Raw genomic sequence first — 699,240 nt, 5'->3', positions numbered from 1 at the left:
CCGGCAGTCTCTCTAGAGTGCCCAACTTAATGCTGGCAACTAAAAACGAGGGTTGCGCTCGTTGCGGGACTTAACCCAACATCTCACGACACGAGCTGACGACAGCCATGCACCACCTGTGTTCGCGCTCCCGAAGGCACTCCCAGCTTTCACCAGGATTCGCGACATGTCAAGCCTTGGTAAGGTTCTTCGCGTTGCATCGAATTAAACCACATACTCCACCGCTTGTGCGGGCCCCCGTCAATTCCTTTGAGTTTCACCGTTGCCGGCGTACTCCCCAGGCGGGATACTTAACGCGTTAGCTACGGCACGGCTCGGGTCGATACAAGCCACGCCTAGTATCCATCGTTTACGGCTAGGACTACTGGGGTATCTAATCCCATTCGCTCCCCTAGCTTTCGTCCCTCAGTGTCAGTTGCGGCCTAGCAGAGCGCCTTCGCCACCGGTGTTCTTCCTGATCTCTACGCATTTCACCGCTACACCAGGAATTCCCTCTGCCCCGAACGCACTCTAGCCATGTAGTTTCCACTGCTCTTATCTAGTTGAGCTAGACTCTTTAACAGCAGACTTACATAGCCACCTGCGGACGCTTTACGCCCAATCATTCCGGATAACGCTTGCATCCTCCGTATTACCGCGGCTGCTGGCACGGAGTTAGCCGATGCTTATTCCTCAGGTACCGTCATTGTGTTCTTCCCTGAGAAAAGAGGTTTACGACCCAAGAGCCTTCCTCCCTCACGCGGTATTGCTCCGTCAGGCTTTCGCCCATTGCGGAAAATTCCCCACTGCTGCCTCCCGTAGGAGTCTGGGCCGTGTCTCAGTCCCAGTGTGGCTGATCGTCCTCTCAGACCAGCTACTGATCGTCGCCTAGGTAGTCCTTTACACTACCTACTAGCTAATCAGACGCGAGCTCATCTTCAGGCAGTTAACCTTTCACCTTGCGGCACATCCGGTATTAGCCACCGTTTCCAGTGGTTGTCCCAGACCTGAAGGCAGATTCTCACGCGTTACTCACCCGTCCGCCACTAAATCCCGAAAGATTTCGTTCGACTTGCATGTGTTAAGCATACCGCCAGCGTTCATCCTGAGCCAGGATCAAACTCTCCGTTTTGTTGTGTTTCGAGTTTGTGGCTCCGAAAAAATATTTCCCGGAATCCTATCTATAATTTCGATTGTCTTTTTGGGAAATCCCAAAAACAAAATCTTTTGACGAGGATTGGTTTTTTCTTAAGCTTTCAAAGTATTATGTTTTTCAGGTTCAGCGGTCGTTGGCGTCTTTCACCTTCCGACTTAACTAGAGTAACTATTCATCCCCTAGTTTGTCAAGGGGTAAATTTATTTTTTTTTCTAAATGGTCAAATCGCTTGACTGGCATTACTTTCAGGAGAATGGGTTAAGCGGCGGGAGGGAGCGAGAACGAAGTGGCTAAACCTGGCTGTGTAAATAATGCACGTTGCTTATCTTTAAATGGGATCTGATGCAGGTGGAGTGATTAATGTTATGGAAAAAGGCAGCAGGACATCTTTCTGGAGGAATTTATCCTGAATTCCTACGCCTGAACTAACTATATATATGAATAAGAGCATAATTGTTGCGGAGCTTGCGATTTAAGGCTCCCATCCTACAGGTAACGCTTGTATCGGCATTTACGCGATCGCTATTACTATGATCGCGGAGCGTTTGGAGTAGAAGATCGGCGTTACAGTGAGTCTAGCGCTGTAAAGGGGCTTCAAAATTTATAATGAGTTTTTGATAAAAAGCTAAAAACTAGACTAGGCAAGAAATACAGATGATCCGACCGCGTAAGGTCTTTGCTCAACATTGGCTCAAAAGTGAAAAGGCGCTTGACGCAATTATTCAAGCAGCAGAGTGTACAGAAAGCGATCGCTCCATCAAAGGCGATCGCGTCCTGGAAATTGGGCCTGGAACCGGGATTCTGACTCGTCGTTTATTACGCTTAGTCCAATCTCTGGTTGCAGTTGAAATAGACCGTGACTTATGCCAACTGTTGTCAAAGCAGCTTGGTAAGACTGAAAATTTTTTACTGCTGCAAGGCGATTTTCTCACTCTAGATTTACCATCTTATCTGGCAGCCTTTCCCAATTTCCAAAAGCCAAATAAGGTAGTAGCCAATATTCCCTACAATATTACAGGGCCAATCATAGAGAAGCTACTGGGTACGATCGCTAACCCCAACCCCGAACCATTTGACTCAATAGTGTTGCTGGTACAAAAAGAAGTAGCAGAAAGGTTGTATGCTAAATCAGGCTCAAAAGCTTTTGGGGCGTTGAGTGTGCGGGTACAGTATTTGGCTGAGTGTGAGTTAATCTGCACAGTTCCAGCAGCAGCATTCCATCCACCGCCAAAAGTTGATTCAGCAGTGGTGCGATTACGCCCCCGAAAAATAGAAATACCTGCGCTTAATCCCCGACAATTAGAGAATTTCTTAAAGTTGGGGTTTGGTGCCAAGCGCAAAATGTTACGAAATAATTTGCAATCTGTGATAGAACGCGATCGCTTGAGCCACTTACTGGAACAATTAAAAATAAATCCCCAAGCCAGAGCCGAAGACCTCAGCGTTCAGCAATGGGTAATTCTAGCAAATGAATTGGGAGTGGAGAGTAGGGAGTAGGGAACAAGGCAGATTTGTTCCCATTCCCCATTCTCTATTCCCCATTGCCCCTAATCCCCAGAGGGGGTACCGAGTTCCCCATTCCCCATTCTCAGAAAATGCATTCCTACAGTCTAATTGCCCCTGCTAAAATCAACTTGTATCTGGAAATCATTGGTAATCGCACCGATGGCTATCACGAGTTAGCCATGATACTTCAAAGTATCGGACTTGCAGACCAAATTGATATGCGTTCTATTAGCACTGACAATATCCGTGTTCACTGCAACCACCCACAAGTACCGACAGATAAAAGCAATCTGGCATACCGTGCAGCAGAATTAATGGTGAGACAATTTCCCGAAGCCTTTGCTAAATATGGAGGCGTGGAGATTACCATCAATAAGCAGATTCCTGTCGCGGCTGGGTTGGCTGGGGGTTCGACGAATGCAGCTGCTGTGTTGGTAGGGATAGATTTACTCTGGAAGTTGGGATTAACTCAGTCAGAATTAGAAGAGTTGGGAGGCAGACTCGGTTCAGATGTACCATTTTGTGTAGCGGGTGGAACTGCGATCGCAACAGGTAGAGGTGAGCAACTTTCTCCTCTACCAAGTTTGGATAGTATACATATAGTGTTGGCAAAATACCGCAGCCTGGAAGTTTCCACCGCTTGGGCGTACAAAACCTATCGACAGCAGTTTGGTCACTCTTATATTAGAGATAGTGAAAACCTGATAGCTCGTGCTAATGCAGTTCATTCAGGAGCAATAGTAAAAGCTATCCTGGATAAAGATGCGGGAGAAATTGCCCAAAAATTGCACAATGATTTAGAACGCGTGGTATTGCCAGCCTATCCCCAAGTTTTGCAGTTGCGAGAAGTGTTTGCAAATCAAGAAGGTGTTTTAGGAACAATGATGTCTGGTTCTGGGCCAACAGTATTTGCTATTGTTGAGTCTCAACAGCAGGCAGAACAAGTGAAGCTGCATGTGAGGGAAGCAATTCTTGATGAAGACTTAGAATTGTTTGTGACTCGGACAATTACACATGGTATTCAGGTAGCATCTTCCGTTTAAATAAATCTTTATCATTAATGGAGCATGGGGAATAAGCTGATAAGCTTTTAAGTTGCATAGTTTAAATCGCTAGAAAGACGCAAAGATGCAATTTGAATCACAATTGGCTGAGGACAAGAATTATTCCTAATGCTCCAATCCAAAGTCTACAATCTAAAATTTCATGAATGACAATAATTTAACACCACAAACAGATACTAAAGAAGAGATTCCAACGACGAGTCCGTTACGCTGTTTTACTGGGGCTGTGGTTTCAGGAGGAATGGGATTTGCAGCGTATTCTCTGATGATTGCGATCGCTACCAATTTTGCTAATAAACCGATCCACTCAATTAATCCATTGGTGCTGAAGATTTCTTCTGCTGTTCGGACTTTGGTTGTTGGTGTAGTTGCTTTAGGAAGCGGGATATTTGGTATAGTAGCAATTGGATTGTTGGCTTTGGGAGTGCAATTATTAGTGCAGCAATTGACTAAGCAAAAAAGTAGTGAAAACTAGTAATTTGCTTTTAATCAGCAACCTAAAGGCACAAGTTTTTCTAACGCACCACGATTTTTGATGAATTGTAATGTCGTGCTTTTAGAAGGCTGAAGAACTTGTTGCTGTTTTCTCCAAGTTTTGGGAGAAAGCCCGTGGTGTTGACGAAATTGCCGAGAGAAATGACAGGTATTTTGATAACCTAGTGCAATAGCAATCTGGTCGATTGTCTGATTAGTATTTCTGAGTAAAGGACGTGCTGCTGCCATTCGACGCTTGACAATCCAACCGTTCACAGTCTCTCCTGTTTGTTTTGCTACTCGGTTAGTCAAGTAAGCAGGCGAATAACCAACTGCTAGAGCCACATCAGATAAAGTAATTCCTTGGCGATAATTAGCTTCAATAAAGTCGAAAACTGCTTGTAGTTGGGGAACAGATGGAAAAATGGACTCAGAGTTGAACGATGAAGGTAGTGGTTGGGCAAATTGATGAGAGTTATTAGCGTACCAGTACCTCAAGAAAGCTTGCTTTTCTAATCTAACAGCGATCGCTCTGAGCAAATCCTCTATAGTAGAGGGTTTAGTAAGATAATCATCTGCACCCAACTCCATACCTTTGCGAACATCTGTTTGTGTATTACTACCAGTCAAAAAGATAAAAGGAATAATTGCAGTATCAGGATCTTGACGGAGCCTAGTCAAAACACTGTAACCGTCCATATCTGGCATTTGAATATCGCAAATAACCAAGTCGGGCAAATGCTTTTGTGCTTGCTCGATACCAGCTAGTCCATCTTCAGCACCTATGGTGTCAAAACCTTGAGCTTCAAGAACCTCTAAAAAGAGATTGCGGGTAATAGCATCATCTTCAATTACGAGAATTTTTTTCGACGATTCGTGTATCATTTTTCCATCACTAGGATTTTTGTGGCAGGGAATGATGATCAACTTTTGTGCCGAGTGCTCTGTAAAAACCTATGGCCAATTCTCAACTCAACTTCTGGCTGTAGCACCAGTTGAGAGTTAGATTGAACTAACTTAATAGTCACCAGAATCGATATCTCTAGTCACTCGGGTAAATAAGTCGGCACTATAGCCGTTAATAAGTTGCTAATCACAACTTCCTAAAATTCTGATGGCACTCTTGGCTAGTTCTAAATAATTTGAATTAAAAAGAAACAGAAATTATTTATGATTTTAAATATAATTTTAGCAATAAAAGGTGAATTTTTTTATATTGATAATATAAAGAAATTATTGGTAAGTAGTTAAGCATAGATGATATATAAATATTTTTTATCAAATTTATCTGGAAAAACGGAGTACGAAAAATACTGCCTATAATAAATATTACGAAAAATACTGCCTATAATAAATATATTGTTGGACTACATTGATATAAAATCATTAATTATTGTAATTTCAAAAACTATTTTAATTAATAAAATTTAAATATTTAATATAGTCAATAATCATAATATCAAAAGATACACTTTCTTGATTTTTGTAACTAGATATAACAGCAATACTTAGTGGTTACTGACTTTGACTTATGCATAGCAGTATACATAACTGATTTCAACTCAGCGATCAGCTTTATATACTTTTGAGACATGTTTAGCTCCGAAGAATATTTGGTATATCTATATGACCATTTCTCAAAGTTCTGTGCCAAAACATAATAAATAATGCAAAAATCCATACTAAATTTTGATTCTAGCTAATCATTTGCAACTATTAGGACATCAAAATAAAATCCATAAGTAAAAATTTTTAACACACAATAAAATTATTTTGTCAATTCTAATTTAGATGCATTTTCCTAAGAGTTATAGATTTAATAAGTAAATTATTATTCATCAATGTAACTGCTCTTAAATTTGCTCTCTTAGGCATCTAACAACATCATAATACAGCTTGTCATCTGTCACAAGGAATACATTTTTTTTATTAATTATATGCACATGGCTTATAAATATTCCAAAAGGAGTAGAAAACACCAAGTCTTTGTGTATTGATTGATACATTTTATGTAAAATTATGGGTACTTTTACTTTGTGAAAGGTCTAATTGGAGTACACCACAGGAGATATCCAGTAAAGCACCTTTCATTACCAATGTTCATTTTCCAAAATTCAAGTTGGTTTTACACTAATGAAAATAAATAAGATTTCAAAAGCGAAAAAATAGACATATCTATCAAAAAATCGTTCATATACTCCTTTGCCAAAGATTGAGTAAGCTTAACGAAGAAGCTGCTTCTGCAATACGGTTCATTTGTAAGAGCGGGTTTAACAAGATATTTTTAATGCTGGTTAGACCCGCCCCTACTTTTAGTATGAATTTACAATAGTTATTAACTTTATCTAAGTTTACTAATCACAATCTTGTTTTTAATAGATCCAATTTAGCCAACCAGGGAAACCCTGTCAGATATCAACCAGTTTTAATTTACACAAAAGAGCGCATGTTATGACTCAAAACATCACTGGTTATCCAACACAAATGGGTAGGAAAATCAATAATGAACAAATTGAGCAGATCCTCAAAGCAATTATTGCTGGCAAATATTCCTGGGCATGTGTTTTAATCCTACGGTTTGCTGGTTACAATCCCATAGATTACATACCCTACCGCACCTATATTCGACTACTTAAAAATAACTGCTTAGTTGAAAGTTCAAAACCAAACCAAATTGATAGTGAGCCTGTAGAAGGGTTAAACCTAAAATCAACCTGGCTTAATCTCTGAAAATAGAAATAATGAAGATAGCACAATTAGTATAAATGAATGTCAACAATTGAGGCTATTTAAAAGCAATTGATTACAAAATTTCATTAGGAAAGGATGAAGGTTGAAAGCTTTAAACATCCCGTTATTCACAGCTTCCTATTTGTTAAAGGTGTTTCCAGATAGACCTACTGAAAGGAATGTCTGTAGGGTAGCTTGAAATTTTATAATCCATACTTTTTTGGTCACCCCATCCTTAGTATATGACTTACCCAGGTACTACTCCTAATACTCATTTGCAACCCACTCTTAAAGAGATTGTATGGCAGAAAAAGCATGAAGTCGCACAAATCCAGCAAGAGATGTCTTTGGCTTCTTTGCAACGCCAGTTAACTGCTGCACCAACCGTGCGAGATTTTCTCTCCGCTTTGCAACAGAGTCATTACCGACCTTGCATCATTGCAGAGGTAAAGAAAGCATCTTTAATTGACGGAATTATTAAAGCAGACTTTGACTCAGTAGCGATCGCTAAAGCTTATGAGCGTGGTGGTGCAACTTGTATCTCTGTCTTCACCGATCAGAAGTTCTTTCATGGCAGCTTTGAGAGTTTACGCACCATCCGCTACCGGGTAGGATTGCCCCTACTGTGCAAAGAGTTCATTTTAGACCCCTGCCAAATTTATTTAGCAAGAGCAGCAGGCGCAGATGCAGTGTTACTGATTGCTGCAATTCTCTCAGATAAGGAACTGCAAAACTTTTTACGAGTGATTCACTATTTGGGAATGAATGCTTTGGTAGAAGTCCATAATTTAGCAGAACTAGATCGGGTGCTAAAACTTGATGATGTGCGTTTAATTGGAATCAACAACCAAAGTCTCGAAAATTTTAGCGTCAATATTGGCATAACTGGGCAACTACTGGCGGCTAGGCGATCGCAACTACAAAGTCTGGGCATTATCGTCGTCAGTGAGTCTGGCTTATATACACCTACTGATTTATCCCTTGTCGCTCAAGCTGGTACACATGCCGTTATACTTGGCGAGTCTTTAGTTAAACAAGAAGATGTGCAGCAGAGTGTGCGTAATCTGCTCAAACCTACAGCTATTTTCAGATAAATAGACCACATTGATTAAATCAAGGGTCGGTATATCTTCGTTTGCCTCACCCTTGTTTCTTTTAGTCAAGCTTTTTGGGATGGGCGTAGACGCAAAGTGGGTTGTTGTCAGAACATTGCTCCTTGAATAGCAGATGTTGTAATTTCGGTGTATAGTATAACCCTCGACTTTAACAGATTTTGGGTTGACACTTTATAGACTGGCTCAAGATTCACAAATTTATGCGGAATTAATACCAGCGATACTGAAATTGATAGCAGCAACATCATTCTATAAGCAAAATTTATGACCACAACCAAGAGATATTTTTTACCCCTTATTTTTGTGACAATGCTTGTCAGCCTCAGCAGTTGTAGTTCTAATCCCACCGCTCGTAATATTGACAGCGAAACACCATCCCCCACCACAACACCGACGAATAACGCATCAGCTCCGACTCCCAGCCAAATTCCTAGCGTAGCTCAGTTGAGAGAAAAATCTCCTGATCAAGAATCTTCTAAGGAAAATACGCCTTCTTCACCAGCACCTAAAGCTGTCACTAGTAAAACTACCAACGTCACACTGTACACAAGTGATACTCAATGTCAAGAATTTATTTCAGAAAAAGTTTCAGTACCAGCCGAAGAACCAGTGACAAATGTAGTGAGTAAAATCTTAGAAAAACGAGATACAAGCGACTTTAGCTTGTCTGGATATCGTGTCAACATCAAAAATGGCATTGCTACAGTTGATTTACGAATATCTCCTGATTCAAAGCGGCAAATAGCTTCTCTTTCTAGTTGTGAACAGTTTGCTCTGTTTGGCAGTCTTCGCAAAACCCTAACGAGTAATGCCCAATGGAATATTAAAGAGGTTCGTTTCACCGAGCGAGGTGAGAACATTGTTCTTTAGTTAAATATGGTAGTAAGTGTTGTCATTAACTAGCTAAAAAGATTTCCCAATTTGAACAACCACAGAATTTATGCATCAACAGTTGTTAAAACAGTGCATTTTCTAGGCAATTGAAAACATCTGTAAATAGTGGTAGGATTCATTTTAGCTGCAAATTTGATGACAGCAATTCGCGGGTGTAATTCAGTGGTAGAATGTCACCTTCCCATGGTGAACGTCGTGGGTTCGAGTCCCATCGCCCGCTTTTGTACTGTAGAGTTCTACACCCTCGCTAATGAATGACGGCTAATGGTAAAAAACAATTAGCGATTCGCAATTAGCACTATGGCAAATTTTCTCCAACCACCAAGATTACGTATTGGTGAAGACACCGAAGAAGAACGACGCGCTACTTGGCTAGAACTTTTTTATGATTTGGTTTTTGTAGTTGCAGTTTCTCAACTGGCCCACAATCTCAACGAGGATATTTCTCTATCAGGATGCTTTGGGTTTATAGTTCTATTTATACCAGTTTGGTGGTCATGGATTGGCACTACATTTTATGCCAACCGGTTTGATAGCGATGATGTGGGACATCGGCTGCTGATTGGTATACAAATGCTGACAGCAGCAGCAATGGCTATTAATATCCACCACGGTTTGGGTGAGAGTTCCCCCGGTTTTGCCATTTCCTATGCTCTCGGTCGAGTTGTGCTGGTAATAGAGTACGTTCGTGCTGGAAGGCATATCTCTTCAGCGCGTCCTTTGACCACTCGCTACGCTATTGGTTTTGCGATCGCAGCCTTCTTTTGGTTAATATCAGCATTAGTACCCATTCCTTGGCGATTCGGATTTTGGACACTGGGAATCATTATTGACTTTGCGACACCGTTAACAGGACGTAAGTTTCAGATCGGGTTACTTCCCCACGCCTCTCACTTACCAGAACGTTTCGGGCTATTTACCATTATTGTTTTGGGTGAAGCAATCATTGCAGTGGTCAATGGTGTTTCTGAGCAAAAATGGGATGTTTTAACCGCGATTTCTGCTATATTCGGTCTAATTATCGCCTTTAGCTGGTGGTGGGTATATTTTGATAACCTGGGTGGTAAACCTATTGAGATGGCGCGAACACATGGGAAAGTTGGTGTTGTCAATCTCTGGCTCTACACCCATTTACCGCTAGTGATTGGGATTGCTGCTGCTGGAGTCGGTGTAGAACAAATCTTGTTGAGTAAGCCAGCTTTAGCACTACCCGATTCTCAGCGATGGCTCATGTGTGGTTCCGTAGCATTATGCTCTCTAGCTGTCAGTATTCTTCACAGATTTGGAGTGATCCGTTATTGCAAAATTCGTTCCCAGTATAGACTTGGGGGTGCAGTTGTGCTGCTAGCGATCGCTATCTTTGGCAGAGGTTTGTTACCTGTTGCAGTCATTGCCCTTGTAGCTATAGTTTCTGCGGTTCAAGTGGTTCAAGATTTATATCAGAGTCGTCCCACTACCCGCTTGGTTGACCCAGAAATCTAACTCCTGGCTAATTTTAATTTATTTCATACCCTCTTTTGGGTCTAGGGGCGCACAGCTAGCTGTGCGCCCCTAAAAAGTATCTACAAAATTTAAATCTGAAGCATTCCTGGAAACACATCTATCCTATGGAGTACTTTTTATCAAAATAAATAAATATTTATATAGTTATTTAAAGATTATGTAATCTCAGTATTCAAACCCGACGCTGTAAAGCTGAGAACTCAACGCATTATCGTCTATCGGATGTAGCAGAACCAAAGGAGGAATGTCAGGGTTATGAGATGTACCTTTGGGTAGTGAAGTCAAGCAGGTGAAATATTTATTAATATTATTAATAGTAAGTGTAAATTCAGCGTCAGGAGTCCAAAAAAATTCCTAATGACAGGTATTTTGCATCAATCACCAGATTCTTCACTAACGGAGCAGAAGATCATGAACGACCAAGAACCATCAGACTCTAAAGAGTTCGTCGGAAATCTCAAGAATGGGATTTGGCTATTTGGCTTGTCATCCTGGGTATTTGGCATTACCGATCGCAGTATTGCTTCATTTGCAGATGGTTATCTATCTGCTTTGGACTTGACGCAACTATTCACAGCGGCTACGTTCTTTGTGGCGTGGCTATTTTTGAAACCGGCATCCAGAGTTTAGAATCGGCGACTGGTTGAGCATCCAGTCATTCTTCACGCTAGTCTTGTAAAGATTCAGAAAGTTATCTATTTGATCGCTGTAAGGGGTGTGCCACAGAATGCATAGATTCTTTTGTCTTGATCACAATCAGGGTAATTCGTAAAATCTCCGAATTACCTCGATTTCTAGGCTTTTTCCTTCCCCTTTAACCGAAAAGTATTGAGTCGCGTATCTAGAAAAATTTTTCTAATTTTCCGGAATTGATTATGGTCAGATGGTAGTCTCTATCAGACTACCGATTTATACTGAAACTCTATAACGAAACCTTCGGGGTATATAACCCCATTTATGATTAAAAGCCCGGTCTTCATGGCCGGGCTTTTGACAAGGAATTAAAAAAATTGGGGTAACTCTGGAAAATCTCAGAATTACCCCGAATTTCAAAAATTAAGAGTTAGAAATTGTTTTTAACTCATCACTTCTCATTAAATTAGGCAAACGCAGCAGTTGTCACATCGTTATTCGACAGAATTTCTTGCAACTCTTCAGCGTCTACGGTTTCTTTGTCAACTAGCATTTGTGCTATCTGATCTAAAATGTGGCGGTTGCCCACTAACACTTCTTTAGCGCGTGTATAGGCAACATCTACAAGTTTACGAACTTCTTCATCAATGGCAGCGGCGGTTTCTTCAGAAAAATCGCGCTCTGACATGATATCTCTTCCGAGGAACATGTTACCTTGTTGACGACCAAGGGCAACAGGGCCTAAGCGATCGCTCATTCCAAATCGGGTAATCATCTGACGAGCAACCCGTGCTACTTGTTGGAGGTCATTAGAAGCACCAGTGGTAACTTCTTCTTCACCAAAGATTAATTCTTCAGCAATCCGACCACCCAAAGCCACTGCCATCTGATTTTCTAGATAAGCGCGGCTGTATAAACCAGTGTCCATCCGGTCTTCGCTGGGGGTAAACCAAGTTAAACCACCTGCGCGACCACGAGGAATAATGCTAATTTTTTGTACTGGGTCATAGTCGGGCATTAAAGCACCAACTAAGGCGTGACCAGCTTCGTGATAAGCAACCAAGGTTTTACGCTTTTCGCTCATTACTCGGTCTTTCTTCTCTGGCCCAGCTAATACGCGATCAATTGCGTCGTTGATTTCATCCATCGAAATCTCAGTCAAATTCCGGCGTGCTGCCAGAATTGCGGCTTCATTCAACAGGTTGGATAAATCTGCGCCAGTAAATCCAGGTGTACGACGGGCAATTTTATCCAAGTCCACATCTTTCGCCAAGGTTTTGCCACGGGCGTGAACCTTGAGAATTTCGCTGCGTCCGGCATAGTCGGGACGGTCTACCACAACTTGACGGTCAAAGCGACCAGGACGCAACAGTGCTGCATCTAGGACATCAGGACGGTTGGTAGCGGCAATAATGATGATGCCAGTATTACCTTCAAAGCCGTCCATTTCTGTGAGCAACTGGTTGAGGGTTTGTTCCCGCTCATCATTACCACCACCTAAACCTGCACCCCGTTGACGACCTACGGCGTCAATTTCATCGATGAAGACGATACAAGGAGCATTAGTCTTAGCTTGTTCAAATAAATCGCGGACGCGGGATGCACCCACACCTACGAACATTTCCACAAATTCCGAACCGGAGATCGAGAAGAACGGTACACCTGCTTCACCAGCTACGGCACGAGCTAGGAGGGTTTTACCTGTACCAGGAGGGCCAACTAACAGCACACCTTTAGGAATTTTTGCACCAACAGCGGTAAAGCGATCGGCGTTTTTCAAAAAGTCTACGACTTCGTTTAATTCCAACTTGGCTTGGTCAATACCAGCGACATCACTAAATGTCACCTGAGTTTGTGGTTCCATTTGCACTCTGGCTTTGGATTTGCCAAAGTTCATCGCTTGGCTGCCTGGGCCACTTTGAGCGCGACGTAGCAAGAAGAATAAGCCAACCAAAAGTAATACAGGGAAAAATAAGCTGCTTAGTGCCTTAAACCAAAATCCTTCATCGGTTTGGGGCAAAACAGAAATATCAACGCCTTTAGAAGTCAGAGTATTAATCAGGTCTGGATCGTTGACTAAGGTAACAATCCGTTTCGCTGGGTCATATTTGGGTGTAACCAGTGCTGTGGAGCGATCTGCACTCAAACTGACTTTTTCTACTCTGCCTTGCTGAACTTCTTGAATAAAGCGACTGTATCGCCATGTCTCTCTGCTTTGGGGTTGTTTGTCAAAAAATGCTGTTCCCAGCGCAATTACGACAATAAACAGCAGCGCGTACAGCCCTGCATTTCTCCATCTTTTATTCACTAAGGTCTATCCTCCGGTATTTTTCGCGCGATGCCTAGCTTCTCTACTCAGAAAAGTCATTATTAAGAATTATGTTAACTTATCTTAAGATATAACAAATTTGGCGTGAGTGTCATACTTAAAAAAGCCCCTTTATTAGCTGAAAACTCTGATGGTAGGGATTATATTGTAGCGACCCTGAAGGCTGATTAACGGTATGAATGGGAATAATTTCTACCACACTATTAGTGTAGGCGATCGCTTCAAATCTCTGGACTAACTCTACGCTCCAAGTTTCTTCCCGCACTGGCTGCTGCTGGTTTTGCAGCCAGTTTACAAGTTGCGATCGCAAAATTCCCGGCAAAATTCCTGCCTTTATTGGTGGCGTGTACCAACTGCGATCGCACCATCCCCAAAGGTTGCCTGTACTGGTTTCTAGCCAATTCCCTTGAGCATCGACTAATATTGCTTCTTGAGCATCTAAACTAGTTTTTGCTAACCAAGCACTCAAATAGTTTCCAGTTTTATGAGAGGGGAGAGAGCGAGAAAATTCTGAACTAGCAACGGCGCAGATAACACCATTTTTTTGTTTTTCTGTCAAATTTTGTGGTAATAATCTGCCAGTTATCCATTCCCGTCCATCGGGAAAAAGGGTAATTCTGAGAACGGGGAAGTGTGCAAGGAGGATTTCGGCACCTTGACGCACACGATTCCAGTCTGGTTGATGCCAGCCAAAAGTTTGTAGTGAGAAGAGTAAGCGATCGCAGTGTGCTTGCCAATTAGTTAAATTACTATCTAGCGAGTTATGATAAATCCGCAATGTTGTAAAAACAGTTGCCCCATAAAGTAAACCTGGATCATTAATATTTAACTCTAAGGTTTGAGACTTAATTAGTTTACCGTTGTACCAAAAAATCTCATTTGTCATTTATCATTTGCCCAATTTCCAACGCCCCATTGCTTAATCTTTTGGTGGAAATACAATTTTATTATTACCTTCAGGAGTTGTAACTACTTTTCCTCCCAAGGCTTCTATTTCCCTAATTGCTCGTTTCTGAGTTCTCTCATCAACTTGATTATTTAAAATCATCGACCAAGTAGAAATTTGGGCATATTTACTGTTAGGATTTCGACTCAGAAATTCCGCAGTTTTTTGGGAAGTAGTAGCTATAAGCTGACTCTCTTCATCGGAAAAGTTACTAGCCCAGTTTGCCGCCGTTGCAAAAGATTGTTGGGCAGCTTTCGCGTTGCCTAAAAATAATAACTCATCAACTCCTTTATAACGCCAGATGTAATAAGACCTTTCGGGAACTGAGGGAGATAGTGATTTTAAACCTTTCTCTGATATTGCGATCGCACGTTCTGGCATGGCAGCATACAATGAAGTACTAATAGAAAGACTCCTATACGCTGCTAAAAATCGCGGGTCACGTTCTAAAATTACTTCAAAATATTCTGGACTTAAACTGTAACCTGTTTTATTCCGAACTTCATCATCTCCGAAATATTGTAAAAAATTGAGATATACCAAATCTGCGATGAAGTTATCATAACCAAAACTAGGCATTTTTTGGAGTAAATTAAGACGGATATTTTCAGATTTTATTTCTTTCTCTAGGGTTTCTAAAGAGGCAGATTGTTTGCCACTTATTAGTTTTTGTAATTGCGGAAATTGAATCAATCCCACTCCTAATATACATACACAAGCTACTAAAGGTGTAGTAAAAGCTTGACGATCTAGCAACATATTTTTCTTGTTTTTATCAGCATAACTATATTATTATATACATAGTAATATAAGAAAATTCGACCAGAGCTTGCGCCTCTACGCTTTGCTAGGCAAAATATCAACCAGGTTGATTAAAATAAATTAGTTAAACTATGAGTATTATATTATACTTATAATTTAATTGACTCTGAGATCCACTTTAGGCTCATTTGTCTAAGAGTAGAATCTAATTTATACCGATTGTAACGAAATGCCCAAAAGCTACTTAAAAATCCTTTCAGAATCACGCCACTACAAAAAAAATGGGGAAACCTCTTCCGTAATGCTGAACTCACTGCAACGCAGTGGTTCCAAAATCTAAAATGGTATTATTCTTTTTCTAAGATAAATTTTGCTTTAGAAAAGCATAGCTTTTTTCAGGAAAAATTTCTTAAAATATTAAGTTCTTTTGACTTTAGTTACTTTTTTTTAGTAAAAGCCTTGAAAGTTTTGACATAACCTAAAATTGTATTTTGTTTATATTTAAATCTGTAACCCCCAAAATATCATGGTGAATCATGTTGTTGACGAAAACACAGAAAGTAATGGTCAAGCTAGCGAAAATGGGGAAAGAAATAGTCAATGGAGCAAACCAAGTAGTGAATTTAAAAGAAAAGTTAAAAAGCTGAATACAAAAGGAGAAGGATTCAATATTGATGACATTATTGATGCCATTCAAACAGCAATAGTTGAAGTTGTTGAGCTAGAAATTACCACTTGGGTTCCAGAGTCATCTACTCAAATTGAAGAAATAAAAGGGCAACAAATTGCTCAACCAGGGAATCGAATGCATACCATAATCAATTTAATTGATGGTGATATCAATAATGAAGTTGGTAGTCAATTTGTTGGTAGTGGCCCATATACAGAACTTCGCGAATTTCATCTAAGTCAAATAAAAGAAAGTCGAGAAATTATGCAGAAAAATATAGAAAGTTTGCAAAAGCTTTATGGATTTTTTATAGAAATCATGAAATCTCGTAAAACTTCACAACAATTGCCATCCCGTCCATAATAATCGTTATTTATTAATAATCACCCTAAAATACCTACAGCATCGGAACTTGTCCAAATCTGTAGGTTAATTTGCTTTAGTAAAATCAAGGAAATTGTTATTATGTCCAACCAAATTCAAGAACAAGCCAGGGATTTGCTAGGGAAAATAGTTTCATCTGTACATGGATTAGTCGATGATATTACAGCTTTAGAAGTAAATACGATGGTTGTCGAGCAAATTACTGGCGCAAAGTTTAATGCTTGGCAGGCCTATGAAGAGATTTATTCAATAAAAGATAAAGACTATTTTCATGTTAAAGGAATTCCAAATCCAGAGATTTTACCAGAACCAGAAAAGACTCAAGCCTATGAATTACAAAAACTTTATAAAAGTCTATTTTCGCAGCTAGAAAAAGAATATTTTTATATTCTTCTTGAAAAAAGTACTGATACTAGTGATCCAGATCCTAGGATAGTACGATATCAGGAGCGTCTTAAATATGAATTGGAAAATGATCCAAATATTCTTCCGGAAGATCCGGTATACATAAAGCTAGCTCGACCGATATTGCCTGCTCCAACTCCTGTTACAGATGAAGAAGATAATCAAAAGAATTTGCAGCAAAGGTGGAAAGAGATTGAACAGCTTTTGAATAATGGGAAATTCATTCGTACTTTACGGAAAATGTCTGAACTTAAAGCTGCACTAGATGGTGGTCAGATTAACAGTGTAGATATTGATATTATCTATGCTCAAACTGTTATGCAGTTAGATGGAGATATTATCAGCCGTTACCATAAAAAGTTATTTCAATTACCTGAAGGAGATAGAGATTTAATCTTAAAAATACATAATGAAGGGATAGTTGCTGGAGAAAAACAGTGGCGTGGAACGCTAGAGTTTCTGATTGGTATTATACAAAATATCGCAAAATTATCCCGACAATGAAAGCTTATAAAACACACACAAATAATGAAGATGATGTTCAACTCTCTTTCTTTGTGCAAATACCTCAAAGCACTCCTATTGAACTTGAAATTAAGGTTGAGCCAGGACAGTATAATTTTTATCTAAATAGGGCAGTTTTAAAACAAATTGAGGAAGCGCGAAAAATAGGCTGCTCTCTGTACGTTCCACCAAAATTATTAGCTTACATTTGGTACTACAACTGCTTTAGCGATAAAATTTGCTTTAGCAAAAATACTGTACAATACAAGAAATTAGCTATTAATAAAAAAAAATTAAAATTTTTTGACGATACTTTTATAGTAAGTTTTATCAAATTATTCTGGAATAAATCATTACAAAATAAATCTGCGTTACAGTACGGAGTTACTTTTAATTTTTATTATCAAGAAGATACATCAGGTTTATCTTTTTGGAAAGAGCAAGATATTGTTTTACAAAGTAATGTCTTATTTTGTGGCGACATCATTCACAAAATCAAGAGTGACTTTATCCAAAATCCTGAGTGTTTAAATATTGTTTATGTACATTATTGGCTTATTGAACAAATACTAAGCTATCTTCGGACTAAATTAAATCTATTCGCTTGGGAGCTAGCTTCGCTGTTTCCTGCTACTTTTTTCGCTTGGAAATTACACTTAGCACAATCACTTACACTTTCATTGTCAATATTTGCTGGACTAGTAACATCTTTTGTCTTTGCGACTATTCGCTATTGGCTCGTTAATCAACTTCCGAGATGGACTTCTATCAGTTCTCAATCTCGAAATTGGCTGGCGTGGGGACTAACTTGTATCACTTCTAGTATTTTTCTTCTTACTCCGACTGATTTCTTATTTTTACTATTTTTGTCACTAATTGGACCGCTCTTAAAATGGGTTTTTAGCATTATAGTGGGGCAAGTTGCTAAAGGTTGTATGCGTTGGTTACTAGCTTGAAAATCGGGTTTGAAACAATATTGCTTAGATTAAAACAGACTTGCTAATTACGAATTACATGTCACGAACTTTTTTTACAAGTTGCCAACACTGTTGAGCGATCGCCCAATCTTCTTGAGTATGAATAACCAATACCCGTACTACTGAATCGGATGTAGCAATATCCTCATCCATCGGCTGCTGTTGATTTTTCTCAAGGTCAAGTTTTAATCCCAAAAATTCAAAGGCTTCACAGGCGGCTTGACGAATTTCCGCAGAGTGTTCACCCACACCCGCTGTAAAGACTAAAGTATCTAATCCACCCAAACTAGTAAGCATTGCACCAATACCAGAACGCAAGCGATGTACGTAGATATCCCAAGCCAGTTGAGCGCGAGAATTACCTTGAGCGATCGCTTCTCTCACTTCACGCATATCGCTAGATACACCCGAAATCCCCTTTAACCCAGAGGTTTTGTTTAAGATATCATCCAATTTTTCGATGGAGTAATTACAGTCGCGTAACAGGTAAATTAAAATCCCCGGATCAACTGAACCAGAACGACTACCCATCATTAATCCTTCTAGGGGTGTGAATCCCATAGTGGTATCAATACTGCGACCATTTTTAATCGCCGCTAAAGAGCAACCATTGCCCAAATGACAAGTAATTAACCGCTCAGATGCAACATCTTGACCAAGAATTTGGGCAGCACGTTGAGAACAGTATTGGTGACTGATACCATGAAACCCATAGCGACGAATACCTTGCTCTACCCACTGATATGGGCCGGGATAGATTGCTGCTGCATCGGGTAGAGTGGCATGAAATCCGGTATCAAACACTGCTATTTGAGTAATATTTCCTAAGATGTTTTCAATTGCTTCTATTCCTTCCACTGCGGCTGGATTATGTGCTGGTGCAAGCTTAGACAAACCAGCGATCGCCTTTTTGACATCCTCCGTAATTACCACACTATCTTGATAATCCTGTCCACCATGTACTACCCGATGCCCCACCACATCGATTTCTGATAACTGATCAATTACCTTGGTAGCACCATGACTAAGTGTATTGAGCATATAGTCAAGATGTGCCTGTCGGGAGTCACCAGAGATTGATTCTTGCAGCTTTGCACCCGCAGTAGTTTTCACCTCAATTTCTGCCACACCGTGATCTTGAGTCCAGTTGATTTTCCCTTCCCAAAGGGGTTGGGGTGCTTGGGTGGGGAGAGCTTCATCTGCAATTTCATACAGACAACTCTTTTCGCTGCTCGATCCGGCATTCAGCACCAATATTTTCATATAACAACATAAAAACATGATCTCTTTTGATCATGTCACTAAGTCTGGCCTCATGCTTAGTTTTCTTAAGCAGGGCTTACGCAAACAATAGCCGAAAAGAATGATTTTCAGGTAGGGGCAATTTATGAATTGCACCTACAGCGCATAGTTTTGCGTAAGTCCTATTAACGATGGGTAAAAGAAACTGGGGATTAGGGATTGGGGACTGGGTGTAAAATCGAAAAATTATGGTGCTTGCTCTTACCCACCACCAAATTTTAAAAAACAATTCCTGGTACCCATTACCCAGCACCCAGTACCCATTACCGGAGCGGCGTTCCTCCCCCACCATAGATAAAAGTTGGTGAGTGAGGAACGCCACGACCAGTTGAAGGTTTTAAGAGTGTGCAAGAAAAGAAACGCCCTAGTTAAATCGTTATACTAACTGTGGGAGGCTGTTTATCTATCCAGCCAAATTCCATAGTTGTGTTTTTTATAGCTTGCTGCACTATGTCATTCTTCAAAACCCCGCTGATTGGTTTAAAAGCTGACTCATTTCGTCATCCATTAGACCTGGAAGCTACCAGAGCGCTCAAGCAGATACCAGGCATAGATATGTTGGTGCGAAATTGGCTCGGGCCAATGGCAGAGCAGGTTTTCTATGTGGAAAATATTGCCTCCAGTGTTTTGGTGGGTGAAAAGCAACTGCCCGATTTACATAAGCTGTTGTTAGACGCTTGTAAAATCCTGGATATAGATCCTCCCCAGTTATATGTCAGGCAACATCCGGCTCCCAACGCCTATACTTTTGCTGTGCGCGGTAAGCAGCCTTTTGTTGTGCTACACACTTCCCTGATTGATATGCTCACACCAGAAGAAATACAGGCAGTAATTGCTCACGAGTTGGGGCATCTCAAGTGTGACCATAGCGTTTACTTGACTCCTGTAAATTTACTAATATTAGCTGCGGCAATTGTGCCCAATGTTGGAACCTTTGTTGCCCAAGCCATACAGACACAACTTTTAGAATGGGTACGTTGTGCTGAGTTTACCTGCGATCGCGCCGCATTACTAGCAACCCAAGACCCCAAAGTTGTTATGTCCGTGTTAATGAAGTTGGCAGGGGGTTCTCCAACCTTAGCACCGCAACTGAATCTTGATGCCTTTGTTGCCCAAGCCCGCGCTTACGATGATATTAGCAAGACAGAACTGGGTGAAATGGTCAAAGCTGCTCGTACAGCCCAATTAACACATCCAGTGCCAGTGCTACGGGCGCGAGAAATTGATCGCTGGGCTAGCAGCACAGAATATCAAACTCTGTTGCAAAGTCACGGACTGAAGTCTACTAATAATGAAGTTGCACCCAAAGGTGGGTGGCGCAATTGGTAGAGTTAGTAAAAGGGACTGGGGACTGGGTGTAAAATCGAAAAATTATGGTGCTTGCTCTTATACCATTTCACGAAAACCTGATACAGATGTAACCCCTGAAAACTTTGCTGCATCTAAGTTTTTTAATTGCGTTAGCGGAGCGGGGCGTTAGCCCATTGCGAATTGGTATTACCCACCACCAAATTTTAAAAAACAATTCCTGGTACCCATTACCCAGTACCCAGTACCCAGTACCGGAGTGGCGTTCCTCCCCCACCAATTTTTATGTATGGTGGGAGACGCCGCGACCAGTTGAAGAAAAGCGATGTCTACGAAGGGCTACGCCTACGCACTATCATCTGCCAGATACAACGAACAAGCAAAGTTTTATCACGAAAATCATGATTTTGTTGACGGCAGCTTATATAGTTACGTGCGATCGCCTGTATGATTTTATGATACTAGTCCGTCACTGAAGAGTTTGTGGTAGTGTAGGTGTAGCCCGTCATAGACATCACTCAATCATCACCAATACTATAAATACTTCTGCAACAATAACCCTAACTTTTCCTTCGTCGCCGCTGGTGCTTTATCCAACTGAGTCAAAATCGCATACTGCAATGCCGAATGCGCCTCACTAGGTGGTGGATTTTCACTCAAGCGCCGCACAGTTTCTTGAATCACCTTTTGAGCATTCACAGCATTCCGCAGCAAATTACCAATCACCAATTCCACCGTCACACTGTCATGGTCTGGATGCCAACAATCATAATCTGTCACCAGCGCTAAAGTTGCATAAGCAATTTCCGCTTCCCTTGCTAACTTCGCCTCTGGTAAATTCGTCATCCCAATGATTGTTGCATCCCAATTGCGGTAAAGATTCGATTCTGCTTTAGTGGAAAAAGCCGGCCCTTCCATGCACACATAAGTACCGCCGCGATGGAGAGTAACTTCTGGTAAATTGAGAGATGCGATCGCATCTGCCAACACAACAGCTAAATTCTTACAAATCGGATCACCAAAGGCGATGTGAGCAACAATTCCCTCACCGAAAAACGTTGAAATACGATTTTTTGTCCTGTCAATAAACTGATCTGGAACCACCATATCCAGTGGTTTTGCCTCTGCTTTCAAGGAACCTACAGCACTAGCTGAAATTAAATACTTCACACCCAATTGCTTCATCGCATAGATATTAGCGCGAAACGGTAACTCGGAAGGTAAAAGCGTGTGATTGCGACCATGACGCGCTAAAAAAGCTACCCATGTACCATCTAAAGTCCCCAGAATCAAAGCATCAGATGGTGAACCAAAAGGAGTCTCGACTCGCACCTCTTCGACATCTTTGAGAGCGTCCATTTTGTAAAGACCGCTACCACCAATAATTCCAATACTAGCTTGAGCCATGATTCTGAACCTGTTCCTTACCGATCTGCTCAGTTATTTTATCGAAAAGGGGAGTAGCAGAAAAGGCATTCAGGAGTGCTGAGTTATGAGTGCTGACCACTCAACAATCGTGAACATAGTGTGTAATCTATGCTTAATGTATAGAAATGTTAAGTAGACGCACTCCTACGCAGAGAAACAAAGCAAGCGTTATACTTTTGGGAAAAGGCTTGTTTTAACCCCTGCTTTTAACATTTTTATAAATCAATGACTCTCAATTTTCGCTTTGCGGTAGTCAGCGACTTACACCTGGCACTTCCTCACACAATCTGGGATCATCCCAGTAGATTTCATCTGGTAGAAGTAAGTATCTCAGCATTTAAAAGTGTACTAGAACATTTAACACAACTCGATTTAGATTTCTTATTGTTGCCAGGAGATTTAACCCAGCACGGCGAACCAGAGAACCATGCCTGGTTGCAACAATGTTTAGCCCAGCTACCTTTTCCCGTCTATGTTGTTCCTGGTAATCATGATGTTCCTGTGTTATCGGCTGATCAGCAATCAATTGCTTTTGCCGATTTTCCCTACTATTACACGAAGTTTGGCTATGACGATCCACGGCAGATTTACTACATTCGTCAATTGTTACCTGGAGTTAAGCTGATTGGACTGAATTCTAACTTATTTAATGACCAGGGTGAGCAGGTGGGGTGTTTGGATGCCAAACAGCTACGGTGGTTAGAAGAGGTGCTGGCGGCATCTGGTGATGACTTAGTTTTGGTGATGGTGCATCATAATGTGGTAGAGCATTTGCCCAATCAATCGAGCCATCCACTGGCAAATCGCTACATGTTAGCGAATTCAGCAGAACTATTGCAGTTGCTAAGGCGCTACGGAGTCAAGCTAGTATTTACTGGACATTTGCATGTTCAGGATATTGCTTACTCAGATGGAGTATATGATATTACCACTGGTTCTTTAGTTAGCTATCCTCACCCTTACCGAGTGCTAGAGTTCCATCGAGATAACCAAGGCAAAGAATCGTTGCAAATTTTATCCCATCGGGTAGAGTCTGTACCTGAGTTCCCCGACTTGCAACAGTCATCGCGGCAATGGATGGGCGATCGCTCTTTCCCCTTTCTAATCAAGTTACTAACTCACTCTCCATTAAACTTACCGTTATCACAGGCAAAAAAATTAGCTCCTAGTTTACGCGACTTCTGGGCAACTATTGCCGATGGAGATGCAGTATTAGATTACCCTCATTTTCCCCCAGAAGTGCGGCGCTACATTCAAACATATAGTGCATCACAGTCTAACTCAGCGATCACCACTGGTGGAACTTTGACTCTGATTGATAATAACACCACACTTTTGCTAGATAAGAGTTAGGAGTTAAGAGTTAAGAGGTGATTGAACACTCAGCACTCAATACTCAGCACTCAACACTGTTTTGGCGACAAATTCCAAATGCTGAAGTGTAGGCGTGTAAGAAGGTTCTGCCACCAACAGGGCCAATTTCACCCCCACAGAAAAAGCCACCAACAGGAATATCGTTAAGATAGCGCCGAAATAGTTCAGAATCGAAGTTGGGTTTACCATACAGTCCTTCACCTCGCCCCAGACAGGAAAACATCAAAGCAGCCACGGCAGAGGGTTCAGATTCTCGTTGATCTTGATAACTTTTGAGGAGTAATTCAAGGTCTTCAGCGGAGGCTTCAGCATCGCGTAGGTGGAATTGCAGCCTTTGACCGGGACGGACGCGATCGCCAATTGCGATCGCCCCAGCTGTTGGATCGACCCCAAGAATACCACGAATTAAAAAGTCTCCTTGCTGTAAAGCCAGCTTAAATTCATCCATCGCCACACCCACAAACAAAGAGTGCTGTGCTAATATCCGTTCTTGTTCGCTGAGACTGGCAATCAAATCTCGCAACACCACTAAGGGTACTTTTTCATCTAACTCCAGAATAATATTGCGATCGGCTTTTGTGACTTGCAACGGCTTGCCAATCGGTCGGCATCCTTGGGCTACAATCGTTTCCAAAACAATATTGCCAGTCAAAGCTATACCAACAGTGCCCTCACGGTACAGGTTTTGGTGTTCTTCACCATCAGTATCGTTACAAAATAGAGCAACACGACCACCCATACCCCCACCACTAGCCTGTCCACCCACTATCACTGATCCTGGATAAGCAAAATCTAGCCCCTGCAACAAATCGTTGATTCCAGAGGCGAAAGAACTAGACAGCAAGATGAACTGGGGTGTCGGTGATGGTGGCACACCGATCAAATCAAGCCAAGCATCTGGTGAACTGTCTAAGTCAGGTAATTCTTCCGCAACAACATGAAAGACTTGAATATTCACTCCTGGAAGGTGTGCTAAAGTCAAGCTAATAGCTGGTTCAGCTTCCAACTCTTGGGTTTCTCCGTTAACTGTAGTCCCAATCACACCTCCACCACTACAGCCAATTAATATTGGCACAGAAAGTTTTTCAGCTAACAAAGGTAACAGTCGAGAATACTCACTCGTAAAAGCAGACGAAATGAATACCAGTCCAAGATCCGCTGGTGCTGTTAACGATGAGACAGCTCGTTCCACCACATCTGTAACAGCGGCTTCCAAAGAATGACGGGTTGATAGGGCATTTGCCCACTGCATTTGGTCTGCCATGAGTTTTGAGCTTCTTTCTCTTTTTAGGCTAGTAGGTTTTGATTTTTTATTTTGGGAAGAATTACGTCTTACAAGAATTGACGCCAGCCCTTTGTCTCCTCTATCCCAAGAAGCTGGGGTTATTATTCCCTAATATAGGCATCTAAATATATTGTATGATTATTTATCTATGCTACTGATTTCACAAAATCTTAAAAAATAAAGGTAAATGCATCACAAGTGCAACATTTTGCTGTATTGGTTATAAATCAATGGGCTAAAGCACTAACTGATGATCAGCTAAATGGTTAGAATAGTTAGTAATGAAGCTAAATACTGCCATTTCTTAACTTTTTCTATACTAGTATTAACAACACACAACGAGACTAAAGCAATGACCAACATCCAAGAAACAGCAAAAGGCGACATCCAAGAGAAAATCCAAGAAGAAGTGGAACAAGCGCGTACTGTCTGTGATATTAACGGTAGCAATTCACCAGAGTGTGCTGCTGCTTGGGATGCAGTAGAAGAATTGCAAGCCGAAGCTTCTCACAAACGCCAAAGCAAGCCAAAAAATTCTCTAGAACAGTATTGTGATGACAACCCAGATGCAATTGAATGCCGGGTTTACGACGACTAGAAATTGAGGCAAGTGAATTTTGTTCCTTTGGTCAGCAAGCAACCAAGATTGACCAAAAAAGACGCGAAGAGTGGGGGATGGGGTAACACGGAGAGTTGCCCCATCCCCCTTAATTATTTCTTGATAAAAAATTCCTTACTTTAGCTTGTAATATATTTTCTAAAAACAAAAAAACAAATGAATTGCCTGTGGGGACATACAAATGTACGCCCCTATAAACTTGTTTGTAAGTAAGTCGGTGCTAATATTTACAGCTATATTAAGGAATTTTAATGTAGGATGTGTTGTCGCACAGAGCAACGCAAAGTCAACAATTTAAAGTGTTTTAGCCTATGGCGTAACACACCTACGGCTAATTTATATTTCTTCGTATACATGAAATTTTTCTCGCCTACTTACTTCGGATAAATTTTGTGAAATCGTAAATGACTATGGGAATCATAACTAATTAGTACAGTATTGAGGTTAACTACTGAGCTTTATGCTTTGATTAAACTATTATCAAGAAGAATTCATGCTGAATTCAAGAGTCATAATTCAGCATGAATTGGAGTCCAACTGACTCCTGAATAAAAGGGTTTTATGCCCCGAACTTATTAAGCACTCTACAATCAGGTAATGGTATAAAAACCCACTTGATTAAGTCTGACTCCTGATGTCTGAATTCCTTTTATCTATTGTTTGAGAAAAACTATGGACTATAATATTTGGTTTCGCCCTTTCGTCTGGATTGATTACCGACTGGCAGTATTATTCCTGGTAATTATTCCGCTAATTCTTCTAATTTGGGCATTTGTGCAAAAAGCAGAAGGCATACAACGCTTATTGACTATATACTGGCGAGTATCAAGCCTAGTAGCAATCACGATTTACTTAATGATTGCCCAGTATCCAGTTGGTTTTATCTCTGGATTAATGGCTCGGATTTTGATTCCGATTTCGCTCTGGTTCTGGGTGGATCTCAATGATGAAATTGAGTATCAAACCAGTGGCTCTTTGAAATTTATTTTTACCTCTTGGCGATGGGCTATAACTGTTTATTGTATTTTGGGTACATTAGCTTCTATCCCTTTTCTGGTTTGTGCTTTTTCTGCCAGTGTACTGAAGACTGCTTATTGTAGCGTTTGGTTCGAGGCTCCGTTGTTATTTAAAGAATATTTCCATGCTAATAGTAAGGCTGAGTTCTTAGGTTTTCTTGGCATAGTTAGTTTAGTAATTTATGTGCTTTACCTAAGCTATTTTGTTCTGATTAAGCTGGGCAAGCAGGGACGCTCGGCCACACCACAGTAACCGTCTCTGTCCGCCTTACTCTTACCTCAAAACAATGAACTCTATTGGCAAACGATTGGAACAATACACTGCTAAACGCCCCCAAGAAGTCTTGCTTGTAACGGTGGAAATTGCCGATGAACAAGATACAATTGCTGTTTTCAAAGGCTTTTCCAGTTCTTTGATGCGCCCTACTGCATTTGATGCAGATGTACCAGTTCTACCAGATGGGGCAAACATCCTCAACATTGACCGAGTAGCCAGTCCTTACAATCCTGAAGCACCCCGTTATATTCAACAAGGACTATCTTGGGAAGCTATGGAACCTCTATTATCAGAAGTAGGAGTCTAAGTAAGTGATAGTCAAATGTGATTGATCGCTTCACTCAAGCTTCTCGACTTAGCTAAGTTCGCTAGAAAGCGATTCAAAAGTTACATCTTCATAAGGAATTGCGATCGCTACCTTCGGTTTTGAAGCCAAGCATGAGAGTCACCTCCCATGCTTAGGTTAAAGGTTGATCGCCCTCTCCTTGTCGTCCTTTATGCCCCTCTCCTTTTGGAGTAGACATAATTTTCTTTTGCTGTTCTTGCAGCCAAGTTTCAAAAAGTTCATTCAGCAAGCGCACTTTCATAAATTCATCCAATTGTGCTGGAATAAATTTTTCCAACCGCAAAATCACAAACCATTCAGCGATGCGGGTAGGGGGCAATATCTGACCTGGTTGACTGCTAGAGAGCATTTGCACCATTACCGGATGTAGTGCATTCAGTTCAATCGGGCCTACCAAGCCGCCTGTTTGGGCTTCTGGGCCAAGTGAGTATTCCCGCGCCAAGTCAGCAAAAGAGTTTTCTTTTGCCTGAATCCGGAAGTAGAGTTCTTGGGCAATTCCCACATCCTGGGTTCGCAGTAGGGAATAAATTACTTTGTCCAGTTTTGCTTTGGACTGAAAAAAGTAAGATTCCAGTTTATTACCCCAAGTAGCTTGCTTGAATTTTTCAATTTTTAGCTTACGAGTAGTAATAACTTCTAGTTGATCGGGAGTCAGCCCTTGATATGCTATCCAAGCCTGGATGTCTTCTTCATTTTTAAACTGTTTTTCAGCGTAAAACTGCTGTTTAGCTTGGGCTACTTCTTCAGGTGTACATTCTATTGCTAACTTGTCCGAGCTTGAGTTTTGCTCTATCGCCTCATCAATGATCAATTCCCGCTGCAACTGTGGCAGCATTTGGTAACTTGCCAGTAAGGAAATCAGTTCACTCGCTGTGATTGTACGATTACCGATTTGGATCACTTCAGTCATTAGCTTTCGGGCATCTCAAGAATATCTAGTCTGTTCAAGAAGCTATACCGTAGCCCATTTTTTAGGAGCTTTTGCCTTAATTTTACCGAGTTAGGTATGCTAACTTACTTTCCCAATAATTAAATAGTTACTTGTTAACATACTTAAAAATATACAGGTTATATGAGTTTTTATCAAAGATTCTACGCAAATACAACCAGATGTGAAGACAAGGACAAAAGACAAATGACTAATGACAGTCTCCACTACAACTCAGAAGACAAAGTTATCAGACTGAACTATGGTTCTTAGAGATAACTGTGTATTCCTAGGAGGAAGCAAGCTACGCGCAGCATCTTGCACCAGAGCGTTTGGAATTTCTTCAAGTACAAGTAGCGTGATGTGCCAAGGGCGACGCTCCTAAGTCGCTATCGAGCATCTAGAGGTCTGTTAAAAGTTTCAGAGGCTTAAAAAGCAGCACATCCTATGCTGCCTTTTCACATGAGGGATTGATGTATCCAACCAAAAATTCTTAGGTCTACAAAGACTCTAAATAGTTCAAAAGATCCGCCATTTCTTGTGCACTAGGTTGGAATTTCGGCATTGGCGGTGTTTCGCCACTGATCACTTGGTGAATCAGCCCGTACCGAGACTTGTGCTTTGAAACAGCTTGCAAACTGGGCCCCACTCGCCCGTCTGCTTCCAAGCCATGACAACCAGCACAGTTAATTTGAAAGATCGCGTGTCCTTGAATTGGGTTTCCTGTTAAGGATAGAACACTCTTGACATAAGGATCGGAGGCTTGAACCAACTGAACACCAAAAAAGCCCAAAGGGACTGCTAGCAGTATGGCCAGCGTCAATAAAACGATCCGCTGAATCAAAATTTCAGGTTTGGTAATCTGGTTATCCAAAAGGTTTGCGGTGAAAGTCTAGGTGTGCTAAAAAGTTTTCATTTCCTACACATAGCTTAAAAGTTCTTGATTGTGTCTGCAAGCACAGAAGACTATTTTCTTGTAGGCAGTCACCCTCCAAAAAGGCTGTAGGGTGCAGGATTCATACTAAATTTGGTAAAATCAAAAACAGGCAACGAATATTTAATAATTACAAAGAGGAGATTTACAGTGGTTGAACCCCTGCTATCAGGTATTGTCCTTGGTCTAGTTTTCGTCACTCTCGCCGGACTTTTTTACGCTGCATATAAGCAATACAAGCGCCCCAATCAGTTGGGGGGATGAGGGAGTGTTGAGTTTTGTTAGCGGAAGCGGGGCGTTTAGCCCGTGCTGAGATTTGAGTGGGGGAGATGATGAGGATGAGGAAGACGAGGGGGAATAATAATTGTTTACTTGCTTCCTCTGCTGCCTCATCTCCCCTTGCTCTCTGATATTCTCCCTCTCTTCTCATTCCACAATTTTGTAGAAAGTAAGTGATGTGTTGCCGTAAACTTTCTGGCGGCAAATTTCCCAAAGGGGAATCTCTGGCGGTGTCCAACCTTGTGAGGCGTGTTCAACTGCGATTTCGCCGCTAGGTGCTAAAAGTTGATGGTGAGCGATCGCTTCTAATACTGGCTGGTACAATCCACTGGCATAAGGTGGATCAAAGTAGATTCTGTCAAATTGCTTGCCTGATAAAGTCTTTAACTGCTGGGTAATATCTCCCCGTGATACCCGAAATTCTTGGTCGGTATTAGCTACCTGCTGCCAATTTTGTTGGATGGTGGCACAGGCTCGGCTCGATTGTTCAATTCCCACTACTAGGCTGGCTCCTCTACACAAAGCCTCTGCGCCCATTGAACCAGTACCGGCGCACAAATCTAGCCAGCGACAACCTGCAATTTCTCCTTGCCAAATATTAAAGACTGCCTCTCTTACCCGCGCACTAGTGGGTCTAGTTTCTTTCCCTGGTAAAGTTTTTAGCTGACGATTACCGTAAATTCTCAGGCTCATTGGTTATTAGTCATTGCTCATTAGTCATTAGTCATTGGTTATTAGTTTTAGACAAAAGACAAAGAACAAATGACAAAAAGAATATTATGCAGGAATTTTTTCGCGGACTTGAGCAACGAAATTAGACAGGATTTGCAATCCGATATTAGAGGATTTTTCGGGGTGAAATTGGACTGCCATCAGGTTTTCATGGGCGATCGCAGCTGTGATGGTTTGAGTACCGTGAGTGATGGTTGCTGCACGGATTAGCGGGTCTATTGGGTCAACATAGTAGGAATGGACAAAATACACCCAAGGATCTGATGGTAAATGCTCCCACAAAATACTTTTTGGTTGAGTCACTTCCAATTGATTCCAACCCATGTGAGGAATAGTGATGTCAGGTTCTGGACGAAACCGCCGTACTTTTCCTTTGATAATTCCCAGTCCTGGTTGGGTACCTTCGGCACTTGATTCAAAGAGAATTTGCAATCCTAAACAAATTCCTAAGAAAGGTTTACCAGATGCGATCGCTTCTTTAATCGGTTGTTCTAAACCACGCGATCGCAGGTGTTGCACTGCTGGATCAAATGCTCCCACTCCCGGCAGGACTATAGCATCTGCCTGCTCTAATTCCTTTGAAGAATAAGTAACTTTAGGAGTTGCCCCAGCTTTTTCCAAGCCTTTGCAGACTGAGTGCAAATTTCCCATCTCGTAATCTACGACCGCAATTACTGGCATTTACCTGCTCCTTGTAAATTTATTATGGAGGGTTTTTCTATTCTAAATAATATTTGTTATGAAGAAAAGAATTCTATTAACTTCTTTTGACACTTGGCTAAAAGATCAACAGTCAAATTCTTCTGATGATTTATTACTTGAAGTTAGCAAACTTGGGTTGCTACCACATCACTTAACTTTTTTACGCCAGTTACCCGTAGATGTGCAACTTGCCAGCACTCAGGTAATGGAAAAAATCAAGGCAATCCAACCTGATTACATCATCTGTTGTGGCATGGCTGCAAGCCGTACACAATTAAGTGTGGAAGCAGTTGCTAGCTGCAAAGAAATGGTTTTGCAGACAGAAGTTGATTTAGAAAAATTAGTAGCAGGAGCAGTAGCAATTCAGATTAGCCACGACTGTGGGAAATTTGTCTGTGAGGGTCTTTACTATTCAGTGTTGGAATACTTAAGCCAAAATCAACTCACGGCACGTTGTATTTTTGTTCACGTTCCGGTTCTCAATCAAGAAAATCTGATGGGTATTCTTGCCGATTTCGTATTAATTATTAACAATCTGGCACTTTCATCAAGTTGTTAATGTCTGTATGGTGAAAGAAATATCTAAGTATATGTTGCCATTGTTACTAATTTTCCCAGTTGCTCAATCAACTCCTGCTACACCACCACCTGAAGAAGTCGTGCAAACACAAGAAGTACGTCCTTTACCAGGTCAATTGGATACAGTGCCAACCTTTAATAGCAATAGTCCAGAATTGGTTTTGAAAGAAGGAATTTTACTCTCGACTTTTCCATCAGATGGCAAAAAAGTACCAACAGCGCATCTGAATTTTCCCTTTCGAGGACGATTTGATATTTTTGCCCACCATGTTGCTAAGGCTGAACCAGCAGAGAATTTGCGATCGCTCTATCTAGGGATAATTTTGCATAATCCTAGTTCGGAACCGGTGAAGGTAAATATTTGGCAAGCGGCGAGTTATTTGAGTCAACCGGATGCACCATTTATTCAATTACCATCCTTTAGCCAAAATCTTTTAGGTAAAATTTTTGCCGGGCCAGGCGATCGCGTCATGTCTGATGTACTTAGGGGAAGGCGACAAGAGATTTTTCCTGCCCAGATTGAGATTCCATCTGGGCAAAGTCAGATGTTACTAAATTTACCAATTCCTGTGCAGGGATTGACACCACCCTTAAATGGTCGGTCTACGTTCATGCGATTGCAAAGTAATGGCACTGTCTATGCAGCTAGCCTAGCGATGTTTGCACGGGAGAATCCTGATGGCAGTGAGCGATCGCCTACTTTAGAAGAGTGGCAAAATTTACTCAATAATAGTGATGTGTCTGGGCCACGCGATAAAACCCCCACTCCCTTAGAAGAAATTGGCAAGCCAAGAATTTATGGGCGTGTTGCTGGAGTGGCGGCTGGTTCACGATGGAGAGCCTTATTAGTAGATAATCCTAAAGCCAGGTATCTAACTATTCCCCAGCCTGGTCAAGTGTTTTCTTACGCTCTGAGTAGCCTGCATGGCGGTACCTTAGGAACTGGTCAAATTCAAAGTGCGCCTATGCTGGTGCGCTATCCTGACACCGCATATCGCGCTCATGGCAATTATGGGATTCAATATAATCTCAAGTTGCCACTATATAACAATACCCAAAGTCCTCAAACCGTTAGTGTATCCATACAAACACCACTCAAGGAGGATCAGTTAGTCAAACCAGGGTTACGTTTTTTTAGTACACCAGCCCGTCAAGTATTCTTCCGAGGAACAGTGCGGGTACGTTACAGAAATGACCAAAATCAGCCACAAACTCAGTTTGTACATTTAGTCCAAAAGAGAGGTCAACCAGGGGAACCGTTAGTTTTATTAAAGATGAAACCAGGCGATCGCTCTTTGGTAGAAGTAGACTTTCTTTATCCGCCGGATGCTACACCACCGCAAGTATTAACAGTGTCAACTCAAGCTGAACCTCGATAATGAGTTATGGGTAATGGGTAATAGCTTTTCTCCAATTACCTATTACCAAAAAATATTAGTCAAGTTCGTGAGTACTACAACACCATCACCAAATAGACAAAATATTAAGAAATTTAACTATATAAAAGTGCTTTTCACCCTGAGTTTGTGTATTTAGGATGAATACTTATTCCGCTCTATGGGTTGCAATAGAAATAGCAGACCATAGCACGCAATAAAGGGACGGCATGACAACCGATCAAAAAATCAACCAAGAAACTGAGTTAAATTCGCTCCAGCACCTTATTGGAACCACGATTTTACTGGTAGAAGATGAGCCAGATATTGCAGATTTACTCACCTTCATTTTGGAAGCAGCAGGTGCAGAGGTGATGGCTTTAACCGATGCAGAAGAAGCCCTTGTTTTGGTCGAATCGCTTCATCCCGATATTCTACTGTGTAATATGAAGTTGCCCGATCATGATGGAAATTGGTTAATTGAGCAAATTCGAGTGCATTCTTGCCCATCCCTAAGACAGTTGCCTGCGATCGCTATCACTTCTTATACACGGGAAGTCTCAAGTGATAAGGCTTTGAATGCTGGTTTTGATCGATTTATAGTCAAGCTTGAGAGTCCAGAAGAAATCGTAAGCGAGATTGTTTACCTGCTATCTACCGATACTTGTATGTAAATACTCGGTCTTGGAAGTGTAAAGCTAGCTGTACACTTCTACAAACTACTCAGCTGAAGCTAGCAGATTTTCAAAGACCTTTCGATAAATTCCACAATTGTCCTGAGAAATTACCACACTTAGCCATGATGGGTTTATTGTTTTCTCCATCATTGATGATATCTAAACACTTATTTGACTCTGTAAACTGTGTTCGTAAACGATAATATCCACGAGACTGAGTAGGTTGTATGCTCCAAAACTGTCCTGAGAAGTTACCACACTTAGCCATGATGGGTTTATTGTTTTCTCCATCATTGATGATATCTAAACACTTATTTGACCCTGTAAACTGTGTGCGTAAACGATAATATCCACGAGACTGAGTAGGTTGTATGCTCCAAAACTGTCCTGAGAAGTTACCACACTTAGCCATGATGGGTTTGTTGTTTTCTCCATCATTGATGATATCTAAACACTTATTTAACCCTGTAAACTGTGTTCGTAAACGATTATCAGTTGATTGAGCAATTCCCTCTTTTACTGGCGGCAAAGTAGCAGAGGCAGAAACTATCATAGCTGATAATACAATTCTCCTCAGAATTGTACTGATATTATTCGGCATGGCTAAGTAATACCTTTCATTTATAAATGCATTAATCGTACACCTTTGCTGCACACCAATAATTTTTATTTGGAAAATATTTAGCCAAATTTGAAGGCATTCTTAATTTAATTTTCTACCTTCCAACAAGTACTCTCAGTGTTGGCGACCAAGGTAACGTTACAGTATTTGGGTGTTATCTCTGCCTTTTTGATTCTGTATCAAAGGTTGGTGTTCTAAAAATCAACTTGATTGCATGAGAAAGTCAGAGAATACACTTAGAGGATGTTTGAAAAGTTTTGGGCGATTGGAAATCGCGGCTACACAAGCAAAGTCCGCCTGCGCGGACTAACACAAAATCAAACTCTTTAACCCACGTAGGTGGGTTTTGTCTGTGTAGCCGTGACTTCTAGTCGCCAAGGCTAGTAACAATTTAGACTTTTCAAACACCCTCTTAAACTTGAAAACCCTTTGCTGGCTTTTGTTGTCCCTTACCCTTTGGCTTAGTTTTGTTAACTTCTCCTAAAGCTTCCTGAAATAAGTTATGTAAATGTATGGGTACACTGGCAATGTCTGGCAACTCTGGCTCAAGAGGTTTGTGGAATTCTTGCAAAAGTGTATCCAAGTCACTTTCAAGCCTAAATTCTGGACGTTGCAAAAATGTTTGCAACACATTTTCTAATTGAGTTGGATACTGTTGTGCTAATCGATGCCAAATAAAGGCATTAATACTTTTATCTTCTAGGTAGTAGCGAACTAGTTTTTCCGCCCCTTGAACACTTTGCCAGTCGTCTGCCGATAAGATTGCTTGTACCTTACTATATGTTGGTAAAAACATTTGTCCCCAACGGGGATGAGAAAGAGCCGTTACCTGTTCTGCTTTCTTGAGTTCAGCAGGCAAATCAACCTTTGGCATCACCATTTTGCTCTTGCTGCTTTTGCTGTTAAACATCTCAGAGACGACGTTGGAATCAGCGCCGAACTCTTGTGCTGCGGCTTTTATTTCCTCATCGCCAATGCCAGCTGCTTCTGCCACTTCCGCCAGAGATTTAGAAGTATCAATTCCTGCGGCTGCAAAGGTTTTCTCAGTAATTACTTCTTGGAATTCCGCTATTTTTTTATTCAGATGGTATCCAGATAATGTGACTTCATCAGTACCAAAAAAGTCCACAAACTGCTGATGATATTTTTCTACTGACTGCCAAGCTTCTTCTAGCAAGTCTGGAGCATCGCTGTACAGATTACTTTTATAGTTTTCTTTGAAATTACCAATTGCTACAGCAAGTTTTGGTTTACCTAATTTACCCATTATTGTGTAGGGGCCAGATAACATCCAGTAGCTATCGGTAACGGGAGAAATGCGAGTGAGCAAGATTTCTCCGACTTTCAACCGAGATATTGCCTGTAATGTTTGAGTATTGTTTGGCTTGACGATGTAGGGTTTATCTGTCAACCAGTTCGTCAATTCAAAGCCATCAGGTAGAATATTCGTTATGGCAAATAAGCCAATAAAACTATGATGCCAACTATTGATCAGGTTGCGATCGCTTTCTTCTAAATCTGGATGGCTTTCGATAAACAACTCTAATGGTGACTTATCACCGACTTTCCCGCCTGTCAGAAAGCTATCGATGATTAAGTCCTGCTGTGTACTATCTCCACTTCCACGGCGTGACTGTGCTGCTGCATAAGTTTCCAGTGCTTTTGCCAGTTCGCCTTCAGCATCAAGGACAAAATCAACTAAGGCTTGCTTTAATTGGTGCGATCGTTCTAATATGACATCCACAAGTTAATCTCTCAGTGCAACAGATGTAGATTATAGCGTTTGAGAGAATTTCAGCATCTAGCAATAGCTAGATTTATGCTCACAAAACAAGCAGCCTAACTTTTAAAAGCCACAAATTCAATGTTAGTTCCAATGTATTTAAAGGGCGTGTTTTCACTCAGCCATTGGTCTACAGATTCAAAAACGTGGTAATTGGCGTATGAAACACTATTTTTAGGTAGAAGTTGCCGATGCCAAAGGTCAAGCAGTTCAAAGTTGCTTTGCTTGAGGAGGTCTTTTACCATCTTTTTGGAATACAAGCGGTCGTGATAAAAGTCTCCCCGCAAATGAGCTAAACGCTGAGTCCAAGAAAAGTAGTATGGAAGGAAAAAACAAAAGAAAAGACCCTCTGGTTTTAACACTCGATGAATCTCACCGAGAGAAGCAAGATCATTAGGAACGTGTTCAAGGACTCCAAAACTTAAGACGACATCAAAGCTTGCATCGTTGAAGGGAAGTAAATAAGGATCTTCTAGAGGAACAACCGTTAGGGATGCTTTCTCTATAATGGGTGTAGTCTGACCAAAAGCTGAGTCACCAGTACCAGTACCGCGCACATCACAACTGGTTATTTGGACATCCATTTCACGCATTAGAAAGGAAATATGCCCTTTACCACACCCCCAATCAAGAACGCGTATCTTATTTGAGCTTGTCTTAAACCAATACTCAGAAAAAACTTTTACGTAGTCTGTCAGATAAAGAAAAATATTGTGAGAGGCTGGGTTTCTTAAGAAGGCATGGGTATCTATATTTCCTGCTAAGTTAATGACTTGCTGATTTAGAGGTAAGCGTTTTTGGAAATGAGTCCGTCTTAAATCAACCAACCTTTCGCGATTGTGCATGGAATTACTGGCTTTTTTAAAGTTCGTGTTATTAAATAGTTACAAGCTTTAGATAAGTTTAGTAGTATTGATTGCTGGCCTTGTCAAGGAGTGAGATAGTTTTTTTATGAGTAATCGAGCAGACTCCTAATGAAACGTGGTTTATTACTGTCTTAACAGTCATAAACCACGTACTAAGCTTGATATTACCTTTTACCTTTTAATAGAGACACGAAATTTCAAGTCTCTATTCATCGTCGAAATCATCTTCGTCGTCTTCCTCTTCTTCCTCATAATCGTCGTCGTCTGCTACTTCATCGGCGATTAATTCATCTTCGTCATCTAGAACTGACCTTTCTGCACGTCTGCTGCCAAAACCAGATTCCCCAAGAGTTGGAGAATCTAAATTATAGGTGCGAGCTGTGCGGTCATCTAAGACCATATCCAAGGGATCATCAACTTCATCTAAGACACTACTGCTAATCTCAGCAGCATAATCATCGATTGCTCCTGGTTCTTCATAGGTATTGTAACCAGTACCAGCCGGAATCAATCGCCCGATAATCACGTTTTCCTTTAATCCGCGTAGCCAATCAGATTTGCCTTCAATAGCGGCTTCAGTAAGTACCCGTGTTGTCTCTTGGAAGGATGCGGCGGAAATAAAGCTGTCGGTGTTCAAGGATGCTTTAGTGATCCCCAATAATACTGGGGTATACTGTGCCCGCGCACCGCCTGTAATTGCCATAGCTTCGTTCACCTGCTCAACTTGGCGCAATTCCACCAATTCGCCCGGAAGCATGGTGGTGTCACCACCATCATCAATCCGCACTTTGTTGGTCATCTGGCGAACAATCACTTCAATGTGCTTATCGGAAATATCAATCCCTTGAGACTGATACACCATTTGCACTTCATTCACCAAGAAAGTCTGTACCTTCTGCAAGGCAATGCTGGCACAAGCATAGATTCCATCTTCGGAACCCAGGCTAAAGAAGATTTCCAAAATTTCGTGGGGATTGGATGGGCCATCAGTCAAGGGTTGTCCGGCCAAAACATAAGATCCATCGGGGACAATTAAATTTTGTCCTGGCCCCAGAGGATAATCTGTGACCACGCCATTTGATTCTACGACCTTGATGGCGATCGCTTCATCACCATCGCCGTAAACTACCTTAACTTCTCCTCCCCGCCGGCATAGAATGCACGCTTCTTTCGGTTTCCGAGCTTCAAGTAGTTCCTCAATCCGGGGCAAACCTTGAATGATATCTCCGGTTTTGGCGCGTTCAAACACCAGCAACACCAAGTTATCACCCCGTTGTACTAAATCGCCGTCTTCTATCTGCAACACAGCACCAGGGCTGACTCGATAAGGGCGACCGATGCGGGTAGTAATAACGTAGTTTTTAGTACTCAAAGCTGACTCCCCACCAGATGCAGCAGCGGCACTCTTGATATCCACCACTTGCCCTGATTCTGGGGCAAAAACTCCAGGAGCAACTTCTGTACCTTCTACTAGCAAGTCACCCACTTTCACCTTGGGCTGAGTACTAGTATTAATGGGAAGCCTGTCAGCGTCGCGCAACACCAAACAGCGACGCACGTTTTCGGTTCCTTTTTTAACGCCCCGCACTTCTCCACCTTCTTTACACAAGATTTGGGTACGTGCGACCACAGAACCGGGGGCAATGGTTAACCCATCATGTACCTCAAGTGTTGTCTGGGTGCTACCTTGAGTAGCATCGGCGGTAATGTCTCGACGAATTACCAAGGATTCCAAAATCACCAGTTGTAAACGTTGAACTTCTGGGTCTTCAGTATCCTGAACCAATTCAATATCTGCTGCTAAGGGTGAGGCATTGTGGTCTTGTTCCCCTTCTTGCTCAATTTCCAGCACAAGCTGGGTTCGCAGCAGTTCCACACCTTCAACAGATTTGACGCGTTCTGAATCTTTGTAAGGCAGTCTTTGCACAGCTCGCAACTGAATTGATCGCCCAGTTTCTTGACTTACCGATGTGGTTGATGGCACATCTGGATTATCCGGTACGGCAAACTCAACTACTGGACGACTCAACAGGGCGGGCCCTTCTGGTGTTTCTACATACTGGATATAACGCAATTCCGTAGCAACATTGCCTTGGAATTCCTCACCTGGTTGGATGAAGGTGTTATCTCGTCCGATAACTGATTCTGGATCGTCCACCATCAGTAGTTCCCCTGGCTTCACCACCACTTCCCGCAGGATGTCGTTTTTCTGGGTAACTTCTATCACACCACTGTTTTGGCAGAAGATATCTTTTACTACCTCAGTGCCAGCTTCTACAAACTGACCATCTTCCACCAACAGCAAGGAGATATCTTTATTAACTTCGTGGCTTTCTTCAGGAATCCACAACAGAGTACCGCCTTGCACGACTTCATAACCCAGCTTGGCTTTACCTTTTTTCTGGACTTCAACACCCGCGAATTTCAGGAATCCACCAGTGGTTGTGCGATAGCGGTCATCAATTAACTCAGCTACCACTTGACCATTTTGCACTTTTGTGCCTGGTGTAGCTCGGAGGTTAAATACTTGGTTGTTGCCAGTGGAGACTAAGTAGTTATTGCGACCTTGGGAACTTTGGACTGTCACCGTTGCCTGGTCTAGGACTACAGAAGCGGTGATAATCTCAATTTCTCTGGTACTCTTACCTGGAGTAGCTTCGGGCAAGCGCACCACACCGCCGTGCAAACTAGTTAACTTAGTTTCAGCTAAAACTCCATTAGAAGCGATCGCATCACCATTTTTCACCACCAATTCTGCACCAGGCGGCAAGTTGTAAACTTCCCCAGACAAAATCCAAATCAAGCCACCGCGTGCGGCTGTGGTTGTGGTATTACCTTGACGGTCAGTTTTTTGTTCTGGAACAACTTCGGCAAATTGCACTTCCCCTGCTAAGTCAGAAGCAACATCTTTAACTGCTTTTTCTGTATTAGTTCGAGTTGTCCGTCCACCGAGGGCAACCTCTGCCAATAACTGACCTTGTTTTACTTTATTTCCATCAAATACATATAGTGTTGAACCTTGGGTAAGATGAACCTCTTGGTTATCTGGAGTAACATCACCTACTTTTGTTGGTTCCAAAAGCATGATGCCATTAGCTTCAACATAGAGGGCATCTTCCCCGTGGCGGGTACGATATGTTCTAGTCTTCAGTTTGCGAGGAAGCTTGACAGTCCCATCAATTTTGGAACGAACTTGTTGCGCCACTTCTCCAGTAAACACCCCACCTGTGTGGAATGTCCGCATGGTTAACTGAGTACCAGGTTCGCCGATACTTTGGGCGGCAATAATCCCCACAGCTTCGCCCAAATCTACCATCTTGGCGTGTGCCAAACTCCAGCCGTAGCAGTGTTGACAGACAGAACGTGCGGCTTCACAAGTTAGTGGCGATCGCACCACAACTTCTCCCACCCCAGATTCTTCGATTTTCTTCGCCAAATCCTCAGAAATTGGGGAATTGCGGGCTGCAATCAATTCTTTTGTTACCGGATGCATGACATCTTCGCCAATTACCCGTCCCATCAAGCGTGTCGCCAGAGGAATCAAGGTTTTGGCCCCTTCTGTCATTGGTCGAATGGCAAGACCTCTGGTGGTGCCGCAGTCAAATTCCCGAATAATCACATCCTGGGATACGTCTACTAATCGGCGAGTCAGATAACCAGAGTCAGCCGTCCGCAAGGCAGTATCCACCAATCCTTTTCTGGCACCGTAAGACGAAATAATATATTCCGTTACAGTCAGTCCTTCACGGAAGTTGGTTTTGATCGGCAAATCGATAATTTCCCCTTGAGGATCTGCCATCAGTCCCCGCATCCCCACCAATTGCCGCACTTGAGAGATGTTACCCCGTGCCCCGGAGAATGCCATCATATATACGGAGTTCAGGGGATTAGTTTTCTTGAAGTGAACGACGACTTCATCTTTCAAGGCTTCACTAGTACCGTTCCAAGTATCAATTACCTTTTGGAAGCGCTCTACTTCAGTGATTTCTCCCCGTTGATAACGGGTTTCAGTAGCACGAATTTCTTCCTCGGCTGCTTCTAAGAGTAATCGCTTAGTTGGTGGTATCATCAAGTCATCTACACTGATGGAAACCCCTGCTTTGGTAGCGTAGCGAAATCCCAAATCTTTCAATTTGTCCGCCATCACTGCGGTTCGCGCTGTACCATAATTCGTAAAGGCCCAAGAAATTAATTTTTGCAGTTGACTTTTGTTAACTACGCGATTGCGAAAAATCATTTTTTCGTTAGTCATTAATCATTAGTCCTGAGTCATCAATAATTAATAATTCGTAATTCGTAATTCGTAGTTCGTAATTCATTCTTCAATTACGAATTACGAATTAGAAATTACGAATTAACTTGCTAGTGCTTCCTGAATGGCATTGTTGTAAATAACGCGGCCAGGAGTTGTGTATATATACTGTGAAAGTACATTGCCTTTAGCGTCTTGTCTGACTCGACGGAACTTATAGAGTAATGTGCGAGTACCATCCTCGTTTTCCGTCACTTTCAGCGGTTCTGTATCCGGTTGGTCTGATTCTATTTCACCGTCAAACCTGACGTAAATATAGGTGTGCAAGTCAATTTGATCTTGCTGGAAAGCCATAATTACGTCCTCCAGCGAAGAATAGTAATTTCCTGCCCCTTTTGTTGCACCAGGATTTTCTGCTGTTAAATAATAGGCTCCCAACACCATATCTTGACTGGGTGTGATGATGGGTTTACCCGTGGCTGGTGACAAAATATTGTTAGAAGCCAACATCAACAACCGCGCTTCAGCCTGACTTTCTAACGACAGAGGGACGTGTACCGCCATTTGGTCGCCGTCAAAGTCGGCGTTAAACGCTGGACAAACTAGAGGATGCAGTTGAATCGCTCTACCTTCTACTAAAATCGGTTCAAAAGACTGAATACCTAAACGGTGCAATGTTGGTGCCCGATTTAGCATTACAGGGTGTCCTTCAATCACCTCTTCCAGCACATCCCAAACACTGGGATCATTGCGGGATATCAGCTTTTTCGCAGCTTTGATGTTATTTACCATACCGCTACGAATCAGGCGGTTAATCACAAATGGTTGAAATAGCTCAATTGCCATTTCTCTAGGCAAACCGCACTGGTGAATTTTCAGCTTTGGCCCGACTACAATAACTGAACGTCCAGAGTAGTCAACCCGTTTACCTAACAAGTTTTGTCGGAAACGTCCTTGCTTACCCTCAATAATGTCAGACAAAGATTTTAGGGGTCGGTTATTTGCCCCTACCACAGTGCGTCCCCGACGACCATTGTCAATCAAAGCATCCACTGCTTCTTGCAGCATCCGCTTTTCGTTCCGCACAATAATCTCTGGTGCCAAAATTTCTTGCAAGCGTGCCAAACGATTGTTGCGGTTAATTACCCGCCGATACAAATCATTCAAATCGCTAGTGGCAAAGCGTCCGCCATCTAGTTGCACCATAGGGCGCAAGTCGGGGGGAATCACGGGAATAACTGCCATTACCATCCACTCTGGTTTGGAACCAGTGGCGATAAAGTTGTCAATCACCCGCAGTCGCTTAATTAGCTTGGCTCTCTTTTGCCCCTTGGCATTGCCAATTTCTTCGCGTAGGCTTTCGGCTTCTTGCTCTAAATTGATATCGGCAAGCAAACGCAATAGCGCTTCAGCACCAATACCTACCTCTACGCCTTGCAGCACAGAATCTTCGCTATAAATTTGGTCTTCTATTTCCAACCACTGGTCTTCACTCAGTAGCTGTTTGTAAGTTAAAGTTTCGGCATTACCTGCACTCAGGACAACATAAGAGTTGAAATAGACAATTTGCTCGACATCCCGCAATGGCATATCCAACAGGATGGAAATATAGCTAGGAATGCCCTTGAGATACCAAACGTGAGCTACTGGTGCGGCGAGTTTAATATAGCCCATGCGGTGGCGACGCACCCGAGACTCGGTGACTTCTACCCCACAGCGCTCACAGACAATACCTCTATGACGAACTCTTTTATACTTACCACAATGGCATTCCCAATCTTTCGCGGGGCCAAAGATGCGTTCACAAAACAAGCCATCCATTTCTGGCTTGAGAGTTCGGTAATTAATCGTTTCTGGCTTGGTAACTTCACCGACTACTTGACCATTAGGCAATGTTCTTTCGCCCCACTGCCGAATGCGTTCGGGGGAAGCCAAGCCGATTTTTACGTAGTCAAACTGATTAGTTTGGGCTGGTCTCATACTTAAGTGCTGAGTTTCGAGTTATGAGTTTTGAGTATATTTAGTTTTACAACATTGGGAACGGGGCATTGGGCATTGGGCATTTTTCCCATTCTCTATGCCCGATGCCCGATTCTCTAATTCTTATTCGTCATCTTCCAACGATTCGCGGGAAAGAGATTCATAAGTTGGTCGAGGAGGTGTGCGACGGGCTGATTGGTCTGCCATCAAATCGACTTCCACATCTAAGGAACTACCGTCTGCTTGGGTTTCTACCTTGTGTACGGCAATATCTAACCCTAATGATTGCAACTCGCGCATTAGCACCTTAAAGGATTCTGGAGTTCCAGGACGAGGAATTGCCTTACCTTTAACGATCGCATTTAACGCTTCATTCCGTCCTTGCATATCGTCAGATTTAACTGTGAGCAATTCCTGTAAGGTGTAAGCGGCACCAAAGGCTTCCAATGCCCACACTTCCATTTCTCCAAACCGTTGACCACCTTGTTGTGCTTTACCACCCAAGGGTTGCTGAGTAACCAGCGAGTATGGGCCTGTAGAACGGGCGTGGATTTTATCATCCACCAAATGCACCAGCTTCAGCATATAAGCCACACCGATGGTAATTGCTCGGTCAAAGGGTTCACCTGTCCGACCGTCATACACCATGATTTTGCCTGGGTTATCTGGGTTATATACCCAGTCTTTCCCTGTTTCGTCCCGTGCTTCTTGCAATTTGCCATGCACGATTCGGCGAGATGTCTCTTCACCGTACATTTCATCAAAGGGAGTAATCTTAAATCGTACTCCCAAGGTCTGACCAGCCCAACCCAAGAGGCATTCAAATACTTGTCCAACGTTCATCCGACTGGGTACGCCCAAGGGGTTAAGTACAATGTCCACTGGTGAACCATCGGGCAAATAAGGCATATCTTCCGCTGGTAATATCCGAGAAATAATCCCTTTATTACCGTGGCGTCCTGCCATTTTGTCGCCAACTTGGATTTTGCGTTTTTGGGCAACGTACACCCGGACTACCATATTGGCTCCCGGTGGTAGTTCATCACCTTGTTCACGAGTAAACAAGCGCACATCAACTACGCGACCTTTTTCACCATTTGGTACTCGTAGAGAATTGTCCCGCACATCCCTCGCTTTTTCACCAAAGATGGCACGCAACAGTTTTTCTTCTGGCGGTTGGTCAGATTCACCCTTGGGTGTGACTTTTCCTACTAAGATATCACCAGCTTCTACCCATGCCCCAATGCGAATGATTCCCTGTTCATCCAACTGACGCAAGGCATCTTCACCGACGTTGGGAATTTCTCTGGTGATTTCTTCTGGCCCCAGTTTTGTCTGTCTGGCTTCAATTTCATATTTTTCAATGTGAATTGAGGTGTAGACATCATCCTGTACCAGTCTTTCAGAAATTAAAATTGCGTCTTCGTAGTTGTAGCCTTCCCAAGGCATATAGGCAACGACGATATTTTGTCCCAGTGCCAATTCACCGCCCTCGGTGGAGGAACCATCAGCCAATACCTGACCAGCAACAACTCGTTCACCAATGCGGACAAGAGGTTTCTGATTTAAGCAGGTATCTTGGTTTGAGCGTTGGTACTTGGAAAGGGTGTATTTAATTTCGGAGGTATTAGGCTTAGGACGGACGCGAATTTCTGTGGCATCCACATAGGTGACATCACCATCGGTGCGCGATACAATCACCATCCCGGAGTCTCTTGCTCCTTGCGCTTCCAAACCAGTACCCACCAGAGGACGTTCTGGCTTAAGCAGTGGTACTGCTTGCCGTTGCATATTCGATCCCATCAGCGCCCGGTTAGCGTCATCATGCTCCAAGAAGGGAATCATGCTGGTCGCTACTGATACAATTTGTACGGGAGATACTGCTACGTAGTCCACCTGTTCTGGTGTTGTGGTGGAAAATTCTTGGCGATAGCGGACTGGCACTAGTGGCCCAATAATGTGCCCGGTTTCATCTACAGGAATATCCCCAGGAGCAACCCGCAAATCGTCTTCTTCATCGGCTGTCATGTAGGCTGGAGGCAGGTCAAATCTGACTCGCCCATTTTCTACAGGTCTAAATGGTGTTTCGAGGAAGCCGTACAGGTTAACCCGCGCATGGGTTGCTAAGGAGCCAATCAATCCGGCGTTAGGACCTTCTGGTGTCTCAATGGGGCAAATGCGTCCATAGTGACTAGGATGAATATCTCGCACGGCAAAACCAGCGCGTTCACGGGTTAAACCACCAGGGCCAAGGGCACTTAGACGGCGTTTGTGGGTCAGTTCTGCTAAAGGATTGGTTTGATCCATGAACTGACTTAATTGGCTGGAACCAAAGAATTCTTTAATTGCTGCTACTAATGGTTTGGGGTTCACCAAAGAAGCGGGGGTTAGCACTTCGGCATCGGATACAGTCATCCGTTCCCGAATGATTCTCTCTAAGCGGTTTAAGCCCACCCGCACTTGGTTTTGCAGCAATTCCCCGACGCTTCTCACTCGGCGGTTGCCTAAGTGGTCAATGTCATCGATATTACCGATGTCATATTCTAGGTTAATTAGGTAATCTACGGCTGCCAAGATATCGCCAGCAGTCAACACCCGCATTGTGTCGGGAACAGAAAGGCGCAATTTCTTATTGAGTTTGTACCTTCCAACGCGACCAAGGTCATAACGTTTCGGGTCAAAGAAACGAGAGTCTAGAAGTTGTTGTCCACCTAACACTGTGGGTGGTTCACCAGGACGCAGTTTCCGATATAACTCCATAAGGGCTTCTTCTTCAGAAAACTGCCCTTCTTTTTCGATGGTTTTTTGGAAATATTCTGGGTGGCGTAAGGCGTCAAAGATTTCGTTATCTGATAGCCCTAAAGCTTTTAGAAGTACCTGCGCTGATAGTTTGCGGGTTTTGTCGATGCGTACCCAAACTAAATCGTTACGGTCTGTTTCAAATTTCAGCCATGCTCCTCGGTTGGGAATTAAGCTAGCTGAATAAGTACGTCGCCCGTTTTTGTCTATTTCTGATTTGTAATAAACGCCTGGCGATCGCACTATTTGGTTGACAATTACCCGCTCGGCTCCGTTAATAATAAACGTGCCGCGATCGGTCATCAAAGGCAAATCACCAATGAATACCTCTTGCTCTTTGATTTCCCCGGTTTCTTTATTAATTAAACGTGTGGGAACATACATTTGGACAGCATAGGTGCTGTCCCGCCGTTTGGCTTCTTCGACGCTGTACTTTGGTTCTTTGAGTTTGTAGTTATGACCTAAAAAGTGCAGTTCTAATTTGCCCGTATAATCTGTAATAGGACTAAAGGAGTTAAGTTCTTCTATCAGCCCTTCTTCCAAAAACCAGCGAAAGCTTGACCGCTGGATTTCAATCAAGTCGGGCAATAGAAAGGCGGGTTCCATATATGTTTCTTTAGTCATGCCTCTACCTTTGTCAACCTGGTTAACTTTTCCCTTGGACACTGCTCTTTAACGCTTCCCACTGCTAGCCAGTGTCCTTAGCTGTTTGGGAACTTTTTCTTACACACTTGTTGTTTACAGGTGTGGGCAAACGCAGCGATTAAAGCTGGCTGGAATTAGCTTTTTGACAACGGAGTAATCGCTCTTAAATAGGAAATGTGGGAGCAGAGGAGCAGGAAAGAAGTTACTGAAAGTCTTTCCACTCTGCACCCCACGCCTCATGCCTAATCCCCATTTCAAAAAGAATATACTGAGATATTCCTGAGTTTGATCTACTTTCCTCACTTCCCCTCCAAAAAGCGCGTTAATTTGCTGACGCAGCTCCATTCGGTGTGTCTTAAATTCACCCCGCTGTTTATACTCTCAGTGATATCCTCGATATCCTAAGATTGAGGGAATGATCCGTACCTTGTTGGCTTTGAATCAGAATCACTTTATTTTGCTGAATTGTACTCACAAGGCAATTTTGTTTAACGATTTTCAATAGGTTCAATACACACCAAGCTGATGTTGTGCAAAAGTCTAGCTCAATTTGGATTGGCACGGTTAGTCATGTGTGGAGAGCATCCGCTTGTCTTGTAGAGATTGGGAGGATGGCCAAGCCATAACAGCACGGAAAATTCAGACGAAAAGTTTTAGGTTCCTTCCTTTATCATTATGGCGCAAGCAAAATGTTTTTGAGGGAATAATATTAGCATATTTTTGTCCCCCTAGAGTTATATTTTTTTTAGCACAACTTAACAAAATATACTAGGGCACACCTGATATTGACAGACCGAATAATTCACAGGCATTTTGGGTGGTTTGATGGGCGATCGCCTCTACCGTTTCCTGACGCAATTTAGCTACTTGCTCTGCTACATAAAGCACGTAAGCAGGTTCGTTGCGTCTCTCGCCCCGTTTCGGAACTGGGGATAGGAAAGGACAGTCTGTTTCAATCAGTAGGCGATCGCTACTCACCATCGCAGCTGAGGATTGGATCGCTTTGGCGTTTTTGAACGTTACCGTTCCGCTAAAGCTGATGTAAAAGCCCAAATCCAGAAACCATTGAGTTTCTTCTGGTGTTCCTCCCCAACAATGCATGACACCCCGCACTCTTTCTCCTTTGAGTTTCCGCCATTTTTGCAGCACTTCTTTAGTTGCGACAGCAGCATCGCGGCAGTGAATAATCACTGGTAAGTTGAGTTCAGATGCGATCGCCAACTGTGACTCGAACACCATGTACTGTTGCTCGTAGTTATCAGCTTTGTAAAAATCCAGCCCCATTTCCCCAATTGCTACCACATTCGAGTCAGAACTGGCTAAAGTTTTGATTTTCTCGGCTGTCTCGCTATTCCATTTATCAGCATCTAAAGGATGTAATCCAACAGCAAAGCTGATTTCGGGAAACTCTTGGGCTATGGATTGAATACTGGAAAACTCCTCTGGGTGAACACAGGAATGTACTAAACGCACTACACCTGCTTCTTGCCATCGCGATCGCACTGTTGCTAAATCCGGCTGAAAACTATCAAAGTTGAGATGTACGTGTGTGTCTATCAGTTGCATCTTTTGTCCTTTGTTGTTTGTCCTTCGTCATTTGTTTCCGGAGTTTTGTACCCCGTTGGGGATCATGGAGGAAGACATATCGACGAAACTCTGCAAATAGCTTGCTTCCCGTTAAGGGTAAGCGGACTCGCTAAAGCTTCGCTATCGTTGAAAGTCGGCGCTCAGACTTCTTTTGTTGTTTTGTGACCAATGACAAAGGACAAATGACCAATGACTACTCAGCTGTTTGTGTGAGGGGTTTTAGTCTGTGAGCCAATCTTGACTTTTTCCTTGCCCCATTATTGGGATGAAGGACACCCCGTTTGATCGCTTTATCGATTTTGCCGTAAGCCTCGGATAACCGAGCTTGTGCTTCTTGTTTTAATTCTGGGGTAGGATTAGCTGTACAGGCAGCTACAGCATTAAAGTATTTCTTCATCAGCGTCTTGACTGCTGATTTGTAAGCTTTATTACGCAGTCGGTTACGTTCTGCGATTTCGGCACGCTTGAGAGCAGACTTTGTATTCGCCACAGTCAATTCCAAAAATACTATTAATTATGTACACACACTACTAGACTTACTAATATAGCATCCAAATTGCCAATGTTATAATTTCCTAAAAAAATTCTCTTTAAACACACTGGCTACCAAGAGTGTATGCAAGATTAGCCAGCATCCGCAACTTCCAATTGTAAATTAGCGGGTCGTGCCCAACGCTTTTCGTCCTTTGCCCAAAAACTTAAGAACCAGCATTGCAGTGGACTATCTATACTTTCTTGAATACCTGCCCTGGAAAGGTGGGGAGTGGGCATTGGGTATGGGGCTATTTTTCCCCATCTGATATTCCCTACTCCCTACTCCCTATTGCCTATTTCCTTTATTTCCCCATACCTAATTGTTGAGCTTTTTGGTAAACTTTACCCTCAGTTAATAGGGAAGGCGCAATCACAACTTCCACTTGTTGCATTTCTTTAATATTTTTAGCTCCCAAAGTCCCCATACTCGTCTTTAAGGCCCCTAAAAGATTGTGAGTACCATCATCTAGTCCGGCTGGGCCAATCAGTATTTGCTCTAGGCTACCAGTGGTAGCAACGCGAATCCGGGTGCCACGAGGTAAGACTGGACTGGGAGTCGCCATACCCCAATGATAACCTCGTCCTGGGGCTTCTGCGGCTCTGGCAAAGGGGGAGCCAATCATCACACCATCGGCACCGCAGGCGATGCATTTGCAAATGTCGCCACCGGTGATTAAACCGCCATCAGCAATAATGGGGATATAGTTGCCAGTTTCCTTGTAGTAATCATCTCGTGCTGCTGCACAATCTGCGATCGCAGTCGCTTGTGGCACACCCACACCCAATACGCCACGGGACGTACAAGCGGCACCAGGACCAATTCCCACCAGTACTCCCGCTGCTCCAGCTTTCAACAAATTCAAAGTGACTTCGTAAGTCACGCAATTCCCCAACACTACTGGGATAGGCATGGAACGGCAAAATTCTGCTAAATCAAGTGGTACCAAAGATTCTGGTGACAGATGTGCAGTAGAAACTACCGTAGCCTGCACAAAGAATAAATCTGCCCCAGCTTTTGCCACCGCCTCACCGTATTTACTTGCACCGGCTGGTGTTGCACTTACCGCCGCAATCCCACCTTGTTGTTTAATTTCCTGAATACGTTGTTCAATTAATTCCGGCTTTATTGGTTCGGCATAGAGTTCTTGCATTAGGGCAACAAAATCATCTTTCCCCACAGAGGCAATCCGATCTAATATTGGCTCTGGATCAGCATAGCGAGTTTGAATCCCCTCTAAATTGAGGACGCCTAATGCTCCTAACTGTGACAAACGTACAGCCATACGAACATCTACTACGCCATCCATTGCACTGGCAATTATCGGGATTTCTCGCTCAATATTGCCAATACGCCACTTAGTATCCGCCAAACTGGGGTCTAGTGTTCTGTTACCGGGGGCTAGAGCAATTTCATCTATTCCGTAAGCTCTGCGAGCTGTTTTTCCCCGCCCAAGTTGAATTTCCACGCTTTAAATTTTCTCAAATCTGTTTAAGCTAGGGTATCAAATTGTGGGAGAACTTGGGGCGTTTTTTTCCCCGAACTATACTAGATATACCCGAACAGTCCAAGCTGCTGTGTTGTTTGAAGGTTAGTGTTGCGCTAGTTTTTCAAAAATTATACTTTGATGTGTCTGTTATTACTGAGTTTATGTCAAGATTATTGGCATTAGTTCTCTTAATTTGCCTGTATTGACTTAGGTGAAGATCATGCAAATTCCCATAAATGCTACCAACTTGGAATAGTTTGTCTTGTTTCATATCGATAAAGCTTTTGAATTTGAAAATTTTCATTTCCAAAATCCCAAATTGATTTACCGTTTATTTTTCGCAGCATCCACACCAGTGTAACCAGTTGCTAACCAAATTATGGCTCTAGCTCCATCACGAATAGATTTTTCGATAGATTCAGGGGGGTTTTCTGAAGGAACTGGCACTGGTTTTAAATAAATACCCCGACTACCCAAAATAATTTCGCCGATGACACAAGCCCGGCGCATATGGAAGTCTGAAGTAATCAAGTAAACGCTCTTGATGCCACGAGCTTGCAAATCATCCACCAACGTAGTAAAATTAGTAACTGTATCTACTGCTTCGTAGTCCAAGTGTAAACGTTTGGGATCAATACCAGCTTTGGTAAACACTCGTTGGGTGAATGTAGGTGGACTACCGCCAGTAATCCAAATCGGTATATTTGGATGCTCACTAACAAATTTTGCTGTAAACTTCTCTCTCTCTAAACGTCTCGTTGAACCACCCAACACTATAACTGCTTGCGGCTGTACAAATTGGTTTTGTACTTCTTTGTATCCCCACCACACGACTAGCGGTAGGACAAAAGCCATAAAACGAAAAGATTTACCTGTAAAGAGTAGCTTATTCAAGGCTCAATAACTTAATTTACTCAGTCCAAAATTTTCTCTGTCTAGAAGAAAAAACAATTGATTGTAGAGTAGCAAACTTCCAAAAAATCTGCCCAAATTTACTATATTTGGTCGATTTTTTAGTTGCAGCGCGATTAAGCGTGCTTAAATTTGTGCCTCTAATTGATGGATTATCCTAACCTGTATCGGACGATTCATCAAAGGGTTGTAACCACTTTATCTAGTTTTTATCAATTGCATGGAATAGAGACTAATAGTAGGTGCACCAGCAATGCTGTGCCCCGATGAATTGTTATATGTTAATTGCCTGAATAAACGGGACTGGTGCGACTTGAACGCACGACCTGACGCTTAGGAGGCGTCCGCTCTATCCAACTGAGCTACAACCCCAACTGCGAAGCATTTACAATTATAGCAGTAGTTTTAGTCAGACTGCCAACAATTATCCCAAGAGCCGCCGCCTACTTCTAAACCACAAAGAAGACTTTCTGCTTTGAGGATTATTTTAGATTTTCTTCCATTTAGTTCTCGTAACTCTAAATTTAGCTTTCCTTGCATAGTGTCTCGGCAACAGTATCTTAAACCTTCTACTGTGGGCGCACGTAGAGGTGTACCAGATAGATTGGTGGTTCCTGTCAATTCAATTTCGTAATGAGAGTTACTAGCTTTCATTTGCCATCTACCCCAAGGTTGAATTTTCCACTCTACTTTTGAATTCCAGGGAACGAATTCATAAAACTTGCCTTGATAGTGCAGTCCAATCATCGCTACAGATTCCATCCACCACAGCACGCGCCGCCGCCCACCGCCAGCAGTTAATGCTAAGTCGGGTTCGCCTTCAAAGAAATTACAATTTATCCAAAACCATTTTTGAGGAAAAGCACCACCCCAATTTTTCTCTCCGTAGGCTGGGGCGTTGGTGAATTCGTAGATTTTGCCATTCCAGTCAATCTTTCCACTAGCTAAACCGTGAGCCATCAAAATTTGCCATCCGGGTTCAAAAACCTGCAAGAACGACAGCCAGCCTGCGGTTGATTGCTGAATGCTATTTTGATTTCCCCAACCGTATACTGGTTGGATTTCATACTCCCAACGGCAATAATGATTGGTAGCGCGATCGCAAATTATTCCCTGATTCAAGGTGGCTGTAGCTTGATAGCCTTCTTGTACATGATGCTCAAACTCTGCTGGAAGGAGGTATAGGGGAGAAACTTGCAAATCAGTTTTACCCCAATGACCTAAACCTAGGGCATCCCGACTACCCCAAAATTTGTTGACATCAGGAAAAGTACGGCATAGATACTCATCATCTGGCCCTAGTATTTGGGCTGCACCGCCGCTGTGGGGTTTACCGCCGATGGGGTCTTCAATGGAGTACATAAAGGCGAATGTCTGTCCAATTTCCGGCAACGTGACGCGATAATACCAGCCTTCAAAGAAGCGGCGACTACTTCCATCCCAGTGATAACCAGAATGGGGCGTTTGGGTTGATTGAAGGAGATTTAGGGGAATAGTTAACATATATCTATATAGTTGCCGATTTTTTCAGTATGCGCGATGACCTCGATATCAATCATGCTTATGAAATTCTTGGGCTGGAACCCTATGCATCTCAAGCACAGGTGAAGCGAGCTTACCGTAAACTGGTGAAAATTTGGCATCCCGATCGCTTTGTTGATCAAAAGCAAAAACAGGAAGCTGAGGAAAAAATCAAATCAATCAATGCAGCTTACAATAAGCTCAAATCTGAAAGTCCATCTGAGCCTCCCATTTCTGAAAATCCATCTTCATCTTCGCCTAAAAATCCCACAAAAATATCTGTCAATCGTTGGGATGCAGAAACTTTCTATACTTTAGGAGTAGAGAATGCTACAGAAGGAAGATATGAGGATGCGATCGCAGATTTTACCCACGCAATTCGTCTCAATCCTCACTACGTTGACGCGTATAAATATCGTGGACTAGTTTGCTCACAATTGGGATACGAATATAGAGCCGCTTCAGATTTAAATAAAGCTGCTCAAATAGAACAAGAGTTAAGAAATCCGGGGAGTACACGTAGATCGCGCTCACCTAGATATGTATCAAAACCTAGACCTCTGGTAGAAAGATTTTGTCAGAGGATAAAAAGTTTACTGAGGCTAAATCGGCGTTGGAGATAAGGTTTTACCCATCAGATGACACCTTAATAACATCCATCTTTGGGACACTCTTTCTCTTGATTAAGTATTAACTTCCTACAGATAGAGCCGCTTGCTGATCTCAGAGGTTATCCTGAGAATCATCAGCAGTCGCGTAGCAAATAAAACCCAACATTTATCAGCAACATATATTTTTCAATTGAGTAAAACCTCTTGTTTTTACAAAACTTTAGTTTGTCAACATGATATCGAGGAGTGAAATCAATAGCTATGCCTATTCCCAATGAACGCGAAAGCCAAAACAGTGAATTTAAGCAAGAATCTTACACTGATGCTAATGGTAATACTCACACTGACTTGACGCAAACCACTGAAACCGTAAAGAACAGCACAGCTAATCCCAACTCTTACAGTAACGGTTACGTACAAGGTAGAAATACTGAGCGTAGTAATCAGCAAGCAGATTTAGCCCAACGTGATGAAAACAATGTTAGTGGTGGTTTACTGTTGGGTATTATCCTTACTTCCCTGCTTGGTTTGGTTATAGGTGGAATTTGGTACTTCAACCAGCAGAATAACGCAGCCGTTGACAAGACTGTACCAGTCGTGGTTCCTGTACCGAGTAATAGTAGTGCAACCCCCAGTGCATCTCCTCAACCACAAACGACGATAATCGAAACAATTAGAGAAGTACCTGTTCCTATTCCTGTTCCACAACAGCAGGCTACACCTCCGTCTGCACCTCGCCAACCGGATATTAACATTACTATTCCACCCCAGCAGCCTGCGGCAGAAAAAGCACCTTCTGTAACTCAGCCAACTCCCAATGCGTCACAGAGCCAGCCTACGAGTCCATCTAGTAATACTCCGACTTCGCAGAGCGATACTTCTCCTAAGAATGTCGCTCCAGACACGACAAGTGATACCTCTAAAACTACTCCACCTGCATCTAATAACGGTTCTTCTACCGCAGGTGATGCTACTACAGGCGGAGGCGGTTCTGCTCAATAACGGCTTCTGAACTTTCAGCCCACTTGATAATGTTGGTATTCACGCCAATACGCAACAAGTGGGCAGTTTTTAAGCAATATTTTTGAATTATTGCGATAAATTAATGCTGTTAAAGTTTAGTAAACGTGTCTTGTAGCTAAACAAACACGATGCTAGATTAAGAGCAAGGTACAAAAAGGTTAAAAGTTAAACAAAAACTTTCAAGTTAGAGCCTGTGCCTCCTGCTCTAATGTTCTTGCGATCGCTCTTTATGGTTGTGGCATCCATTGAATGTGTTTTTGCCTTGAGTTCAATGAGTTGTTTTGGAGGTTTTAGAACGCACAGCCAGAAAATGCCTACCTAGTTGGAATGTAAGGATGTGCAATTCTGAGTAGAGCGCTCGCAAATGCTGTCCACCTTAGTTGAGTTAGTTATTTCTGAATTCTCCAATCTTCAAGAAACCGCCCCAAGCTGCTGATACCTATCCATCGTAGCTTCTGGCGGTTTCTGCTTTGAGTTCATTAAAAAATTCAGAATTGTTAATGACTAATTAAGGTAATTACAGTTACTTCTGGCGGACAAAATAAACGTCCTGGTTTATAAGTTCCTAAACCACGGTTGACATATAATTGATTTTCTTCTACCTTGTGAAACCCTTGCGCCCACTCCCAATATCGCACTACTTTTGAGCAGTCTCCCAGGAAAAATGTTACCCAACGCCGCAATTTTTTGGGAATTTGTTTGAGTAGCTTTTTGTAATAGAGTACTAGGGGGCCAATGCCCGGAATTACGATGTGACCACCGTGAGTATGACCAGATAGTTGCAAATCTACGCGCCATTGTTGCAATATCTTGGCTGTATCTGGGTTATGGGATAAAACAATACGGGGTATAACAGAATCTAGTTGATTCATGATTGGTGCGGGGTAAAATTCCCGTGACCAATAATCAGCTAGTCCCACAAGTGGTAATTCTTTTCCTAGTGGATAGGCGATTTCATTCCAAAGCACATGCACCCCAATGCTAGTTAAAGCCTGTGTAACTTCTGCTTTGGAGTGGCTGTAATAGATATCGTGGTTTCCAAGTACGGCGTAAATACCACAGCGACTCTGCAAATGTTTTAATCGAAGCACCAGTTGGTGAATTGGCATGGGGTCGTCAGTTACGTAATCACCAGTTAATAGAATTAAATCTGGTTCAGCTTCGTTAGTAACTGCGATCGCTTCTTCAAGCATATCTTCCGATAGCCGCAAACCATCGTAGTGAAAATCTGACAACTGCACTAGCGTTGTACCTTGTAAAGATGCAGGAAGTTGTGCAATCTTAACCGTTATTTTATCTACTCTTAAATGTCCCGTAAACAACCAATGCATAAGGCAACCGAGACTCCTCATACCAGCGCTTACAGCTTACCAAAAATCAAAATGTAACTTGATAAAATGCAATAATTTATGTCATCTACTGTAGATACAATTAATTCATTGATTTGAATTATGTCTGTCAGGTACTCATCAGCCAGAATACCTGCTGTAATTGCATTCTTTTATATTGAATTTTGAATTAGCTTACTCACCTTGTAGGGTGATTATAGTAACTTCTGGGCGGCAAAATAAGCGTCCTGGGAGGTAAGTTCCCAAACCACGATTGACATATAACTGATTTTTTCCTAGCTGATGAAAACCCTGTGCCCATTCCCAATGGCTGACTACAGAAACATTTACTTCTAAAAATGGGAATCGACGCCGCACTTTTTTGGGTATTTTTTCTACAAGTTTTTCGTAAAACAACGCCACAGGGCCAATTCCGGGAATCACGATTTGACCACCGTGAGTATGACCAGATAATTGTAAATCGACTCGCCATGCTTGTAATATCTCCGCAGTATCGGGGTTGTGGGATAAAACGATGCAGGGTGTGTCGGGGTTTAGCTGGTTCATAACTGGTGCAGGGTGAAATTCCCGTGACCAACTATCCGCAAGTCCAACGAGTGGCAATTCTTTTCCTAGTGGATAGGCAATTTCATTCCAAAGAACGTGAATTCCAATGCTAGTTAATGCCTGTGTAACTTCTGCTTTTGCGTGTTTGTAATGTATATCGTGATTGCCAAGAATAGCATAGATACCACTGCGACTTTGCAGATGTTTGAGTCGAAGTACCAGTTGGTGAATCGGCATCGGCTCGTCAGTTACGTAGTCACCAGTTAATAGAATCAAGTCTGGTTCAGCTTCGTTAGTAACTGCGATCGCTTTTTCTAGCATATCTTCCGACAGCCGCAAACCATCGTAGTGAAAATCTGACAACTGCACCAACTTCTTACCTTGTAACGATGCAGGTAATCCTGCAATGTTAACCGTCAATTCTTCCGTACTCAACGGCCCAGATAACAACCAGTGCATAAGATGTTCAATAAACTTTAATCATAGCGCTTACAGCTTAACTAAACATCGTCGCTTTGTGTGCAGCGACCAGTCCAACTTATTGAAAATTTTATGAAACCTGTAGATTTTAGCGTATTTATACTTATTTGAATCAGACGTAACTTTGCTGTTAATTTATGTCGAGTATACTGTCTTTCCTTCAAAGATAAGCGATATAAATTCAAGCTTTGGATTATGAGCAGAAATAATTGATATTAGGTATATCAATCAACTCTACGGTCAGGGTTTGTTTTTGTAGAGTATACTGTATTACATACTACTGCACTGAGCCAAAACACTTAAAGCTGTTTATGCCATCACCATTAGAACCACAATTCATCGAGGATTTTACCCACTTTGAGCAGCACGTAGCAAAACTGATCCATAAAGCAGATTGGACTGTTGAAACTGCAAAGACCAATCAACCTGGCTATGATCTAGTGGTCAAAAAAGGAAATCTAGTTGGTGTTGTTCAAGTTAAATGGCTAAAAGGTAACGTAACAACGCCGCAGCTTTTAAAGTTTGCTGATTTTTTAGATTCTGACGAAGGCAAAAAATTTAATTTTGGTTGGTTTATAACCACAAAAGGATTTGGCGGCCCAGCATTGGCATTAATGAGAACCTGGGGTAAAGATGCTAGAATTCGTTGTGGGATTGCCCATGAAAATAAGCTTGTTGGGATTGATGGTGATTCTGTCATTGGTGGCAGAGTTAATTCTGAAACTACCGAAGAGATTACACCAAAAAAAGTTTATTTTGGAATTTTTACCTGTAAAGGCGGAGTAGGGAAAACAACTGTAGCAGGACATTTAGCGGGAGCATTAGCGCTGCAAGGATTTAATGTGGCGCTTGTGGATTTAGATCCAGAACAAAATCTGCAAAAATTAGTAGGTGATGGTGTTTTTGTTCCCAATCCTAAAGGGGTAGGTACAACTATTCAAGTGTTTAATGGAAATGATTGGAATGAAGATGCTGCGCGTGACTGTCAAATAGTAATTTGCGATTGCTCACCAGCATTAGAGCGTAATCCAGGAGAGTTAGTTCAGCGATTAGATTATTGTATTATTCCAACAACCTTCAATCCACTGGGAATAAGCAAGCATGGTAAAGTTATTCAATCAACTGTGACAGATATACGTAAAATCAATCAGAAAGCTCATTTATTTGTACTAGTTAACAACTTTAAAGATCCTGGCATTAAGCGTTTAAGACTTTTAAAAGAAGTCTATTCTAATGCTTATAAGGAAATTAGCAAAATAGATAATAAATTTCATTGTATAGATCCGGAAGAAGTTTGTATTCGGACTAGTGACCTACTTTACTACTGGGGTATACATATACTCGAAAATCCAGAAAATCCTGCCAGTAGATTAGCCTTTGATCTGGTTGGTGGAAGATGCTATCCACGTGAAGATTTTATCAACTTAGCAGATTATATTGAAAGAAAAGCTGGCATAGGAATTCTTAGAGCTAATTAACACTCTTAAAATAACATTTATACTTAGCGATCGCTAATCTTCCTACCTGTCGAATTTTTAGCAATATCTGTGCTGAAAATGAAGGCTTTACTGACTTTTAAACACTCTCTAAGCTGCAACATAGCCTATTGGTGGGTATTGAAGACGCGATAAATCGCCGTCTCTACAAGTGTTTTGGTCTTATATAGCAGATGTCCAGATCCCCGACTTCTTCGAGAAGTCGGGGATCTAATTTTTCACGAATGATTTAGGATTGCTATATAAACTGTATTGGACTATTAGCTAGCGCTAATTTTGATTATTTTATTGCGATCAAAAAAAATAACGCCTACCTGTAATTACGGAGACGCTATTTTTTTAATTTAATTCACAGTTAAAAATAGTTAAATGAATTTGCGAAATCTTTCTCATTGATTTACCGCAATTTTACTTTTATACAGCACTGCGGTTGGTTAGTAAATTCCACAAGAAAACTGCGACAATTGCACCAAGAACTGCTACCGCAATGCCTGGAATGCTAAGACTAGGAGCTGCTAGAGCTAAGGTTCCCGTACTGAAGAATACACCTAAACTACCGCCAACAAAAGCACCGATGATTCCTAAGACAATTGTTCCTAGAATTCCACCACCTTGATGACCAGGATATATAGCTTTTGCGATCGCACCAGCAATTAGACCTAAAACAATCCAAGCAAGAATATTCATTGTTGTTAATTTTGGTAAACGTTTTTGACTTACAAATACATATTAACTATCTTCATCCCTGACTTAATCTACCATCAGAATTAATTATTAATATCCATAAGGAATAGTTTAATTACTACTAAGCTTTTGGGATATGACCCAATTGAGATGGATAATCAATTAAAAAAAAGCTCCTAGTAGGTCTTTAACTAGGGGCTTATCAAACTATTGCTTGGTAATTGCAGTATACGCATTTTTAATTAGCTCTCTCCTCTACTAGAAGAATTAAGCTAAGTTTTTAGAGACTGTCTCTAAAGTAATGTAAAGGAGGCAAAATTAGGCGCACACTATTAGAAAAGCTAATGCATCGACCTGTATTGTGAATCAAGCAGCCTTTTACAAATAACTCCTCATTCACCTAAAACAAAACAGGCTTTATCTCTGTATTTTTTGAAATCGCAGTAGTAGCTATTAAGACACTGGAATCTCTATGACAAATTCTGTTCCTTCGCCAAGCACAGAATTGCAACTTAACCGTCCATCATGGGTTTCCTCAACGATTTGACGAGCGATCGCTAATCCTAATCCTGTTCCTTTCCCAACCTCTTTAGTTGTAAATAGGTGGTTAAATATCTGCGCTCTAATCTCCTCTGGCATCCCTTGACCGTTATCTTTGATGCGAATTGTTACCGTGTGCTTGTCATTGGATACTTCGGTGTGAATCAGTATTTGCTGAAGATTGGCTTGCACTTGAGCAAAAGAAAGCCCGCCAATGGATGTATCTAAAGCATCAATGGCATTAGCGAGGATGTTCATAAATACTTGATTTAGCTGTCCTAAAAAGCACTTTACTGATGGTAAATTTCCGTATTTGGTGACGACTTCGATCGCTGGACGTTTTTCGTTAGCTTTAAGGCGATACTTCAAAATCAACAGGGTACTCTCAATCCCTTCATGGAGATTACAAGCAACTTTTTCAGCTGTATCAGCTCTGGAGAAGGTGCGGAGACTGGTACTAATGTCTTTAATCCGTTCTGAAGCCACCTTCATCGAACTTACTAACTTTGGTAAGTCTTCAATCAGAAATTCTAGGTCAATTTTTTCGCCATGCTCAATGACTGCGATCGCTGGAGAAGGATGATATTGTTTAAACAATTGGATATGGGCGAGTAAGTCTTGAGTATACTCTTCGGCATTGTGAAGGCTGCCTTCGAGAAATCCAATGGGATTATTAATTTCATGTGCTACCCCTGCAACTAAATTGCCCAAGGTTGCCATTTTTTCGTTTTGCACCATTTGTAATTGGGTATGCTCAAGTTCTTGCAGCGATCGCTCTAGTTGATAGGCATAATTCTGAGATTCTTGATAAAGACGGGCATTTTCTAGAGAGATGGCGGCTTGTGAACATAGCAGTTGGATGACTTCAGTGCGATCGCTCGTAAATACACCAATTGTCAGCGGATTTTCTAAATATAGCAGCCCGATGATTTTACCCTGGTTTAATATCGGCGTACACAACACACTCTTAGGTTGTTGCTGAATGAAATATGGATCGGCGATAAAATCAGTTTTTGCTGTTGCATCATCCAGCACAACGGTTTTTAAGCTGTGTTTGACAAAGTTTACTAGTGTAATCGGAATACCTTCGCTGGTTGACAATGGTACAGATAGTAGGGTGACACCTTCATTGATGGTGGCTACGGCTTCAACTATTAAATTCTCCTGTTGCAGTACAAGTAGGGCAGCTTTTTGTGCCCCGGCATTTTCCATTATCACTTGCAAGAAGATAGTGAGTAATTGCTCTAATTTAATTTCACTGGAGAGAACTTGTGAGGCTTTAAAGATGGTGGCCAAATCTAGGGCTTCCGAAATACTGCTACTAGAAAGATTTGTGTGGATGGTTTGATGTGGGAATGATGATGTATCGATGGTTGATCTCAGTTGCAAGGGATTAAGCTGCTCTTGTAAGATGGGAACCAGGAGTTGGGGATAGCGTTTTTCTAAGTCTTCGGTTTTGGCTTTAGCACCCCAACGGGCATAGCAGTAATAAGCTTCTTGCATATAAGTTTGGGCGATTTTTTCTTTGCCCCAGTCGAGGTATAACTTGGCAGCCAACTCATTGCTCAAGCCTTCTTCTTGGATATATCCGTTTTCTTTAGCTAGAGTTATGGCGCGATCGTACAGTTCCATTGCTTTGTTTTTTTGCTGCAAAATCCGATGCCGTTCTGCTTCAACTAAGTAAAATTTGTGTTGATGATTCATTGGGGCATGATGCGCCCATTTTTTCAGCTTTTTCTGATGGGAAGTTACTTTTTTAAGAATCTGTTTTTGCTGGGCAGTTGTTGCTGTTGGATAGAGAATTAATTGGGTTAGTGCCTCATAAAAATAAACTATTGGTACAATTGCCGCCGATGTTACCCCATCTAAATAGGTTATTGCATGAATTGCGGCTTCAGATGCTCCGGTATAATTTTCAAACAGGTAGCAAAGTATGAGTTCATTGGCATAGCTAAAACTCAATCCAGTGCGATCGCCAGCTTGCTGTTGTAAAGGGCGAACAGTTTGTGCATCATAAACATCACCTGATAAGTAACTAGGATTAGTAGACTGTCCCAACAAATTCAAGATGGCTTGACGAAATGAATTAATATATGTCTGAGGTTTTTCTTGTTTAAAATGGCTGTAGACTTCAGCATAGTCACCCATCTGTTTTTCTAACTCAGCCAATTCCTGCCCCATCAAGTATCCATGAAAACTACAGCTATAGCTAGCCCAAGCTGCATATTCAATATCTCCTGTTTCTAACCCTACTTGATAGGCTTCAGTTAACGGTGCGATTGTGTCTTTTAGGGGTTGATGCCAGTGATTAATAAATGTTTGAACAATGAAAAAAGTTCTCGCTTTTAATTCCTTGCTATGGAATTTTTCGAGAACTTGTAATGCTAATTGACCAAATTCATACCCTACCTCAATATTTCCCAGAATGCCACACTCAATCAATCCATACCAGGCATAGCCAAATGCAGATGCAGCAGCATTGCCGTACTGCATCGATAAATTCACTTCGCTCAAAATTATTTGTGGCAATAAATCTGGACGAGCAATATAAGCCGTTGAATTCGTACTAGCCAAAATTCGGATTGCTGCCAATTGTTTGCCCCCCGTCATGTCAGGTAAATCAATTAAGCTTAAAGGGGATTTACCTAAAAACCGTAATTTGGTTTGAGCTAAACTGAATAAATTTTGTGTTTGATTCGCTTGATGAGATAGTTTGACACCTAAAAGATTTAACAGTGCGATCGCAGTCTGAATCGAATCATCAAAACGACTCTGAGCTAAATAAGATTGGATTTGAATCTCAATCGATTTAATCCGATCTAGTAAAGTTTTAGCATGGTGTTGTACTTGCTTAACAAACTCTTCTACCTGGTCAAACTGACCCATGAGATAGGCTGCTGAAGCAGCTTCTTCATATAAGGCTAATGTGAGTGAATACTGTTGTTGCCAGCTATCTATTTTCAATAGCTGAATACCACAATTAATATATTCTATCGTATTAGTATAAGCCGTGGATAGTTTGGCTTTTTGACCAGCTAGTAAATTTAACTGTGCTAATTTATCTCTGTCAGATTGTCTAGTGATTAGTTTTACACCAATATTCAACTGATTAACAATCTCAAAAATTCTCTCTTCCTGCTTTTTAATTGGTATTTTGCTTAATAGCAGTTGACCAATTTGAAGATGGATGGATTGTTTTTTATCCTCTGGAATTAATGCATAAGCTGCTTGTTGAACGCGATCATGTAAAAATTTATAGTTTACAGTTAGCGAACTTTGTACTAAATCCTGTGTTTCTCGCCCGACATAAAATTTGTAAACTTCACTTTGTGGCAGAATTAATCCCTCTTGTAATGCTTTCCAGAGGGATGTTGCTGTTTCAGTCTCGGAATTTTCAGAAACAATTGCCAATGTTGCTAAGTCAAATTGATTACCAATACAAGCCGCTAATTTCAAAATATTCTGTGTTGATGCTGGCAATTTTCGCAACTGTAATACCATAAAATCAACCACATCGTCTGTCAGAGCTAACGCCTTTAAATGGGCAATATCACATTGCCAACTTCCAGTCTCTAAATCAAATTTAATTAGCTGGTCTTCATGTAAAGCTTTGAAAAACTGGGTACTAAAAAATGGATTACCCTTGGTTTTTTGATATACCAGTTGTGTTAATGTTTGTGTGTTTTGTAGTGAACATTTTAGAGTATCAGCAACCAATTGATTTAAACTTGCTTCACTCAGTGGAGCTAATGTAATTTTGTTAATAGTCGCATTAGCTTTGGCAATCTCATCTAATGTCAACATCAATGGATGAGCAGCAGACACTTCATTATCTCGATAAGCTCCAATTAATAACAAATATCCTTCTTTGGACTCATTAATTAATAACTGAATCAACTTCATTGATGCTGAATCTGCCCACTGCATATCATCTAAGAAAATGACTAGGGGATGTTCTTTGGTAGTGAATACTTTAATAAATCTTTGTAATAATAAATTAAACCGATTCTGTGCTGCACTTGGTGAAAGTTGTGTTGCAGGTGCTTGTTGACCAAGAATTTGTTCTAGTTCTGGAATTACCTCAAGAATGACTTGCCCATTTTCACCCACTGCTTGTAAAATTTTATTTTTCCAAGTTGACAAATGGGCATCACTTTCACTCAGCAATTGCCCCATTAAGTCTCGAAACGCCTGCACAAAAGCAAAGAAGGGAATATTACGATTAAATTGGTCAAATTTGCCTTTGATGAAGTAGCCCCTCTGCCGGACAATGGGTTTGTGAACCTCGTTAACAATTGCTGTTTTACCAATACCAGAAAAACCAGCCACCAGCATTAGTTCTGTCTGATTGTTGGTAACGCGGTCAAATGCTTTTAGTAGAGTTTCAACTTCATGCTCACGACCATAGAGTTTTTCTGGGATAATAAAGCGATCGCACACATCTCGTTGAGCAATTGGGAAACTTGCAATTTTCCCTGTTTCTTTTAGCTCATGTAAACAGTTTTCTAAATCATATTTCAGCCCGAATGCACTCTGATAGCGGTCTTCAGCATTTTTAGCCATCAGTTTCATCACAATGTCACAGAGAACTTGGGGAATCTCTTGCCTATTCCCTGTCTCCTGTCTCCTGTCCCCTAAAAGGGGTGGAAGTTTTGCAATATGACAATGTACCAATTCCATCGGGTCTTGCGATTGAAATGGTAATTCCCCTGCTAGTAGCTCGTAAAAAGTTACACCCAAAGAATAAAAATCAGTACGGTAGTCAATTCCCCGATTCATTCGCCCAGTTTGCTCTGGAGACACATAGCCAAGTGTCCCTTCTAGCACATTAGGACTCATGAGGATTTGAGTTTCCCGTGGCAGCAGAGATGCAATACTAAAGTCAATTAACTTAACTTCTTTAGTTTCTGGATTAATTAAAACATTGGCGGGTTTAATATCTTTGTGAATGATCCGATGACGAATTAGAATATCTAATGCATTACACAGAGCGATCGCAATTTGTAAAAATTCCATCAGAGATTCTACCCTTCCCCCCACTCCCCATTCCTTCAAGGAGATTCCCCCAAAGTCTTCCATCACTAGCGCATAGCCATTCTGATAGGGTTCCAAACTATAGGTTTGGATGATTCCAGGTAGATTCAAATTTTTAGCAATAGTGAACTGGTTGCGAAACTGTACCAATTCACTGAAAGTGGGATAAGCAGTTTTCATCAGCTTGATTACCACAGATTTTTGGTCAGTTTCTCGATTAGCACGATAAACTAAGGTTCGAGAACCGTTGTAGAGTTCTTTGCTAACGTGATATCCGGGAATGCTGACCATAGGGCTTAATCTTTGAGACCTCAGTATTTAGGTTTCCCAAAAACATGGCAATACTTACAGATGGCGTCTTCTCTGCGAGACATTTCGCCAACGTGCAGCCTTTTGCAGAGAAGACGATACCCTTGATATCTACGTTTCCATCAAACCCTCTCCAACCCTGTGGCAAAATTTATTAGAGTCCTTCCATAGTTAGTTTGCCCCGCATGACCGCAACCATTCCCAATCTTCCCAGTCTCTACGACCCTTTTTCCACTGAAGCCAAGTGGCAAAAATTCTGGGAAGACAACCAAGTTTACAAAGCTGACCCCAACAAAGGCGGCGAACCTTACTGCATCGTCATTCCACCGCCGAATGTCACCGGCAGTTTGCACATGGGTCACGCTTTTGAAAGTGCGTTGATTGATACTCTTGTGCGCTACCACCGGATGCAGGGACGCAATACCCTGTGGCTACCCGGAACTGACCACGCCAGCATTGCTGTTCATACTATGCTGGAAAGGCAACTCAAGACAGAGGGTAAGACTCGCTACGAGTTGGGGCGTGAGAAGTTCCTAGAACGCGCTTGGCAATGGAAAGCGGAGTCTGAGGGAACGATTCTAAATCAGCTACGACGCTTGGGTGTCTCGGTGGACTGGTCACGGGAAAGGTTTACCCTGGATGAGGGTTTATCTAAAGCTGTTGTCGAGGCGTTTACTCGTCTTTACGACGAAGGCTTAATTTATCGTGGTGAATATTTAGTTAACTGGTGTCCAGCTTCTCAGTCGGCTGTGTCTGATGTAGAAGTAGAAAATCAAGAGGTTAATGGCAATCTCTGGCACTTCCGCTATCCTCTCACCGATGGTTCCGGTTTTGTAGAGGTGGCGACAACTAGACCAGAAACTATGCTAGGTGATACGGCAGTAGCAGTTAATCCCAATGACGATCGCTACAAACATCTCATTGGCAAAACTTTAACTCTGCCAATTCTACACCGAGAAATTCCCATCATTGGCGATGAATTCGTTGATCCTACTTTCGGCACAGGCTGCGTGAAAGTGACTCCCGCCCATGACCCGAACGATTTTGACATGGGTAAGCGTCACAATCTGCCCTTTATCAACATTATGAATAAAGACGGCACTCTCAACGCCAATGCCGGGGAGTTTCAAGGACAAGACCGCTTTGTTGCTAGAAAAAATGTGGTTTCTCACTTAGAGGCAGATGGTTTTCTGGTGAAGATAGAAGATTATAAGCATACCGTTCCCTACAGCGATCGCGGTAAAGTACCCATTGAACCCCTCCTCTCAACTCAATGGTTTGTCAAAATTCGCCCCCTAGCTGACAACACTCTCGAATTCCTCGACCAGCAAACTTCTCCAGGGTTTGTCCCCCAACGCTGGACAAAAGTCTATCGTGATTGGCTAGTAAAACTCAAAGATTGGTGTATCTCTCGCCAATTATGGTGGGGACACCAAATTCCTGCTTGGTACGCTGTAAGTGAAACGGATGGGCAAATTACCGATAACACGCCGTTTGTGGTGGCAAAATCGGAAACTGAAGCTTGGGAGAAAGCAAAATCACAATTTGGTGAAAATGTCAAGTTAGAACAAGATCCAGATGTGCTAGATACTTGGTTTTCTTCTGGACTTTGGCCATTTTCGACTTTGGGCTGGCCGGAACAAACTCAAGATTTAGCAACTTACTACCCGACTACAACTTTGGTAACAGGCTTTGACATCATCTTTTTCTGGGTAGCTAGAATGACAATGATGGCTGGGCATTTTACTGAGCAAATGCCTTTCCAAACCGTTTACATCCACGGCTTGGTGCTGGATGAAAAAGGTCAGAAGATGTCAAAGACCAAAGGTAATGGTATTGACCCATTGTTATTGATTGACAAATATGGTACTGATGCCTTGCGGTATACCCTAATTAGGGAAGTGGCCGGCGCTGGACAAGATATCCGGCTGGAGTACGATCGCAAAAAGGATGAATCAGCATCGGTGGAAGCGTCCCGCAACTTTGCAAACAAGTTGTGGAATGCAGCCCGATTTGTGATGATGAATTTGGATGGACAGACACCGCAACAATTAGGGAACCCAGTCGCTACCGAATTGAGCGATCGTTGGATTATCTCGCGGTATCATCAAGTTATCAAACAAACCACCAATTACATTGATAATTACGGTTTAGGGGAAGCAGCTAAGGGACTCTACGAATTTATTTGGGGTGATTTCTGCGACCAGTATATTGAGCTAGTGAAATCCAGACTGCAAACAGGTGCAGATCCCGCGTCACGACTGGTAGCACAGCAAACTCTCGCCTACGTACTGGAAGGAATTTTGAAACTGCTTCATCCCTTCATGCCGCATATTACCGAGGAAATTTGGCAAACTCTCACCCAACAACCAGCAGATTCACCGCAAACTTTACCATTACAACTCTATCCCCAAGTGGATGCACACTTGATTGATTCAGCTTTAGAAGAACAGTTTGAATTGCTGATTGCTACTATCCGTACAATTAGGAATTTGCGTGCTGAAGCGGATATTAAACCAGGGGTCAAAGTAACAGCGAATTTGCAAACTGAAAGCAAAAAAGAGCGGGAAATCCTCACTGCGGGACAGTCTTATATTAAAGATTTGGCTAAGGTTGAAACTTTAAGCATTACTGACAAACAAGAAAACCAAACTGTTGCTGCGAAAAAACCTCAAAGGGGTTTGAAGATAATTGGTTTAATTATTGTGGCCATTGTCTTTGGTAGATTGGGTTTAGCTGTTGGGTATGCAATTGATGACATTCCCATTGTCGGAACTTTCTTTGAACTAGTTGGTTTTGGCTACACAGCTTGGTTTATTAGCCAAAATCTACTAACTGCTCAAGCAAGACTTAGGTTATGGAGACGCTTTTTCCCGCAGAGAAAATTAGAACAACCACAAGAATCAGAAAATGCGATCGCAGGTGTAATTGGTACAATACAAGTGCTAATTCCTCTCAGCGGTGTAGTAGATATTGAAGTTGTGCGTGCCAAGCTAGAAAAAAGCTTGAGTAAAGCTGAAGCAGAAGTTCAATCCCTGAGTACCAGATTAAACAATCCTAGTTTCGTAGATAGAGCTAGAGCCGACGTAGTACAGGGAGCGCGGGAAGCTTTAGCAGAAGCACAGAAACAAGCAGAAATTTTGCGCGAGCGTTTGAAGGGGTTGTCGTAGCGATCGCCAACGTGGCTTAGGATAACTGTAATGGGTAATGGGAGTGTAAATAATTCCCAATTACCCATTACCAATTAACAAAATATGAATTCTGGCATTTATTTTTTTATTAAATTTTTTTTGAATTTTGAATTTTGAATTTTGAATTGGAGCGAAGCGACCCTCATGCTATATCTAGCCCAGGTGCGTAAAAACGATTTTTTAGACCAGCACCAGTTACGCTTATTGGCGCGTCAAGAAGCTGATAACTTGTGGGCGATAATTCCCGAAGAGGCTTTCATTCTGTTGGGAAAGGGAAAGATCATGAGTGAGAACTTGCTTGTTTTAGTGGAACTTTCCTCTACAGGCGATATTGAAAGAATAGAAGACGCCACCAACTGGGTACTCCATCTGGTACAAAGCTACCTCACCATCGGCATTACCCCAGAATTTTTGCAGCACGAAGCCGAGCGAGCAGAACATTGGCGACAATCTCTGACGTTGCAAAACCAAGATTTAGCAAGGCGTTCATTGGAATTGGAAGCCAGACGTGAACAAATTCAAGCCTTAGAAGAAAGCCTCAAACGCGAGAAAAATGGTTATACCCAAGAGGAAAGTTAAAAGTTTCAGTTGTGTTACCTATAAAGCAATACAGCTCAGAATGAGCAAAAAAACACTTGTAGAGACGGCGATTTATCGCGTCTCAAAAACCCAAAATTAATTGTTGCCAGTAGCCCTTAACCCAAGCGTATTAGCCTATAAAGCCACAGTACCCACAAGCGTGTAGAGACGCGAAATTTCGCGTCTCTACATTAGGTTGATTCTAGGTTAATTGTCTGAGCAAAGTTAGGCAATCACAGTAATATTTGCATTAGTAAGCATTGCCTGATTCGAGAACTGAGCTATTTGGACTTGTGCTGTACCACCAACCCCATCTTTATCAAAGAATAGGTTCCCCGTAGTTTGATTGTAGATAAAGCGATCGCTTGCGGTTGTAGCAATAGTACCAAGTCGGAACAAGCCAGAATCAAGTACAGTATTCTGAGATTGGCTCAGTCCGAATTCTGCCTTGGAAATGAATATTGTATCATCTCCAACAGTAAAATCAGTAATAGTATCATAGCCACCAGTGCGGGTATCAGTCAGATATAAGCTATCTCGCCCAGTTCCACCAGTTAGCGTATCTCTACCAATTCCACCGGTGAGTTCATCGTCACCTGCACCTCCATCCAAGATATCATTGCCTGAGTTACCAAAGAGGCGATCGCTACCATCTCCTCCGCTCAAGTTGTTAGCGCCAGTATTTCCTATGAGGATGTTATTAAAGCTGTTACCAGTACCGTTGATTGCCGAGGTTCCAGTCAGGGTCAAATTCTCCAAATGATCTCCCAACACCCAACTCACCGAAGAATTGACTAAATCTGTGCCTGCATTTAAGCCTTCGACAATAATATCGCTGAGGTTGTCAACAGTGTAGATGTCATTGCCTGCTCCACCAACAAGACTGTCAATCCCTGCACCCCCATCTAAGATGTCATCACCTGCACCGCTCAACAAAGTGTCATTGCCTGAGCCACCAAAGAAGCTATCATTGCCACCTTCTCCGCTTAAGATGTTAGCGCCACCATTTCCCGTAAGAATATTATCAAGGCTGTTACCAGTACCATTGATTACCTTACTACCAGTCAGGGTTAAATGCTCCAGATTATCTCCCAACACCCAACTCACACCAGACTTGACTAAATCTATACCTGCATTTGAGTCTTCGACAACAATATCGCTGAGGCTGTCTACAGTGTAAATGTCATCACCATCTCCACCAACAAGCCTGTCAATCCCCGCACCTCCATCCAAGGTGTCATTGCCGGAACCACCCAACAAGGTGTCATTACCTGTACCACCAATCAGGCTGTCGTTACCATCTCCTCCACTCAAGTTGTTAGCACCAGTATTTCCTATGATGATGTTATTAAGAATGTTACCAGTACCGTTGATTGCCGAGCTTCCAGTCAGTGTCAAGTTCTCTAGGTTATCTACTAAGACCCAACTCACCGAAGACTTAACTAAATCTGTGCCTGCATTTAAGCCTTCAACAATAACATCGTTTAGGTTGTCTACAGTGTAAATGTCATTGCCTGCTCCACCATCAAGACTGTCAATCCCTGCACCTCCATCCAAGGTGTCATTACCTGCACCGCCCAACAAGGTATCATTGCCTGAGCTACCAAAGAGGCTGTCGTTACCATCTCCTCCGCTCAAGTTGTTAGCGCCAGTATTTCCTATGAGGATGTTATTAAGGTTGTTACCAGTACCATTGATTGCAGAGCTTCCAGTCAGGGTCAACTTTTCCAGGTTATTTCCCAACACCCAACTCACTGAAGAATTGACTAAATCTGTGCCTGCATTTAAGCCTTCAACAATAACATCGCTGAGGTTGTCAACAGTGTAAATGTCGTTGCCTGCGCCACCATCAAGAGTGTCAGATCCCAAACCTCCATTCAAGGTGTCATTGCCTGCACCGCCCAACAAGGTGTCATTACCTGAATCACCAAAAAGACTGTCGTTACCATCTCCTCCGCTCAAGGTGTTAGCGGCACTATTTCCAATCAAAATATTCTTAAGGCTGTTACCAGTACCATTGATTGCGTTGGTTCCAGTCAGGGTCAAGTTCTCCAGGTTATTTCCCAACACCCAACTCACTGAAGATTTAACTAAATCTGTGCCTGCACTGGCGGCTTCAATAATAGTGTCGCCGATGCTATCCACAATATAAGTATCATTGCCTTTACCACCAATGAGACTGTCATCTCCTGTACCACCATCTAAGAAATCATTTCCATCGCCGCCATCAAGAGTGTCGTTATCACCTAGTCCGTTGAGGGTGTCGTTGCCCTGCAACCCTGAGATGATATCCATGATCCCTGTACCAGTCAGGTTATCTGCACCTGAAGTGCCATTAATGGGAGGCGTGACTTCATTAATGGTCAAGTTGACGGTAGCAGTGCTACTGCCTCCTTGCCCATCACTTATGGTGTAAGTGAAGCTGTCGAAGCCATAATAGTTTTCGACGGACGTATAAGTGTAAGTACCGTTGTTGTTGTTAACTAAGCCTCCGTGGCTAGGTTGAGTGAAGCTAATAATGTTCAATACATCAATGACATCTGCATCCATATCATTGCTCAACAAAGTAGTAGCGCTAATGATAATGGGTGTATTTTTGTTTGTGGTGATGCTGTCGTTAACAGCGACGGGAGCATCATTCACCGCTGTAATATTAATATTGCGGGTAACTGCGGTGCTATTAGCAGTCCCATCATTCACTAGAAAGCTGACGGTACGAGGTGTAGTAGCGGGGTTATCACTGCTGTTGATATAAGTAATAGAACGTAGTGCAGTTTGATAATTAGCAACAGTAGCACTGCCAGTTAAAGTTAAAACGCCTGTGCTACTGTCGTAGTTGCCTATAATCCCATTTTGGTTGGTGAAGGCAAGGGTGTCTTGAGTAGAGACAAAACCACTGGTAATACTGACAGTGGCACTGGAAAGGTTGGGGGAGTCTGCATCGCTGACAGTGATGCCTGAGTCGATGGCTGTAGTGGCGTTCTCAGTATATGCCAGGGCAGAGTTGGTAGCAGTAGCAACGGGCGCACTATTCACTGCCGTAATATTAATATTGCGGGTAACAGTGGTGCTATTAGCAGTCCCATCATTAACTAAAAAGCTGATGGTACGAGGTGTAGTATTGGGGTTATCACTGCTGTTGTTATAAGTAATAGAACGCAGTGCGGTTTGATAATTGGCAACAGTGGCACTGCCAGTTAAGGTTAAAACGCCTGTGCTGCTGTTGTAGTTGCCTGTAATTCCATTTTGGTTGGTAAAGGCAAGGGTGTCTTGAGCAAGGACAAAACCGTTGGTAATACTAACGGTAGCACTGGACAGGTTAGCAGAGTCTAAATCGCTGAGGGTGATGCCTGAGTCAATGACTATAGTGGCGTTCTCGGTGTATGCCAGGGCCGAGTTGGTGGCAGTAGCAATGGGTACATCATTCACCGCCGTAATATTAATATTACGGGTAACGGTGGTACTATTAGAAGTCCCATCATTAACTATAAAGCTGATAGTACGAGGTGTAGTATTAGGGTTATCACTGGTGTTGGTATAAGTAATAGAACGTAGTGCAGTTTGATAATTAGCAACAGTGGAACTGCCAGTTAAGGTTAAAACCCCTGTGCTGCTGTTGTAGCTGCCCGTAATTCCATTTTGGTTGGTAAAGGCGAGGGTGTCTTGAGCAGAAATAAAGCTACTAGTAATGCTGACAGTAGCACTAGCCAGGTTGTCTGAGTCTACATCGCTGATGGTGATGGCTGAGTCGATGGCTAGAGTGGCGTTCTCGCTGTATGCAAGGGCGGAGACAGAACCAGAGGTGATTGTCGGGGGAACCCCAGCGTTGATGTTTAGTTGGGCATATATTCCATCTCCAGAACTGTCCTGACCACTGCTAGTCCAGGAAATGACAAAATCTCCCCCTGCATTCATCGCTAATGTCGAGTTCTGTTGATTGTTAGCGATGTAAGTATTGACCTTAAATTCGCCCCCAATAGCTACCCCGGCACTACTGTAACGTTGGGCATATATTCCATCTCCAGAACTGTCTTGACCACTGCTAGTCCAGGAAATCACAAAGTTCCCCACTTCATCCATCGCTATTGTGGGGTTAGATTGATTGCCAGGGATATAAGTGTTGACCCTAAATTCACTACCTTGAGCTACCCCAGAACTGTTGTAGCGTTGAGCATATATCCCATAGCCAGACCCGTCCTGAGCATTGCTAATCCAGGAAATAACAAAGTCCCCATCTTCATCCATCGCTATTGTGGGGTTATATTGAGAGTCATTGATGGTGGTATTGACCCTAAATTCACTACCTTGAGCTACCCCAGAACTGTTGTAGCGTTGGGCATATATCCCATAGCCAGATCCATCCTGATAATAGCTTTGCCAGGAAATAACAAAGTCCCCATCTGCATCCATCGCTATTGTGGAGTTATTTTGAAAGCCAGTGATGGTGGTATTGACCCTAAATTCACTACCTTGAGCCGCCCCGGTACTGTTGTAACGTTGGGCATATATTCCAAAGCCAGACCCATCCTGACCATAACTTTGCCAGGAAATCACAAAGTCCCCATCTGCATCCATCGCTATTGTGGGGTTAGATTGACTGTCGGTGATGGTGTCATTGACTCTAAATTCACTACCTTGAGCCACCCCAGAACTGTTGTAACGTTGGGCATATATTCCAAAGCCATCCCCATCCTGATCATTGCTAGTCCAGGAAATCACAAAGTCCCCATCTGCATCCATTGCTATTGTGGGGTTAGATTGATTGCCGATAATGGTGGTATTGACCTGAAATTCTTCCCCAATAGCCACCCCAGCACTGTTGTAACGTTGGGCATATATCCCATTACTAGACCCGTCTTGACCATCACTAGTCCAGGAAATCACAAAATCCCCATCTGCATCTATCGCTACTGTGGAGTTAGATTGATTGCCGGTGATGGTGGTATTGACTTGGAATTCAGCCATGAAAAACCTCTGAAAAAAACTAAAATTTTGATTTCAACAATTACGCTGTGATTAGACAGATTCCTTAGTCATTAGGAATCACCGCACTCGATCGCAACCAGTAGTTCAACTCTGGTGCAGTAAATGCTTGGCGGATTTCTTTTCGTTCCTAATTCAAAACCATCGCTAACCCATTCAGGTGGCACCAATCTTCTGATACTAATTGGGAAATAAATTTGGGATGCCAGCGTGGTACAAAGCTGACGTCTAGAATCAAGGCAGAAAAAGTGGGTGTTGACAATCCATAGTCCTTCTCTGCCAAATTCTAGGTCGTGAATGTTGAGGTCGCCTGTGAAGTATGCCATCCGTGGCAAACTAACCCTGTAAAATTAATGAGATAGACCACTAAGTGTGCCATCATTGTCAAAAAACAAACTTTTACCAGGAAAGCAATCCAAAGGAATCGCCCCCTGATGAAAGTTCGCACAGCTATAAAACTGCACTGTATTTAACTTTGTAAACATTTTGAACTTAGTTTTTTATAATGTCCTAATGCTAAGTCTTATTTAATAGACTACTGTCATAATAAAGACTATTTCTTTAAAATAAACCTGTATATATACTGAACATAGAACTTGGTCAAAACTTCAAGAATTTGAAGCCTAGGTTAGCAGTTTTTGTTTTTTATAGCCATAAAGCCCGTTGTTAGGCTTGAGCAAGTGCGTAGGCATAGCTCATCGTAGACATCGCTAGTCGCTGTATTAAATATTGAAGCGATATACGTGTAAGTGCGATTCCTTTGCTCGAAATTAGTAGAAGTAAAAGTAGCAAGACTGATACTAGTCGCCAAGCGACGCGTGAAATTCCTGCTAAAAAAGGATTATGAAAATAAAATTATTATTTGACCTGATATTATCCAAAAAAGCTTTTTTGGGTGTGCCATTTGAAGTCTACAACGGAGGTAGGATGAGACAAAAAGAATATGGTATGACAATATGGTTCACTGGTTTAAGTGGTGCAGGTAAAACTACTATCTGTCAATTCGTAGAGAAGGAATTGCGGATACAGGGATATAGAGTTGAAGTTCTGGATGGCGATGCGGTACGTCAAAACTTATGCAAAGGGTTGGGTTTCAATAAAGAGGATCGAGAAGAGAATATTCGGCGCATTGGCTTTGTAGCTAGCCTTCTTGCCAGAAATAATGTAATTGTATTGGTTTCAGCTATCTCTCCCTACCGCAAAATTCGGGAAGAAGTGCGCCAAAGTATCCCATCTTTCATTGAAGTGTACGTCAATGCATCATTAGAAGTTTGTGAACAGCGAGATGTGAAAGGGTTATATAAAAAAGCTAGATCCGGGGAAATTAAGCACTTCACTGGTATTGATGATCCTTATGAAATACCACTCAGTCCTGAAGTCGAATGCAAAACTAATCAAGAAAGCATTGCTGAAAGTGCAACTAAGGTTTTAGAAAAGCTGGAAGAGTTGGGTTATACAGCTGCTAAAGCGAATAAGTTATGAGTTAAAAAAGTTTTTAACTCATAACTTTTACTACGTTATCAATAATTGCCGAATTAACCTGGCGACTGCTTTTTGCGTGAAGCGGGTAGCAATTTGTTGACCCAAACGCTGTACATCTGAATTTACCAATAACTGGGCAACTTGGGACGCTAGTTGCACTGGGTCAAAGCCTCTTGTTTCTTGAAGAATGCCCAATATACGTTTGATATGCTGCAAGGTTTGTTGTTGCTCAACTGTGGCTGCTGGAGTTTCATTAACTGCTGTCAATCCTACCCGTTCCCGCAACAGGGAGGTAAAGTTATGCAAAACATTTTTACCTAAAGCATCGAGTCCGTTGATAGATTCATCTACTAGTTTGTCACGAATAAAAGCACCGCGTTCAGATGACAAAAATTCTATCCCCTGATTCAGCACTAAATTAAAGTCGTAGTCTTGACTATTGCGGGCATTTTTTAACAAGTTCTCTAAGCGATTCCAGCGAAATCGCCCATCTTTAAATAGCAAATCTTGCAATGATGCTCTTAATTGCGGTGCTGAGTCGGTTAACAAGCGTTTAGAAACGTAGGGATAAGCTTCGCTGAGGACTTTAAAGTTCGGATCTATAAATATTGCAATACCTTCCAGTGTCACGAGTGAGCGAATAATTAAAGCGTAGTAGGGCGGTACGCGGAAAGGATATTCATACATCAAAGCAGATAGTTCATCAGTGATGCTTTTAATATTAAGATCGGCAACACTGGCTCCTTCGGCATCAGCAAAGACTCTTGCAAAAGCTGGGATAATTGGTGTTAAATCGGTTTCTGGTGATAAGAAATCTAACTTAACGTAGTCTTTTGCTAATCCTTCAAAGTCGCGGTTGACGACATGGACGATCGCTTCAATCAAACCATAACGCTGTGGTGGCTTGATCTCGCTCATCATTCCAAAGTCGAGATAAGCTAATTTGCCATCGGTTGTCGCTAACAAATTACCAGGGTGGGGATCTGCATGGAAAAATCCGTGTTCTAGCAACTGGCGCAGGGAACACTGCACACCTACTTCAATGAGATAACGAGCATCTATACCTTGGGCGCTAATTTCTTCTGTCTGGGTTAATTTGGTGCCGTTAATCCACTCCATCGTCAAGACGCGACGATTGGTATATTCCCAGTAAATTTCCGGTACGTATATGTCTTTTATGTGACCATATAGCTCGAAAAATCGTTCAGCATTCTCGCCCTCGTGGATGTAGTCCATCTCTTCAAAGATGCGATCGCCTAATTCATCAAGAATCCCAACTAAGTCACTTCTTACCCGTTTGACCTTTTTCTGCACCCAAGCAGCGAGGTTACGCAAGATATACAAGTCAATCGTGATCCCCTCTCTTAAGTCAGGGCGTTGAACTTTAACAGCGACTTCTTCACCAGTTTTTAGCTTACCTTTATAGACTTGCCCCAACGAAGCCGCAGCAATTGGTTGGGCTGAGAGTTCGGCGTAAACCTCTTCTGGAGGTGCGCCTAGTTCTTCTGTGATAAACTGGTAGGCAATTTCGTTGGGAAAAGGCGGTAATTGGTCTTGTAGCCTAGTTAATTCTTCTAGGTATACGGGAGGAACTAGATCCGGTCTGGTGGACAAAGCTTGTCCAATTTTGATGTAAGCAGGCCCCAGTTGCGTCAGTAATTCTCGTAACTGAGTGGCTCGGCGGCGATCATTTTTGACGACAATTCCCCGTTTACTATCCGACCACAACCCAAAAGCAAAAGATAGGGTCGGCCCCAACACGGCGAAAATCCGCCGTACAACTTGCAGGGGTCTATTTTGGTAATGCGCCGCTATGCCTACGGGATCGTAAAGCGTCTCCGGTTGAGCAGTTGTCCTGAGCTTTTGAGCAGCTAAGAGGGATGGTGATGTCTGCGATGGGCTACGCCTACGCACTACCAAACCTTGTGTACCATTTTCTTCTGGCACTATATCAATAACGTCCAGTTCGCCTCGGCGATTTGTGCCGTTGCGACTGTCCTCCTGAATCAGTTGGGAACTAGGGGGAAGTGTCTTAACAATCATGAAGAAGGCTACCAGTTCAGAACGATCACATTAAGTATTGTAACAATATGTTGAGGGATTGGGCATGGGCATTGGTTATTTCCCACTTGCTGTCCTGCTCCCCCGACTCGCCAGTAACAATAGGTCTGCTACACTTAAATGGGCATACTAGTTCAATAGTAGTAGGTATTGCTAGTTGCTGAAAAACCATGCTTATTGTCCTGTAAATTGGAAGTATCCGGCATCTGCCCTCACGGAGAATTTGGCTTGATGTTGCTCTGTCTGCGAATCGAAAACTTTGCCTTAATAGACCAACTGGAATTGGAATTTGGCGCGGGGCTAAATGTGTTGACAGGTGAAACCGGCGCTGGAAAATCGATTATCTTGGATGCCATTGATGCCGCTTTAGGAGGTAAAGTTTCTAGTCGAGTCATTCGTACAGGAACAAGTCGGGCGATGGTGGAAGCGACTTTCACCTCAAACGCCCCTCTAGCGGCTTGGTTGACCGAACAAGAAATAGATTTACTTGATGAAAATTCCGTAGTCATTAGCCGAGAAATCACAGCCACTGCTAGTAATATCCGCAGTCGATCGCGGGTGAATGGTGTGTTGGTAAATCGGCAGATTATGGGAGGAATGCGCGATCGCTTGGTGGAAATCACCGCCCAAGGTCAAACGGTACAAGTAGGACAATCTGCCCAAGTCCGGGACTGGTTGGATTTATATGGCGGTGACTCATTGATGCAGCAACGTCATAAAGTTGCCACGAGCTTTAGTACTTACCAACAGGCGCATTTAGCCCTAGAAAAACGCCGGACATCAGAACGGGAAAGGTTGCAACAACTCGACTTACTGACTTATCAAGTGCAGGAATTGGGAGCAGCCAATCTCAGTGAGCCTAATGAATTGGAACAGTTGGGACAAGAACGGGAACGCCTAAATCATGTCGTCGATTTGCAACAGATGAGTTACAAAGTTTATCAAGCTTTGTATCAAAACGATCATGAAACTCCCGCCGCAGGTGATTTATTGGGAGACAGTGAGACGATATTAAATGACATGGTGGGATACGATACCCAACTACAACCCCTATTGGAATTGGTGCGGGACGCGCAAGCTGCGGTAATGGAAGTGGGAAGGCAAATTAATGCTTATGGGGATGGTTTAGAAGCCGATCCGCAGCGGTTGGAAGAGGTGGAAGAACGGATTCAGGAATTAAAGCAAATTTGCCGCAAGTATGGGCCGACACTTACAGAAGCGATCGCTTATTACCAACGTATCCAAGGGGAATTGGCCCAACTTAACGATAACGAACAATCTATTGAAAACTTAGAACAGCAAGAAAAGGCATGTTTTGAAAAACTCACCCAAGCAACTAATCAGTTAACTCAACTGCGGAGTAAGGCGGCTGCTAATTTAGAATCACGTTTGATAGCTGAACTCAAGCCCCTAGCGATGGAAAAGGTGAAGTTTCTGGTTGAAATATTACCAGCTTTCCCAACTGCGATGGGAGCAGATAAAATTACCTTTACATTTAGTTCCAATCCCGGAGAACCACTGCAACCTTTAACGGAAGTTGCTTCTGGTGGGGAAATGAGCCGCTTTTTACTGGCGCTGAAAGCTTGTTTTTCTCAGGTTGATGTGGCTGGGACGATGGTTTTTGATGAAATTGATGTCGGGGTTTCGGGAAGAGTCGCCCAAGCGATCGCGGAAAAATTACACCAGCTAAGTCAACGCAACCAAGTATTATGTGTTACGCATCAACCTTTAGTTGCGGCAATGGCTGATCGACATTTCCGCGTAGATAAGCAAACTATTAATCCAGGTAAGGGTAAAAAAGCCAACAATGTCAATGCTGAACAGCGTACTGTTGTCAGAGTTACTACTTTGGATAATTTAACCACTCGCCGGGAAGAATTAGCGCAGTTAGCTGGTGGTAAATCTGCAAGTGACGCGATCGCTTTTGCAGAATCTCTATTACTACAAGCTGCGAACCACCGTCGCGGCGAGCATACTTGACCAAATAATTCGTAATTCGTAATGACGCTCGCGGACTCGCTACCGCTACGCTAACGTAATTCGTAATTAATGGTACAGAGCAACTTGATAAGTTTAGGCGGCCAATTCTGAAAGGCGTAAACCAGCGATATTTTCACAGGAAAAAGTCTCTTTACCTATCCATCGGCGGCAGATTAGCTCTATTATCTGGCCTGCCCAGTTGCGGAAAAACCATTGGCACAAGGAACCATCTTCTTGAGGAGTCATAGACAAAGGAACAAAGCCTTTCTTTTGCCACACCTCTGCTGCTGCATAGATATCATCAACAAGAATGGCAACGTGATGGACAGTATTAAAACCTTGCTCGTGGAATAAGTTAGCAATCTGCTCATCGGGTGCGTTAGGTGCAAGTAGTACCAAAATCATGCCTGACGGCATTAAAGCTGAAAGAAAGTACATACCAGCATCTTCGGGCAATAAGCTTTGCTCTGGACAAAAATCATCAGGCCATTTTCCTGGCCCTTCCGTGATTTTGGCATCATGCTTGATTAGAGTCGTAGCGTACTCTGTGAGAGTTTCTGAATTAGGAAACAATAGTACATAGTGATCTACGACAACTGGTTCACCAAATATATCTATGCAGAAGGATGAGTTTAAAAATTCTGGCGTCTTGCACTCTTCTTTATACAAGAGCAATCCGTCAGTTTCAACAAAAGGAGACTCCTTCCTCATCGAAGTCTCAGCTAAGTTAAAACCTTTTGCAGCTTCTGCTGGAAGATTATTGCTCATAATACTCACCTATAAAAATGATCTAGTATTCAACATTAAGGCTCAGAAGCAGGGCTTATGTCTACATCATAACTAATACCAATTTGCTATGAAGATTCACTGAATTATTAAACCTAGACGTGCAATCCCGAATCCTCCGAAGGCTGGGTCGATGACTGAAGCTATTGCGACCCCACGAAGACAGCCGTCCAATAGTAAATAGCCGATAGTCTTGAAACTTAAAGGCTGCAAAAGGATCGGCTGTGTAAACTCAGAGTTATGGGGATTTTAGTTCCGTTTTCTCGAAGACATTTTTTAGTAGAGTTAAGCCTTCTTCAATGTTGGAAATTTGGTCTTCTGAAAGACCTTTCAGTAAGTCGGTAATATGAGCGCGAGTTTGATCTTGGGATTGCTTCAGATGATGCCTTCCATCTTCAGTTAAATTGAGCAACACCCGCCGCCGCTCTTGAGGATGAGCAATCCGTTTTACGAAGTCGCGTTGTACCAAGCGTTCTATGGTTGCTGATGCCGTGGCAGAGGTGACACCTAAATGCTCTGCCAGGTCAGATAATGAAGCACCGGGATTGCGGTTAATAAATGCTAGCGATCGCAATTGAGGTATAGATAAAAAAGCGGCACTATGGGCACGCATATCCGCTCGGATAAACCGCATCACTAATGGAACTGTCTCCATTACTCTAGCGGCACATTCTTCGGAAGTTGCACCTTGATTAGGTTTATCCAAGGTCATGGGCTTGTTGTTCTCCTAGTTACATGGCCACCCGTGGATAAAGTTTTCCACCAAGGATGGCCAAAATTATTAATGTGAATAAGAGAATTGTACAATCCAGACCAAAGCCATAGATGCTAGTGCCATTCAACAGCATGGTGCTACGTAACCCGTCAACTAGATAAGTCAACGGATTTAAATGGGAAATAAACTTTAACCAACTGGGCATTAACGTGATCGGATAGATGGCATTGCTAGCAAAAAATAACGGCATGGTTAACAATTGTCCAATACCTGTCATCCTTTCTCGGCTTTTTACCAAACAGCCAATAATTAATGAAAAAATACAAAATGTTCCCGCCCCTAGTATTACTAGCAGCAGTACTTGGAGAATAGCTAGGGGATGAAGATTTAGTTTGACACCTAATAAAAATGCTAATCCGTAAATGAATATTACCTGAGATAAGCACCTCACCCCACACGCCAGGGCTTTGCCCAACACCATCGCCACGCGAGGCGTAGGACTAGCTAAAAATTTATGGACAATGCCTAAATCTCGCTCCCAGATTAGCGTCATTCCACCACTAAAAATTGCCACAAACAAAATACTCTGAGCCAATATACCAGCAGAAATAAAGTCTAAATATGGTAAGTTTCCTGTTGGAATCACGCGAGTTCGGGCGAAAACTTGTCCAAAAATTAGTAGCCATAAGGCTGGTTGCACAGCTCGAACTATTAAATCAGTAGGATCGTGGCGGAGTTTACGTATTTCTAATTCTGCGATCGCTAGGGTTTTCGTAACTAGCTCTTTAATTGCAGAGATCAAATTTACTCGAACAGTAGGTGGTGCTTTAACCCAACCGTTGAGCAGTACGTCTGGTTCTTGCTGTGTCACGGTAGTTCACTCCTGATGTTAACTGGTCGCCTGTATAGTGAATAAAGACATCATCCAAAGTTGCATTTGGGTTATCTAAAGAAGCTTTTAAATCGCTTGGTGTACCTGTGGTAACGACTTCACCTTGCTGCATAATTGCCACTCGGTTACATAAGCTATCCGCTTCTTCTAAAAAGTGGGTTGTTAAAAATATAGTTGTGCCGTAATCAGCACAGAGTTGTAGCACAAGCTGCCATACTTGAGTTCGAGCGATTGGATCTAGTCCGACAGTCGGCTCATCAAGAAACAGAATTTGGGGTTGATGGAGAACTGATATGCCAATTTCCAGCTTGCGGATCATCCCACCAGAGTAGTTTCGTACCAAGCGGTGCGCTGCATCTTGCAAACCCATGTATTCTAAAATTTCATAGATGCGGCGATCGCGTCCTTTGGCAGGTATTCCATACAGCTTGGCGAAGATTAAGAGATTTTCGTAACCCGTAAGACTACCATCAGCAGAGAGCGCTTGGGGTACATAACCGATAGCCTGTCTCACAGGATTAGATTGACGAGTCACATCATAGCCAGCTAAGGTTGCTTTCCCTGCACTGATAGGCAGTAAGGTTGTCAACATCTTAAGAACTGTACTTTTCCCTGCACCATTGGGGCCAAGCAGTCCAAAAACTTCGCCTTGTTCTACAGATATGCTCAGGTTATTAACTGCGGTTAACTTCCCAAAACGGCGTGTGAGTCCCTGAGTTTCAAGGATTAGCGGTTTTGGTTCGCTAGGAGGTTGCGATCGATTTATTTTGCCCGTCAGTATTGTCACAAATTTGATGCACTTCTATTAATTAGTAAATCTAACTATTAGCTTCTCAATAGATTTACCAGAAGTCAATAGACTTCTGGCACAAATTTGAATCAGAGTAAAAGGAAACTCAGTAGAGTGGCGGCGAGGTTCTTGATGGGCGAAGTATCACTGACCAATTAACCGCACTAAAGCGATGAAGTATGAATAAAATTAGAATTGAGTTGCTGGATGTAGTAGCGCTGACAGTTGATCTACCTGAATACAGCGTGTACCGTGGTCAAGTTGGCACAGTAGTAGAATTATTAGCTGGCGGTGCTGCGTTTGAGGTGGAATTTAGCGATCGCTCTGGCCGCACTTATGAATCTGTCGGTGTACGCCCAGAGCAAATTATGGTGTTACATTTTGAGCCAGCATCCCCTGATTCAGTACGGTCAATGGTGACAGCATAAGTGGTTGTGGCCAGAGCGATGCCTACGGCTGGCTACGCCTACGCATTAAAAATTATTGAAAAATTGAGCGCTTGTTGACAAAATCCTGATTAGTAATCACAATGTAATTACAGTCAAGGATAAATATCCTCATGGGAACAGCAATTAGAACCCGTATTGTTAAAATCGGGAACTCTCAAGGTATCCGTATTCCTAAACTTCTGCTTGAACAAAGTGGTATTGGCGAAGAGGTGGAAATTGAAATTCAAGATTGTCACCTAATTGTCCGTGCTGCCTCTCAATCGCGTCATGGATGGGAGGAAGCATTTGCAACTATGGCGAATCAACATGATGATACACTGCTCGATGATGCAATAACTACAGAGTGGGAGCATCTAGAGTGGGAGTGGTAGTGAATCGATTTGATGTGTTTTTGGTTAACCTCGACCCGACAATTGGCAGTGAGATTCAAAAGACAAGACCCTGTGTAATAATTTCACCAGATGAGATGAATAAATATATTGCCACGGTTATTATTGCTCCGATGACAACTAAAGGACAGTCTTATCCGACTCGTGTTGCTTGTCAGTTTCAGGGTAAGGATGGACAAATCGTTCTAGATCAAATTCGTACAGTTGACAAAACTCGATTAGTCAAAAAGCTAGGTCAGATTGACCCTAATGAACAAAAAGCAGTTTTAGATACTTTAGCTGAAATGTTTGCTGAATAATATACCTAACAATCTATACACTGGATGGTTATACTTATTCTTTATAGATACGAATTATATAACATCTCTGGTTATCTTCAACATTTTATTTCCACCAGGCTGTAATTCGTATTCAACCTTTTCAATATCTATCTTGTAACCCTTTGAAGTATAATATTCAACTATTTCATCTAAATGTTGTGAATGTTTCCACATTAAAGTTATTAAGGGAAATATTCTGACTTCTTTAGCAATACGCAACATCTCACCTACTGAATTTAAGTGAAAATCGTAATCGAGATGGTCTGAATATAAAAATAATAAATGCGAACAAAGAGCTATATCAAATTCTTGATTATCATAAGCCAATTTTGGTAATTCACCAACTGTATATCTATTACTCTTTTTGCCAGTTTCATAATCACACAGAAATTCTTGAATAACTTTGACTCGATTTTGTCGCAAATCATCCGGAGATTTATGATAGCTCCATACCCAATCATTCGATGTAGCGTTGACTTGGTTAATTATGTTATCTACCACTTCATTAAATCTTTGCAATATTTCATCACTGGAAAATTGATAGAGTGGGTCAACAGAAACTACACTTTTACCCTGACGTGTCATTTCTGCATTAAAGCTTGCTGGCCCATCCCCAATCCCAATGATGCTTTTATTTAAATCTGCATTTGTTAAATTGAATATTTTTATATATTCATCCATCGACCTCCCAAAAGGAACTACTTTCTCTAAAACCATTGCCATAGAATTTACCTCGTAAATAGACTTATTAAACAGGATAATAATAAAATTAAAATGTTTTATTCACTGATAGACGGCAATCATTCAGAAGCACGTTAAGTTCTTTTACAACTGTCAAGGAATTTCTACCTTTAAACACAGCAGCGATCGTGGTAAATCTCACCAATGGCAGAAAATAGCGATCGCAGTTTAAAAATCCCTTTACACCCGATGCTAACTAAAGTCACTATATTAAAGACTTAATACAATACCTACGTATACCCCACTATCTTGCTCTAGGCTGATACAGCATTGCATCCAGCCTACCCAGAAGAGAATAAAGTAAATCGAATGGTAATAATAAAGTTTTTCAAGAAATTTTATATTTTTGTGAATTGTCTTGCTGGCTATACTACCTCTAATGCTTATTCTTAGGACTTTTGCAGCTTACCTAGCTACCTTCAGTTCTTACCTTGACTAATCAAGAAGGTTAAGAGAAACTAACTAAATACTGATGCATCTGCTTATAATAATAATAAGTTTTGTAAAGATTCTGAGATATATATGTTGAAAGATGGAACATTAGTTAACAAATGGCAAGTTTGTATCTAAGTAAAAATGTTCCTACGGCTATATTTGTAGCCTTCTGCTAAGGCAGTACAATTTAAGCGTACTTATCCTGGTTGGCCAAAAGAATGGAGACATTAGAGTTCATAATTTATCCAGACGGTCGGGTACAAGAGAAAGTCACTGGCATTGTGGGTGCTTCTTGCGCTGAGGTTACAGCAGCAATAGAGGCACAGTTGGGGCAAGTACTTAATCATGAGCCAACCTCAGAATATTTCGCCGCTAAGGTGCAGCAATCTAATGTGGCGAATACACACACCACTTACAGCGATTGGTAAGTTTTCACAGTAGTTTAGTGTTATTAATTCACAACCACCATGTCACACTTTAGCCAAATTAAGACTCAAATCCGTAACCTTGATTCTTTGAAAGATGCTTTGACTGAATTGGGCGTAGACTGGAAACCCGGCCCACGCGAAGTCCGTGGCTATCGCGGTCAAACCCATCCTGCGGAAGTTAGTATTGAGCAGGAAAATGGCTATGACATCGGTTTTAGATGGAATGGCAAAGAATATGAACTGGTGGCTGACTTGCAATATTGGCAGCAAGATTTATCTGTAGATGGATTTTTGCGCCAGGTAACACAGCGCTATGCTTATCAAACAGTTGTGAAAGAAACCGCTCGTGTTGGTTTTCAAATCTCTGAACAACAAAAAAATGAAGATGGTTCAATTCGCTTGGTAGTACAGCGCTGGAGTGCGTAATGGCTGATTTTCTGCCGTCGCCGGAAGAACAAGAAGAGAACCGTTCCGGTTTGGAACCAGAATTAGGGGGTTTCTTACGGGATGCCCCAGAACGTTCTGGTTTGGAACCGGAATTGGGCGGTGTACTGCGCCAAAATGGTGTTTATGTTGACGAAATCACCTGTATTGGTTGTAAGCATTGCGCTCATGTTGCGCGTAACACCTTTTACATTGAACCAGATTACGGGCGATCGCGCGTGGTTCGCCAAGATGGGGACGCTGAGGAACTTATCCAAGAAGCAATTGACACGTGTCCAGTTGATTGTATTCATTGGGTTGATTACACTGTTCTGAAAAACTTAGAAGAGGAGCGCAAATATCAGGTAATTCCTGTAGTGGGTTATCCGGTAGAACAGGCCGTGGCTGCTAGCGAACGTCGGCGTAAAAAGCAAAAGTTAAAGACCAAAAAATCCCGTTATTAAGATAAAAACAAACGTTAAATCAATATAATAAAGGACTGGTATATCCAGTCCTTTAGTTTTTCGTAATATAGTTAATTTCTAACAGCTTTTTAGTAAAGCCTTTTAATCCAAAATTGCTGTGACTAGCTTCATTTTAAATTTAGAGGATCGTGTTGTGAAAGCAATTTTTCTACTTTCGCCTCGTCTAATCTAGCAGTTAATCTTCTAGTTTCGTGCAAGTCTCTAGTAGTTTTTGCCAAAGTAAAAGTTGAGCCAACAGAAAAAGCTAAACCCATACCCATAAATCCTTTCACCCAGCTATTGACAGGTAAATTTACAATACCGAAGGTGGTCATAGAAATAGAAATCACAAAAGCTGCCCAAGTTTGAATAACCCAAGCTGGACTGTCTTTCTGAGTACCAATTGTTTGCATATTTCTTATTTTTGATATGAGTTATTTGTACCAATTCGTAATTAAGAGGTATAAGATTTAATCTGAGCCTCTAAACTTGTATTAGATAGTTCGATTTTAGAGAATTGGTGTTAACAGTAATTGTATTAATGGGTAGGTTTACTGGTATCAATAGTAAGACCAGTTTGATAACTGTACTCCAAAAAGCAAGCTCAAGAGCAATTGGATTAAATAAAAACTGGCACAAAGTTTGTACCAGTTTTACAAGTGGCATTAAACAGATTAGTTTACTTATTCATCTGGAAAAGTCTGTACCTTGCCATCAGGACTGAGAACCACTCGAATTCTGACATTTTGTCCGCCTCTATTAGGGGAAACAAAAGGTTTACCCACTTCAGGCATCCCAGTGCTATCAACGAATTCTCTTGCTGGCTTATTAAGGGGAAAAATTCGTTCAACTGTGCCGTCAACACTGACTATTAAACTATACTCTAATGTTTGTCCTAGTCCAGTGGGTGGTTGCCAACGCTTTCTTAAGTATTCTCTAGCTTCTGCTACTTGAGGTGTATCAAATAATGTGCCAGTAGCCACTTCTGTGGATGTGGGGGGTTTACGTCCGTCCCCTAATTGATCGATAAAGGGATTATTATCCGCAGTTCTAGAAGAAGGAAGTTGTGAAGCAGGTTTTTCTCCAGGAGAAGGTTGCTGTAGAGAATTGATTCTTTCGTCTAGCTGTTGTGAGCTTAGTGACGGTGGTTGGGTAGGGGTATTACCAGCACTATTATTGGGTATATTGCCAAGAGATGGGGGAACTACTGGTGAGATATTAGTTGGTAAGCTGCCTGCATTAGCAGATAATCTAGGTGGCAAATTCCGCAGTTGAGGCAGAGTACCAGCTTGAGGATTTGATCCTGTAGGGTTCTGTCCCAGATTTGGTAATATGGCAATTTCCTGACCTGGGATTTTGCTGGATGGTGCGTTAGCGTCCGCGGAGCGTCTCGTAGAGAAGCTCGTCGTTCCATTAGTGGGAAGAGTTGAAGTCGTCCCTGGAGGTATTGTCAGTGCATTATTTGGAAGTAGAGATGGCGATGTAGAGAAACTAGAATTAGGTGCTGTTAAGGGTGCTTGAGGCAAACTAGATGTGGAAAGTGGAGGGGTGGAACCTAGCAAATTATCTGATGGAAGAGTGATCCCGGCTTGAGGCGTGGGAAAGTTTAGTGAGGGTGAAGGTTCTAAAGCAGCCTTTATCGCTTCTGGATCTGATGTTTTGGCTGTCTGCTGTTGCTTTTCCCTAATGGTATTAGCATATTGCCAAGTAACTGGTAAAAAACCCACACCTAATACTAATACTGCGGCAATAGGTGCCCAAGCCGGGAATCTCAGAGTCGAACTCGTGCTGTTAAGGGTTGGGAGTGCCATGACATCAGTCGAGTATTCATCTAAAGCACTTGCCAAATCAAATAGTTGCAGCAAACTGAGTTGAATTACGGGGCCAGATGAGTGATTGGCGAGAGAACCAAGAAATAAATTGTGAGTTAAATAGGTGTTTGGTTCTAAGTAAATATTTGCCCCTGGAATTTGGGTACTAAAGGAATTTAATGTTTTTGTTGAAGACTTTAATTCCGGCTCATCCAGTGCTGTGCTTGACTCTTGAGTACCGGAGAAACTGACCCAAAAGCTTTCTGGAGACTGTTGGAGGAATTCTTGTACATAGCTGGTGACCGCATCACATAAAGCTTCGAGTTGTTCGCGATCGCCCCGAATTGGAACTCTGTGTTCTTCTGGTAGTCGGGGATCATCAAAACGTAGCTCAAAGCTTAGGTGTTTGAGGACAGTTTTCCCCATCCAACGAGACAGAGGTGAGCTTTGCGCGAATACTTCTAGCGTGCAAGTCGGCGGTGTATAGCAACGAATGACAGAATTTGATAGAGGCATGACAGGAACTGCGAAGAAGACTATTTGGGATTTTGCAAAAAATTGAACCAGTTGCTTGCCAAGAAAAGTTGAAACAGTGGATTCCTCCACTCAAAACTTTGTCAGGTTTCTTCGGTAGTGCATTGCCCAAGAGCTAACGACTATCAAAAGAGTTTCCTGATCTAGCAAACAAATCACAAGCGAATTTTGGTTGAGAAATTTCAAATCTAAAATTTAAAATTTTGTTGAACGGTCTATAAGTGCTAGCCAGAGACGGCGATGCCCACCAGGAGCACTGTAAAAAAGTAAATCTACAAGCAGTTTTAGGGCCAGGTTGGTTAGTAAATCCGTTGAGATTTGCTCGTCCTCTTCCATCCGCTCTTGGTAGGTGTTGCAAAAAGCATCAATATAATCTCCAAGTAAAGCAGCCTGGTGAGGTTCCCGGTTATTTTCTGCCATTTGTTCCAACAGGCCGACAGCGCGGCGAATCAATTCCTGGTGCTGTTTGGCTAGGTAGCAGATGATCAGAACAAGCGATCGCGCTTCTTCGACATCTAGCTTTTTTCGCCCTCCTTGACCTTTGCGTAGGGGATTTGATTGGCGCAGTCGCCATAAAGCTACGCGGTCTGGCACTCTTGACTCTAAATTCAGATCAGTTGCCGCCGAAAGCATTGCCTCTGAACCAATCCCAGTTAAGGTTTCTAGGGCCAACAGCACCAAGTCTAATTGGGTTTTGATATTGTCCCATTGAACTGTGTTTGGGGCTGGAAGCTTGATTAAATCCTCCCACTGGGAATTTGGAGTGGCTGAGTTGGCGGCCGAGTGCATAACTTTTAGCATAGGTGATCAAGCTGATAGGGGATGTTGCTGTTACCCATTTTGAAACCAGACTCTCAAGCATCAAGCTTGGTTTCCCATAGCTATGAGCCAGAGGCTTCAGCTAGATTTTTTCTATGTGGTAAACAGCATGTATCTTTGTCCTACTCTAGATGAAAATTTATTTTTGACAAAGTAGAAAATTATCAATTCTAGTTAAGGTTTACCCAACTTTCGCTGCTAGTTCCGTACCAGAGTATAAATAAACAATTGTTTGGAATGCTAACTGCTAATTACCCTCAAGTAATTATGTAGAATACCTCCTAATTTGTTTACAGGTTTAAATTTTGAAATTTCTTGATGTTTATTAATTGGTCTTTATGTATACATAATTACTATACAAATATTTTGGCTGTTTGCTACAGGCGCTTCTTGCTGCTGGACAGCAGTTTCACTTGTGTGCAGCCTGTTATTTCAGGACAGGCTGGGCAACATCAGGACGATTGATGCATTCTTGAAACTGATGACAAACTGAAAAATTTTATCAAGTCAGCATTTGAAGATGTTGGTTAATTGATTATTTCCAACTTAGTTGGTATTATATCTTTAATCACAAACTACGCACATATCAAAACTCATTTATTACTTTGATGGGTAAAGATAATGGCTAATTCACTGAGTAGTAATAGTAACCCGGTAATATAATATGAAAAAGCATTTTTTTGCCTTTACACTGATAGCTTGTGCTGTCAGTATAATTCTGCCAACTCAGGTATTAGCAGTTAAGTTATACGGTGCTGGTAGTTTGCGGGATAGCCTCACAGAAGTAGCTGAATCTTTTAACGAGAAATATGGGGTTCCGGTAGAAACGCGATTTGGCCCATCTGGGTTAACACGAGAATTTATAGAACAAGAATTCTCCAAAACCGGAAAATCCGCAGATGTTTTTGCTAGTGCAGATATTGATAACCCCCAGCTTTTATTTGAAGAAGGTTTAAGTGAACCTGTAGTAAATTTCACTAGTAACCGCATGGTTGCTGTTGTCAGATCAGGACTTGGTATCACATCAGATAATTTGTTGGATTTTTTACTAAAACCCGATATCAAGTTGGGAACTTCCACACCTGTAGCAGATCCATCTGGTAACTATGCGTGGCAGATATTTGACAAAGCCAATCAGATTATACCTGGTAGCTCTCGAATTTTGAAGGATAAAGGCTTGCAGTTAGTAGGTGGTAATCCTAATGCTCCTATCGTTCCTAATGGCAAAAATAATTTAGTCTATTTTCTCGAAGAAACAAAGCAGGCAGATATCTTTTTAGCTTATTACACCAGTGGGAAGACTGCTCAAATAACAGAAGGTGGTGACAATCTGCAAATAATAGAGTTACCCGACTATTTAGCAACAAAGGCTAATTATGGAGTGACTATACTGAAAAATGCCGATCCTGCTGGTGAAAAATTAACTAAATATATCCTGTCACAAGAAGGGCAAGAAATTTTGGCAAAGTATGGATTTAGCACTCCCTCTACTTCTGTTCCCGAACATCAGGGTGTGAGTGGAATTTTACTAGCTGTAGGTGTAGCTTTAATTTTGAATAAAAAACAAGCGTTTGTCAAAAATGAATTAATCAAAGTTGGTGCGTCTGATGATGATTAACCCTATAAAATTATTGGTTTTTGTGATTTAGAAACGAAAACTGAGTAACGCTAAGGTGATTAATTTAGCTGCTTCAAGAGACGCAGCCGTTACTGATGATGAAATTAGGGCTAGAGAGTTGAATTGTTGTAGAAGTTTTTAAAGAGATGCACTTAGGTGATTTCCAGAATAAAAATTACCACACAACATCATTCCATCCTAGTGGAAAACGGCTGTTGCCCTCCGCACGGGTAAAATTATTTTGAGAAATCACCTGAAAGCTTGACAATTTAATTACCAAAAACGTCAATCGCTTTATCAATGCTGACTTAAAAGTTAGATTATTAGGTCTAACTACGCCATCGAAGTGTCTTTTCTTTAATTGGGTTAACAAAAGAACGCCCCTGTATTTGAGACTTGGCAAATTCTGCTTTCAATCTATAATACCAACGGGCTTGGGCATCGGCATCTCCAACTAAAGTTAAGGGTGGATTATGTTTCAAGCCAATTTGTTGTTTAAGCAAAATTTCTTGATCTTGATTGAGAAAACTGCGCGTAAACCATAGTAACAATGGCTGGAGAATAGGAAACCAAGGTAAAGTTGTGTAAAACATCGTTGTTTCCTCAGTCTCAGTTTCGGAAATGGGAGTAATTGCTGTTAAGTTACAAACCATATGTTTCTCAGTAAACACCCGCTCAATACGAATTCCCGGTAAACGAAATGAGATTTCGATCTGTGGATTGCGTCCAATCAAGCGATAGAACAAGGTTTGTTGTTCTAGTGGGTGCTTTCGCATGGTAAAGCCATGCAAAGATGGTTCAAAGATTTTGACTACTTCCTTTAGTGTCTCAGGGGAACGCCACCACCAGGCCTGGTGAACGAAAGCAATATGAGCAGGATCGATCAATCCGACTACGGCGTGATCAACATCACAGGAAAAGCGGATGGACTCAACGGCTTGGTGGCTTTGATCGGCAAACTCAGGGATTAATGGGATTTCTTCTAATATTAAGGAAGTCTCATCATTTGACATATAAATCCAAATATTTCCTTGCGCCTCTTGTATTGGATAACTTTTCGTTTCACTTACCTTGGCAAAGACTTTTCCTGAGCGATCGCGACTAAAAATTATTAGTTCATTTAAGAGAGTTTTTGAAATTATTTGTCCAGATTTGAGCTGTTTGCTGGGTAATGCATAGTACCAAGTATTTCTTAAAAACAAAGGTGTTTTAGCCATATTTAGAATTGGAATTAAAGCAATTGTGCGATCGCAATTTGTGAGTCTAGTTTAAATTAATTCAGGAGAGATATGTTGCGAAAACTGTTTAAGACATAAAACACATCTGTTCTCAGGTGACGGATCACACTGCTATTTAGTTCAATTCTAAGCAAATGAATGTATTTTATTCATTTGGATGCGATCGCTTTAACCGCACTTTGGGTTAAGCGAACCAACCGCAGTGGTTCAACCATTTAAAAACTCAGCGCGATCGCTAAAAACGGTAGCTTATAATACTTTATCCTTTTATTGCAGATTGTTACACCGCTTAAATGATTATCTAAAACTCAAAAAAGCCTGCGTAGGCAGGCTTTGTTTAGGTAGCCCCAGACTAAAGGTCTGTGGGCGCTTTCATATTCTTGTAAGAGATTGAATGACTAATTTCAATCAACGTTTCTAACTGCCCCCTTCACTGCATCGCCTGCATCCTCAGCTGTGCGCTGAACATTTTTACCAGCATCTTCAGCCCCACGCTGAACATTTTTCGTCAAATCTTTGGCTGCATTCTGGGTATTACCCTTCAAATTTTCAAATCCACGCTGAGTCCCCTTAACAACACCTTCCCGTAACTCTTCAGCAGAACTGCCGATATCTTCACCCAGATTCTTCACTCTTTCACCAACTGGTGTACCTTGTTGGAAATTCCGAACATATTGCTCTCGGCTGTCAATTCCCTTTTGGTCAATGTTTCTTTGAGCGTTTTTCACTAGCGCCTCAGCTCTATCATTAGCTGCCTTTTCATCTCTCGCTCTAGGATCTACATCACTAAAGTTATTCATTCCACCAGCAGGAGAATTCAGAGGATAATCTTTTGTGGAATCATATCGTTCGATATTAGGTGCTTGAGCGCCAGGTTGTGGTGGCTGTGTTGCTACTCCCGGAGCACCACAAGCCTGTGCCATAAATAGAAACATTCCTGCTAAAAAAACAGTTAAAATTTTCAAGGGACGGATGTTTTTCAGCCAATTCATTGCTTTTTTCATAGTTCTAACTCCTTGCATTTTTGTGACTAAGTTAAACTTCAACCAAGATTGATATTTGGAATTATTTTTGTATCCGAAGTTTCAGACAGAAATAATAACTTTCATTAATGATATGAATAATGAAATAAGTTTTACATCTAGCGCAAGTCACATTTTAATTAGTACAAAAATAATATTTTTATCTAACTATAGGGAGATATAAACTAAGTTAACGAACTTTGGGGGTTTAAGTCCCCAGCAAGACAGGCAGACCGTTTTGGGTAGGGATCTAAATCCCCGAACGCTCGCAAACTCACTAACGCAAAACGTAATTGCGTTAGCGGAGCGGGGCGTTAGCCCATTGCGAATTGTTTTAATATGGTTGTCGTCAAAAGAGCTACATCAAGTTGTTTGATACTTCAAAAGCTTTGGATATATAGCTGACATACCATAAAATTTGAGGTATTCAGCCATTGTTGCTCTACTGTTAAATTACTAAATTCATGAAACAATTTTTACGCTGGATAATTTTGGGAGGAACACTGTTTTTTTTGGGGAAAGCTCTGAAGGATAATTGGATTGAGGTGACTGCTATTCGCATTGATGAGGTAGGATGGGCAATTATGGCGATCGCTACAGGGGTGACTTTACTAGCTCATACCTGGGCAGGCTGGATCTGGACTTGGATTCTACAAGAGTTAAATCAACCTGTATCATCTCCCCAATTCATCCAAGTTTACCTAAAAACGAACATAGCTAAGTATTTACCAGGTAATATCTGGCATTACTACGGGCGAATTGTCGCCGCCAAAAATGCCAATGTTTCTGCTGGTGCAGCCACCTTAAGCGTTTTGCTCGAACCCCTACTCATGCTAGCGGCTGCTTTAATCATTATTGTCCTATGCAGTAGCCAATTTGCGGCAGCGAATACTACCCTCGTTTTGCAAATACTACAATTGCTGAGTTTAGCTGTAGTCCTTTGTGCGATTCATCCTTGGTTTTTAAACCCAGTTATTCACTTTTTGCACAAATTGAAAGCAAAAAAGTCTGCTGCTACCACTGAACCAACTGTTCCCTTCAGTCTTAAAAGCTACCTCCTACGACCTTTGTTAGGAGAATTGGGCTTTATGCTACTACGCGCCACTGGGTTTATACTAACTATCTTCGCCCTGGGTTCGTTGAATGCGAATCAAATTCCTTTGTTGTTAGGGGCTTTTAGCTGCGCTTGGTTGTTGGGGCTTGTCATACCCGGTGCGCCTGGTGGGTTAGGTGTATTTGAAGCGACTGCGTATGAACTTTTACGACACCACTTTCCAGCTGCTCTAGTATTTAGTGCGATCGCTCTATATCGCCTCATTAGTATTCTAGCTGAAACTGCGGGTGCTGGCCTCGCCTGGTTAGACGAACGCCTTGCTAAATAACAAAACTCATTTTTTTCTATCTACTTTCATCTGTGAAAATACACGATAACCATCCAGATTTAACTGCGAATTACTGCTTTGTTCCTCTTCTTCCATCTTAATCAAGTTATATTCCACGTTTTCTGCATAAATTGCAAAGGTGATATTAAAAATCTCCATAAAATTAATTACTCCCTTGCATTCCTCTTCCGAATACTTTTCATAAAAACGAATCAGATGAGCAATCCGAGTTTCTAAATGTCTGCGAGAGTTTTTACAAATCAAAATAATCTTTAATAGTATAATCACCAATGTTAGAGAATGACCTTGGTTAATTAATAGTATAAATAGCGATGAAGGTTGTTTTGCATTTTCTATTGTCAAACAATCAATAACTCGATTACAGGTTCTCAAAAATAGTTCTTTAGTCATAATTTCTTGATTGTAATCTTTTTTCCATAAGGATAAATTATCTGTAAATTGCTGCTTCCAACTCTCTACTGATTCTTGATTTTCTACAGAAAAAAATAGATATTTTTCCAAATTTATTTTAAATTCTTCCAGAGTTTGATTTTGAGTTTGCTTGATAAATATATGGGCAATATTTTCATGGCTAAATACACCTCGTTTTAAGACAATGGCTTTTATTAGCCTGAGAGCTTGGTCTCCCAAAACACTGGGATTTTTATAGCGTGTCGTGCTTGATACAGCAGATTGAGAACGAGCAATATACATTGCTAGTTCAAACTTAAATTTGTCTTTTATCTGTTTAGAAAGCCTCCTAGCAGCCTCTTGTTGCTCTATGGGATTATTTTTATTAACAGATTGATCAATTAATAAATAGGAAGTATAGCGATTAGCCCAATGACCTTTAGATGATTCCTCATATTTAGTAGCAAATAATTTTAGTTCTTGGTAATCTTTGCTGTTGACAAAATTCTCTAGCCAGTTCTTACAAATTTTTACGACTGGATGATTATTGGTCTTTATCTTCAGATTTTCATTAACAAATAAATTAACTAATTCTTGGATATATTTGTCTTTTCGGTTACTTTTCCAATTATTAACTATGATGTAGCAACACCGTTTAAGTGTATTATATAATTCCTGTTCGTTATCATCTAAAAAAAGGCTATATATTCCAGGTATATAATCTGAATCCTCTGAATCAAGACCGTCTATAAATAAACCTTTGAATTCCCGTAAAACATCCTCTGGTGACAGTTTTTTGACAATTTCCACGAAGAAGCTATAAACCTCCTCTTGTGCAATTTGCACATTTAGCTGTCTAGAGTTAGACGTAACACAATGGGGATCTTCCTGACTGATTGATAAACTATTAGCGGTCATTTCAGTTATCAGGACAAAAAGGCTTCCTGTTCATATTATTACCAGCTTAACCTTGGTGAACAGTAGTATCAATCTATTCTTCAGAGATTCAGTAATCTTTTTACATAAATTTGATTAACTAAGACTATAAATAAAGTATTAAAGACAAATTGTTTAATACTTCATTAAATAGTTCAGTGAAATTACTTAATTTACCTATAAAAGACCATGCATAAAAATATGGGCGAGTTAATCTATGACTTAGATACAACTCGCCCATAATTTTTATGGAAGCCTTTCTGTATTTTAAATTTTTAGTGGGGGTGGAGGGACTTGAACCCACACGACCTATTACGGTCAACGGATTTTCATTCTCCCGCAGTTTTCACTGCTGCCTGATGACAATAGCCAGTTCAGGTTTTAAGAATTGGACTCTCCCTTTACCCTCGACTTAACGTTAGGGTAGCTCCCGTCGGGTCTCTGCACCTTCCGAATAGTTATGAGTTAGGAGTTAGGAGTTAAGAGTTTTAAATTTACTCACCACTCAGCACTCATGACTCAGGACTTTCTTCGGCTTGGCTCAGGATTGCCATGTCTGTCACCAGATTTAGGTTTCCCTGAGTTTGAGAGCTTCCACTTGAGGGATTTCTCCTTCAAGGCTCAATTATTTAAGTCCGTAGCGTCTACCATTCCGCCACACCCCCGCAGGTGTTTGGCAACTAGTGTAACTAGTTATTTTGTAGAGGCAGCAAATACCCCCTCATCTATTCCACCATCAATTGTGTCTTTTGTCCAACTAGATTGAAAATATTTTTTCCAGACTGTGCGATTGTTTCCCAAAATTAGAAGTTTTCTTTGTTTCCCCGTAATCAATCTGGATGAGTTTCCGATCCTGTCTGACTAAAACGTTTGCTTGGTAGTAGATTTACGATAATAGCATGAAATTACCTTTTATCAGTCAATCTGGATATAGAGGAGGAATTATGCCGCAGTAATGTTGAAAGCATCATGACTATACTTCCCTCAGTTAGGCTGTTCAGCCTATGATGGAAAACAGATGCTTAAGACTTGAAAGTTATGATTGTCGCCCTGCTGTATCTGATTTTGGCTGGAGCTTACCTTTTGGTAATCCCTATTGCTGTCTTGCTGTACCTGAAGCAGCGTTGGTATGTAGCTAGCTCCATCGAGCGTGTATTCATGTACTTTTTGGTGTTTTTCTTCTTTCCGGGTCTGTTGGTTCTATCGCCGTTTGTCAATTTCCGACCTCAACGGCGACAAATTCAAGTTTAACGAAATTGGTAGGTCATAACTCTCATGCGACGGATTGACGCTATTGGAATTGGCTTAGGTGTTTTTATTGCCGGCGGATTGGCTTATGTAGGATTGCAGCTAGTCGGCTTGGATAATCAGAAAGCTGGTATATGGAGCCAAGTCTTACTAGTCAGTGGGTTAATTGGCTGGTTAGCGACTTATTTTTTCCGGGCGGTGGGACAAAAAATGACCTACCACCAACAGCGGGAACAGTATGAGCAAGACTTTCTGCAAAAGCGGCTAGACGAGCTTACTCCTGAAGAACTCGCACGAATTCAAGCTGAAATAGAACAAGAAGAGCAGTCTCAGGTGTAAAGTTATCATTGGTCAGTTGTCTCATTTGTCCTTTGTAACTTGCCTAAAGCTAATGACTAATGACTATGACCACTGACCACTGACCAATGACCAATGACTAATTACTAATGACTGCGATTTCTGATTGCTTTGAAACCCTTGGGCACAATCGTGAGTGCGCTCTAATTCCGTTTATCACCGCTGGCGATCCAGATTTAGAAACAACAGCAAAAGCGTTGCAAATTCTAGATAGTAGTGGAGCCGACATTATAGAACTGGGCATACCTTACTCCGATCCTCTGGCGGATGGGCCAGTAATTCAAGCTGCTGCTACCCGCGCCTTGCAAAGAGGAACGAAATTGGAACAGGTGCTGGAAATGTTGCAAGGGATTACTCCCAAATTGCGATCGCCTATTGTCCTGTTAATCTATTACAACTCAATTTTGCATCGGGGAATTGAAAAATTTCTTCAGCAAATTTCCGCTGCTGGGGTCGCCGGATTGGTAATACCTGACTTACCCTTAGAGGAAGCAGCAGGCTTGCTGCAAGCAGCTAGTGAGATGGGAATTGATGTCATATTGTTGGTAGCTCCCACCAGTTCTGCTGAACGGATAGAAGCGATCGCTCATTCTTCTCAAGGGTTTATTTATTTAGTCAGCGTTACAGGGGTTACAGGAGTGCGATCGCAACTGGAAAACCGCGTGTCAGATTTACTCCAACAAATTCGTAGTGTTACTGATAAACCCATCGCTGTCGGCTTTGGCATCTCCGAAGCTGCACAAGCCCATCAGGTAATGGAATGGGGCGCAGATGGAGCGATCGTAGGCAGCGCTTTTGTGAAACGGCTAGCAGAAGGAACACCAGAGCAAGGACTAAATGCGATCGCCCAATTTTGCCAAAGTCTCAAGGCAGCCATCAAGACCGCCAATACCAGCATAAATACTCCTCTTGATTAGACGGAGAAAGTAGATTAAAAAAGTATAACAGTGTAGTTTTTCTATCGTTGCTTGGTAGACAATTTGACCATTATGGTCTTGAATATTAACATCAGATATCATGATGTAAAAAAACTAGCTGATATAGTCGCTTATAGTTTGAGTATTATGTGAAATCAAGTAGGCATAATTTATGAGTGTGAGTGTGAGAGTGAGTCAGTCACAAATGATTATAGTTACGTCGCAATCGAGGAGCACAGGCGATGAGTGAGAGTATGGCGTTTATCGGCGGGGTCGCCGTAGCTGGGCTGGCGGCTCTCGTATTGCTCAAAGGAACAAATACCCCTCTACAACCTAACTTTGCTGTTGCTCCGCAAATGCCAGGGACTGTAGTAGCGCCAGGACAAATGTATTCTCCCTACAACCCTTATGCGCCGCCACCAGTGTATCCTGGTCAAGCTCAACCACCTACTGCTCCCAATACTGACCAGCGCTTAGAGATGGAGAAACTGAACGCGCAAATGCAGCTGGAGCGTTTAAAAAACGACAATGAACAGCTAAAGTTGCAAAATCAACAACTCCAAGGGCAAGTCCAAAATTTCAATACTCAACAGCAGTGGCAATTAGCCCAGCAAAATAACCAACAAAAAACAGCAGCAATCCAGCCGCAAAGTTCTTGGTGGTCTTCACCTATGCTTTGGGCAGTGGGAGGCGCAACTCTCACTATTGGTGGTGGTGTTGTCGTCGCTGGGGTATTGGCTTTGTTCTCACCACGGCAGCGTCCAGCCCGTACTGTACAAGTTATTCACCCCTACCAAGGAAATACACCACCTTTGGTTCCAGTCCGTCGCGCTGAGTTTCTGCCTGCTTCGCGCATGGAAGCAAGAAGAGTTGAAGCCCCAGAATACGACGAAATGCACTAATCAGGAAAATTAAATCACAGATTAATACGAATGCACACAGATAAATTATCTGTGTGCATTCGTTGTTTCAAATCATCAACAAAGCTTTTTACAAGGTTTATATCTAGCCGTTTTCAAGTGTTAAGCGTGGTATATCATCATATTGGAACGGCTCGCCTGAGTGCTGTGTCCGTGCCGCATGTTGGGGCTTTGGATCTTTTGTGTTGAGTGCGATTATTGCTTTCTTTTACTCAGCATAAAAGGTAAGTAATTAACCGGATTTTATATTAGAGTTTGGACTATCTTTACTGATTAGTTCTTTTTATTGAAGCCGATTATTTAGATTAGCAAATATAGCCTATGTGTTTTTTAAAGTATCCGTTAGTTGTATTTTTATTAATAATTTTAAACCACTTTTTTTTATAAGGATCGCAAGGCTTTTATTTTCTCACTGACTTTGAAAATTTAGCCCTGATCATTCTCAGTAAAAAAACTCAGATTCATTCAGAATTGACCAAATATATAAATGTTTGGATTGATCGATAGTCATCACTCTCATAAATGTTAAGGAATATCCAGTTATCTAGCAAAAATACGCAGGCAATTGTCAATTCTTAATGAAATCTTTATGATTTCTATCTGTTACAAATAACAAATGATTATTTACAATAAACAATAAAGCATCATAAGAATTTTTGATAAATATTTTCATGCTTTTTATGGCTAGAAACAACGGGGAATCTCGCACCTAAAAGTTGTAAAACATAACGTTATTAAGCCACTCAAGTTTTCAGATGGCAGCGGGAAGTGAAAAATCAATTATCCCTGATTGTGGGCTGAAGTAAAATATTCAAAACCGAAATCAGGTAGTACAAGGTTTATGTATAATGGCTGACTTTGCACAAACAGAAATAGAACGGCGATTAACTTTATATCAGGTATTCCTCAAGTTGTATGAACACCACAGCAGCCTTCTAGATGAAATTCTTCAGCTAGAAAACCTATCTCAACCGTCCTTGACGAGAGTAAAGGCATGTTACGTACATGGTGTAGTGGATACTAGTGCTGTTTATTTGATGACCAACTTGTGCGACAATCAGACTCAAAGTTTACGACAGCCACAGCGAATCTGGACGATAGGTCGGAATCGCACCAGCGGCATTTACATTGCTGATAGTTATATGTCTCGTCGCCACGCTGCTATTCAACATATTGACGAGCAAGGCTTTTACTTAATAGATTTCAACAGTACCAATGGTTCCTTTGTGAATGGCGATCGCGCTGTTGGCCCGATCAAGCTCAAAGATGGCGATCGCATTCGTCTAGGCAATATGACTTTTGATTTTTTTGTGAATTATACCTGTCGCGTTTTGCCAACTGTAGCAATGGATTTATTGATGCAACTTTTGCATCGAAAGAACAACAATACAGTAGAAATGCTTACTTATTACCAGAATAGACAAAGACCTCTAAATGAAAAACCAGATTCTAATTTAGAAACTTTCAGAAATTCTGCACTCTTTGAGAAGCATGGAAATTGGTATGAGAATTTCAGTTCAGAGCAGAAATCAGAAATTTTAGACCGCTTTTTCAGCAGACAAATACCGTCTAATCTCAGCTAAAAATTTCGTAGATCATGTCTGACCTTTCAACACTAAACTTGGGTATTTGGAGGAAATATTTGCTTTAATTTTCTCCCCTCCCTTTGGTGTAACCCCATTCATTCACCAGCAGAATCATGTATTTGGGTATTTATGGGGTTCTCTCCACTGCTCCCTTTCCTATTCTTTGACAGGAGGATTGCTAGCAGACAAACAGTTAAAGGTCAAAATATAGAAAAAAAATTAAGAATGTGATTAAATATCATAGCAATCATTTTGGAGTGGCATCTCTATCTCACAATAATAAAAAGAAAGCGATTCAGGGATTGAGTGAGACAGTTATGCTCTATCCTGACGAATAGGAGGATATTCAAGGTCTACCAGCAGTATCAACAAGAATAGCCGTGCATCATTCCAATATGGGTAGAAAATCCTGGGGCTATAGCCAAAAAAAACCCCCAGTGAGCGTTAGCCAACCAGGGGAGTTAGTTATCAGGGTGCATCTACCAATTAAATGTTCTCAGGTTAAACACCATACTCCGGATAAATTTGTAGAAAGGTCAGTTATTTTTTAAAATAAAAAACCCCAGTTGGTGTTAGCCTACTAGGGGAGTGATTTATCAGGGTGCATCTACCAATAATCTTTACTAGGGGTAGCCAGCATCTTCCGGGAAAAATGGTCAAAATCAAGGGTGATGGCGACGCCTACGCCGAAAAAACTCCCAGTGAGCGTTAGCCAGCCAGGGGAGCGAGTTATCAGGGTCAGTTATTTTTAAAATAAAAAACCCCCAGTTGGTGTTAACCTACTAGGGGAGTGAGTTATCAGGGTGCATCTACCAATAATCTTTTCTAGAGGCAGGCAGCATCTTCCGGGGAAAATGTCAAAATCAAGTGTGATGGCGACGCCTATGCCGAAAAAACTCCCGGTGAGCGTTAGCCAGCTAGGGGAGCGAGTTATCAGGGTCAGTTATTTTTAAAAATAAAAAAACCCCAGTTGGTGTTAACCTACTAGGGGAGTGAGTTATCAGGGTGCATCTACCAATAATCTTTTCTAGGGGCAACCAGTATCTTCCGGGAAAAATGGTAAAAATCAGGGTTGATGGCGACGCCTACACAATTAGAAAAAACCCCCAGTGAGCGTTAGCCGACCAGGGGAGTTAGTTATCAGGGTGCATCTACCAATAATCTTTTCTAACGTAAATGGGTCGCTACCGGATAAATTAGCAAAGGTTGAAGTGATTACTGTTTGTTTATCAGAGAAAAACCTCAGAGGGGTTAGTTATCAGGACAGACCCAATACGGTTCGGTTAAAGGGGAAAGGGAAAGGGGAAAGGTTTTAAATACATCCTTTACCCCTTACCCTTTAACCTTTTCCCAGACCACAAGGAAAGTTCATTGTGCTTATCCGAACCGTATTGAGGACAGACCTACCAAGTTAAAGGTGGATTAGCTTACTTCCTTCATTAGGACTTACGCAAAACTACACGCGGTAGGGGCAATTCATGAATTGCCCCTAGGGTAAAATCAGGGTTTAGGCTATTGTTTGCGTAAGTCCTATTCATAAAAAAACCCCCAGTGGGCGTTAGCCGACCAGGGGAGCTAGTTATCAGGGTGCATCTACCAATTAAATGTTCTAGGTTTAACCACCATGCTCCGGATAAATTTTTGAGAAAATTGATTGTTGTTGTGTGTCAAAAAAAACAAGAGTGGATATTAACTGCATTAGGGGAGTTAAAGATCAAGGGACATCCATCTACTAATCAAGTATTCTAGGATTAAGCACTATTTTCTGGTAGAGAATATCTGCGTCAGAAGTTGCTGTTGTTTGCCAAAAAAACCCCCAGTGGGTGTTAGCCAACTAGGGGAGTTGAAGATCAAGGTGCATCTACCAATTAAGTGTTCTAGATCCAAGTAATCCGATCCGGATAAAGTTGTAAAGGCAGAAAAACCAAAACAGCACCGAATCAGAAACATTCAGGGGTGGGATGCATCTAAGTTATTAGAGGGAGCGGAAAATCGACTTGAAACTTTCGCGTTTCAAACCAGATTTAGGAGGCGGACAGGAGAAGTTGTGACCCAGGAATTCCATATTTCCGTAACCCCAGTAGGGCAAAATGACTACTTGGTGCGGACGGAACAAGTCGCGCCTGGGGTACCATTGGCAGAAGAATTGGTGACTTGGCCTATAGCTGATTGGTTGATGGCTGCTGGGCATTTGATGAATGACCCGTTGAAGTCGGTGTTGCAAGGAGATCCATTCGCTTCTGGTGGGCATGAAAGCGATATCGCCAGAAACTCTGTGAATTTGGTAGCGTTGGGTCAACAATTTTATAACGCCCTATTTCAAGGCACTCTCAGAGATAGTTGGATTACTGCCCAAGGTATTGCCCAAAACCATCAACAAGTACTACGCTTGCGCTTGGGGCTAAAAGACACTAGGTTAGCTCGTCTGCCTTGGGAAGTAATGCACGCAGGCGATCGCCCTCTGGCTACTGGGCCTTATGTAGCTTTTTCTCGCTTCCAAAGTGGAATTTTAGGGGCTTCTCCTTTGCGATCGCTGCGGGGGGCTACGCCTACGCGAAATATGCCCACACTGCGTGAACAAGGTAGTGTGAAAGTATTGATGGTAATTGCTTCCCCTTCAGATCAAGTCCGCCTTGATTTACAGAAACAGGAAGCTATCAAACTGCAAGCAGAACTTCACCGTCAAACATCACGACTGGCTGAAGGTAACAATCGGTTTCCAGAAATTGAACTGACTGTATTAGACCAACCAGGACGGGAAGAACTAACCCAAGCTCTAGAACAAGGCAGATACCACGTTCTCCACTACTCTGGTCATAGTAACTTAGGCGTCAATGGCGGAGAAATTTATCTTGCTAGCCGTAGAACTGGCTTAACAGAAATCTTAACTGGGGACGATCTGGCAGGTTTACTCGTCAACAATAATATCCAAATGGCAGTGTTTAACTCCTGCTTAGGCGCGTACACTGCTGCGTCTGATCCCTCTGGAGATACTGGCGAACGTAACCTGGCAGAAAGTCTAGTGAAGCGTGGAATTAGAAGCGTTTTGGCTATGTCAGAACGTATTCCTGATGAAGTAGCGTTGACTCTCACACAATTGTTTTACCGCAACTTGAGTCAGGGATATCCTGTCGATTTGTGCGTCAGTCGGATGCGCCAAGGCTTAATTTCTGCATATAGTTCTCACCAGATGTACTGGGCATTACCGATTTTGTATCTCCAGCCAGAATTTGACGGTTTTCTGAGTGAGGAAACTGAGGTATCCGAAAGTGCGGAGTCGCTGAATCAGTATGGTTCGCCTTTAGGTATAACTTCTACGATGTACTCTGCTCTGGCAGATGATGCCGAGATGCCTTTAGGAATGGAAGAAATGATTCCTGCTGGTTTGGCGCGTGACTCTTCTGGGTTAGACTGGCTAGGTGAAGATACTTGGGGCGATCTGGTTGATGAAATTGAGTATGATGACCCAAGCTATGAAGAAGATTCTGCGATAGTTTCGGATTTGTTTCGGCAGCTAGATAACCAAAAAGCTTCAACTGAACCGGATCAACAAATTCGTGAAGATAGTTTTCACCAAAGCCAGATTTCAGAGGAAATGACTTCCCCAGAAGAGGAAGCCGATTTGTGGGGAGAAGTTCCACCACCGCCACCTCAAGTTGTGGGGAACTTTGAAGGAAATCGAGAAAAATCTCAGTTTTCACGTAGGTATAGCCCACCGCAAGCATCGCAACCAGTCCCACTAGGATCTCGTACCCGTCGCCGCAAGCTGTGGCCGATTGTGGGTGTTGTCGGAATCAGTGCGTTAGCAGCTGCGATCGCTTTAAATTGGTGGTGGCAAAATCGGCCCCAAGCAAATTTGCGTAATATACCAGCAATTCCCACCCAGTCTTTACCTATTCAAAAGCAGCAAAATATCGATTTAGAAACAGCAACCACTGGAATTGTCACCGCCAGCGCTACGGAAAAAATGAGCCAGGGTGACTTGCAAGGTGGGTTATTGGCTGTAGAAGAACTACTCAATCGTGGCGCATTGGCTGCGGCTGAAACTGCCCTGAAACTAATTCCAAGTAAACAAGCTGACGATCCATCGGTGAACTTTTACAAGGGACGATTAGCGTGGCAGTCTATCCAAACTGGAGACAATAACTATAGCGTTGATGATGCCCGCCGTTACTGGGAAACTGCTGCAAAAGCTAAACCCGAATCGCTTTTGTATAATAACGCTTTGGGATTTGCTTACTACACAGAAGGTAATCTGAATCGAGCTAATGATTCTTGGTTCAAAGCTTTGAATTTAGCTCTCAAAGAGCAAAACTCAGACTCTAGCGCCGAAACATCTACAAATACAGCAGTCCCTCAAGATGCTTTAACTTCTTATGCTGGTTTAGCTCTTGGATTGTATAAATCTGCACTCAGTCAATCTAGTGGTAAGCAGACACAATATTTGAATGAAGCGATCAAGTTGCGGCAAATGGTTCTCAAGTCTGATCCAGTAAATTTCCAGGTAGATAAATTAGCTAAAAATTGGCTGTGGACGGAGAAGGCGATTGAGGATTGGCGATCGCTCCTTCAGGAAAAGAGCGAGGAACAGTAATCGTAATTTGTTGTAAGTGAAAAGGGCGGTTAGAAACCGCGTCTACACAGACAAAACCGACCTCCGTGGGTTTTAAACCATCAATTTTTCCTTAGTCCGCGCAGGCGGACTTCTCTGCGAGACGCTACGCGAACGTTTGTATAGCCGCGAATTCCATTCGCCGGGGCTTTTATTTATTACCTTGAAACTGCTTAATAATATTGCTAATTAAAGGCAACTGTTCCAGTACTATTTTTGTCAAATCTACAAAAGATTTCTCAGAAAGGCGGTCATCTTGACGAAGTTGCAGAACGCCGATTAAGACAATAAATATTGCTGTACCAATAATTGCTAAAGCTAGATAATGAAATGGTAGCGAACCACCAAAGAATGCAATTAAACAAAATACAACTACAAATACAAATAAATAGAACATTCCATTTCTAAACGCAAACGGAAGCGTAACCTGCACTTCTGGTTTAGAATTATCTTCCTGTTTAGATGGTTCTGTCATAAAATTATTCTCTTGCTTTGATGGCTGAATTACATTATTAATTGTTACAACGACATTTTCCCTTCTTGTCTCAGAGGAATTAGGCAGAAAATCGCCACCCATCTGCTGTTCTGCTTTCAGTAACTCCTTTCTGTCCATCACATCATCAATTAAGCCCAAGACATTAACCATTTGATAGCTTTTTTGACATTGAATGCGTTCTTGCCTATCGGCTACAAACTGTCGCAATATCTCAAAAGGGTAAAAGTGTGGCTCTTGGCTATCTTTGCAGGTGTCACAATTACAGGGGATTAACTTGTTATACTTTAACCGCTGATACGAGTCATGAATTTTATCGAGTTCATGTGTAACTATGGTCATCAAATCTCTTTTGTGACGACCTGAGACTCGAATCTTAATCTCCCGCTTACCGTAATATTCAATCACCTCTGCCTTTGTCTGGTCTTTGCTGAGAACAACGCCGCTTTTCCAGACACATTGTTGTTCATTCATTAACTCATGCATGGCAACGATGAACTGGGTGATGATGCCCTTGGGCATGAACTCGTAGGTGTAACGCAGAATCAGGTTGTTGGTTTCATCCCAGTTATATGAAGATTGATTAGCAGATAGCAGTTGTGGGGCAATATACTTTCCTTGGCTTCTAGGAATTTCGTAGCACAGCTTGAAGTTGATCATCAAGCGCAAGAGTTCATCATGCATCGTGGCGTATTCGTCTTCATACCAGATGTTTGCCAAGTCAGACCGTGTGAAACTGCCCAGGTTGCGAATCACCTTTTCATTATCCAGCACCTTGTAGACTGCATCAGTTCCCCACTTGGGTTTGAGGATAACGGTCTTGTTCAAAAGTGGGTCTTCCTGGAAGTGCAAGCATACTCCCAAATCGTGCAGATAGCTGCTCAACTGCAACTTGTCATTTCTTGTGGCGAACCCATTTTTTTGGCAGATGTTCAGGTATTCATCCAAGCTGATGTAATTGCGTGCATCACTCTCCAAAGCTTCTCGGACTCTAACCCAGGTTTTTGGGAGGGGACTGCCAATATGGGGCAGACTTTTAACGTAATGCTTGATTTGTTCTAAAACTTGTTCTAAACCCCTGTTGGTAGCAAGGTTTGTTGGTAAAGTCTCCTTCAAATTAGTAAACTGCCCCCGTAACTCACGTTCATTGATTTCTCGGTGGCGGTTTTGCTTTTCATTTTTGATGATTAGCAAGGGACTGTTATCGCTCAACAGTTCTACTACATTCAACCAGTAATAAAAATCCGTGTCCTCCTTGCGCGTATCTGCCACTAAAGCATAAAGTGAACGCTTGGTGAGGAAAAACTGGTGAGTCGCATGGTAAATTTCTTGTCCCCCAAAGTCCCAGATGTTGACTCGAAATTCTCGCCCATTTTCCATTAGGAAACCCCACTGGATGACCTCAATTCCCTTGGTTGTGTCTTCCTCTCGGAGTTGATAATTTTGATTTTCAATTTTCTTCGCCAGTGTTGTCTTTCCTGCTCCTCCTTCACCTACTATTAGTAACTTTGCCTCGTAAAGATAATCTGTACCTTCTGCTTTCAGTTGTCGGAAATAATCTTTAATCGCCTTAAAACCTTTTTTAACGACTTCTAGCGGTGGTTTTTCAATGGGATTACCGCTTAAATTCAGAGTGGTAAGTTGTTGCAGTTCAATAATCGCTTCTGGCAGTATAGTTATTTTGTTGTAGCTTAAATCCAGGGAAGTGAGTTGTTGGAGTTCGGCAATCGCTTTTGGCAGCGTCGTTAATTCGTTGCCCCTTAAATCTAGAGAAGTGAGTTGTCGCAGTTCGGCAATCGCCTCTGGCATCGTCGTTAATTCGTTGCCTCTTAAATACAGGGTGGTGAGTTGTTTAAGGTTGATAACGGCTTCTAGTACTGTCGTTAATTTGTTGACGCTTAAATTCAGGGTGGTAAGTTGTTGCAGTCCGGTGACGGCTTGTGGCAACATCCTTAATTTGTTGACGCTTAAGTTTAGGCTGCTTAGTTGTTCTAAGTTGGTTAAGGTTTTTGGTAGTGTCGTTAATTGGTTATCGCTTAAATTCAGGGTGGTAAGTTGTTGCAGTCCAGTGACGGCTTGTGGTAGCATCCTTAATTTGTTGCCGCTTAAATCCAGGGTAATGAGTTGTTGCAGGTGGACAATGGCTTTTGGTAGTGTCGTTAATTGGTTATTGCCTAAATTCAGAGTAGTAAGTTGTTGCAGTTCAGTAATCGCTTCTGGGAGGGTCGTTAATTCGTTGTCCTTTAAATCCAGGGTAATGAGTTGTTGCAGGTGGACAATGGCTTCTGGCAGTGTCGTTAATTTGTTGCCCCTTAAATCCAGGGAGGTGAGTTGTTGCAAGCGGGCAATCGCTTCTGGCAGCGTTGTTAATTTGTTAAAGCTTAAATTCAAAACCTCCAACCATTTCAGTTCAAACACCTCAGCAGGGATCTCTGTTAATTGTTCCTTGTTATCAGTACGCCAAACATTGCTTAAATCTAATTTTTTAAGCTGTTTTTCTTTCGCTTCTCGGATTTTTTTAAGATAACGTTGAGGCGTATTTGCCATACTGAGGTTCACCTGTTAATAAAAGTTATATGTAATGCCCCTGATTCGCTGGACAATTTCGCAACCACTAATATTTTGCACTAATCCCAACAACCGCCACAGGTTAGAAAGCTCTGGCTGATAGTGAAAGTCTTCTTAAGAGGTCTAAATTCTTTCCAGACTTGGGTTTTAGTCCACATTGAGTAGACTTTGGCTATGAGAAAGGAAATTCGAGTTCCAGGCAAAGGTGGGTGTTAATTAAGAATGCTGCAAGATATCCAAGCAATTTACTATTTTGTGTTTTACTACACGAGTGCTAATAATTTTTACTGAATCTAAAAAGAATTTATCATTACCAATGGTTCAGATTGGCTTGTCAACGAGTCTTTGATACTCATTAATGAGGTTCGGAACTCCGTTAATGAGTCTTTGATACTCGCGGACGAGTGTTTGATATTCGCGGACGAGTGTTTGATATTCGCGGACGAGTGTTTGATATTCGCGGACGAGTGTTTGATACTTGCGGATGAGTCTTTGATACTCGCGGATGAGTCTTTGACACTCGTGAACGAGTCTTTGACACTCGTGAACGAGTCTTTGACACTCGTGAACGAGTCTTTGATACTCGTGAACGAGTCTTTGATACTCGTGAACGAGTCTTTAATGGTTCTTTTACTTGTTTAGGGACTTCCAAATAAAAAAATATTCAATTATTGATTGTGGGGTGGGCATCTTGCCCGCCCAGTTTATATGGCGGGCAAGATGCCCACCCCACAAGATTGGATAATTTATTTCTTGGAGTTCCCTTAGCCGTTTTTTACGCGACTTTTCCAGCCTGAAAAATCTGTTCAGCAGTTAAATTCAACTCTGGGAACGCTAGCGACTGAATGCGATCGCTTCCCCTAAATTGCCTAATTTGATACTCACCTTCAATTAGTTGGTAAATCGAGATAGTTGGTTGTTTAGGATTGCCAATAAAGCGCCTACCACCTAAACCTAGATAGTCTACAATCCAGTATTCAGGTATTCCAACCTCTTCATATTTACCTGCTTTGGTAAAATAGTCGTCTCGCCAGTTGGTACTGACAACCTCAATTACTAAAGGAATTGATGCCGCTTGGCTTACAGTAGATTCTTTTTTCCACAGAGGTTCATTGACTAAATTAGAGTTATTCAACAACATTACATCTGGTGAGTAAGCTGCTTCGCTCTGATTTGGTTTAATGAATGCTGTTTTGGGGATGAAATAAGGTAGTTTTAAACGTTTGTATTCTGTAACTATTTCCCCAACTAAAAATCCAACAATCTGTTCATGTTCACCTGTGGGAGGAGCCATTTCTACAATTACTCCGTCATGCAGTTCATAGCGTCGTTGTGAGTTTTCTGGATACCAGGCGATAAATTCATCAAATGTTACTTTTTTGGTTAAGGCTTGAGTCATACTTTATCTCTTTGCTTGATGTCAAAGTTGACCCCTTTCCAAACTTCTCCCCAACACAGGAAGGGGTTTTTTCTCTCGTTCTCAAGTTCTACCAGGAAATGCAGTACTTTAAGGCTTCTGTATTTTGTTAATTTAGAATAAAGGGGAGAGTCTCCTGAATTGTGTTACCTGTCAAATCCAGGAAACTAAAAATTATATAATTTCCTGGGGGTAAAAATGGAAACAAAATATGTTGCAGTGGAGCGATCGCATTTTTGACGTTTCAAGCAAGGTAAAAGGGTGCAAAACTGCGGATCTTGTTTCTCACGAATGATTTGGGATTGCCATAGTTGTTAGTATCGAACTTTTAACTAACAATTCCTAGATTGTTGTATATTTCGATGAGATTGCCATCAGGATCGCGAAAATAAGCTGTGCGGATTCCCCAGTCTGGGCGATCTTGTGGTTCTGTTACAACGATCGCATTCTGAGTTTTTACCTGCTCATAAACCTCATCGACGTTATCGACTGCGAAAATTAACACAGTTTTATCTCGATTGACAATGTATGAAGGCTGTTCAATTCTTGGGACTACTTCAGCCATTAATTCTTTTTTGAACAAACCCAGCTTTAGATATCCGGTATTAAATTCAGCATATCCGCTATTTTCATCGCCCCAATCGACATCAAATTTCAGCAGATCCCGGTAAAACAGAAAAGAATCTTTATAGTTGGAGACAAGCAGTCTCAGGTGTGTTAACTGAAGCTTCATATCTGTTACCTTAGTCTACTAACTGTGAATTCTAGGTTCTGGATGCAAAGTCGCCAGCAACTCGCTTTCGACAATTGCTAATTCATCAAGCCGTTGCATGACAATTTCTCTGTCGAAATAAGTAGCAGCTAAAACCCAATATATACCGTAGTGTCGCGCTTCGGATGCCATTAGCCCACGATAAAATTTTGCTAACTCTGGCTCTGGACAGTGAGCAGCTAATAATCCCAGGCGTTCGTGAGAGCGAGCTTCTATTAAACCAGTTACTAGTAAGGAATCCAGGAATCGCTCAGGTTCTTTGGGGCGGACTTGGGCTTTTAAACCTGCGCCGTAGGGAGGCGGTGGTAAGGGAGCTAGGGGAATATTTCGGCGTTCTAACCATTGGTTAACTAGTTCAAAGTGTTCTAGTTCTTCGCGGGCGATCGCAGTTAGTTCCCGCACCATCTTAGTATTGGAAGGGTAACGAAACATCATGTTTAAGGCTACGCCTGCTGCTTTGCGTTCACAGTGGGAGTGGTCGAGTAAGATGATGTCTAAGTTAGCGATCGCTTGTTCAACCCAAGCAGAGCTTGTGGGCTGTTTTAGGGCGTTGATAGTCGATAACTGAGTAAGCACAAAGTCACAAAACTCCAGAATTTAATTTGGCTGAGTACCCTAACAAATTGATTTTAATCGTGGATGGGGCAATTTGTTGCTTTTAGACCTTTTGCCCTCTCTCTTAGTCAGCACGTCATTGATTACCAAAAGCTAATACCTCTAAATGGCTCTTGTTTGCTGTCTTGTCCACACACGAAATGCTTTCATTGTCGCATTTCTGCCATTGGTTTTACTCAGCATCGAATATTCGGGAATCACTTTGCAAAAAAGAGCTATTCCAATAATATTGGAGTAGCTCTTTTTTTGTTTTTGTTAACTCAATTTTCACATATTTGTTGAAGAAGAATTCAGAATTCAGAATTCAGGAGTCAGAATAAAGACGCTCTCTACGAGACGCTAAAAGCGTAGCTTGCTTCTCTGTAAGAGTACGCGGACTCGCTTGCCGCCGGCGCTATCCACCAGTCATACAGAATTCATTCTGTATTCTGAATCCTGACTCCTGACTCCTGAATTCTGTTCGATAAAATTGGATATTCCATATTCAGATAAGCAGTGCTTAAAAGTTTGCACTTCCTCTATGATTTCCTGAATATGTCTTTTGAGAGCTATTCTTGACGGAAAATAATTACAAAACTGGTCTGCAATACCTAGCAAAGTTACTGAAGTTTGATTTTCTATCCCTATTTCTCACTCCACGGAATGTGTTTCTTGAAAGAGGGCTATATGTTAACTGAAAGGAGTTGCAGCAAGGTTAATTTGCCGCTGTTTGGGCTTCTTGATAAATTATTTCTTGAAACTGGATCATATCTTTTTGTGGATCGGCGTGGCTAACTTTCACTACTATCTGTTCGCCTAAATTCACAGAACGTTTGAAAGTCATTGGTAACTGCAAGCCCAAATCTTCTAACAAAATTAGGGCTAAGTTGCTGTCTTCCCGCAACCACATCAACACTGTCACATCCCAGGTTTCCTCTGGATGACGGCGTAAATACTCTAGAGCATAATATCTATTAGTTTGCCGTTCCACCATCGTCAACTCTTGGGTGATGCTGGTTACATTCATCATCACTTCTTTAAGTTGTTCTGCGGAAAATGGTAAAACTTCACCCCGTAAGTGGGCTTTAAGTTGGAAGTGGGTAAGCAAGTCACTGTAGCGACGAATGGGAGAGGTTGCTTGGGTATAAGTATCCAAACCCAAACCAGCATGACGCAGAGGCGTAATGCTCATTTCACTCTTGGGCATACAACGACGCATGGCACAGGCGCGAACGAATCCAGCCGGAAGTAGGAGTAATTCTTCGTCTGGGGGTAATTCCGGTTGCGGCTGACCGCGAAATGGCAAAGGGATGTTGTGAGCTTTACCATAACGAGCCGCAACTTCACCGGCAACAATCATCATTTCTGCTACCAGTTGCCGCGACGGGGAATCGTCCAAAATGTCAATGTTGATCTCGTCACCTTTGACTTTGATCGTTGCTTCGGGCATGGTGATGCTAATTGCCCCTTGAGCATAACGCCAAGCTTTGCGCCGCTGGGCCCAAGTTGCGATCGCTGCAATTTCTGGTTCTGCTTGTACTCGTAATTGCAGCATTTCATCTACATCTTCGTAGGTGAGGCGATAAGTCGGCTTAATTAAACTGGTATGAATGCTGTAATCTTCTACTACCCCAGTTGTACCTAAAATAATCCCGAAACTGAGGGCGTAACAAACCTTTCCCTGTATCAGACTCATTGGCCCAGTTGCCAACACCTCTGGAAACATGGGAATCATTCCCGTAGGTAAATAGACTGTACTACCCCGCTTTCTGGCTTCCAAATCTAATTCATCTTCCGGCACTAACCATCTAGTAGGATCGGCAATATGCGCCCAAATCCGTTCCCGTCCATCGGGGAGTACTTCCCAACTTAGACCATCGTCGATCTCTGTGGTAGTTTCATCATCAATGGTGTAGACCTTCAGGTGAGTCAGATCCAGGCGGTTTGCATCTGAGTCAATCGGCGGGAAATCCAAACGCTGTTGCGCCACTTCTAATACCTTATTAGGAAACTGAATCGGAATTGAAGAACGACGCAGGAACAAGTTTTCATAAGGACTCCACCAACCCAAATCTACCAATAATTGAAAGGCTCCTTGGGGTGTTGTGGGTCGTCCCAGCATGGTCATAGTTTCTAATACCGGAGCGCTTGGCGGATAAGCGCGAGCCAAGGAGTCATAGTTTACTCCCGTCCGCACGGTGTCAGCAAGTAGCGCTGCGTATTTCTCTAGTCCTTCTAAGCGCTGGCGATCATGACGCTGCCATTCTACTGCTTCACCTTTAAGCGCCTGCTCTACACGAATTAAAAATTCCTGCTGTCCCTTAGCTTTTAGTGCCTCTACTTCCAGTTGGTGCTTGCGTTCTGCCACTTGAGAAGCAGTTCGGGCTTCATAAGCGTCTCCTTTTTGCTTGAAATAAAGTTTGTCGTCTGATAACAAGCAATAGGCGGCGTAACAATGAGGCGCGGCTGATTCCGAAAATAGCAGATTCGCCATCAGGTTTGGGGTGACTGTTTCCCCATCTTCAACCAGTAATTCCCAAGCTACCTCTAAGCTAGATGGGTCTACATAAGGCTTGACCTGTTCCAAAAAACTGGCAATGTCAGAGGGCTTGTAAGTCTGTCCGGTAACTGTATAAGTTATTTGTCTAGGCGCGAGGCTGTGGGATTGACCACGTTCGTCTACCACAAACCAGCGGGTTTTACCGTCTGGACGTTCTACGATGCCCAGACGGCGATCGCCTTGAACCCTAAATTCAACTAGCGTCCCCTTCTCCACAACTCTCGCACTTTAATTTGGTGAACAGTTTAATTAAATAGTTTTAAATTAGGAGTTAGGAGTTAGGAGTTTTGATTCTTAACTCCTGTACAGACGCGATTAATCGCGTCTCTCCTCTTTTTAGCCTTCGGCATTGATAAATGGCAACAAGGCCACAATCCGCGAACGCTTAATTGCTAATGTCAACTCTCGCTGTTGCTGAGAGGTAAGCCCAGTAATCCGACGTGGCAATATTTTACCCCGCTCGGTGACAAACTTACGCAATAAATCAACATCTTTATAATCGATTGGTTCTCCTGGCTTGATTGGAGAAAGGCGACGACGGAAATAACTCATCTCTACTTAATTTCCTTGTGAACAGTATGTTTGTTGCAGTGGGTGCAGAACTTTTTCAGTTCTAGCCGGTTAGTGGTGTTGCGGCGATTCTTGGTACTGGTATAACGTGAAACACCAGCAGAACGCTTATCTGAATTTGTCCGACACTCGGTACACTCTAGTGTCACAATAATGCGGGCACCTTTACTCTTAGCCATAATCTTACAAACAGTGAAGCCTGAAGAGAATTAACACAAATGACTATCTTCTCACATTCTGCCGCATATTTTCAACTAATCTTTTGATTTTTATATCGAGCGAGTAGCCACGACGCGACGAAACGATGAAAGTTCCACAATAGCGATCGTGTAAAGCCTGCCGCATCTGGGCATCAGATAAGGCAGTCCCACAATCAATTGCTAGGGGAAGTACTAGCAGTATAGCAGTGGGATTGGCTCTAATATTGCTCAGGGCAATTGATACTAAAAGCGCACTCAAGCCGATGATTGTCTCTCGCTTCATCAGCGAGAGTAAAGCTGGAATTCTGCCCATTATTTCCCCATCTTCGACTTCCAACACCTTTAAGTCGAACGCCCAACGCCCTAAGCTTTGCCCTTGATTGTTGTATACCACTAACACCCGTAAAAATAGCCAAAGTATGACAAAAACTAGGATTTGCACAAATTGAATACCGATATCACCGCCTCCCAGTAGGGAACTGACTAACCAGACACCAAGGAAATCAAGTCCCAATGCCATACCTCGCCGCCCAATTTCAGCCTTGGGATAGTGTTTTTGGGGAAGTCGTTCGATAGTCATACAAAATAGGTATTTTTAGTTAGGGGTTGGGAAATAATTGCTCCTGTTTTTAATATTAAGGTGATGATTTGGGTTTGGCGTTTAAACTGTTATACATAAAAGTTCCATAGTTAGAGCGGGCAAGAACCTACCCCACAAGAGTCTGTTTTTGGGAAATTTTGTATTGTTGTAGAAAATTAATTTTGATTAACTTGGGAGTTGTATCATGATACATCTGTTTGCTAAAACAGCTATTGGTATGGTGACGACTACTGCTTTAGCGTTAGCGATCGCCATACCTACTAACGACCTAGCTAATGCTGCTGAGTTTAACTTTAACTGGAAGGGAGAAACTGGTTATTCAGCTAAAGGTTCATTTAACTATGATGCAACAACTGCTCCCAACGTCATTTCTGAAGCAGGTTTGGGAGCTACGAAGAACTTGCAGTCTCTCTCAATTTCCTTCTTTGATCCCTTGAGTAATCTCATAAATAGTTTCACTCCAGTGCTTAGTGGTGTATCTAACTACGGCTTTTTGAGATTCAACTTTGATAACACTACTCAGCAAATCTTTGGCCCTTTTGATGTTGGCAAGGATGATGAGATACCTGGCGACACATGGCTTAATAATAATCTCGCACTCATAGATGAAGGTTTTAGTGATGAGGTTCTAGCTAAAGAATTTGGTTTTAACAATAGAGATGCAGCAGGGACAAAGCAAATACTAGATTTAAGTAACAATTCGGTTCAGGTATCCAGAGTCCCCGAAGGAAGCATAATTGTAGGTTTGCTAGCAGTGTGTAGTTTGGGATTTACTCTCAAGCAGAAAAAAGCTATTAGCGCTTTGCGGAATTCGTAATTACTGTATCTGCTCTGTTGATTGAGTCCTTAGTGTTAATTTACAGGGATAAAAGTAAAAAGTCGGAGGCGATCGCTATGTTATCAGTCAGCGATGCAGAAGCAATTATTTTAAATTTGGTGCAGCCGTTGGATCACCAGCGGGATACTGAAGTTGTAGATTTATTCGCAGCCGATAGTCGGATTTTGGCAACACCTGTCACCAGTCCGTTAGATTTTCCCCATTGGGATAATTCGGCAATGGATGGCTACGCAGTTCGCTACGAAGATGTACAGCACTCTAACGCTGAACAACCAGCCGTTTTAGAAATTGTTGAGGATATTCCGGCTGGGTATCAGCCCAAGTCTACGATTCAAACAGGGCAAGCCGCGCGAATTTTTACAGGTGCGGTGATCCCAGCAGGTGCAGATACTATAGTTATCCAAGAGAGGACACGTCGGGAGGCAAACCGCGTATTCATCCTGGATTCACCAAAACCGCAAGAATTTGTCAGACACAAAGCATCTTTTTACCAAGCTGGAACACAACTACTACCAGCAGGAATTAAGTTAAATGCCCCAGAAATTGCCGTATTGGCAGCAGCACAATGTCTGCAATTAAATGTTTACCGCCGTCCACGTGTCGCAATATTTTCCACTGGTGATGAGTTGGTGACAGTTGATCAACCGCTGCAATCAGGGCAAATTGTGGATTCTAATCAGTATGCACTGGCAGCTTTAGTGAGACAAAGTGGCGCAGAACCGTTGATTTTAGGCATTGTGAAAGATGATCCAGTTGCTCTGGAGAAAGTCATTACCCACACAGTTGCGATCGCTGATATAGTTCTTTCTTCTGGTGGCGTCTCAGTGGGAGATTATGACTATGTTGACAAAATTCTCGCATCGCTAGGAGCAAAAATTCACATTCGGGCTGTGGCAATGAGGCCAGGGAAACCCCTCACTGTCGCCACTTTCCCCAGTAGAAACGCGATTAATCCTACAGACGCGATGAATCGCGTCTCTACAAACTCCCCACTTTATTTTGGTTTACCAGGAAACCCTGCGGCTGTGTTAGTAACATTTTGGCGGTTTGTGCTGCCAGCAATCAAGAAACTTTCGGGAATTACGGAAAATTGGGAACCAGTGTTTTTGAAAGTGCGATCGCATGATGAATTGCGATCGGATGGTAAGCGTGAAACTTACCTTTGGGGTAAATTGCATTTAATTGATGGAATTTACGAATTTTATAAAGCTGGTGGTAGTCACAGTTCCGGTAATTTAATTAATTTAGCTCAAACCAATGCCTTAGCTGTTCTTCCGGTGGGTAAAACACTAATTTACCCACAAGAAGAGGTACAAGTTTTGCAGCTTAGTAATGGTTAAAATATCTGCTCAAAAGCCTCAATCAAGCTGTTAACTTCCTCCAGGGTGTTGTAATGCACCATACTCACCCGAACTATTCCACCTTGGGATGCTAACCCCAAGTATTCAATTAGGCGTTTAGCATAAAAGTCTCCATAGCGAATTCCAATAAAATGTTGGTCAATTTTTTCTGGAATGGTTGAACTATGTATTCCATCTACTATAAAAGATATAGTTGGCACACGAAATTCACGATCAGCCTTCGATTGACCAATCACTCGCACATTAGACTTGCTATTGAGGTAATTTAGGAGGCGATCGCTAATCTTTTCTTCATGTAGGCTAATTAAATCAAACGCCTGCACCATTTGATTTCTCAAATCAGGTGCAGTTTCATTTCCATAGTGTAGTTGTGCTAATTCACTCAAGTAATCACATAAACCTAACATTCCATAACTTAATTCAAAATTGACATTACCTAACTGAAATTTATAAGGTATATCTGTCTGTTCAATAAAATAATGGTTAAGACCAGGCAATCTTAACAAATGTTCTTCTTTGCCATAAAGTAAGGCATGATGTGGCCCATAGACTTTATAACAACTCAAAGCATAGAAATCGACATCCAAATCTTGAACATCAACTAATCTGTGGGGTGCATAAGCTACACCATCCACACAAATCATCGCGTTGCGATCGTGTACAAAGGCAGCAATTTCTTTAATTGGGTTGATAGTTCCCAGAACATTAGAAGCATGAGTCAAGGCTACTAGTTTGGTACGCTGACTCATCAATGGTTCTAAATCTGCTAAATGAAGTTCCAAGGTGTCTGGGCGAATTTGCCACACTTTCACCTTCATTCCTTGTTTTTCAAGAGCAACCCAAGCACCAATATTAGCCTCATGGTCACAATTAGTAACAATAATCTCATCGCCAGGTGTGAAGGTTTGACCCAAACAAATTGAGAGAACTCTCAACATCATGGTAGTAGATGGGCCCATGACCACTTCTTTAGAAGAATTGGCATTAATGAAACTAGCCATTCCGCTAGTTGCTAGGGCTAATCGTTCTCCTGCAAGTTGAGAAACCCCATACGAAGCTCCCAACTGGACATCAGAACTTAAGAGAAATTCACTAATTCTATCTACTACTTTTTTCAGAGTTTGTGACCCGCCAGCATTATCAAAAAAAGTCCATTCACCAGCTAGAGCAGGAAAATATTGGCGAACTTTATCAAGATTCAGGAGCATAGTATTATAAGTTCTCTAGAGAATGTTCTTTACCCTAGCCTAGCTTTTGGCAAGTCGCCTAGATGTGCCAGCCTTCTTGCTCTGTAACAATCTATCTAGAGGGGGTATACTCGGAACCCCAAAGAGTATATTACTGACATATCTAACTTCCAGCAAGGATTAATGTCTTGATTCTTCACAATTCTCGCCAATTTTATTTGATAAGTTTAAGGGAGAGTCAAAGCAGTTATTGTTTTGATTCTTAATTCCTTGATTGAAAACAAAGGAACGACCTATGAATACTACCGTTACATACGACATCGAGGTTATCAAGGAAGAAGCACTTCAACTTGTCAAAAAGGGACTTATTAACCGTCAGCAGCCAATTTATACCCTCTGTAAATATATTCCTCATCGTGACTGGGTTAATTTTGAACTTGAGTTAGAAAAAAACGAATTTCTACTCAGAGATAGAATTATCGACCTACTGAATCACGAATCGTGGGAAGACGATTATGGCTGCATTTAGAGGCTGAACCCCCATTAGCAGCATCCCAATAAAATCAAAATTACAAATCAATTTTTCAGCATTAACAACCCTCGCATTCAGTCGGGGGTTATAAATAAGAGATTATTAAAGTAAGCAATAAGCCTTGATGGATGGGTTAGGTGCTAGAGAAGAGAAGATAAACTATTGCTAGCGTAGCAATAATTGTCTATTAGAGATTACGGTGACACAAGTCTTTTAGAGTTTCCTCGCAGGCTTACCATTGTTATCCCGGTACTAGACTCTGCATATTGGTAACAACTTAAGAAAAAGGTATTGATTCTCAATAGGTATATTTATTGGGAAAAAATATCGATCCTGGAAACCTAGAAATCACTGAGACAATAAGGCATTGTGATACGCAAGCCGCTTTGCACCACAACAAGTCTTCTCGATTTAATCACCGATGATACTTGTCGCCACAGTAGTGTTGATACTGCTGCCACCATTAGAAGTAAACCCAGAATCCGGTCGCGTAGTTCTAACTGCTGGGAATACGACAGTTTATTTTATACTAATAGTGTTAATAGCTCCTTCATCCGCGCGGCGTTAGTATTGGTGTAGCCTCTCCTAGAGAAGTTTGCCACAGGCATCGCTTCGTTTTCTGGCGCTTGCATGTTTCTATTCCGCTTGTGGTCTATATTACATGCAATTGTGTACCGCTATATATTTAATAGCGCTACAAAATTGTACTTGACGTACCTTTTTTTGTGCTGGATATTTTTAATATTCATAAGAGTACCTTATTTAATATTAGGGATTTTTGCTATTTGTACTTATAGTAGTATTTCTGCTTACTTCAACTAAAATATCAGGATTATTATGTGTCATATCAAACTTCAGATATGAACAATTATCCGGAATGCTGCTAGTTTAGTTAGTAGTTTGATTGAAATGTACTTAAATTAAGAGATAAATTCCCTAAAATCAATATATTTATTCAGCAGATTTTGTTATCCCTATTCCTGAGTGAACTAGATTAGTTATGCTCCTAGATTTAGAAAGATTTTATCAGGCTTGCAATCCGAGCAGACCTCTAATCATAGGAAACCCCAGCGATCGCAGATACTATATCGATTTTGCTGCGGTGCGGGGTGGTAAAATTATCGAAGCTTTGCAGCGGACGATCGCTAGAATTTCGCCGGATATACCAACTTGTCAGCTATTTACCGGACATCTCGGCTGTGGTAAATCAACGGAGTTGTTGCGCCTCAAAGCTGAATTAGAAGTGCAGCAATTTCATGTAGTTTACTTTGAGTCTACCCATGTCTTAGAAATGGCCGATGTGGATGTGACTGATATTTTATTGGCGATCGCAGGACAGGTGAGTGAAAGCCTAGAAGCCATGAGAATCAGTCTCAAGCCTACCTACTTTACCAAGTTATTTGGTGAACTTGTGGATTTTCTGCAAACACCAATTGACTTTGGGGTAGAAGCAGAGTTGTCTGTAGGGATTGCCAAAATCACCGCTAAAACGAAAGAAAGTCCCCAATTACGGCGACGGTTAAGAGATTATCTAGAACCGCGAACAGCAAATATTTTACAGGCAATTAATCAAGAATTGCTAGAACGTGCCACCAAGGAACTGAAAACCAGGGGAAAAAAAGGATTGGTGGTAATTGTTGATAACTTGGATAGAGTTGCAATACGACCTTTACCATCGGGGCGATCGCTACCAGAATACCTATTTATTCAGCGCGGTGAACAGTTACGCAAATTAAATTGTCATGTAGTCTACACTATTCCCCTAGCCCTAACTTTCTCCAACGATAGCGCCGAACTTCAGCATCGTTTAGGGGGAGGAGTTGCACCAAAAGTATTACCGATGATACCCGTGCGTCTACGCTCTGGCGAGATTTTTCCGCAAGGGCTAGCAATGTTGCGGCAAATGGTTCTAGCTAGAGCTTTTCCAGACATTTTGCCTAGCGATCGGTTAGGCTTAATTACAGAAGTGTTTGATAGTCTAGAAACCCTAGATCGATTGTGCCTAATTAGTGGTGGTCATGTCCGCGACTTACTGGGGTTACTGTTTGACTGTCTGCGAGAACAAGATCCACCATTTGAACGGGAATGTGTCGATTTGGTGATTCAAAGACAGCGAGATTACCGAGCCAACGCCATCGACCCCCATGAGTGGGAATTAATCTTTCAGGTAGTACAACAGCAGAGGGTTAGAGGTGATATAGAATACCACACTCTATTGCGAAGTTTATTTGTATTTGAATACCGTGATCATCAGGGAGCTTGGTTTGCCGTCAACCCAGTTTTAGCAGAGACGGAAAAATTTAAATCATGGTTGAACGACACCCACAAGTAGATGTAAGAGTAGCTAACGAGCGTGCTTTGCGAAGTTTGGGGAGAGCAATTGCCCTTTCTAGCGGTCAATTCTCCTTGGTTTTGGTGTGCTGCAATTATCGAGTTTTGCAAGAACTTATGCTGCAACGACTCGAAGAACTTTCTTCAGGAGTACACCAAATTCAAAAGGTAGTTCTGCCGCATAATGCTAGAAGCCTTTACACAAGTATTCATTTACAACTGGTAACTGAAACTAATCCGCCATCGGCGTTGATGATTTTGGGTTTAGAGTCAGTAGATGGAATCGATGATTTACTAAGGTCTATCAATCATATTCGAGATGAATTTCGCAAACGCCACCCATTTCCGATGATTTTGTGGGTGAATGAAGAAGTGTTGCAAAAGGTAGTCCGTTTAGCACCAGATTTTGCTAGTTGGGCAGCTACACCGATTCGATTTGAGATGACAACTCAATCATTGCGGCAATTTCTGCAACAGGAAACTGACTCTTTGTTTGCTACGGTGTTACCAACCGATGCTGCACAACACCAACCTCCTCAAGTTGCAAAGCATTATTCCACCGTGGAGCAAGTCTGGAAACATAGTTATGAACTGCACTTTGCCATTAAAGAGTTGCACAATCGTGGTATTACCTTAGAGCCAGAATTATACGCTAGTTTAGAATTTGTTTTTGGTCTAGATAACTATATTAGCGATCGCATTAATACAGCTTTAAGCCATTTTCAGCAAAGCTTGCAAGTTTGGCAAAAGTTAGTCGAGATAGGGAAAGCAGGGGAGCAGAGGGGCAGAGGGGCAGAGGAGCAGGGGAGCAGGGGAGCAGGGGAAGCAGAGGGACATCAGGGGGATAAAGAAGTATTTTCTTCCTCATCTCCTCCATCTCCCCCATCTCCTCTACTGCTGCGACAGGGAATTTTGCTGTTTTATATTGGGTTGTGTTATTGCCGTTTTGCAGAGCAAAATCAAACAGAAAATCGCCGCCATTGGTACACAGCAAAATCTTATTTTCAGCAATGCTTGAATATCTTGCAGATGGCTGGGCGTTTAGATATAGTTGCTGGATTTATTAATCAACTTGCAGAGGTTTTGCAATATCTGCAAGAGTGGGAGGAGTTGCAGACGGTTGCTCAAAAGTCTTTGGAGTTACATCAAACTTATGGTAGTCAAATCCAATTAGCTTGTGACTACGGTTTTCTGGCGCAAGTGGCTGTCCAGCAGTCGCGGTGGGTACAGGCGAGTATATTAGCACACGTATCATTGCTGAAATTAGGTGAGGCGCAAAAGCACAATGACCCTTATAACTGCTTATTTCCATTACTACTGGGGCAAATTTCTTATTTAGTATTGGCGAAAGCACAGCGAAATTTAGGTGAGCTAGAAGTCGCTCGTGAATACTTAGACAAGGCAACAAAAGAACTGTCATCAGCTTTAGAAAACAGTGCCCATCAATACGATGCCCATCGTTATATCCGCTTATTGCGGACACTGCGATCGCTATACTTTGAAGAAGGGCGATATCTGGAAGCCTATTACATTCGACAGAAACGGCGTTCTGTTGAGCAGCAGTATGGTTTTCGGGCTTTTATTGGTGCAGGCCGCTTGCAACCCCAAAGACAGGCGACAAACCCAGCATTGATGTCACATTCTGGTAGCAGCAGCGTCGCTTTAGAAATTGCGGCTTCTGGTCGAGAGCGTGATATTAATAACTTAATTGGCAGAATTAGCCGCGCCGATCAAAAGCTGACGGTGATTCATGGTCAATCAGGGGTGGGTAAGAGTTCTACCGTCACTGCGGGTTTAGTTCCAGCACTGCAAAACCGAGCCATTGGCGATCAAATAGCTGTGCCTGTGGTACTACAAGTTTATACCGATTGGGCACGGGAATTAGGCAAATCTTTAAGTGAGGCGATGTCTAGTGACGCATCCCTTGCCGTTTACGCTGATATCAAGCCAGAAGCAGCCATTGAAGCGGAGGCTTTGCCCTACTTTGAAACACCTATTGCCATTATCAGAATTTTACAGCAACTCAAAGAAAATGCTGACAATCATCTGATCACAGTTTTAATTTTTGACCAGTTTGAAGAATTTTTCTTTGGTTATAGCGATCGCAATCAGAAACAGGAGTTTGATAAATTTATTAGCGATTGCCTGAAAATACCATTTGTCAAAGTCATCCTTTCCTTGCGAGAAGATTATTTACATCGGTTATTAGACTTTAAACATCTTTCAGCACTAGAAGCGATTAATAACAATATTCTCGACAAGCATATCCGCTATCAGTTAAATAACTTTTCGCCAGAATACGCCAAAGCAATTATCCGAAAATTGACCGAGCGATCGCAGTTTAATTTAGAACCTGCTTTAATTGATGCCTTAATCGAAGATTTATCTACAGAATTTGGTGAAGTTCGCCCTATTGAGTTGCAAGTTGTCGGAGCGCAAATTCAAGATGAGCGCATTACTACACTAGAAGAATATCAGCCATATAGACCCAACAAACTTATTGAGCGATATCTTAAGGAACTGATTAAAGACTGTGGCCCAGAAAATGAACGAGCCGCGTTACTCGTCTTATACTTATTAACAGATGAAAGTAACAATCGACCTTTTAAAACTCATGCTGAATTAGCGGCACAGCTAGCAGAGCTAGAAGATGCTGGCAAATTAGAGTTAGTATTAGACATTTTAGTGCGCTCAGGTTTAGTAGTTCTATTTCCCGATGTACCAGAACGCTATCAATTGATTCATGATTATTTAGTAGACTTGATTCGTTACCTACAACAACAAGAATCTAGTTTACAGGTACAACTAAATCAGTTGCGCTACAAAGTAGAACAAAGTAAAGCTGAGATTGAGCGACTTAAGAGCGAACTTAGCCAAAATAAGCAGCGATCCAAATTGGTAGATTCTCATCCCCAACAGGGATTAGATTTATTAACAGAATTGCGGGAATTACACAAGCGAGAAGAATTGAGTCAGTTAGAAATTGAGCAATTACGAGCTGAACTGAAAGAAAAAGAATTAACAGCAAAACTAGCAGAAAGTCAAAAGAAACAAAGACTCAGTGAAGCTCAATTAAATCGTTCACTAAAAATCGCTCTAACTGCTTCCGTTCTTGCCATATTAGGATTGAGTGTTTCCATAGTGACAGCAGTAGATAGCGAAATTAAAACCCTCAGTGCATCCAGTGAAGCCCTCTTTGCATCGCAAAAAGGTATTGATGCTTTAAAGGAAGGTTTAAAAGCGGGGAGAAAATTACAACAAACAGTCTGGGTAGATTCCTATACAAGAGAGCAAGTACATACGGCGCTTTATCAGGCAGTTTCCGGGTTGAGAGAATATAATCGTTTCGACGGGCATATATCTGGGGTAAATAGTGCTGGATTTAGCAGCGTTCCCCCTTGGGGTTGGCAAAGCCATCGCTCTTTAATTGCTTCGGCTAGTGCAGACACTACAATCAATCTCTGGCGTCCCGATGGCAGCTTGGTCAAAACCTTGTCGGGGCATCAAGATGTAGTTAATAGCGTCAGCTTCAGTCCTGATAGTCAAATCATTGCTTCCGCTAGCCAAGATAAGACAGTAAAACTTTGGAGTCGAGAGGGTCAACTGCTTGCTACTCTTTTAGGGCATCAGGGCGTAGTGAATAGTGTTAGTTTCAGTAAAGATGGTCAACTCATTGCTTCAGCAAGTACAGATAAGACAGTAAAAATTTGGAGTCAGGACGGTAAATTACTCAAAACGTTGCAGGGACATGATGGTGCAGTTTTGAGCGTTGCTTGGTCAACTGATGGTCAAACTATTGCTTCTGGGAGTGCTGACAACACCATCAAGCTTTGGAGTCGGAATGGTGAGTTGCTCAAAACCTTCTCAGGGCATAATGATGCAGTCTTGAGTTTAGCTTGGTCGCCCGATGGTCAAACGATTGCTTCTGCTAGTTTAGACCAAACAATTAAATTATGGAATCTAGAGGGTAAGCTACTGCGAACCTTGTCGGGGCATAGTGCTGGAGTTACCAGCGTCAGTTTTAGCCGTGATGGTAACACGATCGCATCCGCAAGTACCGATGAGACAATCAGACTTTGGAGTTCTCAAGGTGTCCTGCTGGGAACCTTGAAGGGACATAATAATTGGGTTAACAGTGTCAGTTTCAGCCCAGATGGACGAACCTTGGCTTCTGCCAGTCGGGATAAAACAGTAAAACTCTGGCGTTGGGACGATGTGTTACTGCGAAAGCCCAAAGCTAATGATGATTGGGTGACTAGCATCAGTTTTAGCCCTGGAGGTCGCACTTTAGCCGCAGCCAGTCGAGACAAAACTGTAAAACTTTTCAATCGAGAGGGTAAGCTTATCCGTAGTTTTATGGGGCATCAGGGTCAAGTTTGGGGAGTTAGTTTTAGTCCTGATGGTAAAGCGATCGCTTCGGCTAGTAAAGATAAAACAGTAAAACTTTGGAGCCGCAACGGTAAACTGCTCAACACCTTACAGGGTCATAATGATACCGTCTTGGGTGTAGCTTGGTCGCCGAATGGTCAAATAATTGCCTCGGCTAGTAAAGATAAAACGGTAAAACTTTGGAATCGAGACGGTATACTACTCAACACTTTGCAAGGACATCAAGATGCAGTGAATTGGGTAAGTTTTAGCCCCGATGGTAAATTGTTAGCCTCAGCCAGTGATGATAAAAATGTGAAAATCTGGAGTGTAGAGGGTAAATTACTATACACATTAGCTGGTCATAGCCGCCGAGTAAATGGGGTTGCTTGGTCGCCTGATAGTCAAAGCATTGCCTCAGTTAGCATTGATAGCACGGTGAAGATTTGGAATCGAGACGGTAATTTGCTAAGTAACCTTACAGGCGATGGTGATAGTTTCATCAGTGTCAGTTTTAGCCCCGATGGCAAGACTCTAGCAGCTAGCAGTGATGACAAAGTGAGGATTTGGAACCGAGAAGGGACATTACTGATTGCTTTGAAAGGTGATAAGCAAGAGTTAACCAGCGTTAGTTTCAGTCCTGACGGAAAGACTCTGGCTGCGGGTAGTGGTAATGGTACAGTGATTTTCCAGAATTTAGCAGATATCCAACTGGAAAAACTACTGGCACGGGGTTGTGATTTGCTCCATGATTATTTGCAGACTAATCAGAAGGTGACAAAGAGCGATCAGGCCTTATGTTTTGGTAGGTGATCAACCAGACTTGAAGTGATGATTTTATGAACTCAAGCTATGGGAGGAGTTTTTGCCGCCATTGGTACTCCAGCTGTTCCACCCAAACCTCGCGGAAAGTCCCCAGGCTGGACACCGGGAAAACCTCGTCTACGTAAAAACCGTTTCCCAACAGTTAAAAAGACAGCAATTCCACCCCTAAAAGAAGCATCTGTAACCGTTTAATATTAACGATTGTTCCTACTTTCAGCCAGTCTCTTATTAACTCAGCAGTGCTAAGTTGTTTTGTATTGCTTAGTCTAAAGTCCAGAAGATAGATAAGGTTCAATCTATTTTTCTAATAGAGTATAATATGCTTTTTTTGTTGTTATGAACTTGATAGATTTGAAGTGAAAGTGCTTGAGTAAATAGTTAATTTATCTATTTACAAAACTTCATGAAAAATGATTTTGTCTATTGTTTGCATTTTGCTACTTTACATTGAAATTCATAAAGCTCTGCAAATTATGAAATTCTTCAATTTTATCCGCAATAGAAAAAGGGAAAAAAGCATGAATAAACAAGTAAACTCTATACCTACTGTTGATTTGGTTATCGTCATCGATACTAGTCCTTCGATGAAAGACGAAGCGCAAGCTCTAAGTGATGCTGCTATGAGTGCGATCGCATCTGCTAAATCTAATTGCCCTTCTGATTTAAGAGTAGTTTGGTTAGGGATAGAAGGTATTTGGAAGGGGACAAACTTTGACCAAACTATCAGAGCTTATCTTACTCAAAAGTCTAAGGTATCTGAATCAAAACTCCGGGGTAGAAAAAGAGGAGAACTAAAGTCCGCAGGAGCGCAAGAAGATGCAGCCCGTGCCATTGAAGATATCTCAGAATACTTTGATTGGCGCGAAGGTGCAGCACGAGCGATTTTTTATCTCGGCGATGAAGCACTCGAAGGGGGTGGAGATAAAACAGAGCAAAAGGATATTACGGCGGCTGATTTGGCTATCCAAAAAGCCAAATCAGCAGAAGTTACCGTTCACACCTATTTTGGAACTTCTAAGAGCAAGCATCAAGAAGGTATTAAAACCGAATACAACAGAGTTGCAACCTCAACAGGTGGACAATCTTTTACAGATAAAGACACTATCAGTGGTTTTAGTGCAGTATTAGAAAAAGTTATCTGTGGTAGTCGTACAGCTAAAACAATTAAGCTCAAACCAGGAGCAGTTTATATTCAAGATTGTGTCTCGAATGAATTAAGCAAACTTTATACTCTAGATTTAGTCACTGGTAAAGCTACCTTTATTGGCGAGATAGTTACAGAAGTTTCTGACATTGCTTTTGTCGGTTCTCAACTATATGGACTCGATCAAGACAAGGATAAGACCAGACTAGTTAAAATTGATCTTAATTCAGGTGATGCTACTGTAATTGGTGATATTGGCTTTGCTACATCTGGTTTAGCATATAATCGCCAGCGTCATACCCTCTACGCCACAACTGCTAAACAACTGATTACTATTAATCTTGAAACAGGTAAAGGTACACCAGTAGTAACGGTAGCTGATAAAAACTACAACTGTGGCGAAGTTGCCTTTGATGCTGATGGCAAAGCTTATATTACCTTGATTGGTTACGACAAGAAGAAAGTATTAGCCAGCTGCAATCTCGATACAGGTAAAGTCAAAAATCTTGGTGATATTGGCTTTGCCGATCTTGCAAGTATGGAGTTTGTTGGTGATATTCTTTATGGCGTAACTGGTAACTTCTTTAAGTTAGGTAAAGACGGTCAATTAATCCGTATTGATACTACTACCGGTCAAGGAACTTTAGTTGCCATAACCGATCCCATAGGCCGTTGGGCAGGTATCACTATTTATGAACCAGCTACGGCAGTAGTAGCAGAAATTGCTCCAGAAGTAAACTCCAATGGAAAATCCGAAGAGACAAAATTTCAAGAAAATAAAGTTATCAAGGAAGAGAATATGAGTCTTTTAACCATCGATACTAAAAATAATTGTTACGTTATCGACAGCGATCAAATGAATAACCTGCAACAAAATGTTGCAACTTCATTTACTTTCGAGAAAGGTACTTTTGATATCAAAATTAGTGGTGGTCGCTACAGCTATGCCCAGAGTAAAACAGAAGGCGAACCTTTTGTTTTACTCTGGATATATGGGGCTGATGGTAGTACATTTATCAATAAAAACACAGGTTTTGAAGTAGGTGCAACCTGGACAACCTTAAATGGATATAATGATAGTCTGAAGTTAGAAGTCACAAAGAAAGCAGTTCTGAACGCCTTGTTTTTTGATGTCAACAGTGCTGATAATAGCGGAGCTATTAATCTTTCTATTACTAGTAGTAAGCCATTTTTCAATCCTCAGACATTAACAGTAGACAGCAAACGCAATTGTTATGTGCTGGATGAAGCAAACTTGGCTAGTCTGAGACAATCGGGTTCCAATTTCGTTGAATTAACGCCGGGAAATTATAAGATAAAAATTCGTGAAGGTAATGCCACCTATTGGTCAGACAATAAGAAATTTAACATAGAGCCTTGGGCTTTAATTTGGGCCAAAGGCGGAAAATTTATTACAAAACTCACTGCTATTGAAGTTGAAGAAACTTGGTTTTCATTGAATGGTCTGAAAGATGAAGTAGTTTTAGAGGTCAAAGAAAAAACTACTTTATCAGGTTTATTTATTGACACCTACAAGGAAGATAACGAAGGGCAAATTATTCTGGCAATAGAGCCGGTGACTGCAACTGAACTGACCCAGAAGTATGAAAAGCAGGAGAATAAGGTAACTGTTACAACAGGATCTGTTACAAATCTTACAACAGAGTCCATAAGAAATAGTACAACCGAAACTGTTACAAATATTCAAGGCTCAGGTGGCTCTGTGAGTCGTGAAGCAGTGGGTGCGAGCAGTTCGGTAGAGTTTACCTTTCGTTTTAACGAAGACGAGTTTAAGAAGAAGTGGGAGGAACAGTTACAGCAGATTGATGCATCTATTAACGTGATAGATGAAGCTGATGTGACGTTGGAGGCTAAGTATTGGGATCAGCTCGAAAATTGGTTACTCAAGAACTACGAGAAGCACTTTAAGAATTTGGCTGTAGAAGTGGCAAAGGTCAGATTCTCGATGGATGCCTATATACAGCAGATGGAATTTAGTCTGAACCAGCACTTGCAAGGTTGGTCTGGCTATTTAGACAAGCTTGTGGAAGATAAGATTAACGTTGAGGTATCAAAGAAAATTAATCAGCAGATCAGCCAGTACGTAGACCAGACTTTTGAACAAAGGATACGTAACAATGTTGGATTAATTATTAACAACATTGTCAATAAGCAGGAACTTAACCAGTACATCGATCGGCATGTTGATCGGCAAATCGACCAAAACTTAGAGGAAAAATTACGTAACAACGTTGGATTAATTATCAACACCATTGTTAATAAGCCAGAACTCAATCAGTATATTGATCGGCATGTCAATCAGCAAGTAGATCAAAGCTTTGAGCAAAAATTACGTAATAATGTTGAATTAATTATTAACAACATCGTCAATAAGCCGGAACTCAACCAGTACATTGACCAGCATGTCGATCAACAAATCGACCAAAGCTTTGAACAAAAGATACGCAACAATATCAGCTTAATTACTCAGAATATCATCAATGATAATACTGAAATTAAACAGTACTTTAGCCAGGAAATCGACCAAGCCTTCGAGCAAAAATTACGTAATAATGTTGAATTAATTATCAACAACATCGTCAATAAGCCGGAACTCAACCAGTACATTGACCAGCATGTCGATCAACAAATCGACCAAAGCTTTGAACAAAAGATACGCAACAATATCAGCTTAATTACTCAGAATATCATCAATGATAATACTGAAATTAAACAGTATTTTAACCAGGAAATCGACAACACCTTTGAGCAAAAGATCCAAAATCACATTCAAGTGATTACCCAGAACATTATCAATGATAATGATGTGTTAAACCAGTACGTTGACCAACGCTTACAGCAAAACGTAACCAACAACACTGAAGTTAACAACAGTATTGTGAACCTTGTTACCAACAGCACTGAAATTAACACTAAGATTGAGAATGTCCGCAACGAGTGGAATGAGACATTTATCAGTCTGGTTACACAGCGAGTCGATGAACTGATTAATGTAATAGGTGGCAGAGAAACATTTGTTAGATTAATTACTCAAAACATCGTCAATAACAATACTGATATTAATCAGTATGTCAGCACGCAAATCGATGTCACCTACGAGCAAAAGCTACAAAATTACGTCAAGTTAATTACTCAAAACATTGTCAATAATAATGACGTATTGAATCAGTATGTCGATCGCCGCTTACAACACAATGTAACTAACAACAACGTCATTATTAACCAAATCTTTGATAACGATCAGATAACTCAGAAGATTCAGAATATCTTGATCGATAATTCTCAAATTCATCAGCAGATTGAGAATGTTGTGATCAATAGTACTGAAATTAACAACAGGATTTTGACCTTTGTTGTCAACAGTACTGAAATTAACAACAAGATTAATAACGTCTACAGAGATATTGATATCAAGATTGAGAACGTCCGCAACGAGTGGAATCAGACATTCATGAGTTTGGTTACACAGTACGTCGATGAACTGATCAACATAATAGGCAACAGAGAATCATTCAATATCCAGGTTGCTAATGTAATCAACATCAAGGTGGACGAGCTTCTCAACCAAATCTTGAGAATCAGGAACGAACTGACTGTGATCATTAACAACGCAGACAGACATCTCTATGAATGGACTTTGGGAGAACTAATGGCAATCAAAGGCTGCTTAACCGATCGCCAAGCTCTTGTTGAGCAGCTAGTTACTTTCAGTTCTGAACTCAGAGCCAAGCTGGATAGCACCAACTGTGTAGATATCAACACATTCAAGCCGTTCAAACCTATTTCAGTAAATCCTGCACCACTGTCACCTATGCAACCGCAGCAGTTACCAGGAAACAAATAACTAGACTTTAGCTAAGTTGACTGGAAATTGATGGGGTAGAGGTTGCGTTAGAGCAATGCAATAACGCACTCTACTCCAATAAAACATTTAAATGTGAAAAAAATGACAGTCATTAGACCGATCTGTGCGCGATCGCACCCCAAAAATTCTTTACCTGATAATTGAAGAAGAATTCAGAAGTCAGAATGGGCTAAACGCCCCGCTATCGCTAACAGGAGTCAGAATCAAGACGCGACGCTCGATGACTCGCTAACGTTTCTCTACGAGACGCTAAAAGCGAACGCTATCAGTCGGGGATTCAGATCGGCGCAGGAATTGAAGACCACCAAATTGAAAATTTGGTGGGGGTTTTAAACCCGATTATTCAGACGCTCGCAGACTCGCTAACGCTGCGAAGCACCGTCAGTCATACAGAAAACATTGCTGTTAGCGGTAGCGGGGCGTTTAGCCCATTCTGACTCCTGACTCCTGAATTCTGTTCGATAACTCAACTTAAAAGCGATCGCACTACACTCACCAATTGCGTAGGCGTAGCCTGTCGTAGACATCGCCTTCCATTACCCAACCTCAAGGCGTTGTTTCAGAACTACGGCAGGAAAATCAGCCAGGACTCATAGACAAAGCCGTACATCTTGGTAGCATTGAGTGAAGTACCCGTCAGCAAGGGAGCGAGGGCGATGTACGCAACCGTCACACAACCACTGACTTTTGAAGAATTTCTTGCCTGGGACGATGGTTCAGGCAGAGAGTTTGAGCTATTGGATGGGATTCCCGTGCCATTATCAGAACCAAATGCAAATCATGAAGATTTGATCGAGCGACTGTGTGCTTACTTAGAAAATCAATGTCAAGAAAATGACCTGCCTTCTGTGTCGCGCCAGTCCAAGCAGGTTCGGCTCAAAATAGCACCAGGAGAAAAGGAAAAAAGCCGGAAAGCAGATATTGTCATATTTGCAAGAATTGAATGGCAGAGGATGAAAACTATCTCTAGTTCTGCTGCTGCATATATTCCACCAGCCGGAATCATTGAGGTCGTTAGCAATAACTGGAAGGACGACTATTTGACAAAACTTGCTGAATATAAGGACTTGGGCGTTTTCGAGTACATAATTGTAGACTATGCTGCTTTTGGTGGCATTCGGTTCATTGGCTCTCCCAAGCAGCCAACCATTACAATCTACCAACTTGAAGATGGAGAGTATTTACCCCCAAAGGTGTTTCGAGGGCAGGATCGAATTGATTCTAGATTGTTTCCGAACATTCCCTTAACGGCTGAACAGATTTTTGCAATGAGTTGCTGATTAGCAATGAAGAAATTTATCAAACAGAATTCAGGAGTGCTGGGTACTGGTAGGGAGTTATTAATCTCCCCCAGCCCCTCACCTCCTTTCTACCGTCAAACAGCAAAATCACTGCGTCGGTAGTTTCGGGTGTGTAGTCGAATATTTTGCTACGATGCCAGAAATCTCAGGGTTGTAAAGCCTCAGATAATTCCAGTAGTTGCCAAATACTTGACGTACATAATTTTTGGTTTCATCAAAGGGAATTTCTTCAACAAACTCATCTGGATCTTGTGTAGTTAGAGTTTGCAGCCATTTGGAGACATTACCGGGGCCAGCATTGTAACTAGCGATCGCGAGCAAAGAATTATTGTTATATTGCTCATGGGTATGATCCAAATACCATGTACCCATCATGATGTTATCGTTGGGATTTTCTAGACTTATTGTTTTGAAATCCACTTTGATTTGTGGAGCGATCCATTTAGCTGTACTCGGCAACACCTGCATTAAGCCAGTAGCATCAGCCACAGATTTGATTTTTGGTTCAAACCGTGACTCTTGACGCATCAGAGCAGTTACTAGCAGAGGATTGAGTTGACGCTCAGTAGACCACTTTTGAATTTCTCGAAAATAGGGGAATGGATAACGGGCTTGCCAGTAGATGATTTGTTTACTTAGAGTCTCGTATTGGGTTTGTTCAGCTGGTATTTCTCGGTCTTCCAATTTAGAAATTTTGTCAATTCCGATGAGATTTTCTCCCCTGGCCAGCCGGATCAACCCTTCAGTAAATTGCTCTGCTACCGTTGGCTGAACTTTGTTTTGAAATTCTGTTTGCCATTGTAACCAGGCATCACGGTCTTGACCCAGCAGATACAATTCTTTGAAAGTTTCAGAACCAGCAGGTGGTAATGGGCGCTGGGGTGTGATTACTTCTGGGTTCATGACACGCACGTTGTCAAAGTTGCCGACATTCAACCCCAACATCGTCGCCGATCGCCATGCATAGTAAGAGTAGGGAAACTGACTAATCACATACTCATAAGCAGTTTTAGACTCCTGCTGTTTGCCTAGTGAAGCTGCCCATTTCCCTACCCAAAAGCCGGCTCTTGGAGCCAAAATACTGTTGGGATTGTTGGTGACAATTGGTTCTGCCCATTGCCAAGCCCCGACGTAATCTTTGGCTTTGGCTTTATCTGTGGCTATTTTCCAGCGGTATTCTGCGGCTTCATCAGAATTGCCGTATTTGGCTATGAGTAATTGCAACGCCGCGCTGGCTGATTTTTGATCCTTGAGGGTTTGGAGAGTTTTGGCTTTTTGTACCAGTGCAGTACCAGCTTGTTTCGGAAATTTACTAATTACCTGATCAAGATAAGGTAAGCCTTCTTTACCTGTTTTTGCGGTTTCTGCTAACCGCAGTAGGGCAGTTCCAGTTTCTTCGGTATTTGGAAATTGTTGGACTAATTGTTTATAAGTAGCGATCGCTTTTTCTCGATCTTTGCCTCCTACTTGTAACCCCCGTGCAGTACGGTAGAGGTTGCGCGGTGTTTTAGGTGCTTTGGCATAAGCATTACCTGCTTTGAGAAATTGACTATTTTCCCAATAGCTTGTACCAATGATTTCCCAGTCTTCGGGTTTGAGATTCGGCTGTTTTACTAGCTGATCTAAAACGCCCACTATGCCTGGTTGATCGTAGGCATATTTAGCCAATATCAACTGTAATTGTGGCTGATTGGGATTTTCTTGTAAACGTTTGCGGATAATTTCCCAAGTTAGAGGATTGGAAGGAAATTGAGCGATCGCTGTTTCTTGTTGCTTTGGCTGGGCAATCAGATATAGCGCTTTTACTGTGGCCGCTTCTTTGGGATACAGTCTCAGCACACTTTGCCTCAGATCCGAAGCCTTGCCATCCTCACCCAGCATATCTTCTGCCTGGGCTTGTTTCAGCAAAATATAAGGCGCGAGAACAGGATAGTCTTTCTCTAATCCTTGAAGTAAAGCCAGGGCTTTTTGCGCTTGGGTTCTTTCAATATAATCACTCGCCAACAGATAACGAGCGCGATTCCGGTCTGGCGATCGCGATTCTTGGGCGATCGCTGCTAGTTTTGTCGCCCGTTCTGGCAGCGATTGTGATATCAGTGGAAAGACCGCTGATTGGGCAATGCTAGCCTCTGATGTTGACTCTGCTTGATTCTGACTCAGTTTGAGCCATTGTCCAAGGGATTTGCCAATCTCTGGTGCTGATACCATTGCCCCGGCTAAAAAGGCAAACAGTGCCGCACCCGCAATTATCGAAATCTGCTTTTTTTGTAGTTTCTTCAGCATGAATACCCGCTGAAAAGTTCCGGTGAATTTCCTGAAACTCTAACACTCCTAACCATCAGTATGTCCAATTTTTTATTTTAGATTTTTAATTTTATGTAGAAAAATACTAATTTTCAATCCTACGGTTGGTAGTATTGAGTTATTAGCACATATTAAATACTATTACATCTATCTTGGGTATATCATAAATGCACTTTCCCAGTAACACTTGTGCAGTGAAAACACAATCCTCAGTCCCTTTTACATCAATGCGGTTCGGATAAGCACTCTTTACTGCATCTAGATCAGCATTCACTGATTCAATTAAGGTCGCAAAATTTGCTAAAAATCTCTAGTAAAATTTATGGCTATAGCTCAGAAACGTATAAGAGGATATGAAAGAACAACCAACGACTGTCCAAGAATTTGGTGTTTTTGCTACGAATTCTAGTGTAAGATAACAAACATTTCAGAAAAGACAGCTATCATTCAGCTATTTCTCTTAGACATCTCTAAAAAATCCGCCTCTCCGGTAATTCAGCTAGGGCGAAGAATTATTCCAGCTAATGTTTTGTATGAAGATGAAATGGGTTTTGTACGTCACAATCCCCAGAAACTAGCACAAGTGTTATTGCGGTGGTACGGTAGAGGCCATCACGGAAAATGAAAAATAGTTAAATGACCAATGACCAATGACCAATGACCAATGACCAATGACCAATGACCAATGACCAATGACCAATGACCAATGACCAATGACTAATGACTAATGACCAATGACTAATGACTAATGACCAATGACCAATGACCAATGACCAATGACCAATGACCAATGACCAATGACTAATGACTAATTATGAAAACTTTTCTTGCAGATACAGAGGCGACGCTACGCTTAGGTATTACTCTTGGTGAATCCCTGACCCCTGGCACTGTAATTCTACTAGAAGGTGATTTAGGTGCTGGTAAAACTACCCTAGTTCAAGGCATTGGCAAAGGTTTGGGAATTGCTGAACCGATTGTTAGTCCAACTTTCACGCTAATTAATGAGTACACGGAAGGACGCCTCCCCCTTTACCACCTGGATTTATATCGCTTAGAACCACAAGAAGTTGCAGCCCTGAATTTAGAAATTTACTGGGAAGGTGTTGAAGTCATACCAGGAATTGTGGCAGTTGAATGGGCGGAACGATTGCCCTACAAGCCAGATAGTTATCTAAGCGTAAGTTTGACTTATGAGCATGGGGGCACTCGTCAAGTCGAACTAATACCATTCAATTGTGCCATTAGCAAAGTTATTGCCGCGATTTAATTTTTTGATCGCAATACTAAAAAATTTCTGCAAATAGTTGAGGGATAATTCCACACTCGTCCTATCTGCCACTACCACGCTCACCACTATAAGTTACTAACATTGTTATCTCAACCCAAAAATCTCAAATCGACTTTTCTTCAATCTAAAATTGGCAGTCAGCAAAGCCGACGCCGGTTACTATAAATTTGGGAAAGTTTGCAACGCACTGGCTCTCTTTAAAAAGGGAGACTATTTTCCCCTTCACCCCCTTAAAAAAGAAGTCAATCCAGGGGGGAATCTTATCCGAATAGTATTGAACCTACAGCAATTCTTAACTAAACGGGATATATATTCAGGATTAGCATCTAGTAGCTTTCTTGCTGTAATAAGCAGTTAAAAACTGATTTAGATGCTTGGTGTACGAATCAAGCAAGTGTAAATAAACTGTTGTTGGGTTAAATGAGAGTTTTTACAGAATTTAGTCAGCTTGGTTAAACCAGATTATTTCCCTACTGTCATTTGGAGAAGCAATCTGAATTATTTAGCAGCGAAAGCTAGCAGAGAAAAGTTAAACAATAATCAATTCTGTATAAGTCCTCTAACTTCCCTTACACTTAGTATTCCCAAGTTAGGTTGATAATCTATACAAAAAATAAACTAGTTTATAAATCTGTAAAACTAATTTTAATAATTTTAACTAGCAACAAATTTTTATATTCACATCTGTAATTAGCACTGATGTTAAGAACATATTAACTAAAACATCTCGTATTTTTACGATAATTTCTGTAAAAATACGAGATGTTTTATCCTAAATTAATTAACGTTAATATGCCTACGTGGATGCACTAGTTATCTTTAATGAAAGAGGCGATCGCTTTTTTTATCGGAGAACCGGAATCGTCTCTGGTATAGTACGTAAGACCTTGATCAATAAATGCAGAGGTAGTATCTATTAACTGCTGAAGAATCTCGGAAGTAGTGTTATCTATTTCTTCACTGACTTTTTCCCCTGTAAATCGATTTTTTCGATATTCTGGAGGTAATACAATGCGAGGATCTTTATAAGTCTCTTTTGGCTTGGGTTTAAATGTCTCATTTAAGTCAAACTGAAGACGTAAATAACGTTTAGAATCGTATCCACCCATGATTTGTCGGCAAATCGTACTATCAATCTCAGATGTAGGTTCCATAAAAATGTTAGTCAGATTTTTTACCCAGTCGAAGCCTCTCCATTTGCTTATTTGGTTATATTGATATGGTTCACCAGTTTGACCTGTACCAATAGAAAGGATAGAAATATCTTCCAATCGCAGATTATCTAGCTTATATTTTTGCTTGATTGTTGGAGAGACTGAAGACTGACTAATCCTCATAACTAGACTCAAAGCTGCGAGAGCCGGGTTATTAGCAGAAATTCCTCCATCAATATGTGGGAATTCCCAATCACCAAATTTTTGTTTATCTACAGGTTCTAATTTATATGGTGGGAAAAAAGTGGGCGCTGAGGCAGAAGCAGTACATATTTCCCATAAACAACAGTCGTCGTACCATCTATCTCCTAAATCGGGATGACAATTTGTAAAAAAGGTTGTATTTCGATATAGCGTATCGTAAGCAAGAATCAAAATAATGGGGTTTTCAATATCCTTTATTCTTGTGGATTTATAGGCATCTTTGAGGACATTAGTAATTCCATCATGAGAATATTTAGATTCGGAAAATACATCAATAATTGATTTGATGATGGACGGAAAGTTTTTGTAGCGATCTTTTCTATCCGGTGGGAATATATCTTTACCCCGATCTCTATACAGTTTAATTAGCTCATCACTCCCTTTTCCTACAGCAATCCCTCCTGCTAATATTGAACCGGTAGAAGTGCCAGCAATCAGGTCAAAGTATTCGTGTAAGAAGTTTCCTTTTCCCTGATTTCTAATTTCTTGTTCTACTTGTTGAAGTATTCGTGCTGCAACGATTCCACGAATACCGCCACCGTCTAAAGCCAAAATTTTGAAGGACATAGCAATTCTCCTTGATTATTTCTATGCTTGTTGAAGATTTGACTTGAGACACTTATAAATAAATTCAGGGTTTCAAGTTGCAATTTTTGATACAGCGACAAGTCAATATCCTTTGGTTAAAAGGGTAAAGGAGGAAAAACAATGATTTTCGTCTTTTAGCCTTAACCAAACCGCATTGGTCTAGTCTTGACTCTGGATAGATGAAAATCTTGTCCGTTCAAGTATGGCTTTGATGTATATTTCTTTGTCTACTACGTAAGCTTAAATAAATATTTGCTACAAGAAAGTTAAAGCTTGACCCCGCACTTGCGTATTTACCTGGCCTTTGTCATAAACAATCTCACCGCCGACTATGGTGGTTTTAGCCCAGCCAGTGAGGTTCCAGCCTTCAAAGGGACTCCAATGGCATTTGGTTAAAAGTTCCTCGCGCCGGACTGGGCGGTATGTGTTTAAATCTACAAGCACTAAATCGGCGTCGTAACCAGGTGCGATCGCTCCCTTATTGGGAATACCATAAGCTACAGCCACATTCTTAGACATCCAGTTCACAACTTGAGCAACAGTACACTTTCCCTCCATCGCCGCAGTTAACATCAATGCGAGGGAAGTTTCCACCCCAGGCATTCCCGAAGGAGTATTGGGGTATTCTTGAGCTTTTTCTTCTAAGGTGTGGGGCGCGTGATCTGTAGCGATGAAATCAATCACGCCATCGCGCAAAGCTTGCCAGAGAACTTCGTTGTCGTGGGGCGATCGCAAAGGTGGATTCATCTGTGCTAAAGTACCAATCTCCTGATATGCACTGGTATTCAACAACAAATGTTGTGGCGTTACCTCTGCTGTCACCCAACTCGGTTTTTCCTGACGCAGCAAATCTGCTTCCAGCGCTGTTGACAGATGCAGAATATGCAGACGACGTTGATATTTTTGAGAAAGTTTTAATGCTAGTTGGGTTGCCAGTAAAGCGGCTTGATCATCTTGAATTTGGGAGTGAACGGCTGGATCGTGAATGTTGGCAAATTCTTGGCGGCGTTGGTTAATTCTAGCTTGGTCTTCGGCATGAACGGCAATCAAGCGATCGCCTTTGGCAAATATTGCAGAGAGGGCTGTTTCACCATCAACTAGCAATTGACCATGCATCGACCCCATGAAAATCTTAATTCCTGGTGTTGGTTTTGCTAAAAGCAAATCTGGTAAATTCTCTGGTGTTGCCCCAATAAAAAACCCATAATTAACCAAGCACTTTTGTGAGGCACGTTCTAGCTTGTCATTTAAAGCCTGCTGTGTCGTTGTCAGGGGACGTGTATTGGGCATTTCTAAAAAGGAAGTGACTCCCCCTTTAGCACAAGCACAACTGGCGGTAAATAAATCTTCCTTGTATTCTAGTCCAGGTTCCCGGAAATGCACTTGCGGATCAATAACTCCTGGCAACAAAGTTAACCCTTCTGCGTCAACTTCAGTGGCTAGTGGTATTTCGGAGATTTCTGGCGCAACTTCGACTATTTGGCGATCGCGCGTCAACACATCCCCAATCATCAGTTCACCATTGGGTAAGATTATGCGAGCGCGGCGAATCAGTAAACTTTTTGGAGATGACATAGGATTAACTTTGTTTAAACAGGGAGCTATGTATTACAGAGAACTATGCTTTTAGGTTAAACTTATTCGCGATCAGAGTAACCAATTTTTGCCGCACGTTAAAAAAAAGTTTATTTTTAATTTATGAAGAACCCCGTCAATCAATTTTGGATTTTGGATTGACCGTATCCTGGAAAAGATGAGGCTTGGGTATTTTACATTAGTTTCACCTGCCAGAGGCGAATCATGACCTAGAAAAAACACTCTAATCCCAAATCTAAAATCCACAATCTAAAATTGGTAGTCAAGATGCAAACATGAATAGGAAATTAAAATTTTCCCGTTAAGATTAACAGATAAAGTTTCACTAGGCGAGTTAATTACCTACATTTTTCGTTCAGTTCAGTAATTTCATGCAAAATCAAGTGTCTGATAACAACTCTAGTCAACAACCCGATAATTCCTGGATCGCAGAGCTAGGTAGAACAATTGTCTTAAGCATTGTTCTAGCTCTGGGAATTCGTACCTTTGTTGCGGAAGCACGCTGGATTCCTTCTGGATCGATGGAACCAACTCTGCATGGTACGCCAAACCAGTGGGAGGCAGACAAAATCATTGTCGATAAGTTGAAGTATAAATTTGCTGACCCGCAACGTGGGGATATCGTAGTATTTTCACCTACGGCAGAACTCCAAAAAGAACAATACCACGATGCTTTTATTAAACGTATAATCGCTTTACCTGGAGAAAAAATCCAACTTAGGAATGGCAAAGTCTATATCAACGACAAACCCCTCCCAGAAGCAAATTACCTCAGTTCTGGTCAAAGCACAGTCATTGATGTTTGCCAATCAGGGCCGCAGCCACCTTTTTTAGCAAAACCCCAGACCATACCAGCAGATTCATATTTAGTACTAGGTGATAATCGTAACAGTAGTTACGATAGCCGCTGCTGGGGTGTTGTCCCCCGCCAGAATATTATTGGACGTGCTGTAGTTCGCTTCTGGCCTCTAAATCATGTTGGAGGGATAGATAAATCGCCAGTATATCCATAATTAGCAAATGGATATACTGGTTCTCATTCGCACAATATACACAAAAACTCTTATGTAGTAATAGCTTTCGTTCCTGAGCAAGAAACGCTACAAGTAACAAAAAAATTTTAGATTTTAGATTGGCGACTACTAAATCACCAATCTTTAATCCAAAATCTAAGTTGCGCTTACGACCCAAAATCCGAAATTGCTATGACGCCTTACCTAGCAAATATCTTACTGTATCCAGTTAAGTCACTGGATGGTGTTGAAGTTGAGAACGCTAGAGTTCTTGCCAGTGGCGCATTACAGCATGACCGCGAGTTTGCCATTTTTGACGAACAGGGTAGATTTGTAAATGGCAAGCGTCATGCTAAAATCCATTTACTAAGGGCGCAATTTGCACTCTTAAATAGAACCATCTCGTTGCAAATCCCAGACAGCGACTCACAACAAATTTTTCATCTGGATGAGGAACGGCAAACATTAGAAGCAACTTTGAGTGACTTTTTTGAGTTTTCTGTCATCTTGAGACAAAACTCTCTGATGGGTTTTCCTGACGATACAAACTCATTAGGCCCAACGGTAATTAGTACAGCAACTTTGGCAGAAGTAGCTTCTTGGTTTCCCGGTTTAAGTGTGGATGAAATGCGCCGTCGAATGCGTGCCAATATTGAGATTGGTGGTGTACCAGCATTTTGGGAAGATCAGCTATTTGGTGAACAAGGTAATGTTGTCTCCTTTCGAGTGGGAGATGTTCACCTTCTTGGGATTAACCCATGTCAGCGTTGTATAGTCCCAACACGCGATTCTTACTTAGGAGAAGCTTACCCAAACTTTCAAAAAATCTTTGCAACCCAGCGACAAGCAACTCTGCCAAATTGGGTTGCTTCATCGCCTTTTAATCATTTTTACAGATTGAGTGTCAATACCCAATTACCCCCATCCTCAACTGGAAAAATTTTACAAATCGGCGATGCAATTGACATACTTCCATAACAAAGTTAACATTTCTTCATAATAAAAAATACAAAGTAAATTTTCTTGGATTTTTTTTGTTTATAGTGTGCGTTTGCATGAAAATTTTAAAATTGTTGTAGTTAAATATAAGTTTTTGTACGAGTCCAGAGGTTTTAAGACCGGGAAATCAAAACATCAGCAATTAAAAATTAAATTTAGGATTGGGTGCTAATGGCGACCTGAATTTTAGAATGGCATACTGTAGCTTATCGGTTAAATTTCAGTTCATCCGAGAAAATCTGTGGACACATTGCCAGCTAAAACTGAGCAAATTCAGGTGCAATGGCATATCCGCCCAACTTAGTCGATGTCTACGATGGGCTATGCCTACGCAAAGTTTAAAAATTAGGCGTTGGAGGTACTTAGCCAGTCAAAGAAGTATTTTAGTGTTTTTTTATACTATAAATGTAGAAATATCATCGCGAAAGCGAAGATATGCCGTAATTATGCTGAGTTAGAAATGTAGCTAATATGGCAAAAATGCCCCTAGTATATGTTGGGGAAGAATTAAACAACAATGTTATCCAAACTTCAGCCAGTCAAATCTATTAATCGCTTAGTTGGCAAAGTTTATGCCAAGATGCCTCTGAGGTATGTTCTGATTGTGCCCTTTATATTGCAAATTTTTGGGGCGGTAGGACTTGTGGGCTATCTTTCGTATCAAAACGGTCAAAAAGCGGTAAAGGAGCTTGCTACTCAATTAGAAAATGAAATCTGCGATCGCATTGAACAACATCTTGATAGTTATTTAATAACTCCGAAACAAATAAATCAAATTAACTTAGATGCGGTTGAGCTAGGTTTGCTCAACCTTTCTGATTTTGAAACCACCGGAAATTACTTTTGGAAACAAATGCAGGTTTTTAATGTTGGCTACAACAATTTTGCCAACCCCAAAGGTGAATTTATCGGTATTGAACGTTTAGATAATGGCACGCTCTTAATTAATGAAGTTACCGAAAAGCATGGCATCGGGAAACTTTATATTTACAATTCAGACCGGAAAGGGAATCGCCGCCAGCTTCAGCAAGTCAAAAATTATGATCCTCGTGTAGAAGCGTGGTATGCCGATGCAGTCAAGAGTGGCAAACCCGTCTGGAGTAAAATTTATCAATGGGAAGATAAACCAGAAATTTTATCAATATCTTCCAGCTATCCTGTTTACGATAAAACTAATCAACTTATTGGGGTGATTGGTGTCGATTTGATATTATCACAAATCGGCAACTTTTTAGCCAAATTAAATGCCAACAAGTCAGGTAGAACTTTTATTTTAGAGCGTTCTGGGTTAATAGTGGCTTCTTCTACTAGTGAGCCACCATATACCATCATTAATGGTGAAGTAAAACGTAGATCAGCATTAGATAGTCAAAATTCTTTAATTAGACTCACAACACAATCTTTGATCAAACGCTTTGACAGCCTTGGATTCGTTGTGGGGAAACAACAGCTAACCTTTACCGCCGATGGAATGCATTATTTTGTGCAGGTAAAAAGCTGGAAAGACGAACTGGGTTTAGATTGGCTAATCGTGGCGGTGATTCCTGAAGGCGAATTTATGGAACAAATTAACGCCAACACCCGAATCACTATTTTGCTGTGCATAGTTGCTTTTGTAGTAGCTACAAGAATTGGAATTTTGACTGCTCGCTGGGTAATTAAGCCGATTTTACAATTAAACACATCAGCGAAGAAAATTGCTAAAGGTGAATGGGAGCAAACACCAGAAATTCAGCGTTCCGATGAACTTGGGGAACTAGCCAAGTCATTTGAAACTATGGCAAAGCAACTCCAAGCATCCTTTAGTACTTTGGAAGCCAAGAATGCCCAAATGCAAGTCTTAAATGAGGCGTTATCTCAGAGTCAGAGTCGGCTGAATCAGTTTTTAGAAGCCATGCCGGTCGGTGTATTTATCATAGATGCTGAAGGGGAACCTTATTATACAAATCAAATTGGGCAGCAAATTCTTGGTCAAGGAGCGATCGCAGAAGTTAGTACCGAAAAATTATCAGAGGTGTATCAAGCTTACCTTGTCGGGACAGATCAACTTTATCCCAGCGATCGGATGCCCGTTTTGAGAGCATTGCTTGGGGAAAGCACCAGGGTTGATGATATGGAAATTCGCTGTGGTGACAAGATTATTCCCATTGAAGTTTTGGGAAAACCCATCTATGATGAATCGGGAAATCTGGCTTTTGCGATCGCCACATTTTTTGATATTACCCAACGCAAACAAACAGAAAAGTTATTAGCAGAATACAATCGCACCTTAGAGGCTCAAGTAAAAAAACGTACTGAAGAGTTTCAGCAAGTTATTGAGCAACTGCAAACTACCCAAGAAGAACTGATTCAATCGCAAGAAATAGCTGCACAGGAACAACAAGCAGCTGTTCGGGAAGCGGCTCGAAGCGCCGCTGCCAACCTCGCCAAAAGCGAATTCCTGGCTAACATGAGCCACGAACTACGTACTCCACTCAACGCCATTCTTGGTTTCACCCAATTCATGAGCCGAGATTATTCGCTATCTAGCGAACATCAAGAAAACTTGGCAATTATTAATCGTGCTGGCGAACACCTACTCAACTTAATTAACGACATTCTAGAAATGTCCAAAATCGAAGCTGGCAGAATCACATTAAATCGCAGCAGCTTTGACTTGATTCATCTGTTGAAGAACTTAGAAGAGTTGTTTCACTTGCGTGCTGCATCTAAAAACTTAGAATTACGGTTTGAATATACACAAGATATTCCTAAATATATAGAAACAGACGAAAATAAACTGTGTCAAGTCTTGATCAACCTCTTGGGAAATGCCATCAAATTTACTGATATAGGGACGGTGATACTACGGGTGAAACTGGGGGCTGGGGACTGGGGTTTGGGGACTGGGGACTGGGGACTGGGGACTGGGAATCAAGCACAAGGGGGAATTATTGAAGAAGTCTCTTCCCAATCCCTAATCCCCAATCCCCAATCCCTAATCTTCGAGGTTCAAGACACTGGCTGTGGTATTACCCCACAAGAAATTGACTTGCTGTTTGAGGCTTTTGAGCAAACCGAAATCGGCAAAAAATCACAGCAAGGGACGGGACTAGGTTTAGCAATTAGCCGCAAATACGTGCAACTGATGGGAGGAGATATTACTGTCAGCAGTATGCCTGGTATTGGTAGTACATTTGCCTTTGATATTCAGATTGCTCTAACTTGCCCTAGAGAAATTCCGACAAACCACATAAAATCGAGAATTCTAGCTTTAGCATCTACTGAAAAAGCATATCGGATCTTAGTAGTTGACGACTCCAAAGAAAGCCGTATGTTGCTAGTTAAAATTCTTACATCTTTGAGCTTTGAAGTTAAAGAAGCTACAAATGGGAGTGAAGCGATCGCTAATTGGGAATCTTGGCAACCACACTTGATTTTTATGGATATGCGAATGCCGGTGATGGACGGTTACGAAGCGACAAGAATGATTAAAGCTAAACAAATAGGGCATCGGGGAGCCAGTAAGTTGCGGAAGTTCCCAAAATTGAAACAACTGGCGTCATCGGGGAGCCAGGGAATTGCGGGAGGATTAACTGATTCAGGCGACAGCGAGATGCTTCAAGTTGTACGCAAAGCGTCTCACACAGAAGAAGCTACTGGTGTTATGGGAAATGATGCTTCTGGTGTGTCCAATTTGCGATCGTGGACGCCAACAGCCTTAGCTTCCCCTTGCGATTTCTCTGGAGCAATGCAGGGTTGCTCCAATACAGATACGATTATTATTGCCCTAACTGCTAGCGCCTTTGAGGAAGAACGCCAGAAAATTTTGTCCATTGGTTGCGATGATTTTATTCGCAAGCCATTCACACAGGAAGTATTATTGGAAAAACTGAGCCAACATCTGGGTGTAAAGTATACCAACCAAATAGAAACTACAAACACAGCAGTTGTCGAGCAAGCTACACAGATGTTTGTCAGTGTTGCCGAACTCATGAGCCATTTATCACAAATGCCACCTGAGTGGCTTCAACAGATCCATTATGCCGCAGCTAGCTGTAGCGATGAACTGATTTTAGAGTTACTCAAGCAAATTCCATCAGATAGTCATCAAGTTTTCCAAGTTCTTAAGGATTTAGCAAATAACTACCAGTTTGAGAAAATCATGGAATTGACTAGAACAAACGTAGAATGAATTACGAGCATTTAGACCCTGATAAAAAAGATATTTTGATCATTGACGATATGGCGGATAACCTCCGGGTTTTATCCTCCATATTGACAAGGGAAGGGTATAACGTTCGTAAAGCTTTGAATTGGCAAATGGCACTGACAGCCACTCAAACACTATTACCGGATTTGATTCTACTCGATATTATGATGCCAGAAGTAGATGGCTATGAAATTTGTCAGACCTTTAAAGCTTGGGATCTAACAGCAGATATTCCGGTAATTTTTATTAGTGCTTTGGATGATGTTTTTGATAAAGTTAAAGCCTTTAAAGTGGGTGGTGTAGACTACATCACCAAACCTTTTGAGTTTCAGGAAGTTTTAGTGCGCGTGCAAAATCAACTGGCATTGAGGTCGGCGCGATTAGAAATATTGAAACTAAATGTCGAACTGGAACATCGAGTAAAACAGCGGACTGGAGAGCTAGAAAAAGCTCTACAAAAACTCCAGCAAGAAATAAATTCCCGCCAAAAATTGCAAAGTCAACTGTTAGATATAGCGCTGCATGATTCGCTGACTGGATTACCAAACCGAGTTTTATTTATCAGGCGACTAGAAAATGCCCTCAATCGAGCCAAGCAAGAATCTAATTATCAGTTTGCAGTACTTTTTTTGGACTGCGATCGCTTCAAAGTTGTCAACGATTCCCTTGGTCATCTGGTGGGAGATGAATTGCTGATTGCCATCGCTCGTCGCCTGCAAGCATGTCTGATCCCTATTGATACTTTAGCACGATTGGGCGGGGACGAATTTGGAATTCTCCTAGAAAATATCACAGATATCAACATAGCAATCCAAGTTGCGGAACGGATTATGCAACAGCTATCACTTGCTTTTAATCTGTCAAGATATGAAGTATTTATGAATGCCAGTATTGGTATTAGTTGGGGCAATAAAGATTACGATCGCCCAGAGTATTTGCTGCGAGATGCTGATACGGCAATGTATCGAGCTAAGGCACAAGGGAGAGCAAAATATCACGTTTTCAATCCAGCGATGCATCAGGAAGCTATTCAGCTTTTAGAGTTAGAAAATGACCTGCGAAGGGCTGTCGAAAGACAAGAATTTCTTGTTTACTATCAACCAATTATTTCTCTTACTACAGGCAGAATCTCTGGATTTGAAGCTTTGGTACGCTGGCAACATCCGATTCGTGGTCTGATTTCTCCCACAGAATTTATTCCTGTAGCAGAAGAAACAGGTTTAATTAATGCCATCAATACTTGGGTATTACAGTCAGCTTGTCGTCAATTAAGCATCTGGCAACATCATCCAGTGACACCAGAACCCCTCACTATGAGTGTCAATTTGAGTGCGCGGTTATTTTTACAGCCCAATTTAGTAGAACAAATTGACCGAATAATTTATGAAAATAAAATAAATCCTGCATATTTAGAATTAGAAATTACAGAAAGCGTAATTATGGAAAATACTAATGCTATTAAAATAATTCTTAAGCAACTAAAGCAACGAAAAATCAAGTTGATTATGGATGATTTTGGTACAGGATATTCCTCTTTGAGTTACCTGCACAGCTTTCCTTTAAATGCACTAAAAATTGATAAATCTTTCGTCAAACGTATGCAGGAGAACAAAGAGAATATGGGGTTAGTACCAGCAATGATTGGCATTGCCAACTCAATGGGGATGATTGCGATCGCTGAAGGTGTCGAAACAGAAGAACAGTTAACCCAATTGAGAAGTTTAAACTGCAATTTTGCTCAAGGATATCTGTTTTCTCAACCCATAGAACAACAATTGGTTCTTAAGTTTATTGCCTCAGCACCTCAATGGTAGCTATCAAGTACTACCTGAGAAAAGTTTCATTGTTGACGCTCGGTTAAATAATCTGCGCGTGCTATCTACTATACTTCTGTAAGCAGATTATTCGGTTCACAACGCTCTCTAATTACATAGCTTTGATAGTCTGTAAAACTCTCCAGACACCGTGGGAGTTAAACTATAAATATAAGTATTTCGGTGAAATTGGTCAACAAACTTCAGGTGACTTCAAATAATCATTTACTAAGCTCAATAATAATACGCCTAGCTTTTGATAATAATGCATTTTAATCAAACTAACCATAATAAAAGAAATATTCTGGTGGTCGATGATACCCCAGATAATTTGCGGCTTTTATCGGCAATGTTGACTGCACAAGGCTTTGAAGTTCGCAAAGCCTTAAACGGGAAAATGGCACTGACTGCGTGTCAAATGGTTTTGCCTGATGTGATTTTGCTGGATATCAATATGCCAGATATGGATGGCTATCAAGTTTGTCAACAGTTGAAAGCTGATGATAAAACTTGTGAAGTTCCAGTAATTTTTATTAGTGCCCTGGATGATGTTGTAGATAAGGTAAAAGCCTTTGATGTTGGTGGTGTAGATTATATTGCAAAACCTTTTCATGGGGCAGAGGTGGTATTGCGAATTGAAAATCAGATTAATTTACGTTTGCTCCAAGTTAAACTACAAGAAAAAAACTTTTTACTCCAACAGGCCCTTGACGACTTGAAAGCCTCTCAAGTTCAACAAATTCAGAACGAAAAGATGGTGGCCCTGGGACAGTTAGTGGCTGGACTGGCCCATGAGATTAATAACCCTATCAGTTTTATTTATGGGAATCTCCAATATGCTGGTCAATATGTGCAAGACCTAGTGAATATTATTGAGGTTTATCAACAGGAATATCCCAAACCCACACCAAAAATTCAGCAAATAGCCAAAGACGTAGACCTGAATTTTATGATTAAGGATCTGCAAAGCCTGATAGGTGCAATGTATAGGGGTTCTGATCGCATTCGGGAAATTGTACTGGCGCTACAACACTTCTCTCGACATGATGAAGCAGAGATGAAGCGGGTAAATATCCATGAAGACATCGAAAATACTTTAGTGATGTTACAACATCGGCTCAGGGAAGTAGCTGAACGTCCGGCAATTATTGTAGTAAAAGATTATGGTAACTTACCCCTAGTCACTTGTTATGCAAGTGAACTAAACCAAGTATTTATGCATCTGTTGAATAATGCTATTGATGCAATAGAAGAGGGAATGGGGAATGGGGAATGGGGAATGGGGAATCAATCTTCTACTCCCTACTCACTACTCACTACTCCCCAAATTAGGATTCATACAGAGGTGACAGATTTGAATATGGTCAAAATTGCGATCGCTGATAATGGTCTTGGTATAGAAGAGTCGTTGCGATCGCGTTTATTTGACCCATTTTTTACAACAAAACCAGTGGGTAAAGGTAGTGGACTAGGATTATCCATTAGCTATCAGATTATCGTGCAAAAACACCGAGGAAATATTACTTGTACCTCAGATGTTGGCAAAGGAGCAGAGTTTGCGATCGAAATTCCCATAGAGCAACCTGATATCTCATCACAATTTTCAAAATCGGAAAATGGATTGGGGATTGGGGATTAGGGAGCAGAGGGAGCAGGGGAGCAGGGGAGCAGGGGAGCAGGGGAGCAGGGGGAGAATAATAATGACCAATGCCCAATGACAAATGACAAATGACAAATGACAAATAAATCTAATTAATCAACAATTCTGGTGCTACCAATCCTTTTTGGATAGCTAAGACTGCGGCTTGAGTGCGATCGCGTACTTCTAGTTTCTGTAAAATAGCATGGACATGAACCCGCACTGTACCAGGAGCAATGTAGAGTATCTCAGCAATTTCTTGATTGCTTTTGCCAGCCGCTACCAGTGCCAAAATTTCTTGTTCCCGCTTCGTTAAGGGATTTTCTAAGGCTTCGTCAGTTTTTGTCGACTGCACCGCCATAGAGTTGCCTTCAAAAGCGGCTCTAATTTCAGTTGTTGCTGTTTGATCCCACCAAGAAGCGCCCGCTGCAACCGATCGCACTGCCAATATTAAAGACTCAGCAGGAATACCTTTAAGGCAGTAACCTTGGGCACCGGCGGCAATTAACCGCGAAATCAGGGGTTTTTCAGAACGAGATGTTAAAACGAGAATTGGTAAATTTGGGTGCTTCTGCTTGATTTGACGGCAAGCCTCAATCCCGCCAATTCCTGGTAAACCTATATCCAGCAAGACCAAATCTAGAGGATAGCGATTTGCCAATTCTACAGCTTGTTCCCCATCTTCTGCTTCTGCGACAATCTCCAAACTGGTTTCTTGTTGCAACCGCATCCGTAGACCAAGCCGAAATAATTCATCATCTTCAACTAGTAAGATTTTTGTCATTTGTCATTGGTCATTGGTCATTTGTCATTTGTCATTTGTCATTTGTCATTTGTCATTTGTCATTTGTCATTTGTTATTGGGCATTATTATTCTCCCCTGCTCCCCTGCTCCCTCTGCTCCCCTGCTCCCCCTGCTCCCCTGCCTCCCCTGCTCACTCCTCAACTCTCGGTGGTGGACAAGCTGGGAGTCGAAAACCAAATAGTGCGCCTCGTGGTGAACGATTCTCTGCCCAAATTGTACCCCCATGAGCAGTAATAATTTGTCTGGTCAAATAAAGCCCTAGCCCAGATCCGGAAACGTGGCGATCGCTATTTCCTTGATAAAATCTCTCAAATAAGTGGGGTAACTCTTTTTCGGTAATGCCGGAACCAGTATCGAGTATTTTTACCACTTGATCGCTAGAATAACCTTCAAATACTACTTCCACTTTACCGCCACGAGGGGTATGGTTAATGCCATTACTCAGGAGATTGGTGAAGACTCGCCCAAGTTGCAAAGAATCGCCATTTACCCAAAGAAAGCTCCGAAAATCTGATTCGCCATAGTGCAGAGAAATATAAACCTGACGTGTTCTCGCTAGTTCGGTCAGGGTAGCGATGATCTCCTCCGCCACAGTCACCAAGTTAACTGGTGATATCTGTAGTTTCAGCCCTTCAGTATCATTGCGGTATACATCTAAAAGTGTTTGGACTAATTGCAGTGTACTGCGATGACTACGAGCCATTGTTTGTAGGACTTTTGCTTGTATTGGTGTGATTTCACCAAATTGCTCATTTTGAAAATATTTCAGCGTTTCAATTGCTCCTAATAGGGGTGTTTTCAAATCATGCGTTAGGGTAGAAACAAAATCTTCACGCATGGTAGCCAGTTGTTCTTGGGAGCGTAATTGTGCTTGGGTATAAGCGATCGCTTCTTCATTGCGGTGGTTGCGGTCACTTAACCAACCCGTTACCATCAACGCCAATACTGCAATCAGCCGATTTGACAACGTTGGGGGATCAATTATTTCTCCTCCAGGGACAAACAAATTCAACAATGTTAATCCTGTAGCGGCAAGAGTGATCCCCAATACTGCTTTCCGATTCAATCGAGAATCTGCTAATAAAATCGTTCCTGTGTAGAGGTAGCCAAATACGTACTCAGGTGGTGTCAAATATTCCAAGACTATAACGATCGCAAAAGCGATCGCTATTAGCCCATATATCTCCCTACGTTCATTTATAGGTTCTTTCATAGTCAATAATCGACTTAACATCGTCATTTATGATTTACTAAAAAATCGTGACTATACAATCTGGATAACTATTTAATTCACCAATTATGATCTATCTGTAATCTATATCTGCAAACGCCAACTTTGAGAATTAACCCGAAAATTACGATTATCCAGATGCAGGAAAGGAGACTGGGAACTGGAGACTGGGTATTTGCCCACAAGGAGCAGGGTATATACCACAATCTTCCTAATCCCTAATCCCATTAAGAAAATCCTCTGGGATATTTATATTCTTTGAAAGTAGCAAACTTTGAAAATGTATTGTATAAACAAATAATCCTAACTAGTTGAGATAGATGAATTAAGAGTAAAAATTAAATATTCTTAACAAAAACTTTAACAAGTATCTGGAAAATAGTAATAACTGAAAATAGTAAATCCTTAAATCTGTTATTTCTAAGAATTGGCTTGCTAGCACTTAAATTTAATTTAGCGCAAGATATATGGGACAAGGTTTTTTGCAAATTAGCTTAACGCTGTGTATTGTGATAGCAATCACTCCACTATTCGGAAAATACATAGCGCGTGTCTTCTTGGGAGAAAGAACACTGCTTGATTTTTTAATGAACCCCATAGAGCGAAGTATGTTCGTACTTGCGGGTGTTCGGAGGAAGGATGATATGACAGGTTCGCAGTATATCCGGGCTGTACTTGTTACTAACCTTGTCATGGGGATTTCAGTATATTTTTTGATATATTTTCAGAGACTCTTACCCTGGAATCCAAACGGCTTCGGTGCGCCCACCTGGGATGTATTGCTACACACAACGATTTCATTTGTTACCAATACCGACCAGCAACATTATGCTGGTGAGACAACCTTGAGCTATTTTAGCCAGGTAGCGGCTTTAGGCTTTTTGATGTTCACCTCCGCAGCTACCGGTTTATCTGTGGGAATTGCCTTTATTCGCGGGTTGACTGGTAGAAAGTTGGGTAACTTTTACGTCGATATCGTGCGTGGAATTACGCGAATATTGCTACCGATTTCGATTATTGGCGCGATCGCCTTGCTTATCGCAGGTGTACCACAAACATTAGCTAAGACTATGGATGTGACAACCTTAGAAGGCGGGACGCAATATCTTGCCAGAGGCCCGGTGGCATCCTTTGAAATGATCAAACTTTTGGGCGAGAACGGCGGAGGTTTTTTTGGCGTAAACTCAGCTCACCCCTTTGAAAATCCTAATGGCGCTTCTAACTTGATAGAAATGATCGCCATGATTTCTATACCCGCCGCTTTGATTTACACCTACGGTATATTTGCTAACAACATCAAACAAGCTTGGCTACTTTTCTGGATGGTGTTTGTAATTTTTGTAGTTCTGGTGGGAGTGACAGCCGTGGGAGAACTGCAAGGTAATCCCCTGGTTAATAACGCCTTTGGATTAGAACAACCCAATTTAGAGGGTAAAGAAGTTCGATTTGGCTGGGTACAAACGTCATTTTGGGCAGTGATGACTACCGCTACTATGTCTGGTGCGGTGAATGGGATGCATGATTCTTTGATGCCATCAGGATTATTTTCGACCCTCTTTAACTTGTTTATCCAGGTTATCTGGGGTGGTCAGGGAACTGGAACAGCTTACTTATTTATTTACTTAATTCTCACAGTGTTCCTAACTGGACTAATGGCAGGACGCACCCCAGAGTTTTTAGGACGCAAAATTGAAAAGCGGGAAATCGTCCTTGCCAGCGTAGTGTTGTTGATTCATCCAATTCTAGTTTTGATTCCCAGTGCGATCGCCTTGGCTTATCCCATCTCCCTATCTGGAATTAGCAACCCTGGCTATCACGGCATTTCCCAAGTAGTTTATGAATACGCCTCAGCAGCAGCAAATAATGGCTCCGGCTTAGAGGGGTTGGGAGATAACACCCTATGGTGGAACTTGAGTACTTTAGTTAGCTTAATAGGAGGACGCTACATTCCGATAATTGCCATCCTACTCTTAGCTGACGGCATGTCTCGCAAACAACCAGTCCCCGAAACCCCTGCTACCCTAAGAACAGATTCTCTGGTATTTACCGGTATCACGGCTGGAGTGACACTGGTTTTAGGAGTGTTGACTTTCTTTCCCGTTCTAGCTTTAGGCCCCATAGCAGAGGGTTTAAAACTAGCATCTGGCAGTTAGAAAATTTATGAGTTATTAGTTATTAGTTTGCAATTCAGAGAATACCAAAAAATAAATTATCCGGTTTCGTAGGAGAGCCAGCGCGTTGCGGTGTTAGCGATAACGTAATGCACCATCTGATGAAGGTGCATTAGGCATTCTACAGGTTGGATCTTTTTTTCATTGGAAGTTCCCAATAACTCCTAACTCTAAGCATGTCAAATTTATGTGTAGCTTGAATTTCATATTCGTTCAAACAAAATTTTCACTTGTTCTTTTAGAATTTTGAAAATTCTGACTTCAGAAGCTCAACTTCCAAGTTCTGAGCTAGTAATGAATACAAGACTCACCTTGGCAGCGCTACTCCTAACCTCCCACACCCCCCAAACTATGAGTGAGAAATCCGGGCTAACTCCTAACCCCTAACTCCTAACTCCTAACTTCTAACTCCTAACTTTATTTATTAATCCAGTGGCAACTAACTCCAAAGCTAGACGCCCAAATTCTCGTTCTGGCGATCGCCGCCAAGAACGTAAAAAGACCAGGGCAAGTAATAAGTGGCTGTACTTAAGGGCAATTAGAGATGCTTTTGTCAAGCTCAACCCTAAGTATGCAATTAAAAATCCAGTGATATTTGTGGTTTGGGTGGGGACAATCATCACCTTATTGCTGACAATCGATCCCAACCTATTTGGTCCAGCCCTGCAAAAGAACCCGCAACTTTTCAACGGTTTATTGTCGGGGATTTTATTCTTTACAGTTTGGTTTGCCAATTTTGCCGAAGCATTGGCAGAAGGACGGGGTAAAGCCCAAGCCGATGCCTTGCGGTTAACGAAATCAGAAACGATCGCTAAAAAACTTGCTCCTGACGGCACAATTAGTGAAATTTCATCCACCAGCCTCAAACAGGGCGATACCATCTACGTTGTTGCTGGCGATATCATCCCCGCTGATGGCGAAGTAGTTATGGGTGTCGCCTCAGTGGATGAATCGGCAATTACTGGAGAATCCGCACCAGTCTTAAAAGAATCAGGCTCCGACGTTTCTAGTTCCGTCACTGGCGGGACGCGGATTATCTCAGATGAACTAATTATCCGCATTACTACTGACCCAGGCAAAGGCTTTATTGACCGGATGATTGCCTTGGTGGAAGGGGCAGAACGGAGTAAAACACCCAATGAAATTGCCCTGACAGTATTGCTGGCAGTTCTGAGCTTAGTATTTTTGTTAGTCGTGGTAACTCTGCCCGCACTTGCATACTATGTCAATAGTCCAGTCAGCGTGCCAATTTTGATTGCCCTATTAGTGGCATTGATTCCTACAACCATTGGCGGCTTGCTAAGTACCATCGGCATTGCTGGTATGGATCGAGTTGCTCAATTTAACGTCATTGCTACTTCCGGACGAGCAGTCGAAGCATGTGGTGATGTCAACACTTTAGTTCTCGACAAGACAGGTACAATTACCCTCGGCAACCGTTTAGCGGAAGAGTTTATTCCCATCAACGGTCATTCAATGTCGGAAATTGCTAACGTTGCCTGGGCGGCTAGTGTCTTTGACAATACGCCAGAAGGTAAATCCATTGTCCGACTGGCAGAAAAGTTAGGCGCACGGTTTGATTTTGACTCCAACCAAGCAGAAGGAGTCGATTTTTCTGCCAAAACACGCATGAGTGGTACTAATTTACCTGGTGGGTATGAGGCGAGGAAGGGAGCAGTAGAAGCCATTAAAGGATTTGTCCGTTCCCGCAACGGACGTAATCCGCCAGAACTGGATGCTGCCTATGAACGAGTTTCTCACCTGGGAGGTACACCCCTAGCAGTTAGCCTCGATAACGAAATCTATGGGATTATTTATCTCAAAGATATAGTTAAACCTGGTATTCGCGATCGCTTTGAGCAACTGCGACGGATGGGAGTGAGTACCATCATGCTAACTGGCGATAACCGAATTACTGCTTCTGTCATTGCCAGAGAAGCTGGGGTTGATGACTTCATTGCTGAAGCTACACCAGAAGACAAAATCAGTGTTATTAAAAAGGAACAAGCAGCAGGCAAACTGGTTGCCATGACAGGAGATGGGACTAATGATGCTCCAGCATTAGCCCAAGCTAACGTCGGCGTTGCTATGAATACAGGAACGCAAGCTGCCAAAGAAGCCGCCAACATGGTCGATTTAGACTCCGATCCCACAAAGCTGATCGATATCATTAATATTGGCAAACAATTGTTGATTACTCGTGGAGCATTAACGACATTTTCTATCGCTAATGATATTGCTAAATACTTTGCAATTATCCCAGTGATATTTGTCGCTGCTAACCTGCAAAGCCTGAATATTATGAATTTGACTAGCCCTAAATCTGCTGTACTATCAGCGCTAATTTATAATGCTTTGATTATTCCTGCTTTGATTCCCTTGGCATTAAAGGGTGTGCGGTTTAGACCGCTGACAGCGAATCAGCTACTCCAACGCAATATCTTAATTTACGGCTTAGGTGGGGTGATTGCGCCGTTTATCGCCATTAAGCTGATCGATATACTGATTACAGTTGTAGGCTTGGCTTAAGGACAGCAAAAGTAAAGACGCTGTGAAACTAGCACATCTTGATCAAAGTAAAATAATAAACATTTTTACTTTTACCTGTTGAGAGGGAGAACAAGAAGAATATGAATAAACATCGTTTTTACTCAGCACTGCTTCGGCTATGTCCTTTGTTTGGTCGCAATGGCATAAACAACACCTATCACTCGCTATTTTTATCCTGCTGTGCTTGAATGTGGTAACTGCCCCAGTTGTTTATGCTGTTGCTAACAGCACCCTGAAACGTTCTACTGCGTAGGCAAAAGAATTAAAAAATTAAAAATTAAAAATTAAATTCTAGGAGCAATTGGAAAACTTTTTATGGCTATTATTCGAGAAACCATCAGAGCCATTTTTATAACTCTAATGCTTTGGTTGTTGACTGCAATCATCTATCCTCTGGTAATCCTTGTAGTGGGTCAAGTCTTTTTGCCTTATCAAGCTAATGGCAGCATCATGCTGAATCTAAATAATGAACCCATTGGTTCGGCTTTGATTGGTCAGCTGTTCACATCTGAGCGATATTTCCATCCTCGTCCCAGTACTGTTAGATATAGCCAAGGCAAAAGAGCCAGGCCAACTGGCATATCTGGAGCCAGTAATCTCGCTGCTAGCAATCCAGAGCTACTGAAGCGGATTCTAGAACAGTCAAATCAATTGCGAGACGAAAATCTTCAACCGATAGCCGATATAATTTATACCTCTGCTTCCGGTTTAGATCCACATATTTCTTTCAGAGCAGCACGACAACAATTGACACGGGTTGCTGGTGCGCGGGGAGTAAAAGAAGATGAGATTCTACCTTTAATTAATAAGTATACTGATGGCAGATTTTTATGGATTTTTGGTGAGCCAGGAGTCAATGTTCTGCGATTGAATTATGCTCTTGACTTGCAAGATATTAATCGTCAGCAAAATTAATAAAAGTGAATGGGGCATGGGAAAAGGGCCGTTTTGCGATGAAATAGGATTGCCATACAGATAACGAAGAATGAAATGTCAGACAATAGTAATGCTAGTTCGGCTGGCACTGCACCTTTAAATTCTGGAAGTTACTCGCTTTATCCGGCACGACGACGGGGAAAGCATAAAATATTTATTGGCATGGCTCCTGGGGTAGGTAAAACTTACCGAATGCTGGAAGAGGGACATGCACTCAAGCAGGAAGGAATTGATGTCGTTGTTGGGCTTTTGGAAACTCACGGACGGAAAGAGACGGCTGAAAAGGCAGAGGGACTGGAGATTTTACCCCGTAAGCAATATCCTCGCGGTGAGTTGACGCTAACGGATATGGATACAGATGCTATTTTAAAGCGATCGCCTCAATTAGTCTTAATCGATGAACTTGCCCATACCAACGTCCCTGGTTCCCCACGCGAAAAACGCTACGAAGATGTAGAAGTAGTTTTAGCAGCAGGTATTGATGTCTACTCCACAATGAATGTCCAGCATTTGGAAAGTCTTAATGACTTAGTAGCTAGAATTACAAGTGTGATAGTCCGTGAGCGTGTTCCTGACAGGATTCTGGATGATGCAGATGAAATAGTGGTAGTTGATGTCACTCCGGAAACTCTGCAAGAACGATTGTTAGAAGGAAAGATTTATGAATCGCAAAAAATCCAACAATCCCTCGATAACTTTTTCCAACGCCGTAACCTGATTGCTTTGCGGGAGTTGGCTTTGCGGGAAGTAGCAGACAACGTGGAAGAAAATGCGATCGCTACTACCCCCAATGGGCAATTTTGTAATATTCACGAGCGAGTTTTGGTATGTGTATCCACTTATCCAAACTCAGTGCAACTGTTGCGCCGGGGTGCAAGGTTGGCTAACTATATGAACGCGCCGCTTTATACCCTATTCGTTGCCGATCCAGAACGCTTCCTTAGCAAAGAGGAAAGCTTACACATCCACACATGTGAGAAACTCTGTAAAGAATTTGAAGGTACTTTTATTCGTGTTACCAACAGTAACGTAGCTAATGCGATCGCAGAAGTTGCCGAAAAATATCGGATTACCCAAATTGTAATTGGAGAGAGTCAGCGATCGCGCTGGCAAATGCTCATCAAAGGATCTTTGACGCAAAAATTAGTGCGCTTGCTCAAAAATATCGATTTACATATTATTGCCAGCGAAAAAATGGTTTCACCCAAATAAGGAATCAAATTTCCTCAAAAACCTCAGAAGTAAAGCTCCCATGTAGACCATAGGGGATATGATGTTTCAAATGTAGTCGCGCTATTACTCCTTTAGAGAAATCACTAGCATCCAAAATTACCACATCTGAGCGGTGATGAGCAGCATCATAAACCAAAGCTAATACCCAACCATCATCTTCCTTTTCGGAACCTGGGCGCGGGACAAAAATCGGTTCACCCACAAAACCACGGGGTGCAGCACTCCATATTTGTCTTTCTCCAGACTCTAAATCAATTTTCAGCAATGCTTGTAAGGGAGCATTACCAGTCTCAGCATGAGCCGCACCTATATATAGATATCGATAAGAGCGTCCCACATTCGCCGGATGTATGCTAGGAAATTCACAGCAGCGGCTATCAATCAATTCTCGTCGGACTATCCCATTCTTTAAATTCAGATGAAATCGCCAGAGTTGCCCAGGTGAATTCGCCTCAAAATCAGTTTGTCGAAAATCGCTTTTGGGTTCCACTTCTGGTAAATCTTGGTAGCAAATGGAGTCAATCAAAACTTCCTCTCCCACCTCAAAAGCATTAACGTGGTGGAAGACGAAACCAGACTGAGTTTCCAGAATTTTCATCTCTTCTTGCCCTTCTTTAGGGAAGCGGGGAATAATTAGAATTTGAGTTGGCTGATTTGCCTGAAATTTAATACATTCTCCTGCCGCACGTATTCCCAAGGCAAAAGGTATGGGATTGAAGGTGACAGGATTTTGAAAGAATATACAGTAATTGGGAGTAATGACAAAATCGTGAATAAAACAGAAACCTGGAACCTTATGAGCGTGCCGTCTGATAATTTCACCCGTTGGGTTTAGCTCAAAAATATTAATTGTGGTGGATAATCCTGGCTTAATCGAGAAATTTACCAGGCAAGATGCACCTCCATCTTGATCGCAATTTTTTTCCAAACGGGGATGTGCAGCGAAAGCGTCACCTGGTGATAAAACACCATTAAAATATTCATTCCCCAAGGTTTCAAGAGTGTAGGGATCGAGGCGATGTGCTTCAGATCCTTCCCAGAGTGCTAGCAGTTTACCACCCCAATAAATAACATTTGTATTGGCGATATTTTTGAGTTTGAAGTCAAAGATATTAGCTAGCCAACCACCAGGTTTTTGAGTACCAAAAGTACCGCGGTAGAGAATTTTTCCCGCCTTTTGCTCTGCCAAATAGCCAGTTGTACGGACAAAGCGGTTGCGAAAATGGGCACGACCATTAGTAAAGGTAATTTTGCTAATCATCCCGTCCCCATCAAACGGGTGATGGAGAGATTGCCCATTCACATCCAGTAAACCAGGGCCATTTCTAAACAGCGTACCTTGTAATTCTGTAGGAATTTGCCCTTCTATATCATCAATCCAATAATCAAATTCTTGGGTGAGAGATTGATATCCTCCTTGCCAGTCTGCACGAGTGTAGGATTTTTCTGTAACTAAGCTATCTTGACTTTTAAAACTCTGCATATACTTGGTTTATTATTGTTACCTGATACAAAAATATGTAGCCGCTAAAATTAATTTTTTTGCAACTTTACGCCGCCAGTTAATACAACAGCAAAACAGCAGACTGGCTTGAATTTGCATGAGATTTCTTACACTATTCCACTATTTTCGACTCTGATTCTCTCAGTACCAACTCAGACATCAAATCAGGCAAAAACGGTTGTTCAGAATCTTTGGGTGTCTCAGTTTGTTCCTCAGCAGCAGGTAGCCAATTGATAAATGGTAGAGGTAACAGCGTGCTGAGGTTAGTAATTACCACCAATAGCCAAAGTGACTCAAAGTTCGTTGCGGTGATCCCCAGCCAATAGGTGATTAATGCCCCGAATGCATGGGAAACCGTTGCTGCTGAATTAAACACCGACATTAACAAAGCAAATAATGTCGCTTCCACTCCAGGGGGACAAAGCCTTGCTGCTAGAACCATCACTTGCATAAAGGCAATTTTCCCCATCACAGTGAGAATAAGACTATCACCTAAACTAAACCAGTGGTCATCTATACCTAACAGCCTGTTTGTGTGAGTCACTAACAACAGCATTGTCATCCCCAAAATTGAGGAAAGCACAGTACTCCAAGCAAAAATCACCCGAAAAGGGATGCTCTTGAGGAAACGTTGAAAAATCCAAACACCTGCCAAAGAAGCGAAACTTCCCACCAAGTTTACCCGCCCTAAAAATTCTGGTTCAAAGTGGAGTTCGTTGGTAGAGAAGTAGAAAAAGGCGGAGTCAGCATTTGGGGTAGCTTGCCAGATGAAGACAAACGCCGTTGGTAGCCAAATTCTTTTTTGGGTAATGGCTTGGCGTAGTTGCTTCAGTTGATCTTTGATTGCTAAAGGGTTGGTGTGATTACTATCTTTAGCATCTTTGCTGACAGGGGACTCAGCAATTAACCAAGCTACCCCTGAGACGATGAGAGGGAAGAGGGCGGTAATTCCAAAGACAGTACGGGTAGTAAAATATTGGAGCAGCAGACCACTGAAGTATGCTGTGATTAAACCTCCGATCGCAGAAGCACCCCAACACAGAGATTGTAGTGAACCGGCTTTCGCTTGGGATTCGCCTCTGGCTCGTTCCACAACCAGCGAGTCAACTATCACATCACTCATGGCGACAGACAGAGAACCAAGAGCGATCGCTAAGGTAGCTGCCCAGCTAGTATGAACTATTGTGGCCAAACTCACCCAGGAAACAGTTCCCAATATCCCCGATAAAATCAAGTAAGGACGCCGACGATAGCCAAATATAGGCAAGCCATCAGAGATAAAACCAAACACCGGCTTGATCATCCAAGGCAGGAAGACAATTCCCAATAGCGCCGATACCTCGACTGGACTCAGCAGCAGTTCATCTTTGAGGAAAAAGCTCACGGCTAGACGTGATAACCCTAAAATTCCTTGGACAAAGTAAACGGTGAGAATTGCAATCAACTCAGCATTGGGTTCATTACCCAAAAAGATTTTTTGTGTTAATGAGTCTTTGATCTTGGACAAGCCAGATGATTGAAGCACCATTCGATAAATATTTTTTAAGTTTTATCTACTTTTCTATCATATCGATTCTTAAGAACCTGGGTTTTAGGATCATTTCTATCCCAAGTTAAGCCTGTGGACAATGCCCACATCTCTAAGCAGGAAGCAATTCGGGCATTATCCAAGTGTTGCACAGCCGCTGATCATAAAATAAATGGGAAAAAAATTAGGGCGAGCTTACTTAAGCTCGCCCTAATTTTTATTGAATGTTGACTTTTCACTGGAACTTTTGAAATCCAGGTTACGGCACGCTACGCAAACGTAGAGCCTGGGTAAGGGTGTAAAACAGTCTCCATAAATAGTTTTCAGCCTTAGATTATGTACTTCACTAACTTGAAATCTGCTGTAAATAGAAATAGATTTGTGGTCGTTGTTATTGGTTTTGAGATTCTTCCCTTGCTCTGTCTACTCGTCTTTATCCAGTTAACTATGCCATCTGATATTTTTTTGACATAGCTAGTAACATGAATTAAACTACCTCTTGCTAATCAACAAAAGAATCTTTATCAATGCATCTGACTGAAGAAGCTGCTGTCCCTACTCGCGTTATCGGTTTAATTAGTGGCACGTCCGTAGATGGCATAGACGCTGCTTTGGTAGAGATTTCCGGTACAGAATTGGATCTCAAAGTTGAGTTGCTAGCGGGGGTAACATATCCTTATTCAGCCGAACTCAGAGAAAAAATATTGGCAGTTGGTGCGGGTGTTGCCATTTCAATGGCAGAATTGGCAGAAATAGATGATGCGATCGCAATCGTCTTTGCCCAAGCCGCTCAAAATATTCAAATTGATCATCAGCCAGCTACTCTCATTGGCTCCCACGGTCAGACAGTTTATCATCGACCACCTGCGGATAGAGGAATAGAAAAGAAAAGCACTCCCCACTCCCCACTCGGTTATAGTCTGCAACTAGGGCGCGGTGAATTAATTGCCCATCTTACGGGCATTACAACTGTGAGCAACTTCCGTGTTGCTGATATCGCTATTGGTGGTCATGGTGCGCCTCTCGTACCCAGAGTAGATGCCTATTTACTCAGTCATCCCCAAGAGGGGCGTTGTATTCAAAACATTGGTGGTATTGGCAATGTTGCTTATATTCCGCCTCGACATGGCGACTGGCTCTCAAAAATTCGCGCTTGGGATACTGGCCCCGGAAATAGTCTATTGGATCTGGCGGTAGAGCATTTAAGCGCTGGTACTAAAACTTACGATGAAGATGGCAATTGGGCAGCGAGTGGTACTCCTTGCCATCCATTGGTTGAACAATGGCTCAACCAAGACTACTTTCATCTACCGCCGCCCAAATCCACTGGGCGAGAGTTATTTGGTGTTACTTACCTGCATCAGTGTTTAAAAGATGCCCAAGCATACCAACTTAATGCTGCCGACATACTGGCAACTCTTACCGAACTGACAGCTGCTTCAATTATTCATAGTTACCGCACTTTTTTGCCGGAAATGCCACAACGGGTACTATTATGTGGAGGTGGTGGTCGAAATCTCTACTTAAAACAAAGATTACAGTTATTGTTGACATCAATACCAGTCTGGACTACAGATGAAGTCGGCTTGAGTGCAGATTTTAAAGAAGCGATCGCCTTTGCGGTTTTAGCCTACTGGCGACATTTGGGCATTCCTGGCAACCTACCTACTGCCACTGGGGCACCTCAAGAAGTGCTTTTGGGAGAAATTCATCAAAGTCAGTCTTGAGTCCTGATTAGGGAGTGGGAAAAAAATTCCTAACTTCAAACTCTTAACTCAGCACTGCTATAACTGTAGTCTTGGCGGCACTCGATCAAGACAGGGAATATAAAAGTGGCTCATACTTTTTTATTAGAACCAGGACGCTGGGCAATGGAAGGAAATTGGCTGGAACGTAATGGTACGCCAATCAGCGTCAAGGGTATGACCTTGGTAGCTTGGAATCGAGATAACTGGTTCACTATGGCTACAAAACTGATATTCCCAGGTAGCGATCGCTCAGAAATCTCTCTCCAATACAAGGGGCGACTACATGAGGGAGAACGACAGTATACTTTTTTACTACAACATAATATTTGGGGGCAAGTTGAAGGTGAAGGCTGGATTGGTCTAGATACGATTGTGCAGCGTTACTGGGTACTAGGCGATCGTCAGCGTCGTAGTGGCTTTGAGACCCTACATCGGATTTCGGAAAATACATATTACCTCAGTAGTGGCATCTTAGCTGGTCATTTTTTAGCTAACACAATGGAAGCTAGCCTAGAGCGTCAGTCAACCTAACCCGCATTTCTCACAAACTTCAGGCGTTTGATAGAGCAGAGGGGCAAAGGGTAAAGAACTTGGTATTTGAACTCTCCCCTGCACAAGCGCAGGCTTTGAGAGGTGTGGTGAGAAATCCGGGCTAAGAGCAGTACTGCCTGCTGTGCGTCTAGAGTGGAAGCCTGGCGCTCAAAAAACTCTGGCAACGCATTGCTTTCCTAACGTTCAATGTCTCATGCCTTACCTTGAGGAATCATCATTTATTCTCACTTAACTACTGAGTTGTATACTAAAAAATAAATTATCAAATTATCCTTAGACTTTTAGTATTTTTACCGAACCTTGTAGTCTGGAGTCCAGTTTCATGAATCCTAAAGTCTCTGTCATTATCCCCGCTTATAATACTGAAGCTTATATTGCGAAGTCAATAAAGTCAGCCTTAGAGCAAACACTTACGGATATTGAAGTTATCATAGTCGATGATGCTTCAAGTGATAAAACTGTAGAAGTCGCTAAAAGTTTTACAGACCAACGTCTCAAAGTTATTGTTAATCAACAAAACCTTGGGGCTGCTGCTGCACGAAATCGTGCCCTTAGAGCAGCCCAAGGAGAATGGATTGCTGTGCTTGATTCAGATGATTGGTATGCTCCAGAAAGATTGTCTAAGCTTGTGTCACGAGCAAATGAAATCAATGCAGACATGATTGCCGACGATGTTTATTTAATCAAGGATGGTGAAACATCCCCTTGGAGCACATTGATTCAAGAAAGTGGAGAAAGTATAGAAAAAATCCTCCAAATTGATATCGTTTATTTTGTAGAAACTGATGTCTATGGACAACCAGGATTGCATCTTGGTTTAAGCAAACCTCTATTCAAACGAGAATTTTTGGTTAAGCACGGCATCGAATATGATGAAGACATCAGAATGGGTCAAGACTTTTGGCTTGATATGAAATGCTTAATCAAAGGAGCTCGCTTTTTTATTGAGCCAAAACCTTATTATTTCTACCGTTCGCGCCCTGGCTCTCTTGTACATCAAAACCAATTACCACGTCTAAATCAATACTGCAAAGCTACTAATACCTTCATGCAACAAGAGGTTGTGAAAAAGAATCCAGCTTTAATGCACGCTCTATCTTATAATCTTGCAGTCTATAAGAAAAATCTCGCTTACCTTCAAGTTGTAGAGCCTATAAAACAAGGAAAATTTATCACAGCATTGACAGAAATTAAGAACAATCCAGGCTTTCTTTATGATTTTATTTCCCGATTAAACAAAATTATTGAGCGTCGATTTCAATACTATGTAATGGGTAATAAATCAAGTTTTGACATTTATCCCAACATACAGAAAAAACGAAAAACTACCAATTAGTAGTATGACAGTTTTATTAATAAAAATGCATCATTACATAGTTTCAAAATGAGCCTAAAGGTCAAAACTATGGTCAGGCAATAAGACAATTTTTTAATAGTATTGGGTGACTATAGATTAGCTACTACATAAGCAAAGTCTGCCTCCGTGGAAAGCATACCAATTCAAGGGTTTGATGATCTGCGGAGGTGAGTTTTGTCTGTGTAGTCAAGCCAGTTCGGTCTTCTCCGAATATAGAAGGCTCGTCTCGCACCGAAGGAGAGACGCTCTAGCGTGTAGTGCAGCCTCTCGTATAGAAGAGACTGCACTCTGCACTCATTACTCAATTTTCAGAACTCTGTGGTGAGTGTGGTACTTCCTAATTAAAGTTTTTGGCATACCCCAGAGTTATCTATTTAGTCAAAATTGGGCAAAATAAAACTACACCACAATTAAAGTGCAAAATGGTACAAAGCATCATTATAAATCTACCTTTTCTGCTTGTTTGATTTAGCATATTGCACCAGTTGTAATAACCGTCTTGGTTACAAACTGCTAGATTATGGCTTCAATCCTCTAAAAGACGACTGAAAAAGCTAGTACAGCACCGCCCAAATAGAGCAACGATTGAAAATCGCACAAAAGCCTATCCTATAAGCTTTTTGCCTTTTGACTTCCGACTTCTAGCTTGCGGTACGAGCGTAGAAAGTCATTTCTAGGCGCAATAACTCAGATATCAGTTTGAATGCACTTTTCCTCCCAAACACTTACAACCTGCTTTTGGATTCAAATTTTCTATGTCAGACCCCAACATTGGTCGCTTACTCAGCAAACGCTACCAACTCCAGGAGTTAATCGGTACTGGAGCAATGGGTCGGGTTTATCGTGCTAAAGATACTTTGTTGGGAGGTGTACCTGTTGCGGTTAAGTTTCTGGCTCTCTCAATCCAAAATGAAAAGATGCGATTGCAAGACCGCTTTGAGCGAGAAGCAAAAACCTGTGCTTTATTAGGGCAAAAAAGCATCCACATTGTCCGAGTTATGGACTATGGCGTAGATGACAATAACACCCCGTTCTACGTCATGGAATATCTACAAGGACAAAGCCTGAACAATATTATTCGCAAGCAACGACTGCCTTTACCAAGATTCTTGAGTATGGCGCGTCAACTCAGTCTGGGATTACAGTGCGCCCATGATGGCATTCCAGTTGATGGTACTATTTGCCCAATTATCCATCGTGATGTCAAGCCAAGCAATATGCTGGTGATTCAAGATCCCAGTTTTGGAGAATTGGTCAAGGTTCTAGATTTTGGTATTGCTAAATTATTACAGTCAGATGGTGACCATACAAAATTCTATTTGGGGACATTGGCTTATTCTTCTCCCGAACAAATGGAGGGTAAGGAATTAGACAACCGTGCTGATATTTATAGTTTGGGCGTCATGATGTTTGAGATGCTCACAGGCAAAATGCCACTGGTAGCACCAACTCACTCTTTTGGAGCATGGTATAAAACACATCACTATCAAAAACCACGTTCTTTTGCTGAGGTTGCGCCTGGATTAGAACTACCAAAAGAAATCGAAAATTTGGTGATGAGTTGTCTAGCTAAACTAGCACGCGATCGCCCCCAAAGTATCACAGAAATTCTCAGAGTTTTAGCATCTCTAGAAAAGCCTGAGCATACACGCAAAATTCAGCAAGACAGCCATGCTCTAGTTCCTTCTACTACAGCTAGCCCTGAGCTTGAACAAAAGACTAAAGCCGATTTGCGGGTATCCTGGTCAAACGATGAAATCGCTCGTGCCATTTCCTGGCCCCAAAATAAACCAATTGCCGATATTGTCTTTCCCCAGACCATTCACACCAATGGGGAGATTTTACCGGCCCTATGGGTGATGCTACCACAAGAAGAAATTCAGAAGCGCTTACTCTGTACCCGTTATAACCAATTTCTTTTCATCTCTATTCCTCATCCCATGTTGCTATGGATTACTGTCATCTATAACCGCAAGCATGGTGCTAAATGGTTGCCTTATTACCTTGATCTCAAAAGCAGTCTTGGTCAAGAAATTGCCAGGTTACTCCAGCACACAGGTTACTACCGCCTTTTATTCTTTGCACGAGAAACACCAAATCGCTGTACCCATATCTTACTTTCCAGCGTCGCTTCTGCCCAGCGCCAGCGACTACAAGAGTGGATTGCAATGAGCAACACCTTAATGTCCTCTGCTGATCCACAAATCAGTAAAAGCTTACTCAAAAGCGAGTATGAAAAGATTAAGCCTCAAATTCTAACAAAACTAGAAAGTATTGATACAGATTCTCCATACGATCTTTCCAGCTAGTACAACACGGCGGAAATAAACCAATCATTCCAAATCAACGAAACCCTTATGCTGTATTCATTTTTAATTTTTAATTTTTAATTCCGCCTTGCGGTACTAGTAGTCTGTCAATCCAAATTTGACGGATTAGGACTGACACAAAGACGCGGAAAACTTAAAACAAAGCAAACTTGCCTTGACAGACTACTAGGAATAATTTCTGAATGTTACGTGTTTTAGATGTAACTAAGGGGTCGGGACTCAAAGAATGTAAACTTTTATAAACAAAATATATATAAAGATGTAAGTTCTAGTTATATGTATAAAGAGTGAAATCACTAGCTGCCCAATTATTGCTGTCTAAATTCTCTCTGAATATTCCTCTGTATATATTCCAGGAAATTGTCAATTTACGCAGGTGTGATTCTCAGACTAGACGAAACAAGAAGAAGTTTGGCTAAAGCAAACAGCAATTTTAGTCTACAAAGCTGAAATTAAGTCTAGACTCCAACAGATATGCCGTAGACAATGTTACTCATTCTTAGTTAATTTCGTGGATTGAACTTTTGCACAGCTCTTGTGGAATTATTTATCGAAGTTGACGCCCCGACATCCCCAGCTCTTTTCCTCCTTGGAACCAAGCAAGAGAAGGAGGTCGCCCACTGCGACATCAGAACGACTCTATGCCATAGTGGAACCGGAATCTAAGCCCCACTGGTGCTTAAGAAGCTCTTGATAAGTTGCCTCGCGCACAACCATTTGCTCATAGAGCTTGACTAAAAAGTCTTTAGCTTGGTCGTGGCTCATATTTTGTACCTGAGTAGCAAATGAGCAGATGCTGAATTGCTGTTCCAAGGATAGTTTCATGGGTTGATTCATAGTTAACTCCGAAAAAACAACGCGTAAAGGTGATATCGCTCACAGAAGTCCAAATGGGATAAGATTTGGACTCATATCTGTCCAACATTTGTTCCTCCGTATTACGAAAGATAACAATTGTTTGACAGATTGCCCACATCCGAAATGTGGACTTTTTCTGCTCTGATATCTTGCACCTAATCCTACTGATATACCACCCAAGTTAGCTGAACCATATTCCGGAAAATAGGCTCTATTTAGCCTCGAATAAGTATATCTACCTCCCTGATTCCTTCTTGCTTCGCACAATTCTTCTTTGAGGAGAAGAACAAGTGCTATGCAAAACCCGTCTTAGTTTTTCTCTTTAGAAAACCTAAGATGCTTTCTCCTCCAGTATGGAGGAAGCTTCGGAGGGCGGAGATTTTAAGGAGGTTGGGGAATTAATGGTAATAAGCGTGAATTATAGTCGCTTTACCTTATTACGTGCAAGATGTCAATTAACCAATTTATGCAAATCTAGCCTCTTTAGGTCATTTTAGAGGCTAAAAATATTTGTATCAAATTGTAAAAAGGAAAAATGCTCACACTGAACAAATTACTGAGTATATTTACCAGATTTGTACTTTGTCCTTTGTCCTTGGAAAAAGAGTAATAACTAATGATTATTTTCTTCGAGTGAGACGATGACAACTGTAATGTTATCGTGCCCTCCATGCTCTTTGGCAGCCTCAATTAGAGAGATGGCAGCTTTATCAAGCCAAGGACTATCTTTGAGGCAATTAGCAATCTTTTGCTCGACAAGTTCTTCTGTAAGACCATCACTACATAACAGCAAGCGATCGCCAGCTTTTACATCTAGTGGTTGCACATCAATCTGATGCAAGTCTTCACGTCCCAAACAGCGCGATAATACATGACGAAAAGGATGTAATCGTGCTTCATCTAAAGTGATGTCACCGATTTTGATTGCTCGTGCTACCCAAGTGTGGTCTTCCGTTACCTGCTCTAAGTGTGACTCCCGCAAGCGATACAGCCGTGAATCGCCAACATGAGCGCACCAAGGCGACTCTGGGGCACGAAAAATTACTGCTACAACCGTTGTACCCATGTCAGCGCGTTCGGGATGGTTTTGCTGATCCTGCAAAATCGCTTCATTAGCTCCCCACAAAGCTTGCTCTAGCAATTCTTGAGAAGATTTAGAAGATTCCCAATTTGCTACCAAATACGCCTGAATTTCTCCAGTAGCAATGCGACTTGCTTCTTCACCTCCGGCATGACCACCCATTCCATCGGCGACGACGAAAAACCGACCTTCTGGGTCGATATAGTAAGCATCCTGATTAGTAGAACGAATAAGTCCCGGATCGCTAAAACCCGTGAAATTAAGTTTCATAATTTTTTTTGCAACAATTAATACATACGATCGTAACGGTCGAGGCGTAAAAGTAATCGGATCAGGATCACTGAGAGCGCTGCTGCAATTAAACCTGGCAGCAGTGCCAACCATACATAATCCTTAACCACTAGAATAGTAGCTGAAAGCGTGAAACCGCTGATTAACAGAGCATAGCTTATTGAGAGCTGAATACTGCTCTGTCGTCGCAGCAGGCGTTCAGTTTCTATAGACCGAACGCGCAAGCGCATGTCTCCCTGCTCTAGCTTCTCTAGTGTATCCTCTAATCTACGTGGTAGACCAAAGGCGGTACTACTTACCTGAGCTGCTTGGCGACTTAATTCGTTAAGAAAGCTATTCCCCTCAGAACCATTCATATCGGTCATAAGTTGCATTGCATATGGTTTGGCAACTTCCATAAAGTTAAACTCTGGATCTAGACCCTTGCCTACCCCCTCCAGAGTAGAAAAGGCTCGCATCACAAAAGTGAAAGTTGCAGGAAATCTAAATGGCTGATTATAAGCTATTTCGTAAAGGTCGTCACTGATTGCCGCGACTGATTGGTTTTCAAAGGGCTTATCCATGAAATTGTCCAGCATATACTGGACGGAACGCCGGACTGGCCCCATGTCATCGGTTGGGGCGATCGCACCTAAATCGATGAGAGACTGCACAACGCGATCGCCATCTTTTTGGGCAATGCCAAACAGTGTTTGCATCAGTCCTTCGCGGATGTTGGACTTAATCCGCCCCATCATACCGAAATCGTAGAATATTAGAGCGCCATTTGCACTGACGGCAATATTGCCTGGATGAGGATCGGCGTGGAAAAAGCCACTATTGAGTAATTGTAGTAAGTAGGCTTGAGCGCCTTGACGAGCGATCACTTTTCGATCCAAACCCGCTGCTTCTAAAGCTTCGTATTGGCTAATTTTAATTCCAGGGAGATATTCTAGCGTGAGCACTCTGGACGTGGCGTAACGCCAGTATACTTTGGGGACATTCACCCAATCATAGCCACGAAAGTTCCGGCGAAAAGTATCGGCGTTACGACCTTCGTTAAGATAGTCAATTTCTTCCCAAAGAATGCGGCAACATTCTTCATAAATACCCAACCAATCTCTCCCTCGTCCCCATTTGGGATGGTTTTGAAAGTAGCGGGTAATTCCTTTGAGAATCTGTAAATCTATTTCAAATAACTTCTTTAGTCCAGGACGTTGCACCTTGACAACAACCGATTCCCCAGTATGTAGCACCGCTTTGTGTACTTGCCCCAAGCTAGCGGCAGCTAAGGGAATAGGTTCAAAATTATGGAAGAGTTCAGGAATTTTTTTGCCTAGTTCTTTCTCAATGATCGCTTCTACTTGCTCATAGCTAAATGCCGGTACTTTGTCTTGTAACTTTGCTAGTTCTTCTACATATTCACCAGGGAATATATCAGCACGGGTAGAAAACAGTTGCCCAACTTTGATGAAGGTTGGACCTAAATCCAGTAGGGTATTGCGAATCCAAACCGCTTGGGTTTTGCGTCTTGCAGCTTGCTTTGCGTCACTCACACCACCCGGATAACTCCAAGATTTGTTGTATAGCCAAAGTTTGAACAATAAGGTCAAGACAAAAGACCAAATGTCCACAAAACGCCGTCTGCTAGAGTATTTTTCCCGATTCCAACGGTATGCCTTCTCTGAATAACCTTGTTCCATATACTTTGTGTACCGTTGGTTTGCAACCGAATCACTTGGAAGAAAAGACACTCTGATTCCTAAACTGTTTTTTTCTTAAGTGTCCTTTGTCATTTGTGTTTTGTCATTTGTCTTGTGTTATTCGTCCTTTGTCATTCGTACATAATTTTTCACTAATGACTAATGACCAATGACCAATGACTAATGACTAATGACTAAAATTTATGCAGAAGTTCGGCGATAATGTTGCAATTCTGTTCGTAATAGGGCAATTTCTGCTCTTAATTCGTCAATATCTGCTTGCAAGTCACCGGAATCAGAACTGGTTTGTCTAGTACCTGTAGTAGATTGACCAGCATTAGCTGATTCTGCTGCCCGATTTGCCCGTTCTAGGACTTCTTCTGTAAACTGGCGCAGTTGCTCTCTAGCTTCTGCATCAAATTTGCCCAGATCGCTCAAAGCATCGGTCAAGGCGACCTCTAAACGCTCATTAACTACTTCTGCTACCGCTCTGCCTACGAAAAAGGCTTGCACAAGGGGATTACTCATAAATTTTTGTTACGTTGCACCGCAAGAGAATTATAACTTGCCTGTATGCTTTGCGGCTTCTATTGTAGAGCCAGAAATTTGGCGTTGGCGATCGCTTTATTTATGACATTCCAGCAACTCTCGATAATATTGCTCTGGTGTACTTGGTAAATAAGCCGTCATTTGCAAAGTTTGTTCCCTCAATTTGAACCCTTGAGTAATATTAATCCGGCTGAGGAAATCGATATCGTGGGAAATTACCCAAAGCGCTCCTTGGTAATCATTGATACCTCTTACCATTTGTTCAACGGTTTCAATATCCAGGTTATTAGTTGGTTCATCGAGAATCAGTAGATCGATTTCTGAGATACTGATCATAGCGATCGCTAATCTTGCCAATTCCCCCCCACTCAGTATGGAAGCGCTTTTGTGAACGTCATCATATTTAAAGAGGAAGTGTCCCAACTGTTGACGCAAAAGCTGATAGCTGAGATCAGAATTGGCAGCTTGCATATTTTCCAGAATTGTGTATTGCCGATTTACAAGCTCGTAGCTTTGATCTAGATATACAGCTTTCATGGCTGATGCTAGCAAAACCTCACCTGAGTCCAACACTGCTGTTTGGTTCTCCATCCCCAAAATTCCCTTTACCAGACTCGATTTACCAGAACCGTTTGCGCCGATAATGGCTATGCGATCGCCAGATGATATGTGCAGTTGAATATTTTGAATCAACAGACGTTCTGATACTTTAAGATTTGCACCCTGGATATTGATTAGATTTCGGTGCTTGTGATTTTTTTCTTCTAGCTGAATACTCGTTACTTTGGTAGTTTTGACCTTTGTCTCTGCAACCTTTTGATTAGCCTTTGCTACTGCTGCTGCATGTTTCTTTTTCGCAGTTCCGGTAGACGCTTCAGCTTTGGTTTTAATCAGGCCTGCTGCCATTCTATCAATACTACCATTGAGAAACTTGGCGCGACCGTTGCGACTAGATTGGGCTGCACGTTGCTGTTCTTGCATCGCTGTAGCTTGGGTACGTTTGAGTTCCTTTCTGGCGGCTTCGTGCGATCGCAATGCTGCCTCTAACTCTATTTCTTTCTGTTCTCGATACTGAGAAAAATTGCCTCCATATACCTTTATTCCAACAGGTGTCAGTTCCCAAGTGACATCTGTAACTTGGTCTAGGAAAAAAGGTTTATGTGAGACAATCACAAAAGCACCCGTAAAATATTGAAGAAACTGCTTTAAACTTTCTAACGCTTGCAAATCCATGTGATTTGTTGGCTCATCAAGTAATAGCAAGTTTGGTTCTTGAGCTAAACCGATTGCCAGAAATAGTTTAGTAAGTTCTCCTCCACTCAAGTTAGTAATTGGTAGATAAAAATCAACATTTGTATCAAATTTTGTTTGCAGGATATCCTCAACCTTCCACCAATTATCAGAGATATAAATCAAAAAATTAAGTACTGTATCTACTGTAATTTCTTGTCTGACAGTACTTATTTGTGGCAAATAATAGACAACACCATTACGCCAAACTGAGCCTGTATTGGGGCTAATTTGACCTACAATTATCTTGAGTAGGGTTGATTTTCCTACCCCGTTCCGACCGACTAAAGCAATGCGATCGCTCGCATCGATACTCACATGAACTCCTTGAAATAAAGTTCTGTCTAAGCTGAGATTATAGGCTAAATTCTCAGCTAACAATATTGATTTTTTCGGCATTCCTCTCAAACCTCAATTCGCAAACTTCCACCCGCATTTTTCCAAAAGCTGCGGGTAGATTAGACACAAAAAACCAGCGCAGACAATCGTCAAGCGGTTCTATGTAGATAGGAGTAATAACAATATTTTTAGTACATGACTATGTGAAGTAACCCTGTCAAACTAGTTGCGTTTATTCTTTGTTGACATTTGTTGCTTTCGCGCAACGGGTGTTTGGTACTAATTCATTTGAGCTATCTCGCTGGAGTTGTGATGAGGTTTGATATTGACTACAGTTTAGCATGAAGGAATTTCGGAAAGCGAAGATGCGATCGCTTTTTTCTTCTCTTTGCCCTCTGGGCCTCCGCGGTATGCGATCGCTAACTACAACACTGCTAAAATAAATCCATAACTACTTGATGCCCTATCCATTCTATGACCATAGCTCAAGAATTAGATGATCAAAAAGGCATCTGCCAAGATGTTATATTTCCCCCTAGTGATCTATATAGTGACGAGCCTCCTTTGGAAAGCGAACTATATTTAGAGCAGATCATGCTCTTACTCAAATGCCTAAAATGATTGTGGCGAGATAGAAATGATTTCTATGCGGCGGGAAATCTGACTATCTACTACAGTCCACGCCAACGAAAATCAGAACACTTCCGAGGGCCAGACTTTTTTGTAGTATTCGGAACTGAACGCAAAACCCGTAAAAGTTGGGTAGTTTGGGAAGAAGATGGTAAATATCCGAATGTAATTCTGGAAATTCTGTCTGACTCAACAGCTAATACTGACAAAGATTTAAAGAAAAAAATTTATCAAGATACCTTCCGCACACCCGATTATTTTTGGTTCGACCCTTTCACACAAGAATTTGCAGGATTTCATTTAGTAGATGGAGAATATCAAACTCTACAACCAAGTGAGCAAGGATATTTATGGAGTCATCAACTAGGATTATATCTGGGAGTTTATCAGGGACTATTGCGGTTTTTTACACGAGATGGGCAATTAGTACCAACACCTGAAGAAGCCGCAGAACAAGCAGAACAAAAGGCCGAACGTTTGGCAGCAAAACTGCGCGAGTTAAATATCGACCCAGATACAATTTAAGTTAATTCATTTAGGATAGTGTTTGGCTAAAAACTCCTCAGCTTCATTCCTATCTTTAATTACTTCATCCAAGGTAGCAGCAAGTAAATCATCTAATATTTGCCGATATTGAGGTCCTGGTTTGTAACCAAGTTTTTTTAAATCATTACCATTCAATAGTGGCTGCACATTAGCCCAAACAGTTAAATATTCCCAAATCTGATGTCTAAGCGATCGCGGACTTTGCACAGCGATTAAAATCAGCATTGGTAAATCGTACTTTTGCAACATCTGTACTACTTGACTAGGACTTTCACACTTAGGCAAAGATTCCATCATCTCAGTTTGGGCAGAAGCCAAGTTTTGCAAGCGTTTAATGCCATCTTCTTGTAGTTGCAGATTTTTTGCTACTTTCGCCCGATATTGTGGTGCTAAATAGGCGATTAACGTTTCTAAGCGCATTTCCCAATGGATGAGGGTTGGTTGTGGGTCAAATCGCCGCAAACAGCGTTCTAGCAAACGTAATTGTTGTAGGACTTCCACATCTAGCTTCAGAGTAGGATGGATACATTGCAATGCCCCTAAATTATCGAGTAACTGTAAAGCCGATTTCCAGTAGGGGGCTTCTAGGATGTGTTTTAATTCTGTTTTCAGTCGAGTTTGTAAAGCTGGAGTTCTGCTATTCTCGTGAGCAGTGCGATCGTAAACACCACTGTTGATGGCATAGCGGATAAACTCTTCAGTTTGCACTTCTATCTGAAATCCGAAGCGCACAGCAAACCGCACACCGCGATAAATCCGGGTGGGGTCTTCGATAAAGCTGTTGGCGTGTAAAACTCGAATTTGTTTAGCTTGTAAATCGAGTAATCCGCCAAAGAAATCGAGTAATTCACCAGCACGCGGAGTAGTAAGTCGCAAAGCGATCGCATTAATGGTAAAATCTCGACGATACAAGTCTTGGCGAATTGAACTCGCCTCAACTTCTGGATTCGCCGCCGGGTAAGGATAAAACTCTGTTCTAGCGGTGGCAATATCTACCCATAGAGAATCTAATTCTGGGTCTTTGTGCCACAACAAAGCAGCAGTTTGAAAAGCCCCGTGAATTTCTAAACGAGCCGCAGGATAAAGTTGTTGAAGTGCTTTTGCTAGTTCCACACCAGCGCCAACATCTGCTGATTTGTGAAAGCCATCAACTACTAGGTCAATATCTTTAATCATCAAGCTACCTGATGCGTCAGTTAACAGCAAATCCCGCACCGCACCTCCTACTAAATAAAGATGCCAACCCCGTTTTTCGGCTTCTTGTGATGCTGTGGTGAGTAATTGCCACAATCTAGGAGCAAGTTTATTTTGCAACTCAGTGCTAAGAGGAATTTTGAATTTTGAATTTTGAATTTTGAATTTTTGCTCTCCCCCTTCTCCATCTTCATCCCTTTCCTGATGTAATTCCCGCAAGACATCAGTACGAGTGACAATACCAACTAACTGACCATTTTCCAATACTGGTAAGCGTCCGATATCATAAGTCACCATCAGCGACTCAATTTGTGGCAGTGTCGTATCTGGTGTAATTGTTTTCAGATTTCTTGTCATGTAGCCTTTAACTGGCGCATGACTAAATCCGTGGTGCAAGGCGATATCAAGATCCCGGCGTGAAATAATACCTACTAGTTGCTTTTGAGTATCAACTACAGATAAACCAGAGTGTCCATAACGCAACAAAATTCGCTGTGCCTCAGCAATTGTGGTTTCAGGCAGAATCGTGCGGACAGGAGAAGACATCAAATCCCTCGCGGTGGGGGGATGGGGAATTTGCGCTTTTATCCCGTCAAGGAGTTGTTTTAATATTACTTGTGAATCAACTCCTCTTAGATTTAGCGATGCGGCTTGTGAATGACCACCGCCTCCAAGAAGTTGGAATAATAGGTTAAGATTCGTCTTGGGAATTTGCGATCGCCCAATTACAGTTAAGCGTGAATCATCTTCACCCAAAGGATACTCATTAGCCAACAGTAGGGCATCAATTTCGGTTAGTTCCACTAGTTCCGAAGCCAGACTCGATAATCCAGGCACAAAATTTTTAGTTCTTAGAGTTACCCAAGCAACAGTATATCCACGCAGACAAAGATATTCTAAATTTTCTAGAGATTCAGTTAATAACTGTTGCAATTGCAAAGACAAGCCAGGGTCACGGTAGGTAGAAATTACTGATAAACTTGCACCTTGTTGCATCAACCAAGCCAAAGCTAAAGCATCCCGTGGTGTGGACTGGTCAAAGGTCAAGGAGCCAGTGTCAACGTGGATACCCAAAGCCATCACAGTAGCTTCAGCAGGAGTCAGGGAAATTTCCTGTTGTTGCAATTGCTCCACAATTAAAGTTGTGGTAGCTCCTACTGAGTCAATATGCGATCGCGTCGCGAGAATGTCTGATTCTTGTCCTAAATGATGGTCATAAACTATAATTTCTTTAAGATTGGGTAAATCTAACCACTCAGCAGCTTTACCCAAGCGATCGCGCTGTTGTGTATCCACCACAGTCAGAGAACGAATTTTTTCGGCATTCACCGAACGCCGTTCAATTAGCGGATATTCATCCCGATGCAATGCTAAAAAATCCCGTACAGGAGGGTGAGAACCGCCAGTCAGCACAATCTTACTTCCCGGTAGTAGGCGCGTTAACCCTACTGCTGCTCCTAGTGTGTCAAAATCTGCTGTTGTGTGGCAAAGAATTACATCCATAGTTCAATTAGCCATTAGTCATTAGTCATTGATACTTAGACGAAAGGACAAATGACTAAAATGTTGCAATTTCTGCTAGCTTAAAAATAATAAGAAAGTGTCAGTGTCGCCCTTTAGGATATTCTATCCTTAGTATTTCGCTGTATTGGGAGAAGCAAAAATGACCATAATATTCCAATTTGCCTTGATAGGTCTAGTCCTGTTGTCCTTTGTCCTAGTTGTTGGGGTTCCTGTTGCTTACGCCACTCCCCAAAATTGGAATGATTCTAAAAAACTGCTCTGGGTTGGCTCTGGTGTCTGGATTGGTTTGGTGTTTTTAGTTGGTTTGTTAAACTTTTTTGTCGTGTAGGCGACGGCTTCGCTCTGGCGCAGGCACATAATATAAGAACTAGAGGAGCAGAAAAGCCAAGGTCAAAGGTTAAGGGAAACAAGAAATTTTTTCTTTTTCCTGGTTCCTTCATCCTGACCGTGCTTTCCTGCTCCTCTACATTTAAATAAGAAATGTATATTGGCCAGAAGTATAGTTGATAAAGAGGCAGTCATGGCAGTTTTCGAGGGAACTTTTACTCAAACGGAACCTTTGCATTTTGCAGTGGTTATTGGTCGATTCAATGACCTCGTTACCGGAAAGCTGCTAGAGGGTTGTCAAGATTGTTTGAAACGCCACGGTGTAGATCCTAACCCACAAGGTACTCAGGTGGACTATGTTTGGGTTCCGGGAAGTTTTGAAGTACCTTTAGTAGCTCGGCAACTAGCACTTTCCCATCGTTATGATGCTGTAATTTGTCTAGGTGCAGTCATTCGAGGGCAAACACCCCATTTTGATTACGTATCCGCCGAGGTTTCTAAAGGCATTGCCGCCGCTAGCTTTCAAACTGGGGTGCCAGTAATTTTTGGCATTTTGACAGTAGACACCATGCAACAAGCCTTAGAACGGGCAGGCATCAAAGGTAATCATGGTTGGGATTATGCCTTGAATGCCCTAGAAATGGCAAGCCTCATGCGGCAACTGCGTTCTAACCTGGCAGAGCCATATTCTCGTAATAGCCAGTCTTTGCCAGCCTCTTTTCAAGGTGCCAGCATCGGCAATTTAACTGCGGAGTCAGAAGAACTAGGCTAAATGAGTCATTAGTCATTTGTCCTTTGTCCTTTGTCATTCACTAATGACCAATGACCAATGACCAATGACCAATGACCAATGACCAATGACCAATGACTAAAATAAATTAAGGGGTTGACAATTAAGGATAAATCTGAGATATTGATATATGGCGATTGATTGCGGGTGTAGCTCAGTGGTAGAGCGTCACCTTGCCAAGGTGAATGTCGCGCGTTCGAATCGCGTCACCCGCTTCCAACTAAAACCTCTTAGATTAAAAAAATTCTAAGGGGTTTAGTGTTTTTAGGGTGGATTTCAGTGTTCGTCGATTCACTCTTCAATTCTGTGGACAGATCGAGCAAACAAATCGTCTACTCTCCAAATTTGAACATTGCCCACTCAACTTGTATTACCCACTTGCTAAGAAATATAAAACCCAGCTTCACATTAGTTTAGATATTCATTAGCTTGAGTACAATCTTTATAGGTGTAATCAATTTGTTTCGTATAGGGTGTATTACACTGGATTAAAGGTGGCTACTTATAATGTTGTCAGGTGCAAAACGTCTTTTCGCAGTGAAGTTAGCCACAATCTATTTGGGCAAAGAGTCACACACATTCTCTGGATGTTTTGCCAATTCTCGCTCTTGAAACGCTTGCGAACTGCAAGGAATAAAGATTGGAGATAATCCCGATCCAACCTTGATAACTGGATAGTAATATATAGTAACCCCAAGGAAAATCTAGGGTTTATTGGTGTCTGTTGTTTATCAGCGTAGCCTTCCCAAACGATTTGTTTTAGGAGTGGTCGCCACGTAGGCTTAAAATTGTACCAGGTGTGTCAGCATAATCAATGCCCAAAAACGCAACCACTTACCTTGAAAGCGACAGATGAAGAGAAGGAAATTTTTAAATAAGATTGCCAGCTATGGGGAAAGACTACAAACAGAGAACCCCGTAATGACATGGCAATTAGGATACTTAAAGTTGGCTGCATCTACTGTTTGCAATCATGGCGATGTTTGCATAACCTGCCCATCTATATAAAGAAAGAAGCCTTATCAGGCATTTACCAACACATTATATTCTCGTAGTTCGCGTAAAACACGCTCAAGTCATTAGAACGCTTGTGCAATCTCAAAAACCTGAAAAAATCGACTTCAATACCGAATACCCCTGTCCCTGTCGTCGCCGGGGTCAGTTAATTCCGATTACGCTGACAGAAGCATTTGGTTGCGATCGCTGTCAGCAAATCTTTGTAGTAGAAGATAATGGTCATGTCCTAGAACAGCTTTCTACCACCTATCCCTATAAGCGGGCTTGGCGTTGGATGGGAAATAGTTGGCATGTTGTCCATCCCCGCTTGGGAGAAAGCTATCTGCCTATAGCACTTGGCATTATTTTCGTGCTAGTGATTATATGGCTGCCATTAGCACTGCGATTGGCAAATAGTTCCAGCATTATTGCTTGGGCAATGGTGGCGGTATTATTGGCTATTCTGCCAGCACTAATGGTCTGGCTTACCTACAGACGTTAACTCAATGACTGTTGAAGTTTTGGATGACCACCCCGAACCGATTACTAGTGCCCAACGAGCCTATCAAGCTTCCCTAAAGTTGGGGATCACAAAGGGAGCAGACCGGAGTCGTGCAGTATTAGCGATGGCACAGGCTCTTGAGCGCTCATTTGACGACATTCTAGAAGCCAATACCTTGGATTTAGAAGCTAGTCGAGAAATGGCAGTGCCAGAGTTGATATTGGATTGGCTAAAGCTGACTCCCACAAGGCTAGAGACGACCGTGGACATTTTACAAAGGTTGGGGGAATTATCAGATCCGCTGCGGCGGGTCAGAACCGCTGATTATCAACTGGAAGATTCCCAAAGTTACACCCAGTTAATGCCCTTGGGAGTGATTGGATTTATTTATGAAGCCTTTCCCGATTTAGGAGCGATCGCAGCGGGTTTTTGTATCAAAACTGGCAATAGTATAATTCTCAAAGGTAGTACTGAAGCTAGCCATTCTAACGCTGCGATCGCTGAGGTATTGCAAAATGCGATCGCAGAAGTTGGTCTAACACCAGGTTGTGTAGAACTGATCACAGCAGAACATGGTGCTTCGATTCGGGATTTAGTTACCCAAGACGAGTACGTGAATTTAGTGATTCCCTACGGACGCCCCAGCTTAGTGCAGCAGGTAGTACGACAGGCAACTTGCCCAGTTTTAAAGTCAGCGATGGGTAACTGTTATCTCTACTGGTCGCTCAATAGCAGCTTGGAAATGGTGCGCTGGATGATTCTTGATAGCCATCAAAGTGAACCCGATCAAGCCAATGCCATTGAAAAGGTACTAATTCATCGTCAAGCCTTGCCATCATCTTTAGCAGTGCTGTGGAATAGCTTGATGGAAAAAGGCTTTGAAATTAAAGGGGACGCAGAACTAGTAGAAGCTTTTCCCCAATTGCAATTGGTAAAGGAAGGCGAATGGGGAAACCCTTATTTAACGAGGACAGTAGCTTTTAAACTGGTGGATAGCTTAGAGAGTGCGATCGCCTGGATTAATGAACACAGTAGTGGTCATGCCGACTCCATAGTTACTGAATCCTACCAGGAAAGTCGCCAGTTTGCTTTAGGAGTTAACAGTGCCTCTACCTACATCAACACTTCCCCGCGTTTTTCCCGCAACCCCTCGCGGGGAGATTCAGTGTTTCTCGGCATGTCTAACCAAAAAGGTCATCGCCGAGGATTTATCAGCCTGGAAACCTTGACCACCGTCAAGCATATTGTTCAGGGAAATGGCAGGTTTTAAATAATTCGTAATTCGTAATACTCGCCAAGGGCGAGAAGCAAGCTACGTAATTCGTAATTAGAAAAGGGTTTACCAAAAGCGCTCCATCATAGCAGCACTTCTGCTTTAGTTGTGTAGCAATACTGTGTAGGACTTACGCAAAAATAAACGTGATAGGGGCAATTCATGAATTGCCCCTACCGTAAAATCAAGGTTTGGGCTATTTTTTGCCTAAGTTCTGCTGTAGTCTAAATTCCCAATGCCCCAATCCAATTTTAAACTTAACAAAATCTTAATTTCTGCTTGATCCTAGTTTGATAGGTTGCTTGTGTTTGGTTGAGCAACAATTGGGAGACAAGTCAAATATAGTAATTACTAATTCATAATTCATAATTATTAGACAAGTTAGAATTTGCTCTTTATATAAGAAGCAGCCACATTTTGTTTGGTGTCTAAATCTCCACGCAAAACCCAATTACGAATTACGAATTACGAATTACGAATTATTTAAAGCTGACTCTCCTGAATGCCAACTGTATTTACATCTGGGTAGGGGTGAATATGGAACTTATGGATGGCACGCGCCTGTTAGCAAATCGGTGCAGACGGCGGAGTTTTTTGTTGGGTGCAGGATTTTTAACGGGGTTAACAATCGCTAGCCAATGGCATCCAGTATCAGCTAACTCAAGGTTTTCTGGCTATCCATTCAGTCTTGGTGTTGCCTCTGGCGACCCTTTACCGGATGGTGTTGTGATCTGGACACGACTGGCTCCAAATCCACTTTCTGGAGGTGGAATGCCACTCGTAAATGTTCCAGTGCGGTGGCAAGTTGCCCTTGATGAAAACATGAGACAGGTGGTGCGTCGAGGAACAGTGCTAGCGACACCAGAATTAGCACACTCAGTTCACGTTGATGTCCGTGGACTAGACCCTGACCGTTGGTACTGGTATCAATTTCAAGCGGGTAGAGAAGCTAGCCCCGTTGGGCGGACTCGGACAGCACCAGCGTTTTATGGCTCTATCCAACAACTGAACTTTGCTTTTGTCTCCTGTCAAGACTGGCAAAATGGCTACTATACGGCTTATCGGCATTTAGCTGATGAAAACCTCGACCTTGTGGTTCATCTCGGTGATTACATTTACGAATATGGGCCACAATCTGGTGGGCCTCGCCAGCATAATAGTCCAGAAATTGTAACTCTTTCCGACTACCGCGATCGCCACGCCCTGTACAAAACTGACTTGAATCTCCAAGCTGCTCATGCGGCTTTTCCTTGGATTGTCACTTGGGATGATCACGAAGTTGACAATAATTATGCCAACTTAATCCCCGAAGATAACCAAACTCAAGAGGCTTTTAGGAAGCGCCGAGCCAATGCGTACCAGGCTTACTACGAACACATGCCTTTACGTCAGTCTTCATTGCCCAATGGCCCAGATATGCTGCTTTATCGGCGGTTCACCTACGGTAATTTGGCTGAGTTTAATGTACTAGACACCAGGCAGTACCGCAGTGACCAACCTTGTGATGATGGACTGAAGCCTCGCTGCCCCGAAGCTTTTGCTCCAAATGCTACGATGACTGGCTCAAAACAAGAGCAGTGGCTACAAAAAGGTTTAGACCAATCGCGATCGCGCTGGAATGTGATTGCTCAACAGACTATACTAGCCGAGTACAATTTTAATAGTAATCCCGGTTTAGGTGTCTTCAATGTGGATCAGTGGGACGGTTACGTAGCTGCACGTAATCGGCTTTTGAGTTTTTTAAACCAGCGCCAACCTTCTAACCCAGTGGTGATTACCGGAGACATTCATTCTAGTTGGGTAAATGATCTAAAGCTTGACTTTAAAAACCCAAACTCACCGACGGTAGGCACTGAGTTCGTAGGAACTTCAATTACCTCTGACTTTCCTGCCCAATTCATTGCTCCAGTTCAAGCTTCCCTAGCCAACAATCCCCATACTAAGTTCTTTGACGGTGCTTTCCGGGGATACGTCCGCTGCAAACTTACCCCACAACGCTGGCAAAGTGATTACCGCGTGGTATCGAGCATTGTTGACTTGAATGCTTCTATTAAAACCCTAGCTTCCTTTGTAGTCCAAAACGGACAACCAGGGGCACATCTAAGTTAACGTGAGTTCGACAAGTCTTATTTGACCTCTCCCCCAACCCCTCTCCGACACGGAGAGGGGAGCAAAAGGCTGAATTTTTCGTTGCTCCTCCCTTTCCGTTTCGGAGAGGGAGGCTAGGAGGGAAAGGTTCATCGAACTCACGTTAAGTTAAGCAAACCTCACAAGCAATCAACCAAACCCCCCAAATAGAATCTGGGGGGTTTTAATATAGTATGAAATATGACTTTAACTATTAGAACACCTATATTTTTTTTGCTGTTTGGATATAGCAATCTTATATGAGTTACAAAAACTGCAAGAGACTTAAAAAAATCGCAGAATATGGAAAATTCGGGAGTAGTGTAGACTATATCAAGCCAGAAGAAATCGCCTGTTAAAGATTACACTGAATCAATCTTCCTAAAGAATTATTTTGGCATTTCTTTGCAATACTTAACTAACTTCTAATTAAAAAAAGTGAACATAGATTAAAAATGATAACTAACATCATAATTTATTAAGTTCTTAAAGCTAAATTGAGAGTATGCTTAATAATTGAAGTCTAGTTAAGAATTTAAGTAACGAGGTGCAAATAGACTTAAACATTTGTTGAGTTTCTTATACTTTATCATTTGTTTGAGGGTTAAATACTAAAAACAAATTTTGTTTGTGCCTAATTACTAACTAGGTTGTCGAGCAAGGCGGTTAAAATCTGACCTGAGCCAATTAATAACAGCGAAAACAAAAGTAAACTTAACAAAAATTCGTAAGATGATAAAAAGAATTTTGCTAGCTGTATCGGGATTGGGACACGCAGAAGAAATGCTCAAAACCCTGAAAGAAATCCCTTCAATTCAATCTGCAAAAGTTACAATTTTGCATGTTGTTCAAGCACAAAGTACTGCTGCTACCATGACAAGTAAATGGGAAAATGGTGGTAAAATTCTGGCGAATGCCATTCAAACTTTGAACTTAGATCCTAGCCAGGTTTCTTCAATTTTGCGCGAAGGCGATCCCAAAGATGTAGTTTGCCAAGTAGCTGATGAAATCGACGCTGACTTGATTATTATGGGTTCACGCGGACTGAAGCGGTTACAATCGATTTTATCAAACTCAGTCAGTCAGTATGTTTTTCAACTATCTTCTCGCCCCATGTTGTTGGTAAAAGATGATATTTATGTCAAAAGAATTAAGCGGATTATGGTGGCAATCGACAACTCTGATTCATCAAAAAACTGCTTGAAATTGGCACTGTTTCTACTGCGAGATATTCAGGGCGGCGAGTTAATTTTGGCAAATATTAGTACAGATTTAGGCGGTAAAAAATCGGAAATAACTCAGGTTAACTCAGACAAGAATCCAGTTTTGGCAGCCGCCGTTGCAGAAGCTGAAAAACAGGGTATCCAATCTCGTTCTTATATCAGCAGTGGCAAACCCGGTGAAGAAATTTGTCGGTTGGCAGAAGAGTTGAATATAGATTTATTATTGCTCGGTTCTCCAGATCGTCGTCCATCCATCGCTAAGAGTTTTGTTGACATCGATAGACTCATCGGTTCTTCCTTGTCTGACTATGTTCGAGTTAATGCCACTTGTCCGGTATTGTTGGCGCGGACAATCGCTTAAAGTAAATAGTGCTGAGTTAACGTTTGATAAATAAAAACCCCTACACCAATAGTGTAGGGGTTATTTATTTTATACACAAACTCTTAACTATCTTTTCCACCTTCGCGGCTAGCAGTTTGGATGTAAAGAATTAGTAAAAACACAGCGGGGACGAGTACGAACAAAATGCTCGCTATGAACCCCAGGTCATTAACTTGCATGGCAAGAAAACCTCTCTTGAATTTCCAGTCAACAACATTAGGATAGCATCATAGATGACAGAGTTATACCAATTCAAAATTCAAAATTCAAAATTCAAAATGAGTAAACTCAATTTTGGTAAGTATTTTGACTACTGACTGGATACAAATTGTGAAAACTTAAGGTTTTGTAACTACGCTAACTGAGCCATTCACTAAAGTTTGACAGGCAAGGCGGTAATTTTCTGGCTTTTTCTTGAATTTCCGGTTTTCTACGTCTGTGCGGGGGGAAAGATTTTCTAATCCTTCAACTATCTCGACAACGCAAGTACCACATTGACCATTACCACCGCAATTGGTCATCTTGCCAATGAATGTATATATGTCAATACCATTTTGTATCGCCTTGAGTCGGAGATTAGCACCATCTGCCGCCACTACTTCTTTATTTTCTTTAACGAACTTGATATTACCCATAACTGATTCCTCCTTGACTCTAAGCTTGGCTTTCAAGGCTTTATATTGACATGGCTTGATTCACATCTTATTTATTATATTAATTCATTACAAAATATTAATAAATATTAACTTTATAAAACATAGCATCACAAAAAATAGGACAGGTAGAGTACCTGCCCTATAAATTGAAAAATAGATTAACTTACCTAAATCCCACGGCTGCTTGCCAAACAAAGGCAAGCAACAAGAAGAATACAGGGATGACTGGGAGAACGTCCACCAAAGGATCAAAGATTTGGTAAGCTTCAGGCAGTTTTGCTAATAAAAGTGCTGCTTCCATGTTTGTTTAAATCCACCTATCCAACACAGCTTTCATAATTGAGAAGTATCTTAACATGGTTTGGTCATTGGTAATTTGTCATTTGTCATTGGTCATTAATACCCTATTCTTCGACTTCCCACTGTTCATCTCCACTTTCTTCGTTAAGCCAGTGACCAAATTCTGTGGCAAAACGATCGCTCAATATTGCTTCTCTAATATGCTGGGTAAAGCGAATTAGTTCGGTAATGTTGTGAATGCTTAACAAGGTATAAGCTAAAATTTCCTGCGATCGCACTAAATGAGATATGTAAGCACGGCTAAAATTTTGACAAGTGTAACAGGGACAAGTTTCATCTAATGGCGTAAAATCTTCACGAAACTTAGCATTTTTTAAATTCCAGCGTCCGCCCTTGACTATTGCCGTTCCATGTCTCGCCCAGCGGGTGGGAATTACACAATCAAATAAATCTACACCAGATGCGATCGCGATCGCCATTTCTCGATAAGTACCCACACCCATCAAATAACGCGGCTTGTCGGGCGGTAGAAGCGGTGCTGTCACTTTGACAATTTCAGCCATCAATTCTGGTGGTTCTCCCACACTCACGCCACCAATGGCATATCCGGGTAAATCCAACTTAGCCAAAGCTTCAGCCGCACGACAACGCAAATCTAAATACACGCCTCCTTGCACAATCCCAAACAACGCCTGTTCACTGTGTTGATGGGCCGTCATGCAGCGTTCTAACCAGCGGTAAGTGCGTTCAGTTGCGATTTCTACTTCTTGGCGAGTCGCTGGGTAGGGCGGACACTCATCAAAGGCCATAATCACATCGGCCCCTAAAGTATTTTGAATCTCAATGGAGCGTTCTGGTGTCAAGTTAATAATTCGTCCATCATGGGGTGAACGGAAAGTTACACCTTCTTCAGTAATTTTTCGCATCTCGCTTAAGCTGAAGACCTGAAACCCACCCGAATCTGTGAGCATTGGCCCGTTCCAACCCATAAATTTATGTAATCCACCACCCCCAGCCACGATCGCTTCTCCTGGTTGTAGGTGAAGATGATAAGTATTAGATAAGATCATTTGCGCCCCAGTATCTCGCAGCTGAGATGGCGTGATAGTTTTGACATTTGCCAGCGTTCCCACTGGCATAAATCTGGGAGTTTCTACAAGACCGTGAGGGGTGAAAAACACTCCTGCTCTAGCTTTGGTTTGACTACAGCAAGCAAGACATTGAAAAGAAAAATTTGCACTCATGCCATTTTGGATTTTAGACTTGTCGTGAGCGTTCAGCCGAACGATTTTAGATTTTGGATTGTGAAACGCTAATTGATGAAGAGTTTCAGAAATCCACAACTAGCAGCCATAAAACCAAATAGTATTAAGGCAAAATTAATATTACAGCGTATTTCAATTTGGTGAAGTACACAACCGAATGGTTCAAAGCCAGGAATACAGGGTGTTGTAATTCTGAATTTTGACTCCTGAATTATGCTGTATTTGGCTAAATTATGGACAAACATAAAAACTGGTAATTGAGTTTTAGTGAACACTTAAGCATTCACGGCTAACCTAGTTACCAACTTTAGGAGTATATACTGCAATAATTGTTATTTAGAAAGAATCACAACAGTCATCGTCAATTTCTGCATCCCACCTGGCTGAGAGTACTTGCTCCATCATCGCTTCTATGGCGCTGACATTGAAGCTTCGCTCTCGTCGTTCTTGTAAGGGGGTTGAGCGGGGAATCAACCGCAGACACACTCCTTCTTGCATCAAATCGAAGTAGGTTTCTTGTTGCGGTGACTGTTTTAGTTCCAAGTAATCAAAACTACAAACATTCAAATATAGTGCGTGGTTAGCCACTAAGGTAGACCTTTGCGGATTGGCAAAAACTTCCATCACATCCCCTTCACCCTCGCTCAGTACCTTATCTTCGTGGGTGTAGATGTAGTGGACTCGACCTAAATCTGCCAGCAATCGCCGGATGTCGAGCTTATTCACAATAATGCCCGTGTTAATAATGCACGGAGCTGGTATCCTGGTGTCGGGTAGATGGTGACTCATAGGAAAATAGCGATTGAGCTAAGGAGAGCAACAACAGAGCTAAACTGTCATAATTGAATAGCTTGTTTACTCCCTACATTTAAAAAAATATCAATTTTATGGGGCAATCGTCTAATAATTTGGAGTAAGTTTTTAGTTAACGAATACAAAACACAAATTTTGCTCCCTGATGGAATTTTAACTTCCTAAATTACTTGTTTTCGTATAAAAAAATACTCAAAATTACTGACTATCCACTTAGACCAGCATAACAAAATTTTCCAGGAGAATATCTGATAGAAGTAAATCTTATCTAAAGTTTTAAAATCTGGTTATGTCGGTTGTACCGAAATCAAATCCATTATCCAGCAATTTACCAAAAATTAATGTAATTCTGATGACGAAACAGCAACAGTGGTGGAAAAAGCTGCTGTTAAAGCTGGCAGCTAGTATTATATTTTACACAAGTATTCCACTACCTTATTTGAACGAATTAGACTTTGGGGGAGTGGCACGTCTTGCTTCCCTTGTAGGATTGATAATTGGGGGAATTTTAGGGTTTCTGGATACGGGGATGGATTATCTTGGTATGCCCGTGCTAACTCGTAGTGCTGTGGTAGTAAGTATTTGGATTGCCATAACTGGAGGATTGCACTTAGATGGGGCGATGGATACTGCCGATGGTTTAGCAGTAGGTGATCCAGATCGGCGACTGGAGGTGATGGTAGATAGTGCTACAGGAGCCTTTGGGGCAATGGCTGCGATCGCCTTGGTGATACTGAAAATAACAGCTTTGAGGGATATACCAGAAAACCGTTGTTTGTTGCTGATGGCTGCTTGTGGCTGGGGACGTTGGGGACAGCAGATGGCGATCGCCCGATACCCTTACCTGAAACCAACTGGCAAAGGTGCATTTCATAAACAAGCTATTCGTTCTTACAAAGATTTGTTACCGGGATTGTTGTTGTTGTTGAGTTTGAGTGGTTTACTTGTGCTGATAGATAAACAGCAGCTATTTCTAGCACTGGCAATGATAATTGCTGGAAGTGCGATCGCCACTTTAACTGGTGCATGGTTCAACCACAAACTAGGCGGACACACCGGAGATACTTACGGCGCAGTCGTCGAGTGGACTGAAGCCTTATTTCTCTGCGTGCTGACCACCTTTTAAAAAATTAGGGGACAGGGGACAGGGGAGAATGAAGAAGAGGGGGAATGGGGAAAGGGAAAAGGGGAAAAGGAACCCCATACTCAAAGCAGGGGTTTCAAGTATTGACGCTGATTTTTCTCTCTACGAGACGCCAAGGGCGAACGCACTGCGTGTCTGGTAAAATCTTCTTTTTTGCTCTCCATCTTTAAAAAGAGGGACTTTATACCCGTAGGGAAAAGTTTTTAATTCTTTCCCTTTACCCCTTACCCTTTTCCCCTTATCGGTAACTCTTGATTAATGACAAATGACCAATTCATTTAATTGGTTGCAACTTTGTCACCTTAAGTTTAAAAGCCCCAACCCCAGTTTCCCCAAAAGAACGGACACGAATAACATAATTCCCTGTCTCTACAATGCGAGTAAATAGTAGTGAATTGCTACTACCATCAGGGCCATCATCATTTTCTGCCAGAGTTGAACCATCAGGTGCTAGCAGTGTGATGATGCTGTCAAAGCTTTCAGATGAAAGGTCAACCGCTAAATTATCGCCCTTCTGCAAGTTCACTGTGTAATCACGGGCAAACCCACCTTGACCTGTGGGAATATCTTTGTCTGAGAGGCTATCGGCAAGTTCAGTGCTGTTAGATAAAGGTATTGGACTATACAATTTATTTTGAGCAAAAGCTGCACTTGTACTTATGCCGATTGCCAGCAATGTAGCAGGAATAATGATGAGTTGTTTCAAACCTGCCGCAAAAACTTTATTCATATACACTTCAAGGAATTTTTCTACAAAAATAAGGTAAATTGGCCAATTCATCCACTTTTAAGTCAAAGTTTGCCCATTAAGTCTGGATTTATCCATCTTTGACGGCAGTGGCTACTGCTACTATTCCTAAGACCACAATTCCATACTGACGAAGTGTTTGCACAGCAGACCTGGCAGTAGCACCAGTAGTATAAATGTCGTCCACTAACAGCACTGGGACACTTGGGGGACGATCGCGAAATTCTTGCCCAACAGCAAAAGCTTCGGCCAAGTTTTTTTCTCGTTTAGATACCGATAAACCAAACTGCGCTTCCGTTTCTCGCACTCTAGCTAAACCGTCTAGTTTCAATTTTAATCCAGTTATTTCGCAGAAGCTTTGTGCAATCAGTGCAGCTTGATTATATTTACGTTTCTTTTGTTTACTAGGGTGTAGTGGGATGGGAACCACCACAGGCTGGCTATCTCGCTTCGGTGAATTTAACAACCATGCTTCTCCTAACCATTGACCCAAAGGACGAGCTATTTGGGGTTGATTTTCGTATTTCATCGCCGCGATCGCTCGTTTCACCGGGCCACCATACTCCCCCCAGCCAAAAACTGGTATTGGCTCTTTCCATAGAGAAATCGGGTCTTTACGTTGACATTTTTGCAGTTGTCTGGTGCAGTTTTGACAAAATTCTTGCGAGGTTGCACGTTGACACAAAGGGCAATGGGATTGAAGAAAAAGATTGAGTAAGCCTGTGAGATTTTTAATCCAAGTTTGCATTTGTTATTTGTCCTTTGTCATTTGTCCTTTGTCATTCGTCATTTGTCCTTTGTGATTTGTCCTTAGTTAGTAACTCTTGACTAATGACTAATGACCATTGACCAATGACTAATGACCAATGACTAATGACTTAAAATAGACGCGATCGCACCTGGTTGTTTCTACTCCTGTTGCTGGAGTGTAGCCGTTGCTTTCATACAGCTTGACTGCTTCCACCAAAACACTGGCGGTTTCAATCCAAATTTGTTGAAAACCACGCTCTGCGATCGCTGCTTCTAGCTGTTGTAACAAATATTTCCCTAATCCCAAACCCCTGATGCTGGGCAAAAGATACATTTTGCGGATTTCTACAGCTTTTTCACCCCGGTGTATGGGGTAGTATGCCCCAGTACCGACTAACTGGCTTTGGTGTTCAATTACCCAAAACTCTCCCCCAGTAGCTAAATAATATTCCTCTACTCGCAGCACATCTCGATCAGCGCCCTTTGGTTCCCAACCTAGACCGTATTCTGATAATACATAACTGATGACTTCAGCGGCTCTTGTGCGATCGCTTTCCACCCAATCACGAATTAAAAAATCTTGATAATAGTTTTTCATACCATTTGCTGGTCAAGTTTACACAGAAATTTTTCTGGTTCTATATCCCAATTTACTCAGCAAATAGCTTTTATGGCAGAGTCGATTTCAGGCGGTACTCTCAAAACGTGAATTGTGCCAGTGCTGAAAACAGTCATTTTTAACAAATAAATTGGCACTACATCTATATCATCAACGTAGAGTCAGATATATTCTTGCCAGAAATTGAGTTCTTACACTTCTAATTATCCACAATTGTGAGATTTTTAGACAAGGTAACTTTTGTCAATCAGTTAATCTACTTAAATAAAATTTATGATAATGATAATCATTTGAAATTGAAGAAGAAGGGAGGAAAGCAAAGGACTTCCAACAAATAAATTACTCGCCCCGCCATATCATAGTTATAGACTTTTTTCTTTGAAAGTTATGAACTGTTTTAATAACATTTGTAACAGCAACAATGGCAATTGAGGATGTAGTAGCATACGACATGATATCAGTCTCTATTACCTTCTCCAAAGGCTTAAAATTGCGAAAGCAATCCAGGGCTTAAACGCACAACAATTAGGTTAGAGGCAGCCTCCGCTTCAAGTATGGCGATCGCAATGACCAACTTAAACAACTTAAATTACAATTTATTGATTTATAAGACTCATATTTAATTTGTGAAATAGATGTAGGAGAAGCAGTGCATTGCGAAGGTTCCCTTCGTTATAGCAACTAGCATTACGTTACGCGTTTATAACGCACTTTACATATATTTAGATTTTTGAAAAAGTCAAATCTGATTGATATATATTCTCAATAAAATTAAGATTTTTTCCAACAAAAAACTAGGGTTAAATAACTAAAAATAGCCCCATGTTAAGGACTATAGGCTGATTTATTTTGAATTTTAAAATCATAAAATTTTCATTTTTTTAGGAAAATTTGCTAAAAGTTCTCCTATTAATAAATAATCCAGTATTAAATTAATCATTACCCAAGCTTAATCAAGACCACATATTGTTTAGTCCAGTATTTTATGTAACCAAAAAGTTCCTGATGACATTTTCAAGACGTAAATTCTTTGCAGTAGCAGGCGCAACTGCTGCTGGAACTTTAGCTATATCTCCATTAGAAGGTCTTTTGGCAAAAAAAGCCTTTGGTCAAATTGGCACAGGATATGGGCCACTTTTACCAGATCCCAATGGCTTATTAGACTTACCAGAAGGATTTCAATATAGAATTTTAGCTCGCACGAACGATATCATGGCCGATGGCAACCCAGTGCCTGGTGCTCATGATGGCATGGCAGCCTTCCAAGGGCCCGGAAACACAACTATCCTGATTTGCAACCACGAACTGAGCAACAATTCTGCTACACAAGTAATAGTGCCGAATCGCTACGATCCGATTTGCAGAGGTGGTACCACAACCCTGGTTATCGGCCCCAATCGTAAGCTAATCAAACAGTTTGCTTCTCTCGGTGGAACTATTCGTAACTGTGCTGGTGGCCCAACTCCTTGGGGTTCATGGATTAGCTGTGAAGAGGATGTAAGTGTACCGGGTAGCGGACGCACGCAGTTCCACGGTTATAACTTTGAGGTTCCAGCTAGCGCCACCGAACCTGTAACGCCAGTGCCTCTCATTGATATGGGAAGGTTTAATCACGAAGCTGTAGCTGTAGATCCTAAAACTGGATATGTCTATGAGACTGAAGATAGAGGAGATAGCCTCTTCTATCGTTTTATCCCCAATGTGCCTGGCAAGTTAGCAGAAGGTGGCAGACTCCAAGCTCTAAGAATTATAGGTAGAAATGGGGTTAACACCACTACAGGTTTCACAGTAGGACAGAAATGGGATGTAGATTGGGTAGACATTCTTAACCCTAACCCAACTTCAGATACTGTTCGAGTGGAAGGCCGTAGCTTAGGTGCAGCCCGGTTTAATCGTGGGGAAGGCATTTGGTATGATGGCAAGGGTGCATTTTACTTCGTTGCTACCAGTGGTGGCCCTGTAAACGGTGGTCAAGTATGGCGCTACATTCCTGGTGAAGAGAAAATTGATCTGTTTGTAGAGTCTCAATCTAGAAATGAACTCGATATGCCCGACAATCTAGTTGTGGCACCTTTTGGCGATCTCATTCTCTGCGAAGATGGTTCTGGTGAGCAGTTCTTAAGAGGTGTAACACCCCAAGGAGAACTCTATAATTTTGCACGTAACGCCTTGAATACTAGCGAACTTTGTGGGGCCTGCTTCTCTCCGAATGGTCTGACTATGTTTGTTAATATCCAAACCCCTGGGATCATTTTTGCAATCTGGGGTCCTTGGAAGAGTAGGAGATAATACATTTTCCGAGCCATTCTCCCAGTAATGAGTAAGGGTAATTTTTAGGGAAAAAGCGATCGCCTGATCTCGAAGTAGCAAATGGCGATCGCTTTCAACTAAGACCTAATCTTAATTCATAACTATTTTGTACAATTCCCGTAATACGGTAATACGCAAATTATCTTCAGTGATAGCTTTACGGAAGTAAGTCTCAGTCCTTGCGTTTCCAAAATCACTGCTTTAGGAATACTAGCAAGAAGCAAACTCACATTAAGCTTTTGTTGTAGCAACAGTTGGCAAACTCACTTTCAAGCGCTTAAACATTGCTTCTCTTGCTTGTATAGCCAAACTATCATCTAAAGGCGACAGCGCGATCGCTTCCTCATACTTTAGCCGCAGCGCTGTTTGAATTAACCAATCGGCGACAAAAGGATTTTTCGGTAATAAAGGGCCGTGGGAATAAGTAGCGATCGCATTCTGATAAAATGCTCCTTCTGTCCCATCTTCACCATTATTTCCCAAACCATACACCACTCGCCCCAAAGCTTCCACTTTTCCCAGTTTGGTACGTCCACCGTGATTTTCAAAGCCTACCAAATATGGTGTGCTACCCATCATCTCTTTTAAATCCCGCGCCAGACGTGAAGCTGTAACTTCAATTACTAAGTTACCAATACAGCGCTTAGTATTTTCACCAGGATGGACGGAAACTAAATCGAGTATTCCCAAACCATCAATCCGTTGTCCTAAGCCTGGTTCATAATAATGTCCCAGCAGTTGGGGGGAACCACAAGTAAATACTCCTGGTGTGCCATTTTCGATTTTGTCGCGCATTGCATCAGCTTTTGCACCTTGCAAATCCCGCATGACAATTTCTTGCTGACGATCTTGTGCGCCACCACCAACTATGACATCTACAGTTTTAATATCTGCGGCTGTGGAATTTTGATCTAGGGGTAATACTTTAACATCGTATCCTCGCCACTGAGCGCGACGCTCTATAGTAATTACATTACCGCGATCGCCATAAGTACTCATCAGCGTCGGATAAAGCCAGCCTATTGTTAATTCTAGTTGTTGAGAACTCATAAATTTGGGGAATGGGGAATGGGGAATGGGGAATGGGGAATGGGGAATGGGAGAGAATAACCAATGCCCAATGACAAATGACAAATGACAAATGACAAATTAAAGAATTTTCCGCCCAGTCAGAACTTCTCGCACCTCTAACATGGCTGAGTAGGTGGGCAGAATGTGTAAAGTTTCATTCTCTGGTGTATGCTCTAATGCAGTAGCGATCGCTTGTTTCAAATCTTCTTCGACAATCAGATTTAACTTACTCTCACCAGACTTTTCGCTGTAACGTAGACGTAGTGCCATATCATAGACGCGATCGCCACTTACTACTAAAGTCCCGCCTCGTTCGACTAATTTCTCTGTATCCACGTCCCAAATCCAGGATACATCAGTGCCATCGGGCGTGCGATCGTTCAATACCAGCAGTGTGGTTTTATCTGTGCTTTGAGTAACTACGCGAATGGTTTCATTCGTTCCCACAGGATTTTTTGATAACAATATCCGCACGCGTTTACCATCAATTACTAAATCTTCAGCCCGACCAAAAGCAGCTTGAAAGGTATTAATAGTATCTCTGATTGTTACTTCATCAACTCCCAACTCAATAGCCGCAGTAGCAGCAGCTAAAGTATTATATTTGTTGTACAAACCAACCAGAATTTGCGACCATTCCCTACTTTCGAGAGTCGGTTTACTTTTACTAAAACCACACTTGGGACAAGTGAAATCTCCCAAATGAGACAAATAAACACCTTTATAATCTAAAGAATGTCCACATTTGGGACAATAAATAGAATCAACGGCGTGAGGAATTGCTTCTAAATAATGTTCTGGTTCATTCAAGCCAAAGAATAACACCCGTTGGGGTAACTGCTGACCGAGGTTAGATAAAGTTGGGTCATCAGCATTGGGAATTACTACCGTTTCTGCTGGTAGGGTAGAAATAACTTTTGTCCAACGCTTACTAATTGTGTCTACTTCGCCGTACCTATCGAGTTGGTCACGGAACAAGTTTAAACAGAGAATAATTCGCGGCTGGAGTGGTGCTAATACTCTTGGTACAATATTTTCATCAACTTCCAAAATGGCGTAATCAGTATTTAGCGTACCTAGTAAGTTGGTGCTTTCTAACAGCGCCGTCATCAAGCCATTTTCCAGATTTGCACCTGTAGAATTATGAGTGACGCGAAAACCCTTGCGTTCTAGTATCGTGCATAAGAGTAGCGCTGTAGTGGTTTTGCCATTAGTACCAGCAATTAAAATCACCCCGTTTTTAACTTGCTGACTCAATAATTGTAAAAGTCGGGGTTCAATGCGACGAGCAATCGAGCCTGGTAACACACTAGCAGCACCTAGACGCAGCGATCGCACTATAAACGTCACACTTTTTGCTACTGACACCGCGAAACCTAATCGCAGTCTATCTATGAATTGTATTTTCTTTCCCATATCTGTACCCTAGTCTTCTGGCGGTTGCTAATTGATAGTCTTTAAGTTACAAATTTAATCTTGTGAGTTTAGCGAATCCTGGGTGAAAAAGCCAGTCATACCAATTTAGAATTTTCGATTTTGGATTGTTAAGCCTTATAGTTGCACTACTTTACCTCTGTTTTGACTTCCGCGTAGCAGTACCAGCCACTTGCGAGAGATAATCTCAGTAAGCGTTATCTTAAAAAAATAGTGCGTGGGCGTAATTACATATCCAGCCCAGTTTGCTGAATTCAGCACAAAATCACGACAAGTAGTAGCTTGCAAGGTTCCTTTTGATGAATAGCACAAAGTTTCTTTTTTTACATAAACAAATTACTGGCTGGCAAAGGTGGTTGTCCAAATGCCTGTTGTTGCTTGCAAGTCTTTTCATTATAAGTATGCAACCTGCGTATGCTGGTCTTGATAATGATTTATATGATGGCAACATTTTTGTCGTTTATGCTGGCAATGGTTCATTAGTTCCACCGAGACAGTCACTCGCACAGACTTTAGCGGAGCATAAACCCATATTTTTGGCTTTTTATTTAGATGACAGCAGCGATTCCAAAAGATATGCCATTTCCATTTCACGGGTACAGGAATTCTATGGTCGGGTAGCAGAAATTATGCCGATTAATGTAGATACTATCCCGCTCAAACAAACTTACGATCCTACAGAACCAGGATATTACTATTCTGGGGGTGTTCCTCAAGTCGTAGTATTTAATAAATCAGGTGAGGTAGTTTTGAATAAAAAGGGTCAAGTACCTTTTGAAGAAATAGACGATGAATTTCGCAAAATCTTTGATTTATTACCACGCACCGAAACAGCACAGCTAAAGCGACGAGCCTTCAATGAGTTCAGTAGTGAGTTAGCTAGATAACTTATGGGGTAGACCAAATTGGTCTGCCCTAATTTTTAGTGATATCTGTTACTACATTTCTGCCGATGCCAAAGCATAATATTGAAATATCTGTTTTAACAGATTACAGAGTTAATCTATAGTCCATAAGTCTGCAAAAACTGACTAATGACTAATGACTAATGACTAATGACCAATGACTAACTAGAGTGTATTCTGATGTCACAGGTTTACACCACCCAGGAACTAATTCAAATTTTGGCAGCCGAACGCCAAGCTTGCCTCAAAGGAAAACGTCTAAAATTAGAAATGACGGTCTCTGGCAATCCTGTAATTGACCAGTTTATCAGCACTGATGGGCTGCAACAGTTCACTGCTTATCAAGATTTCAAAACTGCAATTCACGAATATCAGAAAGAAAATCGAGTTTCCGGTATTATCTGGCGGGAATTGACAGTTAAAGGAAAAAAGTTGCACTATCCCGAAATAGATACTGAGTTAATTGCTCTCAATTGCGACTTAGAGATATTAAAAGCTGCTAAAAATTCCATCGTAGAATTTTGGTATGAAGTCTCTATAGGGATGGATTTATACTTGAGTTTCAATAATAGTAAACAATACCAACAAATTGCCACATCTGATTTAGAAATAATTGTTCAAAGAACAGAATGGGCAAGTTTGTGCAAGTGGGAAAATTCTAGCTTTTTGGAAATGATTTTGCAGCTAGGATGGGGTAAACCAGAAGAAGCTTATTATAAACGAGGAAGGCCGCGATCGGGTAGTGAATATATTCATGCAGTCAATCCCGGAAATCACCCTATTGGTTGATTAATGTGTTGGGTAGGAATGCTGAAAATCACAACAAAATCACGCGCAAAATTGCGACAGAATTGTGTTTACTTGGCTTTCTCACTTAATAAGGCACTCAAGGTATAGCTAAGTACTATACATGGATAGCGGGGCATTGAGCCAGTGCTGAGTAAATGAGAGAACATATTTTTTGGCGTTCAGCGACCAGTCATTTGCTCTAGCTTTTCGGGGTATCTAGCCCCTTGCACCGTGATCTTTGAGGCGGCATCATCGATGTCACGCAGATCGTCGGGTGTGAGTTCGACTGAGACTGCTCTGATGTTTTCGTCCAAGCGATGCAGCTTCGTGGTACTTAGGATCGGCCCCGATCGCTCCACCAGGACACGCAATGCCGATCGCTGTTGCCATTGCAGACTCACTGCCAGCACATTCAAGTATTGACTCTGCACCACCCTGGGTCATCTCTTGCACGGCTGCGATCGCTTCCTCACCCCGATAAAACCAGAGGTCAGATCCGCAAATGCAAGCGTGAGTAATCCGAACAACGGCATCTGTGGGCTGTTGAATTGTGGGATCGGGAACATTCTCAACCCGGACATCACCTGGGGCATATAGGACTCCTATTTGATTTTTGAAAAAAATCAGTACAACTTGAAGAGGCTTGTTTCCTGTTGCCTATTGCCTACCTACGCAAATAATTTCAGAAATCAAAGCGGATTCCTATAGTAAACGGTTGCTTTCATCGAACAATCTCCTTGTAAAAAACTAATGCTTGCCTTATTTTCTCCTGCATTTTCTCCTGCCTCTGGCTCTTGCCAGTTACTTGCTGAGATGCTGAATGAAAAAGGACTGAAGTTTGTCCCAGGGGATGAGGTTCACCCGGTCGTAAAGATCGACGTGCCCGGCCCCCGGAACAATGTAAAGTTCCTTTGGTTCGGCTGCGCGCTTGTAAGCATCTTCACTGAACTCTCTGGAGTGTGCATCTGCCCCCGTGATGAACAGCATGGGACGAGGCGAAATCGTCTCGATGTCGTTGAACGGGTGGAAGTTCATGAATTTGACGTTACTGGTAAGCGTCGGGTGCGTTGTCAGGTTCGGTGACGAACCAATGGATGTGTATTCGCCCCTGGGAGTGCGGTAAAAGTCATAAAACTCACGCTCAATGGCGGTGGAGTTTTCATTCAGTTCATGCACGGTTCCGCCTGTGTATTTGATCTCGCCACCCGTGAACTCCACATAGCGTTGTTCAGCCGCCTCTGCGATTACTTTCTTTCTCTGTTCGAGGGTCATAGAATTCCTAAGCCCGTTACGGTTAGCCGCACCCATGTCGTACATACTTACCGTCGCAATGGCCTTCATCCGCGGGTCAATCTTGGCGGCGCTGATGACGAAGCTTCCGCTGCCGCAAATTCCAAGAACGCCAATCCGGTTCTTGTCAACGAATGGCCGAGTGCCCAAAAAATCCACCGCAGCACTGAAATTCTCAGCATAAATATCCGGCGAAACGGTGTTGCGAGGCCGCCCCTCACTCTCGCCCCAGAAGGACAGATCGAGGGACAAGGTGACGAATCCCTGGTCTGCCAGTTTTTGGGCATACAGATTCGCGCTTTGTTCTTTCACTGCACCCATTGGGTGCCCCACAATGATTGCGGGATTCTTGGCGGTCTGATTCAAGGTTTTGGGAATGAACAGATTCCCGACAACTTGCATGTTGTATTGGTTTTTGAACATAACCTTTTGCGTGGTCACTTTGTCGCTCTTATAGAAGTTGTCCGCCCCCTCGACCACACCGGACTTCTGGGCGGGTGCTTGGGAACTCTTATGCGAAGTGCGCGTTTTGTCGAGCGCAACTGCCGCTGTCGTGCCGATTGCACTAATCAAGAGGGTTAGCATAACGAGGTGTTTCATTGAGTTCTCCAAATGTGTGGATTGGTTAGCTTCGGTTTGATGCGTCTGCCTTTGACGAACAATCACTGCACCGTTTGACCGCCATCGACGACCAAGGTGTGTCCAACGATGAAGGCAGCCGCGTCTGAACACAGCCAGACAACGGCATTGGCAATCTCTTCGGGCTGGCCCATCCGTCCGATCGGCTCCTCCGAGATTACTTGCTTGCGTCCTTCAGCAGTGCCGCCAGTGAAGCGATCCATCATCGGTGTGTCAATGTAACCGGGAGCAACAGCGTTGACGCGGATGTTCTGCGAGGCGTAGTCTAGAGCCGCCGACTTGGTGAGTCCGATCACGGCGTGTTTTGCGGCAGTGTATGCGGCTCCGCCCTTGATGCCTATGACCCCAGCACCCGATGATGTGTTCACGATCGCGCCGCCCCCTTGCTTGAGTAGCAGCGGAATTTCATACTTCATGCACAGAAAAACGCCGCGCAGATCGATGTCTACGATCCGATCCCATTCTTCCTCTTCGATTTCCGCTGTTGCTGCATTTTTCTGCTCCACACCGGCGTTGTTGAAGGCAAAGTCCAGCCGCCCGAAGGTCTCAATGGTCTTGGAAAGAGCCGCCTTCACGTCCTCGGTTCGCGTCACATCGCACTTGACGGCAAGCACTCGTCCGCCGAGTTCCTTGATCGTGCGGGCTGTTTCTTGATTGCCCTGTTCTGAAATGTCAGCGACCACTACATTAGCGCCCTCACGGGCAAATGCCAGTGCCGTAGCTCGACCAATGCCGTTCGCTGCTCCAGTCACAAACGCAACTTTTCCTGTGTAGTTTCTCGTCATTATTTTCACCCTCTTTATTCCGATTGAACAAGCTCGATTGTTACTTCTACAGAGCCAGGCACATTCAATGCCTCGATGCCACTGTCTATTTTTCCAAGGATCACGAGTCCGTTTGAGTATTCAAAATCTCGGTAATATATCGCCAAATTCCCCCAGGGAGCGTAATAAGCAATATCTCCTACAGAAGGATCGCTGCCTGGGGGTGCATCTTCTGTAGATAATCTTTTTGGCAGATTACTGATTTTTTCGGTTCTCGCGTAATCTTCTAACGTCAGCGTTAATGGCAGCAGGGAAATAAAATCCTGAGTGGTTTTGCTGTCGATCAAAGTGGCTGTAACGACTTTATCTTTGACCTTGATGTTTATCTTCATACTATCTGCCTGCTTGGTTGATATTTCAGTCGGCATCTTCATCGAGGCACTGCTAGGTATACTGTTCTCGGCACGGCAGGCTGAGTAACTCAGGGACATCACTAGGGCAAGAACCAAAATCAGCATTCTCTGCTGGCAGTTTTTCCCTTTGATAGAAAAGCATCTCAAAAGCATTAAGATATTCCTCCATACTGCTCGTCGCTGACCTTACTGAGTTTTATATTGAATAAAAATCCAGAATATTTACAAGAAGCCGAAATCATTTTTACTTGCTTTAGCTTCATCTTAGGGATTTTGAAGGGCAAACAATAGGACGATCATCTAAGATTGTTGTACAATCCTGCAAACTTAGAAATGAACGCTGCCAAGATCAATTTAATGAACGACGCGCAGGCAAAGCGCGAGGCAGACAGAGCGCAAGCATACAGAGACGAATTGACTGAGCGGATTGCCCAGACGATTCGTCATGATGGGGCGATTGAGCCGTTGAAAGGATTGCACTTCAACCGCGCCTCCTCGCCTTCGGAATGCCTTCATAGTGTCTCTATCCCTGCCTTCTGTGCGATCGCTCAGGGCAGCAAAGAAGTTCTTCTGGGTAGCGATCGCTATCAGTACGACCCGATGCATTATCTGCTGGGTACGGTCGAACTGCCAATTATTAGCCAAATTCTGGAAGCGTCCAAGGCGCAACCATACCTTAGCCTTCGCCTCGATCTTGACCCTACCCTCGTTGGCTCAGTGATGGTCGAGGCTGGGTATCCCTCATCGCGCAGCCGTGCTGATGTGAAAGCGATCGACGTAAGTCCGTTGAATACAAATCTGTTGGACGCTGTGGTGCGGCTCGTCAGGCTTCTAGATTCCCCTGCTGAAGCTCATGTTCTCGCACCACTGATTAAGCGGGAAATCATTTACCGACTCTTGATGGGAGAGCAAGGTAATCGGCTCCGTCATGTTGCAGTTTTGGGTGGCTACACTTACCACATCGCTAGAGCCGTCGAGCGACTTCGTAAAGACTTTAACGAGCCGATCAAGATTGAAAAAATCGCCCAAGAGTTGGGAATGAGTGTCTCCGGGTTTCACCATCACTTCAAATCTGTCACTGCAATGAGTCCCTTGCAGTACCAAAAGCAACTGCGGCTCCAAGAGGCTCGCCGTCTGATGCTGGGGGAAAACCTTGACGCTAGCAGTGCTGCTTATCGAGTGGGGTATGACGATGCCTCGCACTTCAACCGGGAGTACAAGCGGCTCTTTGGTGCACCACCGATGCGCGATGTGGAGCGGCTGCGAGAAGCTGCTAGGGAGACTGCTAGTTCAATATGATCTCCTCAAAATGCCACACAAAAGCATGATCCTTCCAGTTGCAAATGTGTGCCATCAACTTAATACCAAGCAGGTAAGAGGTTACAGTTCCAGGTAAATTGTCTGACGACTTAGCCCCTGATACTCTAAATTAGCGTTAAACAATCTTTCTAATATTTGTCAAGTTATCCCAATTTGAAAAAAAGAATGCGACAAATAAACCATTTGTAGAGACGCGATTCATCGCAATACTTCTCGGTTAATTACTTTTAACTCGGAATCTGGTTTGGGGAAAAGGTTAAAGGTTAAGGGGTAAAGGTTTTTTCTTTTCCCTTTCCCATTCCCCTTTCCCCCAAAACCCGACAAGTATTGCGATTCATCGCGTCTTTACCCAAAGATGTGTTGCAATCATTAATTGAATTGGTATTAGTTTTGAGAGTTTGTAGTAAGGACTTTAGTGCCTAGAAAATAAGGACTAAAGTCCTTACTACGAACTGGTTGAAAAACAATGCTTATCGACTTTGAACTATGGACTCTTGATTAGAGTTTTCAAACTCTGGATGTTCTACTCTGGGAGGTTTCCAGCTTTCCGTCCAAGCGAGGCATAACTGACGGAAGCGATCGCCCCGCACCTCAAAATTCGGGTACTGGTCGAAACTCGCGCAAGCTGGAGATAACAACACCACAGACGCTTGATATTCCTTAGCTAATTCTGCTGCTCTCGGAACTGCCCTTTCCATAGTTTCCACAATATGGTATGTATGATACCCTACCTCTTGGAGACGTTTGGCAAATGCGGGTGCAGCAGAGCCAATCAATAACACAGCAGCAGCTTGGGAGTGAATTTTTGCTAGCCAGCCAGTATCATCACCTGCTTTCGCTTCTCCACCAGCAATTAAAATCGCTGGACTTTTTACAGATGCTAAACCAACTTCGGCAGCATCGTAGTTAGTGGCTTTGCTGTCGTTAATGAAATCAATACCTTCCCAAGTGCAGATATGTTCCAAACGATGGGCAACACCAGGGAATTCCCGAATCGCAAGTGCGATCGCATCACGATTAATTCCCGCTAATCTTGCCGTTGCTACTGCCATCAAGAGATTTTGCTGGTTATGTTCTCCCACCATTCGCAAAGTAGATACTTTTACAATCGGTTCTGGTGCAGAGGTTGCAGTTAATTTTTCCACAACCCAGCCGTCCTCAATGTAAAAGCCTTTTTCGCTAATCAGGAAATCTTTTCCTTTGACACTTGTCCAATAGGCATCAGGCCAAGCACTTAAACCTAGCTGGCTCAAGTAGGCATCATCGCCATTGAATACTTGCAACTCGGACTGACGTAATAACTTGGCTTTGATGTTGTAATAGTTCTCTAAAGTCTGGTGGCGACTAAGATGATCTGGTGTGAAAGTCGTCCAAACACCGATACGGGGAGCAAGAGAGACGGAAGATTCTATTTGATAGCTGCTAACTTCCGCAATCACCCAATCGAGTGAGGAGTTAGGAGAGACGCGATTAATCGCGTCTGTACAAGAATTATCAAATGCCTCCCCTACTCCCCCTGCTCCCTGCTCCCTGCTCCCTACCCCTTTCCCCCTCCAAGATAGGGCAACATCACAAGCGGCGTAGCCAATATTACCGCAGGCGGGGGCATTTAATTCTGCTGCTTGGAAAATGGCAGCGATTAAAGCTGTGGTAGTAGTTTTACCGTTAGTACCTGTAATTCCTACCCAAGGCAGTAATCGCAAATTTCGCCAAGCGAGTTCCATTTCCCCAATGGTTTCAATACCTAATTGGCGTGCCTTAATTAATACGGGAATATCCCAAGGCACGCCAGGACTAACAACTATTAATTGGGGTAAATTAGCACCATTCAATTCTAGGGATTGGCCTAGTTTCACGGTTATTTGCTCGGCAGCGAGTTCTTGTTGTTGTTGCAGGAGGGCTTCGGAGGTATTGCCATCACTTAGCTCCACCTCCCAACCTTCCCGTTTCAACAATCTCGCCGCAGCAACACCGGACTTTCCCAATCCAATTACAGTAGCTCTAGGCATAGATTGCAGCAGAGTCCCTGGTTAAGCACTCCCTATAGTAGCGCTTCTTGGCAAAAATTACACAAGTTTTTGTTGACCTACGCTACAGATTTTTGACGATCGCACCAAAGTCAGCTAAAACACGGGCATGATTGCGAACTAATCCGAGTAGATGTAACCGATTACGCTTGACTTCTGGATCGGAATCCATAACTAAAACGCTATCTGGGCCATCAAAAAAGTTACTAACTGCTGGAGCAATTTTTGCGAGTGCTGCTACTAACAGTTGATAATTTCGTGTCTGCTGTGCTGCTTGAGTTTCCGGTACTGATTCGATTAAGGCTTTATACAAAGCGTCTTCAGAGGGTTTTTGGAATAATTCTGGACGAACTACGATTGTTGGTTCTAGCTGTTTTGTATCCAAATCACCTTGAGCGGCTAATCGTGTGGAACGGTTAACGGTTTCGTAGATGTTATCTAAAGTACTATCGTTGCGGATTTGTTGTAAGTACAAGGCGCGATCGCGGACATCCAATAAATCCTTTAACGTCCGTTCTGTGTATTCTGGGTCATTTTCTCCCAAAACTGCATTTACTAAATCGTAATCAATCTGCTTTTCTTCTTGCAGTAAGGTGCGGATGCGTTGCAAGAAAAACTCTTGTAATGCTGTGGTTAATGATGCCTGATCTTTGTGGTATTTTGCTGCAAAATCTGTTGATATTTGTGCCAATAAATTATCTAAATTTATCGGCAGATTATAAAACCAAGTAATTTTAACTACAGCATTAGCAGCCCGACGCAAGGCGAAGGGATCGGAGGAACCAGTGGGAATTAAACCTAAACCAAAGATACTTACCAAAGTATCTAATCTATCTGCCAAACCAACAATTTGACCTGTGAGTGTTTCGGGTAAATTGTCACCGGCTCCCGTTGGCAAATAATGTTGATAAATTGCCTTTGCTACTTCCGCATCTTCACCACTGGCTAAGGCGTATTTTTCTCCCATGATCCCTTGTAATTCCGGGAATTCATACACCATTTGTGTCACCAAATCTGCTTTACATAATAAAGCAGCACGTTGGATTTTTTGGCTTTGATTTTCCGCTAATTCTAATTGGGTGCTTATTTGCTCGGCAATCTTCACTACTCTATCTATCTTGGTACGCACCGAACCCAATTCTTCTTGGAAAGTGACTTTTTCTAACTGGGGTAAAAAGCTTTCTATTGGTTTGGTTAAATCAGCTTCGTAGAAAAATCTGCCATCAGCTAATCTGGCACGAATTACTCTTTCATTTCCGACGGCGACAATATCTGATTTTTTGGGATCAGCATTAGAAATAGTGATGAAATTGGGCAATAGTTCTTGCTGAGAACTATCTGGTTTGAATACAGGAAAATAACGCTGGTGAGTAACCATAACTTCAGTGATTACTTCAGTTGGTAATTCCAAAAATTCTGGTTCAAATTTCCCGACAACTGCGGAAGGATATTCTACAAGGTTGGTTACTTCTGCTAACAAATCGGGGTAAATGACTGTATAACCGCCTAAATTCTCTGCTACTGCTTTTACTTGTTCTTTGATCAGATTTGACCGTTCTTCTGGGTCAACGGTGACATAAGCAGACTTGAGGTCGGTAACATAATCGGTAGCTTGGGTAATTGTCACAGGTTCAGGATGTAAGACCCGATGACCTTGAGAAATGCGATCGCTCTGAATCGTTTTAGAACCGTTCACTAATTCTAGAGGTAGTACTGTCTCATCTAACAAAGCTACCAACCAACGAATTGGTCGGGAAAACCTGGCATCCCCGTCACCCCAACGCATCAATCGTTTACCTTCCAAACCCCAAATCCACTGGGGAATAAGTTCTGTCAAAATTTCCGCGACAGAACGACCAAGAATTCTTTTTTGCACAAAGACAAATTCCCCTTTGTCAGTGGGGCGAACAGACAGCGCATCTAATTCCACACCTTGCTTTTTAGCAAAACCGGCGGCGGCGCCTGTCGGTTGACCATCTTTAAAGGCGGCTTGGGCGGGGGGCCCTTTAATTTCTTCTTCTCGGTCTGGTTGCTGGGATGGTAGACCTTTAATCACTACCGCCAAACGTCGGGGAGTACCGTACACCTGGACACTTTCGCCCTTGATGCTGTTTGCTTCCAAACTTTGAGGAATGCGCTCTCGCCACTGTATTAAGGCATCACTGAGAAAGCTTGCAGGTAATTCTTCTGTACCAACTTCTAATAGAAACGCAGGCATAGGTCACTGTTTTCAACTTTGCGTAGCTCAACTTTATCAGTTATTCTCAGGCGATCGCTCCTAACTTTTTGCTAAATCGGTCAATAGACTTCTTGCAAAAGTCGGGGTAAAGGGTAAGGGGTAAAGGGTAAGGGGTAAAGGGTAAGGGGTAAAGGGTAAGGGGTAAAGGGTAAGGGGTAAAGGGTAAGGGGTAAAGGGTAAAGAAACTCAAAATCCTTTCCCTTTAACCTTTACCCTTTTCCCTAAGAGTGCAAAAAGTGCAAAAACATATTGTTGCAAGAGGTCTAATCCAGAAGCGGGGTATTCGAGTCTTGCTCAACAGGTTACACCCATTCCTTCCCAACAAGCTTTAGCTGAAGTTGAGGAGAAATCGACACTCTGGGACTGGATACTGGGAAAATTTTTGTAAAAGTTGGTGTCGGTAAAACCTCTCACCATACTTTTTCAATTTGACACCCAGTCCCCAGTCCCCAATCCCATTTATTATTGTGCGCTAGCTACGATCTGATTCCAAGCTTTGACTGCTGTCTGTAAATTCTTTGGCAGGTTATTTTGAGAAATATCGTTATACTGAACCGTACCCTGTTGACTGGTGAGAGTGTAGGTAATATAGTCAGCAGAACCGCTGGGGGCTGGGTAACTAAGATTCTGAAATTTACTAAACTGAGAACGTTCTAGCGATCGCACAAATTGTTGCACTTGTTGCACAGAAACGCGGCGAACACTACGTTCAGAATCATTGGCATCACCAATACGCACCCGAATCAATAGCCCATCTTTGAGTAAAACAGTCTCGTAGGTTCTGCCAGTAATACCACCACTGGAGATTTGCCGAAATACTATATCTCGATCTAACGGTGGTGGTAACTCGCTGACTGGAATTTTGACAGGGGCCAGTGTATTTTGATTAGCGTTTTGATTCAGTCTGAGTGCGGAACCTGTTTCATTGGTGTGATAAACCAAGGTTTGATCAACTGCATCGACAACCACCCGCCAGCCTTGTACTAAAGCTTGGGTACAGAATTCATCAGCATTAGCTAATTCTAAACAGCTATCTCTCCAAGTTTGCTGTTGAGCCTGAATAATGGTTAGCTGAGAAATTGGCTTTTGCAAACGTCTTGATGCAGCCCGCAACACAGCATTTTTTACAGATGTGGGTAATTTACCTGGCAGATTTTCTGAGGGAGTATTTGCCGAAGCTAAACGTAGCGATCGCCCATTATTATTAGTATGATAAATCCAGTTTTTTTTGCCATTAGATACCACAATCCGCCAACCCGGAACTAACGCTTGGGTGCAGATTTCATCAGGTTGAGGCAGTTCCAAGCAACCATTGCGCCAAGTCTGTTGATTATAGTTAATAATTTGCAGTTGGCTGGTGAAAATTCCCTCTTTACGGGCTAAATCTCGCAGTACCGCATTAGCTACTGGACGTGGCAAGCGGTTGGGTTTAACATTCTCTTTGAGAACTTCATTGCTTGTTTCTAGCGATAAGTTCACAGAAGCACCCGTAGCATCTTTGATAAGTGTTAAAGTGCTAGCAACAGACAAAATACCCGTCAAAACCAAAGCAGTGAAAATTCGCCCTTGATTGCTGTTAAAGTAGTTTTTCAGCATGAATTTCATAGTAATATAGAAATGTTAGTCAAGAGTTATATAACTCAGAAATAGTATCCAGTCATTGATAGACAATAAAATATACAATTCCAGAACTTCACTAGTTGGAATTAGTTTAATATTTGTCTTCTGAAACAGATATCAAGAAAGACGCTGATATAGTGATTTTTTGTTCCTTATACAAATTTTGTATGAAGATGAACTCAATCAAACTGCTGTGCTGAGTCATTAGTCCAAGAGAAACCACGTCCACTCTTTAACATGGTTTGAATTAGTCAGATGAAAGACAAAATTTTTCCGCCCACAAGGGACGGGGTATTCACCAATGACAAATGACAAATGACAAATGACCACTCAATAAAAGTAATTTTATAAGAGAATGCGACGGAACTTTAGCTGAGGTTTTGCTCGGCTCAATTTAAGATATACAATATTTTAAAAATAATCTCAGGCAATATTAGGCGCTTATGGCTTGTTGTTCAGATTCAACTAACTGATTGTTAGGTACATCAAATCTAATAGTACTAGCTGCCCAGTCTTTGAAATCGGGTGCTAGCCAGACTAGCTTGCACAGAATTTGATCATTGACCCATAACACCAAGGGAAACCGAAACTGTTTCCGAAACTCATCTCGCATGATATTGGTGCTGATGATTAGTTGGTTAATTGCCACTACAGATTCTAAACCCCGTACCATCAAAGCTTCGGGTTGAGTTGCACCAATTTCAGCTGTAATAGCTGTGTAAAGTTTGTCAGCCGCAGGTGAGAGCAAAATTTCGTGGATATCTGCTGATGAAAATTCTGTTAACAAGTTCAGCACTTGCTGCTGCCTTTGAACACAGTTACAACATGCTAGTAACAGTGAAAACTCTCCACCAGAAACCATCATTGCCCTTGCCAGCCTCTTAGTGGCCGCAATACTGCTAACTGTACTGTTTTCCGAATTACTTAAGCTGATCATTAAAAAATCCTGCTTTTGATTTCAAAAAGAGTTGAGCAATATTCAGTTATTCTACCCTATTAATTTTTATTCAAAAGTGTTAGGCGGTTAACTTGGATAAGTTTTTCTCTGTAATACTAAGCGTTAGATGATGAATAAGTATATGGTGTATTATCTCATATTTACAATTAAGGGGTAATGTAAAGCTAGTATTAATATAATGTAAGTACAAGGGGGCAGGCGAAGAATTAACAATTGAATTATTACTGTATTCTCATAGATTTTCGCATAAGCCAGTAATTAAGTAATTATTTCTTAAGATAGAGTTTAAAAAAATACTCAGTAAAAGTTTAACAGCAAAGATTGGGAAGTGGGAGAAAACTTAATTAATAGTAGTTTTCAACAAGAAAGGCAGAGGGCAGGAGGCAGGAGGCAGGAGGAATACTACCTCCTGTCCTTTGCCGTGCAAAAATCTTTGTCCATTAAAGCTAACTCATTCGTTTGATAGAACTATAGATCGAAGATGTCGCTCCGTTAGTCAGAGGACAGGGAATATTTAGCTTTCTATGATCAGTTCAGAACATCTGAACATAACGAAAAGTTTAGAATTTGATCCATTGTTTATCCATTGTTTGAGGTGGATAACCAAGGAAAAATACGTGTAAATATTTATGTAAATATTTAATTTTTTGAAAACTAATTAGGGATGTCACACCATGCTATTTAAAGATCGGAGATTTGCGGGTCAAGTTTTGGCTAGGGAGTTAGCGGCTTATGCTAACCGCCCAGATGTTCTGATATTAGGGCTACCTAGGGGTGGCGTACCCGTTGCTTTTGAAGTTGCCAAAGTATTAAATGCTCCCTTAGATATTTTGGTGGTACGTAAATTAGGTGTACCTGATCAAGAAGAACTAGCTATGGGAGCGATCGCATCTGGTGGTGTGCGAATAATTAATCAATATATTATCAGCCTGGTGAAAATATCCGACGAAGTAATTGCCAGAGTTGCAGTCCAAGAAGAACGGGAGTTAGAACGACGAGAACGGCTTTATCGCGGAAATCGCCCCTTTCCAGACTTACAGGGACGCACAGTCATTTTGGTAGATGATGGTTTAGCCACAGGTGCAACTATGTGGGCTGCTATTGTGGCTGTACGAAAACAGCAACCGGCTCAGATTGTGATTGCTGTACCTGTAGCCGCACCTGAAACTTGCCAAGAGTTGGAAGCTGAGGTAGACCAAATCGTTTGCGTCTCGACACCTAGTCCTTTCCACAGCGTTGGTCTTTGGTACAAAGACTTTCCCCAAACTACCGATGAAGAAGTCCGCGACTTACTCGCAAAAGCAACAAAGAATGGTGAAGAATATCTCTCGGCATCTAGATAAGCTTTCCTTGCTCAAAAATATCTGCTAATTTTGCACCCAACTTCTAGCGAAAGAAAGAGTTTGAGGCTAGGTATGTCTGTAATCATGAATGCGGACAAGTGTTAACCAGCTGAATAACTGATATGCCGCAATATTTCGGAAAACTACCCACAACGAATCAACCTTGGACAACAGTTAGCAATGTAAAAGCTGTAACCTGGGACAATAATATTATTAATTTTGACTGTGGCAACTCACGCCTTACCCTCAGCGTACTTGCTCCCAATTTAATCCGCGTGCGTTTCGCACCAAGCGGGGAATTTATCCCTCGCCGTTCTTGGGCTGTGACGCGAGATGATGCAGAATGGGCGACAACGCCTTTTGCAGTACAGGAAACTGAAGCAACGGTAGAAATTGAAACATCACAGATTCGTGTGTGCGTTCAGCGGGAAAAATGTCGCATCGCCTGTTTCGACAAAGCTAATCGCCCCTTTGCCCAAGATGCAGATATGGGGATGGGTTGGCGGATGGGCGCAGTTGCAGGGTGGAAGGAAATTGCAGCCGACGAACATTTCTATGGCTTTGGTGAACGTACAGGCTGGCTGGATAAACTCAGCGAGGTAAAAACCAACTGGACAACGGATGCTTTAGATTATGATGCACTTACTGATGAAATGTACCAAGCAATTCCATTTTTTATGGCTTTGCGTCCGCAGGTAAGCTATGGCATCTTTTTTAATACCACTTTTTGGAGTCAGTTCGATATCGGTGCTGAACAACCAGGTATTTGGAAAATGGAGACTCGTGGCGGTGAATTGGATTATTACATTATTTACGGCCCCGAACCAGCCCAAATTCTGAAGACTTACACTCAACTAACTGGGAGAATGCCATTACCGCCGAAATGGGCGCTAGGTTATCATCAATGCCGCTGGAGTTACGAATCAGAAAACGTTGTGCGGGAATTAGCAAAGGAATTTCGCCAACGTCGCATTCCCTGCGATGTTATTCACTTAGATATTGACTATATGCGGGGCTATCGGGTGTTTACTTGGAGTCCTCAACGCTTCCCAAACCCAGCAAAACTTATTAGTGATTTAGCAAAGGATGGTTTTAAAACAGTCACAATCATTGATCCTGGTGTGAAGTATGAACCAGAAGCAAATTATGATGTTTTTGACCAAGGAATAGAAAAGGACTATTTTGTACGTAAAGCTGATGGTGCATTGTTCCACGGCTATGTTTGGCCTGAGAAAGCTGTTTTTCCTGACTTTTTACGTCCTGATGTGTCTAACTGGTGGGCTGATTTACACAAAAGCCTAACTGATATTGGGGTGGCAGGAATTTGGAATGATATGAATGAACCTGCCATAAACGATCGCCCTTTCGGCGATGATGGTGAAAAGATTTGGTTTCCGCTAGATGCACCACAGGGGGGAAGAGGGGCAGAGGGGCAGAGGAGCAGAGGAGCAGGGGAGCAGGGGAGCAGAGGGGCAGAGGAGAATTTACCTACGTCTACTCATACAGAAGTGCATAACTTGTATGGGTTGATGATGGCTAAAGCTTGTTATGAAGGGTTGCAACGGCATCGAAGCTCAGAGCGATCGTTTGTGTTAACGCGATCGGGTTATGCTGGTGTGCAACGCTGGTCTTCTGTGTGGATGGGAGATAACCAATCGTTGTGGGAGCATTTAGAAATGTCTCTGCCGATGCTTTGCAACATGGGACTTTCGGGTGTGGCGTTTGTGGGTTGCGATATTGGTGGATTTGCTGGTAACGCCACAGCTGAATTATTCGCTCGGTGGATGCAGGTAGGAATGCTTTACCCATTGATGCGCGGCCACTCGGCAATGTCTACAGCTCGTCATGAACCTTGGGTATTTGGCGATCGCGTTGAAAATATCTGTCGAGAATACATTAATTTACGTTATCAACTACTTCCCTACATCTACACTCTTTTTTGGGAAGCGGTAACAACAGGCGCACCGATTTTAAGGCCATTATTGTACCACTTCCCCAACGATCCAAAAACTTACACTCTCTACGATCAAGTATTGCTAGGTGCATCGCTGATGGCTGCACCAATTTACCGCCCTGGAGTTGAGCATCGGTCTGTCTACTTACCCGCTGGCACTTGGTATGATTGGTGGAGTGGCGATCGCTACGAAGGCCCGATTCACATTCTTGCTCATGCACCACTGGAAAAAATGCCACTGTATGTCCGTGGTGGTGCGATCGTTCCCATGCAACCTGTCAGGCAATACGTTGATCAAGCCCCACTGGACGAGATCCGATTACGGATTTGGCCTGGTAATAATGAATATCAGCTATTTGAAGATGATGGGTACACAAATAAGTATCAAAATACAAAATTTTCACTGACAAATACAAGGGTATTTACTGAAGCCAACCAAATAGTAGTGGAAATTGAAGCGAGAGAGGGGGAATGGACACCTCCACCGCGTGAAGTGATTGTAGAAGTTGTTGGTGTTGGAGAGCAACGTTTCCAAGACGATGGTCAGCGTCATACTCTGCAATTTTGATCCGAAAAATAGGTTTTAAACCCCGTGCTGGAAGCACGGCTTTAAAGTAATGAGTAAGGAGTAATGAGTAATGAGTGGATGAAAAACGGGTATTTACTCATTACTCATTACTTATTACTTATATGGGTACTGGGGACTGGGTACTAGGAGGGAATATTAGTAAAATTTGGTTAGGGTTCCCAATCCCCAATCCCTACTCTAAATTGTCCAAGAAAAAATATGCATAAGGGTAGATGAAAAGTCAGTCAATAGGTAACCTAAAATACAAAGGTTATTAAAGACTAACCTGTAAGAAATACTGAAATTTACTACGCTAGATAGATGCGGTTAGAGAACACTCAATGTTAAACGTTAACCGCTTGCGGCTGCAAGATATCTTGAAAATCCCTGCCAATTCACTTGTGGCCAAAGTCGCAAGTGCAATCCCCATTTTGGTTGGCAGTTTAGTACTAGTTGGCTGGTGGCTTGGCATTGAAGTTCTTAAACGCGGCTTTCCCGGTAGTCCTGCCACAATGAAAGTCAACACAGCACTGTGTTTTGTACTGTGTGGTCTATCGCTGTGGTTATTTTTAACAACAGAGGAGCAAGGAAGCAGCAAAGAAAGAATAATTCAAAATTACCCCCACGATTCCACAGCCCTCAATGCCAAAAGGGATTCATTGAACCGACTCACTCTGCTAATTTCTAGGGTCTGTGCAATAGCTGTCACCACAATCGCTGTTCTCACACTCAGTGAATACGTGTTTGGCTGGAATCTTGGCATTGATGAACTGGTGTTACGTGATTCGCCAACTAGCATAGCGACATCGCATCCGGGCAGAATGGGGGTGAATACAGCACTGGACTTTATGCTGGTCAGCGTAGCTGCACAGATTTTGATTCATCCAAAAACCCAGCGCAGTTATTGGTATGCCCAGATTCTTGCTCTGGTAGCTACTTTAATTTCCTTTCAGGCGCTCATGGGCTATGCCTACAAGGTGCAAGTTCTCTATGGACTTGCACCTTATACAACATCAATGGCCTTACACACAGCAGTGTTGTTCAGCTTACTAGGTATAGGTATTCTGTGGGCGCGGGCAGAACAGGGGTTCATGAGGGTAGTTACAAGTGATACTTATGGCGGCTTACTTGCACGTCGTTTATTAGTTGCCGCGATCGCAGTACCTTTTATACTGGGGTGGTTAATTGTTGAAGGTCAAAGGGCAGAAAAGTATGGCCCGGCGTTTGCAGTGTCGCTATTTGCCATTATCCTAATTGTAATTTTTACTATTTTGGTTTGGCAAAGTGCGTCGGTTATTGAACGCCTCAGCCATCAACGCGACCTTGCTCAAGAAGTAGTGAGAACCTACGAAGCTAAACTGGGGAGTTTCGTAGATGCTAATGTCATCGGGATTCTGTTTGGCGATGTGTACGGTGGTATCCACAAGGCAAACGATGAATATCTGAGGATGATTGGTTACACGCGGGAGGATTTGTTAGCAGGTAGGGTAAGGTGGAGCAATATAACAGCACCAGAGTATCGATACTTGGATCAGCAAGGTGTCGCCGAAGCACAAAGAAATAGCAACGGTGCTTGTACGCCTTACGAGAAAGAATATATTCGCAAGGATGGTAGCCGCATCCCAGTTTTAGTTGGTTACGTGCTGCTAGGAGAAAACCGGGAAGAGTCAGTAGCATTTATCCTCGACTTAAGCGAACAGCAAGCTGCGCTACGCGAACGCAAGCAAGCAGAAGCAGAGCAACAAAAATTAGTATCGCTGGTAGAAAATAGCTCTGACTTTATTGGTATCACCACCCTTGAGGGTCAATTACTTTACATCAACGATGCGGGTCAAAAGCTGGTAGGGCTTGCCAGTCTTGACGAGGCGAGGCAAAAAGCAGTATTCGATTACGTTATGCCTAAAGACAAAGCCTATCTTCAAGAACATATTCTGCCAACTGTGCTATTACAAGGGCGCTGGCAGGGTGAATTCGGCTTCCGGCATCTCCAGACAGGTCAACCAATACCAGTTGATTACAACATCTTCACTGTTACAGACAAGAATACAGGTCAGCCAATTGCCCTAGCAACTGTGACTCGCAACATCAGCGAGCAAAAACAGGCTAAGGAACAAATATTACAACTAAATAGGGATTTACAGCGTCGCATTACTGAGTTACAAACTTTGTTAGATGTAATTCCCATTGGAATTGGCATTGCCGAAGATCCAGAATGCCAAAATATCAAAGTCAACCCTGCTTTTGCCAAACAGTTAGGGATATCATCAAATATCAATGCTTCCCTCAGTGCCCCTCGTGACGAAAGACCGACAGGCTTTAAAATCTACCGAGAAGGAAGGGAATTGTCGGCAGAGGAACTCCCGATGCAGTACTCTGCGGCTCATGGTGTCGAAGTTGTGGATTTTGAAATCGATGTCATCCACGAAAATGGAAAACTTGTCAAGCTGTTGGAGTACGTTGCACCCCTGTTTGACGAAGATGGTAAAACCAGAGGATGTATCGGTGCATTTTTGGATATTACGGAGCGCAAACAGGCAGAGGAAATACTTCTAAATCAGCAAAAATGGCTAGAGGATGTGTTAAATCTGATGCCAAGACCCTTACTGTTTATCGAACCGGGAACGGCGCGGGTAACTTTTGCCAATCGCTCTGCTGACGAATTAGCTGGGGGCGAATTTCCCAAAGGTGTACCAGCGGCAGAGTATCACACAGTTTACCACTATACGGATGCCGCTGGCGATCGCATCCCCAATGAACTTATGCCAGGAGTGCGGGTTGCCCTTGGCGAACGTCTAGATGGTTTGGAGGTAGACTGGCATACTCCCACTGGTGTCCGCTCTCTACTGATATTTGCCGATACTCTGCCAGCAATGCACGGTCATCCAGCTACCTGTATCTTGGTGTTCCAAGATATCAGCAACCTCAAGGATGCACAAAAAGCACTCTCGTTAGGTTACAAAAGGCTAAAGTTACTATTCGACACAGCTAACGATTTACTATCGAGTCAGCAACCAGTAGTACTAATCGATAGCGTCTACCGAAAACTCGCAGACCAAATTGGTTTAGATGTTTACTTTAACTATTTGGTTGAGGATAGCTCTCAGGTAATACGGTTGGGATCTTATAGTGGCATTTCCCCAGAACTGGCAAAGGAAATTGAGTCGTTGGCTTATGGTGAAGCGGTTTGTGGTACTGTAGCCCAGGAGCGTTGTGCAATAGCTCTAGAGAATGTCCAGCAATCAACTGACCCGAAAACAGAATTGATTCGTTCTTTAGGCATTACTGCTTATTATGGTTATCCATTGATTGCCCAAGGACGGTTGCTGGGTACTCTTTCTTTTGGCAGCCGCACTCGGTTAAGCTTCACCGAAAATCAAAAGGGGATGATGCAAGCAGTGTGCGATCAAATAGCGATCGCAATGGAACGGGCTAGTTTAATTGCTTCTTTGCAACTACAAACTGAGCAGTTGCAAGAGGCTAACCGCATGAAGGATGAGTTTCTGGGGATATTGTCTCACGAGTTGCGATCGCCTCTCAACGCTATCCTGGGCTGGGCGCAATTACTCCAACGCAGCAAGCTTAATGAAACCCAAATAGCTAGGGCTACGGAGACAATTGAGCGTAACGCGAAAGCACAAACCCAGCTAATTGAAGACTTGCTGGATATATCGCGGATGATTAGAGGCAAGTTACGCCTTAATGTCCGCACTTGTAATTTGGTTTCCATGATTGAGTCGAGCCTAGAGACTGTTAGTCTAGCCGCCCAATCCAAGGAAATCGATTTGAGATTTTCCCTGATTCCTTCAAAAGAAACGCCAAATTCAGATTGCGGATTAGGAATCAATGGTGAAAATCTCGAATCAATAGAAGCCCAATCCCAAAACAATGAACACTCAGAGAACAGCAAACTTGCCGAAAATTCTCAATTTTTAGTTTCTGGGGATTTCGAGCGCTTACAGCAAGTCATCTGGAATCTGCTATCCAATGCCATCAAATTTACACCCGTCGGAGGACGGGTAGAAGTGCAATTGTCGGTGGTAAATGGCCCAGAAAAACCAGAGAAAACAGATAAAAAACTAGTTTTTGGGCATGGGGAAGAAGCTACCAATGCCCAATGCCCAATGCCCCAAGCGGCGGCGGGAGCAACCTCAAACACCCACAAGGGGATAGAGTTTCCCGCCGCTTTCAATAAATATGCCCAAATTCAGGTGATTGATACAGGCATTGGTATCAGTCCTGACTTTCTTCCTTACGTTTTTGATCGCTTTCGTCAAGCTGATAGTTCTAGCACTAGAACCTATGGTGGATTGGGACTAGGATTAGCGATCGTTCGTCATTTAGTAGAATTACATGGCGGTACTGTCCACGCAGATAGTCCGGGTAAAGAACAAGGAGCAACGTTTACCATAAAACTACCACTTCTAAAGAGTTCCCCCCTCCATCCCTCTGCCCCTCTGCCCCTTTGCCCCTCCGCCTCTAAGCACCCTTCCCTCCTTGGCGTGCGTGTGGTGGTTGTAGATGACCAAGCCGATACCCGTGAATTCATCACCACAGTCCTCGAACAGTGCCAAGCCGAAGTTAAGGCAGTAGGATCAGTTCCAGAAGCATTACAGGTAATTACACAGTGGAAACCAGATGTTATAGTCAGCGACATCGGTATGCCCCAAGAGGATGGTTACTCTTTGATCCGCAAACTGCGATCGCAACCCCCAGAACTAGGGGGAAATATTCCCGCCGCAGCGTTGACAGCTTATGCTAGAGCAGAAGATCGGATGCGAGCCATACAGGACGGTTATCAGCTACATTTACCTAAACCCATTGAGGCAGCTGAGTTAGCTACAGTAGTCGCCAGTCTTGTTGGCCGGACTTAGAACGAATAGGGGATTGGGGACTGGGGATTGGGGATTGGGGATTGGGGATTGGGGGTTGGGGACTGGGGATTGGGGATTGGTTATTCTCCTTGTCTCCCCCTGCTCCCTGCTCCCTTACTTCTTCCCCATTCCCTCGTATATTTTTATTTCAGCATGAATAATGATTGTGTATTGGGGCGATGAGTACTTGGTATAACCCGCATTTCTCACAAGCTTGAGGCGAAGAAGGGGCAGAGGGGCAGAGGTGCAGAGGGGCAGAAGGGAAAGAACTTGTACAATAACTCTCCTCTGCTCCCCTGCTCCCCTGCTCCCCTGCACAAGCGCAGGCTTTGAGAGATGTGGTGATAAATCCGGGTATAAGCAGCTTCAATACAGTTCGGCTAGCTGGTTTGTTTCTGTACCTCACTCAACTGCATACCGCTATATCTCAACCGTATTGGGAGTTATCCGAAATATATTGAAAGCGGCTTCCGAAATAGGCAATTTAAGAGTTGTATTTAAATCATGTAACTTTAGTTAATTCAAACAGGCTACATAAAACTATAACTTGGATATATTAAGAAATTAATGTTAAAAATAAAACTTTTGTTTACTTAGTTAGCTTTATTAGTGTGTGGTATTTCCTCTTTGTGTAAAGCTCTTACGTCTCCAATACACTTCTTGTATGCTTTTTAACTTATTTACTACACTTTCTAAATATATTTATTTAGAAAAATATGTATGTAAAAAAATGGATACAAGTAGTCTATATTTCAAGCCTCACGAATTTAATCAAACAAGTACTTTTTATACATTAAGATAAATCCTATGATCGCCCTAACAAACACATTAGTAAAAAAAGTAGCTGAACCACAACAGCTAGATAGTATTGATTTACATGACTCGAAGCGGGCTGATTTTTTACAAGAAGTAATTGAAGGCTTAGAAGACGGTATATTAATTTTAAGCCAAGCTGGTGAAGTAGTTCATACTAATGCATCTGCTCATCGCCTTTGTTGTCAATTCAATCAAGATAATTGCAACGAAAATTTTGTACCGCAAGTCATCTGGGAGCTTTGTGAATCCCTACTTAGCAGTCGGTATTTATTTTCTGATAAGCTCATCATTTTATCAGATGAGATTGTGCTGGATAAGTCAAATGTTTTTCGTGTTAGGGTGAGACTACTAGATTTAGATGGGTTTGAAGTGCCTTGCTTGTTAGTGACTATCGAAAATCAGTATGAGTCCTTAAAAAGTTTGGCAATCACTGAAGTTAAAAAATTTGACCTGACGCCGCGAGAAGCTGAAATTTGGTTTCTCTATAGAAACAACTACAGCTACAAAGAAATTGCCACTAAGCTTTACATCACTATAAACACAGTGAAAAAGCACATGAAAAATATTCACACCAAGCGACAAGCATATCTTGCAGTTGAATAGTAGCAATAAAACAGGAGTCAGAATTCAGGAGTCAGAATTGATGAATTCAGAATTCAGGAGTCCGAATTGGTGAATTCAGAAGTAAAATACTCTTTATACCTGGCATTGAGACGAATAGAATAGGTAGACTTAATTAAATTTAAGATAAAACTTTTGTTCGTAGTGAGCGATTTATCACTTTATAAAAAGTTCTAAATTACTAGAGCCACTTACTACGAGCTTTGATTTAATTAAACCTTTCTACTTACGGAGATTCAGGAGTTTGTTGCAGGCGTAATAAGGTATTGTAAACCTGCCGTTTTAACAGATTGTTATTTTGTAGTTCTATAGTAATTTTGTTGAACTGATCAATGCTTAAACCATTATCTTCGACAATTTTTTGAGAGCGAGTACAGTAATTTACTGCGATATCTTGAGCTTTTCTGGGAAGACCATTTATGCTGTTAGAGTCGTTACAAACAATCTTAGGAATTTCTCCATTGCCAATCAGTTTTTTAATTTCTTCAAAGGCATTTTGACGTGCTGGCTCCATTGCTAGCACGGCTTGAGCGTAGCTATTGATTTCAGTGTTGTCAACTATTGGTGCTGGAGTTTGACCATAAGCTTTTGAACTCGGTGAAAAAGCTTGAGAAATCACACTTGCAGTAGCGATCGCACCAAAAAAGAATGTTTGGTAAAGGATTCGCTTTCGGCTAGATCGGGAAAATAAATCGGAAATTTTCTTCATATAGTGTGTGACGCAGAACTACATCAGGGGTATTATAAGGACTTTGAATTATTTTCGGAGTTGGAAGTTCCAGCAACTGCTCAATACATCAAGTTTTTATATTTGATTGTCAATTTCCTCGGCATACTTGGCAAAGTTCGATTATTTTAGTCTGGAGTGTTGACATTTCTGATGCTCCTTGCTTGAGGCTCACTTCTAACTCCAATAGCAGGGGTAAGCAATAGATTAACTGTTGCACAGAAAGTAGCCTGATTTCTTGCTGTAAGAAGTAGATCCGTTTGGGATTACCGATATCAGCAGCCTTAGCGATCGCTTGTTGATTGCGCTCACCACTTTCTATCATAATCTTCACCCATAGCCAGGTGCGAAATTGTCCAATCAGTGTGGCAACTATCCGTAATCCCGGTTCGGAAGCATTGCTCAAATCTGCCAAGGTTGTCAAAGCTTTAGCTGTATCTCCTGTTCTAATTGCTGCTGCTAATTGTAAGCTATTTTGAGTAGTATTTCTTACTAACTTTGTAACAGTATCTACGTCTAAAGGCTTATTGCTTCCTTGGGCATATAGTCGCAATTTCTCTAACTCATTGTAAAGAAGTCGTGTATCATTTCCAACGGATTCTGCCAACAACTGGGCAGTATTGGCAGTCAGTTTCACGCCCACAGACTGGGCTGCTTGATTAACAGATTGCACCAGTAATTCTGTTTTCCAAGGGGGAATGAGGGGAAATTCTCGGAATTCGGTAGCAAATTGTTTTAACAATTTTGTGGATTTGAGTCGTTCATCTGGCTTATTGCGGCTGGTGAGCAATAAAAATGAGTTTTCGGGGATGACAGGTAGCGATCGCCCCAATTCTGCCAACACGTTCTCTGGACAGTGCTGGCATAGAGTTGTATTTATCAGCCATACCAAGCGCCCACCAGCCCCAAAAGTGGGTGTCATGACTTGATTTAACCCCTGGATAGCAGCATCAGCTTGATCTGGGGAGAATGAAGTGTAATTAAAACTTATCCAGTTGGGATCGAGGACGCGATCGCGCAAAATAGCGATCGCCTTTTCCATCGCAAAATCATCCTCACCCCAGTAAACATAGATTGGCATAGATAAATCTCATAATATATGGGCATTGGGCATGGCGCATTGGGTATTGGTTATTTATTTCTCCCTCATCTCCCTCTCTGCCTCTTTCCCATTCCCCATTCCCCATTCCCCAATCCAAAAAACTAAATACTTTTAAAATCATTCTGTTAATCGGGGTAATTTTCCCTAAAATCTATCAAGTGAGAGCGTGAGGCTATAAAGATTGGACGACAACTATCAAACTTACTTAAATCGGTTGGCACGACTGACGCTGCCAGAAGCCTACAGATCCCAAGCCCAGCATATTCAGGAATCTTCTAAATTTCAGCCACATTCTGGGTTGAGACAAGCAGCGTCTTTTCCTGGCTATACGCTAATTACACCACCGGCAGAAGAAGAATCACAAAACTCTGCTTTCTATACCAAATTACAGACTTACCAACAGGAACTTTTGCAGTTGCCTGTAGGCCGTGATTTGATTGTACCTCTAGCTCCTGCTAGCTTCCACGTGACTTTAGCGGATTTAATTTGGGACAGTGCTTATCTTGATGCCTGCGAAAAAAATCCCAAATTTGACGAGGAATTACACTCTTGTTTAGCCGAAACCTTTCAGCAATATCAACAATTGATGACAAACAAGAGTCATCCGATTAAATGGCAAATGCTGGGGTTGATACTGATGCCAAGAGCTATAGCCGTTTGTTTAGTACCTCAAGATGAACGCTGCTACGAGGAAATTATTAAATTTCGCCGAATAATTTATCAAAATCCCAAGTTAATGGCCTTGGGTATTGAGCAGCATTATCACTTCACAGCCCACGTTACATTAGCCTATTTTGGGGAGGTTTCATCTGACTTAGACCGCGTAAGTTTCAGCACCATGCTTTCTCAATTGAATGAAAAATGGCTGTTGAATTTGCCAGAATTTTTGATCAATCGCGTCGAATTGCGAAAGTTTGACAACATGACACGCTATTATCGTGAACCAGATTGGCCAATTTTAGATTTTTGACCTTAGACAAGCATTAATCTGAACAAAAAACCTCAGAATTCAGCATTCAGCAGTCATATAGTAATCCTATTTGATTTGTAACAATTGCAACCGACAGATCCCCGACTTCTTAAAGAAGTCGGGGATCTTGTTTTTCCCGAATTATTCAAGATTGCTATAGTTTTTTCTCGTTTAAAATTCCGGTTGTTGATAACCGAGGTAAATAGCTTCTAAAAATACATCAGGTGTAATACCTTCTGGCAACTTTTCTAAATTAATAATAGCTACAACTTGCTCGGCTAACTTTAGAGATAATGAGGCTCTTGCCTTTAATGACAATGCACCACGCCGCTGCAAATACTCACGAATAACAGCAAAATCATCTGGCATCAATGGTGATAAATCGGCAATTTGTACTAACTGTTCACGGAGTAACTTTGCCTGTTCTGAAATTGTTAATGTAGCAGATGTAGTAGGTGTTTGGGCTTGAATCACAATTGTACCAGCAGCCAAATCACCTAAGCGCTTTTCACGGCTACCCAACATAATTAAAAAAGCGCCAATAAACAAAGTTTCATCAAAGGGTCGTAGTAAAGCACGTAGCGTTGCTTGTTGTAGCCCGATCAGTCTACCATCATCTCGAACCACGCGAATTTTAGCAAACCGTTTACCAGGAGTTTGTCCAAACCATAAGGTTTCAAAAAATATAAAATACCCGACGTAAATTGCAAAGCCGATCAGGAAGAAAATTGCTATTAACCAAAGTCCTAAATTCTGAGCATTCGTAATCAAGTCTTCAAAAAAATTGAACAGTTGAGTAGAAAAGACAGTCCAGGTAAGGAAAAATACAAGCAAGGTTACAGTCAAAACTGTATAGTCAATCAGCAATGCCAAGGCTCGATTACCGATTCCTGCTAGAGTAAATTCCAACTCTACACTTTCTGGAGTCTGGAATGTGATGCGATTAAAAAAGCGCATATTTTAACTAATTCAAAATTAATAGAGTTGGATTAAGGTGTTAAATTAACAAAAATCTTACAAGGGAGGTTCTCGTAATTGCAAACCTAGACCTTCACGCCGACTACGCAAGTCCAAGTATAAAACAGCTTTTAGTGCTTGCCAGAATGGCATAACTAAAATTCCACCTATCAAGCTTCCAACCCAAGAAATAAAATACACAATTGAGTAGATAGTAGAACCTGGCTCAAGCCTTATTAGGAATAAGCTAGGTATATAGTTTAATACAAACACCAACGGCAATGTCACGATAAAAGCAACTAAAACAACGCCCTGAATGCGAAATACTGAGGCTTTAGTTAACTCCCAACTTCTGGCAACACTTTCGCCACCATTGATATTTTCTTCAACTGCTAAAGGTACTTCAGCTATTATCCAACGGGAGTAAAACCAGGTTAGTCCTAATAGCACAACAACTACGGTTACAATTATTGCCAATGTGGTTACGACTACAATGCTGGAAGTACCTAATATTCCTCCTAATACTACTCCGATCAAGCCAGCTAGCACACCACCTATGATCGCCATTCCAAAATAAATTAAAAGCAAAGATATTGCTACTTGGAAACCAACTCTCAAAAATGACCAAAGACGTGGATTAATATGGTTCTTGGCAGTTTGAACACCTTCCGGCTGGTAAATCAATTCTCCAAAAGCCAAGCGTGAAATTAGTCCAGAAATGGCTGCATATTTTGCCCAGCCATAAATTGGAACTAGAATCCACAAGTGAGCGATCGCAGCTAGATTAAGATAAGTCTTCAGATGAGAACGATACAATCGCACCGCAGCACTGACAACATTACCGATACTCAGTGGTTGTATCTGACCGGAAGATCCAAAGTTTTCAGACATAATGGCAAATTTCCCTTGAAATTACGGAGATGAATTTGAGGCTATCTTAAGCTAAGTTAAACTCAGTGTTCCCAAAATTCATGAATATTCAACGTTGGATTGCGCGACGAGAACCAAATTGGCAGCGTTTGGATGCCCTATTAAAGCAGATAGAAAAAAAAGGGCTAAAGTCCTTACAGGCAGCAGAAATTAGAGATTTAGCGAGTTTGTATCGTTCCGTAGCAGCAGACTTGGCACGTGCCCGCACTCAGCAAATCGGTAATACTTTGATTCAAAGTTTACAATCTTTAACAACTCGTGCGTACACGCAGATTTACCAAGGTTCACGGCGACAAGAATGGCAGGCGATTCTAGAATTTTACCGCTGGGGATTACCATCTGTAGTCCAGAAAACATTTGTATACATTGCTGCTGCAACGGCGCTGTTTCTACTGGGGGGATTAGTGGCTTGGTGGTATTCTTGGCAAAACCCCAGCTTCATGCCTTTAATCGTACCTGAAAACTTGATTACCAAGGTGCGAGATGAGCAAAAATTATGGATGGGGTCAATTGTCGGCATTGAACCTCTGGCATCCAGCGGTATTATGATCAATAACCTAGCGGTGTCTTTTGGGGCTGTCGCCGGTGGGATCACTGCTGGGCTATACACAGCTTATTTGATGGTATTTAATGGCTTATTAATTGGTGCTGTTAGCACTTTGGTTGCTCAAAATAATCTAGCTTATCCTTTTTGGGCCTTTGTATTTCCGCATGGTTCCTTAGAATTACCTGCGATATTTTTTGCTGGGGGTGCGGGATTTTTATTAGCAAGAGCAATTTTATTTCCTGGTAAATATCGCCGTGGAGATGCGCTAAAGTTTTACGGTTCTCAGGCGGTGCAGCTAGTATTTGGGATTGTGCCAATGCTGATTATTGCTGGTGTGATCGAAGGCTTTTTTTCACCTAATCCCAGCGTACCTGATGCCATTAAATATCTGGCAGGAATAGGATTATTTGTACTTTTGGTAATGTATTGTAACCGCAAAAAAACATGAAATAATTTACATGGCAGCGGATTGGTCAATTGAAAAATATTTTAGAATCAAGTAAATACTAACTATGTAAATAAATCATCATTAGTATCCAGCTTGTTTGTCTACAACATTCCGCAAGGGCTGACCGGTTTGGTAGCGTTTAAGATTGTCGATAAATAGTTCTGCTATGCGCTCTCTCAGACGTGGCGACAAAGCTGAACAATGGGGTGTGATAAAGGCGTTCGGTAGCGACCATAAGGGACTTTCCGGTGGCAGAGGTTCGGTTGCAACAGTGTCTAATCCAGCACCCGCAATCCATCCCTCACGTAGTGCGGTGAGCAATGCGGCTTCATCTACTATTGCACCACGAGCAATGTTAATTAAGTAAGCAGACTGGCGCATAGAGCGCAATGCAGATTCATCGATCAAGCCTTTAGTTTCTGGAGTTAAAGGTGTAGCGATAACTACATAGTCTGCTGCTGGTAGGAGCGATCGCCACTCATCAGCACCCACAACTTTGTCAAAATTCGGTAGGGGTTCGGGATGGCGGCGACTACCCCAAACTTTAACTCCAAAGGCTTTGGCGCGAGATGCGATCGCTTGACCAATATTCCCAGTGCCGAGAATTAATAAAGTCGCCTCTGCCAACTCTTCAAGAAACACTCCTCTTACCCAAGTGTGTTCATCCTGCAAAGTTTGCAATTTCCGTAAATTCTTGGCGTGATAAAGCATGAATGCCAGTACAAATTCCGAAATTGGAATTGCGTGCACTCCTGCGCCATTGGTGAGGATAATGTCCTTTTGCAAAAAAGTTGGCGTGAGGATGTGATTTACGCCAGCACTCGGTGACTGTTGCCAACGCAGCGCGGGTGCTGCTGTGAGTACTTTGTCAAGGGTAGAGGTTTTCAGGTAAAATCCGTTGACATAAATTTCTGCATCACTAGGATCACCATCAAGATTACCTTCACTATCCACTTCCACAACATCTATATCAGATGGTAGGTGTGGCTCAATATCAGCAATTAGATGATCGGGTAAAATTAGTTTCATTATTTGCTACTCCTTGATTCCATTTTGGATTTTCAAAGTGCGATCGCACTTGACATTCTGAAATAAACTTCAGCATCGCTAGCATCCCCATCTAAATTTCCTTCAACATCTACTCTTACAACCTCTGTCTCAGGCGTTAGATGAGACTCAATGTCAGCAACGAGATCGAGCGGTAAGATCAGTTTCATTGTAGATTACCTCTGATTTTTTTACAGGGCTATACTTTGGAAATTGTTTCTGTTTGATAAAAAATAAGTGTCATTTTCCTTTGGAATCAATTATGATATTAAAGTAAGAGTATCTGAATTTATATTTAATCTTTAAACACATAAACTCCAGAATAAAATATTGATTATTAAATTTATCCGCCATTTTCTCTATTCCATATATTTGAAAGCTCAAGAGGAGAGTTGAGAGGGATTTTGAGTGTTCATAAAAATTTTCGATTGCTATAGCTGCTTTTTAAGAGTAAGTTCTAATCTCGAAGTAGCCTATTTTACCGCAGCTACCTCAAGCATTATATTAATCAACTAAAAAAAGCTAAATTTCAACTACTCAACTGCAACAATTGGTTATTTGGCTGAGTCCCTTCATTACTCATTACTCGCTGGAGAACTGTTTCTCTGATATTGACAAATACTTCGCAACTTCTATCTCGCGGACGTGAAAGTTTCACAGGTAAATCTAGAGAAATCTGTCCTTCATCAATCACTATCACTCGGTCTGCCAAGGCCACAGCCTCTTCCACATCATGAGTAACCAAAAATGCAGTAAATTTTCGCTCTTGCCATAAGTTCTCAATCAAATTCTGCATCTCTAGGCGAGTTAAAGCATCTAATGCTCCCAATGGTTCATCTAGTAACAACAAACGGGGCTGACTGACTAACGCTCTGGCTAATGATACCCGTTGCCGTTGTCCACCAGATAAAACATAAGGCCACTCATCAGCCCGATCTTTGAGTCCAACTTTATCAAGTGCCCACAAAGCTTTTTCACGCCAATCACCTTGTAAGCCTAACCCTACATTTTGGATAACGCGCTTCCACGGTAATAAACGGGGGTCTTGAAACATCACTCTTACAGAACCGCTGAGTCTACGCAGTGGTTCTCCATCCAGTAATATTCCGCCTGAAGTTGTTTTATCTAATCCTGACACAAGACGTAATAAGGTACTCTTACCACAACCACTTCGTCCGACAATAGCGACAAACTCACCTGCTTCAACTTCTAAATTCAGCGAGTTTAAAACAGTTTTCTTGCCAAAAGCCTTTGTCAAATCCAAAATACTTAGTTGTGTACCCTGTACGTTTGAACTCACTTGCAAAACCTCCTTATTTTAGAACAATCGAGATTTAATTATTTGATGAGATATTGAAGAAAGCAAATCACACTCAAAATAAATGAAAGTCAAAAGCTAAAATCAATAATTTTCAACCTTTGACTTTGGTGAATTTAGCATTTATGATCTTTGATAATTGGGGTTCCAAGCCAAGAATTTTGTTTCTAATCCTCTGGCAACGGCATCTGCTAATTTACCCAGCAATGCATAGATCACAATACTCAATACCACAACATCGGTTTGCATAAACTCACGGGCATTCATTGCCATATAACCAAGGCCGGAATCTGCTGCGATCGTTTCTGCCACAATTAGTGTCAGCCACATAATCCCCAAGGAAAAACGGACACCAACGAGAATCGAAGATAAAGCGCCTGGGAAAATGATTTGCCAAAGAAGTTGTGGTGTTTTCAATCCATAGACTTTTCCCATTTCAATCAGTCCAGGGTCAACGCTGCGGATGCCATGAAATGTATTAAGATATAATGGAAAAAATACCCCCATAGACACTAAAAATAATCTGGCTTGATCGCCAATACCAAACCAGAGAATTACCAACGGAATTAATGCCAAATTGGGGATAGTGCGGAGCATTTGTAAGGAACTATCTAATAACTTTTCTGCTACACGGGAAAAGCCATTGAGCAATCCCAAAGCAAACCCAATACTACCACCAACTATAAAACCAGATATTGCCCGCCCAGCACTAATTCCTATATGTTGAAAAAGTTCTCCGGTGGAGGCTAGTTTAATAGCTGTAGCGATTACACCACTAGGGGCAGGTAAAATTCTGGTTGAGAGTAAACCACTTCTGGAAGCCAATTCCCAAAGTACTAGTACTAGAATGGGGACAATCCAGGGAACTATGTTCTGGAGTTGCGGGTTTTCTAACACCTTGTTCAGGGATATATTATCGTTGCTCTTGGTGTGTTTAAAAGTAATAGTCATGGAATTCTGGATTGTAGATTGTTCCAAAGGATGAACCTAGAAGTTTCATCAACTTAATTCGTAATTCTTAGTTCTTAATTAGTAATTTGCTTTTCAATTACGAATTACGAATTACGAATTACGAATTATTCACGAAGCACTCGTTAGTTGTTTTGCAAATTTTTCACTGGTAACTATTTCGCTCACTGTACTCAATACTGGTGGCGTTAGCGATGTAGTTTCCCTGTGCAAAGGTAGGCGTGGAAATAATAATTCAGCAGTGCGATACGCTTCTTCTAAATGGGGATATCCAGAGAACACGAAAGTTTCTATGCCCAAATTGTGATATTCCAGCATCCTAGCGGCAACAGTGTCGGGATCTCCAACTAGGGCAGTACCAGCACCACCACGCACTAATCCAATTCCTGTCCACAGATTGGGGCTAATTTCTAAGGTTTTTCGACTACCACCATGTAATTGACTCATGCGCCGCTGTCCTTCAGAATCAGAATTAGCCAAATCTTTCTGAGCTTTTGCGATCGCATCCTCATCCACATACTTAATTAGTTCATTGGCAGCATCCCAAGCAGCAGATTCGGTTTCTCGCACTATTACATGCAAGCGAATCCCAAAACGGACTGTTCTACCTTGTTCAGCCGCCAATTTTCTGACTTCGGCAATCTTTTGGGCTACTTCTTGTGGAGGTTCTCCCCAAGTCAGGTAAACATCTATATGTTTAGCAGCAACCCGTTTGGCAGCAGCAGATGAGCCGCCAAACCACAAGGGTGGATAGGGTTTTTGAACTGGTGGAAATAGGAGTTTACCGCCTTTGATATTCAGGTAGTTTCCTTGAAAATCAACTGTTTCCCCGCTGACGATACCCCGCCAAACTGTGAGAAATTCATCGGTTAAATCATAGCGATCGTCATGACTAAGATGCAAGCCATCCCCAGCCAGTTGCACAGGATCTCCACCTGTCACCACATTAATTAACAATCTTCCTTTAGAAATCCGGTCAAATGTTGCTGCCATCCGTGCAGCAGCACCAGGGGAAGTAATTCCTGGACGAATTGCCACGAGAAATTTCATCTGTTTGGTGACAGATATGAAAGCTGCGGCGGTAATCCAAGCATCTTCACAAGAACTCCCTGTGGGTAACAATGCGCCCGTGTAACCTAAACTATCCACAGCTTGGGCAATTTGCTGCAAATAATCAGGTGTGGCAACACGAGAGCCAATATCTGTGCCTAAATAGCGTCCGTCATGAGATCCAGTAGGAATAAACCAGAGAATTTGCATGTTTGTCAGGGTATGAGGTCTTAAAATACGATAAATCGATGTGTCTACCGTAGATTATAGTCAGAATTTTACAGGAAATGATTTAAAAAGCCAGTATAAATTAACGGTTTATAAAGAAGAACTGCCCACCAAATTGATTCTTTAGCGGATAATCCTGGCAATCATGACACATCTGTAGCAAATATGGCTGTCGTCAAGAATACAAGTTTTGTCTAGAATCTTATGTTGTCGAACACGCGGTAGGGGCAATACGCTGCGGGTTCGCTGAAAGCCGCTTCTCTAAAAGGATGTTTGAAAAGCGATTGGAAATCGCGGCTACACAAGCAAAGTCCGCCTGCGCGGACTAACCAAAATCAAACTCTTAATCCACGTAGGTGGGTTTTGTCTGTGTAGCCGTGACTTCTAGTTGCCAAGGCTTTTCTTCTCTGTAGGAGTATGCGTCTACATGAATTGCCTCTACTGTAAAATAAAGCTATTGTTTGCGTAAATTCTAAAAGCCTCGCTTTATCAGCAAAGCGAAAAAATTCATGTTAGGAAGCAACCATACAGAAGCGAGTCCGTGAGAGCCAAAGAAAGCGCAGCCAAAGCACATTTCAATAGATATCTCCGAAAACTATCAAAGCTTTCCTGTGGCTAGCTTATAAGATGCCGATGCAAACATCAAAAACTAGCTAATCAAGACGATAAAATAGGAATTTGAGATACTTGCTGATAATAACAAGGCAAAAAGATGTAGTTATATGCATTCATTTTAGCCTGATGGCATAGGATATATTTCGACAGGTAATATTAACGATCCGATTCGTAACCTTACTAGTCCACAAATAGTCAAGATAACCTGTTCATACTTATTAGTATTCAACCTAAATCTATCTTGAAAAACTCGAAAAATTTTTACCGAACGGATTCGATGTTCAACAAATACTCGTTTGGATGAAAACTCCTTGTTTAATTTTTTATATTTAGTTGTTAGCTCTTTGTTTATTGGTTTCTTAATTTCGATTAGCTGTTGTAACTGTTCATACTCCAGACCAATTAAACGCTGTGTTTGTTTAGGATTATCTTCAATGTGGTTCAGTATATCGCTCATATTTCTGTGTCAAAAAAGCTCTCTGATGTTCTTGAACTACAGAATGTTACTATTTTAGAGATGTCTCTTGTAAAAGAGGGAAAAGACGAGTTTTGGCGATGAGTCTGAAGGTTGTATTATCTTAACTGACTAAAGTAGCTAATAACTTCACTTAATTTTTTAAGTAATTTATTTACTCTGCTTTCCAAAACCCAGATTTTCACGAATTAATGAAAGGGCAAATAGAGAGAAATTAGGTTGTGTTTAGAAAAAAAGTAGGAGTAGAGTCCTAGTGTGGAACTTAAAAACTGGTATTTTACTACTCACATTAGGTTGCATCGTTGCGACTGGTATAGCAGTATATCTTCTTGGTGGCGTTGAACCAGAACAAATTCAAGCTTTGCTGAAATATTCTGGAATTTGGGCACCTGTTATTTATGTTGCTTTGTACGTTTTAGCAACTATGTTAGTTTTGCCTTCAACAGTGCTCAATTTGACTGGAGGTGCAATTTTTGGGCCCTGGCTAGGAACTGTCTGGACTAGTGTTGGAGCTGTAATTGCGGCAATCATTGCCTTTGCTTTTACTCGTACTATTGGACGCGAAGCAATTGCAAAACGACTAGCAGGACGCTGGCAAGCTATGGATGCTGAGGTTCGTCGTGGAGGACTTTTTTATATGTTTGCCATACGACTAGTACCGATTATGCCCTATGGCTTGGTCAATTTCGTTGCTGGACTGACATCGATTAGTTTTAAAGATTATGTTCTAGGTACAACATTAGGAACAGTACCGAGTGTCTTACCTTTTGTACTACTAGGTAGTTCTGGTTTGAAGGCAGTTAAGACAGGTGATTTCTTACCGCTAGTTCTCGCTTTAGGCTTAACTGGAATGTTGGTTGCGGGGTCTACTTGGTATCGAAATCGTCGTACTTTTCCTAAAAAAGCTATAGAAAAACTTAAAAAATCAGACTCATCAGATCACATTAACCCAAATAATAAATAAACTATGCTCCCAAAGTATTCATTTGTTATTCCAATCTATAACGAAGAAGAAATTATTCCCGAACTATACCGTAGACTGACTACAGTAACGAATCGGATGGATGGTCTTGTCGAATTAATTTTAATCAATGATGGTAGCCGCGATCGCTCCCTACAACTAATACGAGACCTCCATCAAAAAGACCCGCGCGTTTGCTACTTGAGCTTTGCTCGTAACTTTGGTCACCAAATTGCAGTTACAGCTGGTCTCAATTTTGTCCGGGGTCAAGTTATCGTCATCCTGGATGCGGATTTACAAGATCCACCAGAACTAATTCCCGACATGGTTGAAAAATGGCGACAAGGGTATCAGGTCGTCTACGCTCAACGCAGTCAACGTCTCAAGGAAGGACGATTCAAGCGTTTTACTGCCTACTTCTTTTATCGTATCTTGAAGAAGCTTGCAGATGTAGATATTCCTACTGATACTGGTGATTTTTGTTTAATGGATCGGCAAGTTGTAGATCTTCTTAATTCTATGCCAGAACGCGCCCGCTATATTCGTGGTTTGCGTTCTTGGGTTGGCTTTCAGCAAACAGCAATTCGGTTCGAGCGCGACCCTCGCTTTGCCGGGGAAGTCAAGTACACTTTCAGCAAATCTTTAGCGCTTGCTATCAATGGTCTGGTGTCCTTTTCAATAGTACCACTGCGTTTATCAACCTATTTAGGGTTAGTAGCAGCGGTGGCGGCTATCTTGATGGCTTTATTAGTCTTGTATTGGCGTATTTTTGTCCCCAATTCGCCTTTAACCGGGTTTACGATTATTTTGATGGCAATTTTCTTTCTCGGATCTGTGCAATTAGTCAGTGTTGGTATCTTAGGCGAGTATATAGGGCGTATCTATGAAGAAGTTAAAGCCAGACCACTCTATACTTTGGCAGAGGTAGGTGGTTTCTATCATAAATCCTCCAACTCAACGGAAAATTCTGACGAGTACCAAATGAGCGTGGGAGACGAGGGCGCGAAATAGTTCAATAAAAAGGCTTGTGGGCTAGAAAGTAAAGGTAGTGCGGAGAGCACCTACCCAAATTGGATCGTTGTTATCGTTATGTTCTGGTTTGGTAATTACATAAAAATCTGGAGTAATAGTGATGTTGTCATTTACCCGATAAGTGTAAAAAGCCTCGATGTGTAAAGAGGTACTTGGATCTTCTCGAAGAATCCCAGCCCCACTTCTATAATCATTACTCGTAACTTTAGGTGGTATACCAACGATAATCCCACCTACATTGCCTTTTTTAAGCAAGTCTGGAAAACCAACTGTGAGTGCAGTATTAATGATTGTTGCATCACTATCACCGCCTCTGTTCTGGTGGGCGTGTGTATAGCCAAACCAACCGCCTAAAGTTAAGCTCCGAGTGGTTCTCCAGTTAAATTGAAATCCGAAGTTATCAGTTGTAGTGGAGTTTTGTTCAAAAGGATTTCTGGCGAAAGCGCTACCTGTACCACCAGTGACATTAAAATTAGGTTCAGCACCAGTAGTGTTATCAGTATAGTATTTGCGGGCGTAGGTCAGGCCAAAATCTAACTGGCGAGTGGGCGATACGGTTAATTGAGCAAGTGCCAAATTAGTACCATTGAAAAGTCCACGCCCAGGGTTAGGGGCCTGATTATTATCTGCTATGTAACCTAAACTTAATTGCAATTGATCGCTAAACTTATACCCAAGAGCTAAACCAGCACCATCAAAACCTGGTCGATAAACAGTATGGTTGAATGTGGCAAACCGAGAGATCGCACCGTTGAGTCCACCAATAGCACCATTTAAGGTGGGAGTAAAGGTAGCCGGTTGAAGTGCTCTAGGGCCTACCCACACAGTAGCTTTTGAGCCTAATGGGAAACGATATGTTAACTGACTAAGATAGGTATCAGTTCTCCCATCACCATCAATGGTAAAACGGGTCATCTGGGTTCCTGTAGTCGCCCCCAAGTTAGGAATGTTATTTCCCGCTGTTAACAGAGTGGTTAGTTGATCTCTACCAGTAAAGCTCGTTTGAAAGTTAAGTCTGGCACGATAAGCAAAGAAAGTTTGAGTCCCATCATTTGTATCATCAGCAGCTGTATTATTGGCGCGTTGGCTTTGCCCGCCGTAGGCATCGCCAAATGTATCTGCTACCAAGAATGTTGCATCACCAACTAGTTTGGTAGTTGTCGAAAACTGATTGGCTTCTACCTTAGCTTGACGCGTCTCTAAGGCATCTACCCGTCCACGCAGTGTAGCTAGTTCAGATGCAAATTGTTCTTGGAGTTTTTCCAGAGTGGTTAAGTCTTCCTTTCGCACTAAATCTCCAGTGCTAGTAGCAATCAATTCGTTGAGGCGATCGAGGGCTGCATTCAAGCCAGCAGCAAATTCGTAACGAGTCAGCGCCCGATTACCTTTAAATGTGCCGTCTGGATATCCCGCAATCACGCCGTAGCGTTCAACTAGAGACTGCAAGGCTTGAAATGCCCAATCTGTAGGTTGAACATCAGAGAGTTGTGATACAGATGTAACTTGCTCTATGCGATCGCTAGGTACTGCTAAAACTGGAACTTTTGATGTGCTACCCGAAGGTTGAAAAGATGATTCAGATGAAGTTCTCTGAATAATGCCAGTTGGGATAATCTTGTCAATTGGTATTACTTGTTGTGTTGGTTGTGCTGTCTTTTCCACTTCATCTGCACTTGCTGCTGAAGACAAGACTACGAGTCCACCAAACAAAGCTGGAATCACTAGCAAATAATTCCACAAAACTTTAGACATAGGTTGTTTGTTCCTCACACAATATCAACTAAATTCCGCTGCTCAATCTTTTTCGGTAGCTACAAGACCTTGTGGAAGAGAGAATGTCATATACATTTTGAGGGTTGGTAGTAAGCACTGAAGTGCTTAAAAGGAAGGACTTTAGTCCTGACTACGAACCTGTTTACCCATCAATTTAATTACTTAGTTACGCGCATTTTGTAACTTTCAGCTTTTCCAGATTTTTGCCATGAGGCTACTCCCAGAAACCAGATATTTCTGATTCCTTCTATGCCAATACAGAATGGCACTAAGTTAAGCTGAAAGGTAAGCGGCGTAGGGATTGCAGAGGGGCAGAGGGGAATTTCTAAATATCTGAACGCAATGCCTAAAATTTCTTCTTTCTCCCCTGCTGCCTCAATGATTTTCCCTTTTCTTAGTGCCATTCTGCCAATACACCTCACCAATTTTTTACCCCCACTAAGAACAGCTAGGGATTTCGGAATTTATAAACTTTAGACACTAGACAGCCTATTAGCTACTTTCGCTCTTGCTCGAACCCTGAGAAACTGGTAGGTAGATGCCTTGAGCCGGAATGGGATTCCTTGCTCTTGTTTGGAAAATCTATTAAACAACGGTAAATCTATCGAAATTAAGTACTTTATTCACTAACATCGGATATTTTCACAAAACCCTAAAAAAAGCAAGTTTCTTAAGATAGATAACTAAGTTTGTTTTACATAACTTTATGTTTGAATTTGTTTGCTAAAGTGCTTGCTTTTTCTCTAAAACTGTGAAAAGCTTTGTTATGTCACAAACTACGGTTCATTGGTCAAGATAAAGTAGTTGTTTGTCGGTGTGGTGGGAATTTGTAAGGAGCCAAAATTTATTCAGGCTACTAGTAGGCCACCAACAAGTAAATAGGCAAACAGATTTCTAAATATTTTGCAGCATCGATGGAGTGAAGACTTGATGCTTAAGACTTTATCGGTGGGGAGAAATTGTAGATGCTGAAGACGTTAACAACCGATTTTGAACTCGACTTAGAAGCAGATGTGCTTGTGATTGGAGGTGGGCCAGCTGGAACTTGGGCAGCATGGAGTGCTGCATCAAGTGGAGCTAGAGTGATCCTCGTAGATAAGGGATATTGTGGCACAACTGGATGCGCCGCTGCATCTGGTAATGATGTGTGGTACGTGCCACCCGATCCAGAAGCACGCGAAACAGCGAAGGCGAGTCGGGAATCGTTAGGTGGGTTTTTATCCGATCGCAATTGGATGGATCGGGTATTGAATCAGACTTATACAAACGTCAATCAGCTAGCAGAATGGGGTTATCCCTTCCCTACCGATGATGAAGGTAAACCCTACCGGCGATCGCTGCAAGGGCCGGAATATATGCGGCTGATGCGGCGGCAAATTCAACGGGCAGGAGTGAAAATTTTAGACAACAGCCCCGCCTTAGAACTACTAGTTGATGACGATGGTGTTGTTGGTGGTGCAACAGGTGTGAACCGTCAAACAGGTAGTAAATGGATAGTGCGATCGCAATCCACAATTATCGAACTGGCGGATGTTGCACCAGAAAGCGATATGCAGACTTCAGTCAACGAGGCAGAATTGGCAGAAGTCGGGCTGCTGGGTAGTTATCGTGAAAACATCGGTTGGGGACATAAACGCACCTCAACAGCAAAAGCCGATCAAACATTCCAAATTTTAAAGCAGATGAAATAGTGTGGCGAAGAAAATAGTCATGCTGTCGTTCACAGTAGGAACAGATTTGATCAGTTAAATTGAAGAATTCAGAAGCCAGAATGGGCTAAACGCCCCGCTACCGCTAACAGAAGTCAGAATGCAATCAGTGGGTCATACCACTCTCTTTTCTAACTTAATATATAAAGTTTTAAAATTTACAAAAAATATTTAATTATTATAGGGTTCAAATAAATTAATAGGTCATATTTTTGTTCTTTATATTGCAATTAATCATAATTTTTTTAACCATCTAGAGGAGAATAAATAAAACAACCAATGACAATTTTAAAAGGAAAATTTGAATTTAGGAAAAGCCAGAGAACAACACGTCATTCTTTGTTGTTTGCTCTGGGCTACTGCTTAATGCTATCGACTGCCCTATCGAGTTGTAGTGAAGCAAAAAATAATACTCAAAAGTCTGCAACTTACCCTGAATCTGTGGATTCATCTAGCACTACAGAAAAGCAAGTAGTACGGATTGTACGTTCAAAACAACTGACCGCTCTAGCAGTTTTAGAAAAGCAGGGTTCCTTAGAAAAGCGATTAGAACCTCTAGGTTTTAAAGTACAGTGGGCTGAGTTTGCCGCTGGGCCACAACAGCTAGAAGCCCTAAATGCAAATGGATTAGATATTGCATCTACAGCAGAATCGCCTCCTGTATTTTCACAAGCAGCAGGAGCGCCTCTTGTTTATCTAGCTACTACACGCCCCAGTGGTAAAGCAACTTCACTTTTAGTTCCTGCAAACTCTCCGATAAAAAGTGTTACCGATTTGAAGGGTAAAAAAGTAGCTTTTCAGAAAGCCTCCATCGGTCATTACTTATTAGTTAAGGCGTTGGAAGATGTAGGGCTGAAACTGAGCGATGTCCAATCAGTTTTTTTGGCACCGCCAGACGCAAACGCGGCATTCAGTCAGAACAAGGTAGATGCTTGGTATATTTGGGAGCCATTCGCTACCAGAAATGTACAAAATAAAATAGCTCGTGTTTTAACAGATGGCAGTAAATTGCGAGATACTGGTAACTTTTATTCAACCTCACGCCAGTTTTATCAGGCTCATCCTAACGTAATCAAAGTGTTTCTAGAGGAGCTACAAAAGGCAGAAATCTGGACTAAGGATCATTCCAAAGAAGTGGCACAACTGCTTGCTCCTGTAACTCAGCTAGATCCACCAATTCTAGAAATAATGCATAAGAAATATGACTATGGGGTGCTACCAATTACCGAGAAAGTCATTATCAAGCAACAGGAAGTTGCAGACAAGTGGTACAGCTTAGGACTTATCCCCAAAAAGGTGAATGTTAGAGACGGGTTTTTGACACCTGAAGAGTACGCCAAAATTACTCCCTCAGACGTATTAGCCAATAAATAGTTATTCCCAAGAAGAAATACTCTTTGTACCATCTGATGAAACTCCAGTATTGGCTTCTAAACCAGGAAAAACTCCGGTGGTGATTCTGATTTCCAACGTTATAAAGTATGAAGGTAAAAGCGGGTTTATTCAGCGATTAAGTTGGCGATCGCATCTACTAATTCAGCTGGCTCTACTGGTTTGGCAAGATGCTTGTCAAATCCGGCTGCAAGTACCTGCTGGGCATTAATTTCTCCAGCGTATGCTGTAAGTGCGATCGCTCGAATTTGCCCTCCCTGCTTTACTGGCAGTGTTCTCAACTGTCGCATGAACATACATCCATCCACTTCTGGCATCCCAATGTCGCTTAAAAGTATATCTGGCAAGGATTGGGCTAAAGTGGCTAGGGCTTCATCTGCTGATGTGACTGCTGTCACACTTGCCCCATACTGCTCTAGTAAGAAAGCAATAAATTCTCGCGTATCTGTATCATCATCCACTACTAAAATCTTGACACCATTCAAATTTGAGGATGGCTCAGAGTTGCTGCTGTCCTGTCTAATCTCTAATTGATTTTGGATCAGTGGGAGTCTTACTGTAAAAGTTGCTCCGTGATCTTCGCCCCCACTTTCTACCTGGACTGTGCCGCCATGCAGTTCAACTAAGTGACGAACGATCGCTAATCCTAAACCCAATCCACCAAATTTTCTGGTGGTGCTGCTGTTCTCTTGGCGAAAATATTCAAACACGTAAGGCAGAAAATTGGGGTCGATGCCTTTCCCTGTATCGCTGACTTGAATCAGTGCTGAGTTGGAATTAGAACATAATGATAGTCGAATATCAACCCGTCCCCCCATAGGTGTAAACTTAACCGCATTTGAGAGCAGGTTCCACACGATTTGCTGCAATCGGCTGGAGTCACCCAAAACTTGTCCCAAATTTGGTTCTAAGTTGATGTGCATCTCAATTGACTTCGCTTCTGCCGATAGCCGCACTGTCTCCATTGCTGCTGAAATCACAGATGTCAGATCAACTGGGTAGATATTCAAACTGATTTTACCTTGTAAAATCCGGGAGATATCTAGTAAATCTTCAATCAGTTGAGCCTGTAACTTAGCATTTCGCTCAATAGTCTTTAGTGCTTGAGGGATGGTTTTTTCATCAAGTTTTTTGGTTTGGAGTAGCTTTGCCCATCCTAAAATTGGGTTGAGTGGCGATCGCAACTCATGAGAAAGTACTGCCAGAAACTCGTCTTTTATCCGGTTGGCATTTTCAGCCGCCTGTTGAGATTGCTGTGTTTCTGTGTAGAGTCGGGCATTATCAACAGCGATCGCTGCCCGGCCAGCTAACTCTTCAGCTAACATTAGGCTTTTGGTATTGTAGCGACGACCTGAAGAAGATACCAAAGTCATCGCTCCCAACACCCGTCCCCGAACGATTAGCGGTACACTCATACCAGATGTCGGATTTAGTTCTTGCAAGATTTTTAGGTGACTGGCGTTGTGGCTTAAGCCTTGTATCTGTTCATCAGAAATCAAATGAATAATTTGTGATTTACCCGTTCGTATTACTTCAGCAACACCTGCTGTTTCTGCCAAATCAGGCGGATAGTTTTGTAACTGTTCTACCAATTCTTGTTTCTCTAGATTGGCATGAGCTGCTGCAACTCGGCGGACTAATTGATTGTCACAAATAATATCAACTAAGCACCAATCAGCTATTTCCGGCACTGCCAAACGCGCCAAACCTGCTAAGGTTGTCTCGTAGTCCAACGATGTAGCCAAAATCCCACTAGCCTCAGCCAGAAAACGCTGTTCCTCGTCCACCTGCTTACGCTTAGTAATATCTCGCGAAGATGCTTGCATCTCTAAAATTTCTTGAGTTTGGCGATCGCGAATAGCTCGAATAGTTGCTTCCAACCAGATATAACGTCCATCTTGGTGACGGGCACGGTGAGTAATGGTATAAATATCTGGTAAATCGGCATTGACTGGGTAATTTCTCGCAATCTCTGCCAAATCGTCAGGGTGAACTAATTTATTACTGGGATGGCCGACTAGTTCCTCTGGTTGATATCCCAATACTGTGTAGCAAGCTGGTGAAACATACAGAAGAATTCCATCTACCGTATGGCGTGAAATAATATCAGTTGAATTTTCAGCCAGTAGCCGAAAACGCGCCTCACTCTCGCGCAGTTTTGCCTCAGCCTGCTTGCGTTCGGTAATATCGACGCACATTCCCACCCATTCGAGGATTTCGCCTGTTTCATCGAGTATGGGCACACCACGTATATTCATGTAACGGTATTCGCCGTCATGCCGCAGAACGCGATACTCGGCAACTGCAACGCTGCGTGTCGGAAATACCTGTTGCCAAATTTCCACCATCGAGGAACGATCTTCTGGGTGTAGTGCCTCAACCCAACCCCATCCTTTGTATTGTTCAGGACTTTGCCCTGTGAACGCTTGCCAGGTGGGAATATCATCAATAACGTTGCCCCAAGGTGCCGCCCTCCAGACGATGGATGCGCTTGCCTCTGCTAGTGAACGGTAGCGTGCTTCACTATCGCGCAACGCAATTTGCTGTTCGCTCAAATATTCCCGCAAATCTATAACCTCTTGAGCTTTCAAGTGATCAATGAAATAGGTTTTTTAAAAGTATTTGGCTAAAAGCGCCTCACCGGGTTCTCCCATTTGGTGTAATAGCTCTTTAATTTGTTTAATAGCCAGTGGCGAAGGTTGTGTGCGTCCGTTTTCCCATCGGTTTATAGTGTGAAACGAAACCCCTAACATCGTAGCCAGTTTTACCTGTGTAAATTTGAGGCACTGTCGAGTCTCGCGAACCAACTGTGTAATCCTTAGCTGTTCGATCGCAGGCATAAGCTACCTATATTTTTATTTTTTACCAGATATTGCAATATAGCAGATGCTATAACTTGGACTGCACCTATCTAGGGTATAGAGGTAGCCCTATCAAGATGGGTAGAAATTTTATGATTCACCTTGAAAAGGCTAGTACCGCAAGGCGAAAGTCAAAAGTCAAAATGAATGCAGCGTAACTGTTTCGTTAATTTGGAATGGGTTGTTTATTTCCGCCACCCTGTACTAGTAGTCTGTCAATAAATCATTGATGGATAAATTTCCTGTAGAGACGGCGATTTATCGCGTCTCTCTAACCGTCAAAATGAATTTGACCAAAAGAATGGGATTCCGAGCTTCTGGCGCCATTTGAAATGGTATGTTTATTTCGGCCGTGCTGTACTAGTAATAGAGTCGTTTCAATTCAGGGGATGAGAATATGAGAGTTTGGCTTGCCTGCTTTTTCGTGTTGTTTGCTTTGGCGGAACTGTTTGACTGGTTGCAAGACTTTAATCTGCCATTACCTATCTATATTTTGGGTGGCGCTTTTTTAGCTGTTGCTTCTAACTATGATCGGATTTTTGACTCCTATTTTGCTGATTCCAGCATTGAAGCAGCACTTGAACAACCCCAGTTAGATTCACTAACTCCATCTACTAATTCTATATCTTTCCCAATTGCCAGTTCTGTTGAAGATGCTCAAACATCTCAAACAGATGATTAGCGATTATCTAGTTGACGCTATGCATAAGCTTGCTTTTAGAGTAGGAATACGCCAAAGTCTCTAATTAGCAAGTAAATTGCTACATTAATAGGAGCTTCAGGTTAAGTAGCTTTTAACCTAGAGTCCGAAAATTAACTTTTACGCCTGCAACATCTACCCAATTCAGGCTACCGCCGCAACGCCGTGATTAGTGGATTATTAGAAAAACTCCGTTTCCCCTTTGTCAAAGTTCAGGATTCCCGTGAAACTTCCAAGAGCAAAAGCTGGCTGCCAATTATTTTTGTTACCAGTGTAGGAGTTACCGCCTTTATCTGGGGAGTTCGGGAACTCAAATGGTTACAGCCTTGGGAGTTAAGAGTTTATGACCAGATGTTGCGATCGCGTCCAGCACAAGCACCAGATCGGCGGATTTTGCTAGTTAAAATCACTGATGAGGATCTCAAACGAGAGAAATGGACTATATCAGATCGAACAATCAATCAGCTATTAAAGAAAATAGAGTCCTATCAACCGCGAATTGTTGGTTTATATCTTTTCCAACCAGAACACAACAATTTGGCGGCTAATCTTCAAAATCAAGATAACGTTATCAGTACTTGCTTGTTCAGCAGCTTGGGTAGAGATGAAATGCCACCGCCACCCAATTTTCCTATAGATAATGTTGGGTTTAGTGATGTGGTTGCTGATCATGAAAACGATCAAACTCTCCGCCGCAGTTTGTTATTTGCTCACTCTACAGACAAAAAATGTACAACATCATTTGCGTTTGGTGCCTTAATTGCAATTAATTATCTGGAAAAACAAGGCATTGACTACCAGTTCACTAAAAAAGGAGATTTTCAGTTAGGTAAAACCCGGTTCCCGCGTTTACAAGCTAATTCTGGCAGCTACCAACATTTGGATGCAGATGGGTATCAAATATTATTAAATTACCGTCACCCCAACAGCCTTGCCGAACAAGTAACCCTCACAGATGTTCTTAGTGGCCGAGTCAACCCCAATCTATTTAAAGACCGTCTGGTAATTATTGGCACTACAGCAGCTAATTTACCTCCAGGTGGATTTTATACACCCTACAGCGCTTTGCCAGATCAACCAGCCAGAATGCCTGCTTTGTTTATTCATGCACAGATAGCAAGTCAACTTATCAGTACAGTATTGGATGGGCGATCGCTAATTTGGTATTGGCCAGACTGGGTGGAACTTATTTGGGTGTGGGGTTGGTCGCTTTTAGGTAGTGTTTTAGCATGGCGATCGCAAAATCCGTTGCGTTTGCTAGCGTTAGTAGGGATAACTCTACTTGGGTTAGTAGTAATCTGCGTTGCTTTGTTTTTACAAGCCGGATGGGTACCGTTGATTCCTTCTGCCCTTGCTTTGGTGCTTAGTAGTATATGTGTAATTGCTTATACTAGCTACCAAAATCAGCGGCAAACTCAGGTGATTATTCTGCAAGTTGAAAAACAGCAAGAAGCGATCGCTCAATTAAATGTTCTCTTAGAAGACAAAACAGCAATTCCCGACTCTTCTATTGATTTTCTTCCCCCAATTGATTCACCAGAAATAAAATCAGGTGATTTGCTTTTGAGTGGACGCTACAAAATCTCTCAAACTCTGGGTTCTGGGGGATTTGGTCGGACTTATTTAGCACAGGATACTCAACGACCGGGTAATCCTACTTGTGTAGTTAAAAAGTTAATGCCAGCCCGTCAAGATACAAGATTTTTGCAAATTGCTCGTAGGTTGTTTAATAGTGAAGCTGAAATTTTAGAATCTTTGGGTAAACATCATCAAATTCCCGAACTACTTGCTTATTTTGAAGATAACCAAGAATTCTATTTAATTCAACAATATATTGAGGGACATACTCTAAGTGAAGAATTACCACCTGTGCAAAATGTAAAGAACGAATCATTTGTAATTGAGATGCTCAAACAAGTTTTAGAAGTTTTAGAATTTGTTCACCAGCATCGAGTGATTCATCGTGATATCAAACCGACTAATATTATTAGATGTACTCAAGATAATCGGCTGGTGTTGATTGACTTTGGTGCTGTAAAATTAATGCAACCGCCAAGTAGTGAGCAAACAGAATTAGCCACAGTAGCCATCGGGACGCGGGGTTATGCACCTCCAGAACAATTTGCCGGTCATCCCCGCTTATGCAGTGATATTTATGCTTTAGGAATGATTGCGATTCAAGCCATAACTGGGACACCACCGCAGGAACTCTACCCAGATCCAGAAACGGGGAATGTGATGTGGCGGCAATCGGTGCAAGTGAGTGAAGAGTTAGCGGCAATTTTAGATAAGATGGTTTGTTATCATTTTAGCGATCGCTATCAATCAGCCACCGCAGTTTTACAAGATTTGAAATGTTTTTCAACTAAGTGAACTGGGGAAGCGATCGCACAGGCAATTCAGATCCCCCATTTATTAGAGAAGTCGGGGGTCTATATTTTCAGTTTCTCTGAGATACAATCGGTCGCTGCAATAAAAGTTATTCCTATTCGTGTAGATATTGAGTAATCTTTAGTGCAATACACTTAAGTTAGTGCCAAAAGCGTTAATTTGCGTTGGTTAGATTGAGGAACGAAACCCAACATTAAACGTTAATTGTTGGGTTTTGCTTGGTTTAACCTAACCTTGTGTCTTAGAAAAGTGTTAGAAACAATAGGAATCCGCTTCGATTTCTGAACGAATTTGCGTAGACAGGCAATAGGCAATAGGCAAGAAGGCAATAGGCAACAGGAAAGAAGGCTTCTTAGTTGTACTGAGTTTTTTCAGAAATCAAATATAGTCCTATAGATCAATACGGTTCAGTTAAGGTTACTGGTGTAGATAACTTGTCTTTGAAGACGCGATGAATCGCCGTCTCTACAAGTGTTTTGGGCTTATCTGAACTGTATTGTCCTATAGATCGGTTTTTGATAGATCGGATCACAACTTTTAAGCTGTCCGAAAACGTGCTAGTTCTTCACCAGTCTTAGCATCATGAGCATGAACTGTACACACCAAACAAGAATCAAACGATCGCGCCACGTGACCAACTTCCACTGGATCGCTAGAATCGTAAATGGGTGTGCCAATTAAAGCTTCTTCAATGGGGCCGCGAATTCCTTCACCGTCACGAGGGCCGATATTCCAAGTACCTGGGGCAATCACTTGGTAATTCTTAATCTTACCGCCCTCTACTTCTACCCAGTGAGACAACGAACCCCGTGCTGCTTCCGTTGCACCCCAACCGCGACCATCTTTTTCTTTGGGTTTGATATACCAAGGGTCGTTTAATTTGAATTCGCGCAAACAGTGTTCAGCTTGACGATATAACTTGACAATTTCGTGAACTCGTGCTAACTGACGCACATGAATACTAGCACCACCCATTCTTTTGAAGACATCGAGGATAAATGGGTCGTAGTGTTGCCAAGATTCGCCATGTTTACCACCAGCTACTAATTGCCGCGCTAAGGGGCCAGTTTCCAAACGTCCGAAGTCTTTGTGAAGGACTGCACTCGACCAAGAGTAGGCGTTATCGAAGTCTTTTGTATTGATTGCAGTGGGTTTAGTGGTGCGATCGCTAGGATGAATATCTTCTGTCCCTTCATCGTACCAAGAGTGAGTTGTATTCTCGCGGGTAAATGACTGATCCATTAAAACGTGAGTGTCTGCGAAGCTATCGTACACTCCACTTTTCATAATCATCGCCGCGTTTCGCCCTTCAATAGTCGGCTTTTGGTATTTATCTTCATGGGCTAAATATCCCCAAGTCACATATTTACCAACACCAGCGCCATATCTATCTAGACCGATGTCTAAACCCATGCGCCAATAAAAACCTAAGTCGGAATCTCGATGATTGCGGTCTTCATCTAACCATTCCCTGAAGTCGTCATAAGTTTGAATTTGTTCGTAGCGTTCTAAAGAACAACCTAACCACACTGGTTCTAACCAATTGGTGCGGAAGTACTCGAGAATTGCCCAAGCGCGGGTAATGTCTGTAAGGGTTGGGGCGCACATCACGCCACCAGGCACCATATAACTGCTGTGAGGCCATTGTCCGCCTAATAGTGCATAAATTTCTACGGGTTTCGCGGAAATTGTGATGCCTAGTTCATAAGATTTGCCTGTGAAAGCAGCAAAGCGTCTCACAGCTTCCTCATAAAAGCGACTATGGCGGTATTTTTTATTGGTTAAATCAATGGCAAACAAACCATAAAAGTAGCGGGGAATGCTTTGAATTGTCTCGACAATTTGACCGAGATTTCTCGCTAAAATTGCATTGCGCGGAACTTCTGTTTCCCAAGCTGTATCTAATGCCCAAGATGCACAAGTCAGGTGAGAACCGCCGCAAATTCCGCAAATGCGAGGTGTAACAATTAATCCAGCTTGTGGGTCTTTACCACGAAGGATAACTTCAAATCCGCGAAATAATTCAGCGTGTGTCCAAGCGTTGACTACTCTTCCATTTTCGATATCGACTCGAACATCTAAATCGCCTTCAACTCTACCAACGGGCGAAATGTCTAATGATTGAATTGTCATTTTTTATTTGTCCTTTGTCATTGGTCATTGGTCATTTGTCATTGGTCATTTGTCATTGGTCATTTTCATTCACGTTCTGCAAAATTGTCGAAACCCTTGATTTATCATTGAAAGGTAGAGGGGAGTGTGAAAGGTTACAGTCATTGGTCAAATCACAAAGAACAAATGACTAATGACAAAGGACAAATAACAAATGACTAAACTGTAAAAAAGTCTTCTTCAGCCCAAGGTGGTGCGGCGTCTTTGGCGACCATTGTGAGTAAGGCGTAGTCTTTTTTGTTGACTCCTGGCGGTAATTCTTTGGGAACTCCCATTACTGTTTGGGTTTTAAATACGGTTCCTGGTTTGAGGTCAAAGAAGGGAAATTCTGGTTCTGTGCAACCTAAACAAGGCATTCCGGCGCGAGTTTTGGAAGAGACGCGGTTCCATAAGATGCGGTTGCAGGAAGAATGAGTCATAGGGCCGCGACAACCCAAGTCGTAAAATAGGCAGCCTTTACGCTGACCAAATTCGGCGGTTGAGGCTTTGTAGGCAAAGTGGACGTTGCGGGTACAACCTGTTTGGGTATAGGTGTTGAAGAAGGTTTGGGGGCGATTTAGTTCATCAAAAGCAATGTCTGCTATGCGTCCAGTAGCGATCGCAACTAATATCTGCGTAATCCAGTCTGGATGGGCGGGACATCCAGGTATATTAATTACAGGTAATCCGGCTTGTGAGAGAAAATCTTTCCCTAAAAAACCGCCTTCTTGACGCTTGAGAAATTGCAAACCTTCCGATTCGCTGGGGTTGGGTGACATGGCGGGGATTCCTCCCCATGTGGCACAGTCTCCCACAGCGACGATAAATTTAGCAACTTTAGCAAGGTCTGCTAACCAATCTTTCATGGCGCGATCGGCAAACCGATTCCATTCGCCAGTACCGTTGGGGGCGTTGACAACACTGCCTTCAAATACCAAGATATCTAGGGGAATTGTGCCAGAAATGCAATCTCGCAGCAGTGTTTGTAAGTTGTTGCCTAGTTCCACTCCCAAGGAAGGATGCCAAAGTAAATTGATACCAAAATCGGCAATCAAATCACAGACTGTCGGTTCTTCAGCGTTGAGAAATGACATGGTGTTGCCTGAACAAGCACCACCTTGTAGCCATAGTACGTTAGTCATCGGCTATGCGTTTTTCTATTGTTTCCCATGCATGATGTAGGTGATAATGCTTGTTGAGTCTCACCTGTTTATCAATATTTGTTTTTCAATACTAAGATAATTTTTGCTTTAATTCACTTTCATTAAAAAAGAATTAATCATTAACAATAACTGAAATTCCATCAATATTAATTTAAAGGTTTATGTCTGTTAAATGTGTTACATATTTAGCAAACAGAACAACCACAATCTTGGAATGGTGCTGTACTTTCTGCGCTAACTCACCCTACCCCGCATTTCTCACAAGCTCAAGGCGTTTGATGGAGCAGAAGAGAAGTAATGAGTAATGAGTAATGAGTAATGAGTAATGAGTAATGAGTAATGAGTAATGAGTAATGAGTAATGAGTAAAAACTTCTTACTTCTTACTTCTTACTTCTTACTCATTACTTCTCCTCGGCACTTGCACAGGCTTTAAGAGGTGTGGTGAGAAATCAGGGCTACGTATATCTCAAAAATCCAACAGGAATTTTAGAGGATGTTTGAAAAGTCTTATTGTCGGTATCAAAGATTTTCGATCCCCTAAATTCCCTGATAAATTGAGGGACTTCGATTCCGGTTTCCACCCTTTGAAGCTACGGTGTATATAGCAATCCTAAAGCATTCATGAAAAATTAGATACCCGACTTCTTCGAGAAGTCGGGTATCTGGATATCGCGCATTTTCACTTCGTTGGATTGATGAAATTATTACTTACTTTGATGATGGCACAGTGGGAAGAAAACTTTGCGATTTACTGAAATTCTTATTATTCAAAATGGGTTCGCAACAATTAATCAGTGGTTGATTAGCTATTGCTTCTAAGCCAACGGAATGAAGCAAAGTTGTCCAGTTTGCTAGTAAAGTCTCATTTTGGGGATTTTTATAGCGTAATTCTGCCAAACTCACGATAGCATCGTACCAAACACCATTTGCGGTATAAAGCGTCGCCTTTTGTTGGGGTGTTGCTTGTTTTAGTTGTTCTGTTAATGTTGAATTTTGGTTAACCCTTTGCACCCAACCATCTGCATAATCCAGTTTCGTAGGTTGTTTTTGGTCGCATTGAACCCGTACTTTAAAAAACCAGTGATACATTTTTCCCGCCTGCAATGAGTCTTGATTTGGGGGATAATGAACGCTAATAATTCCTGGTGATTTTGGTGGTGTCAAATAAGTTCGGTATAAAGTTTGGCTTTTGTTATTAGTTTCCTCTTGCAAAACAAACTCTATGTTGGCTATAGATGATGCATTATAGGGAACAAAAAATAAGAAATAAGGATGTTCAGCGCTTGTTAAACCCCAAACTTGAGTGATGGAAACATCCGCTTCTTTACCTTGTTTAAGAGTTTGTTGATAGGTCGGTACTAAGGCTGTTACCGTTTGATTACCTACGTCGCATCCACGGCTTGCAGCCCCACCTCTAGAACCGGCTGCACTTCGGTCTGGTGGTGGCGGTGGTGGAATAAATTTGACTGAGGCCAGATGATTATTAACTGGTAACGCCTGGAGTTGTAGAGGGTAGGATATATTACTGGTGAATGCTATCACCAAGGCTATGGTTAATTGAGAGTTTTTCATAATTCGTTGTTAAGCAAAAAGATATTTTTATGATTGTTTGATAGGTTTTATAACAGCTAAGAAGATAACAGCACTACCTCCTAAAGCGATCGCCGCAGGTACAAAGGGAAGCCAATAACTGTATAGTATTAATAATATCAGGCAAGAACTGTATAAACTCAGGAATGCCACTCCCATTGCCAAGGCTAAATAAGCAGGTTGTCGCAGATAAGCTGCAAGCAAACCTCCCGTAATCGCCCAACCCCAAAGCCAAATCACTTCACCCCATACATCCCAAGTCGATAAAAGAGGCCGCCCATCTAAAGCCGCACTCAATAACTGACTTACCATCTGTGCTTGTAAAAAAACTCCTGCTATTTCCTGTGGTTTGCCTTGAGAGGAAGCGTAGGGAGTAAATGAATAATCACGAAAACTTTCGGCTGTTGTACCAATTAAAACTATCCGGTCTTTGATTGCATCGGCTTTGAGTTTACCAGCCAATGCTTCTTGTAGGGTAATACGAGGTGCGATCGCTTCTAAGTTCACAAACGAGCGATAATTGAGTAAAATTTGGTGTCCCAATGCATCAATACCTTGGTAGCCTCCGGTATGAGCCTCAATTGGTTTTAAGGTCAGCTTACCTAATTGCCAAGCACCATCAGGGCTAAATTGTAACTTAATTCCTCTTGCATATAAATAACGTAATGTCAACTGCACATTTAAGGCATAAGATGCAGTACAGGGAGATGAGGGAGGGGGAGTTAAGGCCAACAGATGCCGCCGCACCACATTATCAGCATCGATGACGATATCACTAAAGCCGAGAGCGTCGGGAGAAATTTCTGGTGGTGGTTTGATGCCTGGTTTGCTAGTTTGGGGGTTACTAACTTGACATACTGCCACAAAGCGATCGCTTTTTCTCATTCGTTCTGCCAACTTTGGATAAGCTGGCTGTACAGCATAATCTCGGTATATATCCAAACCAATCACCCGTGGTTGATATGCCTCTAGTTTTGCTAACAACTTATCTAGAGCCTCATCTGATAAAGACCCCCGTCGATTAGGAGATTGGGCTTGTACATCTTCTTCTGTAACTGTAATTACCAGTATTCGAGAATCTGGTTTTTCCTGGGGACGCAGACGTAGCAGATGGTCAAACGCCATTAACTCCCATGATTGCAGTAAACCAAAATACCGTACTCCCATCAACAATGGTGTGATAACTATGCAAGCAAGCATAATCGCAGACAAAGCTTGTCGTAGGTTTATACCTCCCCTAATTGGGGTTTTGGGTATGGATGTTATCTGCTGACTATTCTGGTTGACGTGCAATTCTCGCCACAGCAGAGGTATCGTTGCGGGATTTTGATAAATTACAGGTAACCAAGTAGCACAGGGAAATTGAGTTTCTAGTCCTTGCAACCGTTCCCGTGCTTCTCTGACTGCTATATATAAAGATTTACCACGAGCAAAAGCTTCTAAAAAATACTTCAGAAATTCTTGCGCCACCCTATCAGGAACAGGTTCTCGCATAACGATGATTTGGGGTATATGTAAATCTGCAAACTCCCGCGCCAAACCCAAACCATCACAGGAGTTAAAAATGGCCAAATGTAAACCTCGTTCTACCGCTTTTCGCAAGCCATACTTTAATTGACTAATTGTCAAGCTTTCTGTTTGATTAATATAAATTTTCCCTTCATTACCGCTTCCATCAGTAGCACTATGTCCGGCGAAAAACAAAATCTGCCAATCTTGTTCCCATAGCTGGTCAGTGAGGTCTTTACCTGATGGCTCCACTAGAAAGGTAGTATTGGCATGAGGTAATTCTTTCAAAAGCTGACTGTCTGTTTGGATATCAATTCCTTGACTATTACCCAAAATTGCTAAAACTTTCACCTGCGATTGAGGGGGTGAATTGCGGCTAACTTGTTCATAACTAGGCGCACTCAAACCGATTTCGGCTTTGGGATAACGTTCTAATAAATCCCACAAATGCCAAGGAAGTTTTTGCAATCTCAGGTCATTAGTTTGCAGGAGTACGCGGATATGGTCTTCCGGTAGCAGTTTTTCCAGCCATTTTTCGCGGATAGTCCGAAAAGTAGTGGATGATAGCCAGTTATTTAAGTGAAATCTCAGAGTATCTGCCGCTTTTTCGCAATCATCCAAAGAAGGAGTTTGTGTTGATTGCTTAGGAATACCAATAGGGCGACCAGAAAATTTGAGTTTACAGTAAATAGACTGCCATTGATGGTAGCAAAGGGCAATTTCCGGGTATGGTGGTAGTTCGCCACTAATTTCTACAATTGGTCGGACATTTTCATCACCAATTTGGAGTGTTACAGGAAATCCTGCCTCAAAACTTCCTGTGCCTAACTTTAAAACTACTAACTTCCCCAACGTCAGTACTCCAGATAACGTAACTTACTTTAGTACAAGATGTTACGCTACTATATACGACTGTTATCAGGGTCTATGCAGTGAATGAGCCTTCAACAAGCTTCTAACCACGACTGCAAATCAGCCACACTGGTAAAATCTAACAGTGCTTCACTCAAATCTTCAAGAATAGGCAAAGGTAAACCAGAAATTACGGAGCGCATTTCTGGGGAAATTTCTCCAAATCGCTTCGTTATCTGTCGCACAATTAAATTAACTGTTGCTTCTTCGCGTCCTTTTTCACGTCCTTCTTCGCGCCCTTCTTCACGTCCTTCTTCTTTAATTTCTCGGTAAACTCGCGTTTCCTTGAGAGTTATCCCCAGCATTGTTTCCACCTCTGTTCTACTTAATTCTTCAAACTTGTACACCATGATTGTGGTGATTATCTCTATTATGGCGCGACTCCTGGGGGATGATACTTCCTGACCAGTTCTAGTTAACAAATACCTTGCTGCTTCTGGTGCTTCTTCTTCCTGCACTGTAGTTAATACCATCAGTGCTACCCAAACAGGTAAGGTACGAATATCGCCCAATTCATCCAAATAAACTCGATGTAATTGTCCGCCATTCAGGAATGAGCGATGGGGATTAATATCGCTTTGCTCGATACTGCGAGATGGGTAAATTATCACTGCTTGCCAATCGCTAAATCTGTCACGGTTGCGATAAAAATACAGTGAGGACTCAGCCAATACCCGTTCATATAGCCTTTCATCTTTCTGGAATTGTACCTCACAGAAATACACAACTCCTGCACCTGCATTTTCCGGTGGCAGAAATACACCGTCAATTTCAAATTTGGGTTCTTTGACTGCTACCGAATCAAATCGATAGGCATCTGCATTTGTTGGTGGATTTGTCAATAATTCAAATAAAAGAGTGGGATATTGTTGAAATAGTTTGTAAAAAATCGAGTCTCGCCGCATGAAAAATTCCCATTTTACTTAGAAACAACTACCACTAGAGACAGACAAACCACGAGGGTTAATATTTGGGACTTCAGCTACTAGAGATACATTACCGTTTTTATCGATAATCCAGCCTTGCGCCTCGACTATTTTAGATGGGGGAGATGGCAGACTTTGATTAATCACATTACTATTTTGATCAATATTTATTGCATCTAATGTTATCCATCGTGCTGTAGATACTTCACCTTGGAATGGTTCTATCGGACTACGGGCAATTCCTCCCCGTCCTGTTACGGTGAAGGAACTACGTCTAGCAGAACTACCGGGGTTACAACTAGAGACAATTTGTTGTGACGCATCTGTTAAATTGTCAGGTAATTGTGCCAAACCGCGACTAGGGTCTACATCAGGTGTATTAACTGTGACTGTACCTGTTAAGCCAAACTGGGAACTAGCATCAATGTCGTTGGTATTATTAGGCGGTGTTGATGGGCGTTGTACTAGACCAAAAATACTCTGAGCATTAATGTTAATATTGCCACCTTTCCCTTGAAAAGCATTAGCGACAATATCATTATTTTGATTGACCGTGGCGACGATAAAACCATCTGGTGCATCAATGGCGATGTTACCACCATTGGCATTATTAAAAGCTTGAGCAGAAATGAGACTTTGATTTTGCAACACCAACAGTTTTAAATCTTCCAGTCTGATATTTGCACCTGCACCTGCATTAGTTTCTGCTGTGAGTTTACCCTGGTTGAGCCGAATGGTGTTCGCCCTAGCTGTTAAGTTACCCGCTTCGCCAGTACCTATCGCGCTCACAGTTACTTCTCCCCCATTACGAATATTTAAAGTTGGGGTGTTGATAAATAAATTTCCGGCTTTACCAGTTGCTTCACTGGAAGTAGACAAAGCACTGGGCAAATTCTGTGAATCAATACTTCCTGAACCTGTTATTTCTACAAACTCATTTGCATTGATAATTAATTCTCCTCCCGAACCTCCAGCAAAAGACCTTGCTCTAACTTCGCCGCCATTACTAACAATTAGTTGCTGAACATTTAGAATGGCAGTTCCTCCTGTGGCAGAACCAAAATTATTCGCTGATATTTCAGCACCATTCTCAACTATTAACTTTTGAGTAGCAATTTGTAATTCCCCTGCATCACGGGTTGCCCCTGGTTCAGCAGAGACAAAAATTCCGCTTCTTCCTAAATTGACAGTGGCATCTGGTGCAAACCCATCTAAATTGATCAAGTCTGAGGCATTTATAATTAAGTTTCCCCCTTTTCCCCCTGTTCTGGCCAGGGTGGAAATCTGTGCGCCATCTAATAGTTTTAAATATCTAGTTGAAATGACTAAATTTCCAGCATCACCTATTGCTCCTTCCTCAACCTGTGCAAACAAACCACTGGGAGTAGGAATAGTTTGATTCGGTGCTGTTCCTGCTATCTCAATTTCTGTGGCCGATACATTGATATCTCCAGCACGACCTCTAGCAAAAGTTGATGCTGATATTTGTGCGCCATTTTGAACAATTAATCTGCCAGTCTCAATCGTAATCTTACCCCCTTCGCCTGTCACATCTTGATCAAAAGGGCTACCAACTTGAGCAGACAAAGCGCTAGGAAATGACCCATCTGGTGCAGTTCCCAAAATTTCTATTGATTCTGTAGCTTTAATATTCAAATCTAATCCACGACCTAAACCGAAAGTGTTGGTCGATATCGTTCCTCCATCTCGAAGGACTAATCTTTTAGTTGTAACTGTAAGACTTGCTCTTTCTCCCGTAGCTTGTTCATAAACTTGGGCAAAAATTCCTGTAGGATAAAACCCTTCATCAGGAAAAGCCCCTACTCCCAACAATTCAACTGATTCAGATGCAGTAACTTTTAAATTCCCAGCTTCACCGTCTTGGAAAACAAGGGAAATTAACTGACTACCATTATCTAATACTACGCGCCTCCCTTGAATTTGAATATCACCACTTTGCTCTCCACTAGTATCAATACTACTTCCGTTGGTTATCTGAATGTCTTGATATTCTTGGATGTTTTCGTAATTAAAAGTCCAACCTGGATTAGTTGCAGTTAAGTTAACTAAATTATTAGTTGCAACGCTTCCTAATTCAATTCTTCCTGCTTCTGCTGTGAGATTTCCGCCGTCTATTAATAAGTTTCCGCCTATCAAAGCCAGTGTATTACCAGGTTGTACTTGTAAACCAACAGGTAAGCCAACAAAATTCACCGCCCCATTTGGACTAGCTTGTGATTGATTAATAATACTACTATCAGAGTTGGTAAACTGTAAACCAATAGGAGTATTTATAGTTAAAAGAGGTTTTGTTGTGGTGTCTAGGGCACTGAACTTACTGCCATCATCAAAATTAATACTGCTAGCCGTACTTGCTATAAAAGAACCACCAATATCTAAGGAAGCATTCGCACCAAAAATAATTCCATGAGGATTAATAAGGAATAAATTAGCTTGGTTATTAGCACTAATTAAACCATCAATTTTTGATATTGAATTACCTGTGACTCGGCTAATAATATTGATAGTATTTGAAGTATTATTAAAATGAGCAACACCATCTGTAGGTATAGAGAATGATTCAAAACTATGAAAAAGATTGTTGCCTACTGTAGTACCACCAGTAATTTCACAGGTTGTACAGTTAGGCAAAACAACAGAATTGTTAGGTAATTTATCATCTGGTACGATTTGTGCAACTACAAGGTGAGGAGTTAATAAAGTTGATAAAATCCCACTAATCAGCCAGAATTTGAGAGGTGATAGATACATAACCTTCTAAGTAGATGTTTGAAAAGTATTTCTCTGTAACTTTAGGCACTTTAGATCCCCCCTAACCCCCCTTAAAAAGGGGGGAACCCGGAGTAAAAGTCCCCCTTAAAAAGGGGGATTTAGGGGGATCTAAAACTTTTGATACCGATAAGAGGACTTTTCAAACGTCCTCTAAGTGAATCGCTGTCAGTTAATTAAAATATCAATTTGGGAATAACTTACGTTTTAAAATTGTACTAGTACTAAATAAACCCAAGGTAATCAAAGCAATATTTAAACTTGATTCGGGAATAGTTTTATCGGGAATTTCTGATATGTCTAGTCCCACAGACGGGATACCTAGTGTGAGATTATTAAATGTACTACTAACAAAGCTTTGATCGCTCAAACTACTAAGAGCATACAAATTATTTTCGGTGATAAATTGTAAATCATTTACTGCTTTTACTTGGTCTTGGGGACTAAAAGCGCTAATATCTACGTCAAAAGTATAAACAGGATTGGGATTAATTGTAGTAGATGGACTCCCAATGGTTGCTTGATCGAAATCATATAATGTAAATTCTTGTGTCGCTATTATTGTGTATGTAACAATATTTTCTGTTAAGCTGGCACTCAGATCACCATCAGAAAAATTGAAATTTAATGGAGAGAAAGCATCACTAGGGTTAGGAATCGCACTGCCAAGATATCCAAAAGACTCAATAGCCCCAACAAAGGAACCAAAATTATCGGCAATTGATTCATCGTCAATAATTTCTCCATTAATTTTCTTAAAAACTAAATCAAATCCTACGTCTGGAACATTACCGCCTCTAGAGTAGCTACTTCCTCTAATTTGTGCTTGTGCGGAGTTCACTGTTACAACCAACATGGAACCGATAACAATTGTTGTTTCTATAATTTTCTTCAATTTGCTGAAAATCATGGAAAAATCTCCTAAATTACGTTGTTAGCTGTATTTGTATAAAAGCAATTGCTTTTATATACATAATAGATTTTATCTTTTTATTGCATTTCAATCGTGAAAATACATTCAAATTTGCTATATTTGGCATAAAATTAGCTGTTAAATTTGGCTATTAAACAGCTTTCAATTCGACAGTTTTTTGTTCTCTTATTTAATAAGAACTTTCTCCTGCAATGTCAGCTAAAATAAAATTTTTATAGCCTAATTTAGTCGAATTATCTAGTAAATTATTATCTAATATGTAAGGCAAATTGTTAACATGTTTATGGATATCAATATTAGTAGTTAACCTATATTGCAATCGAAGATGCTTTGAGCGTGTTGCATCTCATGATTTTACATGAATGCAATTAAATATTCTCATTGGTTTATTAATTCAGGATTAATTAAACCATAAAACACCGTATTTATCCTGTATATACATGATTTTTTTATGAAAAATTTAAACTAATTATGAAGATTTGTAGAGTTTATTAGATGCATATTTTTCCAAGTTTCCATAAATATACGTAAATTAATTGTGTTACAAATCTGCAATTAACCTCGCTTTCCTGAGCAAGAATTTCAGGACTGTCTCTTCACGGGAAATAATATCAGCCCTTCCCTGCATTCCCGGTTGAATAGTACACTGATGGTTGCTCTTACCTAAGAACAAGCTTTCTGGAAGGATCGTCACTTCGTAGAAAGAACTCGCGCCACCCTGCATAGAAATAGAAGCATTGGCGACTGTGGACACATTGCCTTGAGATTTAATCGTATCTTCAGAAATTTGACTGACAATACCTTTAAGAGTACCGTAGTCGGGATAGGGACAGGCAGAAACCCGCATTTGTACTTTTTGACCTTTTGCCAACTTGCTAACATCATCAGGGGAAACGGCAGCTTTGATTACTAAGGGAGCATTGCTAGGGACAATTTGAGCAATTTCCTCACCCAGACGCACCGATTGGCCGGAATTTCGGAGATTTAGTTGAGAGAGAATCCCGTCTTCGGTGACTAGAATCTTAGTTTGGCTAAGATCGCTTTCTACTTGTTGTAGTTCCCTGGTGTCACGCTGGATCTGATTTTTCATTTGAATCCTTTGCTGGAACAAAGCTTCCCATTCTCGATTCAGGATGGCGAGAGTGGCTTGACCGCTAGCACTTTCTTGGGCAATAGTCTCTTTAGCGATCGCAACTTCAGCATTACTGGGATTGAGAGCAGCTTGAGCGCGTTGCAATTTTGCTCGCACTGCTGCTACAGCTTGTTCTTGCTGGGCAATAATTTGCTGTTGCGCTTCAACATTAGCCCGTCGCACCTCAACCGCTTGTTTTTGTTGGACGACATCTAACTGCACTTCCTCTAATTGATTCAGAGATAAAGCTCCCGCTTGAACCACCTTTTGATAGCGATCGCGTTTGGCTTGAGCGGCGCTCATCGCCGCCTCTGTTGACTGGAGGTTAGCATGAGATGAACGCAGATCCACCTGTGCTTGATACCATTCATTTTGCGCTCTTTTTAAGTTCGCCTCGGCTTCTTCTACTTCCGCTTTGGCAGTAATTTGCTGATCTCGATAATTGCGTTGGGCGCGATTGAGTGAAGCTTGAGCCGAAGTCACCACACGGTTTTTCCGCTCGGTTTCTGCTTTAATTTGACGATTCAAAGCTTGAACTTGGGCATCGATTTGCAGTAGTTGCAGTTGCGTCTGCTGGATGTTGCTTTGCAGTTGGCTTTTTTGAGTTTGCAGACGGGAATCATCGATAGTTGCAAGCACATCTCCCTTTTTCACTGCTTGATTTTCTTTAAAAAAGACGTTTGTTACCTGACCTTCCGTGGCTGCTTGTACGAGCCGTAATTCTCCCGTCGGGCGGACACTAGCCTGTCCTTTAATGGTTACTTTATATTCGATCATAGAAGATAGTGCGATCGCTCCGCCAACACCAGCGACGAGTACCAAACTGCCTAATCTTGCCCAATTACCAATCGGCGGGAGAAATTCATTGCTTTCAACTGGGGGCAGAGAGTCTGCGTTAATCTGGTTAAGCATGACAGTTTTTTTGGTAAAGATTAGCGAATGCTAGTTGAGGAACTTCCATTCAGATGAAAGTTGGCAAGATTTTTGGCGAAATCATTGACCTTCGATAAATCAACACCGTCGAGAAAGTCTAAATGCTCACCAGGTTGATGACATAGAACCTCTGGAGAACCTTGAATTTTCAATTGTCCTTTTTCCAGCATGACAATCCAATCAGCTTGCTGGATGACTCTGGGACGGTGGCTAATCAAAATAGTGGTTTGACCTTGGCGGTGAGTGAGCAGCTGGTTTAACACTTCGGCTTCACTAACCGGGTCGAGAGCGCCGGTAGATTCATCTAAAATCAACACTGGCGGGTTATTAACAATCGCTCTCGCAATGGCTAATCTCTGTCGTTGTCCACCAGAAAGATTAGCACCAAATTCTCCTAATACCGTTTGATATTTGTCAGGGAGGTTGCTGATAAACTCATCAGCCCCAGCAATCTGGCAAGCTTGCACAATCTGCTCAAAGGTAATGTGAGGCGAACCTAAATGGAAGTTTTCCATAATCGACCGACTCCAAAAGTGCGCGTCTTGAGGAACTAGAACCACTTGTTGACGGAGACAGTCTAGAGAAAGGTCTTCTAGGTTATAAATACCAAAGCGAATATTGCCAGACTGGAGCTGATATAAACCTGCAATTAATTTAGCCAAAGTGCTTTTACCACAGCCAGATTTCCCGATTAGGGCAATCACCTTGCCACCAGGAATAGTTAGAGAGAAATCTTGCAACAGTTCAACTCTGCCTGCATGATGAAAGTTGAGGTTGGTACAAGTGATGTCTGCGTTGCTCTGAATTTTTACCCAAGGCTTTTGGCTATTATCTAGAGTTTCTGGGGTAGCGTCAATAACTTCGGTGAGGCGTTGGGTAGCAGTTTTGGCACGGGTGAATTCATCCACAAAGTTGATAGTGGTTTCAATAAAGCTAGTAAAGTTGCCATTCATGCTATTAAATGCCAGAAGCATCCCAATAGATAATTCCTGACTAATCACTAGAGTGCTGCCAAACCAGAGCAAAGCGATGCTACCGATGCTGGATACTAAGTTTGAGAAGATGCCGTTGACAATACCAATTTGAATAGTACGGAAGGTAAGGTTAGCCAGGCGACTAAATCGACTCTGAAATTCTTCCCAGAATTGCGGGGCGGCGGCAGTAGTTTTTAGGGTAATAGCACCTTTGAAAGTTTCCACCAAAACACCTTGATTTTCTGCTGATAAGATTAAAACACCGCGAATTTTTTGCTGGAGGGTGGGTAAGAAAATTACTGTAGAGAGAGTCATTAAAAGAGCGATCGCACCAGCTAATACTGTGAGTTTTATACTATAAAACAGCATCAAGCTTAAGGAAACTAAGGCGATAAACAACTGGCTAGGCAGATTCACAACAGCTTGAGAAATTAACTGGTTAATTTGTTGAATATCTTCTAGGCGACTGACAATTTCGCCACTGCGACGGGATTCATAGTAACTTAAAGGTAAGCGGAGAATTTGTCGTCCGAATTCAAAAATTAATCCTAGTTGTAGACGTTGTGCAAAGTGAGCGACAAGATTGGATTGTGCTAATCTCAGACTACTGCTAACTAGGTGCATGACAATAACAGCAATGGCAACGCTAGTCAGAAGTTGAGTGTCTCCACGAACTAGCACATCATCGGTGAGAATTTGTAATAAGAAGGGAGAGGCGAGGGAAAGTAAACCTAAAACCGAGTTGAGTAATAAAGTTTGAGCAAGAATGGCACGATAAGGCCAAACACGCCGCAGAAAGCCTCCAAAACCACCAATTTTCTCTTGTTCATCTTCCTGAGTAAAAAAGCGGACTGGATCTGGTTCTAAGAGGAGCATTACCCCGTTTGTCCATGCTTCTAAAAACCACTTTTTTTCCAGATAAAGAATACCTGAACCAGGGTCAGCAACAACGTATTTATTGCCCTGTTTGCCATATAAAACTACCCAATGATAACCTTTCCAGTGGATGATTGCTGGGAGAGGAATGGCTTTTTTATTAATGGCTTCTAAAGGTACTTTTACTGCCCGTGTATTGAAACCAAGGGCTTCAGCCCCTCGCTTCAAGCCTAGTAATGTAGTTCCTTGTTGTCCGGTTCCTACAGTTTCTCTAATGCGATTAATGGTGAAGGGTTTGCCATAATATTTGCTAATCGTTGCTAGACTGGCAGCACCACAGTCTTCCTCACTATGTTGTTTAACAATTTGATAACTCATTTTATCTATCAGAGAGGAGGAAATAAAGCCCAGTTAAAAGCCTGGGCTTAATGGAGTAACTAAAAATTGGATTTACAGTTTTTCGCTAGGAAATATTCTAGTCGCCAACAACTGCATCATATACTTCGTAAGCTGCTAAAGCAATTGTTGTTTTGTTCTTCCAAGCCCATTTAGCACCTTTGATAATTCCCCCAACAATTCCTCCGCCTTGAATCATTTCCTGTTCTACTAAAGTTAGTTCTTCGATTGCAAAATTATCTGAAGCCATTACGTTGTAGTTAGACATGATTATTTTCCTTGTTTTTCTGAGTTGAACTAGATTTATTTTCTGGGTAATTATAGAACTAATTCGATAGTTCGCTAATTACAACTACTAATCAATTAGAATTAGCTATGAGCTATTTATCTAATGCTGCTTGAACTGCCTTGTAACCTGCTATAGCAGCACCTATTCCAGCAGCAGTGATTGCTCCAATAGCCTTGACAGCAAACTTAATTGCCCCGCTGCCGCCTTGAATCATTTCCTGTTCTGCTAAATTTAGTTCTTCAATTGCAAAATCTTCAGCATTAATGACATCATATTCAGACATGATTTTCTCCTAATTTAGTGTTGGTTGAAAGATGTATTTTTGACTTTGCGTTCGTTTCTATGAAGCAAGAACAGGGATGTCAAATTTTTCTGCATGGCGCACCATTGCTTCATGCCAGTTAATCACCGGAAATTCAGTAGGAATCGTCTCTTTTTCGTAAACTTGCTGGCACAGTTTTATAAAATCACATGATTTTTCTCGATACCATTGATGAGCAAGTTCAGTTAATGATGCTTCCTTCAGATTTCCTAGAGCGTATTTTCTGGCAAATCCATGTTGAACAGGAACGAGCATCCCATCTGCTTCAATAATTAGTGGCGAAACAATTTCTGCTAGAGAAAAATCATCTTGATTCTTGGATAAACTATCCACAAAAAAACTGCTGGGATTTAAACGCAAGGCTTCTTGGTGAACTAAATCAATTTGAACATAAAGTTGATCGCCTAACTTTTTGCGAAGCTTCATTACTTCTAAATAAACATAGGCTGAGATGCTTGCACTTGGTGTCATTCCAGCTAAATTTTGTTTGGCACGTCCTACCGCTTCTAAGGGATGAATCTGTAATAATGAAGCTCCTTGTTCTAAGGCAAAATTAGCTACCCAATCTAAATGACGAAAGTTTTCATGGCTGATGGTGAAAATAAACCCAAAAGGAATGCCAGATTGACGGATTCCTTCTAGTCTTCCATTCATCATCTCGAAAGCCTGTTTATTTCCTCTCATTTGATTATGAAAGTCAGGCATCCCATCTAAACTAATAGCTAAAATATCAAGCACACCCTTAAACTTTTCAATTGTTTGCTCGTTTATGAGCATTCCATTGGAAGCAATGGCTGTGTTCATTTTGCACTGATGAGCATGGTTGAGTAGCTCTAACAAAGGTTGATAGAGAATAGGCTCACCACCAGAAAAACTGACGGTTTTATATCCTTCCATACTGGCATCGGTGATTGCCTGTCGTAGAAGCGCAACATCGAGTTGATCTTTTTCGTTAGGACTAGAAGCCGAATAACAGTGGAGACAGCGTAAATTACACCGCCTAGTTGGATGAATTTGTAAAATAGGATTTGTATTTAGTGTCATCTCACGCTACTCCAATAACTTAAAAAGAAACAAAACCTGGTTTAATTCCGAAAGTTCAACATCATAAATATGTTCAATAGCTTGAATTTAAATACGGTTCGGTTAACCCAAAATCTGAATTTTTAGAATTATCAAAGCTTGATAATTACATTCTATTTTTGAGAATAATGTCAATTATCAACCTTGTCCGAACCGTATTAGTTTTAATCAGACTATTTATTTACTAAATTTCTTGAAGTCCGGAGCGACAATGCCGATAGTCGGAGGCCAGACAATACCGATGGTGGGAGGGAATAGAATGGTAAATTTTTTAAGAACATCATTTGGAAGTGCCTGAAATCCACCTTTAACATTTTCTAATTCTTCAGGGGTTAATTCTTGCAAGAATTTGTTTTCGTTAAGATTATCCATCTTGTGTTTTTCCTTGATTTAAGTGATGTTTTTCAGAAACAAACCTTGGCTTTCAGAAATTTAACTGTGCTTTGGTTGCTCTGTACCTCTCTACGATGGCTTTGAATGTTTATGCAACCTAGTGGGAAAATTTTTTACAAAATCTGGAAAATGCCTGGAACGCTGTGTATTACAATTAGTTAGCAATTTGTAAACTTTAAATTTTCTATACTCACAAAGTTTTTATGCAACCCCGACAGGGCATTATTGAAATCTTCTCGACCTTTGTGCAGTTTGATGCAGATAGGTTCAATGTTTGGGCAACAGATAGCAAACTACAGCGAAGTATCAAAAAATGCTTAGAACAATACCCGCAACAGACATCTGAGAGTTTTTGGGTGCTTTACTGGTACAAAATCTGGCAAATAGAATCTAGCCCTCTAGCAGTGGGGCACATTTCGGCTTATTTGCAAGAGGTATGCTACTGGGCTGCTAGAAAAATAGCCGTAAACTTTATCAGTCAATTTTCTATTGCTGATTGTTTTCAGATTGCGATTCCCTGTGTTTATAAAATTCTCAAAAATTTTAATCCTGAATATAGTACAAATTTAAAAACCTATGCAGAATATGCTTTTGAACGTTTCCTCAAAGATTCATTACGTCTCAGAAAGGAAGCAGATATATGCACAGATTGGGCGTTACTGCATAAAATTAGCCGCAAGCGGTTGGTAAATTCCTTAGAAAATGCTGGTCTTAATAGTCAAATTATCAATAATTACGTCTTAGCTTGGGAATGTTTTAAGGAACTCTACACCAGTGACAGCCAAACTATTCGTCAGTTGGGAAAACCGAGTACCATCACATGGCAAGCTATTACTCAGCTTTACAATAGACAAACCTTGAGCCAACTGACTCCAGAAACTTTGGAAAAATGGCTGAGTACCTGCGCTAAAGCGGTACGAGACTTTCTTTATCCCAAGTTTGTGTCTGTAGATGCTCCCATTAATGGACAAGAATCAGGTAATTTGTTGGATATATTACCCGCAGATTTACCAGCATCCTTACTTACAGAAATCATCGCCGAAGAAGAATCCACAACTAGACAAACACAGCAAGACCAATTAAACCAAGTTTTGATAGCTGCTTTAGCAGCATTAGATATTCAGGCTCAAAAATTAATCCAAGCTTATTATCAGCAAAAGTTGACTCAACAACAAATAGCTGAACAGCTAGAAATTAAGCAATATACAGTCTCTCGCCGCCTTACCAGCATCAAACGCTCATTACTCACTACCCTATCGCAGTGGAGTATCGATAGTTTGCATATCTCCCCTACACCCGTCGTACTGGATGCTATTAGTAAAAGTCTAGAAGAATGGCTTAACAATTACTATACCCACCCCCACCCCCACCTTTAAAGTAGAACCTCTTGAGATTATGTTTGATGCTTCCCTTGCTTTCGCTGTTGATAATGATTTGGTGCTAGAAATGATTCAGACATTGCCAAATATAGAATATAACTACTCTACCTCTGGTGGTTATCAGCGTGCTTGGCTCAATCAAATTTGTTTGAGTACATTTTTAGCTTGGTTGCAAGAGGAAATTACACCCAATGTGAGAGTGTATCCCAACACCGCAGCCTTACCGAGTTTTTGGGAAGTAGTTAATGGTACAGCTATGAGTTTTGATAACTCTCGTTTGGTTTTACTTCCTACCTTAGCGATGGATGTGGATGAGTTGCGTGTACCTCAAGAATGGGTGGATATTCCAGAATGGGTGGCGGATTATTACTTAGCGGTGCAAGTAAATCCTGATGAGGAGTGGATTAGAATTTTGGGCTACACAACTCATCAACAATTAAAAACTTTAGGGGTTTATGATGAGAGCGATCGCACTTACAGTTTAGAATCTGATCATTTAATCGCAGACTTGAATGTACTTTGGGTAACTCGCCAATTATATCCGGAAGAAATCAGACGTGCGTCGATTCCTCCTCTACCACCTTTACCCCAAACCCAAGCAGCCAATTTACTCCAAAGATTAAGTAATGCAGATATCAAATTCCCCCGCTTAGAAATCCCTTTTTCCCTTTGGGGAGGATTAATCGCTCATGGCGGTTGGCGACAAAGCTTGTATGAATTACGCCAAGGAATTGTCCAACCAGCATCAATCGGGGAATGGCTGCAAGCAGGTGTATCAAATTTTGCTCAACAACTCGGCTGGGAACGACGACAATTTACAGTCTTACCTTCAGGGATGAGGAGTCTAGAAAGCCAAGGGTCTATTCTCGGTTTATCTCGACAAATATTAGTAGCTGGTAATACTTATGAATTACGAGTTTTCCCTAAAAGCAACCCAGAAGAACAAATTTGGCGTTTTGAATTACGCAATACAAACCCAGAAGATATGATTCCTATAGGGTTTCAACTCAGACTGCTGACGGAAGACTTACAGCCATTTCCGAATAATGAAGATATAGCAGCAACGCCTGTAGAAGAATTATATGTGGAGGTGATGTTAGAACCCGGTGAAGGGTTAGTTTGGGAAATCACACCTTTACCAGCAGAATATGAGCGCGAAATTTTACGTTTTTAGTTGCAAGGGGCTTGTTCTGTGTGACTCCGTGGTTTAATTAACGACGGAGGCATGGAGACACAGAAAAGAGTGAAAAAGATTATTAATTTTTGTTTACTACTTGTGTTAAGTGTACTCTTATGTGTTGTGCTGAGTCCAGCGATCGCAAACATTTCTCAAACGAGAATAATTAATCAAGATTCACAATCACAAATTCTTGAAAGCCAAACATTATATGAAAGTGGTAGATTTGCTGAAGCGGTGCAAGTTTTACAGCAAGCAGTCCAAGCATATCAACAGCAGGGAGATACTTTAAAACAATCTGTGGCTTTGAGTAATCTATCTCTGGCTTATCAACAACTTGGTGATTGGCAACAAGCTCAAATTGCTATTACCAATAGTTTAGATTTACAAGGCTTTCAATCACAAGGCAAAACTAATAAAAATTTAGCAGTTTTAGCTCAAACTTTAGATATTCAAGGACGCTTACAACTCTTGACAGGTAAGCCAGAAATAGCTCTGACTACTTGGGAACAGACTGAAGATATTTACACCAAGCTGGGAGATAAAAACGGTATTGCCTTGGCACTACTTTATCAAGCTCAAGCATTAAGAAATCGAGGGTTTAATAAGCAAGCTATTAAAAAACTAGAACAAGTAAATCAAACCTTAGCATCTCAAGATGATTCTTTCGCAAAGGCAGCAGTTTTACTTTCCCTTGGTGATACATTAGAAAATGTAGGGGAATCAGAAAAATCTCGGCTGGCTTTAGAACAAAGTTTGGCAATTTATCAAAGTTTAAAGTCACCAGAAAATATCGCTTCAAGTCTGCTTAGTTTAGGTAATAATGTTCGGAATCAACAAAAAATTCCCCAAGCGATCGCATTTTATCAACAAACATTTGATACATCAACTTCACCCCTCACAAAACTGCAAGCAAAACTCAATCATCTCAATTTACTAATTGAGGAAAAACAATTCACAACAACACAAACCTTAATTCCAGAAATTCAATCTCTACTTGCACAACTTCCACCCTCACGCCCATCGATTTACGCCCGGATTAACTTTGCTCACAGTTTGTCTATTTTAAATACTCCCAAATCCCAAATTGCTCAACTCCTGGCTACAGCTGTACAACAAGCCCGAAGTTTGGATGATATCCGGGCCGAAGCCTATGCTTTAGGGAATTTGGGTAATTTGTATGAAAAAACCCAACAATTTGCTGAGGCCATTAACCTCACACAACAGGCTTTGATATTGGCGCAAACCAGCAACGCACCGGAAATTACTTATTTGTGGCAATGGCAAATGGGTAGATTACTAAAAGCCCAAGGTAATTTTACCGGAGCGATCGCAGCTTATGATGCAACTGTAGAAACATTAGAGTCACTGCGTACTGACTTAGTAGCAGTTAATCAGGACATACAGTTTAATTTCCGAGATAATGTAGAGCCAGTTTATCGTGAGTCGGTGGTTTTGCTGCTGCAAAATTCTGGAGAAAAACCCGACATTAAAACATTAGATAAAGCTAGAACACGTATAGAGGCGTTACAGTTAGCAGAACTAGATAACTTTTTCCGAGAAGCTTGTTTAGAAGGACAAAAGGTACTTTTAGATCAAGTAGTAGACAAAGAAAATCCCAACACTGCCATACTTTATCCAATTATTCTGCCAGAACAACTGCAAGTAATTGTTAAAATTCCTCAGCAACCACTGCGTCATTATACAGTTAACAAATCTCAGGTTGAAGTTGAGCGTACCTTGGCAGAAATGCGGGAATATATTTTAGAACCAGATAGAACGGAAGAAGTACAAACCCTTTCCCAAGAAGTCTATAACTGGTTAATTAAACCTATTGAATCTGATTTAGCTACAAGTAAAGTTAATACTCTGGTATTCGTGCTAGATGGAGCCTTAAAAAATATACCCTTAGCTGCTCTTTACGACGGGGAGAAATATTTAGTAGAAAAATACGCTGTTGCTCTCAGTTTAGGGCTTCAGCTATTAGCACCCAGACCTCTAGCTCAAACACCATTGACAGTACTTGCTGCTGGTTTAGTGCAACCCCCGGCGGAGTTTCCAAAATTCTCACCCTTACCAGGAGTCAAGTTAGAATTCGACCTCATTTCTGAAACCGGAGCATCTACCACAAAATTACTAGATAAAGATTTTACCAGTAGCACTCTAGAAAAAAATGTAAATACTATTCCTTTTAATGTCTTACATTTGGCAACTCACGGACAATTTAGTTCTCGCCCAGAAGATACTTTCATTTTAGCCAATGATGGTTCTATCAATGTTTTACAGTTCGATAACTTACTCCGCAGTCAGAGTGACACTAGTAGCCAAATTTTAGAATTATTAGTTTTGAGTGCTTGTCAAACTGCCACAGGTGACAACCGAGCTACATTAGGTTTGGCAGGTGCAGCGATAAAAGCAGGCGCACGTAGTACAGTAGCTTCCCTGTGGCATATCAATGATCAATCTACTGCCATTTTAATTGGTGAATTTTACAACGAATTAGTCAATAGTAAAGTGACTAAAGCAGAAGCATTGCGTCGCGCTCAAGTAAAATTATTAACCAAGTATCCTAATTACAGTCGCCCTGGTTACTGGGCTGCCTATGTATTAGTGGGTAATTGGTTTTAAAGATAAAGATATCAGCGTGAAATGGCACTAAAGACCTCTTGCAAAAGTCCCTAACACTTAATTTTTACCAAAAAGCTTTGGCTGTAGGGCCTTGTAAGATATCAGGGTTATGAGAGCTTTTCCGTCTTATTTGACGGGAAGTAATTAGAGCGATCGCCAGAAAATTCACGTTTTTAATAATAGTGGATAAATTAATTTTCCTATGACCTATCAATACTCGTAAAAAGTCTAGTGATTTTGTGATGGTAAACCAAGGAAATCCATCGTCTACTATTGGACTAATATTGTGTTTGCCGTAATATAACTCTAAACCTTTACAGCCAGAATTCCATCTATAAATTTGCTCCATCCAAGCACTTTTAAGGGAACTATTCGTAGTCATCTCACCTATCTTAGGACATCTATTTATAGAGATAACTTTCAATAATATATCAGACCTAAAACCAGCATGATGAGCTAATATGCTGAGATGTACATCTTCAACTCGTATTCCTGGATATCTTTCACTAATTATCACTAACAAGCTAATTATTGCATCTGTTCTAGCAACAATACCACCTCCAGGGTTCCACTTATAACCAGAAAATCTACCATGTACAACATTTAGAAAGAACTGGATAGGAGGTACTTCTTGACTATAGTCAGGTAAGAGAATTTCCATGTTATCCAGCGTAGATTTTTGATAAACCACAAATTTATTGCGTGTACTTACAATATCGATTTGTGGACTTTTTTTTAGCTCATTAACTATTAGCATCAAGCTATTAGTATCTAAATTCGACTCGATTGCTTGAGATTGGGTTTCCAGTAAAAACTGAGTTTCAGCATCGAAAGTTACTACAAACTCAGGAGGCGTCCATCCCTTTTGTATACTCTTTAACAGTAAGGAGCCATAAATATCACCTAAAACTCTGATCTTACCTGATGAATGTAAACTAATTTTCTGGTGAACAATAAATATTCTATGCTGAGAAGATTCAGGAGAAATATTATCTAAAAAATAAGGTTCACCTATGCATTTTATATTGTCAAATATCTTAGCTGAAATATTATTTTCTGGCTTCGATTCGGTATACAAGTGAGTAATTTGGACATTTGGCAATAAGTTAAAATATTCGATTACTTTTGGGCATTCAAAACCATGATTTAGCCCAATAATCATATCCGCTTTCATTCCCATATCAGCAATTTGTTGAATGATTTTAGGAATGGTGTAAGGTAAAAAGCTGTCGGCTTTATTAGCAGCAGCTACTACTCCTAATATTCTTGTATTATCAAAAGCATTTTTGGTTTTAGAAATAATCCATTCTCGACAATTTTTTACAGCTTGAATATCTGAATTCAAGACGCTATCTTGTGTACTTTTTAATGGAATACTTTTATTTTTTAAAAATGGAATTTGCCCGACAGAGATTTCCCGAAATGTATCTAGAAACATATCTTGAAAAACTTTTATAAAAATGTTTAGACTTCATTATTTCTAGCTGTTTTCTCAATCCAGAACAGTAGTTGTCCTAACATTTTATGAATATAGCAATCCGATTTGATTTCTGAATCACTCGTAGAGGTAAGGAACTGGGGACTGGGAAGAAGGAATAAATGTGTACTGAGTTTTGTTCAAAAATCAAATATGAGTCCTACAGACAACCCAAGTTGCTAGCATTCTTGACAGGTTAAGGTCTTGAAAGAGGCAGGTTCAAGCTGACCCGTCACGGATAATCGTCAAACCTAAAGCTTTGTAAGAAGTTAGCATCCGATCAGATACAGTCGGTGCTGTAACAAGGTAAGTTAGTGCATGAATCGACTGTACAACATAAGGAGCAGCAGTATCTAACTTCTCCTCTGTGGCTAATCCAACTACCTCTGCTGCTCCAGCAATCATCGCTCGTTTGACATGGGCTTCGTCCAAGTTCGCTACACTAATCCCAAATTCTGGATGTAGACTACACACCCCCAACATGCACAAATCTGCACGAATCATCCGTAATGCCTCAACTGTAGTTGCACCAACGTTTACTAGGGCTTTTTTATAGAGTTGTCCACCCAACATTACAACTTCAATCTGGGGATGTTCTGCCAAGGCGATCGCAATGGGAGGGCTATTGGTGACAATTGTCGCTTGCAAATCCAAGGGCAAATGACGGGCTACTTGGAGAGTTGTCGTACCTCCATCTAAAATCACCACCTGCCCTGTACAGACCAATTTTGCCGCTGCACGAGCGATCGCTTCTTTTTCTTTTGGTGCTTGCTTTTGGCGATCGGCATAACTAGCAAAAGCTGGAGAAGGTAGAAGTGCCCCCCCATGAACGCGCTGCAAAAAACCAGATTCGGCAAGTTCCCGCAGATCCCGACGAATCGTATCCTCAGAAACCTTTAAAACAGCACTGAGTTCCGATGACAGCACCTTTTTGTCACGACGCAGAATCTCCAAGATGAATTGTCGTCGCTCCGCAGTCAGCATAGTTGATTTTCCTGAAGTTGCATATCTGATCTTGAAATTGCACGTTTGTGAGTTTATACTCATAGGTGTGCAGGTTTCTGCATATTTCGAGCATCTTTAAATAAATTCAAGCACATTCGTGCAAGCAAGATTTAACAATCTTAGCTTGTTAGTGGCTGGAGACTAGGGACTAGTACCGCAAGGCGGAATTCGTAATTCGTAATTCGTAATTCGTAATTAATTGTTTGCAAAGGTTTCAGACATTTAAAATGGGTGGCTTATTTACGCCAAGCTGTACTAGGGACTAGGGACTAGGAAATAAATATTTAGGAATAGTTTCTCAGTAGCCAATCCCCAATCCCCAGTCCCCAGTCCCCAATCCCCAATCCCCAATCCCCAATGTTTAAATCCAAGGAATAATTTATGACAGTTACTAACATTCAATTTCCCATTGATTTGAGTGCTTACAAGCCTCTGGTTCTTAATCCAGCGAATGCAACTCTTACGCAGGAGCAACGAGAGAGCTTAAAAACAAATATTCAACTTTGCCGTGATGCGATCGTCTTTTTTACAGCCACCGGCGCTGCTAGAGGAGTGGGTGGTCACACAGGGGGCCCTTATGACACAGTACCAGAGGTGATTATACTTGATGCCTTGTTTCGGGCAGCATCGGATCAATTTGTGCCGATTTTCTTTGATGAAGCTGGACATCGAGTTGCAACTCAGTATTTGATGGCAGCTTTACATGGTGACTTACCAAGTGAGCAACTTCTGCACTATCGTGAAGCAAACTCCCACTTACCAGGACATCCTGAATTGGGGCTAACTCCTGGTGTAAAGTTTAGTTCTGGACGACTAGGGCATATATGGCCTTATGTTAATGGTGTGGCGATCGCAAATCCAGGTAAGGTTGTTTTCTGTCTTGGTTCCGATGGTTCCCAGCAGGAAGGCAATGATGCTGAAGCTGCTCGCTTGGCTGTCGCTCAACATCTAAACGTCAAGCTAATAATTGATGATAATGATGTGACAATCGCCGGACATCCTTCAAAATATTTACCCGGTTTTTCCGTTGCCAAAACCTTAGAAGGGCATGGGCTGAAAGTACTCGAAGGAGATGGGGAAGACTTAGACGACCTATACCGTCGTATTTGCGAAGCTGTAACTACCCCTGGGCCAATTGCCATTATCAATAAACGCCCCATGTGTCCTGGCATTAAAGGGTTAGAAGGTTCTACCCACGGTCATGATGTGATTTCCGTAGAGCTAGCAATTCAATATCTAGAATCACGCCAAAAAACTGCTGCTGTCGAATACATCAAGAGCATTCAGAAACCGAAACAAACCTACACTTTTCTTGGTTCCAGTAACAAATGGGATGCTAACCGCAATGTGTTTGGTGATGCGGTAGTTGCTGTCTTAAGTGGCATTAGTGAAGCAGAGCGCAAGCAAAAAGTCAGAGTCATCGACAGCGATCTTGAAGGCTCCTGTGGTTTGAAGAAGATTCACGATGCATACCCGGAAATTTTTATCTCCTCTGGCATTATGGAGCGAGGAAACTTTTCTGCTGCGGCCGGATTTGGGATGGAACCAGGAAAGCAAGGTATTTTCGCAACCTTTAGCGCTTTCTTAGAAATGTGTATCTCAGAGATTACGATGGCGCGGCTGAACAACTCCAATGTACTTTGCCACTTTTCTCATGCAGGTATCGATGATATGGCCGATAACACCTGCCACTTCGGTTTAAATAATATGTTCGCTGACAATGGATTAGATGATGGCTACGAAACACGTCTTTACTTTCCATCCGATGCTAATCAAATGAAAGCCTGTGTAGAAACTGTATTTTTTGATCCGGGACTGCGGTTTATTTTCTCCACCCGTTCTAAAGTACCTAACATTCTCGACAAAAACGGCCATGACTTTTTTGGTAGCGATTATAAATTTGTCCCTGGCAAAGATGAGGTGATTCGAGAAGGAACCCAAGGCTACATCATCAGCTTTGGTGAAGCTCTGTATCGTGCCCTTGATGCCGTCGAGCGTCTTCAGCAAGAAGGGCTAGATGTAGGTTTGATCAATAAACCAACCCTGAATGTTATCGACGAAGAGATGATGCTGAAAATCGGTAATTCTCCTTTTGCTCTTGTGGTGGAATCCTTCAACCGTCGAACTGGATTAGGCAGTCGTTTTGGTAGCTGGCTTTTAGAGCGTGGGTTTACTCCCAAATACGCGCATCTTGGCACTCATCAAGAAGGTTGCGGCGGTTTGTGGGAACAATTTCCCCATCAAGGCATTGATCCAGTGAGCATTATAAACAAGGTAAAAGATTTAGTTAGATAATAGCATTCTCTCCGCCCTACTAAGAGTTTGTTTGAAAAGTGTTTCGCTGTGACTTTAGGCACTTTTAGATCCCCCCTAACCCCCTTAAAAAGGGAAGAACCGGAATCAAAGTCCCCCTTTTTAAGGGGGATTTATGGGGATCTAAAATTTTTTATACCGACAAAAGAACTTTTCAAACATCCTCTAAGAGTTGTTCGCGTAGCGTCTGTCTGCGACACACTGCGCGAACGCAGAGAGGGTGGGGACTCTCGCAATACCATTGAATCTATAGACAAGTTGTAATGATAGAAGCTTTCCTGTTAAATTCTTTATTTTTACTTTCTCAAGTCCCCACCTCAGAACGACAGTTTATAAATTTAAAAAATCAATTAGAAAACTTTGGATTCCAGGTAATAATTGAGCTACCACCAAAGCGAGGAGCCTATGGATTATTAGAAGAAACTCACAAAATAATTTGGATTAATCCAGTAGTTTTTGAGCTACACATTGGTACTCAGACCCTAATCCACGAGGCTGTTCATGCTGCACAAGTATGTGCGGGAAAAGGTAAAATAAGAACTTTAGGTTTAGATATTCAACCTATCAATTATGCCCGACCATTTTTTATGCGCTATACCGATGTCCACAGACAAGAGTTAGAAAGAGAAGCTTATGCAGTCCAAACTCAACTTAATAGTTTTGCTCTGGCTATATCTCTTCTCCAGCAACACTGTAAATAATGTACAAATGATTCTATCAAATGGCGTAATGACTTCGCATCTGACACAGATGAATAAGTCTTTGATAAGTTTTTACGTACAATTATTTAACGAATTATAAAATACTATCTTTGATAACTTGAGATCAGCGATACACTGAGGGAAATTCCTTGAGGAAGCGTTGATGGCACGAGCAAACGGGGTTACAAGTGAAACGTCTGTAGAGGAATTACCTACAGTTTCCGACAAAGATACGGTAACAATTGAAGATTCGCCTGAACCAGTGGAGGATGTCCAGGATATTGACGATATATTAAACTCACTAAAAACTTTACTGAGTACCCTAGAAAAACTCCAAAAAGTCCGGCAGGAAGTGGGCGATATCAAACCGTTGATTGGGCGGATGCTTGATGGAGAATTGGTTGCTGGTGAGGAACTTGAGCAACTTAAGGCAGGTGTGAGCAGTCTTTCTCGCCTTGTTCGTGCTTATAATGACCATCAAGTAGCGTTGGCTAAAGCACAACCTGCTAGAAGCTTGCTAGATCAAGTGCTCAAAGAGCGTAAAGCTAATTGAATTGGGGATTGGGGATTAGGGACTGGGGATTGGGGAAGAAATTCTTTCGAGATTTAGTTAGAGTCCCAATCCCTAATTTTAAGAAGCGATCGCCTCTTTTTAGGAAATGCGATCGCCTTTAAGTATTGCCAACCATCATAAATAAGGGCAGTTTTAATGTATTAGTTAATACCTAGTAATAGAACCCTATAGATTTTATTGTCTTCTTTTCTTAGGCTGCGCCAACGCGTTAGCGTCTCCCTGTGGGAGAAGGTACAGAGCTTACGGGTTAGGCAGCAATCGGGTTTTTAGACAGGTTCATTACCCTGACTGCATGGCTAAATAATATCCATATAATGTTAGATTATGGCAAGTAAAAATAAGAATGACAGTTAGAGAAGATCACGGGGATTAAAATCCTCCGTGTAGCTTCTATCTCAGGGAACCAAGCCTCTGAGTTTTACGCTTACCGGGTAGTCCTATAAGTGGATAAGTATTTAGAGGTTGCTGTAATGCCGACGATTCATTTGGTAGATGGTGAAAAAGGTGGGGTAGGGAAATCTCTCTTTACCAGGACAATGATTCAGTATTGTCTGGATAAGAAAATCCCGTTTGTACCAGTGGACACAGATAGGTCGAATCCAGATGTAGCAGAAGTGTATAAGAATATATGTAAATATGCTGTGTTTAGTGAGAATGAACGACAAGCAGATAAGGCAGATAAAATATTTGAGTGGGCGATAGAAAAGCCAGTAATTGTAAATTTACCCGCACAATCGCATAGAGCAGTTCAAGGATGGATTGATTCTAATCAATTAATTGAACTAGGGAGTTCGCAGGGAGTAATGTTTTGCAAATGGTTTGTATCGACAGGAGGATACGACAGCATCAACCTGTTTGCTCAGTCAGTGAATACATACGGTGAGATAATCCCTCATATTCTGGTGAGGAATTTAGGACTGTGTGATGACTGGGAGCATATAGAGTCAGATTCAAACTTTCAGAAAATAGTAGATAAATATAAGATAAAAGTCATAGATTTCCCGAAGTTAGCATATAAAGAAAGAAACATAATTGACCAAAATCGACTGACGTTCGCGGAGGCGAGAGAGTATAAAGAATTTGGGATAATTGGGAGACAGAGAGTAATGAATTTTCTGAAGCTTGCTTATGGTGCTTTTGAGAAAGTAGGTATCTGGTATGAAAAAGTTGAATAGCTTTGGAAATTTTTAATCTCAAATTAAACCACAAAACTTTTTGGTGAACTTAGTTAAATTTTAAAACCTAACCCTCTACTAAGAAAATATTCTGTTTTCTTAGTAGAGGGTTAATTGATGACAAGTTTAATTCGTAGTACCATAATCCAGCGATTTTTAAATCATCATTTTGTGCAAATTTTATTCCTCAATTAGATGTGGCGACAGAAATATTTTATTTTTTGCTCCCAACCCCAATACATTGAAATATGATGATTTAATTGTCTCGATGATCTATCTCAGAAATCATGTAGCGAAATTCATGCCATGCCTTTTTCCAAGTTTTGTTGATAATTAATCTATTAAGTTACGAGATAAGTTGTAATTAAGTGATGATGAATGTTGCACCCGCCATTGTAGTACTAGGTCAAAATAGCGTCACAGTAGCACGCAAAATAATCAGCGTCCTACCAGGAGCGACGTTATACGGTTTAGAGGGTCGCACATCTGGGGTTGATGTCAGCTTCACGAATTTTGGCGAGACGTTGCGCGATTTATTTGTCCAGGGAAGGCCGCTGATTGGCATTTGTGCCGCCGGTATTTTAATTAGGACGCTAGCTCCTGTACTCTCCGATAAACGACAGGAACCACCAGTCCTAGCTGTGGCTGAAGATGGTAGCGCTGTTGTTCCCCTCTTGGGGGGACTTGGTGGGGTAAACGATTTGGCACGCCGCATTGCCGAAGCCCTTGATGTCAAAGCTGCAATTACCACTACAGGCGATTTACGTTTGGGCACAACCCTGTTGTCTCCTCCCCCTGGATACTATTTAGCAAACCCAGACGATGCGAAAAAATTTATCTCAGATTTGCTAGCGGGGGCGCAAGTCAAGCTAGAAGGAATAGCACCTTGGTTGAGCGATAGTCAACTGCCTATAGATCCAAAGGGAGATTTGACCATCCAAGTTACGGAACGTTTGGTGACTCCTACAGCCAACTGTCTTGTTTACCACCCAGCAACGATCGCGATCGCAATTCATGACACTATTGGCTATAAAGATAATGCAGTCGCTTTAGTACAGCAGCTACTAGCTGATGCCGCACTCGAAAGAACATCAGTCGCCGGGATATTTGCACCCATCACCGCCGCTGCCGATCCCACAATCCATGCCTTAGCTAGCGCCTTCAAAGTGCCTGCCCGTTTTTTCACCTCAAATCAGTTAGAAAGTCTACTTTCACAAGGTTATAGCCCCGTCCAAGCCGCAGCGATCACCGCCACAGGCACATTCCCCTTATCTCCATCTCCCCACATTGCGATCGCCATTGCCCCCCAACCAATTGACCCTAATACCATCGGTCAGCCACGCGGACGGTTAGCAATTATTGGCACGGGCCCCGGTGCTTCGCAATGGATGTCTCCAGAAGTGAAAGAGATACTCAAGTCGGCAACTGACTTAGTGGGTTATAAGACTTATTTAGATTTAGTGGGTTCTCTGGCTGATGGCAAGCAACGGCATGAGTCTGACAACCGCGAAGAAGAAGCACGGGCAAAGATGGCTCTTGATTTGGCCGCATCTGGGCGATATGTAGCTGTAGTTTCATCTGGCGACCCAGGTATCTATGCAATGGCAACAGCGGTTTTTGAAGTATGCGATCGCTATGCTAAACCCGAATGGGACACTATCGATATTCATGTGGCACCGGGTATTTCCGCTATGCAAGCAGCAGCAGCAGCCATTGGTGCGCCCCTTGGACATGACTTCTGTGCTATTTCCCTCTCTGACATCTTGAAGCCTTGGTCTGCGATCGAACAACGAATTGCCGCTGCCGCTGAGGCTGATTTCGTCATTGCTTTCTACAATCCTGTTTCCAAAGAGCGTACCTGGCAACTGGCTGAAGCGAGAAATATTTTGCTGCGACATAGAACACCGGATACACCAGTAGTATTGGCACGAAATCTCGGCAGACCAGGACAGATGGTGAAAGCGATCGCACTTGACCAGTTAGCCCCAGAAATCGCTGATATGCGGACAATTATTCTTGTTGGTTCCACAAAAACCCGAACCATCAGGCGCAACGATGGTAGTATCTGGGTTTATACGCCACGTCGCTATACCGATTTCAATCCACTTTAAGCGATCGCATAGTAAAACCCCAGGATTGGGAATTCCTTCCTGGGGCTGTTATACCTGACCACCTTTACCTTTTTAATGTAAAAATCTTGTAAATACTGAAGTTTCAAAAGACATATATATATGTGTTTTGTCCCAAAAAAATTGTATAAGTTATTAAATTGATGTTAGTCTAAACCTCTTTTGTCTAGAAAAATCATAAAAAACATGATGATACAATTTCACATAAAAATTTTTAAAGTTTATCATTTGAAGATATAATTCAAGTACTTAAGTCTATTAAAATAGCTTCTAAAGCTTGCTTTTTTTGAATTAATAATCAACAATAAAAATATCATGATTCATACATGATTGTAGCCGAGAAAAGTGACAGAAGCCCTTACTTAAGTCCGTGAAAGCGGACTTTTTTATATTTATATATGATTGCGAATTTAAAACATGTGTAATAATTGAGTCTGAATTCAGGCTCAATTATTATGGGATTCAAACCCGCCACGAATTCTATTTACTAGGGCTAAACATCAATACTTCTCGATTAAAGATTTTCAAAAGAGGGATTTGGTTTGGGGAAAGGGGAAGGGTGAAAGGTTTGTTCTTTCCCTTTTCCCCTTTACCGAAAAGTATTGGGCTAAACATATAAGACTCATATTTGATTTCTGAAAAAACTCAGTACAACTAAGAAGCCTTCTGTCTTATTTCCTATTGCCTATTGCCTGTCTATCGCGCTTGCGCTGCGCTTGTCTGCGACACGCTCCGCGAACGCGCACCACGCAAATTCGTTCAGAAATCAAAGCGGATTCCTATATTTGTATAAAAGTGAGCCGAGCTAATTTATGTGGCAAGGCAATACAGTTCAGATAAGACCAAAATACTTGTAGAGACGACGATTTATCGCGTCTTGAAAACCCACAATTTTGTACTATTAGCCCTTAACCCAAGCGCATTGTACTATAAGGGACTTCCAAGAAATAAATTATCCATTTTGTGGGGTGGGCAACATGAGCGCCCTAAATCTGGGACGGGTGGGGACACCCATCCCACAAGAAAATTTGGGATGTTTTTTTATTTGGAAGTCCCTAAGATTCCTATATATTATGGGCAGATAAATAAAATTAGCACCACAAGGAACTATTTAAAATTTCCAGCTTCCTAAGATTTTACTATTTTTTAAACTTATTAAAGCTACGAAATAATAAACATAAATATAAGAATTATGTCCAAGTATTTAATATTAGATAACTCATTGTGTAAGGTTGCTTAAAAATTGACTTCTTACAAACTCTCAAAGTGCTGTTTCTTTTTGCGAGAAAAAGTGGAAGGCGATCGCTAGAAAATTTCTAGTAAGTTCCGGTAGTAATATATTGACAAAAATACACCATTGCTATAGCGCTACCTTTCACGACAAGGGATATGGGAAATTAACTCAAAGTATGCACTTTGGGCATCGTGTCGTTTTTAAGCCAATACAGTTCAGATAAGACCAAAACACTTGTAGAGACGGCGATTTATCGCGTCTCGAAAACCCACAATTTTGTACAATTAGCCCTTAACCCAAGCGTATTGGTTTTTAAGCTAACAAAATGTTTGGCATGATTAAGAAGTGTGAAGTTATGTTACACTTAGTTACGAGTCAGGAGTCAATCGCAACCGACATCTGACAACAGGCTGATTTACCAAACATTCCCACAGAACTCACAAAATGACTCTATCGATTCGTCCCGATCTAACTTCTGCTGATCAGGTACTCTCATCTTTAGCGACTGGGCAAAAGCAAACTGTAACAGAAGCCGAAATGAAGCAGGCTGTGCGTACTTTGCTGATTGGATTAGGAGAAGATCCAGACCGCGAAGGACTAAAAGATACTCCAAAAAGGGTGATGAAAGCTTTACAGTTTCTCACAAAAGGATATCATGAATCTTTGGATGAACTGCTAAACGGAGCAGTATTTACAGAAGATGCCAATGAAATGGTATTGGTTCGGGACATCGATATTTTTAGTTCCTGCGAGCATCATATTCTGCCGATTATTGGTCGTGCTCATGTTGCTTACATTCCCAATGGGAAAGTAATAGGATTATCTAAGATTGCCCGTGTTTGCGAAATGTATGCACGACGTTTACAAGTTCAAGAACGTCTGACTGTGCAAATTGCTGACGCCTTACAAGGATTACTCAAACCCCAAGGCGTTGCAGTGGTAATAGAAGCAACTCACATGTGTATGGTAATGCGTGGTGTGCAAAAATCCGGTTCTTGGACTGTTACTAGTGCAATGCGCGGCGTTTTTTCAGAAGATGTGCGGACTCGCGAGGAATTTATGAATTTGATCCGGCACAATTCTAATTTTCATTAAATAGCCTCGGCAAACATAAATATCGAGACATCACTCTCCTAGATTTTTAAACTTGGAATTTAAACTTCACTTTGCCCTTCAAAACCCAAACAGTTTTGAGGGGTAATCTTTGATATTTTCAGAGGTTGTTTGAAAAGTCCTCTTGTCGGTATCAAAAGTTTTAAAGCCCCCAAAATCACCCTTAAAAAGGAGGACTTTTATTCCGGTTAACCTCTTTTTAATTTATGGGTGTTTAGTGGAGATATAAAAGTACCTAAAATCACAGCAAAACACTTTTCAAACAACCTCTAAAACTATTCTTTTATAACCCATCAGCCTGTTATAGTTTGATTGATTGGTATCAGCCTAATTCTAATACCAAGAAAAACCATCAACAGATAGAGAAAAAATTGGGTAAGCAATGATAGTTTAAGAGTAGAGAAAACAGATAAAAACTCATCATGAATAATTCAGCATTAATTGCCATTAACCTATTAGTGTGTATAGTACTGTCACCAGTTAGCAAAGCTGATATTATTCAACATTCAACTAATCATGGCATCAAAATGTCTTTATTTAACCTCAGTCAGCAAAAATGGAAAAACCGCGTACTACTAGTTTTTGCACCGTCTGTAGATAACCATACTTATCAACAGCAAATGCAACTATTGCAAGAGCATAACAACGGTTTTGCAGATCGGGATCTAGTCCTAGTTCAGGTTTTATCCACAGATGAAAGCTATGCCAACAAACAGCCAATAGATGAGTCTTCTGCTGCCAAATTACGCGATCGCTTTGGGGTTGACAAAGAAAATTTTCGTGTGATTTTGGTGGCTAAAGATGGCGGTATGAAGCGCAGTTATGCTACACCAGTGCAGGCGACAGCAATTTTTGAGGAAATTGACGCTATGCCTATGCGTCAGCAAGAAATGCAAGAGCAAGGTAGAAAGTAAGTAGAATTTCTGTAGTTAATATTAGTCTTTCAAGGTGTAGACATAAAAATAAGGTTTTTCTTCGCTCTCTTCGCGTTTTCGCAGGTCAAAAACATTTTTGAACAGCGAAGACACGAAACACACAAATGTTAAATGCCCAATTTTTAGGATATTTATTCAGGTTTTTGACTACCATCCATAGCATCTAAAAGAATAATCTGATGATTACTGTCCACCACTTGAATAACTCCCGTTCCCAGCGTTTGTTTTGGCTGCTGGAGGAACTCGGCATAGAGTACGAAGTCAAACGCTACGATCGCGATCTGAAAACTATCTTGGCGCTAGCATCGCTGCGTGAGGCACATCCGCTCGGCAAGTCACCAGTGATTACCGACGGTGCGCTGACTCTGGCCAAATCCGGTGCGATCGTTGAGTATCTGGTCGAATGCTATGGTAACGGAGTGTCCAGCCTACCAACTGGCGCTGGAACACGGCGGTACTTACGAGCTTCTAAGTTAAAGTAATTCCTGATGCAAGTTTACTTGCACTGTAAGATTTAATCGGATAATCTGAGCGATTAAGATTGTTTTCTAAGGAAACTAATGAACAAATTCATACTGAGTTTGCTTTCTTCTCCTATACTGATTAGCTCTATTCTCTCTGTGGGAGTAATGCTCAATCAAGCGCAAGCCGTAGAACCACAACCAGAAGCCCAAACCAAAGATAGTCTATCTTGTATACGCAATAAACATAAAGTGGGATTAGTGTGTGCAAGGGCTTCTGTATTGGCTCAAATTCCTAAATATCAGTCGGAAATAGAGTTTTCTCAAGAAAATGTTCCCATGCTGGAGTTCAATAACGAAGAAAGCGATATGGCAACCGACTTATTTAACTGCGATTGTCCTGCTTGTATAAATTCTTTACGTAAAATGCGCGGTGTGACACCCTTGGTCTATTAAGATTCCACAAATTTACCTTTGTTTATCGAATCGCTGTAAGACCCCCGCCTCAACGTCTCGTAGGCGGGGGATGTAAAGCGGTTAAAAACGCAGCACTATGCGGATTGATATTTCGCTAACGCTCAATATCAATCCGCATAGTAGCTAGGTTTTTAACAATCATGATATATTTTTTATGTGCCAAAGTTAGACATAAATGATCGTATTCGAGGCAAAACTTGAAGGACAAGACGAGCAGTATCGAGCGCTTGATGAAGCAATCAGAACTGCTCGTTTTGTGCGTAATAGTTGCCTTAGATACTGGATGGACAATAAGGGCATTGGACGCTATGACCTAAATAAATTTTGCGCTGTACTTGCAGCCAGTATTGAGTTTCCTTGGGTATCGAAGCTTAACTCAATGGCAAGACAGTCCAGTGCTGAAAGAGCGTGGTCTGCGATTGCTCGGTTTTTTGATAACTGCAAAAAAGGTAAACCTGGAAAAAAGGGATTTCCAAAGTTCAAGAAGGAACAAACCCACGGTTCTGTTGACTACAAAACCTGTGGGTGGCGACTTTCTGATGACCACAGACACATCACTTTTAGCGATGGATTTAAAGCGGGAACTTTCAAACTCTGGGGAACCCGTGACCTGCATTTCTACCAACTTAAACAGCTTAAAAGAGTGCGGGTTGCACGTCGTGCAGATGGCTATTATTGCCAATTTTGCATTGACCAAGAGCGAATAGAAAGGCGAGAGCCAACGGGTAAAACTATTGGTATAGATGTGGGATTGAACCACTTCTACACCGATAGTAATGGGGAAACAGTCGCCAATCCTAGACATCTGGGCAAGAGCGAGAAGTCTTTGAGGCGGTTGCAACGCCGGATGTCTAAGACTAAAAAGGGTTCTAAGAATAGAGTCAAGTTTAGAAATAAACTTGCGCGTAAGCACCTCAAAGTAAGTCGCCAGCGTAAAGACTTTGCTGTTAAAACAGCAAGGTGCGTAATGAAGTCTAACGACCTCGTGGCGTATGAAGATTTGCAGGTGCGGAATATGGTCAAGAATCATCGCTTGGCTAAATCGATTAATGACGTTTCGTGGTCGTTGTTCCGGCAATGGGTTGAGTATTTCGGCAAGGTTTTTTGTGTAGTGACTGTTGCAGTCCCACCTCATTACACTTCGCAGAATTGCTCTAATTGTGGGGAGGTTGTCAAAAAGACTCTTAGTACAAGAACTCATGTTTGTCCTCATTGCGGGCATACCCAAGACCGAGATTGGAACGCGGCGCGGAACATATTAGCTCATGGATTAAGTACGGCGGGTCACGTCGGAACTAACGCCTCCGGAGAGACTGATCAATACTTGGGTGAGGAAACTCCTTCAAGCAAATCAACTCGTGGAAAGAGGAAACCTAAAGAGCGATCTTTGGAATCCCCACCCAAAACGCAAGTAGGGTGGGGAGGATGTCAAAAGCAACATCCACAATTGGGGACTGGGGATTGGGAAAAAGTCTTTTAAAATTTGGTGGTGGGTAATAAGCCAATACGCTTGGGTTAAGAAGAACAGTAGCGACTGTCTTGAAGGTCAAGCGATCGTTAACAAAAACATCCACACAGAGATATTTCCCATTTTTTTTCTCAACATTACTCAACAATATGTTGAATTCATCCCCTTGATTACACTCATCCTTGCAGGATGCGGACTGTATACTTTAAATACCAGTATTTAAAGTGTTGACCCCGGCGACTGTTCGAGTTCTGTCTAGGAGAGTGTTGTAGTGATACGTGCTACAAAGCGGTCTATTATGACCAAGTTTAGGACGATCTACTACTCTTTCTAAGGTACAAGGTTGGGTTGAGCAACAGCGAAACCCAACCTACACATCAAACTAACTAGATACTGAGTTAGCCGCTTCCGAAGTCTTCGCCGCTGGCGGAAATCCACCCATGCGAATCTCAGAGGTGAAGGAAGTGATACTAAATCCACCAAAACTCTTGAGGATATTCACCCGCATCCGCAAATTGGGGCTAGCAAACCACAGGCGCTCCTCTGACCACATGGTTTCATCCTCTATAGTTAGAATCAAAGCATCATCACTGTCAAATTTATAGCGTCCGGCAACTGGAGTTTTATTGGTATCAATTATTTCTCGCAGCAATTTGCCTTGGGTCGGATTATCCGCGTCAGGTATCGAAACTAACGTAGTTGAACCACTGTGTTTTGCTTGATCCTTGTCCATTGTCCCGTTCCAGGTAATTTTGGTAGCACAGGAAGCAGAACTAGGATTAATTTTGTACTGTTGACACAATTTGATCACTTCTGGATGATCTACCACCAATGTCTCAATGATGATGTCTGACTTGCTATGTTCTGATTGGTTAAAAGCCAAATGTTGACTAGTACGATGAGAAAACCATTTACCAGCACTTAACTGAAAAAACTCTTCAATATTCATGAATGAAATTACCCTGCATCAAAATGCTAAAATTCTCACTTGATTATTATTAAAAGGTAGCAGGAGGCTTTAATATTAAGCTTGATTGTCTATTTCCTCAAGCTTCTTGAGGCCAATTCTGGCTGCCTCGGCAACGTTGAAATGATTGTCTTTTTCCAGGTATTTTAAAGCTGAAACACTCTTGGGAGTGGGAAGATTTCCCAAGGCTTCTGCTAGACGCTGCCTTACTAACCAATCATCTGATTGGGCGAAGCGCAGGATCTTATCGACAGACTCAATGTCTTTAATTTCTCCCAGTGCAGAGATTGCAGCTTGTTGCAACACTACTTCTTTGCTATCCAATGCTTGAAGAAGAATTTGACGGGCACGAGGGTCTTTAATATTACCTAGAGAAACGGCTGCACTAAAGCGTACAAGCCAATCAGTATCTTCATAAAATGCCCGCGACAGCACTTCAAAGGCTCTTGCGTCACCCAAGTATCCTAAAGCACCAGCGGCATCAGCCCGGATACCATAATCTGGGTCATTTTCGAGAATTCCTACCAAAATTGAATAACATTCTGGTGTCGGCTTGATTCCGAGGGCAAATATTGCCATAGATCGCAGTTGCAAAGATTCATCATCCAGTACCTTTTTAATTAAAGGGACTGCATCTTCAGGGGGAACATTACGCAGATTAGCAAGGGCTACCATGCGATCGCGTAAATTAGGACTTTCTAACTGAGTAGAAATTTCTTGTAAGCTTAGAGCTGCCATTTAGTTCAAAGCGTTTTCTTTACTTATCTTAATTTACCTGATCCGTTGATCAGGCTGTCGCCATAGTGAAGTAGGAGTTTGGCGACTTTACAAAATGCCTCGATTATGGGTGGCAATTGGTCATTTGTCATTGGTCATTGGTCATTGGTCATTTGTCATTGGTCATTTGTCATTGGTCATTGGTCATTGGTCATTTGTCATTGGTCATGGGTCATGGGTGCTGAGTGTAAGAAAATCATCGTGAAAAGGACAGATTTCACCCAAGCTTTTTTTTGGATCAGGCGATCGCACAAGCTGGCATAATTGACTGTGCCAAAATCAGTTTGAACGGCCCCACAGACGCCTCAACCAAGAGGCAGGGAGAAGGGGGCTAGCTGGTGAACAATGACCCCTTCATCCTGCCGTGGAATGAAAAGGGCGTCGTAGACATCGCAAAAATTCTTGCTTAATAATTGTAATAATATTTAATATGAGTCTAGGTTGTGTAATTTAGATTAACTATTGCAGAGAAATTCTCTCAGACTGAGTAAAATGACAAATACAACGAGGCAACTATTTTATAGATTAGTTACCCTAGAACTGGAGACTATGTTTTCAGTCCTGAGTGACTTCTGTATTTTGCCTACTGAGGCATACCAATTTAGACCACACCAAATCCTTCATTAAGAGCTCCCACTAATCATAATGGCTGTGATTGAGAAGAAAAGAACTCGCGATCTGCCCCAAATTAACGAACGAATTCGCTTCCCAAAAATTCGGGTCATTGACACTGACGGCGCCCAGTTGGGAATTATGCTCCCACAGGAAGCACTACAACTAGCAGAAGAAAAAGAGCTAGATTTAGTGCTAATCAGTGACAAAGCTGATCCGCCGGTTTGTCGGATTATGGACTACGGGAAATACAAGTTTGAGCAGGAAAAAAAGGCGCGAGAAGCCCGGAAAAAGCAGCACACGGCTGATGTCAAAGAAGTTAAGATGCGCTACAAAATTGAAGAACACGACTACAACGTGCGTGTTAAGCAAGCAGAGCGCTTTTTGAAAGATGGCGATAAAGTCAAAGCGACTGTGATGTTCCGGGGTAGAGAAATTCAACACAGCGACCTAGCAGAAGATTTGCTCAAGCGAATGGCAACGGATTTGGAGCCATTTGGTGAGGTTCAACAAGCGCCTAAAAAAGAAGGGCGAAATATGATGATGCTCATCTCGCCTAAAAAATAATCTTCTAACTCTATTAATAGACCAAGTTTGAAAATCCCCTAACTATAAGTCAGGGGATTTTTCGTTTGGATACAAGATGTACACCCAAAACTCTCCTGACTTTTCACGGCATCTGGAAAACCTCACTTCTATTTCTCTCTTCCTTTAAGGCTACGGTGTACACACAAGTCCTAAAAACCTAGCTTGATAAGACTTTCCTCGTTCCCAGTCTCCGACTGGGAATGCATTCATTGAGTCAGAGACTCAATGCCAGATTGGAGGCAGAGCCTCCACGAGGAGCATTCCCATGTAGAACATGGGAACGAGATAAAAACGAGGTAAACGAGAGAAGAATGGAAAATCAAGCTTTTTTCGACTTGTGTGTACACCGTAGCCTTAAAGGAGAGAGACTTTGAATTTCCCCCTTCCCGCTACGTGTTGGGGGTTAGGGGGTTAGGTTAATTGTTACCTTCTCCACATAACGTGAAAAGTCAGCAAAACTCTCAGGTCATTTAAATTTATCTAAAATCGATAGTCCTGAAGGCTGAGTGGGAAACATAAGACTCAGTTGCTCAGGACTTTTGCTATTTCCAGGAGATGAGGCGAGACGGTTCAGTTAAAGAGGAATGGGGAATGGGGAAGGGGGAAGAAAACCTTTAACCCAAACCCAGTAACCTTTCCCCAAAAAGTAATTCTGAGTTCAAAATGCTTATCCGAACCTATTGCTTCCTCATGTCCCCCTGCTTCTCCGCTTCCCATTACGCGGTGATACTACCAGAAAATAAAACTGCATGGAACTGAAAAATTACTGGTTGGCTGCAAATAAAGGTGCTCTGACACGACTACTACAGTGGGTGAATCTCCGACCAGAGGAGAGTGAGCGAACTCAGATAATGTTCCTTTTCTATACAACTGTATCTGTAGGATTGCGGTGGGCAGAGGACAGCACGGTGGCGCTGTTTTTGGATGAATATGGGACTAATTTACTGCCGTGGATGTATATTGCCAGTGCCGTAATGAGTGCAGGACTGGTTTTTTTATACTCTTGGCTGCAAAAGATTTTTCCCTTACGTCGGGTGATTGTAGCGATCGCACCTTGTATGTTGATGCCATTAGTTTTATTAGTTGTATTACGTTGGGGATCGCATTTTTCCTACCTGGCAGTGATTTCGGTATTTTTGCTGCGGCTGTGGGTGGACGCACTTTATGTAGTCAATGACCTCAACACCTCCATCGTTGCCAACCAAATATTTAACATTCGGGAGATTAAGCGCACTTATCCACTAGTCAGTAGTGGTCTTTTAGTCGCAGATGTAATCAGTGGCTTTAGTCTGCCTTGGCTGCTACAATACACGACGCTGAATAAGATCATCCTCATCGCCTGTGTAATGATTTTACTCGGATCGGGGATTCTATTCTATTTAACTCATCACTATCGAGCAGCTTTTCCTGAAACCCCACAAAAACTAATTCCTGAAGAACAAGCTTCACGAGCGCGTTTTCTCAAAAGTCCGCTGAAGCGCTATGTTTGGCAGTTATTTGCCTTTGTGGGTTTGTTACAAGTCATTGGGTTGTTAATAGATTTTCAATATCTGCGCGAACTCAAATCCAATTTGAGCGACCGAGAACTTGCCAGCTTTTTGGGTCTTTTTGGTGGGATGTTGGGGCTGTGTGAGTTGTTGTTGCAGTGGTTTATTTCCAGCCGACTCATCGAACGGATGGGAGTATTTTTCACCGCCACGCTTTTACCAATCACCGTCGGCTTTGCACTACCAGGAATGCTGGTATTGCTGCATTTAATTCCAGCCATTCAACCGCAAAGCTTTTTCTGGGGTCTGATAATTGTCAAATTCTGCGATGAACTTCTGCGCTACACCTTTGTTATGAGTAGCGGCCCCATCCTGTACCAACCGATTCCAGAGGGAATTCGCAGCCGGATGCAGACTTTATCTGGTGGAACCGCCGAAGCGATCGCTACAGGTTTGACAGGAGCGGTAATTTTTGTAACTCTATTGTTTTGTGGGCGGTTTGTACCCGTATCACTGCAAAAATGGGTGTTGGTAGCAGAGACAATGTTGATCGCTGGCACCTGTTTAACAGTAGTTTGGGAATTGCGATCGCGCTATGTTGAACTGTTAGTCTTGAGTGTGGCACGGGGTCACTTGAGTGCGACTAATGTGGGCTTACGATTCTTTAAGCAGGGAGTAGTCAAAGCTTTAGCAGAAAAAGGCAGCGAGGCTGATAAACGCTCTTGTATTGAACTTTTAGCCCAAATTGATTCCCAAGGAGCAGCGGAAGTTTTAGCACCGCTACTAGTGAAGTTAACCCCAGATTTGCAGCGCCAAAGTTTGGAAGTGATGCTGATAGGAGGTGTAAATCCAGCTTATCTACCCGCCATCCGTCCTTTGTTAGAACAATCCCAGGAAACTAACCCCGAAGTTTTTGCTTTAGCACTGCGCTACGTTTGGTTGGCTGAACCAAATCCCAACTTAAGTCTCTTAGAAGGATATTTACACCCCCGCCAAAACTCACTCATCCGCGCTACCGCAGCCGCTTTAGTCTTACGCCAGGGAACACCCATGCAAAAGGTAGCAGCTACCCAAACCATGCGCCGGATGCTGACTCATAAGCAAGAACGCGAACGGGTAAATGGAGTGAGAGCGCTCAGAGAAGCAGTTTATTTACAGGCGTTGCGGATTCACATCCCAAATTTATTACAAGATGAGTCGTTACGGGTGCGCTGTGCTGTATTGGAAATGATCGCAGCAACCCATTTAGAAGAATACTATTCGGCACTGATTGCAGCACTTTATTATAAATCAACCCGCAGTACAGCAATGTCAGCCCTAATGCGACTAGAAAATGAAGCTCTAGAAATGCTGTTGCGGTTGGCTACGAATATTTACAAACCCGAAGTAGTGCGGATGTACGCTTGGCGCACCATTGCTCAAGTCGGGACTCAGGAAGCATTGGAGACTTTATGGGAAAATTTAGAGACATCTTGGGGTATTACTAGAGATCATATTCTCCGCAGCTTACTAAAAATACATAAACAACCAGGAATTACAGGTTTAGTAGATCGATTTTATGAAAGTCGGGTAGAAAATTTAATCAAGCAGGAATTAAAGTTTTTAGGTGAAATTTATGCTGCATACATTGACTTTAAAACATTAGACCAAAAAGAAAATCATCAATCCAGTGAGAGGATTGTGATTGTCTCGGAGTTACTGCAACGCGCCCTTCTAGAATTGGAATTGGATGTCAAGGAACGGCTGCTACTGTTACTGAGACTGCTTTATTCGCCAGAAAAGATGCAGGCAGCAGCATTTAATCTGCGATCGCTCTCAGTGGTAAACTTAGCGCGGGGGTTAGAAATCTTAGAGCATACCGTAACTTTGTCGTCAAAGTCTTTATTGCTGAATATTTTAGATAACCGACCACAGTCAGAAAAATTACAATATCTCATAGAAGCCAAGATTGTAGAATATGAAAGTATGGTGGTTAGCGATCGCCTCCACAGATTGCTAATGTTAGGGAATTTCCTTTCTGACTGGTGTCTAGCTTGTTGTTTTCATTATGCTCAAGTGACACGCATCCGACTGACCAGTTCTGAGATTTTAGTGAGTTTGCGTCATCCAACTGGCTTTGTGAGAGAAGCTGCGATCGCATACTTGAACATGGTTTCACATCGTGTTCTCCTGCAAATCCTCCCCCAGTTACAAAAAGATCCACATCCTTTAGTCGCTGCTCAAGTTAAAGAGTTGCTCGAAAAATACCAATTCAAAAATCACAATTGAAAAAACCTCTGCTGGAATAATTTTGCTTATTTCCATTGCTGCTAAGGGATTTAAACTCAAAACAAACATCCAATCGCTATGGAACCAGCATTAATAACTAATGACCAATGACAAATGACCAATGACAAATGACCAATGACAAATGACCAATGACAAATGACCAATGACAATTTTGTTAACCTGTAAAGTGAAGTAAAAATTCAAAGAGCATCAAGAACAGCCATGTACGTACTCATCGGTGGAGCCGGTTTAGTGGGCTTAAGTTTAGCGCAAAAGCTGGTAGAACTAGGACATACTGTTGCCGTAATTGACATTGATCCTATCGCTTGCCGCTACGCCCGTGAACAAGTAGGAGCAATGGCTTTTGAAGGTAGTGCTGTGAGTACAGAAGTCTTGTTAGAAGCTGGGATTCGTAAAGCCGGCTCCTTGGCTGCTGTTCTGAGAAGTGATGCCTTAAACTTGGCAATGGTAACTCTTGCTAAACACTACGGTGCTCCCCATATTTTGAGTCGGATGCGCCACCCCGATTTTGCCGAACCGTTACGTATCGCTGGAGCTAACCATATCATCAGTACTGTTGAACTATCAGTTTCAACTATGGTAAATGCCATTGAGTATCCGCAAGTGGAATCAATGATGCATTTTGAGCAGGGACAGATTGAGGTTCTGAAACTTTCCATCCCCAACAATTGCTATGTTGCTGGTCGTAGTGTTGCCGAAATTGCTCAGGATTCCCAATTTCCTACTGGCTCGCTAATTATTGGTTATCAACCCCATCCCCACGAAAATTTAATGATTCCTAACGGCAGTACAATACTGGAACCTCATTCAACAGTGCTGATTGTGACTAAACCAGGATCTTTACATCAAGTCATTGATTTTATTGAACAAAGATGTTGATCGCAGTCCCTATTTAAACTGTTTATGAGGTGAAGTTAGCTACATTTATAGTCAGAATTCAGGAGTCAGAATAGTTAAAAAATTAAGTTCAGAAATCAAAGCGGATTCCTATAATTATTCTAAATTCCTTATAAATTCTGACTTCTGACTCCTAGGTGCTGAATTCCTACCATTTATATAATTGGTGTAAATAGTTGTGATCAAGCCGTATCCACATATTTATTTAGCGATCGCTGTTATTTTTCTTGCATCTTGTAAATCACCAGAGATTCCAGCAAAGTCACAACCTGATATTGCTCAGATAACCCCATCCCAAAAGGTCGTGACGCTGGATCAGAATTTTAAGATCGCAAGCAGCCAAACTGTTTATGTTCCTGTCTATTCTCATATCTATCATCACAATCGGCAGGAAATTTTCGAGTTAGCAGTTACGCTCAGTATTCGGAATACAGATTTGACCAATCCGATCGTCATTACTTCTGTGCGCTACTATAACTCAGATGGAAAATTAGTTAAGCAGTATTTGGAGCGCCCGATTCAACTTGATGCGCTAGCTTCTACAGCTTTTTTTGTAAATAGAAATGATACTAGTGGAGGTTTAGGCGCAAACTTTATTGTAGAGTGGGTAGCCCAAACAGAAATGTCCGATCCGATAGTGGAGGCGGTGATGATTGGTACTGACTTTCAACAAGGAATTTCTTTTATCAGTCCTGGTAGAGTAATTAAAAGTCAAAATAACGATCAGCGATCGCCTTTAAAATAAGGTCAGAATTCTGACTCCTGTTTGATGGTAAATATATAAGTGCGGTAGGGGCAATTCATGAATTGCCCCTACCGCAGATGTCTTTTTGTTAGCGATCGCTTGACTTTTAAGACAGATCGCTATTACTGAATACGGTGTCTTTCAGAAATGCTTATTTGACACCAGCAGGTGTCTTTTGAGTTTTAGTAGTACCCGCTTTGCCATTCTCTGCCTTAATTTCTGCTACTTGCAGATGAGCTTCTAAGAACCAGAGTCGTTTGTCAATGGTGCGAGAAATTTCGGTGTAAAGGTCAGCGGTATCAGCATCGCCTAATTCATCAGTTTTAGCGATCGCTTCCCGAATATGTTTAGCATAGGGTGCAAAGCGGTCTGATAAAGCTGTTACATGGTCTTTACCATCCAAAATATCTAAGGGATATTCTGGCAAAATTGAATTAGCAGCTGCGGCGCGGGCTGTTCCGAAAGCGTATCCGCCTAAAGCTGTGACGCGTTCAGCTACCATATCGACGTACTCTTCCAATTCACCAGCAAGTTCATCAAATAATTCGTGTAGCTGGTAGAAGTCAGTTCCTTTAACATTCCAGTGCGCTTGCTTTGCTTGGGTTTTCAGATCCAAAGTAGCTGCCAAGGTTTGGTTAAGAAGTACCACGATTTGCACTCGCGCTTCGGCGGGAATGTCAATACGAGTAGGATACAAACGTGATGAAATGGTGTTGTCGCTCATAGTTGTTGTTAATGCCTTTTAAATCTAACTTTACAGATTTTGGTTGGCTGCGCGAAACTCTCTGACGACAGATTATATTAATGTCTGAATGTGTTACTGTCTATGAATATTAGGTTTAGATGCGATGGTTTTCGATGGTATTGAATGTACCACCGAAAAGGCGATCGCGAATCATATCACTCTGCAAAAAGTCATGGGGGAAACCCAATTCAATTTTACTTACTTCATCTAAGCGTTGCAGATGTTCTGGCGAGAGGCTGACATCAAGGGAAGCTAAGTTATCTTGAAACTGCGTTAATTTACGTGCCCCAATGATCGGAATAATCACACCAGTTTGAGCGCGTAACCAAGCTAATGCTACCTGTGAAGGCGTGTGTCCAATTTCTGCCGCCACTTGGCTAACAACCTGCGCGATCGCTAAATTCTTCTCGGAAATTCCTCCCCCAAAAGTTTCAAGTCGTCCTTGTTCATCGCCTGCTTGCGGAGGCTGATTATACTTACCTGTTAGCACACCACCACCTAAAGGTGACCACGGCGTTACAGCTAAATCAAAGGCTTTAGCCATTGGTAGCAAGTCTCGTTCGGCTGTTCGCTGAATTAAACTATACTCAATTTGCAAGGCAACAAACTGCGTCCATCCTTGGTAATGGGCAATGGTATTTGCTTGGGAAACGATCCAAGCAGGGGCGTCAGAAATACCAATGTAAAGCACTTTACCTTGACGGACGACATCATCAAGCGATCGCAAGACTTCTTCAATCGGTGTTGTGAAATCCCAAGCGTGTAACCAGAATAAATCAATGTAATCAGTATTCAGCCGTTTCAGGCTACCTTCCAAAGATTGAATTAAATTCTTGCGATGGTTTCCACTGGCGTTAGGGTCGCCCTTTTTCTCATTCATCTGCAAGGGAAAGGAATATTTTGTCGCAACTACAAAGCGTTCCCGTTCTTTAGCGATTAATTCACCAACAATTTTTTCACTGCTACCATCGGTATAACCGTTGGCGGTGTCAATGAAATTTCCCCCAGCTTCTACATAGGTGTCAAAGATTTTACGACTTTCGTCCTTAGAAGCACCCCAACCCCAATCTTCACCAAAAGTCATGGTTCCCAAGGAGAGTTCAGAGACTCTTAACCCACTTTTGCCCAAGAGTTTGTATTTCATGAATATTTTCTCATTAACGAAAAAAAACAGTGCAAATACTATTCCAAAGGCATGATAACTGGAAACCGGAGCGATGTTTGAAGATAAGCTCTTATTTGTATTTTTGTGCTGGCATTAATGACAATGAATAACTCAATGGATAGTACAGCATTCAATACTTGTCGGTTAAGGGGGAAGGGGAAATAAAAAACCTTTAACCTTTACCCTTTAACCTTTTCCCAAAACCCAATTCCGAGTTAAAAATCCTTAACCGAGCAGTATTGGTACAGCATTTGATGTATTTATTGAGAAATTTTTGCTGCTTCAATTGTGGTCAGGAGCAGTAGTAGTTATGGATAATTTGCCTGCACATAAACTAGTACAGCACGGCGTAAATAAACCACCCATTCCCAATCAACAAAACCCTTACGCTGTCTTCATTTTTAATTTTTAATTCCGCCTTGCGGTACTAGCATCAATTGAACCCATGATTGAAGCTGTAGGTGCGATCGCTTTTATATGATCTTCTTGGCTAAGTGATGCCTGTCATCACCCGACTTAAATCTGTGTAAGTCCATTTGTACTATGTGTTTTCTGTTTGATTTCTAGCCAGTTGTGGTGAAGCGATGACGCTTGCGCTGCATCCACATTAGGGTGGTTCGGAGAGCGTGGGCGTCAACAACTGGCCATTGGGTGGGCTTTTGAGACGGGAATTTATCCCTTGTAGAAGTTTCTCAATTTCCCTGTAACCCTGTTGATATCTCAATTAAAACTGCAACAGAAAAATTTTGGATGCCAAATTGCCAAAAGCACTCAACGTAATTACTAATTCGTAATTCGTAATTCGTAATTCGTAATGACGCTCTCTATGAGACGCTGCGCTAACGTAATTCGTAATTTTCGAGTCAGAGATTTCTATAGGTTGTATAGGTTGCAACCTTATGGTTTGGGTCTAAATACCCATCCATGACGTAATCAAGAATTACGAATTGCTAATGGGGGTTCTGACAAATCCGGGTAATTTACATTTTGGTCAATTTTTCCTGAATGATTGTCCTGTTTTACCTTTCTACTCGCTGTAGATGTGATTAGAAACGCAAGGATTATTGGGGAGAATTCTTTGAGCATCGAAAACGACGGTCGCGGCAGTGGCAGGATTTGTATTTAGTTATAGATAGCGTCGGCGCAGCCCACCAGAGGCATCGCTATCGCCTGATGAGAGCTAACTTATGAAGCTGGTGTTATGTTGAATGGGGCAAGAGTGATTAAAAAAGATTAATGTCTCTTACCCGCTCCTAGATATAGCTCACCCACTTTCGGGTCATTCAACAATTCTTCACCAGGGCCGGAGATCGCATCACGTCCCGACTCTAATACATATCCACGATTAGCCATCTCTAAAGCTTTACGGGCATTTTGTTCTACTAATACGATCGCAGTACCCGCCTGATTAATTTGTTTAATCTGCTCAAACACTTGTGTCACCAAGATGGGGGACAAAGCAGCAGATGGTTCATCCAAAATCAGTAAGCTAGGCTCCAACATTAAAGCTTTGCCCATCGCTAGCATCTGGCGTTCTCCTCCAGAGAGAGTACCAGCGCGTTGACGACGGCGATCGCTTAGTCTGGGAAACATAGTAAATATTTTATCTTTAATTGGTTTCAAAGGAACGTTAAGCACAAAAGCACCCATCTCCAAGTTCTCTTCAACACTGAGAGAGGGAAAGACATTGGCGATTTGCGGTACATAGCACATTCCTCGTTGGACAATTTGATTGGACTTTAGCCCCACGATATTTTCACCTTTGAAGGTAATTGTGCCTGTGTGGGGGATCAAAAGCCCAAAAATTGCTTTTGCCAAAGTAGATTTACCCGCACCGTTGGGGCCAATCACTGTCACCAATTCTCCTGCTGCAACCTGGAAATTCACGCCTTGCAGGATATCCACATCTTTGATGTATCCAGCGTGGACATTTTGAACGTCTAGTAAATAGTCATTTGTCATTGGTCATTTGTCATTTGTCATTGGTCAACAGTCAAGTCAAACATAACTATTGACTATTGACTGTTGACTATGGACTATTACGGAGTTTTTTGCAACTCCGGTCGTTCTTCTGCAAGAATTGCCCCTTCTACAGGGCAAACTTGGAGACATATACCACAGTCGATGCAAGTGGCAAAGTCAATCCAGTACCAATCAGTTCCCTTGGCATTTTTGCCTGGGCCATCATGAATACAAGCTACTGGACAGGCATCTACGCAGTCAGCGACGCCTTCACAGACTTCTGTAACAATCGTGTGCGGCATGTTCTCGATTCCCTCTTTTCTGTATCGGCTATTTCTAGCCTAGCAGGGGAGGGGAGAGCAGGGGAGCAGGGGAGCAGAGGGGCGGGGGAAAAGGTTAAAGGTTAAAGGGAAAAGGAATAAATTTAATCTTTCCCCTTTTCCCCTTACCCCTTTCCCTTTCCCAATGCCCAACTCACTTAACGCAATGATTCAATTTTTGGTGAACCGTCAGCTTTGATCCAAGCAATTTGGGCTATGCTGCGATCGCGTGCGTATTGGCGAATAGCCTCTGCATCTCTTCCCCCCAAATCAATTTCTACCCGCACTAAATCAGTAGAATCTCTGAGTTTTTGCGCGTAGGCAAAGGCAAAGGCGTTAGCACTGGCTGTCTCTGGTGCTACCAACCAGTCACTCGCTGGGGTTGATTGTGGTAATTGCTGAGTAGATAACAAAACTTGGTATAAATCTTCGATACTGAGTCCAAAACCAATACCAGGTATGTTTTCTCCCTGGGGATGATATAGCCCCAAAAGCTGGTCATAGCGACCACCCCGCCCTAAAACTCTGGCTTGGGATTCAGTATCATTGACAACTTCAAAGACGATGCCAGTGTAGTAATCTATGGTCTGAATGAGGCTGAGGTCTAGGATTAACGGAAAAGTTTTCTCTGATTCTAGTAATTCTACTAGGGATTTGAGGTTATTTACTGCCTCTCGCTGTTCTTCATCTAGATCCAAACTACTGACTTTTTGTAACACGTCTGCACTTGGCCCGCGCAAATCCATGATGATTCGGGCGCGATCGCGTAGTTTGTCACTCAGGGGTAAAGTATCTATAGTAATGCGGTCAAGATGAGCGATCGCACTGCGAACTTGATCTTGGAGATTAGCAGGAAAGGCACTCAGGAGCGATCGGGTAATTCCCGCCTCACCTAAAATTAAATGCCATCCCTGCAAACCCAATGCTGCCAAACAATCTGCTACTAACAGCAGTACTTCGGCATTCGCCAGCAATCCGCCAGTACCTAACAACTCCACCCCAGCTTGATAAAACTCCTGTTGGCGATTGTGTCTACTTTCCCAAGTGCGGCGAAACACATTGGCGTTATAGTACAACCGTTGCGGATAAGTGACACCTGCCATCCGAGTCACAACAGTACGAGCAATAGATGCTGTTAATTCTGGACGTAACCCTAATTCATCATCTTCGCCATTTTGTTGTAGTTGAATGACCATTTGACGCTGGATTGCTTCCCCCGCCATCAGGGTATCCATGCGCTCTAAAGTTGAGGTGATAATCCTGTGATATCCCCAACGGTGAAACACCTGCTGTAACCGATCTTCAATCCAGCGTTTTTTCTCCACATCCAAGGGCAATAAATCCCTGGCTCCCGCTGCTGGTTGATACACCATTATTTTTTCTTCCCACCAAACAAACCACCGAACAAACCACCGCTACCAGATTTATCTGGTTGCTTATCTCCATTATTGGGGGATGAAGTCACCTTATGATCACTCGGTTGTTGTCCTAGAGCTTTATCTATTTTAGGTTTCCATTGCAGAGCTGTTTCGTCATTGGGGTCTAATTTAAGAGCATTGTCAAAATGGATTTTTGCCATTTTTAGCTGATTTTGCTTCAAATACACCATTGCAATTAAGCTATGACAGCGGCTATTTTTAGGTTCTAGCTTTAGAGCTTCTTGCAACTCGACTTTGGCTGAGGCAAATTGATTTTTATCAATCAAAGATTGAGCGCGACGAACATACTGTTCTACAACCGAGTCTTCTTTTGGTGGCGCTGGTGGTGTGTTTTTTGGTGTATTTTGCTGAGGCGTACCTGATTGGACTTTGGGTTGAGCAGGTGGTGGCGGCGCTGCGGATGATTTAGCTGCACTCCGCATTAAATACACTAAGTTCAACTCACTAACTTGGGCAATGACTTGCAGTACTTGCTCTAAAGAATCATATTGAGTTTGGGCTAGTTTTGCGATCGCACTTTTATAGAAATGATCGAGATTTGCCGCCTCGGTTAACTGTCTAGCCAAGTCGGTGTTGAGAGTTACCGAAGTAGATTCTTGTACCAGGCGCTTGCCAATTTGCGACAAAATTAAAATATATTCCGTGCGAGTGCGATCGCCACAAAGTTTTTCGTAAGCAGGGTTAACCAGCTTTGATAAAAATTCGTTACCTAGCTGTTTTTGTTCAGCACTTTCAGTAAAACTACTATCCGGGTGTAAGCGGCGGGCGACTTGGAGATAGCGTTTGCGAATCTCTTTAACATCCGCATCAACTGGAACGCACAATACTGCGTGATGATCTATGAAATCATATTTAAATAGTCCACGATCTATTTTGAAAGACATATAGATTTTTTTGCACCAAAGGAGCGTTAGATTCCTCTTAGTTTACCCAAAGTCGGGAGGAAAGCCCCCATCTGCTACACCCATGCTGACAGTGGCGGAACTTGTAAAAGTTCGCTACTGAGGGAGTCGTGAATATAACCATTTGTAGCGAGAATTCTACCTGACTCAATTTTGGCAAGAGTGCCATTGTATGCGGTGACTTTGCCCCCGGCTTCTTGTACCAAAATTATCCCGGCGGCAATATCCCAAGGAGAAAGCCCCCGTTCCCAGTAACCATCGACACGCCCACAGGCGACATAAGCCAAATCTAGCGAGGCAGAACCGCTACGTCTGACTCCTTGGGTAAGATGGGTGAGGTGACTAAATTCTGCGTAGTTGTTATCAGAGGTTTCGCGGCGATCATAAGCAAAACCTGTTACTAGTAGGCTTTTACTCAGTTCAGATGTTTCTGAAACTTTTATGGGACGACGGTTACGCGTTGCCCCTAAGCCAGCAGCGGCACAGAATAATTCATTGTGAAATGGGTCAAAAATTACACCAACTTGTGGAACGCCATTAATTAATAGCCCGATGGAAACAGCAAAAAATGGGTATTGATGAGCATAGTTGGTTGTGCCATCTAAAGGATCTATTGCCCAGAGGTATTCATTCTCTTGATTACCGAATTTCCCTGATTCTTCAGCGAGGATAGAATGCTGGGGAAAGTGACGACGCAAAATTTCTAAAATCAATTTTTCAGAGGCTTTATCAGCAGCGGTGACTAAATCACCAGGGCGTCCTTTTTCAATAATTGCGTCTTCTAACTTACCCAAGTAACCTTGTAAAATCGCACCAGCAGCCAAGGCCGCTTCTGTCGCAATATCTAGAAAAATTTGTAGATTTGTCATTTGTCATTTGTCATTTGTCATTGGGCATGGAGAAGAGACAAGGAAGAGAGGGAAGACAAGGGAGAGGGGGGAGTAAATTATCGCCAATCCCCAATCCCAGTCCCCAGTCCCCAATCCCCAATCCCCAATATTCAAAGATTTTGGCGGCGAAACTCAGCGGGAGTGAGGCGCATGGGTTTTTCTGGTTTCCAGATTCCTTGCCCCATGAGTCTAGCCCATTGTTGGGCACGTTCTAAACGCTGGTCATATTTGTGGTTAGGCGATCGCCCCACAAACATTGCATTCCCTTGTTTGACTAATTCTTCATTCAGTAACACCTTATTTTTCCACACATAAGCTAGAGTTCGCCCGATTTTGTCTTTTGCTTCTAAATCAAACTCCAATGTTACCGACTGTTCTGTACCACCAATTAGATTCTCTAACTGCTCTTTTGCTGCTTCCCCCCAAGGGCGCTGTCGCAAATCTGGTGCATCAACACCAACTAACCGCACTTGGGAAATCAAATTTGGTTGTTCAGCCATGCCTAAAACTTCTAAACTCTGCCCACTAACTACCCGCGCTACTTTCACTTGAGCTTCATTGTTTGGCAGTTGGTTTTTGCCTTGGCAACTCACCAAGAGCAATAAGCAAACCAAAATAGCTATTTTTCGTACCCAGTCACCAAAATGTACAGGCATCAGAAATTTGGTGATTTTGAATTGTTTATCGAGACAGAATTCTGAATTCCGAATTCTGACTCCTGAATTCTTCTTCATTCCTCATCTAAGGGTAAACCCGCTTTAATTTTCCCCCTAGCAAAATAGCGTCCAAACTGGAGTTCGTAGACTTCATCTTCGTCTTGTGTCTCCACTTCCAAGTCAGAACGGGGATAACTCACACACAACAAGGCATAACCTTGCCGACGTAAATCTGGCGACAATCCGATCGCCTCTGGTTGATAAATTTCTCCTGACAAAACTCTTACAGCGCAAGCGGTGCAAGCCCCGTTGCGGCAGGAAAACGGTAGTTCTACCCCTTGTTTTTCGCCAGTGTGCAGGATGTAGCGGTCTTCGGGTACTTGTAAGGTGTATGTTTTGCCAGTGGCGCGATCGCGAACTCTAATTGTGTATGTACGGGACATTTGGATTTGCGTTGTGGGATTAGGATTTTCAGATTCAATCTAAAATATCTTTCTTTATCTTTGCATTTTCTGAGATTCTATAGTATGATCGTAACTTGTGACACCTGGAGAGGTGGCCGAGTGGTTTAAGGCGCAGACCTGGAAAGTCTGTGAAGCGGAAACGTTTCCGAGAGTTCGAATCTCTCCCTCTCCGTTTTCAAACCTTAGTCTAAATATATAGTTAGAACTAGACTTCTACAAATAGTAAAGGTTCAGAAAAAAGTGCAATATTGCCAAAGATATTCTTAAAATTTCTTAAACAAGCTACGCACAACTTTCCATAGTCAAACTGTTCATAGATGAACTTATCATGCAAGTTTGTGCTTTTTTTTGCTTTGGCATAATCCACTCTACCAAAACTACTACTAAAAATAGAAGTTAGAATACGCTTGCATCAAGCTTAGGTGGATCTTTGCTGCTTGTGCTGGCGTAATTCCTCTACTATATAGTCTTCCAGTTCTTGTCTTTCCCTTTTACTGGCATTTCGTTGATAAGTTCTTCCTGTTTCTTGGATAAACTTGCGTTTCTCGCTTGGAGAAGATTTGAGTTTACCTCCAGTTCCTTGGAGCTTTTGCTGTAATTCTTCCCAAGTCTTTTCACCCACACTTTCACCTAGTTTGACCAGTACCTTTGGTAGTAATATTTTGGCCTCTCTTTGAAAATCATCTTCTGTTTCCAGGGAAGCTAAATCTATATTGCTGAAGTCGATATCGATTTGAAACTTACTCATAGAATTGTGTTTGTTCTTTTAACGATTATTACCACAATGAGGAGAAGATAGGTTTTACTTTTCTGTAAATCCTAGATAGGATACGAAGATAGCATGATTGAGCAGCTAGTAGATGGCAGGTTGTATTGAATTTGTTAACTTAACACTGACAAGTATCGCCAATGCTTTGTGCGAGGGTATTTTCCTGCTTGAACCCATGAAATAAACAATATGGAAGATTTCGTCACGAATTTGACGACTGTACTTGCGACAGCAGTTGATATCTTCACTGGCATTATCATTGGTATCGCTGTTTTGGAAGCCGTCATCAAGATCCTAGTTTTTTTATTTAGCCGCCGTAAAAAGCTGAACGATGCTAAAGAGGAAATTCGCTTAGGGTTAGGTATGTGGCTGGCTCTTTCCCTTGAGTTTGCACTGGCTGCTGACATTTTACGTAGTACGATCGCTCCAACTTGGGACGAAATTGGTAAACTAGCTGCCATCATTGCACTACGAACAATTCTGAATTTCTTTTTGGCAAAAGAAATTGAGCAAGCAAAGACTAAAAAGAACAATATCAAGGATGAATCTTTTTAATTTCTCTGTATGGGCAGCAATCATCCAGTTGTTAGGTTCTCTAGCGATCGCTGGTTATGTCATCGCTGCAATCCTTTCTCTAGTTATCAGGTGTAATCTTTACCAGGCAAGACTTATAGTCGCAGAAGGAATGCTCACAAGTTTGAGCTTTATGGTTGCAGCAACTTTGTTAAAGGCCATTAACCTGCAAACTTGGGGACAAATTCTGATCTTTAGCGTTATCCTATCACTCCGCATCTTTCTTAAGAAGTTATTTGCTTGGGAGAAAATGCAAATTTTGACAATTAAATCTCACGTTTAATGAGTCAAACAAGTTTTTACAAATGATTTAAGACTGCTATATCAGAAGGATTTTACATATAGTTAATGCTTGCATAACCAGGTTAACAATATTAGAAATGCTATCTTAAAGGCAAAGGTCATTTGCTCAAATTTTGAGGAAAACGCTATGACTACAACGCTCATAGAGGCTAATTCTATCGAGTCATTGCTAGGTAAAGAGGCAGAAGACCTGCTTACCTACAAAGCAAAAGTTTCTCGTGATTTACTACATTTGCCGGGGCCAGACTTTGTAGATCGAATCTGGCTCAACAGCGATCGCAACCCTCAAGTATTGCGTAATCTCCAGCTGCTTTATTCTACTGGTCGTCTGGCAAACACAGGTTATTTGTCTATTCTACCGGTAGACCAAGGGATTGAACACTCAGCAGGTGCGTCTTTTGCGCCCAATCCGATTTACTTTGACCCAGAAAATATTGTCAAGCTAGCGATCGCCGCAGATTGCAATGCTGTTGCTACTACTTTAGGGACATTAGGCATAGTTTCGCGCAAATATGCCCACAAAATTCCCTTTATTGTCAAAATCAATCACAACGAATTGCTGACTTTCCCCAATCAATTTGACCAAGTATTATTTGCTGATGTGGAACAAGCTTGGAATTTAGGGGCGGCGGCGATAGGTGCGACAATTTACTTTGGTTCCGAGAATTCTACTAGACAAATCAAAGAAATCAGCCAAGCTTTTAAACGCGCCCATGAACTAGGGATGGTCACTATTCTCTGGTGCTATCTGCGAAATAACGCCTTTAAACAAGATAAAGATTACCACCTAGCGGCTGACCTCACCGGACAAGCGAATCATTTGGGTGTAACCATTGAAGCCGACATCATCAAACAAAAGTTACCCGAAACTAACAATGGTTACGGTGCAGTTGCCAAAGCCAGTGGTAAGAGTTACGGCAAAACCGATGAGCGGGTTTACACAGAATTGACAACTGATCACCCAATTGATTTAACTCGTTACCAAGTGCTGAATTGCTACTCTGGGCGCGTGGGACTGATTAATTCTGGTGGCGCGACTGGGAAAAATGACTTCGCCGAAGCCGTTCGCACTGCTGTAATCAACAAACGGGCTGGTGGTTCAGGATTAATTTCTGGGCGGAAGACCTTCCAGCGTCCCTTTGATGAAGGTGTGAAGCTATTTCACACCATTCAAGATGTTTATTTGTCGCCGGACGTGACGATAGCTTAGGGAATGGGGAGCAGGGAGCGTGGGGAGAAGAATTAATAATCAATGCCCCATTCCCCATTCCCCATTATTTTTTTAAGAACAGCTACCCCTCTTTAAAAAAGTGTTTCGTTTCCCTAATTATGTATTTTTTAAGTCTTGTTCTTTGTCTTTATAGCCAGGGTTTCATCAAGCTGGATACCTTGTTGAGCAAGGCTTCCAAAAAATATTAAGCTACCAAAATAAGGGAAAAGACCTATAGACAGCAAGTTTCCTAAAAATAAGGTGCGTTTGTCCTGTCTTTGTAGTTCTTGAGCTATTAACTCTTGAGCGCGTGCTTCAATTTTCTTTTGACGTTCTATCGGTAGCTCTTTGATTTTGTCTCTCAAACTTTTCCCCATTTCCCCTTGAATCCTCCCCTAAGTTTAAAAGATGACTTTTATATCGCGCATCAGCTTTTTTGATTAATTCTTTATAAAAACGCTTTTGGCCAACACCCGATTTATTACCTGCTACGAGTAAGATTGCTTGTCTTGTTGGGTCAAAAGCGAATGCTACACGCCAAACACCACCATTGGCGTTAAACCTTAACTCTTTCATATTCCTGTATTGGGAACCATTGAGTGTGTCAGCATGAGGACGTTTTAGCTGTGAGCCAAATGTTTCTAATAGCTTTGCTGTAGCTATTAGTTCATCTTGTACTTCTTCAGATAAATCCTCAAATTCTGATGCAAAATCATCATGAAATTCAACGTTCCACACTAATCTATTATTAATAATGAGACATATATTTTCAACAGTATACCAGGTCAATAAAAGAACTACTTACTTCATCGCCTTTGCCGACATCCCTAAAAAGCTCCTAAGAGGTTGTTTGAAAAGTCATGATTGATGTATCAAATATTTTTTACCCCACCCTACCCCTCCCCTTATAAAGGCTACGGTGTACACACAAGTCCTAAAAACCTAGCTTGATAAGACTTTCCTCGTTCCCAGTCTCCGACTGGGAATGCATTCATTGAGTCTCTGACTCAATGCCAGATTGGAGGCAGAGCCTCCACGAGGAGCATTCCCATGTAGAACATGGGAACGAGATAAAAACGAGGTAAACGAGATAAACGAGAGAAGAATGGAAAATCAAGCTTTTTCAACTTGTGTGTACACCGTAGCCTTATAAAGGGGAGGGAACCGTATTTTCCGGTTTCCCCCCTTTATAAGGGGGGATTAAGGGGGGTAATAATGTGATTAAAATTACAGCAAACAACTTTTCAAACAACCTCTAACACAGAGCATTCAACCCCTTAGCCGCCTTATTTACTTCTTCCCTGCCTTAAAGCCTTCCCCACTAAGAAACTCTTCATTTATCAGCAACAGGATTTTCTCTGTGGAATTCTAGCCAATTCCCCACTTACCAGCCCCCAACGAATTCAGAAAAAGCAAATCTCGGTAATGATTCTGGGATATCCTTAGATAAGTGAAAGATTTGCCAAAAAAAAGTAAGAATGAAGCTGGCAGCAAGAGTAAGTCAGGTAACACCTTCATTAACCTTAGCGATCGCAGCCAAGGCTAAGGCATTGAAGGCAGAGGGAATAGATGTTTGTAGTTTTAGCGCTGGAGAACCAGATTTTGATACCCCAGCGCATATTAAAGCCGCAGCAGTCAAAGCTTTGGATGAAGGCAAAACCAAGTATGGTGCCGCCGCCGGAGAACCAAAGTTAAGGGAAGCGATCGCCCGTAAGCTTAAAACTGATAATGGTCTTGATTACAAGTCAGAGAATGTCATCGTCACTAATGGTGGTAAACATTCTCTGTACAACTTAATGGTGGCGCTAATCGATCCAGGTGATGAGGTAATTATCCCTGCACCCTACTGGCTAAGTTATCCCGAAATGGTGACTTTGGTCGGTGGAGTTTCGGTAATTGTGCCCACAGATGCAACGACGGGTTATAAAATTACTCCCGAACAACTCCGTAAAGCAATCACGCCCAGGACAAAGCTATTTATCCTCAACTCTCCATCTAATCCCACAGGGATGGTTTACACGCCAGATGAAATCAAAGCACTGGCGCAGGTAATAGTTGATGCAGATATCTTAGTCGTCTCTGATGAGATTTACGAAAAGATTCTCTACGACGGTGCAGAACATATCAGCATCGGTTCTCTTGGGAAGGAAATTTTTGACCGCACTTTGATCAGTAATGGGTTTGCGAAAGCTTATTCCATGACGGGCTGGCGTCTTGGCTATTTAGCAGGGCCCGTGGAAATCATTAAAGCAGCGAGTACCATCCAAGGACATAGTACATCTAACGTTTGTACCTTTGCTCAATATGGTGCGATCGCAGCTTTAGAAAGTTCCCAAGATTGTGTCGAAGAAATGCGCCAAGCCTTCGCCAAACGCCGACAGGTAATGCTAGACAGACTCAACGCCATTCCCGGATTGAGTACCGCAAAACCAAATGGCGCTTTTTATCTGTTCCCTGATATCAGCAAAACCGGTCTAAAATCTCTAGAATTTTGTGACGCTTTGCTGGAACAACATCAAGTTGCAGTCATTCCCGGAATTGCTTTTGGCGCTGATGACAATATTCGCCTTTCCTACGCCACAGATATGGCGACGATTGAAAAGGGAATGGATAGATTGGAAAAATTTGTCAAGTCGCGTATTTAGTTAGTTGTCATTTTTGACATCCTCACCGACCTAAAGGCGCTCTTAAGAAGGAGTAATGAGTAATGAGTAAGGAGTAATGAGTAATGAGTAAATACCCATTTTTCATCCACTCATTACTCCTTACTCATTACTCATTACTTTAAAGCATTGCGTGAAGCACGGGACTTTACCCACCTACGCGGGTTTCCAATTTCTTAAGTCCGCCTGCGCGGGCTTCGTTTGTGTAGCCGCGATTTCTAATCGCCTGGTATATTTGCTTTTCAAATAAGCTCTAAGACATCGCTTGTTTAATTGGTTCTAATTCATCCAAAGACAACTCACGGAATTCGAGATAATATAAAATTGCTTCAATAGGATCTAGTGGTTCTATTGGGTAATACCTTTGCTCGTATGCTGCCACAAGCGTAGTTAAAACTTCCAAGCGGTCAAACTCTGGTGTATTTAGTTCCGCATCAAACAATCTTTCAATTTCATCAAGTGCAGCACGATAATCAGCTTTGGTGCGGATGGCATAGGGTTCAAACATAGGTATTAATGCCTCAAATACTTATTGCATCTACGTTGCTGTATTCTTCGTTTTCTTAATGGAGATTTTAGTAGTAACTTTGATGCAAGATTAAAAAAATCAGTCTATTCCGTTCCCAAAATACTTTTATTTAGAACCTATCAAACGCGGAAACGACCTGACTAATACAATTCCGCCAACCAAGGCAAAAATTGATCCTAAGCTGATAAACATAATAGGCAAAAACCATAAACTCAGCCAGGAATTGATCGTGGCAGAATTTGGTTTTTCAGGACTGTATAGTATTTCTACCTGCTGACCTTTAGTAAATTCTGGTGGGTTGCTGCCTGAATTTGCTTCAAAAACCGTTGTTTCACCAGAGGAAGTGGTAAATTTCACCACTGGATAGTAGACATAAGAATAACGACCCTTATTATCAGTTGATGAACGTTGCACCAAATCAATTATTGTCCCTTGTGCTGGGATTGCAGAGGTCACAAAGGAACGAGTATTCAGTCCAATAATTATGCCCGTAACGGCAATTATGCTGCCAACACCACCGAATATTGAACCAAATATACGAAAAAATGTTGTATCTTCATTCATAGGATGTTGAAAAGTTTGATATCGCTAAAAGTGTTAATTTCAAATTTTAGGTTGATATTTTTAAATTAGGTAAAAATCGGGGAGAACTAGGGGAGCAAGAAGTTTCGGCTACACAGACAAAACCCGCCTGCGCGGGTTAAAAACCTTCATTCTCTGAAAGCGTTCTCGTAAGAGTAGCCGCTGCGCGTCTACATGAACAAGCGCACTGATTAGGTGTTATTCACCCGCCAGGGAATATAACTAAGAGACTAATTGCTCAAGTCTACTGAAGTAGACTGAAAATTTTCGCGCTATGAAGTCCTCTGAAGAGGACTTTAGCTATGAGACAGGGATTTACAATCCCTGGCGGACGTGAGGTTTCGCGTTAAGTTGACACCAATGCTACATGAATTGCCCCTACTAGTCTGTCAATAAATAATTGATGGATAAATTCCCTGTAGAGACGGCGATTTATCGCGTCTCTCTAACCGTCAAAATGAATTTGACAGACTACTACTACCTGAAAATCATTCTTTTCGGCTATTGTTTGCGTAAGTACTGTTTAAGTATTTTGTCTGTTTATTAAGAAAGATATGGGTAAGGGACAGGGAAGGGGGAGCCAAACTTCCCTTTCCACTATGCTTCACGGCAGGCTTGCACCCAAGTTAATTACACTACTAACGGTACTAGTTATCCCTTTGAGAATCGCTATAAGATGAGTAAAAGGGTCTTCTAGGTTAATAATTTCAATCTTAAACACCATGAAGTGTCCTGAATGAATGACAGCTATCTACCGTTTGGATGTAAATGACTGAGCAACGTGATGCTGACTCACCCTTAACTGATTCTCAGCAATTGAGTGAACCGACCGATGGAACAACTACCAAATCCGTCGATAATTCCTGGACAAACCGCATTGGTGATGTCTGGAACAAAACAACAACACGTCTAACGCAACTCTTACCCGTAGAACAACTGGCACAGACAGTTGTTGAATGGTTTAGTGTGAGTGAGGCTCAGGTTACAGAGATTTTAGAGAAAATTCGAGCCGAACTGCCAACCACAGAAGCGCTACTGATTGGTAAACCCCAAGCCGGAAAAAGTTCAATTGTGCGGGGATTGACGGGAGTTTCTGCCGAAATTATCGGTCAGGGATTTCGCCCCCATACGCAAAACACCCAGCGCTATGCCTATCCTTCTAATGACCTGCCGCTACTGATTTTTACTGATACGGTAGGTTTGGGTGATGTTAAACAAGATACCCAAGGAATTATTCAGGAATTAGCTAGCGATTTACAACAGCAAACTCGTTCCGCCAGAATTCTCCTTTTGACCGTCAAAATCAACGATTTTGCAACTGACACGCTACGAAAAATTGCTCAACAACTACGCCAGAAGTATCCAGAGATTCCCTGTCTGTTGGTAGTTACCTGTTTGCATGAAGTTTATCCTGCCGATATTGTTGATCATCCCGCCTATCCACCAGATTATGAGGAAGTCAACCGCGCATTTGCCGCGATGCAACAAGCCTTCGCAGGAATAACTGACCGCTCTGTACTAATTGACTTTACTTTAGAAGAAGATGGCTACACTCCGGTATTTTATGGCTTAGAAGCGCTGCGAGATTCCTTAGCAGAACTACTCCCACAAGCAGAAGCCCAGGCGATTTATCAGCTATTAGATCAAGAAGAAGTTGGGAAGCAAATTGGCAACCTTTACCGAGATGCTGCACGCCGTTATATTTTGCCATTTGCGATTATGTCTGCCACTCTCGCCGCTGTACCTTTGCCATTTGCCACAATGCCCGTACTCACTGCTTTACAAGTATCAATGGTTGGACTGTTGGGTAAATTATATGGGCAAACAGTTACTCCATCTCAAGCTGGGGGTGTTGTGAGTGCGATCGCAGGTGGTTTTTTAGCACAGGCAATTGCACGGGAATTAATTAAATTTATACCAGGTTTTGGTAGTGCGATCGCAGCCTCTTGGGCAGCCGCCTATACCTGGGCGCTTGGGGAAGCAGCCTGCGTTTACTTTGGTGATTTAATGGGAGGAAAGAAACCCGATCCCGAAAAAATTCAGTTGGTGATGCAAGAAGCGTTTCAGGCGGCAAAAGAACGGTTTAAGGGAATTCGTAATTCGTAATTCGTAATTCGTAATTCGTAATTATTTTAAACACTAGTAGTTCACCAAAGGATTGCCTCTGGCATAGGCTTCTACTGTTTATACTTTCTCCTTTGGTGCTGGCACAATGCCAAACTTATTTAAACCTGCATCGATTTCTCTAAGTGCTTTAAAATCTTCCTCTGGTAAAGGATAGCTGCTACTGCTGAATAAACCCCCACTGACAGCAGGCTGCTTTTCCAAAAAAGAAAAAGCTTGGCGAAACTGATGCGGTTCGGCTTTAATCGGTGAATCAAAGTGGCAGGGAATTATCCACTGGAAATCCCAACGAGCAACTTTTTCAGCCCAGTCGATGGTTTCTTTTGGTGCGCGGTTGAGAATTAGCGTTTGTAAAATTGGTGCGACAAACAAACGCCCATTCCCTTGCAGAGCATAAAACGATCGCTGCCAATCTGACTGCCATTTAAAGGGATACAATCCAAAATAAGCTTTCCTTGAGCGTTGTGGTGCTTTCAAGGCATCTTGCAACACCTGACTCCATTGGGGTATATCTAGTGCCCTTGGTTGAAAATACAAAGCAAACAAACAGATGCGCCCCCAACCCTTACGGCGATTTTCCGGAATGTCTGCAACAATATCAGAAGCATGATCCTTGGCATGGAATAACAAGGGATATGGATCTAATAAAACGATCGCAGGTGGATCTTCTGGGATCGAAAGTACAGAATCAGTGACTAAAAGAGTATGCGATCGCTTGTGGAAAAAAGCAACTTCTGCAAACCTACCAGGGCCAAGGTCGATGGGGCCCAGCATTGCATAATCAAACTCATCAGCAAAGGGTGTTTTGCTACTATCTTCTGGAAGTACTTGAGTTCGTTTTGGGGGTAAGCCAAGCCAACTAAGGGGGAGATTTAGCGGGAAACTCCACTGATGGGGAGCCACAAATACCTGTGCAGTGGGAAAGTATCTGGCGAAGGGGCCGACGAAAACTTTGTGTTCTATACCAGAGATAGTCGGTAGGATGATGTACTTAACATTGCCATGTTCTGCCACCAATTCATTCACAAGCCGGATGCACTCTGGAGTTGGTGCAACAGGCGCGTAGATCAAAAGACCCCCAGTTTCCAGCTTAACCACAGTCATACGAATCGGCACAACTACGTAGAAAATGCCCTGAATCTGGTCAAAATTCCAGATTGTGTCCTTAAGCACCTCTTTACGAATTGTCTGCCGCCTACCGTAAGGGTAGAGTGGCACAACAGGCCATAATCCCCAGGAAAAGTCCTTTAGATAAATCTGTTGTGTATTGACTACGCGTTCATCATCAGTCACTCTGCAACCCCCTCCAAATTCCCGATCTCAAATTGTTTTTATTTACTCCCCACGGAGTTAGAGAGTAAATTGTTGAGATAATAATAAGGTGAAGTACCTACACTTCTGCTATCGCAGTAAGTGTAAGCTTCCTGTCTCATTTGCTATTGCTTTGTTAGGGACATTGTAAAAACAATGTGCGTTACCAAAAACGCTCCGAGTCTTACATAGCATCTCTGGGGTTTCCCCCTTTATCTGGACAAAGCCAGAACCCAGGCAGCCGCCCGCCTCCCGCAGGCAGTTAAATTGTTAATCCGAGAATTTACATGGAGTGTGCCTACGCGTTCCAGCGGCAAATTCTTTTCCCCCTTACTCACGCTAGTTACACTGGTAAGCGTATTACCGCTACTTTGACCATTTTTTGAATTCAAAATTCAAAATTCAAAATGAATAATAAGAATAATTTTGAATTAATTAATTCGCTTGGTTCTTGCCCCCACTGATTGTCTTCAATTTTGAATTAATAATTTTGAATTTTGAATTCCCCGAAGGGGTTGACCTTTTGTTTACAGCCGTGTGGGTGGGTCATCGACCATTTATATATTACCATAAGTATGTTCACGTTATGTACATACTTATGGAGAAAAAAGACCTACATATTCGCATATCATCTAGGAGGCACGATAAGCTTAAAGCTTATGCACAAGGCAAAGAAAAAACAGTTACCCAGTTGGTTGAAGATTGGATTGATAGGTTGCCAAATCAAAGGATTGGCGATTCCTCACCGACCAACCTTGCTGATTGAACGTAGTTCAATCAGCAAGGTTGGTCAATTCGTCATCGCCCAGCAATTCATCTCATCACTTACCCAAGCGGTAAGTGAGAGGCTTCTTGCTGTTTTAGCTAAATTGGCGCGGTCAACCTACAGAGGTAGGAACCAGCTTTTTTAAGGGAATATCAAGGAAAAACTCCGCTCCTTTTCCTTGTTCCGATATTACACTTAATCGTCCCTCATGTTTTTCCATAATAGAGTAGCTAATCGATAATCCCAAGCCCGTTCCTCGTCCAACAGGTTTTGTTGTGAAAAAGGGGTCAAATAGATGCTGCTTCACTTCTTCAGACATACCAGACCCATTATCTGCAATTTGAATGGTGACTGTATGGGCATCAGTCATTTTAGTACGAATTCGGATGGTGGGAATTGTTGCTTGTTTATTATGTTCAGTTGTTGCAAAGGATGAATCCAATACATCAATAGCATTGCTGAGAATATTCATAAACACCTGATTAATCTGGCTGGCATAGCAGTTGACTTCTGGCAACTGTGCATATTCCTTAATCACATCAATTGCAGGACGGTATGTTTTCCCTTCGAGGCGGTGTTGTAAAATTAGCAAAGTGCTGTCGATGCCTTCGTGAATGTTGACAGGTTTCATTTCGGACTCATCCAGGCGCGAGAAATTGCGGAGAGAAAGGACAATTTGGCGGATGCGATCTGCCCCCACTTTCATTGATTGCAGCAGTTTTTGTAGGTCTGACTTGAGGAATTTGAAATCTATTGCCTCTAGTTCTTCTTGAATCTCAGCGAACGGTTGAGGATAGTAGTGCTGATAGCGCTCAACCAAGCGCAGTAAATCTTGACAATACTCATTGGTATAGGTGAGGTTGCCATAAATAAAGTTAATCGGGTTGTTAATTTCGTGAGCAACACCTGCCACCATTTGTCCTAACGAAGACATTTTTTCAGTTTGAATCAATTGAGTTTGCGTGTGTTGAAGTTTCTCTAAGGTTTCCGAGAGATGCTGATTTTTATCATTCAACTCAAAAGTTCTCTGCTGCACCTTGTCTTCTAAGGTATGGCTGTAGTCTTCTAGTTGGGTTTTTGCCACAGCTAAATTGGTATACAACATGGCGTTTTGCAGCGAGATGGCAGCTTGTGCTGTGAGTAGCCGCAAAATCTCAAGACGGTTTTGGGTAAAGACTCCAGTCGTCAAACTGTTTTCCAAGTAGAGGATACCAATTAGCTGGCCACGATTATGAATGGGCGTACATAGCAAGCTTTTGGGTTGCCATTGCATAATGTAGGGATCGTTGGCGAAGGTGGTTTCTGTGCGAGCATCATCTAGTACCAGGGTTGCGGAGGTACGTGAGACATAGTTCACAACCGCTTTGGGGATATCCTGACTGGCTGAAAGCGGAAGGGAGTGTAGATTTTTTATCCCAAGGTTTTCACCTAATCGCTCCTCTGATTGAGGAATTGGATTTGCAACAACCGTTTCCACGATCGCTTTGCTGGTTTTTTGAGCTGCAACCACCCAATGATCATCTTGAAGCAGTAGAAGGACAGATTTTTCAGCCCCGGCATTTTCGATCACGACTTGCATCAGGGTTGTCAACAGCTTTTCTAACTCAATTTCTCCCGCTAGGGCATGAGAGGCTTTCATTACTGTTGCTAAATCTAAGGCTTCAAACCCACCAGAACTAGTGTGTCCCAATCCGGTTGTAGTGGTGCGGGTGAGGTTTGAAGAAACAGTTTCTTGCGGCTGTTGGATCGTAGCCAAGAATTGAGGATATTGATGGGACAACTGGTTGACTTTGGCTACTGCTCCCCAGTTGAGGTAACTATAATAGGCATTTGCTAGGTAAATTTGAGCGATCGGCTCTTTGTTCCATTCCAGGTAAAATCGGGCAGCTAGTTCATTAGCGAGGGCAACTTCTTGAATGTATCCATTGACTTTTGCCCCTGCGATCGCGCGATCGTAGAGATCCACTGCTTGCCCCATTTGCCCCAACACTCGGCATTCTTCAGCTTTTACCAGTTCAAATTTGTGCAAATAATTCATGGGTGTATGGTGCGCCCAAGTCTGCATTTTTCTCTGGTTATCTGTGACTCGTTCCAGCAATGTTTCTCGCCAAGAAGGTGTAGCCGTAGAATACTCTGCCAAAGCCGTCAGTGAATCATAGAAATAAAACATCGGCACAGTGGCATAGCCCATGCCTGCAACTAGATATTCTCTAGCTTGAGCAGCTGTTTCCACTGCTTCAGAGAGGTTTTCAAACAGATAACAGAGAATCAATTTGTGGAGCCAGAAGTAATGAAGCCCAGTCAACTCATTGGCATTAACCAGTTGGGTGACAAATTCTGCTTCGTTAAGTGCCTCACCTGTTAAAATGCAGGGATTCTCAGCCTTGCCGAGCAAGTTCAAAACTGTTTGCCAGAAGATGCGGCAGTAGTTGAGGGTCGTGCCTTGCTTAAAATTTTCTAAAACATGACTGTAAGCTCTTATGTCTTGCTCTAATGAGTTCAGTTCTTGACCTAGGAAATAAGAATACTGACAGATATCTTTCGTATTGAAGCCCACGTAGTATACGTTTCCAGTTTCTAGGGCAATCTTGTAGCCCTCTAGCATGAGCTGTAACGATTTTTTTAGTGGAGACTTTAAATAAGTTATGAAAGCACCCACAACATAAAATACAGTGGGTTTGATGTCGCTAATATTAAATTTATCAGTTAGTGCCAAAGCAAGGCTGCCAACTTGATCGGCTGTTTCAATATCCTGAAGAATTCCGTTCAAGAGAATGCCATAACAGGCATAACAAAAGGCAGAAAAGGGAGCATTGCCATAGTGAATCGATGCTTTGACTTGAGACAATATGAGTAGCGGAAACAGATTTTGCTCGGCGATGTAAACGGCTGGAGCAACATTTGCCACAATTCGGGTGACAGCTAGCTTGTCTTTTGCTGTCATCACTGGTAAGTCAACCAAGGAAGCAATGTTACGCCCGTGAATTAAGGTAGCGGTTTCCTGAAGGGCTTGCTGAATATCTTGGAAAGTAGGTGTTTCTGGGAAAACCACACCAAGCTGACTCATTCCCTGACGGGCGATCGCGATCGCACCTAGCACATCATTTTTAGCTGTATAGGCCTGGATTTTGGTTTCGTAAATGCTGACTTGATCCAGTGGAGTTTTCGTTTGCTGCATCACTGTTTGGGCGAATTGCTCCATCTGTTCATACGCACCACAAAGGTAAGCAGCATCAGTTGCTAATTCGTGCAGTGCCAAAGTCAACTCATATTGACTTTGCCAACAGTCGGATCTCAATAAACTAATCCCGATGGTCAAATACTCAATTGCTACTCGGTAAGCTGTGGAAGACTTAGCTTTCCGTCCTGCCAACAGGTTGAGTTGTACCAGTTGATCGCGATCGGGCTGGGCTACGATCAGTTCTATCCCAACATTCAGTTGGTTAACAATTTCAAAAATGATCTTTTCTTGCTCAGTTTCCGGGGTATTGTTTAACAGCAATTGACCAATCTTGAGGTGAGTTACTGGTTTCTGATTCGCCGGAATTAGTGAATAAGCGGCTTGTTGAATGCGATCGTGGAGAAATTTGTAGGTAATAGTTATTGATTCGTTGTCATTTGTCAAATCATCCATGACAACAGACTCATCCTGAAAGAATGTATACCCTTCCCCACTGGGCAAAATTAATCCATCCTTGAGAACTGGCCACAAATCCGCTGCGGTCTGGGCTGGAGATTTTTCATAGACAAGCGATAGGGTTTCTAAATCAAACTGATTGCCGATACATGCAGCCAGTTTGAGAATATCCTGAGTCTGTGGTAGTAATTTCTGGAGTTGCAGCGCCACAAACTCCACAATATCTTCTTTAAAAGAAAGCGCTCGGATTTGAGCAATATTACACTGCCAAGTGCCTGTTTTGGCAGCAAAGGCAATTAGCCCATCTTCATGCAGTGATTTGAGAAATTGGTTCGTGAAAAATGGATTGCCTTTGGTCTGTTGATACACCAGATTGGCGATCGCTAGGGCTTGTTCTGGTGAATATTTGAGGGTATCTGCAATCAGTTGATTCAGGTCGGTCTGGGTAAGCACAGAAAGGACAATACTACTAACTGTAATTGCCTCTTGTCGCATCTCCTCAATGGTCAACATCAAGGGATGTGCAAACGAAACCTCATTATCCCGATATGCTCCAATCACTAGCAAATAAGAGTTGCTTGCTTCACTCATCAACAGATGCATCAGCTTTAATGAAGCCGAGTCTGCCCACTGTAAGTCATCGAGGAAAATGACGAGGGGATGGTCTTGGGTTGTGAATACTTGAATGAATTTCTGAAACAGCAAATTGAAGCGGCTTTGGACAGCACTGCCCGATAATTCCGGAACAGAGGGCTGTTGACCAATGATCTGTTCGAGTTCTGGAATCACCTCAATAATCACCTGGGCACTCTCACCCAATGTGGATAAAATTTGGGTCTTCCACTGCTCAATTTGAGGATCACTCTCTGTCAGCAGTTGTGCCATTAAGTCTCGAAACGCTTGCACCAAAGCAAAAAAGGGAATATTACGATTAAATTGATCGAATTTGCCCTTGATAAAGTATCCCCGCTGACGGGTAATCGGTTTATGAATTTCGTTGACAATTGCTGTTTTACCAATGCCAGAGGAACCGGCCACCAGCATTAGTTCAGAATTTCCTTGGCGCACCCGCTCAAAAGTTGCTAGCAGCATTGCAACTTCTACTTCCCGACCGTAGAGTTTTTCGGGAATCGCAAAGCGATCGCAAATGTCCCGCTGTCCTAGCTCAAAGGGCACAATATTGCCGCTTTTCTGCAATTGAATCAAACAGGTTTCCAGATCGTGTTTTAGCCCTAATGCACTTTGATAGCGGTCTTCAGCATTCTTCGCCATCAATTTGATCACGATATCTGAAACTGCTTGAGGAATTTTGAATTGCTCCAAAGAAGCAGGTTGTTTAGCGATATGACAATGCACCAATTCCATCAAATCATCAGATTGAAATGGCAATTGTCCCGTTAACAGTTCATAGAATGTGACACCCAGAGAATAGAAGTCAGTGCGGTAATCAATCCCTCGGTTCATTCGCCCGGTTTGTTCGGGGGAAAGGTAGGCGAGAGTTCCTTCTAAAATAGTGGGGCTGGTTGAAAGTTGGGTAACTCTTGGTAGCAGTGAAGCAATGCTAAAGTCGATGAGTTTCACCTGCCTGGTGGTGGGATTAATCAGGATATTGGCAGGTTTGATATCCTTGTGGATGATTTTGTGATGGTAAAGATCACCCAGAATATCGGCAAGTGCGATCGCAATCTGGAGAAACTCAGTCAAGAAATCAGGATGAAGGGGTGAGGAGTTTTCCTGATTTTCTGTCTCGCTGAGTCCTTTCCTTTTAAAAGTGGTGTACTCCTTTAAAGAAACTCCGCCAAAGTCTTCCAGAATCAGGGCAAGTCGATTTTGGCAACTCTCCAGACCATAGACGCGAACAACCCCAGAGACATTTAAGATTTTCGCAATTGTGTACTGATTTCTGAATTGAGCCAACTCAATCAGACTAGGATAGGCATTTTTCAGAACTTTGATGACAACTGGGTTTTGATCAGCCTGTCGCCAACCTCGGTAAACCAGAGTGCGAGTACTGGTGTAGATGCTTTCACCAATCCCATAGCCGGGAACATTAACTCGATTCTCTACCATAATAGCTGCTACTGGATAATCTGAGTTCAGTTTTCCCTAATCCACTTGCAATCTCACAATTTATCCAGTAATTTTTTGGGCGGGAATTTGTTGACTCATGCAGCGAAGTCAACATGAAAGCAGCTGATAATATTATCCACCAACCCCAGGAAAATATAACTTGATGAGCCGAGCCACTGATTGTAATGGAGCAATGACAGGTGCAAATGCTAGCCTTTGTCGTGGGTCAATTGTCTCGTCTTTCATATACTCAAAAAACGGCAACTGAGCATATTCCTGGTTCTTCTGCTCAATCAACATTAAATAAAAGTTTTAGAGTTTCGCTTCAATTATTTTTTTACGAAAGTGATAAAACAGGGCTAATGAAAAGTGACCATCTCTAAAAGCTGGTTATAGACTTTCTTTAACTTTAGGTTGACAAAAATGCATAGATATGAATCCATAGAAATGGTCTTGATTGCACACAATTAAAAACAAAATAGTTATGACTCATTACATTTTAAAAGCCTCAAAAGAAACCGTACATCTAGGTGGCTTCTCGCATCTGCTAAAACCAGTACTCACTATTGACTCTGGCGATACGATTGATGTAGAAACTTATACTGGTTACTACGTTTATGACAAAGCACCACCTGAGTTCCTCACACCAGAATTTCTCGATATCTGCCAAAATCTTTTACCAGAACGCAAAATTGCTGGAGGGCCGCATTTACTTACAGGGCCAATTTATGTACGCAATGCCGAACCAGGGGATGTTTTAGAAGTACAATTAGATGCGATCGCACCTCGTTTACCTGTAGGGTTTAATGCCATTCGTACAGGTTGGGGAGCTTTACCACATCAGTTTTCTCAACCTGCGTTGAGATTCATTCCTCTAGATTTAGTAAACAATATCGCGGAATTTCCGGCGGGTACTGGCATAAAAATTCCTCTCAAACCGTTTTTTGGGATTCTTGGTGTCGCTACTCCAGAAACCTCTCGAACTTCTATCCCACCAGGTTCTTACGGTGGTAATATTGATAATCGGGAATTACAAGCTGGTTCTCGTTTATTTTTGCCGATTTTCGTACCAGGTGCATTATTTTCTATTGGTGATGGGCATTCTGCACAAGGAGATGGTGAGGTAAATGTTACCGCCATTGAAACTTCCATGAACGGTAGAATTACCCTCAAACTTCGCAAGGATTTACAACTAACAACACCAATTGCCGAAACTCCAACTCATATCATCACAATGGGCTTTGCTCAAACCTTAGATGAAGCCTTAGAGCTAGCTTTAAAAAACATGATTGATTTTCTGGAACGCTTTACTAATTTGTCGCCAGAAGATGCTTATGTATTGTGTAGTTTAGCTGTGAATTTTCACATCACTCAAGTTGTTAACAGTCCCCAAAAAGGTGTACATGGAATGCTAACAAAATCAATCTTTTCCCAGAAAATTAATTTATAGTTTGTAATCTAGCAACGATTTGTTATGTCTAATATCTTGATCCAACTGTTGTTAATTGGTTTAGTTTCTGGCGTCGCTGGCGGGATGTTTGGTATTGGTGGCGGCGCAATTATGATTCCCGCAATGGTTTTAGTAATTGGTTTGGATCAGAAGTTAGCTACAGGAACTTCTGTGGCTGCTCAAATTTTGCCAATTGGGATTCTAGCAGCCTTAGTTTACCATCGCAACGGTAATCTTAATATCAAATATGCTCTGATTATTGCAGTTGGTTTAATCGTGGGTAACTTCTTCGGGGCATTGTTTGCAAATCAGCCGTTTATTAGCAGCGAGTTGATGAAAAAGCTGTATGGCATTTTTGTGTTATTGATCGGCCTTCGTTATTTACTGTCAAATTAGAAGAGTTTAATTCAGCTTCAGCAATGTCTTTGTTAAGGCATCACCTACCTACTCAATATATTGTTGTGTTGACAAATTTTGAGCCAAATAATGAACAATGATCCAGCGTAAGTATAACGGTTATCGACAAGCGTAAAGTACAATTTTGACCTCACTTCCATTCCTCTCTCCTAAAAGGCTACGGTGTACACACAAGTCCTAAAAACCTAGCTTGATAAGCATTTCCTCGTTCCCAGTCTCCGACTGGGAATGCATTCATTGAGTCTCTGACTCAATATTTGACTAGAGGCAGAGCCTCTAAACAGGCATTCCTATGCAGAGCATAGGAACGAGATAAAACGAGATAAACGAAAGAACAATGGGAAATTGATCTTTTTTCAACTTGTGTGTACACCGTAGCTCCTAAAAGGAGAGAGGCTTTAAATTTTTCCCCCTTCCCGCCTTCGGGAAGGGGGTTAGGGGGTTAGGTCTATTTGCATACTTGTACTTCACCGGATTGAAAATGGCTATAGTATTTACTCTACGGAACCAACGATTTATATCAGATGCCGATATGAATCGTTATTAATCTGCGATCGCGCTTAGTAAATTGTGACAGAAAAATTACGTTTTTGTTTATAAATTCATTTCATATAGGACTTACGCAAAACTACACGCGGTAGGGGCAATTCATGAATTGCCCCTACTATAAAAAATCCCACGCCTTGAAGCGTGAGATTGTCAAATGATTACACCATAAGTTTAGGTGGACAAAACTTTGACCACCCTACAAAACTTAATGATGGTGGTGGTGATGATGATGCCCCGCTAGTTGGGGATTAACTGCCAAAGTTTGCTCTGACAACAGTTGTGCAATATGAGCATCAGCCCATTGCGCCGCCATCGCCAAGAATTCTGGATGGTCATTGACGCAAGCCATTTGTACGTAGTTCGTACCAGGATGCTGTTTTTCCAAAGCATGGATGATGTGGTGTACATCCAATAGAGTTTCGTGATTTTCTGTCGCAAAGCCAATTGGCATAAATATCACTACTTTCGCACCCAATTGGATCAGGTTATTTGCGGCTTGCTCTGCATTTGGCTGTGTCCAATCAATTAAGGGTGTGTCATGATTGAGCCAACCCACGGAGATTAACGGATAACGGTTAATCAACTTATCTCGAACTAAGTCGTACATTGCTTCACTTTCAGCAATCCCAGAAGTAAAGCCTTTGGCTTTGTGAGGACAGCCGTGATTCATTAACACAATACCGATTTGAGAAGGTAGATAAGCTGAGGCTAACTCAGCAATTTTCTCCTCAACCAGATGAGCCATTAAATCGATGTAGGCTGGTTCGTTGAAGAAAGAAGGAATGTAACGCTGTGCTTTAACCCAGTGTTCGTCACCATCAGTCAACTCAACAAGAGCATTGTTAACTTGCTCGATCGCAATCCCACTGGTAAAGATAGAATCAACAACTAGCAAAGGGTAGATTAGCAGCTTGTCGAAGCCTTGGTTTTTGATTTCTGCCAAGACTTGATTGGGTAGAAAAGGGGCGCAAAAGTTAAAAGCTTTGAAAACTTGGACATTATCACCCCATTTTTCTTGCAAATTCTTCTCAATCCCAGCCCGCTGCTGTTCAAAAATGGCATTGTGTGGGGAGATAAAATCGTGGTGTGTGTGTCCCCATTCATGGCGGTCAAATAGCGCCAAAAGTTTTGCCAGAGGCGGATAAATCCAGGTTGGTACTGGTGCAAATTTTGCTGTCAGTAGATTTAAAGCCTGTTCGTTATAGTTGGCGAAATCTTCGTAGCTTTCGACTTCGCCGTAGCCCATAAGCAATACGGCTACACGGTCTTTACCTGATAGATGCTCGTGGGTGTGTTGTACTTTTTCCGGCGTGGCAACCACAATGAGTTCCTCAATATAACCAGAGTGCAGAGAAATATAAAGTTAGGGAATAGCTTACACATTTTCCCTACTAGTAACTTATTATCCCATCCAGGGGGATAGGATGGGTGGAAAAATCAAAATAATACATCAAAAGACATACAAGACTTACGTGGGGAATGGGGAATGGGGAATGGGGAATGGGGAATGGGGAGTGGGGAATGGGGAATGGGGAATGGGGAATTATGAATTACGAATTACGAATTACGAATTACGAATTGTTTTAAAACCTTTCCCCTTTAACCGAACCGTATTGGATCACATACTGACGTAAGTTCTGATTTATATCCTTATTATTGATTATTGGGGAAATAGCTAATAGACCATCGATAGCAGATTTAAGTGATTAATACAATACTAAAACCTGCTAACACGATATATATCCACCAACGTTCAGGCACAAAGATTTATCTTACACAATGCCCAATTTTCAGAATAGACAAATGAGTATAATTATTTGCCCTGGAATTCATGAGCCAGAATTAACTGAAAGCTTTAGAGTCGGATTGTTAGATTTAGTTTCTAATAACGCGATACCTGCGGTGAGCTACGCTAACGCACACAATTACGCAAATATACTGCTTTATCCGGGCAAAGATGTTTTAGTTTTATCAGCCTTGCACATTTTGCAGTTTTTGCACGTTAGCCTAGCTCACCGCAGGTATCACTTGGGAGATCAACTACAATCGCCTGTTATATTCATTAGCTTTAGTGCTGGGGTAGTCGGGGCAATAGGCGCAGCGCATTTGTGGCAACTCTTGGGTGGTCGTGTCAAAGCATTTATTGCTATAGATGGCTGGGGAGTACCACTACAGGGTAATTTCCCTATTCATCGAATGAGTCATGATTATTTCACCCATTGGAGTTCTTGTTTGCTAGGTTGTGGGCAAAATAACTTTTATGCAGAGCCAGCAGTTGATCATTTGTCCATTTGGAAATCTCCCCAAAATGTACAAGGCTGGTGGGTAGATTCATCCATTGGAATTTCTCCACCCAAAGGTCGTCTGACAGCAGCTGAGTTTTTGCTTATGCTGTTAAAGCACTATGAAGCAAATTAATCCGGACAATGGAGTAAGTAAACAGGAGTGAGGAGTTAGGAGTCAGGAGTTAGGAGTCAGGAGTTAGCATTTATTCTCTCCCATGCCCAATGTCCAATGCCCCATGCCCAATGCTCTATGCCCCATCTACCCAAAGTATCTAATGTTTCCAACTGAACCTGCTGCTGTTAATAACGGGTTTGGCGCACTGCTAAAAAACCGTGGTTTTATGCTCCTGTGGATTGGGCAATTGGTGTCCCAGTTAGCAGATAAAGTCTTCTTCGTTTTGATGATTGCTCTACTGGAGAACTACTCACCGCTTCCAGGGTTGGCACAAAACTCAATGTACTCAACTTTGATGCTGTCCTTTACAGTACCAGCAATTTTGTTCGGCTCGGCTGGTGGTATCTTTGTTGACCGCTTGCCAAAAAAGCTGATTATGGTTGGCTCAGATGTCGTGCGGGGAATATTAACGCTGTGTCTTCCCTTGTTACCACGAGAATTCCTGATTCTATTAATCCTGACTTTTGCCATTTCCACGGTGACACAGTTTTTTGCACCAGCCGAGCAAGCAGCTATTCCCCTGTTGGTGAAGCGAGAAAATTTGTTGGCAGCCAATGCGCTGTTTAGCAGCACGATGATGGGAGCTTTAATTGTTGGCTTTGCGATTGGAGAGCCAATTTTGAGTTTGTCGAAAAGCCTGATGGGAGCAGAATACGGTCAAGAACTTGTAGTTGGTGGACTATATTTATTATCGGCTGTGATCATGCAGCCAATTAAGTTTAAAGAACACAAACCCCACCAAGAACACCAAGGATCAAATCACCCTTGGGCTGAATTCACTGAGAGCCTGCGCTATCTTAAGAAAAACCGTTTGATATTGAATGCCATGCTGCAACTGACAACTTTATATTGTGTGTTTGCAGCGTTAACAGTGCTGACAATTCAATTAGCCGAGGAGTTTGGTCTTAAAGAAAAACAGTTTGGCTTTTTCTTAGCAGCAGCCGGGGTGGGTATGGTATTTGGTGCGGCGATTTTAGGTCACTGGGGTGATAAATTGCATCACAAACCCCTACCTTTAATTGGATTTTTGATGATGGCACTAGTTTTAGGAGTGTTCACTTTTACGCACAACTTGTTGTTGGCGCTGGGATTGTGTGCATTTTTGGGTGTAGGTGCTGCCTTCATTGGTGTGCCCATGCAAACTTTAATTCAACAACAAACACCATCTACAATGCACGGTAAAGTATTTGGCTTTCAAAATCATGCCGTCAACATCGCTCTGGCCTTACCTCTGGCTATTACTGGGCCATTAACTGATGTTCTGGGCTTGCGAACTGTGCTTGTAGCAATGAGCATTATTGTCGTGGTTGTCGGTGTTTGGGCTTGGCAAAATACCCGCAAAGTCTTGCAAGACGTAATTTAATTAATGTAGGCTAATAATCTAGCTTTATATTTAATATAAAAATTAATAAGATTTTGATTGAAGTTTTCAATTAAAATGAAATCTTAACTACAGAATTCAGCATTAACTTTAGCTATAGTCTGAGGTTTGACCGTGCGATCGCTTTCCCAAATTAGTCTCCCACAAACCGAGAATCACAAACAGTCTCGTGCTTCTAGCCCGCCAGCCTTGCCCAAACGTGCATCTGGCGGTTTTGCTCTACTTGACAGCCTTCATCGCCACGGCGTTGATTATATTTTTGGTTATCCTGGTGGAGCAATTCTACCAATTTACGACGACCTGTATAAGGTGGAAGCAACTGGTGCTATGAAGCACATTCTCGTGAGACACGAACAAGGCGCAGCCCACGCCGCTGACGGTTATGCCCGTGCCACAGGGAAAGTAGGAGTATGCTTTGGTACTTCTGGCCCAGGAGCAACTAACTTGGTAACAGGCATCGCCACCGCCTACATGGACTCAATCCCGATGATTGTAGTCACGGGACAGGTAGCACGTCCGTCCATTGGTACAGATGCGTTTCAAGAAACCGATATCTACGGGATTACCCTACCAATCGTCAAGCACTCTTATGTAGTGCGTGACCCCAAAGATATGGCGCGAATTGTCGCCGAAGCTTTCCACATTGCTAGTACTGGGCGTCCGGGGCCTGTTTTGATTGATGTCCCCAAAGATGTCGCTTTAGAAGAATTTGACTATGTACCTGTAAAACCAGGTTCAGTAAAGTTACGCGGTTATCGTCCCACGGTGAAGGGAAATCCCCGGCAAATTCATGCCGCGATCCAGTTGATTACTGAAAGTCGCCGTCCGCTATTGTATGTCGGTGGTGGTGCGATCGCAGCTAGTGCCCATGAAGAAATTAAACAACTAGCTGAATTATTCGATATCCCTGTCACCACAACCTTAATGGGGATCGGTGCATTTGACGAACATCATCCCCTAGCTTTGGGAATGTTGGGGATGCACGGCACTGCTTACGCTAACTTCGCCGTTAGTGATTGTGATTTGCTGATTTGCGTCGGCGCTAGATTTGACGATCGCGTTACAGGCAAGTTAGACGAATTCGCCTCCCGCGCCAAAGTCATTCACATCGACATCGATCCCGCAGAAGTCGGCAAAAACCGCATTCCCGAAGTGCCTATCGTTGGTGATGTGCGGAATGTCTTAGTAGACTTGTTGCGTCGCTGCAAAGAAACAGGGATTAAGGCGACACCGAATCAAAACCAAGAGTGGTTGAATCTAGTCAACCGCTGGCGCGAAGAATATCCTCTGATCGTGCCGCAGCATCCCGACAGCATTTCACCCCAAGAAGTGATTGTAGAAGTTAGTCGCCAAGCACCCCAGGCTTTCTACACTACAGATGTGGGACAACATCAAATGTGGGCGGCGCAATTCCTGAAAAATGGCCCAAGACGCTGGATTTCTAGCGCTGGTTTAGGAACTATGGGTTTTGGCTTACCTGCGGCAATGGGCGCGAAAGTAGCGTTTCCTGATGAAGAAGTCATCTGTATTAGCGGTGATGCTAGTTTCCAAATGTGTTTACAGGAACTAGGAACACTTGCACAGTATGGGATAAACGTCAAGACAATAATTATCAATAACGGCTGGCAAGGGATGGTGCGCCAGTGGCAGCAAGCCTTCTATGGTGAGCGTTACTCATGCTCCAACATGGAAGTAGGGATGCCAGACGTAGAGTTATTGGCAAAAGCTTATGGGATTAAAGGCATGGTAATTAGCGATCGCAGTCAATTAAAAGATGCGATCGCTGAGATGCTAGCACACAAAGGCCCGGTGATTGTGAATGTCCACGTCACCAGAGACGAAAACTGCTATCCAATGGTAGCCCCTGGTAAGAGCAACGCTCAAATGGTCGGCTTGCAGAAGCAAGCGCCGAAAGCGGCAGCAGAACCAGTGTATTGTAGTCATTGCAATGCTAAAAATGCTCCTACCCATAACTTCTGTGCTGAGTGTGGGACGAAGCTGTAACGCTTTTTGATAATTCAGACTAGAGAGGTAGGGGAGTAAAGAGAAGGGGAGAAAGATACAGGAATTCCCCTACTTATGCTCCCTTTCCTTTTGCGTAGAGATAGCTTAATCTTCCTGATTGGGTTGAGCTAAAGAAATATTTCCTAAGTAATTCACTAAATCATTTCCTTAGCATATTATCATGTCATTTTTCTTGCGTTTACCCTGTATGAAAAAGCAAGTGGCTGAAGTAGCGATCGCAACGGTTTTCTAAGCTAGAATACCAAAGTTGTGTTTAGACACATCCGACAAGTCAATTGCCAAAGAGCAGTTATTTCCATGAACTACTACGTAATCTACGACGGAAATTGTAATCTCTGCGTTACCCTAGTACAATTTCTAGAAACCTTAGACAAGGGAAAGTTATTTCGCTACGCTTCTATGCAAGATGAGCAGACACTTTTACAGTGGGGGATTACAGCCCAAGATTGCGAACAGGGGATGATTTTAATTGATGGCAATGAACCTCAGAAGCGCTGGCAAGGCAGTAACGCAGCAGAAGAAATTGGGCGGTTATTGCCAGCAGGAAGTATATTTGTAGACGCTTATCGAGCCTTACCGGGGATGAAATGGGCAGGCGATCGCTTTTACGAACAAATCCGCGATAACCGCTACGCACTTTTTGGTAAGCGTTCTAGTACTTATGAATCGTCATACTGTGTCGATGGTAGCTGCAAGTCAACTGAAGTTAAATAAACCACAGCTATACGAGGCTTTACCTTACCTCTGTGGGTTTCAAAATTCCTGCCTCCTGCCTTTTACCTCCTAATGCTGTTGGTTAAGGCAAGAGACGCGATGAATCGCCCCGCTTGCTTATTTGTCGTTAGACAGAGTTTATTTTAGTCAAAAATCCGCCTCCAGGTGCTAGCAAAAAGTCTGCTAGACCAACCATTATGCTATCTGGCGTGTTTGTAACATTGTGCAATCAATGGCATTTGCGATCGCGCCAGAATTCGGCACAATACACTGAACTGACGGGAGGATACTGCGTGAGAATTGGTGCTAACTACTTAGGTAACGGAGAATGTGAATTTACAGTTTGGTCTCCGCTATTAGATAGCGTCACGGTAAAAACCTTGACGCCACAGCAGCAGGTAATTCCCCTCAAGCCTCAGTCTGAGGGATACTGGCACGCGAAAGTCAACGATGTGTATCCGGGCACGCTTTATCGGTATGTCTTGAATGGCCAAGACGCTTTTGCCGATCCGGCGTCGCAGTATCAACCAGAAGGGGTGCATGGGCCGTCGCAAATTGTCGATCATCATTTTGATTGGACTGATGAAGCATGGGCAGGTATTCCTTTGGAGTCGATGATTTTCTATGAACTCCACGTTGGGACATTTACACCTGAAGGAACTTTCACCGCCATTATTTCCCGCTTACCAGAACTCAGAGAACTAGGAATTAACGCTATTGAAATTATGCCCATCTCCCAGTTTCCGGGAGATACTCATATTGAGGCAACTCTTGCATATCGCAACTGGGGCTATGATGGCGTTTACCCTTTTGCTGTCCAAAATTCTTACGGTAGCCCAGCTGAACTGAAGCAACTGGTAAATGCTTGTCACCAACACAATATCGCTGTTGTGCTGGATGTGGTGTATAACCACTTTGGGCCAGAAGGCAACTACATGAGTCAATTCGCGCCCTATTTTACTAAAACCTATAAAACGCCGTGGGGCGAAGCGCTGAATTTTGACGATGCCCATAGTCAGGGTGTGCGAAATTATTTTATCGAAAATGCGCTGTATTGGTTGCGCGAGTTCCACATTGATGCATTGCGCCTCGATGCGATTCAAGCGATTTACGATTTGGGAGCCAAGCATTTTTTATGGGAACTGTCCGAAGCGGTTCATAATTTTTCACAAGAGGGGCAAACATGGAAACGCCATTTAATTGCTGAAAGTGACTTGAATAATCCGCAAATCATTCGTCCATCAGAATTGGGTGGATATGGAATCGATGCTCAATGGAGTGATGATTTTCACCATGCATTGCACGCACTGTTGACAGGCGATCGCCAAGGGTATTATCAAGATTTTGGGCAGTTTGCTGATTTGGTAAAAGCTTACAACGATACTTTTGTCTACGATTGGAAATACTCGCCCGATCGCAAACGATTTCATGGTATATCTTGCCGCGATCGCTCTTTATCACAGTTTACAATCTGCATTCAGAATCACGATCAAATCGGCAATCAAATGAAAGGAGAACGCCTCACCCAGCGGATCTCTTTTGAAGGATTAAAGTTAGCCGCTGGTGCTGTGCTGCTGTCTCCCTATTTACCCCTGTTATTTATGGGAGAAGAATACGCCGAAACTGCACCCTTTATTTACTTTGTCAGTCACTCCGATCCAGATTTGATTCAAGCAGTTCGAGCCGGACGCAAGCAAGAATTTGAAGCATTTCACTATGCAGATGATCCCCCAGATCCCGAATCAGCAGATACTTTCCTGCGTTCTAAACTTAATTGGCAATTACGCCATGAAGGTAATCACAAGATTCTATGGGATTGGTATCGCCAATTAATTAATTTACGCAAGACGCATCCAGCACTTTTAAATCAAGACCGCAATTTCATCGAAGCTACTAGCGATGAAGCCAAGCAGGTAGTCACCGTGCGTCGTTGGTGCGAATCGAGTGAACTAATATTTGTGATGAATTTCAATTCGTCGCCAGTCAAAGTGACCTTGCCATTTGAGCAAAATGCTAATAAATTGTTGGACTCAGCAGATACCTCATGGTCTGGGCCTGGTTCTGAAGCCGCTGAACATCTGTCTGCGGGACAAGAAGTGACAGTAAAAGCAACTAGTATAGTCCTGTATGAAAATGGATGAGGAAGTTACAGCAATTCGCAATTCGCAATTTTGTACAATCAGCCCTTAACTCAACCGTATTAAGATATAGGGTTTCTGAGTTGAGTGCAATACAGACCTAACCCCCAGCCCCTTCCCTACGAGCTACGGTGTACACACATCTTGGTAATGAAGCGCAAACCCTGGATTTACCCCCCTTAATCCCCCCTTGCAAAGAGGGGGGAGATATCCGGTTCTCCCCCTTGCCAAGGGGGAGTTAGAGGGGGTGAGATGGACTTGTGTGTACACTGTAGTCCCTGCAAGGGAAGGGGAGTAAGATTTGTTAAAACTTAAAGTTTCGAGCTAAAAGGCTCAACGTTCGAGCTAAAAGGCTCAATGTTCAGGCTAAAAAGCTGAACGTTCAGGCTAAAAGGCTCAATGTTCAGGCTAAAAGGTTCAATGTTCAGGCAAAAAAGCTTAACGTTCAGGCAAAAAGGCTTAACGTTCATGCAAAAAGGCTTAACGTTCATGCAAAAAGGTTCAACATTCAGGCAAAAAGGCTTAACGTTCAGGTTAAAAGGCTTAACGTTCAGGCAAAAAGGTTCAACGTTCAGGTTAAAAGGCTCAAATTCCCCACTCGCCACTAAAAAAATATGCGAATTCCTACCGCAACTTATCGAATTCAGTTTACACCCCAGTTTGGCTTTGATAACGCTAAAGCGATCGCAGCTTATCTAGCAGATTTAGGTATTTCCGATTTATATGCCTCCCCCATTTTCAAGGCACGCTCTGGGAGTACGCACGGTTACGATATAGTAGATGCCACTCAACTAAACCCTGAACTGGGAACTAATGAATCCTTTGATGCATTAGTTGATGAAGTTCAATCCCTTGGTATGGGATGGTTACAAGATATTGTGCCCAATCACATGGCCTATACCAGCGAAAATCTTTACTTGATGGACGTATTAGAACACGGGCCAGATTCCAGTTATACTGACTACTTTGATCTTTCTTGGAATGTACCCTTTGGCGATCGCCAAGAGCGAATTCTCGCGCCACTACTGGGAGATTTCTATGGTGCATCCCTAGAAAACGGACACATTCAACTGCAATATGAAGAAAACGGTTTAACTGTCAACTATTACAGCTTAAAACTGCCACTCCGGTTAGAGTCGTACACAAATTTTATCACTCATAATTTAGGTAAACTCACCCGTACACTAGGACGCAATCACCCCGATTTTATTAAGCTATTGGGGATTCTTTACATTCTGAAAAACGTGCCCTCAGAGGTTGCGGGTAAACAGCGACAAGACCAAATCGCATTTATTAAAGGATTGGTTTGGGAACTCTACACCACAAATGATGCGATCCGTGAGTTTATTGACGAAAATATCCAAACTTTCAACGGAGAACCGGGTAATTCAGAAAGCTTTAACCTCCTAGATGAATTACTGAATGACCAATTTTACCGTCTCGCATTCTGGAAAGTTGGGGCGGAGGAAATGAACTATCGCCGTTTCTTTACTGTCAACGAACTAATTTCTGTAAAAGTTGAAGAACTGCGAGTTTTTAATAATACCCACAGCCTGATTCAAAAGCTGGTTGAGGAAGGCAAATTTACAGGTTTACGCATTGACCATATTGATGGACTTTATAACCCAATCCAGTATCTAGAAAGGTTGAGAGAAAAGACGGGAGATATTTATATCACCGTTGAGAAGATTTTAGAATTTAGCGAAGAATTACCAGAGGATTGGGAAATTGAAGGTACATCTGGATATGACTTTTTGAACTATGTAAATGGCGTATTTTGTCAATATGAAAATCAATCACAATTCGATAAAATCTACCATAACTTTATTGGTTCAAGAGTAGATTATGCATCGGTAGTGAAGGATAAGAAGCACCTGATCCTGGAAAAGAATTTAGCAGGTGATATTGACAATCTGGCTCTTTTACTCAAGAATATTTCCAGTAAATATCGCTATGGCAATGATTTTACACTGAATGGATTAAAAAGAGCGATCGCAGAAGTTTTGACACTCTTCCCGATTTACCGTACTTATATTACCCCCGATGGCATTGGAGATAGCGATCGCGCCACCATTCAAGAAGTAATTAGCCAAGCCAAAGAACAAGCGCCCCTGTTGCAGCATGAATTGACCTTTATTGAAAAGTTAATGCTGCTAGAGTTCGATAATTCTCTGACTCAAACAGAACGCGAACAGTGGATATATTTTGTCTTGCGAATGCAGCAATACAGCGGCCCGCTCATGGCCAAAGGCGTTGAAGACACCACATTATATGTTTACAATCGCTTGCTGTCGCTAAATGAAGTTGGGGGTAATCCCAGTCATTTTGGAATTACAGTAACCAAATTTCATGACTTTAACCAACAGCACCAAGCAACCTGGCCCCACACAATGAACACCACAGCCACCCACGACACCAAACGCGGCGAAGATGTGCGGGCCAGGTTGAATGTCCTCTCAGAAATTCCCGATGAGTGGGAACAGCAGGTAAATACTTGGAGCGCCATTAATCGAGGAAATCGTAGCCATCGCCACGGGTTTGCTATGCCCGATCGCAACGATGAGTATTTTCTCTATCAAACCCTGGTGGGGGCGTTTCCCTTTGCCGAACATGAACAGGCATCCTTTGTGGAACGGGTAAAGGACTATATAATTAAAGCAATTCGAGAAGCAAAAGTGCATACAGCATGGTTGCGACCTGATAGCGAGTACGAAGAAGCTTGTACCTCCTTTATTGAGAAAGTACTCGACCCTTCCATCTCCGGAGAATTTCTAGAAGTTTTTCGTCCCTTTCAACAGCGAATTTCAAAGTATGGGATATTCAATTCCCTTTCTCAAACTCTACTAAAGATTACCGCACCCGGTATACCCGACTTTTACCAAGGAACGGAACTTTGGGAACTAAGCCTAGTAGATCCAGACAATCGTCGTCCCGTAGATTTTGAACAGAGACGTACTTACTTAAGCGCCATCCGCGAACAAGCAAAAACAGATATTCTCGCACTAATTCAGGAGTTACTGAACCACAAAACCGACGGTAGAATCAAACTGTTTTTAACGGCTCAATTACTCCAAGCCAGAACAAACTATGTTTCATTATTCCAGGATGGTGACTATCTACCCTTAGAAGTTCAGGGAACCTCCGCCAATCACATTATCGCCTTTGCACGACGGGAAGGAAATCAAACAGCGATCGCGATCGCACCCCGCTTTCTAACCAGCCTCATCCAGCCTGGAGACAACCCCCTGGGCGAATCAGTTTGGCAAGATACGCACCTACAATTACCCCCTGGAACTTCCCACACCTGGAAAAACGTTATAACTCAGCAACCCTTACACACCACAGAAACCCTATCCATCGCAACAGCACTAACCCATTTCCCAGTTGCTCTCTTAGTTAGTAGCGCCGAGTAAAAACATAAATCCATCACACGCAGAGAGAACCCAGTAAAACCTCTGCGTACCTCTGCGGTTCCCTTCGCGTTCCTTTGCGTTAAAAAATAATTCTGAATTATGACCACTCCCCCAGCACTTACTACCGCGCAGATAGACGCCGTGCGCCTCCATATCAAAAAAACATGGAAAACCTTAACGCGATCGCACGAACACTTATTACAATCTGCCAAGGATACCAAACTAGACCATAAAAGCAACACTCCTTGGATAGTCTACATTTCACCATCAGAAGATTGTCCCAACATTCAAACTGTGTTAGAGCGATCGCTATCTTCCAAAGATATGCAACAGTTGCAAATTCGCACTTTACCCCCGGAAGTCGAAGCGATTAAAGAACACGGATTACTATACCTACCAGGGCCTTATATTGTCCCTGGTGGGCGCTTTAACGAAATGTATGGCTGGGATAGCTACTTTATATTACTAGGACTTTTACACGATGAAGAATTGGATCTAGCCCAAAGCCAAGTAGAGCAAATGCTTTACCAGGTGCAGCATTACGGCACTATCCTCAATTCCAATCGGACTTATATGTTGTCGCGATCGCAACCCCCCGTCCTCAGCATGATGGTTTTGGCTCTATTCCAGCACACCCAAGATGAAGAGTGGCTAAGGTCAACCGTACCGATCCTAGAACAGTTTTATTATTACTGGGTAGTACCGCCTCATCTAAATGCTCCCATAGGCTTATCCCGATTCTATGCCTTTGGGGAAGGCCCCGCGCCAGAAGTTTTGTTCTCTGAGCGGGATGAAGAGGGAAAAAGCCACTACGATCGCGTCAAGGAGTACTATAAAACTTTTGAGGTTGAGGATTATGACGTTAGTCTTTACTACAACCAAGAAAATGACGAACTGACCAATCTATTTTATCGGGGCGATCGCACCATGCGCGAGTCCGGTTTTGATATCACCAACCGATTTGGCCCCTTCAGTGCTGATATCCTCCACTATGCTCCTGTGTGTCTCAACAGTTTGCTGTATCAGGTGGAACAAGACTTGGGGCAAATTAACGACATTTTAGGGAACACAGAACTGGAAAAACAATGGCGCGATCGTGCAAATATCCGCCGCGATCGCATCGATAAGTGTCTCTGGGATGAAGAAAAAGGACTTTATCTGGATTATCACTTCCAGAGTGGAAAACGCCGCCGCTATGAATTTGCTACCACCTTCTATCCTCTGTGGTTGGGAATTGCTTCTCAAGCTCAAGCCCAGCGCGTCGTAGATAATCTCTCTTTGTTTGAAGCCCCAGGCGGAATTTTGACCAGTACTCGTGTCACCGGAAACCAGTGGGATGCCCCTTTCGGTTGGGCACCATTGACATTAATTGCCGTCCAGGGACTTCACCGCTATGGGTATCATACAGAAGGCGATCGCATTACCAACAAATTCCTAGCTATGGTAATTAAAGAATTCGAGCGTCACAACACCCTAGTTGAGAAATATGATGTTGAACGCTGTTCCGCCAACGTTTCCGACGAAATCTCTTTTGGATATAGTTCTAACGAAGTTGGTTTCGGCTGGACAAATGGAGTCATTCTGGAACTTTTAGCAGCCGATGGTAAAAAAGTTTAAAGTCGGAATTCAGAATTCAGAATGGGCTAAACGCCCCGCTACCGCTAACAGGAGTCAGAATATAATGAGCAACAAAACCCTCATGTAGAGACGCGATTTATCGCGTCTTCAAAGACCAATTACCTACAAACAGCCGAACTCGCAAAAGTCCGGCTGAGTTTAATCAATCGTCTATACGCAGTAGCTTGCGATAAAACGGTTGTGAAAAATCGGTCAATCTATGACGTTTATAGTTGTCCATAAGTTCAATTAAAAAATTAATAAACTCAAAACTGGCCATCATCAGTTCATAACTCAAGTCAGCGTTGCCATCAAACTGGATTCGGCAACGGGTTAAATCTGAGGGTAAAGTAGCAACATTCCAGGAGGCAACAAAGGGGACATGTTCACTAGCTTCTATCTTCCTGTGTCCTTCCAAAACTCCTTTTTGATAAAGACTGATGGCATAAGGTAAAAAATTGCGCTTAGTACCCTGAACGTAAGGTAAGTAAACACTAGCTTGTTGTTGAGTGGCAGGCTGGAGTTGTTCAATAGACATTATTAAATATTCCTCAAGTTAGTTTGCAACTGGGGATATTAGTGGATGTTAGTAGTATTCCCAAAAGATGTATCTAAAGCACACAGTGGTGAGTGAAGAAGGGAATAGGGAATAGGCAATAGGCAATAGGTGACAGGGAATAATTTGTACCCTGTAACCTGTCACCTCTCCCTAATCCCAATGACAAATGACAAATGACCAATGACCAATGACCAATGACTAAATAAATGAAGTTACTGCTAAGAAATATTAAAATTTCGGTTAGAATAGGGCTGCATTAACTTTTATCGAAGCGGAGCGCAATAACATAAAAAATCCCCACTGTAAAGTTGTGGATGTTATTATTGCTGTTTCTCCCAGCAACGAGCTGCTGCTACCTTACTATTACTTTGTCCAAATCGGAGTTCTCATTAGAGAAAGTCCGACTCTACAAGCTTCCTGCCCAAGTGGCTATCAAAGGAATCAAGCCTCTGTCTAAGAGTAGCAAACGTGGTTAATTTGAGGTAATTACCCAGAGTGGCAGTGACAACAAAGGTAGTCTTAGCGGCTTTTGGCTTAGGGATAGCGGGTATTGCAGTTTACCCATTCCGATTAATATCGGGAAAAGTAGCTTAGGGATATTTGTCCGTAAAATTACTAACTGTAGACAAATAGTGGTTTTTGAATCAAGCAACCTAACCTATGCCAGCGAATTCCTGGCCCGAAGAAGATTCTTATCAAGAGCTTGAGCCGCTCAACTCCTTGTTGTCTGACCTATCAGTAGATGAGGAGTCAGTGTTAGAGACAGATTCTATGTCTTTAACATCCCGGTTTCAAGGTCGTAGACGCAAAGCAGCTCTAGTCTTGACTATCGTCTGGAGTGGCACGATCGCTCTACATTTAGTTTCTTGGGCTTCCATATTTATTCTAGGACTGACCACCATTCTAGGATTTCATGCCTTGGTGGTAGTGTTTACTAAATCCCGTCGCTATCCAAAAGAAATACAGGGAGATTTACCTTCTGTTTCTGTGCTGGTGGCTGCGAAAAATGAGGAGGCAGTAATTGCTAAATTAGTCAAAAATCTTTGTAATCTGGAATATCCAGGTGGGCAATACGAAGTATGGATTATTGACGATCACAGCAGTGATAGCACGCCGCATTTATTAGCAGAACTCGAACAGAAACACGATCAACTGAAAGTACTAAGGCGTTCAGCAGAAGCTAGTGGCGGCAAATCGGGGGCGTTGAATCAGGTATTGCCGCTGACAAAGGGCGATATTATAGCAGTATTTGATGCTGATGCCCAAGTAACACCAGACTTGCTGCAACAGGTAGTACCTTTATTTCAAAGAGAAAAGGTGGGGGCGGTGCAGGTGCGAAAAGCGATCGCCAACGCTAAAGAAAACTTTTGGACTAAGGGTCAAATGGCAGAAATGGCCCTTGATACCTGGTTTCAGCAACAGCGGACTGCCCTTGGTGGCATTGGCGAACTGCGGGGCAATGGTCAATTTGTCCGGCGTTCAGCCTTGGAAAGCTGCGGTGGCTGGAATGAAGAAACCATTACCGATGATTTGGATTTGACAATCCGTTTACATTTGGATAAATGGGATATTGAGTGTGTTTTCCATCCAGCGGTGCAAGAAGAAGGAGTGACAAGTGCGATCGCACTTTGGCATCAGCGCAACCGTTGGGCAGAAGGCGGATATCAGCGCTATTTGGATTATTGGGATTTAATTCTCAAAAACCGCATGGGAACGCGTAAAAGCTGGGATTTGCTGATTTTCATGCTGATTATGTATATCTTGCCCACAGCAGCAGTCCCAGATTTATTAATGGCGATCGCTCGTCATCGTCCACCAATGTTAAGTCCCATCACAGGCTTGTCCATTTCTATGTCGATGGTAGGGATGTTTACAGGTCTGAAGCGGATACGTCAAGATCAGAAATTTTCACCTTCTACATACTTTCTGATGCTGGTGCAAACGCTGCGTGGCAGTTTATATATGTTGCACTGGTTAATCGTCATGAGCAGTACTACTGCCCGGATGTCGGTAAGACCAAAGCGCCTGAAATGGGTGAAAACCTTGCATACGGGGAATGGGGAATAGCCCATTTGAGAAATTAAAAATTAAAACTTAAAAATGCAAAATTACCAAAAATAATTTTGTATTTTTTTTATGCGTGTTTTAAAGTCGATCCATCCCTTTCCCCTTTCCCTCTCCCAAACAGTAAGACACCACACACCTAATTTTCATTTAGAAAGTAGATTTGCTTATATAGGAATCCGCTTTGATTTCTGAACGAATTTGCGTAGATAGGCAATAGGCAATAGGCAAGAAGGCTTCTTAGTTGTACTGAATTTTTTCAGAAATCAAATATGAGTCCTATATACATCAACTTCTTGATAATATAAGCTAATTAATCATCCTGGATTTTTAACCATTCCAAGTCTATAAACTTATAGACGACAGATTCTTGCTAAAGTAATGGTTATGAAAGTTAAGAACCACAACCCACCTTTTATAGGAATATATGGATAACTATGAAATTATATAGGGCGAACGATGGGACTCGAACCCACGAATGGTGGTACCACAAACCACTGCCTTAACCTCTTGGCTACGCTCGCCATTCAACAATTTGAATTATAGCAATAATTTGGCTAGCGATCAAGAGTTTTTATTCAAGGAACGGACTCAGTTGATTTAGAGTCTCTGGAATCTAACGATTTACAATGAATTTAACTTGGCAAACATGAAACCATTGACCATCATTGCATATACTGGAGCAGCAGCAGGACTCGCCGCCTTGGGTGTGACAATGGCGAAGACCAATCCCAGTCAGGTTGAATATGAAAAATATGCAGTGCAAAGGTTGTCAGAATATTTAAAAACCGATGTATGCAAAAGTACTACGAATATTATAGAAAATTTAATCCGTTTTAATTGTGATAAGTTGGTTGACTCGGCTAACCCGCAAATCCAAGAAATTATTGCCAGGACTACAGAAAGACAAAATTACGTGATTTTTAGTGTTTACCGTACAGATTTAAAAATAAGTTCTTGGATACCTTCTTATAAATTTGAAACGGTGGGAGCTTTTGATCAATTTTATACTTACACTGCTGAAGAACAATAAGTCAACCAGAAGGGGGAGAATTTGAAGAACAAGTCAGAATCCAAAATTCAGTATTCTTCTTCAATAATTACCAGGGTATCTATTACCCCCCAACTTAATCTTAAGTAAGAATAGTAACAGAAAGTTCAATTTTTGCCGATGTCATCTGCCTATCTCTTAGTATCTCACGGAAGCCGCGATCGCCGCCCAGAAATTGCTATGCAGCAACTAGCAGGGTTGGTATGTAATCTATTGCCAAAAAACTTCAACCCATTAAATAGCGAACATTTGGTTGGTATAGCTGCTTTAGAAATGAGTCCTCAGCCTTTACACGAGCAGATTCAACAATTTGCTAAGAGTGCTTTTGACGATGATCGCAAACTACCTCAAAACGATAAGCGCCTAAAAATTGTACCGCTATTTCTGCTGCCGGGAGTACATGTGATGACAGATATTCCCGCGGAAGTAGCACTAGCACAACAGGCTATTGGTGAAGATATCATCATTGAGTTGCAACCACATTTAGGCTCTCATCCCAATTTAGAGAAATTGCTGGCCAAGCAAATAGCTGCGACAAAAGCAGAAGCATGGATTCTCTTAGCTCATGGTAGCCGTCGTCCAGGTTCTCAAGAAACTGTGGAAGCAATAGCGGCGAGTTTGGGAGTAGTAGCTGCTTATTGGGCTGGGCCTCCTAGTTTAGAATCACGGGTGAAAGAGTTAGTAGCTGCTGGTTATAGAGAAATTGCAATTTTGCCATACTTTTTATTCGCTGGTGGAATAACTGATGCGATCGCTACTTCAATAGAGGAGTTAAAATTACAATTTTCTGCGGTGAATTTCCAATTGGCATCGCCACTGGGAGCAAGTGCAGAATTAGCCGAGCTAATTTGGGATTTAACAGATAAATGAACCGCACAGAGAAACAGGAGAATAAGTATTTGGGAAAGGTTTATTTAGTAGGTGCGGGGCCAGGTGATCCAGGTTTAATTACCCTGAAGGCTAAAGGTTTGTTGGAATGTGCAGATGTAGTTATCTATGATGCCTTAGTTAGTTCGGCAATTCTGGCAATGATTAATCCCCAAGCCGAGCAAATTAATGCTGGTAAGCGGAGGGGAAAACATTCGCTGTTCCAGGAAGAAACAACTCAACTGCTGATTGATAAAGCGCAGGATCATGCAATTGTAGTACGCCTAAAAGGTGGCGATCCATTTATTTTTGGTCGCGGTGGCGAAGAGATGGCAGAATTAGTCAAAGCTGGAATATCAACAGAAGTAGTGCCAGGTATCACATCGGGAATTGCAGCAGCGGCTTATGCAGGTATACCTTTGACGCATCGGCTGTATAGTTCATCAGTGATATTTGTAACTGGTCATGAAGCGGCGGGTAAGTATAGACCGATAGTAAATTGGAGTGCGATCGCTCACGGTTCCGAAACTATTGTAATTTATATGGGAATTCACAATCTGCCTTATATTGTCGAACAATTAAGTTTAGCTGGATTGAATTTAGAAACGCCCATTGCTTTAGTACGCTGGGGTACGCGACCAGAACAAGAAGAATTGATTGGGACTTTAGAGACAATTGTAGAGCAGGTAGAGCAAACTGGATTTGGTGCGCCTGCGATCGCAGTTATTGGACAAGTAGTGAATATGCACAGTATTTTGTCTGGTTGTCGTCCAGTTTGATGGTTGGTGCAAAGCTTGTTATTTCGTATTCTGAGATGACTCTAGTGGTTTATCGCATTAAATATTATGAGTTTGTAGTAAGCACTGAAGTGCTTAAAAATCCAGGACTAAAGTCCTTACTACGAACTTATTCATCCCTCGTAACTAATGCGATAGACCACTAGTGTATGATCAATAAGGTTATTCGGTTCTGGTGGGAGTCAGCTACCAGAGGTAACGGGGAAAGTTCGGTGCAAATCCGGCGCTGTCCCGCAACTGTGAACTAATTTGAGATTAAGGAACCAAATTGAGTAAGTCAGGATGCCCGCCGAAATAGATTTATCATTTCCACATCTCTGCGAGGTACAGATGACTACTACTGTAAATATTTCCCCAACCAATCCCTTGGCTGTTGCTGATCATACTTTATTTGTTTGTAAAACCTGTGCCAGTGTTTGGCAAAATGGAAATCGCTTAGGCGAAAGTGGTGGTGAAAAACTTTTACACCAACTTCAGCAGCTTGCCCAAGATTGGGAGTTACGAGATGAATTCCCGATTCAGGAAGTTGAATGCATGAGTGCTTGTAATCGTTCTTGTGTAGTCGCATTTACTGCCAAAGGCAAATTAACATATTTATTTGGTGACTTGGCAGTTGATGGTAGTGCTTCTGCGGTGTTGCAATGTGCTAGTCAATACTATACCAAAGCAGATGGTTTACTGCCTTGGTCAGAGCGTCCAGAAGCACTGAAAAAAGGTGTTTTGGCAAAAATTCCACCTTTATCTTAAATGATGCGCGTTTTGATTCTAGGTGGAACGGGAGATGCAGCAGAACTAGCTGCCAAGGTTGCGACTATCCAAGGGTTAGAAGCAATCACATCTCTAGCTGGTCGCACCCGTGAACCGTCAATACCGTTGGGCGATTTACGGGTTGGAGGCTTCGGTGGCGTGGCGGGATTGGCTAGCTATCTGCGAATCATGCAAATCGACTTATTAATTGATGCAACCCATCCTTTTGCGACTCAGATTTCCTTTAATGCAGCAGATGCCGCAACGGAAGTTGGAGTACCCCGTCTGATGTTAATTCGTCCGCCTTGGGAAAAAGAAAGTGGCGATCGCTGGATTGAAGTTGATCGCGTTGAAGCCGCAGCAACAGCCCTACAAAACCAAGCACAGCGAGTATTTTTGACAGTTGGTAGACAAGAACTCGCTGCCTTTGCTCACCTAGAGAAAATTTGGTTTCTGATGCGGATGATTGACCCACCTACCGATAATGCTTTAGTGCCGTTAGGAATGGTATTGTGCGATCGCGGGCCATTTACTCTCAATAATGAAAGACAAATCCTGATTAATAACAAGATTGATACCATCGTGAGCAAAAATAGCGGTGGCGATGCAACAAAGGCCAAGATTATTGCAGCGCGAGAACTGGGCATAAAGGTTGTTATGGTAAATCGTCCAGCCATCCCGCCAGGAGAACAGGTTAGTAATGTTGATGCTGCTTTGACGTGGTTATTTGCTCGCTGGTGACGTACTCCACACACTCCCTTTCTCTGCGAGACGCTACGCGAACGGGTGAGTGTGGGCTTCTCAACGACTCCTCTATGAGGACATTAATTGAGCTTTAAGACCGTGCGCCCCACGGTTCTTTATGGGCTTAACGGCTGGCACTGTTTTGTCATCAAGGCTGAGGGTGACATAATAACCGTCTGCTTTTTTTGTAACGGATACAGTCTTAATATCAAATCTATCGGGTATTGGTCGATGGATAATTACTTTAACTTCCCCAATCTTTGACAATGTGATTTTGTTGTTAACAAAGTGATGCTGTTTGAATTGGGTGTAAGTAAAAGTTTTATATTGCCCTTTACCCTTGAATCTAGGTTTACCCGATTTTTTCCCGTTAATGTCACCTTTTAACCATCTATCAAAAGCTAATTCAACTTTTTTAGGAACTTCTTCTTCTCCGTCTGCTGTTTAATTGGTTTGATTTTGTACTGGTATGATGTCTTCATTTTCTATCCTTTGTTTTTCGACCTACAAATAGGATAACATAAACGTAAAGACAATGTGTAGGCAAACATGAAAAACAAAGCATTAAATTTAAGGATATCAGAGCGTAGATTGAATAAACTGCGGTTATACGCAAGTCAAAACGATAAAACCATGACTCATGTAATTGAAGACTTTATAGACTCGCTCAAAGTTAAAAATGGCGATTCCGAGGCGGGAGTACCCGCTAACGCTTCTCTGCGAGACGCTATGCGAACGCTATCATCGACCCACTGCCCTGTCAATCTTGCAGATTGAATTAGTTGTGTGTCAATTCGTCATCGCCCAAAAATTCATCTCATCACCTCCCTCCGGGTAGGTGAGAAGCTTCTTTTTGATTCAGCTAAATAATACTATCTTTCTTAATTTCCGTATAATACACGGGAACATTCTACAAAATCCGCGATCGCACTAACGACTTCCATGAAAAATCTAGCTCTATATGCCATAGTCCTCGCCACCACTTTTGGATTAGTTTTCGGGACAATGCCAGCTGCCTCTGCTTTAAGTTGGAACTGGAGTTATTCTGGTACTGGCATAGCGGCAAACGGTACTTTCACCACTAATGACACCCCTAACGATTTAGGTTTTTACCTGATTACTGGAATTACTGGTACACGAAATGGTGAAAAAATTACTGGTTTGCAAGCGCCTGGGACTCCAATGCCAGGAAACGAACCTTTTGATGTTGATGATTTAATTAGTCTTAATACTCAGCAGTTAACGGGTAAGGGTTTTGCATATTCCACTTCGGAAGGACATTATTCAAGTCCATTTTTCGCGAGTTTTTTGTCGAAACCAGGTTATTTAGAGATGTTTTCTGCGCCAACTAAACCAGGTTTGAAAAATTTAGGATCACAAGATAGTGAATTACCCATTAGTTTTTCTGCGACCATGATCACCATCCCTTAACCCACTTCTATTTTTAGCTTACGCGTAACAAGCTATCCAAATTCACTCAGAAAAAGCTCGAAAAAGTTTCCTAAAACCATCAATAACAATTCAAGATTTTACCCTTACAGGGAAGCAAGCTATGCGTAGCATCTTGTAGAGAAGAGATTTTCAGATGGGATTTAAAGCCTGACTTAAACTTTAGCTAGGTGTTGACGTTCGGTCTTACAGCTATTTTCAGGTAAATAGACCACGCGGTAGGGGCACAGCATTGCTCATACGTGTCAACTTAAGCCAAAAATAGCTTCGCTGCGGGCTTCATAACCCGCCAGAGAATGAATTCTCTGGCTCATAGCTAAAGTCTACTGAAGTAGACTGAATATTTTTGGGGATATCTAGTCATCTTCAGATGACTTTAGCTATAAGACAGGGATTTACAATCCCTGGCGGACGTGAGGTTTCGCGTTAAGTTGACACCAATGAGCATTGCTGTGCCCCTACGACAGATGTGGTTCAAACACATGAGAACTGCTGTAAACCTTTGATTTGGCGATAGAAATTGCGATCTGTCTATATGTTCTTTGAGACAAACGGTAGTATCATTGCATCCAGATGATACCGTAATTTTGTCTAGATATAGAATTCTATCGCCCTGTCAACGGTAGATTATTTCTGAAAGGAGTTTGCTGCAATGTCCACAAAACCAACTACTCGATTAATTTTGGAGACTTTACTCCCCCATCTCAAAGTAGCAGCAGCCTATGCCAATGTTCTTCAACCAAAAATTGCTGCACTTCCTGCCAAAGAACAAGCAAACAACTTTTTTAGTGCCGCGCTTACTGATGCAGATGTGGCTATTCAAAATTTAGTAGAAGTAGTATTACTAGGAACTTTCCCAGATATTCGCTTTTATGGCGAAGAATATGAAAGTTCTAACAACACCAAATATTTTCGCGCTATCGAACTCGGTTCAGAAGGTGATTACTTAGTCACACTTGACCCGATTGATGGCACGAAGTTTTATATGGATGGACATTCTAATTATCAAATTATTCTCAGTATTTTAAATTCGGATGATTTTGAAGCAGTAATTGCCATTTCTCCTGCCCAAAACATTTATTTTTACGCCTTTCGAGGCGAAGGTGCTTTTAAAGGGACGCTGGAGATGAACTTAGCAGCCTGTGCCCCGTTACATATAACATCCGCCAAACCTGCTATTTTGTTGGGATGGGGAATGAATGCGATCGCACATTTACTAAAAGATCGATATAAAGTAATCGATATAGCGACTGATTACTCTAGTGATATTCAAATTCCTAATCTCAATGGTATTCTCAGCGGTGATTTGAGTGGCGCAGTCATCAAATCGGGCAAATTTCTTGATAGTGCTGCACTCGCTTTTATTGCAAAAGAGGCTGGCTGGATTGTAACTACTCTGGACGGTTCGACTTTACCGCCACTGCATACTTGTAAAAACTATAGCCTACCTGGATTGATAGTAGCTGCTTCAAAATCTGTTCATCAAGACTTACTGTCAGCGATGCAAAGCCTAGCGGCTAGTGAGGGCTGAGTAATGAGTAATGAGTTATGAGTTATGAGTTATGAGTAGTACTTGTGAATTTTCCCACTTTCACGAACTTTGGGGGTTTAAGTCCTAGCCTTTGGCAGTGCGAATTGTGAATTGGTTTAAGGCGGGAAACTCACTACTTGGAACTTGGAAATTTTGAACTGAACTGGATACCGTCTTCCATGACCCATATTTTTTCGACACAATGAAAATCTGTATTGTTGGCGCGGGTGCGATTGGTGGATATTTAGGGGCAAAACTGGCACTAGCAGGTGAAGCAGTGACCGTGATTGCGCGTGGTTCTCATTTGGAAGCAATTCAAAAAAATGGACTAAAGTTGGTCATGGCAGACGGTTCTAGCCAAATTGCTACTCCATCTTTGGCCACTAGTGATATCCAGTCAGCGGGGCCACAAGATGTAGTAATTTTAACTGTCAAGGCTCACAGTGTTCCGGCGATCGCACCTTTTCTCCCTGCACTCTATGATGCTCACACAATGGTGGTAACAGCCCAAAATGGCGTTCCTTGGTGGTACTTTCGTCAACATGGTGGTGAGTATGAAGGTACGCGGATTCAATCTGTTGACCCAGATGGGATTATTGAAACTAGTATCGGTGCTGAACGCGCTATTGGTTGTGTGGTTTACCCGGCAACTGAGATAATTGAACCAGGTGTAATTAAGCATATTGAAGGCGATCGCTTTACTCTCGGTGAAATCGATGGTACTAAAACCGAACGCATTCAATTATTGGCACAGACTTTAAAACAAGCAGGATTCAAAGCACCAATCCGTAATCAAATTCGCACGGAAATTTGGATCAAATTGTGGGGTAATGTAGCATTTAATCCCATCAGTGCCCTGACTGGTGCGACTTTAGAGGATATTTGTCGCTATCCCCTCACTCGTGAACTAGCGCGGCAGATGATGATTGAAACTCAAGCGATCGCAGAAAATTTGGGTATAAAGTTTGGTATTACCTTGGAACAGCGAATTAATGGGGCAGAAAATGTTGGTGCCCACAAAACCTCAATGCTACAAGATATTGAAGGCGGACGTCCCACTGAGATAGATGCTATTGTTGGCGCGGTGGCAGAATTGGGAAAACTCACTCAAATCCCCACACCTTATATTGATGCTATTTATGCCAGCGTCAAGCTGCTGGAGGCGACCAAAGTGAGAATTTGACCAACGCAGCACCCATCATCAAGGTAAGGGACTTCCAACTAAAAAAATATCCCATCGGTTTAGGGAGCAGGGGAAGCAGGGGAGGAAGAACCTAACGATCATCTGCGCTCCCAAAATTGAATAATTTAATTTCTGGAAATTTAAAATACTTAAACTGACAACCTTAGCGCAGGGTTAGCGAATGTGCGTAGCCTCATTACAAATTAGATTGCGGTGATTTGGCGATCGCAGCCCAAACTCTATGATGAACTTCAAGAATTTGTGTAGGATATCTTGCTTCGAGTAATTTTGCCAATTCCTGGTCAAATACTTCTACCTTTTCTGTTGTCAAACTAGCTCCCACGCCAGCGCTAGCACGAATTCGTCCCCGCCAAGCCTCGTGTGTATAAGGTACAAATACATCGTAAGAAAATGTGCGGATTTCTCTAAATCCTCCTTCGCCAATATCTTGTAACCACAAAGGATACAAGCCATTACCGCCGCCCAAATTCCATGCTGGATTGTGAGCTTTGATCAGCTGTTCCGTTGCTTCAACTACATTACCTTTTAAGGGTATCCAATCAAAATGAGCGATCGCGATCGAGCCATTTCTTCTCAATATGCGAGTAATTTCCTGGACGACACGCGGACGATCAAACCAATGCCAACACTGTCCCGCTGTCACCACATCTGCACTTGCATCTGGTAACTCGGTATTTTCGGCAGTTGCAACTCGATAATCTACTTTGAGTTGGGCAGATTCGCTTAACTGTCTAGCTTGTTCTAAAAGTGACAATGATGGGTCTATACCAATTACATAAGCACCTCTATCAGCAAAGCCCCGCGCTAGTGTTCCTGTTCCTGTGCCAAGGTCAACAATATTCTGCCCTGGTAAACCTATACCATATTCAGACAGTTTGTTGAATAATGAACTGGGAAAGCCAGCGCGGTGTTTTGCATAATCAGCAGCAGTTGCACCAAAATCAATTTTCATACCTTCAAAACTCTTCTTGTAACAATTGTCTAGGCTAGAAGTTCTCTACCCGCGGACGTAGTTTTACTTCAAAGATTAAGAATTGAGCGTAACTGAAGCATAGTTGTGAATCTAATACGGTTCGGTTAAGGTTTTTTGATGAAAATTCTAGCTCGCAAAGACGCGATGAATCATTACAAAGACGCGATAAATCGCCGTCTCTACAAAGGACTGATTATTGTAGAGACGGCAATTCATCGCGTCTCTTATCTTAACCGAACAGTATTGGGAGTGGTGGAGCAGAGATCAATATCTAAATTGATCGAGTAGGTATAAATGGAACTCGTGAATGACTATTAAAGACTCATTCACGAGTCTTTGAGGTTTATCGATAAACCTCAGAGCTTTGTCTATGAGTTTTTGAACTCCATTAATGAGGCTCAGAACTCGACTTTTTTACCTCTTGCTTTATGCCCCATACCAATTTAGGAAAAGTTACCCTGCATAAGGATTGCCGATTCTATCCACAGAGACATTAGAGGAGAATGGCAAACGACCCGGATTTAAGCGTGGTTCGGCTGCATAACCAACAGGAACAACAACAGCGATCGCTAAATCTGGATTATCCCCAGCACCAATGACTTGCTTTACCTGATCCTCAACCCAACCGTTCATAAAACAAGTGGATAATCCCAAACTTTCTGCCGCTAACACCAAATGGGTAGCGGCAATGATGGCATCTTTGATGGCATATTCACGTCGCTTGTCGCCTAGCCCAGCTTGAAATTGCGGGATGGAGGTTTTAAAGTAGTTTACCGTCTTTTCATTCCATGCTCCAGTCTGGAGTCCCTGCTCCAGAATCGGGGTCAAGTCTTGTTCGCCTGCGTTAGGATCGGCGGCAAACACAAAGGTTACAGGTGCTTGGACAATTTGCTGTTGATTCCACGATGCTGCTGCTAGTGCTGCCTTTTGCGCCTCATCTTGCACGAGAATAATTTGCCAGTCTTGGATATTAAAGCTGCTGGGCGCTGCCACAGTCAACTCTACCAGTTGCTTGAGTAGTTCTGGGGCGATAGGGTCTGTTTTAAAAGTTTTGATGGAACGACGTTTAGCGATCGCACTGGGTACATCTAATGGTTGGATTTGGGTGATAGGACTCATGAGATTCTCCTGATAGTTGAGTTATGACCAAATAATTCGTAATTCCTAATTAGGATACAAGCCAATATAAGGCACAGCCATAAAGTCATAATTACGAATTACGAATTACGAATTATGAATTACACCTTAGCTACCGACTCACTAGCAGCCGACCAAAATGGGTAATCTGTATATCCTTCTTCACCGCCACCATAAAAGGTTGCTTGATTTGGTTCATTGAGTGGTGCATTCAAAGCCAAGCGTCGGGGTAAATCGGGATTTGATATAAATAATGTGCCAAAGGCGACTAAATCTGCTGCTTTGTTTGCCAGTACAGCATCGCCTTTTTCACGGGTATAACCACCATTGACGATGAGAGTACCTGTAAAGCGATCGCGTATGTGACTAGTGGGTACAATTATCCCGCCATGTCTGATGTCTGCCTCTGTGGCTTCATAAAGATGCAGATATGCCAAATTAAACTGGTTCAATGCTTGAGCCGCATAACCAAATGTCTCCAGGGGATTGGAATCACCCATATCGTTAAAAGTTCCACTGGGAGAAAAACGTACTCCTACCCGATTAGAATCCCACACACTAGTTACCGCCTCCGTCACCTCCAACAAGAATCGAGTCCGATTCTCAATGGAACCCCCATATTTATCTGTACGTTGATTGGTGCGATCGCGGAGAAATTGATCGATTAAATAACCATTAGCTGAGTGAATTTCTACCCCATCAAACCCAGCCGCTAGGGCATTTGCTGCTCCCTGACGGTACTGTTCTACTATCTGCGGTATTTCTGAAGTTTCTAAAGCACGGGGAGTTACAAAGGGTTTTGGCCCTTCATAGGTTGCAGCTTCACCTTTAGGAGCGATCGCAGAAGGTGCCACAGGTAAAGCTCCATTCGGTTGTAAGTCTGGGTGAGAAATTCTGCCTACATGCCATAGTTGCAGAAAAATTCTTCCTCCCTCCTGATGTACGGCATCAGTTACTAACTTCCATCCTTCCACCTGTTCTGATGAATGAATTCCTGGTGTTGCGGGATAGCCCTGTCCTTCAGGAGTTACCTGGGTTGCTTCCGCAATAATCAGTCCAGCGGAAGCACGTTGAGTGTAGTAAGTAGCATTCAGTTCGTATGGTACGTTTCCCTTAGCTGCCCTATTTCGGGTTAAGGGTGCCATTACTATCCGGTTAGGTAATTCCAGATTCCCTAATTGGTAAGAAGAAAATAAGTTGATATCAGTTGTCATTGGTTATATCTCCTTGGTCATTTGTCATTGGTCATTTGTCATTTGTCATTTGTCATTGGTCAAATGGTACTAAGTTAAGATACAGCCCCAGCCCTTAACCTGACTGGTTCCCAGCCTGGAGGCTGGGAACCATTCTTGGAGGCTCCGCCTCCTCTTTCTTGACGAGAGCCAGAGCCTTTCGGAATACATTCCCAGCCTATAGGCTGGGAACGAGGCTAAACAAGCCTTTAGGCTTTTCTTAGTACTATTGGTCATTTGTTATTGGTCATTAATTCCCAGTTCCCAATCTCATACAAAGTGTATTAATTAGACAATCGACCGAATAACGCCACCATCTACCCGCAAAGCTGCACCATTTGTTGCTGATGCTAGGGGACTAGAAAGGTAAACTACGATCGCTGCTACTTCTTCATTAGTTGCAAAGCGTTTGATTAAAGAACTTGGACGGACATTTTGAAAAAACTCAGCCTCAACTTCCGTTGGACTAATCCCACGTTCCTGCGCCAATTTGGTGATAAATTCTTCAACTCCTTCTGAACGGGTTGGCCCCGGTAGGACTGAGTTTACCGTGACTCCAGTCCCGATAGTCATTTCTGCTAGACCTCTGGCAATAGCTAGCTGCGCTGTCTTAGTTGTGCCATAGTGAATCATTTCTACTGGGATCTGAATAGCAGATTCACTGGAGATAAAAATTATCCGCCCCCAGTTTTGCTCTAGCTGCTTTCGCAGATATTGCCGACTCAAACGGACTCCACTGAGGACATTAACCTCAAATATATTTAACCAGTCTTCATCAGTAATATCAAAAAAGGTTTTTGGCTCATAAATACCAACATTGTTTATGAGGATATCAACGTGAGGAACTTCTTGAAAGAGTTTTTCTACCCCTGATGCGGTGGCTGCGTCAGCAACAACACCAGAAACTTTTGCGTCCGGTGTAGAATGCTTAATTTTAGCGATCGCTTGGGTTACTCTTTCTTCAGACCGACCGTTGACAATTACTGATGCACCTTCTTGAGCTAGCCCAAGAGCGATCGCAAAACCAATACCTGCGGTTGAGCCACTGACTAGCGCGGATTTACCCTGTAATTTCAAGTCCATTTCGCTCTTTCCCCTTTAGTTGGAACAGAATGATCTGGGACTGGGGACTGGGGAGCAGAGAGGCAGAGGGGCAGAGGGGCAGAGGAGCAAATGTCCAATGCCCAATGCCCAATGCCCAATTCCCTATGCCCTATGCCCTTAACTTAAATTAAAGATGCTGTGCTAAGGTCTTATTCAAGGTAGTTTTTGGAACCGCCCCTACAACAGTATCGACCTGGCGACCTCCTTTAAAAACCATCAATGTCGGAATGCTGCGAATTCCATAGTGGCTAGCGACAGTAGGATTTTGATCTGTGTTCAACTTCACAAATTTCACCTGTCCTTCGTATTCAGCAGCAACTTCATCGACGACTGGGCCAACCATCCGGCAAGGGCCGCACCACGGTGCCCAAAAGTCCACTAATACCGGAATTTCACTCTCCAAGACTTCTTGCTTGAATGTGGCTTCTGTGACATTTGTAATGGATGACATAAATTGCCTTCCTAGTTAATTCTATTATTCGATAATATCGAATAATAAAAATATATGCCACCTGATGAGATAATGCAACTATGAGATTCCTTTATCATCCAGATAGAAAAAATATTTCTTTACCGGGCGTGTTGTATGCATTGGGCGATCCAGTGAGACTAGAGATTGTGCGGCTGTTGGCGACTGAGGGGGAACAATGCTGTGCGAGGTTTGATTTTGCGATCGCTAAGTCTACCATGTCTAATCACTTCAAGATTTTGCGGGAGTCGGGGATGGTCTTTACACGGAAAGAAGGGACACAGCATATTAACATCCTGCGGCGTGAAGATTTAGAGATGCTGTTTCCAGGGTTACTGGATGCGGTATTGAAAGCCGCTCAACCATTGCCTGTTGTCCCTGCGAGTGCTAAACAAACAGCTTCAAGGATCTAGGGCATTGGGTATGGGGCATTGGGCATTGGGCAAAATAGTTCCGAGTTCCGTTAGCTGTAGCGGGGCGTTGAGCCAGTGATGAGTAGAAAAAGTGAGATTCCCCACTCATCCCATTTCACGAAAATCTTGATACATATAGATTTTTCGTAGGGGTTTAGCACTGCTAAACCCTTACCCACGTATTTGTATCATTACTAAAGTGAAATGGTATCATCACTCATGACTCAGCACTCGCTACCTGTTTAAGAGGATGTTTTAAAAGTCCTCTGGTCGATAGCAAAACGTTTTAGATCCCCCTAAATCCCCCTTAAAAAGGGGGAATTTTAGAGATTTTGCCCCCCTTTTTAAGGGGGGTTGGGGGGATCAACAAGTGCCTAAAATTACTGCCAACCACTTTTAAAACATCCTCTAAGAAACTTCTTGTTTTTTAATAGGGATTTTGTTGAATTGCAATAAGCACCACTAGCCGTATCAACTTGGTCATCGTGTTGTTTCAATCCCTAATAGGGATTTTGTTGAATTGCAATGATACGGCGGCGATTGCTACTGGGACTGATGCGGCGTTTCAATCCCTAATAGGGATTTTGTTGAATTGCAATCAAATAATTATCCATTCATATACTCATGAGACTTGTTTCAATCCCTAATAGGGATTTTGTTGAATTGCAATGTCATCAAGGAATCATAAGCATTAATGAAAAGCCCTGTTTCAATCCCTAATAGGGATTTTGTTGAATTGCAATTGTTGAGATGTCTTAGCCACAGTGAGAAGTTCATCCGTTTCAATCCCTAATAGGGATTTTGTTGAATTGCAATTTTTATAAGGGTCTTGTCCTCTAATTTTAGAGCGGTTTCAATCCCTAATAGGGATTTTGTTGAATTGCAATTTAATGGCAATTCATCCAAGTCAAAGGTTGAAAGTTTCAATCCCTAATAGGGATTTTGTTGAATTGCAATGGGCTGAGTCTCAATTACCGCTTGCTGAATCTGGTGTTTCAATCCCTAATAGGGATTTTGTTGAATTGCAATACCAGTGGCAAATTTAGTTGTAATTAATTCGGCAATGTTTCAATCCCTAATAGGGATTTTGTTGAATTGCAATCTTTGGCAGCCTTGGGCTAGCCTAATTCCCCTTGGATTAAGTTTCAATCCCTAATAGGGATTTTGTTGAATTGCAATGGATTCTTGAGTATTATAATGTCTCAAAGAGATGTTTCAATCCCTAATAGGGATTTTGTTGAATTGCAATTTTCGCGGATTTTGAAAGTCCCATGAAGTTGTAAATGTTTCAATCCCTAATAGGGATTTTGTTGAATTGCAATAATACTAATCAACGGCAACTCTTCACAAGAAACAGTTTCAATCCCTAATAGGGATTTTGTTGAATTGCAATGGCTTAAGTGGGGAGATGGTGCCTACTTTTTTGTTTCAATCCCTAATAGGGATTTTGTTGAATTGCAATGGCAGAAGCCTGAAAGCCAAGCTGTATTTAGTTTTCAAGGTGCTGTTGCGCGAATCTAGAGCAATCATAGCATTAGAGAATTTCTTTGGAAAGAGTGTAGGTAAAAGTTGAAGGCTGAAAACCACTTTTTGTAAGCATTTCAGAAGTTGCGCGGATGACAATGGAAGATTAGCGGGGTGAAATGCTTGCTGGTGTTGAGATAGAAGCACTTTTTTGGGAATGTGAAATTTGTACACCTACCCTTCCGCGCATTGAGATAAAAAAACTCTGTGAGAAGCTACACAATAAGCTAATGGTGATGGGGGGCGCGATCGCTGCCTTCAGAGCCAGAAATCACAGTCTTTATAGCCTCCCACATCACACGCAGCACTTCTAATGTCAGTCTTGAGACTCTTCAGAGATAGATTCTGATTCTGATTCGGTTTCAAGTTCTTCTGTTTTAACTTTGGCGGCTGGAGGTTTAACGGGTTTTGGGCCACGCGCTAGTGCAAGATTCACAGGCTGCCTGATTTCATCTTTATATGATGATTTTTTCCTTCCACCAGAGGAGCGATCGCGGCTCGGTTTTGAGCTTTTGGGGTTGGATTCAATAGGGGTTACAGAATCCGAGTTTTCGGAATTCTTATCAGTACTTCCTTGAGACTGACGTTCCGATTTCTTAATTGGACGTTCTACCATTGTTTATTTTTGTAAACTTATCTGTATGGTACATCGGTTTGGTAACTGAGCATCTCAAATATACTAGGCGATTAGAAATCATGGCTACACAAACGAAGGACTCAAAGAATTTCAAACCCACGGCGGTGGGTTTTGTCTGTATAGACGCGAATTCGATTCGCTAAGACAGGCGTGTTTTTACTATTCAACAAAATTAGGTCGTGCCTGTTGCCTTGATTTAAATTTTTCCTCTAAAACTTCCCAATTTTCTTGCTCAATTAAGTTGGTCAACTCATCAAGATTGTGACGATATTGTTGCAGCGATCGCAGCAATGCTTGACGATTATACCGCGCCATCATCACGCCCAACTCTGGGTTCCCACCACCCACACGACTGGTATCGCGAAAACCTGAACTAGCTAACTTTTGGGCTAATTCCAAAACATCGGGGTCAGTTTCGCTCAAACAAGCAGCAATCAACGAGGAACTGACCATTACAGGTAAATGGGAAATCCAACTCACAGCGCGGTCATGTTGCTCTGGTTGACAATAATAGAGATTCGCTCCTAGCGATCGCACAAGTTCTTCTACAACCGTAATTGCACTACTTGGTGTTGTATTTATTGGTGTTAATACATAAGGTTTATCAACAAATAAATGCCGCTGTGCAGCTTCTATCCCACTGTCTGTTCTTCCCGCCATTGGATGACCACCGATAAAATTATCCCAAAGGGGAGAAATATCCTTTACTATCTGTGCTTTCGCCGAACCGACATCAGTCACGATGGTAGCAGTAGACAAATGAGCGATCATCTGCTCAAATTGGGGCACAATAAGCGCTAGAGGAGTACAAATAAATACAACCTCTGCGGCTGCTAACAAGCTCAGATCAACTGATGCTTGATCAACACAGCCGAGAGTAACTGCCTTTTCACAGGTAGATTCACGGCGACTGACTCCTAAGATATGATGTCCTTGCGATCGCAAATCAAAGCCCAAAGATCCGCCAATCAGTCCCAATCCTAAAATCCCAATATTCATTTTTGATTTTGACATTCCGTTTTTATGACTTTACCAACTATTAAAGTTGGCATCCAAGGGGTAGCATCGATGACTGTAGAGGAATTACTGGAAAAATACGCAGCAGGAGTCTTAAACTTTAGTGGTGTTGACCTCCCAGAAGCTAATCTGAGTGGGGTAAAACTCAGTGGCATAAATCTGAGCGATGCTAATTTAAGCATAGTCAACCTGAGTGGCGCGAATCTGAGTGAAGCTAACTTGAGCAATGCCAAGTTGAATGTCGCTAGACTGAGTGGGGCGAATCTATGTAGCGCCATCTTGAACAACGCCAGCCTCAACGTCGCTAATTTGATTCGAGCCGATCTCAGTCGCGCTCAACTAAAGGGAGCCTCATTAATCCGCGCCGAGTTAATTCGCGCTGATCTCAGTCGCACCGATTTGTCGGAAGCTGACCTCACCGGTGCCGATTTGCGAGAAGCGACACTCCGCCAAGCCAATCTCCGCCACGCTAACTTGAGCGAGACTGTCTTGAGAGGTGCTTCTATGACTGGGGCTAACTTGGAGATGGCTAACTTAAACGCCAGTGACCTCAGTCGTTCTGACCTGAGCGGTGCAAATTTGCGAGAAGCTGAACTCAGACAAGCTAATCTCAGCCATGCTAACTTGAGCGGGGCAGATTTGAGCGGCGCAAACCTCCGCTGGGCAGATTTGAGCGGTGCAAATCTCCGGTGGGCAGATTTGAGCGGTGCAAAATTGAGCGGGGCTGATTTAATTGGCGCAGATTTAAGCAATGCCAATTTAACGAATACGAGTTTAGTACACGCCAATTTAACTCAAGCAAAATTAATTAGAGCAGAATGGATCGGTGCTGACTTAACAGGAGCAACGTTAACTGGGGCAAAGCTTTATGCCACCTCCAGGTTTGGCTTAAAAACCGAAAGTATGATTTGTGAATGGGTTGATCTTAGCCCAAATGGCGATCGCTCCATTGTTCAAAAATTCCATTCCGCAGAGTCACGAGATTTTTTTAACGAAACACCGCCAACAATAAGGATTATCGTTGATGCAGCTCTAGAACACGAAGCTAATTTTGCGATCGCAGGCGCTTACTACCAAATTGCTCAAGAATATCGGGGACTAAAACAACCCCCAAGCATCGAAAGTGGTCGTCGTCGAACTATTTTCACCTTTTATGTAGATAGCGACGAAGCATTATTATCCACTGCTTATATTGTGATTCTTCCTTTTCTAGATGCGGCATCTATTCAAAAGAATATTTCCAGCATGGTGGAAATGATTAACAGTGAAGTTGTTGCCAAACAAGATTTAAAATCGCCCCAGATTGTCGAGCAATTAAATATTCTTTTAGAACAAGCCAGTAGTCAGGCTATAACAATTAAACAGATGAAAAAAAATATTGAAGTAGCCGCTAAGTTAAATTTTTGTAAAGCCCCAACCCAAATAATTTTAACGAATTCCAGCGCCCACACTTTGATTGTCTATGATCATCCCAACTTTGGGAAAAGATTTATTAATCGCTCTGCTCTCAATGCTTCAACTTATGATGATATATCTAATGAATCAATAAAATATGATATATTGCCTTCGTTAAATATGGTAATAGATTTTGTCAAAGGATTTCACTATATTAGTCATGAGACATAGGGCATTAAAACAATTCGCAATGGGCTAACGCCCCGCTCCGCTAACGCAATTCGCAATGACGCTCCTGCGTCGCTACCGCTACGCTAACGCAATTACGTTTTGCGTTAGCGAGTCTGCGAACTTTGGGGATTTAGACCCCGACCCAAAACGTGCTGCCTGTCTTGTTGGGGACTTAACCCCCCAAAGTTCGTTAAACTAATGACCAATGACAAATGACCAATGACCAATGACAAATGACAAATGACAAATGACAAAAAAATTGGAGGACGAAAATGGCTAATTTATTTAATAAAATGATCGGTAGAACTCGCTATGTAGTTTTTCGACTATTTCTGCACTTAGGGGGAGGCGAAGTAGCGCCAATTTTGGGAGTATTAAATAGTGCTGGACGAGACGCGATCGATGCCGATGGCGACTTAGAAGTTTTGGGAGAAGGATTAGTAGAAATTAGCCAAACCCTGCTGCAATACGATGAATATTGGCTTTCTGCTGCGAACGAAGGTGACGTATTTTTTAATGAAGGCGAAGCAGGAGATTATGTGAATGAATTATTTACTGATTCTGCCGAAAGATATCTCAGCGAACCAGATTATACTTCTGACTCTGGATTGAATGAACCTTTATCTATACCTGTAACCCGTAACGTTATTGTGATGATTACAGTGGCTTATGAAGGAGAAGTACCAGAGTTAGAAACTGATCTTTCTAACGTTCAGGCACTCAAGGAAGGATTGAAAGCATTGATAAATTTGCATTATAAACAGAGATTGAAGGCAATCCAAGTACATTTTTCCCCAGCACAGTTAGGCGATGAACTCACTAGCGATCAACTGTTGCAATATTATCCAGAATTGATTCCTTTATAATAGTTGGGTAGTCCGTACTTACTACTCACATCGAGAAATTGTTAAGCTCAGAGATAGGACAATAATCCAATGATCATGACCATAGTACGTAAATTTACAGCCGTTTTTTTAGCTCTGAGTTTGTGTATCACAACTGTTGCTTGTGGTAGTGGCGAAAGCCAAACTAATTCTTCTTCGGCCAAGAACGTTAGCCAAACCTCGGCTACAACCAAGCTGAGTGATGGAGAGTATCAAATACAACAAGCTACTTATGACGATGGAACTGGTGAATACAACCTGTTTTTACTTAATAATAAGCCCCCAACCTTTGCAACCGAAAATTTGCAAATGGCAAGGTTAACTGATGATGAAATCAAGCAGGGCAAAAAAACCTATCTGAAGGTCGAAAACGGACAACCGATTTTATACCTGACAGAAGATTTTAAACTTGAGTACGTTCACAACGTTACCGAGAATAAAACCAATCCCCAAACGGGACAACAAGAGACGGTTGTAGTCCGTCGAGAAAATAGCTTCTGGGCACCGTTTGCGGGGTCTGTGGCTGGTAGCTTGGCGGGTCAGGCAATTGGTAGTATGTTGTTTAGACCCCAGTATTATGTACCCCCTGTCTATCAATCAGGACAAGGATTAAGTGGCTTTGGTGGATATGGCGGCAGCTATGGCCAAGCAGTTCAAAATTATCAAAGTCGCTACAATGCACCACCCGCAGCCGTGACAAATCGCACTGCGTTCCGCAATACAGGAACAATTAGAAGGTCATATCCTGGAAATTCAAATGTACGCAATACACCGCGTAGTACTACAGGTAATAACCGTCCTTCTGGTTCTGGGTTTGGTGGTAGTACCTTACGACCCTCTGGTAACTCCAGCACTACCAGACGCAATTCTGGCAGTGGTTTTGGTAGTGGGCGTAGTACAGCACCCCGCCGTTCAAGTGGTTTTGGCAGCAGACGCCGTTAGAAAATTTCCAATTCAATAAATAAACTGCCTAAAAAATGAAGGTAGTGTGTTGCACAAAGAAGCCGGAGGGTCACAAGTTAAACCGCCGGCTTCTCTTTATCTCTATACAATTTGTGAGGAGGAATAATGAATTATTCGGTCAAATAATATGAAATACTAAATACGAATATTGCTAAAATAACAGGAATCATTTTACTTAAGTCGATTCGCCTTTGTTGAAGCATTTCTAAACAATAAATGGGAATCATTATAGGCCAGAAGATAGTTGTTACCAGAAACATCACAACTGATAAAAATTTATCTTCGGGAGTGGAAGTGGGATGACGTAGGGAAAATATTAACCAATTAGTTACAAAATAGAATGTCATTAATAAGTAACCAATAGTTAAAGTGAGTTGTATCTGATTCACCGTGAGTACTCCTGAAGTTATGTGAGCTTCACCAAACATCATCCGTACAAAGTTATAACATATACAATCGGAATCTCACCGCGTGTTTCCTGACGCAAACACGTGGTGAGGTTGAAAAATGTACTTCATATAAATGAGAACCGCTATTGTTAAGACAAGACGCGATAAATCGCCGTCTCTACAAAAAACTGATTATTGTAGAGACGGCGATTCATAGCGTCTTTGTGATGATTTATCGCATCTTTGTGATCTAGAATTTTTATCAAGTGCTAAAGTCACAGCGAAACACTTTTCAAACAACCTCTTAAAGCAATAATTAAGCGGTCTTAAAAAATCGAATAATTTCGCGGACATGATCGAGAAATTGTCCGTCGGTGGAAAGTTGCGCGATCGCATTTCTGGCTTCTCTCCCCAAACGCTCATGTTCTGTTTGATTTGTCGCCCGTAATTCTTCCACGTTAGCCGCAATTCGAGCTAAATCTCTGCGAGTCTCTTCAGCAAAGCGTTGTTGAGTCGCAGATAAGGAATAAGGTTGTTCTGGGTTGAGTTGATCTTCCAATGACTGAATTTTTTGTTCCAATATAGAGAAGCGATCGCGCAGTTCAAAAATATCTTCGCGAGGATACTTCCATTCTTGGCGAATCATCGCTAACCGCGCATATAAATACTCATAAGCTCGAATCGCTGGACGCAGAATTGTTAATAATAAAGCTGCACCAGAACTTATATATCCCACTGTACTAATACCAGTGGCCGCAAGGGTATAAAGACCAACGGCTGAGAATAAGTGTAAAGCAATGGCAACCCAGAGCGATCGCTTTGCTAAAAGTGTGACATACTTCACCTGCTTCTCATCAACTGGAATTCCTTTCTCAGTTGATTGTGCGGCTTCTGCTAAGACTTCTTTGGCTTGAAAATGCACATTCCACGGTACGGTAACAATTACCAACAGCCACCAAAAACTAGCACCACCAATCACCCAGTCAAGAAAGTTACCAGCAGGGATGTGCAACCATTGCAATAAGCCAAAAGCCGTTAGCACCACAACCACAATTCCAGCAATAGAACTGATGAAAAAGTTAATATACATTTTCCCCTGTCTCCGGTGAAACTATACCTTGATGATGACTGTGCCCCAGCAGTTATACATAAAGTCTTGTGATGGTTTCACTGTTTGCACATACCTGCTATTGGATGAGATAGCTACGCCAAATTGGTTGAGTATCTTTGCTACCTTTTTCTGGAAGTAGCAATCGCCAAGTTTTACCTTCTTGCTGAATTTGCAGGTAAACGTCAAATGCTTGTTGTGGTTGCGTCAAGCTTCGTTTTGGTAGCTTAACAATCAAGTCGTAGGTTCCCCGAACGCGGAAAGCTGGTAAATTTCCAATTGTCAGGGGTTGTTCTTGGGTAATTGATAGCCGCTTGATTTCAAATCCTTGAAAGTCTAAATCCAACTGTTGACTAAGTTTTTGTTGAGTTTGTTCTAGCCCAAGTGCGATCGCTTTTTGCACTAACTCGCTAGTTGGTAGCAGTCCAATACTGCCACAAGCTGTCACTAGCACCAGCAATATTGCTGTCAAAACTAATCGCACCATGTTATTCCTGAGATTCCACTTATCAGCGATAGTATAACTGTAGATTCTCTCAATTCTCTGATCTACCATGCCAAAACAGTCTATAGGTCTTGATAACCAACTCTACAATTATCTTTTATCTGTTTCGCTGCGGGAACCAGAGATTCTTGGGAAGTTACGCCAAGAAACCGCCAGCCATCCCCGGAGTGGAATGCAGATTTCACCAGAACAAGGACAGTTTATGAGACTTCTAGTGGAGTTAATTGGAGCGAAGAAAACCCTGGAAGTTGGAGTGTTTACGGGTTATAGCTCACTTTCTGTAGCTTTGGCACTACCAGATGATGGGAATATTATCGCTTGTGATGTGAGTGAAGAATTTACTGCGATCGCTCGGCGGTATTGGCAAGAAGCTGGGGTTGCCGATAAAATCGATCTCCGATTAGCGCCAGCTTTAGAAACTTTAGATCAATTATTGGCAACTGGTCAAGCAGAAACCTTTGACTTTGCCTTTATTGATGCTGATAAAGAAAATTATGATGGATATTATGAGCGATCGCTACAATTATTGCGTCCAGGTGGATTAATTGCTATTGATAATGTTTTATGGTCTGGACAAGTTGCTGATGAGCAAAATCAAGATGAAAGCACCCAATCTATCCGCGCTCTCAACAAAAAGTTACATCATGACGAACGGATAACATTGTCCCTTGTCCCCATCGCCGATGGACTTACTTTAGCCATCAAGCGACCTTAATACAGTAGCTAACTTTTCACGTTATGTGGAAAAGTCCACGCAAAACCTAACCCCCTAACCCCCAACACGTCGCGGGAAGGGGGAAATTCAAAGTCTCTCTCCTTTTAGGAGAGAGAAATAGAAGTGAGGTTTTCCTAGATGCCGTAAAAAGTCAGAATACAGCAGGGGCGCACAACTAACTGTGCGCCCCTACCACCTGTTCTATTTCTATTTATCCAACAGAATTCAAGAGTCAGGATGAATTCTGACCAAAAAAGCGGTAGCGAGTATTTTCAAGTCGCGTCTTGATTCTAACCAGAGCTTTCTTAGTCTCCGGCTCTACTCCTGAATTCTGACTTCTGAATTCTGAATTCTTCTTTAATTAAAAGTTGTAGCCAACTCCTAATAGTAGCCCGACATCAGTTTGATCCATAAAAGCTGCATTTACGGCACCTGTCACCGTAAATCGAGAACCTAAAGGAACGTCTACACCACCAGTTAGAAGTAATCCAATGTCAGTATCAAGATTAGCTTCAATTGCTACGCCAGCACCTAAGTAAGGAGATATGGCAAAGGTTCTTTCACCCACCGAACCTGCTGCGCGGGGAGAAAAATCAAAAGTTACGGGAACTAGAAATATTGTATCGTCCCCAAAGATCACCGATGGTCGCACTGACAGATAGTTTGTCAAACCAAGTTTGCTGATTACTGTAAAGTTACCCTCGCTCAAAGCTGTATCGTTACCGCTCAAACCAATATTACCAGCGACTCCGAGATAGCTTCTGCCACCACGAGTAGCTCTACCTACATTCACATCAGGTGTTGTGCCGTTCGTGCCTGTTGGTGGCTGATTTAACTGACTGATGTTAATATCAGGCGGGATTAGGACTTGGTTAATTGCATGGATAATACCATTGCTAGCTTTGACATCTGCCTGGATAACTCTGGCATTATTCACCGCAACTTGATTGTTAGCCGAATCGATTTGAATATTTACAGGTCTTTCTTCAAAGGTTTTCAGTTCCCCAGCCGAAAGCTGACTAGCAGTTACCGCACCAGGAACCACATGATATCTCAAAATCTTAATCAATGCTTCTCTGTTTTCTGGTTGCTCTAACTGTTGTAAGGTAGCAGCAGGCAAAGCAGCAAATGCATCATTGGTAGGAGCGAAAACTGTATAAGGGCCAGGCTGTTGCAGAATATCTGCTAAACCGGCTGTCTTTAGTAAAGAAGTTAGAGTTGAAAAAGAATTACTGGATGCAGCAAGAGAAACAATATCAGTAGCAGTTGGAGTTCCAGCGACAATATACTGGCTAGCTGGAAGATTGCTAGCAATGGGTTGTAGCCGTCCTTGTCTAGCCAAAGCTTGATATAAAAGTGCTGCGGCTTCAGCACGAGTTAGCGACTGTTGCGGATTGAGTTGTTTCACATCTGGGTAGTTGACAACAAGATTACCCGCTGTTGCTGCTGCCACACTACCAATAGCGTAGTCTGGGATAGCTGAGGCGTCGTTGTAGTAAGTACTGAGAGTACTTGTATCGCCACCAGATAAACCCAAGCCACTACTTAAAGCAACAATCCCCTGCACTCTAGGGATTTCTTGATTTGGTCTAAACACGTTTCCAGGATAGCCTGCCAAAAATCCAGTTTCGTAGGCTAGCTGAATTGCAGAAGCGGCCCAATAGCCAGCAGGAACATCACTAAATCCACCGGCACTTAATTGCCGAACTCGGTTTTGGTTACTGAAAGCTCTTTGAATCAAGGCGGCAAATTCAGCACGAGTTACAGGTTGATTCGGTCTAAAGCTGCCATCAGGAAAGCCAGCAATCACGTTATTGTCAGCTAGGACTTGAATGAAAGGACGTGCCCAATAATCTGAAGAAACATCAGACAAGTTAACTGTTGAAGTTGGTGCTGGTGTAGGAGATGGAGTAGCAGATGGAACAGTACTTTGAGATGAAGCTGGTGTAGAAATTACGATGGGAGTTATTATCGCAGCTGTCATGCCCAGAACTAACAAAGCAACCTTTGCTGATGACCAACGAAACAAACTAGACATGGAAATATCCTCTTTTTAATTTATTGGGTTGACTATTGGAAAATACTGGATGCAATGTTAAGTGAATACAAATATCCAGATGATTATTAGGTTTGCCTTGATATAGAAACCAGTTCACTCTGGAAAATTCAAATGTGGGACATTATTAAGTAGCTGCTCTGAATATCTCATAACATTTATCTCAGTGGTTACCACACATAGTATAGTATAGGATTCGTATTTGTTTTTAAAGACCCGCATATCAGACTAACCATAAGTAAAGAGATTGTGGTAATCTGGCACGTTGCAATAATAAAGAGAATTAGTGCAACGAGGAGATTTTATGAGTTATAAAATTGCAGTCAAGCAGTAAAAGAATTGGCTTTTAATAACCGTTTCTTTATGATTGCCGATGAGGGTTAATGCCGTCAAGCTCAATGCATCATGTTCTTTAGCAAGGTTAAAGAAGTAAAATGTGTCTTGACGATATGCTGTATTATTAGTCTTTAATCAAAATTATACAACTAACTAATGGCTGGATTTAGACGAAAAACTTTCACTCTTTAGATAGTTGCCCGATGATGGGAAATTTGGCAATACTAAACTGAAAATTAGCGATCGCAATCAAAAATTCTGACTATGATTGCGCCAACACTTCTTGCTAGAAATTATTTTTGGCAAAAGACTATTTCATGAAAAGTAACCCACAGATAAACTAGGATTTTTGAAAGAGGTCTAATCTCTATCAGTTCTGCTTATAACTCCTCTGGAGCTATGGCAACAAATCCAGTTTTAACTCCACGCTTAAACCCAGCACTTTCATAGAAGTGCAACGTCTCCTCACGTTTTGAGCCACTCAGAAGCATCACTTTATAGCACTGTTGCTGCCATGCTAAAGCTAATGCATAATGAAGCACCTGTGTACCAAATCCCTGTCGTCGATAATCGGGGTGAGTGACGACATTTTCAATAATGCCGTATGGACGTGCGCCACGCGTCAAGTTGGGAACAATGGTTAAGTTACACGTTGCGACTAATTGACTAACAATATCAGCCACAATGTAATACAAACGGGGATCATCTAAAATTCCATCCCAAATGGATTGTAAAATATCATCAGTAGGTAGAGGCGCATCTAGAGGATTTAGGTGGTGATACAACGCCAGAAGTTGGGGAAGTTCGTCGCGTGCAATCAGGCGAACGGTAATTATTGGTTTAGACAAAGTTGTATTAGGGTAATTATGCCAGGAAGTATGTTTTAAATTTGGGGAAGACCCAAATTTAAAATCACGTGAATCTACATAGTGCTTAACTGCGAGTTTCCTAATCGAGCTTAACGCTCCTCTGGACTCCAAACTTCTACTGTCTAGGCAAATAAACGTCCCCAGTCCCTAGTTCTGACTTTTCACGGCATCTGGAAAACCTCACTTCTATTTCTCTCTCCTAAAAGGCTACCGTGTACACACAAGTCTTTTAAAGTTGCTGTGTAACGTAGGGTGGGTTAATTTTTGCAGGTTGATGCAACTAAGGTGCGGGTCGATGCAACTAAGGTGCGGGTCGATGCAACTAAGGTGCGAGTCGATGCAACTAAGGTGCGGGTTGATGCAACTAAGGTGCGGGTCGATGCAACTAAGGTGCGGGTCGATGCAACTAAGGTGCGGGTCGATGCAACTAAGGTGCGGGTCGATGCAACTAAGGTGCAGGTCAAGAGACTTGTGTGTACGCCGTAGCCTAAAAGGAGAGAGGCTTTGAATTTTCCCCCTTCCCGCGACGTGTTGGGGGTTAGGGGGTTAGGTTTTTGGTGGACTTTTCCACATAACGTGAAAAGTCATGTCCCTAGTTAAGGGACTTCCAGATAAAAAAATATCCAATTAACTATTGTAGGGTGGGCCGAAAAGCCACTGGTGTCAACTTCAGCCAAAAATAGCGTACTGATTGGGTGTTGTTCACCCGCCAGGGATTGTAAATCCCTGACTAATTGCTCAAGTCTACTGAAGTAGACTGAAAATTTTTGCAATCTTTAGTCCTCTTCAGAGGACTTTAGCTATGAGACAGGGATTTACAATCCCTGGCGGACGTGCTGGCGGACGTGCGGTTTCGCGTTAAGTTGACACCAGTGGCGTCTCGCCCGCCCAGTAAATAGGGCGGGCAAGATGCATTGGTGTCAACTTAACCCAAAAGCCTGTCTAGAAAAAGCTTTTAGATATTGTCTCGTGTCTCGTTCCCAGTCTCCGCCTGGGAATGCCATCTTAGAAACTCCGCCTCCCTTGCTGGCGGCAGAGCCGCCAACAGCAGCATTTCCAGCCCAGAGGCTGGAAACGAGATTTGAAAAGGTTTTAGCTTAAGTTGACACCAATGGGCAAGATGCCCACCCTACAAAATTAAATAATTTATTTCTTGGAGTTCCCTAAAAGGATTAATTCGGCTTACCTGTAATCGTGAATGCTGCCCAGTAATAAGGATGATTATAAAGATTTTTATCTGATGCCATTTTACTATTTCTATATAGCTGTGTCGCCAAATAAGTTTGAATTCTTACTTCTTCAGGATGCAGATTATTCAAAACATCTTCATACCATTTTGTCAGTTCACCAGCAGTTAATTCTTTCAGCCATCGTGTTGCTTCAGCTAAGGCTGTAACAGCTGATTTATTCGGCTGTAATCGTCGGTAAAACTCAATCATTACCAAAGCACTAGCCGAAGATTCTACACTCCAGAGAGTACTCACTACATGAGGAACGCGCTGACTCACAAAACCAGTAACTAAACTCATATACTCTGTGCTGATAGTGTGATTGGTAGTAATTAAATTTTCACAGGCAGAGAGAGTAATAAGATTGTAACTTGCGAGATTTTGTTGGCAGATTTCATCTAAAGTAAGTCTGTCTTCACCTGTTAATGCTAATTCTGACTTTTTAGGTTCAGCCAAATTATTAGTGACACGACCTGTAAAATGAAAGATGTTGTAATTATCAAACAAGGTATTCTCGACAATATTTTTTGTAGCTTCTGACCCCTGAATTCGTTGGATATTATTGAACATCTGGCTAACAATTTCGGACTCAAGTTTGGCAAATTTAAGTGTGGGATAACCTGTACTCTCAGGATGTTCAATACTGAGTAATAATTTATTTTGCCACTGCCAAATATCTTCAGTTCTGATTGATAAACCTACTTGGGCACTAGGTAGATAAGTGACGGTGAAATTTGATTCCACATTCGGCAACTCTTCCAGTGATGGAGAAGAGAGATGGAAAAGAGTATGAATGGGCAATCTGTACAAGTCACGGTGAGGAATTAAAACCAGTTGGGTGATGCCTTCGAGTTCCTGTGCAATTGTGGAAATATTCAGGATTTCATACAGTTGCAACAGCTTCTCTTCCATATCAACTCGCCAAGAATGCTGGCTTTTACTTTCTTTGTCTTGGGCCGTGCTGCGATATTCTTGGTATTGTTGATGCCAATCTTCTAGCCAAGTTTCAAATTGAATTAGGCGTTGCACTGCTTCAGGTAGGGGCAATTCATTGAGACGGATAGCGTCTTCTCCTAAAGGTATTACCCCAGTATCTTGCATGGGTGTAAAGAGCAGGATTGGTGATGGCGCTTGGTCTTTAAGAATAAAAGTATGTAAAGCGACTGGACTAATATGCCAGTAAATAATTGCTGTTGTGGGATTGAATAGTTGTTGAATTGCCCCATAATAAGGCGAGTAAATATTATCATCCCAGCCGTAAAGTAGCCAGTTTAAACAAGCGTTTTTACCTTGTTCGGCAATTTCCCAGGCTTCAACTAAATCACCAGACTCTACGGCTAAATCAACTGCCAATTGATCAAAGCCTACAAATTTTAAAGCTAGCTGCTTTTTACTTTCGTCTGAGCGAGTTTCTTCACTCAGTAATTGTCGCAATAAATCTGTACCGCGTTGCAGCAATTCTTGAACTTGTGTTGTTTGTCCCAAACCCATCAGCACTTTGCTTAGAGATTGTAAAACCTCTAGGTGCAACTGGGGAAAATATTCTAATGTCAGGGTTAACAGCGCTTGATGGTACTCAGATGCGGCTTTGCGCCAATAATCGCGGGTATTGCTATGTTTTTTGCCTTGTTCATAGTAAGTATTAGCGATCGCAAAATGCAATCTCCCCCAACCTTCTGGGTGGGTATCTGTTCGCAGATGCTTTAACCCTTCCTCGTAGCTGGCTAATTTCCCTTCGTAGCCACCCTGTTGTAAGGCGGGATTTGTCGCGGTGATACTACTCGAAAAATTCAGTAAGGCGTCAGAATCTACTAAATGACCGATCGCAGTTCCCCGACCAATCCAAGCTTCCCAATAATCTTGTTTAATTTGCAAAGCGTTGTCATAACAAACGATCGCTTCGGCAAATTGTTCTAAATAAAATAGTGCTAACGCCTGATTATACCAAGCTAAGTGGAAGTCGGGTTTAATGGCGATCGCTTGTCGATAGGAGGCGATCGCTTCTTGTCTACGTCCTAAGTTATCTAAGGCTATACCTCGGTTGTACCAAGCTAAGTAGAAGTCGGCTTGAATGGAAAGTGCTTTGTCCCAGGAGGCGATCGCTTCTGACCATCTTCCTAAATTAAACAGCACTACACCCCGGTCTATCCAGACTTCGTGGTACTCTGGGTAAATTGCTATAGCTCTGTCGTAAGATATAATCGCCTCGGTAAATTGTTCGCCGACAGCTAGGGCTATACCTCGGTGATACCAGTTTTCCTGGTCTTCTGGTTCCAAATGCAGCGCTTGGTCATAACTGGCAATAGCTTCTGGTAGCCAACCTAACTTCAGTAGCGCTAAACCCTTGCTAGACCATGCTTCTTGATAGTCTGGTTTAATCTCTATAGCTTTATCAAAAGAAGCGATCGCTTCTTCAAAGTATCCTAATTCTCCGAGAGTTCCACCCCGGTTATACCAAGCTTTGTAGAAGTCGGGTTTCAGTTGTGTGGCTGTTTCGTAAGATGCGATCGCTTCATCAAAACGTTCTAAATGGAACAGCGTCAAGCCTCGGTTAAACCAATATTCTGAGAATTCGGGTTGAAGTTCGATGGCTTGATCATAAGATGCGATCGCGCCTAACAAATCACCTGTTTTCGCTTGGCTTAGACCTTGGTAAAACCACCCTTGAGCGTGGGTAATCGGATTATCGCTATGTCGCTCAATAATACCTGGGGAATTACTGCTTTGAACTGCCAGATCAGAAGCAAGTTGCTGGACTAAATTGGTACTTTGATCCAATCTCACCCACAATTCATCTAGGGTATAAGCCACATTTGGCTCTAAATTCGTCAAAGTGTTATCCCAGGTTTCCTCTGAGGAAGACGTTGTTAATTCAGTTCTTTGTCTAGTAAAAAGGAGATTTGCTGGTGTTTGAGTTGGATTAACTTTCTCTTCATTGCCAAATCTTAGTTCGGCTAATGAAGTGATTGAATCTTCCGCTGCGGGGAGAGGGAGATTTTCAGGTATTGCCGTTTGAGCATCTTCACTTTCATACTCCAATACCAGTTCCTCTAAGTTTTCGGTCAATATTTCTTCAAAATAGGCAATTTGGGGTGCTGAAGTTATTGGTTCAACATCTTGCACCTCATATTCCCACAATTGCTCACCTAAGCTACGGATTAGCTCTTGCCCAGGAGAAATTGGGAGAATTTCTTCATCGGTTGTAGTTTCTACGATATCTGGCTCATCATACTCCCATAACTGCTCGCCTAAATCGCGCAGCAGTTCTTGCCCAGGAGTGACTTCTACGACATCTGGCTCATCATGCTCCCATAACTGTTCGCCCAAATCGCGCAGCAGTTCTTGCCCAGGAGTGACTTCTACCTCATCTTGCGGCTGATTGTCCTGATACTCTATCTCTGTAGGTAAGTTTTGCATTAGCCGGATGCCAATGTTATATGCAACATCTCCAATTCTGCCAACATCAAGTTCACCCAATTCCACCATCTGTGTTGCTAACAGGGGATTTGGTGTGGGTGAAGCTAGCAAGCTTTCGCCAAACATCACCAACCAATCTATCCAGCGTTCAGCCGGAATCCGATTTTCGAGTCGTTGCAGATACCTCAATGCCCACTGTCGTCCTCGTGCTTGATGCACGCCTTCTAACAATTGGATAAACAATTGTTCCAGATCCGCATTGGTTAGTTCTGGTAGTACCTCCACCAGGTTGTGTCCTCTCACACCCTTGAGAGAACTAGTCTGCTTACTTGCAATGAGGCGCTTGAATAACCTTTTAAGCGACTGCGATATCCGCCTGAGCATCTGCCACACTCTTGGATTTTGTTTTTCTAGATTGTAGCCATCGTTGTGTTAAAAAACTCATGAATTACGTAAAAATCCATTAGATTCTGACAGCGCTTCCGTAGAAGGTTAGCAAAAAATATACAAAACCTCAAGAGTATAGCATTACAACGTTACAATTCCCAGATTTAACTCTTGAGTTTTGACTTTGAGAAGTCGTTAATTTTCTGTTTGCTCTGTAGTCGATTCACCAGCAGGATATAGTTGACTAATCAATGCCTGGACAAGCACTTGTGGGTCATCTGTTTCAACGGCAAGCTGTTGAGCAATCTGCTGGCGTAAGTTTTCATCTTCCTGCAACATCACAAACAACTCTTCTAGGGTGACAGTTTGGTATTCTCCCTCCGGGGGGTTATCTGCTGGTGTATCTGTTAACTCTGATACTGGGGCAGTTGTCTCAGAGGGCAAAGTCGTACTGAGAGCATCTGGCCCTTCATATTCCCAGATTGGTTCGCCTTGATTGCGTGTCAACAACTGCATCCCGATACTATAGGCAACATCTCCGATTTCTCCGATGTTCAACTCACCAAGTTGCACTAACCGCGCAGCCATTTCATTATTGGGTGTAGGTGATGCGAGCAATTTGTCGCCAAAGCGCCCTAACCATTCAACCCAGCGTTCAGTTGGGATACGATGTTCAATATTGTGCAGCCACTTCTGTGCCCATGCTTCCCCTCGTGCTTGATGGACTCCTTGCAACAGTTCGTTGAAGAGAAATTCCAGATCCGTATCGTTTAAGGGTGGTGCTGGTTCTCTTGCCACATTCCCCTTAGATTTTGAGGTAGTCTGTTTTCCACCAAACAAGCTCTGAAAAAGCTTTTTGAGCCATTGAAATAGCCGCTTGAGCATCTGCTAGCACCATCGAATATTGCTTATCCTAAAATTGTAGCGATCGCACTGGACTATGGCGTTAGTTCTTTGTCATTTGTCATTTGTCATTGGTCATTTGTCATTGGTCATTGGTCATTTGTCATTGCTTCTTCTTCTCTTGCCTCCCACTATTTAGGAGAACAAATGTACTAAATGATATGCTATAATTCCCATACATTGATGTTGAAGTCATAGTAGAGGATAAGCTCTAGTTGCTTGCTTTCCTGAGTGCCAAAATTTACGGCATGAGTTGAGTGCAAGGGCTATGGCAACATCGATAAACAAAGCAGGTACGAGAGTTTAAAATAGTTGAATCCTAAACTCGACTCGGTGCTACTAATTCACGTTGAAAGGCATTGAAGTCTATTTTTCCATGTCTTACGAACCCCTGCACCACAAATATCGCCCCAAAAGTTTTGCTGAACTGGTGGGCCAAGAAGCGATCGCTACCACCCTCACGAACGCGATCGGCACATCCAAAATCGCCCCCGCCTATTTATTCACTGGGCCTAGAGGTACGGGGAAAACTTCTAGTGCCCGAATTCTGGCTAAATCTCTGAATTGTCTCAAAAGTGACAAGCCCACCGCAGAACCCTGCGGTGTATGTGATGTTTGTCAGGGGATCACCAAGGGCTACGCCTTAGATGTAATTGAAATCGATGCTGCCAGTAATACTGGTGTCGATAATATCCGCGAATTGATTGAAAAAGCCCAGTTTGCCCCTGTGCAGTGTCGCTACAAGGTTTATGTTATTGATGAATGCCACATGCTAAGTACCCAGGCATTCAACGCGCTACTCAAGACACTAGAGGAACCACCGAGACATGTGGTTTTTGTGTTGGCGACAACAGACCCGCAACGGGTGTTACCAACGATTATTTCGCGGTGTCAAAGGTTTGATTTTAGACGTATTCAGTTAGAAGCGATGGTGAAGCATTTAAGTGCGATCGCTTTTAAAGAAAACATTCATATTTCATCCGATGCTGTCACCCTGGTAGGCCAACTTGCTCAGGGAGGGTTGCGAGATGCCGAAAGTTTGCTTGACCAATTGGGTTTATTAGCGGGTGAAGTAACACCGGATAGAGTTTGGGATTTGGTTGGGACGGTGAGCGAACAGGACTTGTTAAAGCTGTTAAATGCGATCGCTCAAGATAAGCCCGAAGCAGTTCTAGACTGTACTCACTACATTCTTGATCGTGGTCGAGAACCGCTAACTATTCTGCAAAATCTCGCCGCCTTCTACCGCGATTTACTCATTGCCAAAACCGCACCCAATCGCCACGATTTGGTTGCTTGTACTCAGCAAACCTGGAAAGCACTGGTTGAGTTTGCTCAATACTTCGATATGAGCGTGATTTTAGCAGGACAGCAACACTTGCGAACATCGGAAGTGCAAATTAAAAACAGCACCCAGCCGCGTTTGTGGTTGGAAGTAACATTATTAGGATTGTTACCCAGTGCGACAAATGTTCAACTACAAGCCCCAAGTGTCGCACCGCGAGTTCACACACCTGTTGTATCTCCAAGCTATCCTCAAGCAGTTGTCCAAAATCAACTAGTCTCTTCTGTACCCGTAGTTGAACCGCAAACAAATCATAATTCTGTAAATCATCATCTAACTGCTGCCCAAAATCAGCCCGTCACTTCATCTCCCATAGTTGAACGGCAAACAAATCACACTTCTGTTGTTCACTCAATTTCACCACCAACCCCAGAACCATCTGTTCCTGTGCCACCTGCGAACATTGAACCAGTAACTTCAGAAGTTGTTGGGGAAGCAGAATATGACTTAACTCAGGTTTGGCAACAGGTGCTTGCTAACCTCCAGCCAAAATCAAGGCAAGAAATGCTGCGTCAAATGAGCCAACTCATTGAGTTCGATGGTGTTGTGGCTCGAATTGCGATTAAACAGGCATGGTATGACAAGGGAAAATCTTATCTACCGATGATTACGGCAGCTTTCCAGCAGACTTTTCAGCGTGAAATCCAGATAAATATAGAAAAAGGAATTTCTTCAAACTCTACCTCAACCAGAAAAAATCCTCCGCCAAAAGACTCTACTCGCGTTCAGCAACCACCAACTCCCAGTTACAACCAGCAAATTTCGCCTCCAGCATCAGTACCACAGCCAGCAACTCCACCACCAGCACCACTAAAAACCGAGCCAGCAGCAAGAAATGGAAATGGGACAAATGGCAATGGGGTAAATGGAAATGGGACAAATGGAAATAGGGCAAATGGAAATGGGGCGCAAACTTTGCCTCCACCACCAACGCGAACACCTGCAACTGATTGGGAAGTTGACGAAGTAGCGATCGCAGCTCAACGTCTAGCAGCATTTTTCAACGGAGAAATTATCCGCTTTGCAGATGATTTCCCAGAATTCTCCGATTCCATAACTACACCTGAATGGGTAGAGGAAGCAGAAGTTGATGATGAATAAAATTTTTTTCTAATATTCCTCCTATACGGGTTTAGAGCAAGCACTTTTGAAGTGGTCTTTAATTGAGAGGGTCGCAATCCCAGGGCAAACGCATCTAAATATTGATGAGCCTGAATCAGAGTGGAATTTAGCAAAACCCTAATCAGATAAGGCTTTTAGGAAATTAAATATTCACATGTATGGTAGTGTAGTAGTTTTTAAACCAAATAATATTACCATATCGATGTCTATTATCTTCTCCAAACTCTTGTTTACTATACAGCTTAAATATTTATCCCCCCAAAGATAGAATTTAAATTATTTTTTACCTATACTGATTATCTTTTACTAGCAAAGTTAACCTAATTTTATTCCTTCAGATAGATGACTTTTTTAATTAAATTATTGTTTTGTGAATACAGTTTTCCATTATAAATTTAATAATATTTTTATTATTTCCATAAATTTTTTCAATACCTAAAACTCTAGTGTTAAACAGCAAATAGGACTACAATAGATTGTTAATTGCTGGATGTAGCATTTTCTACTTGATTAAACTTGAAAGTTATTAAGTAAGATAAACCGAAAAGTTTAAGTATGTCCTGTACCTTTTCGGTTTACCTTACCCAATAAACTTGGCCAACTATTAGGTAACAAGGAATAATGTTGAAACGTCGCGTAATACTAGCTGGTTTGAGTGTACTTAGCTTAACGTTAGCTGTGAGTACAAAAGTTTATGGTAGTTCCACTACCGGGCCAGATGCTTGGGAGACTGTCTACAATGATGCGGTTGCTGGAGCAACAACGACAATTTCAGTGCCGCTTTTAGGCTTTCTGTTATCAGTTATTTTGCAAATAGTCTACAACTTAGCAGGTTTTTGGGGCGGTTAATTCATCGTCTGATATCTCAACAGAAAAATAGTCGATATAGAGGCTTTTGCAATCTGATTTTTTGCTAATTTTCAGACTGCGTAGACGCTCTGCGTCTTATTGCCAGACATCGCCTGAATAAATCTCTCATTCATTAACGCAGATTATCCCATAGCCAAATATTCCAAACACCGTGAGGAGTTTTTTATGTTCAAACCTCGCACAATTTTTAGTGCTTTAAATGCAATTATCCTAGCGTTTGCCATCAGCACACAGATATATATACAACCCGCATTAGCTGCTGGAGGAACGTGTAATCCAACTGTGGGAAACCTACCTATATGCCCAAGTACCGCACCTTCCCACTCAGCTAGTTTCATTGATCCAACAGCAACAATCACCAATCCCACAAATATTACCTTGGGCGAAAAAGTCTACGTCGCTCCATTTGCCCAGTTAGATGCTACTAATGCTCCAATTAGTATTGCAGCAGATTCTAATGCCCAAGACCAAGTGAAAATCACAGCTTCAGGAACAGGAGTGGAGATTGGCGAACGTGTCATTATGGCACACATGGCCATTATCAAAGGTGCAGCTAAAATTGGTACTCAAGGTTCTACAGGGCCTTTTACCGACACAGTTACCAATACTCAGTTTAGCAACACTGTCCCAGAGACTTTTCTCGCCTTCAATTGTGAAATAGACGGTGCAACTATACAAAGAAACACAGTAGTCAACTTTCTGGCGCGAGTTGGCCCTGGTGTTACCTTACCCGCTGGTAAAGTTGTCTTGCCTGGTAAAAACGTCACAAATAATCTACAAGCTAATAGCGGCAGTTTAGGGAAAGTAGTCAACCTGACACAAGCAGACGTTGCATTAATGGAAGGCATTATTGAAGTCAATGAAGCATTTGCCAAAGGTTACACAGATTTAGCTAGGGCAAACTTAACAAACGTAACAGGAATTAATTATGCTCCCGTCACCTTCTTTAATTCTGGAGGTCTACCGCAGATAGGTGGAACTCCAACTAGTGATCCAAACTATCGTAACCGAATTATCGGTAATCTTAATTTCCAAGATTCTTTAGCAACACTCAACCACAAACTAGCTAATAGAATTTCGCTACGTGCTGATGAAGGTGAACCTTTTAATGTTGGGTCAATTGCTGGGATGGCAAACGATGTTGTCTTTCACGCTTTAGAAACCACTAGTTTGACTCTTGGTAATGGAGTTGGTTATGGGCCTCGCGCTCTAGTTCATGGCGGTAGGCAGGTTGTCAATGGTGTTGCTAATGGCCCTGAAACTAGCATAGGTGATGCTGTAGGGCTAGGGCCGAACTCTGTTATATTCCGCGCCAGCATTGGCAACAGATCAGCAATTGGGCAAAGAAGCGCAGTCTTCAACTCTACAGTAGCTCCCAGAACGCATATCCGTTCTCGAACAATCTATGCAGACAACGGCAACCTAATTTTACCTGTGGAGTGGTAAGCAACTGACTTTTGCATCATGATGAATCGGAAAATATTGTCGGTGCAATTACAATGCCTACGATTGATTGTGCTGTTCACTTTGATATTCGGACTGATACTAGGTGTTGATGACAGTTCATCTATAGCTGCTGAAATCACCTCAAATCAGCCTCAAGTTGTACAACCGCCAATCACCGGACTTGTCTCTACATTGTCGGATGAAGTCGAGGAATTACCATCAGACTTAATTCGCTGGTCAACTTACTGGCAACTTTGCTGGGAACCATATCCTGAAGCTAAAGAGTACGAACTACAAACGGTGCTTGTGGAAGGGAAATCTCCAAAGTTGAAACGTCAAAGCGATCGCTGTTTTCGTATCCAAGCTGCATCTAATGAAAACCAAAAATCACAAGGATTACTCAACCGTGATTTGATCTTGCTAATGCATAAAATTCAGCTTGGTTATCGAGTGCGAGCCGTCTTAGATAACAACCGCGTCAGTGAATGGTCTCAAGTAATGGCAGTCGGTGCAACTACTACCTCTGAATTGAATGGTACTTAGAATATCTGTAATAGCCCTTGTGGTACTAGCGATAGCACCAGAAGTGAGTTTTTCTAATGTTTGTGGTGCAATCCCAGCGCGAAGATACCCTAGTAAAGGTGCTTGTCCTTCATAAAAGGGAGATTTTCTCTGATGAGAATTGCCTAACTCAATATACAAATCTGAGACAGTAATAGTCATGCTTCCCCTTGAACCATTGTTTTGTCCTTGTTGTACTCCAGCTATATTACATTTGCTGACTCAATCCGACCTGACTCAGCACCTACTCCAATTAAGAACGAGGTCAGTTTCTCCGCTTATCAAAAGGAATCAAAAACAGTAGCAGCAATCTCTCTATCCGTAGCAGGGCAAACGTATCTAATGTTTACTACAGGTCGCTTGAATATTTAGACTTAGCCCTGTTTTCTCCCTTTGAGAGAATGCAATCACCGAAAGAGTTGTGAAGCTTACATCAAGATTCCCGACTTATTGGAAAAGTCGGGAATTTGAGCATCAGAAGTTTTTGAACACACATTTAACTGTTAGAAAATGCCTAGAAGAATGATAACAGTCAGCCCACAGAAAGCAAGCAAAGAGATAATCAGAATGTTGCCTATACTGTGATCGGAAGTTGTTAACTTATGTGTATTGGTAGCCATATAAATCAACCAGATTTAAACAACCTTGCTGAAATTATAACTAGGGTAAATCAAGATTAGTCTATCTCTGAACAAAAATTGATTTTAATTCGTGGAGCTTAACGAACCATTCTAAGCTTTTGCTGCTATATTTTCTGCGCTAACATACCCTACGTGTATTTCAAAAATCAAATACTAGTCCTATAAGTACAGGAATGTTAACATTCTAAAATAATAAAAAAAGTAATGATTTACAAGTCTTACCGAGCTTGAGAGATAAATATTGACCTTATCGGTGTGCTGATAATCTGATAGATGTAAATTGTTGATATAATCAAGTTTAATCAAGAATTTGAGGGCATGATAGATTGCGCCCAAAATATTATTATGCAGTTATTTACTAACATCTATCAAAAGAAATAATAATTGTATTCCTTTAGTTAGATCCAAAAATACTGAGTCATAGATACTTTAAGTAAAGTAGAACATGATTTAAGTGCCTGCTGAAAAGTTGATACTTGTAGGTACACAGATAAATATAATTTATCTGTGTTATTTCGTGTTTATATGTGGTTCAAGAAAAGGTAGAGGCCTATTTGTCTCACCTTGAAAGTTAACAATGCAAACATCGTCATCTAGTGGAGTTGCCATGTCTGAATTGCTGCAAGCAGTCTTAGATAGTGAAGAAAGAAGTGATTTACGTTCCTTTATTAGTGAATTACGCCAACAAGAAAAGAAGTACTTGCTGCGGAACGACATACTCAATGTGTATAGTGAGTATTGCTCTAAGTCCCAAAAACCTGAAGCTTTTTATACTTCCTCGGAGTTAGGCAAACTTATTTACTATACTCAGGAAATAATTCAGGAGGACTCAAACTTCTGTTTCATTATCCGTTCTAAGATTGCTAGCCAAGAAGTTTATTGGTTGACATCAGACTTGAGCATTGAGCCGATGACGGTGCAGGATTTGCTGGATTTGCGCGATCGCTTGGTGAACAAATATCATCCCAACGAGGGTGACCTGTTAGAATTGGACTTCGGCCCGTTTTATGACTACACCCCAACTATCCGCGATCCCAAAAATATTGGTAAAGGGGTACAATTTCTCAACCGCTATCTATCCAGCAAAATATTTCAAGACTCCAAACAATTGCTGGACAGCTTATTGAATTTCTTGCGCCTGCACCACTACAACGGTGTGCAACTGCTAGTCAACGATCGCATTCAATCACAACAGCAACTTTCCGAGCAAGTAAAAAAAGCTATCGGTTTTGTTAATAATCGCCCCGAAGAAGAACCCTACGAACAATTCCGATTCCAATTGCAGTCAATGGGTTTTGAGCCAGGTTGGGGTAACACCGCAGCGCGAGTGCGAGAAACTTTAAATATTCTCGATGAATTGATTGATTCTGCCGATCCCCAGACCCTAGAAGCTTTCATTTCTCGTATCCCGATGATTTTTAGAATCGTCTTGGTGTCAGCTCACGGTTGGTTTGGGCAAGAGGGGGTTTTAGGGCGTCCCGATACCGGCGGTCAGGTAGTTTATGTCCTTGACCAGGCAAAGAGCCTAGAGAAGCAGCTACAAGAAGATGTCCTGCTTGCGGGTTTAGAGAAATTGAATGTCGAGCCAAAGGTAATTATTCTCACCCGCTTGATTCCCAATAGTGATGGTACTCTTTGTAATCAACGGCTAGAAAAAGTCCTTGGTACCGAAAATGCCTGGATTTTGCGAGTGCCTTTACGGGAATTTAACCCTAACATGACTCAAAACTGGATTTCCCGGTTTGAGTTTTGGCCTTATCTAGAAACTTTTGCCATTGATTCCGAAAGAGAACTACGGGCAGAATTTCACGGCACACCTGACTTAATAGTTGGAAACTATACTGATGGGAATTTAATAGCATTCTTGTTGGCGCGACGGCTGAAAGTTACTCAATGCAATGTTGCCCATGCTTTGGAAAAATCTAAATACTTGTTCAGTAACCTCTACTGGCAAGAATTGGAGGATAAATATCATTTTTCCTTGCAATTCACCGCTGATTTGATTGCTATGAATGCTGCCAATTTTGTGATCAGCAGCACTTACCAAGAAATTGTTGGAACACCGGATAGTGTGGGACAGTATGAGTCTTATAAGTGTTTCACCATGCCGGAGTTGTACCATGTGACCAATGGCATTGAATTATTTAGTCCCAAATTTAATGTTGTGCCGCCTGGAGTAAACGAAAATAATTACTTCCCCTACACCCGAAATAAAGACCGGGTAGAGAGCGATCGCCAACGCCTTGCAGAAACCCTATTTACTCTGGAAGACCCCACACAAATCTTTGGTAAACTCGACGATCCTAGCAAGCGCCCTCTCTTCTCAATGGCGCGTCTTGACCACATCAAAAACCTCACAGGTTTAGCTGAATGTTATGGTCAAAGTAAAGAATTACAAGAGCATTGCAACTTAATTTTGGTAGCGGGTAAATTACGCGTCGAAGAATCAGGCGACAACGAAGAACGTGACGAAATTATCAAACTCTACCAAATAATTGACCAGTACAATCTCCACGGAAAGATTCGTTGGTTGGGTGTGCGCCTGACTAAAAATGATTCTGGTGAAATTTACCGAGTGATTGCCGATCATCAGGGAATTTTTGTACAACCAGCTTTATTTGAAGCTTTTGGTTTGACAATTTTAGAGTCAATGGTTTCAGGATTACCGACTTTTGCCACACAGTTTGGTGGGCCATTAGAGATTATTCAAGATAAGGTTAATGGCTTTTTGATTAACCCGACAAATTTAGAGGAAACAGCCACCAAAATTGTAGACTTCATCACTAAATGCGAACAAAATCCTAACTATTGGAGTGAAATTTCCCAGCGAGGAATTGACCGAGTTTACAGCACCTATACTTGGAAAATTCACACTAGCAAGTTGTTATCATTAGCACGGATTTATGGCTTCTGGAACTTTACCTCAAAGGAAAATCGGGAAGATTTGTTGCGCTATATCGAGGCTTTGTTCTATTTAATTTACAAGCCAAGAGCGCAACAGCTATTAGAGCAGCATAAGTACCGTTAGTTTGTCATTTGTCATTTGTCATTAGCCAAGGACTAAGGGCTAAGGACAAATGACTAAATTGTTAATGCCCGCCAGGTTCGTTGACCAACTACTCCATCTGTTGCTAAATTCCGCTGATTTTGAAAGGCTTTGACAGCAGTCTCTGTCAGTGCGCCATAAATCCCATCCACTCTGACGGTATAACCATTAGACACTAACAGCCGTTGTAAGACTCTTACAGCAACACCAGAGCTACCGAAATAAAGAGTCGGCATAGGTTGGCTACTAAACTTCTGGAACCGTCCTGTAGCCTTTGCACGGACTTTACCTCCAGCCTGAGCATATTTCTTAGACTCACCTAAGTTAGAAGAAGCTAGGAACTGATTCTTTTTGCCGATTTTCTTCAGTATGTGTTCTTTTGTTAGTGCGATCGCTGAGGGAGAAGCCTGGGAAACCTCATCTGTCTGCATAAATTCAGGTGGTGTGACTTGAGCAGTCATTTCTAACTGACTCTGTTTTGACTGGTTTACGTCATTTTCCATCTGAAATAATTGCTGCTGTGGCAAATTGGCCCCAGATGCTTGTCTTATTGTTAACACGCCCGTCATCATCAGGCCAATTTCACTCATTGTAGTTCATTTTACTTCAAGCAATATTTCTTTTAACTAACAACATTGCTGTTGTCCGGGATAGTTCATGCTGACCAAATAAAAAATCATGTACTAATTTTTTCAGATAATATTATCAGGCTCATATTTTCTCACCTCCTATTCCCTTTAATCAGACTAATATTATTAGCTTTGTGCTTTTTTTATCTTTAATCCAGGCATCAATTTTTCAAATATGATATTTAAATCAACGGTTTAGACAATAACATACTATATGATCATCTGGGAATGTTATGAAACCAATTTGCCTAATTGTCTTCGGGTAGTGCTTGGTATGCTGATGCTACTTTTATCATATTTATACTGCTACAAAAAATACTGCTATATTCACTGAGTCAGGTTTTTAAGCATTCATCAATGCAACATTTGACAACAAAATCAATTGTTAATTACAAAAAAAATGTCCTCTCTCAGAGGTTATTTTGAAGAAGAAGCCAGCATTCAGAAATCAGAATTCAGAAACTCTGGAAGTCTTCAGCCATAATTCCTAAATATCTACTTTTTTATGAAATTTTTCTCGGAAAGCGCATACTTTAGCTTCAAAATAATGAAACCGCACAACGTTGTTGCACGGTCTTAAATTTTAACTAGAGTTTAGATTACTGCATGACAAAGTTACATGGGGGCACGGAAAAAATGTCTATACAATTCTCTTGCCTAGCTTATGTTAATTTTTATAACATTTTTAAATCTTGAGAAAAGAAGCACCTTAATAAAACAGGAATCAGAATTCTGAATTCTGAATTCTGAATACTTTACCTTTTTTCATCTCGCCATAAAGCAATACCACCTAATAAACCAGTGATATTGGGGATGAGTTTGACATTTAACGGTAGCTGTAAATTCACTCTCACAGCTTCACCACCGCCAATGTAAAGGTAATCATAATTGAACAGATGTTGCAAAGATGCGATCGCTTTTTCTAAACGCCTATTCCATCTTTTATCACCAATTTTTTCTAACTCTGCACGCCCCAACTGCTGCTCGAAAGTCTCACCTTTGCGAAACGGATGATGCCCCATTTCCATATTCGGCACTAGCTTACCATCTATAAATAAAGCCGAACCAAACCCTGTACCCAGAGTAATCACCATTTCTAGACCTTTACCTGCGATCGCACCAAACCCCTGCATATCTGCATCATTAATCACCCGCACAGGCTTGTTTAAATGTTTTAATAATGCTGTTTCCAAATCAAATCCGATCCAATCTGGATGTAAGTTTACCGCTGTTTCTGTGACTCCACACCGCACCACACCAGGAAAACCGACCGAAACGCGATGAAATTCACCTTGAGCCGCCGCCAACACAACAATTGCATTAATTACAACCTCCGGTGTAGCAGGTTGGGGTGTATCTAAACGCACTCTTTCGGTTACAGGATGCCCCGTGATATCCAAAACCATTGCCTTAACGCCACTACCACCAATATCAACCGATAGGGTACGAATCGATCCATTTTCTTCAACCATTGAGTTACATCCTTGTTAATGCTTGGCTTGGTATTTCGTTATTATGCTCTGTTGAATTTGATAATATCTGGATGTTTGGAGAGTCTTTATATTGGGGGGAGTGCGGAGATAGGGGAGAAATCAATTCAAAATTCAAAATTAAAGAACTTCTGCCTCTGCCTCCTGCCTCCTGCCTCCTTTTTCCCAATGCCCTAAAATATAAATTTAACTAATATGCATAGTTTCATTCCACCAGAACGCTTTTTTCCCTACCTCACCTGGACTGATATTCAGGCAATGCCAGATAAGGAAAACGTGGTAATCATCCAGCCTGTAGGGGCAATTGAGCAACATGGCCCTCATCTACCCTTGATTGTAGATGCTGCGATCGGTGTGGGGGTGCTGGGAAAAGCAATGGAAAAGCTGGATGCCAGTATTCCCGCTTATGCTTTACCAAACCTTTATTATGGCAAATCTAACGAACACTGGCACTTTCCCGGTACGATTACCCTGAGTACGGCAACTCTCACGGCAATCATTATGGAAGTGGGAGAAAGTATTTACCGGGCTGGCTTTAGAAAACTGGTGTTAATGAACTCCCACGGCGGACAACCCCAAGTTATGCAAATGGCGGCGCGAGATTTGCACGTTAAATATGATGACTTTTTGGTATTTCCGCTGTTTACTTGGCGCGTGCCTCATATTACTAAAGATTTATTGACTCCGAAAGAGGCAGCGCTAGGAATGCACGCTGGAGACGCTGAAACTAGCATTATGTTATCGATTTTGCCAGAACAAGTGAAGCTAGAGAAAGCTGTTGCAGAATATCCACCAGAACAGTCAGAAAGTACTTTACTGAGTTGGGAGGGTAAGTTACCTGTGGCTTGGGTGACGCGAGATATCAGTAAAAGTGGAGTGATTGGCGACGCGACAACCGCAACAAAAGAAAAAGGCGATCGCATCCTCGAATCTGTCGCTAACGGTTGGGTACAAGTTATTCAAGATATTTATGCCTATCGACAACCAAAAGTAGACGAGAGATAGACCCTTTTTACTCAAAGTTAAAAATCCAATACATTCAATGCAGGACAGCATCTAGATTTGCTAATGTAAGAATAATGGAAATAGTACTAGCGTCGCTGCTGAAAATCTATCGGGTAGCAAATTTCTATTGAAAGTAATATTAAGAGAAAGAATTATGACAACATTTGAACCCAAGAGCCTCCGCTCTTATAGCCAAGAAGATGTTCAGCAAATTCTGCACTTAGCGATCGCTCGTCAGGCTGATGACAAAGACACAGAATTTTCTTATGAACAGATATTAGAAATTGCTGCTGAGTTAGAAATTTCACCTGAATCTTTAAAATTAGCAGAGCGTGATTGGGTAGTCCAACAGGGCCAAGTCCAACAGCGAAAAGCTTTTGACACATACCGTATCAGAAGATTTCAGAAGCGTATAGGCAATTATGCAATTTTCAATGGCTTTTTGATACTGGTTGATTTAATTGCTGGTGGCGGAATTTCTTGGTCGCTGTATATTTTACTATTCTGCGGATTACCTGTAGGGTTGGATGTCTGGAATACCTTTCAAATCAAAGGTGAAGAGTATGAAATGGCATTCCAAAAGTGGAGTCGTAACCATCAAATTAAGAAAACCATCAGCACCGTTTTGAATAAGTGGTTTAAGGCATTGCAGGCTTAGGAGATTTTCTGGCGTAAGCGTCTGTGTAGTGTCTCGTAAAGGTTGTTTGAAAAGTAATCTTGTCGGTATCAAAAATTTTAGATCCCCAAAATCCCCCTTTTTAACTATCTCCAAACTCTCTCCTAAAAGGAGCTACGGTGTACACACAAGTCAAAAGAAGATCAATTTCTCATTGTTCTCTCGTTTATCTCGTTCCTATGCTCTGCATAGGAATGCCTAATTAGGGGCTGCTGCCTCTAGTCAGATATTGAGTCAGAGACTCAATGAATGCATTCCCAGTCGGAGCCTGGGAACGAGGAAATGCTTATCAAGCTAGGTTTTTAGGACTTGTGTGTACACCGTAGCCTTTTAGGAGAGAGGCTTTGAATTGTTCCCCCTTCCCGCTTCGGGAAGGGGTTAGGTCTATTTGCACACCTGTACCTCACCGGATTGAAAATGGCTATATGTGGGAGACGGCGCGTGTAGCTTGCTTCCCCATAGGGATATGCTTATATCAATATTTCGGCCATTACCATTGTGAAAAAGGGTGTTTTACTAGATTGCTGTTGAAATATCTGAAGTCATCAGAAACTTCTTCTCCAATCCAGGTTGGTAGTTCAATTTGTTGGTTTTCATCACTGAGTTCAACTTCTGCTAAAATTAGTCCTTTATTAACACCATCAAACTCATCTATTTCCCAAATTAAACCGCCCGACTCTATTTTATATCTGATTTTTTCTATAAAGGGACGTTCACACAACGTCTCAAGCATTTCTTGAGCATCTTCAAGAGGAATAGGATACTCAAACTCTAATCTGGAATATTTAATATTAGGGCCTTTAATTGTCAAATAACTTTTTTCTCCTACTATACGTATACGCACAGTCCCTTTGTCTTGTGTGGTAATGTATCCTTGACGATAAACAATACCCTCAGCTAATCCTCTCCAGCTATCTCCTCTCACTAAATATTTCCGCTCTATTTCTTTTGCCATTTTATTTCTTTGCTTTATGTATTAAACAATAGTGTTCTTATACAAATTCTATATGAGGTGGCGCTTTATTCATTTAGGGGAAAGCCGTTTCTCTACGAGACGCTCCTTGTAGCTTGCTTCGATCTAGGAGTATGCGTCTACATGAATTGCCCCTACCGTAAAACACGGGTTTCAGCTATTGTTTGCGTAAGTCTTAATTCAGTAAAGTCATATTCAAAAAATAATACCATACGATCGCCAAATTTACTGGCATCATTACTTTAGCTGCTCAGTCCCCAACCCCTTATTCAAATATTTGATACTTATATGCAATAACTCAGTAAATTTTCTTTTTGCAGTTGTTCTTTCGCTAAAGCCAATGCTTGATGAGCATTTTTAAATTTTGTTTCATCTATAAATTTATTACCAAAGCGCTTTAAATAAGCTTCCAGATACCGAATACGTAAGCGTGGATCAGCCGGACTCTGAAGAAAGGGAAGGTCAGCTTCAACCATAAACCGGATAGCCAACAAGGGAATAGGGCTACGAAGTGGACGAAAGTTTGGGTTGTGCAAACCAGGACTGTCATTACGTTTATGAAATTCTCCTATCATCAGTCCTGACTCAACAAACAAAGGTTTAAGTTTTTGTTGGACACTATCTATTAGTTTAGTAGCGTCTTCTATATGAACGTCAGGAAAGATAAGTAAAAAAGCTTTATTGATTGCTAATTCCTGCTCTTTAATATCCATCTCAAGAAAGATATCTCGGTAGCGTCCAACCACCTCTTCTAATTGTTCTGAATACAAATCTTTTGTGCGAATAACTGCCAGACGAATAGTATTTGACTTGAGAGATAAAGGTACAAAAGGGCAAACTGCACCGGTTCTTCCTAAGTTAGGATGAGGCCTTCCTAAAAAATTTTTCACCCAATCCATAATTTCAATTAAGTAAGGAAGGTCTTCATGTTGCTGGAGTTGTTCGATTTCACGAGTTGTATATAGTTGCATGAGCTTGAGTGAAATGGATTAATTGTTTAATTCTGAATCCAATTTAATGTGAAGTTGCACATATCTTGATCCCCCTAAATCCCCCTTAAAAAGGGGGACTTTGAATTCCCCCCTTTATAAGGGGGGCTAGGGGGGATCGAATTCTATGCAGCTTCATAAAGAATTGGTATGAATCCAAAATTAGTTTTATAATATTATGTATCGGGGACTAATTATTATCTAAATAAACAAAAAAAGCCTTGAAGTTTTTTATTTTGGCTTCATCTGTGGCTTGTGGTAGATAAAATTTTTCTACCATTTTTGTGAATTTAAACAATTTTACGCCAATCAATACACAAACTTATTTTTGTATCAAGCAACTTGTGTTCATTAATTTTTGGCATTTTCGTCAGAATACATATGTATTATCCAGTAGATGCTCGGATTTTTTTACACTCTTAAGTTTCTATTATTTTTAACAAAACAATTATAAAGTTTATATCTAAATACTTATTCTTACTGTAAAATTTTAATATTGACTTGATAACAACTGTAAAGCTATTATCAAGTTAGTATGATTTTTATTTAAGTAAAATATTAAAATTAAGTCCAATTTTATTGAAAGGACAAAGGGATGGGGAGGCTGGATGATCTGCTGCTTCTAGTGTTCCCCGTATCCCTACTGTTAAAGCTTCCTTCTTCGTAGGGGTATGCAGACTTGTTAGCACAGCCTCTCATGGAGTAGAGGCTGTGCTATTGGGGGAAACCGACCCTCAGGCAACTCTTGGCAACGCATTGGTTCCCTGATAAACAAATTGGATATTTTTTGAATTGGAAGGCCTTATTTATCAACAAATTCTTTCACCACTGCCATAGCATCAGGAGGAATCTGGGTAATTAAGCGAAATGGGAATGCGGGAGTTGAAGCAAACTGGGCATAATCTGATGTCAGAAACACAGCGTAGTTTTTAGCTTCTGGAGTCATCTGTGCAGCAAAGGCCAAAGCTATAGCTTTAACGTACTTACGTACATCAGCGGCTTGTTCACCCACAACTTCACCGCCACTAATGGGTGTATTCGGTTGTCCTGCCTGATCCAAAGTGGTACTGGGATCTTTTACACTTAGATGAGTACCCCCAAGTATACCAGCTAACCATTTTGGGGATGGAATTTTGTCAAATCCCACAATTTGTTCAGTTAAAGCTGGGGTGGTTTTATCTGCGGAACCTGCTAATACTAGGCTAGGAACTTGCACCTTAGTTAACCCAGTTTTGCCAAAAATCAGAGAAGTTGTTGGATTAAGAGCGATCGCCTGTTTGATTCTAGTATCTCGTAGTTGATAGCTATTTTCTGGCAATTCTTCAGCGATGCACTGCATACCTTCTGCCAGACTCAAGCTAGTCAAGTTCTTTTTGCAGCGTTGTTTGAGTTGTTCCAGTTGTAACTCGGCTCCAGCAATTGTTAAAGCTGTACCACCACCAAAAGAATAGCCAACAACCATCGCGTTCGTAGTTGCAAGTTTCCCAACAAGGGGATTATTAGCCGTTTGGTTGAGCTTTTCTAATTCGTCGAGAACAAAACTAATATCTTGAGGACGATCCAAAAACTCTTGAGGCTTTACAATTCTGGTTTTACCTTGCAATGCCAAATTAGTATTTGCCTCATTACTACCGGGATGTTCTAAAGCTGCTACTACATAACCGTGGGATGCTAAATGTTCTGCTAGGTAACGCAAGTCCGTGCGGACTGAACCGAAGCCGTGAGAAAAGACAATTACGGGTTTGTCGGGAGTTGCAGCAGTTGACCAGTAAACATCAACTGGGATTTTGCGGTCACGCTTTTGGTCATTTAGGCTTAAGTTGAGTATTTTTACTTGGGCGCTTCCTGGTTGACTCGGATCAAAAGGGAAAGCAACCTGTGGTGTTCTAGGCTGTGGTGTTATGGGGTCGAGTTGGGGAGCGATCGCTAGCATAAATTGTTGAGTACGCCAAAAAGCTGTATTTAAACTCCCTGCAACCACAAAAGCCTGTGGCAAATCAATTTCTAGGCGTTTACTGGGATAAGCGGCGATAAAACTCAGTATAGAAAGACCCTGCGGTGCAGTAGAGCCTAATACCAATCCTGCTCTCAGTGCTTGTACCCCAGCTTTGTCCTTTCGGGCTAAAGCTGTAGCAAAGTCATTGAGAATAGTTGTGCCAATCTGGGTATTAACTAACCGATTAATGGTGACAACATTCATCGGTATATTCATACCCAGCGCCCCTAAGAAAAAGCGGCGTTGTTCTTCAGATAATCCTTTAGCATAAGGCTGCAAACTTCCAGGTAATTTTCCAGTTTTTGAAGCCTTTTGCAACTCAGCAAGAGAGATGGATTCTGTAAATAAACCCAAACGCACCACAACTGTGTCAGCCGCAATGGCCGAAGCATTTGTCCCGAACGATGTAAGTATAATCGCACCAAAGAAACCCGCAACTGTCTTAAGACTTCCCCAACTTATTCCCATAAATATTTATACCAAGTGTTACTTACGGGAATATAACGGATATTTGTGTATTTGACTACCCCATTAATTGTCTAAAAATAAAAGTAGATTTTTTCCTGAACTTGATTGCGATGTCTGCGACGGGCTATTCGGCGTCGCCCTGATCTCCTCAAAGTAACTGCTGATCCAAACAGAGCCACATCAAAAGCATAACAAAAGCAACAAATTGTAGAATTTATCACAGCTAAAAAATTGAGCATAAATCAGTGTTAACAGCCACAAAAGCTCGATTGTTTCTCAGCTAGGTTTAATACTGTAACAGCGACAATCAAAAATTATTTATTCAGAGTAACTAGATTTATGTATGGGATCAAAAAAATAGTGGTAATTCTATCTCAACAAGAGGGATGGAAGGAATAAGCCGCCTGCCGATTTAGAGGTTATTTTGAAAGTATTCCACTGTAATTTTAGGCACTTTTAGATCCCCCCTAGCCCCCTTAAAAAGCTACCGTGTATACACAAGTAGAATTACCCCCCTTAATCTAAAAATGACTTTTAGAACGTGTTGCAGAGGTGTTGCAGGTGGATAGTCTTACTGCTGTAGCTGCATTATCATTACTCATCAAATTCTACTAGCCGCCTCAAAACTTTTTCTTAGATTTATGCGTCACAGACTCCGCTATATTTTAATTTTTCTGCTCTCACTGAGTATTATTACACTGTGGTGGCCTGTGAATAACTCTGATTGCAATTTCGAGACTTTTCTCGCATCAAAAACTACAAAATTCCAAGTACGCGCTACTAAAGTTATTGTTCAGCCGTGGCGTGGCCGCCACCATGTATATGGAATATTTATGATTCCTGATGAATACAAACAATCTCCATTTTTTGTGTTAACAGTCCAAGGTGCTGGCAGTTATTGTTCAAAACAATTTGGTTATAGAAAAAACTTTAATGATATCTTGGCTGAACCAGGCACTTATCTGGTGAGGAAATTTATTAGAACTCGAACAGCTCTGCGGCTTATTCTCCAAGGTTTGTACTTCCAGATAAACAATAAAGATAACTGGACGTTAACTTTCCCTGAACCAAACACTAGTACCGCAAGGCGGAATTAAAAATTAAAAATTAAAAATTAAAAATGAAGACAGCGTAAGGGTTTTGTTGATTGGAAATAGGTGGTTTATTTCCGCTGTGCTGTACTAGTCAAGATAATTCATAATTCATGAATCAGTTTGGTGTTTGAGTTTCCAAAACTTCGGTCTTCTCTAATAAGGCACTAGTCGCATTGACTACAATCTGTGCTGCTCCTGTGAAGAACGATCGCTCGATAGTCGCTGGAACATCGCTAGGTTGATGATAGTGGGGAGTGCGTAAATTTGCGGTATCCGTCACCAGCACAGCACCCACGCCCTGATACCAAAATGGTGCATGGTCGCTACGTAAGGTATCGGGTGTCAGTAAACCTTTAAAAGGAATCGGCAGTGTCAATACTGCTGGCAGATTTGATTCTTCTTTATTCAGGGCGATTGAGGGGACGTTCTGCGAGTTTTGAAAGGCATTCAGTAAAGGCAAATGTTCTGTATCACCAACTACTGCCAAAAAGTCGCCCTTGTCGCTAGGTGGGGTAACAGGCAATCCGGCAGGGTATTTTTGACACCCAGGAGTGTAACATGCATAACCTACCATATCCATAACGATCGCTCCGCCTAAATTTTGCAAGCGTGCTGTCTTGCTCACAAAAGCCTGACTACCCAAAAGTCCTATTTCCTCCTGGTCAAAAAAAGCTAGCTGTAACGTCCGTGGCGTGGGACGAGAACCGAGTAACCGAGCTACTTCCAGCAATACGGCTATACCGCTGGCATTATCATCAGCACCGGGGGATGAAGCAACAGTGTCGTAATGCGCTCCCACAAGAATTGCTTTAGCGGCAATGCTCGTTCCTGCGCGTTCGGCAAAAATATTCACACCGTCAGAGAACTTTTCTAATTTAGGTTTCCAGCCTAATTTTGTGAGTTCAGTTGTGATATAAGTGCGAGTAAGCGATCGCTCTTTTGTTGTGTAGCGCTGAAAATTTAACTTTTGGATATGGTTTAACAGCCTGTCAGCAGACACTTGCGGCGCACTGTCAACTTTTTTTAGCTCTGGCTGTGGTTGGGGTGTTTCCACTGGAATGCGCTCAACAATTTCTGGTGAGGGACGCTGTTCAAAAAATGTGCCACCTCTGCTACCCACCACCGCAACTGCCATCAGTACCAACAGCATCAGCCAAATCCATTTTTTCATGTAATTTATCCTTGGCTTCCAGACTTAGGGTAGCGCAAATCCCTAGTCAGAATGAATTAATCATCGTCTAGATCAACATCAAAATTTTATAATAAAGTCTCAGTAGTTTTTTGTTGTTCTGTCTCCCCTTTCCAGCAATTCCGAAGAAATACTGATTGACTACTTCTGCCTCTTTCAAGAAATAGTTCTATTTTCTAGATTTTCCTAATTTGTTGAAAGACTTCAATATAGGTTGAGACTTTAACACTGAAGCTGCATATTCCGCGATAATCTTATGACCAGCAGTTGTAGGATGAATGCTGTCCCAGAACAAGAATTTGTCGGGGTTGGTCTTACATTCAAATGATGGAGTAGAAGCTGGTATAGTTATTAAAACTGAGCTTCCTATGCAAGAGTCAAGCACATTTGTAAACTTATCTTGTCTAGAATTAGCTAAAAGCTGTTTAAATAAATAATTAACATCTAAAAAAATGATGTTTACATTATTTAGTTCTTGGCTTAAAGAATTGAGGCTTTTAATCAACTCGACATTATATTCAGTGGCCGAATCATTGAGTTGTGTGGAGTTTACACTATTTCTTGTCCCTGGTAAGTCTCCCAAATTGAATAAATTAGCCACTAGGATATTTTTAGCCCCAACATTGGCAAGAGCACGCACCGCTGTTGATATATTTGTAACTGGCTGGCTAGGATTTACAGCACTTTGAGAGTAAAGGAAATCATTCGTACCGCCCCATACGATATAAAGTGCGTTTGGGTTAACCGACTTATTAACTTCTGTAAATTTCTTAATCTGAGATAAAACTCCTGTTAAATATAAACCAGGTATAGGAGGTATAGTAACGTTATATAACCCAGATTTAGCACCACCAACAGCAAGGTTAGTAATGCCAGAAAGATTTAAGCCCATATCTTGTGCAAGATATTCTACCCAGACTGGCCCATTAGAAAAACGTCCATCTTTGTAAGGTTGGGGGGGAATACCTATACCCAATTCACTTTCTGTGATATTGTAATAATTTCCATCATCAGAATAACTATCACCAAAGATATAAATCTGTTCAAAATCAGCAGCTTCTACCTTCAGTGTAAACACGAATGAAAATAAGCAAATTGCTGCCGTTAAAATTGTATTCTTCATAAGATTTTCCTCATGTGTTTGAGCAACTTTATAAATTAAATTACTGGGCAATAGAAACTCAAAGAGTGATTCCAGTAGTTTTGTTTTCTATGAAGTAAAAAAACTACGGATTTTGATTTAATAGGTAGAGTTAGAGCTGGTTCGCATCTGATTTTAAGTCCTGCATTTTGTACTTTATTTATTTGCAGTTTTCTGTAATTGATTGAAATTGTTTGAGATTTAGCTATTAACTATTGATTGAGAAAGACAGAAAACAATAATAAAGCTTTTGTATTTTTAAAGATAGTTGGCTAATAATTATTAGCCTTTAATGAAATTACTAATTTATAGTTAAGCAAGCCGTTGATTTTGACTATAATCTACACTAAAAAATAATGGTTTAAAGACCATTTATAAAGTAACCCTTAAATTTCTAGATGCGTTCAAGCAGCGCATAACGCACCTAGAAATATGTTGCGTTACGGCTAAATTAGGGTTTCTAAAATCCTCAAATTCTTAGAGGTTGTTTGAAAAGTAGTATGTTGTGATTTTAATCGAATTATTACCCCCCTTAGTCCCCCCTTATAAAGGGTGGAAACAATAAAATCCAGTTCCCTCCCCTTTATAAGGGGAGGGCTAGGGTGGGGTAAAAAAATTTTATACATCAATCATGACTTTTCAAACATCCTCTTACATAGCCGTAACATACCTACTTAATATTTAATTTATAAATAGGCTCTTATAATTTTAGTTAAATCTTACTACATAAGTTTTTGTTTAATTTAGTTAAATCAAGACTTTACTGCTAGATTGACAACTTTATTGTTAATTCAAAGCCTCAATAGAAATTCATTTTATTAGAAGCAACTAGCAATGAATATTTAATATCAGTTTCAAACTTTCAAGTCAATAAAAATGCAACAAATATAGATTTTATTAAACCATCTAAGACCTACACAGCCGTTATATAGCAATCCGATTTGATTTGGAGAATCACTCGTAGAGGTAAGGGACTGGGGATTGGGGAACTCGGGGCCCCCTCTGGGGATTAGGGGCAATGGGGACTGGGAAGAAGGAATAAAGGTGTACTGAGTTTTTTCAGAAATCAAATATGAGTCCTATATACTCTACTTAATATTTACTAAATAGGCTCTAAGGGAAAAGTACTTATCAATCGACAGATGGCTCGTTGGAAGCATCTCACTTTTGTAAAAAGCCTAGCGAATGGAATTCGCGGCTACACGGGACAAAACCTGCCTACGCGGGTTTCCAATTTCTTAAGTCCGCGCAGGCGGACGAAAGTTTGTGTAGCCGCGATTTCTAATCGCCAGGTATATTTGCTTTCTTCTTTCCTCATAAGTAAACATCAAGTTTGACGCTTTGTCTTTTGACAGCGATCGCAACTTTAGTTAAAGTGCCGCACTAGAGGAGTACTGAGTACTCAGTACTGAGCAAAGAAGAAGAGAAAAAAGTTCTTCTTAATTCTTCAAAATCTTTATTTTTAGACTCAGGACTCATGACTCAGAACTCAGGACTTTTTTTATGGTAGACTTACTGCTGATTTCAATCCTGGGGTTCCTGGGGAGTTTTGGACATTGCTTTGGGATGTGTGGCCCTCTAACAGTGGCGTTTTCCCTGTCTCATCAGCCAAAAATAGCGCAAACAGTCTCCTTGGGACGGACATCAACCTTAGAAAAGACCGACACTTGGCAACAGCAATTAAAATTTCATATTCTGCTAAACCTGGGGCGGATGTTGAGCTACGCTCTAGTCGGTGCTGGCATTGGGGCGCTGGGTTCAGTATTGCTGCAAGGTGGACAGCTAGCGGGTGTTGGCAGTGACTTCCGGCGCTGGATGGCAATTCTAACTGGTGTAATGCTGATTTGGTTTGGCTTAGGACAAATAAAACCCGATTTACTGCCACGCATTCCCGTATTACATCCCCTATTGCAAGGTAGTTTACACGATCGCCTCAGCAGCGGAATGGTTAAACTTTCCTTAAAAACCAAATGGTGGACACCAATGCTTTTGGGGATGACTTGGGGTTTAATGCCCTGTGGTTTCCTGTATGCTGCCCAAATTAAAGCTGCTGAAACTGGCAATTTATGGATGGGTACAGCGACTATGCTGGCTTTTGGCTTGGGAACCCTACCGACGATGCTAGGTGTAGGCGTTTCAACATCATTGGTAAGTAAAGACAGGCGCAGCCAGTTGTTTCGATTAGGCGGTTGGGTGACGCTCACCATTGGCGTCATCACCTTATTGCGGACTGGTGACACAATGGTAGATTACACCGGACACGCCGCTTTAATTTGTTTAATTTTGGCGCTAATTGCGCGTCCCATTAGTGGCTTATGGGCTTCACCACTGCGTTATCGCCGGGGCTTGGGAGTGGGATCTTTTGTGCTTTCTGTGGTTCACACCGTCCACATGATAGAACACTCATTGCAATGGAATTTTGCCGCCTTTTATTTTCTGCCGCCAGAATTTCAGTGGGGTATGGCTGCGGGTGCTGTAGCATTGGTATTAATGTCCCCCGCCGCTTTAACGAGTTGGGAATCTTTGCAAAAATCTTTGGGCAAGCGTTGGCGACAGATTCATCTATTGGGTGTGCCAGCCTTGCTCTTGAGCGCCATTCATGCTGTGTTGATTGGTTCCCATTACCTGGGTTCCTTGCAATCAACTTGGGGAAATAAATTAGCAGCAGTACTGATGGGAATTATTACCCTCGGTGTATTGATGGTGCGATCGCGCTTTTTTTGGTCAAAGTTAGCCTTAGAAAAGTTTTATGTTCCCCCAACCAAATCGCGGTAAATCATCCTTATTTTCTGGCTCCATTCCAACGAGTCAAAAACAGAGGCGTTACCCACTCAAAAACATTTCTTGGCAGAGTCAAGGAACAATAAAGTATTTATTATTCCTGAGTTGCTTAGTTATATCAATAACTAATCTGCACCCTGCATCTGCTCATAAAGTGGAAGTATCCGGAGATGTCGGTGGTACTCTCCACATTGAACCAAATGATAATCCCCGTGCTGGAGAACCCTCTCAAGCTTGGTTTGCCCTTACCCGCAGAGGTGGAAGGGTGATTCCCCTTTCACAGTGTAATTGTCAGTTGGCTGTTTATGCCCAACCATACGCAGCCGGAGAGCCACCACTCCTAGAACCACAGTTAGAACCTGTCTCAGCTGAACGCTATAAAGGCATCCCAGGAGCAGAAGTTGTCTTTCCCAAGCCAGGGATTTATGAGTTGCAACTAAATGGGAAACCAGCCTCCGGGGCAAGATTCAAACCCTTTAACTTCAAATTTGAAGTTACTGTAGCAGGGGGATCTACACAGAATTCACGAAACCTACGAGATGTCAATGGTGATTTGGTAGAGGGTGAATCTCAAAAATTACCAACTTGGGCGATCGCACTTCCAATCCTCGGATTTATCGGCATATTAGTCGTAGTACTGCAAAATATGAGGCGGAGTGGGGAGTAAGTAGGGAGATGAGGGAGCAGGGGAAGCAGGGGAAGCAGGGGGAGCAGGGGAAGCAGGGGAAGCAAATAATTATTATTCTTTCCTATTCCCCATTCCCCATTCCCCATTCCCCATTCCCCATTCCCCATTCCCCATTCCCCATTCCCCATTCCCCATTCCCCATTCCCCATTCCCCATTCCCCATTCCCCTCTTATTTATGTCGCTTTTGATGCCACTGCCACGCATGAGTGACAATATCTTGGATGGATAGATACTGAGGTTGCCAGCCTAAGATTGTTCTGGCTTTCTCGCTGGTACCGATGAGAATTGGGGGATCGCCAGGCCGGCGATCGCGTTCTTCTACTGGTATGGAAATTCCTGTCACTTCTTCGGCTGCGGCAATGACTTCTCTGACGGAGAAACCGCTTCCATTACCCAAATTAAAAACTTCGCTATCGCCACCTTTTAATAAATATTCCAATCCCAAAATATGGGCATCTGCTAAATCGTTGACATGAATATAATCGCGAATACAAGTACCATCGGGTGTGGGGTAATCGGTGCCGAAAATTGAGATGGATTCTCTTTTACCTAAAGCGGTCATTAGCACCAAGGGAATCAAATGGGTTTCTGGGTTGTGATCCTCGCCCAGTAAGCCATTGGGATTAGCACCAGCAGCATTAAAATAGCGGAAACGCACTGATTGGAAACCGTAAGCAACATCAAAATCAGAGAGAATCCGCTCTACCATTAGCTTTGTAGCGCCATAAGGATTAATCGGATTTTGGGGATGGGTTTCTGGAATGGGCACGAATTCTGGTACCCCGTAGGTGGCACAGGTAGAAGAGAAGACAAATTTCTTCACAGATGCCGCCAGCATCGCTTCTAACAGGGTGAAAGTACCAAGGACATTATTCCGGTAATATTTGGCTGGGTCAGTCACCGATTCTCCTACGTAGGCGTAAGCAGAAAAGTGCATCACAGCAGAAATATCGTGAGTTTTAAATATGTCATCTAGCAAAGCGCGATCGCCTGTATCCCCAACGATCAGTTCTACCTCTAAAACCTTTTCTACAAGTTCACGATGCCCATAGACCAGATTATCAAGGATGACAACGTTATAACCCGCTTGCTTCAAGGCAAGTACTGTATGGGAACCAATATATCCAGCTCCCCCTGTTACCAAAATGGTAGGCTTTCCAGGCGACATAGTTTTTCCTTTTGAGTGGATTACTCAATTAATTTAGTTTACCGGTGCTACATTACTCTTCTGGAAAATTATAAATAATAGGCGCAGTGTCAAAAAATTGCACTAAAATCACTACGACGGTAGTAGTCTTTGGGTGTGAGGTTTGAAGTATTTTAAGTCAAACAGTGCGATTACAATTTGACAATCAAATAAATCCATTTCCCGGAACCTCTCGGTTGGCCCTTACGGGTGACGTTTATAGCGTCGCTAAAACTAGGAAGTCGCCAGTTGTTTTATACAGGGAAATTATGCACGGTAGTTCCTTCTGGGAAGCCACTCCGTTGCGGGGGTTACCTCCCGTAAAAGGCAGTGGCGGGGGAAACCCAATCAAAAAAGTGAACTGCCTCACCACCACACTGGCTCACCGCACCAGAAAATTTGAGAGTTAATCTATGTTTCTATTGCTAAGCCGGGTACTACTGTGGCTGCTGATTGGCACTATCGTATATTCTCTGTTCCAGAGATTTTATCCCTCTGGAACTTTTGTAGGGCGATTAATCTTAGTCGTTATCTTGGTAATCGTAGCCCTGTCATTTCTTAACCCCAATGAACCAGCTGTGGCGTCGTTGTGGAGGATGATATCTTTTCCACTCAAGCCTCTAGGAGCTTCTGTTTTACTGATGATTCTTGCCGCTCAGAAAATCAAAGGAGGTGGAATAGAGAAACCAGGAGGATACTTTATAGGTTGGTCACTGACGATTTTGCTGTTGGCAAGTACACCAGCAGTCGCCTATTTTCTTTATAGAGCACCTCTAGCAATGACAGGTGAAACATCTGTAGCAAGTGCCGCACCAATATCTGGGACACTGGTAGCATTAGGGCAACAAACCACTGCCGTGAATATCTCTGATGTGACTGGGGATAGCATTCTTTCTTATAATTTGAGAGTGCCGCCCTACCTATTACAAGGAAATCCTCAAGATATTCGCACACGCGGTTTACGGCTTGAAGACTTTGTACCAAATTCAGAAACGTTGCTATTGACAACAAGAACTTGGGAAAGTTATCTCGCTGAAGTTTACAGGTTCTTGCGTGTTCAGCGGTAATAAAGTAAAAAAAGGGGGTAAAGGGTAAAGGGCAAAGGGCAAAGGGTTGAATTAGTTAGCCGACTGTCCCCAAATAGGTTTTTACCCTTCCCCATTCCCCATTCCCCATTCCCTCTGCATAGCTGCCTGCTGGGACTAGCAGTTAATCTATGATGATAAAGTTGCAAAATTGCTTGAATGGCAAAATCTCGACGACTCGCTAAACTCGGTGCTTACCTACGACCCCATTGGCAGGAAATGTCTTTGGGCATTCTGGCTTTGTTGTCTGTTAATGCACTGGGTGTTTATATCCCTTGGTTGATTCGTGCTGGTGTCGATAAACTCTCGACAACCTTCAGCTGGAACCAAATACTACATTACGTAGTGATCATTGTCTTGCTCAGTTCGGCAATGTGGCTAATGCGGATGGCATCCCGCATTTGGCTATTTGGGGTGGGGCGGCAGGTAGAATTTGACCTGAAACAACGGATTTTTGAACACTTACTAAAGCTGGAGCCGGCTTATTTTGCCAGTAATACTGCTGGCGATTTGATTAATCGGGCTACCAGTGATGTGGACAATATCAAGCGTTTATTGGGTTTTGCAGTTTTGAGTTTGGCAAATACTGTGTTTGCCTACGCCCTGACACTGCCTGTAATGCTGGCCATTAGTGTGGATCTCACACTAGCGTCCCTGGCAGTGTACCCTTTTATGCTCTTACTGGTGAGTCTGTTTAGCGATCGCTTACGCAAACAACAAGCAGCAGTCCAAGAGCAACTCTCTGACATCAGCGAACTCATTCAGGAGGATATCAGTGGCATTGCCTTAATTAAAATCTATGCTCAAGAAGCTAATGAGCGTCGAGCTTTTGCTAAGAAAAATCAGCAGCTATTGACTGCTAACTTAGAACTGGCAAAAATCCGAAATACACTGTTTCCGTTAATTGGCGGGCTGGCTAATGTCAGTTCACTGGTGATTATCTGGCTAGGGGCGGCGCGGATGTCTTCTGGAACCCTTCAGGTTGGCGACTTTTTAGCACTGTTAATTTATGTCGAGCGTCTGGTTTTCCCCACAGCCCTTTTAGGATTCACAATTACTGCCTACCAACGGGGTGAAGTTAGTATAGATCGCCTTGAATCTATTCTCTCTGTCACACCGAAAGTTAAAGATGCAGCCGATGCGATACATCTACCGATGGCTGAACTTAAAGGGGAACTAACAGCTAAAAATCTTACCTACAATTACCCTGGTTCCACTACTCCAGCTTTAGCAAATATTAACTTTACCATTGCTCCTGGAGAAACTGTAGCGATTGTTGGGGCAATTGGTTCGGGGAAATCTACTTTGGCCAATGCTTTGCCGCGCTTGCTGGATATTGAATCAGGACAATTGTTTTTAGATGGGCTGGATATTACTAAAATAGCTTTGACAGATTTACGATCTGCGATCGCCTACGTTCCTCAAGATAGCTTTCTATTTAGCACCACAATCAAAAATAATATCCGCTATGGCGATCCAGTTAGCCAACAAGAGCAGATAGAATATGTTGCTAAACTTGCTCAAATTGAATCAGAAATTAACAATTTTCCCCAGCAATACGAAACTATTGTTGGTGAACGCGGTATTACTCTTTCTGGCGGTCAGCGACAACGGACTGCTTTAGCTAGGGCAATGCTGGTCAATGCGCCAGTGTTAATTTTAGATGATGCTCTCTCTAGTGTGGATAATCAAACAGCCACACAAATCCTCAACAATCTTTCCAGTGGTACAGACCGCAAAACAGTAATTTTTATTACCCATCAATTATCCGCGGCGGCGGCGGCTGATCGAATTTTTGTGATGGAAAAGGGAAAAATTGTTCAAATCGGAAATCATTTAGAACTTTTGCAACAACAGGGTTTATACAGAACTTTGTGGAGCCAACATCAAGTTGAGGAATTACTGCGGTGATATCTTCCACCACTGATTCGGAGTAATTGCTGAGTATAGCAGAAGGCAGGAGGCAGGAGGCAGGAGGCAGGAGGTAAAAGTATTACTATTCCTAGCCTTGGGGTTTTCAATCTGAAACCCTTGCAAACAATTAATTACGAATTACGAATTACGAATTACGAATTACGAATTCCGCCTTGCGGTACTAGCGTAATTACCACGTTAGTTTTTTGGGGTAAGTGGGTAGTATAAATTACCGAAAAAACTAATTTGGCATATAGTGATGTTCAAAACTAAATTACCACCATCCCGTACTTCACGGGAATTTTATACCTCGAATTTAATGCATCGCCATATTGGGGCGATCGCAGTTCTACTTTTAATTAGCTTGCTGAGTTCATTAACTGGAACACCAGTTGACCATACCATCTCTAACTACTGGGAAGGCTTTCTCTGGGGACTGGCAGACCCAGTAACTAGCTTGGATTGTTTAGTTGGTATTGTTGCTATTGGCTTACTCTCATCTGTGTTTATTCGTGGCGCTGTGATACTTGGATGCTTTGTCTTCGCAGCAATCTTGGGCATTGTAATTCATCTATTCCAGCTAAATTTTCCCGGTGCAGAAATAGCGATCGCTATTTCTACCATCATTTTTAGTACTATGCTGATGATGCCAAATCAACCAAACTTTGTAGTACTTGCTCTCATGGGCATCAGTGCTGGTTTATTTCAGGGTTACACTGTTGCTGAATCTATTATTGGGGCAGGAACGATACCATTAATTGCCTATATAGTAGGTATGACCTTAACTCTGTTTGCAGTTGCCATGAGTGCCAGACAAATTGGTACTGCAATGGGTATGGGAGAAATCAACCGAACTTTACCCTGGAAAATTACCATTGCTGGTTTCGCTTTATGTGCGATCGGCATTGTGTTTTTGAGCAATTCAATTATTTAAATAATATATTTCAATTCAGTGGAATACATTCATTCGTGGGGGCGTACACCTAGCTGTGCGCCCCCACTCGTGATATTGAGTTCACTCGCATCGCATCACCGCGTTACCCCACCCTAACCCTCCCCTTGTAAAGGGGAGGGAACTAGATTTTCTTGTTTCCCCCCTTTACAAGGGGGGATTAAGGGGGGTAAAACGTATGTGGGATAAGCGTTTAAGCTTAACTTGAAACCAATGTTCATGAATTACCCCTACAGCGTAAGTCCTAAATACAAAAAAGCCTCCCATACGGGGAGGCTTAAAAGTTAGCGGAGACAACTTGTTAAACTACAGCGCAATTACAGCGATCGCTCCTCCTAATGCAGAGAAAATCGCGGAGACGAGTGCTGTGGCAAACAGCCACCAAGCTGCTGTAGCTGCGGCTTTGCGGGTTTCTTCTGCTTGCCGCTGTGCTTGATGCTTTACCTGTTCTAGGCGGCGTTGGGCTTCGTGCTGTATGCGTTCTGCACGTTGTAATACTGTGTTGCGGGCCCGTTCAATTTGGTCGATGATCCGGTTGGCATCTTCCTCGGAGATGTCCTCACGAGAACTCATAATTGCCACTAGGGTATCACGGTCAAAAGAGGACAGGCGATCGCGCAGGGCATCAAACCCCGCCTGGGGATCATCAAAGAATGTGCGGACATCCTGCTTGATACTGTCATAGTTAAGTTCCGGGCGATCCAAGGAGTTGAGGTAGTTACGAATCCGGGCAAAAACTCCATCAATTGCATCTTGAATGCCTCGTTGAATATTCCGCACTTGTTCTACAAATTGATCCCTCACGGATACAATGTTGTCGGCAATCCGCGCCGCTTCTTCATCAGAAATATCTTCCCGAATTTTCAGCAGGGCGATGATGGTAGAACGGTCAAAATGGGAAAGGCGATCGCTAAAACTTTCCACGCCGACTCGTGGATCATGCAACAATAATTGCAAGTCGCGTTTGATGCCTTCAGGATTGAGTTCTTCTTTGCCTGTTTGGCGCAGATACTCTTCCACATAACCTTTGAATGTTTCCACTCTTTGCTGTGTGCGGCTAGCAAGGCGACGAGGCGCACGTACAAAGTTGCGAATTGAAGTTTGGGTGGAATCAATGATTTCATTGACTTGTTCTTCACTCAAATCTTGACGTTGACTGAGCAACTTCACCAGTGTATCCCGGTCTACCTGCGACAACCGACGGCGTAGTGCTACGGTTCCCTCTTTGGGATTTTCAAACAATCTGGTCAAATCTCGCTGAATACCCTCTGGATTCAGTTCTTGTTTCCCAGTATTCCGGAGATAATCTGCGATCGTGGTGGTAACAGAGTCGTATTGCTCTTTCGCCTTATCTGCTAAAACTTGGGGTGTGTGGCGAATACTATGCCATGATTCCTCAGCAGCATTGATGATTTGATTAATTTGATCTTCACTCAAATCTTCCCGCTGATTCAACAATTGCACCAAAGTATCGCGGTCAAAGCGAGACAAACGTGCCCGAATTGAGGTGATTCCACCTTGAGGATCTTCCAGTAACTTTTTGAAGTCGGCGCGGATGGCATCAGGATTCAGTTCTGATTTTCCGGTGTTACGCAGATATGATTCTACATTCAGCCACAGGGTTTCTGCTTGATATTGTGCCTGTTCAGCTAGTCCTTTGGATTCTACCAAGACGCGATCGCGTTGTTTTTCCAACTCATCCAGAATGGTGTCTACTTCATATAGCTGGACATCATTACGTTGCAGCAATATCTCCCGAATTTCCTGCCTTTCAACCTGCGCCAATCGCAATGTCAGAGTTTCATAATCTGCCTCTGGGTCTTGCAACAGTGGTTTGAAATTCTGCTCAATGCCTTCGGGTGTAAAATCTGCTTTTGGAGTAACCAGCAGATAACTTTCCACTGCGCGTTGCAAGTCTTGGACTATCTCTCTTTCTTCGATCGCTCTCACTGTCACTAGCACTTCTTGGCGGACAGTTTCTAGCCGATCGGCAATGCGCTGAATTTGTCCTTGGGTGAGCAATCCCCGCTGTTGGAGGATTTTGACGAAATCATTACGAGATAGTCGTTCTAGTTCCCTGCGGACGATTCCAGGGTCAGCTGCTGGGTCGTAGATGACATCATGAAATTCCTGGGTGATTTTTTCTGGACTCAGTTGCCAAGCATAAGTGTTGTAGAGGTAATTTTCGACATCAGCCCGAATCGGACTATAAGGTTGCGATGGTGTTGGCAACCCTAGCTTATCTGCTTCTTGGGTGACTTTATCTTTGGCAGTGGTGAGGCTACGCAAGATTTTTTCCACATCCAAATCAGACAAATCTGTTCTTCCCAATACCACTCCGGTTAAGGCAGATAGTCCTTGCTGGAGTGTACTTTGAATTGGCCCCGTAGCTGCCTTTTGGTCAGATCCTTTCGAGCCACGAGTTTCTGCGACTAACCGATCCAGCTTGGCGTTGAGTTCATCTGTTTTGCTTTGTCCTGGTGGAAGTGATTTCAGATAATCGATCAACTCACCTAAACGGTCTTCGGTGGGTGGTTGCTGACTTACCACTTGCTGCCAAACTTTATACAATGTATCAGCAATGCGGCTAACATCTTTTTTGGAAAGGTCGGTGCGGCTGCTGACTAATTCGATGAACTTTTGGCGGTCGATGTTGCGGATATCTGGAGTCCCTGCGATCGCTTTTAACTGCGGATCGTTGAGTAAATTTTCAAAATCACTCCGAATCTTTGACACATCGATTTCTGGAGGACGGATCTTTTCTAAGTAATCTTCAATGTTTTCCCGGATACTCACGGGGTCGATGCCGCTTCCTAATTCTCGACGGACAGCGGCGGCGGCGGCTTCAGCTGTCGCTACCACTTGGTTATTCACAGCTTTAGCACCCAGTGCGGCGGTAGCAGTCCCCATAATCGCCTGAAAGCCGGAAGTTGCGGTATTGACGACTGAGCCAATTAAGGAGCCTACTGTGGTGGAACTTACCCAAACGAGAATTAAAAAGTAAGCACCCCAAATCACCAAACCGAGAATCGCTCCCAATCCTGGATCTAAGATTACCAGGCTCAATTTTACTGCGAGGAAAGAAGCGATTAATAAGGCGATCGTCACAGTGATTAATGTCCAAATCCCCACTGCTGTGCCGATTTTGCGAATGCTGCCACCCAAACTTCCCACTTCCCCATCATCTGAATCCGAGTCAGATGAGTGCCCCAGGTAGGAAATACCGGCTGCAAGGGAGAGATTAGTTAGAACTAATTGGAAAGCAAAGGCTAGAATCACGCCGGAGATTAAAGCCACAAAAAAGCGCGGCCCGGAAACAAGAGCCGATGCCTGTGCTGGTGTGACGTTTGAGGATTCTGCTGGAATCTGTGCTAGCCACAATAGTGGTTTGTAGAGTCCCAGCATGATTTCCGTACTTTGGAACATTGTATTTCCTTCTTCTAAGGTTTAAATTTGGGGAATTAAGATTTTCTTGAGAAGCAACTCTTAGTATTTATGTTTGTACCTATGGCAATACCTAACTCTTTAGATCAGAATCGTAGAATTTAGCTGTTTAAAGCATCCATCCAAAGGCTGAAACCCTCATCCAGCGCAAGATATAACTTTTCTTATCTCTTGACAAAAAACTTCATCTAATTGGCAGATAAGATTATGTATATATCGCTAATTTATAATTTTTAATTACTTGTTTATAGCGATTGATTGTACATGAATTAAAAGCTTTACAATATTTCGTATTTGTTTACATAGTTATTTGTTGTCACCCTCTCAAGGTGGATTTGTCCATACCAATATGTTGTTGATTATCGTCCGCAAGAAGTGCCTATAGTTTGTTCCTATAGGCATAAAGCAGTTTAGTTATACATAGCTACATTAAAGTTAACAAACACATCTTGAGTACAAAAAAAATGGAAACACGTCCTTCCACTGATTTATCAACTGTTGCTAAAGCTTATAACGGTATAGATCGCAACGCATTTTTATTTGGCTGGACTCCTCAAGCCGAAATCTGGAATGGTCGATTAGCAGCTATTGGTTTTCTTGCCTATTTACTTTGGGATTTAGCTGGTTTTAGCGTTCTGCGCGACGTATTACACATAATCGGTTACTAATAGTCTGCCACAGCCATTCTGACTGATTAAGAACCTATAGGAATCCGATTTGATTTTTGAACAAAATTAGGCATTTGTAGTAGCGTGTCAAGCTTAAGATACTGCATTAGCTTGACTTTTGTGGAATGGGCGTCTCGCCCGTCTGTGCGGGCAAGATGCCCACACTACAAGAAAAATTTATTGCAACATTTTAGTCTTGCCACGCCGCTACGTATATTTTCAAAAATCAAATATTTACGCCGACTTACTTAGCACTATCCTTACCTAAAGTAAAAACCGAACCAACACATATAAAGCTGAAGCTACTAGTTGTAATAGCATCACTGGAATACCGTAGTGGAGAAAAGTTTTAAACGAGATGCGGCGTCCATGCTGCTCAGAAATGCCAGCGGCTACGATATTAGATGATGCACCTACAAGTGTACCATTACCTCCTAAAGTTGCACCAAACATCATGGCATAAAACAGAGGTAATACTTCTGGCGGAAACTGTCCTTGAAAATCTTGTGCTAAAACTTCTGCGGGTGCTAATCCAACAGTCACAATATATTGTTTAAGTAAGGGAACCATCCCCACCACTAAAGGAATATTGGGCACTACGCTGGATAATATACCCACAAAAAATAATAAAAATAGAGAACCCAGGATAATATTTTTTCCTAAAATTACTGCCAATATTCCTGATAAGCCATTGATTACACCTGTTTTTTCTAGTCCTCCAATTAACACAAAAATACTCATAAAAAATATTAATGTACTCCAGTCTACATCCCGCAAAATGTTGTTAACTGAATCGATTTTGCTATGATGAGATAAAAGCAAAGCTAAGGCTGCTCCTAACAAAGCTGCGGCAGCAGGTGAAATCGGAACTGGTAGAGATTCTCCAATGACAAAAAATAGCAGGACGAAAAATACAATAATTGCACCCAGGCTTAAAGCACGTGGATGATTTATTTGTGGGTGTGGTAGTTCTTCAAGATTATCTAACTGTGTATTCCAAATTTTACGGAATAAAAATGGCAGTGTTGCAATCACTATGACAATGGCAATCACTCCTCCTAAACTCAATTTCAATAAATAATCTGTAAAGCTTATATTCACAGCATCACCGACAATAAATGTAGCAGGATCTCCAACTAAAGTCAGCAGTCCGGCACTATTAGCAACAAACACCATTAAAATCAACAATGGTACGAAATTTATCCCAATTTCTTCCGCCATTGGTGGAATTAAAGGTGCTAGCAACATTACTGTTGTGGCATTTGGTAAGACTGCACAAATGGGTGTCACTATAGCCACAATACCAAGTAATAGACGTTTGCCTTGTCCTTTAGCTAGAAGTACTATTTGAGTGGCTAAATAATCAAATATCTTCGTAGGCTCAAAAGCCCGCACTAACACCATAACTCCAAAAAATAAACCGAGTGTTCCATGACTTTTGCCGATGTAACCAACAGCTTCTTGCAAAGTCATGACGTTGCTAAAAACTAATAATAATGCTCCCAATAATGCCGCAATAGTGAGATGTACCCATTCCGTCATTACTAAAACAATGACGCTTATAAACGTAATCACACTAAGGATTGCTTGCCAGTTTTCCACACCCTAACCTCCCGAAGTTTTATTGGTTGAATAGTAGCGAAAAAAGCCACCTATTTATAGGTGACTTATCTGTGATTAAAATTGGATAAAAATTACTGCAATTTGCAATAGCGATTATTCATCAATACAACTGGGAATACCCAAAACGGCGCAGGGAAAATTAGAGCCTAGTGCCTCAATCATCGGATGATTCACAGAGTTGCAACCTAAAAACAGAATATCGGCATTTTCTGATTCAACAACTTTGGCAAGTTCTGTAGAAATGCAGCCAAAGCGCAAATGAGATTTGAAGGAACCCTGCCATTCTTCAGCCAGACTTCGAGCTTGCCAGAGAATTATATCTGCTTGTTGTAGGGGAGTTACTACTGTCTGCAATTTTGGTTGAGTTAATACTAGTGTGACAGACTTTGATACTTCACTAACCTGACATTCTAATGAAGGCTGTTGTTGTGGAAAACTCAAGATATTTGGAGCCTGGCTGCTTTGATTATCTTCTAATACATAAACAGCTTGAACTGTAACTTCTGCATTAGTAGCTAAACGGGTTTGATGGGCAATCCAAAAGGCAATATCTAATGCCGTATGACTTTTGGGAGATCCGTCATAAGCAACAATTAAATTAACTGCTTTTGATTTTTGAGGTTTGTTATAAAAAGGTTTTTTTGGTTCTGGCAGCAGTACCATTTGTTCAATTAAGTCATCTCGACCTGTGGCACTTTGCAGACGTGCTAACATTGGCTTGATTTGCACAGCTTTACTTCTCCCAATGAAATGAATTAGTAATGAGAAGCAGGGGGACAAATTTTGGATTTTGGATTTTGGATTTTAGATTGAGTAACGATAACCAAAATCTCAAATCTTAAATCAGTCAAGGAAACCCCAATAATAACTGTATTACAGCCAAACTCTTGGGGGTTCCTTCCATTGCCTACGGAGTTAGCTGACGGGCTAAGACTGGAAGGTGTCTCTCTCTTAGGAGTGCTGTTAGCGCAAGCGGGGCGTTTAGCCCGTGGTGAGTGCTGAGTCTTGAGTTAAAACTTCTGACTCTTAAATTGCCGCTCTCTGCAAGATTAGCCCCAAACATTGGTTCCTCCGTTCCAAATCCAGCTTTCATGAATTTGAATTAGGCTACCCACTAAAAAAAATGATAATCTAATTTACTCGTCTTGGGCAAAATATCGATCAAGGAAATTTAGGGCGTGGTTGCGGAGTTCAAAATATTCTTTTGAGTTTCGCATAGCGGCGCGATCGCGTGGATGCTCAAAAGGAACTTCTAAAATCTCCCCGATATTAGCAGCTGGGCCATTGGTCATTAAGACGATGCGATCGGACATATAAATTGCTTCGTCTACATCGTGGGTAATCATCATCACTGCTTGACGATTATTTTCCCAAATATCCAATACCTGCCGCTGCAATTTGCCACGAGTTAGCGCATCTAATGCCCCAAAAGGTTCATCCATCAGCAACATTTTAGGACGAATTGCTAAGGCTCTGGCAATACCTACTCGTTGTTTCATACCTCCAGAGATTTCATCAGGATATTTGTCAGCCGCCGCCGTCAAGTTTACCATTGCCAAGTGCTGATTTACAATGCTAATTTTCTCAGCCCGATTAGCATTTTTTAGCACTTCATCCACAGCTAAACGGATATTTTCTCGTACTGTTAACCAAGGTAACAAAGAATAGTTCTGAAATACCATCATCCGCTCGGCTCCTGGCTGACGAATTTCTTTTCCGTCTAGCCGGACTGAGCCGGAAGTTGCTTTTTCTAAACCAGCTACTATCTTTAGTAGAGTTGATTTACCACAACCTGAGTGACCAATTACAGAAATATATTCATCTTCACCAATTGTCAGATTAACTCCATCTAAAACGACAAAGTTCTCTTGATCAGGTGTCGGATAAGACTTGACTAAATTTTCAATTTCTAAAAATCCAGTGCGGGGAAGAACTTTGGTCTGGGTATTAATAGGTAATGAGGTATATTCCATCATCAAATGCTCCCGAAATAATCTAGTCATCAAACAAACAACTTTGGATTTTAGATTTGCAATTTTAGATTATCTTTCGCCCACAACAAGCAAGGCGTAAACCGAAGAACTACAATCCAAAATCTAAAATTGGCACAGCCAATATTTGAACTTGGAATTTAAGAGATGAAAAAGCTAGTGGGAGCATTAGCCCTGATAGCAAAACTATTTAGATAACCCACCGGATCGCTGGGGTCGAAGGCTTTGTTATCTATAAATACTTCTGGTGGTTCGACCTTGTAATCATCCTTGGGACACTGAATGCCCATTTCTGATGCTATCTCCCGATATAAATCTGTTCTCCAGCCATCTTCAGCTAATTTCTGGGCATTATTGGGGAATTTCTTAATTTGTCCCCACCGGGCTGCTTGTGTCATTAACCAGATACTTCTCGATCTCCATAAGAATGTCGAGTGTTCTCCTGGCTGTTTGGGAAGGTTGTCAGGAATATCGAAGAAAATCGTGGTGTCATCGGCTTGGATGGTACGGTCTTTGCCGTCAAAGCCGCCGTAATTATAGTTGCCCAGAATTCCGGGACTTGTAAATTTGGCAATTGGAGCATCTTGATTTTTGGGTTTAGCACCTGTAAAGGAACGGTCTGTAAGTAGTTCGGCTACTTCTTGGCGATTTTCTACTTTGCTGCAATACTGACAGGCTTCAATCATCGCCTTGACTAAAGAACGATAGGTTTTGGGATATTTTTCGATGAAAGATTGCATCACTCCCAACAAACGATCTGGGTGTCCCAACCAAACTTCTTTACCTTGTGCGAAGGTAAAGCCGATGTTTTCATTACCTGTTATTGCTCGTGTATTCCAGGGTTCTGCAACCATGTAAGCTTGCATGGCGCCAATCCGCACATTTGTTACCATTTGAGGGGGTGGAACGATAATGATCCGAAACTCTTTAAGCGGATCAACACCTGCGGCGGCAGATAAGTAACGGATAAAGTATTCGTAAATCGCGGAACTTAATACTACCGCCCAGACTTTGTTTTCTGACGCCTGCTTGTCAAAGTAGCCTCGGAAATCCCGCCCAAAGGCTTCTAAAGCGCCATCGCCATATTTTTCTTGATACTCGTACCACGGACGCAGCCCAAAATTCCACATGGCTTTGTTCATTGTCATGGCGTTACCGTGGCGATGAATGGTCATGGCTGCACACAAGGGGGCTTGGCGTGCGCCTTCGGCACCAATTCTGGCGTTGGTGACAGCACCAGATACTACGGGTGAAGCATCCAGGCGACCAAAAATTAAACCGTCGCGGGAATTAGCCCAACTAGCTTCGCGGTTGAGTGTAACGTTCAAACCATATTTGCGGAAGAAACCTTTTTTCCAGGCGATCGCAAATGGCGCACAATCATTGACGGGAACGTAACCAATGGTAAGGTCAGATTTTTCTAGGTCTTGCCATCTAACTACTGGTTGCACGGCTAAGGCTTCTTCAGTTAGTCCTTTAGCTGATCTATCTCCTGAAATTCCACAGGAGGACAATGCTATTCCGGTTGTAGTTGCTCCGATTCCTTTAATAAAATCTCGTCGAGTCCAGTTATTATCACCCATTTTTGTAGCTCCATTGGTGATCAATTACTCACGCTTCAAGCGCAGAGTCTCGTTGTATTTAATTTTGCTGTTTTGATAGCAGCCGAATTTTGTTAGTTGGAAGTTCTAGGGCGATGGGTTACTAATTCTTGGATTTTGTCCACAGCGTAATCTAGGATTAACCCAGTTAAGCCAATTATCAACACAGCTAAAAAGACTGAACTGAGGTTTAAACGACTCCATTCATCCCAGACAAAAAAGCCGATACCAACACCACCTGTGAGCATTTCCACGGCAACGATTACTAGCCAAGCTATACCTAAACTAATTCGTAAACCTGTAAAAATATACGGCAAACTTGCAGGCCAAATGATTTTTGTTATCCGTCGCCAACGAGGTATTTCTAGCACTCGTGCCACATCTAAATAATCTTTGGGAACGCTAGAAACTCCTAAAGCGGTATTAATAATTGTCGGCCATAAGGAGGTAATAAAGATGACAAAAATAGCGGAAGGATCTGCTAAGTTGAAAATTGCTAAGGCGATGGGCAGCCAAGCTAGGGGCGATACGGGTTTAAAAATTTGAATGATGGGATTGAGCGCTAGCATTGCCGGTCTGGACATCCCAATTAGAAACCCCAGAGGAATCGCTACTACTGCACCTAACAAAAAGCCTATTAATACCCGACGCAGACTTGCGATCAACAACCAACCAATTCCCAAGTTGCCTGGGCCTCTTTGGTAGAAGGGATTTAAGATGTAGTCTAAATTAGCGATTAGCGCTTCTGGTGGGGTGGGCATCAATTCATGGTTGGCAAGTGCAATAATCCACCACAGCACAATTATTCCCAAGAAGCCCAATACTGGTAAAAAGAAGACATCTCTAAAAATGACGGGTTTGGTCTTTTTCCAAACAGCTTGCCCAGCGATCGCTGCGATCGCTGCTAAATTTAGTTGAAATATCATTGACGACCTCAACAGATTTAAGTGCGGGTACAAAAAGTTTGAGCAGTACCAGCCCTGGACACTGATGAGATCGGAACATTATAAAAATGCCGTCTCTTCAGTCTCCTCTCAATGCCTACGAAGTTAGCTGACGGGCTAGGGCTGAGAGATGCCCTTCTTAAGAGAGTTATGAGTTATGAGTTATGAGTTATGAGTTATTAAATAAAATTTAATTCCTAACTCCTCACTTTCAACTCCTCACTTTCTTTGAGATTCGCCCCACAATTTGGTTCCTCCGCTCCAACGTCACGCACTGTGATGCGTTGGATTAGGCTGACTTACTCGAATAGATACTAAATTATGCACATTATAACATCTATATGTAGAGCATAACATTAATGCTTTAGTAACTACATCTGTTTTATGGTAAATGTTGTTTATTTTAATACTGAAGTCAAGTACCTACATTGGCTTTTCGGTAATCAAGAAAATCTCTAATTTTGGTTGTGTTGTGAGTGAAATCCTTACACAGCAAGCTAAATATTTTAATTAAGTCAAGTATCAAGCTTGTTGACCGCAAGAGTTTTATTGTTTGTTTTAGGATATATATTATACCGCATAATTTTTATTTACGGTTAGTTAATCTAACCAACGAAAGAATTTGCAAAATCTATTTCTATTGATAGGTGGAACATATCAATTTTTTTGGTAGATCGCCATTTCAGTCGCTAAACTATTTGGATATGGAAGTTTACTCATCTATCTCCTAGCTGAATTTAACATAATGGATTTTAGTCAAATACTGGCTGAAAAAACGGATATCATCCTGAAGCAATGGATTGCAGCAGTTCGCAAGGATAGACGCATTGAAAGTGCTGATGAACTATCTTATACAGCAGTAAAGGATCACATCCCTGATCTTTTGAAAGCAATGGTGACAGTTCTTTCAAAATCTCAGGATAATGATATTCGGTCAATGGTTACTGCCAGTTTTCAGCATGGAGCGATTCGAGCCGAACAAGGCTTTGATCCAGCAGAAATTGCCAGAGAATATCATCTGCTGCGAACAGTAATATTTGATGCTATACAAGCAGATTTATTGAAGGGAACCCCATCAGAGATAATTCGTTCCATGCGTTTGATTGATGTGATTGTAGATGAAGCGATCGCTCAATGTTTCAAGAGTTATGTTGAGCAACGCTTGCAAGAATTACACCGGTTGCAAGCATCACTAACGCTCCATAATCAGGAACTCACGCGGTTAATTAGCGCCAATCAAGAGTATCTTTCCCAATTAGCCCACGAATTGAAACATCCCCTCACTTCCATTATTGGCTACTCGGATCTATTTTTACGCCAACAACGACGCAAGACTGAGATAAAAGACAACTTTACCAATTTAGAACATATTGAGCGGGTACTACGCAATGGTAGACAGTTACTTCATCTGATTAATGATGTATTAGAACTTTCGCGCTATGAAGCGGGACAGATAAAACTCCAATTAGCGCCTACGGATGTGCGTGAATTAATTGGTAATGTGTGTGAAATGTTAGAACCTTTAGCTGCGGGAAAAAATTTACAAATTGTGGTGGATTGCGATCGCGCTCCCGAAAAGGTAATGGCAGATTCTTTCCAACTGCAACAGATTATCACAAATCTTATTAGTAATGCGATTCGTTATACAGAGTCGGGGACTGTGATTATAATGTGTCAGGTGTTGGAGAATCAGAGATGGGCGATCGCAGTTTCTGATACAGGAATTGGCATCGCACCAGAAAACCAAACCCAGATATTTGAACCCTATTTTCGCGTCAGTGCTAGCGATCGCCCCTATCTTCCCGATAGTACTGGGTTGGGATTAGCAATAGTATCGCGGTTGGTAAAACTATTGCAAGGCCAAATTAACCTAGCCTCGCAGGTAGGCGTTGGTTCTACTTTCACTGTCATTTTTCCTTTGGAAATGGAATTTTAAAAGTATTGGGCAATTGTAAATCGCGACTACATTAGCATTGTCCACCTCCGTGGACTAATACAAAATCAAGGGTTTTAAACCCACCTCGGTGGGTTTTGTCTGTATAGCCGCGATTTCTAATCGCCGGGGCTTTTCTTAGAGGTTGTTTGAAAAGTGGTTAGCTGTGATTTTAGGCACTAACTGATCCCCCCTAGCCCCCCTTAAAAAGGGGGGAACCGAAATCAAAGTCCCCCTTTTTAAGGGGGATTTAGGGGGATCTAGAACGTTTTACTACCAAAAAGAGGACTTTTCAAATATTCTCTTAGGGATGGTATCTACCATCGCCATTTCTATCTTTCTATTTCATCTACTGCTTTGGGAACTCCCGCAGTTAACACTTCATGTCCAGCAGGTGTAACTAATACATCATCCTCAATACGAATACCAATACCAACCCATCGAGGATCTGTCTCTGGCTGGTCTTCTGCTAGTTTCGTATCTGGCACAATATATAGTCCTGGTTCCACTGTCAAAATTTGACCAGGTTGTAAAATCTGCGGTTTATCTTCACCGTGCTGGTAAACACCCACATCATGGACATCCAAACCTAACCAATGACTGGTGCGGTGCATATAATATGGTTTATATTTCTCTTCTTCAATTAACTTGTCAATTTCACCTTTGAGAATGCCAAGTTCAACTAAACCTTCTGTGAGGACGCGCACTGCTGTATCGTGAACTAAGTTGAAAGGATTACCTGGTTGCACTTGAGCGATCGCTTGTTTTTGTGCTTCTAAAACAATCTCATACAGTGTCTTTTGTTCTGGCGTAAATTTACCCCCAACAGGAAATGTCCGGGTAATATCAGAGTTGTAATAACCGTAAGCACAACCGGCATCAATTAGCAGTAATTCTCCATCCTGCATTTGACGATTATTTTCAATGTAGTGGAGTACGCAAGCATTCACACCGGAAGCCACAATAGAAGGATAAGCCGGCCCTAACCCACCCCGCAAGCGAAAAATGCGTTCCATCTCCGCTTGGATTTCGTACTCATAACGTCCAGGTGCGGCGATTTCTTGGGCATAATTATGTGCTTCAGTAGCGATCGCAGCTGCTTGACGCATCAATTCCAACTCAGCTTCGCTTTTGATCAATCTCATGCTGTTGAGGACAGGGCCAGTATCTTCAATAGCGATCGGCCCAGTACCGCGCTTCGGATAAGTCCGCAGTAAACTTTGGTAATGTCTCAGAATTTGGTCATTGAAGGTGCGATCGCGTCCTAAGTGATAGTAAATCCGGCTGGCTTTTTCCAAATACTGCGGTAACTTTTCATCTAACTCACTAATGGGATAAGCCTCATCAGCACCATACATTTCCTTCGCTGCATCTACCCCACAAAGATAGCCAGTCCATACTTCCTTTTCGCGATCCTTCGGTTGGACGAACAGTACAAACCGATGTTCTGCATGATGCGGCGCTAACACTGCTACTGCCTGTGGTTCATTAAAACCAGTCAAGTAGAAGAAATCACTGTCTTGGCGATAAACATACTCGACATCGTTGTGCATCACTGCCATTGGCGCACTGCGAAAAATGGCTGTACCATCACCAATTTTTGCCATTAATTGCTCGCGACGCTGCCGATATTCTGCTTGCATAGCTGATGTATGTATTAAAGTATTGTGTTATTTTACACTTTTGGCAACTAGAGGATGCACAGATTATGCTTCTTAATAGTTGCTAATCTAAGTTATTCTAACCAATATTTGTTTCCACTCAATTCATAAATTGTTTGGAGAATAATCAATTATCCCGAAAGACTCAGATCCCCGACTTCTTTAAGAAGTCGGGGATCTTGTTGTTATTGAATGATTTAGGATATTTTTATTGGACTGATTAACTGTTAAAGATACCAGTAGATTTTTGATACAGCATTTGAATGCCAAAGAAAATAGATAAAACAATTAAGTCTTATCTATAAATCATCATATACATCAAACACAAAAAATATTTTATAATTGCTTGTATAGGACTTGAAAATTTAAACCCTTTAGTTTAAAACAAACAGATATTTATCTTCAAAGAATGACATTAATAAAGAAAAAATAGTTATAAAGAAATATTGAAAGCCGGGTAAATGTTATTTGGTTACAGAAAGAGGTTTCAAAAAAAAGTTAAAAAAAGATGACAACCAATCATAAAACTACACCATGTTTGGAACTCAAAATACTTCAAAAAATTCCAATAATGATCAATGGGCAGCAACTTCCCAAAAAATACAAGCGTTAGCATCTCCTCTTGATAGTTTAACTACTCTAAGTTCTGATTCGCTTCTGGGGAGTAAGAGTTCCTCACAACCAGAACAATCAGCGGTGGTATCAGCAAATCCCAATCCCAATCCTTACTTAACTAGTGCAGCGATTGTTCCTGACTTTAACGGTGATGGCAAAACTGATAAACTTTGGGTCAATGCCCAAACTGGTGAAATTATCGTTCGCCTGATGGATGGAACAAGTGTTATCGAACAAGGTTCCTTGGGTCAATTTGACCTAGCCGCCTATGATTACAAAATTGCCGAATTCAACAATGATGGCAAAACCGACTTCTTATTACGCAATAAGACAACCGGTGAGAATAGTATTGTGCTGATGGATGGCACCAGAGTTGCTAATGCAGCTGCTCTAACTACCGTTGATGCAGCCTGGAATCCAACAATTGGCGATTTCAATGGCGATCGCAAAACCGATATTTTCTGGCATAATGCTACAACCGGTGAGAACGCTATTTGGGAAATGGATGGCACAACAGTTCTCACTGCAACTGTTCTAGACACTACAGACCCAGCACTAACTCCTACCATTGTTGATTTCGACGGCAACGGCAAGAGTGACATCTTCTGGCGGAATCAGACAACAGGCGATAACAGCGTTTGGTTCATGGATGGTACGCAAAAGAGTGAATTTGCTCTGCAATCACAAGATGCAGCTTGGACTTATAGCGTTGGCGATTTCAACGGCGATTTAAGCACTGACCTGTTGTGGAGAAACGCTCAAACAGGTGAGAACAAGATTTGGACAATGAGAGGTATCTTAGTCACCGAAGGTGCTTTGGGAACACTTGACTCAACTTGGACTTCCAAAATTGGTGATTTCAACGGTGATGGCAAGACCGATATCTTCTGGCACAATGGAACCACAGGTGCAAACACTGCTTGGTTGATGGATGGTACAACAGTCGCTACTGAAGCTTTCTTACCGGCTAATAACCCGGCCTTAGTACCATCTCTTGGTGATTATAACGGCGATGGTAAGACCGACATCTACTGGCGCGATCAGACAGCAAGTGCAGACAACATTTGGACTATCAATGAGACAACAGCCGTTGAGACTCCCATCAGCGACGCAGATAAGCTTGGCCCAGAGTGGTATACATTCTAAAATCACGTGAGTTCGATGAACCTCTCCCTCCCAGCCTCCCTCTGGGAAACGAAAAGGGAGGAGCAACGAATTCAGCCTTTTGCTCCCCTCTCCGCGTCGGAGAGGGGTTGGGGGAGAGGTCATTATTTTTCCCCTGCTTCCCCTGGTTCTTTCTCAGTCTCTTGTATTCAAAATTTGTAACTCAAAACCTGAATTTCCCCATTTTCCGGCAATTTACCAGGGCTAATGGAAATACTATCTCCATTGCTACGCCGCACTGGCATACCTTGCATTAAGGTCAGAAAATCATCCAGTGGTGAAATATCACACTTAGCAGCATCGGCGGCTTGTGTCCGGTAATGGGTCGGAATCACTAACTTGGGATTTAACACTTGAACAGCCTGCTTTGCTTCCTCAGCATTGTAGGCTTTTGCACTGCCTCCCACTGGAACAAATGCTACATCGGGACGACCCATCAGGATTTTTTGCTCAATGGTAATTGGTGCAGCGGCTCCGCCTAAGTGTAAGATATTAATTCCACCTTGCTTCCAACTCCAAGCGGTGTTTGAGCCAAACTGCTTACCACCTTTGCGATCGTGGTCTATGGCAATTCCTTGGAACTTAATGCCTTTAAACTCATAAACTCCTGGTTCATAGATGAGTTTTGCATTTCCCGGTAGTACGTCCACAGCGCCTTCATCTAGTAGTTGACTGCTAATCAGTACTAAATCTGCTGCCACTTTTGGGGGACGATATCCAGCAGTACAGCCGACCGTCCGAAATGGATTGACAAGAATTTTTGCACCGCCACCAGTAAAAAGAAAGCAAGTATGACCCAACCACTGAACTGATAAACCGCTAGATTGTGCGTCAGCTTGAGATTCAGAACCCAAGGTAGTAACTAAAGCTGTGACCAACCCCGCCCCAGCATAGCCCATCAACTGTCGTCGTTTCATTAATTATGCTCTTGACTGTAACTGTTCCAAAAAATTTCGCAATAACTGTTTTCCTGAAGATGTCAGGACACTCTCTGGGTGAAATTGGACGCCCTGAATGTGAGGATAGTTCCGGTGTCGCACTCCCATAATGGTGTTGTCTTCAACCCAAGCGGTGATTTCTAACACATCTGGGCAAGTCTCACGTTCGATTACCAAACTATGATACCTGGTGGCGGTTAGAGGATTTTCTAATCCCCGGAAAACTCCCACCCCAGTGTGAGACACCTGAGAGGTTTTGCCATGCATCAATTCTGGAGCCGGAATTATTTTACCACCGAATACTTGACCGATGCTTTGATGTCCCAAACAGACACCCAAAATTGGTAACTCTTGTCCTAGCTGTTCAATCAATGCTAAAGAAATGCCAGCATCTTCTGGGCGACCAGGCCCAGGAGAAATAACCACGGCTTCCGGCTTTAAGGCTTGAATTTCATCTATGGATATCTTGTCGTTACGAAAAACTTTAATCTCATCTGCAACTGGGAATTCTGCTGCCAATTCTCCCAGATATTGCACTAAGTTATATGTAAAACTGTCGTAATTATCGATAACTATAATCAAAGCTCATCACTCCTGGTTTTTAACACTCATCATTTGCAAACAGCATAGACAAATATCTCATGCTATTTGTTTGCTAGGTGTAAAAATAACGCTGACGTGGACACGTATATATAAAGCAGCTACTCTACGACAAGCCACTTCGTAAATTTTGAATTGTTTATAATGTGTTATGCAAAGGAAATCGAACAGAGTGTAATTCTCTTACCGAGTCACTTGGCGATGCCTGCGGTAAATGCTCGCCTCCGTAAATCACTTCTACAAAGCCGATATAATTAACGTTACCAGAGGAGGGAGCAATAGCGTACCAGCTACTAGCACCGCTACTAAAGCAGAGACAAGGACTGCACCGGCTGCACAATCTTTAGCAATTTTTGCCAGATCATGGTATGTCTGCTTAACGGTTAAGTCCACAAGGGACTCGATCGCTGTATTTAGTAACTCTAATGCCAAAACTAAACCACTAGTTATACCAATTACCGCTATTTCCACCGCTTGCAGATGTAAAAAAACGCTTAAAGCGATCGCCATTGCACAAACACTTACATGGATGCGAAAATTACGTTGAGTTTGAAAACTATAGCTGATTCCAGCCCAAGCATATTTAAAACTAACAAATAAATTAGAGGCTACTTTCCAAGAGAATTCTCGTTCGTTAGACACAAGTGTTTGTAACGAGGTAGGCGTTGGTGGTGGAGAAATTTTTTGGGACATAGACTTAAAAATACAAAAATAGAGTTGCTACAGTGGGAATATTTGCCAATCTTAATGGCAGAATTAACTTTGAGGCAATCTTTAGGGAATTTTCCACAGAAGTATTATAAAAGTATTACCAAAAATTGACACTAACGGATACACAAGTTACTGCTATTCAATGTCAATAGTAATACCTATTGCGTTCAGCAATCTCACTTGCTGTTCTAACATTCGCTCCAAACTTTCTTCATCAGGATGATCCCAGCCTAACAAGTGCAATAAACCATGAGCAGCTAACCAGGCTAGCTCAGTTGGTAAACTATGTTCTTGTTGTTGAGCTTGGCGTTGTGCCGTATCTACAGACACAATAATATCACCTAGATATAATGGCACAGAGGTTAGCATTTCTTCGCTTTGAGGAAAATCCACCTCCAAAGCAGCAAAGGCTAAAACATCGGTAGGCTTATTTTGTTGACGATACTGAGAATTGAGTTCTTGAATTTGCGAGTCATCTGTCAAACGCAGCCCGATTTCATAACTTGGCGCTGGCGGAATCTGAGGGTGAAGTATTTCCAACCAGTTATTAAACCAATTTTCCCAAGTTTCAGGAGTAATTCGGGCATGGGTGTCCCCAATTTTTACAGATGTTGTCGGGGACAACTCGTAAAAATACTCCTCCACATATAGTTCAACTCTCAGGGGCACACAGTCTCCTAGTCTGAGGTTTACGATTTGTTGTTAGTGAGTTAGGTAAGCAAGACCAACAAGGAGAGCTAAAAGCCCTACAGCAGTCAACGCAAAATGCTTCAGGGAAGTTGCACCCTTCCGCACCATGTTTCGCATGGCGAGTTTTACGTAGCTAGGTTGAGATTCTGATGAAGGAGAGTTGCTCATAGTTATTTGTCTACAGGCTCTTTTATAACTGTAACAGTTGGTCTGGGATAGAATGGCGATCGCCTGTATCTTGCTGAGAAATTTATCCAAGATGCTATGCGATCGCGCCAATCTGAAAATACGAAAAAATAAATAACAAGTAGTAAGTAATGTTAAAAACAATTTACTTACTACTTGTAAATAACCCTCAATTATGCAGGAGTGTTTTCTACTAGTTTATTTTCTTGGCGCAGATAAGCTTGGATGAATGTATCAAGTTCACCATTCATAATATCGCCAATTGCTGTTGTTTCCGTGTTTGTACGCAAGTCTTTCACCATTTGGTAAGGGTGAAATACATAGTTACGGATTTGATTTCCCCAGGAGGCTTCCACCATATCGCCACGAATTTCGGCAATTTCTTGGGCACGTTGCTCTTTGGCTATGACCAATAGCTTTGCTTTGAGGCGATTTAGGGCTTTTTCTTTATTTTGCAGTTGCGATCGCTCTTCTGTACAGCGCACAGCAAGACCAGTCGGAATGTGAACAATCCGCACCGCAGTTTCTACTTTGTTGACGTTTTGTCCACCTTTACCACCAGACCGAGTTGTGGTGATATCCAAATCTTTGTCTGGAATATCCAATTGCACAGAGTTATCAATCTGCGGCATTACTTCCACCCCTGCAAAACTGGTTTGTCGCTTACCGTTGGCATTAAAAGGTGAAATCCGCACTAAGCGATGTGTACCCATTTCCGATCGCAAGTAACCATAAGCATAGCGACCAGTAATTTCTAGGGTTGCCGATTTAATTCCGGCTTCATCACCCTCCGACTCTTCAGCTAAAGTTACCTTATAGCCGTGAGCTTCGCCCCAACGGGTGTACATCCGCATCAGCATAAATGCCCAGTCTTGAGCATCTGTGCCACCAGCACCAGCACTAATGGTCAGTACAGCACCTTCAGCATCATAGGGGCCAGAAAGTAACTGTTGTAACTCCCACTGGTCAAGGTCACGATTCAGTTTAGTGATAGTAGATTCTGCTTCTTGGAGTAGCGCCTCATCGGTTTCTAACTCCAATAACTCAACAACTGCCTTAGTATCTTCTAAATTGGCGTGCCAGCGATCGTATTGCTGGAGGTGGGCTTTCAGGTCGTTGAGTTCTTGTAGGGTTTGTTGGGCTTGGGTTTGGTCATTCCAAAATTCTGGTTGAGCAGATATTTTTTCGAGGTCTTGAATTTTGGCTGTCAGTGCAGGTACGTCAAAGATAGTCCTGGGTTTTACCCAGGCGGCCAGACAACGTTTCGATTTCGCGTTTGAGTTCTAAGACTTCCATAGTGCTTGCTGAATGATAGATAGAGCGCTTTGGATTGTGAAATTGCTCTTTATTTTATTGTATTTATTAATTTTAGCTGTAGTTGGGCAAACTCTCCCTGTACTATTTCTAATCAACAAAAATTTATAAGTCATTTCCAAAATCTGTGATTAATATAATCAGAAAAACAAATAGTCTGATTGCGAACCCCAGTCAAAATAGTAGTTATTGTTACACCCAATCACAAAAAACGCGGATAACATTAGAAAAATCTCACCCCATAAAGAAGGTGAGCGAAAACTGTTTATCTTTGTGTCCTACTAACAGCTGTCCTCTAGGCATGAATTGTTAAGTAATTATCCTAATAATGGATAGAACTTAATTACACTTTGTCTAAAGTATTAGGCAAAAAAGTACTCCACAAGGGTGAGGTGTGACTTGACAAAATTCTGTCACTATGCGTTAGTTATTAGCTAAAAGCAAAGGAGTTTGCAATGCATCGACAAATGTGCTGGTTATCTAAGTCTGGTGGCGATGGAGAGAAAATTTTGTATTTGCAGACAGAACCCAATCAGCCTTGGCGTCCCTACACAACTTTTGGACATTTTGCAGTCCCAGATTATCAAATACCAGGTGGTTCTAAAGGTTGGGCAACTTATCAAAAACTTCTGAAAGCAGGTTGGACATTAGTACCTAGCGCACGGGCAAACGAGTTTGGCAACAGCAGCTACGCAGAGTCAACAATTCAAAATCAATAGTCATTTGTCATTAGTTATTCTGCGCGTCGCTGTGTTTCCCCAATCCCTCACTTGCTCACAAACCTCTTGGGGAACCTTCACCGCGAGGATCGGCGGCCCCTTCTAGAGTTCCATCGGGTGTAACCGCGATCGCGTTACCATTACCCCAGGGAGCAGTTTCTTTTATTTTGTGTCCCCGACGGCGTAAGTCTTGCACAGTCAAAGCATCTAAGCCCCAAGATTCAACGCGCAACTCATCTGGTAGCCATTGATGATGTATGCGTGGAACAGAAACAGCCGCACCAACATCCATGTTGTATTCCAGCACATTTAAAATCACTTGCAAAACCTGGGTGATGATGGTGCTACCACCAGGCGCACCCACTGCCATCCGAAAATGACCATTTTCTGTGACTATTGTGGGAGTCATGCTGGATAGAGGAGTTTTGCGGGGCGCAATGCTATTGGCATCGTTGCCAACCAAACCAAAGGCATTAGGTACTCCTGGCGCAGCAGCAAAATCATCCATCTCATTGTTGAGGACAATTCCAGTTCCTGGTGTCACTACACCAGCACCAAAACTGAGATTAATCGTGAAAGTCAAACTCACGGCGTTGCGTTCTTCATCCACAACACTAAGATGGCTGGTTTCAGGAGATTCATACCGAGGACAAGGGGATGAGGGAAGACGCAGACATTTAGAATTTAAATCTACTGGCTTGATCTCGGTCGAGGGTCTAGCCACTTGCATATTAATTTCTTGACGGCGTTTTTTGGCGTAAGCTGGACTAAGCAGTTCTTGTACAGGGACTTTGACAAAATCAGGATCGCCTAAATATTGTGAGCGATCGCTGTAAGCAATCTTCATTGCCTCTACCATTAAATGTATAGCGTCGGGATGATGCCATCCTAAAGATTTAAAATCGGTATCACCAATAATATTTAAAATCTGCAATAGGTGAACGCCTCCCGATGAAGGTGGTGGCATTGAGCAAATTTTAGCTTGGCGAAAATTTCCACAAACGGGAGTGCGCCAGATTGGTTTGTAGGCTTTGAGGTCTTCTAGAGTCATTAAACCACCATTTTTTACCATATCAGAAGCGATCGCACGAGCAATACTGCCGGTGTAAAAACTTTGGGGATTTTGGGCAATTGTGGCTAAAGTCCGTGCTAAATCACGCTGCACTAGCTTGTCCCCTGGTTTGTAAAATTCACCGTTGCGAGTGAAAATTTCTCGCAGGGCTGGATTCTTAATAAGTGCTTGTTGGCTGGATTGGTTTGTTTGCAGATAACGCCAAGTTGCTACATCGCCCAAAATGAAGCCATCTTTAGCGAGTGCGATCGCAGGTTTCATCACCTCTTGCCAAGAGAGCTTACCATAGCGACGATGCACTTCATAAAGTCCCGACACCGTTCCTGGTGTCGCCACTGCTAAATAACCTTTAATACTTGCATTGGGACGCACCTTTCCTTCTGCGTCAAGATACATATTTCTTGTAGCTTTCAGAGGTGCGCGTTCACGGAAATCTAGCGCTTTGATGTCGCCAGTTTTCTCAGAGTGCATCAGCAAAAATCCGCCGCCACCGATTCCCGCTGAAAAAGGCTCAACTACAGAAATTGCAAAGGTTGTGGCTACAGCTGCATCCACTGCATTACCACCTTTGCGTAACATCGAAATTCCCGCTTCACTCGCTAGGGGATGGGCTGAAACCACCATTCCCTTTTTGCTGCGTAGGGGTAAAGTTAAAGCAGCCGAAGCGACTTGGCTATAAACAAAGAGTGTGAAAGAAAAGACTGCGATGGCTACGTGCGTCGCAGGCATTGCAACTCGCTTGGCTTGAGTAACAGTAAGCATTTTTATACCATTTTTCATAAAAACTTATACATATATAGCATCTGAGTATACTTAATTTATCAGATTTTGATTACCATTTTTTGCGTAGCTTGTCGCCGTAGGCATGGCTCCCCCTTGAAAACTACGATGTACACACAAGTCGAAAAAAGCTTGATTTTCCATTCTTCTCTCGTTTATCTCGTTTACCTCGTTTTTATCTCGTTCCCATGTTCTACATGGGAATGCTCCTCGTGGAGGCTCTGCCTCCAATCTGGCATTGAGTCAGAGACTCAATGAATGCATTCCCAGTCTCAGACTGGGAACGAGGAAATGCTTATCAAGCTAGGTTTTTAGGACTTGTGTGTACACCGTAGCCGTTTCGGGGAGAGGAATGGAAGTGGGGTAAAAAGCCATGCTACAAAACAAGAAATCAAGGCTTATGTATTTTTCTTTTTTCGTATGAAACCACCCTGCCCTTGAAAAAGAGGCAGGGAGCAGGGGGAAATGGTTAGAGCCTATTTATAAAGTAAATATTAATTAGAATGTGTTACGGCGTCTAGGAATTTGAGTGTTTGAGAAAGTCTAATTTAGCAGTAATGTACTATATTTCCAGGTGTTCTACTCTCAGCGATAACGCACGCTACAATTCAACATTTACTTTATAAATGGTTTCTTACAAATATAAAGAGTATGCAAAGATTTTTGGAAAAGATAGACATCTAAGTAAATATTCGATATTTAGTTATTGTTGGGTTATTTTGATGTTTTCTATTTTACAGATAGAAATTCAAGAGCGATGCCTACGGCGGCAAGCTACGCCGACAACAAATGCATAAAAATTCCCTGTTTTATGCCATCTCAAGTTTTCCCTATTTTTAAACTAGTAAGACTTATGCATTGACAAAGCAACTAAATTTTGTGCAGTGCTTAAGACTTAGATAGTCCTCAATACTGGGATTAAGTAATGTGTGCAAGCGAATTAAAGGGGAAATATTTAATGAACAATTGGCGAGTCTATCTATCTAAAGAGTGAATATTGTATGCCGAAAGCTTGAACTTTTGGCAAATTATTTGTGCAATCAAACAGCACAAACTCGATTATTGACAACTGAAGTTACTCCAAAAATCGATTCAATCAGGAAAAACTTATGGCAATTATCATTGGAACCAGCGGTAACGACACCCTACAAGGCGCTTTTGATTACATCGATTACAACGACACCCTAACTGGTGGCGGTGGCAACGATATATTTCTTTTTGAAGGCGGCTCAAACTACATTCATAAGATCACCGATTTCGGTGGAGTAGGCAAAGGAACCAACCCCAAACCAGCAGTCATTGCCGAAGTGGATACCCTAAGTTTCCAGCGTTATAGTGCCTTTACTGCTCAAAACTTGCTCCTCGCCCAGAATGGCACAAGTCTGGAAATCGGCTTTCAAGGGTTTGGTAGTTACAAATTCATTCTGGAAAACTTTGCCCTGGAAAACCTGGATAACCTCACCAAATCTGCTGGAGCCACTGTAGATTTGGGTAATATTCTTTTTTATGGGCAAACTACCATCATCGACAGCTTTGATGTCTTCGATGCCAACTCCACCCAAAGCACTGTCTTTAAAAAAAACACAGTCACCTTCCTAAACGACCTATCCAACAATGTTAGTGGATTTGACAATTCAAATGATGTCATCAATGCTCAGGGAGGTGATGACATTATTGAAGGCTTAAGTGGCAATGACATTTTGAGGGGTGGTGCGGGCAATAATACCCTCAACGGTGGTGTTGGTGACGATACTTTGTATGCTGACTCCCCCTCAAGCAATAATCTGTTTAATGGTGGCGATGGCAATGATTTTCTCTCCACCTCTGGCGGAAACTACTATAACACCTACGCACCAGGCTACAACGATCGCTCTTTAGGCAACAATACCCTCAATGGTGGTGCTGGTGATGATACTTTAAATGCTAGCGGTTCATTAGGCGATAACCTCTTAGATGGGGGCGATGGCAATGATTCTCTCTCTATCTCTGGGATTGTAAGGGGTGAGCAGTATACATCGTCTGACTCTGGCTCAGATGGCGATAACACCCTCAACGGTGGTAATGGTGATGATATCTTGAGTGCTAGTGGATCATCTGGCGATAACCTCCTAGATGGAGGCGATGGCAATGATTTTCTAGACATCTCTGGCTTTGTTGAACAATATTATGACTCTTACTTTGACTCTCGCTCATCTGGCAATAACCTCCTAGATGGAGGCGATGGCAATGATACTCTAACAGCTTCTGGTGCCACTGGTAATAACACCCTTAGCGGTGGTAATGGCGATGATAGCCTCACAGGTGGTAATGGCAATGATAGCCTTACAGGCGGCGGTGGTAAGGATAAATTTGTTTACGACGGCTTATTCAACGACAACGACATATACAGCGACACGATTAATAATGGCACTACTACGATCGCCGATTTTGATGGAGTAGGTAAAGGAACAAACCCCACAGCAGCAGTTATAGCCGAAGTGGACACTCTGATATTCCAGGACGATAGTAACTTCACTGCCGACAATTTGCTTCTCACCCAGAATGGCACAAGTTTGGAAATCAGCTTTCAAGGGTATGGTGATACCAGATTTATCCTGGAAAACTTTGCCCTGGAAAACCTGGAAAACCTCACTAAATCTACTGGAGCCACTGTAGATTTGGGCAATATTCTGTTTTATGGGCAAACTTCCATCACCGACAGCTTTGATGTCTTCGATGCCAACTTTACCCAAAGCACTGTCTTTAAAAAGAACACAGTCACCTTCCTAAACGACCTAAACAACAATGTTAGTGGATTTGACAACTCAAATGATGTCATCAATGGTCAAGGGGGTGATGACATTCTTGAAGGCTTAAGTGGCAATGACATTTTGAGGGGTGGCGATGGCAATAATATTCTCAACGGTGGCGATGGCAATGACACTCTCAATGGTGGCACTGGCAATAACACCCTTAATGGTGGCAATGGCAATGATTCCTTAAATTTTGACTCCCTATCTACCTTAGTCACTCAAACAGTAGACGGGGGAGCAGGTAACGACTCTTTGTCTTTCAGTTATAGCAGTGCTACCACGGGAATTACTTCGACTTTCAATCCTACTACTAACATCACAGTAATTTCTTCGACGGCGAACACAACAGTGTTTAGCTACAAGAATATCGAACAATTAAATATCACAGGTACAGACTATGATGATTATCTTGTGGGAAGCAATGGTAATGATACGCTTCGCCCAGGCAATGGTAACGATACAGTAGATGGCGGCGCTGGTGACGATTTATTGGATATTAGTCTTTCAACAGGAAATCACCTCCTCAATGGAGGCAATGGCAATGATTCTTTACAGGCCTTGAGTGACATTTACTACGACGAATTCGGAAATTTTGTTATCAGTAGCATATCTGGCAATAACACTCTCAACGGTGGTGCTGGTAACGATTATTTGGATATTTACAGATCAACAGGTAATAATCTATTAGATGGGGGCGATGGTAACGATATATTGGGTGTTTCCAGTACAGGCAATAATCTATTATATGGGGGCGATGGTAACGATATATTGAATGTTTTCGGTTCAGGCAATAATCTATTAGATGGGGGCGATGGTGATGATTCCCTAACAGCCTCTAGTAACTCAGGTAATAACACACTCATTGGTGGCAATGGTGACGATACCCTCAGAGGTGGCAGTGGCGATTCTATCCTCATCGGTGGCAAGGGTAATGATAGGCTCTTTGGGGAAGGTGGTACTGATACCTTTGTTTTCAATAGTTTCGATGAAGGTCTTGATAGGATACGTGACTTCGTTGCCATTAATGAACTAATTCAAGTATCGACTGCTGGTTTTGGTGGCGGTTTATCAGCAGGTGTACTTAAGACAAGTCAGTTTACACTTGGAGAATCTGCAACCACTAGCACCCAGCGATTTATTTATAACTCCACCACAGGTGCATTGTTCTTTGACCAAGATGGTAATGCAGGCGCATTTACTCAGGTACAATTTGCAGAATTATCTACTGGGTTATCGCTAACGAACAACAATTTTGTGGTTGTTTAACCATATTGCGTAATTCCCCATCCCTCTACAGGATGGGGATGTAAGCAAGCCAAAAAGGAAACGTTCTCAAAGTATATGGATACCGTAATTACACCAGAAAGAATCGAGTTACCACCTGGCGCGGTGTTAAAACTTTTGGGAAACTGGCAAGACTATCAAGCATTGAGTCAGCAATTAGGCGATCGCTCCTCACCTCGCATTAAATATCGAAGAGGAGAAATTTTCCTGATGGCACCGCTACCAGAACATGGAAGAGATGCGAGTTTACGTGGTTAAAGAACTTTTTGCATGGACAACAGTAGGGTGTGTTACGGCTTTCGTAACGCAAAATTTCAGATTTTCGGTGCGTTACACTAACCCTTAATTACGAATTACGTTAGCGTAGCGGTAGCGAGTCCGCGAGCGTCATTACGAATTATTTGAATCCCTTTGATATCCGAAACTCCTGGACAACATCTTTAATATCACGTAATTCCCCCTCAACTAAATAGTTTAACTGTCGCATTTCATCTGCCGAAATCTTTCCAGCAAGTGAGGCGATCGCAGTTCTTAATTCAGGATACTTTTTTAATATTTCTTGTCGAACAATAGGCACTGTTTCATAAGGTGGAAAATACTTTTTATCATCCTTGAGTACAACTAAACCTAAGCGAGAAATCTGTCCGTCAGTAGAATTCCCCGCCACCATATCTACTTGTTTTTGAATCAAAGCACGATATATCAAACCCAAGTCCATAATTTGGGGAGATTTGGCAAAACGTAAATCGTAAGTTTTAGCTAATCCTGGAAAACCATCTTCTCGTTCTAAAAATTCATAACCGAAACCGCCACGCCACTTTGGTGTATATTGAGTAGCTTCAGAGAGAGTTTCAATGTTGTTGCGCTTGGCATCTTCACCCCGGATAATCATTGCAAAAGTATTTTCAAAACCTAAGCTTGGCATCACTTCCAGATTGAATTGCTGGGAGTATACTTGTTTTAATCTTTTATAAACTTCTTTGGGGTCATTAACTGCTTTTTGCTTTAAAATTCCAGTAAAAGCTGTGCCTGTATACTCAATATATGCGTCGATTTTGCCAGCAGTAATAGCACTATGACAAACAAAAGAACCACCCAAACGAGGGCGACGATCTACTTTTAAATTAGTTGTCGCCTCAATTTGTTGTGCTAACAGTTCACCTAAAATATCTTGTTCAGTAAAATCTTTAGAAGCAAGAATAATATTGCCACCGTTATTACTATTTGAATTTGGCGTACAACTAGTAATTACCAATAACAAGGCAAAAGTTAAAAAACAAAGTGCTAAAAATCTTTTCATGAGAGGTCATTATATAAATTAAATTTTAGAAGATGTATTACAAGTATAGGACTTACGCACTGTACAACTCATCGTATGAATATACGAGAATGGGTCGTTTCAGTCTTTTATTAATCGTTCTTCGATGGTCAGATGTAGGGGTAAAGCACATTGCTCATGCGTGTCAACTTAAGCCAAAAATAGCGTACTGATTAGGTGTTGTTCACCCGCCAGGGAATATAATTAAGAGACTAATTGCTCAAGTCTACTGAAGTAGACTGAAAATTTTCCGCGCTCTTTAGTCCTCTTCAGAGGACTTTAGCTATGAGACAGGGATTTACAATCCCTGGCGGACGTGATCTGGCGGTTAAGTTTAGAGTTAACTTTTAATTTTTAATTTATTCTCCATCCAGCCAATTGCAAAGTCAGCCAGTAATGCAATTCCTGCCGCCGGAACTGCACCAGCTAAAATTAGCTGATCATTTACAACTGATATCCCACGAAAAATAAACACTCCCAAACCACCAGCACCAATTGCCGCTGCAATAGTTGCAATACCAATAGCAATTACTGTTGCTACTCGCACTCCTGCTAAAATTACTCCCATTGCCAAGGGAATCTCAACTTGCAATAACAACTCTCTATCTGTCATTCCCATACCTCTCCCAGCTTCCCGAATTGCTGGATCGACGCCAGTAATACCTGTGTAAGTGTTACGAATTATCGGCAGCAAGGAATATACAGTCAGGGCAACAATTGCTGGTACTGCACCAATTCCGCCAATTATCGGAACAGGAATGAGTAAGCCAAACAGTGCCAAACTAGGAATAGTCTGGAGAATATTCGCTATGCCAAGAATTGGCTGGCGGAGATAAGTTTTACGTGTAATTAAAATACCTAATGGAATGCCTACAAGTATGGCAATTCCAATGGCAATGCCTACTAAAAATAGGTGTTCGAGAGTATGCTGAAGAATTTCTGGGGCATACTTAACGAGGAAGAAATTTTTCATAGAGTATCTTGCAGGGAACGCAGACATTGAAGAAAGGCAAGACTTTCTGGGTGTTGCGATCGCATAAATTCATCTGTTGTCCCCAATACTACCAATTCTCCGCCATACATTAAACCAATTCTTGATGCCAAAACCAAGGCTTCTTGAATATCGTGGGTGACGAAAACAACAGTTTTGCCTAACTCTTGCTGCAAATGCCGAAACTCTTGTTGCAGTTCTAGGCGCGTAATTGGATCGAGTGCGCCAAAGGGTTCATCCATCAACAACACAGGCGGATCTGCCGCTAAAGCCCTGGCTACCCCGACTCTTTGCCTTTGTCCTCCCGAAAGTTCGTGCGGGTAACGTGTGGCAAATTGTGCTGGTTCTAAGCCTACTAATTGCAGCAACTCATAAACCCGCGTTTTAATTTGTTTAGATTGCCAACCTTCCAAAGAAGGAACTAAACCTACATTGCGTTCAACTGTAAAATGGGGAAATAAACCAATTTCTTGAATGACATAACCAATTTTTCGCCGCAGTTTAATTTCATCCCATTGAGTTGTGGGAATGCCATCAAATAAAACTTCGCCTTGTGTAGGTGTAAATAGGCGATTAATTAATTTCATTGTGGTGGTTTTGCCGCTACCACTGCGCCCAAGTAATACCAGTGCTTCCCCCTGGCGGATGCTGAAATTGAGATTTGACACCAAGGGGCGATGATTGCGGCTAAAGGTAACATCGCGGAATTCAACGGCGGTTTGGTTATTTTGCTGCATGGGTGGCTTTTGGTGGACGCTAGCTGTATGTATTATCTGCTGATTTTGCTAGCGTGCTAACCAATGCTGTTTGGTTAAGAGACGCGATGAATTGCTAAGGCAAGAGACGCGATGAATCGCCGTCTCTACAATCATCAGTTTGTTGTAGAGACGGCGATTTATCGCGTCTTTGTATTTCTACCGCGTATTTCTGCCGCAGAGATTCAAGGATAGGAGCATTGCAGAAGTTACACAAGCTATGTCATATATGGAGATTGTTGTTTAATTGTTTTATGTCTATTCAAGTCTACGGAATTCCCAATTGCAGCACTTGCAAAAAAGCTTTAACGTGGCTCCAACACAACAACATTGACTATGAGTTTATCAACACCAAAGATACTCCGCCAACCCATGAGATGATTCAAAACTGGGTAAAGTCTTTGGGTTTTGCTCCCATGCGAAATACCTCTGGCCAATCCTACCGCGCTTTAGGAGATCAAAAAAAGATTTGGACTGATGAACAGTGGATTGATGCATTCACTCACGATGCAATGCTTCTCAAACGTCCACTTTTTGTCAAAGATGGAACAGCTGTGCTAGTCGGCTTTAAAGATGAAGCAGTAGTTCAAGAAAAATTAGGATTTTAGTCAGGGAGCAACGCTCTAACTGTGAGATTGGAGTTAAATTATCAATTATGTTGCTGCACCAAGCCGAAGGACAGAAAGTAGAATTAAAGAGGGTTTTAGCCTAGTTAATTTTCTTGATATACTTCAGGTTTTCCTATTTTCAATAATTTTACTTATCTCAAACAAGTCTGTCTAAATTAGGATTTACGCGTAAAGATTCTCTGGGAGAATTGGGTGTAAGTTTTACTATTAACGCTGCCAATCATACATTAATCGTCCATGACGATCACGCACAAGTTCCCATTCTCCACGACGATATCGTTGTCCTTTATAACGTATGGAACGATAGCGTCGTCTATAATGATGTCGTCGATTCCGCTGGCGTTGATAATAATATCTTCCAGTTCGTTGCCGTCTATGATAACGTCGTCGATTCCGTCGGCGAGCTAACAAAAGTTCTTCACTTTGCTCTCCAACTAAATTTGTCTGTGCGTCAATACTCTGTTCATTGAGAACATGATTTAGAGTATTATCCTTAGCTTCAGCCAAAGCAGGCGGATAAATGAAGGCTAATAACAGGAACGCAATTGAGGATAGCTTTTTGAAACGATTCACGTTTTTGCTTTTCCTAAACTATTGGTAATCTATTTATTTAATACTTAAGTTGAGTAATTATATAGTTCAGGATTTACAAATTTGATTAGTGAAAATGTAATAAAAGTACTTAATTGGTTTTCAGTAACACAACCTATCAGATGAGTTTAAAAAATCATTTCAAACAAAACTACTGAATACTCAGTGATACCATTATTGGTATAAGTTTTGGGTTTTACAAGCAATGGCATACATTCCAAAAGACGCAAAGTGGTATATTGCTGAATTGGTGATCGAGTGTAACGTTGAGGGAAATCCACGCAATGTTGTTCATGTAGATATTGTTCTTATCCGTGCTTCTTCACCAGAAGAGGCTTTTGAAAAAGCTGAAGAACTTGGTTATGAGGGTAACAGCACATATCTCAATCCCAAAAATCAAACCGTCACTTTTACTTATAGAGGCTTACGGGATATAAATGTTATTCATGATGAATTGGAACATGGTGCTGAACTGATGTTTGAGGAAAAAATTGGTATACATGAAAGCCAGCTACAACAAATGCTGACTCCAAAATCTCAGCTAGCTATCTTTCGTCCGTTAAAACCAATAGATCCATCTAAGCCAGACTATAGCAGTAAAGAAATTATGGATGAAGTAGCAAAAAGAATGAGTGGCGATGGGTGTTATTGAAGTACTTTAAATACTTCAGTCCAACAGTGCATTCGCCATCCCAAACCTTTACAGTACAGCTAACGTCATAAATACGCTGTTCGGATCATCGATATATTCAAGGAAGGGGCATCGGTACTTGAACCCACACCGTGTGTACAATACTCGTGCTGGGGCAAACTCTGGGATTGCCCCTGTCTCCAAATTCAGGCGATCGCATTCGCGCCGTTGGGCTTCTTTGATGATCTATTCAAAGATTTTCGAGGCGACATCTTTATCCTTACGTTGGTGAGCCTTGGCGGTACGCATTGATTTGGCTTGTAGCGCCACTACTATGCAGTTTTACTATTCTCATCTGAGGCTTGTTCTGCAACATTTTTCAAGCGGCTTGATCTGATTTTGCGGATGCGATCGCTATTGCGAACACCACCCGCCATCTCATATTCACGGCTGTCTTTGCCGTACTTGATTGCAACCACCATCAGCATTTTCTCTGAAAGCTGACTCAAGTTTTTTTCCATCTCTTCAATTTCAGTTCTAGAAGAGTCAACCACAGACAGAGCGGTATTATAAACATCAAGTTTGTTACGTAATTGATCAATTGACTCAATCAGTTTTTCCAGATTATGATTTTCATCAAATTTAATGCTTGGAACAATCGATTTTAGTCCAGCGGATCTTAACTGAGCTTTTTCTAAAATGCGGGATGTGCGTTTTAGACGAGACATAAATTTATTTCTTTAAGATACTTCTAGAGCTAGCTTGCCTTAGTTAAACCATATTCCGGTTCAGGGTAACTCACAATTTTTTTTGATAAACTTTTCAAGTAATACCAGTAATTTTCCGGTATCTCATCACTAGATGTTGATTTTTATAGGAATAATTATTTAAGTTATAGCAGGAGGCAGGAGGTAAAAGTATTACTATTCCTAGCCTTGGTGTTTTCAAAATGTCCTAATACCATTTCACTTTAATAATGATACAAATACGTGGGTAGGGGTAAAGCACATTGCTCATTGGTGTCAACTTAACGCGAAACCGCACGTCCGCCAGGGATTGTAAATCCCTGTCTCATAGCGAAAGTCATCTGAAGATGACTAGATATCCCCAAAAATATTCAGTCTACTTCAGTAGACTTTAGCTATGAGCCAGAGAATTCATTCTCTGGCGGGTTAGGAAGCCCGCAGCGAAGCTATTTCTAGCTGAAGTTGACACCAATGAGCAGTGCTAAACCCCTACAAAAAATCTATATGTATCAAGATTTTTGTGAAATGGTATAACCTATGTGACTACGGCTATGTATAAAAGTTTTGAGGCAGACTGCTCCCGTGTACTCGAAGACCGCTCCTGGGAACTCGAAGACTGCTCCCGTGTACTCGAAGACCGCTCCCGTGTACTCGAAGACCGCTCCCGTGTACTCGAAGACTACTCCTGGGAACTCGAAGACTGCTCCTGGGAACTCGAAGACTGCTCCTGGGAACTCGAAGACCGCTCCCGTGTACTCGAAGACCGCTCCCGTGTACTCGAAGACTGCTCCTGGGAACTCGAAGACTGCTCCCGTGAACCGGATGTTAACACTGTCTTAACTGTCTCAAAAATTTGCTTAACTGTCTTAACTGTCCTTGCATCTTTAATGGCGAGTGCTAGATAATGCAAGCACAGTTTTCAAAAAAGCTGTAAATCCTGAATTAATCGATATATATATCTAAAAAAAGGCAGAAAAATGGATCTTGATAATTTAGCTCAAATTTCCAAACGAGATTTAGAAATCATTCAACTACATCAATTTCAACAACCCATCTACTGTTGCAATGTCACTGCAATTGCTTATGCTTTTACCGCATTGGGATATCTGACAACTGTTGATGAGATTTTTTATGCAACCCAACTACCCATCGCATCGGTTTTAGATGATGGGATGACGTTAGCAGAAACCTACGATACTTGTCGAACTTACCTTGAAAAAAAAGAAATACCCCTATCGATTCGGATAGAGCATTTTGATAAACCGAGTATGACGCTTGAAGCATTCATCCGTGAAGTTGAAGCCGCCGTTTGTGATGAAAATGATGTCCACATTCTTAACTTCAATACCCGTATTGCCCATGAAAATCCAAGTTTAGAAGGTGGTCACTTCTCCTTATTGGCAGACTATGACCCGAAAACTCAAGAAATAACCATTGCAGATACAAATCCTAAACGATATACCCGGTTTTGGAAATGCCCAATTCAACGTATATATGCCGCTTGCGTAGATAAAGATTCCTCATCAAATCGCTCTCGTGGCATGATCGTGCTTCGCAGGCAAGAGAAAGCCAATTTAGCAGCTAACGGAGTGGTTCACCCTTCAGAAATCGCCTTGAACGCTCTCCATTCTGAATAAGTGCTTAGAATCATAGCCAACCATTTTTAAAATAACCTCTGAAAGATAACTAACAAATGTTGATATGAATATAGCGGTTCTCGAATGGAAGTAATACAGTTTAACCTCTCTCCTAAAAGGCTACGGTGTACACACAAGTTATCAAATTACCCCACCCTAACCCTCCCCTTGGAAAGGGGAGGGAACTAGATTTTTGGCTTCCCCCCTTTGCAAGGGGGGATTGAGGGGGGTAATTTGACTTGTGTGTACACGTCTTTTTAGGAGAGAGGCTTCAACTCATAACCGCTATATGGCTGCGTAGGCATGGCCTACGGCGGTAAACTACGCAGTTTTTGAGAGATAGTTAGTAGGGTGTTGTAGAAGTGCGCTGCGATCGCAGTTTAGACAAATCCAATTGCTGCGCTGCACCCCACAAGCGTGAAATACAACCAAAAGTCTTTGGGCTTGGCAAAAATATAACTGTTAAAATCAGCATAATGGTGTCAAAATGCGAATAAAACACACCCAAAAGGAGAAAAATGCCAGCCATTGTTAAACTACAACTCTCCTTAGAAACTTTAGCAGAAGCAATATCTTCCCTTGATTTAACAGAAAAACGTCAACTTCAAGAGCTAATTGAGCAACAAATTTTTGAAGCCGAAGAAGCGTTGTATGAAGACGATGCAGATACACTGGCAGAAATTCAAGCAGTTCGCGCTGAGTATAGCGATGGTGAGTCAGTGACTATAAATGAAGAAAACTAATGATGCACTGAAAATCATTAAAAGAATGATGAAAGAAGATCCAGAATTACAAGAGATGGTTAGAGAATCATCAATAAATGCTCAGGTATCTCAAATCATCTACGATGCACGTAAAGAAGCGGGACTAACCCAGCAACAACTAGCTGATTTAGTAATTATTTCCACCATCGCCCCACATCCATAATCGCACGGGCAATTTCTACCGTTGCTGCTTCACCACCTAATGCAAAGATAACTGGAAACAATGCTTTGATATCTTGCAGCAAATTAGGGCGAGTGCGAAGGGATAGTTCGTGAAGCGAATCTTGCCAAAGGAAAAAAAGTTTGGCAGTTGGCATTTTTGACAGACCAGAAGCTAAGGCACTGAGGGCATTGGCGCGAAATCGCTCAGACTCAATCGCCCTGGCGGCGGTGAGTGCTTCTGGCAATAACTCTGGTGGCAGTTTGTCGGCTAAGGCTATGAGGGCAGAGCCGCGAGAGGCCTTAGACTGAATCGCCTTGGCTGCGGTGAGTGCTTCTGGCAATAACTCTGGCAGTTTGTCGGCTAAGGCTTTGAGGGCATCGGCGCGATATCTCTCATCCTGAATCGCCTTGGCTGCGGTGAGTGCTTCTGGCAATAACTGTGGTAGTTTGTTGGCTAAGACTCTGAGGGCATCGGCGCGAAATCGCTCAGACTGAATCGCCTTGGCGGCGGTGAGTGTTTCTGGCAATAACTGTGGTGGCAGTTTGTCGGCTAAGGCTCTGAGGGCATCGGCGCGATATCTCTCATCCTGAATCGCCCTGGCGGCGGTGAGTGTTTCTGGCAATAACTGTGGTGGCAGTTTGTCGGCTAATGCACTGAAGGCAGAGGCACGAGAATACTCATCCTGAATCGCCTTGGCTGCGGTGAGTGCTTCTGGCAATACCTCTGGTAGTTTGTCGGCTAAGGCTATGAGGGCATCGGCGCGATCTTTCTCATTCTGAATCGCCCTAGCGGCGGTGAGTGCTTCTGGCAATACCTCTGGCAGTCTGTCGGCTAAGGCTATGAGGGCATCGGCTCGATATCTCTCATCCTGAATCGCCCTGGCGGCGGTGAGTGTTTCTGGCAATAACTGTGGTGGCAGTTTGTCGGCTAATGCACTGAGGGCACAGGCACGATCAAACTCATTCTGAATCGCCCTAGCGGCGGTGAGTGCTTCTGGCAATACCTCTGGCAGTCTGTCGGCTAAGGCTATGAGGGCATCGGCGCGATATCTCTCATCCTGAATCGCCCTGGCGGCGGTGAGTGTTTCTGGCAATAACTGTGGTGGCAGTTTGTCGGCTAATGCACTGAAGGCAGAGGCACGAGAATACTCATCCTGAATCGCCCTGGCGGCGGTGAGTGCTTCTGGCAATAAGTGTAGTGGCAATTTTTTGACTAAGACACTGAGGGTATTGGCGCGATATCTCTCATCCTGAATCGCTCTGGAGGCTTTGAGTGCTTCTAAAAATAGCTCTGGCAGTTTGTCGGCTAAAGCTATAAGGGCATCGGCGCAATCTCTCTCATCCTGAATCGCCCTAGCGACGGTGAGTGCTTCTGGCAATAACTGTGGTGGCAGTTTGTCGGCTAAGACTCTGAGAATACCGGCGCGAGAATACTCAGACTGAATAGCTCTGGCGGCGGTAAGTGCTTCTGGCAATAACTGTAGTGGCAGTTTGTCGGCTAAGACTCTAAGAACTTCGGCGCGAAAAAACTCAAACTCAATTGCCCTGGCGGCGGTGAGTGCTTCTGGCAATACCTCTGGCAGTTTGTCGGCTAATGCACTGAGGGCAGAAGCGTAATAAAACTCATCCTGAATCGCCCTGGCGGCGGTGAGTGCTTCTGGCAATACCTCTGGCAGTTTGTCGGCTAATGCACTGAGGGCATCGGCGCAATCTCTCTCATCCTGAATCGCCCTGGCGACGGTGAGTGCTTCTGGCAATACCTCTGGCAGTTTGTCGGCTAAGGCTATGAGGGCAAAGGTGCGATATTTCTTATCCTGAATCGCCCTGGCAGCGGTGAGTGCTTCTGGCAATACCTCTGGCAGTTTGTCGGCTAAGGCTATGAGGGCAGGGGTGCGGTATTTCTTATCTTGAATCGTCCTGGCAGCGGTGAGTGCTTCTGGCAATACCTCTGGCAGTTTGTTGGCTAAGGCTATGAGGGCAGGGGTGCGGTATTTCTTATCCTGAATCGCCCTGGCAGCGGTGAGTGCTTTTTGCAATGCTAACTCTTGAAGATTTGGTGGCAAATAATTGACTAGTTCTGTCAGCGAGTTAACTTTCTCCTCTAGTTCTGGTTTTTGCAGGGCATAAGCTAGTCCTTGTTCAGGAGTCCAGAAATTGTTTTTGACTAACGCCACCAGCAGTTTTACTGGTAAATTAGCTGCCAAACTATTCAAGGATGCAGAAATCAAAGCATAGCGACACTGCAAACTCACAACTTGAGGTAGTGTTGATTCAGTCCAATTCGCTTCTGCTAATTCCCAGGCACGAGAAATATCTGTGATGTAACCGCCAGTTTCTCCCAATTTTTCCCGCACTTCATACCAGCCATTGTTTCCAGTTGCCGACTCTTTGCGTAACAACTGATGAATCTCTTCAACCCGTCCAGCCTTTTCCAAATGCCAAACTAAACGCTGATGAATGTAACCATCATTGGGCAGAGTATGCCATAAACCATTCTGGGTTTTCTGCCGATATTTTTCCAAAAAAGCAGTGTGAGCATTAGCAAGGTTTAAACCCAACCCAGCCAAATCTCCTGAGCGCTTTGGCACAGAGGGAGCAGTTAACAAATTACACGCTAAATCGTGGAATAAGTCATGTAAACGATAGGTGGGTATTCCATTTATAAGTATTCCGGGCAACAGTAGCGCTTTATCCCCAAAATATTGCAATGTATCTAAGGCATCGCGCTCATCATCCATATCCCAAAGTGTTGCTGCCATTTGGGGAGTAATGCTGACATCTTCAGGTAACACCCCCAGCCAAGTAAAATTTTGTCTTTCCTCTTCTGGTAATGAATTGATAGTCAAATTTAATGATGCAGTCAGACTGAGGCGTTTTAAGCTGGCTTCATCAGTTGCATCTCTGGCTCCAGCAAGGTTAAATGATTTTAATCGGGCAATTTCTTGCTGAATATCTTGTAAGAATCTCGTCCAAGAAGATGTGCCACTGGCAACCTGAACTGCTGCCAATTCCAATGCCAAAGGCAGAAAACCAACAGCTTGGGCTAAATTTTCTGCTGACTGACGCTCTACACCAATGATGTCACGTCCTAATCTCTTCTTCAGCAGTTCCATTGCTTGGGCTGCCGTCATCACATCCAGATTATAAAGCCTAGCTCCCAGAGCATGGGCAATTGAACCTTCACGAGTAGTTACCAAAACTTGACAACGCGCCCCACCAACATTAAACGCTTGTGCATCTTTTGTATGCCACGCATCGTCCACCACTAGCAGCAAAGCTTTGTCATAAAGCAGAGTCCGCAAATGGCAAGAAGTTGCTTCTACACTGGTAGGTTTAAAGCTATAGTCTCCTAATGCCTGAACCCAGCCACTAAGTAAAGAAAGCACATCGGGTTGTTGACCTAATGTTGCCCAAAGAATGCCATGACAAAAACGAGATTGTACCTCTGCATCATGGGCTAAAGCCGTAGCTAAAGTAGATTTGCCCACCGAACCCAAACCGTGAATCGCAGTAATTACTAAAGTGCGACTATCAGACGATGAACCATTTAAAAGACGAGTCTTTAAATCATCGCTGTACTCTGGGCGTTCTACAAAGTATGTCGGTAAGGGCGGCGCTTGAAACAGAGTAAGTTTAATTTCGGGTGTAACAGCAACGCTCTCATCTTTGCTGAGATTAGCTGCTAATTCTTTTGATTTCTTTGGTCTATTCTTTTCCCACGCTTCATCAAACCCTTTCAGGTTCTTCTCTCTATCCTTTGACCATAGCTTTAAAGTAAAGTGCCAGTCATCAGAACCTTGAGTTTGGAGACGGTTATCTTTCAGAATCTTCAAAAAATCCTTCAGCAAATTCAGCGCTTCTCGAATTTGCACTTTAGTTAACTTGCCAGGATATCTATCTTTTTGCGTCAGCGACTCCAACACGACTAACGTAGTCTGCACAGTCAGCTTGGGGTTAGTGCTGTCTTCTTCTTTCCAGTCAGACTCAATTTTAAAGTTACTGTCCCCAAATTCCCCATCGACAAAATAAAGCAACGCCTCTAGCAGACGCTTGACTCGTTTCTGAATTACAGGGCCTTTAGTAGATTCTCGTGGCATTACATCCAAAAAGTTGAGTAAGAAGTTTGGGGCTACCCCAGATTGAAACTACCACCCCAAACTCATGTAATCCAGATTCTAAGGCATTTTCAGCGAGATTAGGGTATTTGCTTAGGGATACAACCCCAAAGAGAACCTATATCTATCAACTCTTTGGGGTAGAAACAAATGCAAGGTAAGCGTCAAAATATTCTCGGTAAAATTATTGCTTTGTTGCTAGCAATGCAACTATTCTTGATTGGTTTACAAGCTAAAAGCCAGATTGACCAAGGTAACTCATCCATTGAGGCGTTGATTTGGATGACTCAACAATATATTTCAGTGCTGGTTAAAATCCGCAGCTTGCAGAAGAAAAGGGACGAAAACGATTCTCTAAAAAGCAAGAGTAAAAGATGAACCGATTCCCCCCTTAAAAAGCTACGGTGTACACACAAGTCGCATTACCCCCCTTAATCCCCCCTTATAAAGGGGGGAAACAAGAAATCTTGTTCCCTCCCCTTTATAAGGGGAGGGTTAGGGTGGGGTAAAACTATTAAAAAATCAAGACTCCATCTCAGCCAATTCTAACCAGCGTTCAGTCGCCACATCGATCGCGTGCTTGAGTTTTTCCACATGATCATACAGTTTTTGCACTTGGCTATAATTCCCCGGTGAGACATTCGCCAGCGTTTTCTCGGTTTCTTCTTTCTCAGCCTCTAACTGGGCAATTTTACCTTCCAACTGCTCAAATTCTTTTTTCTCCCAATTGGATAATCTCCGCCGCTTGGTATTCTCTACCTCCTTGGGTGCAGCCGCACCATTATTTTGAACTTCGACATTTTTCGGCTTCTCCTTAGTGTTCGCAGCTTGTAGCTGTGCCTCTTCAGCCTTCTTATAGTCTAGGTAAATCGAGTAATTACCTGGATATTGCCTCAGATTACCGCCTTCTTCAAAGGAAAATACTGTGTCGATGGTGCGATCGAGAAAGTAGCGATCGTGAGAAACTACAATTACACACCCAACAAAATCTTCTAAATAATCTTCTAATACTGCCAATGTCTGCACATCTAAATCGTTTGTCGGTTCATCTAAAATCAAGACATTGGGCGCACTCATCAAAACCCGCAACAGAAATAAACGGCGTTTTTCCCCACCGGAAAGTTTACTAATTGGGGCATACTGCTGATTACCAGGAAACAAAAACCGCTCTAACATTTGCGAAGCAGTAATTTGAGTTCCATCGGTAATTTTGATAAATTCTCCTTCTTCTTTGATATAGTCAATCACGCGCTGATTTTCATTCAATGCTGTGAGCAATTCTTCAGAATGCTGGTCAAAATAACCGATGTGAATTGTAGTCCCAATTTCTGCAACACCTGAATCTGGCTGAATCTGACCAGTAATAATATCCATTAAAGTGGATTTACCAGCACCGTTAGCGCCGATGATGCCAATGCGGTCTTCTGGACTAAATTCGTAGGTGAAATTATTAATCAGAGTCCGTCCATTGTATGCTTTGGAAACGTTATTTAATTCAATAACCTTTTTGCCAATGCGACGACCAACTGTCGAAATATCAACTTTACCCTGAACTTGTTTAAACTCAGTATCCCGCAGAGCGTGAGCGCGGTCAATTCTCGCTTTTTGCTTGGTACTTCTGGCTTTGGGCCCTTTTTTGAGCCATTCCAACTCGCGGCGTAATAAGCCTTGGTGTTTACGTTGACTACTTACGGCAGATTCTTCAGCTAAAGCTTTCTTTTCGAGGTAATATGAGTAGTTACCTGTATAGGTGTAAATGTCGCCTCGGTCGATTTCAATGATCCGATTGGTAACGCGATCTAGAAAATAGCGATCGTGGGTAATGAGAAAAAGTGCGCCGCGATAGCGATTCAAATAACTTTGTAACCATTCTACAGAAAGAGCATCAAGATGGTTTGTCGGCTCATCCATGAGCAAAACATCTGGTTCTGAGAGCAAGGCTGATGCTAAAGCAATGCGTTTGCGATAGCCTCCAGATAAAGTACCTATCTTGGCATCAAAGTCAGAAATTCCTAATTTTGTCAGGATGATTTTGGCATTAGTTTCTAGTTCCCAAGCATCATTTGTATCCATCTGTTGCATCACCACAGAAAGGCGAGACATCAGTTGGCTATCATCTGGATAGTGAGCCAATTTATCTGAGAGTTCTTCATACTCACGCACTATAGCAATATGTTCGCCACTGTCAGCAAAAACTTGCTCTAAAACTGTGTGATTTTCATCTAAATCTGGCTGCTGCGGTAAGTAGATAATTTTAGAACCGGAGTTGATTAAAATCTGACCACTATCAATTGATTCTAACCCTGCAATCATTTTTAATAGGGTTGATTTTCCAGAACCATTAGTACCAATTAAACCAACTTTATCGGTAGCATCGAGGCTAAAGCTAGCATCTTTTAAAATTTCCTTGATACCAAAGTCTTTTTTAACTGACTGTAGTGTAATAATACTCATAAGATTGAAGTCATTAATTATTTTTCATTAGTGAGTAGGCAAGGCAATACCCTACCTACATTGCCGAATTCTATACAAATAAGTCCAAGGGAAGGTGTCCATACATTTCGTTGATTCCATCTTCGTCATAAGACTGGGAAGATACTAATACACCACGATGATGTCCATCATAGGAATCTAGATAACACAAGCCATTTTTGCCATTTAATTTGATATAAACTGGGCCTTCAGGTGTAGATAAATTGTCTGGTGGTTCATAACCCAAAGCCAGAGAATAGGTTTTCATTGCCAATATTCCTTCTTCTGCTGTATCAGCACAAATTCCTAAAATTTGGTAATCGGCAAGCTTAGTGATCAAAATTAAGGCATTACGGATTACTACTTTTTCTGATGAACTGAGGATAGGGGCAATGTCTAGACAGTTGAATTTGTTCAGTAATTTTTTCGCTTCTTCTGCGGTGAGATTTTGAGGATTGGAGGTTGACATAAACTTCGATTATTGTCTTGTTGGTTTTTCTGTCGTGTTGGAGTTGGGGCTAGCCCAACTTATACAATCTTGGATTTTAGATTGGCAATTGTCCAAGTGTTGTAAAATTTCTCTGAGTTCAGAGCAAATTCCATGTATTTTAGAGCTTGTTATCTCATGCCCACTTCCCTTTTACGGCTGATTTTGGACATTCCCAAGGTTGAATATGAAGGGGACGCCGTTTTTTGAGTCGCTACCCATAACGAGGACTTTGGGCATTTGAGCGCCGCCAGTTTTCCAAGCTTCAATTGCTTCTTTTTGCAGAACTAACTGCCCTCCTTGGGCTTTGAGTGTCTCTGCTAAGAGTCTTTGAGCTTCTGCTCTACCTTTGGCGCGATTAATGTCTGCTTGTGCTTCTTGTTCAGCTTCACGTGCTACATAAACGGCTCTTTGCGCCCGTTGTTCAGCAATTTGTTTTTCTTCGACTGCTCTGGCAAATTCTGGCGAGAATGCTAAATCAACTACGCTAGTATCTAATACAATTATCCCATATTTGTCTAAGCGATCGCCTAACGCTTGATCAAAGTCTTCTTTTAATTCACTTCTTTTGGTAATCGCTTCTTCTACTGTTCTTCTAGCTGCGGCAATTTTAAATGCTTCTTGTGTCTGAGGGGCAATGATTTTTGATACAATATTTTCTAATGTTCCTTGTTTCCTTCTTACTTCAACTACCTTTATCGGATCGAGGCGAAAGTTAATCGCAAATCTTGCAGATAAGTTTTGCAAATCCTTAGTAGAACTCTCTGCTGGCACTTCAAATTTTTGCACTGTTAAATCATACACATCTATCACGGTGATAAAAGGCGGTTTCACGTGAATACCTTCCAATAAAGCGCCATCTCTGGCTTTACCCAAGATGCTGATCACTCCTGCTTGTCCTGGGTTAATAATGATAAAGGAGTTTAACCCGATAATCACTAATATTGCTAACACAATTCCCAAAACTGTGGTTTGCCAATTTCCGAATTCCTGATTTTTCAAGTTCTTCTCTCCAATATGAGTGCTGAGTGGTGAGTGCTGAGTGCTGAGTTAGGAGTTAGGAGTTAGGAGTTAGGAGTTAAGAGTGAGTTAGGAGTGATTATTCTACTTATTGTCCCCAATCCCCAATCCCCAATCCCCAATCCCCAATCCCCAATCCCCAATTTAAGTGTCTCATTAGTCTGTCTGAATCAATCTTCAGACTCAGAACTCAGGACTCAGAACTTTGTTCCGTGGTAATATCAGTGACACGAAACCGCAAAAAGCCGTGGCTACTGTATTTAAATCTCATCGGGTATCAAGAAGGCGTAAACATTCAACGCATCCTCTCCAGCGTTTGCTTGAGTATGGACACCAGTATCGTAAACAAATTTGGCTGGCAACTACTTATTCTATCCTCAATAAATTTTTCGACTTGGCACCACCCGGCTTAATTGGGGTTGCGGTGGATGTGGTAGTCAAGCAGCAGGATTCCATAATTGCACAGTTAGGGGTACGCGATGTCTTTCAACAATTTTTGATTATTTCTTTCCTGACTGTGATCATTTGGATACTAGAATCGGTTTTTGAGTACGCCTACGCTCGACTTTGGCGGAATTTGGCTCAGAATATTCAGCATGACTTGCGTTTGGATGCATACAAACATTTGCAAGAGTTGGAATTGGCTTATTTTGAAGAACGCAGCACTGGTGGTTTAATGTCTATCCTTAGTGATGATATTAACCAGTTAGAGCGATTTTTGGATGGAGGAGCGAATGATATTATTCAAGTTTCCGCAACGGTTCTAATTATTGGCACTGCTTTCTTTATTCTGGCTCCTAGTGTAGCGTGGATGGCTTTGTCGCCAATGCCATTTATCCTCTGGGGTTCTTTTGCTTACCAACGACTACTTGCGCCTCGCTATGCTGATGTCCGGGAAAAAGTAAGTTTTCTCAATTCACGTTTGTCAAATAATATCAGCGGAATCACTACTATTAAAAGTTTCACTGCCGAAACTTATGAAGCCTCTCGTTTGGAATTAGATAGTGATGCTTATCGCCGCAGTAATTCCAAGGCAATTACTCTTTCTGCTGCTTTTGTACCGTTAATTCGGATGCTAATTTTGGTGGGTTTCACGGCATTATTGTTATATGGCGGGATGGCAGCGGTTTCTGGAAAAATGTCTGTTGGTGCTTACAGTGTATTAGTATTTTTAATCCAGCGTTTACTGTGGCCTTTAACTAGATTAGGCGAAACCTTTGATCAATATCAAAGGGCAATGGCTTCTACTAATCGAGTCATGAATTTATTGGATACTCCTATTGCTATTCATACAGGAAATGTAGCTTTACCTGTGGATGAAGTGCGCGGTGAAGTGCAATTTAAAAATGTTTATTTTGCCTATAAAGATAGATTTGCAGTGATTAAAAATCTGTCTTTGGATATTCCGGCGGGGAAAACTATTGCAATTGTCGGTTCCACTGGTTCAGGTAAAAGCACTTTAGTCAAACTTTTGTTGCGGTTGTATGAGATACAAGCTGGAAGAATTACTCTTGATGGTATTGACTTGCAAAGTTTGAATTTACAAGATTTGCGCCGCTGCATCGGTTTGGTGAGTCAAGATGTCTTTCTATTTCATGGCACTGTAGCGGAAAATATTGCTTATGGTAGCTTTGAGACTACAGAGCAAGAAATCATCACGGCGGCGAAGGTAGCGGAAGCGCACGAATTTATTATTAACTTGCCCCAAGGTTATGAGACAATTGTGGGGGAAAGAGGACAAAAGTTATCTGGTGGACAAAGACAACGGATTGCGATCGCACGCGCAGTCTTAAAGAATCCGCCCATTCTGATTTTAGATGAAGCTACCTCGGCGGTGGATAATGAAACAGAAGCGGCAATCCAGCGATCGCTAGAACGGATTACAGTAGATAGAACTACAATTGCGATCGCTCATCGTCTTTCCACCATCCGCAATGCCCATTGCATTTATGTCATGGAACATGGGAAATTAGTAGAGTCGGGAACCCATGAGCAATTGCTGGAGAAAGACGGTATTTATTCCGGCCTCTGGCGCGTACAGTCAGGCTTAAGATAACTTTCGCCCCTTCTTTGTGTTTTAATTACGAATTACGAATTACGAATTACGAATTATTTATGTTTTTTGGTAATAGTCAACCAGAATCAGGTGATACTAAGTGGCGTCGCCAGTTGGATAAGTTTGTCAAAGCAAATCAGCAAGAATTGGCGGCGCTGTTTTGGGGATTGTGGTTAGCAAATGGTGACAGTAAAGGTACTGTTGGTATTGATTTGCAACCAACGCCGCATTTTGTTTATTGTCCGAAAGAGCAGATAGAGAATTTAAATATTAGGGTTGAGAATCGGCTGCAAGAAATTTTGGGAATTGTGGAGAATCACAAACCGGATGTGGAAGTTGTGATGATTGGGATTGGGAAGGGGGAAATTAAGTTAATTCAGTTTGCACCGGAACCAGCACCACCGATTTGTTTTGAGCAAGCTGGGAAGGATGTGGATGGGTTATTGGATGTGCTGGAAGAGAGGATGAGGGGGGAGATTGTTTTTTAACGCAAAGGGACGCGGAGGGAAGCGCAGAGGTACGCGAAGGAGGAGAAAGAACTCTGCGCTTGTTGTTTAGTGGATTGCTTTGTGGAAATCTGGGTAAGTTAGATTTTCGGCGCAATGCCAGATGATGTTAAATACGGCTTCGTAGCGATATGAACTGTTTTTGTAGAACTGTTTACTAAGATAGTCTTTTAGGGTTATGACTACTTGTGGTAAATGTTCATTTTGTAGGATTTGCGTTAAACTATTGGCTATATCCAAAAGACAGGATTCATAGGATAGCTGAATAGTGGCGTTGTAGTTGAAGCAGTTTTTATTGTCATCATCTTGTTGAAAGATTTGAATAAATTGCAGCAGAGTAAGAATAACTTCGTTGAGCTTCTGTTTCACCAATTTGTTTTCTAGATCAAGTTTTTCTAAATTTTGAACTGCATCCATCAGGATTGATTCATCTTTATACGGATTGCTTTGCCGTATTTGGCATAAAGTAGCGATCGCCTTTGGATTACCTGGATCAATTTTCACTAGGCTTTCGGCTGCATACAAACGTCCAGATTCATCTTGAGATGTTTGAATCCTCTCTAATAGAGCCGGTATCGCTCTTTTATTACCTGGATCAATTTTTTCTAAACTCCCAACAGCATTGCATAATAGGCAATCATCTTTAGTAGAGGCGATTAACTCGGTTAAAGTTAGAATTACAGCTTCATTACCAGCACCAAAACGCCCTAAGTCTCTCACTGCTAGATTGAGATAAGAATGATCGTGAGCAGTCCTAATCAGCTCAACTAGAGCATTAATTGCAAGTTGATTACTGGGGTCGATTTGCAATAGAATTCTAGCTGCTCCGTCCGCGATATACTGGGCATCATCTGGATGTTTTGGGGATTGTCCCAAATTTTTAACTAGCTCGAATAGGACATTAATTGCAATTTGATTATTAGAGTCTACTCGTAGGAGACTTTGAGCTGCTTGCAAACGTTCGTTATCAGACTGAGAGGTTTCAAGTGTTTTTGATAGAGTGGCGATCGCAGTTTTATTCCCTGGCTCAATTTTCAACAGATATGTAGCCGCGCGATTTATCAAAAATGCATTCGCAGAAGTTTCGACAATGTGAACTAAACTCTTGATTACAGCTGCATTACCAGGATCAATTTGCCACAAAGCTTGACTCGCATCAAAACAGATTCTATCACCCTGGTTTATCTCTAAGAATTTGACTAGGGCTGCGATCGCAGTTTGATTACCCACAGCAATTTTTCCCAATGCTGCGATCGCATCGCAACAATTGTCTTTATTCAGTGTCGTTTCCATAAGATGAATTAATGCAGCGATTGCAGCGTGATTGCCGTCAGCAATATTTGCCAAAGCCGTAATTCCATGCCTGCAAATTTCCTGCTCTGGTATCTTTTTGATGTCGTTAACTAGAATGGCGATCGCAGTTTCATCACCAACGGCTATTGTGCCTAGACTATAACTTCTTGGGCAGAATCCGTATCTATCTTCAGTAATTGGCATCAATGCTAAGGCTGCGATCGCACTTTTATTACCCGGCTCGATTTCTCCTAGCTTTTCGGCTGCAACTCTAAGAATTGTACGACTTTCAGTAGTATGAACTAAATGAACAAAAGCGGCTATAACCCTTTTTCTATCAGTTAATTCCAGGGTTTTTCTAGCTGTCTTCACCAATGGTTTTGCTAGTATCTGCCAATCACTTTTATCTTGCCGAAAATAGGCATAACTCCATTTGAGCAGTTGTTCTACAATTGCATCACCCAAACTACATTCAGGGAACTGGGATAAAGCCTCAGCTGCCAAAAAGTAGGCGCGATACCGATAAAAATCGCCGCAGCTGTCATCAAAATCTATTAAAGCTTGGATAAAATCTTCTTTTTGCTCCTTATCCACATCCTTTTGGCTGAACCAGTGGAGAATCTCTGGTTTCCACTCCGGCTCAAAGATGCGGTAAGTGCCTTGATTTAAATTGCTGCGATCGTGGTTAAAGAAATACTGCCAATCATGCATTGCCTCCTACCCACTTCGAGATGTGGGACGAAAGGGACTTAAATGAATATTGCTACATCAGTTGGCTTTCTGTCAAGCCTGGACGCGATGAGTATCTGTAAAGTACACGGGAGAAAATACTCTTATTGGGGAAAACTAATAAATGTGAAGGGTGCTAAAGTATCTGCGTCGTTTTCCCTTCCTGGTTGAAAGCCAAAGGGTTCCTAAACTTCCATGAGGTTGTATGAAAGAGATCAAAAATAAAATTACGAATAAATTAGAGCGACTATTGGAACAATGGTTAGTACCTCGTCTGGTACGGTGGGGAGAATATCTAGAAACCAAAATCAGGCGCTATAAACATCAAGAACTGAAGAGTCAATTAAAATTTAGTGGCTCAGGTCTACGATTTAAGCGAGACTTGAGAATTGAACACCCGCAAAATGTATCTCTGGGCAATAAAGTCTATATTGGACAAGATGTCATATTAGATGGACGTGGCGGAATTACAATCGGCGACAATACAACACTTGGATTTAACGTTGTTATTCTCTCTGCAAATCATGACTATCAAAGTAATGATTTGCCTTATGAACATAATGTCTATATTCATAAACCTGTAGTCATCGGTCGCAATGTTTGGATTGGTGGAAATGTCCTTATTGTTCCAGGAGTTTCCATTGGAGATGGTGCAATTGTGGCGGCTGGGACGGTTGTAACTGCTAATGTTGAACCTTTAGCAATTGTTGGAAACCAACGGATGAGAACAATTAAATATCGCGACAAAGAACATTATGAAAAACTCGCCAACAAACAAGAGATTCAGGATAATTCGTAATTCGTAATTCGTAATTCGTAATTATTATCCTATCGCTGGTAGGTAGGCATTAATTTGCCCAACCTACTTGTTATTACACCAATGCTGGCGTATTCGCACCCTTAACTTGAGGTGTTGCAATCATCCGCATTCCTGCGGGTGCGGCTAAAGTTAAACCACGGCGCACAGGACGGACGGGACGTTTATTCACTAGCGAAACTTGAAATTCTGACAAAACAGTTGCCAAGACAATTTTCATTTCATACTGAGCAAATGCCATCCCAATACAGCGACGATTACCGCCACCAAAGGGTAAATATTCATAAGGTGAATATTGTCTTTCTAAAAAGCGTTCTGGTTTGAACTGCTTGGATTGTGGGTAAACTTCTTCCCGATGATGCGCTAAATAAATACTGGGGACTATTGCCGTTCCCTCTCGCAGTTCGTAGCCCATAATTGTAATTGGGGTTTTCACAATTCGCGGGAAAGCTGTCATGACAATTGGATAAATTCGCAATGTTTCTTGGCAAACTGCTGTCAAATAGGGCAATTTAGCTACACTACTTAAATCTGGGTTAACTCCAAGGGTGTTAAGTTCTTGTAGCAACTTCTCACGCACCTCTGGTAAACGATCAATCCAGTAAAAAGCCCATGTCAATGCTGAAGCGGTAGTTTCATGTCCCGCAACTAGCAACGTCATCAACTCGTCGTGTAATTCTTCATCTGACATCCCTTGACCATCGTCATAACGAGCAGCCATCATCAAACTCAGGATATCTTGGCGATTTTGATCGGATTCAGCCCGACGTTCTCGAAGCAAAGCGTAAATCAGTTGATCAATTTTTTGCTGTTGTTGGAGAATTCTACCCCACGGACTCCACGCCCCGAAATCTTTTTGCATGAACCGGAAAAAGAAGGCGGTGGACATTATGGGTGAAGTAATGAAGTCTAGTAAGTCACTTAGCGATCGCCTCAGTTCTTCAAAATGCTGGCCATCATTTAAACCAAATACAACCCGCAGAATAACACGCAGGGTGATTTCTTGCATCGACTCACGGATATTAAAAGGCTTGCCAATTTGCCATTCATTACTCACCTGTCGGGTTATTTCTCGGATATCCTGACCATAAGCCCGCATCCTTTCGCCATGAAAGGGAGGAGCTAAGAGTTGCCGTTGCCGTTGGTGGCGATCGCCATCTGATAACATGAAGGAGCGATCGCCAAGCAAAAATTTTAGTCCTATATTTCCCCTGCCAACCTCAAAATGGCTGGAATCAGCAGTAAAAATCTGCTCTAGTGCTTGGGGTTGACTAAAGTACACAATATGGTTATCGGAGCGACTACTTTTGATTGCGAAAGTGTCACCGTAGATTTTGGCAAAATCATCTATATATTTCACGGGCTGAGTAATAAACTTGATCATCCGCAGCCAGCGCGGCATTTGGGGCCCATCAGGCAAATTGTAAGTTGCTGTCATAAAATTTTGTGGAATTGATGGCTTCTGAATTTATTGTTACGAGTTTTCATGTTACTTAGGGTTACAGAAAGCGGTATATTCATGATTGGGGACTGAGAACTGAAAACTGGGAACTGAAAGGAAAACAAAGAGGACAAATAACTCTTGTACAGACGCGATTAATCGCATCTCTACTCCTAACTCAGCACTCAGCACTCCTAACTCAGGACTCAAGAGGCAGCATCGGAAGCAAGCAGTGCCAAAAATCATCGCTATTCTCAACGGTAAAGGAGGAGTCGGTAAAACGACTACCGCAGTCAATCTGGCTGCAAACTTTGCGAAGAAAAAAAAGGTGCTTCTGATTGATGCAGATATTCAAGGTTCTGCCAGTTGGTGGTTTGGGCGCAGTCAGCAGGGAATGGGATTTGATTTATCTCAAGAAACCGATCCCGCACTTTTAAGTGATTTAGCAAAGATAACAGGTTACGATTTAGTAGTGGTGGATACACCTCCCGCCCTGCGCTCTGAAGCATTAGTGGCGGTAGTTGCGATCGCAGATTATCTAGTTTTGCCTACACCCCCATCTGCAATGGATTTAGCAATCCTCGTGGAAACAGTCAAGGAAGCCGTCATCCCCTTGGGAACCCCCCATCGGGTATTGCTCACCAAAGTCGATACCCGCAGTCTGGGGGAAGCACAAGAAGCAAAAAACACTCTGACTCGCTTAGGTATTCCTACTTGTAATACCTTCATCCGTGCCTATAAAGCTCATGAACGAGCAGCACTTGAAGGTGTAGCGATTACTCAATGGCGAGGAGGAAACGCACGGGAGGCGGAATTAGACTACCGCCGTGCAGCTGATGAATTACAGCGTGATTGGAGAAAATAAGAATGGCTAGGAAACAAAGTCTCTCTGACTTACTACAAGAAGAGGCGCAAAAATTTACACCCCCAGAAGGTGAATCTGCGATCGAAGTTACAGCAGAAAAAGTTGTCGAAGAACAGGCTGCATCTGATGAGGAATCGTTAGGGCAACCACTTGAGCCAGCTTCTACTAAACGCAGTCCTACTAAGGCTGATTTAGAAGCAACTGTCAAAGAGTTGACAAGTAATCTAGAAACAAGCCACAAAAAAGAAGCATCTCTTGGACAAGAAATTACTGATTTGCAATCAAAATTATCTAAACAAAAAACCTTTGCATCAGAACAAAAATCATTACTAGAACAGCTAACAAAAGAACTTGACGAAACCAAAAAAACAGCACTGCAACTTGCAGAAGCAAATTCCCAGCTTATAGAAGAAATTAATGCTTTAAAACAAACAGCAGAAGATAAATCTAAACTTGCTGTAGCTGTAAAAGAAACTAGTGCAATAAAACCAGTAAAAGACCACTACAATCCACTTAACTACAAAAAATCACATCGTTCATCGGAAACACTTGCTCAAGCTCAACCTCAAAATCAACCAAATGAGTATCCCGATAGTTCTAATGAGATGTGGTTACTTGACTAAAATCGATACCATTTTTTTGTGAAACTGTACAAAATCAGACTTGTAAAACAAGGGGTTTAAGCCCCTTTTTCTATACAAACTCACAGGTGATCGGTATTATGCCTACTATAGGACAATATGCCGTGGGTTATTGGTGTAAATGATTGGTTTTTCAATACCCAATAAATCGCCGTCAAAACGAAAGACTAATTATTGTAGAGACGGCGATTTATCGCGTCTTTGTGATGATTTGATCGCAAAAAATCTTAACCGATTTAAACTCGAAAGTCTAAAATATGATCCGCGGTGATTTGTGGTTGTTCCAGATGTGGAAGATGACCGCAATTTTGAATCCAGGTAAGAGTACTGTGTGGAATTGCCATTTTAAATTTCATGGCATCCCCAGTACCCAAAATTTTATCGGAATCGCCCCACAAAATTAGCGTTGATTGCACAATTTGTGATATTGCTTCAACTCTAAAAGCACTGTAACCTCCACTTTTAGTAAAAGAAATCAGAGCTTGATGCCAACTTGGCATTTGTAAGTGCAATGCCCCACAAGATAACGCATCGATAGAGGCAAGACTTTGATTTTTATATCCAATACGAGAAACGCGATCGCGCACCTTCAGATTACTCAAAAACTGAGTTGCTAAATAATCCAGCGGGGGAAACATAAATTTACTCAATGGGGAACCACCCGCCAACCCTGCACTATCAATTAATACCAGCTTTTTTACCACTTCCGGGTAAGTCAACGTAAAATCAATCGCTGTTGCACCACCCATCGAAGCACCCACCAAAATTACAGGTTGGTTAATCAGGCTTTTCCAGAAATAATAAAGATGGGTTTTAATCGCAGTTGGACTATAGGTAATTCCTGAGAGTCTATCTGTAAATCCAAAACCCAACAAATCCACTGCCCACGTTTCATTATCTTTTGAAAGTAGTGGCAAAAGCCGCCGAAATTCTAATACAGAACTGTCAAAGCCGTGGATTAATAAAATCGGAGTTCCGCCACACCCTTGCTTGACAAATGTTGTGGTAATTGCTTGATTAGTTAAAGGAGTAGCGATCGCAGCAGTTTGAATACTCTGAGCTAGTGCGATCGAGGCTGGTTCTGTGAGTTGCCCAACTGCTGTAGGAAGAAAATTCGGAAACATAAATTTCAGTTTATCGTACTAGCCTGTCTCCACGCATAACTGATTTTGTTAAACAATAAAGTTACACAACCTAAGATGCTGAAGTATTATTTGTAATTTATATATAAAACATAAGTCAGGTAATATCAAAATATTCTAACTCCCAACAGACGCGATTAATCGCTTACAGGACAGACACAATTAATCGCCTCTCTACTCTCCAAAAAAATTATGGCATCAAAGAAAATTTTCCAAAATGTCAAAATAGGGACTAAAGCCACGTACAATTAAAATCGCTTATCCCTTAATCCAGGAGCTAATGCCATGCCAATGGCGGTTGGCGTAATTGAAACTTTAGGTTTTCCTAGTGTCTTAGCAGCAGCAGATGCAATGGTCAAAGCTGCCGCAGTCACAATTGTGTATTATGGTCAAGCGGAAAGTGCTCGCTTGTTAGTTGCCGTCCGGGGACACGTTTCGGAAGTAAATAGAGCTGTTGAAGCCGGAATCGTAGCTGGAGAGCAAGTAAAGGTTGGTACAGTAATTACCCACTACATCGTTCCCAATCCCCCGGAAAATGTGGAAACCATATTACCAATCCATTTCACTGAAGAATCAGAACCTTTCCGCATGTTCTAAGCAATTTTGCTATCAAAATCTGTAGCGAAGCTTCGTACAATTAACTTGTAGCCCCCATATCGTTTATTCATACAGGAGATTAATAATGTCATTACAGGCAGTTGGAGCACTCGAAACTAAAGGTTTTCCTGCGGTGCTAGCAGCAGCAGATGCTATGGTAAAAGCTGGTCGAGTCACCCTCGTTGGTTATATCAGAGTAGGTAGCGCTCGGTTTACAGTTAATATTCGTGGCGATGTTTCGGAAGTAAAAGCGGCGATGGCTGCCGGTGTTGAAGCCGCAGAAAATGTTTATGGCGGTACACTTGAATCCTGGGTGATTATTCCTCGTCCCCATGAAAACGTTGAAGCTGTTCTACCAATTGCTTACACAGAACAAGTCCAAGGGTATCGAGAATCTGTAGAAAATCCCATCGTTAGATCAAACAATCGATAGATTCAACATCCTGTGGGGGAATTCAAGATTTCAAACGAAGAATCTCCATAAATGAATTTAAAGAGAAGTTTCTTGTCAAGCTTCTGACTATCAAAACTTTAGGGGAATGCATTCTTTCTGTTTTTAGATTTTGCATAAGTTAAATTTTTAAGCAGAGGGAAAGCAGCAGTCAGAGTCAATAGTCAAAATCAATATTGACTGTTGACTATTTATTGTTAAGAATAACTTGCCAATGTTAGAGGCTTAGTTGTGAGTGAAGCTAGTTTAAAAAAGATAAATTTGCCTATTAATTCCTACCCAGAATAGCGTAGGCGTAGCCCCTCGTAGACATCGCTACATAGCATACTGGGGCTGATTCCACACTACAGCGATACTATTTACCCAAGAATCTATACAATTACTTTTAAAACATCATCTTAAACGCTAATTACCGTATATACACTTAATAAAATCGAAAAATATCATAAAAATTAACTTAATACAATTTAGTTCAGGCTTGATATTGCTTAAAAAGCAAGGACTTAAGCCAATTTATCACAGGAGTTAGGGAATCTTCCGAGGTCAAATCTCATTAACATCAAGCATATTGAAATTTAACTAAGTATTTAACTAAGTAAGGGATTATAGAGTGTTGAAACTTATACGGGTGAAATAACGTCTGACATTGAGTTAAATTAGATTCGTTCCTCGTATATGTTACAAAATGTCAGATTTCCCCGATCCATCTCGTGCAAAGGTGTATCCTCACCACTCTAGGCAAATTTTTGTTCTCAGTTAAAAACATAACTTTACGAAAAGTTAAAATTAACAGAATTGACCTAAACGCTTGATATGCCACGGTTTCGGGAATTTTAAATTAAAAGCAAAACATTAATGTAGAAAGTTTCTGCATAATTTTAGTGAACTAAGACGTAATAAAAGTAGAATCACTGAGCTATTTTCATGAAATTCATGAAATACGGGGCAGCTGCCAGTTAAACAATTAGGTGGGACGAATGGGGGTTGTGATGCAAACTTCAAAATTGAGTTTCGAGGAATGCAATCTCACTATGAAAACGGATATAGAAAAACTGGCTATAGATTGGCAAGAACGATTGGCTGTGGAATGTCCAGAGCAAAATGAAGCTACTAGAGAAAGCATTATTCTCTGGCTGTTGGGATCTGACTCCAAACGGTTTGATCTGTTTAATCCGAAAGAACTTGATATCGCCAAGCAAGCGATGGAATATCGCTGGAGGATTTTACGTCAACGCTACTTGGGGCTGGGGCGAGAACGTGCTTATCGCAACTTGATAACGCGATTAGGGAGTTTAGTAACATTACGCAATAAGATTCAAACTTGGGTTTCTCTCAGCCGCGATCGCCAGCGCAGTGTGATAGATGTGTTACAAGAAGTACTCCAAGAATTATTGCAAAGCGATAGCCAGATGCAACAGCAAATGGCTGATATTGCCAAATATACAACTGATAGACGATTGGGGGATGCCCTGCTATTTGCCAGTTTAGAAGAATATTGTTTGCGGCCAGTCCGCAATCAACCCCTATTAGCTTATCGATTTGTGAATTATTTGCGTCGCACTCAGCGCGGTGGCTTAACCCAAGTACCTGGCCGTGACTTGGTTAGACTCGTGTCAGAAGAAATTCTCACAGATGATAATGATAATCGAGTTAACTTAGTCGATAGTCAGGCGATCGCAGAATATCAAGAAGCACAACAACTAGAGGAACAACTTGCGCTACGCCAGTCAGTACAAAAAGAATTTGAAAATTATTTACAAGAAAATCTGGGAACAGATGCAGTGGAATGGCTACGACTGTATCTGCAAGGTAAGTCCCAAGAAGATATTGCCCAGAGACTAAATAAACAAACTAAGGAAGTCTACCGTCTGCGAGAAAAAATTAGTTACCATGCTGTGCGTGTTTTTGCCCTCAAAGGTAAACCAGAACTCGTAGACAACTGGCTCTCAATTTCCTTGCAAGAACATAACTTAGGGTTAACACAAAAGCAATGGCAGCAACTTGATGAAAAATTGACTCCTCTAGGGCGGCAAATTCTAGACTTGCGGAAAGCGGGTAATTCAATAGAAACAATAGCTCAACAGTTCAAACTCAAAACTCATCAAGTGTTAGGTGAATGGACAAAAATCTATCTTGCAGCCCAAGCTTTAAGAACCCAAGAGTAACCTGTAGTGGGAGTGGGGATAAGGGAGATGAGGGAGAAATAACTAATGCCCCATACCCCATACCCTAATCCTCAGTATTATCCACAGTCTATAATCTAAAATTCATATTCTACTTACGTCTACTTAGGTATATATAATTGAAATTTTAACAATCGAACAAAGTATCTTTATTAACTACCTACTCAATTAGAGGCAAAATATTATATACATAAACACCAAGCAATCAAACCTATGTTGTCTTCAGAGGGCGAACTAACAGATACTACAGGAAATGAGTCCCAGGTGCTAACCGCTACACAATTTAAGTGGGAGGAAGAAAGCGATCGCGAGCAAATATTCCAACTGATTGATAGTCTTTTGTCCTTTGAAGCTTGCCTCTACCACCAGATTTTGCCCTTTGGATTAGAAGACAAAAACCTCTTGCTAGGTATGGTTCATCCACAAGACAGTGAGGCGCTAGATTATGTTGGTCGCATTTTGTCTTCTATCAATTGCACAATGGTGATTGAGGCGATCGCAGCCGACGCTCACCGTAGAATACTGTCAGCCTACCTCAACCATAAGAATACATCTCAGCTAGATGCCCAACAAATACATCAGCCAACAGCGGACTCTCCTTCAACAAATAGCCCAGCGATCGTTGCTGACATACGTGTTCCTTTACTGGATGCCGACTCGGAATCAAATCAACAACCAATATTGATGGTGTTTCAGACACAAAAGCGTCAATATTCTGGGCAGCGCGTAGACTTGCCGCCTACTCCAGAGCTAGACCAATTATCTCAAACTACGACGTTCTTGACCCCTATTGAGAGCGAGAATTCCGAAGTGACACCAAACAATTTACCGATTTTGCCCACACAAGTTCCCGAACTACTTAGTCCGATTGAGGTACTAACAACACTACCACCTAAGAAATTACTAGAAGAATTACTAGGGCGAATCCTGGCTGGGGGAATTGGTCGGCTGTATTTAGAAAGACAAGCTTACGAAGGCAGAATACTGTGGAGTGATAATGGAGTTTTACAGTCTGTATTAGACAAACTGCCGCTCTCGGTTTTTCAAGGAGTACTGAATGAATTAAAGCGGTTTGCTTCCCTGCCTGTCACCACAGTTGCAGAACCAAAACAGGTAGAGAAAGAATACGTATATCAAAAAAACCGCTTATTATTGCGCTTGCGAGTCATGCCGGGAATCTACGGCGAAGAGGCAACACTCCAAGTGTTACGAGGAGCAGCATTAAAGTTCTATCAACAACAACAGTTGGCGCGTCTTGGCCGCGATGCTTTAGGAATTTCTCAGCAACTAAGCTTAAAGTTACATGAACTACAAGAAAGGCTTTTACTGAATCCCAGCCTTGATTCTCAGCAATTAGAGGCTTTAGTTACCCTGAATCAACTAGTCAAAAATTTAGACCAACAGATCAAAATACTGGCGCTAGATAGCAATCCACCAACAAACAGCAAATCATAAGTCTGTCAGTGAAACCGCTGATTTCGATCACATACATAATTGTTATGTTGTAATCGAACTCTAGACCGATCAACCTTAGAGATTCATCTTCAATAAATACAAATTTTGCGATCGTATTCTGAGTAAGATTACGGTTTAAACAAACTTATAGTAGCAAAGTTAGTTTCCCACTCTTAAATCCATTTGTTGCAAATATTTCATGCTAACTGAGGTTTTTAGTGAACTTTTCCCCTTAATGAGTACAGCCAATCCACAGACTTTGGAATGGCTACTCAACGTTGCAATTGAACATGAATACCCATCTGGGCGAGCCGTTGTGATGGAAGATGCCTGGGGTAACGCCGTTTACTTTGTGGTTTCTGGTTGGGTCAAAGTCCGGCGTACCGTCGGGGAAGATTCAGTAGCTCTGGCAATTTTTGGGCGTGGCGATTTTTTTGGAGAAATGGCAATTTTGGATGAATCTCCACGCTCAACTGATGTCATTGCTCTTTCATCCGTGAAATTGCTTAGTATCTCCAGAGAGCGGTTTATTCAAATATTGTTTAAAGACCCGCAGTTACATCACCGGATGTTGCAACTGATGGTGCGGCGATTGCGGCAAATTAACCTACGCTTACAAATGCGGTCTTCACCACCAGCAGTCAAACTTGCCCATACCCTAGTGAGTTTAGGCGAAAGTTATGGTCAGGAATCAGACTTAGGAAAAGAAATTTTTAACATTCCCTTTAAAGATTTAGCAGAGGTGACAGAAATCGGCGTTGAAGAAACCACCAAAATCATGGAAAAGCTGCATGAAAAAGGGTGGATCAAAATTGATAGCGCCAACAACATCATTTATCTTGTGAACTTCAAACAGTTGATGAACTTGGCTGGCAAAATTTGATCGCGGTAGCCCCAAAGATGTAAGGATAGAAAGCATGAGAGCGATCGCAGATGTGGGCACAGAGCTATAGTTGATTGATGAGGCAACAGGTAGTGGAGCGATCGCAGTCACTCACCTGTAAACAGTTAGGTAGCAAACTGCTTTTTAGACAGGTTGATTACCCCTACCTGTTGCATAAACTATATTATGAAACTACTGAGGCGTAAACGCCTTGATTCGCTTTCATCCCCGACTGAAAAGACGTTCACCCCTCAAAACTTTTGGGTTTTGAGGGGTTCACTTCGAGGTTTTCAGCATATTTTCTTATAAACTTGGTTCTGACTACCAGTCGCAGCAAATAAAAGTCAAAAATTAAAAGGTAAATTTGTCATCATGGGAAAAATGACTCATCTACTATTACCTCAGCACTCAAGATGACTGAAGCAACAGCAACTCGTCCCAACACCTACATCCAAGAAACCGAGCCAACGATTCATTACCTGGTGGGAATGTCCCAACCAGAAACCCATCTGTTTGAGGTGACTTTACACCTTGTAGATTATCCCTCGCCGATTCTTGATTTAAAACTGCCGGTGTGGACACCAGGTTCCTATTTAGTCCGGGAATACGCCAAAAACTTACAGGATTTTGAGGCTTTTGCAGAGGATAAGCCTTTACCTTGGCGGAAGATCAGTAAAAATCACTGGCAAGTAGACAAAACGGGTGTTTCAGAATTAACTGTACGTTACCGCATTTTTGCAAATGAGCTATCGGTACGCACAAATCACTTGAATTCCACCCACGGTTATTTCAACGGTGCGGCACTATTTTTTAGAATACCGGGCTGGGACAAGCAACCCATTCGCGTCACCATCGTACCACCACGCCCGGAATGGCAAGTAACTACTGCTCTACCATCTGTTGCTGAGGAAACAAATACTTTCTTGGCTGGCGATTTTGATACTTTGGTTGATACTCCCTTTGAGATTGGTAGCCACCAATTGTATAAATTTGAGGTATTGGGAAAACCCCATGAACTGGCAATCTGGGGGCAAGGTAATTACCAAATTCAGCAGTTGATTGCTGATATCCAAAAAATTATCCAAGTAGAAGCGCAGATGTTCGGCGGTTTGCCTTATGAACGATATGTGTTTCTGCTACATTTATTTAGCCAAGCTTTTGGCGGTTTGGAACATAAAGACTCTTGCTCCTTGATTTACCAACGTTTTGGATTTCGCGCTCAGGAAAAGTACGATCGCTTTATCCAATTAGTTGCACACGAGTTCTTTCACTTGTGGAATGTCAAGCGAATTCGCCCAAAAGCATTAGAGGTCTTTGATTACGACCAAGAAAACTACACACCATCATTGTGGTTTTGTGAAGGTACTACTAGTTACTATGATTTGTTAATTCCTTTGCGGGCAGGAATTTATGATGTTAAGTCGTATTTGAATAACTTGGGTAAGGAAATTACCAGATATGAAACAACACCGGGGCGCAAGGTACAACCCGTTTCCGAGTCAAGTTTTGATGCCTGGATAAAACTTTATCGCCCAGATGCTAATAGCGCTAATTCCCAAATTTCCTATTATTTAAAAGGAGAAATGGTATCGTTATTGCTGGATTTACTGATTCGCTCTACTCACGACAATCAGCGCTCCCTCGATGACGTGATGCTGAAAATGTGGCAGCAATTTGGGAAAGATGAAATTGGCTATACCCCAGAAGAGTTGCAGGAAGTTATCGAATCTGTCGCCGGAATCGATTTGACTGATTTCTTTAAACGCTACATTGATGGCACTGACGATTTGCCTTTTAATCAGTACTTAGAACCCTTTGGCTTGCAGTTGGTAGCTGAACAGCAAGAAGAACCTTACTTGGGCGTGAGAATAAATACAGAGAATGGGCGGGAGATGATTAAATTTGTGGAAACTGGTTCACCTGCACAAGTAGGGGGAATTGATGCGGGTGATGAGTTACTAGCAATTGATGGGATTAAAGTAACGGGAAATAGTTTAAGCGATCGCCTGAAAGATTACCAACCAAACGATAAAATCGAAGTCGCAGTTTTCCACCAAGACGAACTGCGTACCTATTCCATCACCCTCGCGTCACCACATCCCACTCGATATCAGGTAAAGCCTGTTGAGCATCCTGACTCCAGACAGCAGCAAAACTTTGCTGGATGGCTTGGGGCTGCGATCGCAACTGTTTAATAAAGGCATTGGGCATTGGGCATTGGGCATTGGGCATGGGGCATTGGGCATTGGTTATTAATTCTTCTCCTCCTTACCCTTGCCCCTTGCCCCCTGCTCCCCAGTCCCCAGTCCCCAGTCCCCAATCCCCAATCCCCAATCTAAGACGTTCTCACCGCCCCAGAGTAAATCAAACCCCGTTGTAGATCCAGCGTTATAATCGCCCCATCCCGAATCGCCTGGGTTGCCTGCTTCACCCCAACAATCACTGGTACACCAAGACGTAAACCAATTACTGCTGCGTGACTTGTGAGACTTTCATCTTCCGTAATAATTCCACCAGATTTACGAATTGCCTCGACAAAATCGGCACTTGTGCGCGGTGCAACCAATATGTCTCCGGGATTAAAGTTACTAACATCCATGCCAGTATTCGCCACCCGTGCACGACCACTCACTGAACCTTGTCCTAGTCCAATTCCGTGACCTAATACCGCCGTCACCACCTCTACTTTAATCAAATCTGTGGAGCCGGAAATTCCCTGGAGTGTACCCGCGGTCATCACGACTAAATCTCCCTCAGACAGTAACTTAAGCTCCTGAGCCACATTGATCGCAGCTTGAAATGTCTGACCAGTGGAAGGTAATCCTAGTACCAACAGCGGTTTTACTCCCCACACCATCTGTAACTGCCGCGCCACATTCACATGAGGCGTCACTGCTAAAATCGGTGTTTGGGGACGGAACTTAGAGACATTACGAGCTGTTGCCCCAGTTTGCGTTAGGGTCATGATTGCTGCTGCGCCTAGTTGTTCGGCAATTTGACCGACAGCTTGACTAATCGCATTAGGAATGGAGCGCCGGGAATCTCTGACAGAACGTAAGTTTAAGTGTTGGGATTCTTCCTGCTCCATACGTTCGGCAATTCGTGCCATCGTCGCCACTGCTTCTACAGGAAAGCTACCCACGGCGGTTTCATTGGAGAGCATCACCGCATCTGTGCCATCTAAAATCGCATTTGCCACATCCGACACTTCCGCGCGAGTGGGACGGGGATTGCTCACCATGCTGTCTAACATCTGAGTAGCAGTGATGATGGGAATCCCCAAGCGATTTGCTGTGGAAATTAACCGCTTTTGGAGTACGGGAACATCTTCCGCGGGTAATTCCACTCCTAAGTCGCCTCTGGCAACCATCACACCATCACACAAAGCCAGAATCGCCTCCATTTGTTCGATGGCTTCGTGCTTTTCAATTTTGGCCACTACTGGCACTTGCTTACCTGTACTGGAAATTAGTTCTTTAATTTCGATCATGTCCTGCGGATTGCGGACAAAGGAGAGTGCCACCCAATCGACACCCTGATCTAGACCAAACATCAGATCCTCGCGGTCTTTGTCGGTCATTGCCTTAATTGACAGGTAAACGCCAGGAAAGTTTACGCCTTTGTTGTTAGAAAGTTTACCAGGCACGGTGATTCGACAATGCAAATCACCTTTGTCCCGGTTAATCTCCTCTACAACCATTTCTACTCGCCCATCATCGAGGAGGATTTTTGCACCAACTGGGACTTCTTCGGCTAAATAATCGTAGGTGACACAGCTAATTTCTTGAGTGCCTACAACTGGACGATTTGTCAAGGTGAAGCGATCGCCTTTTGCCAAAACTATAGACCCGTTGTCAAACTTCCCCAAGCGAATTTTTGGGCCCTGCAAGTCTTGAAGAATAGCCACTGGCTGATTTAATTCAAAAGCGGTTTGCCGAATTAAGCGAATACTACGCTGATGATCGGCATGAGTTCCGTGGGAGAAGTTTAGCCGCAGCGTCGTGGCTCCCGCTTCAATAATTGCCTTGAGCATTTCAGGACTGCTAGTGGCGGGGCCAATAGTAGCGACAATTTTTGTCCGGCGCAGAGAATCTCTTAATTGCATAGGGGCTGAAGTTAGGGAGCTATCTGGGAAGTCATCGTAACTTAAGTGGCATCTCCTTTTCAGTCACTGCTATATCAATAAGATATAAACAGTTAGAGAGTGTTATGGGAGAGTGGGGCTGTGGGATAGACTAGATATAGTACATCAATCTTGTATCCATCCTCCCAACGAAAGAGTTTATCCCATCAACTTTTTGCCAATTGTCATACCCCACTTATCAGTAAAGATTAGTTCTTGTCTGGAATCATAGCGTTATTCATCTACTGATATGCAAAGCTGTGAATAAATATTGCGATAAAAAAGGTTACAAAACTTTATTGTTCCCTAATCTTTGTCGTATATTCGTAATGTTTGATTAAGAAGGAGTCAATGTTAGAGATGATCACATCGGAGGCACAAAAGCCACTGACAATCCCACCCAAGGAATTTTTAGCGCCTCCTGGTGATTTTAATCCCACGCTACTGCTGTTTTTGGTAGCTGTAGCAATGCTGGTGTTATCTAACTTTGGTTACTGGCTTTGGGAATGGCCGCACTGGCTGTGTTTTAGCGTTAACACCCTTGCCTTGCATTGTGCTGGAACAGTAATTCATGACGCTTGTCACCAATCAGCCCATCGTAACCGGGTGATGAATGCGATGTTAGGGCATGGCAGTGCGTTGATGCTAGCTTTTGCTTTTCCAGTATTTACGCGGGTACATTTACAGCATCACGGTCATGTCAACCATCCTAAAGACGACCCAGATCATTATGTTTCTACGGGTGGCCCGTTATGGCTAATTGCAGTGCGGTTTTTATACCATGAGGTATTTTTCTTTCAACGGCGACTATGGCGTAAATATGAGCTATGGGAATGGTTCATCAGTCGCTTAATTATCGGTGTAATTGTTTATATATCAGTGCAGTACAACTTTTTGGGTTACATTCTGAATTTCTGGTTTATACCAGCGTTTGTGGTGGGGATAGCACTGGGATTATTTTTTGACTATTTGCCCCATCGTCCTTTTGCGGAGCGCGATCGCTGGAAAAATGCCCGCGTTTATCCTAACCCGATTCTCAATATCCTAATTATGGGACAGAATTACCACTTAATTCATCATTTGTGGCCTTCTATCCCTTGGTATAATTACCAACCTGCGTACTATGTCATGAAGCCACTCTTAGATGAAAAAGGATGTTATCAAACTTCAGGATTGTTGCAGAAAAAAGACTTTTTTGAGTTTGTTTATGACATTTTTTTAGGAATTCGGTTTCATCATCAAAAAGAATAGAGTTGTTGCATACAGCGCGATCGCATCAAAAACCTCCGATTTCAACAACCACACCCGGAGCGATCGTTGCTAAGACACTGCAAACACTGGGTATGAATGGAAGCAAATCAGGTAGGCGATTACTAGATGCCACCAGAACAACGACCGCAACTCCAGCCTGTTGCAAGTTTTGCTGATATCGTAAGTTTTGGTCTGTTGTCAGGAGAACCATGAAACTCTCCTGGATCATCAGTTGCAACAGTTCACCATTCTTTTTGCCTGACCATCCCATTTCCATAACTGTGCGTACCTCATAATCAGTGAGTTCACGCCTTAAGGGTCGTGGAACACACTCATCAAGCAGAATTCAGGCGGTCAGCATTTCCTTTGCTAATTCTAGAGCGGCGATCGCTTGCTCACGGCTGACACTGGGAAAGCGATCTAAAAATTCATCCAGTGAGTCACCAGCTTCTAGATAATCAAGCAAGGTTTTTATCCGTACACGAGTACCAACAAAAACAGCAGTTCACCCTAATATATCGGGGTCGCTATGAACAACACGTGATATCAATGTCATATAGTTAGCTTGTCTGCGACAGAATACCTTCTGATCCTAGCTCTGGTTGTCTCAGAGGTTGTTTGAAAAGTGGTTGGCTGTTTAAAAATGCTGAACCAATTTGACGTTTTCACAACTTGATTTTAAATATTCTATCTTTTCAACCATAGACTGCCCAACACCAATCAATACCCCGTGACGATCTTCACCCAGTAGCCACTCAAACTTTTTCGAGACTATGTAATATTCAAACCCATACATTTCTGCTATTAGGTCGGCAATTACCGCAATCTTGCCCTCATAGAGCCAGTAATTACCATGCTGTTTAGTTCTTTTCCAGTCTTCAGTCACAAACCATACTGTCTCTTCTAGAGGTACGAGTTTTTTCAAAACGTCGGGTGCATATTCGAGATGAATTGAGCAAGACGGTTCTTTGAATGAACCCCACCAGCAGGGATAATTTAGTCCTTTTTTAGCCAAGCTTGTGAATCGCTCAAGAATTAACACCAATATCTGTTCGTATTCATGAAGGCTAACTAACCTGAAATCATTGCAAGAAAGGTTTAGCGTTTTTATGGCTTCTTCAATATCTACTCTGAAATCTAAGCGTTGAGTCATAAAATCTACATCGCTCTAATACCAATGAGTAATCAATTGCGATCGCTCTCCAAACAAAGCCAAATCAGTAATTTTGGTTGGTGATGTATGCGAGCGATCGCAGTAATTAAACTACCGTTATATCCCTAAAGAGGTTATTCCATAATACTTTTGAATGCGTGAATGCGTGACTTTCGCCTTGCGGTACTAGACTATTAAGAATGATTATTTTCTAATCAACATTACCCGCAGACAACACTTGTTCAACTGTAAGCGCAATTTCCGGGAAAGTTGCAGACACAATTTGCTGACTTCCGCTAAACTCTTGTTCCTCGTACAATCCTTCTGACAAGAATAAAATCGTAATTTTTGACTCTATTGGATCTACAATCCAATATTCAGGAATCTCTAACGCTGCATATTCAGAACGTTTATACCGATAATCGCGTTTTACTGAATCAGGACTGACAACTTCCACTACTAATATCGGCGCAGACTGACAAACAGCAGACTCATCAAGGAATTCCATTACCTGTTCAGCCCTTACAACATAAACATCAGGCAATCTTGACTTTCGCCATCCCGTTCTTACCCCTGCCTCTCTAAAACATAGCCAAGGTAAACTCAAGCGATTGATTTCTTTGTCAAATGTCTGTTCAAGGAATTTAGCAAGTAGTAAATGTCTAAAAGTTGGTGGATTCATGCGTTCTAGTTTTCCATCCACCAGTTCATAACGGCTATCAGTACCATCGTTATAAGCGAGATATTCTTCAAAAGAGTATAGATGCTCTGTAGTTGTTTGTGTCATCACGCAACTTTTAAATAAAGGTTTTTTTTGAGGTAGTACTCAAAAAATCATGAGTAATTGCACATTGGCTTGTAGTAGCGTTTAAACGTGAATTGATTGGATTTTAACAGCGCGTTGTGGGTTTATAGCTAATCCATATTTCACCTCCATAACTGTTATAGATGAAACAAAAATTTCAATAGGAGAGATTAACTTTATTCGCTTGAGGGTGTTTTCTTCTCCTTTGACAAAATCACTAATTACGCAAGTATCCAGTAGATAACCCATACATAATTAAAATTCTATTTCGTTCGGGGGTATCAGTTAATCTCAATATGATTCAAAGATAATACTTTCTTTTATACCTGAATATTGCATGATTATTTCTGCCCATTGGCTGGGTTTAGTTTCTAGGAAGGTGACAAACACTAAACTTTCAGTGATACCTTCTGGTGTTTCAGTTAATTCAATTTTGCCGTTTTTATAAATTCCTTGAATTGTTTTTAACATATAGCTTACCTCCTACATAAATTTTAATCTATAGGACTCATATTTGATTGTTTAAAAAATATAGTATAACTCAAAGAGGCTTATTGACCCTTTTTGAATTAAAAATATGAAATTAAGAAGAAGAATAATTTTTAATTAATTTTGGGTACAAGCCCGTTGCCTATTGCTTTACTACGCAAATAATTTCATAAATGAAATCGGATAGCTATATAAAAATAATCTCTGAAAGCGATCGCTGGGTATCAATGGAAATGAAAGGGAGTGGGGATTAGGGAAACTAAGCCGCCCGCCCACACTATGCGCGGGTTTCAACCTATCAAGAGAATACAAGGATTTTATTGCGCCACTTGCGGGCGAAAGCGCGTAGCGGGACGAAGTACGGCTTTAAACCTTTTTCGGAGCTAATTTCTTCTCCTACTCCCTACTCCCGCCCCGAAGGGGTTGTAAATCAAAACGTACAATAGCGATCGCGCCCCTTTTGTTTGGCATTGTACAGTGCTTTATCGGCTAAAGCGATGAGTGTATCTGGCTTAATGTCGCAAATGGGTATGACAGAAGTAATACCCAAACTAACTGTGACGATATCCTTGACATCAGACGATGCATGGGAAATGGACTGAGCGTAAATTGCTTGCTGAATATTTTGTGTTACTTTGATTGCTCCTGCTAAATCAGTATTGGGAAGCAGTACCGAAAATTCTTCTCCTCCATAACGTGCTACTAGATCGCCAGGACGATTAACTGTCTGTTGAACTGTTTGCGCTATTTTTATTAAACAATAATCGCCTTCAAGATGACCATAGCAGTCGTTGTAAGATTTGAATTTATCAACATCGAATAAAATCATTGACAGGGGTCGTCGTTCTCTTGCAAGGCGTTTCCATTCTGCTTGCAGTCGTGCATTGAAGCAGCGACGGTTAGCTACCTGAGTCAAACCATCTAGATTTACCAATTGTTCTAGTTTAAGATTTGCATCTTCTGCTGTTTCTTTAGCAATTACTAACTCTGCTGTTCTCTCCTGTACCCGTTGTTCCAAAGTTTCCAAGGATGTTTGTAACTGAAGTGCCATGTTGTTAAACGATGCTGCCAGTTGACCTATTTCGTCTTGTGAGCTAATTTTGGCGCGGATATCTAAGTTACCTGCGGTAAATTGGAAAACTATATTCGTAAGGTAAATTATTGGTTTTGTTAGCAGTTGTCCAATGGCAAAAGCGATGATTGTCACTACTGAAGCAATAATTGCAAATAGAAACATTGCATCACGAATTTGCTTTTCTACAGGTTCTAGGGCAACAGCAAGGGGTTGTGCGAACAACACAGTCCAAGGTTTATATTTTAAATGAGCGATCGCAATCAGATTAACCTGATTACCTGTTGCTGACAAGGATGCAATTAAATACGACTGTTTATTATCTAATGCTTGCTTAAGTTTTGACTCATTAGTTGCCAATTCTTTGAAAGGAGAATTAAGCAAACGCCCTTTCTGTTGTAGTTGAGTTACAACATCCAAAGGCAGGGGCACAATTGATTTAAAAAGTAGTTTTGGTGCAGTGCTATGTGCCAGATAAATATTATTTTCATCTAAAAGAATAGCAAAGGATTTTGCCCCAGCCCGTTCAGTTTGTCGAGTTACTAACTGCTGGACAACAGTAGCATTGTATGAAACACGCAATACACCCAATATATCTCCCTTGGCATTGCGAACCGGACTGCTAAAAAACAGGGTAACAAGGTCAGGAATTGTTGGCGATCGCTTCATGCTAGAAACAAAGGATAACTCTGTTTGCAATGGTTTTTTAAAATAATCTTGATCAGATTCATCTTTGCCAATGTTCGATGTATGTGTATCCAATACATTTTTCCCGTTTAAGTCGAGCAAAGCATAAGAGAGAATATTGAGCATATCTTTGCGACTGAGACGAATTAATGTTTCTATCGCCAATTGCATTTCGGGGCTGTCATCTCGCTGTTTTGGAGTTAGGCTGAGGTAGCGTGCCGAACCTGGTAAAATCGCCTCTACGCGCACGGCATTGAGATTTCCATCAATAAAGGCATCTATTCTGTTAGCGGTTTCCTTAGCCGCCGCAGATAGGGCTTGTCGGGCGTTGTCAGTTAGTGCTTTTTCAGTTGTCTGTTTGTTGATAAATGCCAATAACAGCAAAGGAATCAAAGCAACAATCAGAAACGAGGCGATCAACTTTGTCCGAATGCTGCCCAAAAAAGTCTGCTGCATGGCTTTAAACTAGAAGGGAGGGTTCAAGAAGGAAGAATTGAACAAACTTTTTAGCTCAGGAATACGCGTCACATTTCCAGAGCGAATAAAAAAGTCTGCATATATCTTGGCAGTTTTGTAGATAGAGTTAGGGTTGTTAGATTGAAATAATTTTTGATTTTCAGCTAAATCAGTTAGGTTCACTCCCTCCAGAGAGAGTGTATTGCTAGGAATTTTTAAGGCTTTGCTGATGATCGCGTTTCCTTCCTGAACATTTGCCCTCCAGTAGGTCTCAGCTTGCAGCCATCCTCGCACAAATGCACGAACGTCTTCGGGGCGATCGCGGATTGTATCATTGCGAAAGATAATCATATCTAAAATCAAGCCAGGGGTTTGTTTGCTAGTAAATAGGATATGTCCCCCTGATTTAATAGCTTCAGAAAGATGGGGTTGCCAAGTGTGTCCGGCTTGAATAACATTATTTTTCAGGCCTTGAGGAATTTCTAAAGCCTCTAATTTAACCAATTTCACATCATCGCTGGTCAAGTTGGAACTTTTCAACATCTCAGTCACAAAAAGTTCGCTAAAACCGCCTAGATTTGCACCTAGCTTTTTCCCTTGCAACTCAGCGACAGTTTTTATTTGTGGTTGGGCGACTACTACATCTGCTCCTGTTGATTCATCTATAACCAGCACACCTTGTATATCAGGATTTGTGGCACTCAAGATGATAAAACTTCCCAAGGACGCTGTAATACCATCATACTTACCCGCACTGAAATTTGCTCTTTCCAACTGGCTATATTGTTTATTAATTAGTTCAACATCTACACCTCGGGCTTTGAAGAATCCTTTTTCTTGAGCAATGATGCCTGGATACTCTCCAATAAAAGATGTAAATTGCACTTTCAAGGGAGGGCGTTTGAATTCGGTCGGTGATGAAGTATGACAACCAAATAGCAAACAGGCGGTAATGAGACAAATACTAATATATCTGAGTAGTTTAAACAAAGTTAGCTGGCTGACAGATACTTTAATATAGAAGCAATCTGAAAGCGATCGCCTCGAAAGTTTCCCGAAAGTGCGTCGCCTACAGATATCCTCAAAGTGCATTAGGCTTTCAGTCTCAACCAACCACCTCAATCTCGTCGGCATCCAATGAGATTGTTACATTGTCGTATTGGGTTTGACTGCAATTGTCCAATACCGAAATGTTTCACCTCCGATCCGATCGCTATTCTCATGATATATCTGCCGCAAACATTTATAAAATGCTTGGGCTTCATTCTCTAATCCAAATGTTATCAAGCACTTTAATATACGGGTGATGCGAAGATAATTATGGTCTAATATAGAAACCCATTCGCGTTTACGATTCGGATAGTCTTCTGACTGGCTGACAACTATTTTTCCGTCATTACTCTCATAACGTTGCAACCCATAAAACTGAAGCATGACTGTGAAGGAACGCAGCAAATTTTGGCGTAGGTGGGGGTTGATTTGAAATGCTTGAATTACTGACTCATCAACGATGGGTGCATCAGGATTGAATGCACTTTGTTCAGCTAAAGGGAACAACCACTGAATGTAATCATGGGCACATTCTAATTCTTCAAAATTCCAAGTCCAAATATCTTGAATTGTGCGACCTTCTGAATCTTGTTGCTCCCCTAAGTAGAACGGAACAAGCATTGAAGTGAGTTGTTTTTCATGATTCATTGGAAACTACCTTCACAAATCAACATCAGGAGCTAATTTTGTAGTTTTTTTACATGAATTTTCTTAGATAGCTTACACTTTTGACTTCACTGCTGACTGTGATGCTTGTAAAGTCTGAGGCAAACTCCAGTCGGGACGCAAGCTGGCGGCATTGCGTAAATATATATGATGAATTGAGGCGGAGGCTGGCAGATAGGCATGGATTAAGAACCGAATGCAGCGCTGTAAGCTGCCTTCGACGTGCATTTGCTGCACATCCAACATAGCCACATTATCCCAACCAGGACGCGCTCTGGCGATCGCAGCTGGGAAAATCGCATCCAAATCGCGTGTCACAGAGAAAGTCACACTGATCATGTCCCCCGGCTGGAATTGATTCCGGTTTTCTAATTCATCTAGTAGTTCTGTAACTACCTCTTGAATTACCTCAACAGTATTTTCTGAAGCGGTTGTTGCTCCGCGAATAGCCCGCATTTGCCAGTCCACGCCAAAATCCTCCTTAAAACATAAAAGTGAGGAATTAGGAGTTGAGAATGAGAAGTTAAGATTTTTAACTCATAACTCCTGTACAGACGCGATTAATCGCGTCTCTCCTAACTCCTAACTCATATTAGGGTCGATATAACCACAACGGTAAACCACTAGTAGACATTTCAAATTCGAGCCAATCAATACCAGCCCCAATTCCTGATGAAAATTGACGACTCCCTGGTAGAAGACGACTCAATAAGGGTTTACGTTCTTCTAGGGTATAGCAGAGAGTTTTTTCCGGATCAAGTCCGACTAGTTCTGCTGTCCAGCGGCGGGCATCTTCTTCTGTGCCCAGGCGGTCTACAACACCCAACTCTAAGGCTTGCTGTCCAGTAAAAATCCGGCCATCGGCGAAACTTTTCACAGCTTCTACTGTTAAAGAACGGCCATCTGCTACCGTTTGGACAAACTGCTGATAACTTGTGTCAATCAACTCTTGCAGGATATTTTCTTCTGGTTGAGTCAATTCCCGGTCAAAAGACAATATGTCTTTGTAAGGGCCAGACTTAATTACCTTGAAGGAAACACCAATTTTTTCTAGCAAGCGTTCCAAGTTATTCCCACGCAAAATCACACCGATACTACCCGTAATCGTACCTGGGTTAGCTACTATGTATTCGGCTCCCATGCCGATGTAGACTCCTCCAGAAGCCGAAATATTGCCAAAGCTAGCAACGATTTTGATTTTTTCGCGCAAACGCTTCAGGGCGCTGTATATTTCTTGGGAATCTCCGACTGTACCGCCAGGACTATCGATACGGAGCAATAATGCCGGAAACTTTTTTTCTTCTACAGTTTTTAGGGCTTCTAGGACGCGTTTGCGAGTAGCACCGGCGATCGCACCAGTAATTTCAATCCGCGCAATTTGTTTTCTAAACTTGGGCTTAAACGGCCAAATCATGAGCTGTCAACATACCTCGTAATAAATTCAATATAAGATGCCCAACGGTCAGACGCCCTGTTTTTCTCTGTTAAGAAACATGAGCAGGGATTGTGCTCATCATAATTTTAAGGAAATTTTTATATTTTTCAGTGAGTTTTATTTTGATATTCTCGATGAATGCTAATCAAGTCCTTAAAGATTGTAGCTAACACAAAATGCTAAACTCTAGTTTAGCGTCCAACGTGATGAATTAGTACAGACTATTTTAGCTTTTTTGCGGAATTCAAAATTTCAAACCCCTTCGTATTATAACTTTTTAACTTTTTGAATATTATTTTACTACGGTCAAACACCCATACTAGTTGTTAGTAATTAATAACTAATAACTAATGATTAATAAATATTTCATCAATAAATTTGGTACTCAATTTAATTCATGAAGTTTCACTCAGCAACACTAATCTCTATTTAGTTTAAGACCAGTAGTACTTTCACTGTCGGGAATATCACTTTTTCTTATCTTCTACAGCCCATGAGCGCTTTAAAAAGCTATTTTCACTATTTATGAATCTATTCGTAATATTTGATACCGATAATAAACGTACATATCAAACAGTGCGCCGACAAAAGTACAGGTCAAGCTAATTACAACTAATCCGCGGAGGGGAGTTCCACTGCCAAAGGTGGCGAGAAAATGGATAATCTCAGTAGCGATCGCCTCAGTTAACTCTTGTAAGCCAGGGAAGTGACCGATGAGTGATAGAAGGAGCAATCCACCACCAACAAAGAACATGGGAGCGACAAAACTAAAAATGATCGTCAGTAGTAGAGAGCGGAGAAAGTTAGTGAAAATAGTCATTTAAGACAAACTCCGTGAGTAGAGATGACAAGAGCTAGATAGCGGTTTGTCAATTTCTACAATACGTGCGATCGCTCCGAAGCAGACAATCTGTCAAGAATCTTAAGTTTTCATTAAAAGAAGCGGCTACCAGTTACAGCACATGCTGGGGATATTAAAAATGACTGAAATCTGAAAAAACCTTGCAAAATCAAGATTCTAGCCAAGGTTAGCACCTATTTATTGCTTTGTAGCACGTTTAATAACAACTTTATTTTCTGAGAGCATCTTTAATCTAAGTTAATGTTTCGCCTTATTAGAAGAGTGGGGAGATAAGCAATGCCCAATGCCCATTCCCTATTCCCCATTCCCCATTCCCTATTCCCCATTCCCCATTCCCCATTCCCCATTCCCCATTCCCTATTCCCCATTCCCCATTCCCCATTCCCCATTCCCCATTCCCCATTCCCCATTCCCCATTCCCCATTCCCCATTCCCCATTCCCCATTCCCCATTCCCCATGACTTCCGCTATTCTTAAGGCAGTTACCGAGTTAGCTACAGAACATTGAACCAGACTACATCCAAATCCAGTTTAGGGGAATGGAGTCAGCGGCTGCTGGCGGCGATTTTTCTGGGTGGGCAAGTACTAGTTCACCTATTGAGGGGCAAAATCCATCGGCGCAACACCTTAGAACAAATGGCAGCAGTTGGGCCAGATTCCCTATTTATTGCCCTGTTGACGGCTATTTTCGTTGGCGCTGTGTTTACCATTCAGGTAGCACGGGAATTTATCAACTTTGGTGCAGGAAACATTATCGGCGGAGTGCTTTCTGTAGCGTTGACACGAGAACTCGCTCCTGTGTTGACAGCAGTGGTTTTGGCGGGACGAGTCGGTTCTGCCTTTGCAGCAGAAATTGGTACCATGCGAGTCTCAGAACAAATCGATGCCATGTTGATGTTAAGAACAGATCCAATCGATTACCTGGTTATCCCTCGCGTTCTTGCTTGCTGTTTAATGCTGCCAATTTTAACCCTCCTGTCTTTGGTAACAGGGATGTTCGGAGGATTAATAATTGCGACAAATATCTACAACCTGTCTGATACGGTATTCTTAGACTCAGCTCGTAGCTTTCTTGGAATCTGGGATATTTTTAGCGCCATGATTAAGGCGTGTTGCTTTGGCATTTTAATCGCCGTAATCGGTTGCAGCTGGGGGTTGACAACAACAGGAGGTGCCAAAGGTGTAGGACAGTCAACTACAACTGCTGTTGTGACTGCCTTGTTAATTATATTTGTTAGCAACTTTTTTCTTTCTTGGTTAATGTTTCAGGGGACTGGCAGTGCATTCTTAGGCTTATAAAATTAATCAGTTATGAGTTAAGAGTTATGAGTTATGAGTTATGAGTTTTAACTCCTCACTCCTCACTCTTAACTTCTAACTCCTGCCTCCTGCCTCCTAAAATAGGATAGATGCCTCCTACTAAATAAAGCAGGATTTAAGACTGTGACCAGTTCATTTGCTCCTAGCTCCACATCAACTGTGGAACTCAAGCCTAGTTACAATATACCGATAGTCTTGGTGATTGCCGCTATTCCACTACTGTTGGTACAACCGTTGGTAGGCTTAGTTTTCACACTTTTTGGTTTGTTTCTCATGTTTCAGGCGTTAACGCTGCGGTTGCAATTTACCGCCACTGACTTAGATATTTACAGAGGCGAAAAATTAATTCGGCGCTTTCCCTACCAAGAATGGCAAAACTGGCGGATCTTCTGGAATGGAGTCCCCATTCTGTTTTACTTTAAAGAAATTAAAAGTATTCACTTTTTGCCGATTTTATTTGATCCCAACACCCTGAAAAGTTGCTTAGAACAACGTTGTCCGCGTATTTAGTGCTGAGTACCATCTGTGCTGAGTCGTTTTGCTCTAAACTCATAACTCAGCACTCATAACTCAGGACTTTTATGGCAGGTCAATTGTAATATTTCTGAAAGCTATTTATTCGCGTCATAGGAATTACACTATTGTTTATGAACCCAGAGGCATCTCAAACCCCAGAACCAATTGATGAGCGGTTGACAGAAAAACAAGAAGAGAACAACGCAGTTGAAAATCCAGAAAATCCATCTGTTGAGTCAGTGGTAGAAATAGCAGCCAGTAACTCATCAGAGGACTATACAACTTCTGAGCCACTCATTTCCAATGCAGAAGTGGTAAATTCTACAGAGCTAACAGAAAATTCAAATGGCGAGTTTGTAGCGCAGTTAGAAGCGGAAAATGTTGCGCTGGGGTCTGAAATAGGATCAGGAAATCAATCATTATATGCCGAAGCAGAGCAGCGAGTGACAGAGTTGCAGAGGGCTGAATCTGCTCTCAAGGAAGAAATAGCCAAGCTGCAAGCTTCTTACGAAAGCCTTAAGGCACAGGTGAGTGAAACTCAAACCTCACTGGGACGACTTGTACAAGAGTCGCTGTTGCAGTTAGAACAACGCAAACAAACCCTGCAAATTTCTGTAGAACAATTAGAACGCCGTCAAGAACGTATCCGCAACGAGATGCGAACCACTTTTGCTGGTACATCCCAAGACTTGGCAATTCGGGTGCAGGGTTTTAAAGACTATCTCACGGGTAGCTTACAGGATTTGGCCTCTGCTGCCGAGCAGTTGCAACTGACGCCAAGTGTGGTAGAACGAGAAAAACCACCTGTAAAAGAGGCGAAACCAGTTGAATCTCAACCTGGAATACCCCAATTTGCCCAACAGCAGTTCCAAGATACTACAAAGCAAATTCGCCGCTTAATTGACCAATACCGCAATAAACCAGATTACTACGGCCCACCGTGGCAACTACGCCGTACCTTTGAACCAATCCACGCTGAACGAGTTTCTAACTGGTTTTTTACCCAAGGGGGACGGGGTGGTTTGCGGACAATGGGTAGCCGTTTGCAGAATATCTTAATTGCCTCATCTGCGATTTCGATATTACATAAACTATATGGCGATCGCGTCCGTACTTTAGTCTTAGCTAATACACCGGAGCGATTAGGTGAATGGCGGCGCGGCTTACAAGACTGTCTAGGAATTGGTCGCCCTGATTTCGGCCCAGACAGGGGTGTGGTATTATTCGAGGCATCTGATGCTCTCGCTCAGAAAGCAGACCGATTGACGAAAGCCAATCAAATTCCCTTAATTATCATTGATGATTCAGAGGAGCAAATCAGTTTGTCTCTGCTGCAATTTCCTTTGTGGTTAGCCTTTGCTCCTGACCCCAAAACAGTGAGAAACTATGATGATGACTTTTAATTTGTCATTTGTCATTGGTTATTGGTCATTTGTCATTGGTCATTTGTCATTCGTCATTAGGCAAAACAGTTTTCCGTTAGCGGTAGCGGAGTGTTGAGCCAGTTCTGAGTAAAAAGTTAGACTCAGCACTCTGCATTCCTAAGAGTCATTGGTCAAGAGGTATTACTCTTGACTTTCTTAAATTTTGAATTTTGAATTTTGAATTTTATTATGGCTATTTGGTTAACTCTATGCGGGACAATTGTAGTCATAGCTTACCTGCTGGGTTCTTTTCCCACTGGCTACATTGCTGTGAAGCAGTTAAAAGGTATTGATATTCGGGAAGTTGGTTCAGGTTCCACTGGCGCAACTAATGTACTAAGAACCTTGGGAAAAGGGCCAGGAGCATTCGTTTTAGTACTTGATTCTTTGAAGGGAGTATTAGCGATCGCTCTAGTTTACTGGTTATTCAATTTTGCTTCTAGCCAAAATTATATCCCCCCAACGGTAGATGTAAATCTGTGGCAACCGTGGATAGTAACTTTTGTTGGGTTAGCTGCCATCCTGGGACATAGTAAATCAATTTTTTTGGGCTTTACTGGTGGTAAATCTGTTGCTATTAGCTTAGGGATTTTATTAGCAATGAGTTGGCAGGTAGGTTTAGCAACAGCAGGTGTGTTTGCCGTCGTTGTAGCAATATCGCGGATTGTCTCTTTGAGTTCAATTGCAGGTGCGATCGCAGTTTCCATTTTCATGGTACTTTTGCATCAACCCTTACCCTATATTCTGTTTGGAATTGCCGGTGGACTATATGTGATTTTGCGCCATCGCACTAATATTGAACGGCTGCTTGCTGGTACTGAGCCAAAAATTGGGCAAAATGTAGCGACAGAACCAGAACAAACTGTATGATTGTCTAACCGCAAATAGATATGTTTTTACCCCTGTGCTTTATCATCAGGGGGTTTAGTTTACGAATTAACTTTGCCTTTAATTAAACGGTGGAAAAGGCGGCAAGGCCACAAAAAAGCTCCACAAATACTTACTGAGGCGATGGCGGCCACAACTCGCCAACTTGAACTAGACCCAGTGTTAGACTCTGAAGGTTGAGCTTGTGTGCTTTTAGCTAGTTCTGGTATTGAATGAGATAGCTGACTGGCTGTACTCACCCCTTCAATCGCTGCTCCAATGAGATAAGCTACTAGGGCAATTACTAGCCAGTGATTCATAATATTCCACTGTTTGAACTTTGAGCGTATGCTTGGCAGTGAACAATCACTTGATTTATCGTACTAATGATTGCCGCCTTGCCCTAAAGATAATCGACCTTCAGCTGTATCGCGAATTAGGGGCAGCTTAGATTTTATATAAGTATTGAGGGTGCCATCTGCCTGAGCATCAAGCCCTTGTTTAGCTTTCAACTGCTGGAGTAGCAATTGTACTAAAGCAGCGTCGTCAAATTGGAGCAGAGTGCTAACCTGGGTAGACTCGATTACAGCCCAAAGCTGTTGCATCATTTTTGCAGTTACCATGAGTCTGTAACCTCTTAAGCTTTTCTTTATATTTACACAGATTTGAGATTTGTGGTTAGTTTTTATCTGAAGATTTATAAAGATAGAAGCTGGAAACGCCTGAGTAAGGCAGTATGGTTAGGTTATGGCATTTTTTAATTGATTGAACTGGACTGGGGATTGGGAAGATTTGACTGGGGATTCAGATTTCAACCAAATCTTAATACTTCTCTACGAGACGCTGTAAAAGAATTTCTTCCCCAATCCCGGAGAGCACATTCTTAAGAGACTTCGGCGCTGCAAGTCGGAGAATTCTGAGCATGGCCTGTTGAAATACAACAATCACTACTCCCTGGGAAAGCCCTAATGCAGACATAGATAGGCATCAGCGCTTTTTGTCGAGGGGAAACTTTAGTGGTTGCATTGAGTAATTTTGCCAGAAGTTTATTGTGAACTTTTTATACAAGAAGTTTCTTGACCAGAAGAATCGGGAAAAACTGCTAAAGTATGATATCCGGGGCTATCTGTTCCATATATCACTCGAAAAGTATACAACTTGTTTTTACCTTGCCCTTCGGTAATAACTGTTAAAAGTGTATTGCTAGTATTCGGAAGTCCCGGAATGTTGAGTTTCTTAATTCGTCTGAGTTGAATTACATTCGCTGCGGAGTTTTTACAATCTCCAGCACTAGTATTAGGTTTTGGGCCAAATTGCATACATACCGGCCCATCAAAATCCATAGTTACCTGTGATGGATCATTTAACCAAACTTTTTTAATTACTTCTCCAGCTGTAATAAAGCTTAAGTTTGTTCCTTGCTGATACGAAACATCGATCGTCGGTATGACTCCCCCTAAGCCTTGTGCTTGGCAGGAAAGTATAGAACGCAGAACGGCGTTATTGGCTACAGCGCGACCTACCAACAAGAACATAGCAACCGAGAAAGTTAAGGAAGCTATCGGTAGGAAATAAGAAGAACGTTCTGGGGTATTTCCTGACAATTTAGTATTCTTTTTCATGGTTGCAAATATCCAAAATTGGTATAAATCTTACCTGCTAAAACTGAGTTGGTTGATTAACGTATATTTCAACATTTGTGCCAGCGGGTAAAAACCAAATATTAGTTTGTTGTGACATTTGGGCGATCGCTTGTTGATTACGTTGGGCAATTTGGGGTACTACAGAGTTCAAACCACCTTCTACAACCCCGGCTGTCAGGTCGCGTCTGTTCTTAGTAACAGTAGTAAGAGTTGTGCTGCTACTGGTGTTGCCGTCAACGGTAGTTTGTGAAGTAAGTGGTTGAAGTTCAGTATCACTACGATTGATTAACTCTGCGGCTTTGCCAATACCTCCCAACACGAATAACCCTATATCCATTGAGGCTATAGACGAACTTTGACCAGGAAATTTATTTGCAATTAAAGGTTTACCTTGGGAAGCGCGAAGAATGATTGCATTGTTGGGTAAGCTTCGTTCTGTAACGTTGCCATCATTTTGCGAGATAACTTTGACTACGTTCATCTGCAAAAGACCTTGTTCGGAGAGGGAACGAATTTCAGCGAGTAATTCGGTGTTTGCAGGTAGAGCGATCGCACCATCTGTAGATTTTAATGGTTCTTTCAATCGGATCACAAAGACATTTTTATCTTCACCTCCCTCACCACCACCGCCTGACCTAGTAGTTTCCCCAAATATTGCTGTCGCCAACACACCTTTGGCACTACTCCCGATTGGTACAGATTTCTGTCCCTGCGGTTGGGCTTGACTGACTACAGGAGTTTCTGGTTGTGGGGTTTGCTCAGGATTGGGGTTTGGTGTCTGTTCCTCCGGCTGAGTATTGTTTACAGGTTCAGGAGCCGCTGCTATATTACTGGGTTGATCGGTGGCATTTACTTGACCGTAGCTACCTAACTTTGCTAGTCTTGTCCACTCTTCAAGTGGGCTTGGTGGAGGGGGTGGAGTTATATTGACTACCGGTTGAGTGGTTGGTCTCACAGCTGTCACAGCTGGTAGTTGGGGTGATACAGAAGGTTGATAAGCAGGTACTCTAACGATGCGTTCAACTGGTGCTGGCTGAGGCACGTAAGCTGTTGGTGGGGGTGTTGGAATCACTGTCTGTCTACCTCTGGAAGAAACTGACGGTTCTTGTAAGGCTACTTTAGGTGTAGTTTTGGCAATTCTCAGCTGTTGTTGAGCAGCTTTTACCATCTGTGCTTGTTCAGTTAGGGCTAATTTCGTTTTGAGAGTATCTACTTCAGCTGCTAGCTGCTGAGATATAGATTCATCAGTGGGCTGCTCACGCACTGGTGGAGAAACAATATTTTTTGGCTTTTGACTACTGCTACCCATCAGTTGGGATAAAAACACACCACCCACCAAAACGATCGCTAAGGTAGCAGCCCCTACCAAGCCTAATTTTGCAAAGGGATTAGATGAGAGTGCTTGCTTAGTTTGAACTTCTTGTGGAAGAGATAGCGACTCTGGCGGCGTTGCAGAGTCTTCTAAACCTTGGGTATCGGTAGAAGAAGATTCTTCTTCAAAGCCGACCAACCTTGACATCCGTGATTCCCAATCTAAAGATTCTACTTCTGGTTGGCGATCGTCGGTGGTGAGAGTAAATCCATTTTGGGGAGGCGTTTCGGCAGGAATTGAGTATCGAGTCATGGTAGACCTTGATTTGGATTTCCAGAACAATTTTTATCTTGGATTTCACAGACATTATAAATTTCTAGTCTGGCTTCACCAAGGCGATAAGCTGCGAAGTACGACGGTAGGGCTGCATTTGGTAGTGAAGTTGCTGGTTCATCTATGGCTCTAACTAAAATTTGTTTATTAAAGGAAACTGATTTTCCCAACTTATCATAACTGCTAAAAGTTAATTGATTGGCAAGCATCTCCACTTTCCATGTCCCATTACCTATTTTTGTCGGTTGGGAAATTTTTTGGATTACTAATACATTCTCTGCTCCTCTATTAATATTTTCAAATTGGCTATCTGGATTTAAATTAGTAAGTTCTGATTTAAGTTTTTGTTTAAAATCATCAGCTACAAGTTGAGAAGTAATTTCCCAGACTTGAGTTGGCGGCTGTTGCTGTGACCAGGTAAGCATTAAGCTCATAGTTTCACCCACAAAACGGCGAATAGCCTCTGGTTGTCGTTCTAAATTTGGTTGGGGGTCTACGGTTATAGTGCGACCATCAACAAGTTGCACTAAACTTCGAGGTGTGAGTTGCTGACTTAACTGTTGTAACATAGACCAGTGAAATATTAGTAACACCAAGGTGAATAGATGTAAACCAAGTGTTACTACTGCCAACAGTGGTAAGGGACTATTTTTCTTATTCTCTGGTTTAAGTAATTGCATTAATACTTGATTATATTAAATTGAACTATCTTCAAATTAAGTAGAAATCGATTATCTGATAAAACTACCAGATGTTTGCCCAGTTCCGCATTGTTTGGATTTATCTTCGTCCAGGTTGTTGTAGTCATCTAGCAAACATAAGTTACGAATTTCATAAATTTCTAATTTATCAGCACGTACACTATATATTGCTTTTTGCAAGTCTGTACCATTGTTGGCTTGGGGATTACCAAAATAATCTGCTGCACGTACAAGTAAATCTTTGTTAAAAGGAGTTATGAGTTTTTCACCACCAATTCGGTTTCTTTGAATTAAGTCGGCTACCATACCCACTCGCCATTTACCTGGTGCAATTTCTTTTGGCGGATAAAGTCTCTTAATTACTAATTGTGATGTCATCGCTTGGCTGGGATTTTCAGAGAAAACTTCTGGTGGTGTCATTTCTGCAACTGTGCTTAAGAAACTTTTGCGAAAGTCTTCTGAAAAGGCAAAACTAGCTACCCAACTGCTAGTACTAATCTTTTGACTACCACCTTGAGGTGTACTGATCAGAATTCCTAAATCTGATTTGGGGTTTGCGACTTCTTCAATAGTTTGTGGTGGTAAGGTTCCAGACCAGCTAAACATTGATATCATCGTTTTGCTGATGAATCGGCGAATTGTTTCTGGTTCTCTTGCTAAATCATCAATATTAGCTACTGGTTGACCGTCGATTAATTGCACAAAGTTGGGAGGTTTTCTTAAACTGAGTTGGCGAATATTTAGCCCTTGTAATATGAATAAAAGTAAAACTAATATATGTAAACTGAAGGTTGCGATCGCAAAAATTGTCAAAACACTTCCCGTTTTTTGTCTTTTTTCTAGTAAACGCACCATTTCATCATCTCCTCCTGCGAAAAACTTCAGCCATTATATATGATGATTTGCATATAGTCAGCAGTCAGGAAACGAGCCAAAATTAACTTTATTCATCTTGAATTTCTTCAGTAGCTAGGCGTAAAAAAAGTTTGTAGTAAGGACTTTAGTCCTAATAATCTTTTTTTTTGAGCGATGAATAACTCACTACGGAAATTATACTTACCTACTTATATAGGACTCATATTTGATTTTTGAACAAAACTCAGTACATCTTTATTCCTTCTTCCCAGTCCCCAGTCCCTAATCCCCAGTCCCTTACCTCCACGAGTGATTCAGAAATCAAATCGGATTGCTATATTCTCTCCTTTACTAAAGAAGCCGTGTTGCTGATAGCACTGAATACAGCAAAACCGCCAGCAGCAGCCACAATTAAAGATAAAATTGGTGCTAAAATTCCCAGAAAAATGATGAACCACATCAAATCTGGATCAACATTAGCATTTTGGCCTGGCCCATTGACGATAACTGCGGCAGTCAGCACAGCAATAATATTGAATGAAATCTTGGCAATTCCAATAGATAAAAAGCCAGTCAGCCATGCAAAAATTGGTTTACCAGCGACAGGGAGTAAAGAACCACCTACAGCCAGTGGGCCTAATGCTGCTATCAGCAACATAGTAGCTTCTATCAAATTCTGGAAGGCATATTGTAAGGAAACTAAAAAGTTTTTGATGCTCGTTTGAACTGTAGAACCTAACAAAGAGTTAAATGAGGTTTCTGATACAATTCCAGTGCCATATCTGATGTTATCTACCTTAGTTTGGAGTCTAACTATCCAGTTTTTATTTCCATAAGTATCTCGATATTTCTGCCAGAGAATGTTGACTTTTTCGGCAGCTTTGACAAAGCATTGACTTTGTTGTTCGCCAGTGAGTGATTGACAAGGACGAAGCAAAGAACCAGCTACTTCTTCAGCAATACTCATATTCAGTGCTTGCTGGTACATTTGCTCTGCATCTGCTGTTACCAATACTTGCTGATTCACAGTGTTTAAAAAATTTCGCACTCCCAGCGTCAGATTAGAAAGTATACTTCCATTGCCTGAATTACTTAAGAGTACCACCACAATAAAAGGCCAAATTAAAGCTGATATGGGACGACTATATTCGTAGGATATTAAGTCTCTGAGGAATTGTATCATAAAAAATAACAGGGTTCCTACTGCGAAAAAAATACCCAAATTTGTCAGCGCTCCATACAAATTATTGCTGGTGTTATTTTGTAATAAATCCAGCCATTGTTTATCCCAACCTTCGGCAACACTTTGGGAAGTTGCAGTACCATTATCAAGAATCTGGTCAATGCCTACTTGGGCAAAAATTAGTTGGATAGCAAGTTGCATTTTGAGTTAATGGGCTGTTTTTTAGATTTCCTGTTGAAGGATTTTAAACAATCTATGGAACAATGAAAGTTTTTTATCCTCAAATTCTACTTGTTAACTTTTCTGCCAAACAAATCTAGTTGAGAAGTTGCTCGTAAAAGTCGTGAGGCTTCTGTAGCTGTTTCTACTCTTCTAGCGCGATTCGCTTCTTCTGTCTGTTGAGAAATGTTTGCCAAATTTAAATTAGAATATTGCAAAGACTGATTAGTTTGTAATGACTGAGCGAATGTTTCAGCGACAATTTTCGATTGTTCCTGTTGGATTTTAATGGTTTCTTGGTTAGTAGTTAGCAATGCTAATACCCCCTGACCTAACAAGTTGTCAGCAAGACTTATTACTTGTTTAACTGTTCTGTCAATCTGAGTACTTTCCAGTTGATTCTTAAAGCGATCAATCTGGTTATCAACATCATTTGACCCAGCAATATCTTGCAGACTTCTCTCTGTATTTTCTAACTTAGTTTTTGTCCGAATTTGTCCATTTTCACCGAGAATACCTACCGCTACTCCGCGGGTAATTACACGATTGAGTTCATTACTAACTAAATTTCCCCGCACTGCTGAATTATTCTCAAAGCGGTTTGATCTAGAGTCTGAATTAGAAGAGTATAAAATCAAATTATCACGAACATTTTTTCCCGCAGCGACAGGGTTAGGTATGTTCAATTCTCCTTTAGAATTACTCAGAGCATTTTGACTCTGGACTTCTACAGGCTTTAAATTTTCGCTCAGATTATATTGAAGATAGTTTTGCAAATCTGTGGAATATGATTGAAAATCAGTCCAAACCTGACCTAATCCACCCGTCTGAATTTGTGCCATTCCTGGTAGTATTGCCAGGGATAGTAAGGTGAAAGTAAAAATGGTAGTTTTTTTCATACATTTGTGCCTGAAAAAGGTAGACGACATGATGTAGTGAGTCAGGAATTTAGCTTTTTAACGATGATTTATACTTTTTAACTCACTGTTAACTACTTACAAAACCCGATTAACTACTACGTAGATTCGCGACTAACTGACGTGCAAATGCAGAAATTGCTTCATATTTATCACTGTGAAGTTGCATCATTTGGCTACGTGCAGTTTGTTCATAGGGGTTATTAGCAACTGCTGCTAATTGTTCATAACCTGGATAGTAACGGCAGAATGTATAACTACCGTTATCATCTAGTAGCCATTGGCTATAAACGCCTTCTTTGCGGGGAAAAAAGCTTTCTGAGGCATTGCGAGAAATAACTTGGCGGGGATATTTCAAGATGTCTGCAAAACTATCCACTGCAACTGGCTGAATGCGTCCAATCAATCGTGTTGTCAGGTTTTGCAAAATTTTAGATGCAGCTTTAGATCGAGCAATGGTGTCAGGATCTTGTCCTGATAAGATCACTCTGATACCAGCTTTAGCGCCATTCGCACAAATTCTGCCTACTAAGTCAGAAATTTGCTCGAATTCAAATAAAATTGGCGCTTCGTCGATAAAGAATATGGAAGCTGGACTACCTAATGCGCGTCGGAGTGCGGCTGAATAGGCACTTAAGGATAGTACGGCTGCATCTTCACTATCTGATAGGTTTCTGAGAGCAAAAACTAAAAGTTGGGCATCGGTAGGAAAGCTGGATGGTGCAGAAATAGCTTGTCCTACGCGGCTAGAAAGCCAAAAGCGTAAGCGCAACTGAATTTGACTGAGGGCGTCTTCTACTCTGCCTGTTAAAGAACTTAGCTGCAAGTGTTCTGGTGAGCAGAAAGAGAGAAAATCTTTTAAGGTAGGGGTTTTTTGCCAAGCAAGAGTACCAAATCCCGCCGCCATCGCCTGTCGATATCGCTCTTTGATGCCCTCATCTCTAAAGAAGGCTTCTAAAGCGAGGTTGAGTAGCGATCGCACGGTTTGCGATAAAATTTGACTTTCAGTCGATGATCCTAAAACCATTGTCATTAAGGCTGATTCTAGGAAGGCAGTATAATCGTTGAAGCGATCGCGCTGTTGTTCTAGTTCTAGCGATCGCAAATCTGGTTGTTCAAATAAGTTATTCGATTGTTTGGAGATATCAAAGTACGCCCCATTCCCCTCCATAAACTCTGTATAGTCAGTGAATGTAGATGTCCCATCAGGTTTAGGGAAATCTAACGCCACAACCGGAATCCCATGCGCCAAAGCCTGAGTTAAAATCCCTGATACCAACACAGATTTACCAGCACGAGTTGTAGCAAACAAAGCTAAATTTTTGTGTTGATTAAATAAATCTAAATGTACGGGTGTGCCGCCTTCTTCAGCAATCAACTCAAAGCCTTGTCTATCACCCCGTTTAGTTAAAACTAGAGGCATTAATCCGGGAACTTCACTGGTTAAATATAGCTGGCGACGGTTAAAGGGGGTTGCTAATAAACCTTCCCAAACTATCGGTAGAGTTTGCAGCCAAATTTTCCAGGCATATTCAGTTTCCCTAATTACCCTAGCTGGACGCTGAAAACAGTTTTCAATATATCTTGTTGCCTCATCTAATTTCTCTACAGTGGGACGATGTACCAAAATGGCGACACTCGTATAAATCGGGACTGCACCTTCATATAACTGTTCTTGCGCTGCTACCGATTTCTTCAACTTTAATTGAGCATTGACATCAATAGTTTTACTTTTTTCTTGAGCCAAAATTGTTGTCATATTTGACTGCTTCAGCACTCGTTGCAGAGTAGTTTTCACTACTGCGGGATTTGCGGCAGTCAACTCACAAAAAATTTCTGTATCTACTACTGTTTCTCTAGCTAACAGTTCCCATAAATAGCGGAGTTGGGCAGATTTATTCGGCCAACCTCCGGGTTTTTCCAGAAACGACAGGGCGCCAATATAGCGATTGTTAACATTAACCCAGCGGCGATCGGCACAAGGTACACTAGATTCCATCAGCAAAGTTGTGCCGTGGATATTTTCTAGAAGCAATTTAGTACTAGCTAAATCTGAATTAACTTGCTCATGCAATCCTTGTTCATCTAAAGTCATTAACTGGGGAATATCTATTGGCTGCGTATCATTAAACCTTTTCCAGATGTCCCCCCAGAGTTCATCAGCAGTCAAAGGTTTGACATCCAATCCCATTTTGTTAGATAAGATTTGTTCCCAGCGGAGAAAACCTTGATTGTAAGCATTTGTGATCAGAGTTTCAATGCGTTGGTTTTCTACTTCTGAGAGATCACCTTTGAATTTTAACCACCATGATTCAGCTTTGACTAACAGCTTTTCTATCCAATCGTCTGCATGTTGCGAGTTGGATTCAATGGTGTAAGTAACATAAATTCGTAAAAATTTGGGTTTACGAATACCAGAAAGAGTCAGTTCTTTGACTCTGGCTCTCTCCGCCATCAACAAATATTTTATATCTCGTGATGGCGAATTTCTGATTAGGGTTGCTAATTCTTTTTGACGCTCTTTGTCTGAACTAAAAGAACCCAAGTGTAGGGTCATCCTTTCACCAGTAGGGATGTCTTTTAACCCAGCTTCAATGTTATTAAAAAGTGTATCTATTTGTTCAGGTCTTAAGGTGGTATGAATTCCCTTACAATCAAAACCAAAAACAAAGCAGAACCGATCTTTTTGAGTGCCTTTTGTCAAAAGGTAAGCGCCAATATCGCGTCCATTCATTGCGACACGCAGCATTGTCGCCAAGTGTAAGGCATCTTCAAATGGTGTTAATCTACTTTCACTTCCGGCGACGCCGACGCTTTGTTTTCCGATTTTTTGCTTCATGGTTAACTTCCAGTAAGCTCTGATAACGAGCAAAGCCTCTTGTCCAAGCGGGAACACCAATAAATTTACTTAAAAAACTCCAACTCCTACCACCAGTTAAAATCCACCAAGTTCCTATTCCCCAACCAGTCATTAGTATTGTCCACAACCATTTTTGAAATTCTTCTTGGAAAAGTCCTCCAAAAATTCCATTGATCATAAAATAAGAGGCTAAGGCAATTACCGTCCAAGGAAGAATTTGATCGGCAGGAATTGGCCCTAATGAAGGTTGGCTTCCTAGAACCTGGTTGACTGGACGAAATTCTTGTTCCCGCTCTTGAGACATTTGAAATATCTGAATTATTTACTGCACTTGTGGGCCAATTACAAAGCGTGTGAGTACATCAGCAATGGTAACAGCAACAACCACTAATAAGGGAGTTCTGGCAATACTTTGCCAATCTTCATCTTTACGCACTGCGTTAATCACACCAACCAGTGAAATTGCAATATAGAGTAAGTAAATCGCCCGCAACACATTAAATATCAAACTGATTGCTGTCTCGCTACCACCACCATTTGTTGCTGCACCACCTAAGTTTCTTTTGAAAAACTTTTCAGCTTCCCCAAAAAACTGTGCTTGTGCAGGGGTTGCGAAACAGTCTAACCAAAATAAACTCAAGATGATGGCTGCTGCTAAAATCTGTAATGATATCAGCGATCGCCTCGGTAAATTCACCTGCTGCCCAATTTGCTGGGTAATGACTGCAATTAAACTACCAACTAGTAAACAAAAGAGCAGGATAGGACTTTTTAGGCTGATAACGCTCACAAGTACAGCACAAGCAATCAAAAAAGGTACAGATTCAACCAGAATAATCAGGCCGGATTCCAGTCCCCGTGTTAACTTATGAGATCCTTTGACCGCATTACCAGTTAAAGCTTTGAAAAAGTTTCTCTCATGAGAACTTTGTCTAGACATTTGCTAATTTTCCTATGGTGTACTATGAGTGTTAGGTGTCTAAAATTTTACAGCTAATCACAATCTAACATGGTTGAACATTCATTTTTAAGGAAATTATGAAGTTCGCAGTAAAGTTCTACATTATATACAAACTATTACTAAGTTTAGTTAATAATATGTTAATTTTTATTTAAAAAATAAGGATATCTGTTTTGAACTTCTACAATTTTTCTACACGCAGGATTTTGCCTCAATTAGAGGTTGGGAATGGGGTTGAAATGCGAAATAATTTTTGGGCGCATACTAAAATATCAGTTTTGTATTTCACCTTTAGAGACTGTGTAGGCAATATATGGCAAGGTTTACAGTAATATTTTTTACAATAATCTTACTTAAGCAGTTAAATTGAATACTTGCCAAATTTTATCAGATGATCAGTGGGAAATTAGGCGATCGCACCCAGTATTTCCTTCTCTATGTAATTGTGTTTGGTAAAAATTAAAACTACTTAATAAGCATATTTAGTTATTTCAAAGTAGGAATTGAATACAAATTTACTATTGTTGGTGACCTAATATCTATGGGTCAGAATAGTTGAAAAAAGTTCAACCGTCAACTATGTTATGATTAGATAGTTGAGAAATATTTTCGGTCATGTAACTGACTATAATAAACACCTCTCCGAATCTAAATCTCTACACCCTTTGATTTTGAAGGTATTTGGTGTCAGTTAATATTGTTAACCTATGCAATTAGGTTGAAGATGACGACCGAGAACGGGTCTTCTCAAAGTATGGATAAGGGTGATGTATTCCAATACAGTTTGGCTAACTAAAATTTCAGTTTTTGGAATGCTGAAGACTCTTATCTCTAAAGGTTTTAGCTCTATTAACTTTGAGACTACGACCCATCTGTGACACTGATACGTCTAACTGTAAAAAAATGTGCTAAGAAGAACTGACAGTAAAGTGTGTCACAAACCTAGAAAACATACGGATACTACTTGAACTTATGCCAACGGATATAATTACCCGTCCTGAGTCGCTCACGGAAGATTGCTTCTTTACTTATGCCCTTGGGACTGATTTGCACGATACTAATTCGACAGCCAAATATTTACGCCGAATCAGGAAAGAAGATAAACCCTATATCGACATAGCTGTTTCTCCTAGGCCAGGCTATCGGTTTGAGGTATGCCTTATCCCTGTTGAAGGGTTTGCTCAAGAAACAATATTGACAAAAGATGGGTTCGCCAAAGCTTTAGCGATTATTTGTGCTGTATCTAACAAAGCTAGGAAGCGATTCCCTTCAGGAAATGGACAAGAAATTGTCCGGTGTCAATTTAGCAACTTAGCTGATGCAGTCGCAGTAGCGAACAGATTGTCTGCATTACCCTCTGATATGTATGAAACTCTCGTCAAGCTACCAAATGCTTTGTAAGATCGCGTCCGCTTGAACATTTATGATTAGGACTGATGCGGAGACATTTTAATGGTAGGTAACTAGACAGACTTGAAGACTTGAGATTAAAAACTCAATGGTTCATACAAGACTTTTAACCTGAATGTACGATTTTGATGTTTTTGCACGGTAAACTGTAATTCAAAGTGAGTTTTTTTTATGCCTACAAGTCCTTTGCGTGAAGAACCTCGTAACCAACGAGCGCCTGTAATTCGTACAAGTAATGAGTTTATTCTTTTGGAATGGTTAAAGTCAACTGGTCGTCTCATCGAGCGTGAACATCAAGAATCTGAGTATCTAACTGAAGTAGAAGAAATTTCAGAAATGATAGACCTTGACGATATTCCTTATGATCATGATGATGATGACACTGAAATGGATTTAGAAGCCTAGCAGATTAGCCCAATTTTAGAGCTAGGGCGGTTATAAACCGCGGCTACACAAACAAAGTCCGCCTCCGCGGACTAAGAAAAAGTTTATAGCCGCCGATTTCACTTAAGTAATAGATAAAATAATTGTCCATTGCTGACTGTCACACCCGCGCGATCGCCTGCTATTTTCCCAGTACCTAAAAAATAATCTACTCTACCTGCACCTTTAATTGCACCTCCAGCGTCTTGGTCAAGAACATAGCGGCTAATAATCTGCTCCTCCATTTTTCCGGTAGGATTAACAAAAGGAATAGAAGCGCGAATCAACGCTAAAGCGCCAGGGGGCATGAGAGATTTATCTGTAGCAATAGAACGCTCTGCTGTTAATGGTACGTTGATAGAACCTTGGGCTGGCTCACCGTGATTTTCTTGAAAAAAAACAAAGCTGCGATCGCGCGGAATATAAATATTTAATTCTTGGGGATGCTTTTGGAAATAGTCGAGAATAGTTGGCATAGTTACACCTTCTAGTGGTAATTTGCCATCATTGATTAATTCTCGGCCAATACTTTTGTAGTTATAAGCGATATTACCCGCATAGCCAATTGTGGTTTGAGTACCATCGGGAAGCTGAAGTCTAGCCGAACCTTGAATTTGAGCTAAATATGGTTCAAGGCGATCGCGAAACCAAAACAACTCTAATCCTCGCAATTTCCCTTTTGCACCTTGTAAACCATCTGCTCCTTCTAAATCTTCGCGTGTCGGATGAGGCCTAGGCCAGGAGTTTAAATCAGCAGGTAAGCGATAAACAGGATAGCGATATTCTGCTGTGGGGACGCGACTGGCTGCGTAAAGTGGCTCATAATAAGCGGTGAATAAAACGGAACCTTTGGTGTTGCTACCGACTGACTGGTAAAGAACAAATTCCCGCTCAATGGCTTGATGTAATTCTGTTGCAGAATTAGTTTTTAATAGGATTTCGCGGAATCTTTGCAAGCTTTTTAAGACGCGATCGCGTGTAATTCCAGCCACCTGATAGTTTTGATAAGCAGCCGCCGCATTAGCTGTTTGTAGATATTGGAGACTGCGTGCGATCGCACTCAATAGTGCCTTTTTCTCTGGTATTTCTCCATAGAGTACTTCATCAAAACAAGAGCTATCACCTTGACAACAAGTAACTGGTAGTCTCTGAATCAATGGTGTATTTTGTTTTTGTGGTAATGCATTTTGATTGTCAGCACTCAAGGAAACTGGTATATCCCACTTTTTCACCCTACATTTTGGCGGACTGAGTTCCGAATATGCCAAAGACTGCATCCGCACCAGCAAAATCGACAAAAACACAGGTAAGCTGATGGCAATAATTTTGTTAAATTTTCCTAACCCAGCAAGTGTCTTTTTCATCAAAATTCAAAATCTTTGATATTATCCAACTTTCCTCTAATTCAAAAATCAAAAATTATTTTTACAAAATTTTTCCCAGTACCCAATCCCCAGTCCCAAATCCCCACTATCTATTCATTCATATTACGGTAAGTAGCAACAGCAGAAGGCGATATCCGGTTCAAATAGCGGAAGATCCAATATTTGAAAATGGTATCTAAAATCACTGGAAATGTAGCAATGAATAAGAAGATAAAATCTCTATTTGCTGGTAATCCCCAATGGCGTGATACACCTTCTAGAAGCACTTCCCAGCCATGAGGAGAGTGGAATCCTACAAATATATCAGTAAACAAAATGATGATAAATGCCTTAGCACTATCACTAAGTCCATAGACAATATGATCAAAGAAATCTTTGATCACAGCAATAGAAGACTTGCTAACAAGCAAAAGCCAGATAAAAGCAACCACAGAGAAAACATCTGCAAAAACATTTTTGATAGCATTAGAGCTTTCGCGACGAAATTCTTCAGAAATCTCTATAGCCTTATTTTTCATTTCAGTTTCTATCTGTTCAGGCAACAGTGGAGGGGCTTTGATAATCAGATTTTCAAACTTGAGCCTTTCTTCAAATCTTTGTAATTCGACAAGAGCTTCCTCTTCCATTTCGGAATTAAGGAATATCTGCATTTGCTCACTGCTTCTAAATCGGTCAATAATTGGGCCTACTACGAAAGCTTTTGCTATCTGATGTGTCAAAAGTGGTATGATAATTAATAGTAAAATAAACCTGATAGATATTATTGTTCTTCTTTGAGTCTGACGAAAAGTCTGAATTACATCTTGTTCAGAGTTAGGGTCTAATTCAACTTGCAGACGACTGATAGTACTTAAAATAGAGCGGGGTAAAACGCCCATTGTATCAGCTTTCAGCTTTGATTTAGGTTTTTTATCAGAGTCTCTATTTGGTATTTTTGGTGGTAACGTTGGAGTATTGACGAGCAGCGATTTGTCGTCAGATATTACAGAGTTAACTGGTGGATTTGGAGGACGAACTACTAAAGCTTTAGAAGTTGTTTGATCGGAAATATTTGTGTATTTGGATGTAACTTGATCGATGAAGTTGAGCTTTTCCAAAACCAAAGAAGGGCTTAGATGCTGTATATCTGCTTTCTGAGTAGCTTTTTGATTCTCTTCATTTAGAAACCAACGGCTTGCTCTAAACTCCGTCAACCGCATCCTGACAATTTTTAATAGCTTTTTAAGGTCTGACTCAAAATAATCCATCACGCTATTACTGTACATGGCTGAGTCAATGTCTATTTTATTACCATTGAAATGCTTATCTTCTATTTCCTTAATCTTTAATGCTGCATCGTAAGCTTCATGTAAAGAACGTTCAGGAGTCTGTAAGTACCATCGATAAGCAGCAAGTAAGAAAGAATAGATTTTTTGGCTAAAAACAGAGTTTTTCATTGCAGACAATCATCCAGCATTATTTGGTGATTCTTAACCTTAAGTTAACGCACGAGGTATACTAGCAAATCTAAAAGGAGAAAGTTTGTGGTTTCTCATTCGGTTTGGATTGTTGGCACTAGCCGCAGTGGTAAGACGGCTCGTTTGGTAGAGCAATTTTGTAATTGGTTAGAACCTGAGAATAAATACGCTGAATCATTTTATACTAAAAAAACAGGTCGTAAAAAAAGTGGTTATGTACCCGAATTTTTATATCTTAAACAAACAGAGCCGGGAGTTTTAGTCTTAGCTGCCAATGATGACAATCGTCGAGAGTTAGGAGACATAATTGTTACATCTACCTTGGGAAAATATCCGGTTCGTGCCAAGACGCCACTAGGTTTTTTTCAGGATGAAGTTATTTTATTTTGGCCGTTGCTAATTAACTCATTGAACCTGAAGGCACAGTTTCCGGTACGATTGCGGCCAGAAACGGAACAAGAATTAGCAACCAAACTCTGGCGTCCCCAATTAGACGAAGAAATTTTACGGATTGCGGGAGTGAATGAGTCTCGCCTGGTGCGTCGCATCCTAGATTTATTGCAATTAGCAGCTTATAGTGGTACTCCTTGCGAAGATATTGCCCAGATTTTGGCAAAAGGTCTGGGGGAAAATACTACAACTTTAGAGCCGGAATTTTTGGCATCTTTGCTGCTAGATTGGCGTAACTGGTGTTTAGAAAGGGGGTTACTAACTTATGGCATTATTACCGAACTCTATAGTCAATATTTATTAAGCGATCGCAATTACCAACAGCACCTAACTAAACGCTATCAGGCGGTACTGGCGGATGATGTCGATGACTATCCTAGCGTAGCGCGTCTTTTGTTTGAATTGCTGTTAGAGCAAGGCGCAATCGGGGCCTTTAGTTATAATCCCGATGGTGCAGTGCGATTGGGATTGGGAGCAGATCCTAATTATCTAGAAGGTTTAGCAGAGCGTTGTCGGGTAGAAATCTTGACCGGGCCGCCTCCAGAGTCTCTTGGTGAGCAACTCACTAAACAGATGGTGGAATTAGTCACAGAACCGATGATACTGTTGAGTTTACCTGAGATTGTGCATTCAATTCAAACCACCTCCCGCGCTCAATTATTACGGCAAACAGCCGAGGTAATTGCTAATGCCATCCAATCAAAGCAAGTGCAACCAGAACAAGTGGCAATTATTGCACCTGGTTTAGATGCGATCGCTCGTTATACTCTAGTAGAAATCCTCATCAAGCAAAATATCCCAGTAGAATCGCTCAATGACCAACGTCCCTTAATTAGTTCACCCGTCATTCGCGCTTTACTCACCATGTTGGCACTAGTTTATCCCGGCTTGGGACGACTCGTAGATCGGGATGCCGTCGCAGAAATGCTGGTTGTCTTGAGTAGGAAACAACAACTACCAGAAAACTCTACAGACGCGATGAATCGGGTATCTACAACAGACGCGATGAATCGCGTCTCTACAAATATTGACCCGGTACGTGCTGGTTTAATTGCAGATTACTGCTTTGTACCCCATCCCGATCGCCCCAACTTGTTACCAGTGTCAGCCTTCGAGCGTTGGGATCGAATCGGCTATGCAGCAACCACAGCCTATAATGACATATTACAGTGGTTAGAACAGCAGCGATCGCAACAAGAATTGCGATTAATTCCCAGTCCTATTTCTCTGTTAGATAGAGCAATTCAGCGTTTTTTGTGGAATGGTAGCAATCTTCCTTACGAACAACTAGCAGCACTGCGAGAATTATTAGAAACCGCCCAACACTACTGGGAAATTGACACCAGACTACGACAAATTGCCCCAGTTGAGACAACGCCTCACACAACTATTATCGAATTCATTCAACTACTGCGACGCGGTACGATTACCGCCAACCCTTACCCTGTGCGTCCCATCGGTGGAGCGAGAAAGGCTGTCACCTTAGCAACTATATTTCAATATCGATCTAGTAGGCGATCGCACCAGTGGCATTTTTGGCTAGATGCTGGTTCACCCCTATGGGCGAAAGGTGGTGCAGCAACTTTGTTCGGTGCGCCGTTTTTCCTGCGAGACAGGTTAGGCGAACCCTGGACAGCAGAAGATGAGAAATTGGCAGAAGAACAACGACTGCAAAGAATTTTGACAGATTTACTCTCTCGTGTATCGGAGAGAGTTTATTTGTGTCACAGCGATTTAGCAGTGAATGGACAAGAGCAATTAGGGCCGCTGTTACCCTTAGTGAATGCTTGTGTAACCGTTATTTCTGAGGCTAATGTTAATTGAGTTTATTCATACACCCTACTGTAATTGATAGCAAGGGACTTCCAAATAAAAAAATATACAACTATTTATTGTGGGGTGGGCGTCTCGCCACTGGTGTCAACTTAACGCGAAACCATAAAAAAATATACAACTATTTATTGTGGGGTGGGCGTCTCGCCACTGGTGTCAACTTAACGCGAAACCGCACGTCCGCCAGCACGTCCGCCAGGGATTGTAAATCCCTGTCTCATAGCTAAAGTCCTCTTCAGAGGACTTTAGAGCGCAAAAATTTTCAGTCTACTTCAGTAGACTTGAGCAATTAGTCAGGGATTTACAATCCCTGGCGGGTGAACAACACCCAATCCAATACTGCTCGGATAAGCATTTTAAACTCGGAATTGGGTTTGGGGAAAAGGTTAAAGGGTAAAGGGTAAAGGTTTTTTCTTTCCCCTTTCCCCTTACCCTTTTCCCCTTAACCGACAAGTATTGACACCCAATCAGTACGCTATTTTTGACTGAAGTTGACACCAGTGGCGACACGATAGCCGAGTCCATAGGGCGCTCATGTTGCCCACCCCACAATATTGGATAATTTATTTCTTGGAGTTCACCAATCAAAAAATTCAGGTTGCTAAACCGTTACTATCGTCAAAATAGCCTGTATTAATACTTCTAGCTCAATTGGTTTAGAAATATGATGTTGAAATCCGGCGGCTAGTGCTTGTTGTCGATCAATTTCTCCCGCATAGGCAGTCAGGGCGATCGCTGGAATTTCTCCGCCTTGATCGGGTGACTGCTTTCTAATTTGACGAATTAGGGTGTAGCCATCCATATCGGGCATACCAATATCACTAATTAACAAATCAAATTTTGCTTGCATCAAATTGCTCAGAGCATCATGTGCTGAGTCTGCTTCAGTCACTTGTGCCCCGTACTGTTCTAGCACAAAGGCAATAAACTCCCGCGAATCTCTGTCATCGTCTACAACCAGCGTTTGCAATCCATTGAGATTTAAATCTGAGCGATCGCGATCGGCTGTATTAATTTGATTCAATGTTGAAGTAGCGATCAGTGGCAGTTTAACTTTAAATACTGCTCCTTGCCCTTCTCCAGGACTGTCTGCGTGAACAGTTCCGCCGTGCAATTCAACCAAATGACGCACGATCGCTAACCCTAACCCCAACCCGCCAAATTTTCGCGTCGTTGTCCCATCGGCTTGGCGGAAGTAGTCAAAGACGTAGGGCAGAAACTCACCAGAGATGCCCCTACCATTGTCGCTGACAGTAATTTGAGTATATTCCGCAGCATGAGTATCTGCTTCATCCTTGATTGTTTCTAACCGCACTTCTACTCGGCCACCGGGTGAGGTAAATTTAATCGCGTTAGAAAGTAGATTCCAAACAACTTGTTGCAAACGACCAGAATCACCCAACACTGGCCCAACATTCGGTTCAAATATTGTTTGAATCTGAATAGATTTAGCTTCAGCAGCCAACCGCACGGTTTCAAGGGCAGCTTTGATGGTAGAATTTAGACCCACTGGAACTGTGTTTAAACTCAACTTTCCTTGGAGAATACGCGACACATCGAGTAAGTCTTCGATTAGTTGTGCTTGCAGTTTCGCGTTGCGCTCGATGGATTCAAGGGCGTACTGAGTTTTGGCTGCATCCTGGTGACTCTTTTGGAGAATTCTTGCCCAACCCAGAATTGGATTTAGGGGCGATCGCAATTCATGAGACAGCACTGCTAGAAACTCATCTTTGATCCGGTTAGCTTGCTCCGCTTGTTCAGTCTGTTGCTGCAAAGAAATCATTAGTTGATTGAGGCGATCGTTTTGCTCTTTCAGCAATGCTTCTGCTCGTTTACGTTCGGTGATATCGGAGAGGATGAAAACTGCGCCTGTGAGAGTCCCATCCCCATCAAGTACCGGGTCAATAGTTTTGGCAAACCAGCGTTCTTGGAACTGGAATTCGAGAATTTCCCGTTGGTGACTTTCTTTCGCACGGCGAAAACAAGTGCCATCGCCGATTCCCAATTTTGCGCCCATCAGTTCATTGTGGGCATAACCTAAGATTTCGTGGGAGGGCTTGTTAAAAAGCTGCATCATCGCTCGATTACAGCGCATAATTATCCCTTCCCCGTCAACCAGAGATACGCCGTCGTTCATGGAGTCAAAGGTAGTTTGCCACTCTCGCGCTGAGGACAAAGCAGCTTCCTCTGCTCGGCGAATTCGCAGCAGCGATCGCAAAGTGGCAAGCAGTTCAATTGGTTCAACAGGTTGCACCAGATAAGCATCGGCACCACTATCCAAGCCTTCTGCTTTATCCTGGCTTTGGACAAAACTTGCAGAAAGGTGTAGCACAGGGATAAAAGCCGTTTCCGGGTTTGCCTTAATTTGGCGACAGACTTCAAAGCCGCTGATATCTGGTAATTGGACATCTAAAATTACTAAGTCAGGCTGAAACTTTGCAACAGCTTCTAAGCCTGTTGCTCCATTTGCCGCTTCCACGACGCTAAAGCCTGCATTTTGCAAAATACGGGTAACAACGTAACGATTGGCTTCGTTATCGTCAACATGCAGGATCGTAACCCGTGGCTCAGACATGACTTTTCCCTGAAACCTCTAGAACAAGTCCGGCTTTGATGAGCGCATCTTGAAGTTGGGCAATTGCTGTAGTTTGAGAGCCTATTTCTTTGGAAACAATGGCTATACTTTGCGCCGCTAACCTGCTCTGCGCTTCTGCATCCAGTTGGGCAGATGAGTGAATAATCACAGGAATCGACTGAGTGACGGAATTGTTTTTAAGTTGCTTGAGTACATCAAACCCGCCGAACTCTGGCATCTCCAAGTCCAGCACGATGGCGTTTGGCTGCTCGCGTTGTGCCAAACTTAATCCTTCTTTTCCATTCGCGGCTTCTAAAATGCTCAAAGGTGTATTTATTAACAACTGTTTCACAAGATATCGATAGGCGGGGTCATCGTCAATTAACAAGACTTTTTGAGGCTTGTTCTCAGTAATTAGCCTATTAAGTTTGTTCAACAGCGGCAATCTGTCTACCGGCTTAATTAGGAAACCGTTTGCTCCTAGCGCCAGTGCTTGCTTTTCGTTATCAACGATGGTAATAACCAGTACAGGGATAGTGCAGGTTGTTTCATCTCCTTTGATTTCTCGCAAGAACGTCCAGCCGTTTTGCCCCTCCAGCAGAATATCTAGTATAATCGCCGTCGGTCGAAGTTTTTGTAAGGCCAGCCTTGCCTGAGCTAAGGTGCGGGTAGCAATCAATTGATAGATTGATTCCTGAAGGTGCTTTTCATAAATAAATAGGGTTTCTGGATGATCTTCAACCACCAGAATGGGCAGGCGAGTTAGCTCAACTGATGCGATTGGTTGCAGTACGGTAGTCAATTCGGTGGCATTTGGGTAGACGATGGGAATCAAGGCTGTAAAGGTAGAGCCTTCACCTAGCTGACTTTTCACCGAAATGCTGCCCCCAAGTAGTTCCGCTAGCTTGCGCGATAACGGCAATCCTAACCCGGTTCCCTTCACCTGCTTTTGCAGAGGGGAGTCAATTTGCATAAAATCTTCAAAAATCCGTTCTTCATCGCCGGGAGCAATGCCGATGCCCGTATCAGATACGGAGAAGGTGATGGTATGACCAGTTTGCACAGCGCTGACGCGCACCTCTCCCCGCTCGGTAAATTTCAGCGCATTTGAGACAAAATTTCTGAGAATTTGAGCAATTTTGCCCTCATCGCTATAGAGCGGTGGAATCCCTTCAGCTTCCTCGACAATCAGCGCTACAGAGGAACCTTGAACCAATAATGGGCGCAGCATCCCCCGCAGTGTGGCAAACAAATCACTCACTTCAAAGGAACTGGGATGCACTTCAATTTTTCCAGCTTCCACCTTTGCCAAATCCAGCAAATCATTGACCAATTCTGATAATCCGTTTGCCGCCTTTTGGATGAATGTCACCTGCTTTTCTTGCTCGATAGTTAAATCCCCATCCATCCGGGCTAGCAGCATCCGAGAGAGGGACAAAATCGAGTTGAGCGGCGTGCGAAACTCGTGGCTCATATTCGAGAGAAAGCGGGTTTTTAGATCGTTTACCTGTTGCAGAGAACTGGCTTTCTCATCCAGTTCTGCATAGAGGGCAACCACACCGCGATTAGTATCTTCCAACTCTTGATTGAGTTGGCTTAATTCTTCCTCGCGCTTCCGTAGCTCTGCCATAGCCCGGAGTAATTCTTGGTTTTGCTGCTGAATTTCTTGATAGGGATTTTCAGGCGATCGCCCCATTATGGTTTCTCGAATCTGCTGCAATTGCGAATCGGTGAAAGTAAGTGTGCGTTTCGACAACCTTTTGCCGATTGTTACCGTTGTTCCCTGTCCCGGCAGCGATTCAATCTCAAAGAAATCCATCAACCGACGAGTGCCCACGATGCCTAGACCCATTCCTGTATCAGAGGTGTAGCGTCCGGCCAAAACGCCCTCTAAATCAGGAATACCTCCACCCCGATCTTGAATCTGAATCAGAAACGCTTGCGGCTCTCCTACCACAGAAAATTCAACTGTTCCACCTTCGGCATATTGAAAGGCATTACGGGCAATTTCGGAAACTGCCGTTGCCAATCGCGCCCGATCTTGAACATCAAAGCCCAACTGCTCGGCGATCTCACGAGTTCGTTGCCGAGCTTGCACAACATCCTGTTCGTACTGAATGGCGATCGCCAAAAGGATTGTCAAGTTGCTTCGCTCCAATTCAAAATTACACTTTCTTCAAGGTTTATACCTTTAATTACGAATTACGAATTACGAATTACGAATTATTTATCTGCCCATTCCTTTCGCAACTAACACCGTAACATCGTCCCGCTCTCGGTAAAAGTCTCGGTATAGCACACCTGCAATCAGGCTGGGATGTTTTTGCATCAAGCCTGGATAGCGAGCAATCTGCCACTTAGCGCTTAATCCGTCAGAATGCATAATTAAAACTCCGTTGGCATACCAGGGATAGCTAAACTCTTGAATTTTGCTGATTTCATGTCCCACCGTGCCATTGTGAGATAGCAGATGGCGATGCTCAGTAAAGGAGAAAATGCTAGCAGCGATGTTGCCAATGCCAGCAAAGCGGACAGACTGTTGTTCAAAGTCGATTTCGGCAATGGCAAGTACTGCTCCTCGCGTACTTCGCAAGGCGGCGTGGGCAGCTTCGATGATCGCACCCGGAGAACGATGATGATGTTCTTGAAAGATTCTTACGGCTGCGTCAGCAGCAGAAGCAGCCGCAGGCCCGTGCCCTAAACCATCAGCTATTAACAACAGACTACGGCAACAATCGACTTCCGATACCCAGGTATCTCCTGAAACCTCTTCTCCTTGTTTGGGCAAACAGATTGCTCCAATTTCTAAAATCTTCTCAGGTTGATGGGGTGCTGAGTCTGTCCAGATATGGGCGAGAAGGGCTGTACCTTGGTTGGGAACGGAGTAAATTTCCAATAAACTAGAAAGGCGACGAATTGCACCCATACCATTGCCCAAGGTTCCGGCTGTGGAAAAGCCATCTTGCAAACACTCATCCACATCGACCATTCCCCGTCCTTTATCTAGCGATAAGATTTCAATGCCAACTCTGGAATCTTCCTTGAGCGATCGCAGCAACACGACTCCACCGTGGGCGTGCTGTACCAGATTGTTCGCAATTTCTGTCACCACAATCGCAACCTTGCCCCGTTCTGTTTCTTGAAAACCGAGCCGAGTTGCTAAAGCCATCGCTACCCGTCTAGCTTCCCCAGTTTGGCTAGATTCAGTAATTGTGACGGCGACAGATTCTCTCATTTTATTTCCATCGTACAATTATTATCCGTGTTCCTTCTCCGACCACAGACTGAATCTCAAACTCGTTGGCAAGTCGTTTGGCACCACCCAGCCCCATACCTAAGCCGTTGCCTGTGGTGAACCCATCCTTCAGCGCCAGTTCGATATCGGAAATTCCCGGCCCCCGATCTTCAAAGGTCAGTCGGAGTCCTCGTCGTCGCCCTTCCTGAAGCGTTTCTAGCTTGAGTGTACCGCCCCCTCCGTAGTCTAGGGTATTACGGGCTAACTCACTGGCGGCGGTGATAATTTTAGTTTGGTCTACTAAGCCAAAGCCAATTTCCACGGCCAGCTGGCGCACAGACTGCCGAACTAAAACTACATCTATAGAAGATTGAATGTTAATCGTTTCAGTCTTCTCCATCATCATCTGCACCCCATCTAAGCCTCCGGGGTACTCCCACCACACCGAAGGTTGGTGGGATGGGGGATAGGAGAGTAATTAATAGGGCATCTAACCCTATTAATTAGTAATCTTTTTCTAATCTTCATAAACATCGCAACAATGCCATACCCTTTTCAACGTTTAGGGCAGTGCGAATACCTGTCAGCGATAGCCCCAATTCCACTAGGGTAATTGCCACAGCAGGCTGCATCCCGACGACAACTGTCTCAGTATCCAGCACCCTTGATATTCTGGCAATGTTGGCTAAAATCCTACCAATGAAAGAATCAACAATCTCTAATCCCGAAATATCGATCAGGACACCGTGAGGGTGAGTTTGAGTGATGCGGTTTGTCAGGTCTTCTTGTAGCGTCATGGCAAGGTGATCGTGCATATCTACTTGGATTGTCACAAGTAGAAAATTGCCCACTTTAAGTATAGGAATGCTTTCCATTGCTTTCTTCCAGCTATTTGGATTGAGAGCGGGTAATGGTCGTTCCCAACCGTTTTAGCGCCGTCAGAAAGGCATCGGCTAAGGTTGCTTTTGTGACTACATTTGTCAAATCAATGCCGAGATAGACGATTGTTTGGGCAATTTGAGGACGAATGCCACTGATCATACAATCGGCTCCCATGAGACGGGCGGCAGTAATAGTCTTGAGCAGATGTTGAGCAGTCAGGGTATCGACAGTGGGAACTCCGGTAATATCAATAATGGCAACTTCTGAACCAGTTTCGACAATCTTCTGCAATAACAACTCCATCATCATTTGAGTCCGGGTACTATCCAGAGTACCGATTATCGGCAATGCCAAAATTCCCTCCCAAAGTTTCACCACTGGGGTAGACAGCTCCATTAACTCTTCCTGCTGCCGCAAAATCACCTCTTCCCGCGTCTTTTGATAGACTTCAATGGTCAGCAAGCCTAGCTGATCCAGTAAGTTTGTGGCTAACCAGATATTTTCACCCAACTCAATCGGGTCTTTCAATTGCTGACGCATTCGGTTGAAGAGGGGTTGCTTGAACGAAAAGACGAATGTAGCCGTTTCTGAGGGTGTGAAACCATTTTGCGATCGCGATCGAGAAATGCTGTTGAGCATCTCCCGCATATCTTGCCATGTCGCTGTCTGAATATTGGTAAAGTTGCCCTGCCCAACGGCAATCCGAAACAAACTAAGGAATTCCCGGCACTCCTCCTTTAGATGGGCTTCTTTAATCAAGCCTCTGCGAATATTGACAGTGGCTAGTTCTTGAGTCCACTCCGACAGCAAGTCGGCCTCGAAGGTTTCTAATATCTCTGATATCTTACTTTCGCTCATTGTTTCTGTAAGAGCAACCGCTTTCATTAGTTCAAAATCAGTGTATGACGATTCAGCCCCAAATTAAATGAGTAATGAGTAATGAGTAAATACCCATTACTCATTACTCATTACTCATTACTTAACTTATTACTCATTACTTAAAAAACGCGAAGAATAACTTTTCCCACTGCAAATTTTACTCCTCTTGGATTGGAAAGGATTGTGCATGAATTTTTGACCCCTAAAAAGGTACAAAGTCAACACACTCCCCACACTCCCCTTTCGGGACTGTGGTTGACTTGGAACCGGAGAACGAGAAGGTACTTTATCGCGCCATAGGAGCAAAGGAAGACAGAGAAGCCCCAAAATAATTACTACTCCAGTCATGATCCAAACCATTAACCTATTTGGTCTATAGTCCCCTCCTTCAATTTGCCAGAAAACTTGGTTGTATCGCCATGCAGCTAAGGCAATAGTCAAAATTCCAAAAATTACCAAAGCAACACCCAAATTTTCCGAGTTGGATAATTGATGTAACGGAGGTTCTTGTTGGGTAATAGCAAGATTCAACTGGCGCAGAAATATACCAAATCGGGCGATCGCAAAACCAAAGCCAATCAATGCAATAGAAGTGCGTAGCCAAGCCAGAAAGGTACGTTCGTTCGCTTGATGCTCTCTTTGGCGGTCAATTTTCGGTATTTTATCCATAATTATCTTCTGAGGCTAACAGGACTTACACAACTGGCACAATTGCCTTTGATGCGGCGAAAGCGCACCTTCAATATCAACAAAGTATTAATACTTACAGCCCAAGCGATCGCTAGAATCTTTAGAATAGTAAATAAGGTAAAGATATATATCAGAGTCAAAATCAATGGGACTATTCGGATTTGGCAAAAAGTCAGTTATGCCTACACCTGAAGAAGCTTTGTCAGGAAGGGCACAATCTATGTCAGTACCCGCCGCTCATTATGTCAACAAGAATCCTTTAAAACCTCCTTTTCCCAATGGATTAGAGAAGGCAATTTTTGGTTTAGGCTGTTTTTGGGGTGCAGAACGCAAATTTTGGCAACTGAAAGGAGTTTACACCACCGCAGTGGGTTATGCTGCTGGTTTAACACCCAACCCCACTTATGAAGAAGTATGTAGTGGAAAAACTGGCCACAATGAAGTGGTGTTGGTTGTGTTTGATCCCAAAGTGATTAGTTATACCGAATTGCTCAAAGTCTTTTGGGAAAGCCACAATCCCACCCAAGGAATGCGCCAAGGTAATGATGTTGGCACTCAATACCGTTCGGGAATTTATGTATATTCTGAAAGTCAAAAGCAGCTAGCAGAAGCATCGCGGGAAGCTTATCAGCAAGCCCTCAATGGTGCAGGTTATGGCAAAATAACCACAGAAATCTTAGATGCACCTGAATTCTACTACGCTGAAGCTTACCATCAGCAATACCTGGCTAAAAATCCCAATGGATATTGTGGTTTAGGAGGGACAAATGTATCTTGTCCCGTAGGTGTAGTTGAATCCCAAGTTAGTAGTTAGAAATGGAGTTGGTGGGGTAGTCAACTACTCAACGTGAGTTCGACGAACCTCTCCCTACCTTGAACTTTAGTTCAAGTCTGTCCCTCTCCGACTCGGAGAGGGATATGTTTTGCACCCGACAAGATTACGAATTACGAATTAGATGAGCTAGGTGCTTTAACACTTTCAGGACAATATATATATCATCACGACTATCTAAAGCAAACAAATCAGATAGAGCGTATTGTGGAGTTTCAGTTTTTAGCAGTTTGACAAATCTAAATTCATTACCATTGGTGATAAAGCCAAAAACAGGTTTAGCCGAAGTTGCATCTGCTAACATATAAGCCAATGCTTGGGGAATTGCGGGCACTAAAGAATAATCTGCTCGTTTTGCTTCAATAACCAAAACCCAAAATGGAGGATGCAACACCAAGATGTCAATACGTCCTCTGATAATCGTGCCTTCGTCTTCAGAAGAGATTTTTACCTCTTGTTCTGAGGCAATGTAAAAAGGCGGTTGATAAAAACCTGCTAGACGCAATAGTGGAGATAGCACCACCATTTTGACTACAGGTTCTAAAATAGGATATTTCGATAGATGCAAATATTCTGCCTTAACTTCGTTGAGAGATTGCTTTTCTAAGTCACTCAACTCAAGTAAATCATGCTGCCATTCTGAAAAAAAATCTTCGTCGTCTGCAAGTTGTAGGCCAAATTCATCAATCAGTTGGGCTAGGGTGATATCTTTTCCTTGAATAAGTTGAACCATTTGTTGAACCCTTATAGCTATCTGCCTAAAAAACCCGGTTGAGATTTACCCAAAAGACTGCCTTAGAGTGCAGATTTGAGCAAAACGATCGCTCGAATCCACAACATAATACTAATAGGCGCTCCCAGGAGAATCCCAGCGATCGCCCAGCCTCTCTGATGTGCTTTGAATTGTTCAATACTGCGCCACGGTCTACTTTTCCAGGCCCATTCATTGCCTTTTGCACCAAGTGCGATCGCCATTAACCACCAACCATGCGGTACAAAACAGAATAGCCCATACCACACTTGATTAGGCCACATCCACAACCAAGGCATCAAAAATGCCCCCCAGTTCCAACCGAGAATTTCCTCTGGGACTGTTTCATTATGATTATTTATCCCGCATCCTGAATTGTTGATTATTTCTCTTAGCGGCAAAAGTTGATTCTTGTTTACAGATGTAACAGTCAGTCCTGATTTGAGAGCATTCAGCGCTTGGTGGGCGCTAGTAAATCTTTGTTCGGGAGCGGGTTCTATCAACTTTTGTAGCCAACTGACAAAACTGGGACTCAAGTTAACTCGGTCTGTAAATTGCAGCCGCAAATCCTGCTGGGGTAAATCAGAAGGGGAAGTCCCAGTTAACAAATGAATTAAAGTCGCTCCCAATGCATAGAGGTCTGAAGCCGCAACCGCCCGACCACCAAATTGTTCCATTGGCGCATAACCATAAGTACCGACAACGGTAAAAGTAACGCCTTCTCTTGCTGCTTTATCCTGAACTGCGCCAAAATCAACTAAATAAACCCGATTATCGTCGCCCCAGATTAAATTACTTGGTTTAATATCTCTATGCAACACCCCTGGATTCAACTCATGTAGATACATGAGAATATTTAAAACCTCAACAGCAATTTTTCTCGCTCGCTTTTCAGTAAACCTTTTGCCAACAGCAAGTTTATCCTTGAGTGATTCACCAGGGATATATTCTTGTATTAGGGCAAACCATAGTGTGCGATCGTCGATACAAAAATAATCAATATACCGGGGAATTCGGGGATGATTTAGCTGTTTGAGAATTTGTGCTTCCCTCTCAAAAAGTTTCAAATCATCCCACTGCACAGTACCACCAAAGGCCAAAAGTTTGACCACAACGGTCGAATTTTCGCCATCAGCGGCCTGTAAATCATTTGCTAGCCAAGTTTGACGAATTCCATTGTTACCGAGTTGGCGTTGAATTTGATAACGGTCTTGTAATATCTGTTCTGGTTGCAGCATCTTACACCTGCTGGCAATTTACTCTGATTCCCTTACTATTCAAGGATAGTCATTATCTAGAGAAACTGTGGGAGCCTGATAATTTTTGAAAGCAGAAAATATTGTTGTCGTACTGTGTGGAGGCGACAAAAGTACACAGAATCAGGATATCGAAGATGCAAAAGCTTACTGTAAGGAGTACTTAAGCGGTGAGAAAATTTAGAACACTTGATGAATTTGAAGAAGAGTACTTCCGTAAGCACCCGGAAGAAATCGACGATTATTTGACCGAGATATTTCAGGAATATTCAGAAGATAATGATTCCGGCGCGTTGTTGGCATCTTTGCACGTTGTTGCTTGTGTACGAGGAATTAGTGAGATAGCCGAGCAAACAGGCATGACACGCCGGGGATTGCAAAAAGCCTTATCCAGTAATGGCAACCCGCGCCTTGAAAACGTCAATTCAATTATGAAGGCGCTGGGATATTACCTATGGAGTTAGTCCGATTTTAGGTCATTATTTTACAGAATAATTTTTGCGATAGTAAGCTTGATATTCCGCAGACAGCAGAGGTTCCCACCAATCACGATGATTGAGATACCATTCAACAGTTAAACGTAAACCCTCAGCAATTGTTACTGAAGGTGTCCAACCAAGCTGAGTTTTAATTTTGTTTGCATTAATTGCATATCTCCGATCATGTCCTTGTCTATCTTTAACAAAAGTAATTAACTGCTTGGCTGGATGTACTGGTAAATCAGAAGCTAATTCATCCATCATCTGACACAAAAGTTGGACGAGGTTGATATTTTCCACCTCATTATTGCCACCAATATTGTATGTTTCTCCTGGTTCACCATGATTAATTACCACATCCAGAGCCAGACAATGATCGCCCACATAAAGCCAATCTCGCACATTTTTACCATCGCCATAAACAGGTAATGGTTTCCCGATCAAAGTGTTGATGCACATCAGGGGAATTAGCTTTTCGGGAAACTGATAAGGTCCGTAATTATTAGAGCAATTTGTGATAATAGTTGGAAGTTGATAAGTATGATAATAAGCACGCACTAAATGATCGCTACCCGCTTTTGAAGCTGAATAGGGACTATTGGGCGCGTAGGGTGTGGTTTCACAAAAAGCTGCGTCATCTGCGCCCAGGCTACCGTACACTTCATCAGTAGAAACGTGTAGGAAACGATAATCAGATGGCCGTGCTTTTGTCTCCCAATGTTGCCGAAAAGCTTCAAGCAGCGTGAAAGTTCCCACTACATTAGTTTGGACAAAAGCAGCTGGCCCAAGAATCGAACGATCAACATGAGATTCAGCGGCAAAATGGGCGATGGTATCAATATTTTCCGTTGATAGTAGCTCGTCTATGATGGTGCGATCGCAAATATCCCCCTGAACAAACCGAAAATTCTCTCTACCCTCAACCAGCGCCAAATTCAGACGATTCCCCGCGTAGGTAAGAGCATCTAACACCACCACGCGATCGTCTGGATAAACCTGACACCAATGATGGACAAAATTCGCCCCAATAAACCCCGCACCACCAGTAACTAATAACCGCCGATTCATCTAACTTCCTCTCTTAATCTCTGTGTTCTCAGCACTTCTGCGATCGCCTGTGGTAAGTCGCTACGCATCTACGTTTCTATTACTTAAAATATTTCTTCCTCAGTTTCCCGTATATCTTCTGAGCTAGTAATTTTGCCACACGTGTTTTCGTCAAACTCTTAATATTAGATGGTTGCTGGATTTTGTGGTCAAAAAACTCATTCAAATCATCCACAATAACTTGGAAACGCTTAATAATATTTTCAGTCCGATGCTCAACTAAAAACTCTTCAGACAAACTAAATACTACTGAAGATTCAATTACTTTCATAATACGTTGAACATCATATTCTTGAGAATATCCAGCAATTTTATAGCAATTAAATCCCGGATCTAAGTAATCAGCTAGTCCACCATTGACACTAGAAAATACTTGACAGCCACAGGCAAGAGCTTCCATTGGTTGTAGACCAAATCCTTCACTAACACGCTGTTGTGCCCAGTACTCAGCAGAATCATAAAGATAAACCTTAGCTCGGTTAAATAGCCCAGGTAAATCCTCAATGTATGAATCAACAACCAATACTTTACAACGTTTTTGCAACGCTGGAATCAATTCTTTAATTAAATATTCAGAAGACTTCCGAGCCTGAACTAAAACATCAATATCTCGTTCCAGACCTAAATTTTGAAACTCATCAGAAATTTGATTTGGCAAATAATAAATTAGAGAATTGGGTGATTTTTCTCCCCAATATCCCATTGTATAGCGGCTAACAGTCATGATCGGAATACTCGCAGGTAGCCGAAATGGATAACCTGCACTATGTGCGTGGTAAACGACATTGTATTGCTTAAGTTTAGCCACCAGTTGAGCTATATCAAATCCCCAACTAATGACAAAAATTACATCATTTAAATTTTTTTCTTTTAGCAAATCATCGATGAAAAGCTTACCTTTTTCCCGTTGACGGTAAGTTACAACATCAGCACCACAAAAACTCTGAGCCAAATTAAGCGCTTTTAACTCAGCCCAAAGACCACCACAGGCAAATTTGTCATCTGTACCAGGGAGTAAAAAGTAAAGTTTTCTCATAATTTTTTAGGGGAGTGGGGAATGGGGAGTAGGGAGATGGGAGAGCAATATCTTTTTCATCTCCCTCATCCCTACTCTTGCCAGCCCACTTTAACAAAATGTGCCTCACGCCCCCAAACATCTCGTGTACGAGTAATATTTTCAATTGCTAGGTTAAAAGGAATAGCAGTTGTTAAGTAACGCTGTGCCATAGAACCTAAATCAGGTGCGAGTTCTGCGGCTGTCGTTGCTGCTAACCCCAAACCTATAAGTTGCTCAATTGGGCGAAATGGTAGCAACAGATGCACACCCACAGCTAGTCCAGCCGTTAAGAGCATTGCTACTGATAAATTTGTGCCACAACGAGGATGTACAGCCAAATCCCATTCTCCACTGGTGATGCGATATCGAGCAAGTGTGACCGCACGCCGCAAATCACTAATATTTACCTCACCATAGAGGTAGAATCCCTGCTCAGTAGACAAACCGCCTAATAGTTCATTATCTAGTTGAACCTTAGTGGATTCTGCTCTGGCAGGATAGGCACTTTTTGATTCGCTCAGAACCCAAACAGTAGCGTGTTCTAAGGCGTGAACCTGCCGCAGCATCAAAATTTCCTTCAACCCTGGAATAAACGATAGCTGTCTGAGTAAGTCGGTATCTTGTGTGGGTTGCGGAAAGTCTGAAAATTGGTCTTCAATACTCGGAACTTTCTCAGATACAGGTATCGTAAAATCAAAGTTAAAAAATTCAAAGGGAGACGAGCTACCCTGAAAATAAGCGGAAGTATTCATTGGAACACTACTCCCAAAGCCGATGGGGCAACATAGATTTCTTTCAAATGTAACGCTTGCATCACTGAATTGTTGCTAATTTTTCTAGATGATTTTTTGTTTGGGCATTGGGCATTGGGCATTGGGCATGGGGCATTGGGAATTATTGTAGATGCTTCTCCCAAGTTCCCATTCCCCATTACCCCATTCCCCATTCCCCATTCCCCATTCCTAAATCTGTTCTGCTCAATAAGTAATTCTGGTCTTTATAGTTTCCGAGTCCGAGGGTCAGCTGGCTCCACTAACATAAACTCCGGCTGAGTGAAGGACTCGGAACTTTTGGTAGAGTGTTCACACTGAAAACTTAGTCGTGAGAGGGAAAAATCAGTAAAACTCAAAATTGGCTTGCATCATCCCAGACCAAAGCAATTACGTTGCTACTAGTAAATTGTTTATTCGATCTGGTTAGGTAGAGTACAGCAATTGACATCATTCAAACAGACTTTGCCCCACTGTAAAGCCCAGCGGACAAGGGCTACTCGATTTTCTGTCTCGGTCTTGGTGAGAATATTACTGATATGGTTATCAACTGTACGCTTGCTAATCTCCAGTTTTCCTGCAATCTCTTGGTTAGTTAAGCCAGCGGCTACTAAGTCGATAATTTGCAGTTCTCTGTCTGACAGACTAACGGGGGTCTCAGACTTGCCACCAGCCATGACTATTTCTATCCTCCCTTGGTATATGTACTTAATCGCTCTTTCTAATTCTAGAAGATTCTTTTGTTGGTAGGGGTTTCAAGTGTTAGCAGTAATACGATTGTCAATATTTTCTTTGGATTTCAAGTTGACATAAATATAACCTACGCAATTCTTAAAGTAATAAATATATCTTATTATCGCAAGAATATTTTCTCAGCACTTAGCTCAGAGAAGCAAGAATTAGAAGCATATACATGCTATTGGAGTAGTAAAAATTGCTATTTAATTCTATGAAGGACTGGCGACAGATTAGCAAAAACTATTGTAGATTTTATACTGTAAATTCCTAATCCCAAATCGAAATCTAAAATTGAAAATGAGATGAGCAATCCCCGTGTTTTGTGCCTTGGTGAAATTTTGTTTGATTGTTTAGCCGATCAATTAGGGCTAAAGCTGGAAGAAGTAAAATCTTGGACTCCCTATCCGGGAGGGGCACCAGCTAATGTAGCCTGTGCTTTAGTCAAGCTGGGGACGCCAGCAGGATTTATCGGAGCCGTTGGTGAAGATGAACCAGGGAATGCACTGGTCAAGCTATTACAAGATGTAGGTGTAGAGACGACGGGGATACAACGCCATCCCACAGCACCAACGCGGCAAGTTTATGTTACACGGGATCTGGCTGGCGATCGCACTTTCGCCGGATTTGGTCAGTATGACACCGCAGAATTTGCCGATACTCACCTGCAAGCTAAACAATTGTCAGATTCGCTGTTTCAAGAAGCAGATTTTCTGGTTTTGGGTACTTTGGAATTAGCCTATCCTGAAAGTGAAAAGGCAATTCACCGCGCTCTAGAGTTAGCAGAACATTACGACTTGAAGATTGTGCTGGATGTCAACTGGCGTCCTGTATTTTGGAAAGAGCCAAACATCGCCCATCAAAAAATTCCAGAATTATTTAACCGAGTCGATTTTCTCAAACTCTCCAAAGAAGAAGCTGAATGGCTATTTGAAACCGCAGATCCCGGAGCCATCACTTACCGTCTGGCTTCAATTGAGGGAGTACTAGTAACAGATGGAGAAAACGGTTGCACTTACTGTTTAGGTGAAAACGAAGGCAAATTACCCTCGTTTTCCATTCCTGTAGTTGATACAACTGGTGCAGGGGATAGTTTTTTGGCAGGATTTATCCATCAGTTGAGTCAGAATGGTATCCACGGCTTGCGGGATGCAGAAACAGCAAAACGCATTGTCACTTATGCCAGTGCTGTTGGAGCGCTGACTACCATTAAAGCAGGTGCGATCGCTTCTCAACCTACTGCTGCTGAAGTGGAAGCTTTTCTAGCCACACACCAACTTTAGAAACTAGCATAAGTTACTGGGATATCAGCCACTAAAGGCTGATACTCCCGACTAGAAAATGGATGAAAATTCTTATGCCAAACTTTATACTTTAATAGCTGCATAAACAGCGATGCTGATACCTATAAGTGAATAGAAAGTACAGATTAGCTTAAGGTATTGGCGAAGAATTATGAAAAACATCACAAAATGGCTTTTGGGTTTAGCGATTGTTCCTGCAAGTTTGGTATTGGTATCTAGCCATGCTAAAGCCAGTCAGGTTGCTGGTGAGTGGTTCTTTGGTCTATGGGATTGTAATATTGACGGTAGACCAGCCCAAATGCAGTGGAAAGTAGTCGATGACCCACAAACTAGTTGTAGTGGTGATGTTTGTTCTACTACTTCTGGTGTCCGTCTCGTCGGGCGGTTTAGTGATAATGGTAGTGCCTGGGTTCCTCTAGGAAAACGTTTTTCCAGCACCCAAAGACAGGATTTAGGTATTCGTTATTTAGGTGCAGAACAAGATAACTGGTATCTCAAATACAACAGTCGTACTAAAATCGCGGATGGTTGGACGACATGGCGGGGTAAGCGCTACCCATTACAATGTCGTAATCGCAGATAAACATTTGCCAAATTATGCAAAATGTGTAGATAAGCGATCGCTAATTTTGAGTACTAAACACGCCAGCACCACATTTGTATTAACTTGATAGGCTAGTACCGCAAGGCGGAATTAAAAATTAAAAATTAAAAATGAATACAGCATAAGGGTTTCGTTGATTTGGAATGATTGGTTTATTTCCGCCGTGTTGTACTAGTACTTTAGTTAGCCTTAACTTGCTGCCATAGAGTATCAACAGTTACAAACTCATAACCTTGTTGTAGCAGTTGCGGAATGAGAATTTGAATTGTCGCAGCAACATCTTGTCCACCGCAAGCACCATCATGCAAGACAATCATTGAACCATTTTTCACCTGCTGCATAATTCGCTGCACTACGGTGTTGACACCTGGTCGTACCCAATCTTCTGGTACAACGCTCCACATCACTGAACGGTAATTCCACTCAAAGAATAATTTTAAAGTCGCAGGTGTAAATAAACCATTGGGAGGGCGGACATCCCGCACTTGTTCAGGTTGCAGGTTGCAGGCATTGTAGATAGCAGCTTGGGTTTTTTCTAAACTGTCCTTTAGGTCATTTGGGGAAAGCATGGGAAAAGAGCGATGATCGTAGCCATGCAATCCAATCCAGTGTCCGCGATCGCTAACGGCTTTAGCAATACCTGGTGAACGGTTGACGCAAATACCCAACCAAAAAAAACTCGCTGTAATGTTGTAACGATCTAATACAGCCAATACTTCGGGTGTGTATTGCGGATGTGGCCCATCGTCGAACGTGAGTGCGATCGCTTTAGTATGAGAATTTCCAGTCCAAAGGCAGTTGGGAAAACTCGGCTGGAGAATGCGGTAGAAAATTGGGAACAGGGGAGCTAGTTGCATTTTGCGTTTATCTACTGCTGACAACTTTTTGTAGGTGTTGCTTAGGAAACTGCGTAGGCGTAGCCCGTCGTAGACATCGCAACGCATACAATGCCTCAATATTCTAGCCAAATTGGATGCCTTGGTAAGCGATTGCCACAGGAGGGGCAAGGAAGCACAGGATATCTTTCAGCAGCTCTCATAAAAGTGAAATGATATGGTTCAACCGATATCGTCGTCTCAGTAAAGATTATGAGCGAGGCTAGAAACTAAATAGTAATAATAATTGTTGTCGAGAGGGAGTTTATTACAGCCGTCGGCTGCGGGTTATAACCCCCCTGAACGGTTACTAGAAAAGTAATGCCAAATTGGCGTGACGTATGCAACTATAATTTGGTATAACTTTTCTAGTTCAATATAGTAATAATAATAGCTACGTTTAGTTATATACAACGTAATTATTACTAACCTTAAGTGTTAGGTTACACAAATTTGAACTCTTATCAATTACCAATTTGGTGTTCTTATAGGTACATTGTTAGATATGATATCCACTCATCCCATAAAGATAACGACGCCACTAACTTGCAAAACAAAGAATCAATCAAAACTACCGTGTGGTGCTAGATACAAGAAGACGTTAGTTTAAATATCCGGTTTTTCAGGACATAACTTGTCTAGAATTATCAAGGCAAACTATAACAATTAAACAATTGCTTAAGACAACTCAAGTGTAAATACAAACTAGTGCAAACATAAGAGTTGTGCTATAGAAATCCGCTTTGATTTCTGAACGAATTTGCGTAGATAGGCAATAGGCAATAGGCAACAGGCAACAGTCAATAAGGCTTCTTAGTTGTACTGAGTTTTTTCAGAAATCAAATATCAATCCTATATGTATCCCAGTATTTCTCGGTTAAAAGGAAAAGGGTTTTAATTTACGCCTTACCTTTTCCCCTTAACATGCATTCCGAAACACAGCATAGGTGAAGAGTAATTATCCAAGAAGTATTGCTATACCTCCAACTAAATCCTGTAGTTAGGAGCAAATGCTCTCTGTCCCTTCAGACGTTCCAGGCATACAAACATCATTTTTTAAGTTAGTTGACGATATTAAATATTCTCTGAATGGATATTTATGTACAAAATGGATGATTCTGTAGCTTGCTCAGGAGGTCTTTGGAAGTATGAAACTCTTAATTAGAATCTTTCAAAAATTGATGAAAAATTTCTTAAAAAAGCTGCTGGAGCTAAGAAATACACACTTATTAATTTTTGATATCATTATTTTTTCAATTACTCCCTTATTAACGCTGATTATACGTTTAGACGGCTCTCTCGATCTTCAATCACACATATCACAACTAGGAATCGCAACCCTATTATTTTTAGTAGTTAAACTAATTGTATTTTGGAGTTTTGGTTTTTATAGGCGCTACTGGCGCTATGCCAGTGTTGAGGAACTGACATATATAGCTATGTTGATGGTAAGTGCAATAGTCATCCAAAGCATGACATTTAATCTTCTTCATTACATGTTGCCTTTTGTAATAGATAATCTGCCGCGATCGCTACCATTTATTGATGGATTATTGTCGTGTATTTTCATAGGAATGTTACGTTTCAGTTTTCGAGTTGTGGAAAGATTTATTCAACGTCAAGGAGTATTTAATCCACGGGAGCGAGTGCTGATTATTGGTGCTGGTAGTGCCGGAGTTTCTCTTGTGCAAGATATGCAAAACAACCCCAAACTAGGCTTTCATGCTGTTGCCTTCATTGACGACGATCCACGGAAATTAAATGTCCAAATTCGCGGTATTCCAGTCGTAGGAAATCGCCACCAAATTCCTGATACTTTGAAATCTCTCCAAATCCACAAAGTTATCATTGCTATACCTACGCTTCCTGGTCATGTCATTCGAGAAATCGTAGATATTTGCAAAGCCACTGGAATACAAACTAGTACTTTACCTGGAATATATGAAATCCTCAATGATCGTGTACGAGTAGATAGCATTCGAGATGTCAGGATTGAGGATTTGCTCAGACGAGAACCCATACAAACTGATATTGAGCAAGTGCATAAATTTATCAAAGGTAAGACAGTACTAATTACAGGTGCAGGAGGATCAATTGGTAGTGAACTTTGCCGTCAAATTTTCAAGTGTCATCCCGCGGAAATAATACTTATTGGACACGGGGAGAATTCTGTATTTAATATCCAACAAGAACTAGAACAACTGATCCAAATACTCGAAAATGATAGTAAAACACAGCAATACACCTCTCGTATTTATACCTTTATTGGCGATATTCGTGATAGCGTTCGCCTAAAACAAGCTTTTGAACAATTTCAACCTAACGTGATTTTTCATGCGGCTGCTCATAAGCACGTTCCTCTGATGGAATTAAATTCATCAGAAGCAATCACTAACAATGTACTTGGAACAAAAAACTTATTGGATATGGCGCTGCAATACAATGTTCAAAACTTTGTGATGATTTCCACAGATAAAGCTGTGAATCCCACTAGTGTCATGGGTGCGAGTAAGAGAGTTGCCGAAATGTTAGTGCTGCAAGCTGCAAAAGAAACAGGTAAACCTTATGTTGTTGTGCGTTTTGGCAATGTTTTGGGTAGTCGCGGTAGCGTAGTTCCCACTTTCAAAAAACAAATTGCTTCAGGTGGACCAGTAACTGTTACACATCCCGATATCTGTCGTTATTTCATGACCATCCCGGAAGCAGTGCAACTTGTTTTACAGGCTGCGGTATTGAGTCGTGGTGGTGAAGTCTTAATGCTGAATATGGGCGAACCTGTAAAAATTGTTGACTTAGCGAAGGAATTAATTCGTCTTTCGGGATATGAAGTCAATAAAGATATTGACATAGTGTTTACAGGCTTAAGACCTGGGGAAAAGTTATTTGAAGAACTTTTTATAGAGGGAGAAGAGTACGAACCAACTCAACATGAGAAATTGTTAATAGTAAAAAATAGCAGTCGAATTATTTCAGAAAATCTCGCTATTACTGTAGAAGCATTGTGTATTGCAGCAGCTAAAAATGATGTTAATTGCATTATGTTATTACTGGAACAACTGGTGTCAGGATACAAACCTAAATATTTAGAAATTAATGAACAAAGAAACGTTTTAAAAAACGGTGCTGTCATCACAGATTCAAATAAAAAGAAACTAGCGAAAGTGGAATCAGGAGGGGTTATATAAAAGAGAGTATTTAGACCATAAATCGATGGATAATTCATCAAGCAATTCTACATTTTATTTAGGCTATTGGCATGAAAATCATCTATGAATATCACGGCTTATTACAGAAGCTAAATAGGCTACTTAGTCTAAAAAAAATGTATTTTTCCTTTTTAAAACCACTAGCAAAAACTTTCGTAATAAGAAAAAGCAGTTAAAGGTAATCCAATTATCAAAGCAAGTGGTTATGGGTGGAATAAAACCGGAATGCATAATATCGATCCTCACAAGCTTGATAGTGGTAAATGGATAGCCTGTGTGGATGGTTATGAAATCATTGTTGTGTTTGGTATCGAACTGCAAAATTGGATGAGGGTAATGACTAAAGCAGATGCAACAACATAAGCCACTAACACTACGCGGCAACTTTTCCTGGACTTTCGCCGGTAATTTAGTTTATGCAGCTTGCCAGTGGGGAATGTTGGTGATACTGGCTAAACTTGGCAGTCCAGAGATGGTAGGACAGTTTACCTTGGGGCTGGCGATAACAGCACCTGTAATCATGTTGACAAATCTTCAGTTGCGAATTGTCCAAGCAACAGATGCCAGAAAAAAGTATTCTTTTAGCGATTACCTGGGGCTAAGACTAATTTCGACAGCTTTAGCACTTGTGATCATTACGCTTATTAGTTTGTTAGGGGGCTTTCGATGGGAAACATCTCTAGTTATCTTCTTGATGGGTTTAGCAAAGTCATTCGAGTCTATTAGCGACATATTTCATGGACTGATTCAGCTACATGAACGCATGGATAGGATTGCAGTATCGTTGATGATTAAAGGCCCTCTATCACTTCTACTACTGGGCATTGGAGTATATATATCCGGACATATTCTGTGGGGAGTAGTGGGTTTAGTCTTCGCTTGGGCAGTGGTGTTAGTCGCTTGGGACATTCGCAGTGGTATCTTGATGCTACAAAGGTCACAATTGCAACCGCGCTGGCATCAAAAAACCCTAGTAAAGCTGGTATGGCTCTGTTTGCCTCTGGGGTTTGTGATGATGCTAATTTCACTCAATACCAATATTCCCCGCTACTTTATTGAGCGATATTTAGGTGAGCGGGAATTGGGGATTTTTGCAGCCATTGCCTACCTGATGGTGGCAGGAAGCATAGTAGTAAATGCCTTAGGAGAGTCAAGCATTTCTAGGCTAGCTAAGTATTACGCGGCTAAAGATGCTATGGCTTTTCATAGACTCTTACTCAAGCTGGTAGGAATCGCTGCCTTATTGGGCGGAACAGGTGTTTTGATAGCTGTTGTAGCTGGACATCAGATCCTGACTCTTCTGTATCGACCTGAATATGCCGAGCAAACAAATTTGTTTATCTGGTTGATGGTTGCGGCTGGAATTAACTATGTATCGTCCTTCCTGAGCTATGGAATGACGGCATGTCAGTACTTTCGCATCCAAATGCCTTTGTTTGTGATGGTACTAACTATCTCAACGATAGTCTGTCTATGGCTGCTACCTAGTTTGGGATTGTTAGGAGCAGCGATCGCACTAGTTATTGCAACTATTGTCCAAACAATTTTTAGTTTAGGAGTTATCTTCCATGCACTACACAAACTCTAGAGATATCCAGAAGGTCGATGAGCATTTAATACTTATCCTCTATGTTGTTGCGGGGATGAAAAGTGGTGGAATCAAAACCTGGTTAGTGTACATTTTGCGACACATTGATTGCGATCGCTTCCTGATAGATTTTCTGGTTAACACAGCGCTGCAAGCAAGACTGTATCAGGAATGAGCAAAAAAAAGCTTTTGAGATTATTGAGTAATCCTCATTTAATATTCACAATATTGTTGAAACTTGGGAAAAAATATTCTTATAAAAAGTGAATTATGCAAAATTATTTATTTATCGATACCATATAAAACTAATAATCCTGGTGCAAACAAATGTCAAATAGTATCACTAAGAAAACATTAGACAAGGTTTTTGTTAATAACGTAATTCTTTTACCAATTGACTTACTTTTGATTTTTTGTTCTACATTTTCTGGAGAAAATAAAACAGTATATGAAATTCCTTTATTTTTGGTCTTTTGGACAATAGTTTTTGCATTGAGAAGAAACTTTATTTTAAGCACAGCAGAAATTTCTGCTCAAATATTCATTTTTCTCGCTCTCCTGACTATTTTTATTCAATTTTATCAATACAATTTTGACTATTATTTTGGCGCTGTATCAGGAATTCTATATGTTAATATTCTTGTTTTTGGAACGCATGTAATCGAGAGATTACTAAGTGATAGTCCAGGTTGTAAGCTAATTCGATGGCTACCTGCCATATCACTAATTTTTCTAGGAGTATTATCTCAACAATTTTCTGGAAACGATCCGAGACAATCCTTTATATTTGGGCCCAATATTTACTACAGAATTATTGGAACTATTTTCTTGCTAAATCTCGTGTTGGTTCATGAAAATTACTCTAGTAAGAAAGAAAGAATTTCAATCCTTAGTTTAATAATTACAATATTCTGTTTAGCTATTGCATTGTCTCTAATGGTTAAAACAGGTTCTAGAGGTGCAACAATAGTAGGGATTTTTATGACGTTATCTTTTATTTACACAGTACTATCTATCAGATTAAATTGGCTAAAATTTGCTAGTATATCTATAATGTTTGCTATTTCTATAGTCACTATACATTCAAATTTTTCTCAATCTATTATTGATTCTAGAGTATTTTGGTTTTATGATCGTGGTGTCTCCTCTACTTCTATTGCAGTCAGGGAAGGATATTGGCAAAACTTGACATCTTTTTTTATAAAAGATAATTTTTTATTCGGAGAAGGAAGCAAATACATATATTCCTATCCTCACAATATTTATCTAGACCTGCTATATAATGGCGGCTTTTTACCCTGTGTTATTCTTCTAGGATTTACTGCAATGTATGGAATCTTTTTATGGAAAGGGAAATTAAATAAAAACTGGAAAATTATAACTCTAGTTTCTTCACCAATTTATATCGGTTCTCTATTTTCTGGAACATTATATGATAACTATTCAATTATCACCCTAATATTGGCGCTGCCAATTTTGATACAAAACCAAGTTCCTACTATATCTATAAAAAATCAAAGGGTCTGATAGAGATTAAAATCTATAGTTTGAACAGGAGACAATCACTTTTATGCATGAATTTGATGAATGCCAAATACGGTCAACTGTTATCCTATACGTTGCGCCACACACAATCAAATTGCTGGGTTAACAAGTGAAGTGGAAGTGACTGGGATGATCGGTAGAGCCTAATCTAGCAGCGAGCGATCGCTAAAGGTATACAAGAGGTTTTAGCCGCGCGATTAGAATTGCCAAAAAGAGGACAGGCGGCACGAAATTTAGTAGAAGAAAAATATTCCTGAAACCAGATTGGCAAGCAGTCACTTCGAGAATATTTCAACCTATTGCATCAAAATTACAAAAGTTCAAATGTAATTGTTAAGTCAAATAATTCTGTAGAGGTTAAACTTTAATGGATACTCGCACATTAATTTACTTACATCAATATTTTTCTATTCCCACAGTTTCTGGAGGCACAAGATCCTGGGAATTTTCGACTCGTCTTGTCGAAGATAAATGGCAAGTTTGTATGTTTTGCGGTGACTCAGAAATTCATGGAATTTCCGCAATTCATATCCTGAAATTGTTCAACAAAAAAAATGTTAATTTTGAATTAAATGTCATTCCTTTGAATTACAGTAATCACATGAGCTTCTCGCGGAGAATTTTGGCATTTTTGAGTTTTGCTGTTAGGTCTTCTTTACAAGTTCTGCGAGAAGAAAAAGCTGACCTCACTTTTGCTACTAGTACACCGCTTACTATTGCAATACCAGCTTTGTTGCGAAAATGGTTGCATGGCACTCCTTATGTTTTTGAAGTCAGAGATCTCTGGCCAGAATTGCCAATAGCTGTGAAAGCTGTACGCTCACCATTAGCTATATTTTTGGCTCGGCAATTAGAACTGATAGCTTATCAAAATGCTTCTCATATTGTGGCGCTTTCTCCTGGTATGAAAGAAGGTATTGTCAAACAGGGTATTCCTCCTGAGAAAGTAGAAGTGATTCCTAATGCTTGCGATAATGACCGTTTTAATATTTCAGAAACAATTGGATTAGAGTTTCTTTGCCAGCATCCCGAATTATCTGGCGGGCCTTTGATTGTTTACGCCGGTACATTCGGGCATATAAATGGAGTCAACTACTTGGCTTATTTAGCAAGTCACATGAGAAATATCATCCCTGAGGCTAAATTTCTGGTGGTTGGTTCAGGTGTCTGTGAAAGTGAAGTCAGAGAAGCTAGTCGTCAATTAGGGATTTTGGGGAAAAACTTCTGGATGTGGCCACCTATTTCCAAAGCTGAAATGCCAGCACTTCTTTCTGCATGTACCATTGCCACCTCCTTGTTTAAGCCAATTCCTGAGATGGAGCATAATTCAGCTAATAAATTTTTTGATGCCCTAGCAGCAGGGCGTCCAGTCGTGATTAACTATGGCGGCTGGCAGAAAGAAATTCTCGAACAGTCTGGTGCTGGTATTAGCATTTCTAGCAATGATCCAAAAATTGCTGCAATTCAACTTGCAAAATTTTTAAATAGCTCTGAGTCCTTGCAAAGCGCTCAGGCTGCTGCAAGAAAACTTGCAGACACAGTGTTTGATCGGGATATTTTGTACAAGAAACTAGCAAATGTTTTTCAGAACGTTTTAAATGAAACGCATTCTAGCATTTAAAAAGTGGAAGCCTTGGTCGAAAATAAAATTCTTACGCTGTGCTGAAAAGTTACTAGTAGGTGTTGGAATTGTTGTTGCGTCCGTCGTGTTTACGGCAACAAATACAGAAGTTGTTGCACAAGATATATACCCTCAGAGTAAGCAATTTCCGCTGGGTCTATACTCTATCCACGAAGCACAAGATATGCAGAGAGTGCGGAAATTTGGATGGAAAATTGCCCAGACATATCATTTTACCCCCTCTTTTTTGGAGACTGTAGCTAAGGGTAAGATGGTCGCTCTTGCCAGCCTGCCAGGTGAATCTGAGCCGATACCAGAAGTGCAAGCGGCAAACAAGATTGCTGCTCTTGCTAAGAGCGATCGAGTAGCGTGGTGGGAATTTCCTGAAGAACGGCGCTATTGGAAAGATGGAGAAATGGCGATAGTCACCAATTATGCAAATTGGACACGCAAATATGACCCAAAAAAACGACCAAATTATATGTACATCCCCGGTCACTATGATGCTACGAGTGTCCAGCAGTATGTACCTTATTTGGATATCATTCCTTCCAGTGTTTACACAAACTATATAGGAGTGCCACACGCATGGGTGCGATGGCGGATGGAAACCACATTAAAGGGGATCAAGCTAGCACAAGCCACGATAGGCCCTGATTATCTGAATGGAGAAAAAACTCCTGTAGCAATTCTGGAACTCTTTCACGAATCAGGCAATGCGATCGCAACAACTGAAGGGGCATATCATGACTTTTGGCAGTCTATCGTATCTGGTGCTAGGGGGATTCTGATTTTTTCTTACTGGCATGAGCGCGACCATCCGCATCTAAAAAGTATTCTGCAAACGTATCATAAGGCTGCTGGAGAGATTGTAGGGTCAGAACAACTTGGCTCGGCTATCTTGTATGGCACGACGTTGGACAATGTGAGCTTTAAGATTGTCGATGGACCAGCAAGGACAGAGAAGTTCTACACCTATGGCATGGAACAGCCACTCAGCTTTCCTTCTATTAATCTCCTGACAATTGTTTGGAATCAATCTACCTACGTTATTGCCGTCAACTCAGCAAATGAACCTGTTTCAGTTAGTTTTACTGGTCTTCCTAATACGCCCACGGAAGCAACTGTTCTATTTGAAAACAAGACAGTTCCGCTTACCGATGGGGTGTTGAATACCGAATTTCAACCACTTGGTGTACATATTTTTAAAATTGCTAGCAGCAGTAGCAGCAAAGTCTTGAAAGGGGACAAGCAAAGTATCTGCGCTCAATTTCTTCGATGAAAGTGATATACCTTGATTCCTGATTTTTACCTTGACAAAAGTGAAGAATACAGCTATGAACAGCAAATATTTGCCGCAACATATTCTTATAAAAAATAGCAGATTAATCAAGTCTATATTAGATAGATTTGTAGCAGCGATCGCCCTATTGTTTCTTTCTCCGGTGATATTGATAATTGCGATCGCTATTTATTTTCGTATGGGTTATCCAGTTATTTTCACCCAACCTCGCCCCGGTCAAAATGCTAGGATTTTTAACTTTTACAAATTCCGCACTATGACCAATGAACGTGATACTGAAGGCAATCTTCTTCCTGATGAAAAACGCCTGACAGCTTTTGGTCAATTCCTACGTCAAACTAGCCTTGATGAATTACCTCAACTTTGGAATGTTTTGAAAGGAGATATGAGTTTCATTGGTCCACGGCCATTATTAGTAAAGTACCTTGACCGCTATACCCCTAAACAAGCACGTCGCCATGAAGTGAAGCCGGGTATTACTGGCTGGGCGCAAGTTAATGGTCGTCGCAAATTGGATCAATTTTGGAATAAAAAATTTCAGTTGGATGTTTGGTATATCGATAACTGGAGTCTGTGGCTTGACCTGAAAATTCTGTTTATGACTATATGGCAGGTAATACAACGAAAGAGCATCACCCAAGAAGGCCACGTTACATCGGAGGAATTCAAGGGTCAACTTAAAGAACAATAGGGGTTTTCCTAAGCAATAGAATTATAGGAGCTAGAGAAACATGAGTTTTCAACAGATAGAAAATGTATCGGTAGCGGTGTTAACCTCAATGACAGAAGAAGAATGTGCTGATTGGTACAGCAAACAGGGAACGCATGTTATTCGCCATCGCGATCGCTACTGGAAGGAGACATCTCGAGGTTTCTATCAGCCACTTCATTGGTTGGCACGCTTGAGTGCTGAAGAAGCAAACTCTCCAACACCATTATCTTGGGGATTCCAAACAACATTATCTGAGGTTGATGCAACGTCTGCTAACGCCTCAATGCCAATTCACTGGTTGCCCAACCTACAAAACTATGATCTCCAAAGTCTGACATCAAATCGGCGAAATCATCTACGAAGGTGTTACAAGCGAGTAAAGATTGTGCAGTTAAACGAACTCACGCTATTGCAGGAGCAGGGTTATGAAGTCTTTTTTTCGGCATTAAAGCGAACAGCTTATCGTCAAATACCTTCAAAAAAAGACTATTTGACGAGACTGGCTAATTATGTCGCCCCTGAACGGCGGTTGATTCTTGCAGGTCTTAACGGTACAGACCTTTGCGGTTATGTTACAGGATACGCCGTCAACGGTATTGCTTACATCGATGAAGTAGTCATCGCTACTGAAGCATTATCTACTAACATTGGTACGGGATTGCTATTTGAATTTGCACAGGTCTGTCGGCGATCTGGGTTAATTCGTGAGCTTGTCAACGGACTTCACTCTCGTGAAGATGAAAAACTCTGTATTTTCAAAGAGGGAATGGGTTTTCAGGTAAAGCATATCCCTGCAAAGGTGCAGATAAACCCCATTATTGAGCAATTTATTCACTGGCGATATCCACATAAATATTATCGCCTTGTCGGGCATAGCTGAACAATTTGTAGTTCGTAATTCGTAATTTTTTAAAGATGAATATTCAAGTAATTGATTTAGCTAACCCTTTGTGGTTACAAACGCTAGAAAAGCTTAGTTATGATATTTACCATTTGCCTGAATATGTATATCTAGAGTCGCAAAGAACCCAATCAATACCAGAGGCTATTTTGATAGTCGATGGTGAAAAAATATTTTTTTTACCTTATTTGCTGCGCCGCTGTGATGATTTATTTGACGGCGAGTTCACGAGACCAGAAGTATTTGATGTTGTCTCGCCTTATGGTTATCCTGGATTTCTGTTAAGTGAAGCGGCAGCTAACACACCTATTTTTTTAAATTTGGCACTTGAAAAGCTAAAATTTGTATTTTTATCAAAGAACGTTTGTTCAGCATTCTTGCGCCTGCATCCAATACTCAATCAGGGGTGTGATGAAGTTTTTTTATCTGAATTTTGTCAAGTAGCAGGAGAAACTGTATCTATCAATTTAAGTCTTTCAGAAGCAGAAATATGGCAGCAAACACGGCCGGAACACCGCACTTCTATCAATAGATGTAAACGGTCTGGATTGACTGCAAAAATAGTTAAGCTTGAAGATTATCTAGATGATTTCATTGACGTATATACTCAAACAATGGAGCGTGTAGAAGCTAAAAAAGATTTTTACTTTGACTACAAATATTTTCTATCTCTGGCGAATTTGAATAATAATATTCATTTATGTATTGTAGAGTTAGATAATCAAATTGCCTGCGCTGGAATATTTACTGAATGTTGTGGAATAGTTCAATACCATCTTGGAGGAACAAAAAATGAATTTTTGAAACAAGCTCCCAGCAAATTAATGTTTGATTATGTTCGTTTTTGGTCTAAAGAACGTGGAAATAAAGTTTTACATTTGGGTGGCGGTCTTGGTGCAGCTAAAGATAGTCTCTACAAATTCAAAGCAGGCTTTTCTAAACAAAGACATCCCTTTTTAACACTGCGCTTAATTACAGACGAAGAAAAATATATTGATTTGGTCGAATTACGAGCAAAATCTTTAAAAACTGACCCAGAAACTCTACTTGAGTCAAAATTTTTCCCTGCCTATCGTTCATGTTGAATACCCATAAAATGAACAATTCTGCTTTTTAATTGTATTATTGTCCAAAAAATAAATTCATTTGATGAATTTTCTAAATCTCTAGAGTCACAGCAAATGACAACAAAACAACGATATTTTTTAATTTATGATCCATGCAAAATTACAAAATGTGAAATTACGAGCGATCGCAGAAGTTTTTCAAGACATATTTTTGAAAAATTAAGCCTTATCAGATAATCCCAATTACTGAAAATAATCATGACTAAACCAATCTTGCTCTCGACTCCACATATGGGCGATCGCGAGCTAAAATTCGTCAAAGAAGCTTTTGATACTAACTGGATCGCACCAGTTGGCCCACACGTCAATGCCTTCGAGGAAGAATTTTGTCAAGTAACTGGGGCTGGTTATGCTGCTGCTGTTAGTTCTGGTACAGCAGCTCTACATTTGGCTTTACGGCTAGTAGGTGTAGAGTTTGGAGATGAAGTTTTTTGCTCTACCCTGACATTTATAGCTACCGCCAATCCAATTGCTTACTTAGGAGCAAAACCAGTATTTATTGATAGCGATCACACTTCTTGGAACATGAATCCTGACTTATTGCAGGAAGCGCTAGAGAACCGCGCACGTTTTGGCCGATTGCCTAAAGCGGTGGTAGTTGTCCATCTGTATGGTCAAAGTGCAGATATCGATCCCATCCTGAAAGCTTGTAATCAATATGACATTCCTTTAATTGAAGACGCTGCTGAAGCTCTAGGTGCTACCTACAAAGAGCGTTCCCCCGGAACTTTCGGGCGCATTGGCATTTACTCGTTCAATGGCAATAAAATCATCACTACCTCCGGCGGCGGTATGTTGGTTTCCGACGATCCACAATTGGTGGCAAAAGCCCGTTTCTTAGCAACCCAAGCACGTGATTCATCTCCTCATTACCAACACTCGGAAATTGGTTACAATTATCGCCTCAGCAACGTTTTAGCTGGTATTGGTCGCGCTCAACTAGATGTTTTACCTGATAGAGTAGCAGCTAGACGACGGAACTTTAAGATTTACCAACAGGTTTTAGGAAATCTGTCAGGCATAAAATTTATGCCGGAAGCTATTTTTGGCCGTGCTACTCGCTGGTTAACATGTTTGACAATCGATCCAGCAACTTTTGGAGCAGATCGAGAACAAGTCCGCATCGCACTTGCCGCACAGGAAATTGAAACTCGTCCTGTGTGGAAGCCTTTGCATCTCCAGCCTGTATTTGCTGAGTGTGAATATATTGGAGATACAGTCGCGAAAGATTTATTTACACACGGTCTTTGCCTACCTTCTGGCTCTAATCTCACAGAGGAAGATTTGGAGCAAGTAATTAGTGAAATTCTAGCAGTTCACCATAATAGTTCCAAAACTCATACTTCTATGTCTCTATTTAAACAGTAGCTTTGCTTAGAAAGTTATCGATCTTCTTTTGGTTGTTTGCAATATTGATTTCTTCAATTTTAATTACATCAGTTAATCATTAACAATTCAATATAAATTTATGGAATTTCCTACAGAAAATATTGTTACATTTAATACATACTCGCAAATTCTGAAGCGCCGTTGGGTGTCTGCTATAGTAATCTTTTTCCCAGCTTTGCTAATTGCATTGTTGCCTTTGTTATTAAGACAACCTAATTATGTGGCAGAAGGAAAGCTGCTGTTCCAAAAAACAAATATAACTTCTTCTCTAACGGGAGTGGAGGCAGAACTAAACAAGCTAGAATCAGTATCTCAGAATCAAAGTAATCCTTTAAATACAGAGGCAGAAGTTATCCGCTCTATACCTATCGTGCAAAAAACTATAAACAAACTCAATTTAAAGGACGATAAAGGGGAGCTTCTAAAAATCCAGGATTTTCTTAAAAAGTTGACTGTGAAGAATATCGATGGGACTGATATTCTATTAGTTTCCTATGAAGATACTAAGCCGGAAATGGCGGCAGAAGTTGTTAATAAATTGATGGCTGCTTATTTAGAATACAATGTATCCATTCATAGAAATCAAACGACGGCTGCTCGCAAGTTTTTAGAAAAACAGATGCCGAATGCAGAATTAACTGTTCTAAAAGCAGAAGCAGATATAGCAAGGTTTAAAGAAAACTATAAAAGTGTTGCTCTGTCAGAAGAAGCAAGTAAGGCAGTAGAAAATATTGCAGATTTACAAAAGAAATTTAGTGAAGCTCAATCAAGAATTGCTGATGTCGATGCACAGTCTAAAGAAATCCGTGAACAATTGGGTATGAACTCTCGGCAGGCAATGGTTAATACTTCCCTTAGCCAAAGTTCAAGCGTGCAAGATATTCTCGAAGAAATCCAACAGCTAGAGTCGGAACTTACACTCAGGCGAACTGTTGTACAAGACACCCATCCGCAAATTCTAGATTTAGAAGAAAAGTTAAAGTCTTTAAACGAGCTACTGCAACAACGCATAAAAAAAGTTGCAGGAATGAATAAACCACAACTAAATCAAAACTTTGAACTAGGAGAGTTACAACAGCAGCTCTCAGCGAAGCTTATAGAATTAGAATCAACCCATCTTGGTTTAAAAAGCCAAGCTGCTGCTTTATCTGACTTACAAGCTAACTACAAACAACGTCTGAGGAATCTTCCGAGATTAGAACAACAACAACGCCAGTTAGAACGTAAAGCACAAGCCGCACAATCTACTTATTTACTTTTGCAACAAAAGCTAGAAGAAAGCCGTTTAGCGGAAAATCAGAACTTAGGTAATGCGAGTATGCTATCCGAAGCCCAAGTTCCTCAAGAGTCTATTTCTTCTCCTTTTATGTTTGTGAGTGCTTCCTTACTAGCTACCTTGGCTACTTTAGTAGCTATCTTTATTTTGGAAGCAACAGATAAATCAATTAAGACTGTTGATAAGTCCAAAAGTTGTTGGGATTGACTTTATTAGGGATTATTTCTTCTTTTAATAAGTCAAACAAATCCATTCATGGTAAAGAAACGTGAGTTCGATGAACCTCTCCCTCCCAGCCTCCCTCTGGGAAACGGAAAGGGAGGAGCAACGAAAAATTCAGCCTTTTGCTCCCCTCTCCGTGTCCTTGTGTATACACGGTAGGTCTTCTTGGCTGGGGAATAAGATTTTTTGGCCGTCAATACAAGTGTGTTTGATGCTACGGTTATTTGAGTTCATGAGCTTGTGGCATACTTTTATACTAAACCTCTCTCCCTTTTACCAAGAAGACGCGGAGAGTTGGGACGCTTTGTAACAAAATTTGTAACAGCAATACTATTTGAGTTATTACTCGTCTAAATTGATGAAAAATCTACGGGTAATCCCTGAATTAAGGGTTAATGTTGCTAAAAGATATACGAGATTATCAGATTCTATTTCTGGGCTTATTCCTAGTCTTAGGAATCGGTACACGAGATTGGACGCTCCGACCAGAATTCATTGGGGTAGCGATCGCAACTTGTCTTGCAACTCAATGGATATTGTCATTAGTCATTGGTCATTGGTCATTGGCGAAGAACATAGACGCCTCAGCGGCTACTCTTCGAGAACGCCAAGGGCGAACCCGCAGGGTAGGAAAAAGCCTAAATATTCGGAGTGCTTTAATTACCTCACTGGGACTAAGTTTACTGTTGCGGGCTGACCACTGGACGACAATGGCAATAGCCGCAGCACTTGCGATCGCTAGCAAATTTATCTTCCAAGTCGGCGATAAGCATTTCTTTAATCCCGCAAATTTTGGCATCATATCTGCTTTGATTCTCACCCCTGATGCTTGGGTTTCGCCGGGACAATGGGGTGAAGAGTGGTGGTATGGACTATTATTTGTCGGCACTGGCGGCATGATTTTGCAGCGCGTTGGTCGCTGGGACACCACAGCAGCTTTTTTGGGTTCCTACTCTTTGCTGGAAGCCATTCGCAATCTCTGGCTGGGTTGGACTTGGGATGTTTACTGGCACCGATTGATGAGTGGGTCTTTGCTGCTGTTTGCTCTATTTATGATTACAGATCCGCGATCGATTCCCAATTCCCGAATTGGGCGTGTAGTTTGGGCAATCTGCATCGCCGGCTTAACTTTTATTCTGCGAAATTATTTCTTTGTTTCCACAGCAGTTTTCTGGGCGCTATTTGCCCTTGCACCATTGAGCATCCTACTAGATGTTCTCTGGTTAGCCCCAAGGTTTGCTTGGCAAGAAGGCGATGAGGAAGCAGGGGAAGAACTTCTAACTCAGCACTCCTAACTCTTGTACAGACGCGATGAATCGCGTCTCTAGTCTCTAGCACTAAAAAAGATAGAGGTATAAAATAATGAAATTTTTTCGACTTTTAACACCATTATTGTTGGCAATTGTAGCTGTTTTGTGCTTTGCACCAGCAGCTTGGGCATTTTGTGGATTTTATGTAGCCAAAGCTGATACAAAACTGTATAACAAAGCTTCTCAGGTTGTGATCGCGCGGGATGGCGATCGCACTGTCCTAACAATGGCAAACGACTTTCAAGGCGAAGTCAAAGATTTTGCAATGGTAGTACCAGTGCCAACGGTGCTGCAAAAAGAACAAGTTCGCGTCACTGAACCCAAGATTATCGAACGCCTAGATGCTTTTAGTGCGCCGCGATTAGTTGAATATTTTGACCCAGATCCCTGTGCCCCAGTTTACGAAAGAGAGTTATCAGCAGTACCAGCACCAGCAGCAAGTAATCAGTCAGCGCGTAAGAGAGGCAGTGATGCTAGTTTAGGTGTGACAGTCGAAGCACGTTTCAATGTGGGCGAATACGACATTGTGATTCTCAGCGCTAAAGAATCTGGTGGACTAGAAACTTGGCTCAAACGCAATGGCTACAAAATCCCCAGAGGTGCGAAACAATTACTTCAGCCTTACATTCGCTCCTCGATGAAATTCTTTGTTGCCAAAGTCAACTTAGATAAATTCGAGCAATCTGGCTATCAGTTCCTCCGTCCGCTACAAATTTCCTACCAATCGCCTAAATTCATGCTGCCAATTCGTTTGGGCATGATCAATGCTACGACAGAGCAAGATTTAATTGTCTACATCCTCTCGCCCCAAGGACAGGCAGAAATCACTAACTACCGGACGGTAAAAATTCCCTCCGACGCAAATATTCCCATATTTGTCAAAGATGAATTTGGTGAATTTTACAAATCCATGTTTCAAACCATCTACACCAAAGAAGACAGGAAGGTTGGTTTTTTAGAATACGCTTGGGATATGGGTAGTTGCGATCCCTGTTCTGCTGAACCCCTGACCCCAGACGAACTCAAGCAAGCAGGTGTATTTTGGCTAGATGATAATTCTGCAAGTAATGTGCCAGTATCCCCTAACTTCCGTCGTCCCTTTCCTAGAAGCAACGTCTTCATTTCTCGCTTGCATGTCCGCTACACTCGTGACAAATTCCCTGAAGACTTGATATTTCAACAAACTGCCAACAGTGAATCTTTCCAAGGGCGTTATGTTTTGCAACATCCGTTCCAAGGGGAACTCAAATGTCAGGCGGGTAGAGAATATAAGCAGTCTTTACCCAAGCGTTTTGAACAAGAGGCGCAAACTCTAGCTAAACTAACCAACTGGAAAATCCAAGATATTCGCAACAAAATGAAGTTGAGTGTAGGTAATCTGAGATATTCTTGGTGGGAAAATTTCTTGTCCTGGCTGGGATTGTATTGAGGGGATTGGGGACTGGGGATTGGGGACTGAGGACTGGGGACTGGGGATTGGGGACTGGGGATTAGGAGACAAAGAGAATTAGATCCTCAGTCATCCACCTCAGATACTCATTCATCCACCTTTGAACTGGATTCATCCACCTCAGATACTCGTTCATCCACCTCAGATACTCATTCATCCACCTTTGAACTGGATTCATCCACCTCAGATACTCAAATTTCCCAGTCCCCAGTCCCCAGTACCTAATCCCCAATCCCCAATCCCCAACATCTTGACGAAAGGTAATTTTTTAGGGCGTTGTTATACGCAATACTAAGATATTCTTGCTTTCTTCGCCAAGATTGTCATGGTTCAATTCGATGAACAGCTACGCTGCTTAGTTACAGAAGCCTGTGGACACCAACCTGGAAGCCCTCAGCGTCAGAAGCTGCTCACGCAAATTATTCGCTTGACAGCCAATAGACTCTGGAGGGAAAGTACTCCCTACTATCAAGACGCACTACAACAAACTTGGTTGTATTTCTGTCGCAATGTTTGTGAAGGTTTGACAGGTCAGATATATGACCCCACTTATGGTACTGTCATTACCTGGCTGAATGCTTACCTAAAAAGGAGACTACAAGACTTTTACCTGAACCAGAACCGGGAACAAGCCACTACTGTCCCTCTGAGAATTCGTCAGTCTACATCGGGTGGAACAAGTGAAATCATTGACCCTGTAGATAATCTTCCCGCTAACCCCCAAGCACCTCCAATTCTAGAAGACTTGGAGATATGGGCAAAGACGGATTCTGATGGAGAATTGCGTGGTACTTACATTAAAGGGCGTCCAGATGTGAATTGTCAGGTGTTAATTCTCAAGCGCTTACCCCCGGAAGTTAGCTGGAGAGAATTATCTGAGGAATTTGGAATGTCAATTCCGACATTAAGCAGTTTTTATCAGCGCCAATGTCTACCGCGTTTGCGTAAATTCGCAGAATTGGAGGGATTATTGTGACGGAGGCAGGAGGCAGAGGGCAGGGGAGAAGTAATGAGTAAGAAGTAAGAAGTAAGAAGTTTTTACTCATTACTCATTACTCATTACTCATTACTCATTACTCATTACTCATTACTCATTACTCATTACTTCTCTTTTGCTCCTGCCCTCTGCCTCTCCTGATAAATAAGATTGTAGAAGCTCAGAGATAGGTGAGGGACGGGAATGGTAACATTACTCTGGTAGCCCAAGCACCTACAGTTCATACTGTGCCTTCCTGGTTATCACCTACCTCTTGTCATGCTTATGCCTAAAAAAACTAGGATTTTTGGCGCGAATTCTGTAAAAGTTAAAAGGCAAAAAGAGCCAGGGCGTCGCATATTTTCCCTCCGTTACAAGACTTTTAACCTCTTCGGGATTTGCCAGTCACTCGTTTTAGAAACCAAAAAGATCCTTACGGGTGACACTAACTTTTTACGTTTACCTTTGTACTTCCTGATCGCTTTGCTATGCATTATCGGTTCACCTGTGCTGGCAAAAGTTCCTGTTTCAATAAATTCCTCATCCCAACCGCCAATAAACAGTCTGACATCGCTGGCTGTATCTGCTGACCCTGCCTCACTACTACAACAGGGCAAAGTTTTATACAGTGCTGGCAACTTTGCCAAAGCTGTAGAAGTGTTGCAACAGGCTGTCCAGGTATATCAGCAGCGAGGGGAGAACCTCGCACTGGCAGCGACACAGAGTAATCTGTCTCTGGCTTACCAGCAACTCGGTGCATGGAGTCAAGCGCAGCAGGCAATTACAGAGAGCTTAAATTTGCTCAAAGGACAGGATAAAAACCAAAATCTGCAAATATTTGCCCAATCACTAGATATTCAAGGTCGTCTACAACTGTTAATGGGACAGCCTGAGGCGGCTTTAGCGACTTGGCAGCAGACGGAACAAATTTACAAACAAGCAGATAATAAAAGTGGCGTAGTGCGATCGCAAATCAATCAAGCACAAGCATGGCGCACCCAAGGATTTTACCCACGGGCTGTCAAAACACTCGATCAGGTAAGTCAGACGTTAAAATCTCAACCAGATTCTATAGAAAAGACAGTAGGTTTGCGATCGCTCGGTGATGCCCTTTTGGTATTGGGCGATTTTGAAAAATCACGTCAGACGCTAGAAGAAAGTCTAAAAATTGCTCGAAACCTGCAATCAAGCGCTGATATTGGGGCAAGTCTATTCAGCTTGGGGAATCATGCCCGCCAACAACAGAAAAGTCAACAGGCGATCGCCTATTATGAACAAACAGTTGAAGCATCTCCCTCACCCCTGACAAAAGTCCAAGCGCAACTGAATCACCTGGGACTACTCATTGAAGATCAACAATGGGCAAAAGTTCAAACTCTCTTACCGTCGATTGAGTCCAAACTCGACCAACTCCCCCTCAGCCGCGCTAGTATTTACGCTCAGGTTAATTATTCACAGAGTCTAGCAAAAGTCAATAGTGGCGTATTACAAGCATCAAGTCATAGTTATTACTCAGGTTTCAGCACAAAAGACTCAGCAGTATTACTCGCCAAAGCCATTCAGCAATCCCACAGTTTAGGAGACAAGCGGGCAGAAGCCTATGCCCTGAAGAGTTTAGGCGGCTTGTATGAAGAAACTAGACAGTGGTCAGAGGCGCAAAAGCTGACCCGGCAAGGATTAGCTTTAGCACAGAGCAGCAATGCCTTAGAAATTACCTATAGCTTGGAGTGGCAGTTAGGTAGATTGCTCTGGGCACAACAAGATATTAATGGTGCGATCGCGGCTTATGATTCTGCTGTGGACACTCTTCAGTCTCTCCGCAGAGATTTAGTAGTGAATAAAGATGTAGTAAACCAGGATGTGCAATTCAACTTTCGGGATAGCGTAGAACCCGTATACCGCCAGTCAGTAGAGTTACTGCTGAAATCTCAAAAAAGTAAATTATCAGATGAAAAAATATTGGAGAAAGCACGCGAGCGGATTGAAGCACTCCAACTAGCAGAATTAGACGACTTTTTCCGGGAAGCTTGTCTGCAAGGTAAGAAAGTAGCCCTAGATCAAGTGGTAGACCAAGATAATTCCACAGCCGCCATCCTTTATCCGATTATTCTTCCTGACGAACTCCAAGTAATTGTCAAAATTCCCAAACAACGCCTGCAAAGCTACACTACCAAGATTTCTCAAACAGAAGTAGAAAAACTCTTAGTAGAACTGCGAAAAAATCTTGTCAATCCCACCGCTACCAAGAACGTCCAAAAGCAATCGCAAGAAGTTTACAACTGGCTACTCAAACCAATTGAGTCAGAATTACAAAAAAGTGGCGTCGATACTTTAGTATTCGTTTTGGATGGCCCATTACGCAACTTACCAATGGCAGCCCTCTACGATGGTAAACAATACTTGGTAGAGAAATATGCGATCGCTCTGAGTGTAGGTTTGCAACTCCTCGACCCGAAACCGCTGGTGCAACAGCAGCTCAGAGCGCTAACCGCAGGACTGACTCAGCCACCGCCAGGATTTCCCAAATTTGCACCATTGCTTGCAATTAAATCTGAATTTGACGGCATTACCAAAGCTGGAGTTTCGACAACTAGCCTAGTTGATGGGGATTTTAAGAAAAAGAATTTAGAGAGTGAAATTAGTGCAACTTCATTCAACATAGTGCATTTAGCAACCCACGGTCAGTTTAGTTCCCGCCTTGAAGACACTTTCATTTTAGATTTTGATGGTCAGATCAATGTCAAGGATTTTGATACTCTCTTCCGCAGTCAGGGTAAAAGCATCGTAGAACTATTAGTTTTGAGTGCTTGTCAGACAGCATCAGGAGACAGCCGTGCAGCACTCGGTCTAGCAGGAGCAGCTGTACGAGCTGGGGCACGTAGTACCATAGCTTCCCTGTGGCAAATTGATGATGAATCAACAGCAATGTTTGTGAGTGCCTTCTATCGAGAACTTAAAAGTGGCAAAATTACCAAAGCCGAAGCAGTCCACCGTGCCCAGCTACAACTGCTGAAACATCCCAACTACAGAGCACCAAGCTTTTGGTCTGCCTATGTATTGATTGGCAATTGGTTGTGATTTGGGCATTGGGGATTGGGGACTGGGGACTGGGGACTGGGGACTGGGGACTGGGGATTGGGGACTGGGGACTCGTTCATCTCTCTCAAAGACTCGTTCATCTAGCTCAGAACCTCAAATCTCCCAATCACCAATACCCAATCACCAATCACCAATCATTTAATCGAGTGCCGTACTCTTCTTTACCTTGTTGCTGGGAACGAATGAAACGACAGTAACCATTAAGACCTTTTTCAATCTGGTCTTTAAGCTGACTAACCCAGTGTAATTGTTCTGTATTGCAGTACCCCAGGCTTTCAGCAATAAGGAAGGCGCTTTTAGTCTCAGTTAATGAGCCACGAGCAATGTACATAAAACGCAATCTATCTAAATAATGATAACGTCCGTAGCCCTCAGCTATGTTCAGCAAAACACTACAAGCCGATCTTCGTAATTGATCGCTCAAATTGTAACGCTCAAAATTTGGCAACCTATCCGCTAGTCGATAAGCCGCTTTTAGCAGCTTGAGGCTATCTTGATAGAAGTCTAAAGACTCAAAACCTCTATCTCCCATATCATTTCAATATACAATCTCTCAATTTTATGGGATATTTTTACCTAATACCCAATCCCCAATCCCCAATCCCCAATCCCTAATCCCTAATCCCAATTTTCTAATAATCATTCTCTGTTTTATGGCATAAATTTAGTGAATGCGGGTGATATCTACATAGCAGCATTGATCACTAGGGATTGACTTATGAATAACTCCACCTATCAGCTAGACGATTTCGCTTTAACATTACCCATTACCCAAACGGCTCGCATTACTGCCCAGCAATTTGCTAACCAGCAGCCCAATTCTGAAAAAGCAGAGCAAGTCCGGTTGAATACTCTGGCTGTATGGGTGGTGAATGACTACTTGCAGATGATGGATATTCCTACTAATCTTCAAGCTAGTGACAGCTGGAACCCCATCATGCGCCTTTGTGGAAATGTCGCTGATTTAGAGATTCCCTCAATTGGTCGTCTGGAGTGTCGCCCTGTCCATCTGCATCAACGGATATGTTCCATTCCTCCAGAAACTTGGGAAGAACGGGTAGGTTATTTAGTAGTTCAATTTGATGAATCGCTTGAAGAAGCGAAGCTGCTTGGTTTTATCCCTAGTGTGGCAACTGAAACACTGCCTTTAAGTCAACTGCAACCATTGGAAGCGTTTATTGACCACCTGTGGCAACTGCGCCAATCCCCACTCACCTCGTTAGTGAATTTGAGTCAGTGGTTTGCTGGGATATTTGATACTGGCTGGCAGACGATTGAATCCCTGTGGAATGTGCCAGAACTCAGACCAAATTATGCCTTTCGCAGTACTGAAACTTTGGAACTAAATGCCCTCAACCGACCAGAGTCTATTACTAAACGGGCAAAACTGATTGATTTGGGTATCCAAATTCTCAACCAACCAGTCATGTTGATTGTAGAAATCAGCCCGGAAAAGGATCAACAAACGAGTATTCATCTGCAATTACACGCCACTGGGAATCAAATCTACTTGCCACCTGGAGTTCATCTCACTGTACTAGATAGTTCGGGAGCAGTATTTCTAGATGCTCAATCTAGAAGATCAGACAATTATATCCAGTTACAGTTTCGTGGTGAACCCACAGAGCAATTTAGCGTTAAAGTAACCTTGGATAATACCAGCATTACCGAACATTTCCGAATTTGAAATATCTAGCTATCTTCCCTCTTTGTCGGTATTTTATTAAGTGGTAATTGGTTAATTAAAAATTAAAGATTAAAAATTCAAGCCCGCATTTGGGGATTTTAAAAAAGTCTGTAAATGCTTGTGGAGCTTGTTATGAGACATTAGAACAGGGGATGGTTTTGCACAGGGAGATAGTGACGGTCATGGGTAAGTTAGTGGTGATGAAATTCGGAGAAGGTAGTTTTGAGCAGGGGTTTGCTGTCACCCTTCAAATTGGTGAAGAACACGAGCGGGCTGCAACAGAAATCACGGGGAGGCTACCTTCATTCCCGGAAATGCCGCTCTACTATAGTCATTGGCAGTCTAGTTATCGGCAGATAGGCAATCGTTATCGCCTCCATGCTGACCAAATGCAGGTGACGAATGTATCGATGATTCAAGACTGCGAAAACACTTCCCATATTTTACGGGCACGTTTTAATATCTGGCTGCGAGCAGAAGAGTTTCGCCCTTTAAGGGAAAAGTGGTTAGAAAGATTGTCGTCCACGGATGAAGTGCGGGTGATTTTGCAAACAGAAAATAGCCAATTGCAGCTATTACCCTGGCATCTGTGGGACTTGTTAGAACGCTATCCCAAGGCTGAAATTGCCCTTTCTTCACCATCCTACGATCGCATTCACAAGCCACGCACTTTAAACCAATTAGTCAACATTTTGGCAATTGTGGGCAATAGTCAAGGGATTGACACCCAAGCCGATCAAGCTTTACTGCAACAGTGTCCTAACGCAGAGGTTACTTTTCTGGTAGAACCACAGCGTAAAGAATTGACTGACCATCTCTGGGGAAAAAACTGGGATATTCTTTTCTTTGCTGGGCACAGTTCTAGTCACAGGAATGGAGAAAGCGGACGAATTTACCTGAATAAAACTGATAGTCTTACCATTGGTGAGTTAAAGTACGCTCTCAAAAAAGCTATTGAAAACGGCTTGCAATTAGCTATATTTAACTCCTGTGATGGATTGGGATTGGCGCGAGAATTGGCTGATTTGCAAATTCCTCAGATAATCGTCATGCGCGAACCCGTCCCAGACCAAGTTGCTAAGGAGTTTTTAAAGTATTTTCTCGAAGGCTTTTCTGGTGGAGAGTCTTTATATCAAGCGGTACGCCAAGCACGGGAACGTTTGCAAGGACTTGAGGATCGATTTCCCTGTGCAACTTGGCTACCAATGATTTGCCAAAATCCAGCGCAGATACCACCCACTTGGGATGAATTAAGGTCTACCAAAACTGAAGATATACCAAATTTAGCTTTGTCTAGCAGACGCAGATTTCAGACAAGTTTGTTATCTAGCTTGGCGATTACAGCCTTGGTTTGTGGGGTGAGATTGCTGGGATTGCTGGAAAATCCAGAGATTCAAGCCTTTGACCTGATGATGCGATCGCGCCCTGCGGAAGGACTTGATCCGCGACTGCTAATAATCACAATTGACGATGATGATTTGGCGACTCAAAGACAAAATGGCGAGTATTTGATCGGAGCTTCCATTTCCGAAAAATCTCTCAATAAACTTTTAGCAAAACTGAATCAATACCAACCCCGTGCGATCGGCTTGGATATCTATCGTGATTTTAAGGCGAAAGACCCAGATTTAATTACTCGTCTCCAAAAAACTCAAAACTTGGTTGGCGTATGTAAGGGAAGTGATAGCACGGCAAATATCAAAGGCATTAAGCCGCCACCAGAAATCCCTCCAGGAAACTTGGGATTCAGTGACTTTATTCACGATCGCGATGGAGTAATCCGTCGGCATCTTCTGTTCATGAATCAGGAGGCGACATCGTTGTGTTCTGCTCCCTATTCCTTCAGTTTACAACTAGCATCCCTCTATCTGCGCCCTGACGGAATTCAACCAAAGTTCACCCCTAAAGGGAATTTGCAGTTGGGTAAAACTATTTTTCCGAATCTAAAGTCTCGAACTGGTGGCTATCAAAATATAGATGCTAATGGCGGCCAAATCTTACTCAACTACCGTTCTCCAAAACAAATAGCCCAACAAGTGAAGCTAACGCAATTTTTATCTAATTCGGTTAACGCCAGCGCCATCAAAGACCGGATTGTTCTAATTGGTGTCGTGGCAAAGGGGGATTCTCCAGACACCTGGCCCACACCCTATGGCGCTCCCTTAGATGATCAAATGCCAGGAGTGTTGGTACAGGCTCACATGATCAGTCAGATTCTCAGTGCAGTTCAGGATGGACGGCCGTTGCTGCGGGCTTGGTCACTGTGGATTGAGATAGTCTGGATTTTGGGCTGGTCTGTGGTGGGGGGAGTCCTGGCTTGGCACAGGCTTTCGTTACCCTGGTTGGTCTTGGCAGTCGGTGTTACCTCTAGCGTTTTGTATGTAGTTTGCTTTGGTCTGTTAATTGTGGGTGCTTGGGTACCGTTTGTACCGTCGGCTTTATCACTGGTGACGATGGTGGGCTTGATGTCAATTTATCATTCAAAAACAGAAGTGCGGGTGGGGAGTGGGGAATAGGGAATGGGGAATGGGGAATGGGGAATGGGGAATGGGGGAGAATAACTAAATGCCCAATTTAAAATCTAAAATCTAAAATCTAAAATTGTATGAGGTCAGGTTTTTATGAATTCAAATTCACAACCTATAAAACTCTTTTTATTAATCGCTTTTAGCTGTACAAGCTTACTAGTTAACTTGACTCCAGTACAGGGGAAACCAACCTCTAATCGCTCTGATGGTAAAACAACCATTGCTCAAGCCACAACCTATAATCAACCTCCAATTCCACCTGGCCCTCCTCCTGGAGGTCGCGTTCGCGGTGGAGCGAAGCGCGGGGAAGTGGCTGCATGTCCAGTTACTAAACCTGACCTGACTGCTTTAGTGCCCTTTACCGAGGAAGCTAACTCAGTGATTAATGTCTGGGCACAGACAACGGTAGAACGCCCAAGTTGGTTTTTCTATGTGCCATATACCAAAGATTCGCTATATACAGCTGAATTTGTGCTGCAAGATCAGGACTCTAACGAGATTTACCAAAAGGCGATCGCTCTACCGGATAAAGCAGGAGTCATCCGCGTTTCTCTACCTACCACTGCCCCTGCTTTAGCAGTAGACAAACAATACCGCTGGTTTTTTACTATTAGCTGTGACAAAGAAAAGAATTCGCCGCCAACTTTTGTTGAAGGGGTAATCCAACGAGTTGAACTGAATCCAGCCATAGTCCAAGAGCTACAAACCACAGAACCTCTAAAGCGCTATGCTGTCTATGCCCAAAAGGGGATATGGTACGAGGCACTGATGACACTAGCTGAACTACGTCAAAACAATCCTCAAGATGCAGCACTGCAAGCACAGTGGCGGAATTTGCTAGCCAGCATCCACTTAGATGATGTTGCAGGAGAAACCATTTTCCCGGAAACACCTTAGACTGAACAAATAGTAGGGACTGGGGATTAGGGATTGGGGACTGGGTGTAAAATCGAAAAAATATGGTGTTTGCTCATTACTCACCACCAAATTGTCAAAAACAATTCCTGTTACTCAGTACGGTCGCGGCGTTCCTCCCCCACCAACTTTTATGTATCGTGGGGGAGGAATGCGGCGACCAGTTAAAGATTATTTGCAAAAATTTTGTTGTAGAGACATTGCATTGCAACCTCTCTACAGAAGTTTGGTTTAGTTTACAGCAGCACTCACTAAACCATTGTGCTTGAGCAATGCGATCGTACTCGGTTCACGACCCCGGAAAGTTTTAAACACCTCCATTGGATGTTTGCCACCACCGAGTGCCAGCACCGTATCCCGATAACGCCCACCTGTAGCTTTTATCGCTTCTTCATCTTCTAGCCCAGCTTCTTCAAAAGCGGCAAAAGCGTCAGCGCTCAGTACCTCAGCCCACTTGTAACTGTAGTAACCTGCTGCATAACCACCCTCAAAAATATGTCCAAAAGCACATAGCATTGAATCTTCTGGAAGTGGTGGTAAAACAGTAGTAGTCTTGGCTATGCGATGACGCACATCTGCAGGAGTTTCATCACTACCAGAACGATAGCGGTAGTGTAGTTCTAAATCAATACTGCTAAAGTGAATCTGCCGCAACATAGCAGTACCACTCATATAATTACGCGCCGCTAGCAGCTTTTGATAATAATGTTCCGGTAAAGCTTCCCCAGTTTCGTAATGTTTAGCCATACCAAACAAAGTGGGTCGCTCATAGCACCAGTTCTCCATAAACTGACTGGGTAGTTCCACTGCATCCCACTCCACATTATTGATGCCTGCGGCTCCGGCATAGTCAACCTTGGTGAGCATGTGGTGCAATCCATGACCAAACTCGTGGAACAAAGTTTCTACTTCATAGAAAGTCATCAAACTCGGCTTGCCGTCTACTGGGGGAGTTTGGTTACATATCAAATAAGTCACAGGTAAGCGGATGCTAGTTTCACCATTCTCAGTGATTTTGGCCCGATTGATGCACACATCCATCCAAGCACCACCGCGTTTTTCTGCTGGACGGCTATAGGGATCTAAGTAAAAATAGGCGATGGGAGAACCTGTTTCATCAGCAATTTGGAAATAACGGACATCTTCATGCCAGACTGGGGCTTGACCATCGGCAGGGGTTACGGTGACACCGAACAGTCGCTTCACAAGTCCAAACAAGCCATCTAACACTTGGGGAAGGGGAAAGTAGGGACGCAATTCTTCAGCGGTAAAGGCAAATTTTGCTTCTCGTTGGCGTTCTGCCCAAAAGCTGATATCCCAATGTTTTAAATCCTGATATTCTGCTCCGTATGATGCGGCGAAAGCTTGGAGTTCTTTTAAATCTTTGACAGCAGCATCATAACTAGCCTGACGTAGTTCTTCTAATAGTGCTTCTACTGCCTCAACATTAGGAGCCATTTTACTTGCAAGACTCAACTCGGCATAACTCTTAAAGCCCAGTAAATCTGCGAGTTCTTGCCGTAACTCCAAAATACGCACAATTAATGGGTTGTTATCTAAATCGCCACTAGAAGCGCGAGTGATATGAGCTTTGTAGAGCTTTTCACGCAAATCTCCACGGGTGCTGTGCTGCATGAAAGGGCCGTAGCTGGGGTAGTCTAAAGTAATCCGCCAGGGGCCATTTTCTGGTGTGGCGTTCTCTTCTCCTGCCGCACGAGCCGCTTGGGCAGCTAAACTCACCAAACTTGGTGGTAAACCGTCAATTTCTGCTTGTGTTGTCAGGGTTAAGCTGAAGGCTTTCGTGGCATCAAGTACATGGTTAGAGAATTTGGTCGAAAGTTCTGCTAACTCCATCTGAATGGCGTTGAAACGCTCTCTTGCTTCTCCTTTTAAGCCAACACCAGAAAGTTCTGCATCTCGAATGGCAGCTTCTACAATGCGCTGTTGGGCTAATTCTAAAGTTGCCCAACCATCACTGCTACGGAGTGCCTTAAAAGCATTGTAGATGGGTTGGCTTTGACCGAGCTTGTTGATAAATTGTACTACTAGTGGCTGTACGATTTCATGAGCTTCGCGCAGTTCCGGGCTATTTTTAACACCCATTAAATGATTTACCGCCCCCCAACTCCAGGTAAGCCGTTCTGTCAGCTTTTCTAAGGGTTCTACTAAACCACTCCAAGTAGGCTGTATATTAGTCTCTAAGGTGGCAAGCTGCTGGTCAAGTTCTGCTAGCAACTGATTGAAGGCTGGTACTACTCGTTCTGGTTTAATCTCTGCAAAGGGAGGTAAACCAGTGCCTTGGAGTAAGGGATTTTCGGAAATAATGGTACTTGCACTCATGATTTTGTGTGAACTGCGAACGAATAAAAATCAACAATGATTTTTATTTATATATCTACTAATGTAGCGATCGCTGTGCTATTTAGTATTGCCATTCTGACAAAAATGTAAAAAAAGCGAGATTTCCTCACAAAAGTATCCCGATACAGCTATTTTGTTTCGTATCTGAACAATAAATTGGGGAATGGGGAATGGGGAATGGGGAATGGGGACTCGGAAAGAGTTTTCTTCTCGTGCGAACGCTCTTGCAACAAAACTTGGGTAGTGGTCTGAATCCCGAATCCCCAAACAATTTTCCCAGTCCCTAGTCCCTAATCCCCAATCCCTTTTTCAACCTGACTAAAGGCGATGCCTATGGCGGGCTACGCCTACGCAAAAACACATAATATATGTACTATGTCAAACAAGTAACCCGTCTGCCAACATGGGCGTTACCCTGAAAACGTAGTTTCAGCCCAAAAATCCCACGCTTTCAAGGCGTGAGAGTGTCCAATTAACTGAGCGTGATCGAGCGTCTTTGCCGAATCAAGAAGTAAAGCTCTATATTGCTCTATATTTATGATATTATTTGGCAACTCATCTTTTTACTCGTAAAATCGAAGACAAGATCAAGGTCAGTAAAAAAGAGTCCCTAAATTAATGAGTACGTTAATCAGTCAGGGTGGAAGAACTATCACGAAATTTCAGGTGGTAGACCGGATAAACGATATCGCTTGGCAAGCCCACCAAGGGAGCGTTGCGGCGATTATTCAGCTATTAAACGAAAAGCTAGCCAAGTCTGGTGTCAGAACTAGAGCCATGTTTTCTGATGGTGTCTTACAACTTCTGTGCGAGGCGGCTAGGGTAGAGCAACTTGAGCAATCTCCTCTCGTAGAACAAATTCAGCAAATTCTTGAGTCCATCGCCCCGCGTCACATTCGCCGAGTCAATATCAACAGCCGAATTGTTCGGGAACAACAATTACTATGGTTAAAGGAAATAGATAGCGATCGCGAAAACCAATTGCTTTGGTCGCAGGAAATTACATTAATTCAGCCCAATATTGTCAAACAACTAATTAAAGATTTCACAGAAGCTCAAGCTGAACTAGGAAAACCAAGTTTTCCGAAAACTCCAATCTCTCGTCCTTTAGTACTCATTAACAAAGAAAAATACAAAAATAAACCTCAAACAAAGCTATTAGTAGCGGCTGGTTTATGCTCACTATTGTTGCTTAGTTGGATTGTTTATGCTCAGTTAGGTGATAAGCTGAAAAACTTAATGCAACTAGAAACTTCCAAATCTTTAACAACAGAAGATACTAACGAGAATAAAGCCCAAACACTATCTCCTGCTCCTAACAATAGCCTTTCTGAGCAATCTGACGATCCATTTCCAATATCTGTGCGAATTGCCAACCAAGCTTCTGCATCTGGTAAAACAGCCACAACCTCAACTCAGTGGTTAGAGATAGCTGCTAAGTGGCAACGAGCTTCAGATTTAATGGGCACTGTGCCACAAAACCACAGCCGTTATCAGGAAGCCAAGATTCGTACTCAACTATATAAGAAATATAGTGAGGCGGCGCAGAAAGAAGCCGATAAGAGTAAATCTTAGTAGAGCATTTCATTAATTCGTAGCAAATTCTCTTTGGAAAAGCTCTGCCTCCCTCTGCGTTTAAAAACCCTACGATTTACCTTGTTCCCAGTTACCTCCTTTAACTAGTTTTCACCTGAAGTTGACAGCAATGAACATTGTTGTGCTCCCTACCCCTGTACTTGATTAAAATAAGAATCGCTGTTACCTAATTCAGGAGTTCTCCTGTTTCTTGCAGGGAGTGCAAGCGGCGATAAATGCCCTCGTGACGCAAGAGTTCATCGTGGCTTCCCACTTCTACAATTTTTCCTTGCTCCAGAACTACAATTTTATCGGCTTCCCGCACTGTACTTAAACGGTGGGCAATAACAATAGTGGTGCAAGTACCCTGAATCGATCGCATCGCTAGCTGAATTGAACGCTCAGATTCATAATCTAAACTAGAGGTGGCTTCGTCAAAAATCAGCACATCTGGTTCCACTAACAGCGCCCTAGCAATTCCTAAGCGTTGTCTTTGTCCTCCAGATAACCTGACACCTCGTTCCCCCACAACGGTGTAATAACCTTGGGGTAAGTGCTGCACTACTTCATCAACTCTGGCAATTCTACAGGCTTCCTGAACCTGCTCCAAAGTTGCATTTGTTCTACCATAAGTCAGGTTATCCAATATAGTACCGTTGAAAATATCTACTTCTTGGTGAACGATCGCTAGCCTTCGTCTATACTTACCTACATTCAAAGTGCGAATATCTTGACCATCAATCAGAATTTGACCTTCTTTCGGTTCAAAATATCGCAACAGCAATTTCACTAAAGTAGACTTACCAGAACCGGAACGCCCCACTAATGCCACTGTTTGGTATGGCTCAATCAACAAGTTGATATCTTGCAAAACTTGGCGGTTGGCATCATATCCAAAACTGACGTGCGATAACTCAACTTTTCCTGTAAATTTATAAGGTGATTCTGTTTGGTTGCTCTCTTCTAAAAGACTAGCTGAATCAGATGCAGTTGGCTCTTGGAGAAATTCGTGAAACCGCAGCATCGAAGAATAACGACGGGCAAAAACTTCTCCCAAAGTGCTAATAGGTTCTAATTCAGAATATGCCATGCTAGAAAGAGTTAAGGTCATGACAAAGTGACCGAGAGAAATTCTACCGTCTGCTGTTGCTGCTAGAGTCAAACCCAAGATAGTAAATACGCAGAATTGAATTACAGTCCTTTGCCAAGTAGCCAGTTTCGTATAACCTTTGTGGACACGATACTCAACCACCATTAGTTCACGATCCAAACGTTGCTTTTGCCGCTTCAGTTCCTTCGCTTCTGTAGCAAAGGCTTTCACCGTTTTGATGTTGGTAATCAGTTCCGAATTGCGACTTTCCGTATCTTCTGCATATTTATCCAGAATAGTTTCGTGCCAAATCAGCTGCTTTAAATCCTTTAAGCTAAAGCTAAGAATGACTATAAAGGAAATCAGATACAAAATTGCAATTCGCCACTCAATCACCAAGATAAAAACAAAAATTCCCAGCACACGAACTAGTTTAGGAATCAACTGTCCGGCAACTTCGGGGTAAGTAAAAGTGTGGTTAGAAATACCTCTAGCTATCCTTCCAGCAATGCGTCCAGGGTTATTTTCATCATAAAATTCCAGTGGGAGAGTCAGAATTTTTTCTATGGCTGTTTGGGCTTTTTGCCGACGCAACCTTAAGGATATATCCCAATGAAACCAATGGGTTAACCAAGGTTGTGTTGGTGCTCTCACTACAGTGACAACGAAAACTAAACCCAGTAATACACTCAAAGATAGAGTTTTAGTAACTGGATAATTGGTGATGTCCGAAAAAGTTGCGATCGCACTTTGAAGTGGTTTATCCAATGGTTGACCAGACAAAACGTTTAAAATCTGCCCGATCGCATAAGGAACAACCAAATCAATAATTTCGTAAACGCTGGATGCTGCGATACTAAAGAGACTCAGCTTCCAATCAGAGCGAAAGTAATTGACAATATCTTGAAATTTGGCCATGATGCACACCGTCCAAGAGCGCGATCGTAAACTTGGAATTTATATACTACATTTGTATTACAAAGTAGTCAAGGACTATAGATTTAAATCACTCCTTTGGAGTAGGAGGCATTTGTGCGGGGAAAAATTCTAGGCGATAGCGGTAGAGAGCAACTGGTCGAGAACCAGCTTTAAAGTAATCTGGATCTTGGGGTGAAAGATAGACAGCAGTAACTTGATCTGCTTCAATCGCCGGATTAGATGCTGGAAGTTTATGATAAGCCGTAGTAGATTCTACAGAGTTGAAATAGGGGCGTGAACCGCCTTTAAATAGTTGTTGAAATACTTCTGTGGTGATGAACTTGCCATCAAGGGTAGTTTCTGTACCTCGTGCAGTCACAATGGAAACTAGTTGGCGACTGCTACGCAAGAACGTAATCTGCCGATTAGGTGAATCTGGATCTACTTTGACTAATAACACTGCTTCATCCCCTAAATAAGCCCTTGCCAAATTCAAGCTATTAAACGCTCTATCTGCTACTAAAACGGGGGATTTGTAATCTATCTGAGGTAATATTTTTAACCCAGTAATTGATGGTTGCTCTTTTACAAATCTTACTACAAAACTCACAGGCTGATTTAATTGTTGGCGATTACCTTCAAATCCTGGTGTGACAATCTCTGGTGCCAAAGGCGCAGCTAAATCTACTAAAGTACTTGTAACTTTCCAAGTACCAGACATCCATTCAGGGTAAACTAAATCACCCGAAGCCGGTTGCACTGAAGTTAGTTTTTCCCATTGGGGAAAATTTGCTAACCTTTCAGACAACTCTCCTGCAAAAGCTTCACCACCCCAGATAAGGAATAAAAATAGCAAGCAAAAACTCCAAATTCCCTTTATTACAAGCATTAGCAGTTTTGTATTTAACGTTTATTATTTCTTGATTAAAAATTAAGTAATTTTCTGTAATAAATTAAAACTTTGTAGTGAGATATATTAGCCCTATCCTGAATTTATAGTGATAGCATGACATTGGCATTAGGCATGATTGAAGTTTATGGCGTTCCCACAGCAGTGGAAGCGGGAGATGCCATGTGTAAAGCTGCCCGTGTAACCCTTGTTGGTTATGAAAACACTGATTTGGGACGAATTACTGTCTTAATTCGAGGGGTTGTGGGCGAGGTGAATGTAGCAGTGACAGCAGGATTAAAGGCGGTGCTGCAAGTTGACGGTGGCGAGATAGTTTCTAATCACATTATTCCCCGTCCCCACGAAAATTTAGAATATATTTTACCGATTCATCGCAGCGTTAATATCGAGCAGTTCAGTGCAGATATCCGATTTCCTCCACCCCTATCAGTTTAGCTGTATTAAATTTCTGCTGGTAAAGGTTGCCAAACTTCCCCATACTTTTCTTTTAAAGTTTGCCAAGCTTCCACTTGTCCTAGTTCATATTCTCCTGGTTTACCCCATTGCAAAAATAGGCTTAAAGCAGACTCCTGTTTATCATCTAAAAACCGAATAGCATAGGTTGTAAAGTTGCCCCTTTTCGCTTCACCAGTTTCAAATTTCACTTGAATAATTTTATCCATATTCAAGTGAAATTCAAAGCCTTCGGTATGCATATTCGCATACTTACCTTTGGGCAATTCTGCATAAAATAACTTTTCTATTTTGCCTCGTGCTTCTAACACAGCAGCGCTGCTAGTAACAATTAAACGCAAAGTTCCAAGAGTCTCGCAAGCTTCTAAAAATTCTTTTAATGTTGTGGTCATTTGTCATTTGTCCTTTGTCATTTGTCGTTGGTTAAACGATGATTCCTAACTAATGCCCAATGCCCAATGCCCCATGCCCCATGCCCCATTCCCAATCCCTATTTTTCGTATTGTTCATAAGCCGCAACAATACGCTGAACTAGAGGATGGCGGACGACATCTTTTTGAGTAAATTCGCAAAAGGCAATGCCTTCAACGTGTTTTAAAATTTGTAAAGCTACCCCTAAACCCGATTGTTGGTGAAGTGGTAAATCAGTTTGTGTCATGTCGCCTGTAATCACCATCCGCGAACGGAAACCCAGACGAGTTAAAACCATTTTCATCTGAGCGGGTGTAGTATTTTGAGCTTCATCGACAATTATAAAAGCGTTATTGAGGGTACGTCCCCGCATATAGGCGAGTGGTGCGACTTCAATCACACCGCGTTCCATTAAACTGGGTACTTTTTCTGGGTCGATAAATTCATAAATAGCATCGTAAAGTGGGCGAAGATAGGGATTAACTTTTTGCTGTAAGTCTCCAGGCAAAAAGCCGAGTTTTTCGCCGGCTTCGACAGCAGGGCGAGTTAAGATTAGCTTTTCAACTTGGTTGGCAAGGAGTGCTTGAACGGCGACAACAACGGCGAGATAAGTCTTGCCGGTACCAGCAGGGCCAATCCCAAAGGTAAGATCACGTCTACGGAGTGCGTCGATATATTGACGCTGACGGAAGGTTTTGGCACGGACTTCTTCACCCCGACGACTTTTGGCGAGGACATCTCGCTGTAAGTCTTGCAGTTCTCCTTGCCGATCGCTATCTATGGCTTGACGGGCTGTTAAAATATCTGCACTGGTGATAGTATTGCCTTTAATCCAGAGGCTTTCCAGCGATCGCACTAATCGAGAAGCCAGATCAATTTGCCCTTCAGTACCAGAAATCACTAATTCCTGTCCTCGTAGCACTAAAGTGGCTCCTGTTTGCCGAGATAAAATTTTGAGATTTTCTTCTCCATCTCCTGCAAGAGCGATCGCACTGGAAACATTCGGCAGCTGAATTGTGAAGGCACCTGCCATAGTATTTCTTAATTGGTGAGGATCTATGTTTGACAAAGGTTAATGTTTTCTCGCTAACGGCGAAATTATGCTTTTATTACTTACATCTTGGAAAAATATTTGCAACAGATTAATCACTTAAGTGAAATTGGCGGTTAGAAACCGCTTCTACACAAGCAAAACCCACGGAGGTGGGTTTCAAAATCTCAATTTTTCCTTAGTCCGCGGAGGCGGACTTTGCCTGTGTAGCAGTGAATTCTATTCGCTTTCCATCTTTACAAAAATTCTGAGCGGAAGTGACTACAACCGCTCAGACTTGCTCTCTAGTTTCAAACTAGCGGAGGCGTGGTTTAACAATGGGTTTAGGCCCATCATTTGCACGCGGTTCTCTCTTAGTCGGCGGTGGCGATCGCTCTTCTGTCTCTTCATCAAAAGACATACCCTCGCGGCCCGGCGTGGTGCTGCCGTAGATATCCAGGTATGTTGATTGCCCAGCTGCGGCTGCGGCTGCGGCAATTACTGTACGAATCGCCTGAATATTGCGTCCCCCTCGACCAAACACTTTCCCTTTATCTGTGCTTTCAAAGGCGATGCGAACCCAAACCCGGTTGAGGGCCTGAGAAATTTCACAATCGACGCTTAATGTCTCCGGAGATTCTAAAAACGGCTGCACCAAAAACCGAACCAAATCAACATAGTTGGGACTAGCTGTTGGTAATTTTGTTCCGAAATTATGATGCGGCTGTTGTGGCACTGACCTGTTCAAAAACATTAGCTTTTACTAGAATGCGACGGACGGTGTCAGTGGGTTGAGCGCCTTGTTGTAGTCGCTTGACGATGCCGGGAACGTCTAGTCGCACTTCATCAGTTCTGGGGTTGTAGAATCCCAACTCTTCTAGGGGACGGCCATCGCGGCGAGCGAGGTTGTTAATGGCGACAATGCGGTAACTTGCTTCCCGCTTTTTACCGAATCGCTTCAAGCGCAGTTTGATCATGGTTGAAGAATCATTCTCCCGTTGGTTGTTAGATATTAGTTAGTAACTAATTGCTGAGGAAGTAACCTAAATCTGGCTGCTGCCAAGAAATTGAGGGTTAGTTTCCTCTGCTGATAAATTCTGAGGTCGAAATGCTAATTTTAGCACTGCCTAGCATTTGCTGCTATTAGTCATTGGTCATTGGTCATTTGTCATTGGTCATTTGTCATTAGTCATTTGTAAATTACCAATACTCCATGCCCCATGCCCCATGCCCCATGCCCCATGCCCAATAATTAAAGATTGCCGAAGCCTTTTTTCTTTTTATCTTTGGGTTTTTTCTTTTTCGCGCCTGCATCGCCACCATAGCCACGCCATCCGGGGGCTGGGGGACGATTACCAGCACCAGCGAAGGCGTTGCCCATACCGCCGCCAAACATTCCCGGCATTCCAGGGAAACCACCTTGACCCATTTGCTGCATGAGCGATCGCATTTTTTGGAAATCACCCACCAGTTTAGTCACGTCTGATTCTCTATAACCTGAGCCAGCAGCAATCCGCCGCCGCCGACTGGGAGAACTGGCTAATAAATCGGGGTCGTGGCGTTCTTGGCGAGTCATGGAGTTAATCATCGCCTCACAGCGCTTTAGCTGAGTTTCTCCCTGTTTGAGTTGATCGTCTGAAAGCTTATTCATCCCTGGGATCATCTTGATGAAACCTCCCAGAGATCCCATATTCTTCAGCATCCGTAACTGCTTGAGAAAGTCAGTAAAGTCAAACTTCGCTGACAAAATTTTCTCCTGCATTTTCTCAGCATCAGCTAAGTCAAACTCTTCTTGGGCTTTTTCTACCAGCGTGAGAACATCGCCCATTCCCAAAATTCGGGATGCCATGCGATCGGGATAAAACGGTTGCAGTGCCTCGACTTTCTCACCCACACCCACAAATTTAATTGGCGCTCCCGAAATCTTTCGCACTGAAAGCGCTGCACCGCCACGGCTATCACCATCCATCTTGGTGAGAATCGCCCCAGTAATGCCGATCTGGTCATGGAAGGTGCGGGTAAGATTGGCTGCCTCTTGACCAGTCATCGCGTCCACCACCAGAAGAGTTTCATGGGGTTGGACGGTTGCTTTGATGCGGGCTAATTCCGCCATCATGTCTTCGTCTATTTGCAGTCGTCCCGCAGTATCAATAATTACTGTATTGACGCCTTCTGCCCTAGCGCGTTCTACACCTTGTCGGGCAATTTCTACGGGATCGGCGTCGCTTCCTAGTTCAAATACTGGTACGTCAATTTGCTTACCCAGCGTTAGCAACTGATCGATCGCGGCTGGGCGATATACGTCTGTCGCCACCAACAAACAGCTACGCTCTAATTTTCTCAGATGTAAGGCTAACTTAGCGGTAGCTGTGGTTTTACCAGTACCTTGCAACCCAGCCATCAACACAATAGTAGGCTGTTCTGGGGCTTCTGCGATGGGAACATTTTCTTCTCCCATCACCTGCACCAGTTCATCATGAACAATTTTGATGAACTGTTGGTCAGGTCGCACGCCGGTAATCACCTCGGCTCCTTGTGCCTTGGCTTCGACTTCGCTAATAAAATCTTTGACTACCTGGAGATTGACATCTGCTTCCAACAGGGCGCGGCGCACTTCGCGCAATGCATCTTGAATGTTGGATTGAGAAATTTTGTCCTGTCCCCGCAGTTTTTTCCAGGCGGATTCTAAACGGTCAGATAATGCATCAAACATAATGTAATTACAGGTAGTTCGCCAATGGGGAATTCTAAACCGCCGATGAATGCGATCGCGAATTTCCGCTAAAGTTTTAACGTGCTATCTACCAGCTTAGTATTTTTCACCGCGACTGTAGCAACCAGATACCTTCCTTTGTTGAACTGGCGAACAGTCCTTTAGGTAGAAATTTTGATTTTTTTAAAGGGAAAATGCCAACACTACAGATGGAGTAAGTACTTTAATGTGAATAGTTGAGAAAAAGGAAGAGAGCAAAAATATATGAAAGAATATAGAGCATATATGTGTGACTTTGGGCATCAATGGACTTTTTTCAAGGATAAACAAGACCCTGAAGATGAAGCAGACTGTATATGCTCAGAAGGTCATCCGGCAGTAACACTCAGCAAGCAACCAGCACTTGATGATGTTCAAATAACTTTTAGACCAGCAGGTAGAGTAGTAGATACAGTCAAGGAGCAGGTTTATGGACGAGGTAAATACTACATAGTAATCTCTAACTTAGCAGGCACACAGGAAAGAGTTTCAAAAAAAGTATATTCTTGGGAAGAGATATATCAAATTGGTAAAAAGCTTGATAAGCGTTCATTTGAATGGGCATTAAATTACTGGGAAAGTCTTTCTCTTTGAATAGATTCTGGGGTATAACATACAAGCTTCAGCGAAAATAAATTCAATAATTCAAAATTAGTATTATTCATTAGCACCCAAAACCTCTCAAATACTCTCAGATAGTTATGGCTAGCAACACACTGCTTCAACCCACAGAAATCATCCACCTATCGGGTATCAGTTGGCAAACTTATGAAAAGTTGCTAACTGAACTTAGTGCTAGTCGCCGCCTCCGGCTTACTTACAATCAAGGTACTCTAGAAATCATGGTTCCTTCACCTGAACATGAACGATACAAAAAAGTATTAGGTCGATTTGTCGAAACTCTAGGAGAAGAATTAGACGTTAGAATCGACCCCCTTGGTTCTACTACTTTCAAACGTCCAGAGCTTAGTGGCGCAGAACCAGATGAATGCTTTTATATTGAAAATATCAATATAATTAGAGGCAAAAAAAGAATTAACTTGCAACAAGACCCGCCACCAGATTTGGTAGTAGAAATTGATATTACTAGCAGTTCTAAAAATCGTTTTGAAGTCTATGCTGATATGGGTGTACCTGAAATCTGGCGATATGATGGCAATTTTTTTAGTATTAATATTTTACAAAAACAAAAATATATATCTGTTGAACGGAGTTTAGCATTTCCCAATCTGCCACTAACGGAGATTTCTAATTTTTTAGAGCAGGTGGGAGAAAAAGATTATTTGGAATTAGTTAAAGAATTTCGCCAATGGGTTAAAAGCCAAGTTTAATATCAATTAAAATAGCGAGTTAATTTAGTGTAAATGATGTTGGGCTGAATGGCGATCGCATTATTGAATTAATCCACGGGGAAGCAGCAAAAAAACTTCCAGCAGTGGCAGCTTTGGCAGAATAAGAACGGTTTGGCTATCCTGGAGTTCCGACTTGGGTAGTCGAAGGCGAGAGATTTTGGGGAAAGATCGTGTTGATTGGGTAGCAGAAAATTACTAAAATCCCTCAAAATTAGCTAGACAAAGCAGTAGGGTAGCACACCTAGCTGTGCTACCCTACAAATTACCATAGTATTCCGACCTACGAAAGTTTCAGACTATGAAATCCACATCACTTAGTAATGATTTAGGTTAATGCCAGCTTCTTTTGCCATTGCTTCTAACCCATTAATTTGTAGGGTTTTAATTGCTTTGGTAGACAACTTTAATCTCACCCAGCGATTTCCAGCTTCCCACCAAACCCGCTTGTCTTGCAGATTAGCGTGCTGAAGACGTTTTGTACGGCGGTGGGAGTGAGAAACAGAAAAAGCGTTATTTGCCTTCTTACCAGTTAGTTCACAGCGACGGGACATAGCAAGTATCTCCAGATTGTTATTTTAATACAGCCTTTCCATTTTAGGTCTTAGGCAGCAGAAGTGGGGAGATGAGGAAGATAAGGGAGCAGGGGGGCAGGGGAGCAGGGGGGCAGGGGAGCAGAGGAAGCAGGGGAAGAATAACCATTAAACAATTTCCAATGCCCAATGCCCAATGCCCCATGCCCCATGCCCCATGCCCCACTATTTACTCGCTTGTTCCGTCAGCTTGGTGAGTACGTCATTTGATCGCTCGACGAAGGATTTCATTCCCTCAGCGTCAAATCCTTTCTGAGACATTAGCGCTAAATCGTAGACGTGTTGGCAAATCAAGTTGACTAACTGATCTGTAGGCGATTCACCGTTACCTTGGATGATACTACCTTGGTTCAGATTAGCCAGATTTTGAATCAGCGGGTGAGCAGTATTCACCAGCAAAATGTGATCTTCGGGAAACTCTGCTGACTGCTGCTGCATCATGGCGTTCATTTCCCGCAGGCGGCGGAGAATCTCTGGTAAAAGCACGATCGCAGGTGGTGTTCCTTGAGGATCGTCTGATTTCAAAGCTTCGGTACGGATGTTGAGTTTGGGTTTGTTGAGAGATTTCTCAAATAACTCTTTGATCGTCTCGCTGCGAGTTTTATTCGTCTTGGGATCGACAATTTCCTTATCTTTATCTTGTTCCAGCAGAGTATTATCTAAATCTGAGTCTACCCGCGTAAACTTGACATCCTGATATTCGCGCTCTAGGAAGTTGATAAAGTGGGTATCGATGAAGGAGTCCATAAACAGGACTTCCAAGCCTTGATTTTTGTGCAGTTCTATGTATGTAGATTGGGTTGCTTCATCGGTGCTGTAGAAAACTCGGTTTTCGTTGCGTTCTTTGTTGCGTTCTAGATACTCTTTTAGCGTAGTATAAGGAGCGCTGGGTGCTGAGTCAGAACTGGGTGAAGGAGTGACATCTTGCCAAGCATCGCCGTCTGAAGACTGGACTTCAACCACTGGCGTTTCAGCAGCAACTTTTTCTGTAAGTTTGGCGGTGGTGCGGAAGACGATGATATCTTCGATTTGTTTTTTGAATTTCTCGTCGTTGAGAACGCCGAATTTGACAAAAGTGCCGAGGTCTTTCCAGGCGCTAATGTATTGTTCGCGGTTGTCGCGGAAAAGTTCTTTGAGGCGATCGCCTACTTTTTTGGCAATGTAATCACCAATTCGTTTCACGGTGCGATCGCCTTGCAAAGCACTCCGCGATACGTTCAGGGGAATATCGGTACTATCAATCACACCCCGCATCGGCATCAGGAATTGCGGGATAATTTCTTCGCAGTTGTCGCTAACAAAAACTTGATTGCAAAATAGCTTAATCTGCCCTTTTGTCACATCTACATCCGGCCTCATTTTCGGGAAATACAGAATCCCGTTGATGATGAAGGGATAGTCTGTATTTAGATGTACCCATAACAAAGGTTCTTCCTGAAAAGGATACAGGTAGCGGTAAAACTCTAAATAATCTTCTTTAGTCAGATTACTTGGAGACTCTCGCCACGGTGCTTTTTGTTTATTTATTACTTCGCCATCTAGTTTAATCGGGACTGGCAAAAAGTCGCAGTATGTCTTGACAAGATTCTTAATCCGTGCAGATTCGAGAAATTCCTCTTCTTCCCCTTGCAGGCTGAGAATAATAGTTGTACCGCGAGTTGTTCGAGAAGATTCTTCGAGAGTGAAAGCTGGGGAACCATCACAAGACCAGTGAACCGCCTGTGCTCCTTCTTGGTAAGATAGGGTATCAATTTCTACCTTTTGCGCCACCATGAAGGAAGAGTAGAAACCAAGACCGAAATGCCCGATTATCGGTTGATCTGATTTGCCTTCATACTTATGAATAAATTCTTCAGCACTAGAGAAGGCGACTTGATTGATATATTTCTTAACTTCATCTGCGGTCATCCCGATACCGTTATCGGAAATTGATAGAGTTTTCTTATCTTTGTCAATGGCAATTTCAATTTCTGGTTCGCCGATGTCTCCAGCATAATCGCCGGCGCGGGATACCATTTTCAGCTTTTGGATAGCATCTACAGCGTTGGATACCAGTTCCCGCAAGAAGATTTGATGATCTGAGTAAAGCGACTTCTTAATGATCGGGAAAATATTCTCAGTATGAATACTGATAGTGCCTTGTTCTAGCATAATTGGTAATTTTCGATGTTAGTATCTGAAACGATGATAGTAGGTAATACAACCTAGCCATCTGTTTTCCAGGATAAACCCGGAGAACATAGAAGGGTATGATACCAATTAGGATTTTAAAAGCATAACCTAGGCGATCGCACCTTTTTTGAGCATTGTTTGCCCCCATTTTTTGATTCGGATTCCCCTACTTCCGACTCCCCACTCCCCACAGACTGCTGTTTAAGTGTTACTAGAATTCTTCTCCAACACCAAAAAATAATGGTATGGATAACTGGGATCGATATATTCTTGCTTAACAGTTAACCCAGCTTTGGCAACAGAGTTTAAAATCCGCGTTTTCGGATATCCTTTTAAACCCATTTCCCAGCAGTGTTCGTCACAGACTGGTGTTGTACTCCAGAATTTTGGCACATTGAATAGTAAATACCTTGGTCTGCCTGAGAAAGAAGTTTTCACCTGAAATGAGAGGTATTGAGTGCAATAGGGAATCGAAATCACCAAAAATTTCTTAGTTGCAATAGCAAGTTTTCTCAATGCTTCTTCTGACTGTTCATAGGGGAAATGTTCCAGAACTTGAAACAGGACAATTGCATCAAATTTATCTTTTGGTAAGGAAAAATCTGTAGTCAAATCCAAAATTATTTCTGGTTTGAGGCTGGGGTCAACATCAGCGGTGGAGACGTTGTATCCATTATTCTTCAGGATGTCTGTTAACAGAGAATTAAAAATCCCAATTTCTAGAACGTTTTTTACCTGATTACCCAGCGAAAAAATTAGACGCAACTGGTGATGATAACTGATGAGGCGATTTTTTGATAAATATTCTGAATTTCTAATATCTAAGGAGGTGATGAGTTGCATAAATAAGCCTACCTAAGCTAAGAGATTAATAAATTTGGTGGGTATACAACTACAGGATTCCCGGAACAATCATCAAAGTAACATCTGATCCCCCTAAATCCCCTTTAAGAAGGGGGACTTTGACTCTGGTTCCCCCCTTTTTTTAAGGGGGGTTAGGAGGGATCTAAATGCTGTGAGGCAACTCTCAAAGACTTGTGTTTACTAGCCTACAAGGAGGAGCCACTGCATTGGGCGGGTTTCCCGACTTGAAGCACGTAGCGTTAGAGGCTTTGAATCTTACTCCCCTTCTTCTCCTACCAGGAGAGGGTTAGAGAGAGGTAGAGAACAGATTAGCGCGATTTTCCAGAGCAAAATATAGCAATCCTATTTGATTTGTGAAAATCATTAGGCTCAGATCCCCGACTTCTCCAAGAAGTCGGGGATCTTGTTGTTCACGAATGATTTAGGATTGCTATATCACTAACACCAAGGCTATTGCTTTAACCAGTAGGATTCTACGCGCTAAAGTATTTGGCTAACGGGTGATAGGTAATAATCGCAGTGGTAGACTGTTCTGGATAAAGTTGTTCGCTTTCATCCATATACAAGTTAATCCTGTCAGTCTGCAATAACTCCAATTGCTTGTACTGATCCTGAATATTGGGACAAGCTGGATACCCAAAACTATACCGGGAGCCACGATAGCGTTGTGCTAACATATCCCGAATATTGTCGGGTTCCTCAGCCGCAAAGCCTAACTCTCGGCGAATTCTGGCGTGTGTCCATTCAGCTACAGCTTCCGCTACCTGCACCGCCATGCCGTGGAAATACAGATAATCGGTGTATTGATTGGCAGCAAACAGCTTTTGAGCGAACTCTGTGGCAATTTCCCCTACAGTCACCGCTTGCATTGGGAAGACATCAATAATTCCCGATTCTTTTGGTGCAAAGAAATCTGCTATGCACAGCCGTCTTAAAGACTTTTGTCTAGGAAACTCGAAAGTTGCAATCTGTTGTGATTGGTTTTCTGAGTCATATATATGTAGAGAATTGCCCTCAGATTGACAAGGGAAATACCCATAAATCACTTGGGGATGCAACAGATTTTCTTCAATAATTCGCTGTTTCCAACTTTCTAAAATTGGGTAAACTTTCTCAGCTAAGAAAGCCTGATATTCCTCCTTAGATTGTTCCTTTGGTTTGCGGAATTGCCACTGTCCAGCAATCAAAGCTTGTAAATCCAAGTGCCAGAATATTTCCTCGATGGGAATATCACTAGGCTGCAATAATTTCGTTCCCCAGAAAGGCGGCGTTGGACGTTCAATATCTATCGCCACAGCATCAGAACGTCTTGTATCTACTACTTTTGGTTCAGCAGATGTTTCTTCAGCAGTTGTAGCTTTTGGTTCTTTGTGACCATTTGTCGAAACTTCAGCCGTTTCGATTTCGTTCAAAAATCCCTGCAAATCTTCCCAGTTACCAGTAGCCTTGGCTGGCATTAATTTATCCATGAAGTGCAAGTCAGAAAAGGCATCTTTGCCATAAACGACTTTACCTTTATAGGTATTTTGGCAATCTTCATATACAAATTTGGGAGTCAGCGCTGCACCACCTAAAATTACAGGTACACTAATTCCCTTTTCGTTAAATACCTCCAAGTTCTCTTTCATAAAGGCGGTGGATTTTACCAGCAAACCACTCATGGCAATACAATCAGCTTTGTGCTGTTCGTAAGCGTTGATGATGTTTTCCACCGGCTGCTTAATTCCCAGGTTAATCACCTTATAGCCGTTGTTAGATAAGATAATATCCACCAAGTTTTTACCAATGTCGTGGACATCACCTTTCACTGTGGCAATGATAAAGGTTCCCTTGGCATTGTTGCCTGATTCTGATTTTTCCATGAACGGTTCGAGAAATGCCACCGCCGCCTTCATGGTTTCCGCAGATTGCAAGACGAAAGGTAGCTGCATTTGTCCAGAACCGAATAATTCCCCGACAACTTTCATGCCATCTAGCAAGAAGGTGTTGATAATTTCTAAGGGGGGATGTTCTTCTAAGGCTTTTTTCAGATGTTCTTCTAAGCCAATGCGTTCGCCGTCGATGATATGGCGTTTGAGACGTTCTGGGATAGGGAGACTTTCATCTAAGGAGCGATCGCGCTTAGTTGTCACCCCAGCAAACGCTGTGGTAAGCTCTCCCAAGGGATCGTAAACGCAAACATCACCCTCAAATTTCCGCTCATCATAAATCAACTGCCGACAAATTTCTTGATGGCGTTCGTCAATCTTCGAGAGCGGTAAAATTTTGTTAGCGCTGACAATGGCTGCATCCATTCCCGCCGTCGTCGCTTCGTGCAAAAACACTGAGTTTAGAACCATCCGCGAGGCTGGATTTAAACCAAAGGAAATATTGGAAACACCCAAAATTACATGACATCCAGGCAATTCTTCACGAATCCGCCGGATAGATTCAATTGTCGCTTTACCGTTTTCTCGGTCTTCTTCAATCCCGGTGGAAATGGGTAATGCTAGGGTATCAAAGAATATTTCTGTGGGTGGTATGCCATATTCTACAGCTTGACGATATGCGCGTTGGGCGATCGCAAACTTTTTCTCTGCTGTCCGCGCCATCCCATCTTCATCGATAGTACCAATGATGACACCAGCACCGTATTTCTTCGCTAACTCCAGCACCTTCAAAAAGCGCGGTTCTCCATCTTCGTAGTTGGTGGAATTAAGCAAACATTTACCACCGGCAACCTTTAAACCCGCCTCCATCTTTTCCCATTCGGTGGAGTCAAGCATTAAAGGCAGTGTGACATTATTAACAATGCGTGAAACTAATTCGTGCATATCTCGCACGCCGTCGCGTCCCACATAATCGACGTTGACATCGAGGATATGTGCGCCTTCTTTAACTTGTGCCCTCGCCATTGAAACGAGTCCATCCCAATCTTCGGCATTTAGCAAATCGCGGCACTTCTTAGAACCACTGGCGTTGAGACGTTCACCAACAATCAAGAAAGAATTATCTTGATCGTAGGGCTGAGTAGTATAAATTGATGCTGCTGCTGGTTCTAAACTTGGCTGTCTAACTTTTGGCTTCAGGTCTTTAGCAAGTTCTGCCAATTGTTGAATGTGTTCTGGACGCGTCCCACAGCAACCCCCGATCACTTGGACACCCAAATCTTCAACAAAATGCATCAATGACATCCGTAATTCCAACGGTGTCAGGCGGTAGTGCGCTTGACCGCCGACGTTTTCAGGTAAACCCGCGTTGGGAATACAGGAAACGATGAAAGGTGAATGTTCTGCCAGATACTTGATATGTGGCTTCATCAAGTCTGGGCCTGTGGCACAGTTTAGACCGAGAATGTCAATTGGGTAAGGTGCCAAAATTGTCAGCACAGCACTGATTTCGGAACCAACCAACATTGTGCCCATGCTTTCCATTGTCACAGAAACCATCAACGGTCTGCGATCGCCCTTCTTAGCAAATACCTCTTCAATAGCATTCAGCGCTGCTTTAATTTGCAGCACATCTTGGCAAGTTTCCACCAGAAATAAATCGACACCACCATCCCACAGCGCCTCTGCTTGTTCGGCAAAAGTAGCTTTCATGGTGTCAAAGTCAATATGTCCCAAGGTAGGGAGTTTCGTTGTGGGGCCGATGGAACCTGCCACAAATCGGGGTTTTTCTGGCGTGGAAAATTCCGCCGCGACACGCTTGGCTAATTCTGCGGCTGTCTTGCTGAGGTAATAAGCTTGGTCTGCCAAGTCATATTCTGCCAGCACGAGGGAGGTACTGCCAAAGGTATCAGTTTCAATGACATCTGCACCAGCGGCGAGAAAGTCGCGGTGAACCTTAGCGACAGCTTCCGGTTTCGTGTGGACTAAGTATTCGTTACAACCTTCATACTGTGGCCCGCCGAAGTCTTCAGCAGTCAGGTTTTGGGTTTGTAAGTTGGTTCCCATCGCCCCATCGAAGACGAGAACTGGGCTATCTGGACTACGCAGGCGTTCAAGGAAAGGATGAGTCATATTTTCCTAGAATAATTTGAGTCAGTCGTATAATATAGCTGCTTGCAGTTGAGTCCAATACAGACCTAACCCCCAACCCCTTCCCTACAAGGGAAGGGGAGTAATATTCAAAGCCTCTCTCCTTGTAGGAGAGAGGTTTGGAGAGAGGTCAAAACTGTACTGCACACCAGTGATAAACGCTATATTCGACCTACTTTATTATTTTCCCAAATTGTGATATTTTTGGCAGCTTTTATTCTGAAGTTAGGTAAAAGCGCCTTGGTGAAGGTCATTTACAGCTACACAAACAAGAAGCTCATCGTCCGTGGGCTGAATGCGTTTTTTGTCTTGACAACTGTAATACCTGCACTGGCTCATCGCCATCACCGCGCTGTAAGTTCATCAGCAAATACTTCGTCGTAAATATCATTTTCAGAGCTTACCCAATCCTGATAAGCCTGAGATTCAACAGTAGGATTAACAATATTCAATGTATGCCATAAGACGATCGCCTGTAGTTTTGGTAGTGCCTAGGCGTAACATTGCAATTATAAAGCGATCGTAGTCTTGGGGTGTGTTAGCGCGAAAGCGTAACGCACCTTTGATACTCGTGAATGAGTCTTTTAGCTCCGTTAATGAGTCTTTGAACTCCGTTAATGAGTCTTTGAACTCCGTTAATGAGTCTTTGAACTCCGTTAATGAGTCTTTGAACTCCGTTAATGAGGCTTTGAACTCCATTAATGAGTCTTTTAGCTCCGTTAATGAGTCTTTTAGCTCCGTTAATGAGTCTTTTAGCTCCGTTAATGAGTCTTTGAACTCCATTAATGAGTAAATGTTATTGCGAGGTTAGCGATGTCTATGACGTGCTACGCCCACGCACGCTGCTAATTTAAACATTAGAGTTGTTTCTACGCACATGAACACAATAATCCAGTCTCTAATGCTTAGTTGCGATATACTACTTTAGTAAATATTGCTACAAAGTTGGTGAGGTTTGCAGGTGACAAACGAAGAACTGTTGCAAATTATTGAACAAGCTGCCAAGGAAAAGGCAACGGTACTAGACCTTACTAACAATCAACTCAGTAGCCTGCCGCCAGAAATCTTTCAACTCTCCAGCCTGGTAAGGCTATCCCTCGATAACAACCAACTCAGCAGCCTACCGTCAGAAATCTGCCAACTCTCCAGTCTGGTAAGGCTATCCCTCGATAACAATCAACTCAGCAGCCTACCGTCAGAAATCTGCCAACTCTCCAGCTTGACAACGCTATACCTACATAAAAATCAACTGAGTAGTTTGCCATTAGAAATCTGCCAACTCTCCAATTTGATTAGGCTAGACGTCTCTAGCAATCAACTGAGTAGTTTGCCATTAGAAATCTGCCAACTCTCCAACTTGACAACACTATACCTACATAAAAATCAACTGAGCAGCCTGCCACCAGAAATCAGCCAACTCTCCAACTTGACAACGCTATACCTCTTTAACAATCAACTGAGCAGCCTGCCGCCAGAATTCAGCCAACTATCCAACTTGACAACGCTATCCCTCCATAACAATCCACAATTAAGCTCGCCGCCGCCTGAAATTGTCGAGCAGGGAACGCAGGCAATTTTGACTTATCTTCGAGAAAGGTTAGAGGATAGTCAACAGCAGTGGGTTTCTAAATTGCTAGTTGTCGGTGAAGGAGGTGTAGGCAAGACATCCTTATTAAGAGCATTGCGCCGTGAAGAGTTCGACACCCAGGAATCCACCACCCACGGTATTGAAATTAAATCCCTGGAATTAAGCCATCCCACGCAAGCCGATGTCACCATGCATCTGAACACCTGGGACTTTGGGGGACAGGAAATCTATCATGCTACCCATCAATTCTTTCTCACCAACCGTTCCCTATTCTTACTCGCCTGGAATGCTCGACTAGGATTTGAGCAGGGTAAACTCTACTACTGGCTGGATACTATCAAAGCCTTAGCCCCAGAATCTCCGATTTTACTCGTTGCCACCCACATCGATGAGCGAGATGCCGACCTTCCCCTAAAAGAGTTACGCGACAAATACCCGCAGATTATTGAAAACTGTAAAATTAGCTCTAAAATCAGCCTTGGTGTTGAAGAATTGCGTCAAGCGATCGCTGAAGCAGCCGCCAAATTACCCTTAATGGGTGAAATCTGGCCTACTACTTGGCTAAATGCTGCCAATGCCATCCGCACCCAGCCGAAAAAACAAATCACACCACAGCAATTGTGGGACATCATGGCTGAGTCCAAAGTTGCTGACATCAGCAAGGAAGTGCTAGCGCGATGGCTGCATGAATTAGGTGAAATTCTCTACTTCCAAGACAACGAAGAACTTAACGATACCGTTATTCTCAAGCCCCAGTGGGTAACTGAATATATCAGCAAAGTGCTGGAAAGCGAAGATGTAATCAACCGCAAGGGCATTTTCACCCGTCAGGAAATGAATCAACTTTGGCGCGACTTAGAGCCATCCATGCGTGAACACTTTTTGCACCTTATGGAGCATTTTGACCTTTCCTGCCGCACTCAAGAAAATCGGGATCTCAGTCTGGTTGTGGAACGTTTGCCCCTTGATGCACCTAATTATGAACACAAATGGCAGCAAATTAAACAAACAGGTGAGTGCAATGAAATTTCGATGAAATTTCAACTCAATACGATTCCTGCGGGAATTCCCACTTGGTTTATTGCGCGTCAACACCGCTTCACAACCGGCATTCATTGGCGTAACGGTGTCTTATTTGCTTATGAGCAGGAACATTTAGCATTAGTGGAAGCTGTTAAAAGCGATCGCTATATTAAATTAACAGTGCGAGGCCCTAACCCGCTAAATTTCTTTGTCCTGCTTCGAGATGGGATGGAACTCACTCTCGCCAGGTTTCCCGGATTAGACATTCAACGCACAATTCCATGTTTTGGTCATAATGGTCAACCATGTACCCACGAATTTGACTATAAACAACTATCGCAACGCTGGGAAAAAAAGAAAGGCACAATTGAATGTCCAGAAGCGATGGAAGATGTATCAGTGCCAGAACTCTTATATGGCTTAAACTGGAATACTCAAAATGCAGTGCTAGAACGCATTGACCAGTTAGAAAAAACAGTTGTTGACGGACAAGCAGTAATTCTCGATGAATTTAAAAATCTTCTAGAACTGACCCAACGGGGATTTACCAATGCATTCCGCCGCGAACAAGCAATCATAGATTCTCACTGTCCCAATATCTTTGTGCTGCGTCCCCGTGATGCTAAAGCTTGGCAAAAGAATCTAACTGGACAGAAATTAGATTTACAACTCTATTGCCAAGCTCCAGGCTGTTGGCATCCCACCCAAGAAGGCGGTTTATATGAAATAAATGAACCTGCCAAATGGCTGAGAGTAACAGCACCTTATATTGGTAACTTATTCAAAGTTTTGAAATATGGCGCACCGATAATTGGCCCTTGGCTGGGTGTGGTAAATCCCAAAGAATATGAAACGCTATTTAAAAATGACTTAGAACTATTTAAAGAACTAGCAGCAAAATTGCCTGAACTCAAAGAATCTGAAGATTTAGAATTAGCAGACAGAGTTGCCAGAGGTGAAGATTTAGATCCAGAACGCTCTGGTGGTGCAGCTTTGCGTGCCTTGCGTCAACTTTTAGAAGAAAAAGATCCCCAGCAGCACTGGGGTGGATTAAAGAAAGTCTTAACTCCAGAGGGACATTACCTGTGGCTATGCGAACACCACGCAGCCGAGTATAAACGCTAACTATTTTAGATTTTAAATTGCGATCTTGAATTGTGTCTCTACAATTCATCAACTATTCCCTGAACCAGTAGCGATGGTTTTGATAGCATTGAAATAGCTCCTAGACAAAGGAAGCATCTAAAACAATGACTTAAGATTACAACATATACTAGTAACGTATATTTAACTAGACTTAAGGTATTATAGCGATTCTCGTTTGGATACCATAAGCTATAGGGGTTTACAGAATTGCGCCTCTACAAAGGATATGCAAGTTTAGCTATAAATTAATATCTACTGTTTTACAGGTATCAGAAAAATGAGGTTTAAAGACTGGGCGACTAGGGTGCTACTAATCTCGCTGATGTTCATGGCTCTAATTATAGTGCTGCTAATTGGACGAGCGACAAAATTACAAAATAATCCGACAATATCTGATACATCCAATACATCCAATACATCCAATCCACAGGTTACAGCCTGGAGTCAGTATCCCCAGGCAGAATTCCAATCAGCGAAAGAGCCAGAAAATAAATCTCAAGATGTTGTCAAGTCCCCAGTCAAGACTAACAAGCCTGCAACAAGGTACGTAACCACTCAAGCTTTTGCACAATACAGACCTAATTATCAAGTTGTCGCAGTTAACCCAACTAACTATGGAGAACGGTACGCCCAAGATGTTAACGGCGTTCCTCTCACCAACCAACCGATTATCGTCCTCCATGAAACTGGTTATTCAGCTTCTAGCGCCATCAATTTCTTTCAAGTAGCCCATGATGATGAAAGTGTGCAAGCAAGTTACCACGCCTTAATCAAGTTAGATGGAACGGTGGTTTATCTAGTACCGCCAGACAAGCGGGCTTTTGGTGCAGCTAACTCAGTATTTGATAGTCCTGATGGCGTGGAAACTGTGAAGACTAATCCAAATTTGCCCCCGTCTGTGAATAATTTTGCCTATCACGTTTCTTTGGAAACACCGCCAGATGGTTATGACGCTAGCAGCCAACAAAGCCATAGCGGTTATACGGAAGCTCAATATAATTCTCTTGCTTGGTTAATTGCTCAAAGTCAAGTCCCAGACGATCGCATCACTACCCATAAACTAGTAGACCGTTCTAGTAAAAAAGTTGACCCGATAAATTTTGATGGTAATAAATTTCTAGACTTACTTAATACTTATCGTCAGGTTAGACCAATCTATCGAGTCAGTAAATAATTCAGAATTCAGGAGTCAGAATGGGCTAAACGCCCCGCTACCGCTAACAGGAGTCAGAAGTAAAACAGGCTTTATACCTAGCTTATAGATAGAATTTTGAATTGTTAACTTGCTCAAGGAGGCGCGATCGCGTCAAAATAAGAGTTAAGACGCTGTAACCTAACTTAACAATGACCATAACGCAGCTTGAGCAAACTCTTTCCCCTCAACCAACACCGCCAAATGAGCGGGGATATGAATATGATTTGGTAATTGTCGGCGGTGGGATTATTGGGTTAACTCTAGCCTCTGCTTTAAAAGATTCTGGTTTAAGTGTCTTGCTAATTGAGGCGAAAGTGGCATCAGCGGCGGTAGCCAAGGGACAAGCCTATGCAGTTCACAAGCTTTCGTCGCTAATTTATGAAGGAATTGGAGTTTGGGACAAAATGTTGCCTCAAATCGCCAAGTATTGCCGAGTTCGTCTTTCTGATGCCGATTATCCCAATGTGGTGGAATTTACCACAAATGATATCAATACAGCAGAGTTGGGTTATGTGGCGGAACACCAAGCCCTATTGCAGCCTTTGCAAGACTTTATCCAAGATTGCCCAAATGTGACTTATCTGTGTCCGGCGGAAGTGGTAAATACGCAGTACCAGCAGAATATAGTCGCCATAGATATAAAAGTTGCCGATCAGCTAAGAACAGTTCGCAGCAAATTAGTTGTAGCAGCAGATGGATCGCGATCGCCAATTCGGCAAGCTGCTGGAATCAAAACCTCTGGCTGGAAATATTGGCAATCTTGCATTGTGGCATTTGTCAAACCAGAAAAACCCCACAATAACACCGCTTACGAAAGATTTTGGTCTAGCGGGCCTTTTGCGATTTTACCTTTACCGGGGAACCGTTGCCGCATTGTCTGGACAGCCCCCCACGAAGAAGCAAAAGCTTTGTGTGCCTTAAATGATGAGCAATTTTTGGCAGAATTAACCCGCCGCTATGGCGATCAGATGGGAAAATTGGAATTACTAGGCGATCGCTTTGTTTTTCAAGTACAACTCATGCAAAGCGATCGCTACGTTCTCCCCCGACTAGCATTAATTGGTGATGCGGCGCACAATTGCCATCCCGTCGGCGGACAAGGTTTAAATCTGGGTATTCGGGATGCAGCAGCTTTGGCGCAAGTCATTCAAGCAGCGCACAAAGCGGGTAAAGATATTGGTGACATCCAGATTCTCAAAGGTTATGAACGCTGGCGTAAGTTAGAAAATCTGACAATTTTAGGGTTCACCGATTTGTTAGATCGGATGTTTTCTAATAATTTCTTCCCTATAGTGCTCGTTCGTCGCTTGGGTTTATGGCTTTTACAGCGAGTCCCTATGTTAAAGGTGTTTATGCTGAAATTGATGATTGGCTTGAAAGGGCGGACTCCAGAATTAGCAAAACGTTGAAGAAGAATTCAGGAGTCAGAATTTATACCCTCCCCACAATATGAGTGAGAAATTCGGGTTATTGCAACCTTCTGCCTCCAGCAATAACTGCCTTCTTCATGTCAGCAACTACCGATGAAACGATCGCGATCGCTGATATCTTGATTAAATATATATAGGGTGTATCAACAGTTTTACCAAACTGGAGGCAAGGATGGCTAAACATGAGTCCAAACACCACTCACCAAAACACGTCTCTAGCACAGGTACAAAACTTGCTGAAAACCCTTTCCAGACAAAACTGCAAGAATTGCTGAAGCAGAAAAAATATCGGCAGGCGTTAGAAGAAATTAAAAAAAATCAGCGATCGCACTGATTACCCAAGCCATTGAAGGTGGCTATCGCTATTCTACTTAAATTTGCAAAAGGTTAGCGATCGCTTGCGGTAATGGCAAAATAATTATAATCAACAAAGCCATTGCCAATAATCCCCAAACGTCACGTTTGTTATCCAATTCACTGACATCATTTAGTGCAGGTTCATCAATCAACGGCATAAATAATAAGATAATCGCCCACACCAAAAACTCTTCCCGAACTAAAGCCAGCAATAGCAACAATACGCGAGCAATTTGACCAATTACCATCGCAGTTCGTTGTCCAAACATCGCATGGACAATGTGACCTCCATCTAGTTGTCCCACAGGCATTAAATTTAACGCCGTCACAATTAATCCCAGAAAACCAGCTACTGCAACTGGATGTAAATCAAGGGCTGATTTTGCTGTTAACTCACTTCCCAAAGCTAACTTCGAGAGTAACGCCAGTAAAATTGAATATTTGGGATTAAGGGCATCAGGATTCAAAAGTCGGGTTTTTTCAGTGATGGCAACCACATCAGAATTAGCCAGGCCCCATATTAGTAGTGGCAAAGTAATAACAAAACCTGCAATTGGGCCAGCGATACTAATATCAAATAAAGCTTTGCGGTTGGGAATGGGACTACGCATCTGAATAAATGCCCCAAAAGTTCCCAAAAAGAAAGGCACGGGAATAAAGTAAGGCAACGTCGAGCGAATTTTGTAAAACTTAGCTGTCAAATAATGCCCAAGTTCATGAATGCCCAAAATAGTCATTAGTCCTAAAGCATAAGGCAATCCCTTGAACAGGATATCTGGGTTAGATAGAACTTTGAACAAAGAGCCAATTTCCCAAAGAGGCGGCAGAGAAACACCAGCAATTTCTACTCCCACCAAGGTAGTAGTTAGCAAAGTAGCTACTAGTAGTAGAAGTGCTAATCCTGGTTTAGTTAACCGTTCCTGGTCGCGTCGTGGTGTATTTCTCTCTTTAGCAGCTTGAATGTTGGGAACTAGCACAAAGAAAGGTTTGTCATTTAAACCTTCTTGAAAGATCAGCAAGAAGCGATCGCCAAATTGTGCTTCAATATTAGTCTTAATCTGCTGGTAGGCGTTGCTGGCTTTAGTTCGCAACTGACCACGGCAAATCACAGCTTGTGGTCGATACTCAATATTTTGAACGTAGTATACAGACCAAGGAAAACAATTTCGCAGTTGGGTTTCTTCCGTTGGCTCAATGGGACGCACTATTGGTTCTGGGGTAGGCTGGATATTCGGCTGTGATTCTGAAGCTGGGGCTTGGGATTCAGCTTCGGTCTGTGTATCTCTTGGCACTCGACGCCCCCAGTGAAACAATATCCAGTACAACAGTGTGCAGACAAATAACGACCAAATGATCAGTCCTGGTGGCGGAGGTGGTTTCGCCCCGTATATCAGCGTCCATCCACTCAACAGAAATGCTGGTGTCATTAAAACCAGCCACAACAACCATACTGGCGTCCGAGTGATGTGAGCGACGCTGTGCTGCACCATTAGATAAGTAGCTAGCCCCAGTAGGAGGATAAACAGAAACCAAAATGCCATGTTATCTTCAGTAATTTTGACAAAACACCCTACCAGTAGCTTCAGCACCATAGCATTAACTACAAGGCAGACCTCAAATCCCAATTGTTTTCACAAGGGTTAACAGGGGAATGGGTATTGGGTACTGGGGATTGGGTACTGGGTATTGGGTACTGGGTAATAAATTCTTTTAAGATTTGGTTGGCATACCAATCTCCATTCAAATCTTCCCCAGTCCCTAGTCCCCAGTCCCCAATCCCCAGTTCAATTCTTGAGAATTTCCACACTACCACCAGATTGTCCACAACTCCTCAGTTTCGGTTCTTTGATCATGTGCCCTTTACCTCAACAACCAAGTCATACAAATAAGTCACCACGGGCTGTCTTCCCTGACGAAGTTCCTAGCGGAAGTTCTCTGCAATCGGACTTCGCACAAGAGAGTATTTATGCCTTTCCACCCAATCGGGACACATTAGGGGGAACCTCTTATTTTATTGTAAGAAATGAAGGGAATATCCTCATAGATTGCCCTGCTTTAGACCAAACAAATCAAGATTTTTTGCGATCGCATGGAGGCGTGCGTTGGTTATTCATCACTCATCGCGGCGCTATTGGCAAGACTGCTGAATTTCAGCAAACCTTTGGCTGCGAGGTGCTGATTCAAGAGCAAGAAGCTTATTTATTACCAGGCTTAACCGTAACTACATTTAGGCAGGAATTTACCCTTGATGCAGCAACACAAGTGATTTGGACACCAGGTCATTCTCCTGGCTCATCTTGCCTCTACTACAGTGAACTTGGAGGTATATTGTTTTCTGGTCGCCATTTACTCCCAAATCAGCATGGCAAGGCAGTATTATTACGGTCAGCTAAAACCTTTCACTGGCCAAGGCAAATTCAGAGTCTTCGATTATTGTTAGAACGTTTTACACCAGAAACTCTCCAGTATATTTGTCCTGGAGCTAATACAGGCTTTCTTAGAGGCAAGCGATTCATAGATCAAGCTTATCAACACCTCGCCTCTCTAGATTTACCAGCTTTGCTGCGGATAGAGCCTCTACTTTAAAAGCAAGCAGGATTGCTGAGTGGGGAGGCAATCTCACTTCTTTACTTAGCACTGCTCAATACCCCGCTAGCACTAACGGAAAAGAGGAACTGTTTTGCCCAATACCAGTTTTCTAACCTTTGTTAACCAAGATATTGTCCTGGGAATTATAACGCTAGTATACAGATATTCTCGTAAAAACTTATGAGCGCCAAAGTTGATGGAACTTTAACGATCGCTGGCTACCAAACTATAGAACAACTATATTTAGGTTCTCGCACCCAAGTGTATCGGGCAGTTCGAGAATGTGATCGCCTGCCAGTTGTCATCAAGCTCTTAAAACGAGAATACCCGACTTTTAGCGAATTAGTACAGTTTCGCAACCAATATGCGATCGCTAAAAACATAGATATTCCCGGCATTATCAAACCCTATAGTCTGGAAGCCTATCATAATGGCTATGTTCTAGTCATGGAAGACTTTGGTGGTGTTTCCTTGCGGCAATTTACTCAAGGAAAAATACTCACATTAGAGCAATTCCTACCCATTGCTTTGCAATTATTAGACACCTTACATCAGTTGCATCAACAGAGTGTCATTCACAAAGACATTAAACCAGCCAACATCCTGATTCACCCTCAGACCAAACAAATCAAGCTGATTGACTTCAGTATTGCCTCGCTTTTACCACGAGAAACCCAGGAGATCCAAAGTCCCAACGGACTAGAGGGAACGCTAGCGTATCTGTCACCAGAGCAAACCGGACGGATGAACAGGGGTATTGACTACCGCAGTGACTTTTATTCATTAGGCGTAACTTTCTTTGAACTGTTGAGTGGACAATTACCCTTTGAGTCCAATGAGCCGATGGAATTGCTGCATTGTCACATTGCCAAACAACCACCCTTTCTCTGCGATTTCAACCCCGATTTGCCCCTGATGCTGGGGGAAATTGTCCGCAAACTGATGGCGAAGAACGCCGAAGACCGCTATCAGAGTGCGCTAGGAATCAAACATGACCTAGTGACTTGCTTAGAGCAGTGGCGAGAAACAGGTAAGCACACCTGGTTTGATTTGGGACAGCGAGATATCAGCGATCGCTTTCTCATACCCGAAAAACTCTACGGGCGAGAATCGGAAGTGCAAACGTTACTGGATACCTTTGGTTATGTTGCTAATGGTGGTTCCCAACTGATGCTAGTAGCAGGTTTCTCTGGTATTGGTAAAACCGCAGTTGTCAATGAAGTACATAAGCCAATTGTCCGGTGGAACGGCTATTTCATCAAGGGCAAATACGACCAGTTCAACCGCAACATTCCTCTATCTGCTTTTGTGCAAGCTTTTCGTGACCTGATGGGACAGTTGCTCAGTGAAAGTGATAGCCAACTGAAGCAATGGCAGAGCAAGATTTTAGCGGCAGTTGGAGACAACGGGCAACTCCTAATCGAGGTAATTCCTGAATTGGAGCAGCTGATCGGCAAACAGCCTGCGATCGCACAATTATCGGGTAGTGCGGCACAGAACCGTTTTAATCTGCTGTTCCAAAAGTTCATTCAAGTCTTCACCACAAGAGAGCATCCTTTGGTGATGTTTCTTGATGACTTGCAGTGGGCAGATTCGGCATCGCTCAATTTGCTGAAGCTGTTGATGGCCCAGAGTGATTGGGGTTATCTATTCATTATTGGCGCCTACCGCGATAACGAGGTGTTTGCAGCTCATCCACTGATGTTGACGTTAGATGAAATTGAAAAGGCATCTTCCTGCGTCAAGACTTTAACTCTAGATCCCTTGAGTCAAGCAGATGTTAACCATTTAATTGCCGACTCCCTCAGTTGTGCAACAGTCCAAGCATTGCCATTGACAGAGTTGGTTTATCAAAAAGCCCAAGGTAATCCCTTTTTCACGACTCAGTTTTTGAAAGCGCTGCATGAGGATGGGCTGATTACCTTTGATTGGGAGATAGGTTTCTGGCAATGTGATGTAGCACAAGTGCGATCGCTCGCTCTCACTGATGACGTGGTGGAATTTGTGGCACAACAACTTCAGAAATTGCCACCCAACACTCAAGATATCTTGAAACTGGCAGCCTGTATTGGTAATCAATTTGATTTGAAGACATTGGCGATCGTTTCTGAAAAATCGCAAATTGAAGCGGCTACAAGTTTATGGAAAGCTTTACAAGAAGGCTTGATTATACCCCAAAATGAAGTTTATAAGTTTTATCAACAGGAGTCATTTGTCAATAGTCATAAACAAATGACCAATGACCAAGGACAAATGACAGTTACTTATAAATTTTTACATGACCGGGTGCAACAAGCAGCATACTCACTAATTCCCGCCGATGAAAAACAACCCGTTCACCTGAAGATTGGACAGTTACTCTTAAGTAATACTCCCGAAAGCAACCGAGAAGAACGGATTTTTGAAATAGTCAGTCAACTCAATATTGCAACTGAATTGATCGCCCAATCCGCAGAACGTCAAACATTAGCCGAATTTAACCTGATGGCAAGTCGCAAGGCAAAGGCGGCCACAGCCTACACTGCTGCCTGTAAATATGCTCAGGTGGGCATTGGGTTACTTGCCCAAAACAATTGGCAGCATCAGTATGAGTTGACCTTAGCACTCCATCAAGTCGCCACAGAAGCCGCCTATCTGAGTGGTGATTTAGAGCAAATGTCAGCCAATGCCAGCCTTGTCTTGAATCACGCCAAAACTCCGTTAGCTCAAATTAGCGTCTATGAAGTGAAGATTGAAGCATTCACAGCCCAGGGTCAATTTGCTCAAGCGATCGCAGCGGCACTTGCCATTTTAAAGCAATTGGGAGTAGAACTGCCCGCAGCTCCTACCCAGGACGATGTGGCAGCTGCCTTTAGTACCGTTTCCGATGCGATTGGAGAGCGTCTACCTGGTGAGTTACTCAACCTCAGCGAAGCAAATAATGCAAATATCCTGGCAGCGGCTCGAATTTTGACATCGGTAGCACCCTGCGCCTATCTGTATCAGCCACGACTGTATTTATTGGTGATTTTAAAAAAGGTTTATTTGTCTGTTGTGTATGGCAATGAGTCAACCTCGACATTTAGCTATGTCTCTTATGGAATATTGATGTGTGGTGTGTTCGGAAAGGTTGAATTAGGTTATGAATTCGGTCAGTTAGCCCTCGACCTGCTATCACGTCAGCAAAATTCCGAATTGAAGGGGAAAACTTTATTACTAGTCTATGTGTACACAAGGCATTGGAAAATGCACCTGCGTGAGACATTAAACCCCTTGCAGATAGCTTATTGTAATTGTTTAGATGTAGGCGATTTGGCTTTTGCGGGTTACTCTGCGTATAACTACGGTTTTTACTCCTATTTTGCCGGAAAGAATTTAACGCAACTGGAGCCAGAAGTTGCCCGATATTGTGAAGCCCTCAAGCACCTCAAGCAAAATCTCAATCTCACCTATTCCCAGTTGATTCGGCAAATTTTGCTGAATTTAATGGGGAATGGGGATGAAGTAGTGGTGTTGAGCGGTGCAGCCTACAATGAACAGCATCAACTTCCATTACATGAAACAGCGGGCGATCGCACCGGATTAGCATTGCTGTGGATTAACAAACTAGTTGTGTCCTATCTGTTTTCAGAGTTTGAACAAGCCGTAGAACAGGCTGGACAAGCAAGACAGTATTTAGATGCTGTCCTGGCTTTTTTATATGTACCCATCTTTCATTTCTATGAATCTTTAGCTCAAATATCATATTTGGGAGAACTTTCAACCCCAGAACAGCAGCCAATAAAGGAATGCATCGCTGCCAATCAAGAAAAACTCAAAGACTGGGCAACTCATGCGCCAATGAATTTCTTGCACAAGTTTCATCTAGTCGAGGCGGAACGAGAACGAGTCCAAGGCAACAAAGCTGAGGCAATAGATTTGTACGATCGCGCCATCAAAGGAGCCAAAGAAAACGATTACATCCAAGAAGAAGCACTTGCCAATGAACTAGCTGCCAAATTTTACCTCGACTGGGGCAAAGAGCGGATTGCTCAAGAATACATGACCCAAGCCTACTACGGCTATGCTCGTTGGGAAGCTAAAGCCAAAGTCGCCGATTTGGAACGACGCTATCCCCAACTCCTCGCTCCCATTCTCCAGCCAACTCGTTCTCCCCTCTCAACTAACGAAACTATCTTCACATTAGAAAGTATCACCTCCACCAGTTCCGCCACTTCCAGTAGTAGCAACGTCTCTGTTGCTTTAGATTTAGCTACCATTCTCAAAGCTTCCCAAACCCTTTCTAGCGAAATCGAACTCGAAAAACTGCTCTCGGCGTTGCTGCATATCGTCATTGAAAATGCGGGAGCTGATAAGTGTGTGTTCATGCTTTTGGAGTCAGGTGGTTTACTAATTCAGGCGTTAGCACAGCTTTCCTTTGGTGGCACATCTCTACAGAACAAAGGAACTGCTGAAGTCGATTTTTACCCAATGTTGTCGAACCCACAGCCTGTTGAAGACTCCCCTGATCTACCAGTTAGCTTAATTAATACCGTCAAACGCAACTTACAACCAGTAGTGATTATTGATGCCACGGTGCATCCGCAATTAATTAATGACCCGTATATTCAGCAACAGCAGCCCAAAAGTATCTTGTGCATCCCGATTTTGCATCAGGGTAAGTTGCTGGGCATTTTGTATTTGGAAAACAATTTGGCAACTGGAGCATTTACAAGCGATCGCGTCAAGCTACTCAACTTACTTTGCGCTCAAGCTGCCATTTCTGTGGAAAATGCCCGCCTTTATCGCAATTCCCAGAACTATGCTCAACAGTTGGAACAATCTCTAGCAAAATTGCAAGCTAGTGAAATCCGCTTCCAAAATTTGACGAATAATATTCCTGGTATGGTGTACCAATTCCGGTTAGCGGCCGACGGTTCAACTTCAACGCCATACGTTAGTTCTGGCTGTTTGGACTTGTATGGCTTAGAGCCAGAATCAGTGATGACAGGGATATGTAGCCTTTACGCCATGAATCATCCTGACGATCAGCCAGCTATTGCCCAAGCGCTCGCCTACTCTGCCCAAAATATGACACCCTTTGAGGAAGAATGGCGCATTATCACGCCTTCAGGAATTGTTAAATGGATTCAATCGGCGGCTCGGCCAGAGCGACAAGCCGATGGTGCAATCATCTGGGATGGGGTGGTAATTGATATTAGCGATGTCTACAACGAGCTGCGCTTACGCAAACAGGCCGAAGCATCTCTAGCCAAAGAACGAGAGTTTTTGAATGCCATCATTCACAATATTACAGATGGGATTGTTGTTTGTGATGCTAATGGTAAATTGACTCTATTTAACAAAGCAACTCGTGAATTTCATGGCTTACCACTAGAATCATTACCAGCAGAAGAATGGGCAGAATACTTCGATCTTTATCAACCTGATGGTCAAACACCTCTATTAAAAACCGAAATTCCTTTGTTTCGCGCCTTGCAAGGGGAAATAGTCGAAAATGCCGAAATGGTAATTGCGCCAAAGCATGGTTCTACGAGAATTTTGTTAGCTAGCGGACAAGCGATCTTCGATCCTGCGGGTAACAAAGCCGGTGCAGTGGTTGTAATGCGAGATATTAGCGATCGCAAACAAGCTGAACTTGCCTTGCAGCAAAAATCACAAGATTTGCAACAAGCATTGAACGATTTACAAAACGCCCAATTACAAATTGTCCAAAGTGAAAAAATGTCAGCACTGGGGAATCTAGTTGCTGGTGTGGCTCACGAAATGAATAATCCCCTTGGTTTTATAGCTGCTAGTCTCAAGCAAGCTAAACCCACTGTTGCTGATATTTTTGAACACTTAAAGCTTTATCAAAAAAGTTTACCCAACAAAAATGATCAAATTCTTCACCACGCCGAAGAAATCGACTTAGATTATAGCTTAGAAGACTTACCCAAGATCATTGATTCTATGACTATGGCGTGCGATCGCCTAAAAAATATCAGCACCAGTTTACGAACTTTCTCCCGTGCCGACAAAGATTATAAAGTGCCGTTTAATATTCATCAAGGCATCGACAGCACGATTTTAATTTTGAAACATCGTCTCAAGGCTAACGAGCAACGTCCAGCAATTGAAGTGATAACTGAGTACAGCACTTTACCTCAAGTTGAGTGTTTTCCTGGGCAATTAAATCAAGTATTTATGAATATCTTAGCAAATGCAATTGATGCATTGGATGAATCAAATACAAATCGGAGTTTTGAGGAAATTAAAATTAATCCTAACCGCATCACAATTAAAACATCACTAGAAATTAAAGGTGTAAAAATTACAATTGCTGACAATGGAAAGGGAATGGCTCAAGAGGTAAAACAAAAGATATTTGACCATTTATTTACGACGAAAGCTGTTGGCAAAGGAACAGGATTAGGACTTGCGATCGCCCGTCAAATTATTGTGGAAAAACATGGCGGAGCGATCGAAGTTAATTCTCAACTTGGCGAAGGAACTGAATTTGTGATTCAGCTACCATTGTCGGTATAAAAGAGAAAATCGCAGTTATTCTAGGATAAAAATAACTTGTCCCTGCCCTAACTATGCCTTTGTGAATGCTGAGTAATAAGTGAGATTTCCTACTCAGAATTCAGAACTCAGAACTCAGAACTCATTACTCTTCATGCCTTTCCCGCCACAACCGAATTTTTCACCAAAAGTTGTACTGCTGCTTGATATTGCAGATCCGCTTCAGTGCCAATTTGTTCGCGGTTAATGGCTGGTTGGGAAATAACTGTATCCGGTTTAATACCTAGTTTGTTAATATCCCGGTGTTGAGGAGTTTCATACTTAGCAATTGTGACTGCCAAGCCCGAACCATCTGATAATTCAAATAAGGATTGAATTAAGCCTTTTCCAAAGGTGGTTTCGCCTACCAACTGGGCGCGACCATTATCTTGGAGTGCGCCGGCGAGAATCTCACTGGCACTAGCAGTTCCTTGATTCACCAAAATCACTAGAGGATCGTTCGTCAGGGCTGGGCCAAGGGCTTCAAAACTGCCCTGAATGCCTTGTCGGTTAACAGTGTAAACGATAGTGCCGGAGTCTAACCAAAGACGGGCGATTTCAATTCCTGATTGCAATAGCCCCCCAGGATTATTTCGTAAATCTAGAATGTAGGCAGCAGCCCCTTTTTTTTCTAGACTAGAAATAGCGTGTGCCAATTCCGTTGAGGCGTTGGCATTGAATTGAGTCAGTCGTAGGTAGCCAATAGGCGTATTGTCAGTGGAAACACGCAGTTCGGAAACCACAGGGTTAAGAGCAATGCGATCGCGTGTCAGTCTAATTTCCGTTTCTGCTTCTCCGTCCCGTTCGATCAGTAAAGTGACAAGGCTGCCACTCGGCCCGCGCATTCTGGTTGCAGCTTCATCAAGGGTGAGATTTTCTGTAGAGACGCCTTCAATTTTGAGAATGCGATCGCGTGGTCTAATCCCCGCTTTGTCTGCCGGTGAACCGGCGATGGGAGCCACTACTTCTAACTTCCCATTCTCAGAATTCAAGGCAATTTGTAATCCTACCCCAGTCAGTTCCCCAGAAGTATTTACCTGCAAGCTGCGGTACTGTTCTGGATCTAAAAAACGGGTAAAAGGATCATCGAGGCTCTTGAGCATCTTCCCAATTGCCGCATAACTGGCATTTGAGTCTGCCAACGGCTTCTCCAGAACCTTTTGCCTGACTGCTGCCCAGTTTTGATGATTAAACGTCTCATCTAGATAAGTGCGATTAACAATTCGCCAAACTTCCGAAACCAGCTTTTGTTCCGTCGTCAAAGCCAGAGCAGGCTGGGTGAGCGTACCCAACGCCAACCAAAACGCCATTAGCAATGAAAATCCAACCCGAAAGACTTGTTTGTTCATGAACCCCATTATCAATTCCACCTCAACCCAAATTGGCTAGAAATGCTCACTTCCCCTGTTGTTGATGAAATCTATCTCTCGATTATGTTACTTTTTTTATAGAAGTGGTGCATTTTTCTCATCAAGTTGTTCAGTCAACTGATGCATCGTATCCACTCACCAAAGGATAAAATCTACTTTGTGTCCACCATTTTGTGTGTAGGGGCGTAAAGAGATCGCAATATATTCTATCTTTACAGAGTGTAAAGTTTCTGAAGTCTCTTAGCACGCTGAAAGCTAAAAAGCAAACAAAAAAACTCCCCTTTACTAAAATCCCAAAATTGCTAATTGGGAGAGAAGTCTGAGCGAAGGCTTCTGCCGATTCAGAACTTCGGGATTTATCAACCGCAACCGACTTTTAGGAACTTGAGATTGTATGGCCAACGTTTACGACTGGTTTGAGGAACGCCTAGAAATTCAGGCGCTCGCTGAAGATGTCACTAGCAAGTACGTCCCTCCCCACGTCAATATCTTTTACTGTCTGGGTGGAATTACCCTGGTTTGCTTTCTGATCCAGTTTGCCACTGGATTTGCCATGACGTTCTACTACAGACCAACAGTTACTGAAGCTTTCTCCTCAGTAGAATACATCATGAATGAAGTCAACTTCGGTTGGCTAATTCGCTCCATCCATCGCTGGTCTGCGAGCATGATGGTGTTGATGATGATTTTGCACGTCTTCCGGGTTTATCTTACTGGTGGTTTCAAAAAGCCCCGCGAACTAACCTGGATAAGTGGTGTGATCCTGGCTGTGATTACAGTTTCCTTTGGAGTTACCGGCTACTCCCTACCTTGGGATCAAGTTGGCTACTGGGCTGTGAAAATCGTTAGCGGCGTACCAGAAGCAATTCCCGTGGTTGGCGTTCTGATTTCTGACCTGTTGCGCGGCGGTTCGAGTGTTGGTCAAGCAACACTAACTCGTTACTACAGCGCTCACACCTTTGTACTGCCTTGGTTGATTGCAGTCTTCATGCTGTTTCACTTCTTGATGATCCGCAAGCAAGGCATTTCCGGTCCTTTGTAATCTTTAGCTATTAGCAAAAGGCAACATTTATCAGTTTTCAGATCAAGTTGTTTGTTTTAAACTTATGAAACACAAGAAATTAATTGCACATAAGTTACAAAAAACAAACACTTGTATCTGAAGCTTAAAGCTGTAGATGCCCTCCAGGCGGCTGACTGTAGATAGAGAAACACTGTTTGCCCCCTGCTGGTTGCCTAGTAGCTGATAGCTTTCACAAATGCTTTAATTTAACTTAAGCAGGAGAGCACATTTCAAAATGTCAACACAAAAAAAACCTGACCTGAGCGATCCTCAGTTAAGAGCCAAACTCGCTAAAGGCATGGGTCACAACTACTATGGTGAACCCGCTTGGCCTAATGATCTACTTTACGTCTTTCCAATTGTGATCATGGGTTCCTTCGCTGCGATTGTGGCTCTAGCTGTGCTAGATCCCGCAATGACCGGTGAACCAGCAAATCCTTTCGCCACACCATTGGAAATTTTGCCAGAGTGGTACTTGTATCCAGTCTTCCAAATTTTGCGATCGCTTCCTAACAAACTTTTAGGAGTGTTAGCAATGGGTTCCGTACCAGTAGGTCTAATCCTCGTTCCCTTTATTGAGAACGTGAATAAGTTCCAAAACCCCTTCCGTCGTCCAGTTGCAACCACAGTATTCCTTGTTGGTACTCTTGTAACCGTATGGCTGGGTATTGGTGCTGCTTTGCCATTGGATAAATCTTTGACCTTGGGACTATTCTAAATTAGTCACCACAAAGTGCTTTGACGCCTGTGAGTTTCAAAAGCAGATGCAGATGTGCTTTTGAAAACAATTAACAGGCGTCAATTTTAACAAGAGAGGCAGAAGGACTGTGTGTTGAAAGCAAGAGATAAATTTCTTCCTGCCACCTGCCTCCTGTCTTTTACCTTCTTCAATAGTTCAGATTGCATCTGGGATTTTGAAGTTTTGGATGGAAAAACTATTCCAAAATCTCAAATCACCAAGAATCAACAAATACAAACATTTTTTACTTACTTAACGTAAGTTGCTAGTTACAACCCTCCGAATGCCAAAATCGTTCATGTTTTGTATTTTGGTACACAGAATATGTAAATTTAGATTTTTTTGTGTCAGAGAAATTTTGCGAGTAGCGCAAAATTTAATAACTAGCAACTTGGGTTTACTTTTTATATTCAAGTCACAGTTAATGCTTACTATAGTGCAGCAAGACCATCTGACGGTTAAGAGCGAACTCAGGCTCCTAAACCAGGTGCAAGAATGGTTTGAGCAATTTTGTCTGCAACATTTGTCTCAACTTGGCTGGTCAAAAACCCAACTTGATCGCCTTAATTTAGCATTAGCAGAAGGCTTTACCAACGCTGTTCGTCACGCTCATCATGCTTTACCGCCGGAAACAACCATTGAGATTAATGTTTATCTGTGGATTGACCGACTAGAGATTAGAATTTGGGATTATGGAAAACCTTTCAATCCTGATGCGATCGCAGAGCCAGCCCCAGGTACTCTACAAGTAGGCGGGTATGGATGGTTTCTCCTCCGGCGGTTGGCAGACCGTGTTGTATACGAACGCGGTACAGATGGTAGAAATTGCCTGCTCATCGTCAAATACTCTGTAGAAGCACAAAAGTGAAAGTGAAGTAGTCAAGGGTAAAGGAAGCTAAGAATACTTCTGATGCCAATTTTGGCTTTTGAGGGGAGGCGGAGCGTAGGGAAAGAGTACCGACGGAGTGCGAGGACTTGTCTTCTCTACGTTCGCGCAGCGTGTCGCAGACAGACGCTCTTGCTATTTTGGTTATACTTAACAGCAAGACAAAAAAATTCTCCTGTGGTCGCCGCTGCTAACTTTCAGCCACTCACTCTAAAACAGAAGCACCAGCACAAGGGGTCTTTGCTCAAATATAAAGTTATTTGATTGATAAAAGTATACTCCTTTTTCAAAATTAATTGAATTGGAGTAATATATTTTTTACGTGAAATTGCTTAGTAATTATGATTTTTTTGTAAACTTTCAAAGAATATTTTTGTATAAAAAAAATTAGTGAATACAGTAAAGATAGCATTCGAGTTGCGCTATCTCACTTGTTAACATTTGTCAGCAGTGTTGAGAGCCTTATTTTTTGTTCTCCAACAAGTGCCATTTTGTGCTTAAAGAGATAGAGAGAACAGGGGAGAAAATATGACTAAGACAGCCCTAATTACAGGAATTACTGGTCAAGATGGCTACTATCTCAGCCATTTGCTTCTCAACCGTGGTTATAGAGTTGTAGGATTAGTACCTCCACATCGACAACCGAATTTGACAAAACTGGGCACACTAGCAAATCAGGTAGAAATTTTTACGGTTGACTTGAGGGATAGTGCGGCGCTATTGACCGCAGTTGAACAACTACGTCCCCAAGAAATTTACAATCTAGCGGCTCCAAGTTTTGTCCCCGACTCCTGGAACGATCCGTTGGGAACCCTAGACTTGATAACTGGTACAGCTACTAGACTCTTAGAGGCAGTAAGACAAGTTGGTTTGTCTACCAGATTTTATCAAGCCAGCAGTTCAGAAATGTTTGGCGATGTATTCCTCTCGCCTCAAGACGAGGAAACTCCTTTTCGTCCTAAAAATCCTTATGCTGCGGCTAAGATGCACGCTCACTGGACTATGGTGCATCATAGACAGCGCTATGGACTATTTGCCTGTAGCGGAATTTTATATAATCACGAGTCTCCTCTACGTGCACCTCAGTTTGTCACACGAAAAGTTTCTTTAGCAGTCGCATCGATAAAATTGGGTTTAACTGACACCTTAGAAATGGGTAATCTAGATGCCAAACGCGATTGGGGTTTTGCGGGAGATTACGCAGAAGCGATGTGGCTGATGTTGCAAGTTGATGAGCCCGAAGAATATGTGATTGGTACAGGTAAACTGCATAGTGTTAGAGATTTAGTTGCCACAGCTTTTGAGTCTGTCGGCTTGGATTGGACACACCATGTAGTCCTAAATACCAGCTTATTGCGGCAAGATGAGCATTTTCAACTAGTAGCTAACCCCAGTAAAGCGAAAAGAAACCTCGGCTGGGAACCCCAAGTGAGCTTTGAGGAACTTTTAGAAAAAATGGTCAAAACAGATTTGGAGCGCTTACAGAGTGGTGCAATCACTTCCTTACCGCGAGTTTAAATGATCTAATATGCACATCACTACAGTGGCAGAAAACCTCAAGTTAGGTGATAAAGTTAACAAAAAAACTAACCATGTCTTCGTGTTCTTAGAAATTTTTGCTCACGAAGGTGGTATTCAATCATATATAAAAGATATTTTTCGCGCTTATCTGGGATTGAGCCAAGACTACAAGGCAGAAGTCTTTTTGCTGCGAGATAGTCCTGATAGCTTAAATGCGTTTGAAGACGAGAACTTAAAATTTCATTACTTTAAAAATCAGTCTCCCTATTTGGGGAGACTACAAATGGCAGCGGCTTTACTTAAATGTCTGTTGCAAAGCCGTCCTCAGCAAGTTTTCTGCGGCCATATTAACTTAGCAGTATTAGTACAAACTCTTTGCCAGCCCTTGGGGATTCCTTACACTGTGCTAACTTACGGTAAAGAAGTCTGGGAACCGCTGAAAAATCAAGAACGTCGCGCCTTGATATCAGCAATTGGAATTTGGACAATTAGTCGCTACAGCCGCGATCGCGCTTGTGCTGCTAATAGTCTAAACCCCAAAATGGTACAGATGATGCCTTGTGCAATTGATGGAGATAAATTTACACCTGGTTCCAAGCAGCCAGAATTACTCCAGAAGTATGGCTTCACTGGTGCTAAGGTGTTGATGACAGTAGCGCGGTTATGGTCAGGGGATATTTACAAGGGTGTAGATGTAACGATTCGGGCACTACCACAAATCGCTCAGGTTTTTCCAGAAGTCAAATATTTGGTAATTGGTCGCGGTGATGACCAACCACGATTGGCGCAGCTAGCTGCATATTTAGGTGTGAGTGATCGCGTCGTATTTGCTGGTTTCGTTGCTACAGAAGAATTAATGGAACATTACCGCCTTGCTGATGCCTATATTATGCCTTCGCAAGAAGGCTTTGGCATTGTTTATCTGGAAGCAATGGCTTGTGGAGTACCTGTATTATCTGGTGACGACGATGGTTCCGCTGACCCCTTGCAAGATGGTAAACTGGGATGGCGAGTACCACACCGCAGTCCTGATGCTGTAGCAGCGGCTTGTATAGAAATGCTTCAAGGGGATGACCAGCGATGTGATGGAAAGTGGCTGCGAGAACAAGCGATCGCTCTGTTTGGCATAGATGCCTTCCAACAGCACTTGCAAAAAATGCTTATATCCTCAGTTTTGAGGCCCAATAACAAATGACTAAAATCGCTATCCTAGAAGGAGAGCAGGACGACATTTAAAAAATGAGCTTTAAGTCATTTCAATTGAACCTTTTAAATCTCCGACCTTGGCTCACTCTGCTGGCAGTTATTTGGTTGCTGGCATCACTGGGCTTGGGTTGGTTGGTCAATTCGTTACTAATTATTGTCGGGTTGCTGTTTTTGGCACCCATTGTGGCTTTTTTTGGTTTTCGTTGGTGGCTACAACGCAACTTGGTTGCCGATCAGTGTCCCGTCTGTGGATATGAATTTACAGGTTTAAACAATAGTCAGTTGCAGTGTCCTAACTGTGGAGAGTCACTTTTAGTACAAGATAGTCATTTTCAGCGCTTCACACCAGAAGGCACAATTGATGTCACTGCTGTGGAAGTTCCAGCCAAATCGCTGGAAGATTAGTCATTAGTAATTAGTCATTAGCGAAGTCCAAATGACTAATTACTATTTATTTTTTTGCGAGATTGAGAGGGTGTAGTTATACTCTCGTTGTGATAGTTCGCCCACGTACAGCGAGTATTTTCCTGCCTGCCAGTAACCAGAAAGTTCTGACTTACCTCCAGAGTAACTATCTGCTAATACACAAAAGCGCCCTCCAGGCCCGTCTATCAACAGCGTTGGTTTCCCTTGACTCTCTACTGTTAATCGCAAATAAGGTAGTGACTCCGTAACCTGGATCACTTGATTAGGTTCAGTGGTAATATTGCCACAATTGCTTTTCACAGTTCCCCCAGACTTTCCGTTCAAAATCAGTGGATCTGATTGGAGATTCCGATTAATTTGGATTGTTGGTGTTTGTGCCAAATTAGCCTCAGTGAAAACCAAACTCATCGCCAAAGCTGTAGGAACAATTGCAAGTAGCCTAAGCGTCTTCATTTTAATTAATGCTCCAGATTTTTTTAGAGCAATATTGTTATATGGTCTGATTTAATAGACGACGGCCAACCGTCTTGGTTCCAAAATCTGCCGTATAAAGCAATACCGTTCAGTTAAAGATTGTTTGTGAAGATTTGATGGATGTGTGTAGAAACTTTGCATTGCAACGTCTCTACATCAGAAATTGGGTCTACGCAAAACTACATGCTGTGGGAGCAATTGATGAATTTCCCTTACCTGAAAAAAAGGGTTTTAGCTATTGTTTGCGTAAGTCCTGAGAAATATTGATGTCTGAAAGGCAACAAGAAAAAAACATAATTTTTCCCTGTGCAGACAGGTCTTACAGGCACAGACATTAGCTAAAATCACTAAGACAACCACCAAAAATAGAATTTGGCTGGTTTGTTGGATAAGTGTGCTAAATGAGGTAGAAAAATTGATGAATCCTCAACCAGAAGAAGACTTACAGCGTCGCCTCGATAAGCTAGAGGCAGAAATTAATTCCCCACCTGGGGTGGTTTCCGAACCACAAGAAAAAAAACAAACGCCTCAGTCTGTTTTTGCTAACTTGAACTTGCAACTGGAGCGATTTCAGATTTGGTTCAACAGCTTATCTGGAACAAAAAAGCTGGTAGTTTCGGGTGTGACGGTGCTAGTGGGCTTGGCGATGCTGCAAGCAGTGTTTAAACTAGTTGCATCTGTAATTAGTCTGGCACTTTTGGCAGTGTTAGTGTATGTTGGATACAAATTTTTTGTGTCTGGTAGCTTTCAACGTAAGCAATAAGTTGATATGCATTTACTTGGCACTCTGCCCAGAGTTATGAAAGTCAGGAGCCAGAATACAAACTGTTCCTGACTTATGACTTCTAAATTCTATTTCAATATGCTTTTCTTTTTGCTGATCAGCTTAGTCTATTTTAATTGTGCCGAGAACGGCGTAGAAATAATATCAAAGGGAATTATGCAATGACGTCACCAATTGTCAGGAGAAGTAATCAATCTGGTCAGTCAAAAAAACCGGAAAGAGCCAATTCGCTGTTGCTAGCAAGCAGGCGTTTTGCTGCTTGGGCGGCTGAAATCACACTAGTGGTTACTAGTGGGTTGATTCCCTTCGGCATTGGTGTCTATGCCAATTCTAGAAGCGATCTGAACCGAGTACCGCTTAACCCCGTGTTGGTAGTTACAGAAAGAGCGATCGCCAGACCCCTAGCTCTGCCTGTGAGCTATGGCATCCGTAACGTCGCATGGCCAACTAATATTTTGTGGACGATCGCCCTGTTAGCACCTGTAACTCTCTCATGGTGGCAATTGTATTTACTAGCTAAGACTGGTAGCACAATTCCTAAACGTTGGTTAAAAGTGCGGGTTGTCAACGAGCAAGGAAAGCCACCTGCTTTGGGCGCAGTGGTGATTAGAGAAGGAGTTGGGCGTTGGACTGTACCCATTTCCATCGCCTATCTGCTGTGGCGCTACAGCTTTGCTTTTCCTAATTTAGGATTATTCACATTTTTGTCTTTGTTAATGATTGTGGGTGAAGGGATAGGCTTACCGTCACGTCGGAGGCGTCGCGCATTGCACGATCAACTCGCAGGCACTCATACAATAGATGCACTCTTAGTTAGTAACAGACAAGCTCAATCTGCTGGCGGTAATGATGAAGCAGAAGAATGGCAGGAAGGAAGTGAAGAATTAGCGGCAGCCCAAACCAATCAGTCGCCTAATCTGTGGCGGCGGATACAGCAAAATCCCAATCTAACTTTGTTTGGGGTAGGGCTGACGAGTATGACTGCTGTTTTGGCAACTTTAATTGGCACTCAAGTTTATATCCAAATTCAACAATCCCAGCGAGCAACTCAGCAAATTAATAGCCAACAGTTCCTTGAAATTGTCAAACAATTGAGTCCCAACTCTGGGGCAACTAATGAGCAACGCCAAAGTGCAATTCTAGCTATGGGTGGTCTTAATGACCCACAATCCATTAAATTTCTGGCAGATTTATTAGTTAGCGAAACCAACTCCAGTCTTCTGGATACGATTCAACAAGCTTTGACAACTGTCGGGCCTCAAGCCATCCCTGAATTAAAAAATAAGAATCAGTTTTTGGTTAGCGAACTGGAGTCTGTAGGTAGCACTGCAACCAAAGAGCGAGAATTGCGGCAAGGACGGCTACAAAGAAACCAGCGGACGATCAACAAGATTCTCTCTGTTTACAGCGGGAAAATCGAGGGCGTTGACCTTAGTAGCACCCAATTGGGTCAAAGCGGTAGTCCTGGAAGTTCCTTCTTCAACTTGGTACTGGACAGCCTTGATTTATCAGGAGTTAAGTTTAAATCTGCAAATCTTAACCAAGCCAGCTTTAAGGGTAGTCGCTTCCGGAGTCCGGGTGAGGATGGACGCTGGGATACTTACGACGATGTGATGGCTGATTTAAGCCAAGCTCAGTTGCAGCAAGCCAATCTTACTGATGCTAACCTCAGTCGTGTATTGATGAACCGTACCGACTTGAGCCGTGCCACTCTCAATAGAGCTAACTTATCCAATGCACGTCTATATGACGCTAAACTCAATAGCACCCAGCTAGTAGGAGCCGATCTGCGAAACGCAGTTTTGGAAAAAGCAAGTTTGACTGGGGCTGATTTAGGTGACGCCAAATTGAACGAAGCCAATCTGTATGCCGCGCGTTTAGGTCGCGCCACTGCCATAGGAACACAATTATCCTTTGCCAATTTAACTAACACTGATTGGCAAGGGGCAGATTTATCAGGAGCCTATTTGGATCGTGCTAATCTCAGCAATGCTAACCTGAGTGCGACTCGTTTAGCTGGTGCTGTTTTGCGTTCTGCCCAGATGGAAAACGTTAACTTGCAAAATGCCGACCTGAGTCTTGCAGATTTACGGGGGGCGAATGTCATCGGAGCAGATTTTAAGGGGGCAATTCTCGCCCCTAGCAAACAAGATCCAGCAGATCAATTTGTCCAAACCCCGGATTTAGGCTCAGTATCTGCCGTAGTCCAAGGTGTTGATTTTTCTCAAGCCAAAAATTTAGATGCCAAGCAATTAGCGTACATTTGTACCCAAGGAGGTATTCATCCCCGTTGCCCGTAGAATGGGGATTGGGGACTGGGGACTGGGGACTGGGAGATTAGGAAGCAGGGGAGCAGGGAGAGAATAACCGATACCCAATTCCCCATACCCAATGACAAATGACAAATGACAAAATGGTGTGAGGAGTTCGGTGATGAAATATATTCCATATTTGGTTTCAGTTCTGGGGGCTGGCTTGGTCTTGAGTCTGGCGACTACTAAACCAGCACAAGCTCAAGTAGCCTATGGTAGTTATATCGGTATAGGCCCCACTATTGGTGTTACCGATGGTATCCAACTCGGAGGGGTGATAGCGGGACGATACAAGCTTTTGGAAGCACCGATTTCACTCCGCGCTCAAGTGTTAGTTGGTAATAATACGGCAATTGTGCCAACGGTTTCCTACGATTTCCCCCTGAACTGGCAAACTGATGCCTACCTGGGCGCTGGATTAGTGTTGGCTGGTGGTGGTGGTTCTTCTCCTGTGGGCGACAAAATTAGTTTTGCTTTACAACCGGGCATTGATTATATGATCCCAAATAGCAATACTGTGCTTTTTGGCAACGCCATCATTGCTTTTGATGCCTACCGTGATAGCGGTGGTACAGCTATCTCTGTACAGGGTGGTGTTGGTTTGAGATTTTAATAGGCAGATGAAAATCCTATAGCGATCGCTATTCCTATCCCTAAGAAGCGTTAAACTTCATTGCAAATTAAGAAGTTAGTCCAAACAACGTGATAGTTTTTGGTCATGAAGAGAGATAGCACAGGATTAACACAGGAGAACACAGTGGCAATGGAATCAAATTTATTGACGGATGCGGGCGCAGATGAAATGAATCAAGATTTCAGTGAATATGTCGCCAACCTGCAACTTCACATGACTCTGCAAGCTCGCAATCTTGTTCCAACCCTGAAACAAACACTGGTAGATAGTCGCCAGCAATTACTCCATCAAACCCAAGCCAACTTTGAAAAGCTAGTTTCTCGACAAGGGCTATAAATATATACAAATTTTAATCAAAATTCAAATAAAATAAGGGCAGATGTTGTTGGGTCAATACCAATGGTGTTCTCACAAGGTCTGCTTTTCTGCTTCTTTAAGTATTAAGTTACTAAAATCACCCTTTTGGCACAATAGTAGAAAGCAGAAACTAGTTAAGATAATTGCAGCAGTTCCTTTGAAGAGCAGTTAGTTACGGCTAAATGTCGGCTCGAATAAAAATGACTTCATTACTTCCCAGAAACCTCAGCGTTGTTATCCGACCAGTCCAATACCGGGATCTGGACGGGATTGAGCGCATAACTCAAGAGTCATTCGCAGCCCTAACTCCCAAGGGAGCAGGTTTTGCCATCAGCCAGATGCAAAGGCTGCGTCGCTGGTATGGATTACTCAAATTTTTAAGCTGGTTTCCTAACCCGCTCCAGTATCGCCTCTGCGCCTATGTAGCAGAGCAAGGGCGGTTGCTTCTAGGAATGATTCAAGTGTCACCCTTTAATCGGACACGCAGCACTTGGCGGATTGATCAAGTGCTACTAGAGCGTGGTGTCGATAAACAAGGAATTGGTTCGCAACTTTTGCGTCATTGCTTTGAATCGATTTTGGAAGCTCGCACTTGGCTATTGGAAGTTAATATTAACGACATTGAGGCGCTGGCATTATATCGACAAAATGGATTCCAGCGTCTAGCAGAAATGACTTACTGGGAAATTGGGCCAGAATTACTGGCTGAATTGGCACAAGCAGAGCCAGATTTGCCCAACCTCATGCCAGTGAGTAATGCTGATGCCCAGTTGCTATATCAACTAGATACGGCATCAATGCCACCTTTGGTTCGTCAAGTTTTTGACCGCAATACCCGTGACTTTAAAACCAGCTTGTTCGGCGCTTTAACTGATGCAGTGAAGCAATGGCTGACCAAAACAGAAGTAGTCAGTGGTTATGTATTTGAACCCCAACGCAAAGCTGCGATCGGCTATTTTCAGGTGCAACTTGACCGCAAGGGTGAAGTTCCCCATGCTGCAACGCTGACAGTTCATCCTGCTTACACCTGGCTATATCCAGAATTACTATCTCAACTGGCTCGTATTGCCCAAGATTTTCCCCAGCAAGGGTTACAATTAGCCTCCTCAGACTATCAGGCAGAGCGAGAAGAGTATTTGGAGCGAATTGGGGCAAAACGCATAGAACATACATTGGTTATGTCTCGCTCTGTGTGGCACAAGCTACGGGAGTCTAAATTCGTCTCCTTAGAAGGAATCCAGTGGACTGATATGCTGCAAGGTTTACAACCGGCACGTAAACCCATACCAGGTGGGATGTCATGGATACAACCAGGAAAGCTGCCATCGTCAGATAAACCACTGCCAAGTAAGTCAGAACCGATTAACTTTTCGGGAAAAAACCCTAGCATGGAAGCATCGCTGATTCCTGAATCAGCAGATGTACAACAGGAGAATTAGTGTGATATCCCAAGAGCGAGCAAAACCGTTTATTTCAGCCTTGGGACTAGATTTTGGTCGCAAGCGAATTGGTGTGGCTGGGTGCGATCGCACGGGTTTAATTGCCACGGGAATCACCACAATTGAGCGCACATCTTTTGAGCAAGATGTCGAGCAAATCCGACAACTAGTTAATGAACGCGAGGTACAAGTTCTAGTGATGGGCTTACCTTATTCAATGGATGGCTCAATAGGATTTCAGGCGCGTCAAGTTCAGAAATTTACTACAAGACTTGCTAAAGCACTAAAACTGCCTGTGGAATATGTGGATGAGCGATTAACTTCATTTCAAGCAGAGCAACTGCTGATAGCTGAAAACCGCTCCCCGTCACGCCATAAAGGTTTGATTGACCGCAAGGCAGCCGCTTTGATTTTGCAACAATGGCTGGATGTGAAGCGTGCCAGTTCCCGTAGTTCAGTGGCGGTTATTGAGTATTGATACCTTTTAACATGATATTCTGAAAACGATTAGCCAGCAGTTGTATCTACGTATAAAGCTATTTGATTGACATAATCTGTCATTAATGATAGTAAAGCGATTTTCAAAGTTGCTGGTATTTATTAAATTTTTACATTTCGGCTATGTTTTCCCCTCCATTTCCTGAAGAAAATGATAACGCTCATGCGGGTTCCATCACTTTAACCGATGACAAAGGGCGATCGCTCGACTGTTACATAGAGCATTCCCTGGAGGTAGATGGACAAGAATACGTTTTACTTCTTCCTGTAGACTCACCTGTAGAAATTTTTTCTTGGGAAGGCGACGATGAGGAAGAAGAAGCAGTTCTAGTAGAAGACGACAACATAATTGAGCAAATTTTTGCGAATGCTCAAGCTGTACTATCAGAGCAAAACCTGATACTAAAGAACACAGCTTATGCTTTGACAGTTGCAGGTGATTTACCGCCAGTTGAAGAATCAGAACTCTTCACCTTAGAAATCGAAGACGAAGGTGAAGATTTAGAGCCAGAGCAATTACAGCTACTCGCTAGTTTCTATGATGAAGATCAGGAGTATGCAATTTATACACCGCTTGATCCACTGTTATTTTTTGCACGGATAGCAAAAACAGGTGAACCTGAATTACTTTCTCCAGAGGAGTTCCGCCAAGTGCAGCCTTTGTTGGAAGAACATCTTTTTAATGAAGTGGAATAAGATGAAAAATTCAAAATGTTACATTTTCATTTTGAATTTTTTAATTGGGAATTTTGATTGTCCTCACAATCCAGTTAAACCTTTTACCATGTCTCATTAAATGTGGAAGTGATGAAACACTAACACTAAATTGCGACAATTAATGTTGTTTAAAATCCTGAAAAAAGCATTTTAGTTGGCAGGGATTTTCAATTCCATTATCCAAAATCCAAAATTGCTATGAGGTGCTGAAAATGGCTTATAGCGACTTTACATTAAGTAAATTTAAAAAGTCATTCAGCATCCGCATTGATGAAGAAACTGATTTATGTGCGGACATAGAACCTCTACAGGCAAGCGAAAAACTCAAAAATTCTTTAGAAGAAACTACAGAACTGGCTTTAGCAATTAATACTGAAAAATCTCGTTCAGAAATGATTATCACTCCGATATTGTTGGAGGTAAGACGCAGGGCTAATTATCCAATTAGTTTATTTTCAGGAACAGATTTTAATGTAGATCCAGAAAAGGGTCTGAATGGCTATTGTGACTTTATCATCAGTCGTTCTAAAGAGCAACTAACAATTAATGTGCCTGTAGTGGTTATTATTGAAGCCAAAAATGAAAATATTAAAGGTGGATTAGGTCAATGTGCAGCAGCCATGTTGGCAGCACAATTGTTTAATCAACAAGAAGGAAATGAAATCAGAAAAATTTATGGTGCGGTAACAACAGGGGATATTTGGAAATTTTTACAGTTAGAAGAAAACGATATATTTATTGATTTGAGTAATTATTACATCAAAGAAATAGATAAAATTTTAGGGATTTTATCTCAAAGTGTTCAGGGAGATATTCCAGGATCGGGTTCGACTAACTAAACTATATTGGGTTATGCTCATTTGTCTTAGCTATCTACATTTGACTGTTGACTATGGTCTGGAACAATCTTTTACAGCCTGATTTGATTTTAGAGGGTTCAGTGTTGAACCTAACACCAGATATTATCCAAAAATACGGGCTTAAAGGGCTGGTATTGGATGTAGATGAAACTTTGGTACCCTTTACAGTCGGGATAGCTTCCCCAGAACTACGAGAGTGGGTAGAGCAAATCCGCACCTGTACTGCATTGTGCTTGGTCAGTAACAATCTCAGTGAAGCGCGAATTGGTGGCATTGCGCGATCGCTCAACTTGCCTTACTACTTGGGTGCAGCCAAGCCTTCCCGACGCAAAATTAGGGCAGCACTTAGGGGAATGGATCTACCAGTGCATCAAGTGGGTATGGTAGGCGATCGCTTGTTTACGGATGTCATAGCAGGTAATCGCCTAGGAATGTTTACCATTTTAGTCGAGCCGATTGTTCATGCCGATGCGGCTCTCCGCTCTCATCCCATCCGCAACTTTGAAGTTTGGATATCTGAAATTCTGGGAGCCTCCATTACCCCCAAGAAAACTAAGATTCACAAAAGTTGAAAAGTTGTCAGGAAAATAAATCTAAAGAAATCATTAAGGAATCTTCATGGAATCCAAAAATCGGGGATCATAAGTATTAATAACATGGGGTCAGCCAAAAAAGATCCTAACTCATACTAAGTAAATATACATGCGTAAAGCGTCGGCCTTCACCATAGAGGGACTGGCGCTTTACAATTTCTTTAGTCATTTGTCCTTTGTCATTTGTCCGTTGTCATTCGTCAGTTACTAATGACCAATGACTAATGACCAATGACTAATGACCAATGACCAATGACTAACGACCAATGACTAAAACAATTGTTGTCAAAATCGGTACTTCTAGCCTAACCCAACCAGAAACGGGACAATTAGCACTTTCCACCATCGCTACTTTGGCGGAAACACTCTGCCATTTAAGACGCCAAGGACATCGGGTAATTTTGGTTTCCTCTGGCGCTGTGGGGGTGGGTTGTGCGCGGTTAGGCTTAACTGAACGTCCCAAGGCGATCGCACTCAAACAGGCTGTAGCAGCAGTTGGACAAGGCAGGCTAATCCGTATATATGATGATTTATTTACTACCCTCCAACAGGCGATCGCTCAAGTATTATTGACTCGCAGTGATTTGGTACAGCGCAGCCGCTATCTCAACGCCTACAACACCTTTCAGGAACTACTGGGACTGGGAGTGATTCCTATAGTCAACGAAAATGATACCGTAGCAATAGACGAACTAAAATTTGGTGATAATGACACGCTTTCGGCATTGGTTGCCAGTTTAGTAGAAGCAGATTGGCTATTTTTGCTCACCGATGTTGATAGGCTATACTCAGCCGATCCCCGTTCTGTGCCAGATGCGCGGCCGATTGCTCTAGTTAGTAGCATTAAAGAATTAGCTCAATTACAAATAGGTTCCCAAGGTTCTCAGTGGGGTACTGGTGGGATGGTGACAAAAATTTCGGCTGCAAGGATTGCGATCGCGGCTGGGGTGCGGACTGTAATTACCCAAGGGCGATTTCCTCGGAATATCGAAAAAATTATCCAAGGTGAACTGATTGGGACGCATTTTGAACCGCAACCAGAACCAACTTCGGCGCGTAAACGTTGGATAGCTTACGGTCTAGTACCTGCGGGAAAATTATATTTAGATGAAGGTGCGATTGCGGCAATTTCTTTAGGGGGAAAATCGTTATTAGCTGCTGGAATTAAAGCCGTAGAAGGAGAATTTGACACACAAGATGCGGTGCAATTATGTGACAGCAACGGTAACGAAATTGCCAGAGGAATTGTGAATTACAACAGCAATGAACTGCAAAAGATTCGTGGGTGTCATTCACGAGAAATTCCTACAATTTTAGGTTATCCAGGTGTGGAAACCGTGATTCATAGAGATAATTTGGTTGTGACTTAAAATGGAAATAAGATAAATTTCGTAACTACTAACTGAGATAGTAAAAATATTATGACTCAAACGTTAGAAAATGCTGTTAACTTACCAGAAGAACAACGCTTCTTTCGACATGGGTTAAGTTGGGAATAGTTTAAAGCGATTCAAGCCAGCTTTGAAAAGCTACCAGGGGTGCTTACTGCTTACGAGAACAAGAATATTAGAAAGTTGTTAACAGTGAGTTTTTAGCAGAATTAGATTTATCCTTGCTCAATCGTTGTGTTTCGTTATCGTCTCCCTTGGAAGCGATTAGAGAGTTTCGCCAAAATATTCAACAGTAATAGAAGCGATCGCCACACCACCCCACAAAGGTGCATCATCCCCCAGCACTGCGGGCACAATTTCAAAATCAACCTCCGGTAAAGCCGTCTCCCGCGCCACCTGACGCACCACCTGCCAAAAATACTCCCCCGCCTTCGTCACACCGCCTCCCAACACAAAGCGCTGCGGATTCATCAAGTTCGCTACATTGCCAATACCCACACCCAGCCCCCAAGCAGCCTTGTGCAAAACTTCCTTTGCCAAATCATCCCCAGCTGCCGCAGCTTCAGCTACCAACTGTCCCGTCAGCAACGTTAAATCATCCCCCACCAAACGCCTCAAAATCTCTCCACTTCTAATTCCTTCGCGCCTCTGCGGTTTAGTTTCCAAAATTTCCCTAACATTTTGCGCCATATAAGGCCCCGACGCTAAACGTTCCACACATCCCCGCTTACCACACAAACAAACTGGCCCAGCCGGATCTACAACCACGTGTCCAATTTCGCCAGCCATCCCACCAGCACCCCGCCAAGGCTGGCCATTGAGTATCCAACCACCACCCACGCCAGTGCTGACAGTAATATAAAACAGGCTCTCGTATCCCTGTCCCGCACCAAAGCGGTGTTCACCCAAAGCAGCAACATTGGCATCATTATCTACACCAACAGGAACACCAAACTCCTCCTCTAGCAACCTTTTGAGAGGAATGTTTTCCCATCCAGCGACATGATGAGATAGTCGTACTGTCCCCGTGGAAGCGTCAACTGGGCCGCCAAAGCTGACACCGATCGCAGCAGGTTTTGCATCTTCTAGCAGCGAGTAAATGAGCGATCGCATTATTTCCAAGTCAGTGTTAGCATCTGCATTTACTGGCGATAAACGACGTTCATAACGCAACCACTTTCTCGAACCAACGTTTACCAATGCTGCTGCTAGCTTAGTTCCACCAAAATCGAGAGCTAAAATTAATGTCATGGTTTTGAACCTTTCCAATAAATGCGATCGCACTTTTTCTGGCAGTTGATCAATAATGGATTCCTAGACCAAGGTGATTTTGTCAGATTAAATAAAGCTTTTGATGGGTAATTAGAAGAGATTTTAGTGCAGATTAATAATATAATGATGACAAGATGTGGTTTAGTTAGCCGCATCAAAAATCTGTTGTGCGGTTAAATTTAATTGGGGAAAGGTAGGTGATGAAATTGCGGTGTTACCTTGAAACGGTGTCATTTGATATTCACCATCAACTAATTCGCATACAAAAATAGTGGGTTGCTTGGGATTGCCAATAAACTTTCTTGCACCCAATGCAGCATAATCAGCAATCCAATATTCAGAAATGCCCATTTCCTCATAATCCCGAAATTTATTGTAGTAATCATCTCGCCAGTTAGTTGAAACAACTTCAATAACTATTGGAACTGATGCTGCTTGGCTTACTGTTGACTGTTTTTGAAAAAGCGGTTCATTGTCGAGATTATCAAGATTTAGCAGCAACACATCCGGCGAATAAGCTGATTCGGCAGTAGGAGTTTTGACTAATGCTGTTTTGGGAATTCCGTAGGGTAAATTAAGACGATCAAACTCCACGGTTAATTTCCGCGACAAAAACGCAACAACTTTTTCATGCGATCCGGTTGCGGGTGGCATTTCAACAATTACTCCTTTGTGCAATTCATAGCGTTTACCATCGTTGGGATACCATTCGCTAAATTCATTGAAGGTGAGTAATTTGGGCAAGGCTTGGGTCATAATCTTACCTCCACATCTGTTTTACTTTACCAAAATATTCGTAATTCCCGTTGGAATGATTCAATATATTTTGACTTTCATAGTATTTATATCAAGGTGTTTTACCATTTTGCGATCGCTGATTTGGTAAACCCAAGCTCAAGAAAGTCCATTGAGGCTTTGTCCTCAACAAAATGAGAGTGCTTTGGTAAAAAATGATTCAATTCTGCATTAAAGTAAAAATATGCGATCGCCATAACCACAGTTATTTCGATTAGTAGAGGTACAAAACTATACGCCCTGACTAGCAACAATTTGTCACAATTGCAAAATTTTATCTATTATCATGAAAGTATAAATACTTGTTCTAGTCAGCTATCTCCACTATCAAATGCCCGTTAAGCTTGATTTAACCAACCTCCTGGAAGCAACAAACTGTAAAGAAGCCATAAAGATTCCTAAATACTTGCATTTCTAATTGACTTCAGTTACAGTCAAGGCAGATACCTATCATCAAACCTTGACATTAACTCCAGGGAGTTAGATTAGGTAAAAAAGTAAATACTAGGTTTGTTAAGGTTAATTCCAGTGACGCTGCTAATAATTAGTCACTAGTTTTGATTCTTAACTTATTGCACATGAGTACGGGGCAGAAAAGGATTTCCCCCTGACTTTGTTATTTTTATTTTTCTCAGCTAATTGAGAATTATTTGCAATATGTACACTTCGAGAGATGCATTAAAAGCAGATAGTGTGGAAGAAGTATTAAAACAGTATTGGCTTACGAAAGTGATTTCTACTTATCAAATATTTCCGCATCTACCTTTAGGAATATGTTCTTCACAAGAGCGACACAGAATTGTATCTTTATGTGTAAAAACAGGATTTGTAACTAGCTATGTAGATAATTTCAGCAAAACTTTAAATAAGTGTGTTGCTGCTAGCAATCTCTTGAATTGTAGTATCAGCTACATCGATATTGCAAGTAAGGTAATCGTTGGTAACTTTTCCAGCCGCTTTGCGTATACACACAGCATTGAATATATTTGATTTGGAGAAAGAAACCAAGTTCATAAAAGCCGAGTTTCAGCAAGTGAAAATTTATAAAATACCAGATAACAATAAAACTAGATACAAAATTAACGCCGCTTATACGGAAAAATCTATCTTGACACTATTTATTTCTATTGTGGAGAATTTATTAACCGGGAAGACCTTGAGCAATAATGATGTTATAAAGTGGCTACCTAGTTTTGACTGGGAAATACATATTGTTCTTTTTTATCTCCTTGACTGAAGGATATTGTAGCCCAGAACACAATTGTAGTTTGTAATACCTTTTGTCCATAAAATACGCTAATGAGTATAGATAGATGAATACTTTTTTTTGTTCTGACGATTCACAGCAAGTAGGAGAAGATGTTATTGGTAGTGCCACCAATTATCAAACTTATATTTTAGTTGAGTGTCCTTTACCTTGGACATCAGAAGCCTTGAATTCCAAATGGGTGCCTCAGAATTTAAGGATTTTGGTAGATGAAGTGAAGCGTGCTAAATTACCGATTAGATTCCTCTTAATTGCTAATGATGTATCACACAAAGTAAACCACACTACGCTTTTGATTTATCAAAAAAAAGAGGGTTTAAGTAATGGATACCATAAGCAAGAGTTTAAGCTAGGCAATATTGAGCAAGTAGCAGAAGTTGTCCAAAAATGGCTATGGGGTATCAGTTCTAATTCTGAGGTAGAAACTAGTACAACTAGAGATATTTTAGTTTGTACCCACGGTAGTCATGATAAGTGCTGTGCCAGATATGGCGCTCCTTTTTACTTCAAAATTACAGCGAGTAATGCTGATTTGTGCTTGGATAATGTGCGAATTTGGAAATCATCGCACTTTGGTGGACATCGGTTTGCACCAACAATTATAGACTTGCCAGAAGGAAGATACTATGGTCGGCTTGAACAAGATTCATTTAGATCAATTTTGACTCGGACTGGCGATATTCAATGCTTAAATAAAGTCTATCGCGGCTGGGGAATTCTGCCTGCTGCACTTCAGGTTTTGGAAAGAGAACTAATCCTCTGCAATGGATGGGATTGGTTTAACTACAAAGTTGCAGGCAAAATTTTGGAGCAAAGTTTAGACAATAATACTATCCTAGCTGAACTAAGTTTTGAAAAGCCTTCTGGTTCTTTCTACACTTACCAGGCTAAACTTGTGAAAGATGAAACTAAGACTCAACAACTGAAGAGTTCATGTAATGCTACACGAGAGTTAGTAGTTACTAAATATGCTGTAGGTAGTCTCTGGATTACCTCTAGTAAGGTCATGAGTTATAGTACATAGAAGAGGTGAGTTTTTAAACGCAGAGGGACGCAAAGAGAAGCGCAGAGGAATGCAGAGGAATGCTAAGTTTAGTTCGCTACGAATTCATTAAATGCTCTATTTAGTATAAAGCTGCACAAATTCGGAATATAATTTTTGCGCCCCTATGCATTTAAATTCCAAATACCAAATTAAGATTGACCGATATTTAGCACTTTTCGTAACAATACTTGGTCTTCTAATTTGGCTTTTAAACGACCATTTTCAATATCTCGAATCCAGCTTTGGCTTTTACCTGTGAGTTTTGCCAACTCTCTTTGGGAAAGATTCAAATTTTTTCGCGCTTCCAAAATCTGTTCACCTAGTAAATCATTTGTAGCTTTAGGCTTCTTTTTGGCTTTAGCAGTTCGTCGTTGCTTTTTTTCTGATTCTGAGATTTGCTGTTCCCATTCTGCTGGAAGTTCAAAAGCCAAAATCCGCGCATTCATGAGTAGATTCCATTTACCACGGGGGCCTGTGTCTGTGAGGCGAGTTTCAGCACCACCGTCATTAGTCCAAAATTCTAATGCTTCATCTGGATCTTCGGGAAGATCAATTAACTTCGCCCACAAAGGTTGAATTTCTGGTGGGTAAGTAACTGGATCGAAAAGTGGCTTCATTCCATAGTGATTGAGAATTTCCAAATCACTTTCAAAAGTTCGCAGCAGACGTTTGCGTTCTTCCCGTTGTCTGGATGCAAGGGCGACTTTTTCCTCACCGTAAGCAATACGCAGCAAGGTAGGAATGGTGATGCGTTGTTCTTTGCCCATTTTGGTTTTAAACAGCAACCACAGCATTAGTCGGACTGCGCCTTCATGTTGCTGCCAAATGCTCATAACTGTGGTTAACAGCGTTTTGGGGAGACTGCCATATTGATAGAATGCGGTTCGCTCTTTACATGCTTGTTTGTTTAAGAAATATTGTGCCCATGAGCCTGCTTTTACTTTAAAAGTTAGCCCAATCAGATATTTGCATCCGAGATTGTCTTCTTGAAAGTGGTGTTGAATGTCTACTAAGTGCCATAAGCGGCTGTTTGTAACAGAGAATCCGTTAATTCGGCCTTGTTGGGGCCAGTCAATGGAGATAACCAGGGAACAAGCTTGCTGGACAAGATTTTTCATTAAAGCTAGTTTGGCAGCTTTGCTTAAATCTTTGCGTTTCTCCATCCCCAAATATTTCTCAATTTGCCGTTCATCGATCGCAAATTCTTGCTCCCAAGGTTGCTCTAAAGCTGTAGCATAAGCTGCAAAAATTAGATGTATGCAAGCGGCTCTGATGTCAAGCCCTTCAATTGCGGCTATATCTGTGGCTTTGTCGTTAACTTTGAAGGGATCTTGGATGTGAAAAGCGATCGCACCTCGGCCTTGATTGACTTGTCGTCCATAACTGATGTAGCCTTCCTCATCGGTTTCCCAATGTAGGGATGTGCGTTGCGCTAATACATTACAAGCTTCCCAAATTGCGATCGCTGAAGCAAATGGATTATTCTTACCATTAGAAAACAAGTCTAAACTGGTAGCATCTCTCGGTTCAACTTTGCATCTCCCCTTTTTCGCCTGCCAAGGAATGGGAGACTTAGTTGGACAAGCTATTACACATTGTGGTTCTGGATAATAGCCCTCACAATTATTACAAAGACCAGGATCAACCCAGTATTCATTGTCCTCTATTTTGATTGCACCCGTAGGACATTGGGGGCGGCAGTTGTCACATCCAACGCAACTGTTGTTAGGAATTGTATAAGGCATAAGGCTCTTTTCCCACTCTAATCGTTGAGATGTCTGTCTCAGGTCTCCCCTGGATGAGTCCTGTTTATTCATGACTCGCCACCACATTATCTTTCTGGCGAGAATAATTTTTTCTCACCAAATTCACTGCCCACATCCATATTTTGACTTTGCATCCAATTGGAAGCTATTTAAGGCTTTAAAAGCGAGCCTGATAAAACTTCTTTATTAACTATACATTTCATGAAAAAAATGATTAATTTGTTCGTGTCGAGCTTAGAAAAAAACCTTAACATTTATTTAATTACGTATTTAATGAACATTTTACATTTGACCATAGAGTGTTTTTAGGACATATTTAAGTCTGTGACGGTTTGATTTCATCTGATTTATTAATAATTTTAATATTTAATGCATGATCATATTCTGCCATCAAATTTACAGTTCCTTCATAAATCAATTCGATTTCTTCATGTGAAAGAAAAATGTCATCATTTAACTAAATAATTGAATCCAAAAGTAATTGAAAATTGTTGCTTTATCAAATACATATTGCATATATCAAACTGTAACTTATGAACATATTACTTTGTATCTATGTATACAGTTTATCTATATCTATCTGCATAAACCTAAATATATTTGAAAAATAATATCATCATTTTTATCTGGAAAATCTCTTTTATATAAGGAGAGAGTTTTGAATTATCCCCATTGTTTACTAAGGTTAGGCGTTGAGAAGTTAGGTTTATAATCAAATATGTATAATAATTATTGGCAATAAGTTTCATCTATTATTTGAAATAAAAAACAATGTGTAATTGTGTTCAGAGTCATCGAATTTTGATGAGGAAAAAGTAAGTTTTGAATACAAAAAAAGAAAAGATTAGGATAATATGATGATTAATGCACCAACAGATTGATAGGCAAAATTGCCGAGGAATTATTCATGGCACAACTAACAGGTTTGACATTTGGCGGTAAGGCTTGGACACCACAATTTGCTCAAGAAATTGACAAGGATAAATGTATCGGCTGTGGCAGATGCGTTAAAGTATGCGGGTACAATGTGCTAGGTTTGAAGGCACTCAATGAAGAAGGTGAATTTGTAGAAGATGAAGATGATGAAGAAATTGAACGGAAAGTAATGGCAGTTACTTCTCCAGAAAATTGTATTGGTTGTCAAGCTTGTTCACGGATTTGCCCCAAGAATTGCTACACCCACGTTGTATTAAACAATTAAGGTTTTTGGAGTTAGTCAAAATTGTTGTTCATTCAAGGAGGCACTGTTTGTATAAAGCGCTAATGCGCTAGGCAAGGTAACTTGAGGGGAATACTAAATATTTACTGGGACTAATAAAAAGTTTACAGTAAACAAATCCGTAAATCGCAAAATGTTAGCTATTAACAAATTTAAACTTGCTGCTAATATAGCCTAATCAATATTAGGACTAACAGTGCCCTCTTGGAACAACTAGCTTTTCTGAAAGCAGGGGGCTAACTTTGTGGTATGAGTTGAAATATAATTTGTAATTTTCTGGGGGAAAGATATGGAAAAAATCTGGAAGTTTCCCCCTTTTTTTATGGCTACACGTTAGAAAGTTAATAAGTGAAAAGGAAATGGGGAATGGGGAATAGGGAATGGGGAATAGATAAGACCTCTTGCAAAAATATGTTTTTGCACTCTTAGGGAAAAGGGTAAAGGTTAAAGGGAAAGGATTTTGAGTTTCTTTACCCTTTACCCCTTACCCTTTACCCCGACAAATGCCAAGAAGTCTATAACAATGCCCAATGCCCAATTCCCAAAACTCAGAAAATCACACCTTTAAAGACTGTTTACAGAGCAGGTAGCATGTATGCAACAAGTTCCTGTTTCACTATGGACTCTGGTTGCTGGGATAGTAGTTACAGCAATCAGTATTTGGATTGGTCAAAACCACACTCTTATGCCGGTGCAGGCATCGTTACAAGCGCCTTTGGTAGACGGTTTTTTCAACGTCATGCTTACCATTGCGATCGCACTCTTCTTGGTGGTAGAAGGAACAATTGTAGCTTTTTTGGTGAAGTTTCGTCGCCGTCGCGGTGATGATACCGATGGTTTGCCAATAGAAGGTAACGTTCCCTTAGAAATCTTCTGGACAGCAATTCCAACAGTGATTGTCCTCTGTTTGGGCATCTACAGCGTAGATGTTTTTAACCAAATGGGCGGCTTTGAACCTGCCGGTCATCCTCATTCAGCAGCTCATGTCGCTCATCAGTCAGGAACAGCTATCGCAGCTACATTAAGCGATACTTCTGAAACAACAGTTTCCCCAACAATTGGGATTGGCGCATCTCCTCAAACCCTAGGGAAACCAGCCGACTTAGTTGTTGATGTCAAAGGCATACAGTATGCCTGGATATTTAACTATCCTGATAGTGGCATTACCTCTGGGGAATTGCACATTCCCGTCGGTGCTGATGTCCAACTCAACCTTTCAGCACAAGATGTAATTCACTCATTCTGGGTTCCAAACTTCCGCTTGAAGCAAGATGCACTTCCCGGTATCCCTACCGAACTACGATTTGTTGCCACCAAACCAGGTACATATCCCGTAGTTTGTGCTGAATTGTGCGGTGGTTATCACGGTTCCATGCGGACACAGGTAATTGTCCACACACCGGAAGAATATGATAGCTGGCGGACAGAAAATCAGATTGCTCAACAGCAAAACCTTAATCAAGTTGTTGCAGTTAATCCAGCCGACTTATCAACATCAGAGTTTCTCGCGCCCCACACCCATGATATGGGAATTAGTGCAGCAACTCTAGAGTCAATGGTCATTGGTCATTAGTCATTGGTCATTAGTCATTAGTCATTGGTCATTAGTCATTGGTCATTAATAACGGACAAATGACAACGGACAAATGACAACAGACAAAGGACAAAGAAGAAAGGACAAAAGACAAATGACAACGGACAAAGGACAAAAATATGACGCAGGTAGAATTTCCACGGAATACTCCACCAGAAGGAAATAAACCGGAAATGGTGGCTGGCCACACCTCTCATCCGAAGGCGTGGAAATGGCAAGACTATTTTACATTTAATGTTGACCACAAGGTTATTGGTATCCAATACCTAGTGACGGCATTTGTGTTCTATCTCATCGGCGGACTGATGGCGATCGCTATCCGTGTCGAATTAGCAACACCAGATGCAGACGTACTCGACCCCAATCTGTATAACGCTTTCATGACCAATCACGGGACGATTATGATCTTCCTGTGGATTGTCCCTAGCGCTATTGGGGGATTTGGTAACTATTTGGTGCCGTTGATGGTTGGTGCTAGGGATATGGCTTTCCCGAAGCTGAATGCGATCGCCTTTTGGTTAAATCCACCAGCCGGTGCGCTGATTTTAGGTAGTTTCATTTTTGGCGGTTCGCAATCTGGTTGGACAGCTTACCCACCATTGAGTTTGGTAACAGCGCCAATTGCTCAAACTATGTGGATACTTGCGATCGTTTTGGTAGGAACTTCTTCAATTTTGGGTTCACTGAACTTTGTGATCACCATTTTGATGATGAAGGTTCCTAGCATGAAATGGGATCAAGTACCCCTGTTTTGCTGGGCAATCTTGGCAACCTCCATTCTGGCATTGCTTTCCACACCTGTATTAGCAGCCGGTTTAGTTCTGCTGTTGTTTGACCTCAACTTTGGCACCTCCTTCTTTAAACCAGATGCAGGCGGTAACGTTGTAATTTATCAACACTTATTCTGGTTTTATTCTCACCCGGCAGTCTATTTAATGATTCTGCCCATCTTCGGCATCATGTCGGAGGTAATTCCAGTTCACTCCCGCAAGCCAATTTTTGGTTATAAAGCGATCGCTTATTCTAGTGTGGCGATCTGCGTTGTCGGTTTGTTCGTCTGGGTACACCACATGTTTACCAGTGGTACACCCGGTTGGATGCGGATGTTCTTCACCATCTCCACTCTTATAGTTGCAGTTCCCACTGGCGTGAAGATTTTTGCCTGGGTTGCTACCCTCTGGGGTGGTAAAATCCGCTTCACCGGTGCGATGCTTTTCGCCATTGGCTTGTTATCCATGTTTGTCATGGGCGGCTTAAGTGGTGTGACGATGGGAACAGCCCCCTTTGATGTTCATGTCCACGACACATATTATGTTGTCGGACATTTCCACTACGTTCTGTTTGGCGGTTCCGTGTTTGGTATCTACGCCGGTATTTATCACTGGTTCCCCAAAATGACCGGACGAATGCTGAATGAAACCTGGGGACGCATTCATTTCGCCCTCACCTTTATCGGCACTAATCTGACCTTTTTACCCATGCACGAATTGGGTTTGAAAGGAATGCCCCGACGAGTGGCAATGTATGACCCCCAATTTATCGACCTCAATCAAATTTGTACCTTTGGTTCATTTGTTTTGGGGATATCGGTAATTCCTTTCGCCATTAACATGATCTACAGTTGGCTGAAAGGGCCTTTAGCTGGTGATAATCCTTGGCAAGCTTTGACTTTAGAATGGACAACTAGCTCACCACCCATAATTGAAAACTGGGAAGTGTTGCCAGTTGTGACTCATGGCCCTTATGACTACGGTCATGGTCATAGTACTGAAGTAGAGACATCTGCAACACCGGAAGCTAGTGCTTAGTTATGAAATAACTCTTGTGGGGTGGGTCGAAAAGCCACTGGTGTCAACTTAACGCGAAACCGCACGTCCGCCAGGGATTGTAAATCCCTGTCTCATAGCTAAAGTCCTCTGAAGAGGACTAAAGATTGCAAAAATTTTCAGTCTACTTCAGTAGACTTGAGTAATTAGTCAGGGATTTACAATCCCTGGCGGGTGAACAACACCCAATCAGTACGCTATTTTTGGCTTAAGTTGACACCAATGGCATCCTGCCCGCCTTTAATCTAAGACGGGTGAGACACCAATCCCTCAAGAGAATCAAGATTGTGAAGAATTCAATTGCCCGACGCTTCACCTTTAAGGGTAAACAATATGACCATAGCTACGACAAGCGAAGATCACAGTGCAGGACACGAAGAACATCCAGATTTAAGAGTTTGGGGATTGTTGACATTCCTCGCTTCTGAATCCCTGATGTTTGGGGGATTTTTTGCCACTTTCTTGTTTTTTAGAGGTATTACAGCAGTTTGGCCTCCAGAAGAAACTGAAGTAGAACTCCTTGTGCCGACGATTAACACCATTATTCTGGTGTCTAGTAGTTTCGTGATTCACTTCGGTGATAAGGCGATTAAAAAGAATAATGTCAAGGGAATGCAACTGTGGTATGCAATTACTGCAATCATGGGGGCAATTTTCTTGGGTGGTCAGGTTTATGAGTATTCAACTTTAGGATATGGTCTGACTACCAACGTCTTCGCCAACTGCTTTTATATCATGACTGGGTTCCACGGTTTACACGTTTTTGTGGGACTGTTATTGATATTACGAGTATTGTGGCGATCGCGTCTTCCCGGTGAATATTCTGCAACCAATCATACTTTCATCGAAATGACAGAAATTTACTGGCACTTCGTAGACATTATTTGGATTGTATTATTCACCTTGGTGTACGTTCTTACTTTGTTTTAAATTGGGCATGGGGCATTAACAATTCGTAATTCGTAATTCGTAATTCGTAATTCGTAATTATGTTGAGTTATTGCCCAATCCCCAGTCCCCAATCCCCAGTCCCCAGTCCCCAGTCCCCAATATGCAAGCTAATACAAATAAATTCTCATGGTTCGAGGTTCCAGAAGATATCAAAAATCTATTAGTTTTAGCTGCACAAAACTGGGAGAACACATCAGAATCGGAAAAGTATATTCAACAAGCTTTAGCTAAGACTGGTGAAAATACAGATGTCTTAGTAGCAGCATATAGATTTTTCTATTATAAGAATAATTATTCTCTTGCACTACAAACAACAATCAAATTATTAGATAAAATTAAAGAAGTAGAAAACTTTCCTGATGACTGGGAGCAACTTAAGCCGATATTAGTCAATCGTCAAGAAGACCCTCAAATTCGATTGTACTTAAATGCTTATGCTGCTTCTGGATTAGTACTAGCAAAGTTGGGAGCAATCGAGGAAGCAAAAGAAATCAGCACCAGAGTCAAACAGATAGACGACAAGAATGATTTTGGTGCCGGGATTCTGCTGGATATTTTGACACGTCCGGCAGAAGAAGATGATTAATTAGTCAGCAATCAAAAATCAAGGTGAACAATCATGAACAATTGGTTATCTACTAGATCATATTCCTCTTACTCCCTGTTAGGAGCAGCTACTGATAGTAACTCTATCTTTCCTCCTATTACCATACCTACTAAACTTCCTGTAGGCAATATTCCTAATGTCTCTCCGATCCTGATCATCCAATCTTCACCGTTATCAATTTAAAAGTTATGAAAGGTAGGGATTGGCTGCTAACGGGGGACGGTCAGTATCAAGCCTGTAAATCTGTGAGAGCATGGGATTTATTGAGAGAAAATTACCGCCTTTATCGGTTTTTAACTGAGGTGGAAGATGTTCTCAATAGTGGTGACAATGAAGCCAATTGTCTGCCAGAAATTCGGATGCTCGTAAGGCGCTTGATAGTAAATTCCTACTGGGTGCAAAGTCAACATTTAGAGGCTTCACCCAAAACGGGAAGCTCTGTTTTACTTCTATATGATGAATTGGGTTTTCCGTTGACGGTGCAAACAGTAACATTTGCACCGGGAACCCGATCAACAATTCATAATCATGGGACATGGGGAATAGTGGCGGTGTTAAAAGGTCAGGAAAAAAATACTTTTTGGCGACGCACTCATAGCCCAGAATTTCAGGACAAAATTGAACGGACGGGAGAGATAACTCTATTTCCAGGGGATATTATTAGCTTCACTCCTGATGCAATTCACAGTGTAGAAGCAATGGGTGATGAGCCAACTGTGACTTTTAATATCTACGGCGAAACTGATCCAGATGAGAGATTTGAGTTTGACTTAGTTACTCATCAGGCTAGGAATTTTTAATTAGGAATCGTCAGGGTTTATGGTTAGACGCTTTAGCGCTAAAGCGCAAACTACAAACAATTGAGTAATTAGGAGATAATTGCATGGCAAGAGTAAGTTTCTATAGCAAACCAGGCTGTAAAGGTGGGACTAAGCAAAAAGTTTTGCTCACAGCTGCTGGTCATGAGGTGATACCATACAACCTGCTAACAGAACCTTGGACAGTTGAACGGTTGCGCTCATTTTTTGGCGATCGCCCCGTAGCTGAATGGTTTAATCCTTCCGCCCCAAAGGTAAAATCTGGTGAGGTAGTTCCTGAAAAAATGGATGAACAAACCGCCTTGGCGCTGATGCTGAAAGAGCCATTGTTGATTCGCCGTCCTTTGTTAGAAGTAGGCGAACAGCGCGAGGTCGGATTTGATGTACAAAAAATTGATGCTTGGATTGGCTTACAAGCTGTGGATGAATCCTTGCAAGAAATCAGCGACAATCTGATGAAGGAAAATTTGCAAGGTTGCTCCCACGGTCATGGTCATCATCATGAACATGGTAATGAACACCAAAAGAAAGGCAACTGTAAACATTAGTACAGGATTTTTGCAGTGATGTAATCTATTAAAACCTGAATTATTGAGTTTGAGATGTAACAATACCTCAAGTATCAATATACAACTTCGGGGTGAATTAGTATTCGTAACATCTCGTAAAAATATGCTTATTTTTGTCTCAGATGTTACGAAGCTAAACTTGCATGGGCATATTAAGAATGCTTATATTGCAAGAAAAAATCATGACAGCCACTTTATCTGGTTATCAACTCCTCGAAACCCTTCACTCCGGTAGTAAAACCGTCATTTATCGTGGACGGCGAGAAACCGATAACGCTTCTGTCGTAATCAAAACTCTTCTGTGCGAACATCCACCTCTAGAAGATATTGCTCGACTGCGCCACGAATATCAAATCATTGAGCCGCTACGAATTTCTGGCATTGTTAAAGCCTACGAGTTAAAAAATTATCAGCATGGTCTAGCTTTAGTTTTAGAAGATATTCCAGGTTGCTTGCTCAAAGAACTTATTGCCACTCAAACAACCACCTTAATTATTTTTCTGAAGGTGGCGATTAATTTGGCACACACATTAGGAGAGCTGCACGCCCAAAAAATTATACATAAAGATATTAAGCCGCACAATATTCTAATTAATCCTGAATCTGGGGAAATTAAACTGATTGACTTCAGTATCTCCTCACGCCTTGATCAAGAAAATACCACCTTGAGCAATCCTAATTTGCTCGAAGGTACCCTTGCCTATATGTCGCCTGAGCAAACAGGCAGAATGAATCGGGTGTGCGACTATCGCACCGACTTTTATTCGTTGGGTGTCACCTTGTATGAAATGCTGACGGGTACGCTGCCGTTTTATGCTGCTGACCCGATGGAGTTGATACACTGTCACATCGCCAAAATGCCAGCCGCACCCTGTCAAAAAACCGTGTGTCGCGTTCTGGGAAATGTGCCAGAGGCGATTAGTGCAATTATTTTGAAGCTGTTAGCGAAAACAGCAGAGGAGCGGTATCAAAGCGCTTGGGGACTGAAAGCGGATTTAGAGGACTGCTTATTTCAGCTTCAAGTGATTGGCAAGATTGAAAACTTCGTACCGGGGAGACAGGACAAATCTGGGCATTTTTCGATTCCACAAAAGCTGTATGGACGCGAAACAGAAGTAGCAACATTGATGGCTGCATTTGAGCGTGTGGCAGATGGTAGCAGCGAACTCATGCTCGTTTCTGGTTATTCGGGTATTGGCAAGACAAGTGTCGTCAATGAAGTTCATAAACCGATTGTGGGAGCAAGGGGTTATTTCATTGCAGGCAAGTTTGACCAGTTCAAGCGCAATATTCCATACGCGTCATTGATTCAGGCGTTCCAATCTTTGATTCAGCAATTACTCACCGAAAGCGTTGCCCAAATCCAAGGGTGGAAAGAGAAACTGTTAACTGCGTTGGGAGAAAACGGACAAGTCATTATTGATGTGATTCCAGAAGTCGAACTAATTATTGGAACTGTACCAGCTGTAACACAATTGGGAGCGACAGAATCGCAAAATCGCTTCAATCGCGTCTTTGGGCAATTCATTGGGGTATTCACGAACCAAGACCATCCCTTAGTTGTGTTTCTTGATGACTTACAGTGGGCAGATTCGGCATCGCTGAACTTAATTGAGCTATTAATAACGGATACTGAACGCAAATATTTATTGCTAATCGGGGCATACCGTGACAATGAAGTGTCGCCCACCCATTCACTGATGATGAGTTTGTCCAAGATTCAAGCCTCTGGTGCACTAGTGAATAACATCGTCTTATCACCATTGCAGTTAATGAATGTGGAAGCGTTAATTGGCGATACATTGAATCACATAGAATGCAGTCAGCCACTAGCAGAATTACTATTCCACAAAACCGGGGGAAATCCGTTCTTCTTAACGCAACTGCTGAAAACCCTACACCAAGAAGACTTGCTAACGTATGACTTTCAGTTTGGAATGTGGCAGTGGGATATTCAACATATTCAAGCGATTGGCATTAGCGACCTAAATGTTGTTGAACTGACAGCGAGAAATATTCGTAAACTCTCATTAGAAACGCAAAAAGTCCTGAAACTGGCTGCTTGTATTGGTAATACTTTTAACTTAGATGTATTGGCGATCGTTAATGAAACATCTTCTCTAACGACTGCGGCGCAATTGTGGTCAGCCCTGCAAGCTGGGTTAATTTTGCCTTTAAGTCAGGATTACAAAATTCCCTTAGTCTTTAGTCAGGAGGAATCTGGCAAAATTGCTTTAACTGATATCAAAGTTGATTACAAGTTTTTACATGACCGAGTACAGCAAGCGGCATATTGTCTGATTCCCGATGAGCAAAAGAAAGCAACGCATCTGAAAATTGGTCAATTACTACTGCAAAATACTACACCTGAAGAACGTAAAGAAAATATATTTGCTTTAGTTAATCAACTCAATTACGGTACTGATTTACTGATATCTGAAACCGAAAAATATCAACTCGCAGAACTCAATCTCATCGCCGGACAGAGAGCTAAAGCAGCTACAGCGCACGATTCCGGTGTCAAATATTTGCAAGTTGCTTTAGGACTGTTAGTAGAAGAAAGCTGGAAGTGTGAATATGAACTGACATTAACACTCTACTCAGAAGCAGCAGAGGCGGCTTTTTTGAGCGGTGATTTTGAAGAAATGCAGAGATTCTTTGAAATAATCCAAAACTGTGCTACGACGCTACTGGACAAAATTAAAGTGTATGAAGTCCAGATGCAAGCTTATATGGCGCAGAACAGGCTGCTAGAAGCGGTTAACACAGCGCTAGAAGTTTTAAAGCTATTGGGAGTTGAGTTTCCCCAACAGCCGAACCCATCAGATATTGGGCAAGCATTGGCACAGACTGCGGCAATTTTGAGTGGAACGCAAATTGAGGATTTAATTGACCTGCCTCAAATGAGCGATCGCTATAAATTAGCAGCCATGAGACTATTGTCAAGTATTTTTGCTCCTGCATACATTGCTGCTCCGGCACTATTGCCATTGACGGTGTGCAAACAAGTACAATTATCCGTCCAATATGGTAATGCTTCCGTTTCTCCCTTTGCGTATGCCAATTATGGTTTTCTTCTTTGTGCCATTGTGGGAGATATTGATTCAGGTTATCAGTTCGGCCAATTAGCTTTAAATCTATTGTCAAAGTTAAATGCTCAAGAAATCAAAGCTAAGACACTTTTCATCGTAAATCTATTTATCCGACATTGGAAAGAGCATTTAAGAGAAACCTTAGAACCTTTGTTATCAGGCTATTCTAGCGGAATGGAAACAGGAGATTTAGAATATGCCGGCTATAGTCTACTCCAGTACTCCTGTTTAGCTTACTTTAGCGGTAAAGAATTGACTGTCCTTGAAAGAGAGATAGCAAGAAACAGAGATGCTATTCATAAAATCAAGCAAGAAACAGCGCTTAATTATATAGAAATCTATTGGCAGGCTACCTTAAATCTGCTCGGAAAAAGTGAAAATCCCTGCCTTCTAAAGGGTGATGCCTGCGATGAGCAGATCAGGTTGCCATTGCACCAGCAAGCGAACGATAATGCGGGAGTTGGCTACATATACTTGAACAAATTTTTACTTTGTTATTGGTTTGAAAATTACTCAGAAGCGATTGAGAATCTCGCTATAGCAGAGAAGTATTTAGATACAGTGGTAGGAATGCCTCTTGTTCCTGTATTCCATTTTTACGATTCTTTAGTATGGCTAGCGGTGTATGGCGATCGCTCAGAGTCAGAGCAACAGGAAATTCGCGATCGCGTCCAAGCTAATCAAGAAAAAATGCAAAAATGGGCGGATCATGCCCCAATGAATCATTTACACAAATTTTATTTAGTAGACGCAGAACGGCATCGAATTTTAGGCGAAAAAATAGAAGCCATTGAGATGTACGATCAGGCGATCGCACTTGCGAAAGAAAACAAGTACATCAACGAAGAAGCGATGGCTTACGAACTCGCAGCCAAATTCTATTTGTTATGGGGTAAAGAAGCTATTGCTCAAACCTACATGACCAATGCCTACTACGCCTATAGCCATTGGGGCGCTGTTGCTAAAGTCAAAGATTTAGAAGCACGTTATCCGCAATTGATTGTGCAATCAAATACAGAAAATCTAGAAACGAATTACCTGCACACTATTCAAACACACTCTACGACCACCGGAGGCGCTCACATTCTTGACTTCATGACAGTGATGAAAGCTGCTCAGGTGCTATCAGAAGAAATGGTGCTAACTCACCTGCTCGAAAAATTGATGAAGATTGTCATCGAAAATGCTGGCGCTGAACAAGGTTACTTTATTGCCAAGCACGATAATCAATGGCTGCTAGAAGCAGTGGGAATTGTAGAAGGTCAGGACGTTAGTGTATCAACTGCTATTGTTAACTCGAAAGATGAAATTGATTCAGCTTTGCTCCCAGTTGCTTTACTCAACTATGTTGAAATAACCAGAAACAATTTAGTTTTAGACAATGCTGTTAAAGATTCCCGTTTTGCGGCTGATGCTTATATCACCACTTATCAATCTAAGTCGATTTTGTGTCTACCGCTGATTCACTCTGGCAAGTTTACTGGTATTATTTATCTGGAAAATAATCTCATTACTGGTGCTTTTACCCCAGAACGGGTAAATGTGCTGAGTCTGTTGATAGCACAAATTTCCATTGCGATCGACAACGCTCGTCTCTACACCAATCTGCAAACCTACTCGCAACAACTGGAAGCTAAATCACAAGAACTCGAAGCTAAAAACGAAGCTTTCCAAGCATCCGAAACGCGAGAGCGAGAAAAAGCAGAACAACTCGCACAATCCCTGCACAAACTCCAACAAACCCAGGCTCAACTTGTGCAGACCGAGAAAATGTCGAGCTTGGGGCAACTGGTAGCAGGTGTTGCCCACGAAATCAACAATCCGGTCAATTTTATCTTTGGCAACCTGGCCCATGCCAACAACTACACCCAAGAGGTGCTGGGACTACTGGAACTTTACCAGAAACATTACCCATCTCCCCATCCAGAGATTCAGGAAGAAGCCCTGGCAATTGATCTGGAATTCTTGCTGGAAGACCTGCCTAAGCTACTGTCTTCTATGCGGGTTGGAGCAGACCGGATTCGACAAATTGTCGCTTCTCTGCGAACCTTCTCACGCATGGATGAAGCCGAGATTAAAGCCGTTAATATTCATGAGGGGATCGACAGTACCCTAATGATTCTGCAACATCGCCTTAAAGCAAAGTCAGATCGTCCCGATATTCAGCTTGTGAAAAACTACGGCAATCTGCCTCAAGTAGAATGCTATGCAGGGCAGCTGAATCAAGTGTTTATGAATGTGTTGAGTAATGCGATCGATGCTTTGGAAGAGTCATTAGCAGACAATCAAGGACAAATAACAACTCCAACCATTACTATTCATACTGAGCAAATTGATACTCATCAAGTGGAAATTCGGATTGCAGACAATGGTCTAAGTATACCAGAGTCTATTCGACGACGCCTGTTCGATCCTTTCTTCACCACAAAACCTGTGGGCAAAGGGACAGGTATGGGTTTGTCGATTAGTTACCAAATTGTCACCGAAAAACATGGTGGTTCACTTTCTTGCATCTCAGAACCCGGACAGGGAGCGGAGTTTCAAATCCGCATTCCACTTTCACAGGAAATTAGCAAGAACATTGTTGTTGCTTGAAATACCACTCTTTAGTACTTACAGCAATTTTCGTTTGTATGAAGTAGGGGCTACTGTATGCCCCTACAGTTATCCTTAACGGACACCAGCAGTTTCTAAAGACAAGTCTTGAAACATAGGTGTGCTGAGGTAACGTTCACCAAAGGAAGGCTGAATCATCACGATTAAACGTCCGGCATTTTCTGGACGTTTACCTACTTGAATTGCGGCGCACAAAGCTGCACCAGAAGATATTCCAGACAATAAGCCTTCTTCTTTTGCCAAGCGGCGTCCATAAGCGATCGCTTGTTCATCGCTGACTCTAATTACTTCATCAACTAATTCTAGGCGGAGAACATCTGGGATAAATCCCGCGCCAATACCTTGAATTTTATGTGGGCCAGCTTCACCACCTGAGAGAACTGGGCTGTTGCTGGGTTCAACTGCGATCGCTTTAAAAGTCGGCTTGCGCTGTTTGAGTACTTCTGCAATCCCAGTAATCGTCCCACCAGTACCTACCCCAGCAATGACGATATCTACTTCCCCGTCTGTATCTGCCCAAATTTCTTCGGCGGTGGTTTCCTGGTGAACTTTGGGATTAGCAGGGTTGCGGAACTGTTGCAACATAAAAGCATCGGGAGTATTAGCGACAATTTCTTCGGCTTTGCGAATTGCTCCCCGCATTCCTTCAGCACCTGGTGTCAACTCTAAAGACGCACCATAAGCTCTGAGCATAGCTCGTCGTTCTTGGCTCATTGTCTCTGGCATTGTCAAAATCAAACGGTAGCCACGCGCTGCTGCTACCATCGCCAAAGCAATTCCTGTATTACCAGAGGTAGGTTCAACTAAAATGGTCTTTCCAGGGGAAATTGAGCCAGCGGCTTCTGCTGAGAGTACCATACTTAAACCAATGCGGTCTTTCACCGAAGCCGCTGGGTTCATACCTTCTAATTTGACAACTATCCTTGCCACTACTCCCTCAGCTTGGGGAATCTTGTTCAGTTGAACTAAAGGAGTTCGTCCAATCAGTTCTGTTATGTCTTGAGCAATCCGCATTATTTAACTCCTAAAATCCTAAATCTTAGTACAGAGTATTTACTTATAACAATAAGCTTTTGTGTATTTAATTTGTACTGTAGTGTCAATGAGTGCATATACTATGTATTCTAACTAAACCACAAAATATGAAAGTTTAGGAAGAACTTTTATGAGATGTTCCGATTGATTCTCACTTCAGCAGAGTACTAGGGAAGCATCCTTCTATTTTACCATTTGGAATTGCTGACTATTGTCTCTTGGGTTGAGATTCGATTTCTGTAATTCTGTATATATGAATAATTTTCACCATTTTTTCTATTTGTTATGGAAATATAATTTACTTTTCAAACATTTAATTGCTTTTCTTAAATTATTAGTCTATCTTGAGCAAGAGGCATTGGTATTCTCTTTTGAGTGCAGATTTTAGCCGTCCAAAATTGCATCACAAACAGTCCTTAATCATTGTCTACATTGCTTTTAGGTTGAGTACAAAAACACCAGAACCTCACCTCGAAAACACTAGCACCTCGTCTCAAAAACACTAGCACCCATACCCCAATTAATTTTTATAAGACTTATCGGATGGGAATTACAGCCTTTGAGTACTATTCTAATGAATTTAATAATCTTAACAGGGCTGGGGTAAACTGTTTTGTGGAGAGCGGCTGATATAAATCGTATAGGATTTACGCAGAGATTCCCCTCTACCCCCCAACATTCCTAAGCGAAAGCTTAGTGAACTAGGGGGGACTTCTTAATCTCTCTTTTGAGACTAGGATGTAACCAGAATCCAGAATCTAAGTGCGTTATTTCTGACTGAATAATCCTACGTTTTGTGAAAAAATTGGTAACTTTTCATGAGTCAGTGATCAGTGGTGATTAAAAAAATAACTGAGAACTAACAATTGTGAAAATTACCGTTTACACATATTTTAATATCAAAACTGTTTCAGAGGTAGAAATATATAACTACTTTAGATAAACAGCAAAAGATATTTTCTTACTGGGTGCATATCAATACTTCTCGGTTAATCACTTTTAACTCGGAATCGGGTTTGGGAAAAAGGTTAAAGGTTAAAGGTTAAGGGGTAAAGATTTTTTCTTTTCCCTTTCCCGTTCCCCTTTTCCCCAAAATCCGAGAAGTATTGGGGTGCATACTACCTAGCAAGGGAGAGCCAAGATGAAAGCCAAACTTTTAAATGTTCTTACAGTTTTCGTCGTTACCTTAGCAGTGCTTTCACCAGAACTAGTAGTATTTGGCATAATTTGGGAGCGACATCTGGAGTTAGTAAAATCCCAGAATTTAGCTTACGAAGTGAACAATGCTAGTACACAGGCTCCCACCTTGGCTCCCCGAACAGAGGGTACACATTCCCCTCAGACTAACATTCAATCCTCTGATCGTAATGTGCTTCATCAAATGCTGACTGTTGCTGAACAATATAAATTTGCTACTATCCTGCAATGGTTCTTCTTGTTAACCCCGATTTGTGTTGGGTTAGGGATTCTCTTTTACGACAGGTATCTTGTTCATCGTGCTGCTGTTTTAAAAGAACAAGTTGAAATGTTGGAAAGACTGTGGCAGCAAAGTATCGAACAGTAACCTATTCACAATTTACTCACTCAAATCAACAAAATTACCATGTCAGAACAACGCCAACAACTGTATTTTAATCTGATTGACGAATTACTCAGATGCCCTAATGGTCAAGAACCAGAAATTTTGGAATCAAAGCCAGAATTGATTGATTCTGGTTTTGTAGAAACAATGTTACAAGTAGCAACTATGTTTGCCCATGAAGGCAATCAAGATGGTGCCAAATTTTTATTTTTTGTGGCGCGTGAGCTAGCTAAAGAATTGGGTTTATACCCGGAAGTTCCCAGTACTGAAGTTGCAAATACTGAAGTTGCAAATAAGGAGTAAAAATGCTGTTGACTTCAACGGATGCAGGACAAATAGCTTTAGAACTGCTCATGGCAGATTGGAATATCTCAGAAGAAAACAGAGAGTGGTTCACAATCTTTAACTCTCGTCTGATTGGCGAGAGTTGGTACACTGTGGAATTAGGTGTAGAAGGATTTCCCGATCGGTGGTTTATTCAAGTATATGACAATGGAGAGTGTGATCCAAACTATACATTTATATCACCAATTCGTGGTTCTGAAGGATTTACAGACTGTATGAATGTGCCGGATATCGTAGCAGAGGTTTTAGTTTGTGAACGCAATGCTCGATAATAATAATTAAAATTCAAAAGTTAGGATTCAACAATAAAGATGCTTTACGCACGGAGGTGATACTAAATAAGGTACACCTCTTTTTTTATTGAACAGAATTCACGAGTCAGGAGCCAGAATGGGCTAAACGCTCCGTTACCGCTAATACTATTTCACTTTAATAATGATACAAATACATGGGTAAGGGTTTAGCAGTGCTAAACCCCTACGAAAAATCTATATGTATCAAGATTTTCTTGAAATGGTATAACAGAATTAATTCTGACTGAAAAAGCAGATAGCGAGTATTTTCGAGCGTCGCATCTTGATTCTGAATTCTGACTTCTGAATTATTATTCAATTAATATTTAAGATTTTATTTAAGCCTAATAGGCTATTTTGTCATATTTAACTGACAAAATTATGTTATATTAAATAGCGTGATGGACGCTACAGAAATATCAGTTCCAATGATTGCTGAAGATATCTTAGCCAAAGAATTCACAAGAGTCGTCAACCATTACTATCCGCAAGTTGGGGAATTGCTGGATGGGTGTTATGTGAAAGTCATCACCTGTTTTTGGGGACGACCTGCCAGACGTTTGCAATATATAGGAATTTATTGCTCTGACGAAATGATTTCCTGTGTGCAAGCTCAAAAAGAAATACTCAGAGAAGTAGCAGACAATATGGGTTTAATCCAGGTTGTCTGCATGAATGCCAAGCGATTGTTGCGCGATCCGATGTCGAAGGTCAAAGATAACAACCCACGCCTATGGTTGGAGTTGCAGTGGGTTGCAACTTAGTAATTCATCGCATTAATTAAGAGGGGAAATGTGTTTGTAGAGAGGAATTTAGTCTTCAAATATTTAAGTACTAAAGTGCTTACTACAAACCAGAATAGCCAGCACCTACGGTGAGTACAAAGTATTAACGCAAGTAATGAAAACTGGAATTTTCTGCAATTACGATAATTTTCACCAAGATGCTCGTCGTGCCATGTTTGAGCAAGTCGCGCTGGTAAAACAGGCAGAAAGCTTAGGTTTTGAGGAAGCCTGGGTGAGTGAACACCATTTTAGTGAATCCAATCTCAGCCCGTCTATGTTGCTGTTAATGGCACACTTGGCGGGATTGACTTCAACTATCCAATTAGGGACGGCGGCGGTGTTGCTGCCATTCCATAACCCGATTCGGGTAGCGGAAGATATTGCTACCTTGGATAACTTGTGCAATGGACGATTATTGTTTGGAGTTGCGAAAGGCGGCCCCTTTCCCCAACAAAACAAGCATTTTGCGACACTCCCCAGTGAAGCCCGTCCGAAAATGCTAGAGGCGATCGCACTGATTCACAAGCTGTTATATGAAACTGATGTATCATTTAATGGCAAGTATTATCAGTGCGATCGCCTGACAATATACCCAAAACCATTGCAGAGTCAAATACCAGTGTATGTTGCCACTGGCGGGGATGATGGTATCGAGTTTGCTGCTAAACATTCCTTCAGCTTGATGGGTGGGCCGCCATTTTCCCTACAGAGATTGAAAGATACTGTTGCCAAATATCGAGCCTTAAATTCTAGTGGTGCGGAAAAGTTGGTGCTGGCACGCTTCTTTTTTGTTGGCAAAACATTTGATGAGGCTGTGAGTGAAGCGTTACCTTTCGTTCGCCAATTTAGCCAGAAAATGAAAGCTAATACGGCTCAAGTATTGCAAAATAGTGCGAATCCCAACCAAAAACCATTTGATCGCACAAATATTTGTTTCGACGAAGATTATTTGATTGAGAACTCAATTATCGGTGATGTGGAGACTTGTCGAGACAAAATCAAGAAATTTCAGGACGAATTAGATTTAGGTACGCTAGCACTCAAACCCTCGTCTGCGGATTTGCAAAAAAACCTGGACAGTTTGACGCGCTACAACCAAGAGGTGCGAAATTATGTCTTCTAAACTATACTTGCTTCCTCCCGATGATTTACCTCCCACTGAGGTAACGAAACAGGATGGAATGCTGCAAATGGAGCTAGAACAGTCTGCTGGCAGATGCTTTTTTCTAGCCTGCGATCGCATTACGCGAGTCCTATTGTCTAATTGTCAGTGGTATCTCACAACAAATGCTAGCATCCTCACATTAATTATTGATTGCCCTGACTTAGTATCTTATTGGCATATTGTCAGCAATATTGCCCAGTTAGGTAATCGGTTAGAGCGCTTTGCTAGCAATGGCAAAATCCGCGTTTATCCGCCATTTGGCAAAGGGATGCCATTTGAAATTAGCGTAAATGAAATATCAGCTTATCGAGATTGGCTTTGAGGTAAATAGAAACTGGGAATCACACAAAATATAGCTGTATTACACCCTGTACTTCTAAAGTGCAGGGTGTTGCAATTTTTCTCGAACAGAATTCAGGAGTCAGGAGTCAGAATTCAGAATGAATTCTTCTTCAACAAATCTACTCTTAAAATAGCCGTTTTACGGAGTGGAATATACTCCTAGATGCTCACGAATTTCACTGACTGGTACATCCCAAAGTTGATCCCATTTTTGCGCGATAAACTTGCCTGGAGTATGAGAACCCACCTTGTAGCCACGAGATATTTCTGTCATTAAAGCTTTAAAATTAGTCGGTTGATAAAGGCTAATTATTACCATACTCAAACTCAAAAGCATGACGCTGATAGGTATGGGAGTCTGAGCTAAGAAAAAAGCTTGTAGACCAATTTCACCAACTAGATCGGTGTCAAATCCAGCAACTACATGATATATGTCATGAGTGGATCTCCAAAGCATTTTGAGATAAGAAATGTCATCAACAACAGGAACTTTTTTGTAAAAATAGGGATCGAATCCTCTGGCTTTCATTCCTCTGGCATAAACATTACCTAAAGTCCCTTCTGGGAGTTTGGCTAAATCATCTAAATTGAAAGGGGCTGGTAGCCAGCGTTCTGTAAATAACGCCTTGACTTCAGGGATTTTTTTTAGTTCATCAACAGCTAGCTGTGCCATTTCTGTTTGGTCGAGTGCGTCCTCGAAGTCAAATACTCTATCAGTATTACCATCTCCAATTTTTTGGGCGCTAGATGCTAGAAATTGAATGTAAGCAAGGAGACCTTTATCGTTGTTGTAGGTAATTATATTGTCCATAGTGATTATCTACTTGGAGATATAATTTGGCTAATTTAAATCTGAGTCTTCAATTTTGGAATATATTTATCCAGTTTTTCATGAATCTTCAGAGGTATTTAGTGAAAGTTTTTGCTAGAAATATGTTTAAGTAAAAACACTATCTCAAAGAAGAGATGAATGATCAAAAAATGGAGCAGCACACTAAGCTAAAAATCAAGAGCTTCCTGTTAGCTGCCATTACACTATCTCTAAGTATCTGGGATCTCAGCTTTAACTTGGGTGCTTTTAAAGTTATTTTCTTTGAGAAAATCTTCTTGATTTGGGTAGCTTCATCAGCAACTCTCCTAGCGTGCCTTTTACTTCCACGCAACCGTTCACCAATTAGATGGCCAGGATTACTGCTGATGAGTATCCCTACATTGTGGTTTATCCTGCCTTTTGTGCCTTTCTATGAAATTTCTACGACGGGTGCTTTGCGAAAGATACTTAGTCTCGGCTTAGGAATTGTGGTTTATCTGATTTGCCTACCTTATACCCTCTACATGGTTTTTGCGATTATTAATGAAGATATTGTTCATCTGTCTAAAAATCTGATTATAAAATTGATTGCGATCACTTTAATTATTGGCTGTATTGGATATTTCGTTGGTAGTCATAACTATCTTTTTTTATCATGTTTTGACTTTAAAGTGAGTGGCAATGATTTGCCAACAAATTGTCTACAAGAAGGACATAAACCATTAAGAAAATTTCGATGAAAATTAGAATGTAGATATAGGAATCCGCTTTGATTTCTGAACTAATTTGCGTAGGCAGGCAATAGGCAATAGGCAATAGGCAATAGGCAATAGGCAATAGGCAACAGGCAACAGTCAAGAAGGCTTCTTAGTTGTACTGAGTTTTTTCAGAAATCAAATATGAGTCCTATATTGGGTAATTGCAGGGGCAAAGCATTTTGATAAAACCAAAGCTTTGCCCAAATGCTGGTGTTAGCTTACGCCAAAATCACCATTCCCGAAGGAGGCAAATCAATTCGCACAGTTGCGCGACGGTCGTTATGATGTTGTACAGCTACAGTTTGCTCGCGGGGTGGGTGGCGTAAATATGAATCACTCCAATCGCTTTTGTATAAAAAGGTCATGGTCGAATCTTGAGGATGCATATAAGTATCTACTGTCACTTCTGCACCGCGATTTTCTAAGCCGTTGGTATTCAGCACCATCAACACTTCTGTGTCAAATAAAGTCTGTGACCAAGCAACTAATTCGCCTTGTCCGGGAATTGAGAACGGGGAATTACAAAAGGATGTTTCGCGTAGGTAGTGATGACCACGGCGCAATGCTTTACCAATTTTATCGTGACTGTTGCGGATACGGGCGATCGCAGCTATTCGCAAATAGGTAGGATGATCGATATCGAAGAAGTGACAGTCTGCTGTTTGAAATGCGCCAAAAGCACCGCCAAACATTGCTTCTTTGATATATCTATCTTCCGCAAACCTGCCGCCTTCTATGCTGGAATCGTGATAGCCTTCATTGCCATCAAAAGCCTGTTCTGTTCCATAATAAATAGCAGGAATTCCTGGCATAGTTAATTGCACACCGACAGCATGAGCAACTTGTTCATAAAGATGAGGCACATTACTGTTTGCGGCAAATCGCTGTTTATGAGTCCGGGATGACATCTCATAGTCATCCAAGATGGAGACATGATATATCCCCGTTTGGCGGTATTCTCCAGCGAGGTTGTTTTCGCTATACAAATCGAAAAATTGCTTGGGATGTACTAACCCTTTGGCGAATGCAGCCAATTCATTAGGGGTCTGCGCGATGTCTAATACAGCACTGAGATTGCGGGCAATAATGTCTATGTACGCACCAGCCATACTACCGGAAGTTATTTCTCCAGTTAGTAAAAAGTTGTCTTTACCGATAGATTCGGCGTACTCACGGATGGCTGTGCAGAATTTGCGGGAATCTTCTGGAGAAACGTGCTTAAGGCTATCTATCCGCAAACCATCGCAGTCAGAAAGAGCAATCCAATATTGATAAACTCTGGCTAGAGCTGCAATTACGTCATTTCTGTGAAACCAGCTATCAGCACTCTGGTTGTATGTTACATCGAGAATGACATACATCCTGCGATCGTGGGCAGCATCAATCAAATCTCTTAAATCTTGACGAGTGCCAAAGTGGGGGTCAACATCTAAAAATTCTTGAATGCGATCGCCATCATAAGTTTCTAACTCAGAATGTTGTCGCCAAGGTGGATTAATCCACAGCGTTGTTATTCCCAATCGTTGCAAGTAGTCTAATTTACTCTTAACTCCCCTAAGAGTGCCACCAACAAACTTTGTCCCTGCTGCCATCCAGCCAGCTTTGTCTTGAACTTGGAATTTTGAAGGGTTGGTGTGGTCAAACAGTTCCCGTTGATTTTCATTATCGTCACTGAATCTATCTAATACCAATTGGTACAAAAACTGGTCGCGCCAACTGATAGGACTCGGATAAACTCTCCCTCGTGGTTTCAGGTCTGTTTCGGAGAGTTGCTGGGGTATCAATTCTTCAACTTTAGCCATGAGGATTTACGCACAGATAGGAAAATGGAAGTATGCATTTTAAATGTTATAAAAAGTACCTACAGTTTTCATGAACCCACAGAGGTATTTTGTCACTCAATTTTTTAATGATAGCTTTTAGTTTAAACGCCAAGAAAAGCGCAAAGAGATGCAGATTTTTTCCTATAAAGCGGACTGTCTCTTTGTTAAAAGGAGGCAAAATTACACAAGAATGTTCTAGTTGATATTCTGTTGAATTAAGTTATTGAGAAATTATCTGGTAGAGATTATTAAACTGAGTTAATAGTGTAGGAGGAACAGCCGTAAAATGAATATAAAAGCTACCTCTAACTGCCAGTTTTTCTAAAACCTTTGCATAGATATCTTCACTCACTTGTGTTGAATTTTTAGACGTAAAAAGATTAATTTTAATATTAGTTAATTTGGCTGGTATCACATTGGGAATATCTACCTGTAATTCGGCTCCTTTTGCTGATAGTTTGACTAAACGCCCGGAAAAGACCGGATTCCCCATTTGCTTGTCATGCAAAATAGTGTATAGAAGCGGAATTTCTTGAGGAACAGGAAAAAATAGTTCTTCTTCTTTGGGCAAATAAAGATTGTATCGTCCACCCACGCCATATACTTCATAAATGGTAATTTCTTGGCTCACACCTTTCGGCTGAACTTGCTTTTGTCCAATAATTCTGACGCTTGAACCGACTTCTTGAAAAGTCTGCTCGGAAATGAGAATTTGACCGCCACTAGTATATGACTCAATTCGATAGGTGAGATTGACTTGACTACCGACAATTCCATATTTAGTCCGTTTTTCAGAACCAATATTGCCGACTATAACTTCACCTGTGTTAATCCCAATCCCCATTTCTAATGGTGGCCAACCGAGGGTTTTCATTTTTTCATTCACGCCACCCATTGCTAACTGCATGGCACAGGCACAGGTAACTGCTCTGAGGGCATCATCTTCTTTAGCGATCGGGGCACCAAATAAGACTAAAATACCATCCCCCATAAACTCATCAATTGTGCCTTGATAATGATTAATCACATCTGCCATGTATTCTAAATAGAGGTTGAGAATGTGAATTACCTCTTCTGGTGGAAAGCGTTCTGAGAGAGATGTGAAGCCTCGTAAGTCGGAGGTGAGGATAGTAATTTTGCGTCGTTCACCACCAAGTTTTAATCTTTCAGGGCTTTCTAACAAGTTAGCGACAACCGTATCACTCAAATATCGTCCGAAAACTTGGCGAATTAATTCGTTTCTTTTTTCTAATTCAGTGTTGGCTTCTGCTAAATCTGTGGTTCGTTCTCTGACTCGATGCTCTAAACTTCTTGCGTTTTCTCGGAGTTTCCCAACAACAAGTGTCAATCCTGAGAGTCCTAAGACTGACATACCGCCTAACATGGCGAAGGTTCCTTGGAGACTTTGATTGGTTTTGGTTACTAAATTATCGAGAGATTGAGAAATTTCCCAAGCCCCAGCAACATCTCCTACTTCCCAGTTTTTCTTTGGACTATTGATGTCTGTGTTATGACAAGTTACACAACTTGCTTTCATCAGGCTGGCTTGTGCATAACGCAAGGTAGTAGATCCATTTTGCTTCTCAAGACGATAGAATTTTTGACGAGGATTTTCTCTCAAGAAGTTGAGTGCATCGCGCTCAAATTCGTCTTTTGCTCCCCCTGTCGTGCGCCAAGGATATGGATAGTTACTGTACAGTCGTACAGACATTTCAGAATTTTTTTCACTAATTTGCTCACCAAGCTCGATCGCAAAAGTTGAGGGTAGGGGGATTGCACCTTTGGTATTGAGGTAAGCGTGGGTAACGGTAACTCCAGGCACGAGTTTAGCTCGATCGGCGGCGGCGGCGCTATAGAGGTCAAAAGCTTGAGTTAATGATTGGATATTCAAAGCAGCATTTTGAACTGCTTGGGATTCAATCAAACTCGATGAAAGCCCAGACATATTAGAAATTGCGATCGCGATCGCAGCACATAACATCAGCGTGAGTACAAGAGTAATTCTCTGTAATAGTAAGCGTAAAAGTGATTCCCAAATTCGACTAATTAATGACTGAATCATAAGCTTTATGTAAAGAAGTTGTAAAATATTGCATATTATTTTTGCTATTATCTGATAAATAAATTATCACATTCTACTTATAGAATTTTAAGTGGATTTAACTTTTGCCGATCGCAGCAATGGATATTGATCAAGCACTCGCATTTACAGACTCTCTCGTTTTCGCCAAGTCAAGAATTCATTTGAGCGATCTCCAACAAGCTATGTTGCGTGAGTCGTGGTCTTTAGAACGCCAAAGTTACGATCGCATTGCCGATATTTATGGCTATTCCCCAACTTACTTAAAACATGATATTGGCCCGAAGCTATGGAAGCTCCTTTCAGAAGTGTTAGGAGAAAAAGTTAATAAAACAAGTTTCCGAACCGCAATTGAGCGTCGATTTAAAATAGAAAATGTGACGGCACAATCGATTCCAGAGAAAGAGAATATATTTAATAATCACGAAGAAGAAACGAGAGTAAAAGTTACTAATAATTTACTGATTACAGAAGTTAAGACTTCGTATCAAGATTGGGGAGATGCAATCGATGTCGATTTTTTCTACGGAAGACAAGCAGAACTAGCTCAGTTACAGCAGTGGATTTTAGTCGATCGTTGTCGGCTTGTGGCTTTGTTAGGAATGGGTGGGATGGGAAAGACTTCTCTATCTATCAAGCTGGCGCAACAATTACAGAGCGATTTTAAATGGGTGATTTGGCGAAGTCTGCGAAATGCGCCACCTGTACAAGAGATATTAACCGAGTTATTGAAATTATTATCCAATCACCAAGAAATTGATTATCCAGAAACCGTTGAAGGCAAAATTTCGCGGCTGTTGCATTATTTGCGATCGCAGCGTTGTTTAATTATCTTTGATAATGTTGAAACCATCTTACAACACAACGATAAATCTAAATCATCCTACATCGAAGGCTATGAAGCGTATGGCGAAATATTTAAACAAATTGGAGAAATCCGTCATCAAAGCTGCTTAATCCTAACAAGTCGAGATCAGCCTCAACAAGTTCGCCTCCTAGAAGGAGCAAGCTTACCCGTTCGGGTTTTTCAATTGGGTGGATTGCAGAAAACAGAAGCACAAGAACTTTTGCAGTTAAAGGGTAACTTTCAAGGCTCAACAAAAGAATGGAATCGGCTGGTTGAAGGTTATGCAGGAAATCCTTTAGCATTGAAAATTATTGCGACTACGATTCAAAACTTGTTTGATGGCAGTATTTCTGATTTTCTTAACCAGGAAACGTTTGTTTTTGGGAATATTCGCAATCTAATTGATCAGCAATTTGAGCGGCTTTCTGAATCTGAGAAAGCAGTCATTTATTGGCTGGCTATCTATCGTGATTCTGCTTCATTTTCAGAACTGCGATCGGATATTTTTCCCCCGATATCGCCACAGAAATTAATTGACGTTCTAGAATCGTTAGAGCAGCGCTCTTTAATTGAGAAAAACAAGCTGACACTGATTGCAAAACATCCGGCACAGTTTTCACTTCAGCCGATGGTAATGGAATATGTCACCGAGAAATTAGTTACTCAAATTTGTCAAGAAATCCTCGCAGGTTTAGAAGCAAATGCTGAACAAAAAAATCTGCTGTTCAAAACTCATGCATTACTCAGAGCTACTGCAAAAGATTATGTGCGAGAAACGCAAGTTCGTTTCATCCTGAAGCCGATTCTGGAACGCTTATTACTTGATAGCTTATTAATAGAAGTAAGTGAAAAGCTTGCAATTGAAAATCTCCTAACTCAATGTTTAACAAAGCTACGAGGCACATCGTCACTTAAAACTGGATACGCAGGTGGTAATATTTTAAATTTACTTTGTCAATTACAATCAACTTTAACTAACTACAATTTTTCAAATTTAACGATTCGGCAAGCCTATTTACAAAATGTAAATTTGCATAACATTAATTTTGAATATTCTGATTTAAGTCAGTGTGTTTTTGCTGAAACCTTTGGTATGGTGTTTGCTGGCATTGCTTTTAGCCCAGATGGAACATTGTTAGTGACGGGTGATGCAGAAGGTGGGCTTCGGATCTGGGAAGTTGCAACTGGGAAACTTGTTGTCAATTTTGCCGGACATCTGGGTTGGGTTTGGTCGGTTGCTTTTAGTCCAGATGGGCAATTATTAGCAAGTTGCAGTAGTGATAAAACCATTCGGCTGTGGGATGTCAACACTGGTAAATGTCTGAGAACTTTGTCAGGACATACAAGTTCGATTTGGTCAGTTGCCTTTAGTGCCGATGGTCAAATGCTTGCGAGTGGAGGCGATGAACCAACAATAAGATTATGGAATGTCAACACTGGGGACTGTCATAAAATTTTGTCAGGTCATACTGATCGCATCCTCTCGGTATCATGGAGTCCAGATGGTCAAACCCTAGCAAGTGGTAGTGCTGATTTTACGATTCGACTTTGGAAAATTAGTGGAGAATGCGATCGCATTTTAGAAGGACATAGCGATCGCATTTGGTCACTTTCCTTTAGTCCAGATGGGCAAACCCTAGCCAGTGGTAGCGCCGATTTCACGATTCGACTTTGGGAAATTAGTACTGGCAAGTGCTTCAATATATTACAAGAACATAGCGATCGTGTCCGCTCAGTAGTCTTTAGCCCCAATTCCCAAATGCTGGTCAGCGCCAGCGATGATCAAACAGTCAGAATTTGGGAAACTAGTACAGGGCAATGCCTGAATATTTTACCAGGACACACCAATTCAGTATTTTCAGTTGCTTTTAATGCAGATGGTCAAACCATTGCCACTGGTAGCACAGACCAAAGCGTAAAGCTATGGGATGTTAGTACAGGTAGATGCTTTAAAACCTTAAAAGGCTATAGTAATTCGGTATTTTCAGTCGCTTTTAATGCAGATGGTCAAATTGCCAGTGGCAGCACAGACCAAACCGTGAGATTATGGGATGTCAATACGGGGACTTGCCTGAAAAAATTCACCGGACATAGTGGCTGGGTAACTTCCGTAGCGTTTCACCCAGATGGAGATTTGCTGGCCAGTAGCAGCGCCGATCGCACCGTTCGTATTTGGTCTGTTAGCACTGGGCAATGTCTGCAAACCTTGACAGGTCATGTAAATTGGGTGCAATCAGTTGCTTTTAGTCCTGATAGACAAATCTTAGCAAGCGGCAGTGACGACCAAACCATTCGCTTATGGTCTATCAATACAGGAAAATGCCTCAATATATTGCAAGGTCATTCCAGTTGGATTTGGTGTGTTACCTTTAGCCCCAATGGTGAAATAATCGCTAGCAGTAGTGAAGATCAAACCATTCGCTTGTGGTCTATTTCCACAGGTGAATGTCTCCAAATCTTAGAAGGACACACGAGTAGAGTCCAGGCGATCGCTTTTAGTCCAGATGGGCAAATCCTCAGTAGCGCTAGTGAAGATGAAACAGTGCGCCTGTGGTCGGTTGATACAGGTGAATGTCTGAATATATTTCAGGGACACAGTAATAGTGTTTGGTCAGTTGCCTTTAGTCCAGAAGGTGATATTTTGGCAAGTAGTAGCTTAGATCAAACAGTGAGAATTTGGGATAGGCATACAGGAGTTTGTCTGAAAGTGTTGCCTGTCCTGCCTCATGCCATGCGATCGGCGATCGCATTTAGCAAATCTACAGAACATTATGCGATCGCTAGCGGCAGCCAAAACGGAACTATTCAGATTTGGGATGCCCAAACGGGTGAATGCTTGAAAATACTGAATCCTGACAGACCTTATCAAGAAACTAATATTACAGGCGTAACAGGAATCACCACCGCTCAAAAAGATGTCCTCAAAGCGTTAGGTGCTTTCGAGATTTAATTCAGGACTTACGCAAACAATAGTCATAACGGGGGGCAATTCATTAATCATTGGTGTCAACTTAACGCGAAACCTCACGTCCGCCAGCCAGGGATTGTAAATCCCTGTCTCATAGCTAAAGTCCTCTTCAGAGGACTTCATAGCGCGAAAATTTTCAGTCTACTTCAGTAAACTTGAGCAATTAGTCTATTAATTGCGCCGTTTTGCTTGCCTGTAATATTGTGAGGATTTGCTTTGGGGAATAAGGTATTGATATTGAGACGACTTTTAGTATCATTACTCAAAAATTACCCAAATCAATTCATGTAGTCACCAGTAAAGGTTTTATGCTTAACCTCAGAGCTTTTATCTTTGTCTTTACCTTATATAGGCACTTTTGTAATTAACAAGTTAGGTTATATAATCAATCTAATACATTCAGGACTTACGCAAACAATAGCCGAAACCCTTATTTTCAGGTAGAGGCAATTCATGAATTGCCCCTACAGCATAAGTTTTTCGTAAGTCCTAACATTTTTATAAGAAAGTTATCAAATTACAAAAAACTATTGAAGTACATTAGGAGTCCTGCAAAGATAACTTCCCTTTTGAAAAAATTAACCTTGATTAGTAGGGGTTCAGCGATTAAAAAAGTAACTTGTTCTGTGGGGTTCCTTAGCAAAAATTTAAAATCATAACTTTGATTAAACCAGAAAGCTAAATTTTGTCAAAATGGCTTGAAGATTGATAATTTTAAGCTTATTTTGTCATTCTCTGATTTTTGAAATCAATTCTTTAATTGCTTTAACCAACAGACTAAACTAATGCGCTCACTTTCTCCTGTGGATTTACCTACTTTAGAGCAGATAGTTGAATGTTCTCCTTTAACTGTATTACCTGATACCCCACTTATTGATGTTATTGCTCTAATGAATAGGGTAAACAGCAGTATAGTAGAGTCTAAGTTTGATTTTAGTAGTTGTGTTTTAGTAGTTGAAGAAACAAACTTAATAGGTATATTAACTCTACGGGATGTAATCCGACTAACTGGAATGGGCAAAGATTTATCCAGTGTCAAAATCTCAGAGGTGATGACACAACCAGTCATCAGTCTGAGGTTGGCTCAGGCTCAAAATGCCCTCACAGCTTTATCTTTCATGCGTCAACATTGTATTCGCCATCTACCTGTAGTAGATGATCTAGGACATTTAATAGGCTTAATTACCCAAGACAGAATTCGTCAGGTTATCCAACCACTTCACCTGTTGAAATTGCGATGTGTGAGGGAAGTAATGGTAACTGAAGTTATCCATGCTCTCCCGACTACATCTGTGCTGGAATTGTCTCAAATCATGAGCGATCGCCAGATCAGTTGTGTGGTAATTGTCGCCCAACAGAAGACGAATTTGATCCCGGTAGGGATGATCACTGAAAAAGATATTATTAAATTCCATTTACAGGGACTAGATATAGCCCAAACCCAGGCGCAAGATGTGATGAGTACCCCTGTATTAAGCATCACTCCCACTGAATCTTTATGGACTGTTCACCAGTTGATGCAAGAGCGAAAGGTGCGGCGATTAACCGTAGTTGGAGAACAAAGCGAATTGCAAGGACTGGTGACACAAACTAATCTCCTGCAAGTGCTTGATCCCCTAGAAATAGACAGGGTAATTCAAGTTTTGCAAGCAAAAGTTGAGGAACAAACAGTTAAACTTAGACAATGCAACCAGCAGTTAGAACAGGAAGTTGAACAACGCTGCCAAGCTCAACAAGAATTAGAGTTACGGGTGGCGGAGCGTACAGCTGAACTACTGCAAGCAAATGTACGTTTGAAACGGGAAATTGAGGAGCGCAAACAGACTGAAATAGCACTCCAGCAGCGTGAAAATCAGTGGAAAGCTCTTTTTGATCATGCTCTTGATGCGATCGCTATTGCCGATGATGAGGGGCGCTATATAGAGGTCAATCCAGCAGCCTGTAAGCTTTTTGGTGTATCTAAGGAAGAACTGTTAGGTTCCACAATTGCAGATTTTGCAGCACCCGAATTTGATTTTACCCAAGCTTGGCAACAGTTCTACGAACAAGGACAAATGTTGGGTGAGTTTAACTTATATTGTCCTGATGGCACAGTGCGAGAAACTGAATTTGCGGCGGTTGCCAATTTTATACCACATCGTCATCTTGCAATACTGCGGGATGTGAGCGATCGCCAAGCCGCGCTACGCGATCATAAACAAGCTGAGGAAACCCTCAGAGAAAGCGAGCAACGGTTACAACTGGCGCTTAGTGTTGGTAACATTGGCCCTTGGGAATGGAATCTGAAAACCAATCAGGTTATCTGGTCTGAGAGTTTGTTTACTTTATTTGGTCTAACTCCTGATACCTTTGATGTCAGCTATGAAAATTTTTTAAATCTCATTGTCCACCCTGAAGACCGCGAATTGCTGCATCGATCAGTTTTGCGAGCAATTGACCAGCAAGTACCCCATAATCTCGAATTCCGGTTTATTTACCCAGACGGCACAGTTGGTTGGTCAGTATGCAAGGGTCAAATATTGTATGATGACATCACCAATGAGCCACTCCAGATGATTGGGGTGAATATAGATATCACCGAGCGCAAACAAGCGGAACTTGAAATCCGTAAATTTGTTTCTCTGACCGATAACAGCACGGAATTTATCGGTATGTGTGATATGAATTTTGTGCCATTCTATTTGAACCCGGCGGGTATGCAACTAGTCGGGCTGAATGACACTCAGCAATATAGAGAAACGCCAGTCAGAGAATTTTTCTTTCCCGAAGATCAGGACTTTATCATCAATGAATTTTTCCCGCGTGTTTTCCGTGAAGGACGGGCGGAAGTAGAAATTCGTTTCCGTCATTTCCAGACGGGAGAAGCATTATGGATGCTTTACAGCGTTTCTTGCGTCAAAGACATGAACGACCGGCTAATTGGTCTAGCAGCCGTCAGCCACAATATTAGCGATCGCAAGTTGGCCGAACAGAAAATTGCCGAACAAGCAGCTTTAATTGATATCGCTACCGATGCCATTTTTGTCCGCGATTTAGAAAACCGCATTCTATTCTGGAGTCGAGGTGCTGAAAACTTATACGGTTGGACAGCAGAGGAAAGCATGGGGAAATTAGCCCATGAACTTTTCCAGGTAGAATCCTTGTCTCAAATGGAAGCTGGTTTAAAAACCACTCTCGAACAAGGTTCTTGGCAAGGGGAGTTAGAAAAAACCACCAAAACTGGGAGAAAAATTATCGTTGCTAGTCGGTGGACACTGGTACACAATCAATTTGGACAAAGCCAATCTATCTTATCAGTCAACACCGACATCACCGAGAAAAAACAACTAGAGCAACAATTTTACCGCGCTCAACGCTTGGAAAGTGTAGGAATTCTAGCCAGTGGCATTGCTCACGACCTCAACAACGTCTTTGCTCCCATAATCATGATTGCCCAATTGCTGCCTTTGAGATGCAAAAATGTGGATGCGCGGACTCAAGAACTGTTCAAAACACTAGAAAATAGCTCGCAGCGTGGAGCGAACTTAGTTAAACAAATTCTCGCCTTTACCCGTGGTACAGAAGGGAAGCGCATCTTGTTGCAACCTGGGCATTTGCTCCAAGAATTGGTCAAAGTCATCAAACAGACATTTCCTAAATCCATCGAAATTGTTAATGACATTCCCATAAACACATTGTGGATGGTGCAAGCCGATCCCACCCAACTAGAACAGGTATTTATGAACTTGGCAGTTAATGCCCGTGACGCTATGCCCAATGACGGTATGCTCACAATTAATGCCGAAAACCGGATGGTTGACGAAACAAACGCCCGAATGCACCTGGACGCGAAAGCCGGAGGCTACATCGTTGTTACCGTCTCAGATACAGGGTCGGGAATCCCTCCAGAATTCTTAGAGCGCATATTTGATCCCTTTTTTACAACTAAAGAAGTTGGTAAAGGTACAGGGCTAGGACTGTCAACAGTTTTAGGTATCGTCAAAAACCACGGTGGTTTTGTGGAAGTATCAACTCAGGTAGGTAAAGGGACACAATTTCAGGTGTTTTTGCCCAGAGGAGAAGGCAAAACAACCGAGACAATAACAAAGGCAGAATTACCTGAAGGTAATGGCGAATTGATTTTAGTTGTTGATGATGAAGACTTAGTAAAACAAACCAATCAGGAAACTTTAGAAGATTATAACTACAAAACCCTTGTAGCTAACGATGGCATTGAAGCGATCGCTTTGTATGCCCAGTATAAGGAACGAATTAGCGTAGTTTTGCTAGATATGTCCATGCCCAACATGGACGGATTAACAACTATCTCCATCCTGCGAACGTTCAACCCCAATATTAAGATTATTGCCACCAGTGGTTTACCCGCTAACGAGCAAAAGGCTATTGCCGTTGGTGCTGAGAAGTTTCTGTCTAAGCCGTACACAGCGACAGATTTATTGACTACTTTATCTGCTGTAATCGGGCATCCTCAATCATAGGCAAATTACACTCAATTCTGACCACAGAATTTCGATTTACGCTACCACTAATTCCGCTTTTTCCAGCAGCCATTGCCGTTCATCAAAGTCAGGCCAATACGGTTCGGTTAAGGCAAGAGACGCGATAAATCACCGTCTTTACAAGAATCAGTCCCTTGTAGAGACGGCGAATTATCGCGTCTTTGCTTTGCGATTAGCGGCGTGTCATCAAAAAACCTTATCCAAACCCCCAACTAGTCGCGGGAAGGGGGAAAATTCAAAGTCTCTTTCCTAAAAGGAGAGAGGTTTTCTAAATCCCGTGAGAAGTCATTAATTTTTTAGAAAAATTCGACTTAATTATCTCCTTAACTTTCCATAACTTATCTCCATCGACGCGATCGGGCTAGAAACCTAAAGTAAAGGAGTCCTGAAAAACGAAAGGGTAAAGCACCCAAAAACAGGACATTTCCCAATTTAAAACGAGGCTTATCGCCTCATCGAAAACATTATTTTCAAGAATTAAGGAGAAACTCAAATGGGAACATACACTGGTGATAATTCTAACAACACTTTCATAGCTGACGATGACGGACAACCTTGGTTACTGTCTGGAAAAGGAGGCGATGACTACCTAGCTGGTAAATCTCAGAACGATAAAATTTATGGCGATGAAGGTAATGACAACCTACTTGGTGGAGCTGGTAACGACATCCTAGATGGCGGAACTGGTAACGATAACCTATATGGTGGAACCGGCTTCGATAGCCTGTATGGTGGAGATGGCAATGACAGAATATCTGACACAGATGGGATTGTTGATGGTGGTGCTGGCACTGATACTCTCGTTGCAGACTACAGCCAGTTGAACAATGGGGCTGGAATTGATGTGGCATACCTGGGTCAAAATGCCATCTTCAGCCGCTTTACCGGCAATCCTGTACTCAACTACAGCAATATTGAGCGATTTGAAATTACAGGCACAAAATACGCCGATGTACTGCGTGGTGCTGCTGGTAATGACATCTTCAATGGTGGCGCTGGTGATGACGCACTGACTGGTGGTGCCGGCTATGACACCCTCAACGGTGGCGATGGCAATGACAGAATCACTGACACAGATGGGATTGTTGATGGTGGTGCTGGCACTGATACTCTCGTTGCAGACTACAGCCAGTTGAACAATGGGGCTGGAATTGATGTGGCATACCTGGGTCAAAATGCGATCTTCAGCCGCTTTACCGGCAATCCTGTACTCAACTACAGCAATATTGAGCGATTTGAAATTACAGGCACACAATACACCGATGTACTGCGTGGTACTGCTGGCAATGACATTCTCAATGGTGGCGCTGGTGATGACGTGCTGACTGGCAATGCTGGCTCTGATACCCTCAACGGTGGCGATGGCAATGACAGAATCACTGACACAGATGGTATTGTTAATGGTGGCGCTGGCACTGATACTTTAGTTGCCGACTACAGCCAGTTAAACAATGGTGCTGGTGTCGATGCCGGATTTAATGGACAAAATGGCATCTTCAGTCGTCTAAATAATAGTAGTTTACTCAATTTCAGCAATATTGAGCGATTTGAACTTACTGGTTCACAATATGCTGATGTACTGCGTGGTGCTGCTGGCAATGACATTCTCAATGGTGGCGCTGGCGATGACGCGCTGACTGGCGGTGCCGGCTATGACACCCTCAACGGTGGCGATGGCAATGACAGAATCACTGACACAGATGGTATTGTTAATGGTGGTACTGGCACTGATACCCTAGTCGCAGACTACAGCCAGTTCAACAACGGTGCTGGTGTTGAAGTCGCATACCTGAATCAAAATGCCATCTTCAGCCGCTTTACTGGCAATCCTGTACTCAACTACAGCAATATTGAGCGATTTGAAATTACAGGCACACAATACACCGATGTACTGCGTGGTACTGCTGGCAATGACATTCTCAATGGTGGCGCTGGTGATGACGTGCTGATTGGTGCTGCTGGCTATGATACCCTCAACGGTGGCGATGGCAATGACAGAATCACTGACACAGATGGGATTGTTAATGGTGGCGCTGGCACTGATACTCTAGTTGCCGACTACAGCCAGTTGAACAATGGTACTCCTGTTGATGTGGGATACCTGGGTCAAAATGCGATCTTCAGCCGCTTCAGTGGTAATTCTGTACTCAGCTACAGCAATATTGAGCGATTTGAAATTACTGGTTCACAATACGCCGATGTACTGCGTGGTGCTGCTGGCAATGACATTCTCAATGGTGGCGCTGGTGATGACGCGTTGATTGGCGGTGCTGGCTATGATACCCTCAACGGTGGCGATGGCAATGACAGAATCACTGATACAGATGGGATTGTTAATGGTGGCGCTGGCACTGATACCCTAGTTGCAGACTACAGCCAGTTGAACAACGGTGCTGGTGTTGAAGTCGCATACCTGAATCAAAATGCCATCTTCAGCCGCTTTACTGGCAATCCTGTACTCAGCTACAGCAATATTGAGCGATTTGAAATTACAGGCACACAATACACCGATGTCTTGCGTGGTACTGCTGGCAATGACATTCTCAATGGTGGCGCTGGTGATGACGTGCTGATTGGTGCTGCTGGCTATGATACCCTCAACGGTGGCGATGGCAATGACAGAATCACTGACACAGATGGGATTGTTAATGGTGGCGCTGGCACTGATACTCTAGTTGCCGACTACAGCCAGTTGAACAATGGTACTCCTGTTGATGTGGGATACCTGGGTCAAAATGCGATCTTCAGCCGCTTCAGTGGTAATTCTGTACTCAGCTACAGCAATATTGAGCGATTTGAAATTACTGGTTCACAATACGCCGATGTACTGCGTGGTGCTGCTGGCAATGACATTCTCAATGGTGGCGCTGGTGATGACGCGTTGATTGGCGGTGCTGGCTATGATACCCTCAACGGTGGCGATGGCAATGACAGAATCACTGATACAGATGGTATTGTTAATGGTGGCGCTGGCACTGATACTCTAGTTGCAGACTACAGCCAGTTTAACAACGGAGCTGGTGTTGATGTGGCATACCAAGGTCAAAATGCCATCTTCAGCCGCTTTACTGGGAATCCCGTACTCAACTACAGCAATATTGAGCGATTTGAAATTACAGGCACACAATATGCCGATGTACTGCGTGGTACTACTGGCAATGACATCCTCAATGGCGGCGCTGGCAATGACATTCTTGTTGGCGGAGTTGGCAATGATATTCTCACTGGTGGTATTGGCGCAGACCAGTTTGTTTTCAATTCTAAGCTTGAAGGGCTTGACGTTATCAAGGACTTCAGTCGGGTGGAAGGTGACAAGATTCAGATTTCTAAAATTGGATTTGGTATTACTGACTTCAGTGGTTTCAGCTACAATGACGCAACTGGTGCGTTGTTATTCCAAGGAACTCAATTTGCGACTCTTGAGAATAAGCCTAGTAATTTTGCGGTTAGCTTAGACATCCAGCTTATCTAGAATTTTGGAGAAATTAGTCTGACAAGTTCATAATTTAAAGCCGACAAACTTACACCCGGAACTGAAAATAATTTCCGGGTGTAATTTTTTCAATGGTAGGTATGGTGCGATCGCTTTCAATACGCTTCGGATAAATCATCAAAAAGACGCGATAAATCGCCGTCTCTACAATAATCAGTCTTTCGTCTTGACGGCGATTTATCGCCTTTCTTATCTTAATTTTTAGTTATCCATTTATACCAATTATCTAACCCTACACCAGTAGTTGCAGAAACCTGAAAAATCTGAATTTGGGGATTCACCTGCAAAGCATATTCTATACACTTTTGCACATCAAAATTTACATAAGGTAGCAAATCAATTTTAGTGATAATCATTACATTACTAGCACGGAACATGTGCGGATATTTTATCGGCTTATCTTCTCCTTCTGTGACGGAGAGAATCACAACTTTTGCCTGTTCTCCTAAATCAAATAAGGCTGGACAAACCAAATTTCCGACATTTTCAATCATCACAACTGAATTTAGTGGCGGATTCAGTTGTTGTAAACCCCTGTCTATCATAGATGCATCTAAATGACAGCCTGTTCCAGTATTTATTTGGATGACTTTAGAACCTGTTTCTTTAATTTTTTTGGCATCGTTAGCAGTTTCTTGGTCGCCTTCAATGACACTAATAGATAATTGATGCTTTAAATCATTGATGGTTCGCGTCAAAAGAGTTGTTTTCCCAGCACCGGGAGAACTCATTAAATTTAAAGCGAGAATATTTCGACCTTTAAACCATCCCCGATTTTGGGCAGCTAGCAGGTTATTTTTTGCTAATATATCCTGTTCTAAAGATATCGTTGTATTATGTATTTTTGCATGAATTTGAGGCGCTTCTGTATGAGTATCATGGCTGTGGGAGTGAGTTATGACAGTTCCATCTGATAAAGTGTGAGTATGATTATGTTCCGCTTTATCTGTTTCTAAATTTGTAATTTTTATTTCGCTATCATCAGAACAACCGCAGGTTACACACATAATTCCTCTATTTCTATTTCTTTAATTTTTAGTTCTTCACCAGTAATTAAATCTAATTGCACGCTACCGCAATTACAGATTCCAAATGGTTTATCTAAATAAATTTCTGCACCGCATTGGCGACATCGCCCTAAGCCTGGGATTTCTAAAATTTCTAATGTCGCCCCTTCTAAAACTGTGCCTTGGGTGCAAATATCAAAACAAAATCGGATAGCATCGGGCATAATGGCTGAAAGTTTGCCGATTTCTAATAAAACTCGTTGAACTTTTGCCCCTTTGGCGTGTTCAGTCACAATTGCCACAATATTTTGGGTAATTCCAAATTCGTGCATATTATAAAATTTATTAAAAATTAACAAATTCTTGGTAATTGGTCGCCTACTAACATATCAACAATTCTTTCAGCACCAAAAACTGTTTTTAACAAAACTATACCTGGGGGTGAAGAAAGAACTTCGCCAATAATACAAGCATCTTTCCCTGCTGGGTGAGATTTCATAGCTGATAAAACGTTGTCAGCATTCTCTTTTGGAACCACTGCAACTAACTTACCTTCATTAGCTAAATACAATGGGTCTAAACCGAGAATTTCGCAAACTCCATTGACTTCTTCACGCACTGGAATAGATTTTTCATAGAGACGAATTCCTACATTGGAACTGAGGGCAAATTCATTTAATACTGTGGCTAAACCACCGCGTGTAGCATCTCGCATAGCATGAACTTGTGGACATACATGGAGAATAGTTTCTACTAAACTATGCAACGGCTGACAATCACTTTCAATAGTAGTTTCTAAGGCTAACTCGCCACGGGCAATTAAAATTGCTGTCCCATGATTGCCTATTTCACCATTAATTATTACGGCATCTCCAGGTTTAATGTTGTGGGCAGAAATGCTAATTCCTCGTGGGATGATACCAATACCAGCAGTATTAATAAAGAGTTTATCGGCAGCACCACGATGTACAACTTTTGTGTCACCAGTGACAATTTGAATACCTGCTTTTTCTGCGGCTGCTTTCATACTGTTTGCAACACGGCGTAAGGTTTCTACAGGTAATCCTTCTTCTAAAATTACGCTACAAGTTAGGTATAAAGGTTTAGCACCGCTGACAGCTAAATCATTAACTGTACCGTTTATGGCTAATTCTCCTATATCACTACCGGGGAAAAATAACGGGTCTACAACATAAGAATCTGTTGTAAATGCGAGTCTGTCTCCTTGTTGGAGGAGAGGGGTTAAGTTGAAGCTGGCTTGGTCTTCTAGTTGGGAGAGAATTGGGTTATCAAAATTGCTGACAAATATATCATCTATTAAATCGCGCATGGCTTTACCACCGCTGCCATGTGCGAGAGTTATATGAGTGTCTTGCACTTTACTTTGGCGACGGCGGACTTTTTCTATTTTTTGGAATAGGGGATTTTGGATTGGGTTTGTGGGGGAAATATTCATATTAAATTTTTTTTAAACGCAAAGGGACGCAAAGGGAAGCGCAGAGGTACGCGGAGTATTATTCTGAGGAGAAGCCGCAGGCGGGGAGGGGTTCTTGAGTTATTTTTGGTTTTTGGGTGATTGTTCTTTTGGCGATGGTGGAGAGTCGTCCATATTTGTAATAGGCTGCACAAGCGCCCTCGGAAGATACCATGCAAGTTCCAATTGGTGTTTCTGGTGTGCAAGCTGTACCGAATACTTTACACTCCCAAGGTTTTAAGACTCCTTTGAGGATTTCTCCACATTTACAGGCCTTATGGTCGGCTACTTTGAGGTTAGGAATGGTAAATTTAAGTTCGGCATCAAATTGGGCATATTCAGGTTTAATTTGTAATCCTGAATAGGGGATGTCACCTAAGCCGCGCCAATCAAAACTATCTCGCACGGCGAAAACTTTATTTATGGCTTGTAGGGCTACTGTATTTCCAGATTTTTGGACAATTCGGTTATATTGATTTTCAACTTCACAACGATTTTCTACTAACTGTTGCAATAACATCCAAATTGATTGGAGAATATCTAAGGGTTCAAATCCTGAGACAACAATTGGCTTATTATATTGTTGGGAAATAAATTGGTATGGGTCACTGCCAATTACCATGCTGACATGACCAGGGCCAACAAATCCATCTAGTTGTAAGTCGGGATTATCTAATAGCGCTTTGAGGGCGGGAATCACGAGGACGTGATTGGAAAACATACTAAAGTTATGAATTTCTTCGGCTGCTGCTTGCAGAATGGTGAAGGCGGTGCTGGGGGCTGTGGTTTCAAAGCCTAATGCGAAGAATACTACTTGTTTGTCGGGGTTATCTCTAGCAATTTGCAGGCTGTCTAAGGGAGAGTACACCATACGGATGTCTGCACCTTGTGCCCTAGCTTGCAGTAATGTGGTTTTGGAACCGGGAACTCGCATTGCGTCGCCAAAGGTGGCAAAAATGACGTTATGATTTTGAGAGATTGCGATCGCATCATCTAATCTCCCCTTTGGCATAACGCATACTGGACAACCAGGCCCATGAATTAGTTCAATGGCTTCGGGTAAAATTTCTTCGATACCATATTTAAATATAGAGTGGGTATGTCCGCCACATACTTCCATGATTTTGATGGGTTTTTCTAGCTGGCGGCATAATTTGGCGATTTCGCAGCGTATCGCTTCAGCTTTTTCCGGTTCGCGGAATTCGTCAACATATTTCATAGGAAGTGAAGAGTAGTGAGTTTTATCTATCAGTTAATTTCGCTTTTGTGGTAGAAAGTTTTTTAACGAACTGCTTTCTCTGTGAGACACTACGTGAACGCGCAGCGTCTCGTAGATAAGAAAGAAAAAAAGGTATGATTTTTAAACTCTTTCTCTGCACCTTTGCCCCCTGTGTGACACAAAAAAGGTCTATTATTTACAGCAGATTGCAGGTAAATGAGGTACAAAATTTAAGAATAAAGACATATACCAATAGAGTTTCAACCCTATTCCCTACTCCCTATTCCCTACTTGTGCTGCTGCTAATTCTTGGAATAGTTGTAAAGTTTCCGCCGCTTCTTGTTCGTTAATTCGATTCATAGCAAAGCCAACATGTACTAGTACCCAATCGCCAATACAAGCTTCGGCGGGATGTTGTTCATCTACGATACAAGCAATATTTACCTCGCGTTTAACACCACCAATGTCAACTATGGCTAATTTATGGTTAGCATTGGTAATTTCTATAATTTGTCCGGGGATTCCTAAACACATTTTTTTATTTGTCAAGATAAACTAACCGCAGAAGAAATTATTTCTAAACAAAAGTTTTTCAACTATCAACACTCATGTATTAATTGTGCGGCTGCAATAACTGCTTGTCCTAGAGATAACCCGCCATCATTAGCTGGAACTAAGCTGTGAGTAAGTACTTTTATACCCAATGTTTGTAATCCTTGGGTAACTTGCTCTAACAATATACAATTTTGAAATACTCCTCCTGTTAAAGCTACGTGATAAATCAGATTTTCTTGAGAAAGATGCTTAACCATTTCCACAATCGCATTTGCTAAACCTTTGTGAAATTTAGCAGCCATAACTGATTGTGGAATCTGTTGCTGCAAGTCATCGAGCAAAGCTTGCCACATTGGACGCGGGTCTATACAATAAATACTATCTGAAAAGCTAAAACTAAAAGGATAGATTAGCGTTTCTTTATCATTATTTAAGCTACTAACATCTACTATAGCTTCCATTGCGATCGCAGCTTGTCCTTCATAGCTACATTCATCTCTATAAATACCGATAGCCGCCGCTACTGCATCGAACAATCTCCCCACTGAGGAAGCTGGAGGAGAGTTAATTCCTTTCTCTATCAGTTGATTGAGTAGTTTGAGTGGTTTGTTTTTCAAAAATTGAACTATTTCTAAATCAGTATATTTTTGTTCGCAATCATTCCAAAGGTTAGCCGCTATTAATTGGGTGTATGTATTACGCCAAGGCTGATAAATTGCTTGTTCACCACCAACCATTGCTACTGGTTTAAATGTTGCTAGTCGTTTAAATCTCCGGTAATCTGCTAAAAGAAATTCTCCACCCCAGAGTGTACTATCGTCGCCGTAACCTAAACCATCTAAAGCAATGCCTAATACTGGCGGTGAATCTAAAGAAATCCCATTTTCTGCCATACAAGCGGCGATATGCGCGTGATGATGTTGGATTTGATGAATTTTTATTTGATTTGTTTCTGCAAGTTCTTTACCAAATTTGCTTGAGAGATATTCAGGATGTTTATCAATAGCGATTACTTCTGGTTTATGATCAAATAAATTTAAGTATAAATTCAAAGTCTCTTGATAAGCATTGAAAGCCGCAGCATTTTCTAAATCTCCTAGATGTTGAGATAGAATTGCTTCTCCTTCCCGCAATAAGCAAAAGGTATTTTTTAACTCACTACCCATTGCTAAAATTTGCGGCACATTGTGAAATCCTGGTGGTAAACTAATTGGTGCTGGCGCATATCCTCTAGCACGGCGAATTGTTTGAACTTTATCGCCGACAACACGCACAACCGAATCATCTACCCGATTAATAATTTCCCGATTGTGAAAGAGAAAGTAATCAGCGATTTTCCCTAATTTTTCTCTTGCTTCGTCATTATCAATACATTGTGGTTCATCGGCAAGATTGCCACTTGTTAAAACAATTGGGCGATTCATCCGCCGCAAAATCAAATGATGTAAGGGCGTATAAGGTAGCATGAAGCCAAGGGTATTTTGTCCTGCTGCTACCGATGGTGCTACTACTTTTTTACCTGTCACTTGTAATAAAACAATTGGTGCGGCAGAATTTGCCAATAATTCTTTTTCTTTGGCGTTGACAATACAATATTGTTCAATTATCTCAATATCTCGCGCCATTAAAGCAAAGGGTTTATGATAGCGCTTTTTACGCTGACGCAGTTTTTGTACAACGGTTTCCTGTGTTGCATCACAAGCCAGATGAATACCACCTAACCCCTTAATTGCTACAATCTCTCCCTTTTGCAACAAGGTACAAACAGCATCGACATCATCCAACATCGAAAACATAGAAGCAGTAACCGATTTCCCATCAGCACGTTCTAACCAAGCTGTAGGGCCGCAAGCATAACAAGCTACAGGTTGGGCGTGAAAACGACGGTTTTCGACATCGTGGTATTCCTTTCCACATTCGGGACACATAACAAACGCAGACATACTGGTATTGCATCTGTCATAAGGAATGGCACGAATAATACTCAGGCGTGGGCCGCAATGAGTACAGTTAGTAAATGGGTAGCGATAAAAGCGGCTAAAAGGGTCGAATATTTCTTGTTGACACTGCGGACAAGTCGCTGCATCAGGAACAACTTCTGTTTTAATTGCACTATTAACACTACTAGAAATCACAAAATTATTAAAGTTAAATTCACCTTTGTAAGGAGTTCTAATTAGCTGATTAATTTTTGCTAATGGTGGACACTCTGTTTGCAATCTGGCAACAAATTCTGTTAATGCTTCCTCACTACCAGATACCCGAATTAATACACCTTCACCATCATTACAAACATCTCCACACAAACCGTAAGCTTTAGCCAGACGATATACAGTAGGGCGAAATCCTACTCCCTGAACAGTACCGCGAACTCTAATTTCTTCATTCGCCATATAATTCTGACTTTCAAAAATTACGAATTACGAATTACGAATTACGAATTATTAATCTGCCACAGCAATATTCGATTATTTCCAGAATCAGCTATTACCGCCGTATTACCACAAATTTTTATCCCGTAACACCAATTTAAGCTATCTCGTTTCGGCAGCCCAAAATTCCGATTTTCACCTTTACTTTGAAAATTCATTTGTCCTGCCAACCCATCTGCCACTAAACCTTGCAGTGATAAAATTGATTCTGGCTTTCTCCATCCTAACAAACGAGAATTAGCCGTATCTGCAACTACTAACCAATCTTCAGTTACCCCTACACCATAAGGCATACTCAAACTACTAGCACTTGGCAAATAAACTCCTTGATTCATTTCCACAAAATCAAAGCTTTTTTGTCCTAAAACCACTGCACAAGGGACATTATTTTCTGTTGGTATTCCCTGCCAAATCATCACTCGGTGATTACCTGCATCGCTGATAACCAGATTCTCTCCCCAAAAGGTAATATCGTGACACCAACGCATACTCGCTGCGGTTGCAGAACCACCGCCGTTTTCATTGCGAGATATCATATCTGGTTGTCCTAAAACTAAATCAGCAGGTTGACCATTTTCTGTTGGTAACTGATGCCAAATCAATACTCTTCGATTTCCTGTATCGGCAACAAATAGCCGTCCTTGATGATAAAAAACACCATAGGGCCAGTGCATTGTAATGGCAGATGCTTGTTGACTTCCCCGATTGGGTTCAGTATCGATAAAATTAACTTGTCCTAACACCAAATCTGCTGGAACATTGTTATCTTCTGGTAAGTTTTTCCAAATCAAAACCCGATGATTCCAAGCATCTGCTACAGCTAATCCTTCGCCACAAGCACAAATCCCAGTTGGTACACTTAAGGTTGCACTTCCCGGTATACCTTTAGCATTTTGTCCTTCATGATAAAAGTCAGGTTGTCCAATTACCCAATCAGCCGGTTGACTATCTCTAGTGGGTAAATTTCGCCATCCCAATAATCGATGATGTCCTGTATCTGATACCCACAAAGGGCCAGTTTCTGATAACAAACAAGCACCACGAGGCCCAAACATTTCTATAGAACTTGGTGCTACAGGTATAACTAATTGCTGCGGTTCAATAATGTTGCCTAAAATTACCTCTGCACCCTGAGATGAGAGAGGTAAATCTTGAGAAATTTCTGTTGCTTCTGACGGTAATTGTGATATGGGATTAATTATGATTGGGATATCCATAAACCGCAGATAGACACTGTTAATTATTTAAAAACATTAATGTTTATTAGCATGTAACAACAGTCACAAATTTGCATTATGTTTTTATCAACAAATAAGACGCGTTCCCTGTTACAAAACAAATTATGTTCAGAATTAAGAATGAAAAAGCAATATGTCTATTTGCTTGCGGGAAACACCTAAATGAGAAGGCGAACTGCGGTTTACTTGCTAAATCTACCGAAATGAGAAAGCAATATGTCTATTTGCTTGCTGAATCTACCGAAATGAGAAAGCATTTAAGCAAAATGAGAAAGCAATATGTCTATTTGCTTGCTGAATCTACCGAAATGAGAAAGCATTTAAGCAAAATGAGAAAGCAATATGTCTATTTGCTTGCTGAATCTACTGAAATGAGAAAGCATTTAAGCAAAACGAGAAAGCAATATGTCTATTGGCTTACACAAAATACTAAAATGAATGAGCAAATTCCGGCAATGATAAAGCAAGGTAACCGCAAATTCTAATCGCCATATATATTTGCTGAGATGCTACCTTCGGATGATCATTTTTGCAGTTTCACAAAAACCTTATCCTCCTTAAATTTTACCGGATATGACTGAAGCGAAATATCCGGTGCAGTTAAGCATTCACCTGTCTCTAATCTGTACTGAAATCCGTGGGAAGGACAGGTTATAATACCGTTTTCAATCTTACCCTCTTCTAAAGAGTATCCTAAATGAGCACAAGCATTACGGTAACATCTTACTCTAGCACCTTGACGATGTAAAATAAGCGAAGTCCCAGCAATTTGTACTGCCAATATACCAAATTCAGGAACTTGCTCAATAGTTGCTACTTTTACCCAACTAGAAGTTATCTGTGGAGAAAATGGACTAGTTAAACCAGAATTTGTGGTGTTAATAGTAGAATGATTATTAACTGCAACCACTTTGGTAATTTCAGGACAATGGTTTTTGATTGCCTGTTCTACTCCTTGAGATAAAGTCAAAGTAGAAGCCGGACAACTGCTACAAGTTCCTATGAGCATAATTTCCACTGTATCTGGTGGCTTAATTGCCACTAGTTCAATATCCCCATTATGGCTTTTTAAACTTGGGCGAACTTCTTCAAGGGCTGTTTGAATGCGCTGTGCTAATGGTGGTTTTGGTGATTTTACTAGTTCATGATAAAGCAGTACTGCGTATACTACTTCATCAGTAACAGCATGACGTAAACCTGACATTGATTCTTGTTTGAGGCTTTTAATCAAACTAGTCAATGCTGCTTTATGCAAGGCTTCAATTGCTCTTTTTAGACCCACCGCTACACAGCGTTGGCTTTCATCCCACTCAGATATAATTGCCTCAAAGCGGTTAATTTCCTGAACTAATTCTTCAAGGTTTGTCATTGGTCATTGGTCATTTGTCATTGGTAATTTGTCATTTGTCATTGGGCATTGGTTATTCATAAATGATAAATCACTTCATTTTGAAATCTTTGAGGAGAAATGGCATAATCATTCCTGTCACTAAGCTAGACAATGTTATTGGTAAACAAAAGGGAATGTCAGCTTGTGCAAATAACACTAGCAGTAATGAACCTAAAACAGTAGCAATAGCAGTTCGCTGGATAAAATATATCGGGTCGCGTAGCAACTTTCCTTTGACAAATAACTTGGCTGAAAACCATCCAATTTCTAACATTTTTCCTCCTAATAATTTGTCAATAAATTTAGTATGACAAGCCCTAGCAAGATGGCAGGAATTACACCAGCCGGAGCAAATAATGCACCAAGCATTGCTGAAAAGCTATAGCCTATATCTTTCCCAGCTAATAGCATTCCACCAATAGCACCGCCAACCATAGACAAGGCTGTTGCGATGACTATCCACACTAATCCTGTTACTATGTTCAAGTCACCATCTGCTAAACTCGTGAGAAAATCTCTTACAGTCGGGTTTGTAAAAACATCTCTCATGCTGTTTTGTTCTCCTTATTAGTAATTAGGGGAGTGGGGATGAGGGGGATGAGGAGAATAAGCAATGCCCTATTTCCTATTTCCTATTTCTACTTCAATATCTTGTAGGGCTTGGGTTACTATCTCTGCTTGTTGAATTTGTTGGTTTTGGGTAAAAATCTCTAACGCTTGTTGATAATAGATACGTGCTTGCAACAGATTTTGAGGATTACCAGCTTCTGGTTTTTCTGAGTCGTCTGGTAAGTTGAATAAGGCGTTGGCTTTATTTGAAATTGTGTTAGCGTACTCTAGGGGTGTATCTTTAGAGTTACGCACTTTTAGCGCTTCATCGTAAGCTGCGATCGCACGCAAGTTATTTTCCACAGGATGAGAACTCACTAAATATTGCAAAGCGTTACCCAAGTTGTTTTGCAACATCGCATATTCTCTGGGATGATCGATCAGATTAATATGCTTTAGTGCCACCTCAAATGACTGCACTGCTAACCCTTGACGCAAGTATTCCCGTTCCGATGCTAAGGGCATAGAAAGATAAGCGATCGCAATATTGTTATATAAAATCGCGTATTCCTGGGGGTAATCCTCCCAACTAAACACCCGCAACGCCTCATGATAAGCCTGGATGCTGTCAGTTATCCGCGCCAAATTAAATGGCACTAGCGACTGCAACACCAGCCCAAAATTCATCTGCGTCTCTGCCACTTCCTCTAATGAGGCTAATTGCTGTAAAATCGGCAATGCCTCTTCATAACCTGCTTTTGCTTGCAGCAGCAGTTGGTAATCAGCATCCGGTATTGCCTGTAACGTCCCTGCCATTCCCACTTGGGCCCTGGCTTTCAGTAGGGGATACTCCTCACCACACATCTCATAGGCCCGGTAATATAACCCAACTGCATTTCGCAAGTCTTGGGCAGCTTTGGGCTTTTTTTGAAAGCCTTGCGCTATCTCAATCAGCATCTGGATTTTTTCCTCTGCTGAGGCTGACTCCGATGCAACAGCTGCGATCGCAGCTTTCACCGCTGAATCTGTAATGCTGGGGGTCATAACTCTGCCGTACTCTAGCCAATTGGGAATTGAGTCCAACGCCCACAAATGATCGAGACACAGTTTTGCATCTGATCACGGGCCATACTGATTTACGCAGGCTTCGAGTCCTTTAGGCGGAATTCCCCTTTTTGATCTGAGACTAGGAATTTAGTGACTGGTGATTGGAGGTTAGCGACTGAAGATTAAGGAATAGTTTTCCCCAGTACCCAATCCCCAATACCTAGTCCCCAGTCTCTAAAATATAAAACACCCTATTTCTAAAATTCTAGGGGGTAATTGCTAATATTAATGTCAGCTTTAAACACCTAATATTTTAAAAATATTTTTTGTATCATCGCTGGACACAATCCAAAATTTTTTTATTGAATTGTTGACATATATAGAAATCCACTTTCATTTCTGAACTAATTTGCGTAGGCAGGCAATAGGGAATAGGCAACAGGCAACAGCCAAGAAGGCTTCTTAGTTGTACTGAGTTTTTTCAGAAATAAAATATGAGTCCTATATATAGGAATACGGTTTGAGTAGTTTTTCTTAACTGAACCGTATTGCCATATTATATGCAGGAATTTACTAGCCAATTTTTGTATAATCCCAAGACTCACCACGGGATCATCGGAGTGTAAAATATGTTCATTAACTGTAAAACAAGCTCCCCTAAATTGTTAGAGTGAAAACAGACAGTATCTTTTATCGCATCTTTCAAAGTATCCCCAGCACGTTCTTTGAACTGATTAACCAACCGCCGCAACTAACTAGTGCTTACCAATTTTCTTCAGTAGAAGTCAAGCAACTGTCTTTTAGAATCGATGGCGTCTTTCTCCCAAATACAGCAGAACTACCTATCTATTTTGCAGAAGTGCAATTTCAACCAGACAAAAAGTTCTACTCACGTTTATTCACCGAAATCTTTAATTATCTTGACAAAACCGAATTAACTAACAATTGGCGTGGTGTTGTCATCTTCCCCAACCGCAGCGTTGATACTGGAGATACTGAAAGATACACAGAATTACTCAACTCACAACGAGTCACTCGCGTCTATCTTGACGAATTAAGCTCAATAGAGACATCATCAATCGGCATTGAGACAGTTAAACTAATTATCGAACCCGAATTAACTGCGACAACAAGAGCTATCGAAATAGTTAACACTGCCCAACAGCAAATTATAGATGTCGCTACTATTAGGGAAATTATACAATTGATAGAGACGATATTAATCTACAAGTTACCGAGATTAAGCCAGGAGGAAATAAGAAAAATGTTTGGATCAAATGAGTTAAGGCAAACTAGATTTTACCAAGATGTTTTTGCAGAAGGGAAACAGGAAGGGAAACAGGAAGGGAAACAAGAAGGTAAGTTAGAAGTGATACCCCAGTTATTAGGATTGGGTTTAAGTATTGAGCAGATAGCTCAAGCATTAGGTTTAGACGAACAAGTTGTTAGGCAGGCTGCACAACCAAAATCTTAAAACAATTGCTATATGGCTCACGGGGTGCAAAGTCTTGCTCCCCGATTTTTTGCTGAATTTGACTTAGTTATTGCATTAAAATTTTACAGCTTAAAATACTGATCACCTCGTATAGATTAGCGATTGTTAATATTGGATTCCAGTCTTTAAAATTTGCATAGCCAATCACCTGCAAGTAGTGAATTGCACTGCTAACGGCAGACTATTAGTTGGTAAGCACACGGTTGGGCAATTTCAGCCGCCCTATCCAGCACCATTGTGGCTCCAGTCCAATTCAAGTTAAAATTCCTGTGTAAGCTCTTGGCCATCCTGTTGTAGCTATTGAGCGATATTTTAAAAGTAGTTACGAAAAACAACTAAAGTAAATGTAAGGTATATTCTAAAAATTAATAAAATGACAGCGATAATTATATGGTCTGCTGCCTAAATCCTAATTGCGAGAATCCCCAAAATCCTGACGGGGCAAATTTCTGCCTCAGTTGCGGCACAGCATTGGTATCGCTACTGAGAAATCGTTACCGGATCATCTCACCATTAGGGAGAGGAGGGTTTGCACGCACATATATCGCAGAAGATATAGATAAGCTCAATGAACGATGTGTTGTCAAACAGCTAGTTCTAAGTCAATTTTATGGTATTCAGGGTAGTCAAGCACATCAAAAAGCAACTGAGTTATTTGAACAAGAGGCTAAACGTCTTAAAGAGCTAGCGGAACATGTCCAAATTCCCAATTTATATGCATATTTTAAGGAAGATGAATATCTTTATTTAGTGCAGCAGTTTATCGAAGGACAAAATCTGTTGCAAGAGTTAAAACAGCAGGGGGTTTTTGATGAAGCCAAAATTCGAGATTTTTTAAATGATTTATTATCTGTGTTAGTAGACATACATCAACAGCAGGTAATTCACCGAGATATTAAACCAGAAAATATTATTCGCCGTCAAAATGATGGGAAGTTAGTACTAATTGATTTTGGGGTAGCAAAGCAAAAAACGGAACCGACAAACACTGCCATTGGAACAATTATTGGTTCATTAGGTTATGCACCGATTGAGCAAATGCAAGTGGGTAAAGTTTTTCCATCTAGTGATATCTACAGTCTAGGAATAACTTGCTTTCATCTGCTGACCAATATTTCTCCTTCGACTTTGTGGATGAAACAAGGCTATGGTTGGACTTCTAGTTGGCGTCAGCATTTAACACAACCCATAAGTCAGGAATTAGAGATGATTCTTGATAAGTTCCTACGAGAAAATCATGAACAACGTTATCAATCTGCACAAGCTGTATTACAAGACTTGAATAATCTTCCACCGCTAAGTTATACATTAGCTCCCACAGTTATTCCACCTACTCTGCCATCAGGTTCACAACCACAAAATCAACACAAATTAACTCGATATCTACCCCAATTTTCTAATAGTAAATTATTGTCTGGAGCAATCATTGCTGGATCAGGTAGTTCGTTCTTAGCGATCGCACTTATAAGTTTTCTCGGAACTACTTGGATTAGCTCCGGATTGTGGTTGATAATTTTAGCAGGGTTAGTCTTGATTCAATCTCGCCCGCTTCTGGAAAAAACTTATTTAATTATTATTGCTATAATAGCAAATCTACTCGTTGTATTTACTTTCAGAAATCTACTAACCAATAATCTTCTGAAATCTGGTGTAAATGGTCTGCTGCTCGTAGGGTTACTCGTTATTCTTGCAGGTTTATTTACACTGATTATCGTGGGTGTATCTGAAATAATAAATAAACTTCTTTCTAAATATTTTTAAATTACTAGTACAACACGGCAGAAATAAACCAATCATTCCAAATCAACGAAACCCTTATGCTGTATTCATTTTTAATTTTTAATTTTTAATTTTTAATTCCGCCTTGCGGTACTAGGTATGGCTAAATTTTCATAAATCTCTTGATTTCAGATAAATTTTGTAGAATTTGGGGAATTATTCATGACAAATAAAAAAGATAACTTGAGGTTGCTTATATCTCTAGGTCTGGCTGGAGTAATGGTAGCAGCTATTTTGTGGTTAATTAGCAAAGTTTCTTCGACTATTATAACACCATCAAACCCCATATCAGCTTCATCTTCATTGACAAATAAGCCTTCACTAATGAATTTGGGTACAAGGATTTTGGTGAAAGTGCAAACGTATCCTGAGAAAACAGATGGAGTTAAAGCTTTTGCTGAAAAAGATTTTACAACTGCGGTTAAAAAGTTCACCGCTTCTCTAAAAAATAATCCCAATGATCCAGAAACTTTAATTTATTTAAACAATGCCAAAATTGCACAAGATAATTCGAGCGCTCTGAAAGTTGCTGTCATCGCTCCAATTAACTTTGATCCGAGTTTATCAGAAGAAATTTTGCGTGGTGTAGCTCAAGCTCAAAATGAAGTTAATAACCAAGGAGGAATTAATGGTAAAAAGCTGCAAATTGTAATTGCAAGTGCTGAGAATAGAGAAGATTCTACACGGTTAGATAATGAATTAGTTCAAGACAAGAGTATTGTGGCAGCAGTAGGTGTTAGACGTAACGCCGCAATTTATAGTGAGAATCGCTTGGTTTTAGTTTTACCTGTCGAGCGACCAAATCAAGCCGAAAATCAAGAAAATTTAGAAAGCAATTCAATAAATAATCAACCTAATAGTTCCACAAATAATTACTTGTTTCATGTAAATCCGCTATATGATAATTTAGTAGATACTCATTCTCGCTACATTGCTCGACAAGCAAGAAATGTTGCTATTTGTGGCGATTATCGTAGTTCAAGAAGTAATTCAAGCTCCTCATCAAGTCAGATACTTGTAGAACAGTATACTCAAGCTCTCAAAAAATATGGTGGCAACGTTATTAGTACACCTTGCAATTTGGCAGATAAGAATTTTGACCCTAGAGCTTTTGTAGATCAAGCCATAGAAACAGAAAATGCAAGTGGCTTTTTACTAATGCCCTCAATCAGAAATATATATTTTGCCACCAAAGTAGCACAAGAAGTTAGAGGCAGAAAACCACTGTTTGCTTCTGAAAGTATGTATAGTGCAACAACTTTACAAAATGGCAAGGATTTGGAAGGAATGGTATTACCTGTGTATTGGCATCGTGATGCTAATAAAGATAACCCCTTTGCAGAAAATGCTTTTCAGCTTTGGAATGCACAGGTAAATCAGAGAACAGCGGGAGCTTATGATGCAGTCCAAGCAATTATTACTGGCTTGAAACAAGATAACACCCGCGAAGGATTACAAAAGGTACTGTCTAATCCTAATTTCTCAACTTCAGGAGCAACAGGAATGATTCAGTTTTCGCCCTCTGGTGAGCGTCAAGGAGAAGCAATCCTAGTCAAAATCGAGCGTTGCGAGTCTTGCTCTACTGGAACTGGTTACGATTTTGCCCTCTTGAATAAGAAGTAGTTTTTTTGACGTTACTTGTCATTCTAAAGATATAGATTACTGCCAAATTTGTAATCTATATCTTTAGAATGTCATACTAAAATACTTGATTATAATTGCAACCTTCGCTTCAATTTTTATTTCTATTCTGGAACCCTAAATTTGTCTTTTTCTACCCAGAGTTGTGAACGCGATCACTCAAAAGAAAGATGGAATATCCCTAACCTCTATGTCAAGGTTATATCAGTAAGAATTACGAATACTTGCCGAGGAGAACACGGATGGTAGCTACATTAGATGATACGAAACGCAATGCTATTGCTCTAAAATTAGCAAGTCTTAAAGCACTCCAACAATTGGTGATCGAAAATGAGCGATCGCTTTTGACACAAGGACTTGATGCCGAAATTGCCGATCGCATCCGTAATTTCCTAAACGATGACGAAAAAAATCTTGGCGTTCTGGAAACTGTAATTGGTCAGTATGGCATTCAGGCTGAACCCAAAAAAGTTGTTACAGAATTCATTGCAAAAGCTCGTGAATTGTTCAAAGGTTCTGAGTTGAGCCTGTATGAAAAAGTATCTCAGCATGAATTGCTGAAACATCAACTAGTAACCAGTGGCTTAATAATTCACAAAGCTGCTCAAAAAGTTGGTGCTGATGTGATGGTAGCGATCGCACCTTTGAATACCATTAACTTTGAGAATCGCGCTCACCAAGAGCAACTCAAAGGTATTTTAGAAATTTTGGGTGTCCGCGAACTCACTGGACAAGATGCAGATCAAGGAATTTGGGCACGTGTTCAAGACGCAATGGCCGCAGTCAGTGGTGCGGTAGGTAGCGCTGTTACCCAAACCAGTGACAAAAAGGATCTAAATATCCAGGATGCTATCCGCCTGGATCACAACAAGGTAAATACCCTATTCACCGAACTACTACAAAGCAACAATCCACAAAAGATCCAAGAGTACTTCGGTCAAATTTACAAGGATCTAAGTGCCCACGCTGAAGCTGAAGAAGAGACAGTCTACCCAAGAGTACGTCCTTTCTACGGTCAAGATAACACCCAAGAACTGTTTGATGAACAAGCTGAGATGAAGCAGGCTTTAGAAGAAATCAAGGCTCTCAGCCCATCTTCACCCCAATTCAAAGATAGAGTCAAACAGCTGATGGATGCTGTTGGCGATCACATTCGTCAAGAAGAAACCACAATGTTTGCTGCTATTCGCAACAACTTGAGCACTGAGCAAAGTGAACAACTTGCTACTGAGTTCAAGGCTGCTAAGACTCGAATTCAACAAAAACTGGGTGTTGTTACCGAATCAAATGTGTAGTATGCTTTCGGGCTTTCTATAACCGCTAAAAAAGGTTAGCTAAATAAAACTCCCAGCAGATAAACGCTGGGAGTTTTTGTTTACAAATTTTGCTGATAGTATTTATAAGCGGCGTATGCCATAGTTACAACCCCGGTGATAATGGCAGATTCATCAACTTCAAATTGGGGATGGTGTAATGGGTGGTTTATGATTCTTTCTTGGTAGCCTACACCCAAGCGAAACATAGAACCGGGGGCGTGTTCCAAATACATAGAAAAATCTTCAGCACCAAGAGAAGGTTCGGCTAAGACTTGAACGCGATCGCTACTCCAAGCTTCTTCTGCGGCTGATTGTAACAATTGCGTCAGAGTATAATCATTTTGAACGCTGGGTACGCCCTGGCGATAATTGACTTGATAGTTTGCTCCGTAGGTATGGCAAACATTAGATACAATATTTTCAATCCATTTCGGGAGATGGGCACGAGTTTCAGGATGGAGCGATCGCACGGTTCCCAATAACTGCACTTTATCCGCAATTATATTCGGCGCTCTGCCACCATTAATCTTCCCGATACTCAATACTACAGGACGCAAAGGATTTTGTGTCCGACTGATAGCTTGTTGCAGCGCAGCAATTACTTGGCAAGCAATCCAAATCGCATCAATGGCCTCATGGGGACGCGCCCCGTGTCCAGATTCTCCCATAATCAGAATTTCTAAATCATCAGCGGCGGCTGTCAATGCCCCGTAACGCACGCCAATAGATCCTGCGGGTATAGAAGGGAAAACATGAACCCCTAATACAGCCGAGACATTTTCCATCGCTCCATCTTTCACCATCCAGCTTGCCCCTTGGGCAATTTCCTCTGCTGGCTGAAATAAAAACCGCACTTTTCCACCCAACTCCTCTGCTAGCTGGGACAGCACCATTGCCGTTCCTAACCCCACTGTGGCATGGACATCGTGACCGCACGCGTGCATAATCCCATCTGCGCGAGAGGCATATTCCAAATTAGTGCCTTCTTGAATTGGTAAGGCATCCATATCGGTACGAATTGCTAACAAACGGTCATTTTGCTTAGTGCCTTGGAGTTCTCCAATAACGCCCGTTTTGCCAACTCCTTCTTCTACGTGCAGACCGCTGGAAGACAAAACACCAGCTACAAAGGCTGCTGTTTGGTACTCCTGACCGCTGAGTTCTGGGTGAGAGTGAATGTGGCGGCGAATTTCAATTAACCGGGGTGCTAGTTTTGCTGCTAAGTCTTTAATAGAGGTAAGCATTGATTCAATTAATCTATAGGCTTTTTTCCCATGATAAAGAACTGCTAACAAACAAAATGCTTTTGCTATACAAGGATGAAGCAGAGAGGCAGGGGAAGCATGGGAAGCAGAGGAAGAAAAATTATTGATTATTGCCCAGTGCCCAGTCCCCAGTGCCCAGTCCCCAGTCCCCAGTCCCCAATTTATTTTGAATAACAGGTTGTGCCTGGAGTATCTTCGGGTTGAAACTCGTTACATTCTCTGAGATTTTGACGCTCTAACGACCAGCCATAAGGTTTATCAGATGTGACGACACCATTAGCTAGAGTTGTTAGTCGGAAGTTAGCCCCCCGAAAATTGGTAAAATCCAATTTCGCATCTTTTAAGTTTGCTGCTTCTAAATTGGCGCTGATGAAACCGGCATAAGATAAATTGGCATTTTCCAGGGATGCTGATTTCAAATTTGCTCCTGTTAAGGAAGCACCACTGAGATTTGCTGAATTTAGAACCGCACCTTCTAAATTTGCACCGGTGAGATCGGCATTCGTGAGATTAACTTCAGATAATGTAGCGCCGCTCAAGTCAGCCCCTCGCAAATTTGCTCCAGTTAGATTTACTTGAGTTAGATCAGCACCACTCAAATTACACCGAGGACAAGCACTTGTTGCCTTCAACTGATCCAAATCTAGTTGATTTAATGCGAGGGTCTGCTCTGCAAACCCAAAACAAGCTAATAGGACGCCGGTAGCAACAATCTTAAATTTCATATTTTTTACAGATATCCACAAAAATGACAAGTTACGCACATTGCGTACTGTCATAGTTACATATACCGCCTCCCTAAAAAACAGCAGGGATGAAGCATTCATTAAGAAGCTGTAAAAATACTATAAATTCTAGTGGTAAGACTACTCAAATTGAAATATAGGCTATAGAATCGATTCGTAAGGAACTATACCGAACCAATTATAGACTACCACATATGTGATCCCCCTAGCTCGATGAAAAAGACGACTAGGGGGATCTTGTTTTTGGGCATTGGGCATGGGGCATTGGGCATTGGGCATTGGGCATTGGGCATGGGGCATTGGGCATGGGGCATTACTTATTTCTCCCTCGTGTTCCTCGTCTCCCTTATCTCCCCATCCTCCCCTGCTCCCCTGCTCCCCTGCTCCCCTGCTCCCCTGCTCCCCTGCTCCCCTGCCTTCTTCATCGCCATCCTAAAAAGCGCAATCCAGGGACAATTAGGTAGTAACTTATTCCTAACCAAAAGCTGATAAAGAAGCCTACAGAACCAAAAAAAATCAGAGGTAACTGTAACTCTGACCAAGCTGGTTGACTAGTAAATTGGAAGATTGAAGGTGCTAACTTCAAAAGAATCAAAACTGCATAAGCGATCGCACTGCCAAAGGCCGAGAACACAGCGTAAACTATATGGTGGCTGCGAAGTCCTAAGCTCAAGGTGAGTAGGCAAACTGCTACTAAAATCACTGCCACTAAGCCCTCGCCACTGTCTTTTGGTGTGATTAATTGCAAAATCAACCAGCCGAAGGCATAGCTAATCATGCCCATCAGCGACGCCACTAAAAACCGCCGCTGTTGACCAAAACACCCGGATACTGTCAATCCCCAAGCAGTTCCCCAACCTGCGGCGACGAATACCAAAATATCTGCCCCGAAGACGGGTTGAGTGTTTGGCACTAATTCGTTTAGCTGACTCCCAAGAAATTCCACAACTAAAGGCCCCAAGCTGGTGCGATATGCCAAAATAAAACCAGCGATCGCACCAAAACAAGCGCCAACATAAGCCAGGATCATCGCCCAAATCGTCGCCAAACAAGCTTGTAAAATTTTGATGATTGTCTGAGTGATGAAAATAACGGTTTTGTTGACAGCTTGGCCAAAGTTAGCTAATGCTTGTTTAATAGCTTGTGTTAGCTGTGTCAATTTCTGGGAGACTTGCATTGAGGCTTGCTTAACGCTGTCTCGCAATCGGGCAAATAATCCTGGTGGCGGTAATGGTTGAGAAATCTTCGCCAAACGTTTTTGAATTATAGCTGCATTTGCTGGACGCGATCGCACATCCTCATGCACCATTTCATCCAACAAATCGGCTAGTTGCGGGTTGACATTTACAGCAGTTCGCCAGCGCAATTTCCCCGTTTGCTGATCTTCCAACTCTAGCGGGTATTTGCCTGTTAATAGTTCAATTACCGTTCGACCAAGGGCATAAAAATCGGCTCCTGTCCCGACAACACCTCCACTCACTTGTTCTGGTGGACTGTAGCCAGAAGAAAATAATCGCGTGGAACTAGACTGAGAACGCAGCTTAGAGGCGCTAAATTGTTTTGCCCCGCCAAAATCAATTAATACCAGGCGATCGCCCTCTGTTTGCCCTTGAGGCGGGGTTACAGATGGCGAAGAAGTACCCAGCATTAAATTAGAAGGTTTAATATCCCGGTGAAGAATCTGACGTTTGTGTAATTCTTGTAAAATTTGTAGAGCTTGGGCAAACCAGTTTAAAACCAAATCCTCTGGACACCCTTGGGGAAACTTTCTTAATATCTCCTCTAAAGTGCGCCCATTGATTTTTTCCATTACCAAACAAGGCAGTTGGTGCGATTTGGGATTAAACAGGTTTACATGAAAATATCCATCGGCATCGACTGTAGGGACACCAGGATGCTGCAAGCTAGATAAAACTGCCGCCTCTTGGGTAAATAATTCCAGTGCCTTTGGCGAATCTTCCACCAACACTTTTAACACTTTCTCAGTTTGAGTTTTTTCATCCCAAACCGTGTAGATTTGAGCAAATCCTCCCGATCCCAAAGGCTGAAGTGGAACATAGCGGTCTAGCAACTCTAGCGGTGCGCCACAGCTGTTACAAAATTTGTTTCCCCAAGGCTGAGGATAAGGACGTTGACAATCAGGATTTATGCAGTGAACCGCACTCTGAGTGATGTGGGACACAACCGCTACAATACAAAGGCTGACTTGATTTTAGCGTTTCTTGAGGTTTCCTGATTTTAAAATCGGCAAAAGGAAAACCCTCATAGATTGTATGAGGGCAATTCATTTATATTTACAGCGGATTTCAAGGAAGGTGAAGTACACAAGGATTCATCTCAAAGCAAGGTATAAAGCTTGTTTTACTCCTGAATTCTGACTCCTGAATTCTGAATTCTAAATTCTGACTCCTGAATTCTGCTGTATATCAGTTCTTAGTTACGGAAACTTCTCTTACTCTGTCTGTGCTTGGCAACTTCTTTGCGCTTGCGTTTTTCTAAGGGTGTTTCAAAATGACGATGCTTTCTCATGTCTGGAAAAATTCCAGCCTTGGAAACTTCTCGCTTAAATCGTCGTAAGGCTGATTCAATATGTTCATTGTCACCGACAATTACTTGGGTCATTACATCTCCTACTAAGTTGACTTTATCAATGGCTAGGCAAGCATTCAGGGGTGGTGAGTGCTGAGTGATCCCATAGATAAATCTAGAGGATTGAAATAAGGACGAGTAATCGTTCTTGGACACTCAGCACTGCTTTGGTAAGATTACAAAAAAAAGACAGACTCCTTGTCTGACCTTAAGACTTTAGGCAAATTTTTTTGTTTCCAAGGTCTAGTAGCGGTTGCGTCCACCGCCGCCACCACCGTATCCTCCTCGGTTTCCACCAAAGGAACCTCTATCACCTCTGTCTTCCTTGGGTTTAGCCTTATTCACTTTCAGGTCACGACCCATCCATTCAGCACCGTCGAGAGCTTCAATAGCAGCTGTTTCTTCAGCTTCAGTTCCCATTTCCACAAAAGCAAAGCCTCGCGGACGACCTGTTTCACGGTCAGTAGGTACTTGAACTCGTTTTACAGTACCATATTCTGCAAAAATACCACTTAAATCTTCTTGTGTAACGTCATAAGAGAGGTTACCTACATAAATTGACATCGATTCTCTCCAAAATCATCACTGTGTAGAGATTTTAATTTCTCTGAGAAGTCTGTAAATACTAAAAGGAAAAAGCCTTTCAATACTAAAACCAAAGACATCACTGAATTAACTCTCCTAATCATAGGATGACATAGGAGACAACTCTCTGCATCCAGTAGATAGTTAACAGATAGTTAACCAGTGATGCGATCGCACCTAAGCGATCGCCCGCCCCCTCCTACTCTAAGTACTGCCCACCACAAAAAAGGGTTGGAAATAGAAGAAGATAAATTCTGTAGGGTGATATAAAAAATCAGACATACGGGGGCGCATCTTCAGAATATCCGCATTGAACGTTTGACTGCATTAACCATGAAGCATTACTCCAAAATTTTAATACGAAAGCTAAAGTCAGGCAACAAATTTGAAGGAGGCAGGGGGCAGGAGGCAGGGGGCAGGAGGCAGGAGGCAGGGGGCAGGAGGCAGGAGGCAGGAGGCAGGAGGCAGGAGGCAGGGGGCAGGGGGCAGGAGGCAGAAGGCAGGGGGCAGGAGGCAGGGGGCAGGGGGCAGTCCTGAGTCTTCTCTCTTGGCGCGGGCCTCTCCTTTTTGGAAAATTACGGGATACACAGAAGTCCTAAAAACCTAGCTTGATAAGACTTTCCTCGTTCCCAGTCTTAGACTGGGAATGGATTCATTGAGTCTCTGACTCAATATCTGAGTGGAGGCAGCAACCTTTAATCAGGTATTCCTATGCTCTGCATAGGAATGAGACAACAATGGGAAATTGAGCTTTATTTAGACTTGTGTGTACACTGTAGCCTTTTGGGAAAAGGGGAGACAAAGTTTAATAAGTAACCCCAGTTGCTAGGTCAAGTTGCTTTTCATCACCTTTCCAAGCGGTTTCCAATTCAGTTTTGACAAGTTTAGCAGCCTGATCTTTGCCGAGTGCCTGCAAACTTGCCTGCAAGCCAAATAGAGAACGCCCGTTATGGGGATACTTTTTGAGATCAGCACGAAAGACCTTTTCTGCCTCTTTATAGTCACCCTTAGCCAAAAGCACAGCGCCCAAAGACTCTCGCGTGGGAAAGTACCAGTCTGGTGGTTCCACGTAATCGAGAGCATCTTCTGCTACTACTGCTTGTTCTAGTAATTGAATGGCAGATTCATAATCATGCTTTTCTCTGGCAATTTTGGCGTCTAAAACTTTTGAGGCAATGTCTAAAATGCGACTGGCAGGGCTAAATCCAATAGTTGCTTCGGCGGGAATTACTTGTTTGGCGGCCAGTAATGCACTGCTTTCATTTGCTGCATCTTCAAGTTTGCCTGTGGCTGCCGTTGCCATACCACGAGCAAAATGCCAAAGTGCTGTTGTAGTAGGTAGTTTAGTATCGGGAGCAGGAGTTTTTAAAATGGCATCCCAGTCATGAAAGCGTGTCTGAATCAGCATTTTGCTGCCCAGGAATCCCTCAAGCATTGGTATATGTGGGCCAATAGCAGTAATGTTGGTGACTAATTTCTCTGCGGATTTCAGAGCATCTTCATACTTTCCTGCCATGCTGCTGGCTACCATGAGAAAATGTACGTTGTGGTTGTAGTACATCATGGGGTAAGTGCCCTGGACTTGATATTTGTTGATGTAAATATCATCTTGAGCGATCGCCTGCTGGTTTACCTGCATTGCCCCTTCATAATCTCCCACACGAAAATAAATATGGGAAGGCATGTGTACCAAGTGTCCCGCCGCTGGCGCTAAAGTTCCTAGTCGTTTGGCACTCATAAGGGCCCGTTCTGGGGAAGGCGAGGCTTCTACGGCATGGATATAGTAATGATTAGCTCCCGTATGATTCGGGTTTCGTTGGAGAACTGATTCTAAAACAGCTACAATTTCTTCTGTATCTGGCTGTGGCTTGCCATCTTTTGTCCAGTGCTGCCAAGGATGCAGATCCATTAAGCTTTCAGCGTAAAGCGTCGCCGCATCCAAATCATCAGGATAGCGCTTGACTAGGGTTGCCATTGCATCTGCGTAATCTACCGCTAGTTGATACAAGTCTGCATCGGGATTTTGGGAGTAACGTTTTGCTAAGGCGGTAATGTAGTCTTGTTCTTGGGTAGATGCTTGGGTAGAAAGTGCCAAGGCTTGCTGTACTGCTTGGTAAGCAGCTAATTCTCGGTTGGGGTCTATTGCTGAGTTAATATTAGGCCCCAGAGCTAAAGCAATACCCCAATATGCGATCGCTAAATGCGGATCGAGTTTGGCAGCGTGTTGAAAAGAACGCATTGCCTCATCATGATTGAAAGCGTAAATTAAATTTAATCCCTGATCGAAAAACTCTTGTGCTTGGGGATTAGCAGTAGAAACTGGATGGTGGATTGTGCCAAGTCCAGATATTAAGGTGTAGGGCTGTTTTACTTCAGCAATTGCCGCACTAGGAGCGACTAAAGAGAGTATAAGCACCCAAACTATAAATAAGTACTTCATTGTCTATATTCTTTTTATTCAAGCTCTTTTTTTCTTAATATTCAAATGCCACAGTTTCTCTAAAGAGGTAAATTGTTGGCGAAAAATAGTCGCACGGTATTTCTTATAAATATTAAACCCTGCAAACACAATCAGATGAAAATGTTAACAGATGCATCAGTTTGCATCCTAGAGTCTATATATTGGGAGTTGGTTGAGTAGTAGAATGCGATCGCATAAATACCTTCATAAATATTAATAAGTAAGAAGCTAGAGATAAACGTGGATACTTGTTACTGCTGCTTTTAAACCCAAGCAGTATTGAGTGGTGTAGATAATTTGTCTTTGAAGACGCGATGAATCGCCGTCTCTACAAGTGTTTTGTTGCTCATTCTGAACTGTATTGCGCTATAGACCACCAAATTTCTGATGCTTGGAAGCCTCTGCACCCTGTAGGCACTTCAAAGCCACTGATTAGAACTTTCTGTGTTTTCTTGCACCAGCTAAACTAATCTTCAGTTAAACCTTGAAAAATTATGCTTCTTTCCGCACAATATTTGTGACAAAAGCAGAGAAAAGGAGGAAGTGGAGCGATCGCTCAGTCGAGCCGCAGGAAAATAACTTCTCCCTGCCCCTGCCTTCTGGCTCCTTCAACATCATCGCTATCTACCTAAAGTTGTAAATTATTTTGTCTCAAGGTAGAACAATAGAATTTACTTGAACTCTCCAAGATGAATTTAACTGTTAAATAACTATGTACAAAGAACACAACTATTCTTCATAAAAGCATCGTCAGATAGAAGAATTAAAAGTTGTCTAAAAGTAATCTATAAACATTGCAGCGCTTTTCGAGCAAGCAATAAAAAATCAACACTTAACATAATTTAGGAACAACGAATATGAGTATCGAAGATAGAGCAAAAGCTTTTGCTAAAAACGTCGAAGGTAAAGTACAAGAGGTCATTGGCGAAGTAACTGGCGATCCTAAAGATAAAGCTGAAGGTAAAGCTAAACAAGCTGAAGCCCAAGTCCGTCACACGGCTGAGAATATCAAAGATGAAGTTAAAAAGACTTTAGAATAGAATATCGCAATATTTATTCTAGGATGGGCGAGACGCCCGTCCTTATGAACTGGGCGGGCTTTCCTGCCCAGTTCATAATATTAGATAATTTATTTTTTAGAGTTTTCTAACAAAAATCGCTATTTTTGTTACCAAAAGCAGGGTAGATGTGTGAACTACCCCGCCGTAAGACGGACGGGGCTTCCCAATTCATCGGGAATAGCTTCCAGAACTTATTAGTACTAGAAAGTCTTACATTCCCTCCAAGGGCAGGAGTTCTGGTTCCCAAGACCCAAATTTTTCTCTTGCAACATATACCTATCAGCTTGGTTTTCGCTTGCGGCATTGATGGTCAAGACATTAGATATCTTACCAGAAAATTTTGGGGATTCGTCATACATCAAGAAGAGAGTTTTTACTGATGTTTTAAATCAATTCCAGATGTAATCCTTATCCCCCGCTCACAATCCCCACAGAGATGGGTACATTGAAGGTGGGGACTTCCGCGATACGTTAAAGAGTGTCGCGCTTTGCCAGATATTGATACGTCTGCCAACGTGCATCAACCTCAGCTTGGGCTTGTTCTAACAGGTGCTTGGCAATATCAGGTTTGCTCTTGGTGAGCATTTTAAAGCGATTTTCTTGATACATCGAATGTTCTACCGATTGCGTAGGCGATCGCATATCCAATTGCAATGGATTTTTACCCTGGTTAAGCAACTCTGGATTATGCCGATACAGCAACCAACGTCCTGATTCTACCAGAGTTTTTTGATGATTCATCCCTGTGGTCATGTTGATGCCGTGGGCGATGCAATGACTGTAAGCAATAATTATTGATGGGCCATCATAAGCTTCTGCTTCCAGAAATGCTTTCAGGGTATGTTCATCTCTAGCGCCAAGGGCTACACTCGCTACGTAGACATTTCCGTAGGTCATGGCAATCATCCCTAAGTCTTTCTTCGGCGCTGGTTTACCACTAGCGGCATATTTAGCAACTGCGGCTTTTGGCGTAGCTTTGGAAGATTGACCGCCTGTGTTGGAATATACTTCTGTATCCATCACTAAGATGTTGACATTCCGACCGCTAGCAATTACGTGATCGATACCGCCAAAGTCAATATCATAAGCCCAACCATCACCGCCAACAATCCAGACGCTTTTTCTCACCAAATAGTCTGCAAGAGATTTGAGATTTTGGATTTTGGATTTTAGATTAGGATCGAGAGTTACGATTTCATCTAACCTCTGCTGCAACAGTTCTATTCTTTCGCGCTGTTCCCAAATATCAGCTTCAGATTTTTGTTCAGCTTTGAGGATGGAAGAAACAAGGTTTTCATCTATTTCACTCCCCAATTTTTGCAACAATTCCGCCGCAAACTCGGCTTGTTTGTCGAGGGAGAGGCGGAAGCCAAAACCGAATTCGGCGTTATCTTCAAATAGATTATTAGACCACGCCGGGCCGCGTCCTTGGGCATTGGTTGTCCAAGGAGTGGTGGGTAGATTACCACCATAGATTGAGGAACAACCTGTAGCATTGGCGATGACAGCGCGATCGCCAAACAGTTGTGTTAATAATTTTAAATAAGGTGTTTCACCACAACCTGCACAAGCACCAGAGAATTCAAATAATGGTTCTTGCAGTTGTTGCTGGCGAATCTGGTTGACTTTTAGCGATCGCCTATCAGGATTAGGTAAACTCAAAAAGAAATCCCAGTTTTTTCGCTCTTGTTCCCGCAATGGTAACTGCTGCGCCATGTTAATTGCTTTCAGCGATGGCTCAGATTTATTTTTAGCAGGGCAAATATTTACACAAATCGTACATCCTGTGCAGTCTTCTGGTGCTACCTGAATGGTAAATTTTTGATTGGCAAAGTCTTTATCCTTTGCACCAGTTGATTTAAAGGTTTCTGGTGCATTGACTAACTCATCTGCTTGATAAGCCTTGGCTCGGATGGCGCTATGGGGACAAACCATGACGCACTTCCCACATTGTACGCACACATCCGGCTCCCACACAGGTATCTCTTCGGCAACGTTACGTTTTTCCCACTTGGCAGTACCTACGGGGAAAGTGCCATCAACTGGTAGTGTGCTAACAGGTAAATCATCACCTTCCCACACCATGATTTTGCCCAGAACTTCTTGTACAAATTTGGGAGCGGAGTCTAGCAATTTTGGATTTTGGATTTTGGATTTTGGATTGTTGATTGTTTGGGGGATATTTACTTTATGCAAGTTGTCTAGGGTGTTGTCTACAGCTTGTAGGTTCATGCGGACAACTTCTACGCCTTTTTTACCGTAGGTTTTATCAATTGCTTGTTTGATTTTAGCGATCGCTTCTTCTTGTGGCAAGACTCCCGCTAAGGCAAAGAAGCATACTTGCATAATGGTGTTAATTCTCCCACCCATGCCACTTTCACGGGCAACTTGGCTGGCATTAATTACGTATAACTTCAAATGCTTATCAATAATTTGTTGCTGCACCTTCAACGGCAGATTTTCCCAGACGCTATCTGCATTGTATGGACTATTCAGCAGCAAAGTTGCCCCAGGAATAGCAGCCTTCAAAATATCTATGCGTTCTAGAAATCCCCAATGATGACAACCAATAAAGTTGGCTTGGTCAATTAGGTAAGTGGAGCGAATTGGCTCTTTCCCGAAGCGGAGGTGAGAGACAGTCATTGAGCCAGATTTCTTGGAATCAAAGACAAAGTAGCCTTGGGCGTAATTATCGGTTTCTTCACCAATAATTTTGATGGAGTTTTTGTTAGCGCCAACAGTACCATCAGCGCCCAATCCATAAAACATTGCCCGAACAACATTATCCGATTCTGTAGAAAATTTGGGGTCAAATTTTAGAGAAGTATGACTAACGTCATCATTAATCCCAATCGTAAAATGATTCTTCGGTTTAGCTTCGGCAAGATTATCAAAAATCCCCTTCACCATCGCCGGCGTAAATTCCTTAGAAGAAAGACCATAACGACCACCAATGATTTTAGGCAGAGGGGAAAGAGGTAATTTTTCATTCTCTCCATGCCCAATGCCCAATGCCCCATGCCCCATGCCCCATACTTCATGAATAGCAGCCACAACATCTAAATACAAAGGCTCACCGGCGCTACCTGCTTCTTTGGTGCGATCGAGAACTGCGATCGCCTTTACACTAGTTGGTAATACTGCAACAAACCTTTGGACATCAAAGGGGCGGTAAAGTCGCACTTTCACTACACCAAGTTTTTCACCACGAGCGTTCAGGTAATCTACTGTTTCATGGACGGTTTCACAACCTGAACCCATGAGAACGATAACGCGCGAGGCATCGTTAGCGCCGTAATATTCATAGATTTTATAATGTCTTCCCGTGCGTTCTCCAAATTCATCCATGATCCGCTGGACAATATCTGGACAAGCGTTGTAATAAAGGTTCGCGCCTTCCCTTCCTTGGAAGTAGACATCGGGATTTTGGGCAGTCCCCCGTAATACGGGACGATCTGGGGTCAACGCACGGCTGCGGTGGGCAAGTATTAAGTTATCGTGGATTAGCGATCGCAAATCATCATCTGAAAGTAATTTAACTTTCTGCACTTCATGGGAGGTGCGGAAGCCGTCAAAGAAATGCATAAAGGAGACTCGCGTCTCTAGGGTAGCAGCATGAGCGATGAGAGCAAAGTCTTGACTTTCCTGCACTGAAGCGGAACACAGCAGGGCAAAACCAGTAGCACGAGCTGCCATCACATCGCTATGGTCGCCAAAAATAGATAAAGCGTGAGTAGCCAAAGAACGGGCTGCAACGTGAACTACGGCGCTAGTCAACTCACCAGCAATTTTGTAGAAGTTGGGTATCATCAACAATAATCCCTGAGATGCCGTGAAGGTGGTACTCAGGGAACCTGTTTGCAATGCCCCATGTACAGCACCAGCCGCTCCTCCTTCACTCTGCATCTGCACAACGCTGGGAATAGTACCCCAGAGGTTAGGACGACTTTCGGCTGACCAAGCATCTGCCCATTCACCCATTGCTGAAGAGGGGGTGATGGGATAAATGGCAATCACTTCATTTAGTTTGTAAGCAACACGGGCGACAGCTTCATTTCCATCGATGGTTGCAAAGGTTTTGTTCATAATTGGATTTTTGTCCCCGTCTCTCAGTGTTAATAGTAAGAGCAGAATTCAGGATTCAGAATTCAGGAGTCAGAATGGGCTAAACGCCCCGCTATCGCTAACAGGATTCAGAATAGTCAAAGAATTAGGAAAAAATTTTATACATAAATGTACTAACAATGCTGCATTCCTTTTAAAATATGACTTCTGACTTCTGGGTGCTGAATTCTTACTAAGAATTTATCAATGACTTTCGGCTCTTTAATTAACTTTAAATAAATGCTTCATATATTAGTATCTCATCCGAAATACTGCGTCTATTAATATGTATTAATAATGTACTCAATAGCTAAAGCTCTTATTAGATAAAGCTTTCAGTTAATTGATTATTTTTTGTGGGGTATGGGGTCGGGCTTTTATCTCGTTTTCATCCCCGTTAGGGGAAGTGGTTATGTAAAGCCATATGACTGGAGTTGTGAATTTCAAGGCACTTTAGTTTACATCCCCGTTAGGGGAAGTGGTTATGTAAAGGCAACAGACAAAATTGTTGCAGCGCAAGTAGCAGCTCAGTTTACATCCCCGTTAGGGGAAGTGGTTATGTAAAGGAGCGTCGGTTGTGGCAAATACTCAGCATATTAAACGTTTACATCCCCGTTAGGGGAAGTGGTTATGTAAAGTTAGCACTGGAGAAAACCAAGATGATGCAATTAGAGTTTACATCCCCGTTAGGGGAAGTGGTTATGTAAAGGTTGTTTCAACTACTGCTGGATTAGGCACTGTTAGTTTACATCCCCGTTAGGGGAAGTGGTTATGTAAAGTCTATGACGTTTTGGCAAAAAATTTCATATACAACAAGTTTACATCCCCGTTAGGGGAAGTGGTTATGTAAAGCTATTAATGGAGTTCGAGTCGAATCTGATAAGAATTGTTTACATCCCCGTTAGGGGAAGTGGTTATGTAAAGTTAATATCAGGAGTTGAAAGTGTAAGAATAGCGTTTACATCCCCGTTAGGGGAAGTGGTTATGTAAAGCAGGAAACCCCCTTGACTTTAATGGGGATAATAAGTTTACATCCCCGTTAGGGGAAGTGGTTATGTAAAGGTAACTGCGAGTGCAGTTCCAGAGGCAACACCAGTAATAATAGCGTTTACATCCCCGTTAGGGGAAGTGGTTATGTAAAGAAACAAGTCAAAAACTCAGTATCCGAACGAACCTTTGACGTTTACATCCCCGTTAGGGGAAGTGGTTATGTAAAGTTTAGCAAATGCGACCACTGCACTTTCCACTGAGAAAAGTTTACATCCCCGTTAGGGGAAGTGGTTATGTAAAGTCAGAAAGAAAAATCATGACTACTGATCCTAATAAGAGTTTACATCCCCGTTAGGGGAAGTGGTTATGTAAAGAGTTACCTTTTGGAAACCTTACCAGGAGCGGGTTTGAAACCCCCTAATCGACACACCTTTTTTCATTGTCAATAAAATGGTGCTTATTGACAAAAAAGTTGTGATTTTGTCGGCTGAAACCCTTGCTACAAGAGTAATCGACACACCTCAACGAGATTATGCGGTTTTCAAGGATCGGGGGAGGTGTGTAGATGAACTTCAACACACTCAATAGAGTGTAAAATATCTTACTTAAGATTGTCAAGCTGTTCAGCCTTGGTTTTCAATGTTTAGTTCATCGCTTCAAATCCTTGATATTCAATGATCTTCAATCCATAAGCAAGTAGAGACAGCAGTAAGCGGTTGCAAAATTATTGCTGAATGAATTGAAGGCGATCGGCTCAACGATATACCAAAATGAATGCGTGAATTACCGAAATGAGAAAGCAATCAAGCATTTTGAGAAAGCAATATGCCTTTTTGCTTGCTGAATCTACCGAAATGAGAAAGCATTTAAGCTTTTTGATAAAGCAATATGCCTTTTTACTTGCTGAATCCACTGAAATGAGAAAGCATTTAAGCTTTTTGATTAAGCAATCAGGCATTTTGAGAAAGCAATTAGGTATTTTGCTGATTAAATTCGACTTTATCTTTACTTTTACTTTATAAATGACTTCTTATACCAATTCAATTAATGATTGCAACACATCCTTAGGTAAAGACGCGATGAATCGCGTCTCTACAAATGGTCTATTTGTTGCATTCTTTTTTCAAATTGGTATTAGATGCTGCTATTAAAATCAACGTAATCAAGTGCTGATGTTTGTTAGAGGTTGAATGAACAAGTGTTTCGCTGTGATTTTAGGCACTAACTGATCCCCCCTAGCCCCCCTTAAAAAGGCTACGGTGTACACACAAGTCGAAAAAAGCTTGATTTTCCATTCTTCTCTCGTTTATCTCGTTTACCTCGTTTTTATCTCGTTCCCATGTTCTACATGGGAATGCTCTTCGTGGAGGCTCTGCCTCCAATCTGGCATTGAGTCAGAGACTCAATGAATGCATTCCCAGTCGGAGACTGGGAACGAGGAAAGTCTTATCAAGCTAGGTTTTTAGGACTTGTGTGTACACCGTAGCCTTTTTAAGGGGGGAACTATAATCAAAGTCCCCCAATTTATCGGGGGATTTAGGGGGATCTAAAATTTTTGATGCCGACAAGAGGACTTTTCAAACATTCTCTAAGATTCAAGCTTAAAACCAAAGGCGATCGCTCAAAGACATCTGGAGTAAGCACAGTTTTCAGGCTTATCAGCTTTTCCATATAATACAATACAGTTGACCCATGAAATATGACCCGTAAACCTCACGATCAGTTCGCCAAGCAGTTTTTAGAGGAGCTACTATCACCCTTGGGCAAGGTAGAAGCCAATAAAGAAGTAGTTGATGAGACTCGGCAAGTAGATGTTTTGTTTTCACCAGCACCTACATCTCAAGCGCAAGCGCAAAATCTAGGACTACTAGGAAGAATTGCTTTGCAGAGTACAGCCTTGCTAGAACCATACCGCAATCAACCCAGTAAGACAGAGGTACGAAACTGCCTTCTAAAGCTGTTCACTGTAATTGCAGATTCGCAACGCAAAGCCAAAAGAGAAGATACAAGTTTACCAGAGAGTGATTTAGCTAGGTTATGGGTTTTAGCACCTTCGGCCTCCCCGGCATTGCTAGAGAGTTTTGGCGCTAAACTAGAGCTAGAAAACTGGATGAGAGGGGTATATTTTCTACCTTTATCTTTTAGAACGGCGATACTAGCGATTAACGAGTTACCTGTGACTCTAGACACGCTGTGGTTTAGGCTTCTCGGCAGGGGAACTGTTCAACAGCAAGCAGTGAGAGAACTAGTTGCCCTTCCACCAGAGAACCTTGTACGCCGTAATGTTCTAGAAATAATTTACAGATGGCGTATCAGTGTAATGATCCAGCAAGACTTAACTGAAGACGATCAGGAACTAATTATGAATTTAACAGAAGCTTATCAAGAAGCAAGAGCGCAAGCTGTACAAGAAGGAGTACAGCAAGGAGTACAACAAGGAGTACAACAAGGAGTACAGCAAGGACAACGTTTAGTTGTGGAAAATTTGTTGAGATACAGATTTGGTTCTGTGGACGAGGAACTGTCAAGAGTCATCGATAGTTTGTTGCAGTTATCACCAGAGGAATTTACACCTTTGTGTTTGCAATTATCTCGTGAAGAATTGTTGGTAAGGTTTAGCTAATAATCTGTCATTAGTCATTAGTCATTAGTCATTAGTCATTGGTCATTAGTCATTAGTCATTAGTCATTAGACTTCTTGCATGAGTCGGGAAAAGGGAAGGGGAAAAAGTTCTGTATTGCCCCCTTCCCCTTTAACCTTTACCCTTTTCCCCCTCTTGCAAAAAGCACTTTTGCAAGAGGTCTATTAGTCATTAGTCATTGGTCATTGGTAAGGGTTTTAAGGCTGTTTATGTTTCGTAACATAATTTGGTTTATTCCTGCCGACTTACTTAAGTAAGTTGACAAACTACGAATTGATATTATTTACTTGTAGTGTAGATTCTGTGCTATCAGTCTTCAACTGACCATCTTCCATATAAATGATGCGATCGGCAATATCAAGGATGCGGTTATCGTGGGTAACTAGCAAAATCGTACAACCTTGTTCTTTAGCTAGCTTCTGCATGATTTCCACGACATCGCGCCCAGATTTCTTGTCAAGTGCAGCAGTGGGTTCATCTGCTAAGACAATTTTAGGATGACTGACTAAAGCACGAGCGATCGCAACCCGTTGTTTTTGCCCTCCAGATAGTTTCTCTGGGTAATAATTTACACGATCTGCTAAACCGACAGTTTCCAAAATAGCGATCGCTTTGGCGTTAATATCCTGATTGAGAAAATCGTCATGCAACTCTAAGGACATCCGCACATTTTCTCTAGCTGTCAAAAAAGTCATCAAGTTATGAGCCTGGAAAATATAGCCAATCTGACGGCGCAGCTTAGTTAACTGCTGCTTTTTCGCACCACAAATTTCCTCTCCTAAGATTTTAAGGCTACCTTCTTGGGCAGAACGCAATCCACCCATTAAGGTTAACAAGGTGGTTTTCCCCGAACCAGAGGGGCCAGTCATGATAACGATTTCCCCAGCGTTAATCTCTAAATTAATGTCGAATAATACTTGTTTGCGAAGCCCACCTTCACCAAAGTAATGGTTGAGTTTACTAACAGAAATTACAGATTCTAAAGTAGAAAGTGTTGAATTTGAATTTTCTGGTAAAGATTTTTGCAACATAATATTTTATCGGGCATTAGGTATAGGAAAATAATTCTTGTAGAGACGCGATTCATCGCGTCTTCTTCTCCACAAACACGATCAATCGCATCTAAAAAACTAAAAAACATCGGCAGGGTCAGCAGATCGTAACTTCCGCATTGCGATCGCACCAGAGACACTACACATAATCACGGTCAAAATCCAAACCTGTATTGCCCGTTCCATTTTCATAAAAATAGGAAGCATCGTCGCAGCGTATGTGACTTGATACAACCCAAAAGAAAGGAAGAATCCAGGCAGAAAACCTAAAACAGCTAATAACAATGCTTCTTGAATTAAAACTCCCAAGAGATAGTTATCGGTATATCCCATTGCTTTCAGGGTGGCGTATTCTGGCAAGTGGTCAGAAACATCAGAATAAAGGATTTGGTAAACAATCACGATACCAACGATAAACCCGACTGCTGTACCCAAACCGAAAATAAAACCAATGCCAGTACCTTCTTCCCAGTAAGTCCTCTCCACTTTGGCAAATTCCTCTGGAGTCAAGACTCTAACATCTTTAGGTAATCCATTCACAAGTTGCGATCGCACTTTTTCTACATCGGCATCTGTTTGAAGTGTAATTAAACCAACTTCGATGCGATCGGGTTTACGTTCTGGGAATAGCTGGAGAAAAGTAGAGTCACTGGTGATCACATTACCATCGGCAGCAAAGGAAGCACCATCAGTAAACAAGCCTTTAACAAAAACGGCTTTGCTATTTAATTCTGTGTCAAATTTGCCTGTTTTTTTAAAGATATCACCAACTGCCCCGTATTCTGGACGACCTGCCTGGTCAAAAATAACTTGATACAACTGTTTCAGGTCATCCTGATTTTGGTTAATTTCGGGCGATTTGAATGCGGGTTGTACCGGATCAACACCCCAAACCAAAATGGCACGCTCAAGACGTGTTTCGGGATTTCGCCACTGTCCGGTGCTGATATAGACAGAATTAACTGACTGAACACCTTCATAACCTAATGCTTGATACAGTCGTTCTCTAGAAAAGTTTTTTACCGAAAATAAAGTTTGAAATTGGGGATTAATTAAAATCAAATCTGCCTGTAAATTGCGATGAGGTTTCACAGCAGCATCAAAAAGCGCACTTTCAAATCCCAACTGGATAAACATCAGCATATCGGCAAAAGTAATACCTGCGACTGCAACAGCCAGACGGGTTTTTTCCTTCATTAACTGCCGCCATGCTAACGGCGTTTTGCGAAATAGTTTAGAAAACATATTAAAAAAAAACCTTAATAACTCAGTGTTTCAGTTTGCTGTTCAAGCTGGCGCTGTCGCATTAACAAAAATAAGGGAAGACCTAAAGACACACCAACCAAAAGATTACAGGCAATGTAAACCCAGAGATTTTGCATTTTCAGACGTGTTCCCTCCCAAAATACAAATGTCCATAAAACTAGCGATGAAACAATAACATCCATACCAAAAAAGCCAGAAATTTTGTTGGCAAAGAGTTGTTCAAAAAACAGATTTATATCAAGACCATGCTCTAAGACAAATGGAATCAATTGGGAGTAAGGTAGAACGAAGCCAAGTATACAAAGCAAAAGGTATATGACTTTAATCATGATTGAATTCCCCCTATAAAAAATGCTGGAATACACAAGACAACAAACAACAACTCTATATAGGACTCCTATTTAATTTTTGAACAAGACTCAGTACGGATCTATGCTTTCTTTCCTATTTCCTATTCCCTATTTCCTATTCCCTATTCCCTATTCCCTGTTCCCTACCCTCCTATATTTCAATCGCTGTTTGTACCTGTAAGTTAGTGAAACCTGCAACTCGCTTGCTGTCTTCAGGATTGAGGCGAATTTTCACCTCAACTACTCGGCTATCAAGATTCTCCCCTGGCTGGTTGCTGAAAACGTTTTGTCTATTCACCTGCAAGCCAATTTGAGCAACGGTTCCTCGCAGTTCACTGGCAAATGCCTGACTGCTAATCACTGCCTGTTGTCCTAATTTCACTTTACCGATATCGGTTTGATAAACTTCTGCTACTGCCATCATCTGGTCTGTTTGCGCTAAGTCTGCAATACCAGAAGTACTAATTTTTTCTCCGACTCGCGTATGAATTTTGATGATTTGTCCCGCCATCGGTGCTTTGATGTAAGCACCAGCCAACTCGGTTTGGGCGTGTTTGAGTGTGGCGATCGCATTTTCAACTTCTGTCTGGGCTGCTGCTACATCTACGGGTCGCACTTCTGCAATACTGGTAAGTGTGGCTTTGGCTTCACTAACTTGTTTGCTACCAGTGGCGTTAGTGCGGGCTAGTGCTGCTTTAGCTTCAGATAATTGTTTGGTAGCAGTGGTATTAATCCGGTTGAGAACTGCTTTGGCTTCGTCTACTTGCTGTTTGGCGGTTTCTACAGTCAAGCCTTTGCTGTCATATAAAGAATTAGAAACTGCACCTTGAGAATATAACTGCTGATAACGTTGATATTCGGCTTCAGCATTTTTGAGTTCTGCCTCTAGCTTCTTAATGGTTGCTTCTTGGGCGATTCTGTCTCCTTCCCACTGTGCCTCTATGCGGAATATCGCTTCCTGTTGCGCTGTTTTGTCACCTTGGGATTGCGCCTGGAGGCGTTCAACACTGGCTTGCTGGGCGTTAATTTCTCCTACTTTTGCTCCAGCTTGCACTTGAGCGAGTTTGGCTTGAGCAACTCTAACTTGTTGTTGCGCTTGTAGTACAGCAGTTTGTAAGCGATCGCGGGCATCTAAAATTGCTACCATCTGCCCAGCTTGAACGCGATCGCCTTCTTTGACTAAAATTTTGGCAATGCGATCGCCATCCAATGCCAAGGGTGCAAACAAGCTAATTACCTCTGCTTCCGGTTCTAGTCGTCCTAATGCAGCCACTTTTTGACTTTTAGGCGTGGTTTCTACTGGCTCAGATTTCTCAGCTTGACTAACTAGCCCAAACTGAGAAATCCCATAAACAACAATTCCACCTGTAATAGCAGTAGCGGCAATTACTAATGCAACTAACCATTTATTGGAAGCCTTTTTTGATAGCTTTTGAACCATCTTTTTTACTCTCCTAAAAAATCATTTTATCTACATCAAATGAGCCGATAATGGTAGCAACTAACTCCCAAATCCTAACTCCTAACTCCTAACTCCTACCCCATGTTGCGGCAAATATGCCGTGAGCATTTTGCCTAATAGCGCACATTGTTCCATAAAATCAATTGTTTCATCACCCCATAACTTCTCCAGAATTAAACCATTCACAAAGCTCAATACAAAGGAAGCCAATACTGGATCTTGAATACCTACAAAATCGCAGGCAGCCTGCTGATAACGCTGATTGTTCCGCTTAAAAACACTATTATTCAACATGTCTTTAGAGTCTTGATGTTGACAAAAATCAATCCATATATAAGTCCACTTAATAAAGTAATCTTCATTTTTTACTAGATATCTTCCTAGTGCTTCCATTCCTTCTTGCAGGGTTTGCGCTCCTTCCAATTCAGCCAATGCTGCACTTAAATCTTGCTCACATATTTCTTGGGCCAATTGCTCAAATAAAGCTTGTTTGCTAGGAAAATAGTGGTACAACGTACCAGTAGAAACCCTTAATCCTTCGGCAATTTGGCGCATAGTAATGGAACCATAGCCTTTTTGGGCAAATAAATCAAAGCACTTGTCGAGCAGTTCTTTACGGTATTGCTCATGGTCAACAATCTTAGGCATGACTCAGGTTTTATCTCGAACGCTCGTTATATATAAAACTAGCATCTTTTAGTATTGATATAGAATATTTCAAGGAAATAAAGCTTTACTTTCTTTAGTTAATTGATTTAAATCGAACACGCGTTATATTTTAACCTAGTTTTGCGCTAGATGTAATACCCGTTAATTTTCATCTTTGCCACTTAGTACAAAACTATAGTTCGATTTCGGAAAAAACCCCGTATATATTTGTAGTTCAGCCTTGGCGAAGTCTTCTTCTTCTGCCAGAAAGATTACTGAAAGGTGGTATAAACTGTAGCTTTGTTTCTTTGGGGTTAAGGATGGAAATCATCACTAAAGCTTAAAAAGTATCAAAACTTCTTCTGTAATATATGTAATATAATAATTTGTGTATTTTTCATTAGGTACAACTTATGCCTTATCGAAGAAAATTTTTAACAAGAGCGGGATACACAACCCTTTCTGCCCTATTGACTATGGGGTTTTTACAGAAGGATAAGCAAAAAGAAGACCAGAGTACCAATGAAATTGCAGCAAATTATCCAAATGTAAATTCTCCTCTTCGGCAATTAGCTGCGGCCAAAGGAAAGCGTTATGGTGCAGCAATTTCTAGTGAATTTTTGCAAACAGAGAAGGATTACGCTAGCCTGATTGCTCGTGAATGTTCGATTGTGACACCGAATGGTGAATTGAAATGGAACGCTACAGAACCACAGCCAGGAAAATTTACTTTTGAATCAGCAGATGCGATCGCTAACTTCTGCGAAAAGCATAATATAGAAATGCACGGGCATACCCTTTTTTGGCACATGGGAAGACCAGACTGGCTTCCTTACCCCCCTACACTGAAGATGATCGAACGCCATGTTAAAGGAGTCATGGGGCATTATCGTAAGAGCAAGGTTTTAAAGTCTTGGGATATTGCCAATGAAATTATTGCTGATAATGAAAATGAAGCCGACAATGCTACCTACGGTTTGCGTAAAGGGGTAAAACGAGAATTGATTCGAGACTTGTTTTTAATTGCTGCTTCAGTTGATAGCAGCAAGAAATTTTACCTAAACGATTTTGGCATCGAAGGCGCTACATGGAAATCAGACCGATTCTTAAAAATGATCGAATATCTGAAGAATAGTGACGTTAAAATTGATGGCGCAGGCATCCAGTCGCATCTATGGTTTTCTACTGCCTATGCTTTTGATGAGAAAGGATTTAATTCCGTCTTAAAACGGCTTAATGATCTTGAAGTTAAACCAATAATTACAGAATTAGATATTATTATTGATACCCCATTACCTGATAGTATCAAAAAACTAGACCAGATGGTAGCCGACAGTTACAAGCGATATCTTGATCTGTGCTTTGCTGCTAAAGTTGATACTGTCATTACATGGGGGATTACCGACCGTCATACCTGGATACGTCATCCCGACTGGATGCCAGGAAAAACCTTTAGAGACAATCCAAGTCTCTGGAAATTTCTGCGTCCACTTCCCTTTGATGAGAACCTGCAACCTAAACCTGCCCGCAATGCTATTGCCAAGGCTTTTAGCAGTTAACTTATACTCCACCCAAGCGAAAATAGCTTTTTTTAAATATTATTCTAAGCGAAGTATGTGGCGATGTTCTTCGCTACTCACAAACATGAAAATTGAATAAGATGCACTGACTAATTAATGATTAAGCCTTATTACAGTATTTCATAAATTCTGGATGAATTGAGCGACTCACTGGTAAGGCTTTGAGAGGCTCGTTCACGCGGTAAACTTGTGAAATCTTGTACTTAGAAATAGCAGCATTTTATTTTTTTTTTGTTGACTTGAGATACCCCAAATTTCTCGTAAAAATAATGTGCCAACAAACCAAGGCTCAAGTAAGTAACGTCTCCAAAGTCTTTTAGGTTCAGACAACAAACGATATAACCATTCCAATCCCACTCTTCCCATCCAGCGAGGAGGAGTAGGTACTACTCCTGCTACATAGTCCATACAGGCTCCACTAGTCAAAATAGTGTTGGTATGAATATGTTCAAGATTTTCAGAAATCCAATGCTCTTGCCGTGGCATACCCATCCCTACCATTAATATATGGGGTTTATAAGCATTAATTGCAGCCAGAGTAGCGAGATTTTCTTGACTATCTTTATCCATATCAATATAGCCATGAGCGCAAGCAATCTGTAAACCAGGAAATTTATGGCACAAAATACTTACTCCTTTTTCAGCAACTCCTGGCTTTGAACCTAAATAGAATATACGCCAGCCTTTATTAGCAGCTTCCGCCATCAGAGACCATACCCAGTCAGCATAGGTTACTCTTTGTTCTCGTTTAATTGGAAAACCTAATAGCTTTCCAATTAACACTAGAGGCATACCATCAATATGGGTATATTCTGCCTTGGCATAAAAAGCTTGCATTTTTGGATCATTATGGAAGAGATAAAGACTATGCAAGTTGTGATTAGCAATAATCCATTTCTTGTTCTTATCAATAGATTCTTCAATCAATAAATTTAAGTCGAGCATAGAGAGTGCATCGACTTTAGCACCCAGAAGTTTATAAGAGAATCGATTTTTCATGTCTTGTTTTTATGATCAGTATTAGATGTTATCTCATGATAGAAGGGAATATTTTCAAATTAGTTTTTAGCAATGTTTAAATACTTCAGGTTTGAAATATTTAAACCGACTAATTTTTCTTAGTTTAAATATGTAAAAAAAAATCTAACTAAGAATGACTGACTCTCATGAGTATTTCCGCGATATTTTGCGCTCTTGCATTCCAGGAATATTTTTCTGTAATTAACGTATAAGCTGTATCTACAAGTGATTGATATTTATCAATATTTGAAGCAGCATCCAGCACTGTGCTAGCAACTTCTTCGCTAGAGTATCCTGTTACTAACAGATGTTCTAAGTTGCGAAATTCTTCTAACCCTCGCAAGCCTTCTGGTGTTGATACAACTAACTTTTTACTAGCAAAATAATCTAATGCTTTATTGCGAGCACCTCCTGCTACGGCTTGTTTTGAAAATGGCAGCAAAGCGATATCTGCATATTTAAGATGGTCAACAAAATCTTCTCTCCTAGGTAAAAATCCTAAAAAAGAGATATTGGAGGGTATTGGTTCTGAAATATCACTACTATCCCTACCAATGACAATAAAATGTACTTTATCTTGATGACTTTCAAGGGATTTAGCAACCTCAATAGCCATTGATACAGACATATCATTAGTTGGAAATTGAAATGTTTTGGGAGCAATAAGAACCACTATTTTAGCTGGTCTGAATACTTGATAGGGATCTTTATCGGGAAAATCTTCAGTGTTTAGTAAATCTTCAGTCACTCCATTCCCGATGCAATAAATTTGCTGTGGAGTTATACCATACCATTGGGAAATTAGTCTAGGAATTGATTCACCTGCTGCAATAATCGGACTGCCAGAGAATATCAAAGTCCCCTGAGCAATATATGTTTTAATACATTGTGCAAACTCTTTAAAAGGATTGGCAACTGAAAACAAGCGCATCCAGTATTCGTATGGCGAAAATGTATGAAAATCAAATACAAGAGAGGAATTACTGTATTTTCTAAGCTTTAGTGAAATTAAAGCAGCCAATCCAGGTAGTGTTTCTTGAGCATACACAATATCTGGACAGAACTCGTCGATGCACTTTTCTATAGCTTTAATATATGACTTTAAGCTTCTTGATCCAATCGAAAAGGAAGGTGCATAATTAACAGATGAACAATCTAAACCTAGTTGAAAAACATCAAAATATTCCGTCAGATATTGTCCTAGATAAAAAGGTCTAGTAAATGCACCAAATGGTTGACTAGAATCGAGTGTTGAGACAATTAGTAAGCGTTTACCCATAAAATGATTAATGATTATTTTATGATTTAATAATTTAAAATTGCATTTGTCAAATTATTAAGATATTTAGAAAATATCCAAATACTATTGACTCTCGTGCGAGTGTCAAACTTCTGAGTTAGTTTGATTGATGTCCTCAGTAAATGTGGGAGAAATTGCCAAATCCTTGTAACCAATAATTGCTCTGATATAGGGTAAGAACCAGTAAAATATCCAAAATGGTCCAGAGTGTCTGCTACAAAATATAGTCCACGATTTCAATGGAAATCCTTTAATTTGCAGTACCTTTTTCAAACGTTCTAATATATTTAAATTGGTATCGACCCAGCTATTACGGATAGAATTTCTATTACAAGTACCAATATATCCAGGAGCTACCCATATTTTACAACCCATTTTACGCGCTCTCAGGGCATAATCTAAATCTCCTAAACTGTGAACAAAGGCTGTATCAATATTGCCAACTTTTATAGCAACACTTTTAGGGATTAGCACGCAGTTACCATACATAGCATCGCATTGTTGGATAACAGAACTTGGTTCTAAAAATTCAAACTTGTTAGAATACCACTTTTTAGATTTTACTGCTCCTCCATAGGTTGCTTTTCCTGTCATTGAGTCTCTAGTTGAACCAACTACAATCGAGTCTGGATAACCAAGTTCTGTCAAATTTTGATGAACCTGCAATAGTTTACTCACAGCATTGGCTTCCAGAAATGTGTCATCATTTAACCACAGATAATAATCATATTGATGTTTTATTGCCTCACCAAAGGCGAGATGCATCCCTCCTACCCAGAATAAATTGCCATTACCCTGAAGTATTTTTACCTCTGGATATTCTGCTTTGATAGCCTCTGTAGTTCTATCAGAACTACCATCATCAGTTAAATAAACATCACAATGATTGTTTTGCTGATACAAAGCATTTAGACAGGCAAGAGTTGTATTCCGCCTGTTATAACATGTCATAATTACAGCTAGATTTGCTTGCTTCATTTCATTTACCTCATATAATAACTACTATCTACAAAACAGTCAGGGAAATAATGCACTTTTATGCAATTTTTACAAAAATACCTTCATAATCCAAACATCAAATTTTTACTTTTTGTATATTTTTATGTAAACTTAAAATTTAACCATCTTTTCTATCCAGCCACTAAAATTAATATCTAAATTAAAGGTTTTTAGTTTTTGTTCCATTCTTCTGACCACTAACATATATCGATGCCAAACTGAGACGCGAGGCATATTAAGTCTGACAACCTCTTGACATAACCATCGATATTTATCTGAATTGATATTAATTTTTTTCAATCTTTTAATTTGTGCATTCCAATCGTTATAGAAAAATAAGTTGAAGTAATGAATGGATATAGTATCATCCCAATGTTTAATTTGTAGTTTTTTTGATAAACGGTTATGTAAAGGTAATGGATAACTATAATTAGAAGGAAGATGTTCGACGTTTTCTTCCAACGCACATAAAGTTACAGACAAAACAGACTGCTCAACAAAATAAATACCCTGAGGAGGAATAATATCTAGGCGCATTACTTTTTCAAAATTCTCTTTCCAAGTTGTAAATATACCTGCACTCCTTCTCACAGCAACCAAACCAGAATTCCAATAGCCTCTGATTCTCTTATTACCAATTGGTGTGTCAACAAATACCTCACGCTTTACTCCCAGCACTTCATATAGTTTTTGCCAATACCATTCTTGAGGGTCTTGTAAACCTGTAGAACCAATTCCTTGACCATACTCAGGACGCATTCGTACATTACAGTTTGCTGGCAACAAAAATTCTTTTGGCTCCGAAAAAAAGCATTTATCACTGTCTAAAAAAACTAATATTTCTGCATCGATATTTTGTTCTGCATAGGCACAAACTAGAGGTTTATTGGCTAAATAGTATTCATGAAATTCTTGATTTATCGGAATTTGTTGATGTATAACGTGTAACGCTTCAAACGCTTGTTGAGTTTGCTTTAATATCGGTTCACCTACCCTGGGATGAAAGCTATATATAGGTGTATTTTTCAATTCACCGCAGAATTTACGAATACTTTCTGCAAGCATCAAGGATTGACCTTCTAAACGGCCTGGTTCTGTACAAATTATAAAAGCTATAGGTATTGACATATTATGAAGTATTGATTTACTAAATTAATTACCAAATGAAGATTTCTTTGCAATCATCAATATTTCCTGAAACAAAGCTGAATAACGACGTGCTTGAAGTTCCAGAGTGAATTTTTGTTCGACCTTCTCACGTGCATAAAATGATAGTTTTTGCAACCTCTGTTCATTTTCAAGTACCCAGGTAATCCCTTTGGCAAAATCCTCAACTTCATAAGGTTTAGCCAAATAGCCGTTCTGCTGATGATCAACAATATCTTTTAAGCCAGTAGAATTAAACGCCACAACTGGAGTACCACAAGCGAGTGATTCTGAAGCTGTCTGTCCAAAAGATTCTTGCAGAGACGGTACAAGCATCACATCTGCTGCTGAGTAAACAGTTGCTAGAGATATATCATCGTGTAAGTGTCCCAAATAGTGGGTTTTGAAACCCAATTCAGGTGGATTTTCTGGTTGAGATGCACCGAAGATAACGATCTCCAACTTATCTTTCCAGCCAGATTTGCTTAATTCTTGTAATGCTGGTTGCAGGTAATGAAAGCCCTTTCTATGGTCATTAGTTGCATCTAATGCTCCAAATAGAATAAGTTGTTTATCCAGAGGTAAATTGAGTAATTTCCGTGCTGAGCCTTGATGAACAGGTTTATACTTTTGAGTATCCAGTCCATTCGGAATTACTTCAATTCGCAAGTTCTTAAACAGAGAACTAGACTTGGCACATTCGGCTAACCAAGAACCTGGTGAAACAATTGTCAGATTTAAATTTTTCAAAGCTTTGGCTTTACGTTGCCATACCCAGTGGGATAAGTCAGAATCCTTTTTGCTGTTGAGTTGAGGACAGGTTCCACAGGATATTTGGTAGCGATCGCAATCCCCAGCATAGCCGCATCCCCCAGTAAATGCCCACATATCATGAATTGTCCAGACCAAAGGGCGCTTTAGTTTCGCAAGAGTTTCAATTTGCATAAAAGCTGCGCTAATCCAATGCAAATTGATTATGTCTGGATTAATCTGAGCAACTTGAGAAACTACTGTATCTGGTAACCATTGAATAAAAAACGGAGTATTTTGCTTTTGAGAATAAAGCTTCAAAGGCAAAGTTTCAAATGTCAACTTTGCCTTGGCGATACCTTGAAATAATCTCATCTTAGGCGCAATTACTGTTTTATCATCAGTAGATTTTTCTTGCACCAGCATTTGTGATTGTAAGTCAATATCTTGTAACCCTTTGTGCAAACGGTATGCTGCACGAGCCGCACCACCAGCCACATCCTGGGTACTAAGGAGCAAGACGTTCATATGAGTACTATTTAACTTTAAAAACATGCTTGATAACACTGATTCTCTATCCCAGAAAATCAGTATTATTTGTTTGGCTTGATGCCCTCACAATATAAAGATCCTGGTAGATATACTGTCCCATCAGCATTTATATCTAAGACTTCATTACTAAAGTTGGGAATATCACTTGTATGGGCATCTAAAAGTTTAATATCCGAAAAACCAACTCTTTGAAAGAGCGTTTTCATGCTATGGCTATCATACATCCACTTATGTTTTTCACCAAGGGAAGTTTCATCGATCATAGACTTGCGGACATACCGTGGTATTAACCTTTTTACCATGTCAATATAAAGGTATTTAAATTTGTTTCTCAGTTTATTGTGGTTGATACTAAAAACCTTTTGTAATAAAGAGTTTGTATTAGTTATTGCTACCTCTTCTTTGATATTAACACCTGTTCTTTCTTCTACATACTTGATGGATGATTCATCATTATTTTCAAGCACTTGTCGCCAATAAGTTTTCATCAAACCGCCATGTTCTGTTCTAACCAATTGGTCAATTAACTCAATAATAATCCATTCATATTGTTTCCTTGCTTCCTCATGTTCAATACTGTCGATAATTCTTAAATATTCACGGCATGTTCGCTCTAAGTCAGGAACAACAATGCGTAAAATGCCTTGAGGTTTTAGAACTCTGTAGCATTCTTTCACCAACATTTCTCCCGTTTCCTTAGAGAAATGCTCTAGAACATGACTGCTATAAATTACATCAAAATAATCTTTAGGGTATGGAAGTGGTTGCAGTAAGTTATGAGCAATTACGTCAGGATGCTCAGAATTAAAATCTATATTTATCCATTCAGAAGAAAATCTGTGCCCACATCCAAAATTTAACTTTTTCATGTTTTCTCTCCTTTTAATTATGCAAGTATGTAAATTACTTACCTATTTATATATTGGTACGCGCTGGGAACTAAGAGTCAGAGATAGAGAAGTGGTGACATACATTAACCAATTCCAACCAGGAATTAATAACCTTGCTTCTGAGAAATTAACTATGACGATAATAACTAGCATCTGCATTGGCCAATAATCTTCTGGTTTTTTTGCCACTGAAACGATTCGAGTCAGTGCCATTACAAAGAACCGGATAAATCCTGCTGCAAAAGTCAAGAAACCTAAAAATCCTAATTCTAACAATAGTTCTAAAAAGCCATTATGAGCATTACTGGCCCAATCGTAAGTAGCTCTCAGATTAGATGCAGCATTACTAGTCCAAAATGCCGAATATCCATAACCTAGCCAAGGTCTTTCCAAAACCTTAGCTATCACTAATTCCCAAAGATCAGAGCGTCCATTTAAGGTAAGGTCTTTGCCAGAAGTACCAACTACAGTTTCCGCATTATTGATCAGTAACATTGAAACAATAATCAGTAACATTAAAGCTGTAGTAATCATAATAACTTGTAGTTTATAATTAGTTTTTTTAAATGATTGATAGAAAGGTAAAAGTAATATCATTGTCAATAAGATAGCTAAAGACGTTGTGGAACGCGTGAGGATAATTAGACATACAGATACCCCACATATTGCCCACATCAACCATCGATATCGATTACTACTAAGGGCAAGATGCAAAAAAACTCCTGCACTCCAATTCATCATGTATCCTAATTCATTTTTATGACCATAAATTCCGCTCCACATATCTAATAATTCTGGTGCTGTGTGAATATAACCTGGTACGAATGCAGAGAATATCATAGATAATAATGTAGCTGCACCAAGCGCCCAAGCTATTAGCCTCATTTGTTCCCTAAGCGGATAACGCATTGCCAAATAGATGGCAATAAAATATATTCTGATTAGACCTTTGATATAATTAAGACTAGAATTTATATCTTCTGACCACAATACAGAAAATAGAACGATCGCTAGTAAAAAAAACTGTAAGGGACTTTTAGTAATTACATAAATAAAACCTTTCCAGTATAAAAGAAAAAAATAAAATAGAATTAAATATGAAACTATATTGAACAAAGTATCTACCTTATCGCCTCCGAGGGTAGACATAGAGACTTCTTGTGCAGGATGTATTGTTAATGCCCCTACAGCAATGAGTAATAGCAAAATAGTTAGTATTTTTTCTGTTAATTTTACCTTCATCGCTGACATTTAATTTCTTAATTTACTAAATATATCACTATTTTTTTATGGCTGAGTAATTCAATCTTTTCTTTACTTCCTCTTTAAAAATATCCAATGCAGTTGCTTTATAAACTGTTTTCTGCGTAAAGTTATCTGCCTCTATATTCCTCACAATAAACGGTGGATGTTTTAAGGGAAATTCCATCGCTTGCATGGACATATTAATGAATGAAAATTCTTGATTGGAAGTGAAATGAGTCGCGTCTGCACCAACACCAACATTAGAGATTAAATTGACATTGGGAATAACGCTTAAGCTACCCTGTATCCAGCAAGCAAATGTCCATTGGTAATCCCAGGTTATACCTGTAGGATTGTTATAAACAGACTGAAATATTCGTCGCCAATAACTTACTGCTTTTGGGTCTACAAGAATATCATGTAAAAGGTTTTCTGCTTGCACCTCTTTCCAGAGTTTGATCGTCAAATCATAATGTTGCCAAGCACGTCTCCAACTTGCCCAGCCCCAACAATGGTTGTAACGAGATAGATAGTAACTATAATTTGTGCGTTTTCGTCCAAATTGAAGATTTTGAGCAGAGATGGTGGCGATTCTGGTATCGTTTCTATATTTTTCTAGTAGTTCTTCACTAAATCTGAAAAATGTTGGGTGAGGGATACAATCATCTTCTAAAATAATTGTTTCTTCAACATTATTAAATACCCAATCTAAACCACTAGAGACTCGTTTTGCACAACCTAAGTTGACATCAGAATAATTTTTGATAACTTCGCAGTCCCAATCAACTCTCTCAATAATTGCCCGAGTTGCTTCACACTTTTCTGCCTCATCTTCACGGTCAGTACGTGGGCCATCTGCGATTACAAAAAGTTTTGTTGGCTTGGCTTGGCGAATAGCTTCAAAGACTTTCTCTGTTGTTTGTGGACGCTTAAAAACAATAAAAGTTACTGGTGTTTTCATGATAATCAAGGTTAAATAATAATGATCAATATTTGTAAAAAGGAATAAGCGATCGCACCTGAATTTTAAATATTTTTTGTGTTCTTGGATCAAATGCGTTGCACACAAAGGCAGCAGCAGCTTGAGAGATGATTGTTGCGATCGCAGCCCCAAGTCCTGCATACTTAGGAATCAGGAATAAATTAAGAATAATATTTAGGATTGCCCCAAACAAAGTCTTACCTAAAGAAACGTGGTTCAAACCTTCAGCAATAAACCAAGGTGATGTTGCAAGACCCATAAATACAAACAAAGAAGTCCAAATATGAACTGCTAATATTGATCCTGCTTCTGCATATCCACTTCCAAACATCACCATAATTATCTTGTCAGATAGAAATGACATTGGAAGCGCAATTGCCAAAGATATACATGTCATTAAACTTAGTAATTGTCCGATTCGCTGATAGTAAAGACTTTCAGATTTTTCCTTAGCTGCGTAAATTGCAGGAGCAACAGAAGAAACAATAGCTCCCGGAATAAAATACCAAATTTCAGAAACCCTGACAGCAGCAGTATAAACTCCAACCTCGCTATTTCCGATCATTTGGCCTAACATCACCTGATCTATTTTCATAAAAATTAGGATAGCGAACCCCGAAAAAATTAGAGGTAAACTCTCTTTCATCAGAGTTTTGGCAGCAGAAAAACTCCAACGCCATGACCACAACGAAGACCCTTTAACTTGGTAAACAATCAGCAAGCCAATTGCACTCATGGCAAATTCTGCTAATGTTACCCAAGCAAAAGCTAACAATGGTGCTTTTGTTAAAATTAGTGCGATTTTGATGGCACTATTTAGCAGAAACGCTGTGTTCTTAGCAATCACAGTATATTTTGACTGCACCTGTGATTGAAACCACAGTTCAATAGTATCAGCCGCCCTAAAAATTCCTGCCATTGCTAAAATTGCAACTAGCCATATCTTCAGTGTTTCCTGCTCGCCTAAGAAAAGCATAGTGCTAACTGCCAATAAGACAGAAGCAATTCCACCCACCAACTTTAGCCAAAAAGTGGTTCCTAAAATTTCCTCTTTGTTTGATGATTGACGCACAAGATGGCGAACTACTACGTCGTCTAGTCCTAGAGTGAAAATTGGGCTAAATAAGGTAACAAAAGCTAAAGCATAGTTAAAGACACCATACTGCTGTACTCCTAAGTAGCGTGCTATCCATACTCCTACGACTAAGCTTGCACCCATACGTAGAATACGGTCAGCAAACAACCAACTTGTATTGGCAATAATTGCACGCAGTCCAGAACGAGATTTAAATTTTGATAAGTTTTTAATTTTTAGTTTACTTAACATTATTTTTATGAATTAACCATGTAAAGTTCTCATATCCCTATCAATATCGCCTACAATACTTTTAATTTCCCAGTCATCAAAGTTTTCAAAAAATAGCTACATAAGAAAACAATGCCCTTTGTTTTCCAAAATAAGTTATGCTCAAACAAAAATATTATTTTTAAATATGAAATAAAATCTTGATATTTTGGGCATGGTATTGTTTTTAACTCATTTAGAGATGTGAAAGCCAATAATAATGGTAAACTCAAATTATTTTTTTGCAGAATGTAATTAAATAAGGAATTGCGTTTCCAGAATCTCTTGTATTCATAGTTGTTATCTATATCTAAAAATTTCTTGTTATGATACTGGTTATTTTTATGTATTCTATACATCACTAAAGGTTTAGATATATAAAACTTTTTAGCTCCTACCAAAGAAGCTCCCCATACCAAACAGTCATCAGCCCTTACACGCCAATCTTCTACATTTGGAATAGGCAAAAATTTTCTAATTATTTCTCTACGGATTGATAATGTTGAAGTTATGGAGCCAATCCATTCACCACTATATAAAGTTCTGATTACTGAATAACCCAAATCTAAATCGACAGCATCAGCTTGAAATGTTTCTTCTACTGCCCCAAATTTGTTATACGCACAAAAAACAAAATCACATTCACTACGTCTCTTATAAAAATTTAATGCTGTTTCTAAATATTGAGGTTCATAAATATCATCGGCATCTAAAAAAAATATAATGTCTCCAGTTGCAGCTAAAAACCCTTCATTGAATGATGATAGTTGTCCTTGATTTTTTTCTTTCAAGATAGATTTAACATTAGCTACTTGAGTAAATTTCGTGATGACTTCTACCGAATTATCTGTGGATGCGTCATCAACAATAATAATCTCATCAAATTTAACTGTTTGATTTAAAGCGCTATTAACCGCCTCTGAGAGAAATTCGGCGTAATTGTAATTATTAATTAAACAAGATGTTTTGATTTTATTTTTATCCATACAAAATGCCTCAATAGATAACAAAATAAGACGGAAATATTTTTGGTAACCGATAATTACCAATAGGCCGGATATTTTGAGGGACTTGTAGGGACATCATCAGGTCTACACCTAACCCAGGATTCATTATAAAGAGACTGAAAAAACGGAATTTTATCCCAACGGTTACCTTTAATTCCAAAAAGAATTTGAGTTGCTCCTCCAAGGTGGAGAGCTTGTTTACCAAGAGATTTAATGTAAGCAGCTAATGGAAGTCCATAAGCACCACATCCGATAATAGCTATGTCAAAATCTTGATCTTTAATCTTGTTACACATCCAATCATAAGCATCGAACCAAGTATTGAACTGGGTTTGAGTTCCCGCTAGAGACTGTACGGCTTTGAAGGTAATTAATTCAAATTCAGGCAGAATATTTTTGTTTTCAAAAAGTAACTTTCTATGGTTTTTATATTGCGATGAAATTGTTTCTGCAAAAGGATGAATCACTAAAACCTTTTTTCCCTCAAGATTCTTGCTCCAAGGGTCGTTGTGATAATAAGGTTCAAGCGTATTTAATTCTACAAAAGAAGCTTTTGGGCAAGAATTTCTGATAATTTCTGGCTCTCCAGTTTGAAACCATACTCCTAAAACATCTATAGATTTTGACGATTCTAGAAAAAGTTGACTAAATCGATCTAGATGTTTTTTATCTGCTGGGAAAAATCCAGAATCATTAGATATTGATTCAAATATAGATCCCTTGTAGCCTCCTTTTAGGTATTCATGCACACAATAAGCTTCTGTGCTACCAAAGCGAGAAATCATAAAAGGTTTACTATCTTTAATAAGATTGGTAACTAATTCATTACTTTGTTGAGGAGATAAAATTTGCTGATATATATCATAGTTTTTTACATGATTTTTGAGAATTATTGCCTTTGTGTAAATAGAGCCTTTCCATTTAGCTAATGGAGTATTTGATTTTACGAATTGCTTGAGATTTTTGCTTAACGTCATTAATTTAGCCCTACAGTCAAAAATTTTGTTTTAAATGGTTGTAGTCAGATTCGCTTTCGGAATTTATCGAAGAACTTAACGCTCTTTGGAAAATTTTGTTAGGCTGCTAGATACTAAATCTTGTTCAATTTGTCGTTTTTTGTTGTCATAAAAATAATTATTAGGTTCATTTTTAGTATTCACACCATTGATAACTATCCCTAACACCTTCTGACCTGACTGAGTTAAAAACTCTTTAGCTGCATTCGCACTGTTCAGGTCAACTACTCCAGGACGAACGACTAATAAGATACCGTCAGTAAGGGTGCTTAAAACAGCAGCATCTGCTATTCCTGATAGAGGAGGAGTATCAAAAATCACTAAATCATAATCTCTCCCAAAGCTGCTAATTAATGTTGCCATGCGTTGAGAATCTAGCATTGCCACTGGATTGGGAGGTAAAACTCCAGAAGTAAGAACCTCCAGATTAGGCATAACTTCTTGTACAACTGTATCTAAAGAGGCTTGTCCAATAATTACATTGCTTAGTCCCATTGCATTTGGTAGCCCCCAGATATGATGCTGTATGGGATGACGCATATCTGCATCCACCAATAACACCCGACGCCCTGCCTGAGCCATAGTCACAGCTAGATTTGCAGATACGTCAGACTTTCCTTCTTTGGCAACGGAACTTGTAATTACAATGCTTTTAAGCGGTTTATCAGAACAGAGAAACTTCAAGTTAACTTGTAGTATTTGGTATGCATTACCAACAGGGAAGTAAGGAATATCTCTGCCAATAATTTTGGGAATAGCTCTATCGAGTCCTGCTATAGAAGAAGACTCTTTAGCATTTCTACCTTGTGTAGGAATTACTCCTAAAACACTGTATCTCAAGACTTCTTTAGCTTCTTTGACGGTTTTCACCGAGCGGTCTATTAAGTCTAAACCAAAGGCGACAATGATACCTAAGAAAAGACCAATTCCTCCTCCACCAACAATAAATAAGATTTTGCGAGGCCCTTCTGCTTTATCGGGAATTAAGGCATAGGAAATCACACGAGCATTAGGAATCTTTTGATTCTGTGCAACATCAATTTCTTGGCGTTTCTTTAAGAGTGTTTCGTAAGTCGTTTGAGCCGCTTGCAGTTTCCGTTCTAGCTCTCGTTGGCTTTGTTCTAGCCTTGGCAAATTATTTGCTCGTTTGATGTAGGCATCTTGCTGTCGCAAGAGTGTGCCAATTTGTCTTTCCAGACCAACCCGTTCTGCCTGAGCACGAGTAATATCTGCAATTAGGCTTTGCCGGAGTTGTCCAACCTGTAAACTTCCCTCTGTTATCTGCGCTGTACCCGCTACTTGTCCTACCCGCTCTTTTAGCAAGCTTTTAAGAGCTGTGACCTTTTCTTCTAAGTTAGTGATTGTAGGGTGTTCAGGTTCAAAACGAGTTCGCTCTAGTGCTAGTTGACTTTCTGTTTCTTGAAGTTGAATAAGCACTTTTTGAACTCCAGGTGCTTGACTCAAGTCAGATGCGATGACACCTTGCTGTGAATCTACTTGAGCTTCACTGCGTAACTGTTCCAAACGACCTTTGACATCATCTAATTGAGCTAAAGCTTGAGAAATTTGGTTTCCTAACTTGGAAATCGTATCGACTGCTGCGGTTGCTTCTTGTTCTAGGACAACAATTTTATTCGTTTCTTTAAATAGTCGCAGTTTTGATTCGGCTCTTCTGACAATTTCCTCAGCTTTGGGTACTTCCGTTACGAGAACTTGTTTGGCTGTCAGTGCTTCATTCTGATTAGCCTTGATATTTAGGTCGATATAACTGTCGATAACTTCATTGACGATTTTGGCAGCCAGTTCTGGGTCGCCGCCTTTATAAGAAAGTTGTACAACATCAGTACCTTTGATTCCTTCTATTTTTAGTTGTTTTGCCAGGACGGGAATCGATAACGGTTTGCCTTGACTATCTTTGAGCTTGAGGGAATTAATTGTTTTCTCAATCACTGGATTTGATCCAATAACCCTCACCTGAGTTTCCAGAGGATTGTCGTTTACATTCAAAGCCTCCAGGCGTCCTATGTCTTGCGGTAACCCTGTAAGTGAGGAAGATCGATTTGTTTTAATCATCAAACTTCCTTCTGCTTTGTATGAGGGTTTTAATGAAAATGCATACAAGCATCCAAGGGTAACAGCTATGCTAAAAATTCCGACTAGAGGTAACCAACGCCGTTGAATAACTTCTAAGTATTTTTGAATATTTACTTCTTCAAAGTTTGGCAAAGATTCCATTGTCATAATATATACAAACTTTCTTTTATAAAAAACAGACTATTTACTTGCAGGAGATTTTCCTCAGTATTTTACTGGTAGTAGGACTGTAGTCTAGTTTGCGATGGTAATATTTGCGTTGATTGTCACCTAATGCTTTTTTTACTAAGGTTGTTCAATATTTGAAGTCAACTAATAGTTTTAGTAGTCTCAATTTTGACTTAGATTTTTTGATATCCTCCTGACATCAAAAACAGGATAACTCACAACTTTCTCCTTGATTTACTGGCTTTTCATTATTTTGGTTAACTTTGGTTAACTTAGTTTTATGTTGTTACTGATGCAAGTATTGATTAGTAATCTAACACTCAACATCATATTATGTAAGAACACTGAATTTGATAACTTTACAAAAAATTCATACAAAAAGCTGGTATATTCGCTGTCGGTTTACTGATTTTGAAAAGACAAGAGGAGTTAATTCCTTCAGGGTAAGCGATATAACAATTGTGTCACTAGACAAGCAGTGAAAGCACTTTAGAGATCAGCTTTATGTAGTGGAAAGAGACATTTAGAAAGACTATATGGATATTTACGTAAGTGGCTTCAAAGCTTTCAGCAACAATTAATTCTTGCTCTGAATAATGGCCCATCTGGGAAATGATATGGGATTGGCAAGAATAAAATTGTGTGATTTTAGTATCGAAAATTTAATGATTCGCGAACAGTTTAATTGACACAGACTAGTGAAAAACTTTTTTGATGTAACTTGAGGTGTGAAAACTACAACACAGTGCCCGTCCTTGGGTTTATATCCCGGTTTTTTGGCTTGCCCGTAAATTTGCAATTATCTTGTTTGTATTCTGCAATTGAGGCACAATACTACTTCCAAGATTTATCTAAGAGTGTATATGTTGTCTTATACGTGTAACTACAGGGTAGCACGCATGATAGATAAACGGCTAGTAAGTAAGTTGACATAGTAAAACCAAACTATGTGAAGAAAGATAAAGTAGGCTTTAGCCCTTTTCCCTTCTGTCTCCTGCTTGATCGCAACGACAAATTTTTACGCTGACCTATTGAGTCCGGGTAAGTAGGATGGATTAATCTATATCTAACTAGGACAGTACTGCTAAAATCCAGCTACTATCACAATTAAGCAGATAAAGAGCTTAACTCGCATTTCTCACAAGCTTTGCGATCGCTAATTTCGTAATTTTCACCCAGAGCAGCTTTTGAGCCTGTTTATCGGAAAACGCATAAATCTAGGTTTTATAAGGCTTTGAAAGATATGGTGAACAATCAGGGTTAAGCCTCTTGTTAAAGGTAGGCAAATTTTCGCGACAATGTACTCTATATCTCACTATATTTTTAATGAAGTTTAGGCATACTTCTTACTACCTGTGTTAATCTGAAGTACCAAAACTAGGTTGCTATTTGTTGATTTCTGTATCTAGCCAATTGTAATTATTAAACTGACATTCAATGTTGAGAGATTGAATTATGAAATCCTCTTCTATTATCTTAGTCGTTGTGATTAGCGCCCTTGCTCTCTCCCAGAAAGCCTATGCTAACCAAGAGAATGTTCCTATGACAACAGACGATCGCAATCAGGCTGGAGTTTTATTGACAGAACCAGCCACAATTAACGCTACATGGAGTAATTTTATCGGACAGACTAACAATCCAAAACAAACGACTGAATCAATTTCGCTAGTACAGGAGCGAGGATGCCCAAAGATTAACCCACTTGAGTTCATCAATAACCCAGAGTCTTTCTTTAAGCAATGTCAGAAGCCAGCAAATACCGAAAGTTCTCAAAGTACTGAGCCAATTGAGTATTTCAAGGTTCCTAAGCTGGATTCTGGTCTTAGGGTGACAGTTACTCAATTTTAATATAGGAACTTTTTTAACAAGATATAACTAATTCTTGGTAGTGTAATTTATCTAGATAATTTACGCTCAAATATGCATGAAATCATGGACGCACACCTGCGTGTGCTTTAGCGATCGCTGAAGATCGTCGGATTGCTATAGTACCAGTTTTCCAAAAATCTTTGCTGTAAGTCAATCATCTGTATTGATGCACAACTTTGCTTTTGTGTCAACTTAAGGTGAAAACGAGTAAGCAAGAAAACTGTGAGATGTTGCTTGGTTAAAAGTCTGAGATTATTTACCACTTCTCCAAGAGTGGGTAATCTTGTTGTTCAAGTTGTGCTGTACAACAATCAGCTACCCATCCCTAAACAAAAATTTTTTCGCTTCAACAGGATATTAGTGGCGATCGCGGGTGTTTGTATCTTGCCAAGTATTATCCTTGGTGTTAATGTGACCACTGTTACTACTTTTAGTCTATACAATGTTTCCAAAAGTAATCAAATTGATAATACTGCATCTAATGCAGATATCTGCGTGCAGTATGACACAAGTACAATTGTCACAGATATCTGCGTCTTTGTGATCTTAAAGCCCAAATGACAAGTATTTGACCAAACTGCTGAAGAAAGCCGTACTTGAGCAGGAAAAGGGCTTGATTTTGTGTTTAACAATCGCCTGCTATGTACTCAACTTCATAATGATTGGATTATCTAGTAAAAAATAGAGGTGAAAAATGGACATTTGATAAGAGTTACATAGAAGAGGTATGACCAGAGTATTAGTATTTAAATAAATAATATTTTTGTTATTTAATAATTCTGATTTATTTGGAGAGTTGCTGTTAATATTTTATCTCTTAAGTAATGAAATTGTTGCTTGGCAAGCTTGTTATTGTTTCCGGTAAATGCATTGAATAATTAGACTAAACATAATTCGTGTTTGAAAATATGCCAAAATCCAGAAAAAAGGAGTGTAATTACTTCAAATGATATGCTGATAATACTTTAGGTAATTGATTTGTGACTGGTGATGATGTTAGTATTAAAGGGTGGGTTGATTTTGGGTTTATTATCTCCAACAATTGACTTGTAATGTATCATAAGACCAAAATTCATCAGTATTGCCAATTGCATTGATTAGCAGTGTGAAGTGACTATGGGTATGAATATCTAGACTTGATACCAATAAATTGATGAGGTTACAGAGGAGCAAATAACCATGAGCAACTTAACATCTCCACCTACCGAAGTTCAAAAAACGAAGAAAAAAAGTTTAGCCGCAGATAAAAAGCCTCGAGTTACAGATGATATTGTGCGTAGTTATCTGCAAGAGATCGGGCGTGTAGATTTGTTGACTCGCGAACAAGAGGTTATTTTTGCCCAACAGGTGCAGCAAATGATGAATTTATTAGCTGCTAAGGAAGAATTGGCTGTGAAATTAAATCATGAACCAACGCTGCAAGAATGGGCAGATCAGTTGGAGTCAAGTGTTGAGGTGTTAGAGCAACAGCTAAGTCAAGGACACCAAGCCAAGCAGAAAATGATTCAGGCTAATCTCCGGTTAGTGGTAGCAGTGGCGAAGAAATACCAGCACCGCAACTTGGAATTTATGGATTTAATTCAAGAAGGTACTTTGGGTTTAGAGCGAGGAGTGGATAAATTTGATCCCGCTCTTGGTTATAAGTTTTCAACCTATGCTTACTGGTGGATTCGTCAAGGAATTACACGAGCGATCGCTCAACAAGGACGGACAATTCGTTTACCTATCCACGTCTTTGAGAAACTGAACAAAATTAAACGGGTACAGCGAGAATTATCTCAACAGTTGGGCCGCGTTCCCACTACTGCGGAAATTGCCAGCGCATTATCTTTGACACCCAGCCAAGTTAGAGAGTGTTTGTACTTGGCCCGCCAACCTTTCTCCTTAGAGGCGCGAGTTGGTGAACAACAGGATACAGAATTGCAGGACATACTGGAGGATGACGGACCTTCTCCCGAAGACTATGCTGTTGAAGAATCTCTGCATCAAGACTTACAAGACTTGTTAGCAAAGCTGTCTCCCCAGCAGCGAGAAATATTAACCTTGCGCTTTGGTCTTACTGATGGCTATGAACTTTCTTTAGCACAGATTGGCGATCGCATGGGTATTAGTCGAGAACGGGTGCGTCAGATAGAACAAAAAGCTCTCAGTCTCCTCCGACGCCAAAAGGAACAAGTACGTAGTTATCTAGCTAGCTAAGGTTATTTCTTACAATAGTTTAGGTATTTAAACTCACAAATTCACCATCGTGACTGGATAAAATTCAGTCATTTTGGGGGAAAATAAACCTAACTAATCTCTCTCGAAGATTTGATATGAGCACACCAAAAACAGTGCAACAATTGCAGGTAGAATGGGTGACTTCTGAAAACTTTCGGCGTTATGGACAGGTGATTTTTGCTAGTCTTGATGGCAAAAGTTACGATGGAGAAGATGCCCAGTTAAACCTGCAAAACGGGATTCCACGATTTTATATTATGCGGTTGGAGAAGAGAGGGCGAAAGTTTCACAAAATTACTCGCCATCTGCAATGCACTCAATGTCTGGGTTCTTTGGAAGGGAAGGATTGGTTGATTGCAGTTTGTCCTCCTGATAATGATGTGAATGAACCAACATTAGAAGAGATGGCTGCTTTCCGGATTCCGGGGAATTGTTTTATCAAGCTACATGAGGGTACTTGGCACGCTGGCCCCCATTTTGACCATGAAGCTGTGGATTTTTATAATTTGGAACTAGCTGATACAAATATGGTGGATCATTTCACCCATGATTTTCTTAAGAGTCATCAATTAGAGTTTGAGATGGTTTAGGTAAATAACACAGAATATTTGACAAAATCAATCAAAGATGCATCTAGAGGAGGACACCAGAGGCTATCTCCTATAGACGCATTAGGTTGGATTAATCAAATCAGCGATCGCCTTTACCAATACATCTGGATCTACTGGTTTAGAAATATGCATTTGAAATCCTGCTGCTAATGCTTGCTGCTGATTCATTTCCCCTGCATAAGCTGTCAGAGCGATCGCTGGTACGCTTCCTCCTTGTTGGGGCGATCGCGATCGCACTTCACGCATCAGCATATAACCGTCTGTCTTTGGCATTCCAATATCACTAATTAAAACATCTGGGATCGACTCAGAAAGCGCTTGTAGTGCTTCCTGTGCTGATGCTACGGCGGTTACTTCTACACCGTAGTCTTGCAAAATGAAGGTGACTAAATCGCGGATATCTGGTTCATCATCCACAACCAGAACTTGAGTGTCCGAAAAAAGCGAGGATTCTGGCTGACAATCTGAAGACTGATTTTCCTGACGCCAAACCTGTTCATTTCTGACTAAAAGCGGTAGATCAACAGTGAAAGTTGCACCCGATTCTTCTCCAGAACTTTCGGCTTGAACTTTTCCCCCATGCATTTCTACAACCTTACGCACGATCGCTAATCCTAAACCTAGTCCACCAAATGTCCGTGTAGTGGTGCCATCAGCTTGGCGAAAGTAATCGAACACATAAGGCAAAAAGTCTGGGCTAATTCCCTTACCTGTATCGCTGACCTGAATTTGAACCTGGTTACCAGCTTCCATGAGTCGAATTTCTACCCGTCCTCCTGTTGGTGTAAATTTTACCGCATTGGAAAGTAGATTCCACACAACTTGTTGAAGCCGATTTGGGTCGCCCATAACTTGTCCCAAATTGGCATCAAATATGGTTTGAATTTGAATTGACTTGGCTTCTGCTGCTAGTTTTACTGTTTCTAGTGCTGCTTCAACTACCATTACCAAGTTTACTGGACAGATATTCAAGTTTAATTTTCCTTGGAGGATGCGAGACACATCCAACAAATCTTCAATTAGCTGGGTTTGTAACTTGGCGCTGCGTTCAATGGTTTCTAAAGCGTGGTTAGTAGTTTTTTCATCAAACTTGCGAGTCCGCAGCATTTTCGACCATCCCAGAATGGGATTGAGTGGGGTTCGCAGTTCATGAGAGAGAACCGCTAGAAACTCATCTTTAATTTTGTTGGCAATTTCCGCTTGTTGGCGTGCTGTCCTTTCGCATTCTAGTAGGCGATCGCATTCTTTTTCAGCCGATTTGCGATCAGTAATATCCAATACAAAAGCCACACCATGTTCTTGGGAGTCATTCAGCAAGGCTATCCCCAAAACAATTGGTACTCGCTTTCCGTTGCGATGGATGTACTCTTTCTCAAAAATTCTGGAAACTCCAGTGGTTTGCACTTCCAAAAGGGCGCGATCGTCTAAATCCTGATACTCAACAGGAGTAAGTTCTCGCCAATTAATTCTACCTAAAGTGGCAAACTCATCACGAGTGTAGCCAGCTAATTGCAGAAAGGCATCATTGGCATCAATCACAAAGCCATGCACATTCCAAAAAGCGACCCCGATCAAATTAGATTCAAACAAACGCCGAAATCGCGCTTCACTTTCACGTAATGACTTTTCTGCCCGTTTGTGTTCAGTAATATCGCGAGAAACGGTGATTACGCCTTCAATAGTTTGGTCAAGATTGCGTAATGGTGTGAGGATATATTCATAAAAATGCACCCCATTGGTGGTAAGACATTCGCACTCATCTTTAATTGGCTGCCCAGTTTTCATCACAGCTTTTCGTTGACTATCTACCTGCATTATCAGGTCTGCGGGTAAATCTAATTCTGGCAAAGTTTTTCCAATAATATCCTGGGGTTTTAAACCTAGTACAGTCGCTGCATCACAGCTGACATACTGATAGCAACCTTGGCGATCAAAGATGTAAATGTGATCCACTGAAGCAGTAAGAATAGCATTTAAAATATTTGCCTGTTCTTGGACTTGGGTTGTTAGTTCGCGAGTACTTTCTTCAGCCTGCTTGCATACAGTAGTTTCCATACAAACGCCAATCATTCGCACCGCTTGTCCCTGATCGTCATAGATAAATTTTCCCTTAGCAGAAATCCAATGTGGACTTTGGTCTGAGCGAAATATACGAAATTCATCATTGTAATCAGTTTTGTTTGCCAAAGCGTGAGCGATCGCTTCCATGACAAATGGCTTATCTTCAGGATGAATACACTTCAAAAATCCTTCATAAGTGCCGTCAAAACTGCCCGGAATTAGACCAAAAAGCACTTCATGATTTTCAGACAAAATTACTTGATTGGTAACAATATTCCAATCCCACAAGCCCATTTGAGAAGCATCTAGGGCTAGCTTCAGCCGTTCTTCATTCTCCCTAAGAACTACTTCTACTTGCTGTCGCTCCACAATTTCTTGTTGGAGTTGTTGTAAAATTACTGCCACATCTATCGGTAGATTCAAAACTATGGATGTATCCTTCTCAATCTGCCACTCGACAACTTGAATATGGGAATCTTCTACTTCTAATGGCAGCTTTCTCTTTAGTTCTCTTAATTGCTCCTCAAGTGCTGCTTGCCTTTGTTGATAATATATTTCTGATTGCTCTAACTCTGCTACACGCTGCCGCAGAACTGTTAAATCATCAGGAATTTGAAAGTTAATTTTATCAACATTTGGCATTTTTTACACCGATTATACTTAATAGCATCACCTTGAAGAGTAGGCATACCCTAGTCTAATAAGTATGTATTTCTTAGCTCAAAAATGCAATCCATCAAAAGGCACATAAATTCAAAATTCAAAATATTACCACAGCAATCATTCTAGCTATTAACTATATGCTTTCTTCTGCAAACGTAGCTTAGGTATTGCAGCCAAAAGACATATAGAAATCCTAAATGATTTGTGAAAATGCGTGATGTCCAGATCCCCGACTTCTCGAATAAGTCGGGAATCTAATTTTTTACGAATGATTTAGGATTGCTATATATAAGTTCCATTGAATAAGATTTCAGAAGTCAGAATTCTAGTGTCGAAAACTTCTAAAACATCCTCTAAGTAGCTAAAGAAAGTCTATCGCTTTAATCGCATGAAAGCCGCACCAATTAATAATCCCACAACCTGCCCTAAAAAAACAACACCCGATTGATTTACGCCGACAGGAGGAATATTTAAACTACCTATACCATAAAATAATTGTTGCACAAACCACCAAAATATATAGAAAAATGCTGGCAGTTCGATGGGGATATACAAGATTATTAGCGGCAAAACTGTGTCAATCCTAGCTTTAGGAAACTTCATAACGTATGCTCCTAAAATAGCTGCGATCGCACCATTTGCCCCAATCAACGGTACTGTCAAATTCGGTTCAGCTAGTATTTGCAATACCCCTATCATCACACCAGCAGCCAGATAGAATCCCAGATAGCGTCTATGTCCCAGAAGATTCTCGACAGTCTTGCCAAAAACCCACAAAAAGAGCATATTTCCCAATATTTGGCTAAAGCTGCCGTGCAAAAATATTCCAAAAAGTAGTGAAAATACTCGCCAAATTACAATTATCCAAGCAGCAGAGTTGAAAAAGAGAGCATTTGTAATTGCTCCAGTAATCTGAGCAGGAATTACACCCCAACTACTGATAAAATAACCTAATTGACCACTAAATTCTAGTTTAAGTTCCCATAAAAATACAGCCAGGTTAATGCCAATCAACCAGTAATTAATAATCGGCTTACTTCGACAACGAATATTATCACTAATAGGAATCATACTAATTCGTAATTCGTAATTCGTAATTCGTAATTAAGATACACAAAACATTCTTATCTGCTCCTCTGCTCCTCTGCCCCTCTGCTCCTCTAGCTTCCCACTCTCTCACTCCCCCTTAACCTGTGGCAAGATTGAAATCAGATCGCATCGCACTTAAGTAGGCAAACGAGATGCTGGGAAACACACTTGTAGGAAGATACCAAATTATTAGGAACTTGGGAGGTGGGGGTTTTGGTGAAACTTTTGTGGCTTGTGATACCCAATTACCTGGTTCACCTCCATGTGTCGTAAAAAAACTCAAACCCCAGGCAAGCGATCCAGTAACTTTGGAGACAGCTAGGCGTTTATTTGATACGGAAGCACAAGTTCTGTATAAATTAGGAACTCACGATCGCATCCCCCAACTTTTAGCTTATTTTGAGGAGAATGCCGAATTCTATCTTGTACAAGAATTGATCGAAGGTGATGACCTGAGTCAAGAAATAACACCAGGCAAAACCTTAAGTCAAGAGCAAGTAATTTTACTTTTAGAAGAACTTTTGGCAATCTTAGAATTTGTCCATCAACAGAATGTAATTCACCGTGATGTTAACCCCCGAAATATTCTCAGACGCCAACCAGATGGCAAATTGATTTTAATTGATTTTGGTGCAGTTAAACAAATTGCGACTCAAGTGATTACTCCCCAAGGTCAAACACAGGCTACAGTTGCTATAGGTACGCCTGGATATATTCCTGGAGAACAAGCTCATGGTACGCCAAAATTAAGCAGTGATATTTATGCTGTGGGAATAATTGCTATTCAAGCTCTCACAGGATTATCACCAGAGGAAATAGTAAAAGATGCTGAGACTAATGAAATTATCTGGCATAATCAAGCCACGGTAACGCCAGAATTTGCTCAACTCTTAGATAAAATGGTCTGCTACGACTTTCGGCAACGCTATCCTTCGGCAACAATGGCGTTAAAAGCACTGAAAGAGTTAACACAACCACCCGCAGCGACAATAGCTTTAAATCCTATTTCTCCACCAAAAAATATAAACAAACCTCAACCGAAAAAAGGCATTTTGGGTAAAGTTTTACTAGCTATATTTTTCATTGGTATTAGCGGAGTCGCATCAATATTGATTTGGAATCACATTAATTCAAATAATGCCATAGAATTATCTAAACAAGGAAATACCCTTTTTGATTTGCAACGCTATCAAGATGCGCTAGCAGTATATGAAAAAGCTGTTAATATTCGACCAAATCATGCTCAAGCCTGGAATGGTCAAGGCAAAACGCTGTATAAATTAAAAAAATACAAAGAATCATTAGCGGCGTATGATAGAGCAATTCAAATTCGGCCAGATTATTTTGAAGCTTGGAGCGGACGAGGCTTTGTGCTGGGAAGTTTACAGCGATATCAAGAAGCGATCGCCTCTTTTGACAAAGCCTTACAATTAAATAATAACAACTCAGAAATCTGGAATGCTAAGGGTGAAGCTTTCAGTAATTTAAACCAATATGACCAAGCAATTCAATCTTATGAAAAGGCGATTGAACTCAAACCAGACAATTATCAAGCTTGGTACAAAAAAGGATTAGCGCTACAGAACTCTAAGCGATATGAAGAAGCGATCGCAGCATATCAAAAAGTCGTTGAATTAAAACCAGACTACGAAGAAGCCTGGTATAATCGGGGAAATTCACTAGTCAATTTGCGACGCTACCAGGATGCATTCACTGCTTATGATAAAGCAGTGCAATACAAATCAAATTACTATCAATCTTGGTTGTCGAGAGGTAATGTCCTGCTGAATTTACAACGTTATCCAGAAGCAATCGAATCTTTTAATCAAGTAATTAAATACAGCCCCAGAAACTATCAAGCATGGTATAATTTAGGATGGTCGCTGCATCAAAATCAACGCTATGAAGAAGCAATAAAATCTTATAATAAAGCAGCAACAATTAAGCAAAATGACTATCAACTCTGGTATAATCTAGGGAATTCACAATATATTTTGCAGAAATACGAAGATGCGATCGCGTCTTATAATAAGGCAGTTCGTTATAAACCAGACCATTCCGAAAGCTGGTATAGCAGGGGCAATGCCCTATTAAATTTGAAGAGGTATCGGGATGCGATCGCTTCTTACGATCAAGCAATAAAATACAAGTCTAATTACCAACAAGCAATAGACGGCCGCAACCAAGCCCAAATTCAACTGCAAGGCGAAAAACCACAGCCGATAATTGTGCCAATTATCCCCGCTCCTAATCCTACAAATTCACCGCAGACAACACCCTAGTACCGCAAGGCGTAATTCGTAATTCGTAATTCGTAATTCGTAATGACGTCAGGGATGGCTTATTTATGACGTGCGTTACTAGTATTCTGCCGCTGGGGTTTTACGCTCGATTATAAAAACATCCCAAATTTTCTTGTGGGATGGGTGTCCCCACCACTGGTGTCAACTTAACGCGAAACCGCACGTCCGCCAGGGATTGTAAATCCCTGTCTCATAGCTAAAGGCCTCTGAAGAGGACTAAAGAGCGCAAAAATTTTCAGTCTACTTCAGTAGACTTGAGCAATTAGTCAGGGATTTACAATCCCTGGCGGGTGAACAACACCCAATCAGTACGCTATTTTTGGCTTAAGTTGACACCACTGGTGTCTCCACCCGTCCCAATACGGTTAGGTTAAGGCGGAAAGGTGAATTCCAACCTTTTCCCTTTACCCAATACGCTTGGGTTAAGGGCTAATAGTACAAAATTGTGGGTTTTAGAGACGCGATAAATCGCCGTCTCTACAAGTGTTTTGGTCTTCCCCGTTCACCGAAAAGTATTGTCTTAACTCCCCCTCTTCTCTTGCCGTTCTTTGAGTTTCAGCATGATTTCTGCGTGCATCTCGCGGGTAATTGGGTAAAAATACGTTAAAATCAAGCCAAAAATCAAACAAACTGTAGGTATAGGCCCAACAGCAATACGAATAGCAAACAGTGCCGATTCTGGTTGGATAGGTAGTGGACTTCCGGCTACAGATTCTTTGAAACCCGATACTTGCAAAGCATTTCCTACCAAAAAAAGCCCGAAAGCTAAACCAAATTTTTGTAACAAAACCATGAAGCCATAAAAAATACCTTCTCTGCGTTGTCCGGTTTGGAGTTCATCTAGTTCAATCACATCTGGAATCATCGACCAAGGAATTAGATAAGCTGTGGATACACCAACACCCGCCATGACAGCCATCACATACATCAAAACTATTTGACCAGGTTGTAAGAAAAATAGTCCGGCGGCGGCTATTATCCATAAACTCATTCCTAGAAAATAAACAATTTTTTTGCCAACTTTTTTACTCAACGCACCCCAGACAAATAGCATCAGCAGGGCGGTTCCTTGGACTGCAATCAGGACTGTGGGTACATCTGATTCTTTAAGACCCATACAATTGACTACAAAATAGGGAATAATGCTGGCTGTAATCTGCACACCTAGCCAAGAACAAAGATATATACCAATAACAAATAAAAAAGGTCGGTTGCTAAAGACAATTTTTAGCTGTTCAAAGAAGGGGAGAGATGCGGGTTCCTCAACTTGGATGCGTTTGGCCTCAAAAGCCAAGATGCGATCGCGGACTCCAAAAACGCACCAATATAATCCTAAAATTGAAATTACCGTACAAACTGCTGCTAAAACGAGATATTGTTGTTGGCGATCGCTAATTAGAGAAAAAACAATTTGCGTTAAAATCAACGACAGAATACTGCCGCCAATAGAAAATGTAAAGCGATAGCTATTAAGACTGGTGCGTTCGTCATAATCTTGAGTTAGTTCTGGAGTCATCGCCGTATAAGGCAAATTTACAACTGTGTAAAATACCTGAGATATCACCCCAATTACGACGTAATACCAGAACAGCGGCCAAAGATTATCACTCTGATTTGCACTAAATCGCGGTACAATCCACTGCAAGAAAAAGAAAATTCCAAAGGGGATTGCTCCATAAAACATCCAAGGAAGACGACGGCCCCAACGACGAGATTTCGTTTTATCAGTCAAGAACCCAACAAGCGGATCATTTATGCCATCCCAGATTTTGCCAATCATCAAAATACTGCCAGCTAAACCCGCAGGTATACCAGCGACATTTGTGAAGAAAACCAGCAGAAAAAAGACGGAGATATTGGCAGTAATTGCTGGCCCTAAATCTCCTGCACCGTAAGCTAGCTTTGTTTTTAAGTCGAGTTTTTCACTCTTAGGATCTCGTTGGGCATCGCCAGCAGCAGAATCGTTCATAATAACTTGTGCTCATACTAAAATAAAAAGTTTGTAATTGCCTTCAATACTAGCTATCTACCACTCCCGTTAGACTTATGCCAGACCTTTATGTTTCTTGGCCAGATTATCACCAAAAAATTGAACAACTGGCTATTCAGATTTATCAATCCAGTTGGGAATTCAACCAGATTATCTGTCTTGCCAGAGGAGGACTACGAGTTGGAGATATTCTTTCCCGTATATATGAGCAACCATTGGCAATTTTAGCAACATCATCTTACAGTGGCCCCGGCAAGCAAGAAAGAAGTAATTTAATTTTCTCCCGCCACTTGACAATGACTGCCGAAAAATTAGGTTCGCGCATTCTCCTAGTGGATGACTTAGTAGATTCTGGGGTAACACTGCAACAGACTATACCTTGGCTCAAGGAAAATATTGATTTCCCCATTGAGGAAATTCGCACCGCCGTTCTTTGGTATAAAGCCTGTTCAGTTATAGCACCCGATTATTATGTTGATTATTTAGCTGAAAACCCCTGGATTCACCAACCTTTTGAACACTACGAGCAGATGAATATCGCAGAACTTGCGGGTAAGGTAAATCAACCATGTTGATGATAAATTATACGCAAAGTTAATTTTACAGCCAATTTTTGTAACGTATTGGTCGCTTTTTAGATTTTAGCGATCGCTCGTCAAATCGTTGAAAATCGACCGGACTTTAGGCGAAACTAGAGATGGTGGCAGAAAAAGTAAAATCACCCTCGGATAATTAAAAATGAAATCAGCACACGAACGCGAACAATTAATTAAAGATATCAACGTACTACTAAACCAAGCTTATGACAGCACTTTAGATGAGATTTACGCATTACTTCAAAAAATCGAAGAGGAAGAAGAAGAGGAAGATTTAAAAGCCTATGATCTGGCAAAAAAATCTGCTGATATTGATGGCTCAGTGTCGTGGGAGGAAGCTAAAAAAGAACTAAAACGAGAAATAAAAAAGGAAGTTGCGTGAGTTATAAAGTTGAAATCTTAAAGGGAGCATTAAAACAACTTAAAAAATTATCGCCAGAACTTCAAGAACGCATACTAGTTAAAATTGATGATTTAGCCATAGAACCCCGTCCAAACGGGGTAAAAAAGCTAAAAGGTAAAGAAAATGCTTATAGGATTAGACTAGGTGAGTATCGAGTTATATACGATATTTTCGATGATATTCTAGTGGTGAATGTTGTAGAAGTTGGACATCGTAGCAAGGTTTATAACGATAAAAGTTAGGGCTAATTAATTTGTAATTAATTCTTGATGATTTTAGGTATTTTGAGTGCTTGTTTGTTAATTATTTATGTTTACTAAGGAAGAAGCAAAACTCTTTTATCGCGGTAATCCTGACAAAATCAAATGATTTGTTGTCATTATTGGTCGCA

General features: G+C 41.8%; 551 protein-coding genes, 5 tRNA genes, 1 rRNA gene, 7 pseudogenes, 2 CRISPR repeat arrays and 3 riboswitches (1 of these 569 running past the window's edge). Of the genes and pseudogenes, 276 read left to right on the top strand and 288 right to left on the bottom strand.

What is annotated here, in order from left to right; translation table 11 throughout:
* Positions 1-1,111, bottom strand: a 16S ribosomal RNA gene (locus tag ACWATR_RS07115) (it extends 380 nt beyond the left edge of the window).
* Between the two features lie 678 nt (positions 1,112-1,789).
* Between ACWATR_RS07115 and rsmA the strand changes: the two genes are divergently transcribed.
* From rsmA to ACWATR_RS07100, 3 genes are all read left to right on the top strand, one after another.
* Entirely contained in the window at positions 1,790-2,632 is an 843-nt protein-coding gene (gene rsmA / locus ACWATR_RS07110; protein ID WP_460330864.1) for a 16S rRNA (adenine(1518)-N(6)/adenine(1519)-N(6))-dimethyltransferase RsmA, read from the top strand.
* Positions 2,633-2,730: 98 nt separating this feature from the next.
* Positions 2,731-3,684: a 4-(cytidine 5'-diphospho)-2-C-methyl-D-erythritol kinase gene (gene ispE / locus ACWATR_RS07105; protein ID WP_460330861.1), complete on the top strand. Its 954-nt coding sequence runs from the start codon at positions 2,731-2,733 to the stop codon at positions 3,682-3,684.
* Between the two features lie 163 nt (positions 3,685-3,847).
* Positions 3,848-4,180, top strand: a complete 333-nt coding sequence (locus ACWATR_RS07100) for a DUF3082 domain-containing protein (RefSeq protein WP_460330858.1) — start codon at positions 3,848-3,850, stop codon at positions 4,178-4,180.
* 14 nt (positions 4,181-4,194) lie between these two features.
* On the opposite strand, the gene ACWATR_RS07095 is transcribed toward ACWATR_RS07100, so the two are convergent.
* A complete protein-coding gene (locus ACWATR_RS07095) occupies positions 4,195-5,064 on the bottom strand; it encodes a response regulator (RefSeq protein WP_460330855.1) in 870 nt (289 codons plus the stop codon).
* Positions 5,065-6,630: 1,566 nt separating this feature from the next.
* Here ACWATR_RS07095 and ACWATR_RS07090 point away from each other — a divergent pair.
* From ACWATR_RS07090 to ACWATR_RS07065, 6 genes are all read left to right on the top strand, one after another.
* Entirely contained in the window at positions 6,631-6,909 is a 279-nt protein-coding gene (locus ACWATR_RS07090) for a HetP family heterocyst commitment protein (RefSeq protein ID WP_460330853.1), read from the top strand.
* 242 nt (positions 6,910-7,151) lie between these two features.
* Positions 7,152-8,003 carry an indole-3-glycerol phosphate synthase TrpC gene (gene trpC / locus ACWATR_RS07085; RefSeq protein ID WP_460330851.1) on the top strand — a complete coding sequence of 284 codons (852 nt, stop codon included), beginning with the start codon at positions 7,152-7,154 and terminating at the stop codon, positions 8,001-8,003.
* Between the two features lie 285 nt (positions 8,004-8,288).
* Entirely contained in the window at positions 8,289-8,894 is a 606-nt protein-coding gene (locus ACWATR_RS07080; protein ID WP_460330848.1) for a sporulation/spore germination protein, read from the top strand.
* 172 nt (positions 8,895-9,066) lie between these two features.
* Positions 9,067-9,138: transfer RNA gene (locus ACWATR_RS07075), tRNA-Gly, on the top strand.
* Positions 9,139-9,218: 80 nt separating this feature from the next.
* Positions 9,219-10,400: a low temperature requirement protein A gene (locus tag ACWATR_RS07070; RefSeq protein WP_460330845.1), complete on the top strand. Its 1,182-nt coding sequence runs from the start codon at positions 9,219-9,221 to the stop codon at positions 10,398-10,400.
* A gap of 432 nt (positions 10,401-10,832) precedes the next feature.
* The gene (locus ACWATR_RS07065; protein ID WP_069074410.1) at positions 10,833-11,051 is read left to right on the top strand and encodes a hypothetical protein; all 219 of its coding nucleotides are present in this window, start codon (positions 10,833-10,835) and stop codon (positions 11,049-11,051) included.
* A 469-nt stretch (positions 11,052-11,520) separates the two neighbouring features.
* Here ACWATR_RS07065 and ftsH3 read toward each other — a convergent pair whose 3' ends face one another.
* From ftsH3 to ACWATR_RS07050, 3 genes are all read right to left on the bottom strand, one after another.
* Entirely contained in the window at positions 11,521-13,362 is a 1,842-nt protein-coding gene (ftsH3, locus tag ACWATR_RS07060; RefSeq protein ID WP_069074409.1) for an ATP-dependent zinc metalloprotease FtsH3, read from the bottom strand.
* Positions 13,363-13,480: 118 nt separating this feature from the next.
* Entirely contained in the window at positions 13,481-14,269 is a 789-nt protein-coding gene (locus tag ACWATR_RS07055; protein ID WP_460330841.1) for an aminotransferase class IV, read from the bottom strand.
* Positions 14,270-14,302: 33 nt separating this feature from the next.
* Positions 14,303-15,088: a hypothetical protein gene (locus tag ACWATR_RS07050; protein ID WP_460330838.1), complete on the bottom strand. Its 786-nt coding sequence runs from the start codon at positions 15,086-15,088 to the stop codon at positions 14,303-14,305.
* Between the two features lie 529 nt (positions 15,089-15,617).
* Between ACWATR_RS07050 and ACWATR_RS07045 the strand changes: the two genes are divergently transcribed.
* From ACWATR_RS07045 to ACWATR_RS07035, 3 genes are all read left to right on the top strand, one after another.
* Positions 15,618-16,124, top strand: a complete 507-nt coding sequence (locus ACWATR_RS07045; RefSeq protein ID WP_460330835.1) for a hypothetical protein — start codon at positions 15,618-15,620, stop codon at positions 16,122-16,124.
* A gap of 102 nt (positions 16,125-16,226) precedes the next feature.
* Positions 16,227-17,054: a hypothetical protein gene (locus ACWATR_RS07040; protein ID WP_460330832.1), complete on the top strand. Its 828-nt coding sequence runs from the start codon at positions 16,227-16,229 to the stop codon at positions 17,052-17,054.
* Positions 16,988-18,010 (top strand): hypothetical protein, encoded by a 1,023-nt coding sequence (locus tag ACWATR_RS07035; RefSeq protein WP_460330829.1) that lies wholly within the window; start codon positions 16,988-16,990, stop codon positions 18,008-18,010. Before ACWATR_RS07040 ends, ACWATR_RS07035 begins: the two co-directional genes overlap by 67 nt.
* Before the next feature lie 54 nt (positions 18,011-18,064).
* Here ACWATR_RS07035 and ACWATR_RS07030 read toward each other — a convergent pair whose 3' ends face one another.
* Complete coding sequence (locus ACWATR_RS07030; protein WP_460330826.1) at positions 18,065-19,294, bottom strand: acetate kinase; 1,230 nt, start codon at positions 19,292-19,294, stop codon at positions 18,065-18,067.
* A gap of 489 nt (positions 19,295-19,783) precedes the next feature.
* Here ACWATR_RS07030 and ACWATR_RS07025 point away from each other — a divergent pair, with 489 nt between their 5' ends.
* Both ACWATR_RS07025 and ACWATR_RS07020 read left to right on the top strand, forming a co-directional pair.
* Positions 19,784-20,662, top strand: coding sequence for a M48 family metallopeptidase (locus ACWATR_RS07025; RefSeq protein ID WP_460330823.1), 879 nt, complete (start codon positions 19,784-19,786; stop codon positions 20,660-20,662).
* 304 nt (positions 20,663-20,966) lie between these two features.
* Positions 20,967-21,092 (top strand): hypothetical protein, encoded by a 126-nt coding sequence (locus ACWATR_RS07020; RefSeq protein ID WP_460330821.1) that lies wholly within the window; start codon positions 20,967-20,969, stop codon positions 21,090-21,092.
* A gap of 83 nt (positions 21,093-21,175) precedes the next feature.
* Here the strand turns inward: ACWATR_RS07020 and ACWATR_RS07015 are convergent, their stop codons facing one another.
* Positions 21,176-22,048, bottom strand: a complete 873-nt coding sequence (locus ACWATR_RS07015; protein ID WP_460330819.1) for an S-methyl-5'-thioadenosine phosphorylase — start codon at positions 22,046-22,048, stop codon at positions 21,176-21,178.
* 246 nt (positions 22,049-22,294) lie between these two features.
* Between ACWATR_RS07015 and ACWATR_RS07010 the strand changes: the two genes are divergently transcribed.
* Positions 22,295-23,422: a metallophosphoesterase family protein gene (locus ACWATR_RS07010; protein WP_460330816.1), complete on the top strand. Its 1,128-nt coding sequence runs from the start codon at positions 22,295-22,297 to the stop codon at positions 23,420-23,422.
* Positions 23,423-23,465: 43 nt separating this feature from the next.
* On the opposite strand, the gene ACWATR_RS07005 is transcribed toward ACWATR_RS07010, so the two are convergent.
* On the bottom strand, positions 23,466-24,707 hold the full coding sequence (locus tag ACWATR_RS07005; protein ID WP_460330814.1) for an FIST signal transduction protein: 1,242 nt from the start codon (positions 24,705-24,707) through the stop codon (positions 23,466-23,468).
* 373 nt (positions 24,708-25,080) lie between these two features.
* Between ACWATR_RS07005 and ACWATR_RS07000 the strand changes: the two genes are divergently transcribed.
* From ACWATR_RS07000 to ACWATR_RS06990, 3 genes are all read left to right on the top strand, one after another.
* A complete protein-coding gene (locus ACWATR_RS07000; RefSeq protein ID WP_069074399.1) occupies positions 25,081-25,326 on the top strand; it encodes a Calvin cycle protein CP12 in 246 nt (81 codons plus the stop codon).
* A gap of 693 nt (positions 25,327-26,019) precedes the next feature.
* Positions 26,020-26,616, top strand: a complete 597-nt coding sequence (locus ACWATR_RS06995) for a DUF3177 family protein (RefSeq protein WP_460330811.1) — start codon at positions 26,020-26,022, stop codon at positions 26,614-26,616.
* 34 nt (positions 26,617-26,650) lie between these two features.
* Positions 26,651-26,947 (top strand): DUF7734 family protein, encoded by a 297-nt coding sequence (locus ACWATR_RS06990; RefSeq protein ID WP_181930857.1) that lies wholly within the window; start codon positions 26,651-26,653, stop codon positions 26,945-26,947.
* Positions 26,948-27,098: 151 nt separating this feature from the next.
* Here ACWATR_RS06990 and ACWATR_RS06985 read toward each other — a convergent pair whose 3' ends face one another.
* The gene (locus ACWATR_RS06985; protein ID WP_460330808.1) at positions 27,099-27,896 is read right to left on the bottom strand and encodes a peptidylprolyl isomerase; all 798 of its coding nucleotides are present in this window, start codon (positions 27,894-27,896) and stop codon (positions 27,099-27,101) included.
* Positions 27,897-28,413: 517 nt separating this feature from the next.
* A complete protein-coding gene (locus ACWATR_RS06980) occupies positions 28,414-28,788 on the bottom strand; it encodes a c-type cytochrome (RefSeq protein WP_069074395.1) in 375 nt (124 codons plus the stop codon).
* Between the two features lie 210 nt (positions 28,789-28,998).
* Here ACWATR_RS06980 and petG point away from each other — a divergent pair, with 210 nt between their 5' ends.
* On the top strand, positions 28,999-29,112 hold the full coding sequence (petG, locus tag ACWATR_RS06975) for a cytochrome b6-f complex subunit V (RefSeq protein WP_063721252.1): 114 nt from the start codon (positions 28,999-29,001) through the stop codon (positions 29,110-29,112).
* A gap of 162 nt (positions 29,113-29,274) precedes the next feature.
* Here petG and rsmD read toward each other — a convergent pair whose 3' ends face one another.
* Together rsmD and hisH are read right to left on the bottom strand one after the other, a co-directional pair.
* Positions 29,275-29,820, bottom strand: a complete 546-nt coding sequence (gene rsmD / locus ACWATR_RS06970; RefSeq protein WP_460330804.1) for a 16S rRNA (guanine(966)-N(2))-methyltransferase RsmD — start codon at positions 29,818-29,820, stop codon at positions 29,275-29,277.
* Between the two features lie 84 nt (positions 29,821-29,904).
* Positions 29,905-30,540 carry an imidazole glycerol phosphate synthase subunit HisH gene (gene hisH / locus ACWATR_RS06965; protein WP_420759404.1) on the bottom strand — a complete coding sequence of 212 codons (636 nt, stop codon included), beginning with the start codon at positions 30,538-30,540 and terminating at the stop codon, positions 29,905-29,907.
* A gap of 58 nt (positions 30,541-30,598) precedes the next feature.
* On the opposite strand from hisH, the gene ACWATR_RS06960 reads away from it, so the two are divergent.
* From ACWATR_RS06960 to ACWATR_RS06950, 3 genes are all read left to right on the top strand, one after another.
* Positions 30,599-31,120, top strand: coding sequence for a pyroglutamyl-peptidase I family protein (locus ACWATR_RS06960; RefSeq protein ID WP_460330800.1), 522 nt, complete (start codon positions 30,599-30,601; stop codon positions 31,118-31,120).
* A 31-nt stretch (positions 31,121-31,151) separates the two neighbouring features.
* Positions 31,152-32,519: a DUF3370 domain-containing protein gene (locus ACWATR_RS06955; RefSeq protein ID WP_460330797.1), complete on the top strand. Its 1,368-nt coding sequence runs from the start codon at positions 31,152-31,154 to the stop codon at positions 32,517-32,519.
* 227 nt (positions 32,520-32,746) lie between these two features.
* Positions 32,747-33,190, top strand: a complete 444-nt coding sequence (locus ACWATR_RS06950; protein WP_460330795.1) for a response regulator — start codon at positions 32,747-32,749, stop codon at positions 33,188-33,190.
* Positions 33,191-33,260: 70 nt separating this feature from the next.
* On the opposite strand, the gene ACWATR_RS06945 is transcribed toward ACWATR_RS06950, so the two are convergent.
* The 13 genes from ACWATR_RS06945 to ACWATR_RS06885 all read right to left on the bottom strand — a co-directional run bounded on the left by ACWATR_RS06945 (position 33,261) and on the right by ACWATR_RS06885 (position 52,163).
* Positions 33,261-33,746, bottom strand: coding sequence for an RICIN domain-containing protein (locus ACWATR_RS06945; protein WP_460330792.1), 486 nt, complete (start codon positions 33,744-33,746; stop codon positions 33,261-33,263).
* 481 nt (positions 33,747-34,227) lie between these two features.
* On the bottom strand, positions 34,228-35,559 hold the full coding sequence (locus ACWATR_RS06940) for a hypothetical protein (protein WP_460330790.1): 1,332 nt from the start codon (positions 35,557-35,559) through the stop codon (positions 34,228-34,230).
* 95 nt (positions 35,560-35,654) lie between these two features.
* On the bottom strand, positions 35,655-36,443 hold the full coding sequence (locus ACWATR_RS06935) for a class I SAM-dependent methyltransferase (RefSeq protein ID WP_460330787.1): 789 nt from the start codon (positions 36,441-36,443) through the stop codon (positions 35,655-35,657).
* Between the two features lie 226 nt (positions 36,444-36,669).
* Complete coding sequence (locus ACWATR_RS06930) at positions 36,670-40,716, bottom strand: DNA-directed RNA polymerase subunit beta'' (protein ID WP_460330784.1); 4,047 nt, start codon at positions 40,714-40,716, stop codon at positions 36,670-36,672.
* Positions 40,717-40,818: 102 nt separating this feature from the next.
* Positions 40,819-42,696: a DNA-directed RNA polymerase subunit gamma gene (locus ACWATR_RS06925; RefSeq protein WP_460330781.1), complete on the bottom strand. Its 1,878-nt coding sequence runs from the start codon at positions 42,694-42,696 to the stop codon at positions 40,819-40,821.
* 123 nt (positions 42,697-42,819) lie between these two features.
* The gene (rpoB, locus tag ACWATR_RS06920) at positions 42,820-46,119 is read right to left on the bottom strand and encodes a DNA-directed RNA polymerase subunit beta (protein ID WP_460330779.1); all 3,300 of its coding nucleotides are present in this window, start codon (positions 46,117-46,119) and stop codon (positions 42,820-42,822) included.
* Positions 46,120-46,908: 789 nt separating this feature from the next.
* Positions 46,909-47,706, bottom strand: coding sequence for a TatD family hydrolase (locus tag ACWATR_RS06915; RefSeq protein ID WP_460330776.1), 798 nt, complete (start codon positions 47,704-47,706; stop codon positions 46,909-46,911).
* A 214-nt stretch (positions 47,707-47,920) separates the two neighbouring features.
* On the bottom strand, positions 47,921-48,217 hold the full coding sequence (gene rpsT, locus ACWATR_RS06910) for a 30S ribosomal protein S20 (RefSeq protein ID WP_181930844.1): 297 nt from the start codon (positions 48,215-48,217) through the stop codon (positions 47,921-47,923).
* A gap of 134 nt (positions 48,218-48,351) precedes the next feature.
* Positions 48,352-48,498 carry a hypothetical protein gene (locus ACWATR_RS06905; RefSeq protein WP_460330773.1) on the bottom strand — a complete coding sequence of 49 codons (147 nt, stop codon included), beginning with the start codon at positions 48,496-48,498 and terminating at the stop codon, positions 48,352-48,354.
* Between the two features lie 65 nt (positions 48,499-48,563).
* Positions 48,564-49,727, bottom strand: a complete 1,164-nt coding sequence (locus tag ACWATR_RS06900; protein ID WP_460330770.1) for a GuaB3 family IMP dehydrogenase-related protein — start codon at positions 49,725-49,727, stop codon at positions 48,564-48,566.
* Between the two features lie 345 nt (positions 49,728-50,072).
* A complete protein-coding gene (locus ACWATR_RS06895; RefSeq protein ID WP_460340251.1) occupies positions 50,073-50,603 on the bottom strand; it encodes a YdcF family protein in 531 nt (176 codons plus the stop codon).
* 355 nt (positions 50,604-50,958) lie between these two features.
* Positions 50,959-51,032 (bottom strand) — tRNA-Arg (locus ACWATR_RS06890).
* Positions 51,033-51,065: 33 nt separating this feature from the next.
* Positions 51,066-52,163, bottom strand: coding sequence for a tocopherol cyclase family protein (locus ACWATR_RS06885; RefSeq protein WP_460330767.1), 1,098 nt, complete (start codon positions 52,161-52,163; stop codon positions 51,066-51,068).
* A gap of 29 nt (positions 52,164-52,192) precedes the next feature.
* Between ACWATR_RS06885 and ACWATR_RS06880 the strand changes: the two genes are divergently transcribed.
* Entirely contained in the window at positions 52,193-52,804 is a 612-nt protein-coding gene (locus tag ACWATR_RS06880) for a J domain-containing protein (RefSeq protein WP_460330765.1), read from the top strand.
* A gap of 249 nt (positions 52,805-53,053) precedes the next feature.
* Positions 53,054-53,794, top strand: coding sequence for a hypothetical protein (locus ACWATR_RS06875; protein ID WP_460330762.1), 741 nt, complete (start codon positions 53,054-53,056; stop codon positions 53,792-53,794).
* A 518-nt stretch (positions 53,795-54,312) separates the two neighbouring features.
* Here ACWATR_RS06875 and ACWATR_RS06870 read toward each other — a convergent pair.
* Together ACWATR_RS06870 and ACWATR_RS06865 are read right to left on the bottom strand one after the other, a co-directional pair.
* Entirely contained in the window at positions 54,313-55,146 is an 834-nt protein-coding gene (locus ACWATR_RS06870; RefSeq protein WP_181930665.1) for a metallophosphoesterase, read from the bottom strand.
* Positions 55,147-55,338: 192 nt separating this feature from the next.
* On the bottom strand, positions 55,339-56,169 hold the full coding sequence (locus ACWATR_RS06865; protein ID WP_460330759.1) for a metallophosphoesterase: 831 nt from the start codon (positions 56,167-56,169) through the stop codon (positions 55,339-55,341).
* A 332-nt stretch (positions 56,170-56,501) separates the two neighbouring features.
* On the opposite strand from ACWATR_RS06865, the gene ACWATR_RS06860 reads away from it, so the two are divergent.
* Positions 56,502-57,668 (top strand): nucleotide-binding protein, encoded by a 1,167-nt coding sequence (locus ACWATR_RS06860; RefSeq protein WP_460330756.1) that lies wholly within the window; start codon positions 56,502-56,504, stop codon positions 57,666-57,668.
* Positions 57,669-58,100: 432 nt separating this feature from the next.
* Here ACWATR_RS06860 and ACWATR_RS06855 read toward each other — a convergent pair whose 3' ends face one another.
* Positions 58,101-58,373 (bottom strand): GlsB/YeaQ/YmgE family stress response membrane protein, encoded by a 273-nt coding sequence (locus tag ACWATR_RS06855; RefSeq protein ID WP_069071700.1) that lies wholly within the window; start codon positions 58,371-58,373, stop codon positions 58,101-58,103.
* Positions 58,374-58,823: 450 nt separating this feature from the next.
* Entirely contained in the window at positions 58,824-64,235 is a 5,412-nt protein-coding gene (locus tag ACWATR_RS06850) for a trifunctional serine/threonine-protein kinase/ATP-binding protein/sensor histidine kinase (protein WP_460330753.1), read from the bottom strand.
* A 203-nt stretch (positions 64,236-64,438) separates the two neighbouring features.
* Between ACWATR_RS06850 and ACWATR_RS06845 the strand changes: the two genes are divergently transcribed.
* Positions 64,439-67,423 (top strand): valine--tRNA ligase, encoded by a 2,985-nt coding sequence (locus ACWATR_RS06845; protein WP_460330751.1) that lies wholly within the window; start codon positions 64,439-64,441, stop codon positions 67,421-67,423.
* Positions 67,424-67,588: 165 nt separating this feature from the next.
* Positions 67,589-68,023 carry a hypothetical protein gene (locus ACWATR_RS06840; RefSeq protein ID WP_460330748.1) on the top strand — a complete coding sequence of 145 codons (435 nt, stop codon included), beginning with the start codon at positions 67,589-67,591 and terminating at the stop codon, positions 68,021-68,023.
* A gap of 225 nt (positions 68,024-68,248) precedes the next feature.
* Here ACWATR_RS06840 and ACWATR_RS06835 read toward each other — a convergent pair whose 3' ends face one another.
* A complete protein-coding gene (locus tag ACWATR_RS06835; protein WP_460330745.1) occupies positions 68,249-72,988 on the bottom strand; it encodes a beta strand repeat-containing protein in 4,740 nt (1,579 codons plus the stop codon).
* A gap of 71 nt (positions 72,989-73,059) precedes the next feature.
* On the bottom strand, positions 73,060-73,341 hold the full coding sequence (locus ACWATR_RS06830) for a hypothetical protein (protein ID WP_460330742.1): 282 nt from the start codon (positions 73,339-73,341) through the stop codon (positions 73,060-73,062).
* Positions 73,342-73,933: 592 nt separating this feature from the next.
* On the opposite strand from ACWATR_RS06830, the gene cysC reads away from it, so the two are divergent.
* Positions 73,934-74,488: an adenylyl-sulfate kinase gene (gene cysC / locus ACWATR_RS06825; RefSeq protein WP_460340248.1), complete on the top strand. Its 555-nt coding sequence runs from the start codon at positions 73,934-73,936 to the stop codon at positions 74,486-74,488.
* A 30-nt stretch (positions 74,489-74,518) separates the two neighbouring features.
* Here the strand turns inward: cysC and ACWATR_RS06820 are convergent, their stop codons facing one another.
* Positions 74,519-76,531, bottom strand: a complete 2,013-nt coding sequence (locus ACWATR_RS06820) for an ABC1 kinase family protein (RefSeq protein WP_460330739.1) — start codon at positions 76,529-76,531, stop codon at positions 74,519-74,521.
* Between the two features lie 249 nt (positions 76,532-76,780).
* Between ACWATR_RS06820 and recN the strand changes: the two genes are divergently transcribed.
* Positions 76,781-78,529, top strand: a complete 1,749-nt coding sequence (recN, locus tag ACWATR_RS06815; protein ID WP_460330736.1) for a DNA repair protein RecN — start codon at positions 76,781-76,783, stop codon at positions 78,527-78,529.
* A 93-nt stretch (positions 78,530-78,622) separates the two neighbouring features.
* On the opposite strand, the gene ACWATR_RS06810 is transcribed toward recN, so the two are convergent.
* From ACWATR_RS06810 to ACWATR_RS06795, 4 genes are all read right to left on the bottom strand, one after another.
* Positions 78,623-79,297, bottom strand: a complete 675-nt coding sequence (locus ACWATR_RS06810) for a VOC family protein (protein WP_460330734.1) — start codon at positions 79,295-79,297, stop codon at positions 78,623-78,625.
* A 256-nt stretch (positions 79,298-79,553) separates the two neighbouring features.
* Positions 79,554-80,027 (bottom strand): MarR family winged helix-turn-helix transcriptional regulator, encoded by a 474-nt coding sequence (locus tag ACWATR_RS06805; protein ID WP_460330731.1) that lies wholly within the window; start codon positions 80,025-80,027, stop codon positions 79,554-79,556.
* A 19-nt stretch (positions 80,028-80,046) separates the two neighbouring features.
* Positions 80,047-80,901, bottom strand: coding sequence for an ABC transporter permease (locus ACWATR_RS06800; protein WP_460330729.1), 855 nt, complete (start codon positions 80,899-80,901; stop codon positions 80,047-80,049).
* The gene (locus tag ACWATR_RS06795) at positions 80,858-81,709 is read right to left on the bottom strand and encodes an ABC transporter ATP-binding protein (protein WP_460330728.1); all 852 of its coding nucleotides are present in this window, start codon (positions 81,707-81,709) and stop codon (positions 80,858-80,860) included. Before ACWATR_RS06795 ends, ACWATR_RS06800 begins: the two co-directional genes overlap by 44 nt.
* Positions 81,710-81,891: 182 nt before the next feature.
* Here ACWATR_RS06795 and ACWATR_RS06790 point away from each other — a divergent pair, with 182 nt between their 5' ends.
* The 3 genes from ACWATR_RS06790 (at position 81,892) to ACWATR_RS06780 (ending at position 82,849) form a co-directional block, all read left to right on the top strand.
* Complete coding sequence (locus tag ACWATR_RS06790; protein ID WP_460330726.1) at positions 81,892-82,140, top strand: DUF4926 domain-containing protein; 249 nt, start codon at positions 81,892-81,894, stop codon at positions 82,138-82,140.
* 131 nt (positions 82,141-82,271) lie between these two features.
* Positions 82,272-82,532, top strand: a complete 261-nt coding sequence (locus tag ACWATR_RS06785; RefSeq protein WP_460330725.1) for an AbrB/MazE/SpoVT family DNA-binding domain-containing protein — start codon at positions 82,272-82,274, stop codon at positions 82,530-82,532.
* On the top strand, positions 82,532-82,849 hold the full coding sequence (locus ACWATR_RS06780; RefSeq protein ID WP_460330723.1) for a type II toxin-antitoxin system PemK/MazF family toxin: 318 nt from the start codon (positions 82,532-82,534) through the stop codon (positions 82,847-82,849). The genes ACWATR_RS06785 and ACWATR_RS06780 overlap by 1 nt, the downstream gene beginning before the upstream one ends.
* A 54-nt stretch (positions 82,850-82,903) precedes the next feature.
* On the opposite strand, the gene ACWATR_RS06775 is transcribed toward ACWATR_RS06780, so the two are convergent.
* Positions 82,904-83,593 carry an SAM-dependent methyltransferase gene (locus ACWATR_RS06775; protein ID WP_460330721.1) on the bottom strand — a complete coding sequence of 230 codons (690 nt, stop codon included), beginning with the start codon at positions 83,591-83,593 and terminating at the stop codon, positions 82,904-82,906.
* Positions 83,594-84,264: 671 nt separating this feature from the next.
* On the opposite strand from ACWATR_RS06775, the gene ACWATR_RS06770 reads away from it, so the two are divergent.
* From ACWATR_RS06770 to ACWATR_RS06760, 3 genes are read left to right on the top strand one after another with little or no spacing between them, the layout of a single operon-like run.
* A complete protein-coding gene (locus tag ACWATR_RS06770; RefSeq protein WP_012406943.1) occupies positions 84,265-84,474 on the top strand; it encodes a DUF2997 domain-containing protein in 210 nt (69 codons plus the stop codon).
* A 39-nt stretch (positions 84,475-84,513) separates the two neighbouring features.
* Positions 84,514-84,900, top strand: a complete 387-nt coding sequence (locus ACWATR_RS06765; RefSeq protein WP_460330718.1) for a DUF1257 domain-containing protein — start codon at positions 84,514-84,516, stop codon at positions 84,898-84,900.
* Positions 84,900-85,361 carry a ferredoxin gene (locus tag ACWATR_RS06760; RefSeq protein WP_460330716.1) on the top strand — a complete coding sequence of 154 codons (462 nt, stop codon included), beginning with the start codon at positions 84,900-84,902 and terminating at the stop codon, positions 85,359-85,361. The genes ACWATR_RS06765 and ACWATR_RS06760 overlap by 1 nt, the downstream gene beginning before the upstream one ends.
* A gap of 128 nt (positions 85,362-85,489) precedes the next feature.
* On the opposite strand, the gene ACWATR_RS06755 is transcribed toward ACWATR_RS06760, so the two are convergent.
* From ACWATR_RS06755 to ACWATR_RS06745, 3 genes are all read right to left on the bottom strand, one after another.
* Entirely contained in the window at positions 85,490-85,774 is a 285-nt protein-coding gene (locus ACWATR_RS06755; protein ID WP_069069207.1) for a YiaA/YiaB family inner membrane protein, read from the bottom strand.
* 270 nt (positions 85,775-86,044) lie between these two features.
* On the bottom strand, positions 86,045-87,688 hold the full coding sequence (locus tag ACWATR_RS06750; protein ID WP_460330713.1) for a DUF4335 domain-containing protein: 1,644 nt from the start codon (positions 87,686-87,688) through the stop codon (positions 86,045-86,047).
* 213 nt (positions 87,689-87,901) lie between these two features.
* Complete coding sequence (locus tag ACWATR_RS06745; protein WP_069069205.1) at positions 87,902-88,507, bottom strand: DUF3038 domain-containing protein; 606 nt, start codon at positions 88,505-88,507, stop codon at positions 87,902-87,904.
* A 682-nt stretch (positions 88,508-89,189) separates the two neighbouring features.
* Here ACWATR_RS06745 and ACWATR_RS06740 point away from each other — a divergent pair.
* Positions 89,190-90,143: a molybdate ABC transporter substrate-binding protein gene (locus tag ACWATR_RS06740; RefSeq protein ID WP_460330710.1), complete on the top strand. Its 954-nt coding sequence runs from the start codon at positions 89,190-89,192 to the stop codon at positions 90,141-90,143.
* Positions 90,144-90,472: 329 nt separating this feature from the next.
* Here the strand turns inward: ACWATR_RS06740 and ACWATR_RS06735 are convergent, their stop codons facing one another.
* Together ACWATR_RS06735 and ACWATR_RS06730 are read right to left on the bottom strand one after the other, a co-directional pair.
* Positions 90,473-91,360, bottom strand: coding sequence for an aromatic ring-hydroxylating dioxygenase subunit alpha (locus tag ACWATR_RS06735; RefSeq protein WP_460330707.1), 888 nt, complete (start codon positions 91,358-91,360; stop codon positions 90,473-90,475).
* Between the two features lie 425 nt (positions 91,361-91,785).
* Entirely contained in the window at positions 91,786-92,385 is a 600-nt protein-coding gene (locus ACWATR_RS06730) for a hypothetical protein (protein WP_460330706.1), read from the bottom strand.
* 482 nt (positions 92,386-92,867) lie between these two features.
* Between ACWATR_RS06730 and ACWATR_RS06725 the strand changes: the two genes are divergently transcribed.
* Positions 92,868-93,785: a lysylphosphatidylglycerol synthase domain-containing protein gene (locus ACWATR_RS06725; RefSeq protein WP_460330704.1), complete on the top strand. Its 918-nt coding sequence runs from the start codon at positions 92,868-92,870 to the stop codon at positions 93,783-93,785.
* 6 nt (positions 93,786-93,791) lie between these two features.
* On the opposite strand, the gene ACWATR_RS06720 is transcribed toward ACWATR_RS06725, so the two are convergent.
* Positions 93,792-95,114: a hypothetical protein gene (locus ACWATR_RS06720; RefSeq protein WP_460330701.1), complete on the bottom strand. Its 1,323-nt coding sequence runs from the start codon at positions 95,112-95,114 to the stop codon at positions 93,792-93,794.
* Positions 95,115-96,170: 1,056 nt separating this feature from the next.
* Between ACWATR_RS06720 and ndhL the strand changes: the two genes are divergently transcribed.
* The 6 genes from ndhL to hetF all read left to right on the top strand — a co-directional run bounded on the left by ndhL (position 96,171) and on the right by hetF (position 104,754).
* Positions 96,171-96,383, top strand: a complete 213-nt coding sequence (gene ndhL, locus ACWATR_RS06715; protein ID WP_292760199.1) for an NAD(P)H-quinone oxidoreductase subunit L — start codon at positions 96,171-96,173, stop codon at positions 96,381-96,383.
* Positions 96,384-96,407: 24 nt separating this feature from the next.
* Positions 96,408-96,719, top strand: coding sequence for a DUF3007 family protein (locus tag ACWATR_RS06710; protein ID WP_181930689.1), 312 nt, complete (start codon positions 96,408-96,410; stop codon positions 96,717-96,719).
* A 107-nt stretch (positions 96,720-96,826) separates the two neighbouring features.
* Entirely contained in the window at positions 96,827-97,654 is an 828-nt protein-coding gene (trpA, locus tag ACWATR_RS06705; RefSeq protein ID WP_460330697.1) for a tryptophan synthase subunit alpha, read from the top strand.
* A 242-nt stretch (positions 97,655-97,896) separates the two neighbouring features.
* The gene (locus ACWATR_RS06700; protein ID WP_460330695.1) at positions 97,897-98,556 is read left to right on the top strand and encodes a heterocyst differentiation related protein; all 660 of its coding nucleotides are present in this window, start codon (positions 97,897-97,899) and stop codon (positions 98,554-98,556) included.
* An 866-nt stretch (positions 98,557-99,422) separates the two neighbouring features.
* The gene (locus ACWATR_RS06695) at positions 99,423-100,157 is read left to right on the top strand and encodes an FHA domain-containing protein (protein ID WP_460330692.1); all 735 of its coding nucleotides are present in this window, start codon (positions 99,423-99,425) and stop codon (positions 100,155-100,157) included.
* A 2,050-nt stretch (positions 100,158-102,207) separates the two neighbouring features.
* The gene (gene hetF / locus ACWATR_RS06690) at positions 102,208-104,754 is read left to right on the top strand and encodes a cell division protein HetF (protein ID WP_460330690.1); all 2,547 of its coding nucleotides are present in this window, start codon (positions 102,208-102,210) and stop codon (positions 104,752-104,754) included.
* A 169-nt stretch (positions 104,755-104,923) separates the two neighbouring features.
* On the opposite strand, the gene ACWATR_RS06685 is transcribed toward hetF, so the two are convergent.
* From ACWATR_RS06685 to ACWATR_RS06650, 8 genes are all read right to left on the bottom strand, one after another.
* Entirely contained in the window at positions 104,924-107,812 is a 2,889-nt protein-coding gene (locus ACWATR_RS06685; protein WP_460330688.1) for a COR domain-containing protein, read from the bottom strand.
* A gap of 796 nt (positions 107,813-108,608) precedes the next feature.
* On the bottom strand, positions 108,609-109,232 hold the full coding sequence (locus ACWATR_RS06680) for a Uma2 family endonuclease (RefSeq protein ID WP_460330686.1): 624 nt from the start codon (positions 109,230-109,232) through the stop codon (positions 108,609-108,611).
* A 346-nt stretch (positions 109,233-109,578) separates the two neighbouring features.
* Positions 109,579-109,983 (bottom strand): VOC family protein, encoded by a 405-nt coding sequence (locus ACWATR_RS06675; RefSeq protein ID WP_460330683.1) that lies wholly within the window; start codon positions 109,981-109,983, stop codon positions 109,579-109,581.
* Positions 109,984-110,001: 18 nt separating this feature from the next.
* Positions 110,002-110,598: a MiaE family protein gene (locus ACWATR_RS06670; protein ID WP_069069846.1), complete on the bottom strand. Its 597-nt coding sequence runs from the start codon at positions 110,596-110,598 to the stop codon at positions 110,002-110,004.
* Between the two features lie 733 nt (positions 110,599-111,331).
* A complete protein-coding gene (locus tag ACWATR_RS06665) occupies positions 111,332-113,392 on the bottom strand; it encodes a ribonuclease catalytic domain-containing protein (RefSeq protein ID WP_460330681.1) in 2,061 nt (686 codons plus the stop codon).
* A gap of 120 nt (positions 113,393-113,512) precedes the next feature.
* Positions 113,513-113,728 carry a 30S ribosomal protein S18 gene (rpsR, locus tag ACWATR_RS06660; protein ID WP_012411240.1) on the bottom strand — a complete coding sequence of 72 codons (216 nt, stop codon included), beginning with the start codon at positions 113,726-113,728 and terminating at the stop codon, positions 113,513-113,515.
* A gap of 2 nt (positions 113,729-113,730) precedes the next feature.
* Positions 113,731-113,925 (bottom strand): 50S ribosomal protein L33, encoded by a 195-nt coding sequence (gene rpmG / locus ACWATR_RS06655; RefSeq protein ID WP_094333178.1) that lies wholly within the window; start codon positions 113,923-113,925, stop codon positions 113,731-113,733.
* 43 nt (positions 113,926-113,968) lie between these two features.
* Positions 113,969-114,526: an RDD family protein gene (locus tag ACWATR_RS06650; protein WP_460330676.1), complete on the bottom strand. Its 558-nt coding sequence runs from the start codon at positions 114,524-114,526 to the stop codon at positions 113,969-113,971.
* Positions 114,527-114,731: 205 nt separating this feature from the next.
* Between ACWATR_RS06650 and ACWATR_RS06645 the strand changes: the two genes are divergently transcribed.
* Together ACWATR_RS06645 and ACWATR_RS06640 are read left to right on the top strand one after the other, a co-directional pair.
* On the top strand, positions 114,732-115,364 hold the full coding sequence (locus ACWATR_RS06645) for a PEP-CTERM sorting domain-containing protein (RefSeq protein ID WP_460330673.1): 633 nt from the start codon (positions 114,732-114,734) through the stop codon (positions 115,362-115,364).
* A gap of 77 nt (positions 115,365-115,441) precedes the next feature.
* Positions 115,442-116,725 (top strand): molybdopterin molybdotransferase MoeA, encoded by a 1,284-nt coding sequence (locus ACWATR_RS06640; RefSeq protein ID WP_460340245.1) that lies wholly within the window; start codon positions 115,442-115,444, stop codon positions 116,723-116,725.
* Here ACWATR_RS06640 and ACWATR_RS06635 read toward each other — a convergent pair.
* Positions 116,722-117,954 (bottom strand): cysteine desulfurase-like protein, encoded by a 1,233-nt coding sequence (locus ACWATR_RS06635; protein WP_460330671.1) that lies wholly within the window; start codon positions 117,952-117,954, stop codon positions 116,722-116,724. The genes ACWATR_RS06640 and ACWATR_RS06635 overlap by 4 nt on opposite strands.
* Positions 117,955-118,228: 274 nt before the next feature.
* Between ACWATR_RS06635 and ACWATR_RS06630 the strand changes: the two genes are divergently transcribed.
* The 5 genes from ACWATR_RS06630 to ACWATR_RS06610 all read left to right on the top strand — a co-directional run bounded on the left by ACWATR_RS06630 (position 118,229) and on the right by ACWATR_RS06610 (position 130,998).
* The gene (locus ACWATR_RS06630) at positions 118,229-118,462 is read left to right on the top strand and encodes a DUF4327 family protein (protein ID WP_181930704.1); all 234 of its coding nucleotides are present in this window, start codon (positions 118,229-118,231) and stop codon (positions 118,460-118,462) included.
* 1,003 nt (positions 118,463-119,465) lie between these two features.
* The gene (locus ACWATR_RS06625) at positions 119,466-120,797 is read left to right on the top strand and encodes a P-loop NTPase fold protein (protein WP_460330668.1); all 1,332 of its coding nucleotides are present in this window, start codon (positions 119,466-119,468) and stop codon (positions 120,795-120,797) included.
* On the top strand, positions 120,773-125,977 hold the full coding sequence (locus tag ACWATR_RS06620; protein WP_460330665.1) for a WD40 domain-containing protein: 5,205 nt from the start codon (positions 120,773-120,775) through the stop codon (positions 125,975-125,977). The genes ACWATR_RS06625 and ACWATR_RS06620 overlap by 25 nt, the downstream gene beginning before the upstream one ends.
* A gap of 39 nt (positions 125,978-126,016) precedes the next feature.
* Positions 126,017-126,181: a hypothetical protein gene (locus tag ACWATR_RS06615; RefSeq protein ID WP_460330662.1), complete on the top strand. Its 165-nt coding sequence runs from the start codon at positions 126,017-126,019 to the stop codon at positions 126,179-126,181.
* Between the two features lie 326 nt (positions 126,182-126,507).
* A complete protein-coding gene (locus tag ACWATR_RS06610) occupies positions 126,508-130,998 on the top strand; it encodes a YncE family protein (RefSeq protein ID WP_460330660.1) in 4,491 nt (1,496 codons plus the stop codon).
* A 383-nt stretch (positions 130,999-131,381) separates the two neighbouring features.
* On the opposite strand, the gene ACWATR_RS06605 is transcribed toward ACWATR_RS06610, so the two are convergent.
* Positions 131,382-131,546 carry a hypothetical protein gene (locus tag ACWATR_RS06605; RefSeq protein ID WP_460330657.1) on the bottom strand — a complete coding sequence of 55 codons (165 nt, stop codon included), beginning with the start codon at positions 131,544-131,546 and terminating at the stop codon, positions 131,382-131,384.
* A gap of 129 nt (positions 131,547-131,675) precedes the next feature.
* Here ACWATR_RS06605 and ACWATR_RS06600 point away from each other — a divergent pair, with 129 nt between their 5' ends.
* The gene (locus tag ACWATR_RS06600) at positions 131,676-132,299 is read left to right on the top strand and encodes a Uma2 family endonuclease (protein ID WP_460330655.1); all 624 of its coding nucleotides are present in this window, start codon (positions 131,676-131,678) and stop codon (positions 132,297-132,299) included.
* A gap of 108 nt (positions 132,300-132,407) precedes the next feature.
* On the opposite strand, the gene ACWATR_RS06595 is transcribed toward ACWATR_RS06600, so the two are convergent.
* Positions 132,408-134,603 carry a lytic transglycosylase domain-containing protein gene (locus tag ACWATR_RS06595; protein WP_460330654.1) on the bottom strand — a complete coding sequence of 732 codons (2,196 nt, stop codon included), beginning with the start codon at positions 134,601-134,603 and terminating at the stop codon, positions 132,408-132,410.
* Between the two features lie 835 nt (positions 134,604-135,438).
* On the opposite strand from ACWATR_RS06595, the gene tsaE reads away from it, so the two are divergent.
* Positions 135,439-135,894, top strand: a complete 456-nt coding sequence (gene tsaE / locus ACWATR_RS06590; protein WP_069069829.1) for a tRNA (adenosine(37)-N6)-threonylcarbamoyltransferase complex ATPase subunit type 1 TsaE — start codon at positions 135,439-135,441, stop codon at positions 135,892-135,894.
* 830 nt (positions 135,895-136,724) lie between these two features.
* Here tsaE and ACWATR_RS06585 read toward each other — a convergent pair.
* Both ACWATR_RS06585 and ACWATR_RS06580 read right to left on the bottom strand, forming a co-directional pair.
* On the bottom strand, positions 136,725-137,900 hold the full coding sequence (locus ACWATR_RS06585; RefSeq protein ID WP_460330650.1) for a patatin-like phospholipase family protein: 1,176 nt from the start codon (positions 137,898-137,900) through the stop codon (positions 136,725-136,727).
* 276 nt (positions 137,901-138,176) lie between these two features.
* On the bottom strand, positions 138,177-139,496 hold the full coding sequence (locus tag ACWATR_RS06580; protein ID WP_460330647.1) for a dihydroorotase: 1,320 nt from the start codon (positions 139,494-139,496) through the stop codon (positions 138,177-138,179).
* A gap of 392 nt (positions 139,497-139,888) precedes the next feature.
* Here ACWATR_RS06580 and lepB point away from each other — a divergent pair, with 392 nt between their 5' ends.
* The 5 genes from lepB (at position 139,889) to ACWATR_RS06555 (ending at position 149,174) form a co-directional block, all read left to right on the top strand.
* Positions 139,889-140,530 carry a signal peptidase I gene (gene lepB, locus ACWATR_RS06575; protein ID WP_181931016.1) on the top strand — a complete coding sequence of 214 codons (642 nt, stop codon included), beginning with the start codon at positions 139,889-139,891 and terminating at the stop codon, positions 140,528-140,530.
* 192 nt (positions 140,531-140,722) lie between these two features.
* The gene (locus ACWATR_RS06570; RefSeq protein ID WP_460330644.1) at positions 140,723-141,508 is read left to right on the top strand and encodes an MOSC domain-containing protein; all 786 of its coding nucleotides are present in this window, start codon (positions 140,723-140,725) and stop codon (positions 141,506-141,508) included.
* Positions 141,509-142,046: 538 nt separating this feature from the next.
* Positions 142,047-145,703 carry an ATP-binding protein gene (locus ACWATR_RS06565; protein WP_460330641.1) on the top strand — a complete coding sequence of 1,219 codons (3,657 nt, stop codon included), beginning with the start codon at positions 142,047-142,049 and terminating at the stop codon, positions 145,701-145,703.
* Positions 145,700-147,535, top strand: a complete 1,836-nt coding sequence (locus ACWATR_RS06560) for a GGDEF/EAL domain-containing response regulator (protein ID WP_460330638.1) — start codon at positions 145,700-145,702, stop codon at positions 147,533-147,535. The genes ACWATR_RS06565 and ACWATR_RS06560 overlap by 4 nt, the downstream gene beginning before the upstream one ends.
* Before the next feature lie 265 nt (positions 147,536-147,800).
* Positions 147,801-149,174 (top strand): hybrid sensor histidine kinase/response regulator, encoded by a 1,374-nt coding sequence (locus tag ACWATR_RS06555; protein WP_460330636.1) that lies wholly within the window; start codon positions 147,801-147,803, stop codon positions 149,172-149,174.
* 109 nt (positions 149,175-149,283) lie between these two features.
* Here ACWATR_RS06555 and ACWATR_RS06550 read toward each other — a convergent pair whose 3' ends face one another.
* Together ACWATR_RS06550 and ACWATR_RS06545 are read right to left on the bottom strand one after the other, a co-directional pair.
* On the bottom strand, positions 149,284-149,958 hold the full coding sequence (locus ACWATR_RS06550) for a response regulator transcription factor (RefSeq protein WP_460330633.1): 675 nt from the start codon (positions 149,956-149,958) through the stop codon (positions 149,284-149,286).
* Between the two features lie 151 nt (positions 149,959-150,109).
* A complete protein-coding gene (locus ACWATR_RS06545; RefSeq protein WP_460330630.1) occupies positions 150,110-151,213 on the bottom strand; it encodes a sensor histidine kinase in 1,104 nt (367 codons plus the stop codon).
* Between the two features lie 464 nt (positions 151,214-151,677).
* Between ACWATR_RS06545 and kdpA the strand changes: the two genes are divergently transcribed.
* The 4 genes from kdpA (at position 151,678) to ACWATR_RS06525 (ending at position 158,079) form a co-directional block, all read left to right on the top strand.
* A complete protein-coding gene (gene kdpA / locus ACWATR_RS06540; protein ID WP_460330627.1) occupies positions 151,678-153,363 on the top strand; it encodes a potassium-transporting ATPase subunit KdpA in 1,686 nt (561 codons plus the stop codon).
* A gap of 441 nt (positions 153,364-153,804) precedes the next feature.
* Complete coding sequence (gene kdpB, locus ACWATR_RS06535) at positions 153,805-155,910, top strand: potassium-transporting ATPase subunit KdpB (RefSeq protein WP_460340242.1); 2,106 nt, start codon at positions 153,805-153,807, stop codon at positions 155,908-155,910.
* A gap of 336 nt (positions 155,911-156,246) precedes the next feature.
* Positions 156,247-156,846, top strand: a complete 600-nt coding sequence (kdpC, locus tag ACWATR_RS06530; protein WP_460330624.1) for a K(+)-transporting ATPase subunit C — start codon at positions 156,247-156,249, stop codon at positions 156,844-156,846.
* A gap of 75 nt (positions 156,847-156,921) precedes the next feature.
* Positions 156,922-158,079, top strand: coding sequence for a universal stress protein (locus ACWATR_RS06525; RefSeq protein WP_460330621.1), 1,158 nt, complete (start codon positions 156,922-156,924; stop codon positions 158,077-158,079).
* Between the two features lie 4 nt (positions 158,080-158,083).
* On the opposite strand, the gene ACWATR_RS06520 is transcribed toward ACWATR_RS06525, so the two are convergent.
* Both ACWATR_RS06520 and ACWATR_RS06515 read right to left on the bottom strand, forming a co-directional pair.
* Positions 158,084-159,583: a carotenoid oxygenase family protein gene (locus ACWATR_RS06520; protein WP_460330618.1), complete on the bottom strand. Its 1,500-nt coding sequence runs from the start codon at positions 159,581-159,583 to the stop codon at positions 158,084-158,086.
* A gap of 133 nt (positions 159,584-159,716) precedes the next feature.
* Positions 159,717-161,132 (bottom strand): folate/biopterin family MFS transporter, encoded by a 1,416-nt coding sequence (locus ACWATR_RS06515; RefSeq protein WP_460330616.1) that lies wholly within the window; start codon positions 161,130-161,132, stop codon positions 159,717-159,719.
* Between the two features lie 527 nt (positions 161,133-161,659).
* On the opposite strand from ACWATR_RS06515, the gene ACWATR_RS06510 reads away from it, so the two are divergent.
* The 4 genes from ACWATR_RS06510 (at position 161,660) to ACWATR_RS06495 (ending at position 167,098) form a co-directional block, all read left to right on the top strand.
* A complete protein-coding gene (locus tag ACWATR_RS06510) occupies positions 161,660-162,859 on the top strand; it encodes an anhydro-N-acetylmuramic acid kinase (RefSeq protein ID WP_460330614.1) in 1,200 nt (399 codons plus the stop codon).
* A 105-nt stretch (positions 162,860-162,964) separates the two neighbouring features.
* Complete coding sequence (locus ACWATR_RS06505) at positions 162,965-163,411, top strand: hypothetical protein (RefSeq protein WP_460330611.1); 447 nt, start codon at positions 162,965-162,967, stop codon at positions 163,409-163,411.
* 343 nt (positions 163,412-163,754) lie between these two features.
* Positions 163,755-164,768, top strand: a complete 1,014-nt coding sequence (locus tag ACWATR_RS06500; protein ID WP_460330608.1) for a glycosyltransferase family 2 protein — start codon at positions 163,755-163,757, stop codon at positions 164,766-164,768.
* 776 nt (positions 164,769-165,544) lie between these two features.
* Positions 165,545-167,098, top strand: a complete 1,554-nt coding sequence (locus ACWATR_RS06495) for a serine/threonine-protein kinase (RefSeq protein WP_460330605.1) — start codon at positions 165,545-165,547, stop codon at positions 167,096-167,098.
* Between the two features lie 660 nt (positions 167,099-167,758).
* On the opposite strand, the gene ACWATR_RS06490 is transcribed toward ACWATR_RS06495, so the two are convergent.
* The 5 genes from ACWATR_RS06490 to abc-f form a co-directional block, all read right to left on the bottom strand.
* Complete coding sequence (locus ACWATR_RS06490; RefSeq protein WP_041565841.1) at positions 167,759-167,956, bottom strand: NblA/ycf18 family protein; 198 nt, start codon at positions 167,954-167,956, stop codon at positions 167,759-167,761.
* 634 nt (positions 167,957-168,590) lie between these two features.
* A complete protein-coding gene (locus ACWATR_RS06485; protein WP_460330601.1) occupies positions 168,591-169,328 on the bottom strand; it encodes a Stp1/IreP family PP2C-type Ser/Thr phosphatase in 738 nt (245 codons plus the stop codon).
* 17 nt (positions 169,329-169,345) lie between these two features.
* On the bottom strand, positions 169,346-171,031 hold the full coding sequence (locus tag ACWATR_RS06480; protein ID WP_460330598.1) for an ABC1 kinase family protein: 1,686 nt from the start codon (positions 171,029-171,031) through the stop codon (positions 169,346-169,348).
* Between the two features lie 201 nt (positions 171,032-171,232).
* A complete protein-coding gene (locus ACWATR_RS06475) occupies positions 171,233-171,559 on the bottom strand; it encodes a DUF6825 family protein (protein ID WP_069069376.1) in 327 nt (108 codons plus the stop codon).
* Positions 171,560-171,655: 96 nt separating this feature from the next.
* Complete coding sequence (abc-f, locus tag ACWATR_RS06470; RefSeq protein ID WP_460330596.1) at positions 171,656-173,269, bottom strand: ribosomal protection-like ABC-F family protein; 1,614 nt, start codon at positions 173,267-173,269, stop codon at positions 171,656-171,658.
* Between the two features lie 414 nt (positions 173,270-173,683).
* Here abc-f and ACWATR_RS06465 point away from each other — a divergent pair.
* Positions 173,684-174,364: pseudogene (locus tag ACWATR_RS06465) on the top strand (Uma2 family endonuclease).
* A 6-nt stretch (positions 174,365-174,370) separates the two neighbouring features.
* On the opposite strand, the gene ACWATR_RS06460 reads toward ACWATR_RS06465, so the two are convergent.
* Complete coding sequence (locus ACWATR_RS06460; RefSeq protein WP_460330593.1) at positions 174,371-177,082, bottom strand: CBS domain-containing protein; 2,712 nt, start codon at positions 177,080-177,082, stop codon at positions 174,371-174,373.
* A gap of 160 nt (positions 177,083-177,242) precedes the next feature.
* On the opposite strand from ACWATR_RS06460, the gene psbZ reads away from it, so the two are divergent.
* The 7 genes from psbZ (at position 177,243) to ACWATR_RS06425 (ending at position 184,702) form a co-directional block, all read left to right on the top strand.
* Entirely contained in the window at positions 177,243-177,431 is a 189-nt protein-coding gene (gene psbZ / locus ACWATR_RS06455; RefSeq protein ID WP_069072749.1) for a photosystem II reaction center protein PsbZ, read from the top strand.
* A gap of 192 nt (positions 177,432-177,623) precedes the next feature.
* Positions 177,624-178,202, top strand: a complete 579-nt coding sequence (gene ribH / locus ACWATR_RS06450; protein ID WP_460330590.1) for a 6,7-dimethyl-8-ribityllumazine synthase — start codon at positions 177,624-177,626, stop codon at positions 178,200-178,202.
* Positions 178,203-178,363: 161 nt separating this feature from the next.
* Positions 178,364-178,435: transfer RNA gene (locus tag ACWATR_RS06445), tRNA-Gly, on the top strand.
* 875 nt (positions 178,436-179,310) lie between these two features.
* Positions 179,311-179,718: a hypothetical protein gene (locus tag ACWATR_RS06440; protein ID WP_069072751.1), complete on the top strand. Its 408-nt coding sequence runs from the start codon at positions 179,311-179,313 to the stop codon at positions 179,716-179,718.
* Between the two features lie 4 nt (positions 179,719-179,722).
* Entirely contained in the window at positions 179,723-180,988 is a 1,266-nt protein-coding gene (locus ACWATR_RS06435; RefSeq protein WP_460330587.1) for a glutamate-5-semialdehyde dehydrogenase, read from the top strand.
* 540 nt (positions 180,989-181,528) lie between these two features.
* Complete coding sequence (locus tag ACWATR_RS06430) at positions 181,529-183,100, top strand: alkaline phosphatase D family protein (protein ID WP_460330584.1); 1,572 nt, start codon at positions 181,529-181,531, stop codon at positions 183,098-183,100.
* Positions 183,101-183,850: 750 nt separating this feature from the next.
* Positions 183,851-184,702, top strand: a complete 852-nt coding sequence (locus tag ACWATR_RS06425) for a universal stress protein (RefSeq protein ID WP_460330581.1) — start codon at positions 183,851-183,853, stop codon at positions 184,700-184,702.
* Between the two features lie 83 nt (positions 184,703-184,785).
* Here ACWATR_RS06425 and psbM read toward each other — a convergent pair whose 3' ends face one another.
* The 5 genes from psbM to ACWATR_RS06400 form a co-directional block, all read right to left on the bottom strand.
* Positions 184,786-184,902 (bottom strand): photosystem II reaction center protein PsbM, encoded by a 117-nt coding sequence (gene psbM, locus ACWATR_RS06420; protein ID WP_084227279.1) that lies wholly within the window; start codon positions 184,900-184,902, stop codon positions 184,786-184,788.
* Positions 184,903-185,061: 159 nt separating this feature from the next.
* The gene (locus tag ACWATR_RS06415; protein ID WP_181931044.1) at positions 185,062-185,358 is read right to left on the bottom strand and encodes a 2Fe-2S iron-sulfur cluster-binding protein; all 297 of its coding nucleotides are present in this window, start codon (positions 185,356-185,358) and stop codon (positions 185,062-185,064) included.
* Positions 185,359-185,542: 184 nt separating this feature from the next.
* A complete protein-coding gene (locus ACWATR_RS06410; protein WP_006195022.1) occupies positions 185,543-185,680 on the bottom strand; it encodes a photosystem II reaction center protein K in 138 nt (45 codons plus the stop codon).
* A 103-nt stretch (positions 185,681-185,783) separates the two neighbouring features.
* A complete protein-coding gene (tgt, locus tag ACWATR_RS06405) occupies positions 185,784-186,923 on the bottom strand; it encodes a tRNA guanosine(34) transglycosylase Tgt (RefSeq protein WP_460330574.1) in 1,140 nt (379 codons plus the stop codon).
* A 357-nt stretch (positions 186,924-187,280) separates the two neighbouring features.
* The gene (locus tag ACWATR_RS06400; RefSeq protein ID WP_069072757.1) at positions 187,281-187,733 is read right to left on the bottom strand and encodes a hypothetical protein; all 453 of its coding nucleotides are present in this window, start codon (positions 187,731-187,733) and stop codon (positions 187,281-187,283) included.
* Between the two features lie 376 nt (positions 187,734-188,109).
* Here ACWATR_RS06400 and cobS point away from each other — a divergent pair, with 376 nt between their 5' ends.
* Positions 188,110-188,883, top strand: a complete 774-nt coding sequence (gene cobS, locus ACWATR_RS06395) for an adenosylcobinamide-GDP ribazoletransferase (RefSeq protein ID WP_460330571.1) — start codon at positions 188,110-188,112, stop codon at positions 188,881-188,883.
* A gap of 292 nt (positions 188,884-189,175) precedes the next feature.
* Here the strand turns inward: cobS and ACWATR_RS06390 are convergent, their stop codons facing one another.
* The 3 genes from ACWATR_RS06390 to ACWATR_RS06380 all read right to left on the bottom strand — a co-directional run bounded on the left by ACWATR_RS06390 (position 189,176) and on the right by ACWATR_RS06380 (position 190,997).
* Positions 189,176-189,631 (bottom strand): PPC domain-containing protein, encoded by a 456-nt coding sequence (locus tag ACWATR_RS06390; protein ID WP_420761784.1) that lies wholly within the window; start codon positions 189,629-189,631, stop codon positions 189,176-189,178.
* 88 nt (positions 189,632-189,719) lie between these two features.
* On the bottom strand, positions 189,720-190,397 hold the full coding sequence (locus ACWATR_RS06385) for a ComF family protein (protein ID WP_460330568.1): 678 nt from the start codon (positions 190,395-190,397) through the stop codon (positions 189,720-189,722).
* Between the two features lie 108 nt (positions 190,398-190,505).
* On the bottom strand, positions 190,506-190,997 hold the full coding sequence (locus tag ACWATR_RS06380) for a GNAT family N-acetyltransferase (RefSeq protein ID WP_420761782.1): 492 nt from the start codon (positions 190,995-190,997) through the stop codon (positions 190,506-190,508).
* 1,026 nt (positions 190,998-192,023) lie between these two features.
* Here ACWATR_RS06380 and ACWATR_RS06375 point away from each other — a divergent pair.
* A complete protein-coding gene (locus ACWATR_RS06375; RefSeq protein ID WP_460330566.1) occupies positions 192,024-193,307 on the top strand; it encodes an alkaline phosphatase PhoX in 1,284 nt (427 codons plus the stop codon).
* A 252-nt stretch (positions 193,308-193,559) separates the two neighbouring features.
* Here the strand turns inward: ACWATR_RS06375 and ACWATR_RS06370 are convergent, their stop codons facing one another.
* Together ACWATR_RS06370 and ACWATR_RS06365 are read right to left on the bottom strand one after the other, a co-directional pair.
* Complete coding sequence (locus ACWATR_RS06370; protein WP_460330563.1) at positions 193,560-194,378, bottom strand: type 1 glutamine amidotransferase; 819 nt, start codon at positions 194,376-194,378, stop codon at positions 193,560-193,562.
* A 99-nt stretch (positions 194,379-194,477) separates the two neighbouring features.
* Entirely contained in the window at positions 194,478-195,815 is a 1,338-nt protein-coding gene (locus ACWATR_RS06365) for a MurT ligase domain-containing protein (RefSeq protein ID WP_460330560.1), read from the bottom strand.
* 317 nt (positions 195,816-196,132) lie between these two features.
* Here ACWATR_RS06365 and ACWATR_RS06360 point away from each other — a divergent pair, with 317 nt between their 5' ends.
* Positions 196,133-196,720 carry a thylakoid membrane photosystem I accumulation factor gene (locus tag ACWATR_RS06360; RefSeq protein WP_420761778.1) on the top strand — a complete coding sequence of 196 codons (588 nt, stop codon included), beginning with the start codon at positions 196,133-196,135 and terminating at the stop codon, positions 196,718-196,720.
* Between the two features lie 198 nt (positions 196,721-196,918).
* Positions 196,919-197,527 (top strand): hypothetical protein, encoded by a 609-nt coding sequence (locus ACWATR_RS06355; RefSeq protein ID WP_460330558.1) that lies wholly within the window; start codon positions 196,919-196,921, stop codon positions 197,525-197,527.
* A 179-nt stretch (positions 197,528-197,706) separates the two neighbouring features.
* Here ACWATR_RS06355 and ACWATR_RS06350 read toward each other — a convergent pair whose 3' ends face one another.
* The 4 genes from ACWATR_RS06350 to ACWATR_RS06335 all read right to left on the bottom strand — a co-directional run bounded on the left by ACWATR_RS06350 (position 197,707) and on the right by ACWATR_RS06335 (position 200,738).
* A complete protein-coding gene (locus tag ACWATR_RS06350) occupies positions 197,707-197,961 on the bottom strand; it encodes a hypothetical protein (RefSeq protein WP_460330556.1) in 255 nt (84 codons plus the stop codon).
* A 367-nt stretch (positions 197,962-198,328) separates the two neighbouring features.
* A complete protein-coding gene (locus ACWATR_RS06345; RefSeq protein WP_465249741.1) occupies positions 198,329-199,417 on the bottom strand; it encodes an alpha/beta hydrolase in 1,089 nt (362 codons plus the stop codon).
* Between the two features lie 62 nt (positions 199,418-199,479).
* Positions 199,480-200,241 (bottom strand): SDR family oxidoreductase, encoded by a 762-nt coding sequence (locus ACWATR_RS06340; RefSeq protein WP_460330553.1) that lies wholly within the window; start codon positions 200,239-200,241, stop codon positions 199,480-199,482.
* Between the two features lie 14 nt (positions 200,242-200,255).
* Complete coding sequence (locus tag ACWATR_RS06335; RefSeq protein WP_460330550.1) at positions 200,256-200,738, bottom strand: cyclophilin-like fold protein; 483 nt, start codon at positions 200,736-200,738, stop codon at positions 200,256-200,258.
* Between the two features lie 252 nt (positions 200,739-200,990).
* Between ACWATR_RS06335 and ACWATR_RS06330 the strand changes: the two genes are divergently transcribed.
* Positions 200,991-201,932 (top strand): AraC family transcriptional regulator, encoded by a 942-nt coding sequence (locus ACWATR_RS06330; RefSeq protein ID WP_460330547.1) that lies wholly within the window; start codon positions 200,991-200,993, stop codon positions 201,930-201,932.
* 491 nt (positions 201,933-202,423) lie between these two features.
* On the opposite strand, the gene murD is transcribed toward ACWATR_RS06330, so the two are convergent.
* The 4 genes from murD to ACWATR_RS06310 form a co-directional block, all read right to left on the bottom strand.
* The gene (gene murD, locus ACWATR_RS06325) at positions 202,424-203,962 is read right to left on the bottom strand and encodes a UDP-N-acetylmuramoyl-L-alanine--D-glutamate ligase (protein ID WP_460330544.1); all 1,539 of its coding nucleotides are present in this window, start codon (positions 203,960-203,962) and stop codon (positions 202,424-202,426) included.
* Positions 203,963-204,044: 82 nt separating this feature from the next.
* A complete protein-coding gene (gene glyS / locus ACWATR_RS06320; RefSeq protein WP_460330542.1) occupies positions 204,045-206,198 on the bottom strand; it encodes a glycine--tRNA ligase subunit beta in 2,154 nt (717 codons plus the stop codon).
* A 483-nt stretch (positions 206,199-206,681) separates the two neighbouring features.
* Positions 206,682-207,824 (bottom strand): hypothetical protein, encoded by a 1,143-nt coding sequence (locus tag ACWATR_RS06315; RefSeq protein WP_460330540.1) that lies wholly within the window; start codon positions 207,822-207,824, stop codon positions 206,682-206,684.
* 448 nt (positions 207,825-208,272) lie between these two features.
* Entirely contained in the window at positions 208,273-208,776 is a 504-nt protein-coding gene (locus ACWATR_RS06310; RefSeq protein ID WP_460330538.1) for a hypothetical protein, read from the bottom strand.
* A gap of 695 nt (positions 208,777-209,471) precedes the next feature.
* On the opposite strand from ACWATR_RS06310, the gene ACWATR_RS06305 reads away from it, so the two are divergent.
* The 4 genes from ACWATR_RS06305 (at position 209,472) to ACWATR_RS06290 (ending at position 218,952) form a co-directional block, all read left to right on the top strand.
* The gene (locus tag ACWATR_RS06305; protein ID WP_460330536.1) at positions 209,472-210,140 is read left to right on the top strand and encodes a phosphoribosyltransferase; all 669 of its coding nucleotides are present in this window, start codon (positions 209,472-209,474) and stop codon (positions 210,138-210,140) included.
* 122 nt (positions 210,141-210,262) lie between these two features.
* Positions 210,263-212,662, top strand: coding sequence for a glycoside hydrolase family 31 protein (locus ACWATR_RS06300; protein WP_460330534.1), 2,400 nt, complete (start codon positions 210,263-210,265; stop codon positions 212,660-212,662).
* Between the two features lie 341 nt (positions 212,663-213,003).
* Positions 213,004-217,533, top strand: a complete 4,530-nt coding sequence (locus ACWATR_RS06295) for a PAS domain S-box protein (RefSeq protein WP_460330532.1) — start codon at positions 213,004-213,006, stop codon at positions 217,531-217,533.
* Positions 217,534-218,340: 807 nt separating this feature from the next.
* Entirely contained in the window at positions 218,341-218,952 is a 612-nt protein-coding gene (locus ACWATR_RS06290; RefSeq protein ID WP_460330529.1) for a helix-turn-helix transcriptional regulator, read from the top strand.
* A 244-nt stretch (positions 218,953-219,196) separates the two neighbouring features.
* Here the strand turns inward: ACWATR_RS06290 and ACWATR_RS06285 are convergent, their stop codons facing one another.
* Positions 219,197-219,679 carry a DUF4168 domain-containing protein gene (locus ACWATR_RS06285; RefSeq protein WP_069072779.1) on the bottom strand — a complete coding sequence of 161 codons (483 nt, stop codon included), beginning with the start codon at positions 219,677-219,679 and terminating at the stop codon, positions 219,197-219,199.
* Positions 219,680-219,788: 109 nt separating this feature from the next.
* Complete coding sequence (gene holA / locus ACWATR_RS06280; RefSeq protein ID WP_460330526.1) at positions 219,789-220,778, bottom strand: DNA polymerase III subunit delta; 990 nt, start codon at positions 220,776-220,778, stop codon at positions 219,789-219,791.
* Between the two features lie 202 nt (positions 220,779-220,980).
* Here holA and ACWATR_RS06275 point away from each other — a divergent pair, with 202 nt between their 5' ends.
* Positions 220,981-221,769: a DUF1868 domain-containing protein gene (locus ACWATR_RS06275; protein WP_460330524.1), complete on the top strand. Its 789-nt coding sequence runs from the start codon at positions 220,981-220,983 to the stop codon at positions 221,767-221,769.
* A gap of 171 nt (positions 221,770-221,940) precedes the next feature.
* Here the strand turns inward: ACWATR_RS06275 and ACWATR_RS06270 are convergent, their stop codons facing one another.
* Both ACWATR_RS06270 and ACWATR_RS06265 read right to left on the bottom strand, forming a co-directional pair.
* Positions 221,941-222,726: an RDD family protein gene (locus ACWATR_RS06270; protein ID WP_460330521.1), complete on the bottom strand. Its 786-nt coding sequence runs from the start codon at positions 222,724-222,726 to the stop codon at positions 221,941-221,943.
* Between the two features lie 57 nt (positions 222,727-222,783).
* Positions 222,784-223,617, bottom strand: coding sequence for a hypothetical protein (locus ACWATR_RS06265; RefSeq protein WP_460330519.1), 834 nt, complete (start codon positions 223,615-223,617; stop codon positions 222,784-222,786).
* Between the two features lie 80 nt (positions 223,618-223,697).
* Here ACWATR_RS06265 and ACWATR_RS06260 point away from each other — a divergent pair, with 80 nt between their 5' ends.
* A complete protein-coding gene (locus tag ACWATR_RS06260; RefSeq protein WP_460330516.1) occupies positions 223,698-224,651 on the top strand; it encodes a stage II sporulation protein M in 954 nt (317 codons plus the stop codon).
* 81 nt (positions 224,652-224,732) lie between these two features.
* Here the strand turns inward: ACWATR_RS06260 and ACWATR_RS06255 are convergent, their stop codons facing one another.
* The 6 genes from ACWATR_RS06255 to ACWATR_RS06230 all read right to left on the bottom strand — a co-directional run bounded on the left by ACWATR_RS06255 (position 224,733) and on the right by ACWATR_RS06230 (position 230,335).
* Positions 224,733-225,680 carry a D-2-hydroxyacid dehydrogenase gene (locus tag ACWATR_RS06255; RefSeq protein ID WP_460330514.1) on the bottom strand — a complete coding sequence of 316 codons (948 nt, stop codon included), beginning with the start codon at positions 225,678-225,680 and terminating at the stop codon, positions 224,733-224,735.
* Positions 225,681-225,712: 32 nt separating this feature from the next.
* A complete protein-coding gene (locus ACWATR_RS06250; RefSeq protein ID WP_460330511.1) occupies positions 225,713-225,868 on the bottom strand; it encodes a hypothetical protein in 156 nt (51 codons plus the stop codon).
* 359 nt (positions 225,869-226,227) lie between these two features.
* Entirely contained in the window at positions 226,228-226,998 is a 771-nt protein-coding gene (locus tag ACWATR_RS06245; protein WP_460330508.1) for an ATP-binding cassette domain-containing protein, read from the bottom strand.
* 141 nt (positions 226,999-227,139) lie between these two features.
* The gene (gene ssuC, locus ACWATR_RS06240) at positions 227,140-227,967 is read right to left on the bottom strand and encodes an aliphatic sulfonate ABC transporter permease SsuC (protein WP_460330506.1); all 828 of its coding nucleotides are present in this window, start codon (positions 227,965-227,967) and stop codon (positions 227,140-227,142) included.
* A 129-nt stretch (positions 227,968-228,096) separates the two neighbouring features.
* A complete protein-coding gene (gene ssuD / locus ACWATR_RS06235) occupies positions 228,097-229,245 on the bottom strand; it encodes an FMNH2-dependent alkanesulfonate monooxygenase (protein WP_460330503.1) in 1,149 nt (382 codons plus the stop codon).
* A 751-nt stretch (positions 229,246-229,996) separates the two neighbouring features.
* Positions 229,997-230,335, bottom strand: coding sequence for a transposase family protein (locus ACWATR_RS06230; RefSeq protein WP_460330501.1), 339 nt, complete (start codon positions 230,333-230,335; stop codon positions 229,997-229,999).
* Between the two features lie 271 nt (positions 230,336-230,606).
* On the opposite strand from ACWATR_RS06230, the gene ACWATR_RS06225 reads away from it, so the two are divergent.
* Positions 230,607-231,317 (top strand): TVP38/TMEM64 family protein, encoded by a 711-nt coding sequence (locus ACWATR_RS06225; protein WP_460330498.1) that lies wholly within the window; start codon positions 230,607-230,609, stop codon positions 231,315-231,317.
* A gap of 3 nt (positions 231,318-231,320) precedes the next feature.
* Positions 231,321-232,325 carry a glycosyltransferase family 2 protein gene (locus tag ACWATR_RS06220; protein WP_460330496.1) on the top strand — a complete coding sequence of 335 codons (1,005 nt, stop codon included), beginning with the start codon at positions 231,321-231,323 and terminating at the stop codon, positions 232,323-232,325.
* 21 nt (positions 232,326-232,346) lie between these two features.
* On the opposite strand, the gene ACWATR_RS06215 is transcribed toward ACWATR_RS06220, so the two are convergent.
* Complete coding sequence (locus ACWATR_RS06215; protein WP_460330494.1) at positions 232,347-234,098, bottom strand: iron uptake porin; 1,752 nt, start codon at positions 234,096-234,098, stop codon at positions 232,347-232,349.
* Between the two features lie 179 nt (positions 234,099-234,277).
* Entirely contained in the window at positions 234,278-234,523 is a 246-nt protein-coding gene (locus ACWATR_RS06210) for a hypothetical protein (RefSeq protein WP_460330492.1), read from the bottom strand.
* 526 nt (positions 234,524-235,049) lie between these two features.
* On the opposite strand from ACWATR_RS06210, the pseudogene ACWATR_RS06205 reads away from it, so the two are divergent.
* Together ACWATR_RS06205 and ACWATR_RS06200 are read left to right on the top strand one after the other, a co-directional pair.
* Positions 235,050-235,653: pseudogene (locus ACWATR_RS06205) on the top strand (FAD-dependent oxidoreductase); the annotation flags it as partial.
* A gap of 454 nt (positions 235,654-236,107) precedes the next feature.
* The gene (locus tag ACWATR_RS06200) at positions 236,108-237,202 is read left to right on the top strand and encodes an aliphatic sulfonate ABC transporter substrate-binding protein (RefSeq protein ID WP_460330489.1); all 1,095 of its coding nucleotides are present in this window, start codon (positions 236,108-236,110) and stop codon (positions 237,200-237,202) included.
* A 125-nt stretch (positions 237,203-237,327) separates the two neighbouring features.
* Here the strand turns inward: ACWATR_RS06200 and ACWATR_RS06195 are convergent, their stop codons facing one another.
* Together ACWATR_RS06195 and ACWATR_RS06190 are read right to left on the bottom strand one after the other, a co-directional pair.
* Complete coding sequence (locus ACWATR_RS06195; protein ID WP_460330486.1) at positions 237,328-239,811, bottom strand: PAS domain S-box protein; 2,484 nt, start codon at positions 239,809-239,811, stop codon at positions 237,328-237,330.
* 21 nt (positions 239,812-239,832) lie between these two features.
* Entirely contained in the window at positions 239,833-240,060 is a 228-nt protein-coding gene (locus tag ACWATR_RS06190) for a helix-turn-helix domain-containing protein (protein ID WP_460330483.1), read from the bottom strand.
* Between the two features lie 418 nt (positions 240,061-240,478).
* On the opposite strand from ACWATR_RS06190, the gene ACWATR_RS06185 reads away from it, so the two are divergent.
* Both ACWATR_RS06185 and ACWATR_RS06180 read left to right on the top strand, forming a co-directional pair.
* A complete protein-coding gene (locus ACWATR_RS06185; RefSeq protein WP_460330480.1) occupies positions 240,479-240,763 on the top strand; it encodes a hypothetical protein in 285 nt (94 codons plus the stop codon).
* Positions 240,764-240,946: 183 nt separating this feature from the next.
* Positions 240,947-243,154 carry a CHASE2 domain-containing protein gene (locus ACWATR_RS06180; protein ID WP_460330477.1) on the top strand — a complete coding sequence of 736 codons (2,208 nt, stop codon included), beginning with the start codon at positions 240,947-240,949 and terminating at the stop codon, positions 243,152-243,154.
* Between the two features lie 555 nt (positions 243,155-243,709).
* Here ACWATR_RS06180 and ACWATR_RS06175 read toward each other — a convergent pair.
* The 13 genes from ACWATR_RS06175 to ACWATR_RS06115 form a co-directional block, all read right to left on the bottom strand.
* Positions 243,710-245,305, bottom strand: a complete 1,596-nt coding sequence (locus tag ACWATR_RS06175) for a nickel-dependent hydrogenase large subunit (RefSeq protein ID WP_460330474.1) — start codon at positions 245,303-245,305, stop codon at positions 243,710-243,712.
* Between the two features lie 197 nt (positions 245,306-245,502).
* Entirely contained in the window at positions 245,503-246,465 is a 963-nt protein-coding gene (locus tag ACWATR_RS06170) for a hydrogenase small subunit (RefSeq protein WP_292716383.1), read from the bottom strand.
* Positions 246,466-247,196: 731 nt separating this feature from the next.
* Complete coding sequence (locus tag ACWATR_RS06165; protein ID WP_460330471.1) at positions 247,197-248,060, bottom strand: DUF928 domain-containing protein; 864 nt, start codon at positions 248,058-248,060, stop codon at positions 247,197-247,199.
* Positions 248,061-248,087: 27 nt separating this feature from the next.
* On the bottom strand, positions 248,088-250,439 hold the full coding sequence (locus ACWATR_RS06160; protein ID WP_460330468.1) for a CHASE2 domain-containing protein: 2,352 nt from the start codon (positions 250,437-250,439) through the stop codon (positions 248,088-248,090).
* 92 nt (positions 250,440-250,531) lie between these two features.
* Positions 250,532-251,404 (bottom strand): Rpn family recombination-promoting nuclease/putative transposase, encoded by an 873-nt coding sequence (locus tag ACWATR_RS06155; RefSeq protein WP_460330465.1) that lies wholly within the window; start codon positions 251,402-251,404, stop codon positions 250,532-250,534.
* An 18-nt stretch (positions 251,405-251,422) separates the two neighbouring features.
* On the bottom strand, positions 251,423-254,197 hold the full coding sequence (locus tag ACWATR_RS06150) for a two-partner secretion domain-containing protein (RefSeq protein WP_460330462.1): 2,775 nt from the start codon (positions 254,195-254,197) through the stop codon (positions 251,423-251,425).
* 202 nt (positions 254,198-254,399) lie between these two features.
* Positions 254,400-255,125: a hypothetical protein gene (locus ACWATR_RS06145; RefSeq protein WP_460330459.1), complete on the bottom strand. Its 726-nt coding sequence runs from the start codon at positions 255,123-255,125 to the stop codon at positions 254,400-254,402.
* 565 nt (positions 255,126-255,690) lie between these two features.
* Positions 255,691-257,193: an HlyD family efflux transporter periplasmic adaptor subunit gene (locus ACWATR_RS06140; RefSeq protein WP_460330458.1), complete on the bottom strand. Its 1,503-nt coding sequence runs from the start codon at positions 257,191-257,193 to the stop codon at positions 255,691-255,693.
* Positions 257,194-257,213: 20 nt separating this feature from the next.
* Positions 257,214-259,442, bottom strand: coding sequence for a peptidase domain-containing ABC transporter (locus ACWATR_RS06135; protein ID WP_460330456.1), 2,229 nt, complete (start codon positions 259,440-259,442; stop codon positions 257,214-257,216).
* A gap of 97 nt (positions 259,443-259,539) precedes the next feature.
* The gene (locus ACWATR_RS06130) at positions 259,540-259,728 is read right to left on the bottom strand and encodes a hypothetical protein (RefSeq protein ID WP_069069742.1); all 189 of its coding nucleotides are present in this window, start codon (positions 259,726-259,728) and stop codon (positions 259,540-259,542) included.
* Positions 259,729-259,840: 112 nt separating this feature from the next.
* On the bottom strand, positions 259,841-260,032 hold the full coding sequence (locus ACWATR_RS06125) for a hypothetical protein (protein ID WP_460330453.1): 192 nt from the start codon (positions 260,030-260,032) through the stop codon (positions 259,841-259,843).
* Positions 260,033-260,089: 57 nt separating this feature from the next.
* Positions 260,090-261,115 (bottom strand): radical SAM protein, encoded by a 1,026-nt coding sequence (locus ACWATR_RS06120; RefSeq protein WP_460330450.1) that lies wholly within the window; start codon positions 261,113-261,115, stop codon positions 260,090-260,092.
* Between the two features lie 216 nt (positions 261,116-261,331).
* Complete coding sequence (locus ACWATR_RS06115) at positions 261,332-261,526, bottom strand: hypothetical protein (RefSeq protein WP_069069739.1); 195 nt, start codon at positions 261,524-261,526, stop codon at positions 261,332-261,334.
* A gap of 224 nt (positions 261,527-261,750) precedes the next feature.
* Here ACWATR_RS06115 and ACWATR_RS06110 point away from each other — a divergent pair, with 224 nt between their 5' ends.
* Genes ACWATR_RS06110 through ACWATR_RS06100 form a run of 3 tightly spaced genes read left to right on the top strand, consistent with a single transcriptional unit; the run spans position 261,751 to position 266,731 of the window.
* Positions 261,751-262,923 carry a sigma-70 family RNA polymerase sigma factor gene (locus ACWATR_RS06110; protein WP_460330447.1) on the top strand — a complete coding sequence of 391 codons (1,173 nt, stop codon included), beginning with the start codon at positions 261,751-261,753 and terminating at the stop codon, positions 262,921-262,923.
* A 19-nt stretch (positions 262,924-262,942) separates the two neighbouring features.
* A complete protein-coding gene (locus ACWATR_RS06105) occupies positions 262,943-264,100 on the top strand; it encodes a DUF1822 family protein (protein WP_460330445.1) in 1,158 nt (385 codons plus the stop codon).
* Between the two features lie 51 nt (positions 264,101-264,151).
* Positions 264,152-266,731 carry a CHAT domain-containing protein gene (locus ACWATR_RS06100; RefSeq protein WP_460330443.1) on the top strand — a complete coding sequence of 860 codons (2,580 nt, stop codon included), beginning with the start codon at positions 264,152-264,154 and terminating at the stop codon, positions 266,729-266,731.
* Between the two features lie 64 nt (positions 266,732-266,795).
* On the opposite strand, the gene ACWATR_RS06095 is transcribed toward ACWATR_RS06100, so the two are convergent.
* Complete coding sequence (locus ACWATR_RS06095) at positions 266,796-268,169, bottom strand: glycosyltransferase family protein (protein ID WP_460330440.1); 1,374 nt, start codon at positions 268,167-268,169, stop codon at positions 266,796-266,798.
* Between the two features lie 258 nt (positions 268,170-268,427).
* Positions 268,428-269,192: a DeoR/GlpR family DNA-binding transcription regulator gene (locus ACWATR_RS06090; protein WP_460330439.1), complete on the bottom strand. Its 765-nt coding sequence runs from the start codon at positions 269,190-269,192 to the stop codon at positions 268,428-268,430.
* Positions 269,193-269,594: 402 nt separating this feature from the next.
* Here ACWATR_RS06090 and ACWATR_RS06085 point away from each other — a divergent pair, with 402 nt between their 5' ends.
* From ACWATR_RS06085 to ACWATR_RS06040, 10 genes are all read left to right on the top strand, one after another.
* Positions 269,595-271,508: a transketolase C-terminal domain-containing protein gene (locus ACWATR_RS06085; RefSeq protein WP_460330438.1), complete on the top strand. Its 1,914-nt coding sequence runs from the start codon at positions 269,595-269,597 to the stop codon at positions 271,506-271,508.
* Between the two features lie 281 nt (positions 271,509-271,789).
* Positions 271,790-272,227 (top strand): hypothetical protein, encoded by a 438-nt coding sequence (locus ACWATR_RS06080; protein WP_460330436.1) that lies wholly within the window; start codon positions 271,790-271,792, stop codon positions 272,225-272,227.
* 163 nt (positions 272,228-272,390) lie between these two features.
* Positions 272,391-272,780 carry a hypothetical protein gene (locus tag ACWATR_RS06075; protein WP_181930734.1) on the top strand — a complete coding sequence of 130 codons (390 nt, stop codon included), beginning with the start codon at positions 272,391-272,393 and terminating at the stop codon, positions 272,778-272,780.
* Positions 272,781-273,244: 464 nt separating this feature from the next.
* Entirely contained in the window at positions 273,245-273,976 is a 732-nt protein-coding gene (locus tag ACWATR_RS06070; protein ID WP_460330432.1) for a P-loop NTPase family protein, read from the top strand.
* Positions 273,977-274,347: 371 nt separating this feature from the next.
* A complete protein-coding gene (gene cobJ, locus ACWATR_RS06065; protein WP_460330430.1) occupies positions 274,348-276,087 on the top strand; it encodes a precorrin-3B C(17)-methyltransferase in 1,740 nt (579 codons plus the stop codon).
* Between the two features lie 1,696 nt (positions 276,088-277,783).
* On the top strand, positions 277,784-278,434 hold the full coding sequence (folE, locus tag ACWATR_RS06060; RefSeq protein ID WP_460330428.1) for a GTP cyclohydrolase I FolE: 651 nt from the start codon (positions 277,784-277,786) through the stop codon (positions 278,432-278,434).
* A gap of 440 nt (positions 278,435-278,874) precedes the next feature.
* The gene (locus ACWATR_RS06055) at positions 278,875-279,366 is read left to right on the top strand and encodes a DUF4174 domain-containing protein (protein ID WP_460330425.1); all 492 of its coding nucleotides are present in this window, start codon (positions 278,875-278,877) and stop codon (positions 279,364-279,366) included.
* 200 nt (positions 279,367-279,566) lie between these two features.
* Positions 279,567-279,869 carry a glutathione S-transferase N-terminal domain-containing protein gene (locus ACWATR_RS06050; protein WP_460330422.1) on the top strand — a complete coding sequence of 101 codons (303 nt, stop codon included), beginning with the start codon at positions 279,567-279,569 and terminating at the stop codon, positions 279,867-279,869.
* A gap of 78 nt (positions 279,870-279,947) precedes the next feature.
* Entirely contained in the window at positions 279,948-280,304 is a 357-nt protein-coding gene (locus tag ACWATR_RS06045) for a hypothetical protein (protein WP_460330419.1), read from the top strand.
* A 196-nt stretch (positions 280,305-280,500) separates the two neighbouring features.
* Positions 280,501-281,805, top strand: coding sequence for an RNA-guided endonuclease InsQ/TnpB family protein (locus ACWATR_RS06040; RefSeq protein ID WP_460330416.1), 1,305 nt, complete (start codon positions 280,501-280,503; stop codon positions 281,803-281,805).
* 370 nt (positions 281,806-282,175) lie between these two features.
* On the opposite strand, the gene ACWATR_RS06035 is transcribed toward ACWATR_RS06040, so the two are convergent.
* Both ACWATR_RS06035 and ACWATR_RS06030 read right to left on the bottom strand, forming a co-directional pair.
* The gene (locus tag ACWATR_RS06035) at positions 282,176-282,742 is read right to left on the bottom strand and encodes a phycobiliprotein lyase (protein ID WP_460330413.1); all 567 of its coding nucleotides are present in this window, start codon (positions 282,740-282,742) and stop codon (positions 282,176-282,178) included.
* Positions 282,743-282,817: 75 nt separating this feature from the next.
* The gene (locus ACWATR_RS06030; protein WP_069071167.1) at positions 282,818-283,498 is read right to left on the bottom strand and encodes a HEAT repeat domain-containing protein; all 681 of its coding nucleotides are present in this window, start codon (positions 283,496-283,498) and stop codon (positions 282,818-282,820) included.
* 684 nt (positions 283,499-284,182) lie between these two features.
* Between ACWATR_RS06030 and infC the strand changes: the two genes are divergently transcribed.
* From infC to ACWATR_RS06010, 4 genes are all read left to right on the top strand, one after another.
* Entirely contained in the window at positions 284,183-284,716 is a 534-nt protein-coding gene (infC, locus tag ACWATR_RS06025; RefSeq protein WP_069071166.1) for a translation initiation factor IF-3, read from the top strand.
* A gap of 770 nt (positions 284,717-285,486) precedes the next feature.
* A complete protein-coding gene (locus ACWATR_RS06020) occupies positions 285,487-288,492 on the top strand; it encodes an MFS transporter (RefSeq protein WP_460330408.1) in 3,006 nt (1,001 codons plus the stop codon).
* Between the two features lie 222 nt (positions 288,493-288,714).
* Positions 288,715-289,392 (top strand): potassium channel family protein, encoded by a 678-nt coding sequence (locus tag ACWATR_RS06015; RefSeq protein ID WP_435026667.1) that lies wholly within the window; start codon positions 288,715-288,717, stop codon positions 289,390-289,392.
* Positions 289,393-289,591: 199 nt separating this feature from the next.
* The gene (locus ACWATR_RS06010) at positions 289,592-290,155 is read left to right on the top strand and encodes a DUF3124 domain-containing protein (RefSeq protein WP_460340239.1); all 564 of its coding nucleotides are present in this window, start codon (positions 289,592-289,594) and stop codon (positions 290,153-290,155) included.
* Positions 290,156-290,306: 151 nt separating this feature from the next.
* Here ACWATR_RS06010 and dps read toward each other — a convergent pair whose 3' ends face one another.
* The 9 genes from dps to ACWATR_RS05965 all read right to left on the bottom strand — a co-directional run bounded on the left by dps (position 290,307) and on the right by ACWATR_RS05965 (position 298,677).
* On the bottom strand, positions 290,307-290,879 hold the full coding sequence (gene dps / locus ACWATR_RS06005; protein WP_460330405.1) for a DNA starvation/stationary phase protection protein Dps: 573 nt from the start codon (positions 290,877-290,879) through the stop codon (positions 290,307-290,309).
* A 115-nt stretch (positions 290,880-290,994) separates the two neighbouring features.
* Positions 290,995-292,044, bottom strand: a complete 1,050-nt coding sequence (locus tag ACWATR_RS06000) for an aldo/keto reductase (RefSeq protein ID WP_460330402.1) — start codon at positions 292,042-292,044, stop codon at positions 290,995-290,997.
* 1,254 nt (positions 292,045-293,298) lie between these two features.
* The gene (locus ACWATR_RS05995; protein WP_069074186.1) at positions 293,299-294,027 is read right to left on the bottom strand and encodes an ABC transporter ATP-binding protein; all 729 of its coding nucleotides are present in this window, start codon (positions 294,025-294,027) and stop codon (positions 293,299-293,301) included.
* A gap of 77 nt (positions 294,028-294,104) precedes the next feature.
* Positions 294,105-294,329, bottom strand: a complete 225-nt coding sequence (locus ACWATR_RS05990) for an indolepyruvate ferredoxin oxidoreductase subunit alpha (RefSeq protein WP_012407913.1) — start codon at positions 294,327-294,329, stop codon at positions 294,105-294,107.
* A gap of 176 nt (positions 294,330-294,505) precedes the next feature.
* Positions 294,506-295,720: an ATP phosphoribosyltransferase regulatory subunit gene (locus tag ACWATR_RS05985; RefSeq protein ID WP_460330398.1), complete on the bottom strand. Its 1,215-nt coding sequence runs from the start codon at positions 295,718-295,720 to the stop codon at positions 294,506-294,508.
* On the bottom strand, positions 295,720-296,670 hold the full coding sequence (locus tag ACWATR_RS05980; RefSeq protein WP_460330395.1) for a J domain-containing protein: 951 nt from the start codon (positions 296,668-296,670) through the stop codon (positions 295,720-295,722). Before ACWATR_RS05980 ends, ACWATR_RS05985 begins: the two co-directional genes overlap by 1 nt.
* A gap of 74 nt (positions 296,671-296,744) precedes the next feature.
* Entirely contained in the window at positions 296,745-297,557 is an 813-nt protein-coding gene (locus tag ACWATR_RS05975; RefSeq protein WP_460330392.1) for an inositol monophosphatase family protein, read from the bottom strand.
* A gap of 131 nt (positions 297,558-297,688) precedes the next feature.
* Complete coding sequence (locus ACWATR_RS05970; protein WP_460340236.1) at positions 297,689-298,234, bottom strand: thermonuclease family protein; 546 nt, start codon at positions 298,232-298,234, stop codon at positions 297,689-297,691.
* A 74-nt stretch (positions 298,235-298,308) separates the two neighbouring features.
* Entirely contained in the window at positions 298,309-298,677 is a 369-nt protein-coding gene (locus ACWATR_RS05965; RefSeq protein ID WP_069074190.1) for a 2Fe-2S iron-sulfur cluster-binding protein, read from the bottom strand.
* 106 nt (positions 298,678-298,783) lie between these two features.
* Between ACWATR_RS05965 and ACWATR_RS05960 the strand changes: the two genes are divergently transcribed.
* Positions 298,784-298,870, top strand: a tRNA-Ser gene (locus ACWATR_RS05960).
* A 246-nt stretch (positions 298,871-299,116) separates the two neighbouring features.
* Here ACWATR_RS05960 and ACWATR_RS05955 read toward each other — a convergent pair.
* The gene (locus ACWATR_RS05955; RefSeq protein ID WP_460330389.1) at positions 299,117-299,446 is read right to left on the bottom strand and encodes a hypothetical protein; all 330 of its coding nucleotides are present in this window, start codon (positions 299,444-299,446) and stop codon (positions 299,117-299,119) included.
* A gap of 210 nt (positions 299,447-299,656) precedes the next feature.
* Between ACWATR_RS05955 and ACWATR_RS05950 the strand changes: the two genes are divergently transcribed.
* The 3 genes from ACWATR_RS05950 to ACWATR_RS05940 all read left to right on the top strand — a co-directional run bounded on the left by ACWATR_RS05950 (position 299,657) and on the right by ACWATR_RS05940 (position 301,553).
* The gene (locus ACWATR_RS05950) at positions 299,657-300,022 is read left to right on the top strand and encodes a DUF1622 domain-containing protein (protein ID WP_460330387.1); all 366 of its coding nucleotides are present in this window, start codon (positions 299,657-299,659) and stop codon (positions 300,020-300,022) included.
* Positions 300,009-300,323: a DUF1622 domain-containing protein gene (locus ACWATR_RS05945; protein WP_460330385.1), complete on the top strand. Its 315-nt coding sequence runs from the start codon at positions 300,009-300,011 to the stop codon at positions 300,321-300,323. Before ACWATR_RS05950 ends, ACWATR_RS05945 begins: the two co-directional genes overlap by 14 nt.
* A gap of 147 nt (positions 300,324-300,470) precedes the next feature.
* Positions 300,471-301,553, top strand: a complete 1,083-nt coding sequence (locus ACWATR_RS05940) for a class I fructose-bisphosphate aldolase (protein WP_460330383.1) — start codon at positions 300,471-300,473, stop codon at positions 301,551-301,553.
* Positions 301,554-301,868: 315 nt separating this feature from the next.
* On the opposite strand, the gene ACWATR_RS05935 is transcribed toward ACWATR_RS05940, so the two are convergent.
* Entirely contained in the window at positions 301,869-302,291 is a 423-nt protein-coding gene (locus ACWATR_RS05935) for a type II toxin-antitoxin system RelE/ParE family toxin (protein ID WP_435026846.1), read from the bottom strand.
* Positions 302,292-303,031: 740 nt separating this feature from the next.
* Here ACWATR_RS05935 and ACWATR_RS05930 point away from each other — a divergent pair.
* The gene (locus ACWATR_RS05930) at positions 303,032-304,198 is read left to right on the top strand and encodes a pyridoxal phosphate-dependent aminotransferase (RefSeq protein ID WP_460330380.1); all 1,167 of its coding nucleotides are present in this window, start codon (positions 303,032-303,034) and stop codon (positions 304,196-304,198) included.
* Positions 304,199-304,469: 271 nt separating this feature from the next.
* Here the strand turns inward: ACWATR_RS05930 and ACWATR_RS05925 are convergent, their stop codons facing one another.
* Both ACWATR_RS05925 and ACWATR_RS05920 read right to left on the bottom strand, forming a co-directional pair.
* Entirely contained in the window at positions 304,470-304,724 is a 255-nt protein-coding gene (locus ACWATR_RS05925; protein ID WP_460330378.1) for a helix-turn-helix domain-containing protein, read from the bottom strand.
* A 126-nt stretch (positions 304,725-304,850) separates the two neighbouring features.
* Positions 304,851-305,309 carry a DUF3592 domain-containing protein gene (locus tag ACWATR_RS05920; protein WP_460330374.1) on the bottom strand — a complete coding sequence of 153 codons (459 nt, stop codon included), beginning with the start codon at positions 305,307-305,309 and terminating at the stop codon, positions 304,851-304,853.
* A gap of 786 nt (positions 305,310-306,095) precedes the next feature.
* Between ACWATR_RS05920 and ACWATR_RS05915 the strand changes: the two genes are divergently transcribed.
* Entirely contained in the window at positions 306,096-307,433 is a 1,338-nt protein-coding gene (locus tag ACWATR_RS05915) for a YcjF family protein (protein ID WP_460330371.1), read from the top strand.
* Positions 307,434-307,511: 78 nt separating this feature from the next.
* On the opposite strand, the gene ACWATR_RS05910 is transcribed toward ACWATR_RS05915, so the two are convergent.
* Positions 307,512-308,744 (bottom strand): DUF4336 domain-containing protein, encoded by a 1,233-nt coding sequence (locus tag ACWATR_RS05910; protein ID WP_460330369.1) that lies wholly within the window; start codon positions 308,742-308,744, stop codon positions 307,512-307,514.
* Positions 308,745-309,421: 677 nt separating this feature from the next.
* Here ACWATR_RS05910 and ACWATR_RS05905 point away from each other — a divergent pair.
* Positions 309,422-309,673 carry a hypothetical protein gene (locus ACWATR_RS05905; RefSeq protein ID WP_460330364.1) on the top strand — a complete coding sequence of 84 codons (252 nt, stop codon included), beginning with the start codon at positions 309,422-309,424 and terminating at the stop codon, positions 309,671-309,673.
* On the opposite strand, the gene ACWATR_RS05900 is transcribed toward ACWATR_RS05905, so the two are convergent.
* The gene (locus tag ACWATR_RS05900) at positions 309,641-315,235 is read right to left on the bottom strand and encodes a trifunctional serine/threonine-protein kinase/ATP-binding protein/sensor histidine kinase (RefSeq protein ID WP_460330361.1); all 5,595 of its coding nucleotides are present in this window, start codon (positions 315,233-315,235) and stop codon (positions 309,641-309,643) included. The two genes, ACWATR_RS05905 and ACWATR_RS05900, sit on opposite strands and share 33 nt — an antisense overlap.
* Positions 315,236-315,435: 200 nt before the next feature.
* Between ACWATR_RS05900 and ACWATR_RS05895 the strand changes: the two genes are divergently transcribed.
* The 3 genes from ACWATR_RS05895 to ACWATR_RS05885 all read left to right on the top strand — a co-directional run bounded on the left by ACWATR_RS05895 (position 315,436) and on the right by ACWATR_RS05885 (position 317,081).
* The gene (locus ACWATR_RS05895) at positions 315,436-315,618 is read left to right on the top strand and encodes a hypothetical protein (protein WP_460330359.1); all 183 of its coding nucleotides are present in this window, start codon (positions 315,436-315,438) and stop codon (positions 315,616-315,618) included.
* A 101-nt stretch (positions 315,619-315,719) separates the two neighbouring features.
* Complete coding sequence (locus ACWATR_RS05890) at positions 315,720-316,685, top strand: acetamidase/formamidase family protein (RefSeq protein ID WP_460330357.1); 966 nt, start codon at positions 315,720-315,722, stop codon at positions 316,683-316,685.
* A gap of 24 nt (positions 316,686-316,709) precedes the next feature.
* Positions 316,710-317,081 (top strand): TSUP family transporter, encoded by a 372-nt coding sequence (locus tag ACWATR_RS05885; protein ID WP_460330354.1) that lies wholly within the window; start codon positions 316,710-316,712, stop codon positions 317,079-317,081.
* Positions 317,082-317,856: 775 nt separating this feature from the next.
* Here ACWATR_RS05885 and ACWATR_RS05880 read toward each other — a convergent pair.
* Complete coding sequence (locus ACWATR_RS05880; RefSeq protein ID WP_460330351.1) at positions 317,857-318,972, bottom strand: ferrochelatase; 1,116 nt, start codon at positions 318,970-318,972, stop codon at positions 317,857-317,859.
* Positions 318,973-319,454: 482 nt separating this feature from the next.
* Here ACWATR_RS05880 and ACWATR_RS05875 point away from each other — a divergent pair, with 482 nt between their 5' ends.
* The 8 genes and pseudogenes from ACWATR_RS05875 (at position 319,455) to ACWATR_RS05840 (ending at position 331,399) form a co-directional block, all read left to right on the top strand.
* On the top strand, positions 319,455-320,069 hold the full coding sequence (locus ACWATR_RS05875; protein ID WP_460330348.1) for a hypothetical protein: 615 nt from the start codon (positions 319,455-319,457) through the stop codon (positions 320,067-320,069).
* Between the two features lie 142 nt (positions 320,070-320,211).
* Complete coding sequence (locus tag ACWATR_RS05870; RefSeq protein ID WP_460330346.1) at positions 320,212-321,474, top strand: MFS transporter; 1,263 nt, start codon at positions 320,212-320,214, stop codon at positions 321,472-321,474.
* A gap of 132 nt (positions 321,475-321,606) precedes the next feature.
* Positions 321,607-323,496: a biosynthetic-type acetolactate synthase large subunit gene (gene ilvB, locus ACWATR_RS05865; RefSeq protein ID WP_460330344.1), complete on the top strand. Its 1,890-nt coding sequence runs from the start codon at positions 321,607-321,609 to the stop codon at positions 323,494-323,496.
* 318 nt (positions 323,497-323,814) lie between these two features.
* Positions 323,815-324,231, top strand: coding sequence for a thiol-disulfide oxidoreductase DCC family protein (locus ACWATR_RS05860; protein WP_460330341.1), 417 nt, complete (start codon positions 323,815-323,817; stop codon positions 324,229-324,231).
* A gap of 293 nt (positions 324,232-324,524) precedes the next feature.
* The gene (gene treZ / locus ACWATR_RS05855; protein ID WP_460340232.1) at positions 324,525-326,372 is read left to right on the top strand and encodes a malto-oligosyltrehalose trehalohydrolase; all 1,848 of its coding nucleotides are present in this window, start codon (positions 324,525-324,527) and stop codon (positions 326,370-326,372) included.
* A gap of 341 nt (positions 326,373-326,713) precedes the next feature.
* A pseudogene (locus ACWATR_RS05850) lies at positions 326,714-326,977 on the top strand (DUF3540 domain-containing protein); the annotation flags it as partial.
* A gap of 6 nt (positions 326,978-326,983) precedes the next feature.
* Positions 326,984-329,782 carry a malto-oligosyltrehalose synthase gene (treY, locus tag ACWATR_RS05845; RefSeq protein WP_460330338.1) on the top strand — a complete coding sequence of 933 codons (2,799 nt, stop codon included), beginning with the start codon at positions 326,984-326,986 and terminating at the stop codon, positions 329,780-329,782.
* Between the two features lie 99 nt (positions 329,783-329,881).
* The gene (locus ACWATR_RS05840) at positions 329,882-331,399 is read left to right on the top strand and encodes a trehalase family glycosidase (RefSeq protein WP_460330336.1); all 1,518 of its coding nucleotides are present in this window, start codon (positions 329,882-329,884) and stop codon (positions 331,397-331,399) included.
* 163 nt (positions 331,400-331,562) lie between these two features.
* Here ACWATR_RS05840 and ebsA read toward each other — a convergent pair whose 3' ends face one another.
* Complete coding sequence (ebsA, locus tag ACWATR_RS05835) at positions 331,563-331,937, bottom strand: type IV pilus biogenesis protein EbsA (protein WP_181930772.1); 375 nt, start codon at positions 331,935-331,937, stop codon at positions 331,563-331,565.
* A gap of 681 nt (positions 331,938-332,618) precedes the next feature.
* On the opposite strand from ebsA, the gene ACWATR_RS05830 reads away from it, so the two are divergent.
* A complete protein-coding gene (locus ACWATR_RS05830) occupies positions 332,619-334,025 on the top strand; it encodes a glycosyltransferase family 2 protein (RefSeq protein WP_460330332.1) in 1,407 nt (468 codons plus the stop codon).
* Between the two features lie 448 nt (positions 334,026-334,473).
* Here the strand turns inward: ACWATR_RS05830 and ACWATR_RS05825 are convergent.
* A tRNA-His gene (locus tag ACWATR_RS05825) sits at positions 334,474-334,546 on the bottom strand.
* 125 nt (positions 334,547-334,671) lie between these two features.
* Here ACWATR_RS05825 and ACWATR_RS05820 point away from each other — a divergent pair.
* The 5 genes from ACWATR_RS05820 to ACWATR_RS05800 all read left to right on the top strand — a co-directional run bounded on the left by ACWATR_RS05820 (position 334,672) and on the right by ACWATR_RS05800 (position 338,225).
* Positions 334,672-335,055: a DUF4359 domain-containing protein gene (locus tag ACWATR_RS05820; RefSeq protein ID WP_069069642.1), complete on the top strand. Its 384-nt coding sequence runs from the start codon at positions 334,672-334,674 to the stop codon at positions 335,053-335,055.
* A gap of 138 nt (positions 335,056-335,193) precedes the next feature.
* Positions 335,194-335,943: a sirohydrochlorin chelatase gene (locus ACWATR_RS05815; protein ID WP_460330330.1), complete on the top strand. Its 750-nt coding sequence runs from the start codon at positions 335,194-335,196 to the stop codon at positions 335,941-335,943.
* Positions 335,940-336,719: a uroporphyrinogen-III C-methyltransferase gene (gene cobA / locus ACWATR_RS05810; protein ID WP_460330328.1), complete on the top strand. Its 780-nt coding sequence runs from the start codon at positions 335,940-335,942 to the stop codon at positions 336,717-336,719. Before ACWATR_RS05815 ends, cobA begins: the two co-directional genes overlap by 4 nt.
* A gap of 168 nt (positions 336,720-336,887) precedes the next feature.
* Positions 336,888-337,045, top strand: a riboswitch (cobalamin riboswitch).
* Positions 337,046-337,067: 22 nt separating this feature from the next.
* Positions 337,068-337,484 carry a DUF1636 domain-containing protein gene (locus tag ACWATR_RS05805; RefSeq protein ID WP_460330325.1) on the top strand — a complete coding sequence of 139 codons (417 nt, stop codon included), beginning with the start codon at positions 337,068-337,070 and terminating at the stop codon, positions 337,482-337,484.
* 3 nt (positions 337,485-337,487) lie between these two features.
* Positions 337,488-338,225, top strand: coding sequence for a cobalt-precorrin-6A reductase (locus tag ACWATR_RS05800; RefSeq protein WP_460340229.1), 738 nt, complete (start codon positions 337,488-337,490; stop codon positions 338,223-338,225).
* 123 nt (positions 338,226-338,348) lie between these two features.
* On the opposite strand, the pseudogene ACWATR_RS05795 reads toward ACWATR_RS05800, so the two are convergent.
* A pseudogene (locus ACWATR_RS05795) lies at positions 338,349-338,657 on the bottom strand (RNA-guided endonuclease TnpB family protein); the annotation flags it as partial.
* Between the two features lie 120 nt (positions 338,658-338,777).
* Here ACWATR_RS05795 and ACWATR_RS05790 point away from each other — a divergent pair.
* From ACWATR_RS05790 to ACWATR_RS05775, 4 genes are all read left to right on the top strand, one after another.
* Positions 338,778-339,005: a hypothetical protein gene (locus tag ACWATR_RS05790; protein ID WP_460330322.1), complete on the top strand. Its 228-nt coding sequence runs from the start codon at positions 338,778-338,780 to the stop codon at positions 339,003-339,005.
* A gap of 165 nt (positions 339,006-339,170) precedes the next feature.
* On the top strand, positions 339,171-339,659 hold the full coding sequence (locus ACWATR_RS05785) for a PEP-CTERM sorting domain-containing protein (RefSeq protein WP_460330319.1): 489 nt from the start codon (positions 339,171-339,173) through the stop codon (positions 339,657-339,659).
* A gap of 670 nt (positions 339,660-340,329) precedes the next feature.
* Complete coding sequence (locus tag ACWATR_RS05780) at positions 340,330-341,208, top strand: inositol monophosphatase family protein (RefSeq protein WP_460330317.1); 879 nt, start codon at positions 340,330-340,332, stop codon at positions 341,206-341,208.
* A 202-nt stretch (positions 341,209-341,410) separates the two neighbouring features.
* Complete coding sequence (locus tag ACWATR_RS05775) at positions 341,411-342,391, top strand: 2-dehydropantoate 2-reductase (protein ID WP_460330315.1); 981 nt, start codon at positions 341,411-341,413, stop codon at positions 342,389-342,391.
* 196 nt (positions 342,392-342,587) lie between these two features.
* On the opposite strand, the gene ACWATR_RS05770 is transcribed toward ACWATR_RS05775, so the two are convergent.
* A complete protein-coding gene (locus ACWATR_RS05770) occupies positions 342,588-343,364 on the bottom strand; it encodes a class I SAM-dependent methyltransferase (RefSeq protein WP_460330312.1) in 777 nt (258 codons plus the stop codon).
* A gap of 138 nt (positions 343,365-343,502) precedes the next feature.
* Between ACWATR_RS05770 and ACWATR_RS05765 the strand changes: the two genes are divergently transcribed.
* On the top strand, positions 343,503-343,673 hold the full coding sequence (locus ACWATR_RS05765; protein ID WP_460330309.1) for a hypothetical protein: 171 nt from the start codon (positions 343,503-343,505) through the stop codon (positions 343,671-343,673).
* A gap of 165 nt (positions 343,674-343,838) precedes the next feature.
* Here the strand turns inward: ACWATR_RS05765 and ACWATR_RS05760 are convergent, their stop codons facing one another.
* The 4 genes from ACWATR_RS05760 to trxA form a co-directional block, all read right to left on the bottom strand.
* Positions 343,839-344,504: a nitroreductase family protein gene (locus tag ACWATR_RS05760; protein ID WP_460330307.1), complete on the bottom strand. Its 666-nt coding sequence runs from the start codon at positions 344,502-344,504 to the stop codon at positions 343,839-343,841.
* Positions 344,505-344,623: 119 nt separating this feature from the next.
* A complete protein-coding gene (locus tag ACWATR_RS05755; protein WP_460330304.1) occupies positions 344,624-345,736 on the bottom strand; it encodes an alkene reductase in 1,113 nt (370 codons plus the stop codon).
* Positions 345,737-346,042: 306 nt separating this feature from the next.
* The gene (locus ACWATR_RS05750; protein WP_460330301.1) at positions 346,043-346,837 is read right to left on the bottom strand and encodes an SDR family NAD(P)-dependent oxidoreductase; all 795 of its coding nucleotides are present in this window, start codon (positions 346,835-346,837) and stop codon (positions 346,043-346,045) included.
* A 148-nt stretch (positions 346,838-346,985) separates the two neighbouring features.
* The gene (trxA, locus tag ACWATR_RS05745) at positions 346,986-347,309 is read right to left on the bottom strand and encodes a thioredoxin (RefSeq protein ID WP_012412473.1); all 324 of its coding nucleotides are present in this window, start codon (positions 347,307-347,309) and stop codon (positions 346,986-346,988) included.
* Between the two features lie 80 nt (positions 347,310-347,389).
* On the opposite strand from trxA, the gene ACWATR_RS05740 reads away from it, so the two are divergent.
* Positions 347,390-347,740 (top strand): ArsR/SmtB family transcription factor, encoded by a 351-nt coding sequence (locus ACWATR_RS05740; RefSeq protein ID WP_069069630.1) that lies wholly within the window; start codon positions 347,390-347,392, stop codon positions 347,738-347,740.
* Positions 347,741-348,230: 490 nt separating this feature from the next.
* A CRISPR array of direct repeats spans positions 348,231-349,202; the repeat unit is 37 nt; unit sequence GTTTCAATCCCTAATAGGGATTTTGTTGAATTGCAAT.
* A gap of 378 nt (positions 349,203-349,580) precedes the next feature.
* Here ACWATR_RS05740 and ACWATR_RS05735 read toward each other — a convergent pair.
* Together ACWATR_RS05735 and ACWATR_RS05730 are read right to left on the bottom strand one after the other, a co-directional pair.
* Positions 349,581-349,880 (bottom strand): hypothetical protein, encoded by a 300-nt coding sequence (locus ACWATR_RS05735; protein WP_460330298.1) that lies wholly within the window; start codon positions 349,878-349,880, stop codon positions 349,581-349,583.
* Positions 349,881-350,060: 180 nt separating this feature from the next.
* Positions 350,061-350,900, bottom strand: a complete 840-nt coding sequence (locus ACWATR_RS05730) for a prephenate/arogenate dehydrogenase (protein ID WP_460340226.1) — start codon at positions 350,898-350,900, stop codon at positions 350,061-350,063.
* Between the two features lie 69 nt (positions 350,901-350,969).
* Here ACWATR_RS05730 and ACWATR_RS05725 point away from each other — a divergent pair, with 69 nt between their 5' ends.
* The 3 genes from ACWATR_RS05725 to ACWATR_RS05715 all read left to right on the top strand — a co-directional run bounded on the left by ACWATR_RS05725 (position 350,970) and on the right by ACWATR_RS05715 (position 354,370).
* Positions 350,970-352,544: a pentapeptide repeat-containing protein gene (locus ACWATR_RS05725; protein WP_460340223.1), complete on the top strand. Its 1,575-nt coding sequence runs from the start codon at positions 350,970-350,972 to the stop codon at positions 352,542-352,544.
* Positions 352,545-352,816: 272 nt separating this feature from the next.
* Complete coding sequence (locus tag ACWATR_RS05720; protein WP_460330296.1) at positions 352,817-353,410, top strand: DUF1517 domain-containing protein; 594 nt, start codon at positions 352,817-352,819, stop codon at positions 353,408-353,410.
* 69 nt (positions 353,411-353,479) lie between these two features.
* On the top strand, positions 353,480-354,370 hold the full coding sequence (locus ACWATR_RS05715; RefSeq protein ID WP_420762805.1) for a hypothetical protein: 891 nt from the start codon (positions 353,480-353,482) through the stop codon (positions 354,368-354,370).
* 726 nt (positions 354,371-355,096) lie between these two features.
* On the opposite strand, the gene ACWATR_RS05710 is transcribed toward ACWATR_RS05715, so the two are convergent.
* Together ACWATR_RS05710 and ACWATR_RS05705 are read right to left on the bottom strand one after the other, a co-directional pair.
* On the bottom strand, positions 355,097-355,870 hold the full coding sequence (locus ACWATR_RS05710; RefSeq protein WP_460330294.1) for a hypothetical protein: 774 nt from the start codon (positions 355,868-355,870) through the stop codon (positions 355,097-355,099).
* A 97-nt stretch (positions 355,871-355,967) separates the two neighbouring features.
* Positions 355,968-356,375 (bottom strand): hypothetical protein, encoded by a 408-nt coding sequence (locus ACWATR_RS05705; RefSeq protein WP_460340220.1) that lies wholly within the window; start codon positions 356,373-356,375, stop codon positions 355,968-355,970.
* Positions 356,376-356,442: 67 nt separating this feature from the next.
* Between ACWATR_RS05705 and ACWATR_RS05700 the strand changes: the two genes are divergently transcribed.
* Positions 356,443-357,108 (top strand): class I SAM-dependent methyltransferase, encoded by a 666-nt coding sequence (locus ACWATR_RS05700; protein ID WP_460330292.1) that lies wholly within the window; start codon positions 356,443-356,445, stop codon positions 357,106-357,108.
* Positions 357,109-357,469: 361 nt separating this feature from the next.
* Here ACWATR_RS05700 and ACWATR_RS05695 read toward each other — a convergent pair whose 3' ends face one another.
* Both ACWATR_RS05695 and ACWATR_RS05690 read right to left on the bottom strand, forming a co-directional pair.
* Positions 357,470-359,146, bottom strand: coding sequence for a fasciclin domain-containing protein (locus tag ACWATR_RS05695; protein ID WP_460330289.1), 1,677 nt, complete (start codon positions 359,144-359,146; stop codon positions 357,470-357,472).
* Between the two features lie 734 nt (positions 359,147-359,880).
* Complete coding sequence (locus ACWATR_RS05690; RefSeq protein WP_460330286.1) at positions 359,881-360,348, bottom strand: GNAT family N-acetyltransferase; 468 nt, start codon at positions 360,346-360,348, stop codon at positions 359,881-359,883.
* Positions 360,349-361,338: 990 nt separating this feature from the next.
* On the opposite strand from ACWATR_RS05690, the gene ACWATR_RS05685 reads away from it, so the two are divergent.
* Positions 361,339-361,470: a hypothetical protein gene (locus tag ACWATR_RS05685; protein WP_460330284.1), complete on the top strand. Its 132-nt coding sequence runs from the start codon at positions 361,339-361,341 to the stop codon at positions 361,468-361,470.
* Between the two features lie 71 nt (positions 361,471-361,541).
* Here the strand turns inward: ACWATR_RS05685 and ACWATR_RS05680 are convergent, their stop codons facing one another.
* Together ACWATR_RS05680 and ACWATR_RS05675 are read right to left on the bottom strand one after the other, a co-directional pair.
* Positions 361,542-365,399, bottom strand: coding sequence for a CHAT domain-containing protein (locus ACWATR_RS05680; RefSeq protein WP_460330281.1), 3,858 nt, complete (start codon positions 365,397-365,399; stop codon positions 361,542-361,544).
* A 198-nt stretch (positions 365,400-365,597) separates the two neighbouring features.
* A complete protein-coding gene (locus ACWATR_RS05675) occupies positions 365,598-366,287 on the bottom strand; it encodes a hypothetical protein (RefSeq protein ID WP_460330278.1) in 690 nt (229 codons plus the stop codon).
* A 394-nt stretch (positions 366,288-366,681) separates the two neighbouring features.
* Between ACWATR_RS05675 and ACWATR_RS05670 the strand changes: the two genes are divergently transcribed.
* From ACWATR_RS05670 to ACWATR_RS05650, 5 genes are all read left to right on the top strand, one after another.
* Positions 366,682-368,751: a DNA polymerase III subunit gamma/tau gene (locus tag ACWATR_RS05670; RefSeq protein WP_460330275.1), complete on the top strand. Its 2,070-nt coding sequence runs from the start codon at positions 366,682-366,684 to the stop codon at positions 368,749-368,751.
* Between the two features lie 642 nt (positions 368,752-369,393).
* A complete protein-coding gene (locus ACWATR_RS05665) occupies positions 369,394-369,621 on the top strand; it encodes a hypothetical protein (RefSeq protein ID WP_460330272.1) in 228 nt (75 codons plus the stop codon).
* A gap of 186 nt (positions 369,622-369,807) precedes the next feature.
* A complete protein-coding gene (locus ACWATR_RS05660) occupies positions 369,808-371,088 on the top strand; it encodes an acetyltransferase (RefSeq protein WP_460330270.1) in 1,281 nt (426 codons plus the stop codon).
* Between the two features lie 18 nt (positions 371,089-371,106).
* On the top strand, positions 371,107-371,631 hold the full coding sequence (locus ACWATR_RS05655) for a hypothetical protein (protein WP_460330267.1): 525 nt from the start codon (positions 371,107-371,109) through the stop codon (positions 371,629-371,631).
* Positions 371,632-372,897: 1,266 nt separating this feature from the next.
* Complete coding sequence (locus tag ACWATR_RS05650; protein ID WP_460340217.1) at positions 372,898-375,318, top strand: sucrose synthase; 2,421 nt, start codon at positions 372,898-372,900, stop codon at positions 375,316-375,318.
* A 53-nt stretch (positions 375,319-375,371) separates the two neighbouring features.
* Here the strand turns inward: ACWATR_RS05650 and ACWATR_RS05645 are convergent, their stop codons facing one another.
* Both ACWATR_RS05645 and ACWATR_RS05640 read right to left on the bottom strand, forming a co-directional pair.
* On the bottom strand, positions 375,372-375,926 hold the full coding sequence (locus tag ACWATR_RS05645; protein ID WP_460330265.1) for a peptidoglycan-binding domain-containing protein: 555 nt from the start codon (positions 375,924-375,926) through the stop codon (positions 375,372-375,374).
* A 794-nt stretch (positions 375,927-376,720) separates the two neighbouring features.
* Positions 376,721-377,437, bottom strand: a complete 717-nt coding sequence (locus tag ACWATR_RS05640) for an ROK family protein (RefSeq protein WP_069069648.1) — start codon at positions 377,435-377,437, stop codon at positions 376,721-376,723.
* A gap of 213 nt (positions 377,438-377,650) precedes the next feature.
* Between ACWATR_RS05640 and ACWATR_RS05635 the strand changes: the two genes are divergently transcribed.
* Both ACWATR_RS05635 and ACWATR_RS05630 read left to right on the top strand, forming a co-directional pair.
* A complete protein-coding gene (locus tag ACWATR_RS05635) occupies positions 377,651-378,460 on the top strand; it encodes a creatininase family protein (protein ID WP_460330262.1) in 810 nt (269 codons plus the stop codon).
* 154 nt (positions 378,461-378,614) lie between these two features.
* Positions 378,615-379,118, top strand: a complete 504-nt coding sequence (locus ACWATR_RS05630) for a 2TM domain-containing protein (protein ID WP_460330259.1) — start codon at positions 378,615-378,617, stop codon at positions 379,116-379,118.
* A 508-nt stretch (positions 379,119-379,626) separates the two neighbouring features.
* Here the strand turns inward: ACWATR_RS05630 and ACWATR_RS05625 are convergent.
* The 3 genes from ACWATR_RS05625 to ACWATR_RS05615 all read right to left on the bottom strand — a co-directional run bounded on the left by ACWATR_RS05625 (position 379,627) and on the right by ACWATR_RS05615 (position 383,562).
* The gene (locus ACWATR_RS05625; RefSeq protein ID WP_460330257.1) at positions 379,627-380,091 is read right to left on the bottom strand and encodes a CYTH domain-containing protein; all 465 of its coding nucleotides are present in this window, start codon (positions 380,089-380,091) and stop codon (positions 379,627-379,629) included.
* A gap of 302 nt (positions 380,092-380,393) precedes the next feature.
* On the bottom strand, positions 380,394-381,080 hold the full coding sequence (locus tag ACWATR_RS05620) for a DUF6875 domain-containing protein (RefSeq protein ID WP_460330255.1): 687 nt from the start codon (positions 381,078-381,080) through the stop codon (positions 380,394-380,396).
* An 820-nt stretch (positions 381,081-381,900) separates the two neighbouring features.
* Positions 381,901-383,562 carry an alpha/beta hydrolase gene (locus ACWATR_RS05615; protein ID WP_460330252.1) on the bottom strand — a complete coding sequence of 554 codons (1,662 nt, stop codon included), beginning with the start codon at positions 383,560-383,562 and terminating at the stop codon, positions 381,901-381,903.
* Between the two features lie 641 nt (positions 383,563-384,203).
* On the opposite strand from ACWATR_RS05615, the gene ACWATR_RS05610 reads away from it, so the two are divergent.
* The gene (locus ACWATR_RS05610) at positions 384,204-384,659 is read left to right on the top strand and encodes a hypothetical protein (RefSeq protein WP_460330249.1); all 456 of its coding nucleotides are present in this window, start codon (positions 384,204-384,206) and stop codon (positions 384,657-384,659) included.
* 112 nt (positions 384,660-384,771) lie between these two features.
* Here ACWATR_RS05610 and ACWATR_RS05605 read toward each other — a convergent pair whose 3' ends face one another.
* Both ACWATR_RS05605 and ACWATR_RS05600 read right to left on the bottom strand, forming a co-directional pair.
* On the bottom strand, positions 384,772-385,827 hold the full coding sequence (locus ACWATR_RS05605; RefSeq protein WP_460330246.1) for a M28 family peptidase: 1,056 nt from the start codon (positions 385,825-385,827) through the stop codon (positions 384,772-384,774).
* Between the two features lie 187 nt (positions 385,828-386,014).
* Complete coding sequence (locus tag ACWATR_RS05600) at positions 386,015-386,968, bottom strand: SGNH/GDSL hydrolase family protein (RefSeq protein WP_460330243.1); 954 nt, start codon at positions 386,966-386,968, stop codon at positions 386,015-386,017.
* A 1,521-nt stretch (positions 386,969-388,489) separates the two neighbouring features.
* Here ACWATR_RS05600 and ACWATR_RS05595 point away from each other — a divergent pair.
* Positions 388,490-389,761 carry an urease accessory protein UreH domain-containing protein gene (locus tag ACWATR_RS05595; RefSeq protein WP_460330241.1) on the top strand — a complete coding sequence of 424 codons (1,272 nt, stop codon included), beginning with the start codon at positions 388,490-388,492 and terminating at the stop codon, positions 389,759-389,761.
* Entirely contained in the window at positions 389,736-390,434 is a 699-nt protein-coding gene (locus tag ACWATR_RS05590; protein WP_460330238.1) for a hypothetical protein, read from the top strand. Before ACWATR_RS05595 ends, ACWATR_RS05590 begins: the two co-directional genes overlap by 26 nt.
* 191 nt (positions 390,435-390,625) lie before the next feature.
* On the opposite strand, the gene galE is transcribed toward ACWATR_RS05590, so the two are convergent.
* Positions 390,626-391,624, bottom strand: a complete 999-nt coding sequence (galE, locus tag ACWATR_RS05585) for a UDP-glucose 4-epimerase GalE (RefSeq protein ID WP_460330236.1) — start codon at positions 391,622-391,624, stop codon at positions 390,626-390,628.
* A 164-nt stretch (positions 391,625-391,788) separates the two neighbouring features.
* Here galE and ACWATR_RS05580 point away from each other — a divergent pair, with 164 nt between their 5' ends.
* The 4 genes from ACWATR_RS05580 (at position 391,789) to ACWATR_RS05565 (ending at position 395,575) form a co-directional block, all read left to right on the top strand.
* Positions 391,789-392,052: a hypothetical protein gene (locus ACWATR_RS05580; RefSeq protein WP_460330233.1), complete on the top strand. Its 264-nt coding sequence runs from the start codon at positions 391,789-391,791 to the stop codon at positions 392,050-392,052.
* Positions 392,053-392,055: 3 nt separating this feature from the next.
* A complete protein-coding gene (gene fraI / locus ACWATR_RS05575; RefSeq protein WP_460330230.1) occupies positions 392,056-392,709 on the top strand; it encodes a septal nanopore formation protein FraI in 654 nt (217 codons plus the stop codon).
* A 177-nt stretch (positions 392,710-392,886) separates the two neighbouring features.
* Entirely contained in the window at positions 392,887-394,638 is a 1,752-nt protein-coding gene (locus tag ACWATR_RS05570) for an ABC transporter ATP-binding protein (RefSeq protein WP_460330228.1), read from the top strand.
* Positions 394,639-394,900: 262 nt separating this feature from the next.
* On the top strand, positions 394,901-395,575 hold the full coding sequence (locus ACWATR_RS05565) for a HupE/UreJ family protein (protein ID WP_460330226.1): 675 nt from the start codon (positions 394,901-394,903) through the stop codon (positions 395,573-395,575).
* A 324-nt stretch (positions 395,576-395,899) separates the two neighbouring features.
* On the opposite strand, the gene ACWATR_RS05560 is transcribed toward ACWATR_RS05565, so the two are convergent.
* Positions 395,900-399,019 carry an MFS transporter gene (locus tag ACWATR_RS05560; protein WP_460330224.1) on the bottom strand — a complete coding sequence of 1,040 codons (3,120 nt, stop codon included), beginning with the start codon at positions 399,017-399,019 and terminating at the stop codon, positions 395,900-395,902.
* A gap of 482 nt (positions 399,020-399,501) precedes the next feature.
* On the opposite strand from ACWATR_RS05560, the gene ACWATR_RS05555 reads away from it, so the two are divergent.
* Positions 399,502-399,705: a high light inducible protein gene (locus tag ACWATR_RS05555; protein WP_069068507.1), complete on the top strand. Its 204-nt coding sequence runs from the start codon at positions 399,502-399,504 to the stop codon at positions 399,703-399,705.
* 264 nt (positions 399,706-399,969) lie between these two features.
* Here ACWATR_RS05555 and ACWATR_RS05550 read toward each other — a convergent pair whose 3' ends face one another.
* The 5 genes from ACWATR_RS05550 to ntrB form a co-directional block, all read right to left on the bottom strand.
* Positions 399,970-401,307 carry an SLC13 family permease gene (locus ACWATR_RS05550; protein ID WP_460330221.1) on the bottom strand — a complete coding sequence of 446 codons (1,338 nt, stop codon included), beginning with the start codon at positions 401,305-401,307 and terminating at the stop codon, positions 399,970-399,972.
* 114 nt (positions 401,308-401,421) lie between these two features.
* The gene (locus ACWATR_RS05545) at positions 401,422-402,042 is read right to left on the bottom strand and encodes a universal stress protein (RefSeq protein ID WP_460340214.1); all 621 of its coding nucleotides are present in this window, start codon (positions 402,040-402,042) and stop codon (positions 401,422-401,424) included.
* Positions 402,043-402,217: 175 nt separating this feature from the next.
* Positions 402,218-402,447: riboswitch (cyclic di-AMP (ydaO/yuaA leader) on the bottom strand.
* 17 nt (positions 402,448-402,464) lie between these two features.
* Positions 402,465-403,301 (bottom strand): ABC transporter ATP-binding protein, encoded by an 837-nt coding sequence (locus ACWATR_RS05540; RefSeq protein ID WP_460340211.1) that lies wholly within the window; start codon positions 403,299-403,301, stop codon positions 402,465-402,467.
* A 158-nt stretch (positions 403,302-403,459) separates the two neighbouring features.
* Positions 403,460-404,902: an ABC transporter substrate-binding protein gene (locus tag ACWATR_RS05535; RefSeq protein ID WP_460330219.1), complete on the bottom strand. Its 1,443-nt coding sequence runs from the start codon at positions 404,900-404,902 to the stop codon at positions 403,460-403,462.
* A 92-nt stretch (positions 404,903-404,994) separates the two neighbouring features.
* Positions 404,995-405,846, bottom strand: coding sequence for a nitrate ABC transporter permease (ntrB, locus tag ACWATR_RS05530; RefSeq protein WP_460330217.1), 852 nt, complete (start codon positions 405,844-405,846; stop codon positions 404,995-404,997).
* A 97-nt stretch (positions 405,847-405,943) separates the two neighbouring features.
* A riboswitch (cyclic di-AMP (ydaO/yuaA leader) is annotated at positions 405,944-406,170 on the bottom strand.
* A 439-nt stretch (positions 406,171-406,609) separates the two neighbouring features.
* Here ntrB and ACWATR_RS05525 point away from each other — a divergent pair.
* A complete protein-coding gene (locus tag ACWATR_RS05525) occupies positions 406,610-407,800 on the top strand; it encodes a sensor histidine kinase (RefSeq protein ID WP_460330215.1) in 1,191 nt (396 codons plus the stop codon).
* A 329-nt stretch (positions 407,801-408,129) separates the two neighbouring features.
* On the opposite strand, the gene ACWATR_RS05520 is transcribed toward ACWATR_RS05525, so the two are convergent.
* Positions 408,130-409,440 carry an aminopeptidase P N-terminal domain-containing protein gene (locus ACWATR_RS05520; protein WP_460330213.1) on the bottom strand — a complete coding sequence of 437 codons (1,311 nt, stop codon included), beginning with the start codon at positions 409,438-409,440 and terminating at the stop codon, positions 408,130-408,132.
* A gap of 552 nt (positions 409,441-409,992) precedes the next feature.
* Between ACWATR_RS05520 and ACWATR_RS05515 the strand changes: the two genes are divergently transcribed.
* Complete coding sequence (locus ACWATR_RS05515; RefSeq protein ID WP_460330211.1) at positions 409,993-411,219, top strand: FG-GAP repeat domain-containing protein; 1,227 nt, start codon at positions 409,993-409,995, stop codon at positions 411,217-411,219.
* 167 nt (positions 411,220-411,386) lie between these two features.
* On the opposite strand, the gene ACWATR_RS05510 is transcribed toward ACWATR_RS05515, so the two are convergent.
* From ACWATR_RS05510 to prfB, 6 genes are all read right to left on the bottom strand, one after another.
* Positions 411,387-412,154 (bottom strand): MBL fold metallo-hydrolase, encoded by a 768-nt coding sequence (locus ACWATR_RS05510; RefSeq protein ID WP_460330209.1) that lies wholly within the window; start codon positions 412,152-412,154, stop codon positions 411,387-411,389.
* 3 nt (positions 412,155-412,157) lie between these two features.
* On the bottom strand, positions 412,158-412,757 hold the full coding sequence (locus tag ACWATR_RS05505; RefSeq protein ID WP_460330207.1) for an anthranilate synthase component II: 600 nt from the start codon (positions 412,755-412,757) through the stop codon (positions 412,158-412,160).
* Between the two features lie 255 nt (positions 412,758-413,012).
* Positions 413,013-413,468: a diacylglycerol kinase family protein gene (locus tag ACWATR_RS05500; protein WP_460330205.1), complete on the bottom strand. Its 456-nt coding sequence runs from the start codon at positions 413,466-413,468 to the stop codon at positions 413,013-413,015.
* 153 nt (positions 413,469-413,621) lie between these two features.
* On the bottom strand, positions 413,622-414,149 hold the full coding sequence (ybeY, locus tag ACWATR_RS05495) for an rRNA maturation RNase YbeY (protein WP_181932571.1): 528 nt from the start codon (positions 414,147-414,149) through the stop codon (positions 413,622-413,624).
* A gap of 39 nt (positions 414,150-414,188) precedes the next feature.
* Positions 414,189-414,344, bottom strand: coding sequence for a DUF3285 domain-containing protein (locus ACWATR_RS05490; protein WP_435026806.1), 156 nt, complete (start codon positions 414,342-414,344; stop codon positions 414,189-414,191).
* A gap of 191 nt (positions 414,345-414,535) precedes the next feature.
* Positions 414,536-415,658 (bottom strand): peptide chain release factor 2 gene (prfB, locus tag ACWATR_RS05485; RefSeq protein WP_460330202.1). Its coding sequence is split into 2 segments (ribosomal slippage): positions 414,536-415,585 and positions 415,587-415,658, totalling 1,122 coding nucleotides; the frame shifts between segments, so codons are not numbered across the junction.
* A 473-nt stretch (positions 415,659-416,131) separates the two neighbouring features.
* Here prfB and ACWATR_RS05480 point away from each other — a divergent pair.
* Positions 416,132-416,395 carry a hypothetical protein gene (locus ACWATR_RS05480; protein ID WP_181930461.1) on the top strand — a complete coding sequence of 88 codons (264 nt, stop codon included), beginning with the start codon at positions 416,132-416,134 and terminating at the stop codon, positions 416,393-416,395.
* A gap of 55 nt (positions 416,396-416,450) precedes the next feature.
* Here the strand turns inward: ACWATR_RS05480 and ggt are convergent, their stop codons facing one another.
* On the bottom strand, positions 416,451-418,229 hold the full coding sequence (gene ggt, locus ACWATR_RS05475) for a gamma-glutamyltransferase (protein ID WP_460330200.1): 1,779 nt from the start codon (positions 418,227-418,229) through the stop codon (positions 416,451-416,453).
* Positions 418,230-419,356: 1,127 nt separating this feature from the next.
* Between ggt and ACWATR_RS05470 the strand changes: the two genes are divergently transcribed.
* Both ACWATR_RS05470 and ACWATR_RS05465 read left to right on the top strand, forming a co-directional pair.
* Entirely contained in the window at positions 419,357-422,305 is a 2,949-nt protein-coding gene (locus tag ACWATR_RS05470) for a beta strand repeat-containing protein (RefSeq protein ID WP_460330198.1), read from the top strand.
* A gap of 75 nt (positions 422,306-422,380) precedes the next feature.
* Complete coding sequence (locus tag ACWATR_RS05465; protein ID WP_460330196.1) at positions 422,381-422,581, top strand: hypothetical protein; 201 nt, start codon at positions 422,381-422,383, stop codon at positions 422,579-422,581.
* A gap of 139 nt (positions 422,582-422,720) precedes the next feature.
* On the opposite strand, the gene ACWATR_RS05460 is transcribed toward ACWATR_RS05465, so the two are convergent.
* The 3 genes from ACWATR_RS05460 to ACWATR_RS05450 form a co-directional block, all read right to left on the bottom strand.
* Positions 422,721-423,623, bottom strand: a complete 903-nt coding sequence (locus tag ACWATR_RS05460; protein ID WP_460330194.1) for a glycine betaine ABC transporter substrate-binding protein — start codon at positions 423,621-423,623, stop codon at positions 422,721-422,723.
* Between the two features lie 358 nt (positions 423,624-423,981).
* Positions 423,982-424,614 (bottom strand): ABC transporter permease, encoded by a 633-nt coding sequence (locus tag ACWATR_RS05455; protein WP_460330192.1) that lies wholly within the window; start codon positions 424,612-424,614, stop codon positions 423,982-423,984.
* Complete coding sequence (locus ACWATR_RS05450; RefSeq protein ID WP_460330190.1) at positions 424,611-425,369, bottom strand: ATP-binding cassette domain-containing protein; 759 nt, start codon at positions 425,367-425,369, stop codon at positions 424,611-424,613. Before ACWATR_RS05450 ends, ACWATR_RS05455 begins: the two co-directional genes overlap by 4 nt.
* A 272-nt stretch (positions 425,370-425,641) precedes the next feature.
* Here ACWATR_RS05450 and ACWATR_RS05445 point away from each other — a divergent pair, with 272 nt between their 5' ends.
* Positions 425,642-425,995, top strand: a complete 354-nt coding sequence (locus tag ACWATR_RS05445) for a Spx/MgsR family RNA polymerase-binding regulatory protein (RefSeq protein ID WP_460330188.1) — start codon at positions 425,642-425,644, stop codon at positions 425,993-425,995.
* Between the two features lie 228 nt (positions 425,996-426,223).
* Here ACWATR_RS05445 and ACWATR_RS05440 read toward each other — a convergent pair whose 3' ends face one another.
* Positions 426,224-426,589: a hypothetical protein gene (locus tag ACWATR_RS05440; RefSeq protein WP_460330186.1), complete on the bottom strand. Its 366-nt coding sequence runs from the start codon at positions 426,587-426,589 to the stop codon at positions 426,224-426,226.
* Between the two features lie 223 nt (positions 426,590-426,812).
* Here ACWATR_RS05440 and ACWATR_RS05435 point away from each other — a divergent pair, with 223 nt between their 5' ends.
* Complete coding sequence (locus ACWATR_RS05435; RefSeq protein WP_460330184.1) at positions 426,813-427,259, top strand: DUF4288 domain-containing protein; 447 nt, start codon at positions 426,813-426,815, stop codon at positions 427,257-427,259.
* Between the two features lie 311 nt (positions 427,260-427,570).
* Here ACWATR_RS05435 and ACWATR_RS05430 read toward each other — a convergent pair whose 3' ends face one another.
* Positions 427,571-427,966, bottom strand: a complete 396-nt coding sequence (locus ACWATR_RS05430; protein WP_460330182.1) for a hypothetical protein — start codon at positions 427,964-427,966, stop codon at positions 427,571-427,573.
* Between the two features lie 569 nt (positions 427,967-428,535).
* Here ACWATR_RS05430 and ACWATR_RS05425 point away from each other — a divergent pair.
* On the top strand, positions 428,536-428,889 hold the full coding sequence (locus ACWATR_RS05425) for a hypothetical protein (RefSeq protein WP_460330180.1): 354 nt from the start codon (positions 428,536-428,538) through the stop codon (positions 428,887-428,889).
* Positions 428,890-428,961: 72 nt separating this feature from the next.
* Positions 428,962-429,621: a phytochelatin synthase family protein gene (locus ACWATR_RS05420; RefSeq protein ID WP_069068670.1), complete on the top strand. Its 660-nt coding sequence runs from the start codon at positions 428,962-428,964 to the stop codon at positions 429,619-429,621.
* Between the two features lie 343 nt (positions 429,622-429,964).
* Here ACWATR_RS05420 and ACWATR_RS05415 read toward each other — a convergent pair whose 3' ends face one another.
* Positions 429,965-430,150, bottom strand: coding sequence for a hypothetical protein (locus tag ACWATR_RS05415; protein ID WP_460330178.1), 186 nt, complete (start codon positions 430,148-430,150; stop codon positions 429,965-429,967).
* On the opposite strand from ACWATR_RS05415, the gene ACWATR_RS05410 reads away from it, so the two are divergent.
* Together ACWATR_RS05410 and ACWATR_RS05405 are read left to right on the top strand one after the other, a co-directional pair.
* Complete coding sequence (locus ACWATR_RS05410; protein ID WP_460330176.1) at positions 430,140-430,364, top strand: hypothetical protein; 225 nt, start codon at positions 430,140-430,142, stop codon at positions 430,362-430,364. The two genes, ACWATR_RS05415 and ACWATR_RS05410, sit on opposite strands and share 11 nt — an antisense overlap.
* Entirely contained in the window at positions 430,351-430,548 is a 198-nt protein-coding gene (locus ACWATR_RS05405) for a hypothetical protein (RefSeq protein WP_460330174.1), read from the top strand. Before ACWATR_RS05410 ends, ACWATR_RS05405 begins: the two co-directional genes overlap by 14 nt.
* On the opposite strand, the gene ACWATR_RS05400 is transcribed toward ACWATR_RS05405, so the two are convergent.
* Entirely contained in the window at positions 430,520-434,644 is a 4,125-nt protein-coding gene (locus ACWATR_RS05400; protein WP_460330172.1) for an NB-ARC domain-containing protein, read from the bottom strand. The genes ACWATR_RS05405 and ACWATR_RS05400 overlap by 29 nt on opposite strands.
* 168 nt (positions 434,645-434,812) lie before the next feature.
* Between ACWATR_RS05400 and ACWATR_RS05395 the strand changes: the two genes are divergently transcribed.
* On the top strand, positions 434,813-435,040 hold the full coding sequence (locus tag ACWATR_RS05395) for a hypothetical protein (RefSeq protein ID WP_460330170.1): 228 nt from the start codon (positions 434,813-434,815) through the stop codon (positions 435,038-435,040).
* Between the two features lie 144 nt (positions 435,041-435,184).
* Here ACWATR_RS05395 and ACWATR_RS05390 read toward each other — a convergent pair whose 3' ends face one another.
* The 3 genes from ACWATR_RS05390 to ACWATR_RS05380 all read right to left on the bottom strand — a co-directional run bounded on the left by ACWATR_RS05390 (position 435,185) and on the right by ACWATR_RS05380 (position 438,623).
* Positions 435,185-437,116, bottom strand: coding sequence for an ABC-F family ATP-binding cassette domain-containing protein (locus tag ACWATR_RS05390; RefSeq protein ID WP_460330168.1), 1,932 nt, complete (start codon positions 437,114-437,116; stop codon positions 435,185-435,187).
* Positions 437,117-437,186: 70 nt separating this feature from the next.
* Entirely contained in the window at positions 437,187-437,603 is a 417-nt protein-coding gene (locus ACWATR_RS05385) for a DUF1824 family protein (RefSeq protein WP_460330166.1), read from the bottom strand.
* 171 nt (positions 437,604-437,774) lie between these two features.
* A complete protein-coding gene (locus ACWATR_RS05380; RefSeq protein ID WP_435027477.1) occupies positions 437,775-438,623 on the bottom strand; it encodes a prohibitin family protein in 849 nt (282 codons plus the stop codon).
* A gap of 265 nt (positions 438,624-438,888) precedes the next feature.
* Between ACWATR_RS05380 and ACWATR_RS05375 the strand changes: the two genes are divergently transcribed.
* Both ACWATR_RS05375 and ccmS read left to right on the top strand, forming a co-directional pair.
* On the top strand, positions 438,889-440,697 hold the full coding sequence (locus tag ACWATR_RS05375; RefSeq protein WP_460330163.1) for an ABC transporter ATP-binding protein: 1,809 nt from the start codon (positions 438,889-438,891) through the stop codon (positions 440,695-440,697).
* Positions 440,698-440,756: 59 nt separating this feature from the next.
* On the top strand, positions 440,757-441,185 hold the full coding sequence (gene ccmS, locus ACWATR_RS05370) for a beta-carboxysome assembly chaperone CcmS (protein WP_460330161.1): 429 nt from the start codon (positions 440,757-440,759) through the stop codon (positions 441,183-441,185).
* A 66-nt stretch (positions 441,186-441,251) separates the two neighbouring features.
* Here the strand turns inward: ccmS and ACWATR_RS05365 are convergent, their stop codons facing one another.
* Positions 441,252-443,207, bottom strand: coding sequence for a HEAT repeat domain-containing protein (locus tag ACWATR_RS05365; RefSeq protein WP_460330159.1), 1,956 nt, complete (start codon positions 443,205-443,207; stop codon positions 441,252-441,254).
* Between the two features lie 223 nt (positions 443,208-443,430).
* Between ACWATR_RS05365 and ACWATR_RS05360 the strand changes: the two genes are divergently transcribed.
* Positions 443,431-444,024, top strand: coding sequence for an acyltransferase (locus tag ACWATR_RS05360; protein WP_460330157.1), 594 nt, complete (start codon positions 443,431-443,433; stop codon positions 444,022-444,024).
* Between the two features lie 73 nt (positions 444,025-444,097).
* Here ACWATR_RS05360 and ACWATR_RS05355 read toward each other — a convergent pair whose 3' ends face one another.
* Positions 444,098-445,480 (bottom strand): cytochrome P450, encoded by a 1,383-nt coding sequence (locus ACWATR_RS05355; protein ID WP_460330155.1) that lies wholly within the window; start codon positions 445,478-445,480, stop codon positions 444,098-444,100.
* Positions 445,481-445,715: 235 nt separating this feature from the next.
* Here ACWATR_RS05355 and ACWATR_RS05350 point away from each other — a divergent pair, with 235 nt between their 5' ends.
* Together ACWATR_RS05350 and ACWATR_RS05345 are read left to right on the top strand one after the other, a co-directional pair.
* Positions 445,716-446,348 (top strand): ParA family protein, encoded by a 633-nt coding sequence (locus ACWATR_RS05350; protein ID WP_099102086.1) that lies wholly within the window; start codon positions 445,716-445,718, stop codon positions 446,346-446,348.
* Positions 446,349-446,350: 2 nt separating this feature from the next.
* Positions 446,351-446,971, top strand: coding sequence for a hypothetical protein (locus tag ACWATR_RS05345; RefSeq protein ID WP_460330152.1), 621 nt, complete (start codon positions 446,351-446,353; stop codon positions 446,969-446,971).
* Positions 446,972-447,225: 254 nt separating this feature from the next.
* On the opposite strand, the gene ACWATR_RS05340 is transcribed toward ACWATR_RS05345, so the two are convergent.
* Complete coding sequence (locus ACWATR_RS05340; RefSeq protein ID WP_460330150.1) at positions 447,226-448,113, bottom strand: alpha/beta fold hydrolase; 888 nt, start codon at positions 448,111-448,113, stop codon at positions 447,226-447,228.
* A gap of 303 nt (positions 448,114-448,416) precedes the next feature.
* Between ACWATR_RS05340 and ACWATR_RS05335 the strand changes: the two genes are divergently transcribed.
* The 6 genes and pseudogenes from ACWATR_RS05335 (at position 448,417) to ACWATR_RS05310 (ending at position 455,895) form a co-directional block, all read left to right on the top strand.
* Positions 448,417-448,728 (top strand): BMC domain-containing protein, encoded by a 312-nt coding sequence (locus tag ACWATR_RS05335; protein WP_190917606.1) that lies wholly within the window; start codon positions 448,417-448,419, stop codon positions 448,726-448,728.
* Positions 448,729-448,813: 85 nt separating this feature from the next.
* Positions 448,814-449,161 carry a carbon dioxide-concentrating mechanism protein CcmK gene (locus ACWATR_RS05330; RefSeq protein ID WP_012409276.1) on the top strand — a complete coding sequence of 116 codons (348 nt, stop codon included), beginning with the start codon at positions 448,814-448,816 and terminating at the stop codon, positions 449,159-449,161.
* A gap of 995 nt (positions 449,162-450,156) precedes the next feature.
* A complete protein-coding gene (locus ACWATR_RS05325) occupies positions 450,157-451,344 on the top strand; it encodes a HetZ-related protein 2 (RefSeq protein ID WP_460330149.1) in 1,188 nt (395 codons plus the stop codon).
* Positions 451,345-451,575: 231 nt separating this feature from the next.
* Positions 451,576-451,788: pseudogene (locus ACWATR_RS05320) on the top strand (pilus assembly protein PilB); the annotation flags it as partial.
* A gap of 1,228 nt (positions 451,789-453,016) precedes the next feature.
* Entirely contained in the window at positions 453,017-453,700 is a 684-nt protein-coding gene (locus ACWATR_RS05315; RefSeq protein WP_460330147.1) for a Crp/Fnr family transcriptional regulator, read from the top strand.
* A gap of 413 nt (positions 453,701-454,113) precedes the next feature.
* Positions 454,114-455,895, top strand: coding sequence for a M61 family metallopeptidase (locus tag ACWATR_RS05310; protein ID WP_460330145.1), 1,782 nt, complete (start codon positions 454,114-454,116; stop codon positions 455,893-455,895).
* A 140-nt stretch (positions 455,896-456,035) separates the two neighbouring features.
* Here ACWATR_RS05310 and pyk read toward each other — a convergent pair whose 3' ends face one another.
* Positions 456,036-457,805, bottom strand: coding sequence for a pyruvate kinase (gene pyk, locus ACWATR_RS05305; protein ID WP_460330143.1), 1,770 nt, complete (start codon positions 457,803-457,805; stop codon positions 456,036-456,038).
* A gap of 378 nt (positions 457,806-458,183) precedes the next feature.
* Between pyk and crtR the strand changes: the two genes are divergently transcribed.
* Positions 458,184-459,074, top strand: coding sequence for a beta-carotene hydroxylase (crtR, locus tag ACWATR_RS05300; protein ID WP_460340206.1), 891 nt, complete (start codon positions 458,184-458,186; stop codon positions 459,072-459,074).
* 25 nt (positions 459,075-459,099) lie between these two features.
* On the opposite strand, the gene ACWATR_RS05295 is transcribed toward crtR, so the two are convergent.
* The 12 genes and pseudogenes from ACWATR_RS05295 to ACWATR_RS05240 all read right to left on the bottom strand — a co-directional run bounded on the left by ACWATR_RS05295 (position 459,100) and on the right by ACWATR_RS05240 (position 467,707).
* The gene (locus ACWATR_RS05295; RefSeq protein ID WP_460330141.1) at positions 459,100-459,351 is read right to left on the bottom strand and encodes a hypothetical protein; all 252 of its coding nucleotides are present in this window, start codon (positions 459,349-459,351) and stop codon (positions 459,100-459,102) included.
* 69 nt (positions 459,352-459,420) lie between these two features.
* A pseudogene (locus ACWATR_RS05290) lies at positions 459,421-459,630 on the bottom strand (DUF433 domain-containing protein).
* An 81-nt stretch (positions 459,631-459,711) separates the two neighbouring features.
* Complete coding sequence (locus ACWATR_RS05285) at positions 459,712-460,227, bottom strand: DUF6756 family protein (RefSeq protein ID WP_460330139.1); 516 nt, start codon at positions 460,225-460,227, stop codon at positions 459,712-459,714.
* A gap of 211 nt (positions 460,228-460,438) precedes the next feature.
* Entirely contained in the window at positions 460,439-461,014 is a 576-nt protein-coding gene (locus ACWATR_RS05280; RefSeq protein ID WP_460330137.1) for a Uma2 family endonuclease, read from the bottom strand.
* An 81-nt stretch (positions 461,015-461,095) separates the two neighbouring features.
* The gene (locus ACWATR_RS05275; RefSeq protein WP_460330135.1) at positions 461,096-461,281 is read right to left on the bottom strand and encodes a PIN domain-containing protein; all 186 of its coding nucleotides are present in this window, start codon (positions 461,279-461,281) and stop codon (positions 461,096-461,098) included.
* Positions 461,282-461,323: 42 nt separating this feature from the next.
* Positions 461,324-461,503: a hypothetical protein gene (locus ACWATR_RS05270; RefSeq protein WP_460330133.1), complete on the bottom strand. Its 180-nt coding sequence runs from the start codon at positions 461,501-461,503 to the stop codon at positions 461,324-461,326.
* Between the two features lie 448 nt (positions 461,504-461,951).
* Positions 461,952-463,736 (bottom strand): sensor domain-containing diguanylate cyclase, encoded by a 1,785-nt coding sequence (locus tag ACWATR_RS05265; protein WP_460330131.1) that lies wholly within the window; start codon positions 463,734-463,736, stop codon positions 461,952-461,954.
* A 9-nt stretch (positions 463,737-463,745) separates the two neighbouring features.
* Positions 463,746-464,726, bottom strand: coding sequence for an ABC transporter substrate-binding protein (locus tag ACWATR_RS05260; RefSeq protein WP_460340203.1), 981 nt, complete (start codon positions 464,724-464,726; stop codon positions 463,746-463,748).
* Between the two features lie 156 nt (positions 464,727-464,882).
* Entirely contained in the window at positions 464,883-465,434 is a 552-nt protein-coding gene (locus ACWATR_RS05255; RefSeq protein WP_460330129.1) for an opioid growth factor receptor-related protein, read from the bottom strand.
* A 72-nt stretch (positions 465,435-465,506) separates the two neighbouring features.
* On the bottom strand, positions 465,507-465,920 hold the full coding sequence (gene aroH, locus ACWATR_RS05250) for a chorismate mutase (protein WP_460330127.1): 414 nt from the start codon (positions 465,918-465,920) through the stop codon (positions 465,507-465,509).
* Positions 465,921-466,044: 124 nt separating this feature from the next.
* The gene (sppA, locus tag ACWATR_RS05245) at positions 466,045-466,866 is read right to left on the bottom strand and encodes a signal peptide peptidase SppA (protein WP_460330125.1); all 822 of its coding nucleotides are present in this window, start codon (positions 466,864-466,866) and stop codon (positions 466,045-466,047) included.
* Between the two features lie 544 nt (positions 466,867-467,410).
* Positions 467,411-467,707: a hypothetical protein gene (locus tag ACWATR_RS05240; RefSeq protein WP_460330123.1), complete on the bottom strand. Its 297-nt coding sequence runs from the start codon at positions 467,705-467,707 to the stop codon at positions 467,411-467,413.
* A 546-nt stretch (positions 467,708-468,253) separates the two neighbouring features.
* On the opposite strand from ACWATR_RS05240, the gene ACWATR_RS05235 reads away from it, so the two are divergent.
* From ACWATR_RS05235 to plsY, 4 genes are all read left to right on the top strand, one after another.
* Positions 468,254-469,048, top strand: coding sequence for an MlaE family lipid ABC transporter permease subunit (locus ACWATR_RS05235; RefSeq protein WP_181930422.1), 795 nt, complete (start codon positions 468,254-468,256; stop codon positions 469,046-469,048).
* Between the two features lie 144 nt (positions 469,049-469,192).
* Positions 469,193-469,579: a DUF3119 family protein gene (locus tag ACWATR_RS05230; protein WP_460330121.1), complete on the top strand. Its 387-nt coding sequence runs from the start codon at positions 469,193-469,195 to the stop codon at positions 469,577-469,579.
* A gap of 137 nt (positions 469,580-469,716) precedes the next feature.
* Positions 469,717-470,988: a DUF3086 domain-containing protein gene (locus tag ACWATR_RS05225; protein ID WP_460330119.1), complete on the top strand. Its 1,272-nt coding sequence runs from the start codon at positions 469,717-469,719 to the stop codon at positions 470,986-470,988.
* 210 nt (positions 470,989-471,198) lie between these two features.
* Complete coding sequence (gene plsY / locus ACWATR_RS05220) at positions 471,199-471,879, top strand: glycerol-3-phosphate 1-O-acyltransferase PlsY (protein WP_460330117.1); 681 nt, start codon at positions 471,199-471,201, stop codon at positions 471,877-471,879.
* Positions 471,880-471,938: 59 nt separating this feature from the next.
* Here plsY and ACWATR_RS05215 read toward each other — a convergent pair whose 3' ends face one another.
* The 11 genes from ACWATR_RS05215 to ACWATR_RS05165 all read right to left on the bottom strand — a co-directional run bounded on the left by ACWATR_RS05215 (position 471,939) and on the right by ACWATR_RS05165 (position 482,839).
* Positions 471,939-472,196 (bottom strand): hypothetical protein, encoded by a 258-nt coding sequence (locus ACWATR_RS05215; protein WP_460330115.1) that lies wholly within the window; start codon positions 472,194-472,196, stop codon positions 471,939-471,941.
* A gap of 63 nt (positions 472,197-472,259) precedes the next feature.
* Complete coding sequence (locus tag ACWATR_RS05210; protein WP_435024377.1) at positions 472,260-472,499, bottom strand: hypothetical protein; 240 nt, start codon at positions 472,497-472,499, stop codon at positions 472,260-472,262.
* 423 nt (positions 472,500-472,922) lie between these two features.
* Positions 472,923-473,498, bottom strand: coding sequence for a hypothetical protein (locus tag ACWATR_RS05205; protein WP_460330113.1), 576 nt, complete (start codon positions 473,496-473,498; stop codon positions 472,923-472,925).
* A gap of 37 nt (positions 473,499-473,535) precedes the next feature.
* The gene (locus ACWATR_RS05200) at positions 473,536-475,143 is read right to left on the bottom strand and encodes a TrbI/VirB10 family protein (RefSeq protein ID WP_460330111.1); all 1,608 of its coding nucleotides are present in this window, start codon (positions 475,141-475,143) and stop codon (positions 473,536-473,538) included.
* Complete coding sequence (locus ACWATR_RS05195) at positions 475,140-475,844, bottom strand: hypothetical protein (RefSeq protein ID WP_460330109.1); 705 nt, start codon at positions 475,842-475,844, stop codon at positions 475,140-475,142. The genes ACWATR_RS05200 and ACWATR_RS05195 overlap by 4 nt, the downstream gene beginning before the upstream one ends.
* Positions 475,845-475,895: 51 nt before the next feature.
* Positions 475,896-476,720: a hypothetical protein gene (locus ACWATR_RS05190; RefSeq protein ID WP_460330107.1), complete on the bottom strand. Its 825-nt coding sequence runs from the start codon at positions 476,718-476,720 to the stop codon at positions 475,896-475,898.
* A gap of 334 nt (positions 476,721-477,054) precedes the next feature.
* Positions 477,055-478,104, bottom strand: a complete 1,050-nt coding sequence (locus ACWATR_RS05185; protein WP_069074128.1) for a hypothetical protein — start codon at positions 478,102-478,104, stop codon at positions 477,055-477,057.
* A gap of 86 nt (positions 478,105-478,190) precedes the next feature.
* Positions 478,191-479,021: a hypothetical protein gene (locus tag ACWATR_RS05180; protein WP_460330105.1), complete on the bottom strand. Its 831-nt coding sequence runs from the start codon at positions 479,019-479,021 to the stop codon at positions 478,191-478,193.
* Positions 479,022-479,130: 109 nt separating this feature from the next.
* Positions 479,131-481,878, bottom strand: coding sequence for a hypothetical protein (locus ACWATR_RS05175; RefSeq protein ID WP_460330103.1), 2,748 nt, complete (start codon positions 481,876-481,878; stop codon positions 479,131-479,133).
* Positions 481,832-482,203 carry a hypothetical protein gene (locus ACWATR_RS05170; protein ID WP_069074131.1) on the bottom strand — a complete coding sequence of 124 codons (372 nt, stop codon included), beginning with the start codon at positions 482,201-482,203 and terminating at the stop codon, positions 481,832-481,834. The genes ACWATR_RS05175 and ACWATR_RS05170 overlap by 47 nt, the downstream gene beginning before the upstream one ends.
* A gap of 18 nt (positions 482,204-482,221) precedes the next feature.
* Complete coding sequence (locus tag ACWATR_RS05165; protein ID WP_460330101.1) at positions 482,222-482,839, bottom strand: hypothetical protein; 618 nt, start codon at positions 482,837-482,839, stop codon at positions 482,222-482,224.
* A gap of 993 nt (positions 482,840-483,832) precedes the next feature.
* On the opposite strand from ACWATR_RS05165, the gene ACWATR_RS05160 reads away from it, so the two are divergent.
* The gene (locus ACWATR_RS05160) at positions 483,833-484,261 is read left to right on the top strand and encodes a hypothetical protein (protein ID WP_069074136.1); all 429 of its coding nucleotides are present in this window, start codon (positions 483,833-483,835) and stop codon (positions 484,259-484,261) included.
* A 180-nt stretch (positions 484,262-484,441) separates the two neighbouring features.
* Positions 484,442-484,675, top strand: coding sequence for a DUF3134 domain-containing protein (locus tag ACWATR_RS05155; RefSeq protein ID WP_069074137.1), 234 nt, complete (start codon positions 484,442-484,444; stop codon positions 484,673-484,675).
* A gap of 98 nt (positions 484,676-484,773) precedes the next feature.
* Here the strand turns inward: ACWATR_RS05155 and mltA are convergent, their stop codons facing one another.
* Complete coding sequence (gene mltA, locus ACWATR_RS05150; protein WP_460330099.1) at positions 484,774-486,057, bottom strand: murein transglycosylase A; 1,284 nt, start codon at positions 486,055-486,057, stop codon at positions 484,774-484,776.
* Positions 486,058-486,167: 110 nt separating this feature from the next.
* Positions 486,168-487,514, bottom strand: a complete 1,347-nt coding sequence (locus ACWATR_RS05145; RefSeq protein ID WP_460330097.1) for a proton extrusion protein PcxA — start codon at positions 487,512-487,514, stop codon at positions 486,168-486,170.
* An 87-nt stretch (positions 487,515-487,601) separates the two neighbouring features.
* Between ACWATR_RS05145 and ACWATR_RS05140 the strand changes: the two genes are divergently transcribed.
* A complete protein-coding gene (locus ACWATR_RS05140; RefSeq protein WP_460330095.1) occupies positions 487,602-489,809 on the top strand; it encodes a PD-(D/E)XK nuclease family protein in 2,208 nt (735 codons plus the stop codon).
* 610 nt (positions 489,810-490,419) lie between these two features.
* On the opposite strand, the gene ACWATR_RS05135 is transcribed toward ACWATR_RS05140, so the two are convergent.
* The 7 genes and pseudogenes from ACWATR_RS05135 to ACWATR_RS05105 form a co-directional block, all read right to left on the bottom strand.
* Complete coding sequence (locus tag ACWATR_RS05135) at positions 490,420-492,393, bottom strand: hybrid sensor histidine kinase/response regulator (protein ID WP_460330093.1); 1,974 nt, start codon at positions 492,391-492,393, stop codon at positions 490,420-490,422.
* The gene (locus ACWATR_RS05130) at positions 492,386-494,536 is read right to left on the bottom strand and encodes an ATP-binding protein (RefSeq protein ID WP_460330091.1); all 2,151 of its coding nucleotides are present in this window, start codon (positions 494,534-494,536) and stop codon (positions 492,386-492,388) included. The genes ACWATR_RS05135 and ACWATR_RS05130 overlap by 8 nt, the downstream gene beginning before the upstream one ends.
* A gap of 84 nt (positions 494,537-494,620) precedes the next feature.
* Positions 494,621-495,628: an ATP-binding SpoIIE family protein phosphatase gene (locus tag ACWATR_RS05125; protein ID WP_460330089.1), complete on the bottom strand. Its 1,008-nt coding sequence runs from the start codon at positions 495,626-495,628 to the stop codon at positions 494,621-494,623.
* Between the two features lies 1 nt (position 495,629).
* Positions 495,630-496,073: an anti-sigma regulatory factor gene (locus ACWATR_RS05120; protein WP_460330087.1), complete on the bottom strand. Its 444-nt coding sequence runs from the start codon at positions 496,071-496,073 to the stop codon at positions 495,630-495,632.
* Between the two features lie 79 nt (positions 496,074-496,152).
* Complete coding sequence (locus tag ACWATR_RS05115; protein WP_460330085.1) at positions 496,153-496,503, bottom strand: STAS domain-containing protein; 351 nt, start codon at positions 496,501-496,503, stop codon at positions 496,153-496,155.
* 13 nt (positions 496,504-496,516) lie between these two features.
* Positions 496,517-497,368 carry an STAS domain-containing protein gene (locus ACWATR_RS05110; RefSeq protein WP_460330083.1) on the bottom strand — a complete coding sequence of 284 codons (852 nt, stop codon included), beginning with the start codon at positions 497,366-497,368 and terminating at the stop codon, positions 496,517-496,519.
* 264 nt (positions 497,369-497,632) lie between these two features.
* Positions 497,633-498,058 (bottom strand): annotated as a pseudogene (locus ACWATR_RS05105) (YidH family protein); the annotation flags it as partial.
* A 51-nt stretch (positions 498,059-498,109) separates the two neighbouring features.
* On the opposite strand from ACWATR_RS05105, the gene ACWATR_RS05100 reads away from it, so the two are divergent.
* Together ACWATR_RS05100 and msrA are read left to right on the top strand one after the other, a co-directional pair.
* Entirely contained in the window at positions 498,110-498,271 is a 162-nt protein-coding gene (locus ACWATR_RS05100) for a hypothetical protein (protein WP_322636813.1), read from the top strand.
* The gene (gene msrA, locus ACWATR_RS05095; protein WP_460330081.1) at positions 498,225-498,893 is read left to right on the top strand and encodes a peptide-methionine (S)-S-oxide reductase MsrA; all 669 of its coding nucleotides are present in this window, start codon (positions 498,225-498,227) and stop codon (positions 498,891-498,893) included. The genes ACWATR_RS05100 and msrA overlap by 47 nt, the downstream gene beginning before the upstream one ends.
* Positions 498,894-499,017: 124 nt before the next feature.
* On the opposite strand, the gene ACWATR_RS05090 is transcribed toward msrA, so the two are convergent.
* Positions 499,018-499,644 carry a type I restriction endonuclease gene (locus tag ACWATR_RS05090; protein WP_460330079.1) on the bottom strand — a complete coding sequence of 209 codons (627 nt, stop codon included), beginning with the start codon at positions 499,642-499,644 and terminating at the stop codon, positions 499,018-499,020.
* Between the two features lie 62 nt (positions 499,645-499,706).
* Positions 499,707-500,900, bottom strand: coding sequence for a serine/threonine protein kinase (locus ACWATR_RS05085; RefSeq protein WP_460330077.1), 1,194 nt, complete (start codon positions 500,898-500,900; stop codon positions 499,707-499,709).
* Positions 500,901-501,088: 188 nt separating this feature from the next.
* Between ACWATR_RS05085 and ACWATR_RS05080 the strand changes: the two genes are divergently transcribed.
* Positions 501,089-501,382, top strand: a complete 294-nt coding sequence (locus tag ACWATR_RS05080) for an addiction module antidote protein (protein WP_460330075.1) — start codon at positions 501,089-501,091, stop codon at positions 501,380-501,382.
* Between the two features lie 15 nt (positions 501,383-501,397).
* Here the strand turns inward: ACWATR_RS05080 and rfbB are convergent, their stop codons facing one another.
* From rfbB to pedR, 4 genes are all read right to left on the bottom strand, one after another.
* A complete protein-coding gene (gene rfbB, locus ACWATR_RS05075) occupies positions 501,398-502,465 on the bottom strand; it encodes a dTDP-glucose 4,6-dehydratase (RefSeq protein ID WP_460330073.1) in 1,068 nt (355 codons plus the stop codon).
* Positions 502,466-502,544: 79 nt separating this feature from the next.
* Positions 502,545-503,540: a glycosyltransferase gene (locus ACWATR_RS05070; RefSeq protein ID WP_460330071.1), complete on the bottom strand. Its 996-nt coding sequence runs from the start codon at positions 503,538-503,540 to the stop codon at positions 502,545-502,547.
* Between the two features lie 71 nt (positions 503,541-503,611).
* A complete protein-coding gene (locus ACWATR_RS05065; protein WP_460330069.1) occupies positions 503,612-504,313 on the bottom strand; it encodes a DUF6391 domain-containing protein in 702 nt (233 codons plus the stop codon).
* A 431-nt stretch (positions 504,314-504,744) separates the two neighbouring features.
* Positions 504,745-505,008: a photosynthetic electron transport-dependent transcriptional regulator PedR gene (gene pedR, locus ACWATR_RS05060; protein ID WP_069073632.1), complete on the bottom strand. Its 264-nt coding sequence runs from the start codon at positions 505,006-505,008 to the stop codon at positions 504,745-504,747.
* Positions 505,009-505,371: 363 nt separating this feature from the next.
* Here pedR and ACWATR_RS05055 point away from each other — a divergent pair, with 363 nt between their 5' ends.
* Both ACWATR_RS05055 and ACWATR_RS05050 read left to right on the top strand, forming a co-directional pair.
* Positions 505,372-506,349, top strand: a complete 978-nt coding sequence (locus tag ACWATR_RS05055) for a carbohydrate kinase family protein (RefSeq protein WP_460330067.1) — start codon at positions 505,372-505,374, stop codon at positions 506,347-506,349.
* A gap of 172 nt (positions 506,350-506,521) precedes the next feature.
* Complete coding sequence (locus ACWATR_RS05050) at positions 506,522-506,953, top strand: DUF6006 family protein (protein WP_460330065.1); 432 nt, start codon at positions 506,522-506,524, stop codon at positions 506,951-506,953.
* Positions 506,954-507,153: 200 nt separating this feature from the next.
* Here ACWATR_RS05050 and ACWATR_RS05045 read toward each other — a convergent pair whose 3' ends face one another.
* Positions 507,154-507,831, bottom strand: a complete 678-nt coding sequence (locus ACWATR_RS05045) for a polysaccharide deacetylase family protein (RefSeq protein ID WP_460340200.1) — start codon at positions 507,829-507,831, stop codon at positions 507,154-507,156.
* A 1,199-nt stretch (positions 507,832-509,030) separates the two neighbouring features.
* Between ACWATR_RS05045 and ACWATR_RS05040 the strand changes: the two genes are divergently transcribed.
* The 16 genes from ACWATR_RS05040 to ACWATR_RS04965 all read left to right on the top strand — a co-directional run bounded on the left by ACWATR_RS05040 (position 509,031) and on the right by ACWATR_RS04965 (position 529,553).
* Positions 509,031-511,034 (top strand): polysaccharide biosynthesis protein, encoded by a 2,004-nt coding sequence (locus ACWATR_RS05040; RefSeq protein WP_460330063.1) that lies wholly within the window; start codon positions 509,031-509,033, stop codon positions 511,032-511,034.
* Positions 511,035-511,280: 246 nt separating this feature from the next.
* Positions 511,281-511,418 carry a hypothetical protein gene (locus ACWATR_RS05035; protein WP_460330062.1) on the top strand — a complete coding sequence of 46 codons (138 nt, stop codon included), beginning with the start codon at positions 511,281-511,283 and terminating at the stop codon, positions 511,416-511,418.
* Positions 511,405-512,643: a lipopolysaccharide biosynthesis protein gene (locus ACWATR_RS05030; RefSeq protein WP_460330060.1), complete on the top strand. Its 1,239-nt coding sequence runs from the start codon at positions 511,405-511,407 to the stop codon at positions 512,641-512,643. Before ACWATR_RS05035 ends, ACWATR_RS05030 begins: the two co-directional genes overlap by 14 nt.
* Positions 512,624-512,818, top strand: a complete 195-nt coding sequence (locus ACWATR_RS05025; RefSeq protein WP_460330058.1) for a hypothetical protein — start codon at positions 512,624-512,626, stop codon at positions 512,816-512,818. Before ACWATR_RS05030 ends, ACWATR_RS05025 begins: the two co-directional genes overlap by 20 nt.
* 152 nt (positions 512,819-512,970) lie before the next feature.
* On the top strand, positions 512,971-514,170 hold the full coding sequence (locus tag ACWATR_RS05020) for an O-antigen ligase family protein (protein WP_460330056.1): 1,200 nt from the start codon (positions 512,971-512,973) through the stop codon (positions 514,168-514,170).
* A gap of 385 nt (positions 514,171-514,555) precedes the next feature.
* The gene (locus tag ACWATR_RS05015; protein ID WP_460330054.1) at positions 514,556-515,809 is read left to right on the top strand and encodes a glycosyltransferase family 4 protein; all 1,254 of its coding nucleotides are present in this window, start codon (positions 514,556-514,558) and stop codon (positions 515,807-515,809) included.
* Positions 515,787-517,091, top strand: coding sequence for a hypothetical protein (locus ACWATR_RS05010; RefSeq protein WP_460330052.1), 1,305 nt, complete (start codon positions 515,787-515,789; stop codon positions 517,089-517,091). The genes ACWATR_RS05015 and ACWATR_RS05010 overlap by 23 nt, the downstream gene beginning before the upstream one ends.
* A 55-nt stretch (positions 517,092-517,146) precedes the next feature.
* Positions 517,147-517,803: a sugar transferase gene (locus tag ACWATR_RS05005; protein WP_460330050.1), complete on the top strand. Its 657-nt coding sequence runs from the start codon at positions 517,147-517,149 to the stop codon at positions 517,801-517,803.
* A 40-nt stretch (positions 517,804-517,843) separates the two neighbouring features.
* Positions 517,844-518,704 (top strand): hypothetical protein, encoded by an 861-nt coding sequence (locus tag ACWATR_RS05000; RefSeq protein WP_460330048.1) that lies wholly within the window; start codon positions 517,844-517,846, stop codon positions 518,702-518,704.
* 35 nt (positions 518,705-518,739) lie between these two features.
* The gene (locus tag ACWATR_RS04995; RefSeq protein ID WP_460330046.1) at positions 518,740-519,810 is read left to right on the top strand and encodes a GNAT family N-acetyltransferase; all 1,071 of its coding nucleotides are present in this window, start codon (positions 518,740-518,742) and stop codon (positions 519,808-519,810) included.
* A 240-nt stretch (positions 519,811-520,050) separates the two neighbouring features.
* Complete coding sequence (locus ACWATR_RS04990) at positions 520,051-521,220, top strand: DegT/DnrJ/EryC1/StrS family aminotransferase (protein ID WP_460330044.1); 1,170 nt, start codon at positions 520,051-520,053, stop codon at positions 521,218-521,220.
* Between the two features lie 100 nt (positions 521,221-521,320).
* Positions 521,321-522,724, top strand: coding sequence for a GumC family protein (locus tag ACWATR_RS04985; RefSeq protein ID WP_460330042.1), 1,404 nt, complete (start codon positions 521,321-521,323; stop codon positions 522,722-522,724).
* A gap of 410 nt (positions 522,725-523,134) precedes the next feature.
* The gene (locus tag ACWATR_RS04980) at positions 523,135-524,034 is read left to right on the top strand and encodes an RnfABCDGE type electron transport complex subunit D (RefSeq protein ID WP_460330040.1); all 900 of its coding nucleotides are present in this window, start codon (positions 523,135-523,137) and stop codon (positions 524,032-524,034) included.
* A 67-nt stretch (positions 524,035-524,101) separates the two neighbouring features.
* Positions 524,102-525,478 (top strand): DUF2330 domain-containing protein, encoded by a 1,377-nt coding sequence (locus ACWATR_RS04975; protein ID WP_460330038.1) that lies wholly within the window; start codon positions 524,102-524,104, stop codon positions 525,476-525,478.
* A 346-nt stretch (positions 525,479-525,824) separates the two neighbouring features.
* Positions 525,825-526,475, top strand: a complete 651-nt coding sequence (locus tag ACWATR_RS04970; RefSeq protein ID WP_069073625.1) for a hypothetical protein — start codon at positions 525,825-525,827, stop codon at positions 526,473-526,475.
* A gap of 279 nt (positions 526,476-526,754) precedes the next feature.
* Complete coding sequence (locus ACWATR_RS04965; protein ID WP_460330036.1) at positions 526,755-529,553, top strand: CHAT domain-containing protein; 2,799 nt, start codon at positions 526,755-526,757, stop codon at positions 529,551-529,553.
* Positions 529,554-529,701: 148 nt separating this feature from the next.
* Here ACWATR_RS04965 and ACWATR_RS04960 read toward each other — a convergent pair whose 3' ends face one another.
* Positions 529,702-530,106, bottom strand: coding sequence for a four helix bundle protein (locus tag ACWATR_RS04960; RefSeq protein ID WP_460330034.1), 405 nt, complete (start codon positions 530,104-530,106; stop codon positions 529,702-529,704).
* A 186-nt stretch (positions 530,107-530,292) separates the two neighbouring features.
* On the opposite strand from ACWATR_RS04960, the gene ACWATR_RS04955 reads away from it, so the two are divergent.
* From ACWATR_RS04955 to ACWATR_RS04945, 3 genes are all read left to right on the top strand, one after another.
* Entirely contained in the window at positions 530,293-531,261 is a 969-nt protein-coding gene (locus tag ACWATR_RS04955) for a DUF1822 family protein (RefSeq protein ID WP_460330032.1), read from the top strand.
* A 182-nt stretch (positions 531,262-531,443) separates the two neighbouring features.
* On the top strand, positions 531,444-533,777 hold the full coding sequence (locus tag ACWATR_RS04950) for a CHASE2 domain-containing protein (protein WP_460330030.1): 2,334 nt from the start codon (positions 531,444-531,446) through the stop codon (positions 533,775-533,777).
* 105 nt (positions 533,778-533,882) lie between these two features.
* Entirely contained in the window at positions 533,883-534,686 is an 804-nt protein-coding gene (locus ACWATR_RS04945; protein WP_460330028.1) for a DUF928 domain-containing protein, read from the top strand.
* Between the two features lie 249 nt (positions 534,687-534,935).
* Here the strand turns inward: ACWATR_RS04945 and ACWATR_RS04940 are convergent, their stop codons facing one another.
* Positions 534,936-537,044, bottom strand: coding sequence for a M3 family metallopeptidase (locus ACWATR_RS04940; RefSeq protein WP_460330026.1), 2,109 nt, complete (start codon positions 537,042-537,044; stop codon positions 534,936-534,938).
* A gap of 639 nt (positions 537,045-537,683) precedes the next feature.
* Here ACWATR_RS04940 and ACWATR_RS04935 point away from each other — a divergent pair.
* Complete coding sequence (locus ACWATR_RS04935; RefSeq protein ID WP_460330024.1) at positions 537,684-538,640, top strand: hypothetical protein; 957 nt, start codon at positions 537,684-537,686, stop codon at positions 538,638-538,640.
* Positions 538,641-538,827: 187 nt separating this feature from the next.
* On the opposite strand, the gene ACWATR_RS04930 is transcribed toward ACWATR_RS04935, so the two are convergent.
* The gene (locus ACWATR_RS04930; RefSeq protein WP_460330022.1) at positions 538,828-540,648 is read right to left on the bottom strand and encodes an ABC transporter ATP-binding protein; all 1,821 of its coding nucleotides are present in this window, start codon (positions 540,646-540,648) and stop codon (positions 538,828-538,830) included.
* Between the two features lie 88 nt (positions 540,649-540,736).
* Entirely contained in the window at positions 540,737-541,537 is an 801-nt protein-coding gene (locus ACWATR_RS04925; protein ID WP_460330020.1) for a DUF6816 family protein, read from the bottom strand.
* A gap of 117 nt (positions 541,538-541,654) precedes the next feature.
* Here ACWATR_RS04925 and ACWATR_RS04920 point away from each other — a divergent pair, with 117 nt between their 5' ends.
* Positions 541,655-541,993 (top strand): carbon dioxide-concentrating mechanism protein CcmK, encoded by a 339-nt coding sequence (locus ACWATR_RS04920; protein ID WP_460330018.1) that lies wholly within the window; start codon positions 541,655-541,657, stop codon positions 541,991-541,993.
* Positions 541,994-541,998: 5 nt separating this feature from the next.
* On the opposite strand, the gene ACWATR_RS04915 is transcribed toward ACWATR_RS04920, so the two are convergent.
* The 5 genes from ACWATR_RS04915 to ffh all read right to left on the bottom strand — a co-directional run bounded on the left by ACWATR_RS04915 (position 541,999) and on the right by ffh (position 546,165).
* Complete coding sequence (locus ACWATR_RS04915) at positions 541,999-542,403, bottom strand: ChuX/HutX family heme-like substrate-binding protein (RefSeq protein ID WP_460330016.1); 405 nt, start codon at positions 542,401-542,403, stop codon at positions 541,999-542,001.
* 98 nt (positions 542,404-542,501) lie between these two features.
* Positions 542,502-543,455 (bottom strand): PhoH family protein, encoded by a 954-nt coding sequence (locus ACWATR_RS04910; protein WP_460330014.1) that lies wholly within the window; start codon positions 543,453-543,455, stop codon positions 542,502-542,504.
* Between the two features lie 313 nt (positions 543,456-543,768).
* On the bottom strand, positions 543,769-544,206 hold the full coding sequence (locus tag ACWATR_RS04905) for a KH domain-containing protein (protein ID WP_181930373.1): 438 nt from the start codon (positions 544,204-544,206) through the stop codon (positions 543,769-543,771).
* Positions 544,166-544,429, bottom strand: a complete 264-nt coding sequence (gene rpsP, locus ACWATR_RS04900; RefSeq protein ID WP_094328165.1) for a 30S ribosomal protein S16 — start codon at positions 544,427-544,429, stop codon at positions 544,166-544,168. The genes ACWATR_RS04905 and rpsP overlap by 41 nt, the downstream gene beginning before the upstream one ends.
* Before the next feature lie 275 nt (positions 544,430-544,704).
* Entirely contained in the window at positions 544,705-546,165 is a 1,461-nt protein-coding gene (gene ffh, locus ACWATR_RS04895) for a signal recognition particle protein (protein WP_460330012.1), read from the bottom strand.
* 264 nt (positions 546,166-546,429) lie between these two features.
* On the opposite strand from ffh, the gene ACWATR_RS04890 reads away from it, so the two are divergent.
* Together ACWATR_RS04890 and ACWATR_RS04885 are read left to right on the top strand one after the other, a co-directional pair.
* Complete coding sequence (locus ACWATR_RS04890; protein WP_460330010.1) at positions 546,430-546,798, top strand: hypothetical protein; 369 nt, start codon at positions 546,430-546,432, stop codon at positions 546,796-546,798.
* Positions 546,799-546,905: 107 nt separating this feature from the next.
* The gene (locus ACWATR_RS04885; RefSeq protein ID WP_460330008.1) at positions 546,906-547,535 is read left to right on the top strand and encodes a Uma2 family endonuclease; all 630 of its coding nucleotides are present in this window, start codon (positions 546,906-546,908) and stop codon (positions 547,533-547,535) included.
* A 335-nt stretch (positions 547,536-547,870) separates the two neighbouring features.
* Here ACWATR_RS04885 and rpmB read toward each other — a convergent pair whose 3' ends face one another.
* The 5 genes from rpmB to ACWATR_RS04860 form a co-directional block, all read right to left on the bottom strand.
* Entirely contained in the window at positions 547,871-548,107 is a 237-nt protein-coding gene (gene rpmB / locus ACWATR_RS04880) for a 50S ribosomal protein L28 (RefSeq protein WP_322683189.1), read from the bottom strand.
* A 204-nt stretch (positions 548,108-548,311) separates the two neighbouring features.
* Positions 548,312-550,297, bottom strand: a complete 1,986-nt coding sequence (htpG, locus tag ACWATR_RS04875; protein ID WP_460330006.1) for a molecular chaperone HtpG — start codon at positions 550,295-550,297, stop codon at positions 548,312-548,314.
* A gap of 222 nt (positions 550,298-550,519) precedes the next feature.
* Positions 550,520-551,161 carry a class I SAM-dependent methyltransferase gene (locus ACWATR_RS04870; protein ID WP_460330004.1) on the bottom strand — a complete coding sequence of 214 codons (642 nt, stop codon included), beginning with the start codon at positions 551,159-551,161 and terminating at the stop codon, positions 550,520-550,522.
* A 494-nt stretch (positions 551,162-551,655) separates the two neighbouring features.
* Positions 551,656-555,183: a methionine synthase gene (gene metH, locus ACWATR_RS04865; protein ID WP_460330002.1), complete on the bottom strand. Its 3,528-nt coding sequence runs from the start codon at positions 555,181-555,183 to the stop codon at positions 551,656-551,658.
* A 456-nt stretch (positions 555,184-555,639) separates the two neighbouring features.
* A complete protein-coding gene (locus ACWATR_RS04860; RefSeq protein WP_460330000.1) occupies positions 555,640-555,900 on the bottom strand; it encodes a hypothetical protein in 261 nt (86 codons plus the stop codon).
* A 262-nt stretch (positions 555,901-556,162) separates the two neighbouring features.
* On the opposite strand from ACWATR_RS04860, the gene ACWATR_RS04855 reads away from it, so the two are divergent.
* The 3 genes from ACWATR_RS04855 (at position 556,163) to ACWATR_RS04845 (ending at position 561,562) form a co-directional block, all read left to right on the top strand.
* Complete coding sequence (locus ACWATR_RS04855; RefSeq protein ID WP_460329998.1) at positions 556,163-558,937, top strand: COR domain-containing protein; 2,775 nt, start codon at positions 556,163-556,165, stop codon at positions 558,935-558,937.
* A 298-nt stretch (positions 558,938-559,235) separates the two neighbouring features.
* Positions 559,236-560,132: an N-acetylmuramoyl-L-alanine amidase gene (locus ACWATR_RS04850; protein ID WP_460329996.1), complete on the top strand. Its 897-nt coding sequence runs from the start codon at positions 559,236-559,238 to the stop codon at positions 560,130-560,132.
* A gap of 170 nt (positions 560,133-560,302) precedes the next feature.
* Positions 560,303-561,562 (top strand): FAD-dependent hydroxylase, encoded by a 1,260-nt coding sequence (locus tag ACWATR_RS04845; RefSeq protein ID WP_460329994.1) that lies wholly within the window; start codon positions 560,303-560,305, stop codon positions 561,560-561,562.
* 58 nt (positions 561,563-561,620) lie between these two features.
* Here ACWATR_RS04845 and ACWATR_RS04840 read toward each other — a convergent pair whose 3' ends face one another.
* On the bottom strand, positions 561,621-561,767 hold the full coding sequence (locus tag ACWATR_RS04840; RefSeq protein WP_460329992.1) for a hypothetical protein: 147 nt from the start codon (positions 561,765-561,767) through the stop codon (positions 561,621-561,623).
* On the opposite strand from ACWATR_RS04840, the gene ACWATR_RS04835 reads away from it, so the two are divergent.
* Positions 561,756-561,917 (top strand): hypothetical protein, encoded by a 162-nt coding sequence (locus tag ACWATR_RS04835; protein ID WP_460329990.1) that lies wholly within the window; start codon positions 561,756-561,758, stop codon positions 561,915-561,917. The two genes, ACWATR_RS04840 and ACWATR_RS04835, sit on opposite strands and share 12 nt — an antisense overlap.
* A 37-nt stretch (positions 561,918-561,954) precedes the next feature.
* Here the strand turns inward: ACWATR_RS04835 and ACWATR_RS04830 are convergent, their stop codons facing one another.
* The gene (locus ACWATR_RS04830) at positions 561,955-563,481 is read right to left on the bottom strand and encodes a site-2 protease family protein (protein WP_460340197.1); all 1,527 of its coding nucleotides are present in this window, start codon (positions 563,479-563,481) and stop codon (positions 561,955-561,957) included.
* 310 nt (positions 563,482-563,791) lie between these two features.
* Here ACWATR_RS04830 and ACWATR_RS04825 point away from each other — a divergent pair, with 310 nt between their 5' ends.
* Both ACWATR_RS04825 and ACWATR_RS04820 read left to right on the top strand, forming a co-directional pair.
* The gene (locus ACWATR_RS04825; RefSeq protein WP_460340194.1) at positions 563,792-564,526 is read left to right on the top strand and encodes an MBL fold metallo-hydrolase; all 735 of its coding nucleotides are present in this window, start codon (positions 563,792-563,794) and stop codon (positions 564,524-564,526) included.
* Between the two features lie 183 nt (positions 564,527-564,709).
* A complete protein-coding gene (locus ACWATR_RS04820; RefSeq protein ID WP_460329988.1) occupies positions 564,710-571,036 on the top strand; it encodes an ATP-binding sensor histidine kinase in 6,327 nt (2,108 codons plus the stop codon).
* Positions 571,037-571,167: 131 nt separating this feature from the next.
* Here the strand turns inward: ACWATR_RS04820 and ctpA are convergent, their stop codons facing one another.
* Entirely contained in the window at positions 571,168-572,412 is a 1,245-nt protein-coding gene (ctpA, locus tag ACWATR_RS04815) for a carboxyl-terminal processing protease CtpA (RefSeq protein ID WP_460329986.1), read from the bottom strand.
* Between the two features lie 406 nt (positions 572,413-572,818).
* Between ctpA and petB the strand changes: the two genes are divergently transcribed.
* The 6 genes from petB (at position 572,819) to ACWATR_RS04785 (ending at position 578,244) form a co-directional block, all read left to right on the top strand.
* Positions 572,819-573,466 (top strand): cytochrome b6, encoded by a 648-nt coding sequence (gene petB / locus ACWATR_RS04810; protein WP_181930360.1) that lies wholly within the window; start codon positions 572,819-572,821, stop codon positions 573,464-573,466.
* A 256-nt stretch (positions 573,467-573,722) separates the two neighbouring features.
* On the top strand, positions 573,723-574,205 hold the full coding sequence (gene petD, locus ACWATR_RS04805) for a cytochrome b6-f complex subunit IV (RefSeq protein ID WP_181930359.1): 483 nt from the start codon (positions 573,723-573,725) through the stop codon (positions 574,203-574,205).
* A gap of 445 nt (positions 574,206-574,650) precedes the next feature.
* Positions 574,651-575,094, top strand: coding sequence for an ATP-binding protein (locus ACWATR_RS04800; RefSeq protein WP_069068486.1), 444 nt, complete (start codon positions 574,651-574,653; stop codon positions 575,092-575,094).
* 546 nt (positions 575,095-575,640) lie between these two features.
* A complete protein-coding gene (locus ACWATR_RS04795; RefSeq protein ID WP_460329983.1) occupies positions 575,641-576,630 on the top strand; it encodes a GDP-mannose 4,6-dehydratase in 990 nt (329 codons plus the stop codon).
* A gap of 10 nt (positions 576,631-576,640) precedes the next feature.
* Complete coding sequence (locus ACWATR_RS04790; protein ID WP_460329981.1) at positions 576,641-577,828, top strand: glycosyltransferase family 4 protein; 1,188 nt, start codon at positions 576,641-576,643, stop codon at positions 577,826-577,828.
* Positions 577,829-577,872: 44 nt separating this feature from the next.
* Positions 577,873-578,244, top strand: a complete 372-nt coding sequence (locus ACWATR_RS04785; protein WP_069068449.1) for a hypothetical protein — start codon at positions 577,873-577,875, stop codon at positions 578,242-578,244.
* 42 nt (positions 578,245-578,286) lie between these two features.
* Here the strand turns inward: ACWATR_RS04785 and ACWATR_RS04780 are convergent, their stop codons facing one another.
* A complete protein-coding gene (locus ACWATR_RS04780; protein WP_069068448.1) occupies positions 578,287-578,718 on the bottom strand; it encodes a hypothetical protein in 432 nt (143 codons plus the stop codon).
* Positions 578,719-579,157: 439 nt separating this feature from the next.
* On the opposite strand from ACWATR_RS04780, the gene ACWATR_RS04775 reads away from it, so the two are divergent.
* The 10 genes from ACWATR_RS04775 (at position 579,158) to proB (ending at position 588,303) form a co-directional block, all read left to right on the top strand.
* Entirely contained in the window at positions 579,158-579,502 is a 345-nt protein-coding gene (locus ACWATR_RS04775; protein WP_460340192.1) for a hypothetical protein, read from the top strand.
* Positions 579,503-579,684: 182 nt separating this feature from the next.
* Positions 579,685-581,823, top strand: coding sequence for a pentapeptide repeat-containing protein (locus ACWATR_RS04770; RefSeq protein WP_460329979.1), 2,139 nt, complete (start codon positions 579,685-579,687; stop codon positions 581,821-581,823).
* Positions 581,824-581,956: 133 nt separating this feature from the next.
* On the top strand, positions 581,957-582,448 hold the full coding sequence (locus ACWATR_RS04765) for a hypothetical protein (protein WP_460329977.1): 492 nt from the start codon (positions 581,957-581,959) through the stop codon (positions 582,446-582,448).
* Positions 582,449-582,598: 150 nt separating this feature from the next.
* Positions 582,599-582,805, top strand: a complete 207-nt coding sequence (locus ACWATR_RS04760) for a hypothetical protein (protein WP_069068445.1) — start codon at positions 582,599-582,601, stop codon at positions 582,803-582,805.
* 203 nt (positions 582,806-583,008) lie between these two features.
* The gene (locus tag ACWATR_RS04755) at positions 583,009-584,265 is read left to right on the top strand and encodes a GNAT family N-acetyltransferase (protein ID WP_435021842.1); all 1,257 of its coding nucleotides are present in this window, start codon (positions 583,009-583,011) and stop codon (positions 584,263-584,265) included.
* A gap of 1 nt (position 584,266) precedes the next feature.
* On the top strand, positions 584,267-584,743 hold the full coding sequence (gene ruvX / locus ACWATR_RS04750; protein WP_460329974.1) for a Holliday junction resolvase RuvX: 477 nt from the start codon (positions 584,267-584,269) through the stop codon (positions 584,741-584,743).
* Between the two features lie 143 nt (positions 584,744-584,886).
* Complete coding sequence (locus ACWATR_RS04745; protein WP_069068442.1) at positions 584,887-585,459, top strand: DUF3727 domain-containing protein; 573 nt, start codon at positions 584,887-584,889, stop codon at positions 585,457-585,459.
* Positions 585,460-585,692: 233 nt separating this feature from the next.
* A complete protein-coding gene (locus ACWATR_RS04740) occupies positions 585,693-586,319 on the top strand; it encodes a hypothetical protein (protein WP_460329972.1) in 627 nt (208 codons plus the stop codon).
* A 53-nt stretch (positions 586,320-586,372) separates the two neighbouring features.
* Positions 586,373-586,912, top strand: coding sequence for a YqeG family HAD IIIA-type phosphatase (locus ACWATR_RS04735; protein ID WP_181930350.1), 540 nt, complete (start codon positions 586,373-586,375; stop codon positions 586,910-586,912).
* A 287-nt stretch (positions 586,913-587,199) separates the two neighbouring features.
* Positions 587,200-588,303 carry a glutamate 5-kinase gene (gene proB, locus ACWATR_RS04730; RefSeq protein ID WP_460329970.1) on the top strand — a complete coding sequence of 368 codons (1,104 nt, stop codon included), beginning with the start codon at positions 587,200-587,202 and terminating at the stop codon, positions 588,301-588,303.
* Positions 588,304-588,588: 285 nt separating this feature from the next.
* Here proB and ACWATR_RS04725 read toward each other — a convergent pair whose 3' ends face one another.
* From ACWATR_RS04725 to ACWATR_RS04715, 3 genes are all read right to left on the bottom strand, one after another.
* A complete protein-coding gene (locus ACWATR_RS04725) occupies positions 588,589-589,575 on the bottom strand; it encodes an ROK family protein (protein ID WP_460329969.1) in 987 nt (328 codons plus the stop codon).
* Between the two features lie 162 nt (positions 589,576-589,737).
* Positions 589,738-590,352: a Uma2 family endonuclease gene (locus ACWATR_RS04720; protein ID WP_460329967.1), complete on the bottom strand. Its 615-nt coding sequence runs from the start codon at positions 590,350-590,352 to the stop codon at positions 589,738-589,740.
* A 101-nt stretch (positions 590,353-590,453) separates the two neighbouring features.
* Positions 590,454-590,645: a hypothetical protein gene (locus ACWATR_RS04715; RefSeq protein ID WP_460329965.1), complete on the bottom strand. Its 192-nt coding sequence runs from the start codon at positions 590,643-590,645 to the stop codon at positions 590,454-590,456.
* 683 nt (positions 590,646-591,328) lie between these two features.
* Here ACWATR_RS04715 and ACWATR_RS04710 point away from each other — a divergent pair.
* Both ACWATR_RS04710 and ACWATR_RS04705 read left to right on the top strand, forming a co-directional pair.
* Positions 591,329-591,628 carry a hypothetical protein gene (locus ACWATR_RS04710; RefSeq protein WP_460329963.1) on the top strand — a complete coding sequence of 100 codons (300 nt, stop codon included), beginning with the start codon at positions 591,329-591,331 and terminating at the stop codon, positions 591,626-591,628.
* Positions 591,629-591,704: 76 nt separating this feature from the next.
* Positions 591,705-592,682 (top strand): sucrase ferredoxin, encoded by a 978-nt coding sequence (locus ACWATR_RS04705; protein WP_460329961.1) that lies wholly within the window; start codon positions 591,705-591,707, stop codon positions 592,680-592,682.
* Positions 592,683-592,852: 170 nt separating this feature from the next.
* Here ACWATR_RS04705 and ACWATR_RS04700 read toward each other — a convergent pair whose 3' ends face one another.
* Complete coding sequence (locus ACWATR_RS04700) at positions 592,853-594,448, bottom strand: helix-turn-helix domain-containing protein (protein ID WP_460329959.1); 1,596 nt, start codon at positions 594,446-594,448, stop codon at positions 592,853-592,855.
* Between the two features lie 928 nt (positions 594,449-595,376).
* Between ACWATR_RS04700 and fdxB the strand changes: the two genes are divergently transcribed.
* The 9 genes from fdxB (at position 595,377) to ACWATR_RS04655 (ending at position 607,740) form a co-directional block, all read left to right on the top strand.
* On the top strand, positions 595,377-595,670 hold the full coding sequence (gene fdxB, locus ACWATR_RS04695; protein ID WP_460329957.1) for a ferredoxin III, nif-specific: 294 nt from the start codon (positions 595,377-595,379) through the stop codon (positions 595,668-595,670).
* A gap of 613 nt (positions 595,671-596,283) precedes the next feature.
* On the top strand, positions 596,284-597,261 hold the full coding sequence (gene coxB / locus ACWATR_RS04690) for a cytochrome c oxidase subunit II (protein ID WP_460329955.1): 978 nt from the start codon (positions 596,284-596,286) through the stop codon (positions 597,259-597,261).
* Positions 597,262-597,401: 140 nt separating this feature from the next.
* Complete coding sequence (gene ctaD / locus ACWATR_RS04685; protein ID WP_460329953.1) at positions 597,402-599,090, top strand: cytochrome c oxidase subunit I; 1,689 nt, start codon at positions 597,402-597,404, stop codon at positions 599,088-599,090.
* A 351-nt stretch (positions 599,091-599,441) separates the two neighbouring features.
* The gene (locus ACWATR_RS04680; protein WP_069068429.1) at positions 599,442-600,038 is read left to right on the top strand and encodes a cytochrome c oxidase subunit 3; all 597 of its coding nucleotides are present in this window, start codon (positions 599,442-599,444) and stop codon (positions 600,036-600,038) included.
* 121 nt (positions 600,039-600,159) lie between these two features.
* Positions 600,160-600,645, top strand: coding sequence for a hypothetical protein (locus tag ACWATR_RS04675; protein WP_460329951.1), 486 nt, complete (start codon positions 600,160-600,162; stop codon positions 600,643-600,645).
* Between the two features lie 33 nt (positions 600,646-600,678).
* Entirely contained in the window at positions 600,679-600,849 is a 171-nt protein-coding gene (locus ACWATR_RS04670) for a hypothetical protein (RefSeq protein ID WP_460329949.1), read from the top strand.
* 5 nt (positions 600,850-600,854) lie between these two features.
* A complete protein-coding gene (locus ACWATR_RS04665; protein WP_460329947.1) occupies positions 600,855-601,466 on the top strand; it encodes a cysteine dioxygenase family protein in 612 nt (203 codons plus the stop codon).
* 83 nt (positions 601,467-601,549) lie between these two features.
* Complete coding sequence (locus tag ACWATR_RS04660) at positions 601,550-602,032, top strand: ArsC/Spx/MgsR family protein (RefSeq protein ID WP_460329945.1); 483 nt, start codon at positions 601,550-601,552, stop codon at positions 602,030-602,032.
* A 203-nt stretch (positions 602,033-602,235) separates the two neighbouring features.
* Positions 602,236-607,740 carry a trifunctional serine/threonine-protein kinase/ATP-binding protein/sensor histidine kinase gene (locus ACWATR_RS04655; protein WP_460329943.1) on the top strand — a complete coding sequence of 1,835 codons (5,505 nt, stop codon included), beginning with the start codon at positions 602,236-602,238 and terminating at the stop codon, positions 607,738-607,740.
* Positions 607,741-607,815: 75 nt separating this feature from the next.
* Here the strand turns inward: ACWATR_RS04655 and cysK are convergent, their stop codons facing one another.
* The gene (cysK, locus tag ACWATR_RS04650) at positions 607,816-608,775 is read right to left on the bottom strand and encodes a cysteine synthase A (RefSeq protein WP_460329941.1); all 960 of its coding nucleotides are present in this window, start codon (positions 608,773-608,775) and stop codon (positions 607,816-607,818) included.
* Positions 608,776-609,937: 1,162 nt separating this feature from the next.
* On the opposite strand from cysK, the gene ACWATR_RS04645 reads away from it, so the two are divergent.
* The 6 genes from ACWATR_RS04645 to ACWATR_RS04620 all read left to right on the top strand — a co-directional run bounded on the left by ACWATR_RS04645 (position 609,938) and on the right by ACWATR_RS04620 (position 613,288).
* Positions 609,938-610,360, top strand: coding sequence for a hypothetical protein (locus ACWATR_RS04645; RefSeq protein ID WP_460329939.1), 423 nt, complete (start codon positions 609,938-609,940; stop codon positions 610,358-610,360).
* A 39-nt stretch (positions 610,361-610,399) separates the two neighbouring features.
* Positions 610,400-610,681 (top strand): hypothetical protein, encoded by a 282-nt coding sequence (locus ACWATR_RS04640; protein ID WP_069068423.1) that lies wholly within the window; start codon positions 610,400-610,402, stop codon positions 610,679-610,681.
* Between the two features lie 2 nt (positions 610,682-610,683).
* Positions 610,684-610,995: a hypothetical protein gene (locus tag ACWATR_RS04635; RefSeq protein ID WP_069068422.1), complete on the top strand. Its 312-nt coding sequence runs from the start codon at positions 610,684-610,686 to the stop codon at positions 610,993-610,995.
* A gap of 422 nt (positions 610,996-611,417) precedes the next feature.
* On the top strand, positions 611,418-611,780 hold the full coding sequence (locus tag ACWATR_RS04630) for a hypothetical protein (RefSeq protein ID WP_460329936.1): 363 nt from the start codon (positions 611,418-611,420) through the stop codon (positions 611,778-611,780).
* A gap of 136 nt (positions 611,781-611,916) precedes the next feature.
* Complete coding sequence (locus tag ACWATR_RS04625) at positions 611,917-612,924, top strand: LLM class flavin-dependent oxidoreductase (protein ID WP_420758475.1); 1,008 nt, start codon at positions 611,917-611,919, stop codon at positions 612,922-612,924.
* Positions 612,914-613,288, top strand: a complete 375-nt coding sequence (locus ACWATR_RS04620; protein ID WP_069068419.1) for a hypothetical protein — start codon at positions 612,914-612,916, stop codon at positions 613,286-613,288. The genes ACWATR_RS04625 and ACWATR_RS04620 overlap by 11 nt, the downstream gene beginning before the upstream one ends.
* A gap of 159 nt (positions 613,289-613,447) precedes the next feature.
* On the opposite strand, the gene ACWATR_RS04615 is transcribed toward ACWATR_RS04620, so the two are convergent.
* Positions 613,448-614,119, bottom strand: a complete 672-nt coding sequence (locus tag ACWATR_RS04615; RefSeq protein WP_460329933.1) for a Coq4 family protein — start codon at positions 614,117-614,119, stop codon at positions 613,448-613,450.
* A gap of 155 nt (positions 614,120-614,274) precedes the next feature.
* On the opposite strand from ACWATR_RS04615, the gene ACWATR_RS04610 reads away from it, so the two are divergent.
* Positions 614,275-614,859: a hypothetical protein gene (locus ACWATR_RS04610; RefSeq protein ID WP_460329931.1), complete on the top strand. Its 585-nt coding sequence runs from the start codon at positions 614,275-614,277 to the stop codon at positions 614,857-614,859.
* Between the two features lie 236 nt (positions 614,860-615,095).
* Here the strand turns inward: ACWATR_RS04610 and ACWATR_RS04605 are convergent, their stop codons facing one another.
* Positions 615,096-616,679, bottom strand: a complete 1,584-nt coding sequence (locus tag ACWATR_RS04605; RefSeq protein ID WP_460329929.1) for an alpha-amylase family glycosyl hydrolase — start codon at positions 616,677-616,679, stop codon at positions 615,096-615,098.
* A gap of 241 nt (positions 616,680-616,920) precedes the next feature.
* On the bottom strand, positions 616,921-618,762 hold the full coding sequence (locus ACWATR_RS04600) for an adenylate/guanylate cyclase domain-containing protein (protein ID WP_460329927.1): 1,842 nt from the start codon (positions 618,760-618,762) through the stop codon (positions 616,921-616,923).
* A 104-nt stretch (positions 618,763-618,866) separates the two neighbouring features.
* Here ACWATR_RS04600 and ACWATR_RS04595 point away from each other — a divergent pair, with 104 nt between their 5' ends.
* The 3 genes from ACWATR_RS04595 to ACWATR_RS04585 all read left to right on the top strand — a co-directional run bounded on the left by ACWATR_RS04595 (position 618,867) and on the right by ACWATR_RS04585 (position 630,566).
* Positions 618,867-622,577 carry a WD40 domain-containing protein gene (locus ACWATR_RS04595; protein WP_460329925.1) on the top strand — a complete coding sequence of 1,237 codons (3,711 nt, stop codon included), beginning with the start codon at positions 618,867-618,869 and terminating at the stop codon, positions 622,575-622,577.
* Positions 622,578-623,380: 803 nt separating this feature from the next.
* A complete protein-coding gene (locus ACWATR_RS04590) occupies positions 623,381-627,073 on the top strand; it encodes a PAS domain S-box protein (RefSeq protein WP_460329923.1) in 3,693 nt (1,230 codons plus the stop codon).
* Positions 627,074-627,587: 514 nt separating this feature from the next.
* A complete protein-coding gene (locus ACWATR_RS04585; protein ID WP_460329921.1) occupies positions 627,588-630,566 on the top strand; it encodes a beta strand repeat-containing protein in 2,979 nt (992 codons plus the stop codon).
* Between the two features lie 215 nt (positions 630,567-630,781).
* Here ACWATR_RS04585 and hypB read toward each other — a convergent pair whose 3' ends face one another.
* The 7 genes from hypB to ACWATR_RS04550 all read right to left on the bottom strand — a co-directional run bounded on the left by hypB (position 630,782) and on the right by ACWATR_RS04550 (position 638,491).
* Positions 630,782-631,594: a hydrogenase nickel incorporation protein HypB gene (gene hypB, locus ACWATR_RS04580; RefSeq protein ID WP_460329919.1), complete on the bottom strand. Its 813-nt coding sequence runs from the start codon at positions 631,592-631,594 to the stop codon at positions 630,782-630,784.
* Entirely contained in the window at positions 631,585-631,926 is a 342-nt protein-coding gene (gene hypA, locus ACWATR_RS04575; protein ID WP_179071776.1) for a hydrogenase maturation nickel metallochaperone HypA, read from the bottom strand. Before hypA ends, hypB begins: the two co-directional genes overlap by 10 nt.
* Before the next feature lie 20 nt (positions 631,927-631,946).
* On the bottom strand, positions 631,947-633,050 hold the full coding sequence (hypE, locus tag ACWATR_RS04570) for a hydrogenase expression/formation protein HypE (RefSeq protein WP_460329917.1): 1,104 nt from the start codon (positions 633,048-633,050) through the stop codon (positions 631,947-631,949).
* Between the two features lie 58 nt (positions 633,051-633,108).
* Entirely contained in the window at positions 633,109-634,287 is a 1,179-nt protein-coding gene (gene hypD, locus ACWATR_RS04565) for a hydrogenase formation protein HypD (protein ID WP_460329915.1), read from the bottom strand.
* Between the two features lie 273 nt (positions 634,288-634,560).
* The gene (locus ACWATR_RS04560; protein ID WP_069074263.1) at positions 634,561-634,821 is read right to left on the bottom strand and encodes a HypC/HybG/HupF family hydrogenase formation chaperone; all 261 of its coding nucleotides are present in this window, start codon (positions 634,819-634,821) and stop codon (positions 634,561-634,563) included.
* A 65-nt stretch (positions 634,822-634,886) separates the two neighbouring features.
* Positions 634,887-637,235, bottom strand: a complete 2,349-nt coding sequence (gene hypF, locus ACWATR_RS04555) for a carbamoyltransferase HypF (RefSeq protein WP_460329913.1) — start codon at positions 637,233-637,235, stop codon at positions 634,887-634,889.
* 41 nt (positions 637,236-637,276) lie between these two features.
* A complete protein-coding gene (locus ACWATR_RS04550) occupies positions 637,277-638,491 on the bottom strand; it encodes an NHL repeat-containing protein (protein ID WP_460329911.1) in 1,215 nt (404 codons plus the stop codon).
* 125 nt (positions 638,492-638,616) lie between these two features.
* Between ACWATR_RS04550 and ACWATR_RS04545 the strand changes: the two genes are divergently transcribed.
* Entirely contained in the window at positions 638,617-638,997 is a 381-nt protein-coding gene (locus ACWATR_RS04545; protein WP_460329909.1) for a hypothetical protein, read from the top strand.
* A gap of 38 nt (positions 638,998-639,035) precedes the next feature.
* Here the strand turns inward: ACWATR_RS04545 and ACWATR_RS04540 are convergent, their stop codons facing one another.
* From ACWATR_RS04540 to ACWATR_RS04525, 4 genes are all read right to left on the bottom strand, one after another.
* Positions 639,036-639,881, bottom strand: coding sequence for a NifU family protein (locus ACWATR_RS04540; RefSeq protein WP_460329907.1), 846 nt, complete (start codon positions 639,879-639,881; stop codon positions 639,036-639,038).
* Positions 639,882-639,951: 70 nt separating this feature from the next.
* Positions 639,952-640,176 (bottom strand): hypothetical protein, encoded by a 225-nt coding sequence (locus ACWATR_RS04535; protein WP_460329905.1) that lies wholly within the window; start codon positions 640,174-640,176, stop codon positions 639,952-639,954.
* An 8-nt stretch (positions 640,177-640,184) separates the two neighbouring features.
* Positions 640,185-640,451, bottom strand: a complete 267-nt coding sequence (locus ACWATR_RS04530) for an asr0689 family protein (RefSeq protein ID WP_460329903.1) — start codon at positions 640,449-640,451, stop codon at positions 640,185-640,187.
* 69 nt (positions 640,452-640,520) lie between these two features.
* Complete coding sequence (locus ACWATR_RS04525; RefSeq protein WP_460329901.1) at positions 640,521-641,495, bottom strand: hypothetical protein; 975 nt, start codon at positions 641,493-641,495, stop codon at positions 640,521-640,523.
* A gap of 673 nt (positions 641,496-642,168) precedes the next feature.
* Here ACWATR_RS04525 and ACWATR_RS04520 point away from each other — a divergent pair.
* The 4 genes from ACWATR_RS04520 (at position 642,169) to ACWATR_RS04505 (ending at position 647,708) form a co-directional block, all read left to right on the top strand.
* A complete protein-coding gene (locus ACWATR_RS04520; RefSeq protein WP_460329899.1) occupies positions 642,169-642,972 on the top strand; it encodes an Rpn family recombination-promoting nuclease/putative transposase in 804 nt (267 codons plus the stop codon).
* A 411-nt stretch (positions 642,973-643,383) separates the two neighbouring features.
* Positions 643,384-644,754, top strand: coding sequence for a protein kinase domain-containing protein (locus ACWATR_RS04515; RefSeq protein ID WP_460329897.1), 1,371 nt, complete (start codon positions 643,384-643,386; stop codon positions 644,752-644,754).
* A 180-nt stretch (positions 644,755-644,934) separates the two neighbouring features.
* Complete coding sequence (locus ACWATR_RS04510) at positions 644,935-646,395, top strand: ABC transporter substrate-binding protein (RefSeq protein WP_460329895.1); 1,461 nt, start codon at positions 644,935-644,937, stop codon at positions 646,393-646,395.
* A gap of 260 nt (positions 646,396-646,655) precedes the next feature.
* Positions 646,656-647,708 (top strand): hemerythrin domain-containing protein, encoded by a 1,053-nt coding sequence (locus ACWATR_RS04505; RefSeq protein WP_460329893.1) that lies wholly within the window; start codon positions 646,656-646,658, stop codon positions 647,706-647,708.
* Positions 647,709-647,788: 80 nt separating this feature from the next.
* Here ACWATR_RS04505 and ACWATR_RS04500 read toward each other — a convergent pair whose 3' ends face one another.
* The 7 genes from ACWATR_RS04500 to ACWATR_RS04470 form a co-directional block, all read right to left on the bottom strand.
* A complete protein-coding gene (locus ACWATR_RS04500; protein ID WP_460329891.1) occupies positions 647,789-648,973 on the bottom strand; it encodes a M20 family metallopeptidase in 1,185 nt (394 codons plus the stop codon).
* Between the two features lie 182 nt (positions 648,974-649,155).
* On the bottom strand, positions 649,156-649,719 hold the full coding sequence (locus ACWATR_RS04495; protein ID WP_460340187.1) for a pentapeptide repeat-containing protein: 564 nt from the start codon (positions 649,717-649,719) through the stop codon (positions 649,156-649,158).
* Positions 649,720-650,161: 442 nt separating this feature from the next.
* A complete protein-coding gene (locus ACWATR_RS04490) occupies positions 650,162-651,922 on the bottom strand; it encodes a serine/threonine protein kinase (protein WP_460329889.1) in 1,761 nt (586 codons plus the stop codon).
* Between the two features lie 251 nt (positions 651,923-652,173).
* Positions 652,174-652,362: a 30S ribosomal protein S21 gene (gene rpsU, locus ACWATR_RS04485; protein ID WP_012407716.1), complete on the bottom strand. Its 189-nt coding sequence runs from the start codon at positions 652,360-652,362 to the stop codon at positions 652,174-652,176.
* Between the two features lie 210 nt (positions 652,363-652,572).
* Positions 652,573-652,893: an RNA recognition motif domain-containing protein gene (locus ACWATR_RS04480; protein WP_069068229.1), complete on the bottom strand. Its 321-nt coding sequence runs from the start codon at positions 652,891-652,893 to the stop codon at positions 652,573-652,575.
* An 826-nt stretch (positions 652,894-653,719) separates the two neighbouring features.
* Positions 653,720-655,354: a tetratricopeptide repeat protein gene (locus tag ACWATR_RS04475; protein ID WP_460329887.1), complete on the bottom strand. Its 1,635-nt coding sequence runs from the start codon at positions 655,352-655,354 to the stop codon at positions 653,720-653,722.
* Between the two features lie 513 nt (positions 655,355-655,867).
* Positions 655,868-655,993 carry a hypothetical protein gene (locus tag ACWATR_RS04470; protein ID WP_460329885.1) on the bottom strand — a complete coding sequence of 42 codons (126 nt, stop codon included), beginning with the start codon at positions 655,991-655,993 and terminating at the stop codon, positions 655,868-655,870.
* Positions 655,994-656,232: 239 nt separating this feature from the next.
* Between ACWATR_RS04470 and ACWATR_RS04465 the strand changes: the two genes are divergently transcribed.
* Positions 656,233-656,415, top strand: a complete 183-nt coding sequence (locus ACWATR_RS04465) for a CsbD family protein (protein WP_069068231.1) — start codon at positions 656,233-656,235, stop codon at positions 656,413-656,415.
* A gap of 492 nt (positions 656,416-656,907) precedes the next feature.
* On the opposite strand, the gene nifJ is transcribed toward ACWATR_RS04465, so the two are convergent.
* The gene (nifJ, locus tag ACWATR_RS04460) at positions 656,908-660,522 is read right to left on the bottom strand and encodes a pyruvate:ferredoxin (flavodoxin) oxidoreductase (protein WP_460329883.1); all 3,615 of its coding nucleotides are present in this window, start codon (positions 660,520-660,522) and stop codon (positions 656,908-656,910) included.
* 402 nt (positions 660,523-660,924) lie between these two features.
* A CRISPR array of direct repeats spans positions 660,925-661,904; the repeat unit is 36 nt; unit sequence GTTTACATCCCCGTTAGGGGAAGTGGTTATGTAAAG.
* A 417-nt stretch (positions 661,905-662,321) separates the two neighbouring features.
* Between nifJ and ACWATR_RS04455 the strand changes: the two genes are divergently transcribed.
* Both ACWATR_RS04455 and ACWATR_RS04450 read left to right on the top strand, forming a co-directional pair.
* Complete coding sequence (locus ACWATR_RS04455; RefSeq protein ID WP_460329881.1) at positions 662,322-662,552, top strand: hypothetical protein; 231 nt, start codon at positions 662,322-662,324, stop codon at positions 662,550-662,552.
* 677 nt (positions 662,553-663,229) lie between these two features.
* Positions 663,230-664,153 (top strand): hypothetical protein, encoded by a 924-nt coding sequence (locus tag ACWATR_RS04450; RefSeq protein ID WP_460329879.1) that lies wholly within the window; start codon positions 663,230-663,232, stop codon positions 664,151-664,153.
* Between the two features lie 285 nt (positions 664,154-664,438).
* Here the strand turns inward: ACWATR_RS04450 and ACWATR_RS04445 are convergent, their stop codons facing one another.
* The 5 genes from ACWATR_RS04445 to ACWATR_RS04425 all read right to left on the bottom strand — a co-directional run bounded on the left by ACWATR_RS04445 (position 664,439) and on the right by ACWATR_RS04425 (position 668,950).
* Positions 664,439-665,203 carry a DevA family ABC transporter ATP-binding protein gene (locus tag ACWATR_RS04445; RefSeq protein ID WP_460329877.1) on the bottom strand — a complete coding sequence of 255 codons (765 nt, stop codon included), beginning with the start codon at positions 665,201-665,203 and terminating at the stop codon, positions 664,439-664,441.
* Positions 665,204-665,302: 99 nt separating this feature from the next.
* Positions 665,303-666,469: an ABC transporter permease DevC gene (gene devC, locus ACWATR_RS04440; protein WP_460329875.1), complete on the bottom strand. Its 1,167-nt coding sequence runs from the start codon at positions 666,467-666,469 to the stop codon at positions 665,303-665,305.
* A 14-nt stretch (positions 666,470-666,483) separates the two neighbouring features.
* Positions 666,484-666,819, bottom strand: coding sequence for a DUF2834 domain-containing protein (locus tag ACWATR_RS04435; protein WP_460329873.1), 336 nt, complete (start codon positions 666,817-666,819; stop codon positions 666,484-666,486).
* Between the two features lie 172 nt (positions 666,820-666,991).
* Complete coding sequence (locus ACWATR_RS04430; protein ID WP_460329871.1) at positions 666,992-668,281, bottom strand: ABC exporter membrane fusion protein; 1,290 nt, start codon at positions 668,279-668,281, stop codon at positions 666,992-666,994.
* Positions 668,282-668,362: 81 nt separating this feature from the next.
* Positions 668,363-668,950, bottom strand: a complete 588-nt coding sequence (locus tag ACWATR_RS04425) for a TetR/AcrR family transcriptional regulator (RefSeq protein WP_460329869.1) — start codon at positions 668,948-668,950, stop codon at positions 668,363-668,365.
* Positions 668,951-669,363: 413 nt separating this feature from the next.
* On the opposite strand from ACWATR_RS04425, the gene ACWATR_RS04420 reads away from it, so the two are divergent.
* On the top strand, positions 669,364-670,509 hold the full coding sequence (locus ACWATR_RS04420; RefSeq protein ID WP_460329867.1) for an endo-1,4-beta-xylanase: 1,146 nt from the start codon (positions 669,364-669,366) through the stop codon (positions 670,507-670,509).
* Between the two features lie 195 nt (positions 670,510-670,704).
* Here ACWATR_RS04420 and ACWATR_RS04415 read toward each other — a convergent pair whose 3' ends face one another.
* The 12 genes from ACWATR_RS04415 to ACWATR_RS04360 form a co-directional block, all read right to left on the bottom strand.
* Entirely contained in the window at positions 670,705-671,529 is an 825-nt protein-coding gene (locus tag ACWATR_RS04415; RefSeq protein WP_460329865.1) for a WecB/TagA/CpsF family glycosyltransferase, read from the bottom strand.
* Between the two features lie 148 nt (positions 671,530-671,677).
* Complete coding sequence (locus tag ACWATR_RS04410; RefSeq protein ID WP_460329863.1) at positions 671,678-672,829, bottom strand: glycosyltransferase family 4 protein; 1,152 nt, start codon at positions 672,827-672,829, stop codon at positions 671,678-671,680.
* Positions 672,830-672,934: 105 nt separating this feature from the next.
* Positions 672,935-673,828: a glycosyltransferase family 2 protein gene (locus ACWATR_RS04405; RefSeq protein ID WP_460329861.1), complete on the bottom strand. Its 894-nt coding sequence runs from the start codon at positions 673,826-673,828 to the stop codon at positions 672,935-672,937.
* Between the two features lie 132 nt (positions 673,829-673,960).
* Positions 673,961-674,977: a hypothetical protein gene (locus ACWATR_RS04400; protein ID WP_460329859.1), complete on the bottom strand. Its 1,017-nt coding sequence runs from the start codon at positions 674,975-674,977 to the stop codon at positions 673,961-673,963.
* A 24-nt stretch (positions 674,978-675,001) separates the two neighbouring features.
* Complete coding sequence (locus ACWATR_RS04395; RefSeq protein ID WP_460329857.1) at positions 675,002-676,273, bottom strand: glycosyltransferase family 4 protein; 1,272 nt, start codon at positions 676,271-676,273, stop codon at positions 675,002-675,004.
* A gap of 65 nt (positions 676,274-676,338) precedes the next feature.
* Complete coding sequence (locus tag ACWATR_RS04390) at positions 676,339-677,166, bottom strand: class I SAM-dependent methyltransferase (protein WP_460329855.1); 828 nt, start codon at positions 677,164-677,166, stop codon at positions 676,339-676,341.
* Positions 677,167-677,208: 42 nt separating this feature from the next.
* Positions 677,209-678,429, bottom strand: coding sequence for an O-antigen ligase family protein (locus tag ACWATR_RS04385; protein WP_460329853.1), 1,221 nt, complete (start codon positions 678,427-678,429; stop codon positions 677,209-677,211).
* A 37-nt stretch (positions 678,430-678,466) separates the two neighbouring features.
* A complete protein-coding gene (locus ACWATR_RS04380) occupies positions 678,467-679,393 on the bottom strand; it encodes a glycosyltransferase family protein (RefSeq protein WP_460329851.1) in 927 nt (308 codons plus the stop codon).
* 25 nt (positions 679,394-679,418) lie between these two features.
* On the bottom strand, positions 679,419-680,741 hold the full coding sequence (locus ACWATR_RS04375; protein WP_460329849.1) for a flippase: 1,323 nt from the start codon (positions 680,739-680,741) through the stop codon (positions 679,419-679,421).
* 50 nt (positions 680,742-680,791) lie between these two features.
* Positions 680,792-681,745, bottom strand: coding sequence for a glycosyltransferase family 2 protein (locus tag ACWATR_RS04370; protein ID WP_460329847.1), 954 nt, complete (start codon positions 681,743-681,745; stop codon positions 680,792-680,794).
* 56 nt (positions 681,746-681,801) lie between these two features.
* Positions 681,802-682,743, bottom strand: a complete 942-nt coding sequence (locus ACWATR_RS04365; RefSeq protein ID WP_460329845.1) for a hypothetical protein — start codon at positions 682,741-682,743, stop codon at positions 681,802-681,804.
* 75 nt (positions 682,744-682,818) lie between these two features.
* Positions 682,819-685,023 carry a GumC family protein gene (locus tag ACWATR_RS04360; RefSeq protein WP_460329843.1) on the bottom strand — a complete coding sequence of 735 codons (2,205 nt, stop codon included), beginning with the start codon at positions 685,021-685,023 and terminating at the stop codon, positions 682,819-682,821.
* 1,476 nt (positions 685,024-686,499) lie between these two features.
* Here ACWATR_RS04360 and ACWATR_RS04355 point away from each other — a divergent pair.
* The gene (locus ACWATR_RS04355; RefSeq protein WP_460329841.1) at positions 686,500-686,892 is read left to right on the top strand and encodes a hypothetical protein; all 393 of its coding nucleotides are present in this window, start codon (positions 686,500-686,502) and stop codon (positions 686,890-686,892) included.
* A 107-nt stretch (positions 686,893-686,999) separates the two neighbouring features.
* Here ACWATR_RS04355 and ACWATR_RS04350 read toward each other — a convergent pair whose 3' ends face one another.
* Complete coding sequence (locus ACWATR_RS04350; RefSeq protein ID WP_460329839.1) at positions 687,000-687,176, bottom strand: hypothetical protein; 177 nt, start codon at positions 687,174-687,176, stop codon at positions 687,000-687,002.
* A 10-nt stretch (positions 687,177-687,186) separates the two neighbouring features.
* Here ACWATR_RS04350 and ACWATR_RS04345 point away from each other — a divergent pair, with 10 nt between their 5' ends.
* The 3 genes from ACWATR_RS04345 to ACWATR_RS04335 all read left to right on the top strand — a co-directional run bounded on the left by ACWATR_RS04345 (position 687,187) and on the right by ACWATR_RS04335 (position 689,723).
* Entirely contained in the window at positions 687,187-687,474 is a 288-nt protein-coding gene (locus ACWATR_RS04345) for a DUF3172 domain-containing protein (protein ID WP_460329837.1), read from the top strand.
* Positions 687,475-688,092: 618 nt separating this feature from the next.
* Positions 688,093-689,112: an RpoD/SigA family RNA polymerase sigma factor gene (locus ACWATR_RS04340; protein ID WP_176727140.1), complete on the top strand. Its 1,020-nt coding sequence runs from the start codon at positions 688,093-688,095 to the stop codon at positions 689,110-689,112.
* A gap of 116 nt (positions 689,113-689,228) precedes the next feature.
* Positions 689,229-689,723: an ureidoglycolate lyase gene (locus tag ACWATR_RS04335; RefSeq protein ID WP_460329835.1), complete on the top strand. Its 495-nt coding sequence runs from the start codon at positions 689,229-689,231 to the stop codon at positions 689,721-689,723.
* Between the two features lie 81 nt (positions 689,724-689,804).
* On the opposite strand, the gene ACWATR_RS04330 is transcribed toward ACWATR_RS04335, so the two are convergent.
* Both ACWATR_RS04330 and ACWATR_RS04325 read right to left on the bottom strand, forming a co-directional pair.
* Positions 689,805-692,447 carry a hybrid sensor histidine kinase/response regulator gene (locus tag ACWATR_RS04330; protein ID WP_460329833.1) on the bottom strand — a complete coding sequence of 881 codons (2,643 nt, stop codon included), beginning with the start codon at positions 692,445-692,447 and terminating at the stop codon, positions 689,805-689,807.
* Positions 692,448-692,840: 393 nt separating this feature from the next.
* The gene (locus ACWATR_RS04325; RefSeq protein ID WP_460329831.1) at positions 692,841-693,539 is read right to left on the bottom strand and encodes a rhomboid family intramembrane serine protease; all 699 of its coding nucleotides are present in this window, start codon (positions 693,537-693,539) and stop codon (positions 692,841-692,843) included.
* A 170-nt stretch (positions 693,540-693,709) separates the two neighbouring features.
* On the opposite strand from ACWATR_RS04325, the gene ACWATR_RS04320 reads away from it, so the two are divergent.
* Positions 693,710-695,839: a tetratricopeptide repeat protein gene (locus tag ACWATR_RS04320; protein ID WP_460329829.1), complete on the top strand. Its 2,130-nt coding sequence runs from the start codon at positions 693,710-693,712 to the stop codon at positions 695,837-695,839.
* Between the two features lie 541 nt (positions 695,840-696,380).
* Here ACWATR_RS04320 and ACWATR_RS04315 read toward each other — a convergent pair.
* Positions 696,381-697,829, bottom strand: coding sequence for an MFS transporter (locus ACWATR_RS04315; RefSeq protein WP_460329827.1), 1,449 nt, complete (start codon positions 697,827-697,829; stop codon positions 696,381-696,383).
* Positions 697,830-697,906: 77 nt separating this feature from the next.
* Between ACWATR_RS04315 and ACWATR_RS04310 the strand changes: the two genes are divergently transcribed.
* The 3 genes from ACWATR_RS04310 (at position 697,907) to ACWATR_RS04300 (ending at position 699,091) form a co-directional block, all read left to right on the top strand.
* Positions 697,907-698,425, top strand: a complete 519-nt coding sequence (locus ACWATR_RS04310) for a phosphoribosyltransferase (protein WP_460329825.1) — start codon at positions 697,907-697,909, stop codon at positions 698,423-698,425.
* 163 nt (positions 698,426-698,588) lie between these two features.
* Positions 698,589-698,828, top strand: coding sequence for a hypothetical protein (locus ACWATR_RS04305; RefSeq protein WP_460329823.1), 240 nt, complete (start codon positions 698,589-698,591; stop codon positions 698,826-698,828).
* Positions 698,825-699,091 (top strand): type II toxin-antitoxin system RelE family toxin, encoded by a 267-nt coding sequence (locus ACWATR_RS04300; protein WP_460329821.1) that lies wholly within the window; start codon positions 698,825-698,827, stop codon positions 699,089-699,091. The genes ACWATR_RS04305 and ACWATR_RS04300 overlap by 4 nt, the downstream gene beginning before the upstream one ends.
* Positions 699,092-699,240: the final 149 nt, after the last annotated feature.

The organism is Nostoc sp. UIC 10890, assembly GCF_054786515.1.
The sequence above is the reverse complement of the archived record's forward strand: the minus strand, read 5'-3'. Positions and strand labels throughout refer to the sequence as shown.

Coding starts and splice junctions, on each gene's coding strand:
- ACWATR_RS04540 (WP_460329907.1), bottom strand. CDS start 639,881: ATGACAAACCTTGAAGAATTAGTTCAGGAAATTAACCGCTTTGAGGCA.
- htpG (WP_460330006.1), bottom strand. CDS start 550,297: ATGCTAGAACAAGGCACTATCAGTATTCATACTGAGAATATTTTCCCG.
- devC (WP_460329875.1), bottom strand. CDS start 666,469: ATGTTTTCTAAACTATTTCGCAAAACGCCGTTAGCATGGCGGCAGTTA.
- ACWATR_RS05385 (WP_460330166.1), bottom strand. CDS start 437,603: ATGTCAACCTCCAATCCTCAAAATCTCACCGCAGAAGAAGCGAAAAAA.
- ggt (WP_460330200.1), bottom strand. CDS start 418,229: ATGCTTACTGTTACTCAAGCCAAGCGAGTTGCAATGCCTGCGACGCAC.
- trpC (WP_460330851.1), top strand. CDS start 7,152: ATGACTTACCCAGGTACTACTCCTAATACTCATTTGCAACCCACTCTT.
- ACWATR_RS06500 (WP_460330608.1), top strand. CDS start 163,755: ATGAATCCTAAAGTCTCTGTCATTATCCCCGCTTATAATACTGAAGCT.
- ACWATR_RS04995 (WP_460330046.1), top strand. CDS start 518,740: ATGAATATTCAAGTAATTGATTTAGCTAACCCTTTGTGGTTACAAACG.
- ACWATR_RS05525 (WP_460330215.1), top strand. CDS start 406,610: ATGGATTTTAGTCAAATACTGGCTGAAAAAACGGATATCATCCTGAAG.
- ACWATR_RS06555 (WP_460330636.1), top strand. CDS start 147,801: ATGCATTTTAATCAAACTAACCATAATAAAAGAAATATTCTGGTGGTC.
- ACWATR_RS05600 (WP_460330243.1), bottom strand. CDS start 386,968: ATGAAGAATACAATTTTAACGGCAGCAATTTGCTTATTTTCATTCGTG.
- ACWATR_RS06380 (WP_420761782.1), bottom strand. CDS start 190,997: ATGAAAAACTATTATCAAGATTTTTTAATTCGTGATTGGGTGGAAAGC.
- ACWATR_RS04375 (WP_460329849.1), bottom strand. CDS start 680,741: ATGTTAAGTAAACTAAAAATTAAAAACTTATCAAAATTTAAATCTCGT.
- ACWATR_RS04330 (WP_460329833.1), bottom strand. CDS start 692,447: ATGCCAAATGTTGATAAAATTAACTTTCAAATTCCTGATGATTTAACA.
- ACWATR_RS05640 (WP_069069648.1), bottom strand. CDS start 377,437: ATGGTTGAAGAAAATGGATCGATTCGTACCCTATCGGTTGATATTGGT.
- ACWATR_RS07095 (WP_460330855.1), bottom strand. CDS start 5,064: ATGATACACGAATCGTCGAAAAAAATTCTCGTAATTGAAGATGATGCT.
- ACWATR_RS04420 (WP_460329867.1), top strand. CDS start 669,364: ATGCCTTATCGAAGAAAATTTTTAACAAGAGCGGGATACACAACCCTT.
- ACWATR_RS06040 (WP_460330416.1), top strand. CDS start 280,501: ATGATCGTATTCGAGGCAAAACTTGAAGGACAAGACGAGCAGTATCGA.
- ACWATR_RS05695 (WP_460330289.1), bottom strand. CDS start 359,146: ATGTCTAGTTTGTTTCGTTGGTCATCAGCAAAGGTTGCTTTGTTAGTT.
- ACWATR_RS05740 (WP_069069630.1), top strand. CDS start 347,390: ATGAGATTCCTTTATCATCCAGATAGAAAAAATATTTCTTTACCGGGC.
- ACWATR_RS05415 (WP_460330178.1), bottom strand. CDS start 430,150: ATGGCTGGCATTTTTCTCCTTTTGGGTGTGTTTTATTCGCATTTTGAC.
- ACWATR_RS05950 (WP_460330387.1), top strand. CDS start 299,657: ATGGAAGATTTCGTCACGAATTTGACGACTGTACTTGCGACAGCAGTT.
- ACWATR_RS05465 (WP_460330196.1), top strand. CDS start 422,381: ATGGATACCGTAATTACACCAGAAAGAATCGAGTTACCACCTGGCGCG.
- ACWATR_RS06565 (WP_460330641.1), top strand. CDS start 142,047: ATGTTATCCAAACTTCAGCCAGTCAAATCTATTAATCGCTTAGTTGGC.
- ACWATR_RS05625 (WP_460330257.1), bottom strand. CDS start 380,091: ATGGCAAAAGAAATAGAGCGGAAATATTTAGTGAGAGGAGATAGCTGG.
- ACWATR_RS06250 (WP_460330511.1), bottom strand. CDS start 225,868: ATGAAACTGATCTTACCGCTCGATCTCGTTGCTGACATTGAGTCTCAT.
- ACWATR_RS05560 (WP_460330224.1), bottom strand. CDS start 399,019: ATGTTCCAAAGTACGGAAATCATGCTGGGACTCTACAAACCACTATTG.
- ACWATR_RS05890 (WP_460330357.1), top strand. CDS start 315,720: ATGACTCATTACATTTTAAAAGCCTCAAAAGAAACCGTACATCTAGGT.
- ACWATR_RS05655 (WP_460330267.1), top strand. CDS start 371,107: ATGATGAATCGGAAAATATTGTCGGTGCAATTACAATGCCTACGATTG.
- ACWATR_RS04760 (WP_069068445.1), top strand. CDS start 582,599: ATGGAATCAAATTTATTGACGGATGCGGGCGCAGATGAAATGAATCAA.
- ACWATR_RS05270 (WP_460330133.1), bottom strand. CDS start 461,503: ATGTTAAAAACAATTCAAGGAATTTATAAAAACGGCAAAATTGAATTA.
- ACWATR_RS04480 (WP_069068229.1), bottom strand. CDS start 652,893: ATGTCAATTTATGTAGGTAACCTCTCTTATGACGTTACACAAGAAGAT.
- hypD (WP_460329915.1), bottom strand. CDS start 634,287: ATGAAATATGTTGACGAATTCCGCGAACCGGAAAAAGCTGAAGCGATA.
- ACWATR_RS05790 (WP_460330322.1), top strand. CDS start 338,778: ATGAAAAACAAAGCATTAAATTTAAGGATATCAGAGCGTAGATTGAAT.
- ACWATR_RS05410 (WP_460330176.1), top strand. CDS start 430,140: ATGCCAGCCATTGTTAAACTACAACTCTCCTTAGAAACTTTAGCAGAA.
- ACWATR_RS06625 (WP_460330668.1), top strand. CDS start 119,466: ATGCTCCTAGATTTAGAAAGATTTTATCAGGCTTGCAATCCGAGCAGA.
- ACWATR_RS04775 (WP_460340192.1), top strand. CDS start 579,158: ATGAATCCTCAACCAGAAGAAGACTTACAGCGTCGCCTCGATAAGCTA.
- ACWATR_RS04735 (WP_181930350.1), top strand. CDS start 586,373: ATGGTCTGGAACAATCTTTTACAGCCTGATTTGATTTTAGAGGGTTCA.
- galE (WP_460330236.1), bottom strand. CDS start 391,624: ATGTCGCCTGGAAAGCCTACCATTTTGGTAACAGGGGGAGCTGGATAT.
- ACWATR_RS06725 (WP_460330704.1), top strand. CDS start 92,868: ATGAAACAATTTTTACGCTGGATAATTTTGGGAGGAACACTGTTTTTT.
- recN (WP_460330736.1), top strand. CDS start 76,781: ATGTTGCTCTGTCTGCGAATCGAAAACTTTGCCTTAATAGACCAACTG.
- cysK (WP_460329941.1), bottom strand. CDS start 608,775: ATGCGGATTGCTCAAGACATAACAGAACTGATTGGACGAACTCCTTTA.
- ACWATR_RS06185 (WP_460330480.1), top strand. CDS start 240,479: ATGAGAGTTTGGCTTGCCTGCTTTTTCGTGTTGTTTGCTTTGGCGGAA.
- ACWATR_RS05970 (WP_460340236.1), bottom strand. CDS start 298,234: ATGCCTGTACATTTTGGTGACTGGGTACGAAAAATAGCTATTTTGGTT.
- ACWATR_RS04780 (WP_069068448.1), bottom strand. CDS start 578,718: ATGAAGACGCTTAGGCTACTTGCAATTGTTCCTACAGCTTTGGCGATG.
- ACWATR_RS04720 (WP_460329967.1), bottom strand. CDS start 590,352: ATGACCCAAGCCTTGCCCAAATTACTCACCTTCAATGAATTTAGCGAA.
- ACWATR_RS05715 (WP_420762805.1), top strand. CDS start 353,480: ATGATCATGACCATAGTACGTAAATTTACAGCCGTTTTTTTAGCTCTG.
- ACWATR_RS04370 (WP_460329847.1), bottom strand. CDS start 681,745: ATGGATAAAAATAAAATCAAAACATCTTGTTTAATTAATAATTACAAT.
- ACWATR_RS04410 (WP_460329863.1), bottom strand. CDS start 672,829: ATGGGTAAACGCTTACTAATTGTCTCAACACTCGATTCTAGTCAACCA.
- ACWATR_RS05875 (WP_460330348.1), top strand. CDS start 319,455: ATGAGTATAATTATTTGCCCTGGAATTCATGAGCCAGAATTAACTGAA.
- proB (WP_460329970.1), top strand. CDS start 587,200: ATGACTAAAACAATTGTTGTCAAAATCGGTACTTCTAGCCTAACCCAA.
- ACWATR_RS05360 (WP_460330157.1), top strand. CDS start 443,431: ATGAAAGAGATCAAAAATAAAATTACGAATAAATTAGAGCGACTATTG.
- ACWATR_RS06680 (WP_460330686.1), bottom strand. CDS start 109,232: ATGACTCAAGCCTTAACCAAAAAAGTAACATTTGATGAATTTATCGCC.
- ACWATR_RS06115 (WP_069069739.1), bottom strand. CDS start 261,526: ATGGATAATCTTAACGAAAACAAATTCTTGCAAGAATTAACCCCTGAA.
- rpsU (WP_012407716.1), bottom strand. CDS start 652,362: ATGACCCAAGTAATTGTCGGTGACAATGAACATATTGAATCAGCCTTA.
- ACWATR_RS06610 (WP_460330660.1), top strand. CDS start 126,508: ATGAATAAACAAGTAAACTCTATACCTACTGTTGATTTGGTTATCGTC.
- ACWATR_RS06695 (WP_460330692.1), top strand. CDS start 99,423: ATGGCTGACTTTGCACAAACAGAAATAGAACGGCGATTAACTTTATAT.
- ACWATR_RS04400 (WP_460329859.1), bottom strand. CDS start 674,977: ATGTCAATACCTATAGCTTTTATAATTTGTACAGAACCAGGCCGTTTA.
- ACWATR_RS07070 (WP_460330845.1), top strand. CDS start 9,219: ATGGCAAATTTTCTCCAACCACCAAGATTACGTATTGGTGAAGACACC.
- ACWATR_RS04765 (WP_460329977.1), top strand. CDS start 581,957: ATGAAATATATTCCATATTTGGTTTCAGTTCTGGGGGCTGGCTTGGTC.
- ACWATR_RS06035 (WP_460330413.1), bottom strand. CDS start 282,742: ATGAATATTGAAGAGTTTTTTCAGTTAAGTGCTGGTAAATGGTTTTCT.
- ACWATR_RS04395 (WP_460329857.1), bottom strand. CDS start 676,273: ATGAACGTCTTGCTCCTTAGTACCCAGGATGTGGCTGGTGGTGCGGCT.
- ACWATR_RS06580 (WP_460330647.1), bottom strand. CDS start 139,496: ATGTCATCTCCAAAAAGTTTACTGATTCGCCGCGCTCGCATAATCTTA.
- ACWATR_RS06415 (WP_181931044.1), bottom strand. CDS start 185,358: ATGGGTAATATCAAGTTCGTTAAAGAAAATAAAGAAGTAGTGGCGGCA.
- ACWATR_RS06000 (WP_460330402.1), bottom strand. CDS start 292,044: ATGAAATACAAACTCTTGGGCAAAAGTGGGTTAAGAGTCTCTGAACTC.
- ACWATR_RS05775 (WP_460330315.1), top strand. CDS start 341,411: ATGAAAATCTGTATTGTTGGCGCGGGTGCGATTGGTGGATATTTAGGG.
- ACWATR_RS06735 (WP_460330707.1), bottom strand. CDS start 91,360: ATGGCTAAAACACCTTTGTTTTTAAGAAATACTTGGTACTATGCATTA.
- trpA (WP_460330697.1), top strand. CDS start 96,827: ATGACTGCGATTTCTGATTGCTTTGAAACCCTTGGGCACAATCGTGAG.
- ACWATR_RS07080 (WP_460330848.1), top strand. CDS start 8,289: ATGACCACAACCAAGAGATATTTTTTACCCCTTATTTTTGTGACAATG.
- ACWATR_RS05735 (WP_460330298.1), bottom strand. CDS start 349,880: ATGGTAGAACGTCCAATTAAGAAATCGGAACGTCAGTCTCAAGGAAGT.
- ACWATR_RS06560 (WP_460330638.1), top strand. CDS start 145,700: ATGAATTACGAGCATTTAGACCCTGATAAAAAAGATATTTTGATCATT.
- ACWATR_RS05565 (WP_460330226.1), top strand. CDS start 394,901: ATGTTCAAAACTAAATTACCACCATCCCGTACTTCACGGGAATTTTAT.
- ACWATR_RS06845 (WP_460330751.1), top strand. CDS start 64,439: ATGACCGCAACCATTCCCAATCTTCCCAGTCTCTACGACCCTTTTTCC.
- ACWATR_RS06635 (WP_460330671.1), bottom strand. CDS start 117,954: ATGCTCCTGAATCTTGATAAAGTTCGCCAATATTTTCCTGCTCTAGCT.
- ACWATR_RS06600 (WP_460330655.1), top strand. CDS start 131,676: ATGTACGCAACCGTCACACAACCACTGACTTTTGAAGAATTTCTTGCC.
- ACWATR_RS07100 (WP_460330858.1), top strand. CDS start 3,848: ATGAATGACAATAATTTAACACCACAAACAGATACTAAAGAAGAGATT.
- ACWATR_RS06370 (WP_460330563.1), bottom strand. CDS start 194,378: ATGAGTTCTCAACAACTAGAATTAACAATAGGCTGGCTTTATCCGACG.
- ACWATR_RS06170 (WP_292716383.1), bottom strand. CDS start 246,465: ATGACTAACGTACTATGGCTACAAGGTGGTGCTTGTTCAGGCAACACC.
- ACWATR_RS06615 (WP_460330662.1), top strand. CDS start 126,017: ATGGGAGGAGTTTTTGCCGCCATTGGTACTCCAGCTGTTCCACCCAAA.
- ACWATR_RS04495 (WP_460340187.1), bottom strand. CDS start 649,719: ATGAAATTTAAGATTGTTGCTACCGGCGTCCTATTAGCTTGTTTTGGG.
- ACWATR_RS05665 (WP_460330272.1), top strand. CDS start 369,394: ATGTTGAAACGTCGCGTAATACTAGCTGGTTTGAGTGTACTTAGCTTA.
- ACWATR_RS04770 (WP_460329979.1), top strand. CDS start 579,685: ATGACGTCACCAATTGTCAGGAGAAGTAATCAATCTGGTCAGTCAAAA.
- ACWATR_RS04790 (WP_460329981.1), top strand. CDS start 576,641: ATGCACATCACTACAGTGGCAGAAAACCTCAAGTTAGGTGATAAAGTT.
- ACWATR_RS05905 (WP_460330364.1), top strand. CDS start 309,422: ATGCACAAGGCAAAGAAAAAACAGTTACCCAGTTGGTTGAAGATTGGA.
- ssuD (WP_460330503.1), bottom strand. CDS start 229,245: ATGCAAATTCTCTGGTTTATTCCTACTGGATCTCATGACGGACGCTAT.
- ACWATR_RS05705 (WP_460340220.1), bottom strand. CDS start 356,375: ATGGTGCGATTAGTTTTGACAGCAATATTGCTGGTGCTAGTGACAGCT.
- ACWATR_RS05785 (WP_460330319.1), top strand. CDS start 339,171: ATGAAAAATCTAGCTCTATATGCCATAGTCCTCGCCACCACTTTTGGA.
- ACWATR_RS04935 (WP_460330024.1), top strand. CDS start 537,684: ATGAGTACGTTAATCAGTCAGGGTGGAAGAACTATCACGAAATTTCAG.
- ACWATR_RS04960 (WP_460330034.1), bottom strand. CDS start 530,106: ATGGGAGATAGAGGTTTTGAGTCTTTAGACTTCTATCAAGATAGCCTC.
- ACWATR_RS05275 (WP_460330135.1), bottom strand. CDS start 461,281: ATGGGTTATCTACTGGATACTTGCGTAATTAGTGATTTTGTCAAAGGA.
- ACWATR_RS04470 (WP_460329885.1), bottom strand. CDS start 655,993: ATGATGTTGAAGGAGCCAGAAGGCAGGGGCAGGGAGAAGTTATTTTCC.
- ACWATR_RS06720 (WP_460330701.1), bottom strand. CDS start 95,114: ATGACCGCTAATAGTTTATCAATCAGTCAGGAAGATCCCCATTGTGTT.
- rfbB (WP_460330073.1), bottom strand. CDS start 502,465: ATGAATCGGCGGTTATTAGTTACTGGTGGTGCGGGGTTTATTGGGGCG.
- ACWATR_RS05605 (WP_460330246.1), bottom strand. CDS start 385,827: ATGAAAAAATGGATTTGGCTGATGCTGTTGGTACTGATGGCAGTTGCG.
- ACWATR_RS05455 (WP_460330192.1), bottom strand. CDS start 424,614: ATGAAAAATTTCTTCCTCGTTAAGTATGCCCCAGAAATTCTTCAGCAT.
- ACWATR_RS04305 (WP_460329823.1), top strand. CDS start 698,589: ATGAAATCAGCACACGAACGCGAACAATTAATTAAAGATATCAACGTA.
- ACWATR_RS04615 (WP_460329933.1), bottom strand. CDS start 614,119: ATGGACAATATAATTACCTACAACAACGATAAAGGTCTCCTTGCTTAC.
- ACWATR_RS04705 (WP_460329961.1), top strand. CDS start 591,705: ATGAATACTTTTTTTTGTTCTGACGATTCACAGCAAGTAGGAGAAGAT.
- glyS (WP_460330542.1), bottom strand. CDS start 206,198: ATGCCTGCGTTTCTATTAGAAGTTGGTACAGAAGAATTACCTGCAAGC.
- ACWATR_RS07045 (WP_460330835.1), top strand. CDS start 15,618: ATGGTGAATCATGTTGTTGACGAAAACACAGAAAGTAATGGTCAAGCT.
- ACWATR_RS05045 (WP_460340200.1), bottom strand. CDS start 507,831: ATGCAACTAGCTCCCCTGTTCCCAATTTTCTACCGCATTCTCCAGCCG.
- ACWATR_RS04965 (WP_460330036.1), top strand. CDS start 526,755: ATGCTTATGCCTAAAAAAACTAGGATTTTTGGCGCGAATTCTGTAAAA.
- ACWATR_RS05750 (WP_460330301.1), bottom strand. CDS start 346,837: ATGGACTTGAAATTACAGGGTAAATCCGCGCTAGTCAGTGGCTCAACC.
- cobS (WP_460330571.1), top strand. CDS start 188,110: ATGACGAAACAGCAACAGTGGTGGAAAAAGCTGCTGTTAAAGCTGGCA.
- ACWATR_RS06270 (WP_460330521.1), bottom strand. CDS start 222,726: ATGCGCTTTTTTAATCGCATCACATTCCAGACTCCAGAAAGTGTAGAG.
- ACWATR_RS04660 (WP_460329945.1), top strand. CDS start 601,550: ATGGCAAGAGTAAGTTTCTATAGCAAACCAGGCTGTAAAGGTGGGACT.
- dps (WP_460330405.1), bottom strand. CDS start 290,879: ATGAGCGACAACACCATTTCATCACGTTTGTATCCTACTCGTATTGAC.
- ACWATR_RS05925 (WP_460330378.1), bottom strand. CDS start 304,724: ATGTTTGAACCCTATGCCATCCGCACCAAAGCTGATTATCGTGCTGCA.
- ACWATR_RS06750 (WP_460330713.1), bottom strand. CDS start 87,688: ATGCCTCTATCAAATTCTGTCATTCGTTGCTATACACCGCCGACTTGC.
- psbZ (WP_069072749.1), top strand. CDS start 177,243: ATGACCATAATATTCCAATTTGCCTTGATAGGTCTAGTCCTGTTGTCC.
- ACWATR_RS06015 (WP_435026667.1), top strand. CDS start 288,715: ATGTACGTACTCATCGGTGGAGCCGGTTTAGTGGGCTTAAGTTTAGCG.
- hisH (WP_420759404.1), bottom strand. CDS start 30,540: ATGCCAGTAATTGCGGTCGTAGATTACGAGATGGGAAATTTGCACTCA.
- ACWATR_RS07055 (WP_460330841.1), bottom strand. CDS start 14,269: ATGACAAATGAGATTTTTTGGTACAACGGTAAACTAATTAAGTCTCAA.
- cobJ (WP_460330430.1), top strand. CDS start 274,348: ATGATGAATGTTGCACCCGCCATTGTAGTACTAGGTCAAAATAGCGTC.
- ACWATR_RS05055 (WP_460330067.1), top strand. CDS start 505,372: ATGAGCAATCCCCGTGTTTTGTGCCTTGGTGAAATTTTGTTTGATTGT.
- ACWATR_RS04605 (WP_460329929.1), bottom strand. CDS start 616,679: ATGGCTAAAGTTGAAGAATTGATACCCCAGCAACTCTCCGAAACAGAC.
- ACWATR_RS05330 (WP_012409276.1), top strand. CDS start 448,814: ATGTCATTACAGGCAGTTGGAGCACTCGAAACTAAAGGTTTTCCTGCG.
- ACWATR_RS06385 (WP_460330568.1), bottom strand. CDS start 190,397: ATGCAAACTTGGATTAAAAATCTCACAGGCTTACTCAATCTTTTTCTT.
- ACWATR_RS04835 (WP_460329990.1), top strand. CDS start 561,756: ATGGCTAAACATGAGTCCAAACACCACTCACCAAAACACGTCTCTAGC.
- ACWATR_RS04310 (WP_460329825.1), top strand. CDS start 697,907: ATGCCAGACCTTTATGTTTCTTGGCCAGATTATCACCAAAAAATTGAA.
- ACWATR_RS04380 (WP_460329851.1), bottom strand. CDS start 679,393: ATGAAAACACCAGTAACTTTTATTGTTTTTAAGCGTCCACAAACAACA.
- ACWATR_RS06545 (WP_460330630.1), bottom strand. CDS start 151,213: ATGTTAAGTCGATTATTGACTATGAAAGAACCTATAAATGAACGTAGG.
- ACWATR_RS04515 (WP_460329897.1), top strand. CDS start 643,384: ATGGTCTGCTGCCTAAATCCTAATTGCGAGAATCCCCAAAATCCTGAC.
- ACWATR_RS06150 (WP_460330462.1), bottom strand. CDS start 254,197: ATGTATCTATCACCTCTCAAATTCTGGCTGATTAGTGGGATTTTATCA.
- ACWATR_RS06045 (WP_460330419.1), top strand. CDS start 279,948: ATGAACAAATTCATACTGAGTTTGCTTTCTTCTCCTATACTGATTAGC.
- ACWATR_RS06305 (WP_460330536.1), top strand. CDS start 209,472: ATGCTATTTAAAGATCGGAGATTTGCGGGTCAAGTTTTGGCTAGGGAG.
- ACWATR_RS04885 (WP_460330008.1), top strand. CDS start 546,906: ATGGCTAGCAACACACTGCTTCAACCCACAGAAATCATCCACCTATCG.
- ACWATR_RS06925 (WP_460330781.1), bottom strand. CDS start 42,696: ATGAGACCAGCCCAAACTAATCAGTTTGACTACGTAAAAATCGGCTTG.
- ACWATR_RS05800 (WP_460340229.1), top strand. CDS start 337,488: ATGCGCGTTTTGATTCTAGGTGGAACGGGAGATGCAGCAGAACTAGCT.
- ACWATR_RS05650 (WP_460340217.1), top strand. CDS start 372,898: ATGTCTGAATTGCTGCAAGCAGTCTTAGATAGTGAAGAAAGAAGTGAT.
- ACWATR_RS04450 (WP_460329879.1), top strand. CDS start 663,230: ATGACCCGTAAACCTCACGATCAGTTCGCCAAGCAGTTTTTAGAGGAG.
- ACWATR_RS06485 (WP_460330601.1), bottom strand. CDS start 169,328: ATGAAACTTAATTTCACGGGTTTTAGCGATCCGGGACTTATTCGTTCT.
- ACWATR_RS06030 (WP_069071167.1), bottom strand. CDS start 283,498: ATGGCAGCTCTAAGCTTACAAGAAATTTCTACTCAGTTAGAAAGTCCT.
- rpsP (WP_094328165.1), bottom strand. CDS start 544,429: ATGATCAAACTGCGCTTGAAGCGATTCGGTAAAAAGCGGGAAGCAAGT.
- ACWATR_RS05225 (WP_460330119.1), top strand. CDS start 469,717: ATGAACCCAGAGGCATCTCAAACCCCAGAACCAATTGATGAGCGGTTG.
- ACWATR_RS06985 (WP_460330808.1), bottom strand. CDS start 27,896: ATGACTGAAGTGATCCAAATCGGTAATCGTACAATCACAGCGAGTGAA.
- ACWATR_RS05930 (WP_460330380.1), top strand. CDS start 303,032: ATGAAGCTGGCAGCAAGAGTAAGTCAGGTAACACCTTCATTAACCTTA.
- ACWATR_RS05160 (WP_069074136.1), top strand. CDS start 483,833: ATGCCAACGGATATAATTACCCGTCCTGAGTCGCTCACGGAAGATTGC.
- ACWATR_RS05365 (WP_460330159.1), bottom strand. CDS start 443,207: ATGCATGATTGGCAGTATTTCTTTAACCACGATCGCAGCAATTTAAAT.
- ACWATR_RS05955 (WP_460330389.1), bottom strand. CDS start 299,446: ATGAGTAAGTTTCAAATCGATATCGACTTCAGCAATATAGATTTAGCT.
- ACWATR_RS04360 (WP_460329843.1), bottom strand. CDS start 685,023: ATGACAATGGAATCTTTGCCAAACTTTGAAGAAGTAAATATTCAAAAA.
- ACWATR_RS07015 (WP_460330819.1), bottom strand. CDS start 22,048: ATGGCTCAAGCTAGTATTGGAATTATTGGTGGTAGCGGTCTTTACAAA.
- ACWATR_RS06255 (WP_460330514.1), bottom strand. CDS start 225,680: ATGAAACTAATTTTACCCGATCATCTAATTGCTGATATTGAGCCACAC.
- ACWATR_RS06495 (WP_460330605.1), top strand. CDS start 165,545: ATGTCAGACCCCAACATTGGTCGCTTACTCAGCAAACGCTACCAACTC.
- ACWATR_RS05240 (WP_460330123.1), bottom strand. CDS start 467,707: ATGACTATTTTCACTAACTTTCTCCGCTCTCTACTACTGACGATCATT.
- ACWATR_RS04455 (WP_460329881.1), top strand. CDS start 662,322: ATGAGAAAGCAATCAAGCATTTTGAGAAAGCAATATGCCTTTTTGCTT.
- lepB (WP_181931016.1), top strand. CDS start 139,889: ATGCAAAATCAAGTGTCTGATAACAACTCTAGTCAACAACCCGATAAT.
- ACWATR_RS05155 (WP_069074137.1), top strand. CDS start 484,442: ATGCCTACAAGTCCTTTGCGTGAAGAACCTCGTAACCAACGAGCGCCT.
- ACWATR_RS05900 (WP_460330361.1), bottom strand. CDS start 315,235: ATGGTAGAGAATCGAGTTAATGTTCCCGGCTATGGGATTGGTGAAAGC.
- ACWATR_RS04445 (WP_460329877.1), bottom strand. CDS start 665,203: ATGTTGCAAAAATCTTTACCAGAAAATTCAAATTCAACACTTTCTACT.
- ACWATR_RS05840 (WP_460330336.1), top strand. CDS start 329,882: ATGACCACTCCCCCAGCACTTACTACCGCGCAGATAGACGCCGTGCGC.
- ACWATR_RS04640 (WP_069068423.1), top strand. CDS start 610,400: ATGTCAGAACAACGCCAACAACTGTATTTTAATCTGATTGACGAATTA.
- rpoB (WP_460330779.1), bottom strand. CDS start 46,119: ATGACTAAAGAAACATATATGGAACCCGCCTTTCTATTGCCCGACTTG.
- ACWATR_RS04610 (WP_460329931.1), top strand. CDS start 614,275: ATGAATGATCAAAAAATGGAGCAGCACACTAAGCTAAAAATCAAGAGC.
- ACWATR_RS05030 (WP_460330060.1), top strand. CDS start 511,405: ATGCAACAACATAAGCCACTAACACTACGCGGCAACTTTTCCTGGACT.
- petB (WP_181930360.1), top strand. CDS start 572,819: ATGGCCAACGTTTACGACTGGTTTGAGGAACGCCTAGAAATTCAGGCG.
- ACWATR_RS06855 (WP_069071700.1), bottom strand. CDS start 58,373: ATGAATATTCTTGCTTGGATTGTTTTAGGTCTAATTGCTGGTGCGATC.
- ACWATR_RS05730 (WP_460340226.1), bottom strand. CDS start 350,900: ATGAATATTGGGATTTTAGGATTGGGACTGATTGGCGGATCTTTGGGC.
- ACWATR_RS06905 (WP_460330773.1), bottom strand. CDS start 48,498: ATGCCCACTCCCCACCTTTCCAGGGCAGGTATTCAAGAAAGTATAGAT.
- ACWATR_RS06885 (WP_460330767.1), bottom strand. CDS start 52,163: ATGTTAACTATTCCCCTAAATCTCCTTCAATCAACCCAAACGCCCCAT.
- ACWATR_RS04670 (WP_460329949.1), top strand. CDS start 600,679: ATGAACAATTGGTTATCTACTAGATCATATTCCTCTTACTCCCTGTTA.
- ebsA (WP_181930772.1), bottom strand. CDS start 331,937: ATGTCTATTGAACAACTCCAGCCTGCCACTCAACAACAAGCTAGTGTT.
- rsmD (WP_460330804.1), bottom strand. CDS start 29,820: ATGAGCCTGAGAATTTACGGTAATCGTCAGCTAAAAACTTTACCAGGG.
- ACWATR_RS06620 (WP_460330665.1), top strand. CDS start 120,773: ATGGTTGAACGACACCCACAAGTAGATGTAAGAGTAGCTAACGAGCGT.
- ssuC (WP_460330506.1), bottom strand. CDS start 227,967: ATGACTATTACTTTTAAACACACCAAGAGCAACGATAATATATCCCTG.
- ACWATR_RS06955 (WP_460330797.1), top strand. CDS start 31,152: ATGTTGCCATTGTTACTAATTTTCCCAGTTGCTCAATCAACTCCTGCT.
- ACWATR_RS04830 (WP_460340197.1), bottom strand. CDS start 563,481: ATGGCATTTTGGTTTCTGTTTATCCTCCTACTGGGGCTAGCTACTTAT.
- ACWATR_RS04475 (WP_460329887.1), bottom strand. CDS start 655,354: ATGAAGTACTTATTTATAGTTTGGGTGCTTATACTCTCTTTAGTCGCT.
- pyk (WP_460330143.1), bottom strand. CDS start 457,805: ATGCAATTAAGAGATTCTCTGCGCCGGACAAAAATTGTCGCTACTATT.
- ACWATR_RS07030 (WP_460330826.1), bottom strand. CDS start 19,294: ATGAAAATATTGGTGCTGAATGCCGGATCGAGCAGCGAAAAGAGTTGT.
- nifJ (WP_460329883.1), bottom strand. CDS start 660,522: ATGAACAAAACCTTTGCAACCATCGATGGAAATGAAGCTGTCGCCCGT.
- ACWATR_RS04655 (WP_460329943.1), top strand. CDS start 602,236: ATGACAGCCACTTTATCTGGTTATCAACTCCTCGAAACCCTTCACTCC.
- ACWATR_RS04930 (WP_460330022.1), bottom strand. CDS start 540,648: ATGGCCAAATTTCAAGATATTGTCAATTACTTTCGCTCTGATTGGAAG.
- ACWATR_RS05500 (WP_460330205.1), bottom strand. CDS start 413,468: ATGTCCCAAAAAATTTCTCCACCACCAACGCCTACCTCGTTACAAACA.
- ACWATR_RS04560 (WP_069074263.1), bottom strand. CDS start 634,821: ATGTGTTTAGGAATCCCCGGACAAATTATAGAAATTACCAATGCTAAC.
- ACWATR_RS04980 (WP_460330040.1), top strand. CDS start 523,135: ATGTTGCTAAAAGATATACGAGATTATCAGATTCTATTTCTGGGCTTA.
- ACWATR_RS06340 (WP_460330553.1), bottom strand. CDS start 200,241: ATGACGAGAAACTACACAGGAAAAGTTGCGTTTGTGACTGGAGCAGCG.
- ACWATR_RS06745 (WP_069069205.1), bottom strand. CDS start 88,507: ATGCTAAAAGTTATGCACTCGGCCGCCAACTCAGCCACTCCAAATTCC.
- trxA (WP_012412473.1), bottom strand. CDS start 347,309: ATGTCATCCATTACAAATGTCACAGAAGCCACATTCAAGCAAGAAGTC.
- ACWATR_RS04335 (WP_460329835.1), top strand. CDS start 689,229: ATGAGCACACCAAAAACAGTGCAACAATTGCAGGTAGAATGGGTGACT.
- ACWATR_RS07025 (WP_460330823.1), top strand. CDS start 19,784: ATGTCATTCTTCAAAACCCCGCTGATTGGTTTAAAAGCTGACTCATTT.
- ACWATR_RS04390 (WP_460329855.1), bottom strand. CDS start 677,166: ATGAAAAAGTTAAATTTTGGATGTGGGCACAGATTTTCTTCTGAATGG.
- ACWATR_RS06595 (WP_460330654.1), bottom strand. CDS start 134,603: ATGCTGAAGAAACTACAAAAAAAGCAGATTTCGATAATTGCGGGTGCG.
- ACWATR_RS05015 (WP_460330054.1), top strand. CDS start 514,556: ATGGATACTCGCACATTAATTTACTTACATCAATATTTTTCTATTCCC.
- ACWATR_RS06740 (WP_460330710.1), top strand. CDS start 89,190: ATGAAAAAGCATTTTTTTGCCTTTACACTGATAGCTTGTGCTGTCAGT.
- ACWATR_RS05635 (WP_460330262.1), top strand. CDS start 377,651: ATGCATAGTTTCATTCCACCAGAACGCTTTTTTCCCTACCTCACCTGG.
- ACWATR_RS05435 (WP_460330184.1), top strand. CDS start 426,813: ATGGCATACATTCCAAAAGACGCAAAGTGGTATATTGCTGAATTGGTG.
- ACWATR_RS05340 (WP_460330150.1), bottom strand. CDS start 448,113: ATGTTTCCGAATTTTCTTCCTACAGCAGTTGGGCAACTCACAGAACCA.
- ACWATR_RS05920 (WP_460330374.1), bottom strand. CDS start 305,309: ATGAATGAAGATACAACATTTTTTCGTATATTTGGTTCAATATTCGGT.
- holA (WP_460330526.1), bottom strand. CDS start 220,778: ATGCCAATCTATGTTTACTGGGGTGAGGATGATTTTGCGATGGAAAAG.
- ACWATR_RS06360 (WP_420761778.1), top strand. CDS start 196,133: ATGAATAGCACAAAGTTTCTTTTTTTACATAAACAAATTACTGGCTGG.
- ACWATR_RS05680 (WP_460330281.1), bottom strand. CDS start 365,399: ATGCTCAGGCGGATATCGCAGTCGCTTAAAAGGTTATTCAAGCGCCTC.
- ACWATR_RS04740 (WP_460329972.1), top strand. CDS start 585,693: ATGGCTTATAGCGACTTTACATTAAGTAAATTTAAAAAGTCATTCAGC.
- ACWATR_RS05940 (WP_460330383.1), top strand. CDS start 300,471: ATGACTACAACGCTCATAGAGGCTAATTCTATCGAGTCATTGCTAGGT.
- ACWATR_RS04535 (WP_460329905.1), bottom strand. CDS start 640,176: ATGTTAGAAATTGGATGGTTTTCAGCCAAGTTATTTGTCAAAGGAAAG.
- ACWATR_RS04915 (WP_460330016.1), bottom strand. CDS start 542,403: ATGACCACAACATTAAAAGAATTTTTAGAAGCTTGCGAGACTCTTGGA.
- ACWATR_RS05420 (WP_069068670.1), top strand. CDS start 428,962: ATGGATCTTGATAATTTAGCTCAAATTTCCAAACGAGATTTAGAAATC.
- ACWATR_RS05820 (WP_069069642.1), top strand. CDS start 334,672: ATGAAACCATTGACCATCATTGCATATACTGGAGCAGCAGCAGGACTC.
- ACWATR_RS06090 (WP_460330439.1), bottom strand. CDS start 269,192: ATGCTGACTGCGGAGCGACGACAATTCATCTTGGAGATTCTGCGTCGT.
- ACWATR_RS06840 (WP_460330748.1), top strand. CDS start 67,589: ATGCTATATCTAGCCCAGGTGCGTAAAAACGATTTTTTAGACCAGCAC.
- coxB (WP_460329955.1), top strand. CDS start 596,284: ATGCAACAAGTTCCTGTTTCACTATGGACTCTGGTTGCTGGGATAGTA.
- crtR (WP_460340206.1), top strand. CDS start 458,184: ATGATCACATCGGAGGCACAAAAGCCACTGACAATCCCACCCAAGGAA.
- ctaD (WP_460329953.1), top strand. CDS start 597,402: ATGACGCAGGTAGAATTTCCACGGAATACTCCACCAGAAGGAAATAAA.
- ACWATR_RS05020 (WP_460330056.1), top strand. CDS start 512,971: ATGTCAAATAGTATCACTAAGAAAACATTAGACAAGGTTTTTGTTAAT.
- ACWATR_RS05065 (WP_460330069.1), bottom strand. CDS start 504,313: ATGAATACTTCCGCTTATTTTCAGGGTAGCTCGTCTCCCTTTGAATTT.
- ACWATR_RS05660 (WP_460330270.1), top strand. CDS start 369,808: ATGTTCAAACCTCGCACAATTTTTAGTGCTTTAAATGCAATTATCCTA.
- ACWATR_RS04680 (WP_069068429.1), top strand. CDS start 599,442: ATGACCATAGCTACGACAAGCGAAGATCACAGTGCAGGACACGAAGAA.
- ACWATR_RS06520 (WP_460330618.1), bottom strand. CDS start 159,583: ATGCAGAGTTTTAAAAGTCAAGATAGCTTAGTTACAGAAAAATCCTAC.
- ACWATR_RS05035 (WP_460330062.1), top strand. CDS start 511,281: ATGCATAATATCGATCCTCACAAGCTTGATAGTGGTAAATGGATAGCC.
- ACWATR_RS06895 (WP_460340251.1), bottom strand. CDS start 50,603: ATGGCTTTTGTCCTACCGCTAGTCGTGTGGTGGGGATACAAAGAAGTA.
- ACWATR_RS04530 (WP_460329903.1), bottom strand. CDS start 640,451: ATGAGAGATGTTTTTACAAACCCGACTGTAAGAGATTTTCTCACGAGT.
- ACWATR_RS06300 (WP_460330534.1), top strand. CDS start 210,263: ATGCCGCAATATTTCGGAAAACTACCCACAACGAATCAACCTTGGACA.
- ACWATR_RS06140 (WP_460330458.1), bottom strand. CDS start 257,193: ATGCTTAACCAGATTAACGCAGACTCTCTGCCCCCAGTTGAAAGCAAT.
- ACWATR_RS04320 (WP_460329829.1), top strand. CDS start 693,710: ATGCTGGGAAACACACTTGTAGGAAGATACCAAATTATTAGGAACTTG.
- fdxB (WP_460329957.1), top strand. CDS start 595,377: ATGGCACAACTAACAGGTTTGACATTTGGCGGTAAGGCTTGGACACCA.
- ACWATR_RS06345 (WP_465249741.1), bottom strand. CDS start 199,417: ATGAAACACCTCGTTATGCTAACCCTCTTGATTAGTGCAATCGGCACG.
- ACWATR_RS04525 (WP_460329901.1), bottom strand. CDS start 641,495: ATGACCCCCAGCATTACAGATTCAGCGGTGAAAGCTGCGATCGCAGCT.
- ACWATR_RS04385 (WP_460329853.1), bottom strand. CDS start 678,429: ATGAAGGTAAAATTAACAGAAAAAATACTAACTATTTTGCTATTACTC.
- ACWATR_RS06585 (WP_460330650.1), bottom strand. CDS start 137,900: ATGTCCTTCAAAATTTTGGCTTTAGACGGTGGCGGTATTCGTGGAATC.
- ACWATR_RS06820 (WP_460330739.1), bottom strand. CDS start 76,531: ATGATTGTTAAGACACTTCCCCCTAGTTCCCAACTGATTCAGGAGGAC.
- ACWATR_RS06860 (WP_460330756.1), top strand. CDS start 56,502: ATGCCATCACCATTAGAACCACAATTCATCGAGGATTTTACCCACTTT.
- ACWATR_RS06145 (WP_460330459.1), bottom strand. CDS start 255,125: ATGATTTTCAGCAAATTGAAGAAAATTATAGAAACAACAATTGTTATC.
- ACWATR_RS07090 (WP_460330853.1), top strand. CDS start 6,631: ATGACTCAAAACATCACTGGTTATCCAACACAAATGGGTAGGAAAATC.
- ACWATR_RS05125 (WP_460330089.1), bottom strand. CDS start 495,628: ATGAGAGAATCTGTCGCCGTCACAATTACTGAATCTAGCCAAACTGGG.
- ACWATR_RS04325 (WP_460329831.1), bottom strand. CDS start 693,539: ATGATTCCTATTAGTGATAATATTCGTTGTCGAAGTAAGCCGATTATT.
- ACWATR_RS06290 (WP_460330529.1), top strand. CDS start 218,341: ATGATCGCCCTAACAAACACATTAGTAAAAAAAGTAGCTGAACCACAA.
- ffh (WP_460330012.1), bottom strand. CDS start 546,165: ATGTTTGATGCATTATCTGACCGTTTAGAATCCGCCTGGAAAAAACTG.
- ACWATR_RS06875 (WP_460330762.1), top strand. CDS start 53,054: ATGCCTATTCCCAATGAACGCGAAAGCCAAAACAGTGAATTTAAGCAA.
- kdpC (WP_460330624.1), top strand. CDS start 156,247: ATGGCTATTATTCGAGAAACCATCAGAGCCATTTTTATAACTCTAATG.
- ACWATR_RS04820 (WP_460329988.1), top strand. CDS start 564,710: ATGAGCGCCAAAGTTGATGGAACTTTAACGATCGCTGGCTACCAAACT.
- ACWATR_RS05945 (WP_460330385.1), top strand. CDS start 300,009: ATGAATCTTTTTAATTTCTCTGTATGGGCAGCAATCATCCAGTTGTTA.
- ACWATR_RS06755 (WP_069069207.1), bottom strand. CDS start 85,774: ATGCAAACAATTGGTACTCAGAAAGACAGTCCAGCTTGGGTTATTCAA.
- ACWATR_RS06650 (WP_460330676.1), bottom strand. CDS start 114,526: ATGACTATCGAACGACTTCCCCAAAAACACTATCCCAAGGCTGAAATT.
- ntrB (WP_460330217.1), bottom strand. CDS start 405,846: ATGATATTTCAACTAAATTTAGCAGCGATCGCAGCGATCGCTGGGCAA.
- ACWATR_RS06105 (WP_460330445.1), top strand. CDS start 262,943: ATGTTTGATGCTTCCCTTGCTTTCGCTGTTGATAATGATTTGGTGCTA.
- ACWATR_RS04590 (WP_460329923.1), top strand. CDS start 623,381: ATGCGCTCACTTTCTCCTGTGGATTTACCTACTTTAGAGCAGATAGTT.
- ACWATR_RS06130 (WP_069069742.1), bottom strand. CDS start 259,728: ATGTCTAACTACAACGTAATGGCTTCAGATAATTTTGCAATCGAAGAA.
- ACWATR_RS06175 (WP_460330474.1), bottom strand. CDS start 245,305: ATGACAATTCAATCATTAGACATTTCGCCCGTTGGTAGAGTTGAAGGC.
- ACWATR_RS04950 (WP_460330030.1), top strand. CDS start 531,444: ATGGGTAAGTTAGTGGTGATGAAATTCGGAGAAGGTAGTTTTGAGCAG.
- ACWATR_RS06960 (WP_460330800.1), top strand. CDS start 30,599: ATGAAGAAAAGAATTCTATTAACTTCTTTTGACACTTGGCTAAAAGAT.
- abc-f (WP_460330596.1), bottom strand. CDS start 173,269: ATGCCGAAAAAATCAATATTGTTAGCTGAGAATTTAGCCTATAATCTC.
- hypF (WP_460329913.1), bottom strand. CDS start 637,235: ATGGCGAATGAAGAAATTAGAGTTCGCGGTACTGTTCAGGGAGTAGGA.
- ACWATR_RS05200 (WP_460330111.1), bottom strand. CDS start 475,143: ATGACTCGATACTCAATTCCTGCCGAAACGCCTCCCCAAAATGGATTT.
- ACWATR_RS04315 (WP_460329827.1), bottom strand. CDS start 697,829: ATGAACGATTCTGCTGCTGGCGATGCCCAACGAGATCCTAAGAGTGAA.
- pedR (WP_069073632.1), bottom strand. CDS start 505,008: ATGGCTGGTGGCAAGTCTGAGACCCCCGTTAGTCTGTCAGACAGAGAA.
- ACWATR_RS04585 (WP_460329921.1), top strand. CDS start 627,588: ATGGGAACATACACTGGTGATAATTCTAACAACACTTTCATAGCTGAC.
- ndhL (WP_292760199.1), top strand. CDS start 96,171: ATGATTGTCGCCCTGCTGTATCTGATTTTGGCTGGAGCTTACCTTTTG.
- plsY (WP_460330117.1), top strand. CDS start 471,199: ATGGCTATTTGGTTAACTCTATGCGGGACAATTGTAGTCATAGCTTAC.
- ACWATR_RS06675 (WP_460330683.1), bottom strand. CDS start 109,983: ATGAAGCTTCAGTTAACACACCTGAGACTGCTTGTCTCCAACTATAAA.
- ACWATR_RS06930 (WP_460330784.1), bottom strand. CDS start 40,716: ATGACTAACGAAAAAATGATTTTTCGCAATCGCGTAGTTAACAAAAGT.
- ACWATR_RS05630 (WP_460330259.1), top strand. CDS start 378,615: ATGACAACATTTGAACCCAAGAGCCTCCGCTCTTATAGCCAAGAAGAT.
- ACWATR_RS05310 (WP_460330145.1), top strand. CDS start 454,114: ATGACTGAAGCAACAGCAACTCGTCCCAACACCTACATCCAAGAAACC.
- ACWATR_RS06425 (WP_460330581.1), top strand. CDS start 183,851: ATGATAAAAAGAATTTTGCTAGCTGTATCGGGATTGGGACACGCAGAA.
- ACWATR_RS04945 (WP_460330028.1), top strand. CDS start 533,883: ATGAATTCAAATTCACAACCTATAAAACTCTTTTTATTAATCGCTTTT.
- ACWATR_RS06260 (WP_460330516.1), top strand. CDS start 223,698: ATGAATATTCAACGTTGGATTGCGCGACGAGAACCAAATTGGCAGCGT.
- ACWATR_RS05405 (WP_460330174.1), top strand. CDS start 430,351: ATGAAGAAAACTAATGATGCACTGAAAATCATTAAAAGAATGATGAAA.
- ACWATR_RS05480 (WP_181930461.1), top strand. CDS start 416,132: ATGCATCGACAAATGTGCTGGTTATCTAAGTCTGGTGGCGATGGAGAG.
- ACWATR_RS04355 (WP_460329841.1), top strand. CDS start 686,500: ATGAAATCCTCTTCTATTATCTTAGTCGTTGTGATTAGCGCCCTTGCT.
- sppA (WP_460330125.1), bottom strand. CDS start 466,866: ATGATTTGGCCGTTTAAGCCCAAGTTTAGAAAACAAATTGCGCGGATT.
- ACWATR_RS04635 (WP_069068422.1), top strand. CDS start 610,684: ATGCTGTTGACTTCAACGGATGCAGGACAAATAGCTTTAGAACTGCTC.
- ACWATR_RS05860 (WP_460330341.1), top strand. CDS start 323,815: ATGAACTACTACGTAATCTACGACGGAAATTGTAATCTCTGCGTTACC.
- ACWATR_RS06220 (WP_460330496.1), top strand. CDS start 231,321: ATGCTCCCAAAGTATTCATTTGTTATTCCAATCTATAACGAAGAAGAA.
- ACWATR_RS06125 (WP_460330453.1), bottom strand. CDS start 260,032: ATGTCTGAATATGATGTCATTAATGCTGAAGATTTTGCAATTGAAGAA.
- ACWATR_RS07020 (WP_460330821.1), top strand. CDS start 20,967: ATGTCTACGAAGGGCTACGCCTACGCACTATCATCTGCCAGATACAAC.
- ACWATR_RS06775 (WP_460330721.1), bottom strand. CDS start 83,593: ATGGCAATGGTTTTAGAGAAAGTAGTTCCTTTTGGGAGGTCGATGGAT.
- ACWATR_RS05170 (WP_069074131.1), bottom strand. CDS start 482,203: ATGTCTCAAGAGCGGGAACAAGAATTTCGTCCAGTCAACCAGGTTCTA.
- ACWATR_RS05620 (WP_460330255.1), bottom strand. CDS start 381,080: ATGCAACTATATACAACTCGTGAAATCGAACAACTCCAGCAACATGAA.
- ACWATR_RS05725 (WP_460340223.1), top strand. CDS start 350,970: ATGACTGTAGAGGAATTACTGGAAAAATACGCAGCAGGAGTCTTAAAC.
- ACWATR_RS05210 (WP_435024377.1), bottom strand. CDS start 472,499: ATGGTAACTGCAAAAATGATGCAACAGCTTTGGGCTGTAATCGAGTCT.
- ACWATR_RS04925 (WP_460330020.1), bottom strand. CDS start 541,537: ATGCTTGTAATAAAGGGAATTTGGAGTTTTTGCTTGCTATTTTTATTC.
- ACWATR_RS06190 (WP_460330483.1), bottom strand. CDS start 240,060: ATGCCTGCGATCGAACAGCTAAGGATTACACAGTTGGTTCGCGAGACT.
- ACWATR_RS04825 (WP_460340194.1), top strand. CDS start 563,792: ATGTGCCCTTTACCTCAACAACCAAGTCATACAAATAAGTCACCACGG.
- ACWATR_RS04465 (WP_069068231.1), top strand. CDS start 656,233: ATGAGTATCGAAGATAGAGCAAAAGCTTTTGCTAAAAACGTCGAAGGT.
- mltA (WP_460330099.1), bottom strand. CDS start 486,057: ATGAAAAAGACACTTGCTGGGTTAGGAAAATTTAACAAAATTATTGCC.
- ACWATR_RS06330 (WP_460330547.1), top strand. CDS start 200,991: ATGAACGACGCGCAGGCAAAGCGCGAGGCAGACAGAGCGCAAGCATAC.
- ACWATR_RS05990 (WP_012407913.1), bottom strand. CDS start 294,329: ATGCCGCACACGATTGTTACAGAAGTCTGTGAAGGCGTCGCTGACTGC.
- ACWATR_RS06475 (WP_069069376.1), bottom strand. CDS start 171,559: ATGAGTAATCCCCTTGTGCAAGCCTTTTTCGTAGGCAGAGCGGTAGCA.
- ACWATR_RS06630 (WP_181930704.1), top strand. CDS start 118,229: ATGAATACTACCGTTACATACGACATCGAGGTTATCAAGGAAGAAGCA.
- ACWATR_RS06310 (WP_460330538.1), bottom strand. CDS start 208,776: ATGATCAGCTTAAGTAATTCGGAAAACAGTACAGTTAGCAGTATTGCG.
- ACWATR_RS06870 (WP_181930665.1), bottom strand. CDS start 55,146: ATGCATTGGTTGTTTACGGGACATTTAAGAGTAGATAAAATAACGGTT.
- ACWATR_RS06080 (WP_460330436.1), top strand. CDS start 271,790: ATGATAGAAGCTTTCCTGTTAAATTCTTTATTTTTACTTTCTCAAGTC.
- ACWATR_RS05830 (WP_460330332.1), top strand. CDS start 332,619: ATGCCAGCGAATTCCTGGCCCGAAGAAGATTCTTATCAAGAGCTTGAG.
- ACWATR_RS05980 (WP_460330395.1), bottom strand. CDS start 296,670: ATGTCTTTCAAAATAGATCGTGGACTATTTAAATATGATTTCATAGAT.
- ACWATR_RS06335 (WP_460330550.1), bottom strand. CDS start 200,738: ATGCTGATTTTGGTTCTTGCCCTAGTGATGTCCCTGAGTTACTCAGCC.
- ACWATR_RS04700 (WP_460329959.1), bottom strand. CDS start 594,448: ATGCCTTATACAATTCCTAACAACAGTTGCGTTGGATGTGACAACTGC.
- ACWATR_RS06200 (WP_460330489.1), top strand. CDS start 236,108: ATGACAATTTTAAAAGGAAAATTTGAATTTAGGAAAAGCCAGAGAACA.
- ACWATR_RS06785 (WP_460330725.1), top strand. CDS start 82,272: ATGGGAACAGCAATTAGAACCCGTATTGTTAAAATCGGGAACTCTCAA.
- ACWATR_RS04425 (WP_460329869.1), bottom strand. CDS start 668,950: ATGCCTAAGATTGTTGACCATGAGCAATACCGTAAAGAACTGCTCGAC.
- ACWATR_RS05085 (WP_460330077.1), bottom strand. CDS start 500,900: ATGCTGCAACCAGAACAGATATTACAAGACCGTTATCAAATTCAACGC.
- ACWATR_RS04625 (WP_420758475.1), top strand. CDS start 611,917: ATGAAAACTGGAATTTTCTGCAATTACGATAATTTTCACCAAGATGCT.
- ACWATR_RS05460 (WP_460330194.1), bottom strand. CDS start 423,623: ATGAAAAGATTTTTAGCACTTTGTTTTTTAACTTTTGCCTTGTTATTG.
- ACWATR_RS06510 (WP_460330614.1), top strand. CDS start 161,660: ATGCATCTGACTGAAGAAGCTGCTGTCCCTACTCGCGTTATCGGTTTA.
- ACWATR_RS05760 (WP_460330307.1), bottom strand. CDS start 344,504: ATGAGTCCTATCACCCAAATCCAACCATTAGATGTACCCAGTGCGATC.
- ACWATR_RS04905 (WP_181930373.1), bottom strand. CDS start 544,206: ATGTTTTTGAACAGGTCAGTGCCACAACAGCCGCATCATAATTTCGGA.
- ACWATR_RS06085 (WP_460330438.1), top strand. CDS start 269,595: ATGACAGTTACTAACATTCAATTTCCCATTGATTTGAGTGCTTACAAG.
- ACWATR_RS04405 (WP_460329861.1), bottom strand. CDS start 673,828: ATGAAGCAAGCAAATCTAGCTGTAATTATGACATGTTATAACAGGCGG.
- ACWATR_RS06945 (WP_460330792.1), bottom strand. CDS start 33,746: ATGATAGTTTCTGCCTCTGCTACTTTGCCGCCAGTAAAAGAGGGAATT.
- ACWATR_RS06525 (WP_460330621.1), top strand. CDS start 156,922: ATGTCAGACAATAGTAATGCTAGTTCGGCTGGCACTGCACCTTTAAAT.
- ACWATR_RS04870 (WP_460330004.1), bottom strand. CDS start 551,161: ATGCAACTCATCACCTCCTTAGATATTAGAAATTCAGAATATTTATCA.
- ACWATR_RS06430 (WP_460330584.1), top strand. CDS start 181,529: ATGGAACTTATGGATGGCACGCGCCTGTTAGCAAATCGGTGCAGACGG.
- ACWATR_RS06935 (WP_460330787.1), bottom strand. CDS start 36,443: ATGCACAATCGCGAAAGGTTGGTTGATTTAAGACGGACTCATTTCCAA.
- ACWATR_RS05255 (WP_460330129.1), bottom strand. CDS start 465,434: ATGAATCATGAAAAACAACTCACTTCAATGCTTGTTCCGTTCTACTTA.
- ACWATR_RS06135 (WP_460330456.1), bottom strand. CDS start 259,442: ATGAGTTATCAAATTGTTAAACAACATAGTGAGGAAGACTGTGGTGCT.
- ACWATR_RS05755 (WP_460330304.1), bottom strand. CDS start 345,736: ATGACAACTGATATCAACTTATTTTCTTCTTACCAATTAGGGAATCTG.
- ACWATR_RS05815 (WP_460330330.1), top strand. CDS start 335,194: ATGTCATCTGCCTATCTCTTAGTATCTCACGGAAGCCGCGATCGCCGC.
- rpsR (WP_012411240.1), bottom strand. CDS start 113,728: ATGAGTTATTTCCGTCGTCGCCTTTCTCCAATCAAGCCAGGAGAACCA.
- ACWATR_RS07050 (WP_460330838.1), bottom strand. CDS start 15,088: ATGTTGCTAGATCGTCAAGCTTTTACTACACCTTTAGTAGCTTGTGTA.
- ACWATR_RS06435 (WP_460330587.1), top strand. CDS start 179,723: ATGACTGTTGAAGTTTTGGATGACCACCCCGAACCGATTACTAGTGCC.
- ACWATR_RS06020 (WP_460330408.1), top strand. CDS start 285,487: ATGGAACTGAAAAATTACTGGTTGGCTGCAAATAAAGGTGCTCTGACA.
- ACWATR_RS07005 (WP_460330814.1), bottom strand. CDS start 24,707: ATGGCAGACCAAATGCAGTGGGCAAATGCCCTATCAACCCGTCATTCT.
- folE (WP_460330428.1), top strand. CDS start 277,784: ATGACTCTATCGATTCGTCCCGATCTAACTTCTGCTGATCAGGTACTC.
- ACWATR_RS05510 (WP_460330209.1), bottom strand. CDS start 412,154: ATGAAACGACGACAGTTGATGGGCTATGCTGGGGCGGGGTTGGTCACA.
- ACWATR_RS05985 (WP_460330398.1), bottom strand. CDS start 295,720: ATGGTGTATCAACCAGCAGCGGGAGCCAGGGATTTATTGCCCTTGGAT.
- ACWATR_RS05070 (WP_460330071.1), bottom strand. CDS start 503,540: ATGAGAAAACTTTACTTTTTACTCCCTGGTACAGATGACAAATTTGCC.
- ACWATR_RS06210 (WP_460330492.1), bottom strand. CDS start 234,523: ATGGCACTAAGAAAAGGGAAAATCATTGAGGCAGCAGGGGAGAAAGAA.
- ACWATR_RS06850 (WP_460330753.1), bottom strand. CDS start 64,235: ATGGTCAGCATTCCCGGATATCACGTTAGCAAAGAACTCTACAACGGT.
- ACWATR_RS06050 (WP_460330422.1), top strand. CDS start 279,567: ATGATTACTGTCCACCACTTGAATAACTCCCGTTCCCAGCGTTTGTTT.
- ACWATR_RS06915 (WP_460330776.1), bottom strand. CDS start 47,706: ATGCAACTGATAGACACACACGTACATCTCAACTTTGATAGTTTTCAG.
- ACWATR_RS04850 (WP_460329996.1), top strand. CDS start 559,236: ATGAGGTTTAAAGACTGGGCGACTAGGGTGCTACTAATCTCGCTGATG.
- ACWATR_RS05675 (WP_460330278.1), bottom strand. CDS start 366,287: ATGCTCAAGCGGCTATTTCAATGGCTCAAAAAGCTTTTTCAGAGCTTG.
- ACWATR_RS05215 (WP_460330115.1), bottom strand. CDS start 472,196: ATGAATCACTGGCTAGTAATTGCCCTAGTAGCTTATCTCATTGGAGCA.
- ACWATR_RS05700 (WP_460330292.1), top strand. CDS start 356,443: ATGCCAAAACAGTCTATAGGTCTTGATAACCAACTCTACAATTATCTT.
- ACWATR_RS04620 (WP_069068419.1), top strand. CDS start 612,914: ATGTCTTCTAAACTATACTTGCTTCCTCCCGATGATTTACCTCCCACT.
- ACWATR_RS04430 (WP_460329871.1), bottom strand. CDS start 668,281: ATGGTTCAAAAGCTATCAAAAAAGGCTTCCAATAAATGGTTAGTTGCA.
- ACWATR_RS04755 (WP_435021842.1), top strand. CDS start 583,009: ATGTCGGCTCGAATAAAAATGACTTCATTACTTCCCAGAAACCTCAGC.
- ACWATR_RS06075 (WP_181930734.1), top strand. CDS start 272,391: ATGGCACGAGCAAACGGGGTTACAAGTGAAACGTCTGTAGAGGAATTA.
- ACWATR_RS06355 (WP_460330558.1), top strand. CDS start 196,919: ATGTCACAGGTTTACACCACCCAGGAACTAATTCAAATTTTGGCAGCC.
- ACWATR_RS04840 (WP_460329992.1), bottom strand. CDS start 561,767: ATGTTTAGCCATCCTTGCCTCCAGTTTGGTAAAACTGTTGATACACCC.
- ACWATR_RS06230 (WP_460330501.1), bottom strand. CDS start 230,335: ATGAGCGATATACTGAACCACATTGAAGATAATCCTAAACAAACACAG.
- ACWATR_RS06460 (WP_460330593.1), bottom strand. CDS start 177,082: ATGGATGTAATTCTTTGCCACACAACAGCAGATTTTGACACACTAGGA.
- ACWATR_RS04860 (WP_460330000.1), bottom strand. CDS start 555,900: ATGGAGTTCAAAGCCTCATTAACGGAGTTCAAAGACTCATTAACGGAG.
- ACWATR_RS05040 (WP_460330063.1), top strand. CDS start 509,031: ATGAAAAATTTCTTAAAAAAGCTGCTGGAGCTAAGAAATACACACTTA.
- ACWATR_RS04645 (WP_460329939.1), top strand. CDS start 609,938: ATGAAAGCCAAACTTTTAAATGTTCTTACAGTTTTCGTCGTTACCTTA.
- ACWATR_RS05610 (WP_460330249.1), top strand. CDS start 384,204: ATGCGTCACAGACTCCGCTATATTTTAATTTTTCTGCTCTCACTGAGT.
- hypE (WP_460329917.1), bottom strand. CDS start 633,050: ATGAATATTTCCCCCACAAACCCAATCCAAAATCCCCTATTCCAAAAA.
- ACWATR_RS05195 (WP_460330109.1), bottom strand. CDS start 475,844: ATGCAATTACTTAAACCAGAGAATAAGAAAAATAGTCCCTTACCACTG.
- rsmA (WP_460330864.1), top strand. CDS start 1,790: ATGATCCGACCGCGTAAGGTCTTTGCTCAACATTGGCTCAAAAGTGAA.
- ACWATR_RS06110 (WP_460330447.1), top strand. CDS start 261,751: ATGCAACCCCGACAGGGCATTATTGAAATCTTCTCGACCTTTGTGCAG.
- ACWATR_RS04985 (WP_460330042.1), top strand. CDS start 521,321: ATGGAATTTCCTACAGAAAATATTGTTACATTTAATACATACTCGCAA.
- ACWATR_RS04920 (WP_460330018.1), top strand. CDS start 541,655: ATGACATTGGCATTAGGCATGATTGAAGTTTATGGCGTTCCCACAGCA.
- infC (WP_069071166.1), top strand. CDS start 284,183: ATGGCTGTGATTGAGAAGAAAAGAACTCGCGATCTGCCCCAAATTAAC.
- ACWATR_RS06805 (WP_460330731.1), bottom strand. CDS start 80,027: ATGACCTTGGATAAACCTAATCAAGGTGCAACTTCCGAAGAATGTGCC.
- ACWATR_RS05470 (WP_460330198.1), top strand. CDS start 419,357: ATGGCAATTATCATTGGAACCAGCGGTAACGACACCCTACAAGGCGCT.
- ACWATR_RS05315 (WP_460330147.1), top strand. CDS start 453,017: ATGCTAACTGAGGTTTTTAGTGAACTTTTCCCCTTAATGAGTACAGCC.
- cobA (WP_460330328.1), top strand. CDS start 335,940: ATGAACCGCACAGAGAAACAGGAGAATAAGTATTTGGGAAAGGTTTAT.
- ACWATR_RS05995 (WP_069074186.1), bottom strand. CDS start 294,027: ATGACAAATGACTATTTACTAGACGTTCAAAATGTCCACGCTGGATAC.
- ACWATR_RS06120 (WP_460330450.1), bottom strand. CDS start 261,115: ATGACACTAAATACAAATCCTATTTTACAAATTCATCCAACTAGGCGG.
- ACWATR_RS07065 (WP_069074410.1), top strand. CDS start 10,833: ATGAACGACCAAGAACCATCAGACTCTAAAGAGTTCGTCGGAAATCTC.
- ACWATR_RS05335 (WP_190917606.1), top strand. CDS start 448,417: ATGCCAATGGCGGTTGGCGTAATTGAAACTTTAGGTTTTCCTAGTGTC.
- ACWATR_RS04505 (WP_460329893.1), top strand. CDS start 646,656: ATGGTAGCTACATTAGATGATACGAAACGCAATGCTATTGCTCTAAAA.
- ACWATR_RS05975 (WP_460330392.1), bottom strand. CDS start 297,557: ATGACAAATCTACAAATTTTTCTAGATATTGCGACAGAAGCGGCCTTG.
- ACWATR_RS05515 (WP_460330211.1), top strand. CDS start 409,993: ATGTTTGGAACTCAAAATACTTCAAAAAATTCCAATAATGATCAATGG.
- fraI (WP_460330230.1), top strand. CDS start 392,056: ATGTTTCTATTGCTAAGCCGGGTACTACTGTGGCTGCTGATTGGCACT.
- ACWATR_RS05100 (WP_322636813.1), top strand. CDS start 498,110: ATGCGGCGAAAGCGCACCTTCAATATCAACAAAGTATTAATACTTACA.
- ACWATR_RS04550 (WP_460329911.1), bottom strand. CDS start 638,491: ATGGATATCCCAATCATAATTAATCCCATATCACAATTACCGTCAGAA.
- ACWATR_RS05540 (WP_460340211.1), bottom strand. CDS start 403,301: ATGGAATATACCTCATTACCTATTAATACCCAGACCAAAGTTCTTCCC.
- ACWATR_RS04795 (WP_460329983.1), top strand. CDS start 575,641: ATGACTAAGACAGCCCTAATTACAGGAATTACTGGTCAAGATGGCTAC.
- ACWATR_RS05390 (WP_460330168.1), bottom strand. CDS start 437,116: ATGAGTATTATTACACTACAGTCAGTTAAAAAAGACTTTGGTATCAAG.
- ACWATR_RS06515 (WP_460330616.1), bottom strand. CDS start 161,132: ATGGTGCTTCAATCATCTGGCTTGTCCAAGATCAAAGACTCATTAACA.
- ACWATR_RS05535 (WP_460330219.1), bottom strand. CDS start 404,902: ATGGGTGATAATAACTGGACTCGACGAGATTTTATTAAAGGAATCGGA.
- ACWATR_RS06950 (WP_460330795.1), top strand. CDS start 32,747: ATGACAACCGATCAAAAAATCAACCAAGAAACTGAGTTAAATTCGCTC.
- ACWATR_RS05885 (WP_460330354.1), top strand. CDS start 316,710: ATGTCTAATATCTTGATCCAACTGTTGTTAATTGGTTTAGTTTCTGGC.
- ACWATR_RS05520 (WP_460330213.1), bottom strand. CDS start 409,440: ATGCAAGCAGAATATCGGCAGCGTCGCGAGCAATTAATGGCAAAAATT.
- ACWATR_RS05285 (WP_460330139.1), bottom strand. CDS start 460,227: ATGACTCAACGCTTAGATTTCAGAGTAGATATTGAAGAAGCCATAAAA.
- ACWATR_RS04340 (WP_176727140.1), top strand. CDS start 688,093: ATGAGCAACTTAACATCTCCACCTACCGAAGTTCAAAAAACGAAGAAA.
- ccmS (WP_460330161.1), top strand. CDS start 440,757: ATGTTTTTTGGTAATAGTCAACCAGAATCAGGTGATACTAAGTGGCGT.
- ACWATR_RS05915 (WP_460330371.1), top strand. CDS start 306,096: ATGACTGAGCAACGTGATGCTGACTCACCCTTAACTGATTCTCAGCAA.
- ACWATR_RS04975 (WP_460330038.1), top strand. CDS start 524,102: ATGAAATTTTTTCGACTTTTAACACCATTATTGTTGGCAATTGTAGCT.
- ACWATR_RS05265 (WP_460330131.1), bottom strand. CDS start 463,736: ATGCAGCAGACTTTTTTGGGCAGCATTCGGACAAAGTTGATCGCCTCG.
- kdpA (WP_460330627.1), top strand. CDS start 151,678: ATGGGACAAGGTTTTTTGCAAATTAGCTTAACGCTGTGTATTGTGATA.
- ACWATR_RS06390 (WP_420761784.1), bottom strand. CDS start 189,631: ATGAATAAAGTTTTTGCGGCAGGTTTGAAACAACTCATCATTATTCCT.
- psbM (WP_084227279.1), bottom strand. CDS start 184,902: ATGCAAGTTAATGACCTGGGGTTCATAGCGAGCATTTTGTTCGTACTC.
- ACWATR_RS05005 (WP_460330050.1), top strand. CDS start 517,147: ATGAACAGCAAATATTTGCCGCAACATATTCTTATAAAAAATAGCAGA.
- ACWATR_RS05090 (WP_460330079.1), bottom strand. CDS start 499,644: ATGGTTCAACTTATTCAAGGAAAAGATATCACCCTAGCCCAACTGATT.
- treY (WP_460330338.1), top strand. CDS start 326,984: ATGCGAATTCCTACCGCAACTTATCGAATTCAGTTTACACCCCAGTTT.
- ACWATR_RS06155 (WP_460330465.1), bottom strand. CDS start 251,404: ATGCGGCGAGACTCGATTTTTTACAAACTATTTCAACAATATCCCACT.
- ACWATR_RS06995 (WP_460330811.1), top strand. CDS start 26,020: ATGGACTATAATATTTGGTTTCGCCCTTTCGTCTGGATTGATTACCGA.
- ctpA (WP_460329986.1), bottom strand. CDS start 572,412: ATGGGGTTCATGAACAAACAAGTCTTTCGGGTTGGATTTTCATTGCTA.
- ribH (WP_460330590.1), top strand. CDS start 177,624: ATGGCAGTTTTCGAGGGAACTTTTACTCAAACGGAACCTTTGCATTTT.
- ACWATR_RS06700 (WP_460330695.1), top strand. CDS start 97,897: ATGAGTGAGAGTATGGCGTTTATCGGCGGGGTCGCCGTAGCTGGGCTG.
- ACWATR_RS06835 (WP_460330745.1), bottom strand. CDS start 72,988: ATGGCTGAATTCCAAGTCAATACCACCATCACCGGCAATCAATCTAAC.
- ACWATR_RS06605 (WP_460330657.1), bottom strand. CDS start 131,546: ATGTCTACGACAGGCTACGCCTACGCAATTGGTGAGTGTAGTGCGATC.
- ACWATR_RS04415 (WP_460329865.1), bottom strand. CDS start 671,529: ATGAAAAATCGATTCTCTTATAAACTTCTGGGTGCTAAAGTCGATGCA.
- ACWATR_RS05175 (WP_460330103.1), bottom strand. CDS start 481,878: ATGAAGCAAAAAATCGGAAAACAAAGCGTCGGCGTCGCCGGAAGTGAA.
- ACWATR_RS06490 (WP_041565841.1), bottom strand. CDS start 167,956: ATGAATCAACCCATGAAACTATCCTTGGAACAGCAATTCAGCATCTGC.
- ACWATR_RS06285 (WP_069072779.1), bottom strand. CDS start 219,679: ATGAAGAAAATTTCCGATTTATTTTCCCGATCTAGCCGAAAGCGAATC.
- ACWATR_RS06410 (WP_006195022.1), bottom strand. CDS start 185,680: ATGGAAGCAGCACTTTTATTAGCAAAACTGCCTGAAGCTTACCAAATC.
- ACWATR_RS06295 (WP_460330532.1), top strand. CDS start 213,004: ATGTTAAACGTTAACCGCTTGCGGCTGCAAGATATCTTGAAAATCCCT.
- ACWATR_RS06055 (WP_460330425.1), top strand. CDS start 278,875: ATGAATAATTCAGCATTAATTGCCATTAACCTATTAGTGTGTATAGTA.
- ACWATR_RS06685 (WP_460330688.1), bottom strand. CDS start 107,812: ATGGCAAATACGCCTCAACGTTATCTTAAAAAAATCCGAGAAGCGAAA.
- ACWATR_RS05145 (WP_460330097.1), bottom strand. CDS start 487,514: ATGAAAAACTCTGTTTTTAGCCAAAAAATCTATTCTTTCTTACTTGCT.
- ACWATR_RS05450 (WP_460330190.1), bottom strand. CDS start 425,369: ATGCAGCAAAATAACCAAACCGCCGTTGAATTCCGCGATGTTACCTTT.
- ACWATR_RS06480 (WP_460330598.1), bottom strand. CDS start 171,031: ATGGAACAAGGTTATTCAGAGAAGGCATACCGTTGGAATCGGGAAAAA.
- ACWATR_RS05425 (WP_460330180.1), top strand. CDS start 428,536: ATGTATAAAAGTTTTGAGGCAGACTGCTCCCGTGTACTCGAAGACCGC.
- ACWATR_RS06640 (WP_460340245.1), top strand. CDS start 115,442: ATGTTATCAGTCAGCGATGCAGAAGCAATTATTTTAAATTTGGTGCAG.
- ACWATR_RS06095 (WP_460330440.1), bottom strand. CDS start 268,169: ATGTTTCTAGATACATTTCGGGAAATCTCTGTCGGGCAAATTCCATTT.
- ACWATR_RS06765 (WP_460330718.1), top strand. CDS start 84,514: ATGTCACACTTTAGCCAAATTAAGACTCAAATCCGTAACCTTGATTCT.
- ACWATR_RS04845 (WP_460329994.1), top strand. CDS start 560,303: ATGACCATAACGCAGCTTGAGCAAACTCTTTCCCCTCAACCAACACCG.
- tsaE (WP_069069829.1), top strand. CDS start 135,439: ATGAAAACTTTTCTTGCAGATACAGAGGCGACGCTACGCTTAGGTATT.
- ACWATR_RS05445 (WP_460330188.1), top strand. CDS start 425,642: ATGTCTATTCAAGTCTACGGAATTCCCAATTGCAGCACTTGCAAAAAA.
- ACWATR_RS04435 (WP_460329873.1), bottom strand. CDS start 666,819: ATGATTAAAGTCATATACCTTTTGCTTTGTATACTTGGCTTCGTTCTA.
- ACWATR_RS05185 (WP_069074128.1), bottom strand. CDS start 478,104: ATGCAACTTGCTATCCAACTAATTTTTGCCCAAGTAGGCATTGACCAG.
- ACWATR_RS05590 (WP_460330238.1), top strand. CDS start 389,736: ATGTTCCCCCAACCAAATCGCGGTAAATCATCCTTATTTTCTGGCTCC.
- ACWATR_RS07010 (WP_460330816.1), top strand. CDS start 22,295: ATGACTCTCAATTTTCGCTTTGCGGTAGTCAGCGACTTACACCTGGCA.
- ACWATR_RS05555 (WP_069068507.1), top strand. CDS start 399,502: ATGGAAACACGTCCTTCCACTGATTTATCAACTGTTGCTAAAGCTTAT.
- ACWATR_RS05570 (WP_460330228.1), top strand. CDS start 392,887: ATGGCAAAATCTCGACGACTCGCTAAACTCGGTGCTTACCTACGACCC.
- murD (WP_460330544.1), bottom strand. CDS start 203,962: ATGCCTAGAGCTACTGTAATTGGATTGGGAAAGTCCGGTGTTGCTGCG.
- ACWATR_RS05295 (WP_460330141.1), bottom strand. CDS start 459,351: ATGGAAATGGGATGGTCAGGCAAAAAGAATGGTGAACTGTTGCAACTG.
- ACWATR_RS05325 (WP_460330149.1), top strand. CDS start 450,157: ATGGGGGTTGTGATGCAAACTTCAAAATTGAGTTTCGAGGAATGCAAT.
- petD (WP_181930359.1), top strand. CDS start 573,723: ATGTCAACACAAAAAAAACCTGACCTGAGCGATCCTCAGTTAAGAGCC.
- ACWATR_RS05395 (WP_460330170.1), top strand. CDS start 434,813: ATGCAAGGTAAGCGTCAAAATATTCTCGGTAAAATTATTGCTTTGTTG.
- ACWATR_RS04940 (WP_460330026.1), bottom strand. CDS start 537,044: ATGAGTGCAAGTACCATTATTTCCGAAAATCCCTTACTCCAAGGCACT.
- ACWATR_RS05000 (WP_460330048.1), top strand. CDS start 517,844: ATGAGTTTTCAACAGATAGAAAATGTATCGGTAGCGGTGTTAACCTCA.
- ACWATR_RS06375 (WP_460330566.1), top strand. CDS start 192,024: ATGACATTTTCAAGACGTAAATTCTTTGCAGTAGCAGGCGCAACTGCT.
- ACWATR_RS05025 (WP_460330058.1), top strand. CDS start 512,624: ATGCACTACACAAACTCTAGAGATATCCAGAAGGTCGATGAGCATTTA.
- ACWATR_RS05710 (WP_460330294.1), bottom strand. CDS start 355,870: ATGTATATTAACTTTTTCATCAGTTCTATTGCTGGAATTGTGGTTGTG.
- ACWATR_RS04990 (WP_460330044.1), top strand. CDS start 520,051: ATGACTAAACCAATCTTGCTCTCGACTCCACATATGGGCGATCGCGAG.
- ACWATR_RS06550 (WP_460330633.1), bottom strand. CDS start 149,958: ATGACAAAAATCTTACTAGTTGAAGATGATGAATTATTTCGGCTTGGT.
- ACWATR_RS06400 (WP_069072757.1), bottom strand. CDS start 187,733: ATGAGTCACCATCTACCCGACACCAGGATACCAGCTCCGTGCATTATT.
- rpmB (WP_322683189.1), bottom strand. CDS start 548,107: ATGTCCCGTCGCTGTGAACTAACTGGTAAGAAGGCAAATAACGCTTTT.
- ACWATR_RS04785 (WP_069068449.1), top strand. CDS start 577,873: ATGAGCTTTAAGTCATTTCAATTGAACCTTTTAAATCTCCGACCTTGG.
- ACWATR_RS04955 (WP_460330032.1), top strand. CDS start 530,293: ATGAATAACTCCACCTATCAGCTAGACGATTTCGCTTTAACATTACCC.
- ACWATR_RS05670 (WP_460330275.1), top strand. CDS start 366,682: ATGTCTTACGAACCCCTGCACCACAAATATCGCCCCAAAAGTTTTGCT.
- ACWATR_RS04890 (WP_460330010.1), top strand. CDS start 546,430: ATGAAAGAATATAGAGCATATATGTGTGACTTTGGGCATCAATGGACT.
- ACWATR_RS05545 (WP_460340214.1), bottom strand. CDS start 402,042: ATGTTAGCACGTCTGCAAAGTGCCACAGGTCGAGATGACTTAATTGAA.
- ACWATR_RS04970 (WP_069073625.1), top strand. CDS start 525,825: ATGGTTCAATTCGATGAACAGCTACGCTGCTTAGTTACAGAAGCCTGT.
- rpmG (WP_094333178.1), bottom strand. CDS start 113,925: ATGGCTAAGAGTAAAGGTGCCCGCATTATTGTGACACTAGAGTGTACC.
- hypA (WP_179071776.1), bottom strand. CDS start 631,926: ATGCACGAATTTGGAATTACCCAAAATATTGTGGCAATTGTGACTGAA.
- ACWATR_RS04500 (WP_460329891.1), bottom strand. CDS start 648,973: ATGCTTACCTCTATTAAAGACTTAGCAGCAAAACTAGCACCCCGGTTA.
- ACWATR_RS04665 (WP_460329947.1), top strand. CDS start 600,855: ATGAAAGGTAGGGATTGGCTGCTAACGGGGGACGGTCAGTATCAAGCC.
- ACWATR_RS07000 (WP_069074399.1), top strand. CDS start 25,081: ATGACCAACATCCAAGAAACAGCAAAAGGCGACATCCAAGAGAAAATC.
- ACWATR_RS04675 (WP_460329951.1), top strand. CDS start 600,160: ATGCAAGCTAATACAAATAAATTCTCATGGTTCGAGGTTCCAGAAGAT.
- ACWATR_RS05345 (WP_460330152.1), top strand. CDS start 446,351: ATGGCTAGGAAACAAAGTCTCTCTGACTTACTACAAGAAGAGGCGCAA.
- ACWATR_RS06215 (WP_460330494.1), bottom strand. CDS start 234,098: ATGTCTAAAGTTTTGTGGAATTATTTGCTAGTGATTCCAGCTTTGTTT.
- ACWATR_RS05615 (WP_460330252.1), bottom strand. CDS start 383,562: ATGGGAATAAGTTGGGGAAGTCTTAAGACAGTTGCGGGTTTCTTTGGT.
- ACWATR_RS06265 (WP_460330519.1), bottom strand. CDS start 223,617: ATGTCTGAAAACTTTGGATCTTCCGGTCAGATACAACCACTGAGTATC.
- ACWATR_RS04725 (WP_460329969.1), bottom strand. CDS start 589,575: ATGACATTAATTTTAGCTCTCGATTTTGGTGGAACTAAGCTAGCAGCA.
- ACWATR_RS05205 (WP_460330113.1), bottom strand. CDS start 473,498: ATGAAAAAGAATACTAAATTGTCAGGAAATACCCCAGAACGTTCTTCT.
- ACWATR_RS06710 (WP_181930689.1), top strand. CDS start 96,408: ATGCGACGGATTGACGCTATTGGAATTGGCTTAGGTGTTTTTATTGCC.
- ispE (WP_460330861.1), top strand. CDS start 2,731: ATGCATTCCTACAGTCTAATTGCCCCTGCTAAAATCAACTTGTATCTG.
- ACWATR_RS05780 (WP_460330317.1), top strand. CDS start 340,330: ATGTCCACAAAACCAACTACTCGATTAATTTTGGAGACTTTACTCCCC.
- ACWATR_RS05110 (WP_460330083.1), bottom strand. CDS start 497,368: ATGAGCGAAAGTAAGATATCAGAGATATTAGAAACCTTCGAGGCCGAC.
- ACWATR_RS06365 (WP_460330560.1), bottom strand. CDS start 195,815: ATGGGAAAGAAAATACAATTCATAGATAGACTGCGATTAGGTTTCGCG.
- ACWATR_RS06810 (WP_460330734.1), bottom strand. CDS start 79,297: ATGAGCAATAATCTTCCAGCAGAAGCTGCAAAAGGTTTTAACTTAGCT.
- ACWATR_RS05280 (WP_460330137.1), bottom strand. CDS start 461,014: ATGACACAAACAACTACAGAGCATCTATACTCTTTTGAAGAATATCTC.
- ACWATR_RS04600 (WP_460329927.1), bottom strand. CDS start 618,762: ATGATTCAGTCATTAATTAGTCGAATTTGGGAATCACTTTTACGCTTA.
- ACWATR_RS05595 (WP_460330241.1), top strand. CDS start 388,490: ATGGTAGACTTACTGCTGATTTCAATCCTGGGGTTCCTGGGGAGTTTT.
- ACWATR_RS06880 (WP_460330765.1), top strand. CDS start 52,193: ATGCGCGATGACCTCGATATCAATCATGCTTATGAAATTCTTGGGCTG.
- ACWATR_RS05050 (WP_460330065.1), top strand. CDS start 506,522: ATGAAAAACATCACAAAATGGCTTTTGGGTTTAGCGATTGTTCCTGCA.
- ACWATR_RS05010 (WP_460330052.1), top strand. CDS start 515,787: ATGAAACGCATTCTAGCATTTAAAAAGTGGAAGCCTTGGTCGAAAATA.
- tgt (WP_460330574.1), bottom strand. CDS start 186,923: ATGAGTGCAAATTTTTCTTTTCAATGTCTTGCTTGCTGTAGTCAAACC.
- hypB (WP_460329919.1), bottom strand. CDS start 631,594: ATGTGTGTAACCTGCGGTTGTTCTGATGATAGCGAAATAAAAATTACA.
- ACWATR_RS06645 (WP_460330673.1), top strand. CDS start 114,732: ATGATACATCTGTTTGCTAAAACAGCTATTGGTATGGTGACGACTACT.
- ACWATR_RS06730 (WP_460330706.1), bottom strand. CDS start 92,385: ATGAAAAAAGCAATGAATTGGCTGAAAAACATCCGTCCCTTGAAAATT.
- ACWATR_RS04365 (WP_460329845.1), bottom strand. CDS start 682,743: ATGACGTTAAGCAAAAATCTCAAGCAATTCGTAAAATCAAATACTCCA.
- ACWATR_RS06315 (WP_460330540.1), bottom strand. CDS start 207,824: ATGAAATTCATGCTGAAAAACTACTTTAACAGCAATCAAGGGCGAATT.
- ACWATR_RS05765 (WP_460330309.1), top strand. CDS start 343,503: ATGAAAATTCTAGCTCGCAAAGACGCGATGAATCATTACAAAGACGCG.
- ACWATR_RS06990 (WP_181930857.1), top strand. CDS start 26,651: ATGAACTCTATTGGCAAACGATTGGAACAATACACTGCTAAACGCCCC.
- ACWATR_RS06770 (WP_012406943.1), top strand. CDS start 84,265: ATGGAGACATTAGAGTTCATAATTTATCCAGACGGTCGGGTACAAGAG.
- ACWATR_RS05870 (WP_460330346.1), top strand. CDS start 320,212: ATGTTTCCAACTGAACCTGCTGCTGTTAATAACGGGTTTGGCGCACTG.
- ACWATR_RS05965 (WP_069074190.1), bottom strand. CDS start 298,677: ATGTCCCGTACATACACAATTAGAGTTCGCGATCGCGCCACTGGCAAA.
- ACWATR_RS05135 (WP_460330093.1), bottom strand. CDS start 492,393: ATGTCTGAGCCACGGGTTACGATCCTGCATGTTGACGATAACGAAGCC.
- ACWATR_RS05430 (WP_460330182.1), bottom strand. CDS start 427,966: ATGTCTCGTCTAAAACGCACATCCCGCATTTTAGAAAAAGCTCAGTTA.
- ACWATR_RS05770 (WP_460330312.1), bottom strand. CDS start 343,364: ATGAAAATTGATTTTGGTGCAACTGCTGCTGATTATGCAAAACACCGC.
- ACWATR_RS06865 (WP_460330759.1), bottom strand. CDS start 56,169: ATGCACTGGTTGTTATCTGGGCCGTTGAGTACGGAAGAATTGACGGTT.
- ACWATR_RS04910 (WP_460330014.1), bottom strand. CDS start 543,455: ATGGCAGGTGCCTTCACAATTCAGCTGCCGAATGTTTCCAGTGCGATC.
- ACWATR_RS04545 (WP_460329909.1), top strand. CDS start 638,617: ATGTTCAGAATTAAGAATGAAAAAGCAATATGTCTATTTGCTTGCGGG.
- ACWATR_RS06100 (WP_460330443.1), top strand. CDS start 264,152: ATGGAGACACAGAAAAGAGTGAAAAAGATTATTAATTTTTGTTTACTA.
- ACWATR_RS06165 (WP_460330471.1), bottom strand. CDS start 248,060: ATGAAAAACTCTCAATTAACCATAGCCTTGGTGATAGCATTCACCAGT.
- ACWATR_RS06790 (WP_460330726.1), top strand. CDS start 81,892: ATGAATAAAATTAGAATTGAGTTGCTGGATGTAGTAGCGCTGACAGTT.
- ACWATR_RS05805 (WP_460330325.1), top strand. CDS start 337,068: ATGACTACTACTGTAAATATTTCCCCAACCAATCCCTTGGCTGTTGCT.
- ACWATR_RS07040 (WP_460330832.1), top strand. CDS start 16,227: ATGTCCAACCAAATTCAAGAACAAGCCAGGGATTTGCTAGGGAAAATA.
- ACWATR_RS05115 (WP_460330085.1), bottom strand. CDS start 496,503: ATGGAAAGCATTCCTATACTTAAAGTGGGCAATTTTCTACTTGTGACA.
- metH (WP_460330002.1), bottom strand. CDS start 555,183: ATGACTCATCCTTTCCTTGAACGCCTGCGTAGTCCAGATAGCCCAGTT.
- ACWATR_RS05645 (WP_460330265.1), bottom strand. CDS start 375,926: ATGAGTGAAATTGGCCTGATGATGACGGGCGTGTTAACAATAAGACAA.
- ACWATR_RS05180 (WP_460330105.1), bottom strand. CDS start 479,021: ATGAAAAAAACTACCATTTTTACTTTCACCTTACTATCCCTGGCAATA.
- ACWATR_RS04630 (WP_460329936.1), top strand. CDS start 611,418: ATGGACGCTACAGAAATATCAGTTCCAATGATTGCTGAAGATATCTTA.
- ACWATR_RS05165 (WP_460330101.1), bottom strand. CDS start 482,839: ATGTCTAGACAAAGTTCTCATGAGAGAAACTTTTTCAAAGCTTTAACT.
- ACWATR_RS06760 (WP_460330716.1), top strand. CDS start 84,900: ATGGCTGATTTTCTGCCGTCGCCGGAAGAACAAGAAGAGAACCGTTCC.
- ACWATR_RS05490 (WP_435026806.1), bottom strand. CDS start 414,344: ATGAGCAACTCTCCTTCATCAGAATCTCAACCTAGCTACGTAAAACTC.
- cysC (WP_460340248.1), top strand. CDS start 73,934: ATGAGACAAAAAGAATATGGTATGACAATATGGTTCACTGGTTTAAGT.
- ACWATR_RS05355 (WP_460330155.1), bottom strand. CDS start 445,480: ATGACAGCAACTTACAATTTGCCTGATGGGCCCCAAATGCCGCGCTGG.
- ACWATR_RS05720 (WP_460330296.1), top strand. CDS start 352,817: ATGGCTAATTTATTTAATAAAATGATCGGTAGAACTCGCTATGTAGTT.
- ACWATR_RS06570 (WP_460330644.1), top strand. CDS start 140,723: ATGACGCCTTACCTAGCAAATATCTTACTGTATCCAGTTAAGTCACTG.
- ACWATR_RS04510 (WP_460329895.1), top strand. CDS start 644,935: ATGACAAATAAAAAAGATAACTTGAGGTTGCTTATATCTCTAGGTCTG.
- ACWATR_RS04800 (WP_069068486.1), top strand. CDS start 574,651: ATGCTTACTATAGTGCAGCAAGACCATCTGACGGTTAAGAGCGAACTC.
- ACWATR_RS05190 (WP_460330107.1), bottom strand. CDS start 476,720: ATGGTGCGTTTACTAGAAAAAAGACAAAAAACGGGAAGTGTTTTGACA.
- ACWATR_RS04745 (WP_069068442.1), top strand. CDS start 584,887: ATGTTTTCCCCTCCATTTCCTGAAGAAAATGATAACGCTCATGCGGGT.
- msrA (WP_460330081.1), top strand. CDS start 498,225: ATGGGACTATTCGGATTTGGCAAAAAGTCAGTTATGCCTACACCTGAA.
- ACWATR_RS05400 (WP_460330172.1), bottom strand. CDS start 434,644: ATGCCACGAGAATCTACTAAAGGCCCTGTAATTCAGAAACGAGTCAAG.